The sequence below is a fragment of the Photobacterium angustum genome (genome assembly GCF_002954615.1).
GTDB lineage: Bacteria > Pseudomonadota > Gammaproteobacteria > Enterobacterales > Vibrionaceae > Photobacterium > Photobacterium angustum_A.
Map to the genome: position 1 here is coordinate 173,015 of NZ_MSCJ01000001.1, position 922,746 is coordinate 1,095,760.

Sequence of the window (922,746 nt, forward strand, 5' to 3'; positions counted from 1 at the left end):
GCGGATTGTTGTGAAATTTGGACAGATGTTGATGGCGTCTACAGTTGTGATCCTCGCTTAGTCCCTGATGCGCGCTTGTTGAAGTCTTTAAGCTATCAAGAAGCGATGGAGCTGTCTTACTTTGGCGCTTCGGTACTTCACCCTAAAACTATCGCTCCTATCGCACAATTTCAAATTCCATGCTTAATTAAAAATAGCTTTAGTCCACAAGCTCCCGGGACATTAATTGGTCAAGACACAGGTGAAGATCAATTAGCCATTAAAGGTATTACCACCTTAAAAGATCTTACAATGGTGAACGTATCAGGCCCAGGTATGAAGGGTATGGTAGGTATGGCTGCACGCGTATTTGGCGCAATGTCATCTGCGGGTGTATCTATTGTGTTGATCACCCAATCATCGTCTGAATACAGTATTAGTTTCTGTATTGAATCGGCTGATCATGCTCAAGCTGAAAAAGCGCTAAATGAAAGTTTTGAATTAGAATTAAAAGAAGGCCTGCTTGAGACAGTTGAGTTTTCAGATAACGTATCGATCGTTACTTTAGTTGGCGATGGTATGCGCACTTCTCACGGCGTTGCATCACGTTTCTTTACCTCTTTGGCTGAAGTGGATGTCAATATTGTTGCGATTGCACAAGGATCATCTGAGCGTGCTATTTCAGCCGTTATTCCACAAAATAAAGTGCCAGAAGCTGTTAAAGCGTGTCATGAGAACTTATTTAATAGTCAGCATTTCTTAGATGTTTTTGTCATTGGTGTCGGTGGTGTTGGTGGTGAGTTGATCGATCAGATCCAGCGTCAGCAAAGTAAACTTGCTGATGACGGTATTGTTATTCGAGTCTGCGGTATGGCGAACAGCAAAGGATTACTCCTTAGCAGTGAGGGCTTTGACTTAGATAACTGGCGCGATCAAATGGGGGCATTGAATGAGCCACTCAACCTTGCTCGTATGATCCAGCTTGTTCAGCGTAATCACATTATCAACCCAGTGATCATTGATTGTACGTCGGATCAAACTATTGCTGAGCAATATGCCGATTACCTTGCTGCAGGCTTCCATGTTATTACACCGAATAAGAAAGCAAACACGGCTAGCATGGCTTATTACCAGCAATTACGCCAAGCTGCACGTTTAAGCCGTCGTAAATTTATGTATGACACTACAGTAGGTGCAGGTTTACCCGTTATTGAAAACTTGCAGAACCTATTGGCCGCAGGTGATGAACTACAGCGCTTCTCTGGCATTTTATCTGGCTCAATGTCATATATCTTCGGTAAATTGGATGAAGGCATGAGCTTTAGCGAAGCGACAACCGTTGCGCGTAATAATGGCTTTACTGAGCCCGATCCTCGTGATGATTTATCAGGTATGGATGTGGCACGTAAGCTACTTATTCTGGCACGTGAATCAGGGCTTGAATTAGAGCTTTCAGATGTTGATGTTGAACAAGCACTACCACCTGGTTTTGATGCTTCAGGCTCTGTAGATGATTTCATGGCACGTTTATCACAAGCGGATGCATACTTTACTCAATTAGCTCAAGAAGCGGCAAAAGAGGACAAAGTACTGCGTTATGTTGGTGAAATTGATAATGGCCATTGCTCGGTGAAAATTGTAGCGGTGAACCCTGATGATCCAATGTTTAAAATTAAAGACGGTGAGAATGCCTTAGCTTTCTACAGCCGTTACTACCAACCGATTCCACTGGTATTACGTGGTTACGGTGCGGGTACGGAAGTAACGGCAGCGGGTGTATTTGCCGATCTAATGCGTACATTAGGCTGGAAGCGAGGAGTATAAGATGAGTGTTGTTGTTTATGCTCCGGCATCGATTGGTAATGTGAGCGTTGGTTTTGATGTTTTAGGCGCGGCAGTATCGCCAATTGATGGCACCTTATTGGGCGATCGAGTAAAAGTGGCGGCGGGGCAAACATCTTTTAGTTTGCAATGCGTTGGTGCGTTTGTTGATAAACTGCCGCAGCAGGCTGAAGAGAATATTGTCTACCGTTGCTGGCAAGTATTTGCACGAGAGCTGGATAAAAAAGGGGTAACGTTACTCCCAGTTGATGTGACATTAGAAAAAAACATGCCGATTGGATCGGGCTTAGGTTCAAGTGCTTGTTCGATTGTTGCCGCATTAGATGCACTTAACCGTTTCCATGATCAACCGCTTAATGAAACAGAGCTATTAGCGCTCATGGGTGAGATGGAAGGCGAGATCTCAGGGAGCCTTCACTATGATAACGTCGCACCGTGCTTTCTTGGTGGATTGCAGTTCATGGTGGAAGAGCTTGGGATCATAAGCCAGAAAGTCCCTTGTTTTGATGATTGGTATTGGGTGATGGCTTACCCTGGGATTAAAGTTCCAACGGCTGAAGCGCGTGCAATTTTACCGGCACAATATCGTCGCCAAGATGTGATCACTCATGGTCGTCATTTAGGTGGTTTTATTCATGCCTGTCACTCAAACCAACCGCTGTTAGCTGCGAAGATGATCAAAGATGTCGTGGCTGAACCTTACCGTGAAAAGCTGTTACCTGGCTTTGTGCAAGCACGTCAGCATGCGTTAGATGCAGGGGCGATTGCGAGTGGTATTTCAGGCTCTGGACCAACCATGTTTAGTGTTTGCACCGATTTAGAGGTCGCTAAACGACTTGCACGTTGGCTCGAAGAACATTATGTTCAAAATGATGAAGGATTTGTTCATGTTTGTCGATTAGACAGCTTGGGCGCAAAAGTAACAGGAAGTGAGCTATAACAATGAAATTGTATAATCTAAAAGAACATCAAGAGCAGGTTTCATTTGGTCAGGCTGTACGTCAAGGATTAGGACGTAACCAAGGTCTATTTTTTCCATCAGAACTCCCTCAATTTAGCGATATTGATGCATTGCTAGAGATGGATTTTGTCACACGTAGTAGCAAGATCCTTTCCGCGTTTATCGGTGATGAGCTAAGTGAAGAAACTGTTAGCCAAATGGTTGATAGTGCATTTCAGTTCCCAGCACCTATCAATAAAGTAAAAGACGGCGTGTATGCGCTAGAGTTGTTCCATGGCCCAACATTAGCATTCAAAGATTTTGGTGGTCGCTTTATGGCGCAATCACTAGCAGCAGTAACGGCTGATAGTCAAAGTGATATCACGATTTTAACCGCGACATCAGGCGATACAGGTGCCGCTGTTGCTCATGCTTTCTATGGTATGGATAACATCAAGGTTGTTATTTTGTACCCGAAAGGCAAGATCAGCCCACTACAAGAAAAAATGTTTTGTACATTAGGTAAGAACATTACAACAGTTGCGGTAAATGGCACATTTGATGATTGCCAAGCATTAGTGAAACAAGCATTTGATGACGCTGAGTTGCGCAAAGAAGTGGGGTTAAACTCTGCTAATTCCATCAATATTAGCCGATTAATGGCGCAGATCTGTTACTACTTTGAAGCTGTTGCTCAACTGCCTAAAGCGGAACGTGAGCAATTAGTTATTTCAGTACCAAGTGGTAATTTTGGTAATTTAACGGCAGGCTTATTAGCTAAATCGTTAGGTTTACCTGTTAAACGCTTTATTGCGGCAACGAATGAAAATGACACTGTTCCACGTTATTTACAAACGGGTGAGTGGTCTCCAAAAGTCACTGTTCCAACTATTTCAAATGCGATGGATGTTAGCCAACCGAATAACTGGCCACGTATTGAAGAGCTTTGTCAGCTAAAAGGTTGGGGTTTAAATGAATTAGGTTATGGTGCTGTTACGGATGAGCAAACAGCTGAAACCTTAAAGCAAATGAATGAAGAAGGCTATTTATGTGAGCCTCATGGCGCGATTGCTTATCGTATTCTTAACGAGCAATTAAATGATGGCGAAACAGGTTTGTTCCTTTGTACTGCGCATCCAGCGAAATTTAAAGAAGTCGTGGATGAGATCTTAGATAAAGATATTCCATTACCTGCACCTTTAGCGAAGCATAATGCGATGGAATTATTATCTTTAGAACGTGATAATGATTTTGAAGCAGTGAAGGCGGTATTACGTTCAGTACAGTAATAACGAATAGTATTTAGCGTTAAAAAGGAGCCGAGGCTCCTTTTTTATTACTCTTTTATTACAGATAATAAAAAACGGCACATTTATCGTGCCGTTTTTTTATTGCTACGTACTTAATAAGGCAAGCTAGCAGGAAATTATAGGCTGCTAGTGAAAGTACGTGCGATAACGTCTTGTTGCTGCTCACGAGTTAGTGAGTTGAAACGTACAGCGTAACCAGAAACACGGATTGTTAGCTGTGGGTATTTTTCTGGGTGCTTAGCAGCATCTTCTAATGTTTCACGCTTAAGAACGTTTACGTTTAGGTGCTGACCGCCTTCGATTTTTGCTGGTGCTTCGATAGCTAGCTCACGGTATTCGATGTCACCTAGATCTGATTGAGCAACAACTTGGTCTGCTTCAAAACCAGATAGTGCACATACACAACGAGCTTCGTTTGTTTCGCTGTCTAGGATCCAAATAGTGTTTAGTAGATCGTCGTTTGCAGCTTTAGTAATTTGAATACCAGTAATCATAACTTATCTCCGAGAAAGTGGTGTTAATTTAATCTTTTTCTGAGCTATTAATGCTTTAACTCAGCGCGGCTACTTGTGTATTGATCTAGATCAAATTACAACAAAAAACCTTAAATAAAGTAGGGCTGTTTTATTGAGCTAAGTCAATCTAACGCCATTTTAAGGGTTAATCAACAACAAATTTTAAGCGATAAAAAATAGTTTAGCTCAATAATGTTGTATCTTTACAACATTATTGAAGCGTAGTTGTAACTGTAATGTTTGTTAAATGTTTCTCTTTGGCTTGAAATGCCAAGTGATATGAATAAGGTGAAAATTGTTATGAAACTGATTGGTGCTCATGTTTCTGCAGCTGGTGGTGTATTTAATGCGCCAGTAAATGCTGACAAAATTGGTGCGAATGCTTTTGCCCTGTTTACTAAAAACCAGCGTCAGTGGGTGGCTAAGCCGTTAGAAGCCGATGTTATAGCGGCATTTAAAGCACGTTGTTCTCAATTAGAATTTAATGCCAATGCTATTTTGCCACATGACTCTTATTTGATTAATTTAGGTGCACCAGAGGCTGAAAAGTTGGAAAAATCGCGTGCTGCTTTTATTGATGAAATGTCGCGTTGTAAACAGCTTGGATTGCACCTTTTAAACTTCCATCCGGGGAGTCATTTAAAAAAAATTTCTGAAAAAGAGTGTTTAAAATTGATTGCTGAGTCAATAAATCTTGCGCATAAAGAAGTAAGTGATGTGGTTGCAGTGATCGAAAATACGGCGGGACAAGGTTCAAATTTAGGTTGGCAGTTTGAACATTTGGCAGAAATTATTGATCAAGTTGAAGATAAAACGCGGGTAGGTGTCTGTATTGATACCTGTCATACTTTTGCGGCGGGATATGATTTACGTACTGAAACTGCAACTGATCGAACTTTTGCTGAATTTGATGAGGTTGTTGGAATGCAATATCTCCGAGGTATGCACTTAAATGATTCCAAAGGTGATTTAGGGAGTCATTTAGATCGCCACCATAGTCTAGGTGAAGGAGCGATCGGTTGGGATTGTTTTCGTTATATCATGCAAGATGATCGTTTTAATCATATGCCTCTTATTTTAGAAACAATTAATCCTGATATTTGGCATCAAGAGATTGCGACATTGCGTGATTTTGCCGCTCAAAAATAAGTGGCTATAAATGAGGGCGTCGATTATTTATCTCGCCTGTGATCTGATTTTGATATTCTTACTGAGTAAATTCTATTGATGAGGAAGTATTTATGACCGCTAGCTGGTCTACATTTATCGAGCAACAACGAGCACAAGCGTATTTTTCTGGGATTGAACAGTCGGTTGACGCTGCTCGCGCATCAGGAAAAGTGGTATTTCCTCCTCAACAAGATATCTTTAATGCATTCACCTCTACGCCATTAGAGAACACCAAGGTCGTGATTTTAGGACAAGATCCTTACCATGGGCCAAAGCAAGCTCATGGTTTAAGTTTCTCTGTACTTCCAGGAGTTAAAACGCCACCGTCATTGGCGAATATGTATAAAGAATTAGCCACTGACATTGAAGGTTTTGTAGTACCTGAACATGGTTATTTGCAGCCGTGGGCAGAGCAAGGTGTTTTATTACTAAATACCGTCCTAACAGTAGAGCAAGGGAACGCGCATTCTCACGCTAAGATTGGTTGGGAAACATTTACGGATCGTGCGATTGAGTACATTAACGATAATACAGAGGGAGTGATCTTTTTACTGTGGGGGGCACATGCTCAGAAAAAAGGTAAAAAGATAGATACAGAGCGTCATCATGTTTTACATTCTGCGCATCCATCACCGTTATCTGCATATCGTGGTTTCTTTGGTTGTCAGCACTTTTCTAAAACCAATCAGTTACTCGCTGAAATGGGAAAATCAGCGATTAATTGGCAACTATAAACGAATTTATTTCTGTAAACAAAACGCCAGCAAAATGCTGGCGTTTTATTTTTTAGTCTGGAACGGTTTGTTAAAAGTCGAATTCATCGGCATTGTAACTGCCGCACATATCCATATCTTGAAGCTCACGGCGAAGTCGTTGACGATCTTTTAAGGCTTCAATTTCACGCCATTTACGTTTTTCAGGTTTTGCTCGAGAGCGACGAGAGACGGTTTCTGTTGTGAACATATCATCAAATGCAAAGCTATCCATAAAGCACCTCTTCCTATGATATAGCTAAATATAAGCTACAAGGTCATTAATTATCACACTATGGGGTAGAGTAAAATTGAAGTGTTTCTCATTTGTTGCTTAAAGATGAAATTTTTATGTGCTAAAAGTCAAATATATCCTTTTTATGACCGAAAATGTAAGAAAACAACTCGCGGTAAGGCTTTATTTATGTTTGGATTTAGTGGGGATGTTTTAGATATTTACTTAAAAAATATACCCTTAGTGTATTTCATGTGATAATGAATAAAATTTTTTGATATATCCACTCATAATAGATTTACAAAAATAAGAGAGGGAATATCGATGTATAATTGCTTTGTTTAGTTACTAAATTGTAATGATTTAGTTTGCGTTGCTGGGGTGGATACTACATCCATTGCCATTATTTATTCGATACGTACTGCGTTGTAGAAGGAACCCACTTGTCCAGCCAAATTACCTTTTTAAATGACTTACTCTGGGGCTCGGTATTAATTTATTTACTGATAGGAGTCGGTATTTACTTCACCTACCGTTTGAGCTTTATCCAGTTCCGTCATTTTGGACATATGTTTAAGGTGATGAAAAACAGTCGCAAATCAGACAGTGCCGGAATTTCTTCCTTCCAAGCATTATGTACGAGCTTAGCGGCTAGAGTTGGCACAGGTAATATGGCGGGAGTAGCCGTAGCGTTAACTTTGGGTGGCCCCGGCGCGATCTTTTGGATGTGGCTTATCGCTATGCTTGGTATGGCGACCGCTTTTGCTGAAAGTGCATTAGCTCAGCTTTATAAAACCCGTGATGATGATGGTAATTATCGTGGTGGTCCTGCGTATTATATGGAAAAAGGATTAGGCATGCGCTGGATGGGCGTTATGTTCTCGGTCTTTTTGATCATTGCTTTTGGCTTAGTGTTTAACTCGGTTCAAGCTAACTCGATAAGTCAGGCTGCTCACGTCGCTTTTGGCTGGTCACCGATATATGTTGGTATTGGGCTTGTGATCATGACTGGAGTGATCATTTTTGGTGGTTTACGTACTATCGCAAGAACCGCGGAAATTTTAGTTCCTGCAATGGCATTATGTTATCTGGTGCTTGCCCTTTATATTATGGCCATCAACATCGAAAAACTGCCTGATATTATCATGATGATTTTTCGCAGTGCTTTCGGTCTAGAAGAAGCGGCATCGGGTGCTCTGGGATATACCATCGCGCAAGGAATGATTAATGGGTTAAAGCGTGGATTATTTTCGAATGAAGCCGGCATGGGATCGGCACCGAATGCGGCAGCATCTGCAACACCTTATCCGCCCCATCCAGCCTCGCAGGGATATGTGCAAATGCTTGGTGTGTTTATGGATACAATGGTGATCTGTTCATCCACTGTCGCGATTATTTTGATGTCAGGCGAATATGTCCCTCATAGTGAGGTGACAGGGATTGAGTTAACTCAGCGCGCCTTGAGTTCACAAGTCGGCGACTGGGGCTCTGTGTTTATTGCTGTGGCGATTTTCTTCTTCGCGTTTACATCACTCGTTGCTAATTATTCTTATGCTGAAACCAACCTTATTTTCCTTGAGCATAACCATAAAATTGGATTGAATATTTTTCGTGTTGTGGTGCTCTTTATGGTGATGTTTGGAGCGTTAGCTGATCTTCCAACGGTATGGGCAATGGCTGATGTATCAATGGGGATGATGGCACTGATTAACTTAGTCGCGATTGTTTTACTGTCAGGCACCGTGGTGAAGTTGGCTACTGATTATAATAAACAGTTATCGTTGGGTAAGGTGCCGACTTTTGATAGCAATGATTATCCAGAGCTACATGCGCAACTGGAAGAAGGGATCTGGGATAAGCAGAAATCCTAATCATTGTTAAAGCCTATTATTGAAATAACTAAAGCCTCCTAGTTTCTAAGTGGCTTTTTTATTGTTTAGTGGTAGTCTTTTTGAGTCAGACTTTAAAGGAAAAAGCCTTATGTTAATTGTGGTTTCCCCCGCTAAAACCCTTGATTATGAATCGCCATTGGCAACATCAACATTTACCTTACCAGAGCTTACGGATCATTCTGCTGAACTGATTGATGTATGTCGTGAACTTACGCCAATGGATATTGCAAGCTTGATGAAAGTAAGCGATAAAATTGCAGGTTTGAATGCAGCTCGTTTTGCCGAGTGGCAGCCACAATTTACGCAAGACAATGCCCGCCAGGCAATATTGGCTTTTAAAGGTGATGTGTATACCGGCCTTGCGGCTGAAACCATGACAGAAGAACAGTTTGCTTATGCTCAACAGCATTTACGTATGCTTTCTGGTTTATATGGTTTATTGCGTCCATTAGATTTGATGCAACCTTACCGCTTAGAGATGGGTACGAAATTGGCGAACCCTCGCGGTACTAACTTGTATCAATTTTGGGGGGATATCATCACTGATAAATTGAACCAAGCATTAGCAGAGCAGGGCGATGATATTCTGATCAACCTTGCATCTAACGAATATTTTAAATCGGTGAAACCGAAGAAGTTGAATGCTCAATTGATCACACCAGTTTTTAAAGATTGTAAGAACGGTAATTATAAAGTGATCAGCTTTTACGCTAAAAAAGCTCGTGGCATGATGGCACGTTACATTCTTGATAATCAAATCACATCGATTGAAGCGTTAAAAGAATTTGATACCGCGGGTTATTATTTTGTAGAAGCAGAATCAACGGCGAAAGAATTCGTATTTAAGCGTGAAGAACAATAGTTCTACAATGTTGTTTTGAAAAAAAGGCCAACTCATGAGAGTTGGCCTTTTTATTTTATCCTATGTTGTAAAAGAGAGATTACGACTTAGCTTGGCTTTTTTTAGCCGCTTGTTTAATTTTCTTTTTCGCTTTCGCTTCTTTTACTTTTTTATTCACTTTTTTCTTTTTCTTGGCAGTGCTTGCTTTTTTGGTCTGTGGACGTAGGCCATGAATAAAGCGCTCTTGCACTTCTTCTTTCATGTAGCGGCTGATACGTTCAATCATGCTTTGATCATGTGCTTCAACCAAGGAGATTGCCGTTCCTTTTTTACCCGCTCGTGCAGTACGACCAATACGGTGTACATAAACTTCAGCCGTACGCGGTAGATCAAAGTTGATCACATGGCTAACATCAGGTAAATCAATACCACGTGCAGCAACGTCTGTCGCAATTAGTACGTTCACAACACCATCACGAAAACGAGTGATCATGTTTGTACGCGCAGCCTGTGCCATTTCACCTTGGATCCAGTTACAAGGGATGCCCATGGCTTCTAGTTGACCACGAAGGATACCTAGACGCTCACGTGTTTTGACAAAGATAATCGTGCGTTCAGCCTGTTCTTTAATGATATTTTCTAACAGAGCAAGCTTGTGATCCATGTTGTCACAACGAAGGTACATTTGATGGATCTTTTTACGTTCGCGGCGAGAAGGATCTGCATTTACTTCAACAGGTTCATTCAAAATTGTTTCTGAAAACTCACGTACACCTTTACCTTCTAAGGTAGCGGAGAATAATAAGCTTTGACGACGCCAGCGACACTCATGGTTAAGACGCTCAACAATTTTACCAAAGCCCATGTCTAGCATGCGATCGGCTTCATCAAGGATCAAACATTCGATAGCACGACAGTCAAACTTTTCAGCTTCAATGTACTCCATAAGACGACCTGGTGTTGCTACCACGATATCCTGAGTTTTACCCAGCATTTCGGCATGTTCGTCATATGAGATACCACCTGTGATGGTAAATACTTTTAGTGTTGTATATTTTGCTAATGCTCTTGCTTGATCGGCAACTTGAATAGCAAGTTCACGCGTTGGCGTTAAGATCAGAATACGTGCAGGCCCTGGTCTTTTGCGTGGAAAATCTTGCAAGTGTTGGATCATCGGTAGAAGAAAGGCTGCTGTTTTTCCGGTCCCTGTTGGCGCAGAAGCCATTACATCTTTACCGTCAAGGGCATGAGGGATAGCCTGCGCTTGAACCACTGTTGGGCGGCTATAGCCGATTTCTTCAATTGCTCGTAACAGCTCGCTATCTAACTCTAATTCGGAAAAGTCTTTCACCAGTTATCTCTCCCAAGACAAATGCTATGTGTCATTATCGTATGCCAATTGCAAAGAATAACAACAAGGGTATTAATATTTAAGGGGCGGCATTATAGCCACTCTTGGCGTAAGTGACACCGATTAAAACATAAAAACTTCAATCATTGATGATTATTACAACGTCTACAGGGTATATAAATGTCCTATTAGGTTACATTTTTAGATAGAACTCTTTCGTTAATGCTTTGAATTCAATTGAATAATCACCATCTTTATGAATACAAAGATGAGATGAATAACAAGTTTGTTTCTTTTTACTTAATTGTAGAAGTAATCGAATCGGTGCTTTTTTCTCGGTACTTTGGACATCGCAACGTTCGATACAATGTAAATGATATTCAGCAGCGGCTTCAATTAAGCGCTGTCCTTCGTAACTTGGCAAGATAATACTGGCGATCCCTTCTTCTGTAAGAAGCCATTGAAGCGTTTTAAGTAGCTGTTGATGGCTAAATGTATCGGTATGTCGAGCAGTGGCACGGTGTGACTGCTCTGCTTGCTGACCAAAGTTGAAATAGGGGGGATTACAAACAATCGCATTAACACTGTTAGCGGGCTGTGTATGTCGCCATTCAGTGACATCTTGTTCAATACACTGTAAGTGTTGATGCCAAGGTGAATTTATGAAATTTTGGCGTGCTGCCGCTGCGGCTTGTGGATCTATTTCGATAGCTTCGATAGTAATAGGTAAAGCTAACGTGCTTGTTCGCTGTGCGGCCATAAGGGCTAATAAACCACTGCCTGTACCAATATCAACCACTCTACCTTGTTGAGGCATGGCAGCCCATGCTCCTAGCAATATACCATCGGTACTGATTGGCATTCCACAGCCTAAATCATTGACGTGAAATTGTTTAAAGCTAAAGCCGCGTGACATGGCTATTTTTCCTGTGTTTTGAACTAAATAATGGAATAAACGATTAATCGTAATGGTTATAACGCTAACTATCCCAGTTGCTTGGTTATTGAGCGTTTTTTGTTTCGATATAGTTAACTGTTATGTTTAATTTTTGATTATATATTAATCTTTTGTTTTTAATTGGTATTATGTTCCGATTTGTAATTTATTATTGGTTCTTTATTTTGGTTTTAACGCTTTATATATGAATTATGTGGTGTTTATTTCTACGCTATTGCCAAGAATGCTGTTTTTATCCATTATGTTTTCGTTGGTTATATATGTTTAATTTTGTAGTCAACGCAGATAATTATAAAAACACAACACATAACCCATAGAAGAGTGGAAGGTGCAGTTTGAAAAAGACACTCAAAGTAACAGACATTATAGCGTTAGGTTTTATGACTTTCGCTTTCTTTCTTGGTGCTGGGAATATTATTTTTCCACCATTAGCGGGTCAACTAGCCGGTGAAAATATGCTTTCGGCTATGTTTGGCTTTTTAGTCACAGCCGTTGGTCTACCTTTAATTGGTATTATTGCCGTTGCAATGGCGGGTGGTGGCTGGCAGGGGTTAACCCGTGATTTACCCTCAAAAATAGCAACATTAATGGCGGTGTTGATTTTTATTATTATTGGCCCTGCTTTTGCTGCGCCGCGTACAGGCTTAGTCGCTTATGAAATGGCAGTAAAACCATTTATGGCTGCAGACGCTGGTCAAGCAAGCTTAACGACTTTTTCTGTGATCTTTTTTGCAGTTGCCCTCTTTTTTGCTTGGTCTCGTGGCAAGCTGATCGACATGATTGGTAAGTTTTTAACACCTGCACTGTTTATTGTATTGGCTGTACTGGCCATTGCGGTATTTGTAAATCCACAAGGTTCAATTGTTGCAGCACAGGGTGAGTATGCAACACAAGCATTTACTAAAGGTTTCCTTGAAGGCTATAACACCATGGATACTTTCGCAGCCTTGATGTTTGGTATGCTGATTGTTGATGTGATCCGCAGTAAAGGTGTTAGTGATGAAAAGACAACCTGTACCTATCTGATCTACGCCGGTCTCATTGCTGCAGCAGGCTTGGCCTTTGTATATATCTCATTATTTTACTTAGGGGCAACAAGTACAACGATTGCACCTAATGCGGGTAATGGTGGTGTTATCTTAACTGGCTATGTGATGGCATTATTTGGTGCGCCGGGTCAGGTGATCCTATCTGCAATTGTATTACTTGCCTGTTTAACAACAGCGATAGGTTTGATCAGTGCATGTGCAGATTACTTCAGCTCTTTAACATCATTGTCTTACAAAAAGTGGGCGGTGATCTTAGCGGTAATATGTGCAGTGGTAGCCAATGTGGGTTTAAACCAGTTGATTGCGTTATCTGTACCTGTGTTATTTGCATTGTATCCAGTCGCTATTGCGCTGGTCGCATTAACCTTAGTACGTAAATGGTTACCTAATCCACGCTTAGCATACCGTGTTGTGCTGTTGGTTTCTTTTATCTTTAGCATGATTGATGTGGCGAAGTACTTGAAGTTTGATGTATCAATGTTCAGTGATTTACCACTATTTAATTATGGTATGGGGTGGGTATTACCGACTTTAATTGCACTTGCGATCACACGCTTCGTCGGTGGGAAATCGATGGGTTCACAAGATAAGCTAGCGTAATTCACTGTTGAAATAGAGATAGAAAAGGGATGCCATGTGCATCCCTTTTTGTCGATATACGATTTGTGATTGATCACAAGGTCTCGGCGTACTCAAGCATAATTTGCTCACACCATTGGGTGATTCGCTGGTCGGAGAGTTCATATTGACCATCTTCATCTAACGCTAAACCAACAAAAAATTGTTTATCTTCTGTAAGGGCTTTTGATGCTTCAAATTGGTAGCTATCATCATTAGGCCAATAGCCAATAAATTGAACGTCTGCTTCTAATAGTTTGTCATGCAGCATTCCCATCGCATCAAGGAACCACTCGGTATAACCTTCCTGATCGCCTAAGCCAAACAATGCAATGGTTTTATTGGTTAAACGTAATCCATCAAGCTGCTGCCACACGGCTTCCCAATCTTCTTGCAGTTCACCAAAGTCCCAAGTTGAGATACCTAAAATAAGCATATCAAACTGGTTCATCTCATTGATGTCTGCTTCTTTAATATTACGCAGTTCAATCAGTTCAGTACCAATACAATCACGGATCTTTTCTGCTGCCATTTCGGTATAGCAGGTGGTTGAGCCATAAAACAAACCGATTTTCATGCTGAGTATCCTAGTATTTTTATTTATTGTTTGAGTGTACCTGTAATGACCTTATAAGCTCAATAAAGTGAATAAAAGCATCCGATATTTTTTTACGTATTTTCTGTTGTAATAAGCCTCGTTACTTTTGCTTTAAAATACCCTATGATGAATAAAAGTACTGTGTTTTTATCCATGTGTTTGAGCTTTGCTAACACAGGTTTTGGAGTGATAAATGGAAAACGATGACGTTATTATCGAACGTTTTCTGGATGCGATGTGGATGGAGCGAGGATTATCTGAAAATACCTTGTCGTCTTACCGCAATGATCTAACCAAGCTATTACGCTGGTTAAAACAAGAGTCGCGTAATGTCATCAGTGTTTCAGTTGATGATTTACAGCGTTATCAGCAATGGCTATTTGATAAAGATTATAAGCAAACCTCACGTGCACGTATGGTTTCTGCGATTCGTCGTTTATTTCAATATTTACATCGTGAAAAGATGCGCGACGATGATCCGAGTGCGATGCTAGTGACACCTAAATTACCTAAACGCTTACCCAAAGATTTAAGTGAAGCGCAAGTCGATGCGTTATTAGAAGCGCCCGATGTTAATGATCCGATTGAACTACGTGATAAAGCGATGCTTGAATTATTGTATGCGACAGGCTTGCGTGTAACCGAGCTTGTGACATTAACAATGGAAAATATTAGCTTGCGCCAAGGTGTAGTGAGGATCACTGGTAAAGGTGATAAAGAGCGATTAGTCCCGATGGGAGAAAATGCCGTCGATTGGATTGAACAATTTATTGAAACTGGGCGTCCGCAACTACTAGGAGAAAAAAGCTCTGATGTGTTATTTCCTAGTCGCCGAGCAAGACAAATGACCCGTCAAACCTTTTGGCATCGGATTAAACACTATGCTGTTTTAGCGGGAATTGACGCAGATACATTATCACCTCACGTGATGCGTCACGCTTTTGCAACGCACTTATTAAATTACGGTGCGGATCTTCGTGTGGTACAAATGTTGCTTGGACATAGTGACCTATCAACCACACAAATTTATACCCATGTTGCAACGGAAAGGTTAAAACAATTACACCAAACTCACCATCCTCGCGCATAATTGTGAGAGAGTGTTAGGTAAATTAGTGAATACTATTTGCGTTCCGTTAGAGTTAACTTATTCTTGCCTAACAAATGATAGTAGAAAATTTGAAACTATTTTACGATGGATTAGGTCTCATAAAGATTGAGAATATCATCATTAATTAAGGATAAATTAAATGCACTTTATCAGCCGAACAATTGTGGCAACAGCGGTTGCTTTAACGGCTTTTTCAGCGGCAGCGAAGCCAGATGAAGCGGCGATTAGTCAGCAACTTGCTAAAATAGGCTTAACCCCTTCATCGATTGAAGCGTCTCCGATTTCAGGATTAAATGAAATCATGACAGAGCGTGGCATTGTTTATGCTTCTGATGATGGTAAGTATTTTGTCGTTGGCCACTTATACGAAAATAATGGTGCGCAGCCTGTTAACTTAACAGAGCAAAAAATGGCAAAAATGAACAAGGATAAAATTGCAGCGATGGAAAAAGACATGATTGTCTATCCTGCAAAGAACGAAAAATATGTCGTTACCGTGTTCACAGATACAAGCTGTGGTTACTGCCGTAAATTACATAATGAGATTAAAGGATATAATGACGAAGGTATTACTGTTCGTTATTTAGCTTTCCCTCGTGGTGGTGAGCGTTCTAGCAACTTTAATCAAATGAGTGCGATCTGGGGTGCTAAAGATCGTGCAAAAGCGATGGATGATGCGAAGAGTGGCAATTTTGATACAAGTAAGATCACACCTCGTCCTGATTTAGTGCGTGCACAATACGAGCTTGGTGTCGCAATGGGTGTGAACGGTACGCCTGCTATTGTTCTCGCTGATGGTACGATGATCCCTGGTTATCAGCCGCCTGCGGCATTACGTCAGCTACTTGATAGCCAACCAAAAAGCTAATTTATCGTAGCCGATGATGGAATAATAGAAAGCCTGAGCATTATGTTCAGGCTTTTTTGTTATAGGCTATTTCGGTACTATGAAAAGATAATAATACTGATAAGAAGCCTGATTATGATTGAAATTAAACGTCGCCCTTTAGCTGATACTGAGGGGTTCTCAGATCAAATCCCTCCGATCTTACAACGTATTTATGCTAGCCGTGGGATCAAAAATGATGCTGAGTTAGAGCGTAGTGCCAAGGGGCTACTTAATTACAATCAGCTTCATGGTATGACTAGTGCAGTTCAGTTGTTAGTGGATGCACTTTCGCAAAACACACGAATTATCATTGTTGGTGATTTTGATGCTGATGGTGCAACAAGTTCAGCATTATCTGTGTTAGCGCTTCGTATGCTCGGCTGTAAAAATGTTGATTATTTAGTGCCTAACCGTTTCGACGATGGATATGGCCTTAGCCCTGAAGTGGTTGAACAAGCCATTGAACGTGGCGCAGAACTAATTATGACCGTGGATAACGGAGTCTCTTCGATTGCTGGCGTTGCGGTAGCGAAAGAAAAAGGCTTGACCGTATTAGTTACCGATCACCATTTACCAGGTGATTGTTTACCGATCGCTGATGCGATTGTTAATCCAAATCTGAATGAGTGTGGGTTTCCATCTAAAGCGCTGTGTGGTGTCGGGGTTGCTTTCTACCTCATGTTGGCACTACGCGCTGAATTGCGTCAGAGAGGCTGGTTTGAACAGCAAGGCATCGCCATGCCTAATCTGGCTGAATTACTCGATTTAGTCGCACTGGGAACTGTAGCTGATGTCGTTGCACTCGATGGTAATAATCGTATTTTAGTACATCAAGGCTTACAACGTATTCGTGCGGGTAAGTGTCGTCCTGGTATTCAAGCGCTAATTGAGGTTGCCAATCGCGATCCAGCACGTTTAGTGACCAGTGACTTAGGGTTTGCTTTAGGGCCTCGTATTAATGCCGCAGGACGATTAGATGATATGTCGTTTGGGGTTGAACTCCTGTTGTGTGACAACATTCAATCAGCGCGTCGTATGGCATCAGAGCTAGATGGCTTAAATCAGACTCGAAAAGAAATAGAGCAGGGCATGAAAGATGAGGCCTTAGCGATTTGTGAGCGTTTGAAGTTTAATCAGCAAGATATGCCTTATGGTTTAGTGCTATTCCAGCGCGATTGGCACCAAGGTGTGATTGGTATTTTAGCCTCACGTATTAAAGATAAATATCATCGTCCAGTGATCGCATTTGCCGATGCGGGTAACGGTGAAATTAAAGGCTCATGTCGCTCAATTTCAGGATTACATATGCGTGATGCGCTAGATCTTGTCGATACTCAAAATCCTGGGATGATTTTGAAATTTGGTGGTCACGCGATGGCGGCTGGGCTTACTATCCCTGAAGATAAACTAGATGCTTTTAGTAAAGCTTTTGATGCGGTGGTACGTAATGTACTTGATGAAGAAGCGCTAAAAGGGGTATTGATGACAGATGGTGAGTTAGGCAGTCATGAATTAAACCTAGATGTCGCTGAAATTCTTCGTGCTGGTGGTCCTTGGGGGCAACAATTCCCTGAGCCAACCTTTGATGGCACTTTTCGATTATTACACCAAAAGTTAGTGGGCGGTAAACACCTTAAGATGATGGTAGAGCCCCTAAGTGGCGGTAGTGTGATTGATGCGATTGCTTTTAACGTGGATGTGAAACGTTGGCCTGATGCATCGGTCCAGCAAGTTGGATTGGTTTACCGGTTAGATGTAAACGAGTACCGAGGCAATCGCAGTGTGCAACTGATGGTTGAAGATTTAATCGCGAAATAAGTATTATTTTCAACTTTTGACGGTCAATATCATAATGGCGAGATGTTCAAGGCAGATAAAGTCTAGAATCTCGCCATTTTATTATTAATTTTCTTATAACCTTTCTCTCCCTCTGTATATTCTATCTACAATTCGATAGAATCTTTCGGTTATGTCCATTTCGACAATGAAGAGTGGCAATGTTCGAGATTAATCCTATTAAAAACCGACTTGAGGATGTGTCAGCACGTACTGATACCCTTAGGGGGTACCTTTGACTACGATGCTAAGAAAGAGCGTCTAGAAGAGGTAAACGCAGAATTAGAGCAACCAGATGTATGGAATGAACCTGATCGCGCACAAGCGTTAGGTAAAGAGCGTGCATCACTGGAAGCTGTAGTTGAAACCATTGACCTACTAGATCAAGGCGTTGAAGACGTTGAAGGTTTATTAGAACTGGCGGTGGAAGAAAACGATCAAGAAACATTTGATGAGATTGAACCTGAGTTAGCTGAGCTTGAAGCTAAGTTAGCTAAGTTAGAGTTTCGTCGTATGTTTGCAGGCGATCACGATGCCTCTGATTGTTACCTTGACCTTCAAGCAGGTTCAGGTGGTACAGAAGCACAAGATTGGACTTCAATGATGCTACGCATGTATTTGCGTTGGGCTGATGCCAAAGGTTTTAAAACCGAAATCATTGAAATCTCAGATGGTGATGTTGCTGGTCTGAAATCAGTTACCGTTCGTATCAGTGGCGAGTATGCTTATGGCTGGTTACGTACTGAAACAGGTGTTCACCGTTTAGTGCGTAAGTCACCTTTTGATTCAGGTGGTCGTCGTCATACTTCTTTTGCTTCAGCATTCGTTTATCCTGAAATTGATGACAATATCGTGATTGATATTAACCCATCAGATCTACGTATTGACGTATACCGTGCATCAGGCGCGGGTGGTCAGCACGTTAACACCACGGAATCTGCGGTACGTATTACCCACCTTCCAACTAACATTGTGGTGCAGTGTCAGAACGATCGCTCTCAGCATAAAAACAAAGATCAGGCAATGAAGCAGTTAAAAGCGAAATTGTTTGAATATGAAATGCAGAAGCAAAATGCTGAAAAGCAAGCCAGTGAAGATACCAAATCCGACATTGGTTGGGGTAGTCAAATTCGTTCATACGTATTAGATGACTCCCGCATTAAAGATTTACGTACTGGGGTGGAAAATCGTAACACCCAAGCAGTACTGGACGGTGATTTAGACCGTTTTATAGAAGCAAGCCTGAAATCAGGTCTTTAACCGAATTCCGGTAAAAATTTAAGGGTTACCCCATGACTGATCAATTACAAGATGAGAATAAGCTGATTGCTGAGCGTCGCGCTAAATTAGATATGATCCGCGAGAACTGCAAAGCAAATGGCCACCCCAATGATTTCCGTCGCGATAGCTTAGCGGCAGATCTAAATGCAAAATACGGCGAAATGACCAAAGAAGAGCTTGAAGAAGCGGGTCATGTATTTGCAATCGCGGGTCGTATTATGGCTAAGCGTGGTCCTTTCTTAGCTATTCAAGATGTATCTGGTCGTATTCAAGCTTACGCATCAAAAGATGTGCAGAAAGAGCTAAAAGAGAAGTATTCAGGCTTAGATATCGGTGACATTATCGGTATTAAAGGTGCCCTTCATAAGTCAGGTAAAGGTGATCTTTACGTGAATATGGATGAGTACGAGCTGCTAACAAAAGCACTGCGTCCTTTACCTGAAAAATTCCATGGCTTAACTGACCAAGAAATGCGTTACCGTCAGCGTTACGTTGATCTTATTGTTAACGACGATTCACGTCATGCCTTTGTGGTTCGTTCAAAAGTGGTATCTGCGATCCGTAGCTTCATGGTAACGAAAGGCTTCATGGAAGTTGAAACACCAATGATGCATGTGATCCCTGGTGGTGCAACAGCACGTCCATTTATCACACACCATAACGCACTAGATATCGATATGTACCTACGCGTTGCACCAGAGCTTTACCTTAAGCGTCTAGTGGTTGGTGGTTTTGAGCGTGTATTCGAAATCAACCGTAACTTCCGTAACGAAGGTCTATCTCCTCGTCATAACCCTGAATTCACCATGATGGAATTCTACATGGCGTACGCAGATTACAACGATCTGATGGATCTGACAGAAGAAATGCTAAGTAGCATTGCGATTGACGTTCTTGGTTCTTCTAAAATGCCATACGGTGAGTTTGAAGTTGAATTTGCAGGTCCATACACACGTATGAGCATGTTAGATGCTATCAAGCAATACAACCCAGAGCGTGCAGAGATCCAAGCATTAACTTACGAAGGCGTTGCTGATCGTGAGCTAATGGTGAAGATTGCTAAATCTGTACACGTTGATGTTGAAGATTTCTGGACTTGTGGTCAGCTGCTAGAAGAGATCTTTGGTGAAACCGCTGAACCTCAACTAATGCAACCAACCTTCATCACTGAGTACCCAGCAGATATTTCTCCACTTGCTCGTCGTAACGATGAAAACCCATTCATTACTGACCGTTTTGAATTCTTCATCGGTGGTCGTGAAGTAGCGAATGGTTTCTCTGAGCTTAATGATGCACAAGATCAAGACCAACGCTTTAAAGCGCAGGTTGATGCTAAAGATGCAGGTGATGATGAAGCAATGTACTACGATGCAGACTACATTACTGCACTAGAGCACGGCTTACCACCAACAGCGGGTCAAGGTATTGGTATCGATCGCCTAGTGATGTTATTTACCAATACACATACTATCCGTGACGTGATCCTATTCCCAGCAATGCGTCCTCAAAGCAACTAATTCTAAGCCCTGATATAAAAACCACCGTTTAGCGGTGGTTTTTTTTGCTAAAAACAAATTTGCATAACAGTTTCCTTACATTTAGTAGTACTATTTTTTAATTTGTTGCATTAAAAATGAATGTGATTTTTAGAATAATTCATTAAGATTGTGATGTATTTCGACAAAATGTAACTTTTAAGATAAAAATTAGATGCATAGTTTGAATTTGATAGTAAACATGTTGCGCACTGGCGTGGCGTACATATAGTATTGTTAAGTATTTGGTGCGGTTACTATTAATACACATTACAACAACAGTCGTGCTACGTAATAACGTTATCAAGGGCGATTAGGGATGGATAAACGAAATAAGATCGGGGCAGCGAATTCAATTGTTGTCTTTGGCGGAGTGAATCAAAAGTGGCTTCCATCAATGGAGGCGGCTGGATGGTCATGTCACCGTTGTTATGATTTACGCGCAGCAGAATCTTTATTGTTAGAAATGGGCCCCTGTGTAGGTGTTGTAGATCTAAGTAATGATGATTTCAGTTTGCATAGCTTAGCCGCACTTGTGAATCGTAATAAGCAAGTGCGCTGGATAGCGATTGTGCGTGATGAACAATTAAATAATGAAGCTATCAGCCAATTTATTGTGAATTTTTGCTTAGATTATTTTTCTACTCCTGTTCCTTGTGAGCGACTAAAGCAAACCATTGGTCACCAAAGTGGAATGTTAGCGTTAGAACGCCAAGTTTGGCCTCAGCTAGGCCAATTTGGACAACAAGGCTTGCAAGGCAATACGCCGGTGATGAAGAAGCTTCGTGATCAAGTTAAGCGTGTTGCATTAAGTGATGTACCTGTTTTGATCAATGGTGAAATCGGTACCGGAAAATTGGTAGTAGCAGAAGCATTACATCAAGCTTCGGTTCGAGCCAAAAAGCCGCTAGTACGCGTTAATTGTGAAAATTTACAAGCCGGATGGATAAATGAGGTTGGACAAAACTCTTATCTCGATTTTGCTAATAACGGTGTGTTAGTGCTTAATGAGTTTACTTTACTTGCAGATGACCGAAAAAAAGAAGTACTGAAAATACTCAGTGATGGTGTCTATTATCATCCTGATGGCAGTATTTTAACGTTAGATATCCGTTTTATAGCCACCAGTAGCCACAATTTTGAAGATCTATCAGAGTTAGATACATTAACCCGAGATTTATATTTTAGATTAAATGTGGTGTCACTAACGGTACCGGCCTTACGTGAAAGAGGCAGTGATATTGTATTACTAGCAGAATTTTTACTCTTAAAATATGCAAGGCAATATAATAGTGTTGCTAAAACGTTTTCTGAACAAGCCAAAGCGATGTTGCTTCAATATCAATGGCCTGGCAATGTCCGTGAATTAATTAGCCAAATTAAGCGTTCAGTATTACTGGTTGAAACTAAGTGTATTGAAGCGGAGCATCTAGATATTCCTCGGGTTACTGAAGATAAGCAAAGTTTAAAGAAAATTCGTGAAGAATCGGAACGAACGGCGCTATTAACCGTATTAGAAAATAACAAAGGTCAAATCTCAGCTGCAGCGAGAGAGCTAGGTGTATCTCGCGCCACTATGTATCGATTGCTGAATAAACATGACTTGATCCCACCTCCTCGTTGTTTCCGCCAAACTTAATATCAGTTAGCTTTTATTGATTAATATAACAGCGACCGAAAGGTGGCTGTTTTTGTTTTAGAACTAAATATCATTCTCTCTATCAATACCATATAAACTTTTATGCTGATATTGAATGGACATATTGGTTTTAAATTAGTCTATAACAAATAAAAATAGAATCTTATAGCATAAAAACATGTAGTTACACTGGTGGCGTAAATTTACTTGTTATGTGTTAATGATTAGTTAATATTGGTTTTAAGCATATCTCACCAATTTGAAAATGTCGGATTCTTTAGTAAAAGAAGAATGACATGGTTAGAGTGCGAATCTTAATTTAAAACCAAGGAGAATGTCATTATGCGCCAGTCTGTGTATATCCGATTTGCTATTTTTTTAATCCAACAAGATGTTAAACGAGAAGAGGCGTTATGGCGACATCAGCAACGTCGAGTCAGTGTATATTTACCTGTGTTTTCTCCTCACTTATTGCGTGATGTGGGTGTTGAGAGTGATGGACGTATTGCATTAAGTCATCTTGTTCATGCCGAGCGTAAAGTTCGCCATCTCAGACGAACATTAAGGTTTAGACACAACACGTAAGGAGTTAGGCCAGTAAGTATTTTTACTTGCTGGCCAACCTTTACGTGGTACTCAAACACTAAGGGCAAGGGTTTGAGTATTGAATACCAACTTGCTCTAAATCTGTCATGACTTCTTCAGAAAGCATGAGATCAATACTGTTTATATTGTTTTCTAGCTGCTTCAGTGTAGTGGCACCGATAATATTTGCCGCAACAAAAGGACGTTGGTTAACAAATGCGAGTGCCATTTGGGCTGGATCGAGCCCGTGCTTATTAGCAACATCAATATAAGTTTGCGTAGCTTGAATACCTTGCTGATTGAAATAGCGTGAAAAGCGAGGAAACTCAGTGCATCGCGCCCCTTTAGGCTTGGCATTATTTAAGTATTTACCACTTAATGCGCCAAAAGCTAACGGGGAATAGGCGAGTAGCTCTACGCCTTCATGATGGCTAATTTCAGAAAGTCCGACTTCAAAACTACGGTTAAGTAAATTGTAGGGATTTTGAATAGATACGATTCTTGGTAGATTATGTTTTTCTGCGAGTTGCAGGTAAGACATGACTCCCCAAGGGGTTTCATTGGAGACTCCGATATATCTGATTTTTCCTGCTGTGACTAACTCACTTAATGCCTCTAGTGTTTCAATTAACGTAACACCAGAATGATCTTCTTCATAATGGTAGTTTAACTTACCAAAACAATTGGTTTGCCGTTGAGGCCAGTGCAGTTGGTAGAGATCGATATAATCGGTTTTTAACCGTATTAAACTATCATTCAGTGCGTCATGAATATGACGTCGATTAAGCGACATATTGTCACGAATATAAGGTACGTTGCGTGGACCAGCCACTTTAGTTGCAATAACAACTCTATCTCGTAATTGTGTTTTTTCTAGCCAGTTACCAATGTAACTTTCTGTTAATCCTTGGGTATTAGCATTCGGTGGTACGGGATACATTTCAGCGGTATCAATAAAATTTATACCGTGCTCGACGGCCAGATCTAATTGGCTATGGGCTTCAGTCTCATTATTTTGTTCACCAAATGTCATGGTACCGAGGCAGATCTTACTGATCTCTAAACTAGAATGCGGGATCGTATGGTATTTCATTCGCTGTCCTTGCCATTAATGTCTTTGATTTGACTATAGCTTGAAGCGTTTGGACTGAGAAGTGTAATTAAATATGAAATTAATATTATATTACGAACTTGATAGGAGGAGAAAACTGACACATAGTTAATGTTAGATCTTTTATTTTTTAGTGTGGATAAACAATGAAGCTATCTCAATTGAAGCCATGGCTTAAAGCGTCGCCAGATAAGATCCCACATTGTGTACTAACCTGTTATGCGGGGTATTCTGATTATCTGATGGAAATTGAATATAAGCATCAGTTACAACCCCTTAAAGATGAGCAAGATAATTTACTGCATTTTAAGACGATTGAGCAGGCACAGGTACTATTGAAATCTTTTGGGATCAGTAATATGACATTACGTTTAACTGATCCCTATGATGAATTCTTACCTGAAGGGATCACGGCTGCTTGTGAAGAAGATATGGTGCTGCATTTTTAGTCCTGCGGTGTAACGCAGTATACTTTTTAAATAAAGTATCGAGCTAAAATTTCTGCGGTAAAGTGTGTTTTTAAATAAAAACCACGAGGTAATGTTTTGATAGGCTGTCCATTTGCGCCGTAGGCTTCTGTTAGTACTTTACTATTTGCCGCTTTTGGTCGTAATTGCAGCACTTCGCCATGGCGTGCTGTGATGTGCTCGACTTGGCCGAGTACGATCATATCCATTAACTCTTCCCAGTCTTGTTTTAATTGCGCATCTTCGTCAATCGACGGACTCCACATTAACGGCGATCCAACATGGCGATCTGCTAAGGGAATATCTCGCTCACCTTCGACTGGGATCCATAATACCCGTGAGAGCTTATGACGAATATGGCTCGTTTCCCAACGTAATCCTTGTACCCCAATTAAAGGAGCGACACAGACAAAAGTTGTTTCTAGTGGTTTACCATTATAGCCAATAGGGATCGTTTTAAGCTCAATACCAAGATCGATAAAGTCAGGAACGGGTTTACTTCCCGCTGTTGCACCTAAATGCCATTCCAACAATTGCCCAACCCATCCTTTATCTCTTTTTAGATCAGCAGGTGGAACAATGCCAGCAAGATCGGCTAATTCTCCAAGCGTTAAACCTGCTAGCTGTTGGGCACGATTGAGGAGTTCTTGTTCAGTGAGGGGGGGCGAAGGTTGCTCTGGTTTTGGCATAGTGCTAGGTGATGATCATGATCTAAAAATAAGAAGAGTAAAGATCATAACATAGCTTTTTCCTGTTTGAGTGGGTAAATAGAGAGAAAAGGATCATTTTAAAAGATATCCACAGAATATTTTTATGAAATATTTTTTTTGCTGTGAACTGGTTAAATAGACAGGCTTAAGTTGGTGTTTTATTCATCTTGGCTATCTTGTGTTCGATCATTTTTTTTGTATGGTGTGGATAAAACCAGAATTGATTGATCTTTGACCGATCGTTTTTTTGAGATGTGAATATTCTATTTATTTAAATTTATTATGTACTCTTAATGATTTTAAATTATTGATTATTAATGCTTTTGTGTTTTTATTTTTGATTTTTTATTGCTGTCTATCAAGCGATAATTATATATAAAATCGAGGTTTTTTTATTTTCTGCACAAATCTATCCACAGAAAGAGTGAATAAATGTGGGGAATGTCTCATTTAGATGTTTATAACCTCTGGTTGGGAGAGGAGTTATCCCAAATTTGAGGTTTAGTTAGGAAAATATCACGATCTGATCGAATCTTTGTTTACCGATCACCTCTACTATGAAAAAATCACTATTAATAGATATTTATACTTGAGGTCGTCCAGTGATTGATGGCGATGGATACCGCCCTAATGTAGGGATCGTTATCTGCAATAGCCATGGCCAGGTATTTTGGGCTCGACGATATGGACAACATTCTTGGCAGTTTCCGCAAGGTGGTATTGATGATGGTGAAACACCTGAGCAAGCCATGTTTCGTGAATTGTACGAAGAAGTAGGATTAACCAAAAAAGATGTCAGGATAATTGCGTCAAGCCGTCATTGGCTACGTTATAAATTACCTAAACGTTTAGTGCGGTGGGATTCGAAACCTGTTTGTATCGGGCAGAAACAGAAATGGTTTTTGTTGAGCTTGGAGTGCGATGAGTCCAAGGTCAATATGCAGCGAGGTGCTACTCCTGAATTTGATGGATGGCGATGGGTAAGTTATTGGTATCCAGTCCGACAGGTCGTTTCGTTTAAGCGTGATGTTTACCGTCGCGCACTTAAAGAATTTGCACCTGTAGCCATGCCTTTTAAAGAATGGAAAGAGCGAAAATTCAAGCGTAATAATAAAAAGTAAATAAGGTAATATAGAGGTTATTGGCAATATAGAAGGATAATAAGGCTCGTTATGCTGACACAGCTTAGAGAGATAGTTGACAAGGTTGTCAGCGCCCAGACCTTGATAGAAGCGCTAGATCAATTAGTGATGAGCACTTGTCAGGCAATGAAAACAGATTGTTGTTCGGTCTATATTGCTAATCATGAGCGTCAGCTTTATACATTGATGGCAACGCAAGGGCTGCATAAATCGCAGCGGCGTGTGAGTTTACGCTTTAACCAAGGTCTAGTCGGCCTTGTGGGGCGTAGTGCTGAGCTCGTTAATGTTGCTGATGCTCGTGTACACCCTCATTTCAAACATCTCCCAGGGATCGGAGAAGAATCCTTTCGATCGTTTTTTGGCACGCCTATCATTCATCAGCGCCAAGTACTTGGTGTCCTTGTTGTACAGCAACGAGAAAAGCGGGAATTTAATGAAAGTGAAGAATCTTTCTTAGTCACCCTTGCAGCTCAATTATCAGGTATTTTAGCTCATGCGAAAGCACAAGGAATGTGGTTTGAGCAAGGTAATAAATTGCACCTTACTGGATCAGCGGCTTCTGCTGGTGTTGCTGTTGCTAAAGCATGGTGGGACGATACCCAACCATTATTAGAACATGTAGCTCCCACATCTTGTCTTGATGTCAATTTTGAGCAAGAACGTTTAACTATCGCGATAGAAGCGGCCAGTACAGAGTTTCGACGTTTACGTAAACGTTTTGATAGTGAACTGCAAAAAGAAACCCTCGCCATTTTTGATTTATTCAGCCATTTACTCAATGATCCTATGCTGCGCAAAGATCTGAAAGCCCGTATTGCTTGTGGTGATCAGGCCGAATGGGCAGTTCGTCAAGTGGTTGAATCTTATTCCGCCCGTTTTGCGAATATGAAAGATCAATACCTCAAAGAGCGTGCACAAGACATTCGCGAGTTAGGCCAGCGCTTATTGTTCTTTTTACGTGATGAAGAAGTCGATGAGTTGCAGTGGGATGAACCTGTGGTGTTATTAACCCGAGAGTTAACAGCAGCGATGCTTGCAACAGTTCCTTTGGGAAAGTTAGCTGCGGTTGTTGCTCAAGAGGGGGCCGCCAACTCACATGCTGCTATTTTGTCTAGGGCACTCGGTATCCCTGCTATTATGGGGGTCGATTTTGTTCCTCATATGGTACATAACAATTTAGTTATTGTTGATGGTTATCGTGGTGATTTTCTCGTTAACCCTAATCGTCATGTATTAATTGAATATCGCCGCTTATTACGTGAAGAGCACGAGCTAGCCAAAACGGTTGAAGGTGATCTAGATAAAGAAGCCTATACCAAAGATAATCAACGGATCATGGTTCACTTAAATGCAGGTTTAAGTGCTGATACCAGTATTGCGGTTAATAAAGGGGTTGATGGGGTTGGCTTATATCGCACCGAAGTGCCTTTTTTACTGCAACGTAGCTTTCCTTCAGAAGATGAACAAATTAATCAATATCGTTCTATTTTGCAGACTTATCCTGATCAAACCGTTGTGATGCGAACGCTCGATATTGGAGGCGATAAGCCGTTACCGTATTTAACGATAGAAGAAGACAATCCCTTTTTAGGTTGGCGTGGGATCCGTTTTACCTTAGATCATCCTGAGATTTTTTTAATTCAAGTAAGAGCGATGTTACGTGCCAGTATTGGCTTGAATAATATGGACATATTGCTCCCTATGATTTCAGGGATAGCAGAGCTTGATGAAGCTAAAGTATTAATTGAGCGCGCCTATCAGGAAGTGGCAGCTCAATATGATGGCGAGTTAAGAAAACCCCGCTTAGGTATCATGATTGAAGTACCGTCAATGCTTTATCAGCTCCATGCGTTAGCCGATAAAGTTGATTTTATTTCAGTGGGTAGTAATGATTTAACTCAATATTTGCTTGCCGTTGATCGTAATAACTCTCGTGTCGCTAGTGTTTATGATGCGCTTCATCCTGCGGTTTTAAATGCGTTAAAACATATTATCGATAGTGCAGAGCGTTACCAAATTCCAGTTTGCGTTTGTGGTGAGTTAGCCGGAGATCCGATTGGTGCAATTTTATTAGTCGGAATGGGGTATCGATCATTGAGTATGAATACCCGTAATGTAGCCAAAATAAAATATATATTACGCCATGTGTCAGCACTTGATATGACGCAATTGGCGGATGATGTTCTCGCGGTACATTTATCTTGTGAAGTAAGAGAGAGAACAACGTTATTTGTCGAGCAGCATGGTCTAGGTGGATTTATCCGCGCGGGTAAGTAGAACACTTTTTAATATTGGTTACGTATTATGTATGAAACAACACTTTGGCTATTTAGCATGTGTTTGCTATTGGGATCTGTCGTCGGACTATTGGCTGGTTTATTAGGCATTGGCGGAGGCTTATTGGTTGTACCTGCTCTAGTTTGGTTATTACCGAAAGCCGGAATTGCATCGCATCTTGTGATGCATATTGCGTTAGCGACCTCACTTGCCAGTATTGTTATGACGTCAACGGCCTCAGCTCGTAATCACTTTAAGCTTGGAAATATTGATTTTTCAATGGTAAAAATGCTAGCCCCAGGGATCATTGTTGGTGGATTGGGGGGAAGTGTTGTTGCTGAGATCATTCCTTCACATTATTTACCTAAAATTTTTGCTGTTATCGTATTGTGTCTAGCAATTCAGATGCTGCTATCGATGAAAGTGATAAACAGTAAGCCCCTGCCAAACTCATTAGCATGTGTATCAAGTGGTGGCATTATTGGTTTGATCTCAAGTCTCGCTGGCATTGGTGGAGGATCATTAACAGTACCGTATTTAACTTATTATGGTATTGAGATGCGACGTGCCATTGGTACCTCTTCGCTCGTAGGTTTATTAATTGCTGTTTCTGGAATGATTGGCTTTATTTACGCCGGTGTCGGCAGTGAAGCGTTACCAGCGTTTAGTGCGGGTTATGTGTATTTACCGGCCTTGTTCGGTATTGCTGCAACATCGATGATTGCAACTCGTTATGGCGCGGCGTTAGTGAGTCGACTACCGACGCCGACACTGAAAAAGCTATTTGCAGTATTATTGCTAGTGATCAGTATAAAAATGTTTTTAAGTTAACAGCAGGGTCAACAGGCTTCTGATAGAATAACGATTACTAATTTTCGCGCCTAGCTTTTGCTGGGCGCATTCAATTTACGAGTAGGACTATGAAACAATATTTAGCCTTATGCCAACGCATCGTGGATGAAGGTGTGTGGATTGAAAATGAACGTACAGGTAAGCGTTGTTTAACGGTTATCAATGCTGATCTGACTTATGATGTTGCTAATAATCAGTTTCCGTTGATCACTACTCGTAAAAGTTTCTGGCAAGCGGCAATCGCAGAGCTTCTCGGTTACTTACGTGGCTATGATAATGCAGCGCAATTTCGTGCAATTGGTTGTAACACATGGAATGCTAACGCCAATGACAACCAAGCATGGCTGAACAATCCTCATCGTAAAGGTGAAGATGACATGGGACGTGTTTATGGTGTTCAAGGTCGTCGTTGGCAAAAATCAGACGGTACGCCAATTGATCAATTAAAGAAGATTGTTGATGATTTAACCAAAGGTATTGATGATCGCGGTGAAATATTAACGTTTTACAACCCAGGTGAGTTTGATATGGGCTGTCTGCGTCCTTGCATGCATACACATACATTTTCACTACTGGGTGATACGTTATATTTAACGAGCTATCAACGTTCATGTGATGTACCGCTAGGGTTAAACTTCAATCAAGTACAAGTGTTTACCTTACTCGCGTTAATGGCGCAAATAACAGGTCATAAAGCGGGTCAGGCTTACCACAAAATTATCAACGCACATATCTATGAAGATCAGTTAGAGCTTATGCGTGATGTGCAATTAAAGCGTACTCCATTTGCCTCTCCACAACTTAAAATCAACCCGAAGATCAAGTCATTAGAAGATTTAGAAACATGGGTAACGTTAGATGATTTTGAAGTGGTGGGTTACGAGCATCACGATCCGATTCAATACCCATTTTCTGTTTAGATTCATCAATAACATATACTAAAAAGTAAATGTAATCAGAATCAGAATGGTAAGAAATAAAAAAGCCCAGCATAAGCTGGGCTTTTTCGTAGCGCGGTATTAATTAAGCAGTTAATGCTAAAATTGCACCTGGGATAGCGATGAATACTAAGCCAAGGTAACCTGCGACTGCTACTTTGTTTTTAGTTGCTAAGTCACTTAAGAAGAATGCGCACTTCAACGGAATTTCACGTAAGAATGGAATACCGTAAATCAGTACAGTTGCCATTACATTGAAACATAAGTGTACCAGTGCAATCTGTAATGCAAATACTGCGTTATCGCCTGATACTGCTGTTGCTGCTAATAGTGCAGTGATACATGTACCGATGTTTGCACCAAGCGTGAATGGGTATACATCACGTACTTTTAATACACCTGTACCTACTAGCGGTACCATCAAGCTTGTTGTTGTTGATGATGATTGTACTAAAATCGTTACTGCTGTACCTGATGCAATACCATGCAGTGGACCACGACCAATTGCACTTTTTAGAATATCACGAGCACGACCAACCATTAGGCTACGCATTAGCTTACCCATAACCGTAATCGCGAAGAAGATTAATGCGATACCGATGAAGCTAAGCGCGACACCACCCATAGAACCAAATGCTTCTAGAGGACCTTTTACTAGCTCTACTGCAGGTTTAGTTAATGGCTTCATAAAGTCCATTCCCTTCATGCTCATATCACCCGCACTTAAGAATGGAGACACTAACCAACTAGACATTTTATCTAGCAGACCAAACATCATCTCTAGTGGCAAGAAAATTGCTACAGCTAGTAGGTTGAAGAAATCATGGACGGTTGCACTGGCAAAAGCACGACGGAATTCATCCTTACAACGCGCATGCCCTAAGCTCACTAACGTATTGGTTAGTGTAGTACCAATATTTGCACCCATTACCATTGGGATTGCTGTTTCAACAGGCAAGCCACCGGCAACAAGACCAACAATGATTGACGTTACCGTACTTGAAGACTGAATTAATGCTGTTGCGATTAAACCAATCATAAGCCCTGCTACAGGGTGAGAGGCAAATTCGAATAAGGTTTTAGCTTGTTCGCCAACAGACCATTTAAAACCGCTGCTGATCATAGATACAGCAACAAGTAAAAGATAAAGCATGAACGCTAGATTGGCCCAGCGGACCCAACGCATAGAGCTGAACTTAGATACAGCAGTAGTGGCTTGGGTAGTCATAATCATTTCTCCATGACAATAGTATGTCGTTTTGGTGTCATTTTGTTGAAATCTGTGTGGATAGTAGATTGCTTTTATTTCAGAAATATTACACTGATTGTCACAAACATGATTTGTCGCTTTTTTGTGATAGCAAGCGATTAACTGGCACTAATATATTTTTGTTTTTATATGTTTAACTATCTGTTATATATGGATTATTAAGAGGATTTTGATAAAAAAGGAAATTTGAGTTTTTTTTAATGTGGTATACGGAAAGGTTGTCTTTTTTTACGATAAATCGTAAAAATCGGTCAATTATGACAGTTTGCCTATATTTAATAGGGAAGCACATGACAGGGAAATGCGCGCTAATGTCAAAGGTTCGTTAGTACAGCACGGTTATTATATTGTTATAGCTCTAATTATTCGGTATTTCCGAGTTATTGCATCTAAACAAACGATTTCACAAGTGCTGAGAATGACGTTTACACTGCATTTAATTGATTAATTCATATTGTTTTATAGGAGTGACGGTCGATGACCGATGCTATTCGTAAGTTTCTTAAATTAGAATCAGCAGGTGGAATTGTGCTGATTATTGCTGCGCTTATTGCGATGATCATTGCTAATTCACCGCTAGCATCAGTGTATACCGATACATTGCACAGTTATGTTGCTGGCTTATCTGTTTCTCATTGGATTAATGATGGTCTAATGGCTGTTTTCTTTTTGCTTATTGGCTTAGAAGTAAAGCGTGAGCTAATCGAAGGAGCGCTAAATACTAAAGAGAAAGCGATTTTTCCTGCTATTGCGGCAGTAGGCGGTATGGTTGCACCAGCATTAATTTATGTTGCGTTTAACTATAACGATCCAATGGCTATTAAAGGTTGGGCAATTCCTGCTGCGACAGATATCGCATTTGCATTAGGTGTGATGGCACTACTGGGTAATCGTGTACCTGTAAGCTTGAAAGTATTCTTGCTTGCACTTGCGATTATTGATGATTTAGGTGTGATCGTCATTATCGCGCTGTTTTATAGCTCTGATTTATCAACGGTTGCTCTTGCGGTTGCTTTTGCTGCTACAGCGACGCTGTTCATCATGAATGCGAAGAATGTTACTAAGCTTTCTTGGTACTTAATTGTTGGTGCTATTTTGTGGTTTAGTGTATTGCAATCAGGCGTTCACGCTACGTTAGCTGGTGTTATTCTTGGTTTTACTATTCCACTAACGGGCAAAGATGGTCGTTCAGATAAACACTCACCATTGAAGCATTTAGAGCATGTATTACACCCGTATGTTGCTTTCTTGATTCTACCTATCTTTGCATTCGCTAATGCGGGGATCTCATTAGATGGCGTGTCTGTAGAAAGTTTGTCATCAATGTTACCTGCAGGTATTGCAGCTGGTCTGTTTATTGGTAAACCATTAGGTATATTTACTGCATGTATTATCGCTGTGAAATGTGGTTTTGCGAAACTGCCTGATGACATTAACTTTAAACATATTTTTGCGGTATCGGTACTGTGTGGTATCGGCTTTACGATGTCGATTTTCATCTCATCGTTAGCATTTGTTGGGGCCGGTGAAAGCTTTGCAACTTACTCACGATTAGGAATATTGTTAGGCTCAACAGTAGCGGCAGTTGTGGGTTACGTGTTACTGAGTCGTTCTCTTCCAAAGGAAGCACAAAAAGTAGAGGCGTAATATGTATAAATACCTATTAGCTATACTGTTTTCAACTTTCGCAACCTCAAGTGTTGCAGCAATGAACTATCAACATTGTACAATGGCTGACAGAACTGAGATTTGTCAGGCTTATCTGCAAGGTTTAAATGATGGGAAAAAAGAGGAAAAAAAAGTAATCAGCTCTAAACCATCATTCCAAGATCGAGCACTTGAGCAGCGAAGCGGTGAGCTATATCGCAACCTTGAACGATTTAATCGTCAACCTGCGAGTTAATAGGTTTCTATTACGCGTTTATTAGAAATAATAAGATAAAGATTGAAGACCCCAGTGGCACTGCGTAAGCTTTGTCGTTGGGGTTTTTTTTATGGGTTGGTAAGGGTATGTCTCACTTAAATTATAATCACTTATATTATTTTTGGATGGTGTGTAAACAAGGCTCTGTGACCAAAGCTGCGGATGCTTTATTTTTGGCACCACAAACGGTAACAGGGCAGATCCGTGCTTTAGAAGATCGTTTAAAAGGGCGATTAACTAAACGTGTAGGACGCCAGATTGAACCAACTGAATTAGGACAAATGGTGTTTAAGTATGCCGATAAAATGTTTGATTTAAGTTATCAAATGCTGGATCGGATCAACTATACCCAGCGAGATAATCAGCTTTTTGAAGTGGGTGTTGCTGATGCGTTGTCTAAACGATTAGTTAGCCAAGTGTTATTAGAAGGCATGCCTGATGATCAGAGAATTCATTTTAGCTGTTTTGAGTCAACCCATGAAATGCTACTAGAACAACTATCCCAGCATAAGCTTGATATGATCCTTTCTGATTGTCCCGTAGATTCAACCCAAAGCCCTGGTTTATACAGCAAGAAATTAGGGGAGTCTGGAATGAGTTTTTTCTGTTCAGATAAACTATCAGAATCGACGTTTCCCGCATGTATTGAAGATTATAAATTGTTAGTACCAAGCCGCCGCTCTGCGATGGGGAGAAAACTGCATCAATGGTTTGATCAGCAAGGGATCACGCCTAATATTTTAGGTGAATTTGATGATTCAGCTCTAATGAAAGCGTTTTCGTCTTATCAACAATCTATGTTTATAGCTCCCTCTAGCTATGCAGATGAGTTAAAGGAATCATGCCAAGTGCATGAGGTAAAAAGAGTGAGTGATATTTCAGAAGAATATTATGTCATTTTTGCGGAGCGGATGATAATGCACCCATCGGTCACGCGTATCTGTGAGGCGGATTTTAGTCGGTTATTCGCTTAAGTAGCCTCATACCCATTTATGAGGCTAAAGTTGCAGACAGATGGATAGCGCGCTTATTAGAGGCTTATTTATCAGTTATCAGAGAGCGTGTCTGTTTCTTCTTTTGTGTTTTTATCGTTCTTTCCCTTAGGAGTAGAGATACCTGCGGTGAGATTGTAGCGCATTGCCTCTTCGAATGACCAATCAACAAGTGTTAAGTCTTCACGCTTAACCAAGGTTGTCACTCCAGCAATTTGATAGCTAAGTGGGAATAATACGGGAACCCAATCCCCCTCAGGAAGCGCATTAGCGAGCGGTTCAGGCATGTCATCAGACATAATAAAGCCGATTACATAACTATCATTGGCTTGATGCACTAAAACCGTTTGCTGTCCTTTATTTTTATTATCACTGCTCATAAGTGAGGCAATGTCATTGATGCTGCTGTATACCGTTTTAAAGAACGGAAAACGCATCAATTGTCGAATAATGAAATCATACAGCCAAGCAATAGGGCTAACAGAGAAAAGAAGGCCAGCAATAAACAATAAAGTCAGGATCAATAAAAACCCAGCGCCTTTGAATAACTCAGTTATATGGAATAAACCAAATAAAAAGTTACCGACTTTGTCTAATGACTCAAATAATGACCAAAATAGCCATATGCTCAAGACTAAAGGCAGGACGTTGAGCAAACCTCGTAACAGCGTTTTTTTCATGTTTTGCTCTTAATGAAGATAAGAATAAGAAGACAGTGTGCCACAAAGATGGCAGCAGAGAGTCAGAGGAATATAAATTTCAGATATAAAAAAACCGACTCGAGGTCGGTTTTTTTAAATCTAAACTCAAAAATTAAAAATTAAAGAGCTTTGATTTTAGCAGCTAGACGAGCTTTATGACGTGCAGCTTTGTTTTTGTGGATCAGGCCTTTAGTAGCCATGCGATCCATAACAGGTTGCATTTCAACGAAAGCTTGTGTTGCAGCTTCTTTATTACCAGCTTCAATAGCGATAATTACTTTCTTGAAGAAAGTGCGCATCATAGAACGACGGCTAGCGTTGTGCTGGCGACGTTTTTCTGAAGTTAGTGCACGTTTCTTAGCAGATTTGATATTTGCCAAGGGTGTAACTCCCAAATCTTGGTACGGTGACAATTTAAGGCCGAGGACTATGCCTTGGTTCTTTGTAATTGTCAAATGATTTGTGCGAATAACCGCCAGACCAATCAAGTTGGCACTTGCGGATTAACACGGTTAATATGGCGGCAGATTTTACCAGCATTTGGAATCAGAAGTCACCTTTCTGAGCCATCTTTTATGAGGTTTTTTTGTGAGTAAGCGTCTTTTACGCTCTGGAATGATAGTTAGCGCCATGACTTTGGTCTCTCGCGTACTCGGTTTAGTCCGAGATGTGGTGGTTGCTAACCTTATGGGAGCAGGGGCTGCGGCCGATGTTTTTTTCTTTGCAAATAAAATTCCCAACTTTCTGCGTCGTCTTTTTGCCGAAGGGGCTTTTTCGCAAGCATTTGTACCTGTATTGACTGAATACCATGCAGCAGGTGATGTTGATCGAACACGAGAGTTGATTGCAAAAGCAGCAGGTACGCTAGGCGGCATTGTGACGATCGTGACATTGTTTGGGGTGTTAGGCTCTGGCGCTGTGACGGCTTTGTTCGGTTTTGGTTGGTTTTGGGATTGGCTACACGGTGGGGCTGATGCAGAAAAATTTGAACTTGCAAGCTTGTTACTAAAAATCACTTTCCCATATTTGTGGTTTATCACCTTTGTTGCTTTATCTGGCGCGATATTAAATACGTTAGGTAAATTTGCGATATCGTCGTTTACTCCGGTTTTTTTAAACATATCTATTATTGGTTGTGCGTGGTTTGTATCTCCACATCTTGCTCAACCTGAGATTGGTTTAGCTATCGGTGTTTTCGTTGGTGGCTTAGTGCAGTTTGGCTTTCAATTGCCATTTTTGTATCGTGAAGGATATTTAGTTCGCCCTAAATGGGGCTGGAATGATCCGGGTGTGACAAAAATTCGCAAACTGATGTTACCTGCGCTATTTGGTGTGTCTGTTACCCAAATTAACTTATTGCTTGATACCTTCATTGCCAGTTTCTTAATGACGGGTTCTATCAGTTGGCTGTATTACTCTGATCGTTTATTAGAGTTTCCTCTTGGTTTATTTGGTATTGCTATTGCAACGGTGATATTACCTGCGCTTTCACGTAAACACGTTGATAAATCGCCAGAACAATTCGCCCAAACGATGGACTGGGGAGTTAGAATGGTGCTACTGCTTGGCATTCCCGCCATGCTTGGCATGATCACATTGGCGAAACCTATGTTGATGGTAATGTTTATGCGCGGCGAATTTAGCGTTTACGATGTGAATCAAACTGCAGCATCATTATGGGTTGTATCAGCTGGTCTATTAAATTACATGCTGATTAAAGTCTTTGCGCCCGGCTACTACGCACGTCAAGATACTAAAACACCTGTAAAAATTGGTATTATTGCGATGGTGAGTAATATGGTGTTTAACGGTATGTTTGCACCATTTTACGGTTATGTGGGTTTATCTATTGCCAGTGTTTTATCGGCATTGTTAAACGCTGCGCTATTGTACCGAGGCTTGCATGTAGGCAATATTTATCGCATTAGCCGTCAAACATTATTTTTTGTTCTGCGACTTGCTGTGGCTGGCGTTTTAATGGTGGCAAGCTTGTTATGGTTAAGCCCAACAATGGAACAGTGGTTAGGTTTTCATTTGCTTGAACGTGTCGGCTGGTTGTTTGGTTTAATTGCAATAGGCAGTGGTGTTTATCTAATAATTGCGATGATTTTAGGCATTCGCCCACGACATCTGCGTACAGATAGCTGATTGCAAGCGTTGAGTAGTATATAATCCGCCAGCTTTACTGTAGAAAAGCAACATTTTCCGCAATAATAGCGGCGGAGTTTTTAGCTTTAAAGACGGATTTTGATTGTTTGCATCTTTTAGCGTGTGAATATTGATGAGTGGTAAGTAACAGAGCGCATGGAATTAATTCGAGGTATACATAATATTCAACCCCAGCATCATGGCTGTGTGTTGACTATCGGCAACTTTGATGGTGTTCATTTAGGGCATCAAGCATTGCTACGTCAAGTGGTAGCTAAAGCCCATGCGATGCAACTTTCCGCAACGGTAATGACATTTGAGCCTCAGCCGTTAGAATTGTTCGCAGGAGATAAAGCGCCAGCACGCTTAACCCGTTTTAGAGATAAATATTTACAGCTAAAAAAGGTCGGTATTGATCGTTTATTGTGCGTAAATTTTAATCATCATTTTGCTACCATGAGTGCTGAAGATTTCGTTGAGTGCTTGTTGGTTAAGCAATTGGGTGTTAAGTTTCTTGTTATTGGCGATGATTTTCGCTTTGGACAAGGTCGTAGTGGCAGTTTTGATATGTTAGTTGCCGCTGGTCTAAAACATGGCTTTGAGGTGGTAAGTACCCAAAGCTTTTGTGTTTCGGAGCAGCGTGTAAGCAGCACTGCCATTCGTCAAGCACTGGCAAATAACGAACTTGAACAAGCGGAGATGATGCTTGGTCGGCCTTACAGTATTCGCGGACGTGTCTCACACGGACGCAAGCTCGGTCGAACTATTAATTTCCCTACCGCCAATATACCTTTAAAGCGACGTGTAGCGCCGGTAGCTGGTGTTTATGCTGTTGAAGTGTATGGTGCAGATAGTCGCCCTGTGATGGGGGTGGCTAATGTTGGTCATCGACCAACCGTAAAAGGTGTACGCCAACAACTTGAAGTACACTTATTTGATTTTAATGCTGATCTCTACGGACATCAGCTAGAAGTCGTGTTACGCCATAAATTGCGTGACGAAAAGAAATTTGAATCCTTCGATGCGCTTAAACGCCAAATCGAGCGAGATGCTCAAACAGCACGGGTGTGGCTGTCTGAGCGTAATAATGTCCAACTTCGCCCAAGTAACGGAATCTAGAATCAATGAGCGACTATAAAGATACCCTGAACCTGCCTGAAACAGGGTTTCCGATGCGAGGCAACCTAGCTCAGCGTGAGCCTGCAATGCTTAAGCGTTGGTATGATGAAGATCTTTACGGTGAAATCCGTAAAGCAAAGAAAGGTAAAAAATCTTTCGTATTACACGATGGCCCTCCATACGCTAACGGTGATATTCACATTGGTCACGCACTAAACAAGATTCTTAAAGACATTATTATTAAGTCAAAGACTCTGTCTGGTTTTGACTCACCGTATATCCCTGGTTGGGACTGTCACGGTCTACCTATCGAATTGATGGTAGAGAAAAAAGTGGGTAAGCCGGGTCAAAAAGTGACAGCAGCTGAATTCCGTGAAAAGTGTCGTGAATATGCTGCAGGTCAAGTTAATGGTCAAAAAGAAAGTTTCATTCGTTTAGGTGTACTAGGTGAATGGGACAAGCCTTACCGCACAATGGACTTCGATACCGAAGCCAACATTATTCGTGCATTAGGTAAAATTGCAGATAACGATCACTTGTTGAAGGGGTTTAAACCTGTTCACTGGTGTACTGACTGTGGTTCAGCACTGGCTGAAGCTGAAGTTGAATACCAAGATAAAGTATCGCTATCTATCGATGTGAAATTTAAAGCGGTAGATGAAGCGGCTGTATTAGCTAAATTTGGTTGTGTGGCTGATCAAGGTCAAGGCGATGTATCGATTGTTATTTGGACAACAACGCCTTGGACAATGCCTGCTAACCGCGCAGTAGCTGTAAGTGCTGATCTTGAGTACGCATTAGTACAAACACCAGTTACAGAAGCACATCCTCAGCCGCAACGTTTAATCGTAGCGGCAGAGCTTGTAAAAGATGTAATGGGTCGTGTTGGTTTTGAAGAATCAGAAATCCTGGGTTTCTGTAAAGGTGAAGAGCTTGAGCTACTTCGCTTTAACCACCCATTCTACAGCTTTGATGTGCCAGTAATTTTAGGTGATCACGTAACGACTGAATCAGGTACAGGTTGTGTACATACCGCTCCTGGTCACGGTCAAGAAGACTTCGTGGTAGGTCAAAAATACAATCTTGAAATTGCAAACCCTGTGGGCAGTAATGGTGTTTACCTACCAGATACTGAGATCTTTGCTGGTCAACACGTATTTAAAGCAAATGAAGCTGTTGTTGAAGTACTACGTGAGCACGGCTCACTATTGAATTTCTCAAAAATCACACACAGCTACCCACACTGCTGGCGTCATAAAACGCCAATTATCTTCCGTGCTACGCCGCAATGGTTCATTTCTATGGACAAAGCAGGTCTACGTACGAAAGCATTGGGCGAAATCAAAAATGTTCAATGGATGCCTGAGTGGGGTCAAAGCCGTATTGAAGGTATGATCGAAGGTCGTCCTGAGTGGTGTATCTCGCGCCAGCGTACGTGGGGCGTGCCAATTGCACTATTCATCCATAAAGAAACGCAAGAACTTCACCCTCAAACCTCTGAGCTAATTGAAAAAGTAGCACAGCTTGTTGAGCAAAAAGGTATTCAAGCTTGGTGGGATCTAGAACTTACTGATGTAATGAACGCAGAAGATGCCGCAAATTACGAAAAAGTACTAGATACACTAGACGTATGGTTTGACTCTGGTGTTACGCACTTCTCAGTGGTTGATAGCCGTCCAGAATTTAACGGTCACTCAGCGGATCTTTACCTTGAAGGTTCAGACCAACACCGCGGTTGGTTCCAGTCTTCATTGATTTCATCGGTAGCGATGAAAGATAAAGCACCGTACAAGCAAGTGTTAACACACGGCTTCGTTGTTGATGGTCAAGGCCGTAAGATGTCTAAATCTATCGGTAACGTTGTTGCACCAAAAGATGTAACGAATAAGCTTGGTGCTGATATTTTACGCCTATGGGTTGCTTCGACTGATTACACTGGCGAAGTGGCTGTATCTGATGAGATCTTAAAGCGTTCAGCCGATGCTTACCGTCGTATTCGTAACACAGCACGTTTCTTCTTAGCTAACTTAAGCGGTTTCAACCCTGAAACTGACTGTGTTCCAGCTGAAGAAATGGTCGCACTTGATCGTTGGGCTGTTGGTCGCGCAATGGCGGCTCAAGAAGAAATCATCAAAGATTACGAAGATTACAACCTGCACTCAGTAACACAGCGCTTAATGCAGTTCTGTTCTATTGAGATGGGTTCATTCTACTTAGATGTAATCAAAGACCGTCAATACACAGCAAAACGTGGAAGCCATGCTCAACGTAGCTGTCAGACAGCGCTTTACTACATTGTAGAGGCATTAGTTCGTTGGATGGCACCTATCATGTCATTCACAGCAGATGAAATTTGGAATGAAATGCCAGGTCAACGTGACAAGTTCGTGTTTACTGGTGAGTGGTTCGATGGCCTATTTGGTCTTGCTGATAACGAAGAACTAAGCAACGAATTCTGGGCTGAAATCCAACAAGTTCGTGGCGCAGTGAACAAGTTACTTGAAACAGCACGAAGCGAAAAAGTGATCGGTGGCTCACTACAGGCAGAGGTTATCCTTTCTGCTAATGCTGAGCTGGCTGAGAAGCTGAATAAGTTAGAGGACGAACTACGTTTTGTTCTATTAACATCTAAAGCTCAAGTTGTTGTTGCTGATAGCAAGCCTGAAAATGCGCAAGAAACCGATATCGAAGGTTTATTCGTAACGGTTAAAGCATCTGAAGCGGCGAAGTGTGAGCGTTGTTGGCACCATGTTGCTGATGTTGGCACAATCGCAGGCCATGAAGAAATTTGTGGTCGCTGTGCAACTAACATCGACGGCGAAGGCGAAAAGAGAAAGTTTGCATAATGACAAGTACAGCACTGAAGCAATCGCTAACAGTTAAACAATCTGGCATCCGTTGGCTATGGCTAGCGGTTCTGGTATTTATCATCGATAACGGCACTAAGCTGTTAGTGATGGACACGATGGGCTATGGCTGGCCAAACCGGATCGAAGTATTGCCGTTTTTTAATTTACTTTATGTGCACAACACAGGTGCAGCATTTAGTTTTTTAAGTGACGCAAGTGGCTGGCAGCGTTGGTTATTTGCAGCTATTGCCTTTGGTGTTTGTGGTTTATTAATGTACTGGATGCGTCGCACACCAGCGACAAATAAAATCGCTAATATTGCTTATGCATTAATTATTGGTGGCGCATTAGGTAACTTATTTGATCGTATGTATCATGGTTTTGTGGTTGATTTTCTAGACCTTTACTATGGTAGCTACCATTGGCCTGCATTTAATATTGCTGATAGTGCAATATGTGTTGGTGCGGCTTTGTTGATACTTGATGGTTTTAAATCAGACAAGCAAGCTAAGTCGTAATTAGTTACCTTTATCGGTATTAATAACACGTCAATATTAAACGCAGTTCATTTATGAGCTGCGTTTTTTTATTTGTGCGTGTTGACGCCTTATTCTTAATTTAACAAATCGAGTGATACAAATGTAAAACCTTAGTGCCTGTCCGTTGATACGCACGATGGTTTATTGTTAAATGGGAACATTAAAATAAAAGTGAGCGACTTGTTGTTAGATCAATAAGACGATCATACAAAAGGATGTGCTATGTCGGTGATTAAAGATAACAGCGAAGTGTTGATGCATTTTGCCATTAAACTTGATGATGGATCGGTTGCGGAATCTACTTATGCCGCAGGTAAGCCTGCAATGTTTCGCATGGGAGATGGCAGTTTAACTGACAATTTTGAAAAGTGTTTATTAGGGTTAAGTATTGGTGAAAAAGGTTCATTTGAATTATCACCAGAAGATGCGTTTGGTTTACCTAACCCCGATAATATCCACCACCTTGATTTAGCTAAATTTGGTGCTGATGCTCCCGCTGAAGTGGGCAATATTATCGCCTTTGCTGGTCCCGATGGACATGATATTCCGGGAATAATTACAGCCGTTGTGGGTGACTCTGTTACTGTTGATTTCAATCATCCACTTGCAGGGCAAGCTGTCACCTTTGAGGTGGAGGTTGTCTCCATTGAAAGTTAAGAGCAATTGTTGATGAAAATCTTACTCGCAAACCCACGTGGTTTTTGTGCTGGTGTTGATCGTGCGATCAGCATTGTCGAGCGTGCGTTGGAAATGTACCAACCGCCTATTTATGTTCGCCACGAAGTCGTACATAACCGTTTTGTTGTTGAAGGGCTAAAGCAGCGAGGCGCAATTTTTGTTGAGGAACTCAGTGAAGTACCTGACGACAATATCGTTATCTTTTCCGCTCATGGTGTTTCACAAGCGGTGCGTAATGAATCTAAACAACGTCAGTTAACGGTGTTTGATGCAACGTGTCCATTGGTGACAAAAGTACATATGGAAGTGGCTCGTGCCAGTCGAAAAGCGATGGAAGTCGTGCTGATTGGGCACGCAGGACATCCGGAAGTTGAAGGCACAATGGGGCAATATGCTAACCAAGATGGCGGCATGTACCTTGTTGAAACACCGAATGATGTTGATAAGTTAAAAGCAATTGTTAAAGATCCAACCAACTTACACTATGTTAGTCAAACAACCCTGTCAGTTGATGAAACGGCAGATGTGATTGATCGCTTGCGTATCGTGTTCCCTGAGATCCAAGGGCCACGTAAAGATGATATTTGTTACGCAACTCAAAATCGTCAAGATGCTGTGCGTGAAATGGCTGAAACAGTTGATGTAATGATTGTTGTTGGCTCAAAAAATTCCTCTAACTCTAACCGTTTACGTGAATTGTCGGAAAAATTAGGAACGCCTGGTTATCTGACCGATTGTGTTGAAGATATAGAAGCAAGTTGGTTTGAAAATAAAACAAAAGTTGGAGTCACCGCTGGTGCATCTGCGCCTGAAGAGTTGGTGAACCAAATTATTCAACAAATTCAGACAATCACTGGCTCTGATGTTGAAGAATTATCAGGTCGCGAAGAAAACATGTTCTTTGAAGTACCAAAAGAGTTACAAGTTAAGAATATCTAATAGCGTATTGATTTGTGCAGAATAAGCCTCAGTGAAAGCTGGGGCTTTTTTATCGTCTGTAAAACCGCTACAGTATTGAGATAATTATATATTCATCAAGGGAGAAGCACGCAATGGTAAGAATTGCGATAGCTGGAGCTGCTGGCCGAATGGGGCGTCAGCTATTAAAAGCAACACAATTATCAGAGAAAGCAGAATTAGGTGTCGCGACTGAGCGTGCAGGCTCTACATTAGTAGGTGCTGATGCTGGTGAGTTAGCAGGGACGGGTATTGCCAATGTGATCATTGTTGATGATCTTAACAAGGCTCTTGATGATTTTGATGTGTTAATTGACTTTACTGCACCTGTCGCAACATTGGCAAATATTGAGTTTTGTCAGCAACATAATAAAAAAATTGTAATTGGTACAACCGGTTTTACAGAGCAAGAGCGAGAGTTAATTGATCTTGCTGCTCGTGATATTTCTATCGTGATGGCACCTAACTATAGTGTAGGGGTTAATCTAGTTTTCAAATTGTTAGAGAAAGCTGCCAAAGTGATGGGCGATTACTGTGATATTGAAATTATCGAAGCACACCATCGTCATAAAGTGGATGCACCATCAGGAACAGCAATTGGGATGGGAGAAGCGATTGCGGGCGCGATGGGTAATAAATTAAGTGATGTTGCAGTCTATGCTCGAGAGGGGATCACGGGTGAGCGTACTCGTGATGAGATTGGTTTTGCTACGATTCGTGCTGGTGACATAGTAGGTGAACACACCGCCATGTTTGCAGATATCGGTGAGCGTGTAGAGATCACTCATAAAGCGACAGACAGAATGACATTTGCCAATGGTGCGGTGAGAGCGGCGGTATGGCTCAATGATAAATCACCTGGTTTTTATACCATGGAAGATGTCTTAGGGCTTGATTCATTATAATCGAGACAAAAACCTGCTAATAAGCAGGTTTTTTTATATCTGAACAAAGTGCGAATAAATATTGTAAATACAAATAGAGCTGAATTTATTCGTGTTATATCGGTATATTTTGGTGGTGGTTAAATATCGCACTGAGCTGGATATCTTTACTGTATAAAATGGATGGTTGGTTGTGTTTTTTTTGTTAGATGGTTATTTATGTTTGTTTGGGTGTCAATTTTGGCTTTTTTGATGGGTGTTTGTATTTGTTAATGGTTTGGTTTTGATTGCAATCGGTTGCGTTATTTTTTGGTTTGATGTTGATACTAAAAAATACAACTAAACATGTTGTTTTCGCATTTAGGATGCTTAATTGTGTTGAAAGAGTTATTTTTTGGATTTATTTCTGGTCTTATGTTGACAGGTTGCTAACAGATCAATAGAATTTGCGCAATTTGTCAAAAATCAGTAAGACGTGGTTTTTGATATGAAAAGGAATGGGTAATTGCAAGTTTATCTGTTTTAATTGCATTTTTATTTAATTGGAGGTTGTCTTGAGCAAATCTGCGCTATTAGTCCTTGAAGATGGGACTGTGTTCCGCGGCGTGTCCATTGGAGCAGATGGTTCGGCCGTTGGTGAAGTCGTTTTTAATACTTCGATGACGGGGTATCAGGAAATTCTCACTGACCCTTCCTACTCACAACAGATCGTTACCCTTACTTATCCCCACATTGGCAATACCGGTACTAATACCGAAGACGAAGAATCCACGGCTATTCATGCACAAGGTCTGGTTATTCGTGATCTCCCTCTTATCGCTTCAAACTTCCGCTCTGAACAATCTCTTTCTGAATACCTAAAATCACAAAACATCGTTGGTATCGCTGATATCGATACCCGTAAGCTAACCCGTATTCTTCGTGAAAAGGGTGCGCAAAACGGTTGTATCGTCGCAGGTAACAATATCGATGAAGGTTTTGCACTTGAGCAAGCAAAAGCATTTCCAGGTCTAAAAGGCATGGATTTAGCGAAAGAAGTGACAACAAGCGAAACTTACAGCTGGAAGCAAGGCTCTTGGACATTAGAGAACGGCTTACCAGAAGCACAAGAAGATAAAGAACTGCCTTACCATGTCGTGGCTTATGACTTTGGTGCTAAACGTAACATCTTACGTATGCTGGTTGATCGTGGTTGTCGCTTAACGGTTGTTCCTGCACAAACGTCAGCAGAAGACGTGCTTGCGTTAAATCCAGATGGCGTTTTCTTATCAAATGGACCTGGCGACCCAGAGCCATGTACTTACGCGATTGAAGCAACTAAAACGTTCCTTGATAAAAATATTCCAATCTTCGGGATCTGTTTAGGTCACCAAATTCTAGCCTTAGCAAGTGGTGCAAAGACTGTGAAAATGAAGTTTGGTCACCACGGTGCTAACCACCCAGTTAAAGATTTAGATCGTGATGTTGTAATGATCACCAGCCAGAACCACGGTTTTGCTGCTGACGAAACAACGTTACCTGAAAATTTACGTGCGACACACAAATCCCTGTTTGATGGCTCGCTACAAGGTATCCATCGTACCGACAAGCCTGCATTCAGTTTCCAAGGCCACCCAGAAGCGAGCCCTGGTCCACACGATGCAGCACCATTATTTGATCACTTTATCGAATTAATTAAGAAACACAGCGCCTAAGCCGGGAGTAGTAAGAAATGCCAAAACGTACTGACATTAAAAGTGTATTAATCTTAGGTGCTGGACCGATTGTTATCGGGCAAGCCTGTGAGTTCGATTACTCTGGTGCACAAGCTTGTAAAGCACTTCGTGAAGAGGGTTACCGCGTTATTCTGGTAAACTCTAACCCTGCCACTATCATGACTGATCCAGACATGGCTGATGCAACATACATCGAGCCAATTCACTGGGAAGTGGTACGTAATATCATTGCTAAAGAGCGCCCTGATGCAGTACTACCAACCATGGGCGGTCAAACAGCATTAAACTGTGCATTAGATCTTGAAAAATATGGTGTATTAGAAGAATTCAATGTTGAGATGATCGGTGCAACAGCTGATGCAATTGATAAAGCTGAAAACCGTTCTCGTTTTGACAAAGCAATGAAAGCCATCGGCCTTGAGTGTCCTCGTGCTGATACTGCAACCACGATGGAAGAAGCTTACAAAGTTCTCGAAATGGTTGGCTTCCCTTGTATTATTCGCCCGTCATTTACTATGGGTGGTACAGGTGGTGGTATTGCTTACAACAAAGAAGAATTTGAAGAAATTTGTTCGCGCGGTATCGACTTATCACCAACCAATGAATTATTGATTGATGAATCACTAATTGGTTGGAAAGAATATGAGATGGAAGTTGTTCGAGATAAGAACGACAACTGTATCATTGTGTGTGCGATTGAAAACTTCGACCCAATGGGTATTCACACCGGTGACTCAATCACAGTAGCACCTGCGCAAACGCTAACAGATAAAGAATACCAATTAATGCGTAATGCATCGCTTGCAGTACTGCGCGAAATTGGTGTTGAAACGGGTGGTTCAAACGTCCAGTTTGGTATTAACCCGAAAGATGGCCGTATGGTTATCATCGAGATGAACCCGCGTGTATCTCGTTCATCGGCATTAGCATCAAAAGCAACAGGCTTCCCGATTGCAAAAATCGCGGCAAAACTGGCGATTGGTTTCACCCTTGATGAACTGATGAATGACATCACAGGTGGCGCAACACCGGCATCATTTGAACCAACTATTGATTACGTAGTAACGAAAATTCCTCGCTTTAACTTCGAGAAATTTGCTGGCGCTAACGATCGCTTAACGACACAAATGAAGTCGGTAGGTGAGGTTATGGCGATTGGCCGTAACCAACAAGAATCATTACATAAAGCACTACGTGGCCTAGAAGTTGGCGCGAACGGCTTTGATGAAATGGTTGATCTTGATGATCCAAATGCGATGAGCAAGATCCGACATGAACTGAAAGAAGCAGGTGCTGAGCGTATTTGGTACATCGGTGATGCTTTCCGTGCTGGTATGTCGGTTGACGGCATCTTCAACCTAACTAACATTGATCGTTGGTTCTTGGTTCAAATTGAAGAAATCATCAAACTTGAAGAGCAAGTGAAAGCTGGCGGTTTTGCAGGTCTTAATGCTGACGTATTACGTAAGCTTAAGCGCAAAGGTTTTGCAGATGCACGTCTTGCTAAGTTATTGGGTGTTAGTGAAGGCGAAATTCGTAAACTACGTGATCAGTTTGACATTCATCCTGTCTACAAGCGTGTAGATACGTGTGCAGCTGAATTCTCATCAGATACGGCTTACATGTACTCATCATACGATGAAGAGTGTGAAGCAAATCCAACGGACAAAGACAAAATAATGGTACTGGGCGGTGGTCCAAACCGTATCGGTCAAGGTATCGAGTTTGACTACTGTTGTGTTCATGCATCACTGGCGCTGCGTGAAGATGGTTATGAAACTATCATGGTTAACTGTAACCCAGAGACAGTATCAACTGACTATGACACATCCGATCGTCTGTACTTCGAACCTGTAACACTTGAAGATGTACTGGCTATCGCACGTGTTGAAAAGCCAAAAGGTGTTATTGTTCAGTATGGCGGTCAAACACCACTGAAACTCGCTCGTGCACTAGAAGCGGCAGGTGTGCCTATTATCGGTACAAGCCCGGATGCGATTGACCGCGCAGAAGATCGTGAGCGTTTCCAACAAGCCGTTGACCGTTTAGGTTTACTGCAACCAGAAAACGCAACGGTAACCACAATGGAGCAAGCGATTGAGAAGTCGCGTGATATTGGTTACCCATTAGTGGTACGTCCATCGTATGTACTTGGCGGTCGAGCAATGGAAATTGTTTACGACGAGCAAGATCTACGTCGCTACTTCAATGAAGCAGTAAGCGTTTCAAATGAATCACCAGTACTACTCGATCGTTTCTTAGATGATGCGGTGGAAGTAGACGTTGATGCAATTTGCGACGGTGAGCAAGTCGTGATTGGCGGTATCATGGAGCATATCGAGCAAGCGGGTGTTCACTCAGGTGACTCTGCATGTTCACTGCCAGCTTATACCCTAAGCCAAGAAATTCAAGATGTGATGCGTGAGCAGGTGAAGAACCTAGCGTTTGAATTAGGTGTTCGTGGATTAATGAATACCCAGTTCGCCGTAAAAGATAACGAAGTGTACCTTATCGAGGTTAACCCTCGTGCTGCACGTACCGTACCGTTCGTATCTAAAGCGACAGGTGCACCGCTGGCAAAAATTGCTGCGCGTGTAATGGCTGGTCAATCACTTGAATCACAAGGTTTTACCAAGGAAATTATTCCACCGTATTACTCAGTGAAAGAAGTAGTCCTACCGTTTAACAAGTTCCCAGGCGTTGATCCACTGTTAGGCCCTGAAATGCGCTCAACAGGTGAAGTTATGGGTATCGGTAATACGTTTGCCGAAGCATTCGCTAAAGCTGAATTAGGTTGTGGTAAAGAATACCCTGAAGGTGGTCGTGCGCTATTATCTGTTCGTGAAGGTGATAAGCAACGCGTGGTTGATTTAGCTTCTAAGCTAATTAAGCTTGGCTACCAATTAGATGCAACACACGGTACAGCCGTTATTCTTGGTGAAGCTGGCATTAACCCACGTCTAGTGAACAAAGTACATGAAGGTCGTCCTCATATTCTTGACCGTATCAAGAATAATGAATATACCTACATTGTAAACACTGCATCGGGTCGTCAAGCGATTGAAGATTCAAAAGTACTTCGTCGTGGTGCGCTAGCTGAAAAAGTTAACTACACCACAACCCTAAATGCTGGATTTGCAACTTGTATGGGACATACTGCGGATGACCGTAATACCGTGTCTTCAATTCAAGAGCTTCACGCACGTATTAAATAAGTATCACTAGCTACAAAATGAAAAGCCGAACGTTAACGTTCGGCTTTTTTTATAGGCAAAACTCTAAAATATATATAACTAATGAAACGTTATATCAATAACTCTAATCAGTTGCTGTTCAGATTTATTAACGTAAGATACTGGCGTCGCAGTAAGCGATACATTCTTTTGGAGATTTTAGTGAACAATACCGACCATCCCCCGAGTATGAAGGTGGAAAATTAGCCTAGGTAACGGTATTAAATAGTATATTTCGTGCTGCCAGGCTCGGAGTGATGTCTCGTAACACCCTTTTTTGTCATTATTCATCTTCGACATATCTCCTGTAATTTTCCTCCTATTTACTTATCAATAATATGTGCTTTAAATCTATGTTTTCCACAACAGTGCAGCTGTATTGTCATATGGTGCGCTAGGGTTTATTGCAAATGTTAATGTGGTGGTCGTTACCTTCTCTTTTTAGAAGAGACAGCTAATCGGGAGATTCGCCATGGCGGTAATGAACTATGCAGCTTTTTCAGCAACAACCCATATTGCTCAAAAAGAGGCGTTAGCAGCACGTAATGCATTTTTAAAATATGATCTAGATGAACAAGCGCAATTATTGGCAAAAATGCCAGTTGTAGATGCTTTAGCTGTGTTGCATGAATGTCCATTGCGACATGTACAAATTTTATTAGATCGTTTAGATGAATTAGAAGAAGATATACGAGCACGTCAGCTAGCCAGTGGGCTAGGGTTGATTTGCTCAGAGGTTGAACCTACTGGGCATTATTTAGAAAATAGTGTCTTAAACCATGTTAAGGAACGCATTGGTTGGATTGTAGGGCTCGCTTTAATGGGCATTGTTTCGGGTTTAATTATCAATCACTATGAATATACGTTGAGTCAATTAGTTCTACTCGCGATTTATATGCCAGTGATTGCGGCGGCTGGAGGGAATACTGGCTCTCAGGCTGCAACACTGGTTGTGCGAGCATTGGCAATGGAAGAAATACACTCAAAAGATTGGCTATTGGTTCTTTGGAAAGAATTTAGAGTTGCGATTATTATCGCGCTGAGTCTTGCTGCAGTGATCATTGGCCGGGTGATTTTCTTTAGCGGGGATGTGGTGTTACCTGCAGGAATGACACTAGACTCGATCGCATTTGCTATTGGGATCGCCATTGCTATTCAGGTGGTTATTTCTACTAGCGTTGGTGGGATTTTACCTATGCTAGCAAGATCATTAAATCTCGATCCTGCGGTGTTAGTCAGCCCTGTATTAGCTTCCATGGTCGATATCACAGGGATGGTGATTTACTTCAAGACAGTCAATTGGATGCTAGGTTTCGGTTAGTAAGACTGCTTGGATTAAAAAAGCCGCTATTTCTCGAATGTTTCAAGTTGAAAGTATTTAATAGCGGCTTTTATCTAGCTAGTCTCTTATTTAGTAGCTTTTATAGAGTGAGTTATAAAGCTGCTTTTCAAATTGGTAAATCGGCGGTAGTGCTGCTTTTTTGCCATCATGCATATGTGGATAGTAATTTGTCACTAACTGCACAAATAATAGCGGTTTGCCGTTGTGGGTCTTAATCACACCTGCAAGGTTATAGGTACCGAATAAAGAACCGCTCTTGGCAATTATCTCACCTTTCAACGGAACATCACGAATACTACGACGGTACTGTAACGTGCCACTTTTCCCTGAGACTGGTAGATCATTCATTAACCCAAGTTGTGGATGACGGTAAATGTAAGTCACTACTTTCATTAAATCATTTGCCGTTAAACGGTTATTACGCGATAAGCCTGAACCATCCACCATCACGGTATCAGAAAGATCGATACCAGCTTTATCTTTTAGTATCGCTTTAATTGCTTCAATGCCATTGGTGTAACTACCTGCTTGGTTGTAATACTTGGCACCAATGGTTTTGGCAATGTTATCGGCAAATAAGTTATCAGAGCGCTTCAGCATAATATCAAGTAGCGTTGATAGTGGTGCTGAACGGTGTGTTGCGATGATTTTTCCGCTAACTTTATCGTTACGAAGTACCTTACCGTTTAATTTTATATCTGCGCGCTTAAGCTCTTGTTGAATAACCTCGGTTGAATACAAGGTGGTGTTCTGTACTGCAAATTTAAGTGGTAGAGGCTCTTTACGAGGTTGGATACAGCCACTAATTTGATACATATTACGGTCGTTAGATGTCATTGAAAGTTGACAGTGCAGCTCTTTCTGCTGTGCTTTCGACACCACAATCGCAGAGGTTTTTGCTTGAATTGGCTGGTGGCTAGGCACATTTACGCGTGTTACATCACCAAAAGATTTATTGCTGTATAGCGCACCTTGAACACAGTTGTGCTCTAAGCTGATGCTACTTGATGGCGCACTATAACAAGAGCCTAAAATATCCCAAGGCCAACCAATAGCACGCTCGTAACCAGTAAAATGCCCCCCATTGAGGTATAGGTTGCCTTTAATTGTGATAACCCCTTGCTGTTTTAGTTGGCGAAGTAAATTGGCAATATCGCTGCGTTTAAGTGTTGGATCGCCATTAAATTTCAAAATTACATCATTACCTTTAGTCTCAAGGTAAGTATCAAAGCGGAAGTTATTACCGAGATATAGCTTTGCAGCAAGTGCTGTGATCGTTTTTTGGGTACTTGCGGGGGCTTGCAATTCATCTGCACGTTTATTGTATATAACTTTTTTGGTGTCTGGGTTAACAATAAGAAGCGCGACATCACTCCCTTTTGGGAGGTGTTCTATAGCTTGCTGAGGTGAGAACGCAGCGAAAGAAGAGAAGCTGGTGGTAATTAATGCGGAGCAAAGCAGTTTTTTAAACATATCAAGGCATAATCTTGGTTAAGAGATAGACCTTAATCATAACGTTTATATGGGATGGGGTAAAAAGAGAGAGGAAATAAAGACTAAAAATGACATAAAAATAATAAAAAAGCGCCGACCTAAGTCGACGCTTCATCTGTTCTACTTTAATCGCAAGGATTAGAAGTCGTAACGAGCACCTAGAACGAATTCATCAGATGCTGCAACTTTACCTACTTTGTTCTTATCAAGCATGTTGAATGTGTAAGAAGCGTAAGTGCGGAAGTTGCTGTTGAAGTAGTAAGTAGCATCAACTGCAGCTGCGTTTGCTAGCTCATCGTATACGTTGTGAGCGTTTTCATCTTTCATGAAGCCGTAAGTAGTCGTGAATACAGTTTTACCCATAGTGTACGCTGCTGCGAATTCGTAACCTTGAGTATCAGTTACTGCATCAGTTACTAGGTTTTTACCATCGCGACGGCCAGACTTGTATAGACCACCGAAGTATAGGTCGCCCATTGTGTAAGATGCTGTAGCAAAAGTTTGCTCAGAACGTGCTTTGTGAGTGTTCACGCCATTTTGGTCGCGTTGCTCGCCGTAACCAGCACCTAGTGCAAGACCAGTATCAGCTACTTTGTATACAGCACCTGTTGAGAAACCGTGTACGTCTGTTTTGTTACCAGCTGTATCGTAATCAGCACCAGAGAATACGTAGTTAGCTTTGAATGTTAGATCACCAAAGTTACCAGTGTATGCTAGGTTGTTAGTAGTACGGTCAGCTACTGCTAGTTTAGTACCACCAACTACAGAACCTGCGTATGCCATGATATCAGTGAAATCAGTTAGCATACCTAGAGAGCCGTCAGCCTTACCGTAAACAATTTGACCGTATTGGTCGCTGTTTACACCAGCATACATGTAACGGTTTTCGTCATCAGAGTTGTCGTCTTTGAACTCGCGCTCGTAGAAACCAATACCTTGAACGCCATCTGCGATTTGTGTTTTCGCATCAATGTTTACACGTACACGTGAAATATCAGTTACTTCATTTTCAGTTTTTTGTAGTGTTGGTGCTACTAAATTATTTTCAGCTTGCTCAGAAAGAAGAGCACGAGCTTCTACACGACCGCCAATAGCAAGAGAAGATGTGTCATCTGAGTAAACTTGTGCTGCTGATGCTGCGCCAGATAGAGTTGCTGCTGTTACTGCTAAAGCAATAAGGTGCTTGTTCATTACCGAATCCTTTTAAAATTTTTATGTGTTGCATTTCTATGCCAAATGCATGCTGTTCTTTTTACTTGTGTCTACTGATTTATGTTAGTAAAAAAAACTGAAAAATACCTCATAAGTATTCGTTTTTTGTTTTTTTTAGCTTTTATTTTTAATTTAATCAGTGTGTTATACCAATCAATAAAAGTTCTAAATTAATTTTATTTTTTAGTTGTCTTTAGGTAATCCACGAAAAATATCTGAGTGAATATTTGTATAAATATTGTTGAAGTGTGAGGTTATAACTTTTCTCAATGAAAAAAAGATGGTAGGTAAGATGGTTATTCTTGTGGTGAATATTTTAACTATTGATTTGTTACTATGAACTATTGATATAGTATTTTTAGTGTATCCATTGTTTTTGACTGTTATTAAAACGAAAAACAGATTAATGACGTAACGAGGATGATCTCTTGTTCATCTTTGTTTAAAATGATAGACATCGTTACATATACCCTGTTAGCCCAATCACTATTGGGCTAACTTTTTTATTACCTGAAATTGGCGTGCGCTATCAGGTTATTGAGGTAATTTATTTATGGAAAAAGTGCCAATGACTGTACGTGGCGAACAAAAGCTACGTAGTGAACTTGAAGTATTGTTGAAGCGTCGCCCTCTTATTTCTCAGGCGATCGCAGAAGCACGTGAGCTTGGCGACTTAAAAGAAAATGCGGAATACCATGCAGCTCGTGAAGAGCAAGGTATTTGTGAAGCGCAAATTCGTGATATTGAATACAAGCTATCTGTTGCTCAAATTATCGATGTAAAAACAATGCCAAATACAGGTAAAGTGATTTTTGGTACAACAATCACGTTATTAGATTTAGACACTGATAATGAAGTGACTTACTGTATTGTTGGTGATGATGAAGCGAATATTAAGGAAAACTTAATTTCAGTGAACTCGCCTATTGCACGTGGTTTGATTGGTAAGATGGAAGGTGATGAAGTTGCGATTACCACACCAGGCGGCCAAAAAGAGTTTGAAATTGTAGAAGTGAAATATATCTAGTAATTTCAATGATGATTATATTAATCAGAAAATGTAATTATTTAAATAGGCGTTATCGATTAGCTGTTAATGCGCGAATGTGTATTAATGGTTGATATAAAAAAGGCCGCTAGGCGGCCTTTTTTATTTGCGAGGAAGTTCGATTTTACGATCTTCACTCTGGCGGTAAAGAACCAATGTTTTACCGATAACCTGCACTTTTTCAGCTTTAGTTTCGCGAACAATAGCGTCGACGATTAAAACTTTAGTTTCACGATCTTCAGTAGCAACTTTAACTTTGATCAATTCATGATGGTTAAGTGCAATTTCAATTTCAGCCAATACAGCTTCTGTTAGGCCGTTTGCACCCATAAGTACAACTGGTTTTAGATTGTGAGCAAGACCTTTTAGGAATTGCTTTTGTTTGGTGCTTAGATTCATGATGACTCTATTTTTTTGGTTATTAGGGTTGAAAACGTGACATTCTACCGCCATCTAGACTAGAAGACTAATTTGTTTGCATTATGGCAGCATGAAAATTTGTAGTGTTTGAGTTGTACTGCACATTTTGATCGTACATTTTAATGAATTAGATGCGATAAAGCCTTTGGCAGACGTATACTTAACAAGTATCTCAACTCATTAGGTTAGACATGAGTAGAAAAAAACAATCCGGCAGTTCTGGCCGTTGGCTAAAAGAGCATTTCGACGATAAATACGTTCAGGAAGCACAGAAGCGTGGTTATCGTTCACGTGCTTTCTTTAAAATTGAAGAAATTCAGAACAAAGATAAGTTATTAAAACCGGGCATGACAGTGGTTGACCTTGGTGCTGCACCAGGTGGTTGGTCACAATATGCGGCAGAAATTGTAGGTAGTGAAGGACAAGTCATTGCTTGTGATATTTTGCCAATGGATTCCCTTCCAGGAGTGAGTTTCCTGCAAGGTGATTTCCGAGAAGAGGCAGTGTTAGATGCATTATTGGACCGCATTCAACCAGATATGGTTGACGTGGTGATGTCTGATATGGCACCTAATATGAGTGGTAATCTTGCATCCGACCAACCGAGAGCGATGTATCTTGTTGAGCTTGCATTAGATATGTGTCGACAAGTACTTGCGCCGAATGGCAGTTTTACGGTAAAAGTTTTCCAAGGCGAAGGCTTTGACCAATATCTAGCTGAAATTCGTAGTATGTTCAAAGTGGTTAAAATTCGTAAACCAGATTCCTCGCGAGATCGCTCGCGTGAAGTCTATATTGTGGCTACAGGTTACAAACTGTAGTAATCTACATTCATCTTTTAGTTATCGCGAGGTTAACACCTTGAGTGACATGGCAAAAAACTTGATTTTATGGTTAGTCATTGCCGTTGTTCTTATGTCTGTATTCCAAAGCTTTGGAACCAACAGTAGTAAAGCAAGTGGTCAAGTAGACTATACGACATTTGTCCGTCAAATCGGTCAGGATCAGATAAAGGAAGTGCGATTCAATGATCGTGAAATCACTGTAACCAAACGTGATAATGCGAGCTATGTAACATACTTACCTGTCGCTAATGATCCTAAGCTGTTAGACGATTTAATTAACGCTAACGTAGCTGTTGCAGGTACACCACCTGAAGAGCCTAGCCTATTGGCTTCAATCTTCATTTCGTGGTTCCCAATGCTTCTATTAATTGGTGTTTGGATATTCTTTATGCGTCAGATGCAGGGCGGTGGTGGCAAAGGTGCCATGTCGTTCGGTAAATCTAAAGCGCGTATGATGAGCGAAGACCAAATCAAAACAACGTTCGCCGATGTGGCTGGTTGTGATGAAGCGAAAGAAGACGTTAAAGAACTGGTTGATTACTTACGTGATCCAAGCCGTTTCCAAAAGTTAGGTGGTAAAATCCCAACAGGTGTGTTGATGGTTGGTCCTCCTGGTACTGGTAAAACGTTACTTGCAAAAGCGATTGCAGGTGAAGCGAAAGTACCGTTCTTTACTATTTCTGGTTCTGACTTTGTTGAAATGTTTGTTGGTGTTGGTGCATCTCGTGTGCGTGACATGTTTGAACAAGCAAAAAAGGCTGCGCCTTGTATCATCTTTATCGATGAAATCGATGCGGTAGGTCGTCAACGTGGTGCTGGTGTAGGTGGTGGCCACGATGAGCGTGAGCAAACACTTAACCAGATGCTAGTTGAGATGGATGGCTTTGAAGGCAATGAGGGTATTATCGTTATTGCTGCAACAAACCGTCCTGACGTACTAGACCCTGCATTACTTCGTCCTGGTCGTTTTGACCGTCAAGTAGTGGTAGGTCTTCCTGATGTACGCGGTCGTGAGCAGATCCTTAAAGTTCATATGCGTAAAGTACCACTAGATGGTGATGTAAATCCGTCATTGATTGCTCGTGGTACACCAGGTTTCTCTGGTGCTGATTTAGCAAACCTTGTTAACGAAGCGGCATTGTTTGCTGCCCGTGGTAACAAGCGTACTGTTTCGATGGTTGAGTTCGAATTAGCGAAAGATAAGATCATGATGGGCGCAGAGCGTAAATCAATGGTTATGTCTGAAGATCAAAAAGAATCAACAGCGTATCACGAAGCAGGTCACGCAATTATTGGTCGTTTAGTACCGGATCATGATCCTGTATATAAAGTATCGATTATTCCACGTGGTCGTGCGCTAGGTGTAACGATGTACTTACCCGAGCAAGATCGTGTAAGTCACTCTCGTGAGTTCTTGGAGTCAATGATTTCAAGCCTTTACGGTGGTCGTTTAGCTGAAGAATTGATTTACGGCGTAGATAAAGTATCAACAGGTGCATCAAATGACATCGAACGCGCAACTGATATTGCACGTAAGATGGTGACTCAGTGGGGCTTCTCTGAGAAGTTAGGTCCATTACTTTATGCTGAAGATGAAGGTGAAGTATTCCTTGGTCGTTCAGTTACACAAAGTAAGCATATGTCTGATGACACTGCAAAACTGATTGATACTGAAGTTCGTACCTTAATTGATCGTAACTATCAACGTGCTCGTCAAATTCTAGTTGATAATATGGATATCATGCATGCAATGAAAGATGCATTGATGAAATATGAAACTATTGATGCAGGTCAGATTGATGACTTGATGGAACGTAAAGCAGAAATCCGTGCGCCGAAAGGTTGGTCGGATAATGACGATACAATGAAACCATCAGGTAAAGAAGCACCTGAAACTGAATTAGCACCTGATGAGCCAATTGGCGATGGTATTGATGCGTTGACGAAAGAAGACGATACCGATACAAAACCTCAGGCTTAATTTAGCGTTGAATAAAAACCCTGGCCTTGGTCAGGGTTTTTTTTATCTTAATAAAATGGAATAGCAGATGCAGTTAACCAGTCGTAATAAAAATTTAGATCTATCTACCCCACAGGTCATGGGGATTTTAAATGTTACGCCAGATTCATTTTCTGATGGTGGAAAGTTTAATCGTATCGATTATGCGCTAAATCATGTGGAAAGCATGCTGCAAGCTGGCACATCCATTATTGATATCGGTGGTGAGTCAACGCGACCTGGTGCTCAAGAGGTAGCACTTAATGAAGAGTTAAATCGCGTCGTACCGATCATTGAAGCTATTCGTCAACGGTTTGATTGTTGGATTTCAATAGATACCAGTAAAGCTATGGTCATGAAAGAGGCGGTAAATGCAGGGGCAGATCTGATTAATGATGTACGTGCGTTGCAAGAGCCTAATGCACTAGACGTTGCCGCAAAAGCGAATGTGCCGATTTGCTTGATGCATATGCAAGGTCAGCCTCGTACAATGCAGCATCAACCGAATTATAATCATCTTATTCAAGATGTTTCTGATTTTCTGAGTGAGCGAGTTTCAGCGTGTGAAAATGTTGGAATTTCACGTCAGCAGTTGATCCTTGATCCTGGTTTTGGATTTGGTAAAACGCTTGAACATAATTATCAAATGTTGGCGAAATTTGAACAATTTCATCAATTCGGATTACCTGTATTAGCGGGGATGTCTCGTAAATCAATGATATTCAATTTATTAGGTAAGCCACCTGCTGAATGTCTCGCGGGAAGTTTAGCTTGTGCTACCATTGCTGCAATGAAAGGTGCGCATATTATTCGAGTTCATGATGCTAGAGAAACAGCTGAAGTCATGAAGATTTATAATATGGTACAGCAACAATCGAAATAAAAGTGAATTGTGGTGTGTCATTAATTGGTGTGCCACTGAAGTATTCAATATAGCTAGGAGCAAAACATGTCTGAACGTAAGTTCTTTGGTACTGATGGTATTCGTGGTTTAGTCGGTGAAGCACCGATTACACCTGATTTTGTAATGAAGTTAGGTTGGGCTGCTGGTCGCGTATTATCGCAAACGGGGACTAAAAAAGTCTTAATTGGTAAAGATACCCGTATCTCTGGCTATATGTTGGAGTCTGCTTTAGAAGCAGGCTTAGCAGCAGCAGGTTTAAAGGCCGCATTTACAGGACCAATGCCAACACCAGCAGTTGCTTATCTTACTCGTACGTTCCGAGCAGAAGCTGGTATTGTTATTTCAGCATCTCATAACCCGTATTACGATAACGGTATAAAGTTTTTTTCAGCAAAAGGTACTAAATTACCTGATGATATTGAGCTTGCAATTGAAGCTGAAATGGAAAAACCATTAACCTGTGTAGAATCAGCATTGCTTGGTAAAGCTTATCGTATCGATGATGCCGCTGGACGTTACATTGAATTTTGTAAAGGGACATTTCCAACACATTTAAGCCTTGAAGGTTTTAAAATTATTGTCGATTGCGCTCACGGCGCAACTTACCATATTGCACCTAAAGTTTTTTCTGAGCTTGGCGCTGAAGTTATTGCTATTGGTTGTGAGCCTAACGGTATCAATATTAATGACAAAGTGGGAGCTACGGACGTTGCAGCCTTACAAGCTAAGGTATTAGAAGAACAAGCGGATTTTGGTATCGCACTCGATGGTGATGGCGATCGTGTGATCATGGTTGATGAACTAGGGAATAAAGTTGATGGTGACCAAATAGCCTATATTATTGCTCGTGATGCATTACGCCGTGGCGAGTTAAAAGGTGGTGTTGTTGGTACATTAATGACAAATATGGGCATGGAAGTTGCTCTTAAGAATTTAGGTATTCCATTTGTACGTGCCAAAGTAGGCGATCGTTACGTAATGGAAGAGCTGCAGAAGCATGATTGGTTGATTGGTGCAGAGAACTCTGGCCATGTCATTTTGCTTGATAAAGTGACAACTGGTGATGGTATTGTGGCTGGTCTTCAAGTGATGGCATCAATTGTTGCAAGTAAGATGAGCTTGAAAGAACTTTGTGATGGTATGGTTATGTTCCCTCAAGTACTTGAAAATGTACGTTTCAAAGGAACATCTGATCCACTAAAGTCTGATGCAGTTATTACTGCAACTAAATTAGTTGAAGAAAAGTTAGGTGATAATGGTCGCGTATTGTTACGTAAGTCAGGCACTGAGCCATTAATTCGTGTTATGGTTGAAGGCCAAGATGCGGCTGATGTTCAGCAATATGCTCTTGATATTGCAAAAGCAGTAAAAGAAAACTGCTAATTTGCATTTCGCGATAAATTTCAACTATGAATTTTATCGAATAAATAAGAAGGCAGGGTAGCGGATACTCTGCCTATATTTTTATGTCGACTTCGTTTTGGCTAAATGTTGTGCAAGTGGTGTGGTGTAAAGCGTTTTTCATCAAATATTACTTGTCACTACGATAGGGTTTCGCTAGTATGCAGTCGCTCCTTGGAAGATGGAGTGCGCTGGCCCTGCCTAGAGCAAAGCTGGCATAGCAATTTAACCATAGGTGGAAGCCATGTACGAAATTCTACTTGTGATTTATCTTGTCGCCGCGCTTGGTGTAATTGGCCTAGTTTTGGTACAGCAAGGTAAAGGCGCAGATATGGGAGCCTCATTTGGGGCTGGAGCATCAGGCACATTGTTTGGCTCTAGCGGTTCCGGTAACTTTTTAACCCGAATGACAACAGTTTTAGCTGCAATTTTCTTTGTTATCAGCCTTGTTCTTGGCAACATGAGTGCAAAACAAGCAACAGAGGGAAGTGGTTGGGATAACCTAACTGCACCAGCGACAACACAACCTGTTGTGGAAAAAACAAAAACTGAGAAGGCTCCATCAACGGATGAGATCCCTCAGTAATTAAAGATTTAGCCGAGATGGTGAAATTGGTAGACACGCTAGCATGAGGTGCTAGTGCCGCAAGGTGTAGGGGTTCAAGTCCCCTTCTCGGCACCATTATACTGGTTACTTGAAAAAGTAACGCCCGAACGATATAATCGTTAGAATTCGGACGCGGGGTGGAGCAGCTTGGTAGCTCGTCGGGCTCATAACCCGAAGGTCGTTGGTTCAAATCCAGCCCCCGCAACCACTTTCCTGAAAATAAACTATTCTTAAATGCGAATGTTTGTTTTCTTACTGAGGCAGATTTATTGAGTCTCGGTAATCAGGGTCCAGTAATAAAAAACCCCGTAATTCGGGGTTTTTTATTATCTGAAACATGACCATTCAGGTATCTACTGGGCTTTATGCCCTTTTTTTGTTTCCAGGGGGGTTGTTTTGACAGCTTTAGAGACACAATTAACCGAAATGCTTGAGCCATCAGTATTAGCTTTAGGCTATGAACTGGTAGGTTTAGAGTTCATTCGTGCTGGTGAGCACTCCACACTTCGCGTATTTATTGACCATGAAAATGGTATCAATGTTGATGATTGCGCTGAAGTTAGTCGCCAAATTAGTGCAGTAATGGACGTTGAAGATCCAATTACTGTTGCTTATAACTTGGAAGTATCTTCCCCTGGATTGGAAAGACCACTATTCAAAGCAGCACATTATCAACAGTTTGTTGGCCACGAAGCTAACATAGTGTTAAAAATGGCGATGGGTAACCGTCGTAAGTGGAAAGGTGACATTGTCGCAGTTGAAGGCGAATTGATCACACTTAAAGTAGATGGCAATGAAGAGTCCTTTGCACTGAGCAATATCTCTAAGGCCAACCTGGTTCCAAAATTCTAACCGCTAAATTGGGGCATTAGAAATGAACAAAGAAATTTTGGCTGTCGTAGAAGCGGTATCCAACGAAAAAGCTGTTCCTCGTGAGCGTATTTTTGAAGCATTAGAAATCGCACTTGCAACAGCAACTAAAAAGAAACATGAAGCAGAAATTGATGTACGTGTTGCAATTGATCGTAAAACGGGTGAGTTTGAAACTTTCCGTCGCTGGAAAGCGGTAGAAGAAGTAACTCAACCAACGCTTGAGATCACTCTTGAAGCGGCACAGTTTGAAGATCCGACAATTGTTGCTGGCGATTACGTTGAAGATGATATTGAATCTGTAACGTTTGACCGTATTACGACACAAACTGCAAAACAAGTTATCGTACAAAAAGTACGTGAAGCTGAACGTGCTCAAATTGTTGAGCAATTTATCGATAATGAAGGTGAGTTAATCACTGGTATCGTTAAAAAAGTAAACCGTGATGCGGTTATTATCGATCTAGGTAATAACGCTGAAGCTGTTATCCAACGTGATGATCAGCTTCCACGTGAAAACTTCCGTCCGGGTGACCGTGTACGTGGTCTGCTATACAAAGTTGCGCCAGAAGCGCGTGGCTTCCAGTTATTCATGACACGTTCTAAGCCAGAAATGCTTTCTGAGCTATTCCGTATTGAAGTGCCAGAAATGGGCGAAGAGCTTATTGAACTAATGGGCGCTGCACGCGATCCTGGTTCTCGTGCAAAAATCGCAGTAAAAACTAACGATAAGCGTATTGACCCTGTGGGTGCGTGTGTTGGTATGCGTGGTGCACGTGTTCAAGCGGTTTCTGGTGAGCTTGGCGGCGAGCGTATTGATATCGTGCTTTGGGATGAGAATCCAGCGCAATACGTGATCAATGCTATGGCTCCTGCTGAAGTTGATTCAATCATTGTTGATGAAGATAACCATACGATGGATATCGCAGTGCAGAAAGATAATCTAGCACAAGCGATTGGTCGCAGTGGTCAGAACGTACGTCTAGCCTCTCAACTTACTGGTTGGGAACTAAACGTAATGACGGTTGAAGATCTTCAGAAGAAACACCAAGAAGAAGCGAAAGAGTCAATTGAAGTGTTTACTAAGCACCTAGATATTGATGAAGAGTTCGCAACGGTATTGGTTGAAGAAGGTTTCACTACATTAGAAGAAATTGCTTACGTTCCAGTAAGTGAGCTAATGGATGTTGATGGTCTTGATGAAGAGATTATCGATCAACTACGTAGTCGTGCAAAAGCTGCATTAACTACGCTTGCGCTTGCTAAAGAAGAAACGCTTGACGGTGCTGAGCCAGCTGAAGACTTACTAGGTCTTGAAGGTTTAGAGCGTGAATTGGCGTTCAAATTTGCAGCGAAAGGTATTTGTACGCTTGAAGATCTTGCTGATCAGGGAACTGATGACTTGACCGACATTGAAGGCGTGGACGATGCAAAAGCGGGTGAGCTAATTATGGCTGCGCGTAATATTTGCTGGTTCAGTGACGAAGCGTAATAAAAAATAAAGCAAGGGAGGAGCATTATGTCAGAGGTTACCGTTAAAACATTGGCGGAAGAAATTGGTACGCCAATTGACCGTTTACTTCAACAGCTCTCAGAGGCAGGTATTGCTAAGAAAGCTGATGAAAATGTAAGCCAAACCGAAAAGCAGGCGTTACTTAACCATCTCCAAAAAGAGCATGGAGGTAACAGCAATACTGACGGCGCTCCAAATCGTCTTACTTTGCAACGCAAGACACGCAGTACGCTTAGTGTGTCTGGTAGCGGCGGCAAGAACAAAAATGTTCAAGTAGAAGTGCGTAAAAAGCGCACTTACGTAAAACGTTCAGCGTTGGAAGAGGAACAACGCGCAGCGGAAGAAGCTGTGAAGCGTGAAGCCGAAGAAGCCGCAAAACGTGAAGCGGAAGCTACTGCCAAAAAAGCAGCTGAAGAAGCTGCAAAACGTGAAGCTGAAGAAGCAGCTAAGCGTGCCAAAGAAGAGCAGAGTAAAGCAGAAGAATCTGCAAAACGAGAAGCGGAAGAAAAAGCAAAGCGAGACGCAGAGGAAAAGGCGAATCGTACCAAACAGGATAAGCGTAAAGCTGAAGAGAAAGCTTTACGCGCTGTTGCTGACAAACAGGCTAAACTAGATGCTGAGGCACTACAGCGTCGTCTGGAAGAGGAAGCCAAGCGAAAAGCCGAAGAAGAAAGTCAGCGCCAGCTAGAAGAGGCTCGCAAGATGGCAGAACAGAATGAAAAGAACGGGGTAAAACCTGATCAAAACGTAAGTATGGAAAAATCTGATTACCATACAACGACATCAACTTACGCACGTGCTGCGGAAGATGAACAAGACCGCAAAGAAGAAACTTCTCGCCGTCGTAAGAAGAAAAAACCAGCTGCTAAGCAAGATGAGCGCGGTGGCCGTGGTGGCCGTAACCAACGTGGTCGCGGTAAACCTCAAATGAACAAGCCAAGCTCAATGCAACATGGCTTCGACAAAACAGCGCAAGTTGCTAAGCAAGACGTTGTTATTGGCGAAACAATTGTTGTTTCTGAACTTGCTAACAAGATGTCTGTAAAAGGCGTTGAAGTTATCAAGGTGATGATGAAGATGGGCGCTATGGCGACTATCAACCAAGTTATCGACCAAGAAACAGCAGCACTTGTTGCTGAAGAAATGGGTCACAAAGTTGTTCTACGTAAAGAAAACGAGCTTGAAGAGTCAGTGCTTTCTGATCGTAACGCAGATGACCTAGCAAAAGTTTCTCGCGCTCCTGTTGTAACTATCATGGGTCACGTTGACCACGGTAAAACATCAACACTTGACTACATTCGTAAAGCGCACGTAGCTTCTGGCGAAGCGGGTGGTATTACTCAACACATCGGTGCATACCACGTTGAAACTGACAACGGCATGATCACTTTCCTTGATACTCCTGGACACGCAGCGTTTACTGCTATGCGTGCTCGTGGTGCTCAAGCGACAGATATCGTTGTACTTGTGGTTGCAGCTGACGATGGTGTGATGCCACAAACAATCGAAGCAATCCAGCACGCGAAAGCGGCAGGTGTTCCTTTGATCGTTGCGGTAAACAAGATCGATAAAGAAGATGCTAACCCAGATAACGTTAAAAATGAGCTTGCTCAATACGACGTTATTCCTGAGGAGTGGGGCGGTGAGAACATGTTTGTTCACATCTCTGCGAAACAGGGTACAAACATCGAAGGCTTACTAGAAGCTATTCTACTTCAGTCAGAAGTACTTGAACTAACAGCAGCCTCTGAAGGCATGGCTAAAGGTGTGGTTGTAGAATCACGTCTAGATAAAGGCCGTGGTCCTGTAGCGACTGTTCTTGTTCAAGAAGGTACGCTTCATAAGGGCGATATCGTTCTTTGTGGTCTAGAGTATGGTCGTGTTCGTGCGATGCGTAACGAACTAGGTCAAGAAATCGAAGAAGCGGGTCCATCTATCCCTGTAGAGATCTTAGGTCTTTCAGGCGTACCAGCATCTGGTGACGAAGCGACTGTTGTACGTGACGAGCGTAAAGCACGTGAAGTTGCACTTTACCGTCAAGGTAAATTCCGTGATGTTAAACTAGCTCGCCAGCAGAAAGCGAAACTAGAGAACATGTTCTCTAACATGACAGCTGGTGAAGTTGCAGAGCTTAACGTTGTGCTTAAGGCTGACGTTCAAGGTTCTGTAGAAGCTATCGCAGATTCTCTACGTAAACTTTCTACTGATGAAGTTAAAGTGAACATCGTAGGTTCTGGTGTTGGTGGTATTACTGAAACTGACGCAGTACTTGCAGCAGCTTCTAACGCTATCGTACTTGGTTTCAACGTTCGTGCTGATGCGTCTGCGCGTCGTACTATCGAAAATGAAAACCTAGACTTACGTTACTACTCAATCATTTACCAGCTAATTGACGAAGTTAAAGCGGCAATGGGCGGTATGCTTGCTCCTGAATTCAAGCAAGAGATCATTGGTCTTGCTGAAGTTCGTGACGTATTTAAGTCACCTAAGATCGGCGCAATCGCGGGTTGTTTGGTAACTGAAGGTACTATCAAGCGTAACAACCCTATCCGTGTTCTACGTGATAACGTAGTAATCTACGAAGGTGAGCTTGAGTCACTACGTCGCTTTAAAGATGACGTTAACGAAGTTAAGAACGGCTACGAATGTGGTATCGGCGTTAAGAACTACAATGATGTTCGCGTTGGTGACCAGATCGAAGTTTACGAAATTGTTGAAATTCAGCGTACTCTTGATTAATTATCAACGTCGCTAACTGATTCAACAACATGATTATGGGGAGCTTCGGCTCCCCATTCTTTCAAGAGCCCTATTCTTAGAGAGAGCAACAAAATGGCAAAAGAATTTAGCCGTACCCAACGTGTAGCACAGCAGCTACAAAAAGAATTAGCTGTAATTCTACAGCGTGAAATCAAAGATCCAGCGATCGCAATGACAACGATTTCAAGCGTTGATGTATCACGTGATATGAATTACGCCAAAATCTATGTGACGTTTTTCCCAATCGGTGAGCAAACTGCTGAAGGTAGCCTAGAAGCATTACGTGAAATGGCGCCTTACATTCGTTCACTATTAGGTAAAGAGATCCGTTTACGTGTAACCCCTGAGCTGAACTTTATTTTTGATCAGTCTCTAACAGAAGGTATGCGTATTTCAAACCTAGTATCGAAAGCGGTACGTGACGATGAAGATCGTCGTGGTGATGAAGACGAAGAGAAAGGCGAGGAGTAAGCATGGCACGTCGTCGTAAAGGTCGCCCAATTAACGGTGTCATTTTAGTTGATAAGCCTACGGGAATTAGTTCAAACGATACCTTACAGAAAGTAAAACGTATCTTTTTTGCTCAAAAGGCGGGCCATACTGGTGCGCTTGATCCTTTGGCGACGGGTATGCTGCCCATCTGTTTTGGTGAAGCAACAAAGTTCTCTCAGTTCTTGTTAGATTCTGATAAACGCTATCGTGTGATCGCAAAGCTGGGCGAACGTACAGATACTTCTGATTCTGACGGTGAAGTGGTAGAAACACGTGATGTAAACGTTAATCGTGAGCAACTCGAAGCGTGTATTGATAAGTTCCGCGGTACAACTGATCAGATCCCATCGATGTATTCTGCGCTGAAGTACAAAGGGCGTAAATTATACGAATATGCGCGTGAAGGCGTCGAGGTTCCTCGTGAATCACGAAAAATCACTGTTTATTCTGTTGATTTACTGCGTTTTGATAATGATGAAGTTGAAATGGAACTTCATGTATCAAAAGGTACTTATATTCGTACTATTGTTGATGATCTTGGCGAAATGTTAGGTTGTGGTGCTCACGTCATTATGTTGCGTCGTACAGGCGTTTCTAACTTCCCGTACGAACGCATGGTTACTATTGAGCAGTTACAAGCGATGCTTGATGATGCAAAAGCCAATGAGATAGAGCCAGGCTCTGTGTTGGACGCCTTATTGCTACCAACCGATACTGCTGTACAAGATTTGCCTGAAGTGAATATCAGTGCTGAGATTGCGGTGCATGTGCTTAATGGTAATCCGGTATATGCTGACAATGTTCCTGCAAAAGGGACGTTAGTACGCATTTCTGTTGGTTCTGAGCGTGAGTTTATTGGTGTGGGTACTATCGATCTCAAAGGTATGCTAGCGCCAAAACGCGTGATGGCGAATGAACATCAGCAAGATTAATTGACAATTGTAGAAGCATTCACTGCTTTGTTTTAAATGAATGCAATTAAGACTTCTATTTATTGTTTATTATTGCCGTGGTTACTAATTATTCGCTTGTAGTTCTCTATATCGATCAGTATAATCCGCGGCTTGGGTGCCGGCTGAATCAGAGATTGGCGGCACAAATTAAAACATCTTTGTATTAGGAATGAGTTATGTCTCTGAATGCAGAAACTAAAGCAGCAATCGTTGCAGAATACGCACAATGTGAAAATGATACTGGTTCTCCTGAAGTTCAGGTTGCACTTTTAACAGCGCAAATCAACCACCTTCAAGGTCACTTTGCTAACCACAAACACGACCACCACAGCCGTCGCGGTCTGCTACGTATGGTTTCTCGTCGTCGTAAGCTTCTAGATTACCTAAAAGGTAAGAACCTAGATCGTTACCAAGACCTAATCAAGCGTCTAGGCCTACGTCGCTAAGATTGCTTTTAGAAAGGAGCCTAATGGCTCCTTTCTTTTTGTTTTAAAAAAGATAATACATACCGCAGTTTATATTTTTCCTTCTGTTATTTTCCTCAATTTCGTCTACTATCTGTACCGAAGTTAATCTTATGTTTGTTGTATGCATGCTAAGGCAGGAATATGATGGATAAAAAGAGATGCTGTAGTTAATCCCATTTTTATGTATCACGAGTCGTTTTCGTCGACCTTTAGGTCGCGGCTAATAAAATACCTCATCATGATGAGATATTTCCTTAGTCGCGATACGTGAAATTACATGAAAGTGAATATCATCACATGACGCTGTTGTTTGTCTTAGTTATAATTAGCAGGCAAATAGAAAGCGGAATATATTTAAGGAAATTCACGTGAATCCTATCGTAAAGACTTTCCAGTACGGTAACCACACGGTTACTCTAGAAACTGGTGTTATGGCACGTCAAGCGACTGCTGCAGTAATGGTTAGCATGGACGACACTTCTGTGTTCGTTTCTGTTGTTGGTAAGAAAACAGCAGTAGAAGGTCAAGACTTCTTCCCACTAACAGTGAACTACCAAGAGCGTACTTACGCTGCTGGTAAAATCCCTGGTGGTTTCTTCAAGCGCGAAGGTCGCCCTTCTGAAGGCGAAACTCTAACTGCACGTCTAATTGACCGTCCAATCCGCCCACTATTCCCTGACGATTTCAAAAACGAAGTTCAAGTTATCGCTACTGTGGTTTCTGTTAACCCTGCAGTAAGCCCTGACATCGTAACTATGATCGGTACATCTGCAGCACTTGCTATTTCTGGTATTCCATTTAATGGTCCTATCGGTGCGGCACGTGTTGGTTACATCAACGATCAATTCGTACTTAACCCAAGTAATGTTGAGCTAGAAGAAAGCCGTCTAGATCTTGTTGTTGCTGGTACGAAAGATGCTGTACTAATGGTTGAGTCAGAAGCTGACCGTCTATCTGAAGAGCAAATGCTACAAGCTGTTGTATTTGGTCATGACCAACAACAAGTTGCTATCAATGCAATCAACGAGTTTGCTGCTGAAGTGGCAACGCCAGCTTGGGATTGGGTTGCTCCTCAAGAGAACACAGCACTTAAAAATAAGATCGCAGAGCTTGCTGAAGCTAAGCTTGTTGATGCTTACCAAATCACTGAGAAAATGGCTCGTTACGACCGCATTCATGAGATTGCTGGTGAAGTTAACGATGCAATTCTTGCTGAAGATGCAGAAGCAAATACAAAAGAAATCCACACTATCTTCCACGATCTAGAGAAGACAGTTGTACGTGGTCGCATTATTGCGGGTAATCCACGTATTGATGGTCGTGAAAAAGACATGGTTCGTGCGTTAGATGTACGTACTGGTGTACTTCCACGTACTCACGGTTCTTCACTATTTACTCGTGGTGAAACTCAGGCACTTGTTACTGCAACATTGGGTACACAACGTGACGCACAGATCATCGATGGTCTAACTGGTGAGACGAAAGATCACTTCCTACTACACTACAACTTCCCTCCATACTGTGTAGGTGAGACTGGTTTTGTAGGTTCGCCTAAGCGTCGTGAAATTGGTCACGGTAAACTGGCTAAGCGTGGTATTGCTGCTGTAATGCCATCTGTAGACGAATTCCCATACACAGTACGTGTAGTATCAGAAATCACTGAATCTAACGGTTCATCTTCAATGGCTTCTGTATGTGGTACGTCTCTTGCTCTTATGGACGCTGGTGTGCCAATTAAAGCGTCTGTTGCAGGTATCGCAATGGGTCTTGTTAAAGAAGGCGACGATTTCGTTGTTCTTTCTGACATCCTTGGTGACGAAGACCACCTAGGTGATATGGACTTTAAAGTAGCAGGTACTGATGACGGTATTACTGCACTTCAAATGGATATCAAGATCGAAGGTATCACTAAAGAGATCATGCAGATTGCTCTTAACCAAGCTAAAGGCGCGCGTAAGCACATCCTTAGCGTAATGGATAACGCAATCAATACTCCACGTGAAGATATCTCTCAGTTCGCTCCTCGTATCCATACGATGAAGATCAACCCTGAGAAGATCAAAGATGTTATCGGTAAAGGTGGTGCTGTTATTCGTGCACTTACTGAAGAAACTGGTACTACAATCGAGATCGAAGATGATGGCACAGTGAAGATCGCTGCGACTGAAGGTACTGCTGCGAAAGAAGCAATCCGTCGTATCGAAGAAATCACAGCTGACGTTGAAGTAGGTCGTATCTACACAGGTAAAGTAATGCGTATCGTTGATTTCGGTGCGTTTGTATCTGTGATTGGTACTAAAGAAGGTCTAGTACACATTTCTCAAATCTCACAAGATCGTGTAGAGAAAGTGTCTGACTACCTACAAATGGGTCAAGAAGTTCAAGTTAAAGTGCTAGAAATCGACCGTCAAGGCCGTATCCGTCTAAGCATGAAAGAAGCAGTTGAAACACCAGCTGCTGAAGCGCCAGCTCAAAACGAACAGCCTCAAGGCTAAGTTTTTTGCTAAAAGCATGATATAAAGGGGCTATCTAGCCCCTTTTTGTTATCTAAAAAACATCATGCAGTGTTCTATGGTGTAGAGTAATACAATAGGACTGTGATTATTAAGCCTTAGGGAGAAGTGCTTTGATAGCAACTCGCTTTAAATTTGCCGTTATGACTGTAGCTATGATGCTAACAGGCTGTTCGGCTATGCCAACAAAGTGGACTCATCCACCGATGGCTATTCCATTCCAGCCAACTTTACAGCAGCAAATTCAATTAGCTCGCATTGATCAAATTTTGCAGCGAGACGATATTCCACAGGCAACATTAGCGAAAATATATTACGAGCGTGGGCTAGTTAATGACAGCTTAGGGTTACGTGATTTAGCGCGATTAGATTTTAATAAATCTCTCACTTTAGAGCCGAACCAACCCGATTTATATAATGTGTTAGGGGTCTATTTTACCCAAATGGCACATTTTGATGCAGCTTATGAAGCGTTTGATTCTACCTTAGAGTTAGCACCTAACCATCTTTATGCTCAACGTAATCGCGGTATTGCCCTGTACTACGGTGAGCGCTATGAATTAGCGAATCAAGATCTTTTGCCTCATTACGAACAGGATCATAATGATCCGTATCGCGTGATCTGGCTATACCTTAATGATGTTGAATTAAGCCCAGAGAAAGCTCAAGCTCAATTAAAACAGCGCTATGATGCCAGTGATAAAAAAGCGTGGGGATGGCAATTGGTACGTCTGTTTTTAGGGCAAATTACAGAGCGAGAATTACTCAGTGATATTGCACAGCAGAGCGAAAATAACGATCAACTTGCTGAACATTTAACAGAAGCGTATTTTTATCTCGGTAAGCTACATCAGAACAATCAGGATTATTCTACTGCGGTAATGCTCTATAAATTGGCGTTAGCGGGGAATGTGTATGAGTTTATCGAACACCGATTGTCGCTCCTTGAGCTCAGTCGATTATACTCTGCGTATCAAGATCAATCCCCTGATACACAAAATGAAGAAACCGTCCCAGTAGTCCCTGGGGGATAAAAAGAAAAGCCGCATTAGCGGCTTTTCTTATTTAAATAATTACTCGCTGATGTTCAATCCAGCTAAGCTATGCCAATAACCATTACATTGATGGCTATCCTCTAGTTGATGACGAGTTGCACTTTGTTCATTAGCACGGAAATCATCCACTAAAGATAATGTATCAAGACCCAGTGGACTTAAACGCACGACATCAACGATATCAGCCATACCCTTAAGATCGTTTATTAGGTTATAGCAGAAGCCTGATTGAGTCTGAATACCATTTAGGGTAAAGACTTTTTGGTTTTCTTGGCTATTGACCGTTATCCCTTGTGGATACTTGATACAGCAGGTTTCACAGTCATCTTTGGCGCGATTTTCTGCGCGAGCGGTAAAGCAACGGGCAGAATACGCTAACGGTAGATAGCCATAGCTAAACACTTCCGTTTCAAATTTATTGCGAATGCCAAGTTTTTCACATTCAATTAAGGTGTTATTTAACCATTCACGTGATAACTCAACTGGCATACACCAGCGGGTCATACCTTGTTTTAAAAACAGGTTTAATGTTTGGGCGTTATAACAGTTAACCGCAGGACCAACGACAAAAGGAATTTTTGCTTCAGAGGCTAATTGAATCGCAGAGACGTCGTTAGCTTCAATGATAAAATCACCATTATCGATGTACTTTTTCATGATGTTCACTTCGCTTGGCGCTTCGAGTAGCGCCATTGTCGATAGCACGACTTGTTTTCCACTATCGGCAATATCTTTCGCGATATCTAACCATTGTGCAGGCTTTAGCTCACGACGTTTTGAACACACACTTTCGCCTAAATAAATGATATCAACATTGCTGCTTTTTGCTTGTTGGTAAAACGCTTCAACATCATTTTTAGGCCAGAAGTAAAGTAATGGGCCAAGAGAATATTTCATGGTTTGGCTCCTATTGCCATTTACGGTGATAAGCACCGAGTGTGGTTTGTTTACCTTCTGATACATTACCAAGACATGCATTCCAAGCTGGATTTACTTGGTAGCCTTCTGGGTTAGCTAAATAGTGATCAATCGCTGCACGCCATGTACGGGTGACCTGTTCAACATAAGCAGGACTACGCTGACGACCTTCAATTTTTACTGATGCAATATTAGCTTTAAATAGCTCAGGAAGAATCTCAAGGGTATTTAGGCTCGTTGGCTCTTCAAGGGCATGATAGCGTTTGTTCTCACCATCGATGTTGATATCAAAGCGACCTTTACAAAGTGTAGGGTAGCCAGCGTTTTCACCATGGCCATAGCGGTCAATAAGTACTTCGTTTAAGCGAGACTCCAAGCCTTGTGGCGTTTCTTGCCAACGGACAAATTTGGCTGGTGAACAAGCGCCTACAGTATTAGGGGATTCACCGGTCATGTAAGACGATAAGTAGCAACGTCCTTCTGACATAATACATAGGCTACCAAAAGCAAAGACTTCAAGCTCCATATCCGTATTACGTGCCAGCTGTTTTACTTGGTGAATAGATAAAACGCGTGGTAATACGACGCGTTTTATATTGAAATTTTGTTTATAAAAATCAATGGCTGCAGTGTTAGTTGCTGAAGCTTGTACTGATAGGTGAAGTTCTAAATCTGGATACGTCGTAGCGGCATATTCAAGCACTGCAATATCAGCGACAATCAGCGCATCAACCCCCATAGCAGCTGCATTATCTACCGCTTTTGTCCAGCGGTTGAAACCATCGGGATGGGCAAAGGTGTTGAGTGCAACATGTAATTTACGGTCGTGATCTTTTACGTACTGTACGGCTTTTTCGAGTTTACGGCCTGTAAAGTTTAAACCGGCAAAATGGCGGGCGTTAGTATCATCCTTGAAACCGATATAAACGGCATCTGCACCATTATCAATTGCGGTTTTTAAGGCTGGAAGGTTACCAGCGGGGCAGAGAAGCTCCATTATTTTTTATCATCCAGTCTTTGAATAAAATTATGACCTTTGATACTAAAATTCTTTATCTTATGGTGCTTTGATTTTAGGCAGGTTTTCGTTGTTTTTATTAATAAAAAGGAGCCTTATCGCTCCTTTTTTGTGGTGTTTTTGACTCATTTGTTTTGCAATAAAATGGCTTCTAATTCATGCTTTGGCATGGGGCGATAGAAGTGGAAACCTTGGATATAATCACAATTTAAATTAGATAGCAGTGTGGCTTGTTGACGGGTTTCAATCCCTTCGGCGACAACACTCATTTTTAGTGATTTACCTAAGTTGATGATGTTTTCAATCAAGGTTACCTGTTTGGGAATAGTGTCGATATCTTGAATAAACGCGCGATCCACTTTAAGTTCATCTAAGGGAAAACGTGCAAGATAAGAGAGCGATGAATATCCAGTGCCAAAGTCATCAATCGACAGTGCAAAGCCAAGTTGCTTAATGGCATTGAGCATTTGGATGGTGTGTTCACCATCACTCATTACCGCACTTTCTGTCAGTTCAAAGGTAATGTCTGCTGGGTTGATATCTGTTGATAAACGTAATTTATCAACAAAGTTAATTAAGCCTGAATTACCAAACTGTTGCGGCGATAAGTTAATTGCGACTCGTCCTGTTAGCAGTTTACGTTTTTTCCACTGACTGACGGTGGTGAAGACTTCACGCATGACCGCGCAGCCTAATTGTTCAATTAAGCCAGAGCTTTCTGCGACAGGAATAAATTGAGCAGGGCTAATATAGCCTTCTACAGGGTGCTTCCAACGTACTAACGCTTCTGCGCCGTCAATCGCAAAGTCACGGGCATTAACTTTTGGTTGATACCAGACTTCAAGACCATTATTTTGCAGCGCTTTTTGTAACTCTATTTCCAGCCATAAACGCATTCTCGCTTCTTTGCTCATGGCATCATTAAATTCAACTAAGCGGTTTCGACCTCGATGTTTCGCTTCATACATGGCGGTATCGGCATTTTGTAGCATCATGCGCGCATCATTACCGTGTCCTGGAGAGGTGACCATTCCAATTGAGCAGGCTAAGTGCTTTCTAAAATGACGTAGCTCAAACGGTTGATTAACCAGCGCTATGATTTGCTCTGAAATAATCTCGCCAGTGCGTTCATGCTCAGGGTTTGGTAATAGGATCGCAAACTCATCACCGCTTAAATAGCCCAAAATGGCCGTTTCAGGCAGTAATCGACGTAAGCGTTGTGCAATTTCTTGTAGCACTTTATCGCCAATATGGTGACCGAGTGAATCATTGATATTTTTAAAGTTATCAATATCAATATAGAGCATCACAACAGGCGTTTCTGCTTTCATCAGTTGGTCTAATTGACGAGTAAAACCGTGACGATTGAGTAAGCCTGTTAATGGGTCCATTTGTACTAGCTGTTCAATTTGCCCTTGTTGGCGCTTATTGTCTTTTTCTTGGATGGTTTCGAGTTTCACCAGTAAGGCTTCAGTACCCATTTGTTTAACAGGAGAGATGGTCAGCTTTAAAGGTTTAGTCTGTTCGTTATGAATAATCGGAAAGTAATTTATTGTCTCTTTATTATCATTATTTTTTAAGCGGTGACTGGTGCAAGGCTGTTTCTGATTATCGTGCAGTAGCTGATCCAGTGGACGACCCAGCAGTTCCTTTTTTGAATGTAAACCAAGTTGTATCGCTGCTTGATCATTAGCATTAATAATAATGTTATTTTCAACTAAACAAATGCCTTCAGTGATCAAGTTATTCAATTGTGTTAACTGATGTTCTGTCTCTTCTAATGAATGGATCAGGATTTGACGTTCAGAAGTATCAATTGAATGTAGAATAATATGTTGGACTGCGCCGTTGCTATCTAATAATGGAGCAAGACTAAAATGTAGACTTGATTCATATCGGCTATCGTTAAGCACGACTTCAGCCTCAATACTCTCGCCATTAAATGCACGTTCATAGTAAGGTTTAAGGGAGTGATAATAATGTTGACCTAAGACATTGGTGTCGTTATTGCCGAGTAATTCTTCTCGCTCAAGGCCACTGATTTCACTAAAGCGATTATTCACCGCGTGATAGTTATGTTGGCGATCAAGGATGGCAAAAAAGAAGGGGCTATTATCCGTCAGCAAAGGAAACCAATAATCTAGTTGCTCTGTTGGCATGTCGTCACCATTCTCCATAATTTGTGCAGATATGTGCATTGCTGAATAGTAGGCAATCGTATTTTTACTTATTTCTGTACTCTAACTCGAATATGCCCAACATAGCGAAAATTATTATCAACTTTGCTGAAACAGAAGCATTTTTTTTGACTCAAGGCATAAAACGAAATAGCGATCTTGCCATACAATCGAAGACTAAGTGCGATTTTAAACAGGAATAAATCATAGTGATTGCTCAACTTCGAAAACAACTAGTTCAACACGGTCCTTCATTGCTACGTGTACCTGCCAAACTGACACCCTTTTCACTTCAGAAAAAAGTGATGTTGGATGGCTTAGCTATGGTTTTCAAAGAGGCACTAGAGGATGGTGATTTTGAGTTTTTAGAAGATCGTTGGCTTAAAGTGGAAGTGCGGGATTTAGGCTTACAGTGGTTTATAAGTTACGAAGATGAAAAGTTAGTTGTAGCAGAATCTTGTGAACAAGAAGATGTGAGTTTCAGTGGTGAGTGTAATGATTTAGTACTTATTGCTGCACGTAAGGAAGATCCTGATACACTGTTCTTCCAACGTCGTCTTCGAATTGAAGGGGATACTGAGCTAGGACTAGAAGTTAAAAACTTGATGGATAGTATCGATCTTGATTCTTTACCTGCTCCTGTGAAATTTATTTTGCAGCAATCTGCCGATTTCATTCATCAAGGTATGCATGATCGCAGTGCTGCCCAAGAGGCCTTAAATGCTCATTAGATCCGAAGCTCCCGCTGATATCTTAACTATTGATACGCTATTAAAAGCCGTATTTCCCACTGATGCTGAAGCTAAACTTGTTATGGCATTACGCGAAAATGGAAATCGAACCTTATCGCTGGTGGCGTGTAATGATGAAGGTGAAGTGGTGGGTTATGCTTTTTTTAGCCCTGTAACGGTTGATGGTGTTGACACCAATTGGCAAGGCCTTGCGCCTTTAGCGGTTCGTGATGATTACCAAAATCAGGGAATTGGTTTGACGTTGCTTGAAGAAGCAAAAAGTGTACTCGCTGATTTTGACTACCCCGTTATAGTGGCGGTGGGGAATCCTGAATATTATGAAAAAGCGGGCTTTACAAAAGCCGTATTTCATCAACTAACCGCTACTTTGCCTGATACAGAAAATACGTTTATGGTTTATGAAGTTCTTCCTGAATCAGTCGCACAATATCAAGGTAAGGTTGAATACTGTAACGAATTTAACTCACTATAAATACAAATATTACGTATTTATTGATTAATGTTTTAACGTCTGACAATGAAAGCACAGTCATATCACGCTGTGCTTTTTATGTTTAAAATCATTAGTATTGAGAAGTAAGATATCTAATTTCTACATATAGCTAATTACTACATCGTGATAATTTGTTACTCATATAAATATAATTAGGACTGTCACCGATGATCCCTCGCAGCATCACATCGCCAAAAAAATTCATTATTGGTCAAGATTTACTTTCTCAACTTGATGTTTTTATAAAAGACTTTGGCAATAATGCCTTATTGATTTGTGATGATTTCATTTTAGAACGCGTTCAACAAGAAGCGGTGCCTTGTTTAGAACTTGCGGGGATCAAGGCATGTTGCGAGAAATTTCAGTATGAATGTACTGATAACGAAATTGAACGTTTACGTAAGATAGTAACAACACAAAATGCAAATGTTGTTGTTGGTATTGGTGGCGGTAAAACCATGGATGTGGCGAAAGCCGTTGCGCATTATGGCAATGCATCTGTGGTGATCTTCCCTACAATAGCCTCAAGTGATGCTCCTTGTACCGCCGTGTCTGTTATTTATAAAGAGAGCGGTGAATTTGATCGTTACTTGTTATTACCGCAAAACCCTGATGTGGTATTAGCAGATACTCGTATTATTGCTCAAGCACCGGAAAAATATTTTGCCGCGGGTATTGGTGATGCACTAGCGACCTTTTTTGAAACGCGTGCTTGTTGTTATGCTGCAGGACTCAATCTGGTACAAAAACGTGTGTCACGTACCGGACTTGGTATGGCTCTTATGTGTTATGAGCTGATTGTAGATAACGTTGAAATGGCAATGGAAGCCTTACGTCGTCAGGAAGTCACACCAGCATTAGAAGAGATGGTAGAAGCCATTGTGTATTTAAGTGGTGTGGCGGCAGAATCTGGCGGTATTGCGTGTGCACATGCGATTTGTAATGGCATGTCGTCACTTGAGAAATTTAAACATATTCAACATGGTGAAAAAGTAGCATTTGGCTTATTAGTACAATTGGTACTAGAGAAAGCCGATATTGAAGAAATAGAGAATGTTATTTACGTGATCAAAATGGCAGGGTTACCACTTACATTGGCTGATTTTGGTATTGATGAATGGGTTGAAGATGATTGGCGTCAGATTGTTGATATTGCATGTTCTCCAAGTAACTCAATGAGTAATATGCCTGTTGCTGTGAGTGCAGAGCAAGTATACCAAGCGGTAATTGCGGCCAATGAATTAGCACAGCGTTATCACGATTAAGTTGATTTTATGTGAGAGAAATACCGGCCTTGAGTCGGTATTTTTTTATCTCTGCTTTGAGTAAGACTTTATGAGTACAACCGATACGTAATTTGGTAGGATCTGCGCTCATTGATCCTCATAGCGTGCTCAAGACATGCTGTGATTGATAGAAAAGATAGCAGGTGTGGAATGAAACAACGTGATATTCAGGTTCTACAAGAAATGGGGCTCACTTATTGGCAGGTTAGAAAGCCTGAAATATTTCCCAATCAAGAGATCCCAGTCATCGATTTACCTGAACATTGCAAGTTACTATTGATAACCAATGATGAGCTTAATGAGCATGACGCTTGGCTTTTCGGACGGATCCTGAGCAGTATGAAACTAACGCCAGAACAAGCATTATGTTTACCGCTTGAAGCCGTTGAGCAAGTCGGTGAGCATCACTTAACATGGTGTTGGTTTGCTGGTTGCCAAGGGGCTCACCCGACGGGCTGTCAGGTATTAAATTCCGTATCTTTACACTTAATGCATAATGATCCTTCATCGAAGAAAGCATTATGGCAACAGATCTGTAGTTATGACGTATAAAATTATTCCACTAGACACCCAGCATGTTGATGATGTTTGGCGTATTGAACAAGCGGCTCATGCTTTTCCATGGGCTGAGTCGATGATCCGTAAAGAGCCAAATCGTATTGCAGCAAATTATGTGTTAGTCGTTGATGATCAGGTAGTGGGTTACTGCTTTGGTCAATTAGTGGCGGGTGAAGGAACACTGTTAAATATCGCGATTGATCCTGCTCATCAACGAAAGGGATATGGCAAAGTGTTACTCAATGGTTTTATTGATGCGTTAGAAGCCAAGCAAGCGGAAGAGATTTGGCTAGAAGTCCGTGAGAGCAATACTGGTGCGTATAAACTTTATGAAGCAACAGGCTTTAATGAAACCAATCGTCGTGTTGATTACTACCCAACGGAAAATGGTCGTGAAGATGCCTTGATCATGGCATATATGTTTATGCCTTTTGGCTAGGCCTATAATCAGTGATCAAGTGATATAAAAAAGCCGAGCGTGATGCTCGGCTTTTTTCTAGCTAGCTGAGGTGATTAGTGCTCACGAGTTGCACGGAAATCAACTTCAGGGAAACGCTCTTTTGCAAGGTTTAAGTTAACCATAGTTGGGGCAATATAAGAGAGGTTATCGCCACCATCTAGTGCAAGGTTAGATTGGTTCTTACGCTTAAACTCTTCGAGTTTTTTCACGTCATTACACTCAACCCAACGTGCAGTTGCGACGTTAACGCCTTCATAGATCGCTTCAACGTTATATTCAGCTTTAAGACGGGCAACAACCACATCAAACTGAAGTACACCAACCGCACCAACGATCAAATCGTTGTTTTGCAGTGGGCGGAATACCTGTACTGCGCCTTCTTCTGAAAGCTGTACCAGACCTTTTAATAGCTGCTTTTGCTTTAGTGGATCTTTCAGGCGAATACGACGGAACAATTCTGGTGCGAAGTTAGGGATACCAGCGAACTTCAGGTTTTCACCTTGAGTGAAGGTATCACCAATTTGAATCGTACCGTGGTTATGTAGACCGATAATATCACCAGCATAAGCCGTTTCTGCGCGAGAACGATCACCTGCCATAAACGTTACCGCATCAGAGATACTTACATTTTTGCCAGTACGAACATGGTTCATCTTCATACCTTGGGTGTAAGTACCCGATACAATACGCATAAAGGCAATACGGTCACGGTGTTTAGGATCCATGTTTGCTTGGATCTTAAATACGAAGCCAGAAAATTTATCTTCCGTTGCTTCAACTTCACGCTCATTAGCTTGGCGAGAAAGTGGTGCAGGTGCCCATGCTGTTAAGCCATCAAGCATATGATCAACACCAAAGTTACCCAGTGCTGTACCGAAAAATACCGGTGTTAGTTCACCGGCTAAAAATAGCTCTTCATCAAATTCATTTGATGCGCCCATTACAAGCTCAAGCTCTTCACGAAGTTGTTCCGCAAGCTCTGTACCAACAGCTTCATCAAGCTCTGGGTTTTCTAACCCTTTAATGATGCGTTGCTCTTGAATTGTGTGGCCTTGACCTGTGCTGTACAAGATCGTTTCATCACGGTGGATATGGTAAACACCTTTGAATTCTTTACCACAACCGATAGGCCATGAAATAGGGGCACAAGCCATACCTAATTCATTTTCTACTTCATCAAGAAGCTCCATTGGATCACGAATATCACGGTCCAATTTGTTCATGAAAGTAACAATCGGTGTATCACGTAGACGCGTAACTTCCATTAACTTACGAGTACGATCCTCGACACCTTTTGCTGCATCGATAACCATTAAACATGAGTCAACAGCGGTTAGAGTACGGTAAGTATCTTCAGAGAAATCTTCGTGTCCTGGAGTATCAAGAAGGTTTACTAGGCACTCGTTATATGGGAACTGCATTACAGATGTAGTTACCGAGATACCACGTTCTTTTTCCATCTCCATCCAGTCTGACTTGGCGTGTTGGTTTGAACCACGGCCTTTTACTGTACCGGCTTTTTGGATAGCGTTTCCGAATAACAGTACTTTTTCAGTAATGGTGGTCTTACCCGCATCGGGGTGAGAGATGATAGCGAAAGTACGACGTTTTGATACTTCGCCCTGAAACTGAGTTTGCGACATTAGCGTGTTCTTTTTTAATAAAAGTACTCCGTTGCTGCCGTATTACATCAAGCAAAGCAACAGAACAGAATGAATGGAGTGAGTTACTGCTTATTGTCGCTGATTTTAGCGCGAGACTCAATCTAGCTGTATAAGAATCATTAAGAGTAGGTAGAAATAATCATTAAGCTTATATTGAATAATCACTATCTGCGTATTAGTTACTACAGGAATATTTATGATAGATACCCACTGCCATTTTGATTTTCCCCCCTTTAATGATGATCCAAAGCGAGCATTGATGTTGGCACAAGAGGGAGGGGTGAAACAGATAGTGATCCCAACAGTAGGGCAATCGAATTGGGCTAAAGTACAGCAGTTATGTGAGAGCTATCCTACACTTTATTACGGTTTAGGTATTCATCCTTTCTTTAGTGCAGAGCATACGAGTGATGTTTGTCAGCGTTTAAATTTTGAGCTGAAAGAGGCTGTTCAACAACCGCATTCAAAATGTATTGCTGTGGGGGAGTGCGGATTAGATTTTGCCATTGAAACCGTTGATAGAGAGTTACAACGAACATGGTTACAAACACAATTGCAGTTAGCGAATACCTATCGTTTGCCGATTATTTTGCATTGCCGCAAAGCTTTTCCTGAGTTAGTGCGAGCCATAAAAGCAGATTCGCCATCTCAAGGTGGGGTCTATCATGGGTTTAGTGGCAGTTATCAACAAGCGGTTCAATTAATAGATCTAGGCTTAAAAATTGGTGTTGGCGGTACAATTACCTACGAGAGAGCGAAAAAAACGCGAGAGACTATCGCGAAATTACCACTCTCTGAGATTGTGTTAGAAACCGATGCGCCAGATATGCCCGTGTGTGGTTTCCAAGGTCAGCCCAATAGACCAGAGCGTTTAACCTATATAGCGGAGTCTGTTGCACTGCTAAAAGGGATAAATATAGAACAAGTCACCCATGTTACAACCTTAACTGCACTTGAACTATATAAATTATAACCGTGACGTTGGTACAAAAGGTAAACGATTGCGTAAAACGTTTGCGTTTCATGGGGGAGCTTTTTGTGATGGTGTTCACGTATCGATTAACTCTTTCATGGATGTGGCATCAAAATTGTGAAGTTAGCATTACTTTGTCTGTACATCGATGGGTATAATGCGCACGACTCTTAATAGAGCCGAATTGTCGAGACGCCAAACTTAACTTAATAGGATAGACATAAACCATGAGCATGTTTATGAGCCTGGTTGGGATGGTTGTACTGCTACTTATCGCGGTACTACTATCAGACAACCGTAAAGCAATTAATCTACGTACTGTTGGAGGCGCGTTCGCTATCCAATTTTTATTAGGTGCATTCGTTCTTTATGTACCAGTTGGTCGTGATGTGCTATATGGCATGTCTCAGGCAGTTGCTAATGTTATTGCTTATGGTAATGACGGCATCAATTTCCTATTTGGCGGTCTAACATCGGACAAAATGTTTGAAGTGTTCGGTGGCGGCGGCTTCGTATTCGCACTACGCGTTCTTCCTGTTATTGTCTTCTTCTCCGCGTTGATCAGTGTTCTTTACTACCTAGGTGTAATGCAAGTTGTTATCAACATCCTTGGTGGTGGTCTACGTAAAGTATTGGGTACTTCTCACGCTGAATCTATGTCAGCGACAGCAAACATTTTCGTTGGTCAAACAGAAGCACCACTAGTTGTTCGTCCATTCATACCTAAAATGACTCAGTCTGAGCTATTTGCGGTAATGTGTGGTGGCTTGGCGTCAGTTGCTGGTGGTGTACTTGCAGGTTACGCATCAATGGGTGTTCCTCTTGAGTACCTAATTGCAGCATCATTCATGGCAGCCCCTGGTGGTTTATTGTTTGCTAAAATCATTAAGCCAGAAACAGAGCAGCCTGTAGAGCAGCTTGCTGGTGATGACGAAGAAGGCGTTGAAAAACCAGCTAACGTTATTGACGCAGCAGCAGCAGGTGCATCATCTGGTATGCAACTTGCGCTAAACGTAGGTGCAATGCTTCTAGCGTTCATCGGTTTGATTGCTCTAATCAACGGTATGCTTGGTGGTATCGGCGGTTGGTTCGGTATGCCTGAACTGACTCTTGAACTTATCCTAGGTTACATCTTCGCACCACTTGCGTACCTAATTGGTGTGCCATGGGGTGAAGCACAAGTGGCGGGTTCATTCATCGGTCAGAAGATTGTTGTTAACGAATTCGTGGCTTACCTAAACTTTGCACCGTACTTAAAAGACGTGGCTGATGGCGGTATGGTTGTAGCACAAACAGGTGTTGCAATGACTGAGAAGACTAAAGCTATCATCTCATTCGCACTATGTGGTTTCGCAAACCTTTCATCGGTTGCAATCCTACTTGGTGGTCTAGGTGGCCTTGCTCCAAGTCGCCGTGCAGAGATTGCTCGCTTTGGTATGAAGGCAGTAGCAGCAGGTACATTATCTAACCTAATGTCTGCAACGATTGCTGGTCTGTTTATCTCTTTAGCAATGTAATGTAGAGATAACCGAATAAAGAAGAACGCCTCAATGAAAATTGGGGCGTTTTTTTATGCCTGATATTTGTGTTGATAAAAGGTAATCAACAGTAAAAGTAAACATTATGGCTATTGTTCTAAATTAACTTCATAAAATCGATTGCGTTCCCTTTTCTTATATTCCACTCTGCTATTCTTATGCCACAGATTATGAGTGTGTGGATACAGTAGTATCAAGATCAGAAGTCATATAATGACGTAGGAAAGTGTCATTAACTGTTTCTGATTCTCTATTTTAGTAAACACATTATCCACTGGTGGAAACATAAGTTTGATAGGCTAAAGACAGTGGTCTTGCTATTATTGAGCCTAACAAATACAGCGATTTGTAAGAGCGGGCGAGTTGATCGGCTCTTGCGCGGGAATAAGGATAAGTCATTTGGTAAGTATTCACTTACTAAAACTTCAAGGAATCAAGTCCGCTCATTTGTTGCAGTAGTTCTTACTGCATTCGGTAGCCTAATGAATAATCATTAGCGTTTTACCTTCGTTTATACTGATATTTAGAGCCTTATAGCTAAGTGCTCTAAATGTAATATTACGACTGGAGATAGTCATGAGCGATTTAAAAACTGCTGCACTACGTGCACTTAAATTAATGGATTTAACAACACTGAACGATGACGACACTGATGCAAAAGTGATCGAGCTTTGTAAGAATGCAAAAACAGTGGTTGGTAATACAGCAGCAGTGTGTATTTACCCTCGCTTTATCCCAGTAGCGAAAAAGCAACTACGTGAGCAAGGTACGCCAGATGTACGTATTGCAACGGTAACTAACTTCCCACACGGTAATGATGATATCGAGATTGCTGTTGCTGAAACCAAAGCGGCAGTGGCTTACGGTGCTGACGAAGTTGACGTAGTATTCCCATACCGCGCACTTATGGCTGGTAATGCTGATGTTGGCTTTGAATTAGTGAAGCAATGTAAAGCAGCATGTGGCGATAACGTACTGCTTAAAGTTATTATCGAAACGGGTGAGCTAAAAACTGAAGCGCTAATTAAGCAAGCATCTGAAATTTCAATTAAAGCTGGTGCTGATTTTATTAAAACATCGACCGGTAAAGTGCCTGTTAATGCAACACCTGAATATGCACAAATCATGCTTAACGTGATCAAAGATATGGGCGTTGCTAAAACTGTTGGTTTCAAGCCAGCAGGTGGTGTTCGCACAGCTGAAGATGCACAGCAATACCTAGCAATGGCTGATGATATTCTTGGTGCTAAGTGGGCTGATAGCCGTCACTACCGTTTTGGTGCATCGAGCTTACTTGCTAATTTGTTACACACACTAGGTGAAGGTGAAGAAGCGGCGCAAGGCGGCTACTAATCCTTTGTAAACAAGGTGGTGATGTACCACCTTGTTTTAACTCTTTGTCGGCATGATTAATGCCGTACTAATTCTTGAATTGGCTTTTTCCAGCACTGCATTTTCGCGGTTGTTGCCTTTTTTGCACCTAAAATTTAGAAATAAAGCAAAATAAAACACAATTTAAGCATTGGTGACCCTACTTCGCTGAATTAAAAATAAGAGGAACAGCATGTACTTACCTCAAGAAATCATTCGTAAAAAACGTGACAATATTGAATTAAGCGCCGATGAAATTAACTTTTTCATCCAAGGTGTTGCAAAAAATACTGTTTCTGAAGGACAAATTGCCGCATTTGCAATGGCGATTTATTTCAATGATATGACGATGGATGAGCGCGTTGCCTTAACTTGTGCGATGCGTGATTCAGGCATGGTGATTGATTGGGGATACATGCACTTTGATGGTCCTATTGTTGATAAGCACTCAACAGGCGGTGTAGGTGATGTCACTTCACTGATGCTAGGTGCAATGGTTGCAGCATGTGGTGGTTACGTGCCAATGATCTCAGGTCGTGGCTTAGGTCATACGGGGGGCACATTAGATAAATTAGAAGCTATCCCTGGTTATAACATCACACCAACCAATGAAGTATTCGGTAAAGTAACGAAAGAAGCGGGTGTGGCGATTATTGGTCAGACTGGTGATTTAGCACCAGCGGATAAACGTGTGTACGCAACTCGTGATGTAACTGCGACGGTTGATAATATCTCGCTTATTACCGCCTCTATTTTGTCGAAGAAATTGGCGGCTGGCTTAGATTACCTTGTAATGGATGTAAAAGTTGGCTCTGGCGCTTTCATGCCAACGTACCAAGCCTCTGAAGACCTTGCGAAATCAATTGTTGCTGTTGCAAATGGTGCTGGCACTTGTACTTCTGCATTGCTAACGGACATGAACCAAGTATTAGCATCAAGTGCGGGTAACGCAGTTGAAGTGCGTGAAGCGGTTCAGTTTCTAACCGGTGAGTACCGTAACCCTCGTCTTTTTGAAGTAACTATGGCGCTGTGTGCTGAAATGTTAGTGATCAGTAAATTAGCAACTGATACCCAACAAGCGCGTGCAAAACTACAGGCTGTATTAGATAACGGTCAAGCTGCTGAGCGATTTGGTAAAATGGTAGCAGGCTTAGGTGGCCCTACTGATTTTATTGAAAACTATGACAACTACTTAGAGAAAGCTGAGATTGTAAAACCAGTATTTGCGGAAACAACGGGTTTTGCTCATGCTATGGATACGCGTGGCTTAGGTATGGCGGTTGTTGGTATGGGCGGTGGTCGTCGTGTTGCTAGCGATAATATTGACTATGCGGTTGGTTTTAGTGACATGATCCGTTTAGGTGATGAAGTTTACGCTGATACCCCTCTTGCAATGGTACATGCTCGTACTGAAGCGCAATGGGAAGAAGCTGCGAAAGCGATTCGCAGTAATATTACGGTGAATGAGAATAAACCTGAAGCGACCCCTGAAGTTTACCGTCGTATCAGCAAACAAGATGTGTAATGGAGTAACAATGAAACGTTCAATTATTTTAGTGCTAGATTCTTTTGGTATTGGTGCCTCTGCAGACGCTGATAAATTTGGTGATGTAGGTGCAAATACCTTAGGTCATATAGCACAAGCGTGTGCGCGTGGCGAAGCTAATAACGGCGATCGCAACGGCCCATTACACTTACCTAATTTAACCAAACTCGGGCTAGCGAAAGCGTGTGAAGAATCATGCGGTAACTTCCCTGAAGGCATGGATCCAAACTCAGAGATCACTGGTGCTTATGGTCATGCGCAAGAGCTTTCTTCAGGTAAGGACACGCCGTCTGGTCACTGGGAAATTGCGGGTGTACCTGTATTGTTTGAATGGGGCTACTTTAGCGATAAAGCAAACAGTTTTCCTAAAGAACTGACCGATCGCATTCTTGCTCGTGCGGGCTTAGAAGATTTCTTAGGTAACTGTCATGCATCAGGTACACAAGTGCTTGATGATTTAGGTGAAGAGCACATGAAGACGGGCATGCCTATCTTCTATACGTCTGCCGACTCAGTATTTCAGATTGCTTGCCATGAAGAAACATTCGGTTTAGAGCGTTTATTAGAGCTTTGCCAAATTGCGCGTGAAGAGCTGGAAGACTACAACATTGGCCGTGTTATTGCGCGTCCATTCATCGGTGCGGGTAAAGGTCAATTTGAGCGAACGGGTAACCGCCGTGACTTGTCGCTTGAGCCGCCAGCAGCAACCATTTTGCAAAAGCTTGTTGATGAAAAACAAGGCGAAGTAGTATCGATTGGTAAAATTTCCGATATCTATGCTGGCTGTGGTATTTCAAGCAAAGTAAAAGCGACAGGTATTCCTGCTTTATTTGATGCGACACTAGAACAAATAAAACAAGCGGGTGACAACACTATTGTATTTACCAACTTTGTTGATTTTGATTCAGCTTACGGGCACCGCCGTAATGTTGCGGGTTATGCAGCAGCGCTTGAGTACTTCGATCGTCGTCTTCCTGAAATTTTAGCGTTACTTCAAGATGACGATGTACTGATCATCACCGCCGATCACGGTTGTGATCCAACATGGCCAGGTACTGATCATACACGTGAGCATATTCCTGTACTTGTTTCAGGACCAAAGATTAAGCCGGGCTCACTAGGTTTACGTGAAAGTTTTGCTGATATTGGTCAGAGCCTAGCAGAGTACTTCGGCACAACGGATATGGAATACGGTAAGTCGTTTCTATAATACAAATATTAAATAAGGGTAAATTGGTTTATTTACCCTTATTAACGACAAAAATCATGATTATTTAGTGTCTTACACTTTATAATACGTGTTAGTAAATAGCGATTAGCTATCAGTCAGCACATGATGTTGATTATTATCTACACTGACAGCTAACTAAAATTAGGAAAAGGATACAACTATGGCTACTCCACATATTAATGCTGAAATGGGTGACTTTGCAGATGTAGTTTTAATGCCGGGCGATCCGCTTCGTGCTAAATACATCGCTGAAACTTTCCTAGATGATGCAACAGAAGTATGTAATGTACGTAGTATGTTAGGCTTCACGGGCACATACAAAGGTCGTAAGATCTCTGTTATGGGTCACGGTATGGGTATTCCGTCATGTTCTATCTACGCAACAGAATTAATTAAAGATTTTGGTGTGAAGAAGATCATTCGTGTGGGTAGTTGTGGTGCTGTACGTGATGACGTTAAGCTACGTGATGTTGTTATCGGTATGGGCGCATCAACAGATTCAAAAGTAAACCGCATTCGTTTTGGTGGTCATGACTTTGCAGCGATTGCTGATTTCGGCATGGTACAAAATGCGGTAGATGCAGCAAAAGCAAAAGGTATTCCTGTTAAAGTGGGTAATATCTTCTCTGCTGATCTATTCTACAATCCTGATTTTGAATTCTTCAAAACAATGGATAAGTACGGCATCGTTGGTGTTGAAATGGAAGCGGCTGGTATCTATGGTGTTGCAGCTGAGTTTGGTGCTAAAGCACTAACTATCTGTACTGTTTCTGATCACATCCTACGTGGCGAAGCAACAACATCTGAAGAGCGTCAATTGACATTCAATGAGATGATCGAAATTGCGTTAGATTCTGTGATCCTAGGTGATGCAGAAGCATAATCTTTACTGATTACGCACAAAAAAACGGAAACAGCTCGGCTGTTTCCGTTTTTTTTATCTTGTTAATTTGTCTGCGATTAACAACCGTATTTAATCTTTCGCGTTTGCGGTAAGAAAAAACGGAAAGTGCCAGATGTCTTTTCTGCGACCGAAGGTAAAAGCAAGCAACAATCCAATCATTAATGAAGCCAATGTTAAGCCTCGAATAATACGGGTCATATAATGAATTTGGTCTTTGGCATGAGCTAACAACTTATTGTGCTCAAGCGTAATACGAACAAAACCAATCACATGCTTATTAGCAAAAATAGGCTCAACAATTTGCTGGCGACCAATGCTGGCCATCGCAAGCGGTGTTGATAGCCCCGTTAGTTGTGTCAATGGCATTGAGTTATCGGTTTTCGCCAAGGTCACACCTTCAATATTGTAGATAGTAGCGTCTAAAATTAAAGGCTCATTGGATAAGTTATTCACCAATTTTTGCAGTTTATCTTGGTTATTATCCGTAATATCACTGGCTGCATTTTCTGCCGCTTGTCGTACTAACATGCGTGATAATGTTTGAGTTTGCTCACTTAGCATTTGGTAATTACGCTGGGTTAAGAGCGCGCCGTATTCCAGCATTCCAATTAATGCCAAACTACATAATAGGAGAACAGAAAGCCGTCCTAGATGTTGCCAGCGTTTCTTTTTCCACTTTATCATCGAGTTAACCTTTGCTGTGTTCTGGTGGTATTTTACACGATAATGGAGTGGTTAAGAATATCCCCTTTTATTTGATTTATTTCTAATAAAAACAATAAATTAAATATATTTACTGATTTTTGGTCATAAATAATTACTCTTTTTATTGTATTTATTTAAGATAAGTAAGTGAAAATTAACTATGTTTTATTACAGTTTAGTAACATTTTTGGGTTGCTCTTCACTATCAGTATCGGTAGTTTGTAAAGAAGTAGCGACAAGTTGCACCATTATTATGATATTGCCATTTAAATCATCGTAATATAGCAATAAGTTACTTTTAGGATAAATAATATGGATATTGAGTACGTGCTGAAAATAAAAAAACACCCCACGCTGTATAAACGTTTCCCACAATTATTAACAGTAACCAATGGTGATAAACGCCAAGCACAATGGTTATTTTATGGGAAAAATATTAGCCATTATGATGTTGAATTATTAAATAGTGCGGTACACGGTGAGCTTCAATTGCTGGCTGGCTGGAAAGTGGGATCTTATGATGTTTTCACGATCGCGAATGATCTTACTGAGCAAGCAGAGCAAACACTGGCTGAATTACAATTAGATTACTTCCAACTTTCCGATCTTCCTGAGTTAGCGGAGCCTGGCTTAGTTGTTTTCGATATGGACTCTACCGCGATTCAAATTGAATGTATTGATGAAATCGCTAAGTTAGCCGGCGTCGGAGAGCAAGTCGCTGAAGTAACAGAGCGCGCGATGCAAGGTGAACTCGATTTTGAACAGAGCTTACGCCAACGTGTAGGTACACTCGCAGGTGCCGATGAAGCGATCTTGGCTCAAGTAAAAGAAAATTTACCTTTTATGCCTGAGATGCGTGAAGTGGTGGCAACATTGCATGCCTACGGCTGGAAAGTCGCAATTGCATCTGGCGGCTTTACTTATTTCTCTGATTATTTACAGCAAGAGTTAGATTTAGTAGGGGCGTTCTCGAATCAATTAGAAATCATTGATGGCAAATTAACTGGGAATGTTCTTGGTGATGTGGTGGATGCGCAAGCAAAAGCGAATATCCTGCAAGGTCTTGCTGAGCGATATGATATCGAACCACACAATACGGTCGCAGTGGGTGATGGAGCAAATGATCTGGTGATGATGAAAGCGGCAGGTTTAGGGATTGCTTATCATGCGAAACCGAAAGTTGAACAACAAGCACCAGCAGTGATCCGCCATGCTGATCTTGGTGGTATTTTATGTATCTTATCAGCATCGCTCGTACCACAACGACTAAGCTGGTAAGTCATTTATATATAGATAACAAGCCGTTGATTGTCTCTATTTATGATAGAAACCATCAACGGCTTTTTTAATGGATAAAGAGTCGCGTTATTAGCTGATCTCTAATCGAACTAACACTTCATCTGTTATATCAAATATTTCGCCACAACCGATCAAAGAAATAAATTCTGCTTCTAACGCTCGTGCTCGATGGAGAGTTAAACGGGCTAATTCACTGAGCTTTTCACCAATTAACGCCGTCAAAGGATTAAAAACAGGTAAAGCTGTGACACGAATAGCGATAAAGCTACCGCTTTTACGTGCAAATGAGATAAAGCGAATACGCTCTTCGATGCTCTCAAACTCATAGCTGGCTTTGACTGCTATCTGTTTTATCTTGCCATCAATTTGCTCAAAAGCGATGTAGAGTTCATGAACATAAGGCTCACGTATATTCTCGATAGGACGCATTGGATACGCTAACATTTCTTTTACTCGACGCTTAAACAGTAAGCCAAGTTCAAAATGTTTTTGCTCACCCAGTTGATAAAAAATATCAGCGAGTGGCGACAATGGAAAGTTTGATCCAACAGCTTTGACTTTTATTTTGTGATCTATCTTTTCGGCAAAATAAGGAATGCTATTTAAACGCGTTAATAGCATTTGGTGCATAGCAAGTAACATAGCAGGAGAGGGAAGTTGTTCCTCACAAAGGGCAAACCTTTCTTCATTGTTTTTAATTAGTTTACGTAAAAACTTTTCACCTACGCGTGATTCTTGATTATCTCGTATCGTAAGTTGGATATTTTTTCCGTCAGGGCTCGTACGAATCACTTGATAGGGCATTCGGCCTAAGATATCGAGCTTAGCTAAGCGCTGTAGTTGCTCAAATTTAATCGTAACGGGATCATCTTTTTTACAGCGAAATGGCGTATCAAGATTAATATTGAGTCCACGGCTCGAAAAGTCGATCGAATGACCATGGCTAATTAATTGCCCTTGTTGATATAACGAGATCGTTGTTTTATAGCTAAAACGTGATTCACTGCGTTGAGGTTTTGGATCAAAATGGATCGCTTCAGCTAAACAAACCGGATTTTTCGGATGCCTAAAAGGACTGATCGCTTGGCTCGATAATGTTGATTTCTGCGTTAAACGATAATCTGATTGGGTATTTTTATGGGTGATATCTTGCAGAACCCCTACATGGGTGAGATTTTGAAATTTCTCAATCATTTCGGGAGCAACATCATTGAGCTTTTCAAGCTCTTGTTGACGTAAAGGGTAAACCGTCAACCGCATCACTCGCCAGCTATCGCGGTGCGAACCTAATTGCCAAAAAATACGGCGCTGCTCTTGGTCCATTTCAGGTAAGGCGGCAGAATAAAAATAGCGTTGGCCTTGATGATCGTGATGGAAGCAATAAATTAAGGTGCTAGATTGCTTTAGTCCTTTATGTCCTAGTGAAGCAATGCGCTGTTCTGATAATAATTGATTGATCACGGGCTGATTACGTTCATCATGCCAGTATTGCCATAAATAACGGTTGTGATCGGTCAGTAAAGCGTATTTAAGCTCAGTATCAGAGAAAAAGAGAGGTAGCCCGACGGTATGTTTAAGAAAGCAATGTTCATAACCTTGGGTACGCGCCTGAATAATTTTATCTTCATGATTATTTCGATGGCGGAGTATGCCTTTATTTTGACTCGTGACGATCAGTTTTTTTAACGCTTCATTTTCACTTAGCGCAATGAGACGAAGCCATTTAAAGCTAGCGTCTTCAGGGTTATCATCAATACCTAATACACGGTAGCGATGAGGTTGCTCTAAAAGAGGCTCATTGTGTATTTCTGCCAATTGTGGGAAGTAAGCATCAATAGTTTGCCCTAGTCGATAGCTAAAGGCTGAGGGGACTTTAAACTTCGCTCCAGATGACGAAAGATCCGTCGTCATTCCCCAGATCTGTTGATTAAAAGGAATGCTGATAGTCACGGGGGTGCTAATTTGTAATCGGTTTTCTTCTCGATGGAGATAATGACCAAAACGGATCAAATTAGCAGTAAATAACTCGGTGGTTGCTTTTTTCTCCGTCGATGTTGCACGCTCACCTTGTTGATGTAATTCTCTAAAATTATTCTGCGTATTCACCAAGGCCTCATAGAGACCAACGCAATATTGATTATTAAAGACCTTACTACGGCGGTGAAGAATATTAATAGCAACATCATCAAGCCAATGGGTTTGACCATTAAAAGTATAAGAGCGGCACTGACCTTTTACGCGGCCACGTAAATCAATGATTTTTTTGCACGGGGTCATTAACCGATTAATTTCCATTTTGATACGGAGTTTGATCGGCCCTGATTCATTACTGGTTAAACTATCAAAAACTTGGTGGAAATCTTCACTTCCATAAGCAGGTAGTAGTTGCTCTATGAGTGCTTTGTAATCGTCCAACTGCATTTTATTTTCTGTTAAAAGATTCACTGATAGTATTATCTGCTGATGGTGATAAAAGTTTAATGTAAAGTAACAAAAATTCACATTTAAGTTGAGGTTTACATTGAATAATATTGGTTTATTCGATGGATTAGACATTTAGGGTAAAGAATGGCAAAAGCAGCAAAACGAGCATATGTTTGTAGTGATTGTGGGATGGACTTTGCTCGTTGGCAAGGTCAGTGCTCTGGATGTAAATCGTGGAATACGATCACTGAATTTACGATCCCTAACACCAAGTCTGGATTAACCAGTAGCTCGGCACGTTCAAGTATTGGCGGCTATGCGGGTGTTGTGGGGGGCGGTTCGAAAAAGCTTAATGAAGTTGAAACCGTTGAAGCTGAAAAAATGCTAACAGGCATTGGCGAGCTTGATCGAGTGTTATGTGGTGGTTTAACGACGGGATCAGTAAATATTATTTCTGGTGATCCAGGGGCAGGTAAAACAACGCTATTGTCAGATCTGGTTTCTCGGATGTCACAGCTGATGCCATCACTTTACTGTACTGCTGAAGAATCACTGTCGCAGTTTAAGAACCGTGTAAATCGCCTCAAGCTAAATTGCAATGAAGATAATTTATATCTGATGGCGGAAACCAGTGTTGAAGCAATCATCGCAGAGCTTGAAGTCAAACAAATCAAGTTTGCGGTGATTGACTCCATTCAGGCAGTATCAACAGAGTTGGCGAATGGTAGCCCGGGTTCACCTTCGCAAGTAAAGGCGGCAGCGCAAGCATTAACTCAGTACTGCAAACAAAATAATGTGACGATGTTTTTGATCGCGCATGTGAATAAAAACAATGAAATTGCCGGTCCTCAGACGCTTGTTCACATTGTCGATTCTCTGCTGCACATTGATACCAATGATGGGCAGGTACGTACATTACGTGCCAATAAAAACCGTTTTGGTGATGTTGATACGGTAGGTATTTTCCGTATGACAGAGCGCGGTATGCTCAGTGTTGATAACCCAAGTGAGATCTTTTTATCTGGCTCAACAACAGAATCGTCAGGCTCTGCTATTACCTGTATTCGAAAAGGTAATCGTAATCTATTGTTAGAGATCCAGTGTTTAACCACTGAAACTGAAGGTGAGTTTCCACAGCGTGTTTGTGTTGGTTTGAATATGAACCGGATTAAGATGCTAACGGGGATCTTACGTAAACATGCGAAGACCAAGATTTACCACGATACTTTTTTCAATATTGTTGGCGGCTTGAAAATTGACGAGTCAGAAACCTGTATTGATTTGGCGCTGGTGGCGGCGTTGTTAAGTAGCCTTAACGAATTTGTGGTGCCGCGTACTACGTGCATTATGGGTGAGCTCAGTCTTAACGGTGATGTGCGCCCAATTGATAGTGGTGTACCTCGAGTAAAAGAAGCAGCGCAGCATGGTTTTACTGAAATTTTTATCCCTTTTCGTAACTACCATAAATCAATGGAAGGCTTAGGGGCGAAGATCACGCCAGTCAAAACTATCCATGAACTGTTAGATCTGATCAATTAATGAAAAAGCGAGAGGTGTTTCTTTTGAGTAAAGAGTATGCCTCTCGTCTTTCGTTATAGCTCACCGTTAAGGTGTGTTGGCTTGTTTGGGATTTGATTTAGCCTGATTAACGGTTTCAAATGTTGCTTCATGATTTTTAGAAGCAAGCTGTACCTGCATTTCAACCATACTCCCAACCGTGTTGAGTAAGGATGTCCATTGCACATTGGGTTCTTTTTTAAAGATAGTGTCGAAGTTTTTAATATCCCAATCGACGAAGGGACGTGGATTTAACGGTTTACCTAAAAAGTGGATCTCATAATGGAGATGGGGGCCTGTTGAAAGACCTGAATTTCCAGTCCAGCCAATTAATTCACCCTTATTAACAAATTGTCCTGCTTTGACATTAAATTTACTCATGTGGGAGTAAGTCGATACAAATCCCATGGCGTGATTTAAGATCAGCTGATTACCATAACCATGTTGGCTACTATTCACTTTTTCTATTACCGCATCAGCAGGGGCATAAATAGGCGTACCTCTTTTGGCCGCAAAGTCTAAGCCATCATGCCTTTTTCGTTGTTTAGTAATAGGATGCACACGAGCACCAAATCCTGATGTTAATTGTACATTCGGGGTGGGCTCACCATTAGGAATAAGTTGAAACAGCGTGGCTTTTACCGCCGAATTAATCGCTGCGGTATTAACGCGTTTTTGAAGATCAAGATCTTTATTTTTTTCACGTAATCCCAGCACATTTTCCATGTCATCAATACGCTGATTTAGTATTTTTAAAGCTTGTTTTTTTTGTTCTATTGTCTCGTTTAACGTTTTATTTAATGCGGTTTCTTCAGATAATGATGCGCTAAGCTCTAAGGCTTGGTTTTGTAGTTTAGAAACTTGCTGGTGGGAGTTTTGGGCTGAGACATAAAGCTCAAACATGGCATGTGTACTGTAAGTAAGCGCGCCACAAAGTAGAAATAGGGCTAAATAACGAAAACTATTAGCCAGTAATGTTTTTTTATTACTGTTACGTAGTTTTGTTGTAAGCGATTTTAAATTAAACATCATGAAAGAAGACACATTGAGCAATTTCTGAAGCTAGAGTCTATGTGCTTAGGTTAATTATTGCTAGTTACCTTTCTCTCATTTGTGCAACAACCTTACGGTTTAATGGTCTTATCTCCCTTGTTTTTATTAATAAATAAAAAAGAGCAACCGAAGTTGCTCTTTATATTTTTGTCATTGGCTTAGCGTTTACTTAGCAATACGCTTGTACTTAATACGGTGTGGTTCCGCCGCATCAGCGCCTAGCGTTTTCTTCAACCAATCGGTGTATTCAGTAAAGTTACCTTCAAAGAAGCTAACCTGACCTTCATCACGGTAGTCAAGAATATGGGTTGCTACACGGTCAAGGAACCAACGGTCGTGCGAGATCACCATTGCACAGCCAGGGAACTCAAGTAGCGCTTCTTCAAGTGCACGTAGCGTTTCAACGTCAAGGTCGTTGGTTGGCTCATCGAGTAGTAATACGTTACCGCCCGCTTTAAGTAATTTCGCAAGGTGAACACGGTTACGCTCACCACCAGATAGATCGCCAATGCGTTTCTGATGATCACTGCCTTTGAAGTTAAAGCGAGACACATAAGCACGCGCAGGAATTTCGAAGTTGTTGATCTTGATGATATCAGCGCCTTCAGAAATTTCTTGGTAAACCGTGTTGTTGTCGTTCATGCTATCGCGGAACTGATCAACCGATGCCAATTTAACCGTTTCACCCAACTCAATAGTGCCTGAATCAGGTTGTTCTGTACCACTTAGCATCTTAAATAGCGTTGATTTACCTGCACCGTTAGCACCGATGATACCGACGATAGCACCTTTAGGCATGCTGAATGATAAGTCATCAATTAATACGCGATCACCGAACGATTTAGTCAGGTTTTTCACTTCGATAACTTTATCACCTAGGCGCTCACCTGGCGGAATGAATAGCTCGTTAGTTTCATTACGCTTTTGGTGTTCATTAGTGCTTAGCTCTTCAAAGCGCGCCATACGTGCTTTCGATTTCGCTTGGCGACCTTTAGGGTTTTGACGAACCCACTCTAGCTCTTTCTCGATGGTTTTTTGTAGCGCACGCTCTTGAGAAGCTTCTTGCTTTAGACGTGCGTCTTTTTGCTCAAGCCAAGAGGTGTAGTTACCTTGCCATGGAATACCTTCACCACGGTCAAGCTCTAAAATCCAACCTGCTGCATTATCAAGGAAGTAACGGTCGTGCGTAATAGCCACAACAGTACCGTTGTAATCAACCAAGAAGTGCTCAAGCCATGCCACTGATTCTGCATCTAAGTGGTTGGTAGGTTCGTCAAGTAGTAGCATGTCAGGCTTATCAAGCAGTAGACGACAAATTGCTACACGGCGACGCTCACCACCCGATAGGTTCTTAATCACAGCATCCCAATCAGGTAGGCGTAGGGCATCTGCTGCACGCTCAAGTTGCATACCAAGGTTGTGACCATCTTTAGTTTCGATCAGTGCTTCAAGTTCACCTTGCTCTTTTGCAAGTGCATCAAAATCTGCATCAGGCTCTGCGTAAGCTGCGTATACTTGATCTAAGCGGATCAGTGCTTCTTTTACATCTGACACTGATTCTTCTACGATTTCACGTACCGTTTTGCTTTCATCTAAAATTGGTTCCTGAGGTAGGTAACCGATTTTTAGACCAGCTTGAGGGCGTGCTTCACCTTCGATATCGGTATCGATACCCGCCATGATGCGTAGTAGTGTTGATTTACCGGCACCGTTTAAACCTAGGACACCGATCTTAGCGCCAGGGAAAAAGCTTAGTGAAATATCTTTTAAAATTTGACGCTTAGGTGGGACGATTTTTCCCACTCGCGACATGGTATAGACGTAATCAGCCATATCCGTGTGTGATCTCTACTTAAAAAATGAAAGGGAATATTTTACCTGTTCTGGACTGAAGTTTAACAGAATTGTTTATATTTGGTGGTGAGAGCCATAAAAAAACTGACTCAAAAAAGTAGGCTGATTTCGCATTAATGTTATAAAAGACTATTCCATTATGTGAATAGGCTTATGAATTATTTGCTAATATAATTGTCTCAGATGTAGTTGCTGGTACTGTTTAGCCCTAGCAACAGGGATTCTACTTTCATCTATTTGATATGGAGCTTCTAGTGCCACGCATTCCAACTTCCCCCAATATTTTTTCAATTGCATTGTTATCACTGGGCATGGTTAGCACGTTTACTGTGCAGGCTGCCTCGTTAGAGCAACAGCGTACTTGGTATGATCAGGCGCAAACAGCGTTTGATAACAATAATATGGCGGTATTTAACGCCAACAAAAGTAAATTAGGTGGGTATCCGCTATACCCTTACTTGGAATATCGTCTATTTAATAAAGACTTAGATAATAAAACACCTAGCCAAGTAAAAACCTTTGTTAATAAGTATAAGGCGTTACCTTTTAGCCAAACTATTCAGCGGAACTACCTTTCTGATCTTGCAGGGGCTGACAGATGGCGAGATTTCCTAGCGGTGCAGCCAACAGAGCCAAGTCGCACTTCTCTAAAATGTTCTTACTACTATGCTAAGAGCCAAACGGGTCATGCAAGCCAAGCGTGGGCGGGAGCAGAGAAGCTGTGGGAGACGGGGAGTTCATTACCTGCGGTTTGTGATCCATTATTAGATGCATGGACTGCTGCGGGTAAACGTACTAATACCTTGATCCTTGATCGCATGTTGTTAGCGTTTGAAAAAGGGAATAAGAGTTTAGTTAGCTACCTTGATAAGCAATTAACAGGCAGTTCACAAGCCACTGGCGATAAAATCCTTGCACTATTAGATAAGCCTCAAGGTGTTGCTGATTTTGCTAAACAGAGCAAAGTGACCAAGTTTAACCAAGCGTTAACTGAAGCTGCATATTATCGATTAGCCCGTGCTGATGTTAAGCAAGCTGTTGCTTCATATAATCAAGTGGTTTCAGGTCAGCACTTTGATAAAGCAACAAAACAGGCGTTAGCTGATGCAGTTGCATCACGACTCATGTCAACCAGTGATCCTGCGTTAGCGAAATGGCGAGATAGCAAATTAAAGACGAGCCAGAACGTGAGTATTTTAGAGCGTCGTATTCGTAATTCGATCCGTGAAGCGGATTGGAGCGGCGTACAAACGTGGATCAATTGTCTACCAAAAGAGGCGAAAGACAGCTCTCGTTGGACATTCTGGCAAGCGCAGTTACTTGCGAAAAAAGGGCAAAAGAAGCAAGCCGATAAAATTTATCAATCACTGTTAGGTGAGCGTGATTTTTATAGTGCTGCTGCTGCAACAATCTTACACAAGCCGATTGTATACCCTAATCAAAAAGGGCCAACATCGACTAAGTTAATTCAACCTTATACCAAGACCTTAAAACGTATTGGTGAGTTAATTGATACTGATAGGCTAATAACAGCAAACCGTGAATGGGGCTACTTGTTATCGAGAGTACAAGGTGTACAAACTAAACGTCAGCTAGCGGTATATGCGGAAAAACATAAGTGGCACCACTTAGCGGTTCAGGCGACTATTTCTGGTAAATTGTGGGATCATATGGCACTTCGTTTCCCACTCGCTCATAAATGGTGGTTTGACTTCTTTAGTAAAAAACGTGGTATACCGACATCTACCATGATGGCGTTAGCTCGACAAGAAAGTGCCTTAAATATTCATGCGCAATCACACGTTGGTGCACGTGGCTTAATGCAATTAATGCCAGCAACAGCAGCGCATACGGCGAAGAAATTAGGTCGAGATTATGCCGGTAAAGAAAGCTTATTCGATCCCGGCGTTAATATTCGTTTAGGCAGTGGCTATCTAAAAATGATGCTAGATAAAAACGACGATAATCGTATTTATTCTTTTGCCTCGTATAACGCAGGACCAGGTCGTGTAAGACAGTGGAAAAAACAGACCGACGGTAAATTAGATGTGTACAGCTTTATTGAGCAAATTCCATTTAATGAAACCCGAGGTTATGTGCAAAATGTGCTTATGTTTGATGTGTACTACAACGAACTGATGGGTAAAAAGGCACCGTTATTAACGCAGAAAGAGTTAAAAGCTCGTTATTAATAACAGCGACTTACTATCGTGATTAACTATAAAAGCCGAGTGTGATGACACTCGGCTTTTTATTATTTGTTATAACGAGAATTACTGGCTGATATCTTGGTGTCGATAGATTATCAAGGTACACTGCAGCAAGATGACATACCTGATGAGGTAACTATGACAACAACTTCTGACAGCCCTGACTTCACCGAGTGGCAGAATGTACTTGATTTGATCCGCCATGCTTCTGCAGAGGAGCGAGATGCGTTGTTATTCCAAGTATTATTAACCCATGATGAGCGAGAAGCACTAATTGCACGTGTGAATATCGTCCATGAATTACTTAATGGTGAGCGTAGTCAGCGTAAGATCAGTGAATTATTAGGGGTCGGTGTCGCTACAATCACCCGAGGGTCTAATGAGTTAAAACATCAGGATGATGAAACAAAAGCATGGTTAGCGAATTTTCTTGCGCAGAATAAACCAGAGCAATAATCGTGTTGAAAATAGGATATTGTTATTTTAACAATATCCTATTTTTTATTAGAACAATTGCGGGTTAAGGAAAGGGATCAAAGCCAAGATTAACGCTTGCTGATAAACCGAGCTTCGCGTTAATAAATGATTCGTGAGCATCGCAATCGCTCCGCCTTTTTGTTTCACATTTTGTTGGTTAAACATTTCATCCATAACGTCACCTAATTCCATTCCTTGTTGTATTTTCTCAAGGGCTAATGGCGGTAACGGTAATGATGCTGAGCGTGACTCACTATATTGCCCGCCATGCTCAATCACCATCCATGCAAACGTAAATTTATCGTCAATCCCCGCTTCTAATCCCACAATATAGTCAGCATCAGGGTATTGTTCACGACAGTGTTTTACCCTATTTCGTGCGCCCAATAAGGTTTCGTCATTGGTAAGGGGCTGATCTCGCACACCACTTTGAGCTGCAATACCTTCAACATTAAAAGAAAGCATTGGAAAGGCGAGAGAAAAAGCATCGCGTACAGCAGCAACTTTTGCAGGATTAGTTGAAGCGACCATAACTGTTTGCATGAGTGAATACCTAAATTAAATCGAATGCGTCTCAGTGTACTGGAAAGATATTGAGTCGGTAAACTATTGAAATAATATCGGGAAAAGGAAAATAAAAAAGCCTGCGATTTCTCGCAGGCTTTCGTATATTAGATTTATCTCTGATGATTACAGGCGATCGTAAGCCCAATCAGATTGGATGATGTAACCGTGAATTTGAAACTCATCGTTATTAACGAACAAGTTAGGAAAATCAGGTTGTGATGTAGAGAATACAACACCATCAGCGAGTTGCGTCATATGGTAAAAGTCAGGCTCACTACCACGAACAGAAGCAAAAACAGGTTGCTTAGGACGGTAATCAGCTTTTTTTGTCGCTAGTGCATAGCTACCAACAGGCGCACATTGTGAAATATTTTCGTTATCGATTAATAGGCCTAAACACTCTTCACGCTCTAGGTGCTGGGGGATCGCGCGCTTGCTGATCACCTCGACAGAGCTACCGTCGTTATATGCTGAAAAGTCTTTACGGTGAATAACAGGGATGTAAGTGCATGTCGCGGCACTATCTAACTCAGTACTTATTGTTGTTGTTGCTTGAGTACCAGTATCTACCTGACCCGTTAAAATATAACCAATAGAGGTATTTAATGTATCTGCGATTTTCTCTAGTTCACGAACTTCAATGCCGTACTTACCGGATAGTTTACGGCTCATCGTGCCTTGTTGAAGATCTAGAGCTTCGCCAAGTTGTTTCTGGCTGATACCTTGAACCTTAGCTAAACGCTTAATTCTCTCTAAATATTCCATAACATTAGCTTCCTGCTTTAAAAAAGGGGGGAATGCAAAGGGCATTCTTAAAAGTCATAACTGAGTTTACTGATAATTGTAATAAAGGAATCCCTTAAGCAACAAAAGTGCGATTGATCTAGGTAAAGAAATATACCCTGAGGGAAAGATGGGTAAAAAAAGGGACAAAATATGCGATAAAAAATAACTAATGAGTAAAGAATGGCTGTTAGGCTCTTAATACAAGAGTGTGTCATTTGGATGAATGCTAATAATCAATAATAAAATCTTGATTAACAGTAGGTTATAAATCAACCTGACGAATAGATAGGGAGCTGGTTATTGCTTTTTTTATGAACTTTGATGCACTTTGTAATTGAGATATATATTAATAGCCGCAATAGCTAATGTTTATAGGTATTTAATTCAATACTAACGGTATTGACAATAATTGATTGTTATTTTTATTGTAAATTGGATTTTAATTCCAAATAAGAATAATTTTCAATGGTATATATTAAACATGACTTTAATGTATCGCTGTGATGCGATAGGGGGGGCTTTTCTTCCATAATAAAAAAGCCCATTCTCAATGAGAGCAGGCTTTAGATGGTTGATTATATTATTATTTAGCAATTGGTGCAGGGGTGCGAATTAAGTAATCAAATGCCCCTAAGCTAGCTTTTGCACCTTCACCCATTGCAATAATGATTTGCTTGTAAGGCACAGTTGTAACATCACCGGCTGCAAAAATACCGTTAACGTTAGTATTACCGTGAGCACCAATTTCAATCTCACCACGTGGTGTTAATGCAACTGCTGATTCTTTTAGCCACTCAGTGTTTGGCACTAAACCAATTTGAACAAAAATACCGGCAAGTTCGATGTGTTTGATTTCATCCGTGTTACGATCTTTGTAGCTGATACCTGTAACGCGAGTACCATCGCCAACCACTTCTGTCGTTTGTGCCATTTTAATAATGTCGATGTTAGGCATACTTTCAGCTTTATTGATCAACACTTGGTCAGCACGTAATGTGTCAGCAAATTCAAGAACAGTCACATGTTCAACAATACCAGCAAGATCAATCGCCGCTTCAATCCCTGAATTACCACCACCGATAACGGCTGTGCGCTTGCCTTTGAATAATGGACCGTCACAGTGAGGACAGTAAGCCACACCTTTATTACGATACTCTTGCTCACCAGGAACGTTCATTTCACGCCAGCGAGCACCAGTACTGATGATCACGCTACGTGCTTTTAGCATTGCGCCGCTTTCTAGATAAACGTGCGTATAACCATCTTCAGTATCAGCAGCTTCAACAATGTTATTAACACGCTGCTCGCTCATAATATCAACGTTGTATTGTTTTACGTGCTCTTCAAGGCTTGCCGCTAAACGAGGGCCTTGGGTTTCTTTAACAGAAATAAAGTTCTCGATAGACATGGTATCCATCACCTGACCACCGAAGCGCTCAGCAACAACACCAGTACGGATACCTTTACGTGCAGCGTAGATTGCAGCAGATGCACCAGCAGGGCCACCACCGACAACTAATACATCAAATGGGTTTTTTTCGTTTAGACTTGCCGCTACTTTTTTAGCAGCGCCTGTGTCTAACTTATTTAAAATTTCAGTAAGCGACATACGGCCTTGACCAAAGACTTCACCGTTCACATAAACAGTCGGTACTGCCATGATATTACGTTCAGTTACTTCGTCTTGGAAAGCTGCGCCATCAATCATCGTTGCTTTAATGCGCGGGTTAATCGCTGCCATCATGTTGAATGCTTGCACAACATCAGGACAGTTCTGGCAAGATAATGAAATAAAGGTTTCAACAACAATATCTTGATCTAAAGCTGCGATTTGGTCGATAACCGCTTGCTCTAGTTTCATTGGGTGACCACCACTGTGTAGTAGCGCTAATACCAATGAAGTAAATTCGTGTCCCATTGGAAGACCTGCAAAGCTCATTGAGGTCTGTTTGGTTGGGTTAACCACTTGCATTACAGGCTTACGTACACTGGCATTATTATCTTCAATAACACTAACTTTATCGTTTAGTTCTGCGATCTCGTGAGCAAGCTCATGCAGTTTTTGTGCAGTGTCACTATCATCTAAACTTAATACCAGTTGGATATCTGTTTTTAAATTTTCTAAATACGCTTTTAATTGCTGCTTCATGCTTTGTTCTAACATAATCTTGCCTTTTTAATTTATTTACGGCTTAACAGCAGATAAAGAATGCGGATCTACTGTTATACGACATATCGCCTATATAAAAAGGCTTAAATATGTTTGAAGGTATTTGAATGAATAAGGCACCAAACATGACGTTTATGCTTGATGCCTTATTACTTTTAAATAAGTGAATTATTTAAAAGTTAGATAAGTAATAAGTGAATCTATATAGAGAATAAAATCACTTATTATTATCAAAGGTAAATAAGATTAGATCTTACCTACTAGGTCTAGAGAAGGAGTTAGTGTTGCTTCGCCTTCTTTCCATTTTGCAGGACAAACTTCACCTGGGTGTGCTGCAACATATTGTGCTGCTTTCACTTTACGCATTAGATCATCAGCTTCACGACCGATACCTTCAGCAGTGATTTCCATTGCTTGGATAACACCTTGTGGATCGATTAAGAAAGTAGCACGGTCTGCAAGACCTTGACCTTCACGCATAACATTGAAGTTATTAGTGATGTTACCAGTTTGGTCACCTACCATGTAGTAGTTGATTTTACCGATAGTGTCAGAGCTGTCGTGCCATGCTTTGTGAGTAAAGTGAGTATCTGTAGATACAGAGAATACTTCAACGCCGCGCTCTTGAAGTTCTGCGTAATGGTCGGCTAAATCGCCAAGCTCAGTTGGACATACAAAAGTAAAGTCAGCAGGGTAGAAGAAGAATACCGCCCACTTACCTAAAACGTCTTGCTCAGTGATTTCTACGAATTTGCCTTCTTTGTAAGCTGTTGCGCTAAATGGCTTGATTTCTGTGTTGATCATGATGGAATCCTTTTAAATATTATTTTAAGTTTTTATGCTGTAGTGCAAATCAAATCTCTGGAGCCATTATTGTTAAAACAGCAAAATTTAGGAAATCGTTATAGCCGATACATTCAATAGCTAAAACCTATTAGGTTGAACGATTGTTTTTAAACAGGTGTTTTGATTGAGGCTAACGCAAGAAGATAAAAGGTAGGTATCGTTTAGAGATAAGAGATTTGGTTCTATTTATTGATAGTAGAATGGCTGTAGCAGTAAGGATCTTTAATACTCAGGCGTTCAAGGTTTCGATGTTTTTTGCGTTAAGCAATTAAGAAAAAGAAATCACAAATTCAGATACAAAAAAGGCCACTTCCTAAGAAGTGGCCTTTTCCAAACGTTTGGTGGAGCTGGCGGGATTTGAACCCGCGTCCAAAATCAGTCTAACAGATGGCGCTACATGTTTAGTCAATCTTTATTCTCGTATCCACACTGCGAATTGACACGCTATGCTAATACATACCAGAATTCTATTTCGCGGTTCATCTCTCTAGTCAAAGAATCCCTCGCTATCTCGTTTGGGTTTGAACCCCTGTTATTCCCCGTCTTACAAGCGGAAGCTAGGGCAGGAGCGCTCTTAGCAGGGTATTAAGCTGCTAGTGCGTAGTTTTCGTCGTTTGCGACTATTTTTTTGCGGCTGTTTAACGAGGCAAACCGCACCTCGACATGCTCCACAAGCCTTCGTGATCCTGTCGAATCCTGAATCAGCCCCAGATGCGATTGATGTTAGCAGAATAATTAACTAGGTCAACAGGTATATTATAATTCAATTACCAAGTGATTGATTACTATTCAAATGCTAACATCATGTTGTACTAAGTAACTTAACGGTTATTACCTTTCAAGATTCTTGCTTTGTCGCGCTGCCAATCTTTCGCTTTGCTATCAGCACGTTTGTCATGCAATTTCTTGCCACGAGCAGTACCAATTTTGATTTTTACAAAAGAGGTGCTCCAGTACATGTTTAGGGCAACGATAGTATCGCCTTCACGGTTTACTGAATCTGCTAACTTTCGAAGTTCGCGGCGATTAAGCAATAGCTTACGTACGCGTGTTGGATCGGCAACCACGTGGGTAGATGCTGCATTTAATGGAGAAATGGTTAAGCCAGAAATAAAGGCTTCGCCGTTACGTAAGAAAACATAACTTTCAGTCATATTTACTTTACCGTCACGGATAGCTTTTACTTCCCATCCTTGTAGAACCATACCAGCTTCGTATTCATCACCGATGGCAAATTCGAATCGAGCGCTTTTATTTTTGGCAATCGTATTGCTACTTTTTTTTGGTTTTTTAGCCATGTTGACCTCATCGAGTCATTGTTGCTGTCCCAGAACAAAATCTAATATGGGTGATTTTTCTGGTCGAATAAGCTATTGAAGTTACCATATTTAAAGGTTGTAACAATAGCTATTTTGGCAGATCGCTTAGTAATGGTATTATAGTGTTGTCTCTTTAAGCGCAATGGCTTTGAGCCTAAAGAGCTGTCTGTTCGATGAAGGAGAAACTATGCCGCAGATTAGTCGCTCTGCACTGGTTCCGTTTAGTGCCCAGCAAATGTTTGAACTTGTAAATGATGTAGAATCTTATCCAGCTTTCTTACCCGGATGTGCTGGTAGTAAAGTTATTGAAAGTTCGACAAGTCATATGATGGCATCGGTTGATGTTGCGAAGGCGGGTATTCGAAAAACATTTGTTACGCATAATAAATTGGTCGATTTTAATCAAATTAATATGCAGTTAGTCGATGGCCCTTTCCGTAAGTTAGTGGGTGGGTGGACGTTTACAGAATTAGATTCAACGGCATGTAAAATTGAGCTTAACCTTGAGTTTGAATTTACTAGCGGTTTGATTGATGCGGCCTTTGGTAAAATTTTCCGCGATCTAACTGGTAGTATGGTACAGGCCTTTACTCAGCGAGCAAAAGAAGTTTATGCATTCTGATCAACCATTAATTCATGTTGAGGTTGTTTACGCATTACCCAATATGCAGCGCGTGTTAAAATTAGCAGTTGTTGCTGATACGCCCATTCAAGAAATAATCGAACAATCTGGCATTTTAGCCATGTATCCTGATATTGATTTAAAGAAGAATAAAGTTGGGATTTATAGCCGAAATGTGAAGCTAGATGGTACGGCAAGAGAAGGGGATAGAATTGAAATTTATCGCCCATTGGTTGCCGATCCTCGAGAGATCCGCCGTAAGCGCGCAGAGCAAGCTAAACTAGAAGCCGATAAAAATAAATAAACCTGAAAATAGCGGTTTATTAGATATAAAAAAGCTCGCATCAGCGAGCTTTTTTGTTACGCGTATAACAAGGCTATTGATTCATAGGATCCATGAAGTTAGCACCTTGTTTGAAATCACCTTTCATACTAACAAGCTGGGCTTGTGGATTGAAAGTTAAAATCAGATTCTTCTGGATCGGCTTATCATGGCCGTTCTTTTCATAGAAGATATAGTTCCATCTGTCTGGGTAACTTGGGTCTACCAACATAGGTGTGCCCAGAACATATTGAACTTGTGCTTTTGTCATACCGACACGAAGCATATCAACGCTTTTTTGTTCTACGTAGTTGCCTTGGTCTATATCAATACGATAGACCAAACGTTCAGCGATTGAACAGCCACTAAGTAAGCCTAACGCTAGGGTTAGGGCTGCAATGTTTTTCCAAGTCATAGCATCCTGGCTTTTTAGCTTTAACTGCTGCGATGATAAACAAGGTCTATGCAGAAGTAAAAAGCGGTAAAGAAAAAAAGTAAATAATTTTGATATTCGACTATTACTTCTCGTAATAGTTGCATCTGTGTCTTAGTTTATTTCATAACCGCTAAATAAGCGAAACATAATCAAGCTGCAATGAGTAACTCTTTTGCATTGGCTAATGTTCGTTCAGTAATTTCGCTGCCACCAAGTAGACGCGCTAATTCTGCAATACGATCCTCTTCTGTTAGTGGACGCATATTTGTTTCTGTCTGTCCTTCCGAGGTTTTTTTCGCTACAAACATTTGTTGATGACCACAACCTGCGACTTGCGGTAAGTGTGTAACACACATTACTTGGGTTGACTCACCTAAGGTTCTTAGCATTTTTCCGACAATCGCAGCGGTTGGTCCACTGATACCCACATCGACTTCATCGAAAATCAAACTTGGTGTTTCTACTTTTTGCGCTGTGATCACTTGAATTGCGAGCGATATACGTGAAAGCTCACCACCTGATGCGACTTTACCTAGCGGCTGTAAAGGCTGACCAGGGTTGGTTGAAACTAAAAAGCTAATACTGTCATAACCAATAGGGCTTAGCATACGTTCAGGATCGCTGGCGATATTAATCGAGAACTCACCGTGTTCCATGCTAAGCGTATGCATGCTTTCAGAGATCTTTTGATCTAGCTCTTTAGCATAACGTTGGCGACTTTTGCTTAGCTTTTCTGCGGCAAGAAGGCACTTTTGGCGCAATGCTTCTACGTTTTCTGTCATTTCTTCTAAACGTTCATCACTACAATCAAGATTGTCTAATTCTTTAAGTAGATCTTGATGCTTTTGGTATAACTCGTTTGGCATTACGTAGTGTTTACGCGCCATCGACATGATTTTAGCTAAGCGCTCTTCTAAATAGATCAAGCGATGTGGATCCATATCCAAGTTATCAAGATAGCTGCGGAGCTCTTGGCTTGCTTCTTGAACTTGAATAATGGCTTCTTCAAGCATTTGTGGGATGACATTCAGGCTATTGTCATATTCACCTAAATTACACACTTGTTGAGATGCCATTTGAAGCAGTTGCAACGCGTTACCATCGTCATTGTCATAAAGCATTGATAATGCGGTTTGGCTTGCAACGGCTAATTCACCACTATTTGATAAGCGTTTGTGCTCTTCTTCAATTTCGTTGAATTCTTCTTCACCGAGTGCGAGTTCATCTAATTCTTTTACTTGATATTGTAATAGCTGTTTTTGTGCTTCGTTTTCTTCGCGACTTTGGGTTAAGCGCTTTAATTCATTATGCGCTTGACGCCAGCGTTGATACGTTTCACGGGTTTTATCAAGTAACGAATGGTGGCCTGCATATTGATCTAGCATGTGTTGCTGATATTCAGGACGCATTAATTGCTGGTGGGCATGTTGTCCGTGAATGTTGATCAGCAATTGTCCTAATGCTTTTTGCTGTGAAGCAGGAACTGGGCTGCCATTAATAAAGCCACGAGAGCGACCTTCTTTGGTGATCACACGACGTAAGATACATTCTTCGCCATCCATTAAATCGTTATCTTCTAGCCAACGTCGAGCGGCTTGGTTATTAGCCAATAAAAAAGCGGCAGATATTTCTGCTTTATCTTCATTAGGACGAACCATAGTCGCTTCTGCACGATCACCAAGGCATAAGCCAAGTGCATCGATAGCGATGGATTTACCTGCGCCCGTCTCACCTGTAATGGTGGTCATACCGGGTTTTAGTTCAAATTGAAGCGTTTTAACAATGGCAAAGTTAGAGATAGTCATGTGTGCCAGCATGTGTTCACCTGTTTAAATCAACACCTGTTTTTACATACAGTATATACTGTATCCATAACCAGTAAAGTGCTGAGTAAGAAAATATGCTGAAAAATTTGATTTAAGTTAAGTTTATGAAATGCAGATAGAAATAAAGCCAGTACGTGACTGGCTTTATGATAGTTTTTATTCTAGTAGAAGGTGATTGAGGATCAGAAAAGGCGGCTTGACCAACCTAGCTTTCCTCTTAGCACGTTGTAGTAACTGTAATCTTTAGGATGGATGAGCTGTAATCTGTCTTTACTTTGGTAAATATGGATTTCATCACCAGGGCTAACTGGTAAAGAGACTTGCCCATCACAGCTGACTTCAAGCGTACTACCATTATTAGGTGAAACCAGCAGCTTAATACAGCGATCACCATCAACAACTAATGGGCGGCAAGAAAGCGTATGCGGGAACATTGGCACCAGGGCTATTGCATTTAAACTAGGTGATAAGATTGGACCACCGCCTGATAATGAGTAAGCAGTAGAGCCTGTTGGTGTCGCAATAATCAACCCATCAGAACGCTGTGAGAAAGCAAAGCAATCATCAATGTAGACTTCAAACTCGATCATATGAGCGATTTTATCTGGGTGAAGTACGGCTTCATTTAATGCGGCATTTCGACTTTTTACTTGCCCATGACGATGCACTTCTGCTTCAAGTAAAAAGCGATCTTCTTTTCTAAACTCGCCTTTGAGTACACGACTAAGGGGCTCTTCAAAATCATCAGGATCAAGATCGGTAAGAAAACCAAGGTTACCGCGGTTAACACCAATGACGGAAATATCAAAACGAGAGAGAACACGTGCTGCGCCCAGCATATTACCGTCACCACCCACAACAATAGCAAGATCGGCTTTTTCACCTAGTGTGAGCAAATCACAAAAACACTGTTCAGGGATCTCAAGATCATCAGAAAGACGGTGATCGAGTAATACGGTGTAGTTTTGTGCCACTAACCATTGATATAGGCTCATGTGAGTCTGTAATGCATCAGGGTTGCGTGGTTTACCTATTAACGCAATGGTGTCAAAAATTCGCGTCATCTCTTTGTTCCAACATCTAATAGTGAGGGCAGTATAGCCTTAGAAAAAATAACTTGTCGCTGTTTGTTATCAATATTGGGTTGAATCATTGAACTTCATCCCCATAATATGCCCAAGACTGTTGAAAAGTAGTGGCGTAGAATAGCCTACTGCTGATTATACATACCCAATTATCTTGGCGGAGAACCAACGCATGACTAACAAAAACCACAATGTACAGGATGAGCAGCTAAATGATGCAGTTGACGCTGTTGAAGTAGAAGCTGTAGAGGGTGAGTTTGTTGAATCAGAACAAGAATTATACGAATCTCGTATTGCAGAGCTAGAATCGGCGTTACTGTCAAGTGAAGCACAAGCTAATGAAGCAAAAGATGCAGCATTACGTGCACGCGCAGAAGGCGAAAATATTCGTCGTCGTTCAGAGCAAGAAATTGATAAAGCACGTAAGTACGCATTAAACAAATTTGCAGAAGAATTATTACCTGTTATTGATAACCTTGAGCGTGCACTTGAGATGGCAGACAAGACTGATGAATCATCAAAAGCGATGATGGAAGGTGTTGAGCTAACGCTAAAAACAATGACAGACACCGTTGCTAAATTTGGTTTAACGCAAATTAACCCACAAGGTGAAGCGTTTAACCCTGAATTCCATCAAGCGATGGCAATTCAAGAAAGCACTGATTTTGCACCAAACACTGTAATGATGGTGATGCAAAAAGGCTATGAGCTAAATGGTCGTGTGATCCGTCCTGCAATGGTGATGGTATCTAAAGCTGCAGCAGGTAACGTAAATACTCAAGCGTAATAACGTTTATCAGCTAAAGTATAAAGGCCCACTTCGGTGGGTTTTTTTATTTTTTTTGAAAATATTTTTGTTTTGCCCTTGAAAAGCATTCTGGCGGCCTTATTTAGTAGTCATAAGACATTAAACATATTTGTCACGGGTAAAGCCCGAACCGCTAACTTTAGAATCCGTTCTAGGTGTAGCAAGTAAATATAACGAATTTCGGAGATAGTCTGATGGGTAAAATCATTGGTATTGACTTAGGTACTACAAACTCTTGTGTAGCAGTACTTGACGGCGACAAACCACGTGTAATCGAAAACGCAGAAGGCGAGCGTACAACAGCATCAGTTGTTGCCTACACTCAAGATGGTGAAACGCTAGTTGGTCAACCAGCAAAACGTCAGGCAGTAACAAACCCTGAAAACACACTATTCGCAATCAAGCGTCTAATCGGTCGTCGTTTTGAAGACGAAGAAGTTCAGCGCGATATCGAAATCATGCCTTACAAAATTGTTAAGGCTGACAACGGTGATGCATGGGTAGAAGCAAAAGGCCAAAAAATGGCTGCTCCTCAAGTATCTGCTGAAATTCTTAAGAAAATGAAGAAAACAGCTGAAGATTACCTTGGCGAACCAGTTACTGGCGCAGTAATCACAGTTCCTGCTTACTTCAACGATGCACAGCGTCAAGCAACAAAAGATGCTGGCCGTATCGCAGGTTTAGATGTTAAACGTATCATTAACGAACCAACAGCTGCTGCACTAGCTTACGGCTTAGACAAGCAAGGTGGTGATCGCACTATCGCTGTTTACGACCTTGGTGGTGGTACATTTGATATTTCAATCATCGAGATCGATGAAGTTGAAGGTGAGAAAACATTTGAAGTTCTAGCAACTAACGGTGATACACACCTAGGTGGTGAAGACTTCGATACTCGTCTAATCAACTACTTAGTAGAAGAGTTCAAGAAAGATCAAGGCATCGACCTTAAGAACGATCCTCTTGCAATGCAGCGTCTAAAAGAAGCAGCAGAAAAAGCGAAAATCGAACTATCATCTGCACAACAAACTGATGTAAACCTACCTTACATTACAGCAGATGCAACTGGTCCTAAGCACATGAACATCAAAGTGACTCGTGCAAAACTAGAATCTCTAGTTGAAGACCTAGTTCAACGTTCTCTAGACCCACTAAAAGTTGCGCTAGCTGATGCAGACCTAACTGTTGGTGACATAACTGATGTTATCCTAGTTGGTGGTCAAACTCGTATGCCTATGGTTCAAGCTAAAGTAACTGAGTTCTTTGGTAAAGAGCCACGTAAAGACGTTAACCCTGATGAAGCAGTTGCTGTAGGTGCTGCTGTTCAAGGTGGTGTACTTGCTGGTGATGTTAAAGACGTTCTACTTCTAGACGTTACTCCACTATCTCTTGGTATTGAAACCATGGGTGGCGTGATGACTAAGCTTATCGAGAAGAACACAACTATCCCAACAAAAGCGAACCAAGTGTTCTCTACTGCTGAAGATAACCAAAGCGCGGTAACTATCCACGTAATTCAAGGTGAGCGTAAGCAAGCAAGCTTCAACAAGTCTCTAGGTCAATTCAACCTAGAAGGCATTCAGCCTGCACCTCGTGGTATGCCACAAATCGAAGTAACATTCGACCTTGATGCTGATGGTATCCTAAACGTATCTGCAAAAGATAAGACTACGGGTAAAGAGCAGAAGATCACTATCCAAGCGTCTGGTGGTCTAAGCGATGCTGATATCGAGAAAATGGTTCAAGAAGCTGAAGCTAACAAAGAAAACGACAAAAAGTTTGAAGAGTTAGTAACTGCTCGTAACCAAGCTGACCAGCTAATTCACGGTACTCGTAAGCAAATCGAAGAAGCGGGTGACGCACTTCCTGCTGATGAGAAAGCAAAAATCGAAGCTGCTGTTGCTGAACTAGAAGAAGCACGTAAAGGCGAAGATAAAGAAGCAATTGATGCGAAAGTTCAAGCTGTAGTTGCTGCTTCTCAAAAGCTAATGGAAATCGCTCAACAGAAAGCACAAGCTCAACAAGCTGATGGCGCTGGTGAGCAACAAGCTAAGCAAGACGACGATGTTGTTGATGCTGAGTTTGAAGAAGTTAAAGACAACAAATAAGAACGTTATTAATATCTATTAATTAACATCTTATTTAAATTACGGGCGTTTGAGGTTACTCTAACGCCCGTAACTATATCTAGCCAGGTGACAATCAAGTTATGTCTAAACGTGATTTATATGAAGTGCTAGGCGTAGCCCGTGACGCAGGTGAGCGTGACATTAAAAAGGCTTATAAGCGCTTAGCAATGAAGTTCCACCCCGACCGTAACCAGGGTGACGACGAGTCAGCAGAGAAATTCAAAGAAGTTAAATATGCTTATGAAATTCTAACTGATGGCCAAAAACGCGCAGCTTACGATCAGTACGGCCATGCAGCCTTTGAACAAGGTGGAATGGGCGGCGGTGGCGGCGGCTTCGGCGGCGGTGCAGACTTTAGCGACATCTTTGGTGATGTGTTCGGCGATATCTTTGGTGGTGGCGGTGGTCGTCGTCAACAACGCGCACAGCGTGGCTCAGATCTTCGTTACAACATGGAACTGACGTTAGAAGAAGCTGTTCGCGGTTGTTCAAAAGAAATCCGTGTACCTACCTTAGTAGGTTGTGACTCTTGTGATGGTTCTGGTGCAAAAAAAGGTTCATCAGCAACAACATGTGGTACTTGTCACGGTGCTGGCCAAGTACAAATGCGTCAAGGTTTCTTTGCGGTTCAGCAAACTTGTCCACACTGTCATGGTCGTGGTCAAATCATCAAAGATCCATGTAATAAATGTCATGGCGAAGGCCGTGTAGAAGAAACCAAAACGTTATCAGTTAAAATTCCTGCAGGTGTTGATACTGGCGACCGTATTCGTCTTACTGGCGAAGGGGAAGCGGGTGAATTTGGCGCTCCAGCAGGTGACTTGTACGTCCAAGTACATGTAAAAGAACACAACATTTTCCAACGTGATGGCAATAACCTACATTGTGAAGTACCTGTAAGCTTTACAATGGCGGCATTAGGTGGGGAAGTTGAAGTTCCAACCCTTGATGGTCGTGTAAGCTTGAAAGTACCCGCTGAAATGCAAACGGGTCGTATGTTCCGTATGCGTGGTAAAGGTGTTGATTCTGTTCGTGGCGGTATGACGGGCGATCTTATTTGTAAGTTAGTGGTGGAAACGCCTGTTAACTTAAGCTCACGCCAAAAAGAGTTGCTTCAAGAACTTGAAGAAACGTTTGGCGGTAAAGCTGCAAGTAAGCACAAACCAAAATCAGAAGGTTTCTTTAAAGGTGTGAAGAAGTTTTTTGATGATTTAACTAACTAAAAGTAGTTAAACACTGAATTTTAAAAGCCGACGTGATGTCGGCTTTTTTATTTCCAGCAATCAGCTTGATCTGTAGTAGTAGATGTTTCGCCATTACTTTTTAATATTAGATTTGAGCATATATCTGCAGATTGCAAACTAGTTTTTGACGCAGTTAAACTGTAGTTAGTTGATGTGCTTGTAATTGTATAATTATAACGCTCACCAGAATTATCACACTGGCTGCAGATACTTGCAGATAATGATCCTGATGAAGGATACGCAATACCTTTCGTTTTATTTTCTTCAATATTGAGTTGAATCATTACTAAGTCAGCCATTGCTTTATTGCGATGGCTCTTTAGAACATGGCTTTGATAAGAAGGGTAGGCGATAGCTGTTACTATACCTATAATCGCCACTACAATTAACATTTCGATCAGAGTCACGCCTTTTTGTGTAGTCATCATCCTTAATCTCTTTATTTTACGAGTTCCCTCGATATCTGATTTTTATCTTGTCCTTGCTATTTTGCGTTGATGTTAATCTATGAATCAAGGTGTTCTTAAGGATCAAGGACAGCATTAAAAAGGATTTGAGGAATGGCTCGCGAAAAGGATTCTTATTTACATAGTATACATTGTAGTGAATTTCGATTTAATGGTTTTACTCTGTTAGAACTGATGATCACTCTTAGTATATTATCAGTCCTATTAATGACTGCTGCACCTTCATTCACGCAATTATTAGAAAAAAATAAAGTTAAAAATATTAGCGCAGATATAGAGGGTTTTTTATTACAAGCAAAATCCGAATCTGTAATGAGAAATGAGCCTCTCAAAGTTAAATATATTAGAGATTCAGGAGATATAACTGAATATCATAATGATGGACAGTGGGTATTAGCATTACTACCAGCCTCTTCAGTTGCATCAACAATATCAAATGCAAAATCTGATGCTATTCAAATTATTTTAGGTAACAAATATAAAGGTATAAATTTTAAAGTATCTATGTCTTCCTATTTAACGATGGACGCGTCTAGAGGAACGCCAAATACTACTGGACAGTTTTATTTCTACATAACCGATAGCTCTAAAGAAGTACAAGTTATTTTAAATAGATTGACAGGTAGGATTCGTAGTTGCTCTGTTGCTAGCGGAGGTGCTTATGAATTTAAACCATGCTCATAAATATAAACAACAAGGTATTTCTCTAATAGAGCTAATTGTTGCGTCATCAATTAGTTTAATCGCTATTGCTACTGTTGGGAGTATATATTTAGCCGGAAATAAGATGGCAGCAGCGAGAACATCTCAGTTAATGATTAAACAAGATGTAAATGACACACTAAAAAATATTGCAACTGAAATACGTAGAGCGGGATATACAACTACGCTTGATGAGCCTGTAACGCTATCTGGTTCATCTTCAACGATCGACTCATCTGCCAATAATATTGGTTTTGTATATGAAGATGAAAATGGGAAATGGCGAGGAATAAAATTCCAGCAAAAAAATACATTAACTGGAACTAAAACAATACAAATATGCCAAAAAATATCTTCCTCTTCAGCACTCTCAACTATGACAGATTTTACGTTTAGTAATTTATGTAGTGGTGCAGAAGTAGCATCATTGATTGATTATAAAAATATAACCATTAATAATTTTAATGTATCTACTTCTGTTATATCTACCGCTCAATCAACAGCAATGAAAGTGGATGTTTTTTTAGATGCAACCTTGATTGGAACAACATATACGCATGCTGGGAAAGCTTCTATTGTATTAAGGAATATACAGTGATTATAAAGCAGTATGGAATGGTGAGTTTATCTATTGTTAGTTTTTTATTAATAGCATCTTTGCTATTTTCATTAGCCTCATCAAAACAAGTTTTTTATCAAATCAAGCGTGCTCAAAATACTATATTAGAACGCCAAGCATTCTGGAATGCTGAAGGTGGTTTAGAGTGTGCTTTTACTGAATTAAAGCAAAAAAATATAAAACCTACAGAATCGACATTTAGTCATGTATGTAATGATTTGGCACCTTCGTCTTCACTAATGATCAACTCTTATCCAGATGTGGGTGAGCATACTGAATATCAATTGATAAGTCGTTATAGCCATGATGGTTCAATACAAGAGATTAACAAAAGTATTGGTTATGGAGGTGGTGGTGTTCTTAGTACTATTGAAACAAGCGCGTCTATTGAATTAACTGGCTCTCAGCACTTTGTTCCAAATAAAACAGAGGATAAAGCTTCTGATGGAAAATATAAGTGTAAGTCTGTTGTATCTGGTGGCACGGTAAATTACGTCGCATCTATATCAGGGACTGACGAACATTTTTTCACAGTCGATTCAACAACTAGTGCACATGGAGGTGGAGGATTAGGGGCTCCTTCTTTTGAATGTAATAGTGCCTATCTTTCCAATTTATTCGATCCTGCTAAACCGCCAAGTGCTTTTTCAATTACTCCTGTTAAAGGAGGGGATATTTTAGAGAATGAGACAGTTGATGTTTTTAAGGCGCTATTTAACAAAGATATATCAGAACATGCCTCGGTTAGGGAAGATATAAAAAACGATACTGTCGGTATTGTTATCGGTGATAATGCTTTAGATAAAACATCAGGAGGCTGGATTAAAAATTGTCATACGAAGGTTGATAATGCTTATAAAAACGGAAAAAGACGTATTTGGATTGATGGTAACTGTGCATTAACAGGAGCTATTTTTGGAACAGCTATTGAATCAAATAATGATGAAGCAGTTCAGTTGATTGTATTTAATGGTGTTTTATTTACAAAGGCAGTTACTTATTTTAATGGAATTCTCTATCAGTACGTAAGTACTTCATTAGATGTACTTACAGCTTGGGAAAATTTATTTAATGAAAGTACCGATATAGGTGTACTTCCAGGTAGTTTTCTACAAAGTCATCTGACAGCCGATTATGATCAGATGCCCTTTTTAGCTGAAGGTTCCGTATATATTGATGGTGGCGTTGGAATTGATGCGATAGGAAGGACAATAAAGATTAATGGCTCAATTATTCCTTCTTATAATAAAGGAAAAGTTACAAAACATAGCACCCAGTTAAAATGGGAAAAGGGATCTTGGCATGATTTCTAATCAAAAAGGATTTAGCCTTCTAGAAAGTTTAATTGCTCTTGTTGTACTTTCAGTAGGTGTTCTAGGGCTTGTGAAATTACAAATATATATAGATAGAAAGGCTGATTTTGCATTGAACTCTTTGGAGGCATTACAACTTGCAGAGGATAAGCTTGAGTTTTTTAGAGCAAGAGCAAATATCAGTGGTGGTACAAATACCTTATATTTTGATGACCCTGTTTTAGCTGATGGAAGTTATCCTATAGAAAACATTGTTGTCTCTGGCTCTTCATATACATTTAAGAGAAGTTGGGAGATAGAGGATAAAATGAAACCGGCAGGATCAACAAATGCTGATGCAAAAGTTATTGCTGTTGACGTCCAATGGGTTGATCGATGGGGTAACACTTCTAATGTAGCGTTAAAAACATTATTTTCTCGTTACAGTGAATTTGATTAACCCGCCTAAATTTTTGTCAAAAAATACTTTTAAAAGTCGTTTTGAATAAAAAACATTCAAACGATTTTTTTTTATTAAAAAAATATTGTCAGCAAAGAAAATACTCCTATAATGCGTCCTCACTGACACGGAGCAAGCCACTGGCTAGCAACGAAATCAGTATTGTTCTTTAATAATTTGACCATGCAATCTGTGTGGGCACTCGTTGAATAGTTAAGTCGAAAGATTTATCAATGATACTAGTGACCAAAACGATAGAAATATCGGCACAGTCAATTCAAATATCCTAACTAGCTTCTAGTTAGTGGTATTTTAACAGTATTCATTGAGCCGTTTCTTCGGAAACAACAAAACTTTAATTGAAGAGTTTGATCATGGCTCAGATTGAACGCTGGCGGCAGGCCTAACACATGCAAGTCGAGCGGTAACAGATTGATAGCTTGCTATCAATGCTGACGAGCGGCGGACGGGTGAGTAATGCCTGGGAATATGCCCTGATGTGGGGGATAACTATTGGAAACGATAGCTAATACCGCATAATCTCTTCGGAGCAAAGAGGGGGACCTTCGGGCCTCTCGCGTCAGGATTAGCCCAGGTGGGATTAGCTTGTTGGTGGGGTAATGGCTCACCAAGGCAACGATCCCTAGCTGGTCTGAGAGGATGATCAGCCACACTGGAACTGAGACACGGTCCAGACTCCTACGGGAGGCAGCAGTGGGGAATATTGCACAATGGGGGAAACCCTGATGCAGCCATGCCGCGTGTATGAAGAAGGCCTTCGGGTTGTAAAGTACTTTCAGTTGTGAGGAAGGCAGTAAAGTTAATAGCTTTGCTGTTTGACGTTAGCAACAGAAGAAGCACCGGCTAACTCCGTGCCAGCAGCCGCGGTAATACGGAGGGTGCGAGCGTTAATCGGAATTACTGGGCGTAAAGCGCATGCAGGTGGTCTGTTAAGCAAGATGTGAAAGCCCGGGGCTCAACCTCGGAACAGCATTTTGAACTGGCAGACTAGAGTACTGTAGAGGGGGGTAGAATTTCAGGTGTAGCGGTGAAATGCGTAGAGATCTGAAGGAATACCAGTGGCGAAGGCGGCCCCCTGGACAGATACTGACACTCAGATGCGAAAGCGTGGGGAGCAAACAGGATTAGATACCCTGGTAGTCCACGCCGTAAACGATGTCTACTTGGAGGTTGTGGCCTTGAGCCGTGGCTTTCGGAGCTAACGCGTTAAGTAGACCGCCTGGGGAGTACGGTCGCAAGATTAAAACTCAAATGAATTGACGGGGGCCCGCACAAGCGGTGGAGCATGTGGTTTAATTCGATGCAACGCGAAGAACCTTACCTACTCTTGACATCCAGAGAACTTAGCAGAGATGCTTTGGTGCCTTCGGGAACTCTGAGACAGGTGCTGCATGGCTGTCGTCAGCTCGTGTTGTGAAATGTTGGGTTAAGTCCCGCAACGAGCGCAACCCTTATCCTTGTTTGCCAGCACGTAATGGTGGGAACTCCAGGGAGACTGCCGGTGATAAACCGGAGGAAGGTGGGGACGACGTCAAGTCATCATGGCCCTTACGAGTAGGGCTACACACGTGCTACAATGGCGTATACAGAGGGCTGCCAACCAGCGATGGTGAGCGAATCCCAGAAAGTACGTCGTAGTCCGGATTGGAGTCTGCAACTCGACTCCATGAAGTCGGAATCGCTAGTAATCGTGAATCAGAATGTCACGGTGAATACGTTCCCGGGCCTTGTACACACCGCCCGTCACACCATGGGAGTGGGCTGCACCAGAAGTAGATAGCTTAACCTTCGGGAGGGCGTTTACCACGGTGTGGTTCATGACTGGGGTGAAGTCGTAACAAGGTAGCCCTAGGGGAACCTGGGGCTGGATCACCTCCTTACCTAAAGACTTACTGTTTAATGCAGTGTCCACACAGATTGCTTGGTTAAAATGTAAGAGAGCCACTTAATGTTGCCCAACAACATTAAGTATGAACATTGTCCCGTTCGTCTAGAGGCCTAGGACACCGCCCTTTCACGGCGGTAACAGGGGTTCGACTCCCCTACGGGACGCCAATGGGTCGTTAGCTCAGTTGGTAGAGCAGTTGACTTTTAATCAATTGGTCGCAGGTTCGAATCCTGCACGACCCACCATTTCCTTTCCACGAAGGAAAGCTAGTTTGATTTCACTTTTTAAAGTGAAAAACAAATAGCAACTATCGTGGGCGATTAGCTCAGTTGGGAGAGCACCTCCCTTACAAGGAGGGGGTCACTGGTTCGAGCCCGGTATCGCCCACCACTTCTTTCTCAAGAAGTAAAATATGGGGCTATAGCTCAGCTGGGAGAGCGCTTCGCTGGCAGCGAAGAGGTCAGCGGTTCGATCCCGCTTAGCTCCACCACTTTCTAAAGACATTCCTATGAGTGTGATTAAAAAGTGGATCTTTAAATAGAAACACAATGCTCTTTAACAATCTGGAAAGCTGACTAGTAAATTCAATCGAAAGATTGATTTTAAAAAATGTTCTTCGAAAGAAGAACGAGTTCTCAAAACATACACATTCAAGTGTCTGTGTTTGCTTTCACTTTTTAAAAGTGAAGACAAATAAATGAGTCCGGCGAAAAACCAACGTTTAATACTTTCTTGATCGAAGTGTTGAACACAAACCTTGGTTGTTTGACCAACTTACTCCACTTTTTAAGTGGAGACTAAGAGCGAAACCTCTTGGGGTTGTATGGTTAAGTGACTAAGCGTACACGGTGGATGCCTTGGCAGTCAGAGGCGATGAAGGACGTATTAACTTGCGATAAGCCCAGAGAAGGTAGTAAAAACCGGTGACTCTGGGATTTCCGAATGGGGAAACCCACGTGCATAAGCACGTATCATAGTGTGAATACATAGCACTATGAGGCGAACCGGGGGAACTGAAACATCTAAGTACCCCGAGGAAGAGAAATCAACCGAGATTCCGGTAGTAGCGGCGAGCGAAACCGGATTAGCCCTTAAGCTAGTTTTGCGTTAGGTGAAAGTTCTGGAAAGTTCTGCGATACAGGGTGATAGCCCCGTAACCGACAACGCATTATCAGTGAAAACGAGTAGGACGGGACACGTGATATCCTGTTTGAATATGGGGGGACCATCCTCCAAGGCTAAATACTCCTGACTGACCGATAGTGAACCAGTACCGTGAGGGAAAGGCGAAAAGAACCCCTGTGAGGGGAGTGAAATAGAACCTGAAACCGTGTACGTACAAGCAGTAGGAGCCCACTTGTTGGGTGACTGCGTACCTTTTGTATAATGGGTCAGCGACTTAATTTTAGTAGCAAGGTTAACCGTTTAGGGGAGCCGTAGGGAAACCGAGTCTTAACTGGGCGAATGAGTTGCTAGGATTAGACCCGAAACCGAGTGATCTAGCCATGGGCAGGTTGAAGGTGAGGTAACACTTACTGGAGGACCGAACCGACTAATGTTGAAAAATTAGCGGATGACTTGTGGCTAGGGGTGAAAGGCCAATCAAACTCGGAGATAGCTGGTTCTCCCCGAAAGCTATTTAGGTAGCGCCTCGGACGAATACTACTGGGGGTAGAGCACTGTTAAGGCTAGGGGGTCATCCCGACTTACCAACCCTTTGCAAACTCCGAATACCAGTAAGTACTATCCGGGAGACACACGGCGGGTGCTAACGTCCGTCGTGAAGAGGGAAACAACCCAGACCGCCAGCTAAGGTCCCAAAGTTATAGCTAAGTGGGAAACGATGTGGGAAGGCTCAGACAGCCAGGATGTTGGCTTAGAAGCAGCCATCATTTAAAGAAAGCGTAATAGCTCACTGGTCGAGTCGGCCTGCGCGGAAGATTTAACGGGGCTAAGCTATACACCGAAGCTGCGGCAATGAAGTTTTACTTCATTGGGTAGGGGAGCGTTCTGTAAGCCGTTGAAGGTGAATCGTAAGGTTTGCTGGAGGTATCAGAAGTGCGAATGCTGACATGAGTAACGATAAAGGGAGTGAAAAACTCCCTCGCCGGAAGATCAAGGGTTCCTGTCCAACGTTAATCGGGGCAGGGTAAGTCGACCCCTAAGGCGAGGCCGAAAGGCGTAGTCGATGGGAAACGGGTTAATATTCCCGTACTTCTTATAATTGCGATGGAGGGACGGAGAAGGCTAGGTGAGCCTGGCGACGGTTGTCCAGGTCCAAGTATGTAGGCTGATGGTTTAGGCAAATCCGGACCATCTTAAGGCTGAGATACGATGTCGAGTTACTACGGTAACGAAGTCATTGATGCCATGCTTCCGGGAAAAGCTTCTAAGCTTCAGATTATAAGAAATCGTACCCCAAACCGACACAGGTGATCAGGTAGAGAATACCAAGGCGCTTGAGAGAACTCGGGTGAAGGAACTAGGCAAAATGGTACCGTAACTTCGGGAGAAGGTACGCTCCTAGCGGTGATGAGACTTGCTCTCTAAGCTGCCGGGAGTCGCAGATACCAGGTGGCTGCAACTGTTTATTAAAAACACAGCACTGTGCAAAATCGAAAGATGACGTATACGGTGTGACGCCTGCCCGGTGCCGGAAGGTTAATTGATGGGGTTAGACTTCGGTCGAAGCTCTTGATCGAAGCCCCGGTAAACGGCGGCCGTAACTATAACGGTCCTAAGGTAGCGAAATTCCTTGTCGGGTAAGTTCCGACCTGCACGAATGGCGTAATGATGGCCACGCTGTCTCCACCCGAGACTCAGTGAAATTGAAATCGCAGTGAAGATGCTGCGTCCCCGCGGCTAGACGGAAAGACCCCGTGAACCTTTACTATAGCTTGGCACTGAACATTGACCCTACATGTGTAGGATAGGTGGGAGACGTTGAAGCAACCGCGCCAGTGGTTGTGGAGTCAATCTTGAAATACCACCCTTGTATGCTTGATGTTCTAACGTTGGCCCCTTATCGGGGTTACGGACAGTGCCTGGTGGGTAGTTTGACTGGGGCGGTCTCCTCCCAAAGAGTAACGGAGGAGCACGAAGGTGGGCTAATCACGGTCGGACATCGTGAGGTTAGTGCAATGGCATAAGCCCGCTTGACTGCGAGAATGACAATTCGAGCAGGTGCGAAAGCAGGTCATAGTGATCCGGTGGTTCTGAATGGAAGGGCCATCGCTCAACGGATAAAAGGTACTCCGGGGATAACAGGCTGATACCGCCCAAGAGTTCATATCGACGGCGGTGTTTGGCACCTCGATGTCGGCTCATCACATCCTGGGGCTGAAGTCGGTCCCAAGGGTATGGCTGTTCGCCATTTAAAGTGGTACGCGAGCTGGGTTTAGAACGTCGTGAGACAGTTCGGTCCCTATCTGCCGTGGGCGTTGGATGATTGAGAGGGGCTGCTCCTAGTACGAGAGGACCGGAGTGGACGAACCGCTGGTGTTCGGGTTGTGTCGCCAGACGCATTGCCCGGTAGCTAAGTTCGGAATCGATAACCGCTGAAAGCATCTAAGCGGGAAGCGAGCCTCAAGATGAGTCATCCCTAGACCTTTAAGGTCTCTAAAGGGTTGTTGAAGACTACAACGTTGATAGGTCGGGTGTGTAAGTGCTGCGAGGCATTGAGCTAACCGATACTAATTGCCCGTGAGGCTTAACCATACAACACCCAAGGGGTTTTATCTCGTAAAGAGAAAAGCGGACTCCAAAGTACACTTGAACGTGTAGAGAACACTAGTTAGATTTTCCCAGATTGCTATTTATTGTCTAATGACAATAAATAAAACCGAATTTGCTTGGCGACCATAGCGTTATGGACCCACCTGATCCCATGCCGAACTCAGTAGTGAAACGTAATAGCGCCGATGGTAGTGTGGGGTCTCCCCATGTGAGAGTAGGACATCGCCAGGCTTTGAATTTTCTTTCACTTTTATAAAAAGTGAAGACAAAAAGTTAAGATACTTGTTCTGAACTACGGATATCGGATAAAACGAAAGTTTTATCTCCGTGTGGAGCGGTAGTTCAGTTGGTTAGAATACCGGCCTGTCACGCCGGGGGTCGCGGGTTCGAGTCCCGTCCGCTCCGCCACTTATATTAAGCCCTAGTCGAAAGACTAGGGCTTTTTTACATTTGGAATAAATGAGTTAAATGTATTTGAGTGAGTTGGTAGTTCAGTTTGTTAGCCTCTTTATTGAAGAGCTTAGCGGCCTGTCACGCTGGGGAGCGCGGGTTCGAGTCCCGCTTGAGCGCAAGCCCGGCCGTTCCGCCACTTATATTAAGCCCTAGTCGAAAGACTAGGGCTTTTTTACATTTGGAATAAATGAGTTAAATGTAATTGAGTGAGTTGGTAGTTCAGTTGGTTAGCCTCTTTATTGGAGAGCTTAGCGGCCTGTCACGCAGGGGATCGCGGGTTCGAGTCCCGCTTGAGCGCAAGCCCGGCCGTTCCGCCACTTATTAAGAAGCCTCGCTAGTAATAGCGAGGTTTTTTTTCGTCTGTAGAAAGTGGAAATGATAGTGTGTAGTTAAGCTTTTATTGCGAAGCTTAGGCAAGTCCAGCACTTTCGACCACTTATTTAAGAACTCAGTAGAGCTTTTTTGTATGACTGATTATTGATAAGTATCATATAGTTATCAGCTTAGACTTGTGTTTTATGCTGTGTTGGAAACGAAGGTAAAGCGTTAATGCAATAATAAAAGTGCTTAACTCTGCGATAGGTAAAGCAAAAAGAAACGGGATGCTTGGAATAAAATTTGTGAAGAGTAGAAGTAGTGATACAGGTAAAACTAACCCTCTTGATAAAGCGATAATAGATGATTGAAGAGGACAATGCATCGCTGTGAAATAACAAGATAGTAAGACATTTATTCCGCTAAAGATAAAACAGGGCCATATAACGCCAATATAACTTAATGCCAATTGATAGGCGTCAGATTCTGTATTTTCAATGAAAAGCTTCGTTATTGAATCTGATACAGACAGCGCACTTACTATTAATAGTGTACTAATACTTATCACGGTAACGGTAGCTAAAAGCATGAATTGGTTTATGCGTGTGAAATTTCTTGCTCCATAGTTTTGGCTTACCAGTATATGAAGAGCATCGATAATGCCGTAAAACAGCATCATGCTAATAAATAACATATAGTTTGCGACAGCGAAGCCTGAGATAGCGGTATTGCCCTGCTCTTTCATCAACAGCCAATGAATAGTGAAAATAACAATACCTACAGAAATTTCATTGATATATTCTGAAATCCCATTAAGTAACCCTCTGAAGTAAGGCTTCACGCTCGAATAACAGAGCTGAAATTTAATCAATCTTTGTTTCTTAGTGAAAAAAGTACAGAGGACTAATAGCTGTATTATCTGTGCTATACCTGTTGCCCAAGCGGCTGATTGAATTCCCCACTGAAAATAGCCAAGAAAAAGAACATCAAGCATAATATTAACGATAGAGCCCAAGACTAAAGCTGTTGTTGCTAGAGTTGGAAAGCCATCTGCGCGTACAAAATAATATAAAACCATCGTGGTTAGTTGAATGATGAGCACGACTGATATTACTTGGAAGTAAGCTTGAGTAAGGGGGGCTAATTGTTCATCAACACCAAGAAATAAAAATAAACTCTTATTGAAAAATAAACTAATAATCGCCATCAAGGTAGCGAATAAAAAAATAGAGATTAACGATAAGGTAAAAATACCATTAGCCTCTTTATAGTTTCCTTCTCCGATAAATTTTCCTGCAGTAACTGTCCCACCAATAGCCACCATTAGACCCAATGCAAACATGAATGTGATGTAGGGAATAAGAATATTGATAGCAGCTAAAGCTTGAGGACCCAGATATTTACCTACAAAGATCCCATCGACCAAACTTGCAGTAGTAATAGCAAGTAATGCAATGAGTGCAGGAAAAGCAAACAGGAAAAAAGTACTAATGATAGGGCCTTGAGTGACCTTGTTATACGTCATGATTTTTATGTTTTATGAATGAGCTTAATTATCCATTTTGAAGAGTTTCAATCATAAGTACGAGCGTTGAAGTGCCACGCTTTGCTTCCGCATACATTTTTGTGTAACAAATGTAATCATTGTTGAAATGAGAATTAATATCATTAAGAATCTTTAACTAATTTCTTATTTATCAATAAATAGTCGGTTCAACATGATGTTAACAGCAAAAAAAATAGCTGAAGTCGCTTCATTTCAGGCCCTCTTTAATTGTTACTTAAAAGAATGTAAGCAAGATTCATGGTACCGAGTTGATGCGTGGATGGAGAAAAATGAATTATGTTGTTCACCATCGTGTCAGTGGGTTATTGAAATAAACTTGCCTATAGAACATGTAGTTATTGCCGTTGAAGTGACTTATAAAACCATTGTTGGTCGCCATGCTTTTGGTGATATTTGGTTAAAAAATAATGATGAAAATTGGTATACCATCTCTGAAAAAGAAGCTGCAATTACGCTTTTAGATTCATTTTTTGAGCAAAAGACAATGTCACTGAAAAAACAGGAACTATTGATTCGCCTGTTAGAAAGTATGTCGCTCATGGAGTATTTCTTGGCGGAAAATATGACAAAAAATGCACCGCCTTCTCGTTGTTTTATTGATGCTGAACAGAGTTTAGTTTTTGGACATTGGCAACATCCGACGCCTAAAAGTCGTCAAGGGATGCTTGATTTTCATCATCAATATTATGCGCCTGAATTAAAAGGGGAGTTTGCACTTCATTACTTTAATGTTGCCCGCTCTTTGATTTGCCAGCGCTCAGCATTATCAATTTCAGCTGAAGAGATCATTGCTTCTTCTCTCGAAACCGCAGACTTACAAATTTCAGATGAGTTTATAGTATTGCCTATGCATCCGCTGCAAGCGCAAAAATTATTACATGATCCTGCTATTCTGGATTTAATGACTCAGGGGCTAATTATTGATAGCGGACAGCATGGTTGTAAGTTCACAGCAACGTCCTCTGTGAGATCGCTATACAGTGCGCATTTATCTTGGATGTATAAGTTTTCGATACCGGTAAAAATTACGAATTCTCTTAGGGTAAATAAACGTCATGAACTTGATGCTGGCGTAGTTATGGCTGGGTTGTATCGTAAGACAGGATTTAGTTGTGATTATCCTAGCTTTAATGTTGTGACAGATCCTGCATACGTCACCGTATTATTACCAGAGCAAGAAGAAAGTGGTTTTGAAACTATTATTCGAGAAAATCCATTTCAGGCGGGTCAAGATCAGGATGTTCTTACTATTGCAGCATTGACACAAGATCCGCTGCCAAATCAAGCATCGTTATTAGCCTCTATTATTGTTGGGTTGGCAACGAAAGAGCATTGCTCTGAATCTCATGTAGCGATGCGATGGTTTGCCCGTTATTGGGATTGTGCGATAGATCCTATGATCCGTTTGTATGATGAGCATGGCATTGCGTTAGAAGCACACCAACAAAATAGCGTTATTCAATTAGAGACTGGTTATCCATCGAATTATTATTTCCGAGATAACCAAGGTTTCTATTTATCAAAAAGCTATCGTAGTTATTTAGAAGGTATGGAGCCTGAATCTAGCCGTGTCCATGACTTGTATTTTGATGATGAAATGATCTGCGAGCGATTCACTTATTATTTAATGATCAACCATCTCTTTTCGATTATTGGTCGACTAGGCGCTGATCATATTATTGATGAAGCTTTATTACTGAATTTTGTTAAGCAACGGCTCACTGCATTACATAAATCATTACTGGGTGGCGGTAAATTATTTGTAGAGCAATTACTAACAAATAAGCAATGGGCAATGAAAGCGAATTTACTGACACGTGTTCACGATGTCGATGAATTAATGGTTGAGAACGAACAGGCGATTTATTGCTACATCGATAATCCATTTATAACAGCTGATACCACAAATCAGAAAAAGGAGGTATCAGATGCCATTGCCTAATTGTCTTACGCTAGAACCTGAACAGAGAATCATTAAGCAACTTTTTGAAGCCATCATGTTTGAACAATTGGTTGAAATTGATGTTGGCTCTGAGAATGGTCACAACACGTTTACTTGGATCATGGCGGAAAAGCATTATCACGTTCGTGGTCATATTGGCGCTTTTGGGCGTTATCGTTTAGATATTTCAACCTTAACGATTGATGGTCAGCCTCAGCTTATCTCGCAATCTTGGGAAGATATTGTTCGAGACTTGCCCGCCCTTGAGCAAGTTAAGTTATCTATTATCGAAGAGTTTAAACAAACCTCCAATTTGTGTCGCTGGAATCAAGACAATATTCCAGCTCGTGATTCACGTCGGCAGGCAAGTTTTATTGAGTTGGAAGCACAACTTGATGAAGGACATCCTTATCACCCATCTTTTAAAGCGCGAACAGGGTTTAACTTTCTTGATCATCAATGTTATGGACCTGAAGCTGGGGAATCATTTTGTTTGCACTGGATCGCGATAAAAAGAACACATTTTCGTTCACATTTACCTGATGAGCATGATCGTTTTTGGTCTAGTGAATTAGATCAAGATCACTGGCAAACACTGAGTTTTATTTTATCTCAACAGCAAGGAAACTGGCAGGAGTATGCTTTATTGCCTGTTCATCCTTGGCAGTGGCGTCAATTACACAAAGAAGATTTTCCATCTTTACTTGATCAGAAAATTATTATCGATTTGGGAGAGTTAGGGAACCAATATGTTGCTTCGCAATCGGTCAGAACTTTACTCAATGTGACGAATAAAGCAAAAGCCAATATCAAATTGCCATTGAATATGGTGAACACCTCTTCTAAGCGGACCTTAGCAGGTTATTCCGTTTGTTTGGCACCAGAGATATCAACATGGCTTGAAACCATTGTTAGTCAAGACCCTGAGTTGTCAGGATTAGACATCTTAGCCGAATACGCTGGCGGGATTTATGTACCGTTAGGGAAAACGGTAGAGTGTGATCCTTTAAGTGACCAACTGGCGGTTATTTTTAGAGAAAGCCTAGAAAACAAATTATCACCTGAGCAAACGGCGGTACCATTTAATGCGTTGATGATGGTTGAACAAGATGGTCAGCCATTCATTGAGCATTGGATTGATAAATATGGCTTAGTGCCGTGGCTCTCGCAACTTATTGAGGTGGCAGTGATCCCAATTTGGCACTTATTGGTCAAGTATGGGGTGGGGACGGAGCCGCACGGACAAAACATGGTATTGGTTCACCGCAATGGTTGGCCTGAAAAGATTATTATTCGTGATTTTCATGAAAGTGTTGAATACCACTCTGAGTTCCTTAGTACTGAGTTTCCAGCACCTGATTTAGCATTATTAGAACCAACCTTAGCCAAGGCACCTCTAGATATATTTTATGCCATGAGTTCGGTAGAGCTGCTGCGCGAATTAGTGATGGATACCTTATTCATTTATAACCTCGTAGAGGTCTCTCACCTTATTGAATGGCATTACGGTGGAACGGAAAGGCAGTTCTGGCAACTGGTTGAGAATAAGCTCGAACAATACAGTGCAGCGCATCCAGAGCTCGCTGATCGGATCGCTCAACTCGATTATCAATCTACTTCAATTGCAACAGAATCATTATTAGCTCGAAAATTTCAGGCTAAGAAACAAGAGTGTCACCATATCGTGGCGAATGCGCTTTCGTGCGCTTTTAAATAATAGGGATATTATGATTTACGTTAATGATGATTATATCGATAGTGCTTTTTTCTCACAGTGTTTCCAAATATTTTCAGCGCACCCTCAGTTAAAAGATTGTGCAGGAAAACGCGTTGCCGTGTGCCTACAAAATCCTGCTCAGCTGCTGGCGCTTTGTTTATATTTAAAAAGAAATGGTGGGTCATTTTATCCTATTTTATCCACGACTCCGCGTTTAGCGGCAAAGCGTTTAGCAGACAAAGCAAACTGTCATATCGTTATCTTTGATATTGAGCAGATGGGACTGACGCTAAAAAGAGAAGATAAAGATCAACAAGCGGTTTTAGTACAAACTAGCTCTGGGACAACAGGTGAGCCGAAAGTGATCACTCGCTCTTGGTCGTCTATTGATGAAGAAATTGAGAGTTATGTGACAACCTTTACTGCACCTCAGTCCATGACCCCTTTAATTGCATGTCCAATTACCCACTCTTATGGATTAATTTGTGGCGTACTTGTCGCGCTTAAGCGTGATTTAGTGCCTGTGATCATTACCAACATTAACCCTAAATACCTATTGAGAAAATGCTTGGAGAATAGTGGGCACTTACTTTATTCATCGCCAAGTTTACTGCATTCTCTTGTACAACTATATCCAAAACAAGAACTGCTGCATGCTGTAATGACGTCAGGAACGGTGCTACCGCAAGCTTGGTTTGAAGCGATAAAGGTACGAAGTCAGTATTTATTCCAGCAATACGGCTGTTCTGAAGCAGGTTGTATTGCCGTCTGTGAAAATCCTGATTATGCCAATCAAATGGGCTTTCCACTTCCACATTTAAGGGTATCAGCAGGGAGTGATGTAACTTCCCCGCAAGAGATCATCGTATCCAAAAATAAGCTTGATATTAATACTAAAGATCTTGGATTTTTTGATGTGCAAGGGCAGTTATGTTTCGTTTCCCGTAGCGATGACATGATCAATGTTTCTGGGCTGAATGTGTATCCACAAGATGTGGAAAACGTTGTGATGGAATTGGCTGAAATTACAGATGCGGTGGTGTTTAAGCGTGCCGATGAGTTATCTGGTGAGCGTGTATGTTTGCAGTTTGTGGCAGACACAATGATTGAACCAAGCCGTATTCGTCAATGGTGTGGAACGCGTTTAGCGAATCACCAGTTACCCGTTGATATAGAGCAGCGCGAGATTATCGAAAAAGCGGCAAACGGAAAGATAAATCGAAAAGCGCTTTCACAAAGTAGTGTTTCAATTGCAGCGATTGGTTAAGGAAGAAAAATGCAGCGCGAAGAAATGATCCAAGCTATCAAAAAAGTGCTTGAAGAAAATATGCAAAATAGCCATATGGCGCTTTTTAGTCCATCAGCAAAGTTGAATGAAGAGTTGTATTTAGATTCAGTGTTAATACTTCAGCTTATTTTACATTTAGAGCTTGATTTAGGATTGACCGTACCAGAGCAACATATTACAGCTGCAGATTATGCGACAGTTGCGAGCTTAGCCGACTTTCTATGCCAAGTTAACAATGAGTCAGAGCTCGCACCGAAAGAGCCTGAGGTTGAATTTGAAGATGTAAAAGTACATTGCTTTGTTAGTTGTGTGTGTGAAGCGTTAAAGAGTAAAGGCATTGATCATCGACCATTTTATTTTGCGGTATGGGATGCGACGTTTGATGTAAGTGAGCGCTACCAACTGCAATATCATAGTGACGATATTAATCACCAATTATTTATTGATTGGTACCAACGTTTGTTTGGTGGCGAGCTTATCGCTTGGTATGACAGTGAGAAAACCAAGCACGCGAATTTAGCCACCATGAGAGCGTTACTTGGTAATAAATCGAATTCAGAGCACTTGATGGTGATGCTCGATCTTTATCACCTTCCTGAGCGTGAAAATAAATTTAATCAGAACCCATTTCCCCATTACGTTATGTTGACGGAAACAGAGACGCCAGAGCATTGGATGATGTGGGATCCTGACTTTCGTTGGCAAGGTGAAATTTCACAAGATCGTATTGAAAATGCTATCTCTCAGCCAACCGTTGAGGGAGGGTATATTTTTAATGAAAATGCTCTGCACGATGCGCCGTTAAATGTGGTGCAAGATTATTTCAAGCTTTGCTTTATTGAAGATAAAAACCCGCTAACAAATGCCGTTCGTGAAATTATTCAAGCTCACCTTGATGAAACGCAGGGGATTAGTTTGTCTGATCTCCCACTTTCTTTACGTGAATTAAAAGTTATCGCGGTACGTAAATATGCCTACGAACATGGCTTTGCTTATTTTGGCAGAGCGTTAGGTCAAAGTGATGATGATTTTGAATATTGGTGTGATGTGATTGAAGAATTAATCCAGACCTATACCAGTATTCAGTATCAAGTAATGAAAATGGCAGAAACCAAAGATCTTAATTTATATACAGGTATTCAATACTTGTTGGATAAGCAAGACAGAACAGAAAAGCGTATTAAAAAAGGGTTATTTGATATGTATTCCGATTGGTGTGAATTAAACGACTTACCGTGTGATTCTGTTATGGAGGTTTGCTGATATGCAATTATCTATTTGTACTATTTCGTTTCGTCATCAATTAATGTCATTAGAACACTTAGCACAATGGGCAAGAAGCCATGATTTTCAAGGTATCGAGCTTTGGGGGGTACATGCCATAAGTCTGGAGTCACAACCTCAATATGATGCTCAATGGTTAAAGGAAATGGGACTCTCGATTTCGATGCTAAGTGATTACTTACCCTTAGTGGGGGATCCAACCGTTACTCAGCAAAAGTGTGCGCATATTTGTAAGTTAGCGAACTATTGGAACACAAATAAAGTACGTACTTTTGCGGGGCATCAAGCCAGCGATAAGGTTAATAAAAATGATCGAGAAAAGCTGGTTACAAGACTACGCCATATTTGTGAATACGCGCATCAACAAGGTCTAAATGTACTTGTTGAAACCCATCCCAATACTTTAGCGGATACGACAGAATCGATTCTGCAGCTTTTAGATGAGGTTTATCATCCGGCTTTAAAAATTAATTTTGACAGCTTACATGTTTGGGAATCTGGTGCTGATATTAATTATTTCCATAATCAAATTAGTGATTTTGTCGATCATTACCACTTAAAAAATATCGCTTCCCGAGAATATTTAAATGTGTTTTCACCTGATAACGTTTATTCGCCAGCAGGAAGCCGTGAAGGAATGACACCTTTATTTGAAGGGGCATTAGATTATCAACATTTTATTGATGGATTATCTCAAAATAAAAATGCAACAGCATCACTTGAGTGGTTTGGTAATAATGTAAAGCAAACCTTAATAAATGACAAAAAGGCATTAGACAAGTTTAGTAAGAATATAAAACAGGCTGAGTTGCTGTTTTAGTTTTAATTTTTATTTAACTTATTTCGATAAATAGTCATTGATTATAAAAAAACGCTCGTATACTATCAGTTACCTAACTGATAGTGATAACTATTATCAATAAAATAACAGATATTTGGCTAGGGATTGGCATGAATATAGATAAGGTCCATCATTCAAGAACAATCTTAATTGTGGAACCTGATCATAATTATGGTCAGCAGTTAATTGAACTGTTTTGGCGTGAAGGTTTTGTGATCAAACGTTGTCAATCTGCACTTGAAGCTGAAAATGTTTATAAAAATGCGACAGTAGATCTTATGCTGGTCTCTAATCAATTACCTGAAATGAAGGGTTTTACGTTTTTAAAACAGTGTCGACAAGTTTCTCACATTCCTATTGTTTTATTAGCGGATAACTATAGTGATACAGAATGCGTAAACAGTTTTTTCCATGGTGTAGATGATTACATTCCACGTAAACAGCCGATTAAGGAAGTCTTGTGTCGTGTTATTGCGATTTTAAGACGTATTCAGCAGCGGCAATTACCGTCAAATAAAACCAAGTTATTAATTGTTGATGATTTGAAAATGGATAAGCAAAGCTTAGCGGTAAGTTATAAAGAAACGACATTATCAATGACACCTATTCAATTTAATTTACTTTGGACATTAGCTTTTCAACAGAATCAAGTACTGAGTAAAGACTATTTATACCGACAGGTATTGTCACGTGAGTTTAGTTTATATGACCGCAGTTTAGATATGCACTTAAGCCGAGTTCGGCGAAAATTAGTATCGGCAGGTATGCCTGTTGAGCGACTGAAAACGGCTCATGGCGTTGGTTACAGTTTTAATTAATATAAAAAAAGCTCTTATCTAAAGGTAAGGGCTTTTTCCATATTTATTAAGTGGTTGTGAAGTTGTAACAATTGTAAAAAGTATTTACATCTTAGTGGTTAGAAGCAAAATAATGATAATTATTATCATTAACAAGTGGAAATTAAGATGTTGAAAGGATGCAAATTCAAGCTGCTACCGACAACGGTTGCTGTCTCAAGTGCGTTGTTTACACAAATTGCGGTTGCCGACTCAGAAGGTGAACATGAAAAAATGGTTGTAATGGGTAACCCATTACAAGCGACAGAAGTGTTTATTGATTCTGAGCAGCTTGAACGACAACAAGCCAACGATATCAATGATATTTTCCGCACAGATCCCGAAGTCAGTATCGGTGGTGGTACTGGCGTTGCTCAAAAGATTTATGTTCGTGGTTTAGAAGATAGTCAGCTAAACGTGACTATTGATGGTGCCGTTCAATCAGGCAATATTTTCCACCACCAAGGGCGTTTATCAATAGAACCAGAATTATTGAAACAAGTTGAAGTTGCGGCGGGTGCTGGACGTGCGACAGATGGTGCGGGTGCACTGGGTGGTGCGATTCGTTTTAAAACCAAAGATGCAGAAGACATGCTGCAGGGTGACGAACGTTTTGGTGGCTTAGTGAAGGCGGGCTACTATGATAATACCGAAGGGTATAAAACTAGCGTTAGCGGCTATGGCTATCTTACTGACAACGTAAGCGTTGTTGCTACTATGGTGTATAGCGATTTAGGCAACTACACAGATGGCGATGGTAACGAGCAGCCGTTTACTGAAGCACAAAACAAAGTTGGTTTTATTAAGCTTGTTGGTGATATCACTGACGCACAAAAAATTACTTTAAGTTATGATCATCGCGGTGATGAAGCGTATCGTAACTTCCGACCTCATTGGGCGGAAAGTAGAAAGAACTTCCCGCTTGATCAAGAGATGAACCGAGATACTTTTACGTTGAACTACGGTTTAAATCCTGCTGATAACCCATACCTTGAGCTAGATGTTACCGCATATAACACTGAAACTGAGCTAAAACACAAGAGTCGTCCAGACGCACCTCGTGAAACAAATAATATCGCGAAAACACACAGCTATGGCGGTGATATTCGTAACACGAGTAGCTTTAACTCGTTTGCAATCACTTATGGTGTTGATTACCGTAAAGATACAACTGATGGCACATTCTTAGCTTATAGCCCTGATACTTATGAGTTCAAAGGCACTGTCGCTGGCGTGTATGTACAGAGTGATTTCCGTATTGTTGAGCCGCTACTATTAAGTGTTGGTGGTCGTTACGATACATATGAATTAGAAGATTCTTACGGTACAGAAGTCGATCATTCAGGCTTTAGCCCTAATGTTAGCCTAAACTACAGCGTTATACCGGGCTTGAATGTTTATGCCGGTTACGCAGAAGCTTTCCGTGGCGCACAGATCCCTGATTCATTTATGACTGATATTGAGTTAGATCCAAACCGTAAAGCAGAGCGAGCACATAATACTGAGGTGGGTGCGAGCTGGGTAAACGGCGGTCTTAATTTATCTGCAACAGCGTACATTAATAAAATTGACGATGTGGTCGGTAAAAGTGCGAAAAACCAAGGCGACTTAGAAACCAAAGGCTTCACTGCGCGTGCTGGCTACACCTTCAATGATTTAAGTATGTCATTAAGCTTCAACCACTCTCGCTCAGATCTTGATGGTCAACGTTTAATTGATGAAAACTTTGGTATCGGTACCTCTACGGGTGATACATGGGTTGCGGATATTAATTACTATGTACTTGATAACTTGTTAATTGGTTATACAGGTCGTTATGTTGATCGTCTTGACGATGCTGTAGAAGTGGTTGAAATCTATAAAGGTGAAGAGTACGTCACTAACTACAGTGAAAAGCCAGGTTATGCCGTTCATGATATTTATAGCCAGTGGCAACCACTATCGGGCGAAGAGTTAACGCTCTCGCTGGCAGTTAAAAATCTCTTTGATAAAGATTATCGTGATCATGCTAGCTACGGTGATGTAAACGCTATTGCGAGTGCACCACGCGAGCCGGGTCGTGATATCCGCTTTAATGTTGCGTATGCCTTTTAAATAAATGAACAAGGAGAGACATCTGTCTCTCCTTTTGTCGTTTAAGGCTAGGTGAATGTGATCAAAGGGAAAGTTATGCCGCAATTTCTATCAATAAAAAATCGTCTTATTACACTGCTCAGTGTTTGCTTGGTGTTATTTAGCACTCACAGCATAGCGAAAAGCATCACTGTAACGGATTTAGCAGGACGAGAAGTCGTAATATCTCAACCAGTGGAAAGATTACTGTTAAGCGAAAGTCGCTATATTCCCGCGTTAGCTATTTTAGAAGGCGATCAAGTGTTATCTCGCATTGTCGGTATGATGGGAGACATGAAGTTAGTGGATCCTGATTCTTATCAACAATATCAAACCGCGTTTCCTGACATCGACAATATTCCTCTGTTTGGTAAAGGCGCAACTGAGAGTTTTAGTTTAGAAACCGCATTAGCGCTTAAAGCGGATGTGGCTTTTTTAGGTGTAGAAGGTCATGGGCCTAATGCGCGAAATAGCGAAATTATTGAAATTTTAGAGCGTGCGGGTGTAACGGTTGTCTTTATCGATTTTCGCAAAGATCCGGTAAAAAATACCTTACGCAGCCTTGAAGTCATGGGCAAAGTACTTGGTCGAGAAGCGCAAGCGAAAAGCTATATTCAATTTTATAACCAAGAATTAGATAAGGTGAAGCAAGGTCTTGCCACGATAAAACCTGAAGATGTCCCGACAGTCTTTCTTCATAGCCGTGTAGGTGTTAACGGTGAGTGTTGTGAGACCATGGCACGGGGGATGGTTGCTCAAATGCTTGACTTTATTGGGGTGAAGAATATGGCACAGCCATTACTTCCGGGATCTGTTGGCGTATTAAATCAAGAGTATTTATTAACGCATCAGCCTGATATTTATATTGGTACCGCTGTTGGTTCAACCCAAACTCAAAAAGAAGCACCGCAATATATCGTTCTTGGTACCAGTATTAGTGCCAAAGTAGCGCACCAGTCTTTGGCTGCCATTACTCAACGGCCGCCACTTAATCAATTAACCGCAGTGAAAAATAAACGGGCTTATTCTATCTGGCACCATTTTTATAATACGCCGCTCAATATTGTTGCTATTCAGACGTTTGCTAAATGGGCCTACCCAAAAACGTTTGCTGAGCTCTCACCACAAAAAACATTAGAGACACTATATCGTGATTACCAACCAGTGCCCTTTAATGGTACCTACTGGATGGCGTTATAAATTAAATATCAGTGTTGTTTTAATTAATTCAATGAGCCGGATAACGTCACTGTTATCCGGTTTTTGGCTTTGTAAGATAAAGGAAATATCATGAAATCAGCCACATTAAGTGTTGATGAAAACCATCAAACAACCAGTTTGTCGCAGCGTTATCGGCGTTTTGTGATTAAACGAATTCTCTTGTTAAGTATGATGGCGATAGCACTTGTCATTGCATGGGTTATTGATACTGCAACCGGCCCTTCTCAAATTGGCTTAAACCATATTTTTTCCGCGCTCTTTCAGCCTGAAGTACTCGATCCCGTCCAACAAGTTATTATTTTTGATGTCAGGATCCCTTACGCTTTAATGGCCATTGTTGTTGGTGCGGCATTAGGGTTAGCGGGGGCTGAAATGCAAACCTCTTTAAATAACCCGTTAGCAAGTCCGTTTACCTTAGGCATTGGTGCGGCTGCAACATTAGGTGCGGCGGTTGCTATCTTATTTGATTGGTCGTGGTTACCGTTTCGCTTTGACTACATTTTGCCTTTGTTTGCTTTTGCTTTTGCGCTTTTAGCATCACTTTTGGTGGTGGTGTTGTCACGAAGCCAAGGCGCATCGGTCAATACCGTGATCTTGTTTGGTATTTCACTCTTTTTTGCCCTTAACGCCTTAGTCAGTTTATTAATGTTTGTCGCAGACAGTAATGCTTTACAACAGATAGTGTTTTGGACCATGGGCAGTTTGGTGCGAGCAAATAACGAAAAAGTGTTGATTGTCGCGCTTGTCTTTGCGGTGTGTTTCCCGCTTTCTATGCGTCAAGCATGGGCGATGACTGCGATTCGCTCGGGAGAGGATCAAGCAAGAAGTATCGGTATTCGCGTAGAACGCATGCGCTTAATGGTGTTGTTGAGAGTGAGCTTATTAACGGCAGTTGCTGTGGCGTTTGTGGGGGAAATTGGCTTTGTTGGGTTAGTCGGTCCTCATATAACAAGAATGTTATTAGGCGAAGATCATCGCTTTTTTCTTCCGGGTAGTGCCATTGCAGGTGCATTGTTGTTATCGCTGGCTTCCATCGCTAGTAAAAGCTTGATCCCTGGAGTGATTTTACCAATTGGAATCGTGACATCATTAATTGGTATCCCATTCTTCATGAGCCTTATTTTATCGAGTAAAGGGAAGTTGTAATGTCATTAAATATTAATAGCCTCACAACGGGGTATGGTCAGCAAAAGATCATTGAGCAACTTTCTGTTGAGCCGATCCAAAATGGTGAGTTGGTGGCGGTACTCGGCCCTAATGGAGTAGGTAAATCGACATTGCTCAAAGCGATAGCGCGATTACAAAAATATCAAGGTGATGTGTCTCTTGATGGCGAAATATTAAGTCAGTTAGCCCTTAGCGAAAGTGCCAGAAGAATAGGTTACTTGCCACAAACACTGCCTCAGGCAACCAGCCTTGTTGCTTATGAAATTGTATTTAGTGCTTGTCGCGCGGTAAAACCCGAGCTGAGTAAAAGTTATATTGAGCAAATCATTGAAAAAACATTTTCCCAATTAGGAATAACCCATTTAGCACTTAAACAACTTGCACAAATGTCGGGGGGGCAGCGACAGATGATCGGATTAGCGCAAGTGCTGATTCGAGAGCCTCGATTATTATTACTTGATGAGCCAACCAGTGCGTTAGATCTGCATTGGCAAATTAGTGTACTTCAGGCTGTAAAACAAAATTTGGCGCAAACTGGTGGTATTGGTCTTGTCGCTATCCATGACATAAATTTAGCATTACGTTTTTGCGATAAAGTGTTGGTCCTCAGCCCTGATGGATTGGTCGTGATGGGCAAAGGAGAGCAAGTGTTAACAGCAGAGGTATTACGTAAAGCTTATGGTGTCAAAGGACGAGTAGAGCAGTGTTCGCAAGGTTATCCGATCGTGCTGGTGGATGAAGCGATGAGTGTGTAATTAATTGCGTGCAGCCTTTTTAGCTTTTGGTATATATAAGGTAAAAAGCTGTACGTGAAATTAAGTTTTTATATATCAGTTGTTTATGTTTGATATTAGGATTCCGCCTATAGGTGGCAAAAAGCACGTTCACTTTTGTGCTGTTTTTATGAGTGAAAGCTGTACACGTATAAATGTGAGAGTTTAGTCAGTATTGCTTTGTTCTCCTCAGTGATAGAATAAACCGATAATATAAATAAATTGGTTATTCACACAAAGGGCACAAAAATGAGCATAAGCAGTACTGACAGTAACCATGTAGACAGTGATTTACTTACCGAGATCGCTATTGCTTATTATCAGGATGGTGCTACTCAAGAAGAGATCTCTCAGCGCTTTGGTATGTCTCGCGCTAAAGTCGGTCGTTTACTTCGTCGCGCGCGTGATGAAGGGGTAGTGGAAATTACCGTTAAATATCACCCTGTTTTTAGTGAAAAATTAGAACAGCAATTGATTGAGCGTTTTAACTTAAAACGCGCATTGGTTGCACTCGATCAGCCTGATGACGAAACCCAACGTCAGCAAGTGGCAAGTCTGGTTTCGAGCTATCTAACGACGACATTAACTGATGATATGGTGGTTGCGGTTGGGCAAGGGCGTAATATCGCGTCTATTGCAAATCATGTTGGTGTTGTGCCGCACCGTAAATGTCGATTTGTTTCTGGTATTGGTGGTACGCACCGTTCAGGCAATGCGATTAATGCTGATCACATTTGTCGCCAATTGGCGAAAAAATATGATGGTATTAGTGAAACCTTGTATGCCCCGGCTTATGTTGACGACATCATAGTGAAAGAAGCATTTATGAAAAATGGCACGGTAAAAGAAACGTTAGATCGTGCTCGTCGTGCTGATTTAGCGTTGGTTGGTGTGGGGGATATGAATGAAAATAGCCATATGGTGAAGTTAGGTTGGTTCACACCGCAAGAAATTGTAGAAGCGCGAATTCGTAAAGGCGTAGTCGGTGATATTGCGGGCTATGACTTTTTTGATAGCCATGGAAAACAAGCCGATACTATGATGAGCGATCGTGTTATTGGTTTAACCATGGAAGAATTACGAAATATTCCAACAGTTGTGGTAACGGCAGCAGAAAATAGTAAAGCCTTAGCACTCTTAGGCGCACTGCGTTCTGGAGTTGTTGATGTATTAGCAACCAGTGTAAGTAACGCGCTCACTATTTTAAATTTAGATCAGCAAATGAAGTAGCTTGATATTTAATCAGTTGTTCTTAAAAAACAACTGCTATCGCTGAAATTGAGCGATAGCAGTTGATAACTATACCCTTAACACATAAAATACGTCACACAAATGAGGAAGAACGGCGTATCCGGTGATGCGTCCGGATTTCAAATCCGGGTAGGGCTGCCAGCAGTCCTGGGTAGGTTCGACTCCTATGTTCTTCCGCCACTTCATTTGTCTATCCTTTCAGTAAACCTTCATCTCGCAGTTCGCGATAGTTAAATTTCCTTTTTGTAAAACCAATCTTATCGAAATACTCCAAGATCTGAATGGCGACTTTTCGTCCTAGTTGACTAATCGTTCTAAACTCAGCTGTTTCCAGTTTTTGATGGTGTTCAATATGCTCACGGACACGATTAGCAATCGAGATCAAATAGTCGTGGCTTACATAGCGATCTTTAACAATCGCAGAGATATAGCCCAGTTGTGCCAATTTATAGCTCAGAGCACGCAATTCGTCTTCATCAAGATCACATTCATTGGCGAGATCTCTCACCCACCAAGGCGTTGAATTTTGCTGCATGATCTGGGCAATGCGCTGCCAGCTTTTTTGTTCAAGTTCTGTGAGTTGTAGCTGGTGGCTGGCAAGGTGTAACCAACCACGAGTATTGATAATGCTTTGCTGGGCTAATAACTGAGCCAAAAGCTCATTAAAAATAGCTGCAGGTTGGTTGAGTGCTGCAATGCGATAAAGACGATCTTTACCTAAGCCGATGTGGTCATTTTCTTGTTGATGGTATAACGCGAGTTTTTCAATCATGTTCTGTTGTAGTTGTACTTGATACCCAGAAGTACAAAGGAAATCACCGTACTGGGTAATATCATTTTCAACATGACTACTTGCGACTTGTTCAATGTGCTGACTTTGATGCTGCCACGTTAACTCACTGATAGATTGTGGTTTATTGGCAAGTTTAAAGGCAATAATATCTTTAAGGGAATCAAATTCTGCACGTTGGGTTAAATAAGCTAAACGCTCTGGCTTTCGCTTACCACGATTAGGTGGTAGCAAATCAATGACGACGCCACTACCAAGGTTCGTTTTTAAAGCGGGATCGCGCAGTAATAGGCGATCTTGCTCTGCTAAACATAATGGACTATCGAAGGTAATCTCAGCCAGTACATGCTCGCCTGCCTTCGCCTTATCTGTTTCAAGTAGCGCAATACGACCAGTGGTATGGGCTGCAGCATGGAAAAGTTGTACTGCTTGCCAGTGTTTAATATCGGTATTGGCAGCCAGTGTAATCGTTACGCGATTGATCACTGCGTCGGGCACAATGTTGACTAACCAGTCGCCACGGCTAAGCTCGTTCTTATCAATGTCACCAACGATATTCATCGCTACACGCTGGTTTGCTGCTGCCGTTTGCGCTGTATTTCCTTGGGCGTGTAAACCTTTTATACGGACAGTTTTTGCCTGTGTTTGACCTTGCTTAAGTTTGTTATGGCTAACAAAATTCAGGCTATCACCGACCTTTATGCTGCCACTTAATGCGGTCCCAGTAACAACCAATCCTGCACCTTTTACGTGAAAAGCACGATCAATGGCAAGACGAAAGCCTAAATCATTTTGTTGCTGTTTTTCATTGTCAGCTAAAGCGATCAAGTGAGCTTTAAGTACGTCAATACCATCACCAGTAAATGCGGAGCAATGAAATATTTTTGGCTCGGTAAAACCTTGCTGAAATAAGAGTTGAGTGAGTTGTGCTTCTAACTGCTGTTGTTGCTCTAAGGTAGTGAGATCTGATTTGGTGATCACCACTGTTAGGCTATCCATGGCCAATAAACGCAAAATGGCTAAATGCTCATAGCTTTGCGCCATCATGCCTTCATCACCCGCGACAATCAGCATAGCGTGATGGGCTGTACCGACACCGGCGAGCATGTTGGAAAGAAACTTCTCGTGACCCGGTACATCAATAAATCCGAGGGTTTCTTGTTGTTGCGTTTGCTGTGAGTGATAGGGCATAAACGCATAGCCCAAATCAATGGTTAGCCCACGTTTTTGCTCTTCTGGTAAGCGATCAGCATTGGTGCCTGTTAGGGCTTGAAGTAAATGGGTTTTACCATGATCAACATGGCCAGCGGTGGCAATTATCATAAAGTGGCGTTATTAGTTCTTTGTTATTCGTTATTGGAAAGTGAAAGTTGAGCAAGCTGAGTCATGAAATCTTGTTCATGACTGATCCCACGTAAACATAACCACAGTTTGTCATGGTGAATACGACCGATTATTGGGATCTCTCCGCTTGCTAAAAGATCCGCAAGATCATTAAGCGTGTAGGATGTTTGATTATTGTTAACACTGAAACATAACGCGACAGATTCAAGTTGTTCGGTGGGTAGCGCACCACTACCTATTTGCCCCATTGAAGGCATCACAGTTACTGTAAAGTACTGACCAACCAATTGCTGACAGTAAGGCACTAGACGTTCACCCAAATCTGTCAGCGTATCAAGGTTGCGAGTTAACATAGAGAGCGTGGGGAGATCGCAAGGTAAGCGTTCTGGATGACGGTATAAATTTAATGTTGCTTCAAGGGCAGCTAAGGTCATTTTGTCACAGCGAAGTGCACGTTTAAGTGGGTGATGTTGCAGCTGTTCAATGAGTTCAGATTTACCAGCAATGATCCCAGCTTGTGGCCCACCGAGTAATTTATCGCCAGAAAAGCTCACTAAATCAATGCCATCTTGCAGCATCTTTTGTGGCATCGGCTCGCTTGGTAGTCCGTATTGGGCTAAATCGATTAATGACCCACTGCCTAAATCGCTGATCACTGGTACTTGCATTGCGCGTCCCAATGCACAGAGTTCAGCTTCAGATACCGCGCTGGTAAAGCCTTGGATCATGTAGTTACTGGTATGAACTTTCATCAGTAACGCGGTGTTTTCATTAATCGCTTGTTGATAGTCTTTTAAGTGAGTGCGATTCGTTGCACCGACTTCAACGAGCTGACATCCTGCTTGTCGCATGACATCTGGAATGCGAAATGAGCCACCAATTTCAACTAACTCACCACGCGATACAATGACTTCTTTTCCACTGGCAAGGCTGGCTAGCATTAACAGTACCGCAGCGGCATTGTTATTCACTAAGCATGCATCTTCACAACCAATGAGCTGTTGCAGTTGTTCACTGATGGCTTGATCGCGGTGGCCTCGTTTACCTTGCTGGAGAGAATACTCTAAAGTTGATGGGAAACGCATGACCTCTGTCACCGCTTTTATTGCAGCTTCTGCTTGCAGAGAACGACCTAAATTGGTGTGTAAGATAGTACCGGTTAAGTTAAAAACACGACGTTGCCCTTTATGTTGTAAAGGCAGAGTCGATTGCGCGAGATGATGAGAAAACAGATTTATACGTGCAAGTTTCTGTTGCGATAGTGCCAGCCCGTCGCACTCATTAAGTGTCAGCCACTGAGGTAATTGTTGTTGATCTCGAATTGTCTCGCGGGCTTGATCTAATAATTGACGAACAAGCGTAGTGATGTGCTCTTTACCTAATTGATGGATCAAAGGCTGTTGTAATTCGTGATTTAAAATCAGATCAACACTGGGTAAGTGGGCATAGAGTGCTTGGGCTGTCATATCTATCTCAGTATTACTGTATTAGTGGTAAAAAGAATGGGTTAAATCCATTACGGTATAATTCGTTTTGGTTTAACTTCTGATCTAACACTAATGTCGCAAGATCGTCTGCGATAGGATCAAGGTTTGGTTGCTTTTCTAAAAATAAAATCTTGAGGTAGCTATTACAGTGACCGCAAGTTTCAGCACGTACTGCATCTTCTAGGGTTTCACTTTGTAGATGGATATTTTCACCATCCGCACATTGGGTACATTCAGCACGAAGACGATGCCACTCTGTTTCACATTGGCTGCAATGTAGGTAACGGTGACCACTGCCTTTAATCAAACTTGCCACTGGCGCACCACCACAAAGAGGGCAGAAATGCTGTTTTACATTTGGCTCGGGTTGCCACTCTAGTGCCGTGGTTTTTACAAGTAGGCTGGTGAATGTATTAATACAAGCCCATAGCAAAATAGCGAGATCAGCAGGTACACGCTCAGGCTGGTTATGCTGAAGTGCTGTGAAGTAATGGTGTAGGGTGTCGCAATCAAGATCTTGAAGTGAATCGATCACTTTTACAATGTCGTCAGATGCAACTAAACGTAATGAAGTGGTTAATTGCGCTAGCATGGCTTCTAAGATTGGAAACCAAGCTTGATCTAAAGATAGCGGCCAAGTTAAAGCATTTTCTGATGCAAAGTTAGTAACAGGTTGTGCAAAGTCTTCGGCCAATAGCGCTTGTTGTTGAACAATTTGTCCGGCTAATAGTAGGTAATCTGCCATGAAAGAGTCTTTAGCCAGTGCACGTAAACGCTCGGCACGAGCTGAAAAAATGGTTGCAGGATCACCAATAATTAACGGAGTAAAGCCATCACTTTTTTGTTTAATAATCGTATTTTTATCTAGAATTTTAACGCTCATGCTGTTTTCCAATTACAAGAATACCAACCAAAGTAAACCTTGGTTGGTATAAAAAGGTAAAAGCGGTAAGTGCAGGCTTACCGCTTTTAATCATGTTGTTAGTGTTGGTTTTTGCCGCTAGTTAGCGAACGTAGCCAACGAGGGTGGTGTTTCTTCGCCCAAGCAGGAGAAACCTTCCCTTCTAACATGCCATCGATAGAGCCTTCTACCCAGTACGCCATGTAAGCATGGATAATCAGGCTAAGAGCAAAAACAATGGCTGTGATTGAGTGAACAATCAGTGCAATGCGAACGACATCAATGCTGAAGTACGCCGCAAAGTAGGCACGCCATGCAATCAAACCGGTAACAAGAAGGATCAAACCACAAGCAATAAATTGACGTAGGATCATTTTTTGACCTGCGTTGTATTGTCCTGCTTCTGGTACGTTTTCTTCGTTCTCGGTTAAGACGTCTTTCACTTTTAGCATCCACTGGAGATCACCTTTTTCAAAGTGGTTATGGCTCCAATAGCGTGCAACTAAAAACGCAAGTCCGATTGTCATCACAATTGCGCCGAATGGGTGCAAAATACGTGCAAGTTGCGGTGAACCGTAGACATAGCTAAGGAAGTGCAATGGTGCGAATATAAAAGATAAACCAGACAATAGAGTCCAGATACCCGTTAGTGCTACTGTCCAGTGCACAACGCGATCTAAAGGCTTATGACGTAAAATTGTTTTATTCAAACTCATTTTTCATCACCTTCTTCTTCCGCAACACGGCTGCGACCAACAGTTACACGGTGAATCGCTGCTAACGCAAGCGTACCCACTAAACCTGCTGCTGCAAGTGGCTTCACATCGTCTTTCCACAATTTCACTGTTTCGCTGATCTTTGGATCTTTTGGCAGATCGTAACGTTCAGGATCAGTAATATCGTGTAGAACATAAATCACGTGTGTGCCGCCCACACCGGCTGGGTTGTAAATCCCCGCGTTCTTGTGACCTTTGGCTTGCAGTGCAGCCACTCGTTGATTAGCGTATTCAAGAATTTCTTCTCGCTCGCCAAAACGTAGTGCGCCTGTTGGACAGGTTTTAGCACATGAAGGCACTTGACCTGCCTGTAAGCGATCAAGACACAAAGTACACTTGTAAACACGGTTATCGACTGGGTTCATACGTGGAATGTCGAATGGACAACCCGCAATACAGTAACCACAACCAACACATTTTTCAGAGTTGAAATCGACAACACCGTTTTCATATTGCACGATAGCATCAGGTTCAGGACAGGCTTTTAAGCAGCCTGGATCTGAACAGTGCATACAACTGTGCTTGCTGAATAACCATTTGAACTTGTTATCTTCTTCAATTTCTTTGAAGTGGATAGTGGTCCATGTTTCAGCGGTTGTATTTGGCGGATTTTGGTAAGTACCTTCAAAGGTACCGACTTTGCCGCGCAAGTTGTTCCATTCGCTACACGCATCCATACAGCCTTTACAGCCAGTACAGCACGTTACATCGATAAGCTTTGTTACCTGAATTTGGCGTTTACGCGCATCAGGTGAAGGCGTTAGCGATGATGTCGCAGAACTACGAATAATATTCTGTGATTCCATACCCATGGCTTACTTCACCTTTTCCACGTTAACCAAGAATGCCTTGTACTCTGGCGTTTGACAGTTAGCATCACCTACACATGGCGATAGCGCATTTGCTAAGTAACCAGGTTTGGTGTCGCCTTCATAACCCCAGTGAATAGGAATACCCACAGTGTGAACGGCTTGGCCATTAACATGTAGTGGTGTAATACGCTTAGACACATACGCTTTTGCTTCAATGAAGCCACGCTTAGAGGTTACGCGAACCATGTCAGCATTCTTAATGCCACGCTCTTTTGCCAAGCCTTCGCCAATCTCAACAAATTGTTCTGGTTGTAGAACAGCGTTGAAGTGAGAGTGACTTGTCCACGTATGGAAGTGCTCCGTTAAGCGGTAAGTCGTACCCACAAATGGGAACTGCTCTTTTTGACCAAGCTGTGCAAGATCGTCTTTGAAAATACGTGCCGCTGGGTTTGATACCACATTCTTATGTAATGGGTTGGTACCAATTGGTGTTTCAAACGGTTCGTAGTGTTCAGGGAACGGACCTTCAGCCATTTTATCTAACGCAAATAGACGACCAACGCCTTCTGGTTGCATGATAAATGGACCCGCATTGCTTGATGGTGGAAGCTTAGCGTTAAAGTCAGGCACATCGGGGCCAACCCACTTGCTACCATTCCATTCAACTAAAGTACGTGACTTATCCCAAGGTGTGCCGTCAGGACGTGTTGATGCACGGTTGTACAGAACACGACGGTTAGCAGGCCAAGACCATGCCCAGTTTGGTGCTAAACCTAAACCAGATGGATCGCTGTTATCACGACGTGCAGTTTGGTTACCCGCAGGAGTCCAACTACCGGTGTACAGCCAACAACCTGCTGTAGTAGAACCATCAGCTTTTAGTTGAGCAAAGCTAGATAGCTGGTTGCCGTTAGCATCTTTACCGTTAAGTTCTTGTGCTAATTCTTTAGTGTTTGGCGCATCAGGAATTGCGTAGTTCCAATCTAGAGAAAGGATTGGATCTGGGTATGTACCACCATGTTGTTGGTACATATTACGCATCTTCATGAAGATACCCGCTAAGATCTCAGCATCACCTTTCGCTTCTCCCGGCATATCTGCCGCTTTCCAGTGCCACTGTAACCAGCGCGCTGAACTTACGATGGTGCCATCTTCTTCAGCAAAACATGCACAAGGTAAACGGAATACTTCAGTTTGGATATTCTTGGTATCCACTTCGTTTACGTTTGGTTTGTTCTGCCAGAACGTTGATGTTTCTGTCGCTAGTGGATCGATAACCACTAAGTATTTCAACTTAGATAACGCATCCAATGTTTTTTGCTTGTTGGACATAGAGCCAACAGGGTTAAAACCTTGACAGATGTAACCGTTCATTTCGCCTTTCTTCATCATGTCGAAGACGCGAAGCATGTCGTAACCCTGATCCCACTTCGGCATCATGTCGTAACCAAAGTTATTTTCTGCGGTTGCATTTTTACCGTAGAACGACTTCAGTAATGATACGAAGAAAGACGGGTAGTGTTGCCAGTAGTTAGTTTGATCTGCTTCAAGTGCCACTGGTGTGTGGTGCTTAAGGTGAGTGGCAAGATCGACATCTTTATCAGATGGCAGTTTCAAGTAGCCCGGCAGATTTTGTGCTAACAAACCAAGGTCAGTAATACCTTGGATATTTGAGTGACCACGTAGGGCGTTAACACCGCCGCCAGCCATACCCATGTTACCTAGAAGTAACTGGATCATTGCCATACAACGGATGTTTTCAGCGCCTTTTGAGTGCTGAGTCCAACCTGTTGCGTACAAAATAGTGGCAACACGGTTATCGGCAGCTGTGCTACCTAGCGCCTTACATACGTGTTCAAACATATCAACAGGCGTACCTGTGATGTTTGAAACTACATCAGGTGTGTAGCGAGATACGTGTTCTTTCAGTAAGTTCCATACACAGCGAGGATGTTGTAGGGATTCATCCTTCATTGCGTAGCCGTTATCGTCTAGCTTGTAGAACCAGCTACTACGATCGTACTGACGTTTCTCTGCGTCATAACCTGAGAACAGACCATCATGGAATGCGTAATCATCACGTACGATAAAGCTAGCGTTAGTGTAGGCTTTTACATATTCGTGATTTACTTGGCTGCTTGCGATCAGGTAACGAATAGCACCTAATAGGAAGGCAATATCAGCACCAGAACGGATTGGTGCATAGTGATCTGCCACTGCTGCAGTACGCGTGAAACGTGGATCAACCACAATGATTTCAGCGTTATTGGTTTTTTGAGCTTCAATTGCCCAGCGGAAGCCTACAGGGTGTGCTTCTGCTGCGTTGCCGCCCATTACAAGGATTACGTTGGCATTTTTAATGTCAACCCAGTTGTTGGTCATCGCACCGCGGCCAAATGTTGGAGCAAGACTTGCTACCGTTGGGCCGTGTCAAATACGCGCTTGAGTGTCAACTGGAACCATGCCCAAACCACGGGCAAATTTTTGTGTTAACCAACCATTTTCGTTGCTTTCTGCCGAAGCACATAGCATACCTGTGGTTAGCCAGCGGTTAACTGTGGTGCCTTGCTCATTTGTTTTAACAAGGTTTTCATCACGGTCTTGCTTCATTAACTTGGCAATACGGGTGAATGCTTCATCCCATGAGATACGTTGCCATTTGTCTGAACCAGGTGCGCGATATTCGGGGAATTTCAAACGTTGTTCGCTGTTAACAAAACCAGCTAGACCCGCACCTTTTGGACATAATGCACCACGACTTACTGGATGATCGGGATCACCTTCAACGTGGAATACCTTTTGTTTGATATTACCGTTTGCTGCACCAGTACTGTAAAGTAAAGTTCCGCAACCAACAGAACAGTAAGAACACGTATTACGCGTTTCTTTTGCTGCTGTTAATTTAAATTCTCGAGCTTGCGCCCAAGCTTTTTGCGGTATTGTGGCAAGGGAGGCAATAGATGTCGTAGCGACAGCTCCCGCGCACAATTTAAATAATTGACGTCTACTTATATTCAAAGTCAACTCACCTAATTATTATAAAAAGAATTGTATTACATAAGAGGTCGGCTATTATAGGCGCGAATATAATATCGTCAAATTTTTGTGTGAAATAATAAATGTCTAGTTGTTTAATTACTGATGAATATATAGAGCATCAGGAATATTCTGTTCATGAAATAATTAAATATAAGAACGGAATAAAAATAGAATGTGAAGACTTTATTGCAGAAGAAGTTCCCATTGCGCTTATTTATAATGGAATATCTCATGCAGTAATGATGGCAACCCCATCAAATCTAGAAAACTTCGCAATTGGTTTTTCATTATCTGAAAGAATTATTAACAATATTAAAGAAATAAAAAATATTGATATAAAAAGTAGTAAAGAGGGGATAGAAGTTTATATAGAATTACAAAATCGTGCTTTTATGATGCTTAAAGATCAGCGTCGACAACTGGTAGGAAGAACCGGTTGTGGGTTGTGTGGGATTGAACATTTAAAGCAAGCAATGAAGCCTGTAAATACGGTTCCTGATACGCAAAGAATGCCTATTTCTGTTATTAATCAATCTCTTAAGTTTTTGTATGAGAATCAGGAACTCGCTAACCGTACGGGGTGTACCCATGCTGCCGTATGGTTAAATGAACACGGTGAATTAGCGGCGATTTATGAAGATGTTGGCCGTCATGTGGCGCTAGATAAGTTAATAGGCGCTCGTGCAAAATATTCGCAACTTACCAAAGGTGCAATCTTAATTACCAGTCGTGCTAGTTACGAAATAGTGCAAAAGGCAACATCTGTCGGTGTGGAGATATTATTTGCAGTATCAGCACCTACAGCATTAGCGATTAATTTAGCTGAAGAATCTGGATTAACATTAATAGGTTTTTGTCGAGAAGGTAGGGCTACTATTTATACAAATAAGCATAGAATAATAAATTAAAAATATTTTATAAAATAAAAAGAATGGATTCTTTATAAGTTAAATAAGGCGTTGATAACGCTATTTTTTGATTTTATATATTTCTATGAATCAGTAATAATCATGCTAAATAAGTAAAAATAACAAATACTGACTTAAATAAACCAATAGCACTCTATATTTTTATTTGTATAAGAGAATCATTCTTATTTAATTTGTTAATTATAGATTATATATAAATATTGTTATAACCGTGAATTATAAACGATTAACAGCATGATTTTATTGGAGTCATTAAAACGCATAGGCTATGATTTGTTTGTTTATCATAATTAGGAATCAGTTGTGTTAGGGAAAATATTAACAGGGTTGTTACTTGTAGCTTCAAGTGCGAGCGTGATGGCAACACCATGGGAAAAAGTAAAAACACCAACATCAGGTGAATCAATGTCTATTGGCTCATACTCGAATGGGTGTTTAGCAGGCGCGGAAGCACTGCCACTGGAAGGTGATGGTTATCAAGTGATCCGCGCTGAACGCGGTCGTTACTATGGTAACCCTGAGACAATCACTTTCTTAAAAGAGCTAATGAAAACCGCACAGCAACTGAAAATTGGTAATGTGCTGGTGGGAGATATTGCGATGCCTCGTGGCGGACGTTTTTCGTCTGGTCACGCGAGCCACCAAACAGGCTTGGATGCGGATATTTGGTTACGTATTCCGGAAAAACCGTTATCACAGAAAGATCTAAAAACAGTTTCAGCTCTGCCTATGGTCGATGTAAAAAATTACAAAATCATCGAAAAGAACTGGAGCAGTAAACAAGCTCATTTGATCCAGCTTGCGGCAAGTGATGATCGTGTAGCCCGTATATTCGTTCATCCTGTGATCAAAGAGCAGCTTTGTAAAACGGAATGGAAAGATCGTGATTGGTTACGTAAAGTCCGTCCTTGGTTTGGTCATTACTACCATTTCCATGTCCGTTTAAACTGTCCTGAAGGCAGTACTTACTGTGAGCCACAAACCCCACCACCACCAGGTGATGGCTGTGGTAAAGAGTTAGCCTCATGGTCACCAGATTTTAAAAAGCCTGAGCCAAGCAAACCGGCGGTTAAGCCAAAACCAAAACCGAAGCCAGTGTTACCTGCTCAGTGTAAGGTGCTTCTTAATAGTTAATCTTGCTAAATTAACTGTGTATAGGTACAAAAAAAGCGCCGAAAGGCGCTTTTTTATTGTCTGATGGTTGGCTCGAATAAGAACTAAGCAAGACCTTGTAAGGTAACAAACTTTTCTAACAGTTCATCGTCAGATTCAACGTGATCAGGATCGGTAATAATGCAGTTGGTGATTGGACAAACCGACTGACAGGTCGGCTTGTCGTAATGCCCTTTACATTCAGTACAGCGATCTGGGTTTATTTCATAGATGCTATCACCCATGGTGATTGCCTCGTTAGGGCATTCAGGATCACACATGTCGCAGTTAATGCATTTGCTTGTAATGAGCAGTGCCATAGTGCTTATTTACCGTCTTTAGGAGCGTGAGGGTTACGTGTATCTTCGCCATTACCCAAGTTACGCATTAACAGACCAAAATCAAGATCCATATCTGCAGGTACAGGGATAAATACGAAGTGACCATTACCTTTCGCGTCATCAATTACTTCAGACTTACGGTTTTCCATTGTCTCAAGGTTGAAGATAACGTTACCTTTTGGTGTCATTACTTCAAGGCTATCACCAACAACGAATTTGTTCTTCACTTCAACTTCAGCAAGATCGCCACGGCGTTTACCTGTGAACTCACCAACAAATTGTTGAGAATCAGAAATTGAGTAACCGTAGTCATAGTTTTGGTACGTGTCATGGGTGTGACGACGTAGGAAACCTTCAGTGTAACCACGGTGCGCTAAGCTTTCTAATGTGCCTAGTAGTGATTCATCAAATGGTTTACCTGCAACGGCATCATCAATCGCTTTACGGTAAACTTGCGCAGTACGAGCACAGTAGTAGAACGACTTAGTACGACCTTCAATCTTCAGTGAGTGAACACCCATCTTAGTTAGACGCTCAACGTGTTGAACAGCACGAAGATCTTTTGAGTTCATGATGTAAGTACCATGCTCATCTTCAAACGCCGCCATTTTTTCTTCAGGACGGTGAGATTCGCTTAGTAGCACAACATCATCAATTGGTTTACCTAGACCTAGTGTATTATCAGGACGCTCTTCAACGTCTTGTGTTTGCACTGCGTCTTGAATTTCAACGATTTGACCCGCATCGTTTTCAGTCGCTTTCTCTGTTTTATATTCCCAACGGCAAGCATTTGTACATGTGCCTTGGTTTGGATCGCGCTTGTTGATGTAACCAGAAAGTAGGCAACGACCAGAGTAAGCCATGCAAAGAGCACCGTGAACGAAGATTTCTAGTTCAGTGTCAGGGCAATGCTCACGAATTTCTTCGATTTCTTCTAGTGATAACTCACGAGATAGAATGACACGCTCAACACCTTGGCTAGCCCAGAATTTCACTGTTGCCCAGTTAACTGCGTTGGCTTGAACTGATAGGTGAATAACAACCTCAGGGAATGCTTCACGAACCATCATAATAAGACCTGGATCTGACATGATAAGTGCGTCAGGGCCCATTTCTACGATTGGTTTAAGATCGCGAATGAAGGTTTTTAGCTTTGAGTTATGCGGTTGAATATTACATACCACATACAGCTTTTTACCTTGAGCATGTGCTTCATCAATACCAATCTTTAGGTTTTCGTGGTTGAACTCGTTGTTACGAACACGAAGACTGTAGCGAGGTTGACCTGCATAAACGGCATCAGCGCCGTAGGCAAATGCGTAACGCATGTTTTTAAGGCTGCCTGCAGGTGAAAGTAATTCTGGTTTAAACATTGCTCTATATTCTCTTATTCTGATTCCAGATCAGTTCGTATCACCTAGTGATACAAAGTTAAGGCGGGATTTTACGTTTTTCGTGACCTAAGTGCCACTTTTCTCATTGAGTTTTTTCTTTTTTGCAATAATTACATTCTGTAAAATCGTTTTTAAGACGAGGCGTAAACAATCTGATCATGATGAAATTACAGATAAATAGTTGCTGCTATTAGATTTACCTCATAATCTACGTCTATCACATTTTATTTTCTTCATCTCATCGTCAGGACAGACTAATGACAACCAAACCGAAACACCGTCCCACATTAAATGATGTTGCAAAACAGGTGGGAGTAACAAAAATGACGGTGAGTCGTTATTTGCGTGATCCTAGCTCTGTGGCTGAAAGTACACGAGAAAAAATCGCTTTAGTGGTGGAAGAGCTAGGTTATGTCGCCAGTCGTGCGCCTGATATTTTATCGAACCGTAACAGTAAGGCGATTGGGATCTTACTGCCATCGTTATCTAACCAAGTATTTGCTTCTTTATTACAAGGGATTGAATCGGTAACCAAAAAAGAAGGTTATCAAACCCTGATCACCCACTATGGCTACAGTGCGGAAGAGGAAGAAGAGAAGATTGCTTCGTTATTGTCTTACCATGTTGATGGTTTGATTTTGACTGAAAGTATTCACAGCGAACGCAGTTATAAGATGATCAATGCTGCGGCTATTCCTGTGGTAGAAACGATTGATTTGCCTGAACACCCAATTGATATGGCGGTAGGGCTGGATCACCAACAGGCGGCATTTGATTTAGTCTCTAAGATGATTGAATACGGACGCTGCAATATTGTTTATTTCGCTGCGCGATTAGATCGCCGTACCCAATTGCGTTGTGATGGTTATATTCAAGCGATGGAAGTAAAAGGACTAACGCCACGTATTGTCTCGACAGAAGAGCACTCGAGCTTTACCCAAGGACGAGAATTAATGCGTCAAGCTCTCGCGCAACACCCAGAGTTAGATGCTGTATTTTGTACCAATGATGACTTAGCGATTGGCGCTATGATGCATTGCCAAGAGCACAATGTTGCCATTCCAAGTCAGGTAGCCATTGCAGGTTATAATGCCTTAGATATTGGTAAAGCGATTTCACCGACGCTTGCGAGTGTGAATACACCGCGTGAAGAAATTGGTGCTGCAGCAGCGACATTATTATTGAAGAAATTAGCAGGAAAAAAAGTGGCTAATCCTATTCAAGATATTGGTTATAGCTTGTACTTAGGCGATAGCTTAGGAAAGCCCAAAGTAGAAAGTAAGTAATAAAAAACAGCGCACGAGAGTATCGTGCGCTGCCTGCATTTATTCATCAATCTTTATTTACTAATCACTGATTGATTTAGCATTACGCTAATAGCGCTACCGCCTCTTGAGAAAGTTTGGTGATTTCTTCCCACTGACCATTATCAATCAAATCTTTAGGTAGCATCCAAGACCCCCCAACGGTAGCAACACATTTTACCGCTTTGTACTGATCAACGTTTGCTGGGCTAATGCCGCCTGTTGGGCAGAATTGTACTTGTGGTAATGGCGCAGCAATAGCGGCGAGAGCTTTAGCACCACCATTCGCTTCTGCTGGGAAGAATTTTAATTGCTGATAGCCAAGCTCTAACGCCTGCATGATTTCTGATGGCGTGCTCACACCTGGAATTAAAGGTGCGGTGCCAGATTTTGCATAGTTAAGTAGCTTAGGTGTCATTCCTGGAGAAATCACAAATTTTGCGCCAGCTTCAACTGCAGCGTCATACTGCTCGCAGGTAAGTACCGTTCCAGCGCCCACCATCGCATCAGGCATCGCTTCCGCAATCGCACGAATTGCATCAAGAGCAACAGGTGTACGCAGGGTAATTTCAAATACCGTGATACCACCATTTTTTAGTGCTTGTGCCATTGGAACGGCGTCTTCTACGCGTTCAATGATCATTACAGGGACTACAGGCGATGCGGCAAACACATCTTGTGGATTAACTTGCCAAGTATTCATGTTTTTCTTCCTATCCAATAACTTAAAAAATAGTGGCACCAGTATCGGCACTTGACACTTGCTTGCGTAAATTGGCGAATAAATTACGACCAAAGGTAAATGCAGGTATATCGTTTTCAATCGGTGCGCTACGAGCTGTAAGATCAGCGTTAACCGTTAGCTCACCTGTGATCGCATTTAATTCCACCATATCGCCGTCTCTAATTAAACCTATAGCACCACCACGTAGTGCTTCTGGCGTAATATGGATTGCAGCAGGAATTTTGCCTGATGCTCCTGATAAGCGACCGTCGGTAACTAATGCGACTTGATATCCTTTCTTTTGGATATTACCTAAAATTGGCATTAATTTGTGAAGTTCAGGCATACCATTTGCTGCAGGTCCGTTATGGGTCACAACAATAATCGCATCTTGATCTAACAACCCTTGTTTATAGGCTTTTTCAACCTCGTTTTGGCAACGGAATACTTTCGCTGGTGCTGTAATATGTTGATGCTGTTTTGCAACCGCAGACACTTTAATCACCGATGTACCAATATTTCCCTTTAATACTTTTAAGCCACCTGTCGGGTTAAAAGTGATCTCAGGTGTACAAATAACATCACTATCTGTTGAGTCAGCACAAGGCGACCATACCAGTTTGCCATCTTGTAAGCTTGGTGTGGTCATTTGATCTGTAAATTCACCAAACGCCGTTTTCACATTGGTATTGAGTAGCCCACGTTGGTGCAATGTTTTCATTAAGGTTGGTACGCCACCGGCTTGCTGGAAAGCATTAATATCAGCAGGCCCATTCGGGTACATGCGCACCAATAAAGGAACCACATCAGATAAATCACTAATGTCATCCCACGTTAAAATAATGCCCGCACTACGAGCAATCGCTACCATATGTAAGCTATGGTTAGTACTGCCACCTGAGGCTAACCATGCCACTAAACCATTTACCAAACTTTCTGCCGTCATTACTTGATAAAGAGGGCGGTATTGGCTTGATTGCTGATTTGCTGCCGCAGCAATACGACAAGCGGTTTCTTCGGTTAATACTTTTCGTAGTTCGCTTGTCGGTGGCACAAACGCCGAGCCCGGTAGCATTAAGCCCATTGCTTCTAAAATAAGTTGGTTAGTATTCGCTGTGCCATAAAACGTACAGGTACCCGGTGAGTGGTATGCCTGACATTCCATGGTTAATAGCGCAGTAGAATCGACTTCACCTGCGGCATATTGTTGACGAACATTAACCTTTTCATCATTGCTTATGCCTGTTCCCATTGGCCCTACTGGCACGAATGCTGTTGGAAGATGCGCAAAAGATAATGCACCGATCAATTGTCCCGGGGCGATTTTGTCGCAGATGCTTAACAATAATGTTGCATCAAAAGCGTTATGACTTAAGGTAATTGCTGTTGCTTGGGCGACAATATCACGAGAAAACAGCGACATTTCCATGCCCGGTTGACCTTGAGTAATACCGTCGCACATTGCTGGAACACAACCAGCCACTTGGCTAGTATGGCCGTATTCCGCCAGCGCTTTTGCAATAATGTCTGGGTAATATTTATAAGGCTGGTGAGCACTTAGCATGTCATTGTAGCCACTGACGATAGCAATGTTGGCATGCAGAAAATCTAAAATCGCTGATTTTTCTTGGGCGCAATTAGCGGCAACAACGTGAGCTAAATTACCGCAAGAAAGTTGGCTACGCCCTTTACCCGCTTGTTCCATTTCCTTGATCATAGCTAACCATTGCGGATAACTTTCAGCACTTCTTGCTTTAATACGCTCGGTCACGGCTGAAATAATCGGATTCATAGATTTGCCTCACGTAATTGCTGAACAGCATCTTCAATAATTTCGTTAATAGAACCATCGATAGAGACAGTGAATACATCCATCTCATCAACAGGACGCTCAAGAGTTTCAAGTTGGCTAGTTAACATGGTGTCACGCATAAAATGACCTTTACGGGCACGCATTCGTTCAAGGATCAATTCACGATCGCCATCTAAGAAGATAAACGAAACGTTTTTATTGCCTTCACGGATCTGATCGCGGTATTTCTTTTTTAAGGCTGAACAAACAATGATCCCAACTTCGTTTTTATTCTCGATGCTATAAGCGGCATCACGAATACGCTCTAACCAAGGTTCACGATCGGTATCGTTCAATGGTGTGCCACTGGCCATCTTTTGGATGTTGGCTCTTGGGTGTAAATCATCACCATCGATGAACTTTGCATTTAAGCTGTGGGCGATACCTTCACCAATCGTAGATTTCCCGCAACCACATACCCCCATTACAATTATGCTTTGACCTGCCATTTTTTAACCTCTATCTCACTTTTGAACATCAGTTGTTCTATTTTCTTGTAAGCTACCATGTTACGGGTAACATGTTACCCGTAACATTGAGCGTTGTGAAGATACTCACAATAAAAATATTCACAACGGAATAAAACATTCTTTTTTGCTGGAGAGATCCTGTATGACGTTAGACCCAACCTACTTATTGTTTATCGCAGCATGTTCTATCTTGTTGTTATTACTACTTATAATGAAATTTAAGTTACATGCTTTCCTAGCTTTAACTTTAGTGAGTTTTATTACAGCAGTAGTAACTGGTGTAAATGCTGATCAAGTTGTACCTACCATGATGTCAGGTTTTGGAGGCACATTAGCTTCTGTTGCTCTGCTTGTCGGTCTAGGTACCATGATAGGGCGAATTCTTGAAGTAACAGGGGGCGCTAAAGTACTAGCGGATACCTTAATTGGTAGGTTTGGCCCTGAAAAAGCACCTTTTGCGTTAGGTGTTGCGTCGCTGTTGTTTGGTTTTCCAATCTTCTTCGATGCTGGGTTAATGGTCATGATGCCTATTTTGTTTAGTGTTGCTAAACAATTTGGTGGCTCAACAATTAAGTACGCACTACCTGTTGCTGGTGCCTTTGCTGTGATGCACGCATTCTTGCCGCCGCATCCAGGTCCTGTTGCTGCAAGTGAATTACTGGGAGCAAATATTGGTTTATTAACCATTGTTGGTTTGTTGATTGCACTACCGACTTGGTACCTAGGTGCTTACCTTTACGGATTATGGGCGGGTGAAAGATTTAATCTTCCTCTACCACAAGCTTTCTTAGCAACCCAAGAAGTGATTGACGAAAACAACTTACCTAAGTTCTCAACAGTTCTTGTTATTTTGTTAATGCCTTTAGTGCTTATCTTTATGGACACGGGTCTACACACGCTAACAGTAATGGGTGTGGTAAATGGTGATGCAACATGGGTTAATGCCTTACGTATGTTGGGTAAAACACCTATCGCATTGATGATCACCTTGTTGTTCTGTTTAGCACTGTTCTCTAAAAATTACGGCATGGCAAAACTTGAAAAGCTATGTGGTGATTCACTTGCGCCAATCTGTGCCGTTATTCTTGTAACGGGTGCGGGCGGTATGTTCGGTGGCGTACTACGTGCAAGTGGTATTGGTGACGCGCTAGCTAACTTAATGTCTGATACTGGTATGCCAGTGATTGTGGCAGCATTCTTAGTTTCAACAGCGTTACGTGTAGCGCAAGGTTCAGCAACGGTTGCTCTAACTACAACAGCAGCACTGATTGCACCTATGGTTGCGGCAACAACAGGTCTAAGTGCTTTAGATTTATGTTTCATCGTGATTGCAATTGCATCGGGTGCAACCGTGTTATCTCACTTCAACGATTCAGGATTCTGGCTAGTAGGTAAACTGCTAGATATGGATGAGAAAACAACCCTAAAAACGTGGACGGTAATGGAAACCCTTCTAGGTACAATTGCCTTCACAATTGCTGCAACATTAAGTATTTTCTTATAAATTAAGATAACGTGTAGAAGCCAATACGGGAGTAGTGATACTCCCGTATTTTTTTATAAGGACTGTATTATGACAACCCCGAGTACGCCAACGACTTGCTGCGACTGGGCAACAACCGATCCTCTGTTACAGCATTATCACGATACCGAATGGGGCAAAAAACCGTGTGATGATAACGCCCTTGCTGAATGTTTTATTTTAGAGAGTATGCAAAGTGGATTGAGCTGGTTAACCGTACTGCGTAAACGTCCGGCTTATCGGGCTGCTTTTTTTGATTTTGATTTAGCTAAAATTGAAGCGGAATTATTGCCACAACCACGCGAAGTGTTGGTCGAGCATATTTGCCAGCAGTTTGATGTGATAAAACATCGCGGTAAAATAGCGGCCGCTTTAAATAACCTTGTCTTGTTGATTGAAATTCGCAAACAAACGCCATTAGTCGATTTTTTCTGGCAGTTTGTAGAACATAAAACGGTTGTTAATCAATGGCAAACCATGGCTGAAATGCCAGCTCAAACTGAGCAATCAGCAAACATGAGTAAGGTACTCAAGAAGCAAGGATTTAAGTTTATTGGGGCAATAACCTGCTATTCCTTTATGCAAGCCGTAGGGATGGTGAATGATCATTTAACGACTTGTCATTGTTATCCTAACAACACGTAACCTATTTGATATTACTAAATTTTTACTAAGACACATTTGCAAAGTTAGTTTGAGTGATAAAGCGATGTAATGCTTTAGATAAGCGTACTATGCTAAACCGATATCTCTCTTATAAATAACAATAACAAAGGTGTCTTCATGGAAAGTGGGGATAGCAATATCATCTTTCATGTCATTTCTGTGTTTTTTAACATGTCATGGCAAATCTTCTGGCCATTAGCGTTTGGCTTAATACTCTCTTCTTTTATTCGCAACTTATTACCTGTTGATACCGTGGTCAAACACTTGGGTAAAACCGATGTGAAAAGCCTTAGCTTTACCACGCTATTAGGCATGATGTCATCGTCGTGTTCTTATGCTGCCGCGTCCTTGTCTCATACCTTGTTAGCCAAAAAGGCGACGATTGCCAACGCAATGGCATTTTTAGTATCTAGTACTAACTTGATAGTGGAAATGTTTATTGTGCTGGTGGCACTCATGGGCTGGACATTCTTGTGGGGTGAAGTCATTGGTGGCTTGATCTTAATCGCAACCGTTGGCTTTTTGTTTAGCCGTTTTTATCCCAAAGATGTTGAACAAGAATTACGTCAGCACATAGCCAATGCCGCGCCGCAACAAAAAGCCAGTTGTGGCATGGACATGTCTGAAATGAAGCATGACACCAGCGACTGCGGCATGGATATGTCGAAGATGAAACATGACAGCAGTGATTGCGGTATGGACATGTCTAACATGAAGCATGAGAGCAGTGACTGTGGCATGGATATGTCGAACATGAAGCATGAGAGCAGTGACTGTGGCATGGATATGTCGAACATGAAGCATGAGAGCAGTGACTGTGGCATGGATATGTCTGAAATGAAGCATGACACCAGTGACTGCGGCATGGACATGTCGAACATGAAGCATGAGAGCAGTGACTGTGTCATGGACATGTCTGAAATGAAGCATGACACCAGTGACTGCGGCATTGATATGTCTAACATGACTATGCCATCAAAAAATGACACTGATGTAATGGCAAAAATCACCAAATCTGCCAGCTTTTTCCAAATGGATTTGGCAATGATAGGCAAAGAGATCTTAATTGGTGTTGTTGTATCATCAATCTTAATTGCTTTAGTGCCACAAGAAGGTTGGCGCGTCTTATTTATCAGTAACGATGCAGGGTTGCCAGCTTGGTTACACTCGTTGCTGGATGTTATCATCGGTATTTTTGTCGCGATGCTTGCTTATGTTTGCTCGGTGGGCAACTTAATTTTGGCAGCAGCACTATGGCATGGTGGTATTTCATTTGGTGGGGTGATTGGTTTTATTCTTTCCGATGTATTAACTATTCCAATGATGCGTGTTTATCAAAAATATTACGGTAAACGCCCAACTAAATGGATGGTAGGTTTACTGTTCATGGCGATTTTATTTACAGGGTTATGTGTTGATGCAATCTTCAATGGCTTTGGTTGGGTCACAACCGATCAAACCTTACGTACTTTAAACCAATCTGGTTTTGGTATGAACATGACCACAGTGATGAATCTGATCTTTATTCCGCTTTCTATTTGGTATTACCGTTTAGGTAAAAAAGCCAATGTAGGCATGGGAATGAGCATGTAATCAATCCGCTGATCAATAAAAAAGCCGTGGTGCTCTTGGTTGTAAAAACAACAGAGCATCACGGCTTTTATTTTATGTATTCGATGTTGTTCTAATAAAAGGGATTAGCCTTTATTTTCTAAACCGCCAACCACTTCAAATAGGTTTGGTAAGAACGCAGAGAATTCACCACCCATCAGTGATAAGTCTGCATCAATACGTTGCGCCATATCTTCACGGTCGATATCTTCGTTTTGATCTTTGATTTCATCAGAGAACTTCAAACGCTTCACGGTTAAATCATCAGCAAGGACAAAGTCGACACGGTCTTGCCAGTTTAAAGCCAGTTTCGTTACCACCTTGTTTGCTTCGATATGTGCAAGAATTTCGTCGCAGTTTAAATCTTGTTGCTTACAACGGATCACACCGCCATCTTCTTCAACCGCTTTAAACTCTGCTTCTTCACCGATAGTGAAACCATGAGGAGCTTGATTGCTACGCACCCATTCCGTCATGGTTAGTGCTAATGGTTTTTCAGGTACAACAGGTACAACAGGTAGGCTACCGATAGATTTACGTAGTAGCGCCAGCATATCTTCTGCTTTTTTAAAGCTGCCTGCATCAACCACAATATAGCCAAGCTTTGGCATGATCAGAGCGAAAGTTTGCGATTGACGACTGAAAGCGCGAGGCAGTAAATCCATCACGATTTCATCTTTAAGCGTATCTTTCTCAGTCTTTTTCAACTTACGACCAAGATCTTTTTCCTGCATCTCAACTTTGTTATTCAGTGATTCTTTGATCACAGAAGCAGGCAGCATTTTTTCTTCTTTACGCGCACAAATTAAAATATTGTCGCCAGAAACATGGGTGAACATATCACCATGTTTGCCTAATGCGTGTGCCCAGCCAAATTTTTGGATGTCTTGGCTACCACAAGGCGTGAAGCGGAACTCTTCCAGCTGTTTTTCCAGTTGGTCTGCATTTAAATCAATTTCACGCGTAAAGCGGTAGGTTAGTAAATTCTTAAACCACATCATGGCAGTCACACTTCCTAGGGTTAAACAGTTGGGTCGCACATATTAACCTAACCACTAAAAATTACTAAGAGGCGTTTGTGATTGAAGCTTAAGATTGTGTAATAACTTACTGAACTGTGAGTAAAATTAAATTTATGCTCTCACAATAAAGCGTTATATTTTCGGTTTGAATACTGCTTTCATACGTTTAGCAACCATTAACCGAGAAACCGTAAACATGTTACTGATGGTTCTTTGGTGTAAACGGAAAATCGTATCGTAGATGCGGCGAATAAGTAGCCCATGTAACACAAACTGGCTTTCCATTTTAGAGCCGGGAGCAAAAGAGCCAACCGCAAAGTAATGCCCAACTGCAACCACCATTCCGCCATCTTTAAAGATAAAATCAGTGAGCGGTTTACCATGCAAAAAACCACCTAAACTTTTGGCTAAATGCTCTGCCGCTCGATTCGCTGCTTGTGCTTTAGGGGGAACAAAACTGCCATCGGGTTGTGGAATGGCAGCGCAATCACCGAGCGCGAAAATACAGTCATCAACGGTTGTGGTTAAATCCATATTCACTTCAATTTGATTGATACGGTTATAAGCCAAGCCGCCAATACCATTTAGCCAATCAGGGGCCTTAATCCCAGCCGCCCAAAATTGAACATCAGCATCAAGCGTACGATCATCGCTTGTGATCATACTTTTCTCCGTCACTTCACTAATGCGAGTTTGAAGTAAAACATTAATGTTATTTTTCTCGAGCTCTTGTTGCACTTTACGCGACATTTTTTCAGGGCTATTTGGTAATACGCGATCTGCCGCTTCTATTAAATTAATCGTTAACGGTGTGCCGTTATAACGTTGCAGCTTTCTACTCACACGTTCAAGCTCTGCTGCCAGTTCAACTCCTGTTGCACCTGCACCAACAATATTCACGGTGTGGGCTTCTCCTGCTCGTAAAATGTAGCTCATTCGGTGCCATGCTTGGCGGGCTTGATTGGCTGAATCTAAAAAGATGCAATGGTCTTTAGCACCGGGAGTATTAAAGTCATTGCTTACCGCGCCAATGGCGATAATCAAATAATCGTATTCCAGTTCATAGTTAATGTTATCGGCAGCACCACAGACAGAAATCGTTTTTTCTTCGCGATGGATATCCGTCATAGAGGCTTGGTAATGCTGGTAACCATGTCGCGCGCCATGAGTGAAATAACAAACCGTATCAAGATCGCTATCAAATGTCCCCGCTGCGATTTCATGCAAACGTGGTTTCCAGAAGTGATGCGTTTCTGGTTCAACTAAAATGACATCATCTTCTTTTCTTATTGTTTTTTTTAATAGGGTAGATAGCTCAATACCAGCGGCACCCCCACCAACAATAACAATTCGTGACATAGGAACTCCTCACATTCTGGTTATAAGTCCGTTCAGATGGATTAGTTATCACCGTCAACCTGTTAACAAAAATAAAAGGTTGTTAGCCGATCATGGAAGAGCACTATATCGAAAGGCGAAATGATAGGTTTAAAAATTACTATAGAGTCTAGATGGGATTTTATGATCTTGTGGGTATTTGTTTTTTGCAATCCTTAGGGGGTAAGGATTTTTTAATGGAATAAAATGCTTGGGGCGAAAAAAAAGCCTTGAGCAAAACTCAAGGCTTTAGAAGATTCATTTGGTAATGAAATTATTTAGCAGGCGCGAAATCTTCAGCTGCTTGGCGGTGTGCTGTGTAGATAGCTTCGCCGTCACTTTCTGCATCGAAGATAACAGTAACGTCAGGTGAGAACAGAATAACGTCGCCCACTTCAGCAACGTATTTGTTGCCGTCTGTATCACGCATTACGATTTTACCTTTAGTAACTACTTTGTATTCTACTGAATCGTAAAAGTATTCAAACTCTACGCCTGGAGACATAGTGAAATGACCAATCGTCAATGGCGCGCTGTTGTTTGTTACAGCAACTTCAGCCATATCACTTTTTAAGCCTTCAACTTCTAACAGTTTGCTTAAATCATTTAGCTTAAAAGTACCTGATTTGATCAGAGTGATGCCTGGCTTTTCTGTTAATGTTGTCATTGGATTGACCTTATTTTTTATAATAAGACTGAAACAGTGTATTCAGTCTTTTGTAGGGTGTAACAAGAAGTACAATAATTACTTATTAAACTGGTAATTAATGAAAAATAAAAAGAACAATGGTTAAACGGTAATAATAAAAGAAAGAGTAGTGTTCTTTTATGGGTAATGCTTACTTATCTGCTGCTGAAAGTAGCTTTTCAGAAAAGTTTAATGCAGCTTTATGCTGTGAAAATACTAAACCAGAGTGAGAGCGTTCAGCGGTACCTTGTTTTTGGTAGTGGCCAACATTAACTGCATTAGTTGTTGATTTATTGAAGTTAATGTTACCAGTAAAGTTACCGTCTTTTGCTGCAGCAGTAAAAGATGTTGCGATAATAGCCGCTGCGATAGTTGCTTTAATAACTGTTTTCATGAGTAATAAAACCTTTTGTTTTGAATTTTTGTGAACGCCTTGTGCGTTTCGATGTGGCTATATTAATTCTTTCAAAAAACAAAACAATTGCGTAATTTGGTAATTAATTATTACTATTGTGTAATAATATATATTGGTGGTATGAATTAGGCTCGGGATGGGGTGTAGGTTATTGAATTTATGGGAAATGAAGTGAGATTCGATTTTTGAGTGATGCAAAGCAGAACTGGTGTGAAAGAGGAATTATGCTGGTGGTTCACATTCTTTATTCAATTGTAACGTGGGGAATTAGACCTAAATAGGACACTTTTGTGAGTAAAAGGATGGTTTGAACTCATTTTTTATGTGAATTCAGATTATATAGTGCATAAAAGATGACATATGTTAAATAGGTCTAAATTCGTTATTTTTTGACAGTTAATTTACGTTAGCTATTGTAATTTTAACTGTTCATCCATACATGTATAATTGTGCGTTGTGCATTTTGTTGATCTTCATTTAAGGGCTTAAAGTTATGGCTAAAGGTTCTAGTATTAATGGCAATGGCAATGGCAATGGCAATGGCAATGGCGGTGGTAATCGTGGTGGGAATGATACTTATACTATTACTGGGAGAGGTACTGTAAGTCGTTCACAATTAGTTCGTGAAGTTCGTAAAGGTAAGCACCCTGATACTCATATCTACTTACGAAATGGTGTCGAATACGCTAGAAATAACCCGAATAGAAGTAAGCCTGATAACATCAATAATTAACTAGGTTATTTATTGTTTATGGCGGCATCTATCCTCTTGAGTTAGTAATGTTCAAAACTATCAAATATAGATATACAAAAATTTTATTAGGCTTAGTGAAAGCTAAGAGACTTTATGTTGCAACGATAATTAAATCGTGGGCATCCATTTCTTTTATGGTGTTGATTTTATTATTTTTTGTTTTTATAAAAAACGACTTATTAGATACAACCCCTTATTGGCATTTACTAGCGAAAGGCGCAGTCATTTTTGCATCATTTACTTTATCTGTATGGGAAAATTACATAAGTTGTAAAAATATTAAATTTAAACTAATTTCGAAATCGTTAAGGAAAAATGCTCAGTTAATATAGATGATTAATTGTTAGTTTTTAATAACTAGTATGCATAAATAGAGTTATTGTTAAATACACATTCAAAAGATCGCTATACAGCGGTCTTTTTTCATTTTAACTTACCTAAAACTACACCTAACTTCCCCAAACTAACTCCCTGACTTATTTATCAAAAATAAAATTCCGTGATAGCTGTGTAAGGCAGTGAAATAGCAGATGTGGTTTGGGAGATCTCACGGTACAATCAGCAGATTATTTCTGGCTAGGTTGCGCATTATATTATGAAAATTATCCATACCTCTGACTGGCACTTAGGGCATCAACTCCACGGTTATAACCGCGACTATGAACATCAAGCGTTCTTAGATTGGTTAGCCGATGAACTTGAAGCTCAGCAAGCGGATGCCTTGTTAGTCGCTGGCGATATTTTCGATACTGCCAACCCACCCGCTAGCGCATGGCGCATGTTGTATCGCTTTTTGGCGAAAGTGTCGAAAACCCTACCGAATTTAGATGTAGTGATGATTGGTGGTAATCATGATTCACCAAGCAAGCTTGATGCGCCTCATGAACTATTAAAAGCCTTTGATTTGCATATGGTTGGCGGCATCCATCGTTTAGAAGATGGTACCTTAGATGTTAAGCGTATGCTGGTGCCTATCACCAATAAAGATAAACAAACTGCCGCGTATGTATTAGCTGTGCCGTTTTTGCGCAGCGCCGATTTACGTACCGATAATCTTGATGAAAACGAAGACCGCTTAATTAAAGGGGTAGAAGTGCTATATAGCGATATGACCCAAGCCGCCCGTGAATTGCTTACGCCAGAACAAGCGATGATCGGCATGGGACACGCGTACATGGCATCAGGGCAATTATCTGAAATGTCAGAACGCCGAGTACTTGGCGGTAATCAACATGCGCTACCAGCCTCAATTTTTGCTGATGACATGAGTTATGTCGCGCTTGGACATTTGCATCTAGCCCAAAAAGTGGCGAAGAAAGAGAATGTTCGTTATAGCGGTTCGCCGATTCCACTGTCGATGTCAGAGCGTAATTATAACCACCAAATTTTAGCAGTAGAGTTTGATGGTAGTGACGTTAAAGCGATTGAAGAGATCAGTATTCCTCGCTGTGTCGACATGCTTAAAGTGCCAACCAAACCCGCGCCGTTAGATGAAGTGTTAGTAGCATTAAAAGCCTTACCTGACGATGAATTGTCACGTGAGCAACAACCCTTTTTAGAAGTGCATGTGTTGCTTGATAAACCACAAGCCTTATTGCGTGAAAAAGTGCTGCAAGCATTAGAAGGTAAATCTGTTCGTCTTGCCAAAATTACGCCCCATTACAGCCAACGCGAGCAACAAGATAGCTTGCAACACCGTCGATTATCAGAGGTGTCGCCACAACAAGTGTTCGCATTAAGTTGGAATAAGAAATTCGATGGTGAGCCAACTGAAGCAATGGCTGAAGCGTTTGAAACCCTATTAACTCAAGTTGAAGAACAAGAATAAGAGAGATAATAACAATGAAAATCCTTGCGCTTCGTGGTGAAAATTTAGCGAGTTTACAAACCAAATTTGAGATTGATTTTGCGGGTGGCAGATTAGGCGATGCTGGCTTGTTTGCGATCACAGGTAAAACAGGGGCGGGTAAATCAACCTTGCTCGATGCGATTTGTTTGGCGTTGTTTGATCGTATTCCGCGTTTGCAATCAAATAAAAAGAACGATGCTGAAATCGGTCGTGATGATGAAGACAATCGCATCAAAGCCAATGATGTGCGTAGTATTTTATCACGCGGTAAAGGTGAAGGTTTTGCCGAAGTCGATTTTATTGCCAATGATGGTTCACATTGGCGTTCGCATTGGCATGTTCGTCGTGCCCGTGGTCGTGCAGAAGGCAAAATTCAAGCTGCTGAACAGTGGTTAGAAAACATTGAAACAGGGCAGCGTTTCGCGGGTAAAAAACAAGAACTACAAGCGGAAATTGAAAAGCTGATCGGCTTGAGCTTTGATCAGTTTCGTCGTGCTGTGATGTTGCCACAAGGCGAATTCGCGGCATTTCTAAAAGCAGGAGCTGATGAACGTGCAGCACTGTTAGAGCGTATGACGGGCGGTGAAATTTACGGTCGATTATCCATTGCGGCTCATGAACGTGCCAAAGATGAAAAGCTAAAACTGACGCAACTTCAAGGTAAGTTAGGTGATATCGCACTGTTAACTGACGAAGAGCGCGAAGCATTAAATACTCAATTGGTCAGTGCTCGTGAACAAGTAAATAGCCAGCAACAAAAGTTAGAGCAACTAAAACAGCATCAAGATGTGTTGGTGAATGCTGAAAAACTGACGCAGCGTATTGGTGAAAGTGAGCAGCAGTTAGTACAAGCCAAGCAAGACCAACAATTAGCCGCGCCACGTTATCTGCAATTGACCAAATATGAGCAAGCACTGCCTGCTCGCGGTGATTTCACGCTATTAACCCAAGCACAGCAACAAGTGATCAAGTGGCAGCAATCACTACAATCAGCGACCGCTGAATTAACAGCTAAGCAGCAGCAACAAGGGCAATTACAAACGAGTGTTGAGCAAAGCCAGCAGCAATTAGCGCAAAAACAACAGCTGTTAACCGATCTTGAGCCAAAGCTAAAACAGGCGGCAAGTATTGAGCAAAAGCGTGATGCTTTACAGCAGCAAAGCGCAGAGTTACAGCAGCAATTAGCTGGCTTAAATAAAGACCTCACGATCCAGCGTGAGCAACTTTTGAGTAAGCAACAACAGCAACACGCCGCCCAGTTACAACAGCAACAAGTGATCGCTGCATTGGCTCAAGCGCAAGGGGTAAAAGCCTTGGCTGAGCAGCAAAATGCGATTAAAGATAACATCAGCCAGTATCAACAAGCGCAAAGCCAAATTGCACAGCTGCAAACTGACATAAAACAGCGTGAAACAACATTAACGAGCGTGGCGCAGCAGCAGATCCAATTGGATAAACAGCTTTCTGCATTGGATCAGCAAAAGCTGCAATTAACGCAGCAAACCGCTGAGCACGATCTAACTGCATTAGAGCAATTACAAGATCAAGAACGCCAGCATTACGCTGCATATCAGCAATTAAGTAGTAAGCTAAAAGAGAGTTTATTCGGCCTAGATAAATGGCATGGTTTGCTTCAACAGCGTGATAAATCTCAGCTTCAGCAGCAAGGTTTAGTGACGAATATTGCTAGCTGTGAGCAACGTTTGGCGGTATTAGCGCCTGAGTTATTACAACTCGATGCACAGCATAAAGAAGTAGAGCTTCAGCTAAACCAAAGCCGTGCTGTCATGAGCTTAACTGACTATCGCGAGCAGCTTGTTGAAGGTGAAGCTTGCCCACTGTGTGGCTCTGAAAATCATCCTTATCAACAGCATAATCCGCAAGTTGAAAGCATTATTAGCCAACAACAACAGCGATTACAGCAATTAGCCCAGCAATTGCAAGATGCTAATGCCGAGCAGCGCCAGCTAACTCAATCTGTTTTGCAAGATAAGCAACGTCATACTGACGTTGAGCAAGAGATTGCAGATTTTAATAATACGATTCAAACGTTAGTTAATCAGCAGCAATGCCATTGGACCGATCTTATGGCAACGGATCTAAATGCCATTACTTTGACTGAAATTACCTTATCGACTGATAGCGATGTAGCTCAGCTTTCTCATTATCAAGCACATTGGTCACAAGCAGTCGATGATGCTAAATCGCAAATGCAGCAGATTAAAGTACAGGGTGAGCAGCGCAAAGTGCTGATTGAAGAGGTCAAGCAACAGCAGCTTCAATTACAGCAATTAACTAAGCAAGAAGCTGATCTGAAAGAGCAAGGCTATCTGCTAACTCAGCAGCAAACTCAAGCGCAAGAACAATGTAATGCGTTTACGGCACAAGCTAATAATGTGCAAAACGTGATAGCTGAAAGACAGCAGGCGTTAATGACAATCTATGGTAATGACGCATGGATAAACGCATTAGCTCAGCAAGGTAAAGCGGGCTTTATTGCCGATTTAGAGCGCCAAGTTCAACAATATCAAACCAATGTTGAGCAACAGCAATTGCTTGAAAAACAGCTGACAGAACTTGCACCAGTGCTCGCAACATTAACCAATAGCGTTCAACATGGTGAGCAACAAGCCCATGAGTTAACTGCAAAAGTAGCCCGTCTTGCGAAAGAGCAACAGGTTTGTTGGCAACAACGTATTGAGCTTATTGGCGATCAGCCACTCGATACGATTGAACGCTTAGCCAAAGCCGATGTTGATGCACAGCAGCAACAATGCCAACAGCGACAAACACAATTAAACCAATTGGCAGAAGTGATTGCTGCAGAGTTAACCAAACAGCAGAGCGCGACCCAACAATTAGCAGAATCTGAAACGGCGCAACAGAGTCTACAACAAGTGTGGCAAGCATGGTTGGAAAAACTCGCGTTAACGGAGGCTGAATTAACGGCATTATTAAGTCACGATGAGGCATGGTTACAGCAAGAGCGCAGTGAGCTAAAACAGCTAGAGCAAGCGGTGTCGCAAGGAGAAACTATTGTTAAAGAAAGACAACAAGCACAGGTTGATTATCAGCCGACGGTTGAATTGGCCAAGCAGTGGTTTAGTGAACATGACATTAGTGATGACGCCTCAACTCAGCAGCAATTGTTTAGCCAATGGCAGACGGAAAAATCGCAACTTGATGATCAAGTCTTCCAATTACGCCAACGTTTAGATTTAGGCGAACAAGCTGAGAAACAAGCAGGCGATCTTCGCTCAGCATTAGCGACCCAGCAAACGCAAACCGAGCTATGGATGGAAATGAGTGATTTAATCGGCTCGGCTACGGGTAATAAATTCCGTACCTTGGCTCAAGGATTAACGCTGCAACAGCTAGTGATTAATGCCAACCATCACTTGCAAGATCTTGCGCCACGTTATGCGTTACAACCGGTACCGGGAAGCCCTTTGGCGTTGCAGGTTATTGATCATGATATGGGGGATGAAGTACGTAGTGTGGAATCGCTCTCGGGGGGCGAGAGTTTCTTAGTGTCGTTGTCTTTGGCTTTAGCCTTAGCCTCTCTGGCGGCAGACACTCGACAGCTCGGCTCTCTGTTTATTGATGAAGGGTTTGGCACCCTAGATCCCGATAGTTTAGAAATGGCATTAGCCTGCCTTGACGCACTTCAAGCTGATGGTAGACAAATTGGCGTTATCTCTCACGTTGGCACTTTAGTTGAGCGTATCGGGGTGCAAGTAGCTGTTGAAGCACAAGGCGGCGGACGTAGTAATATTGCCATAAAAGGTTAATATAAATACGCATTAACTCATTGTAATTATTTAATATTCATCTCGTTATTTTATAAATTATGAGAGTATTTAAATGTTACATATTCAACTTAGTTTATACTTTTATTACAATAAGTCACAAAAGTGTAATATTAAGAACACATAATGGCGCTTGTCAGATGAAGCAAACGACTAGGTATATTTGATTATGGTAAGACGGATTCTTGTGGTAGAAGATGAAGCTCCAATTCGTGAAATGCTATGTTTCGTGTTGGAGCAAAAGGGCTATCAAGCGATAGAAGCTGAGGACTATGACACAGCACTAGAAAAAATGTGCGAACCTTATCCTGAGCTTATTCTCATGGACTGGATGTTACCCGGTGGTTCAGGTATTAACCTGATCAAACACCTTAAGCGCGATGAACTTACACGCCAAATCCCTGTTGTTATGTTAACAGCACGTGGTGAGGAAGAAGATAAGGTTCGTGGTCTTGAAGTAGGTGCGGATGATTACATCACTAAACCATTCTCTCCAAAAGAGTTAATGGCACGCTTAAAAGCCGTTATGCGTCGTGTATCACCAACAGCATTAGATGATGTGATTGATGTGCAAGGATTGAAATTAGATCCTGTATCGCACCGTGTGACATCGGATGATGAGCCATTAGAGATGGGCCCAACAGAGTTTAAAATGTTGCACTTCTTTATGACGCACCAAGAGCGCGTTTATAGTCGTGAACAGTTACTCAATAATGTTTGGGGCACTAACGTCTATGTTGAAGATCGTACTGTTGATGTTCACATTCGTCGTTTACGTAAAGCGTTAGAATCAGGCGGACACGATAAGATGGTACAAACGGTACGTGGAGCAGGTTATCGTTTTTCAACTCGCCCATAGTAGTGATTCACAACCCACACTCGGGTTAGCTATATAAAGAAAAATACGAGCCTTCACCCATTATCGCAGTTCGATAAGGTTGGAGGTTGTGTTGTTTGTACGAGTAAAGAAATTTAATGTAACGGATCCATACCATAACTCCGTTACAAGGAGTAAAGCATGGTCGAAAGATTGTCATGGAAAAAATTGGTATGGGAGTTAATTCTGTTTTATCTACCGTGGATCATCCTTGGTATGATTTTCGGTTATTTACCATGGTTTTTACTCGTCGCAACTTGGATCCAACTGATTTGGCATTTCCACAATCAATTGAAAATGTCTGATTGGTTATGGAAAGATCGTAGCCTTACTCCTCCTTCTGGCTCTGGTAGTTGGGAGCCGCTATTTAATGGCATGTATCGTTTACAACAACGTAATCGTCGTCGCCGTAAAGAACTCACCACCCTAATTCGTCGTTTCCGTAATGGTGCTGAATCATTGCCTGATGCGGTTGTTGTATTCCGTAGTGAAGGCAATATCGTTTGGTGCAATAAATTAGCGCAGCAATTATTGGGCTTACGTTGGCCTGATGATGCGGGTCAACCTATCAGTAACTTATTAAGAAGCCCTGATTTTGTCCGTTATCTGGCAAGACAATCTTTTGATACGCCATTAGAAATCACTTCACCTATGAACTATGACCGTACCCTAGAGCTAAGGATCATGCGTTATACCGAAGGTGAGTATTTGATGGCGGTACGTGATGTATCTCAGCTTAAACAGCTTGAAGGTATGCGTCGTAATTTCTTTGCTAACGTTTCTCACGAATTGCGAACGCCAATGACGGTGCTGCAAGGTTATCTTGAAATGTCGTCAGATCCTGACATGTTATCGGGACCGATGTGGGATCGTGCACATGGGGTGATGACGGAGCAATTAGCACGAATGAATGCGCTAGTTGAACAGTTATTAACCTTGTCAAAAATTGAAGCCGCTCCAACCATTGAGTTAGAGGAAGTGGTGGATGTACCTGCTATGTTAGATATTTTAGAAAAAGAAGCGATCTCACTCAGTGGGGATAAAAATCAGCACTTTACTTTCGAGATTGATCAGAGCTTAAGTGTTTTAGGTGATGATGATCAGCTACGTAGTGCAATTTCTAATTTGGTCTATAACGCGGTTAAACATACTCCAAGTGATGCTGATATTACGGTTCGTTGGTATCGCTCGCCTAACGGTGCAAGATTAGAAGTAACAGATAGCGGTGAGGGCATTGAAGCTCAACATATTCATCGCTTAACAGAGCGTTTCTACCGCGTGGATAAAGCCCGTTCTCGTGAAACTGGCGGTAGTGGTTTAGGACTGGCGATTGTAAAACATGCTTTGAGCCACCATGACTCCCATTTAGAAATCGAAAGTGAGCTTGAAAAGGGCAGTACCTTTGCATTTACGCTACCGTCTCGATTAATTGCAGATAACACTCAAACGGCTGAATTAGCTGGTGATATTTAGAAGTGATTAAAGAGATGAAATGTATGGATAAGCGATTGAAATCTTTTGTTGGGGTATTGTTGTTATTACTAGCTGGCAGCACTCAGGCTGAAACTGAAAACTCCAGTATAGAAACATCAAGCGTTAAAGCAGCAGAGACGGGCTTATTGCCTTATCAGAAAGTGAGTGGCATTTCGGGTAACTTGTCGTCAGTTGGTTCGGATACCCTAGCGAACTTAATGACTTATTGGGCGGAAGAATTTAAACGTCGCTATCCAAACGTCAATATTCAAATTCAAACCGCAGGCTCATCAACAGCGCCAACCGCATTAATTGAAGCAACAGCACAACTTGGCCCGATGAGCCGAGCAATGAAAAACAAAGAAATTGAAGCATTTGAGCAAGAATATGGTTATAAACCGACTGCGATTAAAGTTGCTGTCGATGCGCTTGCGGTGTTTGTGCATGAAGATAATCCATTAAAGGGGATTAACTTTGAGCAGTTAGATGCGATTTATTCACGAACATTGCGTTGTGGTGCATTAAAGCCAATTACCGAATGGGGACAGCTAGGCTTACCCGGTAGCTGGAAAGATCGTAGTATCCAGATCTACGGACGAAATTCAGTTTCAGGGACGTATGGTTATTTTAAAAAGCATGCGTTGTGTCGTGGGGATTTTCGTAACAATGTTAATGAGCAACCGGGCTCGGCATCAGTTGTACAATCGGTATCAACCTCATTAAATGCGATTGGTTATTCTGGGATAGGCTATAAAACGACAGGTATTAAAGCGATACCTGTGGCACGTGAAGGGGACGATTACGTTGAAGCGACGATTGAGAATTCCGTCAGTGGTCATTACCCATTATCACGCTTTTTATATATTTATGTTAATAAAAACCCGAACAAGCCGTTAGCACCGATGGAAGGTGAATTTCTGCGGTTTATTTTATCGAGTGACGGCCAGAAAATTGTCCAAAAAGACGGTTATATTCCGTTACCCGTAAAGGTTGTTGAACAAAATATTGCAGCGCTTGGGCTGTAACTGTGGATGATTTTTTACTGACTAATACGGCAAGTATAAATCTTTAATTAACAACGCCAGCATTTCGCTGGCGTTGTTGTTTTAACTGTTAGGCATAACTATGAGTCACTCAATTCATTAACTTCTAACATCCATCCCGCTTTATGCCAATATTCTTGTTCTGTTCGCATATCTGCTGCGAGCAATTTATTTTCTGTTGTCCAACCTTTAGGTAAGGTTAATTGCCAGTGTTCTTTATCGGCCTTAACTTTTATGTGTGGTAATGGTTCATCACTGCGCTGCCCATTTAACACCACGGCTATACGTAAGGTACGAATTAAGGGGTAAAGATGCTTACGTTTATAGATGGTCAATTCGGGCATTTCAGTCAGTTTTAATGTTTTACGTTGATAGCGTACTAATGTTGAAAGTACCGTTTGTTGTTCGATATTGAATCCAGGCATAGTGCTATACCGAAGTAAGTATGCACTATGGCGATGAAATCCGGGATAGCTAATATTTAGGCCAACCTCATGAAGTAACGCGCCCCATGATAGCAAGGTCGATAATTCATTTTTTTTCATGCCCGGTTGAGTATCTATTTGATCGTAAATTTCAATCGCAGTTGTTTGAACACGTTTCGCTTGTGTGGTGTCGATATTGTATTGTTTTGCCATTGCATCAGCGGTACGAATACGGATATCACTGTGACGGAATCGTTGCTCCATTTCATACAGTAACCCCTCGCGTAATGCGCCACTGGAAAAATGCATATCATCAATATCAAGTGCTTCAAACACAGCACTTAAAATCGCTACTCCGGCGGCAAAAACAGGCTTTCTCTCATCAGTTAAGCCCGGAAGTTCGAGATCATCTTGGTGTTTAAATGCACTAATTTGATCAAGTAATCGGTGTAAACGAGATGATGTGATCACGCCATCGCTATGACCTTGAGCGATTAACACTTCACGGATCGCTTTAATGGTGCCAGATGAACCTAAGGTTTTATCCCATCCAATATCGGTATATTTACTGGCGATACTTTCAAGCTTCTGGCGTGCAGCAAGTTGGGCCGCCGCAATGTTTTTACGGCTAAGTTTTCCATTAGAAAAAAAGAGTTTGTTGTAGCTTACACACCCCATATGCTTGCTATATAAAATATGGGTATCAAAGTCTTCACCAATGACTAATTCAGTGCTGCCGCCACCGATATCGATCACCAGTTTTTTACCTTTATCGGGTTGGGTATGTGCAACTCCAAGATAAATTAAGCGGGCTTCTTCTGTTCCGGGAATGATCTCGATGGGGAAGGGTAAAATACGCTCAGCTCGTTGGAGGAAAATATGGGCATTTTGCGCCTGACGTAACGTGTACGTTGCCGCGATACGGACATTTTCAGGTTTAAAGCCTTGTAGTCTTTCGGCAAACATTGCAAGGCAGCTTAAGCCGCGATTCATGGCGGCTTGATCAAGGTTTAAATGTTTATCAAGCCCAGATGCAAGGTGGACTCGTTGTTTATGACGACTGACAATTTGAAGGCTTTGACCAACAATGCGAGCCACAACCATATGAAAGCTATTTGAACCGATATCAATAGCTGCTATTTCACGAGGTTGTGGCGAAGAATTAGTTTTTGTCATCTTATTTCTCTGTTTTTTCAGCGTGCTTTTTCAGTTTCTTCTCGCTGTGTTTCAGATAATCATAAATGGCCGTTTGTGAGCGAATTTTACGTCTATTGCCACGCGGTACATAGTGGTTATGCATGCCTTCATCGATAATGCGTGCTTTGACGGTATCGCAAAGTTGGATATTGAGAATATCGATAATTCGTTGTTTTAACACCGGTGAATTAATAGGGCACCCAACTTCAATGCGGTTATCAATATTACGGCTCATCCAATCAGCAGATGAAATATAAACCTCATTATCACCATTATTTTCAAATACCGCGACGCGAGGGTGCTCTAGAAATCTGTCAATAATACTGATCGCAGTAATGTTTTCACTGATCCCTTTAATACCGGGGATTAATGAACACATACCTCGAACAATTAATTTGATTTTTACACCGCTATTACTGGCTTGATATAGCATATTAATCAAGCCTCTATCGACAAGGTTATTGACCTTAAGTGTAATACCTGATGGTAACTTTTGCTTGGCGTGAGCTATTTCTCTATCAATGAGTTCATACAATCGAGAGCGAGAGTTACGAGGAGAGACGATTAAATGGTTAAACTCAACGGGGCGATACGGGTTCGCAATATAAGCAAAGACTTGTTTTACTTCATCGGTAATGGCTTTATCACAGGTTAGGAGTGAAAAGTCAGTATAAATTCGAGCGGTTTTTTCATTAAAGTTACCCGTACCGATATGCGCATATCGAACCAGTTCGCCTGATTCTTTACGGGTAATTAGGCAAAGTTTGGAGTGGATTTTTAACCCCGGCACACCAAAAATAACGTTTACCCCAGCCTCTGTGAGACACCTTGCCCATTCAATATTAGCTTCTTCATCAAAGCGCGCTTGCAGTTCAACAACGACGGTTACATTCTTACCGTTGTTGGCAGCATCAATCATAGATTCAATAATGCGTGAATTTTTAGCGACACGATAAATATTGATTTTAATGCTACGAACTTTGGGATCGTAAGAGGCTTGTCGTACCAACTCTGTAATATGACTAAAGGTGTGGTACGGGTAATACAATAAAATATCTTGCGCTTTTATGGCATCAAAGGCATTACGAGCTGATGTGAATTGATAGCTTTTAATTGGTGGGAGATCTTTGTTCTCTAAATAGCTTCTACCGACATTAGGGAAACCAATAAAGTCTTTAAAATTGTGATAACGACCACCGGGGATCACACTGTCATAGCTTGATACTTGGAGTTTATCGCACAACACATTGATCATGTCACCGGGCATATCGCGTTGATACACAAAGCGTACAGGCATGGCAGTTAGGCGTTGATTTAACCCTTCTGACATTTGTTCTAGCAAGCTGTGCTCAACTTCTTGGCTGAGATCGTACTCTGCATCACGGGTCATTTTCATCGCAAATACGGCAAGATTGTCATATTCAAAAAAGCCGTTGAATAAATCATCGATACAAAGTCGAATAATATTATCAAGCAAGATAAGGGTTTTATGACGTTTCCCCTTCGTTTTCGGCAATTGAACAAAACGAGGCAGTTGATCGGTTGGGATCTCTATTAACGCATAATGGGTCTCATGGTTTTTAGTCATAGCGACAGCAAGATAGGAGCATTCATCCTTGAGGACTTGCAGTATGTCGACATCGTCAGTGAGTAAAATTGGGGTAACATGAGGCAAAATGGCGTGTTGGAAATAATGTTTCAACCATGCTTTCTGGCAGTCTTCTAACTGTAATTCATTGACTAAAAAGATATGACGACGCGCCATTTCTAATAATATTTCATTGTATAGCGTATCAAAATCTTGATTTAACTTTAGTACTCGACTTTGGATCTTACTCAATAATTGCTTGGCTTGATCACTGCCACCTTGTTCTTCATGAATTAAGATCTGGCGCTTCACATCAGCAAAGCGCACTTTGTAGAACTCATCTGTATTGCTGGAAAAAATACCGAGAAATCGTACTCGCTCAATGAGAGGAACAGACTTATCTGCTGCTTCTTGTAACACTCGTTCGTTAAAAGAGAGCCAACTTAGCTCTTTTTCAATATATAGATTTTCGGTAGTCATGCTCGGTGTTCGTCCTTGTTGCTTTGCATTACAAAATTAAGCTGTTTGTGGCAAATATAAGGTATTAGCGTTACAGTGAGATGTAAATTTGAGTGATTGTTTTATCAGCTAAATATTTTAATTATTGTTCAATATCTATGGTTAAATCATCGGCCAATAATTCTAATTGTTCTTGTACGGCATCAATAGTGAGATCGGTTGGTAGATCGAGTTGAAATTGCGCGGTAAAAATAGGGTATCCCCAGTTTGGTGCGCTTTCCGTTTTAGTTTTGAGCTTGTAGATGTTTATGCCCAGTTGATGTAGATGGGTAGTGACGTCTTTAACAATTCCTAACCGATCATTACCTGTCACGGTTAACTTCTGCATTTGCTGTTGTGAGGAAGCTTTGATTTGTGCCTCGACAATGTGGATCTGTAGCCCCGAAATTTGCGATAATGCATCGCTAAGTTGTTGAATATGTTGAGGGGAAACTTCAACCTGAACAATTCCAGCAAATTGGCCACTCAGTTGAGTTAATGAACTTTTTAGCCAATTTGCATGATTGTTATATACCGTGTCTGAAAGTTGCTCTACCAGTCCCGTTTTATCTTTACCTATAACAGTAATAATGAGTTGTTTCATTACAGCTCTCCTTATTTGTAATGGTTGTTGATGCAGTGACAATTAAGCAACAAACTGATTGATACTTATCAATAATTATCCTAATAACAATTTATGCTGTCTATGGCTGAAATGGACACAAATGAGTAAATGCGTAAGTTGTCATGATTTATTGATTGTTAATGACATTCTCTTTCAGTTCTGATTTATAAATCTGTGCGATATGTAATATTTGGAAAACATCACCTGTAATAAAAGTGTCATGTAATAGAAATACACTTTAGTTCGTATAAATAGGTTTGAGGTAATAATGGCACACGCCAGTTCGTTTTTAATGGGAGAAAATCATCTTCGCCGAATGAAAGATAAGTTAGCGCGCTTGGGTGTGACGGCTGGCGGTATTTTTGTACTTGTAACCTTGGTACTGATTTTTTTCTATTTACTCTACGTTATTGTTCCGATTTTCTCTTCTGTTTCGGTTAAACCAACCTCCCATTTCTCATTGACCTTGCCGGGTCACACTGCGCGAGTAGGAATTGATGATAGTAATACCTTAGCTTATCGTTTTACTACTGACGGTCAGGTAGATTTTATTCGTTTATCGCCACCGCCAGCATCAGGACAGGTGATTAAACAACAGACACTCGTTAATGATCCTACTGCGGTTGCAACCAGTTTGCCACGTGATGGATTGGTTGCCTATGCATTGGCGGGCGGGCAAGTAAAAATAGTGAAAGCTGATTTTAATTTCACGTTTGATCAAAACAAAAAGCAGCTATTTCCGGTTATTGATTACCCTGTTGGTAAAGCACCATTATCTGTCGTTGCTAAACAAGATGTTATTGATAAATTAGCCGTATCTGGGCGTGATAACACTATTATTTTAGCCGCTTATACTAACCAAGATAAGCTTTCAGTGGTTAGGTTCTCTCATTCTGAAATGAGCGCGTCAGGAGATAAAACATGGCACCAATTTCAATTTAATATTGATGATGTGCCAGCTAATGTTGAGCAGCTTGTATTAACGCCTGACGGTAAAACACTTTATGTATTAAGTGGTTCTACACTCTTTACTTACTCTCTTCAACGCCAGCAAGCGGTATTAAGACAAACAACAAAACTATCTAATGATAAAACAGTAACGCCAGAGAAAATTAATTTATTGTCAGGGGCGAACTCCTTATTAGTAACAAACTCTAATAATACGATCACCCAATGGTTTGAAGTGGTCAAAGATGAGAAACGTCAATTAGTGAAGGTGCGAGATTTCCTTTTTTCTTCTAGCCCTATCATGAAAATCGTTCCTGAGTATTACCGCAAAGGTTTTTTTGTTATTCAACAAGATGGTCGAGTATCGGCTTATTATACCTCTGAGCGTGATGTGATTTATCAAGAGCAGGTATTTGATACTGTCCCCCAAGATATCGCTATATCACCAAAAGCTAATATGTTGCTTACGCTAGATAATGGTAAGTGGCAAAGCTATAAAGTGAATAACTCTCATCCGGATATTGGTATTTCATCACTGTGGCAAAAAGTGTGGTATGAGGGATATCCTGAGCCTGATTACGTTTGGCAATCAACATCAGCGAGTGATGAGTTTGAACCTAAATTGAGCTTGGTACCGATTATTTTCGGTACATTGAAAGCTGCGGTTTATTCAATGTTATTTGCGATACCGCTGGCACTGGCGGGGGCGATTTATACCGCTTACTTCATGTCATCTAAAGTGCGCCGATTGATTAAACCAACGATTGAATTAATGGAAGCTTTACCGACGGTTATCTTAGGTTTTTTAGCTGGAATTTGGCTTGCACCTATCGTTGATCAGAACCTGACAGGGGTTGCCTTAAGTTTTATTACCTTGCCTATAAGCATGATTGTGATTGGTTTTATTTGGTCGATGCTACCTGGACAATGGCGATCACGGATCCCTCATGGTTTTCATATCGCTATTTTGATCCCGATGATAATACTTGTCGGTTATGGTTGTTTTGCTGTTAGTCCTTGGTTGTCCCAGTGGCTATTTGGCAGCGATTTACAAAGTTATTTATCTCATCATTATGGTATTGGGTACGATCAACGTAATGCCTTAATTGTCGGCATCGCAATGGGTTTTGCGGTGATCCCAACTATTTTCACGATTGCAGAAGATGCGGTGTTCTCTGTACCTAGTCATTTAACGAAAGGCTCACTGGCATTAGGTGCGACTCAATGGCAAACCTTAACCAAGGTGGTATTGCTAACAGCAAGCCCGGGGATTTTTTCTGCTGTAATGATGGGGCTAGGTCGAGCTGTTGGAGAAACAATGATTGTATTGATGGCTACGGGGAATACACCTGTCATGGATTGGGATTTATTACAGGGGTTAAGAACGTTGGCAGCAACCATTGCGATTGAAATGCCTGAATCTGAAGTGGCAAGTTCGCATTATCGAGTATTGTTTTTAGCGGCGTTTGTATTATTCGTCTTTACCTTTGTATTCAATACAATCGCTGAGGTTGTGAGGCAACGTTTACGTGAAAAATACAGTTCACTATAAGAGAGGGGGATGATCATGATTAAATGGTTTAAATCCGGCTCTCCTTGGATTTGGGTAACTGCGGGGGCGGTTAGCTTAAGCCTTGTTGCTGTTTTAGGATTGCTATTACTTATTGGTTATAAAGGATTAAGCTACTTTTGGCCCTCACCTGTTTATCAATTCGATATCGATATTGCAGGTAAAAACCAAACCGTGATTGGTGAGTTGTATGACAGTAAAGCGATCCCGTTGCAACAATTGCGTGAAGCTGGGGTTGATGTGTCTCATATGCCAGGTCCGGTTGAGATGCGTTATCTCATTAAGATTGGTAATCGTGAACGAGTGGGGACTGACTTTTTTACGGTATTAAAAAGCCAAATAAAGCACCAAGAAATAGCGAAGAATATTGCAGTTGTCGATCGAGAAACGAATGGTAAGTTTTATGGCTATCCTATCGCAATAATGGCAAATGGTGTGCGTAATAGCATGGACTATTTACCTGTCGCGTTAAGTGAAGCTTCTGAAATTCGAGCCGAATTAAAGAAACTACAACAGATTGAAATTGCAGATACGAATTGGCATTTAGAAAAACTACGTTTAGAAAAGCGTCAATTAGCCTTAAAAGATAAATTAACGCCTGATGAAAAAGCACGAATTGAACGTGAGGAACTGAACTATAAAACGATTTATAAAAATATTGAAAATCGTTTGTTTTCATTACAGTCTCAATTAGATAGTGCCAGTTTATTACTTCGAGATAGTCAAGGTAAAACTATTACCTTATCGATGTCTCAAGTACTAGATATGTGGTATCCCAATAATTTAACCTTTATTGAAAAGTTTCAGCATTGGGGGAAACAGGTTTATAAGTTTTTAACCGAAGCGCCCCGTGAAGCTAATACCGAAGGCGGTGTTTTTCCGGCAATCTTTGGTACGGTATTTATGGTATTGCTAATGAGTGTCATGGTGACGCCATTAGGTGTGTTAGCCGCAATTTATCTTCATGAATATGCAGGGAATAATAACTTTACAAAGGTCATACGTATTGCGGTGATTAATCTTGCGGGTGTACCGTCTATTGTCTACGGAGTGTTCGGGTTAGGCTTTTTTGTGTACATGGTAGGGGGGACAATTGATGATGTCTTTTTCTCTGCCCAATTGCCGACACCAACATTTGGCACCCCTGGGATTTTATGGTCGGCATTAACATTGGCGATCATGACATTACCGGTTGTTATTGTTTCAACAGAAGAAGGTTTATCGCGAATACCGAGTTCGGTGAGAAATGGTTCTTTGGCATTAGGCGCAACTCAAGCTGAAACGTTATGGCGTATAGTGCTCCCTATGGCAAGCCCTGCAATTATGACCGGGTTGATTTTAGCGGTGGCAAGGGCAGCGGGAGAAGTAGCACCTTTAATGTTAGTTGGAGTTGTAAAAATGGCACCAACATTGCCCGTTGATGTTCATTTTCCTTTTGTTCACCTTGATCGTAAGTTTATGCATTTGGGGTATCATATTTATGATGTTGCGTTCCAAAGCCCGAATGTTGAAGCGGCAAGACCCTTGGTTTACGCGACGTCATTTTTATTAGTGACGGTGATTGTAAGTTTGAATTTAACCGCAATTGGGATCCGTAATCATCTGCGTGAAAAATTTCGCTCGTTAGAGTTGTGAGCCAACGTAGTGCGATGAGTATTCGATTATTAACAGAGAGAACATTATGTATTCTGCTTCACCATCAATAGGTTTATTTGAACCCGTCGATCTCTCTTCGTTACCCGATGAGCAAACGGCATTATCGATTGAAGGTTTGAACCTACACTATGGTAAAACGCAAGCTTTGTATAATATCAATATGCGTATTCCTAAAGGTCAGGTTACTGCATTTATCGGCCCTTCAGGTTGTGGTAAATCAACGTTATTAAGTTGTATTAACCGAATGAACGATTTGATTGAAGGCTGTCATGTCGATGGTAAAATCATGCTACATGGGCAGAACATCTACGATAAAAAAGTTGATGTTGCGTCATTACGTCGTCGTGTAGGGATGGTGTTTCAACGCCCGAATCCATTTCCTAAATCTATATATGAAAATGTGGTTTATGGTTTACGTCTACAAGGGATCAGTGATCGACGTATTTTAGATGATGCGGTTGAAAGTTCATTGCGTTCGGCAGCGTTATGGGATGAAGTAAAAGACAGGTTGCATGAAAATGCGTTTGGTTTATCAGGAGGCCAACAGCAGCGTTTAGTGATTGCGCGTGCGATTGCTATTGAGCCTGAAATATTGCTACTTGATGAGCCGACCTCAGCACTTGATCCAATATCAACCTTAACGATTGAAGAGTTGATTAATGATCTAAAAGCCAAATATACCGTGATTATCGTGACACATAACATGCAACAAGCGGCACGGGTGTCAGATCAAACAGCTTTTATCTATATGGGAGAGCTGGTGGAGTATTCGAGCACCAATGATATATTCACCACCCCAAGAGAAAAACGTACTGAAGATTATATTACAGGACGTTATGGTTAAGGACACACCATCATGTTAAATAACATTAGCCTTGGTCGACATATTTCTGGTCAGTTTAATCATGAACTAGAAAGTATTCGCACCCATGTTTTAGCGATGGGCGGCTTAGTTGAACAGCAGTTAGCTGATGCCTTAAAAGCACTTCATAAACAAGAAGAAGATTTAGCAAAACGAGTGATCCAAGATGATCGCAAAGTTAATGCAATGGAAGTTGCAATCGATGAGGCATGTACGCGTATTATTGCTAAACGCCAACCCACCGCCAGTGATTTACGTCTTGTTATCGCTATTATAAAAACCATTACTGATTTAGAACGTATCGGTGATGTAGCGGAAAGTATTGCTAAAGTCGCATTAGGTAATTTTACTAATAAGCAATATAACTTGTTGGCATCGCTAGAATCTTTAGGTCAAAACGCAGTACGCATGTTGCATGAAGTATTAGATGCTTTCGCCCGTATGGATGTTAAAGCCGCGATTGATGTGTACCAAACTGATGATCGGATAGATCGAGAATATGAAGCGATTATTCGTCAACTCATGACCTACATGAAAGAAGATCCCGATTCTATTCCAAGTGTGATGAAGGTGATGTGGGCGGCGCGCTCTATTGAGCGAGTGGGAGATCGTTGCCAAAATATTTGTGAATACATTATCTATTTCGTGCAAGGTAAAGATATTCGCCACACTAATCCAGAAGATATTACCAACTTCCTATAATACACCGGATATATGAATCATTAATAAGGGCGCTTAGCTTTATTTAGAAGCTTAGCGCTCTTTTTTATTTATGTTCATTTACACGGCTTATTCTCTTCTCAGCTTATGTTTGACACTTTTGATCGTATCAATATTTGTCACTGGGATTTGAAAATCATCAAAGACGGCGTTGCCCATATGTGCACTTGAAGTGCGATTTAATATTTTACTGGGCCGTGTTGTTTTACCAGAAAGATGCACTTCTTTTATTCCCGTCTCAGCAACTAAGGTTTGAACATTATCTGGTGTAACGCCAGCGCCCGCCATAATACTGAGCCTATCACCACAATAGTTGACCATTTTTTTGATCATGGCAGTGCCTTCAGGTGCGGTGGCTTGAAGCCCAGATGTCAGTACTCGCTCGCAGCCGCAACTCATGATGGTATCTAGTGCTGCAAAAGGGTCGACACATTGGTCGATGGCTCGATGAAAAGTCACCCCTAACCCTTTCGCTTGTTTGATTAAGCTCGCAATGGTTGTGCTATCAATAAGGCTTTGTTCTGTCAGTGCGCCAATGACTATTCCTTGTAATCCTGCTTGATGGGCTGCATGAATATCGGCAAGCATGATTTCAATATCACCACCACTGAATAAAAAGTCACCTTGGCGTGGTCTGATCATGGCGTAAACCGGAATGTGTGCTTGTTTTGCGGCTAATTGCATAAAACCAGAACTTGGCGTTAATCCGCCTAGTGCAAGGGAAGAACACAACTCGATGCGTGTAGCACCACCTTGTTGGGCATAGTGGAGTGATTCAAGATTATCGATACAAACTTCAAGTTGAATAGACATAATTTTTAATGAATTAAAAAGCGTGTCTTGCAGTGTAGAGGATTAGCAAGATAGGAGCGAACAGAGACAGGATATAATGTGCGGTTGGTTGTGAATTATAGATAAAAAAAGGGCCTGGTATAATCCAGGCCTCATTATATTTCTTATCTTTGAGCTGACTTTAGCTTTATATTTAGCTGATTGTCAGAGATAACACCGTGAGCATGGTGTTATTAGGTAATTACTTCTTACCTAGGTCTGCAGTGTGCTCAGATAGGTAGTCCGCTACACCTTTTGGTGATGCGTCCATACCAGCTTTACCTTCTTCCCACTGTGCTGGACATACTTCACCGTGTTTCTGGTGGAAGTTTAATGCGTCAACCATACGTAGCATTTCGTCGATGTTACGGCCTAGAGGTAGGTCGTTAACAACTTGGTGACGTACAAGGCCATCTTCGTCGATTAGGAAAGAACCACGGAAAGCAACACCTGCTTCTGGGTGCTCAACGTCGTAAGCTTTACAAATTTCATGCTTAACGTCAGCAATTAGTGGGTACTTAACTTGACCGATACCGCCATCTTCAACAGCAGTGTTACGCCATGCATTGTGAGAGAATTGAGAATCGATAGAAACACCAATTACTTCAACACCTTTCGCTTGGAAATCTTCGAAACGCTTGTCAAAAGCGATTAGCTCAGATGGACATACGAACGTGAAGTCTAGTGGGTAGAAGAAAACTACCGCTTTTTTACCTTTAGTGAACTCTGCAAAGTTGAAGTTATCAACGATTTCGCCGTTACCTAGAACAGCTGCAGCAGTAAAATCTGGTGCTTGACGACCTACTAGTACCATTTTGGTGCTCCTGAAATATTGGGTTTTGCTAACCTTTAGTGATTAGCTCCATACTTGGACGAGACAAACTATAGCCAAACTGTTAAATTGAAAAAAGCGGAATAAACAGATTGAAGTAATCGAAAAATACGATGAATAAGTTTCCCTCGTTAAAACAATTGCATTACCTAGTTACTTTATCGGAAACACGGCACTTTGGCGAAGCGGCAAAAAAGTGTTTTGTGAGTCAGTCGACACTTAGTTCAGGGATCCAGAATTTAGAAGATTTATTGAGTTGCCAGCTCATTGAACGTGATAATAAATCCCTTGTTTTTACTAGTATGGGAGATGAGGTTGTGGTGCGTTCGCGAGAGTTACTGGCTCGCAGCCAAGATTTAATTGAACTGTCCCATTCTGCCGGTGATGGCATGGAAGGTCCTCTTCGTGTGGGATGTATTCCAACGATAGCGCCTTTCCTATTGTGTGATTTGGTGCAGGAGGTTAATCGATGTTATCCCAACCTTAACTTACTTTTACGAGAAGATACGACCACGAATTTACTTGCCGCTTTACGCAATGGTGAAATGGATGTTCTGATCCTTGCACTACCGATTGAGATTAACGGTATGCACAGTAAAGTGGTTGGGCGTGATGCATTTAAAATGGTGATCAGTAAAAACCAAGCTGAACGTGTCTCTGTACCGTTACGTTATGCTGATTTACCTGATGAATCCGTCTTCTTACTAGAAAAAGAGCATTGTTTAACTGAGCATGCTGTTTCTGCGTGTAAGCTAACAACGAAAGAAAAAATTAATCCATTCACTGCAACTAGCTTGCATACCTTGGTTCAGATGGTAGCCAATGGATTAGGAACGACATTTATTCCCCAAATGGCAATTGAGCACGGTATCTTAGATAACCAGAATCTGGTGGTGATTGAACCACCAGGCCAAGCGGCATTTCGTGAAATAGGATTAGTTTGGCGACCAACGTCTAGTAGGGTTAATACCTTTGAAAAGCTTGCCTCTCTCGTTGAAACCTTATTATAAGTAAATTATCACTATATTAGAGAAGTCTGAATGGGTGCCGTTATTATTTGAAATGATAATAAGTGGTATTTTTCAGGCTTTTTTTATTTAACTTTGTCGTCATAATAAAAAATCATTAATTTGGATTAAAATATTGAAAATTAATAATTGAACGGAATTTTAATCTTTTTGTTGTTGTGGGTTTAAGTTGCTGTTTTGATGGATTATTTTGTTTTGCATCACAAACAAAGAATAGTGATATTTATCAGTATATTCCTCCTTTGTTTAACTACTGTCTTAATAATTACTTTTAAAATATATTAAATCAGATAATTACCTTTCTTTGATAAAATTATTTTTGTTTAAAACAAATATTATCAATAAATTCAAATTACTTGATTTTGTAATAAAATTACGTAACTACATACAAAAAATATCATTATTAAAACAAATTATTGATTCCGAGTTATTTACTGACTTTTGTTTTAATTTAGTGTTTTGACTTTTTACTCTAATTTTTTTAACTATTTGTTTTAATTTAATTTTGTCGTTTTATTGTGATTTTAATCAGAAACGGTGAAATTTGCTTTTTGTTATATGTTGCGGCAACGTAAAGGGAAAGTTAAGAAATAAACAGTATTAAAAAGCTCTTGAGGCTTATTGATAAAAGTAGTGATTAAGTTACAAGGATGGGGCGTTATGGCAGATACAGCGGTTCAATCTAATTACCAAATGAAATTATCATTACAGCAACCGTTAACAGAAACTCAGCGTGAAATCCTAACTGATGACGCTTTGCTTTTCTTAGAACGTTTAGTGGATCGTTTTGCAGAACGTGTTCCATTGTTGCTAGAAGATAGAGAACGTCGTCAATGTCTGATAGATAAAGGGCAATTACCCGACTTCAATCCTGAAACAGAATCTATTCGACAAGCTGAATGGAAAATTCAGAATATTCCAGCAGATTTGCAAGACCGACGAGTTGAAATAACAGGTCCAGTCGATCGTAAAATGGTTATTAATGCACTTAACTCTAATGTAAAAGTGTTTATGGCTGACTTTGAGGATTCCTTCGCGCCTGCATGGAATGAAGTTATTGAAGGTCAGCGTAATCTACGGGATGCGGTGAATGGTACGATTAGCTATACCAACCCCAACACTGGTAAGCATTATCAACTTGCTGATGATCCTGCAGTATTAATCTGCCGTGTGAGGGGATTACACCTTCCAGAAAAACATGTTCTGTGGAATGGAAAACCCATCCCAGGGGCGCTATTAGACTTTGCCTTATACTTTTTCCTTAATCAAAAAGCATTGTTAGAAAAAGGCAGTGGTCCTTATTTCTACCTACCAAAACTACAGGCATATCGTGAAGCCGCATGGTGGAGTGATGTATTTAGTTACACCGAAGATGAATTCGGTTTAACGCGCGGAACGATTAAAGCAACGGTACTTATTGAAACATTACCTGCTGTGTTTGAAATGGACGAAATTCTTTTTAGTTTGAAAGAACACATTGTTGGGCTTAATTGCGGTCGTTGGGATTATATCTTTAGTTACATTAAAACACTTCGTCAGTATCCCGATCGTATCTTGCCAGATCGCCAAGTTGTAACAATGGAAAAACCGTTTCTTAATGCTTATTCACGTTTACTGGTGAAAACCTGTCACCGTCGTGGCGCATTTGCGATGGGAGGCATGGCTGCTTTTATTCCATCTAAAGAAGTAGATCGTCAAGCATGGGTGCTTAATAAGATTCAAACAGATAAAGCACTTGAAGCGAGTAATGGTCATGACGGTACATGGGTTGCACATCCAGGTTTGGCTGACACCGCTTGTGGAGTCTTTGATCAGGTACTTGGTGATCGTAAAAATCAATTAGATATTACCCGAGATGACGATGCGCCGATTACTGCCGATGAGTTATTAGCACCGTGTGATGGTGAACGCACAGAAGAGGGGATGCGTCATAACATTCGTGTTGCGGTGCAATATATCGAAGCTTGGATCTCCGGAAATGGCTGTGTACCTATCTATGGCTTAATGGAAGATGCAGCAACAGCTGAAATATCGCGTGCTTCAATATGGCAATGGATTAAACATGGTAAAGCATTATCAAACGGTAAAGTCGTAACTAAAGCTTTATTTGAGCAAATGCTAATAGAAGAAATGAGAGTTGTAGAAGCTGAGGTCGGTGACGAGCGATTTAAGCAAGGGCGATTTGATGAAGCTGCAGCATTAATGGCAAAACTAACGACAAGTGAAGAGTTAGATAATTTCTTAACCCTTCATGGCTATGAATATTTGAATTAAACGCAGTCGCGTTTGAGTAAAACTGAGGATCCGCGGTAGTTGAGGGTAAGCAGTAATAGAACCACCTTAGAACGTAATATCAATTGACCATCATACCAACGGATTAATGCGGACAGAGACGAGGGATACCACTATGACATTAACACGCCAACAGCAAATCGAAGCAATTGAAAAAGACTGGGCAGAAAACCCACGTTGGAAACATGTTAAACGCACATACACTGCGGAAGAAGTCATTAACCTGCGCGGCTCATTTGCACCTGCAAATACGATTGCCCAGCGTGGTGCAGATAAATTATGGCAATTAGTGAATGGTGATGCCAAAAAAGGCTATGTAAATTGTCTTGGCGCTTTAACTGGCGGTCAGGCAGTACAACAAGCAAAAGCTGGTATTGAAGCGATTTATTTATCAGGTTGGCAGGTTGCGGCTGATAATAATACCGCATCGACCATGTATCCTGATCAATCTCTCTATCCTGTCGATTCAGTACCAGCGGTTGTTAAGCGTATCAATAATTCGTTCCGTCGCGCAGATCAAATTCAGTGGGCGAATGGTGGTACTCCTGAAGATGGCGTTGATTACTTTTTACCTATTGTTGCTGACGCAGAAGCTGGATTTGGTGGCGTATTAAATGCGTATGAATTAATGCGTAGCATGATTGAAGCAGGGGCAGCTGGTGTTCACTTTGAAGACCAATTAGCATCGGTGAAAAAATGTGGTCATATGGGCGGCAAGGTACTAGTACCAACACAAGAAGCTGTACAAAAGTTAGTTGCAGCTCGTCTTGCGGCTGACGTGGCGGGAACAACGACTTTAGTGATTGCTCGTACTGATGCCAATGCAGCAGACTTATTAACATCCGATTGCGATCCTTATGATAAAGATTTCATTATTGGAGAGCGTAGTTCAGAAGGCTTTTACCGTGTTCGTGCTGGGATTGATCAAGCTATTGCCCGTGGCTTAGCGTATGCGCCTTACGCTGATTTAATTTGGTGTGAAACAGCAACGCCATGCTTAGAAGAAGCACGTAAGTTTGCAGAAGCCATTCATGAACAATACCCAGATCAACTACTGGCTTATAACTGTTCACCTTCTTTTAACTGGGAGAAAAACCTTGATGCTGAAACCATTGCTAAATTCCAGCAAGAACTTTCAGACATGGGCTATAAGTACCAGTTCATTACATTAGCGGGTATTCATAATATGTGGTTCAACATGTTTGAATTAGCCCATGCTTATGCGCAAGGTGAAGGAATGCGTCATTACGTTGAAAAAGTTCAGCGCCCTGAGTTTGAAGCGGCCGATAAAGGTTATACCTTTGTTGCTCACCAGCAAGAAGTGGGAACAGGGTACTTTGATACCATGACCAATACTATTCAAGGTGGTAATTCTTCAGTGACCGCATTGACTGGGTCTACAGAAGAAGAGCAGTTTAAGTAAACGTAAAAACAGTTTTAAGATAACGTGTTTATAGTAGTGACTATCCTAGCAGTGTTGTTATCGACAGTACTCATGTATTAAGCCGCATATAATACGAGTATTTGTTAATTACGTTATCATCGGGGAGCAATGATGCTCCCCTTTTTTATTAATCAAGAATATCAAGGGTATCTAAATCCGGTTCAATAGGGTCGACTTCTTCTTGCATTTCTAGCAGTGAAATTGCAATTGATACAAAATCACTATCTGTAATAATACCCACTAACTTTTTATTCTTTAGCACGGGTAAGCAACCTATTTTATGCTTTTGCATATAAAGTGCTGCTTCTTTTAATCCTGCACGATAATCCACACTCATTATTTTTGTTTTCATGCCTTGTTCAATTAAAACATCAAGTGGGGAAGATAGTGGATTTTCAATAATTGATTTTAGATTGGAATCTTGGGCTGACAAAATATCGCGCTGGCTTACTAACCCAATAAGTTCATTGTTGTGGTTGGTGATCGGTATATGGCGAATAGATAAAGTATCCATCATTTCTTTCGCATCAAGCAACGTATCATTACGTGACAAAGTACGCGGTTGGGGTGTCATCATATCGGCAACGGTAAACATATAAACCTCCATGCAATACTGCAAAAAGTCGCGAACGGTGGTTCTATTCGCTGATCTTTTTTCAATATATCGGAATATGTTGTTAGAACGCATGATGAATATCAAATATTTCAATATAATATTTGTGGTCTTTATTCCTTGGTGGGATGAGTGTTTAATTCAGACGATATGAAAGAAATTCTCATATTACGAGATCTAAATTACAGTTGGGTTTCGCATCTTAAGGGAAGTTAAGTATATAATGCCCGCTTGCTGTGATTTAGGGCGTAATACAATGCAAGTTTCAGATTTTGATTTTGACTTACCAGATGAGCTGATTGCTCGTTATCCTCAACCTGAACGTACCGCGAGTCGTTTATTACAAATGACGGGCAATACGGGTGAATTGGCACATAAAGGTTTTAAAGATGTGCTCGATCTTGTACAAGCTGGTGATTTACTTGTATTTAATAATACTCGTGTGATCCCTGCGCGTATGTTTGGACATAAAGCTTCAGGTGGTAAAATTGAAGTTTTAGTTGAGCGTATGCTTGATGAAAAATCTATTTTAGCGCATGTTCGTGCCTCTAAGCCGCCGAAACCAGGTAATGAATTATTACTGGGTGAAAATGGTGAGTTTTCAGCTGAAATGGTTGCCCGTCATGATGCATTGTTTGAAATTCGTTTTAATAGCGATAAAACAGTGCTGGAGATCTTAGATGCAGTGGGTCATATGCCGTTGCCTCCTTATATTGATCGCCCAGATGAAGATGCTGATAAAGAGCGCTACCAAACAGTATATAATGCAAAGCCTGGTGCGGTAGCTGCACCAACAGCAGGCTTACATTTTGACGATAAGCTAATGGCAGATCTAAAAGCAAAAGGTGTTAATTTTGCTTTTGTAACTCTGCATGTCGGCGCTGGTACGTTCCAGCCTGTGCGTGTTGATGATATCAATGATCACCACATGCACTCTGAATATGTTGAAGTTCCTGAAGAGGTTGTTACTGCTGTTAATGAAACACGTGCAAATGGCGGACGAATTATTGCTGTGGGGACGACATCTGTACGTTCATTAGAAAGTGCCGCACAAGATGCCTTAAAAAATGGTACTGAATTTAAGCCGTTTTTTGGTGATACTGAGATCTTTATTTACCCGGGGTATCAGTTCCAACTCGTGGATGCGTTAATTACCAATTTCCACTTACCAGAATCAACATTAATTATGTTAGTTAGTGCTTTTGCTGGTTATGAAAACACCATGAATGCCTATCATGAAGCAGTAGCCAATAAATACCGCTTCTTTAGTTATGGCGATTCAATGTTTATTACTCGTAAAGATGTATAAGGCTTAATTGGTATACATTTTTGATCGAGAAAAGATTGAGGCTGCTTTTTGTTACAATTGCAGCCTTTGTTGTGTCTGTAGCATAGTATAAATTCAATGATATTAAGCCAGTCACAACGTTACGTTCTTCCGCTACGCTTTAGGTTGTCATTGCCAATATGGTTTGATGAATTAAGGCGCAGTCGGCAATCATATATCTATATATTGTGATTGTTTTTTGTGGCTGATCAGGCGCTTGCCTGTGGGGCTAGGTCCTGTAATGGGAAATACGTCAGATTGTTTCTCTGGCTTTTGGAGGTTTTGTGAAATTTGAATTAGATAAAACGCAAGGCCGCGCTCGTCGTGGTCGTTTGCAGTTTGAACGTGGTACGGTAGAAACACCTGCGTTTATGCCGGTAGGTACTTACGGTACTGTTAAAGGTATGACACCTGAAGAAGTTAAAGATACGGGTGCTCAAATCTTACTGGGTAACACGTTCCACCTATGGTTACGTCCTGGTCAAGAAGTGATGAAATTACATGGTGATTTACATGACTTTATGCAATGGCAAGGTCCGATCCTTACCGATTCAGGCGGTTTCCAAGTATTTAGCCTTGGCTCTTTACGTAAAATCACTGAAGAGGGGGTTCACTTCCGTAACCCTGTTAATGGTGACAAGATTTTCATGGACGCTGAAAAGTCGATGGAAATTCAAAAAGATCTTGGCTCTGATATCGTAATGATTTTTGACGAGTGTACGCCATATCCAGCGACACACGACGAAGCGAAAAAGTCGATGGAAATGTCACTACGTTGGGCACAGCGCAGCCGTAATCATTTTGATAAACAAGAAAATCCAAATGCACTATTTGGCATTGTTCAAGGTGGTGTATACGAAGATCTTCGTGATGTTTCTGTTGAAGGTCTAACCAAAATTGGTTTTGACGGTTATGCGGTAGGCGGTTTAGCGGTAGGTGAGCCTAAAGAAGACATGCACCGTATTCTTGAGCACACGTGTCCACAACTTCCAGAAGATAAGCCACGCTACCTTATGGGTGTAGGTAAACCAGAAGATTTAGTGGAAGGTGTTCGTCGCGGTATTGATATGTTCGATTGCGTAATGCCAACACGTAATGCCCGTAATGGTCACCTATTTGTGACTGGCGGTGTGATCAAGATCCGTAATGCGAAACATAAAACAGACACAACGCCTTTAGATCCGCATTGTGACTGTTACACTTGTAAAAACTACTCTAAAGCGTATTTGTACCATCTAGATAAATGTAATGAAATCTTAGGTGCACGCTTAAATACAATTCATAATTTACGTTACTACCAACGCCTAATGGCAAGTATTCGTAAATCAATTGAAGAAGATCGTTTCGATGCGTTTGTAGAAGAATTCTATGCGCGTCGCGACCGTGAAGTTCCACCATTACAAAATGTTTAAAACGAGGACGTTATAAATGAGTTTCTTTATCTCACAAGCACACGCAGCAGCAGAAGGTGCCCCTCAGGGCGGAAGCATGCAGCTATTTATCATGCTTGGTTTATTTGCTGTTATTTTTTACTTCATGATTTATCGTCCACAAGCTAAGCGTGTGAAAGAGCACAAATCGCTAATGAGCTCGATGGGCAAAGGTGATGAAGTAATGACGAACGGTGGTCTACTAGGCCGTATCACTAAAGTTTCTGCTGAAAGTGATTACATCGTTCTAGCACTTAACGACAATACGGAAGTAACAATTAAAAAAGATTTCATTACTGCTGTTTTACCAAAAGGCACAATGAAGTCGCTTTAATATAAAAAACATTCGCTTTGAAGGATCATAGCAGTGCTTAACCGATACCCCCTGTGGAAGAACCTGATGGTGTTGTTCGCACTAATCATTGGTTTGCTTTATGCACTTCCTAACGTATACGGTGAAGATCCAGCGATTCAAATTACCGGGGCGCGTGGCGCCTCGGTTAATATGAGCGCTTTGGATACTGTCACCGAAGATTTAAAAAAGAACAATATCCCATACAAGTCAGCTGTTTTTGAAAAAGGCTCTGTGCTTGTCCGCTTTAACGATACTGATACCCAAATCAGTGCTCGCGATATCTTAAATAGTGAGTTAGGTGATGACTATGTTGTCGCACTAAATCTTGCCGCTTCCACTCCTTCTTGGCTTGAATCTATTGGTGCATCACCAATGAAATTGGGCCTTGATTTACGTGGTGGTGTTCACTTCTTAATGGAAGTGGATATGGATGCCGCTATGGATAAACTTCTTGGCCAACAAGAAGAAACATTCCGTACTGAGCTGCGTGAAGAAAAAATTCGTTACCGTGCAATCAGTAAAACAAAAGACAGTGTTCAAGTTCGTCTTCGTGATGAAGCGCAATTGGAACAAGCTGAACTCGCGTTAGAAAAATTGCATCCTGATATGCTGTTCACAACCAGTAAAATCAATGGTCGTTATGTATTAACGGCGAAGTTTACTGAAGAACGTTTACAGGAAATTCGCAATTATGCCGTCGATCAAAACATCACCATTTTACGTAATCGTGTAAATGAACTCGGTGTTGCTGAGCCATTAGTACAGCGCCAAGGCGCAAACCGTATAGTGGTAGAGCTTCCTGGTGTTCAAGATACGGCACGTGCAAAAGAAATTTTAGGTGCGACAGCAACGCTTGAATTCCGCGAAGTTGATAGTGAGGCTGATTTAGCTGCCGCTGCGGCTGGACGTGTTCCTGCTGGCAGTGAAGTAAAAATGACCCGTGATGGCCGTCCTGCGGTACTAAAAAAACGTGTCATTCTTGCTGGTTCACATATTACGGATTCAAGTTCGAGTGCGGATGAATATGGTCGTCCACAAGTTAACATCTCGCTAGATACCGAAGGTGGTAGCAAGATGACGGCTTTCTCGAAAAATAATATCGGTAAGCTGATGGCAACGGTTTTCACTGAATATAAAGACAGTGGTAAGCGAACGCCTGAAGGGAAAGTTATCCTGACTAAACACGAAGAAGTGATAAACCAAGCAACGATTCAATCTGCACTTGGCCGAAGCTTCCGTATTACAGGTATCGACTCTCAAGCTGAAGCGCACAACTTATCATTGCTATTACGTGCAGGTGCATTGATTGCGCCAATATCGATAGTTGAAGAGCGTACGATTGGTCCATCTATGGGTCAGCAAAACATTGATATGGGTGTACAAGCATGTATCTGGGGTATGGTTGCTGTAATGCTATTTACGCTACTTTACTACCGTGGATTTGGCATGATTGCTAACTTAGCATTGATAATGAACTTAGTGCTTATTATCGGCATCATGTCGATGATCCCTGGTGCTACCATGACCTTACCGGGTATTGCCGGTATCGTACTGACTGTCGGTATGGCGGTTGATGCCAACGTGCTTATTTTTGAACGTATTCGAGAAGAGCTTCGTGAAGGGCGTAGCCCGCAACAGGCAATTCAACAAGGTTATGGAAATGCCTTTAGCACGATTGCAGATGCAAACATCACAACCCTAATTACAGCAATTATTTTGTTCGCTGTGGGTACGGGGGCAATTAAAGGTTTTGCTGTGACATTATCGATCGGTATTTTAACGTCGATGTTCACTGCAATTATTGGCACACGTGCCGTTGTTAACTTGATCTATGGCGGTAAGCGCGTAGATAAGTTGTCGATTTAAGGAGTCGCAGAGATGAGAGAGTTATTGAATGCGAACAAAGTCGTCGACTTTATGCGTTGGTCAAAGTTTGCCTTTATCTTTTCATTGATAATGATCATGGGATCGATTGCCACTATCTCGACCAAAGGTCTAAATTGGGGCTTAGATTTTACAGGCGGAACGCTGATCGAAGTTAGCTTTAAAGAGCCTGCTAATTTACCTTTGATACGTGAATCGTTAGAGAAAGCGGGATTTGGTGATGCCGTTGTGCAGAACTTCGGTACTGCGCGTGATGTGATGGTGCGTTTACAGCCTCGAGAAGGTGTTAAAGGTGAAGTACTTGGTAACCAAATCCTTGATGCACTAAAAGACGGTACTGCACAGTCGGTTGAAATGCGCCGTATTGAGTTTGTCGGTCCTAATGTTGGTGATGAACTAGCAGAAGCCGGCGGCATGGCTATTTTAATCGCTTTGTTGTGTATCTTACTTTACGTATCACTGCGTTTTGAATGGCGTTTAGCGGCTGGTGCAGTGTTGTCGTTAGCACATGATATCATCATTACTGTTGGTATTTTCTCTGTGCTACAAGTAGAGGTTGATCTAACGATTGTTGCGGCATTACTAACAGTAGTTGGTTACTCACTTAACGATACTATCGTTGTATTTGACCGTATTCGTGAAAACTTCCGCAAAATGCGTAAAGGAAGTCCTGCTGAAATAATGAATTGTTCAATTTCGCAAACATTAAGTCGTACCTTAATTACATCCGGTACAACCTTGTTTGTTGTTATTGCGCTCTTCGCTCAGGGCGGATCAATGATCCATGGATTTGCATTAGCACTTCTGATTGGTATCACGATTGGTACTTATTCTTCTATTTACGTAGCATCAGCATTAGCGCTTAAATTGGGAATTACCCGTGAGCACTTAATGCCAACGCCAGTAGAAAAAGAAGGTGAAGAGCTTGATGCTATACCATAATCGGTTGGCATAAGTTCAGAATGATAGAGGACCGCTTGCGGTCCTTTTTTTATTTCTTTAATTCAAGAATATCAGCAAGTGTATTTTTTGTTTGATCCAGCCATTCATAACGACGTCGATACATTGCGCGTTTAGGGCGTGATATATCTTCAGGATTTCGACGTACATCTTCAGTAGGAAGTTGATAAAAATGATGATCATAATTTATCCCACCAAGGGCTTCCCAATGGCGGTTATAATCTGTTTTTATTCGAGAGTTTCCGTACCTTTTTGACTTATAACGTGCCACACAATAAGAGTGCGATTCTGTTTTTATTGCCAGTAAACGATCAACGTGCCAACAATTAGCGATAAAGGTCATGATTTTTATCATCATATCTTTAGGGCGTTGACCATGAAGTGTTTTTGTTAGTTTTTTTATTTTTAGGTTATTTTCATCACTGCTCGCAGGCCCTTGTATTCCGCCAATAATAAGGTGACGTTCAGCGCCTGTGTCATTTATCACAAAGGTAACGGTATAGAAATTATGCCCTTGAGCATCAAAAAGGACTAGGCTCAAATCCCCTTCTTTTTGAAAGCGACCATCAAAGGTAAGATTTAATGAGTACTCTTCTTCATCCACAACAAAAGAGACAAGTTGTAACCCTTTATCATTAGTGAATATTTGCTTACAGGTTTCTTGAGGAAGTACCTGAGTCATGAAACGATAATGATTAGTGATATAGTCAACACGTTGATTGGCAGTTGCAGAGTTTGTTATATACGGGCGAAAAGGTTTTTCAATAAAGCGGTTATGCTTCGTACATAGAGCTTCGAGCAATGTTTGGTCTATCCCATTAACAAGTTGTGTTAATGCAGACTTATAGAAAAGCCCCCGAGCTAGAAACTTGAGGCGATAAAGCCATAGCGGATTATATTTTTCTTCTAGATGCTCAGGATAGACAGTTTTAGAAAGTTGATAAAGTGATAATGTCTTATTCATGCTTATTTAGTATTTGTAATGCTTTTTAGTAATTGTAATGCACGTTGTTTAATTATGATATTGTTTTATTATTATATTGTTATAAAACAAAACGCCCTGCTGTATAACAGCAGGGCGTTTTTTTAATCTTACTGGATAATCAGTGGATTATTTTGCTAATGCGTCACTACCGAATTCACGGATTTTTGCAAGCATTGGCTTAACTACACGTGCATTACCAGCAACAATGTTGCCAGATGTTAGGTAGTTAGTGTTACCAGTAAAGTCAGCACAGATAGCACCAGATTCGCGAGCGATTAGTTCGCCAGCAGCAAGTTCCCAAGGCTTTTGACCTAGCTTGAATACACCGTCAACACGACCTGCAGCTAAGTAGCAAAGATCCAATGCAGTAGAGCCTGATTGACGCATGTCATCACAGTCTGCAAATAATGCATTTTGGATTTTTAGGTAGCTTTCAGCATGCTGTTTAGCGGCAAAAGGAAGACCTGTTGCTAAAACAGTTCCTGTTAGATCACGAGGTTGTGATGAACGGACACGCTGGCTGTTAAGCTGAGCGCCTGCACCGCGAGTCGCAGTGAATAATTCGTTACGTACAGGATCGTAAACAGCAGCAACTTCAGTGCGACCACGCATACGTAGTGCAACTGATACTGCAAAGTGAGGGTAACCGCGAACGAAGTTCATGGTGCCATCCACTGGGTCGATAATCCATTGACACTCTTTGTCACGTCCTTCTTTGTTACCAGACTCAGCTGCAATGATGCAGTGATCAGGGTAAGCCTTAAGGATTGTTTCGATGATGATAGCTTCTGCTTCATGATCGATATTGGTAACAACATCATTACCTTTATTAGCAACCTCAATAGATTGAGGCTTTTCTAGAGATTTAATGACATGGTCACCAGCCTTTCGCACAGCGCGAATGGCAATATTAAGCATCGGATGCATAGGATCTTCCCAACGGATGTTAAAGAACTAAAAAGCGGCGGCGAGTATAACAGAGCTAAAAAAAAAAGGAAGTGGTTATTTTTTCGGCATTGTTCCGACTATAGTGTGCGCTTTTGCTAGATATTACGTGTAACTTACTAATAAATAGTGTTGATTATCGTCATCTGATTATTGAATAGCAGTAATAGATAATTACTGGTATCAAAAACACATGTTTTCACCATTTTTATTATGGCTGTGCTAAAATCTGTCAGCTTTAGTTAATTGTTGGAATGTTGCTTCATCATGTTAGATAAAATTCGCGTTGTTCTTGTTGGTACGTCACATCCAGGTAATATTGGTTCAGCTGCACGTGCAATGAAAGTTATGGGTTTAACCAATCTGGTATTAGTTGATCCAGCTTGTGAAATTGACAGCCACACTATTGCATTGGCGGCAGGCGCTGCTGATGTTGTCGAAAACGCAAAAATCGTAAAAACATTAGATGAAGCGGTTGCAGATTGTGGTTTTGTTGTTGGTTCAAGTGCACGCTCTCGTACTCTTGAGTGGCCACAATTAGATCCGCGAGAGAATGGTATTAAAGTGGTTGCAGAATCTAATCAGCATCCGGTCGCTATTCTTTTTGGTCGTGAGCGTACAGGGTTAACTAATGAAGAATTACAAAAGTGTCATTGCCATGTATATATCCCAGCGAACCCTGAATATAGCTCATTAAATCTAGCGATGGCGGTACAAACAGTAAGTTATGAAGTCCGTATGGCTTATTTAGATTCTCAAAAGTATACGGGTAAAACGGAAGTTGAAGAATATCCTCGCGCTCAAGAGCTGGAAATGTTTTATGAGCACCTCGAAAAAGTCACTCGTCAAACCCGCTTCATAAATAAAAATCATCCTGGTGTAGTAATGGCTAAACTACGCCGTTTATTCACTCGTGCTCGCCCAGAGCAGCAAGAACTGAATATTTTACGCGGCATTTTGTCGTCAGTAGAAAAGACGATAGAAACGCTGGAAAAGAGCGGAAAATAGCCACATAATTCTAAAGGACTAATAACCTACTTAAACAGTCGGGTAAATACTTGACCAATTTAGTAGGTTATGAGATGCTTGCTTTAAATATTCAAGCAGGTAGCAGTGTTATGAAGTTGACTTCAAAGGGAAGATACGCGGTAACAGCAATGTTAGATGTTGCATTACACTCGCACAATGGCCCCGTTCCATTGGCGGATATTTCAGAGCGTCAAGGAATATCACTATCTTACTTAGAACAATTATTTTCGCGTCTTCGCAAAGCTGGTTTAGTAACAAGTGTACGAGGTCCAGGCGGTGGATACCGTTTAGGCGAAGAAGCATCTGATATTGCTGTTGGAATGGTGATCGCAGCAGTTGATGAATCAGTTGATGCAACCAAGTGTCATGGAAAAGGGGACTGCCAAGGTGGTACTCGTTGTCTAACTCATACGTTATGGCATGACTTAAGCGATCGCATTAGCGGCTTTTTAAATAACATCACTCTTGGTGAGTTGATGAAAGATAATGATGTACAAAGTATTTCTGATCGTCAGGATGAAATCCTGCAGGGAAATGCAAAAGCATCTTTTGGACATAAAAAATCACACGACAGCGCCACAATAGGTGTCGATGTCCGCTCCTAGAGACCAGACGTTCGTGTTTTCGGAGAAGAAAATGAAACTGCCAATATATTTTGATTACTCAGCTACTTGCCCTGTAGATCCTCGCGTTGCCGAGAAAATGATGCAGTGCTTAACTATGGAAGGTAACTTCGGTAACCCAGCATCTCGCTCTCACCGTTATGGTTGGCAGGCAGAAGAAGCAGTAGATACTGCTCGTGAACATATCGCTGATTTAGTAAATGCAGATCCACGTGAGATTGTATTTACCTCTGGTGCAACGGAATCTGATAATCTAGCGATTAAAGGTGCTGCACACTTCTATAGTAAAAAAGGTAAGCACGTTATTACCTGTAAAACAGAACATAAAGCGGTTCTTGACCCATGTCGTCAACTAGAACGTGAAGGTTTTGAGGTAACATACCTTGAGCCTGAATCTAACGGTCTTATTGATTTAGCTAAGCTACGCGATGCTATGCGTGAAGACACAGTTCTAGTTTCAATTATGCACGTGAACAATGAGATTGGTGTTGTTCAAGATATCGCAGCAATCGGTGAGCTTTGCCGTGAAAATAAAACGGTATTTCACGTAGACGCAGCACAATCAGCGGGTAAACTACCGATTGATGTACAAGCAATGAAAGTTGATATCATTTCTTTCTCTGCGCACAAAGCTTACGGTCCTAAAGGTATTGGTGCCCTGTACGTTCGTCGTAAACCACGTATTCGCTTAGAAGCGCAAATGCATGGTGGTGGTCACGAGCGTGGTTTCCGCTCTGGAACATTACCAACGCATCAAATCGTGGGTATGGGTGAAGCATTCCGTATCGCGAAAGAAGAAATGGACCAAGATTATCAACACGCGCTTAAATTACGTGACCGTCTGTTAATGCGTTTAGAAGGCATTGAAGAAATGTCTATTAACGGTGATTTAGAGCAACGTGTACCTCATAATTTAAATATTAGTTTTGCTTTCGTTGAAGGCGAATCATTGTTAATGGCATTGAAAGACCTTGCTGTATCATCAGGTTCAGCGTGTACATCAGCAAGTCTAGAGCCTTCTTATGTACTTCGTGCATTAGGTCTTAATGATGAACTAGCACATAGCTCTATTCGTTTCTCATTTGGTCGTTTTACGACGGAAGAAGAAATTGATTATGCAGCCGCTCAAATTAAAGGTGCCGTAGATAAACTACGCGAAATGTCACCACTTTGGGATATGCATAAAGAAGGTATTGATTTAAACACAGTTGAGTGGGCGCACCACTAATCTGCGGTTAGACTGTTTTCGAGGAAATTTATCATGGCATATAGTGAAAAAGTCATCGATCATTATGAAAATCCGCGTAACGTGGGTTCATTTGACAAAGATGATCAAAATGTAGGTAGCGGCATGGTGGGTGCACCAGCATGTGGCGATGTAATGAAACTTCAGATCAAAGTAACTGAAGAAGGCATTATCGAAGATGCAAAATTCAAAACCTACGGTTGTGGTTCTGCAATTGCTTCTAGTTCACTTATCACTGAGTGGGTTAAAGGTAAAACATTAGATGAAGCCGCATCAATCAAGAACTCTGCTATTGCTGAAGAACTTGAGTTGCCACCGGTTAAAGTTCACTGCTCAATCCTTGCAGAAGATGCAATTAAAGCGGCAGTTAGCGATTATAAAAAGAAACACGAGCAAAAATAACTTTCTGAGGTTTGTTGTATGGCCATTACTATCACTGAAGCGGCAGCAAGTCGCGTATCGACTTTTTTAGCCAATCGCGGCAAAGGCCTTGGTTTACGACTAGGTGTTCGCACTTCAGGATGTTCTGGAATGGCTTATATCCTTGAGTTTGTAGATGAACTCGATGAAGGGGATCAAGTCTTCGATGAAAAAGGCGTTAAAATTATCGTTGATGCAAAAAGTTTAGTTTACCTTGATGGAACTGAATTAGATTTTGCCAAAGAAGGCCTAAATGAAGGTTTTCAATTTAACAACCCTAACGTGTCTAGCGAATGTGGTTGTGGCGAAAGCTTCAACGTATAAACGTTTTTAGTGTTTCAGTTGAACCTGACTGCTAATCGTCTTTGGCGAGTTAGTTGTCAGGTTTAATTTTTATTGATGGTCATAATATGAATCATTTCGAATTATTCGGGTTACCTTTCCAGTTTGAATTGGATAACAGCCTTCTTGCCAGTCAGTTTCGAGAACTACAGCGTCGTTTTCATCCTGATAATTATGCGACAGCGTCAGAACGTGACCGTTTGTTGTCAGTTCAAAAAGCTGCGCAAATTAACGATGCATTTCAAACGTTAAAAAATCCGGTATCACGTGCCGAGTACATGTTGGCTGAGCGTGATGAAGATATTCGTGGTGAACAAAAAACCCTGCAAGATATGGCTTTTTTAATGCAGCAAATGGAACTGCGTGAAGCATTAGAAGCGATTCCTGATTCATCCGATCCTGAAAGTGCGTTATTTGATTTTGAGCAGCAAGCTTCTGCGATGTATAAAGAACAATTGGCGCAACTTGCTGAGTTATTGAATAATGAACAATGGCTCGAAGCGGCTGATTGCGTACGAAAATTAAAGTTTATTGTAAAATTGCGTGATGAAGTTGAGCGCCTTGAAGAGTCGCTATTCGATTAATCATCCACATGCGTTATTTAGATAGGAATGACAATGGCACTGTTACAGATTGCTGAACCGGGTCAAAGTGCTGCACCACATCAACATAAGTTGGCGGTGGGTATAGATCTAGGTACAACTAATTCACTTGTTGCTGCAGTTCGCAGTGGCGTTGCAGAAACATTAAATGATGCAGAGGGGCGTGCGATTTTGCCTTCTGTTGTTCATTTCGGTGACAATGAAGTCCTAACCGGTGATGCAGCCCGCGTTTTCGCTCAACAAGATCCAACCAACACGATTCTATCAGTTAAACGTCTAATGGGACGTTCACTGGCTGATATTGAGCAACGTTATCCGCAACTACCATACCAATTTGAAGCATCGGATAATGGATTACCTCAGCTTATTACGCGTAGTGGCAATGTAAACCCTATTCAGGTTTCTGCTGAAATTCTTAAATCATTAAGTCAACGTGCGGTTGATACGCTGGGTGGTGATCTTGAAGGTGTGGTGATTACGGTCCCTGCTTATTTTGATGATGCGCAACGTGCGGGTACAAAAGATGCAGCGAAATTAGCTAACCTCAATGTGCTTCGTTTACTTAATGAACCAACAGCTGCCGCGATTGCCTATGGCTTAGACTCAGGTCAAGAAGGTGTGATAGCCGTCTACGATTTAGGTGGTGGTACGTTTGATATTTCTATTTTACGTCTTTCTAAAGGTGTATTTGAGGTATTAGCGACGGGCGGTGATTCGGCATTAGGTGGTGATGACTTTGATCACTTGTTAGCAACGTGGATCTTAGAGCAAGCGGGTTACACTGAGGTGCTTTCAGCGCAGCAACGTCGTGCGCTACAAGACACGGCACAAGCGGCAAAAGTGGCGTTGACTGATGCAGATAGTGTTGAGCTTGATGTCTTAGGTTGGCAAGGTCAGATTAGCCGTGAGCAGTTCGATGCACTTATTCAACCATTAGTGAAAAAAACACTAATGGCGTGTCGCCGTGCATTAAAAGATGCAGATATAACAACTGATGAAGTCATTGAAACAGTGATGGTTGGTGGTTCAACACGCGTACCATTGGTTCGGGATATGGTCGGTGATTACTTCGGTAAAACACCGTTAACCTCTATCGACCCTGATAAAGTTGTTGCGATTGGTGCTGCGATTCAAGCTGACATTCTGGTAGGTAATAAGCCTGATTCTGATATGTTATTGCTTGATGTGATCCCGCTGTCACTAGGTATTGAAACGATGGGAGGCATGATTGAGAAAATTATTCCTCGTAATACGACGATTCCTGTTGCTCGTGCACAAGAGTTTACCACTTTTAAAGATGGTCAAACGGCAATGTCCGTTCACGTTGTACAAGGTGAGCGTGAAATGGTGAGTGATTGTCGTTCACTAGCACGATTTACCCTACGTGGTATTCCTGCGATGGCTGCGGGTGCTGCTCATATTCGTGTCACTTACCAAGTTGATGCTGATGGTTTATTGTCAGTAACAGCAATGGAAAAGAGTAGTGGCGTACAGTCTTCTATCCAAGTTAAACCATCTTATGGCTTATCTGAAGATGAAATTGCGACTATGCTTCGTGATTCAATGACCTATGCACAAGATGATAAAGATGCACGTGCATTGGCAGAACAGCAAGTGGAAGCAGATCGTGTTTTAGAAGGGTTAATCGCAGCACTTGCCGCTGATGGTGATACCTTATTGAGCACACAAGAGCGTGCCGAATTAGAAACAGTAATGATGGAACTAGTTCAATTGCGTCAGGGATCAGATTCTCGCGCTATTGAAGCTGGAATTAAGAAAACAGATAAAGCGAGCCAAGAATTTGCTTCTCGTCGAATGGATAAGTCTATTCGTCAAGCATTGGCTGGCCAATCTATTGATGAGGTTTAAGCATGCCTAAGATTGTTGTACTTCCCCACGAAGAGCTATGCCCTGAAGGTGCAGTATTAGAAGCAGAGTCAGGTGAGACAGTCCTTGATGTTGCACTACGTAATGGTATTGGAATTGAACATGCGTGTGAAAAGTCTTGTGCATGTACTACGTGTCACGTTGTGATTCGTGAAGGTTTTGATTCATTAAATGAAAGTGATGAACTAGAAGATGACATGCTTGATAAAGCATGGGGGCTAGAGCCTGAATCACGTCTAGGTTGTCAGGCTCGAGTCGCTGATGAAGATTTAGTGGTTGAAATTCCACGTTATACGCTAAATCTTGCCTCTGAGGCAGCGCACTAATTATAAAAAAGGTTGCCATTAGGTAGCCTTTTTTTTTATCTCAGCGTTATTATTAGTTTATCTATCAATATATAAGAAGGTATTTTGATGAGCTTAAAATGGATTGATTCGCTCGATATTGCTATTGAGTTATGTGAACAGCATCCTGATGTTGATCCAAAAATAATTCGCTTTACTGATCTTAATGAATGGGTTCTAGCATTGGATGATTTTGATGATGATCCTACCCACTGTAGTGAAAGGGTGTTAGAAGCCATTCAAATGTGTTGGATTGAAGAAGCGGAAGAATAAACTGACGCAATAGAGTAAGCATCTAATTGATTGTAGAAACAATTGAATTAGGTGCTTTTTTTGTTTTTATTCGTAGATTAATATTTTAAATCTAATTGCAATCAGCGTACTTTACCCCCATAACTATTTATCTATAACGCATGTATTTGTTTAACACTGCGCAGTTGCTACATTCAAGGAGTTTTTAATGTCGACTATCATGGCTGTTTCTCTCACTCAACAAGCAGCGAATGCACAATGGGGTGTCAATGCCTTACTTAGCTTTAATGCTGAAGGTGCTGTTATTCATTTAATGGAAAATGAGCAACTTGCTAATATCCAACGTGCAGCCCGTCGTTTAGATACGCAGGGTATCAAACAGGTAGAACTTTCAGGTGAAGGTTGGGATTTAGATCGAACGTGGGCATTTATCCAAGGACATCGTGCATCTAAGCCTGGCAACAGTGTAGTTTGGTCGGCGTTAAATGAGACTGATGAAGCAGAATTACAAGCTCGAATCAAAGCGACTGAGTGGGTACGTGAAATTATTAACCAGCCAGCAGATGTTGTGCGCCCGTCACAGTTAGCGACACGTGCTGGTGAATTTATTAAATCGTTAGCACCAGAACATGTGACTTATAAGATCATCAAAGGTAATGACTTATTGGATGAAGGTTGGAACGGTATTCATGCTGTAGGCCGTGGCTCCGAACATCGTCCAGCGATGCTTCGTCTAGATTACAATCCAACGGGTGATGCTGATGCGCCAGTGTTTGCTTGTTTAGTTGGTAAAGGGATCACATTTGATTCCGGTGGCTACAGTATAAAACCCTCGGCTGGTATGACTGCGATGAAAGCCGATATGGGTGGTGCAGCATTAGCGACAGGTGGTTTAGCATTGGCGATGGCGCGCGGCTTAAACAAGCGTATTAAACTGGTGCTATGTTGTGCTGAAAATATGATCTCAGGTCGTGCATTAAAACTCGGCGATATCATTAAGTATAAAAACGGTACGACAGTTGAGATTTTAAATACCGATGCAGAAGGACGTTTAGTCTTAGCTGATGGCTTAATTTACGCGAACAGCCAAAATCCTGAATTAGTGATTGATTGTGCAACATTAACAGGCGCAGCCAAAATGGCGCTTGGTAATGATTACCACGCGTTACTAAGCTTTGATGCGGAATTGTCTCATACAGCATTAACAGCAGCGGCAGAAGAAAATGAAGGTATGTGGCCATTACCACTAGCTGATCTTCACCGTAACATGTTGCCATCAAATTATGCCGATCTTGCTAATATCTCAAGTGGCGATTTTATGCCTGGTGCAAGTACTGCAGCAGCATTCCTATCTTACTTCGTTGATGATTATAAAAAAGGCTGGATGCACATTGATGCCAGCGGTACCTTCCGTAAAAGTGCTAATGATCAATGGTCAGCAGGTGCAACCGGCATGGGTGTAAGAACACTTGCAAACATCCTAACTAAATAAGTTCCGTTTCAATATTAAAAGCCTTCTTACGATAAGAAGGCTTTTTGCATTATCAGAATTAGAAAGGAAGACTTCATCATGCTCAATGTTTATTTATCAACTGAAGAATCTAACGGTCCTTGGGGATTAAATTCGTTACTAAGCTATCAGTCAGATAGCGCTACAGTTCATTATCGAAGTGATTTTCCATTACGTCGTATTCAGCAGGCTGGTCGTCAAATTCAATCACAAGGTGCACAAGCTGTGCGTTTAGTAGGTGACGGTTGGAATTATGAGCGTCAATGGGCGTTTTACTGTGGTTTTGCTGCAACTATTACACCAGTAGAAATTCAATGGGCCTCTATCGATGAAGATGAACTCGAGCTGTTAAATGCTCGTCGTCATTGCTCTGACTGGCTACGTAAAACAGTTAACGCGACACCTGAAGAGATGTCACCTGAAAAGTTAGCCCATGAAGCAACCAGTTTTCTAAAAAAAATCGGTGGTGACAATATTCATGCACAACAAATTGTGGGCGATGAACTATTAGCTGATGGTTGGGTAGGAATATACAATGTTGGGCGCGGTAGTGTGCGACCTCCAGTCATGCTTGAAGTGGATTATAATCCCACTGGCGATCCTGAAGCGCCAGTATCGGCTTGTTTAGTTGGTAAAGGGATCACCTTTGATTCAGGTGGTTACAGTTTAAAACCTAGCGCAGGCATGGTTGCGATGAAGTGCGATATGGGGGGAGCTGCTACGGTTACTGCGGCGTTAGGTTATGCGATAGAGCAAGGACTACGTCAACGTGTGAAGTTGATCCTATGCTGTGCTGAAAACCTCGTATCAGGTAACGCTTATAAGCTTGGTGATGTGCTAAGTTATAAAAATGGTGTTACGGTTGAAATAGTTAACACAGATGCTGAAGGGCGCTTAGTGTTAGCTGATGGTTTAATTGCAGCTTCTGCGACAGGCGCACCACTGATCATTGATGCAGCGACGTTAACAGGCGCTGCAATGGTTGCAGTAGGTAGTGACTATAATGCAATTTTTGGTTTAGATAAGCCATTATTACAACAAGCACAGCAGTTATCCGATCTAGTCAATGAGCCAGCATGGCCATTACCGTTAGAAAAATGGCACCAAGAATATTGCCCGTCACCTTATGCTGACACTGCGAATAGTCGTGTACAAAAAGGAGGTGGTATGGGAGGCGCATCCAATGCAGCAGCGTTTTTGTCCCGTTTTGTTGACACCGAAAATAGTCGTTGGATTCATTTTGATTTAGCGGCATGTTTCCGAGATGGCGGAGATTCTCGCTGGGCCGCTGGCGCTACAGGGTTAGGTCTTGCTAATATCGCAGGTTTGTTGCTGTAACTTAAATTCATGAATTTGTTTTTGGCTCGCAGAAAGCAATAAGACTCAAAAGGAAAATATAATAATGACAATCGAAAGAACTTTCTCAATAGTAAAACCTGATGCGGTTAAACGTAATTTGATTGGTGCAATCTATCAGCGCTTTGAAAATGCGGGTTTGAATATTGTTGCGGCTAAAATGTTGCATTTAGACAGTGCGAAAGCACAAGGTTTTTATGCTGAGCATGAAGGTAAACCTTTCTTTGATGATTTAGTGGCATTTATGACATCAGGTCCTGTCATGGTTCAGGTACTTGAAGGTGAAAATGCTATCACACGTTATCGTGAACTAATGGGTAAAACTAATCCTGAAGAAGCGGCTTGTGGCACTATTCGTAGTGACTTTGCATTAAGTATGCGTCATAACTCGGTACATGGTTCAGATAGTCCAGAATCTGCCGCTCGCGAAATTGCATATTTCTTTGCTGAAGATGAAATTTGCCCACGAGGTGAATAAAGGTTTAACTCTAATAGAATTCAGTGAAAGGCACTAATGCGACACATTGAAAAATTAGGTTAATCATATTATTAACGGGAAGCATTGGCTTCCCGTTGTTGTATGTGGCGTTTTGAAATCGGCAACACTAAAATAACCTTAGAGTCTAGGTGTGGAAACCATGCCATAAAGGCTGTACAATTTCGCGCCTTAAACCCGAGATAACTAAGCCATCGATAGAGCTTGGTTATTTAGGCGCAGCAATAGTCATTTTTAGTGAGGCACCAACCGATGACAACTGTCAAAATCAATCTGCTGGATTTCGATCGCAAAGGTCTGCGTAAATACTTTGCCGAAGAACTTAATGAGAAGCCATTCCGCGCAGATCAGATCATGAAATGGATTTATCATTTCGGTTGTGATGACTTCGATCAAATGACCAATATTAATAAAAAGTTACGTGAAAAATTAAAGCGTGTCGCTGAAATTCGTGCGCCGCATGTATCAGAAGCTCAGTATTCAACGGATGGTACGATTAAATGGGCGATGCGTGTTGGCGATCAAGATGTTGAAACCGTCTATATTCCTGATGAAGATCGTGCGACTTTGTGTGTTTCTTCACAAGTTGGCTGTGCATTAGAATGTAAATTCTGTTCAACAGCACAACAAGGCTTCAACCGTAACTTACGTGTATCAGAAATTATTGGTCAGGTATGGCGTGCTGCAAAAGAAGTCGGTATTCAAAAAGACACGGGTCGTCGTCCAATCACCAACATCGTAATGATGGGAATGGGTGAGCCATTATTGAACATGAAAAACCTGATCCCTGCATTAGAAATTATGCTTGATGATTTAGGTTTTGGTTTATCTAAGCGTCGCGTTACAGTTTCAACCTCGGGTGTTGTATCTGGCCTTGAGCAAATGATTGATACGATTGATGTTGCTTTAGCTATTTCATTGCATGCACCAACGGATGAGCTGCGCTCTCAAATCATGCCAATCAATGATCGTTGGAATATTGAAACATTTTTGGATGTTGTTCGCCGTTATGTGAATTCAACGAATGCGAATCGTGGTCGAGTAACGGTAGAATACGTACTGTTAGATCATGTTAATGATGACATGGAGCATGCTCGTCAATTAGCGAAAGTATTAAAAGATACGCCAGCAAAAATTAACTTAATTCCGTTTAACCCGTACCCTGGCTCACCATATAAAAAGCCAAGTAACTCTCGTATTGATCGTTTTATGAAAACACTGATGGAATACGATTTCACAGTAACGGTTCGTAAGACACGTGGTGATGATATTGATGCGGCTTGTGGTCAGTTAGTAGGGGATGTTATTGACCGTACTAAGCGTACCCAAGCAAAATTAAATACGGGTGAACAAATTGCAGTAAAAGCGGTCTAAAAACAGACTACTATAAATAACTGCGCAATTTCACATGGATGTTGAGGTGAGCGAAAATGGTACGATGGAGCGTATATCCACTGTTGTCATGCCTATTATTTACGGGCTGTGCCACAGTTGATGTGGTAGATAATGGTAAAGAATTTGATGCCAAAGCTGCCTCAGAAGCGAGATTGAACCTCGGGCTAAACTATTTAAAAGATGGCCAGTGGGAGCGTGCACGAGAAAATTTGGAAATAGCATTAAGGTATGATCCTGATTACTACCGTGCACAAATTTCGATGGCTTATTATTATCAAAAAGTTGGCGAAAAAGACGCTGCAGAGAAAATGTACCGAAAAGCATTAAAACATTCACCTAAAAATGGCGATGTTTTGAATAACTATGGTGTATTCTTGTGTAGTGAAGGGCGTTACGATGAAGCCATTGCCGCTTTTGTTAAAGCGATAGAACAACCTTATTATTATCTGATTTCGGCAAGTTATGAAAATGCAGGCTTATGTAGTCGTAAGCAAGGTAATTTAGAAGCAGCGACGGGTTATTTTGAAAATGCGCTTTCCCATGACCCGTACCGACCGAGATCTATGTTGCAACTGGCGCAAGTTGAAATTGAATCTAACAATTTTAAAGATGCTCGCGTACAGTTATTCAAATTTAATAAGAGATATGGGTACACAGCAGACAGTTTGTGGTTGCTCATTCAGTTGGAAAGACAAGCTGGACGTTTAACGCAGTCAAAAAAATACGCTATTTTGCTGAAAGAGAAATACCCAGACTCTCTGCAATATCAGAATTATTTGGCCAATGAATACTGAAAATAATGAAGAACAAAAAATAACAGAAGGAACACTGCTTCCAGGTGACGTACTCCGTCAAGCTCGAGAGCAACTAGGCTATTCACAAAAGGACATTGCGAACCGTTTGAGGTTGCGACTTTCTGTTATTGATAACATAGAAAACAATCGATTTGATCAAGCCCAATTAGCCACGTTTACGCGTGGCTATGTGCGTTCATATGCAAAATATGTCGGCTTGGAAGAAGAAGCTGTACTAGCCTTACTTGACAAATGTGGACACACCAAGCCAAAAGCTCAAGAAATGCAAAGCTTTTCACGTCGAACGAAACGTGAAGCACATGATAGTCGCATTATGGGATTAACATGGATTCTTGCTGCTGTTTTTGTTGGTGTAACCGCTGTTTGGTGGTGGCAAAATATTCATTTAGAACAAGCGCCAGTAGCGACAACAACTACAGCAGATCAAACGGTTGCTCATGAAAAGCAAGAGCAGGGGTCTGATGAAACGATAGTTACAACTTTAAATGGTGATGATGCATCAATCAGTGCTACTCAACCAGCAACGGTTGATACTGATGTTGATCACTCAGCACCAACTAGTACTGAACAAAAAAACGCTGCATCTACAACATCTGCTGATGCTGCGACAGATTCATCTCCAACAAGCGTATCGACGGCTGCAACGGGTACAACAGCTGAAGCGTCAACAACACCAGCTGAGAATGCTGCAACAGCCTCAACATCAGTATCAACAGCCACTGATGCTACTGCAAATGCATCAACAACAGCTAATACAACACCTGTTGTTGATGCAACTGCACCACAGTTACAGTTAAAGTTTTCAGCTGATTGTTGGATAGATGTTCGTGATGCAACGGGTAAACGATTAGAGTCTGGTATCAAGAAAGCTGGTCAAGTATTAGATTTAGAAGGTAAAGCTCCATTTCGTGTTCGACTTGGCGCACCTAGTGCCGTTAAAATTAACATTAAAGGCCAACCTTTTGATTTAAGTCGTTACCCTGCGTCTAAACCAGTAACACTTAAGCTACCGCAGTAATGTAGAGAAAGAGCAATGCATAACGAATCACCAATTATACGCCGTCAATCGAGCCGAATTTATGTCGGTAATGTTCCTATTGGCGATGGTGCACCTATCGCCGTTCAGTCGATGACCAATACTCGTACAACAGATGTTGAAGCTACTGTTGCACAGATCAAGGCATTAGAAAAAGTTGGTGCTGATATTGTACGTGTCTCTGTACCGACGATGGATGCAGCGGAAGCTTTTAAATTGATCAAGCAACAAGTGAATATTCCGCTAGTTGCTGATATTCATTTTGATTACCGCATTGCACTTAAAGTGGCAGAATACGGTGTGGATTGTTTACGTATTAACCCTGGTAATATTGGTCGTGAAGATCGTATTCGCTCTGTGGTTGAATGTGCTCGTGATAAAAACATCCCTATCCGTATTGGTGTTAATGGTGGCTCTCTTGAAAAAGAGATCCAGCAAAAGTACGGTGAACCGACACCTGAAGCACTGGTAGAGTCCGCAATGCGTCATGTGGAAATATTAGACCGTTTGAACTTTGACCAATTTAAAGTCAGTGTTAAAGCGTCAGATGTTTTCCTTGCTGTTGAGTCGTATCGTCAGCTTGCGAAGCAAATAATTCAACCCCTTCACCTTGGTATTACCGAAGCCGGTGGTGCTCGTGCTGGTTCAGTTAAATCAGCCGTTGGTTTGGGTATGCTTTTGTCAGAAGGAATTGGTGATACCTTACGTATTTCTCTTGCAGCTGATCCTGTTGAAGAAATCAAAGTTGGTTTTGATATCTTAAAATCATTACGTATTCGTTCTCGTGGCATCAACTTTATTGCTTGCCCAACATGTTCACGTCAAGAGTTCGATGTTATCGGTACGGTAAACGAATTAGAACAACGCTTAGAAGATATCGTTGTTCCAATGGACGTTTCAGTGATTGGTTGTGTGGTTAATGGACCAGGTGAAGCAGAAGCGTCTCACTTAGGCATAGCTGGTGGTAACCGTAAGAGTGCTTTTTATGAAGACGGTATTCGTCAAAAAGAGCGATTTGATAACGATAATGTAATCGATCAGCTTGAGAGTAAAATTCGAGCAAAGGCATCAATGTTAGATCAAAACAATCGCATTGATGTAAAACAACAAGATATATAATCAAAAAACCATGCTCATATCGGTGAGCATGGTTCACTATTTCAAAAAGAAATTATATATTCGATTCTAATACCCAGCGGTTAACGAGAATAAACGTGGCGAAACAAATTCAAGCAATTCGAGGCATGAACGATTGCCTTCCTACACAATCTCCACTTTGGCAAAAAGTCGAAGGTACAGTTAAACAAGTGATCAGTGCATACGGTTACAATGAAGTTCGTATGCCGATTGTTGAATCAACACATTTGTTTAAACGTGCTATCGGTGAAGTGACCGACGTTGTTGAAAAAGAAATGTACACTTTTGAAGACCGTAACGGTGATAGCTTAACGCTACGCCCTGAAGGGACTGCAGGTTGTGTGCGTGCTGGCATTCAAAATGGTTTGCTATACAACCAAGAACAGCGTCTTTGGTACATTGGTCCAATGTTCCGTCATGAGCGCCCACAGAAAGGTCGTTACCGTCAGTTCCACCAAGTAGGTGTGGAAGTATTTGGTCTTAACGGTCCAGATATCGACGCTGAACTTATCATGATGACTGCACGTCTATGGCGTGAGTTAGGTATTCACGAACACGTTCGTCTAGAGTTGAACTCAATCGGTTCACTAGAGGCGCGTGCAGAATACCGTAAAGCATTAATCGCTTTCCTTGAGCAACACTTAGATGTGCTTGATGAAGATGCAAAACGTCGTATGTACACCAACCCATTACGTGTACTAGATACCAAGAATGCTGCAATTCAAGAAATCCTAGTTGATGCGCCTAAGCTTTCTGAGTACTTAGATCCAGAATCTAAAGAACACTTTGATGGTTTATGTGAACTATTAGACGCTGCTGGTATCAAATACCAAGTAAATGAACGTCTTGTACGTGGTTTAGACTACTATAACCGTACTGTATTTGAGTGGATCACAGAGAGCCTTGGCGCACAAGGTACTGTTTGTGGTGGCGGTCGTTACGATGGTCTAGTTGAACAACTAGGTGGTAAAGCGACACCTTCTGTTGGTTTTGCGATGGGTATTGAGCGCCTAGTATTACTAATGGAAGCACTAGAACAAGACGAAGTTCGTCGCTCAGTAGACGTTTACGTGGTAACAGCGGGTGAAGGTACACTGGCTGCAGGTATGACACTGGCTGAGAAGCTACGTACTGAAGTATCAGGTTTACGTGTGATGACGCACTTTGGTGGCGGTAACTTCAAGAAGCAATTTAAGCGCGCAGACAACGTTGGCGCAGCTGTTGCATTAGTTCTTGGAGAAAATGAAATTGCTGAGAACACCGTAGTAGTAAAAGACTTACACGGCGGTGAGCAGACGACCATGGCACAGGATGAGGTTGCTGCAAAACTGGCAGCACTGATTTAAGAGAGGACAGGAAGTGAACGACTACGCCACAGAAGAACAACAGGTTGAAGCGATTAAATCGTGGTGGCAAGAGAACGGCAAAGCCGTTGTTCTAGGTGCCGTGATTGGTTTAGGTGGTCTTTGGGGCTGGCGTTACTACCAGTCTGAAGTACATGCTGCAAAACACGTTGCATCTGATAGCTACACACAAGTTGTTTCCGCGCTTGATGAAAACAGCAAAGACGCAGTCGCTGAAGCAAAAACGTTTATTGATGCGAATAAAGATAGTCAATATGCGGTACTGACAGCACTACAACTAGCGAAAGTTCAGGTTGATAACAAAGATCTGGATGGTGCGGTTGAGCAACTTCAGTGGGTGATTAATCACACCAAAGACGAAGCCATTTTGCCATTAGCAACAACACGTTTAGCTCGTATTTATGCTGAGCAACAAAAATTTGATGAAGCATTGGCTGAGCTTAAAAAGGTAACATTACCAAGTTGGAAGTCAAAAGTCGCTGAACTGCGTGGTGATATCCTGCTACAAAAAGGTGATATTACAGGTGCACGTGAAGCATATGTAGAAGCTCAGCAAGAAGGTTCATCACCTGCGCTGCAAATGAAGCTTGATGATTTAGCGCAATAAGGCAGATGATGATGCATAAGGTGTTAAAACGTGTTTTGGCCGTTGCTGTTGCAGTAAGCGTGCTATCGGGTTGTGCAAGTGAAGTCGATTCAATTCAAATGGCGCCATTGCCAAAGGTTGATAATACTTTCACACCAAAAACAGATTGGAGCCGTAGCGTAGGTAACGGTGTTTCTGGTTATTACTCAAAACTTACACCCGTTGTTGGGGTAGATAAAGTGTACGTTGCAGATCGTGATGGTTTGATCGAAGCACTTAACCCAGCAAATGGTAAAGTTGAATGGAAAACTGACCTAGAAAAAGACAACAGTGCGTTGTTGACTGGTGGGCTTGTTTTAGGTGATGGTAAACTGTTCGTTGGTACTGCCAATGCAAAAGTCATTGCACTTGATGCAGAGACGGGTAAAGAAGTATGGCGTACCACTGTTGCTGGTGAAGTTCTATCAAAACCACTTGTTTCTGATGGCTTAGTTGTTGTTAATACCAGTTTGGGTGTGCTGCAAGCGCTTGATGCTGAAACTGGTGCTTCTAAATGGCAAGTCAGTAATGAAGTTCCAACGTTGACATTACGTGGTGATAGTTCACCTGTTGCTGTTTCTGGTGGTGTGTTCTGGGGCTTAGCGAATGGACGTTTAGCTGGCGCGTTAATGTCTGATGGACGTATGTTGTGGCAACAATTGATTGCGGCACCAAAAGGTTCAACAGAAATTGATCGTTTAGTTGATGTTGATGCGTCACCTGTTATTGATGGCGATCGTTTATATGCTGTTGGTTATAATGGCACATTAGTATCGATCGATCTTCGTTCAGGTCAGATCGCTTGGAAACGTAACTATTCGTCAGCAACTGACTTTGTGATTGATGGTAGTGAGCTATTCTTAGTTACAGCGAAAGATCATATTGTTGCTGTTGATGCGCGTAGTGGTACTGAGCTATGGCAGAACACTGATTTACAATATCGCCAACTAAGTGCACCTGCTGTAATTGATGGTTATTTAGTTGTGGGTGATGCTGAAGGTTACTTACACTGGCTTGATACCCAAAGTGGCGAGTTTGTTTCTCAAGAATCAGTCGACGGTAGTGGTATTGCTGTACCGCCTGTTGCACTAGACGATAACGGCTTTATTGTTGTGACACGAGATGGTGAAATCAACAAAATGCAAATACCGCAATAAAACGGTATAATGTCGCTAGATTAATTTGTCGGCTCCAGCTGCGATACGTAGTTGGAGCCGTTGTTGTTATATCCGTTGAATATATTATTGTCGGATGAAGGTTCACAAAAATGTGAACTGGAGGCAAGAATGAACGGTAAAAATGTCAATAAGACTATGAAAAGTAAGAGGTAGTTATGATTCCTGTTGTTGCCCTAGTCGGGCGCCCGAACGTGGGTAAATCGACGCTATTTAATCGTCTTACTCGCACAAGGGATGCACTTGTTGCTGACTTTCCTGGCTTAACTAGGGATCGTAAATACGGTAGAGCAGAGCTAGAAGAGCATGAATTCATTGTTATCGATACCGGTGGTATTGATGGTACTGAGGAAGGCGTTGAAACAAAAATGGCTGAACAGTCATTAGCAGCGATTGAAGAAGCTGATGTTGTTCTGTTCCTAGTAGATGGTCGTGCTGGTTTAACGTCAGCAGACGAAGCAATTGCTAAGCACTTACGTAGCCGTCAAAAGCCAACATTCCTTGTGGTAAACAAGGTTGATGGTATTGATGCAGATAGTGCTTGTGCTGAATTCTGGCGTTTAGGCGTTGATGCAATGTACCAAATTGCAGCAACTCAAAACCGTGGTGTTACTGCATTGATGGAGCGCGCATTAGCACCGTTCTCTGACAAACTAAATGCAGAGCTTGCAGAAGAAGGTGAAGAGCAAGAACTTCAACTTGAAGATCTAACATCTGTTGAAGATATTGAGAAAGCAAACCTTTCTGAAGCGGATGCGGAAGCTGCCTATAAGCGTCTTCAAGAGCAGCCAATTAAGCTTGCAATTATTGGTCGTCCAAACGTAGGTAAATCAACACTAACAAACCGTATTTTAGGTGAAGAACGTGTTGTTGTTTACGATATGCCAGGAACAACGCGTGACTCTATTTACATTCCAATGGAACGTGATGGTCAAGAGTACGTATTGATCGATACTGCGGGTATCCGTCGTCGTAAGAACATGCACCAAGCGGTTGAGAAATTCTCAGTTATTCAAACGTTAAAAGCGGTTGAAGATGCTAACGTTGTATTGTTGATTATCGATGCTCGTGAAAACATTTCAGATCAAGATCTAAGCTTATTAGGTTTTGCGCTAAATGCAGGTCGTTCATTAGTGATTGCTGTGAACAAGTGGGATGGTTTAGATAACGAAGTGAAAGAGCGTGTTAAGTCTGAACTTGACCGTCGTTTAGGCTTCGTTGACTTTGCGCGTATTCACTTTATTTCAGCACTTCACGGTACGGGTGTTGGTCACTTGTATGAGTCAGTGATTGAAGCATACCAGTCTGCAACTAAGCGTATTAGTACTTCGCTACTAACGCGTATTATGCAAATGGCACAAGATGATCACCAGCCACCAATGATCCGTGGTCGTCGTGTGAAGTTGAAGTATGCTCACGCCGGTGGTTATAACCCACCGATCATTGTCGTTCACGGTAACCAAGTTAATGATCTTCCAGGTTCATATAAGCGTTACCTAATGAACTACTACCGTAAGTCATTAGAAATGATGGGTACACCGATTCGCATTCAATTCCAGAATAGCGAAAACCCATTTGAGACTAAGAAGCAGAAGCTAACTGTTTCTCAAGAGCGTCAGCGTAAGCGTTTAACGTCTGCACTGCGTGATCGTAAAAAGTAATATTTTACGATAAATAAATACGAAAAAGCCCGATACGTGAACTCTTAGAGTTAAAGCGTATCGGGCTTTTTGCTATTTATACTTTATCGAATTAATACATCAAAGAGTAAAGCTGACGGCGGTAAGAGGCTGCAATTGGATTGCCTTGACCTAATGCTGCAAGAATATCCATCATGGTTTTCTTTGCATTACCATCAGAGAAGTTCATGTCTTTACGTAAAATTGCAATCAATAACTCTAGCGCTTCTTCATTACGGTTTACTTGGCTGTATTGCACGGCGAGCTCATAACGTAATTCAACATTGTCAGGATCGGACGCTAGTTTCTGTTCTAGTTGTTGGATTTCTGGCGAGTTACCTGCTTGTTTGTGTAATTCTAATTTAGCAACTAAGCCTTTGTATTGTGCATCCTGATCTTGCATTGGGATTGTTGCAAGGATCGGCTCGGCTTCATCAAATAAAGCAGTTTCAATTAAGCACTCTGCAATAGCGAGTTTTACTAAGCTATCGTTAGGAAGTTGTGCTGACAGTTGGCGAAGTAGCGGTAGAGCTTGGGCGTACTCTTTATTATCAACTAATACTAATGCTTGTTTTAATGCGAGTTCTTCTTGGCTTGGCAGATGACGAGTTAGCATTTCACGTAATGTTTGCTCTGTTTGTGGCCCTGCAGAGCCATCAGCAGGTTGACCATCTTTAAACAGAGCAACAGTAGGTAAACCACGGACACCGAACTGAGAAGCGACCATTTGTTGGGTTTCACAGTTTAGCGAAGCAAGAATAAATTGCCCTTGGTATTCACGAGCAAGTTTTTCTAGCGTTGCATTCACTTCTAGCGTTTCAGGCATCGATGGCGCCCAAAAACTGATCACAACAGGCGTTTGCATCGATTGCTCGATAACCTGTTGCAGATTTTGTTCATTAATTTCTAGCGCAGTATTTTGGTACATGTAATTCGATCCGTTGACTATTTGAAAGGCTATACCAAATATATGGGGATGAATCGATGTGGATCAAGTTGAGATAATGAAACAGAAATTAGTAAGTGTTTAAAAAATGAGAAAGAACAGTATTAATTTCCGAATACCAGCAAAAGCGCTAACGTAATACACGCACACAGTAAGTTAATTTGGCGCAATGTCATATATACACCTTAAACGTAATGAAGAAAGAGCTAAGTTTGATAGTTAGCTTAAGTTATGGGATCACATTACATTTGTTATATGACAGTAATATTACGTTTTATGGAAAATATCATACTGGGTGAGGTTCTTAACTGGAGTGAGTGTTTTTTTATGTTTAGTGGTTATAAATCAGCGTATTAATCATTGTTGATTTTATAAATGTTGTTTTTATCACCACTTTTATAGGATAAGGAAACTGCCTAAAAACTATGGGTTTTAAGCAGCTTATTTCTTTGTTAATTACTTTTTATCAATAACTTATCAAGAAGTGATGTTGGTAGGATACGACGTAAAAAACCAAAAATATAAGTTGGTTGTGTCACGTAATAGCGTGATTTTGGGCGAGAGCTATTAATGATGTCTAATAGTGGGCGTAATACTGCATCTGGTTTTAACGTGAATTTGTTGGTTACCTCTTCTTTACCAAGGCGAGAGAGGGTGTCTTGGTAGTTGTCATAATGACGAGAGTTGTTCATATCAATATGACGTTCAAACATGCGTTTTGCGTTAGCGCGAAATTGGCTTTCAATTGGCCCCGGCTCGATCAAAGAAATACTAATCGGCGTATTGTCTAACTCTAAACGTAAGGTATCGGTATAGCCTTCAATTGCAAATTTACTGGCATTATATGCGCCACGATATTTCATAGCGACTAATCCCAGTACTGAGCTGTTTTGTACAATTTTACCGTAACCTTGGGCAAGCATCAGTGGGATGACTTGCTTGGTTAGCTCGTGCCAGCCAAAGAAGTTCGCTTCAAATTGTTCACGTAGAGCTGAGGTCGGTAAATCTTCTAATGCGCCGGGTTGTCCGTAAGCGGCATTATTAAATAACACATCTATTTTTCCATCCGTGATGGCTAAGGCTTGGCTTAAACCTTCAGTGATGGATGACTCAGAAGTGACATCCAATTGAACGCAGCGAATACCTTCTTGATTGAGCCTTTCTACATCCTCTGATTTTCGACAGCTAGCAACGACGTTGAAGCCTTGCTCAGTCAGTGTTTTTGCGCAGTAATAGCCAATACCAGAGCTACACCCTGTAATTAAAATAGATTGTGTCACTGTGAGCTTTCCTTGTTGAGATAAGGTTGAAGATGCTTTGCCATAAATTGAGCGATCAGCGGTTGTGCTTGTGCAGTTGGGTGAAGGCCATCTTTCATCATTAATTCTGGCTTTACAATAATATCGATTAGAAAAAACGGCAATAAAGGCACATTGGTGTCTTTACTTAATGATGGATAAGTATTGCGAAACAGTTCGTTATAACGTTTGCCATAATTCGGTGGGACTTCAATTTGCATTAATAGTGGCTGTGATCCCACTTTTTGGATCTCATTGATCATTTGGCTAAGGTTATTACGTAATATTTTAGGATTAAACCCACGTAAGCCATCATTCGCACCTAATTCGATTAAAACAAAATCAGGCTTATGTTGTTCTAATAACGCAGGTAATCGCGCTAACCCATTACCACTGGTATCGCCAGAGATACTTGCATTCACAATGGTCGTTGGTTGCTTTTGCTGTTCTAACAGTGGCGGCAGAAGTGCAGGCCAGCTTTTCTCTGCTGGCATCTGATAACCTGCACTGAGGCTATCGCCAAGAACTAACAGTGTTTGACTCAATGCGGTGGATGAAAACACCAGCATCAACAATGAAAGGATTCGTATCATGTCTGTCTCCGTAATTAAGGCACACTCTGTTTCAAAACAAGTCACGACTACCTTGTCGCCAATGACTATTTTGCAGGATGTTTCGCTTGAGGTCGAGCAAGGAGAATCTATTGCCCTTGTTGGCGTCTCTGGCGCGGGTAAATCAACTTTGATGACATTACTGGCAGGGCTAGATGTACCAACACAAGGTGAAATAGAGCTACTTGGTCATAACCTTTCTACGTTAGATGATGAACAACGCGCTCAATTACGTAGTGAATCTATTGGTTTCGTGTTTCAAAACTTCCTATTACTACCGACTTTAAATGCACTGGAGAACGTTACGTTACCGTGTTTGATCCAAGATAATGATGTGGATGTTGAGCGAGCAAAAGAATTGCTTGCAGTTGTTGGTTTGAAAGGGCGAGAAACCCACTTACCGAGTCAGTTATCCGGTGGTGAACAGCAACGCGTCGCGTTAGCTCGCGCTTTTATGATCAAACCGAAAATTTTGTTTGCTGATGAGCCAACAGGAAACCTCGATCAGCATACCGCAGCCATGGTTATTGAGCTGTTGTTTGAGCTTAATAAAAATAGTGGCACAACACTGGTGCTTGTCACCCATGACGATACATTAGCGGCTCGTTGCGATCGAATTATGCGATTAGATAACGGCAAACTCGCGAGGGATGAACGTCATGCAGAGTGATTCACTTTCGATGAAAAAACGTCCGTTCTTTTTACGTTGGGCGTGGCGTGAAATCCGACAAGGTCAGTTATGGTTAGTTACTTTGGCACTGAGCTTAATAATAGCCTGCGTATTTGCGTTATCGGCATTGGTAAGCCGTGTTGAAGGGATCATAGTTTCGCAAGGTCGCTCTGCGTTAGCGGCAGATATGGTATTGAAGTCATCGCAAGCGGTAGATTTACAAAAGTTATCAACCAATAAGGTCACCACCTCACAGCAAACTCGCTTTGGCACCATGGCATTTAGCGATAACGGTATGCAGTTAGTTAGCGTTAAAGCTGTTGATGCGAAATTTCCATTGCGTGGCGATTTACGATTACAAGCATCTGATCAGTCTGTGCACCATCATGTAAAACCCGGTGAGTTGTGGTTATCAGAACGTTTATTTTCGCTACTTGGTGTCCAAGTGGGCGATACACTAATGCTGGGTGATGGGGAGCTAACCATTAGTGGACGAATCTTAGAAGATCCTGAGTTGTCTTTTAACCCTTTTAGCCAAATGCCAGCAGTATTGATCAACAATCAAGACATTGCTGCCATTGGCGGAATTCAAGAAGGTAGCAGGATCAGCTATCGCTATTATTTTTCAGGCTCCGATTCAGATCTTGCTGATATTCGTAAAGCGATGAAGTTAACTCCAAGCCAGCGCTGGTTAACTGAAAACGATGCCGGGCGCAGTGGTGACTTTATAGAGCGAGCAAGGCAATACCTATCGCTGACTTTAGTGCTGGTGGTGCTCATGGCATCAGCAACCTTAGTGCTTACATGTCAGCACTATGCGTCGACGCGGATCACATCTGTCGCAATGATGAAGAGCCTTGGCGCAAGTCGTCGTTTTTTATGGCGATGGTTATTACAACAAATTGCGGTTGTGTTTTCAGTCGCGATTGGCGTTGGTTTACTGTTGGGTTTTTGGCTCGAATGGTTACTGCGCTATCCACTGCAACAGTTGTTACCTGATGAATTACCGACTATTGGTTTTGCGCCATTAGTGATCAGCTTACTGCTCGCTCTTTTCATTTCATTACCAGCATTGGGTATTCCGCTTTCCCGTTTAGTGAATGCTTCTGCTATGAATACGGTACAAGCAACCCAGACTCCGACGTCTAAATTCTCAGCTATATGGTTGTTGTTGATCTTCCCTGTTTTTGCAGCGGTATGGTGGATTGGTAGCAATGTATTTGTTTGGCTCACTTTATTGGGCATGGTGGCATTGTTAGTGTTACTGGCTTTAGTTGGCCTTGCTGCTATTGCTTTACTTAAGAAGATTAAGCTTGGCTCTGCTTATGCATTGGCGTTAAGTCGTGTGAATCGTAGTAAAGCGAAAACTGCGACGCAATTGGCGGCATTGACGTGTTCGTTAATGCTATTAGCTGTGATTGGGTTATTACGTAACGAGCTACTCGCAGATTGGAAAAATACCTTACCTGTTGATGCGCCTAACGTGTTTGCACTTAATATTGCGCCAGAGCAGCAACAAGCCTATTTAGCTTATTTGGATGAGAACAAGTTGGAGCGTTCAGAGGGTTACCCAGTGACGCGCGGACGATTGGTTGCGATTAACGAAGAACGTTTTTATTCGAATGAAGAAAATAGTAGTGAGGAACAAAAAGCAGATAGTGATTCTGAAAATAGTCGCTCTCGAGATGAATCTTTACGTCGAGAGCTAAATTTTACATGGGCGAAAACATTGCCGACTCACAATGAGGTGATTGCGGGTAAGTGGGGAAGTAGCTCTGGCGTTTCAGTAGAATCAGGTGTAGCGAAACGCTTAAATATTGCACTGGGTGACAAGCTGGCTTTTACTGTTGGTGGATTAGAATTTAACGCCACAGTAAACAGCATTCGTGATGTGGAATGGCGTAACATGAAGCCGAATTTCTATTTCATTTTCACCCCAGATGTATTGCAGTCGTTTCCTGCGACATGGCTAGTTAGCTTTAGAGTTAATGATCAGCAAAGCGATTTACTTAATACCTTAGCCAGTAATTATCCAACCGTTAGCGTGCTTGATTTACGTATGATGGCAACACGGATTCAAGCTTTATTAGCCCAAGTGAGTTGGTCACTTACGGTATTAGCTGGCTTAGGTGTACTGAGTGGATTACTACTCATTATGACTTTATTACGCTTGAGTATTTCGGAGCGTCAAACAGAAATTCAGCTTTATCGCACACTCGGTGCCAGCCGAAAACGCATTGCCGCTACCTTGTGGTTTGAATACGGCATTATCGCGTTATTGGCAGGTATTATTGCAGCTATTGGCGCTGAATTTGTTGTCGGTTTGCTAGTGGTGAAAGGCTTTGAACTGCCGTTTACTATACATCCATTTATGTGGTTAGGCTTACCTGTGTTGGCAATTGGGCTGGTGTATTTAGTATCACGATCGCAGATCAAGAAGTTGTTGTTGCCGTTGCGTTGATAGGACGTTTATATAATTAATAGTGTTTGATGTAACAACTATTGAAACTATGCAAATTAGTCCATATTTATAGTGTGTGTATTTAACCTACTGGAGCGGTTATGGAAAGCTATCTTAAAGTATTACAATTTTTAATTGATAATCCGTCATTAGATGCAATTGATCACACTTCTAAAGTTTGTGTAAAGACCTTCAAGGAGTTGCATGATCAAGGATTAGTTGAGGGAATTGACGCAAGTGGTGATACAAGTCTATCTTTTGAATTTCTAGAACCGAGAATATCTTTAACAGGTCGACGTTTCTTAGCTGAGAACGTTTAGCTAAAAGAGATTTTTGTATGGTAAAAGAATTTGCGCCGTGGATGGTTGAAGAATCATTTAAATATTACTTAGCTTCTTGTCACTTAGGGACGATAAAGGGACTTGAATATGTATCTTGTGTGAATGCTGCATTATCTATTGAGATATTGTTTAAAAGTTATTTATGTAAGAAAGAAATCAATAAGCATGGTGTTGTTATATCTAAGTTTGACTCATCACTAATTAATAAAGATTTTAGAGATGAAAAACGTTCATGCAGCCATGATTTATATACGTTGGCTAGATCTTTACCAATTGATATTCAAGGTTATTTATTTTTAGATTCCGATTTTGAAATTTTAAAAAGGTATCGTCACACTTTTACCGACTCAAGGTATTTATATGAAGTATCATTACATCCAGGTTATTCTGGTACTCTTTCAGAATTAGCAGGTTTATACGTTAATAAAACAATAAGTCTTTATAAAAAGTCTGGCTGTAATGATCTTTGGATCTCAAAATTTGAAACTAAATATTAGTTTAAATAAAACATTATCAAACAGGGCTCTTCAGCCCTGTTTTTGTTTCCCTCAATCACATAACGTCTGCTTCAATGCTTGCTCAATACAAGGGAAGCTAAAGTTAAACCCTTCTTGCTGTAACTTATTTGGTAGCGCCCGTTGGCTATCAAGCAATAGCTGTGCTGATTCTCCAAGCCCTAGTTTTAGAACCCAAGCAGGTGTGAATAAAATGTGTGGACGCTTTAGAGTTGCGGCTAAGGTTTGGCTAAACACTTTATTCGTCACCGGTGTTGGCGCTGTAAAGTTAAATGCGCCATGGGCTTCTGGGTGATTAAGTAAGAACAGAATGCCTTTGATCATGTCTTGCATATGGATCCAAGGAAAGTATTGTTTACCATCACCAATTTTTCCGCCTAATCCTAGTTGATAAGGCAGTAACATGCGCGCCAATGCACCGCCTTGTTTGCCAAGTACGATACCTGTGCGAATCAAGCACACACGGGTTTGTTCTGATTTGGCTTCAAGAGCAATTTGCTCCCAGCGGTAACAGACGTTCTGGGCAAAGTCGTTATCGTTAATATCAAGCGGGGTGGATTCATCAATGGTTTTATCTTGGTTATCACCATAAATGCCCACCGCAGAACCACTAAGAAAAGTATGCGGAGGATGACTACTTGCTTTAATTTTATCAACGAGTTGCTGGGTAATATCCCAACGACTTTGACAGATTTTCTCTTTTTGTTTGTCACTCCAACGCTTATTGATGATCGGCTCACCTGCAAGGTTGATAACAGCATCAAATTGGTCGAAATTGTCGAAGCTATCTAGGTTATCAACGGCGTGGATATGATGACCGAGTTGATTGTAAGCACGAGTAGGGTTACGTGTAAGTATGGTGACGTGATCATGATTGAAATGGGGAATAAGTGCTCGTCCGATAAAACCTGTTGCGCCTGTCATTAAAATATTCATGTCGTTATTCCATTATCAGTCATCATCTAAGTTTTGATGTGTCGCTCATTTCTATTATATATCAGCATTATATATCAGTTAAATTATCAGTATAACGAGTCACTTAAAAACCATTTTATTAATATTGTGACGTAAGCGAATTATCACGAGCATTATGTACACATAAGCACTTGATTGCATTTAATGGTGAGATGTCAGTATCGCTAACATGGTAATTTGATGAGACAGCGAGTAGACTTCGAGCGTGTATTTATGACTGGTTTTTGATAATGAAACTCTTTTTTGCCTCTGATATTCATGGCTCTTTGGCTAGTGCTGAAAAGATGATTACAGCGTTTGAACAAAGTGGTGCAGAGCACTTAATTCTGTTGGGTGATATTTTAAATCATGGCCCGCGTAATCCATTGCCTGAAGGTTACGATCCTATCAAGGTATCTGAGCTGTTAAATCGCTTCGGCGATCGTATTACGGCTGTACGTGGTAACTGCGACAGTGAAGTAGACCAAATGCTACTTGAGTTCCCTATTATGGCTGATTACAACCTTGTGTTATTGCCAACAGGACAGCGTTTATTTTTAACTCATGGTCACTTGTATAACGCCAATAAACATCCTCGTTTACGTGCTGGTGATGTGATTGTATCGGGTCATACTCATATTCCTGTTGCAGAAGCAAAAGATGAGCTATTTGTGTTTAACCCAGGCTCTGTCGCGATTCCTCGTAATGGTTTACCTGCAAGTTATGGCTTATTAGATGGTAATCAGCTATCTGTGATCAGCTTTGACGGTGAAGTACTGGTTCAAACCCAGATCTAATTCGCAAATAGATAAAAGTAACGCCCTGAATACATCTCTCTGGTTTTAAGCGCAAAGCCACTTAATAGAGAGAGCACATTCAGGGCGTTATTGTATTTAGAGTTAGGTATTATCGTTTATGACTTACTATGTCGATCTACGTGGCCTAAATCGCGCTCTGGGTCGATAACATCACGAATACGTTGCTTTAGCTGTTTCGCATCTGGAAAGCCACCATCGGCTTTACGTTCCCAAATCAGCTGACCATTACAGTGAACTTCAAAACGACCACCTGTGTCAGGGTGAAGGCTGATGGTTTGGATTTCTTCACTGAAGGTATGCAGTAGCTCTTGGGTCATCCATGTAGAGCGTAGCATCCAATTACATTGACGACAGTAGTAGATATCAATGATCGCTTTATCCATGAAATACTCCTTAAATAGCCTGGACTAGAAAGCTGAAAAAAGTAACTTAAAGCCAATAATAAAAGTTAGGGCTTCAAAGCAACGTTTAATGAGTTGATTACTTTTTTGATGAGCAAGGTGCGCCCCTAAGTAACCACCCAGTAATGAACCGAGTAATAATATGGGGATCCAAGGCCAGTAAATCGGTGCGCCTGCTTGGTAAATTGCTACAGCACCAATTCCATTCCAAAATAGCCCAACGCTCACCAAGGTTAGTGCCACCGCTTGTTTGTAGTTAAAACCAAACCAACGGATCAAAAATAAGGTAACAAATAGCCCTGTTCCGGCGGTAAGTGAGCCGTTTAATACCCCAATAATGGCTAAGCCTAGCCCACCAACGATCATCCCTTTTATGTCGCGATGAATAGCGTTTTCATTTTGTCCTAGTTCTTTTTTCATCATTGAATAAATACCAAGACTGAGTATTAGCATACCGAGTGCAGCCTCAGCGATATTTTCAGGAAAAGAGAGGATCAGGTTTGCGCCAATAATCACACCTATTGCGCCAGTAAGGATCACATAGAGCGTAAATTTCAACGACAGTGTGCCTTGACGTAAATGTTTAATGGCTGCACCAACACCTAATGCCACACTCGCCACTTTGTGGGTCGCAAGAGCGATGCTAAAGGGTAAGCCAAGAAAGATAAGTAGAGGAAATTGAATTAAGCCTGCGCCGCCACCAGAGAGTGATGCGAGGGTATTGGAGATCAATGAGCCAATAAATAGCCCGAGAGAGTTGAGAAAATCCATGCTAACAGGTTGTCCTTAACCGTTAATTAGCTTGCCAGCATAAAGGGTTAAAACACCTTATTCCAGTAATAAAAAACGCCCCAATACACATTTCAATAAAAATTGAAGACATGTATTGGAGCGTTTTATCAGTCGATTAAATAAGTATTAAAACTTACTTAGCTGAAGCTTGTTCTGCCTGAATCGCAGTTAGTGCAACTGTGTAAACGATATCGTCTACTAGTGCGCCACGAGAAAGGTCGTTAACTGGCTTACGCATGCCCTGAAGCATTGGACCGATAGATACTAGATCTGCTGAACGCTGTACCGCTTTGTATGTTGTGTTACCAGTGTTTAGGTCTGGGAATACAAATACAGTTGCTTTACCTGCTACTGGAGAGTTAGGTGCTTTAGAAGCAGCTACGTTTTCCATGATTGCAGCATCGTACTGAAGAGGACCATCGATCACTAGATCTGGACGTTTCTCTTGAGCGATCTTCGTTGCTTCACGTACTTTATCTACGTCTGCACCCTTACCAGATTCACCAGTAGAGTAAGAGATCATAGCAACACGTGGGTCGATACCAAATGCTTTTGCAGAATCTGCAGATTGGATAGCGATTTCAGCTAGTTGCTCAGCTGTTGGATCTGGGTTGATCGCACAGTCACCGTAAACCAATACTTGGTCTGGTAGTAGCATGAAGAATACAGAAGATACGATAGATGCATCTGGTGCAGTCTTGATGATTTGGAACGGAGGAACGATAGTGTTTGCAGTTGTGTGAACTGCACCAGAAACTAGACCGTCAACTTCGTCGTTCTCAAGCATCATTGTGCCTAGGAATACTGAATCTTGTAGCTTCTCACGAGCAACAACGTCAGTCATACCTTTCGCGCCACGTAACTCAACTAAACGAGCAACGTAGTTTTCACGTACTTCGTCAGAGTTGATGATTGTTACGCCAGCACCAAGAACTACGCCTTGTTGCTCAGCAACGCGACGGATTTCATCAGGGTTACCTAGAAGCACACATTCCGCGATACCGCGCTCAGCACAGATAGCCGCAGCTTTAACTGTACGTGGCTCGTCACCTTCAGGAAGAACAATACGCTTAGCCGCTTTACGAGCTAGCTCAGTTAGCTGGTAACGGAATGCTGGTGGGCTTAGGCGACGCTCACGGTTTGAACCTTCAGTTAGAGATTCAATCCAGTTACCGTCGATGTGGCTTGCCATGTACTCGTTAACTAGCTCTACACGCTCTTTATCGTCTGCAGGTACTTCTAGTGTGAAGCTCTGTAGATTTAGAGAAGTCTGCCAAGTGTTACCTTGAGCAGTCATTACTGGAAGACCAGTAGCGAATGCGCGCTCACATAGATCCATAACAGGTTTTGGTAGGTCGTAACCACCTGTTAGAAGTAGTGCACCTAGCTCTACGCCGTTCATTGCTGCAAGACATGCTGCAACGATTACGTCTGGACGGTCAGCTGAAGTTACTAGTAGTGAACCTGGACGGAAGTGCTCAACCATATTAGGGATAGAGCGTGCACAGAAAGTGATGCTCTTAATACGACGAGTTTCGATGTCACCTGCATTGATAATTTCAGCATTTAGGTGCTGAGCAATATCAGTTGCACGTGTAGCGATTAGCTCTGCGCTCCAAGGTGCACAACCTAGTACACGAATTGGGCTTGAGTTGAACACTTGCATGATTTCAACATTTGAAGGAACAGTACCTTCTGCGTCATCAAAGATCTCAGAAAGATCTGGACGCGTACGGCCTTCAGCATCAACTGGTGCGTTAAGTTTGTTAACGATAACACCAGAGATTTGCTTGTTCTTGATACCACCGAAGTTAGAACATGCAACTTCGATACGCTCTTTAAGTTGAGCTGGGTTATCAGTACCTGGAGATACAACGAACACGATTTCAGCATCTAGCGTTTTTGCAATTTCAAAGTTGATTTGGTTTGCAAAAGGGTGCTTACGAGTAGCAACTAGACCTTCGATTAGCGTTACGTCAGCATCTGCTGTTGCTGCTTTAAAGCGTGCAACAATGTCTTCTAGAAGAACATCAGTTTTGTCGTTACGGATCAATTCTTCAGCGCTTGCCATTGAGAATGACTCAGCAATTTTCATATCGCTGTTAGCACTAATAATTGTTGTTGTTAGATCTGGCTGATCGCCACCTTTACGCGGTTGCGCAATAGGCTTAAAGAAAGAAACGCGAACGCCTTTGCGTTCCATTGCACGAAGTACACCAAGGCTAACACTTGTTAGACCAACGCCAGCGCCAACTGGAACAAGCATAATAGTACGGGACACTATGAATTCCTCAAACTATTGAATGATAAAGCACTGTTCAATAACAATTCATTTTAATTAGTAGAATAACTATAGAACAATACCACATGAGAACATGACGGGATGTCATGAAGAAACGGCTGACTTAAAGCCAGCCGTTAGGATAATCGTTAGATTAGATTTCAGCTAGAAGCGCTGTATCTTCTGCGATTACTAACTCTTCGTTAGTAGAAACAACCATTGCAGGGATGCGGCTGTTTGCAGAAGTGATAACACCTTCGTTACCGAAGCGTGCTTTAAGGTTTGCTTCGCTGTCTACTTCGATACCGAAGATAGATAGGCGCTTAAGTACTTCTTCACGGATAGGAGCAGAGTTCTCACCGATGCCGCCTGTGAATACGATAGCGTCTAGACGACCGTCCATATTTGCTGCGTAGCTAGCTACGTACTTAGCAAGACGGTGACAGAATGCGTTCATTGCACGCGTTGCTTCTTCTTTAACGCCGTAGTTTTCTTCAACGAAACGACAGTCAGAAGTCACACCAGTTAGACCTAGTAGGCCAGACTCTTTAGTGAACATAGTGTTGATTTCAGCAACGCTCATACCTAGACGATCGTGTAGGTGGAACATAACTGCTGGGTCAAGGTCACCACAACGTGTACCCATTACTAGACCTTCAAGAGGAGTTAGACCCATAGAGATATCTACAGATTTACCGCCTTTGATTGCACATACAGATGCGCCGTTACCTAGGTGACAGTTGATGATGTTTAGCTCATCAAGAGGCTTGTCTAGAAGTTTCGCTGTTTCACGAGCGATGAAACGGTGAGAAGTACCGTGTGCGCCGTAGCGACGGATACCGTTTTCTTTGTATAGGTTGTAAGGGATAGCGTATAGGAATGCTTCTTCAGGCATAGTCTGGTGGAAAGCAGTGTCGAATACAGCTACGTTCTTAAGATCAGCGAAGTTGTGTTTAGCAGCTTCGATACCAACAACGTGTGCAGGGTTGTGTAGTGGTGCGAAATCAGACGCATCTACGATACCTTGAAGAACAACATCGTCGATTAAAGCTGAAGCAGAGAACTGCTCGCCACCGTGTACGATACGGTGACCGATAGCGCCTAGGTTCTCTTTAAGTTCAGGCTTAGAAGCAAGGATAGTATCAACCATGAATGCTAGAGCTTCTTCGTGAGCCGCGCCTTCACCTAGTTGTGCTTCGTGCTTGCCATCAAGTTTCCACTTGATGCGTGCTTCAGGAAGACCTAGACATTCTGCTAGACCTGAAAGGTGTTCGTCACCTGATACAGGATCGATGATTGCGAACTTAAGAGATGAACTACCGCAGTTTAGAACTAAAACCAGCTTAGACATGAGAGTGACTACCTATAATCTGTCTGAAAGTTGATATTCATTTTTGAATAAAAAAGTACCCATAGAATAGACGATGATATATTTATCGGTCTAGTCAGGGTGAAATTCGTGCTCATTCTTGAGTATTTGAATTGAGTTGCCTGCAATTCTGGTTCATCCTTGAGGGTGCCTAACTTGCAGTTAATACCATTAACAGCAACAATTACCTTTAGGCGTGCTTAGGATAGCGATTGTTAAGCAATATAACAAAAACATTTTTAGATAAATTTAATTTTAATCAAGTTTATTGCTTAAAAATTTTAAAAATTATATTTTTTTTTGATAAATGGTGCTTTATGACTCAACAAACAAAGTGGAAGTATTTCCAAGACGGTCAGCATTACATGAGCACATGGCCAATGCGTAAAGAGTTGGCTGCTGTTTTTCCTGAACATCGCTATATCAAAGCAACAAAGTTTGCCACGAAGGTGATGCCGGCCGTCGCTGCTATTAGTATTTTGACCCAAATGGTATTTCATAATTATGCAGGCATGCCGCAAGCTGTTGCTATTGCGTTATTGGCGTTATCGATGCCATTACAAGGTTTATGGTGGCTAGGAAAACGAAGCCAAACTGTACTCCCACCATCACTGGCGAAATGGTACAGCGAGATCCACCAGAAAATTGTCAGTGAAGGTTATGCGATGCAACCGAAAAAATCACAACCTCGCTACCAAGAACTTGCTGATGTACTCAGCCGCGCATTTAAGCAATTAGACCGTAGTTCATTAGAGCGCTGGTTCTAATTTAGAGGTATTAAACGAAAAAAAGCAGCTTAATGAGCTGCTTTTTTTCGTTAAATATTTCACAGATATTTTTCTATATATTTCGTCATTCTTTAACGTGAGATCTCATCTTATATAGCGATGCAGCTTTCTGTGCGTATTACTTTGTATTTAAAGCGACAGTTAACAAAGATCGATATATTTATTTCTCTTAACCTACAGGGGGAAAACAACCAGGGGGAAAACAACGCTTAAATATGTCGCTTCTGAGTTGTAATTTGATTTAACTTGTTGAATTTAAATCTTTTTTATGGTCTTTTTCTTTTTGTGTTATAGCAATATAAGTTTTATATCGCTTTTTAAATATGTTTTAAATAAATGGTTATTTAAATTTCATGATATTTGAAGGTTTGTTCTTTTTATAAAAAAGAGCCACCTTAGTGACTCTTTTATAGTAAAGGATTTAACCTAAAACGTTATGTAATTATTCTTCGTCGAAATCAAAATCTGGACGTTGTGCGCGTGTTGCAGGCTTTGCCAGAATTTCTAAGTATAACGATGGCAGTTCTAACTTTTCAGCTTCATCGATGTACTTGTTGATTTCTTTTACATGAATAACTTTTGCTTCTTGCTCGGTATGACCAAACTTACAATCGAAATCCCAAAAGTCAGCGCCAGCTGGTAGTGCTTTGTTGCGCTCACGACGAAGGTATTTTTTTACTTCAAATTTCACTGCTTCAACAACGCGAGGAACAGCTTTTTTAGGGTGGGTTAAAGCAAATGTTTTTTTCATGGTTTTCCTAGTTTTCTTTGGCTCAAAATTGGGAGAGCTGTATTTTTCCTATTTTACTTTAATTTGTGATGGGTAGCGATGGCAGAGATAAGATTTCATGCGTTTTTCATTTAGGGAGAGAGAGTGAAATGTCGTCGTAAAAAGTTTTTTTAAAAAAACTAACGATAAATTGCAACTAAATATCTACATGGCTGTCATATAAAATACATAGAGAATTATTATTATCTACACTGTTTTTTCACTATGGATATTAATAAACGCTATGTTGCTACCTTTACCTATTGTTGATAGATATTGATAGGTATGCCATTCAGGTACTAGAAAGGTAGTTATGGCACTATAATATGGCTACTAAGAGATATAGCTGTTATCTCCCTTAAGAACCCCAACTGCTTGGCCGCCGATGGGGTTCTGCTCTATCTGGGCTATGGTAATTTATTACTTTAAGCTATTCATAACACTTCAAGTCTTTGTTTCTTTTCATCATATTCATCATTGCTTTATTCTGTTTTTCTTTTTGTACGTAACGAACCGGAAGCGGTGCCATCGTGACCTTATAATCTAGAGCACCATCAGAGAGTACTTCTGAGGTTGTTATTGGAGTGACAACTGCGACTGTTAAGTTGGGGTTACGCGCTTTAATTCGAGAAGCAGTACCCAGTCCTTCCATTGTATGAAAACGACCTGCAACATGAATGATTTGTTTGTTTGGATGTGTGTTCAAATACGTGACCATACTTTCTGCCATAGTATCGTCCCACGCGGTTTGTGCGGCAAACATACGTAGGTTTTGCTCTTCATTGCCGTGATGCATTGAGTTTAAAAATTTGGTTTGATATGCATCTTTATTAAGAGTTAATGATTGTGCAATCCATGAACGCTCTGATGATGGCAGTTTATTTAAGTACTCAGGCCCATTTTTACTAATACAGCGAACAATACTTTTTGGCGCATTAGCGGCAATCACGTCTAAGTTATTCTGCTTAGCAAACTCAACTAGCGGACGGTAATCACTGTCGTAGTTTGGCCACGCATTGCCTTCTGATACCAATGTTCGTTCACCAATCTTACCTGCAAGATATTGATCAACAACAGCTTGTTTATCTCGGGTGAATTGCTCCATAGATAAGGTTAATTGTGAATTTTGTTGGTATAACGCAGCAAATAATTGGCTTTGTAATAGGTGGGCTGCAGGGTGGCTATGCCATTCACCAACTAAAATAATATCAGCATTCTTTAGCTCTGTTGCTAATTGATCGACTGTTAAGGTCTTTCCATTTGGTGATGTAATGCTGTAGTCGTATAGCGTGGTTAGGTTTGCAGAGGGTGAAGGTGTTATACCGGGAGTGTTAGATGCACAACCTGTTAAGAGTGTGGCAAGGCTAAAACTCAAAGCGAGCCATTTATTCATTATTGATATCCCTGAAAGTGAGCTTATCGATTAAAAATAAGCAAAATTCACAACAATAATCAATAATATAGTTAATACGAGTTATTATCAATTGCGTATGGTAATAACTCGTATTTACACAGTGCTACTGGCGGCGATATACGCGGATTGCGAAATCTGCCTCACAATGGAAATTATTGGCGTTAGCTAATTGTTGCCATACTTGCTCTGATGTTTTCCAAGCAAACGGCGTCATTTGCATCAATGCCGTAGCTTCTTCACCGCTTAATGTCATGTCGTAGTGTAGTTGCTCATCGGCAACCAAATCAAAGCCAGGAATCGTTTCAACGGGGACATCATGAAGGCGTACACCATCATAAATTAATTCTTTTAATTGATATAAGTGGCGTGGTGCAGGGGTCACAGCAACTAAAATCCCACCGGGTTTGATGGCGCGCTCTAACTCTTCACCTTTGCATGGCGCATAAATACGTACTACACCATCAAACAATTGATCAGCAAAGGGTAAACGGTGACTTGATGCAACACAGAAATCACATTCAGGGTAACGCTTAGCAGCGTATTTCACTGCAACTTTTGAAATGTCTAAACCATGGACGGAAAGTGCAGGAAATTGTTGGCGTAGTTTTACAAATTCAGAGGTGTAGTAGCCTTCACCACAACCAATATCAAGTAGTTCAGTCGCGCCATCAGGGAGAAGTGATGCAAGTTGTGCAATGACGGCATCACGCAGTGGTTGATAATGCTCTGTATTTAGAAATAGGCGACGAGCTTGCATCATCTCTTTATTGTCACCAGGATTTTTCGAGCTTTTATGGTGAGCAGGCATGAGATTCACATAGCCTTCTTTTGCCAAATCAAATTGGTGATTATTACAACAACGGTAGGTTTTAGGTTGTTCGCTATGAGCGTCAAGAAGAAGCGACTCATGGCATAGAGGACATTGATAGGACATAAGAGTAAACCAAAGCGGAAAAACAGCCGCTAAGTGTAATGCTTATTGTTGGTTGTCGCTAACGTATTTTTGTTCTGATAGTAAAAAGCCTTCGTTAGAGAAGGCTAATATTCAAGGAGTGTTGATGGGCAGAGCTGCTTAATGGCTTGGTCTTACTTTATATTCAGCTTTATCAAGCCCATGCTTTTTCATTCTTAGATAAAGCTTTTTACGTGGGATTTGCAAATAGGATGAGACTTCATTGATACGTCCTGCAAACAGGTATAGCGCATCTTCAATGACTTGTTTTTCATAGCCATCAACTAAATCATCCAGCGGGCTACTCATTTGCTCAAGGGGTTTAGAACGTTCTTGCCCGGCTAATTTCACAATGCCAATGGCGTATAACTCTGCAACGTTTTTAAGCTCTAAGACATTCCCTGGCCACTCATAGCGACAGAGTGTGTTGATGTAGGCTTTATCAATAGCGGGTAAGGCTTTATTAAGTTTTTTACAGCTCTGTTTTAAGTAGTGTTTAAAAATAAAGGTAATATCGCTACTACGTTGACGCAGTGTCGGCAGACTAAAACGTACTTGGCTTAAAAAATAAAATAGCTCAGGTAAGAACTGTTCACTTTCCACCGATGGCTCGGGTGAGCCTGTAAATAAAGCAAGTAAACGTACTTCTTTTTTACCTTGTCGCTCTTGTTCTAATAAGAAACGACATAACCATTGCTGGCTTTCAATTGGCATAATGTGTGGATTACTTAAACACAAACAACCGCTGCGAGCTGAAATCATGCTACGTTGAAGATCGGGTGTACAAGTAATACTTGAGCCATCAATTTCGATAAACGGGCCTTGATGAAGCGGGCTATTTTTATGAAGTATTTTAGCGACGGTATGACGCCCCGTGCCGTTTTCACCTTCAATTAAGGCGTCCTTGGTTGAATTAACAACCTGTTTTAATTGTTCGCGTATTTTTACAATCAATGGACTCTCACCGAGAAGTAGCTCGGTTGCCGTATTGTGCAATGTTTTACGTTGTTCAATGATTTGTTTACGCTGAGGCAGGTGCTTTTCTAGTAGCTTGATCAGTTCTTTAGGCTGTAATGGTTTTTGTAAAAAATCAATCGCACCTTTTTTAAGCGCGTCAACAGCCATTGGAATATCGCCATGACCAGTTACGATAATGACTGGAATTTCGTTATCAAAATCTTGAATTTTTTCTAATAGCTCCATGCCATCTAAACCGGGCATGTACATATCTGTCACAATAACTCCAGACCAATTATGATTTAACATATCAATCACTTTGGTTGAGTCTTGAACCGTTGCTACGTTGTAGCCTGACAGCTCTAATAACTCTTGGTAGGCATCTAATACATCTTGATCGTCATCGACAATCAGTACATTTATTTCATCACTCATCATCTTTTTTTAACTCCAAAACAATCATCGCTCCACCTGTGAGACCAGAAGCGAGGAAGATGTTACCTTTTAATCTTGTCATAATTGAACCACAGATGCTTAATCCTAAACCAAGACCAACATCTTTTGTTGTCGTAAAAGGTATGAATAATTTCTCAATAATGTCATGACTAAAGCCATTACCGCTATCTAAAACTGCGATCCTTATAGTTTTTTTTGTGCTTTCTAGCTGAAGTATTGTTATTTGGCGTTCTTCACAGCTAGCGACAGCATCACAGCTATTAACCAGTAGATTTACGAGTACTTGTTCAAGTTGTACCTGATCTGCTTGAGCAAAAAGCGGTGTGGTAATGGTGTTTGTTATGGTTGTCTTTTGTACTTTGGCGCGACTTTCAACTATGACGATAGCTTGCTTGATTGAATCTTTAATATCAACTCGCGTTAACGGATTCGTGGCTGATTGTTTTTTTGCGAAATTACGTAAGCTAGTGATCAGTTTACTCATACGCGTCACTAAGTCTTCTATCTTTTCGATACTATCAGGTAATTTGTCATATTTTTGATTATCGATTGCAAGTTTCGCACTAAATAGACGTGTCGAAATCGCAGAAAGAGGCTGGTTCAACTCATGAGCGAGTGATGTCATGGTTTGTCCAACCGTGACCATTTTAGCCGCTTGGATTAACTCATCTTGAGTGGCAATTAAATCCCCTTCGATGCGTTTACGATCTTCTATTTCTGCTTTTAGCTGTTGGTTTCTTAAGATCAATGACTGCGTTTTTTCTGTGACTTTACTTTCAAGCCAACGGGTGGTTTTTTCTTGTTCAGTAATGTCGGTCATAGTGATTATGACTTTATCCTGATTTCCTTGTTTGAATACGCGAAAATCGAGTCTGAGATAGAAGATGTTATTTTGATCTGTACTAAAGGTTACCGTGAGTTTGTATGCACCTAATTGTCTTAATGGGCTTTTTTGATGAAAGAGCTGGATAAGTTTATGAGAAACCGAGCTATCAAATAAATCCCATAACGTTTGGTGTTGGCTTATACGATCAAAGTTAAATTGCTTCAGAGCTTGTAAATTGACAGATTCAACAACACCCTGCATGTTACAAGTGATGATACTTGCTTGAGTGTTATTGATCAGGTTAAGGGCATTTGTAGTTTGGATATCTTGCATTTGCTGACAGAAATCACGCAAGTTATCGCCAAGCATGCCGATCTCATCTTCACCTGTCGTTGCAATTTTGGCATTAAGATCGCCTTTTGCAACCGCGTATAAATCTTTACTCAATAAATTTAAGCGATTCACTATACCGTTACCGACAAGGTAAACCGAGAGAAAAATAGTGAGTATGATAGTGATAAATACAACGCCAAATAACATTGTGTTACTCAGGAAAATAGCACTATGTGTTTCATCGTTTAGATTTTTAAGAGAGTTATCCGCATGTTCAACCAATGTTTGGATCATTTCTTCTTGTTGATAAAGACGCTGTTTAATATCCAGTTTAGTACGGTCTATTTGCAGCCCTAAAACGACATCAAGTTTTAGTTGCTGTTCGAGTTGACCACCGGGTTTTAAGATAGTGGTAAATCTCTCTAATAATTGGCGAAATGGAACGGCTGAAGGATAATTACTTATATTTTTACTAATAGCATTAAGCTCGGTAATTTTATGGCCGATAAAATTAAAGGCGTTTTCAATGTCTCTATTTTTGCGTTGAAGAACGATCTCTTCTACTAATTGATGAAGCTCATTTTCTTTGATGGTAATAGATTGAATTAATGAGAATTCATTCATAACATTGTTTACAACATCAAGTTGAACTGCGTCTTTTTTAATTCCGTGACGGTTCATGTTATTGAGTTTCCACTCAACTTCTTGGCGTAGTGGTGTCAGCTCATCAATAAGATCGTGATGGATCCATTTTAAGCTGTTTTCCGTTTGCTTTAAGGCAAACAAGCCACTATTTCTCTGTTGTAGCAGTATTGTGTAATTATCTATTTGTTTTACAAGCGTTTGTTGACCTGATTTTATTGCAGGATAATAGTGTAGATTAGCAATGTTATTAATGGCTAAGCTTATATTATCGAGAATATGCGTGATTTTGTTTTTGATGGTTTCATGCTTGAGCGGGTTGGTATTTTGGCCCAAATTATTCAATGCCGCCTGTAGCTCAGCGGTGTTGCGCTCTAACTGATAACTAGCCTGTAAGGTTGGCATATTGTTATCCGTGATCGTTTCAATTTGTGTGCTGAGTTTTTCCCAATTGATGACGGCGATAAGGCTGACTGTAATGGTGAGAAATGCCATCAAAATGATCGCCATAATAAGGCGACTACCAATGGTTTTCTTGTTGATATAGCGGATCATTGCAATGCCGGATTCCCGTTAATAATCTTGTGGCTTAATGCGATGGCTTGCTCAAGTTGCGCTGCCATTTTTCCCCGCCATTGCTGTCTAAAATAATCAACTTGCGGGTTATCTCTAAATAGAGGTAACTCATGATATATCTTATTTTTTAAATCATCTATGCCAATCGGTGAGGTTGAAGCCAAGTGTTTCGCATGAAGAAAATCAGCATGTTGTTGTTCTGTTAATTTATTTGATGAGGCTTCAATCGAATGCAGCAATTGCCATACTTGGTTTAGTTGGGGAAGCTGACTACTAATAGTTTGTTCAAAAAGATGCTTTACTAAGCCTGAACGTTGCTGAATTACCTCGTAATCTAACGATTCAACATTAAACGTATTTTTAATAAACTCATCTCGGTCAATATCGCTATTATTTGCAAGTTGCTCGTCAATTGTTAATTTGGTTTGGCATTCTTGTGAAAGTAATAAACTCACAAAATCTCTCGTAAATTGTGAATGGTGACTGTTTTTTACCATGGCTACATAATGGGGTAATAAAGGGCTTTGTGGTTGATAGCTAAAATCAACAAATGAAAATTGTTTTTTATAAGTGTGTGCATATCTATCAACAACAGGTCCTATACCAATTAAACCACGAGAAATAGCCTCACTGAGTGAAAATGCACTGGTTTCCACTGATGAAAGGTTTCCTCCAATTTGATAGAGCAATCGCCAACCTTCAACCCAACCATATTGCTGCAATATATTTTCAATCATTAAATGGGTGGTATCTGAACGATAAGGACTGCTAATACTAATGTGGCGGTAGTAATAAGGTTTTATCAAATCTTTTAAGCTGCTAGGAGTTGGTAAGTTATTCTTATTTAAATAATTATTATTCCACAGTAGTCCGAATCCTGTGTGGCCAAAGGAAATAACATTACGTGAAAGTTGAGAAGGCGTTTGTTTGATTTTAGCTTCATTAAGCGGCAACAACTTTTGGTTGTTGATTAGAGGTTGGAAGAAGGTTGGTGATGATGAAATGATAATATCAATATCATGGTTGTTCTGTTGCAGTAACCTAAGCCCTGATTCTTCACGTCTTACTATGACTCTAACTTCGCTTTTTGGATACTGTTGTTTAAATTCTTTAACGATCGGATTTAGTACAGATTCTGAAAACGTCGTTAAAACGATTAAATTCTGAGTCGGTTGGGCAAGTACTGGCGCGGCGAAAAAAAAGAGGAAGGAGAAGAAGCGTACCATGTTAAACCGTAATCCCTAGCGTATCTCGACTAAACTTTTATATTTTTCGATAATTAGGAATGTACCTATACCATTCAGTAACAATTTATGCCTTATATCAATAGCAATTTACGGTATAGCTCACAAAAAATAGGTGCATATGACGCGTTATGAGCGCTTTATAGCGATTAATCTAGATGAAAGAAAATAAATCATAGCGATAAAAAAAACCGAGCATAGACTCGGTTTTTTAGGAAAAAATGAAAAATTACGCTGTGATTATTTGCTGAATTTCGTTGCAAGATAAATGGTATTGGCGTGGACAGTTACGCCACACTTTTAACATGCGTTGGTATTTTTCTAGCATCGGGACTTGGCTATTGAAGCGATGCTCTGTTTTTTCAAACTGAGGATATAAACCTTCATCATCAACGAGGAAGCGGACGTAATGCATGAGCTGTGCTTCAGTAGCAGCATCAAAACCAAGGAATTGTAATCGGCGTTGATCTATATCTTTGGCGCCATCACAACGACAATCTTCAAGGTTAAATGATTCTTGGAGGGCGTGGTACATCTCCATAAAGTCGATAACTTGACGACAATCATCTTCAGGTAAATTACCAAAGTCTTTATCTAGTTCACGCATTTGTAATGCATAGCCACGTTCAACAATGGTTTGAAGGCGACGATAATGTGCTGCGTTTTCAGGTGTCAGTTTTGACATCAAGTAGTACTGATTAGATAAAATTAAGCGTTGAGCGTGGGTCATTTCCATTTGAGTTAACCTCATTAATATTTTATTTTCTGCCATTGAGAGTAGCAGGTTAGGTATAAAATAAATTGATCTGACACCATATGGGCATCTTTTTTTGTTACAGTATATTATTAAAAATGAAAAATCATAATTATTGCAAGGTCATGGTTGTTGTCGTGCAATACCGTTAAAATAATATAGCTCTCTCTGTAGTCGGGCGAGTATAAAATATCACCGTTTCAAAGGTTGTTATTGCAGGGCATTCGGCAACAACAACCTTTTTGTTAACCTTTAGCCGTTGTTAGCTTAAGCCGATAATATTGCCATTCTCATCGATATCAAGATTCATAAATGCGGGCTTTTCAGGTAACCCTGGCATTGTCATTACATTGCCGCATAAAGCATAAATAAATCCAGCCCCTGCACACAATTTTAATTCTCGTACTGGGACGGTAAAGCCTTTTGGTGCCCCTTTAATACTAGGGTCGGTTGAAATAGATAACGGTGTCTTTGCCATACAAATAGCCAGTTCATCAAACCCTAGAGCTTTAAATTTGACTAATTGTTGTTGAGCTACCTCTGATAACTCTACATGGTTTGCCCCATATCCTACTTCAGCCACAGCCATTATTTTTTCTTCTAATGGCTGGTTTAGTTGATATAAAGGAGTGAAGTTTGCTTTATGTTGGCAGGCTTTCACTACACACTCTGCGAGTTTAATCGTGCCTTCACCGCCTTTAGCAAAGGCTTCACTGATAGCAACGTCTACAAATGTTTCAAAACTCTCGGCTTTGATCATAGCTTGTAGTTGCGCTAATTCGGTATCTGTATCTTGTGGGAAACGGTTAATTGCGACAACAACGGGGACACCATAACGGGCGGCATTACTGATATGCCACTTTAAGTTTTCAAACCCTGCAACCAGCGCATCATTGTTTTCGGCAAAAATACCGTCAGGTAAAGCTTGTCCTGGACGTAAATCGTAAAGACCAGAGTTGGCTTTTAAGCCACGCAATGTTGCCACAACAACGGCACAATCAGGGCCTCTTTTGGCTTGCTGGGCTTTAATATTACAGGCTTTTTCAAATCCCATATCAGAGCCAAAGCCACCTTCAGTAATGGTGAACTCACTGAGTTTTAATGCGATTTTATCTGCGATAATCGATGAGTTTCCGTGCGCGATATTGGCAAAAGGACCTGCGTGGATAAGAGTGGGCACGCCTTCTAAGGTTTGCATTAGAGTGGGCTCAATGGCATCGCAGAGGGTGACAGTCATGGCTCCTGCTACTTGCAGATCTTCTGTAGTAACAGGGTTACCATCAAGATCATAAGCGACGACAATACGACCAATGCGTTTACGCATATCATGGAGATCATCGGCAAGCGCTAAAATAGCCATGAGTTCAGAGGCGGCTGTGATATCAAAGCCGTCATGGCGCTCTAAACCATTAATGGTTTTATCTGGTTCATTTTGACCTATAGTGATCATTCTTAAAGCACGATCATTATGATCCATCACGCGTTTCCAAGTGATGTTATTAATGTCGATACGTAGCGCAGGTAATCCGGTTTTTTCACTGAATAGATCATAACCTAAACGTGACTCATGATATAAGCGAGCATCAATTGCGGCTGCTGCAAGGTTATGTGCTGCTGTTACTGCATGAATATCACCAGTAAGGTGCAGGTTCAGCTTATCCATTGGTGCGACTTGACTATAACCGCCGCCAGCTGCGCCACCTTTTACGCCAAAGACCGGTCCCATTGAGGGTTGTCGAATACAAGCCATCACTGAGCGATCAATTTTTGCTAACCCTTGTGCTAAACCAATCGTTGTAACGGTTTTTCCCTCTCCTAGTGGTGTGGGTGTAATCGCAGTAACGACCACCAGTTTCCCTTCTGATTGATCCGTTAACCGATTTAAAATGGCAGGTTTTATTTTTGCTTTTAATGAACCTTGCGGTGTCAGTTCTTGTGGTTGAATACCCGCTTTTTTGGCAATGTCTTCAATTGGAGAGAGTAGGGTGTCACGGCAAATATCGATGTCGCTTTTCATATAGGCTATATCCTCACAGTAGAAATCATGCGTATCTGCGTGATATGAGTGGTATTGGTTTTAAATACTATAGATAAGACAATCCATAGTGACGCAATCGTTTGCTTTTCTTTTATACTATTATTTTATCATGGTTAAATTTGTTTTTGTTGTTATTAATTGCTGCTGGTTTTGGTTGCGTTTTGTACCGTATACAAGATTTATTGAATGAGTATTAGAGATAGGTAATAAAAGAATAAGAAAGCGACTAGTCAGTCACTAGAGCAGAAGCAGTATATCGGTATATAGAGTAGAAGTAAGAAGGTGAGCTTAGTTAATACTGAAAACTCTGGTTGCAATATTGGCTGTGTGTTTGTTGATCATTACACTTTAAAATTTGACATATATCAAAATCATTAGAAATATTAAAGGAAGCTATCAATGAACGAGCCCGTGACTAAGTTGAAACATACAGCACCACTTTCGATTGGCATTATGCTATTTTTTATTACATTTTTGACGATTATTTTGCCATTGTCTCGTTAAGATAGTTACTGCTGAATACATATTAAAAAGCGAGCTAATGCTCGCTTTTTTGTATTTTTCGCTAAGTGAATTAGTACATCACTTTATGGCCATAACTAGAAAGGATTTCTTTAATCGCTTCCATGGTTTCTTTTTTTGGTGGTTTCACACCAGCTAATGGGTATTCAAAGCCCATCGCTTCCCACTTGTGCTCACCTAATTGATGGTAAGGAAGTAGTTCAATCTTCTCGATATTGTCCATATCTTTTATGAACTCACCAAGTTGATGTGCAGAATGTTCGTCATCGGTGTAACCCGGAACAACAACATAACGGATCCAGGTTTTTTGACCACGTTGGTGCAGGTAACGAGCAAAGTCGAGTACGCGTTTATTGGAAACGCCAACGAGATTTTGGTGAACACCATCATCCATTTGTTTAAGATCTAGCATCACAAGATCCGTTGCGTCTAACACTTCATCAACCACATCAGTATGCTTGCGAATATAGCCGTTGGTATCTAAACAGGTATGGATCCCTTCAGCTTGAGCAGCTCGGAAAAAGTCACGAACAAATTCAGGTTGAAGCATCGCCTCGCCACCAGAAGCGGTAACACCACCGCCAGATGAATTCATAAAGTGACGATATGATTTCGCTTCATGCATAAGTTCGTCTACCGTTGCTTCACGACCGCCATGAGTATCCCATGTATCGCGGTTATGACAGTACTGACAGCGCATTAAACAACCTTGCAGAAAAACAATAAAACGGATACCTGGTCCATCGACGGTTCCGCAAGATTCAAATGAGTGAATACGACCTGTTGCTGACATTGATTACTTCTCCGCATGCTGCGTTTATTTAAGTGTTATTTTATTACAAACCACCTAGGTATTGTAGCGAAATATCTGGATGAAAATCAGGGATATTCATTGATATTGTGTCAATTTATCGCGAACTTATAAAAATTTGAGAGGGATGATTCCAATACAGATAGGGAGGTTCGAATTATCGGAAATTTTGTACTGTTTTTACAAAGTCAGGCAAGGTAAAAGTTTAGCGTGGACATAAAAAAACCGGTCATTAAGACCGGTTTTTTATCAGGAAACAAGCTTCCTACATACTAAACTGTACGCTCTAAATTATAGAGATGCAGTGAAAGTACGAGAGATAACGTCAGCTTGCTGCTCTGGAGTTAGAGAGTTAAAACGCACTGCGTAACCCGATACACGGATAGTTAGCTGTGGGTATTTCTCTGGGTTTTTAACTGCGTCTTCAAGAGTTTCGCGGTTAAGAACGTTAACGTTTAGGTGTTGACCACCTTCAATACCAGACTCATGGTGGAAGTAACCATCCATTAGGCCTGCTAGGTTGTTTTCTTGAGTATCAAGATCTTTACCTAGCGCGTTCGGTACGATAGAGAATGTGTAAGAAATACCATCTTTAGCGTGAGCAAATGGTAGTTTACCTACAGATGTTAGAGATGCTACAGCACCTTTCTCATCACGACCGTGCATTGGGTTAGCGCCTGGTGCGAAAGGAGCACCTGCACGACGACCGTCTGGTGTGTTACCAGTCTTCTTACCGTACACAACGTTAGATGTGATAGTTAGGATAGACTGAGTTGGGATCGCATCACGGTACATTTTGTGAGTACGGATCTTGTTCATGAAGCGCTCAACTAGGTCACAAGCGATGTCATCTACGCGAGCATCGTTGTTACCGAATTTAGGGTAGTCGCCTTCGATTTCGAAGTCGATTGCAATACCGTCTTCATCACGGATTGGTTTAACTTTTGCGTATTTGATAGCTGATAGTGAGTCAGCTGCAACAGAAAGACCAGCGATACCACAAGCCATTGTACGCTTGATGTCACGATCGTGTAGAGCCATTAGCGATGCTTCGTAGCTGTACTTGTCGTGGCTCCAGTGGATAGCATTTAGCGCTGCAACGTAAGTTGTTGCTAACCAATCCATGAAGTGATCTAGACGATCCATAGTATCTGTGTAGTCAAGAACTTCAGCAGTTACTTTTTCAGTCTTAGGACCCACTTGGATCTTAAGCTTCTCATCTACACCGCCGTTGATTGCATAAAGCATAGTCTTAGCAAGGTTAGCACGAGCACCGAAGAACTGCATTTGCTTACCAACAACCATTGGAGATACACAACAAGCGATTGCGTAATCGTCAGAGTTCATGTCTGGACGCATTAGGTCATCGTTTTCGTACTGGATAGAAGATGTATCAATAGATACCTTCGCACAGAACTTCTTGAAGCCTACAGGTAGTTTTTCAGACCAAAGAACAGTGATGTTTGGCTCTGGAGAAGGACCCATAGTGTATAGGCTGTTTAGGAAACGGAAGTTAGTACGTGTAACTAGTGTACGACCGTCAAGACCCATACCACCCATTGATTCTGTTGCCCAGATTGGGTCGCCAGAGAATAGCTCATCGTATTCAGGCGTACGTAGGAAACGAACCATACGTAGTTTCATTACGAAGTGGTCGATCATTTCTTGCGCTTGTGCTTCAGTGATCTTACCAGCGGCGATATCACGCTCGATGAAGATGTCTAGGAAAGTCGAAGTACGACCTAGAGACATTGCAGCACCGTTTTGTGATTTAACAGCAGCTAGGTAGCCGAAGTAAGTCCACTGGATAGCTTCTTGTGCAGTAACAGCTGGAAGTGAGATATCACAACCGTATTTAGCAGCCATTTCTTTGATTTGACCAAGTGCACGGTGCTGTTCGCAAATTTCTTCACGACGTTGCATCGTCATTTGAAGGTCTTCACCATTCAAAAACTCTTCTTCTAGAGAAGCGAATTGAGCTAGTTTTTCCTTCATTAGGTAATCAATACCGTAAAGTGCTACGCGGCGGTAGTCACCAATGATACGACCACGGCCGTATGCATCAGGAAGACCAGTTAGAACACCAGACTTACGACACTTAAGGATTGAAGGCGTGTAAACATCGAAAACACCTTGGTTGTGTGTTTTACGTAGTTCAGAGTAAACCTTGTTAAGCATAGGGTCTAATTCACGACCGTATACTTTGCATGAGTTTTCGATCATGCGGATACCACCGTTAGGGATCAAAGCACGCTTAAGAGGCGCGTCAGTTTGAAGACCAACGATAGTTTCTAGTTCTTTCTCAATGTAGCCTGCATCATGTGCAGTGATAGTAGAGGCAACATCTGTATCGAAATCAACAGGTGCGTGAGTCGCATTTTCCTGCTTGATGCCTTCCATTACAGCGTCCCAAAGTTTCGCTGTAGCTGGAGTTGCTTCTGTTTCAAGGAAAGAGCCGTCACCCTCGTAAGGAGTGTAGTTCTTTTGGATAAAGTCACGAACGTTTACTTCGTTCTGCCAATCACCAGCTGTAAAGCCTTCCCATCCAGCAAATTGCTCTGCCATTGTATACCTACCTATCTATCTATTTCAGTAGAAAAAAATACGTGTTACCGACGTTAGAATTTAGTGCTTTTTATTGCCTTTAAGTTCCGGACGACGGTGAATAACCCAGTATGTTAGACCAACTAAGAAACCACCACCGATAATGTTACCTATGGTGACTGGAATTAAGTTGTTCATAACAAAATTGTTAACTGTTAAATCTGCGAACTGTGAAGGGTCTACGCCCGTCATAGTCCAAAATTCTAGTGATGCAAAGTTATGAATAACGATACCCATTGGGATCATAAACATATTTGCAATGCTGTGTTCAAAACCACATGCAACGAACATCGAAACGGGTAGCAACATAACCATGATTTTATCTGTTGCTGTTCGGCAAGAGAATGTCATCCAAACTGCTAAACACACCATCAAGTTACATAGCATACCAAGTACTACGGCTTGACCGAAGGTATGGTGCAGTTTGTGTTGAGCAATTTTCATTGCCGTTATACCCCATTGGCCACTGTCGCCAAGGTGTTGTTTTGCAAGCCAAATGCAAATTACGAAGAAAGATGCACCGATGAAGTTACCAATATAGACAACAACCCAGTTTCGTAATAATTGACCTGTTGTGATGCGGTTACTTGCACGGGCAACAGTGGTGAGAACAGAAGAAGTGAAAAGCTCGCCGCCGCAAATAACGACTAAAATAAGACCAAGACTAAATGCTAATGCACCAACGAATTTTGCCATGCCCCATGGCATATCGCCTGCACCTGTAGTGACAGTTGTGTAGAACACAAATGCAATAGAGATGAAAACACCAGCGGTAATCGCTAAGAAGAAAGATTGTAGTGGGTGCTTAGTCGCTTTGTAAACACCGACTTCTTCAGCTTTATGTGCCATAGCTGGTGGCATTAACGAGTCGAAAGAATTATTTTCCATTTTCTCAGGTGCTCTTTAATTGAGTTGAAGTGAGATTTAATTCGCTGAGGAGATAATACCAAAGGTGACGAATCATATATTTGACCTAGATCATTGCTGTGAAAATTTATAACAAAATTAGACATATTATGATATCACTGAGAGTTTTAACTCTTTGAAAATTAACGATATAATTTTTTTGATAAAACTAAAAAAAATTTTAATGTAATTTTATTACATTTAACTGTTTTTAATATGCTAAAAACAAATATGTCTTTATTATCAATAGATTGTGGTTTTTATTGGTTTTGTTTAACGTATATGTGACGTTAAATAAAACCAATATATTCAAAAAAAATTTAATTGTTACTAAAAAATATGAACAACCTCTTTTAATGTAACGCCATTTTGTTTTTATTGTTAAAGCTCACAAAACACAGGCGAGATAATGAATAGAAAGACTTACAATAATATGCAGAATTGAGTCATTTTTATTCTTCAAACAAACATAGCAGAGCAATATTAGAATGCGAATTTTAGATCATCCTCGCTCTTGTTAAAAAACACTATAAAGATACCTGTTATTTTTTCGTCAATATTGAGTCAATAAAATAGACATAAAATAAAATATTGCTCAAATCTTACCAGTTAGCCTTTTATCCTTTTGTAAAATCAATCAAAAAAGACAGTTCTCCTGCTTATAAGGAAAATGAATATAAAAACAGAACTGAGTATTTATGCTATTTATGTGGATATAATGGCAGGTTATGGTGCTGTTTGGTATATGTCGATTAGGTTAATGAAATGTTGCAATCGTGAATTTCAGATGATACTTTCAAAAAAGATGATTTTTAATGAAATGTCGTGCTTTGCTATAAAATTGATATACGAGAAGTAGATAATTTCTAAAGGGACAGGAGTATGCGCACATGAAGGATGACGTGGCGCTAGAAATTAAGAGCCTGCATAAATCTTTTGGTGACAATGAAGTATTAAAAGGTATTTCGCTGACGGCAAGAAGAGGAGATGTTGTCTCTATTATTGGCTCATCAGGCTCAGGTAAGAGTACTTTTTTACGTTGTGTCAATTTACTTGAAACTCCTACCCAAGGCGAAATTTGGGTTAATGGTGAATTAATTAAAATGCACAATAATCGTCGCGGTGAATATTTGCCTGTTGATGATAAACAAGTTCAGCGCATTCGTGCTCGTTTAGCCATGGTATTTCAAGGCTTTAACCTATGGTCTCATATGACAGTATTACAGAATGTGATTGAAGCGCCGGTACATGTGCTTGGTGTCCCTAAAGCAGAAGCGATTGAAAAAGCGGAAGCCTTACTCAAAAAAGTGGGCTTATTTGAACGCCGTAATTATTATCCTGCCCATTTATCTGGCGGTCAGCAGCAGCGTGCTGCGATTGCTCGAGCCCTTGCTGTTGATCCTGAAGTGATGTTGTTTGATGAACCGACATCTGCCTTAGATCCTGAACTGGTAGGCGAGGTGTTAGGTGTAATGCAAGACTTGGCGCAAGAAGGCCGTACCATGCTGGTAGTTACTCATGAAATGGCTTTTGCCCGCGACGTCTCAAATCAAGTGATGTTCTTACATCAAGGCATTGTTGAAGAGCAAGGTCACCCCGATAAGCTATTTACCCAGCCTGAATCTGAAAGATTGCAGCAATTTATTTCGTCTATTTACTAAACTTAGGGTTATCGACTAAGCCATAGAGAAACATCTCTGTGATTAGATAACCGTACGAATAGTACAAGGTTCACAGCATGGCTTGTTGTGAACAATTAAACGTAGCAGGAGAAGCGATATGAAAAAATGGATTTTAGCCGCAACATTAATTTCAGCGATGGGGGCATCAGCAGTCCAAGCAAAAGAGTGGAAAGAAGTGCGTTTTGGTATTGAAGGCGCTTACCCTCCTTTTAGCTGGACTGAGCCAAACGGTGAGCTGAAAGGTTTTGATGTGGACATGGCAAACGCGCTTTGTACGCAAATGCAGGTGAAATGTAAAATTGTAGCCCAAGATTGGGATGGCATTATTCCATCACTGCTTGCTCGTAAATACGATGCAATTATTGCTGCGATGTCTATTACCGAAGAGCGTAAAAAGAAAATTGATTTTACTGGCAAGTATGCGTTGATCCCAAATAAATTTGTGGCGAAAAAAGGTACCGATCTCGACTTTACTAAAGAAGGGCTTAAAGGCGTTAAGATTGGTGTTCAACGTGCAACGACTCATGACAAATATTTAACGGATAACTTTGGAGAGTCTGTTGAAATTGTTCGTTATGGCTCATTTGACGAAGCTTACCTAGATTTAAAAGCCGGTCGTATTGCTAGCGTATTAGGTGATGCATCAGCACTAGAAGAAGGTCTGCTAAATAAAGACGGTGGTGAAGGTTTTGAATTTATCGGTCCATCATTAACGGATCCTAAATGGTTCGGTGAAGGTTTTGGTATTGCCGTGCGTAAACAAGACAAAGATCTAACCAAAAAACTGGATGAAGCGATTCTTGCACTTCGTGAAAGCGGTCAATACAAGCAGATCGCTGATAAGTATTTCAAATATGACGTTTACGGTCAGTAAGTCATAAATGAATAAAGAGCACCTAGCTTCTAGTTTGGCGAGTTCGTCAAAGGGCTAAGTTAAGTGCTCTCTTATTCGAACAATGAAGGAGTATGACGTTGTTCGATTTATATGGATATGGATGGTCTTTAGCCCAAGGGGCGATGATAACAATACAAGTGGCACTGCTTTCTCTTTTATTAGCAGCAACACTGGGTATGTTAGGCGCTTTAGCGAAACTATCACCTTACCGTTGGGCGCGTGCTATCGCCACACTTTACACCACGGTGATCCGTGGTATTCCTGATTTAGTATTGATGATGCTGATTTTCTTCGGCGGTCAAATGCTACTTAATGATAGCTTGTATAATATTAATGAATGGTTGAATAATTCTTTTACTCAATCTGATCCTAACCACGAATGGACAAGTTACCTTCCTGATTATATCGAGATCAGCCCCTTTGTTGCTGGTGTTCTGACAATAGGCTTTATTTTTGGTGCTTATATGGCAGAAACCTTTAGAGGTGCGATTTTAGCGGTAGATAAAGGTGAACTTGAAGCGGGTAAAGCCTATGGCATGAGTGCATTTTTATCCTTTCGTCGAATTTTGCTGCCTCAAATGATCCGTCATGCTTTACCTGGTTTTGGTAATAACTGGTTAGTGTTATTAAAAACCACCGCACTGGTTTCTATCATTGGTTTAGATGATATGGTGCGTAAAGGGGCATTGGCTGCAGGAACCACCCAAAAACCGTTTACGTTCTATTTTACTATTGCGGTTGTGTTTTTGATCTTTACCTCTATTTCAACCTTGGCACTGAATTGGGCCGAGCGTAAATACAGTATTCCGACGAGGTAGAGCTAATGGACTTTAGTATTTTTACAGAAAGTTGGGAAATCTATCTAGAAGGTTTTTACACCACAGTTTGGATGGTCACCGTTTCGCTAGTGATCGGTTTAATTTGCGCGATCCCCATAGGAATGATGCGAAATAGCAGTAATAAATTTATTTCGTTTCCAGCTTGGGCATATATTTATTTCTTTCGTGGTACGCCGCTATTGATTCAGCTTTATCTTATTTATTACGGATTAAGCCAAGTTATCAATGTTCAGGGCACAATGTGGCAAGAAGCATGGTTCTGTGCGTTAGTTGCTTTCATTTTAAATACTGCCGCATACACCGCTGAAATTATTCGAGGCTCTATTAATAGTATGCCGCAAGGTGAGATAGAGGCGGCGAAAGCTTATGGTATGGGCCCATTTAAAGCGTTTCGTCGTATTATCCTTCCTAGTGCATTACGAAGAGCGCTACCTGCATACAGTAATGAAGTGATCTTCATGGTTCATGGCTCTGCTGTTGCTGGTATTGTGACGATTGTTGATTTAACAGGAGCTGCGAGAATTGTAAACTCTCGTTACTACGCGCCGTTTGAATCTTTCTTGTTTGCTGGGCTTTGTTACATGGTGCTGACGTTTGCCATAATCTGGGTATTTAAAAAACTTGAAGCGCGGTATTTACGCCATTTACAGCCATTAACTGAAATAACAGATTAATAAAGTTGAATAGAAAAAGCTCAGCATGCTAATGATAGATGCTGAGCTTTTTGTTTTATCTACGCTCTTTTTTACACCGCCACATCATCATAAAGTGGGACAGAAGTCAGTGCTGCAACTTCATCAATGTATTGACGTACGCGAGTTGGGTATTGGATCCCTTTCACGACAGTTAAATTACGTAGCATTGGAAATAGATGAATATCATCATAGCTAAGCTGGTTGCTTCGCTCAGAAGGCAGTGTTACCCATTCCAATGTTTGCAGCGCTTTATTGGTCAGCTCAATGTAGTGCGAAGAGTTTTCAAAGGCTTGTTCAAAGCTGACGGATAACATTGGTGTTTTCTTGTTGTAGAACCACGTTTTTGCCTCTTCAACCTGAAACTCTGGTAGATCTACTTTTAGCCAGCGTGGGTAGAGTAGGTAAGGTACACAATCTCGTGCCGCTTCAGTCCATTGTACTAATTCATCTTGATGTACTTCCGGCGCTAAAACAGGACAGCCATCGTTGTTGTCGATAAATTTAACGACATCTAGGCTCTCAGCCATATAGCTACCATCTGGCTTTTGTAAAATAGGCACCATGTTAGCGCCTACTTTTTCGATACGTGCATCAATATCGTGGTTTTGTAGGTAAACCAATTCAATATCGGCTTTTTTTAAGCCCGCAATCATCATTGCTTTTACGCAGAAAGGGCAATGATCAAATACAAACAACTTCATAATTAGTCCCTTGTGGTGAAGTAGAGTGAAGATAAAAAAGGTGAGTAGAGACTCACCTTTTATTGATTATTTAAAGACAGACCAAATAGGTGCGTGATCAGAGGGTTTTTCGATACCACGTAATTCGTAGTCGATATCGGACTCAATGCAGCGCTCAGCTAGTGATGGTGTCGCAAGAATAACATCAATGCGTAGACCTCGATTATCAACAAAGCCTTTCGAGCGGTAGTCAAACCATGAGTATTTATCATCGGCTGTTGGGTGAAGTTGACGGAAAGTATCGACAAAACCCCAGTCTAGCAAGGTTTGTAACCACTCACGCTCAATTGGTTGGAATGAGCATTTACCCGTTTTTAGCCAGCGTTTAGCATTAGCAGGACCAATACCGATATCTAAATCCGTAGGGCTGATATTAATATCGCCCATCACGATCAATTCTTCATCGTTAGTGTGGGCAGTATTTAGGTAATTCATCAGATCAGCGTAGAACTTCTCTTTTGCAGGAAATTTTGTTTCGTGCTTAATATTATCGCCCTGTGGGAAATAACCGTTCATTACAGTGATGTTCTTGCCATTGTCTTGCTTAAAGGTGGCCATGATCATTCGACGTTGGGCATCTTCATCATCGGTTGGGAAGCCTTTTTGTACGCTAATTGGCTCTTGCTTACATAGCATTGCAACACCGTAATGGGCTTTTTGACCATGGAAGTAAACTTTGTAGCCCATCGCTTCAACATCCGCTAAAGGGAAGGCTTCATCATGTACTTTGATTTCTTGTAAGCCGATCACATCCGGCTGATGCTTTTCAATTAAGGCTTGAAGTTGGTGAAGGCGAGCGCGTAGCCCATTGATATTGAAGGAGATAACTTTCATCATTTATTCCGATTTCTGTCAGTTTTTAATTACGGATAAGCAAAGATACTAACATAGATATTTAACGCTGGTAGAGCCTATTTCTTTTAAATAAACGATGAGGTTAATCGATATTAAGCGAATAGAAGTGGAAGAAATGAAGGCGACGAGAAAGATAAAGAGCCGCCTTCGGTAGGTGTTATTTTAAATTAAGCAACGATTTTAGGTTGACCATCAGAAGCGGTAACACCACCATCGACAGGTAGGTTAACACCGTTTACAAAGCTTGCATCATCACTTGCTAAGAAGCTCATTACCGCTGCGACTTCTTCAGGTTCTGCTGCACGACCAAGCGGAATACGTTCGTTAAATTTATTACGAATATCTTCTGGCCAGCCATTAGTCATATTGGTTTTCACTAGGCTTGGGCATACAGAGTTAACACGCACACCTTGTAGGCCAAAATCCAGTGCAAGTACACGAGTTAAGTTAACAATAGCGCCTTTGGATACGCAGTAGTAAGCTGCACCCCAGTCAGCACCTAAACCAGAAACAGAGGCATTATTAACAATGCAGCCTTTGCTTTTGATCAAGTGAGGTAATGCATATTTAGAGCAGTAAATAGCACCATTAATATTTACGCTAGAGATCTTCTCCCAATCTTGAATACTACCGTCTAATATTGTGCCTGGAATATGTACGCCAGCATTATTGATTAAGATGTCAATCTTATTGAAATTCTCAATGGTCTGATCAATAAGGTTTTTTACTTCAGCTTCATTTGAAACATCGGTTTTAACACACAGTGTTTTTTCTGCAATTAACTCACTGTGTACTTTATCTAGTGCGTCCTGATAAAGATCTGCTAGAACAACAATTGCGCCTTCAGAGGCAAAACGGTGTGCCGCAGCTTTACCCATACCATTACCCGCACCTGTGATAATGACAACTTTTCCTTCAAATCTGTTCATTGCTAGCTCTTACATCATACAAATAGTGGCGCTATATTAAGTCTCTCACCGATGCACGTTTGTGATGAAGATCACTTATTCTTTTTGAGTATCAAGAAGGGGGGAATAGCTAAATATAATGTTGTTTTTTCTGAAATATATTTAAATAATCTGTTCACATACTCATCGTGGTAAGTCTGTCAAATAAATAAATCAGTGTTTTATTATTTTGCGGAAGAATTTAATATTAATTGGGTGATGAAATATAGTTATTAAAAATCAATATATTAGATTGTTAATAACAGTCTATTTCTAGTTGGAAATTTAGGTCATGATAAAAAGAGATAAAAAATAAGTACTTTACTTGTGCTGAGTGAGTTATCCAGCTTATGCTGGTTGAATACGAAATAATCAAAGATATTGTTTTAAATAGTATTTCTATCAATATAGTGCAGTAACTACCTTGTTACTGTCACTGACTAAGGAAAATATCATGTCTATTATCACTTGGATTATTGTTGGGCTTATTGCTGGTGCGCTAGCGAAATGGTTGATGCCTGGAAATGATGGTGGCGGTTGGATTGCTACATGTGGTTTAGGTATTGCTGGTTCTTTTGCTGGTGGTTTCCTCGGTTCACTGTTGGGTATTGGTGCATCAGGTTTGCTTGGTAGCATTATTATTGCCACCGTCGGTGCTTTAGTGCTGCTATTTATTTATAACCGTTTTATCCGTTAATTAACGATTGAATCATGCGAAAAAGCCTAACGTAGTATGTGTTCGTTTAGAAACGACTTACGTTAGGCTTTTATATTTTTTATTTTTTTTATTTATCATACCACCAGTGGAGAGGATAATTTCTCTATCAAGGCTTTTTTCCAATCAGCTAACGGTTGTGGTAACTCGATGGTTTTTAGTTGTTTTAAGCTTTTTGGGATATCTGGATGATTATAAGCTTGCTGATTGAATAAGCTTTCACAGTAACCGAGCATTGCCTCACTACACTGCGGGTAATCATGTAAAATTGTTTGATATAGCGCACCGGCTCGTTTGGGATCTTGTATCAAATTAGCTTTTGCTGTTTCTAAATGGCTCACAAGTAAACGTACATTTTCAATGATAAGCTGTTTCTCTTTTAATTCATTTAAACGGTGCTGACTGTGTTCATCAAGTTCAGATCGTGTCATTAATACTTGGTATATCTCTCCAATTAAACGACTTTCACCATAACTGATAAGCATAGGAAGTGCTTCGATCATGACTATTGACGGAGCTTGAAGCATCACACCGAAAAATGGACTTAATCCTTTTAGTAAACGCCTTTTGGATTTTTGGATCTTTTTATCTATGTGGTAGAGACGAGCCAGTGCAATATTGGCGAAGGCGTCTAAATGTTGCTTTTTTTCACCCTGTAATCTTAGCTGAGCTAAGTGATGAATATCTTTAATAGCAGTGTGTAGTCGATGGTTATGCTGGTTTGATAATTGGTTTGTGTAAATTTGCTCGAAAATAGCGGTATATTCAGCAAAGTGTACTAGCCATAACTTATCAATAATCGGTAGATGTGTTGCTAATGTTTTCCCAGCCTGCAGAAAGTTATCAATATCATTCATATCTGCAGATAATTGAGCAACAGTTAAAGCTCGATGCGGTATGGTTGGTGTTAAGGTGAGTACCTGCATGGCGACTTCTTGAGCTTTATCGACTTGGTTATTTTGTTGATAAAGGGATGCTAGTTCATCATAAGCAAAGACACAAAGAGGGACATGTTTAATTAACCGTTTTAGTCGGTTAATCGCTTCGAGGTGATAGCCTTTCTTTGTCGCAAGTTTTGCTTCAATCAATGATAACTTATGGTGTTGAGATCGTTGCTTAAATAAAAGTAATAATTGCTCTGCTTGCTGCCATTGTTTTATTTCGATAAGTAGCTCTAGTAAAAGTGTTTCTATATGCAGATTATGGCCTTGCTCTCGGAGTAAATGACGGCATAACTGTATTGCTTGTTGATGATCTTGCTTATCTAAAGCCTGATATATTGGCTCTCTGTGTAAGCAAACTTTATAAACACTGATCACTCGTTGTTTTAAGGTGCCGACATTAATGGGTTTGGTAAGAAAACAATCAGGCTCTATTCCCATTGTGGTTGAAATGACTTCTGGTGAGTGATCTCCAGAAAAAAAGATGATTCCACAATTTGAACGAATAAGGTTTTGCTGTCTGAGTAAAGACAGTAACTCACCACCATTAATATTTTGATTAAGATGGAAATCAAACAAAATTAGATCATAACGCTGGGTTTGGCATAACTGAATAGCGTGTTGGTAGCAGGTCGCTATATCAATTGATTTGATCGCAATTTTATCTAAGACACTTTTAACGAGTTGAGCAGAAGAGAGCTGATCATCTACGATGAGTACTTTTATGGTGTTCCACTTTTCTTGTTCTAATTCCGTGAAACCAAACGCCATATACTATCCATTTAATTGTTATTATTGATGTTTATTACATTTAATATGCATATTGTTCATTATTAAATGTCATGAATAAAAGTAATCATATAATGAAATTATAGCAATTTTTTTACGTACAAATTTAGAACTTAGATGGGGAAATATTTAAGAGGGAGTAAAGGTATAGATAGAAAAAAACCAGCAGCCTAAGCTACTGGTTTAAATGATGGTGGTGGGGGAAGGATTCGAACCTTCGAAGGCAGTGCCGGCAGATTTACAATCTGCTCCCTTTGGCCACTCGGGAACCCCACCACGGGGTATTGCTACATTTGGCTTTCGCCAGAAAAGATGTCAGTGGCGACAGCTTTTCGAATTAAATGGTGGTGGGGGAAGGATTCGAACCTTCGAAGGCAGTGCCGGCAGATTTACAATCTGCTCCCTTTGGCCACTCGGGAACCCCACCACGGGGTATTGCTTTTTGTTTGGCTTTCGCCAGAAAAGACGTCAGTGGCGACAACTTTTCAAATTAGATGGTGGTGGGGGAAGGATTCGAACCTTCGAAGGCAGTGCCGGCAGATTTACAATCTGCTCCCTTTGGCCACTCGGGAACCCCACCACGGGGTCTTGCTTTTTGTTTGGCTTTCGCCAGAAAAGACGTCAGTGCGACAGCTTTTCGAATTAGATGGTGGTGGGGGAAGGATTCGAACCTTCGAAGGCAGTGCCGGCAGATTTACAATCTGCTCCCTTTGGCCACTCGGGAACCCCACCACAGGGTATTGCTATATTTGGCTTTCGCCAGAAAAGACGTCAGTGGCGACAACTTTTCAAATTAGATGGTGGTGGGGGAAGGATTCGAACCTTCGAAGGCAGTGCCGGCAGATTTACAATCTGCTCCCTTTGGCCACTCGGGAACCCCACCACAAGTGCGGAGCGGATAATAGCAAACATTCGGATCCTGTAAAGACTTTTCTTTTAAATACTGAGTGTTTGCCTGAATTTTCATCAGATTACCAATTGTTGCTTATATTTACATTTCTTGACGTTGCTAAACCGTAGATTCAGATATGATTGCGGCAGGATTATTTATGGTGTGTTAATAATGAAAAAAATGGCCGTAGCAATATTAGTAACTGCAGTGTTATCTGGTGGTTACTTCTACTTTCAGGGAACCTCTCATGCTGCGCAAGAAAAGAAGGGTGCGCGATCTAGCCGTGTTGTGAGTGTCACGACGGGAACGGTCTCTTCTATGCCTATCGCTCAATCACTTTCTTTAACCGGAAAGTTGCAAGCTGAGCACTCTGTAAATATTGCAGCAGAAACATCTGCACAGATTAAAAACATCGAGGTTAAGCCAAATCAACGTGTTCAAAAAGGCACGCTATTAATTCAACTTAATGATGACAAAGCGAAAGCGGCTTTTGATGAAGCTCTAGCCTATTTCAATGATGAGCAACGTAAATTAAACGAATTTAAACGCTTAGTGAAACGTGGTGCGATCACCCAAACTGAAATTGATGCGCAGACGACCAGTGTCAATATCGCTCAAGCTCGTTTAAAAGCGGCGCGTGCCGAGCTTAATGATCATATGATCCGCGCGCCTTTTAATGGCACAGTTGGACTCTTTGATTTCAGCCAAGGTCATCGTGTTGCTGAAGGCGTGGAACTGCTGACGTTTGACGATCTTTCGACAATGCGATTAGACATTCCTGTTCCTGAACAATATCTCTCTCACCTTATACCGGGAATGAAAGTTATCGCAACAAGCCAAGCATGGCCTGATCGTGTGTTTAATGGTGAAGTACAAGCGATTGACTCACGTGTTCAAACCGATTCCTTAAATATCAAAGTTCGAGTGGTATTTGATAACAAAGATAATGCACTTAAGCCAGGAATGTTGTTAGCAGCTGATATCGGTTTTGTACCACAACCTAAAGCGGTAATTCCGGTTCAAGCGATTGAATATTCAGGTACTAAACGTTTTATTTACCTTGTTGACGATAAACAAAAAGTTCATCGAACTGAGGTGGATCTTGGTGCTCGTATTGATAATACCGTGGTAGTTAATAAGGGCGTAGAGATTGGCGATCGTATTGTTGTTCAAGGATTAGTGAATATGCGAGATGGAATAAAAGTTTCGGATATAACAACAAAAAAGAGTGATTCTCAGCATGGAGCTAGCAGCTAATGTGGTTATCAGACATTTCGGTTAAACGCCCTGTTGTTGCCATTGTTTTAAGTTTATTGCTATGTGTGTTTGGTGTGGTGTCTTTCTCTAAATTAGCTATAAGAGAAATGCCTGATGTGGAAAGCCCAGTTGTTACCGTGATGACTACATATGACGGAACATCAGCGACGGTAATGGAAAGCCAAGTCACCACTCCGATCGAAGATGAGTTGTCAGGTATTAGTGGCATTGACAATATCACCTCGATCACACGAAATGGCATGTCACGTATTTCAATTGAATTTTCGATGGATTGGGACCTTACCGAAGGTGTCAGTGATGTGCGTGATGCGGTTGCCCGTGCTCAACGGCGTCTACCTGATGATGCGAGTGATCCTATTGTATCTAAAGACAATGGTTCAGGTGAGCCTGCCGTTTATATCAATTTATCTTCATCAGAGATGGATCGTACGCAGTTAACTGATTACGCCCAGCGGGTATTAGAAGATCGTTTCAGCTTAATTAATGGGGTGAGTTCAGTCAGTTTAAGTGGCGGCCTGTATAAGGTGATGTACCTAAAACTGAAACCTGAATTAATGGCAGGTCGTGGCGTTACCACCAAAGATATTATTGACGCGTTACGTGATGAAAACGTTGAATTACCCGGTGGTGAAGTACGTAATGACCAAACCGTGATGGCTGTGCGAACAGCACGTTTATACCGAACGGCCAATGATTTTAAATACCTGACGGTTAGAACCACAGAAAATGGTACGCCGATTTACTTAAAAGATGTGGCTGATGTTGCGATTGGTGCAGAAAACGAAAATTCAACCTTTAAAAGCAACGGGGTCGTTAACTTAAGTTTAGGCATTGTCACTATGTCTGATGCTAACCCATTAGAAGTGGCAAAAGATGTTCGCGCAGAAGTCGCGCGAATGCAGAAGTTCTTACCTGAAGGGACGAGTTTAACGGTTGATTATGATGCGACGGTATTTATAGAGCGCTCAATCAGTGAAGTGTACAGCACATTATTAGTCACGGGTGCTTTGGTTATTTTGGTGCTTTATGTCTTTATTGGACAAGCACGCGCAACCTTAATTCCAGCGGTAACGGTGCCTGTATCATTAATTTCAGCGTTTATTACCGCGTACTTCTTTGGTTTTTCTATCAATTTGCTGACCTTAATGGCATTAATTCTTGCTATCGGGTTGGTGGTCGATGATGCCATTGTGGTGGTTGAAAATATTTTCCATCACATGCAGCGCGGTGAATCACCATTGCTTGCCGCGTATAAAGGTACCCGTGAAGTGGGGTTTGCGGTGATTGCGACCACAGCGGTACTGGTGATGGTGTTCTTACCGATTTCCTTTATGGAAGGCATGGTAGGACGCTTATTTACTGAGTTCTCAGTATTGCTTGCGATGGCGGTCATCTTCTCTTCATTAATTGCGTTAACTTTAACGCCTGTAATGGGGAGTAAAATCTTAAAAGCCAATGTAAAACCAACTCGCTTTAACCTATGGGTGAATCGTCAGTTTGATAAGCTTGAAAATGTCTACCGCAAAGGCGTTACGTTTGCTGTTAAAAAACGCTTTATCGCACCGATTGTTGTATTAGCGTGTATTGGCGCAAGTGCCGCGTTGATGAAGGTAATCCCTGCTCAATTAGCGCCACAAGAAGATCGCGGTGTATTGTTTGCCTTTGTGAAAGGTGCAGAAGGTACCAGTTATAACCGTATGATCGGCAATATGGATGAAGTTGAAAGCCGTTTGCTGCCAATGTTGGGCAAAGGCGTATTGAAATCTGTCAGTATCCAATCACCTGCATTTGGTGGTCGAGCAGGAGATCAAACTGGTTTTGTGATCATGCAGTTAGAAGATTGGCAAGATCGCACAGTATCGGCACAACAAGCATTAGGCATGGTGAGTAAAGCACTAACGGGAATTCCTGATGTGCGTGTTATTCCAATAATGCCAGGCTTTCGTGGTGGTTCTTCTGAGCCGGTTCAATTTGTACTCGGTGGCTCTGATTATCAAGAGTTGTTTAAGTTGGCATCGGAGCTAAAACACATTGCAGAAGACAGTCCAATAATGGAAGGGGTTGATTTAGATTACGCAGAAACCACGCCTGAATTGATGGTTAATATTGATCGTCAACGTGCGGCGGATTTAGGTATTCCGGTTTCAGATATTGCAGAAACATTGGAAGTGATGTTGGGCGGACGAAGTGAAACTACTTTTGTTGAGCGTGGTGAAGAATACGATGTTTACCTGCGTGGTGACGAGAATCGTTTTAATAGCTCCGCTGATCTTAGTCAGATTTATTTACGTGCGAAAAATGGTCAACTTGTCACGCTTGATACTGTTGCTTCGATTGATGAAGTCGCCTCAGCGCAGAAGCTTAGCCATAACCAGAAACAGAAATCGATTACGTTAACGGCGAATTTGTCTGAAGGTTACACCTTAGGGGAAGCGTTGGATTTCTTGGATCAACAAGCGATAGAGAAGTTACCATCGGATATTACTATTAACTATGCGGGAGAGTCGAAAGACTTTAGAGACAATCAAAGCAGTATTGCCATTGTCTTTGGTTTAGCCTTGCTAGTGGCTTACTTAGTTCTTGCTGCGCAGTTTGAAAGCTTTGTAAACCCGCTGGTGGTGATGCTGACAGTTCCTATGGGGATCTTCGGTGGTTTAGCTGGCTTGTGGTTAATGGGGCAAGGGCTCAATATCTACAGCCAAATTGGTATGATCATGCTTATTGGTATGGTAACCAAGAACGGTATTCTGATTGTAGAATTTGCCAACCAATTGCGGGATAAAGGTATTGAGTTTGAACAAGCGATCATTGATGCGTCAGTACGTCGTCTGCGTCCAATATTAATGACAGCATTTACGACTTTATTTGGTGCAATTCCGCTGATTATCTCTACGGGAGCGGGGGCTGAAAGCCGCATCTCTGTAGGTACTGTGGTGTTCTTCGGTATGGCGTTCGCGACCTTAGTGACCTTGTTTGTTATTCCTGCAATGTACCGCTTAATAGCAGGTAAGACTAAATCACCAGGTCATGTCGAAAGCTTGTTAGAAAAAGAGCTACAGCATGATTACACAGGGCGTATTAGCCATGGTGATTTACCTAAATAGATGTTCTCGTTATAGAGAACGCTATTAAAGAGTTAGCTTAATAAGAGGCGATAAGGACAAACCTTATCGCCTTTTTATTTACCTTTTTATCGGCGCAAGCTTACGGCGACTACCTCTTTAGTGAGCAATCAGTTAAACTTCTGCATAGATAACTATCGAGTAATTAAACTGCACGTTTGCAGTTTTTTACCCTGATCGTCCTAAAGCCCTTTATAGAAGAAAACCATGTCACAGAATCCAACTGAACAGCAGAGCCCAAAAGGGGTTCGTCTTAATAAATTCATTAGTGATACAGGCTATTGCTCACGCCGTGAGGCGGACAAGCTGATTGATCAGGGACGCGTCACTATTAATGGTCAAAAACCAGAGATGGGCGTACGAGTAATGAATAACGATGATGTGCTTATTGATGATAAGCCACTTCGTAGCAAAGAACGTCCAATTTATATCGCGCTCAATAAGCCAACTGGGATCACCTGTACAACTGAACGTCATATCGAAGGTAACATCGTTGATTTTATTGGTCACCGCAAGCGTATTTTCCCTATTGGTCGTTTAGATAAGCCATCAGATGGCTTGATCTTCTTAACGAATGATGGCGACATCGTTAATAAGATCCTACGTGCGGGTAACTCTCATGAAAAAGAATACGTAGTCCGTGTTGATAAAGTTATCACGCCAGAATTCCTAGAAAAAATGGCGTCAGGTGTTGAGATCTTAGATACGGTAACCTTGCCTTGTAAGGTAACGAAAGAAACGAATTTCTCTTTCCGTATTGTGTTAACTCAAGGTTTGAACCGTCAGATCCGTCGTATGTGTGAAGCGCTTGGTTATGAAGTGTATAAGCTTCGCCGAGTACGTATTATGAACATCACGATTGACGGTTTACCTAATGGTAAGTGGCGTTACTTAACTGATGATGAAATCGGTGAAATTAACCGTTTAATTGCACAATCATCAGGTACTGAAGAAGCATCAAAAGTTGATGCTGAAGGTCGTAAAATTGCTAAAGCCACCGATGCGAAACTTTACGATCACCGCCAGCAAGAGGCGCGTAATGAAAAGCGTGCTCAAGAAAAAGCGTTTAAAACCTACAGTGGTACGGGTGAATTTACTCGTCGTCCTGGTGGGCAGCGTCAAAATCGCCGCAATGAAGAAGGCGGTGAATCGCGCCAACAGCGTGGTCAGGGACGTAATGATAATCGTCGTCCAGCGCGTACTTCAGATCGTGATTCAAAACCAAGTTTTGGTGGTAAAAGTACTGGCATCAAAAAGTGGAAATCTAAAAGAGAAGATTAATACACTCAAATAGATAAATAACGCCCTTTAGTTTCTTATACGCTCTCTAGACAGAGTGGATAGTTTAAAGGGCGTTTTTATTGGTGCGTAATTCGATGTGTAAATAAGGAAATAGCATGAAAATTGTTGCTGTAACAGCTTGTCCTACGGGGATCGCCCATACTTACATGGCAGCAGATGCGCTAAATAAAACAGCCCATAAAATGGGAATTCAGATCCACGTTGAAACGCAAGGTGCGATGGGGATTGAAGATCAGTTAACACTGCAAGATATTGCTAAAGCAGATTTAACCTTGATAGCTTCAGATATTGAAGTAGAGCAGCGTAGCCGATTCACTGGTAGTAAAATCCATTGTGTTACCATTGAAGAGGTCTTGATTGATCCAGAAGCTGTACTAAAACGCTGCCAGCAATTAATTACCCAATAGCAGGCATTACGATGTTGGAAAGACGCCTTACGTTCTATTGTGGTCACACTGGATTACCTCTTTTTCAGTTAGACAAATTGAAAAAGCTCGCCAGCTATTTTACTTCCGATGTGCAGGTGTTTAACTTGCAATTGTTACGATCTGAATCGGTAACCAAGCCTCTGCGTGTTTCAACACTTGCAAGTAAACCTTATCAATTGTGCCAGCTTGTTATCACAGGCGTGGATTCTGAATTAGCCCTATTGGTGCTGACTGATTTTATTCACGAATACGCTTGTCCGTTATTATTGCCATCGAGCGATAGTAGGGGAAATCGTATTTTAAAACAGCGTATGGCAATGCTGGATTTCCCTCTGTCTTTTATCACGCCGAAACAGATTCAGGCTGATAATAATAAAGCACAATTATTAGCAACGATGACACGCTCGCTGGTGGATGAAAAGGTGATTAAAGTCGATGACTATCAAGAAGTGTTAGTTGCGATAGAAAAGCGTGAAAGTATTTCTGCGACTGTGATGGGTAATGGTATTGCGATGCCCCATGTGATGATAGAACCGATTACTCAGCCTGCAATTGTCATTTACTGTTGTCAGAAAATGGATTGGCACAGCGCACGAGAAGATGTAAGTAAAGTATTAATGATGGTATTACCTAAGCCCTTATCGCGTTCTGTGCTAATGGCTTTTTCTCGGTTTTCAAAGCAACTACTACAAGATCGTTTTGCAGATGCTTTGCGCCAAGCATCTGATAGTAATGTTATACAAGCGCTGATCATTGAGGCGATGCTAGCGTCTGATTAAGGCTGCGATATTCAGTTGGTGTACGACCTGTTTTGTTTTTAAATACTCGACAAAAGTAATTCATATCTTGAAACCCGCATCGGGTTGCTACTTCCGCTAAACGAAAATTGTATTTCTTGAGCATAAATTTTGCGCGCTCAAGCCGTACCCAACAGATGTAATCTGCTAATCGCATATGTCCTTGTTGTCTGAACAAACGTGATAGGTGGTTCGGGGTAATATTAAAGCGATGAGCAATAGATTCTCGGCTGATCGCGCGGTGAAAGTTTTCTTGAATATAAATACAGATCCCTTGATAGAGATCTTCACAACGATTCTTTTTCACTTTATCTGGGGTATTGAGCATAGAGCGGCTATAACTAAGGAGTGCCAACAAGAGGTGTTCATCCATTGGTTTTTTCATTGGTTCTTTTGCCAGCATATTCAATGCCGATAAAATAGGATCAATAGCATGTCCTGTTGCAGCTTGGATTGAGTGTTTTTGCACATCAAAAAAGTGAGGATTGTCTTTGCTTTTGCTGACTAAACTAAAACCAATTTGTCTTTTACCAAATAACAGGCTCAATACCGAGCATTCCGTATCCCAATTGGGTTTATTCCAACAGTTCGGTGGAATATACAGAGCATCACCCAGCATCAAGTTAACATCTCGAATGCCATACTCACCGTCTTCTAATTGATTCACATACTCGCCTTTAAGTACCAATTCAAGACGAGGAAAATTCACTTGATAACTAAATTGCGGTGGTGTGCTGTGATCATTAGCAAACCAAATATGGTTAAAGCTTTCTCGCTCTTCGAGAATAGAATCAATAAGATTAAGAAATACGGTATCCATAATTTGCGTTAAGTCACCCAATGTTGTGAGGTATTGTGAGTTAGCAATAAATATTTATGGCTGTTTTTGTTATAGTGCAGCGCAATATTTTGTAAAACATAACTCATTTAATGGATTGTATCGAATAAGGGCTTATGGTGACCTGATTGATGTACCACTTTTTGACTTATGTAACATTTAGCATTGCTTAAATGGCATTCCCCTTCGTTCTTTTTAGATTTGCTAAGTGGAATACGATTTCATCGATGCACAACGATAATAAATTTAGGAATTAATATGGCTGGTATTCACCGTTCTGTGTTTTTTAAAATGAATAACGTGATTCAAGATTATGCATGGGGAAGTAAAACCTCGATTGAATCTTTGTTTGGTATCGTGAATCCTGATGCTAAGCCACAAGCTGAATTATGGATGGGCGCTCATGCGAATGGCTGCTCTGAAATTGAAGCCCAGGGAAAAGCGGTAAAGCTGTCTGACTTTATTGCAACGGATCCTAATGCGATCATCGGTGCGCAAACCCAGCAACAATTTGGTGAGCTGCCGTATTTATTTAAAGTGTTAGCGGCAGAAAAAGCACTGTCTATTCAGGTTCATCCAAATAAGCAGCAAGCAGAAGTAGGGTTTGCGAAAGAAGAGCAAATGGGCATTGCTCGTAATGCGGCGAACCGTAATTACAAAGATCCAAACCACAAGCCAGAGTTAGTCTTTGCGTTAACATCGTACCAAGCGATGAATGGTTTCCGCCAAATTGAAGACATTGCTGCGCAGTTTAATGCACTTGAAATTACGGCTATTAGTGAGTTAGTTGCTGCATTTAATGCCAATCAAACGGAAGTAGGTTTGCGGGATTTCTTTACTGCAATGTTATCGCTAGAAGGTGAGCAAAAAGCTTCAGCGGTAAACGCATTATTGGCTTACAGTGAAGCACATAAAGATCTGCCATTGTTTGCTTTATTATTAGATTTAGCTGAACAATATCCTGGTGATATCGGTTTATTTGCGCCGTTAATGTTAAATGTATTAACCCTTCAACCGGGTGAGGCGATGTTCCTTAGTGCCTGTACGCCACATGCCTACATTAAAGGTACAGGTTTAGAGATCATGGCGAACTCCGATAATGTATTGCGCGCTGGTTTAACGCCAAAATACATGGATGTACCTGAGCTCGTTGCAAACACCTATTTCACGCCAATGGCGTTTGATTCATTGTTGTTAGCCCCAACACAAGCAGAAAACGGTTTACATTATGCTATCCCAGTTCCTGATTTTAAGTTCAGTGTTTATAAGCAAGTAGATAACATTAGTCTTACTGTGAATAGTGCTGAAATTGTCTTTGCCATTGATGCACCAGTAACATTGATCCATAGTAATGGTGATAGTGTCGTGATAGAGAAAGGTCAGTCTGTATTTATTCCCGCTTATACTGAGCAGTATCAAGTAACTTGTGTTGGTACATTTGCCCGCGCCTACAACTAAGCAGATCTAACGTCTTAGCACTGATTTAAAGCGACAGAATATTCTGTCGCTTTTTTTGTTTTTGATAGTGTGAAGTATTTCACTAAAAGTAGGCTGAGATTGAATATCGAATGTGTGTTATTTCTAGTTATTGAAAATTTAGCGTTACAGACTGTAGTATGTTTTTTAACTTCTGATTTTATTTAAAGTTATGATAAATAACGTCTTTATTATTGGGTTTGTTCGTTTTTTTATGTTCAAACAAAGTGTGTGATAGTTCACATCCTTATTGTTAGGTTACATTTATCCAGCTAAAGCCTTTTTTATGCTCTATTTTGAAGCTGCCAAACACTAGACAATATTCCCATACTCAAATCCATCAAATTAAGTGTGATGGGCGATAAAAATAATTCTTGGGGATAGAACATGATCACTTCCTTGATCAACGAAAGCTTAATTAACCTTAATCTTAAGGCGAAAACCAAAGATGACGTGTTTAATGAAATGGCTGAAATATTAGCAGCGCAAGGGCGCGTGGCTGATAAAACGCAATTCATTGCTGATGTAAAAGCACGTGAAGAATTAGGCAATACAGGATTTGAAGAAGGGATCGCTATCCCTCATGCGAAAAGTGCAGCCGTTGCACAACCTGCGGTCGCGATTGGCGTTAGCCGTAACGGTATCGAATACGGTGCAGAAGATGGCAAACCATCACAACTTTTTTTCATGATTGCATCACCTGATAACGGCGATAACCATCATATTGAAGTCTTAGCTGAACTTTCTTCAAAGTTGATTGAAGATGGCTTTGTTGAGAAATTCTTAGCTGCTAAAACAGAAAAAGAAGCCTTAGCTTTATTACTTGAAGAAAAAGAGCAAGTTGTCACGCAAGAGCAAACGAAAGGTTTGATAATTGGTGTAACCGGTTGTCCAGCTGGCGTTGCTCACACTTACCTTGCAGCTGAAGCATTGGAAAAAGCAGGTGCAGAGCTTGGCTATGAAGTAAAAGTAGAAACCAATGGCTCAATTGGTGTCAAGAACTCCCCAACAGCTGAAGAAATTGCTCGTGCAGAAGCGATTGTGGTTAGCTGTGATAAGCAAGTAGACATGGCTCGCTTTGCCGGTAAAAAACTGATTAAAACTGGCGTAAAAGCGCCAATTAAAGATGCCAAAGGTCTTATTCAACAAGTGTTAGTAGCGAAAGCTTATGAAGCTGATGGTGATGATACTTCTGACTCTAGCGAAAGCAAAGTCGCGCAAACCCGTTCGAACTTATATCGCTATTTGATGAACGGTGTATCGCACATGATCCCGTTTGTGGTTACAGGTGGTTTGTTAATTGCACTATCACTGGCTATTGGTGGTCAACCAACTGATGCTGGTATGCAAATTCCTGCGGGTAGTCTATGGCAAAAAGTGCTCGATGTTGGTGTTGTTGCATTTACCTTAATGATCCCAATTCTTGCGGGTTACATTGCTTTTGCGATTGGTGATCGTCCTGCGTTAGCACCAGGTTTCATCGGTGGTTGGATTGCCAATAATGGTTCTTTCTATGATGCAAGTGCGGGTACTGGCTTTATTGGTGCCATAGTTGCAGGCTTGCTAGTGGGTTACTTCGTTCGCTGGGTTGCAACACGTAATTACCATAAGATGGTACAGCCATTAGTGCCGATTCTTATTGCGCCAATTACGGGTACCTTGTTTATTGCTAGCTTATTTATCTTCGTTATTGGTGCGCCAATCGCTGGATTGATGGATAGCATGAATAGCATGCTTACTGAAATGAGCACAGGTAACGTAGTATTACTCGGTATTGTACTGGGTGGTATGGCTGGCTTTGATATGGGCGGTCCTTTTAACAAAGTCGCGTTCTTGTTCTCTGTCGGTATGATTGCAAATGGTCAAACACAATTCATGGGTGCTATGGCATGTGCAATTCCAGTCGCTCCTTTAGGTATGGGGTTAGCAACGGTACTTGGTCGTAAGTTAAATATCTTTGAGCAATCAGAAATTGAAGCAGGTAAAGCTGCAGGTGCAATGGGCTTAGTAGGTATCTCTGAAGGTGCAATTCCATTTGCTGCACAAGATCCGCTGTCTGTGATTCCAGCAAACGTGCTAGGTAGTATGGTTGCAGCAGTGATGGCGTTCTCTTTTGGTATTACCAACAGTGTGGCACACGGTGGTCCCGTGGTGGCATTGCTTGGTGCGATGAACAAACCAGTTCTTGCCCTTCTATGTATGGCATCAGGTATGGTTGTTACTGCTCTTGTTGCGGTAACACTTAAGAAAGTACGTAAAGCGAAGGCTGAACGAGTATTAGCAACTGCTTAATCTCTAATTTAAATAGCTAAATAAAAGCGATGGGTGAAAGCCTGTCGCTTTTTTGTTTCTGAAAGACGGCACTGGCGGCAATTTGCACACTTGTTCTTGCAATCTATTGGACAACTTTGCACTATGTCAGTATTAGTAAAATTAAAGATGCATGTAAGCATAGAGATATCACAGAGGAAGTAATGGCAGGAAATACGATTGGACAACTATTTCGCGTCACCACATTTGGCGAAAGCCATGGCTTGGCGCTGGGCTGTATTATTGATGGCTGCCCACCGGGACTCGCATTAACTGAAGCTGATATGCAGCATGATTTGGATCGCCGTCGTCCGGGAACATCAAAATATACCACGCAACGTCGCGAACCCGATGAAGTGAAAATTCTATCAGGTGTGTTTGAAGGTGTGACAACTGGTACATCTATCGGTTTATTAATTGAAAATACCGATCAACGCTCTAAAGATTACTCAAATATTCAAGACTTATTCCGTCCAGGGCATGCTGATTACACTTATCATCAAAAATACGGGGTACGTGATTACCGTGGTGGTGGTCGCTCATCTGCTCGTGAGACGGCAATGCGTGTTGCTGCTGGCTCAGTGGCAAAGAAATACTTAAAACAAGTACATGGTATTGAAGTACGCGCTTACCTATCACAAATGGGTGATGTGAAAATTGATAAGGTTGATTGGGATCAAATTGAGCAAAACGCCTTTTTCTGCCCTGATGTTGATAAAGTTGAAGCTTACGATGAATTGATCCGTAAGTTAAAAAAAGAAGGTGACTCTGTCGGTGCGAAAATTACCGTGGTTGCGCAAAATGTCCCTGTTGGTTTAGGTGAGCCCGTTTTTGATCGTTTGGATGCCGATATTGCGCACTCTTTAATGAGTATTAATGCGGTAAAAGGTGTGGAAGTTGGTGATGGCTTTGATGTGGTTGAACAGCGTGGAAGCGAACACCGTGATGCGATGACACCGGAAGGATTTAAAACTAATCATGCTGGTGGCATTTTAGGGGGGATTTCATCTGGTCAAGATGTTGTGGCACATATTGCCCTTAAGCCAACATCAAGTATTACGGTTCCGGGTGAAACTATTACTAAGCAGGGTGAGACTGCTGAAGTTGTCACTAAAGGTCGCCACGATCCATGTGTTGGCATTCGTGCAGTACCCATTGCTGAAGCGATGTTAGCGATTACTTTAATGGATCATCTATTACGCCATCGCGGTCAAAACGCAGATGTCGTTACCTATACACCGAAGATTTAATCACTATAAAACTGAGATATAAATAAGCCACGCCTTGATGTACTCAGCGTGGCTTTGCTTTATCTGGTAATAAGACCTTGAGCTTTAGTGAAAGGATTCTTCTTTAAACTCAAACACAGGTAAGCTCCAGCTAAAATAGACTGCGGCCATGCGTAGGCTAAAACCTGTAATTAAAGTAATAAGCGTGGTGATATCAGGATGGACACCTATATACGACATGGCGTAGTACATAATACCTGCTATGAATGCGACCGATGCATAAAGCTCTTTATGTAGCACCATAGGTTTACGACGAGTGATCATATCACGTAGCAAACCACCAAATACGCCTGTCACAACTGCCGCAACGACACAAATAATTGGAGAAAGCCCCATTGTCATCGCTACTTGACATCCAATAATGCTAAAAACGATTAAGCCGATAGCATCGAGCAAGATAAACACTTTATGAAAACGTACAACCCAGCGCGCAAAGTAGGTAGTTAAGATCCCTGCAACACAGGTGATGACCAAGTATTGTGGGTGTGCAACCCAACCTAAAGGGTAGTGACCGAGTAAAATATCTCTCACTGTACCGCCACCAATCGCAGTAGCACTTGCAACTAGCATTACCCCAAACCAATCCATGTGGCGTTTACCTGCTGCTAACGCACCGGTCATTGCTTCTGCAGTAATGCCAATAATGTATAAAATTGAAAGCAGCATGATAACAATCGTCCTAAAATAAATTGAACTGATTGTATTTGTGATAGTCATCTACTTCTAATGAAAAGAAAATAATTTAGCATGAATTTAATTCATCCTAAATTAATAGATGAGTTTTTAGGTTTGATATGAATCGAGAGGCGTATTCGTTTATTGATGAAAGTAGTTGATTGAAAAGTAAGCAAAAAAGTATGTCTTTATAAAAAGACAAGAACATGACATTTGTCATGGTCTGTTATCTTAAGAATATTCGCACTTACATTCACTGCATTGTATAATCGATAAGTTATGTATTTCAGAAGTTAGCATTACTATGAGGCATGATTACAACGACTTAATCTTTATTTTCAATGGGTTATTTTTAGATGGTCTCAATACAGAGTTACTTCTAGGCGGTGATGAGCCAATTTATCTGCCTGCTTCTAGTAAGCGACAGCATAATCAGATAATTTTTGCCCGTGGCTATTTTGCCTCGGCAATGCACGAGTTAGCACACTGGTGTATCGCAGGTACTGAACGACGCAAATTAGAAGATTATGGTTATTGGTATGAACCAGATGGACGCTCCGAGGCAGTTCAAGCAGCGTTCGAAAAAGTAGAGATCAAGCCACAGGCCATAGAGTGGATTTTATCAGCAAGTTGCGGATTTAAATTCCAAGTAAGTTGTGACAACTTGAGTGGTGACTGCGAGCCTGATAGGGTAGCGTTCACGTTAAAAGTTCGTGAGCAAGTACTGACCTATTTAGAATACGGAATACCAGAGCGAGCTAAAATGCTATCTGATGCGTTTCGATCTTTTTATAGTATCAAACAGTTAACAGAACAGAATTTCATACAACCCATTTGAAAGAATGAAATGGGTTGTATATAAGGTAGGAAATGACAATTCAAGAATACGAAGAAAAGCTGCTTGAGCTTATCGACGATGGAATCGACACTGCAACAGACGATGAGTTGTTTGCTGGTGGGTATCTGCGTGGGCATATTTCATTAGCGGCTGCTTATTGTGAATCAGAAAATGAATTACAAATATTAGCGATGAAGGAAAGAGTCGAACAAAGCATTGCTGATGCAAAAAGTGAGCTTTCGCCATCAGATTATGTTCTTGTGTGCCAAATGTGGCAAAAAATTTTAGTTTAATATTTAAGTTGTGTGAAAATGAAAGATATCAAAGTGACAGATAGAGCAACGAATGAAGATATTGGGTTGGTTGACTTTTTAAAAATTCTTTGGAACAGTAAGTTAATTATTACAGTATGTACGTCTGTATTTACTCTTATTGCTATTGTTTATGCTTTTACAGCTCAACAATGGTGGACATCGCAAGCTATTGTTACGGAAGTTCAATATACGAGTAATGCTAATATTAAAGAGGAGTTAATAAATCTATACACTGTAGTAAATGATGATTCTAAAATAAATCAAGTGCTTACTAGAGAAGCGCTATTTAAGGCATATATTACAGAATTTAATGCATTTGATAATAAAAAAGAGTTTATCAGTAATAATGAAATAATGAAGCAATATTATTCTGATGGAGAAAATAATAACAAAAATAGATTTATTAACAAATGGTCTAAGAATATTTCAGCACGTGAAGATAAAAAAAATAGCTCGAATTTATTCGAACTTAGCTTTAAAGCAACAACGCCTAAATTAGCATACGATTTATTAGAATCTTACTCTGAGTTTGTTTCAAATAAAGTCAGAGATGAAGTATTAGAAGAGTTGAATGCTAAAATTAGATTCAACCAAAAGCTGTATTCACAAAATTTACTTGTTCAAGAAAGTATTGCAAAGAAAAAGCTTTATAATGAAGAAGTTAAAACAAATTATGCCCTAGATATTGCTAAGTCCGCAAATGCTTTAAAGCCGATGGCTGAAATGAGCTCTAATCAATTATTCGGAATCGATCTTGGAAGTGAAGCATTGGCTGAAAAGAGTAAAATTCTAAGTCAAATAAAAGATCTAAGCATTATTGACCCTAGTTTAAGTACTGCAAAAGTCAGATCGGATTTAGTTAATGCTGTTCGTTTAAATAAAGACGCTAATTTACAAAGTGTTCGGTATTTACAAAAAATCTCTCTACCAATTGATAGAAGTAAGCCTATGAGAGGGTTAATTATCGCATTGAGTTTTATATTTGGTTTAATGATTAGCATGATTTTTGTTTTACTACGAGGGAAATTGAGTAAATAAAATAGATGTCAGAAGACTGATATTTATTGCGTATATTCAAAAAAGTTGTTGATTTAGCTAACTGGTAATAGCTTATAACCTGTGGGCGGTAGCGTGTTTAAAAACGCTACCGTCTATCTTATTTAATGCTTGAAGTTAGTTCATATTTAAAATCAAATAAAAGTATAGTAATGAAAAAATTTTTATTTAATAGTGCGTGGTTGGTGACAGATAGAGCTTTATTTCTTCTCGGAAGTTTCATCATATCAGTGTACGTTGGTAAATATCTTGGACCTTCGAAACTGGGTGTTGTTACATATGCATTATCTATAAGTTCTGTACTAATAGCACTAATTGAACTTGGAGCTAACCATAGTATTTATAATCGGGCTGCAAGGAATAAAAAAAGTGCTATTAATCTGATTGAAAGTACATTTAAATTAAGAATAATACTATTTTTTATATTTTATTTCTTCTCTATATTATTTTTATCAACACACATTCACAACCAAGATGACTTTATAGTTTCATCTGTTATAGTTTTTTCAGCTTTATTTACAGGTTTAGATACTTATCAGTACTATTATAATGCAACTTTAAAATCAAAAATTAATGCGATATCTTCACAAATATCATTTGCAATAGTTTTTATTTTAAGATATTTATTTGTATACTACGAAATTGACTTTGCATGGTTTTCAATAGTATTTTTATTACAACCATTATTAACTTTCTTAATAAGGTTTTTCTACTTTAGAAAAAAAGTAACAACAAAAAAGAAAAATAGAGTAGATAAAAAAGCATATGTAAGATATACAATAAAAACGGGATCGTCTTTAGTACTATCCGCTTTATCAATCGTTATTTATACCAAAGTAAATAATTTTGTTATTCAATATACATTAGGTGATGAATCTTTAGGATATTTCTCAATAGCATTACAATTAGGATTAGTTTGGTTGTTTATTCCTAATGCAATAATAATGTCTTTTTTAACAAAGATAATTAAAAATACAAACGATCTAAAAATAAAAGGTATATCTTTTATTATTTTGATTGTAATAGCGGTATCAATACCTTTTATCATTTTATTCTTTTTCTTCTCAGATTTTATAGTAGAACATACATATGGTGATAATTTTATGCAAGCATCTAGCATCATATGGATAATTGCTGTATCAGGTATATTCTCTTGTGTCGGTTATCTTAATAATAGAGTTATATCTTCAATCGGAGAGTATAAGTTTTTATTATTTAAAACTATATTTGTTTCATTTGTCTCTGTACCGCTATCTTACTTTTTGACTATTAATTATGGAATTAAAGGCTCAGCAATAAGTATATTAATTGTTGAATTTATGTCAGCAACATTTATTAATTATTATAATTGTAAGCCGATCATGTATAGTCAGTTGAAATTATTAAACGGATTTTCATATATAAAAATGATAAAATAATTTATTGTTTTTTTTAGGTATATTATGATTGAAAAAAAATTCTATGATAGAACACTAAGTTTAATAATATTATTTGCTATATTTTCTATTTCATTTAGGTTGTATGCATTAACGATATTGTTATCACTGCTTTCTATTGTTTTTATATTTAAGAAGTTTAAATATAATCGAAGATTTATAACTTCGATATTTTTTGTGTTTTTATTTTTTATTTTTTATTTGTTTTTTGGTATAAATAACGGTGTGCTAACCGATAGTATTGATAAGTTTATATTAAAACAAATGTTATTTATTAGTTCTGGTTTTTTATTCTTTTTACTCCCTGCATTTCGTGATAATGAATTTAAAATTTTAGAAAAGTTTTTGATATTAAGCTTGATATATTATTATTCAATTGTAATTTATAGTTATTATAATGGTTTTGTAGGATATAATGATATATATAATCCATTTATTAATGAAGAAATAAATTCGCCTCTAATTGCTCTACTTGGAACATTAAGTGCTATTTCATTAGTTGATATAAATCAGATGAAAGGAAAAAATAAGCTCTTCAATATTGTACTTATTGTATCTATTTTATATTTATCTGGTATATATTTAGGTTCGAGAGCTTCTCTATTTTTAATACTTATCTATATTACCTTAAGGTTCTCTAAATTAGTCATTTATTCAATATCAATAGTTTTACCAATATTACTTATTGTATATTTAACATCAAATATCAATTTTGGTGACGTTCTTGATGTTGGAGGGTTTGCATCGAGAGGGTTGCAAAGCTCCAGATTTGGCATGTACACATATGGATTTAGTCATATGTGGGATTTTCCTTTTGGTGGTTTGAAAGTACTCTCTCATACATATTCTGGTAGTTGGTTCCATAATATGTTCCTTGATATAATAAGAGTAGCTGGTTTCACAACAATGTTTTACTGGGTATTTATACTATTATCAACAACTGTAATAATCGTTTATAATAAACTGTATAAAGGCATAAAAACCTTTGGTTTGTTATTCATTATTTATATATTAGCATTGTCTCAAGATTTAGCTTTTGATGGCCAATATAATATAATGTGTATTGTGTTTTTTATAATTGGGTATAATGTTTATAATTTAGTTACAATTAAGGAACATGATTAATCTTTTATTATATTTAATTATACGGAAATATTAATCTAGATTAACGTCAAATAGGAATTAGGAGTTAATGTGATTTCAGTAGTTATTACAACTAAAGATAGGAAAGATTTTCTAGAAAGAGCTATAAATTCGATCTTTAATAATGAAATGCTTCCAGATGAAATTATTATAGTAAATGATGGAGGTAAAGCAGTAACCTCATTTAAACATGATAAGATTCAATTTAAAATTATAAATAACCCTCAATCTTTAGGTGGGAATAGAGCTAGAAATCAAGGTATAGAATTATCTTCGGGCGATTATATCTTTTTTCTTGATGACGACGATGCTTTAACTCCAAATTCAATTTCTGAAAGACTTAAAGTTTTTGATAATCCTGATATTGTACTTGCTTTTACTGGTGTTAAATTTGTAAATAGTTCAAATTTAGACACAGTGATGAGAGAAAAAAAACCATATTCTGAAGAAATTACTAATATTAAGTTATTAGCAAAAGGTAATTTAATTGGTTCAACATCTTGCGTAGCAGTTCGGAGAGATGCAATTTTTAATGCTGGTCTATTTGATGAAAAATTATCAGCTCTTCAAGACTATGATACGTGGATTAGAGTCTCTAAAATTGGAAAAATTGGGAATGATAATCAATCAAATTTAATTTATACAATTCATGATACTAGTAATCAAATAAGTTCAAAATATGACAGATATTTAGTTGCTGGTGAGTATATGTATAAAAAGTATATAACTGACTTAAATGAATATAATATATCAAGAGAGTTCTTATCTAATCGTTATTTAAGAGTTGCTATGTCTGCTTCATCTACTTCAGAGTTTATTAAATATAAATACTTGATTAAGTCATTAAAATATAAAATTAGTATATATGGAATAGCTTTACTGTTACCTACTATTCTTCTAAAGAAATTTAAAAAATTTGTATAACTATAAGGGAACTATAATGAGTGATACGATTGTTTATGTGTCTGGAACTTTTGATTTATTTCATAGTAATCATTTGAAAATGATAAATTATGCCAAGGGGTTAGGGGATCGGCTTATTGTTGGAGTAAGTACTGATGAACTAGTTTGCTCTTATAAAAAGCCACCTACAATTCCATTTGAAGAGAGAATTTCAATCATTGAGGGGTTAAAGTCCCCAGATGTTGTTATACCTCAACATACTTTAGATCATAACAAAACAGTTGAAAATTTAAATATTGATATATTTGTTATTGGTGATGATTGGGTTGGCAAGTATGATTATTTACGAAAAAAGAATGTCAAAGTGTTTTATTTTCCATACGGTAAAGGAATAAGTTCTTCTTCTCTTAAACAAAAAATCTATAGTCAATATACTGAAATGTTAAAAGATATTGATGATCACCCGATTCCCGAGCCAACGGATACTAAATGAAAAATATTCTAATTACAGGTGGGAATAGTGATATTGCTAAATCATTATTCAAACGACTATCTAAAGACTATAATATAGATGCACCTATAAGAAATGTATTGGATGTTACTTCAATTGATAGTGTAGATTCTTTTGTTTCGAATAAAAGTTACGATGTTTTAATTAATTGTGCAGGAACTCTTTATTCAAGTTTAATTAGTAAATCAGATCCAAGTTTGTGGATTAATGATATTAATGTTAATTTAATTGGATCTTATTTGGTATCACGAAAGGTATTAATAAATAACCCTCGTGCTATTGTTATTAATATTGCTTCAACTGCTGCATATAATACATATTCAGATTGGTCATCTTATTGTGCATCTAAAGCTGCTGTTTTAAGTTATTCAGGTTGTCTTTATAAAGATGGGTACAATGTTTATATTTTATGTCCAGGAGCTATTGATACAAAAATAAGAAATGGCCTTGACATTAATAATGACAATGTTATGACTATCGATCAAGCTATAAGTCCGATAGAGGATATTTTAAATAATAAATATAATATTGGCGATATTATATTTTACAGAAAAAATGAACTTTTAGTTAAAAGTTTTGAATCTTGCTGAGGTCACAATGTCAACAGAATTAGAAAATTTACAAAAAAAAATAATAACGATTGCAAGTACTATAGATTCTTTTTGTAAAGATAACGATATCAACTATATGCTATGTGGTGGAACCTTATTAGGCTCAGCTCGACATGAGGGTTTTATACCTTGGGATGATGATTTTGACATCGCGATGCCTAGGGAGGATTTTGAGAAATTTCTTAGGTGTTGGAAAGATACTAATGATTTATCTATAATCACAACTAATGATCAACAATATTATAAAATAGCAACGCCAGCAAAAATTTTTGATGTAAATACGCGGGTCCAAGAAGTCGGTGAAGTATCAAATGGTATGCCTGAATTCAATCCATACGGTATATTTATTGATATATTTCCTTTAGATTTATACCCAAACAACTTTTTTGGTAAATTGATGAATAAGTACTGGGGTAAGGTTTTATTAGCTAAGCAGCAGTCAAAATTCCCCATGTATGAAAGGCCGCCTTATTTCAGATTAATGCTGTTTTTTATGAAGTTATTCCCCCAAGTAGCATTGAATAAAATTAATAATAAATTGATATCTATAATAAAAAATAGCAAATGTGATAGTAAATTTATTGGTTATGGTGTAGACACACCATATGATGATTTAATAACAGGACCAGAAAATATACTTCCATTTCAGAGAGATTGTTTATTTGATGGCCACTATTTTTCAGGGCCTAATAAAAAAGAAGTATATTTAGAAACAAGATATGGTGATTATATGGAGTTACCTCCACTCGAATCTCGTTTTCAGCATATTGAGAAGGTCATGGAAATTAACTATAAAAATGATAGTGTGATCAACCGTCATAAGAAACAATAATATTTAGAACATAATATAAGGCGGAGCTATAATGTCTGATAATAGTAAACTCATGTTCACTGTAGGATTGTCTATTTATGATGGTGTTTCAAGAAATCAACTAGAGAGATGCATTAACTCTATAATTAATCAAACATTTCAAAATTTTGAATTAATTATATATTTAGACGGAGTTAAAAAAAATGATTTAATAGAGTTTATAGATGATATTTCTGATAATAAAAAGATTAATATTATAAGATCAACTGAAAATAAAGGATTAGCGGTTGGTTTAAACTCTATAATAAAAAATATGAATGGTGATTTTTTAGTAAGAATGGACGCTGATGATGAGAGTAAATTACATCGTCTTGAAGTTATTAATGATTTCTTTTTATTTAATCAGGACGTTGATATTTTAGGTAGTGCGGTTGAACAGAAGAATTTAGAGATTAAAAGTAGTGAAAGCGTTGATATTTTTTATCCAGAATATCATAAAGAGATAGTTAAACAATTTAAATATAGAAATCCTATATCACATCCTACAGTTGTTTTTAGGAAGCGTGTTTTTGACTTAGTACCGTCTTATCCTATTATATCAGATAGAAATGAAGATACATTAATGTGGCTTAGTGCTATCAAATCTGGATTTGTTTTTCATAATTTAAAAGACGTTTTATATATCTTTAATTATAATGAAGAAACAGAAAAGAGAAGAGTTGGATTTAAGAAGTCATTTTCCGACTATATTGATCGAATTCGTGTGCAGTTAGACCTTGGCTGTAGTTTTAAAGACTGCCTATTATCTTTGTCTCTTTTTGTTCTTTCTGTTACACCCTTGTATAAAGCAATAAGGAAAAAATACTTTGAGTCAGTATCTAGCAAAAAAGAAAATATTTGATTTGTTTTTTTCTTTTATTGGATTAATTTTTTTATGGCCTGTTATATTATTTGGATGGATAGCATCTTCAATTAGCACAAGATCTAATGGTTTTTTTCTTCAGAAAAGAGTCGGTGTTAATGGTAAAGTCTTTCATGTTATTAAACTCAAGACTATGACAGACACAAAAAGTGATTTTAGTTCTATTACTGCTTTGAATACGAAACGTATTACTAAAGTGGGTGCATTACTTCGAAAAACAAAAATTGATGAGTTACCTCAATTAATAAATGTTTTTTTGGGGCAGATGAGTTTTGTTGGGCCACGCCCTGATGTTGAAGGTTATGCTGATAAGCTTACTGGCAATGAACGTAAAGTTTTATCATTTAAACCAGGTATAACGGGTAAAGCAACAATTTACTTTAAATATGAAGAGGAATTATTGCAATCAGCAGAAAACCCTCAAAATTTTAATGACTCAATTGTGTATCCATTGAAGACTAAAATAAATTTAGAATATGCCGAACACGCTTCGATAATAAAGGATGTTGACATTATTCTTCAAACAGTTATTGGTAAAAGTATTTATAGTGAAACTATTATTCCTTTTACGTCAACTCATGAATGTATTGATAAACTGGAGTCATACAAATGTTAAACGGTTTTTTTTCTCCTTGGCCTTCATTTACACAAGAAGAAGCAAATGCTATCAGTGAGGTACTACTGTCTAATAAAGTAAATTATTGGACAGGTACAGAATGTCGCGAATTTGAAAAAGAGTTTGCTGCATGGGTTGATTCCAAATATGCCGTTTCTTTAAGTAATGGTACTTTAGCTTTAGATGTTGCTTTAAAAGCTATGGATATTGGTGAAGGTGATGATGTTATTGTTACATCACGTACTTTTCTTGCTTCAGCATCAAGCATTGTAACTTCTGGTGCTAATCCTGTATTTGCTGATGTGGATTTAAATAGTCAAAACATTACGGCAGGAACAATTAAGGCAGTGTTAACACCTAATACTAAAGCGGTTGTTGTTGTTCACCTTGCAGGGATGCCAGCAGAGATGGATGAAATTATGGCTTTAGCTGAAGAACATAATTTGTATGTAATTGAAGATTGCGCCCAAGCCCATGGTGCTAAGTATAAAGGTCGTAGTGTTGGTACTATAGGTCATGTTGGTGCATGGTCTTTTTGCCAAGATAAGATTATGACTACTGGTGGTGAAGGTGGCATGGTAACTACGAATGATAAAACGTTATGGGATCGTATGTGGTCTTATAAAGATCATGGTAAGAGTTATGATGCAATTTATCATCGTAAGCATGAAGCAGGTTTTCGTTGGCTTCATGAAAGCTTCGGTACTAATTGGCGAATGCTTGAAATGCAGGCCGCAATAGGTCGAATTCAATTGAAGCGTATGGCTGAGTGGACAGCGAAACGTCAAGCTAACGGTAAAGCTATTGATAATGCTGTTGCTGAACTCAATGCTGTCCGCTGTGTAGAGGTACCAAGCTATATTGAACATGCAGAATATAAACATTATTTGTTTATCAAGCCAGAAAATTTAAAAGCAGGTTGGACTCGAGACAAAATTGTTGATGAGATTAACCTGCAGGGTGTTCCTGTCTATCAAGGAAGTTGCTCAGAAGTTTATTTAGAGAAAGCATTTGATAATACTCCTTGGAGACCCAAAGAACGCTTGAAGAATGCAGTAGAACTTGGTGAGAATAGTCTAATGTTTTTGGTTCATCCAACATTAACGGATGAGGAAATTAAAAAAACATGTCGTGTATTGGTAGATGTATTGAATAAAGCTTCTATATAAGAATTAGATGTTTATCATATTAAAGCGGCTACGTGCCGCTTTTCTTTTTTGAGTTAATCATGTTTGCTAGTGTACAATGTATTATCAAATATTTAGAGTTGTTCTTTGAGGTTTTATGTCGTTCATAGATGCATTTTTCTCAATACCACGCGTATATAAAAGAGTTTTGAGCGTGTGTGTTGATCTATTGTTTATTCAAATTGCTTTTTGGGGAGCTTTTTGGACACGACTAGGTGACTTTGATGAACTTTACAAAGCTGAATACTGGTATCTTGTAACTTTTCTTTCTGTAGTAAGTGTTTTTTGCTTTAGCCGAATTGGTTTCTACCGTGCAATTCTTCGATATTTGAGTATTAATGCTTTATTTACGTTAATTACAGGCGCCTTAGTTTCAACTGTTGTTTTTGTGCTAACTACTTATTTCTATAGTATTTGGGTACCCAGATCTGTTTCTGTCATTTATTTTGGCTATCTTTTCGTACTAACAGGTGGAGCTAGGGTATCTATTCGTATGTTTTTTGCTCAGCGTAGTATGAAGCGAAAACCAAATGTAATAATTTATGGTGCGGGAGTCGCAGGTCGCCAACTAGTAAATTTATTACGTCAAGGTGATGAGTTAAATCCAATTGCTTATATTGATGATAATAAGAAATTACAAAACTCCGTAATTCAAGGTTTGAATGTTTATCATCCATCAAAGTTAGCGCGTGTAGTTAATAAAGGTGATGTTAAGCAAATCTTACTGGCGATTCCAAGTGCTAGTCGTTCTCAACGTCGTGCAATTGTTGAATCATTAGTTAATTTACCTGTAGAAGTACTTTCTATACCAAATCTTGATTCGATTGTTCATGATAATGTATCTCTTGATCAATTAAGAGATGTTGCTATTGAAGATCTTTTAGGACGTGAACCTGTTAAGCCTCGCGATGATTTGATGTCAGCAAATATAACTGATCAAGTTGTTATGGTTACTGGTGCAGGTGGTTCCATCGGTTCAGAGTTATGCCGTCAGATCGTTAAGTGTAAGCCAAAGTCATTATTATTATTTGAGCTTTCTGAATATTGTTTATATAGCATTGAGAAGGAATTGTCAGAGTATGTTTTAAAGCGAGGATTAGATGTTGAAGTTGTGCCTTTATTAGGCTCAGTTCAACGCATTAATCGTTTAGAAACAATAATGAAGACCTTTAACGTCGATACTATTTACCATGCAGCAGCATATAAGCACGTTCCTATGGTTGAATATAATGTTGTTGAGGGCGTTAGAAACAATGTCTTTGGAACTTTTTATACAGCTCAAGCGGCCGTTAATGCGGGTGTGTCTTCTTTTGTTTTAATCTCAACAGATAAAGCGGTGCGTCCTACAAATGTAATGGGTACAACAAAACGCATGGCTGAGCTTGGTCTTCAAGCGTTAGCTTCGGAAGAAGCTAAAAAAGAAACTGGAACGCGTTTTTGCATGGTTAGATTTGGTAATGTGCTCGGTTCATCTGGTTCCGTTATTCCACTTTTTAAGCGTCAAATTAAAGAGGGTGGGCCAATTACCATCACCCACCCTGATATTATTCGTTACTTTATGACTATTCCTGAAGCAGCGCAGTTAGTTATTCAAGCTGGCGCTATGGGTAAAGGTGGTGATGTCTTCGTTCTAGATATGGGTGAACCCGTTAAGATTGTCGATTTAGCCGAGAATCTAGTGAAGTTATCTGGATTAGAGTTGAAGAGTGAAAATAATCCATTTGGTGATATTGAACTTAAATATACGGGTCTTCGTCCTGGTGAGAAATTATTTGAAGAGCTATTGATTGGAGATAATGTAGGCGAAACCGATCATAGCCGAATTATGACAGCTAATGAGCGTTTCTTATTTTTAGATGAGTATCAGCATATTCTAGATTTACTGGATAAAGCTTGTCATGATTTTAAACATGAAGATATTCGCCAAATTTTGCTTGATGCGCCAACTGACTTTAAACCAACAGATGGTATTGGTGATGTAGTTTGGAAACGAAATCAGCAAAAATAGTTAATCGAACTGCATATTAATTAAGGCCAATTGTTATAAAATAATTGGCCTTTTTTATATCTATTGAAACGGAGTTAGTCATGTTCAACAAAATCCTTGTGGTATGTGTCGGCAACATTTGTCGCTCTCCTTCGGGTGAACGTATATTGTATAAAAAGTTACCAGCCAAACACGTCGCTTCTGCAGGTATTGCAACCCAAAAAAGCGGGTTAGTTGGTAAGAGTGCTGATGCGATGGCATGTGAGGTGATGGAGCAATATGGTGTGGATTTATCCGATCATAAAGCGCAGCAATTAACGCCTGAGTTATGTCATGAATATGATCTGATTTTAGTGATGGAAAAAGGGCATATTGAAGCTGTAACCAATATAGCTCCTGAAGCTCGAGGTAAAACTATGTTGTTTGGACAATGGATTGGTCAACGTGACATTCCAGATCCTTATCGCCAGAGTCGTGAAGCATTTGAACATTCATTAACTTTAGTGGAGCAAGCGGCACAAGCGTGGGCGGCTAAACTTTAATTTTCCGTTTATAAATATGGTTTATTTATTGATTTAGTAGTACGTTATTTGCGTGTCACATGGTTGTTTTTCGTTGATTTCGTGAGCCTGCTCTGATTCTAGTTGTTAATATTTCTATCATGGTAATAGCTCTGTCATTATCAAAAATTGGACGAAATATAAACACAAGGAATGTTCGTGGATATTATTCACCATGGAGCAAAAACAGGCGTAACAGGCTCGTGTCATGAGTTAGTGATTGGTAATAGCAGCCTATTAGTTGATTGTGGTCTTTTTCAGGGCGCGGAAAATAAGAATAATAAGTTTGATATTGAATTTGATGTTAAACGGATTGAAGCGCTCTTGATCACTCATAGCCATATTGACCATATTGGTCGTATCCCATGGCTACTTGCTGCAGGTTTTACCGGTCCAATTTATGCGACAGAAGCAACGGCAGCATTATTGCCGTTAATGCTTGAGGATGGTTTAAAGATTCAATTAGGATTTAACTCTCAACAATGTAAGCAGTTTACACAACTTATTCAGCAAAAAATACGTCCTGTCCCTTATGATTGTTGGGCGAAAGTCGTTTTATTAAATGGAGACAGTGTTTCTGTTCGCTTTCGTCAAGCTGGTCATATCTTAGGTTCTGCCTATATAGAAGTCGAACTTCCTGATCAAAATATTGTAGTATTTAGTGGCGATCTCGGCCCTTGCAATACACCGCTATTAACCGATCCAGTTTCCCCTGACAAAGCAGATGTACTTGTAATTGAAAGTACTTATGGTGACAAAGCTCTACATGATACCCAGCAACGTGAAGCTCATTTGCGAAAAATTATAGAACATTCATTACAAGATGGCGGAGCAATTTTAATTCCAGCTTTCAGTGTGGGCCGTACACAAGAGCTATTGTTTGATATCGAGAATATATTAGCTGATGTGTTAACAGGTTCGAGTCATGATAATACCTATCGTCGTTGGAAATCATTGCCAGTGATCTTAGATTCACCATTGGCGTTGAAAGTGACGGAGCAATATCGCCATTTTCAAGAGTTATGGTCCAAAGAAGCAAAAGATCGTCGTTATATGGGGCGTCATCCTCTTTCTTTTGAACAGTGTATTACGATAGAAACACATCAAGATCATATCGAGTTAGTTAATCGTTTAAAGCATTCAGGGGAGCCCGCGATTATCGTTGCCGCAAGTGGAATGTGTGCAGGCGGTCGGATTGTTAATTATTTAGAAGCGTTATTATCAGACTCACGAACGGATGTCATTTTTGCAGGATATCAAGCAGAAGGAACACTGGGACGTGCGTTATGTAATGGCGATGAAGTGGTTGAAATACATAATCAAGCAATAGATGTTGAAGCTAATATTTATCAAATGTCTGGCTATTCGGCTCATGCTGCACAAGATGATTTAGTGAAGTTTGTTGCTGGGATCAATGAGGGTCCCTCTGTGATCCGTGTTGTTCATGGTGATGTTGTTGCACAAACACAACTTGCAAAATGCTTACAAGACTGTAAGCCCGAAGCTCATATCATTATTGCTGCTAATGAATAGCAATATAATTAAATGGTATTTCTAATATCTTTATTTTGAGAGTGATTATGCTGTTTGCTCTCAATATAATAAGATGCTTTGTATAGCATAATATTGATGGTTTTAATTTCATTTCAATTATAAATAAGAGTTGAATCTGAAAAATATCTAAAATTTAGTCTTTACGCTTTTTATTTATCCCCTTTTATCAATGTTCAAACTAAGGTAGACATTACTCTATATTGGCTCATTGTTATCTTAGCTGTTGTTCTGATTTTTATTGTGAAGCTAAAAGCATTGGCCGTTAGTTATAATGATAAATAAGGACATTCATGAAAGCTATTTTACCTCTTACGATAGCCGCTCTATTAAGCTCTTCAGCAGTTGCCGCTGATTCTCCCGTTGTTGCTGGTTACTTTGCCGACTGGCAATACAATAATGAATCTAATCCTTATACTGTTAAAGATATTCCTGCAGATAAGCTTACTCATGTTATTTATGCTTTTTTAAGCATGTGTGGTCCACATCAAGGTGCGAGTGATGCGGTACAGAAACAAATTGAAGCTGCATGTCAGGGTAAAGAGCCTTTTAGTGCGGTGATAGTTGATCAAGTATCAGCATTACAGAAAGATTTTGGGCCGACGAAAGCTAAGGTTGCTTATAAAGGACATTTTGCTCAGCTTAAAGATTTAAAAAATGAAAAACCGGAACTAAAAATATTGCCTTCTTTTGGTGGTTGGACAATGTCTGAACCTTTCCATGCAATGGCAAAAGATAAAGCATCGATTGAGCACTTTTCAAAATCAGCTGTTGAACTTATTGCTCAGTATGATTTTTTCGATGGTATTGATTTAGATTGGGAGTACCCAGGTGGTGGCGGTTTAACAACCTCTCCTTGGAATCCTGATACTAAATTATCGGATGAGCAGAAAGCATCAGAAAAAGAAGCGTATACCCATTTAGTTAAAACACTGCGTTCTGAGTTAGATAACTTAGAGAAGACAACAGGGCGTGAATATGAGCTTTCTACTGCTGTTGGTGTAGGAAGTAAAGCAGAGTCAATTGATTGGGCTGCTGTTGCGCCGCACTTAACTAATATGTTTGCGATGACTTATGATTATTTAGGTGGATGGGGGACACAAACAGGGCATTTAACTAATCTTCATGCAACGGATAATGGTTGGTGGGGAATGGGCACCGATGTATTTGTGAATAAAATGATTTCTCTGGGGATCCCTGCTGATAAATTAGTTGTTGGTGCGGCATTTTATGGTAGAGGCTGGGAAGGAACCAAAGGATTTGATGGCAAAGCCATTCCGAAAGAGCTTTCTTCTACGCAAGGTGCAAGTTTTGGTACGTCAGCACAAGAGCCTGGTTACTTTATGTATTGGGACTTAAAACGTAACTATACAAAAGCACAAGGCTATATCTCAGGTTATGACGAGAAAGCTGAAGCACCTTACTTGTGGAATGAAGAGAAACAAGTCTTTATTAGTTATGATGATTCACGCTCGGTAAAAGCCAAAGCTGATTGGGTGAAGAAAAACAAGCTTGCAGGTCTCTTTGTATGGGATTTATCTGGCGATGAAAATAATGAACTAATGAATGTTATGTCGGCTGAATTGAAGTAACAGTATAATAAAGAAAAGCGCAATAGGCTTCCTCTGATAATTAAAGGATAGCTATTGCGCTTTTTAAATTTATAGAATCTTTGGTATTTCTTTGGTAAAACTTAGATTAGCAAATGCTTTATATTGCCTGAGTACCACTATTTAACAGCCACTGTTAAATTATCTCCTATTATACTTCAAGATATTGAAGTATAGGAGTTACGTTATGCCTAAGAATTCTATTCAATTTCAGAAAGGCTTTTCTATACCCGAATTTATGCAAATGTACGGGACCGAAATACAGTGTCGGGAGCGTTTGTTTAATATTCGATGGAAAAATGGTTACGTTTGCCCTAACTGTGCTTCTAAAAGCTATTGTGTACTTAAATCACGGTCATTATATCAATGTAATAAGTGTCACCATCAGACTTCATTGACGGCAGGTACTTTATTTTCTCATTCAAAATTACCGTTAACTACTTGGTTTTTAGCTATTTATCTCATCACACAAGATAAAAACAGTATTTCAGCATTAGAGCTAAAGCGTAAATTAGGGGTTTCTTAAAACGCAGCATGGCGAATAAAACATAAGCTAATGCAAGTGATGAAAGAGCATGATGATAATCGAAAGTTAGGCAATATCGTGCAATTGGATGATGCATATATTGGAGGTAAACAAAAAGGCAAGAGAGGACGTGGTGCCAAGGGTAAAACACCTTTTGTATCAGCGATCTCTTTGAATGAAGAAGGTCATCCTATTTATATGCGGCTAAGTGTTGTTTCTTGTTTTAAAAAACAAGAAATTACAGACTGGGCTAAAAAGCACTTAAAAGAAAAAACGTTAGTTATATCAGATGGTTTACCCTGTTTTAATGGTCTGTTAGCAGCAAATATTATTCATGGTTCATTACCAAAAAATGGTAAAGAACTTCACCAATATGAAGCTGCATTTTATTGGGTCGATACCATGATTGGTAACGTTAAAAATTCGATAAAAGGGACATATCACGCAATTAGAGAAAAACATATTCCTCGTTATCTTGGTGAGTTCTGTTTTCGATTTAATTATCGGTTTCGAGTTGAAGATATATTCAATACGCTAATTAAATGTGGTGCAAAATCACCACCGATGCCAGAGAAATTATTAACTCTGGCTGAGTCTCGGTGGTAATCAGGAAAGAGAAAGTTCTAAAATTTCACTTATATATTTCTACAATAAGAATACTTAATTATAAAATTATACCAAATTCAGTAATTATAAATAAACTACAGCCATAAAATCCATCCTTTGTTTCCTTTTTTATATATTTGATAGTAAGGTTTACGGTCTATTGATAGTGTCATTTCTTCTTTCATACTATAAAAATTTTGTTTTGTTTCTTTTGCAGCTGAAGACCATTGAAATGCAATTAAGCCACGAGGAACATATTCATTAACAATTCCAGTAGTAATCCAATCAGCACGTCTGAGAAAACCATTAAATGGTGTATTATTCATTAAATTACGAATAAAATGAGAATTAGGAATTTGTCCAATTGAATAAAACTCACTAACTTCTCCTAATGATGCTACATCTAATGATAAATTAAACGCAATAGGTCTTTCATATTCATGCTGTAGTTTTTGTATATTTCCAATTCTGTAACTAAAAATAAAACAAGCAAAAATAGGTATTGAAATAAGCCATTTAAACTCAACTCTTGACATTATAAAAATACATGTAAGTAACATTAAAACAACAGAAAAATACGGTAATACTCTTGGGTCATAAATTTGTTCTTTAAGAATAGCCATTCCTCCTAGTATTGAAATTAAAAATACAATAATACTAAGACAAAGGTATAAATATAATTTTACATTTCTAATAAAAATAAATGATAAAATAACGGAGATGATGACAACAGGGTAAAAGAAATTTTCAAAATAAGACCAGAAGCTTAAAAATGGTTTAAAACCATTGGTAATATTATTTATAATAACTTCTATCGATGAAATATCAAGCGGTAAAATACCTCCTCGAGAAGGAAATGAAAGTATTTTCATTTCAATCATATAAAAAACATTAGCTAAGATAAATATCACTATGGATTTAATAAGATATGATATTATAAATGAAAATTTTTCTTTCTTATACGCCATCAATAAAATGAAAACAGAAAGTAAGGAAATATATAAGTTAGAAAATGGCTGATAAAAATTTAGAGCAAATGTAAGAAGGATGATTTTAATTATATAATTAAATTTTTCTTCTTTTAGAGAAAAAGCTAAAACAGAAAAAGTTAAAGCCAAAAACATTCCAAGACTATCAAATCTATATAATAGATTACCTATAAAAAAAGGGTTAACTATAAATACAACAGATAATGGAAGTGCAAAATCTTTATAATTATCTTTTAACTTATAATATATAAGATATGAGCTAAAACCGATTAAAATTATACTTAGCACCCACGTTAAAGGTGCAGCATCTACTATTAACTTTTGACTATTACTATAAATTTCAGCAATTATTGTTGCAAGAGGCCTTCCCATTGGATCCCAACCAAAACCAGACCAATTAACATTAATTCTATTTATATCATCTGCATAAAAAGCACCAGCAAAAATTACTGGAAAATAGAAAGAAAAAGATATAATCAATAATTTTAAAAATACTTTTTGATTGAATTCTTTAAAAAACATATCTATTCTCTTATTTTTTATTTTTTACTAAGTATCGAGGTCTTTTTTTGGACTCAATATAAATCCTACCGATGTATTCACCAAGAATACCAATACCAATTAACTGAATGCCACCAAGAAAAAGAATAGATACCATAATTGAAGAGTAACCAGGTACTGAGTTCCCCCATACCATATGTTCAATAATCATCCAAAGGCCATAGATAAATGATAGGAGTGATATACTTATACCTACATAGGTCCATACTCGTAAAGGAATAGTAGAAAAACTTGTGATTCCTTCAAGGGCTAAGTTCCAAAGCTTCCAGCCATTAAATTTTGTTTCTCCTGCGATTCTTTCTGCTCTCTTATATTCAATGATATATACATTACCTCCTACCCAAGATAATATTCCTTTCATGAACAAGTTTCTTTCTGGTAAAAGTAATATATTATTAACAACAGATCGTGACATTAAACGAAAATCACCAACATTACTTTCAATCTTAGGAGAACTAATTTTATTATGAATACTATAAAACCACTCTGCTGTTTTCCTCTTAATTACGCTATCTGTTGATCGATCGATACGTTTAGCTAAAACTACATCATAGCCGTTCTCCCATCGTTCTATCATCTCAGGTATCACTTCAATAGGATCCTGCAAGTCAACATCGATCGGAATAACAGCGTCGCCTTTTGCAGCTTCTAACCCGGCAAATAAAGCAGCTTCTTTTCCAAAGTTACGAGAGAAATTTATCATTTTAATAATTTTATCATTTACTTGTAATTCATTAATTACATCTTCAGTTTTATCATTACTGCCATCATTAATAAATATTATCTCAAAATTATAAGCACTGAGTTTTGACTTTACCTCTTTATAAAATAAAGGGATAGCCTCTTCTTCATTATAAACTGGAACAATAAGACTAATCATTATTATTTATCCTTAAAAACAAAATAATTTGAATATATAAAACCAACTAAAAAACTAATCATTGAAAATACTATTAGTGTAATAATTGGTGAAATTTGATTAATATCGCTAAACTTTCCAACGAAAAAAGAAAGAAAGCCTAAAAATAGAGTATATGAAATATACTTTTTATATGTAACTTTAGATTTAAAAGTGAATTTTGCATTAGCAAAGAATGAAAATGATACAGCAATTAGAAATGCAATAAAGTTAGATATAGATTGGTTGGTAATCAAGCTATATAATATAAAAAAGGAAGCCCAGTGTATTATTGTGTTAAAAACCCCGATTAAAGAATATTTTGAAATCAACTTTAACATATAATCACACCTAAAATCAGTATTTTACATTTAAAAAATAGCAATGTAAATAATAAATTAATGTAATCGTCTCGGCTAAACTTCAAAAATTGGAGGTAGGAATTAGAGAAAATGATTCAAAGTGAACACATTATTTTTCCTAATTAACTACCTAATATTAATCAGAGTAAGCTTTAGTATACCTGATTACTATTATTTAACAGCCACTGTTAAATTATCTCCTATTATACTTCAAGATATTGAAGTATAGGAGTTACGTTATGCCTAAGAATTCTATTCAATTTCAGAAAGGCTTTTCTATACCCGAATTTATGCAAATGTACGGGACCGAAATGCAGTGTCGGGAGCGTTTGTTTAATATTCGATGGAAAAATGGTTACGTTTGCCCTAACTGTGCTTCTAAAAGCTATTGTGAACTTAAATCACGGTCATTATATCAATGTAATAAGTGTCACCATCAGACTTCATTGACGGCAGGTACTTTATTTTCTCATTCAAAATTACCGTTAACTACTTGGTTTTTAGCTATTTATCTCATCACACAAGATAAAAACAGTATTTCAGCATTAGAGCTAAAGCGTAAATTAGGGGTTTCTTAAAACGCAGCATGGCGAATAAAACATAAGCTAATGCAAGTGATGAAAGAGCATGATGATAATCGAAAGTTAGGCAATATCGTGCAATTGGATAATGCATATATTGGAGGTAAACAAAAAGGCAAGAGAGGACGTGGTGCCAAGGGTAAAACACCTTTTGTATCAGCGATCTCTTTGAATGAAGAAGGTCATCCTATTTATATGCGGCTAAGTGTTGTTTCTTGTTTTAAAAAAACAAGAAATTACAGACTGGGCTAAAAAGCACTTATAAGAAAAAACGTTAGTTATATCAGATGGTTTACCCTGTTTTAATGGTCTGTTAGCAGCAAATATTATTCATGGCTCATTACCAAAAAATGGTAAAGAACTTCACCAATATGAAGCTGCATTTTATTGGGTCGATACCATGATTGGTAACGTTAAAAATGCTATAAAAGGGACATATCACGCAATTAGAGAAAAATATATTCCTCGTTATCTTGGTGAGTTCTTTTTTCGATTTAATTATAGGTTTCGAGTTGAAGATATATTCGATACGCTAATTAAATGTGGTGAAAAATCACCACCGATGCCAGAGAAATTATTAACGCTGGCTGAGTCTCGGTGGTAATCAGGTTAGTATAAACTTCTTTCAATGTGAAAATTCGTCGAACTAGTTTTGATATATTTTTGTTAATATGAATTTTATCATCTAATTCTCGATGACAGTTATTCAAAACTCCTAATACTAACTGATTTGTGCGAGCGCTTTGCCTTTAAGTAGCTTTCTTACCCACATGCGACCTGGGTGGAGCGCTTCAAGTACGTCAAGTGGTAGTGGTAATGGATCCCCACAAATTTGCGATGCTAGGAGTTCTCCGAGTAATGGCGCCGAGCTTAATCCACGAGAGCCTAAACCAACAATAGCAAAAAGATTGCTATAGATTGGGGCTGCTTTCGCTGATATTTGATTATCTCTAAGATCATCGTATTGCTGTAATAAATCATCATAACGACAAACATTACCCACATACGGTAAGTGATCTCGGACTGCACAACGAATACCAACACGTGCTCTGTTGTGAACATCAAAACCATCTATATTAATTTGTTTAGGCCACTCAACATTAGGTAAGCAGTTTACTAACCGTTGCTTGTTATCTTGTTGGTCGTTTTCATTAAAATTAAGATCAATATTGCGACGATCGTAACTGGCTCCAATGCAATGACTCTGTGTTTCTGGATTCATTGGAGTGAGATAGCCGTCATAACAAAGCACTGTTTTTAGCTCGCCCAGTGATGGATTGGTCGGCACGTGGCTGACTTGCCCGCGTACAGAAGATGCAGGGATCTGTTGGGTTTGAGGATATTGATTAAAGCGGTGACCATTAGCCAAAATAACCGTGCTATGCTGCGCTTCACTACCATCTGTAAAAGTCAGTTGCCATTGAGTTTTGTTAACTTGTTCTAGCTGACATAATTCTTTTTGTGTTTTTAGCGTCAGTTTCCCTTCATTAACGGCATGTTCAATTAACGCTGTGGTTAACTCTTTAGGTGATAACCAACCACCAAGTGGGTAATGAACACTTTCAAAACCGGTTTCAACACCGGTAATTTGCGTAGTTTGTTTTTTATCGAGCTTATGAACAAGTTCAGATGCAAAACCACTATTGATGATATTTGCGAGTTTATGGCTTGATTTATCATCCCATGCTAATTGGGTTACGCCACACCAGTTATGACTAAAATCGCTGTGAATTGCGGCTTGCTCTATAAGTTGTCGCGCATAGATAAAAGCGCTAGAGAAAAAACGAGATAGTCTATCGTTACTACCATTTAATAATGGGTAGACAGCGCCTTGTCGGTTGCCTGATGCACCTTCAGCAAGTTCATTATCAGCGCAATATAATGTGACATTTTGACCACGACGTAGCAAAGCCAGTGCGGTAGTTGCAGATGCGATACCGCCACCAATAATAGCAATATTTTCGTTTGGCTCTGTTTGTGCTTCACGATTATACCAAGGCATAATGTTCGTTTTATGTTGGCGTTCAACAACGTGACCTACGATCATGTCACGTTTAGTACCAAAGCCCTTGGTTTTTCGCATATCAAAACCGGCTTCTATTAACCCTCGACGAACAAAGCCCGCAGCTGTAAAGGTTGCTACGCTACAATCTTTACGTGCCATTTTAACCATGCCGTTGAATAAGTTTTGGTTCCACATTTCAGGATTTTTGCTAGGGGCAAAACCATCTAGGAACCATGCATCGACGATACCCTCATCGCCAACCCATACTTGAGGCATACAATCTTTGATATCACCAAACCAGAGGTCTAAGGTGATCATGCCATCTTCTAAAACGATACGATGACAATCTTTAATAGCGGGCGGGTAATGAGTATGAAGCTGCTCTGCAAGCTCTGCAAGTTCAGGCCATGCTTGATGGGCTTTAATCAAATCTTGTTGAGTAACTGGGAATTTTTCAAAGCTAATAAAATGTAGCTCTGTGGTTGTCGCATCAGGGTGTTGAGAACGGTAATCTTTAAATGCTTTCCATACGGCTAAAAAGTTTAATCCGGTACCAAATCCTGTTTCGGCAATAACAAAACGACGACGGTCACCGTCAATCCAACGCTCAGGTAAGCCATTTTGCTTAATGAAAACATAGCGCGTTTCTTCTAATCCATTAACGTTTGAGAAGTAGACATCATCAAAGTTATTTGAGACGGGTGTTCCCACGTCGTTCCAATCAAGAACGGCATTTTCAATTTGTAAGATGGATTTTTCTTGTTGTGAAGAAGACAAAGGGGGAACCTCTTTTATAACGGACAAACGATAATGGAAAACTTGGTTTAAATATCACCATTTTTAGGCGTAATATAGAAAGAAATGGCAATTTTGAACCGATTGTACCCGAATATCAGGAAAGCTGACCACTTTTTACCGCCAAAGCCGTTATAGTCGATGGCTCTGTTATATCGGTATAACAATCGCCAAACCGCTTTAAGATATGATGTTCCGTTAAAGACAGTATAATTACTGTTATGAACGCGCATCTTAAAGCCGTTTGGGAGTAAACCCGCCGTAGAGATAGCTCACGGTTAGGCTATATCCAATTAATTTTAGTAGGAAGTCATCATGAAACGAGCCGTAATTACAGGCATGGGCATTGTATCTAGTATTGGTAACAACGTTGCAGAAGTACTAGAGTCATTGAAAACAGGCAAGTCAGGCATTAATTTTTCTGAGCAGTTTGCTGAAATGAAACTACGTTCAAATGTTTGGGGTGATTTAAAAATTAACCCAGCTGAACATATTGATCGTAAGAAAATGCGTTTCATGGGTGATGCAGCGGCTTTTGCTTACCTATCAATGGAGCAAGCGGTTGCCGATTCTGGCTTAGCTGAAGATCAAGTTTCTAACGAACGTACAGGTTTAGTTGCAGGTTCTGGCGGTGCATCATCGCATAACCAATACGTTGCTGTTGATACGTTACGTGAAAAAGGCGTAAAGCGTGTAGGTCCTTACATGGTGCCACGTACAATGTCTTCAACGGTTTCTGCGTGTTTAGCAACACCGTTTAAGATCCGTGGTGTGAACTACACTATGAGCTCAGCATGTGCAACATCTGCACACTGTATTGGTCACGCATTAGAGCTAATCCAACTGGGCAAGCAAGACGTTGTTTTTGCAGGTGGTGGTGAAGAGCTAGATTGGTCATTAACGATGATGTTTGACGCAATGGGCGCACTATCAACTAAGTACAATGATGATCCATCAAAAGCATCACGTACTTATGATGCTGATCGTGATGGTTTCGTGATTTCTGGTGGTGGCGGTATGGTTGTTGTTGAAGAGCTAGAACACGCATTAGCACGTGGCGCAAAAATTTACGGTGAGATCGTCGGTTATGGCGCAACATCTGATGGTTACGATATGGTTGCACCTTCTGGTGAAGGCGCAGTTCGTTGTATGAAGATGGCGATGCAAGATCTAGATTCGCCTGTTGACTACATCAATACTCACGGTACATCAACACCCGTTGGTGATGTGAAAGAGCTAGGTGCAATCCAAGAGCTATTTGGCGAAAACAGCCCAGCGATTTCAGCAACAAAAGCCATGACGGGTCACGCATTGGGTGCTGCTGGTGTGCACGAAGCGATTTATTCAACATTGATGCTAGAGCACGGTTTCGTTGCACCAAGCATCAATATTGATAACCTAGATGAAGCTGCACAAGGTCTTGATATTGTGACTGAGAAGCGTGATGTTGAACTGAAGACGGTAATGTCTAACAGCTTTGGTTTTGGTGGTACTAACGCAACACTAGTGATCAAGAAATACGAAGCGTAAATAAACTAGATTCAGATTAATTCTAGTATTTATAAAAATGGAAAAGAGCCATAAAGTAATTTATGGCTCTTTTTTTTAACTATATGCCAACATTGAAGAATTATTAACATGTCTAGATTGTGACTTTGTTCTTTTAGTCTATTTTCAGTTAAACTAATAGCCAGTTAGCAAGGACAATAGTAGCTACTTGCACATTAGTTTACTGAGGTTAAGTATGAAAATTACAGTTGTGGGTACAGGTTATGTAGGCCTGTCAAATGCAGTGCTTTTAGCTCAACACAATGAAGTTGTTGCATTAGATATCGTTGAGGAAAAGGTTTCATTAATCAATCAAGGGTTATCCCCAATTGTTGATAAGGAAATTGAAGATTTTTTAAAAAATAAGGATTTGAATCTTAATGCGACAACTGATGCGTCACATGCTTATGATGGCGCTGAGTTTGTTATTATAGCGACCCCTACCGATTATGATCCTATCACTAATTACTTTAACACCAGCTCTGTAGAAGCCGTTATTAAAGATGTGATCGAGAAAAATCCATCAGCGATCATGGTAATTAAATCAACTGTACCTGTTGGATATACAGAAAGTATTAAAAAGCAGTTCGGCATTACAAATATTATGTTCTCGCCAGAGTTTTTACGTGAAGGTCGTGCACTGTATGATAATTTACATCCTTCTCGTATTATTGTCGGTGAACGTTCTGAGCGAGCTGAGGTCTTTGCTGGACTATTAAAACAAGGTGCTGAGAAACAAGAAATTGCTGTTTTATTTACAGATTCTACAGAAGCTGAGGCGGTAAAATTATTTTCCAATACTTACCTTGCGATGCGTGTGGCTTATTTTAATGAACTCGACAGCTATGCGGAAGCATTAGGCTTAGATAGTCGCCAGATTATTGAAGGTGTGGGTTTAGATCCTCGCATTGGCAGTCATTATAATAATCCATCCTTTGGTTATGGCGGTTACTGCTTGCCTAAAGATACTAAGCAATTACGCGCGAATTACCGTGATGTACCTAATAACATTATTGGTGCGATTGTGGATGCGAATACCACACGTAAAGATTTCATTGCTGATTCAATTATTGCTAAACAGCCTAAAGTTGTAGGCGTTTATCGCTTAATTATGAAATCAGGATCTGATAATTTCCGCGCATCGAGTATTCAAGGCATTATGAAACGTATAAAAGCCAAAGGTATTGAAGTGGTGGTGTTTGAACCAGTGCTGGAAGGAGATGAATTCTTTAATTCAAAAGTTATCAAAGATCTTGAAGCATTTAAAGCGATGTCTGATGTGATTGTTTCGAACCGTATGGATATTGAACTTCAAGACGTACAAGAAAAAGTATATACCCGAGATTTATTCGGGGCTGATTAAGTAAAGCAGGGAAGCTGAAATGAAAATCCTTATTGATGAAAATATGCCGTATGCGTTGGAGTTGTTTAGTGAACTTGGTGAGGTCATCGCCAAACCAGGTCGAAATTTAACGGCTGATGATTTGGTAGGGATTGACGCCCTGATGATCCGCTCGGTGACGAAAGTTAATAGCAGCCTGTTAGAAAAAGCCGATAAGTTAAAATTTGTGGGAACTGCAACAGCAGGACAAGATCATGTTGATCAACCGCTATTAGCTGAGCGTGGTATTACTTTCACAGCAGCACCAGGCTGTAACAAAGTGGGTGTTGCCGAGTATGTACTTAGTAGCTTAATGGTATTAGGGCAGCAACAAGGCTTTTCTGTTTTTGACCGCACTGTTGGGATCATTGGCGCTGGTAATGTTGGCTCATATTTGGCGAAATGTTTAGATGCATTAGGCATTCGTTATCTGCTTAACGATCCATTAAAGCAAGCGGAAGGCGATGAGCGTCAATTTGATTCAGTTGAAACGCTACTTGCTGAGTGTGATGTTATCACAACCCATACTCCGTTAACTCGTGATGTCGAGTTTCCAACTCATCACTTAGTAAACGAAGCTTTTCTTAACGCATTAAAACCCAATGCTATTTTAATTAATGCGGCTCGTGGTCCTATTGTTGATAATCGTGCTTTAAAAGCTGCCTTAGTGGCTTCTCATAATGGTACAGGGAAGGCACTTACAGCAGTACTTGATGTGTTTGAGCAAGAGCCATTGGTGGATTTAGAGTTATTACCGTATTTAGCTTTTGCTACACCGCATGTGGCTGGATATGGGCTTGAAGGTAAAGCTCGTGGAACAACTATGGTTTTTAACCGCTTTTGTGAGTTTCTAGGTGTTGATAAGCAAGTAGATGCGAGTGAACTTTTGCCTGTTGCGCCAATTCCTCAAGTTGAATTAAGTCGTCAATGGAACGAGGCAAGTTTATTTAGCCTTACTCAATTGGTGTATGATGTACGTAAAGACGACGGTATCTTCCGTCGTCAAATGCAGCTAGCTGGTGACGATAACAGCAAAATGGCCACTGCTTTTGATATGATGCGAAAAAACTACTGGGATCGCCGTGAATATAGTGCAATTACAGTAGCAGGCAAGGCAGATTTTGAGGTAGAGTCGCTGGCTAAATTAGGTTTTACAGTAGTAGAGGTCACTCAATGAGTCAGGAATATGATATCGCAATACTAGGCGCAACAGGTGCTGTCGGCGAAGCTATGGTCGAGGTGCTAGAAGAGCGTAATTTTCCTGTTCGCAATCTTTACTTGCTGGCAAGTGATCGTAGCTCTGGCAAAGTGTTACGTTTTAAAGGTAAATCAATCCGCGTGAAGAACGTGGAAAATTTCGATTGGGGCCAAGTTCAAATTGCTTTGTTTTCAGCAGGTGCTGAAGCATCACGTCATTGGGCGCCTATCGCCACAGATTTTGGTGTAGTGGTGATCGATAACACATCTGAATTCCGTTATGAATATGATGTTCCGTTAGTGATCCCTGAAGTAAACCCTGAAGCGATTGCTGATTATCGTAACCGTAATATTATTGCAAATCCCAACTGCTCTACGATTCAAATGTTAGTTGCTCTTAAGCCAATTCAAGATGCTTACGGTATTGATCGTATTAATGTCGCGACTTATCAATCTGTATCCGGCTCTGGTCGAAAGGGAATTGATGAGCTTGCGGGTCAAACAGCAAAATTGCTAAATGGTCTGCCTGCTGAAAACAGTGCTTATGACAAGCAAATTGCATTTAACTGCATACCTCATATCGATGAGTTTATGGATAACGGTTACACCAAAGAAGAAATGAAAATGGTGTGGGAAACACAAAAAATTCTTGGTGACTCAAGTATTCGTGTTAATCCTACCTGCGTACGTGTTTCTGCTTTCTTTGGTCATGCAGAAGCGGTGCATGTAGAAACGCATCAACCAGTAGTAATCGAAGATGCGATTAATCTACTTGAAAATACTGATGGTATTGAAGTCTTCCATGGTACTGATTACCCAACACAGGTAACAGATTCTGTAGGTAAAGATCACGTGATGGTAGGTCGTATTCGTGAAGATATAAGCCACCCATGTGGTCTGAATATGTGGGTTGTAGCTGATAACGTACGCAAAGGTGCGGCAACAAACAGTATTCAGATTGCTGAAAAGCTAATTGAAGAATATTTGTAAAAGAGATAAAACGAAGGAGCAAGAGATTGCTCCTTCCTCATTTCCATGATCTTGCTGGTAAAACCCTAAGTAGTCACTTGACATACATCGCGACCTAGCAAAAATTAGCCATAACAACCTTAAGATTTTCTTTATGTTGTCGATAGATGTGTAGTTTGTGCAACATATAAGCAACTCGTATTATTTCGAAATGCGTTCATTGAATTAACGTTTTCGGCTTATTTATCTCTGCCAGAGAGGAACGCAGGCAGTGTCTGATATCCCTAAGATAGTAAAGCGCTTTATTGTACCGGTAGCTTTCGTTACCATTTCTTCTTATTTACCTATGGTGAATGCGAACACCGTTCGGATTATTGGTCCGTCGAATGAGGATGGATCCTATTCGCAAGCGAGCCGAGGTATTGATACACCTGATTTTCGTTCAATTTCGCAGTCAAATACCGCACCACTTTCTACTCGTCGTTATGGCCCAACAGGTGAAAAAGAAACCTTGTGGTCAATCGCATCTCGAAATCGTCCTAATGCATCAGTATCCGTATACCAAGTTATCGGTGCTATTTATCACGTTAATCCACAAGCATTCGAAAACAGCAATATTCATGGTTTGATCCCTGGTAGCACTTTGGTTATGCCAACATTAAGCCAGATTAAAAATGAGAAAGAGAGTTTGATCCGTCGTCAATTAGAAGCGGATAAAAAGCGTGCGCCATATATAAAAGCAAAGCCAACTAGTCAAAAACGTGTTGTAAAATTAAAGCCCAAGCCTGAAGAACTACAAAAAATACAAGCAGAGCAGGCAGCGAAAAAAGACGTAAAAAGCACACAGCCCGCAGAGCCAATTGTAAAGCCTGTAGTTGTGGTTGATGAAACGACTAAGCCAACAACAGACGTTCCAGTTAAAACAATAGAAAAAGCGGTAGCTGTAGCAACAACCGCTGGTGTTATTAGTGCTGCGACACCAACAGAATTAACAACGAATACTTCTGAAGCGCCTAAAACTGAAAAAGTTGAAGTTGCTGATGTAGATAATGCAGAGAATACGGCTATTCCAGCCAAGCCTGAATTGTCAGAACAGCAAAAAGCGATGACTGATGAGCAAATGACAAAGCTGGTGGAAAGCAACCACATGCTTCGTTTACGCTTAGCGGAAATGCAACAAGAAGTGTTAGCACTTAAAGATCAAGTACAAGACAGTGATAAAGTTCGCCAAGAAATATTATTGTTTTTAGAACAACAAAAAGAAATTCAACAAACACCACAAGTTGTGACGCCACCAACGACGACATGGTTTGACTCTCTTGCCAATAATCCTTGGGCATTAGCTGCTGCTGGTATTATTCCTGGCGGTTTACTTGCCGCATTGCTGGCATTCTTCTTATTGCGTCGTAAAGAAGAAGATCAAGATGAGGTGAAATCATTAAATGCTCCAGAGGCTTCAGTTGCTGAAACGGCACCTGTTGTCATCCCTCCTATTGATGGTGATGAGCAAGCTCTTGATACTTCAGATGACTTAGATGACCTGTTTGCGGATGATGATCTATTCAATGATCCTGACTTTACGTTAGATATTGATGATAAAAATGATCCATCAACTAAAAATGAGAAAGAAGAGGTAAAAGAGCCTGTTACTGAGTTTAGCGATGAAGTTGATGCTAAGACTGAATCAGCAGTTGTTAATGATATTGAATTTGATGAAACTTTTGAAAATAACTTAAGTAGTAGTATTTCAGTTAAAGGCGATGACGCTATTGGTTTAGAAGACATGGAGCGTGCTCTCGATGAAATGGATAATGAGAGCGAGCCAAGTTCAGATGAAGCCTTAGCGTTAATGTGGGAGAAATCTCTCAATGAATCAGCGAAAGATGAAGATACCGAAAATAGTATCGATGATTTTGATTTATCTCAGGATGACTTTGACCTTAGTGATAATGACGATGTTAAGCCATTGCCAGAAGATAACGAAGATGAAGAGTTAGATAACGGCTTGTTAGAGCAATCGTTATTAGATGAAATTTTGCAACAAGCAGAAGAGCAAAGCCAAGATCGTGCTACGTCTGAAGTTAATGATGAGTCAAATGATGTTGAAGTTAAAGCCTCTGAGAATATTGACCAAGATGAATTGGATGCATTATTTGGTAGTTTTGGTGCTGATTTACCTGAATTAGATCAAACTGTTTCAGATGAACTGACGGATGAAACACAAGATGATGAACGTGTTTTTGAAGAAGGTAGTACTGCATTACTTGATGAGTTAGTAGAACATGATGAATTAAGTAGTGATATTGAACTTGAAGAAGACAGTACAGCATTGCTTGATGAGTTAATCCTAGATGAAGATGAACCGGAACAATCTGATTCAACGATAGAAGTGGCTGAAGACAGTACTGCATTGCTTGATGAGTTAATTCTAGATGAGGATGAACCTGAACAATCTGATTCAACGATAGAGGTGGCTGAAGATAGTACTGAACTGCTAGATGAATTATTAAAAGACAATGATGCTGAAAGTGAAATTTCATCACAAAAAGATGACATTGCCATTGATGAATCCAGTACTGAATTATTAGATGAAATTTTATCTGAGCAGTTAGCAGCAGTCGATGAACAAGATGCTCCTAATAATGAGAATCAACATCTTGATGAAATTATTGAATCGCCATCATTCGCTTTTGATATAGAGCAGAAATCACAGGGTGTTATTGATCCTGAAAGTGATGTTGAAAAAAATGCTCAACTGGAAAAAGAAATATCGATTACTGATGAAAGCAATGCTGATACTGTAGAGCCTGATACATTAGGGTCTGAAGTTGTAACTGAATTGCCGAGTGAAGAAGCACCGAATGATGTTTTCACGTCTGAATTTGTTAGTGACACTCGTGATACGCCATCGAAAGAAGTCCTTGAGTCACAAAATACTGAAGAGCTGCAAACCTTATCGCCAAGTAGTGAACAGAAATTTGATGAGATCTTAGATGATGTTTTAGACGAAGACTTTTATCGTCAATCGCTAGACAGTGATGTTAAGCCATTAACCGTTGCAGATCTTGAACGTGAACTAGATGAGCAAGATGCATTAGCGAGTCATGTTGCAGTAGAGCAACATGAACCGCTGAATGTAGACGATCTTCCTTCTTTTGATGAAGAGGATGCATTAAAAGCATTTGCTGATGATGTGTATGAATCACCACAAGAAGATGCTGTTCATCAAGACGTATTATCACTCGATGATTTACCTGAATTTGATGAACAAGCGGCATTGGATGATCCTGATGCAGAGCCTTTTGACGAAACAGAACTTAATAACGAGATTGATGAGCAAATCGCACTTGATAATGTTATTCGTCAATTGCAGCAAGCCGCGGAAGCTGCAGACAAGTATTCATCTAGACCTGAATTATCTCCTGAAAATACAGTAGATTTTGTTGCTGAAACCGCTCCTGAATTACCAGATGAGTCATCGTTACCAGCATCAGCTGTTGCTAGTGAAAATGAAGTATCGCCATTTGATACCGCTCAAAGGGATATTTATCCTTTTGAAAAACTTGATCCAACAACCATTCCAGAGTTTGATGAAGGTGAAGCGCTGCAAGCCTCATTGGATGAACAACATGAGCTTGAGCAATATGAAATTGAACAAGGTTTACGTTTACCCAATGAAGAGCCTATTGACGTAACAGAGAAGCCAGTTGTATTAGATCAGTTGGATCAAACTATGGTTGATTCTGCAGGTCTTGATATGGATGCGCTACTGTTTGATGATTCGTTAAATGATAATGCAGAGAACGAAGGTCCATCTCAGCCAATACAGCCACAAGATGTTAGTGACAGCACGACTGATGTTGAGACTGAGTCATCGTTAACTGATGAACTACCCAAACAGCAAGTGGAGCGCTCTGGGCTGGGTTTAGAAGACGATGAACGTGATGGATTATTAACGCAAACTACAGATGAGTTAGTGGCAGATCATACTTTTGACGATGAGCTGTCTGATGATGATGCTAAAGTATGGCAAACCTCGGTATCTGAGCCTGAATTAGCTCAAGAAGATTGGACACAACAACCGCATTTGGTAAAAGACGACGTGAAGTCGGTTTCGTTAGAGTCTGACTTCTCATTACGTACAAGTGATCTGGAAAGCGAAGCAACCAGTGAGTTACTGGCTGAACAACCAAGAGCTGAAAAGCCATCTTATATTAGTATTGATGAATTAATGAAAGATGACCCATCACATCAGCAAGTCGATCCCGATGCTAACCCTTTAAATTTAGAGGTAGGGCTTGATGAGTACCCTGATATGTTAGCCAGTATTGGTGACTATGATGTTGATACTAATGGTGAGTATGCAAGTAAACTTGATTTGGCTAAAGCTTATTTAGAAATGAATGATAGCGAAGGTGCTGTTGGTTTATTAGAGGATATTGCGAAAAATGCTGAACAAGAGCTTCAAGCAGAAGCCCAAAGACTGCTTTTGAAGCTATAACACCACTTTTGTTTAAGATAGAAAAAGCACGGTAGAGATAATTCTATCGTGCTTTTTTATTTTTACTTGCCGCATTATGTTATCCATGTCGCGCTATTCTTTCCCTTATCTTGTGAATTACTTATAATTCGGAACAGTTTCGTAAATTACGTGTTAGTGGTTTACATAGGTTTGATTAATCGAAGTTGAATAAATTATGCGAATAGCTTTAGGTGTAGAGTACGATGGTGCTAAGTATTATGGCTGGCAACGCCAACGTGATGTAGATAGCGTACAAGAGCGTTTGGAAAAAGCTCTCTCTAAAGTCGCCAATCAACCAGTAGAAGTTTTCTGTGCTGGGCGTACTGATGCTGGTGTTCATGGTACGGGGCAGGTTGTTCACTTCGATATTAATATTGATCGCAAAATGGTGGCGTGGACGATGGGCGCCAATGCTCATCTTCCTAAAGATATTGCTGTACGTTGGGCAACAGAAGTGAGTGAGGATTTTCATGCTCGTTTTACTGCGACAGCACGCCGTTATCGTTACATTATTTTTAATAACGCCTTACGTCCCGCTATTTTAGGTAATGGTGTTAGCCATTATCACGGCCATCTTGATGAGAAAAAAATGCATGAGGCTGGTCAATATTTATTGGGGGAGAATGACTTTACTTCATTCCGCGCTGTGCACTGCCAATCGCGTAGCCCATGGCGTAATTTAATGCATCTGAAAGTCACTCGACAAGGTGACTTTGTGATCATTGATATCAAAGCGAATGCGTTTGTTCACCATATGGTACGTAACATCACTGGTAGCTTAATCAAAGTCGGCAAAGGCGAAGAAAAGCCTGAGTGGATTGAGTGGCTACTTGCGCAAAAAAATCGCACATTAGCAGGGGCAACAGCCAAAGCCGAAGGCTTGTACTTGGTTGATGTTGACTACCCGAAAGAGCACAATTTACCACGTGTACCACTAGGTCCGTTATTCTTAGCCGATTGAGTAAACACGCTTAGCTTGATAAGGTAGTACCAGTTTTTTATCTACAGATTAGCAAGATTGTGTTTTAATCTCTGATCGTTATCCAATGAATTTGTATCTTCGGCCATTGACGGCGGAAGCATTAAGAATAAAGGTCATTCATGAGCTGGCTTGAAAAGATTCTAACTAAAAGCAACATTGTCTCTTCACGAAAAGTGTCGATTCCTGAGGGCGTTTGGACGAAATGTACCTCTTGTGATCAAGTACTGTACCATGCAGATCTTGAGCGCAATCTAGAGGTGTGCCCTAAGTGTGATCATCACATGCGTATGAAAGCACGTCGTCGTCTTGAAACTTTCTTAGACGCTGATACGCAAGTTGAGATTGCCGCAGAGCTAGAGCCGCAAGATAAGCTTAAATTCCGCGATTCTAAAAAGTACAAAGATCGTTTGTATAGCGCTCAAAAAGCCACCGGTGAAAAAGATGCATTAATCGCAATGAAAGGGGAAGTACTAGGTCTACCTATTGTTGCATGTGCTTTTGAATTCTCTTTTATGGGCGGTTCAATGGGCTCTGTCGTTGGTGCTAAATTTGTACGAGCAGTGGATGCGGCAATTGAAAATAACTGCCCATTGATCTGTTTCTCCGCAAGTGGCGGTGCACGTATGCAAGAAGCATTGATGTCACTGATGCAAATGGCAAAAACCAGTGCGGCGTTAGAGCGTTTATCAGCGAAAGGCTTACCTTTCTTCTCTGTGTTAACCGATCCAACTATGGGTGGTGTATCAGCATCTCTTGCAATGCTTGGTGATATCAATATTGGTGAGCCAAAAGCACTGATCGGTTTTGCAGGCCAACGTGTTATTGAGCAAACGGTACGTGAGAAGTTACCAGAAGGCTTCCAACGTAGTGAGTTCCTACTTGAACATGGTGCGATTGATATGATTGTTGATCGCCGTGAAATGCGTCAGCGTATCGCAGGTCTTGTTGCCAAAATGACCAACCAAGCATCACCGTTAGTTGTTTCTGTCGATAGTAAGCCTGAGCCTGTTGAGGCTCCTGTCCAAACTGAAGATCCAGAAAACGTATAATTGGTTATATTGATTGATGGATATAGAGACCGTTTAGCTAATCGCTAGGCGGTTTTTTTTTGAGTATATAATAGCGCTATTGCCATTAACGTGGCGTTTAATCGAATTTATATCGTCATAGGTTTAAGTTATTTAAGATTCGATGGTAAATTATGGCTCAAGTAATTTATAAACAAGTGAATGATTTATCATGTCAGGATTGACTGCACCACAAGCGACAGCCTCGCTTTCAACATGGCTGAAATATCTTGAGCAATTACATACCAGTGCAATCGATCTTGGATTAGATCGCGTTAAAGCTGTAGGTGAAAAGGCAAATCTTATTAAACCTGCGCCTTGTGTTATTACTGTTGCTGGTACTAATGGCAAAGGTTCAACCTGTGCCATGCTAGAAGCTATCTTAATTGAAGCGGGTTATAAGGTTGGTGTTTATAGCTCTCCTCACCTTGTACGTTATAACGAACGTGTTCGTATCAATAATAAAGAGCTTGATGACAGTGAACATAGCAAAGCATTTGCAAGCGTTGAAGCAGTGCGTGGTGATATAAGTCTAAGCTTATTTGAATTTGGTACGCTTGCTGCGTTAACACTGTTTAAAACACATAAAGTGGATGTTGTTGTACTGGAAGTAGGCCTCGGTGGGCGATTAGATGCCACTAATATTGTTGATCATGATGTTAGCGTGATCACCAGTCTCGCAATCGATCATGTTGATTGGCTTGGTGATAATATTGACGTAATTGGTTATGAAAAAGCTGGTATTTTCCGCTCAGGTAAACCGGCTATTTGCGGCCAACCTCATCCGCCAGCAACGGTTCCTGCTCACGCAGATGATATTGGGGCAGAATTACATCAGGTTGGTTATCAATTTGATTATCAAGCAACTGATGACCATTGGAACTGGCAATGTGGTGCATTTGATTTATCTCACTTGCCTCTCCCTAATTTACCGCTCCCTAATGCAGCCACAGCCTTAATGGCTTTAGGAACGGCAGAGCTTGATATCTCGGAAGAGAATATCATTCAAGGTTTAAGCAAAGCCCAATTACCAGGACGGATGCAGCGTGTGAGTGATGATCCACTGATCATTATGGATGTCGCACATAACCCCCATTCTGCCGAGTATTTCGCTCAGCAATTAAATCGAATTAAGCAAAAAGAAGGTAAGAAGCATATTCATGCTGTCGTTGCGATGCTTCACGATAAAGATATCGCTTCGACAATCGCAATGATGAAAGATGTAGTAGATCACTGGTATCCCGCTTCTTTAACGGGCCCAAGAGCGGCGACTGCCGATGAGATATTGCAGTATTTACCAACAGATTGTATGGGTTTTGATAAGCCAGAAACTGCATTTGACCAAGCGCTAACACAAGCTAACCGCGATGATATGGTAATCGTCTTTGGCTCGTTTTACACTGTCGGGCAAATAACGAGTCATTTACGTTAATGAGTGAAAAAACACTTTATTATAAAGTGGTTAAATAGCATAGGAGTCCATGTGGCTAGCCAATTTCAAAATCGACTGATTGGTACCATTATTTTGGTAACCGTTGGCGTGATTTTTCTTCCTGATCTTTTTGATGGGCAAAAGCAGCACTATAAAGAGCAGTTCGAAAGCATTCCGTTGCAGCCTAAAATGGGTGATCAAAAGGAGTTTACTCAAATACCTAACCCAGAAACGGTAAATTCGGAGCTACCTAAAGATCCTGTTACAGTAACAGTGGATAATGGTAAAGATACGGTTTCAACATCATCAAGTGATAATAATGAGACCTATACCGTTGAAGAAGATAAAGCGCCTCAACCTGAACAGCCTGTTGTGCCAGTTGAGCAACCAAAAACTGTCGTAACCCCTAAACCTGTTGTAAAGCCAGAGCCTACAGTTGTGTCTGACCAAGGTTTAAAAAATAGTGGCTGGATGATCCAATTAGGGACGTTTGGTAATTTTAAGAATGCCAGCGCACTGGTGGCGAAGCTGCGTTTAAATGGTTACCAAGCACATTTATTACCTAAAGATGCACAACCGGGTCAGTATGTAAAAGTTGTTGTGGGACCAGATCTTTCAAAAGACAAGCTTTTGGCTAAGATTGATGACTTGAAAAAATTAACCGGGTTAAGTGGCAAATTGTATCAATTTAGCCCAATAAAACCTTAAGTAAACGTTTGCGTCTTCATTTTTTCTGTTAGAATACGCATCAACAAGACGAAATACACATGATGATCTGGATTGATTATGTAATTTTAGCCGTGATTGGCTTTTCCGCTTTGGTAAGTTTAATCCGTGGTTTTGTTAAAGAAGCACTTTCATTAGTTATCTGGTTTACTGCTTTTTTTGTGGCGAGTAATTTCTACCCACAGCTTGCGGTTTACTTTACAAACTTTCATGATGAAATGCTTCGCAACGGTAGCGCTATTGCCGTTTTATTTATCGCAACGCTGATTGTTGGCGCGGTAGTTAACTATGTTATTGGTCAGTTAGTACAGAAAACAGGGTTATCTGGTACTGATAGAGTTTTGGGCGTAGTTTTTGGTGGGGTTCGCGGCGTGTTAATTGTTGCGGCAGTATTGTTCTTTCTCGATGCCTTTACAGGGTTTGCAAGTGCTGATTGGTGGAAACAGTCAAAACTCATCCCACAGTTTGGCGTCGTCATTGAATGGTTTTTCTCCTATATCAAACACAGTTCAAGCTTCTTACCTAACATGAAATAGCGCCAAATTAATAGCAGTTACCAAGTTTATTTAATTTGGTAACTGTATTTTTATGCATGACGAGGATTTTGGAAATGTGTGGTATTGTTGGAATCGTGGGCTCAACCCCGGTAAACCAGTCTATCTATGATGCACTTACTGTGCTGCAACATCGCGGCCAAGATGCTGCGGGTATTTGTACCTTAGAAAGCAATCGTTTCCGTCTGCGTAAAGCGAATGGTTTAGTGCGTGATGTCTTTGAAGCTAAACACATGCAACGCTTACAAGGTAATGTAGGTATCGGACACGTGCGTTATCCAACTGCGGGTAGCTCTAGTGCATCAGAAGCCCAACCGTTTTATGTTAATTCTCCTTACGGTATTTCACTGGCTCATAATGGTAACTTAACCAATGCAGCTGATATTCGTGAGACTTTATTTGAGCAAGCTAAACGTCATGTAAATACGACCTCAGATTCTGAGATTTTACTGAATATTCTGGCGAATCAACTCGAGCACTGTCCAAGCTATCCTATTAGCCCTGATGAAATCTTTAAATCAGTTAGTGAAGTTCACCGAATTGTAAAAGGTGCGTATGCGGTTGTTGCGATGGTTATCGGTCATGGCTTAATTGCATTTCGTGATCCAAATGGTATTCGCCCTTTATGTATTGGTAAGCGTGAAGAACAAGGTAAAACAGAATACATGGTCGCTTCAGAGTCAGTGGCACTTGATGCGGTTGGTTTTGATTTTGTCCGTGATATCGCGCCTGGTGAAGCTGTTTACATCACTTTTGATGGGCAATTATTTACTCAGCAATGTGCTGATAATCCACAGTTAAACCCATGTGTATTTGAGTTTGTTTACTTTGCTCGTCCTGATTCATTTATTGATAAAGTCTCTGTTTATGGCGCGCGTTTAGCGATGGGCACCAAGCTGGGTGAAAAGATTAAACGAGAATGGGCAGATATTGATATCGATGTTGTTATTCCTATTCCAGAAACTTCTTGTGATAGTGCGCTAGAAATTGCACGTACGTTAGATAAACCTTACCGCCAAGGTTTTGTTAAAAACCGTTATGTAGGCCGTACGTTTATCATGCCTGGACAACAAATGCGTCGTAAGTCTGTGCGTCGTAAACTCAATGCCATTCGCTCTGAATTTAAAGATAAAAATGTATTGTTAGTCGATGACTCTATTGTTCGTGGTACCACATCAGAGCAGATAATCGAAATGGCAAGAGAGGCAGGTGCAAAGAAAGTTTACTTAGCATCAGCAGCACCTGAAATTCGTTTCCCTAATGTCTATGGTATTGATATGCCAAGCGCTAATGAGTTAATTGCTCATGGTCGCGAAGTGGATGAAATTTCAAATATTATCGGTGCCGATGGTCTTATTTTCCAAGATTTACAAGATCTTGTTGATGCTGTCGCTGAAGGAAACCCTGAAATTAAATTATTTGAAACGTCTGTGTTTAATGGTAATTACGTAACCGGTGATGTGAACCAAAAGTACTTAGAGTATTTAGATTCACTACGCAGTGATGACTCGAAAAAGCAGCGTGAGATTCAGCAAGATTTAGCTAATTTAGAGTTACATAACGAAGGCATTTAAGTCTTATATGTGAGCAAATAGAGTTATAAGCCGGAGTGTAAAACTCCGGCTTTTTTATGGATAAACTCAGGCCCCAAACCATGGCTCCATAAGATCACTGACGATGTGATAATCGCGACTAATATTAACAGTTGAGCTCCAAGATCTTAAGGAGCATAGCAAGCCTGTAAGTAAATATACAGAATAAATAAGCCCTAGGGGACCTGCGAATATGAGAAACCAGAGATGCGGAAAGAGTGTGCCATTCTTGTTTTTTTGGGTGGGGTAATACCCCATGCTTTCCCCCATAATCATTTATAATTCAGTATGTTAAGTTCATTTTATGGTGTAACTGCTAAGTTTTAAGTTGTCTTATAACGTTGAGTCGGGACAGGGGAGAGCAAGGGATGGGAACTGTTTATTTTTATGTGGGTTACTGTTCTGAACAGGATAAAAAAAAATGCCATATTAATGAATTAATATGGCATTTTCTAAAATATTACGTTATTGATAAACGTTTTTAGTGTTTTTCTAAGTCAAAGTAGTGACTTGCAAAATCAATAAATAGACGTAGTTTTTCTGGTTGGTAATCACGGTGATTATAAATCAAATATACATCACGTGGGTTTGCAGACCAGTTTTTAAGTACTTGTGTCACTTCACCGGCTGCAATGTATTTTTCTAGCATAACGTCAGGCATTAGGGTAATACCTAAGCCAGCACAACATGCTTTACGAACAACGTTAAGTTCGCTTGCTTCAAAGCGACCTCGTTCATTAATCGTAACGGTTTCGCCGTTGTGGTTGTTTAGACGCCAGCGTAGTAAAGGATTACCTTTTAATAAAACATGGTCGTGAAGATCTTGAGCATGTTTAGGCTCTGGGTTTTTCTTTAAATACTCAGGGCTAGCAACAAGAATATCTTTTACTTCATTGATACGGCGAGCGATCAGTGTTGAATCTCGTTGAGGACCAATACGGAACATAACATCCCAGTCCGTCGGATCAAGTTGATCTGGCTCATTGCTCATATATAGCTGAATGCTAATTGCTGGATGTTCCAACATAAAGGCATTCAATAAAGGTTGAAGCATTACCTTGGTAATATTGGTTGGTGCGGCAATACGTAGCTTGCCCGCAGCACCTTTACACTCTTCACTAATATGTTCAGTCGTATCAAGTAACTGTTGTAGTAAAGGCGCACAGTCATGATAGAACTTTTGACCGGCTTCAGTAAGTGACAGTTTACGGGCATGACGATTAAGCAGGCGAATATTAAGGCCTTCTTCAAGTGCTTGAATTCGACGTGTCAGTGTCGCAACTGGTACCTGGGTTTTTCTAGATGCAGCGGTATAACTGCCATTTTCCACAACCATGCGGAATAAATTTAGATCGTCAAGTTTCATAAAAAAGTCATTATTGAACGCTTATGATGAGCAATTGTATAACAAAATGAGTCAAATGCATCTCTTTTTCTTTATTTTGCCTACTAAAATAGTGTTTTGATCATGTTTATTAAGGTTAATTTACCAAAATAAAGGTTTACGATAATTTGAAGTGTATTACATAAATGAATTTATTTTTATTAAATGTTAATGAATAGATATTTTTTGTGATGTTTTTTCTATGCTTAATAGAGTCGCAAAAGTTAGACAGTCTTTAAGGCTTTTTATTTCAGTTCGTTATGTGCCTTAAACTAAGTAGGTATTTGGGAGGTGGTTTTGCTAGAAGGGAAAGATGTTCTCGTTGTAGAAGACGACCCAGTATTTAGAAATATGATTGTTGGCTTTCTTGAGAGCCAAGGATGCTTAGTGCAAGAGGCTGATAATGGCTTAGAAGGGCTACGTGCATTAAAGGAGCATATTCCTGATCTGTTACTCTGCGATCTCGCGATGCCTGTTATGACAGGTATGGAGTTTGTTGAAGAAGTGTCTATTCAATATCCAATGATACCAATTATTGTGATTTCAGGAACGGGAGAAATGACAGATGTTGCTTTGGCATTACGACTTGGCGTTAAGGATTTCTTAATAAAGCCATTGGAAAATATTTTAATGCTGAAGTCTTCTATGGTATCGGTATTGAAAGGGCAAGACAGTGCAACACATCATCGACAAGATTTTTCTAATCGATGGTTTGCTACTACTGAAGATACAGAGCCTGTTGAAGAAGAGTTGGAATGGCATATTAAAGATTTGCAAAATAATCCTAAAGCAGCACGTGAGCTATTAGTGGGGTTAATGCCTGAAACACAATCGACTTATGGGAGATGGCAGTTAAATTATTGTGTTTTACAATCCATAGATTCCCTCCCAGTTATTCTTGATTATACGTGGCTATTAGATGGTCAATTAGCTTTTTACCTTCTTGATACCAGTAGTGGAGATCATAATGCGACGGCAACAGCGTTGTTAATTCGTGCTTTTTTTAATGATTATTTACGTAATCAAGGTAATTGTTTAGAAAGCTTGAGCCACTTAGTCTCATTAATTGAAAAAGGGATGAAGCACTCAGGTTATGCGTCACCCATCAAGGCCTTGTTTGGTGTGTTTGATTTGTCGGATAGATGTTTGCATATTCTTCCTGCAGGTATTGAATCACAACTTCGAACAAGTGATGACTCTTTTGAAGTCGCATCAGGTGAATGGCTTGGACGAGAAGCAAGGCACAATATGTTATCGAAGCTAGCATTGTCTCCATCAGGTGGGCGTTTATCGCTAAGTCAATTGGGACATGCTAGTTTTAGTGTGAACTTTAAAAATATCAATATGTAAAAAAGGGCAGTGTTAGCAACACTACCCTTAAACGGATTATTATCAATATGGTATTAAGCTTCTGCTGTTTTAACCTCTGCAGTTTCATCATGAGATGAAGATTCCGCACCATGCATCCAATTAATTAACGTATTGGATAGCAACAGTAGCAATACACCAGCAATCACTGCGGTAATTGCAATACCTGAGAAGATTGCTAAAGGACCAGCTTCACCAATACGTGAACCAATTTCACCTGCAATGTAGTTAGCAATGGCGTTAGCACCAAACCATGCACCCATCATTAATGACGCTAAACGAAGAGGTGCAAGTTTTGTCACCATTGATAAACCAATTGGTGATAAACATAGCTCACCAATAGTATGGAAGAAGTATGCGCCAATCAGCCATAGCATTGATGTTTTAACCGTCATATCACCGCCTTGTTCAAGCGCAGCACCAATCATACAGGCAAAGCCAATTGCAAGAGAGAACATAGCTAGTGCAAATTTCACGGGTGAATTGGGTTCACTCTTGCCCATTTTTACCCAAAGAGCAGCAAGGATAGGGGCACAAATAATAATGAAAAATGGATTAAGTGACTGGAACCAAGCTGCAGGTACTTCGAAACTACCAATCATACGGTTTGTGTATTCTTGAGAATAGATATTCATTAAGCCGCCAGCCTGTTCAAAGCCCGCCCAGAATACGATAACAAAAGTACACATCACCATAATTACTTTCAGGCGATCACGTTCAATTTTGGTTAGTGGCTCTTTCTTACCACTTACATTGTTTGCTGCATCACGAACAGCTGCAGGAACGGTGCCAATGTCACCAAGGTAGCGTTGTGCGAAGAATAATTGGATTAATAAGCTAAATAGCATACCGATACCGGCACATAAGAAACCTGCTTTCCAGCCATAAACGGCAGAAGCTGTACCTGCAATAACACCCGCAAGTAACGAACCTATGTTGATACCCATATAGAAAATAGTAAATGCACCATCACGACGGTTATCGCCTTCTTTGTAGAGATCACCCACCATGGTTGAGATGTTTGGTTTAAATAAACCATTACCAATGATCAGGAAAGTAAGTCCTAGATAGAAAGCTTTTACAGCATGAGGATCAACCACACTGTGTGGGAGTGCTAGAGTAAATTGACCAATAGCCATTAGTACGCCACCAATAATAATTGATCGACGTTGGCCTAAAAAGTTATCTGCAATCCATCCACCAATTAAGGGGGTAAAGTAGACAAGACCTGTGTAAATACCATATAGGCTTAATGCTTCTTGAGTGCTCCAGCCTAAGCCGCCATCGATCGTTTTATCTGTTAAGTACAAAACTAAAATAGCGCGCATGGCGTAGTAGGAGAAACGCTCCCATAGCTCAGTTCCAAATAACAGGAACAAGCCTTTTGGGTGGCCCAATAAGGTACCACTACTATTATGACTCATAGGATTCTCTATATTATTGTGATGGTGTGTTTGCTAATACCCGTAGTTTTATAAAGCACAATATATACGACTGCAAGTTTTTACATTTAAAGAACAAATGAAAAACATTTCAACTCATTGAAAAATAAATAGTTGCGCTTTTTTTGTTCAAAATTGAAAAGTTAATTTTCAGTATGAAAGTGATAAGGTTGTATCGATTAACTCTATTTTTTTGGTTTTTTGTTTTGTTTTTATGTCTTTCTTTGGTTTTTTTGTTTGTCAGATTTTGTTGTTCATGAATGTTACAAAGTTTGGCTGTGAAATTACTTTAAAAATAGTTGCTGTCTTGGCCTCTATAAACGAGTTGAGTAATAATAAGAGCTTAATAAATACTTTTATCCTTCATTAGCAGCAATATAAAAAATAGTTATTTATGTATATAATAACGATGAATTTTAATGTTTAGGATTGATGATGAAAGATTGGTATTTGCTTTATTGTAAGCGCAGTGAACAAGAGCGTGCAGTGATCAATCTGGATCGTCAAGGTGTGGATTGCTACTACCCTCAAGTAACAGTAAAAAAAGTGAGTAGAGGCAAACGAATAGAATCAATTGAACCATTATTTCCAAGTTATGTTTTTGTTCAATTTGATCCTGAAACGGTAAGTTATACATCGGTACGATCAACGCGTGGTGTCGCTGACTTTATTCGCTGCGGTGCAATGCCACAAAAAGTACGTGAAGAACTTATTTATAACTTAATGATGAATGAAGATAGCGAAGAGCATCAACGTTTGTTGTCAATGTTGCCTCAGCCCGGTGAAAAATTAAAATTAGAGCAAGGTAAATTTCAAGGTCTTGAAGCTATTTACCAAGAGCCTGATGGTGAGAAACGCTCCTTTATGCTGATTAACTTGTTAGGTAAGCCTGTGAAAGTAAGTGTTGAGAATACTGATTTGCTTAAAAAGTGAACATCACTCTCTATAAATTAGAACTCTCTTTTGCATATTTGAAAGCCATCTAATACGATGTTTATAAACATAATATACTGGAAAAAAAATTGAATACTTCATTAGTGCGTAAAGCTGTTATTCCTGTTGCTGGTCTGGGTACTCGAATGTTACCTGCAACTAAAGCTATTCCAAAAGAGATGCTTCCAATTGTCGATAAGCCGCTTATTCAGCATGTAGTGAATGAGTGTGTTGCTGCGGGAATTAAAGAAATTATTTTAGTGACACATTCTTCAAAAAATTCGATTGAGAACCACTTTGATACCTCATTTGAATTAGAAGCGACATTAGAATCGCGCGTGAAACGTCAGTTACTTGAAGAAGTACAAGCGATTTGTCCACCAGATGTCACCATTATGCATGTACGTCAAGGTCAAGCTAAAGGTTTGGGTCATGCAGTATTATGTGCACATCCTCTTGTTGGTGATGCGCCTTTTGCTGTTGTTTTACCTGACGTGATTTTGGATGATGTTGCGAGCGATTTACGTTGCGATAATATGGCAGCGATGGTGGAAATGTTCAACGAGACTAAAGTTAGTCAGGTGATGGTTGAACCCGTTCCAATGTCTGAAGTGTCAAACTACGGTGTTGCGGATATTAATGGTGTGGAATTACATGCAGGTGAATCTGCACCGATGACGAAAGTTGTGGAAAAGCCTTCAGTTGAAGATGCACCTTCTAATTTAGCTATTGTAGGTCGTTACATTCTTCCTGCGGAAATTTGGGCATTATTAGCTCGTACTCCTGTTGGTGCGGGTGATGAAATTCAATTAACCGACGCTATTGATATGCTAATGCAGTCTCAACAAGTAAATGCATTTCATATGTCAGGTGTAAGCCATGATTGCGGTAGTAAAATTGGTTACATGAAAGCGTTTGTTGAATATGGTATGCGTCATAACCAATTTGGTGAAGAATTTACAGCGTATTTAAAGCAACTTGCTAAAAGCTTATAGCCGACGTCATAAATTGTGTTATCAAAAGAATAAGCGATGGTATTCCATCGCTTTTTTTGATTAAAATTATTCGCCGTGGAACTGTTCGCAAGCTAACATCGTATTTTCTATTAATGTCGCGACTGTCATTGGGCCAACACCACCTGGGACTGGGGTGATGTGTTTTGCTTTTTGGCTGGCAATATCAAATTCAACATCACCACATAATTTACCGTTATCTAAGCGGTTAATACCCACATCAATGACTGTTGCACCTTCTTTAATCCAAGCGCCAGGAATAAAGTTAGGTTTACCTACTGCAACTACAAGAATATCGGCACGTCGAACATGGCTCTCTAGATCTTGAGTAAAACGGTGACAAGTTGTTGTTGTTGCGCCAGCTAATAATAACTCGAGTGTCATTGGGCGACCTACAATATTAGAAGCGCCAACAATAATCGCTTCTTTCCCTCGTACTGGAATATTGTAACGATCTAAGAGGGTTATTATACCTTTAGGGGTACAAGAACGCAGCTTTGGTATACGTTGACTTAAGCGTCCAACATTGTATGGATGGAAACCATCAACATCCTTTTCAGGATCAATACGCTCTAAAATTCTCGTGCTATCCATACCGGCAGGTAATGGTAGCTGGACTAAAATACCATCAATCGTCGGATCGAGATTTAATTCATCAATAAGAAGTAATAATTCTTCTTCTGAGGCTGTTGGTGGCAGATCAAATGATTTAGAGACAAAGCCGACTTCTTCACAGGCTTTTCGCTTACTACCGACATAAATTTGAGAAGCAGGATCTTGACCTACGAGCACAACAGCTAAGCCGGGTGCACGAAGACCTGCATCTTTACGAGCTTTCACTCTAGCGGCAACTTCCTGTCGAACTGTTTGGGATATTAATTTCCCATCAATAATTTGGGCGGTCATGGTAATCCTTTTTATATAGGCTAAGCATGTGGACGCTATTATTGTGTCAGAAAATGATAACTTTAGCCACAGCGCAAACGTTTGCTTTTTGTTTGTTCAGTAATAGCAATGGTGGGCATAACAATCTTAAGTATTTATCGTTGAAGGGAATACGTATATATAATTGCGATGGAAAAAGTGAAATTAAAACAGATTGGTTTAACTTTAATCGGTTGGCAGTTTAAATCATGAAATTTAAAGTAAACGTATTGACCTTAATGATTAGCAACGTATAATCCTGCCTCGTAACTTCATGTTACACAATGATGCGCCCTTAGCTCAGCTGGATAGAGCACGTCCCTTCTAAGGATGTGGTCGCAGGTTCGAATCCTGCAGGGCGTGCCATTCTCTCTTCTTTATTTATAATCTCCAATATTTAATACATTTCTAATTTCTTCAAATACAAAAAATCATTCTATTTGTTAGTCTTGAATATCTAAAAAATGGTTTCTCTTTACTTCCTATTTGCGTTAATTCGACTGTTTTTCCAACATTTGAACCCAAAAAACGCAGAGATCTATGATTATTTTCTCCTTACCCCTTGAAATGCTCGTTATAGACCCTATCTTGTGTTTCAGTTGTAGAGCTAGATAGCAGTTTAGTCTATCTCATCTCGACGTCACCTAAGTGTGCCGTTATAATAACGCGCTTTAATTTCTAAGTTGGATGAGCAGATCTGACAGTTTAGAAATAAAGTAAAAGAATTGAGGCGTTATGGTTTTCGAGCCGTAACACGAAAAGGATGCCACCGTCAGTAAATGGCTGTTCGGCAACATCACTCAGAAAGCTGAGTAAGTTTTGAGGTTAAATATAATGCAAGTTACCGTTGAAACCACTGAAGGCCTAGAACGCCAACTAACAATCACAGTTCCTGCTGCAAACATCGAAGATGCAGTAACAGCTGAACTAAAGAAAATTGCTAAAACTCGTCGTTTCGACGGTTTCCGCCCTGGTAAAGCACCAATTAAGATGGTTGCTAAAATGTTTGGCGCATCAGTACGTCAAGACATCCTTGGTGAAGTAATGCACCGTCACTTTATCGAAGCTATCGTTAAAGAGAAAATCAATCCAGCAGGCGCGCCAACATTTACTCCAGTAGAAGTTGCTGAAGGTAAAGACCTAGTATTCAAAGCGACTTTCGAAGTATTCCCTGAGATCGCACTTCAAGGTCTAGATAAAGTTGTTGTTGAGAAGCCAGTTGTTGAAGTAACTGAAGCTGACGTTGATACAATGCTTGATACTCTACGTAAGCAACAAGCTACGTGGACTGAAGTAGACGCAGCAGCTGATGCAAACAGCCGTGTAACTATCGACTTCGTTGGTACTATCGACGGTGAAGAGTTTGAAGGCGGTAAAGCTGAAGGTTTCGCACTTGCTATGGGCCAAGGTCGTATGATCCCTGGTTTCGAAGAAGGTGTTGTTGGTAAAAAAGCGGGTGAAGAATTTACTGTAGAAGTAACTTTCCCTGAAGAATACCACGCTGAAAACCTAAAAGGTAAAGCTGCAGCATTCGCTATCAAACTTCATAAAGTTGAAGCACAAGAGCTTCCTGAACTAACTGAAGAGTTCGTTGCTAAGTTCGGCGTTGAAGACGGTTCTGTTGACGGTCTTAAAGCTGAAGTTCGTAAGAACATGGAGCGTGAACTTAAGCAAGCTGTTAAAGGTCGCATCAAAGATCAAGTTCTTAACGGTCTTGTTGAGCAAAACGACATTACAGTTCCTGCAGCGCTTATCGATCAAGAAATCGAAGCACTACGTCAGCAAGCTGCACAACGTTTTGGCGGTGATGCTAAGAACATGCCTGAACTACCACGTGAATTGTTCGAAGAGCAAGCTAAGCGTCGTGTAGTTGTAGGTCTTCTAGTTGGTGAAGTGATCAAGTCAGAAGAGCTAAAAGCAGACGAAGAGCGCGTTAAAGCAATCATCGCTGAAATGGCTTCTGCATACGAAGATCCATCAGAAGTAGTTAAATACTACGAAACTAACGAACAGCTAATGAACAACATGCGTAATGTTGCTCTAGAAGAGCAAGCGATTGACGCACTTCTAGCTAAAGCACAGGTTTCTGATAAAGACGTTAGCTTCAACGAGCTAATGAACCCTGCTGCTTAATTTGCTGAAATTGATGTAGAGATTTGACATTATCTCAAGTCTTCTGCTAACAATGGTCCGTGTGAGTCATTTCATTCGGGCCATTTATTTTAGGGAAATAACGTTATGAGCTACCAAGAAAAAAACGCCATGTCACCAATTTTGGATGCGCTGGTACCTATGGTGGTCGAGCAGACTTCTCGTGGTGAGCGTTCTTATGATATCTATTCTCGTCTCTTAAAAGAGCGTGTGATTTTCTTAACTGGTCAGGTTGAAGATCACATGGCTAACTTAGTAGTAGCACAGCTACTATTTTTAGAGTCAGAAAACCCAGATAAAGACATCTTCCTATACATCAACTCTCCAGGTGGTTCTGTTACTGCGGGTATGTCAATTTATGACACTATGCAGTTTATCAAGCCAAATGTGAGTACTGTATGTATGGGGCAAGCATGTTCTATGGGAGCATTCTTACTTGCTGGTGGTGCGAAAGGTAAGCGTTACTGCCTACCGAACTCACGTGTAATGATTCACCAGCCATTAGGTGGTTTCCAAGGACAAGCATCGGATATTCAAATCCATGCACAAGAAATTCTAACAATCAAACAACGTCTAAACGGTTTATTGGCTGAACATACAGGCCAACCACTAGAGGTTGTTGAGCGTGATACTGACCGTGATAACTTTATGTCTGCAGAACAAGCTGTAGAATATGGTTTAGTGGATGCCGTGTTGAGTCAACGTGACTAAGTACTTATTTAGCTGATTAACTCTGGATAGTTAACGCAGCAAAATAAGCCGACTTGTTATACACTCAAGACAAGGCAATGATGGGAATACCCCAATAAGAGGTTAGCGAATGACAGATAAGCGAAAAGAGAGTGGTAGCAGTAAGCTATTGTATTGCTCTTTCTGCGGTAAAAGTCAGCATGAAGTTCGCAAGCTGATTGCAGGCCCTTCTGTTTATATTTGTGATGAATGCGTTGATTTATGCAACGATATTATTCGCGAAGAAATTAAAGAAGTGATGCCTAAACGCGATGGCGATGAACTGCCGACTCCGCAAGAAATTCGTAACAACCTAGATGATTACGTAATTGGGCAAGCACATGCGAAAAAAGTGCTAGCTGTTGCGGTATATAATCACTACAAACGTCTACGTAATGGCGATACAACTAGTGAAGGTGTTGAACTAGGTAAGAGTAACATCTTACTTATCGGCCCTACTGGTAGTGGTAAAACGCTATTAGCTGAAACACTAGCACGAATGTTAGATGTTCCATTTACGATGGCTGACGCAACCACGCTGACTGAAGCGGGTTATGTGGGTGAAGACGTAGAAAATATTATCCAGAAATTGCTACAGAAATGTGATTACGACGTGGCGAAAGCTGAACGTGGTATTGTTTACATTGATGAAATCGATAAGATTTCTCGCAAATCAGATAACCCATCGATTACTCGTGATGTATCTGGTGAAGGTGTACAGCAAGCATTACTGAAGTTGATTGAAGGTACTGTTGCATCTGTGCCACCACAAGGTGGTCGTAAGCATCCTCAACAAGAATTCTTACAGGTTGATACTTCTAAGATCCTATTTATCTGTGGTGGTGCATTTGCCGGCCTAGATAAAGTTGTTGAGCAGCGTGTAGCAACAGGTACTGGTATTGGCTTTGGCGCAGAAGTGCGTTCAAAAGACCAAACAGATACATTAAGTGATCTGTTTGAAAAAGTTGAGCCTGAAGATCTTGTTAAATACGGCTTAATTCCGGAATTTATCGGTCGTCTACCAGTAACTGCAACATTAGGTGAGCTTGACGAAGAAGCACTAGTTCAGATCCTTCGTGAGCCTAAGAACGCACTAACTAAACAGTATGCTGCGTTATTAGAGCTCGAGAATGTTGAACTTGAGTTTCGTGATGATGCACTGGTTGCTATTGCACGTAAAGCAATGGAGCGTAAAACAGGTGCTCGTGGCCTACGTTCTATTGTGGAAGCTGTACTACTTGATACTATGTATGAGCTGCCGTCTCAGCAAGGTGTAAGTAAAGTTGTTATCGATGAGTCAGTAATTAAAGGTGAATCTGAGCCTCTACTGATTTATGAAAACACGGAAGCACCAGCAGCTGCAGCTGAGTAAGTGTCTAATAAGTGCACATAAAGGCTAAAAAAAGGAGGCATAAGCCTCCTTTTTTATTTTCTGTTACTTCTTTCGTTGAATAATCATGTTTTACCCCCATATACTCAATATAAGCTAACTTTCTAGTCGTATTAAGTAAGTGACTCAATCAGTTACTTAATACGATTAGTATTGACAGGAAGAGAGATGAATATGAACCTGGAGCGTTCTGAGCGCCTTGAGATCCCGGTTCTGCCACTACGTGACGTGGTGGTGTACCCTCATATGGTTATTCCATTGTTTGTGGGACGGGAAAAATCTATTCGTTGCCTAGAATCGGCAATGGAGAACAATAAACAGATTCTGTTGGTTGCCCAAAAAGAAGCAGCGACAGATGAACCGTCAATCACTGATCTTTATGATGTCGGTACTGTTGCAACTATTTTACAGCTATTGAAGTTACCTGACGGTACCGTAAAAGTCTTAGTTGAAGGCCAACAACGTGCCAAAGTTGAAGATTTAGCTGATGATGAGTTCTTTACTGCTCATGCTGAATATTTGGTTACGCCTGAAATGGATGAGCGTGAACAAGAAGTACTTGTTCGCACCGCTATCAGTCAGTTTGAAGGCTTTATCAAGCTAAATAAAAAGATCCCGCCTGAAGTATTAACTTCACTTAACGGTATCGATGAAGCGGCACGCCTAGCAGATACTATTGCTGCGCACATGCCTCTTAAATTGGCTGATAAGCAAAAAGTATTAGAAATCGTTGATATTACAGAACGTTTAGAGTTCTTAATGGCAATGATGGAATCAGAGATTGATTTGCTTCAAGTTGAAAAACGTATCCGCGGACGCGTTAAGAAGCAAATGGAAAAATCTCAGCGTGAGTATTACTTAAATGAGCAAATGAAAGCTATCCAAAAAGAATTGGGTGAGCTTGATGATGCGCCAGATGAGTTTGAAGCGCTAAAGAAAAAGATTGAAGAATCTAAAATGCCAGCTGAAGCTCGTGAAAAAACCGAGCAAGAACTGCAAAAGTTAAAAATGATGTCACCAATGTCAGCGGAAGCAACCGTTGTTCGTGGTTACATTGATTGGATGTTAAGTGTTCCTTGGTACAAGCGCTCTAAAGTGAAGAAGAGCCTTGCAAAAGCCGAAGAAGTGCTTAATGCCGATCATTATGGTCTTGAGCGTGTGAAAGAACGCATTCTTGAGTATCTCGCAGTACAAAGCCGTGTAAACAAGCTAAAAGGCCCAATTCTATGTTTAGTTGGTCCTCCTGGTGTTGGTAAAACCTCTCTAGGTCAATCGATCGCTGCGGCAACGGGCCGTAAGTATGTTCGTATGGCATTAGGTGGTGTGCGTGATGAAGCGGAAATTCGTGGTCACCGCCGTACTTATATTGGTTCTATGCCGGGTAAATTAATTCAGAAAATGGCGAAAGTAGAGGTGAAAAACCCACTTTTCCTATTGGATGAAATTGATAAAATGTCATCAGATATGCGAGGCGATCCGGCTTCAGCGTTGCTAGAAGTGCTAGATCCTGAGCAAAACAGCGCATTTAATGATCACTACTTAGAAGTTGATTATGATTTATCTGATGTGATGTTCGTCGCTACATCTAATTCGATGAATATCCCAGGTCCATTGCTTGACCGTATGGAAGTTATTCGTCTATCGGGATATACCGAAGATGAAAAGCTAAACATTGCTAAGAACCATTTACTTGATAAGCAAATTAAACGTAATGGTTTAAAAGCGGGTGAGTTGACTGTTGATGATTCTGCGATTATTGGCATCATTCGTTACTACACACGTGAAGCGGGTGTTCGTAGCCTTGAGCGTGAAATATCTAAACTTTGCCGTAAAGCAGTGAAAGAAATTTTACTTAATAAAGACATTAAACACGTTGAAATCAGCCAAGATAATTTAAAAGATTACTTAGGTGTTCAGCGTTGCGACTACGGTAAAGCTGACGAAAGTAATCGGATTGGTCAAGTGACAGGACTTGCGTGGACGGAAGTAGGTGGTGACTTATTAACCATTGAAACAGAGTCTATGCCAGGTAAAGGTAAGTTAACTTATACCGGTTCACTCGGCGATGTGATGCAAGAGTCGATTCAAGCGGCAATGACGGTGGTACGTTCTCGTGCTGAGCGTTTAGGTATTGCAGCTGATTTCTACGAAAAACGTGATATTCACGTGCACGTACCTGAAGGTGCGACACCGAAAGATGGCCCAAGTGCGGGTATTGCAATGTGTACAGCACTTGTATCTAGCCTAACGGGTAACCCTGTTCGTGCTGATGTGGCTATGACGGGTGAAATTACACTTCGTGGTGAAGTTTTACCTATCGGTGGTTTGAAAGAAAAACTATTAGCAGCACACCGCGGTGGCATTAAAACAGTGCTTATTCCAAAAGAGAACGAGCGTGATTTGGAAGAGATCCCAGAGAACGTAATCGCCGACTTGGAAGTACGCCCAGTACGTTGGATTGATGAAGTGTTAACTGTTGCACTTCAGAATAATCCAACAGGTATTGAGCTAGTAAATGCTCAAAATAGTGACCTGTAGCAAAATTACCTAAATAAAAAACGCTTTCAAAGACAAAAGTCCTTGTCAGCGTTTTTTTGTCTGGCTATAAGTTAACTCTAATCCGCGCTAAGCGATGTATTATTAAGGCCTGTTAAGTTTCTATCAATACAATCAGGTCTAGAAACAATTTATTGTCTACTATTCACAGCGTCTCAGTGACGAGTTACGGGTAGGCAAGTTCATTAAGGGGATTTAATCGTGAACAAAACTCAACTAGTAGATAAAATCGCAGAAAGCGCAGATATTTCAAAAGCATCAGCGGGTCGTGCTTTAGACGCATTCATCGAAGCGGTGTCAGATACATTGAAAGACGGTGAGCAAGTTGCATTGGTTGGTTTTGGTACTTTCTCTGTACGTGAACGTGCAGCTCGTACTGGCCGTAACCCACAGACAGGTGCAGAAATTCAAATTGCAGCTGCAAAAGTACCTGGTTTTAAACCGGGTAAAGCGCTAAAAGACTCTGTTAACTAAGAAATAGTTGGTTTTTTCTGACTGTTTTGTCATGTTATCATGGCTTAAATATTGCTACTGGAAAGGGTATACTGATCCAGTACAACAAAGGCGCATCGGTTGATGCGCTTTTTTTACTTTATGATGATGCCTATTTGACTAGCGATTTATTCTTTTAACCAATGGAAAGAACATTTCATTAGTCAAATCGGTATCAAGTTATCATACTATGCGCTTTGTGGCTTATTGTGTTAGTGCTATCTTTAGTTTAAAAGCTAATACAACAGGTTATTTACGTTTTAGTCAGTAACGGCTTAATAATATTGATGGTTCGGCTATCGCGTTGATACCGATATTTTGTGCACACATTTGTAGTTCGAAACCGTGCCAGATCGAACAAGTAGGAGAGACGGCAAATTATGATGGAGCGATTGCGCGAAGGCGCTAACAGCATCTGGGTTAAGATTATTCTTAGCCTAATTATTTTTTCTTTTGTATTTGCTGGTGTCGGCAGTTATCTGGCGGGCGGTAATGAGCAAGTTGCAGCAAAAGTTAATGATAAAGAAATTAGTCAGCGTGCATTCGAGCAGGCTTATCAAAATCAACGCAACCAAATGCAGCAACGTTTAGGTGATTACTTCTCAACACTAATGGGTGATCCTGCTTACGTACAGCAATTCCGCAATAGCGTGCTTGAACGTATGGTAAATGATGAGTTGATTGAACAACGCGCTACAGAGCTTGGCCTTGGCGTGAGTGATGCTCAAGTTAAGCAAGCGATTGTAGCAATGCCAGCTTTCCAAGTTGACGGTGTGTTCAATAATGAACAATATAATTTAACATTACGTCGTGCTGGAATTTCTCCAGAGCAATTTGCAGAGTCAATCCGTAAAGACATGCTACGTCAACAATTCTTAAGCGCATTAGAAGGCAGTGACTTCGCACTTAATAATGAATTGAATGAACTTCGTAAGCTTGAATCACAAGAGCGTGTTGTTCGTACTTTGAAGCTAAATCTTGCAGACTTTACCGATAAAATAACGGTAACGGATGAAGAAGCTAAAGCTTATTATGAAAAGAATAAAACGCAGTTTACGCGTCCAGCTCAAGTAAAAGTGTCTTACATTGAACTGTCAGATAAAAATCTAGTGAACAATATTAAGATCACTGATAAAGAAGCTGAAGCGTATTACAACGAACATAAGAGCAAATACAGCACTGCTGAGAAGATTCAAGTTAGCCATATCTTAGTAAAAGGCGATAGCGATGCTTCTAAAGCAAAAGCGGAAGCATTACTGGCTGAGTTGAAAGCTGGTGCTAACTTTGCTGATGTTGCGAAGAAATCATCCGATGATACTTTCAGTGCAAAAGATGGCGGTAAGCTTGATTGGTTCGGTAAAGGTGTGATGGATCCTGCGTTTGAAAAAGCAGCATTCTCATTAGCAAAACCAGGTGATATGTCTGGCCTTGTGAAGTCATCTTTTGGCTACCACATTATTTTACTTGATGGTATTGAAGAGCCTAAGGTTAAATCTTTTACTGATGTGAAAGCGAGCATTGTCGCTGAACTTCAAGAGCAGCAAGTAGCTGAGCAATTCTATAAGCTACAAAGCAAGTTAGCTGAAACGGCATTTGAATCACCAGACTCTTTAGATGATGCAGCAGAAGCTGTAAAAGCGAAGATCATTAAAACAGGCTTTATTTCATTACAAGATGAGAAAGGTGTGTTAAGTGATAAGAAAGTGCAAGAAGCATTACAAAGCCCTGAGGTTCATGACGACGGTATGAATTCTGATGTGATTGAGATAGCACCAGAGCATGTTGTTGTTGTTCGTGTTGATGATGCACGCCCTGAATCAGTGCTGCCATTTACCGATGTTGAAGCCAAAGTGAAAACACTACTCGCTCAACAAAAAGGTGAGAAGCAAGCAACTGAGAAAGCTGATTCAATCATTGCTGCACTACGTGACGGTAAGTCAGATGTTGTAGCAAAAGATGGCTTAAGCTTCTCTGGTGATCAAACCATAACTCGTTCAGGTCCTGATGCTAATGTGGCACGTGTTGCGTTTACACTACCTAAACCAAAAGACGGTAAAGTGTCTTATGGTATGACACGTGACAACAAAGGTAATGTTGAAATCATTGCATTAGATAAAGTTGTGAATGTTGCGTCATCGAAAGATGATGTTGATACTCAGTTTGCAACTCAAGTTGAGAATATGTTTGCTCAACAAGATCTATCAGCAACGCTTCAGACATTACGTGAGTCAGCGAAAGTGACTTACCCAATGTTGGACAAGCCAGCAAACTAATTGAAATTTACATTTCTATTAACGGGCCGCCATTGTGCGGCCCGTCGTTTTTTTATCTTTTATTTTTAAATAATCCCCTCATCGTCCTTCTTTTCTTTTTATCCTTTTTAAACACTCATACCATTAAAGGATACAAATATGTACTCATATCGCTTGTTTAAAGCCATTACGCTAGCGGGTGGATTAGCACTCGTCCCTTTAAGTCACGCTGCTGACAACATGCATGAAGGTATTGATATAAAAATTAATATTAATACTGCTAATGTTGAGCAGTTAGATACATTACTAATTGGCATTGGAGCTGAGAAAGCACAAGCGATTATTAATTATCGAAAAGTGAATGGTAAATTTGCGAGCGTCGACGATTTAACAAAAGTGAAAGGGATCGGTGAGGCGACTGTTGATAAAAATAGAAAACGTATTGAATTGTAATTATTAACTGTAACGGGAGCTAGCATGCTCCCGTATATTGATAGTCATTTAAATTGATTATATTCGACTTGAGAGTTGATTTTTTGCTTGATAAGTAAGGCACACAGTATGCCTGTGGTTGCACCAATCAAATGGGCTTCAGTTGCTACACGTACTCCAATCAATTCTTCAGAGCTTACAGAGCCCCCAAAGTATTGTTCCCAACAGATCTTGGAGATGAGCCCGAGGAGTAAGAGCCATCCCCCCCGCGTTTTTGATTGGATATCACGAATACAACCCCAAGCGAAGATGCCATGTAGGACACCTGAAAAACCCGCATACCAAGTAATATTGGTAGCAAAGAGCCCAATGCCTATAGTGAACGATAAAGTTAAGATCAATAGGCTATAAGCTTTAGCATTAAAATGGACACGGAAAATATAGCTAATGATTGCAAAGGCGCTAGCATTCATTGCAAGATGCACCCAATTGGTATGCGTGAAATTTCCTGATAGGATCCGCCATAATTCGCCATTAATAATTTCTTGGCGATCCCAAACTAATAATGGCTGACATTGTGGTAATTGAGCTATAACCATCATGATTATCGCAATAACAATATAATTTCGAATAGACAAGGCAACCTCAATGAGTCGGTACTGTGATAACTGTGGTAAAGCAAACAAAGCCTGCATTTGCCACTGGATTAAACCTATTGCAACTCAAACAGAGTTATGGATTTTACAACATCCATCAGAAGTTAAACGAGCAATTGGTACTGCAAGAATACTATCACTTTCTTTACCCAATAGCCGACTTTGGGTAGGTGAAGATTTTTCGCAGCATGAGGAATTAAATGCTGCTTTAGCTGATTCCGAACGTGATGTTTATGTGGTTTACCCAGGAGAACGTGCGACAGCACTATCTGATGTAGTAGAGCAGGCTCTGCCGTCTCGCAAAAACGTGATTATTTTGCTTGATGGGACTTGGAAGAAAGCCTATAAAATGTGGCAACTATCGACCAATTTACATCAGTTACCGCTAGTCCATTTAGATAATGTTGAGACTGGAAACTATCGTATTCGAAAATCGCCAAAAGAGCAGGGGGTATCAACGGTTGAGGCGGGGTTTTTAGCATTATCAGTGTTAGAGCCTGCATCTTTAAACCTTCAGCCATTGCTTGATGCGTTTGAAAATATGATTAATTTTCAAATTCAACAAATGCCGCCCGGCGTATTTGATAAAAACTATAAGGGTTAGTTGGCACACAAAAGGGAGCATGGGCTCCCTTTATATTCACCGGTTAATGATTAAAAACCATAACCATTATTGCTGATACCTGTTTCAGAGGTAGGTAAGAATAACGTACTATAAAGACGTTGAGAGAACCCATCCGTCATGCCTGAAATGTAATCGGCAATGATCCTAAGCTCGTTATCACCCAGCTCTTTAGCTTCTAACCACCGCAAGCGAGTATTATCTGGTAACAATCTTTCGGGATCAGAAGCAAAAGCTTCAAAGAGCTCCATGATCAATTGTTGCCCTTTATATTCAGACAGCTGTATCTCCGGTTTTTTTACCACATAGATACTTACGAACTGTTTAAGCACCTCTAAAGCGCGCTCCATAGGCTCGGATAAAAAGGCATTCCATTGTAATAATGGCTCATCAAAAAAATCAGTACCGTTTTGAATCGTAGGGCTAATGGTTATAGAGGTGAGCAAACCATTGACTAACGCTCCAATGGCATCTTTACGCTGATGATGGCTAGCAAACATAAGCTCACTGATATCACCAATACGTTCTTCTAGCCATGGATCACCACATTCGGCTATTTTTGAGGCAACAGCTTCTTGCCAATCATCACGTGTCACAATCCCCATTACGATGGCATCTTCTAAATCATGGACACCGTATGCAATGTCATCAGCTAACTCCATGATTGAACAATCTAATGATTTAAAACGTGTCTTACAGGGCTCTCGTGGCGATAAACGCTCACAACGCATTTGCGCAAAGAGGGCTTTATCTTTGTCTGATAACGGGCTTAATACCCAGTCAAAGACCTTTTTATCGTCCACATATAAGCCTTTAGCGGGATACCAGTCTTTTGCTTTAAGGTGACGAAAGTTCACGACATCAGGTGCGCGCTCTGGAGCGGTAGTTTCACTGAGTAGGGCTGGGTATTTTAGTAAACCAAGCAAGGTACGTCTTGCGAGGTTCATACCATACCCTTCGGTATAAGGTTCCAGTAAGGTTACGATTCGAAAAGTTTGTGCGTTCCCTTCAAAGCCGCCATGATTTCGCATCATGTAATTTAAAGCGACTTCACCGCCATGACCAAATGGTGGGTGACCGATATCATGTGCTAAGCACAAACTTTCCATTAAACTTGTTGAAGGGAGTAATGATTTAAACTCAGGTTGTTTTAATTTGAGTTGTGCAACAATCCCTGTACCGATTTGAGATGCTTCTAGCGAGTGGGTGAGTCGAGTCCGATAGAAGTCGTGATTACCAGCGCCATGGACTTGAGTTTTTGCTTGTAAACGACGAAAGGCGGCAGAATGAAGAATTCGGGCTCGATCGCGCTGAAAAGCTGAACGATGATCATCACGACGCATTTTTTGTTCGTTATAAAAGCGCTCTTCCCATGCTGGTGAGATAGTAAATTCTGTCATTAACTAATATCGTCCAAAGTAAGATTAAAGCTATCAGCGAATGTCTCAAGAAAATAGGTCATCTCAGGTGTTTTGCGTTGCTCAAGAGTTTCTTCCAATCTTTTCTTCGCTCGAGTAAATTCATGGTTCCCTGCACTGAGTTCTTCAAGGCATTTTATATAAGCGCATAATGTATCGGCTTGTTTAACAATAGCTGCATTTTCAGCATCAATTTTATGGCTATCAAGCAGAGAGGCATAATCATCCTGAAATTCTTCAGGAAGCATAGAAATAAGTCGTTGTTCTGCTGCTAATTCGATTTTCTTATATTCTTCAGCAATTGCAGGGTTGTAGTATTTTATTGGGGTTGGCATATCACCTGTGAGTACTTCACTAACATCGTGAAACATACCTTGCAGCGCGATACGTTCAGGGTTTAGATTCCCACCAAATTTTCGATTTTTAATTAACGCAAGTGCATGAGCGACAAAAGCAACTTGAAGGCTGTGCTCGGAGATATTTTCAGTTTCGACACTTCGCATTAATGGCCAGCGTTGAATTAAACGCATACGAGCAAGGTGAGCGAAGAAATGACTTTTTTCCATGATGACCAATTCTCTTAAACTAAATGTGCTGATGATCAGCACTTATAGATGTTATGCACTAAAGGTAACAGAAGTTAGGGAAATATTGACAGCTTTTAGTTAATAAAAAGCCCCGGCTTACCGAGGCTTAAAAATTGTTTGTAAAGGCTATTGACGATAGCTATGTAAGAAGCGTTCTAAGCGTCCCATTGCCAGTTCAAGATCATCGACATGGGGTAAGGTTACAATGCGGAAGTGATCCGGTTGTTTCCAGTTAAATCCGGTTCCATGTACAACAAGCACTTTCTCTTGTAGTAAAAAGTCCATTGCCATTTTTTGGTCGTCTTGAATATTAAATTTCTTCTGATCTAATTTCGGAAATAGATACAACGCGCCTTTTGGCTTAACACAAGAAACTCCAGGGATTTGAGTTAATAGATCATAAGCTTTATTGCGCTGTTCGAGCAGACGTCCACCCGGCAAGATTAATTCATTAATACTTTGGTAACCACCTAATGCGGTTTGAATGGCATGCTGCATTGGTACGTTGGCACACAAACGCATTGATGACAGCATTTCTAACCCTTCGATGTAACCTTTAGCGCGGTGTCTTGGCCCTGAAATGACCATCCAACCTGCACGGAAACCACACACTCTGTATGACTTTGAAAGGCCATTGAATGTTACACAAACTACATCTTCTGCTAATGGAGCAATAGAGGTATGTTGTGCACCATCGTATAGAATTTTGTCGTAGATCTCATCGGCGAAAATAATCAAGTCATGCTGACGTGCAATTTCAACCACTTCGATCAGAAAATCTCGGCTATATACCGCACCCGTCGGGTTATTTGGATTGATTAATACAATACCGCGAGTATTTGGTGTGATTTTTTTCTTTATATCATCAAGATCTGGATACCAATCTGATTGTTCATCACACGTGTAGTGGACGGGTGTACCACCAGATAGTGAGACCGCAGCGGTCCATAATGGGTAATCAGGTGATGGAACCAATATTTCATCTTTATGGTTTAGCAGTGCTTGCATTGCCATAACGATTAATTCAGAGACACCGTTACCGATATAAACATCTTCGACATCAAGATCAAGTAAGCCGCGCTTTTGGTAGTGTTGAACAACGGCTTTACGCGCAGAATAAATACCTTTTGAATCACAGTAACCTTGGGATGTTGGTAGATTACGGATCACATCCACGAGAATTTCATCAGGGGCATCAAAACCAAACGGCGCTGGATTACCGATGTTTAGTTTGAGTATTTTTTGTCCTTCTTCTTCCATACGCTTAGCGTGTTTCAGAACGGGACCACGTATGTCATAGCAAACATTATTAAGCTTGGATGACATCCCGAATTTTTGCATATGAGGCTTTCCTGATGATTATTAGGTATAACCACAAATTACACTATAAAAGAGGGAGATAGGAACACCTTTTAGAAGATAATTATGTAAAAGAGTGTTTTATTTTATTTTGGCAGAATGAAAAAGGCGTGTTTAGCTACAATAAGCAAAGTTGAATAGAGGTTTCTGCTAGTTAGGTAAGTAATACAAATGTGTTACTTCATTAGTCAGATGCTTTCTTGTGAGGTAGAATGGTACATCATTCTTCTTTACTAAGAGAATTAGTAGTTATTCTCTCTCTTTTAGGGAATAAGTGTCTATTCTTAGTAAAGAAAATATGTCGAAGAGAGTGACATATATATCTTTCAGCCAGGGATGAGCCGTATTGGTGTAATAGAGCTGAGCGAGGTTATCTTGACTGCGTTACAACAAGCCGTTGAACGATTAATTGCTAAATTAGAGCAAGCATCTGCAACAACCCAGCGTATATTGGTTAAATTAGATTTACCAAAACATATCGACCTGATTGATTGGATGGATACACAAGCTTTGTATCCTAAATTCTATTGGCAATCACGTAATTGCCGAGAAGAGGTTGTCGCGCTAGGCCAAATAAAAACATTTACTGAACCTAAAGCTGCTGAGAAAGTTATTTCAAATGAGCAGCGAATTTGGGGCGGGCGATCTTTTGATGGAAGAACAGAGCGAAATAAACGTTGTCTCTCTTCCTTTTTCTTTTTACCGCTACTTGAATTAAGTCGTCTGGATAATGAATGGCACATTGCGGTTAATATTGGTGAAGATCGTGTACGTATTGTGACGGCATTACAACAATTGATGTTTGATACATCGTTGATCAGTGGCATTCACAGTAAAATTTTAAATCGCAGTAATACGCCGGATTTTTCTGGTTGGTCAAATATGCTGACACGAGCGTTAGATGCGATTGAAAATAAAGAATTTGAAAAAGTAGTGCTCGCTCGACGAACAACGTTGCAGCTAGATAAACCCGTATCTCCCGCCCAATTACTGAAAGCTAGCTGTGCTAATAACAGCAATAGTTTTCACTTTTTATTGGCGCTCGATGAAAAGCATGGCTTTATGGGCTCAACGCCAGAACGGTTATTTCAACGTCATGAACATGCAATTCAAACCGAAGCGTTAGCGGGTACGATTGGTCGTGGTAAAGATGATGTTGAAGATCAGCAATTAGCACAATGGCTATTGTCTGATAATAAAAATCGCTACGAAAATCGTTTAGTGGTTGATGATATTGTTAATCGATTAGTGCCATGTAGCCAATCGATGAATGTGTCTCAAACCCCTGAGTTGGTTCAACTACGTAAAGTCCAGCACTTAAAGCGAAGCATTGATGCTGAATTAAATAGTGGTGTCTTTAGTGCGGATTTATTAGATAACTTACAACCAACGGCTGCGATTGCTGGATTACCTCGTGATCCTGCTCTTCATTTTATAGCTGAAAACGAACCTTTTTCTCGCGGTTGGTATAGTGGTGCGGTGGGTTATATTAGCCAGCAGCATAGTGAGTTTTGTGTGGCTATTCGTAGTGCATTAATTATTGAGGGTGAAGTCCATTTATTTGCAGGAGCTGGCATTGTACCGGGCTCAGTTGCAGAAAGTGAATGGAAAGAGCTTGATCGAAAAACATCAACACTCTGTAGTTTATTTGAGCAAGAGACGGATCGTTCGTTAGCTGCTGAAATGGAGTATAAAAGCGCATCATGCAATTAACCTTATCTAATAGTCTTGCTTATAGGGCTGCATTAAATAGTTGTTGGGCTGAGCTGATACTTGAAGAGTTAGTTCGACAAGGCGTTCAGCATGTTTGTATTGCACCAGGCTCTCGTTCAACACCATTGACGTTAGCGGCAGCAAAACAGCCCAAACTGACTATTCACACTCACTTTGATGAACGCGGTTTAGGCTTTCTCGCAATAGGTTTAGCCAAAGCATCGCAAACCCCCGTCGCGGTGATTGTGACATCAGGCACAGCGGTCGCTAATTTATTACCTGCCGTTGCTGAATCTGGGTTAACAAAAGAAAAATTAGTGCTGTTAACCTCAGATCGTCCTGTTGAATTACTGCAATGTGGCGCAAATCAAGCTATTCGTCAGCATGGTATTTTTTCGCAGCATGTAACCGAGTTTGTTGATCTACCAGCCCCTACACTTGATATCTCTCCTAATTGGTTATTAGGCGTGGTTGATGAGTTGATGCATCAACAGCAGTTACGTGGCGGTGCCATCCATTTAAATTGCCATTACCCTGAGCCGCTATATGGTGAGGTGGTAGATTTTTCGGCCTATCTAGCGCCAGTTAAAAAGTGGCAGGCAACAGAATTACCGTATTGCCAACATCAACAAGCAACTAGCTCTGATATCGTCATTGATTCAGTGCAATGGCAGCGGTTGTGCGATAAAAAAGGCGTAATTGTAGCGGGTAAATTAGCGCCCAATGAACTTGCTGATGTTAAAGCGTTAGCAGCCCGATTAGGCTGGCCGTTATTGGTCGATCCTCAAGCTGGAGGCTCCAGCGAATATGCGGGATTTGATGGTTGGTTACAAAATCCAGCCTGTGCTGAAGTTTTGTCTCAAGCACAAGTGTTACTGCAATTTAGTGCACGTATTGTTTCTAAACGTTTATTACAGTTTATTGGTGATCAGCCGTGGGATGATTATTGGTTAATCGACCCACAACAAGGACGTCTAGACCCTCATAATCATTCTGGTTCTCGTATTCAAGCGAATGTGAGCGCGTGGACTTGTGCAGCGCTTCTTGATGAAAAAACATCACCACATAGTGGATGGGCATTACCGTTAGTGGGCGCGTCTAAGCGTTATCGTGAAATAGCGAAGCAACAATGTGACGATTTATCTGAAATGTCATTAGCGACATTATTGAGAGATTGGCTCGCACCTGATTCTGAGCTGTTTCTCGGTAATAGCATGATTGTTCGACTGCTAGATATGTTTGGTGATTTACCAACAACAGCGACATTTACCAACCGTGGTGCATCAGGTATTGATGGATTAATAGCAACAGCTGCTGGTGTGCAACGGGCTAGAAAAGCACCATTAGTGATGCTATTAGGCGATACGTCATTTTTATACGATCTCAATTCTCTCGCATTATTAAAACAAACCGCATTACCTATGGTTGTGGTTGTTACGAATAATGATGGTGGCGGTATTTTTGATATGTTACCAGTACCAGAGCAGCAAAAAGATGATTTTTATCGTATGCCTCATGGTTTTGAATTTAGCCATGCTGCTGCTATGTTTGAATTGAATTATCAAAGCCCAACAACAGTCGCTGAAGCCCAAACTGCGGTAGTGAATGCACAACAAGTTAACCAGACAACGATCATCGAAATTAAAACGCCGGCTGGAGAAGCAGGGCAGATGTTAAAAGAGATCTTTTCTGAGGTAAAACGTGCGTCTTTACTCTGAAGTATTTGGAAAACGCCCGCAAGCAAGCCAACCCGTGATTGTTTTTCTTCATGGGCTATTAGGCTCAGGGCGGGATTGGCGATTAATTACTTCAGCACTAATGCATCACTATTGTTGTGTAGCAATCGATCTGCCTGGGCACGGCTTTAGTGCGTCAGTATCTATGCCACTCGATGAGTCTGATATTGGCTTCAAACAGAGTTATCAGGCGATACTGAAAACGTTGGAACATCGTGGTGTTCAACGTTTCGTGATGGTGGGGTATTCGTTAGGTGCGCGACTTGCTATGTATCTGGCAACGCAATTAGCAAATGAGAGTACCACGGAGCGTGGGCTAAGGTTGCAAGGTATCTTTTTAGAAGGTGGGCACTTTGGATTACCGCTTTCAGACCGTGCGGCGCGTCTTGATAATGATAAAGCATGGGCTGCACGTTTTTCTCAACAATCTCTTATTTCAGTGCTGAATGATTGGTATCAACAAACTGTTTTTTCATCACTGAACCATGACCAAAGACAAAGCTTAGTCGCTAAACGTAGTGATAACCTTGGGCAAGGTGTCGCGAATATGTTGCTAGCAACGTCATTATCTAAACAACCATTATTACTCACACCGCTACAAAACTTAAAATTACCTGTTCGTTATGTTTGTGGTGAATATGATGCAAAATTTCGTCAGATCGCTATGCAATCAGAGCTAAGCGTAGAAGTGATCCCTGATGCTGGGCATAATATTCATGTAGAACAACCACATGCATTTACATCTGCCTTATCTGCTTTTATTCAAAAGTTGTAACGAGCCATTGTAATTAAAGTGATTTAATATGCCGTTAGACTAAGGTTTAGCGTGTTTTATGCTCTGGTATTAATTAAAGGTTATCAAGAATGCGCAGCGTTAAGTTATATCGATATCAGTTACCGATGGATTCTGGTGTTATTTTACGTGATCAACGTTTAGTAACGCGTGAAGGTTTGGTTGTCGAACTTATTCAAGGTGACAACGTTGGTGTAGGTGAAATAGCGCCACTGCCTGAGTTTAGCAATGAAACGCTAGAGCAAGCGTTAGATCAAACAAAACAACTACTTGAACTTTGGCTTGAGGACCAAGACATCCATATAAACGATGCTTATCCCTCTGTTGCCTTTGGTTTTAGTTGTGCAATGGCAGAGTTAGCGGGAGAGTTACCTCTTACTGCAAACTATGCGGTAGCACCATTATGCTCAGGTGATCCTGACGAGTTGATTGAACGTTTAAATACCGAAAAGGGTGATAAAGTCGCTAAAATTAAAGTCGGTATGTATGAAGCGGTGCGTGATGGTATTGTCGCTAATATGTTTATTGAAGCGATCCCTGAGGTTCAGTTACGTTTAGACGCTAACCGTAAATGGACACCGCTTAAAGCACAGCAATTTGCTAAATATGTGAAACCTGAAAATCGGCAAGGGATCGCGTTTTTAGAAGAGCCTTGTATTGATCCTCAAGACAGCCTGATTTTTGCAGAGCAAACAGGTATTAATATTGCTTGGGATGAAACTGTCCGCGAGCCTCACTTTGAAGTAAAAGCACAACCAGGTGTTGCTGCAATTATTATCAAGCCCACACTAACTGGTAGCTTAGCCCGTTGTATCGAGCTGGTGGAACAAGCTCAAGCGGTAGGGTTAACGGCAGTGATTAGTTCAAGTTTAGAATCAAGCCTAGGATTAAATCAGTTAGCGCGTTTCGCCCAGTGGCAAACACCCAATGTTATCCCCGGTCTAGATACCATGCAGTTGTTTAAAGCACAATTGGTGACACCTTGGCCGGATAGTGAACTTCCAATGATCTCTTTAGCAGAATTAGACCTAGTATGGCAGAAATAAAACACGATTTTCTAACATGGCCTTGGCAGCGATGGGCTGCAGAACGCCCATCAGATATAGCCATCTCTTTAGGTGATAAAGAGCATGATGCACAAACGTACACGTGGGCTGATGTATCTTCAAACGTTGATGATTATGCACAAGGCCTAGTTGAGCAGGGCGTTAAGCGTGATCAACTTGTGGCCGTAATCGCTGATAATTCGATTCAAGTATTATGGTTGATGCTTGCTATTTTTCGAGTGGGGGCACGCTATGTAGGGTTAAACCCGAAGTTGTCTTCTACTGAATTACAGCAACAGTTAGTGATACTCGATAATGACTATATTTGGTCGGATAGTGAACATGATATAACAGCACTAACTGGGCAACATATTGTTCTGCAATTCCCCGCTGTCGCACGTATGGTACCTGTGACATGGCAAGAGCATCGCCCAATGACACTGACATTAACATCAGGTTCATCGGGTGTACCTAAGGCGGTGGTTCATAATGCCGAGTCACATTTAGCGAGTGCTTCTGGCTTGCTAAGTCAAATGGCATTCACAGCAGAAGACAGTTGGTTATTGTCATTACCGTTATTCCACATTTCGGGTTTAGCGATTGTATGGCGTTGGTTATATCGCGGAGCATGTTTAGTCATTGTCGATAAAGCGCAGCAGCAGCAAGCATTGCATTGGGTGACTCACGCATCATTAGTACCTACTCAATTACAACGTTTACTCGATAGTATTGATAATACTGCAACACCATCATCGATGATGCTAAAACAAGTGTTATTAGGTGGCGCACATATTCCTGTTACTCTCACTAATAAAGCGCACAGTGCTGGTATTGGTTGTTGGTGTGGTTACGGCATGACGGAAATGGCATCAACAATATCGGCTAAACAAGCGAATGAGAGTAGTGGTGTTGGTAACGTATTACCAAATAGAGAATTACTTTTACGTGATGGTGAGATCTTAGTTCGAGGTAAAAGCTTGTGCTTGGGGTATTACCGTAACCATACTATTTTTTCTATTTTAGATAACCATGGCCACGATGGGGAATGGTTTGCAACCAAAGACATGGGGGAGTGGCACGATGATGAGCTATTTATTCATGGTCGCGCAGATAACATGTTTATTTCTGGTGGAGAGAATGTTCAACCAGAAGATATTGAAGCGGTACTGTTACAGTATCCAGAGATAGAACAAGCTGTTGTTTTACCCATTGATGATTATGACTTTGGTCAACGACCGGTTGCTATTGTGAAAACAACTTGCCCGATGGATGCGGTATTTATTGATCATGTGATGACTTATATGGCAGATAAAGTGGCTGCGTTTAAGCGTCCAATTCGTTACCTCGATTTACCTGATGGCGATATTTATCAAGGGATAAAACTCTCTCGGACGAAATTAGCCAACTGGTTATCTAAGCAATAATAAAAAGGCGAAGCTAATATCTAGCTTCGCCTTTTTAATCTATTTGCTAGTTAGAACCTAACTAAGAAGAACGTTATTTTCTATCGCCACGTAATTGTGTCACTTGTTGATATAACAATTGGCTATTTGCCTCTTGGGAAGACAGACATTCCCCAGCGACGATAGTGACTTGTGACCAGAAACGTTTGGGCCATTTTAATAATGCAACGCCACCCTCTCGACTAAAATAGCTCCCCCATAGTCCCTGCAATGCCACGGGGATCACCGTGACATTCGAACGTTTAATGATTAAATCAATGCCACGCATAAACGGGGCTATTTCACCATCAAAGGTGAGCTGTCCTTCTGGGAAAACACAAACAATATCGCCATTATCCAAATGTTCTGACACTTTTGAAAAAGCATTACGAATAGATGCACGGTCATTCGCATCGACAGGAATCGCCTTACATGCTTTACAGAACGATTTGACCAGTGGCAGGTTATATATATCACGGTCCATCAAAAAGCGGATAGGGCGTGGGCAGCTGCCTGCTAACAATAAAGCATCCATGTAGCTGACATGATTACAGACAAGTAACACACCACCTTGTTTAGGAATATTATTCAAATTCTGTTTTTTTACACGATACATCGTATGGGTGATCATCCAAACCACAAAGCGCCAAAAAAAATCAGGGGCTTGGAAGTAGATATAGACAACAACTAATGAATTCACCGAAGCTAAGATTAAGAAGAACTCTGGAATGGAAAGCTTTAAAACAGATAAGAAGACAATAGCTGAAATAGCACTGACAACCATAAACACAGCATTCCATATATTATTTGCTGCAATGATTTGTGCACGTTCATCTTCTTTAGAGCGCTGCTGCATTAAGGCATAAAGCGGAACAATAAAAATACCGCCAGCAATCCCCAGTAAAAGCAATGACGCAAAGATTGGCCATAGATTTGGTGCCGTTATAAACGCTATTAGGCTCTCAGTTTGCACTGTAGTTGCTGGAGCGAGGAAATATAAACCTGAGCCAAATAACGTTATCCCTAAACTACCAATAGGCACTATTCCTGGATCAATTCGGTGTTGAGATAAGCGATCACAACACATTGAGCCAATAGCAATACCAATAGAAAATAGCATCAGTAAGAAAGAGACAGAGGCAGCATTACCACCAAGGCTGATTTTTGCATAATTAGGAAACTGTGTAAGATAACAAGCCCCTAAAAACCAAAACCAACTAATTCCCAAAATACATTGGAAAATCGTTTTGTCTTGTCGTGCAATCGCCATGGTTGAACGAGTTTGTTTAATCGGTTGCCACTTAAAGGTTGCTTTCTTTACCGTAGGTGGTGCGCTCGGAATAGCAAGGGATGTGAGGTAGCCTAATATCGCAAAAAAGATCACGGCACCAGCTGCAATATAGTGGGCGTTATGGCTGTCGGCAATAAAACCTGCGAGCAATGTGCCAAGTAAAATAGCTAGAAAGGTGCCTGTTTCAACCAAAGCATTACCTGATATTAACTCTTCTGATTTTAAATGCTGGGGCAGTAAGGCATATTTTGCAGGGCCAAAGAAGGCTGATTGCGTTCCCATTAAAAAGAGTAACACCAACAGAGCAGAATAACTTTGATAGAAGAAGGCTATTGCAGCAAGGCACATTATAACAATTTCTGCTAGTTTAACTCGGCGCATGATCATTGCTTTATCGTATTGATCGGCAATAACACCAGCAGAAGCTGAAAATAAAAAGAAAGGTAAAATAAATAACCCAGCGGCAATGTTAATCAGTAAATTTGCACTCAGTGGAAGGCTATCAACAGAAGCGTAAGCGATCAGAATTAATAATATATTTTTGTAAACATTATCATTAAATGCCCCAAGTGCCTGCGTTAAAAAATACGGCAAGAAACGCCGCTTGGTTAGAAGACTCGATTGGGGCTTTGTGGTCATTTACGCTATCTCTATTACTGTTTCCACTTATTTAGATAAGTATTTAAAAGATTATCAATAAGTGCTTTGCCGTCAACAGGCGTCGAGGTAAATAGCTTATCATCAACAGTAAGTAGTGTAATACCGTGAACACCAGCCCAAATAACACGGCTTGTTTCCAGTACTTCTTCTTTAGTCATGTTACTGCTAACTTGACCAATCAATGATTCCAACATGCCTGTCATGTTATTGATTCGATCTGATTGCCATTCTGGTAAATCTTCACCATTCATTGTGTGTTGGAAGATTAACTGCCAGCGGTATGGGTGAGCAATTGCAAAGTCGAGATAACAATAGGCGAGACTACGAAGTGCCTGCTCTGGATTGGTTGCCCCAGTTAAACACGTTTGTGCTTCTTGTGATAATTCATCAAGTGTTTGGGCAACTGCGTGTAGTAACAGTAAATTATAGTTACCGAATACATTCACTAATGTACTTGGAACATAACCAATCATAGCGGCGACTTTACGTAAACTTAGCTCATGGTGAGGGTGCTCATTGAGAAAGTTTTTTACCTGCTCCAGTGTCATGCTTACCAACTCTTCACGAGTATGGTCATTTCTTCTTGCCATGGATATTACTCTTTGATGTGTTTGCTTATCGTATTTTACAAAACTAACGTTTTTAATTATAGAACAATGTTCAATACTGTTATTGTTATCTAATCGAAACCATAGTTGTTAGGAGTTCGATGTCAGAAATAAATTGTTACAAATTTATGTCTAAAGGTCAGAAATGATATCTTGTCACAACAAAAATCACCAATATTAAACGCTATACAGTTTTATTTTTGGTATTTTCTAAAGAAACTTGATCGTTTAACGTCCAAAAATCGATAAGAATACCTATTAGGAAGAAACCAAAGGTACAAAGATAAAGTATCCCAGTGATCCATTTACCCATGTACATACGGTGGACGCCAAACACGCCAAGGAAAGTAAGCAGTAGCCAAGCGATATTATAATCAATTTCACCACTAGCAAAACGCAAGTCTGATTCTCTGTTCATTGATGGAATTAAGAACAAGTCAATCAACCAGCCAATACCGAATAGACCTAAGGTTAAAAACCAAATAGTTCCTGTTACAGGTTTGCCATAATAAAAGCGGTGAGCGCCCGTAAAGCCGAATATCCAGAGTAGATAACCAATGATTTTACTGTGCGTGTTATTCTCTTGCATATAAATATCCATGTTAGTGTTGACAATATCGTAAGATATAAACAACAAAGACTTAACGTTTGATTACTTATAAAAGACCACTTTTGATGGATAAAGTGCCATAAAATGAAGAATATTTTTATAAGTCGTTTAAATAAAAAACAGTATACAAAAATATTTAGGTGCTGTATTCAAAAATGATGAAATTATCAACGATAAATGTTAAAAAATGGTAACAATTTCGCGACGGCTTTAAATTGACATTCTCCATTATATGGCTACGATGCATACAGGACATGGATAAGGTACTTCAACAATGATGAAACGCTTTTTTACCGTATTTGCTTTAGTGTTTGTGGTCGCATTGTCGACACCGCATGCTGAAGCAAAGAAATTTGGTGGTGGTAAGTCGTTTGGTAAAAGTTTTAAAACTGCGCCAATGAAAAAACAACAGCCACAACAAACAGATACTATTCGTAAACAAAACTCACCTGCGTCGTCGAGCAAAAAAGGCTTAATGGGTGGCCTATTAGGTGGCTTACTTGCTGGTGGCTTACTTGCTGCCTTCTTTGGTGGTGCATTTGATGGTATCCAATTTATGGATATTCTCATTATTGGTGTGATTGCATTTGTGTTGTTTAAATTATTTAAAGCAATGCGTGCGAACAAAGGCACTCCGATGGGGCATCGTGAATCTTACGCAGGAAATTCTCCTCGTCAGCAGCCACAACAAGCACAACAGCAATACCGTCAAGCGTCAGGTTCGCAGTCTCAACCACAAAATGGTGGTTTTGAGTCAACCGATAGTGATGTGCCATTTAATTTACCGCCTAACTTTAATATGAATTCATTTTTAAGTGGTTCTCGCGATCACTATCGTATTATTCAAGGCGCATGGAACCATAACGAATTAGCGAAAATCAAAGAATACGTATCACCTGCGTTATTTACAGATTTACAAGCTGAACGTGCCAAACTTTCAGGTGAGCAACATACTGAAGTAATGTACGTTGATGCTGAACTTGTACGTGCAGACTATGACGCGAATTCTGCACAGCTAAGTATTAAGTTCTCTGGTCGTTATAAAGATACCCAAGAAGGGATTGAAGAAGATATTAATGATGTGTGGCATTTAGAGCGAGATTTAAAAACGCCGAATGCACCATGGTTAATCGTTGGTATTCAAGCCTAATTTAGAAAGCCGCTTTTATTAGCGGCTTTTTTATATCTCTCAACAGGTTAGGGTGTTTTTTGTACAGTTGTAAATATCCGAAAAAAGAGTTCTAAAATTATGAGCGTGATCGCGTTTCACTGATATAAAGATCGTAAGATGTTGATCTTGGCACCTAGTTTTATCACCAGTAACCGCTAGTATTAACTCATGATATTAAATAGGTCAGTCGTTAGACATTGAGATCTAAATAGAGACTAATAAGAGGTCGTTATGCCATACACTCAAGATATTGTTGAAGAAATGAATCTATTAGTGAAATTCCCTATTCACAGCAACATGGAAGGGGTAAAAGTTCATAGTGATGCAAATCCAGCATTGGTTTCAGCTGCTCAACGTTTATACGCGAAAGGATTGGTTACTCAACTTGATGGTGGTTATTTAACACATACTGGGCATCAGGTGGCGGAAAACGCAAAAATTGCGCTACGCATTCTGACGGGGAAAACGACAGAATAACGCAGCCATAAGATAAAGAGCATTGATCAAGTTATTTGCTCTAATTCTGTAATTATCGTTAAAGCTTGCTCATTGGTTTTTCCGCAAACATCAGGGCAAGCTTTAAAATGGTGGCATACAGCAGGGCGTTCAGCTTTGCCAAAAAGTTTACATAAATTTTGCTCGTTAAGTTGAACGCAAGGGACACCTGCAGGTTTGCCGTTGGGCATTCCAGGTATGCTTGATGAGATACTTGGAGCTATACAGCAGGCACCACAGCCAAGACGACATTCCATCAATCACTCTCTTCATTGTTTAAATTGGCAGCGCAAATTATCACTCCTTATTCATAAGATCAAAATTAAAGATCTATTTTAGTGCTATATCGATGTTTCCCTTATTTATTCTTAGTAATAATAGCTCTCATTTCGATGCCATTGTTGATTAATAGGTAATTTGAATTTGCAGTTTACCGTCAGGATCGCTATAAACACCGCGCTATAATAAAATAGTAAATTGTAATTTAGCGCTGTTTTAACGCGCATAACGTGAATTTGGTGTAGGTATCATGACGCATTTTTGGCAAGAAAAAGACTTAGCAACAATGACAGATCAGGAGTGGGAATCACTTTGTGACGGTTGTGGTAAGTGCTGTCTGCATAAGCTTATTGATGATGATACAGATGATATCTATTACACCAATGTGGCATGTAGTTTATTAGATAATAAAACATGCTCTTGCAAAGATTATCCTAATCGTTTTGAGTCCGGAGAAGAATGCTTAAAATTGACTCGTGATCGTATTGATGAGTTTGTTTGGCTTCCTGAAACGTGTGCATATCGTTTATTAGCAGAAGGAAAACCATTACCTGAGTGGCATCCACTGCTAACTGGTTCAAAAGAAGCAATGCATAAAGCCAACGAATCGGTACGCGATAAAATTGTGTACGAAATTGATGTGATTGATTGGGAAGATCACATCACAAACCATCCCTTACGTCGTTGATTTTAAAAGTATATATTAAAGGCTCGTTAGATAACGAGCCTTTTTTGTTTATTTTTATAATAATTTAAAGCAGCGTTCTATCGCCTTGCTCTGTGAAAATAAAATTAACGCCTAATTTATTATCTGCATTGAGTTCTTGTTCGATAACGGTTTGTGGATTAGTGCCTTTTTTTAAGCTGTGTTTAATGTGTGTGATGATCACATTAAGATCTTTTAATGGTTGTTCACCACCAACATAGCCTGCCAATGAATCTAATTCTGCGAGTAACCATTTTGGTGTTAAGTGACCAAATAGTAATTTATCTGGTGTGCTATTGCTAAAAGAGGTCTCAATGAAGATCCCTTTTAATTTCTTTTGCTGAATATACGGTGCAATCTGTTGCCAAATAGTATCTAACGCCGTGCTTTTTTCTACCGCGTCAGGGCCAGTATCCCCTAAATAAATGACCACTTCGTTGGCGGCATTTTTAAATAAGAATGCGGTAGATTCTGCGCCTGAATGGCTTAATGGAAAAGCTTTTACTTTTAATTCGGTATTGGCAACGGGCAACCACTGATTGATAGTCAGTGGTGCTAATTCATATTTGCCGAGTTTAAAGCCTTCACCTTGACTCGTAAAATTAGGCCATGCTTTCCAATTAAAATAATCTTGACTGATAGTTTGATGAACAGACGGAAGGGCATAAATAGGTTTTTTGCTGTCATCTGGCGAAGCAATAATAAGTCCTGCAATGTGATCAAGATGGGCATGACTAATGAAGTAGCCCTGAATTTTCTGGGTTAGGATGTAACCTTCTTGGGTGTAAGGGCTGGATATAGGTGCCACCATGTCACTAAACGCATCTTTATTGGTCGCAGCGATAAGCCCATTGACAATGCTACCAGCATCTAAGGTTATGTAATTGTTGTCAGTGTTTGATTTCAGCATAAATGCGGTTAGGTTGCCGTCTTGGATCCCACCTTTAGCGCCAAGTGTAATAACATCAAACCCAGCAAAACTGAACGATGAATAGCAACACAGTGCAGCCATAATTAAATGTTTGTTCATAAAAATCCATACTGATAAGAAATGATTTTAGTGCTGTTAAACGCTAAAACGTAACTTGAAAGAGTCCTAATACAGCGAGATATATACAAAATACGCGGTTGAGAGCAAAGTGATTTTTATAAGAAGTGAGAGATAGCTGAAATAAAAAATAACCTAATAAAAAACTATGCTTATTAGGCTATTTAGTGGGGGAGTTATTGAAGTAATTACAACGTGTTAAAGGTATTACATTGACGAGGATCGCCAGTTGTTAGTCCTTTCTTAAACCATTTAATACGTTGTGCTGAGGTGCCATGCGTAAAACCGTCAGGTTGAACTGCATGGCCTGCCATTTTCTGTAAATGGTCATCGCCTACCGAGCTTGCAGCTTTAATGCCTTCATCAATATCTCCTTCCTCAAGTATGCCTTGTTGATTGACGTAATGTCCCCATACGCCAGCATAGCAGTCTGCTTGTAGTTCAAGTTTTACACTTAAACGGTTGGCTTCCACTTTACTGCTACGTTGTTGCATTTTATGTACTTTGGTACTTGTGCCTAATAGGTTTTGTACATGGTGCCCCACTTCGTGAGCGATAACATAAGCAAAAGCAAAATCACCGGGGGCGCCTAGCTTTTTAAGCTCGTTCATAAAGCTTAAATCTAAATACACTTTTTTATCCGCAGGGCAATAAAATGGGCCTGATTGCGCTGAGCCTGTGCCACAAGCTGTTTGGGTTACATTATTGTAAAGCACCAGTTTTGGCGGTTGGTATTTACCATCAAGGATCTTATTCCAGACGGTTTCAGTTGTGCCTAATACTGCAGCGACAAATTGTTTATTCTCGTCATTTTGAGTTATTGGTTGAGAAGGTGTAGCTGATTGTTGCAGCCCCATCATGTTGCCGCCAGTAAAGTGTTGATACGCTAAAAATAAGCCACCGACAACAAGAATAACTCTACCTATCTTTGTTTTAATTAAAAAAGGAATAAAGCGAAGTAAACCGCCAATAGGCAATCCCGCTTGAGCCGAACCTTGGCCTCGACGATCTTCAATATTGGTACTTCGGCGGGAGTTTTTCCAACGCATAGTGGATCCTTAATAAACAGAATTTTATCAATAAATAATGGCCTAAATTTACGCACAAGTGTGAATTTTCCTTATGGTAAATAAGCGAGCCGTTTTTGCGCGATAAATGGGGAAAGTTCGATGATGATGGAAGTTAAAAGAAGACAGCCCAATGAGATTGGGCTGTAAATGGGGTTATTGTTGCTGAGCGCGCTGAAGCACTTCGATGATTGGTGCCGCTTTATTTAGGGCGCGGATGTCGGTAAATAATAATTTGGCTTGGGGGTACTCATGACGTAGGTAAGAGAACCATTGCTTTACTCGGTTAGGGTAGTAAAGCCCTTTATCACCTTTGATCTCAAATTGAGAGTAAACTAAAAGTAAGTCGAGTACTTCTTCCCAACTCATATGCGGTTGATTATGTTTTACGACATTACCTAAATTCGGCAAATTAAGCGCGCCGCGACAGACCATTAATGCATCTGTATTGGTGGCAGATAGGCATGCTTGACCATCCTGATAATTCCAGACTTCGCCATTAGCAATAATAGGGATAGTGACACTTTGCTTAAGCTGCTTAATATAATCCCATTTAATAGTCTCTGCGCGGTAACCATCTTCTTTAGTACGTGCATGGACTACCATTTCATCGGCGCCTGCTTGGGCAATAGCATCTGCAATTTCAAAACATTGGGCAGGATCATCCCAGCCTAAACGTACTTTTGCCGTTAGAGGCTTAACGGGATTGACAGCTGCGCGACAAGCTTTAACTATTTGATAAATACGCTCAGGCTCTTTTAGTAAAACTGCGCCACCACGACTTTTATTGACTGCTTTTGCCGGACAACCAAAGTTAATATCAACGCCTGCAGAGCCTAGTGAACATGCACGCTGCGCATTTTCAGCCATCCAGTTAGGATCTTGTCCTAAAATTTGTACCCGAACAGGGGTACCAGAGCGTGTTTTTCCACCTTGACGTAACTCGGGACATAAGCGATAGAAGACACTGCTAGGCAATAGGCTATCAATGACACGGACAAATTCGGTGACACAAAGATCATAGTCATTAATTTCAGTCAGCATCTCGCGCATTAAATGGTCTAAGACGCCTTCCATCGGGCCTAAAATAACTCGCATAGTGGTTATAGCTCTGCTCGGTAATACATATAAGGGGCAAGATTCTAGTGCGAGAGGGTTAATTTGTCACCATTGATTTTAAATAGTGCGGAGTTGATGACCCGAAACTATGGTTTTTGGCTCAAGTTGATGTTTCTGACAAGATAGTGCCATTTTTACCATGCTACGTGCCACGTACTCCGCAGGTATTGGGGAGAAATGCTTTAGAGGACCGACAACCAATGGATTGATCACATCAAACACATGTTGCAATAATTGCTCGTCAGTACGAATTTCACTACGTTCACCTTTTAAAGGGCCAGGTCGAATAAAAATGCAGTGTTCAAACCCCATCTTAGTGATTGCTTGCTCCATTTTTCCTTTGCAGCGTAAGTAATGGGAAGGAGAGTGGCTTGATGCACCAAGGCTTGATACGACAATAATGTGTTTAACGCCTAGGTTTTTCATTGTGGTAGCGACATCTTTTACCAAATCGAGATCAACTGCGGCAAGTGCTGATTTACTGCCCGCCTTGCGTTTTGTCGTTCCTAAACAAATAAAACCATATTGCGGCTGAGGCGTTTCGTGCTCCCAGCTATTTATCCGAAGAAGCGGATCAATGATTTGGTGTAATTTACTGCTGTGAAACGGTAAGTCACGACGAGATAGAGCATAAATATGTTTAAATTTTTTATTGGCAAGTAACTGGTGTAAGAGTTCATCTCCAACTAAACCACTCGCGCCAGCAATGATTGCATTTAAATCGTGATTATCCATGGCTATTCCCATCGCATAGATTATAAATGATGACATTTATCTGTAATTAAACAGAATATATGTTTAATTTCGCTGAACTGCATCAAATATCAAGTAATTAGCATAATAAATTTTTAATCAGCACTACTTACATTGTTATCAGAAACAATCAATATTGCGTTTCTTCTACTCAATGAGTGATGATATGAAGATAAAGGATGAGTTCAGGTATAATGGCGGTAGAAACTTTTATTGGAAATTATCATGAATACATTAATGACACTCCCAACTGGCTGGGATGGCATGTCAGCTTCTTTTATTGAAGGCGCGTTATTTGCTGCAAATGCAAACCCGAAACCAATGGAACCTGAGATTTGGTTACCCGTGTTATTAACTGGTGCTGTCACTGAAGGTAATGATACAGCGCTATCAGATACCGATAAAGTTGCCGTATTAAATCACTTTGAAATGCAGTATCGCACAGTAAAAGCCGGTGAATACCAATTACCGGTAGAGCTTAAATGGCAAGAAAGTGGTGAAATAAATGAGGCACTTTCACAGTTTGCTCAAGGCTTTTTAGCTGTTTGGCATTACATTGAACCAAACTGGGAAGAGATGTCTATTTCAGATGGCACAATGCGAATGCTATCAGCATTACTGACAACGCTAATGTTATGTGTTGATGAAGCCGGTACTCTGGAACAAATGGAGCAAGCGGGCGTGACAGGAATGCCAGCACCAAGTGAGCTTTATTCGCAACTACCATTGATGCTAACTGAAGTGATGATGGCTGCTGATCAACTTCAAATTGGCGCAGGAGCACAAGCGATTAACCCTTATAAAAATATTGGTCGTAATGATCCTTGCCCATGTGATAGCGGTAAGAAATTCAAACAGTGCTGCGGTAAGTCACATTAATGCAAAAGCTTAAAACAATCGTTGTTGTTGCGGGAGTTATTGAGAAAGAAGGTAAGTACCTACTTGCTCAGCGATTAGATAATGCGAGCCAAGGTGGTTTATGGGAATTTCCTGGTGGTAAAGTTGAAGTGGGTGAATTACCAGAACATGCATTAGAGCGTGAGCTTATGGAAGAGTTAGCGATCACAACTAAAACACAACAATGGTTGGCGGATAGCGTATTTGACTACGGTGATAAAGTCATCGAGTTAAAAGGTTATTTAACTCGATGGTGTGAAGGGGATATTGTATTAAATACGCATCAAGCTATGGTGTGGGTGAGTTTAAACGAATTTAAACGCTATACATTATGTCCTGCTGATTACCCTATTCTAACTGCCTTAGAACAAATCGCATTAATGAAGTAAGTACTAACAAAAAAGCGAAGCCTAGTAATCTAGTCTTCGCTTTTTCTATCTTATTTATTCGTTGCTAACTTAAGCTGATTTCTTACCGAAGAATTGAGCGATAACCATGACTGCCCAAACAATAAGATTTCCAGCAAAAATAACAACCAACCATTGTGGCATCGTTAGTGTTAAGAAATGCCAAACAATTTTGGCACAATCACCGTATGCTTCAAACATCCAAGGAGCCCAATGGTTTATTGGCGCCCAACTTGGAAATCGGACGAATAAATCACAGGTTGCAAATGGTGATGGGTTTAACTGAAAACCCACATGTTGATAGGCCAATACAACACCGCGGTATGCACAATATCCCCAACCGGCTAAACCAATCCAACGGAAAATGGCATTTTGAGGGGCAATAAGACCAACAATAGCGGCAAAACCGATCCCCATCATCGCGACACGTTCATAAACACACATCACACATGGTGCAAGGTTCATTACATGTTGAAAGAATAGGGCACAACCTTCAAAGATAACAATAGAAAGAAGTAATAGCAGCCATGCTAAACGTGATTTTGAAAAGGTATTGAGGTATTGCATCATCGATACTCTACGTACTAATTAAGATAAAAGAAAACCCTGAACTATCAGGGTTTTCATATACGTTATGACACTAATCTAACATCAATATTCAATCATAGCTTTATAGATAAGTAAATCATCTGTCAATTTCGCTATTGTGAATTAGTGAGCAAGTGCCGGTATTGTTGCAGCGGCTGATGATGCATCAGTGATCCAGCCCATGGTATAGAACCAATCTGTCATTGGGACTAGCATTAGCTCAATGCCGGCTAAACCTACGGATGCAAGTACAATAGTGTAAGGTAACGCCATGTATACCATACGACCGTAAGAAAGACGGATTAGTGGGGCTATAGCCGAAGTTAAAGCAAACAAGAATGCCGCTTGACCATTTGGCGTTGCTACTGATGGTAAGTTAGTACCTGTATTGATTGCAACGGCTAACATATCAAACTGACTACGGTTAATAACACCGTTTGTTAGTGCAGTTTTTACTTCATTAATATATACAGTACCAACGAATACGTTGTCTGAAACCATAGATAGTAAGCCATTCGCAATGTAGAACATAGTAAGCTGTGAACTACCTTCAAGGCTTAATACCCAATGAATAATAGGCGCGAATAGTTGTTGATCAATGATTACCGCAACGATAGAGAAGAACACCGCAAGTAGTGCAGTAAAGGGTAGCGCTTCTTCAAATGCTTTACCTAGAGCGTGCTCTTCGGTGATACCAGTAAATGATGTTGCCAAAATAATAACGGTCAAACCGATTAAACCCACTGCAGCTAAGTGCATTGCAAGGCCGATAATTAACCATACTGCAATTGCTGCTTGAATAATTAATTTAGCGTAGTCAAGGTTAGTACGTGATTTACGTTCTTCATTATCAAAGTCGACTAAGATTTGGCGAACATTTTCAGGTAATTCTGCACCGTAGCCACAGATTTTAAATTTCTCAACCAGTGCACAGGTTAACAAGCCACAGAAAAAGACAGGGACAGTAACGGGCGCCATACGAATAATAAATTCACCAAAATCCCAACCAGCTTGATCGGCAATGATTAAGTTTTGTGGTTCACCTACCATTGTCATTACGCCACCTAACGCTGTACCCACACCAGCATGCATTAGCAAGCTACGTAGGAATGCACGGTAATTTTCCAAGTCATCGCGGCTTAGTTCTGGAACGTGATTATCATTGGTATGATCATGATTAGAATGAGGATCTTGCCCTGAAGCAACCTTATGATAAATGCTGTAGAAACCAACTGTTACACTGATAACAACCGCAATAACGGTTAGTGCATCAAGGAAAGCGGAAAGAAAAGCGGCCATCACACAAAATGCGAGAGAAAGTAAAATTTTAGAGCGGATGCCGATTAATATTTTAGTAAACATGAACAACAATAGCTGTTTCATGAAGTAGATACCCGCGACCATAAAGACCAGTAAGAGTAGCACTTCAATATTTGCAACAAGTTCATGTTTGACTTGATCTGCACTTGTCATTCCAATGGCAACAGCTTCTATTGCCAATAAACCACCAGGTTGTAATGGGTAACACTTTAATGCCATTGCAAGCGTGAAGATGAATTCGATTACTAACAACCAGCCAGCAACAAACGGATCAATAAGAAAAAAGACAATAGGGTTAATGATCAAAAAAGTAATGATTGCGATTTTGTACCAGTCAGGTGCCTTACCCAAAAAGTTTTTGATAAAGGCATTCCCTAGCGATATAGCCATGTGTTGGATCTCTTTATTATTAGCGCAAAATAGTATGGATCTGATGTCGGCTAAATGCCTTGATTGATCAATCAGCAGGGTAATCAGTCGCTTCTTGCAAAAGATTATTGGTCGAGATTGAGGTATCAAAGTTAAACAAGAGTATCGTTCTCGGATGTTTTAACTTTCTTAGGCAGCAGCTTCCATTCGCTCCCAGTTCATCTTTACATAACTCTACCGTTTAAGAGGGATTAGTCAATAAGTTAAACAAAAATGCAATTATTTCGTTACATTTTCATCTTGAAATGGGAGTTGAATATGTCAGTGTTATAAACCGCACAGTATACAGAAAATATGACAGGAATTGTTAGATGCATTCATAATCCCTCTTTTTTAGTGAGCGGTTTAACAATATCGTTGTATTTTTATACTTCTCTTTCATGTTCATGTCAGAGTTAGTAGCGAGGTTTCTTCTCAGAAGAAACTAGTGGTATGATGAGTACAATTATAAAGTGCATGAAGCGAACTGGATTTTACTTAGATGGTCATTAAGGCAGATAGCCCAGCGACATTTGCTGAGAAATATATTATTGAAAGCATTTGGAATAATCACTTTCCTCAGGGGTCGATTCTTCCTGCTGAGCGTGAACTTTCAGAGTTAATTGGAGTAACTCGAACAACATTACGTGAAGTATTGCAGCGTTTAGCGCGAGATGGATGGTTAACCATCCAACATGGTAAGCCAACGCGTGTTAATAACTACATGGATACTTCAGGTTTAAATATTCTCGATACCTTAGTGACATTAGATGGGCAGGATGTTCAACGTGTATTAACCGATCTTCTTGCTGCTCGAACTGATATTAGTAGCGTATTTATGCGTTACGCCGTAAAAGGTAACGCAGAAGAGTCGGGTATTTTAATTCAGCATGTCATTGATTCAGTTGAAAGGCTTCGTAAAGCATCAAGCTTTGCTGAGTTTATTGAAAACAGTGATGATCGTATTGATCTTATTCAAGAAGTTAAAAAAATCGTAGATAAATACGGCAAAGATGATCCACAGCTTTGTGAAGAAATTTGTTTAGCTCGTGCGTTCAACTATTATGATTATCGTCTATTCCAAGGCATGGCGGGTAAGTCTGGTAATACACTTTATGTTTTAACTATTAATGGCTTACGTAAAATTTATACGCGTGTTGGTGGTTATTACTTTATGAAGCCAGAAGCATGTGAATTAGCATTAAATTTCTACCGCGACATGAAATCATACTGTGATGAAAACAAGCCAGAATTAGTCGCTGATCGTATTCGTTTGTATGGACGTGAAAGTGGTGCTATCTGGTATAGCCACCGTGTTGAAATTTCAAAGTACATGTACGAAGAAGAGCAATAAGTTAAAATTACTGCACCCAATATTAGACCAAGTGTTAAGCACTTGGTTTTTTTATGTCTGTATATCTGCTGTTTAAATCAGCATCTTGATGTAAATAGGAATAGTTGAAGGTGAATAACTCGATTGTAAGTTGATTGTATAGTTAGCATAACTAATAATTAAGGATTAATTATGTTAATAAAATGGTCAGTATGACAAGCAGTGAAGTGTACCGAATTGGTTCCGTAACCTACGACAGTTCCACACGAACTCTTACTCATGACAATGGACAGACTGAGTATTTTACCCCCCGTGTGAGTGATGTATTTTTACTTTTACTGGCACACCAAGGTAAGTGTGTAGAAAAAGAGTTTTTATTATCTCAGTGCTGGGGAGACACGATTGTATCTGAGCAGGCTTTAACGAATGTGATTTCTAAACTTAGAAAAGTATTAGCTAAGCATGCTTTAGAAATGATTACGATCACAACAGTCAGTAAGTCTGGCTATTTACTTGAAGTAAAAGAAGAAAATTTCAGCTCTAAATACCAACAAGAGAGTTGCGACAGTATACTAGAACACGTTTCAGAGGATGTCGTTGTAGAGAAAGATAACGTCAAGATAAAAGAAACGCAACTGCCACTCTACTCCAATAAGCGTGTTTTTTATTTTCTACTTATTATTACTATTATGCTAGTAAGCATGTTTATTTATACGAATAATAAAATAAGTACATTACCGTACTTTATTGATACTAAAAATTATAACAATGAATTAATCGTTGGAAGCAATCATATATATTACGATAATATTGATAAATATAAAGTCGATAAGATTTTCTTTATAAAAGATATAAAGAAAGGTGTTTCATCAATATGTAAATCTAAGGTTTTCATACAATTTTATTATAATACAAGAATTGCTAATAATACGGCAGTAGTTGTATTTATAATTACATCTGATGGTAGGACATTTAACTTTAGAATGTCTAAATATATTAATGGTGGGTTCTCTAAACAGTTGAATGATTATTTGAAGAGTAAAGAAATAATATGTTGAAGTATATTAATGCAGTATTGGTAATCATCATCTTTTTTCTTTTTATAGGTGTTTTTTACTTATATACAAATAAAGATAATTTAGTATCAACGACTTGGGTATGCGACCAAGTAAAATCGGGGTTTATATCGAAATCATATACTAAATATAGTCATATATCTGAAAGTATGATTTTGACATTTAGCTCTAAAAGTAGCTTTTTGATTAATGAATTTATTCAAGCTCAGGAAGGAAGTGATGATATTAAGTTGATGGAACTTTATTATGAAGGCGATTACATACAAACTAGAGATCATTTAACTTTGAACTTTAATCGTGTTCGAATATTAAAAGAACATGATGATTCTAATTTAAATAAAGCCTATAAAGATTATGAGGGTTATAGCATATTCTATCGCTATAAAAGAATCGATGATAAATTGTATTTTTTCACGGATAGTAAAAATGAAGCGTTTGATATGGTTTGTTATACGGATAAATAGAATTTAAATTTGAATTATCCTTATGATTTAATTTGTTTTTTATTTTTATTTATTTTTAGTGTAGTTAAGGTTTGTTTTTCGTTTGTTTTTTTTAGACATGATTTACTAAGCTGAGCACCTCTTTTGTAAAGCAGTTTAAAAAGTAAAAACATGAAAAAATTATTATTAGTGACACTTATTGGTACATTAACGTCATCATATGCATCTGCGTCTGAAAACCCATCTAACAAATATAATGGGTTTTATATTGGTGCAGGTGTAGGTACTACTGATTTTCATTATGATAAATCACTTACACCCAGTTTTGAAAATAACAACGAAGTTAGTTATTCAAATAAAGCTGATGGTGAAAGTTATAAACTAATTGCTGGTTATCAGTTTAACCGCGTAGTTGCTTTAGAAGCGCAATACACGACCTATGGTGATATTAAAAATACATTAGAAGTAAAAGGTCACAAGTTCACAGGTAAAACAGAGCATCAATCTTTCAGCCTAGCTGCAAACTTGGGTTATACTTTTGATAATGGTTTACGCCCTTTTGCTCTTGTTGGTTTAGGTCAAATTTCTGTTAAAGAGCCAGGATTTAAAGATGATGGTGGTTTAATTCGTTTAGGTGCGGGTTTAGAATATCAGATTCAACAAGTACCAGGCTTAGGTATTCGAACTGCTTATGAAGCAGACTTCTATACACTTGAAGCGACGAATAAAGATTATGATATGTCTATTGGCTCTTGGTACTTAGGCGCAACCTACAAGTTTTAATTTACTCTAATAAATAAAACGCCACTAAAATTAAAAATTTCAGTGGCGTTATTTTTTACGAGAGATAGAGAATTTAAATCTCAGTATTATATTGTGTCTTAATTGGACAAGTCGCAATGATTTGAGTACGTCCGTCCGGTAATTCTTCTTCTAATGTAACATCAAATCCCCAGAGGCGATGCAGATGTTTGATCACTTCTTTATGGCTATCAGCAAGTGGGATCCGATTATGGGGGATATAGCGTAGTGTTAATGAGCGATCACCGCGCAAAGCAACATTCCATACTTGAATATTCGGTTCATTATTACTGAGGTTATATTGTGAAGAGAGTTTTTCTCTTATCGCACGATAACCTTCTTCATTATGTATTGCACTCACTTCAACATAGTTATGACGATCATCATCGTTAACAGCAAAGAGCTTAAAATCTCGCATTAGTTTTGGCGATAAGAATTGGCTAATAAAGCTTTCATCTTTAAAATTTTCCATCGCAAAATGTAGGGTATCAAGCCAATTAGATCCTGCTATATCAGGAAACCAATGCTTATCCTCTTCTGTAGGGTTTTCACATATTCGACGTATATCTTGAAACATAGCAAACCCTAAAGCATAAGGGTTTATACCACTGTAATAGGGGCTGTTATATTCAGGCTGGGCAACAACATTAGTGTGACTATGGAGAAACTCCATAATGAAGCGTTCAGTCACCAAGCCTTCATCATAGAGGTGATTAAGAATCGTGTAGTGCCAAAATGTCGCCCAGCCTTCATTCATAACCTGAGTTTGTTTTTGAGGATAAAAATATTGGCTTATCTTACGTACTATCCGGACTAATTCACGTTGCCAAGGTTCAAGCAACGGAGCGTGCTTTTCGAAGAAATAGAGGATATTTTCCTGTGGCTCAGAAGGAAATCGTGTTTCTTCAATCACGGTTTCTTTTTCGGCTTGAACAGGAATGGTGCGCCATAGCGAATTAACTTGCGATTGAAGGTAATCTTCACGGGCTTTTTGACGAGCCTTTTCTTCGACTAATGATATTTTTTGTGGACGTTTGTAACGATCCACACCGTAGTTCATTAATGCATGGCAGGAATCAATAAGCTTTTCGACGTCATTGACTCCGTATTTCTCCTCACATTCAGTAATGTACTTTCGAGCAAAGAGAAGATAATCGATAATTGAACTTGCATCAGTCCATGTTTTAAACAGGTAATTACCTTTAAAAAATGAATTATGACCATAGCAGGCATGTGCCATTACTAAGGCTTGCATTGTGATGGTGTTTTCTTCCATTAGGTAAGCGATGCAAGGGTTCGAATTGATAACTATCTCATAGGCGAGTCCCATTTGCCCATGCTTATAGCCACGCTCTGTTTCAATAAAACGCTTACCAAAAGACCAATGATGGTAATTGATGGGCATACCGATACTTGAATAGGCATCCATCATTTGTTCGGCAGTAATGATCTCAATTTGGTTTGGATAGGCATCTAGGCGATAGTGCTCTGCAACTCGCTTGATCTCGACATGGTATTGTTCTAGTAAGTCAAAGGTCCAATCCGGTCCATCGCTGAGTGTTTTTGTTTTTGTCTTTGTATTCATGACTAAGATCCCCTTAAAGCGCGTGATACCGGCCAGAAAGAGTAGCGATATTATTTCAATATCGCTGACTATCGTTTAGTAAGCTTTCAAATATTAACTTACTTGTTTTTTAAATAGCTCTCTAAATACTGGGAAAATATCATCTACAGTCCGTATGTTTTGCATCGCAAAATTATCATGGCTGTTATGTAGCGCTTCATACTCACGCCATAATGTTTGATGTGCTCGTCGTGTGATTTCTATGTATGAGTAATAACGTGAAAATGGCAATATATGCTTATCTAATAGCTCTCGACAACCGGGTGAGTCATCAGCCCAGTTATCGCCATCAGAAGCTTGAGCCGCATAAATATTCCATTCTTCAGGACGATATCGGTCTTTTACAATATCGTTCATCATACGTAGTGCGCTTGAAACAATGGTGCCGCCGGTTTCCTGTGAATAAAAAAATTCGTGTTCATCCACTTCTTTTGCTTGGGTATGGTGGCGAATAAAAACAACATCCACATTTTTATAGGTACGGTTTAAAAAGAGATAAAGCAAAATATAAAAACGTTTAGCTATATCTTTTGTGGCTTGATCCATCGAGCCTGATACATCCATCAAACAAAACATCACCGCTTGGCTTGATGGTTGCGGTCGGCGTTCATAATTTTTATAGCGAAGATCAAAGGTATCAATAAATGGTGTTCTATTTATTTTTTGTTTCAATGACTCGATTTCTTGCTTTATCCTTTCTTCTTCAAAAGGTTGCGCAGGTTCAGTGTTAAATAATAAAGTGAGCGCTTGCTCTAAATCACGCAGCTTTCTTCTTTTTCCTGCGGTCATTGCGGTACGTCTTGCTAATGAATTTTGCAAGGTTTTCACAATGGCAATATTTGCGGGAACACCTTGTGATTTATAGCCTGAACGGAAGGTTTTCCACTCGACTATTTTGTTCATTTGGTTTTTTTGTAAATTAGGTAATTCAAGATCTTCAAATAAAAGATCAAGATATTCATCTTTAGATATTTGGAAAACAAATTCATCATTGCCTTCGCCATCAGGACTTGCATCTCCTTTACCAGCCCCACCTTGACCAGCGCCACCCGGCGGTCGCTCGATACGATCGCCTGGTGTGAATTGGTCGTTGCCAGGGTGGACAACATCACGTTGTCCACCTTTACCTTGATGAAAGCTAGGTTCTCGGATATCACGAGATGGGATAGTGATATCTTCACCACTATCAACATCCGTGATCGAGCGTTTATTTACCGCATCAGCAATAGATTCTTTAATTTGCTGCTTATGGCGGCGTAAAAAGCGCTGGCGATTAACCGTACTTTTATTTTTACCATTGAGCCTGCGGTCGATAAAATATGCCATAGCTCCCCCTTATCTCATTTGCAGCTGGTTTACGACGATTTACGTACGCGTAAATACCATTCAGACAATAAACGTACTTGCTTGCGGGTATAGCCTTTTTCCATCATACGAGCGACGAAATCATCATGTTTCTTTTGCTCATCTGTTGATGTTTTTGCATTAAATGAAATAACAGGAAGTAGCTCTTCAGTATTAGAGAACATCTTCTTCTCTATTACTGTTCTAAGTTTTTCATAGCTGGTCCAGTTGGGGTTTTTGCCTGCATTGTTTGCTCTAGCACGTAAAACGAAGTTAACAATTTCATTTCGGAAATCTTTAGGGTTACTGATCCCCGCCGGTTTCTCTATTTTCTCTAATTCGTTATTAAGTGCTTCGCGATTAAAGAGCTGTCCAGTTTCAGGATCACGGTATTCTTGGTCTTGAATCCAGAAGTCGGCGTAGCTGACATAACGGTCAAAAATGTTTTGACCATATTCGGAGTAAGATTCGAGATAAGCGGTTTGGATCTCTTTACCAATGAACTCGACATACTTCGGTGTAAGGAAGCCTTTTAAATGTTCAAGGTATTTTTCAGCAATGTCTTGTGGGAATTGTTCACGTTCAATTTGTTGCTCAAGCACATAGAACAAGTGAACAGGGTTTGCAGCAACTTCTGAATGATCGAAGTTAAAGACCCGCGATAAAATCTTAAAGGCAAAACGAGTTGATAGCCCATTCATACCTTCATCGACACCGGCATAGTCGCGATATTCTTGGTAAGATTTTGCTTTTGGATCGGTATCTTTTAGTGTTTCACCGTCATAGACTCGCATTTTTGAATACACACTTGAATTCTCTGGCTCTTTCAAGCGGGAAAGAACGGTGAATCGAGCAAGAATCTCAAGCGTACTTGGTGAGCAAGGTGCAGCTGATAGCTCACTGTTTTCAAGTAGTTTTTGGTAGATTTTTATTTCTTCAGAAACCCGTAAACAATAAGGGACTTTGACGATGTAAACACGATCTAAGAAAGCCTCATTCGTCTTGTTATTTCTAAAGGTCTGCCATTCTGACTCGTTAGAGTGAGCAAGGATCATTCCATCGAAAGGTAATGCGGATAACCCTTCAGTACCGTTGTAGTTACCCTCTTGCGTTGCGGTAAGAAGTGGGTGAAGTACTTTTAACGGCGCTTTAAACATCTCAACAAACTCCATTAAGCCTTGGTTAGCTTTACACAGAGCACCTGAATAACTATAAGCATCAGGATCGTCTTGAGAATAATGTTCAAGTTGACGTATATCTACCTTACCAACTAACGATGAAATATCTTGGTTATTTTCATCTCCCGGTTCAGTTTTTGCGATACCGACTTGGTCAAGAATGGACGGACGAACTTTCACCACTTTAAATTGTGTAATATCGCCACCAAATTCATGGAGTCGTTTTGCCGCCCACGGTGACATGATGGTATTTAAATAGCGTGATGGAATATTGTATTCATTGGCAAGTAGATCACCATCTTCTGATTTATCAAATAAACTGAAAGGGTGATCATTAACTGGGCTACGCTCACCATTTGCCGTCAGAATATAAATAGGCACTTTCTGCATTAAGCTTTTTAATTTTTCGGCTAGCGATGACTTACCACCGCCGACTGGGCCTAATAAATAAAGAATTTGCTTACGCTCTTCAAGCCCTTGGGCTGCATGTTTGAGGTAAGACACGATTTGTTCTATCGCATCTTCCATACCATAGAAATCTTCAAACGTTTTATAACGAGAGATGACACGGTTAGAGAAGAGACGGCTAAGATATGGGTCTTGTGCGGTATCAATCATTTCTGGTTCGCCAATCGCCATCAATAGACGCTCTGCGGCGTTGACGTAGGCGCTGCGATCGTTACGACAAATATCAAGGAATTCTTGTAATGAAAGTTCTTCGTCCTTGGATTCTTCATAGCGATGACGATAGTGGTCAAAAATACTCATGGTATGCCCCCTGAATCGTTCTTTGATCATTTAGACAGGACGAAAATCAACCTCTTTTGCATCCCTTACTGTAAGCCTAGACCGAACTAATCAATTTGCTGTACTGAGTTAATGATTTCTAAATAAAAAATAGCTTGTGATAACGGTTTAAAACTGGATGTTTTTTAACCGTATATTTTTACTATCCTCTTATGGGATGGGTTCTGCAAGCGCTTTTGACGCTAAAATGCTTTTGTTTTTTAGTGTTAATATGTAAATCTACTGTTAATTATAGTAATTAATGAAGAATCTTGTTTTTTGGGTTTATGTTGAAGCAAAAAACTATAAAACTTTTTTGTGTTGCATTAATGTTTTGATTAATTGGCTTTGTTTGGTTTTATTTGTTTTTTTTTTGAATTATTGATAGAGAAGGACAATTATTGAGAATTTTTTTGTGTATTTGAGCCTAAGATATTTTTTTTCCACGAAACAGCTTTCTCTGACATAAGCTGAAATGAGGTCCTAAAAATGTATAGGTAGGTGGCTTTATGACAATTTCACGTGTCGATACTGTTTCTATTCCGGTTTCGGATCAAAATCAGGCTTTGAAGTTTTATCGAGATGCACTTGGTTTTGAATTGATCCGAGATCATTGTTCGAATAATGAAAAACGTTGGCTGCAATTAGCACCAAGAGGTGCAGAAACGACAATCAGTTTAGTGATGCCATTTGGTGGAATGGAAGCTGGTACTGTGCAAGGATTAGTCGTACAAACGGATGACATACAGCTAACACATAAAGAACTCAAGCAACGTGGTGTATTATTATCAAGTATTGTTAATTTAGTGGGTGGTAAGTTTGCCACGTTTAATGATCCTGATGGAAATGGCTGGGTATTGATTGAAGCTTCTGCAAAAATGTATGCTTGAACCACGAGCAATTATATTGCTCGTGGTTAGTTTCTAATTAACGGCTAGAAATCGTTGTCGTTAAAGTATGAGACTGTCCTGGCGTTAGCTCAATACTTGGCTGGTGGATTGTTGATTCCACGCATACCATAGTTTCAAAACTATTATCAGCCATATCCCCCATACTAATGGATAGCGCTTGCCAAGGGTTCCAAATTACAGCTGCATTGTGACCTTCGTTAGTGACCAAAATTTCACGATTATTGTTTTTATCATTAATAGTGATAGTGGCTTCTGGCTGAGTATACACACGATCCGTTTCGCTGGTGAATGTTAGTGTAGTACCACCTTCACACGCTTTACCTTGCTGTGTACTATCAAGGTAGTTTGGCCCCATTCCTGTAATATCAATATCGTTAATATTGGCAATATCGAAGTAAGTATGCAATGCGCCGCTGTACGACCATGGTTGATTGTCGGTATTCGTTGATGTCAGGCTTACTTTGAGTTCTTGACCGATTTCAAACGTTAGGACGTTTTTAAACTTATGTGGCCAAATAGCGTAAGTTTCTTCATTATCTTCCAGTGCTAGACTGACAATAACGCCGTTCTCGTTTTCACGGTGTTCCAATAATGACCACTGTGATGTGCGAGCAAAACCATGAGATGGTGTGCCAGCTTGACCAAACCAAGGCCAACAAATTGGAATACCGCCACGTACCGCTTTTGACTGATCAAAAATGGCTTTTTCACTTAACCAAATAATGTCTTTTTCACCTTGTGGTTTAAACCATAATAGGTGGCCACCATGCAGTGAAATTCCAGCTTCAGCAAGAGGGTGGATCACTCGAATGATATTAATCCCTTGATATTCACAAGCTGTGACGTTGTCGGATAAAGCGTTAACAGTAGAAAGTTGACGTAGGTTCATCTTCATTCCTTAAAAGTTAAAAGCAGGAAGTGCTCATTTGTTTAGCGTTTATTCGTGCATTAAACATTAAGCAAAAAAGTACTTATTTCGCGCTTTAAAATATCAAAAAATATGAAAATTAATTTGTTAAATTTGTGAAGAGTTCTGATTATTTTTTGTATTATACTAGATATAAAAAAGGCGCCGCAAAATGCGCCGCCTTTTTAATTGCTTTCAAAGAAAGCTAGCTAATTGCTTACATTACTTAGAGATGTGAGCGATTAGGTCTAGAACTTTGTTTGAGTAGCCGATTTCGTTGTCGTACCAAGATACAACTTTAACGAAGTTATCAGTTAGTGCGATACCAGCTTTAGCATCGAATACTGAAGTTTGAGTTTCGCCGATGAAATCTTGAGAAACAACTTGATCTTCAGTGTAACCAAGAACGCCTTTTAGAGCGCCTTCTGATGCTTCTTTCATAGCAGCACAGATAGCTTCGTAAGAAGCACCGTTCTTAAGGTTAACTGTTAGGTCAACTACAGAAACGTTAGCAGTTGGTACGCGGAAAGCCATACCAGTTAGTTTGCCGTTTAGCTCAGGAAGAACAACACCTACAGCTTTAGCTGCACCAGTTGATGATGGGATGATGTTCTGAGAAGCACCACGACCGCCACGCCAGTCTTTAGCAGAAGGACCGTCAACAGTCTTCTGAGTAGCTGTAGTTGCGTGAACTGTAGTCATAAGACCAGATTCGATACCGAACTTGTCGTTAAGAACTTTAGCGATAGGCGCTAGACAGTTAGTAGTACAAGAAGCGTTAGAAACGATATCTTGACCTGCGTAAGTGTCTTGGTTAACACCCATAACGAACATTGGAGTTGCGTCTTTAGATGGACCAGTAAGAACAACTTTCTTAGCACCAGCAGTGATGTGCTTACGTGCAGTCTCGTCAGTTAGGAAAAGACCAGTTGCTTCAGCAACAACGTCAACGTTGATTGCATCCCACTTAAGATCTTCTGGGTTACGTTCAGCTGTTACACGAACAGTTTTACCGTTAACGATTAGGTTACCGCCTTCAACTTCAACAGTACCGTTGAAACGGCCGTGAGTTGAATCGTACTTAAGCATGTATGCCATGTACTCAACATCGATAAGGTCGTTGATACCAACAACTTCAATGTCGTTGCGCTCTTGCGCTGCACGGAAAACAAAACGACCGATACGGCCGAAACCGTTAATACCTACTTTAATTGTCATTACAGTTGCTCCACAACTTAATTTCTAATGAAAGATAACTGGTAGTAAAATTACATAATACTACGTGACCCTGCAAGCAAAAAAATCGTTTAAATTGCTTAAAATCAAAAAAAAGATCGGATTTAATTTACATTTCGACTACAACGGCGGTAAATCATACAAATACTGTGTAATTTAACAGCGCCATAATTTTCAAATTTAAATCGCTGATAAATACATTAGACGGTTTTTTTTAAAACTGTGAATTTTTAAAACAGCCATATGTGTTAAAGTCACTATAAATAAAAAGAGGTTTAAAATTTATATTGAGGGAAATAAGGGACAGTGGTAATGAAAAATAAATCTGATGCTTATTGGCGAGAGAAATTATCTGAAATGGCTTATCAAGTTTGCCGACAACAAGCGACTGAGCCACCCTATAGCGGCAAATTACTTCATAACCATAAAACAGGTATTTATTCATGTACCTGTTGCGAATCGCCGTTATTTTCTTCGAGCAATAAATATGACTCAGGCTGTGGCTGGCCTAGCTTTGATGCGCCATTGAATGATGATTGCATTAGCTATGTAGAGGATCATAGTCATGGTATGAAACGAATGGAAATTCGTTGTAAGCATTGTGATAGTCATCTTGGACATGTTTTTAATGATGGTCCGCAAACAACAGGTGAACGTTATTGTGTAAACTCGATATCATTAATATTCACGGACAAATAAAGCGTATGAGTGACGGTAATATATAGTTATTTACCGTCACTGTATTTAATATCTAAAATTTCACAATAAAAGCAAAATAAGTTTAATGATTAAATCTTGTATGTATCAATTATAAAATTATTTGATATTTACAATTAAATTTTAATTAATCATTTTTCGCTCGTAGTTTCCATTTTGTAAATTATCTAAAATATTGACTGCTTTTTTATTTAAAACCTTCTGTTCATCTTCTGTTAACAAAAATAAGCTGGCGACATTTTTTGCCTCGGCAACGGGCATATTCATATCATTAGCAATTAATACCCATATATAAGCTTCTTTCAGTTTTTTTTGCTGCTGAGATAACGTTGCTAATGATTTAATTATATCTTGGTTTACCGTTTCATTTTTCTTGTAGAGTGAAAGCGCATGGTGGAGTAATTGATAGGTTTTATCCTTATCTTTACTGATGTAGTAGCTGGCAAGTGCTAGTTGAAGATCGGGTGTCTCTAACTCTTTTTTACCTTCGAGAGCTAGAAATTGTTGTTGTGCTTGTTCATCACCTTGACTCCAACGATAGTAAATAATCTCTGGATCGGTCGACAACGATAGCTCTTTGTTTAGGCGTGTTACATTATTATAGCTATCGTAGAGTGCGTTCATACGAATAGTCTTTCGATCTTTTAGCTCTGTTGGTTCAATACGAGCAGCATATTCCAAGCAAAAAATATACTTTTGCGTCGCTTCAAGCTCCTTAAATTTTTCTTGGTCGGTTGGATTTTTCAACACATCGTAACGTTGCCAAATTAATCCTGTTCGTTGAATACGGCATTGACCATCATTGACGTTGAGCTGTGTACACAATTCAGGGTAACTTTCGCACAAGCTATCTGTAGTACGGTGGCGTTCAAAACAGCCAGTTAATAATAAGCTCATACTGATCGTTGTGATAAAACGTTTAGTATTGTTTAAGAGCAACCTTGTCGGCACTACTCTTTTTGATGTTTCTATAATTGAGAAGTAATACGCCATAGTGACCTACATGTTGGTTACGAATAATGATAAATATAACGATGTCATTTGTTGTTATCGACGGGTGAACTCGAAAATGGTGAAATTATTTTGATAGACCTATCAACCTGTGATCGCTACTACAGTTTGAGGGGAAAGCGTTGACTGTTATTACGTATTTTATAAGCTACAGCGATGTACTTAAACAAGCCTGTTAGTATCAAAATGAGGAGTAGATATGGATGTGTCGCAATTATTGAAGGCAATGACACCAGAAGTTTTTGAGCGGATATCAACCGCAGTAGAAACCGGGAAGTGGCCTGATGGTACAGTATTAACGGCTGATCAAAGAGATTCTGCTATGCAGGCTGTGATGCTTTATCAATCTCGTCATAATAGTGATGCGCAACACATGACGGTTGCGGCGGGTGGCGAAATAAAATTTAAGAGTAAAGCTGAATTAAAACGTGATTTTGCTGCGCAGGAGACGACTGCAGTGTCGCCAGAGATAGCTCGCTTTGAACATGATGATATCTAAAGTTAGACCTTCTCATGCAGGTTAGGCCATATCATAGCTTCGCAATAGAAGCCTTGTAATTGATGATCTTCTTCCGACACAATATTGGCTATCCATGGCTCTTGCTCTATACGGTTTAGATAGTGGTGTAGAGTAGGATAATGGGGTTGCAATCGCAGCCCTGCCATCCACCCCGTTCTAAAAATACTCCAGATACTTATTTCAGCCATTGAGAAATGATCGCCAACATATCCTTGATCGGGAAGTTGTTCTTCGAGGTATTTCAACACATTAGGCAAGTTGTGGGAAAGGCATTGCTCCACCGCTTCTTCATCACATGGCTTATTTTGCATTTTATCGCGCAATACTTTTTGGTAAAACAAAACGCCACCGAGTAATGACGTCACACGTGTCGCTGCATAAGCTTCAAACCAGCGAATTTTTGCACGTTGTTTGGCATCGCCCGGATAAAGTGGGGGAACGGGATAGGTATCGTCAAGATAATGGGCAATAACAGTTGAATCAATGATCGTTGTATCGTTATGTTCAAGTACAGGGACTTTTCCCATGGGGTGACGTTTGTGCGCCAGTTCTTTTTCTAAAAAGGGATTGAGAGGTTGGAGTTCATAACGTATCCCTTTGTAATTAAGTGCCAACATGATTTTTCTGACGAAAGGCGAAATAGAGGCACCATGTAAAATCATCATTGTTCCAACCCATGAAGGTAGATTGCTATTAGCTGTAATTGTAGTTCGGTTGGAAAATTTTGGGGGAGTGGTGTTTTTATTTTATGGTAGCTAAAAATAAAAAAGAGCCAGTGCGGCTCTTTTCCTTATTAAACAAGTACTGCTAATTACAAGGTTAACTCACCACGGAGATCTTGCTGCATCAGCGTACGCATTGTCTCAATCGGTAAATCTTGGCTGAGTAAGTAATGTAATTTAGCCAATGCCGCTTCAGGTGTCATATCATAGCCACTTAGCACGCCGGCATCAGCTAGCGCACAACCCGTTGCGTATCCACCCATATTAACTTTACCTGATAAACACTGGGTTAAGTTCATGACAATCACACCGCGATTTGATGCTTCTTTTAATTGATCAAGCAGCTCTTTATTTTGAGGTGCATTACCTACGCCAAAAGTCAGTAGGATCATGGCATTAACCGGTTGGCGTAGGGTATTACGTATAACCTCTGGTGAGATACCAGGATACATAGTAATTACACCAATAGGTTGTGGCGTGATAGTGTGAACTTTAAACTCACCATTCGGTTTTTTGTTTAATTCCGTTCCGCTATTAACGGTGATGTTAATACCTGCTTCTAACAATGGTGGCAAGTTTGGTGAAATAAACGCACCAAAACCATCGGCATGAGCCTTAGTACTACGGTTACCACGGATCAATTGGTTGTTGAAAAATACGGTCACTTCATTGATTGGGTAATTAGCAGCAATATGTAACGCATTCAATAAGTTGCTTTGACCATCAGAACGAAGTTCAACTAATGGAATTTGAGATCCGGTTACAATGACTGGCTTATCTAAATTCTCGAACATAAAAGACAAAGCAGAAGCGGTGTATGCCATGGTATCTGTGCCATGAAGGATCACAAAACCATCATACTTATCGTAATTATCTTTTATATCGTCAGCAATGCGTTGCCAATCCGCAGGTGTCATATCTGATGAGTCGATTAAAGGCGAATACTCATGGATAGTGAACTCAGGCATTTCTGGGCGATGGAATTCTGGCATGCTAGCTAATTGCTTTTGCATAAAGCCTGATACAGGAATATAGCCGTGATCAGATTTTTGCATACCAATGGTGCCGCCAGTGTAGGCGATATAAATATGTTTTCTTTCCATTTTTCAGCACAGAGTTAACGGTTGGTGTGCGCATTATACGCAAACTGTATGAAGATGCGAGTTAAGCGATTTTTAGAGTGATACTTATTGCATTGAAATGTGAACTAAGATTGATGTGCTTATAATTTGAGTTGTTGTGGTTTTTATCACTGATATTGATTAGTTAGATTATTTAAGCGTTTTTGCATAATAAAAAGCTCGACATATAGCCGAGCTTTTTAACTATCTGTTGCTGATAACGTTCTCGTTACTAGTTAATAGTGCTGCAATTTAAGCAGAACGCATAACGACCATTAGGATCGTTAAAGTTACTAAGAGAAGTCAGATCTTTAGCAACTTTAGTCACTGGCGCTAATGCATTCGGCGTGTCACCAAGAACCATAGCAACAACTTGTGCTTTTACTTCACCCGACATTTCTTTAAAGAATTGCTGGATAGGAGAAAGAGGCTGTTGCATCCACACCAATTGGTAATCATCAATTTTAGCGAGTGACACCGCTTCCGTTATTGCTGTATCAAAGTCACCGAGTTCATCGACTAAGCCACGTTCTTTCGCGTCTTTACCCGTCCATACTCGGCCTTGAGCAATTTTATCTGCTTGTTCGAGTGACATATGACGGTATTTGCTGACTAAACCAATGAAGCGCTGGTAGCCATTATCAACCCCAAGCTGGAAAACCTTGCCGATATTTTCAGGAAGTGCACGTGTTACACCGACACCAGCAAAAGGGGTCGTGCCTACGCCATCACTGTAAACGCCAAGTTTTTCTAAGCTTTTCTCAAATGTGGTTAAAATCGCAAAGATACCAATAGAGCCGGTGATCGTTGTTGGTTGCGCGATGATCTTATCGGCACTTGAAGAGATCCAGTAACCACCTGATGCAGCAACACTCGACATTGACACAACAACAGGTTTACCTGCCGCTTTTAAGGCATCGACTTCATTACGTATCACTTCAGAAGCAAAGGCGCTGCCTCCAGGGCTATCGACACGTAAAATCACAGATTTTATATCGTTATCAAAGCGAGCTTTGCGAAGTAGTGCAGCAATCGTGTCACCACCTGCTGTACCTTGGCTGCTCTTTCCGTCAACAATAGCGCCACTTGCAACAACCACTGCTACTTTGTTATTTGATGGTTTTTGATCATCAACCAGCATAGATAAGTAATCGTAGTAGCTGATCTGCTTAAAGCTGTGCTCACCGTTATCACCAAATTCTTTGATTAAGATTTGGCTTAATTGAGGACGAGTTACCAATTCATCAACCAGACCCATTTTTTTACTCAGTTGAGCAAAATCACCATTAACAGCTGTAAGTTGTTCAATAAAGCCGTTCATTTCAGGCGTCAGTGTTTTAGCATCGATATTGCGGTTTTTCGCCACATCAGACGTATAAGCATCCCAGAGTTGATCTAACCAAACCGTATTCGCTTCTTTCGCTGCAGCTGACATGCCATCGCGGATATAAGGTTCGACAAATGATTTGTAAGTACCTACACGGAAAACGTGGGTGGTGACATCTAGCTTTTCTAATAATGTTTTATAGTAAAGCGTGTAGGTGCCATAACCCGTTAGCATGATACCGCCATCAGGTGACATAAAGATCTTATCGGCATAACTTGCAAGGTAGTATTGGCTTTGGCTGTAATGACCACCATAAGCATAAACAGGTTTACCTGATGCTTTAAACTCTTGAATGGCTTTTGCAATATAGCGAAGTTTAGTCAGACTCGTTTCTGGCATGTTTTTAAGATTTAATACAAGGCCAGTAATAGAGCTATCGGTAGTTGCAGTTCGGATGGCTTCGACAATATCGAATAAAACGTTTTGTTCAACAGGTGGTTGCCCCATCACATCACTAATAACGCTATCTAATGGATTGTCATAGTTTTTCTGCTCAACAATCGGGCCTGATAGGTTAAGTACAAGTGCCGATGCCTCTGGCTTTTCAGGGCTATCATCATGGTCACTAAAAGCAAAAATAATGGCACCTACAATCAGTAGGAAAATTAAGTTAAGAATAAACTTACGGGCAAAGTTGATTAGCTTCCAGATTGTTCTGAAAAACGCTCCAATCCCTGTGAATATGGCTTTCATGAATGCTCTCTTTAATGATTCTTGAGGCATATCGTATCGTACTCATTAACTAATTTCAGTAAATTTACTATTAAGAATAGATATCAAAACAAGGTATTGAATAAATAGCCGTGCTGTTAGTCATTGAAGGTATAAGAAAAGTGCGCGAAAGCACAATTGTTAACTTAATGTAAACAAATGTTTGAAATGGCATGATAGGGTTAATATACTGGTCAGACCATAATAAAAAGAGAAGCAAAAGCCATGGACAATAAAGCATACCCTCATTTGTTAGCGCCATTGGATCTTGGTTTTACTACCCTACGAAACCGTGTGTTAATGGGCTCTATGCACACAGGGCTTGAAGAATCACGAGATGGATTTAAAAAATTATCTGCGTTCTATGCCGCACGTGCGCGTGGTGGTGTTGGATTAATTGTGACTGGCGGTTTCTCTCCCAACTTTCGTGGGCGACTACATCCGTTAAGTGCTGAATTTAGTTCATCACGTGCAGCTCGGACACATAAAAACATTACAGATGCAGTACATAATGAAGGTGGAAAAATAGCGCTTCAGTTACTACATGCTGGGCGCTATGCAATGTCGCCTTTTGCAGTGAGTGCCTCTGCTATTCGTTCACCTATTTCTAAATTCACCCCAAGTGAAATGTCTGAACGTCAGATTTTAAAAACCATCAATGCTTTTGCTAAAAGCGCCGAGCTTGCTCGCGAAGCTGGCTATGATGGAGTTGAACTGATGGGATCAGAAGGCTATCTGATTAATCAGTTTATCTGTCAGCGTTCGAACTTACGTTATGACGATTGGGGCGGGAGTTATGAAAATCGAATTCGTTTCCCACTAGAAATTGTGAAAGCGGTTCGCGCGCGCGTTGGACGTGACTTTATTATTATCTTCCGTCTTTCAATGCTGGATTTAGTCGAGCAAGGCAGTACTCATGAAGAAGTGGTAATGCTTGCTAAGGCTCTAGAACAAGCAGGTGTAACCATTTTAAATACCGGTATTGGTTGGCATGAAGCGCGAGTTCCGACTATTGCCACGCAAGTTCCACGTGCCGCATTTGCTTGGGTTACAGAAAAGCTTAAACAAGAAGTCTCTATTCCTTTAGTGACCTGTAATCGTATTAATACCCCACAAGTGGCTGAAGATATTCTATCGTCAGGGCAAGCTGATATGGTATCGATGGCACGACCGTTCCTTGCTGATCCTGATTTTGTCGAAAAAGCAGCGCAAGATCGCGCTGATGATATAAATACCTGTATTGGATGTAACCAAGCCTGTTTAGATCATGCTTTTGTTGGTAAACGTGCGAGTTGTTTAGTCAATCCTCAAGCGTGTTATGAGACCGAACTGGTATTAACCCCGATAGCACAAAATAGAAAAGTGGCGATTGTGGGCGCAGGACCTGCTGGAATGGCGTGCGCTGTTGCTGTTGCAGAGCGAGGTTTTAGCGTCGATGTGTTTGAGAAAAATGACCACGTTGGTGGACAATTTAACCTTGCGATGCAAATACCGGGTAAAGAAGAGTTTAAAGAAACGATTCGTTATTTTACCCGTCGTTTAGAACAAACAGGTGTAAACGTAAAACTTGGTTATGCTGCAACGGAAGATGATTTAGCTAACTATGATGAAGTTATTATCGCAACGGGTGTTAAACCGCGTATTCCGCCTATTCCTGGCGTCGATAATCCTAAGGTTATCGATTATCAAACCTTGATCAGAGATAAAGTACAGTTAGGACAAAAAGTCGCTGTTATTGGTGCTGGTGGTATTGGGGTTGATGTATCTACCATGCTAACTGAGCCTGAAAATCAAAATCTTGATCAATGGCTTGAAGAGTGGGGGATTGATAAAACATTGACTCATGAAGGTGGATTATTACCGCATGATGAATACATTAGCCCGCGACAAGTATGGTTAATGCAACGAAAACCGGGCAAAGTCGGTAAAGGCCCAGGCAGAACAACAGGCTGGATTCACCGTAGAACATTAGAAAAACGCGGTGTTGAACTGCTTGGTGGGGTTAGCTACGACAAAATCGATGATGCTGGATTGCATATTACCGTTGAAGGACAATCTCGAATATTAGATGCCGATAATATTGTTCTTTGTACAGGGCAAACATCGGTTGAAGAACTGTCAGAAAAGCTCACCGAGCAAGGCATTAATGTTCATGTGATTGGTGGTGCGGATGTTGCCGGAGAGGTCGATGCTAAACGGGTAATTCGTCAAGGTGTTGAGCTGGCTGCAAAGTTGTAATTAAGTGAGCATAAAATAAAGAGTAGTTAAAAAGAAAGGATGAGGTAATGTTTACCTCATCCTTTTTATTTTACTCTACGGTTACTTTCACATATTTGATGTATGCATTTCTTAAACGTTGAGTGTTTGCTTTAAAGTAAGCAGGAGAAAGTCGGCCACGGTTCTCATATTGACGAACAATATTATGCTGAAGATCCGATGAAGCCCCTAAACCAGAGTTTAAGTTATTGTGGCTTTCACCGACGCGTGTTTGTAATGAGTATACAAACTGATCGATACCACGTACCTGTACATAGTCAGGCTTCATATCACGCCAAGGTGTTAATGGGATGGCAATACTAACGGCAACAAAGTCTTCATATTCACTACTATCTTTTGCCTTGGAAGTTAGGTAGTTAATGCTTAATTTAGTATCTCCTAACCAGTGGTTAGACGTTACACGCGCACCGACATCACCTTGGAAATATTCGCCTGCTTGAAGGCCTAATTGCCAGTTATATTCTGGAAGTGAATAGGTATAGTTAGCTAATACACTTTGTTTATCTGCAATTTTTCTTCCTCGAGCATCATATTCATCTTTAGAAATGAATTTACTCGCTTCAAAACCCAGCATGTGATCGCCTTGTGGTGAGTACCATTGGGTTTCATTTATCCCTCCCCAGTAGCCGCCCATCATATAGCCACCACTAAATTGAGTAATGATATTTTGTGGCAGTTTAAATGCTTGATGAATAAGTGCGCGGTCAAGCTTGTTTTCAAACGCTTGTTGATGCCACAAGCCACCTTGGTCAAAATCGTCACTATTATCAATAGGTACCATATAACGTAGATCAACAGCGGCACCTTGCCATAGTGGGGTATAAAGGTTGGCAGCAAGTGCGAGAGAATAATCAAAGAAGCCATATTCTGTTGCTGTTCGGTGATTTAATGCGGGAGATAAAATCACTTGGCTACGACCAAAACCGCTATTCATGGTTTGGTATAACCAAGTCGTTTGGTCAAAGTTAGGCTTTGCACTTATGGTGTTAAAGCTAAGTTGCTTACAAGGGATATCTGATTGAATGAATTCACGATAACATTGGGTTTCCGTGTTTACTGCAAACATTGGTAATCCGTTAGTCAGTAAAATTAGCTCAACACTTTGTTCTTGGTTTTGTTGGATGTTAGCTTTGCTATCTGAATTTTTAATGAGTTTAGCAAGATCACTAAAGACTCCATCGCCAGCTTTGCTAGCAATAATACCCAGAGCAACACCTACACCATCAATTTGGTTATGGTTATAACGACGGTTTTCTAACGCAATAACCATTTTATTATTACGATAGCCGACATTTAAATTAATAAAGCCTTCTTCTTTTAACGCATTGATTAAGTTTGCAAGGCTTGCAGTACTTGCTTGCGCCAATTGTTGATTAATCTTTTTGGCTAATTGCTCATTCTTACTGGTGGTAAGATTAAGTGCTGTATTATCGTTATAACCCATTAAAGGAACAGAAAAATTAACGCCCCATACATCCTGCTCACTGCGCTCATGCCCTGTATAAACTTGGTAATCAAGGCTTAATTGACTGCCCCAAGGTAATAATCCCTGAGGTGTGAACAACTTAGCATTGCTGTTAAATTCAGCTGCATCGTATTCAGCGGTTAATTGCATAAACGAAAGCGGTTGCCACTCAGCGCCAGCAAAAGGGCCATTCATAATGCCATTAGCAAGTACTGAACTGCCGTAACCACCGCTTAAGCGTAGCGATAAGCTGTCAAAGGTTTTATCGGCCACAATGTATTTAGTATCAAAATTATTGGCAGCGCCACCAATATCCTGCGCACCAATAGCGACATTGAACCCTGTAAAGTCATAAACATAAGGTAGTTGAAATTTTGCTGACGCCGATAAATCACGGATTCCACCGTCTTTTTCTGTATATAAATTAGTATCGTAAGTTTTGGTAACAATACGACCACCGACTTCTAAATAAGGAAATAACCCTGTGGCAACGAACCAATTATCGAGCTGGCTAATGGACTGACGATAAGGCACACCTTGGTGGAAAGAAAGACTAATGTCGCCTGCTTTAATCACTTGAGCATTAGGGGTAAACATTAAGCCGGTATAACTTTGGCTTGATGGGAGAATATCAACAGATGAAGCGTGAACCTGTGGTGAGGTGAATGCTGCCAATATGCTTAATGTTAATAATGAATGAGGTATAGAAGGGAGTGAATTCATGATCGACTTCCGTGTAGCAAGATAAAAATATCGCATATAAAAGAAACAACAAAAGGCACCCGAAGGTGCCTTAATTTTTTATAGTAGTGATTAGTTACCAGTACCACCGCCTGATGAACCGTCACCGCCACCAGTACCACCGCCAGTACCACCAGTAGGAGTAGCGTCTGGATCTTCTGGTTTATCTGGTACTTTTGATTCTGCTGGTTTTTTGATTGCTTCATCTAAAGCAGGGATTTTTTGAATATCTTCTATCGTCTCTGCTTGTGTAGCTGTCTTAAATGTATTTTCATCAGCTAAGATTTTAGCTAACTCAACATGAACAGGTTTACCGTCTTTACTTGTTGGGTAATTTGGGTGCTCTGCTAATGTAGCTTCTGCAAGTAATTTAGTGACTTTCGTCACGTCGTCAGTTGAGGCATTTGGCTGTGCGGCTAACGTATCAGCAAGAACATGTGTTGTTGCAATTAATTTACTATGAATATCAGTAAAATCAGAGTTTTCAGCTAATTTCTTCACTGCACTGTCAGTATCTCTCAATAGATCAGTCACAGAAATGCCGCAGGTATTTGCGATTTCACCTAAACCTAAATCTTCTAGTACTTGACTTGCTGTTGCTTCGTCGTAAGCATTATCACCAAGCTTATTAGCAATCAGTGTTGATAATGGAGAAGCTGTCGCCGCCTCACCTTTTTTGAACAATCCTTTAGGAGCTTTTAATTCTAAAGTTGGTAAGTATTTACCATTAGATGTGTCTTGGGGAATAACTTTACCGTCAGGCTTAAATGTGAATGAACAGTTTTCAGGCGCATTAACGAATGCTTCATCAGTTGTTTTAACGAAACCATCATAGTTGGTTAAACCAACAACCTTGTCACCATTTCCACAGTTATAGCTTCCCTGAATACCCCAAATAGCACCATCAAAAGCTTGTACTGATGCTGATGTCACTTCAGGTGTAACGCTGTTGTTATTGTCACTACCACAGCCCGCGATGATAACGCCAGCAATGATGGTTGATAATAATTTGATCTTCATATTTATTCCTTATTTATGAAGCGATACATTTAATTAAATGAGTAATGGGATTATTCAGCAATTACTTGCGTTGAAGTTTCAATATCAAGCGATGGTGAAATAATGTCGACACGACGGTTCTGTGCACGACCTTCCTCGGTTTGATTTGATGCAACAGGATCTGATTCACCACGACCTTGAGCAATGATGCGTGTGCTATCCAGATTTAGATGTTGACGAAGCGCGTCTGCAACCGCTTCTGCACGTTTAACTGATAAGGTTTGGTTATAAGCTTCAGAACCACGGCTATCGGTATGACCCACAACATAGATTTTTGCGGCATCTTGCTCTTTTAAGCGCTGTTCAAAAGGTGCAAGTTTTGCTGCGTCACCCGTTGTGATGGTGCTGCTATCAAAAGCGAAAGGGACTGTCAGTCTAAGCTCTTCAAGCGTGGCGATAGTGACTTGATTAACATAGATTGGTTCTTCAACAATAACGGGTGCTGGCGCGCCCCAATGAAAAGCTAAACCTAAACCTGCAAAGTGAATATCAGGGCCAGCAACATCGTTGTAGTATTGGTACTCTACACGAGTCGAAACATTCTTATTTATGAAGTATTCAAGGCCAGCTCCCGCTGTAGGTGACCAACCGTTATCACTGTTAGCGACACCAGAACCAATTGCATTCCAGTCGTAATAAAAAGCACCCGCTTTAGCGAAGATATCAACGCTATCAGAAATTGCATAAGAGAACTTAGTAACAAGGTCAGCACCTTGCGCTTCATAACTCCCCTGTTTGTTATCTAATTTGGCATTACCTAAATGAGTGTAGCCTGTTTCTAAAGCAAACCAAGGCGTAACTTGATAACCCGCAAACACACCACCGGCAAAATTAGTATCTTCTAATTTTGTTACAGAGGTAACAGCATCATCCATGTTTGTAATGTGGCTGGCACCTACGCGCGCGCCGACATACCAAGGGTTATCTGTTGATGCATGTACGGAATTGGATACAACTAGAGCAAAGGGGATCATTAAAATGATTTTGTTCATTATTGCCACCGTATTTAAAAGAAAGGTTATATAGAAATTCAATTATTAAACGAGGAGTATATATTTTGTTGCATATCGCGGGGAATGTATTTTTTTGCTTCATCAGTTTTTTTGCTTAAAAGTGATAACAACATCACAACAAAAAAAGTCGCTAACACTATTTTAATTAATTTGTAACATATTTTATGTTCTTATTTGTCAATAATTTAGTTGTAAAATTAGCTTTTGGTGCAAAAAAGTGCGATCTGCAACTTGTTTATGAAAAATTGTTGAATATATAAGTGTGCTAATGCATTATCATGCGCAAAATCGACACAAGGATGAGGGCGATTTAATGCTTTCATTCATCCTATTTGAAAGCATATGAGGAGCTGTAACCTTAGGGCGGTAGCATTCTTATTGGTTTGTTGGTTTGTTGGTTTGTTTGTAATGTTAGGCACTTCTTTTTTTACTCATTTTCTCGCTGTGAGCTCACCATGACGTTATCAAGAAAAATCATATCTACAATTTCAGTTACCTTATTACTGACTGGTTGTAGTATTCCAGGTTCAAATATCAATATTGATAATAAACAGGTGGTCGCTACGGGCTCTGAAGATACAGCGTTAGATAATATAAATGTTTATCCATTAACCGCCACAACGGTAAGCCAATATAAAAATACCCCAATTTCAGCGCGTACCAATAACACGCTTGAGAATGAATTAAAGCATTATGAGTATCATATTGGTCCGGGAGATATTTTAAATGTCACTATTTGGGATCATCCAGAACTAACCATTCCAGCAGGCTCTTATCGAAGTGCGAGTGAAGCGGGTAACTGGGTGCATGCTGATGGCACTATTTTTTATCCTTATATAGGTAAAGTAAAAGTGGCAGGTAAAACCGTTACCCAGGTACGTAAGGAAATTGCCCGTCGATTAGCCGCTTATATTGAAGCACCACAAGTTGATGTAAATGTCGCCTCGTTTCGTTCTAAAAAAACCTATGTTACGGGTGCTGTAAAAAATCCTGGGCCGCAAGCAATAACCAATATTCCATTAACACTGCTTGATGCAGTGAATAAATCGGGTGGTTTAGCAAAAGATTCTGATTGGCGTAACGTAACCTTGACGCGAAATGGCAAAGATCAGCAAGTTTCCTTGTACGCTTTAATGCAACGTGGTGATTTAACTCAAAACCGTTTATTACAAGATGGCGATATCGTTCATGTGCCAAGAGATGACGCGCAAAAAGTCTTTGTGATGGGCGAAGTGAACAAGCCGCAGTTGTTAAAAATTGATCGTGCAGGTATGAGCTTAACAGAAGCTCTCAGTAATGTGGGTGGCATTAATGAATTAGAAGCCGATGCGACTGGGGTCTTTGTTATTCGTTCAAAAGAAACCACCAAGCCTAATGATCCTATTGCAGACATTTACCAGTTAAATATTAAAGATGCGACTGCACTTGTTATTGGCACTGAGTTTGATTTAAAACCTTACGATATTGTTTATGTAACAGCAGCGCCAATTACACGTTGGAATCGTGTTATTAAACAATTACTACCGACTATTACCGGATTTAATAGCTTAACTGAAGGTGTTAATCGTTTTGTCGATTTGAAGTAGATAAAACAAAACGTCGAATTTTAAAACTGCAGTTAAATAAACCTATATTGACTCGAATGGAAAATGATTCATGAGTTTAGCTCAAAACTTAACGAACAAAGCGACTCCTAATAATAGTGATGAAATAGATCTTGGTAAGCTATTTGGTATATTAGTTGATAACCGTTGGAATATTATTGTTATCACCTTACTCTTTACTTTTATTGGTATTATTTACGCACTTCTTGCAACACCAATTTATAAAGCCGATGCCTTGATTCAAGTGGAACAAAAAAGTACAGGTATGCCAGCCCTTGGTGGCGATATGGCTGATCTTTTTTCTTCCGAATCAACGGCTACCACTGAAATAGAAATTATTAAGTCTCGTATGGTATTAGGCGAAACTGTCGATAAGCTGAACTTAACGATTGTTGCTACGCCTAATTACATGCCCGTTATCGGAAAAGGTTTGGCAAGACTAACTGGAGACAGCGAATCCATCGCTGTTTCTCGATTCCTTTTACCCGATTCAGCGCAACAAAATGGTTATGTGCTAACTGTTACTAACAGCAAAGACGGTGATTACACGTTAGCGAATGCAGATGGTCGAGAAGTCCTAAAAGGACAAGTTGGCAAGCTGGCTGAAAACAAAGGTATTAGTATATTAGTCACCGATGTGAACGCAAAAAATGATGCGACGTTTACCTTAAGTAAAATTAGCAGACTGGATGCGATTCAAGGTTTACAACTTGATTTATCTGTGAGTGAACGAGGAAAGCAAACAGGTATTCTGCAGCTTTCAATGACGGGTGAGAATCGCACTAAAATAAAAGAGATATTAAATGACATCAGTCAGAATTACTTTTTACAAAATGTAGAGCGTAATTCTGCCGAAGCTGAAAAAAGTTTAGTGTTTCTTAAAAAACATTTACCTGAAATTAAAACCCAATTAAATAATGCTGAAGACAAACTTAATCATTATCGTCAGTTAAATGAATCAGTTGATCTTAATTTAGAAGCGAAATCCGCGTTAGAAGTGATGGTAAATGTTGAATCACAATTAAACGAACTGACGTTTAAAGAAAGTGATATTTCACAGCGATTTACGAAAGAGCACCCAGCATACATCGCTTTATTGGATAAGCGTAAAACCTTGTTATCAGAAAAAGCACGTTTAAATAAACGTGTAGAGAAACTGCCGAAAACACAGCAAGAAATTTTACGTTTAACCCGTAACGTTGAAGTAAATCAGCAAATTTATGTTGAATTGTTAAACAAAGTTCAAGAGCTGAGCATTGTAAAAGCGAGTACTGTGGGTAACGTGCGTATTCTAGATTCAGCACAAAGCTATTCACAGGCAGTTAAACCGAAAAAAGCCTTAATTGTTGTTCTTGCAACACTGCTAGGCGGCATGTTGTCGGTTGCAATAGCTTTACTTCGCGCAGCTTTCCATAAGGGAGTTGAAACGCCAGATCAAATTGAAGAAATTGGCTTGCCTGTTTACGCTTCAATTCCATTATCTGACTCACAAACCGATCTGCTGAAAAAGCAAAAAGGTAAAAGCTTAACAGTAGAGCAAACCTTGTTAAGTGTTTATAACCCCGCGGATTTATCGGTTGAAGCACTGCGTAGCTTACGTACAAGCTTGCACTTTGCGATGATGGAAGCAAAAAATAATGTGCTAATGGTATCAGGCCCTAGTCCTGGTATTGGTAAGTCATTTGTATCTGTAAACCTTGCCTCAGTGATTGCAAAAGCGGGCCAAAAAGTATTAGTGATTGATGCTGATATGCGAAAAGGTCGCATGGAAACACAATTATGTACAGATAATAAGCCTGGTTTATCTGATTACTTATGTGGCAAGCAAGACTTTAGCAATATTGTCCGTGAAACAGGTGTGAACGGTTTAGAATTTATACCTCGTGGTGATACGCCGCCAAATCCATCAGAGTTATTAATGCACCCACGTTTTAAAGCACTGATTGAGTGGGCTGGGCAGCATTACGATATGGTGATTGTTGATACACCACCTATTTTAGCGGTAACTGATGCTGCTATTGTTGGTGCTCATGTAGGAACTACCTTATTAGTGGGAAGATTTGAGCAAAATACCGTTAAAGAAATCGAGGTTGCCAAACAACGCTTTGAACAAAACGGCATAGAAGTGAAAGGATTTATTCTTAACGCAATTGTCCGTAAAGCAAGCAGCACCTACGGCGGAAATTACGGTTACTATAATTATAGCTACGAGAGTAAGTAATTATTAAGCGTTTCAATTGAAAGAATATGGTATTAGACGCTTTCAGCTTAGGAACTATAATTAGGATTGTATTGAGTTTTATCTTTTTCTTAACCTATTGATTATGATTGTTTATTTTGCTCTTCTCTAACTTTTTTAATTGATTGTTATTTCTAGAGAGTGAGCATTTGGAATAGTTAATTGAAAAACATCTATACTAGTTACTAATAATTATATTTATGTGGAATATGTTTATTTCACGTTCAGCTTAGTATCATAGACTATTCCATCATTTAAAAATTAGAAAGTAGATTAAGCTAAAAGGTTGTTATGATTATATATACCTCTGGTGTTTTTGACTTATTACATGCTAGTCATGTACGTGCCCTAAAAGCTGCAAAATTTCAGGGCGGAGAAGATGCCAAATTGGTTGTTGGTGTTGCCACTGATGAAGATACAATGGCTTATAAACGTAAACCTGTTATTCCATATGAACAGCGTTTAAAAATGATTGAGTCGTTAGACTTTGTTGATAAAGTTATAACTGCACCATTATTTACCTGTGAACAGTTTTATAAACTATTCTCTATAGATATACACGTACAAGGTGAAGATGATGCTGGTGAAATAAATTACTATAAAGGAGGTAAAGATCTTGGTCTTATGAAATTCATTGGCCGGGATCCTATAGAATCAACGACATCATGTATTACAAAGCTAACTGAAATTGTAGGTGATGATTTTATAGTAGAGAATCTTGGCGGTGGTATTTCTAATATAACTTGGAAGGTAACATCCTACACTAATAAGAAACAGTATGTTTTAAAGTATTTACAATCATCAAGTATTGAGTCTTTTTCTTTAAGGCATGATTGTATCATTTTAGGCGGAACATTTGCTTTATATGAGTATATCGAAGGAACTGTTGGTCATGTAACTAGTGCTGAAATGAATTCTTATTTTGTTGATAGGCTTAGTTACTATGAGCATGGAGCGAGTATAAATCCGAAAACGTGTATCACAAGTATTGATTTATTTTTAAAATACGCAAAATTTGACTCTAGCTTAAAATTAGATATCAATTTGATTGATGAAGTTTTAGATAATTCTAAATGGTGTTGGTCTCATAATGATTTAGTAAGAGAAAATATCATCAAAACAACAGATGGAATTAAATTTATTGACTGGGAATTTGCGGATTATTCACCTGTTGAGATGGATGTTGCATCATGTGTTTTAAACGACGTTATAGATATTGATGATGTTGACTCTCAATACTTTAATTTAAAGTTTATTTACATCTTAGTATTACTCCAAGCTAAAGCATGGACTGGTTGGTACAACGTAAATATTGAAAAAAGAAACGATGAGATCATGAATTTCTATACTAATAAATTTAATTTATTTCAGTCGAAGTTGGATAAATTAAATGCTAGATAACGTTTTTAAATTCAATATGTACTTTGCATGTATTGTTGTATGGTTATTGATATCTTTATTGTTAGTAACAAAAAGAAAAAATAAAACAGCAACAAGTATAAATAATAATGTGATTGTATTTTCTTGTCTTTTGTTTACATCTGGACTAGATATAGGGTTGTTGTTGTTTCCACTAACTGAATTTCCCTCTTATAAAGGTATTGAATACCGTAATTTAAACCCTGTATCAATTGAATTGGGTTTTTGGGGTTTTTCTGTTTGGGGATTTTATTTTTTATCAACGTATTATTTTATTTTTATTGAACCAAAAATAAAATTATTTGATATTAAAGCAGTAAAGATTTTCTTTACTGGTTTAACAATTTTAACCTGTGCGTTTTCTGTTAACTTATTTGTTGATTTTTTTATCTACTATCAGGTAAAAATTTTTGGAGGAACGGTTTTTACGCGTGATGGAATAATAATTCTATCAGTAATAGTGATTGCCATTGGATATGCTTTATCTAAGAGTAATACAATATTAAAATTAATTAGTACATCTTCAGTATTCTTATTCATAATTACTGTTTTATTAGGATATGTTGGAATATTCCAAAATAATGGTAGCCATGAATTATTAAATATAATAAATACTGGAGTTTGGGGATATTTAAAGAATTTTAATCAATTCTTATTACCAATGAATAATTACCATTTGTTTTATTTATTTTGGTGGTTTTCTTGGGCTCTAATGGTAGGTAAATTTACAGCACAGTTTACACCCAACAACTTATCGGTGGGTAAATTATTTTTAGTCATGATATTTTTACCATCTTTACCATTGATTTTTTGGTTTTCAATCTTATATTTCTACAGTATTAACCCTAATTTATTGCAACCATATTTATTATATACAATGTTTGGTGTTGGAATTCTCTTTTTGATTAATTCATTAAGTGCAATATTCAACATAGTTAATGATATGATTAAATCGCTTTTAAGTTATAAGATAAATAAATCTTCCGGTTTGCTATCTTGTTTACTTATGATTTTATCTTTTACGGGGTATAGCGTAAAAAGTGGCAATATGACATTTTTGAAAATTGATTATATTGGAACAATAGTTACATTATTTTTATATTTTGTAGTAATACTAATGGTACGAAACTACATATATTCAAAACAATCATGTGATAGATTGCAATAAATGTATTATATAGAAAAATATATGACTACCAATTTTTAACCAATACTTTTAAATTAGTTCCTATACTTCAAGAAATTGAGGTATAGGAGCGAATCTTAAGCTTACAAAGAAAAAATAGGACCTATTCCCCTAAAAGCATAAAAACACAGTATTTGATATGCATATCAAAGCATTAGTGGTTTCCACTAGTGCTTTTTTATGTCTCAAATTTCAAGGAAACCGTCTCATGTGTCTAAAAAAACTGACAAATAAAGTTGAAATAATTCAACTTTGTTAAGTGTGATACTTAAGAATAAAGCACGATTGATTGTAATCAAGTCATAGAAAAAGGATTTTATTACCGATTTTAAATAACAGATTTAAGTTAAACCGCGTTACATACCTACCGTTAATATCATATTAAAAGTTGGCCGCTATATGAATTATGCTTACCTGTTTGTATTTATAACGTCATTCATTACGTTATTTATCATGCGAAAAGTAGCAAAGAAAATTGGCTTAGTCGATAAGCCAAATGCGCGTAAGTTACACCAAGGTGTTGTCCCACTGGTTGGGGGCATTTCTATTTACCTTTCATTACTCGTGGGTTTTCTTCTTTTCTTACCATCAAGTTTAAACCAAGAGTTATACCTACTTTGCTCTGCTATTTTAATCGTGCTCGGTGCATTAGATGACTACTACGATGTCAGTTTTAAAATTCGCTTATTAGTCCAAGCTGGCATTTCACTGGCTATGATTTTAGTCGGTGGGCATAGCCTTCACCATTTAGGCTTTTTAATGGGCAGTGAAACCATTGCGTTAGGTGAATTTGTTGGCGGCTTCATTACAGTAATTGCTGTTATTGGTGCAATTAATGCCTTTAACATGGTCGATGGTATTGATGGACTATTAGGTGGTTTAGCATCGGTTACATTTACAGCATTAGGTACTGTTTTCTTCATGAGTGGCAACGAGTACTTAGGTACGATCTGTTTCTTAATCGTAACTGCGTTAGTGCCTTATATTTTATTAAATTTAGGTTTCCCATTAGGTCGCCGCTTTAAAATATTTATGGGGGATGCAGGCAGCATGTTTATTGGCTTCTCTGTGGTGTGGATGTTGATACGTGGCACGCAAGAGTCAAGCATAGAGGCATTTAAACCAGTAACAGCGCTTTGGTTAATTGCCCTTCCGTTAATGGATATGGCAACGATCATGATCCGTCGTGTTCGTAAAGGTCATTCGCCTTTTAAACCCGATCGAGAGCATTTACACCATATTTGTCAGCGAATGGGGTTATCGCCATTAATGACGCTATGTGTAATTTGTTTGATGGCAAGTATTTGTGCGGTTGTAGGTCTTTGGGCTGATATGAGTGGTGTTGAAGAATCGACCATGTTTATTAGCTTTTTAATAACATTTTCTATATATTTTTACGTCATAAATCATATATGGGTGATAAGTAAAAAAATTAAGAATATATCACACTCATACTTAAGTTTAGTTCGGAAGCATAGATAAATATGATATATGTTTGGTTGATTTTATCGTTATTATTATGTTTTTTATCACTAAATAAAATAAAAAATAATAAATTATATATATTACCATTTTTTTATTGTTTCATTACTTGTTACAGCATTTTGGGTTTTGAAGTTTTTTCATATTCGATAGATGTACCCTTTGATTTATATTATGATATAAACCCTTATGATAATAAGTTCTATGTGTATATATTATCTTCTTGTATCCTTTTTATTTTTGGCTTTTCTATTTTTAATATTAAAGATAATTATAAATCGTCTTTTAATTATAACATTGATTTAAGTCGATATTCATTTTATTGTTTTTTTATTGTTTTGATTTCTTATCATATCGGTTACGGATTTGAAAATATATATTATAGACAAGGCTATACTATATCTGGCGATGGAGTTCCAATAATTAGAACAATATATACATTACTTCTTCCTATAGTTGCAATATTATTAGCATTTGATAAAAAAAGAATAAAGCGACATTTTTTACTTATAATTCTCGTCATAATGGTTTTAGGAAGTTCTAGTCGGAATGTAATAATGATACCTATATGTTACTTTATTGGTACCTATTTGAAAAATAGTAAGGTTTCTATTCTTCAAATAACATTTACTATCCTTATTTCTGTGCTATTACTTGGTGCTGTCATGGAATGTAGAAATAATCCCTATCAAGGGGTTGTTCCAAACCTACAGTATTTAATTGAAAATGGCATTAATATTAAGAAAATGTTTGAATCTATAAACTATCTTACAAGTTTTTCAGTTTTCGCTAATATGGCAGTAATTCAAAACTTTACCTTAGACTTAAACTCTTTTTTTATATCTATTAATCCATTGCCTTCGTCTTTTTTAAATATAAATAATATGGTTGAAAGTCAAAAAATAAATCAATATGCTCCATATCCTGCTTTTTCGACCATAGTGAAGTCTGGACCAGTATTTTTTTCTATATATTATATTAGTGCTGGTCTTTTATGGGGGGCAATATATAAATATATTAGCGATAAAAATTCTTTTATAAAGTTAATTATTTTAATTCTATTTTTAGTTTATGTGGTTATGAGTACTCAATATAACCTTAGAGGTGTAAATAGGTTAATATATTACTCTATGATAGTTATCTTTCTATATAAGATAAAAGCTATTTTAAATTTCAATCTTAAAAAATGGTAATAAAATGGAAAAAAAAGTTGGTCTGATTACATATCATGCATCTCATAATATAGGTTCAATGTTACAAACCTATGCGATGCAATATATACTGACGAATAAATATAATTGTCAAGTTGAAATAATAGATTTTTCAAGTAAAGCGCAGCAAAACATGTATTCATTATTTCCAAAAATTAACTCAAAGAATCAGTTGATTAAAAATGGAATTAACGCTCTAGCATATCCGATCTTAAAATCAAGATTTAATGATTTTGAATGGTTTATTGATGAGTATTTTAATTTGACAAGTGAAAGCTTTTCAACAACAAGCAGTTTAAAGTCATTATCTGGAAAATATGATTATATTGTTACTGGTAGCGATCAGATTTGGAATGTTAACTGCACTGACTTTGATGACGCATACTTTATTCCGTTTTGTGATAAGGCTAAAAAAATATCTTATGCGCCAAGTCTAGGCGGTAAAAATATACTAAAAGCAAACGTAGATCTTAGTAAATATAAAAAATTTATCAATGATATTGATTATATATCAGTTAGAGAAGTTAATGGTAAAAAATGGTTAGATGAGATATCAGGAAGAAGTTTTGATGTTGTTGCCGATCCTACAATTTTATTAGAAAAGGAAGTCTGGGATACATTAGTTCCCGAACGAGAAATTCAAGGTGATTATATTTTCTTCTATGGTGTTCCTTTTAGTCCTAAGACCTATGATTATGTAAAAGAAATATCTAAAAAGCTAAATATGCCTGTTGTAATGTTAGATGCTAAATCATATATATATAAATATAACTATACAAAAGGTTTTACTCTCTCTAAGAGATCTAGACCAAATGATTACTTAGGTCTTATAAAATATTCAAAACTTGTAATTACTACCTCTTTTCATGGTTCTATTTTTTCTTCTTTATTTAACAAAGACTTCTGGGCGGTAACCTTTAAAGAAACAAATCCAGATGACGATCGTATAAAAACATTACTTGGACAACTTAACTTATCTGAAAGATTGATTTACATTGAAGATCATGAAAATTACAATCTTCTTGAAAGTATCGATTATTTAAACTTCGATAAAGACCTATATGAGTTTAGAAAGAAAAGTTTTGCCTTCTTAGATAATGCATTAATGTAATTTAAAATAGTTAACTATCCTTGAATTTTTAAGGATAGTTAAAATAATGATAGGTCATATATGTCTCCTTTTTTTTCAATAATTGTACCAGCATATAATTGTGAAAAATCAATTGAAAAATGCTTAAATAGTATATTAAATCAATCTTTTAAAGATTTTGAATTGATTGTAATTAATGATGGTTCTACTGATAATACTTCTAACATTCTTACAAGCTTTAAAGATATAGTTGTTATAAATAAAGAAAATGAAGGTGTATCATCTTCAAGAAATATGGGTATAAATATAGCCCAAGGAAAATATACTATATTTATAGATTCTGATGACTGGGTAAGTGAAGAATATTTATTATCTACTCATGATGTTTTAGTTAAAAAAGAAATTGATATTTTATTTCTAAATTATTACTCTTTTTTATATGGGGCATCTAATACTAAATTTGTTGATAATAAGATAAATGAAGGCTTTTACAGTAAAGGCGATATTGTAAATGCTTTCTTAAATAGAGAAATTTCAAACTCACCTTGGGATAAGATTTTTAGAACATCAATAATAAAAAAATTGCAGCCTTTTTTTCCTGTTGCTATCTCTTTAGGAGAAGATTCTGTAGCAGTAAGCCGAGCTATTTTAAATGCTGAAGAATATTATGTAATGAATGAAGCATTTTATATTTATGAGTTTAATCACCAAAGTGTGACTAAATCATCATTATCTTATAAAAAATTAAATGATGTATATAAGGTCCTTATTCTTCTTGATGAAGTTTATAAAGATTATTCAAAAGATTACCATTACATGTTAATTAGACAAAGCATTTCATATATATCACTAATGCTTAGAAGTGAAATTAAGCATGATGAAATAGTTAATGTTTTCATTAAATCAATAGAAAACATTAGGCTTATATCTGTAAAAAATATTAAGTGGAAATTCCTTTTAACTCTTTTGAAGTTGATTAATAAATTTATAGGTAAGAAAGGGGTTTTATTTTTAGTTTCAAGGTTAAGGTTTAATTTATAAAATAATCATGAGCTTATATTTTAAAAACTCACTGTGGATTATGCTTGAAAAAATAGCACTAAATTTTGGAGGCCTTATTGCTTATGTTTTGGTCTCAAACTATTTGGGTCCAGATAAATTCGGTCTAATTTCTTTTGCTATATCTCTTACATTAATACCTATAACTATATCACAGTGGGGAGCTAATCATGTTGTATCAAACTATACACTAATAGATAAGAGTAAAAGCATATCAATTATATATGGTAGTCTGCATTTTAGAATATTAATTTTTATTACCTCATCGCTTTTAATTTACTTATTTCTTTTGTATAACAATAAAGGGCTGTATAATTCTAATGTTATATTGGTTTTTCTTATAAGCCATATATTTATCGGTCTCGATATTTATCAGTTTTATTTTTTATCTTCAAATAACTCTAAAATTAATGCTTTATCTAGCCTTCTATCACGGACAATAGCTATTTTACTAAGAGTTTTGTTTGTTTATCTTTCTCTAGAGGTTTATTGGTTCTCTTTTCCTTTTTTAGTTTTTGGAATAATAAATTTTTATATAAAATCAAGAAAGGTTAAGGGGTTAAATAATGAAATAAAAAAACCAATTTTAAAAGATTTTATTTTTAATGGTTTTCCTTATTTGTTATCATCCTTATTAACTATTGTTTACATGAAGGTTAATGACTATTTAATTATATCAATGGTCGATATGAAAAGTCTTGCAATCTATAATGTAGCTTTAACTTTGGGGTTTGCTTGGACTTTTATTCCTCAGTCATTCTCATTAAGTTTTTTAAATAAGGCGTTATCATGCAATAATTTCGATAAATCCAGAAAAGAACTTTTTAAGACTCATCTTTTTGTTTGCGCGTTATCAATACCTATAATAATATTTATTTTTTTCTTTTCAAAAGATATTATAGGTTTACTATTTTCTGACTCATACTCTAATGCAAGTGAAATATTACCACTTCTTTCTATTGCTGGCCTTTTCTCCATTTTAGGTGTTTTTAATAATAGGATAATTGGGTATTTTGAAGAAGGTAAAAGTTATTTGTATAAAAAGGTTTTTGTTACATCGATAATCTCCTTATTTATAGGTTGGTTTTTAGTTTCATCATATGGTCTCATTGGTGCTGTATATTCTTTATGTATAACTGAACTATTTAGCTTTACTGTGGCAAATTACTTTTTTAAAAGAGGCTTAATATTCAAAATACATTTTAACTTGAGGTGAAGATTATTAAACATTGTATCCTTATTCAATGTCATAGATTGAATAATTCTCTCATTTATAACTTAAACAAATTTAAAGATAACAATGATGTTGTTGTCATAATTCATGTTGATAAGAAGGTCGACATTGAAGAGTTTCTTTTTTTGGAATCTGATAATGTTAAATTTGTAGAGAATCGGTTCTCTGTTTCATGGGGGAGTGTAAGTCAAATATTGCTTACTATCGAGCTTTTAAAATATTCAATTAAAGAAGGTTTTGAATATGTCACTTTTATATCTGGTGATGATGTATTTATAAAGTCAATTGACCAATTCTCCCAATTTATCAGAAATAATATAGAAAAGGAATTTATTGGATTTACTAATGGTGATTTCTCGAGTCGTTACGAATATATCCATTATGATTGTTTTTTCGAAAGAAAAGGCTTTATAAATAGGCTGAAAAGAAAGTTTTATAAAGTTGCTTTTTCACTCGGATTATTAAAAAATAAAAGGGTAAAACCATTTAAAAAATTTTATAAGGGTTCTAATTGGTTTACATTATCAATTAGCTGTGTAACTTACATTCTAAAAAGAATACATGATGAACCTCAGGTTATTGATTATTTCAAAAATTCATTTTGTTGTGATGAGGTGTTCTTTCACTCAATAATAGCCAATAGTCCTTATTATGATTCTTTATACTCTAAAAATTTCAATGATAATAAGGCATCTCTTCGATATATTGATTGGGAAACTGGCCCTGATTATCCTAAAATATTAAGTTTTTCTGATTTAGATTCAAATTTCGATGATGATGTTTTTTTTATAAGAAAAGTTGGTGACGATATATCCATTGATTTTTTAAAGAATAGATTTGGTTAATTATGAAAAAAATTTTGTTTATTGGTGAGCTCCCACCATATTCATATCATGGAATTAGTTTGAGTAACCAAAGGATTCTTTCAGTTCTTAATGATAGATATTATATCCACAAAATCATTGATAAGTATGCTAATAAAGGGATGTTATTTTCTATACTCTCTATTTTGTACTTGGTGTCAATGTTGTTTTGTACCAAAGGAGGGTTCTCATATTTATACATTAACTTTCCAACGTCGAATTTAGGATTAGTAAAGTCAACTTTATTAGTACTTTTAAGTCGTCTTAAATGTAGGAATATTATAGTTGTAAGTCATTTACATCGGGGGGACTTTATTGAGTATTATAGTGCAAGTTTGATGTCAAAAATATTATCCAAAATATTTATGAGATTAAGCAATAATTGTCTTGTACTATCACGCACATCGAAAAACGAAATCGAGAAAGAAGGCTTTTCTAGTTCTAAGATTACTGTTTTACATAATACTGTTGATGTAGAAAGAACTATGCTTGATTTTTCCTTTAAGGAAAATTACATATATTCTCTTTCCAATTATGTTAAGTCAAAGAACTTAGATTTTGTGATCGACCTTTCGCTTGAGAATGCGAATGTAAATTTTTACCTTAATGGTTCTCCAATTGAATTGGATTATTTTCTCTATTTGAAAAGTAAATCACCAGAGAATTGCTTTCTTGGTGAACGGGTGGATGGTGTTGATAAATTGTCAAAAATTAAAAATGCAAAGTTTTTGATTGTTCCATCTTTTAATGAAGGAATGCCATTAATTATATTAGAGGCTCTTTCTCAAGGGACACCAGTTATTTGCTTTAATGTTGGTTATATTTCAGATTATTTAGGTGAAGACTATTTAGGTTTAGTTAATGATATTAGCTTTGAAGCAATGAATGATAAATTAAGCTCGTTGCTTGATCTTGATATAAATGAGTACGAAGAGTTATCTAAATACTCTTATGAACTGTTCTGGAGTAATTACTCTCCTGATATTATAAAACACGAAATTTTGAATGTTTTTCAGTAAATAAAATTGAAAAATAATCTAAGTTATATAGAGGATTTATGAAAAAAGCACTGATTACTGGTATTACTGGCCAAGACGGTTCATACCTAGCTGAACTATTGTTAGAAGAAGGTTATGAGGTTCACGGGATAATTCGTCGCGCATCGTCTTTTAATACTGAGCGTGTGGATGCTGTTTGTAATACGAACGATAATATCTACTTGCATTATGGTGATTTAACGGACTCTTCTAATCTTATTCGTCTTGTAAAAGAAATCCAGCCAGATGAAATTTACAATCTTGGTGCCATGTCTCACGTAGCAGTGTCTTTCGAGTCACCTGAATATGCGGCTGATGTTGACGCGATGGGCACTATTCGCTTACTCGAAGCAATCCGTATCAATGGCCTTGAGAAGAAAACTCGTTTCTACCAAGCATCGACATCTGAGCTTTACGGTGAGGTACGAGAAATCCCTCAGCGTGAAACCACACCTTTCCACCCTCGCTCTCCTTACGCTGTAGCAAAAATGTACGCTTACTGGATTACAGTGAACTACCGTGAATCTTACGGCATGTACGCATGTAACGGTATTTTGTTTAACCATGAATCCCCACGTCGTGGTGAGACATTTGTAACACGTAAAATTACACGTACGGTTGCCAATATTTCTCAAGGCTTAGAGTCTTGCCTATACCTAGGCAATATGGATGCGCTTCGCGACTGGGGTCATGCTAAAGATTACGTCCGTATGCAATGGATGATGCTACAACAAGAAGTGGCTGATGATTTTGTTATCGCAACAGGTAAACAAATCTCTGTGCGTGAGTTTGTTCGTATGTCTGCAAAAGAAGCGGGTATTGATCTTGAGTTCACAGGTAAGGGTGTGGATGAGATTGCAACTGTTACTGCAGTTGATAGTGAGAAAGCACCAAGCGTTAACGTCGGTGATGTGATTGTTCGTGTTAGCCCTAAGTTCTTCCGTCCTGCAGAGGTAGAGACCTTGCTAGGCGACCCAAGCAAAGCAAAAGAAAAGCTTGGCTGGACACCTGAAATTACCGTTGAAGAAATGTGCGCTGAAATGGTCGCTAATGACATTAATAAAGCAAAACAACACGCTCTACTTAAAGCCAATGGCTTTGATGTGTCTATTTCACTTGAAAACTAATGACGGTATCTGTTGTGAAAAAACGTATTTTTGTTGCTGGTCACCGTGGTATGGTGGGTTCAGCAATTGTTCGTCAATTATCTCAGCGTGACAACGTTGAAATCATTACGCGTACACGTAGCGAGTTAGATTTATTAAATCAACAAGCAGTCAGTGATTTCTTTGCTGAAGCACGTATTGATGAAGTGTACTTGGCTGCTGCAAAAGTAGGAGGTATTCATGCTAATAATACTTACCCTGCTGATTTCATTTATGAAAACTTGATGATGGAATGTAACATCATCCATGCTGCTCACCAGTATGATGTACAGCACCTGCTATTTTTAGGCTCATCGTGCATTTATCCTAAGTTGGCTGAGCAGCCAATGACCGAATCAGCATTACTTACAGGTACGCTAGAAGCGACTAACGAACCGTATGCTGTGGCAAAAATTGCCGGTATTAAGTTGTGTGAATCGTATAACCGTCAATACGGTCGTGATTACCGCAGCGTGATGCCAACGAACTTATACGGTGAGAACGATAACTTCCACCCTGATAACTCACATGTGATTCCAGCCTTGATGCGTCGTTTCCACGAAGCGAAATTAAACAACGATAATGAAGTGGTGGTGTGGGGAACAGGTACACCAATGCGTGAATTCTTGTTCGTTGATGATATGGCTGCCGCTTCTATCCATGTGATGGAGTTAGATAATGAGACTTATCAAGCCAATACTCAACCAATGCTATCACACATTAATGTGGGTACCGGTGTTGACTGTACTATTCGTGAAATGGCAGAGACCATGGCAAAAGTCGTGGGCTTTGACGGTGATGTGGTCTTTGATAGCACCAAGCCGGATGGTACACCGCGTAAGTTAATGGATGTGAGCCGACTTGCTGATTTAGGTTGGCGTTATAGCGTGAGCCTAGAAGAAGGTTTAACGCAGACCTATCAGTGGTTCTTGGCAAACCAAGATAACTTTAGGAAGTAATCATGACACAACGGTTAGATACACATACATTCCAAACCGTTGTGGCACATACCCCACTTATTTCGCTTGATTTAATCGTTGAAAATGCAGAGGGCCAGGTGCTGCTTGGGCAGCGCCTGAATAAACCAGCACAAGGTTATTGGTTCGTCCCTGGTGGACGCGTATTAAAAGACGAAACCTTGTCGATGGCATTTGCTCGATTAACGAAAGAAGAGTTAGGGGTTGAGTTGCAACTGTCTGATGCGGCCTTAATTGGTCCATTTGAACATTTTTATGATGATAACTTCTCGGGTGATGACTTCACTACGCATTACGTTGTACTGGGTTATCGTCTAAAGCTTGATGTACCGCTGACGCACTTACCCAAAGAGCAGCATGGTCACTATCAATGGTTTGATGTGGCAACCTTACTTAATACTGACGATGTTCATCGTCATACCAAGCTTTATTTTCTCTAAACAAAAGAAGAACGGATTATGCTTCTACCTGTAATCATGGCAGGCGGCTCAGGTAGCCGCCTGTGGCCGTTATCCCGTACCCTTTATCCGAAACAGTTTTTAGCGTTAACTTCGAATGCAACCATGTTGCAGGAAACGGTTAAGCGTCTTGATGGTATTGACCATCAAGCCCCATTACTGATTTGTAATGAAGAGCATCGCTTTATTGTGGCAGAGCAATTGCGCAAAGGCGGGATGGATAATAGTGGGATTATCTTAGAGCCAGTTGGACGTAATACCGCTCCAGCTATTGCACTCGCAGCACTCAAAGCTGTAGTCAATGATGAAGACCCATTATTGTTAGTATTAGCGGCTGACCATGTCATTCAAGATACAGATGCTTTTTTAGCGTCAGTCCAACACGCTAAAGCAGAAGCAGAAAAAGGCAAACTTGTCACTTTTGGTATTGTGCCGACACATCCAGAAACAGGATATGGTTATATTGCTCGTGGTGATGCAATTAATAACAATGCTTATTATGTAAATGCTTTTAAAGAAAAGCCTGTTTTAGAGTTGGCAAAAAAATATGTCAATAGTGGTGAGTATTATTGGAATAGCGGTATGTTTCTTTTTAAGGCTTCCCGTTATTTAGCAGAATTAGAGAAATATTCCCCTGATATTTTAAAAGCTTGTCAAGCTGCTATTAATACAGCTACACAAGATCTAGATTTTACGCGATTAGATAAAGATATTTTTGAATGTTGTCCTGATGACTCCATTGATTACGCTGTAATGGAAAATACAAAAGATGCCGTTGTGGTGCCAATGGATGCGAACTGGAGTGATGTAGGCTCTTGGTCTGCATTATGGGAAGTCAATGAGAAAGATGCATCGGGCAATGCCACTCGTGGTGATGTGTTAGTTGAAAATACGTCTAACAGTTATATTTTCTCGCAGAATAAATTGGTTGCAACAGTTGGTGTAGATGACCTTATTGTGGTTGAAACCAAAGATGCGGTGCTTGTAGCACACAAAGATAAAGTGCAAGACGTGAAAGGTATTGTTGGTCAACTTAAACAAGCAAGCCGTTATGAATACTTGCAGCATCGTGAAGTGTACCGCCCATGGGGTACGCATGATGAAATCGCAGAAGGTGACCGATTCCATGTTAAGCATGTGATGGTCAAACCGGGTGAGCGTACAGCTACCCAAATGCATTACCACCGTGCTGAACATTGGGTGATCGTAAAGGGGACTGCCAAGGTAATTAATGGTGATAAGAGCTATTTACTGTCAGAAAATGAATCAACGTATATTCCTATTGGCTCTCCTCATTCGATAGCGAATCCAGGGCAAATCCCTTTAGAGTTAATTGAAGTACGCTCTGGTGCTTATTTATCAGAAGATGATGTAGTGCGTTTAGAAGATTATGGAGTTGGGTATTAATGAAAGTCAGTATTATTACAGCAACCTATAATAGTGCCAATACTATTATCGATACCCTAAAATCTTTAGAACAACAAACATATTCTAATATTGAATATATTATTATTGATGGCGCATCAAAAGATAATACATTAGATATAATTAAAGCTCATAGCTCTAAAGTTTCAACGATTATCAGTGAACCAGATAAAGGCATTTATGATGCGCTAAATAAAGGGATCAATGCAGCTACTGGTGATATTATTGGTTTTCTACATTCAGATGATTTATTTGCCTATCCTGATGCCGTAACTGATATTGTAAATACATTTTCGGCAAATAATTCAGATGCAATATATGCAGATCTTCAATATGTAAATAAAGATAATATTGATTCTGTGGTTAGATATTGGAAGTCTGGCTATTATCATATAAGCAAAATGAAAAAAGGTTGGATGCCACCTCATCCGACATTTTATATGAAACGTTCTTGCTATGAAAAATTTGGCTTGTTTGATTTATCATTCAAAATTGCTGCTGATTATGATTCTCTGCTTCGTTATCTTTATTTAAATAAGATATCAATGAGTTATCTACCTGAAGTAACGATTAAAATGCGTGTTGGTGGCGCTAGTAATCGAGATTTAAATAATATTATTTTAAAAACGAAAGAAGACATTCGAGCATTAAAAAATAGCAAGGTGCCTTGGGTTTCTGCATTAGCAATTAAAAATGTCTCTAAGATCCCTCAATTTTTAAAGAGATAAATTATGTTAAAAAGTGCGAGCGTTATTAAAGATTCAGGTATTCAATTTGGTACCAGTGGTGCTCGAGGATTAGTAGAGCAGTTCACTACTAATGTTTGTGCTGCTTTTACTCATGCGTTTATTAGTTCTATTCAATCACGGTTTGAATTTAAACAAGTTGCTATAGCGATTGATAATCGACCAAGTAGTTCGGCAATGGCACAAGCGTGTGCTAAAGCGGTTGAACAGTTAGGACTAGAGGTTATTTATTATGGTGTTATACCAACGCCAGCATTAGCGTATGTGTCAATGCAAGATAATATTCCTTGCATTATGGTCACGGGCAGCCATATTCCCTTTGACCGCAATGGTTTAAAGTTTTACCGCCCTGATGGTGAAATTAGTAAAGCGGATGAGCAAGCTATTTTAAGCTCTGAAGCTGAGTTTAAAACCATTACTGATTTACCTTTATTAACTGTGAGTGATAAAGCAGCAAGCCAATATATTGAGCGTTACACTTCTTTGTTTGATAACAAAATGCTAGCAGGTAAGCGAATTGGTATTTACGAGCATTCAAGTGCAGGACGTGACTTGTATACACCGCTGTTTGAAGCATTAGGTGCCGAAGTCATCGCTCTAGAACGCAGTGATGAGTTTGTTCCAATTGATACAGAAGCAGTATCTGAGGCTGATAAACAAAAAGCCAAAGTATGGTCTAAAGAGTTCAATCTCGATTTTATTTTCTCAACCGATGGTGACGGTGATCGCCCATTAGTTGCCGATGAAAACGGTGATTGGCTACGTGGCGATATTTTAGGTTTACTATGTGCTAACGCAATGGATATTGAAGCACTAGCTGTACCTGTAAGTTGCAATACTGCAATTGAGAGTTGTGAACGATTTAATCATGTGACTCGTACAAAAATTGGTTCACCTTATGTGATTGCTGAATTTGATGAGTTAGCTAAACAATATGATTCAGTGGCGGGTTTTGAAGCCAACGGCGGTTTTTTATTAGGCTCTGATGCATTAGTTAATGGTAAAGAAATTAAAGCATTACCTACTCGTGATGCGGTATTACCTGCATTAATGCTATTGGCAGAAGCAAAAGAAAACTCGATATACGAATTAGTGAATGCTTTGCCTCAGCGTTATACGCATAGTGACCGTATTCAGAATTTTGCAACGGAATTCAGCTTAAATATTTTAAAACAAGCAAAAGAAAATATTTCTCAATTTCTTAAAAAGTTAAATTTTGATGATATTAACGTTGAATGTGTTGATATAACTGATGGATTAAGAATTACTTTAGTTTGTGGTGATATTATTCACTTTCGCCCATCAGGAAATGCACCCGAACTTCGTTGTTATTCCGAATCAACTTCTGTTGAGAAAGCTATCTATTTAGTCAATCATGCGCTAGAAAACATTCAATTAATTAATCTCTAAGTTTGGATATAAAATGAAAATCGCTATTGCAGGTACAGGCTACGTTGGTCTGTCAAATGCTATGCTTTTAGCTCAGCATCATGAGGTTATTGCCGTAGATATTATTGAAGAAAAAGTAAGATTACTTAACGATAAAATCTCTCCAATAGTTGATAGTGAAATTGAAGATTTTCTTCAAAATAAAGCTTTAAACTTTACTGCCACGTTAGATAAAGAGCTTGCTTATAAAGATGCTGAGTATGTAGTTATCGCGACCCCAACTGATTACGATACTGAAAATAACTATTTTAATTCATCATCAGTAGAAGCTGTTATTAAAGATGTTATGGCAATCAATCCTGATGCAGTAATGGTAATTAAATCTACGGTACCTGTTGGTTATACCAAGCAGGTTAAAGAGCAGTTTAACTGTGAGAGTATTATTTTCTCGCCAGAGTTCTTACGTGAAGGTCGAGCTCTTTACGATAATCTTTACCCATCTCGTATTATTGTTGGTGAGCAAAGTGAAAGAGCTGAAGTTTTCGCGAATCTTCTTGTTGAAGGGGCAATTAAGAAAGATATTCCAGTATTGTTCACTGACTCAACAGAAGCAGAAGCTGTTAAGCTATTCTCTAATACTTACCTTGCTATGCGTGTTGCTTACTTCAATGAATTAGATACTTATGCGGCATCTAATGGCTTAGATTCACGCCAAATTATTGAAGGTGTTGGCTTAGACCCTCGTATTGGTAATCACTACAATAATCCATCATTTGGTTATGGTGGTTACTGTTTACCGAAAGATACGAAACAACTTCGTGCAAATTACCGTGATGTGCCAAATAACATCATTGGCGCAATTGTTGATGCAAACACCACACGAAAAGATTTTATTGCAGATTCTATTATTGCGAGAAATCCTAAGCGTGTTGGTATTTACCGATTAATTATGAAAGCGGGTTCGGATAACTTCCGAGCATCAAGCATTCAGGGCATCATGAAGCGCATTAAAGCTAAAGGCATTGAAGTTGTTGTTTATGAGCCAGTGTTAAAAGAAAAAGAATTCTTTAACTCTTTAGTGATTGAAGATTTAAATACCTTTAAACAAGAATGCGATGTGATTGTGTCTAACCGCATGGTCGAAGAACTTTCTGATATCGCAGAGAAAGTGTATACACGCGATTTATTTGGCGCAGACTAAATTACGGATAATTGATTAAAATGAATAACAAAATAAAAAAAGCTGTCATTCCAGTGGCAGGGCTAGGCACTCGTATGCTTCCGGCAACCAAAGCAATTCCAAAAGAAATGCTGCCGTTGGTGGATAAACCGCTTATTCAATATATTGTGAATGAGTGTGTAAATGCGGGTATTAAAGAAATTGTATTAGTGACGCACTCTTCTAAAAACGCGATTGAAAATCACTTTGATACCTCATTTGAATTAGAAGCAACGTTAGAAGCGCGTGTTAAACGTCAGCTGTTAGATGAAGTTCAAGCAATTTGTCCGAAAGACGTAACCATTATGCATGTTCGTCAAGGTCAGGCAAAAGGTTTAGGCCATGCTGTATTATGCGCTAAACCGCTTGTCGGTGATGAACCGTTTGCCGTTGTGTTGCCTGATGTGATTTTGGATGAATACACCGCCGATCAAAGTAAAGAAAACTTAGCGGCGATGATCAATCACTTTGAGCAAACAAGTGCTAGCCAAATCATGGTTGAGCCTGTACCAATGAGTGATGTGTCAAAGTACGGTGTAGTTGACTGTAACGGCACTGAGCTCAAAGCCGGTGCGTCTTGTCCTATGACGCGTATGGTCGAAAAGCCTGCCATTGAAGATGCGCCATCTAACCTTGCAGTGGTTGGTCGTTATGTTTTATCTCATAACATTTGGGATAAGTTAGCGATGACACCACCAGGTGCGGGTGATGAAATCCAGCTAACTGATGCTATCGACATGCTAATGCAAGATGAAACCGTAGAAGCGTTTCATATGACAGGTCGCTCTCACGATTGTGGTGACAAGCTAGGCTACGCGAAAGCATTTGTTGAATACGGTATGCGAGATAAAGCATTAGGCGAAGCCTTTACTGCTTACATTAAATCACTCAATGATACCTCGTTTACTGATGGTTTAGATCTAACACCATTAAGTGAAAAAACAGACGCGTAATTATCTGTATAGCTTAAATAAAACAGCCCGATATTATTAGTACTTAATAATATCGGGCTGTTTTTGTTTGGGGCTAAAGCTGTCAATTGAATCGGTTTGCGATAATTTATCTATTCAAAATCAATGCACATTTTGCTGAATGTTAAGTACTAGTTAGCCTTACTTACATAGGGCATTATTTTACTCAAATGTCGTTAGCTTTGTCGTGATGGCTTCGCAATAATAACCACGAGTTAATTTGTAAGCAGCTAGATTAATATTTGTTCTTTCTTGTGTTTTTAACTGAATCAAACCTGAAATATGTGGTTTTTAATCAGAGTCAAATCCATAATCAATATTCTTTGTGAGTATAATCACAATTCAATGTAATATGAATTGATAGCATTCATCACATTATTTTCTATTAGAACGTTTTCAGGTTTTGCAATGACAAAAACAAATCGCAACCTCCTGACATGGATTAGTTTTTTATCATATGCGCTAACAGGCTCATTGATTATCGTCACTGGTATCGTAATGGGGGATATTGCTAAGTATTTCAGCTTACCAATATCAAGCATGAGTAATACCTTTACCTTTTTAAATACGGGTATCTTAATATCAATTTTCCTCAATGTATGGTTGATGGAAATAGTACCGTTGAAACGCCAGCTCATCTTTGGTTTTTGTCTCATGGTCTTGGCTATTTTAGGGCTAATGCTTGGACATAACTTGGCAGTTTTCTCTGGCTGCATGTTTGTATTAGGTGTGGTGAGTGGTATCACCATGTCGATTGGTACCTACTTAATCACCCATATCTATGAAGGTAAGCAACGCGGCTCTCGTCTACTGTTTACAGACTCATTTTTTAGTATGGCAGGGATGATTTTCCCAATAATTTCTGCCGCGGTTCTGGCTCATCATCTTCAGTGGTACTGGGTGTATGTGGCTATCGGTATTATTTATCTAGCGATTTTTGTGCTGACGTTATTTGCTGAATTTCCTGTACTGGGTAAAAAAGACGAAGAAGAGTTTGAAGTCATCCCTGAAAAAGAGAAGTGGGGCTTAGGCGTTGTGTTCTTAGCGATTGCGGCCTTATGCTACATTCTTGGTCAGCTCGGTTTTGTTTCTTGGATCCCTGAATACGCGACAAAACAGCTTGGTATGTCGATCACCGATGCGGGTCACTTAGTCAGTTACTTCTGGGGCGCATACATGGTTGGTATGTGGATCTTTAGTGCTATTTTGAAAAAGTTCGACCTACAGCGTCTTGTGATGGTGCTATCGGCATTAGCGACAGTATTAATGTATTGGTTTAATAAAGATACTGACGCGAAAACATTACTGTATGTGATCTCTATTCTTGGCTTCTTTAGTAGTGCGATTTACACATCTATTATTACGCTAGGCTCACAGCAGACTAAAGCATCATCACCGAAGTTGGTGAACTTCATTTTACTTTGCGGCACTATCGGTACTATGTTGACGTTTGTGGTAACCAGCCCAATCGTGGAGAGCTTTGACCCACATGCGGCATTAGTTACAGCTAACGGTTTGTATGCGGTTGTCTTCTTGATGTGTTTCTTGGTCGGATTTGTTACTAAACACCGTATCCATGGTCACGCTGACGCGGCATAAAGGAATAAAGCCACTATGGTTAATCATGGTGGCTTTTTAGTAATGCATTTCTCAAAATATGAATATTATGTATCTGACTTAAATTCAAGTTGCCAGCATCCAACAGAAATAAAACGATCAAATTTAAAACCGACATTGTTGTATTCCCCAACTAGATTAAAGCCTAACGCTTCATTTAGGCGAACACTTGCGGCATTAGGGAGTGCGATGAGAGCCATCACATTTTTAATGCCTATTGCTTTTAACTGTGTGAGCAAAGCTTGATACAAGGCTCTACCATATCCGCCACCAATATTCTGATTTGATATGTAGATGGTGGATTCTGCTGTATAGCGATAGGCACTTTTTGTATGCCAAGGACTCGCATAAGCAAAGCCGATAATGTCTCCATCCTTCTCTAAAACAAGCCATGGATAAGATGTGTCTTGTATTTTGCTTATCCGTTCACGCATCTGGTCCTCTGTCAGCTCTGTTTCTTCAAATGTGATTATCGTTTCGTTGACATAATAGTTGTAGATCTTAGCGATAGCACCTGCATCATCTTTATTGACTGTCCTTATATCCATATTGATCCCTCAAGTATCTAAGTAAGCGTGATTATATTGAGTTAGTTACTATCATATAAAATAGTGGCAGAAGCGAAATGGAGCTGGCAATATTAACCACTTATACTAAATAATAGAATAAGATAAAAGTATCTTTATTAATAGTCGTTATGTGAGGCTTTATATTTTAGATTTTTCTATTATATAGATAAAAATTAGTCCTTATTTTTAAGATATTTAAAGCCACGTTTACTTGTAATGCTTAATCTAACCTCTTTAATTTAAAATTATTCAATTCGCCGATATAAAAAATATTTTAAATTTTTATGATGAAATTACTTTTTGATAAAAAGACTCTGCGGTATTGGTTAAATATAGCATCCTGTGTAAGATGAATATGATTAACTACCACAAATATATTACTTTCAATTAGAACAGACTTTAGGGATAAGGGGATTGATGAACATAGCTAAACCTTTTTATACATAAATAAAACTCTCCCTTATTTATTGATATTAAACTTAACTATTTATTCATTAAGCTTAATTATAACCGTGCTGTTGTTAATAACTGTTGATTAATATTGGGTTTATTTTTATATAAAAAGTAAGTTAAAAAATATTAATAGCTTATTGTTAACTTTTAATTTAACAATATATAAATGAAGGTTCTTGTTTGATATGACGTATTGTGATTACTTTTAATTACTTGCTATTAATTACTTGCTATTAATTACTTGCTATTAATTACTTGCTATTAATTACTTGCTATTAATTACTTGCTATTAATTACTTGCTATTAATTACTTGCTATTAATTACTTGCTATTAATTACTTGCTATTAATTACTTGCTATTAATTACTTGCTATTAATTATTGGTTATTATTTTAAATTTTTATTTATATTTTTGTGAGTAATTATTGGAACCACATGGGTGTGGTGTTGCATATAATATCTTTAAGGTATAATATTGATTTTATAAATTTTAGTTTTTTTATTTTTTAAGCTTACATTGTTATTAATTTAAAACTACTAGAGTATCGAATTTAATAACTTCAAGTTTATAAAGCGTTGTTTTATTGGGAGGGGTGGCTGTGAAAATAAAATGTAAAGAATGTGACAGCCTTGATATATCAAGAGTACACCGTACGCTAATTGAAAGAGTCTACTTAAAGAAAAAGTATTCTTGTTATAATTGTGGAGCCTTAATTAGAGTTAGACGAAATGAGTCAAAAAAGTAAAAAAGCTATTCAAGAGATTGTCAAAAAAAAAGCTCTAATTATCTTACTGAAAACAAGAAAAAAACTAGTTGAAAAAATAGCTGAACGTAACTAATTTTTATTTTATTGTCATAAGGTTATTTAGCTTAAGATAAGGCTACTTAAAAATAGCTCTCGTTATAAAAACCGCCACTATTGTGGCGGTTATATTTTTAAATAATATTGTATAAAATTGCAGAGATAGCAATTAAACCGATAACAGTAACGAAAATATTACTAATCTTTCCGCGATATTTCTTCATTGATTCAACATTTCTAATCGCATACATCGGCAGAATAAATAAAATCAGGGCGATCACTGGGCCTGAAAATGTTTCCATAATACCCAGTACACTTGGATTTTTTACTGCGGCATACCATACCGAGAAAAATAAAATACCAATGGTAAGTTTATTAACAACCTTAGGTTTTAGGTTGGTATGTTTGGCAATGATCCCGCTTAAACTTTCTCGTCCACCAAGGAAGTGACCAAAGAACGATGAGACTATCGCAATACAAGCAATGAAGGGACCAAATGACGCAATCAAGCCGCTGCCTGTTACATTTGCAAGGTAAGACAAAATAGAAATATTTTGTGCCTTAGCTTCGGCTAATTGAGCGGGGGTTAAGCTTAGCGCACAAGAGAAAACAAAGAACAATACAAAGGTGATTAACATCATCGATGTGTGTTTTAAGATAAAGTCGACACGCTTACCTGCCAGCTCTCCGTAATGTCTTTTTTGAGCAACAGAAAAACTAGAAATAGCAGCGGTGTGGCTGAAGGCAAAAATAGTGGTAGGAATAGCAAGCCACAGGGTTTGAGTAAATGTTTTTGCATCTGGCATTTCAGCAAAATTTGGCATTTGCCAATTAGGGATCATGTAAAGCGATATCCCAAATAAGATGAAGACTAATGGATAAACAATCACTTCAAAGGCGCGTAATACGGTTTTTTCACCGGCTGTCATCACTCCAATCAGGAGGGCGACAAGAACACCAGATAGTAACACCCGCGGCGGTGTAGCCATACCCATTTGATTGACCATAAAGCTTTCAACGGTATTGGTTAATCCCACCCCATAAATCATCAAAATCGGAAAAATAGATAAGAAGTAGAGTAGTGAGATCAGAAAGCCGAAGCGGTGACCAAAATGTTCTTCGGCAACATCGGTAAACTCAGCTTTCGAGCTATTGGAAGATAAAATAAATCGTGCCAAGCCACGGTGGGCCAAAAATGTCATTGGTCCTGCCAGTAAGGCTATAGTGATCAAAGGCCAGAAACCATTTACACCAATATTGATAGGTAAGAATAATATCCCTGCGCCAACGGCTGTGCCAAATAAGCTTATGATCCAGGTCTTATCATGTTTATTGAGGGTAAGTTTTTGTTCTGTGTTATAGGAAACTTCAACGTTATTTGAAAACGACATGTGATTGACCTTATTGGTTAATGTATTTGTTATAGGTTTTTTCATATCGAATACAATGCTAACAAATTGATAACCTTTACAATATTCCCAAAAAGAATACTTGCTACTTAGATCGCATTAATATTTTTGTTTTTTAATTTATTTTGAAGTTTTATTTTGATTAATGTGTTTTTGGCGGTGTTTTATTTTGAGGTGGTGGGTTATGCAAGGAGATAAAAACTCCTGCTGGAGAAATGAATAAGATAACCAGCAGGAGGAAGGGGGTGTGGTGCTATAAATTATGCGATAGCAGAGTCTGCATCAACATATGGTAAATCTAGTGATGCCGCTACGCTCTCACAAGTGATCTGTCCACGGTAAACATTTAGACCATTTAATAGGTGCTTATCGTCTTGTAGTGCTTTTTTGTAGCCTTTATTTGCAAGGTTAACAATGTAAGGCAGTGTTACGTTGTTTAGTGCTACTGCTGATGTACGAGCAACCGCCCCCGGCATGTTTGCAACACAGTAGTGAACCACATCATCAACAATGTAAGTAGGCTCGCTGTGCGTTGTTGCATGAGATGTTTCTACACAGCCACCTTGGTCGATAGCAACATCGACAATTGCAGCGCCTGGCTTCATCTTCTTGATCATTTCAGCAGTAACCAGTTTTGGAGCTGCAGCACCAACGACTAGAACACCACCGATAACAAGATCAGCTTCAAGTACATGTTTTTCAATTGAGTCATTAGTTGAGTAAACCGTTTTTAGCTGACCATTGAACTGTGCATCTAGTTGGCGTAGTACATCGATATTACGGTCAATAACCGTGACATCAGCTTGTAGACCTAATGCCATTTGTGCTGCATTTGCGCCTACAACACCACCACCAATAATTACAACTTTTGCTGGCTCAACACCCGGTACGCCGCCAAGTAACATGCCACAGCCGCCGCGAGATTTTTCTAATGCGAATGCACCAGCTTGGATTGACATGCGACCAGCCACTTCTGACATTGGTGCAAGTAGTGGTAGACGACCGTTTTTATCTGTTACGGTTTCGTAAGCAATACAAACGGCTTTGCTATTAATTAGATCAAGTGTTTGTTCTGGATCTGGGGCTAGGTGTAGGTAAGTAAATAGAATTTGCCCTTCGCGAAGCATTGCACGCTCAACAGCTTGAGGCTCTTTTACTTTTACAATCATTTCTGCTTCTGCAAAAACGTCAGATGCTGTTGCTAGGATTTGTGCGCCTGCATCAATGTAGTCTTGATCGCTAAAACCAATACCTGTGCCTGCGTTGGTTTCGACATAAACACGATGACCATGAGAGACCACTTCTTTAACTGACGCTGGGATCATACCTACGCGGTATTCATGTGTTTTGATTTCTTTAGGGATACCAATGATCATAATTTAAGCCTTAATATCTGTTGTTTTGTTTATTACTTGTTATTGGAATGATTAATAGGTTAAACAAAATCATCTGAAATGTGTCACTAATTTTTAACCAATATCCAACAAAAGAAACCAGATTTTTGTTTGTTTCTGGTGTTAAAACCCAAATTAGATCTATGTCACAGCTGAAAGTTTTACATTTGTAGTTGTTTTTTGGTTCTAATAACTGGATTTTATTTGTTATTGCAGTGTTTGGGTCTTTTATTGTTTTAAATTTTGGTTTTTATGACTATTTATTTTTCTGTCTCTTGTATTTTTGATGTCATTTATTACATCTAAAAGAGATTTTGATTTTTAATATCAAAAAACAACGTTAATTAGTTTTATCTTCTGTTTGGTTAGGTGGGGATTTAACTTTTTGTTGATATAACAGAGGATTGTACTTTTAGTAACGCGCTTTTTCGCAGGAGTTTTCGTGAGGGATAGGGCAAAATTAAATGAGGAAGGTGTGGGTTGAAAGAAATAAAGAGAAAGCAATGAAGAACCTCGCTGCTTAAACAGCGAGGTTGCTCATTTGTTAAAACATATAAGTAAGTACTGCTTGAGCAAAGATGCCCAATGCGATAGTGGCAAAAGCACTGACACTGATCACCGCTGTTGAACCAAACTCTACACTTTCAACATCCGCAGATTGGTTGTGGTGGTAATATTCCTCTTTAGCGAAAAAGGCCAGTAGGATACGAAGGTAGTAAAATACGGAGACTGCAGAAGCTAATGCAGCGAGTACAACCATGCCTAAATATCCGTTGCCAAGTACACTTGAGAACAGGAAGAACTTGGCAAAAAAGCCAGCAGTAGGGGGAACGCCCGCCAATGAAAGCACTGCAATCGCCATTGCAACACCAGCGAGTGGGTAACGTCGACCTAAACCGCGATAACCTTTTAATTCACCCGTTGGGTTATGTTTGTTTAACATTGCAATCACAGCAAACGCGACCAGATTCATCACGGCATAGCTCAGTCCGTAATAAGCGGTAGCATGAACCGCTTCTGATAAAGAGGCGCTACTGTTCGGGATCACACTGGTTAGTGCCATGAGTGCGTAGCCGAAGTGGGCAACGGATGAATAAGCCAGAATACGTTTGATATTGGTTTGGCGGAAAGCCAATAGGTTACCAAACACAATGCTAAATAACACAAAGCCCCAAAGTACAAACGAGATTTGATCCCAAATAGGTTCAATTTGAATCACGAAGTGAATAACAAATGTCAGCATTGCAATTTTGGCGATACTACCAATAAATGCCATCACAGGCGCAGGTGAAGCTTGCAGTGTATCAGCCAGCCAGCTATGAAATGGTGCTAAAGCCAGTTCAAAGCATATGCCTACAAATAGCAACATAAAGCCGATCAATGCGACCATCGGCATCGCGTTAGCACTGGTGAGCGCTTTCGGTATTTCACTAATAACGATAGTACCCGCACCAAAATAGATCAGTGCAATACCAAACATAAAGAATGCTGCAGCAACAGTGGCTGTGACAGCATACTTAAGCCCTCCTTCGATGGCTCCTTTACGTTGAGGGTTCCATGCGATTAGCGCAAACATTGGAATGGCAATGGTTTCCATCCCTAGGAATGCCGCTAACAAGTTACTTGCTGAGGCCAAGATAAATGTACCGAGTACAGCTATCAGGATCAGTGCGTAAAACTCTTCTGCAACATGCTTGTTGAGGGCTGGGTAATTTTTAGCCAGTAATATGGTTGCCAGTCCACCTGCTGCGAATAATTCAAAAGCAACGAGTGTGAAATGATCAATAACCACAAAGTTTTCAATATTCGCACTGTGTCCGAATAAAGAAGCCACTGATAACATGGTCGCTAATAGCACCACAATCGATCCCATATAAGGGAGTTGTTGGTTGTTCTTACCCGGCAGAACACCCAATAGTAGGACACCTAAAGCACCTAGTCCTAGGATGGCAAAGGGTATTGCACTAATTAACTCATGAGATGACATTGATAACCCCTTCAATCAATGAATATGAACCCGAATGAATGGATGCCAGTGTTTTGGTTGATGACATCATAAGTTGCAGTAAATAGTTCGGCTCTAAGCCAACCCAGAACAATCCAATGACAATGATGGATGCTGTTAGCTTTTCTCGTGCTGTCAGATCTATTAATTTACGTTGTTCATTGTCGTCAGAGATTGGCCCTAAGAATGCCAGTCCATAGGCTCTTAAGAAGTAAACCACACCTAACACTATCGAGAATGCAGCTAAGCTTGTCCAAAGAGGTGAGACAGAGAAACTACCTGCGAGTAGTAATATCTCACCTGCAAAGTTACCTAATCCTGGAATACCCACACTTGCTGCAACAATAAATAGTAGGAAGACGCCAATACCCGGGAGGACTTTATATAAGCCGCCCATTTCATCAAACTTACCGCTAAACCCGCGCGCTTGAAGCATACGTACAACGGCAAACAGACCTGCCACTGAAAGACCGTGAGCAATTAATTGGATCACTGCGCCATTCAATGCTTGAAGTTGCCATGCGAAAATCGCTAAGACCACTAAGTTCATGTGACTGATACTTGAGTAAGCAATCACATTACGGAGATCTTTTTGACGGAAAGCGAGTAGGGCGGCATATAAGCTACCGATTGCACCCAGTGCCATACCGATATACATCATTTGATGCATTGCTTCAGGGAAGATAGCTAAACAGAAACGCAAGATACCGTATGCGCCGACGTTAGCCATAACACCAGATAGCAGTAGTGACACTGCAGGTGCTCCTTCGCGGTAGGTGTCAGGCGCCCAAAAGTGAAATGGGAAACCTGGGATCTTAATTAAGAAAGCAATTAAGAACCCACATACAACTGGAATAGCCAATTCACCCGTAATTGGATGGGAAGCTAAGTAGAAGTAATCAAATGTCCATACACCTGTGTTGTTACCATTAATGATGTAAAGAGCAACAAGCGATACAAGCATTAATAAAGAGCCTGTAATGGTCACAAGGACAAATTTTAATGCTGCTTGCTTGGTATCTTTACCGCCCCAGAAACTCAACATGAAGTAAATCGGAATTAACATAAGTTCCCAAAATACGTAGAAGAGCATGAGATCAAGAGCAAGAAATGCTCCCATAATGCCACTGAGTGTTAATAGCATTAGTGGGCCAAAAGCCTGCCAACGATTCACTTGGTGCCAAGCCACAAGCATTGCAACGATGAACAAGGTACAGGTTAAACCAATCAGGCTTAAGCTGATCCCATCCATGCTGACTAAATATTTAATGCCAAAGTCAGGGATCCAGTTGAGACTTTCTGTCATGGAAAAACCATGAACTTGATGCGTGATAAATATCCAAGCCACTAACATTGACTCAATAATGAGTGTGGTTAATGTCATGGAGCGTGCAATAAATGGTAGCTTACGGCAACTTGAGCCGATAAGTAGTGCAGCTACCATGGGTAAGAAAATCAATAAACTAAGCATATATCAAACCTAAATAGCTCAAACCAAGTAAAAAAGCAGAAGAACAGAACCTGCAATCATCATAATGACATAACGAGAAAGCTGGCTGCTTTGTACATCACTAACGGCTTCGCCTGAGTGAGATAACATTGCCGCGATCCCTTTCACAATGGCCTGATTCAGCACCCATCGTTCAATAACCGTTTCTAGCAGCTTGGAAAGACCTTTGAAGCCACGAATAACCGTTAGTTTTGACAGGTCGTCGATATACCATGCTGAGTTCAGGAATTGACAATTACCGATGCCATGTCCCTGTTTAAGCTCTTGTTTTACTAAGATGTATGCAATCCATACCCCAGCAATAGCGACTAATGAGCCAACAACTTGCAGCATAAGACCTGCAGAGGTTGCAATCTCTGGCGCTGTACCTAATTGACTATCAATCCACGGAAGGAATAGGTGAGGACCAAAAGACCATTCGTTAGGAAACTGCATCCAACCAATAGCGATCGAACCAACGGCTAAAATACCCGTTGAAACTTTCATCTGCCAAGGAAGACCATTATTTTTCAGGTAGCGAGGTTCACTAAACGCTGTACGGTTTTCACCATTGAAGACCATAAAGTACATACGGAAGCTGTAAATACTGGTAAATAATGCGCCCGCTAAACCAAGTGCACCCAGTAACCAACCTAAATGGCCCGTTTCCGTTGCTGCTATGATGGCATCTTTTGAGAAGAAGCTTGCAGTAATGACAGGTAGTGCGGCTAAACTTGCAGAGCCTGCTAGGTAAGTCCACTTAAGCCAAGGAAGTCGTTTGCCGAGACCGCCCATTTTGCGAATGTCATGATCGTGATTAAACATATCGATAATGACACCAGAGCTGATAAATAGTAGTGCTTTAAAACACGCATGAACAATGACGTGGAAAATAGCTAAATCATAAGCACCTACACCTAGCGCAGCAAACATATAGCCAATTTGGCTGATGGTTGAGTAGGCGAGAATACGTTTGATGTCGTTCTGCGCCAGCGCACATGTCGCGGCATAAAACGCCGTAAATGCACCCACAAGTGATACCCACCATGTGACATCAGGTACTAAATTAAAGAGCACATGATTACGTGCAATCAAGTACACCCCAGCCGTTACCATGGTTGCTGCGTGGATCAATGCCGATACCGTAGAAGGACCTGCCATTGATTCAGGAAGCCAAACATGAAATGGGAACTGGGCTGATTTGGCCATACCGCCGAACAAGAATAGAAGACAAATCGCGCCAATTAACCATAAGTTCATCGATTGCTGGCTGGCAATAGTATAGATCTCGTTAAGGTTAACGGTTTTGAACACGGTGAATGTCAGTAAGATACCAATCGCAAGTAAGGTATCGCCAATTCGTGTTACGACGAATGCTTTTCGTCCTGAGTACACATTCTTTTCTTTGTTGTAGTAATGAGAAATCAGTCCGTATGAACATAGCCCCATGATTTCCCAACCTGTGTATAGCAGGATTAAATTATCCGCCATCACAAAGAACAACATGCCAGCAACGAATAGATTTAAATAGCAAAAGTAGCGTCTTTCACCAAAATCACGGCGCATGAAGGGAACGGAGAACAAGTGGATAAGGAATCCAACCCAGCTTGTCACTGTCATCATTACTAGCGAGAGGCGATCAACCGATAAACCAATGTTGACGTTCCAATCACCAACAGCCATCCAGGTCCATAATTGCTGGTGGAAAGCTGGGTTAAAATCACTGGATAGCCATAGCATGCCAGTGAGTACAGCCGACACTAAGACGGAGAGTGAAGCGAGTATACCGCTTGCACGAGTCGGAAAGTGCTTGCCAAATAAGACAATTAAGGCGGCGCTGAAAAGCGGAGCGGCAGGAATTAACCATAACCATGTATTCATTACAGTTCTCCCTTACTAATTAATGTATTGCTAAGCTGGTTAAGTTTGTCGATACGGGTTGTTTTTAGGTGTTTGTACGACAACATGGCGAGCATCAAGACAACAGAAAGCTCACAGCCTGCTGCAATCATCAAAAAGATAGTAATGATTTGTCCTGTTGGATTTCCCCAATGTTGACCTGCTTCAACAGCGGCTAACGCAACGCCATTAAGCATGACTTCGATACCCATAAGTACGAACAACAACTGTCGGCGAACAACAACAATTAGTAGGCCAATAATGAACATGGCAAAGGATAAAATTAAGATAGTCAGTGGACTCATGCGTGCTCCTCCACTTTATCATCAGTCTCTGAGTGGCGAACTTTCATTTGTGCCGCGAGATAAATCACAGCGACTAACGCACCAAGTAAGAGTGTTGATAGCGCTTCTATCGCGAGTTTGTAATGATTAAATAAATCCGCACCAACAGCTTTAGGACTGATGGTTTTGATCATTTCAATTGTATAGAACTGATGACCGTGATTTAGAACGATGAAAGCCTCAACTAACATAACGGTGAGTAAGATCACCGGTAAAATTACAGTGCGATTGGCCGTGAGTGGGAAGGTGCGGCTTGCCGGACTCAACATAATGAAGAAGACAAACAACACCATGATTGCCCCGACGTACAAAATAATTTGTAACGCGGCAATAAACGGCGCACCCAATAAATAGAAAATAACAGCCAGTGCGAGTAGCGATGTGGTTAAATACACCGCACCATGCATAGGCTCTTTGACAAACAGTAAACTGATTGCTGCCAATAGCATGATGGCACTACTGGCATAGAAAATAATATTCCAAGTTAACATGAATGATGATGTCCTTATGGCAGCAGAGAGTACACATCGATTGGTGGTTTTTCATTTTCACCATCGCCGATAGCTTTACCTGTAATTGCTACACCTGCTTGCTTGTAGTAATTAAAGTCTGGGTGTTTACCTGTGCCATCAATGAGTAAGTCTTCTTTTTCATAAAGCAGCTTGTCACGAGAATATTTACCCATTTCAAAATCAGTGGTGCATTGAATCGATAGGGTTGGACATGCTTCTTCACACATCCCACAGAAAATGCAGCGACTGAAATCCAGTTCGAATGTTTTGGCATATCGACGCTCATCTTCTCGCTCAGCACCTTGAATGGTGATTGCATTGGCAGGGCATACTGAAGAGCATAAATAACAAGCAACACAACGTTCATCACCGTCAGGATCGCGCGTTAATACAATGCGACCGCGCCAGCGTTCAGGTAAGTCTGGTTTTACCTCTGGATAACAAACCGTATCGCGTGGTGCCCAAACGTGCTTAATGGTTGCCGCAAAAGCCCCTGTGACCTCTTGTAAAATCTGTATAACTTTCATGATTGTCTCTCTCTAATGTTGGGGGGCTACATCCAGAATGTACCGACAAGGGCGGTCACAATGATGTTGACGATGCCGATTGGAAGTAAGAATTTCCAACCGAATGCCATGAGCTGGTCGTAACGCGTTCGCGGTAAGCTGGCACGCATCCATACAAAGAAGAAAACTAACAGGAAGGTTTTCAATACAAACCATAAGACGCCAACAAGCGGATAGGCTTCAGCCCATGGTCCGTGCCATCCGCCGAGGTACAAGGTTGTTGCCATTGCACCGACGAGGATCACACCTAGGTATTCACCAAGGAAAAACATCGCAAAAGGCATACCGCCATATTCGGTATTAAAACCGGCATTAAGCTCGTTTTCGGCTTCAGGCATATCGAATGGCAAGCGGTGAGTTTCTGCAATACCTGCGATTAGGAATACAAGGAAGCCAACCGGTTGAAGGAGGATATACGGTGTCGTTTGTGCATCAACAATTTGCGTTAAGCTAAAGCTGCCAGCAAGCATAACCACACCCAACACCGCCATACCCATTGCTAATTCATAACTGATTAACTGAGCAATAGTACGAATTGCGCCAAGCATGGTGTATTTCGAGCTTGATGCCCATCCGCCTAAAAAGACTCCATAAGCGTGAATGGAGCTTAATCCCATCAAAAAGAGCAGACCGATGTTTAAGTCTGCTGCCCATGAGATATTTTTACCTATGGGCAGTAAGGCAAAGCTAACAAGAATCGATACCACGACAAGGATTGGTGCTAAAGCGTAGAGCTTTTTGTCGACAAACCCAGGCATGAAATATTCTTTTGTTAGCAGTTTTGCTGCATCACATAGTGCTTGGAATAACCCTAATGGACCTGCTCGGTTAGGGCCGTAACGGTCTTGCAACAGTGCTAGACAGCGGCGTTCAAACAGAACGGTATAGCCTGCAACTAAAATCAAACCAAAGATAGTGATAACCATACCGACCAGAATAAAAATCCAGTACTGCAATGAATCCATTAGGCTTCTCCCATCATGATGACCGATGCACTACCAATAATGTTTTTGATTTCCTCCTTTTTATCTGCATCAATAAAAAGCTCAGAGGTGCGCTCAAGACACAATGGTGAAGCAATATCAGCCTGAAGTAGGCGCATATCTGCTTGATTTAAAGCAACTGTGAGGTCAGCAACTTGAGAGGAAATCACCGCAGGGCGTACCAACTTCTGATCACCGCAAATAATCATTAATTGATCACCATTGCTAAGGTTTAGCGAGGCAGCCAGTTTGGGATTTATTGAAGCGGAAGATCCTGGCTTGAGAGAGCGGATTTCAGGCGCATGATCGGCAACATATCCTTCACCAAACCATTTACTCAGTGCAACTTGCGGCTGAGTACTTTGAATTGCAGGTGGATTTGTTTTCTGTTCAAGCGGTAATTCAGTGCACTTAAGCTTGTCTTTTTCTATGATGATCCCGTCATCACCAGCTTGAGGTAGCGTCGGTGCGAGCTCAGTTAACCATTGCTCGATTGTCTCAGGTGATTTCATTAAGGTTTCAATCATGCTATGAGCGTCAATCGTGGCTGTTTTTCTCGCGAAAGCCTTGCTAAAACGCTGTAGTCTACCTTCATAGTTAATCGTCATACCGTCCCTTTCTGGCCATGCTGCGAGTGGCAATAAGGTGTCGCTTAAGTGTGCTGTTTTGGTTAAGACTTTATCGATCACAATCAATTGGTCTAGCTTGTCATGCAGTGCATGCCAGTGTGGGTTATTGGTATTCAGCGGATCGCTGCCGACAACAACCAATGTCTTTATTTTGTCACTCTCTATTTGCGTCATCAGCTCAGCACATGAGTTTTCTTGTGCTGTTAATGCCGCATTAACAGAGCCGGCACTCGGTAAAGCAATCGCCATTTTGGCTGCAGGTGCAAGTGACTCTGTAATGGTATTAAGTAGAGAGATATCTGCAGTGTTAAGCAGTTCAGCCACACCAATAATGACAGGTTTTTCCGCCTGTTTTAGTGCATTGGCAACATCTTTAATCCAGAGATCTTCCACTGCACCATCATGAACAGCTGTGTTAATTTGTGTTAAACAGTCTTGCCATTGGCTTGGTGCTAACGCTTTAACATGGCCTCGCTGAAGTTTATTCAAGGCTGTGACGAGGTGAGAAGGTGTTGCATGTAATACATACACATCTTTTTTAGCCTTGATCACTTGGCGTACCGCAAGATCAAGCATAGGTGCATGTTCAGTGAGCTCTCCTACCACGAAAACCGCATCTGATTGCTCTATATCTGATATAGAAGGCGCATTGTGATTCGCTGCTACAGCGGTTTTCGTCAATGCTTCTTGTTGCGGTGAAATAAATGGTGAGAACGGCGCATTCATCTCTTTTGCAATAGCTTTGAGTGCCAAGTTAGTCGTGAGATCTTCTTCTACGGAACCTAAAATACCCACATGACCTTCAGCTCTAACAAGGGCTATTTTCAGTGCATCTAGAGGTGACGTTTTTACGACTTTGCCTTGCTCTGATACATATTTAGGTCTTGAATGCGACTCGGTGCCATGAGACCCATAACGACCACGATCACAGATGAAATAAGGATTTACTTTTGATTCTTCGTTGTTAGGTTGAACGCGTCGTAGGGTTCCTTCACGTCCACCGACTTCGATATTACAACCCACACTACAACCTGAGCAGATTGAAGGCGCTTTTTCTAACATCCATGTACGGCTGTATTTACGGCGGTAAACCTTATCGGTAAAAACGCCAGTTGGACATACGCTGACTAAATTGCCTGAGAATGGACTATCAAATGCACCATCTTCTGTGCGACGGAAAAGCACGTGATTGCTTGACCCCATTGCACCAAAATCATCACCAAGCGCATAGTCTTGATAAAAGCGTACGCAGCGATAACAGGTCACACAGCGGTTCATGGTTTGGTATACCAACGGACCTAGGAATTGATCCGGCATGGTACGTTTTTGTCCATCATAGCGGCGGTAAGCATGGCCGACACTGATGGTTGTGTCTTGAAGGTGACAGTCACCGCCTTCATCACAAACAGGGCAGTCATTGGGGTGGTTGGTCATGTAAAACTCAACCACGGCTTTTTGGATTTGTTTTGCTTTTGGCGATTTAAAACGAAATTGCTGGCCATCTTGTGCTGGAATGCTACACGTCATGACGGTACGCGGTTTTTCACCTTCTTTTTGTGGCACGGTTTCCATGGCACAAATACGACAAGAACCTGCGGCACCTAATGCTGGGTGGTAACAAAAATAAGGCGTATCGATCCCCGCTTTACGCGCAGCGTCTAACACGTTCTGTCCTGGCTCAAATTCGACAGCTTTGTCATCTATATAGATAGTTCCCATGATCAACATGCCTCCGCAGTTAGCTGGTGGTTGTGAGTACAGCGTTGCCCTTCAATATGGGATTCAAAAACATGTTTGAAGTGTTTTAATCCAGTCATGATTGGCATCAGCGCCCCCGGTGCAAGCGCACAGAAGGTGTTGGGATAGATGGTTTCACAGAGCTCATGAAGCAGATCCAGATCTTTGGAGGTCGCTTCTCCTGTTTCAAATTTTTTCAATACATGTACGACATACGGCAAGCCATCACGGCAAGGTGTGCAGTAGCCACATGATTCTCTTGCGAAAAATTCTGTCAGGTTGATCATGAAGTCTATTGGACAAATCGCATCGTCCATCACAATGATCCCGCCAGTACCTAAACGTGAACCAACAGTCGCTGGGCCGTCCCAATCGAGGGGAACGTCGAGATGTTCAGGGAGCATGAATTGCGTTGAGGCGCCACCTGGTAGAAAACCGACAAGCTCACGATCGTCAAGTAATCCGCCAGCGTGCTCGAAAATAAGCTCTCTAGCTGTAGTTCCTAATGGCAACTCAAAGAAGCCAGGCTTTTTGACCGGACCAGACACTTGGTAAATATGGCTTCCTGCGGCATCACCTTTACCTTGAGATTTGAACCACTCGGCACCTTTATGAACGATCCAAGGAATATGACAGATGGATTCCACATTGTTGACTATGGTTGGCTGTCCCCACAGACCTTTTACGATAGGGAAGGGCGGTTTAGAACGCGGGTTACCACGGTAGCCTTCAAGGGCATTGAGTAGGGCGGTTTCTTCACCACAGATATAGCGCCCAGCACTTAAGTGAACGTCAACATCAAGATCCCAGCCAGAGCCCATGACATTTTCACCCACAAGCCCAGCCGCTCGTGCTTCTTGTACCGCTTTCTCAAGACCTTTTGCCCCTTCGCGATATTCTCCACGAATGAAAACAAATGCTTTGTCTGCACCAAGTATGTAACTACTTGCGATAACACCTTCTAAAATAGTGTGCGGATCGCGATAAAGCACTTGTCTATCTTTAAACGAGCCCGGTTCTGATTCATCTAAATTCACCACCAAGTAAACGGGGTGACTGGCATCTTTTGCAAGGAAGCCCCATTTCACACCCGTTGGGAAACCACCACCACCACAGCCACGTAGACCAGATGCTTTTAGTTCTGCCAGTAAAGGCTCTCTTGGTTGACCAATAATAGAATTGAGGCTTTGGTAACCACCATTTTCACAGTACTCAGCAAAATTTAATGGTTTTGGGTGATGAAAGTTGCGTGAAAGTACTAAGTCCATTACATCACCTCCTCATTGGTTTTTGCTGGCGCATCTTGAGGAGTCAGCATCGAAATAATATTTTGGTAATCAGGCTTCTCTGATAGCTTGATCTCTTCTTCTGCTAATTCAGTTAAGATCATTCGCATGCGTTCAGGTGTTAGTTCACCTTCAACACGATCATCATTGATTAGAGCTGCGGGAGCGCGATCGCATAATCCAAGGCAAATACTCGGTAGAACGGTAACGCTGCCATCATTAGCGATCTCTCCTAATGCTTTACCTGTTGCATTTTCTGCCGCTTCTAGCACTTTTTTCGCACCTCGGGTATGGCAAGAAATGCTGTCACAAACACGCATGATATTGCGACCAACAGGACGTCGGCGCAAAAGCGTGTAAAACGTAATAAGTTCATCTAGCTGTGTTGTTGATAGGTCTGTAAGCTCACTGACAAGGTTGAGACTTGGTTTCGTGATATAGCCATATTTATCTTGCATAAAATAAAGACAATAGATGGCACCGGCTCTTTTTTCTGGGTAATGAGCAATATGCTCTTCCAGATGAGCTCTTTCTTGATCTGTTAACATGATTTCCTCACATTGCGGACTTTATTTATGACGAGCAACATTCGTGTTATTCGTCTAAACATCTACATGGGATGTTGTTTTTATTGTTTAGCGATCAATATCAGCGAGTACGTAATCGATAGACCCGATTAAACATATGATATTGCTCAATAAGTCGCCTTTAGAAACGGCTTTAACGGATTGGAAATGTGTAAATGAAGGTGTTCGGATTCGGACACGGTAAGGGCACCCAGTTCCATTACTGATGGTGTGGTAGCTTGTGACACCTTTAGCGGTTTCCGTTGCGTAAAAGGTTTCAGCAACCGGGAAGTTAAAGCCTCTGCCTGTATCAACAAAACTGTGGATCAGGGTTTCGATATCGCGTAATGCATTTTGCTTTCGCGGAAAACCAAAGTTAGGCGCATTGTCAGCAAGGATAGGACCTTCAGGCATACGTGCCGCCGCTTGTCGAATGATCTTCAAGCTCTCAACCACTTCCTGTACACGTAGAACCGTACGGGTATAGGCATCACCATCTTGGCCAACAGGAACGTCAAAGTCGTAATCTTCGTAACCCATATAAGGGAAATCTTTACGCATATCGAAGTTAATGCCTGTTGCACGCAAGTTTGGTCCTGTTAAGCCCCAATCAAGTGCCATTGACTGACTGTAAACCGCAATGTTTTGTGTCCGTACTTTGAAGATCATTGAGTGGGTCATTAACTTTTCAAGATCGGGGACAAGCTGTTCGATACCTTGGCAGGCATGTTCAACTTTTTCTTCCCAGCCATCAGGTAAATCTTGAGAAACACCACCAATTCTGAAGAACGCAGGGTGCATACGACCGCCACAGATCAACTCGATAACATCGAAGATTTTTTCACGCTCGGTGAAAGCATAAAAAGCTGGAGCCATACCCCCTAGGTTATGCGTGATACTTCCAAACCATACAAGATGGCTCGAAATTCGGAATAATTCGCATAACATAATCCGCATGGTCTTGGCACGTTCGGGAACTTCAATCCCAGTCATTGCTTCAAGCCCTAGTAAGTAGGGCAGTTCACCAGCTACGCCACCTAAGTAATCGATACGATCGGTATAAGGGATGTAGTTATGAAAAGTATGACGCTCGGCAATTTTCTCTGCCCCGCGATGGTGGAAGCCAATCTCTTGATCCAAGTCTTCAATGAACTCGCCTTTCATTTTAACTTTTAGGCGGATAACGCCATCGGTACCGGGGTGGTTAGGACCGATGTTTAGTACCATGCTGCCATCGTCTTGCTTACCTTGAATATCATAGGACTTCATAACATCATCAAAGTCAGGTCCTTCAAGATCGAAAGGTTCATCCATTAAGGTTGCACGACAAGGATAAGACTTACGCAGTGGGTGCCCTTTCCAAAAGTCAAAAGTTAAGATACGGCGTAGATCGGGGTGATCAGTGAATTTAATCCCGAACATGTCATAGACTTCACGCTCATACCAATTCGCGTTAGGCCAAAGTCCAACCACGGTAGGTACTTCAATGGTGTCATTAGCAATGTGTGTGCGAATGGAAATAAATGCCTTATTTTTCACACTCAGCAGGTAATAAAACACACTGAGTCCACCACCACGCTCACATTCATCAATTGCTGAAAGGTCGAACAGCATTTCAAATTGTGAAGAAGCCTCATTTTTTAGGAAGTGCAAGGTATTGATAAGGTGTTCTTTTTTTACCTCGAAACTTTCACAACCAATGATTTCGTGGTTTGGCGCTTTAGCACCGAAACGCTCAATGAGTATTTGACGATCGTTATTATTCATTATTCGACCCTCAAACCGAGTGGTTTACGGTTTTTACTAAGCACAGATACTGGGTTAGCTTGAACGTGCTCTTGAAGCATGATCAACCCCTCGAGTAGGGCGTCTGGACGAGGTGGGCAACCAGGGACATAGACGTCAACAGGAAGAATTTTATCGACGCCTTGTACAACACTGTAAATGTCATACATACCGCCAGAGTTTGAACAAGACCCCATTGAAATAACCCATTTAGGCTCAAGCATTTGATCATAAATATGCTTCATTAACGGTGCCATTTTCACAAAGCAGGTACCAGCTGTGATAAGTACATCGCTTTGGCGTGGCGAGCCACGAAGTACTTCAGAACCAAACCTTGCCATGTCATAGCGAGGCGTTGCTGCTGTCATCATTTCAACGAAACAGCAAGATGTCCCAAAGTTGTAAGGCCAGAGCGAATGCTTCCGGCTGTAGGAAATAAGATCATCAACTTTACCAACAATATTGGTAATGATGTTGTTGCCTTTTTCATTCGAGGAATTACCGACGTTAACGGTTTGAATTATATCGCTCATGACTCATACACTCCGATTTGAAAGACACCTTTACGTATCATGTAAATGAACCCTAAAAGTAAAATCACCAAAAAGGTGACGCCAGCAATGACACCCGGTATACCGAGTTGCCAATAGTCGACTCCCCATGCAAAAAGGATTGCGGCTTCTAATTCAAAAATTAGAAATGCAACAGCGATGAGGTAATAACTAATAGAGAAGTTATGCTTTGTCGTTCCAGAGGGTAAAAGTCCACACTCGAAAGGCTGTTCTTTATCAAAACGACGACCAAATCCACCTATAGACTTACTAATAAATAAAATGGAAGCGATCACCGCAAAGACGAGAAGGCTGAAGACACCGATCATGATTCCTGGGTTGAAATCACTCATTTGCACTCCTTGTCGAATTTGATGCATTAGCCATCAAGCACGCTTGATAAACCAAGGTGCTAACAGCGTGAGCTTACATCTCATTCGTACTTCAACATTACTTTCAAAAGAGCTTAATTTAATTGGTCGTTAAACTAGCCCTGTCGTTATTTTTATGCGTTGCATATTTAGTCATTATTTCTTATTGGTACATTGTTAAAAATAAACAAATAAATGCAACCAATTGAACCTAACAGTTACTTTCTGAACAAGTACTTAACAAAAAAATGCAAAACCTTTTCATTTTTGAAATGAAAAAAATCGATTTTAATTAATGATTTTTTTATAAAAACATTAAACTTAATATATTCATTGATTTATATTTGATTAAGTAAGAAATAAAGATTGTAGGGTTAATCCATTTCATTGAATATAAAACGTTGTTTGTTTGAAAATTAAAGGTATATATTGGATGAATGATTTGTTTTTTATATTGAATAAAAGTAAGAGTGATAAATATACCCATCGGTAATTGATATAAAAAACACTTAGAAATATTCCGTTTTTTTAAATGAAACGTGTAAATATATTTACTTAAATATGTGGTATAGATCTTAAAAAAAGCTTAGTGCAATTAATGGTGTTTCAACGTGAAAGATGAAATTATGCTTCTATCTTTATGTTTTTAAAGTGGATATTTTTTGTTTTTTCTTGGTGCAAATAAAGAAAGTAAACTTTTTCGAATTTTGAAAATATTAATCAGATATAGCCGAGTAAACATTAAAATAAGATGTAAAATAAAGTGAAAAAATAAATGTGAAATTTACTCTCATTCCCAATAAATTCAATGCTCAGAGAATAAAATAGAAATTTTTAGTAAGTATTGTCGTGTTAGTAAAAGGCTGTCGTTATTGACCTAAGACTTTATGAAATGCTAAAAAATATAGGAATTGCTAAAAATATATAAGTAAACGCTTCTGCTTAGTTACCTCTGCTACAGCATTATTAATATTACCACTATAAAACCACTTTTTTATTAATGTTAATTTTTTGAATTTTCACTTTGGATAGCATTGTCTGCTTTTATTTCTAATAAGAGCAGTTTGTAAAGTCGGTATTAATAACAGGAAGGATAACTATAAATGAATAATAATTTAGAACTAAAGCCTAAAAGGAAGATGGGCTTAGTATCGTTAACCATGACAGGTATTGGCTCGATAATTGGTTCAGGTTGGCTTTTTGGCGCCTATCACGCGGCAAAAATTGCAGGACCTGCCTCACTCGTCTCATGGGTGATAGGCGGTATAGCTGTATTGGTTGTCGCGTTAACTTATACCGAGGTCGCAACCTTGTTCCCTAAATCAGGTGGTCCTGTTCGATTTTTAGAGCTGACTCATGGTTCCATTGTCGGCTATATGGCGGCTTGGGCTACTTGGCTTTCAATTGTGACCGTTATTCCTATTGAAGCTGAAGCCTCGGTACAGTACATGCATTCTTGGCAATGGGAATGGGCTAAACCTATTACATCAACAATATTTAATGCTCAAACACAAAGTTTGTCGTTTTTTGGGTTACTTATTGCTGCGGGATTAATGCTGATTTACTTTCTGCTTAATTATTGGAGTGTCAGTTTATTTAGTAAATCTCAGACCAGTATTACGATCTTTAAAATAGCGATCCCAATTTTCAGTGTCGCTTCGATTGTCGCGGCAGGGTTTCATCCGCAAAACTTTACCGCTGTTAATCATTCTTTTGCGCCCTATGGATGGGCTGGATCATTAACTGCCGTAGCAACAGCAGGTATCGTCTTTGCTTATAATGGCTTTCAAAGCCCGATGCACTTTGCTGGAGAATCTAAAAATCCTGGTAAAGATTTACCAAGAGCAATCATTCTGACGCTTATCATCGCTGTATTTTTGTATTTAGGATTACAAGCCGCTTTCATTGGTGGTGTTGAACCATCGGAGCTTGCTGTAAAAGGTTGGAGTTTGGATTTCTCATCGCCATTTGCTCAATTAGCGATAGCTTTAAACCTTAACCTTGTTGTGATGCTGCTTTATGTTGATGCTTTTGTTTCTCCGTCTGGGACAGGTATTACTTATATGGGGACAACAACGCGGATGTTATTTGCGATGAGTGAGTATGGTCACTTACCAAAGTCGTGGTCAAAATTACACCCGAAATATCATATTCCACGTGCTGCATTGTGGGTGAATTTATTTGTCGGCTTTATTTTCTTATACCTATTCCGAGGCTGGGGACAATTAGCAGGGATTATTTCTGCGGCAACGGTTGTAACCTACATTGTAGGTCCGATGGCGGCGATGTCACTAAGAAAGCTTGCTCCAGATGCTGAACGTCCTGTTCGTTTAAAAGCGTTACAAATCATTGCACCATTAGGTTTTGCTATCTCATCTGAAGTACTTTATTGGTCTCGCTGGCCGTTGACGGGTAAAGTGATCTTTATCCTACTGCTAGGGTTTGTGATTTATGCTTACTTTCAAAATAAACGCGGTTGGAAAAATATTAAACAACACGTGAAGTCGAGTGCTTGGTTACTGGGTTACTTTGTCACTATGGTTATTCTTTCGTTTATTGGCAGTGATCAATTTGGTGGGATCAATATTATTCCATTTGGTTATGATATGGCAGTTGTTGCTGTAGTCAGTTTATTTTTCTTTTACTGGGGAGTTAATTCAGCTTGGTTAACACCAAAATTAGAGCATGAGTTAGCGCAATTGGAAGTGAAATCTGAGCCAGCAAAAGAGCTATTGGTTAAGCACTCTATCTGATATTGCTGCGATAGCCCTCTATATTTAGACAGGTTATGAATATGCTAAAAATAAAGGGGTAGAACCTTAATCTCTTGTAGTGTCCATGATACATTTAAAAAATAACTATTTTCATTTGAGGTTGTCATGGACGCGTTATCACTGTTACTCAATCGTCGCTCTATTCCTAAACTTGTTGAACCTGCACCTGAAGGTGAAGCATTGGATAATATCTTTCGAGCGGGTCTGCGTGCCCCCGATCACGGTGGTTTAATGCCATGGCGTTTTATTGTCTCTCAAGGTGATGGATTACAACGTCTTGCTGATATTTTAGTTTCAGCAGCTAAAGCTGATGATCTCGAAGAGTTTGTGATTGAAAAAGCATCTAAGGCTCCATTTCGTGCGCCAATGGTAATTACGGTTGTCAGTAAGGTAACAGAAGGGCATAAAGTCCCTGTGATTGAGCAACATTTATCAGCAGGATGTGCGGTACAAGCGATGCAGATGGCGGCGGTAGCACAAGGCTTTTCTGGATTTTGGCGCACGGGGTCATGGGCTTATCATCCCGTTGTACGTGAAGCATTAGGTGTAGAAGGTGAAGATATGATCGTTGGCTTTTTATATTTAGGTTCGGCTAATTGTCGTGAAGCTAAACTGCATGAGCGTGACTTAAACCAGTTCGTTGAATACCTTTAACGATTAAACATTTCAAAACTACTTTTTAAAGAGGTGATACCTATTCGGTGATGAATACCGTGAGAGGTATCACCTTTTTTAGCTCGGATTGATTGTTTTTAACGCTATTTTTGATTTATATCAATGGAAAAATAGCGTGATATTCGCTCTAAAGATGACAGGTGTTAGGGGCAGGAGTAGAATCCTTGGCTCTTTCCCTTTTTTGGAGCGTGTCATGGAAAATGTTCGCCTAACTCAATACAGTCACGGTGCCGGATGTGGTTGTAAAATTTCTCCCCAAGTTCTCGACACCATTTTACGCACCCAGTTAGCCCCATTCTCAGATCCTAACCTTTTGGTGGGTAATGAAAGTAAAGATGATGCTGCCGTTTATGATTTAGGTAATGACACATCAGTGATAAGTACTACCGACTTCTTCATGCCAATCGTTGATGACCCATTTGATTTCGGTCGTATTGCCGCAACGAACGCGATCAGCGATGTGTACGCGATGGGGGGTAAGCCTATTATGGCTATTGCTATTTTAGGTTGGCCTGTCAATATCTTAGCCCCTGAAATTGCTCAACAAGTTATTGAAGGCGGTCGCTCTGTATGCCGCGAAGCTGGGATCTCACTTGCTGGCGGTCACTCTATTGATGCCCCTGAGCCAATTTTTGGTCTTGCTGTTACAGGTATTGTTGATACTGCTCGTGTGAAGCGTAATAACAGTGCTGAAGCAGGCTGTAAGCTGTATATCACTAAGCCATTGGGTATTGGTGTATTAACAACAGCAGAAAAGAAATCTAAGTTGGCTGATGAGCACCAAGGATTAGCACGCGATTGGATGTGCAAATTAAATAAACCGGGCGCAGATTTTGCTGACGTTGCGGGTGTTAAAGCACTTACTGATGTTACTGGTTTTGGCTTAATGGGTCACTTAACAGAGATCTGTGAAGGCAGCAATTTAAAAGCAAAGTTGTGGTTTGATAAAGTGCCCACATTGCCTGGCGTGTATGAGTACATTGAGCAAGGTTGTGTACCAGGTGGTACTGAGCGTAACTTTATGAGTTATGGCGACAAACTTGGTGAAATGACCGATCAGCAAAAAGCAGTATTATGTGATCCACAAACATCGGGTGGCTTATTATTAGCAGCAACACCTGATTGTGAAGCTGAATTAATTGAAATTGCGAAAAAATACGACATTTTGCTGGAAGCGATTGGCGAGTTAGAGCCGATGGATGGCGATACCTTAATCGAGGTTTGCTAATGCAACGTCCCAATTGCGAAGATTTTCGTAGTCTGTTTGTTAATGATACACCGTTAATGGATATGCGTGCGCCGGTTGAGTTTACTCAAGGCGCATTTCCTACTTCTGTTAGTCGTCCTTTAATGACGGATGATGAACGTGCAGCAGTAGGTACATGTTATAAAAATAAAGGCCAACAAGAAGCCATTAAACTGGGTCATGAATTAGTCCATGGCGAAGTAAAAGCACAGCGTGTTGCCCAGTGGAAAGCGTTTTGTGAAGCGAATCCTAGCGGGTATTTATATTGTTTTCGTGGTGGCCTACGCTCTCAAATTACCCAACAGTGGCTTAAAGAAGCGGGGATTGACTTTCCATTTATTACTGGTGGTTATAAAGCGCTTCGCCGCTTTTTAATCGATACCATTGATGAAATCGCGCAAAAGCCAACTGCGATTGTGGCTGGCAATACGGGTAATGGTAAAACCATTATGGTCAATGAGCTTACCAACGGTATTGATCTTGAAGGTGCAGCCCATCACCGTGGTTCATCATTTGGTCGGTTTGTCACACCACAGCGTACTCAAATCGCATTTGAAAATGATTTAGCTGTTCAAATGTTGAAAAAACAGGCGCGCGACGTCGAGCGTTTTATCTATGAAGATGAAGGTAAGAGTATTGGCTGCGTGATGGTGCCATTATCGCTTCAAGCTACGATGAAACAAGCACCCATCGCCGTTATTGAAGATCCAATAGATGTGCGCTTAGGTCGTTTATTAGATGATTATGTGATTACCATGCAACGTGATTATGTTGCCCATTATGGTGAAGAGCAAGGCTGGATCTTGTTTGAAGAATACCTTGAAAAAGGCATGTTTAATATTCGTAAACGTTTAGGTTTAGAGCGTCATCAAGAAATACTCGATGCTCAGAAACATGCGATTAAAGTGATGCAATCAACGGGATCTGTGTCAGATCATGATGGCTGGTTAGTGCCTTTACTTGAACAATATTATGATCCAATGTACACCTATCAGTTAAGTAAAAAGGCGGAACGTATTGTTTTTCGTGGTGATTATCAAGCAGTAAAAGCGTGGTTTGAAGCGCAATAATGATGTGATTCGATAACATGGAATAGAAGCTGATCAGTTAATATCATCATTAACGATCAGCTTTTTTTATCTATGAAGAAGAGGTAGGAATAAGATCTTTATTTGAGTTTATTAAGTCTAGTAAGCGTTGGATGTATTGATGCCCAATTTGTGAATATTCGAGTAAGCCATGGGCTAATGCTTGTGCGGTGATTGGCTGGTTATCTTGTTGCAGTTGTGCACGAATATTACGTAGTTCACTATAAGCATCATTAGTATTTATGTTATTAAAATAAGACGCCACTGCAGCATGGACAGAAGGAAAACTTTTCACTTCATGATAATGCTCAAGATCAATATCTAATGGTGGAATACCGCACCCTTTGGTAAAGCACCATTCGCCAAAATAACTATTTCCTTTTTCAGCAAAGCGTGATGTTCCCCATGATGATTCTAATGCTGCCTGCCCGAGGACTAATTGTGCAGGTATAACATTAACGCGTTTTAATAATTCTGTTAGCCATTGCTGGGTAATTGTTTTTTTGGGTAATGGCAGATCATATTGCTGACTAAGCGTCGTAATTAAGTCGTTATCTATATCGATCTTGGCTGGATCTTTACTCAGGATTTTTAGTTGTTGACGATCTTCTAAGATCTGTTGATTAGTTTCTTCAACAAACGGGTATAGATAGTCAAAGAAGGCTTTCTTTTTTTCATCAATGTTGAGGAAGGCACCAAAGTTTGGCTTAGCTGGATGGCTGAAATCGTTATGTTCAATAAAATTATGTAATGAATCTTTCCCAACCCAGAGCAAGCCAAGCAGCAATACAACAGCGAATAGGGGCGTCAATGTTTTTAGATTAAGCATTTATCTCTCTTATGAATCGACTGTTCAGTATTGATTAAGGAATATATTATCACATTTAGGAAACAAAATTAGGCGTTGCTAACTGGTTTTATATCCAGTATTTCTTGCTGCACTGCGCTGTTTTAGGTACAGTTTCCCCATTATTCACCGCCATATAAAGATTTTGATGAGCCGTTTATACATTGCAGAAAAACCAAGTTTAGGTAGAGCGATTGCCGCAGTGCTTCCTCGACCTCATAAAAATAATAATGGTTATATCGAAGTCGGTAATGGCGATATTGTTACGTGGTGTATTGGACATCTACTAGAACAAGTCGAGCCTGATGCTTATAACGAGCGTTATAAAAAGTGGAATTTAAATGATTTACCCATCATTCCTGAAAAATGGCAGCTTATTCCACGTAAGGCGGCGAAACAGCAATTAGCGGTAATTAAAAAGTTAGCAAAATCGGCTTCAGAAATTGTCCATGCTGGCGATCCTGATCGTGAAGGGCAATTGCTGGTGGATGAGGTGATAGATTACGCGAAATTACCAGCAACAAAGAAAAAGACTGCATTACGGTTACTTATTTCTGATCTTAACCCTGCCGCGGTTAAAAAAGCGTTATCTTCCATGCGCAGTAATCATGACTTTGTACCATTGTCGGTATCAGCATTAGCTCGCTCAAGGGCTGATTGGCTTTATGGTATGAACATGACTCGAGCTTATACCCTACTTGGGCAAAAAGGTGGTTATCGTGGGGTATTGTCTGTTGGGCGAGTACAAACACCGATTTTAGGTTTAGTGGTGCGTCGTGATGATGAGATCGCTAATTTTGTCCCCAAGCCTTTTTATGATGTGTTTGCACTTATTCCTTATGCAGAACAAGAGATTCAGGCGCGATGGCTACCAAGTAAAGCTTGCGAACCTTATCAAGATGAAGAGGGAAGAATACTCAGTCGGCAGCTTTGTGAAAATGTGGTGAGTCGTATAAAAGGACAACCCGCGGAAGTCACCGAATCTGAGCGTAAAGAAACCAAGCAAGCCGCGCCTTTACCTTACTCTTTATCAGCATTACAAATTGATGCTGCTAAACGTTACGGTATGAGTGCGGCTGATGTTTTAAGTACCTGTCAGTCGTTATATGAAAAGCATAAAGTGATCACTTACCCACGTTCTGATAGTCGCTATTTACCTAATGATCATTTCAAGCAAGCAGGTGAGGTTTGCCGTGCTATTGCTAATACTGACAATAGCTTATCGAATGCGGTTTCTGGCGCAAATACATCATTAAAATCCAAAGCATGGAATGATAAAAAAGTGGATGCTCACCATGCGATTATCCCTACGCCAAAAGCGGTGAACCCACAAAGCTTAAGCTCAAGTGAAGCGAAGATCTATCAGCTAGTAGCAAGACAATATTTGATGCAATTTTACCCTGCAGCGATTTATGCAGAAGCTAAGTTAGTCTTTACTATCGCTAAAGGGCAGTTTGTAGCAAAAGGACGTCAACTAATGGATGCGGGCTGGCGGGTATTATTAGGACGAGATGATAAAGGTGATGATAACGATCTGGCTGATAAAGTGCCGCCGTTAACAAAAGGTACGGTATTAACTTGTCGAGATGGTGTAATAAAAGACAAAATGACTGAGCCCCCCAAAGCATTTACGGAAGCGACCTTATTGCAAGCAATGACGGGGATTGCTCGCTTTGTTTCTGATCCATCGTTAAAGAAAATCTTACGTGATACTGATGGTTTAGGTACTGAAGCAACGCGAGCCGGTATTTTAGAGATTTTATTTAAGCGTCAGTTATTACACCGACAAGGTAAAACAATTCATGCAACAGAGGCTGGTAGAGGCTTAATTTATGCTTTGCCGAATGAAGCGACCTATCCTGATATGACAGCGCATTGGGAACATCAGCTACAGGACATGGCAGATAAAAAATATGCTTATCAACCCTTTATGGGCGCGTTAGAGGTACAGGTAACAGCCCTGATGGAAAAAGTAAAAGTATCAGACGTTCCACAAAGCTTACGCGATCTAAAGTCACCCGAATGGAGTAAAGGGGGAGCTAAGCGTCGATACTCAAAGAAAACGGCAGGAGCAAAATCTTCATCGAACACTGCGGGTAAAACAACGCGGAAACGAAAGCCTAAAGAAAAATAGAGGATATAGAAGACACAAAGTGGTTACGTTATTGAGTAAGTAACCACTTTGTATTGAAGCTAAAGTAAGAGTCTGTAACAGTTTCTTCCTTCACCTTTTGCGCGGTACAAGGCTTTATCTGCGGTATTAAATAACATTTTATAACTACTGCCTTGAGTCGGTACCATAGAGCTCACACCAATACTGAGGGTGACGATAGGATTTGTTTTCGTTTCTGCCTCTTCATTATCGGGGAAAGGCAACGCCATTTCATTCATCGTAGCTAAGATTTTTTTCGCTGAAAAAACGGCGGCTTTACTGTCTTGACCTGGCAGTAATAAGACAAACTCCTCCCCACCGAAACGAGCAAATAACGCGCCTGCACGTTTTTCAATATCAGCCAGCCCGTGAGCTATTGTCTTTAAGCAGACGTCACCGGCGTCATGACCTAAATAATCGTTATATTGTTTGAAGTGGTCAATGTCCATGATCAATAAAGAAATGGGCAACTGATGCCTTTCAGCTCGACGCCATTCATCAGCAATTGACTCATCAAATACGCGACGATTAGCGATATTAGTTAATGGATCAAGACGAGAGATCTTTTCCAGCATCTTATTAACGTTATTAAGCTCTTCAGTACGGGTAAGTACGCGCTTTTCGAGATCTCTATTGAGCCGTTTGAGACGATCTTCAGCCTGATGTCGAACAAGATGCTGCGAAATGATAAAACCGTATTGTTTTAATAACTGGTGGTGATAAGTACGGAAAGGACGACCTGTTAAGAGATTATCGCAAGCAATCCAACCTATTGGAGTATCTTCATCCCATAAGGCAATATAGGCACTCCAGCCAAAGCCAACCTGCTTTAAATCGTGATAAAGCGGGGTGTTTTCTTGAACGGCGAGGTATTCTTTTTCTTCAAGTGTTCGTGCGGCGTACCATTGTTCAGGGATCACTGACTCAAAATAATATTCATCAATAGTATTACCCGCAATGTCTGTACCATAGGTACCATGCATGCGGTACTCCTTATCAAATAGAAAGACTGCCATACGATCTATTTCAAGTTGTTTTTTTCCTTCATCAACGGCAATAAAGAGCATTTCTTTGATTGACTTTGTTCGCCATAACATGAACGAAATACTGTGCATGGCTTGAAGTTGTTGAAGTAGTAGATCTTGTTCGTATTGGCTGTTTCTTAATTCTTGTTCGACGTGCCGGCGAGAGTTATTTTCTGTTTTGATTGTTTGCGATAAAAGGTCGGCATCAATTTCAGTGGCGAGTAGCGTACACAATTGACTTAATGCCTCAATATCAACTTTTGCAGTATGAGGAAAATCAATAATTAGCCAGCCGATGCGCTGCTCACGACGGAGTAATGGTAGCCATGCACGATGAAAATCACCATTAGAGGTAGTGAAGGGTTGATAGCTGTTTTGCCCTATAAGTGATTGGTAAATATCAGCATGTGTTTCTTCTGAAATCACAACTGGTGGAAAACTATACTGGATACCGGCTTCATTCAGTTGTACTAGAGACTGCCAATGTCCTTTGTAAGCCACAATAAGCTGGCAATGATGAACGTCAAAAAACTCCATAAGATTACGGCAAGTCAGTTCACATATGGTACGTAAGCTATGCGCATTTCCCCATTGCTTTGTAATGTTTTGATAAAAAAGATCAACGTGCTTCTTCATTAAAGGACAAATTCCAATTGAGCCTAATTCATTTTTAATATTATTTTTAATATTTTTAACAGTTTATAGTTTAACTGTTCACTGATAAATAGGCGCGATATAACCCACAAAACTGTGCTGTTATTCAAATTAAGCGTTAAAAATGCGATCAAATCGAGGCTTGAATTGTCTTTTTATTTAGACATAAAAAAGAGGCTCTCACCGCTATGCTTATATGAAATGCAATTATTTTTATAGCGAATAGTTGTGAGGTGTAAACAATATAAGGTGAGTGTTAATAATGAAGTATTTCCCGCTTTTCTTTTATTTTTGTTTATATTTTCTATTAATAGGGTGTACGACAAGTCGTCATCAACAATTGTCTGAGTTAGGTTTTACACGTCCTTACCTTGATGGTTATCAAGATGGGTGTCATAGCAGAAAGCTTGATGAAATGATGTATAAAAAGGGGTTTAGACGTGATCCTGAACGGATGGCAAAGCAGGGCAAGTATTCCCATGGTTGGCAAGATGGATTTGAGCATTGTTATAATGATGCGAGGGATGATTACTACTGAAAAATAAAAAGCAGCGAATAAACGCTGCTTTTTATTTTGTAGTTTATGATAAATGATTACTTGTCATTATCTTGATAACGGTTCGGTTCATAGAAACGTTTTAATTCATTCATGACCTGCATTAATGTTGAAAGCTTTGGCTTGCCTTCATCTTCTAATTGGTAATTTTTATCGTAGACATTGTAATTACCATATTTATCAACCACGGTTGTTTGTTTATTTTCAACAACAACAATATCAGAATCATCTCCAGCTAATAACCAACGACGATTATTATTGTTATCAAACAAACTTACTCCTGAACTGTAATTTGAGCTTGCTGAAGCGACATTAAGTAATGATTCCATCAGTGTCGGTACCAGATCTAAATTACTAGTTAGACGTGTTACTTCTTGTGCTGGACGATCTGGCCAGTGAATGATCAGCGGTACTTTTATTTGGTATCGGCTGTAGTTACTGCCAGATCCCCAAGTATTGTTACCGGTCTCATTAAATTCAGTGCCGTGGTTTGAGGCAATCACTACAATGGTATTTGCCATATCACCTTTTGCTTCTAACTGAGCAAACACACGTCCAAGCATTTCATCAATATGATACGCCGCATTACGGTAACTATTTTTGAGTAGCAGTGTGGAATCCACCCCTTTTTCATTAATGGCATTACTGCCTAATGAAGGAGTGAAGCGAGGTTTATAATGTTCACCTTCTTTAAACTGCTGAACAGAGGTCAATTCAAGTAAGCTAAACCATGGTTTATTTTGTTTTTGTTTACTTAACCAATGATCCCAATCTTTTATTGCATGTGAATCACTTTCAATATCATGAGAGTGTCGTGAATCTGTTACTGCCAATTTAGTGTTGGCAAAAATAGCTTCACGATAAATTGGTAAATCAAAATTCTCGCCACTGAATAAACCAAATTGATAATCACGATCTTGCAAAGTATTGAGTAATACGGGGGACTTTTTCTCTGCGCGAATACTATTGATATAGCCACTTGGTAAGCCATATAACAGACCAAACACGCCAGTCGAATCGCTATTACTTGAACTGTAGTTATTGGTGAAATTCAGGTTGTTTTGAGCGAAAGCCGTTAAATTAGGCATAACCGTTGATGTCAACATATCACTGCGTAGGCTATCAACCATAATGATCATCAGATTTTGATCTGTGCCTTGATCATTAAAACTTAACTTGCTGATCGGATAGCGAACAAATTCACTGTTTTGCACGCCTTGCTCTGCACGGCGCTTCGTGTATTCCTGTCGATCAAGTAAACCATGCTTTTCCATGAAGGTTTTAGCCGTCATAGGATAAGAGAAGGGAAAATTAGAACGCTGCATGGTTACAGGACGGTATAAATTTGCATCCGCCCAGATGTAAATGAGATGGCTACCTAGAAAGCAAACCCCAAAAACAAGTGCGATAGGACCGCCAACATGTTTGCGGGTTAGCTTTCTAAGTTTGCGCCATACCCACTCTGAGCACATTAGCTCAAAGAGGAAGATGACTGGAACAACGACAAATAGATATTGCCAGCTGGCATTTAATTCTGTCTTATCGCCACTTAACAATAAATCCCATACTAATGGGCTTAAATGTAAATCTACTGTTTGATAAGCATAGGTATCAAGCAATAGGGCGGTTAAACCAACGGTGCTGACTAATACCCCAAATAAACGCATTAAACGTTGTGAGGGGATCAGGAAGCTTGCTGGAAATATAATGAGAATATAAATGCCAAAAACAAGAAAACCGAAATGACCAACCCAACTTAATAAAAGGTAAAGTTGCCCGATCAGCGTTGCTGGCCAGTCTGAATGTGTAATATATCGCGTACCCAATAGCATGGCTGCGATGATATTAAAGAAACTGAACCAATGTCCCCAGCTAATTAGCTGTGAGACTTTCTCTTTGTAGGTATTTCCGCTGGCGACCATAAATGTCAATTCTTCTCAGTCTTCAATGCAAGTTTAATATGACTATTAAACTTAGTCTTTTTTAATTGAGGTCTGCAGAGCTTTAGCAAATTTTTCTGCAATCACTGCGCGTTGAGCAGCCGGCACATTCGCGTTAATAATATTGGTTGCAATATCACCAACAACCATCAGTGCTAATTCTGGTGATGTTTTATGTTTTTCAAGTACATCGAACATGTCATCAATGATTTGTTCAACTTGTTTAGTGCTGTATTTTGAAGTAATTGGCATAAGAAATCTTGTTTAATGTTTACATAAGCGACTTATGATAACCTAGAGTTCACTTTTCTTGAAAACCTTTTCATTATGAGCCTAACACTTTCTAATGTCATTCTTCATCAATTGACAAAAAACGACCAAGATGAACTAGAAATACATCTAAGAAATCAGACTCTTGAGAACGATGCATCGACTGAAGATCTCGTGGCTGAACTCCATCGCATTTACAGCAGTAAGGGGGCGAAAGGTTTTGCACTTTTTGCTCAAGACAGTGAGTTTTCTCATTGGCTGAAGCAATTCCGTCAAGGCGAATTAGATTTCTTAACGTTTTCAGACATGGCTGTTAAGCGTTTACAAACTGAGTTGGCTAAGTATCCTTTTGCTGAAGCGGGCACGGTTGTGATGGCGGAATACCAGTCATTAGCAACAGATTACCTGTTTATTGGCATGTTACCGACGTGCCACAGTATGAAAGTGACTGAGCAATTAAGTATTAGCGCGACTGACTACCTTGATATCGCCAAAATGGATATTGTTGCGCGTATTGATTTGTCTTCATGGGAAACCGATCCTGAATCTAAGCGTTACTTAACGTTCGCGAAAGGGCGTGTGGGACGTAAAATTGCAGACTTTTTCTTAGACTTTATGCAAGCGGATGTTGGTTTAGATGTGAAAGAACAAAACCAAGTGCTAATGCAAGCTGTGGAAGATTTCTGTGCTGATTCGCGTTTAGATAAAGAAGAAAAGCAGCAATACCGTAAGCAGGTTTATGATTACTGTAATAGCCAACTGCAAGCGGGTGATGAAGTCGCAGTGAAAGAGCTTGCAGGTGAATTACCGACCTCAGACGACGGTACTAACTTCTATGAGTTCACTTCTAAGCAAGGTTATGAGCTAGAAGAAAGCTTTCCTGCTGATCGCACAGCAATGCGTAAACTCACGAAATTTGTTGGTTCTGGCGGTGGTATGACGCTTAATTTCGACAGTATGTTGTTGGGTGAGCGTATTTTCTATGATGCAGAAACCGATACGTTAACCATTAAAGGCACACCGCCGAATTTAAAAGATCAGCTATTACGTCGTTTAAACTCGGATAATTAATCTTTATAAGCGATATCGGCCATACCATTCTATTTTTCGTTGAAAGTATGGCCGATGTTGAACAAGTTACTCTGCTCTCGACTTACTTATCGTAATACTCAAAGCCGCTTTTTAATTTCTTCTCAAGTTTGCCTTATTTTCTCTAGCTTCAATATTGCACGAAGTGTCAAAATTGTGGCGCTCAGTCTTATGTAACTCGCTCTATAAGCAAGTAATTTGGTGTAGATCCCTAAATCCAGATAAATGTTAATTGTTTTCATTGATTGGTTTAAAAATTTGTAAAATTTAGCTATATTTTATTAATATTTTTATCAGGAGTTTATGGATGAAACTTACGATATCAGGGAAGTTACAACTGAGTTTTGCGTTATTGGCATTGCTTTTTATCGTTTCTTCGGTACTTACCTACCGCAATATATCGACGGTTGAGCAATACGCATCTTCTTTACTGACTTCTGATATACCGACTGTCGATACGAGCCGAGGTATACAGCAATCGGTACAGGCATCGCTATCTTCTATCCGTGCTTATATGTTACTGGGAGGAGATGATCAGCATAGCCAACAATTGAATGAGGATGTTCAAAAGACAATTGCCTCTATTGATGAGTCTTTACCAACGCTTCAAACGTTGATTTCAGCGCAAAAGTTCAACACCATTCAAGAACAATGGCAATCTGTTAAGACATCATTGAATCAATTACTTATTCTAAGCCATAGCCGTGAAAATTTACCAGCCCATAACCTTTTCATTAATGAAGCGGCTCCCATTGCAGAGGTCGCATTGGATCAGATCCAAAGTTTGATTAATGAAGAATCCAGTAACCCGTTTGGCGGTGAGAGAAAAAGACTTTTTAAGGTTTATGCTGACAGCTATGTATCACTAGCAAATGCATTGGCTTCACTTCGCGATTTTTTGTTGTATGGGCAGCAAGAGTACTTAGATAAGTATCGAGATTTAATTAAGTCACATAAAAAATCAGTGGCTGAAATTGATAAAAAGTTAGATCGGCTAACGGAAGAGCATGCATCCTTATGGGCGCTTTTTAAAGAGATGCAGCAACTTTACTTTCCTTTAGCAGAGAATGTGATAGCCCTTCGCCTCTCACCAGAATGGAATAAATCGAATCAACTCATGGCAAATGAGCTATTACCTTCAGCCGTTGCCCTTGAGCAAAGTTTAGAAACGGTAGTCCAAGCACAGCAACAGCGAGCAGATCAAAGCGGGCAAGGAATTAATCAATCGATTCAAAGTGTGCTAACGACCATGTGTATTGCCATTGTATTAATTGTTAGTTCGGCTATCGCTATCTCAAAGTATATGGGAAATACGATTGGTCGCCGAATTTCATTGCTGTCTGAGAGAGCAAAGACGATTGCTTTTGGTGATGTATCTCAACCCCCTCTTAAGGTTGTTGGTAATGATGAACTGGCCGTTTTAACTGAATCAATAAATAGAATGAACGCTTCACTGGCAGAAATTGTTTCTGGTGTTACTGATAAAGCTCAACAAGTTGATGTAAACATGGAAGATTTGCTGACTTCTGCACATGTCACATCATCGAATGTGGTGCACCAACAAGCGAGCATTGAGCAGATGGGAAGCCAATTAGAAGAAATCGCTTCTGCCACAGCCAATACTTTAGAACAGGTTACGCTATCGGTACAAAAGTTGTCTGATTCCAAAGGAGAAATTGAGTTAGGGCGTGATGCACTTGAGCAAAATAAAATTACAATGGAAACCCTGCATAACAATATTGCTACGGCGAGCACTCAGGTAACGCGATTAAGTAAAGAAAGTGAAGCAATTGGTCGGGTGACGGAAGTGATTGAAGGCTTAGCTGAGCAGACAAATTTACTCGCACTGAATGCTGCTATTGAAGCTGCAAGAGCTGGAGATCAAGGCAGAGGTTTTGCTGTGGTAGCAGACGAAGTCCGAATGTTAGCAACAAGAACAACCCAATCGACGACAGAGATTAACGATATTATTAATGCGATTCGACAATCTACACACGCTGTGGTTGAAGAAATTGATAGTAGCCAATCTCTTGCCGATCAAGGCGCTGAACATATTGAAAAAGCAGTGTCACGTTTACTCTCGACGACAACAAAAATTGGCCAATTAAATGGTCAAATGGAAGAGCTTGCCGCAGCCGCAGAGCAGCAATCACATGCAACAAATTCAATTACAGTGCTCATGGCAGATATTACTGATTCTGTAAATCAGGTATCCAATCATAGTCAAAGTGCAGCAGAAACTTCTTCTAAAGTAAAAGAACAAGTTACTGAACTTAATCATCAAATGGCAACATTTGTCACCCAATAAGTCGCTGATTATGATAACTGATTTAACAAGACTATCTTTATGATGGTCTTGTTAGTTCTTTTTTACTGATTGAAATTGAAAAAGTAAATCGCTTAGCTCATTTAAAGCCAATGACGCTGCATCACTAAACGTTAACGCCTTACCATGATGGACTAAGCAAGACGGCATCTTAGCGTTATAAGCAGCTTGTAAGTCATAAAAATAATCACCAACGTAAAGTATTTCATTACTCATCAGCCCCCAATCCTTTGCTAGTGACTCTAAAGAGGATGGATTGGGTTTCGGTGGGAAACATTCGCGGGTTATTACACGGCCAACACTGATTTGGTTCTGTGTGAGTTTTTTGTGGGTTGCTGCCAAGCAGTTTCTGGTTATGATTGCTGTTTTAATCTCATTTTCTTGCAAATACATCAGTAGTTCATGGCAGCCCATCATGGGGAAAGAGCTTTCTGCATCAGAAAGTTCATGTTCAAAAACAATATTATTGGCATGCGTTTTTTCATTAGCGTTAAGTGTTTCAATATAACTTAATAAATCGATATCTTGGGGACAGCCTAGTTGTTGGCGTAACTGAGAAAAGTTTATGTTTGAAGTAACCAAAGTGTTATCTAAATCAAAAATAACGGCTTTGATTGTTTTTAAATCGAGAGAAAATGGAATCATAAAATCCTCAACAATATTGATTAGCAACAAAGGTAATAAATGATTAAGAGTTATTACTTTAAGCGATGTACTTTTCCCGTCAACACACATAAAAATTGAAGTATAAATCTAGTTTAAGTATCTATTAAACTGGATAGAAGGTGATTTTTACATTTGGTTCTTTTTTTGAACAATGTATTAAAGTATGTCTTTTAATCAATATTTTGGGTTGTATTTCGATATTTGCTCATAAATTTACGATTTCTTTGAAAAATTGATCTTTATCATTGGATCTTTAAAGTCTCGGTGGATAATAACACCACTATGATAGTTCAAAACAATCATTCAGTTCGTTCGCAACGTGAACTGAACGCAGTGAAAGCGATGATTCGCCTATATTGTAAAACGTTGCACCGTGGGGCAATTATTTGTCCTGAATGTGAAAGTCTTATCGAGTATGTTGAGGAGCGCGTAACAGGTTGTCGACTGGGTGATGATAAGCCAAGTTGTACGCATTGTATTGGGCATTGCTATCAATCTGCCAAACGATTACAAATGATCCATGTGTTACGTTGGACATTTCCACGTTACTTATGGCGTCATCCAATTAGGGCTATACAATTTAAATTAGACAATTTACATAGTGCCCAAATATCAGCAAGCAAAACAGAGATCTTGACAAAAACGGGCTAATCCAGGAACGGTTTAGCATAAAGTATGAACAGATGTATTTTGATCTAACCAGTGGATTATGTAGAACTCTAAAGTAGACATACAACTTCAGAGTTCTCTTAGTATCAAATGGTATTGAACTAAGAATAATCCACCGTCTTACCAATATTATTACTGCTGATTAAAGTCAGGTGCCCCTTAATTATAAGAAGCATAATATTCCAATATCTTAGTTACTTCTGAGATCCTTCTCTTAATGCTTTTTTTCGATACTCGCTCATGCTTGGTATGATCGCCATCGCCATAAGGGCCAAAGCCATCAAGAGTAGGTACGCCCATTCCCGCAATAATATTAGCATCACTGACACCTCCTCGTTTTTCAGTTTTTAACGGGATACCAATAATGCTCGAGAGCTTATCAATTAATGCTGCTTGATCTGAGGTCGGTACCATAACATCTCTCTGTAACCCGCCATCAATAAATAGGGTAATGCCATCTTTTTTATAGTGATTAACGAGTTTAGGAATAACATCAATAATTCGTTTTTGCTCATTAAGACTCGTAAAACGAGCTTCTACGGTGAGAGTTGCGTGTGGTGATATTGTATTAGCACCAATACCACCATTTATTTTTCCGACATTGATTGTTGTTCCATTTTCAAGATTGGTTTGTTCGGCTAACTGAATAAGAAGTTTTGCTGCGACTAAATTGGCATCCTCACCATCGCAAAAATGGTTACCAGCATGTGCTGCTTTACCCTCAATATTAATGCTGTAGGTAGCAATACCTTTACGTGCTGTTACTACTTCATGGTTTTTTCCGGCTGCTTCAAAATCAATACAAGCACTGTAATTCGGCGCAATAGTTCGAAGTAGAGACTTACTGTCATCACTTCCTGTTTCTTCATCACTGACGAGTAAGACATCTATATTTTGAACTTGCCCCAGTGTTTCGTAGATATTACGTAGTGCCATTAAAGCAACAAAATTCCCACCTTTCATATCACATGCACCTGGTCCGTATAGCCACTCTTTATCCTCACTGACTTCTTCAAACGTATTTGGTGGAAATACGGTATCAAGATGACCAAGGAGAAGAAGGGTTGGGGATTGATCTTCATGTGAAGAGGTAAAGAGCAGATGATTACCTATTTCTGAACGCTGAAAACACTGAAGGTCCATATCCAGCTCTTTTAGCCAACCGGCCATCAATTGACCATACTCATCGACCCCTTTTTTGTTTTTGGTCCAAGAGTTTTTTTTCATCATTGTCTTAAGAATTAAATAATCATCGTATTTCATAGCTAACTCCACATAAATGTAACTTTAATATGATACTAATTTGATATTAATTATTGCATTTTGACAAGTTCATATGAAACCATGTTTACATGGGTTGGTGAGTTGTATGTTTATGGCATATTTATAGTAGGAGTTAAAATGGAACGTCGTATTGGATTATGGATGTATCAAAACGGTGGTGGTGAGCAGATACAGAAGCAATTAGTCTCTAAGTTAAATGAACGAGATATCAGCGTTGTTACCAACCTTGATCTTGGTAATGCGGTTGCTCATGACGGCAGTATTTTCTGTAACGATCAGGATATGGGCTCGTTAGATCTGTATTTTTCATATAATGCAGGTCAGCAAACACCTTATCAAACGTATCTGTATCAAACGCTTAGCACTATTATTCCGACTATTAATAACTATGAAGCATTTGAATTAACAGAAGATAAATTTAAAACCGCTCAATTATTAAAAAGGCATGGCATTAATACGCCAGACTATGTTGTTTGCAATAAAAAAAATATAGATAACTTAAAAAAGCATTTCCACTTTTGGCAAGGGCAAGCCATTTGTAAACCAATCAATGGCTGGGGAGGTAACGGGATCATCAAACTCGAAAGTGAGCGTGATCTTGACTTAATTTATCCTTACATCGTGAATCAAGCATCACCTCAGCTATACCTAGAGCGTATCATAGAAAATGATTTCACTGATTACCGTGTTGATATTGTCGATGATCAGTTTATTGCTTGTTATGGCAGAAAGGCTGCAGAGGGTAGTTGGAAAACTAACATCACAAGCGGTGGAAATGTCATACAACGAGAAGCTCCGCCAGAGGTAATTGAACTCGCCCTTAAAGCGGCACGCATTACAGGGTTAGAAATTGCGGGCGTTGATATTATTTATGATATCGAGCATCAAAAGTATGTTGTGCTTGAAGTTAACGGCATTCCCGCTTTTGCAACACCAGATCAAGAAAAAATGGGCATTAATTTTAACGCTAAGAAAATTCAATGCATCACTGATCTTATAGATAGAAAAACAAGAAAACAGAGCCATCGCTCAAACATTACATCCAATCATTCAAACGTTGCTTCTGATATTAACTACACTGATTTCGCATAATTTAAGGAGGAAATATGCAAAACGGTAATACCACTTCTCGACCAAAACTTGGCTTACTTTATTTAGATCATGTCTTACGTTTCTTTGATCGTTCGAATTTCAAAGGTTGGCCGGATAAGATTGAGCAAGTGACGTATCATTGGGCTAATGATAAGCAGCGCTTTATCAATGAAGTGAAAAGAAAAAAAATTGATGTACTGATTGGTAACATTCCAGCTACTGCTTACGAAACATTTCGTGATATCTCAAGAGCACTTCCTAATGTGAAGTTTATTCCGTCTTTGGATGCACAGTTTTGTAATAAATCGAAAGAAAACGTCACTCATTTTTGCCATAAGTATCAATTACCTATCCCTAAAACAAAGATATTTTATAATGTGGAAGAAGCACTTGATTATATCAATGAGACAAGTTACCCGAAAATTATTAAACGTTCTTATGGGCCCTCAAACTACGGTGGGTATTTTGTCCACAAAGTGGATAGTGCTGATGAGGCAGTAAAGCTATTTTCTGAACGTCGTTATTTTCCGGCTTATATACAAGATTTTGTTCCAATGAAAGCGGACATTCGTGTGATGTTGATTGGGCATAAACCTGTTTGTGCTTTTTGGCGTAGGCCGCCAGAAGGTGAGTGGCTAACCAATACTAGCCAAGGTGGCAGTATGGATTATCAAGCCATTCCAGAGAAAGTGTTGGAAGTCGCAATTAAAGCATCTAAAGCTGCGAAAGCTGAATATTGGGCATGTGATATTGCAGTGAGTCACAACGATGAATACAGCATTTTAGAATGTGCGACGGCGTTTGCTGCTTTTCCTTATATTCGTGATTGGATTGGACAGTATTTAATGTGGCAGCTGGCGCCTGAGATGTTTAAAAAACCTTACTTCCCTCATAAGAACTGGGAAGAGCTAGGAAAAATTGATTCTTCGCTATTGAGAACGATGCGTAATATCTCATTTGGACAAGCATCATTTTCAACGGATACAGGTGAATTAAATCCTAAAGATAAGTTATATGCGCTAGAAAACATCCAAGATGACTTAAATGAAGAGTGGCCAAGTGAAGTCTGGAACTTACAAGGTCTACATAGTGGTGATAACGGACTGAATCAGTTTTTAGCGAAGTTTTTAGAACCGAAAGCGCAAACGGAATTAGAGAAGACACTAGATTTAGGTGTCGAGCAAGCGCAATACCCAACAGCAGCTATTGATTCAGATAAGACAGAGGATGCGCTTAATCAGCAACAGATAATCGCGTTTTTTACCTCAGTTAAAGGTATAGGAGTAAATCTTGCTAACAATGTTGTTGAGCGTTTTGGTGTAGCTGGAACTTTGGATGTATTGAATAATCACCCTTCACGATTACTTGAAGTTAGTAATTTAAAGCAGAAAAAACTCAATGCAATTATTGCAGCTTGGAATACTCAGCCGAGTGAGGTTGAGTAATGAAAAAACAATATCTCTCTTATCAAGATACGATTGATTTTCTCACCGAGGCAATGGAGAAGTATCCTCACTTGATTCGGTTGCAGAATATCGGTCAGACTCATGAAGATCGCCCAATCATGATGGTGACTTTGTCACAAGATGTGGCTTATGCAGATTTGAAACCCGCATTACTTTATACGGGAACGATTCACGCAAGAGAATGGATTGGTATCGAGTTAGCTGTAAATTTTATTCAGTATATTCTTGATAATTACCCTTCCAATCCCGATGTTGTTGAAGCATTAACGCGAAACACACTCTATATGGTGCCTTGTCTTAATCCTGACGGTTTTGAATATTCAAGACAGCACTTTTCATTTTGGCGCAAGAATAGACGAGATAATAAAGACGGTACCTTTGGTGTTGATTTGAATCGAAACTTTGGCGTAAATTTTAAGCGTAGTTTTGATACTCAGTCGAATATTTATAGTGGACCTGAAGCATTTTCAGAGCCAGAAACACAAGCGATAAAAACGTTTGTTGAAGAACATAAAAATATCAGTATTGCGTTAGATTATCACTCGCAGGGGAACGTGTTTTTCCCTGCGCATAAGTTTAACCATGAAGCTGAAATTGAAGGGACCGACTTAAATATTTTATGCGCCAATATGGCGCATAAAATTCATAAAGTAACAAACAGACAATATGGTATACACAGAGGTAAGCCACCTGCTAATTTGATCCATGGAAGTGGTCGTGAATACTACTATGATCGCGGGATTCTCTCCAGTGTTGTCGAGGTAGGTAGTCGGAATATACCGGACTATTTAGTTAACATGACGCAAAGTGTGAATGAGAATATTCCTGCTTTGCTTTATGCGTTAAATAGTGCGATTGATTATTCTGAACTTGCGCCATCTCGACCTGAAAACTTCACGATTAAGCTGGTTGATGATACCCAAGTTGAATTAGTTTGGAATAGTGGTGAGGACGATAGTAATTGTTATTATCAAATTTATCGAAGTGATACGCCCAAATACCATTGTACTCCTGAAACCTTAATCGCTAATACTTCCGAAAATAGTTTCACTGATAGCCAATTACAATCTGGTCATCGATACTTTTATAATTTGAGAAAAGTGAATCGGGTGACACGAATAAAATCACCTTTCGCTCCAGAACTTAAGATAAAAACAAATTTGGCAAAAGATGAGTTTTCTTACACCTTATTCCCTGCAGCTGAACAAATTGGCTATGTAGGGGAATTAACTAAAGAGTTTAATGCGGACCATTTTGGATATAATTCTTTGTTTATTGGTGTCAATAAAACTAAAGGTATCTGTTATGGTGTCATTGCCTTTGATATTGATAGATTGCCCGAAGATGCGGTTATCAAAGATGCATGTTTTTCGCTATATCCAATGAACCGTGTAGGTGCGAAAATAGAAAATTATGGCGAATGGTCAGTTTCTATTCTTGATCCAGAAGAAATCACCAATATTCGAAGTTTTGATCAAATTCATCAAGCTGTTCCGCAACAAACCCTAGGTGATGCTATTTGCTCCGATCAAATTACGCAAGGTATTTGGAAGTCATGGTGTTTCAGTGCGATAGAAAAACAATTACTGCAACAACAATTAAATCAAGGACGTTTACTTCTAAAAATTCAGGGGCCGACTTCGCTTCCAATTGGTAATGATTCCCAAATTATGCAATTTGATATCGGCTATGGCCGTTTTGGTGGTGGTATTCATTACCGACCGAGCTTGGAAGTTATCTACACTAAAAAAACATCTAAGGTCGCGATATCGGCAAGTGACTGTCATACCTTTACCTTACAAGAACCACCAAAAAAAAATGTTATCCAATGTGGTTTTGATAGTGATGAGAATACAGTCTTTGGGCAAGTCATGTTTTCATTAGACTGCCTCAATAAGGAACAAGATATTGTTATTACTCAAGCCTACTTTGAGATAGAGCATGAGCAATCGAGAGAAATTTCACAACCAATGCGCTTTACCGTCGATATTGCGGAAATTGATAATCTTGATTTTGATAGTGTAAAAAAACGTGAAAAAATCGAGTATCTAGGTTATGAGGCAAGTAGTATCGGTTTGTCTAAAGCACCTAGAAAGAGCTTTATGTTTGATAGCTCTGCAAGGCAACATTTAGAAGATGTTATTAGCCGTGGGCAGCTTCTTAATTTGATCATCCGTGCTACTTCGGCTTCAAGGCACAAAAATGCCATGGTGACGTGGTTAAATTGTGATAGTGAAAAATGCCCACAGTTGGTTATTGAGTATATTGAACGTCGAAAACAACCAGTAGCAGCACCGACAGATTTAAATGCAACACTGGTTGATGGTGCAACGAAATTGACTTGGAAGAAACCTGACGATCCAGATTTTGTAGGTGTGTATGTGGTAAGAAACTGCTTTCACCCTCCTCGAACACCACTAGACGGCGTAAAGCTTTATGCTGGTAAGGATGAATATACATTTGACCGATTTGGGAATGCCAATATACCGAAATTTTACTCGGTATTTAGCTATGATAATGTTCCGAATTACTCTGAGCCAGTCACATTGCAGTTTAGCAGTGATAGCATTTCACCAGTGATATTTGATGAGTTGGAACCGCAAGATGAAGCGGAACAGTTATATAGAGATGGTGAATAAGACAAAGAAAGGCTGCAGATGCAGCCTTTCTTTGTTCCGCAAGGTCAGTTTTATAGCACAGCTAGTTATGCTGCGAGTTTTTCTAAAATACGTTGTAATAAACGGATACGCGGCTCAATAGAAGTGAGATCTAGCCATTCATCAGCACTGTGGAAACCTGCACCAATAGGACCTAGACCATCTAATGTTGGAACACCTAACACTGCAGTTAGGTTTGCATCAGATCCACCACCGACTGCTTGCCATGTAATATCAATACCCAAGTCTTTACCGAACGCTTCAACTTGTGCCATTAATAGCTCTGTTTGTGGGCTTGGTACCATTGATGGTTTATGTGCTTCACGCTCAACCACGACTTTTACGTCAGTAGTAAATGGTGTTTCACATAGCGCTCGAATTTTCTCGTCAGCTGTTGCATATTCATCGTTATCCCAAAAACGGACATCAACAATTGCTTCAGCAAAGTCAGGTACGATGTTTGCGCCTGCACCACCTTTTACCACACCTACGTTGAAAGTGGTGCCTGATTCAAAGTTAGTGAGTTCATTAATCGCAATGATCCAATGTGCCATTTCACTAATTGCACTACGGCCATTTTCAGGCTCGTTACCCGCATGCGCGGCTTTACCGTGAAAACCTAAACGGTAACGTGCCATACCCTTACGGGCTTTAACTAATGAGCCATCAGCACGTGCCGCTTCTGCCACAAACACATGCTTTGCATTAACGGCAATGCTTTTAAGCCATGCTTCAGAATGTAATGAGCCGATTTCTTCATCTGGGTTCATGCATACACAAATAGATAGTTTATCTAATGTTGCTTGCTCTAAACCACGCAGTGCATAAAGGATATTCAATAGGCCAGATTTCATATCTGAAACACCTGGGCCATAGGCTTTGGTTTCATCAGTTGTCATAGGGCGAGCGGCTGCAGTACCGACTGGGAAAACGGTATCCATGTGACCAATTAGCATCGCATCAATGTGCTCAGCTTCTGGTTTGTTACGAATTTCTAAGCCGGTACCCGCAATCCCGCAATCAATACGCTTAATGTGCCAACCAAGATCTTGGTATTTCTGTGCCATGGTATCGGCAATAAAGTTAATGCCTTCAACTGTTAGGGTGCCACAATCAACGTTAATTAAAGGGCGTAGTTCTTCTAGGTAAGAATAAAGACAAAAAGACATAATCAGCTCCGAGTTGCATCAATGCAGAAAACAGCATCAATGCAGAAATCAAAAAAGTGGTGTTCGCTTGTGATGAAAAGCATTTGCCGTGAGCAAGTACTCACGGCAACTAGAAAGGGCTTATACCAAGATGTTCATCACGAACATGGCAGCAAAAGCATTTAGTACAGAAATCGCAATCATTACAGGAATGTAGCGACCTTCAGTACCGATAGGACCCATGATGCGGCCCATGTACTGTACTTGTGAACCCATTAGGTAGATAGCAGGCGCTAAAATTGCGATGTGTTCGCCAGTTAAAATGCCTTGGTCAAACAGTGTAATAACAACACCCACACCACCGCCCATCGACATCCACGAACCAATTAATACTGCAGCAGCTTCACCGGGTAAACCAAAAACAGCCATAACAGGTGAGAATAATGTCCCCATCATTTCTAATGCCCCCGTAATTTGGAGAGCTTTGATTATCACAAAGGCCATTAATACGTTAGGTACCGTTGAGGTAGTTGCAATCACCCAGCCTTTTTTAGCACCTTCAACGAAGATATCTGTCACCATCGGTTTTTTAGCGGTAGTCATTATGCGTTCTCCTGACTGATCACATTATTCTGGTTGTTTTTATCTTCTTTACCTTCGGTGATATTGAGGTACACACGGAAAATATTGGCACCGACAAATTTGAAGATAAACATGATGGCAACGGCAAGACCAATGGACGAACCCACTGCTAATTCACCGCTTGCAGTTGTGAGGGTGAAAAGTACTGCGCCAGATGAGAAGAAGTTAACAATTGCCGCACCAGCAGAAAACTGGAACATAGTAAAGACATCGGTTTCACGCTTGGTGAGGTGTCCTTCATCGCGAAGTTGACGTGTCATTGCCGCACCAGCATCGGTACTTTGTAATGAAGCAATAAGTGCTAAACCAGAGTTACCAGGGATACCCATTAAAGGACGTAATAATGGCGTTAATAGTTTACGAGCGGCATCTAAAGCGCCGTAGTGCTCAAGTACGTTAATCATCCCCAGTGCGAACATTACGGTTGGGATTAAGGTTAGTGCGAAAATAAAGCCATCACGCGCACCGCTTCCGCCTTTACCACGTAATGAGGTTGATGCGGTTTCAACCCCTTCTGCTGTATCGTTAACAGCGTAAACAACATTACCAAATGAACCATTTAGTGTTGTGAAGTCAAGTACGCCGTACCATTCATTTGATTGCATGGCGCCGGAAAAGAAAACGAAAGCAAAGGCGAGGGCAAGGTAGCTGCCAACCGTAACTTTACGGCCTTCAGTTGCATTATTGCTCATAGTTATAAATCCTTTATAGGAGAACAAAAAATGTAATATCGATAATATTTCGATAATCATTCCGCAATGAACGCGATTTCGATTTTCTGATGGCGTTAAATATTGCGTTAGTCGTATTGTGGTTAAAAATGCGAGACGGTTCTTGATTAAGATCAAGGGGCATATTCGTAATGTAATATTGCTAAATATGATTTTTCGTATTTGTGATTTCACGCATTATTAATGTTTTATGATTAATAATGACAAGATATAAAGCCGTTACGTCACGATGTGTTAGTAAGGAAAAAGGTATGAGTATGTACCTTTCTATGCACGTTTTTAGTGAATAAAAATAATAACCGCACTAATAGTGTGCATATAAATAAAGATATCAATAATCCAGTTAAAATATTCCCTATTGGAATCATCAGCTTGTGTTCTATTTTTAAAAATAGGGAATTGGTACGTTTCTTGGAAAATATAAAATGTTTATTACAAGGAGCAAATCATGAAGAAGAAGCTGTTAAATCTTACTGCATTATCCGTTCTAACGTTATTCTCTCAACCATTATGGGCTGCTGAAGACACTATTAAGGTCGGCGTACTTCATTCATTATCAGGTACGATGGCAATCAGTGAAACTACATTAAAAGATACCGTCTTAATGCTGGTGGATGAACAAAACAAAAAAGGAGGTTTGTTAGGTAAAAAATTAGAAGCAGTGGTGGTCGATCCTGCATCTAATTGGCCGCTATTTGCGGAAAAAGCCCGAGAGTTAATTGAAAAAGAAAAAGTCGATGTGGTATTTGGTGGGTGGACCTCCGTATCACGCAAATCGATGTTACCGGTGTTTGAAGAGTTTAACAGTATCTTATTTTATCCCGTCCAATATGAAGGGGAAGAGTCATCAAAAAATGTCTTTTATACTGGCGCAGCACCTAATCAACAAGCCGTGCCTGCCGTCAATTACCTAATGAATGAATTGGATGTCGAGCGTTGGGTATTAGCTGGCACCGATTATGTTTATCCGCGTACGACGAATAAAATCCTTGAAGCGTATTTGAAAAGTAAAGGTGTGAAAGCAGAAGATATTATGATCAGTTATACCCCGTTTGGGCATTCTGATTGGCAGTCTATTGTCTCTGATATCAAGAAATTTGGCGCGGAAGGTAAAAAAACAGCGGTCATATCGACCATTAACGGTGATGCAAATGTTCCCTTTTATAAAGAGCTAGGTGCGCAAGGTGTGAGCTCTGATGATATTCCTGTTATTGCATTTTCTGTTGGTGAAGAAGAACTGTCAGGTATGGATACCTCACCACTCGTTGGACATCTAGCGGCTTGGAACTATTTCATGAGCGTTGATACAGCTAAGAATAGTGAGTTTATTGAAAAGTGGCAGAAGTTTATTAAAAACAAAGCGCGGGTAACGAATGATCCAATGGAAGCCCATTACATTGGTTTTAATATGTGGGTGCAAGCTGTAACTAATGCCGGAACGACCGATCCTGAAGCAGTGCAAGATGCGTTAATTGGTACATCTGTGCCTAATTTATCCGGTGGTTATTCAACGATGTTACCTAACCACCATATTACTAAACCGGTATTAATTGGAGAGATCCAAGATGATGGACAGTTTGAAGTGGTATGGGAAACAGCAGGGTTAGTTAACGGTGATGCATGGTCGAATTATCTACCTGGGTCGCGCGATCTGTATTCTAGCTGGAGCAAGCCTTTCTCATGCGGCAGTTATAATGTTATCGATAAAAAATGTGCTGGTAGCACTCATTAATAGCATTGGTTAAGCCCCGAGGAAAAGGGGCTTTTTCTCTTTATTCAGGGATGCTCATTATGCTGCTTCGAGTGATCATGTTTATAGTTATGATGATGTCTATAACAACGTCATCAGTGTGGGGTTCTACAATTGATTCCTATTCATCATTGGTATCGATATTAACGATGAAAAAAACGCCACCTAATATAAAGGCAATAGAATGGTTGGCAAATAATGATAATAAAGTCCGCAGTGAGCAAATACTCACAGCTTGGTTAAATGGAGAATTATATTTAAATAAGACATCTAAGAAGTTAGTTGTTATTAATGACTTTAAATTAGGTATGAGTGCTAGACCGATAATAAATACCCAAAATATTATTATTGATAATAAGAGGGATTTTAAAAAAATACGGGTGAATAATAAATTACGTAAAGAAATTAATACTCAACTTGCATTATTAGGATTATCGAGTATTAGTGAGCAGCAGCGGTATCAATCAGTATTGTCATTATTAGGAAAGCTAACGCCTGAACGCTATATTAAAATAAAAGCGTTATATGAGATAGAGACCAAAAATAAAGTAAAAAAAATCGCGTTATTGGCAATAGAAAACTACCAAGCACAACATGCAGTAGGGCAACGACAACGGGATGCGATTGATCAAATTAGCCAATATAAAAATCCTATAGTTTTTCAAACGCTTAGTAAATTGCAGACGCAGACATTAGCACCAGCGACAGCACTTGCCGTCCAGCATGGGCTTGATAGCTACAAGCAACAGCAACGCTTATATGCAGGTATAGAAACGGTCTTTTTTGGCTTAAGTTTAGGCTCAGTTTTAGTGCTCGCTGGGATTGGTCTGGCGATCACCTTTGGTGTGATGGGCGTGATTAATATGGCGCACGGTGAGTTAATCATGATTGGCGCATATACCACATATGTGATGCAGCAATTGTTACCGCATCATATTGCTATCGCTTTATTATTATCGATCCCTGCGGCGTTTATTGTCTCTGGTCTGGTTGGGATCATTATAGAACGGCTTGTGATTCGTCATTTATATGGACGAGCTCTAGAAACATTACTCGCAACATTTGGTATCAGCTTGATCTTACAGCAAGCGGTACGAAGTGTATTCTCACCGTTAAATCGTTCGGTTAGTACGCCTGAATTTATGTCTGGTGCTTTTAGTATTAACCCAATGCTAATGATCACTTATAACCGACTGTATATTTTACTGTTTTGCTTCGCTGTATTTGTTGCGTTGTTATTGGTACTAAGAAAAACCTCGCTTGGATTGCAAGTTCGCGCAGTATCGCAAAACCGTTCAATGGCTAAAGCAATGGGGATACGCTCTGAGCGGGTTGATGCATTAACCTTTGGTTTAGGTTCGGGTGTTGCCGGTATTGCAGGTGTTGCGCTATCACAATTGACCAATGTCGGCCCTAACATGGGACAAAGCTATATTATCGATTCATTTATGGTGGTTGTTTTTGGTGGCGTCGGAAATATTTGGGGAACATTGGTGGCTGGATTAAGTTTAGGGATCTTTAATAAAGTATTAGAGCCTTGGGCTGGTGCGGTATTAGCAAAAATATTTATTCTTATCTTTATTATTTTATTTATTCAAAAACGTCCTAAAGGATTATTTCCTCAACGAGGTCGAGTATCAGAAGGTTAATTAGCTAAGGAGCTGCTATGAACCGTCAATCATTATTAGATAAAAGGTCGTTTTTAAGTCAAGATCGTGGTGGGAAAATAATATTATCAATATTGTTCTCGATCTTATTATTTATTCCTCTTTGTAATTTATGGCTGCCTGAATCTCATCCGTTATATATAGAAACGTTTACCGTTTCTTTATTGGGTAAATATTTGAGTTTTGCCTTATTGGCATTAGCGGTTGATTTAGTATGGGGATATTTAGGGATATTAAGTTTGGGTCATGGTGCTTTTTTTGCACTCGGCGGTTATGCCATGGGCATGTATTTAATGCGTCAAATTGGTGAGCGTGGGGTATATGGACATCCTGTGTTACCTGATTTTATGGTTTTCCTTAATTGGTCTGAATTACCGTGGTTTTGGTATGGCTTTGATTCGTTTCTTTTTGCTTGCTTGATGATTTTGCTTGTTCCCGGTTTATTGGCGTATGTCTTTGGTTCGTTAGCATTTCGCTCGCGTGTTTCTGGGGTGTATCTATCCATCATGACCCAAGCATTAACCTATGCATTAATGCTTGCTTTCTTCCGTAATGAGATGGGATTTGGTGGTAATAATGGCTTAACCGATTTTAAAGATATTTTAGGTTTTAGCCTGCAAAGTGACATGACCAAAGTGATGTTATTTGCAGCGACAACCACAGCATTAATCTTGGCGTATTGTTTATGTCGCTATGTGATTAATAGCCGTCTTGGACGCGTGGCGATGGCCATTCGTGACACCGAGCAACGTACCCGGTTTATGGGCTATGACGTTGATAATATTAAGCTGTGGTTATTTATTTTATCAGCAGTGCTTGCGGGGATTGCTGGTGCTTTATATGTACCACAAGTTGGGATCATTAACCCCGGTGAGTTCTCGCCATTAAACTCGATTGAAATTGTCGTGTGGGTTGCGCTTGGGGGCAGAGCAACCTTATTTGGTGCCATTGCGGGGGCATTACTTGTCAATTATGCCAAAAGCTGGTTTACGGTTGAGTTACCTGAAGTGTGGTTATTTGCCCTAGGGGCGCTGTTTGTCTTATCGACATTGTATTTACCTAAAGGCGTAATTGGCGTTTGCTCTACGCCAGCATTGCGTCGTTTTCGCTTACCCACATTTAGCCATATTAAGCGCTATTTCATGGAGGCAAAATCATGAGTGCGTTATCCAAAATATTGCCGTTAAGTTCAACGTTTCAAGCGCTGACTGAACGTGAAAAAGTGTTTCGGTTTATGCAAACCCAACAACACCCTTTAGTCAATACCAGCCATAATATCTTGTTGTATTTAGAAGGAGTGAATAAATCATTTGATGGCTTTAAAGCGATTGATGATCTGAATTTGTACATTAAAGAAGGGGAATTACGCTGCATTATTGGGCCAAATGGCGCAGGGAAAACCACCATGATGGACATTATTACGGGGAAGACTAAACCAGATTCTGGGCAAGTTTGGTTAGGCTCATCACTTAATTTATTGAGGATGTCTGAAGCGGATATCGCTAATGCCGGTATTGGACGTAAGTTTCAAAAGCCAACTGTTATTGAGTGTTTATCAGTCTGGCATAACCTTGAGCTTGCTATGTCCGGTGAGCGGAAAGTATGGCAACTGTTACGTGCAACATTAAATGGTGAGCAACGTGATACGTTGGAGTCGGTACTTACATTGATTAACCTACATAATGAGAAAGACTCTCTTGCTGGCAACCTTTCTCATGGTCAGAAGCAGTGGTTAGAGATCGGTATGTTGTTAATGCAGAGCCCCAAATTACTGTTGGTGGATGAACCCGTTGCAGGCATGACACATCAAGAAATGGATCGTACTGCTGAGTTGTTAAATAGCCTTGCCGGAAAGCATTCTGTGGTGGTGGTTGAACACGATATGGATTTTGTTCGTTCAATTGCCAGTCATGTAACGGTTATGCATCAAGGTGGTATTTTAGCAGAAGGCACAATGGCACAAGTACAAGCCGATCCTGAAGTTATTCAAGTCTATTTGGGGGAATGAATATGCTAAATGTCACTGGTGTTAATCAATTTTATGGTGAAAGCCATACGTTGTGGGATGTGAACCTACATGTTCCAAAAGGGCAATGTACCGTACTTATGGGGCGCAATGGTGTAGGGAAAACTACCTTACTGGAATGTATTATGGGGTTATTACCGATAAAGCAGGGAGCGATTTCACTCAATACCCGTGATATCTCGAAAGCTAAAGCCGAAGAGCGCCCTTATTTAGGGGTGGGTTATGTGCCCCAAGGTCGACAAATTTTTCCCATGCTCACAGTGCTAGAGAACTTATCTGTTGGTTTGCCTGTACGCGATAAGGCAAATCGGACTATTCCTGATTATATCTACCAACTTTTTCCTGTTTTACACCAAATGCGTCATCGTTACGGCGGGGATTTATCGGGTGGACAGCAGCAACAACTTGCGATTGCCAGAGCGCTAGTTGTTGATCCTCAATTACTTATCTTAGATGAGCCAACCGAAGGTATTCAGCCAAATATTGTGCAAGAAATTGGCGATATTATCCAAAAACTAAATATCGATTTTGGCTTAACTGTTTTATTGGTTGAACAAAAATTGCCTTTCGCCCGTCGAGTTGGTGATCATTTTTGTTTATTGGATCGTGGGAGAAATGTTGCTAATGGCGCAATGAAAGATTTAGAGCAAGGGCTAATTACGGAGTATCTGACTGTATGAGTGATCCTTCTTTTATCATAGATAATGATAACCCGTTTTCACATCGCGGTTGGCAAGCTAAGTTGTCATTAGGCTTCGCTGTTAAAAATAATAAAACAGTATTAGCGCATCGACAACAATATGGTCCACTGGCTGTTCAACGACCGTTTTATCCTGAAAAAAATATCTGTCATACCTATCTATTACATCCTCCTGGTGGTGTTGTCGGGGGCGATACATTGACCATTCATACTAATGTAGATAACTATGCTCATGCATTAGTTACCACCCCTGGCGCAACAAAATTTTATCGCTCAGCGGAGCAATGGGCAGAACAAACGCAATGCCTGACGGTATCCGATGGCGGAATTTTAGAGTGGTTACCACAAGAAAATATCTTTTTTAATGATGCCAAAGTGAAGCTAAACAGCACAATTATATTGGCTGAAACTGCTCGATTTATGGGATGGGAAATGCACTGTTTTGGACGACCTGCACTGAATGAGGGCTTTGATAACGGCAGTTTAATGGGGAAGACGGAAATACAAATAGCAGGTGAAAAAATATTAATTGAGCGACTCGCCTTAGAGGGGGAGGATTGTCCTTTTTATATCAATGGGTTACGGGGGTTTAGTTTATCGTCAAGTTTATATATAACCAATAAAGATCCTATCGTATTCGAAATGGTACAAGTGTTGCTAAATAATATATGCAAAAAGTATCACTTATTTGATTTAGTAATAGGTGTTACTCAGTTAGAGGGATTGATGGTAATTAGAGCCCTCGCTAATTGGAGCGAAACAATATTATCTGTGTTTGTCGAAATTTGGCAATTAGTACGGCAACAGTGGTTTCACGAAATACCAGCGAAGCCAAGAATTTGGGCAACTTAACGGTTAGGGATAAGGAGTGAAGGATGGAACTCTCCCCACGAGAAAAAGATAAATTACTACTTTATTGCGCAGCATTATTGGCAAAAGATCGTTTAAAACGTGGGATCAAATTGAATTATCCAGAATCTATCGCCTTTATTAGTGCTGAAATCATGGAAGGTGCTAGAGAAGGGAAGACGGTTGCAGAGTTAATGGATTATGGTCGCACATTGCTGAAATCGGCAGATGTTATGGAAGGAATAGCGTCAATGATCCCTGATGTGCAAGTAGAAGCGACATTTCCTGACGGAACAAAGCTTGTGACGATTCACGAACCGATTGTATGAGGGATTATGGCGAAAATTGAGCAAACCGAACCGCCTCTAATACCCGGTGAAATCATGGTGGCTAAAGGTGATATCACTATTAATGCTGATCGAAAGACAACACAAGTGGTTGTGATGAATGTCGGTGACCGGCCTATTCAAATCGGTTCCCATTACCACTTTTATGAAGTAAATGATGCTCTGGTGTTTGAACGAGAGGCATGTCGGGGGTATAGACCTAACATTCCGGCAGGAACAGCAATACGTTTTGAACCAGGACAAAAGCGTACCATTGAGCTGGTGGAGTATTCAGGTAAACGTCAGGTTTTTGGTTTTCAAGGGAAAATTATGGGTGAGTTATAACCTGTTAAGGATGAAGAATGGCATCTATCCCAAGGCAAGCGTACGCAGAAATGTTTGGTCCTACCGTTGGAGATAAAGTCAGACTTGCAGATACCGAGTTATGGTTGTCAGTTGAAAAGGATTATACCGTCTATGGTGATGAGGTAAAATTTGGCGGGGGTAAAGTCATCCGTGATGGTATGGGGCAAGGGCAAGCTTCAACGTTTGATACGCCAAATCTGGTGATCACGAATGCGATTATTTTAGATTATTGGGGCATTGTAAAAGCAGATGTCGCGGTAAAAAACGGACGGATCAGTGCAATAGGTAAAGCAGGAAATCCTGATATTCAGCCCGAAGTGACAATTGCGATAGGAGCTGGAACGGAAATTATTGCTGGTGAAGGCAATATATTAACGGCTGGAGGGATTGATTCCCATATTCACTTTATTTGCCCACAACAAATTGAAGAAGCACTAGCCTCAGGGATCACCACCATGATCGGAGGAGGAACAGGACCTGCAACAGGGACGAATGCGACAACCTGTACACCGGGAAGTTGGAATATCCATCGCATGTTGCAGTCGTTAGATCATTTTCCCATGAATTTCGGCTTACTTGGTAAAGGTAATTGTAGTCAGCCTCGCCCATTACAAGAACAAGTTGCCGCAGGTGTCGTAGGCTTAAAACTGCATGAAGATTGGGGTACCACACCAGCATCAATTGATACCTGTTTAACGGTTGCTGATGCGATGGATGTGCAAGTTGCGATCCATACCGACACCTTAAATGAATCTGGCTTTGTTGAATCCACGTTGGCAGCAATAGGCGATCGGGTTATTCACACCTATCATACGGAAGGGGCAGGTGGTGGACATGCACCTGATATTATTCGGGCTTGTGGTGAGCATAACGTCCTTCCATCCTCTACTAATCCGACCCGACCTTATACGATTAATACCGTTGATGAACATCTCGACATGTTAATGGTTTGCCATCACTTATCTCCCTCTATTGCAGAAGATGTTGCGTTTGCAGAGTCTCGAATTCGTCGAGAAACCATTGCATCTGAAGATATCTTGCATGATCTCGGTGCGTTTTCGATGATTGCTTCAGATTCACAAGCAATGGGACGAGTAGGAGAAGTGATCCTCAGAACGTGGCAAACGGCCCATAAAATGAAAGTACAACGTGGCTCACTACCGGAAGATAGCCAAGATAACGATAACTTTCGCTTAAAACGTTATATTGCAAAATATACTATCAACCCTGCTATTACTCATGGGATGTCACATGAAGTGGGATCGATTGAAAAAGGCAAACTTGCCGATTTAGTGCTGTGGAAGCCCGCTTTTTTTGGCGTTAAACCGAGTTTAATTATTAAAGGTGGGATGATTGCAATGGCACCCATGGGCGATCCGAATGGCTCGATCCCGACGCCTCAACCTGTGCATTATCGCCCGATGTTTGGTCACTTTGGCGAGGCTGCGAAACAAACCTCTATGTTATTTCTATCGCAGCAAGCGCAAAAAGAAGGCGTTGCTGAACAGCTTGGATTAGGCAGCCTGATTGGTGTTGTAAAGCAATGCCGAACGATCGGAAAAAGTGATATGAAGCTTAATAGCTGGCAACCAACGATTGAAGTCGACTCTCAAACTTATCAAGTACGCGCTAATGGTGAATTGCTAACTTGTGAACCCGTATCTGAATTACCGATGGCACAACGATACTTTTTATTTTAACTGCATTTACTTCAACGTTATTTGTTTTAAATAACGTGATAAGTCGAAGTAAATAATTAAGTAATCGAAGCTACGGAAGCTAAAAAATGACGGAGGGATACCAATGATAGAGCTGATAGCAATAAAAACAGATAGCATCAATCCACCCCAGACGTATTTAAGTTTACCCATAGAAAGTCGGATAAAAAGTCGATTAAAAGTATATTTAGACGATGGACGGGAAGCAGGATTATTTTTACCTCGTGGTCATATATTAAGAGGAGGAGAACAGTTGGTAAGCCGCTGTGGTATTACCGTTGAGATAAAAGCAGCGCCTGAAAAAGTCTCAACAGTCTATTGTGGTGATGGATTAAAACTTATGAAGATTGCTTACCACTTAGGAAACCGACATGTTCCATTACAGATATCTCATCTCTGGTTACGTTATCAACATGATCATGTGTTAGATGAAATGGTAAAAGGACTTGGTGGTGATGTGATGTGCGATTGCGAACCTTTTGAGCCTGAGAGCGGTGCTTATGGCGGATCTTCTAGTAGCCACCATCATTAATTATTTATAACTCTATAAGGATATGCGTTATGAAATTCTATTTGCTGTTAATACTAAGTTTATTTTCGTCATCTTCTGTGTGGGCTCATGCGGGGCATCAAACAGAAAATTCAACTCACCATTTATTGCAGTCAGCATTGTTTCATCCAACACAGTGGCTTGATTTACTTTCGTTATCGATTTGTTTTGCACTCTTCACTGTTATCGTTTTGGTTGCAGTGTATGCAAAAAAGTAATCTCGATGCTAGTCAGGTTATAACGCCAATAGCGCAATATCGATTATATCAATTGATGAGTCCGTCATTGCCAATCGGTGGCTTTACTTATTCACAAGGGATGGAATGGGCGGTTGAGGCGAAATGGATTGAGGATGTAAAAGCATTAGTATCATGGTTAGTAACCATTGTTGAACAAAGTATGGCAACGCTTGAGTTACCAATTTTACGACGTTATTACCAAGCAATTAAAGTTCATGATTTTAAAAGCATAACGACATGGAGTGAGTATTTATACGCGTGCCGTGAAACAAAAGAATTACGTGCTGAAGAGCAGCAACGTGGTCGTGCGCTATTTACATTATTAGCCCAATTAAATGTACCGACACATGGTGTTGAGCATATAAACGCGCTAAATCAAAACCAGTTATTAGGGTTTGTCTTGGCAGCACATCATTGGAATATTCCATGTATACCATTATCTCAAGGATATTTATGGAGTTGGGCTGAGAATATGGTGATGGCTGGCGTTAAGCTTGTTCCTCTTGGGCAAACGGCGGGGCAACAAGCATTAATACAATTAGTTGAACATTTTCCATCTGCGATAGAGCGCTCAGCACAGATTTCTGATCTTAATATTGGTAGCTATATGCCTGCTTTATCTCTCGCAAGTAGCCGTCACGAAACGCAATATACTCGCTTATTTCGCTCATAAAAGGATTGTTATGATGATGACAGAATATAAACAACCGTTACGTATTGGTGTCGGTGGTCCTGTTGGCTCTGGAAAAACAGCTTTGCTTGAAGTGTTATGTAAAGCGATTCGTAACAAGTTGAATATTGCGGTTGTTACTAATGATATTTATACCCAAGAAGACGCCAAAATCTTAACGCGTGCAGAAGCATTAGCGCCCGATAGGATTATTGGTGTCGAAACTGGGGGGTGCCCACATACCGCTATACGTGAAGATGCATCGATGAATCTTGCGGCGGTTGATGAGTTAGCAAGACGACATAAAAATTTAGATATTGTTTTTGTTGAAAGCGGTGGCGATAACTTAAGTGCAACGTTTAGTCCTGAACTGGCTGACTTAACCATTTATGTAATAGATGTTGCTGAAGGAGAAAAAATACCCAGAAAAGGAGGCCCTGGCATCACCCGTTCAGATCTATTGGTGATTAATAAAATTGATTTAGCACCATATGTTGGTGCGTCATTGGAGGTGATGGAGCAAGATACTCAAAGAATGAGACCAACCAAACCTTTTGTATTTACCAATCTAAAGCAAGCGGAGGGACTCGAGGTTATTATTGATTTTATTGTAACGGAAGGAATGGTTGAACTACGAAATGAATAATATGTATAGAAACAAATAAGCCCCATTATTTGGCTAATATAATGGGGCTTATTCTTTATGCTTAATAAATATTATGAAGTTAACTGTTTAACAGCAAGTGCTTCTTCTTCATCATCTTGTGCTAATTGGGCTTCTGATGCTGGTGGACAGCGATCCACAAACCATCCCATGAATGAACAGACAATTGTTACGATAATACAAACGAAGCTTAACCACATAAATGGTGCGTATGAGAACGTAGCAACACCTAAAATGCTTGCCATATAAATACCGTTATCACTCCACGGCACCATACCTGAGGTCAACGTACCACCAAACTCAGCGTTACGAGAAAGGTTCTTACGTTGATAGCCTAGACGGTCGTAATTTTTTGCACAAATTTTAGGAGTTAGGATCAGTGATACATACATCGCAGAGCCAAATACGTTACCAAGGAAAGCAGTAGCAATAGTGGAAACGGATAGGCTACCTGCAGAATTCACACGCTTTTCAAATAGACGAGCAATAGTTTGCAGTACACCGACTTTATCTAATAGACCACCAAAACCAAGACCGAAGATGATCACGGCAACAGAGCCAAGCATCGACGACATACCACCACGGTTTAGGATCGCATCAATAAATTCAACACCAGAGCTAATAGAAAATGGTGCCCATGCAGTATTAAAGGCAACTAAAGGATCCATACCTTGGATCATTACCGCCCAAATAATACCCAATAGAGAACCTAGCGTAATAACAGGGAATGATGGTAAGCGTAAAGCCAGTAATACCAAGACAATAGCCACAGGGATAAAAGACAATGGTGAGATAACAAATTGCTTATCCATTGCTTGAATCACAGAATCTACTTGAGACATGTCGACGTTACCGGCGTAGTGGTAGCCCACAACAGTAAACATAATACCAGTGATCACATAACTGATTAATGCGATCGGTAACATGCCTTTAATGTGCTCCATAATTTCTACGTTAGACATAGAAGATGCAAGGATCACAGAGTCTGAAAGTGGTGACATTTTATCACCGAAGTAACAGCCAGAAAGAACAGCACCAGCGGTCATAGGCGCGGGAATACCTAGACCTTGGCCTATACCCATCATAGCGATACCAGCCGTACCTGCGGCACCCCAAGAAGTACCGGTTGCTAACGCTGTTAATGAACAAATGATCATTGTTGCTAGCAAGAAAATGGATGGGTGGATGGCTTTTAGACCGTAATAAATAATGGTTGGAACAATACCACCTGCAATCCAAGTACCCACAAGCGCACCAACTGCAAGCAGAATTAATACGGCACCAAGACCGTTCGCAATACCTTTTGTTGCGGCTTTTTCTAATGACTTGTAATCATGACCTAGTTTTATACCTAGTCCGATAATGATGAACCAGCCGATGTAGAGTGCTAGCTGAATAGGCAAATTTAACTTAGCGGTAAATGAGAATGCTAGTGCAAGGAAAATACCGAGAGCAACAAGAACTTGCATCAACGAGGGTAGTTTCACGACAGTCTGTTTTTCCATACTTCTAACCTTGTTTATCGTACCTGTAAATGAGCTGTTAGCCCAAAGTCAGTAATTAATATTTCTATACTGGTTAATAAATCACGTGCATCACAGCTTGTAACAAAGTTGGCTACTCTAGCAGGTGGTTCTAAAACCGCGATAAATAATGTTTCTTTATGTGACCTGAGTCTTTTGCTTTAAAAGATAGGCAAAAGCACTGCTTTTTTTGTATTTATTTTGTTAAAAAATGGTTTTTATTTTGTGTTTGTATATTGGTTTTATTGTTCTGGTTATTTGTTTCAAAACATAATGATAACGTTGTAATTAGTTTATAAAACTAAAATTCTCTTAATTAATGAATAATATATCTAATAAAAATCGATTGGAGAGACTATCAGGATAGCTGGGTATTTTCAAAGATATGTGTTTGATTGAATTATATGGACTTGATTGTTTAATTCCATATTTGAGGCTAAAAGTACACGTTAAGTATCGCTTTTTAAGCCTTTTTGCTGCTTTATTCTTCTTTGTTGTTGCATTTTTGAGCTTATAAAAATAACTAATACCAGTGATAAGAAATTCAAATATCGATAAATTAACAAAGATTGTTACTCTTTTTTACGATAGTATTTTTAAGTAGATATTAAAATTATGCTTGTTTTTAAGCCGTTAAATCTCTATAGATGGAAACAGCAGTTAAATTACGACAGGGAGTGTAGTAGCAAATGATGAAAGTAGGTTTAGTTGGTTGGCGTGGTATGGTCGGTTCTGTACTGATGCAACGTATGGTCGAAGAGGGCGATTTTAAACTGATTGACCCTGTATTCTATTCAACCTCTCAGATTGGTATTCCAGCGCCTAATTTAGGTAAAGATGCTGGCATGCTGCAAGATGCTTTTGATTTAGAAAGCTTAAAAAAACTTGATGCCATTATTACCTGTCAAGGTGGCGGTTATACTGAAAAAGTGTATCCAGCATTACGACAAGCTGGTTGGAAAGGTTACTGGATTGATGCGGCATCAACATTACGTATGAAGCCAGAATCAATTATTACACTTGATCCTGTTAACTTTGATCAAATTCAGCAAGGTATTCACAATGGTACCAATACCTATGTTGGTGGTAACTGTACTGTTAGCTTGATGCTGATGGCTGTTGGTGGCCTATATAAAGCTGGACTTGTTGAGTGGATGACGTCACAAACGTATCAAGCAGCCTCTGGTGCTGGTGCTAAGAACATGCGTGAGTTGATCAGCCAAATGGGTGTGATTAACGATTCAGTGACAAGCGAGCTTGCGAATCCATCAACATCAATTCTTGATATTGACCGTAAGGTTGCAGATACATTACGTTCAAGCGATTTTCCATCACAAGAGTTTGGTGCGCCATTAGCCGGTTCTCTGATCCCTTGGATTGATGTGAAGCGTGAAAATGGTCAAAGCAAAGAAGAGTGGAAAGCGTCTGTTGAAACGAACAAAATTCTTGGCTTAGAGGATTCTCCAATCCCAATCGATGGTACTTGTGTACGTATTGGTGCGATGCGCTGTCACAGCCAAGCACTAACATTGAAGCTGAAGAAAAATGTACCGTTAGATGAAATCGAAGAAATTATTGCATCGCATAACGATTGGGTAAAAGTTATCCCGAATGATCGTGATGTAACAGTGCAAGAGCTAAGCCCAGCTAAAGTAACGGGCACACTATCGGTACCTGTAGGTCGTCTACGTAAACTCGCGATGGGTGATGATTACCTGAACGCCTTTACTGTTGGTGATCAGCTACTATGGGGTGCTGCTGAGCCACTTCGTCGTACGTTACGTATTATCTTGTCTGAAAAAGCATAATATTAGTCAGTTGATAATAAAAAACGCCTGCAGTGATGCAGGCGTTTTTGTTTATAGTGACTTTAATTTAGTGTTGTTTACGTTGACGTAAACCACGACCACCTAAAATAGTTTTGAGTACGTCTTTTTCTCTTAATTTACTCATCCCTACATAAGCGACTGGAACGAGAAATAGCGAGAAAAATGTGCCAGCGGTTAATCCACCCACTAATACCAAGCCAATATTTACGCGACCTAATGAGCCAGGACCTGATGCAAACGCCAACGGTAGGGCACCTAAAATCATGGTCAATGATGTCATTAAAATTGGACGTAAACGTGAGCGAGCACTATGGATTGCAGCATCAATGGCAGTTTTACCATGCTTACGTTGCTCATTGGCAAATTCAACCAGCAAGATACCGTGTTTAGTGACCAATCCGACCAAGGTTAATAAGCCTATTTGTGAGTAAATATTGAGGCTTTGCCCAAAGACCCAGAGGGTCAATACAGCGCCTACAATACACAAAGGTACGGTAAGAAGGATGATCAGTGGATCAACGAAACTTTCAAATTGCGCAGCTAAGATCAGATAGATGAAAATTAGCGCCATTAAAAATAACGTTTGTGTACCATCCTGTGAGTCCATTAACTCTTTAACCACACCGTCGTAGGCATAGCTCTGCGAGTCATCAAGTAGCTCAGGTACATTTTCATCAATGTAATCACGTACATCACCTGCGGTATAACCTGGCATTAATGTCGCTGTGATCTCAGCACTATTTTGTCCCATATAAGTCTTAAAACTGGACTCAGATGTTACTGCTTTAATTGAAACGAACTCAGACAAAGGAATATTCTGCCCCGATTCTGACGCCACATAAAGTTTATCAATAATATCGAAGTTACCCAGATCTTTACGGTTTACTTGAACACGAATAGGGTAGGTGTAACCATCATCAGCCTGTAAGTTTGCCGCTTTCAATGAGCCAAGGAAGGTCGATAGTGCATTGGTTACATCGGTATAAGCAACGCCTGACAAGATGATTGCGTTACGGTCAATACGTAAGTCATATCGGAGTTGATCTCGAAGTAATGAGCTTTTAACGCGAGTTAAGCCTTTATACTCACTTAACTTTTTAACAATGCGGTTAGCGGTGTCATTAAGCTTCGTATTATCTCGATTAACGGTCTTAAGCTGCAGTTTTAAATTGGTTGCTGCATTTAGACCATCAGCAGAGCGCACACTAAATGACATACTGTATGCAGACAGAGTGCTTGCTGCTTTTTCAGTCAGTTCAGAAACGATCTCATCTGCTGGTTTAGTACGTTTACCCCAAGGTTCGAGTAAAATATGATTGGATGGTGTTGCTTCGATATAAGATAAATTCGCAGCAATATCTTTGTTATCTTCCATAACCGTATTTAGCTCAGAGTTATGCTTAATATGATAACGACGACCGACACCTGTCGGTGCTTCTGAACTACCATCAATGAAGCCAGTATCTTCTGTCGGCAACAATACTTGTGGCATAGACCATACTGCGACACCAGATAGGGCAATGAGCGCAAGTGCTATCCCACCCATCAATGCTTTTCGATCAAACCATTTAGAGAGTTGTTTCGTGTAACCTAGTGATAGCTTGTGAATCTGCTTATCAATTGCAGCGAACCATTTAGGTTGTTGTGCTACCGGTTTAATTAAATAAGCACACATCATAGGGGAAAGTGTTAGAGCAACCATACCTGAGATGATCACTGATGCTGCAAGGGTAAAAGCAAATTGGCGGAACAGATCAGCTGTCATACCTGACATTAAACCAATAGGCAGGTAAACGGCTGCAAGGGTCATTGTCATTGCTATTACTGGGAAGATAATTTCATTACTCCCCTTAATGGCAGCATTAAGCGGTGTTTCACCTTCTTCTATATAGCGATAACAATTTTCAACCACTACGATAGCATCATCAACCACAAGGCCGATCGCAAGGATAATGGCTAAAATAGTCAGTACATTAATGCTGAAACCAAGAAATGACATTACTGCAAAAACACCAATAATACATACTGGGATAGTGATAATTGGGATTGATGCAATACGCAGTGAGCCAAGGAAAAGTACCACAATTACTGATACTAAAACGATAGCTTCAAAGAGGGTATGGAAGCCTTGGTCAATAGATTCTTGAATGAAATCTGCTTGGTTATAGACCATCTTCATTTCTAAGCCATCTGGCAAGTGTTGTTGCATTTTTGCGATTTCAGCTTTTACACGTGCGGCAACATCAACAGGGTTCTCACTCTTAAGTGGCAGCACCTGTAGTGACATAGCAGTTTCACCATTCACTTTAAGTTTGCTCGGGGTCAGGCTGTTTTCACCCATTTTGACATCAGCAACATCTTTAATACGGATGATGTTGCCATCATCGACTCGGATAACGAGATCTTGTACATCTTTAACACTGGTTACTTGAGTCACTGGGTTAATTTGGAAATTACGTGCTTCCCCAACGATCTGACCAACCGTAAATGATGAACTGTATGCGCTAAGTGTTGTAACAATATCAGCAGGTTTAACATTGAGTGCCATCATACGATTTGGGTTAAGCCAAACACGGACAGCTTTAGCTGCACCACCATACGGTCCATATACCCCACCGACACCTTGAATATGTCTAAACTGCGGTTTGATTTGTTGACCAATAAAGTCGTACATCTCTTGCGAGCTCATTGTCCCTTTATTGATGAAGGTAATAATGTTACTGGCTGAGCCCTTATCACCTGAATCATCGGTAACCGTCGGTTTATCAACCATACTTGGTGGAAAATCAACGATGGCTTCAATGCTACTACGTAACTTATTCATTAAGTTTGCATATTCAACATCAGTAATACCATCGCTAAACTTTACATTTAATGTGCATTTACCTTGGGTACAGTCAGTCGTCATATTATCAACGCTTTCTAACCCTGTGGCGGCATTAATTAAATGTGTTGCGACATTTCGCGACATAAAGTCAGCACTGGCACCATCAATATTGGCGGTAACCGTTGCTTTGGGGGTGTTGTGTTCTGGGAAATATTGAATTGCAAGCTTTTGAAAAGAAAACAAACCAATAAGAATAATTGCAATACTTATAACTGAAGCAAAAACAGGATGTTTAATACAGACTTCAGGTAGCTTCATGATTCGGCTCCGTTACTGTTTTGTCATCTTTTTTTGCAGCAGTGGCAGGATCGGTGGTTTTCTTTTTCTTTTCTTGTGCTGGCGCATCAGCTGTTGGTGCTTGAGTCTTGATGATATTTACTAAAGTTTCATCATCGATTTTTTGATGACCAGTGACAACAACAATGTCATCTACCTTTAAGCCTTTTTCAACAATTACATAGCCATTATTAAGGTTGTTACCTAAAGTTAGGTAACGCTTAGTAGCAATGTTGTTTTTATCGACAACCCAAACATAGCGATCTTCATTGTGGGCAAGAATGGCGTTTTGTGGCGCAATAATACGATTTGTTCGACCGTTTACCATTTGGCTTACTTGGGCAAACATACCTGGGGCCAAAATATGGTTGGGGTTTTCGATACGAGCATGAATAGCCACACGCCCCGTATTTTTATTAACGGCTGGTGCAACGTAATCAACAATGCCGTTAAATGTCATATCTTTGTATGCTTCTACAGTAACCGTAATTGGCTGACCCTTTACAGCCTTTCCTAAATCGTTTTGGCTAATGGTGTAGGAGACTTCAACAGGGTTGAGGTTATAAATACTTACTAGAGGTGTCGCTGCATCAATAATACTTCCTGCTGATTTAGTGAAGTTGGTCAGTTCACCATCAAAAGGAGCGGTAATGGCATAATCTTTTAAAATAGCTTGTTGTTGTCGATAATCAGCAGCAGCAAGGTTAGCGGCATCTTGAAGCTCTTCAAAATCTTGTTTAGATAATGCGCCGGGTTGCTTTTTATTTAGCTCGATAACACGTTTAACTTTATTTCTTGCGGTTGTTAATGAGCTTGCTGCTTTATCAAGATCAGCTTTGGCTTTACTGCTATCTAATTTTGCAATTAGTTGACCTTTTTTTACCACATCACCATCTTTGAAATTGATAGCGACAAGCTTACCTGGAGCACTGAATGTGAGCTCTGCAAAATCAATCGCATTAATTTTTCCCACTTCATTTAATGTGGCAACAAATTCTTTGGTAGAAATAGGCTCGACAGTGACAGGAATTGCTTGTTTTTTTTCATTATCATTAGCTAAAGCATAAGTACTTGAAGCTAAAGTTATAATAGTGAGTAGTAGCGGAAATGATTTTTTATAGTGCACGTCATTTAACTCTTATGGGGGATAAGGGTGTCGGTGTGCAGTAAGCGTATAATAAATACGCAATTATAATGTCAGTGAATGGTTAGCTGGGGTTAGTCATTGTCAGGGTTATGTTATTTTTAAGCGTTTGTTAGGTATCATTCAATTTGATATTAAAAAAAACCGTGAATATTGATAAATATTCACGGTTTCTCATTAAGTCACTTAATCTGTAATTATGCTGCTAGGTTTTTAGCAACGAAATCCCAGTTAACTAGTGCCCAGAATGCGTCCATGTAGCTTGGACGTAGGTTACGGTAGTCAATGTAGTAAGCATGTTCCCACAGATCAACTGTTAGAAGAGGAGTCATTTTAAGACCTTCTTCAGCGATAGGGCAACCTGCGTTAGAAGTGTTCACGATTTCTAATGAACCATCTTCCATTTTAACTAACCAAGTCCAAGAAGAACCGAAGTTGTTGATTGCAGACTCTGTGAATTTTGCTTTGAAATCAGCAAAAGAACCGAATGCTTTTACGATAGCATCAGCTACTTCACCTGTTGGTTCACCGCCAGCATTAGGTGCTAGACAGTTCCAGTAGAACGTGTGGTTCCATACCTGAGCTGCATTGTTAAATACGCCGCCAGTTGAAGTTTGTACGATTTCTTCAAGTGACTTTTCAGCAAGCTCTGTACCTTCAACAAGACCGTTAAGCTTTACAACGTAAGTGTTGTGGTGCTTACCGTAGTGGTATTCAAGAGTTTCTTGAGAAATGTGTGGCTCAAGAGCGTTCATTGCGTAAGGTAGAGCTGGTAGTTCAAATGCCATTGCTCAATTCTCCATATTATTCGTTTTGTGGTGTTTACCACGACATCATTGCTTCCAGTAAGCATCAAGGCTTACTTGATTATTTTTGAATCTGACCGATTCATTTTAGCAACTTTTTTCTTTATTAAAAGACTTGGAAATAAAAAAATACCCTATACCTCGTTAATCAAAGCGTCAATGACCTTTTAAAAAACAAGGGTATTGAAACTGAGATCTGGTATTGCATCAAAAGCACTCGCTTAGTACGGGAAAATATTTTTATTGGTGACGATAACCAAGTAGAATGGTAGGGTTTAAGTAATTACTATTAAGGTTGTACGAGGAAGTTATGGAAACTATCGACAAAATTAAGCAGCAAATCGCAGAAAACCCAATTCTACTTTACATGAAAGGTTCACCTAAGCTACCGAGCTGTGGTTTTTCTTCTCAAGCTTCACAAGCACTAATGGGCTGTGGTGAAAAGTTTGCATATGTTGATATTCTACAAAACCCAGATATTCGCGCTGAACTTCCAATTTACGCGCAGTGGCCAACTTTCCCACAATTATGGGTTGATGGTGAACTTATTGGTGGTTGTGACATTATTCTTGAGATGTTCCAAAAAGGTGAGCTTCAGCCATTATTAAAAGAAGTTGCTGAACGCCGTGACGCAGCCTCTGCTGAATAATTTATTACGTCTAAACGTTATTTTAATAGTGTTTAGCTGAAAAATAAAAACCGCCAAATTGGCGGTTTTTTTGTTTATATAAATAAAAAGTCTATGGCTTATAGCACCATAGAAGCTAACCAACCAAATCCAATTAATGGCAAGTTATAGTGGATGAATGTCGGTACAACCGAATCCCAAATATGATCGTGCTGACCATCCGCATTCAAACCTGATGTTGGACCTAAGGTCGAATCTGAAGCTGGAGAGCCCGCATCACCTAATGCTGCTGCAGTACCTACTATCGCGATGGTTGCCATTGGTGAGAAACCAAAAGATAGACAAAGCGGTACATAAATCGTGGCTAGAATTGGAATGGTTGAGAACGAAGAACCGATCCCCATGGTTACTAATAAACCCACAACCAGCATTAGCAGTGAAGCAAGAGGTTTGTTATTACCAATCACAGCTTCAAGGGAATTTACTAAGGTTTCTACGCCGCCTGTTGCTTTCATTACCGCAGCAAAACCTGCTGCTGCAATCATAATAAAGCCGATCATCGCCATCATATGAACACCTTTGGTGAACACATCATGGGTTTCTTTCCACTTAATGACGCCCGTGAAAGTAAACACCATAAAGCCAACAAGGCCACCGATGATCATCGAACCACTATATAATTGTGCGCCTAGTGCGGCAAAAATAGCGGCAACAGCGACATAGACGTGACGCATGTCGATTTCTTTTTTCTCTGGCTCACTGGCAAGGATCTTTTCAACGGAATACTCACGTGGTTTACGGTAACTGATAAAAATAGACACCAATAAACCAAATAACATGCCACAAGCAGGTAAAAGCATTGCTACGGGTACTTGGCTAGCTAATACATCTAAGCCGTTATCATGTAAGTTTTTAAGTAAGATGTTATTTAAGAAAATACCGCCAAAACCAATAGGTAACACCATATAAGGGGTGACTAAACCAAAGGTTAATACACAAGCGATTAAACGACGGTCTAATTTTAGTTTGGCAAAAACATGCAGTAGCGGCGGTATTACAATTGGGATGAAAGCAATATGTACCGGAATAACGTTCTGAGAAGAAATGGCAAGTAAGACTAGAATGATAAGAACGCTATATTTGACGCCCGTTGCAGCCGCGGCATTATTATGGCCGCTAATGCGCTTGATCACTTTTTGCGCCAGTACATCAGTGATACCTGAACGGGAGATTGCAACGGCAAACGTACCGAGCATGGCATAACTAAGCGCTGTGGTTGCACCGCCACCAAGACCACCTTCAAAGGCTGATACCGCATCAGTGAGAGACATTCCACCAATAAGGCCGCCAACAATGGCACTAAAGGTTAGCGCGACCACCACATTCACTCGCATTAACGCGAGTATCAGCATGATACATACCGCTATAACTACAGGGTTCATAAAGCTTTGATCCATCCGTTTTATTGGGTAATTGTGAACTACACGAGTTTGACTGTTTCAAAGTGAGTACATAATCACAGAAATAGAGGGGTGAAATAACACCGTTTTTACCAGTTTGCTTAATTTTTTGCACATGTCGAGGACAAAATGTGTTTTGAAGCACATTTTATTGAGGTTGTATGATTTTAAATCACTTAAAAGGATGTTTTTGATTGGATTATTAGGCAATAAAAAGGCTAGCAGAATGCTAGCCTTTGAGCGGTATTGATTAGTTATGTGATTTAAGGTGCTGCGTTTAATACATTTGTATCCGTTATGGTTAATGTTTTGCCATCACCATTAATAAATGAATGCATTTCTGATTGCATTTCACTTGTTACAGCAGCATCTGATGATGGATCGAGTAATGATGAATGACTTCCTGCGTTAAATAACACCGCATTCTTCACTAGTGTGCCATTAATCGATGCGGTTGTTGGTGCCAATTGCATCGTTTTGAGTAGAGGTGTAGTACCTGTAAACGGTGAATAAGGAACAGGGATTTCAGTACCCGTTACTGTTGTTCCTGGTGGTGTGAGATTAGGGATAGTTTGATCATTTTGTACTTGGGTTAGGTAAACAGAAGCAGTGCTTGGTACTAATAACGAATGGTTAATAGGATCGACACTATCAAGCACTGTTTGTGCGGCATAAGCAAACTGTGTAAATGAGTCATAAATTGTGCTTAGCGTTGCTAATGAGGTTTCACTACCATCACTAATTAATCCCGCTTCATAACCTTGATAACAAAGTGGTATCGGCGTATCACCACATTGGTTTTTAAAGTCAGCATTTGAACTTGCTAAAATATTCCCTTTGATGAGATTGCCAAAACTTCCTGAATTTAATAGTAAGTAAGGGATCTCAGCGCCAGGGTTTGCAAGTGCAAATTGATCAATCGCGAAGAGTTGATCTGCGGCGTCGTTGCCTGTTGGACGATTTGTCACATTTGCTACATTAATCCCAGTCATTGCACCTAATGAGTGACCAGTAAAGTTAACCTTTGCCTGAGGGTTTAGCATTGCTAGTGCGCCTAGGTTTGCCAGTTGATCTGGTGCCGTTTGTGCCAAAGTACCTATTTGTACAAATAAACGTGTAATTGATGCTTTTAGGTTGATCACATCAATCGTACTTTGACGTAAATTATCACGGGCAACCGTTAGTGCACCAAGGTTTAAATAAATAGATGGGTTGTCCGCTGCGGTCACGCCACCTATACCTCTATCACCATGCAATGGAAGGTTAATCGCAAAGATCGCACGACATTGATCGCCTATGATAGTGTCAGCAAGTGCTGATTGAGTTAGGGTATCTTTACTACTTGTCACTCCATGTTGGTAAATGGTAACGCTGTTAGATAAAGGAGTTTTACAGCTAGGATTGTTAGGTAGTACTAATGTGTACTCGATTGAAGCGATTGAGCGCAGTTTAGGCACTGGGCTATAACGAGTGATCAGCCTTGCTTCATCTAACTGCTTACCATCAGGTAAGAGAATTTCAGCGCCAGTTAACGCAGTTAATACGCGTTGTTGTGCTGCGGGATCTGTTGCTACATTAGCAAAGTCTGTTGGATCGATATTTAGCTCTGCAATTTTTGTTTGAACGGCAAGCTTTTCGGCATCGGTACCATTTGCTAGTACGTATTGAATTTTAGCAAGGCTCGGCATACCACTTTGCCAAGGCGTATTTAAGAATTTATCTGGCTGCATATCTAGGAAATAGGGAAGGTGAATCGTACCTGTGAATATCTCACCCAAACCAACGAGTGTATTTCCTTTAGACGTTGGTCGATCAATATTAAAGAGGGTGCTATCTAAGGTAGTTGTATCAATACTGCTGTCGATTGCCGTGCCTTTCCATATATCAGACGGCTTACTATTTATCGCTAATGCTGTTGCGGATTTTGCTGCAAAAAGCACATCACCAACAGAGGCTGTGGTAAACCATGATGAGAAAATAATGCTGTCTTTATCAACCCCAACTTGCGCAAAAGCAGCTTCGGTTGCTTGGGTCACTGCCTGAGCTGGAAGTAAGGCTGGAGAGGGTGGTGTTGCCGTCGATTTTAATGTGGCGTATGAACCACTTGTACCGACAGGATTATTTTTATCATCTTTTAGTGTATTAGTGACAGCAAACATATAATTGCTAGCAGGATCTAAGGGCTTAAGTAAGACTGCTGTTAATGTGTCACCAGAGGCTTGAACAAGATAATCTTGCCCCTCAACCAGCTTTATAGGCGCAGTGCTATCTGAGGTGTCAGTAGGATCGCCTGATTTTATCAGGTAGAAACTTCCAGCCGCACTGTCTGGGTTTAATGGATTACCTTTAAAGTTGACAAGGATCGGTTGGCTGGTACTCCAACCATCCGTAGCTCCCATAGCCACTACTGGATTAGATATATCAGTAGGATCATCAACGGTACTCTCAATGCTGAGTGTGCCATCTTCTTGATCCATCGCTAAATAGGTCGGCGTTACAATAATTGGCGAACTTGGGTTTGAGATAATATCAAAGTTTACTTTTGTTTCTGCATTTAGGCTGTCAGCAGTATCGGGATCAATCGTAGGGGCGCCCGTTGTTTTGCTGTCGCCACCACATCCGGTTAGTCCCAAGCTAGCAGCTATAATGATCGATAAAAAATGCTTGTTCATAGTATTCCTTACTTTCAATTTTTAGTTCAGTCTTGGGTTAAAAAATGTAATTAACTTGTGCGGCACCGATGAAAGCATCGCTGGTTGCGGTGAAGCTATCACCTGCTTCAGTAAATGTGCCGTCTTTGCCGTAGACATAACTAACACCTAGATCAAAACTTAATTGTTCGTTGTATTTATAGCTTGCTCCTGCGGAGTACCAGAAGCGGTCAGTATCTGGAATACTTAATGTTGCTTTACCGCCTTGCTCATCGTAAGCAAAGCCGGCACGTAGGGTGACTTGTGGATTAAGATTGTATGTACTACCAATAGCCCAGCGGAATGCATCGTCATATTTTTCTTCTTTCAATAAGCAGACCCCGGGTAATTGCCCCCCAAAGTTACATTCACTGCTGGTGGCCTTTAGCTCAGTAAATTTACTCCATTGAGTCCAAAAAATACTGTAGTGTACTGCTAATTGATTATTGAGTTGGTGAAAGCCTGAAAACTCAGCGGTAGCAGGAAGTGGTGCTGCAAGTTTTGCATCAATGGTTGAACCACGGCGATTGGCACCGAGAACTTGGCCTGAGTAATCAGTGAAGTCACCGTCAAAATCGAGATCAACTTGTGAGCGGTAAGCTAAGCCAAAACGGTTATTCTCATCAATTTCAAATAGCGTGCCTATATTCCAGCCAAATGCCCATGTTTCCCCTTCCATATTAATAGTTTTGTCGCTGGGCTTTATTGTAGGATAAAACGGTAGTGCGTTCTTACCATAGTGGCGGTACAGTTCAGCTTGTGCATAAACAGCACTAACGCCAACACCGATGCTCCATTGGTCATTGAGTTTATAGGCGACACTTGGGTTTAAATTTACGGTAAGAAGTGAGGTTTTACCTGCTGATGTTCCGTCATAAAAATCATCAGGGTAATCGGTTGTAACCCCGTAATTAGAGAATAAAGACATACCCCAAGACAAACGATCATTAATCGGCTGAACAAAGTAAGTTGAAGGAACAAATGCCAGAGGCGCGACATCTTCGGCTGTTTGTTCACCAGTTGGTGCATCATGTGCAGTGACATCAATATTAGGTAAAACAAGACTTCCTTGTGCAGAAATAGCCATTTTATCGAACTTTGTCATGCTTGCAGGGTTGCGTGCGAGAACACCAGGGTTATCAGCAATAGCTGCTTCACCTGCAAATGCACGCCCTAAACCCGTTGCAGATTGTTCTGAAACTTGGAAACCAGCCGAGTATGCCTGCGTTGAAAGTAATGCAGTGGTTACGGCAATGGTGAGATAACGTTTTTTTACGGACATTATACTGCCTCTCTATGTGTTGTTATTTAGCTTCTTATTCGTCCCTGAAAGGAAAAACAAAGATTAAGTACAAGAGTCAGTATAAGACTGGATTTCATTAATGTTAATTAAATGTAACGTAAAAATTAATGCAAATTTCATGTATTTAACATGTTTTTATATCAAGCGTTTAAAACGTTTAATTTAAAAATCTATAAATAAAAAAAAGATAAAAAAAAAGCTCATAAAAATATGAGCTTAGAGGGGATCGTTGTAGTTTAGATGGGCGGTGAATTTATTTGCTTTCTATTTCTTCTGTTTGAGGTGCCATTAAAGGCCAGCCACCTAACTTTTTCCATTTGTTAACTATTTCACAAAATAGCTCAGCGGTACGCTCTGTATCATAAAGCGCTGAATGTGCTTCACGATTGTCAAATGGGATATTTGCCGTTTGACATGCTTTCGCTAATACCGTTTGACCAAATGCAAGTCCACTTAATGCGGCTGTATCAAAAGTTGCAAATGGGTGGAAAGGGTTACGCTTTAATTTTGCACGTTCAGATGCCGCCATAACAAAGCTGTGATCAAACGTTGCATTGTGTGCAACCATTATGGCACGAGAACAATCAGAAGCTTTTTGTTCTTTACGGATCTGCTTATAGATTTCTTTTAAAGCGTGCTCTTCAGATACCGCACCACGTAATGGACTAAAAGGGTCACGGATCCCATTAAAGTCCAAAGCTTCTTTGTGTAAAATCGCGCCTTCAAAAGGAGATACATGGAAGTGGATTGTTGTTGCTGGCTTTAGCCATCCATCTTCATCCATTTGTAATGTAACGGCACAGATTTCAAGTAATGCATCTGTTTTAGCGTTAAATCCCGCGGTTTCTACATCAATGACGACGGGAAAGTAGCCGCGAAAGCGACTTTTTAATGTGTTGAATTCGTTATCTTGGCTCATAACACTGCTGTCAAAATAAAGGAATGGGCTATTATGTCAGATCCATTCCTTGATACCAATTTGATCTGATGTATAAACAAAAATGGCCTGTCTCTTTTTGCTTAATGTGAAACGGGTTCTGAATCGTTAAAGCAAAGGATGTTATGGTCGATATAAAGAGAGGATTAATTTGTATCAATTAAAAGTCAGCCTTTATATTTCGAGAAGTTAGATTAAGACATTTGGATAATGACATTTCTTATTTTTAAAAAATGGCCTAGGTCATTGTATATATTGATTTTATTGTCTTCATTGCCAAGTTGGGCGGGGAAGCAATATATCGCATCACCTAATCAGTCACAGTGGAATGTTATTGTTGATACGCCGCTAGAGTGTCGTTTGTCACATCATATACCGGGTTACGGTGACGGTGAGTTCGTAGCACGTTCCAGCAAAAAACAATCTGTTGCCTTTGAATTAAAAATGTATCGTCCGATGGGAGAAACACGAAACGTCCGTCTAACTTCTATGCCTGCTCGTTGGATGCCTGGTGATTCAGCAAATACCATGACAAGGCTTAAATTTTTTAAGCAGTTTGATGGCTATATTCAAGGGAAAACGGTGTGGAATATGCTTGCTGAATTAGAAGATGGGCGAAATCCTACATTTATGTATCAAGATTGGCAGCGACAAAATCGCTCATTAGAGGTTGGATTATCTGCCGTTGCGTTTCAAAAAGGTTATCAATCATTTAGCCAATGTCTGAGTAAGTTATTACCTTATGGATTTGAAGATATCGCATTTTCTGTCCTCCACTATAGTGAAAATAGCGACACATTAAATAAAATATCACAACAACGTCTTGCTCAAATTGCCGACTTTGTTCGCTATTCTGACGATATTGATTTGGTTTTAGTTGCAGCGTTTAATGACTCTATTGCTGGTACTACGGAAAGCCAAGAGATGTCAGAACGACGAGCGGAAAAACTACGTCAATATTTTCAATCATTAGGGTTACCTGCCGAGCGTGTTCAAGTGGAAGCATACGGTAAGCGGCGTCCTATTGCTGATAACTCAACCCCTATGGGACGAAATTTAAATCGTCGAGTTGTGATTTCATTAGGACAAAGTCCGATTTATTAATCAGTAATGGAAAGTGGGTGGGATGAGGCTCGTTATTATCGAATGATATAACGAGCCTTATTTTTATTAATGCAGTTTAAAGGAAGCAATTAGCTCACAACTTGAATAGTTGTTAATGGCTTTTACTTGATTAGCAATAGCAGGGTTTGGGTGTCGTTTCAAAAAACCAATTAATGCAGATTGGCAACACCCCAAAGAATTTATATAGCTGTGGCATTGCGTTTGTTTGCACTGTGGGATCAATGCAATAACTTGTTCAGAGGCAAGTTGTAAATATTTTAGCTCGTAGTCTGGATCGCCATGTTGTCGCCAAAAATTAGCAAGGTTATGGCAAGAAACGACTTTCATCGTTAAGAGATCTGTTAGTTGTTCGGTGTCAGTTGAATCTGCCTTGATTTCCTGAGCAATAGATAAGGCGAGTTGATAATGAACAATAGACATCAAAGGGTTATTGTTAGTCTTAGCATCATCAGCCATTAAGGTGTGTCTTTCCCACTCTGAAATATCCATGTCATTATCCTTTGTAAGTGGTATTGCTTTGCGGTTAGAAAGCCTGTAACGCGCTAAGGTAGTTTATCTCAACTTGTTCCCAGTCGACTAAGTGCCACCATGCATCAATGTAATCGGGACGGACGTTTTGGTAACTCAAGTAGTAAGCATGTTCCCATACATCAAGCGCAAGAATTGGAGTACCTTGTACTGTTACCGTATCCATTAACGGGTTGTCTTGATTCGGCGTTGCCGAGATCTCAAGGCGTCCATCTACGACAGAGAGCCAAATAAATCCGGCACCAAAATGATTGGCAGCTAATGTTGAAAATGTCTCTTTGAACTTAGCAAAACTTTCAAAATGGGCATTAATTGCTTCTGCAAGCAAACCTGATGGATGGCGAACGCCTTCGGGTGACATACATTGCCAATAGAGATTGTGATTATAGAAACCACCGCCATTATTACGAACCGCAGCTGGATATTGAGATATATTGCTTAAAATGGTCTCAATGGTCTGGTCAGTAAGATCTGTATTTTCAATTGCAGCGATAAACTTATCAAAATAACCTCTATGGTGTTTGCTATAGTGGATCTCAACAGTTTTTGCATCAAGATAAGGTTCTAATGCATTAAAGTCATAGGGTAGTTGTGGGAATAAATGTTTCATAAATTATACCTAGTAAAAAACGTTAACTAGATATTAATGATAATTATTATCATTATCAACCGCTGTTTTGTATGGATATTAATGAATTTTTAGCTTTGAAATTATGAATTTGATGATTAGTTAACAAAGAATTTATGGTTTTTGGTTATGATTTACATTGTTTAGATAAGGATTTTCGTTATGAATAAAGTTGTTTTAATAGCTGTTGTTGTATTAGTTGCGGTAGGTGTGGGTATTTTCAGTGTGAGTACATTAACTGAAAAAGCAGCGAATGAGACGACAAAAAAAGTATTAAAAGAAGTGGTGAGTGCTGATTTAGCACCTGTCGCAAAAGCTATTGGTAAGCTAGAAGCCTGTGAATCTGGTGCAACTGCAGAGTTAGAAGCCTTAGGCCATACTGCAACACCATTAGGTCGTAGCCTAGCTTATATTGCTTTAGCACAGAATAGTTATTTGATGGATGATGTAGATAAAGCGCGAGTGGAATTGCAGCAAGCGATTGATGCAAGTACAGATAAACCCTCAGTAGAAGAACGTAATGAGATGTTTGCCAAGTTGGGTGAAGGCGCAAAACAAATGGCAGAAAAGCGTAAAGCATACGGCTTTAAAGTAAATTGTGAACCACTTTAATGGCTGATAGTAGAGACGAAAAAGGAGCGATTAAGCTCCTTTTTTACTGCGTCAAATATAATCTAATTAGATTTCTACTTTATCTTTGTACTCACAAAGATCCTCGATTAAGCAACTGCCACAGCGTGGTTTTCTTGCAATGCAGGTATAGCGTCCGTGTAAAATTAACCAATGGTGAACATCGACTTTAAATTCTTTTGGTACGACTTTTAAAAGCTTTTCTTCAACTTGGTCAACATTTTTCCCCATTGCAAATTTAGTTCTATTACAAACTCGGAATATATGAGTATCCACTGCAATTGTCGGCCATCCAAATGCCGTATTTAAAACAACATTTGCTGTCTTTCGACCAACCCCTGGTAGTGCTTCTAATGCTTCTCGGTTTTCAGGGATCTCGCCATTATGTTTATCTAAGAGAATACGGCAGGTTTTAATGACATTTTCTGCTTTAGAATTAAATAACCCAATGGTTTTTATATATTCTTTAACGCCGTCAACACCTAAGTCGTAAATAGCTTGAGGGGTATTTGCAACAGGATAAAGTTTATCGGTTGCTTTATTTACGCTGACATCGGTGGCTTGGGCTGAGAGTAACACCGCAATCAATAACTCGAAAGGTGTGCTCCAATGAAGCTCTGTTTCCGGGTGTGGGTTTTCAGCGCGTAAACGTTCAAGAATTTGGACGCGTTTTTGATTATTCATTTTCTATTCCAAATAAGGCTTATTGCAATATAAGTAGGGAGTGACAGAGTGAGCATCTGTCGTTGCAATTAAGCATTTTACTATTCCATTATTTTGTCGCGATATGTAATAAAAAGAAACCCAATAAGCATGATACTTATTGGGTTTGAGCCTTAGTCTACGCTAGTGACGCGAGCACGTTCAACCGTTGGCTTTGATTCTTCTTTCGGCTGTTTTTGTTGACGGCGTTTATCAATCACATTTTTGGCCGCAATCATCAAACCGACACCTAGAAAGGCACCCGGTGGTAACATTGCAAGCAAGAACCCTGAATCAAAATGGAATACTTGGATTCGTAAAACTGATGCCCAGCTTCCTAGTAGGCGATCAGCACCATCAAACAAGGTTCCTTTGCTCAATAATTCTCGCATTGCACCAAGGATGAATAGCGCAGATGTCATGCCTAACCCCATCCATAAACCATCGAGTACTGCTGGTAATGGTGCATTTTTAGAGGCAAAGGCTTCAGCGCGACCAATAATAATACAGTTGGTTACAATCAAGGCGATGAAGATCCCTAATGACTTGTATAAACCAAAAGTAAATGCATTCATCAATAACTGTACGCAGGTTACGAGCGAGGCAATGATCATTACAAATACTGGGATACGGATCTCTGAGGGTACCCAATGACGAATTAAAGATACTATTAAGTTTGAGCCTATCAGTACTAAAGTCGTCGCAAGCCCCAAACCTAAAGCATTTGTCACCGTTGATGAAACGGCAAGTAAAGGACATAGGCCGAGAAGCTGAACAATGGTCGGGTTATTTAGCCATAAGCCATTTGCCATCAATTCTTTATTAGTTGTCATATCATTCACCTGCACAGTCAAGTGGTTGGTTGATGATTTTATCCTGGTTTTGATCCCAGTATAACGAAATGTTTTTCACTGCTTTGACAACTGCTCGTGGTGTTATAGTCGCACCTGTGAATTGATCAAATTCACCACCATCTTTACGCACTTTAAATGATGGATCGTTATCACCGTTTACACGCTTACCATTAAAGCTGTAAATCCAGTTACTTACAGTGGTTTCAATTTTATCACCCAATCCTGGTGTTTCGTTTTGTTGTAATACACGAACGCCAGTGATCACGCCTTTCATGTCTAAACCAACAATAATTTTAATTGCGCCGCTATAACCGTCAGGGGCGATACCTTCAATAGCTACACCAACTGGCTTATTATCTTTTTTAGCAATATAAGCTGGCATCTGCGCTAATGTACCTAAACGCTTATGATCTCTAACTAAAGTACAACTTTTGTAGAGTAAGTTATCGTGGTTTGCTACGGGAATCACTTGGTTTAGAGTGTCCAGTAACTGTAGGCGCTGCTGCTCTGCTATACGATCTTCTGTTAGGTAGTTCGTCAGGGCTACTAGTGCTGTCGCTAAACACGCAAAAATTGCAAGAATAGCACCGTTTTTTTTCATTGCATTAAACATGGCTGCTCTCTTAATTAGTGCCCGTAAGTACGAGGACGAGTGTAGTAATCAATAAGTGGTACACATAAGTTACCAAGTAAAACGGCAAAGGCAACGCCATCTGGGAATCCACCCCATGTGCGGATCAGATAAATCATGACACCGATAAAGCCACCAAAAATTAAACGGCCTTTTACCGTTGTTGATGCTGTTACTGGATCGGTGGCAATGAAGAAAGCACCTAACATGGTTGCACCTGAGAATAGGTGGAACAATGGAGAGCCGGTTGTATCAGGGTGCACAATGTAAACAAGGCTACTGATCACAAATAGTGACGTTAGCATAGCAACAGGGATATACCATTGAATAACACGAAGCTTTAATAAGATTAAACCACCAACAAGGAAGCCCATGTTAATCCATTCCCAGCCAATACCAGCAATCGCACCGTAAACAGGTTTTGCCATTGTTTCAGCTGTTGTAAAGCCTGTGTGTAACGATGTTTTTAGAGTATCTAGCGGTGTTGCCATCGTGTAACCGTCAACTGACATTTTCAGTTGTGGAACACTAAATCCATCTTGAGTAAAGCCAGTAAAGATTGCATAAATACTATCCATAAAGTTGGCTGGTTGTGCACTCAATGATGCTGGTGGTAACCAGGTTGTCATCTGTACTGGGAATGAAATTAGCAGTACGACATAAGCAATCATCGCGGGGTTAAATAGGTTTTGTCCCATACCACCATAAAGGTGTTTTGCAATGACTATCGCAAAGAACACACCAATAACAGTTAACCACCAAGGTGCTAATGGTGGGATTGATAAACCAATTAATACGCCAGTAAGCAGGGCTGTGTTATCTCTTAAATAAGGTACAACTGGACGTTTACGCAGTTTTACAATAATAGCTTCAAATATGATTGCAGAAATAGATGCTAATACAATTTGGATCAGAGTACCGAAACCAAAGAAGTAGCATTGAGCAATAACGCCAAATACCGAGCATAATATAACTGTACGCATAATAGCGCTGGTGCTTCGGCGGTTATGGTCATGGGGTGAACTGGCAATATTAAACGCCACGGTTAATCTTCCTCAATGTTTTGTTGTTCTTTGGCGGCTTGTTGTGCCGCTTTTCTTGCTTTAGCGCGAGCGACGGCAGCAGCAACAGCAGCTTTTTTCGGATCAACGTTTTCAGCTTCAACTTCAGGTGCTGATTCAGCTTGTGCCTCTGCTTGTTGTGCGGCTTTTCTTGCTTTAGCGCGAGCGACGGCAGCAGCAACAGCGGCTTTTTTCGGATCAACGTTTTCAGCTTCAACTTCAGGTGCTGATTCAGCTTGTGCCTCTGCTTGTTGTGCGGCTTTTCTTGCTTTAGCGCGAGCGACGGCAGCAGCAACAGCAGCTTTTTTCGGATCAACGTTTTCAGCTTCAACTTCAGGTGCTGATTCAGCTTGTGCCTCTGCTTGTTGTGCGGCTTTTCTTGCTTTAGCACGGGCAACAGCAGCAGCAACAGCGGCTTTTTTCGGATCAACGTTTTCAGCTTCAACTACAGGTTCAGGTGCTGACTCAGCTTGTGTCTCTGCTTGTTGTGCGGCTTTTCTTGCTTTAGCGCGAGCGACGGCAGCAGCAACAGCGGCTTTTTTCGGATCTAGGTTTTCAGCTTCAACTACAGGTGCTGATTCAGCTTGTGCCTCTGCTTGTTGTGCGGCTTTTCTTGCTTTAGCGCGAGCGACGGCAGCAGCAACAGCAGCTTTTTTCGGATCAACGTCTTCTGTTTCAACTACAGGTTCAGGTGTTGATTCAGCTTGTGTCTCTGCTTGTTGTGCGGCTTTTCTTGCTTTAGCGCGAGCGACGGCAGCAGCAACAGCGGCTTTTTTCGGATCAACGTTTTCAGCTTCAACCACAGATTCTGGTGTTGATTCAGCTTGTGTTTCTGTTTGTTGTGCTGCTTTTCTTGCTTTAGCACGAGCGACAGCAGCAGCAACAGCGGCTTTTTTCGGATCAACGTTTTCAGCTTCAACTTCAGGTGCAGATTCAGCTTGTGTTTCTGTTTGTTGCGCGGCTTTTCTTGCTTTAGCGCGAGCCACGGCGGCTGCTACAGCATCTTTTTTACTGTCATTTTCAGCAGCGGGTTGGTTATTTGCTGTAGCTTCTTTTTCAGCCTTACGTTCACGAGCTTGACGTTTACGCTCTTCACGTAATTTCGCCATTTCACTGTTATCTGGCAGGCTTTCTGAAGTTGCACCTTGTGCTGAAGCTGCTTGTTTTGCTTTTGCTTTTGCAATCGCAGCTGCAACAGCAGGTTTCACTTCAGCTGTATCTGCTTTAGCGGCTGCTGCTTGTTTGGCTTTTACGCGGGCAATAGCAGCAGCGACTGCATCATCACCACCAGTTTTCGCCATTTCATCACGACGAGAATCAGCAGCTTTTTTAAAGCGGTTTTCACGTTCAGCCTTATCACGCTCCATGCGTGCTTGTTTGGCTTCAAAGCGTTGACGAGCTCGTTCTGCATTCATTTCATCTTGGCTACGTGCCCAGATCTCAGCTTTTGCTTGGCGATAGTACTGAACGAGAGGGATCTCACTTGGACAGACATACGCACAAGCGCCGCACTCAATACAATCTTTTAGATTATATTCTTCGCATTTGTCGTAATTTTGATCCTTGGCGTACCACTGTAATTGCTGTGGAAGCAATGATGATGGACAAACATCCGCACAAGCAGAACAACGGATACATGCCATTTCATAGGTATGTAATGGGAGTTCTTTACGTTTTGGTGCCAAAATACAGTTTGTTATTTTGGTGATCGGCACATTTGAATGTGGGAGTGTAAATCCCATTAACGATCCACCAATGATCACACGTGGATATTTTTTATCGGCTTTATAGCCAAACTTATCTAGCAAGTAGGCAATCGGCGTACCTAACATAGCAAAAACATTACCACGTTTCTTAAAGGCTTCACCGGTTAGCGTAACAACACGCTCAATCAGTGGTTCACCGTCGATAATGGCGCGTTTAATTGCAAAAGCAGTACCTATGTTTTGCATGATAACGCCAACAGAAGTTGAACGTGACTGACTTGGTACTTCTCTGCCTGTTAAGATTTTAACTAATTGCTTTGAGCTGCCTGATGGATATTTTGTTGGAACAACACGGATCAGAATGTTGTCTGCTTCGGTGACATGCTGCTCAAGGGCTTTAATCGCTTCAGGTTTGTTATCTTCAATACCGATGATTGTTAGCTTTGGGCTAATAATATGGCGAAGAATACGAACCCCTTCGATCACTTCTTCAGCATAATCACGCATGAGTCGGTCATCGGCAGTAATATATGGTTCACACTCAGCCGCGTTGATAATTAAAATATCAACATTACCTAAACCGCCTTGAAGTTTTCTTGCGGTAGGGAAACCTGCACCACCTAATCCAGCAATACCGCTTAAACGGATTGTTTCGATCAGTTCTGCGGGATCACGATCTTGATAATCGGCATAGGTTTTCTTCTCTCCCCAAGTATCGGTGTGATCTGGGTGAAGAACGATACATAAATCGCTTAAACCTGATGGGTGAGCAGTCGTACGTTGTTCAATGGCTATTACTGTACCAGATGTAGGAGCATGCACAGGGACACACATTGCTATGTCACCTTGTGTCAGAGCTTGACCTTTTTGTACTTTGTCGCCAACAGCAACAATAATGTCACCTTTAGAACCAATATGCTGCTTAAGTGGTAAAACGAGTTCTTGTGGAATACCAGCACTAACGATAGGTGCTTGATTTGAGATTTTTTTATTTTCAGCGGGATGAATACCGCCGTGGAAATCCCACAACTTACCTTGTTTGATTTGCTCAATGATAGATAGCATAACTACGACTCTACCTTTTCTGTACTCGGTGCATCACTGATATTTACGATTGGAATTTGGTTTAGTTGCCATTTCCAATTATCAGGCGTTTCTTTAACTGGGATCATTTCGATACAGTCAGTAGGGCAGGGAGCAACACAGAGATCGCAACCTGTACATTCGTCTTTGATAACCGTATGCATAGATTTAGTGCCGCCAACAATGGCATCGACAGGGCACGCTTGAATACATTTAGTACAGCCAATGCACATATCCTCATGAATAAATGCGACTTTTTTAATGTTTTCTTCTGTACCTTGGGTTGAATCAGGAACATCAACACCCATCAAGTCAGCTAATTTTTCAATAGTAACTTGACCGCCAGGAGGACACTTATTGATCACATCGCCATTGGCAATCGCTTCTGCGTAAGGGCGACAGCCAGGATAGCCACATTGACCACATTGGGTTTGCGGAAGAATACTGTCGATTTGTTCAACAATAGGATCGGCTTCAACTTTAAATTTAACCGAAGCAAAACCAAGAATTAGTCCGAAAATGGCAGCCAGAATAACGATAGCAATGACTGCGATAAGGATCCCACTCATTACAATTTCACCAATCCAGTAAAGCCCATAAATGCAAGAGACATCAGCCCTGCGGTGATCATCGCAATGGATGCGCCTTTAAAAGGTTCAGGTACATCAGCAGCAGCAATGCGCTCACGCATAGAAGCAAATAAAACAAGCACAAGTGAGAAACCCACTGCGGCACCAAAACCATAAATAACTGATTCAATAAAGTTATGACGCTCATTTACGTTTAATAAGGCGACACCTAACACAGCACAGTTAGTGGTGATAAGTGGTAGGAAAATACCTAATAAACGATAAAGCGTTGGGCTTGTTTTATGTACGACCATTTCTGTGAATTGCACAACAACGGCAATTACTAGAATAAAGCTTAGTGTGCGTAGATACTGAATCCCTAATGGATCCAAAATGTAAGTTTCAACAAGATAAGCACAAACAGAAGCAAGCGTTAGCACAAAAGTGGTTGCTAAGCCCATTCCAATAGCTGTTTCTAATTTTTTAGATACGCCCATAAATGGACATAAGCCTAAAAATTTAACGAGTACAAAGTTGTTAACCAACACAGTACCAATAAGTAATAGGAGGTATTCAGTCATACCGGCTTCATTATTATTAAAAGAGATCTAAACATTATCTGATTTTGTTGGCGTTATAACAACTCCTGAGGTGTAGGGTTTTAGGGATTATTGTGTTTTTCATAAACATAGATCATGAAATATTAGTTTTTAATTTAGGTATTACGTCTTTGTTTAGCTGTACGATCAAAAAACAGGCGCTGTATATGATGAAGAAGTTATCAATTTTTGGTTTTGTGTTTATTAATTGTTATTTGACTGTATGCCTTAGCCATAAAGCTTGTGATGGTGAGTTAAGTTTTCGCAAAATATGTTTGGTTCGCTTGTAAAGCTGTTTTAAACCTCGTTTTATGTAAGGGTACTTGTGATCATCGCGTGAGATGATGACATCATTGAATGAACATAGGATAGAAGTGATGGATATTTTATTATTGAGTAACGGTAAAATTGCAGGTAACACCCATGTAATGGAATTTGCGGGTGATGCAATTGTTGAGCAAGTTAAGCGAACTGGCGCTAAACATTTTCTTGTTATTCCTTATGCTGTGATTCGATCGAGTCACGATGATCGTGTGGCGATGGTACAAGCGACATTTGATCGTTTAGATCTTGATTGTGTTGCAACAGGTATTCATCAAGCAGCCGATCCTGTTAAAGCCATTGAAGAAGCTGAAGGTATTATTGTAAGTGGCGGTAATACTTGGGTTTTAAATAAAAAACTTCATGATTTAGGTTTGGTTGGCCCGCTACGTAAGGCGGTATTGGCGAAAGGTATTCCTTATATTGGTTGGAGCGCAGGTACCAATATTGGTTGTCCAACTATTCGAACTACTAACGATATGCCTATTGTTACTAGTGCAGTATTGAGCTCGCTTAACTTTGTCCCTTTCCAAATTAACCCGCATTATCTAGAAGCATCGGTTGAAGGGCATATGGGAGAAACCCGTGATGAGCGTATTCAAGAGTTTTTAGAAGTAAATAAGCATGAACCTGTTGTGGGCATCCCTGAAGGTACATGGCTGCAATTATTAGACGGAAAGTTAAGTTACCACACTGCAAATGGTAAGCCATTGAAACTATTCCAGTATGGCGTTGAGCCTGTTTATTTTGAGGAAGGGCAAGATATTCAATTTATGATGGAATATAGCTGTTAATACATCAGATGATATCTGACAAAAGAAAAGCCAGCGTTATGCTGGTTTTTATTGTGTTAAAGAACTGGCTTCATTTTATGCATTTACATCTCGATGCATATGAAATAATGCTTGATTTTTAGAATAGTAGCTTTGACGAGTGTTTAACTTAGTTATCCACAAAAACTGTGGATAAGTATGTTGATTTCATATTGTAAACGTATTGGATAATGGTGGCTCTAACTTATCGCTTTATTATTTTTGAAAGGGATATACGGTAAAAAGGTACTAATTTCAGATACTATTATTGACTAGGTTCATATCTATAAGTGTTATTGCTAAGCAAACAGACATTAGTAATGGTTGATTTTCAGTAAGCGAAAAAATTGAATAGAATAGGTATAAGCTGTGGATGTAAACGTTAATGATTGATTGTTTTTGAAAGGTTAACGGTATGAGGCTTAGATGTTTCTTTAAGGGGAGAGCATAATACGTCTTACAACATAGTTGGTCAATTGATCTAGATTCATTTTTCTGCGTTATTTTGATATTTGGATAATAATTTCATAAAAAGACATAAAAAAAATCATATATTTTGTAACTTTTTTGCTCATTGTGAAATTCACAGTTTAATAATGTTAAATACAATATTGTTATTAATTAATGAGTTAGTGTTTTATTTCTACGGTAGAAAACATCAATATTCTGAAATTCAGAGCGATATATAAGTCTGAGTTATTTATCATTCATTTATATTCACGCCATCACTTTTACCTTGTCTGTCCTTCGCTTTATGATTCATTCCACATTAAGTTCCTGGATTCGAGTCAGGCATTTAAACTTATGATTAAGATAAGGGTGCTTAATGTTCTACACGTCAAATTTAGCTTAACGTTTTGCTTATCAGTTGAGTTTGCTTATTACAATGTAATGTTGTTTGCTTCAATATTAGTTAGTTAAGACCCAAAGGGGGCTATTTACAGACTGTTGTATATAGTTGTGGTCTTTTATTCTGTGAGTCATGTTTGGTGTTCAAACTCTCAGTGTTCATTTAACTAATATTGAAGCTATTTTTTTATCTGCAATTTAGTTTCTTCATCTCAAGTATTTCCAGTAGTTGACATTAGTAATGGTCTATCCACAATGTAAACAGTAATTTATTGCTGGATATATAATTTATGAGCGACTTATTTTCTCTTGCTTCTGAATATTCACCATCAGGTGATCAACCCACCGCGATTGCTCAATTGGTTGATGGTTTAGATTCAGGACTAGCGCATCAAACGTTACTTGGCGTAACAGGTTCAGGTAAAACGTTTACCGTTGCCAATGTTATTGCCCAAGCTAATCGACCGACTCTGATCCTTGCACCTAATAAAACGTTGGCAGCACAGCTATATGGTGAGATGAAAGAGTTCTTTCCAAATAGCGCCGTAGAATACTTTGTATCGTACTATGATTATTACCAGCCCGAAGCGTATGTGCCTACAACGGACACATTCATTGAAAAGGATGCGTCCGTTAATGCTCATATTGAGCAGATGCGACTATCAGCAACCAAAGCATTAATGGAACGACGCGATGTTATTATTATCGCTTCTGTGTCTGCGATTTATGGCTTGGGTGATCCTGACTCTTACTTAAAGATGATGTTGCATGTTCGGCGTGGTGATTTTCTTGATCAGCGTGACATTCTACGTCGTCTGGCTGAGTTGCAATATACCCGTAATGATATGGCTTTTGAGCGCGGTACTTTTCGAGTTCGTGGGGAGGTGATTGATATTTTCCCAGCAGAGTCAGAAAAAGAAGCGATTCGTCTTGAGCTATTCGATGATGAAGTGGAGTGTATTTCATCCTTTGATCCCCTTACAGGCAGTATCACGCATCGTGATATGCCGCGTACTACTATTTATCCTAAAACACACTATGTGACGCCACGAGAGAAAATCTTAGATGCGATTGAAGGAATAAAAAAAGAGCTGGTTTTACGCAAAGAGCAATTTTTAGGTAACAATAAACTCGTAGAAGAGCAGAGAATTAGTCAGCGTACACAATTCGATATTGAGATGATGAATGAGCTAGGTTTCTGTTCTGGTATTGAAAATTACTCACGTTATCTCAGTGGACGTGCTGAGGGTGAGCCACCACCGACGTTGTTTGATTACTTACCTGCCGATGGCTTATTAATCATTGATGAATCACACGTAACGGTGTCGCAAATTGGCGCGATGTACCGTGGTGATCGCTCTCGCAAAGAAAACTTAGTTGAATATGGATTCCGTCTTCCTTCTGCACTTGATAACCGACCAATGAAGTTTGAAGAATTTGAATCGTTAGCGCCTCAAACGATTTATGTGTCAGCTACACCGGGTAATTATGAGATTGAAAAGTCGGGTAATGATATAGCAGAGCAGGTGGTACGCCCAACGGGATTACTTGATCCTGAAATTGAAGTACGTCCTGTTGGTACACAAGTGGATGATTTACTTTCTGAAATTCATATTAGAGAGAAAAAAGGTGAGCGAGTATTAGTCACAACTCTGACTAAGCGTATGGCAGAAGATCTCACTGAATACCTTACAGAGCATGGTGTGAAGGTGCGTTACTTACACTCTGATATTGATACTGTAGAGCGGGTGGAAATTATTCGCGATTTACGATTGGGCGAGTTTGATGTGCTAGTCGGCATTAACTTATTGCGTGAAGGGTTAGACATGCCTGAAGTGTCATTAGTTGCGATTCTAGACGCGGATAAAGAAGGTTTCTTACGATCTGAACGTTCATTAATACAGACGATTGGTCGAGCTGCTCGTAATATAGAGGGTAGAGCGATTCTTTATGGTGATCGTATTACGGGTTCAATGGAGCGTGCAATTAACGAAACCCAGCGACGTCGTGAAAAGCAAATTGAATATAACCTTGAGCACGGTATTACACCTCAAAAGTTGAACAAGAAAATTGGTGACATTCTTGAACTCGGTGCTCCAAGCTCCCGAGGTAAGTCGCGAAATAAAGCGGCAGATCTTCACAAAGTGGCAGAAAGCAAAGGAACGTATTCAGCGCTTTCTCCACAAGAGCTCGAATCACAAATTCAAATATTGGAAAAACAAATGTACGACTTTGCACAAAATCTTGAATTTGAGCAAGCGGCAGAAACACGCGATAAGATCCATAAACTAAGGCAGCAATTTATCGCAAATAGTTAATTGGTTATTGGCTATTTTTCTTGTAAATCTTGAATTTTAGGTAAAAAAAAGCCAACCGATAAAAAAGGTTCGGTTGGCGTCATTGTTTTAGTGAAAAAAATCCACAAACAACGTCAGTTGGCTAGGTTGACTCTTAACTTAAGAGTCACGTTATATAAAGCATGTAGTGTGCCAACTTTTAAAAATCGCATTTTTTTATTCAATCCTGCATGTTTCCTGTCTTTGGGTAGCACTTATTTGCTTGCTCTACTGCACAAATAAAAACAGATATTCGCAATTTGCGAATTAATTTGCGAATCAATATGAGATAATTGAAAAAAGAGAAATCTATCCCCCATATTTTTTTCTATTGATTACAATTAGTTTAAGGGGCTTGTTTTAGGAGGAGCAATGGAGAGCAGAATGCAGCAACGCCAAGTATTAATGGTTGAAGATACAGCGTCAGTTGCGGCCTTGTACAAATCTTACTTAAACCCTCTTGGACTTAATGTAAGCATTGTTGGTACAGGGAAGGAAGCACTGAGCTTTATTCAAGATATTATTCCTGATCTAATTTTATTAGATCTCCGTTTACCTGATATGACGGGAATGGAAGTGCTTGAACGTGTAAGAAAAGAGCACGGTAATGTTCCTGTTGTAATAATGACCGCACATGGTTCTATTGATATAGCAGTTGAAGCTATTCGTTATGGCGCACAAGATTTTTTAATTAAACCTTGTGAGGCTGATCGATTACGAATCACGGTAAACAAAGCGCTTAAAGCCGAAAGCAAATCGAATACCAGTACTCAATCTAAGCAATCCGATGGGGCACAATACCAAGGATTTATTGGTAACAGTTTGCCAATGCAGGCGGTATATCGCGTTATTGAATCTGCAGCTTCAAGTAAAGCGACGGTATTTATCACTGGTGAAAGTGGAACGGGTAAAGAAGTGTGTGCAGAAGCAATTCATGCTGCCAGCCCACGTCATGATAAACCGTTTATTGCTCTAAACTGTGCCGCTATCCCTAAAGATCTCATTGAAAGTGAGCTGTTTGGACATGTAAAAGGTGCCTTTACGGGGGCTTCAACGGAGCGACAAGGTGCAGTTGAAATGGCACATCATGGCACGTTAATGCTTGATGAACTGTGTGAAATGGATCTTGATTTACAAAGTAAATTGCTACGATTTATTCAAACAGGAACCTATCAAAAAGTCGGCTCATCAAAAATGAGTAGTGTCGATGTCCGTTTTGTTTGTGCAACTAATCGAAACCCTTGGGAAGAAGTGCAAGAAGGCCGATTTCGAGAAGATCTTTACTACCGTTTACACGTTATTCCTATCTCTTTACCACCGTTACGAGAACGTGGCGGAGATATCATAGAGATTGCTCATGCACTATTAGGTTTGATGTCGTTGGAAGAAGGAAAAAGCTTTAGTCGTTTTTCTGAGCCAGTTTTACGATTATTTGAGTCCTACTCTTGGCCTGGTAATGTACGTGAATTACAGAATGTAATTCGTAATATTGTGGTTTTAAATACTGATGATGAAGTAAAACTTGAAATGGTTCCGCCACCTATTAATTCAATTAACGGCGTAGAAATTGCATCTTATCCCAAGGCTATACCTGAAAAAGTACATAGAGAAAGCCTTGCTGATGAATCTATTTATTCACATGATCATCAAAAAAACAAAATAGAGCCGCTCTGGGTTGTAGAAAAAAGAGCGATACAATGGGCGATTGATGCTTGCGATGGCAATATTCCAAGAGCTGCAGGCTTATTGGAAGTCAGTCCATCAACGATATATCGTAAATTGCAATCTTGGCAAGACACCAATGCCAGTGCTAGGGAGATGGATTAAATGGCAACAACGATAAATTCTGAGACAATTAAACGCCTTGCTGATGAAGTTGGTGAGGATACCGTGTCATTGCTATTAAATGTTTTCAGTGATGAATTAGAACAGTATTCAAAGCAATTATCGGCACATCCTTCCGTTGATCAAATTGGTGAAATCAGCCATGCAATAAAAAGTAGCGCTGCAAGTTTTGGCGCTGACGATTTAGCATTAATGGCACAAGAATGTGAATATCGAGTAAAACAAGGACAAGATGATTGGATGATTGACCATTTGTCTGAATTTAGACAAATGGTCGAAGGTATGGTGGTTGAATATAAGCAATTAGCAGGAAATAATGAGCTTATCAACCGCATGCTTTAACTTATCTCGGTCATGCCTCCACTCATGATTACTGGAGGCAAGATCTTCAATTTGCAGGTTAAATTTACTGTTTAAATCTGTATGAAGTTTATCGGTCAAGATTGTGTCTATCTTGCGACCATTCATTGCTCTTTCGCACCAATGTAACATGGTCTCTAGTGACATTTTCCCTGCTGGACCATGCTCCTTATCAAGGTTAGTAATAAACACGATTTGTGCGTTACTGTTTTTTAACGCGATACCTAAATCACGTAACAGTAAGATAGGCATAACGCTTGTTAAGAAACTACCAGGGCCGAGTAATATCAAATCAGCTTGATTGATTGCGTTTAAAGCTTCTTTTGTTGCCGGCACTGCTGGCTCAAGATAAAGGCGTTTAGGCACTTCTTGTAATTCATCAACACTGGTTTCACCATTTATGATCTCGCCACTGTAGGTAATAGCAGCGAGATCTGATGGGTGTTCTGACATTGGAATGATCTGAGTTTCAACATTTAGCATATCTCGGATCAGATTAATGGCATCAAGTGGACGAATCGAGAGGTTATCTAATGCCGTAAGCATTAAGTTACCTAGATTATGACCATTTAACTCACCATTACCTTTAAAACGGTATTCAAAAATCATCGAACCAATTGATGGTTCTGTAATTAATTGATTAATACAGTTACGCATATCGCCCCAAGCAATACCGCCTTGGCAAGCTCTAATACGACCCGTTGAACCACCATTATCGGTTGTCGCGACAATACCTGTTACTTTTGAACCGTAACAAGAGAGCGAGGATAGGATCCGTCCTAGGCCATGACCGCCACCGATGGCAACAATATTCTTTTTCAATTTATCTGCCTTAAGTATAGTGTTGGCTTTGTTATATTTTTATAAGAAATTAGATTAGCAAATAAAGTATTATGTTGCATTTGTTGCTGTGTAAATTACCTGTGATATCTCACATAAAAAAGGTTAGTGGCTCGTTTTAATCATGCTCATTAAATAATCGTATGTATTCAAACAGGTTGGCTTATTAAGTAAATGCTGCTTATCGACAGTAGGTAACGGTAGTATTTCTAACCAACGTTGACATAGCCAGCTGAGGTTATTGAAGTCTTTGGATTTGTAGAGTTCATCAAGATCAGGGAATTTCTCAAACATTTTCTTTAGACGAATCGCAAGTAATTGTTGTTCTTTATTGATTGCGATCTCTTCCCAGCAGGGTAAAGACGTTGTCTCTCCCCAAAATACACCATCCGTTGTTTGTTTTATCGACTGGATCTTAAAGTTGTTATGACCCGAAACGGTAAGCTTTATTAACGGAGAACCTCTTTCTTGATTGAAATCATCAATCGTGACACGAGTACCGATATGAAATAAATGTTGAGCTTCCTTTTTGTCGCTATACATACAGATGCCTAATCCATCTGTTGAAGCGAGTGCAGCTTTCAGGGTGGGTGTTTGATCTACTGGTGAGATATAGATTTGCATCCGACCAGAAGGAAGAACATGGCGCTTTTGAAAAAGTAGCGGTAATACTTTAGCCATAATGAACTCCATAGTAAGATTTGCAATGCCTAGTTATATAGACATTGCAAAACTGATGCCGACTAAAAGCTAAGGCGTTCACATGGCTTTGTCGTTGACTTTATGAGCTTTTTAATCGAAGTACGCCCATTCTTGACTCAATATTAAGTTAATCAGACTTAATATTGATTGCAGTTTGAAAATCAACATTTGCAAAATCACATTAGTTTAATGTCATTTTTGACGCTCAATTATTGATAATGCCGATTCGGTAGGAAGCAGTTCTAAATGGCCTAACTCATCAAAATACCAACCTTTTATGAGTCCTTTATCACGCATATCTATAAAACCATCAACGACTTGCTGTGCAGCATTTTGTGCTGAGTCTGCATCAATACCATCTTCTCGTTGTAAATAGAGTGCGATATCTTCGATTGAAGCCGATTCCATTATATTTGCCATAATATCCTCACTTTTATTGGTAAATTGCGGCTTAAATTATTAACTAGTATTGTCGTGATCCTACTCGAAAGGTAGAATAGAGACTGTTTTTTTCCAATATTTGTCAAATATGGAAAAACTCTGATACTTTTATATTAAGAAATGCTGTTGTGTAATATTCTCTCAAGGAACGATTTGCTTTGCATAACTGCCATAACTCCGAGCATTTTTCACTAAGTTACTAAGCGATGTTGGACATTAATATATACGTTCAAAAGTTGATAGGTGATTAATGCCAGTGACGATTTGTCACCAGGGTTTATTTAGAAATGAATTGACCTCCCGTATTTGGAAAGGTGTTCCGTGGCGAAACAATTAGAAGATAGTTTCCATCGTAAGTTTTATTACTTGCGACTCTCTGTTACAGATGTCTGTAACTTCAAATGTACCTATTGCTTGCCAGATGGCTATCATCCAACAGAAAAGAAAAAACCTTCCTTTTTAACATTGGATGAGATTCAGCGAGTTGCCTCAGCGTTTGCTGAGTGTGGCACCAGTAAAATACGTATCACAGGTGGTGAGCCGAGCTTACGTCGTGATTTTACTGATATTATCAAAACGGTAGCTGAAATCCCTGGGATCAATAAAGTAGCGACAACCACTAATGGTTACCGTATGGCTAAGCACGTCCACGAATGGCGCGATGCTGGCTTAAGGCATATCAATGTGAGTGTTGATAGTCTTGATCCTAAGATGTTTTATCAAATTACCGGTGAGAATATGTTCCATCAGGTAATGGATGGTATTGATGCGGCTTTTGATGCCGGCTTTGAGCAAGTTAAAATCAATACGGTACTTCTTAAAGACCTTAATTCACAAGAACTACCTAAGTTTTTAGAGTGGATTAAAACTCGCCCAATTCAATTACGTTTTATCGAATTGATGCAAACTGGCGAAATGGATAGTCTTTTTCAAAACCATCACCTTTCAGGGGTGAGTATTCGTAATCATTTGATCGCTAATGGTTGGCTACTGAAAATTAAAGGTAGTAATGACGGCCCAGCACAAGTTTTTTGTCACCCCGATTATATGGGCGAAATTGGCTTGATCATGCCTTACGAAAAGAATTTCTGTCAAAGCTGCAACCGTTTACGAATTTCTGCGAAAGGCAAATTACATCTTTGTTTGTTTGGTGAACAAGGTGTTGAGTTGCGTGATTTACTGGCAAGTGATGATCAAAAAGAATCATTAATTGCACGTATTCAAGCAGGGCTGGGTGAAAAAGCGGTTAGCCATTTCTTGGATGAAGGCAAAACAGGTATGACGCCAAACCTAGCATCCATTGGCGGTTAATTCAGTCTACTTTTCCTACTTTTATTGAGCTTAGTTGAGATACATATCTCTACTAGGCTCCGTATCGCTTCGTTGAGGAACGATTAAATAATGAATCAATTTACACATATTAATGCATCAGGTGAAGCCAACATGGTTGATGTTTCTGCTAAAGCAGAAACCGTTCGTGAAGCGCGCGCAGAAGCTTTTGTTCACATGGCAGCCGAAACATTAGAGCTTATTGTGTCAGGTCAGCACCATAAAGGTGATGTGTTCGCAACAGCGCGTATTGCAGGCATTCAAGCGGCGAAAAAAACTTGGGATCTGATCCCACTTTGTCACCCGTTGCTACTTTCGAAAGTTGAAGTACAGTTAGAAGCTATTCCAGCTGAAAACAAAGTCCGTATTGAATCTTGTTGTAAGCTAGCGGGTAAGACGGGTGTAGAGATGGAAGCATTAACAGCAGCTTCTGTTGCCGCATTAACGATTTACGATATGTGTAAAGCAGTACAAAAAGATATGGTGATTAGCCAAGTGCGTCTGTTAGAAAAAACAGGCGGTAAATCAGGTCACTTTAAGGTAGAAGCATGATTAAGGTTCTCTTTTTTGCACAAGTTAAAGAGCTTGTAGGTACTGATAGCCTTGAAGTTGACGCGGTTTACTCTACTGCTGATGCATTGAGAGAGGCATTGGCAACACGTGGTGACAAATGGCAATTGGCATTAGAATCAGGCAAGTTACTTGTTGCTGTTAATCAAACTATTTGTTCACTAGATACACCATTAACTGATGGTGACGAAGTAGCATTTTTCCCACCAGTAACAGGGGGATAAGTAATGATTTCTGTTCAGTTCGATGATTTCTCTGTTGCTGATGAATATGAAAAATTAGCGGAAGGCACTGAAGCTGGCGCTGTTGTAACTTTTATCGGTAAAGTACGTGACTTTAACCAAGGTGATGCCGTAACGGGGCTATCTTTAGAGCATTATCCGGGAATGACGGAAAAATCGCTTCAAGAGATAGTTGATCAAGCTCACCAACGTTGGCCATTGCTTAAAACACGTGTCATTCATCGTGTAGGTGATTTGGCATTAGGTGATCAGATTGTGTTTGTGGGCGTAACAAGCGCTCACCGCGGTGCTGCTTTTGAAGCGTGTGAGTTCATTATGGACTTTTTGAAAACCCGAGCACCGTTTTGGAAAAAAGAACAAACACCAGAGCAAAGCCGTTGGGTAGATGCTCGAGAAACGGATACATCAGCCGCTGATCGTTGGAAATAGCGAATGAATAAAAAGAAAAGGAGCCGAAAGGCTCCTTTTTTTTACTTATAAAACAGTAGATGGTTCTAGGTTATTGCGATTGGTTATTCTTCTTGTTCTTATCACGTGTTATCACGCTAGATGGGACGTAATTAGGGCGAAAACGTGATGGACTTGGGCGTGACGCACAACCTACTGGTCTCATAAAATACTCTTTAAATAGAATTGAAGGGGGTTATTCTTTAATGTTTTTAAAATTAAGCATAAATACTTTACATTAATAATATTACCCCTCTTTTTTACGTTTTGTATGTGAAATTATGGATAAATATGTCGATATAATAAAACTATCTATCAGTAAAATTGTTAATCATTTTTAGTTATTTAAAAAATAAGAAATAAAGTTTTATGACAGATTAGAGGCGAACTGTGTAGATGTGTGCCATATTTTAAGTGCGGTTAGTTATTAAATAGAAATTAGTTGCTGGTGTTAGACCAAGCAGGACAAGTGGTAGTTGAGGTCTACTGGCATAGCTTGACAGCGGAGGGTTCAATGAAGCACAGACGCGTATCTAATAAAAAAATGAAACAAATTATGCATGATATAGGCATGACAGATCAGCCAGAGGATGATGAGTCGCAATTGCTATTAGAGCAAAGAGAACAATCAGTTAATGAAGATAAACAATTGATTAAATTAGATAGCGAAAATAAGTAATTCCCCCATAATTTTTGAACAAAAAAGCATCGATAGTATCGGTGCTTTTTTTGTGCGTGAAACAAAAATGTAAATATTATGTTGTGTTTGTGTTTAGTTTTGTAGGTTTTATGATCTGTCGTTTTGGTTTTATTTGAGTTTATTTACTGCTTTTTAGGTTAATTATTGGTTTTATGTAGTGTTATTTTCTGTTTTTTAAGTGTTTGTAAAAATGAAACGTTAATTACATTGTCATTAATAGTGTTTAAAACTAATGAATAGTGATCTTCTTAGCATAAAGAAGCTTTCAATTGTTAAAATATGGTAAATATAGTTATGTTCTGGTAACGTTTTGAATAATTCTTCGGTTTGATTGGATTGTTTTAGGATAAAAACCAGCCAATAAAGCTATCTAGAGTAGCCAAATGAAGAACGTCACGGACGTAATAAACTGATGTATTGGAGTAATGCATGTACAAGAATAAAATCACTCAAGCACTCATGATGAGTGCAAGTTTTGCCGTAGCCGCCACTTCTTTTTCTTCTTTTGCGGCACAAGTTCCATCCGATGTAAAACTTGCTGATAAGCAAGAACTTGTTCGCGGTAATGGAACAGAGCCAGAATCGCTAGATCCTCAAAAAGTATCAGGTGTACCTGAATCAAATGTTATTCGTGATTTACTTGAAGGGTTAGTAAACCAAGACAGTAAAGGTAACTTAGTACCAGGTGCCGCTAAGTCGTGGGAAACAGCTGATAATAAAACTTGGATCTTCCACCTTCGTGAAGATGCAAAATGGTCTAATGGTGATCCTGTTACTGCGGATGATTTTGTTTATACATGGCGCCGTTTAGCGGATCCAAAAACAGCATCTCCTTATGCGTCATATATTCAAATGACAACAATGGCAAACGCTGAAGATATTATTGCAGGGAAAAAACCAGCAGATACATTAGGCGTTGAAGCGGTTGATACACATACTTTAAAAGTAACATTGGATAAACCAGTGTCTTACTTTGCATCAATGCTTGTTCACACTTCAATGAAACCAGTAAACCAAAAAGCGGTTGAAAAGTTTGGTGATGATTGGACAAAAGTAGGTAACTACGTATCAAACGGTGCTTATAAACTCGATAAGTGGGTCGTTAACGAGCGTATTGTGTTAACTCGTAATGAAAATTACTGGGACAACAAAGATACCGTTATTAACAAAGTAACGTTCTTACCGATTGAAAACCAAGTTGCTGCAATGAACCGCTTCTTAGCGGGTGAGCTAGATATGACGTATGAAATGCCAAACGAGCACTTTAAGCGTCTGCAAAAAGAATATCCACAAGATGTAAAAGTTACGCCATACCTATGTTCGTACTACTACGAATTTAATATGACGCGTAAACCTTTTGATGATGCAAACGTACGTAAAGCACTGTCATATGCTATTGATCGTGATGTACTGGCGAAATTTATCGTAGGTAAAGGTGAAACGCCAGCTTACAACTTTACACCATTGGCAACCAATGGCTTAGATGTTGATATGCCAGAGTACTCGAAGCTAGATCAAAAGCAACGTTTAGCGAAAGCAAAAGAGCTATTGAAAGCGGCGGGTTACGACCAAAATAATCCTCTGAAATTTAGCCTGCTTTACAACACATCTGAAAACCACAAGAAAGTGGCTGTTGCGATAGCTTCAATGTGGAAAAAAGGTTTAGGTGTTACTGCAATGCTAGAAAACCAAGAGTGGAAGAGCTACCTCGACGCTAAACGTCAAGGTAACTTTGATGTTTCACGTGCCGGCTGGTGTGGTGATTACAATGAAGCATCGACATTCCTAGCTATTATGCATAGTGGTCACTCACAAAACTATCCGAAATACTCTAGTGTGGCATATGACAAAGCGATCGATGATGCAATTCTAGCAAAATCAGATGCACAGCGAGCGGCTGATTATAAACAGGCAGAAGCGCAACTTGCTGCAGATATGCCTATCATGCCTATCTACCACTATGTTAATGCGCGTTTGGTTAACCCTCAATTAGGTGGTTACCCAATGGAAAACCCAGAAGATAATATCTACTCAAAAGATATGTACTTCACAGCGAAATAATTCGCACTAAATAAAAATAATAATATGCAGCCTTCGGGGAATGGAGGCTGCTCTTTGCACTCACAGCAATTACGGTAGCGTTTATGTTTAAATTCATAGCTAAACGGATTTTAGAAGCCATACCGACACTCTTGGTATTGATCACAATTTCTTTTTTCTTGATGCGCTTTGCGCCAGGAAATCCTTTTTCAAGTGATCGTCCACTTCCACCAGAGGTTATGGCAAATATCGAAGCGAAATACGGCTTAGATAAACCAGTTTTACAGCAATACACCACCTATCTTGGCAATATTGTCCAAGGTGATTTTGGTCCGTCTTTTAAATACAAAGATTTCACCGTTAACGAGTTGGTGGCAAAAGCCTTACCTGTTTCGGCAAAAATTGGCTTTTTCGCCTTTATTTTTGCATTAGTGATGGGGGTAGCTGTTGGCACTATTGCAGCATTGAAACAAAATACCTGGCTCGATTATACCATTATGTCCACTGCGATGGCGGGAGTGGTCATGCCGTCCTTCATTCTCGCACCTGTTCTTATCTACATATTCTCGATTAAGCTGCAGTGGCTACCTGCGGGTGGTTGGCAAGACGGCTCTACAAAATTTGTGTTGCTACCGATGTTTGGTATGGCGCTTCTCTACGTCGCCACGTTTGCCCGTATTACTCGTGGTAGCATGATTGAAACGTTAAATAGTAACTTCATTCGTACAGCGCGTGCGAAAGGTTTAAGTTACCCTTATATCGTCATTAAACACGCTTTAAAGCCTGCACTTCTTCCTGTTGTTTCTTATATGGGACCTGCTTTTGTTGGCATCATCACGGGCTCTGTCGTTATCGAAACCATTTTTGGTTTACCGGGTATTGGTAAGTTATTCGTTAATGCAGCGTTTAACCGTGACTATTCGTTAGTACTTGGTATTACTATTTTGATTGGTTCATTAACCATCATCTTTAACGCCATTGTGGATATTGTTCTCGCAACAATTGATCCTAAGATCCGTTACTAAGAGGCTAATAATTATGATGTTAATGAAAAAAGAAAGTGTAGAAGCCTTAGAGAACTTTTCAGAAAATTTGGAAATTGAAGGCCGTAGTCTTTGGCAAGATGCGCGTGTGCGTTTCATGCGAAATAAAGCGGCAATGATTTCTTTAGCGATTTTATTTTTAATTACCTTTGCCGTTATTTTTGGCCCAATGTTTAGCCAATATGCGTTTGATGATACTGACTGGTATGCGCTGCATGCCGCGCCATCACTCGGTGCTGAAGGACACTTTTTTGGTACTGATAGTTTAGGACGTGACTTATATACTCGAACCCTGATTGGTGGGCGGATCTCACTGATGGTCGGGATTTTAGGTGCATTAGTCGCGGTTGTGATTGGTACGCTTTATGGTGCAGCATCGGGATTCATTGGCGGTCGAACTGATCGCGTTATGATGCGTATTCTAGAGATTTTATATTCAATCCCATTTATGTTCTTCGTGATTGTTTTAGTGACGTTTTTTGGTCGTAACATCATGTTGATATTTATTGCGATTGGTGCCATTTCATGGCTCGACATGGCTCGAATTGTTCGCGGTCAAACCCTGTCTTTACGTGGCAAAGAGTTTATTGAAGCCGCACATGTTTGTGGCGTGAGTCGCTGGCGTATTATCACTCGCCATATTGTGCCTAACGTTTTAGGTATTGTGGCGGTTTACTCAACGTTACTTGTTCCGTCAATGATTTTGACTGAATCTTTCCTTAGCTTCCTTGGCTTAGGGGTACAAGAGCCAATGACCAGTTGGGGCGCACTGTTACAAGAAGGATCTCAAACAATGGAAGTGGCTATTTGGCAGTTGATATTCCCTGCAAGCTTCATGGTTGTGACATTGTTCTGTTTTAACTACGTGGGTGACGGTCTACGTGACGCATTAGATCCAAAAGATAGATAAGAGGATGAAGCAAGGCAAGAAACAAAATGGTTAACAATAATAAAGTTTCCAATGCTTAGTTTCATTTATAAGGACGTAATATGAGCTTATTAGATGTAAAAGATCTGCGTGTCGAATTTACTACCCCAGATGGTATTGTAACTGCAGTTAATGACTTAAATTTCTCTCTAAACCTTGGCGAAACCTTGGGTATTGTGGGTGAATCAGGTTCAGGTAAAAGCCAAACCGTTTTTGCCATCATGGGGTTACTTGCCAAAAACGGCAAGATCAGTGGCAGTGCTAAATTTGAAGGCAATGAAATTTTAAATATGCCTGAAAAGGCGCTGAATAAAATTCGTGCAGAACAAATCGCGATGATTTTCCAAGACCCGATGACATCGCTAAATCCCTATATGAAAGTGAGCGATCAGCTCATGGAAGTATTAATGCTGCACAAAAACATGAGTAAGTCTGAAGCGTTTGAAGAGTCTGTTCGCATGTTGGATGCGGTTAAGATCCCAGAAGCACGTAAACGGATTAGCATGTACCCACATGAATTTTCAGGTGGTATGCGCCAGCGTGTGATGATCGCAATGGCGCTATTGTGTCGTCCTAAGTTGTTGATTGCTGATGAGCCAACAACAGCACTTGATGTAACCGTCCAAGCACAGATTATGGAATTGCTGAATGATTTGAAGAAAGATTTCAATACTTCAATCATTATGATCACTCATGATCTTGGTGTTGTTGCGGGAAGCTGCGACAAGGTACTTGTGATGTATGCCGGGCGAACGATGGAATACGGTAAGATCAATGATATCTACTATCAACCAAGCCATCCTTATACCGAAGGTTTACTACGTGCTATCCCTCGTTTAGATACTGAAGGCGAGGAGTTACCGACTATTCCTGGAAATCCGCCGAACTTATTACGTTTACCTACGGGGTGTCCATACCAAGATCGATGTCATCGTGTATCGGCACGCTGTAAACAAGAGTCGCCGATCTTAACTCCGTTCAATGATGGTCGCTTACGTGCGTGTTTTTCTGATATGGGGGCATGGTAATGAGCACAGAAAAGAAATTACTATTAGATGTAAATGATCTTAAAGTTCACTTCAATATTGCTGCTAAATCAGCATGGCCATGGACACCACCACTTAAATTAAAAGCGGTTGATGGTGTTAATATCCGTATTTATGAAGGTGAAACACTTGGTGTCGTGGGTGAGTCAGGTTGTGGTAAATCCACTTTTGCTCGTGCTGTTATTGGCTTAGTTGAAGCGACGGATGGGCAAGTGGTTTGGCTTGGTCAAGATTTGACAAAGTTGAAACGTGAAGCGTTAAGAGAGAAACGCAAAGAAATTCAAATGATCTTTCAAGATCCATTGGCATCATTAAACCCACGTATGACGGTTGGGGAAATTATTGCAGAGCCATTAAAAGCATTTTATCCAAAGATTTCTGCGGATGATGTGAAGCAACAAGTACAAGCGATGATGGCTAAAGTGGGTTTATTACCTAACGTGATAAACCGTTATCCTCATGAATTTTCTGGCGGACAGTGTCAACGTATTGGTATTGCGCGTGCATTGATCTTAAAACCTAAAATGATCATTTGTGACGAGCCGGTATCAGCACTTGATGTATCGATTCAAGCTCAGGTTGTTAATCTACTTAAATCGCTACAAAAAGAGATGGGTCTTAGTTTGATCTTTATTGCCCATGATCTTTCGGTTGTGAAGCATATTTCTGATCGCGTGTTGGTGATGTATCTTGGTAACGCAGTTGAGATGGGTGAAAGTGATGCATTATTTGCTGATCCTAAACATCCTTATACTAAGGCCTTAATGTCTGCGGTACCTATTCCCGATCCAGAGCTTGAGCGTAATAAGCACATTGAATTATTGGAAGGAGATTTACCTTCACCAATGAATCCCCCTTCAGGCTGTGTATTTAGAACCCGTTGTCCAAATTCAACGTCATTATGTGCAAAGCAAAAACCAACTTTGCAAGGTGGTGATGTACATGCGGTATCATGTTTACATGTAGCTTAGTGAGCTTTTGATAATATTCTCCACCAAAAAAACACGGCAATTATAGCTGTGTTTTTTTATAGCCTAACTGTTATTTATATAACGTTTTTAGATTGATATATTTTTAATATATTAGTGAATGGTTGTGGTTTGCTATAAAGAAAACCTTGGTGATAGTGAATTCCCATAGTGAGTAAACACTCTGCTTGTTCGGTGGTTTCTACGCCTTCTGCGACTACCTCAACTTCTGCTTTATCAGCAAACGCCACCAATGAACTCACAATAGAATTTTTGTTATTACAATCTAGTTCATCAATAAATATTTTATCGATTTTGATGGTGGTGGCTTGTAGTTTTTGTAGTGCCAGAAAATCACAATAGCCATTACCGACATCGTCGAGCTTGATTTGAATTCCCATATCATTAAGTTTCTGGCATACATGGCTGGCAAGTTCGATGTCTTTTATTGGAGCTCGCTCGGTTAATTCAAAGGCTAAGTTATGAGCTTTGACTTTGTAGTGTTGTAAAGCATTTCGTGTGATTTCAACCAGTTTAGGGTCTTGTATAACACTTGCGCTCAAATTAATACTGAAGTAATAAGGTAAAGGCTTTCCTTGATGCAGCATTTCCAGTTTTCGAATATCTTTTGCAACCGTATTAATGAGTTGGAAAGTCAGTGGAGTGATGACTCCATTTGTTTCACATTGCGGAATAAACTCATCAGGAAAAATGACTTTACCTTTTTTAGTTTCCCATCGGATCAATACTTCGTAGCCACAAATCTGCTGTTTATTGGCATCAACAATGGCTTGGTAATAGGGGATAAGGTGATTTTGTTTAATCGCATTTTCCACCAAAAATTTGATGATGCTAGCACTATGATAGCGGCGGTAACATAAGAAAATAAATGCGGATGTAAACAGTGCTAGTAACAATAATAAATAGGGTTGTATCTGTGCTCGGTAAGTATTAATAACTGTTGGGGTTGAATAATACTTTAACCACGCTTTGTTATTTAACGACATCGTTAAAATAGGCTCAATGATATTTTGAATATCTCCGCGAACATGTTCATTAGAGAATATTTTGCTGATCGCGCTTGTTGGATCGCCAGTAAATAGTGTGGTTTGATTACCTTCAATCATTTGTAGCCAACTATTTTTTGGTAATTTAGTTAGTAGTGGGTTATTTGGCTGTTGCACTATATCAACAGTGATTGTGCCACCAATAATGTTTTTGTTGTATTGCAGAATCGACTGACTATTATTTTTGTTAGCAATCAGCATAATTTGAGGATCTAATGGAATATATTGAAGTGGATGCGAATACAGTGAGCTCCTATCACGGTGATCGCTACACTTCTTACCACTATGTGTAGTAAGTTGGATGGAGGCAATTTGAGGTGAGTAATAACTTATTTTTTCAAGCTCTGTTACATCATTCAGGTCACAGGTATATGATAAATTGTATTGTAAATTATCCAATAATATTGAAATGTTTTTTATTTCATTAATATAAGAATAAAAACGTTGATTCTCTAAAAAATTCAGGTGAGATTTAAATAGTTGAGTGCTGACTTTTTGTGATGAAAGCGTTATGAAAATAGTAATGATAGCAATAGCAAAAAAGCCAATAGCAAAATTAAAAAAGGTAAAAGAAAGACGTTTTAATTTCACAGTTAGTATACTCAATTATCTATAGTGTTAATGATATTAAATAATATAAGTCATATAAGATTAAGGCTCTACTTAATTGTTCTGAAAATAACGCATGAATGATAAGTTAAACAATTAAAGTTTAAATTTTTATGATTTTATTAGTGACTGATTTTTCAAATGAATATTTCAAGGGTAATAGCGTTAAGATATATTTAATATTGTAACCTTGATGTTATAATGATTTATTTATCTCTTCTACTGTCTTTTTCAAAAAATAGCCATGATTATCTGTACATGATAACTATAGTGAATAGCATGTATTAACCTGACTATCATAGTGTAGAATTATTATTTAAAGAGTTTGCGCAGTTAAACTTTCATCATGATTTTTTTAAACTTGAAAATTTTTAGTTTTTTTTATTTTAAATAATCAATTTTTTATTTTTAACTGATTGTTTTTTAGCTATTTACTTTCTCACCTCTTGTTTTCTGCACATGTTATAAATTACTTTTATTGTCGTTTTCTCTGTTCTGATTTTCAGATTCAATGTTATTCATAACATATGAGTTAACCCTATATCTTTACCTTGTTAGCCTATATACATAGGACACCTAGTCAGCAGAAATAGAGTGTAGTAATAATTGATAAGAAGATATACGGGAAGCTTATGCATTTGTTTTCAAAATTAGTAAGACTTATATTATCTTTATTGATATGTATAACAGGTTTGTCGGTGCTATCAGCACAAGCAAATATTGTTGATGATTTAGTTGTATCTATTAATACAACTAAAAATTATGATTCAGGTTCGTCAGTTAAATATACAATAACAATGAAAAATAACTCGGCGGATCATGTTTATAAAAAGGTTAAATTAAGCGCACTTATTGCTGATATTACCACTAACTTAGATTCTGGAAGTGAAGGATTAGTTTTTTCTTCTGTTTCAAATAAAGTAGGAAAAATTGGTGATAATAGTAGTGCGGGTACATTTAGCACTACGGGTAATTTAGAAGCAACTGATATTACTATCGCTCCCTCTGAATCTGTAAAATATATTATTACAGCAAAGACCGTTAATAATGCGATAGGTGATATTAGTACTGATGGAAAAGTAACAGTGAAGAAATTGATGTTTCTTCCTATGCTCGATATTGAACCTGTTATTACGAAGTATTTACAACCAAATGTTTCCATTACTAAAACAGCAACAGCGAATTATATAACAGGTAAAAATGCTAAATTTACCATTGTTGTAGAAAATGCGCCTGATGCGGGGACTGCACGTAATTATCATGTTATTGATGAAATTTCGTCGATTATTGCTTTATTAGCCAATAATAATGTTGATGATAATAGTCATTGGATAGAACAAGACATTACAGATCAATCGCCAATGGCTTCATGGTCTATTGATGCGACGGTTGAGAATAGCGCTGAGTCAGCTTTAGCATCTACTGTAACTAATACAGATCTTAATGATGTGATTACTCTGCCTCCTGCGGGAAAAATTACCTACGTTATCGATGTAAAAACCAAAGATGTCGCGATTGGTGATATATCAAATGTAGCTACCTTATTAGACTCACAAAAGCATGTTGTAAACACGACAGATACGGTGTCGAGTAAGGCGCAGTTATCAACCACGACTAAAAATACCAAGCAAGTTGTTGAGAAAGAGTACACATCGGGGCAACTGATCACTTACAAACTAAAAGTCGAAAATACTCAAAAAAACAAGTTTGCCAATAATATTTCTCTCACCGATAAGCTGATGACATGTCCTGAAACGACACAATTAACCGGTAATGATGAAGCCCCTTTTGAGTACTGGTATATCGATTCTATTTATGCAACTAATACCGATAAAGGTACTGATGCAGGTGGTAAAGCCAATGATCCAAAAACTCACCGTACAGGCGATATAAACTTTGTCGTTGATTTAGCGCCAAGTTCCTTTGTTGAATACACGATTAAAGCGAAGGTGAAAGACACGACGATTGGCCATATTCAAGATAGCAACGCTTGTGGTGATGATTTTAATGAATCGGGTTCAGGCATTGATATGCCAAAAGGTAAGATTCAGATCAAGAAATCGGTTGATCAAGACAAATTCACACCTGGTCAAGATATTACCTATACCATTGTTATCAAAAACCCTTCAAATGGCTTATTGATGAATATTCCAGTGGTTGATGACTTAGCTGCGCTTACTGCTGAAGATGTTAATGGTAATAATGTTTACCCATTTACCAATATTAATGTCGAAACAGAGCAAGGAACGCATTCTAATGCTGATGTAGATAACCAACTTAATACAAATCCTATTAATGTAAAAGCTACGATCTTTCCCAATGAAGAAGTGAAATACATTGTAACCGCGACGACACGTAAAGATATTGTGGGTGTCATTAAAAATACGGCGGTAGCTGGTGAAGGTAATCAACAAGGTAAATCTACTGTTATTACTACGCCTCGTTTAGAAAATTTAAACATAGAGAAGCATGTTAAAGGCGCCAATCGTGATGGGTGGCGTGCTTACGGCTATAAGGATGATGAGTTTACTTACACCATTAAAGTAACCAATCCATCTCCAGCGGGCTTTGCCAAAAATGTGACTGTGACGGATGCTATTTCTCAAATAAAAGCTGAGTTACTTGAAAAAGCGGGTGAAGAGGTGCCTGTATTCACGTCATGGACAGTATCAACGGATACTGACGGTGGGGCGGAAGTTGTTACAGCGCCTGAAAATAATAAAGATTTAGAGAGCGTTATTAACGTTCCAGCTGATGGCTCGGTAACATTTATTGTAACGGCACAGATTGATCCTCGTCGTAAAGATCACGTGGTTTGGGGAAAATTTACTAACCAGGCACAAGCTGAATTGGCACGTACAGGTGACGTCATCAAAACAACTCACGTTGATGTCGTTCCTGCTGAGCCGCGTATTCGTTTACGTAAATTAGTTTCAACAGAAACATACACCGTTGATCAGCCACTTGATTACACCATTGATATTGAAAACTACGAACGTGATGGTTATGTGAATGATGGTCATGTTACTGATTCTATTTCTAGTTTGGGTATTTTTGATTCGTGGAAAATTTGGTGGGAAGTGATTGATGATGATAAAAACTCATCAACGACAGATCGCGGTCAAGGTACTGAACTGTTTGGTTTTCCTAACTCGGAATCTTCGGCAGTGAACGGGACGAAAGATTTAGATCGTGCTCGTTTTGATTTGGCTCCTCATCAAACGCTTCGAATCCACGTTAAAGGGATTGTGTCTCATAATGCGATAGGTAAAGGAATAATCACTAACGTTGCAACTGTTGATGACAATTCAGGTGAACATTTTGATGCCTCTGTGGATGTAAAAGAAGACGGCGTGACGGGTAATAGCGTTAGTATTTATAAGTATGGCGATCCTGATTTTAAACGTTACCACCCTGGCGATAAGTACACTTGGACTGTACATGTTGTAAATAACAGTGCACATCAAGTTGATCATGTCATTGTTAGCGATCAGATCTCAGGCCTTGATATTGCACTAGCAAATAATGGTGATAACCATGACGCCGATACGACAGGAACACCCTATCGTTCTTGGAAAATAACCAAGCAGATCGGTAGTGGTAGTTATCAAGCATTTGATACAAATGTTGATTTAAGTGATCACATTTCACTGAAGGCAAAAGGTGAAGACGGTGATAGCGTTACTTACCAAATTACAGCCATCATTAAAGACAATGTGGTTGATGATTGGCTACAAAATGTTGCTAAAGTGACTTATCGTTCACCTAAAAATGGTCGAATGGAAGAGATCACAGCTTATGCCGATGCATCGGTACAACGAGCATCAACCGGTGGAAATATCACGCGTCATTTAAGTGAATCTCATTATATTCCGGGTAAAACAGAAATCGTTTATACCGTCACGGCTTCTTCAAACTTGGGCTACATGAATAACAAAGCCATTTTGGAGAACCTAAAAGGCTTGAAAGTTAAAACCATTAATAAAGACGGTACAACCTCAGAAGGTAATCCGTTTGATCATGGATCTGGTCCTGAATTCACGGTTGACGTTATAAAAAAAGAATCAAAAAAAACTCACGATGCACCATCAACTTCAACAGATGGCAAGGTAGACGGTACCGTTGCTGATAATAAGAATATCGATACGGTGATTGATGTCGCTCCGGGTGAGAAAGTGATCTATACCGTAACAGGTAAGATCCGTGAAGATGCTGTGGGTGATATTACCTTTAATAACGATTCTGATTTAGTGGTGGAGCCTTACGAGCCAAAACTTGAGATCACTAAACAAACACAAGAGAAAAGTTACAAGCCCGGTCAACAATTAACGTATTTATTGACGGTTGAAAATACAGGTAAAGCACACGCATTTAATGTGCATATTAAAGATCTTATTGCAGATATAAAGGTTTTAGATATCAATGGGATTGAAGTAACTGCATTTTCAAACATTAGGACATCAGATGAATATGCGGGGGATTATAAAGATTGGTTCTACCCCGGTAGTTACGATCCTTATAGCAGCCTTGATACGACAGATACCATCATCCCATTAGGTGGTAAAGCAGTATACACGGTAAAAGCAACCGTAAATAAAGATGCGGTAGGCTCCATTACCAATGCACTTGATGTTAATGGCAATACAACAGAAGTTGTTACAAACCCAGTGACGGGTAAGTTCGAAGCTAAAAAGACAATCCTTGCTTACTATGATGATGAAAAAAATAAGCTGCCGAATTTAAAAGGTTATATGCCTGGTGGTTACATCGAATATGAAGTGACGGTGACGAATAAAAGTGAGGCCAATATTGATGATCTATCAATTAAAGATGATTTATCAGCAATTACATCTAAAACATTCGATGGTAAGGATAACGAGCCTGTCTTTGATGAAGTGCTAATTGAAAGCAGCATAGTTCATAAAGATACTTTCACTCGCGTCGCAGGTTTTGATTCGTCAGATTTAGACTTGAATACGTCAGTTGATATCGGTGCGCTAAATACTGTGACATTTAATATTAAAGCGCATATTAAGCCTAACATTGTGGGGACATTCCAAAATGAGGCAAATATTGGCGAGCGTATTAAACCTAAATCACCTGTTTCTCACATGCTACCGTCTGATATTGAGTTGGTTAAAACAGCACTGGACTCTGATGGAAAAGAGATCTCCACTTATGCTCCTAGGCAGTCAATTCAGTACAAAATTGAATTGATAAACACAGGCTACGGTACTAGTTACAACACAGTATTAAAAGATGAATTGAGTAAGCTTGTTACTAATGTTGCTGAGTTATCTGGTGATGGTAAGCAAGATCCTGAGGCGACACCGTTTAAGGCTTGGTCTGTAAATGTGCCAATAACGGAAGGGGGTATTACTACGCTTCCTGTAACAACAGGCGAACAAGACATTAAATCTAAGGCTGTTATTGCTCCGAAGAGTGGAAAAATTACGATTTTAGTAGACGCAACCATTAGTGAAGATGCTTTGGGTGAAATTACCAATACTGCTGTTTTTGGTAAAAAGAAGGATGATGCAGCGCTAATACCTGAACCTAAACAGCTAAGCTCATCAAAAGCTGTGATCAAACTTGATGAAACGCCTTTTACATCAAGTAGTTTTTATACTCCTGAGCAAAAAGTGACGTACGAAATAAAGGTAACCAACAATTCAAAGAATTGGGCTAATGATATTAAAGTGAAGGATGTTGTCGCTGATGTAAATGTCGATGTTGCAGGCGATAAGAACGAACCTGCTTATAGTCATTATGAAATTAACTACCGTGTTGAAGGTGGAGTTAGCGGGTTACCCGATACGTTTGTTCCTGTGCAATCACCACTAGTGAACAAAACATTGAATACAGAAATTGATATCGCGCCACAGCAAACGGTTATTTTTACCGTTGAAGGGAGTATTAAAGAGATGGCTGTAGGCGTGATTGATTCAAATCACGCGATGGTGGATGGAAAAGATAATGCATCAGAAGTTATTCCACCACAAAACAGTGATTTTGATATTCAAAAAACTGTTGATCAAGACACTTTTGTTTCGGGGCAAGAAGTGACTTACACCATAACGGTTAAGAATATTGGTGAGGCGTGGCTCAATAATTTTCCTATTAAAGATGAAATAACGACTATCATGGCTGATATTGCTCATGATGCTACATCAGCCACAAGCGGTGCTGCATTTAGTTCTGTATCAGTGGATGCTAAAGCATCTGAGGGTTCATTTGTCACAAGTAATTCAACAGATAATATTGATGCTATTGCAGATATAAAACCCAAAGGTTCGGTGACATTTACAGTAAAAGCAGTCGTTGCTGATAACGTCATTGGTTCAATTGATAATACAGCGTATGCCGGTAGTAAAAATATACCGTCACAAACCGTAACGATTGATCCAATTGAGGGTGAATTCACGATTGAGAAAGCGGTAAATAAATCTACATTTGTACCTAGCGATATCATGACTTATACCCTAACACTTGAAAATAAATCAGAGGCATGGGTAACAGACGTAAAAGTCACGGATGCAATTGATGCCATTGAAGCGGATGTCGCAGGTGGTAAACAAGGCTCTGCATTTGATAAATCATCAATAAAAGTAACGTCAGGTAAAGTAATTGTAGGTGACGGTTTTGTTGAAAAAAATCCTGATGGCAGTATTTCTGCGTTAGTCGATTTAGCGCCGAACAGTAAGGCCGAAATCACTATTCAAGCAACAGTTGCTGCAGACGTTGTCGGTGATATTACAAATACCGCTATGGCAAATGATACGGCTTCAAATGAAGTGATTATCACGCCAGAAGCATCTGAAATCACGATTGAGAAAACAGCTGATATTAGTGAGTTTGTTCCGGGTCAAACCGTGAATTACACCGTGACTGTGAATAACACCCAAGCGAGTTGGGCGACAGGCGTTAGTATCAACGATGAAGTGTCAAAAATTGAAGCTGATATTGCTGGTGGTACATCAACGTCACCATTAACAGACAGTGCTTTTGATGCCAATTCGATAGTGACGAACATTGCTGACTTGGGTGATAGCAAGGTCGTTAAGCAACAAAGTAATGAAAAAATCATTTTAGATATCGCGCCTAATTCGTCTGTGGTGGTCAATATTGCTGCGAATGTGAATAACAACGTGATTGGCTCTATTACGAATGTTGCACACGCAATTGATGAAGATAGTGAAGATCACCAAGCTGAAGTAACGATTGAGCCTATTGATGGGGCTGTTGTTTTAACTAAAGAAGCAATGAACCCAACTTACCAAAATGGTGGTGAAGTTGGTTTTGAAATTAAAGTTAAAAATACAGGGGCAGGGTTTGCCACAAATGTGGTACTTGAAGATTTAATTAGCAAGATAGAAGCAACAACAAACTTAGGTCAATCAACACCAGCATTAACACATTGGAAAGTGAGCTATGCCGTTGGTGATGAAAACACCAAAGTGATGGATGTCGCTTTAAACAAACTAAAGCAAGATTTACCTGAAAATAAAGATGTGAATGTGGTGATGGATATTGCGCCGCAAGATGCTGTGATATTCACCGTAATAGGCACTGCTGCTGATGATATTATCGATGATATTACTAACACTGCGAGTATAACAGTTGGTGAGAACAAGCAGGAGTCAACGGCAACCGTAAAGCCTGAGCAAACTAGTTTTGAAGCAACCAAAGCAAGTGTTGAATCACATTACATTATTAATAAGGATTTAAGCTTTGAGTTAAGCATCACCAATACATCGAACAACATGATTGATGACATGGTTGTTAATGATGATATGAGTGAGATAGAGGTGAAATACCGCGATGGCTCAATAGGTCCTGCTTTTGTAAAAGGCAGCACAAAGTTTGTTGTAGAGACCGTTCCACAAGGCGCACAGGTTCAAGCGCAAACAGAGACTCAGTTCTTACTTGATCTGCCTCCAAAGCAGACGATTACCTTTAGAGTAATTGGTACTGTGGTTGATAGTGCCAATGGATCTTTGCAAAATATTGCAACGGTGAATGATCAGGATATTCCTAGTAATTTTGTACCGCCATTACAACCTGATATTACAGGTACTATTGTTACGACAACGGACTATGATGCTAATAATACGGGGGATGACGAATTTATCTATGTTCCTGGTGGAACCGTGGTTTATACCATTACTTTAGAAAATAACACGGACGCATTTGCTAACAATGTTGGCTTTATGAGTGAGTTTTCAAAAGTGAATACTGCAGATTATAGCGGTCGTCAAATCCCAGCTTACACAGATTGGAAAATCGTAACGAAAGCGACAGGAACTGAACGTGGTACAACGGTAGGTAGTTACACTGATGGTAAAGATGTACAAACGGGATTGCACATCGCTCCACACAGTAAAGTGGTTTATACCTTTACGACCACAGTAGATAAAAATTTAGTGAATGTTATCGACTATGCTGCCTTTTATTTAGATAACAAGGCAATAGTAAAAGCGACACCTCGTAACATTAATATAGGAAAGCTAGCATCAACAGTAAAACCTATGCTCCCAGAATACGACTTGAAGCTGACAAAAACAGCATCAAAAGCAACAGCACAAGTGGGTGATGTGGTTGAGTATGAAGTGATGGTGGAGAACGACAATAAAGCGAACTTCTATGATGTCTCGGTTATCGACCATTATCCAGCAGGCTTTCAATATGTGCCGGGTTCTACCCAAATCGTACATAGTGGTTCTGATGGTGAGTTTGGTACGCCAGATGATAAATCGCTAAGCCAAGAGCCTGTGATGTCAGGGCAATTAACTTTTAGAAAGGTTAACCTGAAATCAAACGAGAAAGTACGTGTCCGCTATTTAATGCGCGTTAGTACTGGGGTGACATTTGGTAAATATGTGAATACTGCTGTTGCGCAGATCCGAGGTGAAAATAAGTCGAATATCGATAAAGCCGTGGTTGAAATTGAAGCGGATAAGTTATTCGATACCGCATCTATCATAGGTAAAGTATTTGAAGACTTAAATGGCGATGGCTTCCAAGCCGATGCAACAGCGAAAGGCATTACTGTAAAAACGGACTTACCGAAAGGGGATTATGTTGCTAATTCAACAACCTTAATGCATGACGGTAAAACGACAGTAGTGAGTGATGTGAAACAAGCAGCACCTATTAGCAGTGGTATTACAGTTAAAACATTGATGGGCCAATCGCAAAACCGAACCTTGAAACAAGGTAACAAAGCTGTGATCCGTTTCAAAACGACAACAGCTAGACCGTTTGCCTTTAGCGTAACAACAAACAACGGTACTCATGTTCACTTTGGTACTGATGGTAAGATCACGCGCACATTAACCGGTGATACCAAACAAGGGCTTTCAGCGGAGAACCTCAATGTGACACGTAATCTATACCAAGCAAAAACAGGATATGTTTGGGAAATCGTGATTGAAAACGTGGGTATTTATGAAGATGGTATTCCTGGAGTTCGTTTAATTACCACGGAAGGGATCAAGATCGAAACCGACCAATTTGGTCGTTACCATATTCCTGATCAATGGGTAAAAGACAAGAAAGGTAAGAATTTCCTTGTGAAAGTTGATACTGACTCTTTACCAACAGGAATGAAAGTGATCAGTGAAAATCCTAAAGTGCAGCGTATAACACCACACGCACTGGCGAAGTTTAATTTTAGCGTTCAATCCAAACATTAATTAGTAAGTGATAAATTAAAGGCTGATGAATCTTCATCAGCCTTTTTTATATCTCTAATCATTAAATTGGGTCATACCTTATAATAATAGTTACCTGCTGATGAATATAATCATCAGTAATTTTTGTTATTAAAGAAATGATTTAATTACGATTGATTCAGCATTTATATTTTAATCAAATAAATGAGTAGTAATACATCCCCAAGATAACGACGAATAATTATAAGTATAAAAATAGTTGATGTTAGATAGATAGAGCTGATTGAATAAAATACAGTATGGCGATATTTATCATTTAGAAAAAGCCAATGAACTCTCTGAAAACGTAATTCAAAACTTAAGATGAGTATAAAAATGCCATCAAAAAATTTGTAAGGTTATGATTTTTTTGGTTTATGTTTATTTATCTTACCGCCTTTAAAATTTAGCTCTATCACCGAAAATAGTTATATTTATCCTCAAACTGTATTTGTTGTTTTTTAATAAAACCTTGTTTCTTTCTCTGAAATTCAAAATCAAAACATTTCAATATTTATGAGTTAACCCATTTAACAGCAATTGTTAGCCTCTTCATATCAGCCTTTACGTAATTTTGCTTGTATAGAACACCAATATATAGCGAGCAAAATAAAGGGATAACAAATTCAGAATAAAGTGCTCGCATCAGTGTTACCACGTTTTTAAATCAGCGTAGTGACCGACAAGAGGTTCTAGTGAAAACGTTTAAATTAAGTCAAATAACAGTATTAATCATTTCAGCGCTCCCATTAATGGTACAAGCGCAATCTGTCATCGATCAAAATACGACTCAAACGTCAGAGCCTGAGTTGACATTATTAAGCTCAGAGTCAACCAATATTAAAACTGATATTCATACTCAGAAAGACAATTCTCGTATCTATCTTGATGAGGGAGCTATTTGGGCTACTCGTGATATTACTAAGTTTTCACCCGAACTTAATGTGGATCTCAGTGATGAGGTGGAAGTTGAGCATAATAAGGTGACAGATAGCCTTCGCTTTAATATTCAAACTAATTACTCTCATTATATTAAGCAGTGGCAACTCTCAGTTTATCGTGGCAAAGATCGTCATTTATCTCAGCCATTAAAAGTCTTGAAAGGTAATGAGCTGAGTAATGACTTTGATATTGAGTGGGATGGTAATACAGAGACTGGCTATCAGTTTAAAGCAGGAGAGCAGCTGATCTTTAGACTCAAGGTTTGGGATAAAGATGGCAACATGGATGTATCGACACTCGGTGTTACCGATTTAGTTCATGCTGATAAACAAGTGGAAATCGATAAACTTGATAATGATGATAACAATGAAAAGCGCAGTTACGGTCGTGCAACATTGATGCGTCATAACATTCCCACGTCATCAGGCATGGCAAAAATGATGGGTACAGGACTTAAAGGTGTTGATACTGTAACCATTGGTGATGATGAGTATGATGTTGAAGATGGCAAATTGTATGTTGAAAAGTACTTGCCGACAGATGCGTATATGTTCCCAGTTAAAGTGAAATATGACGATGGCAAAGAGCGTGATTACCAGCTATTTGTTCGTATTCCCGATACTTACTATGCTCAAGCTGGTTTAGTGGATCTGTATTTTGGCCGTAACCATGTTTCTGGTAATAAAGACGTACTTGCTGTTGATGAACAATACCAAGGTGATATTTATAACCGTGGTCGATTAGCGTATTTCGGTCAAGGTAAGTTTGGCGACAAGCTTCAGGTTGTTGCCCATGTTGATACCAAAGAATCGGCGTTAAAAGATATGTTCAAACATCCGTTTGCCGCAGACGACACAACGGTATTTGATATCTTAGACGATGACGACGAAATGTATTACGGCAACTATGGTGATGAAGCCAATATTGAGAAAGTCGTTAATACCAAAGGTAAAGTCTATCTTGATGTGCAATATGACAAATCCAGTGCCATGTGGGGTAATTTCAATACTGGATTAACAGGTACTGAAAACGCAGATTACAGCCGTAGTTTATATGGTTTTAAAGGGGATTATCGTACTCGTCAAACCACGTCATTTGGTGATGATCGGCTTGCTGTTACCGCTTTTGCTTCACAAGCCGATACGCTTTCTTCGCATGATGAATTCTTAGGTACTGGTGGTAGCTTGTACAGCACTCGTCACGGTGAAATTGTACCAGGCAGCGACAAAGTCACTCTCGTTGTGCGTAACAGTAAAACAGGTGTTGTGGAAAGCCGTAAAACCTTGCAATCGGGTCGTGATTATACCATTAACCCGTTCCAAGGTCGTATTGTGCTAAATAAACCATTAAGTCAGCAGTCACAATCTGGTGGTGATGGGGTATTAGATTCATCAACCAATAACGATCTAGAAAACTACTTATCGGTTGATTATGAATATGTACCAAACGGTAGCAAATCACTAGAGCAAATGACTGCTGGTGGTCGTGTTAAAGGTTGGCTTACCGATAATATTGCGCTTGGCAGTACTTACGTACAAGAGCAAAAAGACAACCAGGACTACCAGTTATCAGGCGCTGATTTAACTTTAAAAGCAACGGAAGGAAGCTATTTAACTGCGGAGTTTTCTCACTCTGAAGGGCAGCAAACGGACAGTAACTATTTATCAAAAGACGGTGGTTTAAGTTTCGATAAAATTGAAAATACTGATCCAAATGCTAAACGTCAAGGTGACATGATCCAAGTTCATGCTGTTGCAAGTTTGTACGATCTTATGCCAGAAACTTTTGGTGCTGTCGGTAACGATATTGAAGCGTGGTACCGTGATAAAGACTTGGGTTACTCCTATGCTAGTCAAGATGATAACTTGGCACAGTTAGCTTATGGCTCGAAGCTACGTTTGCAGTTTGGCGATCGTACACAATTAACCACTCGATTTGATCATTTAGATGAGCAAGATAGCAGTGGTAAAACGGTTACCGATACCGAACGTGTTGAGGTTGAAGGACAATACCGTATTACTGACAATGTGAAAATTGCAGCGGCTGGGCGACATGTTAATGAACTCAATTATGATGACCAAAAGAGCTCTGGTGATCTGATTGGCATTCGTGCTGATTACGAATTTAACGATGACAAAAGTTTATATGTTAAAGGGCAAAAAACGGTTAATGCCAGCCAAAGTTTTGATCAGGATGATAGCGTTGCAGTGGGTGGTGAGTTTGCACTGAATGAGGATTGGATGTTATCAGGAGAATATGCGACAGGTGATCGCGGCGATTCTTTGCAAGCGAAAGTGGATTACCAAGTTAACGACGACTATTCCACTTATGCGAGTTATATCCAAGAAGATTATGATAACGAAAATAATATTGTTTTTGGTCAGAAAGCCGATCTAACTGACACGTTATCGTTCTATCAAGAGAATCAGTTTGTGGATGATAACAATGGCAAAGGGAAAGTGAATTCCTTTGGTTTTGATTATGATGTGAATGACGACGTTGATGCGGGTATTGCATTTGAAAAGAGCAACTTAAAAAGCACAGATAACGGTGAGATTGAACGCAGTGGTATCAGTCTTTACACGTCAGTTGATAAAGACGATTACAGCTTAAAAAACAAAGTTGAATACCGTGTCGATAAAGGTGATAACAAAGTCACTCAGTTTGTGACTACTAACCGTTATGTTCATCATCTTACGGATGAATACACCTTGTTTGGCAAATTCAATTACTCGAAATCTAAAGATGAAACCAAAAACGAAGTTGTTGAACGCTATACCGAAAGTAGTGTGGGTTTAGCTTATCGTCCTATTTTTAATGATCGCTTGAACTTCTTAACTCGCTACACCTATTTAGAAGACTACGACCAAACTGACCGTTCAAAAGAGCAAGATACCAATAATGAGAAGAGTCATATTGTTGAAGGTGAAACGATTTATTCGGTTAATGCTCATGTTGATGTTGGTTTGAAAGGAGCTTATAAGAAAAAATCTGAGCTTTATAAACGTATAGACAGCAGTGATGTGCCAGTGAAGAACGAGATTTTCCTAACAGGTGTCAGTGCAAGTTATAGAGTGATGAAAGACTGGGATGTAACAGGTGAGTATCACTGGAAAAAAGATCGTGTCACTGATGACTTAGAGCAAGGTGCCTTAGTTTCTGTTAATAAACATATTAACGATAATATGTTTATTGGTGTGGGTTATAACTTTTCTAAATTTGATGATGATTTAGTACATAACGATGATTACAACGCGAAAGGCGTCTTCATTAACTTAGTGGGTAAATTCTAATGAAAAAATCACTCTTCGTATTATGTTTATTAACGTTATTTACTGGTTGTTCAACTGATACTTATGTTAGCCAAGAAAACATCAATAAGTTTGATGATCTTACCGTGAAGAAGTTTTTAATTGCAGAGCTTAAGCCGAAAACAATAGCGGAAGATAAGAAAATATACTTGTCTTTAATCTCGCATTTTGACTTTGATAAAGCGGTTTTAAAACCAGAAGACATTAAAGAGTTAGATGATTTTATTGCTAAAATTCAGTTACTTTCAGGTGATATATTAATTGCAGGCCATACTGACTATCAAGGTAGTGATAGCTACAATGAAGCTTTATCGCTGCGTCGTTCACATGCGATTGAAAGCTATTTAAAAGCGCGAATTGATGAAAGGCATTATCATGTTGAAGTGAAATATTTTGGCGAGAAGAATCCCATCGTGAAAGGGCACAGCTTAAAAGCTAATGCATTGAACCGCCGTGGTTTGGTGATGTTCACGGAAGTCTAATCGATAAATTAGAGATAAAGAAAAGGCGAGAAAGGTAACCTTTCTCGCCTTTTTAATCTCGTTTATAACGACATTATAGCTTGTCAGTTAGCTTAACAGCATCACCAATGTAGTTTGCTGGTGTTAGCTCTTTTAGACGTGCTTTTTCATGTTCTGGTAGATCAAGACCATCGATGAATACACGCATGCCTTCGCCATCAACACGCTTACCACGGGTTAGCTCTTTTAGCTTCTCGTATGGCTTTTCGATACCGTAACGACGCATTACTGTTTGTACAGGCTCAGCCAATACTTCCCAGTTCTTATCAAGCTCTGCAGCTAACGCATCAGCGTTAACTTCTAGCTTGCTAATGCCTTTCAGTGTTGATGTGTAAGCAATAATTGCATAACCACAACCTACACCTAGGTTACGAAGTACTGTTGAGTCAGTAAGGTCGCGCTGCCAGCGAGAAACAGGCAGTTTCTGTGCTAGGTGACCGAAGATAGCATTTGCTAGACCAAGGTTACCTTCAGAGTTTTCAAAGTCGATTGGGTTAACTTTGTGCGGCATGGTTGATGAACCGATTTCACCTGCAATCGTCTTCTGCTTGAAGTGACCTAGTGCAATGTAGCCCCAAACGTCACGGTCAAAGTCTAGAAGGATTGTGTTGAATCGTGCGAATGCATCGAATAGCTCTGCGATGTAATCGTGTGGTTCAATCTGTGTTGTGTAAGGGTTCCAAGTGATACCTAGAGAGGTCACGAACTCTTCACTGTACTGGTGCCAATCGATTTCAGGGTAAGCTGAAAGGTGAGCGTTGTAGTTACCTACAGCACCGTTGATCTTACCAAGAATTTCAACGTTTTCGATTTGCTTGTATTGACGTTCCATACGGTACGCCACGTTAGCCATTTCTTTACCCATTGTAGATGGAGAAGCTGGCTGGCCGTGAGTACGAGTAAGCATTGGAATATCACGGAATTGATTTGCTAGATCTTTGATCGCATCAATCACGTTACGTACTTCTGGAAGCATTACTTTTTCACGTGCTTCAGTTAGCATAAGCGCGTGAGAAAGGTTGTTAATATCTTCTGAAGTACATGCAAAGTGGATGAATTCGTTAACCGCGTGAAGCTCTGGTAACTCAGCAACTTTTTCTTTTAGGAAGTACTCAACGGCTTTAACGTCATGGTTTGTTGTACGTTCAATCGTTTTAATGCGTAACGCATCTTCTTCACTAAACTCAGCGGCAACACGATCTAAGAATGCGTTAGCTTCAGGGCTGAATGCAGGAACTTCCACAATAGCGTCAGTAGCGGCTAATTTTTGTAACCAACGGATTTCAACGATTGTGCGGTACTTTAGCAGACCAAATTCACTGAAAATGCTGCGTAGTGCGCTTGTTTTACTTCCGTATCGGCCATCTACTGGGGAAACAGCAGTCAATGCTGACAGTTCCATATTGGGTCTCTCCTGATTTATAAGGGTTAAAACAATTTGTTCATCTAGCTAAGGGATTAGCCAAAGCTAGATGTTATGAATATTTACATCGTCGCTTTTAGTTTCGCGCAAGCAAGATTTTTGCTTGCTCGATCATTTGCTTACGACCAAACAATAAATGTCGACGCTTACCGCCAACCTGACGCCAAAGTACCGCACCACGTACCGCTGCAAGTAACAATGCACGGACTTTATGTTGTACGTGAGATTGTTGTAGTTGTGCAGGTGTACCTGATACTTGGATACGGGGGCCAAGCGGGCTAATAATATCTAGATAAACACTCGCAATGTTGCTTAGCATTTGCTCGTCAAGTAGCTCAAAATGGTCACGTTGGCGTTTAAGCATATCAATGCGATCCCCAAGCTGTGACATGCTGTCTCGACGACTTTCTAATTTACGTTCTAATGCCATCACACTGACTAAGTAGCGAGTAATTTCACTACCTGACGTGCTATTGTCGATATCACGCACCATAGACTCTAAGCCCATGCGTAGGTTTTCTTCATTTCCATAGACAGCAATAGTATTGTTTGGTGTTGTTTCAACAATACTATTTAATGTTGCGGCTAGAATATCGTTGTCACAGCTACCATTCTTGGCAACTTCCTGAACCAGTTTTACCGCTTGGCAAATACCAGCAAAGGCGATTGTTCGATCATAAACAGTGTAAGCCACGGTGAAACTCCTTTAAATTCGCTCTTCAATAATGCCGCCACCTAGGCAGATTTCACCGTTGTAGAATACCGCGGATTGACCTGGAGTAACTGCAATTTGAGGCTCATCAAAAATCACTTTAATGGTTTCATCATCCACAGGAATGATGGTGCAAGGAATGTCTTGCTGGCGGTAACGTGTTTTCACCGTACAAGCCATTGTTTCACGAATTGGTTGACGATCAACCCAGTGCAATTGCTTCGCAATTAAACCGTTTGATTTTAGGCGCGGGTGATCTTTGCCTTGGCCAACAATCAATAGGTTGTTTTTAACATCTTTATCAACCACATACCATGCATCTTCGTGACCATTACCGCCTTTTTGACCACCAATATGTAAGCCTTTACGTTGGCCTAGGGTGTGGTACATCAAGCCTTGGTGTTCACCAATTTCTTTACCTTCGTCAGCGGTAACAATTTTACCTGGCTGAGCGGGTAGATATTTGCCTAAGAACTCAGTGAATTTACGCTCACCGATAAAACAGATACCTGTTGAATCTTTTTTCTTCGCTGTAATTAAGCCTTGCTCTTCTGCAATGCGACGAACTTCTGGTTTCTCGAGTTCACCAACAGGGAATAAGCTACGTGCGATCTGCTCGTGACTTAATGTGTACAAGAAGTAGCTTTGGTCTTTGTTATTATCTACACCACGTAACATTTGTGGTTTATCGTCTTCCGCTGTTGGGAAGCTACGACGGGTGTAGTGACCCATAGCAATGTAATCAGCTTCAAGTACTTCGTCTGCAAATTCAAGGAATGCCTTAAATTTGATTTCCTTATTACATAGAATATCTGGGTTTGGTGTACGACCGGCTTTGTATTCAGCTAGGAAGTATTCGAAAACGTTATCCCAGTATTCTGCTGCAAAGTTAATGGTGTGCAGAGGAATACCCAGCTTGTCACATACAGCTTGTGCATCAGCGAGATCTTCTGCAGCAGAGCAGTATTCGTCGTTATCGTCTTCTTCCCAGTTTTTCATAAATAAGCCTTCAACTTGATAACCCTGTTGAAGGAGTAGGTAAGCGGATACCGATGAATCTACGCCGCCGGACATGCCGACAATGACTTTCTTTTGGCTGTTATCTGACATATTTCTCTTCAGTCGCTAATTTAGTGTTAAGAGCGTAATTCTAACAGAAAGCATTGAGCTGAAACAGATCGAGAGCAGAATCACACTTCAATAAATAAGTGACATAGCGTAATGCGCTGTCTTATATCATTATCGAAATTAAAAAATTACTATAAATACAATAGGTAACAGCCAAGTAAGCCGTAAATATAAAGTATAATCAGACTGTTTCACTTGCCGCGCAAACGTTTGCTATTTAGGTCGATAATAATAGATATAGTTATGAATGTGTAGTTTTTTTGAAGAGAAAGAGTGTTTTACATTTTAGTTGGTAATCTGTGTGATTTGAGATAAGAAACAATCACACAGATGAATAGCAGCGTTTACAATTGTTCACTGGTAGTTAGTGTGACTTCTCGCCACTCACCAGGTGCAAGATCATTGACCGTCCATTGTGCCATTTGATAGCGAATTAGACGCAATGTTGGATGGCCAATATGTGCGGTCATACGGCGGACTTGGCGATTACGCCCTTCTTTTAATGTAATAGCAAGCCATGTCGTTGGAATGTTTTTACGTTCGCGGATGGGGGGATTACGATCCCATACCATTGGTGATTCAATGACTTCAACACCTGCAGGTAGTGTCATACCGTCTTTTAATTCTACGCCATCACGTAAAGCTTGTAGATTAGCTTCTGTTGGTGCGCCTTCAACTTGTACCCAATACACTTTTGCTTGCTTTGATTTGGGTTGAGTTAACCGTGCTTGTAAAACACCATCGTTGGTTAAAACTAACAAACCTTCACTGTCTTTATCTAAGCGTCCAGCAGGGTAAACATCTTTTACGGGGATGAAATCGGCAAGGGTGCTGTCGCCGGGTTCGCCCGAAAATTGCGTGAGAGTGTTAAAGGGTTTGTTAAATAAAATGATCTTTTGTGGACCGCGAGCTCGCTTAGGTTTATTTAATTTTCTTGATGCCCTGCGCTCATTATTGGAACGTTTAGGTTGACGAATCATGGTATTTGGCTTCATAAATACTGCCGTAATGGAGATTTGTAGTATAGACAGGTCTATTATACGTGAAAATAACACAATTGGCGTGCCGTTAAAATTTCAAGTATGATTTGCTCGCATCTTACAAAAAGATAACAAATGGACGCTAGGAGATTAAAATGGATAGTAAAGTAGTTGTACCAGTTGAAGGTCAGAAAATTACCCTAGATTCTGATGGTAAATTGGTCGTTCCTAACAACCCAGTCATTCCTTACATTGAAGGTGATGGTATTGGTGTTGATGTAAGCCCTGCAATGATTAAAGTTGTCGATGCAGCTGTAAAGAAAGCCTACGCTGGCGATCGTAAAATTGAGTGGATGGAAATCTACACAGGTGAAAAGTCTACACAGATTTACGGTGAAGATGCTTGGTTACCTCAAGAAACATTAGACTTTATCCGTGAATATAAAGTAGCGATCAAAGGCCCACTGACAACACCTGTTGGCGGTGGTATTCGCTCACTGAATGTAGCATTACGTCAAGAGCTAGATTTATACATCTGTGCTCGTCCTGTTCGTTATTTTGATGGTGTTCCAAGCCCACTTAAGCAACCAGAGCTAACTGACATGGTTATTTACCGTGAAAACTCTGAAGATATCTATGCGGGTGTTGAATTCCAAGCGGGCACTGCTGAAGCGGATAAAGTAATTAAATTCCTACAAGAAGAAATGGGTGCAACTAAAATCCGTTTCCCACAACAATGTGGTGTAGGTATCAAGCCTGTATCTGAAGAAGGCACTAAGCGTTTAGTTCGTGCTGCAATTCAATACACAATCGATAACGATCGTGACTCACTAACTTTGGTACACAAAGGTAACATCATGAAGTTCACCGAAGGTGCCTTCAAAGATTGGGGTTACGAAGTTGCGCTACAAGAGTTCGGTGCTGAACTACTTGATGGTGGCCCATGGATGACTCTAAAGAATCCAAACACGGGTAAAGAGATCGTCGTTAAAGATTGTATTGCTGATGCATTCTTGCAACAAATTCTACTTCGCCCTGCTGAGTACGATGTTATTGCAACGATGAACCTAAACGGTGATTACGTTTCTGATGCACTTGCAGCACAGGTTGGTGGTATTGGTATCGCACCTGGCGCAAACATTGGTGATGGCATTGCACTATTTGAAGCAACGCACGGTACTGCACCTAAGTACGCAGGCCAGGATAAAGTAAACCCAGGTTCACTTATCCTTTCTGCAGAAATGATGCTGCGTCACCTAGGTTGGGTTGAAGCTGCAGATCTAATCATTAGCTCAATGGAAGCTGCGATTAGCAACAAAACAGTGACTTATGATTTCGAGCGTCTAATGGATGGCGCAACATTACGTAAGTGTTCTGAATTTGCTGATGATATGATTGAACAAATGTAATTTAATCATTACATATAGATATGAGCCCAGCACTGCTGGGCTTTTTTGTATGTAAAAAACACAGTTTGTCTGCTTGTTAGGCACTCAGAGTAGTGGTTCGTGCTTAACTTCTCAAAGGTGATATTTGGCTATGAGTCAATGGTTTTCATCGCTGATTATTTCGCATATGATGAAAACAGAGCAGGAGAATTGTTAAAAATATGTTTGTATTTGAGCGATGGGGAGTGCTTTTTTAGTCATGCACTTTTTATTCATAATATGTTGGTATATTTCTCTGGTACAGAACAAGATTAGCGAATAACCATGTGATATCCGTACTTTTAATGTCCATTGAGTCATTAGATCGTAGACAAGTAAACACATTATTATTATTGTCTGTTAGTAATTCTGTAGATGTTGAGATAGAAGGGAAAAAATTAAAGGCGAGCGAAACTCACCTTTATTATACACAATGTGGTAGATACAAGATTACTTAGCTTCATCACCTTCAGCGAGGATGATTTCGCTAGCATGATAGCCTTTAGGGCCTGTTTGCACTTCATAGTTAACTTGTTGTCCCGCCTTAAGTGTTCTGTATCCTTCCATCTGGATTGTAGAGTAGTGGGCGAAGATATCATCTTCTCCATCCTCAGGGCAGATGAAACCAAATCCTTTGGCGTTATTGAACCATTTCACTGTACCTGTTGCCATGCTATTACATCCCTCTTGCATTCAACTTCCATTTGGCATTAGCCATATAACAATACATTTGATAGTTTGCATACTAATGCGTTTTGATGCAGATTATATCTACTACAGGTAACACTTTAGTAAAAAGAGCAAGTCAGTCAAGTGTTCTTTGTAACATTTTGATAAAATCTTTTTTGTTGGCTTCGCTATAGCCAGCTTGTGAACTAATGAACTAAGATGAAACTATGAGTAAGTTATACGAATGGATTAGTCCTGACTCCGATATTTTAGAAAAGGAAGAGATTCAGGTTAAGCCACCATCGATGTACAAAGTAATTTTGAATAATGATGATTACACACCGATGGATTTTGTGATAGAAGTGTTACAAACTTTCTTCTCCATGGATCTGGAGAAAGCTGCTCAGTTAATGCTAGCTGTACACTATGAAGGCAAAGCTATTTGCGGAACTTTCACAGCAGAAGTAGCAGAAACAAAAGTAGCGCAAGTAATGATGTACGCACGCGAACATGAACATCCGCTGTTGTGTACTATGGAAAAAGCATAATCTTTTTCCGGCACGCCATTTTTAGTGGTTTTTAGGGGAGGTGCCTTATGCTAAACAAAGAACTTGAAGCGAGCCTAAACGGTGCATTTGCCCGTGCGCGAGAAAAGCGCCATGAGTTTATGACTGTAGAACATCTATTGATGGCTCTATTAGAAAATGTAGCAGCTCAAGAGGCTTTATTAGCGTGCCGCGCTGATTTAGACCAATTGCGTCGTGAACTTGATTCCTTTATTGAACAAACTACGCCATTAATTCCGGTTGATGACGAAAGCCGTGAAACACAACCTACGCTAAGTTTCCAGCGTGTCTTACAACGTGCAGTTTTCCATGTTCAATCATCCGGACGTAGTGAAGTTACGGGTGCTAATGTTCTTGTTGCTATTTTTAGTGAGCAAGAATCTCACGCCGCTTACCTACTTAAGAAAAGTGATATTAGTCGTCTAGATGTCGTTAACTTTATCTCTCACGGCACTGTAAAAGACAGTGACAACGATGATGTTAATTCATCAGATATGGGAAATAACGAAGAACAGCGTGCAGAAGCAAATTCTGAAGATAAGCTTGAGAACTTTGCAACTAACCTTAATCAACTTGCAAAAGCGGGCGGTATTGATCCATTAATTGGGCGAGATAAAGAGTTAGAACGTACCGTTCAAGTGTTATGCCGTCGCCGTAAAAATAACCCTCTATTAGTTGGTGAAGCCGGGGTTGGTAAAACAGCGATAGCAGAAGGGTTAGCATGGCGTATTGTTGAAGGACAAGTACCAGAGATTATTAAAGATTGCGTGATCTATTCTCTGGATATTGGCTCGCTACTCGCGGGAACTAAATATCGTGGTGACTTTGAAAAACGTTTTAAAGGAATCTTAAAGCAGTTAGAAAAAGAAGATCATGCAGTACTATTTATCGATGAGATCCACACTATTATCGGTGCGGGTGCGGCATCGGGTGGTCAAGTTGATGCTGCGAACTTAATTAAGCCGCTGCTAAGTAGTGGTAAGTTACGTTGTATGGGATCAACCACGTACCAAGAGTACAGCAATATTTTTGAGAAAGAACGTGCACTTTCACGCCGTTTCCAAAAAATTGATGTAATTGAACCATCTCTTGATGATACTACCAAGATCTTAATGGGCTTGAAGCCGAAATATGAAGCGCACCATGAAGTACGTTTTACCAATAAAGCAATTCGTGCTGCAGTAGAACTTTCAGCTAAATACATCAATGAGCGTCATTTACCAGATAAGGCGATTGATGTGATTGATGAAGCGGGAGCCCGTTGTCGTCTAGCTCCAGCTAACCGTCGTAAGAAAACGGTGAACGTGGGTGATATTGAAGCCATGATTGCTAAGATGGCACGTATCCCTGAGAAGTCGATTTCATCGAGTGATCGTGACGTACTTCAGCATCTTGATGACAAACTGAAGATGCTAGTATTTGGTCAAGATAATGCAATTGATGTACTCACTGAGGCCATTAAACTCAGTCGTGCAGGATTAGGCGCTGAGAATAAACCTGTTGGTTCTTTCTTGTTTGCAGGCCCTACGGGTGTTGGTAAAACAGAAGTGACCGTGCAGCTTGCACGTACACTAGGCATTGAACTGTTAAGGTTTGATATGTCTGAGTACATGGAGCGTCATACGGTTAGCCGTTTAATCGGTGCTCCTCCTGGTTATGTGGGTTATGATCAAGGTGGTTTATTAACGGATGCCGTGATTAAAAATCCACATTCAGTAGTGTTACTGGATGAGATTGAAAAAGCCCACCCTGATGTATTTAATTTACTGTTACAGGTAATGGATAACGGTACGTTAACAGATAACAATGGTCGTAAAGCGGATTTCCGTAACGTGATTTTTGTTATGACGACCAATGCGGGTGTGACCGAAACAGTACGTAAATCTATTGGCCTTATTCAACAAGATCATAGCCATGATGCGATGACTGAAATCAAACGTGTATTTACACCTGAATTCAGAAACCGTTTAGACAATATCATTTGGTTTAACCACCTAGAGAAAGATGTTATTGGTCAAGTGGTAGATAAGTTTATTGTTGAACTGCAAGCCCAACTTGATGCGCGTGGTGTATCAATGGAAGTCTCTGAACGTGCACGTAACTGGATGTCAGATAAAGGTTACGATAAATCAATGGGGGCTCGTCCGATGGCGCGTGTGATTCAAGATAACTTGAAAAAGCCGCTGGCGAATGAATTACTGTTTGGTTGTTTAGTGAATGGTGGTTCTGTACGTGTTGACTTTATCAATGATGAGCTTGATTTCCAATTCAGTAGTGAGATGGAACCTGCGCATTAGTGATTAAATGCGATAAAACTAGAACGCCGCAGGCTACTAAGCCTGCGGCGTTTTTTTATCTACGCAAAAAGATTATTTGATAGATAAAATAAAACCCAGCATTTAGCTGGGTTTCACTGCATCGTTAATTTTGAAAGAAAATTAACGTGCGCGGAAGACGATGCGACCTTTAGTTAGATCGTAAGGAGTCAGTTCCACAGTTACTTTGTCACCAGTAAGAATACGGATGTAGTTTTTACGCATCTTACCAGAGATGTGAGCAGTAACTACGTGACCGTTTTCCAGCTCAACACGGAACATTGTATTAGGTAGTGTATCTAGTACAGTACCTGCCATTTCAATTACGTCTTCTTTTGCCATTGAATCCTCTTAGGCTACCAGCCATTCATCTTGATCGGGCTGGATAATGCCTCGAAACTGTTTAAGTGTAAAGTTTAGGTGGTAATTTTACCCTTGCCAGTTGTCTTTGTCAGCTTTTGTTCGCGATTAATACGTATTTTCTACGTAAATTGACTTTTGTTTGATGTGTTTAGTTTGTATTGCTTTAGATTTAAGCAAACTTACTGCCATATACCATCAATAAGTTTCTGATGAGGGGAAAAACGTGTTTTGTAATTCATAGCCTTACAAGCATCGATTTGAAACCCTGGATATAGCCACTGACGGTTTGATTGACGACAGAATTCTATTTGAAAAAGTACACACAAGGTTCCGAGTGAGAGAGAGTGCTCTGGTTCAAAAAAACTATATACTGCGCTCAAAGCGTCAGGAAATACATCCGTTACTGCAATGGCGATAAGTTTGTCACCTTCATAAACATGTAAAAATGCGGTTGCCATCCAAGGGGCTGTTACAAATTCAAAAAATTGCTCTTTATTAGCTGGAAACATGGAGCCTGTAGAATGACGAATACGGATGTATTTTTCATATAATGTAAACCAGTTTTCATCTAGCTCTGTTTTAAACTCGAAGCGCAGTTTTCGCATTTGAGCTTGCTGACGTTTTTGGCTTCTTGATGGTGTGAATCCTTGGCAATCAATACGTAAAGGGGTACAGGCTGAGCAAGCAGCACACATAGGTTTATAAATGGCACGGCTACTACGACGGTAACCTGAGGCTATTAATAAGTCGTAGCCTTCGGGTGATAGCCACTGTGGCTCTATAACTACCCCTAATCGCTCCGTTTCATTAGGTAAGTAGCTGCAATTAGATTCAGGTGTTAGACCTATTTGTAGTGATAACTGATTCATTGGTTAGGCCTGTGCAATCGGTAAAACGTGAGAAAGATAGGTTTCTACTGGCAGTATAATATCTCGCTGTTGGTAAAGATGCTCTAAAAATAGCGAACGCTCAAAGGTTTCTGCGCCTAAGGACTCAAGGTGTGGGTTCATCATTTGGCAATCAATTAACGTACCACCAAGCCCAGAGAAATAACGACAAAACTGCCATAGTGCAATTTTTGATGCATTATCCGCCAATGAAAACATCGACTCACCACAAAAAACAGTTCCTATTTCAATACCATAAAAACCGCCTACTAGTTTTTCATTAGCCCAAACTTCCACGGAATGGCAAATACCTAGGGTATGTAGTCTTTGATAGGCTGAAATCATTTCTTCAGTGATCCACGTTTGTTCAGGCCCTCGGCAACTTGCACAGTGGCGAATCACATCATGGCATGCCTTGTTAATCGTGACGGTATAGCCTGATTTACGGAAAAACTTTTTCAAGCTCTTACTTGGCATAAAGGTATGTGGATAAAAAACGCCACGAGGGGTAGGACTCCACCAAAGAAGAGGTTCACCTTCCGAAAACCAAGGGAAAATACCTTCACGATAGGCGGTTTGTAAGCGTTTTGGGCTGAGATCTCCTCCCATTGCCAGTAATCCATTAGGTTCTGATAAGGCGTTTGACGGATGAGGAAACTGGTAAGTGCTGCTATCGATCTCTGGTAAATAAATAGTCATACTTTACTGATAGTAGTGGTAAATCTTAAATGATTATATCGCAGTTGATAGTGAGATGAGACAGATAATAAAAAGGCGATACACTCAGGTATCGCCTTTATTTATTTTTAGCTATTACAGTACTTAAATACGATTACACAATTCTGCGTAACGACCGTTTTGTGCCAGTAATGCTTGGTGTTTACCGCGTTCGATGATCTCACCTTCATCCATTAAACAGATTTGATCCATTTGATCGAGTCCAACTAATCGGTGGGTGATAAAGAGTACGGTTTTATCTTTTGCATGTTCGAGTAACAAGGCTAATATTTGCTGCTCAGTTCGGCGATCAAGTCCTTCTGTTGGCTCATCCATTAATAGGATAGGTGCATCATGAAGCAGTGCGCGAGCGATACCTAAGCGGCGTCTTTCACCACCAGAGATTTGACGCCCACCTTCACCTAACCAAGTATCTAACCCTTTATCTTCAAGTAGGGGGGATAAGCCGACCTGAATTAATGCTTCTGTAAATTCAGCATCAGTGCCGTTAGGTTTCGCTAACACAAGGTTTTCACGTAATGAACCGTTGAAGATATCAACACGTTGGCTAACAACGGTGATAGCTTTACGTAGAGCGGCTTCACTCCATGTAGGAAGTGGTTTGCCATCAATGGAAATTTGACCTTGCTGAGGATCCCAACTACGAGTGAGCAGTTGAAGTAAGGTTGATTTACCACAACCTGTTCGCCCTAGTAATGCCAGTTTTTCACCTTGTTTTAAGTCTATTGATACATTCTTCACTACAGTCTGAGTGCTACCGTAGTAGGTGTAGCTGACATTTTCAATCTTCAGTTCACCTTGTGCATCACCGTGGTAACCGTTTGGATCAAAGACCGTATCAGGCGTAGCTTCAATGATTTCATTTAAGCGTTTTGCTGATGTTATGGTTTGCCCTAGATATTGGAAAGCACCAGCAACGGGCATCATCATTTCAAAGCTTGCCATCGTTGCAAATGCGACCATAGCAACAAATGGATCGGGTGCATGACCACCAATACCATCAGCAGCAATCCATAGAATGACCACTAAAGTCCAGCCAGTGGCTGCCATCAACATGCCGTTAGCTAAGCCTGTTAAACTCGCCATTTTGCGTTGAGCTGCAAGTAGTTGGTCTTGCTCTGCTTCTGCTTGTTGGCGGTAACGAGGTTCTGCATTAAACAGCAAGAGTTCGGCATGACCTTGCAACCAATCTAGCAGTTTTACACGGTAGTTCGCTTTTGCAACTGTCAGTTGTTCACCGTTACGTTTACCTAAGCGATAAAACAGAATAGGCAATATAAACATTAATGAGAGTAAGATCCCACCAAGCGTTAAGCCTATCGTTGGATCAAACCATGATAAAAATGCGGTAATTGCAGCAATACCCAATATGCCAATCACTAAAGGACTAACCAATCTTAGATAGATGTGATCCATCGCATCAACATCAGCAACTAAACGGTTCAGCAAATCAGCATCACGTAGGTTAGCTTGACGGCCTGGGATCAGTGGTGTGAGTTTCCTAAAGAAAAATAAACGTAGATCAGCAAGGAGTTTAAACGTTGCGTTGTGACTTACAACACGTTCCCCCCAGCGGCCAGCTGTACGTGCCATAGAGAAACCACGTACACCTGCACCAGGTAACATGTAGTTGAATGTTTCTCTAGCGATGGTTAAACCCGCAACAGCAGAAGCGGCAATAAACCATCCTGATAGGGTTAATAGACTAATAGCGGCAAGAATTGTCGCTAAACCTAAGAGCATACCAAGTGTTAAGCCAAACCAATGCTTACGGTAAAGTTTTAGGTAAGGGATTAAATCACGCATCGAGATCCCTCTTATCTGTATGGCTTAGCATATCTGCGAGTAAGCCATGTTGACTAATTTCTACGAACGGACCGTTTTGAACAAGCTTGCCATTTTCCATCACAAGAACACGATCCATCGCATGTAATTGATCTAAACGGTGGCTAACCATCAATGTTGTATGTTGCTCAACAGCACGGCCTAAACTTTCAAGGACTAAGCGTTCACTGTTAGCATCAAGGCTTGCTGTGGGTTCATCTAAAATCCAAAACGCACCTTGTTGTAACATGGCGCGAGCAACAGCAATACGCTGCGCTTGACCTACAGATAAACCACCGGAGCGATCACCCACATGATGTTGATAACCTTTTTCTAAGCGATTAATGAATTCGTCAGCGTAAGCTTCTTTTGCAACTTGAGTCACTTTGGCTTGTTCAGCTAACTGATCACCCAATGTGATGTTTTCATAAATCGTACCGTGTACAAGTAACGGGTTTTGACCAACCCAGCTAATTGCTTGACGCCATTCACTGTGGTTAAGTTCTTTTAATTCAATCCCATTAATTTTGATACTGCCGCGGTAGGGAAGGAAGCCCAATAACGCATTTAATAAACTGGTTTTACCTGCGCCACTCGGACCAACCAGTGCCACATGTTCATTGGTATTAATATCAAATGTCAGAGGACCTGCTAGCTTTTGACCTTCAGGACTTAGTACTTCTAACTCGGTCACTGATATTTGGATTTTATCTGGTGTTGTTAATGTTTTAGAGCCATCCGTCATTTCGTCTGCTTCAATATTGAGAAACTCAACGATAGATTCTGCTGCACCAATAGCTTGTGCCTTGGCATGGTAGAAAGTACCAAGATCACGTAGCGGTTGGTAAAATTCAGGTGCAAGAACCAGAATGAATAAACCAGTAAATAAAGTAATCGGGATACCGTAGTTACCGAAATTTAATTCACCGATAAAAGCAAAACCGAAGTAAACCGCAACAATAGCAACAGAAATAGCAGAGAAGAACTCTAATACTGCTGAAGATAAGAAAGCAAGACGAAGGACTTCCATTGTACGTTTACGAAGTACGTGAGAAGCGGCATGAAGATTTTCTGCTTCAGCCTCTGCACGATCAAATAAACGCAGGGTAGATAGCCCTTGAAGACGATCGTAAAAGTGCCCTGATAAACGCTGTAATGCCTTAAAATTTCGGCGGTTAGCATCTGCAGCACCTAAGCCAACTAGTGCCATAAATAAAGGAACAAGTGGTGCGGTGAGTAAGAATATTAATCCAGCAGCCCAGTTTAAAGGGAAAACGACAAATAAAATCACGACAGGAATAAGAACGGATAGTGACATCTGAGGTAGATAGCGAGCAAAGAAATCTTGCATTTCTTCTACTTGCTCAAGGACAAGACTTGCCCATGTACCAGCAGGTTTTCCTTTAATATAAGCGGGGCCTAAGCTTTGTAAGCGATTAAGAATTAATTGGCGTATATGTAAGCGTATTTGTTCACCACAACGGTAGCCAAAAATTTCTCTTCCCCAACTACATAGAGAACGTAAACCGATAATGACAAATAAACCAACAAATTGGTTAATAAGAGAGTATTTATCAGCATGTTCAATAATCAGTTGATGCAGAATATTTGCAAGTAATGCTGCTTGTCCAACAAGCAGTAAACCAGACAAAAAGCCTAATCCAATACTTAGCATAAGCCAGCGTTTGGCTAACTTACTTTGGGATTTAAGCCATTTGGTTAAATCTCGATGTAATTGTTTATCCATATAAGGGTTTCATTACGGTATTAACGGTGGGTAGCTCATAGTTAAATGGTGAGCATACATTTAACTATGAGATAAACAAACCGCCACTTATTAAGTCGCGGTTTGGACGTTTACTGATTATTGGGCGTCAAGATAGCGTTCAGCATCAAGCGCAGCCATACAGCCAGTACCTGCAGAAGTAATTGCTTGGCGGTAGTTATGATCCATAACGTCACCTGCTGCAAAAATGCCTTCAATGCTTGTTTGTGTTGCATTACCATTTAAGCCTGACTGCACTTTAATATAGCCATTTTCCATGTCTAATTGACCTTCAAAAATAGCTGTATTTGGCTGGTGGCCAATTGCAATGAACACACCCATAACGTCTAACTCTTCAGTTGCGTTAGAGTGAGTGTCTTTTAGGCGAAGACCTGTAACACCCATATCATCACCAAGCACTTCATCTAAAGTACGATCTGTGTGCAGTATGATATTGCCATTAGCGACTTTATCCATAAGACGATCAATCAGGATTTTTTCTGAGCGGAAAGAATCACGACGGTGGATAAGATGAACTTCAGATGCAATGTTTGATAGATAAAGCGCCTCTTCAACAGCAGTATTACCGCCGCCGACAACCGCTACTTTTTGATTACGGTAGAAGAAACCGTCACAAGTCGCACATGCAGAAACGCCACGGCCTTTAAATGCTTCTTCTGATTCTAAGCCAATGTATTTTGCTGACGCACCTGTTGAGATAATTAGCGCATTACATGTGTAAGTACTGTTTTCACCTTTTAATAAAAAAGGACGTTGGCTGAAATCAGTTTCAACAATGTAGTCGGTAATAATTTCAGTGTTGAATTTTTCTGCGTGTGCTTTCATGCGATCCATTAGCGCAGGACCGGTTAGATCATCAGCATCCCCTGGCCAGTTTTCAACTTCTGTCGTCGTGGTTAACTGACCGCCTTGCTGCATACCAGTGATCATCACAGGGTTTAAATTAGCACGTGCAGCATATACCGCAGCGGTGTAGCCCGCAGGACCAGAACCAAGGATGAGCAGTTCACAATGTTTTACGTTACTCATTTCTTCTCCAGGCTGAATGAGATTATTGTTATTGAGAATTGATTGTAGGTAAATTGCAGACGTAAAGGAAGAGTCGAATTAAGAATAGGTTATTGCTAATTTGGCGTTATATATGAAAAAAAAACGTTAAGTAAAGACAAAGAGGTTAATAAATAAAACGTTACATAGGTCACAAAAAAACACGAAAGAAAATGAATAAGTAAAAAAGATAAAATTGAAAAATCAGATTATATTTTTATCGCGTCACTTTTTTATTATTAATTGTTTTATGTTTAACCGCAGTCACTATGTTAAATGAATAAACCAACATGCAATATGTTGTTAACATATTGATTTGTAGTTTTAATTTGTCATTATTTGTTCGGGTGCAAAGAAAAAAACGTTAACAAAGAAACCTTTATTAGAAAATGGTCGACTATAGATTAGGTTCTTTTATATGGGTAATTATTCATATGATAATGCTCTTTGTCGCAAATAAAATGGAGTCAAAGATACATGTTTTAGGTGTTTTCTACGCGTTTTCGTAGTGATTAATACGAGTTTTGCTGCTGTTTTACTTTGACAATCATTTCTTATCTGGTAAAAATTTCTATAACTACATAACAATGCACACTTTAAATTATAGGGTGCGCGGGTGATAAATATTCAATTTTTAGCATGCGGCAAGACTGTAGCTGGTAATATTGGGCAAGGAACATGAGCAAGTGGGTAGTGAATCATAAAGCTCAAATTGCCATAGAAATAGTGTTAGGTAGTCGATTTGTCTAGGTTACATGTCAATTTATAGGTGATTATTAATTATTAATTTTGACTTGTGGCTTATTTGATTCTAAAAATAGATAAAATGTAGTATATTTTTTTGCAAGGAAGTAAGAAGGTGGAATAAAAAATGGTAGATACCAAAAAGAAACCATCCAAGGAATTGGATCGCATTGACCGTAATATTTTGAATGAACTTCAAAAAGACGGCAGAATTTCAAATGTTGAGCTATCAAAGCGTGTTGGTTTATCTCCAACACCTTGTCTTGAGCGTGTACGTCGTTTAGAGCGTCAAGGTTATATCAGTGGTTATACCGCATTGCTTAACCCACAGTTTCTTGATGCTTCACTATTGGTGTTTGTAGAGATTACACTAAATCGTGGTGCGCCAGATGTATTTGAACAGTTCAATAAATCAGTTCAAGAGCTTGAAGATATTCAAGAGTGTCATCTTGTTTCTGGTGATTTTGACTACTTATTAAAAACACGTGTATCTGATATGTCAGCATACCGTAAGCTTCTTGGTGAAACATTATTGCGTCTACCGGGTGTAAATGACACGCGTACGTACGTTGTAATGGAAGAAGTTAAACAGTCAAATAATCTAGTGATTAAAACACGATAAGTGTATTGCTGAGTATAAGCAGAATAAATAAACGAGCGGCTATTAAGCCGCTCGTTTTGTTTGTACGATATGGTAATTTATTCATAGTGATGGTTAATTGGACAAAAAGTGAATCAAATTGACATAGCGATGAATTTTTTTATCTATTAGGCGTCTAAAATAGTTATCTGATATGAACTATTTGTACCTTATTATCTGGGGCGAGAGAAAAATTTTCACTAAAAGCTTTTTCGGTACACAGACAATGCACGCATTTAGTATAGAATAGTGGCATTGAGAAAATGACATTGTATTTCTTATATTTGGCTAAGCTTTATAGCGTATTTGACTGTAGAGATTAGTATTATTCGATGAATGTCTTAGATTTCTGGCAAATTTTTGAGTTTTATAGAGACATCGGAGTTATCCTTGAGGAAGATTAAAGGTAAAAAACTGTCCCAGATGCGTTTGTCAGGTACACAACGCATTATTGAAGGTTTTTTAATCATCAGTATTTTAGCTGCTATTTATATTATGGTGGCATTGGTAACATTTAACCCTGCAGATCCATCATGGTCACAAACTGCTTGGGAAGGGGTTGTTCAGAATAAAGCTGGCGCGTTTGGCGCTTTAGTGGCTGATACCTTCTTCTTCAGTTTTGGCTCATTAGCCTATGTTTTTCCAGCCTTAATAGTCTTACTTGGCTATTATCTATTTCGTCGCCGTTCAAAAAGTTTATCTCACGATTATATGGTTTACGGCACTCGTCTTTTAGGCTTCATTTTATTGCTATTAACTAGCTGTGGTCTTGCTGATTTAAACTTTGATGATATTTGGTACTTTTCATCGGGTGGAGTCGTCGGGGATGTTGTTTCAAACATTTCAATGCCATTGCTTAATGTGCTTGGTACAACATTAGTACTGATGTTTATTTGGGCTATTGGTTTTACCTTGTTTTCGGGTATTTCATGGACATCAATTGTTGATACATTAGGTGAAAAGACACTTTCTTCGTTAACTTGGTTTCTAAATAAATTTCGTTCAGATAAACATGAGGTTATGCGACCTTTTGCAACCGAAATTCCTGATGAATCAGAAATGCCTTACATGGCACACTTAGATGACGTTGATGATGAAGACGACCCGTTATTATCATCTTATGTTAATAACGAATCATTAGATAATAATGCAAAAGAAGTCGAATCTTCGCCTTATAAGATTGTTCGACCGAATTCTGATATGGCACGAGATCCATTGTTAGAAACGAGTCAACCAGTGGTAAGTCACCCCGCGGCACAATCGCAAGCTGCTGTTCAACAACCAGTGGTAAGTCAGCCCGCGGCACAACCGCAACCAGCTGTTCAACAACCAGTAGTAAGTCAGCCTGCGGCACAACCGCAAGCAGCTGTTCAACAACCAGTGGTAAGTCAGACTGCGGCACAACCGCAAGCAGCTGTTCAACAACCAGTGGTAAGTCAGCCTGCGGCACAACCGCAAGCAGCTGTTCAACAACCAGTGGTAAGTCAGCCTGCGGCACAACCGCAACCAGCTGTTCAACAACCTGTGGTAAGCCAGCCAGTGGCACAACCGCAAGCAGCTGTTCAACAACCACAAGAGACAGTTCAGCAGCCTGCTACTCAGCCTCGTGGTCTTTCGATTGAAGATTTAGAACGCGAACTAGATAAAAATGAAGATTTTACTGTTCCAGTGGATGAGTATACGCAAAGTGCAATTGAAGCTGCTGAATCAGCAGTAACTGCAGCTCCTGCTTATCATTCCTCAGCGCAGAATGTTGTTGAACCAAGTCAACCCGTAGAATCTATGGCTGTTCAACAGACAACACCTGTAGCGTCGCAATCTGTCACTCCACAATCAACAACATCACAGCCTGTTCCGGGAAGTGATATTGAAATTGGCGTGCAAGATGGTATGTCTGAACTAGAGCGTGGTGAAGCTGTTGAGTTGACGCCTGAGCAAAAAGAAAAAGCTGATCAGGAAGCGTTTTTGCAAAACATTCGTGATTTACAGAAAGAACAAGCGCATTTGGCTGGATTAGATAATCCGTTTTTAATGCAAACAGAAGTTGATCTTCCTGCTCCAACGTCACCAATGCCAACATTAGATTTATTGCAACCCGCTCGTCGAACTGTTGAGCCAGCTTCTGAAGAAGAGTTGCAAGCGACGGCAGCGTTAATTGAATCTAAGTTAGTTGATTACAAAATTAAAGCGCAGGTGAAAGGAATTTATCCTGGGCCTGTTATTACTCGCTTTGAATTAGATTTAGCGCCAGGAGTGAAAGTTAGTCGTATCTCTGGTTTAGCAAAAGACTTAGCTCGCGCGTTGTCTGTAATGGCTGTACGTGTCGTTGAGGCTATTCCGGGTAAACCATATATTGGTTTAGAATTGCCGAATAAAGGTCGAGAAACGGTATACATGTCTGAAGTGGTCGCCAGTGAGCGTTTTCAGAATATGGATGGTCCATTACCGATTGTTTTAGGTAGCGATATTGCTGGTGAAGCTGTTGTGGCAGATCTAAGTAAAATGCCTCACTTACTGGTTGCGGGTACAACAGGATCGGGTAAATCTGTTGGTGTAAACGTAATGATCTTGAGCTTACTATATAAGTGTAAGCCTGAAGACTGTCGCTTTATTATGATCGATCCAAAGATGTTGGAGTTATCTATTTATGAAGGTATACCGCATCTATTAACGGAAGTTGTGACTGACATGAAAGATGCAGGTAATGCCCTGCGTTGGTGTGTCGGGGAAATGGAACGTCGTTATAAGCTAATGGCGAAATGTGGAGTACGTAACGTAGCGGGCTTTAATGCTAAGTTAGAAGAAGCGGCGGCGGCGGGTTACCCTATTCATGATCCATTATGGCAACCAGGCGATACTATGGATGAATACCCACCATTACTTGAAAAAATGCCAAGTATTGTAGTGATCATCGATGAATTTGCTGACTTGATGATGGTTGTTGGTAAGAAAGTTGAAGAACTTATCGCGCGTCTTGCTCAAAAAGCACGTGCGGCAGGTATCCACTTAGTACTTGCTACTCAGCGTCCATCTGTGGATGTTATTACCGGCTTAATTAAAGCAAATATTCCAACGCGTATGGCATTTACTGTATCTACCAAGACAGACTCACGTACTATTCTTGATCAAGGTGGTGCCGAATCCTTGCTTGGTATGGGTGATATGCTGTACTTGCCTCCAGGTCAAAGCCATACAACACGTGTTCACGGTGCATTTGCATCGGATGATGATGTTCATAACGTAGTAAATGATTGGAAAGCACGCGGTAAACCACAATATATAGATAGTATCCTAAGTTCAGATCAAGGTTCAGAAAGTCTATTACCGGGTGAAACATCCACCGGTGGTGATGATGATATCGATCAACTGTTTGATGAAGTGGCTGCATTTGTAACTGAAACGCGTCGTGCATCAGTATCGGGCGTTCAGCGCCGCTTTAAAATTGGATATAACCGTGCAGCACGAATTGTTGAGCAACTAGAAGCGCATGGCATTGTTAGCCCGCCGGGGCACAATTCAAACCGAGAAGTACTAGCACCTGCGCCAGTACAGATCCACGATTAATGAGTAAACCGACACCTTGCTGTCAGTAAATTTATAGCGTAATTTAAACCGCTGCGCATAGTATGTTCGGCGGTTTACTTTAACAGAGGTTAGCGAATATGATGAAAAAGTTATGGCTAAGTATGTTAGTTGCCGTACCAATGCTTGCAACAACAAGTGCTTGGGCTACACCACAACAAACATTAAGTAGCCGACTTGATAAAGTGAATGCATTTAGTGCTAACTTTACTCAGAAAGTGATTAGTCCTGACGGTGAAATACTGGTTGATGGGACTGGCGATTTATCCATTAAACGTCCTAATTTATTCCGTTGGGATACTAAAACACCGGATGCAAGCTTGCTAGTCTCAGATGGCAAAACAGTATGGTATTACAGCCCATTCGTTGAACAGGTCACGGCAATGTGGCTAAAAGATGCAACAGAACAAACACCGTTTGTTTTGTTAACACGTAATAATGAGAAAGACTGGTCGCGTTATAATGTTAAGCAACTAGCAGATACTTTTACCTTAACGCCGAAAGATAAAACATCTTCGATGGATGAGTTTATCGTGACAGTATCTAAAGATGGCCAAGTACGTAACTTCTCTGTGGTAGAGAGTGACGGGCAACGCAGTAACTACACATTATCTAAATTTACACGTACTACGCCTGCGGCAGACTTATTTAAGTTTACGCCACCGAAAGGGGTAGAACTGGACGATCAACGTCAATGAATAAAACAATAGATATGATGCTATGAGTTAGCGTGTATGTATTGTTAATCTAAATTCTATAGGTGGCTGTTAGCCACCTTTTTCTGTTTATGGGAGTGGTTATTTTGAATAACTTCAGCCTTGATTTTTCTTCTGACTTCAGACCGCTAGCCGCAAGAATGCGACCTCGAACAGTAGAAGAATATATCGGTCAGCAACATATTTTGGGACAAGGAAAACCCTTACGTCGAGCCTTAGAAGGCGGGCAACTACATTCAATGATTTTGTGGGGGCCACCGGGTACAGGAAAAACGACATTAGCAGAAGTCGCTGCACATTATGCCAACGCTGAAGTAGAGCGTGTGTCTGCTGTAACATCAGGTATTAAAGATATTCGAGCTGCAATTGATAAGGCTCGTGACAATAAAATGGCAGGACGTCGTACTATTTTATTTGTTGATGAGGTGCATCGTTTCAATAAAAGTCAGCAAGATGCGTTTTTACCACATATTGAAGATGGCACTGTAACGTTTATTGGCGCAACGACGGAAAACCCATCGTTTGAGCTTAATAATGCATTACTCTCTCGAGCTCGAGTGTATAAGTTAAAGTCACTTGAGGATGATGAGATCTTACAAGTGATTGAACAAGCATTAACGGATAAAAAGCGAGGTGTAAACGAAACGAATTTACACTTTGCGGATGATATTAAAGAAAAATTAGCTGAGTTTGTCCGTGGTGACGCTCGTATGTCTTTAAACTATCTTGAGCAGCTTATTGATATGGCTGAAGAAGATGAGAAAGGCATTAAGCAAATAACGGTTGAATTATTGGCGGAAGTCACAGGTGAAAAGGTTGCGCGCTTTGATAACAAAGGTGATCTTTGGTACGACATGATCTCAGCTGTGCATAAATCAATTCGAGGTTCTAATCCTGATGGTGCTTTGTATTGGTTTGCACGTATGCTCCAAGCTGGCTGTGACCCGCTATATGTGGCTCGTCGTCTACTGGCTATTGCTTCAGAAGATATTGGCAATGCAGATCCTCGCGCGATGCAAGTCGCGGTTTCTGCGTGGGATTGTTATACCCGTGTTGGTGCCTATGAAGGCGAGCGAGCCATAGCACAAGCGATTGTGTACTTAGCTTGTGCGGCGAAAAGTAATGCGGTTTACGTGGCGTTTAATCTTGCCAAAGCTGATGCTCGCGAATTCCCTGATTTTGAAGTTCCTCATCACTTACGTAATGCGCCAACCAAGTTAATGAAAGAATTAGGTTATGGCGAAGGGTATCGTTATGCCCATGATGAAGTAGGGGCTTATGCGGCAGGTGAAGTGTATTTACCGCGTGAAATCCGTGATCGGGTTTATTACCAACCATCAAACCGTGGTTTAGAAATGAAAATATCCGAAAAGTTGGATTATCTTGCTTCATTAGATGCAAAAAGCCCGTTAAAGCGCTACCAATAATAAGGCTTTTTGGGTATCGTTAAACGACTGGCAGTTCCATGTGAGAACTGCCTTCCTAATTACAGACTATTTTGATAAAAATCGTCTAAATAACGTGCATTTCAGAATATTAAGAGCACAGGATTAGCATGCTAGATTCTAAATTACTTCGAACAGAGCTGGATGAAACAGCTGAAAAACTCGCGCGTCGTGGTTTTAACCTTGATGTAGAAACTTTACGTAACCTTGAAGAGAAGCGTAAATCCCTTCAAGTGAAGACAGAAGAGCTTCAAGCTCAACGTAACTCGCGATCGAAGTCGATTGGTCAGGCAAAAGCGAAAGGTGATCACGAAGAAGCCGAGCGTATTATGGCTGAAGTGGGTAACCTAGGTTCTGAGCTTGATGACGCGAAAAAAGCGTTAGCTGAGTTACAAGCAGAGCTTGATGTTATTACACAATCTGTACCAAATATCCCAGATGATTCTGTACCTGTTGGTAAAGACGAGTCTGAGAACGTAGAAATTTCTCGTTGGGGGGAGCCAAAAGCTTACGACTTCGATGTGAAAGATCACGTAGATCTGGGTGAAATGGCGGGTGGTCTTGATTTTGCGAGCGCTGTAAAAATTACCGGTGCACGCTTTATCGTTATGAAAGGTCAATTTGCGCGTTTACACCGTGCAATTGCACAGTTTATGCTTGATCTTCATACCGAAGAGCACGGCTACACAGAAATGTATGTACCGTACCTAGTAAATGCAGATAGCTTATTTGGCACAGGTCAGCTTCCGAAGTTCGGTGAAGACTTGTTCCATACACAGCCTTTGACTGAAAAAGTAAATGATGAAGAGCCACGCGTTCTATCATTGATCCCAACAGCTGAAGTGCCTGTAACAAACATGATGCGTGATACCATCACTGATGAAGCGGATCTTCCTGTTAAGATGACTGCACATACACCGTGTTTCCGTTCTGAAGCTGGCTCTTACGGTCGTGATACTCGTGGTCTTATTCGTATGCACCAGTTCGATAAAGTTGAGCTTGTACAAATTACGAAACCTGAAGATTCAATGGCTGCATTAGAAGAGCTAACAGGTCACGCTGAGAAAGTACTACAGCTTCTAGAGCTTCCATACCGTAAAGTGATCCTTTGTACTGGCGATATGGGCTTTGGCTCATGTAAAACATACGATCTTGAAGTATGGGTTCCTGCTCAAGAAACGTACCGTGAAATTTCTTCTTGTTCAAACATGTGGGATTTCCAAGCTCGTCGTATGCAAGCTCGTTTCCGTCGTAAAGGTGAGAAGAAGCCTGAGCTGCTACATACACTAAACGGCTCTGGTCTTGCGGTTGGTCGTACAATGGTTGCTATTTTAGAAAATAATCAGCAGGCTGACGGTCGTATCGAGATCCCTGAAGTACTACGTAAGTACATGAACGGTATGACACATATCGGTTAATCACTGATTTGTTGTTTGAAAACCCAGCTATTGTGCTGGGTTTTTTTATGCCTGCTTGTTGTGACCAAGATTAATAGCGCATGTTGTTATGTTAGGGACTGTTATTGCAAGATCGTCAGCAATATCATTGATAATAAGATCGAAGAACTGGAAAATAGTGTCTGATATCTGAATAGAATAAAGATAAAGCTCCTCTTTTAGTTTTTTTTCATCTTGGTTATTAAATTGTATTTCTTGAAATTTTTGCAGGAGCTTTTCAATAGGCCAAATAGGTGGTGTCTGTTGGCTTATCATCGATATCTGTCCAAGTCTTCGTTGGATCATCTTCACATGCATTTCCAACTCTCGCGCATAGCTTTTACTGTCTGAAGGGTAGTGTTCAATCGTCCAGCGAAATCTATTTAAATTATCTAGCGCATTTAATGTAACAGGCCAAGCAGCTTGATAATGTTCGAAAGTGGTGTCTTTTTCTGCTGTGAGCAAGCTAGAACTAATGACATCATCAATAAGATACATAATGTGTCGAATAATTCTGCCATGTACGGCTTGGCTGCGCTGTAAAGAGTAATGAGGATAATCTGTAAATAAACGCTGTATTTCTTGTCTCAATATACGAAACATCGGCTTGTGATTAGTATCAGCTTGATGAATTAATATCGAGAGTGTTTGTTTTAAGGTATGCCTTTGATTCTTAACAGATTCATTGATTTTATTGTTTGTTTTATTACTTACAATTTTTTGATGGCAATAGCGGCGGTGATAGCGAATGAATTGTATCAGTTGCCTTAGCTGTATTATTTGATCAAACTGTAGTTGTAATTGGGTGTTATTTTTCTTTGTTTTCCAAGTGATATATCCAATAGTTAATAGTGAAATAACGGCAGCTATGATCAACCACATAAATAGCCCTTTAATTGCTTTTATTCTTTTAGTGAGCAAGCAATCGTTATGCCGTTAATATTAAGTAATTAAAACAGTCGGTTAGATAGGGGGCGATTGTGCTTTATGAGCTACCTTGGTTCAATTGCACCAAAATAGTGAAATAAAAAAGGCGCCATGAAGGCGCCTTATACACTAAGAATAGATGAACTATGAGTTTTGCTTTAGAGGATGAAATTTAACTTCTTCATCTTTAACTGCAGCAGCAGGATCATTGAAACGTTCAATATCAAGTTCATTTTCACTCTTAGCGACAATACATGTCACTACAGAGTCACCAGTAATGTTAACTGCGGTACGGATCATATCAAGCAGACGGTCAACACCCATGATGATTGCAATACCTTCAACCGGAAGACCCACTTGGTTTAGTACCATCGCCAGCATGATTAAGCCGACACCAGGAACACCAGCAGTACCAATAGAGGCAAGTGTTGCAGTTACAATAACGGCAATGTAGTCACCCATGCTTAGGTCAATGTTGAACGCTTGAGCAATAAATACTGTCGCGACACCTTGCATGATAGCCGTGCCATCCATATTAATGGTTGCACCTAACGGTACTGTAAATGAAGCGATCTTGTTATTGACACCAAGACGTTTGGTTGCTGTTTCCATGGTAACTGGAATTGTTGCATTTGATGATGCCGTTGAGAAAGCAAACATCACTGCATCTTCCATTTTCTTTAGGAAAGTAATAGGGCTTAGACCGGTAAAGATCTTTAGCATTGCACTGTATGTTACTAAACCGTGGATAAGTAGCGCTGCAACAAGTACTAAGAAGTAGTTAATTAGGTTAAAGATTGCATCTAGACCTAATCCTGTAAATAGCTTAGCCATTAGGAAGAACACACCGAATGGTGCAATGTTCATTAGCAACGCTACAAGCTTCATGATCACTTCATTAAGATCTTTGAAAACTTCAGCAATACGTTCACCAGGTTTACCCGCAGCGCTAATTGCGATACCGAATAATACGGCAAAGACAATAATTTGCAGAGTATTACCATTTGCCATAGAGCTTATTGGGTTAGTTGGGAACATACCCACAATAACGCTACCTAGCGTTGGTGCTTCTTTTGCGGCAAATGTTGTTGCTGCGCTTAAATCTGCACCTGCGCCTGGTTGGAAAACATTAGCAAGGAAAAGCGCTAGGGTAATAGCAATAGCAGTCGTTGCAAGATAGAACAAGACTGTTTTACCACCAAGGCGGCCTAATGTTGCAATATCTTTTAATGAGCTAGTACCACAAACCAGTGATACAAAGACGAGAGGTACTACAAGCATCTTTAAGCTGGCAATGAAAATTTTGCCACCTACATCAAACAAACCGTTAACGATGTATTCGTGGATAAAAGAGATATCAGCTAAAAAGGTGCGAATTAAAAATCCTGTTAGAATACCCAGTACCATACCGAGGATTACTCGGGAGGTGAGGGACATTTTTTTCTTTGTCGTTGACATTGAATTTTCCTTATAATTATTCACTCTGTCCATCTGTATATCAGAGCAACAAAGAGACTATCAGGACTTCAATGTTTCAACCAAAGTAAAAATACGATCAAATATTAACTATATGGCTTAAGTCACGTTTTTTATATTTTTCTAAAGTTTAATAGTAGTATTATTAACTACCCATTAACATTTGACTGGTTTTTATCTCGGATTGGTCACGCTTTTATCTTATATATAACGCTACCTAATAGACGTTGTTAACTCTCATTCTGTAAGAAAATAGTACTATTGCAGAGTATTTAGCTATTTTAATAATGATTAATTTATAAAATTAAAATATTTTTTTGCTTTACAGTTGGTTGTATATTCAGTTGTTTTGGATTTAAATTCATCACAAGTAAAAAAATAACAATAAAAAAGGGCACATACAGTGCCCTTCTATATAGGTGAGGTGTAAATTACATTACACGCATACCTGGCTGTGCACCTTCATGTGGCTCTAAGATCCAAAGATCTTTACCACCAGGGCCAGCTGCTAGGATCATGCCTTCAGACATGCCGAACTTCATTTTGCGAGGCTTCAGGTTAGCAACCATAACTGTCATTTTGCCTACTAACTCTTCTGGTGTGTAAGCTGACTTAATGCCAGAGAATACTTGGCGCATTTCACCGCCAATATCTAATTGGAATTTAAGCAGTTTGTTTGCCTTTGGTACTTCTTCACAAGACACAATCTTAGCGATACGCATATCAACTTTAGCAAAATCGTCAAATTCGATTTCAGCTTCAATTGGCTCATCAGCTAAAGGGCTTGCAGGCTTTGCAGCGGCTTCAGCAGCAGCTTTATCTGCTGCTGCTTCTTCTTTCGATGATTCAACCATAGCTGCAACGTGTGCAGGATCGATACGATTAAATAGAGCTTTAAACTTCGTTACTTCGTGAGTTGTTAGCGGCTTGGCAATGGTTTCCCAAGTTAGTGTTTCGTTTAGGAATGCTTCACTTCGCTCAGTCAGTTTTGGCATGACAGGCTTCAGATAAGCCATTAGCACGCGGAATAGGTTGATACCCACTGTACAAATTTCTTGTAGCTCTTGGTCTTTACCTTCTTGCTTCGCAACAACCCAAGGTGCTTTTTCATCAACATATTGGTTTGCTTTATCTGCTAGTGCTGTGATTTCACGAATTGCACGACCGTATTCACGGCTTTCGTATAACTCACCGATACGATCCGCGGCTTCAACGAATTCTGCATATAGCTCAGGCTCAACGAAATTATCAGATAACTTGCCATCAAAACGTTTAGCGATGAAGCCTGCATTACGAGATGCAAGGTTAACAATCTTGTTTACTACATCACTGTTAACACGCTGTGTGAAGTCTTCTAGATTTAAATCTAGATCATCAATACGGCTGTTTAGCTTGGCAGCGTAATAGTAGCGTAGACATTCTGGATCTAGGTGTTTTAGGTAAGTTCCTGCTTTGATGAACGTGCCTTTAGACTTAGACATTTTCGCACCGTTTACTGTTACGTAGCCGTGTACGAATACATTGTTTGGTTTACGGAAACCCGCACCATCTAGCATCGCAGGCCAGAATAGGCTGTGGAAGTAAACAATGTCTTTACCGATGAAGTGGTATAGCTCTGTTGAGCTATCTTTATTCCAGAACTCATCGAAGTTTAGATCGTCGCGCTTGTCACATAGGTTTTTGAATGAGCCCATGTAGCCAATTGGTGCATCTAGCCATACATAGAAGTATTTGCCGGTCTCACCTGGAATTTCAAAGCCGAAGTAAGGAGCGTCACGAGAAATATCCCACTGTTGCAGGCCTGACTCGAACCACTCTTGCATCTTGTTCGATGTTTCTTCTTGAAGAGCACCAGATTTAGTCCATTCTTTTAACATGCTTTCAAATTGAGGCAGGTCGAAGAAGAAGTGCTCAGAATCTTTCATGACTGGTGTAGCACCAGAAACGGCTGATTTTGGATTGATTAAATCTGTTGGGCTGTATGTTTCACCACAGTTATCACAGTTGTCACCGTATTGGTCTTCAGCTTTACATTTAGGGCATGTACCTTTTACGAAACGATCAGGTAGGAACATTTCTTTCTCAGGATCAAAAAGCTGAGAAATAGTACGGCTAGTGATAAAGCCCTTGTCTTTTAACTGAGTGTATACAAAAGATGCTAACTCACGGTTTTCTGGTGAGTGTGTGCTGTGGTAGTTGCTAAAATCAATATCAAAGCCAGCAAAATCAGCTTGGTGCTCTTTGCTCACTTCGGCAATCATTTGCTCAGGTTCCATACCCATCTGCTGGGCCTTAAGCATGATTGGAGTTCCGTGTGCATCGTCGGCACAAATGAAATGAACTTCGTTGCCGCGTAGGCGCTGATAGCGAACCCAAATATCCGCTTGCACATGCTCAAGCATGTGACCTAAGTGGATAGAACCGTTAGCATACGGTAGGGCACAGGTAACCAGAATTTTTCTTGGATTGGCAGCCATAATTACTTATTTCGCTCATGATGGGTAAAAAACGTAGCTGTAAATACTACCTGATGGCTGCCGTTATTCCTAGCATCAGATACGGTTTTATCCGCTTAAAAGCTTGTGAAATCGGGCAGTTTTCATGCTTTGGTGGTAGCATTAAGTAAAACAAGTAAAATTAGCGCAGCAACAAGCTCTTAAATGACTAACTAAAGGTTAAGTTGTTGCTCGTTTGATAATAGATTATGTGGAGCGTTAACTTATGACTAACGATGTGACTCATCGTTTTCAGAATGTTGCTGATATATGCCAATGGCTAAATCACTTTGAGCATTCTCTTTTGAATTCAGAGTGGGCGGATATGCCCAATGTTGTCTCTATTTCTGCAGATGGTTTAATTACCATCACAATACCCTTTGCAGCGGCTAAATTGGTTAATGAGCTCGAAGAGTGGATTGCCAGCGAGCAACATAATGGTGTTATTCCTTCAAATGCGACTTTTAATGTACGCGCAAAAGTGTCTACCTTGGCTGTTGAGAATAAACAACCATTACGTGGTGTGAAAAATATTATCGTAGTGAGTTCGGCGAAAGGTGGTGTGGGTAAATCAACAACGTCAGTTAATTTAGCTTTAGGTCTTCAGCAACAAGGAGCTAAAGTTGGATTACTTGATGCAGATATTTACGGCCCATCTGTCCCTATGATGTTAGGCACCATGGATCAAAAGCCACAATCTCCTGATGGTAAAATGATGCTGCCAATTGAGTCTTGCGGATTATATACCAATTCAGTGGGTTACCTTGTACCTGCGGAAAGTGCAACTATTTGGCGTGGTCCGATGGCGTCAAAAGCGTTAGCACAAATTATTAATGAGACCTGGTGGCCTGATCTTGATTACCTTGTGATTGATATGCCACCGGGTACAGGTGATATTCAACTGACGTTATCACAACAAATACCTGTAACTGGAGCGCTAGTTGTGACGACACCACAAGATTTAGCCTTAGCTGATGCTATTAAGGGTATTAGTATGTTCAATAAAGTGGATGTGCCAGTTCTGGGTATTGTTGAGAATATGAGTTACCACGTTTGTAGTAACTGTGGTCATCATGAGCATATTTTTGGTACTGGCGGCGCAGCAAAAATGGCACAAGAATATTCAGTGCCATTATTAGCGCAGTTACCACTTGATATTAAGGTGCGTCAAGATATTGATAACGGTAAACCAACTGTGGCAGTATCTCCTAACTCTGAGCAAGCGATGGCTTATATTGAATTAGCCGCGACTGTTGCGAGTCGTTTGTACTGGCAAGGCGAAACGGCGGTAGAGCAGATTACAATTCGTACTATGTAATAAAAAAATGAGACGGCTTTTGTCCGTTTTATACTCAAACGTGTCAGATGTCTCATTTTTAGTGGCATCTGACATAACAACTGCTTATAATCAGGCGGTTTAATTATTTATCTCGCCACGTGGTCTAACAGGTGCCTTCTGATATGTCTGAAAATTCACACCAATGCGTTATTATTGGTATTGCAGGTGCTTCTGCATCCGGTAAAAGTCTGATTGCCAGTACTGTATACAAAGAACTAAAAGAAAAAGTAGGCGATCATCAGATCGGTGTTATTACGGAAGATTGTTACTATAACGATCAAAGTCACCTGACCATGGATGAGCGGGTCAAAACTAACTATGATCACCCGAATGCGCTTGATCATGATTTACTTTGTGATCACCTAGAGCAGTTAATCAAAGGTGAAGCGGTAGAAGTTCCACAGTACAGTTACAGTGAACATACTCGCATGAAAGAGACGACTTTATTAACACCTAAAAAGGTGATTATTTTAGAAGGTATTCTTTTACTTACTGATCCTCGTCTACGCGATATAATGCATGCAAGTGTATTTATGGATACGCCACTTGATATCTGTCTACTTCGTCGTTTACAACGTGATGTTGCTGAGCGTGGTCGTACAATGGAATCTGTGCTTGTTCAGTATCAAAAGACGGTGCGCCCTATGTTCATGCAATTTATTGAACCGTCAAAACAATATGCTGATATCATTGTTCCGCGCGGTGGTAAAAACCGAATTGCTATCGACGTACTTAAAGCGCATATAGCGAAGTTGTTACGTTCTTAACTTTTTATAAGGCTGGCCTTTGCCAGCCTTATTTTTATCTTTCGGGAAACCCTGTTAAGATTTGCCTACACAGGTATTATTTTATTGATAATACGTGTGTTTTGTTATTCAGGAGAAAGCTCAAATGAGACTTTGTGACAAGGATATCAAGGCGTACCTTGATGAAGGAAAAATCAATATCGAGCCACGTCCAGCAGATGACTGTATTAGTGGTTTAACTGTTGATGTGACCCTTGGTAATAACTTCCGTATTTTTAATGATCATGGCGCACCCTTTATCGACCTTTCTGGAAAGAAAGAAGATGTAGCATCGCAGCTTGATAAAGTAATGAGTGATGAAATTGTTGTTGAGGAAGGAGAAGCTTTTTTCCTTCATCCAGGGCAACTCGCTTTAGCAGTGACACATGAATCAGTGACATTACCTGCTAATATCGTAGGTTGGTTGGATGGACGTTCATCATTAGCGCGTTTAGGTCTAATGGTACACGTTACTGCACACCGTATTGATCCAGGTTGGTCAGGTCGTATTGTACTTGAGTTTTATAATTCAGGTCGTTTACCACTAGCATTACGTCCACATATGCCAATTGGTGCGTTAAGTTTTGAAACCTTATCTGGTGAAGCTGAAAAACCGTATAACAAACGTGTTGACGCTAAATATAAATATCAGCAAGGTGCCGTAGCCAGTCGTATTAATGAAGATGATAAAGAAGGTTAATTTTAGTCTTCAATGATTTGTATATTTAAGAGGCAATCCATAGTGATTGCCTTTTTGTTATATGTCATATTTTATCGCCTGATAGTACTACCATGATGTTTAAGGTCGAAACTATCATTATAAATCATTGTCATAACGCAGAGCTTAATAATATTAAGTTTATATTTTAATAGTTTATATTTCTTATGCAGATTCCTCATCGTGATAATGGGTGCAATGGAAAGAGGGTAGTATGAAAAAATTACTGTATGTTTTAATCGGTATTATTATCGTCGTTGTACTAGGGATCACAGCCCTTGTCACGTTAGTAAATCCCAATCAGTTTAAAGCTGTGATTGCAGAGCAAGTAAAAAAGCAAACAGGGCGTGAGTTGGATATTCGCGGCGATATAAACTGGCGTTTTTTCCCAACATTAGGTTTAAGTGTGGGGGAAACAACGTTAAATAATCCCCAAGGCTTTGCTCAGCCAAACCTGATTCAATTTAAACAAGCTGAGTTGTCTGTTTCAGTATTACCACTTTTATCTCATGAGCTTGATATTGGTAAAGTTCGTTTAGATGGTGCGCATGTTTTTGTGCAAACATTAAAAGATGGTCGTAGTAATTTAGATGGTTTAACTGAAAAGTCATCAACCAAAGAAGTGAATGGCTCTACATCATCAAAAGCTAATAAAGATGCTGTTAGTAATGGTCAGGATGAGAAGTCAACTGCATCAAAGGTAACGACACCGCCGTGGAAAATATCTCTTGCAGGGGTTGAACTTATCAATGCTAGTGTTGATATTATTAATGACAAAACCGCATCGAATATTGCGTTAAATAAGGTGAATTTCACCTTAGATAAACTGACACCAAATACATGGACGAAAGCGACATTTGATATTTCGGGCAGTGCTAATGCGCTAAAATTTGCAGCTAAAGGCAGTACCGAGTTGAACTTGTCTTCTGCATATCAATTAGCGGAATTAAAAAATCTAGATTTATCTCTGACGGCCCAAGATGGAAAAACAGAGATAAAACATGCTCAAGTGACGTTGGATCATTTTCAGTATGGTCAATGGGCAACGGTTAATCTTAATATAGATGGTCAATTACCTGAGTTGGCTTTTGTTACTAAAGGGCAAACCCAGTTTAAATTGTCGTCTGATAGAAATATCCTGACATTGGAAAACTTATCAATAGATAATGCATTGTCAGGCAAAGTGTTACCTCGCCCTAAGATGCAAGTAAACATTAAAACCAATGCTAGTTATGATTTAACGACAAAAACAGCGACGTTATCGAAACTCAATGCGAATGCTGATGAACTAGCGTTAATGGGAGATGTATCATTTATCAACCGTGATGTTCCCGTTATCCGTTTTAATTTATCTAGCGACAATATTAATGTTGATAACTGGCTTAACAAGCAGCACGGACAGGCTTCATCTGAAAAGCCTGCAGCATCAGATCAAGCTGCAAACAACGCATCAACCGAAATCGCTGCGTCAACGCCACAACAAACATCTTCACAATCGGCATCAAATACTCCTCCAGCAATACAAGAGCCGGATCTTTCAGTATTAAAAGGTATTGATGTTGACGGAACGATAATGGCGAAAAAGTTCACTATTTCACAGGCACATTTGTCTGATGTGAAACTGTCGGTTGTCATTCAAAATGGGATTGCAAAGCTAAATTCGTTTACGGCAAATTTATATAAAGGCACATTGAGTGCATCAGCACAATTGAACGTAAATACACCTTTAGCGAGTTATCAATTCCATAATCAAATAAAAGGCGTTGAAATCCAGCCATTACTGGAAGATGTTGCTAATAATAAGCAGTTAGCTGGACGTGCAAATATTCTCGTCAATCTTGCGGGTAAAGGCTTATCTTCACAACATTTGAAAAATAACAGTACAGGTACGATTAATGTGAATCTAACTGACGGCGCTGTTTATGGTGTGAATGTATCGGAGATGATCCGTTCTGCAAAAGCTCGTTTAAAAGGTGAGAAGTTAACAGATAATCAGAAGCAAAAGAAAACAGATTTCTCTTCTTTAACAGCATTACTACAATTAGGGCAAGGCCAAGCAAAGGTTGATAATCTTCATCTAGTTTCACCATTACTTGATATTAATGGTAGTGGTACGACTAATTTAAATAATGAGTCATTAAACTTTTCTGTCGATACCGCTATTGTAGCAAGTGGCAAAGGGTTAGATGAATTGAAAGGTATTACTGTTCCTATTAGAATTAAAGGCACATGGCAGCAGCCTAAATACCAATTAGATTTAAAAAACCTCTTTAAGCAAAATAGCGAATTAGAGCAGAAAGCCAAGAAAGAGCTAAACCGAGGTCTTGAAAAGTTATTGGGTGATAAAGCCAAAGACGAAAAGATTAAAAATGTAGCGGATCAATTGCTTAAAGGCTTGTTTAACTAACAATATTTTTATATTGGTCACGTTATTATTGAAAAGGTTTGCTTATTAAGGCAAGCCTTTTCTATTTTATATGTATTTGATACTAAAAAGTAAATGGCGACTTTATAGTAAGAAGGTGAGCAGTGATTACTGTTACTTGATAAATGAATGACGCCATGATGATGAATTATGATAGATAAACCGACGTCGACAGATGAAAAAACTACCTTGATGTCAAAAGTAATGACGATTGTTACTTTTGTGGTCGATAAAATAAAAGCATTACCTCCTATAGATCACTTGATCCGCGCTGCCGATCGCTTTAATGATCGGTTAGGGAGTCAGTTTGGTGCTGCAATTACTTATTTTTCTTTTTTATCTCTTATCCCCATTTTAATGGTGTTGTTTGCAGCAGCAGGTTTTATATTGGCCTCTAATGCCTCATTGTTAAATAGTATTATTGATAAAATAGTAGAGGGTGTTACTGATCCAAATTTAGCAACGACATTAAAAAACACCGTTAACATTGCAATTAGCCAGCGTACAACCGTCGGTTTAAGTGGTTTAGCCATTGCTTTGTATTCTGGTATTAGTTGGATGGGAAATTTACGTGAAGCCATTCGCGCACAAACCCGTGATGTATGGGAACGTAAACCTGAAGATAAAGAGCACTTTTTACTGCAATATGTGAAAGATTTTGTCGCATTAACTGGGTTAGTTGGCGCATTAATTTTTACTGTTGTGCTAACGTCAGTGGCTGGCTCTGCGCAAGCAACGATTGTTAATGCGCTAGGTTTAGAAAGTATTACTTGGCTACGCCCTGTTCTTACCACTACAGCTTTAACGATATCGATCTGCGCTAACTATCTTATGTTTTTATGGATCTTTTGGATGTTACCTAAGCGTCGTTTTAATCGCTGGGCATTGATGAAAGGAACACTACTTGCTGCAATAGGCTTTGAAGCAATTAAGTTTGCCATGACATTCATGTTACCTAAACTGGCAAGTTCACCATCTGGTGCAGCATTTGGTTCAATTATAGGCTTGATGGCATTTTTCTATTTCTTTGCGCGTCTGACGCTATTTTGTGCAGCTTGGATCGCGACAGCGAATGAACATAGGGTATTACCTGCAAGCGATGCTGAAGAATAATAAGCAATGTTAGAAAAGAAGGGGGATGACAAAAATATGTCATCCTTTTTTTTGTGCGGAAAGTTCTAGATCCGTTAGGAATTCACTGATTTTATTACATTCAATGTCAATAAAAGGTTCAATGATTTTATGACGGATAAGCGCGTAACTAATGATAGAAATAGTCATCGTTATAAAGGCATTGATACCAATAGTGAGTAAGATAATACTAATAATTGCAATGTATGCGATAGCGTAACCTAGCACTTGATTTTCATTATGCTGAAGGGGAACGTTGCAATGTTCGCAGTTAAAAGAGAGCTCCTCTTGATTAAGTGCAGGAACGGTAGTTTTTTGCTGACAGCAAGGACAATTTTTTTTCATTATTATTACCTCTAAATAGACTTACAACGCTTGATATGCGAGCTACATCCATGTCTATATCAGTGACGTTTATACTACAAAAGGTGGGAATTTTATTTGACCGAGTAATGTAAATATTTTGTCTGGATATGGTTAACTGAGTACTATGTTAGTAGTTTATTTGTTGAAATGGCAACAAAATTTCGTATTAATAAATAACGAAATACAAAGGAGTGTATGTGGATTCAATAACGCAAGCAGCATTAGGCGCATCTGTTGCAGCAATTGTGGCTGGACGTCACTGTAAACCGAAAACGTTATTAGCAGGAGCAGCGTTAGGTACTCTCCCCGATCTGGATGTATTTATTAGCTATGGTGATCCTATTTCAGATATGGTGAAACATCGTGGTTTTAGCCATTCACTTTTTGTGTTGCTACCGTTTTCTTTATTACTCACCGCTTTGTGGTCTCTTTTTCGACCTAACGTATTATCATTTAGTCGGTTATGGTTGCTGATTGCGGCGTGCTTGATCACCCATCCATTGTTAGATTCGTTTACGACTTATGGCACTCAACTTTTTTGGCCTTTAGATGTCAGCGTAGCAATATCCAGCATCTTTATTATTGATCCGCTTTATACCTTACCTCTACTGGTTATGCTGATTGCGAGCCTTATGTGGCGGGAGAAAATGGCTAAGTTATGTGGTATCGGATTACTAATATCAAGTTCCTATTTAGTATGGTCTTTCGTGGCTCATTCCATAATAAATCAGCGCGTCCATGATGAAGTTAAAAATACGCCTTTAGCCAATAAACCGATGTTTATTAGCCCAACACCGTTTAATACTGTGTTGTGGCGGATCATTATTTTAGATGACAATAAATATAACGAGGGTTTTTCTTCATTATTAGATAGTAAGAAGAACGATGAATATCCTATTCAATGGGCTCAGCGAGAGAGGGGAGCTTGGCCGCTGGAGCAAACTTCAGAACATGTTAATGATCTTGTGAAATTTTCAAATAATTTTATTCAATACAAGATCATTGATAATCAATTAGTAGTCACAGACTTACGATTGGGATTAATTGAGTATCTACCATTTCGATTTGTGGTTGCGAAACGAGCATCTCAAAAAGATTGGCAATTAATCCCCCCGATTAAAAGAGAAGAACAAAAGGTGAAACCGAAACACCTTCCAGCTTTATGGCTACGTTTGCTGGGTAACCAAGATGTGAATGCCGATCTTTGTCATATTAATGAATGCCCACAGGTAACGGCTAGTCAAAGTTAAAGATAAAAAGTAAAAGGCACTATCGAGTGCCTTTTTTGATTTTTAAATCAATCAGATTAGTCATCAGCTTGTTTTTTGCTTGGATCCTCTGGCGTTTCATACGGCCAGTAATGATGACCGATACGAATAAGTACTGTTGCTGCAGCTAAAACAAATGCAGCTAACGATAGCCAAATAATAAAAGTGCCATCTAACTCTTTCATACCTAATGTGATGTAGCGGGCAATCGCCATTATTGCAATATAGATAGGATAACGAACTGGAATTTTACCATTAACAACAAATTGTTGAACCATGGCTAATATTTCCAAATAGATGAACATTAAAAGAATATCTGTTAGTAGAATATTTCTTTCTACGATGACATGTATAAATTCATTAAACATGGCAACGACGGTAGAAAGTGTTATCCCAACCAAAAGAATCGCTTCTAAGGTATGAAATATTTTAAGAAAAGGTTTGCTAAACGCTTTTGGTAAATGGGATGGCATAATTGCTCCAAAAATAGCATTAATGGCTGATAAGCATGCGGCTATTATATGAAGCTATAGACTCTGTGATAGTAATAAATGTAAAAAATTAACTGGTTGTTGGTTATTTAGCCATTAAAAGTAAGGTTTATTACTTTTAATGGCTTATTCGCATTTACCAATCAATCCCTTTTCGCGCTTTTATTCCGCTTTCAAAGGCATGCTTAACATTACGCACTTCTGATACAGTATCGGCAATTTCGAGTAATTGTCGGTGTGCCGCTCGCCCTGTAATGATCACCGACTGTGTCGTAGGACGCTTTTCTATAGCCTCAATTACGTCATCTAACGCAATGTAATCATAGGTGATCATATAAGTCAGCTCATCGAGTAATACAACATCATAGCTATCATCAGCTAGCATTGCTTTACATTGTTGCCATGTTTCTTTCGCAGCAGCTGTATCGGCTTCTTTATTTTGGGTTTCCCATGTAAACCCAGTAGCCATTACTGCAAAGTTGACACCGTGTTGCGCTAGCAAATTACGCTCACCACAATCCCATGTACCTTTTATAAATTGTCCTACACCACAGTGCTGACCATGACCGACTGCTCGCGTAATCATGCCAAAACCTGAAGTAGATTTTCCTTTACCATTGCCAGTGATTACCAGAACCAGTCCTTTCTCTTGTTGGGCTGCATCAATACGAGCATCAACTTGCTCTTTTAATTTTTGTTGGCGCGCTTTATGGCGATCATCCTTATTGGTTGTATCTGTCATCTGAAATCCTTAAAAATGATAATGACTCGCAAAGGTTAATAATGTCAGGTATCCGGTTATCTCTGCAAGTTGTTGTGTCGCTCCTAAACAATCACCGGTATAACCACCGAGTTGGTGGTTGAACCAATAGCCACAACTTTGACGAACAAATAAGGTTGTTATAAGACAACTTAATGCGAGAGATAGCGGTAATATTGAGAGTACTAATACTCCTGTTGTTAGTAATATCCCGATATCTAGTAAAGATTGCTGATTGGCTAAAGGTTTAACCTTACTGTCCTGATCTGCGCGAACATAAGGGTAAGAGAAGATAAGACTTGCTGCAGCGACTCGGCTTATACAATGAATCACAATAAAGGCATAAATAGGGAGATAGAGGTTTATATCAGCCAATGAGACCAATGTTATCCATTTTAAACCTAATGCCATCACTAGTGCTGAAGCGCCATATGTACCTAGGCGAGAATCTTTCATTATATTGAGCTTTGATTCAATCGTCCAACCACCACCAAAGCCGTCAAATACATCAGCCAGTCCATCTTCATGGAAAGCTCCCGTGATTAAGAGACCTGAAATTATTGCTATGCCAATCGCAATTGTAGGGGGAAAAAGAAGAATAAATAGTAGGTATACTAAGCTACATATTGCTCCCACAATAAGACCAATAACACCAAAGTAGCGATTGGCATGATTTAATCGCTCAGTGCTAAATGGAGTACTGCTTGGTATAGGAATACGAGTGAAAAACGCTAATGCGACTAAAAAAAGTTGCCATTGATATCGAGAGCCACTTTCCGTTAGTGATGCTTTGCTCTGGTGTTCGGTACTCACACAGTAACTCCTGCATCATCAAAACTCGCCATATCATTGTAAAAGGCACATGCAGCTTTAATTAACGGCAGTGCTAATACAGCACCTGTCCCTTCTCCTAAACGTAAGCCTAAGTTAAGTAATGGTGAGGCATTAAGATGTTGAAGCATACGATGATGTCCGGCTTCCTCTGAATGATGACAGAAAACAAGATAATCGATAACGTTCGGGTTAATTGCAACAGCCAGTAAGGCTGCTGCCGTTACAATGAAGCCATCAACCAATACAATCATACGGTTTTCAGCTGCTTGTAAAATACCACCTGTGATTTGCGCAATTTCAAACCCACCAACAGCGGATAACACTTTTAACGGATCGCCTGTGGCACTATAGTGATATTTACAGGCAAGACGAATAAGCGCTAATTTCTTTTGATATTGGCTGTCATTAATACCTGTACCATGCCCTGTACACGCATCTGCAGGAAGATTTAGCAGTAATGCCATAATCGCGGCAGCACTACTGGTATTGCCTATCCCCATTTCCCCAAAAGCAACAAGGTTGGTACCTGATTGATACAGCGAATCCACAACGCTCGCTCCTGCAGATATTGCTTGTTGTACGGTATCAAGCGACATTGCATCCTGAGTGGTGAAATCTTGAGTTCCTTTGCCTAATGGCTGCCTGATTAAATCTGGATGGTCATCAACATCGCCTAAAATCCCAGCATCAACAATTTTAAGTGCCATATTATTGCTACGACAAAAACAGTTCGCTGCTGCACCGCCGGCTAAAAAATTATGGACCATTTGGGTAGTGACTTCTGCGGGTGCAATACTTATTCCATGTTGTGAAATGCCATGATCTGCCGCGAAAATAAGGAGATGAGGATTATCGACGGTCAGTGTATCGCTTTGCTGGATTAAAGCGAGCTGTTCAGCAAGTGGTTCTAATTGGCCTAACGCACCAATGGGCTTCGTTTTATTATCAATGCGTTTTTTAATGTGGATAGATTGAGCTTTATCTACAGGATAAATGGTAAACACTGTGCGAATCCTTTGCCGAATGTTTGAAATATTAATCACTTAATACAATGATTGTTTCAGAAAAAAGGACATAAGGGGAGCGGGAATGAGAAAAACAAACGTAAAATATGATCTACAGGTAGAAAAAAGCCCACCTTGTTAAGTGGGCTTGTTCATATCTATTAGCCTAGTACGTCAGAAGCAACTTTATATGTTGGATCTTCAAGAACGTTCACTTCAACCAGACTACCAGCTTTTTTCAGCAGTTTACTGCACTCAGGACTTAAGTGACGCAAATGAATGGTTTTATTACGATTAGCATAACGTTCTGCAATCGTATCAATCGCTTCAATAGCGGAATGATCGGCAACGCGTGATTTAGCAAAATCAATAATCACTTCTTTTGGGTCATTTTGAGCATCAAATAACTCAAGGAAATGTGATACTGAACCAAAGAAAAGTGGACCATTTACTTGGTAAACTTTTGCGCCATTATCATCGATGTGGCTTGCGGCATAAATTTCTTTAGCATGATTCCAAGCGAATACGAGAGCAGAGTAAATAACACCAACAAGTACTGCAACTGCAAGATCTGCAATTACCGTAACGCTTGTTACTAAGATAATGGTAAAGAAATCGTGCTTAGGTACTTTGCGCATCATTTTGAAGCTCGCCCATTCAAACGTCCCGATCACAACCATGAACATTACGCCAACAAGTGCAGCAAGCGGGATCATTTCAATAAATGATGAACCGAATAAGATGAACAGTAGAAGACCAATAGCAGCTGTAATACCGGATAAACGACCACGACCACCTGAGTTAATATTGATCATTGACTGACCAATCATGGCACAACCGCCCATCGCCCCGAATACTGAACAAGTAACGTTTGCAACACCTTGACCAACACACTCACGGTTACCATGACCACGTGTATTTGTCATTTCATCAATCACAGTTAGCGTTAGTAATGATTCGATTAAACCAACCGCAGCAAGAATTAATGAGTAAGGCAAAATAATTTTTAGGGTCTCGAGGTTAAAGCCAACATCAGGTAAAGCGAATGTTGGTAAAGAGCCTGCAAGTGTTGCATTTGCGTCACCACTCATGGTGCGAACAAAATCGACTACAGTGCGAGAGTCTAAACCTAAGACATGAACTAATGCTGTAACAGTTAAAATGGCAACAAGTGAAGAGGGAACTGCTTTAGTTAGTTTTGGTAAAAAATGAATGATAAACATGGTTAACGCAACCAAGCCTAACATGATGTAAAGCTGTGTGCCGTGCATCCATTCTAAGCCACCATTAAGAGCTGGAACTTTGAACTGACCTAACTGAGCTAAGAAAATTACAATCGCAAGACCGTTAACAAAACCGATCATGACAGGGTGAGGCACCATTCGAATAAATTTACCAAGACGGAACACCCCCGCTAGGATCTGAAGTAAACCTGCAAGCATGACGGCAGCAAAAAGATATTGAATACCGTGCTGGGCAACAAGGCTAACCATAACAACAGCCATTGCACCTGTAGCACCAGAAATCATACCTGGGCGACCACCGAAAACGGCAGTAATTAAACCGACAATGAAGGCTGCGTATAAGCCAACCATCGGGTCAACGCCAGCAACGAATGCGAAAGCAACGGCTTCAGGTACCAGTGCAAGTGCAACGGTTAAACCTGAAAGTACGTCGTTCTTGACGGATTGATGAGTTTTTTGGGGAAAATCTAACATGTTAGTTGAGGATTCTTCTATTATTTGCTGTATTTAAAGCGCATTTTGGTTAACAGAATGCTACAGAAAGTTGTAATTAGCTTCAACTTTTGTTGGCTAATAACGGCATTTACTCCGATTACAAGTAAAAAATTAGAGCCACATGTAATTATTAAACATAAAGTGCGCTGGTTTTGACTCATAATTAGATAATAAAAAAGCCATGCAAGAGCATGGCTTTTTCATTGCTAAACTTAACTTTTAGTCAAAAGAGGGTTTAGTCATTGGTGCAGCAGCACTGTTTGTTGCTGTTTGGCTACCCGCTGCACGTGTATTGGTACGCTCGCGTAATGGTGCCGCTTGAACAACAGAGCCTGAGACATGTTCTTCAGGTGCTGGCGCTTTTGTCATTGCAGAAGCAGCATGGAAACCACGAGGTGAGGTTGCCATTACCGCCGTTGCTACAGCAGGTAAATCAACGACTGAAGTTACAGGTGATTTCATTTCAACTGTTTCTTCTGTTTTGATTACCGGAGCTGCTATTTCTTCAACAATAACAGGTTGCTCGATCACTTGCTCTTCAGTAGGCTCAGACTTTATTTCTACTGTTGTTTCTTCTTCTGTAAAGCGTGGGAATACTTTACCCATCGCCATTTCAGGAATAGCAACACCAGAAAGTGTCGTTGTTTCAACAGCAACTACTTCAGATTTAGCTTCTACTACTGGTGCATTAATGATGATGTCATTTGTTTCAACTTCATCAATCACATCTGCAGCATCGACTTTCTCTTCTGTGATGTTTTTCTCAACAGGCGCTTCAACGGCTGGTTTGATACGAGACCAAACTTTACCCATTGCCATTTCAGGAATTGCAACTCCTGAAGTAGGACGCATTGCTTTTGGCTTTTCAACGATAGAAACAACATTGACCATCTCGCTAATACTATCAGCAGCATCAATAGCAGCCTGCTCAATAGCATTTGCTTCTTCATTGGTAACAAAGTCAGATTTCTCTACGCGTGTATCACGCATACGGCGACGACGCTGACCACTTGCACGTAAGTGACGTGGTGAACGGCGATTACGGCGTTGAGTGCCTTCCTGCTCTTCATTATCAGCTTGCTCGTCAGTCACACCCTGAGTTTTTTCAGGTTTGTCTTGTGCTTCTTTAGCAATGCTCGTTCCCAATGCCATTAATGGTGATGGTGTCTGCTCTACAACAGTTTCAACCGTGTCAACTTTTTCGACAGCATCAACTGGTACATTTTGTTGTTTAACTGATTCTTCAACATTATCTGTGATACGTACTTTTTTACGAAGTTGACGGCGCTGGCGACGTTGCTTCACTTTTACCGCTTTTTCTTCGTTATCACGTTGTGCATCAACAGGTTTTTCAGTTGTTGCTTTTGCTGACTGCTCGTCTTGTTGTTGACGTTGCTGTTTTTGCGCTTGAATTTCTTCTTTACGAGACTGACGCTTCTGCTCTTTCGCTTCATCGTTATTACGGTTTTGGCGAGGAGCTTTTGCAGCCTTGTCGTTTTGCTGTTGACGGTTTTTGTCATTACGGTCATTGCGACGACGATTTTGGCGTTGCTCGTTATTACGCTCTTGACGTTCGTCATTGTTCTCAACATCGTTGTTATCTTGTCGATTATTACGACGGTTGTTATCACGACTGTTGTCACGGTTATTACGACGGTTGTCAGAACGATCGTTGCGACGATTGTTGTTGCGACGATTATTTTGATTGTTGTTTTGTTCTGTTTTTGCTTCTGCTGGTTTCTCTTGTTGCTGTTCAGGGCTACCAGAGAAGAATGAAGCTAATACAGAGAAGAAACGGCTTAATAAACCAGGTTTCTTGGCTGATGCAGGAGCAGGTTTAGCCGTTACTTTTGGTGTCGGCTTAGTTGCAGGCTTTGCAACAGGCGCTGGTTGTTTTGGTGCAGTGAAACCTTGAAGTACTGGCTCTTCACGTTTTTTGATGACGCGCTCAGGTTGTGGTGCTTCAATTGCTTCAGCTTCTTTTAACGCTTCTAACGTTTTAGGTATATGGTAGGAAAGTGTGTCTTGCTCTTCACCTTCACGAATACGCAGGACTTCAAAGTGCGGCGTTTCCATATCAGAGTTCGGAACGATAACAACACGTACACCATGGTACTTTTCAATGTGCTGAACTGAACGACGCTTTTCGTTGAGAAGGTATGAGGCAACAGGTACAGGTACAATAGCAAGTACTTGGGAGCTGTTATCTTTTAGTGCTTCTTCTTCGATTAGTCGTAGAATTGATAGTGATAGTGATTCATTATCACGAACAACACCAGTGCCAGAACAACGAGGACAAACGTGGTGGCTCGCTTCTGCAAGAGAAGGGCTTAAACGTTGACGAGACATTTCAAGTAGACCGAAACGTGAGATTCGACCGATTTGAACACGTGCGCGATCCATACGAACAGCTTCACGTAAACGGTTTTCAACTTCACGTTGGTGGCGAACAGGTGTCATATCAATAAAGTCGATAACAACCAGACCACCTAAGTCACGTAGACGTAATTGACGTGCAATTTCATCGGCAGCTTCTAAGTTTGTCTGTAGTGCTGTTTCTTCAATATCGCCACCCTTTGTTGCACGAGCAGAGTTGATATCGATAGACGTTAATGCTTCTGTTGGGTCAATAACAACAGAGCCACCTGAAGGTAAACGAACTTCGCGCTGGAACGCAGAGTCAATTTGGCTTTCAATTTGGTAGTGGCTAAATAGTGGAACCTCACCCTCGTAACGCTTAACGCGAGACAAGAAATCAGGACGAACTAATTTAATATGATCACGTGCGCGGTCGAAAATTTTCGGGCTATCGATTAGAATTTCACCGATGTCACGACGTAAATAATCGCGGATTGCACGAGCAATCACATTACTTTCTTGGTGGATAAGAAACGGAGCTGATTGTGAATCGGCTGCTTCTTTTACAGCATTCCAATGGTTTAGTAGAACGTTTAAATCCCACTCAAGCTCTTCACCTGATTTACCCACGCCTGCTGTACGTACAATTAGACCCATACCTTGCGGTAAGTCTAATGTGCTTAGTGCAGCTTTAAGTTGGGTACGCTCTTCACCTTCGATACGACGAGAAATACCGCCAGCACGAGGGTTGTTAGGCATTAAAACAAGGTAACTACCTGCTAGAGAGATAAAAGTAGTAAGGGCTGCGCCTTTGTTTCCACGTTCTTCTTTATCAACTTGGACGATAACTTCTTGGCCTTCTTTTAGGACTTCCTTGATATTAGGACGACCTTGGTAAGAATAATTGGCAGGGAAGTAATCTTTCGCAACTTCTTTAAGAGGAAGGAAACCGTGACGCTCAGCACCATAGTCAACGAACGCTGCTTCCAGACTTGGTTCGATGCGTGTGATGCGGCCTTTGTAGATATTTGCTTTTTTAGATTCGTGACCAGGGCTTTCGATATCAAGATCAAATAGCTTTTGGCCATCAACTAATGCGACGCGCAACTCTTCCTTCTGAGTTGCGTTAATCAACATTCTTTTCATTATATTGTACTCATTTATTGTCGTTGTATTAGTACGCTAGTTACATCTGTTTTTTGATGGCGCCGGACTCCAAGTCTGATGTACGGTTGCAACCTCACGGTTGGAATGCAGGAGTGCTTTCTGGCCACACTTATCAGCCAACTGTATGTGAGATGGTTAGATCTAAAAAATACAGCTGGTATCACCACATTGAAGTGGTTGTATCTGTCACATCAAAAAAAAATGTAATTTGACGCACTAAAAAAAACTCCGATAACCCTAACGTCTTACGCCATTTGCTGCGTTTATTATCTGAGTTGTATAAAAAATAGCCATAAAGATGGTTATATGCTCATCTTGTCAATGAAGTAGGCAAAAAAACCTACCTCAGCACACAATGATAGCAGGCTCACTTTTTTGCGGCAATCTGCTTTATTTGCGTGATACAATCAAACCCATGACAGAAGATAAACCTAAAGTGCAATTCATCGACATTAGCGATGACTTTGCAGGCCAGCGGATTGATAATTTTCTCCGCGCTAGGCTTAAAAACGTACCAAAAAGTATGATTTACCGCATTTTGCGTAAAGGCGAGGTGCGAGTAAACAAAAAACGTATTAAACCTGAATATAAATTGCAGGATGGTGATCTAGTACGCGTACCGCCGGTTTTTGTTCCTGAAAAAGAAGAACAAGCACCAGTAAGTACCAAGTTGAATAAAGTCGCTGAATTAGAGCATTGCATTATCTATGAAGATGATCATATGTTAATTCTGAACAAACCATCAGGAACGGCAGTTCATGGTGGCAGTGGCTTAAAGTTTGGTGCTATTGAAGCATTACGAGCGTTACGCCCTGATGCACGATTTTTGGAACTCGTTCACCGAATTGACCGTGATACCTCGGGCATTTTGTTAGTGGCAAAGAAGCGTTCAGCTCTTCGTCAATTGCAAGAGCAATTTAGAAATAAAACGGTGCAGAAATATTACTTCGCTTTAGTAATGGGAGAATGGAAAGCGAATTGCCGAAAAGTCACTGCACCTTTGTTAAAAAATGAAGTAAACAGCATTGTACGTGTTAACCCACAAGGTAAAGCATCCGATACGCGTTTTAAGGTATTAGAGCGATTCCCACAGGCGACATTGGTACAAGCTAGCCCTGTAACGGGTCGTACGCATCAGATCCGTGTGCATTGTCAGTATGAAGGCCATCCTATTGCTTGGGATGATCGTTATGGTGATCCACGTTTTGATGCCTACACTAAAAAAACAGGTTTAGGGCGTTTGTTCCTTCATGCTGCAAATATCAAATTTACGCATCCAAGTACGGATGAAGCGATGGATATTAGCGCGCCAATGGAACCGGTTTTAGAACGTTGTTTGGAAAAACTACGTCAAATGTAACCAAAGTGAAAGGCGAGGAAATAGTCTCGCCTTTTGTTTTGCACGAATGTTAGTGACTAAGTCTTATAAAACAGAAACGTCCTCATTAGCTAACATTTCTGTTAATGCAATCAAAGGTAATCCTACGAGAGTGTTAGGATCGCGCCCTTCAAGTTTATCAAATAGTGCTATTCCTAAACCTTCGCTTTTAAAACTCCCAGCACAATATAAAGGTTGTTCTTTTCTCACGTAATTCTCAATTTGTTGTGTCGTTAGTGTTTTAAAGTGGACATGAAAGGGTTCACAAATGACTTGAGTTGATTGCGTTTTTGCATTGTAAACACATAGCCCTGTGTAAAAAGTAATGGTTTTGCCACTTGCGGCTTGTAATTGCCTACAAGCATTTTCTTCAGTATGGGGTTTACCTAAGATTTTCCCATCAATCACACAAACTTGATCTGATCCTATAATAAGAGAGTCTGGGTAAGTGCTGGCACAAGCTTTGGCTTTTAATTGTGCGAGTCTACAGACTAATTCTTGGGCGGATTCTGTGGGTAATACCGTCTCATCAGTTTCAGGGTTTGCCGTTTCAAAACGGATCGCTAACTTTTCGAGTAGCATTTTTCGGTAAGGGGAGGTTGATGCCAGTAATAATGGTTGTGTCATAACAGTGTTCTACACATCTAGAGTGAATTTTAATAGAACAATGATATAGGAAGTTTCACTATGATTGCTGCAACTTTTATTAGGATTATATTGAATTGAGATTGTTGTATTACGGTTGTTTCATTCCACAATTCGGTGTATGTTCCCGCATAATTTGTTAGATCCCCAATTAGACTAATGACAAGACTCATATTGTTCAAAATATATGTGGGTTATTGATAGCGACTGCATATGATTATACGTCTATATCAGTTGCTTTGTGCGCTATGTTGGGTGTTATTTCATCGATTGTTCCGACACGATCAAGTGATTGAGTAGCAGACATTTATAATTTTATTACTGAGATGTGGTGTCGAAGCGTTTTGTAATTTTCATCACAGCATGAGAATTGGTCAAAAGCTGTTAAATCACACACATTTCCTTTGACTCAAACAGACTATAAGGCTAATATTCGCGCCCTATGCAAAAGGTAAAATTGCCGCTAAAGGTAGATCCAGTACGCACAGCACAAAAAAGACTCGATTATGATGGCATCATCAAAGCCGATCTTTTGTCTCGCCTAGCTGAATCAACCCAGAGCGTAATAAGTGATGCAAACGTCAACTTGTCTTTTGACCTTGACCAACGTCGTATTCCTTTCATCCGCGGTATCGCAGATGTAGACGTGATGTTGACCTGTCAGCGATGTCAGGGAGAATTTCCACACCATATTCATGTGGAATTCTGTTATAGTCCGGTTCGCAACGAAGAAGCCGTAGATGAGTTACCGGAAGCCTATGAGCCGACAATCGTCGACGAAAATGGCGAGATCAACCTGATTCAACTTGTTGAAGACGAATTGATTCTGGAATTACCACAAGTCGCAATGCACGACGATGCTGATTGTAAAATTGGCTCGAAGAACATGTCTTTTGGTGAGATCCCCGTTGCTGATGAGCGTCCGAATCCGTTTGCAGTATTGAAAAATCTTAAGAGTTAAATTTAACAGGAGTAGGGTTAATGGCCGTACAAAAGAGCAAAAAATCACGTGCAGCACGTGGTATGCGTCGTTCACACGATGCCCTAACTACAGCAGCAGTTTCTGTAGATAAAGCATCTGGTGAGACTCACCTACGTCACCACGTGACAGCTGACGGTTTCTACCGTGGCCGCAAGGTTATCAACAAGTAAGGTTGAACCTTGATGGGTCTTACCGTTGCACTTGATGCAATGGGCGGGGATTTCGGTCCTCAAGTAACAGTGCCTGCCGCCGTGCAGGCACTGTTGCATTCGCCTGAGCTCAAACTTATTCTTTTCGGTGATCTAAGTGCAATCACTGCGCAGTTAACTCTCCTCAATAAGCTTAACCACCCTAGGCTAACGATCGTACATTGCGATACCGTTATCGCCAACGAAACACGTCCATCACAAGCCCTTAGACATAGTAAAGGCTCATCTATGCGTATGGCATTAGATGCAGTTGCAGCAGGCCAAGCAGATGCATGTGTCAGCGCAGGTAATACTGGCGCACTCATGGCATTATCACGTTTTGTGTTGAAACAACTTCCGGGTGTTGAACGTCCTGCATTAATTTCAGCGATACCCAATCGTGGTGAAAATCCAACATGGCTTCTTGATCTTGGCGCGAATGTGTCTTGCGATGCTGATACTTTATTCCAGTTTGCAGTTATGGGCTCTGTTCTTGCTGAACAAACCTTAGGTGCTATGCCGCGTGTCGCATTATTAAATATTGGCGAAGAAGAGATCAAAGGTAATGATTTAGTCAAACGTTGTGCTGAAATGTTGATTCAATCTCCGGATATCAACTATGTTGGCTACGTTGAAGGCCACCAACTTTATTCAGATAAAGCCGATGTTATAGTGTGTGATGGTTTCGTTGGCAACGTGAGTTTAAAGACCAGCGAAGGGGTCGCAAACTTATTTATTGAACGGATAAAACGTGCAATAGGTAGAAACCCAATTCGACGCATTATTGCTAAATGGCTGTTTAGTGAGCTATTTGAGAGCTTGCAACAGTTGAACCCCGACCAGTATAACGGTGCAAGTCTGTTAGGATTGCGCGGTATTGTGGTTAAAAGCCATGGAAGTGCTGATACTGTCGCTTTCGCTCATGCGATAAGTGAAGCGGTTTACGAAGTTAAACAACAAATACCGAACAAAATCAGTGACCGTTTAGAAGAGGTCCTACTCGAGAGGCACTATTAGTCTTCATGAATAGCAAAATTCTAGGAACTGGCAGCTACCTGCCACAACAAGTACGCTCGAATGCGGACTTAGAAAAAATGGTAGAAACAAGCGATGAGTGGATTGTGACACGAACAGGTATTCGTGAACGTCGTATTTCGTCTGAAGATGAAACTGTTGCCGTAATGGGCTACCAAGCTTCGTTAAAAGCAATTGAGATGGCGGGGATTGATAAAGAAGATATCGATCTGATCATTGTTGCCACTTCTAGTGCCAGCCATTCATTTCCATCAGCAGCTTGCCAAGTGCAAGGTATGCTAGATATTAAGGGCTGTCCTGCATTTGATTTATCTGCGGCGTGTACAGGCTTTGTTTATGCGTTAAGTGTTGCTGATCAGCATATCAAAACGGGTATGGCGAAAAATGTACTTGTTATTGGTTCTGATGCACTTTCTCATTGCTGTGATCCAGAAGATCGCTCAACCATTATTTTATTTGGTGATGCGGCGGGTGCGGTTGTGATTGGTGCGAGTGAAGAGCCGGGTATTATTTCAACGCATTTATATGCTGATGGTCATTTTGGTGGTTTATTAAGTCTAGCTGTGCCAGAACATGGTAAAGATTTTGATGCCAACAAGTGGCTTTACATGGCAGGTAATGAAGTATTTAAAGTGGCGGTAACCCAGTTATCGAACTTAGTGAAAAGTACGCTTGCTGAAAATAATATGGATAAGTCAGAGTTAGATTGGCTTGTGCCTCACCAAGCGAATATGCGTATTATCTCAGCGACGGCGAAAAAATTATCTATGTCGATGGATCAAGTTGTGGTTACGCTTGATCGTCATGGTAATACATCAGCAGCAACTGTCCCAACAGCATTAGATGAAGCGGTTCGTGATGGCCGTATTCAACGTGGTCAAACATTATTACTAGAAGCGTTTGGTGGCGGTTTCACTTGGGGCTCAGCATTAGTGAAGTTTTAATCAAGTGATTAAACATTACTGATTTGCTTTTATTTTTAGTGCATTAAAACTAATAAGCAATATATTAGTTTTAATGCATATTAATCGACTAATGATTAGTCAATAAATAAGGATTCTCGAATGTCTAAGTTCGCGATTGTTTTCCCAGGTCAGGGCTCTCAAACCGTTGGTATGCTAGCTGAATTAGCAGAACAATTTGATGTGGTTAAAGAAACGTTCTCTGAGGCATCTGATGCGCTAGGTTACGATCTTTGGGCGTTGGTTCAAAACGGCCCAGCAGAAGATTTAAACCAAACACAACGCACTCAGCCTGCATTGTTAACAGCATCTGTTGCGATTTGGCGTGTATGGCAGCAGCAAGGTGGTGAGCAACCAACGCTACTTGCTGGTCACAGCCTTGGTGAATATTCTGCACTAGTATGTGCAGGTGTTATTGATTTTAAAGCTGCGGTAAAACTGGTTGAACTTCGTGGTCAACTAATGCAAGAAGCAGTACCGGCTGGAGTTGGTGCTATGTCTGCAATTATCGGTCTTGATAACGATGCAATTGCGAAAGCATGTGAAGAAGCGGCTCAAGGCGAAGTATGTTCTCCTGTTAACTTCAATTCGCCGGGCCAGGTTGTTATTGCTGGTAATAAAGAAGCGGTAGAGCGTGCAAACGTTCTGTGTAAAGAAGCGGGTGCTAAACGTGCGCTTCCTCTTCCTGTTTCTGTGCCTTCTCACTGCGCATTGATGAAACCTGCTGCGGATAAACTTGCAGTAGCACTAGAAACTATCGAATTTAATGCACCGTCTGTACCTGTTATTAACAATGCTGACGTGGCAACAGAAACTGATCCAGCAGCGATTAAGCTTGCACTCGTTAAACAGTTATACAGCCCAGTACGTTGGACTGAATCTGTTGAGCGCATGGCTGCAGAAGGTATCGAAGAATTATTAGAAATGGGTCCAGGTAAAGTATTAACTGGCCTAACTAAGCGTATTGATCGCGCACTTAGCGGTGCTGCAGTTAATGATATTGCTTCATTAGAAGCGGCTATGGCTAAGTAGTCATTAAGCTTTAAAGAGGATTTACAATGAGCCTGGAAGGTAAAGTTGCACTAGTTACAGGTGCAAGCCGTGGTATCGGCCGTGCAATTGCTGAAATTTTAGCAGAGCGTGGCGCAACAGTTATTGGTACTGCAACATCTGAAAGTGGTGCTGAAGCTATTAGTGCGTATCTTGGTGACAAAGGTAAAGGTCTCGCTCTAAATGTGACTTCACCTGAGTCTATTGAATCAGTTTTAAAACAGATTAAAGCAGATTTTGGTGATGTTGACATTTTGGTGAACAATGCTGGTATCACTCGTGATAATCTGTTGATGCGCATGAAAGATGATGAATGGCAAGATATCCTTGATACGAACCTAACATCTATCTTCCGCCTTTCTAAAGCGGTACTGCGTGCAATGATGAAAAAACGTAATGGTCGTATTATCAGCATTGGCTCTGTTGTGGGTACTATGGGTAATGCGGGTCAAACGAACTACGCAGCAGCAAAAGCTGGCCTATTAGGTTTCACAAAATCAATGGCACGTGAGGTAGCTTCTCGTGGTATTACTGTTAACGCAGTCGCTCCCGGTTTTATCGAAACTGATATGACCAAAGCGTTAAATGATGACCAACGTGCAGCAACACTTGCAAATGTACCTGCAGGTCGTTTAGGTGATCCGCGTGAAATTGCAGCATCTGTTGCATTTTTAGCCTCGGATGATGCTGCTTACATAACGGGCGAAACGTTGCACGTTAACGGCGGTATGTACATGATTTAATCAAAAGATTTGCAATACTTAATGACGCAAGTCAAACTGATCTAGTTTTATGATAAAATCGTGGTTTGACCAGCACTATGAGTGTTGCAACTTTTGTCGTAATGAATAAACTACAGCAAATCGCATTAGCGAATTCTTGTTAAGGAAATATATTAGTATGAGCAACATCGAAGAACGCGTAAAAAAAATCATCGTTGAGCAACTAGGCGTAGACGAAGCTGAAGTTAAAAACGAATCATCTTTCGTTGACGATCTAGGTGCAGACTCACTAGATACAGTTGAACTAGTAATGGCTCTTGAAGAAGAATTCGATACAGAGATTCCAGACGAAGAAGCTGAAAAAATTACTACTGTTCAAGCTGCAATCGACTACGTAAACAGCGCACAGTAATATAAAAATGAATATATCCAGGCGGTCTTTATGACCGCCTGTTTTTTTTTAATTCCTGTTTTATCCTCAATTCCCGGAGAAATTAATCGTGTCTAAGCGTCGTGTAGTTGTAACTGGCATGGGTATGCTTACCCCGGTTGGTAATTCTGTTGAATCTTCTTGGAAAGCTTTACAGTCTGGCACTAGTGGTATTAGTACTATCCAACATTTTGATGCAAGCGCATTTGCTACTCAATTTGCCGGCATGATCAAAGACTTCAATTGTGAAGATTACATGTCTAAGAAAGATGCTCGCAAAATGGATTTATTCATTCAGTATGGCATTGCGGCTGGCGTACAAGCTTTCAAAGATTCAGGTATTGAAGTTACTGAAGAAAATGCAGCACGCATTGGTGTTGCTATCGGTTCTGGTATTGGTGGTTTAGGTTTAATCGAAGCTGGCCATCAAGCTTTTATGGAAAAAGGTCCGCGCAAAATTAGCCCGTTCTTTGTTCCTTCGACAATTGTAAATATGATTGCAGGCCACATGTCTATCATGCATGGTCTTCGCGGTCCAAACATTGCTATATCTACGGCGTGTACAACAGGCCTTCATAACATTGGCCATGCTGCACGTATGATTGCTTACGGCGATGCTGACGCTATGGTTGCTGGTGGTGCAGAAAAAGCATCGACAGAACTAGGTATGGGCGGCTTTGCTGCTGCTAAAGCGTTATCTACACGTAATGATGATCCTCAAGCGGCTTCTCGTCCATGGGACAAAGATCGCGATGGTTTCGTGTTGGGTGACGGCGCTGGTGTAATTGTATTAGAAGAATACGAACATGCTAAAGCGCGTGGCGCAAAAATTTATGCTGAGCTTGTAGGCTTTGGTATGAGTGGTGACGCTTATCACATGACTTCACCAAGTGCTGATGGTTCAGGTGGTGCGTTAGCGATGGAAGCTTGTATTCGTGATGCGGGCATTAATGCAGACCAAATTGGCTACATTAATGCGCACGGTACATCGACACCTGCTGGTGATGTTGCTGAAACATTAGGTATTAAGCGCGCTATGGGTAGTGCGGTTGACAACGTGATGGTATCTTCGACTAAATCAATGACTGGTCACCTGTTAGGTGCTGCAGGCTCTGTTGAGTCAATCATCACAATTCTAAGCCTTGTTGATCAAGTGGTTCCGCCAACAATTAACTTGGATAATCCAGGTGAAGGTTGTGATCTGGACTATGTTCCAGGTGAAGCACGCCAAGCAAATCTAGAGTACGCATTGTGTAACTCATTTGGTTTCGGCGGTACTAACGGTTCATTATTATTTAAGAAAATGTAGTTACATTTGTCTCTAAATAGCATCAGGAAAATCGCTTAATAACCTGATATGATTAGCAGCCCGATATCTTTGTAGGTATCGGGCTGTTTTTTATCATAAAAAAGGATAATCGATGGCGTTTATTAACAGTCAGAAGCAACGAGAGTTAACAATAACTGATCGTGCTACACAATATGGAGATGGCTGTTTTTCGACAATAGGCGTTAAACAGGGAAAACTGTTGTTATGGCGGTTTCATCTTGATCGTTTACAACAAACGTTGCGTAAATTGGCGATTAATGAACCTGATTGGGATCAAGTATTCTTGCAAGCTGAACAATTCGCGGCGACATTTACAGATCGTGGTGGGGTAAAAATATTAATTAGTCGAGGTTGTGGCGGTCGGGGTTATAGTCCAACGGGTTGCAATGACACGACAGTTATTTTTAGTGCATTCAATTGGCCAGCTCATTATGAGCAATGGCAGAAAAAAGGCATCATATTGGGTGTTTGTCAGCAGCAACTGGGTTACAGTCCAATGCTTGCGGGTATGAAGCACTTAAATCGATTAGAACAGGTGCTTTTAAAACAAGAAGTCGAAAATAATCAATGGTTGGATGCTGTGGTACTCAATACCAATAATCATGTTATTGAAACAACGGCATCTAATATCTTCTGGCGTAAAGGAAATATTGTCTATACGCCTGAATTAACTGGATCGGGAGTTGAGGGTGTAATGCGTCGACACGTCATTACATTGCTTTCAACTTTGCCATATACGTTAGAATTTGGTGATTATTTATTGGCAGATTTGCTTTGTGCCGATGAAGTATTTATAACCAATGCGTTAATGGAGTTAGTGCCAATAAAGGCGATTGACTCTACCTATTATCAAGAACAGTCACTACTCGACGTATTAAAAAAGAGGCTATATACGTGTTAAAGAAGTTGATTCTTATTGTTTTCATTCTTGCTGCAATAGCGGCAGGGGCTGCTGGCTGGGCATATACTCAAGTTAAGAATGAGCTAAATCTGCCCGTTATTAATACTGAGCAGGTAATGTTAACAGTTAAACCAGGGACATCGTTTAGAGGGTTAATTAATCAGCTTGTACAAGATAAAGTGATCAAAGTATCACAATGGACGCGCTGGGTCGGAAAGTTAGATCCATCGTTAACGGATATTAAGGCTGGTACTTACGGTCTAGAGCCAAACAAAACATTGCAAGAAGTGTTGGCATTGATTGCTTCGGGCAAAGAGTTTCAATATTCAATTACCTTGGTTGAAGGTGAGCGTTTTAGTGAATGGCTAAAAAAAATTCAAGCAGCGCCTGAATTAAAGCATGTCAGTGATGGCATGACAGAGCCACAAATTGCGAAAGCGATTGGTATTGATAACGCGAAAATTGAAGGTTACTTATTGCCTGATACTTATCATTACACGGCGGGTACTTCGGATATTGCGGTATTAAAACGTGCTTATCTAGCAATGAACAAAGAGTTAGCGACAGCATGGGAACTACGTGAGAAAGATCTACCTTTAAAAGATCCTTATCAAGTGTTGATCATGGCTTCTATTATTGAAAAAGAAACCGCTGTGCCAACAGAACGAGGTTTGGTTGCGTCTGTATTTATGAATCGTTTGCGTAAAGGGATGCCTTTACAAACCGACCCAACCGTTATTTATGGCATGGGGGATAAATATGACGGTAATATTACTAAAAAAGATCTTAGAACCCCAACCCCTTATAACACCTATACTATCAAAGGGTTACCACCAACACCGATAGCAATGCCAAGTAAAGCGTCGGTATTTGCTGCTGTGGATCCTGATACGAGTAATTACTATTATTTCGTTGCTGACGGTAAAGGTGGGCACAAATTCTCTACAACTTTGGTTGAGCACAACCGTGCGGTTCGTGCATACCTGAAAACATTAAGAAAACAGTCACAATGATCGGTAAATTTATTGTCATCGAAGGCCTAGAAGGGGCCGGTAAAAGTACTGCGATAAAGCAAGTTATCGCGACATTGGCGCAGCATGGTATTCATGACCCTGCATCAACGCGAGAGCCTGGCGGTACACCCTTAGCTGAGCAAATGCGTGCACTGGTTAAAGAAGGGCATCCCGATGAGCCATTAACAGATATGGCTGAATTATTACTGCTATATGCGGCACGTATTCAATTGGTTGATAACGTCATAAAACCTGCATTGAACCAAGGTCAGTGGGTCGTTGGTGATCGTCATGATATGTCATCCCAAGCATACCAAGGAGGCGGTCGTGGTTTTGATAAAGCATTAATGGAAAATTTACGCGATACGATATTGGGTGATTTTCGTCCTGATTTGACGATTTATATGGATATCGATCCTGAACTGGGACTACAACGTGCTCGTGGGCGCGGCGCGTTAGATCGTATTGAACAAATGAATGTCGATTTCTTTCATCGTGCGCGTGCACGTTTCCTTGAATTATCAGAAAATCAGCCAAACGTCATTATTGTCGATGCAAGCCAGAGTTTAGAAAAAGTTACTGAAGATCTACAGTCTGCGCTGAATGCGTGGTTGGAGCAGCAATAACATGTTGTATCCGTGGCAAGAATCGTTATGGCAGAATTGGCAACAGTTGTTAGAACAAAAGCGGCTTCACCATGCCATTTTGTTATTGGCGATAAAAGGCAGTGGCCGTGATGCCCTCGCGCGACAGTTAGCTAAAACCGTTTTGTGTCAAAACAATGAAACAGAGCCATGTGATGTTTGTCATAGCTGTAAATTGTTTGAAGCCAATAGTCATCCTGATTTTCATGTTATTAAGCCTGAACAAGAAGGCAAACAAATTGGCGTTGATGCGGTGCGACAGTGTAACCGTTGGGCAACGGAAACCTCTCACTTAAATGGTCAGCGTGTGATTTTAATTGAACATGCCGATGCAATGGGAGAGGCGGGTTCGAATGCGATTTTAAAAACACTTGAAGAGCCACCGCAAGGTTGTCAGTTTATTCTAACAGCGCAAAGTTTAGATAGTTTATTACCGACTATTGTCAGCCGTTGTAACAAATGGCGTTTACCCATACCTGCTGAAGCAAATGTAAAGCAGTGGGTTGAGCATAAATTAATGCAATCTATTAACGTTGAATCTATTCGACTTAATAGTGGTGCGCCGTTGTCAACGTTAGCGTTTGTTGAAAGTGGTATGAATATTCGTCATGCTAATTTGATCAAAGCTTTTGCCGAGTTTTTACAGCCACCAAATATTGGCATCTATGATGTAACCGCGATGTGTACTGCAGACGGTATTATTACATTAAAATGGCTAAGCTATTTTTTAGTAGACTGTATTAAGTATCAGCAAGGTGTAAGCAATAGTTTTGTGCATAATGAATCTTTAGTGGCAGTACAACAGGTTGCTACACAGGTTCCGAGTGCTTTGTTACTTGAGCAATCAAGAAAAATTAATGCGCTATACCGTAAACTAGAGCAGCATACAGGGTTGAATATTGAGCTGTTAGTTGTAGAGTGGCTAACTGGTTTTATTCAAGATTAAGCGTAGTATTGAGCTTTGTATTGATAGTCATATTCAGAGATAAAAGAGGAATGCCCGTGTTAGTTGATTCACATTGTCATCTCGACAAACTTGATTACGATAAGTTACATACAGGGATTGATGATGTACTTAATAAAGCCAAAGAAAGAGGTGTAGAGTACTTTCTTTCTGTTGGTGTAACGTTGGCCGCTTTTCCTAAAATGATGGAAATGATCGCCCCTTACGAAAATGTTTTTGCTTCTTGTGGTATCCACCCTTTAGATGTTGAGTCTGGCTATAACTACGAACAGTTTAAGGCTTTTGCGCAACATGAAAGAGTCGTGGCTATTGGTGAAACGGGGTTAGATTACCATTACCAACCTGATACGGCAGAGCTTCAACAAGAGATGTTTCGCCAACAGGTTCGCGTCGCGGTTGAATTGAATAAGCCACTTATCATCCATACACGTATGGCACGTGAAGATACAATGCGTATTCTTCGCGAAGAAGGGGCTGAAAAGTGTGGCGGTGTTTTACACTGTTTCACTGAATCGCTTGAAATGGCTTTAGATGCGATTGAACTTGGTTTTTATATTTCGATTTCAGGGATTGTAACATTCAATACAGCCAGCGATCTGAAAAATGTGGTGAGCCAATTACCATTGGATCGTTTGTTAGTCGAAACAGATTCACCGTTCCTTGCGCCAATTCCATACCGAGGAAAGCAAAATCAGCCTGCTTATACACGTGAAGTTGCTCAATACATTGCGTTGCTAAAAGGCGTTTCCGTTGAAGAGGTTGAACAAGCCACTACTGAAAATTTCTTTACGCTATTTTCTTTAGCAAAGAAATAATACTGACGATATTGATTGTAAAAAAGAGAAGCTGTTGCTTCTCTTTTTTTTGGGTGGAAGTGTAGGCGAGGCTAAATATATATAAATCGTTAATTTTAATTATTACAAAAGTAACAAAAGTAACTGAGCCTATATATTCAGCATAAAATGAAATTAATATTGTTTGTACTGATATAAATAAGTGGGGTATTTTCTGTATTGTTAAATATCACAGATCTTTTAATGATGACTATTGGTTAAAATATTGTATCGATCCAGTTTTAAATTTGTCATTTAAACTTAATAAAAAGTGATTTTTCATCTTTATTATCAGCGGTTTATTGCTTTTTCATTAATTAATGTGATCAATGTTCTATATTTTTGATGTTATTTACGTATATTCTAGCGAAATCGGTCAAAAACGCGCAATATTAATATTGGGGGTAATGCTTTCAGGGAATGCTTTAATCAATTTATCATTAGGTGATGTTAAAGATAAATTAATTAAAGTAGACAGCATTTTATATTAAATCCTAATTATACTAATCAAATTAATGAGTTATCAAAGATGTTTCTGTGAGTGTCAATGGCATTCTGCAGTTATGCATTTAGATATATAAAGGGTAAATAATTATGTCGAATGGCAATAAGTCTTCAGCTGAGAAGATCCTTGAAGGGGTTGGCGGAGCAGGAAATATAAAATTCTTCACTTGCTGTGCAACGCGCTTACGTTTTGAATTAAATGATAATTCTATTGTTGATAAAGCAGCATTAGATGCCATTCCTGAAGTAATGGGGTGTATTCCTCAAAGCGGTGAACGCTACCAAATTGTTGTCGGTGGTGGTGTTGCGACTATGCATAGTGCAATACAGCAACTGATTGATCAAGCGGGTAGCGGCACAACAAACACGAATGAAGCGAAAGCTGATAATGCATCAAATGATGATATCAAAGCTTCTATGCGATCTAGTGGTGTACGTGGGAAAGTCGCGTGGGTTGATGGCTTTTTTGAATACCTTTCAGATTCGTTCCGTCCAATTTTAGGTATTTTATTAGGTGCGTCGTTAATTATTGCGCTTTGTGCAGTATTAGATGCTCTTCATATTGTTGATTTTAGGGGTGATAAGGCTGCTGGTTGGGTTTTTGTTGACTCAATGTGGCACTCAGTATTTTACTTCTTGCCGATTATGGTTGCTTATAACGCCTCTAAAAAACTGAAGGTTGATCCTTGGTTGGGTGCTGCAATCATGGGCGCTCTAATGACGCCTGATTTTCAAAAACTAACCTCACTTGCATCAACAACATCGATTAAAGATACGACCTTAGGGACTGTTTCTCATGTTGCTCATGTGTTTGGTTTACCAATGCAGCTTAATGATTACTCTGGTAATGTGTTCGTACCGTTAATCATGGTCGCTATTCTGGCCTTAGTGTATCGTTTTTTAAAGAAAATCATTCCTGATAACCTACACATGGTGTTTGTGCCTTTCCTTTCTTTGATCATCATGGTTCCGCTAACAGCGTTCTTGATTGGTCCATTAGGCGTATGGATTGGTACGTATTTAGGTATTGGTTTAGCGTGGTTAAATACGCATGCACCATTTGTGTTCGCGATTCTAATTCCATTACTGTACCCATTCCTTGTACCGTTAGGTCTTCACTGGCCTCTTAACGCCTTAATGTTGATGAATATTCAAACATTAGGTTATGACTTCATTCAAGGCCCTATGGGTGTTTGGAACTTTGCATGTTTCGGTGCAACAGCGGGTGTACTATTAATTTCACTACGTGAGAAAGATAAAACCATGCGCCAAACAGCTTCTGGTGCGTTAGCTGCGGGTTTATTCGGTGGTATTTCTGAACCTTCACTATACGGTATCCACTTACGCTTTAAGAAAGTATACCCACGTTTACTTGCAGGCTGTTTAGCTGGTGGTGTTACGCTAGCCATTCTTAGTTCTATGTATGGAAGTGTTAAAACTCAAGCATTTGCATTTACATCGCTACTGACTATTCCTGTATTCCACCCAATGTGGATATATGCAGTATCTATTGCTGTTGCCTTCGTTGTGCCAATGCTACTTATTTTCTTCTTTGACTATCGTACAGCAGAAGAGAAAGTGGCTCATAAAGAATAAGTTTAAGCTTATTCGCTGAAAGCTCATAATCCCGTAACAAAAGTTACGGGATTTTTTTGTCTTAACCGTTTTGAAATAACTGGTTATGATACGGTGTTATTTCATTTAAATTTAAATTTGTTACAACGACCTGCATTTGAAATCGCTTAGCTATAGAGTGGGCAGCATATCAAAAACAAGAACCTCTCTAGTATCAACAACACTGGTATTTTTCTCATTTACATCACTTTTAATAAAAAGAATTATTTATTCTTATTTTTAATTTATAAATTATTATATGGCGCTGTTTTAATTAGAATATAGATATGAAAGACTCAATCCATATTAACTTACTCTAACGATAAATAGTTTTATTAACTTAACGAATGTTACATTGGTTACATAAGTTACTTTTTAGAGATTTATTTATTAATTTTAATAGGTTTCATTATTTTTAAGTTGTTTGTTATCAATTACTTGCGTGTTTGTTTCTGCTTTTTGATATATTTGTTTCGATGTGATCCCCATTATATATTCTGAATCTTTCATCACTATCTATTAGTAAATATGACAATCATCAAGTTATATTAATTATCGAAATTTATACTTACTGCCGAAATAACAAGGAATGAATACTAACATTATGACTACGGGGGTATGTCGTTAGTGTTTATGTTATTTCAGGTAAATATAGTACTCAGGAGCTAAATGTTCACTATCACAATCAATTACCTCGGTAATTTGAGCTTGTCTCGTGTGAGTGTTCATTACTACGCTTATTGAAGTAATAAAAATAATGGTTACAAAGACAAACAAAGTCTTAATTATTTTTGATACAAGTTTAGATCCCATATCGAGGAGATAAGGTAATGAAAGCCTTCTTTAGTAAACTATCGCAAGCTGTGATGCTGCCGATAGCGCTACTACCAGCTGCAGGTATTATGCTAGGTCTTGGTGGTAGTTTTACCAACCAGAGTATGATTGATGCATACAATATTGGTATTTTGCAAGACGGAACACTTTTAAATAGTTTTCTACAGGTTATGACCGCTGCAGGCGGTATCGTTTTTGCAAATTTACCTTTAATGTTCGCGCTTGCGATTGCTATCGGTTTTGCTCGTGCTGAAAAAGGCGCAGCGGCATTAGCAGCAACGATTTCTTACTTAGTAATGAATGTTGCGATTGCGAAAACGCTATCTGTTGCTGGCATGGTTGATACAACAAATAACACTGTAATCCTAATGGGCAACCATTATGCGGGGGTGTTAGCTGATGTGTTAGGTATTCACAACACACTAAGTATGGGTGTATTCGGTGGCCTTATCGCTGGTGGTATTACCGTTGTTCTTCATAACAAATACCATGATGTTAAGCTTCCTGAGTTCTTAGGTTTCTTTGGTGGTGCACGTTTCGTTCCTATCGTTAGTGCGTTCTCTGCATTATTCTACGGTATTGCGCTTGTATTCATTTGGCCTTACATCGGTGCAGCATTTGGTTCTATCGGGGCAACATTAGGTGAAATGACGGCATCTGGTCACGGTTATATTGCTTCTTTCATCTTCGGAATTATTGAACGTGCGCTTATCCCTGTTGGTCTACACCACGTATTCTATCTTCCTTTATGGCAGACAGAGATTGGCGGTACTGCTGAAATTGCGGGTCATGTTTATAAAGGGACACAAAATATCTTCTTTGGCTCTTTAGCTAACGGTGATTACTCTCAATTCTCTTCCACTAACTTCATGACAGGTAAATTCCCATTCATGATGTTTGGTCTACCTGCAGCTGCATACGCAATGTACACATTGGCAGATAAAGAGAATAAGAAAGAAGTTGGTGGTCTATTGTTCTCTGTTGCGCTAACAGCGTTCCTAACAGGTATTACAGAGCCGATTGAATTTACATTCCTATTCTTATCTGCACCGCTTTACTACTTTATTCACGTGCCACTAGCAGGTCTATCATTCATGATTATGGACTTACTAAACGTGAAAGTTGGTATGACGTTCAGTGGTGGTTTTATTGACTTCGCACTATTCGGTATGCTTCCTGGCCTAACCGGAACTGAAAACCACTGGTACTACATTCCACTACTAGGGTTAATTTATGGTCCTGTATACTTCTTGTTATTCCGCTGGTTTATTCTGAAGTTTGATATCAAGACACCGGGTCGTAAAGGAAGCGCTGTTGCGGTTGTACGTAAGAAAGATTACCAAGCAGCAAAAGCGAGTGGTTCTGATGACAGCCAAATCGATGAAATGATTGAAGCATTAGGTGGTAAAGACAACATTGTTGATGTTGATGCATGTATTACACGTCTACGTATCACTGTTAAAGACGGTGAGCTTGTTAAAGATAATAAATACTGGACTGAGAACTTAGGTGCTAAAGGTTTAGTAAAAGTCGGTGGTACGGGTATCCAAGCTATCTACGGTGCGCAAGCGGCTGGATTTAAAGCTCAAATCAATTCAAAACTTGGTAAATAATTAGGCAATGAGCAGCTTTTCATTGAAATACAGACGTGTCGGTACATTTATGATTGATATGGCTATCGTGCAGATGTTTGCAATGATCGTCAAAGATATCTTCCTTGGTATGGTTGGTTATATTACCAATGGTGCAGGAGTATCGTTATCATTTAACGATACGATGGCGCTACCAGTATTGTTACTGTTAATTATCGGCATCATGGCTTTATTTATTGGTGTCTTTATGGGGTATCACTGGTTGTGTTATCGGTTACTCGGCACTTCACTATCACGTGCTTTGTTAAGTGTGAAAGTGATATCTAGCGATGATGAGCTGCTGACAAAGCAACGTTATTTAAAGCGTGAGTTTGATAAGATTTATCTATGTATTGCCACATTAGGGTTATACCCCCTCTATGCTGGTGTGCAATATCTTACGTTTACCAATCCACCTTGGCATGACAAAAAAAATCATACAACAGTGGTAGAACGATAAATAAAAACCGCAGTGAAAACTGCGGTTTTTTTATCACTTCTTTTTATCACAGTTATAGCGATAAGAAGAATAAAATGAAAACGGGGACTAACAGGCTAAGAATAAAACCACTGACAATGGCGATCGGTACACAGCGTACTCCTCCTGTACTTTGAATTACAGGTAGGGTGAAATCCATAGCCGTTGCCCCAGCATAACCAATAGCTGTATTGGGATAACGGTGGATAAGTAACGGGATTAATATTAGCGCAAGTATTTCTCGCAATAACTCGTTTAAAAATGCAGCGCCACCAAATACACTACCTAAGCCGTCGCCAATTAAAATACCCGCGAGAGAATACCAGCCAAAACCTGATGCCATAGCTAAGCCATGATTAAGTGGGATACCTAGAATAAGTGCTGCGATGATCCCGCCTAAAAAAGATGTGCTAATAATAACCGCAGCTATAATCATCCCTTTTTTATTGAGCACTATTTGTTTTAAGGTCATACCGCTATTACGTAATTGGATGCCAATAAAAAACAGTAATAGTAATAAAATAGCTTCACTAGCTTGATCAACCCATGATAAATCGACATTGAGTAATAGACCTACGATTAACCCTGCTGCAACAACAAAAACCAATTTAACCGATTCCATCATCATTTTTGCCATCGGTAAATGATGGTGTCCATCAATCGTTTGTGTTGGCCATAAACGGTCTAAAAAAGGGAGTGCAGCAAGGTTACATACACTGATTGAGATGAAAAATGTCATGGTGTAGATAAGGATTTGGTTTAAGTTTTGGCTGAGATTATCTAGCGCAGCTAAGCTTAATCCCATTAATGTCAAAATCACCAAGACTAAGCGGCTAGTTTGAGCATTAATAAAATCGAGGTGCTTCTTATTATGAATAGGGATGAGGTAGCCAATAATAAGCGGCAAAAAGATAAGTAAAATCCCAGACAACATATTAGTCCTTAAATATATTCAGAGGGTTAGTGATTTATTTGCTAGAGGATTTGGTTAAATGACACAAAGTAACCAGCAATAATGAATTCATTTATTTATATTTTTAACAGAAAGTTAATGTAGCACAGCGATAAAGAAGGAGTATATAGGCAAGTGGGGGCTTATAGATGGGTGTTTCCCCTTCTTTTTAAGTAAGAAAAAAGAAGGGGATTAGGTCAGAATCCACTTTCACGAACGATGTTTTTCACTCGTTGATTAAATTCGTGAGCGGGTAAGTTAGTCAATTCATACATGACTTCAGCTCCTACAAGGTCGAGCTCAACATCATTTTCGTCGATAGCATCATCGTTATTTTTAAACAACAATAAGTGGTGTGCCATACGAGCGATATCAAGATAACTTAACGTATCGTTATTGTTTCCATAAGGCTGTCGTTTATTAGAGGCGATTTCAAGATAATCATTATCAAATCCCCACTCTTTTAATACGATCAAACTTGTTTTCATACAGGTTTCTTTGAAAATATATTTGGCAATATCGATATCGAGGTAATTATCGTTTTCAATATAATTTAGATATTCGTAGATTAAACTAAAGACGCCAATATCAGCCAGTAAGCCTGTTAATAGAGCTTTTTCTGGTTCTATTTTTAAAGGTTTTTCACTGTGTTTTATTAAGCTTTGACAAATCAGAGCCATCGTACCTGCAAATTGACGTGAGCGAATCGCACTTTGACTGAGCAGCTGATTACACGCGAGGTTTTCAGTTTTTACGTTTCGTAATTCAGCAACTGCTTGCGCGGTGGCGATATCACGTACCCGCAACAACCCAAGACGAGAGACCGCAGTTAGAAGATCGTTACAGACAACATTACGGCGGTTAAATATTACCGTATTAGAGGTTCGAATAATCGTTGCGGTTAAGGCGGGATCATCAAGTAGTAAATCAGCCACGTCATGAATGGTGCTTTCGTCATCATTACATAATTGATGTAGCTTCATTAACACATCAGGTATAGGAGGAAGCTCCAGCTTATTTTGCTGCGCAGATTGTTTTACTAAGTTGCAAAACTCAGATTCCAACGCTTTTATTTGATGATCACGGCTATGTTTTAACCAAAAAAAAGATAAATGCGACATGTAAAACTAATCTTATAAAATAATAATCAAATTCTATCGTTTCATGGCGTTATCGAGTAGTTTGTCACGTAATTTATTTGAAGTGAGTAGGCTATAAAATTAAAAATAAATGATGTTAATCCCACTAATGGTTTAAATTTTTATCTTGAAGTAATTTTATTAAAAAACGAATGGCCAGATTGGGCGTTTTTTGATGAATCAGCATTTGCTTATATTTTACTTCTATCGGTAGTACTTCTAACCAACGTTGACAGACCCACGTCATATCATCAAACAATGGGGCAGGATATAAATCGCCCATTTCTGGTTGAGAAGAATAAAGTTGCTTTAATCGATGGGCTAAACACTGGTTACTCGTTGTCGTCTGAGAGGGAGGCCAAGTGTTAAAGGGCATACATTCGGCAATTAAAAGTTTATCATCATCAATCTTAATTTTTTCTATTTTTAGAAGATCGATACCTTCTACCGTAATACCCAATAAATCGCCCTCGAGTAGGTTGAAGTCTATGATCTTAACGTGAGTACTTAATGCAGGAACATCTTTAACTTCGCTGTGCTCACGTTCGCTATCTATCATTGCCATTACAAACCCTTTTTTAGAAATAAGGGCTTCTTTCACCATACGAATATGACGAGCTTGTGCAATTTTCAGTTGAGTTCTTCCATTGGGAAGAATGTGGTTTGCATATGGGAACAATGGAATTTTTTTCATAGCTCCAGCGTATACTCTTTTTACTGTAATTATCTTAAAGATAGTCGGCACTGATAATAATGATGATAGATATGCAATTCATTATTGATTCTTGCGTGATAAATGCTGCAAATCTAGTTTGATTACATTAATTTGCGACAAAAAATATGCGAGTAATCTCATCTTTGACTGCTGCTTATTTAATCTATAACACTTAAGAGCATACAATTGCTTTGTCGAATAATTAACAATCTAATCTATTGTTTGGCTAGGTTATTTGACGTGTTTGGAATAATTGATTATTACCGCATTATGGAGAATTAGTTGTGACATCACCAAAGGAAGATTATTTAAATTATTTAAACAAATTTGGAGAACAAGAAAAGCGGTCCATGTTTGGTGGAACCGGAGTATTTATAGACGGTGCGATGTTTGCGATTGTTACACCAGCTTCTATGTATATTCGAGGTGGCGAGAAACTGGATCCAGAGTTAATAAAATTAGGTTGTGCGAAATTTAAACATATAAAGAAAAGCAAAACGGCAACAGTTAATTATTACGAAATAAGAGATCTTTTAGAAAAAGATCCGCAGGTTTGTAATCAATTAGTAGCTAAATCGATTGAGTTTTCATGTAAAGATAAGGCATTTAAACAGTCTGGTGCGAATAAACGTTTACGTGATCTACCCAATATGCGATTAACGCTTGAAAGAATGGTAAAACGAACGGGTGTATTAGATGTACCTACTTTTCTTGAGTTGGGGGCTGTTAATGTTTATCGCAAAGTATGCGAACACCATGGAGAAGAAGTCAATCGTAATTTGTTATGGATTTTTGCAGGTGCAGTCAAAGGATGTCACTGGCAATTATTAACTGACGAGTATAAATCAGGCTTGCTTGAGCAATACCGCAGTACAACTAATTAATTGACGCTATTCGGGGAGTAGCATTTATAGCTGAGCCCCGATCATTTTCTTGTTATGCTTGCTACTAGATTCTTAATGTGGCGGTATTATGCAACTTTCTAACCTTTCTGGTTCTGTACTTTCAGGTTTACACTGCTTTCTTATAGCAGCAGAACAAATGAGCTTCACACGTGCTGCTGAAGTTTTATTTTTAACTCAAAGTGCGGTTAGCCATAAAATCAAAAACCTTGAAGAAGCATTAGGCGTCCAGCTCTTTATTCGTCAGCCCCGCAAGCTCATCCTCACTGATGAAGGATTTCGTTTAAAACAAGTTCTAGCTGCTAACTTTGGCGATATTGCACACGAAATACGTGATTTGAAAAATGTTGAGCTAAGTGGCGATATAAATATTTCTGTACCGCCAACGTTTGCTCAAACGTGGTTATTACCCCGCTTAAAATCCTTTATAGATCTTTATCCCATGCTACGTATTCATTTACGAACCCGTAATGAACTTGTTGATTTTCAAACGGAAAGTTTTGATTGCGCCATTTATTTTGGTAAAGGGGAATATCAAGGTTTGCATTCGTGTAAATTAATGGATGAAGCGATGCAGCCAGTGTGTAGCCATGATTATGCTATCGCAAATGACCTTTATGATAACCCTGAAGGCTTAATGCAATGTTTATTGCTCCATGATGCCGCACCGTGGGCAAGGGCAGGGCGAAATGATGAATGGCAGCTATGGGCAGAGCAATATGGTACGAAATTACCTGAATCGGAATGTACATTTGATCGTTCTGATTTAGCTTTACAAGCGGCTGAGTGTGGGATTGGTGTTGCAATCGGGAGGCACTCATTTATTGCTGAAAGGTTAGTGGAAAAACGGCTAGTTACACCTTTTGATATGATGGCACCCTCACCTTTTAGTTATTATGTCGTGTGTCGACATAACATGCAAAATACCCCTAAAATAAAAGCTTTTAGTGATTGGCTATTCAGTGAGATTGGTTAAGATCCGCTGAATGTTATTTATTAAAATCAATTTGATAAATAAAAATGCCGCTAAATTTTTATATTTAGCGGCTTTATTTATTAATCTAGCACTTCATTTCCTGATACTTTACCTTGATCAAAATCAGACAGATTTTGCAGCGTAGTTTCAGCAATATTGCCCAAAGCTTCTTCTGTTAAAAAGGCTTGGTGTCCAGTGAAAAGTACGTTGTGACAGGATGATAAACGACGGAATACATCATCTTGGATCACATCATTAGACTTATCTTGGAAGAACAAATCCTTTTCATTTTCATATACATCGACACCTAATGCACCGATACGTTGTGATTTTAACGCTTCAATAGCATCACTCGATTTAATTAAACCACCACGGCTGGTGTTAATGATCATTACACCATCTTTCATTTTGTCAAAGGCGTGTTGATTTAACATATGATAGTTTTCCTTCGACATCGGACAGTGCAGAGTAATAACATCCGATAAACGATAGATTTCATCAAGGCTAGTATAAGTTACCCCTAATTCAATCGCAGCAGGATTTGGGTATGGGTCAAAGGCAAGAATATTCATGCCAAACCCTTTTAAAATACGAATTGTCGCTAAGCCAATTTTACCCGTACCCACAACACCAACGGTTTTACCGTGGAAGTTATAGCCAGTTAGGCCATCAAGCGAGAAATTTGCATCACGCGTGCGTTGGTAAGCACGATGAATATGGCGATTCAGGCTCAACATTAAGCCTAAGGTATGCTCTGCAATAGACTCGGGTGAATAAGCAGGAACACGTACAATTTGTAGCCCTAACTTTTTGGCTTCCTCTAAATCAACAAGATCGTAGCCGGCACAGCGCATTGCAATGACTTTAACCCCTTGCTTGGCTAAACACTTTAAGACAGGCGCACTAAGATCATCATTAACAAATGCACAAACGGCATCAAACCCTTCACCCATTTTCGCTGTTTGTAGATTCAGCGGGAAATCGAAGTAAGTAATATCATGATTAAAGGATTTGTTTACTTTAGAAAAAGATTCTTGGTCGTACTTTTTTGAGCTAAATAGAGCTATTTTCATAAGACTAAATTACCTTATTTATTCATTGTTATATTCTGTACTGTCAATACCATATCAAAATACTCTGGTATTGATAGAGAAAGTATTAAAAATAGACATTGCAAACTTGATCTGATTTCTTCGTTATCAGTGAGTTCTAGTTGACGTCAGGCCTTTAAAAAGTTGATGATATAGTCATATATTTGCACTTAAATTTATTAATCAGGATTCAATATGTTGTTGAAGAACGTTGTAGCAGGAGCGGGTGCGGTTGCCGTGATCCTTTGTTGGCCATTAGCCACAGGACAAATAGGTCAAAGTTTATACATGGGGGCCATTAAAAATTATCACAGCCCTTATATGACCATTACGAATCAAAGTTTTGAGCGCGGTTATCTTTCTTCTGATGCAGTTTCTCGTATTGAATTAAAAGATACCTTAAAAACAACATTTGAAGAGGAAGGCTTACCAACAACGTGGTTAGTTAAGCATCATATTAAAAACGGATTTTTAGGTGTTAAGTCGAGCAGTGAATTAGATATTGATAAACAAGTCGCACCATTAATTAGTAGTATTTGGGGTGAAAATATTCAACCGATCACTTTAGTGACCGATTCCTCTTTGACGGGAAATACCGATTTTACGATGACGATTAATCCGATTAATTATAATCAGTCGGGTGCGTTTGTTAAAAGCCAAGCTTTTGTTTTAACGGGTAGTGCAAATGCTGATGGCGCAGGTGATTTCAACTATACGTTACCCTCTTTAAATGTGAAAACAGATAGTGGCGAAACCATGCAAGTGAATGGCTTTGAAGGTCAAGGTAGTGGTCAAATGCAGGGTAATTTCTGGATTGGTGATCAGACATTCAATTTAGGCAAAGCAAATTTCGCATCGGCAGATAATCAGCATCATGTTGAGTTAGAAGGCATGAGTGTGATGATGAAAAATGCGTTAAGTCAGCCGAAAGACGAAAAAACACCGACAGATGAAACACAGCAAGTAACGAATACGAATAATATTTCAATTAAGAAAATTGTGACCCTTGATGGTCAGCAATATACAGATTTCAATTTTGCACTGGCATTAAAAGATCTTAACTATAAAGCGATTAGCCGTTTAGCAGTTATGGAAGAGGCTACAACGGCAGAGCAGCAACAAGCGCAGATGCAAGATGCAATGCTTGCTCTAGATTTATTAGTCGCTAAAGGTGCCACTGTTGATTTATCTGATCTCAGCATGATGACAGAGCAAGGCAAAGTGAATGCATCTCTTTTACTTGAGCTCAAACCGGGCTTGGCTCGTGCGTCTGAAAACTTAGCGGCATTACCAAATAAGTTAGCGGGTAATATTAATATCTCAATGCCAAAAGCTTTTGTGTCTAATGAACCACAGCTTGCAGCAAAAGTGCCAGAGCTACTGCAACAGAAGATCATTACAGAAGATCAAGATAGCTATAAGTTAACTGTGAAAGTGGAAGGTTCACAGCTTGTCTTTGGCTCAGGTTTGAAAATTCCGCTAGCAATGCTGTCTATGCTGATGATGCATTAATAATAAACATTTACTTAATGGAAAAGCGTCTCTAATTTAGAGGCGCTTTTTTGTATCAATGTATTAATTATGAGTCAAATACCCTTAACTGTTGATAAAAATACAAATTCTAATTTAGTAAATTTGAAGAAATAGACTTAACTGTAATAAGGGGCAGGTTTTTAGCTATCAATAATAACTACAAAGGCTTGTCAGGTTTACATACTCAAAGGTAATTTTGGGGGATACATGGAATCATTAAAAGTAAAAGATTATATGAACGTCCGCCCAGTGACATTCAGTGAATCAATGTCATTATCTGTAGCACTCGACAAGTTGCTGACAGCAAAGCAAATTGGTGGGCCTGTTATCAATGAATACAAGCAGGTTATCGGCTTTTTATCTGAACAAGATATGATCCATACATTATTGAAAGTGGGTTATCACTGCCAAGACTCTCATACTGTTAAAGATTGTATGCGAGATGATGTATTAACAGTATCGAGTGATGATTCGATTATTGAATTAGCACAAATTATGACGGGTCAAAAACCTAAGATTTATCCCGTGGTTGATAATGGGCAATTACTTGGCGTTATAACACGTCGTGATGTACTTACCGCGATCAGTACTCAAATAGGGGATAGCTTTAAACATCCGCTTTAATGCTATATATTTAAGTCTCAATTGATTATGTAAAGGCGCTAATTAGCGCCTTTATTTTTTTGGCTGTAAATAAGGATATTCGAGCCGTTTTATAAGATATAGAGGTTTTAGTGAAACAGCACTCATCAACAGAAGCACCAGAAAACCAACAAGCTAAATTTGTTACAGGTTCACCAATGCGTCATATTGTAGTGATGTCAGGAACTGGCGCAATCGGCTTGATGGCGCTGTTTTTGGTTGATTTATTAGATATGTTTTTCATTAGCCTATTGGGTGAAGTTGAACTGGCAGCGGCTATTGGTTTTGCTGGTACGTTAGTCTTCTTTTCTACCTCTATATCGATAGGTACATCAATTGCAGCTGGCGCACTTGTCTCGCGCGCTTTAGGCAAAAATGATCGAGAACAAGCCAAAAGCATGGCGACGAATGTCATGTTGTTTGCTGTCTTTATTAGTATTGTGATGGTTGCAGCTATGCTGTGGAATTTGCCTCTATTACTTGATGCGATTGGTGCAAAAGGACATGTTGCAGAGGCTGCTAGTCAATATTTGATTATTCTATTACCAAGCGCACCGTTAATGGCGGTATCTATGGCGGCAGGCGCTGCAATGCGTGGTGTGGGTGATGCTCGCCGTTCAATGATGGCAACGCTGATTGGTGGTGGTGTCAATGCAGTACTTGATCCTTTATTTATTTTTGGTTTTTCAATGGGGATGCAAGGGGCTGCGATATCTTCAGTTATTGCGCGCTTAGCTGTGACTATTTTCTCTTTATATGTTGTTATTTATAAACATAAATTATTAGCAAAACCTGATTTTTCTCAGTTTAAACTGGCGATGCCAACCATTGCTAAAATTGCGTTTCCTGCCATTTTAACCAATACCGCAACGCCTATTGGTAATGCGGTCGTTACCAGTAATATCGCGCAATTTGGCGAGAGCTTTGTGGCTGGTTATGCCGTTATCGGGCGTATTATGCCGGTTTGTTTTGCTTTAGTCTTTTCGTTATCAGGTGCCGTTGGCCCAATCATTGGGCAAAACTTTGGTGCTGAACGCTGGGATCGTATTCAACAAATTCTACGTGATGCAATGCTCTTTACAGCAGTGTATTGCGTTTTCGTGTCTATCGTTTTATGGCTAGGACAAAATCAGCTCATTGCTATCTTTAGTTTAACGGGAGATGCCGCAGAAATTGTTGGTGTGTTCTGTACCTTCATTGCTGTGACCTTTATTTTTAACGGGGCACTCTTTGTTGCCAATGCGGCATTCAATAACCTTAATCGTCCTACATGGTCAACAGCATTGAACATGGGGAAAGCAACAATAGGTACGATCCCTTTTGTGCTTATTGGAGGACATCTTGCCGGTGCGAGCGGGGTGTTAATCGGTCAAGCGGTTGGCTCTGTTGTTTTTGGTTTACTGGGTTTTTACTTGGTATTAAAACAAGTGAAGAAAATGGGCTTAGCGCATGAACATCAAGACGTGGCCGATAATGAAATATTAACGCCATCAGTACCAGTGACACCGTTCTGTTCATCCCGTACTTATATGGGAACTGAAGGGGTACTGGAAGAAGCACTGAATAGTGAACATCTTGACGATGATGTAAAGACTGAAAAAAACAAATAATAAACATGCTCTGAATCACGTCTTATTAGTATCTGTGATTCAGGGCATAGTTTACGTATCGTCTTGTTTGATTTAGGGCGATAAAACGTCGAATTTAACAACAGTATTTTCTGTAAGAAAACTTTAATTTCATCGCTTTATTGATCTAACGCGGTGAAATTAACCGATTAGCATTACAAAATAACCTTACTGATTAAGACACTAAACTTCATCTTTTATATTCGGCAAAAAAGATGATGGCGTAGTTATTGTTAAGGGAATAATGCTATATGCGTCAAAGTCTTCGTTACATCATACCGATTTTACTGCCTTTAATTATTTTATTGTTACCCGCTTCTGCGTTTCCTATTGAAGGGCTAACTGTTATTCAACAACGTGTTATTGCTATTTTTCTATTAGCAGCACTGTGCTGGGTACTCGAACCTATCCCGATCTATGCTACCTCTGTTGTGATCATTGTTTTAGAGCTGTTATTACTTTCAAATAAAGGCTTGTATCTATTCCGAATTGATCATGGTCAGCCACACTTTGGTGAGTTACTGGATTACAACGCCATTATGGCTACCTTTGCTAGCCCGATCATCATGTTGTTTTTAGGTGGGTTTTTCCTTGCTATGGCGGCAACTAAATACCGTTTAGATGTAAACTTAGCTCGAGTATTACTTAAGCCATTCGGCCACCAGCCTAAATATGTGATGTTTGGCTTAATGTTGATCACTGCTATTTTTTCAATGTTTATGTCAAACACTGCCACGACTGCGATGATGCTTTCGATTTTAGCGCCAGTCATTGCACTTTTTGGAGCGAAAGATCCGGGTAAAATTGCGTTCGCATTATGTGTGCCTGTTGCTGCCAATATTGGTGGTATTGGTACTCCAATTGGTACACCGCCAAATGCGATTGCACTTAAATATTTATCAGAAGATAACATGATCACTTTTGGCGAGTGGATGTTTTTTGGCGTGCCATTTGTTGCGGTTTTATTGGTTTTTTCCTGGTTATTAATTAATGCAATTTATCCAGCAAAACAGGAGAAAATTGAATTAACGATCCAAGGCAAGTTTCTTAAAACACCCAAAGCAATAACGGTTTACGTCACTTTTGCACTAACGATAGTACTTTGGTTAATGGGGTCAGTGCATGGTATGAACTCATATACAGTGGCGCTTATTCCGGTCGCTATTTTCTCGTTAACCGGCATTATCAATAAAGAAGATTTGAAAAAGATTTCTTGGGATGTGCTGTGGTTGGTTTCTGGTGGTATTGCGCTGGGTTTAGCGCTTGATAAAACGGGGCTGGCTCAACTGGTTGTTAATAGCATTCCGTTTGATAGCTTCTCACCGTACTTGGTGCTGGTGGGCGCGGCTATGTTGTGTTTAGTGATGGCAAACTTTATGTCTCACACAGCGACAGCAAACTTACTGATGCCAATTATGGCAGCACTGGGTATGTCTATGTCGTCGTTGGTACCACTTGGTGGTGAAGTAACATTAATTCTTGTTGTGACGTTTGCGGCCTCTTTGGGTATGTCACTACCAATTAGTACGCCGCCCAACGCATTAGCTCATGCAACAGGGCATGTTGAAAGTAATCAAATGGCAAAAGTAGGGGTGATTATTGGTGTCGTCGGTGTCGTACTTAGCTTTGCTATGATTTGGTTATTGCATGTGATTGACCACATTTAAGCATTAATGCTATCGCCTATAGACAAGGACACGTTCATGGTTCAACCAAAAGCCTTAAAGCGAATTATTGATACGTATTTTCGGGACTCTGCGCGTACGATGTCTGTTACATCAGGTACGCATGTGCTGCGCCAGAATGGCTATAACGACAAACTTTACTGGGTCAAAAGTGGTGAATTGTCGGGGTATCTTAAAAATAAAGAGAATGGTTTAAGTGCAAAAGTGTTTGTTGTCAAAGAAGGCATGTTCTTTGGCGTGCATAGCTTTTTTGCGCAAACATTAATGGCATCAACGACGGTGATCGCAGAAAAAGACAGTGAAATCGCTTGGATTGATTTGCTAACCCCAGTGGAAGATCCAGAAACGTATGGCTCTATGACTGAGCAGTTTATGCCTGTCATGGTTCATGAACTCGCGCGTCGACAAATGCTTACTGGTATGGAAGCGCTTGAAAAAGAAAAAGCACTGCAAAAGCTCTATGCGACAGAGCAGATGACAACTCTTGGACAACTTGCGGCGGGTATTGCGCATGAACTGAATAATGCGATAGGCGTACTCAGTAGCAAAATAGAAAATCTTCAAACCAATATTATTGATTCTATTTCAACAAGCAAACCCGAGATGCTTGAATTTATGCTCCAAGGAATTAACGTTGGGCAAACCACGGGATCGCAACAAGTGCGTGAACGGTCAAAGATATTAATCAAACAACATAATTTGACTCGTGAGCAAGCTAAAACGTTAGCGAAAGCTATTCCGCAAGGTGATGTTCCTAAGCAATGGTTCAGTCAGCTAGATGAAGCATTACGTTATTGGGATTATGGACGTGATTTACGCGACATGCGCTTAGCTGCCAAACATTCAGCCAGTATCGTCAAATCGGTAAAGCAATTAGGGGGCAGCGATCATGTGAGGCAAAACGATGTTGATATCAATGAGACCTTGCACAAATCTTTAGCCTTACTACAAAGCAATTTACGTCCTGTTGAAGTGGTATTACGCCCCGCAGTCTTACCACTGATTAATGCGAGTTCGACCGAGTTAGTACAGGTATGGATTAATCTTATTAAAAATGCCTGTGATGCAATGGAGAATACGGCATCCCCGAAAATTGAAATTGTGACTCGACATGTAAAGAATAAAATCTTGGTCACTATTACTAATAATGGGCCGATGATTGATGAGCCGACACGGCGCAAAATATTTCAACCCAATTTTACGACCAAAAAAGGTGGGTTATCGTTTGGCTTAGGTTTGGGCTTATCAATTGTACAACGGATCATACAAAGTTATGACGGTACGGTCGTGGTTAAAAGTGATGAAGAACGCACCACGTTTAGGATCAAGTTGCCGACACTCTAAGGGATGAGTTATGGAAAAAATAGTCGTTATCTGTGTTGATGATCAACCAGAAGTATTGAATGCGGTATTAAAAGATCTATCACCATTACAATCAGCTTTTATTATAGAAGAGTGTGATTCAGGTGATGAAGCTTTGGCTGTGATGGATGAGTTAGATGCTGAAGGGCATTATATTGGTGTCGTTATTTCAGATCATATAATGCCGGGTAAAAATGGCGTAGAGCTACTGACTGATGTGACCAACGATAGCCGTTATATCAAAACTAAAAAAGTATTACTGACAGGGCAAGCTACTCACCAAGATACGATTACTGCGATTAATCAAGCGCGTATTGAAAGCTACTTTGAAAAGCCGTGGGATGCAGACACGTTGGTTAATTGCGTTAGAACATTGCTTACGGAATACATTTTCGATATGGGGTTCGATTATCAAGCGTGGGGTGAGGTGTTAGACAACACAACGGTATTACGTCGATTACGTTAGATACGAATAGTAAAAATTGACTGCAAAAGCCAAACGATAAAAGTTTGGCTTTTTTTATTGACCTTGGACATTACTCCAAGGTTTATATTAGCTACAGATAACCAAAGCACTCAAGGAGAACGATTATGTGTGCTCAATGTAATAATAAAAAACTGCATGTTCATGCTGCAAAACCAACAGCGGTAACAAAAGCGACAGTCACTGTTGAATCTTGTGAGTCAGCGGCGTGTTGTTCATCAACCCCTTCAGAGACTGTACAAAAACACACAGAAGGGTGTGGTGAATCTGATACCGACGGTCCTGCTTCCTGTTGCTCATCTAAAAGTGACAAAGTACTTAATGCAGCAAAATTATCAGCAATAGATGCCATCCATCCAAATAAAAAACAATCAACCTTTACAGTATCTTCTATTAGTCCGTCAGACACTGAAATAGCTTCTCAACACGCGTACGAAGAGTCTGAGAACCAGCATTTAGAACATGACGACTCAAGTCATTCATCTTCAGTAAAAAGTTGTTGTTCAAAGTCAACCTCATCAAAAGAACAAGATCAAGCGATTGAAGCGTTTTTAGCACAATCGGCTCATGGTCAAACATTTAGCTGGAAAGTGATTGGCATGGATTGTCCAAGCTGTGCGGCTAAATTGGAAAAATCAATTTCGAGTCTTACTCAAGTTGAAACGGCAAAAGTTATGTTTGCGACAGAAAAGCTCATCGTCAACATGCAAGCCAATCAGCAAGCCGATAATAATGAATTAAAAAAACAGATTGAAGATAAAGCACAGGCGACGGGTTTTACCCTCGTTTCTAATGCTGCTGCGGCTGAAGCGCTACCAAAAAAATCATTTATTCAAGAACACTTAGAAGTCCTTGTGATTGCGGCAATGATGATTGCCTCTTTCTTAATTGATAAAGTGTCACATTCATGGGGTTTAGCGGCATTTACTTTAACCACAATTGTTGGCTTAGTGCCGATTGTGAAAAAAGCTATTAGCTTAGGTAAATCAGGTTCACCATTCTCGATTGAAACTCTAATGAGTATTGCTGCCATTGGTGCATTGTATTTAGGGGAAACCGCAGAAGCGGCAATGGTGATTTTACTGTTTTTAATTGGTGAGCAATTAGAAGGGTATGCCGCATCACGTGCTCGAAGTGGTGTAAAAGCGTTAATGGACTTGGTGCCTGAAGACGCCAATGTCGTGTTGCCAAACGGTGAGAAGAAAAAAGTTCCAGCAAGCGAATTAAAACCTGGTGATGTGATTGAAGTTGTACCCGGCGAGCGTTTACCTGCTGATGGTCAAGTTTTAGATGTGGTTGCGAGTTTTGATGAAAGCGCACTAACAGGGGAATCTGTACCTGTTGAACGAACACCTGGCCAGAAAGTCATGGCTGGTAGCATGGCATCAGACAAAGTGGTTCGATTAACGATTGTGTCTGCGCAAGGTGAAAATGCGATCGACCGTATTCTTCATCTCATTGAAGATGCAGAATCACGCAAAGCACCGCTCGAACGTTTTATTGATAAATTCAGCCGCTGGTACACTCCAGCAATGATGCTACTAGCAACACTTGTTATCATTATTCCGCCGCTTGTATTTGGTCAATCATGGGATGAGTGGATTTATAAAGGTCTAGCGCTATTACTTATTGCCTGTCCTTGTGCACTTGTTATTTCAACGCCAGCAGCGATCACTTCAGGTTTAGCGGCAGCAGCGCGTCGCGGTGCATTAATCAAAGGTGGTGCAGCATTAGAACAGCTTGGTCATGTTGAAACTGTCGCGTTTGATAAAACCGGTACGCTAACGGAAGGTAAACCTGTAGTGACGGACTTAATTAGCTGGGATAACAATCCCGATCAATTATTACGTCAAGCAGCGGCTGTTGAATCCGGTTCGTTACACCCACTAGCAACAGCAGTGGTTAACCTTGCTCGAGAAAAATCATTACCTGTTGTTGAAGCTGAAAATCGTGAAGCATTAGCAGGCCGCGGTATTCAAGGTGTTACTGAAGGCGATAACTTTATGTTATGTGCTGCCGATCGCCTGCCTGAGCAAATTGTGTTGACTGGTAACCAGCAACAGCAAGCGTTAGATCTTGAAAGCGAAGGTAAAACGCTGGTGGTTGCCGTTCGTAATCAGCAAGCGATAGGTTTAGTTGCATGGCGTGATAATTTACGTAGTGATGCTTTAGAAGCGATCACTAAGCTGAAAAGCATTGGCGTGAATTCAGTGATGCTAACGGGTGACAACCCACGTGCAGCTGCTGCGATTGCTAAAGAAATTAATATTGATTTTCGTGCAGGACTATTGCCTGAAGACAAAGTGACAGAAGTTCGTAAGTTAAGTGAGCTACATTCTGTTGCCATGGTTGGTGATGGTATTAACGATGCGCCAGCAATGAAAACTGCAACAATTGGTGTCGCTATGGGCGGTGGTACAGATGTAGCACTAGAAACCGCTGATGCAGCAATTACCCATAACCGTGTTTCAGAACTGCCAGTGATGATTGAATTATCTCGTGCAACATTGAGCAATATTCGTCAAAACATCAGCTTAGCATTAGGTTTAAAAGCGGTATTCCTTGTCACAACCTTATTTGGTTTTACAGGGCTTTGGGTTGCAGTACTTGCAGACAGTGGCGCAACAGCGTTAGTAACACTGAATGCATTACGTTTATTACGCTTTAAACCGCAAAGCGAAAAGTAAAAACTAATTGCTCTGAGCATTAGTGATTAGTCTAAACGGCATGATACGAACAATGATGTATTGTTTGTCATGCCGTTTTTTTCGCTATGAGGCAGGAAAACAGAGTAAAGAGTACATGCGTGAGAAAACGATTTTTTGTGATTCCGGCAATAAGATATCGTTTACGTGTGATTCAAATCAGACTTTTGTGTAACAATTTTTTCAATTGCTTTTTGTTGATGTGACGATGCTCACTAAAAGTGGTTGAATCATTGGTTATTGTTACCACGTGTTTTTGATAGAGCATGTTGCAGTATGTTTGACTCTTTCTATCAAAAAATTGATTAAAATAGTAATAACTCATAAGAATCACTCTGAACCTACAACAGAGCTGTTTAAATTAAAGGGTAACATTATGTCTGATAATAAAGTCTTCCACTTAGGTGTTAATAAAGCTGATCTTAATGGTGCAGAATTAGCGATTATTCCCGGTGATCCAGCACGTGTTGAGAAAATTGCAAACTTAATGGATAACCCTGAGTTTTTAGCAAGCTCTCGTGAGTACACTGTATTTCGCGCTAAATTAGACGGTAAATCAGTGGTTGTGTGTTCAACGGGTATCGGTGGTCCATCAACCTCTATTGCTGTTGAAGAATTAGCACAGTTAGGGGTAACAACTTTCCTTCGTGTAGGTACTACAGGTGCAATTCAGCCTAACATTAACCCTGGCGATATGATTGTAACGACAGGCTCAGTACGTTTAGATGGTGCAAGTCTGCATTTCGCACCAATGGAATTCCCAGCTGTTGCTGATTTTGGTGTTGCAACGGCAATGAAGCAAGCATGTGATGACGAGCATGCTGTAGTACACACGGGTGTAACAGCATCAAGTGATACGTTCTACCCAGGTCAAGAGCGTTACGATACATTCTCAGGTCGCGTAGTTCGTCGTTTCCAAGGCTCAATGAAAGAGTGGCAAGAAATGGGCGTGCTTAACTTTGAAATGGAATCAGCAACGTTATTAACCATGTGTGCAAGCTCTGGTTTACGTGCAGGTTGTGTAGCAGGTGTTATTATTAACCGTACACAAAAAGAGATCCCAGATCACGCAACGCTAAAAGAAACAGAAGCGAAATCAATTAAGATCGTGGTAGAAGCTGCACGTAAAATGTTAGCTGAATAAGATTTAAGTCTTAAAGTGTTATATTAGAAAGCCGCTCTTAGGAGCGGCTTTTTTTATAAATATAAAAACGTTTAGTTACAAAATAAGTTAATAAAGTATTAGATTATTATTATAAAATAAATCATTAAAATTTAATGGTTTTTACTTTATATGAATGACAATTTTAGAATAATGATCTTGATATTATTATGTAGTATATCTTTTTATTCGGGTGTTTATTCTAGTTCTACTGATTTTAAGCTTTGGGGCTTTTTTGTTGATATAGGAACATTATTGTCAGGATTTGGTTCTATTGGAGCTGTATATTTAGGTATACAAGTTATGAATGTTTGGAAAAAACAGATAACTCATACTAAATTATTTGAACAAGATTGTAGCTTTCTTGTAGAATTTAAAAGCTTTCACAGTGCAATGTGTCTTTTTACTTATTCGATATATGATCATACAGACAGCATTCATAATCAGGCATCATATTATATAAATAATAAAATTTATGAAAATGGAGAAACGGTAAGAGATTATATTGAACCGCTTATTAAAGAGCTTGAAGATATAGAAATAGATTTTAAAGAATCAGGTATATATAAATATAATAAATATTTTTCTAATTATTTTAATAGTGAATTTATTTTTAAATATAATCAAGAATCTCCATTTAATGATATTAATAAAAATAACCTTCTTATTGAATATTGGAAGATCATTTATGACTATCAGAAAAGCTTTAATATTTTAATTAAATGTTCATTGTTAAATAATGATTTTGATAGGATTAAAATGCATAGCTCTTTTTATGGTAAAAAAATATATATTAAAGAGATAAAGGAATTACAAAAAGAATTAGATAGTAAAGGAAAAGAGATTATCAATCATTATCATAAGAAATGGTTGATAGAATAGTTATATTTTTATTAAAGCCGCTCTTAGGAGCGGCTTTTTTATTTTCAATAATACTGTCATGAATAAAAAGGTTTAAATAAAATAGGTTTGTGACATGACCAGTACATTACTTTTAGATTAAACGGCAAAGTCTAGGGAAATATAAAAAGTATCAAGTTGCGACATATTACGTGTTTTCCAAACACTTCTTGTATCATGAACTCTGTAACCCAATTCAGTATTAAAGTTCTTATTGATTCGATAATTAATCCCTGTTTGTGCGCCTAAAATAAGATCATCTTTGTTCGATTCTGCAATTTGGACTCCCGTACTCGCACCAATAAATCCTCGCCAATCTCCACTCTTTGTAAAGGGTACTAAGTAGTCATAAGAAGCGACAAAGTTGTAGAGTTCCTTTTTTATTTCTAGGTAGCTATAGAGCCGATGATTATCGTTAATATTAGCGCCGACCCTTACACTTGGATTAAAGTTCCAACCATCGTTGATACTACTGACACCGTCATTGATACCGACACCAATAAATGCTTGTGGCTCTGAGGCCTGGGCAGACATACTGGCAAATAAGCTAAATAATACAGGTACTAATTTTAATTTCATTTATCCTCCAAATTGTTTCGTGGACAATACATTATTCTCTAAAGGGATGTTGGAGGTTTCTGTAAGATAATGTTAATGCGATTAATTTCAGAACAGCATTTAGATTGTTTAACTACTTGTTATTTCAGGTAACCTTGTAGTCTTTTGTAATCGTTAGCTTTTATCGTGTTATCTGTATTTATTCGGTAGTATTAAATATTCGTTTGACCTCAATCTAACTTGAGGTTTTATCCTTGCATTATATCAATCTCGTTGGTGACGAAATTACAGGAAATTAAAGCAAGGAGAAAACAATGGAACAGTTTATTGATAAAGGAATTTTAGCGTTAGCCAATGTGGTGGAAGTTGACAGTACCGCATGGTTTCAAGGGCATACGGGGGCAGCATTATTGGCAGGTGATGCATTACTTAATGGCGGAGCACTCAACAATGTATCTAAAAAGAGTGTACAAGCAATGTTAGTGCAGTTTACCGATGATAATCAGCATTTAATGAATCCATTATCCAATAGCCCTGAAACAACCGATTATAGTGAGGTTGTAAATGCCATAGCACTTAACGCGCAGCAATTATGTCATTCAGGCCATGGGATCATATATGGTGCATTATTTTTAAATGCTGTCGCCAATAATAACGTTGTTGTTACTGAGCGTATGGTTTCCAATATCGCCAAGCTAATTGTTAATTGTAAGGATGATAATTGGGGACGTTATTACGGCTTAGCTGACTATCGTCAATATCAGCCATCCAGTTTATTAAATAAAGGTGAGATAAATATTCAGCAACATTGTGTTATTGCCGTTGAGCGAAGTACACAAGATATTTACTATAATACCGATGAGCACTTTTTCGCTGGCGATAAACTTCATGGTATTACTCATGCTCACGCTATATTTTTACTCGATAAACTGGGCTATAAAGAATTAGCGCAACAAGCGGTACAACAATCGCTTATTCAGTTAGAGCTTAATGATCGCAAACCAGAATCAGGACTAAAAAAGGTAATACCACAACCTTTTGACTTATCAGATCCAAATATTTGGGGACATGATTTTAATGAGCACAAAATTAAGCTGGTACACAGTTATGTGGAATTATCGGCACAGAGTAATCAACCATTAGCGAAATTAGATAATTTATGGGGGGCTGTGGTGTAGTTTCATTGCTTTTACTTACACATTCCCCAACCACAATGTATTGGCGCAAATCTTGTTCAGAGCTATGATGTAATGCTTACTGATTAAAGAAAGGGATTGATTATGTTGTGGTTTTTAATGATTACGTTACCACTGATTTTGGTGGTAGCGCATGTGGTGTTACTGGCTACTAATCTTTATTCTTCAGTAAAACCTGCCTTGATTATTCCTGCCATTATTGTGGTGTACTGCGGTTATTCCATCATCAGTGTGTCAGATCGTGATGCATTACCTGCCATTATTTTAGCTGCATATTATTTAGTGTTAACCGTGTTTACTTTACGTCGTAGTTACTTGTGGTATAGCCGCCGTCATGCGTAAGTTAACAAACAATATTTTTTGAAACTCATCACGTTAGTCGTGTAATTGCTGTGTTAGGTTCAGGTAGCGCAATTTTTCCTTTCGATGTATTGGTGTGATGATGACAAATAAAAATGAACGACAGCTCAATGAACCATTGTTCTCTAACTTTATTCAAGGTTACTGGCGAATGGCTGAGTGGGGAATGACGGCGCAGCAGCGATTATCATTTATCAAGCAACATCTAGAACTGGGAGTTACATCTGTTGATCATGCGCCTGTTTATGGTGCATCAGCGTGTGAATCTTTATTTGGTGAAGCATTGCACTTACAGCCAAGTATTCGTGATGAATTAACGATTATTTCTAAATGCGGCATCGTTGGAGGTAAAGAGGTTAATGGTACGTCGCAAGTGGCGTATTACGATAGCCGAGCAAGCCATATTCTTGCTTCAGTCGAGGGGTCTTTACAGCGTTTAGGTATTGAGCAACTGGATGTATTGCTGATTCACCGTCCTGATCTATTAATGGATGCTGATGAGATCAATTGCGCTTTTGAGCAACTACATCAGACGGGAAAAGTGAAACATTTTGGGGTGTCGAATTTCTCAAAAGATGAATTTTCATTATTGCAATCTCGGGTAGAGTTTCCACTAATCACCAATCAAATCGAAATTAATCCATTACATACTGATGCGATTGAAGACGGTACATTGGCGCAGCTACAGCAGCATAGGGTAAGGCCTATGGCATGGTCATGTTTAGCGGGAGGCGATATCTATAACAGTACTTCAGAACAAGCTCATCGAGTGCGTGAAACATTGAATGTACTAAAACAAGAGCTCAATGCTGATTCTATTGATCAGGTGATTTATGCTTGGTTAATGCGGCTACCTACACGTCCCGCTTTGCTATTGGGTACAGGTAAAATTGAGCGCGTGAAGACTGCTGTTGCTGCCGAGCAGTTACAATTAACCCATGAACAATGGTATCGCTTGTTAGAGGCGTCTAAAGGGCATGGTGTGGCGTAACCGTGTTATAAAAAAAAGACCTCAATTGAGGTCTTTTTTAATAGTAACGTTACGCTTTAGGCTGGGTTATGAGAATGATGTTCACCACCCGCACCTTTTAACCATTCATGTAGATGGATGCGTAAGTCACCTAACTGATCTGGACCAATAATCGCGAGGCCTAAATCTTGCGCTCGAACTAGATCGTGATGACGGAGTGGTCGGAAACTGACTAGCATCGCACGTGCTTGTAAGCCACCTAATAAGTCACGTAGTGATTCCAGTTTGTAGAGTGTATCGTCACCATCATCACGCATACCTTTCGTCTTACATTCGATAATATGCAGCTTATTATTGACGATAGTTGCAACATCCAATTCATTACGTACCTCACGCTCACCAATCTTACGGTAAACCTGCACACCTAATGAGTGATCTTGAATTGTTGGTAGTTCGTTTTGAATAGCGCGAACAGTGCTATGGACAAGGTTCTCTAACCATTCCCCATTTGCAAAACGGCGAGCTTCTTCGTGTTTAAAAGTTAAAACGCCGTCATGGTATGTTGCTAAACCTGTTTCTTCTAGATCTGATAGCAATGTGCCTAGCTCTTTGTAGCCTTGCTGTTTATCACTAAGCTCAACATGAAGCACTTGTTCTTTACGACAAGTGGTCGCGAGGTAATTCAAGGTTGCTAGACCTGGACCTAATTCAAGCGCAGAACTTGCCCAACGTTGACCTAACTCCCAAAGCTGATCGTTAAGTGATTCAGGCATAGGATTATCAGAAAGCTCACAACGGGCACCGAATATAGTTAAGTAATCGGTAATTTGAATACGGTCTTGAACCTGTTGTTGTTCACAGTCAGCTGGGAACAACCAACACATTTCATCACTGAAAGGTTCGATAACATAAATTGGCCAGTGATAAGAGCGGAAAACTTCGTAAGCAGAAAGAAGACGGTGACGTAAACCACAACTTGCGTTAAACCAAACTTCGCACCCTGTTGCTTTAATATCTTCGGCGAGTTGATGAATCTCGCTTCTAATCAGCGTGATATTAATGCTGTCAGGGATCACAAAAAAATCAACATCTATGTTACGTGGAGTCAAAATAGAAGCTAGGCGGTCATACTGTTCTCGCTGAAGCTCAGTACCAATAAATATCATTTTTGTAGCCGGAACGGCTTCATCTAGCAAAGGGGTGATCAAACGGACAGGGTCCTGATCGATAATACCAACATGAATAATCATAATAATCCTTAATGCGCCAAATTTGTTATGGGGCATATTATGTCTGCGCATTAATTAATAAGAAGTGAACCAAAGAGTGTACGCAACACTTATTATTAAGATATATGAGGATATTTAGGGTGAAATTCAAGGTAAAAATGGTGAGGGATTTTATATTTCACTATTCGATACACAGAAATGAGAGATGAATTTCTCATTATTGAAAATTAACAGAAAACTGCTTTTAAAATGAACATAGCGCCACCTAAATAGGTAACGCTACTAAAAAAGAGAGTAATTAGTGTCCTGCTGGTGTTGGGAGCTGGGATGCTAATAACCAAATGGCTAAAACAAAGAAGATCAAACCCATAAACTTGTGTTGATTTGCACGGAATTTTTCACTTTTCAATAGTGATTTACCAAACGTACCAACAGTGGTGACTAGGAATAAATTAAACAATAAACCTAATACATTTAGTAATAAACCAAGCACTAACATTTGTTGCCCTGATGTTGCAGCAACGTGAGTCGAAACAAATTGAGGCAAGAATAGAACAAAGAAAATAAGTGCTTTTGGGTTAAGTAAATTAGTGAATACGGCACGACGGTATAGCGTCGCTGCCATTTTATTACTTTTAGCGAGCTCTTCTGGCGCATCGGCAGGTTGTGTTCGCATACAGTCCCATCCCATCTTTAATAGATATGCGCCACCAAGTAAGCGAAGAACTTGTAATGCTACAGGATTTACGGCAATTAAGGCTGAGACACCTAAAGCAGCCAAAATAGTTAATAAAATACCTGATGTTGCATTACCTAAACTTGCAAAAATACCTACCTTGCGACCGTAACTGAGGCTTGAGCTAGCAATCAGTAACATGTCTGGCCCTGGAATTAATAATAAAGCGATAACAGCTGTGAGGTAGAGAGGTAATACATTTAAATCAATCATGGTTCTTTAACTAAATAGAGCAAGGGAGTGTATTTTACCTACTGAATGGCATTAAATCATGCATTTTGATTCTTTATTGGTTTATGTTTCTGGTTTTTTGTTTAATTGTTAATGTTATGTTCTGTATTTTGGGTTTGAGTTTGGTGTTTGTTTGTGCTTTGAGGGCGAATAAACAAATACGTTACATTCTTATATTTAAGAGGCCTAGACGTGCCGAAATTTTTATCGCTGATTAATACTTAAGGCATCCTTTTTACTGAGGGGAAGGTACCGTGTTTAAGATTCATGTTGATCAAGCCATTGTCGTTGAACAAGTGAAAGGGCAGGTCTTTGTTCTTATGTCGTCGGGGGAATATTCTCCGGTCAAAGTAGGTGATGATCTTACTATAGGGACGATATTACTTTTTACTGATCGCAGCGAAGTGTTAGCGCATGTTGGTGGAACAGATATATGGCTTAATCAACATTGTAAGGCATGCCTTTCTGATAATAAATTAGTTCATTTACCCTTACCTGAATTGGATTTAGAGCCCAGTATTGCAGCCTTACAAGCCGCAATATTATCAGGTGAAGATCCGACGAAAATCCAAAAGGCAACAGCGGCTGGTATTGAGGATATTAGTTCATCAATTACTGATGGCTTAGTTATTCTTTATGATAATGATCAATTACTTGCAACCGCTGGTTTTGACACTGCATATAATCCAGAAATTAGACGACAAGACGATATCCCGCTTATTATTTTACCGCCAGACGGTGGTCAAATTTTTAATGATATTTACTTTATTGAAGGCGATCTTGTTCCTATTACCTACCCCGTTTCTGATAGTGGGAATGTTTCAGTTGAAGCTGCCACACTGCCTCTTGATAGCAACACGGTAGCATTCGATAGTTCACAAATAGATGGTTTACTCGCCACGATGAGTCGGGAATTATCATCTAACGATCGACCTATTATTTTCAATTACGATATAGAAACGAATCAAATCATTGGCCGTAGCGATCAAGGTATTGTTTTAACTATTGGATTAAGTGCTGAATTATTCAATGGTCGAGATGCTAATGTGATAATGACAGTGACACAGTTTCTTCCTTTAGATCATTTCTCAGGGGAATCTAACAGCGCACCAATTGTGATTAACGGAGAACAAATCCGATTATCACTTCCTGTTCAAATTGCAGATACCAACGGTAACCTAACTCAAGCCCCTGTTAATTTTGTAGCAGTGATTGAAGATGGCAAAATTCCTAGGTTAGGCATTGATAATGGCACTGAATTTACTGAACAAGACAGCGATATTAATACGCCACAAAGTGTCACTGGTGATATTCCTATTTTTATCGGAAGTGATGAAATTGGCGTAATGACATTTGCCGAGCAGCAACCATCATTAATTGGACTATTAAGTAATGACGTAGCAACAAGCTTTACAGTGTCAGGCAATAAAATCACAGTAATCAGAGTTGATGATCAGTCACAGGTTTTAGCCATAGAAGTCAGTACTGATGGTCAATATCGTGTGACTCAATATCAAGCACTCAATCAAGAGAACGCGTTAGATCAAACACAATTATCCTTATTTTTAACGACAACAGATCGAGATGGCGATACCAGTAATGTGAGTGAATTAGTCATTAAGATTAATGACGGTATTGATCCAATTTTAGGCATTGATAGCGGCACCACCATAACTGAACAAGACAAAGATATAGCTACGCCACAAACCGTCACAGGTAGTATTCCTATCAACGTGGGAAGTGATCAAATTAAGGCGATGGTTTTTGAATCTCAACAACCGACCCTTGATGGGTTATTGAGTAATGGTAAGCCGACGGTTTATAGCATTGAAGGAAATAAAATCACCTTGCAGTTGGCAGATGCACCACAGACAGAAGTATTAATTATTGAGATTAATACGTCTGGTGAATATAGCGTTACTCAGTATCAGGCATTAAATCAACCCATTAAAACAAATATAGATAAACTGACTTTAGGCGTTGTTGCAATTGATACCGATGGCGATAAAAGTAATGTCGGTGAATTAAATATTACGATTGTTGATGGCCCAGATCCTATTTTGGGTCAGGATATTGCTACTACCTTTATTGAAACCATGTCGCCACAAACCTTTATCGGACAAATTACGGTTGATGTAGGAAGTGATGATATTGCTAGTGCGACTTTTAACCTCGAACAAACCACATTGAACGGTTTAACCAGCAATGGACAAGCGACGAGTTATAGCATTGTTGGTAACAAGATGGAGTTGTTTGTACCAGCGCAAGGATCATTACCAAAACAACCTGTATTAACCGTGGTATTAGAAAATAATGGTCGTTACACAATAGAGCAAAGCCAACCACTAGATCAGAATTTTACGACTAATGTAAATAACCTCTCTCTCGCTGTTACGGTTACGGATGCCGATGGTGATAATAGTAATGTAGGACAACTCATTATTAATATCACTGATGGTGAAAACCCAACCGGAGCGGGCATTACTGCACAAGTAACTTTAACTGAAGGGGACTTGTCGCCTAAAAATATCGCAGATTCTTATCCTGTTGATGCTTCAAACTCGTTTACTGTCCCTGCGGTGAATGATGATTTGGTCGCGTCAAGTTTGAATATCTCATCAAGTGTACAAGCACAATTAATCAGTGAGTTAGAGCAACTCACGGCGACAGGATTAGCCCTGAGTTTTACTCTTACAACGAGTGGCGTTGGCGTTATTACCCTTATAGGGAAAGACAGCAATAATGCGGATGTGTTAGTTGTTCGTTTGTCGCCAACGCAAGATAGCCATAACGTTGCTGTCACCATGGATGTCGAACAGTTAAAGCCATTAGATCATAATGAGAGTGTGTATTCAGGGGGAGAGTACGTCTCTCTTACTAGTGACGGGATTAACATTCGCCTACCACTGGAAATGCATGATAGCGATTTTGATACTTTAGTCGAACCTGTGAATGCTTTAGTGATATTGGAAGACGGTAAAGCCCCCGTTATTGAAAGCCAAACCAAAACATGGACGGAAGCTTTTTCAGGTACCGTGGCAGAGCCACAATTTATTACGGGGCAATTAGCGTTTGATGTAAATAGTGATGAGATCAAACAGGTTGTTGTTGGTGATATTACAACCGCTTTTGCTGGCTTAACTAGTGATGGTATCGCACTTGATGCGAAATATGATGATGGCAAACCCAATCAAATAACGGTGTTTTTAACTGGCACGACAATCCCTGTTTTATCGCTGTCTATAGCCACTGACGGAAACTATAGCATCACGCAATACTTACCGATTGATCAACCCGTAACATCCAATACCAATATGATTAGTATTCCATTTCATGTGGTGGATTTTGATAACGACAGCAGTAACGATGCAACGTTAACTTTAGTGATTACCGATGGTCAAAATCCAACAGGTGCGAATATTACTCTTGAAACGGTTGAAGGGGATCTAGCTTTACCTATCCGTGAACCGTCAACCTCGTTATACCCAGTTGAAAGTGACAAAACTTTATCAATCATTGCGGCAAACGATAGTTTAGTCGCAACATCATTGGTGATATTACCCGATGTATTAACTGCGTTAATCGCGCAATTATCGAGTTTAACTTCATCTAACCAAGCAATCGAAATCAGCCATGCAGCAGATGCTATCACTGCGGCACAAACCATCACCGCAATAGATTCGGTTACCAAGCAAGATGCTTTTATCATCACACTGATGCCAGTACAAATGGGGCGTGATGTTGATGTGAAAATAGAATGGCAGCAATTACTGCCGCTTGATCATCAAATCGATAGTGGTGGAACGTACGTATTACTTAATGGCGATAAGCTTGATATCGCCATCCCATTGATGATGAATGACGGGGATGACGATCCGTTTTCTCAGCCTGCCATCATCACTATCAGCGTTGAAGATGGTGCCGATCCGCTATTTGAAATCGATACTGGAACAACGATAACCGATCCTAAAAAAGGCGCGGTAGCAACAGTTGCTGAAGGTGAAATAGGCTTAGAACTCGGTAGTGATGAAATTGAAACACTGACCTTTGATAGTACGCAAACAGGATTAACGGGTTGGTTAAGTAACAGCGCGCCAACTTACGTGGAAGTGCTCGATAATGAGCTAAACATACGTTTATCAAGCGATGATTCTGTGGTGCTGAATGTTGTTATTGGAGTAGATGGTAAATATACCGTGACTCAGTATTTACCGTTAAACCAACCTGTAGAATCAAACGAAGATCGTTTAACCCTAGCTGTTACTGCGCAAGATTACGATGGTGATAAAGCGCAAGGTGAGTTGCTTATTATCGTTAAAGACGGTGTTGATCCCGTGTTAGGTACTGATACGGGGACTGATTATACCGAGATCATGACAACCCAAACAGAGCAGGGATACATTCCTGTTGATGTCGGCAGTGATGATATTGCTAATGCTTATTTTGCTATTGCTCAACCTAGCTTGGCTGACCTAACCAGTAATGCTGAGGCAACGCACTATCGCGTTAGCGGTAATGTTTTACAGCTTTATGTTCCGTCTATTGGTAATGCGCCTGAACAAAATGTATTAACCATAACGCTGGGTATAGATGGAAGTTATACCGTTGAGCAAAATAGACCACTAGATCAAAATTTTACAACCAACGTTAATAATCTTGCTCTTGATGTTTTTGTTGTCGATAAAGATGGGGATGACAGTAATCTTGGCAAGCTGATTATTGATATTAATGATGGTGAGAACCCGACGGGTAAAGGTGTCATTGCAGAGCTAGATATTACCGAGGGTGATTTAAACCCACCCGCGGGTGGTCAAGGTTATCCTGTTTCATCATCAAGTAATTTTGTAGTTACTGCTGTTAATGATGCTTTGGTGGCCAGTAGTTTAAATTTAACCGATGCCGTTTTTTTTAAGTTAGGGCCAGAACTTCTAAAACTTACGACGGGTGGAGAAGAAGTTAAATTTGATATCAGTAATGCACCTAGTGGTTTACTGACCTTGGAAGTAAAAGAAATATCCAACAGTACTGATGTATTTAAATTAGTGCTAACACCGATTCAACAAGGTGATGATGTCAAAGTAGAAATGACATTAACCCAATATAAACCATTAGATCATGATCCTACTCACTTTGTAAGTGGAAAGTATGTTTCATTAGATGAAGGCAATATTGACGTTACCATTCCTATCATTATGCATGATACGGATTTTGATCAATTAGTCGATCCTGTTGAAGTGAAATTGGTATTTGAAGACGGTGTTATCCCTATTATTAATGAGCAATCCATTACATGGACTGAAGGGTTTAATGGCGCTATTACAGTGCCCCAAGAAATAACGGGAAGTTTAGTATATGGCAGCCATAGTGATGAAATAAAACAGGTTCAGTTTATCGAACCAAGTCAGGCGTTTGCTGGAATAACCAGTAATGGCGCAGCACTAGAAGTGGTATTTAATCCGACTATACCCAATCAATTTGATGTTCAGTTATCAGGAACATCAACCCAAGTGCTAAGTATCGCTATAGCTCCTGATGGTCAATATACGATTAAGCAATATTTACCGATTGATCAGCCTCTATTACCGAATCAAAATGTGGTGAACCTTAATGTACAATTAATGGATTTTGATGGTGATAAAAGTAACATTGCTAATCTGCAATTAATCATTAAAGATGGGCTCGATCCTAATGGAATTAACGCTGAATTTAACGTGGTTGAAGGTGATTTAGTCCCACCGACTATTGGGCCATCAACATCGGAAAATCCTGTTACTACAAGCAATACCACAACCATTCCTGCGACTAACGATATATTACGGGCCGATAGCGTATTACTGAGTAGTAGTAATATAACGGCAATTAAAACCGCGTTAGAGCAAGTGACATCACAAGGTGATAATACGCTTGCTACCATCATTCAAGATCCCACCAGCAAAATAATTTCAATTACACTGATTAAAGATAATCTTGCCAAAGACACTATTTTTGAACTGACTATTACCCCCATTCAAAATGGGCGAAATGTTGAATTACATTCGCAGTTAGTTGAATCAATACCCGTTGACCATCTTAACGGAGTGCTGACAACAGGATTAGTGACGATGACCCAAGCTAATTTAGCTATGGGGATTCCGCTCCAAATGCATGATGCCGATGATGATCCATTATTAAATCCTGCAATATTTACCGTGAATATTGCAGACGGTGATTTACCCAGTTTTGGTATTGATGCTGGAATTGAATTTACTGAAATTGATAGTGACAGCGGAAAAATTGAAACCAACATTGGTAGCGATGAAATCATCCAAATTGATTTAAAAGCGGTTCAGCCAAATTTAACTAGTTTAACCAGTAACGGTTATGCAACGGAATATAGCGTAGTCGGCAATACGGTTACTGTGGTAAGGCAAGATGATCCTACGCTTGAAGTGTTAACCATTGAATTGCTGCAAAGTGGTGATTACAACGTCGTGCAATCACAGCCGCTAGATCAGTCTGAAACCACCAATAAATTAGAGGTTTCCTTAGCTGTCATAGCAACTGATCAAGATTTAGATGTAAGCCCAACCGATGGTGAAATTAATATTACTATTATTGATGGACTCGATCCTACGGGTAATTTTAGTGGCATAACTGAATTAGACGTGATTGAAGGTGATATTAGTGAACCAATAGGCTCTCCTAGCGGATATCCAGTTTCTGATTCAACAACCTTTACATTAACCGCAGGTGTTGATCGTTTAGATCCCGATAAAGTTGGTTTTAGTAGTAACTATCTTAATGATTTACTGGCTGAGTTACGTGCCGAAATCACATCATTGGGTGGACAAAGTCTCGATTATAATTTTGATCCTAGTGGCCATGTTTTAACGGCTTCATATAACAGCCAGACTTATTTCACACTGACCTTATCTGCCGTTAATGTCTTGAACTCTAAAGATGCTGATGTGACGGTAACGTATGAGCAATTCTTGCCACTTGATCATAATAGTGGAGGAAATAGCAGTGGTTATATTAATGTTTCAGGCGATCTCATTAGTATTGATCTCGAAGTGCAAATCCAAGATACCGATGGTGATTATCTAGAAACACCGGTAGCCGTTACACTAAATATCAGTGATGGGTTTGATCCCGTTATTATCAACACACAAGATGTCACCGTAGAAGAAAGTGATATTCGATCTGATGGCCCTAATCATCAAGGCTCCACACCTGATGAAGATGGCGATCGAGCAACGGGGATATTAACGATTGATGAAGGCAGTGATTTTGTTCATCAATACCGTTTGGATACCGCGCAATTTGCCATTCTAAATTCAACCTTAACAAGCCAAGGTCTGGCGGTTACCTTATTTGAACATTCTGTCGGAACGTACTCTGCATTTGCTGATTCTCGTACTATTTTTACCGTGGTATTTACGGCGGCGGGTGAATATACCGTAAACCTCTTTGGTGCAATTGATCACCCTGATCCCGGTAAAGACAGTAAAGATGTTTTTTTACCCGTAATTGCGATTGATGATGATGGTGATGAAAGTACATTTTCAACCATTAAGCTAACCATTGTTGATGACATTGCTGATGGTCGAAATATCATTATTCAAGCTGATGAAGGACAAGAAAATGTAGTGGGAGAGTCGTTACTGACTCCGGCATTAGAAGGTGCTGATGGTGCTACTGTGGTGAGTGTTGTTGATCTTGCAATAGAGCAACCATTAGTGGGTAACGACTTTACGGTTATTCCAATTCATCAAGGAGGAGATACCATTTCTCCTGGGCAATTGTTAGGAGATTTATCGATTAAGCCTAATGGTGAGGTTTCGTTCTCGGCAGCAACTGAAATAACACAGACTGATGAGGTACTGGAATATACGTTTAACTATCGGGTCACGGATGGTGATGATGATACTGAATTACGGACGATTACATTACAAATTGATGATCAAGAAGCCAAGATCATTATCGATCCCGATCCGATTGTCACTTATGAAGATGTTGGACGAGTAGAAGATCCAGATGAAACGATCATTGCTCCACCAAGTGGTGCGCCAGTATCACTAAAAATTGATATTGGTGATGATGATCGCGGTGAGTTTTTACAACAAGTATTGATCACTATTCCGACAGAGATACACGGTTCATTTTATTTAAACGGTACCGCACTTGCGATTAGTGGAGATGGCTCATCTTATGTTGTGCCTGTCGGTGATTTCACTACGACCGATAATATAGTACACGAGTTAGTGGGGCTTACCTTTATTCCCGATGCTGACTTTTCTACGGCAAATGGCAATTTAGTCTTTGAAGTAAAAGCACAAGTTGGCGTGACTAGTGGTACTCCATTACCTGAAGCGATCACGTCGTTTGAAATTATTGTGGAAGGTATTGCTGATATCCCAACATGGGATGACGCTCAAACGCAATTACATTACACCATTGATGAAGATTCAACAGGTGTTGATTTGCAGCTTAAAGCCGATCTTAATGATGTCGATGGCTCAGAAACATTATCTTATATTATTACGCTAGAGCCGGATGCTGGTGGCAAGATCAATGGCGAGTTGAAAGGAAGCAATCTTATTGATCTTGGTGGTGATCAATATCAAGTATCAGCGACAGATGTTGGGACTTTATCTGTAACACCGATAGCAAATTACAGTGGGGACATAAAACTCACGGCAGTGGCGCAAAGCAAAGAAGAAGTAGTTTTTGTAACTGGCAAGCAAACGGCTGATTCTGTTGAGCGTGAAATTGTTATAAATGTTGAACCGATTGCTGATGAAACCACATTAAAAGTTACCCGAATTAGCTCTGATGAAGATGTGTTAATCAATTTAAGCGACCACGTGACGTTAACAGAAACTGTAGATAAAGACGGCTCAGAAATAGAATGTGTTCGTTTTTCTAATTTACCCGTGGGGGCACAAATATTACTCAATGGCGCTGTTGTGGTTGAAAGCCCGTCAGGCTCAGGTGTGTATGAGGTTAACTATGCAGATATTGCTAATGTTCAGCTAAAACCAACCCCTGAAAGTAATGTTGATTTTGAAATTACAGTGCAAGGCGTTGTGAAAGATAGCGCGAGTTTGACCAATAGCAGTAATGTCGTTGTTAACGCGAATGATGAATATGTCACGGCAACTCAACAGCTTGAAGTGAGCTTAAAAGGGGTAGCTGATATACCGATATTTGATATCGATATTGATAGTAATGGTAACGGTGTTTTAGATGTTGGTGAGTGGGCATATATCAACAATGACCCCACGATAGGCATTGAAACCTTAATTGATGAAGACAGTGCTGCGATTTTTGATTTTACGCTTGAGAGTGGTGAGAATCCGTTTAAACAACCTGATGATAATTCAGAAAGTTTAAGCTTAGTGTTATCTGGTATTCCCGAAGGGGTCACATTGAAAGACTCTGAAGGTAATGAACAAAGTTTAATATTTGCAGGTTACGATGATAATGGCGATCCGATTTATGAGGTTGAGCTTTCTTCTTTAAAAGATATTGAAGTCATTCCCCCTTTAAATAGTACCCAAGATATAAAGTTAAATGCCAAAGTATTAGTTACTGAAAATGATGGCGATGTCAGAACTTTTGATAGAGAAATATTAATCAATATTCAACCAGTTATTGATGCCGATAATTACACCTTAGTCAGTGATAACAATATATTAGAAGATCAAAATAATACGGTGCAATGGCGACCAACAGCGGCACAGGAATTTACTGATAGCAGCGAAACAATTACTCAAATACGTTTTGGTGGTATTCCTTCCGATTACAGCTTATTGATTGATGGTACTCCTTTAACATTGGTCGCTGGAGAGATCACATTAACGGATAGTCAACGTGATGAGTTACTTGCCGGTAAACCATTGCAACTCCGTGCCCCGCAAAATTCTGATCGTGATTTAACCTTTCAATCTTACTTAACGATAGAACAGACGGATAGTGATGGTGAAAATACCGCGATTAAAGAAATCACTGGTCAGCTTGTTGTTGATATTCAAGCCGTGGTTGAACCTGATGGTATTCTTGCTGTTCGTGATTCAAGTGACGCGGTTTTAACCACGTTAACCAGCACCACAGGTGGTGTGATTGATCTATCAACAGATGCAGCATCGCTTGGACGTGTTTCCTTTACAGGAGAGGCGACCCCAGTTGCTATTGATCATAGCGATGAAGTGATACGCCGTATTGTGGTGAAATTTCCTCAATCGGTAGCAGAGCCCGGTGATTTTGTTGTGATCGGTGGTATCAGTGACGGAGCTGGAGCATGGACAATACCTGAATCGCAACTCGATAACTTGAAAATCACCGCACCAACGGGCTTTAATTCCACCATCGATATTACCATTAGCGCTGAAGTACAAGATTTAGGTGACAACGGTGAAGGTGATGTCAGTGCACTTGTGCCATTTACCACACCCATCACATTAGATTTTACCCCGAATACCAGCATGATCACTGAGCTTGCAGGAGATATTGTTTTCAATCCTGACGTGGTAACTGGTACTGAAGATAATGTCATTAATCTTGGCGACCAAATTGAAGATGATATCGTTATTGGCTCTGTTAATGGCGAACAAAATCATGACTCAGTGACGATTGTAATTAAAGCGGCGGATTTGCCTAGTGGGGTAACCATCTTAGGGACTGATTTTGATTTCATCGATGGTGAATACGTCATGATAGTACCTGTCGATGGAGCAGGAAAAGTTGATGTAAGTGGTATCTCATTAAATCCTGCAACTGACTTCGCGGGTGATTTTCAATTTGATCTTCACATTGTCAACACCGATACCACCAGTGGTAATACTAAAAATCTGATTAAGCCCGTTACAGTTCGTATAGAGCCTGTAGTTGATGTCCCACCTCATGGCGATCCGACTTTATCACTGGAAGTACTGCGTACAGAGAAACTCGGTGATGACGATCAACCGATTACCAATACAGGTAAGCCTGAAGTTATTAAAAATAATCATGCCTATGAAGATGGCTCGGTTATTTTAGGAATATCAGCGTCGTTAAAAGATATCAGTACATCATTGACATCAGGGCTTGAAAGCCTAAAACAAGTCGAGTTAACCGTCGATGCTAGCCAAGGTGCTTTTATTCAAACAGATGGAACGGAAGTACAAACGATCACCGTCGATAAAATGGAATTAGATAATATTCAATTCCAGCCAGTAAAGGACTTTAGTGGCCATGTCAGTATGTCAGCGGTTGCCACTGTTGAAGATGATGTGACCTATACCTTAACGACACCAGCGACAGCCCAAGCAACGGGTGACTTTACTGCGACAGTTGAGTTTGAAGTTATTCCAGTCGATGATCCCGTTAAGTTTACTGGTACAGAAACGACAATTAGTGGTGATGAAGATCAATCTGGTGGGATCAGTTTAGGTGATATTAGTTTTGAGGTCGGTGACACTGATGGTTCTGAGCAAATTATTTCAGCCAAGATCACCAACGTACCTGATGGCTTTGTATTAACAGGGCCTGTAGGTAATTTAGGGGATGGTGAGTGGAGTATTACGTTACCTGTCGGTATGCAAACAGGTAGCCTTGCTGGAGTTAATATTGTACCCGCTGAAAATTACAGTGGCACATTAGCATTGGGAGTGTTGGTCTTTACCAAAGAGGATTTATTGGATGATATTGCACAAAATACCGCAACCATAAATGTTGATATTCTACCTGTAGGCGACAAAATTGATTCTGATGTAATAACCTCTTATACAGGACAAGAAGATCAGCCTATAACACTGACACTCGATTTAGCAGTACGAGATAATACGGATAGTATTGTACCGTCAAATCCGAATGCGACAGAAAATGCCCCAGAAAAATTGCATGTAGTAGTCACTGATGTACCTGATTCCAGTCGTTTTGATGCACCAGTCGGCGGCAGTGCAGAAAAACAACCTGATGGTTCATGGATTATTATTTCAGGTGGCACAACGTTAGATACTTTAGCGTTTCACCCCGGTGATGCGAACGGTAATTTCACCATGAACTTTGACATGCGCTCATCTGATAATGGTGTGCTTGCGACTAATAGTCTTGCTGTGATTAAAACCCTGTCATTTGATGTGGCCGCTGTTAATGATGCACCAGTTAATACTCTGCCTGCTGGTATCAGTGCCGAAGAGGATATAGGCGTTATTATTGCGGGGATTAGTGTAAAAGATGTCGATGCAACGGAAGATAATGGCAATATGACTGTGAATTTATCGGTTGATCATGGTGCATTGAATGTATTGAGTTCTACAGGGATCACTGTTGATAACAACAATACATCGGATGTTATGTTAACCGGTAAATTAGATGATCTTAATGCAGCATTAGCGGCTGGGATTCATTATCAAAGTGATCCTAATTTTTATGGTGATGATACGTTACGTATGTTGACCAACGATAACGGTAATTCAGGCTCGGGAGGGGCTAAAACAGACAGTACCCAAACCAGTATTACAGTTGCGCCTAAACCGGATGTACCGATTATTGAGCTTGATAGGCCGCAAACTTCCTCTATTCATACCGTACTTGGAACCATGCTGCCATTAATTGGCATTATGGCGTCGGTGGTTAACCCCGCACCTAATGAACTTTCAATTGTGGTGAGTGGCTTAAATGATGGCGATCTTGTTGATAGTAATGGCACAATCATTGGCGATCTAATGGCAGCTGGCACCTATCGTGTGCCAGTTAGCCAATTAGATGATTTGTATCTCACAGGATTAGCAACGGGCAGCACCAGTTTAATTGTTGAAGCAGAATCGACTATTGGCAATGATAGTGTTTTATCAGCAACTTCTATTACGCTTAATATCAATGTTGGTGAAGATACAACAACGGAGATTGATGCCAGCATATCACCCAGTGGTAGCGGTGAGTTGATTGTCGATGATGATCAAGACCGAACGCTTATCGGTAGTGATGATGACGATATATTTTATGCTGGTGGCGGTAATGATATTTTAACAGGTAATGCAGGGGATGATTTGTTCATCTGGGAGTTAGATAATATTGATGGTAGTACCGATGTCATCACTGATTTTGCATTAGGTGAAGATAAAATAGACTTAACGGATGTACTGGATGATAGTGCAGGTGATGGGTTAAAACTCGATGATTTATTAGCAGGTATTAATGCTGATGCTTCAAGTGGAAAACTAGAATTGATGATCACCGCATCTAACAGTAATACGCAAACCATCACCTTAGATAATATTCAAGCCGCCGATCTTGGTTTAGCTAGCTCAGCATCAAGTACTCAATTGGTTACGGAATTGTTTAACCAATCAGGGTTTACCACAAGCTAAAAGATAATCCCGTTTTCTTATTTTAAAAAAGAAAAAGACCACTTTGAGAGTGATCTTTTTTAAATTCAATAACAAATAGACGTCTTATGCTTTATTGCTGTGAAAATGAAAACGTTTATGGAAATATTCTTTTAGGTGTTCTTCCATTTCATGCACTTTTGCATCAATCGCATCACACAAGACTTTATCGTTATTCATGGCGTTAATACGATCAGTTACCATTGCTTCAATCGCTTCTTTTTGCGCATCTGTTAGTTCTACTGGGTTTGTATTTGTCATTATTTTTTATCCTAGTTATAGCTCGATAGAGCGATAGCAGAAGGGCTAAGTTGCCAAGTTTTATTCATAATAGCGATATTGTTCAGGGGGTGGAATAACTGTAATCAGAAATTGCTTATCTGAACATTTCGACTAGTCGTGATTTCAATATTCTCTCAATCCATTATGTGATTTAACTCTCACTATTGGACTTTATTGAAAGCTTGCGCGTAAAATAGCCGTCCTCACATTTAATGCGGTTATACAAGGTACAATTGTTGATGAGCAATGTTGCGAAAACTAAGAATTTTGAGTTATTGGCACCCGGTGGCGATATCGAATCTATTAAAGCTGCCATTGCTGCTGGCGCTGATGCAATTTATTGTGGTTTAGATAGCTTCAACGCTCGAAATCGAGCCACTAACCTTACCTTTGATGTATTAAGTGGCATTATTCGTTTAGCACATCAGAACAATTGTAAGATTTTTCTTACCTTAAACATTGTCGTATTAGATAGTGAAATTCCAGCGGTTATTCGCTTATTGAATAAGTTGGTGAACACCAAAGTTGATGGTGTGATTTTGCAAGATTTAGGCTTGTTCCACATCATTAAAGAACATTTCCCAACCTTGGATGTTCATGCTTCTACCCAAATCAATACCCATAACGATGGTCAAATCCTGTTTTTAAAACAGCTTCAAGCAAGCCGTGTTAACTTATCCCGTGAGTTGAACATTCGTGAAATTAAGCATTTGGCTCAATTTGGACATCAACACGATGTACTTATGGAAGTGTTTGTTCATGGTTCATACTGTATTGGCTTCTCTGGTTTGTGTTACATCAGTTCGGTGAAAAATGGTAACTCGGGTAACCGTGGTCGTTGTAGTCAGCCATGTCGTGATCAGTACCAAACTACCGCCGCTGGTAAAGATTTTCCATTAAACATGAAAGATAATTCAGCTTTTTCTAATATGGTTGAGTTGGCTGATGCTGGGGTATATTCGCTGAAAGTGGAAGGGCGAATTAAGAAATCACACTATGTGTATACCGTGGTCGATCAATGGCGTCAGCAGATCGATCGTTACTGTGAGCAAAAGCCGTTACTAACTGATACAACGTCACTGTTTACGGTCTTTAACCGCGACTTTTCTAACTCGTATCTACAAGGTGATATCAATAAGAGCATGTTTATTGATAACCCTCGTGATAACTCTGTGAGTCATTTTACTCAGGTCTATCAAGCAACCACAATTGATGCAGTAAATGGCGTAAAACAGAAATTGTACGATGACAAAACAGCGATTATTAATACCGTTGAAGATGTCACGAAAGCCATGGATGTTAGCTCGCTACCCATGACCATGATCTTTAGCGGTAAAGAAGGCCAATGTTTAACGGTGATAGTGACAACGCCGGATCAAACTATAGAGTTACAATCAGAGTCAGCACTTATTGGTGCACAAAAACACGTATTAACTCATGAGTTATTAGAAAAACGTTTTCAAAGTTTGGCTAATGAAGGTGAGTATCAGATCACCCACGTTGATATTTCAGGATTAGCCGAAAATACGTCAGTTCCTTTTGCGGAATTAGCACAATTAAAAGAACAAATTGGTTATCAGCTAAATGGTGAAAAACCGCTAGTAGCGGCGATTGATTCGCCAAAACCACGTAATAGTATCAATCACCGTAAGCCAACAGGGATCACGCCAGAGCTGGCAATATTGATTTCTGATCCAAGTGATGTGGTATTAAATCAAGATAACAATGCCGTGCTGTATTATACCGTTCCTGAAGGTTTATCGATGGAACTTGAAAAAACGGTAGCATTGTTTGAAGCGCATCCTCATCTTGTACCATGGTTCCCAGCAATTTTAATTGGTGAAAACTACCAAGCTGCAATTGAATTTATTGAGCGCGTGAAACCTAATTGTATTGTGACGAATAACAGTGGTATTGCGCATGTGGCTTATCAGCAAGGGATTGATTGGATTGCAGGGCCTTACTTGAACTTAACTAATTCATTTAGCCTACAGTGCATAGCTGATGAGTTTAATGCGAAGGGCGCATTCGTTTCTAACGAGATCAATCGTAAGCAAATTAATCCAATGGTATGCCCTGAAAACTTTGAATTACATTACAGTATTTATCATCCATTAATGATGTTAATGAGCCGCCAGTGTTTATTCCATCAAACAGTAGGTTGTAAGAAAAAGCATTTTGATAATAAGTGCTTACGTAAGTGTGATAAGTCAGCGTCTATCTTGAGTTTAAAAGACGCCTCGTTTGTATTAGATAAACAAAGAGGCGCGCATAATGCGTTATATAGCCAGCAGAACTATATGAATTTACAGGCGGTTACAGATTTCCCTGATAAGTTTACTCGCTTTATGATCGATCTCCGTGATATTAAAACGGAAACGGAAGTAAATGCTGATAAAGCAATGTTAGTCTCTTTGTTTAATGCGTATATCCATGGTGATATCAACGCGAGAGCAACATTAGAGCAAACCATTATTGGCACTATTTCTCAGCAATATAAAAAAGGTCTGTAATTCAGATAAATAGGATATTTCATGGTAGATATAAAAATTGTTGCTTTTGATGATGCGAATAAAGAGAGTATTCGCTTTGTACGTGAGCAGGTGTTTATTAAAGAGCAACAAATTGATCCTGAAATTGAGTTTGATGGCTTAGATACACAAGCAGTGCATGTACTTGTAGTCGATGGCGAACAGCCATTAGGCACTGGGCGCATTCTTGCAGATGGCCATATAGGTCGTATTGCCATCATGAAAGCTGCACGTGGGCAAGGCTTAGGTGTTAAAGTCGTCCAAGCCTTAGTGGAGTATGCTAAACAACAAGGCTATCCCCGTGTGGACTTAGGCGCGCAAACTCATGCTGTCGACTTTTACCGTAAGCTTGGTTTCACCCCATACGGTGATGAATTTATGGAAGCTAATATTCCTCATCAGGCAATGGAAATGCTATTTTCTTAGCCATAAATAGATATAGTGATAAGTAAATAAATACAAAGGGTTGCGAATTATCGCCACCCTTTATTTTTGTTTTTTATATTATCATTCAGCTGAATGTAAATAACTGTAAAGCAACATAGCTCTGACTTAACCTCGCAAATGTATTTGATAAGATACAATACCTAAAAAGTATATTCGAGGTGTTGGTAATTAAGATAAGTGCCTTGCTTATATTGTTTAATTTCCAGATAAGTTGATGATGATGAAACAAAAATGCATTCCAGTCATAGTCTTCGCTGCTGTAAGTCTTATGCTTGTTGGTTGTAACCAAGAGAGCAAGTCAGGCTCTTCTCCTCATAAACAGCATTCATCGAAGATCGTTCAAGTAGAGACCCAACCTGTAACAGCACGCACGTTGACGGAGCAGGTCATGGGCTATGGGGTAGTGAAAAGCCATAATTCAGTTGCGCTAAAAAGTTTAGAGACGAGTCAAATTACAGCTATCTACTTCAAGGCTGGGGAAACGGTTAAGAAAGGCCAGCTATTAGTGCAGTTTGATCCTGCGTCGGCTAAAGCAAAAGTTGCACGAGATCAGGCACAACTTAACGCGACGAAACAAACATGGTTACGACAAAAAGAGTTAGTGAATAAAGGTGTCGTTGCACGAAGTACATATGATGACAGCGAAAGTGATTACAAACAGGCATTAGCACAACTAGAGCAAGATGAGTCTCAGCTTACAGAGTTGGCAATCAAAGCACCATTCGATGGTGTGATTAGTCAAACTGATTTTCATGTTGGCGACATAGTGACTGTGGGTAATACCCTTGCAACCTTGTATACCCCAGATCAATTATCGATTGAATATCAACTGCCAGCAGTACAAAAACAGGATTACCATCTTGATCAAACGGTGACGGTTTATTCAGAGCTTACACCTTCCGAACATGCTCAAGGCACAGTAAGTTATGTGTCTCCAAATATTGCAATGGGTCTAGTGACTTTAAAAGCAAAACTACCTGACGCGAAACAGTTTTCACCAGGGCAAAACGTGAAAGTTGTTCAGCAAACACGACAATTACTTCAGCAAGTTACGATTCCAACCTCATCACTTATCACCAATATTCAAGGCGCACAGGTATTTATTGTAGTGAACAATAAAGCCAGATTACGCGATGTTAAAGTCGGTCAGTACTATGACGGTTATGTACAGATTTTGTCTGGGTTAGCGGTAGGGGATCAATTGGTGATTAATGGACAAAACTACCTACGAACCGACCAAAAAGTGGAAGTTACGTCTGCGCAACAGCCAACGACACAATCATCATTACAGTCAGCAACGGCAGGTAAAAAATGAAATTAACGGAGCTGTGTTTACGCCGTCCGGTGTTATGTACTGTCTTGTGGTTGATCCCTGTATTCATTGGTCTGATTTTTTGTCAAAAATTGCCTTGGCGTTATACCCCACAAATAAGTCAATCCAAAATTCAAGTGACCGTCCATGATAGTGCGTTAGCGGCACAAAATATGATGACTGAAGTGTTGATCCCTATTCAAAATGCTATTGCTGGTACAGAGGGAATCAGCCATTTATCAGCGACTGCACGTCAAGGGCGAGGCAATATCATTATCGATGTCGCATCGAATGTTAATGACAGTGAAATCGATACCTTGGTAAGTGAAATTCATAATGATATTGGCAATATTGAAAACAAGTTACCTGATGATATTTCGCCGAAAGTAACCAAATCAGACGATCAGGGAATGCCTGCCATGTTGATTGGTTTAACACCGGGCCCTCATCAAGCGGAATATGAATTTCATCAGTATGGTATTGATACGCTATTACCTCAATTAGAACAGTTACCAGCAGCTGGCGCGGTAAGCGTTGCGCCAAGCTCAAGTCAATCTGTGTTGATCACCCTAAATCCCGATAAAGTGTATTACTATGGTTTGACGCTGAATAATGTGATTAACAAAATTAATGACGTAAACAGCATCACAGCGATCAGTGGTAAAACATCTGGTACAGAAAGCCAGTATCAATTGGTCTCAACAGGGGCGATTTCAAGTCTTGATGATATAAAAAAGACCATTATTGCGACTTATCAGCAGCAACCTATTCGATTAGATCAAGTGGCAGATATCACGATTGGTACACCAAGCAGCCAACGTGAAGTGAAACCGCTGGTGGATTTCTCGAAGAAAAATGCCATGCTGTTTGTGTTAAATCCTCAGTACACCGCAACTGCAAACCCACTGGTACTCTCTGAACAAGTTCACGGTTTATTAGATTCAATGACCTTGCCTAGCGGCATGAAAGCAAAGGTCTTATTAGATAAATCAACGTTCATTATTACGGCGTTAAATGATGTTTATGTCGCAATTGGTTTAGCGGTGATACTTGTTGCTGGCGTTATCTGGTTATTCTTGGGTAATTTACGTATTGCCTTGATTCCAATTGTGACTATTCCTGTCTGTTTATCGTGTTCGTTCATCATCCTTAAACTGGCAGGCTTTAGCATTAACTCTTTGACACTACTTGCGATGTTATTAGCGGTAGGGCTGGTGGTGGATGACGCGATCGTAGTGGTCGAAAACGTTCACCGTCAATTGCGTTTCCATGATTCCGTATTAAAGGCAACAGCCATTGCTTGTCGCCAAATCGGTTTCGCTATTATTGCTACAACCTTAACTCTGGCTGCGGTTTATATTCCGGTCGGTTTAGTTGATGGAATCACTGGACAATTGTTCCAGCAGTTCGCTTTTACTTTAGCGGGAACGGTGATTATTTCTGGAATTGTCGCGCTGACATTATCACCCATGATGTGCAGCAAAATGATGAATCATAAACCCGCTGGACGTTTTGAAAATGGAGTGAATAAACAATTAGATCGTTTATCTAATGCTTATCATCGAATGCTATCAGCCACCATTGATTGGCGAAAAACGACCTTATTAGTCATGGTGGTTGTTTTGGCTAGTAGTTATTGGCCATTTACTCAAACGCCATCAAAAATGCTACCAGATGAGGATTCAGGGCAAATCTTTTTATTTCAGCCCTTAGTGGGAAGTAGTGACGAAGCCAGTCAGCAGAAAATGATCGATAACATGAATACGCAGCTTAAGCATATTCCTGATATTGCGCATGTTGCGATTCTTGCTAGTACTGATTTTATTCGTGGTTTTGTGACCTTAAAACCGTGGGAAGATCGCTCTTTATCGGCACAGAAAATCAGTGAAATGATCAATGCGCGATTAAAAGAAGGTGGCAACCGTGTTTATACCGGTGTTATCCCTGCGATAGAAACAGGTGGTGGTCGTCGTGGTAACAGTGGCGGTATCGATCTTAATGTTAGTAGTAGTGTTGATGAGCAAAAGCTGGCGAAAGAGTTGACAGAAGTGACTTATAAAATCCAACAGTCACCGTTATTTTCTAATGCGCGAAGTAATCTTAAGTTCGACCAGAACCAATTTAAGATCAATATTAATCGCGTACTGGCTTCGCAATATGATGTGCCGTTACGTAATATTCAGCAAATCCTCAAGTTGGCAATGAGTGGTAAGAGTTTTAGTAATGATATGAGCTACCAAGGAACCAATTATCAGCTTCATGTACAGTTGGAATCCTTGTTTACTCTGACGCCAGACTCATTAAAACAGCTGATGATCGCTAATAAAAAAGGGCAATTAGTGCCGATGTCTGCGTTGATTAGTATAGAGAATGAAGTGGGGCCACGCTCACTTGAGCAATACGACAGAGCGACCTCAGCCTCGCTTTCTATTCGATTGGCTGATGGTGTCAGCATGGGCGAGGGTATTAATGCCTTAAACCGCATGTTGCCAGATATTTTACCCGCGAATGCTAATTACACCTATGTGGATGAAGCTAAACAGTACCTTGATGCAAACCAACAAATGTTGTTTGTATTTATCGCGGCTTTAGTCTTCATCTATATGGTATTGAGTGCTCAGTTTGAGAGTGTCGTTGATGCGTTAGTGGTCATGCTGTCATTGCCAATTACATTATCAGTGGCGTTATGGGCGTTGTATTTTAGTGATTTCACCTTAAATGTGTATTCACAAATAGGGCTGGTGACCTTGATTGGTTTGATTTGTAAACACGGAATATTAATCACTGAATTTGCTAATGAATTACAAGCAGAAGGGTTGGCACCGCGAGAAGCGATCCTCACTGCGACGAAAACACGTCTTCGTCCAATACTGATGACATCATTAACGATGATTTTGGGCTCATTACCATTGCTATGGGAGGCGGGGCCAGGAGCTAATGCGATGGGCTCGCTGGGGATCATTATTATTGCTGGTATGGCATTGGGTATCGTTGATCCCTTGTTTGTTGTACCGAGTGTGTATTTGATGGTGCAAAAGTTAAAGCGCAAGAATAAAGCGAAAGTTATCGAGTCTTAACTAAATTGTTTTAGATATAAAAAACGCAGCCAAAAGGCTGCGTTTTTAATTGATAGTTAAACTATTCAATTACTCAGTTTTTGCATTCTTTTTCAAGAAATCAAGAACAAGTTGACGGTCTTTATCATTTAGACCTGCACGTGGGAACATCGAGGTTGTAATACCTTTCCACTGCTTGTAAGTGAAGTCACTTGGGTGTGGTGCAGCGTGACATAACGTACAGCTACCGTAGAATAACTTCTCACCCGGTGATTGCGCAGGACCTTGCTCTGCTGCAACGGCTTTAAGGCGTTTGCCTAATTGTAGTGACCAAATATCCACTTGGTATTTAGACTTAACAATTTGTGGTGGCTCATACGCTTTGTTTGGTGTTAGTACATCAGTACATTTCTTGAAGTAAGCCAAACACGTATTTGCACTGGTTGCTTGCGCTAAACCACTGGTTGTTTTACTGCTTGTCAGCATGTTGATAGAGCCTGAGTTACAACGGCCTTTTTCATCAAGCTGTAGCCATGCGCCTTCGTGAATGTAGATAACACCTGGCATTGCTTCATCAGTAATACGTGCACCCGCAAGTAATGCGCCGCGGTCATTGTACACTTCAACCACATCGCCATCTTTCACGCCACGTGCTGCCGCATCATCTTTGTTGATAAGTACGATCTGACGACCATCAACAGACTCGTGGCTGTTCACATCAGCATTCGCCATTTGTGAGTGTAAGCGCATCCATGGGTGTGGACTTAGTACGTGAACTTGATCTTTCTTCGCGTTACCTAACCATTCAAATGGAGGCATCCATTGTGGCATTGCTGGACACTCATTTGCTTTAAACTTAGCAAGTGTTTCACTGTAAAGCTCGATCTTACCACTTGGTGTGTGAAGAGGGTTCTTTTCAGGATCAGCGTAGAAATCACCATGACGAACAAAGCTATTAGCATCTTCAGGTGTTGATAGGTGCGTAATACCATTTTGCCAGAATGTTTTGAAATCATCTGTTGCATCAGAAGCTTCGTAAGACGCTTTGATGTGTTGGTACATTGTCTTACCGTCAGTAAACTCTTTATGTACGTTAAACATAAAGGCTAGACGAGAGAAGATTTCGTAATCATCTAGGCTTTCACCTACAGGCTCAACCACTTTACGCATCGCATAAATCTTGTTGTTGCTGTAAGTACCGCCAGAAGTGATGTCATCACGCTCTAGTGTCGTTGTGGTTGGTAGCACGATATCTGAGTATTTTGCTGTTGCACACCACCAAGGGTCTTGACAGATAATAGTGTCAATATTCTTGTTCAGTGCATCAATTAACTCGTTAGTATCTTGTTGGTGCGATAGTAAGTTGTTACCTGCGTTATAAATTAATTTTGCTTTTGGTAACTTAAGGTTTGCACCATCACGGGTGTATTCTTTACCTGGGTTATTCAACATGTCTGAAATCATTACAACCGGACATGTTTTAGTAATTGGGTTACGACCTTGAGATAGACCGATAGGCATACGCTTACCAGACGTTGGCATACCACCATTACCGTAGTGCCAGCTAAAGCCTGCACCTTCACCTGGCTTACCAATTTTACCTGCAATCGCTGCAAAGTTGATGATAGACCAGTGGATCATTTCACCGTGGTCAGCACGTTGTAGTGCCCAACCAGCGGCAATTTGTGTACGCTTAGTTACACAAAGTTCTGCAATTTCAACGATTTTAGCAGCAGGAAGGCCAGTAATTTCTTCAGCCCACTCAGGTGTTTTTTCAATACCGTCTTCTTTACCCATTAGGTAATCAAGGTACTTATCAAAACCAACTGTGTACTTATCTAAGTAAGCTTTATCGTTTTTACCTGTTTTACATAGGTGGTAAGACATAGCAGTAAACAGTGCAGTATCCGTGTTAGGACGGATATTGATCATTTCACTGTCTAGAGCTTTATCAGTTTGGGTTTTCTGAGGGTTAATAGAGATAAACTTAATGCCTTTCTCTTTAAACGCTTCCCAGTGCTTTTGCATTGAGTGGTCTGCAACACGGAATTCAATACGGTTTGTTTTCCAAGGATCACAACCAATGAATAGAACAGCTTCTGTGTTCTCTTCAACGATCTTCCACGCAGTTTGTGGTGAGTACACTTCCATATCACCGATAACGTGAGGAAGAATAACTTCAGATGCGCCTGCTGAGTAGTCACCCGCACAGATACTTTGACCGCCAATAAGGTTAAAGAAACGACCTTGTAGTGTTTGTGGACGGTTTAGACCACTGTGAGACCAACCACCGTAAGAAGAGCTAAATACAGCTTCATTACCGTGCTTTTCAATTGTACGTGCAATACAGAAAGCAGTTAGTGCGATGGCAGTGTCCCAATCAACACGAACAAACGGTTCTTTACCACGTAAATGCGGATTGTGATCGCCTAATGGATCTTCAAGCAGAGACTTACGTACCATAGGGTATTTAATACGAGTATCAGCGTAAGTACGGCTTAGTATGCCTTTTGTTAGCATTTCAGTAGGGAACGGGTCAACGTCGTTCAGAGGTTGAACGCCAATTAACTTACCTTCTTTAACAACCGCTTTAAAAGGACCATAGTGAGATGCAGATGGAATTACTTGCGTGTCAGCCGCAAATACCTTGCCTGCAGGAAAAAGTGTGAGTCCATTAGCAGCAATTGCGGTTGCTACTGAACCTTTTAAAAAGTTTCGACGTGATAGGGTCATGATTATATTCCGAAGACAGTCCGAGCAATAAATAAATTAACGCCAAATATGCGCCTAATATTTATTCGGTATTGATGCCTATTTTTTTAATAATTCTTGATAGGCTACACGGAAATGAGAAATATATTATAGGGTCAAATGGAAAGTAAGTTTTCAAAAAAGATCACCCAAATTTAATATGTTTAATGGTCGATATAAATCCTAGAATATTTAGCGCATTAAGCAAAGGTTAATTGAAAATCATTATCAATAATGCCAAGTGTCATATGGAATAATAATAATTGTGACAAGTGTTAATTTTTTAAGTTATTGATTTTTATTTGTTTAACTTGATTGTGTTTCAATGATTCTTGATTATGTTACAGATGGTAAAAGTCTATTGACAGATAAAAACCATTTAGAGCTCTAACTAAATTGAATGAATAATTAGGCATAAAATCAAAGTAATGAATTATATTAATAATAATATTTTTTTTATTAATAACTCGCATTGCCGTATTCATATTCGACTGCTATTTTTGTACGTAACATTTTCTTTTAACGTCATTTTGACGTTTAATTCATTTTGGACCATCAATGAAGAAGCTCTGGCACTTTCTTATAAAGCCAAGCAGTCGCTACTCCGTTTTAGCAATTGCTGTTGTTTGTGTATTAATTACACTTGCAGGCGTATTTACTTTCCACAAATCGATTGAATTCACTTCTACTAACGAGTTTTGTACTGCTTGTCACTCGATGAAGGAAAACTACAACGAATATAAAACAAGCATTCACTTTAAGAACGCTTACGGTGTTCGTGCACAGTGTCGTGACTGTCATATTCCTGAAAACAACCCAATTGCTTTCATGAAAGCGAAATTGGGCGGTATTGGTGATATTTACAGTGAGTTCATTGGTAAAGATATCGATACACCGAAGAAGTTCGAAGAAAATCGTCTACGCATGGCACAGAATGTTTGGAAGATGATGAAGGACACCAATTCAGCGACGTGTAAGAGCTGTCACTCTTACTCTGCGATGGATCATGCTAAGCAATCACCAGCAGCAGCGGCTGCAATGACAGGCGCTGCTGCGAAAGATATGAACTGTATCGAGTGTCACAAAGGTATTGCTCACCAGTTGCCACATATCAACAACGATTTCCAAGCAACATTTAAGCAATTAAGCATTAATGCAGCGAAAGCGCCTGAAGCGACAACACTTTACTCACTAACATCTAAGCAGTTGTTTGTGAAAGATGCAGCTTCTGACGATGCACAAGGTCAATTGTACCCAGCATCAGAAGTGAAAGTTGTTGGCCAAAGTGGTGACATGCTAAAAGTTGAACTAACAGGTTGGGAAATCAAAGGTTCAACAACAGGTATGCTAGTTCAAGATATGGCGAAGCAAATTCAAATCGCTTCAATTGCTCCTGAACTACAGAAAACACAAAAAGTACTTAACACCCAAACCGCAACTGATGGTCAAGTTTGGCAGCAAGTACAAGTTGCAGCGTGGATGACACAACGTGACATGTTAGCAAGCATTAAACCTATTTGGGGTTACGGTAAAGAAATCCTAGATTCAAGCTGTAACCAGTGTCACGCAACGCCAGATCCAAAACACCTAACAGCAAACGCATGGGTTGATGGTCTAAAAGCAATGCAACAGTACTACAAGCTTGATAAGAACGAAGAGCGCGTACTACTTAAATATCTACAAGCTCACGCAAAAGATGCACCAGCAGAAACTGCGGCAGAGCAAGCAACTGAGTAAGATCATTTGCTAAAAAATAGATAGCTTGCGGTAACGCAACACCGAAAGGGTACCTGAGAAATCAGGTCCCCTTTTTTAATATATTGATTACTTGTTCTGTTGGCGATGTGATGTATTGCTAGACAATACATTTCTTTGTTGTGTTGAGCCTTTTGTTTCTTCATTAACACGAAATTGAATTCTAGTGTCTATAGGATTTCTTATGGTGCGAGTGTGCAAATGTTAACTCTGGTTTGAGAATAGAATAAATAATAGATATTAAAAAAGGACTGAATGTTTCCATTCAGCCCTTTAGTGTTTTTCACAATATTAAATATTATGCAGTCACTTCTTGTTTTTTCTCTTTAGGTGCTAGCTGCTCCGCCAGTTTGTGCATTTCAGGGAGCATACGGTGGATCAAGTGAAGTTGCTGTAACACCATTCGTACCGAGGTACAGTCTTCATCTCGCCATTGACCTAATCGTTGATCCAAATCGAGATCTAATGCGGGTGCCTTTTGACATGTGTTACCCGTTAGCTGTGTCGCTAAACATTCTAAGTGGGCGTGAATAATACGATGTGCTTCAGACACTAACTGATGGGTTTTATCGTCATCGAGCTGTGTTCGGTGTGCACCTAATGCCGAGATATAACTGAGCATGGCATGGTTTAAGGTTAAAAATCGGAAACTTTCATTAGCATCAATTTGGTAACGCTCAGGCTCTGCTAACATATTACTGATCGCCGTATTTAAATGGGCATCAGTATTGTGGGCGTCACGACGGGCGATACGATAGCTTAAACTGTCTTTTTTACCTATTCGGTACTGACCAATAATTTGTGCTAAGTAATCTTTATTGGCATTGATAGCGCCTGACATCGATTTGTGTAATCGCTTAGATTCCCAATCTGGCAAAATAAAGGTAACGGCTAAAACGGCTAATAAACAGCCAATTAAGGTATCGCCTAAACGCGGCAGAATAACTGCATACCCTTCACCTAATTGGTTAAAACAGAACAAGACGAGTAAGGTAATAAATGCCGTTGCCCAGCCGTATTTCACCATTCTAAAGGCAAAGAAAAGCACGCCTGCAGCAACCATCAATACCAGTTGGCCTTCTTGTCCTGGGAATAAATAAAGTAGCGGAATACCTGCGAAGATACCTGCCAAAGTGCCAATAACACGTTGGCGTAGTTTTTGGCGAGTCGCGCTGTAGTTTGGCTGACAGACAAAAAGGGTGGTCAGCAATATCCAATAACCACGTTGCAGATCGAGTGCTTGAATACAGCCGTAGCCCACCGTTAACGCTATTGCCATACGTATCGCATGACGAAAAAGTATGGAGTCAGTATTGAACTGGGCGCTGATACGTTTACCTAATTCTTTAAAACCATGCGCTTCGTTATCTGATAACTGAATTTCGTCACTGTCTTCGTTATAGGTTGCATCAGGGTTATTGATGTTCATTAACTGACGTTCAACCGTGGCGAGGTTGTTGAATAGGAAATCGAGTTGAATTAACAACATTTTCCATTCTGGTTTATTTTGGCTATGAAGGTACTGTAATGAATCTTGCAGTTCATTTAAGGCTTTCATGCTTTTTTCATCGTGGGTGTACGATTTCCCCATTGCTAATGCAGTTGAAATATCACGGCAAGCAACGGCTTGAGAACGTAATAAACGTTGGAAACGAAATAGCACATCACTACGGTTAAAGTTGGCTGCTAAATCTTGGTAACGATAATGCGAAGAGCTGGCACGTTCGTGAATATCTTGTGCCATAAAATAAATCGTTAAGAATTTATCGCCTGTCGTGTTGGGTTGTCCGCGTCTTGCTCGATGTAACAGGGTGGCTTTTGCTGAATTTAGCGCGTTAACAACTCGTGCGTTTTGGCTTGCTGCTTGCAAACGAAGAGGTTGTGGCACTAAGTCGGCAACAGGCTCAAAGAGTTGGCTTTTATGATCTAAATAATCGGCAAACTCGCTAAACACATTAGCAAGGCTACGTTGTACGGGTTGGTTAGGCCAAAGGATGTGCCATGTTAAGGATAAACAGCCATACCAAAATGCACCACCAAGTAACAACATCGGCTGGGACCATAAATCGACACTATGATCAGCACCTAGCATGGTGTAAACCGCCAGCAATAATGAAGCAAATGCAATACTTGCGTAGCGTGATCCCATTGCGCCTAACATGATGAAACAAAATGTTGACGTGAACAGTCCTAATGCAAAAAAGAGAGGATAAGGGAATAGGACTTCAATCGAAACAGATGCAATTAAAAAACAAAGTAAAGTGAGCGAAAGCGCTTTAATTCTACCGATCAAATTGTCATCAGTTTCAGCTAGCGCAGCAGCAATAACCCCGAGTACTAACGGTGTTACCTCGTTATTTGAATTGTAATACCAGCAAGGTAGTACGACGCCAACTAACGCAATGAGAACACGAATTGAGTAGTTTATTCTATCGTTCACCCAGTAACGGCGAAAATTTAGATGTAACTTGTTAGTTTGCATATAGATATTAACAATCTTCTGATAAATAATTGCAGAGAACGTCTAGAATAACCTTGTCGTAAATTTGATCCAATTGAAGTTATATAAAGACTTAAATTATTGGGTTATCTAGCTTAGAAATCGGCTTAAAGATAACAGAGTTTGGTTATAGATACTGTATCGACATCTCATGAAAGAACATTCGTTTGATAAAAGCGAGCAAGTTTTGTTCATTGGTTGAACTTTACTATTGAAGCAGAATCCAAAAATACATTTGTTTGTTCTGCTAGTGGAATTAATAAGCAAATAAATCCTAGAACGCTATGGCATAACAGGAGTTATTGGTACTCTATAGCGATATAAACCCAAGAAACTTGGGTAGACATCCGATCATAGGGTGATTGGACCTTTTCTATTTTAGCTGCATGTTTTTTACGCGGCTATGTTCAATATTACGCCCATATAAGAATATGGAAAAGTTGGTGAGATAATGCAATTAAGTGCCAGTTGGTTAGCACAATGGTTAGTGCAGGGTGATTATTACAGTATCGCTTTAGATGACAATTCATTGGTTTTAGATAGCCAAGTTGGCTCAGAAGTGATCTCGTTTGACGATTGGGATGGCTCAATTGAAATACATCGCGGTGTGTTATGGGGAGCGTTAGAGCTAACCTCTTCTGATCAGCAATATTGCTGGACTATTCATGGTTTGCCTTGGAGCGAATGTAAGCCGTTCGCCGCTTTTCTTATCCGCACGTATCAAGATTGGGCAAGAAATCGCGTTGATAAATTAGATGCTGTTTTACCTGAAATCTTACAGCGTATTGGCAAATTTTCATCACAGCCGGGCTATTTACGTGGCTCTGAGCATGAGTCGTTACATACTTTCCTTCATCAATCGCTTGCTGATACAGATTTAACACCAGAGTTAGCGGCATCATTCCGCCCTCGTAGCTTTGAAAAAATTTCGCCTTGGTTAGAAGAACATCAGGATTGGGTTGAAGAACACAATAAGACTTGGATTAAACAGCAATCTGAAAAATGGGGCTCATGGTTTGATAGTTTTGAGCGCTCACCATTAAATGATTCTCAACGAGAAGCGGCGTTAATCAACCAAGATCATAACTTAGTACTTGCCGGTGCTGGTACGGGTAAAACCAGTGTTTTAGTGGCTCGTGCAGGTTACTTAATTGCGAGTCAGCAAGCCGTACCTGAAGATATTTTGATGCTGGCATTTGGCCGTAAAGCGGCAGAAGAAATGTCTGAGCGTATGTGTGAGAAAGTCAGTGATCGCGTTAAGGTTGCTACGTTCCATAGCTTGGGCTCGCAAATCATCGCAGAAGTAGAAAAAGAAAAGCCTAATGTCGCCGGTATCGCTATTGATGCGCGTGTTCGTTCAGCATGGATTGCCCGTATGTTGATTGAACAATGGAATAAATCAGCGTCAGCGAGCAAATGGCAACGTCACCTTACGCAATGGCGAGTTCCGGGGTTTAGCAAAGAAAACACGATGGAACAACAGGCTGAAAATGAGCAATTGCAAGCTTGGGTTTGGCGCCATATTGAATTATTAGGTCAATCGACATTGTCGAAAGAAGCGCTAATAGAAGAAATTCAAAATAACAATAACCCAGCGATGCGCCCACGTATGAAGAGCGAATTAGAGTTATTGTGGCCTTGCTATCAAGCTTATCTGCAGTATTTAAAATCAAAGAAACAAATCGACTTTAACAGCATGATTGATGTGGCAACTGAATATGTTAAAGAAGGTAAGTTCGTGTCACCTTGGCGTTTTATTATGGTAGATGAATACCAAGATATTTCGCCACAACGTTTAGCGCTTATTGAAGCGTTATGCGGCCAGAAAATAGAAGGGAAGTCGTCCCCAACCTTGTTTGCTGTTGGTGATGATTGGCAGGCTATTTACCGTTTTGCTGGTGCTGATGTTAACTTAACGACTGACTTTGAAGGACGTTTTGGTTCATCTCATATCACTGAGCTATCAACGACTTATCGCTTTAATAGCATGATTGGTGAAGTGGCAAACTTGTTTATTCAACAAAACCCAAGCCAAATTAAAAAGCAGTTAACTAGCTTTACGAAACAAAGTAAGAAAGCGGTTACCTTGCTTGATAGTGATTTAATGCTGCAAGATTTAACTCGTTTAGCCAAACTTTATGATAATAAAGAAACGAGCGTGATGATCTTGGGTCGTAACAATAAGCAGAAACCAGCAAAGTTTGATGACTGGAAAGCACAGTGGCCACAACTTAACTTGGAATACATGACATGTCACGCGAGTAAAGGGCGTGAAGCTGATTATGTATTTATTGTTGATGTTAACAAAGGTATTTTCCCGTCTCCAGATCGTGAAACAGGTTTAGCTGCTGTGATGCAACCACGTACTGAAAACTATACTGATGCTGAAGAGCGCCGTTTGTTCTATGTTGCGTTAACACGTGCGCGTAAACATGTATGGGTATGTGCTGGTTCACACAATACATCTTCTTTTATCAATGAGTTAATCGAAGATAAGTACCCTGTAAATAATAAGATTAAACGCATTAAGTAATTGTATGCTTATGAAAAAACCGACCTATTAAAGGTCGGTTTTTTTATTTCTGTAAAAGTAAGTTATGGGCTTTATTGTTATTAGCCGGCTTTATGAAAACTAACGATGTTGTTTGATGGAGCATTAGCATCGATGTACTCTTTGACCTGTAATTGCTGCTCATCGGTTAGGTATAGGCCTAATTTGGTTCGGCGCCACAAGAAGTCTTCGACCGTTTTCACATGTTCATGTGCGATAACATAATCAATTTCTTTTTGGTAAACACCATCAGCAAATTGAATGCCCATATCTTCAATACAAGTTACGTCTGCCAACATCTTATAGCAGTAACTTCCAAATTGTTTTACATAGCGTAATGCTTGTTTATCACTTAGCCATGGGTAACGGTTCTGTAAGCTATCAGCAAGTTGTTTTCGTGAACAGCTGAAGTTTCCACCCGGTAGGGCTTGATTGGCTGTCCATGGTTTTCCCATTTGTGGGAAGAAAGGTTCTAGGTGCTTCATCGCTGATTCTGACAGCTTTCTGTAGGTCGTTAATTTGCCACCAAAAATAGAAAGCAAAGGTGCTTGGTCTAGTTCTTGCTCAAGTTCTAATGTGTAATCACGTGTGATTGCTTGTGGTGAATTTGATTCATCATCACACAGTGGACGAACGCCACTAAACGTCCACACCACATCTTCTCGACCGAGTTGATCAACAAAGTGTTGATTTACAATATCAATTAAGTAATCGATTTCGGTCTCATCAATCGCCACATGACGAGGATCGCCTTTGTATTCTAGATCTGTCGTGCCAATGATTGAGAAGTCATCAAGGTAGGGAATGACAAAAACAATTCGGTTATCTTTGTTCTGAAGAATATAGGCTTGCTCTTCATTATGAATTTTTGGCACTACAATGTGTGAGCCTTTGATCAAACGAATATTACGTGGCGACGACGTTTCTAAACCGTTATCAAAAAATTGCTTAACCCAAGGTCCTGCCGCATTAACAAGCGCTTTTGTTCGTCGTTCAAAGCGTTCACCTGTACGTTGATCAACCATGGTTACGCGCCAAATGTCACCTTCTCTTACCGCATTTTCAACTTTGCAGTAGTTGGCAACTTCGCCACCATTTTCTTCGATAGCCATAATGTTTAATAGCACTAAACGCGCGTCATCAACCCAACAATCAGAATACTCAAAACCAACTTTCATTTCTGGTTTAAGTAAACCAGATTGCGCTAGGTTAATTTTTTTACTCGCAGGTAAGGTGGTTCGTTTGCCTAAATTATCATAAAGAAAGAGACCACAGCGGATCATCCAAGCTGGACGTAAAAAAGGACGATGAGGCAGACGGAATCGCATAGGCTCGGCAACATGAGGCGCTTTATTTAAGATCACTTCACGTTCAGCGAGTGCTTCGGAAACAAGGCGAAACTCATAATGTTCAAGGTAGCGTAGACCACCATGAATGAGTTTTGAACTTGCAGATGACGTGGCAGAGGCAAAATCATTTGCTTCGTATAAAGCAACATTTAATCCTCGACCAGCCGCATCTGCAGCAATACCTGCACCATTAATACCGCCACCTATGACGATGATATCGAGAAGAGGGGTTGCGCTATTGTTTTTAGTGATATCCATAAAACGACCTTAAAAATGAGCAAACGAACATAAGAGAGCATAATGTAAGCATAACTTAAGTTTCGTTTGTGATCATTTGTTGTTTTCGTTTATTGTTCGTTTTTGCTCGTTTATGTGATTTGTATAAAAAAATGCGCTTTTTTATTGAATTAGTTTTACGATTGTTAGCATGTTTTACTCATTATGGTCATGCTCGGATACCACCTCAATTTGTAATTGATGTTCATTAATAATTGAAAGAATATTTTCAGGTGGTTGCTGATCGGTAAACAGTGCATCCACTTGCGAAATACAGCCCAGTTTTACCATTGCATTACGACCAAATTTAGAATGATCCACTGCAAGAAATACTCGGCGACTATTTTCAATAATGGCTTGTTTTACACGTACTTCATGATAATCAAAATCAAGTAACGAGCCGTCATTATCGATACCACTGATCCCTAAGATGCCAAAATCTAGGCGAAATTGTTGAATGAAATCGAGCGTGGCTTCTCCAATGATACCGCCATCATGATCACGAACTTCACCACCGGCGAGAATCACTTTAATTTCTGGGTTTGATAACAAAATTGTGGCAGCATTTAAGTTGTTGGTTACAACACGTAGTTGTTTGTGTTGGACACACAGTGCACGTGCGACAGCTTCAGGTGTGGTGCCTATATCAATAAACAGTGATGCCCCATCAGGGATATGTTTAACAAGACTTGCGGCTATTAAGTCTTTCTCGCTGAAATTAAGTGACTTACGGGTAATGTAAGAGGTATTTTCAGAGCTAAGTGGTGTTGTTGCTCCACCGTGATAGCGACGAATTTTATTGGTGTCGGCGAGTTCGTTAAGATCGCGGCGAATCGTTTGAGGGCTGACGTTAAAACGTTCGACTAACTCTTCTGTACTGACATAGCCCTGTTTTTTCACCAACTCTATAATTTCTTGGTGTCTTGGTATTTGTTTCACTAAAAATTTCCCTGTCTTACTTGGCATTGCCAGATATACATTTAAATATAATGATATCTATTGTGCTTTAATTTTCCTTTCCATAGAAGTGATTCAATTCTCTTATCTGTATTCAAATAAAAAAGAGCGTTACAAAGAACGCTCTTTTTCTCTTTTATTCGTTTTATGAATAATTAATCTTCGCAATCATGCATTTCTGCCCATGTTTGCGCGCATTTAACTGCGCGTTTCCAACCTTTATAGCGTCGCTCACGCTTATCATCACAAGCGTGGGGATTGAAAGTGCGGTTAATTACGGCTTTATCTTTTAGCTCATCAATATTATTCCAGAATCCGACAGCTAAGCCAGCAAGGTAAGCAGCACCTAGTGCGGTGACTTCAGTGACCTCTGGACGCTGAACTTCAGTATCTAACACATCAGACTGGAACTGCATTAAGAAGTTATTAGCAACGGCGCCACCATCAACTTTCAATGCGGCAAGCTGTATACCAGAATCCGCTTTCATGGCGTCAATGACATCACGGGTTTGATAAGCAATACTTTCAAGCGTTGCGCGAATAATATGGTTCGAGTTCACGCCGCGGGTTAAACCAACAATTGTACCGCGTGCGTAAGCATCCCAATATGGTGCACCTAACCCCGTAAAGGCTGGAACGACATAAACACCGTTTGAAGTATCAACTTTAGTGGCAAAGTACTCGGAGTCTTTGGCATCGGCTAATAGCTTCATTTCATCACGTAGCCATTGAATCGATGCGCCACCCATAAAGACAGCACCTTCAAGTGCGTAGGATGCTTCACCCGATGGTCCACAGGCTAATGTAGTGAGTAGGCCATGAGTTGATGATACTTTTTCTTGTCCTGTGTTCATTAACAAGAAACAGCCCGTTCCGTAAGTGTTTTTAGCTTGCCCTGGCTCGACACACATTTGACCGTATAAAGCGGCTTGTTGATCGCCGGCAATGCCCGCAATTGGAATACGTGTACCGCCTTTACCACCAATATTGGTTTTACCGTAAACTTCCGATGAGCGTTTTACTTCTGGCATCATTGAAGCAGGAATACCTAACTCATCGAGAAGTTTTTGATCCCATTCAAGGGTGTTGATATTAAATAACATGGTACGAGAGGCGTTGGTGTAATCTGTTACATGAACGCGGCCTTGAGTCATTTTCCATACTAGCCAAGTATCAACAGTACCAAACAGTAATTTACCAGCCTCTGCATCTTCTCGCGCGCCATCAACATTATCTAAAATCCATTTTACTTTGGTACCAGAGAAATAAGGGTCAAGGACAAGACCTGTATTCTCGCGTACATATTCTTCTAATCCACGTTGTTTTAATTCTTCACAGATCTCTGCGGTACGACGACACTGCCATACAATGGCGTTATAAACTGGCTTACCTGTTTCTTTATTCCAAACAATAGTGGTTTCACGTTGGTTTGTAATACCGATCGCTGCAATTTGATCGCTACGTATACCTGATTGGCCTAGTACTTCGACTAAGGTTGAACTTTGGGTGGCATAGATCTCTAGTGGATCATGTTCAACCCAACCCGCTTGAGGATAAATTTGGGTAAATTCTCTTTGAGCGACACTTACGATATTGGCATCGTGGTCAAGAATAACTGCACGAGAGCTTGTTGTGCCTTGGTCTAACGCTACGATGTATTTTGGATCGTTCATGTTTTTGTCCTTTGTTTCAAACTATTATAATTATACTAGGAAGTAGAGGTTAAGCTTGCGTGCGAGCTTCTTCTTCTGTGTTTTTGTCACATTGATTTGGAATTGTACAACCTTGTCCTTGTTGAGGCAGATGCGCTGCAACAACTTTAGGGTATAACCAGCCACCAAAACAGGCGCCAGCAATGGGAGCAAAAATCGGCACAATAAAGTAAGGAATATCAAGACCACCTGTTAGTGCTTTATCCCAACCTGCGAAATAGGCGAACAACTTAGGGCCAAAATCACGCGCTGGATTCATAGCAAAGCCTGTTAGTGGACCTAAAGAGCTACCAATTACGGCAATTAAAATCCCGATAAGTAGTGGATTTAAAGCACCACGGGATGCGCCATTGTTTTCATCACCAAGGGCTAAGATGGCGAACATCAATACTGCTGTGATCACAAACTCTACAGCAAATGCGCCGAAAAATGACAGACTGGCATGTGGGTAAGTCGAGAAGATCCCTGCGGTTGCCAATGCTTCATTACTGCTTCGTACAAATTGATGGGTTATTTCATATTGGGTAAAGAGGTTGCTATATAGGGCATAGATAAGCGCAGCAGAGCAGAAAGCCCCAAGAAGTTGACTAATAATGTAGGGAGCGACTTTCTTTTTATCAAAACCGTGAAATGCAGCAAGAGCGATAGTAACAGCTGGGTTAATATGTGCACCAGACACGCCTGCGGTACAATATATGGCAATAGTAACACCTAATCCCCAGATTATACTGACTTCCCATTGCCCAAAATCAGCTCCTGTTAATACTAAAGCAGCGACACAGCCGACACCAAAAAAGATTAACAATCCTGTGCCGATAAATTCAGCGATACATTCGCCGAGTAGGGAGGGGTGTTTCGTTATTGTCATTTTAATTATCCTTATTATTCACGTCGAAGGTTATTGGCTGGGAGCACGGCATATCTTCTACAATATTCGACATTGCGAAAACAAAGAAACATTAAAAATGCGCGTTCGAGCATTAAATGAAAATAAAATGTATTTATTTTGTTAAATGGCTCATGTTTTTTAAACGAATAAATTAATGAAAAAACATAAAAGGAAAGACGTTATGCGTATTTATATCTTTTATTAAGGTATGAAGTGGCGGGTATTGATGAGTTTTCGTAATAAAAAAGGACTCATATGAGTCCTTCGTTTTTGTTCTATTTAAAAGCTTAGTTAGGGATTAACATAAACAATCACTTTACCGCTATGTTTTTTGTTTTGAATACCAATCAATGCGTCAGGAAGTTTGGTAAAGGGGACGATTTTTTCAACCATACTTTTAAGCTCACCATCAGCGACAAGCTCACTGAGTTTGTTGCCAATATCTGCAAGATGAGCAATATGTTCTGGTGCTCCGTGGGCATAGGTGCCATGTAAAGCCACTTCATGGATACTTAATGCTTTAGTCGTCGCTAATAGCGGCACTTGAGTGAACTGATCGGCGACCATCACAATATGTCCGTTATAACGGATTAGCGCGCTCATAAGGCTACCGGAACGTGCTGAGACACAGTCTATGACGCCATGCAGCATTTGATCTTCTGTTAGGTTGATTATTTCGAGGGCAACATTTTGTTCAGGCGAAAGTACCGCATCAAGTCCATAACTTAATAAACGTTGGTGATGTTGACGTTCGGCAATCGCATAAACCGTAGCCCCTGCTTTTTTGGCGAGTTGCGCTGCAAATCCACCGACTCCACCACCAGCTCCTGTGATCGCTATACGTTGACCTTTCTGGACTTGTAATTTGTCGTGAACGGCTATCCATGCACTGTATCCAGCACAGGGTAAAGCGGCTGCATCAGTGAAAGATAAGGTAAGAGGAATACGACTTGCGGCGGAGGCTTTCACGCAGGCATATTCAGCAAATCCACCTGCAGTACGAGGATCTGCAAAGAAGATGACTCTATCACCGATTGAAAATTGTTTTACATTCTCGCCTATACTTTCAACCGTTCCTGCAACATCTAATCCGATGATTTGAGGGTAATTCCATGTTGCGTAACCCCATTCTGTTAATTTGTAATCCATGGGGTTTAGCCCTACAGCCGCGACTTTAATGCAAATTTCGTCTGCGCTAGGGGTGGGCGTATCGGTTTCTTCGAGAGATAGTGCGCTTATTCCATTTGGCTGTTTTAACATCCACGCTTTCATTGGCAACTTCCTCTACTACATATAATCTATTTAACAATATAACGCATTACATGTATTTTCATAATTTAGTTGTAGTAATTGTGCCATAACGGAAGGGATTTCAATTAATTGTTACTTTCTCGCAAAGGTGAGGCTATTTGAGCCTTTCGCTATGAATGCAAAAGGCTAAAAATAACTAAGTACTAATTTATGCGTTCTGCTAGGTAGGCATCGTAATCAGGAACTTCAATACTTACTTTTTGATCGAGAAGTGGTGAGGTGATCATGAAGTTTGCGCTAGCACGGTTAGTCGCAACGGGGATATTCCATACTGCTGAAATGCGGAGTAACGCTTTTACATCAGGGTCATGAGGAACGGCGTTGAGTGGGTCCCAGAAGAAAATCATCATATCGATTTTACCTTCTGAAATCAGAGCGCCTAATTGTTGATCACCTCCCATTGGACCACTGATTAAGCAAGTGATCGGTAAGCCTATTTCTTTTGATAAGAGGTGTCCTGTTGTACCTGTAGCGTATAGCTTGTGAGATGCCAGTTTATCTTTATGTTCTTTAACCCAACGAAGTAGATCAACTTTACAGTTATCGTGTGCAACGAGGGCGATATGTTTAGAGGATGCCATTGTGCGGGTTGTTCTGTGCATCATATTTCCTTGCTAAGATGTTCTGATCGTAATTATGAAATAATAGATATCAGAACCTTATAAATGAGTAAAACACAATAATCTAATTATTAGCGGTGACACAAATATTATATTTGAGAACAAAATATCCTGCGTCAAAGAACCTAGGACGCAGGACAAAGCATTATTGTTTTACATGGTGGTCTTTAACATAAAAAGAAGGGCGGAACTCAGCGGGTGATAACGACTCTGCAATCACTTTTTTAGGTAAATATTCTGGTGTGAGATTGACAATTGAAGGTGCAATATCGAGTACGACTGGCTTATGTTCAAGATAACGAACAGCTTGGTCGATAGATAGCATGGCTTGTTCCGCCATTTTATCGGTAGGGGCAAATAATATGCGATGACGTCTTAAGCCTCGATAAACACCATGACTGAGGTAAGTTGATACAATTTTTATGTTGTGAATATCATGAGTACGTAACTCACTTATTGCTACTTCTGCCGCCACAGCGCCACCAACAATGTAGTTAATATCTTCTTTTGATCCGAGGATTTGCTGAATCAAATTTCGTTGTAATTCTTTACTGTTATCGGCCCATAAGGTTGTCACAATTTCTACATCGCTGTTTTTAATCGCGTCTTTAAAACCACGAGATACAGGTTTAGTACCACCTTGGAGTTGAGGGCCTGGTAGCCAAGCGACTTTTACCACACCTGAACCTTTCGGGTGACGTTTAGCCAGGTATTCACCTGCAGCTTTACCCATGTCATACCAATTTACACCTACTTTGGCTTTCACATGTTGGCGAATATCAGGATCGGTAAAATCAATATTGTTCGTCATTAAAAATACAGGCGTATTACCAATAAGTTTAGAAAGTATTCCGTTATAGGCTTCGTCATCTACCGTGCCTAGAATAATCGCATCTGCACCCCATTGATGGCATTTTTGTAGCTGCAATGTTTGCTTATCTAAATTGGGATAACCGCCAGCTTCCATCACTTTTAATGTAATGCCTAATTTTTTTGCTTGTTTAACCATTCCATAATTGATCGATAACCAATATGAATCTTTTAAATGTGGGTAAACTGCACAGACTTTCCATGGCTTAGTAACGGAAGTTAAAAAATCATATTGGACTTCAGTTGCTTTTTTATCTGCCTGAAAAGGAGGTTGATAGGAGATCACTTCTTGTGCAGAAGCTGTTTGGATGGAAAGTAAAAACAAAACAAAACAAAAAATGCGCATTTATACCAACATTATTTTAGGTTTAAAGTCATATCGCTGGCAAAATAGTAGCGCTTTATTTTCTCTTGTGAAATAGCGAGCATACTGAGCAACGACAGATATACGATATTATATACCTAAGTAACCTTGAGATGTTTAATTGAGTGACAACACGCGGCATTAAATGCTTGAAGTCACTTTGGTATATATGGGTTGCAAACATTTTGATGTAGAGATTATTTATGACGTTTACCCTAAAAGGTATCGGAACGAAATTGTTAATAGCCTTTTCAGCAATGGCTAGCTTGATGATTATTGCAGTAATGATTGGTGTCGCAGGTTTTTCATTAGTGGCTAAAACTGAGCGTACGGTAATTAATTCTGCTGTACCTGCATTAGCAGAAGCGCGTCAGTTATCCGATTTAAGTTCTCGTATTATTTTTAATGCACAAGTATTGGCAAAATCTAAAGCAGAATCTGAACGTATGCGACAAGGGCGTGCGTTAACCATTCATATTGAAGCATTAAATCGAAGCTTGCATTCACTTGAACAATTTTCTTTTGATCAACCGTTAATGGTGAAATTAGAAGAAGATGTAAAGCGGATTGTTGATAATTTAGCATTATTAGGTTTACTTGTAGGGCGTCAGATCGATCTTCAAAGTCAGTTAGATAAGCTAACGACAGAGATGACGAAAGCCACCCATCAAATTGATAATTTATCTCAATCTCAGGTTTCAAATGCCAATACCATTGCGGTGGCTAACGTGTCTCGCATCTATGATTTAGTCGCAGATGGAAATAAACCTGCTGTCTATAAAGCATTAGATAGTCTCGTTGAAGTGGATATGGACTTATCTGAGCGTTTATTTGAATTGCGTTTTTTATCGCTACAAGTGATCAATATGCTGGATGATTCTAGTCGTATTGCTGATATTAAATCCCTCGTGGCACTCAAAAAACGCTATAACGATGCGGTAGGCATCATGAGTCAGCGAGTGAAATCAGTTGAAGATCCTAGCCGTTCAGAACAATTAGTCGAGTTAACAGCTCAGCTTAATCGTGGTCGTTTATTGTTTGGGGTTATTGAGCAGCTTATTTATGCAAAGCAAGATGTTGAGCGCCTTGATCAACAAAATTTGGTGTTATTCCAGCAGTTAAATCATACCGTTGATGACATTATTGATGTTGCTAATGTGAATACTCAGCAAGCGGTTAAACGTGTTGATCATACTTTAACACTTGCCCGAAATACGTTAATAGTGATCTCTGCAATTGGTTTATTGGCGTTAGTACTCATTATGTGGCGATTTGTTTATGCGCGAGTGATTTGCCGTATTAACGAATATAGCCGTGCATTATCAGCTTTAACCCGAGGCGATTTAGGGGTCAGAATTAACGTCAAAGGGGATGATGAATTAGCGCAAATGGGGCGAGCTATTTTAGTGGCTCGTGACACCGCTAATGAGCGATATCGTTTGGCGCAAGCTGAGTCAAAGGCGCGGCAAGAATTACAAGAGCACAAAGCTAGCCTTGAACGATTAGTCGCAAAACGTACTGGCGAGCTTGAGAAAATAAACAGTCGCTTAAATGAAGAAGTTTATAATCATTATAAAGCGCGTGATGAAGCCGAAAAAGCAAACCGCGCGAAGTCTTCATTTCTTGCAACTATGAGCCATGAGATCCGAACACCAATGAATGGTGTCTTAGGTACTGCATCGTTATTAGCAGATACACAATTAACATCACAACAGAAACGCTATCTCGATGTGATAAACCGCAGTGGTGAAACCTTACTTGATATTTTAAATGACATTCTTGATTACTCGAAAATTGAAGCTGGGCATTTAGATATAAGGCCAAGTAACTTTTCCGTTGTTCGGATGGTTACTGATGTGTCTAATATGTTAGAAGGGCGTGCGTTTGCAAAACGTATTGGTCTTGAGTGCCATATTTCACCACAAGTTGAAGGAATATGGTTTGGTGACGAGAGTCGCATACGTCAAGTGCTAGTAAATCTCGTAGGTAATGCGATTAAGTTTACAGATACGGGCAAAGTTTCAATTTTTGTAGAGCCTCATCCAGACATGCCAGATGAATTGCTGTTTTCTGTAAAAGATACGGGTATTGGTATTGATGAAGAAGAGCAAAACCTCTTATTCAGTGCTTTCCAGCAAGCAGAAGCAGGACGAAAATCCATTGAAGGCACAGGTTTAGGCTTAGCAATTAGTAAACATATTGTAGCGGCAATGGATGGTGAAATTGGATTAGAGTCAGTTGTTGGTGAAGGGAGTTGTTTTTGGTTTGCATTGCCTCTTGAACACGGCGAAGGGAGTTTAGAAACCGATGATAAAAGAGTGATTATGCGCTCTGCTCATATTTTGTTGGTGGAAGATAATCCAGTAAATAGTATGGTTGCGGAAGGTTTCTTAACTCGTTTAGGCCATACTGTTGTCACGGCTTTCGATGGTGCTGAAGCTGAAGAAATATTCAAAAATCAACGTTTTGATATCGCGTTATTAGATATCAACTTACCAGATACTGACGGTGTTCAGTTACTCAGTCGTTTACGTCGGCTAGAAGATAATAACCACGAAGCATGGGAAGAGCCGACGCCTATGGTTGCGTTTTCTGCTCATGTTTTTCGTGAAGAAGTTGAATTATATTTAAATGCTGGTTTTGCAGGGTTCTTACCTAAGCCGTTAGTAGAAAAGCAGTTGATTGATACAATGAGCAGTATCTTAAAAGGTGAGAAGCGTGTGATTATTGAAAAAGGCATTGGAGAAGAGAGTGTGGAAGTTAAGCAAACAGAGAGTACGATTCCACTGTTAAAAGAATCTGTTTTAGGTAGTGATCTCCAAGTATTGGGTGAAGCCCAAGTGAAGCAGCTTATTCACTTATTTGGAGAATCATCGAACTTAACGTTATCAAAGCTTCATCAGGCTATTGATGATGAAAATTTATCAGAAGTGGCTAAACAAGCGCATACATTAAAAGGTGCTGCTGGAACCATGGGGTTAATGCAACTTCATCATATTTGCTCAGAATTTGAAAAAAATGCGAAAGAAGGTTCGATTAATGGCTTAGAAGTGAGCTCACTACAATTAGTGTTTGATCAATCTGTCGCGATATTAGAAACAACCTTTATCAGTGCATAACCAAAGCCATTAAGATAAGAAAGGGTCACATAGTGCCCTTTTTTATTATCTGTAAAACCGTTTAGCACCATTAGCATTTGCTTGAAACGATATTGACATCAGAAGAGATCGCAGTGCTACCTGATCAGCATCTTTAACAAAGGTAGACTGACTGTTGATACCTATAGCAACATTATTCAGCACAGCAGTTCGTTCCTGCATCATCGGCAATAAATCTCAAGCAGCGATGATGGCGAGAATAAGGGTAATGATTTCAATTAGAGCAATTCATTATATCGCTATTTTTCATACATCAGTAATTGTGATTGTTATCAATAGCGTTGGGTAAGTGTGTGCAAGGTAAACAACGTGAGACTAAAAAGATGAAATGATAGGAGGTGAGGTATGGTGATATGGAATGATTTTTACTTGATAAAAAAATAACCCCGAGAGCAAAGCCCTCGGGGTTAAAAAGATTACTTAGAGTAATTAAAAATTACTTCTTAGCGTTCTTTTCTTTCTGCTCAGCGATTACTTTTTCAGCAACGTTTGCAGGACATGGTGCGTAGTGTGCGAACTCCATAGAGAACTGACCACGACCAGAAGTCATTGTACGTAGAGAACCGATGTAACCAAACATTTCTGAAAGAGGTACATCAGCCTTGATACGAACGCCAGTTGTACCAGCCATTTGGTCTTTGATCATACCACGACGACGGTTAAGGTCACCGATAACATCACCAACGTGATCTTCAGGAGTGAACACGTCAACGTGCATGATTGGCTCAAGAAGCTGTGCGCCAGCTTTAGGCATAGATTGACGGAATGCACCTTTCGCTGCGATTTCAAATGCTACAGCAGATGAATCGACTGCGTGGAATGCACCATCAACAAGCTCAACTTCAACATCAAGAACAGGGAAACCAGCAAGAACACCAGTATCCATCATGCCTTTGAAGCCTTTCTCGATTGCAGGCCAGAATTCTTTAGGAACGTTACCACCGATTACAGATGATGAGAACGTAAAGCCTGAACCTACTTCACCTGGTTTCATGATGTAGTCGATCTTACCGAACTGACCAGAACCACCAGACTGTTTCTTATGCGTGTAGCTATCTTCAACAGGCTTAGTGATAGTTTCACGGTAAGCAACCTGAGGTTGACCAACGACTAGGTCTACACCGTATGTACGCTTAAGGATATCAACCTTAATGTCTAGGTGAAGTTCACCCATACCTTTAAGGATTGTTTCACCTGAATCTTCATCAGTCTCAACTTGGAATGATGGATCTTCTGCAACCATCTTACCGATCGCGATACCCATTTTCTCAGAACCGCCTTTATCTTTTGGAGATACAGCGATTGAGATAACTGGTGTTGGGAAGATCATTGGCTCAAGAGTACACTCGTGCTTAACATCACATAGAGTGTGACCAGTTTGAACGTTCTTCATACCAACGATAGCGATGATGTCACCAGCTTGCGCGTAAGTAAGTTCGTTACGATCGTTAGCTTGCATCTCAACCATACGGCCGATACGCTCAGTCTTACCAGTTGCACTGTTAAGAACTGTGTCACCTTTGTTCAGTTTACCAGAGTAAATACGAACGAAAGTTAGGGCACCAAAACGGTCATCCATGATTTTGAATGCTAGCGCTTTGAATGGTTCGTCAACAGATACTGTTGCAACTTCACCAGTTGGCTCACCAGTTTCTGGATCTGTTAGTGGCTGTGGATCTACTTCTGTTGGAGAAGGTAGGTAATCAACAACAGCATCTAGTACAAGCTGCATACCTTTGTTTTTGAATGCAGAACCACAGAATGTTGGGAAGAAATCACAAGTACGAGTACCTTTACGGATACAACGCTTGATGTCTTCGATAGAAGGCTCTTCACCTTCCATGTAAGCTTCCATTAGGTCGTCATCTTGCTCAACAGCAGTTTCAACAAGCTCTTCACGGTAAGCTTCAACATCATCAACCATGTCAGCTGGGATGTCTGTAATTTCGTAGTTTTCTGGAAGACCAGTGTCATCCCAAACGTATGCTTGACGGTTTAGAACGTCAACAACACCAACGAAATCATCTTCACGACCGATTGGAAGTGTCATGATTAGTGGAGTTGCGCCAAGTACATTTTTAACTTGGTCTGTAACGCGGAAGAAATCTGCGCCCATACGGTCTAGTTTGTTAACGAAGATGATACGTGCAACTTCAGATTCGTTAGCGTAACGCCAGTTTGTTTCAGACTGAGGCTCAACACCACCAGAACCACAGAATACACCGATACCACCATCAAGTACTTTAAGAGAACGGTAAACTTCAACTGTGAAGTCAACGTGTCCAGGAGTATCGATAACGTTGAAACGGTGATCTTTCCAGAAACAACTTACAGCTGCAGACTGGATAGTAATACCGCGCTCAGCTTCCTGTTCCATGAAGTCAGTAGTAGATTCACCATCGTGAACCTCACCAGTTTTATGGATTTGACCAGTTAGCTTAAGGATACGCTCGGTAGTAGTAGTTTTACCCGCATCAACGTGGGCGAAAATACCAATGTTTCTGTATTTAGATAAATCTGTCATTGTTTTTCTCTATCAACAATTACGGTCACATGTGAGGTCGCGGATTATAGCACTACTTATATCAACCAGAACATAGCTATGCGTAATAAAATCGTTATTCGCTTGCTTTTTACTCTAGCTGTTAGGCTTGTTGCCCATTTACACAGCAAATCAAGCTACAAAAAACAAGGTTAGTTCAGGTTTTTAGGAATTGTAAGTTGCTAAAGTTATATTTTTGTCATGTTTTTTGGGATGAGATTATTATCCTTTATTTTATTTTCTTTCAGAATTTGTGAACATTTAGATCTTTACTATCAATGATTTTTATCAACTTTTTACGAAGTACTGTTCTATTCGCTCATTTTTTTCCTTCATATTGTAATGTGGGGTAGAATTAGAAATATATTCCTTTTTATTCTCTTATTTGAGTTATCGACATGTCTGAAGAAATTGAAGTTGAAGCAATTGGTGTTGAAGTTTCAGCTCAACCTATCGAATTATATAAAGTGTTAAAGATAGCTAACTTAGTCAGTGGTGGCGGTGAAGCAAAATATGCCATCTCTGAAGGTTATGTTGCAGTAAACGGTGAGCTTGAATTACGTAAACGTTGCAAGATATATGACGGTGATGTGATTGAGTTTAATGGTGAGTTTTACGTTGTATTGTGCGACCAGCCAGTACAAGAAAAAATGACGCGTGTTGCAGAGGAAAAACCAAAAGTATCTCCTAAAGCGGCGTCAAAAAAAGCAAATAAAGCTGCTGATAAGAAAAAGAGTACTAGCAAACCGAATATTGCAGGAAATCGTTCTGTTACGAAAAAAGCGGCTAACAAAGCTGCTGATGTAAAACCAGATACAGCGACTGGTCGTAAGCCAATTAGTTTTTAAACTAAAACATTATTATAAACAAGGCGCGCAATGACGCGTCTTTTTCTTGCCTGATTAATGAGAAGGGATGATGAATAAACAATTTATTACACTAGGTTTAGTGATTAGTTTTAGCTGTTTTAGTGGAAGTGTGTTGGCTGCAACTGTTTCATCGCTAACAACAGCTGAATGTCAGGCAATGTCAAAAGTTGGCGTGATGTCGAGCTCGGCACCAGTACAGTGCCAACGTTTGAAAAAAGTGACATTTAAATATCGTGATTTTTCTAATCGTGTTCACACTAATGGTCAAATTATTGTAATGGATGCAACAGCGCCTTATGTGGGTAAAATTTTCGATGAATTATATCAACAAGGATTTCCAATTCATAAAGCGGTTCCGATTGAAAAATATCGTGGTGATGACACTACATCGATGACAGATAACAATACATCTGCTTTTAACTATCGCCCAGTAGAAGGGACGAGTAGTTTATCGCTTCACGCTTATGGTGCAGCGATTGATTTAAATCCGGTGCAAAATCCATTTGTGACTTTTGCACGTGCAGGTCAGGCAAAATATAGCCCCGTAGAAGGGACAAAATATGCTAATCGTGAAATTTATCGTTATGGTAAACCAGATAGAAAAGGGATGGCTGAAACAGTCGTAGATATTTTTGCACGTAATGGCTTTTTATATTGGGGTGGTTTTTGGAATTCGCCAATTGATTATCAGCATTTCCAATTATCTAAAGATATGGCAGTAATGATGTCGCAGATGACAGCACAGCAAGCAACACTGTTCTTTAAACGTTATGTTGAGTGGTATAACAGTTGTAGTCGTATGTACCCCAAAGCCTATAGCCAGTATAAGTTTAATGATTACACTAATTATCTGAAACATAAGCTGGGTGTGTCTTCGATAAGTAAAGCGTATCAGGCGAACCCAAGTAAGGTTATGGCGCAGATTGAGCAAGTCCCTTTGCGTTCAGAGATTTGTGTTAAACGTTAATATTAATCGTACAGCCTTTAGTTGGCGCTTTAGGCTGTATTTCTCCACGATTATCGTAACCACTGAAAGTCATAATGGTAGAGATTTTTTTCTCTGAGTTTTCTTGGTTAACCCGAGGTTGGGTCGCCGGTATTTCGGCTTGCGCATAACGCATTTTTTTTGCGTTATTATTTACTAAATATACGGGAGCGATAGTAAACGTTGACATATGGCCTCCACAACTTAGTTTTATTTAAGATGTGCAAGGTTAATAGGTGGTTAGATGTCATTCAACGTAGTGGCTGTTAGGATATGGTCATTTGTTGGTCAGAGGAATGTTAGCTTCTTGTTCTTTAAGTAAATTAGTTTAACTTTGTGAAGGTCATTAAAGCTTGAAGAAGTAAACGGCAGCTAAGAGTTACCGTTTTATGACAGAACTTTTTATGACAGAGCTTTAACAATGTTATTTAGGCACGCCTTCAGCGATAGGATTGTTTTTATCTGCGCTCCATTGATACCACCCGCCATCAAAGACACTGATATCTTTCCATCCCATAACATAAGCATAGAAAAATGCCTCAGATGCTCGCCAACCAGTACCACAGAAAAAGGCGACTTGTTGGTTTGGCTTAATATTCCACTTCGCCCATTGTTTCGCGATGAGGTAACCACTTTTCATTGTGCCATCAGGGTTATTAAAATCTTGCATATGGTAAGAGTCACTACCAGCGTGTCCCCATTTTGCCCCTTCGATACGACCTTTAGGCTTGATGTAATCATAGCCACTGGTTTTTCCAATGTACTCTTGCCAAGTACGAATACTCACGAGTGAATGGGTACTTTGGGATTCTTGTAGTATTGTTTTTGCTTGCTGGAGATCCGTCAGGTACTGAGGGTTTACTGGAATCGTTTTACCAAAACTCACATCGTCGTGGTTTTCATTAATGAAAGCTTGGGTAGGGTAATGCGCGTTTTCCCACGCATTCCAGCCACCATTGAGTAGACGTACATCTTCAACGCCAGCATACATTAGAAAGTTAGCAAAGCGTGCTGCTGACATATTGTTACGAGCATAAACAATAACAGTGGTGTTATAACGAATACCTAAATCAGTAATGACTTTTTTAAGATCATTATCACTGACTTTATTCCACCAAGGCTTGCTTTCAATATCATTAGTATTGACGTATAGCGAGCTGGGGATATGTGAAAGCAAATAAGTGGACGGTGGACCCCATTCAACTTCAACAATTTTATAACCGTGTTGTGGTGCATATAATGGTTGCTGGTGATTGATTAGCTGATCTAACCATTGTGCAGATACTAAATGTTTAAAGTTTTTAAGTGTTTTAAGTTTGCCTACATAGTCAGTAACGGGCTGATTAATTGTAGATATAGTGCTAAAACCTTGTTGCTTGAGTGCTTCACTCATTGCCGTCGTTGAGGTTTTATCACCATACAGTACGGTTGGTACTTTCGGAGATAGCTGACGATTTTTAAGTAAGCTTGATAGTTGGGGCGGCGTTAAAAGAGTGAGCCATTGACTATCAATATTGACGGCATGAGGGATATGACCACCTCGGGTAGCATCTCCCTTTGGCCAACCGTTGAAGTAATTGCTGTCTCGACAATCAATAATTTGTATTGCTTGTTTCGTCTGTTGAACCTGAGCAAGTTGCTCAAAGGTTTGAATAGGAGGTGTGACAGTTTTTGCTGCCGCTAAACATGGCATGCTAATCACAAAAAGGCATGTAATAAAAAGTTGAATTAAAGAACGCATATAGAACCTGTTTGATCTGCCATCAAGGCAAACGAGGCAACATTCTAACGAAAATTATTTGTAATACAATTGATGGTGATTAATTAAATGATGAATTATTGCTATAACAAATAGATGCTGTTGGTAGAACAAAGTAAGTGAAAGTGAAGATAAAGAGAATACATATCTCTCTATTTTAATAAAAGTCGTATAAATGGATTGTTTGGCTAGACGATAAACCGTTCCTGTCATAATTACTTGTTCAGTAACGTATAGGGTGTGGGAACTAATTAATAAAACGCTGGTCGAATTATTCCAGTAACTGTTTATATGATAACGGTAAGTGAAAAATAAAGGAATGAAGATGAGATGTTTGGTGCTCTTATTTGTAGGAGCTATCGCGACATTCAGTACAACGCTGATGGCTGCAAATAATGATGGCTCATACTGCCATTCCGTAACCTCCAATATTGATAAGTTGATTTGTAAAAACCCTAAACTAGTACTGTTACACAAGCAGATGTCAGAGATGTATCAGCAGGTGTTAACTCAGTCGTTGGTAAGCGAAGCTTCTGTGATAAAAGAAACACAGAAAAACTGGTTAGAATCAAGGACAGGTTGCTTAAATCAACCTGATGTTCAACGTTGCTTAGTGTTAACTTATGACTCTCGCTTAGATAATCTTACTGCTATTAATGACACCATACTGGCACCACTCGCAACCTACAGTTTTCATGATTTAAAAGAAGCCCGCTACAGTGGTATAGAAGATATAGGCACGCCGATTAAATTACAGCATGGTTTATGGGCAGGTGAACCGTATCAACCTGGTGGCTCAGTCATGCCACAAGTCATACTTCTGGATGATATCAAAGCTGTGGGCTCACTGACGGACAGTAATAAAAAAATGGCCGTGGTTTTATTAAATTATTCACCAGGCGGAACAGGGCAATATTTGTATATAGCTGTTGTTGATAAAGAAAGTGGTCATTTAAAAAATATTGCGACGCAATTTGTCGGCGATCGTTTTCGAGTTAAAGATCTTAAAATAGTGAATCAGAAAATTATTCTAGATGTTATTCAGCCGAGTAAAAAAGATTCAGCTTGTTGTCCTGGTGATGTAGTTCAGCATGTTTGGCATTTAGATAGTAATAATCAATTAATTGAAGAGCCAAATACACGAAAAATTGTTCGTTTAACGCCAGATATTTTATCTAATACTGAATGGAGACTAGAAAGCTGGCGCTATGGCGATCCGGTAAGTGCCGAGAACGATATTCGATTGCGTTATATTAATGGACATTTTACTGGTTCAGTCGCCTGTAATAATTATACGGTTACCGTAAAGTCAGAGCCGCGTCCGGGCTTTATTAATGTATTAAAACAGCATACTTCAGTGACTGAAAAACAGTGCAATAACCCTTTAGCCGCAGAGCAACAACAACGATATTTAGAGCAGTTAGGTGGGGTGAGTCAATTTACTTATTTCGCCGGTAAATTAGCGCTTTCATATCAAGTCAACGGTCAGTTAGGGGTCATGATATTTTCCCGAGAACCAGACTCGTATGATCAATAATATTTTGTAACGCATAAATAAGAAGTATCAATAGACATTGATACTTCTTATTTTATAACTTATTGATTATTTAACCATAACTCAACAGCGCGTTGCGTTGAGGGAAAAGCAAAGTTCTCTAGTTTGATATCTTGTTTTTTTACCCACAGAATTTCAGCAACATCATCCTGTGCGGTTAATATCGGTTTATCTAATAATTGATGACTAAAAAAACTATCACAGGTTTTATATTCAATATTTTTGTAGCAATACGTGTTACTGAATGAGCCTTGGTATGTAAAATCAGTCAGCGTTAAGTTGAGTTCTTCCTGTATTTCTCGTATTACTGCTTGCTCTAATGATTCATTATGATCAACAAATCCGCCTGGCAAATCCCATAATCCTAATCCTGGGTTTCTACCTCTTATTGCTACTAGCAACTCATCTTCATATGACAGTGCAACCATAACAGCCGCCGCTGGGTTGTGAAAATATGTAAAATCACAGGCGTTACAAGTAAATTGCTTATCGGTTAAACGGGCTAGGCTTGATTTTCCACATTGTGGACAAAAACGGGCTTTATCTATACTCATCATCTTTCTACTGACCATTCTCTACTAACCAAGTAAGAATAAATTGTGCAATAGACTCAGGATCATTGATATCTAACCGGGGTAGCGGACACAGTTGAGTGTCTGCGTCAGTAGCAAATGCGATAATATAAGGATCGTTAGGATACAATAAGGGTTTATTGTAAGACGGACGATGAATTTCTATTTTAGGAAAAGCCTGCTCTCTAAATCCCTCTATTAACACAAGATCGAGTTTGCTGTGATCGAGTTGTTCTAAACAGTCATTGAGCTCAGGGTCTTTACGCTCATCTTCTGGATATTCAAAATAAAGCATGTGGCGTGATTTTGTTGCTAGTAAGGTTTGCCCGCAACCCGCATGACGTAATCGATAAGAGTCCTTGCCAGGTACATCGGGTTCAATGTCATGATGACTATGTTTTATTAAACCTAATCGAATACCACGTTGTTTGAGTAACGGGATTACCTTTTCTAATAACGTTGTTTTTCCTGAGCCACTAAAGCCCGCAAAACCAATCAGAGGAGTGGGAGAAGTAATCATGGTCATTTTTAGGTAAGAATACAGTGCTAGTGATTATATCTTTAAATCATGCGCAAATGCAGCGATACGCGGTATTTGATTAATGAAGTATTAAGGTAAGTTTCTTATTACTTATATATGGAGTGTCTTAAAAGTAATCTTTATCGGTGAAAGTTTTGTTGTGTTAAGAGTGACAGTCTAAAGTTAAAAAGTAATGAGTAACTGATTAAATATTTTGTTGAGTCGTTGTTGTCATGGCAGGGAAGTTGATGATTAACAGCATAGGTATAAAGACAGGGAGTGTGTAATGTGGGCAATACTTGATTTTGAGGCTTCAGGTTTATCTGAACATTCTTATCCGATTGAGGTTGGGTATTCTTTACCAGATGGAACAAACAACAGCATGTTAATTAATCCGTTATCTGCATCTGATAACTGGTCTCACTGGGATAAAGATGTTCAACACAACATCCATAAGATATCTCGGTCAATGATTGAAGAGACAGGTATGCAAGTAATGGATGTTTGCCAACATTTAAATACAACGTTAGGTCAATATGAATTGGTTTTATGTGACAGTGAATGGGATCTATTCTGGCTTGGACGTTTGTACCATGCTGCACATATGCGACCATCTTTTGTGCTTACAGAGGTAAGCCACTGGTTAAAACATCAAAAGGGACTTGGTCAGGTACATTTTAAATTGGCTTTAGATAATTTAGGGTCAATGAGGCATCAAGCTGGATATGATGCAAAACAAATTCGGTTAGCAATAGATACGTTGGTTAAGTCATCTTAATTAATGTTTTATATTTAGAAAAATTAAGTTACGTGGTTTGTATTTGTAAACATGGGTGTGATGTTTACAATGCCGTTTTCAATTATTGATAACGAGATAACGTGTGGCAGAGTTTTTACCAACCGTTTTAGAAAAAAAACAATCTTTACGTGTAGCCATGTTTAATGTCGCGATGTCTGAGTCAGAACAAGGGCGTATTTTGCAGCAGACATCGAGTTTGACTAATAAAAGATTTCAGCGACTCGCAGCTATTATTCAACATGCTAATGCTGATGTCTTATTACTGTGTGAATTTGATCACCCTGGTAATGGGGGGGATGACGGCAGCCTTGATAATTTCTGTCAGCATTATTTATCTCATTCTCAATATCAACAATCGGTGATCGATTACCCTTATCGTTATTGTCCGTCATCCAATACTGGCCTATTAACCGAAATAGATCTAAATGGCGATGGTGTCTGCACGTTACCAGAAGATGCCCAAGGTTACGGTGAATTTCATGGTCATTTTGGCTTTGTTATTTTATCTAAATACCCACTGCAGCAAGAGAATATTCGAACATGGCAGCATTTCCTTTGGAAGGATATGCCGAATAACTTGATGCCTGTCGATTATTATTCAAAAGAAGCTCAGCATATATTACGTTTATCTTCTAAAAATCATGTTGTTGTGCCTATTGTCGTTGAAGATAAAGAAATTAATTTACTGTGCTGTCATCCAACCCCTCCAGTGTTTGACGGTAACGAACGTCGAAATGCAAAACGTAATCATGATGAAATCCAGTTATTAATCGACATCATTAATGATGAATCCTATTTAGTTGATGATAATGATCAAGTTGGTGGATTAAAACCTGATGATGCCTTTATTGTAATGGGGGATTTAAATGCTGATATAGATGATGGCGACGGATTGAAAGGTGCGATTAAACACCTACTGAAACTCGATAAAATAAATACAAGGGTTAGTAGTGGTAAGCAGACGCCTAAAAGTGAAGGTGCAAGACATTATTATCCTTGGCAAAAGCGTAGTGGACGTAAAAATGAGTGGACACATTTAGCAGGATTACGGTTAGATTACGTGTTGCCGTCAAGAAATTTAGATGTGATAAAAACAGGAGTTTTTTGGCCGGATAAACATGATTCATTACGTGAACTTATTTTAGATTGTAAAGGTAGAGAAAAGCCTTCTGCAGGATCAGATCATCGAATGGTGTGGGTTGATATTAATATTGCGGACTAAATGACGATGTGATCACGTTGGCATATTTATATTATAACAATTACTCATAGGTAAAAGTTAACAGAGATAGTAATACCTAATGTTACTCTTCATGCTCGTTATTTTTCGGGGAGTAGTCATTATGCGTTTGGTACTTAGCCGCTATTGGTTTTTCTGTCTTTTATTTTGTTGGTCTGTTGCGGCAAATAGTTTACAGCTTAATCCGACATATCAACAAAGCGCTAATCAGATCCGCCAAACCTTTGAGCCTCAGTTATATACATTTCCTGCTTATACTGCGGGGCATTATGGCTTACGTATGTATCGACAGTCATTAGATCCTAAATACGCAGCAGCGATATGGATGGATATGGCGCGTGTAGTGAGTAACTTAAATCGTTATTCGACAGAAGTTGTGACACCTGAACAAGTACAGCAATACAGTTTAACGCGATTAGAGAATTATAAAACATCACCTAAAGAGCGTAGCCAACGTCGATATAAAGCGACTAAAACGATGCCTGAATATATATATTTAGGCGTTGGGTTGCTTGGTTCAATGGCGCGTGCCGATGAATATGGTCTAAAACATCAAAATGATACGCAACTAAGACAGGTTCTTCGCCGTTATGATTTTAAAAAATATGTTACTGATCCGGAAATGATCCAAGCATGGGCAGCACAACTTGCAAATCAAGTCTATTGGTTAAGACAACTAGGTGAACAAGATGTGGTGAATGATTTTATTATCGCTTTTCGTGAAACTTACCCTGATAGTCATGACAGTCAATTATCTTCTCAGCAATACAGTAATAAAATTTATGGGTTAACGCATATTATTTTTGCAGCATCGAAATATTATCAATTACCGATCCATGAAAAAGATTACCAATGGATTTTTGATTACTATCGTAAAAATATAGATAAGATTATTGCTGAAACAAAAGAGGATGTTATTGCAGAAGTTGGGATTAATTTTTTATTGGCTGGGTTAGATACAGATCCGGTAGTAGATAAAACCCGCAATGTTATTCAGAAAGCAATAAATACCCAGTATGGAATGATCCCATCAGTAACGGGTGATATAGATTTAGTTTCAGGTGAGCACCGAAATGTACTTGCGATAATGTTATTAGATTGGAAAGGAACGCATTTAGCGCCGACGATAAGCCTGCATCCTCAAATCTTCAAAAGTATACCGTATGGATTGATGGCGAAATAGTACAATAGAAAAAGGTGAAAGGTATATTTACTCATAATGGGATTGATTGATAATTAAACAATATGAATCAAATGTTATGACAAAAGTGCCGGAAAGGTTTGAATGAGCAAGCAACAGTATTGACTGTTGCTTGCTTTGACGGTTAGAAATATTTACTACGAATTTTGGCGTATTTTTCTTTCAGTGCGCTAGTTGTAAAGGTTTTAACAATCATATTGGGTGACCAATAGGTAGGTGACCACCCCGCTTTTTGCTTTAATTGCTGAATAAAATGGTCCGGTGTGATGCCTTTTCTCCACGCACTTGGCAGCATTATTGATTGCGTGTAGCGATCAATTAATACAATACCTTGGCGATTATTAGGTATTTGTAAGTGCTCTACCAAGGCCTGATGAGAGTGAATAACCAGCGTTTCAAGTGACGATAACACTTCGACTTCGATTGTTAATTCATCCAGTTGCTCTTCAGAAAGAGGCATAAAGCGACGATCTTCGTATGCACTAGCCACTGCTTTATTGTGTACTTCAATGACTAATGGGCGCGAAGCAATAGTTGTTCCCATTGAGCCTTGTAGTACATTATTCACTTCTAAAGTAACAAAACACGCCGCATGTTGTTGCATCTTTCGAGTGTAATGATTAAGGCGAGGTGCATTTATTGGACGATCGGAAAAATGGTCTTGAATAGCATTACGTGCAATATCAAGTAACTGAGTTAACTCACCTTTATTATATGTTTGTGGTGTAGTTATGATATCCACATTTCTCTCCTTAACTCTGTAATGACAGAGCAGTTAAATTCCGTGATAAAAGCGATTTATTATTGTTCATTTTGCTGCTTTTGATTATCCGTTAGTGTTTGAATGCAAAAGGACTGACGAAACAGTTAACGGCAGTGAGGTAATTAATATCATCTATTTTCGATGAATGTTCAATACGTGAAAGGTTAAAAATTGTTAACTTTTCCGCCGTCAATTTATTTAATGGTTGTGCTTTTATTTCTTATAAAACAAATTGTTATGTTTTATTTGCCGAGAGCTGATTTTTAACAATTGGTTAGCGATGAGTAATTGCGAATAGAAAGTGAACAGTGCAACTAAAATTAAATATTGTTTAGATAGTAAACAGGCGTGAAGTAGATGTTTTACTATTCAGCAAGTTTCAATTATCTTGACCAACTTACATTATAGAAGAAGTGGCATTGTGATGACTGAAGTAAAAAATCTGACAATCGAACAACTTGAGCAATACGACAATTTAGTAATTACACAGCCGAATTGTCCGTTTTGTGTGAAAGCAAAAGCATTACTTGACGAGCGTGGTATCGAGTACACAACACTTGTTTTAGGGCTAAATTTATCAAAAGTAGTGATGGTTGATTTCATCGAGCAAAAGACAGGGCAAACGGTTCGTACGGTACCTCAAATTATTTTAGATGATAAATATATTGGCGGTCATGACGATTTAGTCGCTTTTCTTGAGCGCCAAGTTGAATCGACTGAATTTGATGATTTCGAATTATAAAAATGGGCTGAAAAGCCCTTTTTTATATCTATTAATATTATATGTATGAGCTGCTTTTATGAAACTCGATTTTTCTCAATTAAATAAACAGGCTAAACAATCGTTTGGTGACCAACAAGCCATTATTAAAAAAGTAATGCAAGGTAAAGTGGTTAACTGTAAAGAATGCGATCAATCATTATTCTTAGTTCCACCTGAAAAAAGCGAACAACCAGGTATTGCATGTAAAAAAGGGTGTACTCATATCCATTTAGATTTCGCGTAGTTACAGATGCTGTTTTAAATTGTCGATATGTATAAAAAAAAAGCACCGAATTGTTTTTTAAGAAAATATTATTTCTTTGTTTATAAATAATAATTAAAAAGAGAACATCATACCCTTCCTTCGTTGTATGTTTATTAACCTGTTTTTTCGTAGTTATATTATGTTAATAACAAAGTAGAAGCCTTATGGTTTTAAAGAGCCATAAATTTGACGATTGATGGGGTTTTAAATAGGACGTTCAGTTATAAGATTATGAATAAAAAGAGAAACAGATTGATTAGTGATAATCTTATATTTATCTGTCAACGATAAAAAAATAGTCTAAAGTTGAGATAGAAGTGGTTAGAGTACAATGCAAATTCCACTGATTTTTCTTACGGATGCCACTGTCTTTTTGTAGTACATGTTGTTTTTTTATAATAAATGAATTGTTTTTAGACGATTAAGCCATCTATTGACAGTTATAATGATCAAATGGTTATATATTGCGGCTCAAATTTTATTTACAGGACTAAGTATTGATGATTTGAGTTGTAATCATAACGGGACTTTATAAATGAGTAAGCACGATAAATATAGTATTAATAATACCGACTATACAATCGGACAAGATAATGTCCAAAAATGGGGCTTTGATGTCCATAATGCGGTATTTGGCGTCAGTGCAGGATTAATTGTTCTCTTTTTAGCAGCAATTCTTATCAGCGATCCAGCAACAGCAAAAGCAACATTAGATAGCGTAAAGAGCGCGATTGTTAATAAATTCGATTCAATGTTCATCTTAGCTGGTAACTTTTTCGTTGTTTTCTGTCTAGGATTGATAATCTCTCCATACGGTCGCATCCGTTTGGGGGGTAAAGACGCAGAAGCTGAGCATTCCACCATGTCTTGGTTAGCGATGCTCTTTGCTGCAGGGATGGGGATTGGTTTAATGTTCTGGAGTGTAGCCGAACCAGCTGGCTACTACACAGGTTCTGGTGGTTTAACACCGCTAAGTGTGACGCCTGAAACGCCAGAAGCGTTTAAAGTCGCAATGGGCGCAACTATGTACCATTGGGGTTTACACCCATGGGCTATTTACGGTGTTGTTGCTCTTTCAATGGCATTTTTTGCTTATAATAAAGGCTTACCTCTTTCTATTCGATCGGTGTTTTATCCTATCCTTGGCGATCGTACTTGGGGCTGGGCTGGACATATCATTGATATCCTTGCTGTCCTTGCAACACTATTTGGTTTAGCGACATCACTAGGGCTTGGTGCTCAGCAAGCAGCAAGTGGTATTAACCATATATTTGGTACACATGGTGGGTTAGGGTTACAAATTGGTATTATTGTCGGTGTAACAATCATTACCATTTACTCTGTTGCTCAAGGCATTGACTCTGGTGTTAAACTGCTAAGTAATATCAATATGCTGGTAGCATTAGTTCTTCTTGTTTTTGTAGGTGCTGTTGGTTTTGCAGTTTCTATGCATACGATCCCAACAACGATTGTGGGTTATGTAGAAAACTTTATTCCATTAAGTAATCCATTTGGTCGAACAGATCAGGCTTGGCTACATGGTTGGACTGTAGTGTACTGGGCGTGGTGGATTTCATGGTCACCATTTGTTGGTTCATTCATTGCACGTATCTCAAAAGGTCGTACAGTTCGTGAATTCTTAATTGCTGTTTTAATTGTACCTACTGTGGTTACAACTGTTTGGATGTCTGTATTTGGTGGTCAAGCAATTCACCAAATCATGGACGGTATTGGTTCATTAGGTAAGAATGGTATTACTGATGTTTCACTTGCTATGTTCCAAATGTTTGATGCTTTACCACTCGGTACTATTTTATCTTTTATTGGTATTTGTTTAGTCTTAGTATTCTTTATTACTTCATCAGATTCAGGTTCTCTGGTTATCGATAGTATTACCGCAGGTGGTAAAGTTGATAATCCAGTAACGCAACGCGTATTTTGGGCTGTTATTGAAGGTTTAATTGCGATTGCATTGTTGTGGGTAGGAGGTACCCAAGCAATTCAAGCGCTTCAAGCGGGTACTATTTCAACGGCTCTTCCGTTTACCATTATATTGTTGCTGATGTGTGTTAGCTTAATGCTTGGCTTTAGAACAGAAAAGTACAAGTAATTATCAAGGGCGATTTAGCCTAAAATGGTAATAAAAAACCGCAGTGTTCGTACTGCGGTTTTTTTTATTCCCAAATTTGATTAATTGGCGTATCGGGTGTGAAGTGATATGCGATTTGAGCTTGTAATAGCTCAGCTGTCGCTAATGCATCTGTTAACGCGTGGTGAGGTTGGTAAGCTGGTAATCCATATCGAATTCTACATTTTCCTAATCGAACTGATCCTGGCTTTTTCCCTTTCAATCTTGCTAAAAAACCACTGTATTGCTGGGTTTGGATATGTGATTCAAGTGCTAAAGTATCAACAACAGGAAATTGGATACCTTCGTTTAATCGCACTCTTAATGCCTTATCCATAAACTGCCGTTCGATGGCTTTGTAATGCACTACCACGACTTTACCAGCTAATGAATCTAATACAGCTTCTAAAATTCGACGTATATCTGGCGCAGTTTGTACATCTGAGTGTGTAATACCATGAATGATGACGGAGTCTTCATCTAGTTTTGCTTTTGGCTTTACAACCCAATGCTGTGACTGTTTGCAAAAAATACGATTAATGGTGAAGGGAACAAGCCCGACACTAATAATGTCATCTTTGTTAGCATTAAGCCCTGTTGTTTCAAAATCTAATGCAACAAACTCAATGTCTTTTAATGGGGTGTCACCACTAAAAATACCATGTTGGTAATATTGTTTAATGCGTTGATCGTTAGCATCATGAGCTAGTACTTTAAATCTTTTCTGCCAATCCACTATTGGAGTATTACGAATGAAATGGGCTGATGATGTTTTTTTGAATACTTCTCTAAACATGCTTATTTACCCTTATCGTGTTGCTTGATAGCGATATTTCACGAAATTTTGGGCTTTGCTTAAAATTTGGAAAGCATCTTTAAGGTTACGACGTTCAAAATCAGACATATTTTCAGGTTCAATACTATTATCAGGCTCCTGTCCTTCTTCTACATCCAATGCTTGGTGGCGAATACGGACTAATGAAATATATTCCATCGCATCGCGAAGATCTTGAGCACGTCCAGGTGGTAAAATTCCACTTTCAATAATATCATCCAAACGCTCGAGTGAATTCTGAGAACGAGAGCCTACCGCAAGGGCATGGACTCGAATTAAATCTGCTAATGGCGCTGTACCACGACGTTTTAGATTAATCGAGTTATTGTGGCGACCATCTTTTTCCATTACGAAATCTTTAAAGAAGCCTAATGGCGGCGTGCGATTGATTGCGTTGCGTGCAAGGCAAGCTAAAAAGCGAGGGCTGTTACGGGCACGACGAACGATAAAACCATTAAGTTGTTTAGCCCAACGTAATCTGCCCCAAACACCACCTAAGTCAAAAAAGATAGAGCTATTTAATAACGCTTGAGGTTTTGGGTTATCAATCCAGTCAGCAAAACATTGCTCCCATTCATGGCGGGTTTTACGCCATTCTGGGTTTGTCGCCATAATGCCACCAGTACAATAGGTGTAGCCACATGCAGCAAGGCCATCACAAACAAAAGTCGCAAGCGCTTCAAAGTACGCATTATGTTTATCATGATCGTATGAGTTATCAAGAATAATGGCATTATCTTGGTCTGTGACGATTAATTGTTCATCACGTGCCATAGAGCCTAAGGCTAAGAAACAGTATTGAATAGGTGGTGGACCGAGCTTTTCTTCTGCTAATTCTAATAAACGCTGTTTAAAGCTACGCCCAATTTCTGCCATTGCGCTGCCAATCATATGCGAGTTAGCGTCTTCATTAACCATGCGGACAAAGCAGTCTTTAACTTGTGCTGATAATTGAATGAGCTCTTCAACAGATTGTTGCTGATAAATACTACTAACCAGTAGTAAGCTATTTTGCGATTCATAGCGAACAATATCAGAAACGCTAATAACACCTATAGGTTGTTTGTTTCTAAGCACCGGCAAATGATGAATGTTATAACGCAGCATAGTCAGCATGGCTTCAAACACATAGGCATTATGATCGAGCGTAATAGGCTCTGCTGTCATGACTGAAGAAACAGGATTTGAGGTTGAAATTCCTTCTGCTAATACACGGGTACATAAATCACGATCGGTAATAATACCCGTGACATAATCGTTATCATCATCGTCATCGGTAGCATTACTATCACTGAGTAATAATGCAGAAACGCCTTCTTCAGCCATTGTTTGTGCTGCTGTTTGAATGGTTTCGTTTTGATCAATGATGACGGCATCGCGAGTGATTAAGGTTCTTAGTTTTGATGTCGTCAGATCATTTTCATCATGTTGGCTTGATACGGCATGACGTAAACGTGCCCCGTCTTCAACTTCAACGAAATCAGCAAAGCTATCGTATTTATCGCAAAGTTCAATAAACAGAGTATTGGGAATACAGTAGAGTAGAGTATCTTCAAGCGCTTTTGCAGGCATTCGGACTCGGTTGTTCATTAACAAGCCCATTTGTCCGAAAATATCGCCTTCATCAAGGCGATTATAGAGTTCGCCTTTGCGACGGTATATTTCAACAGCACCACTTCGAATTAAATACAGATCATGAATGCTATCGCCAGTATTCAATATCATGGTGTTCGCACGGTAATAAGCAACTTCGATTTCAAGAGCAAGTTGATGAAGTTGATCTTCTGGCAAAGTATCAAAAGGCGGATACTGTGAGATAAAATTTAGAATTTCTATTTGTTCCGCTTCCATTACATCTTCCGTTATTTAAGGCAAATATTTAGTTGGTGTTGTGCTATTCAATGTTCTATTGCTCATTAAAGCTAAACGATGAGTAATAGATAGATGAAAGTTTAACGTATAAATGAGGTTAAAGCATACGAAAGAGGAATTAAACGCTTGTCACGGTGACAAGCGTAAAAGATTGGTCAAATTATTCTGAAAGTTGAATTACATCAAGAGATAAGCGATAAAGCCGCTACCGATAAGGCATGCCCCGGAGAAAAAACTCGCTTCAATTTTGCTTTCAACTACATTATCAACCTCATCATGTTTTACCGTTAGAAACGAAACTGCAAAACCTGCTGACATTGCAAAAAGAAGAGCGCCAAGGCCAAATAAAATGGCTTGAATAAAATATAACACTTCCATGTAAGTTAAATCCCTTAGCTAAACAACGTAATAACAAATAAATATCATACTTTTTGGGTTAGGTATCGCAATAAAAACATATAAAGATAAGATTTTGCTGACAAAAAATAGCATAGATAATTACCCATATTTTTGACGTTTTATTTTAAATAATGAGACAGAAATATCTTCGCAGTAGTTATCTATTTCCATCTATGAGAGCTGATAAAATGTTATTAATAAGAGTAATAATGGAGATTACGTTTATTCCATATAATGAGCTAAAAATACTTTAAATCTAGATGATTGTATTATCAATATTTGTAGTATTTGTATTAGGCTTTAATAAACAACATAACGATGAGTATGAATGGAAGCATAATCTTAGATATCTGACGATGGGGTATCAGTGTGAGAATTGTTTTCTTTGGTGAAGCGCTTGTTGAAATAAATAATACGACTAAGTATGCAACCTATGGTGGAGATGTATCCAATACAGCCTTGTATTTGTCTCGGCTTGGACAGTCTCGTGCTATTTCTGTCAGTTACGCGACAGCTGTAGGAACTGATAAGTTATCGCTATCATTATTATCTTGCTGGCAGCAAGAGGGTATTGATACGAGTTTGGTTCGGTATCTATCGACTAAATTCCCTGATCTTTGTTATATAGAGACAGATAGAGAAGGGCATTGTTATCGCCACTTTTGGAATAAAGATAATGCTGCTCGTTATTACTTTTCAAGGGAGTCATCGCCACTTGAAATAGCATTAAGCAACTATAACTATCATGCTATTTATATCAGTGCAGTGAGCTTTGCATTATTAACCGATGAAGCAAAAGCAACGTTATTGGTACTATTAGAAAAATATAAAATAGATGGCGGAAAAGTCTATTTTGATAATCGATATCGCCCTCATATGTGGACACCACAACAAGCAAGATACTGGATATGTCAGTTATTACCTTACATAGACATTGCTTTCATTGAGATAAAAGACGAACAACGAATCTGGGGGACTAGCCTTGGTATTATTGAACGTTATGGTCACTCAAACTGTTGTGAATTAGTTATCAAACAATATAGCGACCACCCGATAAGTGATCTTAAAGCCCTCCATACCCAGATGAAGATATCTGTGATCCAACCAATAGGGCAGACGACTGATTATATTGCTGATAATGCGTTTATTGCCGGATATCTTGCTGGAAGGATCAGCGGTAAAAGCATTCGTCATGCACTTAATCTTGGAAAAGAGCTAACGTTAAAAGTACAAAACCATTCTAAAGCAGTGATCCCTGCAGCAGCAATGCGAGATATGATGTAGCGCAATCATATTTTTACATCTCATGATGACTAAATCACAGGCTGAATTATATAATTTGGTTGTAAAATAATCGCTTAGCATTATTTTTTAAAAAATAGTATTGACTCAAAAGCTACATTACGTAGAATGCACCCCATACCGAAGAGCAACTCACTTCTCGGTGTGAAAAAATGGCGCGTTGGCAGAGTGGCTATGCAGCGGATTGCAAATCCGTGGACCTCGGTTCGACTCCGGGACGCGCCTCCATTCTCTTTTGAGAATATTATGCGACACTAGCTCAGCTGGTAGAGCGCAACCTTGCCAAGGTTGAGGTCACGAGTTCGAACCTCGTGTGTCGCTCCAAATTAAAAGATATGGCTAATAAGCGGTATCTACAGATGGTGTCTTACCCATCGCAAGAAATTGCGTGCCCTGGTGGTGGAATTGGTAGACACAAGGGATTTAAAATCCCTCGGCGTTCGCGCTGTGCCGGTTCAAGTCCGGCCCGGGGCACCATCTTTACTTTACCTAATAGGTAAAAAAGAAAAATAGAATTAAAAGATATGGCTAATAAGCGATATCTACAGATGGTGTCTTACCCATCGCAAGAAATTGCGTGCCCTGGTGGTGGAATTGGTAGACACAAGGGATTTAAAATCCCTCGGCGTTCGCGCTGTGCCGGTTCAAGTCCGGCCCGGGGCACCATCTATAAAAGAAGCTCATCATTAGATGAGCTTTTTTTCGTCTGTAATGTGAGTACATCAAATAAAAAAGAGCCGAATGGCTCTTTTTTGTTATTTATCGCTATCAGTACCGAAGCGAATGATGCAACTTTTAGCAAATTCGGTTGCTTCGTTCGCTGTCCAATCACCTTTTGGTTTTTCTTTTAATTGGTTACACCAATCTTCACTGCCCACTTCCGGTGTACATGCAGAAAGTAATGTTACAGCGCCTAATAAAATAAATAACTTCTTCATAAACATCCTTTATTACTGATTAATTATCAGCTTTAGCTTTAAAATTTTGCGATTACTCACAATGCTGCAAGAATGGCTGAAAGGTCACGTATTAGCAAATTTTAAAAAGTGTTTTATGTGAGAATTATGTAAGATTTCAATAACAAAGGAAAAGACAGGTTTGCTAAATACAATACTCTGATGCATCGGAGGGCTAAGATAATTATTGATAGCCAGTGATCTGGCATGATTGCAGGGAGAGCATGATGAAATTAAATTGTGATATGGGCGAAAGTTTTGGTGCTTGGAATATGGGGGATGATGCAGCAGTGATGCCATGGATCAATATGGCGAATATTGCGTGCGGTTTTCATGCATCCGATCCTACGGTGATGGCTAGAACGATTGCTTTAGCTAAACATCATGATGTGATCATAGGTGCTCACCCTGGGTATAACGATAAAGAAGGATTTGGACGACGACATATTCCTCATACGTTGGATGAAATCAGTCATAGTGTGGCTTACCAAGTCGGGGCATTAGATGCCTTATGTCGTCTGAATGCTGTGACTATTACGTATGTGAAGCCTCATGGCGCGTTATATAACCAAATGATGCAAGATCCTGAAATTTTCGAAGTCATTGTTGCTACTATCGCAAAACTTAATACTTCCCGTGCACTTCCTCTTTCTCTTATGATCCTGTCACGAGCAAATAATGAGGCATATATTCAAATAGCCGAACAAAAGGGGGTGTCTTTACTTTTTGAAGCGTTTGCAGATAGGGCTTACACAACAGAAGGGTTATTGGTTCCACGACATGAAACTGGTGCAGTTCATCACCATCCTGATTTGATAAAAGCGCAAGCATTACAACTCGCTCAAGGTAAAGTGAAAACCCTGAGCGGGAAATTATTAACATTACAGGTTGATACCATTTGTGTGCATGGTGATAACCCTGAATCAATTGCGACAATTAAAGAGATCGCCCTGTTATTAAAGTCAGCAAATGATAATAAATAGGACGTTATTATGCTTATTAGTCGGTTAACTGAATCAGCCATGATGGTGGAATTTGGGCAGCAAATTACCGCTGAAACAACATCCATGATTGCTGACTACGTGACGTTTATTAAAACACAATATAGTCGTGAATTAATCGATGTTACTCCCTCGTATACTAAAGTGATGCTACATTTTCGGCTGGACTGTAATTGTTATTCTTTATTGGTTGCGACAAGCGAACAATGGTTTGCTGATCATCAGCAAAGTCATAAAGGCTCTTGCCATTTAACATCAAAACTGCATCAATTACCTGTTTATTATCATTCAGATGTTGCGCCAGATTTAGCTACTGTTGCCGAGCATAGCCAGCTAACAGAGCAACAAGTCATTACTCGACATAGCGATAAAATCTATCAAGTCGGTGCGATTGGTTTTACTGCTGGGTTTGCTTTTTTATCTACGGTGGATGATAAAATCGCAATGCCTAGATTGTCATCACCTCGACTTCAAATACCAGCAGGAAGCGTCGGTATTGCCGATAACCAAACCGCAATATATCCCGATCAAAGTCCTGGAGGCTGGCATATTATTGGTAATTGTCCGCAATCCTTATTTTTAGCTGATCAGTACCCGTTATCTATTTTTTCAATTGGCGATCAGGTGCAATTTTTTGCGATCACCAAACAAGAATTCTTAGATCTAGGAGGGCAGTTATGGAAGCGTTAGAGATCATTGAATCAGGTATGCTAATGCAGTTGCAAGATCTTGGTCGTTATGGTGTTGCAGAGCATGGATTAAGTCAAGGTGGCGCAATGGATCTTCATGCTTTCTGCTGGGGGAATTTATTGTTAAATAATGATCCTAATGCGGCTCAAATAGAGATCACATTAGGACAAGTCAGTTTTAACGTTCTCACCGATTGTACTATCGCTCTCACTGGGGCTGATATGCAAGCCAAGGTTGATGGAAGAAAGATCATGCCTTGGCAAACGGTACGCTTATTGCGTGGGCAAGTATTGCAATTGGGTTATGCACGGCAGGGATTAAGAGCATATTTGGCAATTGACGGTGGATTTTGTGTTAAAGAAAGTCTAGGTAGTGTATCGACAGTAGCTAGGAATCATCTAGGTGGTTTGGATGGTACGGGTCAGTCACTAAAAGAGGGGCAACGACTTTCTAAATATGGTGGAAATAACGTTTATCATTTTCAAGCAGTACCCGCACGCTATATACCCAATTATGCGGAAAAGTTAACGGTATCTATTATTGAATCATATCAAGCAGAGTGGTTTTCTCCACAGCAAAAGCAGCAGTTTTATCAGTCAGAATATCAAGTGAGTCAACATAGTGATCGCATGGGTTATCGGCTTGTAGGGGAAAAGATCCTCCCAAATAAGGCAACATTGATCTCTCAACCCATAGCAAAGGGAGCGGTTCAATTTCCAGCGGCAGGAGAGCCCATTATTTTGCTTAATGATCGACAAACGTTGGGGGGATATCCTATTTTAGGTTGCATTACTCAGCGCGATCTTAGTTTGGTTAGCCAATTAAAACCGGGGGATTCAATCCAATTTTCACCATTAAGCCCAGAGCTATTTGAACTTGAGTTACAGAAATGGTTTACTTTCTGTCGATTCTTTAATGTTTTCAATTGTGGTAACGAAAAGAAAGAAAGGTGATTGGATGTATATTTTTGGCTATGGAAGCCTGATCAATAAATACTCGCGAAACCGTACAGGTAATACAGGTAAATCTTATCCTGCATTAGTGCATGGTTTACAGCGTTCATGGGGTAATGTTGATGGCAGCTATCCTATCGCACCTTTAGTCGTAAAGCCGGGACAAGGTGTCTGTAATGGCGTGTTAATTGAAGTTGATGAAAAAGGTTTGAGAGACTTTGATCAAAGAGAACATGGTTATCAACGTATTCAAATTACCGCACAACAAATTGAATTATTAGAAAATACGCAGCTCACATTATCAGAACCAGTTTGGGTATATATCAATAATAGCGCCTTACCGCCTTGTCAGCAGTTTCCTATTACACAAACCTATGTTGATACGGTTTTAGCGGGATGTTTATCTATTTCACATCAGTTTGCAGAGATGTTCGTCGCAACGACGACTGGTTGGCAATACCCTTATCAAAATGATCGTCATGCGCCCAAATATGGCAACTTAGCTGGCGTTTATGATACTGATAGAAAGCAGATTGATATACTCATTGAAAATACGATTTCAGGTAATTAACGATCTGCTCATCGTCATAATTTAAGCGAGATCAACGGTGGCAAAACCGAATAAAAAAGGACCGACAAAAACAGTCGATATCTTTTGTGCTAAATGTAAAACGCTCTTATTTAAATATCGAAAAGGTGGAAAAGGGGCGTTAGTAAAATGCTTTAAAGAAAGAATTGTAAAAGATTTTACGATTGAGCCTGCAACATGCCCTGAATGTGGTGTGGTATTTGGACGCGATACATTAGTAAGAGGTACGCCTGCATTTAAAATCATTGGTGGCAAAGTGACGATGAAGTAAATAAAAAGCCGAGTTATAATTAACTCGGCTTTTTGATGCTAGATGCTAGTGATTATTACTTTTTGAATAACTGCTTTGGTGGGCAATCCATCTTTTTACTCATAAGTACCGCTTCTAAATCGACAATTTTACGGTGATAGGTTGCCTTTACGAGTTGATAATCAAGTGACGGCGCAAACCATAATGAAAGTTGGCGATCGCTCTTTCTCGTTTGATTAACCCTAATAGTATTTAGAGTACCAAAGTTAGTATTGATTGTTTCATTACCCGCTACTGTAAAGTAGTAGTGGCTAGTTTCGTCACTGTTTTGCATAATAAAATCGAAGTTCTTTTTACCTTCAATTAAATCAAGACGCATCTGACTACCAATTGTGTCACCATCAAGAATAGGCGCTAACGCATTGGTATATTTCTGCGTTTTTCCATCTTCAGTCACTGTTGAGTTATGACCATCGTTACTAAAAGTGACACTGACATTACCAGCCATTAGTCCAGTGATAGTTCGTTGAAATTTATCTGTGACAAAGCGTTGAGCAGCATCTGACCAATGTAATTGAGTATGAGAGTTCATTTTTGATTTGGTAATTAGAACATCAACTTCACTATTAGTATAAATATCAGCGCTATCGCCTTTCCAAACTATGTGACGTTGATAATGACCAATTTTCTGACCTTTAAAAAATACATTGTAATTTAATGTCTTTTTGCATTGATGGAATTGGTTCGGAAAAGAATAGGTGGCATGATTCTCTTTTTGTAGTGCCGTTGAAGTATTACTTGTCGGAGCTGCAATGGCAGTCACGCTCAATAAAGATAAAACCGACGTAGTAAATAAAGACAATAAACGCACAGGTACTCCTAAACATTTAGATATAACGAACAATAGCGTCTTATAGTTTAACAGGTTTGCTAACAAGATGATCAAGTCGCATCTGTTTTATACCCGAAGTCACTCCGATGATATGGCTCATTCCCTAAGTGTATTTTTACATGTAATTATTAATAATAGGACTGAAATGAAATAAAAAATTAATCTATTATTATTCCCTTTTAAATCATGTGGTTATATTTTAAATCATAATCGATAGTAACGCTTTTATTTTAATAAAAAAATAACGTGTTGTTATTTAAGATATTTTATTTAGAGGTACTTACCTGACTGTTATGACATTAGTAATACAGTTATTTGACGTTTAGTGTTGTCGCGCCTATTTTTTATACGTTTATGTCTAACGAAAGAGGAGTGTGTGATGAAAAAAATGAACTCGTCATATCGATTACAAATTATCAAAGAAGTTGCAACTCGGCATCAAATGAAATCGACAGGTGATCCTATGGCGATGCATATATCACAACTACTAGAAAGTCATAATAATGAAAATCCCATAAAGCCAATAACAACATTTGATGATAGTCACTACGATGACAATGCGGGCGGTTGGGTGAGTAACCTATGGGGTGATGAAAAGTAAAACCGGATAATTATAATCACGGGAAGTGATGGATGAGGTACGATTATGATCGTACCTTTTTTGATACATTGAGATAAGAGATGAAGAATGCTTTTTCTTAGCCTGTAACTGGAACAAATTTTGTGTCTGATGTACATTGCGGTGTCATTATATATTTAGGCTAATTGATGAATTACACCGAACTTGATAATTACACGCGTAAGTGGATTTTTACCCATGCTTCGATGCCTGTTCCTACGGCAGATCTTGAGCAAATAAAACCGTTAACCCAAGCGCGTTCTTCGCAATTGTGGCAGGAACATATTAGTAAACAGAGTCCGGATTCTGATCACTTTGAGCATGGTGATTGGGCTGCAGATACAAAAATCTGGTCAGAGCCTGAAGACTGGCAAGATGCTTGGGATAACGATGATGATGCATCATTGCCAGCTGCTATTTTGGCAGCTTTGCAATGGGAAGATAATACAACGATTTATTTTTGCTACGAAAAGTACAATATTGTAGAAACTAAATGGGGTGTATTTAAACGTAACTGGAAAAACTTTTTGTTTTTTGATGATGGTCCAATTCTATTGGGTCGCAAACAAAAACAAGCGCTATGGTTTCAATCCAATGGCACTTATCAGTTAGCATTACGTCCATAATTTTCTAACGCCCTGTAATATTATTTCTTTTTAAATTACAGGGCGTTGTTATTTATGTTTTTTCTTCAATGGGCTGTAATTGTTTTATGATCTGTTGAATGTTTTTTAATGCGATGTCTAGATTATTGCTTGAAGAATGAACCGAACCTTCTTTTGTTATTAAAGGTTGGTTTAATGGCTCGCCTAACGCAATAAAAAAACGTGCACTGTGGTTTGTGGTTGTGACGGTAATGGGTAGTTGTGAGTGAGCAAAAATTCCCATTTGATTCGGATGCAGTTGATTATTTGCGATATAGGCGTGCCCTGAGCGTAAATAAATAAAACCCGCAACATGGGTCTCTGGTGGTGTAAACGTCCAACTACCGTATGACGTGACAATAATATCAAGATAGATAATATTGCAGTTGTGTTTTATTGGGCTTTCAACACCATTGTAGTGACCAATGAGTACTTTTGTTGTCGCGTGTGTGCCTTCAATGAGAGGCAGTTTTTCACTGGCAATATGCGTGCTTGATGGCGCAGTCATTTCACCTTCTTTTTCTGAAGGCGAAGCGGTCCACATTTGAAATGCTTCTGCGATCCCATTGTGTGGTTTCATCAGTGATTTATGTGCCATACCATAACCACAAGTGGTGAGGTGAATATCACCCGTTTGAATGTGATTTTTACCGTTAATACTGTCATCGTTTTGGATTGATCCGACAACGGGATAGCTGACAGCATCGATACCGGAATGGCCATGAAAGCCTAGTTCATTATGTGCTCGGGTAGTGGATAAGTAATGATCCCAAAGGATAAAGGGGTTGGTATCAGGAAGATGCGGGGTATCGATATAGGTGACGATGGCACCGTGTTTTATACCGTGCCGAATTACTGCAATTTTTCTAGTCATTGCTATTGTTACCTGTTTTCGTAAGGCTAGAAAACAAGCCTATGTATCATGCCATTACAAATTAATATTCAACTCTTCTTTAGCCTAGTTGCTTACTCGCTGATCTGCCGCATTATTAGCAACAAAAATTTGGCTACTGATAAAATGAAAACTGAATACTAAACGTTTAATACTTATTTGTATTACAATATTAAAGATTAAATATATACTCAATATTTGCGAAATAATAGGAAACACGAATGACTTTTTCTTTTGGTGGCTTGTTTAAACAGCAAGCATTTATTAATGGCCAATGGAGTGACGCCTTTTCTGGTAAAACGTTAAATATTACTAATCCGGCGACAAATGAAGTTATTGGTCATGTTCCACTTATGGGTGTAGAAGAAACAAATATCGCGATTGATGCGGCAGATAAAGCGTATCGATTGTGGTCAAAAACAACAGCGAAACACCGCTCGATGATCTTACGTCAGTGGTATGAGTTAATTGTTTCACACAGTGATGAATTAGCTCATATTCTTACTGCCGAGCAAGGTAAACCATTGGCTGAAGCGAAAGGTGAAATTGCCTATGCGGCGAGTTTTGTTGAATGGTATGCAGAAGAAGCTAAGCGTCTTAACGGCGAGATCATTCCAAGCCATAAAGAAGATGCCCGTATTTTAGTCTCTCGCCAGCCTGTTGGTGTGGTTGCTGCCATAACACCATGGAACTTTCCTGCTGCAATGATCACTCGTAAATGTGGTCCAGCTTTTGCTGCGGGTTGCTCTGTTGTATTAAAACCAGCCCCAGATACCCCTTATACTGCATTTGCCCTAGCAGAACTCGCGCATCGAGCGGGTATTCCTGCTGGGTTGTTTAATGTTATTACGGGAGATGCCGTCAAAATTGGCGCAGAGCTTATGAGTAATAAGCGAGTCCGCAAAGTTTCATTCACAGGCTCTACTGCAATCGGTAAGCTTTTGATGGCACAGTCAGCAGCAACGGTTAAGAAAGTGTCATTAGAGTTAGGTGGTAACGCGCCATTTATTGTGTTTGATGATTCCGATTTATCTCGAGCGATTGATGGGGTGATGGTTTCTAAGTTTCGTAATGCAGGTCAGACATGCGTGTGTACTAACCGTATTTATGTTCATAGTGATGTGTACCAGCAATTTGTAGAAAAGCTATCTGAAAGAGTATCAGCACTAACGGTTGGCAATGGTGTTGATAATGGCGTAACCATTGGCCCGTTGATAAACCGAGTTGCGGTTGAGAAAGTCGAAAAACACATTAACGACGCTATGATGAAAGGGGCAAACTTAGTTATAGGTACACGAGAGCCTTCAACAAGCTGCTTTGTTCAACCAACGGTACTCAGTAATGTAACCGATAATATGTTAGTGGCGAGTGAAGAAACCTTTGGCCCGTTAGCTGCAGTGTTTAAGTTTACTGATGAGCAAGATGTTATTGCACGCGCTAATAATACCGATTCAGGCCTTGCTGCTTACGTTTATACCCAATCATTATCACGAGCTTTTCGTGTTAGTGAGGCACTGGAGTATGGCATGGTAGGAGTCAATGAAGGGCTAATTTCTACTGAACTCGCGCCATTTGGTGGCATAAAAGAATCGGGTATTGGTCGAGAAGGTGCACATCAAGGTTTAGAAGAATATACTGAGATGAAATACACCTTGATGGGTGGCTTATAGCGTTTTGTTATTATTTTAGCGTTATGTATAGCGAGCTGAGTTACACTGTGTTTCTCAGCTTTCTTATTTCTATTCTTCTTGGATGCTATTTTCCATGGTACGTATTAGTACGCCTTCACTTTCCGAAATAAAGTCTTACAGGGCTATATTCACGCTATTTTTTATTATCTTTTTTACTTTACCTGCTCAGGCAATTCCATTGGTTGGCTCAGCTTGTTTGATCCGTCACGGTGATAAAGTCGTCGTTATAAAAGAAGAAATATCAAATAAATTAGCCTTACCTGGTGGGCAGATTGTTCCTGAAGATTCTCCTGAGCAAGCGGCTGTACGTGAAGTTTATGAAGAAACTGGTATTCATGTTGATGCGGTGAAATTGCTAAAATTACGAGGTAACACAACGTTATTTGCGTGCGTTGCGAAACATCCCATTCCAACGACAGTGATCTCGTCTTATACCCAACCGTTAACAACGACAGAAAGTGATGATTTGCTAATTAGTACTTGGCAAGCGAAGCATTTTACCAAAGAAGTGAAGCGTGCATATTTACTGTCAGTTGAAAATATTACGCCAAAAGATTATCGCTACCCTAATGATGTTCCATTGATCCAACACTTATTATCACAAGTGCCCAATAGTGAAATTACTACCAATGCTGCAGATTACCATGCGGTGAGTAGGTTACATCAATGGGAGTTGACACATATTAAGGTGTTTCAACAAGAAATTAAATCGATGCCTAACAGTTACCAATCATTTTTTCAACGAGTGATATCTGTGTTTAACTTACCTGGTGAAAAGTTGTTTATTGGTTTGTTATTACTCGTTGTTACCGTCGGCTTTGGTGTCACAGCAATGTTGTATTTATCAAGTGTGCTCGTGTCTGTCACTTTTATTGCTTCGGTAATGAAATTAGCATTAGCATCACCTCGTCCATTTTATATTTGGCCTGAGTTACAACAAACAGCAGCCAGTGGTTTTGGTTTGCCGAGCGGCCATACACTAATGGCAACGGTACTATGGGGACTACTTTGGTACAATTTACCGTTGCTGATTCATCGCTATCGACCTCACTTTACTTCAAACCTAATAGCGTTTCGCTTAAAGACACTGCCGCTGTTGATTATTGCGATTAGTTTACAAGCTATCGCAAGGGTTTGGCTCGGTGTGCATTTTATCTCAGATACGTTACTTGGCTTGGGGGTTGGGATAGTGCTTTTAGTCTTGCTTATTTGGTGGCAACGTTCAGGCTTAGCCTATCAGCTCGTTCGTAATTGGCGGTTTTGGGCACTGCTTAGCGTGATAATCGCTCTTGGTGTGAGCTATTTTCAAGTTCCTCAGCAAGTGTATTTATTGGCCTGTACGCTTGCAATGAGTACCGCGGTCTTTATTGATAGAGGCCGATCACGACAAACAATTACTTACCCTCAAAAAATAAAATTAGCAGTGGTGCTACTAGGCTCTGTAATGGCGATTGGATTTTTGAGCTCATTATGTGTAGAGCTCGTGATAAGTACAGTCGCTATATTATTGATAAAAACATTAACTATTATCGTCATGGTTATGGCGTGCGTACTGATGACAGTGCATAGCTACCGTTTGAAATAAGTACTTTCAAGGTGGAAGTGGCAGTGACAAGCAATGATTGTTTGTTTTGTTCTATCGCGTTGTAAGGTAAAGTAAAGTGATAATAATATCTAAAATTGATTTGCCGATGATCGAATTTATAACGATCAGGCTATAAATATTAAATGAGAGAAGGCCAGTAGTCGTAGGACACGACTCCGCTATAAGTGATAGCGTACACTGGAGAAGGAGCACAATGTTACCAGCATTAACCCATCAGCACAGTATCGAGCAACTGGTGCTGTCATTCCTTGACGATTTATCCGCGGCAGGTTTTCGAGGCGAGATAGAGAAAACCTATGCGAGTCGACTCGCTGTTGCGACAGATAATAGCGTCTATCAAGTTATTCCTCAGGCCGTTATCTTACCTAAAGATATCGATGATCTGGTGTTAATTGGTCAAATTGGTCAACAGAAAAACTATCAAAAAATCACCTTTTCTCCTCGTGGGGGCGGTACGGGAACCAATGGCCAATCATTGACTCCTGGTGTAGTAGTCGATATTTCACGCCATATGAATAAGGTACTGGAAGTTAATCCTGAACAAGGTTGGGTTCGAGTACAAACAGGTGTCGTAAAAGATCAACTTAACGATGCGTTACGTCCTCATGGCTATTTTTTCTCTCCTGATTTATCAACCAGTAACCGCGCTACCGTGGGCGGTATGATCAACACTGATGCTTCGGGTCAAGGGTCGTTAAAATACGGAAAAACGTCTGATCATGTATTGTCGTTAACGGCAGTCCTTGTTGATGGCTCAGTATTAAAAACTGAAGCATTAGATGAGACGCAAATAGAGTCGATATCAGGTGATGACCTTGCTGCAAAAGTGGTTAAAACCTCTGCGCAAATATGTCGTGAAAAACGCCAACAAATTATCGATAAGTTTCCCCCTCTTAACCGCTTTTTAACGGGTTATGATTTAAAAAATGTTTATGACGATGGACTAACACAATTTGATATTGGTCGTTTGTTGTGTGGTGCAGAAGGTTCGCTTGCGTTTATTGCAGAAGCGAAACTGAATATTACGCCGATCCCGAAATCACGAACGCTTGTGAATATTAAATACGATAGCTTTGATTCAGCGCTACGTAATGCGCCAATGATGGTTGAAGCTAAAGCACTGTCGGTAGAAACCATCGATTCCAAAGTATTGAATCTCGCAAAACAAGATATTGTTTGGAACACTGTTAGTGACTTATTAACCGATGTGCCTGGCAAAGAAATGCTTGGGATTAATATGGTTGAGTATGCAAGCAACGATATTGCCGAGAACCAACAACAAGTAAAAGCACTGTGTGAGCGACTCGATGCCATGATAACGGCAAATGAAGCAGGCATTATTGGCTATCAAGTTTGTGAAGAGTTGGCGAGCATCCAAAAAATTTACACTATGCGTAAAAAAGCCGTGGGTTTATTGGGTGCAGCAAAAGGTAGTCAAAAACCTATCGCATTTGCTGAAGATACCTGTGTACCTCCTGAAAACTTAGCTGATTTTATTGCTGAATTCCGTCAGTTACTTGATGAAAAGCAATTAAATTATGGCATGTTTGGTCACGTTGATGCGGGTGTTTTACACGTTCGCCCGGCACTTGATATGTGCGATCCAGAGCAAGAGCGCTTGATGAAAGAAGTCTCTGATCAAGTTGTTGAGCTGGTGGCAAAATATGGCGGATTGATGTGGGGCGAGCACGGTAAAGGCTTCCGCTCTGAATATGGCCCGGCTTTCTTTGGTGATGAGTTATTCACAGAATTACGTCGAATAAAATCTGCGTTTGATCCACACAACCGTTTAAACCCGGGTAAAATTTGTACGCCATTAGAGAGCGATGATCAATTAGTGAAGGTTGATGATCGTAAACGTGGTTTTTATGATCGTCAGATCCCCGTAACAACGCGAGATAGTTTTAAACAAGCGATGGAATGTAATGGTAATGGCTTGTGTTTTAACTACGACACAAGCTCACCTATGTGTCCATCGATGAAGATCACCGCAGATCGTCGCCATTCTCCGAAAGGGCGAGCAGGACTGGTTCGCGAATGGCTACGTCAATTAGCAGAGCAGGGCGTTAATGCGGATGAGTTAGAACATAAGTTATTGACCACGACACCGACGATTAAACAGATTATTGATCGTCTAAAAAATACTTATGGGGAACGTCGTAAGCAGTATGATTACTCCCATGAAGTGATGGAAGCGATGAATGGCTGTTTGGCATGTAAAGCCTGCGCAAGCCAATGTCCAATCAAAGTGGATGTTCCAAGCTTCCGCTCTCGCTTCATGAATATTTATTACAGCCGCTATCAACGCCCAGCGAAAGATTATTTAGTCGCGTATGTTGAAAACTATTTACCGTTAATGGCTAAAGCACCTGGGGTGATGAATGCCTTAACACGTCCAGAGTGGTCGAAAAAGCTAACTGAAAAAGCGATTGGGTATGTTGATATGCCGTTATTGTCATTGCCGACATTAACCGAGCAACTTGATGGACACCATGCGCTGCGTTTTGATCTGCAATGGTTACAAGCGCTATCAGAGCAAGAGCGTCAGAATTATGTACTGATTGTTCAAGATCCGTTTACCAGCTTCTATGATGCCGAAGTGGTAAAAGATTTCATTATTTTGACTGAAAAACTGGGTAAAAAGCCAATTTTGGTGCCATTTAAACCAAATGGTAAAGCGCAGCATGTAAAAGGTTTCTTGCGTCAGTTTGCGAAAACCGCTCGTAACACCGCTGATTTCTTGAATCAATTAGCCGTGCTCAATATTCCAATGGTGGGCGTCGATCCAGCGCTTGTACTTTGTTACCGCGATGAATACGCTGAAGTATTAAAAGAAACCCGTGGTAACTTTGAAGTGTTAACCGCACATGAGTGGTTATTACCATTACTGCCAGAGTTAAAGCAATATCAAGCGACAGAAGAACAACCTTGGTATTTATTTGCTCATTGTACTGAAAAAACCAAGATGCCTAATGCTGAAAAGCAATGGGGGACGATATTTAGTCACTTTGGTATAGCGCTTCAATCTGTTGCGGTTGGTTGCTGTGGTATGGCTGGAACATTCGGTCATGAAAAAGATAAGTTAGAGACCTCTAAAGGGGTGTATAACCTAAGCTGGAAACCGAATATCGATAAATTAGACCCTGCACGTTGTTTGGCTACTGGATACTCTTGTCGAAGCCAAGTGAAGCGCTTTGAGCAAATTAAATTTAAGCATCCGGTACAGGCTTTATTACAAGCAGTACAAAATGCTTAGTTAACTTAAGTTTGTCTAGATAATAAAAAAGCGAGCTAAGCTCGCTTTTTTTGTCTTTATTCAACTCATTATTAGTTGATATAAAGAGACATCTAAATGTAGATAATAACGGTATTATTAATCGTTATTTGGCGCTAACCAACGGTAAACAAGGCCTGCTAGTACAGCACCAATAAGAGGCGCAACCCAGAACATCCAAAGTTGAGATGTTGCCCAGTCGCCAACAAACAAAGCTGGACCTGTACTACGAGCAGGGTTAACCGATGTGTTTGTTACAGGAATACTGATTAGGTGAATAAGTGTTAGCGCAAGACCAATAGCTAAACCAGCCATTTGTGGAGATGCTAGTTTGTGAGTCGCACCTAAAATCACAAATAGGAACATAAATGTCATCACTACTTCAGTAACGAAAGAAGATAATAATGAGTAGTGACCAGGTGAGTGCTCACCATAACCGTTCGATGCGAAACCGCCAGCTAGATCGAAACCAGCGTGACCACTTGCAATAACATAAAGAACAGCAGCACCAGCTATACCACCAAGTACCTGAGAAATAATATAAGGTACAACTTCACCAGTAGGGAAGCGATTACCAGCCCATAGACCAACAGTTACTGCCGGGTTTAAGTGGCAGCCAGAAATATGACCAATCGCGTATGCCATAGTTACAACAGTCAAACCGAATGCTAGTGCTACACCGAGGAAACCGATGCCTAAATCAGGATAAGCAGCAGCCAGAACCGCACTACCACAACCACCTAGTACTAACCAGAATGTACCGATAAACTCGGCAACCAATTTTCTCATCATATTTCTTTTCCTTATTTTATAAAAACGACGCACATAATGGATTAAAAACACCGTTCAATCTAGCTATGTCCATATAATTTAAAGATAAATTATCATTATTTATCTTAATTCAGCTAAATTCACAGAAGTGAATAACTAACTATAAGCATAATAAGTGTAGCAATCGTTTTGTAATTGTCTGATGTAAATCCATAAATCAATAAGTTATGTGTTACTGGTCTCATTGATTACTAGGCGACATTATTATTAAGTGGCTGTTTTTTATTCTGATTAAATAAGTTACGACTATCTGCAATTAATTCACAATGGGTATCAGTCCAGTGTCGTAATTGAATTGCACCATCATGGGTTTCAGTTAAAAGGGTGCAATTTTCGACCCAGTCACCGCAATTGGCATACATGATATCGTCACAATGTTGAAGATCTGGCTGGTGGATGTGGCCACATATAATCCCATCAACTTGATTATCCTTAGCATGATCAATCGCAGCTTGACGAAAACGAGCAATAGCCTGATGTGCCTTATCGACTCGTTGCTTTAAGTATGTCGCTAAGGACCAATAAGGTTTATTTAACTTGCGGCGAATATGGTGCAGCCAACGATTGAGAAAGAGTAGGAAGTCATAGCCTTTATCACCTAAATAACTATGGAAGCGATTAATGGTAACTAAATCATCAAATTCATCACCGTGTAACGCCAGTATTTTTTTTCCAGTCGCAGTGGTATGAGTGTATTGGCGTTCGAGTTGTATATGACCAAAATCGTAGTGAAGAAAGTCACGGATTTTTTCATCGTGATTGCCTGGAATGTAGATGATCTTACAACCGTGGTGTGCTTTATCAATTAATAGGTTTAGTAACGCATGATGGCTTTGAGGCCAATAAGAACGACTTTTTTGAGACCACAAATCGATAATATCACCAACTAAAATAATGGTTTCAGCTTGGTTATGTTCAAAAAAGTTGAGGAGATAATCAATTTTACAATCACGGTTACCTAAATGGAGATCAGATAGCCATAAGGTGCGATAGGTATTGATATTCATGATTCTTAAACACTCTGTTTAGGATGAATTTTTACGCTATCGCGGTTTTATGACTTTTCAGTGGCTATTTGATTAACTTCTAATGTTGCTTTTTTATGCTTCTAATCACTTTCATCAAACAAGTAAGCTTCTATTTGCTCTGAAAGCCATTTAATGACAGGTGTTCGGCGTGATTCGCTTTCTACTACCTCACCATAAGCTTGCCAGTTCATCGCTCGGTTATACTTGATGACTTTAAGTGTGCCATCGCGCAAGTAATGATTAATTAGGATTGCAGGTAAATAAGACCAACCAGTTTGATCTAATACCGCATCACGGAGGTGCTCGTAAAACGATAATGCAATGTATTTACCGGCCTTAGGCGTAACAATTTTAAGATTTTCTTCGTCAATATAAGCAACGGCAATTTCCGTAAAACGCTCAAGATCGGCAGCTGTCACTTTACGTAGTTGACTAAGGGGGTGATCTTTATGGGCAACTGACATCATGCGAATTTGACCTAAATCAATCTGATTTACCCGTGAAAGTTGATGAGATTCTGGTAACAACCCATAGGCGACATCAACAAGATTTTGGGTCACCATTTCTTCTAGCTCTTGTGGTGGAGCGCTATAAATCGAAACACTGGTTTGTGGGAATTGTTTGCGAATATCGCGCAGTAGTTTACGCCATACAGATTCTGGTATTGAGTCATCACGTGCGATACGAATACTGGATTCAACACCGGCTAAATGCTGATCACATCGGGTTTCAATATCACGTGCAATGAGTAACATTCTTTCGAAATCATTAGCAATCGCATCACCGATACCTGTGGGAATAATTTGGTTTCCTGTACGATTTAAAAGCGCAATACCGAGCTCATCTTCCAGTGCACTTAAAGCGGCACTGACGGTAGTACGACTTTTTCCTAATTTTCGTGCAGCTTCTGCAATAGATCCTGTCTTAATTGCATACAAATACATCTCAATTTGATTAGTTCTCATGCAGATTTTTGCCTGTTAAATATACGAACCTATTTGCTCATATTAGCGACGAAAAAACTGTCGCTCAGTGATTACATTATTAATCTAAGTCACAGTATTATGTACCTAGGATAATTCAACAACAAAAAACGACGAATAATTTGTCGATTGAGGTATATATGTCTAGCAAGATACAACAAGAGCGTGGATTGCTATTGTTGTCAACAATATCATCATTTTCATTTGCGGTAATAGGGATTGTTTTAGGGTCTATTGTTGGCTCGTTAGTAATTGTGTTTGATGGTGCCTATTCACTGGTCAGCCTAGCGTTAACAATGCTATCACTGGGCGCAGCGCATTATATTCATAAGCCTGAAGTGGATAAGACAACCCCTCAATTTGCGATGATTGAACCTGCTGTTATTGCGATTAAAGGTTCTGTTATTGCCGTTATGTGTTTATGGTCTTTTTATTCAGCCGTTGAAGCAATTTTATCGGGTGGTCGTGATATCAATGCGGGCGTTGCTCTTGCATTTGGTATGGTAAGTGTTACCGGTTGTTATGCGACTTATCGGTACATTAAGTTGAAGAGCGAAAATATTGAATCAGCGTTAGCCGATGCTGAAGCAAAACAGTGGATTATGGATACGGTGATCAGTGTGGCTGTGCTAGCTGGTTTCTTTATCGCTAAATTATTAATGATGACGCAATATGCTGGGTATGCAGTGTATGCCGATCCAACAATGGTTGTATTAGCGTCGGTTTATTTCATTATTGTTCCTGTAAAAATGGTATGGCTTTCTGTACACGAACTATTAGAAATTCATGGTCAGCCAATGGCACATGTAATGAGTAAATAAAGAGAGTAAACGAGATAAGGCCAGCTTTATTGTTTGATAGAGCTGGCCTTATTTATTATGGAATACAACGACTAACGTCCAAGTAAAAGGGTATCTTCAATTTCGCGGTAATGTGTTGCGGTATTGATAAGTGATGTTGCCGTTAAGCCCGGTACGCCATACACTTCTACCTTGGTATTATATTTAGTCTGTACTTTATCGACTAACAAATCAAAGTCACCATCGCCTGATAGTAAAATAATACGATCAGCATCTTGTGCATGCTCGATAACATCTAGCGTAATACCCACATCCCAATCTCCTTTAGCAGAGCCATCACTGCGTTGGATAAATGGTTTTAGTTTTACTTCAAAGCCAATCGCTCGCAGAATATTTTGAAATTGTCTTTGCTTTTCATCTCCTTTGTGGATGGCATAAGCGTAAGCTGCGATGATTTCTCTATCTTGTGAAACTTCCGCCCAAAAAGCATTGTAGTCGAAGTTAGCGCGATACTTTTCTTTTACGGTATAGTAGATGTTTTGTACATCAACAAAGATTGCAACTTTTTCCACGAGAATTCCAAATTGGTTGAATTTAAAAGCTATGTTGAAGAAATGGCGGGGATAATTCAACTGTTATTGAACAATGTGCTGTTATTGTTGTTTTTTTATTCAAAGAAACACGACGAGTCGTTACAAGCAACAAATCGCGATAGAATATGGAGTAAAATTAGAAAACTGTGGTCTTAATAAAAAGGCAATCACTCGCCTAGATGATTTCAAGAGATAAAGTGATGAACAAGTTATTGATCGGCACACTGCTATTAAGTTCAAGCTCTGTATTTGCACAAAGTTGCCCTGTAGATGTGCCAAATCCTATTCACATTGATAAGGGTAATATTTCTGTTTATGAGCAAGGTAAACCTAAGTTATTGATTGATAATAATAACAACGTTTATATTAATGGTGAAAAAGTTGATTTAACGGCAATGCAGCAAAAAGCAGTTGAGGCCTATAGCCAGAATGTTCAGACTTACCTACCGCAGATGGCGCAACTAGCACAAGAAGGTGTTGGGATGGCAACAGATGTATTGGGTGAAGTTGCCAATAGTTTTGATTCACAAGATGCTTTTAAAAACGTTGAAACGTTAATTGCTCAGTTTGGTCAGCAAGCTCATGAGAAATTTTATAATCAGCAAGGGGAGTTTGTTATGCCTGCTGATGTGTTTTCTAATATGGATACTAATTGGAAAACCGAGTTTGAATCGGCAATGCAACAAGTCAGTGTTCAATCGATAGCGAGCTTATTTGCGGCGCTTTCTGATGAAATGAAAAATGGTGATGTAGATTTTACGCAGCTTCAATCAAAATTTGCTGAATTAAAAACACGGTTAAGTGAACAAATGACCCAACGTAGTCAGCAAATGAAAGTAAAAGCAGATAGTTTATGTGGTTCTATTGAAGGTCTAGCTGAACAAGAGAAGCAACTTCAACAGGTGATACCGCAATTGAAAGGTATTCCAATGTTTGAGATTTAATTCTCTCTTTTATTCACTGAAATAGCGCAGTTGTGCGCTATTTTTGTTTGAGCGTTTTTTGTCCTAAATATGAACTATGTGTTAAGCTAAAAAGAGGAAATAAGTAATAAGATCGTGTATTTAAAGGAAGATTTTTACATCATTAAAGAACGCACTTTGACCAATAGGGGATAAATATGTTGAAGATTGCTGTGATAATTGGTCTGTTACTGTTTGCTTATTGGGTTATGCGCTATATGTCGCCTACAAATCAAAGAAAGGTTGTTGTGGGTCTATTTTCCATATTAGGTAGTGCTGCAATTATCTTTATGGGGTTTGAATTGTTTCGCTAGAACAAGCATGACGCTTATATTTACTTAAATAAAAGCACTAAGCGTCATGATAAGTTCAATGATTACAGAATATCAGTTAGAGCAATACCCACACCAATACGTTGCTGCTTGTGGTTATAATCAATCAGATTTACGCCGTAACCTGTTGAATATTTAGTATAGCCGCGCAGTTTACCCCAGAGTGGGAAAGTTAAACCAACTTCACCATAGCCTTTATGAGAGGCAAAGTTTTCACGTCCAATAAAGCTAAATTCATAGTCATCCCATTTGTAAACCACACCGACTTGGTAATGCCCCATGTAATGTTCGATGTCAGGATTATCATCACCAGATGGAGAGAGAGGTTCTTTTTTCTTGTCTTCAGGTATACGCCACCATGGTCTAAATGAGAATGCTAAATTCCCTTTTTCAAAGATGAAGTCGGTATATACACGGTTCCAACTACGAGATAACCCTTGAGTTCGCCCATTTGATTGATGTTCGATACCTATTGATGCCCATGTATTACCACCGAGAGGTTTCCATGGTGTAGGTGCGAAGTAAAACATTTCAGGGCGATAGTTGGTTTCTCTAAATGGGCGTGAAATGTCACTAGCGTATACCTGCCAGTAAGAATTTAATGTGAACGCAAGAAATACGCCATCGCCATCAATGAATAAATCATCGTAGTTTAATGGTGTTTTAAAACTTATCTGGAATTCAGCTTCAGCATTCTTTAAGTGATTATCCCATTCTGTTCCATTATAAGCATCGCGATTAATGCTGTCAGTTAGGGTAACAGGAAGGAAGTAGTTCATTCGGTGAGGTGTAATAACAAACGGATCAAACGTAGTTTCACGTTCACGTTGTAAACGCTGTGAGATCATAGGTTCGTTACTGATTTTTTTAGCCTCAGCTATTAATTTTTCACAACGACTACGGATTTGGCTAAGTTTTAAATCACCACTTTGACTTTTTACTGCATCGAATAAACATGCCTCATAGTCGTCATTAGGTGTAGCTGTCGCAACATTAGGGGCTGCAAACATCGCTAATAAACAGAAGTTATATACTGGTTTCACAAGTAATTGACGTCCCTGATATAAGTGCACGCAAGTTACATAATAGTTAGCGAGCTGATTTGAACAGTTTGTTTTGTATTAATAACTATCTATTATACATGCCAAATGTCAATATTTGGTTAAATAAAACGCCACATAGAAGTGGCGTTTTTTGTAACGGGCTATGTTAATTAATATTAAGCGCCAGCTCGACTGCGTGTCGGTTTATTTGGTCGACCCGCTTTTCCGTTGCGATTTGTATGGCCTGCAGGTTTGCCATTGCGGGCACCTGCATTATTGCCATTATGAGGACGCTTATTGCCGTTTGTCTCACTTCGGTTGCCAGTCCCAGTAGGTTTACCATTAGCCGTAGGTCTTCCATTGGCTGAAGGTTTACCTTTTACTGTTGGCTTTCCGTTACGTGTTGTTGGGCTGCGCTTTCCGTCTTTACGGATATCTGGTTGATTTGGATGCTTAGTCGCAAATCGCTTAGAGCCATGACGACCTGAGCCACGACGCTCTGCTGGGGTAAGCTCTGCTTCAGTTCCTGGTGGTGGAACTAAACAGCTTGAACGATTACCGATTAAGTGCTTTTTACCCATCGAAATTAGCGCATCACGGATCAATGCCCAGTTAGCTGGATCATGGTAACGTAATAGCGCTTTGTGTAAGCGACGTTGACGTTCACCTTTGGCAACAGATAAATCTTCGCGGCCTTTATATTTCACTTTTTTCAGTGGGTTTGTTTCAGAGTGATACATTGCCGTTGCATTACACATTGGTGACGGATAGAAGTTCTGAACCTGATCACACTGGTAATCATTTTGCTTTAACCATAATGCAAGGTTAAGCATGTCTTCATCTGTGGAACCTGGGTGTGCTGAAATAAAGTAAGGGATCAGGTATTGCTTCTTGCCTGCTTCCTGACTGTATTGTTCAAACATTTCTTTAAAGCGATCAAAGGTACCCATGCCTGGCTTCATCATCAGATCAAGGGTGCCTTTTTCGGTATGCTCAGGGGCAATTTTTAGGTAGCCACCAACGTGGTGAGTCACAAGTTCTCGAACATACTCTGGTGATTCAACGGCTAAGTCATAACGCACGCCTGACGCAATCATAATCTTCTTAATGCCTTTTAGATTACGTGCTTCACGATACAGATCGATAGTGTGTTTATGGTCAGTATTCAGCTTTTCACAGATTTTAGGGAAGATACATGATGGACGACGACAGTTGGCTTCTGCACGTTCATCAGAACAACCTAAACGATACATGTTTGCTGTTGGGCCACCCAGATCAGAAATAGTACCTGTAAAGCCCGGCACTTTTTCTTGAATATCTTTAATTTCGTTCAAAATAGATTCTTTTGAACGGTTTTGGATGATTCGACCTTCGTGCTCTGTGATTGAACAGAAAGAACAACCGCCAAAACAACCACGCATGATATTAACCGAGGTTTTGATCATGTCATAAGCTGGGATCTTTGCTTTGCCGTAGCTAGGGTGTGGTACACGAGCAAACGGTAAGCCGAAAACAAAGTCCATTTCTTCCGTTGAGAGTGGGATCGGCGCACGGTTTACCCAAAGCTCACGATCAGCGTGTTTTTGAATTAGAGCACGACCAGAGTAGGGGTTGGTTTCTAAATGCATCACACGACTAGCGTGGGCATAAAGAATACGGTCATTGGCTAATTTTTCATATGACGGTAAACGAACAACCGTTGTTTTTGCATCGTGACGTGAAGGCTGTACACGTACTACTTTGGCTTCGTTTTTTTGTTCTTGTTTATTAGTGTCACAGTTTTCTTCGGTCGCGTATGGGTTTGGCATTACCATTGCGCGGCCGGGTTTTTCAATACGTGAAGAGTCAATTTCTTTATATTCTTCAGGAACTTCTTTCACCATTACCGCAGTACCAGCGATACGCGTTAATGATTTAATATCTTCGCCATTGCCTAAACGGTGCGCGACTTCAACCAGTGCACGCTCAGCGTTACCAAACAATAAAATGTCGGCTTTTGCGTCCATTAATACTGAACGACGGACTTTGTCAGACCAGTAATCATAGTGAGCAAGACGGCGAAGACTCGCTTCAATACCACCTAAGACAATAGGAACGTCTTTAAATGCTTCACGGCAGCGCTGAGAATATACGAGTACTGCGCGATCGGGACGTTTGCCCCCTTCATTGTTCGGGGTGTAAGCATCATCGTGACGAAGCTTACGATCGGCGGTATAGCGGTTGATCATCGAATCCATGTTACCGGCGGTAATACCAAAAAATAGATTTGGTTTACCCAGTTTCATGAACTCATCTTTATTGTCCCATTTAGGTTGGGAAATAATACCAACACGGAAACCTTGGGCTTCCAATAGGCGACCAATGACTGCCATACCAAAGCTAGGGTGGTCAACATAGGCATCACCAGTAACAATAATAATGTCACAGCTATCCCAACCCAAAGCATCCATTTCTTTACGAGATGTTGGTAAAAATGGCGCTGTGCCATAGCATTCAGCCCAATACTTAGGATAGCTATCAATAGGTGTTACTTTCGTGTGCATGTTTTGACCTCTATATTTTGAGGCGGGAATTATAACGGTTAGCGGTATCACTGACTAGCCCCTATAAAACCAGAGAATTTTTAAGGATAAATCATTACTGAAACATCATTTTTATAATAGCTAACTATGCTAAAAATATTTCATATACAGCGTTAAATTAGATGTATTAAAAGAACTGTGAATCATAAAACATAAAAATGTTTACAATGGACGAAAAAAGAGAAGTGAGAAAATGGATGAAGAGTAATGAGCAGGAGAATAAATCGCGACCGATATTAACAAGCTTTGCAGACAAGCATGCATATTGTGAGCAAGTAAAAATGGCTAACTTTACGCAAAGTATGCGGTTAGAAGGCTATGACATTAGTGTGCCTTCACAGATAAAAAATACTCGAGAGCGTAATGCATTGCGCCTGCAACTGATTAGGTATTATCAACAAGAGAACACTGAAAAGGTGTGAATGTGGACGATAAGTACGGTACAGATCAAGATCCTTACACTTACGAAAATTCTGATGTATTGATTAATAAGCTCAATATTAGAGATGAAGCTTTATTTGATGAGGCAGAAACTCAGTTTAATATATTGGCGGCGATGGGGATTGAGTTTGACTCGCCACCTTATGATTTTGCGTATTTTTGTCAGTTACACAAATGGCTTTTTGATGATTTGTTTGAGTGGGCGGGCCATTGTCGTACGATTGATATATCAAAAGATGATACACGTTTTTGCCACGTGAGTCGTTTACCACAAGAAGCAACTCGTTTATTTAACCAACTTGAAGCTGAACGTTATCTGGTCGGGCTACCATTTGATGAGTTGATTGAGAGACTGGCACAATATTATTGCGATATTAATGTATTACATCCTTTTCGAGAGGGAAATGGCCGGACACAGCGGATACTGTTTGAGCACATAGTAATTAATTGTGGCTATAACATAAATTTTAGTGGTGTAACCGCAGAGCAGTGGCTTAACGCTAATATTCAAGGGGTCGTGTGCAATTATAAGCCGATGCAGGATTTGTTTAGACGCTGTGTGACAACTCCTTAATGCGCTAGCAACTGTTGGAGTAAAACAGCAAGCTATAAACGCTGAGTGCATAACGTTTTATCGCTTGCCATTTCTAAGTTCGATAATTAAAAGTTTTGTTTTTCAGCGATGGTTTGTTGCTCCATTGCTGTAAGTGGTTGCAAACTTCTAATATCTGATGAAGCAGGGCTTTGGTAAACCGCCAGACCAAACTTAGGGATCATTGCAAAGACATGGTCAAAAATATCTGATTGCACATCTTCATAAAAAGCCCATCGCGTATCATTCACAAAAACATAAATCTGGATCGGTAATCCGTTAGGGGTCGGCTCTAATTCACGTACGAGAAAAGTCATATCTTGGCGTATTTGAGGATGTTGTTTGAGATATACATCAAGATAACCACGAAATATCGCAACGTTGGTTAAGCCAGTATTTGGTGGTAGATTTTGTTTTTTCTTTGTCAAAATCGCAGGCACAAAATCTATTGTTGCTAGCTGTGCTTCATCATTGCTGTCGATAAACTTGATCGTATCAATATCGATTAGTACAGAGCGTTTAATGCGACGACCACCAGATTCTTGCATTTGACGCCAGTTAATAAAGGAATCTTGAACCAGCGCATAAGCGGGAATATTGGTTACGGTGTTATCCCAGTTTTTAACTTTTACCGTGGTTAATGAGACCTCTTCAATACTGCCATTAGCACCATATTTATCCATTTGGATCCAGTCACCTACTTTTACCATTTGGTTTGCAGATAATTGGATACCAGCAACAAAGCCTAAGATAGTATCGCGGAAGACTAATAACACTAAACCTGTCGCAACACCTAAGCCACTTAAGAAATAAACGGGAGAGCGATTGGCGAGTACTGAAATAGCAATGATAAAACCAATTAAAAAGATGATTAACTTAAATAATTGAACAAAACTTTTTATTGGTAGATCACGGCTCATTAATTTGATATCGGCAATATCATTACTGGCATCTAAAAAAGCATAACTACTTCGAATAAGAGCCAAAATAAGCCATAAACTTAGAAGACGGTCTATTAATCCACTAAGAATAATATGTTGATCAAGTACTAGTGGGATGAGTAAGTTAAGCACAACGGCAGGAATGATCAGTGATAGTTTTTCAAATACCGCATGTTTGACGATCACTGAACCCCATGAGGCTTTTGAACGTCTCAGCATCGCGTTGACAATTTTCAGTAATCCCCAGCGAACGATCACATAAGAGAAAAAAGCGACGCCAGTACACAATACTAAGAAAAAGACCGTTGATATATTGTCATGTGGTTCAATATTGACACCAATTTCGGATAAAATGTGGGCGATATCTACTCTAATTTCTTTGCTCACAGGCTCACTCCACTTGATAGCGTTTAAACAATAAATTATTACCGCATCATACCTGAAAAAAATAGCTAATGACTGTTAGTATATAACTGAATACTCAATGATATGTGCTGGAGACTGGCGTGGCGAAAAAGTTTTATGTTGTATGGCAAGGACGAGAGCCGGGAATATATACCGATTGGACGAGTTGTAAACAGCAAGTTGACAAGTTCGCTGGGGCTAAATACAAGTCATTTCCTAGCCAAGAAGAAGCACAAGCCGCTTTTGGTGGTAAAGTTCCCACATATCGGGCATCCGCTGCTACAAAAAACACCTCGAAAACAGTCAAAACCAGTAAAGGCTCTTTGACCGCAGAGCAAGTACAAGCTGTAAAAGCTGAGATTAAAATCTTCACGGATGGAGGTTGTGATCCTAATCCCGGTAAAGCAGGTTCAGGTTTAGCTCTGTATCGCGAAAACCAATTAAGTGAATTGTGGTTTGGTTTATATAACCCGCAAGGCACCAATAATACCGCTGAGCTAAATGCGTTATATCAAGCCTTACTTCAAGCTGAAAAGTATATTGCTGGTGGAATAAGTGTCGCGATATTTTGTGATTCAAGATACTCAATTCAGTGTATTACTCAATGGGCAGTATCTTGGAAAAAGAATGGTTGGAAAAAAGCAGGGGGAGAGATCAAAAACCTAGATCTGATCCAACCAATGTTTGAGCGCTATCAGACAATTAAAGATATGATCCAAATTTACCATGTGAATGGACATGTAGGCATCGAAGGTAATGAATTGGCTGATAGGATGTCTATTCTCGCAGTAGATGAACGAGAGGTTGCGTTCTCACTGTATCAGCACCCTTTAGATATTAAAGCGATTTTAGCCCTACGAGCAGGCTAAAATCGGTGATGCATTATTCGTGATGGTTTAGTAAAGCGAGCATACGTTCAATGTTCGCTTTTTTATTTCCGTTATTTCCCATCATTTCTTGATTGCCTAACGCATAGAGCCAATCTTCAATCGCATCGCCATCAATATCATCACGAAAATTGATCAAATTAGCCCACTGTTCAAGATCGTCATCATCAATCTCTAGTGTTAAGTATTTATTTAATACTTGAATTAGCAAAGATTTAGTGACAATAAATGGTGTGTCTTGGGCTAATGCTGCAGCATTGAGGTAAACAGAAAAGGCGCTGTCACGTTCAGGGCCAAAACTCATAATTTGATAAATAGCTTGTTGTTTATCCACTGTCATTATCTTTAATTGATGATTGAGTGATTATTTTGCCGTTTTAGAAGCAATAAAAAAAGCCTGTAGATCGCTCTACAGGCTTTAGTTTTATAATGTCAGTTTCTATTAAGCGTACATAGGTACAAGCACGACAGTACCTAAAATAACGGTGATTAAGCCACACACCACAGGTACAACAGTACGTTTAACCACATCGAATGGGCTGATTTTAGCCATACCAGAGGTTGCAACAATAACACCGGATACTGGTGAGATAGTACGACCTAAGTTTGATGCTTGAAGCATCGGGATGATAAGGAATGCAGGGCTTAAACCTAACTTACCTGCAAGTTGAGGTGCTAGTTCAACAAAGGCATAGAATGGTGCATTCCCCGAGCCTGTTGCAATTGCAGCAGCAACCGTTAGTGCTGTTAGTAGTAGCATTAGAGCAACACCACCCGCACCGGCTTTATCTGCTAATGCGAGTAGGTTATCAATGGCACCCACAGACATTAAGCCTTGCGCAAACACACCAGCTGCGACTAATAGCATCACTACGCCTTTGAATGCATCACCCATACCTGCGTAGCAAGATTCTAGGTTTTCAAGTGTAACCTTACCGTTTAAGCGATTAGTCAGAAAATCGACAATCGCACCAATAGTAATAGATAACACAACAATGGTGTAAATATCGATTTTCAGACCAGGAATAGTCTCACCATTGAATAGGAATACACCAATGATTGGCATGAAAGGTAAAATTGAGTAATAGGCTGGCGCTGTTACTTCCATTTCAGAAATATCAACACGCTCCATTGGTGTGTTGTTTTTCTTATCAAGGTATTTATTCCAGAAGAATGCCGCCACAGCCATGACAATAATAGCGCTGATAGAAACAGGTAATACAGTTTCAACTGCAAACACGTGTAATGGTAAACCTGCTTTTTCTGCAGCAACCACTACATCACCTGACGTTGGCGAGAGAATGATTGCAGCTGGTGATGCACAGACTGCCGCTGCCGCAGGGCGAGAAATACCCATTGCAGTCATCATTGGGAATAGTGTCGCCATTAATAGCACGCCAAGGCCAGTTGCAGAGCTTACGGCAAGAGACATTAAACAAGCAACAATATAAGCCGCAACTAACAGTACGTAAGGCGATTTAATGAACGATAGAGGTTTAGAAAATTGTTTAACTACGACATTATTAGCACCGATATGGGTCATGTATGATGCGAATCCGCATAACAACATGATCTGTAGACCTAAGCCACCACCACGGTACTGCAGCATGTATTTTACATACTCAAGAGAATCGGTGAATAGATTACCCGTTGATACAACCTTTGCAGGTAAAACAGAATGACCTAATAAGCCTGCAATAATTAATAACGAAACGCCCGCAGTGAGTAATACCCCCGCAGCTTTATATCCTTTAACAATGTAATAGCCAACGGCGATGGTAATCACCAAGCCTATTAATAGCTCCGTCATGCAGACTCCTTATTTTAAGTGTAATTATTAATATTTGTTACTAAATAATGGTGTTTTATGTCAGTAATTTAACTAAAACTAAAATTATTAACGAGATTTAATCATGGAAGTTATGATCTAAAACAGTATTTACCTTTCATTGTTAATTTTATGATAAATAAAATAGTGATTGTTTTTAATATTGCTGGTGTTTAACTGTTAAATAACAATATTCATATTGTTTTCTATTTAAAGAGAATAAGATTTAATATCAGCTAAGATTTATAAGATAAAGGTTCGGTATGTTTATATTCGTTTATTGTTTTAGTAATTTATATTTATTCAAACCTTTGCATGTTCTGGTGTAAGTGCAATGGTCATTAACTGGGGGAGGGGACAGGAGTGGTACTGATGTTAGCCGTCAGTTTGATCACCTTCGGCGATGGCTTCTGAGATTGTCGATTTGGGGGATGTGAGTAAGTTGGTCACTGTTATTTCTAGTTATCTTAATGAGTCTTATGGACAGTAGGAAAGTGTTTCTGATAGCACAGTACTTTTAGCTGGATGTTTATTTTATGTGGCTTACCAAGATGCGAAAAAGTAAACGGTAGAACAATTTGAGTAAAGATTTAGCATGTATTGATGGTACGTTATAGATAGGGTCTATAACGTACTTTTAATTATTTTATTTCAATCGATAATGTGAAATCACTATGCTCACCACGACGAGCAAAAGCACGATATTGACCAACACGAATAGTGTATTTACCGCTGTATGGCAAAATATAAGCGCCCTGTTTATTGAGTGCTTCAGAGTATTCACTGAGATCAACACCTGATTCTAAGTGCTGATTAGATAGGTTAATCCATAACTTCGTACTTTTTGTAAGAAGCTTTGCCGTTAGTGCCTGTCCTTTTTTTGCATAAAAAACATAATCATTAAAATCATAGCCTGTTATTTTTGCAGGATATTCAGCACTAGTCGCCCCTTTATCAAAGCGTACGTCTTGTGTTTTATTGGCCGCAAAGGCGAGAGATGAAAAGAAGCTGAAACATAAAACAAAAAAAGTGAGCGGTAAGCGGGAAAAGAATTTCATAGTCTTGTCCAGTAAAGTAAAAAGAAGTAAACCTTATTTTATTATTATATCAGGGTATTAAAATGATGATAAATCTATCTACAGACACTAATGCTGATATTTAAAGCATTATATATACTTTATATAAATTGTAAGATAGTCTATATGAGCTTTTGTGCATATGGAGGTGCATTAACAATGGAAAATAAAATCCAAGATCTAACCGTAAAGCAGCGCTTGCTACTAGCTCAGCAAGGACGATTTATTCGCATTTTATCGACAGATCCTGATCGCCGAGTTAGAGCCGCAGCAACAGAATATGATCTTGATATCTTGATCGATGATGATGCTGATTTTGATGCGCTTATGAAGCTAGATTAAATATGCTTATTTTATTTTCTCTACTACAGAATCTAATAAAGTAGAGCCATGATAAATTTTAAAACTAAGAAAATTAACAAAAGGGTATTGTTTATTTAAAATCGCTTTATCTGAGTGCATGTTTTTTAGCATTTCTTTCGCTAAACCATGCAACTGTTCTGAGTTAAAAGAAGTTGGGTTATATTGATAACTATAGGTTAAAGTTTGCTCTGAACAATTAATGACATAAAAGGCATCAATTCCTGAGTCATTGGTTTCTAAGGTATTTTTACCCGATGGTATGTCAGCGCAAGAATAAATAGCAGAAAACGCGGTTGTACTGCTAAGTAGTAATAATAATGGGAGAATTTGTGATTTGCTCATATAAACCTCCTGCAGTTTGAATAATTCTGATGATTAGAAGTAAAGGCTAAATAGCTAAACCTCTTTTTAATTTTATCCCTTTCACTATGAAAGATAGCTTAATTCTTAAATATTCTTATAGTTAAGAAATTTTTAATAAAATATGCAAAATGCGTCTCAAATAGAATAAATGACATTTCTATTTTATTTTAAAATGCAGTCTCAATTTAGAAAATCTAGCCAAATATTCACATCACTGAATAACTCGGTATAATTGCTGTACTTTTTCTCTACTCAATGACGTTTATTATGGCAGGCTACTTAACTTTTCTTGTGCCCGCGCTACTTGGTGCGCAACTTATCCTTACCATTGTGTTGATGAAGGGCGAAATTTGTCCAGGTCAACGTGGTCGTGTTCATAAAATGTTACCTGTCCTACTTATTGGTTGGTTACTTGCTGCAATAGCGCAACCTTTAGCCGTTTTACCTTTGTTGGCATTAGCGTTCTTTAACATGAAAGTGAAAACAGGGAAAACACGCGATGCTGGGCCTATTAAAGTTTTATATGGTAGTGATGTATTAGCATTTATTTGTTGGCTTGTATTATTACCCACCTTAAATATGCCTGAAATTGCGATTAGCTTAGTTGCTATCGCATTATATGGCAGTGCATTAGCCCATGTTTTACTGACTTTTGCGCGTACGCGTTTACAGGCATTTCACCGCATATTACCGTTTGTCGGTTTTATTAGTGCAATATTAACGATTTTATTTATGATCTGGCAGATCATGACTCTTGGCCAGGCAACAACAAGCCACCATATGATAGAAATTATTACGGCATTGGCATTAATGGTGATTGGCTTAGTGATTTGGGCTGGTCACATCTTATTAAATAAAAAAGCGAACAATTGGCAGTTAATGATTGCGCTTGTTGTATTGATGTTTTCTGCGGGGTTACAGTTAGTACTGTTTTAATTCTCGACATTCTGAGCGATGAAATAGAGCCGCTTTTACAGCGGCTTTTTCGTATTGGTTATCTACGTCTATGCTTAATGAGTACCATGAACACTTTTTGATTAAGCTATTAATGTAGGGAGCTGGAAGGTGTATGGAAATTAACAATCTTTTGAGTATGGATGGCAACATTGTCATCGGGATCGTGAATGAGCGCTTACGTTTAGAATGCAGTAGCATGTCTGAATTATTGAGTCGTTATGAACTAGATGAAGGCGAATTGACAGATAAGTTGGCACAGCTAGGTTATCAGTATGATCCAATAACTAATCAATTCCGATAATACATTAATCCATAAATTAGCCTCATTAAGTGAGGCTTTTATTTTGTATGAATTATGCCGACTTAATACCTTCTAAATGGAGTTGGCATTGTTGCCTTGCCGTTGCGAAAAAAGCTTGTAGATAGTGACGTTGCTGTTCTGACGCTCTAATAGCGGCAAATAAACGTCGCCATAAACCTTGTTCTAACGGTTTACTTACGACTAATCCCTGTTGCGCAAAATCATGAATAGCCCAATTAGGTAGTGCGGCAACGCCTAATCCTGCCGACACCATTTGTACTAGCATCAATGTATTATCAGCCTGTTTCCAAGCTTTTGGTTCTATGCCCGCAGGTTGTAGGAAATGTTTGACGACATCTAAACGATTTTTTTGTACGGGATAACTTAGCATGGTTTGATCGGCAATATCTTGCGGTGTGATAAAAGGCTTTTCTGCTAAAGGGGAGTTAACACTAACGATTAATCGCATTTCAAAATCAAATAAAGGTTCATAATGGATCTCGCTACGTGGCTGAATATCAGACGTGATCACTAAATCGAGCTCACCGCAAGCAAGAGCAGGTAATGGTTCGAAGCCAAAGCCTGATGAGAAGTCTAGTGTTACAGCCGGCCACTGCACCTGATATTCCTTCAATGCAGGCATTAGCCATTGAAAACAGGAATGGCATTCAATCGCCATATGTAAGCGACCATTAGCATCTTGTTTTATGTTAGCAAGTTCATGTTCTGCATGGGTGATTTGCGGAATAATTGTATCTGCAAGGTTTAATAAAATATCACCTTCTGCAGTAAATTTTACAGGTCGAGTTTTTCGTAAAAATAGCTGACCACCAAGCCGCTGCTCTAGATCTTTTAATTGATGAGAAAGAGCCGATTGGGTCAAGCATAATGTATTGGCTGTCGCCGTTAATGAGCCAGTATCTCGTAATACTGATAATGTTCGAAGGTGTTTTAACTCAATCATGCTTATCTACGTCCTTGTGAAAGCGTGTTCTTTTATCAACTTACCGTTTTTTAATATAATCGTAAACGTCTAGATGGCTAAACGTCTATATTAGCGTAGATCAATTTATATCGCCATACGTTCAACGTGAGAAATATTCATAATCCAAGTGAATATTTGGACGTTGTTCAATATCACTCATTCCTTCAATGTGTAGACAACAGAAAGTAAATCACAAATTTTGAAGGAACAAGAGATGAGTCAGCAAGTAGAAGATAAAACGATTACCCATATTTTGGGATACCCGCGAGTTGGTAGTCACCGTGAGCTTAAATTTGCGCAAGAAAAATACTGGCGCGGTGACATTGATCAGTCAGCGTTAAAGGAAGTAGGGTATTTATTGCGTCACCGTCACTGGGATGATCAAGTTAGTGCAGGTTTAGACTATGTCTCAGTCGGTGATTTTGCTTGGTATGATCACGTACTCAGTACCAGTATGCTGCTTGGTCATATACCACAGCGCCATGACCATGGTTTTCCTGACTTAGATACACTGTTTCGTGTGGCAAGAGGAAAAGCGCCAACAGGCTGTGAATGTGCGGCATCAGATATGACTAAGTGGTTTAATACCAATTATCATTACATTGTTCCTGAATTTACGGCAGATGATAGCTTTAACGTCAGTTGGCAGCAGCTCTTTGAAGAAGTGGCTGAAGCAAAAAAGGCAGGACATGAAGTAAAACCTGTTTTATTAGGACCGGTTTCTTATCTTTGGTTAGGCAAAGAAAAGGAAGCAGGGTTTGATCGCCTTTCTTTATTACCTCGCTTGCTAACGGCTTATCAACAAATTTTAATTAAATTAAAAGCGCTAGGTGTTGAGTGGGTACAAATTGATGAACCTGCATTATCCCTTGAGTTACCGAAAGCATGGGCAGAATCGTTCAAATTGGCTTATCAAGTATTACACGGCCAACCTAAGTTATTACTCACCACTTACTTTGATAGCATTACGCATCAACTAGATAAAATTACGGCGCTAAGAGTCGATGGTTTACATATTGATTTGTCGGCTTCTCCTGAGCAATTAGAAGCAGTTGTTAATGCGATACCAAGCGATTGGGTACTCTCTGCTGGCATGATTAACGGACGTAATGTGTGGCGTGCTGATTTAACGCAATTGCTTGAAGTGCTTGAGCCCGTTAAAGCACAATTAGGTCGGCGTTTGTGGATCGCGACATCCTGCTCCTTATTACATAGCCCAATTGATCTAGACTTGGAAACAGGACTCAAACCAGAAACGCGCCAGTGGTTTGCCTTTGCTAAACAAAAATGCCGAGAAGTCACATTGTTGGCACAGGCGTTAGATGGAAATAGTACTGCAATTGCTGAATGTGTTTCGTATAGCGCACCGATTAAAGCCCGTACTTCTAGCAAATTAGTTCATGATCGTGAAGTTCGATTACGTACAGAAGCAATGACGGCAGCATTGGCTGAACGTGAATTACCGTATAATGAACGAGCAAAATTACAGCGAGAATCATTAAATTTACCGTTACTACCAACAACGACGATTGGTTCCTTTCCACAGACGGATGATATTCGAATTCAAAGACGTGATTTCAAAGCAGGGCGCTTATCAGCGCAAGAATATGACACCTGTTTGAAAGGACATATTCAAGACGCAATCCGTCGCCAAGAGCAATTAGATCTCGATGTGCTGGTACATGGTGAAGCTGAACGTAATGATATGGTTGAATATTTTGCCGAACAACTTGAAGGCTTCGCTGTAACAAAATTTGGTTGGGTACAAAGTTATGGTTCACGTTGTGTAAAGCCTGCCGTGATTGTGTCTGATATTTATCGCGCTATACCTATGACGGTTGATTGGATCAGTTATGCCCAATCATTAACAACAAAGCTTGTGAAAGGGATGCTAACAGGCCCTGTCACGATTTTGGGGTGGACATTCCCACGTGAGGACTTAACCCGTGAAGATATTGCTAACCAAATTGCTTTAGCCTTACGTGATGAAGTTGCCGATCTACAGGCTGCTGGAATTAAAATTATTCAAATTGATGAGCCAGCGATTCGTGAAGGTTTACCGCTTAAAAGTAGTCAATGGAAACAGTATTTAGATTGGGCTGTTAATGCTTTTAAGATTTCAGCCGCTAGTGCTGAGCCGCAGACCCAGATCCATACGCATATGTGTTATAGCGAGTTTAATCATATTATTGGGTCTGTTGCTGCATTGGATGCAGATGTTATCACAATAGAAACATCACGCTCTGATATGGAATTGCTAAAAGCGTTTGAAGGGTTTTCATACCCGAATGAAATAGGCCCTGGAGTTTATGATATTCATTCGCCAAATATTCCGGCCGTTGAAGATATTACTGCATTAATTAATAAGGCAGAGACATTAATTCCAGTAGAACGGTTATGGATAAACCCTGATTGTGGTTTGAAAACACGTAACTGGGTTGAAACGGAAGCAGCACTTTCAAATATGGTTAGCGGAGCTAAAAAATTACGCCAAGAGTTCGTTAAAACAGCTGTGTAAATAAGTAAAAGAGAAAAATATAAAAGGCAGCTAAAGGCTGCCTTTCTGTATAACTGAAGCTAGTGCTTATTTAACGTCAGCAACTTTTTTCGTAAACGTTAACGTGTGTTTTGCATTTGTCAGCGTTAGCGTGTCGCCAGAAATAGCAACTTTGTTCCAGTCTGATAATGACTCAGAGAATGTTTGCTCAACTTTCATAGCATCGTCAGGACAAAGCATCATTGTCATCCCCATTTTTTCAATGCGTAGTTGACCATCTTTAAGCTCTGCTTGACCAAAGTAACGGTTGCAACCTGCGTTACCGTTAGCGGCAAGATCTGAACCTAGCTCTAGACTAGGAGCTTGGAAAGGTGCTTGTAATGTAAGATCTTTGTGATCGATTTGAACTAATTCCCAATTGCCATTGCTGATTTCGTTTGCAGTGACTTTATGTGGCGCTGAGTTCATAGCACTGTTTCCTGCACAAGCTGTTAGCATCAAAGGTAGTACCAAAACTGATAAAAGACGCTTTTTCATAATAATCATTCCTGAATAAATTCTATTTTAAAAATAGTAAAGCGTGATAAACACATTCTATTTTTAGGTCAACGTTATTGTACGCCGTTTCATTGTGTGAATAACTATAGCTTAAATTACTCTACCAGAGTATTACTTTACATTTTTTTACGTAACCAAATGTAATTCGTTAAGCTAACTACAAGATAATTGTAAGATTTAATTATTCCAAATCTCTCATATTGTAACGTGTTATCGCTGATGAATCATGTTTTAAGAGAGGAGACATGGATATAGCATGGTGGTTATAAAAATGCCTTATATTAGCTAATGCTAAAAGAAGGGTAAGGTATTACAGAGGTGATGTAATATCTTGCCCTTACTTATTTGGTCTATTTAAGCTTTTTTAGATTCAATGGCTTTTTCAACCATATGCAGGTGTACATCTTGTTGCGGGAATGGAATTGAAATACCTTCACGATCAAAGCGCATCTTCACTTCACGTGTGATATCCCAGTATACATCCCAGTAATCGTCTGTTTTCACCCAAGGGCGTACGATAAAATCAACAGATGAAGAGTTTAGAGTGTGTAATTTAATTGTTGGCTCCGGGCTACGTAGTACTGCCGGATGCTCAGAAACAATGTCATTTAACACACGTTCTGTTTTTTCAATGTCATCGCTGTAACCAATACCAAAGATCATGTCTACACGACGTACTTTTTCGTGCGTTACGTTCTTTATGATATCACCCCAAATTTTACTATTTGGGATCATTAGCATCTCGTTACTGAATGTTTTGATTGTGGTGTTTACAAGACTCATATGGCTTACTTTACCCGTAATACCACCAGCCTCAACCAGATCGCCGACATCAAATGGACGGTAAATCAGTAGCATCATACCTGCAGCGAAGTTTGATAGCGTATCTTGTAATGCGAAACCAACAATAATACCAGCCACACCGAAACCGGTGAGGATAGGGGCTAGGTTTAAGCCAATTTGAGATAAAGCAATAAGCAAACCAATAGCAAAAACGGCTTTACCTGACATAGAGATAAAGAATTCTTGCATCAGGATAGACATGTTTAAGTTCTTTGTAGAAACTGCACGCTTTACCATTTTTCTTACAATGTTTTTCAATGTTTTGAATGCAAAGATGATCAAAACAAAAATAAACACTTTAAATAGCATTTGTGGCAGGTTGCTTAGTAACCAATCTTTTAGATCTGTTGTCCAACCCGATGCGATAGACCAAATAACTTTGCTATTTAGCAAATCATTAGTAACGTTACCGGTTTGTTCGAATAGTTGTTTTTTGTACTCAGCAGTATCAATACCTACCGTATCTGCAATCTCAATCAGATTTTCTAAGTTAGTCGTATCATTATCAACTTGGCGTTGAGCTAGGATCTGGGAAAGTTGAAGTGTACTTTTTTCACTTTCACTGGCTGATTTTAATTGCTTATTAGCAACATCTAATGCTTGACTATCAAAAGTTAGAGATGTTGAAGTAAATGCTAGGCGGTGCTCAATTTTGTTGGTTAATTCTTTTACAGCTTGTGGGGCTGGTTTTCCTAGTTTTTCTAGCCATTGATAATTTTGCCATTCTTCTTTTAGAATTGAAGTTGAAACCTGACGTGTTTCAGCTATTGTTTTTAAAGCAACAAGTTTGTCAGCATCTTTAGCTTTATCGAGAACTTCCTGATCTCGTGTTAATTTTTCATCAAGAAATTTATTGGCTTCTCTAACAAATACAACTTGTTTATCTACTTGTGTTAACAGCAACTTTTTATCGACATCGTTGCTTTTAATCATACTCGAGAGAATATCACGAAGTTCGTTATTTTTATTTAGTATTTGTAAGCGGACTACATCGAGAGAAGATCCTGTTAATGTAGTTGTCTCCTTAGATAAGGTTACTATTTCACTATTGAGTTGAAGTAGTTGTTCTACTTTAGGATTAACGGTTTGCTTGGACGTATCGGTCTTACTCTCGGCAAAGCTAAGAGAAGATACAAGTAATAATATTAATACCAGAAAGCGCATAATGCGATTAACTCCTACTGGTGTAAACATAATCAAAGAAAAGCCATATATACAATTTAATTAATGCATATTTTTGCTGGCTAGAGAAAATAGGCGCAGATTATATATTAGTTTTAAGGCAGAAAGTTAGAAATTTGCAAGTAATCAACAAGAAGAATAGATGGTGGAAATAATTGTTTAAGTTGATATGAAAAATAGAAAACCACGACAATTTAGTGACTTGTCGTGGTTTATTGTAACTTTACTATGAACGTTCATTTAAGTTTTGGCGCGCTATCTCACTGTCTTTGTCTGCATAGAAATGTACTTGAAATTGAGTGTCAGGCGTCATTAATTCAACTTTATGCCAGTATTGAGGCGGGCTGATGAGTGAGTCATTTGCCTGAACAACAACCTCTTGTTCGATTTCTCCTCGTCTTTCAGTAAAGCCATAAAATTTCAGAGTCCCAGATATAACACTAATTTTGCCGTATACACCTTCACGGGTGTTGTGCTCATGAACTAACATTTTCGGCACAGTGTCACGATTAAATACTGAGGTTGATTTGTAGTTAATAAAGCTATTAGGAATAGATGCCATAAGTTCTCTCCAATATTATTTTTGATTAGGCTTGGTGAGCTGGTAAATCCTTGTTTTGATAACAATCAGCAAAGTTATGATTACGATCGCGATGTTTAGCTTCATCTTCTCTGATTCTTAATACAACATCTCGTAGTTTTGCATCATCATGTAACTCATAGTAGTTAATTGCAATTTGTGGCGCTGCGACATTTTCAAGTTCACCACTATCAATTTTTTCTAAAAATTCGGTATAGCTTTTACAAGCTTCCTCTTCAAAGTAACCCACGACACGGTGCGCAATCTTTGATGAAGTGAGGTAAATAATACTGTAGACACAGATGAAAACGGCTTGCCCTAATAAGACGAGTCCACGTTCAACCCAGCTTGGTTTAGCGATATCTAAAAAGATCATTAAGTGCATACGTTCATTATCTGCTTCACTTAATAACTCTTTGATCCAACCCTCATCATCTTTCATTCGGCGAAGGGCTTTTAAATGGTTAAACATGCCGGCAACCATACCTGGTACGGCAGCAATGGTTTCTAAAATCACAGCACGTTTAGCGTATTTTTTGCCATAGAAAATATTAAGAGAATACTTGAGAAGCTGTGTGATTTTATACGCAAGGCGCTCAGAAAATTTAGTGGTTTCTCTGTGTGTTAAAGCAAAATCTGACATTGGACTACTCGCTCTTCTTTAAACATGTATCAATAATACATGTTTAAATTATTAAAACAAGCATTTCAAATGCAACATATATAAAAAAGCCTCTTCACAAGGAAGAGGCAAAAGTACCATCGCTATTATTATTCTAAAAAATGCGAAGAGGAAGAACGTTAATTAACTTCTATTAATTAACCAAAATCACCATTTACATAACCACGGGTGCGATCATCTTGAGGGTTAGTAAACAGGTTTTGCGTTTCATCATGTTCAACTAATTCACCCATAAGGAAAAATGCAGTACGATCTGAGATACGACGTGCTTGCTGCATTGAGTGAGTAACGATAACAATGGTGAAATCTTTCTTCAGTGACTCCATTAAATCTTCAATTTTCTTGGTTGCAATAGGATCAAGTGCGGATGTTGGTTCATCCATCAAAATAACTTCAGGCTTCATTGCGATTGTACGTGCAATACATAAACGTTGCTGCTGACCACCCGATAGACCAAATGCGTGTGATTTCAAACGATCTTTTACTTCGTCCCATAATGCGGCACCACGAAGAGATTGCTCTACAATCTCATCAAGGGTTTTTTTATCTTTAACGCCTTGTGCACGTAGACCATAAGCAACGTTTTCGTAAATGCTCATTGGGAATGGATTTGGTTTTTGGAATACCATGCCGACTTTAATACGTAGCTGTGCCACATCAATATTGCCATAAACATCTTCACTATCCATGGTCAGTGATCCTTTGATGCTTACGCCTTCAATAAGATCATTCATGCGGTTAAGGCAACGAAGTAGGGTAGATTTACCACAACCTGATGGACCAATAAGAGCCGTTACCTGACGATTTGGAATAGGTAAGTTAATTTGCTTTAGTGCTTGGTTCTGACCGTAGTAAAGATCTAGGTTTTCAATATTAAATTTATTCATTTTGTCTTCCTCAGAATTAGTAAGTCGCAGTGTTGAAACGGCTAGCAATTAGTTTGGTAATTAAGTTAATAATAAGAACAATAACAATAAGAACGGTGGCAGTACCGTATGCCTGATTCCATTCATGAACGGTGTACAGTTCTTGGGTTAACTTATAAAGGTGCACGGTAAGTGTTCGACCAGAGTCAAAAACACTTTCAGGTATACGTGCAACCATACCTGCGGTCATAAATACCGGTGCGGATTCGCCAATAACACGACCGACACTGAGGATGATAGCAGTTACAATTCCTGGCATTGCACTAGGAAGAATAAGTCGCCAGATGGTGTAGATTTTAGATGCGCCTAAACCATATGAACCTTCACGGTAGGTTTGAGGAACAGCCATTAGAGCTTCTTCTGTGGTTCGAATAATAACAGGCAGAATCAAAATACTGAGTGTTAATGCACCCGATAAAATGGAATAGCCAAAACCCATAACCACAACGAAGAATGTCATACCGAATAAACCATAAATAATTGATGGAATACCAGCGAGTGATTCTGTACAGAATCGAATGACTTTAACTAAACGACTGCCTACTTTTGCATATTCAGTTAAGTAGATAGCCGTCATAATACCTAACGGTGCTGCAACTGAGATAGAAGCAATAACCATATAGATAGTTGATACGATCATCGGCCAAATTCCTGACTCTTGACCGATAGTGGTATAGTCAGAAGTAATAAAGGACCAATTAACATGGGCTAGACCATTACTTAAAATGTACCAAATCACCCAAAGTAAAAAACCAACCGTAACGCCTGCTGATAACCAAATCAAAGATAAGGCTATCTGATCTTTACGTTTTTGTGCTTTTGGATTGGCTTTGGCCAATGCCGATGTATTTGTTGTTAAAGACATAACTTTTACCTCGCACGCTCACGGTTTAAAAACAAAAGCGCACCGTTTAGCATCATGATGAAAACCAGAAGGACAATACCTGTAGCGTACAATGCGCTGGCGTGAATACCGGTTGCGTAAGACATTTCGATTGCAATATTCGCTGTTAACGTACGTGCAGACTCTAGTAGACCTTCAGGCATAGCAGGGGAGTTACCCATTACCATGATAATCGCCATCGTTTCACCAAGAGCACGAGCAACACCTAAGATGACGCCAGTCATGATGCCTGAGCGAGCTGCCGGAACCAGTAGTTTGAAAATGGTGAACATCGATGATGCTCCCAATGCTAAAGACCCTTCTTTGTACGCACGAGGTACAGCGCGAATAGAGGTTTCAGATACCGTAATAACTGTTGGTAAGATCATGACTGCAAGCACGATGATACCAGCCAGAATAGTGTTACCGGCAGGAACATTAAATACTTCTTGGATAAGCGGCACGATAATAACTAAGCCAAAGAAACCATAAACGACAGAAGGAATACCAGCTAATAGTTCGATCATTGGACGAATTAAATTGGCTAGACGTTTTGGGGCTACTTCTGCGATAAAAATAGCAGTTAAAACACCAATAGGTACACCTAACACGACAGCACCAGCGGTTGAAACCAGTGATGCAACGATCATTGGTGCAATACCGTATAGCGCTGGTGGTAACCAATCAGTACCAAGGACGATACCTGCTACACCAGCTTGCGCAAAGGCTGCATAACCTTCGCGGAAAATAAAGTAGCCAATGGTAATAAGAGATAAAATACCGATAGCGGCACTTAACATAAATAGATTTTTAAAGAATATTTCTCGCCAATCAATTCGTTTTTTTGATTTTAGCGAAGAAGTGTTCTTTGCTGTTTTTTCAATATTCGCGATGGTCATTACTTACTCCAGAACCAGTACAAAAGTGACCAGTTACTGACAAACAAAAAAACGCTCAGCCCAAATGAGCTGAGCGTAAAATACTAATTAATGTGTAGAGATGAAGCCTTTGTTTTCAACAAGTTTCTGTGCGTCAGCTGTTTTCATCCAAGATAGGAATTTTAGAGCTTCAGCAGATGGACGACCTTCTTTGTAAACAACAAGGAATGGACGCTGAACTGTGTAGTCACCAGATTTGATTGCAGCAACAGAAGGTTTGTGACCGTCGATAGCTAGCGGTTTAACTGTGTTATCTACTGAACCTAAAGAGATGTAACCAATAGCAAATGGGTTGTTTGCAACTGTTGTTTTCAGCTGACCATTACCACTTGCAACTTGTGCTTTCTGTGAAATAGCTGAAACTTTAACGCCATTGATTTTTTTCTTTAGTTTCATGATGTCTTCAAAAGCACCACGAGTACCTGATGCTGTATCACGTGTAGCAACAACGATTGGCTTATCTTCACCGCCAACTTGTTTCCAGTTTGTTACTTCACCTTTATAGATTTTTGCAACTTGCTCTTTTGTTAGGTCAGAAACCGGGTTGTTGTTATTAACAACAACAGCGATACCGTCACGAGCAATAACCACTTCTTTTACTTCAGGTGCTTCTTCTGATGCTTTAAGCGCACGAGAAGACATACCAAAATCGGCTGAGCCATCGTGTGCAGTACGAATACCTGCTGATGAACCTGGGCCTTGAACTTCTACTGTTACGTCGTTTGCTTTCGCGTAAGTCTCACCAAAAACTTCCATAAGCGGTGTTACTGAGCTTGAACCTACAACAGAGATAGTTTCACCTGCAATTGCTGCAGTGCTAGCTACCATTGTTCCTGCTAAAGCGATTGCACCGATAATCTTTGTTTTCATTTTCCTAGTCCTTCGTGGTTGCTTATTACTGTAGATTTAAATGAACGTGACAAAGATTAGGAAAGTTGTGTGACACTTATGTTTCAGAACTTTGAACACTCTATGAATGTTGTCACAAATACTTAATAGGGATTAATTAGGGCTTTAATTTTATGCCATTAAAGCGATAGAAGTATTTTATCGTTATTTAGCATTTTATTTTTATGAGTTAATTTATATAGTTACAGTTAGTTGTGAGCGATTTTTCACCTATTTATATGTTCAAAAGTTGAATGTTGCGATGCGTCATATTTAATTGTTGTTGATATAAGCTTCTTTATGAAGTGAATTTGAACCAATATATCAGAGAGTTGTTTGACACTTTATCTATAGTAAAATGAACGGTTGTGATGGATAGTTAAATTGTAATGACTTCCCAACCAGACTTTTTATGTTAATAAAGGCTATCGATGTTAAAAAAAGCGCAGCAGATGGTGGTGTTTAATGCTCTAACCAAGCAGAAGAGTTTTACAAAGGCTGCTCAGTTATTGGAAATTTCGCGTACCCAAGTGAGTAAACTGGTTCAACAACTAGAAGAACGCCTTGGTGTACAACTAGTACAGCGAACAACACGTTCTTTTGCGTTAACAGAATCGGGGCGAATTTTTGCGAAACATTGCGAAGCGGTTGTCGATGAAATTAATGAAGCAGAAAGCGAACTGCTGATTTTTGGTGATAGCCAGCAAGGATCATTACGAGTGGGTATTGCGCAGTCATTTGCTTCAAATCATGTGGCGCCTTTCATCAATGAATTTCATGAACAAAACCCATTAGTTAATCTTGAACTCAGCTTATTTGATCATCGTGTTGATTTGATCTCAGAGCAATTAGACTTATGGATAGGTTTTATGGATTCTCCTCCTGAAGGTTTTGTTGCTCGCCACTTAACTAATTGTGATTTTGTTCTAGTCGCTAGCCCTGATTATTTAGCAAAGCATGGTGTGCCTTATCATCCTGATGATTTACAACATCACAACTGTATTACGTATTTTAGTCGTGAGCGTAAAGACAATATTTGGAATTTTAGTCTAGGAAATGAAGAACAACATGTGAAGGTAACGGGCAATTATCGAGTGGATTCTGCAGATGCAATACGTGATGCAACCATTTCTGGTAATGGTGTAGGGTATTTAGCGACGTATTTATTAAAAGATGAAATCCGCCAAGGGAAATTAATTCGGTTAATGCCGGATTGGCAGTTAACACAACATATGCCATTGTATGCCGTTTACCCTCGCCATAAGTATTTACCCTCGAAGGTGAATCTATTTATTGAGTTTATTCGTGAACATATCGAGTCAGGGAATATTTCATGTCAGCTTTAATAAGCCATTAAATTATTCATAATAGTAAGTCTTTATTTTCACCAATCATATGATGTAAAAAACAGCAGCGTGACGCAAACGGTTAGCTAAACGCTGTTTTAAATGTTTCTGATTGTAAACTATGAAAACAATAGTATCCCCTATAGGAACTAATCTAACGCTTTTCGTTTGCTTAGCATGAAAAATAGTCATTTTCCTTGTTTTTTGTTTCCTAATTGTTAATTGCAATAACAATTTGATCCTTGTCACATTTTTATTTCTCAATAGAATCCCCCCGCAATCGTTTACTACTACACATTGGAGAATGACCATGCATTATTTGGTCGGCATCTTAGGCATTATTGTTATTTTTGCCGTTGGTTTTTCATTTTCAGAAAATCGTCGTGCAATTAATTGGCGTAGCGTGTTGGGTGCATTTTGTATTCAAGTTATTTTTGCTGGCTTCATTTTATACATTCCTATTGGTCGTGTAGTTTTAAATAGCATATCAGGTGCCGTATCCGGCATTCTTGAGTATGGCCATGAAGGTACTGAATTCCTGTTCGGTCAGTTAGCACAATTTAAATTAGGTTTCATTTTCGCTGTTAACGTTTTGCCTTCAATTGTGTTTTTCTCTGCGTTAATTTCTGTACTGTATTACTTAGGTGTCATGAAATGGGTGATCAGTACGATTGGTGGCATCTTACAAAAGCTGCTGGGTACAACACGTACAGAGTCAATGTCTGCAACGGCTAATATTTTTGTCGGTTCAGTTGAAGCGCCTTTAGTTGTGCGACCATTTTTGGCTCGAATGACACGTTCAGAATTATTCGCAGTAATGGTTGGCGGTCTAGCATCTGTTGCTGGTGGTACTATGGTGGGATATGCGGGATTAGGTGTTCAGCTTAAGTACCTTATCGCGGCAAGCTTTATGTCTGCTCCTGCAGGTTTGATGATGGCAAAGTTGCTTGTTCCTCAAACTGAAGGTGTTCACACCATGGAAGAAGAAGACGATGGTGAAGAAGACGAACCGGTTAACATGGTTGATGCAGCTTCTCGTGGCGCGTTAAGTGGCTTACAAATTGCTATGGCAGTCGGCGCAAGTTTACTGGCGGTTATCAGTTTAATCGCGCTTGTGAATGGCGGCTTAGGTCATATTGGTAACTGGTTAGCCTCTGTTGGTCAGTGGTTGGGCTTTAATTGGGATGGTTTACATCATCTAAGCCTTGATATGATTTTTGGTTATCTATTTGCGCCTGTTGCATGGTTAATTGGTGTGCCATGGTCAGAGGCAACAACGGCTGCAAGTTTGATTGGTACTAAAATTGCTGTTAATGAATTTATTGCATTCGCTGATTTAATGAAGCCTGAAACAGTAGCTAAATTAAGCGAGCACTCTCAAGCGATTGTGACCTTTGCATTGTGTGGTTTTGCTAACTTAACTTCTATTGCAATGTTAATGGGCGGTTTAGGTGGTATTGTTCCACAACGTCGTCCTGAGATTGCACGTTTAGGTATGAAAGCTATTTTTGCTGCAACACTTGCAAATTTAATGAGTGCGACATTGGCAGGTTTATTTATCCCTCTTTCATAGTAATATAGAAAGTAGAATAAAATACAAAACAGAGAGCTTAGGCTCTCTGTTTTTGTATATGTGGTTTTTGAACAATAAATAAAAGGGAAACGCATATCATGAAATCTGATGTGGATAAGCTTGTAGCAAAACATGCTGAACTCATTCATAGCGATGGATTGAAAGTTCGCTCACATACTCAGCGAGAAGACGGTGAGTGGATCCTGCATACGTTGATGATTGAAGGCTACGATGTTCCATTTAAATTTAAACGGAAGAAAAAATATAAAAGCTTAAATGGCTGTAAAGTGAATATGACGTATTATCCTGAAATGATGGTTGTGGCAGGGTTTGAAGTTGAAACGATGAAAGTGGTTCGAATTAAGCGCTATTAAATTATTTACCTTATTTCAAAATTTCAAATAAAACGCCAAGATGCATAAATAGCAATCTTGGCGTTTGTATATCATAGGTACGGGTTAACGTTGGCTATTCATTTGTTGAAGCTTATCTCCGATAGGACCAGAGAAATTAAAGCCATCATGAACATCCCAGTTAATAGACCATGTCATTACACCACCAAAGTTTGGATACAGTTTAGTCGGAACAACAGAGCCACAACTATTGCCTTTGGTTACACAATCTAGTGCATCAATAATATTTTGTGTTGGTGCTTGTCCAGAGTTCGCGGAACTTGGTCCTGACGGCAAGCCAATTGCAACTTGATCATCGCGAAGTGGTGCAAATTGACTGCCATCTGCCAGTTCAAACCCTTCTACTAACATTTTGACTGAAGCCACCATCATATCAACCGATCCTTCAGGGGCTACTCCTGAAGTATATGGATTTGCTAAACCACCGTTGTTATATAGTTGTACATGCAGCAGATTTAGCATGTCACGTAACTCATTTATCATCGGGATGTAAGCGCCCCAAATTCCTGAGTAAGCAATCATGCCGCCTTGAACATAAGGGTGTTCTGGTGCCATGGTTAAATACATATCACCACCAATGTTGGCTTCGATTTGTTTTAACGCAACAGGTAAACGAGCTTGGATCTCTGTGCCATGAAGTAAGTTTGACCCACTTTCTAAGTCAATATCGAGTCCGTCAAATCCCCATTCATTAATAATATCAGTCAAGCTTGAAACAAAGTTTGCTTGGTCGGCATCGTTATTTAAAGTGATAGTACCTTCAGCACCACCCAGTGAAAGAACGATGATTTTACCTTGTGCGCGTAATTCACGAACATCATCTTTAAATTGTTGTGGATCAAGCGGTTCACAACTACTGCGAATGTCACCGTTGTATAAATTAAAGTGAACAGTACCGTCGCTGTTGCGATCATTATCAGCAAATGCGATATCGATAATATCCCAAGCTGGTGAAATATCACGAAGACGTATTGGACAGCCAGAGCCATTAACGAAGTTATGCCAATAGCCAATTAAGTTATGTTGAGTCTCAATCGGTTCTTGAACTTTTACACTGGCTGCGGTTGATAGTGCGGTTTCACCGTTACCATTTGTAGCGAGGGCTGTGACAGTGTAATTACCTGCTGATTGCGCCGTCCAAGAACTGCTATAAGGTGCAGTTTTATCGGTTGCAACAACATTGCCGTTAATAATGAAATCAACTTGTCGAACATCACCGGTTAGTGCCGTTGCTGTTGCTGAAAGGGTGAGTGCTTTACCTAGTGTGACAACAGAGCCACTACTTGGAGATGTTAAGCTAGTAACAAGAGCTTGATCGCTTACAGTAACCGTAGCGCTAGCTTCATTTGTGTTCGCTTCATTATCAGTGGCAACGGCTTTAATAGTGGTATTACCTAAATCTGATGCTAACCACTGTGTGCTATAAGGAGCTGTGAGATCGGTGTCAATAAGTTGTTCGTTAGCATAGAAACTGACTTGTTCGATAGTACCATCGGCATCAGTAGCATCAGCATCAATCGTCAGAGTCGTTCCTGCTAATACCGTTTGCTGAGCATTAAGAGAGGTGATCTTAACGTCAGGAGCAATGGCACAAATTCCCAAATCTGTCCAAGCATCTGTCCAATACTGTCCCTCACCAGGCTTATAAGCCCAATCAGATGATGATGAACACCAACCTGCGACGTCACAACGGTATTTATGATTATTACTCTCTACTAAATCACCAGCTAGATAATCAGTACCAGATTTAAAGGTTGGAATATCACCACAACCACCACCAACAATAACGTCATCAACAGTGAGAGTTATCGCACTTGATGTGGTTGTGCTATTTTCATTATCTGTTGCTTTGGCTGTAATTTGATGATTACCAGCCGTTGATGTCCATTGTGCAGTGAATGGGGCAGAAGAACTTGTTGCGATTAGTTGGTTATCAACAAAGAACTCTACCTGAGTGACGGAGCCATCTTTATCTTCGGCATTTGCTGTGATCGTTACCGTATCGCCTTCAGAAATAGGAGTATCAGATGTTGGTGAACTAATTGAAATACTTGGCGCAAGGTTTTCACTCGCTGAAACGACACTAATATTCACAACATCTGTTTTAGTGGCATTTTCATTATCCGTTGCTGTGGCTGTAATGGTGTAGTTACCAAGCACCGTTGTCCAATTAATTTGGTATGGAGCTGTATCGACAACTGCAATAGATTGTTGGTTTATGAAAAACTCAACATGTTGAATAGAACCGTCTTTATCACTTGCGTTGGCAGCTAACGTAATATCTGTTTGCGCTGTTAATTGTGCATTATTAAGCGGTGAGATCAGTGTTACGGATGGATCTTGATTTCCACTGCTCATGCAGCTATCAACGAATGTCCATTCTTGCCAAGGCCCTGAGTGGCTCGCTGGCTGATTGCCTTGAGACCACCAATTTGCATTATATATGTTATTGTCTTGTTGGACTTGGCTACCGCCATTATAGGCTATATCTGCTTGCCATTCGGCGATATTAGAACAATCTGCCGCATAAGCATGCGATGTGCTAAAGGCGACGGCTAACGCACAGGTAAGAAGTGTCTTTTGCATTGTCTATCCCTATTGCAGTTAAAATTCCTCGAAAGTGAGTAGAATAATAATGCGAGAGAAAGTGAATAAATGTTAAAAACAAGACACATATTTTTTAGGCTTTATTAAGTCACTCACAGTGTAAATAGAATACAAAGTGAATGTCATTTTTATTTTTGAGCGGTCTCACAACAAAGAGATAGTTAAAATCGCTTGGCTATAGTTATGAAAAGGAATACATTTTGTGTAAGAGGCTTATTAGCCTAGAAATATCGGACTAAAGGAAGAAAAATGGATTGGTATCTTGCTGTTTTAAAAAAATATGCACAGTTTAATGGTCGTTCACGCCGTAAAGAATTTTGGTTTTTTACGCTTTTTAGCGCTTTGATCAGTATGGCACTAGGGTTTGCTGATAGTGTTTTAGGTTTACCAACCATTGGGGATGGCTACGGTGTATTAGCAGCGTTATATTCACTGTTTATTGTTATCCCTAATATTGCCGTGATTGTCCGTCGTTTGCATGATCAAGACCGTACCGGTTGGTGGGCTCTGATCATGTTTGTTCCGATTGTTGGTATCTTAGTGCTGATCTATTTTATGGTACAAGACAGCAAGCCAGGTGATAACCGATTTGGTCCAAACCCAAAGCAAAATGAAGGTTCATTTTCGGTGTAAATATCAATTAATCATCATATTTAGCGTAAAGCTCAGACAAAAGTTCTGGGCTTTTTTATGCGTAAAATTTAAGCAGCCAATTAAAAAAAGTACAAATTGATAAACGTACCCTTGCATATCTTAGTGTGTTTGGTAAAAAGAAATGAGCGAATATGGAAAGCGCGGTTATTTTTGAAGGAGGCAACGATGCTTATTGCTGATAAATTATTAAGTAAAGCAATTCAAGAGCAAGTAAAGCGTGAAGGTGCTTTGAACGCCTTAGAAACCGTTTATGCAAAAGCGCGTTATGCACACTTTAAGCGTGTGAAATGGGGCTCTCAGTTCTTTGATGGAATTCAGTTCGGTGATGGTAGCTTAATTGCTGTTAAACCAGGTTCATTTAACTGCTTAACTCTCGTTAGCCTTGCTTCAGAAAAGCACATGGGGTGATAAACCATTATTCTGAGTAATATTCTCGTTATAGCATTCTATAAGCCTTTAGATAGTAAGCACTGAAGGCTTATATAAGCAGATTGCTGGTCTGAGGATATAATCTATTATTTCATTCTTTAGAAATGTGTTTTAGTATGGCAACAGATGAGCGATGTTAGTTTTGACCGAAATGAAACATCATGACCACTCATCATTATTAATATCGTTTTTGGAGTACGATTAATGTTGTGTAACTTTTCTATTCATCAAGTTCAACGACAATGCTCGTTGGCTGTCTTTTCGAACCTATCTTTATATTCATCTCGATTTAGTCACGGCTATTAATTAGCCACCAATCTAAAGATTAAAATCATTTGATAATACGCAGCCATAAGCTGAGGCTATGTGTTGCATATATAAAGTAAGGGTATTGTGTGAATTTAAAATTAATAGGTAGCTCGCTGATTATTGCGGGTACGGCACTTGGTGCAGGAATGCTCGCTATTCCAATGGTATTGGCTCAGTTTGGCTTATTGTCAGGCACAATTTTAATGTTGATTATTTGGAGCGGTACTACGTATTCAGCATTATTATTACTTGAAGCCAGTATTAAAGTTCGCGGTGGTTTAGGTATGAATACTATCGCGAAGCAATCATTAGGAAAGGGTGGACAGTTAATCACTAATGGATTGTTATACGCACTATTAATATGTTTATTAATGGCTTACATCATTGGTGCTGGTGACTTAGTCCATAAAATGGTACTGAATTTAGGTTTAGATATCTCGTTAGTTCAAAGTCAAATTCTGTTTGCTGTTATTGCTGGTGGTATTGTCGCTGCTGGTACTGGTGTGATTGACAAGCTTAATCGTGTGTTATTTCTCTTAATGTTAGCAGTGCTTATTATCACGCTCTTTGCCTTAGTGCCAAATATGTCACTAGCACACTTTTTCACTGCAACAAATGACAGTAGTATTGATCTAATCAAAACCAGTGCTGTGTTATTTACCAGTTTTGGGTTTTTTCCTGTTATTCCATCATTAGTGTCTTATAACGACAAAGCGACACATGCGCAATTACGCAATATGGTCTTAGTGGGTTCTCTCATTCCATTGGTGTGTTACTTACTTTGGCTTTACGCTGTTGTGGGAAGTTTATCGTACGAGCAATTAACACAGTTCAATAATGTTTCCGAGTTAATTAATGTGCTGGCAACTCGTTTTGAAGGAATCCATGTCATTCTTTCATTATTTACAGGGCTAGCATTACTGACTTCATTTTTTGGTGTGGCTCTTTCATTATTTGACCAAAATATTGATTTGTTCAAACAAAATCGTGCAGTGACGTATGTTTTAACCTTCATTCTTCCATTATTAGGCGCCATATTTGCTGCAGATAAATTTTTAGCAGTATTAAGTTATGCGGGCTTAATTATGGTGTTTATTGCAGTGTTTATCCCTATGATGATGGCTCTTAACTTAAGAAAAGCAGAGGGTAAAACACAAACAGCAATAAGTAATGATGCGTATTACGAAGTTGGAGGTGGGCAAATTGCAATGATGGTTTGTTTTGGCTTTGGTTTGTTCTTGATTGGAGCGCAAGTTATTTAAACTAAGCGTAATTGAAAAGTTTGGGGCTGATAGATTGACCGATCTATCAGCCCCTTATTCTAGGTATGTATTAAGTGACCGACTTAGACATACCAAACAGGGAGTGACTATTGGAGTGCGATAGGAGTATCGCTAGCAAACACTGTTATTTTTCTAAATAATACAAAGTTTCTGATAGTAGGGCTATATGATGAGAATTTTAGAAAAACCTTACAGTGTAAAGAAATAATTACAGAAAAAGGAGCATGGTGCTCCTTTTATCGCTAAACTTCCCGATTATCTGCGCTACATTTTTATCACTGTTAAGTAACGCTTTGGATAACCACTTTTATAATAGTCGGTTTCAGTCACACCAAAGTGCTTTTTAGATGAAGAACTATGCACAAATTTCAATGTATCTTTACCCACTTCAGTAATAATACCTGCATGACCTGGTTTACGAATTTTCGGATTTGTTCCTGTAAAAACAATAAGATCGCCTACTTTGGCATGTTTTAGTGATACTTTTTTATCGTAAAGATTAGGGTAAGCTGCTGTTGTACGAGGTATTGAAATATCGTACTTGTTATAAACATACTTAATGAAACCTGAGCAATCGAAACCCTTAGGTGTCGTTCCACCCCACACATACTTAGTACCAAGGTACTTACGTGCAAAGTTAATCATGTCTTGTTCTTTTTTTAACTCAGTTTTTGAAATAGGGCTAATGGATGGTTTAGCAACTGTCTTAGATACAACAGGCTGTTTTGAGAGCGTCTCTGGCTGTGGTGATGCATTTACCGTTGATTCACAAGCAGTAAGAAAGAATAGGGAGCAGGTGATAAGTGCTAATGAGGATTTAGGTAATGTCATAACTCTGTGTGCGCTTTCAGTTAAAAATATATAAAGATAGCTCATCATAACGGTTAGATGAAAGTTGTGTTAATTTTTTACTTGAATCACTTCACATTAAGTCGATTAAGTTAGTACTGCTTAACAAAAGAGTAATGAATTAATAACGTAACATGTTGTATTACCAATAAATATTAGTATCTTCAGGGGTAAATCGAAATACATAACCTGTTATATAGCTATAAGTTATAGATATATCACTTAGGTTTTGCTTGGTGAGTGTTTGATTCTTTTTTGGAATGATTTATTATACAGTCAATATCGATAGGTGTGTATTATATTTATAATATTGTTCGCTTTTTATCGATATCCTCAAAAGGTATTTAGCGTGGTTATATTAAGAAGTGTAGTATTGTTTCTGATGATGTTTCTTTCTTTGTCTGCAAAAGCTGAAGAGAGATTAACGCTTTGGTATTCGCATCAAGATAATAGTTTTATTGAATTATTGGTAAGTGAATTTCAAAAAGAAAATAATATAAATATTTCTCTTGTCCAATTTGATCCTGAGAAGATAAAAGCTGAAATTTTACTGGGCGCACAATATGGCGGTTTACCTGATCTTGTCATTTTTCCCTCTGATTTTATTGGCTTACATAGTTTAATGAAACTATCGAGTATTCCTAAAGGTTGGTTATCACCAGAGCTTTCTCAAAAAGCGATGATGACAGCGTATGTAGATGATAAATATTGGGGGGTTCCTGTTATTCAAGGGAATAACCTATTGTTATATTATAACAAAAAGCTAGTTTCTCAGCCTGTGAGTAGTTGGCATGATATTATCGAAACCAAGCAAAAATGGCTTGGTAACAATGTTTTGCCTATTGGGTGGAATTACCTCGATATGTATTACTTTATACCATTTTTGTCAGCGTTTAATGGTTGGCCAATTATTGATGGTGATATATCGCTTAATACACCAGAAATGGTTAAGGCTTTAAAATATTATCGTTATTTATCAGAGCAAAATATTGTAAACCCTGAATGTAATTATACTTGTTCACAAAGTGATTTTATTCAGGGCAAAGAAGCGTATGCGATTAATGGTGATTGGGCATATCAAGATTTAAAGAAGGCAATGGGCGATGCTTTAGGCGTAGCCTTATTACCTACTGTTGACGGTAATGTAATGCACCCAATGAGTAGCACATTTCTTCTGTCATTACCTAATTACAATCGTCACGATTCGCATAAAAAAGCTTTAATTAAAAAGTTTGCTAAGTTTATTCAACGCCCAAGTGTTCAAGAATTGATCTATAAAGAGACCCGTTTATTACCTACCTCTGATAAATTATTGAATAAGTATCAGCAGCAAGCTACAGGTGACGAAAAAATATTGTTTAAGCAATTTAAATTATCTAAGCCAATGCCATCAACAATAAAAATGTCGATAGCATGGCAAGCAATGGCTATTGGCTTTAAACGTTATGAAGATGGCCTATCGGCAGAAAAAACAGCTGAATTTATGCAACATATCGCCATTCAGCAATGGAAGCGGTTGAGTAAAAAATGAAACTAAAATTAAAGTCATCACTGGCGCTATTAATGGTTTTCGTCGCGGTTTTACCTGCATCTATTATTGGTGGATTATTAATAAAGCAGCAAACAGAAGTCGAGACTAATTACCGAATTGATCTAATAGACCGTTTATCCACAACGTTAGCACAAGAGTTTAACTATCGTTTTTATTTATTATCAACTGCGCTAGATGTGTTATCTCGAGATAGGTTGTTAGTACAGGGAATTGATGACTTTTTTCTGACTAGTCATGTCGATGCTACATTAGCAAATTTAGTTGATAACACGCCATTAGTACAAGCGGCTTATTTGGTTGATGCTAATTGGGATGAAGTTGAAAATTATAATGGTATTAATGGGATAAAATCATTCTCAAGTTTGAAAACATTATTAAATGAGAGTGTTGGTACGAGTAAAAGTACTGGCAATCAATGGGTATTTAATTATGTTGATGAATATTTAATGCCTGATAAGTTTAATCCAAGTCACAAAGGCGTCGCTATAGGTGTACCTATATATCAGTCAACACTGACGGAAGGACTCAAGCGTAAACCGTTAGGTTATTTAATTGTTATTGTTCCTGTGGAAAATATTGTTAAGGTTCTTCGCCCATATTTAAAAGATGGTGAGCACGTTATATTTCATCATAATGGCATGGATAATATTGCGGTTTATAAAGGTAAACTTGATCCCTTAATGCCGACGGTATCAAAAACGGCTGAAGTGACGATAGATAATAAATACATCGCAGAGCCAATGTCTTATGAAGCTCAAGTCTTCATGAATAAGTATTTAGGTGAGAACCCCTTTACTAATTCATTAAAGATATTAACTATTGTCGCTATTATTGTAATTATGTTTACATTATTAACTGCGACAATATCGTACCGTTGGTTCGCAAAACCTTTAACCTATCTTATGGATAGTGTAAGAGGTTGTTTAGGTGGTAATTATAATATATTAGATAAAGATTTAAGATTCTCTGAATTAATTATGGTGAATGATCTTATTCAGAAAATGTCGACCACAATAAAAGCCCAGCTTAGTGACTTAGAAGATAAAAATGTAAAGTTGATGACTTTTAATGATCAACTAGAGCAGAAAGTACATGAAAAGACGTTAGAGTTAACCCATTCATTACAGCGTGAAGAAAAACGTCGAACAATGCTTCAGTCATTATTGTCATTTAGTAATAAATTACAACATGGTGATATTCATTCTACTGTGATGACGCAGTTAGTGAGCCTGTATCCTTATTCAGGATGGGGAATGCAGCTATTTATAAATCAGAATAAAAATTGGGTTAGTGAAGGCTTGTCTAACATTAATTTAGACAGTATCGATGCAGATGCGCACTGCAGTGATTACTTTCGTATTAATAGTGATGATAAAGTTCTGCAATGTTTCAAAATTGTCGATACACATAGTGTGTTATTAGGGGTTATTGTGATGGAGCATCCTAATATTGCACGAGATGACTATGAAATTATTTCATTATTTATTCGTCAATTATCTGCCGAGCTTGAAGGTCGATTACTGAATGAAGAGTTGGAACGAAGCGCAATTACAGACCCATTAACGGGTCTAAGTAATCGTAAAGCGTTTGACGTTGATCTTGATGAGTGGATAAAAATCGCACATCGCTATCCAGAACAATACTTTGGCTTATTTATGATCGATGTGAATGGTTTGAAGCAAGCCAATGATGAATATGGACATCATATGGGTGATCAGTTGTTAATAGAAACGGGCAGGCTTATTCAAAGTGTTTGTCGTAGTACCGACAAGGTATATCGCCTCGGTGGAGATGAATATGCGATTATTATCAAAGGTGGTGATAATGAAGGCTGTGATAAGTTAATGTTGCGTTTACAACAGTTACTTATAGATGAGCATTATGCACGCCTATCTTCAGGAGAAAAAGTGGCTATTCATTTTGCTATGGGCTGTGCTACTACTGAAAATGTTGATGCACGTGCGCTTTATCAAGTGGCAGACAAAGCAATGTATTTAGATAAAAAAGCACATTACGAACGAGTTGGACAAACACCAAGGTAGCTATAGATCACTATCTTAATGAAAAGCCATAGTATAGATATGGCTTTTTATAGCACTAAAATCAAAAATAAAACTTTAGGAATAAAAGGCTTAGTAGATAACTGTTAAACTTTGTAGCACGGATTTAGCAACCAATATGGAATGGTTATATGATACAAGCACAAAGTATTCACAGTTGGTTATGGCGATGGCATATTATCGCTGGGATCATATCGTTACCTTTTATTTTTTTATTATCAATTACAGGTGCCGTCTATTTATTTAAAGTGGATTATGAGCAAAAAGCTTATAATAAATTCACGGATATCCAAGCTCTATCATCCTCCCTTTCTTATCAGCAGCAATATTCAATTGCCAAACAAGCCGCCCTGAAAAATAACGTTCCAGTTCCTAATAAACTGGTAGTACCTAGTGATTCAAATAAAGCAACAAAATTTATTGCTGGACGTTTTTCATCTGAAAGTTATATTTTCGTCGATCGCTATAGTGGTGAAGTTACCGGATTTTATGCAAGAAAAGATACATTAATGCAAAAAGTTCGTAAGCTTCACGGTGAATTACTCATAGGAAAAAGTGGCAGTTGGATTACAGAGTTAATTGCCAGTTGGTTAGTTGTGTTGATCATGACGGGGCTGTATTTATTTTTTCCTCGTTCGATTTCAAATATTAAGTCGTTATTTACTGTCAGAACAAAGTATGGAAAACGTATATTTTATCGTGACCTTCATACGGTAAGCGGATTTTGGCTTTCAATGGCGCTATTACTTGTTCTTGCCGGTGGATTACCATGGACAGAGTTGTTTGGTAATAATTATAAATCGCTACGAGATACAACAGGTACGGGTTATCCACAAGGGTATAACGGTAAAGGGTTTAAATCGAGTGACCAACAAGACGTTAATCCTCAAACGCTGGATGATGTTGTATTACAGGCACAACATAAAAAATTAGCAGGGACAGTAACGATTTCTATACCGACTAAACCCAGCGGTATATTCAGTATTAGCAATAGAGCAAAAGATATACATCAACAACAGAAGATCCATATTGATCAATATAGCGGCAAAACCATTGCTGAATATTCGTGGGATAAGGTGGGTATTCTTAGTCATGGTCGACAAATTGTTATGCGTATTCACCAGGGTGAATTATTTGGTCAAGCAAATTGGTTCTTTATGTTTGGCATTAGTGTGATGACTGCAATATTAAGCCTAAGTGCCTTAATATCATATTGTCTGCGTAAGCCGAAAAAGAGTTTAGGTTTACCGAAAGTGGCAGAAGATAAGAGAGTAGGACTTTTGCTATGGGGAGCAATAGTACTACTTGGTGTTGTTTTACCTATGTTTGGTATCAGTCTGTTGATTATTTTGACAGTATCTTTAATTACTAGAGTAATGCACAAAACAAGGAAGCTAACATCAGAAAATTCATAAAATTAAGCCACGATAGCTGATGATCCAGTTATCGTGGCTTTTTATGATTAATCGCGTTATTTGTGATTTGAAAAGTTATCGCCTTTAGCTAAACGATCATAAAGAATCACATTAACGGCAGCGGCAAGATTCATTGAACCATTCGTTGGTACATAAATCGTTTCACGACAAAAATCAGTAATTTCTTTTTTTAAGGTGCCGTCTTCAGGACCAAAGATATAGAAAGCACGTTTAGGGTGCTTATAGTCAGGTAATGCTTTTGCACCTTCGATTAAATCAACAGCAACGGGTACACAACCGATAGGAATGATTTTCTTTAAGTCTTCAACACCTATTAGTGGTATATCAAGTGATGCTTTTTTTGTATCAGTACAAAACTGTGCGGCATGATCATAACGTGTTCCCGTATAAAACACCGAGTTAACGCCATAACAGCCAGCTGCGCGCATAACAGACCCAACATTCTCTGGTGTTTTAGGATTAAATAGGCCAATACAAGAATAGCCTTGGCTTTTTTTACTCATACTTCTATCTACTTTAAATTACAGATAAACAAGTGTTTAACAGGTGCCAGTTAGACATTTATTTGAAGCTAAAAACAAAGCAGGTACGAATACCTGCTTTTTTGCTATTACTTACCACAGCACTTTTTGTATTTTTTACCGCTACCGCATGAACATGGGTCATTACGGTTGGGTGTCTTTTCAAAAACAGTGGTTTTTGGTTTATTTAAAATACCGTCTAGCTCAGCAATATCTTCTGCAATGTCAGCGTTGATCGTGATATTTGCAAACAGTTGGTTGTCATTAACTTGTTGCTGCACTTCTTGTTGACGTTCTTCGCTGTTCACAATCAATGTGAGTGGGTTGGTTTCCGTGCCCAGTTTGGTTTCGCGTTTCGTATTGTAACCAAAGCTTTCATATTTTGGTTTCTTTTCGATACGACCTTTAAAGAAGAATTTAGACATGGGATAACCTATTTACCATGAATTAACCCAAACCATAATCGTGGGTTAATTGTTACGAATAAAAAACCACCGCGAGGGTGGTTGAAATTGCGGGCATAATAACCGCCATTAGTGAGCTTATCAATAGTAACCCATATGCGGTATAAGGGATTTTTAACGACTAAGCGCAAGATAAAGCATGAATAAGAATGTGAATTGGTGAACGTTTAAACGTTTGCGTCAGTCAGGGTATCTTTTAGATTGACGATCGTTTCTAATAATGAGTACTTTAATGAAAAGTGCAAGAAGAAGCGGCGTTCAAAGGCTTAGCCTATTGGCATAATAGAAAATTTCGACTGGTACTGATAACAAATGTTGTTAACATAAGCCGTAATAATTTTCTGTATTAGTGATTTATCGTTGTGTAGTCAGCGATTTATGCATCGAGTTGATGTTAATAGTCATTATACTTTTTAACAAAAATAATAAGGTATAACGAAATTTTTTTATTTTTTTCATATTTATTCGTAACGAATGAAAAAAATACGGCATAATAAGGCCCCGTTATACCAAGCAATTGATTGCTGCCGCAGGTCTGAAGATCTGAAATTAATGGGAAAATGATATGGTTCAACCAGAAAATAACTCAATTGTAATTTTTGGTGCGTCAGGTGATTTGACACACCGAAAGTTAATACCTGCGTTTTATCACCTTTATGCTAATGGTTTATTGCCTGAAGATTTTGCAATTCTAGGGGTAAGTCGTACATCATATAGCGATCAAGAATTTCGTGATAAGTTAAAGCAATCTTTGACAGAAAATGAAAAAATCGATGAAGAAACATTGGTTAATTTTTGTCAGCATCTTTACTACCAAGCATTAAATACGTCTGATAAAGATGAATATGCAGTATTGAAAGAACGCTTAGATACTTTCAAAGAAACGCACAATACCCAAGGTAATGCCGTTTTCTACCTCGCGACACCACCAAGCCTCTACGGCGTGATCCCAGAATGTCTAGCCGCTCATGGCCTAAATGATGAAACGGAAGGTTGGAAAAACCTGATTGTTGAAAAACCATTTGGTTATGATCTAGAGTCAGCGATCTCATTAGATAAGCAAATTCATGCTTGTTTCCAAGAGCATCAAATTTACCGTATCGATCACTACCTAGGCAAAGAAACGGTACAAAATCTTCTTGTATTCCGCTTTGCAAACGGCATGTTTGAGCCGCTTTGGAATCGTAACTTTATTGATTACGTTGAAATCACAGCGTCTGAATCATTAGGCGTTGAAGATCGTGGTGGCTATTACGATGGTGCCGGCGCTGTTCGAGACATGTTCCAAAACCATTTGCTGCAAGTACTAGCAATGGTCGGTATGGAATCGCCTGCTGCAATTAATGCTGATTCTATCCGTGATGAAGTGGTTAAAGTGATGCAAAGCTTTAAACCATTATCAGATGATGATCTTAAAAATAACTTAGTGTTGGGTCAGTACACGGAATCAGATGCTCGTGGTAAGCATTTCTTAGGATATCGCCAAGAGCCCGGTGTAGCGGAAGACTCACGTACTGAAACTTACGTTGGTATGAAGATGTTTATTCAAAACTGGCGTTGGAATGGTGTGCCATTCTACGTCCGTACAGGTAAACGACTACCAACACGTGTGACGGAAGTGGTTATTCACTTTAAGAAAACACCGCACCCAGTGTTTGGTGAAAATGCACCAGAGAACAAACTGATTATCCGTATTCAACCGGATGAAGGGATTCTAATGAGCTTCGGTCTTAAAAAGCCAGGAGCAGGTTTTGAATCTCAAGAAGTATCAATGGATTTCCATTACGACAAGCTTGAAGAAACCAATATGCTGACGGCGTACGAACGCTTACTTCTTGATTGTATGAAGCAAGATGCAACCTTGTTTGCACGTACAGATGCTGTTCGCGCTTGTTGGAAATTCGTTCAACCAATTCTTGAATACAAAGAAAACCCAGAACACTTATTTGGTTATGCCGCAGGTACGTGGGGACCAAAACAAGCTGATGACTTACTTGCATCAAGTAATCGTGAGTGGCGTTTTCCTTGTAAGAATTTAGCAAACACTGACTATTGTGAGCTATAAGCATGATTAATTATCGCGTATTTGAAACACCGCAGGATGTTGTCGTTTCATTAGCTGACACCATGATGGCAATGAGCAAGCAGGTGAAGCCTGTCCATATATCGCTTTCTGGTGGTAGTACACCAAAACTGTTGTTTAAAACATTAGCGCAAGCACCTTATGCGAAAGATGTTAATTGGAGCAACTTACACTTTTGGTGGGGCGATGAGCGTTGTGTTGAGCCAACCGATCCGGAAAGTAATTTCGGTGAAGCAAACGAGTTATTGTTCCAACAAATCGATATTCCAGCCGGCAATATTCACCGTATTAAAGGTGAAGATGATCCTGCTGTAGAAGTGGTTCGATTTGCAGAGGAAATGGATGCAGAAATTCCACATAAAAATGGGTTGCCTGCATTTGATTGGATTTTATTGGGTATGGGAACTGATGGTCATACTGCATCATTATTCCCAAACCAAACAGACTTTGACGATCCTGAGCTTTCTGTGATTGCAACACATCCAGATAGCGGTCAAAAACGCATTTCAAAAACAGCGCGCTTACTTGAAAATGCGGATCGTATTACCTACCTCGTGTTAGGTGAAAGCAAAGCTGAAGTATTGCAAGAAATTAATAATACGCCTGCAGAAGCTCTTGCTTATCCTGCAGCGAAAATTAAAGCCGTAAATGGCAAAACAGAATGGTTTTTAGATTCAGCAGCGGCAAAACTGCTGGCGCAAGGAGAATAATATGAAAGGCGATATCGGTGTAATTGGCTTGGCAGTAATGGGCCAAAACCTGATTCTAAACATGAATGACCACGGCTTTAACGTTGTTGCTTACAACCGTACTGTAGCAAAAGTGGAAGAATTCCTTGAAGGTCCAGCAAAAGGCACAAACATCGTTGGCGCAACATCTCTTGAAGATCTTGTTGCTAAGTTAGAAGCACCACGTAAAGTGATGCTAATGGTTCGTGCTGGTGATGTTGTTGATGCATTCATTGATCAACTAATTCCACTATTGGATGAAGGCGATATCATTATCGACGGTGGTAACACTAACTACCCAGATACTAACCGTCGCGTAGCGCATTGCCGTGAGAAAGGCATCTACTTCATCGGTACTGGTGTATCTGGTGGTGAAGAAGGCGCTCGTTTCGGTCCTTCAATCATGCCTGGAGGCGCAGCTGAAGCTTGGGAAGCGGTTAAGCCTATCTTCCAAGGTATCTCTGCAAAAACTGATGCAGGTGAGCCTTGTTGTGACTGGGTTGGTAACGACGGTGCTGGCCACTTTGTTAAGATGGTTCATAACGGTATTGAATACGGTGACATGCAGCTTATCACTGAAGCATACCAGTTCATGAAAGATGGTCTAGGTATGAGTGCTGATGAGATGCAAGCAGTATTCGCTGACTGGAACAAAACTGAGCTAGACAGCTATCTAGTTGAAATCACAGCTGATATTCTTGGCTACAAAGATGAAGATGGTGAAGCACTAGTTGAGAAGATCCTAGACACTGCTGGCCAAAAAGGTACGGGTAAGTGGACTGGTATCAACGCACTAGACCTAGGTATTCCACTAACGCTTATCTCTGAGTCTGTATTCTCTCGTTGCCTGTCTGCACTTAAAGACCAACGTGTTGAAGCTGCAACTTTATTCGGCAAGACAATCACGCCAGTTGAAGGTGATAAGCAAGAGTGGGTTGATGCACTACGTCAAGCACTACTAGCATCTAAGATCATCTCTTACGCGCAAGGTTTCATGCTAATGCGTGAAGCATCGAACGAAAACGGTTGGGATCTAAACTACGGTAACGTAGCACTAATGTGGCGTGGTGGTTGTATCATCCGCTCTGCGTTCCTAGGCAACATCCGTGATGCGTATGAAGCGAACCCAGATATCGCATTCCTAGGTTCTGATGAGTACTTCAAAAACATTCTACAAGGTAGCTTAGCAGCATGGCGTAAAGTAGCAGCGAAATCTCTAGAGTCTGGCATTCCAATGCCATGTACGATTTCTGCGCTATCTTTCCTAGACGGTTACACAACAGCTCGTCTACCAGCTAACTTGCTTCAAGCTCAACGTGACTACTTCGGCGCTCACACTTACGAGCGTACTGACCGTCCACGTGGTGAGTTCTTCCACACAAACTGGACTGGTACAGGCGGCAACACTGCTTCTACTACTTACGATGTTTAATACCTAAATAACGTAAGCAAAAAAACCACCGTTCGCGGTGGTTTTTTTATATCTAATTTTTAAGTGTATGTTTTTTTTGTTCTTTTTTTTTGTTCTTTTTTTATTTGAACTAATGATATTGATAGCTTAGTCTGAAATCGGATTTCATTGAAAGGGGATATGGATCACTTTTACCATCTCGAAACAACAAGTAAAGAGATTGGGGATGTCGAAGAATATGTTTCAGAAAGTATAGACAGGAATAAACAGTAAGCTATCTGTTCACTGCTGCTGATGACTGTCTATGTTCTACTTAACTTGAAAGTTTAGCTTTAAACTTTTATGTCTATGAGACTAGGACGCTATGAAAATATTAAAAAAAACAGGACTTACTCTTTTTATTTTACTCTCGTCTGGTTCTGTATTTTCTGCTGATGACTCATCATTTTGGAATCAAGAACTCACGAATTTGATGAGAAGCTCAAAAGAAAATACGTTTGCAAACTGGAGTAACGATCCTTCCATTCAAGTTGGTGCCATTGGTTATTTAAACTATCTCACCGGTGAATTTACTTTAGTTAGTACAGATATGGTTGATGACCCTGTTTATTTTCTGACTAAACGTAAAGATGAAAAATGGGAGTTCTCATCAAAAAACACATCTAAAAATAGCAGTGAAGTAAAAGTTGACGGTGGATACTTAGATCCTAACTCAGGGGTTAAAGTAGACGTTGGAATGGAACACTCTTGGGTTTTTTCAAAAGCGAAAAGTTTAGCTGCGACGTATATTATTGCGGTAGAAGCGTATACTAATAATCCTTATGGTTTAGTTGCTGATAAATGGGATATTATAAAAAGTGCAGCCGAAAAAACACCGTATATTGACCATGAAACCGGAGATATTTCTCAAGGGTTTGGCTATATCAGTGGGGTAAAATGGGCTAGTCGTGGTGTTGCTATTGCGAGCAACGACGACGAAGGTCAGTACAGTATCGTAACCTCAGTGAATATGGCCTCACCAAAGAAAGATCAAATTGGTCTTACTCCAAAATTAATTTCTGAAAAAGGCAGTAATTCTGTTACTGCAACTAAATTCCCAGCAACAAGAGATGAAATCGGTGATCTGGTTCCTGTTGCTTTTACGTTTACTTCAATTGACGGTAAACGTCCAATTAATAATTGGACTCAACCAATTAATCAGTTAGAACTCATCATCAATAGTAAGCCCGGTAGTACGTATATAACCAAGTGGCAAGTAGCATATAAGACAGTAACGAATAAAAATATTCAGCACAAATCTGGTGCTTTCCCTGCACCACAAAGTGCTTCAGTTTATTTACCTAAAGATGCCGTAGATGTTCGGTTATCTATTAAGTTGCCAGGTGTTTTTTCAAGTAATAGATGTGAAGTCGTTTGGAAAGATCCTATTAATCAGTGGAATAAAGGTAAAAAAGAAGTGCAGACGTACGGTATATGGCCTGCAAATGCGTGGTGTAAAGAGCTGAAATCTTCTATTCGATAAGATGCTTTTATGACCCGCCCTGAGCTGACGGGTCTTTTGGTAGTGCTGCCGGAATTAGCCTGCTAGCGCATAAAATAGCTCAAATCACTATTACTTTCTTCTTTACTATTACTCATAACTCTTTCGTAATATCTGACATTGATTATTGCTATTGAATGATTGAATTGCTTTACCTCTTTCAAGAATAAGTATCTACAAGAGTAAAGTTTTACCAAATTTAAGAGTAAAAAAAAGCCCTAACAGACAGGTTAGGGCTTAAGGTTATTCAGACACTAATGGTAATTAGCTTACTTCAATTGGACCACCGAACGAGGTAACTGGTGGTAGCTCACCTTTAAACTTCTCGAAGTTCACAATACATGTTTGTGCGCTTGTTGCCTGCGCTAACTCTGATGTTGGAATATCGATAGTAAGAGTGTTTGGATCGCCATAAGTGTCGATCGCACCAATTTTTTCGTTAAGAGGGCCATACCATGCACCTTCTTCGATACGAACAATACCGCGAGGGTAGCTGTCAGTCAGCACTGCTCCAGCTAATAGCTGACCACGGTCGTTAAATACACGTACCACATCGCCATCTTTAATACCTTTTTCAGCAGCATCTTGAGGGTTGATGTAAACAGGTTCACGACCTTGTACAGTGTAAGTTGCACGGAACTCTTCCGATTCACACATTTGTGAATGTAAGCGCTTATCTGGGTGACAAGACTGCAGCCAGAATGGGTGTTTATCAGAACCTGGACCACCGTGAGAACGTTCTGTTTTTTCAAACCACATTGGGTGCTCTTGACAGTGTTCGTATTTGTAACGACCAATCTTACGGCTGGTGATTTCAATAAAGCCTGATGGTGTACCTAGAGCATTAATTTCAGGATCTTGACGGAAATCAGCATGACGTACCCAAGGCTTACCTGTACCAAAGTCTAAGAAACCTTGTTGCCAGAACACATCAAACTCGGGCATATCAAACTTACCCTTGTTCGCTTTACGACAATCGTTATAAAGCATGCGAACCCATTGCATTTCATCCATGCCACGAGTGTATTCGTTGTTCTTACCAAAGCGACGTGTCAGCTCTGTAAAGATCTCAAAGTCAGTTTTAGATTGGTAAAGCGGATCAACCAGTTTATGCATGGCCAGTAAACCACGACCACTGTATGAACCCATAACATCAATATCATTTCGTTCAAACTGGGTACATGCTGGCAGTACAATATCTGAGAAACGACAGGTTGCTGTCCAAGCAAAATCAATCGTTACAACAGTTTGTAGTTTTTGGAACGCTTTCTTCATGCGGTTACGATCTTGGTGGTGATGCCAAGGGTTGTTACCACTGATCACCATCATTTTGTAATCAGGAAGAATAACTTTTGAACCATTGTATTTAATTTCTTTGCCCGGCTCTAAAATACAGTCAACGAAACGTGCAACAGGGATAGTGCGGCTGTAACCGTTAAAATCATTGTTATCCCATTTCGGCTTTTGACCTTCATCGACGTTACGAGGGAAGCCACCTGGTGCAGCAAAGCCTGTTGAAGGTACACCGATACCAGAGTAGTGGTGACCATACGAAATACCACCGCCAGGAAGACCGATTTGACCAACCATCGCGGCAATAACCGCACCCATCCAGTATGGCTGCTCACCGTGCTCTTGACGTTGAATACACCAACCAAACAGAATTTGAGTACGCTCTTTAACCAGCATACGGGCAAAATCTTTAATTTGATCGGCTGGTACGCCACAGATCTCAGCAGCCCATTCAGGCGTTTTCTCAACCTTGTCTTTGGTTTCGCCTTTTACGTAACCAATGAACTCATCGAAACCAAGACAGTACATCTTGATGAACTCTTTATCGTAAAGGTTCTCGTTGTACAGGGTATGCGCTACACCTAACATAAATGCCACATCGGTTTGTGGATTAATGTATAGGTGTTTGTTGTTTAGGTAACGTTGGGTCTTATTCTTAACCGGATCGACAGAGATCACATTGATCTCACCGTTATCTACTTTCTCTTTCAGTTTCGCTAGGTATGGGAAAGATTCGTGAGTTTCACAGTTCCAACCTACCTGTAGGTTTTTCACCGGATCGTTTGCCCATAGCACCACATTTTTACTGTGTTCAAGGATTTCAGACCAAGAAGTACCTTGTGCGTAAACTTCTGTTGAGCCGAGCACGTATGGCATGATGGTTTGACCAGCACCTGTTGAGTAGTCGCCTACTTTAGTGATGTAGTTACCATGCATACCCACAGCACGTTGCATGTGGCTGGTACAGCTGTGGAACTGACCCGTTTGACGCCAACCCGTTTGGCCTGCATGCAATGCCCATGGACCGTAATCTTTTTGAATACGTTCCAGTTCACGATAGAACAAATCTAATGCTTCATCCCATGTAACACGGATAAAACGGTTATTACCGCGAGTTTCACCACTAAACTTATGTTTCTTAAGCCAATCTAAACGCACCATAGGGTAGCGTACACGAGATGGATTGTAGATTACGCCCTTAATGCCTTTTAGCATTTCGGTTGGGTTTTTATCTATTTCAATCGCTTCGATTTCTTGTACTTTACCGGCATAGATATGGGCGCGGAAAGCGCCCCAGTGTGAGCCGGAGTAACGCCATGTACCTTGACCAATTTGATCGTCTGCAAACACTTTTGATGATGCGAGTAGGCTAGGACCGATAACAGAAGCAGCACTTGTTGTTGCAAGGCCTTTAAGAAAACTTCTTCTTGATACAGACATATTTATTTTTACTCCATCAATACTTAGTGTTGTGCGTCAGAAAAATCAGAAGAGTGCTTCTGAAGGTATTTACGCACCACGGCTTCACTATCACGGTCAAAGTTAACGAACGCTAACATACCGTTGAACATTCCAGGCCAAGTATTGGCATCGAAGTGGCTTTCAGCAGGTTGAGTGTGACAAACTGAACAGTTAGTGGTGTAAGCTGATTTCGCTTTTTCCCAAACTGGCGTGATGTCATTAACAAGCGAGTCTTTTGGCATCCAGACTTTTGCTGTTACACGTTGCCAAGGAAGACCTGTTAGGTCATCAACTTTCTCTTCGTATTTATCGACAACCTTGTCGTTTTGCGCAGATTCTTTTAGGAGCGATGCAACAGGGATATTCATACCGAAGTCTTCTTGAATAACTCGGCCATAGCCCTTGTCTTTACGCCAACCTGCAATTTCAACTTCAACTGCGTTGTCAGTTTCATCAATAACTTTTACGCCAGAAGCAGGATTTAATAGGCCAGCTTCTACCTTCATGTCTTTATCTTCATAAACAGGAAGGAAACGCACGCTATACACTTCTTCGCCTTTGTTATACTTAGTATCGTGAGATAGCTGTACTAACTCTGAGATCATGCCACCACTGGTATCCATATCTTTCGGTAGGTGGTGAGCAATACCTTTGTGACAGTCCACACAGCTTTGATCACGCTCTGCCGCATTCTTCATTTGAACACGAGCAACAGGAGACATCTTAGTAAAGTCCATCCCTTTGTAGTCATGACAGTCTCGACATTCCTGAGAGCCATTCGCTTTAAAGCGTTCCCACTCATGTTGAGCCAGAACAATACGGCGCTCTTCAAATTTTTCAGGGGTATCAATGAAGCCAGCTACGTGAGCGAAGACTTCTTTACTTGCTTGAATTTTACGCGCGATTTTATCTGTCCAGTCGTGTGGAACGTGACAGTCAGGACAAGTTGCACGAACACCAGAACGGTTTTTGTCATGAATAGTGTTTGCGTATTCAGGTGCAACGTTTTCAGCGTGACAACCAACACAGAACTCTTCGGTATTGGTTGCTTCTAGTGCAGTATTAAAACCACCCCAGAAAATAACGCCAGCAATAAAGCCGCCAAGGGTTAATACACCTAGGCTAATATGAACGCTTGGACGTGATAAAGTCTGCCAAGCTTTAAGCAAAAATGATTTCATTATAGATTCTCTTATATGATGCTAACGGTGATTAATTAGGGATTAACCGCCATGTCCTGGTGGACCAAATACGAATAGTTGAAGCATCCAAACGGTAAAGCCGTAGCCCCCGACAAAGATGACGCTGAGAATTGGAAATAAAAAGACGACGATAAAAATGAACATCTTCCATTCTCGGCTACGAATTTGCTTGGTTTCCTGATCAGTCGCACTGCTCATACAACCTCCTAATTTTAAAAATGAGTAGTTATAAATATTTTTATTAAATCTATTTATATTGCGATCATAAAGTAACCACTACATACAATTCAATTAATACTTTAGAGTTATCCCTATGTTTTAAAGTGTTTTTTGATTTTGACCGTATACTTTAATAACAAAAGGCATAATAAGTTCAAATATTAAAAAATATAACAAAATATTTCATTTTAGGTGGGTAGGGGTTATTAGTGATTGTATTGCTTATTGTGTGATTGTAATAAAACCAAAGCAAAGTTGTGTTAATCGTTACTTGAATGTGCATGTGGGATTGTGTTATAGCAATTAATTGCTGCTGGGAATATGAATAGCATTAATAAGGTTTCTGGTGAAAAAATAGGCATTATATGAATGCCTATTTTTATTAAGAGTTACAATTTTTAAGGCTTAATCAATAAGCTGATATTCATTACGTAAAATATTAATAATTTCAGCTTTAGGATTTTTGCTTAATGTAATCTTTTTCCCTGTGATTTTTTCGGCAATACCGGTATAAACACGCGATATTTGCATTAGTACTTCTTGCGGTAATTCGTTGCCACTAGCTAGAGCAAAGCGTTCTTCCATACGATCTTTATTTAATAAAATATCTGGTTCTGGAAAGGTATTAAGCAGTACTTGGCGGAAATCTTCTTTTGAGTTTTCGACAATTTGACTATCGCGGTATGCTGCGCCATCCCAGATACGAGACGAATCGGGTGTACCCACTTCATCCATGTAAATGAGTTTTTCGTTGCCACTAGCATCTGTTACATAGCCAAATTCAAATTTAGTATCAACAAAGATTTGATCAATGTTTGCGAGTGCATCACTGATAACATTAAACCCTTCTGCCAATAACGTTTCATACTGGGTAATGTCATCAGTATTACGGAAGTTGAATGCAGCGAAATTGCTGACTAGATCATCACGAGTTACATTGACATCATCGGCTTCAGGAACATTCGGAATGCCTGTTAGAATACCTTTGGTTGATGGTGTCATGAGTAGTTCAGGGAGCTTTTGATCTTTTTCTAGCCCTTCAGGTAATTCTATACCACAGAAATGACGTTCACCTTTGCTGTATGCTCGCCACATTGAACCTGTAATGTATTGGCGACAAATGGCTTCAACCATAACGGGTTTTGCTTTTTGTACAATCCAAACAAAAGGGTGGGGGATATCAAGAATATGGCTATCGGCTAATCCATTATCTTTAAATAATTGAAACCAGTGATTAGATATCGCATTTAACGCAGCACCTTTTCCAGGGACTCCTTTAAGTCCTCCTTCTCCGTGCCAGATACAATCAAAAGCAGAGATACGGTCACTGATCACCATAATAGCGAGCGGTGCGTCGGGTTGGACGTTATAGCCTTTTTCTTTAATCAAACGTTGACTGTCAGCTTCTGTAAGCCAGTAAACAGAGCGTACCTTACCGCTATGAACGGGTTTATCAGTACGGATAGGGAGATCATCATTAACAGCTAAAACTTGATCGGCAAGGCTCATCGTGAAAGTCCTATTCAAAGATTACGCAGAAATGCAGAAGGATAATGACATGAATAAAATCACATCGTTATCAATCATCGTCATCGCATAATACAAGGTTAAGTAGGTGACTACCAGTAAAATAGCAAACGTTTGCCTTTGGTTTGAATAAAACAAAAAGGCGATAGACATTGGGATGTTTATCGCCTTGACTATGTTTAAAATAGCTGATGAATACTGCTTAATTTTTGTGGTGCTTGATGGATAAAGTGGTTTACCCATACTTGAATATCAGTCCAATTAAGCCATGCTGGACTAAACCTGAAGTGATGCCAATTGGTTAAAATATGCAATGTTTTATGATAAGACGGTGCGGTCGTAAAAAGTAAAACAATTGCTGCAATTTGCGCCAAGCTAATGAGAGGATTGCTAAGGGAAAAGGGCTTTAATGCTGTTCCGAATGATTTTTTTAGGCGTTGGTTGGAAAGATCAACACTGTAAATCTCATCTAACAACAAATGTACAAAACCACCAAAAAGAACAAATCCACCTGCGAGCCAACTGGTTTCTGCAGTATGTCCAATGATAGAGCTTACATGAACGCAGCATAGAGCAATGAGCATAACAAATGCAATTGAATGACAGCAACCGCGGTGGACTGTTCGGCGTTCAAAAACCGCTTTTCCCATATAGCGAATAGTAATAAACAGCGCTGCGGTATAAAGCAGTAACTCAAGCATCGTCACTTGAGTATAAATATGACTAATTAAAATAAAACAGCAAAAACCAGCCAAGATATTAAACAAGGCTTTCATCGATGTTGAATGATCTGAATCTATGTCAGGTAATAGGCCGCCAATGGTGCCGAGAAATGTCATCCAAATAGCCATCGTGGGCGAAATATGATCAGCCGATAAGAAGGCGGTAGCAGTTAAACCACTAGCAACGGCTGCAACACTGAAATGAGTAGAAAAGTTTGCCAAGAAGAAAATTCCAACTGGGTTTATATACAGTTGTGTTTATCATCATATGGTCATAAATTTCAACCAATATCACAATTCTAGCATGTGCTTTATGTTTATTCGGATAAATAAACAACGAAACGGAGTATTTATCTGTTAAGTATGTTATTGCGTTGACGATGAGAAAAAAGAGATAAAAAAGCCTTAGTAAAGTCGGAGTAACTTAACTAAGGCTCTAATTAACAGGGAGAGAAAAATTTATGCAGCGATAAATGCCGAGATAATACCGATCACACCACCAAAGACACCGCCCCACACCACTAACCAGCCTAAGTGCTCACTGATCATCTTTTGTACCATTTCTTTAACCATTTTAGGGGTTAATTCATTCAGGCGTTGATCGATAATTTCTTCAATCGTATCTTCGATATCATTGAGTGATTCAGGTTTAGCTAGTTGATCTTTAAGTGCCGCTTTAAAGTCATCTTGTTGGCTAATTTCGTTAACAGAATCCTGCATTTTTTCAATGAAAGGTTCGCGTAATGGTTGGAGTGCTTCTACGCCACCCATCATGGTTAGCATGCCACCAAATTGTGAATTCATGATCACATCAAGTAACGAATCGTAAGCTGGAGCAAAATCAATTTTTTGGATCACAGGTTGCAAGTTTAAATTGGTTGAGCTTGTCATTTCTTTATTAAGGAAGCGGCTAATGTTTTCCTGGGTAAAAAATTGCTCCATCATTAGGTTTTTAATGGCTGTTTTAAATTCTTCAAAACGAGCTGGAATAACTCCTGAACCGTAGAGTCCAGGTACCTTTTCAAATAACATATGAATGGCAAGCCAGTTTGTTAATGCACCAGAGAATGCGAATAAGCCACAATAAAGGATGACTTGCTGGTTTGTAAGGTAACCAATAGCTAGCAAGATAAGTGAAATAAGGTTTGTGAGTAAGCTTTTATTCATACGGGTTTATTCTCGGTGTGGAGCACACAGCTAATTTTAAAAGAGGTGAGCCAAGTCTTTATGGCTTATAGTGGGCAGATTTTAACAACAGACTATGCGCAATGCCACAATTAGCAGATTGATAGGTAATGGTTAGGTATATGTATTGTTCAACTGCTGTATATATCACCAGCAATGAATGTAAACCTAATTAAGGAATTGTTATACTCGCGTACTCACTTATCTACCATCACGTGGTGTTGTCATGACAAGCTTTACAGCTGAACAAACGGCTTTTATTAATCACCTATCTGGTAATGCATTATGTGTTGCAGGTGCGGGGACGGGTAAAACCACCACCTTGGTAGGGCTAGTTGAGAAAAAATTAGCGACAATTGCACCACAAAACATGTTGGTGTTGATGTTTAACCGTGATATTCGCACCGATTTTAAAGCTAAATTAGAGCGAAATAGTCACGGGGTGAATGTTCCCGTGCATACATTTCACAGTTTTTGTTATCAATTATTACGTCAATCAGGTTATTTAGCTGAGACGGGTTATCAAATTGATTTTAATAATGGTGAAAGTGATAAAACCATCGCGAAACAAATTTTGCGTCAAATGGCAGCGCAAGAGAAGTCGTACCAAAAGCAACAAACATTCAAAGATCCGCGCACCATTGAATTATTGATGAGTTTTATTGGCTTGGTAAAAGCGCATATGTTACCGCCAAAGGAAGTGTTTGAGCTATCTGATATTAGTGATGAATATCATTTTATTATTGAAGCGTATTGGAACTTCGAAACTATTCGTAAAGAGCGCAAACAGTTGTTCTTCGATGATTGGTTGGTAGAAAGTGTTAATTTACTGACTAATAATGAGGCGTTACGTGTTTACTATCATCAACAAATTCAATTTATGGTTGTTGATGAATTTCAGGATATAAACACCGCGCAATATCGATTATTAAAGCTGTTACTCGGTGAGCAAGCGCAATTAGTTGCTGTCGGTGATGTCGATCAGTGCATTTATAAATGGCGTGGCAGCGCTCCCCAATTTATGCTGAATTTTGAACAGGATTTTACGCCTGCAACCACCTATAGCCTGTCACATACATTTCGTTTTGGTCACAGCTTAGCGTTAGCTGCGAGTCACTTGATTGCAAATAACAAACAACGTTTCCACGATTTTCAAACGATCTCCCATCAGTCAGTCGCTGATACGCCTATAGAAGTGATAGGAACTGCGCGCCAAGTCGGCGAGATAGCACAATCTATTGCGGAATATATTGAACAAGGTGGAACACCTTCGGATGTCGCGATTTTAGTTCGCCGTTGGTCACAAACCATGTTGTTTGAATTAGCGTTTTTAACTAAAAATATTCCCTTTTATATGCCTGTTGGCTCAGTGTTATCAAATAGTCGAGAAGTGAAATTATTACTTGATGTGATGCGATTTGCCACTGGGCGCTACAATCAGTTTCAACCATATGAGAAAGCGACACTCGTCTTTAATATGATGTCTTTTCCACACTGTTATGTGCCAAATGCCAGTTTGCGACCGTTATGTGATGAGCTTGCTAATACGCCAATTGAGCAGTGGTTAGAGGTTGTGAAGAAAACGGAAAAGTTACAGCCAGCATTAAATCTTGATAATTTTACATCACGAGTAGAATTATTAATGATGCTTCGCCGTAAAGGGGGCTTTAAAGCATTAGATGTTTATCGTCAGTATCGTCGTGATAGCGAGTTAGATAATTGGATTTGGAAAACAGAAGCGACTGCATCAGAAATAGAAGAAGCGGTTGAACGACTTGATAGTGTTGAAACGGTATTGGCTTCGATGGATCAAGATTGTGAAAAAGCACTTCAGTATTTTGAGTATTATACGCAACGTTCTGATTCGTTACGCCAATCAGAATCCACCACAAGCAATGTGCAATTAACCACGATATTCAGAGCGAAAGGTTGTGAGTATAGTCAAGTACATTTACCGTATTGGGATAAAGATGCTTTTCCTTACGTTAATCGATCTTCTGTCGGTATTTCAGCGGATACGGAAGAAGAACGACGCTTGGCGTATGTCGCGATAACGCGTGCGAAACATAAAGCTAAAATTTACTATTCAGTTGAGAACAGTAAAAAAGATACTTATGTTCGCAAAGATAAAAACGCGAGTCAGTTTATTCTTGAATCGAAGGCGACACTTGCACAAGAAATTGGTCCTCAGCTTTATCTGGAAGGGACGTTACCATTTAATAAATCGCCGATTGTTCAAGGGTATTACCAACGTTTAGGACGGTTTGAGCAGATGCAAGCAGCGCCTGAGCCTGTAGAAATAGAGCAGCCAGCAGTCGGTAAGAATGGACAATTAAACTACAGTTTTTTGTGGGCAGTTGAACAACCGTTACCTAATAATGCAGAAAAACTTGTTCGTTCAATGGTGAAAACTAAAACAGCAAAATATTTAGAAACAGAGTTAAATAGAATATTACGAGAATTAAAAAAAGCAGATTTGACGAAAGAAAAAGTGTTGGTGAATCGACTTATCGTAATAGCTAAAGCAAAAGCGAGAAGATATAGCTGAATAGATAAGCCATTCATGATGGATTTAGCATAAAAACGCTATTCATGTTGATGGCTTGTTTTATGACCCGTATTTTGTGACATTGCAAAATCAAGACGATTTTTTAATGCTTGCTGTTTTTTTTCTTTTTTCTTTTTCTTTTTCATAGATTCGAGTAATTGTTTAATCATAGAATTATTCCTATGTCAGTTTAACAACTGTATACATTCTTAGCTGATAATAATTTAAAGCAATAGAAAATAGTATTCACATCGTCTTTATATAAATAATATACCCAAAAAGAATGACTGTTATTAAAAGCCTCGTTCATTATCGAGATTAACCATCCTTTTAGTTATAAATATCATAAATAGATTAAAGTTGGTTTATATGCCTAATTTTAATGTGAATTAAGATAATGGTGTTTTATGACGTAAAACATGAATATATTTTGTTTAGACTCACAAATAATTTACAATCTCAATAGTGACGGTTTTATTTATGATATTTAAATGATAAATGTTTTTATTATGATATCTATCATTAATCGAAAAAATAACGTTGTTCTCTATTATATCGAGCTTCACGTTGACCTAAGTTTTGTTGAATAACAAATTCAAGACGAGAGCGCAATTGTCGTGATTTATTAACTTTTCGGCTATGAAAAACGGTGTGAAGTAATTGTTTTAACATTCTAAACCTACTTGTTGTTTAGCTGTATAGTAAAAAATCGATTAGTTATTAAAATAACATCGTATTTAAGCTTCCCTATACGTTTAAATATATCAACCATTTCTGAACCTAAGTTGTATTAAATAACATAGGAGTTTACTTCCTAACCTAATCAATGATGTTAAGAATGATAAATATAAATAGGGAGTGATCTCAATAGCACTTATGTTAGGTAACGAGACTTATCATGTCAAAATCGAAAATTGCATCATAATATTGTGCAATTATGATGCATTTCCATTCTGAAGTTAACGTTATTTATTCTGCCATTTATCAATAACAAGCGCGGCAATTAAATCACCTTCAACGTTAACGGCTGTTCTAAAGGTATCTAATGGACGTTCAATAACCAATAAAATCGCGATTGCTTCTAGCGGTATACCTACAGCCAGTAAGACTAACTGCATACCTGACATAGAACCTGATGGCATACCCGGTGCACCAATGGAAGAGACCATTGCCATGATGAAAATCATGATTAAACCACCAGTACCAAGATCGATACCGTACATTTGAGCCAGAAAAATAGCAGCAACGCCTTCAAAGAGTGCAGTACCATCCATGTTCATAATCGAGCCTAATGGCAGTACCATACTGCTGGTAGACTGCGAAATATTAAGCTCTTCTTCTGCTGTTTGCATTGAAAGAGGCAGGGTAGCAGAGCTTGATGATGTTGCAAACGCCATTGCCATAGGCGCTGATAGAGCTTTAAACAAATGGCTGAATTTAATTCCAGTAGCAATCTTAGCGATAATCGGTAGTACGAATCCACCGTGGATCAGCGTTAGGGTAAATACCAATAAAGCAAAAAGAGCCAATTGACCAAAGATGGCATTGCCGCTTTGCAGCGTGAACTGGAAAACAATAGAAAATACGGCTAATGGTGCTAACTTAATGATCCACGAAACAACACGGTTAACAGCCATATTCACGCCATTAATCACATCAAAAACAGGATGCTCTTCAGGCAAGCTAGCTAATAGTGCAATACCTAATAACAATGCAAAAACAACAATAGCAAGTAAATTAGTTGTTGCAAGCGCCTGATAAGGATTGACCAATGCCATGTTAAATAACTTTTCAACAATCGCACCGCCTGACGCTGATGTTTGATCAATTAGCTGAACATGTTCACCAACTTTTACCGTTGAGGTATCAATAAGCTGTGGCCATTTAGGCAATGATAATGAAGTACCTAATGCTAAGCCAATAGCGAGGGTTGAAGTAAATGCATAAAAGGCTATGGTTTTACAGCCAAGTTCTTTTAGGCGAAGCGTTGAGCCTATGCTTGTAATTCCTCGTAATAGAGAAAATAAAACAACGGCGCCAACGAGCATTTTTAACAAACCAATATAGGTTGTCTTAGTCAACATTAATAATTTAAATGTCGTTGAGCTTTCAAACCCTGCAGATAATGGCAATGCTGATGCTAATGCCCATGCTAACAGCCCTGATATGAGTAATTGAAAAGGTAGTGATTTTAGTAATCTACGATGCATTAGAAACTCTTATACGTTCGTTGAGAAATTAAAAATGGCGCAATAATAAAAATATAATAGTTATAATAAAAAACGCTCTGACACAAAGTGCCAGAGCGTGGCAAATGCCAATTCTCAATTAACGATAAGCTGATGTCTTAAAAAATGACAGTAAGAATAAGTTTAATAATAACTTTCGCTAAATGAGGAAGTGCTATTCCATAGCATGGTATTGAACAAAGTTTGAGATATATGCATCTCACTTGTCTTCGCAACAAGCAGTTGTTGCGAAGACAAGGTATAGCTTAAATAAGAGGCAAATTACTTATCAAAGTGAATGATAGTACGGATGCTCTTACCTTCGTGTAGTAGGTCGAATGCTTCGTTGATTTTGTCTAAGCCCATGTTGAATGAGATAAAGTCATCAAGTTGGAATTCGCCAGCCATGTAACGATCAACGATACCTGGAAGCTCTGAACGGCCTTTAACGCCACCGAATGCAGAACCACGCCATACACGACCTGTTACTAGTTGGAATGGACGAGTTGAGATCTCTTGACCTGCACCAGCAACACCGATGATTACTGATTCGCCCCAACCTTTGTGACAACACTCAAGTGCTGAACGCATTACGTTTACGTTACCGATACACTCGAAAGAGTAATCAACGCCGCCGTCAGTCAATTCAACAATCACTTCTTGAATTGGCTTGTCGAACTTCATTGGGTTGATGCAGTCAGTAGCACCAAGCTTACGTGCTAATTCGAATTTTTCTTCGTTGATATCAACAGCGATGATGCGGCTTGCTTTTGCCATAGTTGCACCAATAATAGCTGCTAGACCGATACCACCAAGACCGAATACAGCAACAGTGCTACCTTCTTCAACCTTAGCTGTATTAAGTACCGCACCCATACCCGTTGTTACGCCACAACCTAGTAGACATACTTCTTCTAGTGGTGCTTCTTTGCTAATTTTAGCTAAAGAAATCTCAGGAAGAACAGTGTACTCAGAGAATGTTGAACAACCCATGTAATGGAAGATAGGTTGACCATCTTTGTAGAAACGAGTTGTGCCGTCTGGCATCAAGCCTTTACCTTGAGTTTCACGTACAGCCTGACAAAGGTTTGTTTTGCCAGATAGACAGTACTTACACTTACCACATTCTGCTGTGTAAAGTGGGATAACGTGGTCACCAACTTGAAGATCAGTAACACCTTCACCAATCATTTCAACAATACCGCCACCTTCGTGACCAAGAATTGCAGGGAAAATACCTTCTGGATCATCGCCTGATAGTGTGAAAGCGTCAGTGTGACATACGCCTGTTGCTACGATGCGAACTAGAACTTCACCTGCACGAGGTAACATTACATCTACTTCTTCAATTGAAAGCGGTTGTTTTGGACCCCATGCAATCGCTGCTTTAGATTTGATAAATTTATCAGTCATCGTTAAATCACTCTGTTAAGCCAACTTGATTGGCGATAATTATTATTAAATTACGACAATTAAACGATATTGCTCATGTCGTCTTGATGGAACCATTATATTTATTTCTTGCTTATTGATAATCCCACGATATGGAAAATGATTATTACCAAGTAGTAATAGTCAAAATTATCATTTCCTTTAAAAGCATAAAATTAACATTAAATATTAGTAAAGAACTATACGCTATTGTAGACTATGTTTTATAGGAATTTTTAATTATTCTATTTTTATTGTTATAAATATCACAAGGAAGTCCTATCTTATTGAATATGTTGTTATTTTTTATAATCGTAGGATTGGGTTCTTTGAATGTGAATGAACGACTTGATTAAGTTGTACGACTAGAAGGTATAAGTGTTTTGTATCGTTATAGGCGCTGTTTATTTTTATAAAGTGTTATGAATTTGTACTCTGGTACTCGATTTAAAAAAAGATAGACATAATTGTTTACGTGTTAGAAACGGTAATAATACAATTTCGTGTGGTTAACTTATTTTGTTTAGTGCAAATAAAAAAGCACATGCAAACCGAATGGTTTACATGTGTCTTAAACGTTATTGGATTTATTTTATCGTTTATACACTTTTATGATTTTGTGCATAAACGTGAGTTGCGATTGCATCCATTAGTGCTGGAGATAGGCAATCGTATGGTTTAAGGCCTAGTTCGTTTAGACGAGCACGGATTGCATCCATATCTTTTGGATCAGTACCAGTTTCGATGATAGAAGAAACAAATGCTGCAAACGCAGGAGCAGACCAACCTTCGTCAGTTGATAGTTCAGTGTGAACGAAGTCTAAACCGTGGAATGGGTGGTTAGTATCTTCGATACGGCCGTACATGTGAACACCACATTCTTTACAAGCGTGACGTTTGATTGCTGCATTTTGGTCAACAACAACGAGCTTGTCTTCATTTGCAGCAACTTCAACGTTGTCACGAGAAATAACAGCGACTTGAGAGAAAACTGCGCCTTCTGGCTTCCAGCATTTAGAACAGCCACAAGCATGGTTATGTGCTGTTTGACCAGAAAGTTTAACTCGAACTGTATTCGTATCACATTTACAGCTTAATACGCCACCAGCAAAATTTTCTTTAGTTGCAACAAAACCATTATCAATTGATGGGTGTAATTTAATAGACATAAAGATGCTCTTATATTATTTATAATTGAATGTAGGGTTAGGGTGTTATTTTATTCGTTAATTAAAGAACAAAATTATTCTAAATTTTTATTAGATTTAAACAATCTGTCTTACAGTAAATGGTTATTGATATTCCCATGATAATAGCGAAATTTAAAAGCGTAATATTAATTTTAAAACGCATGGAATAACTACATGCTAGTGTAGTTTATGTTTCAAAGGAATTCTTAGTTATTTTGTCTTTATTGTTATAATTATTTTTTTAAAACTTATGTAATTGTATTTATGACGATTTGTGATGCGTGGGTGTCGTTTAATTTGAGTATAAATGAACAACGTAATGATTATTAGACGACTAAAAAGTGAAATATTGTATGTGATTAGAGTTTTTTTTATTTTTTATAAGCGTTATGAAGTTGTACTTTAGTATTTGAACTACAGAAGAATAGACATGATTGTTAGCATGTTAGAGGTAGTAATATTGCCGTATTGTGTCGTTAAATTATTTTTTCAGTGCAAATAAAAAAGCACATGTAAACCGAATGGTCTACATGTGCTTCAAACGTTATTGGATTTATTTTATCGCTTATGCACTTTTATGGTTTTGTGCGTAAACGTGAGTTGCGATTGCATCCATTAGTGCTGGAGATAGGCAATCGTATGGCTTAAGGCCTAGTTCGTTTAGACGAGCACGGATTGCATCCATATCTTTTGGATCAGTACCAGTTTCGATGATAGAAGAAACAAATGCTGCAAATTCAGGAGCAGACCAACCTTCGTCAGTTGATAGCTCTGTGTGAACAAAGTCTAAACCGTGGAATGGGTGGTTAGTATCTTCGATACGGCCGTACATGTGAACACCACATTCTTTACAAGCGTGACGTTTGATTGCTGCATTTTGGTCAACAACAACGAGTTTGTCTGCGTTTGCAATAACTTCAACGTTGTCACGAGAAATAACAGCGATTTGAGAGAAAACTGCGCCTTCTGGCTTCCAGCACTTAGAACAACCACAAGCGTGGTTATGTGCTGTTTGACCTGAAAGTTTAACACGTACTGTATTTGTGTCACATTTACAACTTAATACGCCACCAACAAAGTTTTCTTTAGTTGCAATAAAGCCATTATCAATTGATGGGTGTAATTTAATAGACATAAAGATGCTCTTATATTATTTATAATTAAATGTAGAGTTAGAGTGTTATTTTTTATTTTTCTATTCGTTAATTAAATAATAATTAGCGAATGGAAGTATTCTAAAGTTTTATTAGATTTAAACAATCTGTTTTACAGTAAATGATTATTACTGATTAGGAATAATCAATTTTTTATTATTACTTCTTTTGTTGTGCAACATGGGCAGCAATGGCATCCATTAATGCAGGTGATAAGCAATCGTAAGATTCCATACCTAATTCTTCAATACGAGAACGGATTGCACCCATTTCTTTAGGGTCAACGCCTGCTTCAATTAGAGATGATACAAATGCTGCAAAAGTAGGCTCAGACCAGCCTTGCTCTGCTGACAGTTCAGTATGTACAAAATCTAAGCCGTAGAATGGGTGGTTAGTATCTTTAATACGACCATACATATGAACACCACAGTCTTTACACGCAAAACGCTTAATCACAGCTGCGTCATCAACAACTTTTAATTTATCTGCATTTGCTGTTACTGTTACTTTATCTCTTGGAATAACAGCGACTTGTGAAAATAGTGCATCTTTAGGTTTCCAACATTTAGAACAACCACAAATATGGTTATGTGCTGTTTGACCTTCTAAAGATACTGTCACTTTATTTGAACGACAGTGGCATTGTAGTTTACCGCCATTTAAAGTGTTATTTGTTGGTGTAATACCACGATTAACGGCTGGGTGAATGTTAATGATGGTAGGGCGATCATTTCGGTTAAATAGTTTAGCGAATAGTTTTAGCATTATTAGACTTATTAATTTAAGGTGTGACAATACACTATTAATAAAAATAGTAGATGAATATATTTTAAAGTTATTAATTTTTAATAATGGTCAATATATTTCGTATATTGACCATTATTGAGAAGTTTAACTAGCGATTAAATACCGTTAGGTTTAAATACAGCTTTAAGACGTTTTGCAATCATCAAGCGTGAAACAGTAAACATCCCCGTAACAGTACGTTGGTGGAGACGGAAAATTGTATCGTATAGACGACGAATTAGACGTCCTTGAAGAACCATTTTCCCTTCCATTTTTGAGCCAGGTGCAAATGAACCTACTGCAAAATGGTGACCGACAGCAACAACCATACCGCCATCTTTAAATTCGAAGTCAGTTAGTGGTTTACCACGTAGCATACCACCAAGGCTTTTTGCTAAGTGAACTGCCGCACGGTTAGCCGCTTGTGCTTTAGGTGGAACAAAGCTGCCATCAGCCTGAGGGATTGACGCACAATCACCTAAAGAGAAGATGCTGTCATCAACCGTTGTTGTTAAATTAGCATTCACCTGAATTTGGTTCATACGGTTATAACTTAAGCCGCCAATACCGTTTAGCCAATCCGGCGCTTTAACACCTGCAGCCCAGAACTGTACGTCAGCGTTTAATTCACGGTTATCAACTGTTAGCATACCTTTATCAGTGACTTCACGAATACGTGTATCAAGAAGAACATTCACGTTATTACGCTCAAGCTCTTTTTGTACTTTTTCCGACATTTTTTCAGGGCTATTTGGTAATACACGACCTGCAGCTTCAATCAAGTTGATATGCAGTGGCGCACCATTATAGCGTTGAAGTTTCTGGCTAACACGAGCAAGCTCTGCTGCAAGCTCTACACCAGTCGCACCAGCACCAACAATATTTACTGAGCGATCTTCACTTGCACGAAGGATCAGGCTAACTTGATGCCATGCTTGACGCGCTTGACTTGCTGAATCTAGGAATAAGCAATGATCTTTTGCACCAGTGGTATTAAAGTCGTTACTTACCGCACCAATCGCAATAACAAGATAATCGTATTTTAAAGCCGCTTCTGTACCATCAGGACGACGAACAGAAAGCATTTTATTATCACGATCAATATCTGTCATCGCGGCTTGGTAATGTTGATAGCCATGACGTGCACCATGGGTGAAATAACAAACTGTATCTAAGTCGCTATCAAAAGTACCTGCTGCAATTTCATGCAAGCGAGGTTTCCAGAAGTGATGCGTTTCTGGTTCTACAAGAATAATTTCATCTTCTTTACGTACGGTTTTTGCTAATAGAGTTGATAACTCTAAGCCTGCGGCACCGCCACCTACAATAACGATTCGTGACATACGAATTCCTCAAAGGCACCCCGGGCTTCATTCCACAGGGGATGGTTTGACCATCATAAAATTAATGAGCTAATCCGTTGCTACTCTATTATTTTGTGAGCATGCCTATATGGAATGGCGTGCTCTATCATTTACTAGATGAATTTCTTTGATATAAGACAATTAAATTCATCAAAATACAAGTTTTGTGAGCTAAAGCAGGATCTTTTTTTCAAAATCGTACTTTTCTTCGATGGGAGGTATTATATTTATTTCATCTAAGATGATAATAACCATAAACGTCAAATTACTTTTACTGATAGGTAATAATGGAATGCCTTAGGGGTATTTTTTTGTTGCTATCGTGTACGTTTTGAGTGTTTTGTTAATAAAAGTTACATCTTCCTCAAACAAAAACGTCATAAAGACATGCGATATTCCTTCTGGTTTGACCAGTCATTGTATTTAAAGGAATAGATATGTCGTTATCACGTCGAGGATTTGTAAAAGCACTATCATCAGCAGCGATGATTACTTCGCTTACAGGGTGTAATAGTAATGATGAACAACAAGAAAAATCGAAAGTTAAGGTTGGCTTTAATCACGGAGTTGCTAGTGGTGATCCTTTACAACATGCCGTTATTATTTGGACGCGTATTACGACAGACGCACGCTTAATTAACGTTCAATGGCAAGTCGCGACTGATGAACAATTTATGCAGATTGTTGCGTCAGGTGAGGTTACGACTGATAGCGTAAAAGATTTTACAGTAAAGGTAGATGTTAACGATCTACAATCTAATCAACATTATTATTATCGTTTTGAAGCAAATGATACGTTAAGTCCTGTAGGTCAGACTCAGACTTTAGCTGAAGGTGAGCTAGATAAAGCGTCTATTGCTGTCGTGTCATGTTCTAATTTTCCTGCTGGTTACTTTAATGTGTATCGAGAAATAGTTAAACAGCACCAAACTTCACCTATCAATGCAGTCCTGCATTTAGGCGATTATATTTATGAATATGGGGCTGGGCAGTATGCTACTGAAGATGCACAACGTTTAAATCGCATTCCAAGTAAAGAGTCTGAATGCATTACTTTAGATGATTATCGCAAACGTTATGCGCAATACCGTAGTGACAGTGATCTTCAAGCGTTACATGCGGCGTTACCAATGATCGCTATTTGGGATGATCATGAAATAGCCAATGATACATGGCGAGAAGGGGCTGAGAATCATCAACAACAAGAAGGTGATTTTTCTCAACGTCGAGCTGCAGCTGCATTAGCTTGGTTAGAATGGTTACCTGTTAGAGAAAACCCTGTTTCTTCTATGATCACCTATCGAGATTTTAGCTTTGGTGATTTGTTTGACTTATATATGTTAGATACCCGCGTTGTCGCACGAGATGAACCGCTTGATTACTTTTCACTGACAGATACATCGATTGAATCTATCTCTGGGTTAATTCAACAGGCGCGCGCTCCTGAACGCAAGTTGCTCGGCAGTGATCAAAAGCAATGGCTCAGTGAGCGTATGACAACGAATACGGCGAAATGGTCACTGTTAGGACAACAAGTCTTAATGGGTAAGATTGAAATGCCAAGTAGCGTCATGATGGGGCTATTTCAATTATTTCAGGCAACTGATGCAAATAAACCTGCTGCGATGAACGCGGTACAGAATGCCATTAGTGCGTATTTAGCAGATCCAAGTTCAGACCCATATTTACTGCCATATAATTTAGATGCTTGGGACGGGTTTTATATGGAACGTGAATGGCTATACGGTGTGACGACAACGTTAAATAAACAGCTTATTACACTAGCAGGCGATAGCCACAATGCTTGGTGTAGTGAATTAAGTGATCATAAAGGGAAGGGAGTGGGGGTTGAGTTTGCGACAAGCTCGGTGACCTCTCCCGGATTAGAGAAATATTTAGGGTTAGACTTGAAAACTATTGGGCAAATGGAATTTGTCCTACCGCAATTAGTTTCTGAGCTTCAATGGGTTAATTTAAAACAACGCGGTTTCATTCGTTTAGATATTGATCATCAGCAAGTACTTTCAACGTGGCACTTTATTTCGACAGTAAAAGAGAAAGAGTACCAAGTAGAAACCCAGCAGGTGGTGACCCAAAATGGATTAATGGTCAGCTAAACCTATTTATAATTAACAATGAATAACCTGATGAATTGCCGTTTGGTGAATGAGTCAGGTTTTTTCATACATATATCAATATCTGCTCATAAAATATAAGCAATCGATGCTTTTTATGCGGTAGTTAATCTTTTGATTTATATCATTAAATATAGCATTTTAAAGCGTAATATAACGTAGTATGGTGGTGGAATTTTGCTGCTGCTTGTATCTATGTCATTGGAAGGCTTAACGATGTTCAAAAAATCACGGTTTATTTTAAAATCCCTCTTATTGCTTAGTACCGTTGCAGCTACAAATGTGAATGCGACTGAGCTTGAATCTATGATCCCAACGACGTTAACAGGCAAGTTAAATTATGCGACTTTGAATTATTGGTTAGATACGCCAGACGGTCATCGTTATGAACTGCTTATTAATGGAACCAATGAACCATTTATTATGGATAAGGTTGGGGAAAAGATAACTTTGAATGGTGCAATATTGACCTATTCGGATAAAAGCCAATATTTTCAGCCTAAATTTGAACGAGCCCCACAATCTAAGCCATTAATTTTTACCAAGAGCACTGATGGTGATGCCGCTAGTTTATATTTGGATAGTAATAAAATTTATACGTCAGAAGAATACGTGGATTTGGGGATAGAAAAAGAATTCCCAATTGATAATGGCAAAGTGAGTTTAGTATGGTTGTCGACCGGAGGGACGGCATGTCCTGCAATGTTTATGTATGTTGTGGCGAGACAGAACTCATTGCCTTTAATGACTTCTGAGTTTGGTAATTGTAGCGATATCCCAACAATTACGAATAATAAGAAGGAAATTACCGTTTCATTACCTGGCAATCCTGCGCAAACATGGGCATTTGATCAGAGTGACTTTAGGCTGTATGAAAAATAAGAGATAAAAGAAAAGGAGCATTAATAAACGCTCCTTTTTTCTTTAAGGAATACCTAATATTTTAAATTTTATTTCTCAGTTACATGGATCGCAGTTTGTAGATCTTCAGGATGAAGATCTGCGCGATCAAACTCTTGTGATGCGGGCATACGAAGGTGGAAATCTTTAAATATTTCAACTTCAACATTACCTTCTGTGAGAATAAAGTCACTCACATGGCCACCTTGAGTACGATCATCACTAATAAAGTGAAAGTGGAATCCAGGTACATTAATACCAATCATATAATCAGGTATTTTAAAGCCAATCATCACACCTGAAACATGCGTCATTTCAGCAATAGGTTGATGCTTAACAACTTCAACCATAGGTGGATAAGGGCGGTGCTGAGCAGGTACAGTACGTGTTTTCACATACGAGAACTTACCTGTTAAACGAATGGCATTAATCGCGTTGTGAGCGAGTAAACCTTGCTCTAAGCATGTTTCAAATTCTTTTTTACTTAGTTCAATTAAACTCAGTTTTGCTTTTGGCTCAAAGTTAACAACCGAAGCAAATGGCGTGGTGATATCGTGATCAACAAGATGAACATCGCCTGTGCTTGTAAGCTGGTAAACTTCATCACCCATTACGATCATTTCACCGTCAAGATCGTTAAAGGTACCAATACCAAAGTTACCATGATCTAATAACTGACCAATTGTGAAATCACCTTGATATAAACCAGCAATTAATGCACTCATCATTGAGGTTTGGTAGAACGTTTTGTTATGTATTTCAGCACTCATGTGAAGCTCCTATTAATCTTGTTGGCATGGGTGAAGTTGATCAAGTAGGCGACTGTTATCGCTATAATCAACATTGACGTTGACCAATACTGGGCCACTTAAGCTCATAGCTTTTCGCATAACAGGCTCTATATCATCGGCAGTATTGATCGCTAAACCATGTGCGCCGAAGCTTTCTGCGTACTTAACAATGTCAGGCCCCATAAAGCTGACAGCACTTTCTCGACCATACTTTTTAAGCTGTTGGATCTTAACCATGTCATAACTGTGATCTGTCCAAACAAAGTGAACGATATTACATTTATGACGAACGGCCGTGGCTAATTCCATTGATGAGAATAAGAAGCCACCATCACCAGACATGGAAATGACTTTTTCATTAGGGTGAAGTAGGGAAGCTGCAATGGCCCAAGGTAAAGCGACGCCCAATGTTTGTTGACCATTGCTGAACAATAAACGACGAGGTTCAAAGCTGTGGAAGTAACGTGCCATCCAAATATAGATAGAGCCTACATCACAACATACAGTGGTGTCGTCACTAACAAAGCGACGTAAATCATGAACAAAACGAAGTGGGTGAACACCGTTTGAAGAGGTCTTATTTACACCCATTTGCATTATATGTTGTAAATCGTGGCGTAATAATTGGATTTGTTGGTTACTTTCTAATGATTCTCGCTTATCTAATTCAGAAGCAATAGACGTAACAGACACCGCTAAGTCACCCACAACTTCACAAACAGGGTTATAGCTAATTTCTAAATCAGCTTGTTGATAACCAATATGAATAATTGGTGTATTTGCATCTTTATTCCAAAGAATAGGATCGTATTCAATGGGGCTGTAGCCAATGGTAATGATTAAATCTGCACTGTTTAATGCAATATCACCAGGCTGGTTTTTAAATAAGCCTACACGACCTAAAAAGCAGTTGTATAAATCATGAGAAATAACCCCAGCTGCGGCAAATGTATTTACAACTGCAACTGGTGTTTGTTTGAGTAGTTGGCGAATGGCATCAGTAACAAAAGGCTGGCTCGCATCCATACCCAGTAATAAAACCGGATTTTTTGCGGCATTAATGCGATCAGCCGCCTGACGAATAGCTTGTGGGTGAGCACCACCAAACAAAATTGGATTAGGCTGTTGTACTGGCTGGTAAGGAATACGATTAGTTAGAATATCTTGCGGTAAGCTAACGAAGCTTGCACCTTGCGTAGGTTGTTCTGCAATGCGAAAAGCTTTATGTACAACATCAGATACCGAGCTACTATCCATTACTTCTGCTGAAAACTTGGTAATAGGATTAAATAGGGAACGAGTATCCATGGATTGGTGAGTATTGTGAGAATACATAGAAAGCGGTACAGCACCTGCAAGTGCAACCACAGGATCACCTTCACTGTTTGCTGTTGCAACGCCTGTTACAAGGTTTGATGCGCCAGGACCGGAAGTCGCTAAACAAATGCCTGCTTTACCCGTTAAACGCCCTGTTGCTGCTGCCATAAACGCCGCATTTTGTTCATGATGACAAATAATGATTTCTGGTCCGTTATCACAAACAGCATCGAAAACAGCATCTACTTTTGCACCTGGAATACCAAAAATGTGTGGAACGTTATGTGCATTTAAAGTTTCAACAACTAGTTCAGCACCAGAGACGGTTTTATCCGACATATAAGCCTCAAAATCATATTTATTAAGTTAATAGGCTCAGGACATTGTTCGTGAATTCGAATTTTATGTGATGAGTGGCACAATTCTATACATTCATCATACAAATCAAATAACTGAAAATGAAAGTTAAATTCTCAATTTAAAGATTAGGAGGGTGAGGGGAGAACTTAATATGTAAAAAATGCCAGCCTTTATATTATAAAGGACTGGCACTTTAAAAGGGGAATGGCAATAGCAGCGATTAGATCATGATGCCTGCGATTAACGCTGATAGAAAACTAACGAGGGTAGAACCGTAAAGTAGACGTAAACCAAAGCGTGCCACCATATTACCTTTTTCTTCGTTAACCCCTTTAACAGCCCCAGCAATAATACCGATAGAGCTAAAGTTAGCGAATGACACAAGGAAGATAGAAACAATACCTACGGTGTGCGGTGTTAATTCACTTACTTGTTTTTGTAGCGACAGCATTGCTACAAATTCGTTAGCAACAAGCTTGGTTGCCATGATACTACCTGCTTGTAGGGCTTCATGGGCAGGGATACCCATGATCCATGCAAATGGATAGAAAGCGTAGCCAATAACATCTTGGAAGCTAATACCGAATGCAGCATCAAAGCCGGCATTAATCATTGAAATTAGTGCGATAAAACCAATCAGCATTGCCGCTACAATAACCGCGACTTTAAAACCAGTAAGAATATATTCTCCTAACATTTCAAAGAACGTCAGTTTCTCACCACTTTCAGCCGCCATCATCTCATCAATATTCATCTCTGCTTCGTGGTCATATGGGTTAATGATAGAGAGAATAATGAAGGTACTAAACATGTTTAGAAACAAGGCTGCAACCACGTATTTAGGATCGATTAGCTTCATGTAAGAACCGACAATAGACATCGATACGGTTGACATGGCTGTTGCCGCTAACGTGTACATGCGACGCTCAGACATTCTACCGAGAATATCTTTATAGGTGATGAAGTTTTCAGATTGACCGACCATTAAGGCACTAATAGCGTTAAAGGATTCAAGTTTACCCATGCCATTAACTTTTGATAATAAATATCCAAGGCCTTTGATGACATATGGCAAAACTTTGATGTGCTGAAGAATACCAATCAGTGCTGAAATGAATACGATTGGCATTAGAACACTTAAGAAGAAGTTAAAGCCATCATTGTTAGATAGGTTACCAAATACGAAATTTGTCCCTTCTGCGGCAAAGTTCAGTAATCCATTAAATCCATCAGCAAACTCTTTAACGATCCCTGTACCCATTGAGGAGTTAAGCAAGAAGTAGGCTAATCCCATTTCAATAAGCAGTAGCTGAATAATATATCTGTACTTGATGTTTTTACGGTTATTACTTGCAACAAGTGCTAGGGCAGCTATAACGATTAACCCTAAAACGAAATGTAGATAGACCATGTTTGGTTGCTCTCAGTGTGATTCTTGTCGATCAATGTATTTATGTTTAAACATTTCTTTCTTACTAAAAGTGACCAATATCTCACTTTTTTAGTAGCGTAATTTTCTGTCATTATTACGTGCTTAGATCAATGACGATTGCGGCAAACGATTGCTCTTCGAAAGAGCCCTGTAGTTACAGGGGTGTCGTTATACGCTTAAATGAGTCTCTCATCAATATACTAAATTAGTATAACTGTGAGCTGAATCTCACCTGTAATATGATTGAAAAATGCTTTATTCAGAGTTTTTAAAATATAACAGTAGGATAGTCGTTAAAAACTCGTTGATTAAATAGACAGTTGTAGTTTGTGTGTATATCAAATGTTATTTTTAATTGTGTTCATTAAATATGGAAAATAATATTTTAGATAAATAAATTTCAGATTTTTGTAAATATGATTCAATGCTGCGCTTAATATTCATTTATCTTACGAAAGAAAATATTATATTCGTGATAATTTAGTGGAATAGAAACGATGAAAAAATCCTCTAAAAATCGTAAACTATGGTACTTCCATCGACACGATCAGCGCAATGAAACAAGACTGAATAAAAGCCTAAAGTCAAAATAATGCATGGAAGGCTAACTTACGTTGAACGTCTAAGTTAAAGACGGTTCAACGTAAGTAAGAATACTTATTCTAGAATGGTTGGGGCGTTAAACCGGTAGGGTGGTACAAAAGGTCGTATACTTTTCTCTCGGTGTTTTTTTAAACGCATTAATTGCTTATAGACAATATAATAACGATTTATATTCGTAACATAGACAATAGGTTGTTTGCCTATGTGCTTCCTTGTGATAATTTCAACATTATTAAACCATATATCAGGGTTGTAGCCTTTTTCCTTTGCATAACGGCGCATTTTTCTTATATTGCCAGGACCAGCATTATAAGAGGCGAGTGTCATATATATTTTATTATCAAAAGTTAGGCGGTTATCATTTAAGTAATTATTTTGGATATAGCGCATATATTTTATACCCGCATGAACATTATTACTGGAGATATAAATGTTAGGAATATTTATATATCGATCTCTTGCCGTACTTGGTAGAACTTGCATGATGCCAACGGCACCTTTATTTGAAACTTTATGTTGATTAAGCCCTGATTCTTGGAAGCCCTGAGCCATCATCATTAAGTAATCGAAATCATATTCCGTTGAATATTTAAAAAACAGATCAGAAAGTTTCTCCATTTTATCAATATTATTATGACTCAATAGGTTTGTTATCCAACCTTGATTATCTAAATACTTGTTATAAACAACATTCCCTAATAACGTCCCTGACTTTATTTGTTCAATATACCTATTAACCAATTTCATTAATTTAGGATTATCTTTTCTCATCGCCCATGCTATTTCACCGTTTTTTCTTAAAACGAAAGCAGAATTCATACGTAATTTAGGTAAGATTTTGTTCCATATTTTCATCTTATGATCATCTAAAACGGTCATATTCATCAATCCGAGATTAACCATTTCCAGCAACTCATAATCTTGCAGTGTTTCTTCTATAAAGTGGATCTTCATTGGCGCAAGGCGTTGGAGTAATAGACGATTATTGACTTCAAGCAGGCTCTGATAGTAACTCGAACTTTTTCTTACCCAGATTTCTTGATCGCTGAGTTGTTCTATTTTGGTAATTTCAGGTGAATCAATATTATTAATAATAACTTCTGAAATATTGCTAAGTACAGGCTCGCTAAACGCGACTTGCTTTTTGCGTTGCTCTGTAATGGTTAAATTGGCAACGGCAAGATCACCATGTCCAGCAATTAAGAATTTGATGAGTTGATCTCGATGTACAGGGATCACTTGAATATTAAGCTTTGGATAAGTTTTATGAATATCTAATTCAAAGTGATGAAGTAATTCAGCGATGATGCCTTTAGGCAGACCATCTTCAATATAATAAAAACCTAAATCAGCGGAGACTAATACTCTCAACACACGTTTTTTTTCAAGGACACTAAGATCGCCCGTGTAAGTTGGGCCTGTAAGCGGCGACAGTGCTAAGCCTAAAGTAGTGCTGGAAGTAAAGAGTAAAGCCAGATATACCCATAAAGGTAATAACAGCCTTTTTAGTCGGACATTCATAGGAAACTAAAGCCTTTTGATTTAGCTTGATCCTGTATGGTTAAAATAATCGCATTACCCAAGTCATCTTTCGGCTTTGTATTCTCATTTTTTGATTGTTTAATGAAGGTTTTTCTTTTTTGCTCTAACGACGAAATTTGTTGTTGCAGTTGTACTCTTTGCGCAATTTGTTGTTTAAGCTTTTCGGTGATTTGTTGATCATTTAATCCATGGTAATGCTGTTGATCTTTTTTGGCGTACGTTACACCTTGCTCTAAATTTTCTTGAGCGAGCGAAATCAAATCCCAATCTTGAGTTTTATACTGTTTTCCTGCTTTGGCAATACTGCGCTCTGTGCTACTGGATTTAGAAAGGTTTGATGCATTGTTATCTTGAGCAATTTGCTGGCTTTTCTTAGTTGCCCCTTTTGCACCATAACCGATGTAAGTGTCGTTAAGCTTTCGACCTAGTAGGATAATATCGTCGTCGTAAGGGGTCTCAATATGAGGCGCTTTTTTCTTATGATCAATATTTAAATAATGACCATGTCCCAACAGTGCAGCAGATGCCCACTGTAATTTGCGGCCTTTTAAATGGGGGCCGCAATATAAGGTGTTGACGATGATATCTTTACTTGCTGCCAATGGAATAGCATGGCTAATCGGAATATCTCCTTGTTGAAACTCTTCATTACCCGCAATGATGATCAAACGGAGATCGTCTTGATGTTCGCTCCACTGTAATCGGTTTGCTGCTTCTTGAATCACTTGTGGCGCATATTCTTTACTCCCTCCAATTTTTATTGCAAATAGTGCTTCTGAAAATTGGTCAAGATCGGACGTGAGTGGGGAGAGTAGACGTAAATAACCATCATATTTTGATTGATGTTCAACACCATATTCAAACAATGCAACTTGTAATGTAACAGGGTGATCATGTTTATTGGCTGTTGAAATAGCATTGATAATTGACCAAATCTGCTCTCTTGCCTGATTGATTAACCCTCCCATAGAGCCACTAGCATCAAGTAAGATTGCGACTTGAATTGTGGGGCCTGTACGAGTAAAAGGTATTGGCGTGTTTTTATTTTTTGTTTGTTCAGGTTGTAAAACGTCAGGCAATACGAGTGCTGGCGGCTTTTTATCACTGCTACTATAAGTGGGAATAGAGACCACCAAAAGAAAACTGAGCATTAATAGTCGTATCAGCATAATATCTCGCATATCAATATATTAAGTGCTAAATGTCAGCGTACACTAAAAACTAATTCTCTAAGTATGGCTGGTAAGTGCTATTTGTGCTGTGTTTGAGGCAATATTTGTGGTTTCCAATAACAAGCTAACGGTAATAAAAGCACGCTAAGTAATCACGCATTTTAAATTTAATAGGTTAGTGTCAGTGGCGGATATATTTAAAAAAAACATCTATCTGATGGTAGTGTTACTCGGTTTATCAGGTTGTAGTTCAGCGTCTACGTATTCAGTACGTAAGCCTTTAGAGGTTGATGTGTTGGCAAATTTGCCTGAAGTTTTAAATGAATCATCAGGTCTGGCGATTATTAATGGGCATGTATGGTCACATAATGACAGCGGCAGCCGAAATCAGATTTATCAACTATCTTCTAATTTTCAAACAGTCACAAAAACGGTAACGGTCAAACGCAGTAAAAATTACGATTGGGAAGATTTAGCGCAAAGTAAAGACTATTTATACATTGGTGACACAGGGAATAACTCAACACGCCGTGATGGCGGTGTGATTTATAAAGTACCACTCGCTTCACTTAAAAAAGGCTCGTCAGTCACGCCTATCACGACTATTCGTTACCGTTTTAAAGACTTTAAACCCGGTAAAACGTATCAACATAATTTTGATAGTGAAGCGATAACGGTTGTGGGGGATCAATTATGGCTATTTAGTAAAAATTGGCAAAATGAGCATACCAACTTATATCGACTCAGTACGACTCAATCTAACCAGACGGTTTCACCGGTTGGGGATTATTTAACAGAAGGACTCATTACCAGTGCTGATTATAACGCTAAGACCTCAACACTTGCGTTATTAGGCTATCGTAAAGACATCTTTTTAGGTTATTCCTTTATTTGGTTAGTCAAAGTGAATAACAATCAATTGGATTGGTCAACAGCCAAATATAAGCGTTTAAGAATTTATTCACAGTGGGAAGCTGTGCATTGGTATAAAGATAATAAACTCTTAATCACTAGTGAGAAGAACCCATTAACTAAAGCGATGATAGCAACGGTAGATGTGTCATCTTTGATCAATGCAAGTGAATAACCCTGCAACATCTGCTAGTATCTGCCAAAACTTAGCTGTAATCCCCATGAAGGGGCAGCCTACTAAACTGGAAAAACTGTGACTAATAACGATATTTTACGCCGTGTACGCTACATCTTTGATTTAAATGATAGCCAACTAATTGAAATATTTGCACAAGCAGATGCAACTGTAACTCGTGAGCAAGTATGTAACTGGTTAAAGCCAGAAGACAATGACGATTACAAAAGCTGTTCAGATGAAGAATTTGCAACGTTTCTTAACGGCTTTATCAATCAAAAGCGTGGCAAGAAAGAAGGTCCACAACCAGTACCAGAGCAAAAGCTAACGAATAATATTATTTTCCGTAAGCTGCAAATTGCCTTAAACCTAAAAGCAGATGATGTATTAGATTTGTTTAAGCTGGTGGATTTCCGTTTAAGTAAGCATGAATTAAGTGCGTTTTTCCGTAAGCTAGATCATAAACACTACCGTGAGTGTAAAGATCAGGTGCTACGTAACTTTTTACAAGCATTACAGATCAACCTTCGTGGTGATGAATCTGCGACGGTAGAAGCCGAATAATTGTATTGTCGTTGTAGACAGACACAACACATGAAATAGAAAGTGATAAAAAGCAGCGTTGGCTGCTTTTTTTACATCTGTAATATCAGGTTGCATGTGATTTTTAATAGAAAGAGTAAAATTAATAGAAATTAAAATAATGGAAAACGGCTAATGGCGCATTCACATGAACACCATGTTTCAAATTACAACTCCGCCTTTGCAATAGGGATTGTACTTAACCTTCTTTATGTCATTGTAGAAGCGACTTATGGTTTTATTACTGATTCTCTAGCATTACTCGCAGATGCAGGGCATAACCTTAGCGATGTTGTTACTTTGGTATTGGCATGGGGAGCTTTTGCATTAGCAAAAAAAGCGGCAACCGAGCAGCGAACCTATGGGTTCCGTAAAGTGACAATATTAGCTTCATTAGCTAGTGCGCTATTATTGTTGTTTGCGCTTGGAGCAATTTCATGGGAAGCGGTGCAACGATTTTCTGAGCCCCGCCCTGTGGCTGGTAGTACAGTCATGGTGGTCGCTTTTATTGGTGTGATCATCAATGCTGCGACAGCGATGTTATTTGCCAAAGGACAAAAGCATGATTTAAATATGAAAGGGGCCTTCCTTCATATGGCGGGTGATGCCGCTGTCTCTCTTGGTGTGATTATTACCGCTTTGATTATAAATATTACTGGGTGGGATTGGTTAGATCCTGCGATGAGCTTAGCGATTGTCGTGGTAATTTTAATAGGTACGTGGAGCTTACTAAAAGACTCAATCAATTATTCATTAGATGCGGTGCCGAACAACGTTGATATATCAGCATTAAAAACCTATTTAGCAGAGTTGCCGCATGTTAATACTTTTCATGATTTACATGTTTGGCCGATGAGTACTACTGAAAATGCCATGACAGTTCACCTTGTTGTTGATGAGTATGCTGAGGGGCAAGGTTTACCTGATGAAATTAAACATTATGTTCATGATCACTTTGAAATTGAACATGTGACAGTACAAATTGAGGCATCATCTTACGCATGTGATAGTAAGCATCAACATTGCGGTATACAACAGTAGTTTATTAGATTAGAGATAAAAGTGTACTTTAGTTAAAGCATTTTAGATTGCTTTACTTTTTTATGTACACTTTTCATAGTTAGCCTGTGCCCAATAAATTCTAGCACTACGATCTCTTACAATTTTATAGCATTGTTCATCGATTTCTTTGTAAATAAATTGAATGTTAGGACTTGAAATAAGTAGGCCATCTGTACCGTATTTATTGTGAAAATCAAGTGAGTAATCGTTGTGATGCAAAGAAGGTAAGGCATATACAGCAGATGAAAGAAATAAGCTGATAAAGAAAAATCGTATCATAATTAATCCTTGTATTTATTTTTATAATAAAGAGACCTTTATAAGCTATAGCATATATATTCAATTACTGTTTTTATTTAGAAAAAGAGAGTAGTAATAAAGGCTAATTTAATTTATCTAACGTGTTAACGGCTTTACTAGTCTTTCATTTACAGACTATGGCATATTACATTCGATTTCGATCTTATTATTAGCGTGGAATTGTTTACTCTTTAATCAACCCCAGAATCTACTATTTGCATAAAATAAAAATAATGTAAAATGTCGTAATTAACCATACTAGGAATATTGATTTTGCCTTACTTAAACTTACGATCAGTAACAAGACTAAAAATGGTACCTCTTATTGTATCAATGATAGTTTTAGTGCTGACTGTGATTTTAGTTAGTGTAATCAATGATATACAAAATCATAATCAGCAGGCAGTATTAGAGTCAGCGGCTTCTCGTCAAGCTGATTTGCTGCGAGATCAAGTAAATAGCGATATTGATTTTATTGGATCGGCTGCTAACTTCTTTCAATCAAGTTCGCCTTCAAATTGGAGTAATTTTGACCGCTTTGCCAAAGAGGTTGTTGGAAGTTCAAAAAGTTTAATGAGCCTTCAATGGCTTCAAAAAGTGACGCCTGAAAATATAGATGATTTTATAAAATCGGAACGTCATACTAGTTCAAATTTTAATATTTATACAATAACTAAAAATAAAAAGTTTAAATTTAATGGTAACTTTTCTGGTATGTCTGATATTTATGTTGTTACTGATATTTATCCAAGAACTAAATATAATTTAGAAATACTTGGATATTATTCTATCAGTCATCGCACGCAGCATTTTTTCGATAATATAAGAACAACAAAGCAGCCTAATGTATCAGACAGCGTTTCTATTCTTTCTGATACGCTAGCATCAATTAAAAATGGCGAACTAAATAAAAACTCTGTTACATCTGATACACATAATAAAAAAGATAAGCGAGGATTGCTGATTGATTATCCTGTTTTTAATCTTGATAACAATGAGATGATAGGTGTTGTTGTTGGTGTGGTTGATCTAACTGTTTATATGAACTCAGTTATTCAACACTCGCTCAATGGTATCCATAGTAAAATTAGAATTATTGATACAGGTATCGGTTCTAGAGACTTTCCAATTATGTACAAGAGCAAAGGTTGGGATTTAACAAAGGGAACGATACTGACGAGAAAAGTAACGTTGCCAAATAGAGTATGGCTCGTTGAATTTAAGCAGGCTAACGAGAAAAAAGAACAAGATTTATGGGTGTTAATCGGTATTGCTTGCGCTGGTGTTATTATTTCTGTTCTAGTTTATTTTATCGTTGCTTTTCAACGAGGTGAAAAAGAAAGAATTGAGGCTCAATTAAAGCTAAAAACGAAAGAGTTACAATTTCTTGTTAATAGAGATGTATTAACTAAATTAAGAAACCGACGCTCATTTAATCAGTATATCGATAAAATGTTTAGTCGAGAAACAACATTTACACTGATAAGTATTGATATTGACAAATTTAAGTCAATTAATGATAACTATGGACATGTTTTTGGGGATCAAGCTTTAATTCATGTTGCAACGATCGTCCATGGTTTATTAGCAAAAGAAGATAAATTGTTCCGTCTTGGGGGTGATGAGTTTTCTATTATTACTCAGCAAATAAATGTGCCTGAAGTTGAACAGATGTTGTTTAAAATTTGTCATGCGGTTAATAACACAATTCTTCGATATAAAGGTGATGAAATTTATTGTTCTTTAAGCATCGGTGCAGCTATTTCTCACGATGATGATGACGTTGAAACATTAATGACGCGAACAGATAATGCATTATATGAAAGTAAGAAAAAAGGCCGAAATTGTTTCTTTATATCGCTCTAATTTTTCATTCTGATAGTTATAATCTGATTTATAGAATTAAATTTTCTTAAATTAAGCTAACGTTTATTCACCACAGTGATTTTTCTTGCTAACCTGTGCTTATTGTAAGTCGTCCATCTTGTTTGGGCACTATGTTACTGAGAAGGTTACCTCGTTGGATCATTTTGTTTGGAATGTCGACCCCGTTATGGTGTCAATCTTCGGTTTGAAGATTCATTGGTATGGTGTGTTATTTGCGTTAGCAATTACCGCTGGTTTCCAAGTTATGAAGTCAGTGTATGAACGTGAAGATAAGCCAGTAGAAAGTCTAGATTCATTATTAATGTACGCCGTCGTTGGTATTATTGTCGGCGCGCGTTTATTTCATGTCGTGTTTTACGATCCAGACTACTACTGGGCGAACCCAGGTCAGATTATTGCGGTATGGAACGGCGGGTTAGCGAGTCACGGTGGTGGTTTGGGTGTAATTCTAGCCGTCTACTTCTATACTAAGCGCTACAAAATTAACTTTATGTGGTTACTTGATCGTTTAGCCATCGCAACAGCATTGTTCGGCTTCTTTGTTCGTACGGGTAATTTCTTTAATTCAGAGATTCTAGGTACACCGAGTAATCTTCCATGGGCAGTTATTTTTGAGCGTGTTGATATGATCCCGCGTCACCCTGTCATGTTGTACGAAGGGTTCTCTTATTTAGCCATCTTTGTTTTATTGTTTGCGCTCTACCGTAAAACAGATATTGGAAAGTATAAGGGGCTACTACTAGGCTGGTTCTTAGTATTAGTCATGACAGTACGTTTCTTATTAGAATTTATTAAAGTCCATCAGGCTGACTATTCTACAGATATGGTGCTTAATACAGGTCAACTGTTAAGTATTCCATTTATTATTGCTGGTATTATCTTGGTGATTCGAGGTCAAAAAGCGCGTCGATTAGCGCGAGAATCACAAGGTTAAAAATTATAGTTTGTATAGATACTAAAAAGCCGATCTCATGATCGGCTTTTTTTTGCTGGTAATTGATAATGCAACACTAAAGTAATTAGTGGAACGGATACCAAAATAAGCTGGTGGATTCAACGCGGTGGAAAATACCAAAACCAAGTATTGCTACAATAATGACTAAAGCAATGAAATCATTTTTAGTCATTGGTTTTAAACTGTACCAAGTACGCTTTTTATTGCGACCAAAACCCCGTAAAGTCATTGCATTGGAAATGACATCTGCACGATCTAGGCTTGAAAAAATTAATGGGCCAAGAATCTTTGCTACATTACGGATACGTGTCATCACGGGTGCATTTTTTGAAATATCCACACCACGTGCTTGTTGAGCATGCATAATGTTGGTGAAGTCTTTCATCACTTCTGGTAGATAACGTAAAGTTAAGCTCACAGCATAAGCAACACGATAAGGTACACCTAGTTTATTTAAACTAGCGGAAAACTCTGTTGGATGAGTGGTGAACACAAACACCAATGCGATCGGGAACATGCTGAAATATTTTAGTGTCACTGTTAACAAGTAAAACAATGTTTCAAGCGTAATATCGTAATGACCAAAGAGATGGATCAGAACGGTTTTGCTGTGCATATAATCGGTGCCTTGCTGCGGCGCAATCAAGAACATAAATAATGCGTTCATCAGTAAAACGACAGCTGTACCCATGAGTAACGGTTTATAAACCTTAAAAGGTATTTTGGTTTCTTTAAGTAAGAACAGACCTAAAATAATCAATCCACAAATAACACGTAGATCGAACGTCAATAATACCATGGTAACCCAAGCCATAAAGAGAATGAGTTTAGTAATACCGTTTAGCGAGTGTAGCCATGAATGGGTATTAATATAACTAATACCAAATTTGAATTTATTGGTTTTCATGATTATTTCGTTTTTGCTTCGTGCTCAATAAAACAACGGATGAAGTTGTCGATACGTGTAATGCCCATAGCCTCAGCTAAAGTGTAAAGGCTTGTCACTGTTAAGTTAGCTTTATCAAGTAGGGTTGGCAGGCTAAATATACGGTAGACACTGTCATCTGCTAGCAATTGGCTGTCAGCAATAACAATGGCGCGCTGTGTGTATTCCAGTACTAAATGCATATCATGCGAGATAATAATGATGGTAATACCAAGCTTTTCATTTAGCTCTTTAATGAATGCCATCATTGCGGTGTAGTGGTGGTAGTCTTGTCCTGCTGTTGGCTCGTCAAGGATTAACAGTTCAGGCTCTAACACAAGCATAGTCGCAATAGTTACACGTTTCTTTTGGCCAAAACTCAGTGCATCAATCGGCCATTCACGGTAACGACCTAAGCCACAGAGCTCAAGCATGTGATTAACTTTTTCTTTTACTATATTTTCGTCAACACCACGGTTACGAAGCCCAGATGCGACTTCATCGAAAATCATGTGATGTGAAATCATATGATTGGGGTTTTGTAATACAACACCAATTTTATGGCTGCGTTCAAAGATAGAACAATTGGCGAGATTATCACCATTTAACGAAATAGTACCGCTATCTTGCTCTAATACACCCATGATTAAACGGGTGATAGTTGACTTGCCCGAACCATTTTTTCCCATAATAGAGACAAATTCGCCTTTATGGACATCAAAGCTAACATCATTAAGGGTGTTTTTTACGCCATCATAGGAGTAAGACAAGTTTTTCACGCTCAATAATACTTCGCTAAGCTCAGGCTTTTGTACTGGCGCAACCTGATGAAACCATTGCTCTAGTTGTGGCTTAAATTTATCTAGCGAAAGGGTAGAGAAATAAGCGGGGTGATCCTCTTTTGAAAGTGTACAACCCGCCGCTTTAATAGCAGAAATATACAAAGGTTCACGAATACCGTGCTGCTCAAGCACCGTACTTGCTAATAATTCGTCAGGCGTCATATCTGCGACAATTTCACCACGATTCATCATAATGATGCGATCAACAGGACGATGGAGAACATCTTCTAAACGGTGTTCAATGATAATTACTGTTTTGCCTGTATCTTTATGCAGGTTATCAATGATTTCTATTGCTGCTTTGCCTGTTTTAGGGTCAAGACTTGCTAAAGGTTCATCAAATAAGAGGATATCAACATCATCAACCATAACGCCAGCAAGTGACACTCGCTGTTTTTGACCACCACTTAAATCAAATGGTGAGTGATCAATGATTGCGTTCAAATCAATCATGTCAGCCGTTGCTTGAACAATCTCGTGCATCTCTTTTTGTGGGATCATTTGATTTTCAAGCGCAAAAGCGATGTCTTCGCCGACACTTAATCCAACAAACTGACCATCAGTATCTTGTAATACTGTACCAACCATACTTGTACAGTGGTCAAGGCCCATTTTTTGAGTATCTTGCTGATTAATGGTGAGTGTTCCTGAGCAATCACCTTTAATTGCATGTGGAATGAGACCATTAAGACATTGTCCCAATGTTGATTTACCACTACCACTAGGACCAACAATCACGACTTTCTCACCAGTATTAATGGTGAGGTTGATATTTTTTAGTGTTGGCTTTTCAAGCGCCCAATATTTAAAGGAGAAATCAGTAAATTGAATAGCCATGCTTAATATGCCTCTTTGAGGTTGTAGCTTTGCTGTTTACGTTTAGCAACAGATGTCAAAATAAAGTGTCCGACAACGGCAATTAACGTTGTGTTACCTGCCGCAATAATGACAAGTTGCGCTAAGACTTTGGCAAAAGGTTCGGCATAGAGAATAGAGTCTAAAAAGGCAGAGCAGCCATAACCAATCACATTGCCTAAGAATGCGAGTACTACAAATAGAGTGAAATCAAGTTTAGAAAAAAGGCCTTTTTCCAAGCGTTCGCGGGTGAGTTTAGGATATAAGCCAATGATCATACCAACGATTCCAGAGCCTAAAACCCAAGTGAACCATACTCCCCATCCGGCAAACAGATCTGTTACCCAGTGGCCGATAAAACCAACAAGAAAGCCAACTAATGGGCCAAATAGAACAGCGAATAGTGCCAGTACAGCCATTGCTGGCTTTAAAGTTGTGTTTGCAAAAACAGGAATACCAAACATAGGTAACCCCCCAATGCCGTAAAGTGCAGCACCGATAGCAATCAGAACAACCGTTTTGGCTGAAAGACTCATAACTAAACCTTGTAAACTCTTGATAATTATTCAACGTATATTGAACAACACATATAAAAACTGGATTCGCGTATGCTTTATGGTTAAGTAAATGTCACCGGTTCAGCAGCCATGCCAAAGTTGGTGATAATCAATAGCAAGTTATGCTAAATGTTGTCACTCAACGCGAATAATCCATTATAAAACAAGAGCGGTGTCGGCCTAATTTCTGAGTTCGAGATATCGAAAAAAGAGTAGAACCAAAAGCGGCGCACATAATACTCTATTAAGTAAGCGATGGGAATGCTTTACATCTAGACGTCTAAAGAATGAGCGACTTTATTTAAATAAATATTCAAAACTAAAATTTAGTCTGTATTTGCTGTTATTTCATTCAATTATTCAATACGTTATAGAGTCAATAAAACGTGTTTTTTTACAATGTGTTCGTAGTTTTTGTTGGGTTAGGAATGCTGTTGTAAAAATTTGAGTATTAGGGCTTAAGAGGTTGGAGTGTCTTTGTTACTGGTATTTTTTTGCGCTTATTTTTCTATTTAAGTAAAAAAAATCACATAATCAATTACACTCAATATAGTGGGTACAGTAAAAAGCATTACAAATCTAGCGTTAGATCTGAATTTTATAAATCATAATTGATGTAACAAATTGTTATTTGATTGATAATTATAACTAATTGGAAATATTATATTTTTCGCTTTATTTTTTTTCCCAAATAGGAAATAATCAATGTGCACTCTTTATTTTGAAGCGTGTAATAAAGAATAATAGAACAACGTATTGTCAAGCTTTAACTTGATACTAAACTTTGCGCTGATACACAGAATCAGCATTTGGTGAAGTGTTAAGTTAAGGTAGAATTATGTAGTATTAGTAGTAGCTATCCTGCCATTCTGGCTGGGTGCAGAGCCAAATCATTGGAGATACAGCTTGATTAATGTATTCCTTGTAGATGATCACGAACTGGTTCGCACAGGGATTCGACGTCTTCTTGAAGATGTCCGTGGTATTAAAGTGGTAGGGGAAGCCATCAGTGGTGAGGAAGCCGTAAAATGGTGTCGTAGCAATCATGCCGACATTATTCTTATGGATATGAATATGCCTGGTATTGGTGGACTTGAAGCGACCCGTAAGATTTTACGATTCAATCCCGATGTAAAAATTATTGTTTTAACAATTCATACCGAAAACCCATTTCCGACAAAAGTAATGCAAGCAGGTGCTGCCGGTTACTTAACGAAGGGAGCGGGACCTGATGAAATGGTTAACGCAATAAGAATGGTAAACAGTGGCCAGCGTTATATTTCACCTGAAATTGCGCAGCAGATGGCGTTAAGCCAATTTGCTTCAAATTCTGAGAATCCTTTTAAAGAGCTTTCTGAGCGCGAACTTCAGATAATGATGATGATCACGAAAGGGCAAAAAGTAACAGATATTTCGGAGCAATTAAATTTGAGTCCGAAAACCGTTAATAGTTATCGCTATCGTTTGTTTAACAAACTGGATATTAGTGGTGATGTTGAATTAACGCATCTTGCCATTCGACATGGAATGCTTGATACAGAGACGTTATAGTGTCAGATGTTCCAAAAGAAAAAAGTTTTGATCCTCAAGCTTTTCTGAAAACAGTAACACACCAGCCAGGCGTCTATCGTATGTATGACGCTACTGGTGTGGTTATTTACGTCGGTAAAGCAAAAGATTTAAAAAAACGCCTTTCTAGTTATTTTCGAACTAATGTTGCGGGTGAAAAAACACGTGCTTTGGTTAAAAATATCTGCAATGTGGATGTGACAGTAACCCATACTGAAACAGAAGCACTTATCCTTGAACATAACTATATCAAGCAGTATTTACCTAAATATAATGTATTACTGCGTGATGATAAGTCTTATCCTTATATTCTTCTAAGTGCCAGCAAGCATCCACGCTTGTCGATTCACCGCGGTGTTAAACGTCGCAAAGGTGAATACTTTGGCCCATATCCTGATGCTGGTGCAGTACGCGAAAGTTTGCATCTTATGCAGAAAATCTTTCCGGTGCGTCAGTGTGAAGATTCAGTATATGCTAACCGAAGTCGTCCATGTTTGATGTATCAAATTGGGCGCTGCTCTGGGCCTTGTGTCGAAGGGTTGATCAGCGACGATGACTATCAACAGCAAGTGCAATTGGTGCGATTATTTTTGCAGGGTAAAGATCGCCAAGTGATTAGCATTATGGTTGAGAAAATGGAGCAAGCTAGCCAAGCGTTAGAGTTTGAGCAAGCGGCACGATATCGCGACCAGATCCAAGCACTAAGACGTATCCAAGAACAGCAGTTTGTAAGCCAAGACAATGAAGATGATATTGATGTCATTGGTATTGCACACAGTAATGGGCTGGCATGCATTCATGGATTATATATTCGTCAAGGTAAGATCTTAGGTAGTCGCAGTTATTTTCCTAAAGTGCCCGTTGATGCAACGTTAACAGAAGTCCTTTCAGGGTTTGTTACTCAATACTATTTCAACCAAGTTGAAGGTCGAGTGATCCCGAGCGTCATTTTATTAAGTGAAACGCTGGGTGAAGAAGGTGAAACTATTGCTAAAGCGTTAACGGAAATGGCTGGGCGTACTATTAATTTTAAATATAATCCACGAGGCAGTCGTGCTCAGTATTTAAAATTGGCAAAGACGAATGCAGAAACCGCACTGACGAGCAAAATTAATCACCGTTTAACGATACAAGAGCGTTTCTTTGCTCTTCAACAAGCTTTAAACTTAAAGCCGATTTCACGTATGGAATGTTTTGATATTAGCCATACTATGGGTGAAAAAACGGTAGCCTCATGCGTTGTCTTCAATCAGGAAGGACCATTAAAGCAAGAGTATCGTCGTTATAATATAACGGGTATTACTGGCGGTGATGATTACGCAGCAATGGCACAAGTTTTGGAACGTCGCTACAGCAAAAATATGGAATTAGATAAAATTCCAGACATAATTTTCATAGATGGCGGTAGAGGTCAGTTATCAACAGCGTATGATGTAGTGAAGCCGTATATTGCTGATTGGCCAAAACGACCTTTGCTTGTCGGTGTGGCAAAAGGCACTACACGTAAGCCTGGTTTAGAAACACTGATATTTGTTACAGGTGAAGAGTTTTCTATGCCAAGTGATTCACCAGCGTTGCATCTGATCCAGCATATTCGTGATGAAAGTCATAACCATGCTATAAGTGGTCACCGCGCCCAACGTGCAAAAGTTCGTAAGCGTAGTAGCCTTGAAGATGTAGAAGGTATTGGGCCTAAACGACGCCAAGCGTTGCTCAAATATATGGGTGGTATGCAAGAGCTGAAGAAAGCAAGTAAAGAAGAAATTGCTAAAGTACCTGGTATTAGTCCTGCTTTAGCAGAAAAAATAGTCGATGCATTGCAACATAATTAGTTCGCTGCACTTTTTTGGTTTAATTTACTGATAAATTCGCACCTAAGCAGACTTTGGAGTAGGCTAGGGAAGTAGATTAAACTCTGATTTTGAACATAAGAATAATATTATGCGTTTATCAATACCTAACATCTTAAGTTTCGTCCGGCTCATGCTTATCCCATTTTTTGTTATTGCCTTTTATGTGCCGTACGAGTGGTCTGCTTTTGCAACAGCGTTAATTTTTTGGGTCGCGGGTGTCACCGATTGGTTCGATGGCTACCTTGCTCGTAAATTAAATCAAACAACTCGGTTTGGTGCTTTTATCGATCCTGTTGCTGATAAACTCATGGTAGCAACGGCCTTAGTACTTGTAGTTGAGCATTATCATTCAGTATGGGTTACGATCCCAGCTGTCACTATGATTGGTCGTGAAATTATTATTTCAGCACTACGTGAATGGATGGCAGAAATTGGTAAACGTGCAAGTGTTGCCGTTTCTTGGGTAGGGAAAGTGAAGACTGCCTCTCAGATGTTTGCTCTATTATTGTTGTTATGGCATCCGCATGAATACGTTGTATGGTTAGGTTATGTATCTTTGTATGTTGCAATGGTATTAACGTACTGGTCAATGGTGCAATATTTAAAAGCAGCCAAAGGTGATTTGCTTAACGCAGAAAATCACTAGCAAGTCCTATTTTTGGAAAAGGTCTGATTAATCAGGCCTTTTTTTATATTTCTAGTATTTGTTAAGACACCCTCTCTTAGTTATATTGAGTGAAAATCAAACGATTATGGATGAGGGATCTGCGCAATGGAATATGCTCAAGAATACTCAAAGAAATAAAAAGCGGTTCGGATCTTGACTGGAGTATTCGTTGGGAGCGTCATTTACTTTCTTCATACAATCTGGCTGATACCTATTATTAACGATGTTGTATCTCGTCCACATTGCTTTGAATGGTTGGGTTTTAATCTCGCTGATTATTTTTGGTATTTGGTGATGGTTGGTGTACCACTATTTGCTTTTACGATGAGTTGGATATTGATACCGCGAGGGATCGCAGGAATTCGTGAAAGGCGCTTTCCACCTAAAGCGGTAAAAGTCTATCGACCAACGAAAGTAAAAACAGGATTTTTGGCTTGGTTAATATCAGCTATGCACTTATTAATTCCCTTCGTACTTTTATTACTTGCTGTTTGGGGGTATCTACAAACTCCTCATTTTCCTACTTTTGATAAGCAAGCGTTAGATCCTAACCTGTGTATAAAAGATAGTATTCATTAATGTCCAACATGCAGTTATAACTCTTTCTTGTTGAAAGTATATAATCTGCATGTTGTCATCTTGGTTTAAACGCAAGTTAGCATTCATTGTCACGATATACATCATGTTCGTAATGATGTTCAATTTTCAGGTGGTGAACTTTTAGTTTTCTGAGCTACCATGAACATCTTTGTTATCAGCAGATTTTATTTATTAGTCGACTTAATCGCTATAAAAAACGTCTATGCCATTTACGAATTACAAAAGTGCTTAATACTTTTCATATGTTCGCAGCATCTCGACGTTTAATGTCTTTGTGGCCATCTTCTGACACACCGTTTTTCCAATAACTGCTAATGTAAATGAACTCTCTTTCAACGTTTTTTTCATTACGAAAATATTGTCGTAGTTCACGCATGGTATCGAATTCACAGGCTGACCAAACAGAAACCTTGCCATCTTTCCAAGGTAATGATGTGACAGTATCTGCTAGCGATTCAGAGGCTGTTATCCATATCACTTTAATATCTTCAGGCTTAGATAATTCCTGTATATCCTCTTTATCAATAACTTGAATAACGGCGTATCCCTTCGCATCTATTGGCAGCCTTTGTATTTTTGTCGTTAATGATGGTAGTGCAGTCATATCGGCAACCATAAAAAACCAATCTGCATCAGGATTGAGGTCTTTAATTTCCCCAGGGCCTAATAGACTAATTTTATCGCCTAATGATGCTTGCTTCGCCCATTTAGCCGCATAACTGTGATCGCCTTGAACTGTATTATGACGAACAAAATCGACTTCAATACTATTTTGTTCCGGAATATATTTTCTAATCGTATAGGTACGCATCACTGGTCGTTGCCCTTTCGGCACAAGACTAATATCAGTACTGCCATTTTCAGCAAAAAGTAATTTTATGTAGTTTCCTGCACTATTCTTAGAAAATGCAGATAAGCACTCTCCTTGTAAGGTGATTCGTTGCATATTGGTTGTGATAGTTTTGCTGTTTATTACTTTTACTTCGTTATTCATGTTTCACCAATTGAGAATGGTTTTTATTTATATTAACAAGGCTCTGTGCAATAAGATATTTTATTTACTATTTTTTACGTAGATGGATAACAGTAATTATTTGAACGAATATCTATATTTATTCCCTGTAAGTGACAGATATAATAAATAAAAACATTGTTCGATATCGGGTGGTTTATGTTTAAAAATAAAACAGTGCTAGTACTAGCTGGCGCACAAGGAATTGGTAAGGCATGTAGTAAGTTATTGGCCTCTCAAGGTGCCAATGTCTATGTTGCTGATTGGAATATTGATGAGGCAACAGCGACGGCTAATGAAATTACCAAAAATAACGGTAAAGCAACGGGGATGTTTTTTAATGCGTTCGATAATGATTCTTACGCGCCGTTGATTGATTCTATTCTTGAAAAAGAAGGAAAGATTGATGTGCTGGTTAACAACTTTGGCGGTGTAGATTTACGTAAAGATCGTGACTTAGCCCATACTGAAGTGGTTGATTGGGAAAAGAATATGCTTGCTAATATAAATAGCGTATTTATTCCATCAAAAGCAGTTATTCCAACGATGGTTAAACATGGTGGTGGTAGCATTGTAAACATCTCATCACTGTCTTCTTTAAGTGCTGAAATGTCGAGCATCTCTTACGGCACGGCTAAAAATGCCATTAACCATATGACACGTCAAATCGCGATTCAATACGCGAGTTTTGGTATTCGTTGTAATGCAGTACTACCAGGAATGATCGCGACAGATGCTGTGAAAAATAATTTAAACCAAGAGTTTATTGATAATTTCTTAGCAACGCAGCCAATTAAACGTATGGGGGAGCCTGAGGATATTGCTAATGCGGTGAGTTTCTTAGCAAGTGATCTGGCAGGTTTTATTACAGGTGTTTGTTTGCCGGTTACGGGTGGTATGAATATCGCACCAGCACGCTATTACTTTGATGCAGATAAAGTGAGCTTCTAAGTTTTACTTATTAGTTCATCACGTTAATTTTCTATAATGACCAAACGGCTCAATATGCAGCCGTTTTTTTATAACTATTCGTGTATAACTAGAAAAGGGTAGTGATCAACAAATTAAGGAGTGATGATGATCCCGATTGATTCTTCGATTGTAGCGGGCGTTGCGTTATCAGAAATTGATGGCGTGATGAAAATGCTACTCATGAAGCGCGTGAAAGGTGGATATTGGTGCCATGTTGGTGGGTCTATCGAAGGTAATGAAACGGGTTGGCAAGCCATTGTCCGTGAGTTTAAAGAAGAGACCAAAATTGAAGTGGTAGATCTTTATAACGCTCAGTATTTGCAGCAGTTTTTTGAAGCCAACGTTAATGTGCTACAAATTATTCCGGTTTTTGTGGTGATGTGCCCTCCAAATCAAGCCGTAACACTTAATCACGAACATACAGATTATCAATGGTGCACACTAGAAGAAGCAAAAGCACTAACGCCATTTCCCAATCAGCACCGTGTTTTTGATCATGTATGGGCCTATTTTGTTGATAAGCCGATTGAATCTCTTTTTAAAGTAGATATTAAGCAGAACATTCCAGATTATTGAGGAAATTGAAAATATGGGAAAAGTGATATTAAAAGGATTTATTGTCGTTCCTGAAGAAGAACTTAATCGTGTTAGCAAAGCACTTGAGAAGCACGTCGAATTAACGAAGCAAGAATCTGGTTGTTTAGTGTTTAATGTTTATCAACGTTCACATTCTCCTTGTTATTTTGATGTTTATGAAGAGTTTTCTAGTAATACTGCGTTCGAACATCACCAAAGGCGGGTCAAAGCATCTGAATGGGGGAGAGTCACTTCAAATGTTGAACGCCATTATGAGGTGTGGCAAACCGAGAACGAATAGAAAAGGATAATTCAATGGAGTTTTTGCTTCCCTATAAAATGACAATTTGGGTTATTGGCTCTTTGGGATTGTTGTTACTATTGCAATTAGTCGTATTAGATATTGCTATTCTTAGTCAAAAGCATATCCCCGGTTTTACTATTGAAGCTAACCATGAACACTTTTTATTTCGTGCTAATAGAGCATTAGCTAATAGCAATGAAAGCCTTGGGATCTTTATTGTATTCGTTCTGTTTGCATTATTTTCTCAGCCCATTGCTCACTGGATTAATGGCTTCGCTGTGGTTTATTTATTCGGACGAATAGGGCATATGTTGTGTTATTACTTTAATTTAAAAGTATTACGCAGTATCTTTTTCGCAGTGAGTTTACTGGGGCTTATTGGACTATTTGCTACAGCAGTTATGGCTTGGCTGTAAATTAAGTTATTTTGATTGTAAAAATGGTAGTCACAAATACATTATGAAAGGCACTAGTAATAAACTTTAGTGCCTTTTTATTTGATTGCGTTAGCTTACCTTACGGTTTACTTGATATTGATAAACTTTTGGATAGCTTTGTGTTTCTATCTCTTGTTTTGCTTTAAACCAATTTAAGCGATGAGTGAGGGTCGTAACACTGCCTATCACAATAAGAGCTGGGCTTTCTGCCTCTTTGGCTAATATCTCTAAGTGTGCCAAATCGCCAGTATGTACTTGTTGTTGTGAACTGGTACCACGTTCAATAATAGCAATAGGTGTTGCCAGCGACATGCCATACGCACTGAGTTTATGGCGAATAACATGGCTCTGGTTTAATCCCATATAAAAGACTAAGGTGTGGTTAGCGCGAGCCAGTGATGACCAGTCAATTTGATCTTTACCTTCTTTTAAATGTCCGGTAATAAATTGAACACTTTGTGCATGATCGCGATGGGTTAATGGAATACCAGAATAAGCCGCACAACCGGATGCTGCTGTAATACCAGGTACCACTTCAAAGGGAATATTAAACGGCAATAAGGCTTCTAGTTCTTCGCCACCTCGACCAAAAATAAACGGGTCACCGCCTTTAAGTCTAACCACTAATTTTCCGCTGAGTGCCTGCGTTACCAGAATTTGGTTTATGTCACCTTGTGGTACACAGTGATTACCCGCTTCTTTTCCTACAAAAAGGCGTTCGCAATGTTGAGGGAATAGTTCAACAATGTCGTTAGACACAAGACGATCATAGACAATGACATCAGCCTGTTGAATACAACGTAATGCTTTTACTGTTAACAAATCAGGGTCACCCGGTCCAGCACCAACAAGTATTACTTTACCGATAGTAGCAGAAGGTTTTTCTTCTAAGGTTAGCAGTGAAAACACAGTTTCATTTGTTGTCATTCTATTTGCTCCAGGCTGATTTTTATTTTATTTCGTCAATTAAGCTGTTTGTTTCTGTTGTTCAACTTGCTTTGCAGAGCCTAAATGTGGACGTTCGCTACGTGGTGTGATGAACCAGTAGCCTAAGCCCATAAATACAACACCTGAAATTGTGTTACCTAACGTTACCCAGAATAAGTTATGACCAATTCCAGCTAGGGTGAATGCTTCTTTGTGTTGACCAAACCATGAAAGAGCAAAGATGGTCATGTTAGCAATAGAGTGCTCATAACCTGATGCTATGAAGGCAAGTAAGCACCACCAAATAGCAATAAATTTAGCCGAGCCTTCAACACGTTGGCACATCCAAATTGCTAAACAAACGAGCCAGTTACATAAAATACCTTTAAATAAAAGCACCGATGCTGAAGCGTCTGTTTTTGCAAGTGCTACGTTATTTAATAAGCTATTTGTATCAGGTAATAGTTTTCCGCCACCTGCGTAGAAAAACAGTAATGCGACGCCAACCGAGCCCAGTAAGTTTCCCAGCCAAGTTTGTGGTAAAACGCGAACTGTATCAGCGATGGTGATTTGGCCTGTTTTAACACCAAAAGTTAAAAACATAGTGTGTCCGGTGAATAATTCAGAGCCTGCAATAATCACAAGGGTAAGAGCTATACCAAAGGTTGCTCCCATAACAAGTGGGCGAATAGAGGGATCAACCATATTGCCTAAAGTGAAAATAAGAATAATGCCAAGACCAACATAAGCACCAGCCATAGCTGAGCTTAACCAAAAACCAAATTTTTCTTTATTTGCAAATTCAACAATACGTGCGGCATTGGCTGAGCATTTTTTAATTGTGTCTGCGTACATAGTTTTGTCCCTGTATAAAATTAAACTTTTTGGAATAGATAACGTGGTGTTGTTCTATTACCTATGCCGAAAAGGGGGAAATAACATCACGCTACTTCCCATTTCTGTCGTTATAGCTGGACTAACACATTGCCGTCTTTGATTTTTACTTTGTAACTTTCAATGTTCATTGCTGAATTTTCTAAGCAACGACCATCACGCAGTGAAAACCGTTGTTTTTTTAATGGGCTAGCGACCCATAACTCATCTTGGTGTTGGCAAATAAGCCCACGAGATAACACATTGGATTTTGAAAACGGATCCATATTATTTATCGCAAAGACTTGTTCGCTATGATCGGGACGAAAGATGGCAACTTGCTTATCTTCAATAAGAGCGCACACGCCAGTACCAGGAATTAAATCGTCTAATTGACATGCAGTGTTCCAAGAACTCATACATTCTCCTCCAATGAAATGGTGTAAGTGTTGGCTTTTTCTTCGTTAGACGCGGGACGATGTTGGTCACGGCTGGGTACAAATACGACGTTATCATCACGCTTATCACTGTTAATAAAGTGACTAAAGCGTTTTAGTTGCTGTTCATTATCTAACGTATTTGACCATTCACAGTGGTAAGAGCTAATCAGCTTTTCAATATCAGCTTCAAGTTGATCGTTTATACCCAGTTTGTTGTTAATGATCACTTCACGGAGGTACTCAACACCACCATCAAGGTTTTCTAACCATGTTGAAGTACGTTGCAGTTTGTCTGCTGTACGGACATAGAACATTAAATAGCGATCAACGTATTTGATTAAGGTGTCGTGGTCGAGATCGGCTGCCAGCAAATCACCATGGCGTGGTTTCATGCCACCGTTACCACCAACATACATATTCCAACCTGCATCTGTTGCAATAAGACCTAAGTCTTTGCCCTGTGCTTCTGCACATTCACGAGTACAACCTGATACACCAAACTTCATTTTGTGAGGGGTACGAATACCTTTGTAGCGGTTTTCTAATTCAACACCTAAACCGACACTGTCTTGCACACCAAAACGGCACCATGTGCTTCCGACACAGGTTTTGGCCATACGTAGCGCTTTGGCATAGGCTTGGCCTGTTTCAAATCCAGCTTCAATTAAACGTTGCCAAATGGCTGGTAAATCATCTTTTTGTGCGCCAAATAAACCGATACGTTGTGCACCTGTGATTTTGGTATATAAATTATAATCATTAGCGACTTGTGCAACGGCGAGTAATCCAGCAGGTGTTACTTCACCACCTGTCATACGAGGGATCACTGAATAAGTGCCATCTTTTTGCATGTTGCCAAGGAAAATGTCGTTGGTATCTTGCAGTGGGGTATTTTGAGGCGTTAGTACATAATCGTTCCAACAAGAAGCCAAAATAGAGCCAACGGTTGGCTTACAGGTTTCACAGCCGTAACCTTTACCGTATTTCGATAGAAGTTCATCAAACGACTTGATCTCTTCAATACGGATCAAGTGGAATAACTCTTGGCGAGAATAAGCGAAGTGTTCACATAGGTGATTATTCACTTCAATACCGGCTTTCGCTAATTCGCTGTTCAGTACTTGCGTGATGAGAGGTAAACAACCGCCACAGCCTGTACCCGCTTTGGTAACGGCTTTGATTTCACCTAATGTCGTGTGTCCTTCAGCAACAGCTGCTGCAATCTTGCCTTTCGTTACATCAAAACAGGAACACATCACTGCGCTTTCTGGTAGGGATTCCACGCCCATGGCAGGTTTTTCTGCACCCGCATGAGCAGGTAAGATTAAACTGTCAGGATTTTCTGGTAGCTCAATATTGTTTAGCGATAATTGTAAAAGGTTACCGTAATCTGATGTATCGCCAACAAGTACTGCACCAAGAAGGTATTTACCATCTTCAGAAACAATAATGCGCTTATATACTTCTTCTTGTTCGTTTAAATAGACGTAGCTTTTACAGTTTTCAGTACGACCATTAGCATCACCAATACTGCCAACTTTTACACCGAGCAGCTTCAACTTGGCACTCATATCAGCACCTTCAAACTGTAGTTCTTCACCTAATAAGTGACCAACCGCAATTTGTGCCATTTTGTAACCTGGCGCCACTAAGCCAAAGAACATGTTATTCCAAGAGGCACATTCACCAATGGCGTAAACATCAGCATCTGATGTTTGGCAGGCGTTGTTAATTGCAATACCGCCGCGCTGCCCTGTTGTTAATCCACATTGTATAGCTAATTTATCTTGCGGACGGATACCGGTAGAGAACACGATGAAATCAACTTCAAGAGAAGTACCATCTGCAAACTGCAGAGTATTACGTGCATTTTCACCGGAAGGGATGATCTCTTGGGTATTTTTACCTGTGTGAACATTTACGCCGAGTTGTTCTATTTTGTTTCGTAGCTGCTGACCACCTTGAGGATCAAGTTGCTCAGCCATAAGGACATTAGCAAACTCAATAACATGAGTTTCAACACCCAGTGCTTTTAGTGCGCCAGCCGCTTCTAAGCCAAGTAGTCCGCCACCGATGACAACGCCACTTTTACTGCGTTTAGCGGTTAATTCAATTGCTTTAAGATCTTCGATCGTGCGGTAAACAAAACAGTCTTTGTTTTCGCTACCTTTAATGGGTGGAACCCAAGGGTAAGATCCGGTTGCCATGATGAGTTTATCGTAGCGAATTTCACGACCTGTATTAGAGAGAATAAGCTTTTGTTCACGATTAATGTTAATGGCGCGTTCGCCGAGCAAAACATTAATTCCATGTTTTTCGTAAAGTCCTTGCTTAACAAGAGAGAGCTCATCAGCCGTATGGTGAGAAAAATAAGAAGATAAATGTACTCTATCGTAAGCAATACGAGGCTCTTCACAAAACACAGTTACTTCGTAGTTTTTGATATCCGATCTATCTATTAATTCTTCGATGTAACGGTGGCCGACCATACCGTTGCCGATAATTGCCAATTTAATTTTGCTCATAACACTTACTTCACCATGCCTTAAATTGGTTGTAGTGTATTAAGACAAAATGTGAAGAAATATGATTTAAATCAAGTGGTATTCTAAATACCACTTTAGTGGTACTCAAACAAAATCAATGCATTAGATTTGCAGTTCTATAACACGGCCTCCTCACTTCTTTTCGTTAGTATGCTGTAAATGATTTTACCTTATTGAATTATAATGATATTTATATTTATTGGGCTTTTTAACTTGTAATGTTAAAGGTTGTTTTAGCTCTAGTAACAGTCGAATTATGGCTAAATTTTCGCGCGTGGTAATTTGTAAAAGTTTGTATCTTTTTATTTTTCAATGTTGTTTTTTATTAATAGGTTGTGGTATTTTTGCTCGGTCTTAGATTGAGTAAGATAATAACGTAGTTCACTTAGCAATTACGCAGTAGGTATTTGTGCTTATCAGCATAAATAGAAGGGAAATTATACGATGTTCAGTTTTGTAAGAGCTGACTCATATTTAAGGGACCCAACAGTGGATCTATTATCACTTTCATTTCATTTTGGTTTTCATTTACCGAAATACCGTATTATTACGGAGCCTTGATCGTTCCTGATCGAAAATCACACTAAACATTGAGTTGCATATTGTTCTAGATACTTATTGTCTCTATACATTTGTACTTTACGTGTGATTTTATATTTAAAGATATCTTAACTCGGTATTTATATCGTTATTAATATAGTTTTTACTTATCTTTTGTTACGTTTTTTGTGCAAAAGCTAAGTGATGACAGGAACGAAATATGTCTACACTTTTTAATTTTGGCGACACTGATTTATCAACAACAGTGCCTGTTGTTAATGGTTTATATGACTTAACGCTTGATGAATTGTTATTAAGCCAAGAGCACTATGAATCGGATGTACGCTCATACCCAAGACGTTTACCTTTAGCAATAGCGAAAGCAGCAGGTGTATTAGTTGAAGATACTCGTGGGCAATTGTTTATTGATTGCCTAGCTGGGGCTGGAACACTAGCACTTGGCTATAATCACCCAGAAATTAATAAGTCAATTGTTGACCAATTAGAATCAGGCTTACCATATCAAACGCTGGATATCACAACGGTTGCTAAAGATAAATTTATTAAGCAATTGTTGAGCTTTTTACCCGAGTCGTTTGCGAATAATGCTTGTGTACAGTTTTGTGGCCCTACAGGGGCTGATGCCGTAGAAGCTGCGATTAAACTAGCCAAACAAACAACAGGTAGAAATACCATGGCAGCTTTTCATGGTGCTTATCATGGAATGACAAATGGCACGATGGCTATGATGGGAAATTTAAACACTAAATCTCGCCGTCAAGGGTTAATGGCTGATGTACATTTCCTGCCATTCCCATATTCATTACGCTGTCCGTATGGTTTGTCTGGCGATGAAGGCGCAAAACAAAGCTTACGTTATATCGAACATATGCTGAGTGACGATGAAAGCGGAATTCAAAAACCTGCAGCCATCATTGTAGAGCCTGTTCAAGGTGAGGGCGGGGTTATTCCCGCACCTGCTTTTTGGCTGCGAGAATTACGTCGAATAACGCAAGAGCATGGCATTCTACTTATCTTTGATGAGATCCAATGCGGTATTGGTAAAACTGGTCACAATTTTGCGTTTGAAGAATCAGGTATCACGCCAGATATTCTTTGTTTATCAAAAGCGGTGGGCGGTGGTTTGCCAATGTCAGTCCTTGTTTTTAATAAAGAGATTGATAGTTGGAACCCTGGAGAGCATACCGGCACATTTCGTGGCAACCAGTTAGCGATGGCAACAGGCGCTAAAACGTTAGAAATTATCGAACGAGACGGTTTAGTTGAGCATGCTCACAAAGCCGGTATGTATCTGCGTCGCGGTTTAGAAAAAGTGGCAGCACAAACAAGCTGTATTGCTGAAGTGCGCGGTAAAGGCTTAATGCTGGGCATCGAAATTGTCCAACCTGATGGTAGTAAGAATAAGTTTGATGAGCCGATCGCCGATCCTGAGTTAACCGCTGCGATTCAACGCTCTGCATTAGAGCGCGGTTTGATTATTGAAAAAGGTGGGCGTCAAGGCTCGGTATTACGCTTTTTACCGCCTCTTATCATTAGCTTTGAACAACTTGATTTTGTGATTAATACGGTTAAAGAGGCTATTGAGGTACATGTTGAACCGATTGAACAAGGATTGGTTTTAGAGTCGGATAATAAAGCGAATTGGAAAGAGTACTTTATTCAAACGGGTAAAGGCGGATCTGAGAGCTTTGAAACGGCACTGAATCAAACGACTCAAGTGCTAAAAAAGGTCTTTGAACAAACTAATCAGCCTTATTCAGGGATGGATCCTCAATTATTAAAAACGCTTATAAATGGTATTGATTTAAATCAGCCTCAGTCCTCACTTGATGCCGTGATTGATCAAACAGGCGATCTTATCGCGAAGCACTCAATTATGGTGCAACATCCGCATTGTATTGCGCATTTACATACTCCGCCACTTGTCCCAGCTATTGCTGCAGAAGCTTTTATTGCCGCATTGAATCAGTCAATGGATTCATGGGATCAGGCCAGTGCAGCAACGTTTGTTGAACAGAAAATCGTTGATTGGTTGTGTGATGTTTATCAATTAGGCCAACAAGCAGATGGTGTGTTTACCAGTGGGGGAACGCAAAGTAATCTGATGGGATTATTGTTAGCACGTGATTGGGCTGCCGACACTATCTCTGGCCATAATATTCAGCAACAAGGTTTGCCATCATACGCGGATAAACTACGTATATTATGCTCGAAAAAGTCCCATTTCACCGTCCAAAAATCAGCGTCGTTGATGGGGCTTGGTGAACAATCTGTTGTCTGTGTTGATACCAATCCTGATGGCACTATTCAATTGGCATCATTGATTACCACTATTGAAGCTTTAAAAGCAGATGATCTTATTCCGTTTGCCGTTATTGGCACTGCTGGGACAACAGATCACGGTGCAATTGATGATCTTACCGGATTGGCAGACATTTCCGCTCGTCACAATCTTTGGTTCCATGTTGATGGCGCATACGGTGGTGCACTTATTTTAAGTCGTCATCAAAGTCGTTTACATGGTATTGAAAAAGCGGATTCTTTAAGCGTCGATTTTCATAAACTTTTCTTTCAGCCGATTAGCTGTGGTGCAGTATTAGTGAAAGATAAAGCGCACTTTAAATACCTGCTCCATCATGCAGACTATCTTAATCGTGAAGATGATTTACTGCCAAATTTAGTGGATAAATCAATAGCAACAACTAAGCGTTTTGATGCTTTAAAAGTGTTAATGACAATGCAAAGCGTTGGCGCTGATGCATTAGGTGAAATGTACGACCATCTTATTAATCAAACGCAACATGTCGCCGATTTAGTTAATCAACAACCGCAATTTGAGTTATTGGCCGATCCTGCTTTATCGACAGTGTTATTCCGTTTTGTAGGTGAAGGAGCAAACTTAAATGAGCAACAACTTAACCAACTAAATAAACAATTGCGCATAGATGCCTTAGTGCAAGGGCAAGCCGTACTGGGTGAAACCGTTGTTGACGATAAAGTGGCATTAAAGTTCACGATTTTAAACCCGTGTTTAACTATTAACGATTTCAGAACCTTATTGAATAAAGTCTCTCAATTAGGTCAATCGCTATTGTCTTTAACTCAGTAAGACAACCACACAGATAAATGAATTTAGAAGGAAATAAATAATGGCTATTTTACAAATTGGTGCTGGTGGTGTTGGCTGGGTTGTCGCACATAAAGCGGCGCAAAATAATGACGTACTTGGCGATATTACATTAGCTTCTCGTACAATTGGCAAATGTGAAAAGATCATTAGCTCGATTGATAAGAAAAATAATTTAAAAGACCCGACAAAAACAATTCAAGCACGTGCTGTCAATGCAGACGATGTTGATGCATTAGTTGCTTTAATTGAAGACGTGAAACCTGATTTGGTTATTAATGCAGGGCCTCCGTGGGTTAATATGTCGATAATGGAAGCGTGCTATCAAGCGAAAGTTTCATATCTCGATACCTCTGTTGCTGTTGATTTATGCTCTGAAGGTCAACAAGTGCCTCAAGCTTATGATTGGCAATGGGGTTACCGTGAGAAATTTAAGCAAGCAGGTATTACAGGTATTTTAGGCGCGGGTTTTGATCCTGGTGTAGTGAGTGTTTTTGCAGCGTATGCAGTAAAGCATTTGTTTGATGAAATCGACTCCATTGATGTAATGGATGTCAATGCAGGCGATCACGGTAAGAAGTTTGCGACTAACTTTGATCCAGAAACCAATATGTTAGAAATCCAAGGCGATTCTTTCTATTGGGAAAATGGTGAGTGGAAACAAGTGGGCTGCCATAGCCGTATGCTTGAATTTGATTTCCCGCTGGTGGGAAAACATAAAGTTTATTCTATGGCGCATGATGAAGTGCGTTCAATGCAGGAATTTATTCCGGCAAAGCGTATTGAATTTTGGATGGGCTTTGGTGATAAATACCTAAATTATTTCAATTGTATGCGTGATATTGGCTTATTAAGTCCAGATCCACTAACGCTGCATGATGGCACTGTTGTACAACCTCTTCATGTTTTAAAAGCGTTATTGCCTGATCCGACATCATTAGCGCCGGGTTACACAGGAAAAACCTGTATAGGCACATGGGTCCAAGGCAAGAAAGAAGGCAAAGAACGCAGTGTGTTTATCTATAACAATGCTGATCATGAAGTGGCGTATGAAGATGTAGAGCATCAAGCAATTTCATACACAACAGGTGTTCCTGCTATTACTGCCGCATTACAGTTCTTTAATGGTAAATGGGCGGATAAAGGTGTGTTCAATATGGAGCAGCTAGATCCAGACCCATTCTTAGCGACAATGCCAACTATTGGTTTAGATTGGCATGTACAAGAATTGCCCGTCGGTCAGCCTGATATTCAAATTTTAAAATAAGATAATCCTATTGAAGCGAGCTTGTATGATGATCCAAGCTCGCTTTCTTATTTCTACATAAAAAGAAGAGAAAACCATCTTGAAAACGCCTTACTTCATGATTGATGAGCAGAAGCTGATCGATAATTTAGAGCAAGCCAAAAAGTTAAAACAATTGTCTGGTGTAAAACTGGTACTCGCGTTGAAGTGTTTTTCAACATGGGGTGTGTTTGATGTCATGAAGCCTTATCTTGACGGTACAACCAGTAGCGGACCATTTGAAGTCAGGTTAGGTGCTGAAAAATTTGGTGGTGAAACTCATGCTTATAGCGTTGGATATAGCCAAGAAGATGTAGAAGAGGTACTAGAGCACTGTAATAAAATTATTTTTAACTCCGTTTCTCAATTGCAAGCCCATCGCCATTTGGCTGACGGCAAGGCGTCAGTTGGCCTACGTTTAAATCCGGGGATAAGTTGTGCAGGGCAAGATTTAGCTGATCCTGCTCGTCAGTATTCGCGTTTAGGAGTTCAAGAAAACCTATTAACAGATGGATTGTTTGATGATCTTGATGGCGCGATGTTTCATATGAACTGTGAAAATAAAAGTGCGGATGCGTTTATTGCGTTATTAGATTCTATATCAGAACGTTTTGGGCGTTATTTGGAAAAGCTTGATTGGGTGAGTTTAGGTGGCGGTGTTTTCTTCACTTGGCCTGATTACGAGTTAGAAAAGTTATCTATTGCATTAAAAGCATTTGCTTCACGATTTAATGTCCAATTATATCTAGAACCAGGCGAAGCCATTATTACTCAAACGGCAGATTTAGTCGTGACGGTGGTTGATATTGTTGAAAATGAAATGAAAACGGCAATTGTAGATAGTGCGACAGAAGCGCATCGACTCGATACATTAATTTATAATGAGCCCGCCACAATTAGTGAAGCTTCTGAAAAGGGGAGTTATCAATACGTGATTGGTAGTTGTTCTTGTTTAGCGGGCGACCAATTCTGCGTAGCTAACTTTGAACAGCCATTAGTTATTGGACAGAAATTACACATAGCAGATAGTGCGGGATATACCATGGTGAAGCTTAATTGGTTTAATGGCTTAAGAATGCCTAGTATTTATTGCCGTAGAATCGATGGTGGCGTGGAAAAATTAAACGAATTCACTTATCAAGACTTTGAGTCTTCATTGTCGCGTTTTTCAATTTCGTAAATGAGAAAAAGTTAACAATTAAAGATTGTCTGGTTTTTGATCATTTACGGGCTGAAATATAGGTCGATGTAATGGAAAATGACCAATTAAATAAAAAGTCATAATTTTTCGTTGACTGATTCTGTAAAATCAGTAAATTACACCACGTACCGCAGCGGGGTGACTCGCAAAGGACAAAAGATTCTGAAAAAGTTAACTTCTTCAGAAACAACGTTGGCGCGTTGGCAGAGTGGCTATGCAGCGGATTGCAAATCCGTGGACCTCGGTTCGACTCCGGGACGCGCCTCCATTATCTTATGAGAATCTATGCGACACTAGCTCAGCTGGTAGAGCGCAACCTTGCCAAGGTTGAGGTCACGAGTTCGAACCTCGTGTGTCGCTCCAAATTAAAGATTATGGCGAAAGCGGTAATCACAGATGGTGTCTAACCATCGCAAGAAATTGCGTGCCCCGGTGGTGGAATTGGTAGACACAAGGGATTTAAAATCCCTCGGCGTTCGCGCTGTGCCGGTTCAAGTCCGGCCCGGGGCACCATCTAATTGAGAAGTAAAATGGCGCGTTGGCAGAGTGGCTATGCAGCGGATTGCAAATCCGTGGACCTCGGTTCGACTCCGGGACGCGCCTCCATTCTCTTATGAGAATCTATGCGACACTAGCTCAGCTGGTAGAGCGCAACCTTGCCAAGGTTGAGGTCATCGGTTCGAACCCGATGTGTCGCTCCAAATTAAAGATTATGGCGAAAGCGGTAATCACAGATGGTGTCTAACCATCGCAAGAAATTGCGTGCCCTGGTGGTGGAATTGGTAGACACAAGGGATTTAAAATCCCTCGGCGTTCGCGCTGTGCCGGTTCAAGTCCGGCCCGGGGCACCATCTAATTGAGAAGTAAAAATGGCGCGTTGGCAGAGTGGCTATGCAGCGGATTGCAAATCCGTGGACCTCGGTTCGACTCCGGGACGCGCCTCCATTCTCTTGTGAGAATATATGCGACACTAGCTCAGCTGGTAGAGCGCAACCTTGCCAAGGTTGAGGTCATCGGTTCGAACCCGATGTGTCGCTCCAAATTAAAGATTATGGCGAAAGCGGTAATCACAGATGGTGTCTAACCATCGCAAGAAATTGCGTGCCCTGGTGGTGGAATTGGTAGACACAAGGGATTTAAAATCCCTCGGCGTTCGCGCTGTGCCGGTTCAAGTCCGGCCCGGGGCACCATCTAATTTGAGAAGTAAAAATGGCGCGTTGGCAGAGTGGCTATGCAGCGGATTGCAAATCCGTGGACCTCGGTTCAACTCCGGGACGCGCCTCCATTCTCTTATGAGAATCTATGCGACACTAGCTCAGCTGGTAGAGCGCAACCTTGCCAAGGTTGAGGTCACGAGTTCGAACCTCGTGTGTCGCTCCAAATTAAAGATTATGGCGAAAGCGGTAATCACAGATGGTGTCTAACCATCGCAAGAAATTGCGTGCCCTGGTGGTGGAATTGGTAGACACAAGGGATTTAAAATCCCTCGGCGTTCGCGCTGTGCCGGTTCAAGTCCGGCCCGGGGCACCATCTAATTGAGAAGTAAAATGGCGCGTTGGCAGAGTGGCTATGCAGCGGATTGCAAATCCGTGGACCTCGGTTCGACTCCGGGACGCGCCTCCATTCTCTAAAATATAAGCCCGAGTGGTGAAATTGGTATACACGACGGATTCAAAATCCGTTTCCTTCGGGAGTGACGGTTCAAGTCCGTCCTCGGGCACCATTACAAACAATAAAGCCTCAGCTCATGCTGGGGCTTTGTTGTTTCTAGTCTAATCAAAAAACTTAGCCCTGTCTTTTTCAGGTCAACGTCCTGTCCCATTCCGTTAAAACTATTTTGTAAAACTGCCGCTCCAGCTCATATCCGGTCGTGTTGAAAATTGATAGCAAATTCCAACATAGTCTAAAGCTTGTTAAGACGTTTAAATGTCCACATCTGATACTGCAAGGGGATATTGTAGTGATATGGTTGATAGGGTGGTGCTGCATTAAATTACGTAGTCTGTTTTCACGAGTTTATCGTTATGTTATCTCATTTAGTGTTTATTCATTAAAAAGTGAACTAACATCGTTCTGAAACACGATAAGGGCATACTGATAAATCTAATCTTTTTGAAGAGATTAAGAATAAATTGATTTCAATACTTGTTAAAAACTCAAAGCAAGTGATAATGCGATAAATTTAAAGTTTGTTTTGTAATTAATTTATGTAGGTGCAATGAAGATACCCCCACGATTACAACCTCTTGTAGAGGATGGCCTTATTGATGATGTTTTATCACAATTGATGAGTGGCAAAGAAGCTTCCGTATATGTTGTTCGCAGTGGTGGAAAAATCTGTTGCGCTAAAGTTTACAAAGAAATAGATCAACGTAGCTTTAAAAAAGCTGTCTCATATCGAGAAGGGCGGAAGGTACGTAATAGCCGTCGTGCACGAGCGATGGAAAAAGGTTCTAAGTTTGGCCGTGATGAACAGGAAAAAGTGTGGCAGCAGGCTGAAGTTGACGCACTATCATTGTTAGCTAAAGCCGATATAAGGGCTCCTGTTCCTTATGGCTGTTTTGATGGCGTATTATTGATGGAGTTGATCACCGATGCAAATGGCAATGTTGCACCTCGACTCAACGATATCACGCTAACTAAAGATCAGGCACTACACCACCATGAGCTAATGATTAACTATGTTAAACGTATGCTATGCATCGGTCTTATTCATGGTGATTTATCAGAGTTTAATGTGTTAGTGGATGCCAATGGGCCTGTTATTATCGATTTGCCGCAAGCAGTAGATGCTTCAGCCAATAACAACGCCAAATGGATGCTTGAGCGTGATGTTAAAAATATGGCTAACTATTATGGTCAATATGTACCTGAGTTGCTTGATACACAATACGCAAAAGAAATGTGGGCATTATTTGAAGCTGGAACATTAAAGCCAGAAACTGAACTAACTGGTCTTTATGTTGAAAGCGATGCCGACGCAGATATTGATAGCGTGATGGCGGAAATTAATGCTGTGATGGAAGAAGCAGCATTACGTCGTGCTCGTATTGCTGAACAGGAAGAAATAGACTAACGACTTAAAATATTTCTTACGAATCAAATAAAGACGTTTGGATCATTCTGGGCGTCATTTATCCTTTTTTAATTTATTACAGCCCTTTTTTATATATTGAACTTTCTAAATATAGTTATTTCAACGGAATATAATATCACTTATGGTTTAAAACTAGGCAAATATAAGCATTCTTGATTGTAAAATAATATCCGATAAAAATGAAAAATTTGCTATAAAAGTGATATTAATCTCATATGTAAAAGAAATGCAATATATGTATATATATATGTGTGATCTGTTAGGTATTTAGTTGATAAAAAATTAACGATAATTCTGCCCTTAAATTTTCATATGTTGAATTGTTCAAGATCAGTGGTTGGTCTTGTTAGTATTTCATACTATTTGAAGTATCAATTAAGGAAAGATAATGAATCTAAAAACGTTAGCTGCTCTATGCGTATTTTCTTTTTCAACAAATACATTTGCTGATGTAGTCGTAAAAGATACAGACAAATTCCAAGATGTTGCTGTTAAGGTAGATGAGCTCACGTCGAAAGGAGAAAACCCCCTTATTGTTATCGATATTGATAATACGTTGTTGACGTCAACCTCTGATATTGGTGGTGATATATGGTACCAATGGCAAAGAGGAAAACTTGATGTAAAACCAACTAAGGGCGAGAAAGTTCATTGTCTTTTTGAAGATTCAATCGGTATGCTATACGAACTTATGCCTATGAAAACTATTGAAGAGAAGGTACCTTCAACTGTTCGAGGTTGGCAAGATAATGGTCTAACAGTCATTGCACTAACATCCCGCTCGCCTAATTATCGTTATGCTACTGAAAGAGAGATGTATCGTAACCACTATGATATGACTATTTCTCCTTTGAAAGAAAAAGGGGCAGATAAAACGCCTGTTTATATTGATAAGCTCGACCGTCCTCTTAGCTATATCAATGGCATTATGATGACAACAGGTATGAATAAAGGCACGATGCTTAAATATATTCTTGATAAAACAAATCAAAAATATGATGAGATCATCTTTGTGGATGATAGTGAAAAGAATGTTGTAAATATGGAGAATGCTTACAAAGCTGATCCAGAAGTGGATATGACTATTTTCCATTATACAAAAGTTGAAGACGATCGCATTAAGGCCAATGGAACAGTATTGACTCAGAAGCAAGCGGATAAAATGGCAAATGATTGGAAACAATTAAATGCTGTATTAAAGACAATTGCTCCAGCAAGAGCAGGAGATACTTGCTTAGGTAAATAACCACTATTCTTATCCCTTTTTAAGCCGTAAAATTAGTTTTTTACGGCTTTTTTATTAACTAATGAATTTAATTTAAGCTGTTAAGGTAATAAAGGTACAAAGAAAAAATGAAAGATACGTCAGTCATTATTGGATTGAGCAATCCTAAAAGCCCTACAAATGTTGGAGCGGTACTTAGAGCTGCTGGGTGTTATCAGGCGGATGCAGTTATATATACAGGAACTCGTTATGATAAAGCGGCAAAGTTTCAAACTGATACGAAACAAATGTTGCAGTCAATCCCTTTGACTGGCGTAGAATCAATGCTTGATGATCTACCCGAAGATATGAAAGTTGTGTGTGTCGATTTTGCAGAAGGCGCAACATTGCTTCCTCATTTTACGCATCCAGAAAAAGCGATTTACATCTTTGGCCCTGAAGATGGCTCAATTGCACAAGATGTTGCAGATAAAGCCGATCATGTTGTTTATGTACCTACTGTTGGGTGTATGAATTTAGCCGCCTCAGTAAATGTTGTGCTATATGATCGTCTAGCTAAGCAAGAGAATATTGTTCAAAGTGATGAGCATATTCGACAAAATAGAGATAATAAAAATAATCTGCGTGTCACAGTTAAATAACGTAGAGTAAAAATGATAACTTAATGGTACGCCCTATAAACAGGGCTATCATTGAGGATCTAGAGATTAATTATCACTTAACCCTCCCTTAAAAATATTTATATTTCTAACTATTAGTCTGCAGCGTATGCTTTTTAATTATTATATAAAAAGAAAGAAGCATGAATATTTGTATAGATAACAACCGACACTTACGTAAGTTTTTTCATCAACATGCTTGTTATGAAGAAGCGATTATGTGTGATCTTCGTGAACGATTACCGATCTTATTAACGTTACATAATGGTAAAATTAAATCTGTGCCTCACGCTTTTTTTTCTAAATTACGAGTTTTAGAATATAAGATTATTGTGAAATCAGATGTAGCATTTAGGGTCGCGTTTACAGTTAAGGATAAAGTGCTGACAGTGATTTTTATTAGTGAGGTACTCATTAAAGCACATTTTTGTAAGCTGATAGCGAAAACAGATTTACTTGATTAAGGGATTGCGATGTCAAAGTTACATATTTCTCAGGTTGAATCAGGTTGTGAACGTTTTTTAAAGTCGATGCAGATTGGTGATGCATTTGAAGTCCTGACCTTTAAAAAGGATCGTGGTTTTAAAGTATTGAAACAGTCATCAACAGATTATGTATTTAAGCAGTTTGGCTACATTGATCAGAATATTATATCTGAGTCTAGCACATTGAAAAAATACATTAAAAAAGCCATTAAAATAGAGTTTCCGAGAAGTAATATTGCATGGATTGAGCATTTCCATGGGGTAGATTCGATTGATGCATTAAGCAAAAACCAACAAACACAATACCATTTATTTTAGTTAGAAATATTGTTTTTTATTAATGGTGTAACAAAACATCACAAGTAGAAAAATTGCATTTGAGAATAAATTTTATGATTTGTTCTAAACATCAACAGGCGATATAAAACGTTTTTTATTTCGATTGGAACGAATATGAATTACGACAAACTTATTGATGCTTTATTCACGCAAGGTTGGTTTGTCTGGGATGACTTTTTAGCTCAGGATGAGGTTAAAGCACTTAAAGCTTGTATTCCCGATGATTGGAGTCAAGCGGGCATTGGCCGAAATGATGAATACACCACCCAAAAATCTATTCGAAGTGATAAAATTCAATGGCTCTCGGCTGAAATGGGAGAGCCTGTTGCTAACTTTTTAAAACGTATGAATGAAATTCGTTTAGAGGTAAATCGTCACTTTTTTCTTGGCTTATTTGAATATGAAGCACATTTTGCCAAATATGAGCAAGGTGATTTCTACCAAAAGCATTTAGATTGTTTTCGTGGTCAAGAAAATCGTAAATTAACTACGGTATTTTACCTTAACGATGATTGGCAACCAGAACATGGTGGTCGTCTAAAAATGTATGATTTAGACGATAATGAATTAGCAACATTAGATCCAAAAGCGGGGCGTTTAGTTGTGTTCTTATCTGAAATGTTCCCTCATGAAGTGCTGCCAGCAACACAGCGTCGATTTAGTATCGCTGGCTGGTTTCGCACGAACGGTGTTACTGGAAATCAATTAGATATTTCACGTTAATTAATGATAAAAGGGAGTTTAAGCGCTCCTTTTTTATTATTTTCAATACGTTATAAATCCTATATGTAATATAAGAATGCAATATACGAACTAAAATTATTTAGATTATAGACACATATTGACTAACCATATGATTACTAAAAGTAAGATATTTATATAAATAATGCGTTATGTTTTATATAAACAGATATCTTATATTCCGAAGTTTAAACTGAACATAAGTGAGCTTGATTTCATATTTTTATTTTAAAGGTAATATGTAATCTGATTTAAATCAAAGTAGGTGTAATAAAACTAGGCATCTATGTCTAGAAACTTCTTTCCAATAAAATGATACTGTATATTCAAGGGTCATACCTTATAAGAATACCGCCACTCAGATCAGCTAGGTTAGAATATTTAATGGTTACTGGACTAAAAGCATTAAAACGAAATCAATATGGTAAAGATTTTATCTGTAACACCATGCAATTGGTACATGATGAATTAAAGCCAGATCATTTTTATATAGCCTATTTTAATAAGACTGGTACACAAGCAACGTCATTAGCTTATTACATCAATGGTAATAAAAAAGTCAGTAATATTAGCTATATGCTAGATGACATACCATGTCGTAAAGTGTTAGAAAGTGGTGCCATATACTTGTTGAGCTCTCAAGCGCATCTTATTTATCCTAAAGATAAACTACTGGTTGAGTATGGTTTTGAAGCTTATTTAGGTATTCCTATTTTTTCACAACATGATGATGTGATAGGTATTCTCGTTTGCTTGTTTGATCAGCCTATTACTTTAGTACCTGCACAATTTGATTGGTGCGAGGGTATTGGTCATCAATTAGGTTCAGAGCTTCAGTACTTAGCATTGTTAGCAGAGCAAAAGTTGTTGTTAAGTGAGATGGAGTCATCTCAACGTGTTGCAAAGTTAGGTAACTGGCAATGGTATGTACAGACAAATACAATTACTTGGAGCCAAGAAGTATATCGTATATATGAAATAGATCATCAGTTAGCACCAAGTTTGAAATTAGTTCAAGAATACATTCATCCTGAAGATAGAGAACGCGTTATCCACTTTATGGATAATATTATAGAATCATCACATTCAAGCTACAATATAATATATCGTATACTACTGCCTACTGGTAAAATTAAATATATTAGAAATGAATCGACAATATTTAAAGATGATAACGGAAATACGATTCTAGTACGCGGTATAGTTCAAGATATAACTGAATTTTATCATTTATCATCTGAGCTATCGAAAACATCAAATAAATTACATGTTACTTATAATGCAATAATAGAGGGTGTGTGGGAATATCATTTTTTAAGTGATAAGAAAATAACATCACCTAAAATATGGGATTTATTAAAAGTCGATAGTGCTAAAGTTAATACTTTTCATGAGTGGATATCTATTGTTCATAAAGATGAAAGAAAAGCTGTAATAAAAGCTTTTAAAAATATTAAAGATAATACTTCTCAGTCATTTAGTTTTGAATTTAGAAAAAATCCTTATTTAGTTAATGATGATTTATCTGAATGTTGGTTTAAGTGTGAAGGACGTGTTGTTGACGCTGATACTTTTGGGAAAAATAAAAAAATAGCTGGAGTATTAACTGATATTACGGATTCGATATCAACTATTCAGCAGTTGAATTTAGCGAAAACTGTCTTTGATAATACTTCTGAATGTATTGTCATCACTGATAGCTGCAATAATATTGTTACGGTAAATAAGTCATTTGAAGAAGTGACTGGGTATAAAAAAGATGACGTAGTTGGAAAAAATCCAAGTATATTATCGTCTGGTATGCATGATAAATCATTTTATGAAAACATGTGGCACAGTGTCGAAAATACCGGCCAATGGAAAGGACAGTTATATAATCGCCGTAAAAATGGTCATGTATATCCTGAAGAAATGTCAATTAATAAAATTGAAGATGATAACCACGAAGTTGTTAACTATGTTGGTGTTTTTCATGATGTTAGTCTACGTCAGCAAACAGAAAGAAAACTACGTTTTTATGCGAATAATGATGCGTTAACTACGCTTATGAATCGTCGTTGCTTTAGTGAAATGGTAGAAAAAGAGGTCGTATTTGTTAATGACAACAAAACAGACGCTAGTTGTTATCAGGAGTTTTCTATTCTGTTTATTGATCTGGATGACTTTAAAGCAATCAATGATTTATATGGTCATAGTGTAGGTGACAAACTACTAAAAAATATCGCTGCAACATTATTAAAATATTGTGATGATGACACTTTAGTCTGTCGATACGGTGGTGATGAATTTGCTATTTTACTTAAAGGGTCATCATCTTTTGAAGCCAAAAAATATGCTGAAAATTTAATGGTTGCATTACTTAAACCTATTTATATCGATACAATTAAATTGGATATTACAATTAGTATTGGTATTTCTACATATCCAGAAAGTGGTTTGACGCATCTAGATCTATTAAAGAATGCTGATTATGCAATGTATGAACAAAAGCGTAAGGGGCGAAATGGTATTTCTATTTATGATGGAAAATTACAAGCTGAATATCTACGTCAATTAAGATTGAAAGATCGTCTTATTAAAGCCATTTCAGAAAATAAAATACAAGTTTATTATCAGCCAATTATTGATATCGAGACAGGTAAAGTATGTAAATTTGAAGCTTTAACGCGTTGGTTTGATGAAGAAGAAGGATATATATCACCTGTTATTTTTATTAAAATGGCAGAGAAATATGGCCTGATTGGTGAGTTAGGAAAAATAGTTTTTGATAAATCGTGTCGTGATCTTGCAGATATTCGTCAACAAGGTTTTACTGACATTTGTATATCGATAAATCGTTCTGTTCGTGAGTTCTCAAGCTGTGATCAAAAATATATCTACGATATTATTGAACGATATAACTTACCGTTTGATAAAATCATGATTGAAATAACCGAATCAGCAGCATTAGATGAAGGTAATAATATTTTGGAACTATTATCTGAATTTTCTCAAAAAGGGATATCTATTGCGATTGATGATTTTGGCACAGGTTATTCCTCAATGTCCGCTATTATCGCTAATAAACCAAATGTTATTAAAATTGATAGAAGTTTCATTATTGATATAGAACATAGTGTTGAAAGCCAAATTTTAGTTTCTCTCGTTATGGATATGAGCCGAAAACTAAATCTAGATGTTGTTGCTGAAGGTGTTGAATCTGAAGCTCAAGTCCGAATTTTATCTAAAATGGGCTGCCACTATATTCAAGGTTTCCATTTTAGTCCTGCCGTTGAATTTAAACAGGCAATGAGATTACTTGAACAGAATGAAATTTGTACGATCCCTGCATATGTTTAATTACCAAGCTATATGGATAATCATAGTCGTGCTATAAAAGTAAGAGTTATTCGTATTTTTCAGGTAGTACATGCAAACGATTTTTTTTGATTTTGATGGGACACTCGTTGACTCTGAACGCTTTCATGCTGTGAATTGGAGTCAGTATTTAGCTAGCCATGGCGTTGAATTAAGTACTGATACGTTCATGTCTCAGTACGCTGGTGTTACTTGGCCTCAGATTGCAGAGCACTTTATCTCTCAATACAATATACCAGTTACGGAAATGGTAATGATTGAAGAGATGGAAGCATTAACAGAGACGATGATCATTGAAAATGGCATACCACCGATGCCTGGCGTGGATGAATTGCTAAAAACCTTATCGGGGAAAGTGCCGATGGCTGTCGTCACCGGAGCTCCAAAAGATTACGTGCAAGGTGTTCTAGCGCAACATGGCTGGCTCTCACTCTTTGATCATGTATTTAGTGGCTATGAAGTAGCGAATAATAAGCCTGCACCAGATGTATATTTACAAGCCTGTAAAACAATGCACGTTCTGCCTGAAAAGGCCGTTGCAGTAGAAGATAGCCGTACTGGGTTAATGTCTGCACTGAGTGCTAATATTCATGCGGTTTTTGTAAATAGTCATGATATGAAATTATCCGCCCACGCTCAGCATTCGTTTACATCAATGAAAGAGGCAACACCTGTGCTGTTATCATTGCTTAAGGTGAATGATTAGGCATATTACTTAGCTTACAGGTCAAGGTTAGCTATTACCTGACAAGTTAAGCTAGAATATATCCAAATTTTAGATAGGCTAATATAAAAAATGGAAAACGAAGATATCATGACAGGCGATATGCTTGTTGAGACGGTTGAAAATCAACTTGCTGACGGCGAACCGTTAGTTGTTAAAGAAACGCTGATGCGTCTTGTGATGACTGGTACACCACGAGATGAAGCAATTCAAATGATGGCGTGCGCATTATCTATTGAAGTTTTCGATGTTATGAAAAACGACGGTAAATTTGATCTCAAGCGTTATAGCGAAAACTTAGCAGCGCTTCCTGAGATGCCTTGGGAAGATGATATCTAAATCATAATAGAACCGCATAATCTCTTGTTGATATTAATATGATTATGCGGTTTATTTACTTTAACCATTCTATAAGTTTGAAACTCATTTCCCTTTATTTTACATCCGTCGATTGGTGTATTGTTGCTATACGAGACAATGTTGTGATTGAGGTATTGTGTTCTTCTTCTGTTGCTGCTGTACAAGCATCAGCAATGATATGTACTCGATAATCTCTATCATGGGCATCTCGAGCTGCTGATTGAATAGCCCATGTTGTACTTACCCCACAAAAATAAATATCAGTAATTTTATTTGCACTTAATACGCTATCTAATTGTGTGTTATGGAAAGGATTGACTCTTGGTTTAGTGATCACAATATCTTCTTTTCCAATAAGTAGATTTTGATGAAATTGTGTTCCCCACTCGTTCAGATTTAATGCGTTGATAGATTGTGCTTTACCAAACATTGGAGAGTGTTGGGGGAGATCGAGATAATTATTATGAAAGCCTACTTTGATATAAATACAAGGAATGTGTTGACTCTGTGCCCATAGAATTGAGCGGTTTGCATTTTCAATTGTATTATTATCAATAGCTTGTTGAGCACAACTAGGGATTTTTCCGTTAAGATCAACAATATCATTAATAAAATCAATAATAACAAGTGCTTTTTTCATTATAAACCCCGAAAATTAAAACAATTCTAACATTACAAAGTAAATAACAACTTAACGGATGGGTTATAGGAAATAAAAAAATTGATTGAAAAGAGAAGTATAAAAAAGCTGTTAACATTTAACTTATTTTAGCTAAATACTAACAGCCTGTTTTAATGAAGAAATTAAGCGTAAGCAAAAATAACACTACCGCCTTTGATAGTATCAATAATTTTCTTTGCAATTGCCTCAGGTAGTGCAGGACAGCCCCAACTACGACCTAAATAGCCATTACGTTTAATAAATTTTTCAGAAACATATTTTGCGCCATGAATAACAATATAGCGTTTAAGTGCATTGTCATTTTTACCACGGGTTAAACCATTTAGTTTAAGAGAATAACCATTTCCGCCTATATAAGTCGATTCGGTTAAAAATGTACCCAGTGATGTCTTGTGCGAATTTACTTTATTAGAAAACTCATCGGCTTTAAGCAGGCCGCTATTCATACCATGTGATACGTATGTTTTGTAAAGTAATTTGTTTTGTTTTAAATCAATTACATAAAATCTTTTTTGTGTCGAAGGTTTACTATAATCAATGATTGTTAGTAACGACTTTTTTTTGCCTTTGGTTTTGTTATACGCAATAAAGGCTTGTTTAAATACGTCGTAGTTAATTTTGTTTTTCAAATGTGCTTTTTGGTAAACATAATCTACAACGATATCAGTATTCTTTCTTTCAGTATGGAGAGCATGTGCTGAAGTCTGAAATGACAAAGAACACATGATCAGAATTATTAGACATATCGCTTTTTTCATTAAGTCAGTACTACCATCGAACAATGCTTACGGGGATGCTTGGAGGGTTGAACTTTAGCATAAAAATAGCGAATTAATAGGTAGTGTGAATGTAAAGCTATGTCTAGTAGGGATAGTGTGGGTGCTGTTTATTTTATAAATAATGAAACTTAAATATTAAATAACAGAGAGTTATAAAAAAGAACAGCATTTAATTATATTTATAGATATCAGTTTTATCTGGAATGTGTAATTTTGACATTTAGTCGTTGATAGGTTACTAAGCACTTGTTTTAAAAAATTAAAAATATGCTTATATTCACTAAGGTAAAAATAAATATTTTTTTTAGAAAAAATGAATTTTCGTGCGAAAAATAACCATGTAAACGATTGTATCTGTCTAAATGCCTATTTTTCTAGATTTTAGTGAATAAAAAAGCAGGTAGTGAACTACCTGCTTTTAGGGCTTTAATTAGAGGTTGATTTAGATGTTACAAACTTTCGTCCAACTACCGTCACTTCCAGGTACTGATGATGTCCACCAGTTAGCTTTGTACACAGCACCATCATGGATGATTTCATCGCCGCTACCGGCATGAGTTGGTGTACCTTGCCAATCAGTCTGAGGCCAGTTAGGGTAAGTCGTTAGGCCATCTGAATCACAGTTGCCATTATTACCACCCGAATCGCCGCCACCGTTATTACCACCACCGGCATTTAAATCACCGATAGGTAGGTTTGGTTGCTCAAACTTAAACGCATACTCATTACCATCAACATTCACTGAGTAGTTAGCAGGACCTGAGATAGGTAGGTAGTAAATAAAGTCTAACTCGTAGCTTTCACCTGCTGGTAGTGTTTTCCACTTAGGCAGAGTAAAGGCAACACGGTGCATTGTTCCGTCTAGGCCACCAATGTTATCACCACGAGTATGGCCAGAAGAGATAACTTTCAGGCCACCACCAGATTGATCTTTCGCGTTATCTGGTGCAGATACTGGAATATCAAACTGGAATTCAGTTCCACCCGGTAAATCAGTTCCTGTGTTATTGGTAAAGGTTACAGTTGGGTTGATAGGGTAGTTTTGGTCACCAACTTTGAAGCCGCTAACGTTAACAGCAATATCAATTGCTTGAGTTGGGATTGCACCTGTTGCGATTGTATTACCGTATGGAGTTGCTGACTTAAACTTATCGTAGATAGCTTTCGTCATAGCATTACCCATGTGGTACTCACCGTTACCAGAAGCACATGCCTTTTCAGTTGCGTCAATAGTGTTAGTACGCTTACCGTTTGCATCGAATAAGTAACAGTTGTAGTCGCCAGCAAGCTCCCAGAACATGATACCACCGATTTCTTTATCGATTACGTAGTCAGCTTTCACACCAACAGATGCTTTATCTTCTGTTGAGATAAATACGCTCTTCTCTGCATTCCATAACCATGGTGCAACAGCGACATCATCGTAATTACGGGTGTACGAACCAACAAGTTTATCTTGTGGATCATTAACAGGATCTAAGCCATAAGCGGCTGTGTACGAACCGAAGATACCTTGCTCAAGGTTTTTCGCATGCCACATAGGGTTAGAACCTGCACCCATTTCTTTACCATCTGGGTCAAGATCGTGCCACATGTTGTCGATACCGATAGCACCGTAACCACAGTTGTTCTTCTCGCCCTCACCAGTACCTGCCTGACACTCAGACTGGTTAGGTAGTGCTGCACGGCCCCATAGACCGTTATCACCACCTTTAACATCTTGCCAACCACGGGTGTAGTATGGAACACCGATATTGATACGACCAGCAGGCATTGAACCACGGAAGTAGTGGTAAGCCCAGTCAGTATTAAGGTAACCAATACCACCGTATGCTGCAGTGCCGTATACGTTCCACTGTGCTAACTCTGAATCTTTACCTGTATCAAATAGCGCAGCATTATGACCAACGTGGTCATTCCAAGCACCGTGTAGGTCGTAAGACATGATGTTTACATAATCTAAGTATTTCGTTACATCAAATGTTTCCATACCACGTAGTAGGTAACCAGATGATGGTGCAGCAATTGTAAGCATGTAGTGAATGCCATCTTCTGCAGAAGCAACATCCAGTTTTTCACGAAGTACTTTCATCAGTTCTTGGTAAGAAGCCCATAGGTATGGACGACGTGGTTCCATGAACTCTTTATCGTATGGGTTACCCGCACCTGCCATAGACGTTGGGTATTCGTAATCAATATCTAGACCATCGAACTTGTACTTACGTAGCATTTCAACGGCAGATGTGGCGAATTTCTCAATGCCTGCATGGTTAATAGAACCATCATCATTTGTCGTCATAGTGTAGAAGCCACCATCTGGTGCTCGACCACCATCAGTACCAAAGTGACCACCTGTTTCAGCCCAACCACCGATAGAGATTAATGTTTTAACATCGTGTTTCGCTTTTGCTGTTGCAAGTGCACCGAAGTGACCTTTAAAGCCAAGTGCTGGGTCAATTTCAACACCATCCCATTCCATACCTACAGCGGCATTACTTGGATCTGATGTATCACCGATATTAACTTTGCCGTCAGCACCAATACTTACGAATGCGTAGTTAATGTGTGTTAACTGTTCCCATGGGATATCGTTAACTAAGTAGCTGCTTTGAGGATCATCGCCTGCACGCCAGCTTGTGAAGTAACCAATAACACGACGAGGGTGATCAGCACCCATCATTTCACGGCCATCTTCATCATAGATAGAACAGTAAGGAACATTTACACCTTCAGTTTGGTATAAACCGTCAGGACGACAACCATTTGATACAACAGCGCCATTAACTGCAACAGAACTTACGGCTGAATCAGATGTTTTGTTTTGGTCATCAGTTGCACGAGCAAAGATTTTTGCATTGCCTGCTTGAACCGTTGTGTATTCAAGAGCATAAGGGGCTGTAGCTGCGGTGCCAACCAGTGCGCCATTTACGTAGAAATCAACTTTTTCTACTGTACCATCAGTATCTGCTGCGTCAGCAGTAATAGTAACAACTTCGCCTAACTCAACACTTGTCGCTGAAACAGCAACAGAAACGGTAGGCGCTTCGTTAACTGGTCCTTCAGGTGCGACATCGACGCTAACACTTGCTTGGCTACTTGCTGCATTCTTATCATCGTAAGCCATCGCTGAAAGGCTATGTACACCTTCTGTTGCTGTCCATGCAAACTCGTATGGTGCTGTTGTTGTTGAACCAACAACTTGTCCGTCGACTAGGAAGTCAACTTTAGCAATAGTACCGTCAGTGTCGGTTGCATTTGCTTTGATGAGAACAGTTTCACCCGTTGTGATAGCAGTTGTCGCTGTTGGTGCAGTAAGACTTGCTGTAGGTGCCGCATTTTCAACTGGATCAACTGGTGGGTCGATAGGTGGCTCGCCACCAGAACAAAGATCGAGTTGAACCCATTGTGAATACGGACCGTTGTTATCTTTCGGTGAGTTATTCTGTGTCCAGTAATTAGCTTTATAAGCAACACCCGCTTGTTGGACTTGATCGCCGCCAGTATAAACGCTGTCACTTTTCCATTCTGTAAGGTCAGTACAATCAACAGCAGCTTGTGCGTTGAATGCAAATAAGCATGACATAGTTAGAGTACTAAGAGTGAAAATCCCTTTCCTCATCGTTCCATGTTTACCATTATCCATTAGGTATCCTTTTAGTTTCAGTAAAATAAGCAACACTCAGTTTGTCCGTTATTCTTATGTGAATCTTTTTGAGTGCCGTAAAAAAACTATAATGCTGACAGCTAAATTTGCACGATGGGATGTACTGATCTTCAGACATGCTCTCGGAAAGATGTAAATAAAATGTAAATAAAATTGCTTTTATTGAATTAAAAGCAAGTCTTCAACAGTATTTAGGGCTTTATTGTGGTCGGATGAGTGGTGGGTGAATTCTTTTTTTACGCTGTGTTTTATAATGCAATATGTAGGATAGCTACAAGTTGTAAGCTATCCTATTGATTAAAATCAATTTTATAAATTACTTATTTGTTAATAGCAGATTTGAATTGTTCTTGTGTTGCCTTGTCTGCTTTTTTGTACCAGTAATTTAGCATCTTGGTTACGTAGGCTTGATCGACTTTTCCACTTTTTTCGACGGCAATTTGTTGTACTTGAGGTACAGAAACTGAAATTGCAGTGGTTAGAGCAGCAGGTGCGTTGCTTAAATTATACTTAGCTATTTCTTGCTGAAAATCTCGTCCAATTTGAACACCATTTTTGATTAATACATCCTGCTTAATGGCGATATCATTCTTTTGCTTGTCTGTAATCACAACATTTGGCTGCTTGTTAAATGCCTTGGCTTCATATTGACTATGAATTTTAGGCAGATTTAATGTGTAGTTTGCGTTTGTGCCATCGAATGTGACAATCACAACTTCAGATTTGAATAGGTGAGTATCACCGTTTTCACGGTAGTTAGTTTCGTAGCGAAAAGCGATTTGATTATCACCATTTTTTAATGACAGTGGATCATTACCTTGCGCTTTTGTACCATTAACAAGCACAAGATCAGCTGAGTCGGGTAGTGTAAGCGAAACGTTAGCAAAAGAAGAGAAGCTCACACCACAAACGGCTAAGGTTAAAAGTGCTGTACGTAATTTCATGTTAATTCCTTGTATTTGTTGATAGCAAAATACGCTATTGGTATTTTCTTATTGTATTCTTTTATTAATACCAATGACAAATAATGTCTATTTGTAATTAAGCATATAAACAGTTAGAAAATAAAAAGCCCAATGAATTATGCTCATTGGGCTTTCGTTACATTAGGCACTAATTAAAGCTAATTTGATGATTACTTAACGTAACACGCAAATCCTTTTAGGTAGAAACCCTCAGGGTAGGCGCTATCTAATGGGTGATCCGCTGCTTGGCTAAAACGCTCAATAAATTGAACTTCACGTTTAGCATCAAGTGCCGCATCTGCAATGATTTTTTGGAATAATCCGTTATCCATTAAACCTGAGCAAGAGTAAGTCAGTAACGTACCACCAGGTTTAAGAATTTGCATTGCTAGCATATTGATATCTTTGTAACCACGGCATGCACCAACAAGCTGAGATTTAGATTCAGCAAACTTTGGTGGATCCATAATCACAACATCAAATAACTCGCCACGATCACGGTACTCACGTAGTAATTTAAATACATCAGCATTTAAGAATTGTGCATTTTCAACAGGGAAGCCGTTGTCTTGTGCATTTTGTAATGCAGTATCAAGCGCGTGTTGAGAGACATCAACGTTAACCACTTCTTTAGCGCCACCTTTCAGTGCATAAAGACCGAAACCACCGGTGTAGCAGAAACAGTTAAGTACACGTTTGCCGTTAACGTATTTAACAGAAGCTTCACGGCTGTCACGTTGGTCAAGATAGAAACCTGTTTTATGACCACCAACAATATCAACGTTAATTTTAACGCCGTTTTCTTCAATCATTACAAATTTAGGTGGCTCTTCACCATGAAGAACGCCTGTACGTTGTTTCAAGCCTTCTTTTTTACGCACAGAAACATCAGAACGTTCGTAGATGCTGCATTCTGGGTAGCAGTGTTGAAGCGCTTCAATCAGCACATCACGTTGTGCTTCAGCACCAGCACTGAGTAACTGACAAACTAAAAAGTTTTGGTAACGGTCAATCGTAATGCCCGGTAGGCCATCAGATTCTGCTGCAATTAAACGATAACCTGTTAAGCCATCACGCTGAGCTAAAATATCGCGCAAACCTTGTGCTTGGTTTAGACGTTTAATAAAGAAGTTAACGTCGATATTTTCGTTTTTCTCAAAACTCCATACGCGAACGCGAATTTGTGATTGTGGTGAATAAGCGCCTTTTGCTAACCATTCGCCTTTGTTGTCGTAAATATCGACGGTTTCGCCTAAGCCTGGTTTACCTTCAATGCGATCAATACCGCGAGAGAAAACCCAAGGGTGGCGACGACGTAGTGATTTTTCGCGGCCTTTTACCAAATAAATAGAAGCTGTCATGAACATGCCCAGTATGGAATTCGAGTGGGGGCGTATTATCTTTCTCTAGGCATATAAAATCAAATGAAAAAGCCGCTATCTTATCGGATACAAACAAGATAGCGGCATAAAAGATGATTTAAGCAATGGAACTGGTTATGAGGCTTTTAAACCACTCATTAACTGTTCAAGGGTTTGTGCTTGCTGGCTCAGTTGTTCAATCTCATTACTAGATTCACTGATCATCTGTGCTATCTGACTGGATTGGGTACGAACTTGTTCTACGCTGCTCGCTATATTTTCAGCAACAGCCCCTTGTTGTTCAGCAGCCGCTGCAATTTCAGAACTACGATCAGAGATCCCTTGGTTACGTTCGTTAATTTGGCCAATTTCGCTATCAACAGAATCCATTAATTGTTCACTGTTAATAGCGTTATCAACGGTATTTTTCATAACTGCAATGAGCTGTTGGCTATTTTGTTGTAGTGACTCAATCATTTGCTGAATTTCAACAGTAGCACTTTGGGTGCGCCCAGCAAGGGTACGTACTTCATCTGCAACTACAGCAAAACCACGCCCTTGTTCACCCGCACGTGCCGCTTCAATTGCTGCGTTTAGTGCAAGCAGGTTAGTTTGTTCTGAAATACCATTAATGGTTGTGACAACGTCATCAATTTTTGCCGCATTGCTATCTAACGCAGATACTGCTTGAGCGGCGGAATTAATTTCATTAGAAAGAATCGAAATGGCATTTTTTGTTTCGCTTACTTTTACACGACCATTTTCACTCACCGATTGTGCTTCTTGAGTTTGCAGTGATGTTTCGTGGGCATGGGTGGCAACCTCACGAATTGAGCTTGCCATTTCTTCAGTCGCACTTGCGAGTGAATCTAAATGGCTTTGTTGAGATTGTGATAAATCACCACTGTTATCACTGCGACGATGTAAATCGACACTTATTTGTTGCATAAGCGCTACAGCTTGTTGCGTTGCGAGTACTAACTGTTGTTCACGTTCTGCGACTTTATCAATTGTGATAGCAATCAGGCTAAATTCATCTCGAACAGGAAAGAAATTTAATCGGTTCGTTAGATCGCCGTCGGCTAAACTTTGTAGTGCTTTTTGCATATTAAACATCGCACCGCCAATGAAGGTCATGATGTAGTACACAGAAGCAAGAATAATAACGAGTAGAATACCAGTTATAACTAATTGTGTTGTTGATAAATAATCAAATAATCCAGTCTGTGTGACAGCTTGTAAACTATAATTTTGGCCACTCACTAATACAGAATCTGATGATGAATTTGTCACTTTTATTGCGCTATTTTGCAGTAAAATTGCAGCATCCGTAGAAGAGATATTTTGTTGTTGGAGGATGTTAGCGGTCAGTTTTAGTTGTTGCTGTGTTATTTCTAAGCGTTGTTGAGAGGCGGCATCAACTAAAATAGCACTAACAAAGATAATAGCGGCAAACGGAAGAAGAAAAAGTAAGTAAAATTTTTCTGTAATTTTTAAATGTATAAGGTATTTATCGATCCATCGAAAAGCGACTTCTTTCATACTTACATCCTAATTAGCATAGATAAGTGGTTGCGAGATAACATTAGTGGTGGAACTACATATACATCGACAAAATTACTTAGAACTTGAGGTGATGAATGTCACAGTTATGTATAAGAGCGAATGTTACAGGCCGTGTGCAAGGGGTGGGCTTTCGTTTTCACACCGCTCATGAAGGGTTGAAATACAGTTTAAAAGGTTATGCGAAAAACCTACCTGATGGCAGTGTGGAAATTTTAGCTTGTGGTGAAAAAGAAAATATAGATGCGTTATTACTTTGGTTAGGGAGTGGGTTAAAGCTCGCTGATGTTAAGTCAATAACAACGGAAGAGTTGGAATGGCGGCATGTTGATGGATTTACGATTAAGTAGTCAATGTTGTCAATAACAGAGGGTCACAAGATACCAAGTAAACGCGTACCCTGTGACCACAGAGGATTAGTAACAGTAGTGAATTAAATACATTTTACTGGTTTCGGTAACCCTGCTAATTTTGTTGCTTGTTTTGCTGGCCCTTTAGGGAATAGACGATAAAGATAACGAGAATTTCCTTTTTCTTCGCCGTATTTTTTCGCCATTGCTTTAACCAACATACGGACAGCTGGTGATGTATTAAATTCTAAATAAAATTCGCGCACAAAATGGATCACTTCCCAGTGCGCAGCAGAAAGATCAATCCCTTCTTCTTCTGCAAGTAAAGGGACTAGTTCTTCACACCAGTCACTAACATTTTTCAGATAGCCTTGTGCATCTGTTTCGATTTCTTTTTTATTAAATTCAAGCATGGTGAGCCTCGGTATTCATTACGGCTCAAAGCATAGTGAGTGTGGTACGGTGCTGCAAGTAAAACTGTTCACTATGTTCATGTATTTGACTATTTCTGATATAAAAATGCCCGCAAGATAGCGGGCATTTATCATTAAGAATAGCGGTTGCTATTAGTTATTATCGCTGTTGATAACACCAAGAATTTGCAACAAGCTTAGGAACAGATTGTAGATAGAAACGTACAACGTTACTGTTGCTGAAATATAGTTTGTTTCACCACCACGAACAATTGACTGTGTAGTCAATAGAATTGCAGCTGATGAGAACAGAACAAACATACCGCTAATAGCAAGTGACAGCATTGGCATCTTCAAGAAGATATTAGCAACCACTGCAACAAGAATTGCGATAAAGCCTGCCATTAACATACCGTTTAAGAACGATAGGTCACGTTTAGTTGTTAGTGCGTAAGCTGAACAGCCAAGGAAAGTTACCGCTGTACCACCAAGGGCAGTCATTACAACATCGCCCATACCCGCGCCAACATACATGTTTAGAATTGGACCTAAGGTATAACCCATAAATCCAGTCAGTGCGAAGACGAAAACTAAGCCTAAGCTGCTATCTCGGTTACGTTCGGTTAAGAAAATTAAACCATAGAAACCTACAAGTAATACAATCCAGTGTACAGGCGGTACATTCATTGCCATCGCTACACCTGCAATACCTGCAGAAAATAACAAAGTTAACGAAAGTAGGAAGTAGGTGTTACGTAGAACCTTGTTAGTAGATAGTAAGCCTTCGTAACCGCCGTCACGATTAACTATACGATCGTTCATAAAAATCCCCTTAGGGTAGTTATATTGAGACTATTAATTTATATATGAGGCTAAATTACCATAAAAGCAAGTTTAACTAAGCACTCAACATTAAAATATTTGTACTGAAGCACGTTATCATCACTTAGCTCGTGTATTACTTAACCGCGGCGATGAAAATCAGATAAATGTGTAAGTAAATGTTTCAAAGTGACTATGGTTAGCGCTACTAATCACTTGTTTTCTTTGAAACATTTAAATTATACGAATTAATGTAATATTTGGCTTAAGAACAGTTGAGTACGATCAGATTTTGGATTATCAAAGAAATCATGTGGATTATTTTCTTCAATGATTTCACCTTGATCCATGAATATAACCCGATCAGCAACTTGTCGTGCAAACCCCATTTCGTGAGTCACACAAAGCATCGTCATGCCTTCATTTGCTAACTCGACCATTACATCAAGCACTTCTCTAACCATTTCAGGATCGAGTGCTGATGTCGGCTCATCAAAAAGCATAACTTGCGGATTCATACAAAGTGAGCGAGCGATAGCAACACGTTGTTGCTGGCCACCAGAAAGTTGTCCTGGGAATTTATTTGCTTGATCGGTAATTTGAACGCGTTCAAGGTACTTCATCGCTAAAGCTTCTGCTTCTTTCTTTGGCATTTTCTTTACCCAAATAGGAGCAAGGGTACAATTTTCTAATACCGTTAGGTGAGGGAAGAGGTTGAAGTGCTGGAAACACATGCCGACTTCCTTTCGTACCAACTCGATATTTTTCAAATCATCAGTTAGCTCTGTACCACCAACAATAATTTGTCCTTTTTGGTGTTCTTCTAGGCTGTTAATACATCTTATCATGGTTGATTTACCTGATCCTGAAGGACCACAAATCACGATTTTCTCGCCTTTCTTTACCTGCAAGTTAATATTTTTCAGAACATGGAATTGACCATACCATTTATTCACATCAGTTAGCTGGATCATAAGATCAGAGCTGTTGTTATCCGTATTAGGTTTTGAAGTACTACTCGTCATAATGCTGTCCTTGCTAACGTTTGTGCCCAGTGTGCAATTTGTTTTCTAAATAAATACTGTAACGCGACATACCAAAACAGAAGATCCAGAAGACTAAAGCAACGAAGACATAGCTTTCAGTTGCGAAGCCTAACCATTCAGGATCGCTGGTGGCTGCTTGTCCTATACCCAATACATCAAACATACCGATAATGAGTACTAGACTGGTATCTTTAAACAAGCCGATAAACGTATTTACGATTGAGGGAATGGTAATCTTTAAAGCTTGAGGTAAAACGATAAGATACATCTTTTTCCAATACGTCAAACCTAATGCATCCGCTGCTTCATATTGTCCTTTCGGGATAGCTTGTAAGCCCCCACGAATAACCTCTGCCATATAAGCGGCACTGAACATCACCACACCGATGAGTGCGCGGAACAATTTATTGGTTTCCATTTCAGCGGAAAGGAAAAGTGGAAGCATTACCGATGCCATAAAGAGTACGGTGATCAGCGGTACACCACGCCACAACTCAATATAAACCGTACAGATACTACGTATAATCGGCATTTCTGAACGTCGTCCTAACGCAAGAACGACACCGATAGGTAAAGAAACCACAATACCGACAATGGCAATAACTAAGGTGATTAATAATCCACCCCATAGATGTGTTTCAACAACCGGTAAGCCAAATACGCCGCCGTAAAGGAGAAAGCCAGCAAGGAATGGATAAATATTGACAAAAAAGAGCCATATCCATCCACGGTAAGGTGTTTTCTCGTAAGCTAATAGTCCAATAAATAGCGCTAATGTTGCGTAAAAGAGTTTAGGTCTCCAAAGCTCAACTGTTGGATAAAACCCAAACATAAATTGATCAAAGCGAACGTTGATAAATGTCCAACACGCACCACTACTGGTACATGCATCACGACTATCACCTGTCCAGTCAGCATTAATAAATGCCCATTCAACAATGTACCAAATACCTAAAATTGCAAAGTAGCCTAAGATAAATGTCGCAATACTACTGGTCAGGGATGAAAATAAATTGGTACGTAACCAACCAATAACCCCTACTGTATTGGATGGTGGCGGGAGATCGGGTAAAAATTGATGTTTATTCATAGTGATTACCTCTCCACCAACGCGACTTTCTTGTTATAGATATTCATCACCAATGAAGTGAGTAGGCTTAATGTGAGATAGACAGCCATAGTCATTGCGATGATTTCGATAGCTTGACCTGTTTGGTTTAAGGTCGTTCCTGCAAATACAGAAATAAGATCAGGATAACCAATAGCCATCGCAAGTGATGAGTTTTTAGTTAAATTCAAATATTGACTGGTGAGCGGCGGAATAATAATACGAAGTGCTTGAGGAACAACGACAAGACGTAAGGTCTTATTCCTTGACAATCCTAATGCTTCAGCGGCTTCGGTTTGACCATGGCTAACGGCATTAATGCCTGAACGGACAATTTCAGCAATAAAAGAAGCGGTATAGATGCTTAGTGCCAGTAAAAGGGCAGCAAGTTCAGGAAGGATCGTTATTCCACCTTTAAAGTTAAAACCTTTCAATTCTGGATATTGCAAATCAATAGGCATACCTGTGATAAAAAAGGCAATCAGTGGTAAGCCTAAGACTAATCCTGTTACGGTTAATAATACTGGAAGTTGCTGACCTGTTTGTTGTTGTTTTTTCTTAGCATATCGATAAAAGAACAAAGAAATAATGATAGCAATGGCTAAACACCAACCAACAATTTCAGAGCCCGCTCCATATATAGGGCTAGGAATAGATAGTCCCCGAATATTTAAAAAGATAGCTTCGCCTAAGCTGATACTTTGTCGGGGAGAGGGAAGTGCCTGGAGTACAGCAAAGTACCAAAAAAAGATTTGCAGTAATAAAGGAATATTACGAAATACTTCAATATAAACTGCGGCTAAACGGCTGATTAACCAATTTGAAGATAGTCGAGCTATACCCATGATAAAGCCAATGATTGTGGCTAGGATAATCCCTAACACTGCGACTAACGCAGTATTTAATAATCCAACAACAAAGGTTCGCCCATAAGTGTAAGTTTCATCATAATCAATCAGTGTTAAGCCAATACCAAATCCGGCTTCTTGGCTAAGAAAGTCAAATCCTGTCGAGATACCTCGTGATTCTAAATTGGTAAGGGCATTATTTACGATGGAGTAAAAAAAGAATACCAGTCCGATAACAGCAATAACTTGAAAAATAATAGCCCTAAAAGTAGGGTTATAAAAAATATTCTGCTTGGATTTTGGATTAGATACATCCGATGTATTTGGTGTAGGAGCCATACAACAACCTCAGTTCCTATTGAGATGTAAAATTAGGGACCCGTTACCGAATCCCTATATAGTGCTACGTTGTACTATGTTTCTTTCAATAAATTTCTATGCTTATGATTAACGAATTGGTGGTGCGTATTGGATACCGCCATTAGTCCAAAGTGCGTTTAGACCACGTTTGATTTTAAGTGGTGAGCCTTCACCGACTGTACGCTCAAAGCTTTCACCGTAGTTACCTACCTGTTTGATAATCTGGTAGCCCCAATCATCTTTAAGTCCTAAACCTTTACCTTTTGGTCCATCTAAACCGATAAGACGACGAATATTTGGATCTTTTGATTCTTTCGCTAATTTATCAACGTTGGCAGAGGTTACATTGAATTCTTCAGCATTAATCATTGTGAAGAGTGTCCAGCGAACAACGTTGAACCATTGATCATCACCTTGACGAACGACAGGGCCTAAAGGCTCTTTAGAAATAATTTCTGGTAGTACAACTGCTGAACTTGGATCTTTTAAGTTTAAGCGCAGAGCATATAGTCCAGATTGATCTGTTGTTAATACGTCACAACGACCAGAATCAAAACCTTTAGATGTTTGAGGTGCTGTATCAAATACAACTGGCTTATAAGTCATCCCATTAACACGGAAGTAATCAGCAAGGTTTAGCTCTGTAGTTGTTCCTGATTGGACACAAACAGCCGCACCATCTAATTCTTTAGCACTTGTGATGCCCATGTCTTTTTTAACCATAAAGCCTTGACCGTCGTAATAGTTAACGCCGGTAAAGTTGAGTCCTAATGAGGTATCACGGTGAAGTGTCCATGTAGTATTTCGCGATAAAACATCAATCTCACCAGACTGTAGTGCAGTAAAGCGCTCTTTTGCTGTCAGTGGGATGTATTTAACTTTTGATTTATCACCAATGGTTGCTGCCGCAATAGCTTGACAGAATTCTACATCAAGGCCTTCCCATTGACCTTTTGCATTAGGGTTTGAAAAACCAGGTAGACCTGCACTTACGCCACACTGGACATAACCTTGTTTCATCACTTTGTCTAACGTAGCTTCAGCATTGGCGTTTGCAGCAAAAAGGGCAGTTGAAGAGGCTAACGCCGCAAATACCACTGATAATTTATTAGCCATTTGTACCTTCCTTTGTTGGTCTTGATGTGAAATTAAAAATGCATAAGTTAATAATTTTAACAACATGTTAACAGTTGTTAATTATAGGAAGAGAAAATAAAAGGTCTAGTGAGCAAAAAGATGTAGATCACGAAAAGCTAACAAGATGAAAATTAGAATAAAATAGTAATCATTACTATTTGTGACTAATTATTCATGGTGGCTGATTTTAAAAGTGTGGTGTTAGTGATGATAATAATGACGATATATTGGTGTGGTTCTTGCGTTGTAGCTTTATTTAAACGGTTGTTTAAAGTTAATCATAATGAGGTATAAGTTGTAAGACGAGATGTTTTAAAATATTTAATGTGCATAAGTGTGATTTATTATGCATTATGGTGGGGGTATTGAGTTGCAGTTAAAGTGTTTAGTATTTTGTTTTATTTTGAATTTTAATATCACATTAAGCCAGTTAATAAAGCATTTAAGTCTGATATTTTTACGTTACTTGGATTAGTGTTGTTAATTTGTTAAAAATTGGGAAATACTGTCTTATAAACAAGAAAGACTCAATAAAATTGAGTCTTTCTTACGTATATTTTAGATTGTTATGCGTTTGTCGCTTTTGTTGCCAATGCGACCGAATCTACTTTCTTCGTCACAAACGAAAGAACAACTGCGACACCAAGCATGATAGAACAAACGGTATATGCCAGCGTGTAAGTACCTGTCGTATCAACAGCGAACGCAGCTACGACTGGACCAATAAAGCCACTCACACCCCAAGCAGTATAAAGTACGCCATAGTTTGCACCATAGTTTTTCAAACCATAGAAATCAGCAATGATTGATGGGAATACCGCAAGCAGTGTACCGTAACCAATACCTGCAACAGCTGCACCAATAATTAATGTGAAATCTGACTTAAACGTTGCGAACATTACCATATTGATTGCTTGCATAATAAAGGCAATCATGAGGGTTTTAATGCCACCGATCTTGTCAGATAGAATACCGGCAGCAACACGACCACCAGAGTTGAATATTGCTAAAATTACAACTAAGTAAGCAGCATCTGCGATATTTGCTTGTGTTGCTGCAATAGAGGTGATGTTACCAATGATCATCAAACCTGATGCAGAAGCAAATGCATACATTACCCACAGAGAGTAAAATTGTGGTGTTTTAAGCATTGCACGCCAGTTTAGATCTGCAGCATTACCTGATTTATTATTTACATCGTAGCCAGAAGGAACTTCAGGTGTATAGCCTGCTGGTGGATTATTAATTGTACAAGCAAGAGGAACTGCAATAATAAGTACAGCAATACCTAGTACTAAGAAACTTGTGTTTATTCCTACTTCTTTAATCAGGAAAGATGTTAGCGGGGCTAAGTATACCGCTGCTAAACCAAAGCCTGCTGCAATTAAGCCATTAACTAGACCTTTCTTTGAAGGGTGGAACCACTTCATTGCAGATGGGCTTAGACATGCGTAGCCAAACCCGATACCACTACCCGTTAAGATACCGAAGGTTATGATCAGTAGCGTAGGCGTGGTTGCAAAGCTTGAAATGATCATACCTAGACCGACCATCACGGTACCAAGAATGAGTACACGACGTGGACCCATACGGTCTTGCAGAATACCTGCCACTAATAATGATAATGAGAAGGTAATAATGGCAACTGTATAAGGCAGTGAAGCGTCCGCATTTGACCAGCCTAAATCAACAACAAGTGCTTTTTTGAAAACACTCCATGCGTAAAGAATACCCATACACAAATTAATGCAGAATCCAGCAAGTAAGATCTGCATTGCTCTATCAAATTTTTTCATACTTCTCTCAATTAAGGCGATGTCAGCAGATCACTTTGCCAACAAAGATAATGTTATATCTCAATGGGGTTTTTAAAGTGCGCGAATCTTATCAAGATTATTTAAATTTAAAATTAGCTAGAAATTGTTTGTTACAAATGAGCTGAAAGTATGAAAGTTAGAGTGTAACTGAATTTGAATAGCGTTTTAATTGAGAGGTGAATGTAATAAGAGTGTTATTTATTTGTGGCGCTATTGAGTGTTTCAAAAGGAATAATAAAAGGGGAAAGAGTGCATCTCTTTCCCCTTTATAAAGCATTAAGTGTGATTACTATTAGTGACCAAGGAAACTCATATAGCCCTGTAGTACAAGTAGGTTAGTAATATCAATAAAGAAAGCACCAACAATAGGTACTACCATAAATGCTTGTGGTGATGGCCCATTTCGCGATACAAGCGCACCCATGTTCATTACAGCTGTTGGTGTTGCGCCCATACCAAAACCACAGTGACCACCTGCAATAATTGCAGCATCGTAATTTTTACCCATTACGCGGAAAGTCACGAAATAAGTAAATAGTGCTAGCACAATGGTTTGTACTACAAGAATCACCAACATAGGTAATGCGAGATCCATTAATTCCCATAAGTGCAGGCTCATTAGTGCCATTGCAAGGAATAGAGATAACGAAATAGTACCTAAGGCATCAACGGTTTCCTTATTGATTTTGTAACACTTAGTACCTTCACAAAAGTTAGTAATGAAAACACCAATGAAAAGTGCGTACACAAATTCAGGAATACGAAGTGCATTAATGCCGAAGCTATCTACAAATTCTTTAGCATGTGATGCACCAGCAACACAGACAAGAAGAATAAATAATACTTCAATCGTATTCTTTGAGGTAATACGATCTTCTTCTTTATCACTGTATGTAACAAGATCTGGGTGATCAATATGGTGATTACCGCTTTCACCAAAATCTGATTTTAGGTTGTATTTATTAATAAGACGCTGTGCGACAGGTCCTCCAATAATCCCCCCCATAACTAAACCAAATGTTGCACATGCCATCGATAATTCAAGCGTATTTAAGCCATAGTCAGTAGAGAAGGTATGCGCCCAAGCTGCACCTGTACCATGACCGCCTGATAATGTAATTGAGCCGACAACAAGCCCTAGTAATGGATCTAGACCAAGCAGTTTACTCAAGCCAACACCAACACCATTTTGAATAACAATGAATACCGTTGCTAAGGCTAAGAATAAGAACACGCGCGATCCACCTTTAGCTAAAAGCTTGTAGCTAGCAGCAAGACCTACTGTTGCGAAAAACATTTCCATTAATGCGTTTTGCATACTTAGCTTGAAGCTAATATCAAACCCTTGGAAATGAAAAATTGTTATAATAACAGCAACAACCAAGCCACCAACAATCGGCTCTGGAATGTTATATTTTCTTAAAATCGCAACTTTACTATTAATAAAGTAACCTAGAAAAAGCACGATTATTGCTATGAGCAATGATTCGAGCTCATTAATTTGAATAGTTGTGTTCATCGATAATCTTCTATTGTACTTCTTTGATGCTAATTTTAACGTTTAAAAGGTATTCTGACCATATTGCTATTCAAATTATAATGTAGTAGCTAATTAAGCTTTAAGTGATGAGATTGTATAAAATATCGAATATACCTACTTTAAAAAGTAAATTAAGTTACTTTTTGGTGTTTTTATTGTTATTAAATTGTTTTGTTTTTATGCTTTAAGGGTTGTTATTTTTAGAAGGTTAAAACTGCAAATAAAATTTACATAAATATCATCTTTAAAATTTAAATTTTATTATAAAACATATGCTTAACTGATTGTTTTTGTCTAAATCAATAAGTGGAGTCATATTTATTACGAAATATGCACTGTAATACGAAGGTTAAAATGAAATTTTAGTTATTATGAATGCAATTGAAAAAAAACAGAATTTTCTCACAATATAAGATTGGTTGTTTTTCGAACAGATATTTTTTGATTTATTTGGATAAAAATTTAAAAAAACTGAGTGATTTACACTTTAATAGTATTCAATGCTGTAATTTGTGCTTGTTTTTTGAGTTGTTTTTATTGGTATTAAAATTTATTGTAATTTTATTTGGTTATTTACAATAAGAAAAAAGGAAGCTATTGCGATAACTTCCTTTTGATGGATGAAGAGAAGATCAGTTACTGTATTTTTTGAGTTTTAGATCTTTTTTAAGCTGTTGTATATATGCGATACGGCTAGGATCTGCCGGTCGTGCTTGTAATTTATTGTTTTCTAATGTTTGTGCTTCATCTGGCAAAACACAACGACCACTCACGCGTTCATGGTGTTGTTTGGTTTCAAATTCAGCACGTTTTGCAGCTAATTCTTGTTCACGAGCCATCGACTCACGGGCTTTACTTTGATCCGTTGCATCGACAACGACATAGCTATTACGTTTCTGCTGTCGTTGTTGGACTGTGCCACCAAATTGATCGCGCTGCTTGATAAAGTTATTTAAGTGGTCATCAAAGCTCATCAAAGCATCCTACATAACAATTCTATTACCATAATAATAAGACACATTGAGAATGATGAGAACCTTGTTTTCAACTTAAAGTTGACCTTATTTCATTTGTTGTTAAATATTTATTCTCAAAATCCGATATTGGTAATGGTTTATCAAAATAATAGCCTTGTAACTCTTCCACGCCTAAAGATTCTAAGAACTTAAGTTGTTCTTCTGTTTCAACACCTTCAGCGACGATTGTTAAATTTAAATTATGGGCAAGCTCTATAATAGAGCGACAAATCGTAATGCTGTCTTTATTAGAAGGTAGATCTTTGATGAACTCTCTATCGACTTTTAGAATATTTATAGGAAAGCGCGAAAGGTAAGCAAGGGAAGAGTAACCAGTGCCGAAATCATCAATAGCGATTTTAATGCCTAGTTCACGTAAAGACTTAAGCTGCTTTAAAGCAAAATTAACATCACACATAAGTACGCTTTCTGTTAATTCAAGTTCTAGGTAATGAGGGTTACAGCCTGTATTATTTATCGCGTGCGTTATTGTTTCAACTAAGTCTGCCTCTAATAACTGTCTTGCTGAAATATTTATTGCAATGTCAAAAAAATACCCTTTGTCTTGCCATGATTTCAATTGAAGGCATGCTTGATTTATCAGGTATCGCCCAGCATCGATAATAAGTTCTGATGACTCTAAAACGGGAATGACATCGATAGGTGAACGATATTCTCCTTTACTATTTTTCCAGCGCAGTAGGGCTTCAACACCGCACAGTGTGTGCGTATTAGCATTCACCTTAGGTTGATAGAAGTATTCATATTGATCACTACCAACGGATTTGCGTAGGTCAGACTCAAGTATTAAACGTTGAATATTTTCGGCTTCCATTGATTCAGTGAAATAGCAGTAGTTACTTCCAGATAATCCTTTAGCGCGATATAAGGCAATGTGTGCGTATTTTTGTATCAGCTTAGGATCTGATTCTGCATCTGAACTTAATGCAATACCAATGTTAGTTGAAATAGAAATCACTTGGCTATCAATAGATAATGGCGCATTAGTATTTTGTAGTAATCGTTCGGCCACTTGTGTGATTGTTTGTAAATCGTGAAATGATCTGATTAAGATGCCAAACTCATCGCTATCAATACGGGCTAAAACATCTGTCTCACGTAAATTGGATTTAATCCGTTTTGAGACGATTAAAAGGATTTTTTCAATGTCTTCATTGCTCATGGATTCATGAAGCTGTTTGGTTAACTCTAAATCAATCACTACGATAGCTATTTGAGCCTTATGTCGAATGGCTTCTTGCATACTGTGAGCAATATCTTGAGTAAACATTGTTCTATTAGGTAATTGGGTTAAAGCATCATAGTGTGCAAGACGGTGTAATCTATTCTCATAACTGACTCTGTCTGTTATGTCTTTACTTGTTGCAATGTAGTTACAAATTTTGCCATCATCACCGCGAATTGGTGAAATGGTATAATCCACATAGATTATATCGTTATCCTTTTTTTTAGTAATAACATGGCGAATGGATTGTCCTGAGACCAATTTGCTAATGAGTTCATCTTGTTCATTTTTATTCTCGATATAATCATTTATACAAATTGAGCTGTGGCTACCAATAAGCTGATTTAAAGGCTTGTTACTCATTTTTATATAAGCCGTATTTACATACTGAATAAAACCATTTTTATCGGTAATGATAACGGATTCTGCGCTTTGTTCTGCTGCGCGAGATAAAGCTTGTAATTTCTTTTCACGATTAACCCAATAAGTCACATCAGCAATATGAAGTAGAATGTTATCTTCAATATTTTCAACTTGCTTAGTTGCAATAACTTCAAGGTGTTTTGAACGTTTATATTTAAGTTTTATATGAGTCTTTAAATGCTCGGTGTTAGGTAATTGATCAATAGTATTAAGTAAGGTTGTGAGTTCATCTTGAATTTGTTTTGAATAGAAGAGGCCAATTAATGGTTTTTGTAAAGCGCGAGAATGAATATTAAGTATTTTAAAAGCAGCGTCATTAATCGCTGTAATCACTCTATTTTTATTGAGTACTACAATGCCATCTTCGCTGTTTTTAATAACCGCTTCATATCTTTTTAAATTGTCATCACGTTGCTTGCGTAATATCTGCTCATTTTTACGATTTTTAATTAATCGCCTTGCCAACATTACTGAGCTAATAATTAAAATAAAAAAAGTAATATAAATTGCGGCTAAACGTATTCGGGTAAAATTAGAAAAATAAAGGTTGTTTAGTTCTTTATCTAAATTTAGTGATGAAACTAACACCCACTCTGATGTGTTTTTATCTATATTCTTATTTAGGCTTTTATCTATAAATATCAGTGGGGTATAGGTATAAAGATAATCGCCAATGATTGTTTGTCCTTTGTTTAATCGTTTTACTGCGTTCCATAAATAAGGATAGGTAACAGAGAAAAGTACGTCATCAGAACTTGTATTATCATGTCCTGATGGGTTAAGTGATTTGTTTAAGTATGGCTGTGTGATCCATTTTGCATCATTGTTAATAATAAAATTTGTACGCTCTTTATTGCTTGCAATATTACTCACAGGGATTTGGTGGTAACTTAGCTGTACAACCCAATTGCTGTGTTCTAATTTTAAATGTTGATAAAATGATACTTTATTTTGATGTTTATAAATGTAGCTTATTTTATTATTAAGAGAAAATGTATGATCTATATTTCTTAATTCTTGTGGTTCTTCAATGACTTTACTGTAATCAATATGAAAGCCATCTTTCACCTTGTTCAGGAGAAGGACTTGGTTGTTTTTATAGTCAATTAATCGAATGGAGTCATAGAGCTCTGAGGTAACAAGGATACTCTTAAATTGTTTTAGTACATTCGCCTTTTCCAAGACCCGTAACGGCTCGTGAAGAGGCTCTTGCCGCAATTGATAAGTGAGACGGTTTAAATCTTCAGTGATAGTATTTAGGTGTAAGTGACTGATTTGTATTAGAGACTCTAACTGACGAAGTTCATTTTCTTTTATATGTTCTGCAAGTTGAACACTGTCTTTCTGGTAAAAATAGAGACTTAAAATCGTCACCATAGCAACCAATGGTACTAAAAGGGCAAGAAGATACGGTTTTAACCCATTCACACAGACACCTTAATATGAATCTATAGACATACAAGGTATAAGTCTATGCCAAAGTGTTCATATAGTTAAGGGAAAATAATGAGAAACGTGATGAGGTAAATGTTTCAAGATGGTTGTAAATGCAAGTAATGAGGTAGCATCAATGTTAAATTTTATAAATATAAAATTTAATGGTCTTTACTATCGTTTTTTTATTGAATATTGCTATAAAAACGGTTTAATTGCTCAATGATAGAAGTCTTACCTTCATAATTAAAAATTGTTTTTACCGTCTGATCAGGCGCTTCAAAAATATGCTTTATAGCGTCTGCACTTTCGTTAGAAATACCATTGATACGATACTCTAAACGTTGGTGAATCAATGAGTCCGTTGCAGTGACATAAATCATATCTATATCTGCGATATTTTGACGTAGGAAATCACGATGCTGTCTTTTATAAGCACCTTGTGTAACCACTACACGAGGATAAAGAGTACGAAAGTGATTTACTTTTTGACTTATACGAATAAAAAAATCATCTCTCATTTCATCCGTAAAAGGCTTGTTCGCACCAATAACTTCACGCATTTCATCTGTTAAATCATCATCTGCATGGTAAACAAACCAATCGTCATGAGCACCAATGACATCACCGACATAAGATTTACCTGCACCAGAAAGGCCAAATAAAAATAGGACTGATGGCGCATGGGTTAGTTGAAGACGATGACTCATTTTATGTTCTCTTGTAGAGGTTAAGTACACTTCAGTTGGTATAAATAATCGTGTTAAATCAACTGAGGCAGTAATGTGCCAAATTATTTGTGTCGAGAATAGTAGAATATGCATATAACGTGAATTTGAGAGAATAATGTGCACTAACTGAATGTTTTGTAGACGCACTGCGAAGTAAAGACATGAGAAATGTGAACTGTGAGATTAATTGACTATTGCTATTCGTGCTAAGTAGTGTTCGGGATTTTTATACATTTAGTCTCATTTTGTGTGACAATAAAGGCAATTGATTTTATTTTTTATATGAGTATTAAATGCAAACTATTTTAATCGTTATCAATGACGCTCCTTATGGCTCTGAGCGTCCTTTTAATGCATTACGCTTAGCAATTAAACTTAATGAACAGGAAGAACAATCTGTAAGCCTCAAATTGTTTTTAATGTCTGATGCTGTGATGTGTGCGATGAAACAGCAAAATCCGGTAGAAGGCTATGATATTCAACAAATGCTTGAAATCCTTATCGCACAAGGAAGCGAAATCAAATTGTGTAAAACCTGTTGTTGCGCGCGCGGGCTGTCTGAGTCATTACTCATTGAAGATTGTGAAATAGGGTCGTTAGATGATTTAGCAAGTTGGACGCTAAAAGCAAAAAAAGTACTAACATTTTAATTGTTATGCTCAGTGATTTAACGTAACAGAAAAGAGCTATTTTTGTACAGGAATCACAGAAAGCAAAAGAACTCAGTTATTAAATGTATTTATTATCAAAAAGCTGATCAAACGAAGAGTTATCTTATTTATATATGCTAGTGTCATTAAGTAAGCTATTCATATATAGGAGATAAGCTGTGCCGCATTGCATTATTGAATATGCCAAAGATCTTGAAACAGAGATTAATTTAAATGAATTAATGGCAACAACTCATTACGCGACGTTTAGTTCAGGTCTTTTTGATGAAGAAGATATAAAAACCCGTGCCATACCTTATGAGTTATATCGTACAGGGACAACCGAAAAGCCTTTTGTTCATATTACCGTAAGGGTGCTTCCTGGTAGAGATCCGAAGCAAAAAGATAATCTATCTGAAGTCATCTTGCATCAAGTGGCAGCAATGTTCCACAATGATATTTGTGTCACAGTAGAAATTGAAGATATTAATCAGCAATCTTATCGCAAGTATGTCATATAAAAATGCAAATATAATTGCTTTTAATTATTAGTTATAGTAATAAATCACCGTTCGAATAAAGTATATTTGCACTTAATCACGTTTTCTGTTGATATATATGCAGAAAACGTGAATTAGGATTTGATGATGAATAAGAAAGTTTTATTAATTGCTTTAAGCTCTGTTGCGTTAGTTGCATGTAATTCGGCAAAAGACGTAACTTCGGATGAGGCGAATATGCAAGAAAGTTGTAATTTTTCTCACGCAATTGTTGGTGGTTGGGCACAAGGCGACATAACACCTGAAGTGGAACAAGCAGCAAAAGATGCCGTTAAAGCAATCTCTGGTGATCATCAGCTAGGTAAAATTTATCATGTAACACAGCAAGTAGTTGCAGGTATGAACTACTCAATTACGTTTAGTATTGAAAATGGTGATTACTACAATGCGACTGTTTTCCGTAGCCTACAGAATACTTATGATGTTAAAGATGTAAAACAAGTATCATCAGTAGCTTCGAACTGTGATGTACATAAGTAACTAAATAATAAGTTCTAATAGAATGAGAAAGCGCTATTATTGAGCAATCAGTAATTGCGCTTTTTTTGTTTGATTAGTCGCATGGTAATAGAAGAGATTGTGTATGCATGTTGTAGGTCAGTGTTATCAAGATGAAAACTTTTCTAAACAAGAATTGTCTGAAGCTACTTTTGAAAATTGTCAGTTTTATCGTTGTGATTTTTCACGTGCAAATTTAGTTGAAGCGAGTTTTATCAACTGTAATTTTATTGATGTAGGGGATGACAAAGGCTGTGATTTTTCCTATTCAAAACTCAAAGATGCGAGTTTTAAGCAGTGTAATTTGTCAATGGCTAGTTTTCGTAATGCGCAGTGTTTTGGCATAGAAATGCGACAATCTAATCTCCAAGGCGTTGATTTTCAATATGCTTCTTTTTCAAATTATATTACCCATAATACTTTCTTTTGCTCTGCATTTATAAGCGGCTGCAATTTACGTTACAGCAATTTCGAAGACATAAAATTAGAGCAGTGCGAACTGTTTGAAAACCGATGGAACGGGGCTAATTTGTTGGCTACATCGTTTAAAGGATCTGACTTAAGTCGCGGTGAGTTTTCATCTGAGCAGTGGCGCCAATGCGTTGTAGAAGACGCAGATCTCTGTCATGTGGATTTAGAGGGTGTTGATATTCGACGTGTAAATTTAAGTGGTGTAAAAATTTGCGATTGGCAACAAGAGCAATTACTAAGTCAACTGGGCATTATTGTGCTTTAAAACGCTATAAAAAGGTCGGTATTATTTAAATAAAATAATACCGATATACAATGCTATTTTTTACCATTCACCTTGGTTTTGCATCGAAGCCCAAGGTTCAGCTGCTTCTAGTGCGTCGCCTTTTTGTAGCAGTTCAATCGAAATACCATCAGGTGAACGCACAAATGCCATATGTCCATCACGGGGTGGGCGGTTAATAACGACTCCATTATTTTGTAAATGAGCACATAAATCGTAAATATTATCGACGGCAAAAGCGAGGTGACCAAAATTACGACCACCAGTGTACGATTCTGGATCCCAGTTATAAGTTAGTTCTAATAAAGGCGACTGTGTTTCTTTTGCCGTTTCTGCCTGATTAGGTGCAGCTAAAAATACTAGTGTAAAACGTCCACGTTCGCTTTCTTTACGTCGAATTTCTACCAAACCAAGCTTGTTACAGTAAAAATCCAGTGAAGCATCTAAGTTGCTCACTCGTACCATGGTATGTAAGTATTCCATTCTATTTCCTAACTTTTATACAAAAAAATCCCCGTTGTCTTAATACTTAGCATAAAGCAAATGTGTATTAAAACGAACGGGGATTATTAGATTTTATGATCTAATGTTTATGCTATTACTGCTTGCAGTTGTTTCTTATGACGACGTAGGTGAATCGTACAACATGCAAGGAACCAAACAGAACTTACAGCAATACCCGCAACTGTTGAAGATAAGATGCCCATTGCTAGATAGCCTAATAGTGCGCCAATAGCGACAGTCAATGCATAAGGTAGCTGAGTCATCACGTGATCCATATGGTGACTACCTGCACCTGTTGCAGACAAGATACTTGTGCTTGAAATAGGTGAGCTGTGATCACCAAAGACAGATCCTGCAAGTACTGCAGATAACATCGGCATTAATAGGTGAGCATCACTTGCTACCGCCATATCACCAGCAAGTGGTAACATGATACCGAACGTGCCCCAGCTTGTGCCTGTCGCAAATGACATTGCACATGAAAGGATGAAGACTAACGCTGGTAGTAATTCCGTTGGGAAACCACCTTTAGTTAAAGAGGCTAGGTACTGGCCTGTAGACATATCACTCACAACAGTACCGATCGTCCATGCAAACAATAGAATAATGATTGCAGGGATCATCGCTTGTACACCTTGAGGTGCCGCAGTTAACCAAGTCTTACGTGGTAGTTTTAAACGTAAAGCTAGAAGAATAGAAACAGCTAGGCTACATAAAGATGCATTAACCAATGAAGCACCTAGATCGGTATGCTCTAAAGAAGCTATCAGGCTAAAAGCTTCGCCTTTTGCGCTTAATACTTCAGCACCACTAATGATCATAAAGATAACGCTGGAGACAGTCAGTGTCAGAATAGGCAATACCATATCAATCATAGTACCTTGGCCTTCAGACTCAGTAGTAATTTCTAAGCCTTTAGGGTGGCCTTTAGATTCATCCCATAGCTTACCTTCTTCTGCCCATTCTTCGTGTTGACGCATTGGACCAATGTTAAGTTGGAAGAAAATAACAACGATAACCATTAATAGCGTAAACACGGCGTACAAGTTCATTGGGATCATTTGAACAAACAATGAAATAGCACTGATATCTGTAATGTGGTTTGTTACTAAAATACCGCTAAGAATAGCAATAATGTAAGCACCCCAAGACGAGATTGGCGTGATAACACAAACAGGTGCAGCCGTTGAATCAAGTAAATAGGCAAGCTTTGCACGTGAAATATTGAAACGGTCTGTTACAGGGCGACAAATCGGCCCCACAGATAAGCTATGGAAAAAGTCATCAATAAAGAAAGCAAAAACCATTAAACCCGTTAGCATATTTGCGCTACGACGATCTTTACAGCGACGAACACCCCATTCAGCAAACGCTTTAGTTGCACCAGTTGCTGTCATTAAGCTGATCAAACCACCGAGCAAAAGCATGAAGATGATCATATTAACGTTACCGCTATTAACAGCACCGTCTGCCCAAACAAGGCCTACAACTTTATTTACGATATATTGAAGCGCCGCTAAAGGGCTGTAATCATTAAGAAGGATTGCGCCTGCAACAATACCAAGGCCAAGTGATAACAATACACGTCGTGTAGTGATTGCTAAAACAACCGCCAGCAAGGGTGGTACAACAGATAGCAGGGAGTCAGAATATTGAACTAGATTCATGGATCTCTTAAACACCTATATAGGTGGAGATCTACCGAAAGGATAGAGAAACAGATTTCAGGAGAAAAAATACTTCTTCGTATCCCTTAGGGTAGCGCTCCATAGACAAAATAACTATGGCAGTTCTGCACTTATTTAATGCAGACCCAGCGATTGTTGACGACACAACAAACACTTCGGCGCCGACTCCTTTCCCCAGACTTCAAAGGTGTCACCCTCCATCTGGATACTTTTAGGCAGCGCGCCTCTACTCAAAGGATTGAAATTTGATGATACCTATTAATTTTGCTTAGGCAATAAAAAGCAGGCATAAAATGCATATTAATTGTAAATATTGTTACTGTTGATGGTATGTTAACCAATTAGTAGCGTTATATTCCATTTAGATAATCGCTTATTCTGTTATGCTATTCGGCTGATTTTGTTCTGGTGTTGTCATCGCGTGTATATTTCCAGCGTAGCCGCCTTTAATTAAATCTTTTCTTACCTCAGCCACTTCTTGTGGGGTGACAGCTACAGTTCTATCACCTAACTTATTGCGGACAAAGCTAATTAACTTCGCGAGGTTGGCATCGCTGATCACCGAGTTAAAGCTACTCATCGGCATAAAGTTACTGTCTTGTTCCATGAAGTTTGGCGATAAACCACGAATGGTAACGGCAATTGTATCGTAAGGATCACTGTGCATAATTATCCCATTGTTAAGCAGTGTAGGGGCGATCCCTTTTCTACCTTTACCGTCTTTACCATGGCATGCACCACAGGTTTGAACATATAAACCATATAGTTTGGCTTCGTTTTCAGGATCGTTGCTACTTAACGGTTTTAGCTCAACGGTTTGAATATCAACATTGGCTGGCACCAAGTCACCAAAACCGGGTGGGTTGAGCTGTGGAACCGATCTATCTAACTCGTTATATTTATCGCCAGTGATCAAGTATTCCGAAATGGCTGCGACGTCTTGTTCTGTCAAGAAACGGGTACTGTTTTGTACCACTTCCGCCATACCACCAAATGCGGTTCCTTTATCTGAATGACCCGTTTTTAAAAAGTCGGTTAGTGTTTTTACATCCCAACGATCTTGATATAGCTCTGTTGCGGTAATATTTGGGGCTTTCCAGCCATCAATCAAATTACCTTGGAATAGCTCTTTTTCTATCAAGGCTTGTGCAACGTTACGTGGAGTATGACATTCCGAACAATGGCCTAACCCCATGGTTAAATATTTACCCCGTTTCCATTGTTCGGTGGCATCTGCTGGGTATTGCAAAGGGTCGGTATTAAGAAAGGCAATATTCCAACCAAGTAGTCCTAACCGGATATTACTTGGGAACATCATCTTGTTTTCTTCATTACGAGTATTCACAAAATTAAGCGATTGCATGTAAGCCCAAAGTGCTTGGGTGTCTTCATCTGTCACATATTGATAAGACGAGTAGGGCATAGCTGGATAAAGGTAGCCATGTTTGCCTTTACCTTTATGTAGCGCATCATAAAATTCATCGTAGGTGTAATCCCCAATACCATAGGTTGGATGTGCTGAAATATTGGTAGAATAAAGCGTGCCAAATGGCGTTAAAAATCCTAAACCGCCACCAAATGGTTCGCCACCTTCACCAGTGTGACAAGCAATACAATCTCCTGCATAAGCAAGGTATTGCCCTTTACTAACCATATCCGGATCAAGCGCTGCGAGTTTCTCGTTTTGTCTATTTCCTTGGTGGCGAATATAAGCACCTAATGCTTGAATTTCGCTATCGCTGAGTTGCTCTTCAAAAGCAGGCATGAGATTGTTTAAGCCATATTTTACCGTCGCAATAATACCTTCAACACTGCCATCGTGAAGCCAGATATTATCGGTTAGATTTGGCGCACCAATCGCAGTATTACCTTTTGCATTACTGCCATGACAAGCCGTACAGTTAGCATCAAATACGGTTTTACCGAGTTCAAGCTTGACCGCGGGCTCTGAGATAATGCGATTTTTTTCAAGTGAAGCGACATAATATGAAACATTCTCAATTTCTTCTTCAGTCAGAATATCTTTCCAGCCAGCCATGACTCCGTTACGACCTTTAACAATCGAATGATGGATCGCCTCATCACTACCACCATAAAGCCAAACGGTATCACTTAAATTAGGGAAATGAAGCTGACCTTGTGCTTGATTTAAATGACAAGCCGCACAATGGGTTTGAAATAAAGCGCGACCAGCGACCACAATTTCAGGCGAGGTACTTAATGCTTGAAATGATGTATCACCATTAGGTACTTGGCTAATTTGTTTGGCTAATGAAGTGGTAGAGGTTGAAGCCGCTTCACTACTTGATTGCCACTTCATGAGTCCTTGCCAGTTTCCCATGCCAGGATAGAGCACCAAAAAAACGGCAGCGATAATGAAAGCGAGAAGATAAGAAAGAAGTAAAAGGTTTGGTACGGCGGCATCGTTTTCATCGATACCATCAAAGCTATCGACGGTTCGATTAGCGTTGGCTGCACTGTTTTTCTTCCAGTAGTACGCAACAACGACGATCATAATTGCGAGAAAAATAAGGGTTAGGATAATGACCCAACCACTCCAAAAAGTACTCATGGTCGTACTCCTTGATCTTGTCCCAGACTTTGTAGATAGGCGATTAATGCCTGTGCCTTGGTTTTACCTTTTACTTCTAATCGTGCCTGTTTAATTTCCTTATCAGTGTAAGGAACACCAAGGGTACGTAATGCAATTAGTTTTGCATCAATATCTTCACCATCAAGTACTTGTTCAAAGAGCCAAGGATAAGAGGGCATAATCGAAGTTGGTACAACATCACGAGGGTTTCTTAGGTGAATGATGTGCCATTGATCAGAATATTTTCGACCTAAATTGGTGAGATCAGGTCCAGTACGTTTTGAACCCCATAAATTGGGATGTTCATAAATATCGTCACTTTCTCGGCTATATCGTCCATAACGTTTAATTTCTGCGTTTAATGGACGTACCATCATGGTATGACAAGTATGGCAACCTTCACTGATATAAATATCGCGCCCAGCAACTTCTAATGCGGTTAATGGTTTCGCGCTTGATTCAGCAATTAACTTATCTTGGTAAAAAAAAGCAGGAAGTACCCATACTAAGAATGAAAAGGCAGCAACCAAAGTTGTTGCAACAATAAGGATCACTACAGATGAGGTAAAATCTTTATTAATCATGAGTATCTACCTTTTCTGTTACTGCATTTTGATGCTTAACTGATCTAGGTTTTGGCTGTTTTAGCGTTCTGTATAGGTTATAAATCATTAAAATTATACCTAACACAAACAACGCACCACCGATAAAGCGAACTAACATCCATGGTGCACTGAAGTTCATCGCTTCGACAAAACTATAGCTAAGAGAGCCATTAGCATCTTCTTTTAGCCACATATAGCCTTGTCCAATTCCAGCAATCCACAGTGCAACGGCATAAAGTACAATCCCAATATGCGCAAACCAGAAATGCCATTTAACTAAACGATTTGACCACAATTGCTCGTGACCATATAAACGAGGGATAAAGTAATAAAATACGGCGATGGCGGACATACCAACCCAGCCCAACGCGCCAGAATGCACATGGCCGATGATCCAATCGGTATTATGAGCAATCATATTAAACCAACGAATAGCTAATAATGGCCCTTCAAAAGTCGCTAACGCGTAATAAACAATGGCAGAGAAGAAAAACCACATGATGTAATCGTGCTTAAGTTTCTGCTTATTGTTGAGCAATGTCATGATGCTATTAAAGGCGCCACCCCATGAGGGTAGCCATAAAATTAACGACATCACTATGCCGAGATTTTGTAACCAATCTGGAACAGAAGAATATATAAGATGGTGTGTGCCAGCCCAAGTATAAAAGCCGACTAAGCCCCAAAAGTGAATAACAGATAAGCGGTAAGAATAAATAGGGCGTTCGGAAATTTTGGGAATGAAATAATAGTTCATACCAATGATGCCAGCGGTTAATAAAAAACCAACCGCATTATGTCCCCACCACCATTGCACGATGGCATCTTCGGCCCCTGAGTAAATAGAGTAAGATTTCCACATCGTGACAGGCAATTCGAGGTTGTTAGCAATAAAAATCATCGCAATAACAATAATGAACGCACCATAAAACCAGTTAGCAACAAAGATATGATGAACGGTGCGTTTAGCAACTGTCATAAAAAATACAATGGCATACATCACCCAGATGACGGCAATTAATATATCAATTGGCCATTCAAGTTCAGCGTATTCTTTTGAGGTAGTAAAACCTAACGGTAGGGTAATAAGGGCGAGAAGAAGGACAAATTGCCATCCCCAAAAGACAGACCAAGCAGCAGTGTTGTTATATAGCGGTGTTTTACAGGTGCGTTGAACAATATAAAAGGATGTTCCCATTAAAAGATTAACGACAAAGCCAAAAATGACGCCGTTAGTATGCAATGGACGAAGACGACCAAATTGAAAGTATTCAGAATCGAGATTAAGGGCAGGCCAATAAAGTTGCGCAGCTAAAATAACACCAATTAACATAGCTATGAACGCCCAACTAACACTAGCGATCATAAAGTACTTAACGATTTTATAATTATACTGAATATCCATCGTCATAACCTTAGCAAGTAATGCCGTTTATTGTGATTGATGGCTGGTATCTGTTTTTACGGTACTAAAGTAATACGCGAGATCCTTCATATCTTGATCACTTAAATCTTTAGCATAACCCTGCATTAATATCGCTAAACCATCAACACGTTGATTTTGTTTGTATGCTTTAAGTGCTGCGACCAAATATTGCTGCTTTTGGCCTTGTAAGTTGGGATAGGTACCCGTTGCAGAAATACCATCGGCACCATGGCAAGTGATACAAACAAGGGCTTTTTGTTTACCGATCTCAAATTGTTGTTCCGGCGTCATTTCATCAGCAGTAGAAACGAGAGGAGTTACAACTAAAACCACAAACAAAAACCGCTTAATGGATAGGATTAAAGACATGCTCATCTCCCTTTTTTATTCTATTTATAGAAGTCGTAATATAAACGCATAATTATAAAGATAGATGATTTTACAATTTCGCAACATTTGTTTTTAGAAAAAACTTAAGTAATTAAAAGAATAAATCGAAATATATTTAATTTTTTTCTAAAAGCAGTCACTCAATGTGACTGTTTTTGATTATTTTATGGTATTTCTTCAAATTGTTAATGATAACTATTTTCGTTACTGTTACTAAAACATTGAAAGGAGTAATAGTGCGAATGCTTAATTGTCGACCATCAGTATGGATGTCAACTTATCAATTTATGTTCTGGTTCTCGTATGGGGTGTATTTACCCTTCAGAGGATTATGGTTAGAAAAATTAGGGATCTCAGATGCTGATATCGGGATGCTGATCGGTTTTGGTCTTGCCGCTCGTTGTGTAATCAACTTTACATTAACACCTTTATTTCACAAAGTTGGGCACCTTATACCGTTCCTTCGTTGGTCAATGTTTTTAAGCTTACTTGGCTTTATTGCCTTTATCTGGATAGGTACGATTACGCCAACATTTTGGGTGCTTGCATTACTACTCGTGTTATTTAATTTAGCGATTGGTCCTGCGGTCGCTATTTCGGATGCGATATCAAATCACTATGCTCGAGATGATCGACTAGATTATGGCTACACTCGCTTATGGGGAGCGGTTGCATTAACGGTTGCGTCGGCTTGTATGGGGTGGGTGGTTCATAATTTTGGTGTAAGTTCTGTACCAGTAATGGGAGCTATTGGTTTGGGAGCAACATTACTAGGTACTCTAATGAAGCCAACTGTACCTATGGTATGCCACCATAATGAGCAAAAAAGAAAGAATATTTTCAAAGTATTATGTTGTAAAGAGACGCTGTTATTTCTATTGGTCGCTTCTTTGTTAGAAGGAAGCCATGGTGGCTACTATTTCTTCAGTACAGTCTACTGGAAAGAACAGGGGCTAGATTCAGATACCATTGGTTATTTGTGGAGTCTGTCGACAATTTCAGTGATCGTTTTTTACTTAATTAGTCGTAAAGCGTTCGCTAATTGGAAAGTATCAACATTATTTAGACTTGCTGCAATTGCTGTCGTGGTACGTTGGGGATTAACCGCAGCGACAAATGATATATATGTGCTTATTTTCTGTCAGATTTTACATGGTATTACGTTCTCAGGTACGATTTTATCTTCGGTCCGTTATGTGGAAGAAAATCGGAAACATAATTACGTTTCTTTACAGTCGTTATACCATGCAATTCCTGCAGGTTTTGTATTAGCGCTTGTATCTGCTCTTTGCGGATGGCTAATGCATCACTCTGAAATAAATATGTTCTGGTTTATGGCTGCGATGGGTATACCTTGTATTTTCTTAAAAGTAAAAGACGCTGTGCCGAATAAAAAAGAAGATCAACCATTGAGAAATGAAGCATTTGCTTCAGCATAATGTTCAAAAATCAAAAAAGCCGATAATGAAAATTATCGGCTTTTTTATAAGATTGAAATTTAATTCGTCACTTCAAACGCCAAGGCTTTTTTCTCTATCAGTCTAAACGCAATAGAAAGTAGTGCATTAACGGTTAGATACATCGCACCAGCAATGGCAAACACAGTTAACGTATCGTAGGTTTGGGCATTAATACGTTGAGCGTAACCCATGATATCCATAATAGTAATAGTGCTGGCGAGCGATGTGCCTTTAAACACGAGAATCACTTCATTAGAATAAGCCGGAACAGAACGACGAATGGCAAAAGGTAACAAGGTACTTAATGTTGTTTTAGTTTCCATGCCTAATGCACGACATGCTTGCCATTGACCTTTAGGAATTGCATCAAACGCACCTTTAAACAGTTGAGTACTGTAAGCGGCTGTATTTAATGCTAGTGCTAACATCGCACAGAACCACGGTTGGCTGAGCCATTGCCATGCAAAGCTATCACGAATACCTTCAAATTGTCCCGGTCCGTAGTAAATCAAAAAGATTTGAACTAACAAAGGCGTACCCGTAAATAGGGTAATGATTCCACGGCTTAACCAATGTAAAACAGGGGTTCTTAAAATTAATGTCATTGTCATTAATAGAGCGAGAGTACAGCCAACTAATAACGATGCAACGGTCAATTGTAAGCTGGTGGCAAGGCCATCCAATAATTGCCAAAAGTGTTGTTCATTCATGCCATCGCTCCTTCAACAACCGTTTTTTTGTTGTTGCTTGAACCTTCTTGAGCGCTATATTTCGCATCAATTCGTTTAATAATTTGTTGTGTAATTAGAGTGATCACTAAATACACTGCCGCAGCTGTTGCATACCAAGTAAAACTTTCATGCGTCGCTGCAGAGCTTAACTGTGCTTGTTTTAGAAGATCCGTAACACCGATGAGTGATACCAATGCTGTATCTTTTAATAACACTAACCACTGATTAGTTAACCCTGGCAATGCATGACGGATCGCTTGTGGAATAATAATAGCGACAAATGTTCTTGCTTTGCTGATCCCAAGGGCACTGGCTGCTTCTCTTTGTCCTTTAGGTACTGCTTTAATGGCACCACGGATAGTTTGCGCCGCATAAGAGGCAAAAATCAGTGAAAGCGCAATAACACCTGAAAGAAAAGGGCTGATCTCGATATAATCACCCGTGATGTAAAATAGAACCTGACCTGAACCAAAAAAGATGAATAAAACAATCAGTAGTTCAGGTAAGCCTCGTAATACTGTCACTAGGGCTGTCGTTGGCCACGCCACGAAGCGAAATCGAGACATCTCACCGCCAGCAAACAACATAGCCAGCACCAATCCAACCGCTAAACTGGTAAAAGCAAGCTGGACTGTCATCCAGCTAGCTTCTAACAGGGAAAGAGAATATCCCGATAACATCATAATTTACTTACCAAAGTACTTATCAAAAATAACTTTATACTGACCATCTTGCTTAATTTTAGCGAGTGCCGTATTCAACTGTTTAACCAATTCTTGGTTGCCCTTGTTTACCGCGATACCAAAACCGTTACCGAAGTATTTAGGGTTCGTCACCGGCTTGCCTACATACGCAAGGTTATCGTCTTTTTTCAGCCATTCTGCGATAACTGCAGTATCACCAAATACCGAATCAATACGACCATTTTTCATATCAATAAAGGCATCTTGGTAACTTGTGTAAGGCACTGCAGTTACACCTGGCATTTGATCTGTTAAATAGCTCTGGTGAGTAGAACCATTTTGTACCCCAACACGCTTACCCTTCAGAGCGGCGACATCAGTGACTTTACCTTTGATTGAAATAAAGCCAGCAGCGTTATCGTAATAAGGTTGAGTAAAGCTTACTTGCTGTTGACGTGCTTCAGTAATGTCCATTGCCGAAATAGCCGCATCGTATCGCTTGAATTTAAGAGCTGGAATTAAGCTATCGAAAGATTGGTTATGAAAAGTACAGGTAGCATCCATCTCTTTACATAGGGCTTTAGCAATATCGACGTCAAAGCCTTGGATTTGATTATTCTCATCCATGTATTCAAAAGGGGCATACGTTGCTTCCATCGCAAACTTAATGTCTTGCGCCATAGCTTGAGAAGAAACCAGACCGATAATGCTAGCTAATAAAATTTTATTCATCGCGATACTCCATGCGTCTTTTACGAACGAATATATAGGGGGATATAATTCGTTAATGTTTTAAATAGTCAGCAAATTGTGAGGTTTTAGGGTGACTAAACGCCTCGTTACTGCCGTGTTCAATAATTTTGCCGTTTTCCATGTAAAGCACATGACTGGCGATTTTTTTTGCAAAATCCACTTCGTGGGTAACCACAACTTGAGTAATGCCTGTGCCGCTTAATGTTTTGATGATCTGTACAATTTGGCTTGTGATCTCAGGATCAAGTGCCGCAGTAGGCTCATCAAATAACAACACTTCAGGCTTCATCATCAACGCACGTGCAATTGCAACACGTTGTTGTTGACCGCCAGACAGTTGCAAAGGCCATGCATCGGCTTTGTCTGCTAACTGTAATTTTGATAAATGCTCTAACGCTTCTTTTTTCGCTTGCGCTTTATCAATACCGAGCACTTTTACTGGTGCTTCTATTAAATTTTCCAACACAGTTTTGTGGGGCCACAAATTGTACTGTTGGAATACCATGCCAACTTTACGACGTAGTTTTAAACCATCTTTTTCAACGATTGTTTTTTTAAAATCAAAATAATTTTCTGCAATACTCAGCTCGCCAGCAGAGGCATCTTCCAATAGGTTTAATACCCGTAGTAAAGAGCTTTTACCTGCACCGCTTGGGCCAAGTAAAACCAGCGTTTCACCTTTATTACATTCGAAGGTTACATCATGTAAAACCTGATGCTTACCATAGAACTTATCAATGTTTTTTACTTGAATGCCCATGCGCTTATTCTGCATTTGTTCTCACTTGTGGTTTATATTACTTAACTTGGAATTCTATGCAATAAAAAATTAAAAATAATTTAATTTGTTAATTTATTGTTTAATTTTTAGTCTTTTGATGGTTTTATATTCTAATTAAAACCGTGAGTTAACGTTTAAATGTAGGTGGGATAAATGCTGTAATAGCATATTAACAATTACCTAAGTGGAGTGTTTGTTAAGAAGAATCCTAATTGGATAATTATTCAAGTTGCGATCGTGTGGTTATGAGTGGGAAAAGATGAGAGTTATAAAAAAGAATAACTTGTGGGAATTATGCTTTAGAAATACTAAGGGATTTGAATTGATCAGTATCGTAACCTTTGATGATTACTTATAGCTTACGTTTAAGAGAAAAACGAGATAGCTTTTTATCTAGCCATCTCGTTTATCTTGAACTCATAAACTAACTAAGGTGAAGAGGTGATTTATAAATATTGTTGATGAAATGTATTCTAATCCTTCAAGAAGAATTATTTTTTCGCCCAGACACCTGTTATTGGTTTAGATAGAATTGCTAATACTGCTATTAAACTAATTTCAATCGAAAAAGACCAACAAATATGTCCGATTAACTCACTCCAAAATTCATAACCATTTAGATTCCATAACCAACCAGTTTGCCCATTTAAATAAGCTGGGTGTCTAAAGCCAAGAGCTGGTATAAGGAAGCCATGCATTACTAGAGTAATAACAATACCGTAAGCAGCACCGTACCAAAGTCTAATTTTTGGAGTTATGGCTGATAAATAAACATAAACAAAAGCAAAAATAAAACTAAATAGCCAATGGTAGAGCATTACAGCCCCCGGAATAGTGATTCCTTGGTATACGTAGTCAAGTGAGTGAGAGTTAATACCTAACCACCCAAGCCAAGCATCAATGTTTAGAGCTGGGGGTGACATTTCACCAGCAACCCTTGGAGGCATGTTGGCTTCCGTTCCTGATTTTATTAAGGAGCTTATAAAACCGCCAACCAAAGTAGCATAGAACAAGATAATGTTATTTTGTTTGTTGAATATCATTGTAAATCATTTTTAATGTTGAAATGGGGGGAGGCAATTCTATCTACAAACTTTGAACACAAACTTAACAAAAATACACATGCAAAGGCTTTTATTGTATGGAGCCGAAAGGAATAAGCTTCGATATGATAAATATCATATATGAAAAGTAAGATTTTTATTCGTCTGATTTATTCATTATACATATAAAAATAGATCATCACTTTTTGTTATGTTATAACATAACAAAAAGTTGCTATTTGGTTTATTGTTATATCAATACTTTACAACCTTGTTATTGGGCTCTTTTATAGATGATGGAACCAAAGGTTTTGTGTTGTATAGCGAATGAGTAATAAAGAGAATATAAATGCTTAGAAAAAATCCAACTGGACACATGCCTACTATTTCTGAAACTGCGTTTATTGATCCTACTGCGATTATTTGTGGCAAAGTGATTGTAGAAGATAACGTATTCATTGGACCTTATGCCGTAATACGTGCAGATGAAGTGAATGAACTGGGTGAAATGGATACAATTGTGATTAAACGCGATACTAATATACAAGATGGTGTGGTTATTCATTCAAAAGCTGGGGCTGCAGTCACGATTGGTGAGCGTTCATCTATTGCTCACCGATCAATTATTCATGGACCGTGTGAAGTGAGTGATGATGTGTTTATTGGTTTCAACTCAGTGGTATTTAATGCCGTTATTGGTAAAGGGTGTGTGATCCGTCATAACTGCGTTGTAGATGGACTAGATCTGCCTGAAAACTTTCATGTGCCGCCAATGACGAATATTGGTGCAGGTTTTGACTTAAATAGTATTTCGAAAGTCCCACCTGAATACTCTGCGTTTTCTGAATCTGTTGTATCTGCTAACCATGAACTGGTTCAGGGATACAGGAGGATCGCTAATGAGCTTTAAAGTATCATCGCCAATTTTAGCGGTACCAACCAATATTATTACAGGCTTTCTTGGCGTCGGGAAAACCTCTGCCATTCTTCATTTAATGAAGAATAAGCCTGATTCTGAGCGTTGGGCTGTGCTGGTTAATGAGTTTGGTGAAATTGGTGTCGATGGTAGTTTACTGCAAGGTCAAAGTGGTAACGAGCAACAAATATTTATTAAGGAAGTACCCGGCGGCTGTATGTGTTGTACCGCTGGTTTACCAATGCAGATTGCGCTTAATCAATTACTTTCAGAAGCAAAACCTGATCGTTTGATCATAGAACCCACAGGGCTTGGTCATCCTAAAGAAGTGATGCAAGTACTATCTACGGAATACTATCGCGATGTGTTGTCGTTACAGAAAAATATCACTTTAGTGGATGCAAGAAAATTATCCGATCCTCGCTACACCTCACATGACACCTTTAGGCAGCAGATTGCGATTGCCGATACGGTGGTGGGAAACAAAACCGATCTTTATCAAGCTGGAGATAAAGAAAAGTTGCAAGCTTTTGTCGCGCAAGTTGCTAACCCCAAAACCCAAGTGATTTTTGCCAAACATGGTGTGATCCCATTTAATGAGTTTGATGGTGAAACCGGTATAGAAGTATTACCGCCGTCTTATCTCCATCGTGATAGGCAGACAAGCGTATCTGAAGAAGCACTATCGGAAGAGTTGATGCCTGAAAGTGGCGTGATAAAAGCTACTAACCAAGGTGAAGGTTTCAAAAGTATTGGCTGGCGTTTTGCATCTGAAAAAGTCTTTGAACGTAAATCATTACATCAGCTCTTTCAAACATTGAATGTTGAGCGAATGAAGGCCGTGTTTATCACTTCTGATGGGATCTTTGGTTATAACAAAACGGCAGATGGAATCACAGAGGTTGAGCTTGATGAGCGTGCTGAAAGCCGTGTCGAAATTATCGCAGATACATTAGATGATGAATTGGAAGGCAAGCTTTTAGATTGTTTGATTGTTAATAACATGAGTGAAATAACATGAACAACACTGAAATTAGAATGCTAACTGAAGAGCAAATACTGCAAGAGCCTGAAGACAATTACATGGATGACTCTCAATTGGCGTTTTTTAAACAAAGATTGATTGATCTCTATGAGTCGACATCTCATCACATTCAATCTGCGAGAGAGGAGATGGGGCACACGGCAGATGCGAGTGATTTGAGTGATGTCAGTGATCGTGCAACATTAGAAGAGCAATCAGGTATTGCTTTAAGAATTGTTGAACGTGAACAAAAACTTTTGCCCAAAATAAAATTGGCGTTAGAGCGAATTCGTTTAGGTAATTACGGTTATTGCTTAGAGTCCGGTGAGCCAATAGGTATTCCTCGGTTACTGATAAGACCGACCGCAGAGTACAGTGCGGACGTAAAATCTTTGATGGAAATGAAAGAAATCCAATACAAAGATTGATCCTATTTTTTATTATCACTAGGTAGGCTTTTATGAACACAGCGATCATTCCGCAAACTTATCAAGAGTGGCATCACTGCATTACTGTTATTTGCCAGCAACCTTTAACTTTATCGTATGTTGAAGAGCGTATTATTGCCCTTAACTCTTCTAAAGACTACATGACGAAAAAATTCGTTCAGTTATATGGCGAATCACAAAGGCAAAAAACACTGCAATGGTTTGAGCAAGCAAAAAATGAGCTAAAGTGAATCAAAGATGTTTCGAGAATGTAGGCTCTACCTAATACGCTAAGTGTTGATAAGGCATAAAAAAGACCACGCTATGTGGTCTTTTTTCATTATGGTTTAGCTATTAGCATAGCGAAATAGCGATTTTATTTTCACACCATTTGTACACTGTATCTGTTGTCTGCGTTTGACAATTTTGGCAATGCTTCCCGCAAGCCAAAGAAGGCGATGAATCACACTTCTCAACTTTCCCACGTAAAATTAATTCATCTAATAATGCACTTAACCAACGTGGCTCACACTTCAAATGCTTTGTAAGCTGGCTAAAGGAAATGACTTTTGCATCACGTACCGTATTTCTTACTGTAATTAGCGATATCATTAATGGCATCCTCCGCAGTTATGTGTCGCTGGTGAGTCTGGTATCGACATTTGCCAATCGACTTTATTGCATAATCGCTTAATCCCTATAATAAATGCAGTGACGATACTAAAAGCGAAAAATAACCAAAGCAGGCTCTCTAATGGATGTGCTTTGAAAGTCGCGGTTTGATAGAAGGCGATTGAAAGCGCATAGGCGACAACCACTCCCCATGCAGTCGATAACCAAGCCCAATTTCGACCAATTTCTTTGGCGATAACACCAATAGTAGAAACGCAAGGCACGTAGAGTAAAACAAAGATTAAATAAGCATAGGCTCCTGCCATTGAACCAAATTCTTTGTGCATTTGACCCATTGCGGTTGTTCCCATAGAGCCATCGGCTTCACTGGCTTTTATCGGGTTTTTCAGTGTTGATAAAGAAAAACTATCGGCAACACCATCAATGGTGTCTTGCCATGCCACTTTTAACTCTGACATTAGATGGAAAGATTGCCCATCATCTGCGGCGGCTTGATTGTTACTTAATTCTGCGCTGTATAGGGTATTTAAAGTGCCGACAACCACTTCTTTTGCTAAAAATCCCGTTAATAGTCCCACACTGGCTGGCCAGTTTTGCTCATTCACGCCAAGGGGAGACAATACAGGTGTTACCCAACGACCAATTTCTGATAAGGCTGAATTCTGTTGGTTATTGTTTGCAATAACTTGCCCTTCAAAATTTACGCTATTCAACGCCATTACTAGCATACAAATCGGAATGATGATCTTACAGGCTTTAACTAAAAAGCCACGTAAGCGACTCCAGCTGTGAATTAGCGTCGTTTTAACACTTGGAAGGTGGTAGGTTGGTAATTCCATAATGTAAGGTGATGCTTCACCAGTTAATAAGGTTTTCTTTAGTACAAAGCCGGTAATGACAGCGACAAAAATGCCAAGCAAATAAAGCGAAAAAACAATAAAACTGCCCATACCATGGAAGAAAGCTGCTGAGAAAACACCGAAAATCGCTAATCTTGCACCACATGACATAAAAGGTGCCATCATTGAGGTTAGGATACGATCTCTTGGTGTATCGAGAGTACGAGATGCCATTATGGATGGTATGTTACAACCAAACCCCACAATAAGAGGAACAAAGGATTTTCCTGGCAATCCAATCGTAGACATAAAGCGATCAATGACAAACGCTGCTCGCGCCATATAACCACTATCTTCTAATATTGATAGATAAAGGAACATCAAACCAATTTGAGGAATAAAGGGCATAACGGTATTTATACCGCCCCCAAGCCCTTGCGCTAAAATGGCTGTGAGCCAACTAGGAAAACCGAGTGATGAACATAACCATGCGGTGCCATTAATGAATATTGCTGCAGAGCCTTCATCAAAAATAGGTTGAAGCCCACCACCAATATTTATTGATAGCCAAAACATTAAATACATCACGATGAGGAAAATCGGAATCCCCAAATAACGATTAAGCACAATCTTATCTATCCATTGAGTCAAATTATGCTGTCCTGCATGATAACTTGAGATGCAATGATGAATGATTTCGGCAACAGTTTGGTAGCGCGCATCAGCAATTAATAAGTCAATATTTTCATTATGTGTGTTTGAAAAATCAGCTTGTAATTGAGAGACAAAAGAGCCGATATCTGTACCGTTTATATATTTTTTGGCAGATGAATCTGATTCAAGCAAGCGTATAGCAAGCCACTTCTTTCTATTATTAACGATTATTTGATCTTGGAATACGTCAGAAAGTTGAGAAATGCTTTGGTCTAATTCGGGAGGAAATTGAGTAAATAGACGGGGCAGTGATTTTGTCTGTAAATGCTTTTCAATCGAGTCCTTTAAATCATTTAATCCTTTAGATTTATTTGCAACTAATGAAACAACAGGGCAACCGAGTTCAGATTCCAACTTTTTCGCATCGATATTTATATTTTTTTGTTTAGCAATATCTAACATGTTAAGTACAATAATGCATGGAATTTTCATTTCAAGCAGCTGTAGTGTTAAATATAAATTTCGTTCAATATTGGCAGCGTCGATAATATTAACAACAAGATCAGCCTCATCAGAAAGAATGTATTCACAAGCGATGCGCTCATCGAGTGAGCCTTGTTCATCAGATGAAGACATAGAATAAATACCAGGCAAATCTACAATATTTATATTCTTATTATGGTAAGAATAGTTGCCTTCTTTTTTATCTACAGTAACTCCAGCCCAGTTGCCTGTGCGTTGTCTTGCGCCAGTTAAGGCATTAAACAGTGTCGTTTTTCCACAGTTAGGGTTACCTAGTAAGGCAATAGTATTTGCCACTATTTATTCCTCCAAACAATTACTTATAGATAAAATGGTTATTTAAACGATTGATAAGTAGAAATGATATCGCTTATCACTTGCACTTATAAAAATAATACTAATTTCAGTCAATAAATATCTTTATTATGGAAAATAAAAAGGTGAATAAAAAATTAATATATTTGTTAGTCAATAACTTAGAAGATGTGATATTTATGGGTAATTAAAAATCAAATTTGATACGAATTATATTTCGCCTTCATCGTAACGCTTTATTGCATTTAATTATAAAGCTTTTAAAAGTAGTATTCTGTAAATAAACGATGAGTAAGATAAATATCGTTCAATAAATTTTAATACTTAGTAGTGATATTTAAATCGTTATAGAAGTATATTTAAGTAACTACATGGAGGATTGATACGTATTATCACAATTAATAATAGGGCTTAGAAATTATTTGCTAGGTTGAAATAGGTTGCTGGAAAAGCAACAAAATTTTCACAGTTTAGGTGGTGATAGTATGAGAAGATTGTTGCTCGTTTTATTTTTTTTTCCATCGCTTTTATTAGCAAAAGAGTACAGCTTTAATGTGGATTTTAATCGCGGTGATATAAGTACTTTCTTTATAGCAGAAGGTAACAAAGTTTATCGTATTACCCAAAGCATTGATGCAATATACATATTTAATTCCCAAGCTCGTGCCCAACGTTTTGTTGCTCAACCGAATACGCGATCAAAACCAAGCACCGCAGTTAATGTCGGTGATACACGGGTGTATGTTGATAACATTGATGCGATTGATTATTACACTTCAAATTCGATGTCAGGTAGTGCTGGACAGGTAAAATCTATTAATGGACTCAGCTTTAATTATTTGTCGGATAGTAGTACTTATAAAAATGCTGGTGTGGTGGGTAAGCTAAGTAAAGTTGGTAATACTAAAGTAACGTATTGGGTTGATGCAGGCTACACAGTAAAAGGAAAGTATCGAGGTAAAATTAGAACGTTAGGAAATAAGTCTTTTAAGTATGAAAGTTGGTCAAGTTGGGGAGAAAAAAATGGCATGGTGGGAAAATTGATATCCCTAGGCCCTATCAATATTGACTATTACGATACTGACTATGATTTAGGTTATAAAGGAAAACTAAAATCAGTAGGTAAGATAAATTTTAGCTATTACCGTGACACCTCTACCAATCAAAAAGCCAATATCGTTGGTAAGTTTAAAGAGCAGAAAGGAAGAGATTCACGTTTAACTGTATATTAAATAATGGTAAGTGATGGAAGAATAGGGCTCATTAATAACCCTATAAAACGCATTTAACGCTGTTTGTATTGTGTCGGACAATACCCACGGCTGACATCAGGTGAACGCAATTTTAAGTGTTTGGTCTTTCTTCCTGATACGCGCTTTCGCCATATTTTAAAGCTGCTTGGCTTAAGATGTTTTCGCATTAGCTTGATCACACCTTGTTCATCAAGACCATATTGTACTGCAATCGCTTCAAAAGGGGTTCTATCTTCCCAAGCCATCTCAATGATACGTGATACTGACTCTTGTGTGCTTGTCATCAATTACTCTCCATTTACATATAAAAGTCAGTACGTAATTGATTGATATAAAGTTTAATTTTTGATTTTAATAGAGATAATTATAAAAAATAGAAATGCGATACGATAGAAATAGGGCGCTAATAATTTAGCCTCTTGTTTGTCTGGCTTTATGATTAAGTAAATTTCATATGACACAACTATTCGGGAGCATACTTATGTATCATCACACAGCAAGTAATCAAGAACGATAAGATCAAAGTGATTTGCCACAAACCATCTTCATAAAATGACATCTCGTTGTCTGACCAAATTCGCAATCCGATATTGAATAATTCACCTTTTATGCCGATCACTAACACTGTAGCGAGAAAATATTTCGCAAAGTCTGTTGCTAATATTTTAATGTAAGAGATGTACGTATCTAACATTTGAAATACCTTTGTCGCTCAATAGATTGGCGCCTGAAAGAAAGTCATATCACCTTTATAGTGTTAAATTTAATATCATGCACTCAACGATTTGTGAAAACCTGCCTCTATTAACGCATTTATTCTGATCTTTCATTTCTAGTTTTGTAATTTGCGAGTTGCTTCATGTCTAGCAGAGGTGGACGATCAAGCTAAATAGATTGGAAATAAAAAGCCTGACTCACGTTGGTCAGGCTCTCGTTTCATTTTATCTTGTTATGAAGTATTCCAAACTTAGTTAAGAAGCTCTACACGTTTTAAAGATATCCAACTTACCGTCATAAGCATTGGTTTCAACATCCATAATCCCTAATAACGAGTGGAATACATTATCGTGGGAATGCGTTGCCGTTTGCTGAGCTTCTTGTGCTAAGCAATCGGTGTTGATGTGTTTAGCTTGTTTAAAGCCAGGAGACATCCAAAGCATCATAGGTACACGTTTCTGGAAATCTGGTGCTAAACCATATGGCATGCCATGTAAGAACATGCCATTTTCGCCCAGAGATTCGCCGTGGTCTGAGACGTAAATCATCGCAGTATTATATTTGTATTCCAACGTTTTTAATTTCGCAATGGTTTGAGCCAAGACGAAGTCTGTGTAGCGAATCGTGTTGTCGTAGGAGTTAACAATTTGCTCAACGCTACAGTTTTCAATATCTGCACGAGAGCAGTCTGGTTGGAAAAACGCTTTGTCTTTTGGGTAACGTTGGAAATAAGTTGGACCATGACTGCCAATCAGGTGCAAGGCAACAACCCGGTTACCTTTCATGTCAGCAATTTGGTCGTCAAGTTTGTCAAGTAATGCAATGTCATAACAGGTTTCACCGTTGCAAAATTCATTTTCTTGTTTACGGTCGACTTCTATCTTGTTGATCTTATGCGCAACACCTTTGTCACCTCCATCATTCTCTTTCCACAGAAAATCGATACCAGCGCGCTGCATGATATCTATAGCATTATCTTGGTTGTCTGCTTTGCTACGGTCGAAATCACGATGAGGTAATTGAGAGAACATGCAAGGCACCGAAACCGCGGTTGCAGTCCCGCAAGAGGAGACGTCCTTGAATGAAACTACATCTAACATATTGGTATAAGGGTTGGTTTCACGACCATAACCATTGGTTTGGTAGTTCTGAGTACGAGCCGTTTCACCCAGTACAAAGACAAGCAGCGTCGGTTTCTTTTTCGCTTGTTCCAGTGCTAGTTGAGATTGTTTTGCATCCGTACCAATTTCACGGTAAGGCTCTGGTGTCGTGAGATAATTTTCTTTTACATAGCTAGAAAGGGAATACACGTATTGAGTAGGGATGATGATTTTCTTTAGGTAACTATTATTTCGGCCGACAGATGCATAGTCTTGGTAATATAAGCCTGCAATTACGGCAATGATAGCTAATGAAGCCAGCATCGATAAGACTTTAGTTAACGTGAATCGAAGCCATTTACCACCTATAGGCTTGAGTTTTACTTTGAAAACCAAAAGAGCAGGCACAACTCCCATTATAAGTGTCCAGATAACTGAGTAGGCACTTAAGTATGAACTGGCTTCACTGGTGTCTGTTTCTACGATATTGGTGATCATACCAGTATCGAACAAGATGCCATAGTTGTAGCTGGCGTAGCTCACCATTCCTGATGTTATCAACAATAGGATAAAGAAAGGTTTGCTGATCCAAGGCCAACTGAATAGGTTAAACAGGAAATTCAGCGCGGCAAAAAAGAAGATAGGAATCGTAATGATAAAACCGATCTTCACTTGATCAAGGCTTGAGAAGATGTTGACTAGCTCTTTGTAAATAGGAATGTTTACTACAATAGCAAAGTATAAAGCGAGTAAAAGGGTAAAGGTAACATAGGAGATACCTCTATTAAGGAATTCAGTTGTTTTCATGATGGATCCGTTTCGGTGTGATTAAAGAAGAATCGATGCCCAAACAAACAGGGCGAGAGCAAGCGCAACGAAAACCGCTGCGGAACCTATATCTTTGGCTCTTCCACTGAGTTCATTCCAGTCATCACTGACACGGTCTACAACCGCTTCTATGGCGGAGTTTAGTAATTCAACAATGACGACTAACAGTAAGCTGCTTATCATTATTGTTCGTTCGAACATGGATACAGGAAGTAAAAATGCACAGATAGATAGTACGAGTGTAAGTATCAGTTCTTGTCTAAAAGCAGCTTCGTGAATCCACGCAGCTTTCAACCCTTGAAGTGAGTAGCCGGTTGCATCCAATATCCGACGTATACCTGTTTTACCTGGTTTCAAAATATGACCTTTAATTGCTTAATCTTAAAATAGTGGGGCCTCGAGAGATAAGCCTCCTTGATTACAGAAGTGCATCGAATTTGGAAAACACGAAACTATTGGCTCGGCGTGAAAACTTATGAAAAAAATGAGCACCGACACCAAATCTTGTTTAATTGATGCGGGGTGATACGCACGCCGTAGTTACGAAAGAAAGAGTAACAAGCAGAAGTGGTTTATACATTGTACTGGTCCGTTAACGAATGAATTGGTGGTGCGAAATGTACACTGTTTTAAAGAGGGGTTCTGTCATTCGATTGTATGGAAATGTAGCTTTTTGTAATCTTGGCGACGGGGATATTGACAAGTAATGAATTTAAAATGGAAAGCAGAGAATATAGAGAAACCTAAGATATTGACTCAGTTTTAACGCCTTAAGTAAGAAAGGCAGTTTATCCGTCGTATTTATATCAAAAGTGCAAAAGGGAAATGGAAGATTATTGATCCTTTTAACACTCGCAAAGGCTAGACACGGTAAGAGTCAGATGAATGGCTACATTGACCATTGCTGGTGGAATCAGGTTTAAGGTAAAGTTAATCAAGGCGTCAGTGTTACGAAATCTTATGATTTGGAAGTCCTCCCAGAAGGAAGATAGGAGCGTGTTATTCGACATGAAAGCGGCGGTTATTAAGCTATTTTTGTTTAGCGTCTAAAACATACCATCACTGCCGTTTTACTTATCTGTTAAGGCTAATCCGCGATGAAGCATAAAAAAGGGGGAGCTGATAATTCAGCTCCCCCTTTTTGTTAAACCAGTATGTAGATTGGTTAAAGCATATTACGCAGTTTGTAGCTCGCCATCTTGCTCTTCTTTACGAGCTTGAGTAACAAGGACAAAACCAACGATTGCAATAAAGCCGGTAATGAACATGCCAGTTGTTACTGTTAGTAGGCCGTGTGCAGCAAATGCTGAAACTAAACCACTAGCCGCAAAACATACCATAGTCTGCATGAAGTTAAGTAGGCCAGCAGCGGTTGCGCTACAGTTTTTAAAGTCAGACAGAGCTGCGCTAATAACAATCGGGTAAATCGCACCATTCGCAACAGCTAGGAAGCAGAATGGGATTAAGATAGGCCAGATTGTTGTAACTGTTGTTGTCGTAGAGATAACGAACATTACTGCTACGCTTGCAAAAAATAGCGCTAAAATCCACGGTAGAAGCTGCTTACCAGAGTAACGGTTAAGTAGCGTACGACAACCGTAACCACCCACGATGAATGCCACTGTTTGTGGTGCGTAGCTTAGGCCAATATCTGCACCTGAGTAACCCATTGCAGACATAACAAATGGTGAACCTGTTAAGTAAGCAAAGAATGCCGCAGAACACGCTGCGAAAATAACCATGTTACCCCAGAACTTTTTAGAACGTAGGATTTGGCTATAGTCTTTACGTAGTTGAACCGTTACGCTTTCTTGCTCTTTATCTAATGCAGCACTTTCTTTTTCTTTAAGCGTTAGCATTGCTAAAACAGCACCAAAACCGACTAATGCAATAAAGATGCTGCGCCAACCTACGTGATGCTCAAGCAGTGCGCCTAATAATGGTGCTAATGCTGGAGATAACGCGACAAGCGGCATAATTGTTGCGAACACACGCTCAGAAGTTTTACCTTCGTAACGATCAACAACCACTGCCTGCCAAATAACCGTTGCGCTACATGCACCTAATGCTTGAGCGAAACGTGCTAATAAGAACACTTCAATGTTTGGCGCAAAAGCAGAGGCTAAAGAGCCAAGGCTAAATAGAGCAATACCGCCAAGTAGTACTTTAATACGTCCAATACGATCAGATAGTGGGCCGTAAATCAGTTGGCCTAATGCCATACCGAGTAAAAAGATACTTAGTGAAAGGCCGATAAGAGATTGGGTTGTAGCAAAGTCGGCACGAATCGTTTCAAACGCAGGTAAATACATATCTGTGGCTAAAAAGCCCAGCATGCTTAAGCAAGCGAACCAAAATAGGGTGATTTTTGATGGTTTAGCGTGTTGTTTATTCATTTTTATTATAACTATATCTATATGACATATGTGTAGTGTAATACTGGTTTAAATCGCTGTGAAACGCTAATATTTCAACATTGCTTTCAAAAAATTTGATTTGATATGTTTTCATACAACGATCTCCAAGTTATTGACGTAGTTGCCCGTCGTGGCAGCTTCTCTGCTGCTGCTGAAGAATTACATAAAGTACCTAGTGCGATAAGTTATACAGTTCGGTTAATAGAAGAGCGATTAGCTGTCGAATTATTTGTTCGATTACACAGGCAGGTTAAATTGACACCGGCTGGTGAGTATTTTGTCGAAGAAGCGCGCAAACTTATTAAACAGATGGATACCATTAAATATCAAACCCAACGGGTAGCGAATGGTTGGTCAGAAAATGTTTCTGTTGCGCTTGATACTGTGGTTCGCCAAAGTCGAGTTAATACCCTAGTTCGAGATTTCTATTTACATTTCCCTGATGTAGAGCTGCATCTGACAATGGAAGTGTTTAACGGGGTATGGGATGCCTTAGCTGATGGGCGGGCTGATATTGCCATTGGCGCCACTGCTGCTGTGCCAATTGGTGGCAGCTTTGATTATCGTGATATGGGCGTTTTAACGTGGAAGTTTGTGGTATCGCCAGATCATCCTTTAGCAATGGCATCGCATCCGTTAGAGCCTTCGGAATTAGCGCAATATCCAGCGATTTGTTTAGAAGATACCTCTCGAACTTTACCTAAACGAACAACTTGGCTAATGGATAACCAACGTCGGATCATGGTGCCAAGTTGGCACAGTGCATTTCAATGTTTACAGGCTGGATTAGGCATTTCTGTTGTTCCTAGTCATATGGCTATCAGTAAAATTGAATCAGGAGAGCTGGTGGAAAAAGAGCTCGCGGTGAAGCCTTCAATGAGTCCCTGTTGTTTAGCATGGAATACAGAAACTTTGAGCCCAGCTGTCAGTTGGTTACTCGATTACTTAGGCGACAGTGAGCAGCTTCATCATGAATGGATGCGTTAATAAGGTGATATTAATTCCATTGATAATACCCACAAAGAATATGATGTGTTTTGTAAGAATTGTTTAATAAATGCAATGTAGCTTGCTCGCATTCAATAAAAACAGCGAGTTAGCAATGTCTATTTTAAAACCCACTTTAATTGCATCATCTTTACTTCTTTCTTTAAGTGTTCATGCAGCAGATGCGCCGAAATATGTTTTCTTTATGATTGGTGACGGTATGGGCACAGCCCAACGTCAGATCAGTGAATATTATTTGCAGCAACAAAATGGGGATGAGACACAACGTTTAGCCATTAATGCAATGCCTGTAGCAGGCATTATTACGACTCATTCAGCCAATACTTTAGTGACTGATTCAGCTGCTGCGGGTACAGCATTAGCAACGGGTGTAAAAACGGATAATGGCGTTATTGCAATGGATCCAGAAGGGCATAAGTTACGCTCAACGTTGGATGCAGCTAAAGAAAAGGGGATGGCAACAGGTATTGTTACCACCACACGTTTAACACATGCAACACCAGCCACCTTTGTAGCCAAAAACATTAGCCGTGATAACGAAAACGAAATTGCCAATGATTACCTAGCATCGAATGTCGATTTCTTTGCAGGTGGTGGCTATCGTCACTTTATTAATGGTGAAGGCAGTAAACGTAAAGATGGTAAGAACCTTGTTGATGGGTTCAAACAAAAAGGGTACCACACTTTTGTTGGTGCTGATTCTTCGGCGGATTTCTTAGCATTCCATCCAACGAACTCACAAAAGGTTTTTGCATCTTTTGCATCATCACACCTTCCTTATGAAATTGATCGTAAGAAAGATCTTGGTACGCCATCTCTAGCGCAAATGACGTCAAAAGCGATCGAAACATTGAAGTACGATCCTGACGGTTTCTTCATGTTGGTAGAAGGTGGTCGAATTGATCACGCGGCACATGCTAATGATGTATCAACGGTGATTCAAGATACCATCGCATTCGATCAAGCGGTAAAAGCGGCAGTAGATTTTTATGAACACCATAAAGATGAAACGCTAATTATTGTAGCGGGCGATCATGAAACCGGTGGTATGGGCTTAGGCTTAGGTGAAAACTATTTTGTACAGTTAGATAAGCTAAAAGGCGTTGATGAGTCTATCGAAGATAAGCTTCAAGGTGTTTATAACGGCGATCGTAAAGCCTTCATGAAGCATATCGATGAGCATTTTGGTTTGAAGTTGCTGACTAAGGAAGAGCAGAAAACCTTAAACCATGCGATGGATATCGATGACGAACTTCGTGCTAAAAATATCACCGATTTTGACGGTTACAGCACGCATAATGACGCGACTTATGGCGGTTATGATCCGGTAGCTATCGCTGTAGCGCACATCACTTCACAACGAGCAGGTGTTTACTGGACAAGCTATGCGCATACCGCGACGCAATTACCACTTTCTGCAGTCGGTGTCGGTGCTGAGAAATTTGGCAATTTTGAGGATAACACCCAAGTGGCGAAAACATTAGCGACATTAATGAACGTAAAAATTGGTAGTTAGGTATTAATTTTTAGGTAAAGGCTGTCTTGGACAGCCTTTTTTCGTGGTTTTTAAAGCAGTTGGAAACAAACATGCGCGGTGTGATTTTAGCCTTTATCGTTCTTCTAGTGACGTGTTGTGAAATGTTTAGTCAAGGTGTGACAGGATCTGACTATAAAGTCGGTGAAGTAACTGCGGTTAATAACAGCAAGGTCACAATTATTGGTAGTAATCGTCTGGGAGAGCAGGCGTTAGATTTAACGCTGAGTAATGATAAAAAAGTCGTTGCTTATAATTTGATAAATGGTGCGATGGAATATGATGAATATTATCAGGTTGGCGATCGCGTTTTAGTTGCGATAGCGAATAATGATCACACACGTACAAGGGTGATATCTCGTTATCGCCTTCCTGCATTAATCGGTTTAGCAATTGCCTTTAGTTTAGGCTTGTTACTGTATGCACGAAAAGTCGGCGCTAAAGCGTTACTGTCGTTCATTGGATCTATTGTGATCATTGTAGAGCTTCTGATCCCTGGGCTTATGGCGGGTTATTCTCCTTTGTTAGTCACAGCCGTATGTTTATTGATGTTGTGTAGTTTGATCATTTTGTCCGTTGCTGGTTGGACAGCAAAAGGAAAGGCGGCATTGGCAGGCACGATTATTGGATTAATTGTCACCATGATCTTGTGTGTGTTGGTCGGCAAGTTGCTTAATTTAGATGGAATGACACAACCTTTAGCTCAGCCCTTATTGTTTGAAACAGGCATGTATTTAAACATGCTAGATATTCTATATGCAGCGATTTTAATTGGGGCGAGTGGGGCGGCAATGGATGTTGCGATGGAAATGGCAGCAACGATGGAAGAGCTAAAAATCAATGCGCCAGACATGAATCAAATGGATTTGTTGAGATCAGGTTTTCGAGTTGGTAATGCGGTGATCGGTACGATGACAACTACTTTATTGTTAGCCTATTCAGGCAGTTTTTTAACAATGATTATGTTGTTCGCGAGTCGTGGTAACGATGTGATGCAAATTATCAACATGAAAGTCGTGGCAGCCGAAATTGCACGAACATTAATTGGTAGTTTATCGTTGATTATTGTTGCACCTATTACGGCATGGATAGCATGTTGGATGATCAGTAAAGAGTTTGAGCCTAACATGCAAATCGAATTAGAAGAAGCTTAATAAAAACAGCCAGCGTGCCATTGAACTTGCTGATGAAAGAGCAGAGCACAGTGATGGGCTGGCTGTTTTAATAACAGTTAGAGCAACATAACAAAGTTTAGTGTCCGTAACGCTTTTGCCATTCATGCTCAATGGCCATTAGCCATGTAGGGTTGGGCTCAGCAATAGATGGATAAAGCTCAAAAGACTGGCTCTTATAAGGTTCAGCTAATTGGCTAAAGGCTTCAGCTTTTAGCACTGTTGGATCGCCCCAAATCTTGGTGTCTGATTTACGTGCTTGTGCTTCTGGGCTCATTAAAAAGTTTATCGCAACCAGTGCCCCTTCTTTTGCTGATGCATTCCATGGTATCGCTAAAAAGTGAATATTGGTTAATGCCCCTTGCTTAAAGGCATAGGTTTTCGCATTTTCAGTTAAATTACCGTTCTCAATTGCAGCTGAGGCAGCATTGGGGTTAAAAGTGATAGCTAATAATAATTGCTGATCGTCAAGCAGTTGTACGGTTTCTGCTGTGCCCGCTGGGAACTGTTTACCACCACGCCATGCCACTTTATGGAGCTGATCTAAATAGTGCCAAAGCGGTGCTGTCACGTTATCAAATAGCGTTTTTTCTGCAGGTAATGATAATGGCTGATAGAGTGCTTTTTTATCGTTAGTGAGCTCTAGCAATGCTGCTTTTAAAAAACTGCTACCATGAAACTCTGGTGGGCGAGGGTAGCTGATCTTACCTGGGTACTTTTGCGCTAATGCTAATAGCTCTTTAAAGCTTTGAGGTGGTTGTTTAAGTACACTGGTATCGTAAATGAATACCAATTGTCCAACCCCCCAAGGTGCTTCATAACCTTCTGTAGGCTCGCTGAAATCTTGATCAATAGGTAGCTTAGTATCAACATATTTCCAATTGGGTAACTGTTGAGTAAAAGGACCATACAAGAGGTGGTGTTGCTTCATTGAATGAAAGTTCTCACCATTAATCCAAACTAAATCAACCCCACCGTTGGTATTTTTTCCCGCTGTTTTTTCTGCCAGTAGACGCTGGGTCGTTTCAGCGATATCGGTGACTTTGACTTGCTTTAAGGTTACACCGTAACTTTTTTGTAATTGTTTATCGGCCCATTTTAAATAGTCGTTGATTTCTTGACTGCCACCCCACGCATTGAAGTAGACCGTTTGACCTTTGGCTTTTTGTTCAATTTGCTGCCAGCTTTGACTTTTATTTACAGGTGCTTTCGTTTCTTCAGCGTAAGCGAAGCTAGAAATTGTTAACGATAACGCGATACCTTTCGATAAGGCTTTTAGTACATTTTTTTTCATCATCAGAGTTTCGTCCTTTTTAATTCCTTGTATCGAATGACCTATTTACGCATCCATTGATGATAACGTTTAACCATTGCCAATAACTTTTGTGGGGCATTGGCCTGTTTCCATACACCTGCCGTATATTTAGTGGCTTCACTCATGGTGGGATAAGGGTGAATCGTTGATAAAATCTTATTCAATCCCAGTTTATAGCGCATTGCTAAGGTAAATTCCGCCAGTAGTTCACCGCCATGATGGCCGACAATTGTGACCCCTAAAATTTTATCGCTATTGGGTGGTGTTAGAACTTTAACGAACCCCTCTGCAGCATTCTCGGCAATTGCACGATCTAAATCAGATATAGGGTAAGTATATGTTCGATAATCGATATTTTGTGAAATAGCTTCTTTTTCATTGAGACCAACTCGAGCTAACTCTGGCGCAGTATATGTAACGGCAGGTAATACCGAGTAATCAGCTTTAAACTTTTTGAATGTACCAAATAAACTATTTACTGAGGCATACCATGCTTGATGTGCTGCTGCATGAGTTAATTGGAAAGGACCAGCCACATCACCCACAGCATATATATTAGGATATTGCGTTTGTAGGTATTGGTTAACTTTGATAGTTCCTTGCGGGTTGGTTGCTAATTTTAGGCGCTCTAAACCGAAACCTTTGGTATTAGCAACGCGACCTAACGCCACAATAACCTGATCAAATTCAACGTCGATCGTTTGCTCTGCCGTAAGATCATCAAGCTTAACGAGGTGATATTGCGCCGCCCCTTTCTCTACAAAACTAGCGGCTTTGTGCTTAAGAAGCACTTTAACGCCTTCATTTGTAAGTTTTTGATAGATGAAATCGGCCGCGTCATTATCTTCACGATTAAGTAACTGTTCTGCCATTTCAACTAAGGTGACAGAAGCGCCAAGACGATTAAATGATTGAGCCAATTCACAACCAATAGGACCACCACCTAAAATCAATAATTTTTCAGGTAAGGTATCTAGTTGCCATAAGTTATCGGACGTTAATGGATCAACCGTGTTTAAGCCTGAAATGTTGGGCAACAGTGGGGAAGCACCTGTTGCGATAATGATGTTACGTGTGGTGATCACTTTGCCGTTAACTTCTACTTCCCAAGGTGACAAAATCGTCGCGTCACCTTGAACGCAGTTCACACCAAGCTTGCTGTAACGTTCAACTGAATCATGCGGTTCGATATCTTTGATAACCTTGTGAACACGTGCCATAACAGTTTTAAAGTCGATTTTTTCAATTTTAGCTTCAATACCAAATTGTTTTGCTTGTTGCAGCTCATAAGCGCTATGAGCGACACGGATTAAGGCTTTAGATGGCACACAACCTGTGTTTAAGCAGTCGCCACCCATTTTATGACGCTCAATTAATGTGACTTCTGCTTTTACAGCTGCCGCGATATAGGAGCTGACTAAACCGCCAGCACCAGCACCAATTACTACCAGGTTTTGATCAAATGCTGTAGGTTTTTGCCAACCGCTATATACCTTTTGGCTTTTGATGTAGTTAATAAGAGCTTTTGCGAGCATTGGAAAGATCCCTAGTAATACAAGAGATATCAATACAGGAAATGAGATGATTTCGCTCAAACTATTAATGCTACTTAGTTGGGTACCGGCATTCACATAAATAGCGGTTCCAGCCAGCATCCCAAGCTGACTGACAAAAAAGAATGTGCGAGTTTTAATCGGGGTTAAACCCATGAGTAAGTTGATCAGAAAAAACGGTACCACAGGGATTAAACGCAGCGTTAATAGATAAAATGCGCCTTCGTTTTCAATCCCTTGATTAATGGTCGCGAGGCGTTGTCCAAACCGCTGTTGTACCCAGTCTTGCAAAATGTAACGGCTTGATAGAAAAGCTAATGTTGCACCTATTGTGCTGGCAAAAGAAATAATAATAAGGCTAGGCCAAAAACCAAATAATGCCGCTCCAAGCAGTGTTAAGATAGCTGCGCCGGGTAACGAAAGGGCAGTCACGGCAATATAGAACACAAAGAAAAACAAGTAAGCAGTGAAAAGTTGACTTTTAATCTTTGCTTGTAGGGCTAATTGTTCTTGTTTGATGAACTCAAGTGTAAGGTATTGGCCTAGATCAAAATGTAGCCATAACGCAATAAGGCTGACAATGACCAGTAGTAATAACGTTTTTTTCTTATTCATTTGCCTGATCCTTTTTCGTTATGTTTTTATCTGATGCTTGCACGTTATCTTGAGCAATATCGTTAGGCGTTATAGGAAGAGAACAAAAGCCTTGTGCTGGTACATCGAGCGCAGTGTTAAATTTCGCCGACAAGTTCTGAAAGCTAACTAAAGCAGTGAGCTCAATAATGTCATCACTGCTATACCATTCTTGTAGCGCGGCAAGCATTTCATCTGTCACTCGTTTGCCTGTTATTGTCATCGCTTCAGTGTAGGCCAACACAGCGCGTTCTTGATCTGTAAACAGCGTAGAGTGTTGCCAGTTGGCGAGTGCTTTAATTTTATCTTCTGAATCACAACGTTCGGCGAGCTTCATACCATTGGCATCAACACAAAAGGCACAATCGTTTAATTGTGAAACACGCACACAGACCAAAGATCGCATGACATCTTGAATCGGTGATTTTTTACGATCGAGAAAACCAAAAAATCCAGCGACTAACCAAAATAAGACAGGTTTACGTCCCCATAGCTTTGCAGGGTTTAACACTTGACCATAATGGCGAGCTTGAAGCCATAGCAAGGGCTTTACCCATAAAGAGTCAATTTTTTTGATCGAAATGCGCATGTTATTCCTTAAAAAACACCCTAAACATAGGGCTTTATACGATCTTAGTCAGTAGCAGTAGTAAACATGTAGACCTTAAGAACAGACATTGTATTTCATTTAATGATAAATATTTCTTTTTCTTCAATTGGTTGGTGAAAAAATCAGCAGGAGATAAGACAGTTTAAAACGCCACGTTATTTATCAGTGAGAAGATATGTTATTGGTCGTATTAGCAAATAATTAGGCATGGAATATAAATAAAGATAATTATCATTTATATAAATCAAGGAATGCAAAACGGAGGGGAATTAATTTAATGGCAAAAGTTTGTTATTATGCAATTAAACTAAATAAATATTGAATCCTATAAAAGAAGATAAGGATAATACGGAAATTATTTTTGAAAGGTATACTCAGAAATAAAAGAATGGGGCTCTTTTATTCCTAAGTATTTTATATTTAAGACAACTTATATTTTTAAGATAACGCAGATAATAGTTCATTTCGACGTTGCTCAGGAATAACTGACCAATGTTGACCGCTAATTGCGCCTTCCAATGCCCAAAGCAATTCAATACTCAATGGACTTGTCTGTGATTCTTGAAGTGCTTTATATGCGCCAAGAGAGCCCACTGCTAGAAGTTGTTCAATAGTGTTTATGCCTGCTTTTTTAAGCATTCTTTCATTTGATAATCGTAGATTAGGTAAATCTTTAATTCGGTCAGGTACGCAACTCTCCTTTTCTTGCTTGTCTTTTTCTGCTGCATCCAGTGAATACCTGCCTTGAGCTACAATCTTTGTGGGTTCATCCCACCATTGATCGGGTATAGCATAGTGCTTGGTTACAACAGGGAAGCCACGTTTTTTATAAACGTAAGGTTCCAAGCCAGCTTGTTTGAATTCCTTTTCAGTTTCAGCATTTGCACGTAAGTGAAGTTTATCGTTCACAACTAATGCAAACATTGTATCACCAGAAAAAATGCCAAAACCGCCAAACATCGACCGTGATTTTATTGAACCAAAATGGTCAAATAATTTTAATGAATCTTTTAATATTGGTTTATCCATGCTTCTACTCGGTGAAAAAATATGAGTGTCACCTAAACATTAAGAGCGAGGAAATAGATTAATTAATCTACACATTGATACTGTCAATATATTGTTAAGTTTGTGTCATAATATTGTCGGTTCAATAATAATCCTTCGGTAACCCCGCTACCTTGAATTATTAACATAATTTTTAGGCCGGTGGTTTTGCGTCTTAATCTTTCAATTAATTTGCCAGTTCGTGACTATATAAAGTTATATTAAATAATACTTTTAATATTAAATCTAAGCCCTCAAAAATGTGATATTGGTTCAGGTATTTGTTCTTAACTTATTTAAATAAGCTTAATAATTATAAATACTCATGATTGTTTTTTTATAAGTAAAAAAAAGCCAACAAGGTTAACTTATCGGCTTTTCCTTAACATAGAAAGATAAATTTTATTAGTTGAGATCTTTAACCGATTTTCTCTCAACAAGTTTAGGCGTCATCTCAAAGGTTTGACGCTCATGATTTTTGTCTTTTACACGCTCTAGCAAGATTTCGATGGCCTTTTTACCTAAACGACGTTTAGGTTGGTGGATAGTTGTTAGCGGTGGCGCAAAGTAGGGCGCAAGGTCAATGTTATCGTAACCAATGATTGAGATATCATCAGGAACACGCAGACCTGCCTGTTCAAAGGTACTGATCAGAGCCATAGCCATAATGTCGTTGAAGCAGAAGATAGCAGTAGGTCGATCTTCCATTGCGATAAACTTCTGAGCAGCTTCAACGGCTGACTCACACTCAAAGTCACCGTCAAGTAGCCAATCATCATTAACAGTGAGATCTGCTTCTGCCATCGCTTTACGGAAGCCCTTTAGGCGCTCTTGGCAAGTAGACTTGTCAACTTGTCCAGATAAACAGCCAATTTTCTTATGACCATTTTCAATAAAGTGCTTAGTTGCGATGTAACCGCCGTTTTCAGCGTTATCTAGAATATTATCTGTATGTGGGCTTTCTGGGCCCCAGTCCATGATAACCATAGGAAGATCATTTTTACGCTCAAGTAAATCGAGCAGCATTTGATCAAGATCGCTGCACATAACCAATAGGCCATCTACACGCTTTTCAGAAAGCATACGTAAGTAATCACGTTGTTTTTCTAAGTTACCTTCGGTGTTACATAGGATCAGTGTATAGCCTGCACCATAACAATATTCTTCAACACCATGCACAACTTCGGCAAAAAATGGGTTAGTCGATTTAGTGACTAACATGCCGATAGTACGTGTTGTATTACATTTTAAGCTTCGCGCTACTGCACTTGGGGCGTAGTTAAGTTCATCAACTGCAGCCAATACTTTTTGTTGCGTTGCTTCTGCAACAAAGCGTGTTTTATTAATCACGTGCGACACTGTAGTAGTTGATACACCTGCCATACGTGCAACGTCTTTAATGGTTGCCATATTTATTCTTCTTATCATGGTCAGATTAGGATCTGACAAAGGTTTTGATACCAAATTGATTAATTACGTAGTCTATGGCTTACGAGTTCACTCGCAGAGATGAAGATCCTTTAGTTATTAGCTACTTAATTATTCAATTTGATACCGAATTATAGGGTGTTGCAATTATCATGGATCATAAACAACTAAAGCCGCAGTAAAATGCGGCATTAGAAGATAGAAACTGTTCTTACACTAATTACACGTGTAATCGCTTGCGCTCACATTTTACTGTGTGTTTTGCGTTGTGCAATCTTTCTATTCAACTTGATTGAATTAATTGATCATTAACCGTAAAAACTCGATGTTTGTCATGCTAATAGGGTCAATTTATTGTGTATATCTAGTCATTAACAGATAACACATTAAAAAACAGAATGATTGGCTGATAAAAGGTAAGGAAAATCACCACTTGGATGCGTATGAACACTTACTGGCCAACCATATAAGGTGTCTATTACTTCAGGAGTAAGAACTTGTGTTGGCGTGCCGTCGGCTTTTATTTCTCCTTCGTTAAGGAAAATCATCCGATCAGTGTACTGGGCTGCAAGGTTTAAATCGTGCAATACTACAATTACAGCAGCGCCTTGCATGGCCATATTTTTGGCAATTTGTAAGGTGTGATGCTGGTGGGCGAGATCGAGTGCTGAAGTTGGTTCATCTAACATCAAGATACATTTATCACCGGCTTTACTGAGTTGTGTTAAAACTCGGGCAAGGTGTACACGCTGTTTTTCACCACCCGATAAGGTGGGGTATAGACGTTTAGCTAAGTTGTTAATGTCAACGTATTGCATGCTTGATGCTGTCGCATCTTTCAGCTCAAGCGACGTGAGTTGCAAAGGAATTGCGCCTAGCTCGACAACTTCTTTAGCGGTAAAGGCAAAAGATAATGCGCTATGTTGTGGAAGGACACCTAAGTGACATGCCAATTCTTCCCGAGCCCAATTATTAAGAGGTTGATCAAAGAAAGAAACCGTGCCTGATTTTGGCGTAATCTCACCACATAATACTTTTAACAGGGTACTTTTACCTGCACCATTTGGCCCAAGTAATGCGGTGACTTCTCCTGCGTGAATATCAATATCAAGATGATTTAGCAGGACTTTATCACCGAATTGTAATGATAAGTCGCGAGCCTGGATAACACAGACTTTGTCGCTACTTACTGTAAAATCGACCTTTTCTGAATGACTTAACATCATGACATCTGACTCTTTTGATTAACCAATAAATAGATAAAGAAAGGCGCACCTAACATGGCGGTGATGATCCCAACTGGCAGTTCTTGAGGCGAGAATGCGCTTCGAGCAATCATATCGGCAACCAAGAGGATTAAGCCGCCAAGTAAAGCCGAAATTGGTAATAAGGTTTTATGATTTGGACCAGTTAGCATTCTCCCCACATGAGGAATAACCAACCCAATAAAGCCAATCGGTCCACAAACAGCAACAGTAATTCCAACTCCTGCAGCACACGTAATAATTAAATTACGTTTTAGTTTTTGCGTGTTAACCCCCATATGTCGAGCTTCAGCTTCGCCTAATAACAACGCGTTTAAATTACTGGTATGACGATAAAAATAGGTAAAGAGTAATCCGAATGTGCAATAGGCTAGAATAATGCCTGTCCATGTTGCACTAGCCAGTGAACCCATTGACCACAATGATAAATCACGTAAGGCTTGATCGTCGGCAACATAATTGAGTAACCCAAGCCCCGCGCCTGAAATTGCGGTTATCGCGACACCAGCGAGTAGCATGATCATCACCGATGTCCCGTTTTTATCAGTACCAAGACGATAAACTAAAACTGTGCTGATTGCGCCGCCAATAAAGGCAAAAATAGGCACAATAGCGAAGTTTAAAAGCTGGGGGAATGATGCGGTGAGAGGGGTAAATAAGACAATGGCTAATGCAGCACCTAAGCCTGCACCGCCAGTGATTCCGATGATCCCAGGATCAGCAAGCGGGTTGCGAAAGAGCCCCTGTAGTACAGCGCCACATATAGCTAAAATTGCACCGATAGCAAAGCAGAGAAGCGTACGTGGTAAACGAATTTGATGGATCACTAGGCTGACATGTTTAGCAAGTTCATGATCACCGGGTAATAGTGCTAACAAACTTTGTTTATAACTGATCGCCATAGGACCAATAACAATAGAAGAAAGCCCTGCAAAAATAAGTAAGGCGATACTTATTATATAAATATGATGGGCTGAGAAGCGTTTTGCATACATGTAACAACAACCTTACGCACGAATAAATAGGGATGATAGAGGCGTAATTTAAGGATAAATAGCCTGATTAAGCTTTAAAGCTTCATCAACACTCTCGAGTCCTAAACCACCAATTAGCGCAGTACTTTTTATTGTGAGTAATGCATTATTTGTTGCAGCCGGTGTTGCGGCAAGTAATGGCATTTTGGCAATAAGATCTTGCATGTTTTTGATCTTGCTAGCTGTACGTGTGCTCAACAAAATAATATCTGGTTGCATGGTAACAATCGCTTCACCAGAAATAGGCTTGTAGTTACTGATTGATGTTGCAGCAGGGTTTTTAGCACCAGCAAGTGTAATGATGCTATCTGCAGTAGTATTACTTCCTGCAATGTTAATTGGGCGACCATCATGGATCATTAAGAACAAGACTTTTTTAGGAGTCTTAATATTGGCTGTTGCAGTATTAATTTTATCTAGCTGAACATTAAGCTTCTGTTTCAGCTTTTCAGCACGATCTTGATGATCAGTGAGTTTAGCAATTTGATCGATACGTATAAGTAGATCTTTAACGGTTTCGCCTGAATTAACAATATCAACTTCAACACCTGATTGCTCAAGTAGGTTAAGTGTACTTTGTGGTCCCATTTCATTAGAACCAACAAGGTGAGTGGGGGATAAAGACATTAAGTTCTCAGCTGAAAGTTGGCGGTGATAACCTACCTTAGGGATTGACTTATCTACTAATCCTTTACTTGTCAGATCAACGGCGACGACTTGATCATTAGCATCTAAGGCGTTAATGATTTGAGTAACTGAAGCACCAGCACTGATGATTTTATTTTTCTCAGTTGCTGAGTCCGTACTCGCTTGCGCGTAGCTACTAAGTCCTAACACTAGCGTCAATAAAGAGGTTTTTAATAGAGAGTGTTTATTCATTGTTTGATTCTTCCATAAGTAACTGAGTCGCTTTGATATTATTTTCTTGCAAGAAAGCGAGTAATTTGAGCATTTGTTCAACAGAGGCTGCTTTATCTGCACCAATCACAACAGGTTTCGTTGGGTTAGTTTTTACTTCTTGTAACAAGGCTGTTTTGAAGTCATCCCATTGATTGATTTTATTACCTTGCAGTGCCCAATAAGGCGCTTTTGAAACTAAATTAATAGCAATAGGATCGGCTTGGGTTGTCTGTAATGTTTTCGTTGCGGTTTGTGGTAAATCGACATCGAGGGCTTTAATTTTCACAGTGGCTGTTAACAGTAAAAACACCATGACAATAAAAATAATATCCAGTAATGGAGTCAGATCTGGATTCATTTCCTCGGTTTGGAAAACGCTACTATTTGCTTTGATCATGATGAAGTCCCATTAACGGCAGGGTTTTGCTCACAGGTATCACAGGCTGATGTTTTCCCGCTTTCAGCGTCAACATTCATCCCTTCAAGCCAAAGATTACAACGGTTTAAGCTGTGTTCTAGTTTAGCTGTAACATTATCAGCCCATAGCCCAAGTAGTTGTGCACCAGTAATGGCAGGAAGTGCGATGATCAAACCAGCAGCCGTTGTACGCATAGCAAGACCAAGACCGTCAGCAAGATCGCTGGGAGTCACAGAGCCTGTGGAATGGGAAATACCAGTAAACATATCAATTAAGCCAAGTACAGTACCAAGTAAACCAAGTAACGGACTAATAACACCAATCAGGCTTAATAGTCGTAAACCTGAGCGTAATTCAGTACGTTTTTGTATTAACCAAATAGCAGCAGCATCTTCACGTAATGGTTTAGTAAAATGGCGATGCGCAATTAACATCGCAATTCCTTTATAAAGCAAAGGACGTTGCTGTTTTAGCTCCTCGGTTAAATTATCAAGAGCGTGTTCGTCGTGACGATTTTGTCGAGCAAGGAGTGCTGTAACTTTTGTTTTACCTACACCGGTACATAACAAAACTTGAATCAGACGCTCAGTTAAAATCATAACAGTGAGCACTGAACAAATAATAAGAGGCCACGCCATTAGGCCAAGTTGCTGGTTGAGGTTGTCAATAAAAGGCATGATTTAATCCAATTTGAAACGAACGGGAATTTGAACACGGTGTGCAATAGCAATGCCGTCAACAATATGGGGTGAGAAACGCCACTTTTTGATCGCTTTAAGTGCCGCATTATCAAGCACATTAGCGCCAGATGATTTAATCAGCTTCTGTTTAACTTGATGACCATCTTTTGCAATTAGTACTTCAACTAATACTGTGCCTTCAATTCCACGACGTTTTGCTAATCGTGGATACTTCACTGCGGAAGGTTTCGTGGCAAACGTGGGTTTTGAGACAAGTTGAGGTGAATTTGCTCCAACCGTTGTTTTTTTAGCTTTAGCAGTCTTATTTAATGCCAGTTGTGATGACACAGGCTTGCTAGAATCTGTTGGTTTAAGTTCAAACTTCTCAGTTTTTCTTTGGTTTTTTGCTACGTTTTTAGAAACCGTTTTTTTCTCAATTTTTTTCTCAATTTTTTTCGTTACTGGCTTCTTTACCGTTTTTTTCGGCGCTTTATTTTTTGGCTGAACAGGAGCCTTAACTGTTTTCTTTTTCTTTTCAGGTTGTGATTTTTTGACCAACTTTTTCATTGTTGTTTTTGGTGTTGGTGTGCTTTTAACAACAGGTTGAGGAGTCACTATTGTTGGAGGCTGTGTCGTAGCGGGTTCAACTATGGGTTCTGGTTTTATATTAGGTAGCGATACTAAGTTGACAGCCACGCTTGTCGACTTTTCAAGAGGGACTGTAATGATCTTCTTCTCTGGCATTGCTGACACAATAAGACTGTGGAAGAGAATAGAGGCACAGCCAGCAATGAGATAACGTTTAATATTCACAATTTAAGCCTTATTGAATAGATGAAGGAATGTGAACTAAATGTTTAATTGCAGTTTTTAGCATGGTGTCTTTCTTAATATAATTACGTTTATTCAATGGATTAGGTTTATTTTATAAATGTAACACTAATGTTTATAACACGTATCAACCTCATTATCCATGAAATACGAATAATATCAATTATCATTTGCAATATTATTTAATCGTTAATATCATGAACAAAGTTAGCCGACGATGTAAGACTCAGACTTGCTAATTGAGAACGTCTAAGTAACAAGGTTAAAGTTAAAACGAATAGAATTTATGGACGCAATAAATCGTTTTTTCTATAGAAACAGGCTTTATAGAAATATCTGAAGAGAAGGAAAACTAAGGTGTTTGAGCAATACACTCGTGAAGAATTGAAATTGAAAGTCGCTGCTTTATTAGCTGATAACCCTAAACTTCATGCTGTTTCGATCTCAGAGCAATTAGCCGTAACAGAAGGTGAGGTTGTCATGTCTTACCCTGATGAAATGGTGTGTTTATTGCCCGGTCATTTAGCGAAAACAATTTTAGAATCGTTACCTGAATGGGGACCGGTGACTACGATTGTGCATTCAATGGGTTCTATTTTCGAAGTAAAAGCGGCGTTCCCAAAAGGCAAAGAAGCGCGTGGATATTATAATTTAATGGGTAAAGAGGGCGAGTTACATGGTCACTTACGTTTAGATCATGTCTCCGACGTTGCGCTCGTTAGTAAACCTTTTATGGGGCAGGAAAGTTACTTCATCGGTTTTTTTGCGGTAACAGGCGAGTGTGTATTTAAAGTCTATTTAGGTAGAGATAAACAACGTAACTTGTTCCCAGAGCAAATTGAGAAATTTAAGTTGTTAAAACAAATTAAATAAATCTAGTCAAAGAGCTAGGTCAAAGTAAAGATAGTCAATTGAGGAAGAAATATCATGAGTGAAGTAAAACAGGAACGTTTGCAAAATCGCCTTGGTCCTGAGATTAAAGAATTCCGCGAAGCATGCCAAACGCTACAATTAGCAACGGTAGATGCGAACGGTAAACCCAATGTGAGCTATGCGCCGTTTGCTTTGCTTGATGATGGTTATTACGTATTAATTAGCCAAATTGCTAAACATGCAAGAAATCTACTTGAAAATCCGCAAGTCTCTTTAATGATGATTGAAGACGAATCTGCATCTAAAGTACTTTACGCCCGTAAGCGTCTAACCTTTGAAGCAGATGTAAGTGTGATTGAACGAAAATCAGATCGTTGGCATCAAGGAATTGCTGCACTGCAAACGCGTTTTGGTGAAATTGTAGAAGGCTTAAGTGGTTTAGAAGATTTTTCATTGTTCCGCTTAGCACCGACTCAAGGTTTATTCGTTAAAGGTTTTGGCCAGGCATTTCAAGTAAGTGGCGATGATTTAGTAGATTTTGTTCATCTACAAGAAGGTCACCGTCGTGTTAAAGACGGTAGTGAGATCGAGTCTGCCGAAGAAAAGCTATAGTATTTCACACGATTCTCTTATAAATGCCTGTGCAGAAATGTACAGGCATTTGTTTGTTTAGGGTGTTATAGCAGACTTTAGCGAAGTGTAAACAGCCTGTTTTGATCCTGATCATTCTAATTTGCAGCGAAACTTGAAGTCGCTGAAATACCTGTGATAATTAGAGGCAAATCATTACCTTTATTGCAGATTTGGATTAACGTTATGACACAAGATAATAAAACAGGCGTTTGGTTTGCGTATATAGCAAGCTTCCTTACTCCGTTTACACTGCTTACCTCTGGTATTGTGGCAATCATTTATGCAGGGTACCAATTAAATAAAGGTACTGACGAGCTAACATATAGCCACTATTACTCCATTATCCGCAGCTTCTTTTTATTCTTTACATTTTTTGTGGTACTGGGTGTAACAGCGGCGACAACAACGGGTATGGTTGCTGGTGCTGATTATTGGGTGCAAGGTTCGATGCTTCACGGTGTAATGAATAGTGTGTTAAATGTTCTGCCATTTGTTGGCGGTGCCATTGCTATCGTTGCTGTACTTTATTGGCTATTTAAAATTATTAAAGGCATGAGAATGCTAAGTCAAGATAAACCAGTGTGCTTGTAACTGATTAGAATAAAGAAAAGAGTGGCTTGATAGCCACTCTTTTTTTGCCTTGAGTTAATTGAAAGAGGATATAAACAACATGTTTAACTCATTAGCAGTCGGTTATGAATCGTCATTACGTCATTGTTGATGATGTATGGTGCACGATAAGCTGTAGATTCAACGGTGAGCTCTTCCGGAACAGAACAATCATTCCAATCACATACATCACCACAGTCCATGACACCAACAGGACATTCAGGGTCAACCGTTGGTCCTTCACAATTACCAGCAAGGACACATGCATCTAATCCGCAATCTTGGACGCCAACAGGGCACTCAGGGTCAACCGTTGGTCCTTCACAATTACCAGCAAGGACGCAGGCATCTAATCCGCAATCCTGGACGCCAACAGGACATTCTGGTGGCTCAGCACATGTACCATCGGCTTCACAAGCTAATGTATCTAAAAGAGTTTGACGATCTACCCAGTTGACAGATTCACCTGAGTTTTCCGCAACAATTCGATCTATTTTTCTTGCCATACTTGCGGTTTGAATGGCTTGTTGACGGTTATGTGTTAAACCAATCTGAATATCACCTAGATTTTGAGATTCAATGATCCAAGCACCACCTTTGAAATTTTTATCGAACTCAACAGGTCTTGTATTATGACGTGCTGTTTGTTTGTTTTTACCTTTAACACTGTATTGTGCATTGGTATGAAAATCGTGAAGGGCTGTGACAGAAAAACGACCATGCTCTGGTAATAATGGATAACGAAGCAGTGTGACTGAGGGGGTATCTTCTAACGGTGCTGCGAGTTGTAATAAAACAAACTTCTTGCTTTTAAACTTAAAAGCTTTTTTAACTGTAGTGATATTTATTGTATTAATACTGTTGGTAAATGTGATGTTAACAGTTGAATTGTTAGTGCCTTTTACACATTTTAAGCCAGTTAATACCCAGCTAGGACTAATAACAGAACCTTGGCATTGTGTTGTTTGCAAGGTGTTTCGATTAAAGCTTTCTACACTCACGTGATATTTTTTTTCGATTTCAGGATATATAGGTGGGGAGACCGCTGATGCATTATATGAAAATATAAACAATGCTAGCACTGAAAGAGACTTTACATAAGATATCATAGCGTTATCACTCTGTTGAACTTCGGTTTAACAGCAGAAAGAAACTTCAAGTTAATTCACTATAAAATCTTAGTAATAAGACTGTTTATTATCAATGAGAATAAAAATATTTCGTTTTAACTTTTTTGTCTTTATTAATTTATAGAAAAACCAATAAACAAATATAAAAAAGGATAGCCATAGCTATCCTTTTTTATTAGTTAATTGTAATAATTAACTCTTGAATTGTTTTACTAAGCTATCTAATTCAGTAAGCAGTTTCTCTGCTTTTGGATCTTGCTTTTTCATAGCTGTAAGTACATCTTTTTGTACTTGTTTGTCTTGCTTGCTAATTGCAGGATCAGACAGAATAGATTTCTGCTGTTTCGCTAATTCCATACGAATGCTAGTAAATTCTTTGATAAGATCAGTACGCTTCGCATTAGATAAATCGCCTTTACGTGCTTCAAGTTGAATTTCTTGAGCGCGTTTGATTAGCTTCTCTGGGTTGTAACCTTTTTCTTTTACTTTATTGTTAAAAGCTGTTTCGTAAGCTTTTAGCTCTTTCACTAATTCAGGGTGAGATTGAAGAGTCTGATGACGGATACCCGCAAGCTCTTGCTGAATCACACCAATACGGTTAGCGATATTTTGTTGTTGAGCTGTAATTTGAGGAGCAGCAGCCGGAACAACGGCAGTCTCTTTAGCCATAGCAGGAGCAGCGGTAAATGCGCATGCAAGTGCTAGAGGAACAGCTGCTTTAAGTAGCTTTGATTTTAAGCTTGATGCTTTAGTATGCATATGACTTTCTCTTTAATTATTGTTGATATCGCTAATATACGATGTGTTTCTATTTGTATTGTCAGATGATAGTCAGTAAGCCTGAATATAGTCTGACAATTGCTTGCATTGCTTACGCATTAACTTTCATTACTAATATCGTAAATCATAGTTCTACGCAAATAAATCGTCATACAATTGCAATATTCCTCTATAGCATAGATAATTGAAGCTAAATTTTTGGTTGTTGTTGATTAAATAACCACTTTATGCCTTTTAGTCTTTTAAGGTTTACCCCCTTTTCTTATTTTGTCGGTAAACTGATCTCGGTTGGAGCTCCTATGTGTCAAGATTGCGGTTGTTCACTCGCTGGTGGTGATCATCACCATCATCACCAATTACAAGCAAATCCTCAGCTTAATGATAAAAAAACATTATCGGTTATTCATAAAATCCTAGATAAAAACGATGTAGAAGCGGCACATAATCGTGCGCATTTCAATGCCAAAAATGTGACTGCATTTAATTTAATGAGTAGCCCTGGTAGTGGTAAAACGACGTTATTAGAGCACCTTCATCAGTATACGCCGCTGAAATATGCCGTTGTTGAAGGAGACTTAGAAACATCACGTGATGCTGATCGATTAAAAGCACAGGGCATTAATGCATACCAAATTCAAACTGGCTCTGCCTGCCATCTTGATGCGTTTATGGTGCATTCCGCACTTCATCATATTGAATTAGATGATCTTGATATTTGTTTTGTCGAAAACGTTGGTAATCTTGTTTGTCCTGCGAGTTACGATGTGGGTACCCATAAAAATATCGTCTTGGTCTCAGTACCAGAAGGCGATGACAAAATTGAAAAATACCCAGTGATGTTCCGCCGCGCTGATGTCGTTCTTATTACTAAGTGTGATTTATTGCCGTATTTTGATTTCACTATTGAAGAAGCAAAAGCGCAACTACAAAAACTTAATCCTAATGTTGAAGTAATCTCATTATCAACCAAAGATCCTGAAAGCTTCCAACCGCTTGTATCATGGATTAACAACAATCTTATTGAAGGATAATTATCATGTGTTTATCTATTCCTTCACAGGTTGTTGAGTTACATCCTGAAGAAAATAGTGTCACGGTTGATACTATGGGAGTTAAGCGAACAGTAAGCTGTCATTTATTAACTGAGCCCTTGGCGTTAGGGGATTATGTATTAATCCATATTGGTTTTGTGATGAGCAAAATTGATGATAAAGATGCCCAAGAAAGTTTAGAAATGTATCGTTTACTGTTGGCTGAAGCAGGGCCATTAGCATTATGAGTTTTGACTTAAAACAGCTATATCAAGGCTTTCGTGATGCTGATACTGTACTGAGTTTAGCCGAGCAGATAAAAGCCATAGCGCCACAATTACCAGAACCTTTAAAAGTGATGGAAGTGTGTGGTGGGCATACTCATACCATCATGAAATATGGTTTAAAGCAGTTACTACCTGAGAATATTGATTTTATTCATGGCCCTGGTTGTCCTGTTTGCGTTATGCCTAAAGAGCGTATTGATCATGCTGCCGCACTGGCATGCCAACCCAATGTTATTTTAGTTACCCTTGGCGATATGATCCGCGTTCCGGGTTCAAAAGGTAGTTTGGCGCAATATCGTGCTAAAGGCTGTGATATTCGACCTATTTACGATCCGCTTGATTGCTTAACCATTGCGACAGAAAACCCGGATAAAGAGGTGGTTTTCTTTGCCATTGGTTTTGAAACCTCAACCCCTATGACCGCAGTTTTAGTTGAGCTTGCTGAGCAACGCCAAATCAATAACCTCTATTTTCACATTAACCATGTATTAGTGCCGCCTGCCGTTGATGCGGTAATGGCAGATCCTGCGGTAAAAGTGAATGCGTTTATTGGCCCGTCACATGTGAGCGTGATTGAAGGGGCGAAGATTTATCGTCCGTTGGTTGAGAAATACAATACTCCCGTAGTAGTTGCAGGTTTTGAACCTGTTGATGTGATGGAATCTATTCTACGTATCACTAAACAAAAAATCGCAGGCGAACCTGAACTCGATGTGCAATATACACGTGCAGTAACAGAAGAGGGTAATACGGTTGCTCAACAAGCGGTTAAACGTTGTTTTGATGTGCGTGATAGTTTCCGCTGGCGTGGTTTAGGACCTATTGCTAATTCTGCGTTGAAATTAAATGCTGCTTATCAACACCGTGATGCTGAAATACGTTTTGCGGATTGCTTACCCATGACACCGATTGATGATCATAAAGCATGTCAATGTGGTGATATTCTTCGCGGCTTAGCGAAACCTCAAGATTGCAAAGTCTTTGGACGTGGTTGTACACCGCAAACACCATTAGGCAGCTGTATGGTGAGCTCTGAAGGTGCATGTAATGCTTATTTCCGTTACCGAGGCGTTTAATAATGACTGATATTGATTTAACAACCCTATCTACAACCAAGTCGATTCAATTAAGTCATGGTGGCGGTGGTCAGGAAATGAATAAGCTGATCAAAGGCTTATTCTTTAAAGCGTTTGATAACGACATCCTTCGTAATGAAGAAGATGCTGCGGTTTTAACACTGGAAGGTAACACGGCTTTTACTACCGATTCCTTTACGGTTTCGCCATTGTTTTTTGCTGGTGGCAATATCGGTAAATTAGCCATTGCAGGTACGGTGAACGACCTTGCGATGATGGGTGCAAAACCTCAGTATTTGAGTTGCAGTGTGATCATCGAAGAAGGCTTTGATGTTGCTAATCTAAAGACCATTGTTGATAGCATGGCAAATGAGCTCAGTATTTCTGGCGCTAAAATCGTGTGCGGCGATACTAAAGTTGTGCCTAAAGGGTGTGCGGATGGTTTGTTCATCAATACCACAGGTGTTGGCACTATTACTAAATCGGGCATTTCGGTACGTAACCTAAAACAAGGTGATGCAATCATTGTTTCTCGTGATATTGGTCGTCATGGCGCCGCTATTTTAATGGCACGTGAAGGGCTAACGCTAGAATCTGAACTTATTAGTGATTGCAATACCTTATGGCCTGCGGTTGAGGCGTTAATTACTGCAGATCTTGATATTCATGCAATGCGTGATGCTACACGTGGTGGTTTATCTGCAGTACTTAACGAATGGGCGCAAGCGTCTGACATTGGTATCAATGTGGTTGAAGATGATGTGCCTGTAAGTGAAGAAGTACGTGGGCTTTGTGAGTTATACGGTTTTGAACCGTTTGATCTTGCAAACGAAGGAACATTTATTATCGCACTACCTCAAGAACAAGCAGAAAAAGCATTAGAAGTATTAAGCGCATTTGCTGCGTGTGGTGATGCTGCCATTATTGGTGAAGTCAGTGATGATTATGCTGGTCGCGTAATCTTAACTAGCGGATGGGGTAGCCGTCGTTACCTTGATTTACCACAAGGTGAGTTACTTCCGAGGATTTGTTAATGCATGAATATTCCATTGTTGGCGCTTTAATTGAACAATGCGAACAACATGCCGAAGATAATGACGCGACCAAAGTGACTCGTGTTGCAATAAAAGTCGGTATTTTAAGCGGTGTTGAACCAGCGTTATTAGAAACAGCCTTTCAAACCTTTAAGTTAGAAGGGGTTTGTCATGACGCTATATTTGAAATGCAAATCCAACCATTAGTGTTATCGTGTTTCGAGTGTGGGCAAGAAACTACTCATAACGAGCGCAGTATTATATGCGGGCATTGCCAGAGTAATCGTACACAGGTTATTGATGGCGAAGATTTGTTACTGATGCAACTTGAGTTGGAATAAAGCAACAACCCTATGAATAAGATAAAGGCAGCGCTGTCGAATACAGTGGCTGCCTTTTTATTGTTGATACTGTGAAACTACTGAGTAGGCTGAATGCTTATTTGAGCACGACAACCACCGTGTGGGTTGTTCAGAATCTCGAATTCATAACCATATTTATGGCATATATCACGGGATATGAGTAAGCCTAAGCCATATCCTTCCACACCTCTTGGCTTTTTCTCTAATCCGATTCCAGTATCAATGATCGATATACGTGATGGGGTAACACTAATCACGACTGAACCTTTCTCGGTGCAAGAAAATGCGTTTTTGAGTAAATTTCCTACGAGGATTTTTAAACTGGTTTTAGGAATTTTAATGTCAATAGAGTGGCTTAATTCAATACGGTATTCGACGGGCTTATTCTTTAACAAATGTAAGTGACTTTGTACTATTTCTTCTAATTCGTCTTTGGTTAACTCACGGCTTTGTAGCTCATCTAGATTTTCTTCACGAGTAAGAGAAAGTAACGTTGTAACGAAGTCATTCATTTCATCACAGGCTCTAGATAAACGATCCTGTTGCTTTTCAATAAACTCAGGGGCCAAAGAATGCGCTAATAAAGAGGTTGACCCCTTTATCACCATGAGTGGTGTGCGAAGTTCATGACTTGCATATCGATTAAATGCTCTCTCCCGTTCGATGGATTGCTTAATACGATCTTGGTACTGGTTTAAACTATCAACAAGCATGGTTAGCTCTTGTGTTTTAACACCTTGCGGGATGACTATTGGGCTTAAATCATTGGCAGAGCGATGTCGCAATTGATGGGTGAGAACCGATAAAGGATGGTTTAGGCGGCGTGAAATTAGCAGCATAATCGTCAAGGTGATAATTAAAAGTATGACTGAAATTACGGCTTGCTCGATATTCTCTTTAAAGATCTGATCTTCACTAAGCTCATAGATTTCATCAAAGTAAAAAGTGTAGAGATCAGCATGATGACCGTTACTATTGGTCATTAAACGTTTCATTACAAAATAGTCTGTTGCGTATCCATTGGGTTGGTATACTTCGATCGCCTCGTTATAGGGGAGATCTTTATCAATATCAAAGTGTTTAGGAACATTGGCTAAACCCACATAACTTTGGCTGGTGCGAGTTATGTACTGTAATTCTGAAGGTGAGTTTTGTAGCTTATTTATAATATCTTCAGTTTTGTGTTCTAGGGCATTTTGTGCATTTAATAATTCGAGCTCATCCACTGTTGACTCAACTAAAGCGAAGTGGATGGTGATCATGGCTATAGCGACAACAGCAAAATAGAAAAACGTTATTTCGCGTGCAGAGCGTAGTTTTTTCATTGTTGCTTATCTTCTTTAATCTGTTTGATGAGCTGGTAGCCCACTTTAGGGATGGTTTTGATATAGCTATGATTAAAGCCTTTGTCTATTTGAGTTCTTAATTGATAGATGTGGCTACGGAGTACATTGTTTTCAGGTTCATCATCGCCCCATAAGGTATTAATTAATTCTTGTTTTGTGAGGGTATCTGGTGCTCGTAACAGCATTAATTTCAAAATAGTAAATAGAGTAGGGTTAAGTGATATCTGTCTGTTTTCGCGGGTGGCAATGTGAGTTTTGAGATCAAGGAACAAATCACCAAATTGCAGTATTTGTGCCGCTGTGTTTCCTTTACGGCGGCGGGTTAAAGCTGAAATCCTTGCTTCAAGGATTTCTAAATCAAAAGGCTTAATTAAGTAATCATCAGCACCCGTTGCAAAACCTTCTAATGTATCTTCACGAGTATCTCGGGCGGTAAGCATGAGTATAGGAGTATCAATGCCATCTTTACGTAATTGTTGACATACCATGTAGCCGTCCATACGTGGCAGCATGACATCAAGTATGATCAAATCATAATGATGTTGCTTTGCCAGTTCGTATCCTTGGATGCCATTGTTAGCGTAATCAAGGGTATAACTTTTAATTTCAAAAAAGTCGAAGATGATATTGGCTATATCTTGGTGATCTTCAATGAGTAATAATTTCATTATATTTAAGTTCGATGGTTGATCAGCACGCTAAGTAACGAGAAAAGAGAATAGATTGTTAGGTTAGTTATTCTCTTTTCTTTTATTCGTTAGATTGATGATGGTTAATTGTTATATTTCGCGACTTCAGTTGCAAATTTATCACGGCATTGACTGAAAATATCTAATTCTGCTTGATACTCTTCGGTACTTACATCCATCACGCCCAGCATGGAATGAAAGATATTATCGTGAGAGTAGGTGCCCGTTTTGCTAGCTGCTTGTTTTAAACAGGTATAGTCAATATTTTTCGTTTGTTGAAAACTTGGCGACATCCACACCATTAACGGTACTTTGGTTTGGTATTCAGGGGCAAAACGATAAGGAATACCGTGCAAATAAGTGCCGTTTTCACCGAGAGACTCTCCATGATCTGAGATATAAACTAGCGCAGTATTATATTGTTCATTCAGTTGTTGAAGTTTCTCGATCATTTGGCTGATCACATAGTCGGTATATAAAATCGTATTATCGTAGCTGTTGATGATTTGTTCTTGGCTGCAGTTTTCAATATCAGCTCGTGGGCAATCTGGCTTGAATATCGCTTTATTTGATGGGTAACGTTGATAGTAAGTGGGACCATGGCTACCAATTAAATGAAGCGTGATCATGCGATTACCGTTTAGATCTGCGATATTCTTATTAATGTTTTCAAGCAATGCCATGTCATAACAGGTAGAGCCATTACACATCTCATCTTTACGGGAACGATCTATCTCGATCTTAGTAATATTCTTCGCGACAGATTTGTCACCGCCGTCGTTTTCTTTCCATAACTGTGAAACGTTAGCACGCTTCATGATATCAAGGAGATTATCTTGGTTATCAGCTTGCGAGCGTTCGAAGTTGTCTCGGTTCATATTGGCAAACATGCAAGGCACCGATACTGCCGTTGCTGTTCCACATGCTGTTACGTCTTGAAAAGAGATCATATCAAGCTCACGAGTATAGGGTGTGGTGTTACGGTGATAGCCATTCAATTCGTAATTCTGTGCACGGGCCGTTTCACCTACAACCATGATCATCAGTGTTGGCTTTGTATGTGCTTGGACTAAGGCAACGTCGCTTTGCTTTGCATCCAAACCTATTTGTTTATAAGGCTTTGGGGTGGTGAAGTAGGTGTCTTTCACGTATTGACTGGCGCTATAGACGAACTGAGTGGGAATAATCATCTTTTTTAGATAGCTATTATTACGCCCAACCGAGGCATAGTCTTGGTAATACATTGCAGCAATTAGTCCAATTAACATCAATGAAACCAGCATTGATGCAATCTTGGCTGTAACAAACTTAAACGGGTTTGTTAGCGGTTTTATTGGCAGTTTATAGATAATCAGTGCGGGTATTATGCCCATTACAAGTGTCCACATTATTGAGTATAAGCTGAGATATGAGCTTGCCTCACTGCTGTCTGTTTCTATGATGTTGGCAATCATGCCGTAGTCAAACATGACGCCATAATTGAACCCAGCATAACTCACCATACTTGATAAAATCAGCAAGATAATAAAGAACGGCTTGCTTATCTTAGGCCAGCTAAATAATGAAAAAAGAAAGTTTAAGCAGGCAAGAAAGAAAAGCGGGATCGTGATTACAAAACCAAGTTTGACGGTTTCAAGCTGACTAAATATTCCGATCAGTGCTTTATATACAGGTAGGTTAACTATGGCTGTAAAATACAGCGCGAGTAGGAAAGTAAAGGTGGCATAAGACATGCCACCAAAAAGTTTTTGCTTAATCATATTCATTGTTTATTTCGAAGGCTTACAAACCAAACCGATGTAAATTGCGGAATGATTTCCTTCTTTCTCCACGTCGATATTCGCCGTAAGTTATAAACGCTGAAAGGTGAAAAAAATGTTGAAACCTTTTATCTATTTCAATTTATTTGGGATGTTGCTTGTCTCACTTTTGAAACAAATTTTATTTAGCGTAGTTGCAAATTTAGAGAGTGTTTAAATTCTTAGTAACTTAATCTAGTGAGAGACAGAGGAAGTATTTTAGACTCGTAATGGTGACATTTTATAAACAATGGGTAAGTCAATGTTTACCCTATATGATGATGTTATAACTCGTGTTTTCAAGGAATGTTGTTGCAACTCAAGCTAGGGTAAAAGGAATTTTAAATGGATATTAAAATTGGTGATTTAACACATCCACAAGTCATTCAGTTGTTGATGGAGCATCTAGAAGATATGTATGCCACATCGCCTGCTGATAGTGTTCATGCGTTAGATTTAAATGCACTTAAGGCTGAGGATGTGACGTTTTATACCTGTTGGAAGCAAGATACGTTGCTTGGTTGTGTTGCAATTAAACGTCTAAATGCTGAAAGTGCTGAGCTGAAATCAATGCGGACGAAGATTGATGCGCGAAACCAAGGAGTGGGAGCGAGACTCTTGGAACATGTTTTAATTGAGGCCAATAACATGGGATTTAAGACTATTAGCTTAGAGACAGGCTCACATAATTTTTTTGAGTCAGCCTGTCGTTTATATGAAAGGTTTGGTTTTGAATATTGTGAACCATTTGCTGATTATTTACCGGATCCTCATAGCTTGTTTATGTGTTACGAGTTTGCAGCGGAATAAGTTTCAATCTACGAAAGACAACTGTGTATCTGGTGTTGCTATCGCTATCACGTTCCTTGTATTTGAGATTTAACGAATGGGTTTCTTGTTGGGTATCTTCCAAAACTAAGTTGATTGATAAAAGGGAGCCTAATAGGCGCAGATCTTACAGGGAAAATTTTGTGATGGTTAGCTTATGATATAACCAATGAGTAATGCGGTTATTTAGCTAAAAATATGATTAAGTGAAGAAGGTTTTAGTTAATTTTTAAGAAAGGTGAAGTGAAAGTGGAAGTAAGTAATTTCTTACAGATTTAGAATAAGAAAACCATTTCAACTGTCTCAATGGTATTCAATATCCTCAAGATAAAGCGATGAGATAACACATTGTATGTTTAAGTGATGTTTTTTTGACGATGTTGTGTATGGATTTTCGTCACTGGTTAACGTTAGAGCGCTTTTATTCAATAGTAGATATTACTGTTAATGATTATTTTTTAATATGATGTATGAAATGCTAAAACCATGTGGTTTAAAGGCAAATAAAAAAAGCCTCATTATAAAATAAGGCTTAATAATCAAGTGATTCAGATTATTTTTAGGCAAGGGGCCTAATTACCGGCTAGGTATGTAATCAATTTAGAACATTCTTAGGATAATTTGAATAACATGATAATCATATTGAGATCTTAGTGCCTATATGTCTAGAATATTGTGTTACATCTGTTGCATATATTCATTTTAACTTGTACTAATGTCAAAAAATTGGCTTTTAAATCTAAATGATAACCATTACCAATTGATATTCTCATATAACAAGAATAAGCTCGATGAGTAAATTGTGTCTAAATTAGTGTGCAGTTATACGATTAATAATTAAAGCTCTATTTACCTATAACTAAATAAAGCTCTAATTCACTTAACGACGACGCATTTTTAGGTATAACGCGCCAGCACTTAGGTTACTACCATCGAGTTCTAATTGACGGTTAACAGTAATTGCAAAGTTTTTACCTACACGAAGTGATAGACGTTCAGTTAGCACTTCATTGGCAAAATCACTACCGGCTAAAACAACTGCATTTAAACCTGTGGTTTCATCGATACGCTCTAACCAGTTAGCAATATAGTCAGCGAGTGAATCCATTATACCAAAAGCAAGTTTATCAAGCTCTGAATCATCAACAACTAAGCAAAAACTCATTAGGCTCCCCAGTGTTTTTGCCCATTCAATCGTGCGTTTGCCATTCACCATATCTAATGAATAATCAACACGATGACCTTTTTGACCACTATTTTGTAATGCTTTAGCGATCAGTGCATCGTTTAAGTATTGAATACTATTAGTACTAGATGTTGATAAGCCAAGAATGGTGGCAGCAACAGCAAATAAACCTGATAGCTGATTATGACTATCAGCAAGGTTAATTTGGCTTAGGGCTTGATAGCTATAAGGTAGCGACTCTTTAAATTTGGCAAGAATCGCTGCTTGTTCTCCTGCTGCCATTAGGCGAATAATTTCATGACCTGTTTGTGGCAAGCTAGGTAAAACTAAAAAGCTATCTGTACGGGTAAATTTATCTTGGCAAACAATCTCACCTGCGGCGTATCGACCAAAATAAATAACCGCAGTATTTCGTCCATTCCCTGATTCAATATTACCGCCATGCAGCGCACAAATAGGCAGCGCATGAGAGGGGACATCGTTTGGATGATTCGGCTTATAATCGAAATGAATACGACGTTTATGCCAATAGGCATTTAAGCCATTGATACAGGCTTGATCGTGTAAGGGTTCAAGTGCTTTGATTGACACAGGAAGATCAAGTTCAGGATCGCTATCGACTTGGCTCCAACCTTTTTCAATCCATGTAATTAAGGGTTGCCAATGGTTGGTATCAATAAATACGAAATCAACGCCTTGTTGACGTAAAATTTCAGTAAGTACAGTGAGCACGCGATTATAGCTAAAACACAAATCATACAAGGGGGCTTGTAACTGTCGATGCTGTGTTCTGGGTTGTACCGTAACGCGTGGTTTCTCAAGGCTTGATAACGCGAGTACGTGCTCTGATGGAGTAAAGAAATGCGAAGGTACATTATTAGGATTACAGATCAGAATTTGTGGGCGTTCCTGCGATGAGGTTAAAACCGGTGTTGTACTGAGTTGGAATACCTGATGTTTACCTTGCTCTGTGGTTAAGGTAAATAACACATTGCCATTGGTAAGAATATCATTAGCCCAAACTTTTACTTGGTTGATGCTAATTGCTTGATGTAAACGCTGCTCACCATGACAACATGCACAAGGTAATGCTAGCTCACCAAATCGTGGCGATTGGTTATCGCCTAACAATGGTTCGCAATGTTGGCAAAAAGGTAAGTGGTGTTGAGTATTTACCAGAGGAACAACACTGCCTTCACGATGGATGATTTCTTCCACTTTAGATTCAACTAACCAAATGGAAAGCAGGAAATCATGGGCAATTTTTTCAGCTAATGCTTCAAGTTGTGCTTGTTCACCAACTGCTTCAATTAGGTAACGATTTTTGACAAAACCAATGGTAATTTCATAAGGTTCATTGGCTAAATAATCATTACATAATTGCGCGTAAAACGGCACTTGGCGTGAGCATTTAAACGAAAATTGAACTAATTTCATGCATCTACTCCTCGTTTATAAGCGGTTGGGATCAAGCTATTAATCTCAATATTGTTTACACGTTCGCAGGTAATACCCAAATCCGTTAAATGATTCAGAATAGCTGACTCCATAGTAGGAATAGCAGCATAAATTTTAGGTGTTAGTCCTAAATGCATCGGCTCGAGTACAGTAGGGGTAACACCTAATACGAATGTTTTAGGGCGATCGCCGACCAATTCCATCATGATCAATGTTTGCAGCATTTCTACTTCATGGGCACTGCCTTGCCAATCGATCTCAGGTGGCGCTTTATCAAAATCGAAAAAGTACACTTCGCCAGCATCTACACCAGCAGCATTAACGGTATCAATCACTATAAGGTGATCGTATTGGGTTAAGGTTGGGATCAAACTATGCGCAAGGGTACCGCCATCCACGAGATCAATCTGATGTTCTGGGTGTGAAAAGCGGTAGTTTTCGGTGAGGTAATTGACGAAATGTACGCCGACTCCTTCGTCGGCGTACAAGACATTGCCAATACCAAGTAGCAATATCTTCATTAGTGCTAGTGGCCTTTATGGTCAGTGTTTGTTTGGTGAGTTTGATGCTGAACAGGGTCGTTACCCTTGTTCTTATCTTCAACGTGCACTGGGTGGTAATCGAAACCCGACATAATGGCGTCAGCTGAGCCATTGCGGAATCGAATACCTGTCCAAATCACCATGTAAACGTGAATTAAGACAAACACGATGAATGCCCAAGTTACAATGTGGTGCCATTCACGGACGTTAGCTAATCCGCCCATTGCGTAGGTTACCCACTCTGCAGGCTGCCAAAATAGGCCTCCCATACCAAGGTGGTATACGTTGGCATATAGGGTTAAGCCAGTCACACACATGAAAATAGCGGCGATAGAAATACCTGCATAAACCACTAACTGTAACGGGCCGTAAGCACCATGATGGGGTGGTTGCCCAACCCAAAAATAGGCTTTAATTTGTTTTATCCAGCTATTCGGACTTACTGCATCTTTTACTGAACGTCTTTCGATATTACTGCGGCTAAAGAAGAACAAATAAGCGCGAATTAACGTCACAGCAACAAGGAGAAATCCCAGTACTTCATGGACAAAACGTACCCAGCCTTGCTCCAATACGTTGGTGCTATCTGGTGCAACTAAGAATGGCCAAGCAATATAAAAGCCTGTGACCACTAAACCAAATATGGCAAAAGCACGGAGCCAGTGACATAGACGTATAATAAAAGAGAAAACATAGGATCGTTTGTACAACACTGTATCTGTTGACATAAATTCCTTCCTTACACTGCTTGTGCTGGAATACGGAATTCACTCAAAGATTGGCCTTTGTAATCCATCACGTGTACTGAACACGCCATACATGGGTCAAATGAGTGGATCACACGAAGAACTTCAAGAGGCTTAGTTGGATCTTCTAACTTTAAGCCGACTAAAGAAGCTTCATAAGGTGCAATTTTGCCGTTGCCATCAATTGGGCTTGCGTTCCATGTGGTAGGAACAACTGCTTGATAGTTTTCAACTAAACCGTCTTTAATACGTAGCCAGTGACTTAATAAACCACGAGGCGCTTCAATCACACCTACACCTTTGTATTCTTTTTTAGGATCAATGGTTGGCTCAATGTACGTAGTTTGATCTGAATTTAGGTTTGCGACCATAGATTCAAAGGTAGTTAAACCATTACGTGCAATGATTAAGGTATGAAGCATACGTGCAGCTGTACGACCTAATGTAGTAAATAGGGCACCTGCTGGAAGGCCTGTTGTTTTTAAGAACTCGTTAACAACTGGTACAACGTATGGATTACCTTTTGCGTAGTTCACTGCAATAGTGGCTAGTGGACCTACTTCAACAGGCTCGCCATTGTAACGTGGTGATTTAACCCAAGAGTATTTACCCGCTTCGTTAATCGTTGGACGTTTACCTTCTATGGTGTCACGTTCAATAAACGGAGTGTGCTCAGGAATTGTTGTGCCATCAAATGGGTGCTGTGGTTTATCAGCGTTGTACCATGAGTGGGTCACATCTTCAGCAATAAGGCTAAGATCAACATTTTCTGCTTTGGTTAGATCTTTATTACGAATAACACCGCCAGTAAATAGTTGTTCTTCTTCGTTTAGCTGAATAGATTCACTACACATGAAGGTGCTAATGTTACAGCCGCCTAATACACTTGGCTCTTTGCCAAATGCCGCTGCCGCCATCAGAATGTCCGCTTGGTAGGCACGTTCAATAAATTCAGCTACATGAACAAACTTTTGTTTAAACTCTTGTAGGCGAGCAGGATCTAACATGTCACGAACACAAGTTACACCACCAACAACAATAGATTGTGGGTGCGGGTTTTTGCCACCCCAAATTGCCATCATTTCAGCGCCAATACGTTGAACTTCAAGTGCTTTAAGGTAGTGAGATAAACCAATTAGATTTTGCTCTGGTGTGAATGCATATGTTTTGTTGCCCCAGTATGCGTTAGCAAATGGACCTAACTTACCTGTGTTTACTAAGCCTTGTACTTTTTCTTGTACTGCGCGTAGTTCACCTTCACCCGCTGCCATTGGTGTTTTCGACCACTTCATTGCTTCTTGTGCCGCTTTTGCAGGATCGGCACTTAATGCAGAAACCACATCCACCCAGTCAAGGCCATGTAGTAGGTAGAAATGAACAATGTGGTCGTGCATTTCAAGTGACGTTAAAATCAAGCTACGAATGTATTTCGCGTTGATAGGCACTTGAGCATTAATGGCATTTTCAACCGCTAATGTGCCACATAGGTAGTGTGATGATGTACATACACCACAAATACGCTGCATTAATAGGCCTACATCATAAGGTGTACGGCCTTTCATGATGATCTCTAAACCACGGAACAGGGTAGAAGAGGCATAAGCTTTTTCAATAACATTGTTAGCATCAAGTTCAACTTCGATGCGTAAGTGGCCTTCGATACGAGTAATGGGATCGATTACGACACGCTTGCTCATGAATTATTCCTCGACTTTCTTTGCAAAAATACTACTCACTGCGTGAGCACCAATACCTACAGCAGTAACGCCTAATGTCACTGCGCCAATGGTATCGGCAGTGGCATCTAAACCATGTAAAGGCTGACGGCTTAATGGTTTTTCGAAATACGCCATTTCATCCCAAAAATCTGGTTCAGAACATCCAATGCAGCCATGACCTGCAAGAACAGGCCAGCTTGTGTGCGCGTTAAAGCGCTCTGTAGGACAGTTGTTGTAAGTGTATGGACCTTTACAACCCATCTTAAATAAGCAGTAACCTTGCTTAGCGTTGTCATCACCAAATTCAGTTACAAATTCACCCGCATCAAAGTGACCACGACGCTCACAGTTATCATGCACACGTGCGCCATATGCCCACTTAGGACGGTTAAACATATCAAGAGCAGGAAGACGACCAAACATAATGTAGTACATCAATGTACCCGTGATGTTGGCTGGGTTTGGTGGGCAACCTGCAACGTTGATCACTGGGCGATCAATCACAGCACCTACGCTTTTCGCACCCGTTGGGTTAGGACGAGCTGCCTGTACACCACCAAAAGAAGAACAAGTACCCACACAAATAACGGCTGCTGCATCGTTAGCCACACGTTTAATCAGTGACATACCAGTTTCAGCTTTGCTGCCAAGCGTAAGATAAATACCGTTATTAGCAGTAGGAACCGCACCTTCTGCTGCTAATAGGTATTTGCCTTTGTACGCTTTCATTGCGTTTTCAAGGTTTTCTTCAGCTTGTTGACCAGCCGCTGCCATTAATACTTCTTGGTATTCAAGAGAAACATGTTCAAATAAAAGAGTACTAATATCTGGAGTGGTTGTACGTGTTAGTGATTCAGAACAGCCAGTACATTCTGCAAGGCTTAACCAGATAAGAGGCACGCGATCGGAAAGCTCTGCAGCTTCTGCAACCATGGTGCTAAACGGTAAAGGTAAAGCCAGTAGGGATGTAATAGTGGCACTCCAAATCATGAAGTCACGACGGGTAATGCCATTTTGTTCTAATTTGTCTTTGAATGATTCCTCACGAAGAGGTTTCATTGCTCGTAACTCTGCAAGACGCTTCTTGCCTAGTTCGAAAAGGGCTGCATGCGAGTCCATCTATCAACCTTGTTTATTATGAATACTTATACGCTAAGGGAATAGCGTGCAGATTTTAGGCTTGTAATGATGAGAGATGATTGATCTATATCAGATTTTTGATTTTTGTATGACAATATAAAAAATCAAAAATGAAGGGATGCATAAATAACTCATTGATATTGTTAATGAGAATGCTTTGTATTATTCAAACGTGGTAATAAAGACTTTAACGTATTGAAATTTATAGAGTAAAAATATGAATGCAATAAGTTACATTGATTTCAAATGCGAATAATATGCTTGGATATGCAACATAATTTTTGGATAAAAAATAAATAATATTTAAGCGAGAGAAGAAAAATAGAAAATTAGAAATATTTAGTTTTTTTAGCGTATTTTTAAGGCAGATATAAAAAACCTCAGTCGAGACTGAGGTTTAATTATTAACATGTTGCTGGTTTATTCACCAGCAAGGAAAGCAGCATCAAGTTTACAGAACGCCAATAATAAATTAGCCGCTGCAGCATAGAAGCCAAATTGATCTCGGTTTTGACACTCTTTCACAAACAGTGGTAACCAGTTAAGCAGCATAGTGTTAACAAAAGAAAGCTGTGCTTGCATTAGCTCTTCACGCTTTTCTTCAGTCTCTTGCTGGTTAGCCATGATGATAAGGTTACCCATGAAATCCAATTCAACAGCAAGGTGATCGGCTGGCTCATTGAATTCTTTACGCTGTGCAATCGCGTAATCATTCATTAGCACATTCATATCTTGTGCTGGCTTATCGTTAAGTAAACCAGATGTACCTACATACATAGATGCGTAAGGCAGCGCGCCTGTTTTCGGTGTGCTTAGGAATAAACCACAGAAATCTGCCGCCAGTTCAAGTTGCTCATCAGGACGTGTGTTCGATTGATTAATTACTTCGCGAAAAGCTTCAACGGGTGCTTTTAATTCCTCGGTCATGCCTAAGCCTGAAAGGAATGTGTACATTTCACCACCGTGGTATTCATGCAGATCTGCATCAGTGAGTTCGCGAGCGAAAAGTGATGACATCCACCAGTAGATCTCTGCACGTTGTTCGTTGAAAGCAATAAATTCTTGCATTGTCACTCCAGACAGATAAAACACATTCAAATATAACCTGCAGCATTATATTGGAATCTATTTTAAAAAGGTGAAATAAAGGCGATGAATTTTCGTTCATCGCCTTATTTTAATCAACTAGCTAAGTAAAATTACTTATCCATAGCTGGGAACAGTGGGTCGATACCTTCTTCGTAGATAGGACCGTTAAAGCCTGTTACTGCAGGAACAACACCTGTGTACTTCTCGATCTGAACTAGGGCAGCAGCAGCAGATGTTGCTTGCGCTAGGCTAGAGGTACCGATGTCTTCTGTTAATACGTTTGGATCACCGTAAGTACAGATAGTACCCACTTTACCGCCTTCTAATGGGCTGTACCATGCGCCTTCTTGTAGACGACAAACACCTGGTAGGTAATCATCTGTTACAACAGCACCTGCTAATACCTGACCACGATCGTTGTATACACGTACGATATCGCCAGATTTGATACCACGAGCAGCAGCATCTTGAGTGTTGATAAAGATAGGCTCACGCTCAGCAACGGCGTAAGTCGCACGGAAATCCGTTGACGAACATAACTGTGAGTGTAGACGATCTTTCGGGTGCGTACTCTGCATGTTGATCGGGAAGCGATCAGAGCGAGGACCACCATGACTACGTTCAGTCTTTTCAAACCACATTGGGTGACCTTGACAGTCTTTGTAACCCATATCTGCGATAGTCTTACAGTAGATTTCGATCATACCTGAAGACGTACCTAGTGGCTCAAGGTCAGGTTCTTTACGGAATGATTCGTGGCGAACCCACTCTTTACCCGCAGGGAACTCGATGAAACCTTCACCATCCCAGAACTTCTTGAAGTTAGGCATACGAACACCTAGACCACGACCTTGCAGACGCGCACCGTTGTAGATCTCTTCAATGATTTCCATTTGCGTCTTACCGCCAGTGAATGCTTCTTCGCGGTTAAAGCGAGAACATAGCTCACGGAAAATCTCAAAGTCATCTTTAGATTCGTACATAGGCTCAACAATCTTACGTAGGGCAATAATACCTGCGTTAGAGTGGTTACCGTACTGCTCGATATCGTTACGCTCGTATGTAGTTGTTGCAGGTAATACGATATCTGCAAAACGACAAGTTGCTGTCCACTGGTGTTCAATCGATACAACAGTTTCTAACTTAGTCCAAGCCTTGATCATCTTGTTACGATCTTGGTGGTGACCAAATGGGTTGTTACCACTGAAGATCGCCATCTTCATAACAGGGTACTTAATCTTCTGACCATTGTAGTTAATAGTCTTGCCTGGGTTGTCGATACAATCAACAAAGCGAGCAACTGGAATGAAAGTAGAGTAACCGTCGTATGAACCGTTATGAATTGGAGCAACACCTGTAACACCACTAAAGCCAGACATTAGTGGGCCATTCGAGGTGATTGAACCTGCATCATTGTAGTGCCAGCCGAAGCCGAAACCACCACCTGGTAGACCGATTTGACCTAGCATTGCTGCAAGTACAACTAGCATCCACGCGTACTGTTCACCGTGCTGCATACGTTGTAGACACCAGCCACCGATGATTTGCGTACGGCCGCTTGCCATTGTGCGCGCAAGAGCACGGATATCATCAGCTTTGATACCACAGATCTTTTCAGCCCACTCAGGGTTCTTAACAACACCGTCAGTCTTACCAAGAACGTAAGGCATGAACTTATCAAGACCAGTTGTGTAATCAGCAATGAAGTCTTTGTTATATAAGTTTTCAGTGTATAGCGTATGTGCAATAGCAAGCATTAATGGAACATCAGTCTGTGGGTTAACACGGATCTGCTCACCACCAACCACTTTTTGAGTGCTAGAAACCACAGGATCGACGTAGATCACTTTGATTTCTTTATTCTTCACTTTTTCTGCAAGTTGCTCATAGTACTGGTATGGGCTGTGGTCTGGTACTAACCAACCCACTTGCAGGTTTTTAATTGGGTCAGATGCCCAAATAACGATAGTGTCAGTGTGTTCAAGTACGAGTGGCCATGATGTTTGTTGCTCGTAAACTTCCATTGCGCCAGCAACGTAAGGAAGAATTACCTGAGCAGCACCTGTTGAGTAGTCACCCATTTTACCTAGGGTAGTACCGTGAAGACCAACACCACGCTTCATCATGGTACCTGCGTTATGCAGTTTACCCACTGATTGCCAGCCTGTGTGACCAGAGTACAGTGCACTTGGACCGAAGTTGTTCTGAACACGCTCCATCTCATGGTAGAAGAAGTCTAACGCTTGAGACCATGGCACACGTACAAAACGGTTATTACCACGTTGTGTTGTATCTGACTTGTAGCCTTGCTTTAGCCAATCAATACGTACCATTGGGTATTTAACACGTGCAGGGTTATAAACCACTTCACGTACCGCTTGGATCATATCTGTTGGGTTCTTGTCTTTTTCAAATGGCGTTGTTTCAGTCCAAACACCGTCAACAACTTTAGCGCGGAATGCACCCCAGTGAGAGCCAGATAACACTTCGCCAGAGAACGCAGCTTTTGCTTCTTCAGCAGCCATTGCTTTACGAGGAGCAAGAAGGCTTGTACCTACAACCGATGCAGCACTTGCCATTGCAAGGCCAGATAGGAAGCGGCGGCGTGAGATGCCAGTTTTATTAGTTTGAGTCGCCATATGTTGGAGAATCCTTAAACTTTAATTTTTATCGATGGGGCGGGGATAGTGATATCACCCGCCTATCATTTATTTGTTATTAGGCTGCAGGATTAGTGCGCGCCTGCACCGCCTGTATCGCTACCGTGGTTCTGAAGATATTTCAGTAGCGTACGTTCTTCTGTTTTAGACAGACGGTAGTAAGAGCTCATGGCTTTCAGACTTGCGATCCAGCCATTTGCAGTAAAATGGCCTGGTGCTGGCGCCGCGTGACAAGCGTTACAAGTAGAGCCGTACATTTCTTCTGCGTAGTTCCAGATAGGCTGGATGCTATCGATCATGTCAGCTTTAGTAATCCAAGCTTGTACCGTTACGTTCTGCCATACGATGTCAGTTGCTGGATCAGTTTCTTCCTTAACAATCTTCTCGTTAGCTTTGATGTCACCACGGATAGTCGCTTTAAATACGCGCTTACCCATGTACTCTGTCATAACGCGACCTTTACCTGCTTTTTCTAGCCAGCCATTTACTTCAACTTTTAGCATGTCGCCTTTACGTTCAAGTACAGTTACTTCAGACGCTGGTAGTAATTTACCTTCTGATTTAGCGTTAGCATCGTCAGTGGCGAACATATCTTTCTCACCAAGAGAGTAAAGCTTGTCAGCTGTTGCGCCTTGAGAAGTCGCTTCAGCTTGAAGGTTTTGGTAATCCTTCTGGAAACCACCAGCCATGTTTGGTAGTTCGTGCGCAATACCTTTGTGACATTCGATACAGTTCATGTCTTTTGCAGCAGCGTCTGTCATTGCAGCAGCAGCTTCAGGTGATTGCTTAGCGTGATCCATTGCAGAGTAATTGTGACAGCTCTTACAGGTGCTCGAATTTTGCTTTTTCATTCGATCCCATACCATCTGAGCTAATTCTAAACGGTGCTCTTCAAACTTTTCAGGCGTATCAATCTTTTTGGTAATAAACTGGTTATATACGTCTTTTGATGCCATCAGCTTAGTTTGAACCATACCAACTAAATCTTTAGGTTGGTGACAGTCCACACAGTCAGCTCGAACACCAGAGGCGTTTTTAAAGTGTACAGATTCTTTATACTCGTCGAAGTTTTGCTGCATGGTATGACAACCGATACAGAATTCATTGGTTGATGCGTGTTCAAAACCTTTATGTACAGCAAAGATACCAACTAGGGTGATAACAATACCAACAAATACAAGGGCAAGAATCGAATACTTGCTACTTGGTTTTGTCAACATCTGCCAAAGTCTTTTCATGTTGAATGATTCCATTTAAGAATGAATGCCCGCCGTAAGCTACGGTGACGTTATAAATTTTATGGGGTAATCTTATGTCCACGATGTGAATAAGGTTAATGGTACGAATGAATAGCAAACTCATGTTTATGACAAATTGTGAATAACAACGGTTTGTGCTAACGTTTCGTAAGAACACCTAAAAAACTAAAAGAGACAAACATGACTCATCACGTACTTGTTGTGGAAGATGAAATTGTTACCCGTACTAAGCTGGTAGGGTATTTCGAGAATGAAGGATATAAGGTTAGCCAAGCGGATAGTGGCGCACAGATGCGAGAGATCATGGCGACCGAAAATATCGACCTCGTCATGCTTGATATTAACCTTCCTGGCGAAGATGGTTTGATGCTTACACGTGAGCTTCGTAGCCGCTCTGAAGTGGGTATTATTTTGGTCACAGGACGTACTGATAGTATCGATCGTATTGTGGGTTTAGAGATGGGTGCAGATGACTATGTCACTAAACCTTTTGAGCTTCGAGAGCTCCTTGTTCGAGTGAAAAACTTGTTATGGCGCATGACCTTAGTGGAAAAAGCACGTGACGAAACTATGGTCGAAATGCAGGAAGATAACATCATTCGTTTTGGTGAATGGCAGTTCGATATTAACAAACGAGCGCTGACTCATAATGGTCTTCCGGTGAAGTTAACTAAAGCGGAATATGAGCTATTAGTAGCCTTCTCTTCACACCCAAATGTAGTGTTGAGTCGTGAACGTATTTTAAATATGTTAAGCCATAGAGTCGAAGCGCCAAACGATAGAACTATCGATGTTTTAATTCGTCGTATGCGTTCTAAAATGGAGTTAGATCCAAAGAACCCACAGATTTTTGTTACCGTTCACGGTGAAGGATATATGTTTGCAGGGGATTAATTTCCTCGAATAAGACATATAATTGATATCAAAAATCGCATATTCAAGCGAAACATTTTGAAATAAAAAGGCCATATCATTCTGTGATATGGCCTTTTTTCTAGAACAAAATGCGCTAATTTCTTGATATAAATCAATCAACGAATAGGTATTTTTTCGCTTATTTTTTAACCAAAAATACTGATTGATAACTATTATCAAGGTTGAGCTTGTTTTTAACGTCTTATTAACATTGTTAATAGAAATAAAGAACAATAATGAGATCATATCGTTAACAATACAAAAAAATAATGACAGAATATGAAAAAGGCAATTTATTGAACGGCGCTCAAAATCAAGCAATGAATACTTATCTTAGAAATAAGAAACAGTATGCGAGAGATAGAAGTAGATATTTGACCGATTATTGAAGCTATTCATACTACAATAATGTGCTGTTAATAGTTGATTTGCAGATTATTCATAAGATAGACATAGAATTTTTTGATTGTTAATGGTTATAAAATGTAAAACGCCCAGTAAAACTGGGCGTTAACGCTGAATAATCAAAAAAATAATATAGATAAACGTGCTATTTATATCGATCTTCGTTCTTTTTTCTCATTATTTCTGCGGTTAAGTTTTCTATTTTTGGCAGACTAATCGTACTTTCTTTTGCTAATTGACGTTGTTCGCTTAACACGTCTTGTAAGATAGTTTCTGTCGTGAGTGGGTTAGCTAACACAACGCGGAATACTGTTGTGATCTTATGTTGCCATTTCTCGGGTGTAATGCGGGTTCGAGATACAAATGATTTACCGGATTCACGCTGACGTTTCTGGATGAACTTGGTTAAGTCATTAAGTAACTCCAGTAATGTTTCGCGTTCTTCATCTGTAGCGATTAATAATGCTTGCTGCGTCGCTTCCGGAACATAACGGTAAGTCAGCAAGCAAAGCTCAGGTTCAGTAACCAACTCAAAATCTATTTGTTGTTTAATTAAATCAGCAAAATAACGTGCATTTTCGATACTGTTGTTAATCAACAATTCATAGCCAGGGCGACTAATTATATTCATACTAGCGTATAGCAACATAGCCATACCGCTTCGTGACCCCTCTAAGGTGTGACTACCTAAATCTTTCGATCCTTTTCGCAGAATATATTCAGCATGATGTTCAATTGCCGTCATGAGCTCTGGGTTTTTAAAGATCACCATGCCCGCACCCATAGGGATATATAACTGCTTATGAGCGTCGATTGTAATAGAGTCGGCGCGTTCAATCCCTTTCAATAAGTGACGGTACTTATTCGACATTAATGTCGCGCCACCCCAAGCTGCATCAACATGAAAATGACAATCGTGCTCAGTGGCAATATCCGCTAATTGATCTAGGGGATCGACATTACCTGTTTCTGTTGTGCCGGCAATACCAATAATGGCGAAGGGTTTAATGTTACGTTGTTTAAGATCCGCTAACGTCGACTGTAAGTGGTCGATATTGATGCGGTTATTATCATCAGTTTTGATTGAAATAAGGCTATCACGACCAATGCCTAAAACATCCGCTGATTTCTTTAACGAGTAGTGTCCACGTTCAGACACTAAGATCGCTAAATCATCATAGCCGTAGTGTTTCATAGCACGAAATAACCCTTCTTGGGCAATACCTTTAAAATCCCCATCAGGTTTTAATACTGTATTTCTTGCTACCCATAAAGCTGTGATATTGGCAATCGTCCCACCAGAACAAAAAGCACCTAAGGAATGGTCGGCACTATGCATCCATTGCTGATAGAAGCTTTCATTTTCATTGAAGATGAGCTTATGAAGCATGCCTAAAACTTGACGCTCAAGTGGAGTGAAAGCTTTAGATGTTTCGATTTTTACGAGGTTTTGATTCAGCGCGATCATGATCTTAGAGAGCGGCATCATGAAGTAAGGCAGGGCTGAAGTCATGTGACCAATAAAGCTTGGCGCTGAGGTGTGGACTGATTGTGAAACCAGCTTATTTAATAGAAATTGAGTGTGCTCAGAGACAAAGCTCGGTATTTCAGGAATTGCTGGATCGGAAAAATCTTTCTCTATTTCGAGCAGTGGTTTTTCTGTTGCAGCAATGTGAGTACGCAGAAATTCATTTAAGTTTTCTGATAGCTCTTTTTCTATCATTCCCAGTGTTGAATCTGGGGCTTCCGGTACTGTAAAAATTCGATGCAGAGATTCTTGCGATGCATCGGCAGTGCGATTATTAACAGCCATAATACTCAGTAACGTTTCTTTAACTTTGGTAAAGTGCTGTTAATCTAATAGAAAAGTAGTGTTATGTCTCGTAAAATTTATGGCTCTGTATCATAACAGAGCCATAATTCTCATCGCTTACAATGAAGAAGGGATAGCACTTATTGTTGTTAGAAGCTGTAGTTCATACCTAAGCTAACAAGCATAGTATCTTCATCATAGAAGTTGATATTAGATTGTGTGGTGTTGTAACCGACCAATGAAACAACGCCCCAATTCTTCCAACCAAATGGTTGTTTATATTCATAAGCAAGAAAGGCACCTAAACGGTCGTCTTCTTGTTTTTTATCAAAAATAGGGTTTTCTGCATCAAATAAAGCTTTCTTATAACTTAAAGTAAAGGCTAGGCTTGAACGCTGGAAGATTTGAATAAATGTTGCTGAGCCACCAAAAATATCGGAAGACATTGCTTTGCCGTCAGCATCAATACCGCTGTAGTTTAATGCGGTACGGATCATTTGAGTCCGGCTCAGTGGAAGTAGGTAACTTCCTTCAACAAAAAAGAGTTTTGCGTTTCTATCTAGTAGGGCTTTATCAATAGCAAAGCCTTCTCCACTTTTTTCTTGATCTACTTTATAACGACCATATGCAGTATCTAACGAGAACATAGAGTCTGCAATATTCTCCCACTGTGCACGTACCGCTTTTACATTACTTCCTGTTTTAACACGTGGCTCCCCTGTTAAATAGGGGTTTTGCCATGTTTTAAATTCTAATAATCCAGGAATGTAACTTAACGAAACAGTACCGTTTTCTTCAAGTTTTTGTCGAAAGCCAAGTTCAGCATGGAAGCGCCCTAATGCGACATCAGAACGATCAGTACCAAAAAATAATTGCTGTTTAGCATTGCTGAAAGTGTACGAAAGTGTACCAAGTGGCGCGATAAGTGTGTGGCCTTGCTCATCACCAGCTGAATTCAAATTTGAGGTGGTAGCATTATCAGAATCAAACTGTGAATTTGTTTTAGTGTATGCGGCCAAAAGTGAGATATCACCGCTGATACCTGGTGTCCAATCCACAGGTTTTGCTACTGCATTAAAACTTGCAACTACGGTACATAAACCAATATAAATCGGTTTCATTTTACGCATCCTTTTCTTCAATTATTCATTACTGTAATAGTGGTTAACGTAAGGAATAAAAATAAAGTTTAAATATAGATTAATTTTATATTAGCGATGGATGTTATTGAATGGAAAAATAGTATTTTGTTACTTATTTGATAATAGATTTATTTATTCAATGTAAATTGGAATAAAAATCCATCACACCACGTTGATAATTGCTCTTAATTTACGGAAAAGCAGGAAAATAAGAGCAATATTTTAAAGGGGTATTTGCATGTTGATGTAGCTAATTTCTGCTTTTTTTTATTGTAGGTATCTAAAGGATGTTTGATATCGGCAGGATGCGTTAATAACTCTGCACATGCGCCGCATAATTCATAATTTTTGTCATGTGGTGTAGATTGACGATCGTTGAATGCTTTTTTGCCGTTATACCTAGAGGTGTATATTTCGTAGAACGTGTTTTAACATCGGCTTGGAGAGTTTGAGCCACTACTCAGCAGAATTATCTAAACTTTTTTGGGTTGGATCATTCGCTAAATATTAATTAAAAACTTCACGATTTAATTTAAAATGATTCATACGTCCTTGTAGCAACTAGGCACTGACTTCTTTTAAATCGGGATGTTTTTGTAGTGTCATATCGACAAGGTTTTTATACCATTCAAGCGAAGCGTCTATGTATTGATAATATTTATTACTATGACATTGTTGAACTGATGCAAGAGCAGACGTTGGTGCTAAAGCCATAATAATCGGTGTTGTCGCAAGTTTAATGCAAGATATACAGTATTGACATTAATGTGATAATTATCTGAATTCCGAATAATTTAATTGATAACAAAGATGTAACATAACTATACTTAGGTTAACAAAATGTTACATTTGCAAAGGTTAAAGATTTTAAGGGGCAAAGTATGGATAGTAATTTGAAACTTGCTGTAGTTACAGTAACACTGACGCTAACGACAATCTTTAGTTACGCAGCAGTAGCCTTATCAGCGTAATGCAATGACAAGTTAAAGACATTAAGATAGAGCCTTTATCTCTTTAATTTGTTTTTTATAAGCGATTCCAACTCTTAAATTAAATACGTATATTACGTCAGAGTGTTTTCTAACCTTTGGGGGAGAAATGAATTATCTGCCGTTTAGTTTGAGTGCTTTTGATGAAGAATCGATATCACATTTTTCATCACAGCTTTTTGATGCACATAATAAGAAAATAGCATTAGTTGTTCAGGGTGGGGGACAGCGTGGTATTTTTTCGGCTGGTGTATTAGACAGTTTCTTAGACCACGAGTTTGACCCTTTCGCTTTGTATATAGGCACTTCTGCAGGTGCTCTTAATTTGTCTTCATTTATTAGTCGTCAGCCACGTTTTGGCTATCAATTTATTCAAAACTACACGACAACGGATAAATTTTTTAGCTTATATAAGTACTTAAGTAAACAACAGCCAATGAATCTTGATTGGGCGCTGCAAGTTGTTTCTCCCTCTGGTGAATTAGCCCTCGACTTTCATAAGGCTAAAAAAACCCTTCAACATCGACAGGCATTCGCCTGTGCAACACGTAAAGATACCCTTAAAGATATCTATATGCCGATGTACCAAGATGATTGGTATGAGGTTTTACGTGCGAGTTGTGCTATTCCTGTTTTATACAATTTACCTGTTAATATGAATGAGTTGGAATGGGTCGATGGTGGTGTGAGCGCTGCGATACCGGCTAAGGAAGCATGGCGACGAGGGGCTGATTTGGTTATTGTTATTCGAACTGAGCCTCTCGATCATGACAATCATACCGATAAGGGGATCTTTGATGATTGGCGAGAAAGTGTTGAAGCCTACTTACCATACTATATTAATAAGCTTAGCCTTAATGAATCTGTAGATAGAATTAAAACGGTGCATCATGAATTAAGTCACCGTTTTGAACAGTGGCGTGAACAATACCGTAACGACACAATCCATATTCAAGATAAAGAAGATATACAGAAAGAACTTACCAATCGAGATAGTCAAAGTGAAGATACATTGAAGCAGCCTGTTTTTGGTAATAAGAGTTGGCTATCACATATTAATATTGAACGTTTATTAAAGCTTGCAGGACAGAGTAATAACATCGACGTAGTTGAAATGTTGGCACATTATTATAAAACTTACCAAGATGTGAATGATTTTTTAGTGAACCCGCCCGAGGGGTTACAGGTTATCCAAATCGCGCCTGAAAAGTCATTGAATAGTCGAGCATTATTAAGTAGCAAAGATGATTTAGAGATGGATTATCGAGAAGGAAAGATAATTGGACGTAAGTTTCTAGATTGTTTTTCAGATATTTTAAATGAAAAAAGCAGTTTAATGCAGTATATGCGAGATGAGTGAGTCGCAATAATATGAGTAGAATAAAGCCTTGATATCCTCCTCACTTATTGTGATTGGAAAGTTACCAAGACTTTATTATTTGACGATATTAGTTATTTAAGAAATTGGCCATATCGTGCTGCATTGTTATTGTTGTCTCTTTAGATGATGTTGCATCTAACAAAGAGGTATGTGTACCAACAGCATATTCTTGCCATGTTTTATTACCGCTATTTGTTGATAAACCCAATTGTTTGATCAAAGGCTCTGTGCCTGTAAATGGTGAATATGGTAATTCAGTTGGCTTTGTAATATTTGGAATGGTGGAATCACCTTTTACCATTTGCACAAAGATAGGGAGTGATTGTGAAATGCCGTGAGCAAGGTTAATTGGATCGACTGGATCCATTACAGTTTGTGCAGCATAAGCAAATTTCACATAATCTTGTGTCCATTTAGTAACAAGAGCAGGTGATTGATTACCAATACTGGCGTTATAACAACTACTAATATCTTTTTTCTCTGTTAAGACACATGTCCCAATTGTCTGAAGAAATTTACCTGTGTCAATAACATCAGGTGTTATTTCTGTTGGGTTAGTAATTGTACCTTTTAAAATTCCGGCTTTAAGTAATCCACCAAAACTACCTGAGTTTAATAATAAGTAAGGGATCTCTGCACCAGGGTTTGCCAACGACAATTTATTAATCGCGAAATATTGTTTATCGAAGTTTGGATCAAGGGTCGGGCGGTTAGCAATATTACCAACATTAGTGCCAACAATGGCGCCTAATGAGTGTCCTGCAAAGCTCACACCTTTATTTGGATTCAACATATCTAATGGTGAAATAGTTTTAGTATTTACACCATCATTTTGTTTTTGCTTAATATCAGCAAATAACTGTCCAATAGATGCACGAAGATTAACCACATCAATAGTACTTTGACGCAAGTTATCGCGAGCGACAGTTAGGTTTTCCAAGTTTAAATACATGGAAGGATCCGTGGAGGCATTTTTGTATGTTGTGTTACCGTTCTGATCTGTGATGTGAATACCACGATCTTCACCATGAAGTGGTTGGTTGATGGCGAAAATCGCTCGACATTGATCACCCACGAGGGTTTCAGCTAAAGAAGGTAAACCTTCACTCTGTGCCGTTAATACATTTTTATCTGCAGTAACGCCGTGCTGGAAAATCGTTACGTTGTTCGCACCAAGGCTTAGACACTTTGGATTGCTAGGTAATACCAAGGTGTAATTAATCGTTTGAACAGATTTAAGTTCAGGGACAGCGCTATAGCGAGTAATGACACGTTCAGGATCAAGTTGTTTTCCATTGGCAAGGAAGAGTTTTTTACCCATTAACTTTGTTAATACTTCGATTTGTGTTTTTGGATTGGTGGCAACTTGCGCCATATCTTCCTGTGATACACTAAAATCAGATAATTGCTCTAGTACTGTCGCTTTATCGGCATCAGTGCCATTACTTAATACATATTTAATTTTTGCAAGACTAGGCATACCACTTTGCCAAGGAGTATTCATAAACTTGTTAGCACGAATATCTAAATAATAAGGAAGAGAAAGTGTTCCTTGATAGATATTAATATTGCTTTTTTCTTTATCGTTATCTTCAACTTTTGTTGGTTGGGAGAACCTAAAGAGTGTAGATAATTGATCTTGAGTTACTGCGGTTGCAAGTGCAGAACCTTGCCAAACATTTGTAGCGCCATATTGTAGCGCCTCTTCTGTTGCCATTTTTGCAGCAAATAAAACATCACCTGATGAGAGAGTTGTGAACCATGTAGAGAAGATAATATTGTCACTATCTACGCCAACTTGTTCAAACTCAGCTTCTGTTGCATGGGTGATCTTTTGTGCTGGAATTAATGCCGCAGCTGGTGGCGTACTATCGGCCTTTAATAAAGCGTAGGAGTTGCTCATACCCACCGCTTTACCATTAACATCTTTAAGATCATTTGTTACTGCAAACATGTAGTTGCTCGCGGGATCTAAAGGTTTAAGCAACATTACGATTAAGCTATTGCCTGAAACCGTTACCATAAAGTCCCCGTTCTGCTGAGATAACAGCGTTGGCTCTGTGGTATTGTCTAATTTGGTGGGATCGCCTGATTTGATCAAGTAAAAACTATTTGCAGCAGTCGCTGGATCAAGCCCCTTACCTTTAAAATTAATTGTAATAGGCTGGGTTGTACTCCAACCATCGGTTTGTCCCATTGCGATTTCAGGTGCAGTTGCGCCTTCACGTGTCGCTAATGTGCCATCTTGTGCATCCATACCTAGATAGCTAGGGAGCACGATGGTTTTATTTGCTGACAGTAAATCAAAATCAATCTTTGTTTCTGCTTTTAAACTGTCTGCAATATCAGGATCAATGGTTGGTTTAACGGTTGTTTGGCTACCGCCACCACAACCAACTACGCTTAATGCAGACGCGACGATTAATGCGATTGAATTAAATTTCATTTTATTTTTCCAAATAATTAATTAGTTACAACGCATTAAAAGCGATAGTTAAGCTGTGCTGCGGCAAGGTAGGCTTTACCACGAGAGGTAAACGTACTGTTATCTTCAACAAATGTTATTTTCTTACTATGGATATAAGATAAGCCCATATCAACAGACAGATCTGGGTTGAAATGGTAAGTCGCACCTGCTGAATACCAGTAACGATCAGTATCTGGAATACTTAGTGTTGCTTGACCTGCATTTTGGTCAAGGGCAAAACCGTAACGCAGTGTCCATTCATCATTCATGGTGTAAGTCGTACCGACAGCCCAACGATAGGTATCTTTGTAGTTTTCTTTTTTCAGTAAACATGTGCCTGCTTGACCATTAAAGCCTGGCTTACATTGCGAGCTAGTGGCACGAATTTCTTTAAACTTGTTGTACTGTGTCCACTGTAGGCTGTAGCTGATCGCCCATTGTGAATTTAGCTGATGGAAACCAGAAAACTCTGCAATAGCGGGTAAGGGTAAAGCAAGATTAGCCGCAACCGTATTATTCGGCTTACCAGTGATTGGGCCCAAATAATCGGTAAAATCACCATCAAAGTTAAGATTAACTTGAGAGCGGTAACTTAGGCCAAAACGGTTATTCTGATCTAATTCATAGAGTGCGCCAATATTCCAGCCCCAGCCCCAACTTGTACCTTTTAAGTTGATTGCATTGTCACTTGGCTGGCTATTGGGAACTGCTAGTGAAAGCGCACCTAAACGGCGATCAAACTCGGCATTAGCATAAACAAGACTAACACCACCACCAATGCTGAAGTGTGGGTTTAAACGGTAGGCAATATTTGGATTAAAGTTGAATGTTTCAAGGGACGTTTTGCCTGCCAATGATCCTGCGTTGAAATCATTAGGGTACTTTGTTGTTACACCGTAATTACTGAAAAGTGCAAGACCAACTGCGACTTTGTCATTGATTGGTTGAATATAATAGCCCGCAGGAACAAAGCTAACGGGGGCAATATTTTTTGCGCCTTGATCAAAGCTATGATCGTAAATATCAACAGAGGGTATGACAACACTTGCCACGGTAGCGACTTCTGCGTGTTTAAATAGGGTCATCGCGGCAGGGTTGCGAGCTAGCACCGCAGCAGTATCAGCAAAGGCAGCATCGCCTGCATAGGCACGACCTAAACCCGCAGCTGAATGTTCTGATACTTGATAGCCAGCAGCATAGCTTTGGCTTGAAATGGCTAGGCCAATAACACATGCAATATAACGTTTTTTAATGGACATTAATTGTCTCTCTTTTTATTAGCTTCTTGCTCAGCCAAAGGTATGACAAATGGCGGCATAATTTTTAGAGAGAGAAGTATATGTATACCTAATAAGAATACTAAGTAAATTTGACAATTGTCACATAAATAGCGTTTGTTTGGCTGTGTTTTATTCTCACAGTTGTTTTTTTATACAAATAAAATGAGCTTAAAATTAAAGTATTTGCTCTAATATCAGTCGTATAAATTATAAATTGTTTAAAAAAGGAACGAAAATAAAGAGGGTAGCTGTATTGGCTTCAGAAAAAATGACAGTTAATAATGATAGTTTATATAGATAACTATAACTATATTAGAATAAAAAACGCGATAAGAGAGAGCTCCTATCGCGTTATATTTGGTGGCTAGTACTAAAACTTAATGATTAAGCAAGTACAGTTTGTAGCCAAGGCCAGCCTTGTTTCTTACGGCTTAGCGTATTTTCCATCATTAGAACGCCATCTTTTGCATGAGCGTCTAAAATGTTGTTCCAATCACCAGTGTAAAGTAGGCGAGTAGTACTTGTTGTAATGTCTGTTAGCATTAGTGCAGCCATCGCTAAACCTTCTTCGTCACAACGACGTTGTAGATCTGCCTGAAGCTCTTCAATCATGCTGTCAACTTGCTCTAGTGTTGCAAGTTCAATTTGACCAACAACAACGTCACGGTTGTTGAAAGGGTAGCCTTTAAGATCTTTATCAACTAATTGCGCAGCAGTAAGACCTTCAATGTCAGTCTTTGCAATTAGTAGTGCTTTAATGAATGCTTCAAGATCTTGAACATCAGCAATTTGAGCAAGCTCGTGCACTGCGTCTTTATCTTTTTGTGTACATGTTGGCGATGCGAAGCCAACAGTGTCAGATAGGATTGCAGACATCATAAGAACAGCAAGTTCACGTGTGATTTCGTGGCCTTCAATCTTAAATAGGTTAAATAGAACAGTACAAGTACAACCTACAGGCCAGATCCATGCTTCCATTGGATTGATTGTCATTACATCACCTAGACGGTGGTGGTCAACAATACCTACAACTTCAGCTTCTGCTAGGTCGTCAGGTGCTTGAGCAAGATCAGAGTAGTCAACTAACCATACTTTCTCGCCAGCAACGCTTGTACGTAGCTCAGGAGCTGCAACGCCAGCTAGTTCAAGGATGTGTTGAGTTTCACGGTTCATTTCGCCTTGACGAATTGCTGTCGCTTCAAGACCACGTGATTTAAGAAGTGCTGTACAAACTAGTGCAGAGCAAATGCTATCACTATCAGGGTTTTTGTGACCTACTACTTGGATCATGATGTTTCCTTAACTAAGTCATGCAATATTTAACTGAATGACGTAATACGATTTAACTTAATTACAGCCGATTATACCTATAAGCCTGCATTTTTATAGGTATAAGTGTTATCAAGCTTATTGAGTACCGAGGATTTTAGAGATTTTTTTCTTATATTCAACAAAATTAACAACTAGCAGAAAAAATAAAGGCATGGTTAATTAAAACCATGCCTTTTATCGTTATTTGAAGATAAAGATTTTAAATTTCTGCTTACGCGTTTTGTGCTTGCTCAATTGCTACTGCAACAGCAACTGTTGCACCAACCATTGGATTGTTACCCATACCGATTAAGCCCATCATTTCTACGTGAGCAGGTACAGATGAAGAACCAGCAAACTGAGCATCAGAGTGCATACGGCCCATAGTGTCAGTTAGGCCGTAAGATGCAGGACCAGCCGCTACGTTATCTGGGTGAAGAGTACGACCAGTACCGCCGCCTGACGCAACTGAGAAGTAATCTTGGCCTGCTTCTAGACGTTCTTTTTTGTATGTACCAGCAACTGGATGTTGGAAGCGAGTAGGGTTAGTCGAGTTACCTGTAATAGAGATATCAACATTCTCGCGGTGCATAATCGCTACACCTTCACGCACATCATCAGCACCGTAACAGTTAATTTCGCCACGTTGAGTTTGAGAGAAACGACGCTCATTAACGATTTCAAGTTCACCAGTAGTGTAGTTGAACTGAGTTTGTACATAGTTAAAGCCGTTAATACGAGCAATAAGGTAAGCTGCATCTTTACCCAAACCGTTAAGAATAACGCGTAGTGGGTTAGTACGTACCTTGTTTGCGTTTAGTGCGATTTTGATTGCACCTTCAGCCGCTGCATATGATTCGTGACCAGCTAGGAATGCAAAACACTGAGTTTCATTACTTAGAAGACGAGCACCTAGGCGACCATGACCTAAACCTACTTTACGTTGGTCAGCAACAGAACCTGGAATACAGAATGCTTGTAGACCTTGACCTAAAAACTCAGCAGCTTCAGCCGCGGTTTTTGCGCCTTCTTTTAGTGCGATTGCAGCACCTAGAACATATGCCCATGATGCGTTTTCAAACGCAATAGGTTGGGTTTCTTTTACGATATCGTAAGCGTTAACACCTTTATCTTCGATGTATTGACGCGCTTCTTCAAGAGAAGCAAAACCATATTGTTCTAGAACGGGTGTGATTTGGTTAATACGACGATCAAAGCTTTCAAATAATGCAGCCATGATAAAATCCTCAATAAATTTAGCAAATTAGGTGTAATTAAATATATGGATAACAGCTTGGCTGATTATTCGTGACGAGGATCGATTGTTCGAACCGCTTCGTCAAAACGACCATATTGACCTGTTGCTTGTTCCATTGCTTGATCTGCTGGAACACCTTTACCGATTGATTCCATCATCTTACCGATGTTAACAAAACGGTAGCCGATGATTTCGTCGTTGTCGTCAAGTGCAATTTTAGTAACGTAACCTTCAGCCATCTCCATGTAGCGAGGGCCTTTTTCACGAGTACCGTAATGCGTACCAACTTGGCTACGTAAACCTTTACCAAGATCTTCAAGACCAGCACCAATTGGTAGACCGTCTAAAGAGAAAGCCGTTTGTGTACGACCGTAAACGTATTGAAGGAAGATTTCACGCATTGCAACGTTGATAGCATCACAAACAAGGTCTGTATTTAGTGCTTCAAGGATAGTTTTGCCAGTGATGATTTCTGAAGCCATTGCCGCAGAGTGAGTCATACCTGAACAACCGATAGTTTCGATTAATGCTTCTTCGATGATGCCGTTTTTCACGTTTAAAGTTAGTTTTGCAGCACCTTGTTGTGGTGCACAAGTACCACAACCGTGGCTAACACCAGAAATTGCAATAACATCTTTAGGTTGTACCCAACGACCTTCAACAGGAATGGGTGCAGACTCGTGATGTGGACCACGAGAGATAGGACACATATTTTGTACTTCAGTTGAGTATTGCATTGCTCTGCCTCACTAGACACCGCGTTACTAATTATAAAACTCAGAGTAGGGAAGAGTTGTATAACGCTCAGCCGTGTTGAATTGATAATTCTTTATCGAGCAGAAAATAGAAGAGGACAAAAATGAAATAACAACGCGACGAATGCAAAAATTATTATAATTAATTAAAATTATAACTATCCATTTAAACAAATACACGGTCCTCGACGATTTAAAGTCGAATGTTGTTAGACGTCATTATCCTTGATTGAAAGGCGGTTAAAGGAGGAACATCATCTCCCGCCATAAATCTATTATTTATGGCAAACGATTTAGAGATATAAATATCTGTTTCGTTGATAGTATAAATATACTCTTTTATTTTTATACTGTGTAATTTAAAAAAAAGAATAAAGATTTCAAATATGAAAGAATTGAATGAGAATAAATATCATTTTATTCTCATAAGTCTCTAATGTTTATCTTTTTTAATATTGTTATCAATATATTTCTCTAAATCAGAAAAGGGCATTGGTTTTGCGTAATAAAATCCTTGAATTAAAAATACACCTTGGTCTCTTAAATAATTGACTTGTTCTTGTGTTTCCACACCTTCAGCAATCATGGTCAATTTTGCTTCTTTTCCGAAACTAATAATAGCGTTTAAAATATTGGCTTTAACGTCACTAGTACCGATTGTATCAATAAACATTTTGTCTATTTTTAAGGTGTTAATGGGTAACTCTTGAAAATAACTAAAGCCACCGAAACCCGTTCCTGCATCATCGAGTTTAATGGAAATACCATGGTCAATTAATCGCTGCATCACTTCTTTTGCAGAGATTACGTTTGTGAACTGAGTTCTCTCGGTTACTTCAATCGCAATACGGTGATTAGAAACTTGCGCTGAAGATAATGTGGCGAGCAATTTTGTTGCAAACGTTTGATTTTGAAGTTGACGCGGTATGACATTAATACTGATATAAAAGTTGTCATGGATGTTAGATAGTTTTGAAAGATCCTCGGCAACTTGTGAAATGAGAAGATCTGTTATCTCGTAAATTTGTTTATTTTGTTCGGCAATATTAATAAAAATAGCGGGTGAAATAATCTCACCATCAGCTTTACACCATCGAAGTAAGCTTTCACAACCTACAATAGAACCTGTTACCGAATTGATAATGGGTTGATAATAGGGTATGAACTCTCTTTTCTTAATACCACGGTCAATAGCCATCTTAATCGTTCGCTGTTGAGGGCGTAACCCTAAAAACAAACAAATGATAAAGACCAAAATGCTAAGAAAGGTATTTACGAGATCAAGCTCAGAATGCACAATATCAGTTAACCCTTTATGTGTAACGTAGACATCGATGTAAATATTATCACTGAGGTTTTCTGTGAATTTATGATAGTGAGTATTGGTATTTATTTTTGATTGAATATTAATTCTCTTATTTTTATAGCCAAGAAAAATAACAACATTTCGCTCATCTGTATTATTAAAATACAGTTGACGATTTAAAGGGTCAGTGATTGTGATTAGATAACTATTGTTAGGAAAATGTCGAATAATTTTAATTCGACTACCTAAATATGGGGTAATGGTGTAGTTATCCAATGTAATTGCATTTTTGCTGTCAAAACTTGCATTAATAGGCGAATGAAGGCCATATATTGAACAACTCGTTTCTGGTGTGATTAATCCTAGAAAAGTGATATTAGTAGACATGTCATTGGCTATTTGCATTTCTTTAATATCGTGCTTTGAACAGGTAAAAGTTAGCTTAGGTATTAATTTTTCCATACCTTCTGTAGCAATAATTCCTTTATACTCAGGTGGATAAAGATCAGAATCTAACGTTTTTATACCTGTGTCTAATAGCAGATTCGATGGCTCTTCAATTTTATTCTTTAAATTGACACGGTGATAAAGTTCATATTGGAATAGAACAATTTTTAATACATTCTGCATTAGAAATATCAGGCAAAAGCCTAAAATAAAAACGATTAAAGGTTGCTTCCAACGAAGTAATAAATTGTTATTCATAAGATTGAAATTACCATCGATTCTAACTAGGTATATTCTATTATTTTTTAGATATTTATTTCAAATATAAATACAAATTTTGAATAAACAACTAGAAAATTAGCAATTATGGCTATATATTTTAACGCATACATAACCTTAAGTTAAATATTGTATTATTTATTAACCTAATAATGGAGTTGCAGTAAATGCAAAATATTTATAAAAGTGATGGTTTATTATTTAAATCACATTGGTTTACTGTTCCGCTGAATTATAAAAATTCTCATCAAGATAAAATTACGGTTTATGCCAGAGAAGTGGTGAAGCAAGATCATGAAAATGATGATTTGCCGTGGTTAGTTTATTTACAAGGTGGGCCTGGATTTCCATCACCACGCCCGACGGGCAATTCAGGATGGCTTAAGCAAGCACTAACAAAATACCGCGTATTACTGCTTGATCAACGAGGTACAGGGAAAAGCTCTCCGATTTCTCATCAAACATTGTCTGATAAAACGTCAGAGCAACAAACAGAATATTTAAGCTATTTTCGTGCTAATAATATTGTTAAAGATGCTGAATTTATTCGTGAAGCACTAAATATTAAACAATGGGCTATTTTGGGACAAAGCTTTGGTGGGTTCTGCGCATTGCATTATTTATCTTATTACCCTGAGTCATTAACACGTGCTTATTTAACCGGAGGTATTCCGCCGATCACAGGGCATGCTGATAACGTTTATCGTGCTACTTATAAACGTGTACTCGCTAAAAATAATGCTTTCTTTTCGCGCTTTCCAAATGCACAACAGCAATGTGTCGATATTGCTAATTTCTTATTGGACAATGACGTTCGGTTACCTAATGGCCAACGTTTTACTGTTGAACAATTCCAACTGTGGGGGATTAATTTAGGTCGAGGTGGTGGTGATTTAGCCATGTACTACATTCTTGATGAAGCTTTTATTGACGTCGGTGGTAAACCTGAGTTGAGCTACAGCTTTTTAAACCAAATGTTGTTAGAGCAAAGCTATCAGACAAATCCTATCTACGCGATTTTGCATGAATCTATCTATTGCCAACATGAAGCATCGAACTGGTCAGCACAACGTGTACGTAGTGAATACCCACAGTTTAATTACGCAAAGGGAGAAGATTTCTTCTTCACTGGGGAAATGGTCTATCCGTGGATGTTCGATCAACTGCATTGCTTACAACCACTAAAAGTTGCGGCAGAGTTACTTGCAGCCAAAGATGATTGGTCTAGTTTATATGATGCTCAGCAATTAGTGAACAATACCGTTCCCGTTGTTGCTGCTGTCTATGTTGATGATATGTACGTTGATTATGATTTAAGTTGCCAAACTGTGGCAGGATTAAAGCACGCTAAAGTATGGGTGACCAATGAATATGAACATAATGGCTTAGGTGTTGCTGGAGATGTGATTTTATCTAAATTGATGACGTTAGCTGATAACCTATAAAATAGTCGAGCAAATTGCTTAGGTATTAGATGTGTTATAATATAACATATTAACAATAGTACACGTGAGTTCCTGCTGCACAGTTCGATAAATTTAACCTGTTGGTGATCTTTTTAAACGATTAATCACGTATTATCTTTGTTTAAAGCGCAGCACTGTTGTCATGTGGTAATTTTCGCTATTATTCACAGGTTGAAATTAAGTCGATAGTCATCATAAGCAACAACATTCCTTATGATTGAGTATTAGCAAATGCTTAGGAAGAATATGGTAAATGTTAGGGCGAGAGTGCCTTTTAAAGTTGGTTTAAAAAGCAATATTCCTGCAGATTTGCTTTCGTTCAATGGGCTTGAGTCTGGTAAAGAACACGTTGCCGTTATTTTTAAAGATGCAGATAAAACAACAGCACCCTTGGTGCGTATGCATTCTGAATGTTTAACTGGTGATGTCTTCCACTCATCTCGATGTGACTGTGGTGAACAGTTAGATGAAACTATTGAAAAGATGGGTGAGTTAGGCGGTATTATTCTTTATCTTCGTCAAGAAGGCCGTGGTATTGGTTTGTACAATAAAATTGATGCTTATAAGCTTCAAAGTGAAGGTATGAACACATATGAAGCGAACAATCATCTCGGTTTTGGTGACGATTTACGTGATTTCAGTGAAGCGGCATATATGTTGAAAGCACTGGGTTTAACTGAGATTCGACTTGTTACTAATAACCCTAAAAAGATTCGTGAATTAAGCGAAAATGGTATCAATATTGTTGAAGTTGTTGGTACTAAAGCGCATGTAAAAGATGGTAATGAAAGTTACCTTAAAACCAAAGCAAGTCATGGTCATCATCGCTTTAATTTCGAAAATTAAGCCGTATTGTTCGTAAAAAAGAAGCCCTGTATTGCTCGCAGGGCTTTTTTGTATATGTACAATTTTTCTAAACAATATTTCCTACATTTACGCATTAGAAAATGTAATCCAAATTCAAATTTTATTCGTGCTAAATCAAGCAATATCTTCTTGTCTTAATCCAGCATCAGGATTAACATCTCGTCTTAAATTTAGTCATAGGTTCTAATATAAGAATTTATATTGAATGTTGTATTCAATATTCATTGTTAAATTAGAATTTTATTCTGTTTGTTGAGCTCGTTTTTAATTTTATCGGGTTCTTTATGAAATATTATTCTGTCTGAGGGTAATGGTTGTGGTTAAGCAATCGTCTTCGAATATGGGTAAGTTCCTATTCTTACTTATTATTTTTATTGCTGTTGGGCAAATGACCCAAACAATGTATGTGCCAGCAATTCCAGAAATGGCGACGTTCTTTGGTGTTAGAGCTGCTTCTTTACAGGCAGTGATGGCCGCGTATTTAATTCCTTATGGTTTATCGCAGTTTGTTTATGGGCCGTTATCTGATCGTATTGGTCGACGTCCCGTAATGATCAGCGGTATGGTCATTTTCTTGATCGGTACTGTTATTGCGTTAGTTGCCCCAAGTTTTGATGTACTACTACTTGCTAGTTTTATTCAAGGTATGGGTACTGGTACAAGTGGTGCAATGAGCCGAACAGTTACACGCGATTGTTATGACGGTGATGACTTACATAAAGTAAATAGTTTAGTCAGTATGGGGGTAATCTTCTCTCCATTGATCGCACCAGTATTAGGTGGCTATTTATCAGAACACCTAGGCTGGGAATCTATCTATATTTTCCTTTTAGGTTTTGGTGCACTTGTAACACTTGCCCTAATGCGTTCTTTTGGCGAAACATTACCCGTTGAAAATCGCCGAGCGGAGCGAGTATGGGTAAGTTACCGTTATGTGTTATCTAATCGTCGTTTCCAAGGTTATGTGGTGTGTTTAATTGCCACATTTGCAGGTGTCGCTACGTTTGAAGCATCAGCAGGGGTATTACTGGGTAGTGTATTAAAACTTGATCCGAGTACCGTAAGCTGGCTATTCATTGTGCCTTTACCGGGTTATTTATTGGGTTCTTGGGGCTCAAATAAACTGATGAAGCGATTGGGCACAAACCGCGTTTTATTCTTGGGTATGTTTGCATTACTTACAGGCGCAATTACGATTATTATTCCAGGCATGGAAGGGCTGGTAACAGTTACTAGTTTAATTGGTGGTGCGTTTATATATTTTATTGGGGCTGGCGTTTTATTTCCTGCTGCTACCACATTAGCTATTCAGCCGTTTCCGCATCATGCTGGTACAGCAGGAGCTGTGCTTGGTGGGCTTCAGAATTTAGGCGCAGGTTTAGCGACACTAGCTGCATCAGCAATGAGTGCGCAAAGTCAGTTTAACTTAGGTGCTGTACTTTCAGTAATGGCAATTATTGTCGTGTTGAGTTTGGTGTGGATTCGACGTAGTGAGAAACACGACATCACTATACTGGCAAGTTAATTAAGCTCTATTATTTTTTGTGAAAGTAAAAAAAGGCGATATCACATCAATTGAAAAGATGTTGATATCGCCTTTTTTATATCAGGAATACGATGTCTAATCGCGTTTCCATAAAATATGACAGCCTTTGTTTTCAGGATCACGGCTGATTAGCATGCGTGCAAACACGTCATCTAGTTCATCGTTTTCTTCGTTAACAAGACCAATGATAACTTCAGCAAAAAGCTCTTTATCCACATCAAAACCAGCGTGTTCTGCCCAGTCATCACGTGTTTCAACGATTTCAGCTGCACCACGATCTTCAAATTGTGCAGTGAATAATAATACGTCTGCTGGCTCTAAGTTATCTTGTGCCATTTCTAAGAAAATATCGTATGCCGCATCGATAACGTCATCGTAAGAAATCAGGTTTTGAGTTTCCATAGATTAAGATCTGTCTCTTTGTTTGTAAGAGTGGTGATTATACTAAAACCGCAGTAAGAAGCGATGCCTATGATAGTTTGAATGAAAATTTAAGCAGAAAAACAGCGATTTTGAGTTTTTACTATCGATAGGTTGAATTTGGTAGTATATAGAGAGAATAAAGCATAAAAATCTACATTTTTATTACGATTTGTTATTGCTGTTTTTACGGATTGAAGCTGTCTATGAGTTGTATTTGTAATGAAAACACTACCTGTTCTTGATGAATTAACCCCATTTCAAGCACCTTATATGCCAGTGTTATTAGCTTTGGTAAAACAATTTCAGGCTGAGTTTTCAGAGCAGATACACAGCATATACCTTAATGGCAGTGTTGCCGCTCGTTGCGCGAGAACAGAACGTTCGGATCTTAATATAACACTGGTTGTTAATAGATCATTATCGGCATCAGAAAACCGTGTATTAGACTCACTTTGTCAACAAATAGCCTATCGTTATAACGTTATCACTCAGGTTGATCTGACGGTGGTTACGCGAGATGAAGTGATGACACTGGCATCGATTTTTAAATGGGGTTTTTGGTTTAAGCACTGTAGCGTATGCCTTTATGGCGATAGCTTGGCGACACAATTTGGTTTGTTTGAACCGAGTTGGGAGATAGCAAAAGCGTTTAATAGTGATATAAAAAAGGTACTTGCGGATTGTCGTAGTAAAATCATGGCAACGAAAAGCGTGACAGAATATAACGCATTGTGCCGAAAGGTGGGTAAGAAGATGCTACGAAGTTGTTTTATGCTGGTGGCACATCGCACATCGAGTTTAGCTTATAGTGAACAGCAATGTGCAGACTTCTTTCTTCATTTTTATCCTGACAAAACAGTCGATATTGAACGTATTCAAATTCTAATTAATGGTCCGCAAGTGCCCAAACGTGCCGCTTTGTTTTTAGTTGAACATGTTGGTGATTGGATTGTGGCAGAGTTTGAAAAAATAGAAAAAAAGATCGGGTGATCATATCAACAGCAGAGGTTTTATTTGCAGTCGTTAACAACGGGTTTTGTCTTAACTCGCCAAAGTCGTGACATTAATGGACAAACAGAAATCATTCTCTGGGTTAAAACAGAAAATGGTCCATATCGTTTGTCTATTATAGGAGATAAGCCTGTTTTCTTTGTTCGTACAGAGCAAAAAGCGCAAGCTCAACAGGTATTAACGAGTGCGAATATCACGACAGAGTGGAAAGATCTGCCACTTAAAACCTTTCAACATCATGTTGTTTCTGCCTGTTATTGCCAGACTATTCGAGATGGCTTCTCTGCGGTAAAAGCACTTTCTGCTGAGCTTATTGATGTTTTTGAATCAGATATTCGTTTAGCTGATCGCTACTTAATGGAGCGTTTTGTTCGTGGCGGCTTGGTCTTTACCGGTGATCAACGTCAGCGTTCTGGTCATATTGAAGTCACAAAAACTAAAGTAAAACCTATTGATTATGTGCCAACGCTGAGTGTCGTATCGTTAGATATTGAATGTTCTGAAAAAGGCGTACTGTATTCTATTGGTTTACACAGCGATGCTGATAGCCGAGTGATCATGGTAGGGCAAGCACCTGATGGTTATAGCGATTCTAGTGCATTGTTCATCGAATGGGTTGAAAATGAAAAGGCGTTATTGCAATCGTTAGAGTCGTGGTTCATGGCTTTTGATCCTGACGTGATCATCGGATGGAACGTGATCGACTTTGATTTTCGTTTATTACTGCATCGTGCTGAGTGGAATAAAGTTAATTTACGTATTGGTCGTGGACGACAAACGCCGCATTATCGACCATCTTCGCAAAATCCTAATCAAGGTTTTATTACTGTTCCTGGGCGAGTCGTCATGGATGGTATTGATACGCTTAAAACAGCGACCTATAACTTCCGTTCGTGGTCGCTAGAGTCGGTTTCACAAGAATTATTGGGTGAAGGTAAAGCGATTCATAACGTACACGATCGGATGGCGGAAATTAATCATATGTTTCGCCATGATAAGCTCTCTCTTGCTAAATATAACTTACAAGATTGTGAGTTGGTGACTCGCATTTTTGAGCACACCCATTTACTCGATTTTGCTATTGAACGTTGTCGTTTAACTGGTGTGGAATTGGATCGTGTAGGGGGCTCTGTTGCTGCCTTTACTAACCTTTACATGCCGCAATTACACAGAGCAGGTTATATCGCACCAAACCTTGTTAGTGATAATTGGATAGCAAGCCCGGGTGGTTATGTTATGGACTCTAAACCCGGGTTATATGATTCTGTATTAGTCCTCGATTTTAAATCACTATACCCTTCGATTATCCGATCTTTTCGGATTGATCCTATGGGGCTAGTCGAAGGGTTAAACCAAGAAGAAGGTAAAGCCGATCACCAAGCTATTAATGGGTTTCGTGGCGGACGCTTTCATCGGACCAAGCATTTCTTGCCGAAGATGATTGAAGATTTATGGGCTGCACGTGATCAAGTCAAACGTGATGGCGAAAAAGCGTTTTCCCAAGCAATAAAAATCATCATGAACTCATTTTATGGTGTATTAGGATCGTCAGGCTGTCGTTTCTTTGATCACCGTTTAGCTTCATCGATTACTATGCGTGGCCATGAAATAATGAAATTAACTCGAGAGTTAATTGAAGCTAAAGGCTATGAAGTAATTTATGGTGACACCGATTCAACTTTTGTATCACTTAAAAAAGCCCATTCACAAGATGATGCAAATGCTATTGGTAATGACTTAGTCGCTTATATCAATCTGTGGTGGACAGAACATCTACGTGATGAATATGGCTTAACGTCGGCTCTTGAGATTGAATATGAAACCCATTACCACAAGTTTTTAATGCCGACTATTCGTGGACAAGAAACGGGTAGTAAAAAACGGTATGCCGGTTTAGTGTGGCGAGGGGATAAAGAAGAGATCGTATTTAAAGGGCTAGAGACGGTACGAACTGACTGGACACCATTAGCTCAGCATTTTCAGCAGTCATTGTATCAAATGGTTTTCCATGATCAGGATGTTGATGATTATGTCCGTGATTATACTCAGCGAACGTTAGCAGGGGAGTTTGATGATTTGCTTATTTACCGTAAGCGATTAAGACGAAATTTAGCGGATTATCAGAAAAATATACCACCACAGGTACGTGCAGCCCGTTTAGCTGATGAAATGAACCTAAAATTAGGTCGCCCTCGTCAATATCAAAATAAAGGGACGATTGAATATGTATTTACGGTATCAGGTGCCGAGCCAAGTGAGTATCGTCAAAGTCCTATCGACTATAACCATTATATTGATAAGCAATTAAAACCGGTTGCAGATGGTATCTTGCCGTTTATAGGTAAATATTTTGATGATATTACTGCGCCGCAGTTAGGATTGTTTTAACCACTACCATAATGGTTGTTTATTCTTTTTTCGTATTCATTGTTACTAGTAGTTTATGGTTTATTCTTTATAATGTGAAAAACTTTTAGATTATCCCCATTATGAAAAAAACATTTAATGCTTTTCGATATATAGGCTGGTTAGCCATCATTTGCTCTACTCTTGGTTCATTGTTACTTTTTATTGTTGGCTCAATGAAAACGTATACTGCGTTTGCTGTGGTATTTTTTAATGAAGTACCGCATAACAGTCTAGCGCATTTAGATACTGCAGACATAGCGACGTATTATTTAATCAAGTCGCTCGATACATTCTTAATTGCTTTTGTATTGTTTATCTTTGCTCATGGCGTATTTACATTATTTATATCAAATAAGAAGTCACCAGAAGCAGATAAAACAAATGTTTTAGGTTGGATCAAAACACCTAATATTGGGCACTTAAAGAATGTATTAGCTGAAGTGATTGTGATCATTCTTTTTGTTAAGTTCTTAGAAGCTGTATTGGTCAATTTCGATAATCTTGATTGGAAGATACTGATTTTACCTGTTTCGATTTTATTACTTAGCTTAGGCTTAAAGTTTTTAAACTTAGCTGAAGAATCTGATGATCGCGTCGAATAAAACAACTTATATTAGATAAAAGACATAAAAAAACGCGCTATATAAGCGCGTTTTTTATTGCCAATAAATAAAGATTATTTAAAGAATTCAACTTTAGATACATCTTTAGTATTAGCAAGAATAGGATCGAAATTGATCACACCACGGTTTTGGGTACAGATTTTGTATACATCACCACATTCAAAAATAGCTAGAATCTCTTCAGGTGCACGGAATATTTCTGGTGGAAGTTTACCTACCTCACCAATACATACCGTTCCTTCATGTGACCAAACTAACTTGCTTACGCGTTTACTATCGCTCGGAATAGGCGCTGATACGTGTGCAGCAATCGAGGAATAAACAGATTCCGCTTGTTCAAGGTTTTTAGCCGATGGTACAAAAAAATCCATGGTTCCCTCCTTTGATATATCTATTCGGGGACATGACTAGATATATAATGTAAAAATTAGTTATCAGCCATGACAACTCGAATAACCTTATCAGAGTTGAGGTGATGAAAGCAACCAACATAACTGACTATTTTTTCATAAAATCAATACAGAATTAACGAATTAGCAAAATTTTGTCAGTGTTTTTCACTTAATAACAGCACGAGTTATTAAAATCTATTATTCTCATTAAAGGTATAATGACGAAATTTAGTAGGCATGGAACAGAAAGACTTTTTTGATATTCCAAGTCCCTGTAAGCGCATATGTGAAGTAAATAATAAGGGGTATTGCAAAGGATGCTTCCGTAGTAGGGAAGAGCGTTTGTATTGGCTTAAAATGACCGATGATGAAAAACATCTGGTACTTGATATATGTCGTCGTCGTAAACAGCAAGTATTAAGGCGTCACCGAGCTAAATTGCAGCAAGAGTTAGATAAGAATATTGAGCAAGAGGATGATCCGCAACAGTCGTTGTTTTAGTAAATATATCGATGCAATTATTTAGATATAAAAAAGCACTCCGAGGAGTGCTTAATAAAAACGTTTATGAACCCGCAATTAGATGCGTTTGAAGTCCATGTGTTCAACTTTAGGCTTGAACGGGTGACGTTGAATGTCTTGAGGTTTAACTTTAACTTCTTGACCGTCGATTACTAGTACGAAACCTTCGTAGAACTCAGGCTTGTCCATTTGGTTGATAACATCGCTGTGCTTAAGAGCGATAGCAACTGGTGCTGCTTCACCACCGTAAATGATACCTGGGAATTGCTCTTGAAGACGTAGGCGGCGGCTCGCACCTTTACCTAGATCTGTACGTACTACTGCATTAAATTTCATAATCAATACTCTTTGATATAAATGATTCACTAAGTAATGCGACCTTACTTAGTGTCGTAAAACGAGCGCGCATACTAACAATCATATTGCTGTTTATCAAGCAGATTAAATTGAAAAATAATACTTATTAAATAATGAATAAATAGATGAGTTAATTGCTTTCTTTTTGTACGAAAAATACACGTTAATTATACTTTTACCACTTTTTAAATTTTCAGCGCTCAGTGTTAAATAGCTTATATAGCAATAAATATTCTCTCTAATAATGTTAAGTAAATAAATTTTATTTCTTAATCTAAATGATAGTAATTATCGTTTTTGTTTGTAATAATGTTTGTAGATTTTGTTACAAATAAAAAATTGTGAAGTAGGGATATATGAACAAGCAATTAACTCTGATCGCCAGCTCTTTAGTAGTGGCTCTTTCTCCATCCGTTTATGCCAGCAACGATGTTTCTCAATTTGATGAGGTTGTTGTTTCGGCTTCTAGGGTTGATGAAACTAATCAAGATAAAACAAGGACGGTTGCAAAAGTTAGCAGCGAAGAACTTGATGAAATGCAGGTTAATTCAGTCGCTGAAGCGGTAAAATTTATACCAAACGTATCTGTTGCTGGTGGTAATGTTGCGAGTAATCAATCTATTAATATTCGTGGCTTAGAAGGTAATAAAGTCTTACAAATTATTGATGGTAACCGCCAAAATGCCCAATTTGATCACCGACCATCCTTCTTCTTAGACCCAACTTTGATCAGTGACATTGAGGTAGTAAAAGGCCCTGTGAGTTCTTTATATGGCTCAGGTGCAATTGGTGGTGTGGTTATTCAAAATACAATCACTGCAGATGATTTGGTAGAAGATACAGGCTTTGGTGGCAAAGTTAAGACGGGCTATCAGAGTAACGGAAATGTTGTTACCACTGTTGGTGCGATTGCAAACAAACAAGATAATGTTGATTGGTTACTAGCAGGTAGTTACCAAGACAGTGGTGTTATGGAGCAAGGCAATGGCTATAAGCTCTATGGTACTGAAGCGATTAATAAGACGGGATTAGCTAAATTTAATTGGCACTTTACCGATAGCCAAAGTATTGGTTTAGATTACCGTATTTCTGATTATGACGGGCACCCACCAGTTGTCGGTTCGACTGAGCCATTAAGTACAGAAGATAAACTAATTGATCGTACGTCAACGGATCAAAATATTACATTAAAGTATGCTTATAACCCAGAAAGTAACTTAATTGATAGTGCGTTTAGAGTTTATCGTAACGACACAGATATCAAAGAATTGGGTAATGGAAATACTGAAAAAGATATCAGCTCTATCACCACAAAAGGTTTTTCTGTTACGAATAAATCTGATTTAGATCGTTTCCAAGTCTTTATTGGTGCTGATGGTTATGAAGATAAGTTAGATACTAAACGTCCAGTAACAACCTCGGGTCGTCCAACACCTCCTGATGGTGCTAAAGCAACAACTTTAGGTGGCTTTGCTCATGTTAATTACTCCTTATTAGAGTCACTTGAACTAGATGCTGGCTTACGTTACGACACGTTTGAGTCAAAAGCGGAAGGGTTCGAAAATAATAAGCAAGATGCTTGGTCTCCATCTGTTGGCGCTAACTGGCAGGCAACAGATTGGATGGCATGGTCATTAAGATATGACGAAGCATTCAGAGCGGCAAGTACGTCTGAATTATTTATGGACGGTACTCACTTTGCAATGGGGCCTATTACCAATGTATTTGTACCTAACCCGAATTTGAAGCCAGAGCAGGCACATAATATCGAGTTAAAAGGTACATTTAATTTTGATAACCTTATTGGTGATGATGAATTACTGATCACAGCTAGCGTTTTCCAAAATAAAGTTAAAGACTTTATCAATCTAGATGTAACAGTACCAAGCCGTAGCGAAATGATAGCGTGTATGATGGCAAACCGTGGCTCTGGTGTTGGTTGTGGTGGTACAAGTACTTCAGATAACATCGACAATGCTAAGTTAAAAGGTTTTGAAGTTGTTGCCCAGTACCGTTATGACAGATTAAATACATTGCTATCGTATGGCCAAACACGTGGTAAAGATGAAAAAACAGGTGAGTGGTTAAGTAATATCCCTGCCGATAAATGGGTGGCGCAAGTTGACTACGGTATTTGGGAGATTGACACCAAAGTAGGTACACGAGCTATCTTTGCCAGCACTCAAGATCGACGTCCAAAAGACGATAACGAAGGCCCTTATAAGTCTTACGAACTTGTTGATTTCTATGCCTCATGGGAGCCAACGTCAAACATGGAAGGTCTAACGGTTGATTTTACTGTTGCCAATGCGTTTGATGAAAACTACCGTACACCATGGACGCAAGTTTATGAGCCAGGTCGTTCATACAAAATTTCTGCTGAATATAAGTTTTAATCCTTTAATACTTATATAAATAAAAACGCACAGTTTTACGTAAAGTAAGCTGTGCGTTTTATATTGCAAAGAAGCAGGTTAGCAATGTTTCAAGAACGCACTATCTTCCAATACAATTAAAGGCTCGATATCACTGTCTTTTTTAATTACTAATGAATCATCTGAACGCAAACATACGCCGCCGTAGTTCCCATCGACAGTAAAAGTACAAACCTGAATATATTTATTCGCGACTTTAGGTAAACACCATAACTGCTGGTAGATGTTTTTCTGATTATTAAATTTCCCATCGGTTGTATCTAATACTGAATCGTTGTGGTTAACCAAATCAATATTGCTGCCACAGCGTCCAGCAATAGGCTTAACGGCATAACCAGTTTGGCGCAGTTCATCGGTTACGGTGAAGTCAGTATCTAATAAATAATGGTGGTGGGGAAATAAAGACCAAAGCACAGGTAATATCGCTTTGTTACTTGGTATTACCGTCCACAGTGGCTCAAACACTTTAACTTCAGGGCGAAGTAACACGTCGATTAAACGCACTCTTGTATCAGGATAGCCAGTGTGAATAGGTACAGCGGCATATTCGGTGCTGCTAACTTCGCGGACTTGATCCATTGCGGTTTCCCATGCCCATGTTTTCCATACACATTGAATCAAGCGTTGTTCGTCATCGACTAATTGTCCAATACTGTTCCAATGTATGCCGTCTAACCCTTTGAGTATTTTGCTTTCAATACTGGCTAAGGTTAACGCTTTTTGCATGAATAATGCGTGATAATCTTCCTCTACATCATCATCTTGCATGATATGAACAAAATCATATTCTTGGCTGTACTTCCATACACTGGCAAGCTCGTTAAGTAGATCTTCAGCAGGGCTATTTTCAGTAATATCGCCACCTTGCTCTGCCCATTTCTGAATGATCAAACATGCTTCCGTGTGGCAAGAAGCGGAGTCGGCATTGTACTCATACACTTTTAAGCCATCTTCAGTCATACAGAAATCAAGGCGACCAGTTAGCATGCTATGGCGGTGTTTCTGCCATGATAACCGTAGACGAGGCCATAAAATTTTCGGAATATCGAACAGTTCAAGCAAACTGTCGTCTTGCAGTACTTTATCTGTCGCGTGTAAGTACATTAAATGTAATTCGTTAGTGGCTTTGGCTAATTCATGCTCTGCGCTTTCAGATATAGTGAAATAACGATAAATATCATCGTTAAGTAACTGTTTGCTATTGGCTTGTTGATAGGTTAATTCAAGCGGATCTGTTTCATCTAACCAAGGGGTTGAGAATTGCGCTTGGTTATCACGATAGGCACATTGAATATTCAACAGTTCAGGCGAGGGAGAGGGTTGAGGTAAACAATCATGCGCTTCGATGTTATAAGCCATCCAACCTAAAATTTCAGAGTCTTCAAACGTATCTTCAATGGTGTAGCAGCCATCTTTAACGTGTAAGGTTAATTCACGTGTCCATTGTTGACCTAATGGCAGTGGCGCAAACGTAACGTTCTGCTCAGCAATCATGACTTTGTTATCGATAATTTGAGTAATAATTGCGACGTGACCTGTTTCTTGAAACTCCCCACCTTTTTGCCAAATTAATAAAGAACCAGCGACAGGCGCTTGGCGAGAGCCATTGGCAAATGCGTAAAGTGGTAAGATTTTATCGTTAACGACTTGGCGTAAGAAACGCAACGAAAAAATCTCATATGCCATACCGACATCGGTAAATACCAACCCGTAATTGATATAAAGAAAACGTCGCGCAAACTCGACACATTGCCATTTCATGCCCATAGATTCACCATGAACGTAGCTACGCATCGCGGAATCATCGGTGTATTCATTTTCATCAATAGTACTGTAATCGGAAGAGTAGATTGCAATACCACCTGGGGCATAACCTAGCAAAGTACCAAAAGGAGCATTATTGGCGTGATCGTCTGTATTCATAATGTGGCCTACATGTAATTATCGAAACAAAAGCAAAACGCTGTATGTTTTGATGGTTAAACTTTCTATAGCGACCGATGATGTGGCTCAGTGTTGAGCAAATAAGATATGCATTCGCATCAGGGGAGTATGGAAATACCGTTTTTTATCAAGCTAAAACTTTCATCAAAAGCTTGCAATGCAGAAATGTGAATTGTAAGGATGCTTCAATAATTTGGGCGTTCTATGGAATATTTTTGTTAGCCGTTATTCAATTGTCCTATTAGTGATGTTTATCGTCTGAATGTTGTTATTGGTATTTTTGTACAGTCTGTATGATCAATTCGTCACATCAATATGAGGATAAAAATGTTAGATACTCAAAGTAATCGTAATATTGCGATTATCGCTCATGTTGCACACAAACAAGAACTCTGTAAATAGACAGACGTATCAACACGAAGAGTTAGCTCTTAGCGTCTAATGATCACTTGGTAAGTGGCTACATTTATATATAAGAGTGCTCATAATAAAGCTAATTTATTGGTGAGACTTCATACGTTATTTGATGCACACCAAAAGCCATGTGCTTAAAAAGCCTACTTAATATCACATTGGTTTACGAATATATAAAGAAATCGGTCATAAAATTAGCGGTAGAAATAGTGTCTAAATCATCAGGTATAGATGGTATCTATTAATTAAATAAGTAAGGTGCGAAATTGGAATTTTTATTATTATTTATAATTTTTATATCTTCATTATTAGTTGTCTTTTATCCAAAAAGAAAAAACTTGAGTGATGTTTCTTTGTTTTTTTCTGTCATTTTAAGTGTTTTATTATCTCTTGTCGTTTGTTGGAATATGGTATTACCGATGGGGAACTACTAATTGAAACGTTTAAATAGTTCTCAAACATCCTTGCTGTTATCGGCTTTATCTTTTGGATTAACCCTGATCCCTATTGGTATTGCAACTGTGATACTTGGTTATATTCTGGGTGATAATCCTTGTATATTATGTTGGCAGGAAAGAATTGCAATAATACTTCTTTCACTGTGTGCTTTATATATGTCTCGATATGGCTTGAGATTAAAATATATTAGTACCTATTATATTATATGTATTTACGGATTATGGTTAAGTATATTGCATAGCTCTGTACATCTCGGACAGGATATTGGGCAGGGATTTGGTGGCTTAATACTGGGTGCTCATGCATATACATGGGGAGTGTTCTTATTTATAGCTAACTTAATAATTATGTCTTTATTGATAGGGTTTTCAAATGAAGACTCATTAAGAAATACAACACGGATTCGCTGGGGGACGTTCCATAAAATCTCAGGATATAGTTTTATTATTGTTATATTTTTAAACGTAATTCAGGCATTCACTCAAGTCGGTCCACCGCCATATATTGGGCAAGCAAGCCCGAAAAATTTTAGTTACGACTTAAGTAAAACGGTTTGGACGACAAAACATTGGCCTACGTGGAGTCATTTTTCATTTAGAGCTAATAATTACATTGAACAGCCTGATTTTAATACATTACCAGTTAATGAAAGCACTAAATTTGAACATGCTAACCAATTACAGAAGATTAAAAACATTAATCTTCCAGCCGATATAACTGGTAGAGTAACAGCGATAAGTTACGATGAGAAAAGAAGTGTAGTTGCTATTGCGACAAATAAAAACTGGATTTATTTACTGGATAAGACGGCATCAAAAATATTAAGCCGTTATAAAGTTGATCCAAAATTTGATAAAGATGTAAGTAATATCTCTGGCATCTTTTTTGATAAAAACGGAGAAGTTATTGTAACGTCTGTTTATAAAAGTTATGTAAAACTATCTGTTGATGATTTATATCGTATGAAAGAAGTGGGTAGAGGTAACTTAAAGACAGTTCGAGCTAATAAAAGCTATATAGGTAGCAGTGCATTATCTTTGTTAGATAATGAATATCTAACCTTGTCTTTGCCTAATAAAGTAAATGATTTTATTGTTTTATCAAGATTTAGCCGTAAAGATATGATACTAAACGCTGAGCAGATCATATCAATGAAAACTAAAGAGGTTCCTATAATAACCGGTATGACAGTTACAGATAATGCAGTCATTTTATTGAATAACTCAGGTAAGCAACTGATAGTTTTAGATAAAGAATCAAAAAAACCGATAAATGTTTATGAAATGGATGATGTTAATAACCCGCAAGGGGTGACAATCATTTCTAATAAAGTCTTAATTACAGATGAAGACTCTGGTAATAAGATAGTGAAAACATATTTACTACCTATTTAATCAGTTAAAAAACAAGGTAAAAAAAAGGTTAAGTTATTACTTAGCCTTTTTTCGTTTCTATATATAACTAGTTATAATAAAGTTTAGAGATTTATCGCTTTAATCCTGTTTTTAATAAGCAATATTTCTTACTTTCCATATTCTAAAAAATCATTTAAAAGGTCAAAAACGTCATCAGCTTCATAATATATAGATTGTATCGATTATGATAAAGGTATTATATTGGTGTATTTTTGCATTGAAGTAAGAATGCTTATTTATGCCCTGTTAGGGCCAATCACTTAAGTTAGTACAAGGATGATTATAAATGTTGGAGCAATACTTATTTCTACTGCCAATCGCTACGCTGTTACTCTTTGGTGCAATGACACCAGGTCCTTCATTTATCTTAGTTGCGCAAACAGCTATGTCAAAATCTAGAGCTGAAGCCATGTGTATTTCAATAGGTCTAGGTTTGGGAGCAAGTACATTTGCATTTATTGCTTCAATGGGGCTCATTGCACTTTTTGATGCTGTGCCAGAGTTTTACGTAGCTTTCAAAGTTCTTGGTGGTCTATATCTATGTTATCTGGGGATAAAAATGTGGCGCGCGAGCAAAAGCAACGTTGTTTCCGATGGCGCAGAGCTAACGAACAAACCTGCTCATTTTAAGGCGGTAGTTCTTGGTTTAACGACACAGTTAAGTAATCCAAAGACTGCAATTGTATTTAGCAGTGTGTTTGCAGCCATGCTACCCATGAAAGTTCCAGTTTATACAAC

At 39.6% G+C, this 922,746-nt stretch carries 758 protein-coding genes, 32 tRNA genes, 3 rRNA genes, 1 other RNA gene, 3 pseudogenes and 4 riboswitches (2 of these 801 only partly in view); of the genes and pseudogenes, 459 read left to right on the forward strand and 338 right to left on the reverse strand.

Features of this window, described 5'->3' with window-relative positions:
- The 3 genes in view from thrA to thrC are tightly spaced (at most 2 nt apart) and all read left to right on the forward strand, a layout consistent with a single transcriptional unit that may run on beyond the window.
- Nucleotides 1-1,803 carry the 3' portion of a bifunctional aspartate kinase/homoserine dehydrogenase I gene (gene thrA, locus BTO08_RS00705; RefSeq protein ID WP_105059499.1) on the forward strand. The gene continues 657 nt to the left of window position 1, outside the view, so 1,803 of the gene's 2,460 nt are visible here — the last part of the coding sequence; its start codon lies off the left edge, out of view; it ends in the stop codon at nt 1,801-1,803.
- Nucleotide 1,804: 1 nt separating this feature from the next.
- Nucleotides 1,805-2,761: a homoserine kinase gene (gene thrB / locus BTO08_RS00710; RefSeq protein ID WP_105059500.1), complete on the forward strand. Its 957-nt coding sequence runs from the start codon at nt 1,805-1,807 to the stop codon at nt 2,759-2,761.
- 2 nt (nt 2,762-2,763) lie between these two features.
- Nucleotides 2,764-4,050, forward strand: coding sequence for a threonine synthase (gene thrC, locus BTO08_RS00715; protein WP_105059501.1), 1,287 nt, complete (start codon nt 2,764-2,766; stop codon nt 4,048-4,050).
- Nucleotides 4,051-4,187: 137 nt separating this feature from the next.
- Here the strand turns inward: thrC and grcA are convergent, their stop codons facing one another.
- Complete coding sequence (gene grcA, locus BTO08_RS00720; RefSeq protein ID WP_105059502.1) at nt 4,188-4,565, reverse strand: autonomous glycyl radical cofactor GrcA; 378 nt, start codon at nt 4,563-4,565, stop codon at nt 4,188-4,190.
- Between the two features lie 321 nt (nt 4,566-4,886).
- Between grcA and nfo the strand changes: the two genes are divergently transcribed.
- Both nfo and ung read left to right on the forward strand, forming a co-directional pair.
- On the forward strand, nt 4,887-5,735 hold the full coding sequence (nfo, locus tag BTO08_RS00725; RefSeq protein WP_198038394.1) for a deoxyribonuclease IV: 849 nt from the start codon (nt 4,887-4,889) through the stop codon (nt 5,733-5,735).
- 92 nt (nt 5,736-5,827) lie between these two features.
- The gene (ung, locus tag BTO08_RS00730) at nt 5,828-6,490 is read left to right on the forward strand and encodes a uracil-DNA glycosylase (protein WP_105059503.1); all 663 of its coding nucleotides are present in this window, start codon (nt 5,828-5,830) and stop codon (nt 6,488-6,490) included.
- Between the two features lie 70 nt (nt 6,491-6,560).
- Here ung and BTO08_RS00735 read toward each other — a convergent pair whose 3' ends face one another.
- Nucleotides 6,561-6,743, reverse strand: coding sequence for a DUF3545 family protein (locus BTO08_RS00735; protein ID WP_005369686.1), 183 nt, complete (start codon nt 6,741-6,743; stop codon nt 6,561-6,563).
- 443 nt (nt 6,744-7,186) lie between these two features.
- Here BTO08_RS00735 and BTO08_RS00740 point away from each other — a divergent pair, with 443 nt between their 5' ends.
- Together BTO08_RS00740 and yaaA are read left to right on the forward strand one after the other, a co-directional pair.
- The gene (locus BTO08_RS00740; protein ID WP_105059504.1) at nt 7,187-8,614 is read left to right on the forward strand and encodes an alanine/glycine:cation symporter family protein; all 1,428 of its coding nucleotides are present in this window, start codon (nt 7,187-7,189) and stop codon (nt 8,612-8,614) included.
- A gap of 109 nt (nt 8,615-8,723) precedes the next feature.
- Nucleotides 8,724-9,497: a peroxide stress protein YaaA gene (gene yaaA, locus BTO08_RS00745; RefSeq protein WP_105059505.1), complete on the forward strand. Its 774-nt coding sequence runs from the start codon at nt 8,724-8,726 to the stop codon at nt 9,495-9,497.
- Nucleotides 9,498-9,576: 79 nt separating this feature from the next.
- On the opposite strand, the gene srmB is transcribed toward yaaA, so the two are convergent.
- On the reverse strand, nt 9,577-10,827 hold the full coding sequence (gene srmB, locus BTO08_RS00750; protein WP_005369680.1) for an ATP-dependent RNA helicase SrmB: 1,251 nt from the start codon (nt 10,825-10,827) through the stop codon (nt 9,577-9,579).
- A 193-nt stretch (nt 10,828-11,020) separates the two neighbouring features.
- Nucleotides 11,021-11,743, reverse strand: a complete 723-nt coding sequence (locus tag BTO08_RS00755; RefSeq protein WP_105059506.1) for a tRNA1(Val) (adenine(37)-N6)-methyltransferase — start codon at nt 11,741-11,743, stop codon at nt 11,021-11,023.
- Between the two features lie 377 nt (nt 11,744-12,120).
- On the opposite strand from BTO08_RS00755, the gene brnQ reads away from it, so the two are divergent.
- Nucleotides 12,121-13,434, forward strand: coding sequence for a branched-chain amino acid transport system II carrier protein (gene brnQ, locus BTO08_RS00760; RefSeq protein ID WP_105059507.1), 1,314 nt, complete (start codon nt 12,121-12,123; stop codon nt 13,432-13,434).
- 73 nt (nt 13,435-13,507) lie between these two features.
- Here the strand turns inward: brnQ and fldB are convergent, their stop codons facing one another.
- Nucleotides 13,508-14,029 (reverse strand): flavodoxin FldB, encoded by a 522-nt coding sequence (fldB, locus tag BTO08_RS00765; protein ID WP_105059508.1) that lies wholly within the window; start codon nt 14,027-14,029, stop codon nt 13,508-13,510.
- 214 nt (nt 14,030-14,243) lie between these two features.
- Between fldB and xerD the strand changes: the two genes are divergently transcribed.
- The 7 genes from xerD (at nt 14,244) to BTO08_RS00800 (ending at nt 22,926) form a co-directional block, all read left to right on the forward strand.
- Nucleotides 14,244-15,140, forward strand: coding sequence for a site-specific tyrosine recombinase XerD (gene xerD, locus BTO08_RS00770; RefSeq protein ID WP_005369667.1), 897 nt, complete (start codon nt 14,244-14,246; stop codon nt 15,138-15,140).
- A gap of 160 nt (nt 15,141-15,300) precedes the next feature.
- Entirely contained in the window at nt 15,301-16,029 is a 729-nt protein-coding gene (dsbC, locus tag BTO08_RS00775) for a bifunctional protein-disulfide isomerase/oxidoreductase DsbC (protein WP_045083731.1), read from the forward strand.
- A 114-nt stretch (nt 16,030-16,143) separates the two neighbouring features.
- Nucleotides 16,144-17,868 (forward strand): single-stranded-DNA-specific exonuclease RecJ, encoded by a 1,725-nt coding sequence (recJ, locus tag BTO08_RS00780; RefSeq protein WP_105059509.1) that lies wholly within the window; start codon nt 16,144-16,146, stop codon nt 17,866-17,868.
- Between the two features lie 179 nt (nt 17,869-18,047).
- A protein-coding gene (gene prfB / locus BTO08_RS00785) for a peptide chain release factor 2 (protein ID WP_105059510.1) occupies nt 18,048-19,146 on the forward strand; the annotation gives its coding sequence in 2 pieces (ribosomal slippage) (nt 18,048-18,122 and nt 18,124-19,146; 1,098 coding nt in all).
- Nucleotides 19,147-19,178: 32 nt separating this feature from the next.
- Entirely contained in the window at nt 19,179-20,684 is a 1,506-nt protein-coding gene (gene lysS / locus BTO08_RS00790) for a lysine--tRNA ligase (protein ID WP_105059511.1), read from the forward strand.
- Nucleotides 20,685-21,021: 337 nt separating this feature from the next.
- The gene (locus BTO08_RS00795; RefSeq protein ID WP_105059512.1) at nt 21,022-22,341 is read left to right on the forward strand and encodes a sigma-54-dependent transcriptional regulator; all 1,320 of its coding nucleotides are present in this window, start codon (nt 21,022-21,024) and stop codon (nt 22,339-22,341) included.
- Nucleotides 22,342-22,683: 342 nt separating this feature from the next.
- The gene (locus BTO08_RS00800; RefSeq protein ID WP_005369655.1) at nt 22,684-22,926 is read left to right on the forward strand and encodes a hypothetical protein; all 243 of its coding nucleotides are present in this window, start codon (nt 22,684-22,686) and stop codon (nt 22,924-22,926) included.
- 58 nt (nt 22,927-22,984) lie between these two features.
- Here BTO08_RS00800 and BTO08_RS00805 read toward each other — a convergent pair whose 3' ends face one another.
- Nucleotides 22,985-24,019 carry an NADP(H)-dependent aldo-keto reductase gene (locus BTO08_RS00805; protein ID WP_105059513.1) on the reverse strand — a complete coding sequence of 345 codons (1,035 nt, stop codon included), beginning with the start codon at nt 24,017-24,019 and terminating at the stop codon, nt 22,985-22,987.
- A 164-nt stretch (nt 24,020-24,183) separates the two neighbouring features.
- Here BTO08_RS00805 and BTO08_RS00810 point away from each other — a divergent pair, with 164 nt between their 5' ends.
- Nucleotides 24,184-24,486 carry a DUF6482 family protein gene (locus BTO08_RS00810; RefSeq protein WP_105059514.1) on the forward strand — a complete coding sequence of 101 codons (303 nt, stop codon included), beginning with the start codon at nt 24,184-24,186 and terminating at the stop codon, nt 24,484-24,486.
- Between the two features lie 26 nt (nt 24,487-24,512).
- On the opposite strand, the gene mutH is transcribed toward BTO08_RS00810, so the two are convergent.
- The gene (gene mutH / locus BTO08_RS00815) at nt 24,513-25,193 is read right to left on the reverse strand and encodes a DNA mismatch repair endonuclease MutH (protein WP_105059515.1); all 681 of its coding nucleotides are present in this window, start codon (nt 25,191-25,193) and stop codon (nt 24,513-24,515) included.
- A gap of 623 nt (nt 25,194-25,816) precedes the next feature.
- On the opposite strand from mutH, the gene rppH reads away from it, so the two are divergent.
- From rppH to BTO08_RS00835, 4 genes are all read left to right on the forward strand, one after another.
- Entirely contained in the window at nt 25,817-26,335 is a 519-nt protein-coding gene (gene rppH, locus BTO08_RS00820) for an RNA pyrophosphohydrolase (protein WP_005369648.1), read from the forward strand.
- Nucleotides 26,336-26,386: 51 nt separating this feature from the next.
- A complete protein-coding gene (gene ptsP, locus BTO08_RS00825) occupies nt 26,387-28,633 on the forward strand; it encodes a phosphoenolpyruvate--protein phosphotransferase (RefSeq protein ID WP_105059516.1) in 2,247 nt (748 codons plus the stop codon).
- 27 nt (nt 28,634-28,660) lie between these two features.
- Nucleotides 28,661-29,464 (forward strand): sulfite exporter TauE/SafE family protein, encoded by an 804-nt coding sequence (locus BTO08_RS00830; RefSeq protein ID WP_105059517.1) that lies wholly within the window; start codon nt 28,661-28,663, stop codon nt 29,462-29,464.
- 89 nt (nt 29,465-29,553) lie between these two features.
- Nucleotides 29,554-30,405, forward strand: a complete 852-nt coding sequence (locus BTO08_RS00835; RefSeq protein WP_105059518.1) for a thymidylate synthase — start codon at nt 29,554-29,556, stop codon at nt 30,403-30,405.
- A 103-nt stretch (nt 30,406-30,508) separates the two neighbouring features.
- Here the strand turns inward: BTO08_RS00835 and BTO08_RS00840 are convergent, their stop codons facing one another.
- Nucleotides 30,509-31,651 (reverse strand): Na/Pi symporter, encoded by a 1,143-nt coding sequence (locus BTO08_RS00840; protein WP_005369590.1) that lies wholly within the window; start codon nt 31,649-31,651, stop codon nt 30,509-30,511.
- Between the two features lie 519 nt (nt 31,652-32,170).
- On the opposite strand from BTO08_RS00840, the gene nhaA reads away from it, so the two are divergent.
- From nhaA to nhaR, 3 genes are all read left to right on the forward strand, one after another.
- Complete coding sequence (gene nhaA / locus BTO08_RS00845; RefSeq protein ID WP_105059519.1) at nt 32,171-33,340, forward strand: Na+/H+ antiporter NhaA; 1,170 nt, start codon at nt 32,171-32,173, stop codon at nt 33,338-33,340.
- 1 nt (nt 33,341) lies between these two features.
- The gene (locus tag BTO08_RS00850) at nt 33,342-33,596 is read left to right on the forward strand and encodes a hypothetical protein (protein ID WP_105059520.1); all 255 of its coding nucleotides are present in this window, start codon (nt 33,342-33,344) and stop codon (nt 33,594-33,596) included.
- A gap of 107 nt (nt 33,597-33,703) precedes the next feature.
- A complete protein-coding gene (gene nhaR / locus BTO08_RS00855; RefSeq protein ID WP_105059521.1) occupies nt 33,704-34,591 on the forward strand; it encodes a transcriptional activator NhaR in 888 nt (295 codons plus the stop codon).
- Nucleotides 34,592-34,662: 71 nt separating this feature from the next.
- Here nhaR and BTO08_RS00860 read toward each other — a convergent pair whose 3' ends face one another.
- Together BTO08_RS00860 and rpsT are read right to left on the reverse strand one after the other, a co-directional pair.
- On the reverse strand, nt 34,663-35,289 hold the full coding sequence (locus BTO08_RS00860; RefSeq protein WP_105059522.1) for a DUF502 domain-containing protein: 627 nt from the start codon (nt 35,287-35,289) through the stop codon (nt 34,663-34,665).
- A 140-nt stretch (nt 35,290-35,429) separates the two neighbouring features.
- A complete protein-coding gene (gene rpsT / locus BTO08_RS00865) occupies nt 35,430-35,690 on the reverse strand; it encodes a 30S ribosomal protein S20 (RefSeq protein WP_005369583.1) in 261 nt (86 codons plus the stop codon).
- Between the two features lie 208 nt (nt 35,691-35,898).
- Between rpsT and murJ the strand changes: the two genes are divergently transcribed.
- The 10 genes from murJ (at nt 35,899) to BTO08_RS00915 (ending at nt 50,753) form a co-directional block, all read left to right on the forward strand.
- Complete coding sequence (murJ, locus tag BTO08_RS00870) at nt 35,899-37,458, forward strand: murein biosynthesis integral membrane protein MurJ (RefSeq protein WP_105059523.1); 1,560 nt, start codon at nt 35,899-35,901, stop codon at nt 37,456-37,458.
- A 156-nt stretch (nt 37,459-37,614) separates the two neighbouring features.
- The gene (gene ribF, locus BTO08_RS00875) at nt 37,615-38,577 is read left to right on the forward strand and encodes a bifunctional riboflavin kinase/FAD synthetase (protein WP_105059524.1); all 963 of its coding nucleotides are present in this window, start codon (nt 37,615-37,617) and stop codon (nt 38,575-38,577) included.
- A 5-nt stretch (nt 38,578-38,582) separates the two neighbouring features.
- Nucleotides 38,583-41,423, forward strand: a complete 2,841-nt coding sequence (ileS, locus tag BTO08_RS00880; protein WP_105059525.1) for an isoleucine--tRNA ligase — start codon at nt 38,583-38,585, stop codon at nt 41,421-41,423.
- A complete protein-coding gene (gene lspA, locus BTO08_RS00885) occupies nt 41,423-41,944 on the forward strand; it encodes a signal peptidase II (protein WP_005369578.1) in 522 nt (173 codons plus the stop codon). The genes ileS and lspA overlap by 1 nt, the downstream gene beginning before the upstream one ends.
- A 243-nt stretch (nt 41,945-42,187) precedes the next feature.
- Nucleotides 42,188-42,622 (forward strand): FKBP-type peptidyl-prolyl cis-trans isomerase, encoded by a 435-nt coding sequence (fkpB, locus tag BTO08_RS00890; protein WP_105059526.1) that lies wholly within the window; start codon nt 42,188-42,190, stop codon nt 42,620-42,622.
- 12 nt (nt 42,623-42,634) lie between these two features.
- Nucleotides 42,635-43,582 (forward strand): 4-hydroxy-3-methylbut-2-enyl diphosphate reductase, encoded by a 948-nt coding sequence (gene ispH, locus BTO08_RS00895; protein ID WP_105059527.1) that lies wholly within the window; start codon nt 42,635-42,637, stop codon nt 43,580-43,582.
- Between the two features lie 113 nt (nt 43,583-43,695).
- The gene (gene dapB, locus BTO08_RS00900; RefSeq protein ID WP_105059528.1) at nt 43,696-44,505 is read left to right on the forward strand and encodes a 4-hydroxy-tetrahydrodipicolinate reductase; all 810 of its coding nucleotides are present in this window, start codon (nt 43,696-43,698) and stop codon (nt 44,503-44,505) included.
- 533 nt (nt 44,506-45,038) lie between these two features.
- The gene (gene carA / locus BTO08_RS00905; protein ID WP_105059529.1) at nt 45,039-46,178 is read left to right on the forward strand and encodes a glutamine-hydrolyzing carbamoyl-phosphate synthase small subunit; all 1,140 of its coding nucleotides are present in this window, start codon (nt 45,039-45,041) and stop codon (nt 46,176-46,178) included.
- 17 nt (nt 46,179-46,195) lie between these two features.
- Nucleotides 46,196-49,414: a carbamoyl-phosphate synthase large subunit gene (carB, locus tag BTO08_RS00910; RefSeq protein ID WP_105059530.1), complete on the forward strand. Its 3,219-nt coding sequence runs from the start codon at nt 46,196-46,198 to the stop codon at nt 49,412-49,414.
- A 490-nt stretch (nt 49,415-49,904) separates the two neighbouring features.
- Nucleotides 49,905-50,753 carry a magnesium transporter gene (locus BTO08_RS00915; protein WP_105059531.1) on the forward strand — a complete coding sequence of 283 codons (849 nt, stop codon included), beginning with the start codon at nt 49,905-49,907 and terminating at the stop codon, nt 50,751-50,753.
- Between the two features lie 90 nt (nt 50,754-50,843).
- Here BTO08_RS00915 and dacB read toward each other — a convergent pair whose 3' ends face one another.
- Nucleotides 50,844-52,247 carry a serine-type D-Ala-D-Ala carboxypeptidase gene (gene dacB / locus BTO08_RS00920; protein WP_105059532.1) on the reverse strand — a complete coding sequence of 468 codons (1,404 nt, stop codon included), beginning with the start codon at nt 52,245-52,247 and terminating at the stop codon, nt 50,844-50,846.
- Between the two features lie 159 nt (nt 52,248-52,406).
- A complete protein-coding gene (locus BTO08_RS00925; RefSeq protein ID WP_105059533.1) occupies nt 52,407-53,459 on the reverse strand; it encodes a porin in 1,053 nt (350 codons plus the stop codon).
- A gap of 574 nt (nt 53,460-54,033) precedes the next feature.
- Here BTO08_RS00925 and greA point away from each other — a divergent pair.
- Entirely contained in the window at nt 54,034-54,507 is a 474-nt protein-coding gene (gene greA, locus BTO08_RS00930; RefSeq protein WP_005369564.1) for a transcription elongation factor GreA, read from the forward strand.
- A gap of 123 nt (nt 54,508-54,630) precedes the next feature.
- Here greA and yhbY read toward each other — a convergent pair whose 3' ends face one another.
- Nucleotides 54,631-54,927: a ribosome assembly RNA-binding protein YhbY gene (gene yhbY, locus BTO08_RS00935; RefSeq protein WP_045128373.1), complete on the reverse strand. Its 297-nt coding sequence runs from the start codon at nt 54,925-54,927 to the stop codon at nt 54,631-54,633.
- Between the two features lie 212 nt (nt 54,928-55,139).
- Here yhbY and rlmE point away from each other — a divergent pair, with 212 nt between their 5' ends.
- From rlmE to nlpI, 15 genes are all read left to right on the forward strand, one after another.
- Nucleotides 55,140-55,769: a 23S rRNA (uridine(2552)-2'-O)-methyltransferase RlmE gene (gene rlmE, locus BTO08_RS00940; protein ID WP_005369560.1), complete on the forward strand. Its 630-nt coding sequence runs from the start codon at nt 55,140-55,142 to the stop codon at nt 55,767-55,769.
- A 49-nt stretch (nt 55,770-55,818) separates the two neighbouring features.
- A complete protein-coding gene (ftsH, locus tag BTO08_RS00945) occupies nt 55,819-57,774 on the forward strand; it encodes an ATP-dependent zinc metalloprotease FtsH (RefSeq protein WP_105059534.1) in 1,956 nt (651 codons plus the stop codon).
- A 67-nt stretch (nt 57,775-57,841) separates the two neighbouring features.
- Nucleotides 57,842-58,675: a dihydropteroate synthase gene (gene folP / locus BTO08_RS00950; protein ID WP_105059535.1), complete on the forward strand. Its 834-nt coding sequence runs from the start codon at nt 57,842-57,844 to the stop codon at nt 58,673-58,675.
- A gap of 66 nt (nt 58,676-58,741) precedes the next feature.
- Nucleotides 58,742-60,079: a phosphoglucosamine mutase gene (gene glmM, locus BTO08_RS00955; protein WP_105059536.1), complete on the forward strand. Its 1,338-nt coding sequence runs from the start codon at nt 58,742-58,744 to the stop codon at nt 60,077-60,079.
- 262 nt (nt 60,080-60,341) lie between these two features.
- Nucleotides 60,342-60,683, forward strand: coding sequence for a preprotein translocase subunit SecG (gene secG / locus BTO08_RS00960; protein ID WP_005369550.1), 342 nt, complete (start codon nt 60,342-60,344; stop codon nt 60,681-60,683).
- Nucleotides 60,684-60,694: 11 nt separating this feature from the next.
- Nucleotides 60,695-60,779: transfer RNA gene (locus BTO08_RS00965), tRNA-Leu, on the forward strand.
- 56 nt (nt 60,780-60,835) lie between these two features.
- A tRNA-Met gene (locus BTO08_RS00970) sits at nt 60,836-60,912 on the forward strand.
- Nucleotides 60,913-61,100: 188 nt separating this feature from the next.
- On the forward strand, nt 61,101-61,556 hold the full coding sequence (rimP, locus tag BTO08_RS00975) for a ribosome maturation factor RimP (protein WP_005369547.1): 456 nt from the start codon (nt 61,101-61,103) through the stop codon (nt 61,554-61,556).
- Nucleotides 61,557-61,578: 22 nt separating this feature from the next.
- Nucleotides 61,579-63,066, forward strand: a complete 1,488-nt coding sequence (nusA, locus tag BTO08_RS00980) for a transcription termination factor NusA (protein WP_045130296.1) — start codon at nt 61,579-61,581, stop codon at nt 63,064-63,066.
- Between the two features lie 27 nt (nt 63,067-63,093).
- Nucleotides 63,094-65,826 (forward strand): translation initiation factor IF-2, encoded by a 2,733-nt coding sequence (infB, locus tag BTO08_RS00985; RefSeq protein WP_105059537.1) that lies wholly within the window; start codon nt 63,094-63,096, stop codon nt 65,824-65,826.
- Nucleotides 65,827-65,919: 93 nt separating this feature from the next.
- Nucleotides 65,920-66,318: a 30S ribosome-binding factor RbfA gene (gene rbfA / locus BTO08_RS00990; RefSeq protein ID WP_105059538.1), complete on the forward strand. Its 399-nt coding sequence runs from the start codon at nt 65,920-65,922 to the stop codon at nt 66,316-66,318.
- Nucleotides 66,319-66,320: 2 nt separating this feature from the next.
- Nucleotides 66,321-67,271, forward strand: coding sequence for a tRNA pseudouridine(55) synthase TruB (gene truB, locus BTO08_RS00995; protein WP_105059539.1), 951 nt, complete (start codon nt 66,321-66,323; stop codon nt 67,269-67,271).
- A gap of 197 nt (nt 67,272-67,468) precedes the next feature.
- Entirely contained in the window at nt 67,469-67,738 is a 270-nt protein-coding gene (gene rpsO, locus BTO08_RS01000; RefSeq protein WP_005369538.1) for a 30S ribosomal protein S15, read from the forward strand.
- A 389-nt stretch (nt 67,739-68,127) separates the two neighbouring features.
- Complete coding sequence (gene pnp, locus BTO08_RS01005; protein WP_369917577.1) at nt 68,128-70,254, forward strand: polyribonucleotide nucleotidyltransferase; 2,127 nt, start codon at nt 68,128-68,130, stop codon at nt 70,252-70,254.
- A 131-nt stretch (nt 70,255-70,385) separates the two neighbouring features.
- On the forward strand, nt 70,386-71,306 hold the full coding sequence (nlpI, locus tag BTO08_RS01010) for a lipoprotein NlpI (protein ID WP_105059541.1): 921 nt from the start codon (nt 70,386-70,388) through the stop codon (nt 71,304-71,306).
- A 39-nt stretch (nt 71,307-71,345) separates the two neighbouring features.
- Here the strand turns inward: nlpI and BTO08_RS01015 are convergent, their stop codons facing one another.
- The 3 genes from BTO08_RS01015 to BTO08_RS01025 all read right to left on the reverse strand — a co-directional run bounded on the left by BTO08_RS01015 (nt 71,346) and on the right by BTO08_RS01025 (nt 75,422).
- Complete coding sequence (locus BTO08_RS01015; protein WP_105059542.1) at nt 71,346-72,224, reverse strand: U32 family peptidase; 879 nt, start codon at nt 72,222-72,224, stop codon at nt 71,346-71,348.
- Nucleotides 72,225-72,234: 10 nt separating this feature from the next.
- Entirely contained in the window at nt 72,235-73,242 is a 1,008-nt protein-coding gene (ubiU, locus tag BTO08_RS01020; RefSeq protein WP_045130299.1) for a ubiquinone anaerobic biosynthesis protein UbiU, read from the reverse strand.
- A 146-nt stretch (nt 73,243-73,388) separates the two neighbouring features.
- Nucleotides 73,389-75,422, reverse strand: coding sequence for a sensor domain-containing protein (locus tag BTO08_RS01025; RefSeq protein ID WP_198038395.1), 2,034 nt, complete (start codon nt 75,420-75,422; stop codon nt 73,389-73,391).
- A gap of 227 nt (nt 75,423-75,649) precedes the next feature.
- On the opposite strand from BTO08_RS01025, the gene ubiT reads away from it, so the two are divergent.
- The 5 genes from ubiT (at nt 75,650) to rimI (ending at nt 78,968) form a co-directional block, all read left to right on the forward strand.
- A complete protein-coding gene (gene ubiT, locus BTO08_RS01030; protein WP_045132398.1) occupies nt 75,650-76,171 on the forward strand; it encodes a ubiquinone anaerobic biosynthesis accessory factor UbiT in 522 nt (173 codons plus the stop codon).
- Nucleotides 76,161-76,664 carry a GNAT family N-acetyltransferase gene (locus tag BTO08_RS01035; RefSeq protein WP_105059544.1) on the forward strand — a complete coding sequence of 168 codons (504 nt, stop codon included), beginning with the start codon at nt 76,161-76,163 and terminating at the stop codon, nt 76,662-76,664. The genes ubiT and BTO08_RS01035 overlap by 11 nt, the downstream gene beginning before the upstream one ends.
- Nucleotides 76,665-76,852: 188 nt before the next feature.
- Complete coding sequence (locus BTO08_RS01040; protein ID WP_105059545.1) at nt 76,853-77,950, forward strand: glycerol dehydrogenase; 1,098 nt, start codon at nt 76,853-76,855, stop codon at nt 77,948-77,950.
- A 171-nt stretch (nt 77,951-78,121) separates the two neighbouring features.
- Nucleotides 78,122-78,523, forward strand: a complete 402-nt coding sequence (locus tag BTO08_RS01045; protein WP_105059546.1) for a DNA polymerase III subunit psi — start codon at nt 78,122-78,124, stop codon at nt 78,521-78,523.
- The gene (gene rimI, locus BTO08_RS01050) at nt 78,513-78,968 is read left to right on the forward strand and encodes a ribosomal protein S18-alanine N-acetyltransferase (protein ID WP_005369527.1); all 456 of its coding nucleotides are present in this window, start codon (nt 78,513-78,515) and stop codon (nt 78,966-78,968) included. Before BTO08_RS01045 ends, rimI begins: the two co-directional genes overlap by 11 nt.
- Before the next feature lie 74 nt (nt 78,969-79,042).
- On the opposite strand, the gene prfC is transcribed toward rimI, so the two are convergent.
- The gene (gene prfC, locus BTO08_RS01055; protein WP_105059547.1) at nt 79,043-80,632 is read right to left on the reverse strand and encodes a peptide chain release factor 3; all 1,590 of its coding nucleotides are present in this window, start codon (nt 80,630-80,632) and stop codon (nt 79,043-79,045) included.
- Between the two features lie 217 nt (nt 80,633-80,849).
- Between prfC and BTO08_RS01060 the strand changes: the two genes are divergently transcribed.
- From BTO08_RS01060 to deoD, 6 genes are all read left to right on the forward strand, one after another.
- Nucleotides 80,850-81,626, forward strand: a complete 777-nt coding sequence (locus BTO08_RS01060) for a TatD family hydrolase (RefSeq protein ID WP_105059548.1) — start codon at nt 80,850-80,852, stop codon at nt 81,624-81,626.
- A gap of 227 nt (nt 81,627-81,853) precedes the next feature.
- Nucleotides 81,854-83,143, forward strand: coding sequence for a NupC/NupG family nucleoside CNT transporter (locus tag BTO08_RS01065; RefSeq protein WP_105059549.1), 1,290 nt, complete (start codon nt 81,854-81,856; stop codon nt 83,141-83,143).
- A gap of 597 nt (nt 83,144-83,740) precedes the next feature.
- On the forward strand, nt 83,741-84,517 hold the full coding sequence (deoC, locus tag BTO08_RS01070; RefSeq protein WP_105059550.1) for a deoxyribose-phosphate aldolase: 777 nt from the start codon (nt 83,741-83,743) through the stop codon (nt 84,515-84,517).
- A gap of 211 nt (nt 84,518-84,728) precedes the next feature.
- The gene (deoA, locus tag BTO08_RS01075) at nt 84,729-86,060 is read left to right on the forward strand and encodes a thymidine phosphorylase (protein WP_105059551.1); all 1,332 of its coding nucleotides are present in this window, start codon (nt 84,729-84,731) and stop codon (nt 86,058-86,060) included.
- 10 nt (nt 86,061-86,070) lie between these two features.
- Nucleotides 86,071-87,291: a phosphopentomutase gene (locus BTO08_RS01080; RefSeq protein WP_105059552.1), complete on the forward strand. Its 1,221-nt coding sequence runs from the start codon at nt 86,071-86,073 to the stop codon at nt 87,289-87,291.
- A 181-nt stretch (nt 87,292-87,472) separates the two neighbouring features.
- Nucleotides 87,473-88,195 (forward strand): purine-nucleoside phosphorylase, encoded by a 723-nt coding sequence (gene deoD, locus BTO08_RS01085; RefSeq protein ID WP_105059553.1) that lies wholly within the window; start codon nt 87,473-87,475, stop codon nt 88,193-88,195.
- Nucleotides 88,196-88,285: 90 nt separating this feature from the next.
- Here the strand turns inward: deoD and BTO08_RS01090 are convergent, their stop codons facing one another.
- Nucleotides 88,286-88,900 carry a YtjB family periplasmic protein gene (locus BTO08_RS01090; RefSeq protein ID WP_105059554.1) on the reverse strand — a complete coding sequence of 205 codons (615 nt, stop codon included), beginning with the start codon at nt 88,898-88,900 and terminating at the stop codon, nt 88,286-88,288.
- Between the two features lie 333 nt (nt 88,901-89,233).
- On the opposite strand from BTO08_RS01090, the gene serB reads away from it, so the two are divergent.
- Nucleotides 89,234-90,199 carry a phosphoserine phosphatase gene (gene serB, locus BTO08_RS01095; RefSeq protein ID WP_105059555.1) on the forward strand — a complete coding sequence of 322 codons (966 nt, stop codon included), beginning with the start codon at nt 89,234-89,236 and terminating at the stop codon, nt 90,197-90,199.
- A 90-nt stretch (nt 90,200-90,289) separates the two neighbouring features.
- On the opposite strand, the gene BTO08_RS01100 is transcribed toward serB, so the two are convergent.
- Nucleotides 90,290-92,641: a PilZ domain-containing protein gene (locus BTO08_RS01100; protein WP_105059556.1), complete on the reverse strand. Its 2,352-nt coding sequence runs from the start codon at nt 92,639-92,641 to the stop codon at nt 90,290-90,292.
- Nucleotides 92,642-92,788: 147 nt separating this feature from the next.
- Between BTO08_RS01100 and radA the strand changes: the two genes are divergently transcribed.
- Complete coding sequence (radA, locus tag BTO08_RS01105) at nt 92,789-94,183, forward strand: DNA repair protein RadA (protein ID WP_045083772.1); 1,395 nt, start codon at nt 92,789-92,791, stop codon at nt 94,181-94,183.
- A 66-nt stretch (nt 94,184-94,249) separates the two neighbouring features.
- Here the strand turns inward: radA and BTO08_RS01110 are convergent, their stop codons facing one another.
- Complete coding sequence (locus BTO08_RS01110; RefSeq protein ID WP_105059557.1) at nt 94,250-95,233, reverse strand: M23 family metallopeptidase; 984 nt, start codon at nt 95,231-95,233, stop codon at nt 94,250-94,252.
- Nucleotides 95,234-95,419: 186 nt separating this feature from the next.
- Nucleotides 95,420-97,087 (reverse strand): energy-dependent translational throttle protein EttA, encoded by a 1,668-nt coding sequence (gene ettA / locus BTO08_RS01115; protein WP_105059558.1) that lies wholly within the window; start codon nt 97,085-97,087, stop codon nt 95,420-95,422.
- A gap of 263 nt (nt 97,088-97,350) precedes the next feature.
- On the opposite strand from ettA, the gene sltY reads away from it, so the two are divergent.
- Together sltY and trpR are read left to right on the forward strand one after the other, a co-directional pair.
- A complete protein-coding gene (sltY, locus tag BTO08_RS01120; protein WP_105059559.1) occupies nt 97,351-99,300 on the forward strand; it encodes a murein transglycosylase in 1,950 nt (649 codons plus the stop codon).
- Nucleotides 99,301-99,456: 156 nt separating this feature from the next.
- Nucleotides 99,457-99,774 carry a trp operon repressor gene (trpR, locus tag BTO08_RS01125; RefSeq protein ID WP_045083794.1) on the forward strand — a complete coding sequence of 106 codons (318 nt, stop codon included), beginning with the start codon at nt 99,457-99,459 and terminating at the stop codon, nt 99,772-99,774.
- Between the two features lie 48 nt (nt 99,775-99,822).
- On the opposite strand, the gene yjjX is transcribed toward trpR, so the two are convergent.
- The 6 genes from yjjX to smpB form a co-directional block, all read right to left on the reverse strand.
- A complete protein-coding gene (yjjX, locus tag BTO08_RS01130) occupies nt 99,823-100,338 on the reverse strand; it encodes an inosine/xanthosine triphosphatase (RefSeq protein WP_105059560.1) in 516 nt (171 codons plus the stop codon).
- Nucleotides 100,339-100,485: 147 nt separating this feature from the next.
- Nucleotides 100,486-101,127, reverse strand: coding sequence for a helix-turn-helix domain-containing protein (locus BTO08_RS01135; RefSeq protein WP_045128392.1), 642 nt, complete (start codon nt 101,125-101,127; stop codon nt 100,486-100,488).
- A 604-nt stretch (nt 101,128-101,731) separates the two neighbouring features.
- The gene (ahpF, locus tag BTO08_RS01140) at nt 101,732-103,312 is read right to left on the reverse strand and encodes an alkyl hydroperoxide reductase subunit F (protein WP_105059561.1); all 1,581 of its coding nucleotides are present in this window, start codon (nt 103,310-103,312) and stop codon (nt 101,732-101,734) included.
- A gap of 252 nt (nt 103,313-103,564) precedes the next feature.
- A complete protein-coding gene (gene ahpC / locus BTO08_RS01145; protein WP_005369476.1) occupies nt 103,565-104,122 on the reverse strand; it encodes an alkyl hydroperoxide reductase subunit C in 558 nt (185 codons plus the stop codon).
- A 381-nt stretch (nt 104,123-104,503) separates the two neighbouring features.
- Nucleotides 104,504-104,873, reverse strand: a transfer-messenger RNA (tmRNA) gene (ssrA, locus tag BTO08_RS01150).
- 112 nt (nt 104,874-104,985) lie between these two features.
- Nucleotides 104,986-105,462: an SsrA-binding protein SmpB gene (gene smpB, locus BTO08_RS01155; protein WP_105059562.1), complete on the reverse strand. Its 477-nt coding sequence runs from the start codon at nt 105,460-105,462 to the stop codon at nt 104,986-104,988.
- 208 nt (nt 105,463-105,670) lie between these two features.
- Here smpB and BTO08_RS01160 point away from each other — a divergent pair, with 208 nt between their 5' ends.
- Together BTO08_RS01160 and BTO08_RS01165 are read left to right on the forward strand one after the other, a co-directional pair.
- Complete coding sequence (locus tag BTO08_RS01160) at nt 105,671-106,105, forward strand: SRPBCC family protein (RefSeq protein ID WP_105059563.1); 435 nt, start codon at nt 105,671-105,673, stop codon at nt 106,103-106,105.
- Nucleotides 106,095-106,409 (forward strand): RnfH family protein, encoded by a 315-nt coding sequence (locus BTO08_RS01165; protein ID WP_005369469.1) that lies wholly within the window; start codon nt 106,095-106,097, stop codon nt 106,407-106,409. Before BTO08_RS01160 ends, BTO08_RS01165 begins: the two co-directional genes overlap by 11 nt.
- Nucleotides 106,410-106,482: 73 nt before the next feature.
- Here the strand turns inward: BTO08_RS01165 and bamE are convergent, their stop codons facing one another.
- The 3 genes from bamE to nadK form a co-directional block, all read right to left on the reverse strand.
- Nucleotides 106,483-106,842 carry an outer membrane protein assembly factor BamE gene (gene bamE, locus BTO08_RS01170; protein WP_105059564.1) on the reverse strand — a complete coding sequence of 120 codons (360 nt, stop codon included), beginning with the start codon at nt 106,840-106,842 and terminating at the stop codon, nt 106,483-106,485.
- 170 nt (nt 106,843-107,012) lie between these two features.
- The gene (gene recN, locus BTO08_RS01175) at nt 107,013-108,680 is read right to left on the reverse strand and encodes a DNA repair protein RecN (protein WP_105059565.1); all 1,668 of its coding nucleotides are present in this window, start codon (nt 108,678-108,680) and stop codon (nt 107,013-107,015) included.
- Between the two features lie 191 nt (nt 108,681-108,871).
- A complete protein-coding gene (gene nadK / locus BTO08_RS01180) occupies nt 108,872-109,753 on the reverse strand; it encodes an NAD(+) kinase (RefSeq protein ID WP_005369464.1) in 882 nt (293 codons plus the stop codon).
- Between the two features lie 193 nt (nt 109,754-109,946).
- Between nadK and grpE the strand changes: the two genes are divergently transcribed.
- The 3 genes from grpE to dnaJ all read left to right on the forward strand — a co-directional run bounded on the left by grpE (nt 109,947) and on the right by dnaJ (nt 113,934).
- Nucleotides 109,947-110,561: a nucleotide exchange factor GrpE gene (grpE, locus tag BTO08_RS01185; protein ID WP_105059566.1), complete on the forward strand. Its 615-nt coding sequence runs from the start codon at nt 109,947-109,949 to the stop codon at nt 110,559-110,561.
- A 215-nt stretch (nt 110,562-110,776) separates the two neighbouring features.
- Nucleotides 110,777-112,690, forward strand: a complete 1,914-nt coding sequence (gene dnaK, locus BTO08_RS01190; protein WP_105059567.1) for a molecular chaperone DnaK — start codon at nt 110,777-110,779, stop codon at nt 112,688-112,690.
- A 101-nt stretch (nt 112,691-112,791) separates the two neighbouring features.
- A complete protein-coding gene (gene dnaJ, locus BTO08_RS01195) occupies nt 112,792-113,934 on the forward strand; it encodes a molecular chaperone DnaJ (RefSeq protein ID WP_005369459.1) in 1,143 nt (380 codons plus the stop codon).
- 47 nt (nt 113,935-113,981) lie between these two features.
- On the opposite strand, the gene BTO08_RS01200 is transcribed toward dnaJ, so the two are convergent.
- Nucleotides 113,982-114,383, reverse strand: coding sequence for a type IV pilin protein (locus BTO08_RS01200; protein ID WP_105059568.1), 402 nt, complete (start codon nt 114,381-114,383; stop codon nt 113,982-113,984).
- Nucleotides 114,384-114,515: 132 nt separating this feature from the next.
- Here BTO08_RS01200 and BTO08_RS01205 point away from each other — a divergent pair, with 132 nt between their 5' ends.
- The 12 genes from BTO08_RS01205 (at nt 114,516) to BTO08_RS01260 (ending at nt 123,547) form a co-directional block, all read left to right on the forward strand.
- Nucleotides 114,516-115,106, forward strand: a complete 591-nt coding sequence (locus BTO08_RS01205; protein ID WP_105059569.1) for a GspH/FimT family pseudopilin — start codon at nt 114,516-114,518, stop codon at nt 115,104-115,106.
- Nucleotides 115,084-115,722, forward strand: a complete 639-nt coding sequence (locus BTO08_RS01210) for a PilW family protein (RefSeq protein ID WP_105059570.1) — start codon at nt 115,084-115,086, stop codon at nt 115,720-115,722. Before BTO08_RS01205 ends, BTO08_RS01210 begins: the two co-directional genes overlap by 23 nt.
- On the forward strand, nt 115,719-117,056 hold the full coding sequence (locus BTO08_RS01215; protein WP_105059571.1) for a hypothetical protein: 1,338 nt from the start codon (nt 115,719-115,721) through the stop codon (nt 117,054-117,056). Before BTO08_RS01210 ends, BTO08_RS01215 begins: the two co-directional genes overlap by 4 nt.
- Nucleotides 117,046-117,495, forward strand: coding sequence for a prepilin-type N-terminal cleavage/methylation domain-containing protein (locus tag BTO08_RS01220; RefSeq protein WP_105059572.1), 450 nt, complete (start codon nt 117,046-117,048; stop codon nt 117,493-117,495). Before BTO08_RS01215 ends, BTO08_RS01220 begins: the two co-directional genes overlap by 11 nt.
- Nucleotides 117,496-117,851: 356 nt before the next feature.
- Nucleotides 117,852-119,396, forward strand: a 16S ribosomal RNA gene (locus tag BTO08_RS01225).
- A gap of 99 nt (nt 119,397-119,495) precedes the next feature.
- Nucleotides 119,496-119,571: transfer RNA gene (locus tag BTO08_RS01230), tRNA-Glu, on the forward strand.
- A gap of 2 nt (nt 119,572-119,573) precedes the next feature.
- Nucleotides 119,574-119,649: transfer RNA gene (locus BTO08_RS01235), tRNA-Lys, on the forward strand.
- A 69-nt stretch (nt 119,650-119,718) separates the two neighbouring features.
- Nucleotides 119,719-119,794: transfer RNA gene (locus BTO08_RS01240), tRNA-Val, on the forward strand.
- A 24-nt stretch (nt 119,795-119,818) separates the two neighbouring features.
- Nucleotides 119,819-119,894 (forward strand) — tRNA-Ala (locus tag BTO08_RS01245).
- A gap of 335 nt (nt 119,895-120,229) precedes the next feature.
- Nucleotides 120,230-123,121, forward strand: a 23S ribosomal RNA gene (locus tag BTO08_RS01250).
- Nucleotides 123,122-123,254: 133 nt separating this feature from the next.
- Nucleotides 123,255-123,370 (forward strand): 5S ribosomal RNA (gene rrf / locus BTO08_RS01255).
- The 16S, 23S and 5S rRNA genes sit together here with 5 tRNA genes alongside, the layout of an rRNA operon.
- A 100-nt stretch (nt 123,371-123,470) precedes the next feature.
- A tRNA-Asp gene (locus BTO08_RS01260) sits at nt 123,471-123,547 on the forward strand.
- Between the two features lie 532 nt (nt 123,548-124,079).
- Here BTO08_RS01260 and BTO08_RS01265 read toward each other — a convergent pair.
- On the reverse strand, nt 124,080-125,432 hold the full coding sequence (locus BTO08_RS01265) for an MATE family efflux transporter (RefSeq protein WP_105059573.1): 1,353 nt from the start codon (nt 125,430-125,432) through the stop codon (nt 124,080-124,082).
- Between the two features lie 193 nt (nt 125,433-125,625).
- Here BTO08_RS01265 and BTO08_RS01270 point away from each other — a divergent pair, with 193 nt between their 5' ends.
- From BTO08_RS01270 to BTO08_RS01325, 12 genes are all read left to right on the forward strand, one after another.
- On the forward strand, nt 125,626-127,416 hold the full coding sequence (locus BTO08_RS01270) for an IucA/IucC family protein (RefSeq protein WP_105059574.1): 1,791 nt from the start codon (nt 125,626-125,628) through the stop codon (nt 127,414-127,416).
- Complete coding sequence (locus tag BTO08_RS01275) at nt 127,403-129,133, forward strand: IucA/IucC family protein (RefSeq protein WP_105059575.1); 1,731 nt, start codon at nt 127,403-127,405, stop codon at nt 129,131-129,133. Before BTO08_RS01270 ends, BTO08_RS01275 begins: the two co-directional genes overlap by 14 nt.
- 10 nt (nt 129,134-129,143) lie before the next feature.
- Nucleotides 129,144-130,400 (forward strand): AMP-binding protein, encoded by a 1,257-nt coding sequence (locus tag BTO08_RS01280; RefSeq protein ID WP_105061289.1) that lies wholly within the window; start codon nt 129,144-129,146, stop codon nt 130,398-130,400.
- A 9-nt stretch (nt 130,401-130,409) separates the two neighbouring features.
- A complete protein-coding gene (locus tag BTO08_RS01285) occupies nt 130,410-131,684 on the forward strand; it encodes a DUF6005 family protein (protein WP_105059576.1) in 1,275 nt (424 codons plus the stop codon).
- A gap of 1 nt (nt 131,685) precedes the next feature.
- On the forward strand, nt 131,686-132,525 hold the full coding sequence (locus BTO08_RS01290; RefSeq protein ID WP_105059577.1) for a sugar phosphate isomerase/epimerase family protein: 840 nt from the start codon (nt 131,686-131,688) through the stop codon (nt 132,523-132,525).
- 131 nt (nt 132,526-132,656) lie between these two features.
- Nucleotides 132,657-133,364, forward strand: a complete 708-nt coding sequence (locus BTO08_RS01295) for a response regulator transcription factor (RefSeq protein ID WP_105059578.1) — start codon at nt 132,657-132,659, stop codon at nt 133,362-133,364.
- A gap of 147 nt (nt 133,365-133,511) precedes the next feature.
- A complete protein-coding gene (locus tag BTO08_RS01300; protein ID WP_045152179.1) occupies nt 133,512-135,476 on the forward strand; it encodes a TonB-dependent receptor domain-containing protein in 1,965 nt (654 codons plus the stop codon).
- 75 nt (nt 135,477-135,551) lie between these two features.
- Nucleotides 135,552-136,694, forward strand: a complete 1,143-nt coding sequence (locus tag BTO08_RS01305; RefSeq protein ID WP_242446221.1) for an ABC transporter substrate-binding protein — start codon at nt 135,552-135,554, stop codon at nt 136,692-136,694.
- A 90-nt stretch (nt 136,695-136,784) separates the two neighbouring features.
- The gene (locus BTO08_RS01310; RefSeq protein ID WP_005369426.1) at nt 136,785-137,861 is read left to right on the forward strand and encodes a FecCD family ABC transporter permease; all 1,077 of its coding nucleotides are present in this window, start codon (nt 136,785-136,787) and stop codon (nt 137,859-137,861) included.
- Complete coding sequence (locus tag BTO08_RS01315) at nt 137,861-138,637, forward strand: ABC transporter ATP-binding protein (RefSeq protein ID WP_105059580.1); 777 nt, start codon at nt 137,861-137,863, stop codon at nt 138,635-138,637. The genes BTO08_RS01310 and BTO08_RS01315 overlap by 1 nt, the downstream gene beginning before the upstream one ends.
- Nucleotides 138,638-138,904: 267 nt before the next feature.
- Nucleotides 138,905-139,885, forward strand: a complete 981-nt coding sequence (locus tag BTO08_RS01320) for a sugar-binding transcriptional regulator (RefSeq protein ID WP_005369422.1) — start codon at nt 138,905-138,907, stop codon at nt 139,883-139,885.
- A gap of 106 nt (nt 139,886-139,991) precedes the next feature.
- Nucleotides 139,992-140,086 (forward strand) — tRNA-Sec (locus BTO08_RS01325).
- 10 nt (nt 140,087-140,096) lie between these two features.
- Here the strand turns inward: BTO08_RS01325 and selB are convergent.
- The 6 genes from selB to fdnG form a co-directional block, all read right to left on the reverse strand.
- Entirely contained in the window at nt 140,097-142,019 is a 1,923-nt protein-coding gene (gene selB, locus BTO08_RS01330; protein WP_105059581.1) for a selenocysteine-specific translation elongation factor, read from the reverse strand.
- Between the two features lie 23 nt (nt 142,020-142,042).
- Entirely contained in the window at nt 142,043-143,506 is a 1,464-nt protein-coding gene (gene selA, locus BTO08_RS01335) for an L-seryl-tRNA(Sec) selenium transferase (RefSeq protein WP_105059582.1), read from the reverse strand.
- Between the two features lie 13 nt (nt 143,507-143,519).
- A complete protein-coding gene (gene fdhE / locus BTO08_RS01340; protein WP_105059583.1) occupies nt 143,520-144,410 on the reverse strand; it encodes a formate dehydrogenase accessory protein FdhE in 891 nt (296 codons plus the stop codon).
- Between the two features lie 98 nt (nt 144,411-144,508).
- On the reverse strand, nt 144,509-145,144 hold the full coding sequence (locus BTO08_RS01345) for a formate dehydrogenase subunit gamma (RefSeq protein ID WP_105059584.1): 636 nt from the start codon (nt 145,142-145,144) through the stop codon (nt 144,509-144,511).
- Nucleotides 145,141-146,016, reverse strand: coding sequence for a formate dehydrogenase subunit beta (fdxH, locus tag BTO08_RS01350; protein ID WP_005369414.1), 876 nt, complete (start codon nt 146,014-146,016; stop codon nt 145,141-145,143). Before fdxH ends, BTO08_RS01345 begins: the two co-directional genes overlap by 4 nt.
- Nucleotides 146,017-146,019: 3 nt before the next feature.
- Nucleotides 146,020-149,034, reverse strand: a complete 3,015-nt coding sequence (gene fdnG, locus BTO08_RS01355; protein WP_146108430.1) for a formate dehydrogenase-N subunit alpha — start codon at nt 149,032-149,034, stop codon at nt 146,020-146,022.
- A gap of 101 nt (nt 149,035-149,135) precedes the next feature.
- Between fdnG and fdhD the strand changes: the two genes are divergently transcribed.
- Both fdhD and mepA read left to right on the forward strand, forming a co-directional pair.
- Entirely contained in the window at nt 149,136-149,963 is an 828-nt protein-coding gene (fdhD, locus tag BTO08_RS01365) for a formate dehydrogenase accessory sulfurtransferase FdhD (RefSeq protein ID WP_105059586.1), read from the forward strand.
- A 324-nt stretch (nt 149,964-150,287) separates the two neighbouring features.
- Entirely contained in the window at nt 150,288-151,118 is an 831-nt protein-coding gene (mepA, locus tag BTO08_RS01370) for a penicillin-insensitive murein endopeptidase (protein ID WP_105059587.1), read from the forward strand.
- Between the two features lie 83 nt (nt 151,119-151,201).
- On the opposite strand, the gene BTO08_RS01375 is transcribed toward mepA, so the two are convergent.
- Both BTO08_RS01375 and yegQ read right to left on the reverse strand, forming a co-directional pair.
- Nucleotides 151,202-151,456: a YfhL family 4Fe-4S dicluster ferredoxin gene (locus BTO08_RS01375; RefSeq protein ID WP_005369403.1), complete on the reverse strand. Its 255-nt coding sequence runs from the start codon at nt 151,454-151,456 to the stop codon at nt 151,202-151,204.
- A gap of 5 nt (nt 151,457-151,461) precedes the next feature.
- Nucleotides 151,462-152,850 carry a tRNA 5-hydroxyuridine modification protein YegQ gene (gene yegQ, locus BTO08_RS01380; protein WP_045084309.1) on the reverse strand — a complete coding sequence of 463 codons (1,389 nt, stop codon included), beginning with the start codon at nt 152,848-152,850 and terminating at the stop codon, nt 151,462-151,464.
- A gap of 278 nt (nt 152,851-153,128) precedes the next feature.
- Here yegQ and BTO08_RS01385 point away from each other — a divergent pair, with 278 nt between their 5' ends.
- On the forward strand, nt 153,129-154,157 hold the full coding sequence (locus tag BTO08_RS01385) for a substrate-binding domain-containing protein (protein WP_105059588.1): 1,029 nt from the start codon (nt 153,129-153,131) through the stop codon (nt 154,155-154,157).
- A gap of 82 nt (nt 154,158-154,239) precedes the next feature.
- On the opposite strand, the gene BTO08_RS01390 is transcribed toward BTO08_RS01385, so the two are convergent.
- The 3 genes from BTO08_RS01390 to BTO08_RS01400 are packed head-to-tail and all read right to left on the reverse strand — an operon-like array spanning nt 154,240 to nt 157,200.
- Complete coding sequence (locus tag BTO08_RS01390) at nt 154,240-154,878, reverse strand: bifunctional 4-hydroxy-2-oxoglutarate aldolase/2-dehydro-3-deoxy-phosphogluconate aldolase (protein WP_105059589.1); 639 nt, start codon at nt 154,876-154,878, stop codon at nt 154,240-154,242.
- A gap of 22 nt (nt 154,879-154,900) precedes the next feature.
- Nucleotides 154,901-156,691 carry a phosphogluconate dehydratase gene (gene edd / locus BTO08_RS01395; protein ID WP_105059590.1) on the reverse strand — a complete coding sequence of 597 codons (1,791 nt, stop codon included), beginning with the start codon at nt 156,689-156,691 and terminating at the stop codon, nt 154,901-154,903.
- Nucleotides 156,688-157,200, reverse strand: a complete 513-nt coding sequence (locus BTO08_RS01400; protein WP_005369391.1) for a gluconokinase — start codon at nt 157,198-157,200, stop codon at nt 156,688-156,690. The genes edd and BTO08_RS01400 overlap by 4 nt, the downstream gene beginning before the upstream one ends.
- 163 nt (nt 157,201-157,363) lie before the next feature.
- Between BTO08_RS01400 and BTO08_RS01405 the strand changes: the two genes are divergently transcribed.
- From BTO08_RS01405 to BTO08_RS01415, 3 genes are all read left to right on the forward strand, one after another.
- Nucleotides 157,364-158,725, forward strand: coding sequence for a GntP family permease (locus tag BTO08_RS01405; protein WP_105059591.1), 1,362 nt, complete (start codon nt 157,364-157,366; stop codon nt 158,723-158,725).
- A 69-nt stretch (nt 158,726-158,794) separates the two neighbouring features.
- Nucleotides 158,795-159,388: a DNA-3-methyladenine glycosylase I gene (locus BTO08_RS01410; RefSeq protein ID WP_105059592.1), complete on the forward strand. Its 594-nt coding sequence runs from the start codon at nt 158,795-158,797 to the stop codon at nt 159,386-159,388.
- A gap of 138 nt (nt 159,389-159,526) precedes the next feature.
- Nucleotides 159,527-161,002 carry a permease gene (locus BTO08_RS01415; RefSeq protein ID WP_105059593.1) on the forward strand — a complete coding sequence of 492 codons (1,476 nt, stop codon included), beginning with the start codon at nt 159,527-159,529 and terminating at the stop codon, nt 161,000-161,002.
- Between the two features lie 104 nt (nt 161,003-161,106).
- On the opposite strand, the gene rdgC is transcribed toward BTO08_RS01415, so the two are convergent.
- The 4 genes from rdgC to BTO08_RS01435 all read right to left on the reverse strand — a co-directional run bounded on the left by rdgC (nt 161,107) and on the right by BTO08_RS01435 (nt 164,501).
- A complete protein-coding gene (rdgC, locus tag BTO08_RS01420; protein WP_173425458.1) occupies nt 161,107-162,018 on the reverse strand; it encodes a recombination-associated protein RdgC in 912 nt (303 codons plus the stop codon).
- Nucleotides 162,019-162,174: 156 nt separating this feature from the next.
- Nucleotides 162,175-163,401 (reverse strand): NAD(P)/FAD-dependent oxidoreductase, encoded by a 1,227-nt coding sequence (locus BTO08_RS01425; RefSeq protein ID WP_105059594.1) that lies wholly within the window; start codon nt 163,399-163,401, stop codon nt 162,175-162,177.
- A gap of 292 nt (nt 163,402-163,693) precedes the next feature.
- A complete protein-coding gene (locus BTO08_RS01430) occupies nt 163,694-164,086 on the reverse strand; it encodes a hypothetical protein (protein WP_005369367.1) in 393 nt (130 codons plus the stop codon).
- Nucleotides 164,087-164,258: 172 nt separating this feature from the next.
- Entirely contained in the window at nt 164,259-164,501 is a 243-nt protein-coding gene (locus BTO08_RS01435; protein ID WP_105059595.1) for a hypothetical protein, read from the reverse strand.
- 514 nt (nt 164,502-165,015) lie between these two features.
- Here BTO08_RS01435 and BTO08_RS01440 point away from each other — a divergent pair.
- The 6 genes from BTO08_RS01440 to BTO08_RS01470 all read left to right on the forward strand — a co-directional run bounded on the left by BTO08_RS01440 (nt 165,016) and on the right by BTO08_RS01470 (nt 174,309).
- Nucleotides 165,016-165,255 carry a DUF3892 domain-containing protein gene (locus BTO08_RS01440; protein ID WP_105059596.1) on the forward strand — a complete coding sequence of 80 codons (240 nt, stop codon included), beginning with the start codon at nt 165,016-165,018 and terminating at the stop codon, nt 165,253-165,255.
- A 616-nt stretch (nt 165,256-165,871) separates the two neighbouring features.
- Nucleotides 165,872-167,104 (forward strand): exonuclease SbcCD subunit D C-terminal domain-containing protein, encoded by a 1,233-nt coding sequence (locus tag BTO08_RS01450; protein WP_105059598.1) that lies wholly within the window; start codon nt 165,872-165,874, stop codon nt 167,102-167,104.
- A 14-nt stretch (nt 167,105-167,118) separates the two neighbouring features.
- Nucleotides 167,119-170,916, forward strand: a complete 3,798-nt coding sequence (locus BTO08_RS01455; protein WP_105059599.1) for an SbcC/MukB-like Walker B domain-containing protein — start codon at nt 167,119-167,121, stop codon at nt 170,914-170,916.
- 187 nt (nt 170,917-171,103) lie between these two features.
- A complete protein-coding gene (gene phoB, locus BTO08_RS01460) occupies nt 171,104-171,793 on the forward strand; it encodes a phosphate regulon transcriptional regulator PhoB (RefSeq protein WP_005369349.1) in 690 nt (229 codons plus the stop codon).
- A gap of 159 nt (nt 171,794-171,952) precedes the next feature.
- Nucleotides 171,953-173,284, forward strand: a complete 1,332-nt coding sequence (phoR, locus tag BTO08_RS01465; protein WP_105059600.1) for a phosphate regulon sensor histidine kinase PhoR — start codon at nt 171,953-171,955, stop codon at nt 173,282-173,284.
- 14 nt (nt 173,285-173,298) lie between these two features.
- Nucleotides 173,299-174,309, forward strand: coding sequence for a phosphate ABC transporter substrate-binding protein (locus BTO08_RS01470; RefSeq protein ID WP_105061290.1), 1,011 nt, complete (start codon nt 173,299-173,301; stop codon nt 174,307-174,309).
- A gap of 98 nt (nt 174,310-174,407) precedes the next feature.
- On the opposite strand, the gene ppx is transcribed toward BTO08_RS01470, so the two are convergent.
- From ppx to BTO08_RS01485, 3 genes and pseudogenes are all read right to left on the reverse strand, one after another.
- Nucleotides 174,408-175,928, reverse strand: coding sequence for an exopolyphosphatase (ppx, locus tag BTO08_RS01475; protein WP_105059601.1), 1,521 nt, complete (start codon nt 175,926-175,928; stop codon nt 174,408-174,410).
- A 1-nt stretch (nt 175,929) separates the two neighbouring features.
- Nucleotides 175,930-178,026: pseudogene (ppk1, locus tag BTO08_RS01480) on the reverse strand (polyphosphate kinase 1); the annotation flags it as partial.
- A gap of 112 nt (nt 178,027-178,138) precedes the next feature.
- A complete protein-coding gene (locus tag BTO08_RS01485; protein WP_105059603.1) occupies nt 178,139-178,639 on the reverse strand; it encodes a glycine cleavage system protein R in 501 nt (166 codons plus the stop codon).
- 289 nt (nt 178,640-178,928) lie between these two features.
- Here BTO08_RS01485 and BTO08_RS01490 point away from each other — a divergent pair, with 289 nt between their 5' ends.
- The 4 genes from BTO08_RS01490 to phoU are packed head-to-tail and all read left to right on the forward strand — an operon-like array spanning nt 178,929 to nt 184,398.
- Complete coding sequence (locus BTO08_RS01490) at nt 178,929-181,160, forward strand: ABC transporter permease subunit (RefSeq protein ID WP_105059604.1); 2,232 nt, start codon at nt 178,929-178,931, stop codon at nt 181,158-181,160.
- 15 nt (nt 181,161-181,175) lie between these two features.
- Nucleotides 181,176-182,813, forward strand: a complete 1,638-nt coding sequence (gene pstA, locus BTO08_RS01495) for a phosphate ABC transporter permease PstA (RefSeq protein ID WP_105061291.1) — start codon at nt 181,176-181,178, stop codon at nt 182,811-182,813.
- 46 nt (nt 182,814-182,859) lie between these two features.
- The gene (pstB, locus tag BTO08_RS01500) at nt 182,860-183,678 is read left to right on the forward strand and encodes a phosphate ABC transporter ATP-binding protein PstB (protein ID WP_045148217.1); all 819 of its coding nucleotides are present in this window, start codon (nt 182,860-182,862) and stop codon (nt 183,676-183,678) included.
- A gap of 12 nt (nt 183,679-183,690) precedes the next feature.
- Nucleotides 183,691-184,398 carry a phosphate signaling complex protein PhoU gene (gene phoU, locus BTO08_RS01505; protein WP_006646297.1) on the forward strand — a complete coding sequence of 236 codons (708 nt, stop codon included), beginning with the start codon at nt 183,691-183,693 and terminating at the stop codon, nt 184,396-184,398.
- A gap of 87 nt (nt 184,399-184,485) precedes the next feature.
- On the opposite strand, the gene BTO08_RS01510 is transcribed toward phoU, so the two are convergent.
- Both BTO08_RS01510 and BTO08_RS01515 read right to left on the reverse strand, forming a co-directional pair.
- On the reverse strand, nt 184,486-185,229 hold the full coding sequence (locus tag BTO08_RS01510; protein WP_105059605.1) for a copper homeostasis protein CutC: 744 nt from the start codon (nt 185,227-185,229) through the stop codon (nt 184,486-184,488).
- 220 nt (nt 185,230-185,449) lie between these two features.
- Nucleotides 185,450-186,061 (reverse strand): peroxiredoxin C, encoded by a 612-nt coding sequence (locus tag BTO08_RS01515; protein WP_005369328.1) that lies wholly within the window; start codon nt 186,059-186,061, stop codon nt 185,450-185,452.
- 131 nt (nt 186,062-186,192) lie between these two features.
- Here BTO08_RS01515 and BTO08_RS01520 point away from each other — a divergent pair, with 131 nt between their 5' ends.
- The 3 genes from BTO08_RS01520 to aceA all read left to right on the forward strand — a co-directional run bounded on the left by BTO08_RS01520 (nt 186,193) and on the right by aceA (nt 190,822).
- Complete coding sequence (locus BTO08_RS01520) at nt 186,193-187,089, forward strand: hydrogen peroxide-inducible genes activator (protein ID WP_005369327.1); 897 nt, start codon at nt 186,193-186,195, stop codon at nt 187,087-187,089.
- Between the two features lie 678 nt (nt 187,090-187,767).
- The gene (gene aceB, locus BTO08_RS01525; RefSeq protein ID WP_105059606.1) at nt 187,768-189,381 is read left to right on the forward strand and encodes a malate synthase A; all 1,614 of its coding nucleotides are present in this window, start codon (nt 187,768-187,770) and stop codon (nt 189,379-189,381) included.
- A 133-nt stretch (nt 189,382-189,514) separates the two neighbouring features.
- Complete coding sequence (aceA, locus tag BTO08_RS01530; protein WP_005369322.1) at nt 189,515-190,822, forward strand: isocitrate lyase; 1,308 nt, start codon at nt 189,515-189,517, stop codon at nt 190,820-190,822.
- A gap of 148 nt (nt 190,823-190,970) precedes the next feature.
- Here aceA and BTO08_RS01535 read toward each other — a convergent pair whose 3' ends face one another.
- Nucleotides 190,971-191,438, reverse strand: a complete 468-nt coding sequence (locus tag BTO08_RS01535) for a CBS domain-containing protein (RefSeq protein WP_045152137.1) — start codon at nt 191,436-191,438, stop codon at nt 190,971-190,973.
- A gap of 274 nt (nt 191,439-191,712) precedes the next feature.
- Here BTO08_RS01535 and queA point away from each other — a divergent pair, with 274 nt between their 5' ends.
- The 5 genes from queA to secF all read left to right on the forward strand — a co-directional run bounded on the left by queA (nt 191,713) and on the right by secF (nt 197,394).
- Nucleotides 191,713-192,765 (forward strand): tRNA preQ1(34) S-adenosylmethionine ribosyltransferase-isomerase QueA, encoded by a 1,053-nt coding sequence (gene queA / locus BTO08_RS01540; protein WP_105059607.1) that lies wholly within the window; start codon nt 191,713-191,715, stop codon nt 192,763-192,765.
- Nucleotides 192,766-193,067: 302 nt separating this feature from the next.
- Nucleotides 193,068-194,195 carry a tRNA guanosine(34) transglycosylase Tgt gene (gene tgt / locus BTO08_RS01545; RefSeq protein WP_005369317.1) on the forward strand — a complete coding sequence of 376 codons (1,128 nt, stop codon included), beginning with the start codon at nt 193,068-193,070 and terminating at the stop codon, nt 194,193-194,195.
- A gap of 16 nt (nt 194,196-194,211) precedes the next feature.
- Entirely contained in the window at nt 194,212-194,547 is a 336-nt protein-coding gene (gene yajC, locus BTO08_RS01550) for a preprotein translocase subunit YajC (protein WP_005369316.1), read from the forward strand.
- Between the two features lie 33 nt (nt 194,548-194,580).
- Nucleotides 194,581-196,434, forward strand: coding sequence for a protein translocase subunit SecD (gene secD, locus BTO08_RS01555; RefSeq protein ID WP_105059608.1), 1,854 nt, complete (start codon nt 194,581-194,583; stop codon nt 196,432-196,434).
- A gap of 12 nt (nt 196,435-196,446) precedes the next feature.
- Entirely contained in the window at nt 196,447-197,394 is a 948-nt protein-coding gene (gene secF / locus BTO08_RS01560; RefSeq protein WP_045084286.1) for a protein translocase subunit SecF, read from the forward strand.
- 49 nt (nt 197,395-197,443) lie between these two features.
- Here secF and BTO08_RS01565 read toward each other — a convergent pair whose 3' ends face one another.
- Nucleotides 197,444-198,376, reverse strand: a complete 933-nt coding sequence (locus tag BTO08_RS01565) for a VirK/YbjX family protein (protein ID WP_105059609.1) — start codon at nt 198,374-198,376, stop codon at nt 197,444-197,446.
- A 147-nt stretch (nt 198,377-198,523) separates the two neighbouring features.
- On the reverse strand, nt 198,524-199,324 hold the full coding sequence (gene suhB / locus BTO08_RS01570; RefSeq protein ID WP_105059610.1) for an inositol-1-monophosphatase: 801 nt from the start codon (nt 199,322-199,324) through the stop codon (nt 198,524-198,526).
- Between the two features lie 285 nt (nt 199,325-199,609).
- Here suhB and trmJ point away from each other — a divergent pair, with 285 nt between their 5' ends.
- From trmJ to der, 20 genes are all read left to right on the forward strand, one after another.
- Nucleotides 199,610-200,350, forward strand: coding sequence for a tRNA (cytosine(32)/uridine(32)-2'-O)-methyltransferase TrmJ (gene trmJ, locus BTO08_RS01575; RefSeq protein ID WP_105059611.1), 741 nt, complete (start codon nt 199,610-199,612; stop codon nt 200,348-200,350).
- Between the two features lie 110 nt (nt 200,351-200,460).
- Complete coding sequence (gene iscR, locus BTO08_RS01580) at nt 200,461-200,976, forward strand: Fe-S cluster assembly transcriptional regulator IscR (protein ID WP_105061292.1); 516 nt, start codon at nt 200,461-200,463, stop codon at nt 200,974-200,976.
- A gap of 31 nt (nt 200,977-201,007) precedes the next feature.
- Nucleotides 201,008-202,222 carry an IscS subfamily cysteine desulfurase gene (locus tag BTO08_RS01585; protein ID WP_105059612.1) on the forward strand — a complete coding sequence of 405 codons (1,215 nt, stop codon included), beginning with the start codon at nt 201,008-201,010 and terminating at the stop codon, nt 202,220-202,222.
- A 33-nt stretch (nt 202,223-202,255) separates the two neighbouring features.
- Nucleotides 202,256-202,642 carry a Fe-S cluster assembly scaffold IscU gene (gene iscU, locus BTO08_RS01590; RefSeq protein WP_006646316.1) on the forward strand — a complete coding sequence of 129 codons (387 nt, stop codon included), beginning with the start codon at nt 202,256-202,258 and terminating at the stop codon, nt 202,640-202,642.
- An 18-nt stretch (nt 202,643-202,660) separates the two neighbouring features.
- Complete coding sequence (gene iscA, locus BTO08_RS01595; RefSeq protein ID WP_005369297.1) at nt 202,661-202,984, forward strand: iron-sulfur cluster assembly protein IscA; 324 nt, start codon at nt 202,661-202,663, stop codon at nt 202,982-202,984.
- Nucleotides 202,985-203,070: 86 nt separating this feature from the next.
- Complete coding sequence (gene hscB, locus BTO08_RS01600) at nt 203,071-203,586, forward strand: co-chaperone HscB (RefSeq protein ID WP_105061293.1); 516 nt, start codon at nt 203,071-203,073, stop codon at nt 203,584-203,586.
- A gap of 33 nt (nt 203,587-203,619) precedes the next feature.
- Complete coding sequence (gene hscA, locus BTO08_RS01605) at nt 203,620-205,473, forward strand: Fe-S protein assembly chaperone HscA (RefSeq protein WP_105059613.1); 1,854 nt, start codon at nt 203,620-203,622, stop codon at nt 205,471-205,473.
- 2 nt (nt 205,474-205,475) lie between these two features.
- On the forward strand, nt 205,476-205,817 hold the full coding sequence (fdx, locus tag BTO08_RS01610) for an ISC system 2Fe-2S type ferredoxin (RefSeq protein ID WP_005369292.1): 342 nt from the start codon (nt 205,476-205,478) through the stop codon (nt 205,815-205,817).
- An 87-nt stretch (nt 205,818-205,904) separates the two neighbouring features.
- Nucleotides 205,905-206,108: a Fe-S cluster assembly protein IscX gene (iscX, locus tag BTO08_RS01615; protein WP_105059614.1), complete on the forward strand. Its 204-nt coding sequence runs from the start codon at nt 205,905-205,907 to the stop codon at nt 206,106-206,108.
- Between the two features lie 187 nt (nt 206,109-206,295).
- Nucleotides 206,296-207,579 carry an aminopeptidase PepB gene (pepB, locus tag BTO08_RS01620; RefSeq protein ID WP_105059615.1) on the forward strand — a complete coding sequence of 428 codons (1,284 nt, stop codon included), beginning with the start codon at nt 206,296-206,298 and terminating at the stop codon, nt 207,577-207,579.
- Between the two features lie 78 nt (nt 207,580-207,657).
- Nucleotides 207,658-208,935: an aminopeptidase PepB gene (pepB, locus tag BTO08_RS01625; protein ID WP_105059616.1), complete on the forward strand. Its 1,278-nt coding sequence runs from the start codon at nt 207,658-207,660 to the stop codon at nt 208,933-208,935.
- A gap of 64 nt (nt 208,936-208,999) precedes the next feature.
- Complete coding sequence (ndk, locus tag BTO08_RS01630; RefSeq protein ID WP_005369284.1) at nt 209,000-209,431, forward strand: nucleoside-diphosphate kinase; 432 nt, start codon at nt 209,000-209,002, stop codon at nt 209,429-209,431.
- Nucleotides 209,432-209,701: 270 nt separating this feature from the next.
- On the forward strand, nt 209,702-210,823 hold the full coding sequence (locus BTO08_RS01635; protein WP_045148230.1) for a bifunctional tRNA (adenosine(37)-C2)-methyltransferase TrmG/ribosomal RNA large subunit methyltransferase RlmN: 1,122 nt from the start codon (nt 209,702-209,704) through the stop codon (nt 210,821-210,823).
- A gap of 56 nt (nt 210,824-210,879) precedes the next feature.
- Nucleotides 210,880-211,638: a type IV pilus biogenesis/stability protein PilW gene (gene pilW, locus BTO08_RS01640; protein WP_045084279.1), complete on the forward strand. Its 759-nt coding sequence runs from the start codon at nt 210,880-210,882 to the stop codon at nt 211,636-211,638.
- The gene (gene rodZ, locus BTO08_RS01645) at nt 211,628-212,677 is read left to right on the forward strand and encodes a cytoskeleton protein RodZ (protein ID WP_105059617.1); all 1,050 of its coding nucleotides are present in this window, start codon (nt 211,628-211,630) and stop codon (nt 212,675-212,677) included. Before pilW ends, rodZ begins: the two co-directional genes overlap by 11 nt.
- 15 nt (nt 212,678-212,692) lie before the next feature.
- Nucleotides 212,693-213,814 carry a flavodoxin-dependent (E)-4-hydroxy-3-methylbut-2-enyl-diphosphate synthase gene (gene ispG, locus BTO08_RS01650; protein ID WP_105059618.1) on the forward strand — a complete coding sequence of 374 codons (1,122 nt, stop codon included), beginning with the start codon at nt 212,693-212,695 and terminating at the stop codon, nt 213,812-213,814.
- Between the two features lie 95 nt (nt 213,815-213,909).
- A complete protein-coding gene (gene hisS / locus BTO08_RS01655; protein ID WP_045084276.1) occupies nt 213,910-215,178 on the forward strand; it encodes a histidine--tRNA ligase in 1,269 nt (422 codons plus the stop codon).
- 13 nt (nt 215,179-215,191) lie between these two features.
- On the forward strand, nt 215,192-215,803 hold the full coding sequence (locus BTO08_RS01660; protein WP_105059619.1) for a YfgM family protein: 612 nt from the start codon (nt 215,192-215,194) through the stop codon (nt 215,801-215,803).
- A gap of 11 nt (nt 215,804-215,814) precedes the next feature.
- On the forward strand, nt 215,815-216,978 hold the full coding sequence (bamB, locus tag BTO08_RS01665) for an outer membrane protein assembly factor BamB (protein WP_105059620.1): 1,164 nt from the start codon (nt 215,815-215,817) through the stop codon (nt 216,976-216,978).
- A 176-nt stretch (nt 216,979-217,154) separates the two neighbouring features.
- Nucleotides 217,155-218,657 carry a ribosome biogenesis GTPase Der gene (der, locus tag BTO08_RS01670; RefSeq protein ID WP_105059621.1) on the forward strand — a complete coding sequence of 501 codons (1,503 nt, stop codon included), beginning with the start codon at nt 217,155-217,157 and terminating at the stop codon, nt 218,655-218,657.
- Between the two features lie 91 nt (nt 218,658-218,748).
- Here der and BTO08_RS01675 read toward each other — a convergent pair whose 3' ends face one another.
- The 3 genes from BTO08_RS01675 to tesA form a co-directional block, all read right to left on the reverse strand.
- Nucleotides 218,749-219,603, reverse strand: coding sequence for a co-chaperone YbbN (locus BTO08_RS01675; RefSeq protein ID WP_105059622.1), 855 nt, complete (start codon nt 219,601-219,603; stop codon nt 218,749-218,751).
- 470 nt (nt 219,604-220,073) lie between these two features.
- On the reverse strand, nt 220,074-220,901 hold the full coding sequence (locus BTO08_RS01680) for an SDR family oxidoreductase (RefSeq protein ID WP_105059623.1): 828 nt from the start codon (nt 220,899-220,901) through the stop codon (nt 220,074-220,076).
- Nucleotides 220,898-221,512, reverse strand: a complete 615-nt coding sequence (gene tesA, locus BTO08_RS01685) for a multifunctional acyl-CoA thioesterase I/protease I/lysophospholipase L1 (RefSeq protein ID WP_105059624.1) — start codon at nt 221,510-221,512, stop codon at nt 220,898-220,900. Before tesA ends, BTO08_RS01680 begins: the two co-directional genes overlap by 4 nt.
- Here tesA and BTO08_RS01690 point away from each other — a divergent pair.
- The 4 genes from BTO08_RS01690 (at nt 221,511) to BTO08_RS01705 (ending at nt 225,499) form a co-directional block, all read left to right on the forward strand.
- A complete protein-coding gene (locus tag BTO08_RS01690; protein ID WP_105059625.1) occupies nt 221,511-222,200 on the forward strand; it encodes an ABC transporter ATP-binding protein in 690 nt (229 codons plus the stop codon). The two genes, tesA and BTO08_RS01690, sit on opposite strands and share 2 nt — an antisense overlap.
- Nucleotides 222,190-224,661, forward strand: coding sequence for an ABC transporter permease (locus tag BTO08_RS01695; protein ID WP_105059626.1), 2,472 nt, complete (start codon nt 222,190-222,192; stop codon nt 224,659-224,661). The genes BTO08_RS01690 and BTO08_RS01695 overlap by 11 nt, the downstream gene beginning before the upstream one ends.
- Before the next feature lie 101 nt (nt 224,662-224,762).
- The gene (locus BTO08_RS01700) at nt 224,763-224,981 is read left to right on the forward strand and encodes a hypothetical protein (protein WP_105059627.1); all 219 of its coding nucleotides are present in this window, start codon (nt 224,763-224,765) and stop codon (nt 224,979-224,981) included.
- Between the two features lie 17 nt (nt 224,982-224,998).
- Nucleotides 224,999-225,499 carry a hypothetical protein gene (locus BTO08_RS01705; protein WP_105059628.1) on the forward strand — a complete coding sequence of 167 codons (501 nt, stop codon included), beginning with the start codon at nt 224,999-225,001 and terminating at the stop codon, nt 225,497-225,499.
- A 51-nt stretch (nt 225,500-225,550) separates the two neighbouring features.
- Here the strand turns inward: BTO08_RS01705 and BTO08_RS01710 are convergent, their stop codons facing one another.
- A complete protein-coding gene (locus BTO08_RS01710) occupies nt 225,551-226,453 on the reverse strand; it encodes a TIGR01777 family oxidoreductase (RefSeq protein ID WP_105059629.1) in 903 nt (300 codons plus the stop codon).
- A 269-nt stretch (nt 226,454-226,722) separates the two neighbouring features.
- Here BTO08_RS01710 and yfcE point away from each other — a divergent pair, with 269 nt between their 5' ends.
- Nucleotides 226,723-227,268, forward strand: a complete 546-nt coding sequence (yfcE, locus tag BTO08_RS01715; RefSeq protein ID WP_105059630.1) for a phosphodiesterase — start codon at nt 226,723-226,725, stop codon at nt 227,266-227,268.
- Between the two features lie 116 nt (nt 227,269-227,384).
- Here the strand turns inward: yfcE and BTO08_RS01720 are convergent, their stop codons facing one another.
- From BTO08_RS01720 to BTO08_RS01735, 4 genes are all read right to left on the reverse strand, one after another.
- On the reverse strand, nt 227,385-227,672 hold the full coding sequence (locus BTO08_RS01720) for a SelT/SelW/SelH family protein (protein WP_045084265.1): 288 nt from the start codon (nt 227,670-227,672) through the stop codon (nt 227,385-227,387).
- Nucleotides 227,673-227,696: 24 nt separating this feature from the next.
- Nucleotides 227,697-228,461 (reverse strand): sulfite exporter TauE/SafE family protein, encoded by a 765-nt coding sequence (locus BTO08_RS01725; RefSeq protein WP_105059631.1) that lies wholly within the window; start codon nt 228,459-228,461, stop codon nt 227,697-227,699.
- A 154-nt stretch (nt 228,462-228,615) separates the two neighbouring features.
- Nucleotides 228,616-230,763 carry a phosphate acetyltransferase gene (gene pta, locus BTO08_RS01730; protein WP_198038396.1) on the reverse strand — a complete coding sequence of 716 codons (2,148 nt, stop codon included), beginning with the start codon at nt 230,761-230,763 and terminating at the stop codon, nt 228,616-228,618.
- 154 nt (nt 230,764-230,917) lie between these two features.
- A complete protein-coding gene (locus BTO08_RS01735) occupies nt 230,918-232,114 on the reverse strand; it encodes an acetate kinase (protein WP_105059633.1) in 1,197 nt (398 codons plus the stop codon).
- 335 nt (nt 232,115-232,449) lie between these two features.
- Between BTO08_RS01735 and yfbV the strand changes: the two genes are divergently transcribed.
- On the forward strand, nt 232,450-232,899 hold the full coding sequence (gene yfbV, locus BTO08_RS01740) for a terminus macrodomain insulation protein YfbV (RefSeq protein WP_198038397.1): 450 nt from the start codon (nt 232,450-232,452) through the stop codon (nt 232,897-232,899).
- Nucleotides 232,900-233,362: 463 nt separating this feature from the next.
- On the opposite strand, the gene BTO08_RS01745 is transcribed toward yfbV, so the two are convergent.
- The 11 genes from BTO08_RS01745 to focA all read right to left on the reverse strand — a co-directional run bounded on the left by BTO08_RS01745 (nt 233,363) and on the right by focA (nt 248,706).
- Entirely contained in the window at nt 233,363-233,671 is a 309-nt protein-coding gene (locus BTO08_RS01745) for a DUF6172 family protein (RefSeq protein WP_105059635.1), read from the reverse strand.
- A 448-nt stretch (nt 233,672-234,119) separates the two neighbouring features.
- A complete protein-coding gene (locus tag BTO08_RS01750; RefSeq protein WP_105059636.1) occupies nt 234,120-235,082 on the reverse strand; it encodes a ChaN family lipoprotein in 963 nt (320 codons plus the stop codon).
- Nucleotides 235,083-235,206: 124 nt separating this feature from the next.
- Complete coding sequence (rlmA, locus tag BTO08_RS01755) at nt 235,207-236,037, reverse strand: 23S rRNA (guanine(745)-N(1))-methyltransferase (protein WP_045152117.1); 831 nt, start codon at nt 236,035-236,037, stop codon at nt 235,207-235,209.
- 138 nt (nt 236,038-236,175) lie between these two features.
- Nucleotides 236,176-237,450 carry a sigma-54-dependent transcriptional regulator gene (locus BTO08_RS01760; protein WP_105059637.1) on the reverse strand — a complete coding sequence of 425 codons (1,275 nt, stop codon included), beginning with the start codon at nt 237,448-237,450 and terminating at the stop codon, nt 236,176-236,178.
- The gene (locus tag BTO08_RS01765; protein WP_105059638.1) at nt 237,440-239,824 is read right to left on the reverse strand and encodes an ATP-binding protein; all 2,385 of its coding nucleotides are present in this window, start codon (nt 239,822-239,824) and stop codon (nt 237,440-237,442) included. Before BTO08_RS01765 ends, BTO08_RS01760 begins: the two co-directional genes overlap by 11 nt.
- Nucleotides 239,821-241,071, reverse strand: a complete 1,251-nt coding sequence (locus tag BTO08_RS01770) for an ABC transporter substrate-binding protein (protein ID WP_105059639.1) — start codon at nt 241,069-241,071, stop codon at nt 239,821-239,823. The genes BTO08_RS01765 and BTO08_RS01770 overlap by 4 nt, the downstream gene beginning before the upstream one ends.
- Nucleotides 241,072-241,318: 247 nt before the next feature.
- The gene (locus BTO08_RS01775) at nt 241,319-241,825 is read right to left on the reverse strand and encodes a YfbU family protein (RefSeq protein ID WP_105059640.1); all 507 of its coding nucleotides are present in this window, start codon (nt 241,823-241,825) and stop codon (nt 241,319-241,321) included.
- A gap of 280 nt (nt 241,826-242,105) precedes the next feature.
- The gene (locus tag BTO08_RS01780; RefSeq protein ID WP_105059641.1) at nt 242,106-243,860 is read right to left on the reverse strand and encodes a formate--tetrahydrofolate ligase; all 1,755 of its coding nucleotides are present in this window, start codon (nt 243,858-243,860) and stop codon (nt 242,106-242,108) included.
- 595 nt (nt 243,861-244,455) lie between these two features.
- Entirely contained in the window at nt 244,456-245,196 is a 741-nt protein-coding gene (gene pflA / locus BTO08_RS01785; RefSeq protein ID WP_105059642.1) for a pyruvate formate lyase 1-activating protein, read from the reverse strand.
- A 309-nt stretch (nt 245,197-245,505) separates the two neighbouring features.
- The gene (gene pflB / locus BTO08_RS01790) at nt 245,506-247,779 is read right to left on the reverse strand and encodes a formate C-acetyltransferase (RefSeq protein WP_105059643.1); all 2,274 of its coding nucleotides are present in this window, start codon (nt 247,777-247,779) and stop codon (nt 245,506-245,508) included.
- A 60-nt stretch (nt 247,780-247,839) separates the two neighbouring features.
- Nucleotides 247,840-248,706: a formate transporter FocA gene (gene focA / locus BTO08_RS01795; RefSeq protein ID WP_105059644.1), complete on the reverse strand. Its 867-nt coding sequence runs from the start codon at nt 248,704-248,706 to the stop codon at nt 247,840-247,842.
- A gap of 908 nt (nt 248,707-249,614) precedes the next feature.
- On the opposite strand from focA, the gene BTO08_RS01805 reads away from it, so the two are divergent.
- The 4 genes from BTO08_RS01805 to BTO08_RS01820 all read left to right on the forward strand — a co-directional run bounded on the left by BTO08_RS01805 (nt 249,615) and on the right by BTO08_RS01820 (nt 252,814).
- Nucleotides 249,615-250,385, forward strand: a complete 771-nt coding sequence (locus BTO08_RS01805) for an ABC transporter ATP-binding protein (protein ID WP_105059646.1) — start codon at nt 249,615-249,617, stop codon at nt 250,383-250,385.
- Nucleotides 250,386-250,503: 118 nt separating this feature from the next.
- On the forward strand, nt 250,504-251,280 hold the full coding sequence (locus BTO08_RS01810) for an ABC transporter substrate-binding protein (protein ID WP_105059647.1): 777 nt from the start codon (nt 250,504-250,506) through the stop codon (nt 251,278-251,280).
- A 98-nt stretch (nt 251,281-251,378) separates the two neighbouring features.
- Nucleotides 251,379-252,119 carry an ABC transporter permease gene (locus BTO08_RS01815; protein ID WP_105061294.1) on the forward strand — a complete coding sequence of 247 codons (741 nt, stop codon included), beginning with the start codon at nt 251,379-251,381 and terminating at the stop codon, nt 252,117-252,119.
- A 5-nt stretch (nt 252,120-252,124) separates the two neighbouring features.
- Nucleotides 252,125-252,814 carry an ABC transporter permease gene (locus BTO08_RS01820; RefSeq protein WP_105059648.1) on the forward strand — a complete coding sequence of 230 codons (690 nt, stop codon included), beginning with the start codon at nt 252,125-252,127 and terminating at the stop codon, nt 252,812-252,814.
- Nucleotides 252,815-252,885: 71 nt separating this feature from the next.
- Here BTO08_RS01820 and grxB read toward each other — a convergent pair whose 3' ends face one another.
- From grxB to BTO08_RS01835, 3 genes are all read right to left on the reverse strand, one after another.
- On the reverse strand, nt 252,886-253,536 hold the full coding sequence (gene grxB / locus BTO08_RS01825; protein WP_105059649.1) for a glutaredoxin 2: 651 nt from the start codon (nt 253,534-253,536) through the stop codon (nt 252,886-252,888).
- A gap of 66 nt (nt 253,537-253,602) precedes the next feature.
- Complete coding sequence (gene xthA / locus BTO08_RS01830) at nt 253,603-254,409, reverse strand: exodeoxyribonuclease III (protein WP_105059650.1); 807 nt, start codon at nt 254,407-254,409, stop codon at nt 253,603-253,605.
- 188 nt (nt 254,410-254,597) lie between these two features.
- Nucleotides 254,598-255,359, reverse strand: coding sequence for an SDR family NAD(P)-dependent oxidoreductase (locus BTO08_RS01835; RefSeq protein ID WP_105059651.1), 762 nt, complete (start codon nt 255,357-255,359; stop codon nt 254,598-254,600).
- A gap of 472 nt (nt 255,360-255,831) precedes the next feature.
- On the opposite strand from BTO08_RS01835, the gene BTO08_RS01840 reads away from it, so the two are divergent.
- Entirely contained in the window at nt 255,832-256,074 is a 243-nt protein-coding gene (locus BTO08_RS01840) for a GlsB/YeaQ/YmgE family stress response membrane protein (protein ID WP_105059652.1), read from the forward strand.
- 95 nt (nt 256,075-256,169) lie between these two features.
- On the opposite strand, the gene BTO08_RS01845 is transcribed toward BTO08_RS01840, so the two are convergent.
- The 6 genes from BTO08_RS01845 to BTO08_RS01870 all read right to left on the reverse strand — a co-directional run bounded on the left by BTO08_RS01845 (nt 256,170) and on the right by BTO08_RS01870 (nt 258,705).
- Nucleotides 256,170-257,804, reverse strand: a complete 1,635-nt coding sequence (locus BTO08_RS01845; protein ID WP_105059653.1) for a response regulator — start codon at nt 257,802-257,804, stop codon at nt 256,170-256,172.
- 209 nt (nt 257,805-258,013) lie between these two features.
- Nucleotides 258,014-258,098, reverse strand: a tRNA-Tyr gene (locus tag BTO08_RS01850).
- Nucleotides 258,099-258,164: 66 nt separating this feature from the next.
- Nucleotides 258,165-258,249: transfer RNA gene (locus BTO08_RS01855), tRNA-Tyr, on the reverse strand.
- 68 nt (nt 258,250-258,317) lie between these two features.
- A tRNA-Tyr gene (locus BTO08_RS01860) sits at nt 258,318-258,402 on the reverse strand.
- A 67-nt stretch (nt 258,403-258,469) separates the two neighbouring features.
- Nucleotides 258,470-258,554: transfer RNA gene (locus BTO08_RS01865), tRNA-Tyr, on the reverse strand.
- A 66-nt stretch (nt 258,555-258,620) separates the two neighbouring features.
- Nucleotides 258,621-258,705: transfer RNA gene (locus BTO08_RS01870), tRNA-Tyr, on the reverse strand.
- Nucleotides 258,706-258,885: 180 nt separating this feature from the next.
- On the opposite strand from BTO08_RS01870, the gene BTO08_RS01875 reads away from it, so the two are divergent.
- The 5 genes from BTO08_RS01875 to BTO08_RS01895 all read left to right on the forward strand — a co-directional run bounded on the left by BTO08_RS01875 (nt 258,886) and on the right by BTO08_RS01895 (nt 265,623).
- Nucleotides 258,886-259,971 carry an efflux RND transporter periplasmic adaptor subunit gene (locus BTO08_RS01875; RefSeq protein WP_105059654.1) on the forward strand — a complete coding sequence of 362 codons (1,086 nt, stop codon included), beginning with the start codon at nt 258,886-258,888 and terminating at the stop codon, nt 259,969-259,971.
- A complete protein-coding gene (locus BTO08_RS01880; protein ID WP_105059655.1) occupies nt 259,971-263,096 on the forward strand; it encodes a multidrug efflux RND transporter permease subunit in 3,126 nt (1,041 codons plus the stop codon). The genes BTO08_RS01875 and BTO08_RS01880 overlap by 1 nt, the downstream gene beginning before the upstream one ends.
- A gap of 225 nt (nt 263,097-263,321) precedes the next feature.
- The gene (gene rluF, locus BTO08_RS01885) at nt 263,322-264,395 is read left to right on the forward strand and encodes a 23S rRNA pseudouridine(2604) synthase RluF (protein WP_105059656.1); all 1,074 of its coding nucleotides are present in this window, start codon (nt 263,322-263,324) and stop codon (nt 264,393-264,395) included.
- 116 nt (nt 264,396-264,511) lie between these two features.
- Nucleotides 264,512-264,823: a PTS fructose transporter subunit IIB gene (locus BTO08_RS01890; RefSeq protein ID WP_045129776.1), complete on the forward strand. Its 312-nt coding sequence runs from the start codon at nt 264,512-264,514 to the stop codon at nt 264,821-264,823.
- A gap of 11 nt (nt 264,824-264,834) precedes the next feature.
- Nucleotides 264,835-265,623, forward strand: coding sequence for a PTS sugar transporter subunit IIA (locus tag BTO08_RS01895; protein WP_105059657.1), 789 nt, complete (start codon nt 264,835-264,837; stop codon nt 265,621-265,623).
- Here BTO08_RS01895 and BTO08_RS01900 read toward each other — a convergent pair.
- A complete protein-coding gene (locus tag BTO08_RS01900) occupies nt 265,595-266,461 on the reverse strand; it encodes a helix-turn-helix transcriptional regulator (protein WP_105059658.1) in 867 nt (288 codons plus the stop codon). The two genes, BTO08_RS01895 and BTO08_RS01900, sit on opposite strands and share 29 nt — an antisense overlap.
- A 276-nt stretch (nt 266,462-266,737) precedes the next feature.
- Here BTO08_RS01900 and manA point away from each other — a divergent pair, with 276 nt between their 5' ends.
- From manA to aroC, 3 genes are all read left to right on the forward strand, one after another.
- Nucleotides 266,738-267,937 (forward strand): mannose-6-phosphate isomerase, class I, encoded by a 1,200-nt coding sequence (manA, locus tag BTO08_RS01905; RefSeq protein ID WP_105059659.1) that lies wholly within the window; start codon nt 266,738-266,740, stop codon nt 267,935-267,937.
- Between the two features lie 405 nt (nt 267,938-268,342).
- On the forward strand, nt 268,343-270,247 hold the full coding sequence (locus tag BTO08_RS01910; RefSeq protein ID WP_105059660.1) for a PTS fructose transporter subunit IIABC: 1,905 nt from the start codon (nt 268,343-268,345) through the stop codon (nt 270,245-270,247).
- A gap of 182 nt (nt 270,248-270,429) precedes the next feature.
- A complete protein-coding gene (gene aroC, locus BTO08_RS01915; protein ID WP_105059661.1) occupies nt 270,430-271,515 on the forward strand; it encodes a chorismate synthase in 1,086 nt (361 codons plus the stop codon).
- Nucleotides 271,516-271,599: 84 nt separating this feature from the next.
- Here the strand turns inward: aroC and BTO08_RS01920 are convergent, their stop codons facing one another.
- Complete coding sequence (locus tag BTO08_RS01920) at nt 271,600-272,220, reverse strand: trimeric intracellular cation channel family protein (protein ID WP_105059662.1); 621 nt, start codon at nt 272,218-272,220, stop codon at nt 271,600-271,602.
- A 313-nt stretch (nt 272,221-272,533) separates the two neighbouring features.
- Between BTO08_RS01920 and BTO08_RS01925 the strand changes: the two genes are divergently transcribed.
- The 17 genes and pseudogenes from BTO08_RS01925 to BTO08_RS02005 all read left to right on the forward strand — a co-directional run bounded on the left by BTO08_RS01925 (nt 272,534) and on the right by BTO08_RS02005 (nt 289,417).
- Complete coding sequence (locus BTO08_RS01925; RefSeq protein ID WP_105059663.1) at nt 272,534-273,067, forward strand: elongation factor P hydroxylase; 534 nt, start codon at nt 272,534-272,536, stop codon at nt 273,065-273,067.
- A 32-nt stretch (nt 273,068-273,099) separates the two neighbouring features.
- Nucleotides 273,100-273,360: a YfcL family protein gene (locus tag BTO08_RS01930; protein WP_105059664.1), complete on the forward strand. Its 261-nt coding sequence runs from the start codon at nt 273,100-273,102 to the stop codon at nt 273,358-273,360.
- 18 nt (nt 273,361-273,378) lie between these two features.
- Nucleotides 273,379-274,419 carry a Wzz/FepE/Etk N-terminal domain-containing protein gene (locus BTO08_RS01935; protein ID WP_105059665.1) on the forward strand — a complete coding sequence of 347 codons (1,041 nt, stop codon included), beginning with the start codon at nt 273,379-273,381 and terminating at the stop codon, nt 274,417-274,419.
- 170 nt (nt 274,420-274,589) lie between these two features.
- The gene (locus BTO08_RS01940; RefSeq protein ID WP_198038398.1) at nt 274,590-275,855 is read left to right on the forward strand and encodes an oligosaccharide flippase family protein; all 1,266 of its coding nucleotides are present in this window, start codon (nt 274,590-274,592) and stop codon (nt 275,853-275,855) included.
- A gap of 24 nt (nt 275,856-275,879) precedes the next feature.
- Nucleotides 275,880-276,998, forward strand: a complete 1,119-nt coding sequence (locus BTO08_RS01945; protein WP_105059667.1) for a hypothetical protein — start codon at nt 275,880-275,882, stop codon at nt 276,996-276,998.
- A 69-nt stretch (nt 276,999-277,067) separates the two neighbouring features.
- On the forward strand, nt 277,068-277,940 hold the full coding sequence (locus BTO08_RS01950; RefSeq protein WP_105059668.1) for a glycosyltransferase family 2 protein: 873 nt from the start codon (nt 277,068-277,070) through the stop codon (nt 277,938-277,940).
- A 16-nt stretch (nt 277,941-277,956) separates the two neighbouring features.
- The gene (locus tag BTO08_RS01955) at nt 277,957-278,412 is read left to right on the forward strand and encodes an adenylyltransferase/cytidyltransferase family protein (protein WP_105059669.1); all 456 of its coding nucleotides are present in this window, start codon (nt 277,957-277,959) and stop codon (nt 278,410-278,412) included.
- Entirely contained in the window at nt 278,409-279,020 is a 612-nt protein-coding gene (locus BTO08_RS01960; RefSeq protein WP_105059670.1) for an SDR family oxidoreductase, read from the forward strand. Before BTO08_RS01955 ends, BTO08_RS01960 begins: the two co-directional genes overlap by 4 nt.
- Nucleotides 279,021-279,027: 7 nt before the next feature.
- The gene (locus BTO08_RS01965) at nt 279,028-279,873 is read left to right on the forward strand and encodes a LicD family protein (RefSeq protein WP_105059671.1); all 846 of its coding nucleotides are present in this window, start codon (nt 279,028-279,030) and stop codon (nt 279,871-279,873) included.
- Nucleotides 279,874-279,904: 31 nt separating this feature from the next.
- On the forward strand, nt 279,905-280,753 hold the full coding sequence (locus BTO08_RS01970; protein WP_105059672.1) for a glycosyltransferase: 849 nt from the start codon (nt 279,905-279,907) through the stop codon (nt 280,751-280,753).
- Nucleotides 280,719-281,390, forward strand: a complete 672-nt coding sequence (locus tag BTO08_RS01975; RefSeq protein WP_105059673.1) for a sugar transferase — start codon at nt 280,719-280,721, stop codon at nt 281,388-281,390. The genes BTO08_RS01970 and BTO08_RS01975 overlap by 35 nt, the downstream gene beginning before the upstream one ends.
- Nucleotides 281,384-282,559 (forward strand): DegT/DnrJ/EryC1/StrS family aminotransferase, encoded by a 1,176-nt coding sequence (locus BTO08_RS01980; protein ID WP_105059674.1) that lies wholly within the window; start codon nt 281,384-281,386, stop codon nt 282,557-282,559. The genes BTO08_RS01975 and BTO08_RS01980 overlap by 7 nt, the downstream gene beginning before the upstream one ends.
- 115 nt (nt 282,560-282,674) lie before the next feature.
- Nucleotides 282,675-284,585, forward strand: a complete 1,911-nt coding sequence (locus BTO08_RS01985; RefSeq protein WP_105059675.1) for a nucleoside-diphosphate sugar epimerase/dehydratase — start codon at nt 282,675-282,677, stop codon at nt 284,583-284,585.
- Between the two features lie 80 nt (nt 284,586-284,665).
- Nucleotides 284,666-285,106, forward strand: a complete 441-nt coding sequence (locus BTO08_RS01990) for a phosphotyrosine protein phosphatase (protein ID WP_105059676.1) — start codon at nt 284,666-284,668, stop codon at nt 285,104-285,106.
- A 177-nt stretch (nt 285,107-285,283) separates the two neighbouring features.
- Nucleotides 285,284-286,657, forward strand: a complete 1,374-nt coding sequence (locus BTO08_RS01995; protein WP_105059677.1) for an MBL fold metallo-hydrolase — start codon at nt 285,284-285,286, stop codon at nt 286,655-286,657.
- Between the two features lie 311 nt (nt 286,658-286,968).
- Entirely contained in the window at nt 286,969-288,267 is a 1,299-nt protein-coding gene (locus tag BTO08_RS02000; RefSeq protein WP_105059678.1) for a glycoside hydrolase family 18 protein, read from the forward strand.
- 205 nt (nt 288,268-288,472) lie between these two features.
- Nucleotides 288,473-289,417 (forward strand): annotated as a pseudogene (locus BTO08_RS02005) (IS1595-like element ISPma1 family transposase).
- Between the two features lie 95 nt (nt 289,418-289,512).
- Here the strand turns inward: BTO08_RS02005 and BTO08_RS02010 are convergent.
- From BTO08_RS02010 to BTO08_RS02020, 3 genes are read right to left on the reverse strand one after another with little or no spacing between them, the layout of a single operon-like run.
- On the reverse strand, nt 289,513-290,928 hold the full coding sequence (locus BTO08_RS02010) for a glucosyltransferase domain-containing protein (RefSeq protein WP_105059679.1): 1,416 nt from the start codon (nt 290,926-290,928) through the stop codon (nt 289,513-289,515).
- 10 nt (nt 290,929-290,938) lie between these two features.
- Nucleotides 290,939-291,847, reverse strand: a complete 909-nt coding sequence (locus BTO08_RS02015; protein ID WP_347337940.1) for a glycosyltransferase family 2 protein — start codon at nt 291,845-291,847, stop codon at nt 290,939-290,941.
- A gap of 2 nt (nt 291,848-291,849) precedes the next feature.
- On the reverse strand, nt 291,850-292,206 hold the full coding sequence (locus BTO08_RS02020) for a GtrA family protein (protein ID WP_105059681.1): 357 nt from the start codon (nt 292,204-292,206) through the stop codon (nt 291,850-291,852).
- Between the two features lie 260 nt (nt 292,207-292,466).
- Between BTO08_RS02020 and BTO08_RS02025 the strand changes: the two are divergent.
- Nucleotides 292,467-293,412, forward strand: a pseudogene (locus BTO08_RS02025) (IS1595 family transposase).
- Between the two features lie 117 nt (nt 293,413-293,529).
- Here the strand turns inward: BTO08_RS02025 and mnmC are convergent.
- Nucleotides 293,530-295,590, reverse strand: a complete 2,061-nt coding sequence (gene mnmC, locus BTO08_RS02030; RefSeq protein WP_105059682.1) for a bifunctional tRNA (5-methylaminomethyl-2-thiouridine)(34)-methyltransferase MnmD/FAD-dependent 5-carboxymethylaminomethyl-2-thiouridine(34) oxidoreductase MnmC — start codon at nt 295,588-295,590, stop codon at nt 293,530-293,532.
- A 333-nt stretch (nt 295,591-295,923) separates the two neighbouring features.
- On the opposite strand from mnmC, the gene fabB reads away from it, so the two are divergent.
- The 11 genes from fabB to purF all read left to right on the forward strand — a co-directional run bounded on the left by fabB (nt 295,924) and on the right by purF (nt 311,560).
- Nucleotides 295,924-297,138 (forward strand): beta-ketoacyl-ACP synthase I, encoded by a 1,215-nt coding sequence (fabB, locus tag BTO08_RS02035; protein ID WP_105059683.1) that lies wholly within the window; start codon nt 295,924-295,926, stop codon nt 297,136-297,138.
- 214 nt (nt 297,139-297,352) lie between these two features.
- Entirely contained in the window at nt 297,353-298,519 is a 1,167-nt protein-coding gene (locus BTO08_RS02040) for a nucleotide sugar dehydrogenase (protein ID WP_105059684.1), read from the forward strand.
- A gap of 19 nt (nt 298,520-298,538) precedes the next feature.
- Entirely contained in the window at nt 298,539-299,714 is a 1,176-nt protein-coding gene (locus BTO08_RS02045) for a 4-phosphoerythronate dehydrogenase (RefSeq protein WP_105059685.1), read from the forward strand.
- The gene (locus BTO08_RS02050) at nt 299,711-300,724 is read left to right on the forward strand and encodes an aspartate-semialdehyde dehydrogenase (protein ID WP_105059686.1); all 1,014 of its coding nucleotides are present in this window, start codon (nt 299,711-299,713) and stop codon (nt 300,722-300,724) included. Before BTO08_RS02045 ends, BTO08_RS02050 begins: the two co-directional genes overlap by 4 nt.
- A gap of 250 nt (nt 300,725-300,974) precedes the next feature.
- Nucleotides 300,975-305,204 (forward strand): FimV/HubP family polar landmark protein, encoded by a 4,230-nt coding sequence (locus BTO08_RS02055; RefSeq protein WP_105059687.1) that lies wholly within the window; start codon nt 300,975-300,977, stop codon nt 305,202-305,204.
- A 196-nt stretch (nt 305,205-305,400) separates the two neighbouring features.
- A complete protein-coding gene (truA, locus tag BTO08_RS02060; RefSeq protein WP_105059688.1) occupies nt 305,401-306,186 on the forward strand; it encodes a tRNA pseudouridine(38-40) synthase TruA in 786 nt (261 codons plus the stop codon).
- A 140-nt stretch (nt 306,187-306,326) separates the two neighbouring features.
- Nucleotides 306,327-307,256 carry an acetyl-CoA carboxylase, carboxyltransferase subunit beta gene (gene accD / locus BTO08_RS02065; protein ID WP_105059689.1) on the forward strand — a complete coding sequence of 310 codons (930 nt, stop codon included), beginning with the start codon at nt 306,327-306,329 and terminating at the stop codon, nt 307,254-307,256.
- A gap of 190 nt (nt 307,257-307,446) precedes the next feature.
- Nucleotides 307,447-308,706, forward strand: coding sequence for a bifunctional tetrahydrofolate synthase/dihydrofolate synthase (folC, locus tag BTO08_RS02070; protein WP_105059690.1), 1,260 nt, complete (start codon nt 307,447-307,449; stop codon nt 308,704-308,706).
- A gap of 51 nt (nt 308,707-308,757) precedes the next feature.
- On the forward strand, nt 308,758-309,414 hold the full coding sequence (dedD, locus tag BTO08_RS02075) for a cell division protein DedD (RefSeq protein WP_105059691.1): 657 nt from the start codon (nt 308,758-308,760) through the stop codon (nt 309,412-309,414).
- Between the two features lie 62 nt (nt 309,415-309,476).
- Nucleotides 309,477-309,968, forward strand: coding sequence for a colicin V production protein (cvpA, locus tag BTO08_RS02080; protein ID WP_006646399.1), 492 nt, complete (start codon nt 309,477-309,479; stop codon nt 309,966-309,968).
- Between the two features lie 74 nt (nt 309,969-310,042).
- Nucleotides 310,043-311,560: an amidophosphoribosyltransferase gene (purF, locus tag BTO08_RS02085; RefSeq protein WP_105059692.1), complete on the forward strand. Its 1,518-nt coding sequence runs from the start codon at nt 310,043-310,045 to the stop codon at nt 311,558-311,560.
- Between the two features lie 499 nt (nt 311,561-312,059).
- On the opposite strand, the gene BTO08_RS02090 is transcribed toward purF, so the two are convergent.
- Nucleotides 312,060-312,944, reverse strand: a complete 885-nt coding sequence (locus BTO08_RS02090) for a LysR family transcriptional regulator (RefSeq protein WP_005369119.1) — start codon at nt 312,942-312,944, stop codon at nt 312,060-312,062.
- A gap of 315 nt (nt 312,945-313,259) precedes the next feature.
- On the opposite strand from BTO08_RS02090, the gene BTO08_RS02095 reads away from it, so the two are divergent.
- On the forward strand, nt 313,260-314,312 hold the full coding sequence (locus BTO08_RS02095) for a response regulator (RefSeq protein WP_105059693.1): 1,053 nt from the start codon (nt 313,260-313,262) through the stop codon (nt 314,310-314,312).
- A 53-nt stretch (nt 314,313-314,365) separates the two neighbouring features.
- Here BTO08_RS02095 and BTO08_RS02100 read toward each other — a convergent pair whose 3' ends face one another.
- Nucleotides 314,366-315,754 carry a peptide MFS transporter gene (locus BTO08_RS02100; protein ID WP_105059694.1) on the reverse strand — a complete coding sequence of 463 codons (1,389 nt, stop codon included), beginning with the start codon at nt 315,752-315,754 and terminating at the stop codon, nt 314,366-314,368.
- A gap of 453 nt (nt 315,755-316,207) precedes the next feature.
- Between BTO08_RS02100 and rfaH the strand changes: the two genes are divergently transcribed.
- Both rfaH and galU (BTO08_RS02110) read left to right on the forward strand, forming a co-directional pair.
- A complete protein-coding gene (rfaH, locus tag BTO08_RS02105) occupies nt 316,208-316,705 on the forward strand; it encodes a transcription/translation regulatory transformer protein RfaH (RefSeq protein ID WP_105059695.1) in 498 nt (165 codons plus the stop codon).
- A gap of 89 nt (nt 316,706-316,794) precedes the next feature.
- Nucleotides 316,795-317,700, forward strand: a complete 906-nt coding sequence (galU, locus tag BTO08_RS02110) for a UTP--glucose-1-phosphate uridylyltransferase GalU (RefSeq protein WP_105059696.1) — start codon at nt 316,795-316,797, stop codon at nt 317,698-317,700.
- A 66-nt stretch (nt 317,701-317,766) separates the two neighbouring features.
- Here the strand turns inward: galU (BTO08_RS02110) and folD are convergent, their stop codons facing one another.
- Nucleotides 317,767-318,624 (reverse strand): bifunctional methylenetetrahydrofolate dehydrogenase/methenyltetrahydrofolate cyclohydrolase FolD, encoded by an 858-nt coding sequence (gene folD / locus BTO08_RS02115; RefSeq protein WP_045084035.1) that lies wholly within the window; start codon nt 318,622-318,624, stop codon nt 317,767-317,769.
- A 307-nt stretch (nt 318,625-318,931) separates the two neighbouring features.
- Between folD and BTO08_RS02120 the strand changes: the two genes are divergently transcribed.
- From BTO08_RS02120 to BTO08_RS02155, 8 genes are all read left to right on the forward strand, one after another.
- Nucleotides 318,932-319,008 (forward strand) — tRNA-Arg (locus BTO08_RS02120).
- Between the two features lie 468 nt (nt 319,009-319,476).
- Nucleotides 319,477-320,775, forward strand: coding sequence for a trigger factor (gene tig / locus BTO08_RS02125; protein ID WP_105059697.1), 1,299 nt, complete (start codon nt 319,477-319,479; stop codon nt 320,773-320,775).
- Between the two features lie 105 nt (nt 320,776-320,880).
- Entirely contained in the window at nt 320,881-321,504 is a 624-nt protein-coding gene (gene clpP / locus BTO08_RS02130; RefSeq protein WP_005369103.1) for an ATP-dependent Clp endopeptidase proteolytic subunit ClpP, read from the forward strand.
- A 109-nt stretch (nt 321,505-321,613) separates the two neighbouring features.
- The gene (gene clpX, locus BTO08_RS02135) at nt 321,614-322,894 is read left to right on the forward strand and encodes an ATP-dependent protease ATP-binding subunit ClpX (protein WP_045127750.1); all 1,281 of its coding nucleotides are present in this window, start codon (nt 321,614-321,616) and stop codon (nt 322,892-322,894) included.
- A 192-nt stretch (nt 322,895-323,086) separates the two neighbouring features.
- A complete protein-coding gene (gene lon, locus BTO08_RS02140) occupies nt 323,087-325,450 on the forward strand; it encodes an endopeptidase La (RefSeq protein WP_105061295.1) in 2,364 nt (787 codons plus the stop codon).
- A gap of 219 nt (nt 325,451-325,669) precedes the next feature.
- Complete coding sequence (locus BTO08_RS02145) at nt 325,670-325,942, forward strand: HU family DNA-binding protein (protein WP_005369098.1); 273 nt, start codon at nt 325,670-325,672, stop codon at nt 325,940-325,942.
- A gap of 398 nt (nt 325,943-326,340) precedes the next feature.
- Nucleotides 326,341-328,233: a peptidylprolyl isomerase gene (ppiD, locus tag BTO08_RS02150; RefSeq protein ID WP_105059698.1), complete on the forward strand. Its 1,893-nt coding sequence runs from the start codon at nt 326,341-326,343 to the stop codon at nt 328,231-328,233.
- Between the two features lie 138 nt (nt 328,234-328,371).
- A complete protein-coding gene (locus BTO08_RS02155; RefSeq protein WP_105059699.1) occupies nt 328,372-328,665 on the forward strand; it encodes a ComEA family DNA-binding protein in 294 nt (97 codons plus the stop codon).
- A gap of 44 nt (nt 328,666-328,709) precedes the next feature.
- Here BTO08_RS02155 and rrtA read toward each other — a convergent pair whose 3' ends face one another.
- Nucleotides 328,710-329,282: a rhombosortase gene (rrtA, locus tag BTO08_RS02160; protein WP_242446223.1), complete on the reverse strand. Its 573-nt coding sequence runs from the start codon at nt 329,280-329,282 to the stop codon at nt 328,710-328,712.
- 10 nt (nt 329,283-329,292) lie between these two features.
- On the opposite strand from rrtA, the gene BTO08_RS02165 reads away from it, so the two are divergent.
- Nucleotides 329,293-329,904, forward strand: coding sequence for a tRNA-uridine aminocarboxypropyltransferase (locus tag BTO08_RS02165; protein WP_005369089.1), 612 nt, complete (start codon nt 329,293-329,295; stop codon nt 329,902-329,904).
- A gap of 50 nt (nt 329,905-329,954) precedes the next feature.
- Here BTO08_RS02165 and BTO08_RS02170 read toward each other — a convergent pair whose 3' ends face one another.
- The 3 genes from BTO08_RS02170 to BTO08_RS02180 all read right to left on the reverse strand — a co-directional run bounded on the left by BTO08_RS02170 (nt 329,955) and on the right by BTO08_RS02180 (nt 333,268).
- On the reverse strand, nt 329,955-331,322 hold the full coding sequence (locus BTO08_RS02170; protein WP_105059701.1) for an anti-phage deoxyguanosine triphosphatase: 1,368 nt from the start codon (nt 331,320-331,322) through the stop codon (nt 329,955-329,957).
- On the reverse strand, nt 331,322-331,906 hold the full coding sequence (gene yfbR / locus BTO08_RS02175) for a 5'-deoxynucleotidase (RefSeq protein ID WP_105059702.1): 585 nt from the start codon (nt 331,904-331,906) through the stop codon (nt 331,322-331,324). The genes BTO08_RS02170 and yfbR overlap by 1 nt, the downstream gene beginning before the upstream one ends.
- A gap of 147 nt (nt 331,907-332,053) precedes the next feature.
- Nucleotides 332,054-333,268, reverse strand: coding sequence for a pyridoxal phosphate-dependent aminotransferase (locus tag BTO08_RS02180; protein ID WP_105059703.1), 1,215 nt, complete (start codon nt 333,266-333,268; stop codon nt 332,054-332,056).
- A gap of 393 nt (nt 333,269-333,661) precedes the next feature.
- On the opposite strand from BTO08_RS02180, the gene BTO08_RS02185 reads away from it, so the two are divergent.
- The 5 genes from BTO08_RS02185 (at nt 333,662) to menE (ending at nt 339,998) form a co-directional block, all read left to right on the forward strand.
- Entirely contained in the window at nt 333,662-334,999 is a 1,338-nt protein-coding gene (locus BTO08_RS02185) for an isochorismate synthase (protein WP_431356663.1), read from the forward strand.
- Nucleotides 334,990-336,717: a 2-succinyl-5-enolpyruvyl-6-hydroxy-3-cyclohexene-1-carboxylic-acid synthase gene (menD, locus tag BTO08_RS02190; RefSeq protein ID WP_105059705.1), complete on the forward strand. Its 1,728-nt coding sequence runs from the start codon at nt 334,990-334,992 to the stop codon at nt 336,715-336,717. The genes BTO08_RS02185 and menD overlap by 10 nt, the downstream gene beginning before the upstream one ends.
- Entirely contained in the window at nt 336,701-337,510 is an 810-nt protein-coding gene (menH, locus tag BTO08_RS02195; RefSeq protein WP_105059706.1) for a 2-succinyl-6-hydroxy-2,4-cyclohexadiene-1-carboxylate synthase, read from the forward strand. The genes menD and menH overlap by 17 nt, the downstream gene beginning before the upstream one ends.
- Nucleotides 337,511-337,599: 89 nt before the next feature.
- Entirely contained in the window at nt 337,600-338,574 is a 975-nt protein-coding gene (gene menC, locus BTO08_RS02200) for an o-succinylbenzoate synthase (RefSeq protein ID WP_105059707.1), read from the forward strand.
- Entirely contained in the window at nt 338,562-339,998 is a 1,437-nt protein-coding gene (gene menE, locus BTO08_RS02205; protein WP_105059708.1) for an o-succinylbenzoate--CoA ligase, read from the forward strand. The genes menC and menE overlap by 13 nt, the downstream gene beginning before the upstream one ends.
- Before the next feature lie 73 nt (nt 339,999-340,071).
- On the opposite strand, the gene BTO08_RS02210 is transcribed toward menE, so the two are convergent.
- The 3 genes from BTO08_RS02210 to BTO08_RS02220 form a co-directional block, all read right to left on the reverse strand.
- Nucleotides 340,072-341,946, reverse strand: a complete 1,875-nt coding sequence (locus BTO08_RS02210; RefSeq protein ID WP_105059709.1) for an MFS transporter — start codon at nt 341,944-341,946, stop codon at nt 340,072-340,074.
- Nucleotides 341,947-341,960: 14 nt separating this feature from the next.
- Nucleotides 341,961-342,557, reverse strand: coding sequence for a TetR/AcrR family transcriptional regulator (locus tag BTO08_RS02215; protein ID WP_105059710.1), 597 nt, complete (start codon nt 342,555-342,557; stop codon nt 341,961-341,963).
- 202 nt (nt 342,558-342,759) lie between these two features.
- On the reverse strand, nt 342,760-343,164 hold the full coding sequence (locus tag BTO08_RS02220; RefSeq protein WP_005369071.1) for an NINE protein: 405 nt from the start codon (nt 343,162-343,164) through the stop codon (nt 342,760-342,762).
- A 298-nt stretch (nt 343,165-343,462) separates the two neighbouring features.
- Here BTO08_RS02220 and BTO08_RS02225 point away from each other — a divergent pair, with 298 nt between their 5' ends.
- A complete protein-coding gene (locus tag BTO08_RS02225) occupies nt 343,463-344,335 on the forward strand; it encodes a Tim44 domain-containing protein (RefSeq protein ID WP_198038445.1) in 873 nt (290 codons plus the stop codon).
- Between the two features lie 252 nt (nt 344,336-344,587).
- A complete protein-coding gene (locus tag BTO08_RS02230) occupies nt 344,588-344,833 on the forward strand; it encodes a TIGR02647 family protein (protein ID WP_005369066.1) in 246 nt (81 codons plus the stop codon).
- 26 nt (nt 344,834-344,859) lie between these two features.
- Here the strand turns inward: BTO08_RS02230 and BTO08_RS02235 are convergent, their stop codons facing one another.
- The gene (locus BTO08_RS02235) at nt 344,860-345,108 is read right to left on the reverse strand and encodes a YkgJ family cysteine cluster protein (protein WP_105059712.1); all 249 of its coding nucleotides are present in this window, start codon (nt 345,106-345,108) and stop codon (nt 344,860-344,862) included.
- 272 nt (nt 345,109-345,380) lie between these two features.
- Here BTO08_RS02235 and BTO08_RS02240 point away from each other — a divergent pair, with 272 nt between their 5' ends.
- Complete coding sequence (locus tag BTO08_RS02240) at nt 345,381-345,818, forward strand: YcgN family cysteine cluster protein (protein ID WP_080896326.1); 438 nt, start codon at nt 345,381-345,383, stop codon at nt 345,816-345,818.
- Between the two features lie 64 nt (nt 345,819-345,882).
- On the opposite strand, the gene BTO08_RS02245 is transcribed toward BTO08_RS02240, so the two are convergent.
- The 4 genes from BTO08_RS02245 to BTO08_RS02260 form a co-directional block, all read right to left on the reverse strand.
- Complete coding sequence (locus BTO08_RS02245; protein WP_045129790.1) at nt 345,883-346,866, reverse strand: MBL fold metallo-hydrolase; 984 nt, start codon at nt 346,864-346,866, stop codon at nt 345,883-345,885.
- A 206-nt stretch (nt 346,867-347,072) separates the two neighbouring features.
- On the reverse strand, nt 347,073-347,933 hold the full coding sequence (gene ypfJ / locus BTO08_RS02250) for a KPN_02809 family neutral zinc metallopeptidase (protein ID WP_105059713.1): 861 nt from the start codon (nt 347,931-347,933) through the stop codon (nt 347,073-347,075).
- 174 nt (nt 347,934-348,107) lie between these two features.
- Complete coding sequence (gene dusC / locus BTO08_RS02255) at nt 348,108-349,049, reverse strand: tRNA dihydrouridine(16) synthase DusC (protein ID WP_105059714.1); 942 nt, start codon at nt 349,047-349,049, stop codon at nt 348,108-348,110.
- Nucleotides 349,050-349,127: 78 nt separating this feature from the next.
- The gene (locus BTO08_RS02260; protein ID WP_045152032.1) at nt 349,128-349,805 is read right to left on the reverse strand and encodes an NAD(P)H-binding protein; all 678 of its coding nucleotides are present in this window, start codon (nt 349,803-349,805) and stop codon (nt 349,128-349,130) included.
- Nucleotides 349,806-350,048: 243 nt separating this feature from the next.
- Here BTO08_RS02260 and BTO08_RS02265 point away from each other — a divergent pair, with 243 nt between their 5' ends.
- Together BTO08_RS02265 and BTO08_RS02270 are read left to right on the forward strand one after the other, a co-directional pair.
- Nucleotides 350,049-350,702, forward strand: a complete 654-nt coding sequence (locus BTO08_RS02265) for an SEC-C metal-binding domain-containing protein (RefSeq protein WP_105059715.1) — start codon at nt 350,049-350,051, stop codon at nt 350,700-350,702.
- Nucleotides 350,702-351,109, forward strand: coding sequence for a (deoxy)nucleoside triphosphate pyrophosphohydrolase (locus BTO08_RS02270; protein WP_105059716.1), 408 nt, complete (start codon nt 350,702-350,704; stop codon nt 351,107-351,109). The genes BTO08_RS02265 and BTO08_RS02270 overlap by 1 nt, the downstream gene beginning before the upstream one ends.
- 69 nt (nt 351,110-351,178) lie before the next feature.
- Here BTO08_RS02270 and dsbB read toward each other — a convergent pair whose 3' ends face one another.
- Nucleotides 351,179-351,694, reverse strand: a complete 516-nt coding sequence (dsbB, locus tag BTO08_RS02275) for a disulfide bond formation protein DsbB (protein ID WP_105061296.1) — start codon at nt 351,692-351,694, stop codon at nt 351,179-351,181.
- A gap of 144 nt (nt 351,695-351,838) precedes the next feature.
- Complete coding sequence (gene nhaB, locus BTO08_RS02280) at nt 351,839-353,425, reverse strand: Na(+)/H(+) antiporter NhaB (protein ID WP_105059717.1); 1,587 nt, start codon at nt 353,423-353,425, stop codon at nt 351,839-351,841.
- A 520-nt stretch (nt 353,426-353,945) separates the two neighbouring features.
- Here nhaB and fadR point away from each other — a divergent pair.
- The 4 genes from fadR to BTO08_RS02300 all read left to right on the forward strand — a co-directional run bounded on the left by fadR (nt 353,946) and on the right by BTO08_RS02300 (nt 357,078).
- Complete coding sequence (gene fadR, locus BTO08_RS02285) at nt 353,946-354,797, forward strand: fatty acid metabolism transcriptional regulator FadR (RefSeq protein WP_105059718.1); 852 nt, start codon at nt 353,946-353,948, stop codon at nt 354,795-354,797.
- Between the two features lie 191 nt (nt 354,798-354,988).
- Nucleotides 354,989-355,834: a winged helix-turn-helix domain-containing protein gene (locus BTO08_RS02290; protein WP_242446224.1), complete on the forward strand. Its 846-nt coding sequence runs from the start codon at nt 354,989-354,991 to the stop codon at nt 355,832-355,834.
- Nucleotides 355,828-356,316 carry a hypothetical protein gene (locus BTO08_RS02295; protein WP_105059720.1) on the forward strand — a complete coding sequence of 163 codons (489 nt, stop codon included), beginning with the start codon at nt 355,828-355,830 and terminating at the stop codon, nt 356,314-356,316. The genes BTO08_RS02290 and BTO08_RS02295 overlap by 7 nt, the downstream gene beginning before the upstream one ends.
- A 150-nt stretch (nt 356,317-356,466) precedes the next feature.
- A complete protein-coding gene (locus tag BTO08_RS02300) occupies nt 356,467-357,078 on the forward strand; it encodes an outer membrane protein (protein WP_105059721.1) in 612 nt (203 codons plus the stop codon).
- A 73-nt stretch (nt 357,079-357,151) separates the two neighbouring features.
- On the opposite strand, the gene BTO08_RS02305 is transcribed toward BTO08_RS02300, so the two are convergent.
- The 3 genes from BTO08_RS02305 to BTO08_RS02315 all read right to left on the reverse strand — a co-directional run bounded on the left by BTO08_RS02305 (nt 357,152) and on the right by BTO08_RS02315 (nt 362,010).
- Nucleotides 357,152-358,681 carry a SpoVR family protein gene (locus BTO08_RS02305; protein ID WP_105059722.1) on the reverse strand — a complete coding sequence of 510 codons (1,530 nt, stop codon included), beginning with the start codon at nt 358,679-358,681 and terminating at the stop codon, nt 357,152-357,154.
- A 93-nt stretch (nt 358,682-358,774) separates the two neighbouring features.
- Nucleotides 358,775-360,046, reverse strand: coding sequence for a YeaH/YhbH family protein (locus tag BTO08_RS02310; RefSeq protein WP_105059723.1), 1,272 nt, complete (start codon nt 360,044-360,046; stop codon nt 358,775-358,777).
- A 29-nt stretch (nt 360,047-360,075) separates the two neighbouring features.
- Entirely contained in the window at nt 360,076-362,010 is a 1,935-nt protein-coding gene (locus BTO08_RS02315) for a PrkA family serine protein kinase (protein WP_105059724.1), read from the reverse strand.
- Between the two features lie 527 nt (nt 362,011-362,537).
- Between BTO08_RS02315 and BTO08_RS02320 the strand changes: the two genes are divergently transcribed.
- Nucleotides 362,538-362,918 carry a VOC family protein gene (locus tag BTO08_RS02320; RefSeq protein ID WP_105059725.1) on the forward strand — a complete coding sequence of 127 codons (381 nt, stop codon included), beginning with the start codon at nt 362,538-362,540 and terminating at the stop codon, nt 362,916-362,918.
- A gap of 37 nt (nt 362,919-362,955) precedes the next feature.
- Here the strand turns inward: BTO08_RS02320 and BTO08_RS02325 are convergent, their stop codons facing one another.
- Nucleotides 362,956-363,828 carry a D-hexose-6-phosphate mutarotase gene (locus BTO08_RS02325; protein ID WP_105059726.1) on the reverse strand — a complete coding sequence of 291 codons (873 nt, stop codon included), beginning with the start codon at nt 363,826-363,828 and terminating at the stop codon, nt 362,956-362,958.
- A 240-nt stretch (nt 363,829-364,068) separates the two neighbouring features.
- Nucleotides 364,069-365,064, reverse strand: coding sequence for a type I glyceraldehyde-3-phosphate dehydrogenase (gene gap / locus BTO08_RS02330; protein ID WP_105059727.1), 996 nt, complete (start codon nt 365,062-365,064; stop codon nt 364,069-364,071).
- Nucleotides 365,065-365,394: 330 nt separating this feature from the next.
- Here gap and msrB point away from each other — a divergent pair, with 330 nt between their 5' ends.
- Entirely contained in the window at nt 365,395-365,781 is a 387-nt protein-coding gene (msrB, locus tag BTO08_RS02335; protein WP_105059728.1) for a peptide-methionine (R)-S-oxide reductase MsrB, read from the forward strand.
- Nucleotides 365,782-365,922: 141 nt separating this feature from the next.
- Here msrB and BTO08_RS02340 read toward each other — a convergent pair whose 3' ends face one another.
- Nucleotides 365,923-366,696 (reverse strand): DUF2989 domain-containing protein, encoded by a 774-nt coding sequence (locus BTO08_RS02340; RefSeq protein ID WP_105059729.1) that lies wholly within the window; start codon nt 366,694-366,696, stop codon nt 365,923-365,925.
- A 313-nt stretch (nt 366,697-367,009) separates the two neighbouring features.
- Between BTO08_RS02340 and BTO08_RS02345 the strand changes: the two genes are divergently transcribed.
- Nucleotides 367,010-367,309 (forward strand): YeaC family protein, encoded by a 300-nt coding sequence (locus BTO08_RS02345; RefSeq protein WP_105059730.1) that lies wholly within the window; start codon nt 367,010-367,012, stop codon nt 367,307-367,309.
- A 2-nt stretch (nt 367,310-367,311) separates the two neighbouring features.
- On the opposite strand, the gene BTO08_RS02350 is transcribed toward BTO08_RS02345, so the two are convergent.
- The 3 genes from BTO08_RS02350 to sppA all read right to left on the reverse strand — a co-directional run bounded on the left by BTO08_RS02350 (nt 367,312) and on the right by sppA (nt 371,253).
- The gene (locus tag BTO08_RS02350; RefSeq protein WP_105059731.1) at nt 367,312-367,995 is read right to left on the reverse strand and encodes a glutathione S-transferase N-terminal domain-containing protein; all 684 of its coding nucleotides are present in this window, start codon (nt 367,993-367,995) and stop codon (nt 367,312-367,314) included.
- 146 nt (nt 367,996-368,141) lie between these two features.
- The gene (gene ansA / locus BTO08_RS02355) at nt 368,142-369,155 is read right to left on the reverse strand and encodes an asparaginase (protein ID WP_005369017.1); all 1,014 of its coding nucleotides are present in this window, start codon (nt 369,153-369,155) and stop codon (nt 368,142-368,144) included.
- 250 nt (nt 369,156-369,405) lie between these two features.
- Nucleotides 369,406-371,253, reverse strand: a complete 1,848-nt coding sequence (gene sppA / locus BTO08_RS02360) for a signal peptide peptidase SppA (RefSeq protein ID WP_105059732.1) — start codon at nt 371,251-371,253, stop codon at nt 369,406-369,408.
- Nucleotides 371,254-371,496: 243 nt separating this feature from the next.
- Here sppA and BTO08_RS02365 point away from each other — a divergent pair, with 243 nt between their 5' ends.
- Nucleotides 371,497-373,509, forward strand: coding sequence for an NADPH-dependent 2,4-dienoyl-CoA reductase (locus BTO08_RS02365; protein ID WP_105059733.1), 2,013 nt, complete (start codon nt 371,497-371,499; stop codon nt 373,507-373,509).
- A gap of 70 nt (nt 373,510-373,579) precedes the next feature.
- Here BTO08_RS02365 and BTO08_RS02370 read toward each other — a convergent pair whose 3' ends face one another.
- From BTO08_RS02370 to BTO08_RS02380, 3 genes are all read right to left on the reverse strand, one after another.
- Nucleotides 373,580-375,736 carry a YjbH domain-containing protein gene (locus BTO08_RS02370; protein WP_105059734.1) on the reverse strand — a complete coding sequence of 719 codons (2,157 nt, stop codon included), beginning with the start codon at nt 375,734-375,736 and terminating at the stop codon, nt 373,580-373,582.
- Nucleotides 375,737-375,826: 90 nt separating this feature from the next.
- A complete protein-coding gene (locus BTO08_RS02375; protein WP_105059735.1) occupies nt 375,827-376,774 on the reverse strand; it encodes a hypothetical protein in 948 nt (315 codons plus the stop codon).
- Between the two features lie 50 nt (nt 376,775-376,824).
- Entirely contained in the window at nt 376,825-377,805 is a 981-nt protein-coding gene (locus tag BTO08_RS02380; protein ID WP_105059736.1) for an OmpA family protein, read from the reverse strand.
- 476 nt (nt 377,806-378,281) lie between these two features.
- Between BTO08_RS02380 and BTO08_RS02385 the strand changes: the two genes are divergently transcribed.
- The 20 genes from BTO08_RS02385 to tsgA all read left to right on the forward strand — a co-directional run bounded on the left by BTO08_RS02385 (nt 378,282) and on the right by tsgA (nt 402,179).
- Nucleotides 378,282-379,412, forward strand: a complete 1,131-nt coding sequence (locus BTO08_RS02385) for a polysaccharide export protein (RefSeq protein ID WP_105059737.1) — start codon at nt 378,282-378,284, stop codon at nt 379,410-379,412.
- Nucleotides 379,413-379,482: 70 nt separating this feature from the next.
- Nucleotides 379,483-381,651 carry a polysaccharide biosynthesis tyrosine autokinase gene (locus BTO08_RS02390; protein ID WP_105059738.1) on the forward strand — a complete coding sequence of 723 codons (2,169 nt, stop codon included), beginning with the start codon at nt 379,483-379,485 and terminating at the stop codon, nt 381,649-381,651.
- A gap of 309 nt (nt 381,652-381,960) precedes the next feature.
- A complete protein-coding gene (locus BTO08_RS02395; protein WP_105059739.1) occupies nt 381,961-383,070 on the forward strand; it encodes an adenylyltransferase/cytidyltransferase family protein in 1,110 nt (369 codons plus the stop codon).
- Nucleotides 383,060-384,256 (forward strand): hypothetical protein, encoded by a 1,197-nt coding sequence (locus BTO08_RS02400; protein WP_105059740.1) that lies wholly within the window; start codon nt 383,060-383,062, stop codon nt 384,254-384,256. Before BTO08_RS02395 ends, BTO08_RS02400 begins: the two co-directional genes overlap by 11 nt.
- A 417-nt stretch (nt 384,257-384,673) precedes the next feature.
- Nucleotides 384,674-385,756: a UDP-N-acetylglucosamine--undecaprenyl-phosphate N-acetylglucosaminephosphotransferase gene (wecA, locus tag BTO08_RS02405; protein ID WP_105059741.1), complete on the forward strand. Its 1,083-nt coding sequence runs from the start codon at nt 384,674-384,676 to the stop codon at nt 385,754-385,756.
- A 206-nt stretch (nt 385,757-385,962) separates the two neighbouring features.
- Nucleotides 385,963-386,949: a hypothetical protein gene (locus BTO08_RS02410; RefSeq protein WP_146108431.1), complete on the forward strand. Its 987-nt coding sequence runs from the start codon at nt 385,963-385,965 to the stop codon at nt 386,947-386,949.
- A 4-nt stretch (nt 386,950-386,953) separates the two neighbouring features.
- Nucleotides 386,954-388,078 carry a polysaccharide pyruvyl transferase family protein gene (locus BTO08_RS02415; RefSeq protein WP_105059743.1) on the forward strand — a complete coding sequence of 375 codons (1,125 nt, stop codon included), beginning with the start codon at nt 386,954-386,956 and terminating at the stop codon, nt 388,076-388,078.
- A gap of 60 nt (nt 388,079-388,138) precedes the next feature.
- The gene (locus tag BTO08_RS02420) at nt 388,139-389,098 is read left to right on the forward strand and encodes a glycosyltransferase family 2 protein (RefSeq protein WP_105059744.1); all 960 of its coding nucleotides are present in this window, start codon (nt 388,139-388,141) and stop codon (nt 389,096-389,098) included.
- 7 nt (nt 389,099-389,105) lie between these two features.
- On the forward strand, nt 389,106-390,332 hold the full coding sequence (locus BTO08_RS02425) for an oligosaccharide flippase family protein (RefSeq protein WP_105059745.1): 1,227 nt from the start codon (nt 389,106-389,108) through the stop codon (nt 390,330-390,332).
- Complete coding sequence (locus BTO08_RS02430) at nt 390,329-391,195, forward strand: beta-1,6-N-acetylglucosaminyltransferase (RefSeq protein WP_105059746.1); 867 nt, start codon at nt 390,329-390,331, stop codon at nt 391,193-391,195. The genes BTO08_RS02425 and BTO08_RS02430 overlap by 4 nt, the downstream gene beginning before the upstream one ends.
- Nucleotides 391,196-391,551: 356 nt before the next feature.
- A complete protein-coding gene (locus BTO08_RS02435; RefSeq protein WP_198038401.1) occupies nt 391,552-392,232 on the forward strand; it encodes a glycosyltransferase family 4 protein in 681 nt (226 codons plus the stop codon).
- A 38-nt stretch (nt 392,233-392,270) separates the two neighbouring features.
- Entirely contained in the window at nt 392,271-393,377 is a 1,107-nt protein-coding gene (gene gmd / locus BTO08_RS02440; RefSeq protein ID WP_105059748.1) for a GDP-mannose 4,6-dehydratase, read from the forward strand.
- A complete protein-coding gene (gene fcl / locus BTO08_RS02445) occupies nt 393,377-394,354 on the forward strand; it encodes a GDP-L-fucose synthase (RefSeq protein WP_105059749.1) in 978 nt (325 codons plus the stop codon). Before gmd ends, fcl begins: the two co-directional genes overlap by 1 nt.
- 2 nt (nt 394,355-394,356) lie before the next feature.
- A complete protein-coding gene (locus tag BTO08_RS02450; protein ID WP_105059750.1) occupies nt 394,357-394,812 on the forward strand; it encodes a GDP-mannose mannosyl hydrolase in 456 nt (151 codons plus the stop codon).
- A gap of 18 nt (nt 394,813-394,830) precedes the next feature.
- Entirely contained in the window at nt 394,831-396,237 is a 1,407-nt protein-coding gene (locus tag BTO08_RS02455; RefSeq protein ID WP_005368980.1) for a mannose-1-phosphate guanylyltransferase/mannose-6-phosphate isomerase, read from the forward strand.
- Nucleotides 396,237-396,983, forward strand: coding sequence for a glycosyltransferase family 2 protein (locus BTO08_RS02460; protein ID WP_105059751.1), 747 nt, complete (start codon nt 396,237-396,239; stop codon nt 396,981-396,983). The genes BTO08_RS02455 and BTO08_RS02460 overlap by 1 nt, the downstream gene beginning before the upstream one ends.
- Nucleotides 396,984-396,986: 3 nt before the next feature.
- A complete protein-coding gene (locus BTO08_RS02465; RefSeq protein WP_105059752.1) occupies nt 396,987-398,411 on the forward strand; it encodes a phosphomannomutase in 1,425 nt (474 codons plus the stop codon).
- A 13-nt stretch (nt 398,412-398,424) separates the two neighbouring features.
- Entirely contained in the window at nt 398,425-399,591 is a 1,167-nt protein-coding gene (locus tag BTO08_RS02470) for a nucleotide sugar dehydrogenase (RefSeq protein ID WP_105059753.1), read from the forward strand.
- Between the two features lie 20 nt (nt 399,592-399,611).
- The gene (gene galU, locus BTO08_RS02475; RefSeq protein WP_105059754.1) at nt 399,612-400,562 is read left to right on the forward strand and encodes a UTP--glucose-1-phosphate uridylyltransferase GalU; all 951 of its coding nucleotides are present in this window, start codon (nt 399,612-399,614) and stop codon (nt 400,560-400,562) included.
- Between the two features lie 426 nt (nt 400,563-400,988).
- Nucleotides 400,989-402,179 carry an MFS transporter TsgA gene (tsgA, locus tag BTO08_RS02480; protein WP_105059755.1) on the forward strand — a complete coding sequence of 397 codons (1,191 nt, stop codon included), beginning with the start codon at nt 400,989-400,991 and terminating at the stop codon, nt 402,177-402,179.
- A gap of 65 nt (nt 402,180-402,244) precedes the next feature.
- Here the strand turns inward: tsgA and BTO08_RS02485 are convergent, their stop codons facing one another.
- The 16 genes from BTO08_RS02485 to BTO08_RS02560 form a co-directional block, all read right to left on the reverse strand.
- Nucleotides 402,245-402,745: a GNAT family N-acetyltransferase gene (locus BTO08_RS02485; protein WP_105059756.1), complete on the reverse strand. Its 501-nt coding sequence runs from the start codon at nt 402,743-402,745 to the stop codon at nt 402,245-402,247.
- A gap of 1,411 nt (nt 402,746-404,156) precedes the next feature.
- Nucleotides 404,157-405,413 (reverse strand): aromatic amino acid transport family protein, encoded by a 1,257-nt coding sequence (locus BTO08_RS02490; RefSeq protein WP_105059757.1) that lies wholly within the window; start codon nt 405,411-405,413, stop codon nt 404,157-404,159.
- Between the two features lie 278 nt (nt 405,414-405,691).
- Nucleotides 405,692-406,807, reverse strand: coding sequence for an alanine dehydrogenase (gene ald, locus BTO08_RS02495; protein ID WP_105059758.1), 1,116 nt, complete (start codon nt 406,805-406,807; stop codon nt 405,692-405,694).
- A 562-nt stretch (nt 406,808-407,369) separates the two neighbouring features.
- Nucleotides 407,370-408,812, reverse strand: a complete 1,443-nt coding sequence (locus BTO08_RS02500; protein ID WP_105059759.1) for an NADH-quinone oxidoreductase subunit N — start codon at nt 408,810-408,812, stop codon at nt 407,370-407,372.
- Nucleotides 408,799-410,301, reverse strand: coding sequence for a complex I subunit 4 family protein (locus BTO08_RS02505; RefSeq protein ID WP_105059760.1), 1,503 nt, complete (start codon nt 410,299-410,301; stop codon nt 408,799-408,801). The genes BTO08_RS02500 and BTO08_RS02505 overlap by 14 nt, the downstream gene beginning before the upstream one ends.
- A gap of 18 nt (nt 410,302-410,319) precedes the next feature.
- Complete coding sequence (gene nuoL, locus BTO08_RS02510; RefSeq protein ID WP_105059761.1) at nt 410,320-412,200, reverse strand: NADH-quinone oxidoreductase subunit L; 1,881 nt, start codon at nt 412,198-412,200, stop codon at nt 410,320-410,322.
- Nucleotides 412,200-412,523, reverse strand: coding sequence for an NADH-quinone oxidoreductase subunit NuoK (nuoK, locus tag BTO08_RS02515; RefSeq protein WP_005368949.1), 324 nt, complete (start codon nt 412,521-412,523; stop codon nt 412,200-412,202). The genes nuoL and nuoK overlap by 1 nt, the downstream gene beginning before the upstream one ends.
- The gene (locus BTO08_RS02520; protein ID WP_105059762.1) at nt 412,520-413,053 is read right to left on the reverse strand and encodes an NADH-quinone oxidoreductase subunit J family protein; all 534 of its coding nucleotides are present in this window, start codon (nt 413,051-413,053) and stop codon (nt 412,520-412,522) included. The genes nuoK and BTO08_RS02520 overlap by 4 nt, the downstream gene beginning before the upstream one ends.
- Before the next feature lie 14 nt (nt 413,054-413,067).
- Nucleotides 413,068-413,601, reverse strand: a complete 534-nt coding sequence (gene nuoI / locus BTO08_RS02525; protein WP_006646487.1) for an NADH-quinone oxidoreductase subunit NuoI — start codon at nt 413,599-413,601, stop codon at nt 413,068-413,070.
- A gap of 26 nt (nt 413,602-413,627) precedes the next feature.
- The gene (gene nuoH, locus BTO08_RS02530; protein WP_045062688.1) at nt 413,628-414,605 is read right to left on the reverse strand and encodes an NADH-quinone oxidoreductase subunit NuoH; all 978 of its coding nucleotides are present in this window, start codon (nt 414,603-414,605) and stop codon (nt 413,628-413,630) included.
- Complete coding sequence (gene nuoG / locus BTO08_RS02535) at nt 414,605-416,971, reverse strand: NADH-quinone oxidoreductase subunit NuoG (RefSeq protein WP_105059763.1); 2,367 nt, start codon at nt 416,969-416,971, stop codon at nt 414,605-414,607. The genes nuoH and nuoG overlap by 1 nt, the downstream gene beginning before the upstream one ends.
- Nucleotides 416,972-416,973: 2 nt before the next feature.
- Nucleotides 416,974-418,257 carry an NADH-quinone oxidoreductase subunit NuoF gene (gene nuoF / locus BTO08_RS02540; RefSeq protein WP_005368939.1) on the reverse strand — a complete coding sequence of 428 codons (1,284 nt, stop codon included), beginning with the start codon at nt 418,255-418,257 and terminating at the stop codon, nt 416,974-416,976.
- Nucleotides 418,257-418,823: an NADH-quinone oxidoreductase subunit NuoE gene (gene nuoE / locus BTO08_RS02545; RefSeq protein WP_105059764.1), complete on the reverse strand. Its 567-nt coding sequence runs from the start codon at nt 418,821-418,823 to the stop codon at nt 418,257-418,259. Before nuoE ends, nuoF begins: the two co-directional genes overlap by 1 nt.
- 87 nt (nt 418,824-418,910) lie before the next feature.
- Nucleotides 418,911-420,608, reverse strand: a complete 1,698-nt coding sequence (nuoD, locus tag BTO08_RS02550) for an NADH dehydrogenase (quinone) subunit D (RefSeq protein ID WP_105059765.1) — start codon at nt 420,606-420,608, stop codon at nt 418,911-418,913.
- Nucleotides 420,608-421,159, reverse strand: coding sequence for an NADH-quinone oxidoreductase subunit B (locus BTO08_RS02555; RefSeq protein ID WP_105059766.1), 552 nt, complete (start codon nt 421,157-421,159; stop codon nt 420,608-420,610). The genes nuoD and BTO08_RS02555 overlap by 1 nt, the downstream gene beginning before the upstream one ends.
- Nucleotides 421,156-421,530, reverse strand: coding sequence for an NADH-quinone oxidoreductase subunit A (locus tag BTO08_RS02560; RefSeq protein ID WP_006646494.1), 375 nt, complete (start codon nt 421,528-421,530; stop codon nt 421,156-421,158). Before BTO08_RS02560 ends, BTO08_RS02555 begins: the two co-directional genes overlap by 4 nt.
- 1,121 nt (nt 421,531-422,651) lie before the next feature.
- Here BTO08_RS02560 and BTO08_RS02565 point away from each other — a divergent pair.
- From BTO08_RS02565 to mnmH, 4 genes are all read left to right on the forward strand, one after another.
- On the forward strand, nt 422,652-424,301 hold the full coding sequence (locus BTO08_RS02565) for an APC family permease (protein WP_105059767.1): 1,650 nt from the start codon (nt 422,652-422,654) through the stop codon (nt 424,299-424,301).
- 126 nt (nt 424,302-424,427) lie between these two features.
- Nucleotides 424,428-424,976: an NAD(P)H nitroreductase gene (locus BTO08_RS02570; RefSeq protein WP_105059768.1), complete on the forward strand. Its 549-nt coding sequence runs from the start codon at nt 424,428-424,430 to the stop codon at nt 424,974-424,976.
- Nucleotides 424,977-425,190: 214 nt separating this feature from the next.
- On the forward strand, nt 425,191-426,225 hold the full coding sequence (gene selD, locus BTO08_RS02575) for a selenide, water dikinase SelD (protein WP_105059769.1): 1,035 nt from the start codon (nt 425,191-425,193) through the stop codon (nt 426,223-426,225).
- Entirely contained in the window at nt 426,225-427,313 is a 1,089-nt protein-coding gene (gene mnmH, locus BTO08_RS02580; RefSeq protein ID WP_105059770.1) for a tRNA 2-selenouridine(34) synthase MnmH, read from the forward strand. The genes selD and mnmH overlap by 1 nt, the downstream gene beginning before the upstream one ends.
- A 70-nt stretch (nt 427,314-427,383) precedes the next feature.
- Here mnmH and BTO08_RS02585 read toward each other — a convergent pair whose 3' ends face one another.
- Entirely contained in the window at nt 427,384-428,160 is a 777-nt protein-coding gene (locus BTO08_RS02585; RefSeq protein WP_105059771.1) for a glucosaminidase domain-containing protein, read from the reverse strand.
- Nucleotides 428,161-428,326: 166 nt separating this feature from the next.
- Between BTO08_RS02585 and BTO08_RS02590 the strand changes: the two genes are divergently transcribed.
- Nucleotides 428,327-430,312 (forward strand): DNA topoisomerase III, encoded by a 1,986-nt coding sequence (locus BTO08_RS02590; RefSeq protein ID WP_105059772.1) that lies wholly within the window; start codon nt 428,327-428,329, stop codon nt 430,310-430,312.
- 59 nt (nt 430,313-430,371) lie between these two features.
- Here the strand turns inward: BTO08_RS02590 and BTO08_RS02595 are convergent, their stop codons facing one another.
- Nucleotides 430,372-431,991, reverse strand: a complete 1,620-nt coding sequence (locus BTO08_RS02595) for a sensor domain-containing diguanylate cyclase (RefSeq protein ID WP_105059773.1) — start codon at nt 431,989-431,991, stop codon at nt 430,372-430,374.
- 280 nt (nt 431,992-432,271) lie between these two features.
- Between BTO08_RS02595 and BTO08_RS02600 the strand changes: the two genes are divergently transcribed.
- Entirely contained in the window at nt 432,272-432,547 is a 276-nt protein-coding gene (locus BTO08_RS02600; RefSeq protein WP_105059774.1) for a hypothetical protein, read from the forward strand.
- Between the two features lie 56 nt (nt 432,548-432,603).
- Here BTO08_RS02600 and BTO08_RS02605 read toward each other — a convergent pair whose 3' ends face one another.
- Both BTO08_RS02605 and BTO08_RS02610 read right to left on the reverse strand, forming a co-directional pair.
- On the reverse strand, nt 432,604-434,487 hold the full coding sequence (locus BTO08_RS02605; protein ID WP_105059775.1) for a DUF3413 domain-containing protein: 1,884 nt from the start codon (nt 434,485-434,487) through the stop codon (nt 432,604-432,606).
- A 51-nt stretch (nt 434,488-434,538) separates the two neighbouring features.
- Nucleotides 434,539-434,757 carry a YejL family protein gene (locus BTO08_RS02610; protein WP_045083319.1) on the reverse strand — a complete coding sequence of 73 codons (219 nt, stop codon included), beginning with the start codon at nt 434,755-434,757 and terminating at the stop codon, nt 434,539-434,541.
- Between the two features lie 75 nt (nt 434,758-434,832).
- On the opposite strand from BTO08_RS02610, the gene yejK reads away from it, so the two are divergent.
- Both yejK and BTO08_RS02620 read left to right on the forward strand, forming a co-directional pair.
- On the forward strand, nt 434,833-435,846 hold the full coding sequence (gene yejK / locus BTO08_RS02615; protein WP_105059776.1) for a nucleoid-associated protein YejK: 1,014 nt from the start codon (nt 434,833-434,835) through the stop codon (nt 435,844-435,846).
- Nucleotides 435,847-436,171: 325 nt separating this feature from the next.
- A complete protein-coding gene (locus tag BTO08_RS02620) occupies nt 436,172-438,172 on the forward strand; it encodes a methyl-accepting chemotaxis protein (protein ID WP_105059777.1) in 2,001 nt (666 codons plus the stop codon).
- A 51-nt stretch (nt 438,173-438,223) separates the two neighbouring features.
- Here the strand turns inward: BTO08_RS02620 and BTO08_RS02625 are convergent, their stop codons facing one another.
- Nucleotides 438,224-438,835 (reverse strand): HAD family hydrolase, encoded by a 612-nt coding sequence (locus tag BTO08_RS02625; protein ID WP_105059778.1) that lies wholly within the window; start codon nt 438,833-438,835, stop codon nt 438,224-438,226.
- A 303-nt stretch (nt 438,836-439,138) separates the two neighbouring features.
- On the opposite strand from BTO08_RS02625, the gene BTO08_RS02630 reads away from it, so the two are divergent.
- Nucleotides 439,139-439,507 (forward strand): nitrous oxide-stimulated promoter family protein, encoded by a 369-nt coding sequence (locus BTO08_RS02630; RefSeq protein ID WP_006646522.1) that lies wholly within the window; start codon nt 439,139-439,141, stop codon nt 439,505-439,507.
- A gap of 177 nt (nt 439,508-439,684) precedes the next feature.
- Here the strand turns inward: BTO08_RS02630 and BTO08_RS02635 are convergent, their stop codons facing one another.
- Complete coding sequence (locus tag BTO08_RS02635) at nt 439,685-440,788, reverse strand: M20 family metallopeptidase (RefSeq protein ID WP_105059779.1); 1,104 nt, start codon at nt 440,786-440,788, stop codon at nt 439,685-439,687.
- A gap of 138 nt (nt 440,789-440,926) precedes the next feature.
- On the opposite strand from BTO08_RS02635, the gene BTO08_RS02640 reads away from it, so the two are divergent.
- Genes BTO08_RS02640 through BTO08_RS02650 form a run of 3 tightly spaced genes read left to right on the forward strand, consistent with a single transcriptional unit; the run spans nt 440,927 to nt 446,006 of the window.
- Nucleotides 440,927-441,901 carry an ATP-grasp domain-containing protein gene (locus BTO08_RS02640; protein ID WP_105059780.1) on the forward strand — a complete coding sequence of 325 codons (975 nt, stop codon included), beginning with the start codon at nt 440,927-440,929 and terminating at the stop codon, nt 441,899-441,901.
- 14 nt (nt 441,902-441,915) lie between these two features.
- Nucleotides 441,916-443,346: an ATP-grasp domain-containing protein gene (locus tag BTO08_RS02645; protein ID WP_105059781.1), complete on the forward strand. Its 1,431-nt coding sequence runs from the start codon at nt 441,916-441,918 to the stop codon at nt 443,344-443,346.
- A complete protein-coding gene (locus BTO08_RS02650) occupies nt 443,346-446,006 on the forward strand; it encodes a M14 family zinc carboxypeptidase (protein WP_105059782.1) in 2,661 nt (886 codons plus the stop codon). The genes BTO08_RS02645 and BTO08_RS02650 overlap by 1 nt, the downstream gene beginning before the upstream one ends.
- 65 nt (nt 446,007-446,071) lie before the next feature.
- Here BTO08_RS02650 and BTO08_RS02655 read toward each other — a convergent pair whose 3' ends face one another.
- The 3 genes from BTO08_RS02655 to BTO08_RS02665 form a co-directional block, all read right to left on the reverse strand.
- Nucleotides 446,072-447,193 carry a M20 family metallopeptidase gene (locus BTO08_RS02655; RefSeq protein ID WP_105059783.1) on the reverse strand — a complete coding sequence of 374 codons (1,122 nt, stop codon included), beginning with the start codon at nt 447,191-447,193 and terminating at the stop codon, nt 446,072-446,074.
- Between the two features lie 120 nt (nt 447,194-447,313).
- Nucleotides 447,314-447,775, reverse strand: a complete 462-nt coding sequence (locus BTO08_RS02660; protein WP_105059784.1) for a YjiG family protein — start codon at nt 447,773-447,775, stop codon at nt 447,314-447,316.
- The gene (locus tag BTO08_RS02665; protein ID WP_105059785.1) at nt 447,775-448,506 is read right to left on the reverse strand and encodes a nucleoside recognition domain-containing protein; all 732 of its coding nucleotides are present in this window, start codon (nt 448,504-448,506) and stop codon (nt 447,775-447,777) included. The genes BTO08_RS02660 and BTO08_RS02665 overlap by 1 nt, the downstream gene beginning before the upstream one ends.
- A gap of 487 nt (nt 448,507-448,993) precedes the next feature.
- Between BTO08_RS02665 and urtA the strand changes: the two genes are divergently transcribed.
- The 13 genes from urtA to ureG all read left to right on the forward strand — a co-directional run bounded on the left by urtA (nt 448,994) and on the right by ureG (nt 460,052).
- Entirely contained in the window at nt 448,994-450,277 is a 1,284-nt protein-coding gene (gene urtA, locus BTO08_RS02670; protein WP_105059786.1) for an urea ABC transporter substrate-binding protein, read from the forward strand.
- 50 nt (nt 450,278-450,327) lie between these two features.
- Entirely contained in the window at nt 450,328-451,944 is a 1,617-nt protein-coding gene (gene urtB, locus BTO08_RS02675; protein ID WP_105059787.1) for an urea ABC transporter permease subunit UrtB, read from the forward strand.
- Nucleotides 451,945-451,961: 17 nt separating this feature from the next.
- Nucleotides 451,962-453,122, forward strand: coding sequence for an urea ABC transporter permease subunit UrtC (urtC, locus tag BTO08_RS02680; RefSeq protein WP_105059788.1), 1,161 nt, complete (start codon nt 451,962-451,964; stop codon nt 453,120-453,122).
- Nucleotides 453,119-453,970 (forward strand): urea ABC transporter ATP-binding protein UrtD, encoded by an 852-nt coding sequence (gene urtD, locus BTO08_RS02685; protein ID WP_105059789.1) that lies wholly within the window; start codon nt 453,119-453,121, stop codon nt 453,968-453,970. Before urtC ends, urtD begins: the two co-directional genes overlap by 4 nt.
- A 2-nt stretch (nt 453,971-453,972) precedes the next feature.
- On the forward strand, nt 453,973-454,668 hold the full coding sequence (urtE, locus tag BTO08_RS02690) for an urea ABC transporter ATP-binding subunit UrtE (RefSeq protein WP_105059790.1): 696 nt from the start codon (nt 453,973-453,975) through the stop codon (nt 454,666-454,668).
- On the forward strand, nt 454,665-455,540 hold the full coding sequence (locus tag BTO08_RS02695; protein WP_105059791.1) for an urease accessory protein UreD: 876 nt from the start codon (nt 454,665-454,667) through the stop codon (nt 455,538-455,540). The genes urtE and BTO08_RS02695 overlap by 4 nt, the downstream gene beginning before the upstream one ends.
- 23 nt (nt 455,541-455,563) lie before the next feature.
- Nucleotides 455,564-455,866, forward strand: coding sequence for an urease subunit gamma (gene ureA, locus BTO08_RS02700; RefSeq protein ID WP_105059792.1), 303 nt, complete (start codon nt 455,564-455,566; stop codon nt 455,864-455,866).
- A gap of 6 nt (nt 455,867-455,872) precedes the next feature.
- Entirely contained in the window at nt 455,873-456,208 is a 336-nt protein-coding gene (locus BTO08_RS02705) for an urease subunit beta (protein WP_105059793.1), read from the forward strand.
- A gap of 17 nt (nt 456,209-456,225) precedes the next feature.
- The gene (gene ureC / locus BTO08_RS02710) at nt 456,226-457,929 is read left to right on the forward strand and encodes an urease subunit alpha (protein ID WP_105059794.1); all 1,704 of its coding nucleotides are present in this window, start codon (nt 456,226-456,228) and stop codon (nt 457,927-457,929) included.
- A 103-nt stretch (nt 457,930-458,032) separates the two neighbouring features.
- Nucleotides 458,033-458,479, forward strand: a complete 447-nt coding sequence (gene ureE / locus BTO08_RS02715; protein ID WP_105059795.1) for an urease accessory protein UreE — start codon at nt 458,033-458,035, stop codon at nt 458,477-458,479.
- A 29-nt stretch (nt 458,480-458,508) separates the two neighbouring features.
- Entirely contained in the window at nt 458,509-458,715 is a 207-nt protein-coding gene (locus BTO08_RS02720) for a hypothetical protein (RefSeq protein ID WP_105059796.1), read from the forward strand.
- A complete protein-coding gene (locus BTO08_RS02725; protein ID WP_105059797.1) occupies nt 458,702-459,409 on the forward strand; it encodes an urease accessory protein UreF in 708 nt (235 codons plus the stop codon). Before BTO08_RS02720 ends, BTO08_RS02725 begins: the two co-directional genes overlap by 14 nt.
- 16 nt (nt 459,410-459,425) lie before the next feature.
- Nucleotides 459,426-460,052, forward strand: coding sequence for an urease accessory protein UreG (ureG, locus tag BTO08_RS02730; RefSeq protein WP_105061297.1), 627 nt, complete (start codon nt 459,426-459,428; stop codon nt 460,050-460,052).
- Nucleotides 460,053-460,123: 71 nt separating this feature from the next.
- On the opposite strand, the gene nhaC is transcribed toward ureG, so the two are convergent.
- The gene (gene nhaC, locus BTO08_RS02735; protein ID WP_105059798.1) at nt 460,124-461,575 is read right to left on the reverse strand and encodes a Na+/H+ antiporter NhaC; all 1,452 of its coding nucleotides are present in this window, start codon (nt 461,573-461,575) and stop codon (nt 460,124-460,126) included.
- A 707-nt stretch (nt 461,576-462,282) separates the two neighbouring features.
- Here nhaC and asd point away from each other — a divergent pair.
- The gene (gene asd, locus BTO08_RS02740) at nt 462,283-463,401 is read left to right on the forward strand and encodes an aspartate-semialdehyde dehydrogenase (protein ID WP_005368890.1); all 1,119 of its coding nucleotides are present in this window, start codon (nt 462,283-462,285) and stop codon (nt 463,399-463,401) included.
- Between the two features lie 67 nt (nt 463,402-463,468).
- On the opposite strand, the gene BTO08_RS02745 is transcribed toward asd, so the two are convergent.
- The 3 genes from BTO08_RS02745 to sodB form a co-directional block, all read right to left on the reverse strand.
- Entirely contained in the window at nt 463,469-466,567 is a 3,099-nt protein-coding gene (locus BTO08_RS02745; RefSeq protein ID WP_105059799.1) for an efflux RND transporter permease subunit, read from the reverse strand.
- Nucleotides 466,554-467,711 (reverse strand): efflux RND transporter periplasmic adaptor subunit, encoded by a 1,158-nt coding sequence (locus tag BTO08_RS02750; RefSeq protein WP_105059800.1) that lies wholly within the window; start codon nt 467,709-467,711, stop codon nt 466,554-466,556. The genes BTO08_RS02745 and BTO08_RS02750 overlap by 14 nt, the downstream gene beginning before the upstream one ends.
- A gap of 215 nt (nt 467,712-467,926) precedes the next feature.
- Nucleotides 467,927-468,517, reverse strand: a complete 591-nt coding sequence (sodB, locus tag BTO08_RS02755; RefSeq protein WP_045083328.1) for a superoxide dismutase [Fe] — start codon at nt 468,515-468,517, stop codon at nt 467,927-467,929.
- A gap of 328 nt (nt 468,518-468,845) precedes the next feature.
- On the opposite strand from sodB, the gene BTO08_RS02760 reads away from it, so the two are divergent.
- Nucleotides 468,846-469,184 (forward strand): Grx4 family monothiol glutaredoxin, encoded by a 339-nt coding sequence (locus BTO08_RS02760; protein WP_006646537.1) that lies wholly within the window; start codon nt 468,846-468,848, stop codon nt 469,182-469,184.
- A 98-nt stretch (nt 469,185-469,282) separates the two neighbouring features.
- Here BTO08_RS02760 and BTO08_RS02765 read toward each other — a convergent pair whose 3' ends face one another.
- From BTO08_RS02765 to rnt, 4 genes are all read right to left on the reverse strand, one after another.
- Nucleotides 469,283-470,605 (reverse strand): Na+/H+ antiporter family protein, encoded by a 1,323-nt coding sequence (locus BTO08_RS02765; protein ID WP_105059801.1) that lies wholly within the window; start codon nt 470,603-470,605, stop codon nt 469,283-469,285.
- 281 nt (nt 470,606-470,886) lie between these two features.
- On the reverse strand, nt 470,887-473,295 hold the full coding sequence (locus tag BTO08_RS02770; RefSeq protein WP_105059802.1) for a VolA/Pla-1 family phospholipase: 2,409 nt from the start codon (nt 473,293-473,295) through the stop codon (nt 470,887-470,889).
- A gap of 37 nt (nt 473,296-473,332) precedes the next feature.
- Complete coding sequence (locus BTO08_RS02775) at nt 473,333-474,595, reverse strand: outer membrane protein transport protein (RefSeq protein WP_105059803.1); 1,263 nt, start codon at nt 474,593-474,595, stop codon at nt 473,333-473,335.
- Nucleotides 474,596-474,869: 274 nt separating this feature from the next.
- Nucleotides 474,870-475,535 (reverse strand): ribonuclease T, encoded by a 666-nt coding sequence (gene rnt / locus BTO08_RS02780; protein ID WP_105059804.1) that lies wholly within the window; start codon nt 475,533-475,535, stop codon nt 474,870-474,872.
- 228 nt (nt 475,536-475,763) lie between these two features.
- Here rnt and motY point away from each other — a divergent pair, with 228 nt between their 5' ends.
- On the forward strand, nt 475,764-476,657 hold the full coding sequence (gene motY, locus BTO08_RS02785; RefSeq protein WP_105059805.1) for a flagellar protein MotY: 894 nt from the start codon (nt 475,764-475,766) through the stop codon (nt 476,655-476,657).
- Nucleotides 476,658-476,723: 66 nt separating this feature from the next.
- On the opposite strand, the gene BTO08_RS02790 is transcribed toward motY, so the two are convergent.
- Together BTO08_RS02790 and BTO08_RS02795 are read right to left on the reverse strand one after the other, a co-directional pair.
- Entirely contained in the window at nt 476,724-477,167 is a 444-nt protein-coding gene (locus tag BTO08_RS02790; RefSeq protein ID WP_105059806.1) for a DUF2753 family protein, read from the reverse strand.
- A 34-nt stretch (nt 477,168-477,201) separates the two neighbouring features.
- Entirely contained in the window at nt 477,202-477,816 is a 615-nt protein-coding gene (locus BTO08_RS02795) for a superoxide dismutase (protein WP_105059807.1), read from the reverse strand.
- 180 nt (nt 477,817-477,996) lie between these two features.
- On the opposite strand from BTO08_RS02795, the gene BTO08_RS02800 reads away from it, so the two are divergent.
- A complete protein-coding gene (locus tag BTO08_RS02800) occupies nt 477,997-478,446 on the forward strand; it encodes a hypothetical protein (protein ID WP_105059808.1) in 450 nt (149 codons plus the stop codon).
- Between the two features lie 66 nt (nt 478,447-478,512).
- On the opposite strand, the gene nth is transcribed toward BTO08_RS02800, so the two are convergent.
- The 7 genes from nth to rsxA form a co-directional block, all read right to left on the reverse strand.
- Nucleotides 478,513-479,148: an endonuclease III gene (gene nth / locus BTO08_RS02805; protein ID WP_105059809.1), complete on the reverse strand. Its 636-nt coding sequence runs from the start codon at nt 479,146-479,148 to the stop codon at nt 478,513-478,515.
- 152 nt (nt 479,149-479,300) lie between these two features.
- A complete protein-coding gene (locus BTO08_RS02810; protein ID WP_105059810.1) occupies nt 479,301-479,999 on the reverse strand; it encodes an electron transport complex subunit E in 699 nt (232 codons plus the stop codon).
- Nucleotide 480,000: 1 nt separating this feature from the next.
- Nucleotides 480,001-480,633: an electron transport complex subunit RsxG gene (gene rsxG, locus BTO08_RS02815; protein WP_105059811.1), complete on the reverse strand. Its 633-nt coding sequence runs from the start codon at nt 480,631-480,633 to the stop codon at nt 480,001-480,003.
- 14 nt (nt 480,634-480,647) lie between these two features.
- On the reverse strand, nt 480,648-481,694 hold the full coding sequence (rsxD, locus tag BTO08_RS02820; protein WP_105059812.1) for an electron transport complex subunit RsxD: 1,047 nt from the start codon (nt 481,692-481,694) through the stop codon (nt 480,648-480,650).
- A gap of 2 nt (nt 481,695-481,696) precedes the next feature.
- A complete protein-coding gene (rsxC, locus tag BTO08_RS02825) occupies nt 481,697-484,483 on the reverse strand; it encodes an electron transport complex subunit RsxC (protein WP_105059813.1) in 2,787 nt (928 codons plus the stop codon).
- Nucleotides 484,484-484,485: 2 nt separating this feature from the next.
- A complete protein-coding gene (gene rsxB / locus BTO08_RS02830) occupies nt 484,486-485,070 on the reverse strand; it encodes an electron transport complex subunit RsxB (RefSeq protein ID WP_105059814.1) in 585 nt (194 codons plus the stop codon).
- Complete coding sequence (gene rsxA, locus BTO08_RS02835; protein WP_045083337.1) at nt 485,070-485,651, reverse strand: electron transport complex subunit RsxA; 582 nt, start codon at nt 485,649-485,651, stop codon at nt 485,070-485,072. Before rsxA ends, rsxB begins: the two co-directional genes overlap by 1 nt.
- Before the next feature lie 395 nt (nt 485,652-486,046).
- Here rsxA and pepE point away from each other — a divergent pair, with 395 nt between their 5' ends.
- The 4 genes from pepE (at nt 486,047) to BTO08_RS02855 (ending at nt 492,174) form a co-directional block, all read left to right on the forward strand.
- On the forward strand, nt 486,047-486,784 hold the full coding sequence (gene pepE, locus BTO08_RS02840) for a dipeptidase PepE (protein ID WP_105059815.1): 738 nt from the start codon (nt 486,047-486,049) through the stop codon (nt 486,782-486,784).
- 1,157 nt (nt 486,785-487,941) lie between these two features.
- Nucleotides 487,942-489,969 (forward strand): excinuclease ABC subunit UvrB, encoded by a 2,028-nt coding sequence (gene uvrB / locus BTO08_RS02845; protein ID WP_105059816.1) that lies wholly within the window; start codon nt 487,942-487,944, stop codon nt 489,967-489,969.
- Between the two features lie 402 nt (nt 489,970-490,371).
- Nucleotides 490,372-491,814 carry a quorum-sensing sigma-54 dependent transcriptional regulator LuxO gene (gene luxO, locus BTO08_RS02850; RefSeq protein WP_105059817.1) on the forward strand — a complete coding sequence of 481 codons (1,443 nt, stop codon included), beginning with the start codon at nt 490,372-490,374 and terminating at the stop codon, nt 491,812-491,814.
- Nucleotides 491,815-492,174, forward strand: a complete 360-nt coding sequence (locus tag BTO08_RS02855) for an Hpt domain-containing protein (protein ID WP_005368832.1) — start codon at nt 491,815-491,817, stop codon at nt 492,172-492,174.
- Here BTO08_RS02855 and yvcK read toward each other — a convergent pair.
- From yvcK to BTO08_RS02870, 3 genes are all read right to left on the reverse strand, one after another.
- Nucleotides 492,136-493,032, reverse strand: a complete 897-nt coding sequence (gene yvcK, locus BTO08_RS02860; RefSeq protein ID WP_105059818.1) for a uridine diphosphate-N-acetylglucosamine-binding protein YvcK — start codon at nt 493,030-493,032, stop codon at nt 492,136-492,138. The genes BTO08_RS02855 and yvcK overlap by 39 nt on opposite strands.
- 105 nt (nt 493,033-493,137) lie before the next feature.
- On the reverse strand, nt 493,138-493,713 hold the full coding sequence (locus BTO08_RS02865) for an LON peptidase substrate-binding domain-containing protein (RefSeq protein WP_105059819.1): 576 nt from the start codon (nt 493,711-493,713) through the stop codon (nt 493,138-493,140).
- A gap of 213 nt (nt 493,714-493,926) precedes the next feature.
- On the reverse strand, nt 493,927-494,154 hold the full coding sequence (locus BTO08_RS02870; protein WP_045151949.1) for a hypothetical protein: 228 nt from the start codon (nt 494,152-494,154) through the stop codon (nt 493,927-493,929).
- A 184-nt stretch (nt 494,155-494,338) separates the two neighbouring features.
- A riboswitch (molybdenum cofactor riboswitch) is annotated at nt 494,339-494,508 on the forward strand.
- On the opposite strand from BTO08_RS02870, the gene moaA reads away from it, so the two are divergent.
- The 10 genes from moaA to oppF all read left to right on the forward strand — a co-directional run bounded on the left by moaA (nt 494,482) and on the right by oppF (nt 503,491).
- Nucleotides 494,482-495,486 (forward strand): GTP 3',8-cyclase MoaA, encoded by a 1,005-nt coding sequence (moaA, locus tag BTO08_RS02875; RefSeq protein ID WP_198038403.1) that lies wholly within the window; start codon nt 494,482-494,484, stop codon nt 495,484-495,486. (Overlaps the previous riboswitch by 27 nt.)
- 90 nt (nt 495,487-495,576) lie before the next feature.
- Nucleotides 495,577-496,056: a cyclic pyranopterin monophosphate synthase MoaC gene (moaC, locus tag BTO08_RS02880; protein WP_005368821.1), complete on the forward strand. Its 480-nt coding sequence runs from the start codon at nt 495,577-495,579 to the stop codon at nt 496,054-496,056.
- Nucleotides 496,053-496,298, forward strand: a complete 246-nt coding sequence (gene moaD, locus BTO08_RS02885; RefSeq protein ID WP_045083345.1) for a molybdopterin synthase sulfur carrier subunit — start codon at nt 496,053-496,055, stop codon at nt 496,296-496,298. The genes moaC and moaD overlap by 4 nt, the downstream gene beginning before the upstream one ends.
- Nucleotides 496,299-496,301: 3 nt before the next feature.
- Entirely contained in the window at nt 496,302-496,745 is a 444-nt protein-coding gene (moaE, locus tag BTO08_RS02890) for a molybdopterin synthase catalytic subunit MoaE (RefSeq protein ID WP_105059821.1), read from the forward strand.
- Nucleotides 496,746-497,277: 532 nt separating this feature from the next.
- Nucleotides 497,278-497,442 (forward strand): hypothetical protein, encoded by a 165-nt coding sequence (locus BTO08_RS02895; protein ID WP_242446226.1) that lies wholly within the window; start codon nt 497,278-497,280, stop codon nt 497,440-497,442.
- Between the two features lie 450 nt (nt 497,443-497,892).
- Nucleotides 497,893-499,524, forward strand: coding sequence for an ABC transporter substrate-binding protein (locus tag BTO08_RS02900; RefSeq protein ID WP_105059822.1), 1,632 nt, complete (start codon nt 497,893-497,895; stop codon nt 499,522-499,524).
- An 83-nt stretch (nt 499,525-499,607) separates the two neighbouring features.
- Nucleotides 499,608-500,528, forward strand: a complete 921-nt coding sequence (gene oppB / locus BTO08_RS02905) for an oligopeptide ABC transporter permease OppB (RefSeq protein ID WP_105059823.1) — start codon at nt 499,608-499,610, stop codon at nt 500,526-500,528.
- A 16-nt stretch (nt 500,529-500,544) separates the two neighbouring features.
- Nucleotides 500,545-501,456, forward strand: a complete 912-nt coding sequence (gene oppC, locus BTO08_RS02910; RefSeq protein ID WP_105061299.1) for an oligopeptide ABC transporter permease OppC — start codon at nt 500,545-500,547, stop codon at nt 501,454-501,456.
- Between the two features lie 80 nt (nt 501,457-501,536).
- The gene (locus BTO08_RS02915) at nt 501,537-502,502 is read left to right on the forward strand and encodes an ABC transporter ATP-binding protein (protein WP_105059824.1); all 966 of its coding nucleotides are present in this window, start codon (nt 501,537-501,539) and stop codon (nt 502,500-502,502) included.
- Nucleotides 502,502-503,491 carry a murein tripeptide/oligopeptide ABC transporter ATP binding protein OppF gene (oppF, locus tag BTO08_RS02920; protein WP_105059825.1) on the forward strand — a complete coding sequence of 330 codons (990 nt, stop codon included), beginning with the start codon at nt 502,502-502,504 and terminating at the stop codon, nt 503,489-503,491. The genes BTO08_RS02915 and oppF overlap by 1 nt, the downstream gene beginning before the upstream one ends.
- A gap of 74 nt (nt 503,492-503,565) precedes the next feature.
- Here oppF and BTO08_RS02925 read toward each other — a convergent pair whose 3' ends face one another.
- Entirely contained in the window at nt 503,566-505,146 is a 1,581-nt protein-coding gene (locus BTO08_RS02925; protein ID WP_105059826.1) for an EAL domain-containing protein, read from the reverse strand.
- Nucleotides 505,147-505,862: 716 nt separating this feature from the next.
- Here BTO08_RS02925 and BTO08_RS02930 point away from each other — a divergent pair.
- The 3 genes from BTO08_RS02930 to BTO08_RS02940 all read left to right on the forward strand — a co-directional run bounded on the left by BTO08_RS02930 (nt 505,863) and on the right by BTO08_RS02940 (nt 519,612).
- On the forward strand, nt 505,863-514,859 hold the full coding sequence (locus BTO08_RS02930) for a DUF11 domain-containing protein (RefSeq protein ID WP_105059827.1): 8,997 nt from the start codon (nt 505,863-505,865) through the stop codon (nt 514,857-514,859).
- A 713-nt stretch (nt 514,860-515,572) separates the two neighbouring features.
- Nucleotides 515,573-519,112 (forward strand): hypothetical protein, encoded by a 3,540-nt coding sequence (locus BTO08_RS02935; protein WP_105059828.1) that lies wholly within the window; start codon nt 515,573-515,575, stop codon nt 519,110-519,112.
- Nucleotides 519,112-519,612 (forward strand): OmpA family protein, encoded by a 501-nt coding sequence (locus tag BTO08_RS02940; RefSeq protein WP_105059829.1) that lies wholly within the window; start codon nt 519,112-519,114, stop codon nt 519,610-519,612. Before BTO08_RS02935 ends, BTO08_RS02940 begins: the two co-directional genes overlap by 1 nt.
- 73 nt (nt 519,613-519,685) lie before the next feature.
- Here the strand turns inward: BTO08_RS02940 and purB are convergent, their stop codons facing one another.
- From purB to BTO08_RS02960, 4 genes are all read right to left on the reverse strand, one after another.
- Complete coding sequence (gene purB / locus BTO08_RS02945) at nt 519,686-521,053, reverse strand: adenylosuccinate lyase (protein ID WP_005368795.1); 1,368 nt, start codon at nt 521,051-521,053, stop codon at nt 519,686-519,688.
- Nucleotides 521,054-521,150: 97 nt separating this feature from the next.
- Nucleotides 521,151-521,768 (reverse strand): high frequency lysogenization protein HflD, encoded by a 618-nt coding sequence (gene hflD, locus BTO08_RS02950; RefSeq protein ID WP_005368793.1) that lies wholly within the window; start codon nt 521,766-521,768, stop codon nt 521,151-521,153.
- A 12-nt stretch (nt 521,769-521,780) separates the two neighbouring features.
- Complete coding sequence (gene mnmA / locus BTO08_RS02955; protein WP_105059830.1) at nt 521,781-522,896, reverse strand: tRNA 2-thiouridine(34) synthase MnmA; 1,116 nt, start codon at nt 522,894-522,896, stop codon at nt 521,781-521,783.
- Nucleotides 522,897-523,258: 362 nt separating this feature from the next.
- A complete protein-coding gene (locus BTO08_RS02960; RefSeq protein ID WP_105059831.1) occupies nt 523,259-523,909 on the reverse strand; it encodes a pseudouridine synthase in 651 nt (216 codons plus the stop codon).
- A gap of 140 nt (nt 523,910-524,049) precedes the next feature.
- Here BTO08_RS02960 and icd point away from each other — a divergent pair, with 140 nt between their 5' ends.
- Nucleotides 524,050-525,303: an NADP-dependent isocitrate dehydrogenase gene (gene icd / locus BTO08_RS02965; protein WP_105059832.1), complete on the forward strand. Its 1,254-nt coding sequence runs from the start codon at nt 524,050-524,052 to the stop codon at nt 525,301-525,303.
- Nucleotides 525,304-525,771: 468 nt separating this feature from the next.
- Here icd and cspD read toward each other — a convergent pair whose 3' ends face one another.
- Entirely contained in the window at nt 525,772-525,993 is a 222-nt protein-coding gene (cspD, locus tag BTO08_RS02970; protein WP_005368784.1) for a cold shock domain-containing protein CspD, read from the reverse strand.
- Between the two features lie 224 nt (nt 525,994-526,217).
- On the opposite strand from cspD, the gene clpS reads away from it, so the two are divergent.
- Together clpS and clpA are read left to right on the forward strand one after the other, a co-directional pair.
- The gene (gene clpS / locus BTO08_RS02975) at nt 526,218-526,538 is read left to right on the forward strand and encodes an ATP-dependent Clp protease adapter ClpS (protein ID WP_005368782.1); all 321 of its coding nucleotides are present in this window, start codon (nt 526,218-526,220) and stop codon (nt 526,536-526,538) included.
- 47 nt (nt 526,539-526,585) lie between these two features.
- Nucleotides 526,586-528,853, forward strand: coding sequence for an ATP-dependent Clp protease ATP-binding subunit ClpA (clpA, locus tag BTO08_RS02980; RefSeq protein WP_105059833.1), 2,268 nt, complete (start codon nt 526,586-526,588; stop codon nt 528,851-528,853).
- A 141-nt stretch (nt 528,854-528,994) separates the two neighbouring features.
- Here the strand turns inward: clpA and infA are convergent, their stop codons facing one another.
- From infA to trxB, 6 genes are all read right to left on the reverse strand, one after another.
- Nucleotides 528,995-529,213: a translation initiation factor IF-1 gene (gene infA, locus BTO08_RS02985; RefSeq protein ID WP_005368778.1), complete on the reverse strand. Its 219-nt coding sequence runs from the start codon at nt 529,211-529,213 to the stop codon at nt 528,995-528,997.
- A gap of 200 nt (nt 529,214-529,413) precedes the next feature.
- Nucleotides 529,414-530,103, reverse strand: coding sequence for an arginyltransferase (locus BTO08_RS02990; protein ID WP_105059834.1), 690 nt, complete (start codon nt 530,101-530,103; stop codon nt 529,414-529,416).
- A gap of 3 nt (nt 530,104-530,106) precedes the next feature.
- Complete coding sequence (gene aat, locus BTO08_RS02995) at nt 530,107-530,820, reverse strand: leucyl/phenylalanyl-tRNA--protein transferase (RefSeq protein WP_105059835.1); 714 nt, start codon at nt 530,818-530,820, stop codon at nt 530,107-530,109.
- 123 nt (nt 530,821-530,943) lie between these two features.
- Nucleotides 530,944-532,665, reverse strand: coding sequence for a heme ABC transporter ATP-binding protein/permease CydC (gene cydC / locus BTO08_RS03000; RefSeq protein WP_005368771.1), 1,722 nt, complete (start codon nt 532,663-532,665; stop codon nt 530,944-530,946).
- Nucleotides 532,658-534,430, reverse strand: coding sequence for a heme ABC transporter permease/ATP-binding protein CydD (cydD, locus tag BTO08_RS03005; RefSeq protein WP_105059836.1), 1,773 nt, complete (start codon nt 534,428-534,430; stop codon nt 532,658-532,660). Before cydD ends, cydC begins: the two co-directional genes overlap by 8 nt.
- Nucleotides 534,431-534,547: 117 nt before the next feature.
- Complete coding sequence (gene trxB, locus BTO08_RS03010) at nt 534,548-535,498, reverse strand: thioredoxin-disulfide reductase (RefSeq protein ID WP_105059837.1); 951 nt, start codon at nt 535,496-535,498, stop codon at nt 534,548-534,550.
- Nucleotides 535,499-536,387: 889 nt separating this feature from the next.
- On the opposite strand from trxB, the gene lrp reads away from it, so the two are divergent.
- From lrp to serS, 5 genes are all read left to right on the forward strand, one after another.
- Nucleotides 536,388-536,882, forward strand: coding sequence for a leucine-responsive transcriptional regulator Lrp (gene lrp / locus BTO08_RS03015; RefSeq protein WP_005368765.1), 495 nt, complete (start codon nt 536,388-536,390; stop codon nt 536,880-536,882).
- A gap of 441 nt (nt 536,883-537,323) precedes the next feature.
- The gene (locus BTO08_RS03020; protein WP_105059838.1) at nt 537,324-540,464 is read left to right on the forward strand and encodes a DNA translocase FtsK 4TM domain-containing protein; all 3,141 of its coding nucleotides are present in this window, start codon (nt 537,324-537,326) and stop codon (nt 540,462-540,464) included.
- Nucleotides 540,465-540,562: 98 nt separating this feature from the next.
- A complete protein-coding gene (gene lolA, locus BTO08_RS03025; protein ID WP_005368760.1) occupies nt 540,563-541,180 on the forward strand; it encodes an outer membrane lipoprotein chaperone LolA in 618 nt (205 codons plus the stop codon).
- A gap of 89 nt (nt 541,181-541,269) precedes the next feature.
- Entirely contained in the window at nt 541,270-542,625 is a 1,356-nt protein-coding gene (locus BTO08_RS03030) for a replication-associated recombination protein A (RefSeq protein ID WP_277949265.1), read from the forward strand.
- Between the two features lie 128 nt (nt 542,626-542,753).
- Nucleotides 542,754-544,061, forward strand: coding sequence for a serine--tRNA ligase (gene serS / locus BTO08_RS03035; RefSeq protein WP_105059839.1), 1,308 nt, complete (start codon nt 542,754-542,756; stop codon nt 544,059-544,061).
- A gap of 45 nt (nt 544,062-544,106) precedes the next feature.
- On the opposite strand, the gene BTO08_RS03040 is transcribed toward serS, so the two are convergent.
- From BTO08_RS03040 to metG, 3 genes are all read right to left on the reverse strand, one after another.
- Complete coding sequence (locus BTO08_RS03040; RefSeq protein WP_105059840.1) at nt 544,107-544,961, reverse strand: hypothetical protein; 855 nt, start codon at nt 544,959-544,961, stop codon at nt 544,107-544,109.
- 189 nt (nt 544,962-545,150) lie between these two features.
- The gene (locus BTO08_RS03045) at nt 545,151-546,464 is read right to left on the reverse strand and encodes a dicarboxylate/amino acid:cation symporter (RefSeq protein ID WP_105059841.1); all 1,314 of its coding nucleotides are present in this window, start codon (nt 546,462-546,464) and stop codon (nt 545,151-545,153) included.
- A gap of 449 nt (nt 546,465-546,913) precedes the next feature.
- A complete protein-coding gene (metG, locus tag BTO08_RS03050; RefSeq protein WP_105059842.1) occupies nt 546,914-548,959 on the reverse strand; it encodes a methionine--tRNA ligase in 2,046 nt (681 codons plus the stop codon).
- A 244-nt stretch (nt 548,960-549,203) separates the two neighbouring features.
- Here metG and apbC point away from each other — a divergent pair, with 244 nt between their 5' ends.
- The 5 genes from apbC to yhjD all read left to right on the forward strand — a co-directional run bounded on the left by apbC (nt 549,204) and on the right by yhjD (nt 555,357).
- On the forward strand, nt 549,204-550,295 hold the full coding sequence (gene apbC / locus BTO08_RS03055; RefSeq protein WP_105059843.1) for an iron-sulfur cluster carrier protein ApbC: 1,092 nt from the start codon (nt 549,204-549,206) through the stop codon (nt 550,293-550,295).
- Nucleotides 550,296-550,438: 143 nt separating this feature from the next.
- Entirely contained in the window at nt 550,439-551,083 is a 645-nt protein-coding gene (udk, locus tag BTO08_RS03060; RefSeq protein ID WP_005368747.1) for a uridine kinase, read from the forward strand.
- 124 nt (nt 551,084-551,207) lie between these two features.
- Nucleotides 551,208-551,801, forward strand: coding sequence for a dCTP deaminase (gene dcd, locus BTO08_RS03065; protein WP_005368745.1), 594 nt, complete (start codon nt 551,208-551,210; stop codon nt 551,799-551,801).
- A 232-nt stretch (nt 551,802-552,033) separates the two neighbouring features.
- A complete protein-coding gene (locus tag BTO08_RS03070; RefSeq protein WP_105059844.1) occupies nt 552,034-554,226 on the forward strand; it encodes an AsmA family protein in 2,193 nt (730 codons plus the stop codon).
- 168 nt (nt 554,227-554,394) lie between these two features.
- Nucleotides 554,395-555,357: an inner membrane protein YhjD gene (gene yhjD, locus BTO08_RS03075; RefSeq protein WP_105059845.1), complete on the forward strand. Its 963-nt coding sequence runs from the start codon at nt 554,395-554,397 to the stop codon at nt 555,355-555,357.
- 39 nt (nt 555,358-555,396) lie between these two features.
- Here the strand turns inward: yhjD and BTO08_RS03080 are convergent, their stop codons facing one another.
- Nucleotides 555,397-555,720, reverse strand: a complete 324-nt coding sequence (locus tag BTO08_RS03080) for a hypothetical protein (RefSeq protein ID WP_105059846.1) — start codon at nt 555,718-555,720, stop codon at nt 555,397-555,399.
- Nucleotides 555,721-555,938: 218 nt separating this feature from the next.
- Here BTO08_RS03080 and BTO08_RS03085 point away from each other — a divergent pair, with 218 nt between their 5' ends.
- Nucleotides 555,939-556,991: a metal-dependent hydrolase gene (locus BTO08_RS03085; protein WP_105059847.1), complete on the forward strand. Its 1,053-nt coding sequence runs from the start codon at nt 555,939-555,941 to the stop codon at nt 556,989-556,991.
- A gap of 56 nt (nt 556,992-557,047) precedes the next feature.
- Here the strand turns inward: BTO08_RS03085 and BTO08_RS03090 are convergent, their stop codons facing one another.
- The 6 genes from BTO08_RS03090 to rne all read right to left on the reverse strand — a co-directional run bounded on the left by BTO08_RS03090 (nt 557,048) and on the right by rne (nt 565,341).
- On the reverse strand, nt 557,048-557,482 hold the full coding sequence (locus tag BTO08_RS03090) for a phosphate-starvation-inducible protein PsiE (protein WP_105059848.1): 435 nt from the start codon (nt 557,480-557,482) through the stop codon (nt 557,048-557,050).
- 154 nt (nt 557,483-557,636) lie between these two features.
- On the reverse strand, nt 557,637-558,242 hold the full coding sequence (cobO, locus tag BTO08_RS03095; RefSeq protein WP_105059849.1) for a cob(I)yrinic acid a,c-diamide adenosyltransferase: 606 nt from the start codon (nt 558,240-558,242) through the stop codon (nt 557,637-557,639).
- Between the two features lie 9 nt (nt 558,243-558,251).
- Nucleotides 558,252-559,073: an adenosylcobinamide-GDP ribazoletransferase gene (locus BTO08_RS03100; RefSeq protein WP_105059850.1), complete on the reverse strand. Its 822-nt coding sequence runs from the start codon at nt 559,071-559,073 to the stop codon at nt 558,252-558,254.
- Entirely contained in the window at nt 559,070-560,098 is a 1,029-nt protein-coding gene (gene cobT / locus BTO08_RS03105; protein ID WP_105059851.1) for a nicotinate-nucleotide--dimethylbenzimidazole phosphoribosyltransferase, read from the reverse strand. The genes BTO08_RS03100 and cobT overlap by 4 nt, the downstream gene beginning before the upstream one ends.
- 161 nt (nt 560,099-560,259) lie before the next feature.
- Complete coding sequence (locus BTO08_RS03110; protein WP_105059852.1) at nt 560,260-561,816, reverse strand: SulP family inorganic anion transporter; 1,557 nt, start codon at nt 561,814-561,816, stop codon at nt 560,260-560,262.
- Nucleotides 561,817-562,056: 240 nt separating this feature from the next.
- Nucleotides 562,057-565,341 carry a ribonuclease E gene (gene rne / locus BTO08_RS03115; RefSeq protein WP_105059853.1) on the reverse strand — a complete coding sequence of 1,095 codons (3,285 nt, stop codon included), beginning with the start codon at nt 565,339-565,341 and terminating at the stop codon, nt 562,057-562,059.
- 436 nt (nt 565,342-565,777) lie between these two features.
- Between rne and rluC the strand changes: the two genes are divergently transcribed.
- Nucleotides 565,778-566,722: a 23S rRNA pseudouridine(955/2504/2580) synthase RluC gene (gene rluC, locus BTO08_RS03120; protein WP_105061301.1), complete on the forward strand. Its 945-nt coding sequence runs from the start codon at nt 565,778-565,780 to the stop codon at nt 566,720-566,722.
- A gap of 63 nt (nt 566,723-566,785) precedes the next feature.
- Here the strand turns inward: rluC and BTO08_RS03125 are convergent, their stop codons facing one another.
- On the reverse strand, nt 566,786-567,367 hold the full coding sequence (locus BTO08_RS03125; RefSeq protein ID WP_105059854.1) for a Maf family protein: 582 nt from the start codon (nt 567,365-567,367) through the stop codon (nt 566,786-566,788).
- 460 nt (nt 567,368-567,827) lie between these two features.
- Between BTO08_RS03125 and yceD the strand changes: the two genes are divergently transcribed.
- The 16 genes from yceD (at nt 567,828) to BTO08_RS03205 (ending at nt 583,482) form a co-directional block, all read left to right on the forward strand.
- Complete coding sequence (gene yceD / locus BTO08_RS03130; protein ID WP_005368721.1) at nt 567,828-568,346, forward strand: 23S rRNA accumulation protein YceD; 519 nt, start codon at nt 567,828-567,830, stop codon at nt 568,344-568,346.
- A 20-nt stretch (nt 568,347-568,366) separates the two neighbouring features.
- Nucleotides 568,367-568,537 (forward strand): 50S ribosomal protein L32, encoded by a 171-nt coding sequence (gene rpmF, locus BTO08_RS03135; RefSeq protein ID WP_005368719.1) that lies wholly within the window; start codon nt 568,367-568,369, stop codon nt 568,535-568,537.
- 9 nt (nt 568,538-568,546) lie between these two features.
- Nucleotides 568,547-569,572, forward strand: coding sequence for a phosphate acyltransferase PlsX (plsX, locus tag BTO08_RS03140; RefSeq protein ID WP_181316917.1), 1,026 nt, complete (start codon nt 568,547-568,549; stop codon nt 569,570-569,572).
- A gap of 5 nt (nt 569,573-569,577) precedes the next feature.
- The gene (locus tag BTO08_RS03145) at nt 569,578-570,534 is read left to right on the forward strand and encodes a beta-ketoacyl-ACP synthase III (protein ID WP_005368715.1); all 957 of its coding nucleotides are present in this window, start codon (nt 569,578-569,580) and stop codon (nt 570,532-570,534) included.
- Between the two features lie 120 nt (nt 570,535-570,654).
- Nucleotides 570,655-571,584: an ACP S-malonyltransferase gene (gene fabD, locus BTO08_RS03150; RefSeq protein ID WP_105059855.1), complete on the forward strand. Its 930-nt coding sequence runs from the start codon at nt 570,655-570,657 to the stop codon at nt 571,582-571,584.
- 26 nt (nt 571,585-571,610) lie between these two features.
- Nucleotides 571,611-572,345 (forward strand): 3-oxoacyl-ACP reductase FabG, encoded by a 735-nt coding sequence (gene fabG, locus BTO08_RS03155; protein WP_105059856.1) that lies wholly within the window; start codon nt 571,611-571,613, stop codon nt 572,343-572,345.
- A 157-nt stretch (nt 572,346-572,502) separates the two neighbouring features.
- Nucleotides 572,503-572,736 (forward strand): acyl carrier protein, encoded by a 234-nt coding sequence (gene acpP / locus BTO08_RS03160; protein ID WP_005368712.1) that lies wholly within the window; start codon nt 572,503-572,505, stop codon nt 572,734-572,736.
- Nucleotides 572,737-572,824: 88 nt separating this feature from the next.
- Nucleotides 572,825-574,063: a beta-ketoacyl-ACP synthase II gene (fabF, locus tag BTO08_RS03165; RefSeq protein ID WP_005368709.1), complete on the forward strand. Its 1,239-nt coding sequence runs from the start codon at nt 572,825-572,827 to the stop codon at nt 574,061-574,063.
- A gap of 112 nt (nt 574,064-574,175) precedes the next feature.
- Entirely contained in the window at nt 574,176-574,985 is an 810-nt protein-coding gene (gene pabC, locus BTO08_RS03170; protein ID WP_105059857.1) for an aminodeoxychorismate lyase, read from the forward strand.
- Nucleotides 574,979-575,998, forward strand: a complete 1,020-nt coding sequence (gene mltG / locus BTO08_RS03175) for an endolytic transglycosylase MltG (protein WP_105059858.1) — start codon at nt 574,979-574,981, stop codon at nt 575,996-575,998. The genes pabC and mltG overlap by 7 nt, the downstream gene beginning before the upstream one ends.
- Complete coding sequence (gene tmk / locus BTO08_RS03180) at nt 575,995-576,624, forward strand: dTMP kinase (RefSeq protein WP_105059859.1); 630 nt, start codon at nt 575,995-575,997, stop codon at nt 576,622-576,624. Before mltG ends, tmk begins: the two co-directional genes overlap by 4 nt.
- Before the next feature lies 1 nt (nt 576,625).
- Nucleotides 576,626-577,588, forward strand: a complete 963-nt coding sequence (gene holB / locus BTO08_RS03185) for a DNA polymerase III subunit delta' (RefSeq protein ID WP_105059860.1) — start codon at nt 576,626-576,628, stop codon at nt 577,586-577,588.
- A gap of 56 nt (nt 577,589-577,644) precedes the next feature.
- On the forward strand, nt 577,645-578,421 hold the full coding sequence (locus BTO08_RS03190; protein ID WP_105059861.1) for a TatD family hydrolase: 777 nt from the start codon (nt 577,645-577,647) through the stop codon (nt 578,419-578,421).
- A 612-nt stretch (nt 578,422-579,033) separates the two neighbouring features.
- Nucleotides 579,034-580,539, forward strand: a complete 1,506-nt coding sequence (locus BTO08_RS03195; protein WP_105059862.1) for a PTS transporter subunit EIIC — start codon at nt 579,034-579,036, stop codon at nt 580,537-580,539.
- A gap of 848 nt (nt 580,540-581,387) precedes the next feature.
- Nucleotides 581,388-583,004 (forward strand): PTS transporter subunit EIIC, encoded by a 1,617-nt coding sequence (locus BTO08_RS03200; protein ID WP_105059863.1) that lies wholly within the window; start codon nt 581,388-581,390, stop codon nt 583,002-583,004.
- A 22-nt stretch (nt 583,005-583,026) separates the two neighbouring features.
- Nucleotides 583,027-583,482 (forward strand): RDD family protein, encoded by a 456-nt coding sequence (locus tag BTO08_RS03205; protein ID WP_242446227.1) that lies wholly within the window; start codon nt 583,027-583,029, stop codon nt 583,480-583,482.
- Nucleotides 583,483-583,534: 52 nt separating this feature from the next.
- On the opposite strand, the gene BTO08_RS03210 is transcribed toward BTO08_RS03205, so the two are convergent.
- The 3 genes from BTO08_RS03210 to BTO08_RS03220 form a co-directional block, all read right to left on the reverse strand.
- Nucleotides 583,535-584,434: a lysine exporter LysO family protein gene (locus BTO08_RS03210; RefSeq protein WP_105059865.1), complete on the reverse strand. Its 900-nt coding sequence runs from the start codon at nt 584,432-584,434 to the stop codon at nt 583,535-583,537.
- Nucleotides 584,435-584,649: 215 nt separating this feature from the next.
- Nucleotides 584,650-585,573: an HDOD domain-containing protein gene (locus BTO08_RS03215; protein WP_105059866.1), complete on the reverse strand. Its 924-nt coding sequence runs from the start codon at nt 585,571-585,573 to the stop codon at nt 584,650-584,652.
- A gap of 124 nt (nt 585,574-585,697) precedes the next feature.
- A complete protein-coding gene (locus BTO08_RS03220) occupies nt 585,698-586,285 on the reverse strand; it encodes an LON peptidase substrate-binding domain-containing protein (protein ID WP_105059867.1) in 588 nt (195 codons plus the stop codon).
- A gap of 305 nt (nt 586,286-586,590) precedes the next feature.
- Here BTO08_RS03220 and BTO08_RS03225 point away from each other — a divergent pair, with 305 nt between their 5' ends.
- Complete coding sequence (locus BTO08_RS03225) at nt 586,591-587,190, forward strand: TfoX/Sxy family DNA transformation protein (RefSeq protein ID WP_105059868.1); 600 nt, start codon at nt 586,591-586,593, stop codon at nt 587,188-587,190.
- Between the two features lie 88 nt (nt 587,191-587,278).
- A complete protein-coding gene (gene dsdC / locus BTO08_RS03230) occupies nt 587,279-588,184 on the forward strand; it encodes a DNA-binding transcriptional regulator DsdC (protein WP_105059869.1) in 906 nt (301 codons plus the stop codon).
- 80 nt (nt 588,185-588,264) lie between these two features.
- On the opposite strand, the gene BTO08_RS03235 is transcribed toward dsdC, so the two are convergent.
- On the reverse strand, nt 588,265-589,257 hold the full coding sequence (locus BTO08_RS03235) for a 2-hydroxyacid dehydrogenase (protein WP_105059870.1): 993 nt from the start codon (nt 589,255-589,257) through the stop codon (nt 588,265-588,267).
- Between the two features lie 213 nt (nt 589,258-589,470).
- On the opposite strand from BTO08_RS03235, the gene BTO08_RS03240 reads away from it, so the two are divergent.
- From BTO08_RS03240 to BTO08_RS03280, 9 genes are all read left to right on the forward strand, one after another.
- A complete protein-coding gene (locus BTO08_RS03240) occupies nt 589,471-590,787 on the forward strand; it encodes a DUF945 family protein (RefSeq protein WP_105059871.1) in 1,317 nt (438 codons plus the stop codon).
- 228 nt (nt 590,788-591,015) lie between these two features.
- Complete coding sequence (locus BTO08_RS03245) at nt 591,016-591,432, forward strand: CBS domain-containing protein (RefSeq protein ID WP_105059872.1); 417 nt, start codon at nt 591,016-591,018, stop codon at nt 591,430-591,432.
- 110 nt (nt 591,433-591,542) lie between these two features.
- The gene (locus BTO08_RS03250) at nt 591,543-593,060 is read left to right on the forward strand and encodes an MATE family efflux transporter (RefSeq protein WP_105059873.1); all 1,518 of its coding nucleotides are present in this window, start codon (nt 591,543-591,545) and stop codon (nt 593,058-593,060) included.
- 269 nt (nt 593,061-593,329) lie between these two features.
- Nucleotides 593,330-594,745 (forward strand): SLC13 family permease, encoded by a 1,416-nt coding sequence (locus BTO08_RS03255; protein ID WP_105059874.1) that lies wholly within the window; start codon nt 593,330-593,332, stop codon nt 594,743-594,745.
- Between the two features lie 36 nt (nt 594,746-594,781).
- Nucleotides 594,782-596,107: an ATP-binding protein gene (locus tag BTO08_RS03260; RefSeq protein WP_105059875.1), complete on the forward strand. Its 1,326-nt coding sequence runs from the start codon at nt 594,782-594,784 to the stop codon at nt 596,105-596,107.
- A 10-nt stretch (nt 596,108-596,117) separates the two neighbouring features.
- Nucleotides 596,118-596,591 carry a response regulator gene (locus BTO08_RS03265; protein WP_105059876.1) on the forward strand — a complete coding sequence of 158 codons (474 nt, stop codon included), beginning with the start codon at nt 596,118-596,120 and terminating at the stop codon, nt 596,589-596,591.
- A 125-nt stretch (nt 596,592-596,716) separates the two neighbouring features.
- Nucleotides 596,717-599,296 carry a zinc/cadmium/mercury/lead-transporting ATPase gene (locus BTO08_RS03270; RefSeq protein WP_105059877.1) on the forward strand — a complete coding sequence of 860 codons (2,580 nt, stop codon included), beginning with the start codon at nt 596,717-596,719 and terminating at the stop codon, nt 599,294-599,296.
- Between the two features lie 394 nt (nt 599,297-599,690).
- Complete coding sequence (gene udp / locus BTO08_RS03275) at nt 599,691-600,458, forward strand: uridine phosphorylase (protein WP_005368660.1); 768 nt, start codon at nt 599,691-599,693, stop codon at nt 600,456-600,458.
- Nucleotides 600,459-600,608: 150 nt separating this feature from the next.
- Complete coding sequence (locus BTO08_RS03280; protein ID WP_105059878.1) at nt 600,609-601,358, forward strand: hypothetical protein; 750 nt, start codon at nt 600,609-600,611, stop codon at nt 601,356-601,358.
- Nucleotides 601,359-601,475: 117 nt separating this feature from the next.
- On the opposite strand, the gene BTO08_RS03285 is transcribed toward BTO08_RS03280, so the two are convergent.
- Nucleotides 601,476-601,955 carry a hypothetical protein gene (locus BTO08_RS03285; protein WP_105059879.1) on the reverse strand — a complete coding sequence of 160 codons (480 nt, stop codon included), beginning with the start codon at nt 601,953-601,955 and terminating at the stop codon, nt 601,476-601,478.
- Between the two features lie 293 nt (nt 601,956-602,248).
- Here BTO08_RS03285 and BTO08_RS03290 point away from each other — a divergent pair, with 293 nt between their 5' ends.
- From BTO08_RS03290 to BTO08_RS03300, 3 genes are all read left to right on the forward strand, one after another.
- On the forward strand, nt 602,249-603,112 hold the full coding sequence (locus BTO08_RS03290) for a hypothetical protein (RefSeq protein WP_105059880.1): 864 nt from the start codon (nt 602,249-602,251) through the stop codon (nt 603,110-603,112).
- 102 nt (nt 603,113-603,214) lie between these two features.
- Nucleotides 603,215-603,472, forward strand: coding sequence for a hypothetical protein (locus BTO08_RS03295; protein ID WP_105059881.1), 258 nt, complete (start codon nt 603,215-603,217; stop codon nt 603,470-603,472).
- 100 nt (nt 603,473-603,572) lie between these two features.
- Complete coding sequence (locus BTO08_RS03300; protein WP_105059882.1) at nt 603,573-604,481, forward strand: aldo/keto reductase; 909 nt, start codon at nt 603,573-603,575, stop codon at nt 604,479-604,481.
- A 56-nt stretch (nt 604,482-604,537) separates the two neighbouring features.
- Here the strand turns inward: BTO08_RS03300 and BTO08_RS03305 are convergent, their stop codons facing one another.
- Nucleotides 604,538-605,710 carry a Card1-like endonuclease domain-containing protein gene (locus BTO08_RS03305; RefSeq protein WP_105059883.1) on the reverse strand — a complete coding sequence of 391 codons (1,173 nt, stop codon included), beginning with the start codon at nt 605,708-605,710 and terminating at the stop codon, nt 604,538-604,540.
- A 277-nt stretch (nt 605,711-605,987) separates the two neighbouring features.
- Nucleotides 605,988-606,638: a LysE family translocator gene (locus tag BTO08_RS03310; RefSeq protein ID WP_105059884.1), complete on the reverse strand. Its 651-nt coding sequence runs from the start codon at nt 606,636-606,638 to the stop codon at nt 605,988-605,990.
- A 272-nt stretch (nt 606,639-606,910) separates the two neighbouring features.
- Here BTO08_RS03310 and BTO08_RS03315 point away from each other — a divergent pair, with 272 nt between their 5' ends.
- A complete protein-coding gene (locus BTO08_RS03315) occupies nt 606,911-619,990 on the forward strand; it encodes a retention module-containing protein (RefSeq protein WP_105059885.1) in 13,080 nt (4,359 codons plus the stop codon).
- 84 nt (nt 619,991-620,074) lie between these two features.
- Here BTO08_RS03315 and BTO08_RS03320 read toward each other — a convergent pair whose 3' ends face one another.
- Entirely contained in the window at nt 620,075-620,269 is a 195-nt protein-coding gene (locus BTO08_RS03320; protein ID WP_005368647.1) for a hypothetical protein, read from the reverse strand.
- A gap of 260 nt (nt 620,270-620,529) precedes the next feature.
- Here BTO08_RS03320 and BTO08_RS03325 point away from each other — a divergent pair, with 260 nt between their 5' ends.
- The 4 genes from BTO08_RS03325 to BTO08_RS03340 all read left to right on the forward strand — a co-directional run bounded on the left by BTO08_RS03325 (nt 620,530) and on the right by BTO08_RS03340 (nt 627,657).
- Complete coding sequence (locus BTO08_RS03325) at nt 620,530-622,803, forward strand: peptidase U32 family protein (protein WP_105059886.1); 2,274 nt, start codon at nt 620,530-620,532, stop codon at nt 622,801-622,803.
- A gap of 21 nt (nt 622,804-622,824) precedes the next feature.
- Nucleotides 622,825-623,247, forward strand: a complete 423-nt coding sequence (locus BTO08_RS03330; protein WP_005368643.1) for a GNAT family N-acetyltransferase — start codon at nt 622,825-622,827, stop codon at nt 623,245-623,247.
- A 235-nt stretch (nt 623,248-623,482) separates the two neighbouring features.
- Nucleotides 623,483-624,583 (forward strand): efflux RND transporter periplasmic adaptor subunit, encoded by a 1,101-nt coding sequence (locus BTO08_RS03335; RefSeq protein WP_242446228.1) that lies wholly within the window; start codon nt 623,483-623,485, stop codon nt 624,581-624,583.
- Nucleotides 624,580-627,657 (forward strand): efflux RND transporter permease subunit, encoded by a 3,078-nt coding sequence (locus BTO08_RS03340; protein ID WP_105059887.1) that lies wholly within the window; start codon nt 624,580-624,582, stop codon nt 627,655-627,657. Before BTO08_RS03335 ends, BTO08_RS03340 begins: the two co-directional genes overlap by 4 nt.
- Nucleotides 627,658-627,726: 69 nt before the next feature.
- Here BTO08_RS03340 and BTO08_RS03345 read toward each other — a convergent pair whose 3' ends face one another.
- Nucleotides 627,727-630,369, reverse strand: a complete 2,643-nt coding sequence (locus BTO08_RS03345) for a molybdopterin-dependent oxidoreductase (RefSeq protein ID WP_005368637.1) — start codon at nt 630,367-630,369, stop codon at nt 627,727-627,729.
- Between the two features lie 576 nt (nt 630,370-630,945).
- Between BTO08_RS03345 and torC (BTO08_RS03350) the strand changes: the two genes are divergently transcribed.
- On the forward strand, nt 630,946-632,124 hold the full coding sequence (torC, locus tag BTO08_RS03350) for a pentaheme c-type cytochrome TorC (RefSeq protein WP_005368636.1): 1,179 nt from the start codon (nt 630,946-630,948) through the stop codon (nt 632,122-632,124).
- 316 nt (nt 632,125-632,440) lie between these two features.
- Here torC (BTO08_RS03350) and yccS read toward each other — a convergent pair whose 3' ends face one another.
- Nucleotides 632,441-634,624 (reverse strand): YccS family putative transporter, encoded by a 2,184-nt coding sequence (yccS, locus tag BTO08_RS03355; RefSeq protein ID WP_105059888.1) that lies wholly within the window; start codon nt 634,622-634,624, stop codon nt 632,441-632,443.
- A gap of 469 nt (nt 634,625-635,093) precedes the next feature.
- Between yccS and helD the strand changes: the two genes are divergently transcribed.
- Complete coding sequence (gene helD, locus BTO08_RS03360; protein ID WP_105059889.1) at nt 635,094-637,175, forward strand: DNA helicase IV; 2,082 nt, start codon at nt 635,094-635,096, stop codon at nt 637,173-637,175.
- A gap of 80 nt (nt 637,176-637,255) precedes the next feature.
- Here helD and glpD read toward each other — a convergent pair whose 3' ends face one another.
- From glpD to torT, 7 genes are all read right to left on the reverse strand, one after another.
- Nucleotides 637,256-638,800, reverse strand: a complete 1,545-nt coding sequence (gene glpD, locus BTO08_RS03365) for a glycerol-3-phosphate dehydrogenase (protein ID WP_105059890.1) — start codon at nt 638,798-638,800, stop codon at nt 637,256-637,258.
- Between the two features lie 174 nt (nt 638,801-638,974).
- Nucleotides 638,975-639,757 (reverse strand): DeoR/GlpR family transcriptional regulator, encoded by a 783-nt coding sequence (locus tag BTO08_RS03370; protein ID WP_105059891.1) that lies wholly within the window; start codon nt 639,755-639,757, stop codon nt 638,975-638,977.
- Between the two features lie 173 nt (nt 639,758-639,930).
- Nucleotides 639,931-641,448: a glycerol kinase GlpK gene (gene glpK, locus BTO08_RS03375; RefSeq protein WP_105059892.1), complete on the reverse strand. Its 1,518-nt coding sequence runs from the start codon at nt 641,446-641,448 to the stop codon at nt 639,931-639,933.
- Between the two features lie 49 nt (nt 641,449-641,497).
- On the reverse strand, nt 641,498-642,355 hold the full coding sequence (locus tag BTO08_RS03380; RefSeq protein WP_105059893.1) for an MIP/aquaporin family protein: 858 nt from the start codon (nt 642,353-642,355) through the stop codon (nt 641,498-641,500).
- Nucleotides 642,356-642,667: 312 nt separating this feature from the next.
- On the reverse strand, nt 642,668-643,648 hold the full coding sequence (locus BTO08_RS03385) for an alcohol dehydrogenase catalytic domain-containing protein (protein WP_105059894.1): 981 nt from the start codon (nt 643,646-643,648) through the stop codon (nt 642,668-642,670).
- Between the two features lie 182 nt (nt 643,649-643,830).
- Nucleotides 643,831-644,289 carry a methylglyoxal synthase gene (locus BTO08_RS03390; RefSeq protein WP_105059895.1) on the reverse strand — a complete coding sequence of 153 codons (459 nt, stop codon included), beginning with the start codon at nt 644,287-644,289 and terminating at the stop codon, nt 643,831-643,833.
- Between the two features lie 163 nt (nt 644,290-644,452).
- Complete coding sequence (gene torT, locus BTO08_RS03395; protein ID WP_105059896.1) at nt 644,453-645,523, reverse strand: TMAO reductase system periplasmic protein TorT; 1,071 nt, start codon at nt 645,521-645,523, stop codon at nt 644,453-644,455.
- A 221-nt stretch (nt 645,524-645,744) separates the two neighbouring features.
- Here torT and torS point away from each other — a divergent pair, with 221 nt between their 5' ends.
- Nucleotides 645,745-648,660: a TMAO reductase system sensor histidine kinase/response regulator TorS gene (torS, locus tag BTO08_RS03400; protein WP_105059897.1), complete on the forward strand. Its 2,916-nt coding sequence runs from the start codon at nt 645,745-645,747 to the stop codon at nt 648,658-648,660.
- A gap of 475 nt (nt 648,661-649,135) precedes the next feature.
- Here the strand turns inward: torS and fusA are convergent, their stop codons facing one another.
- On the reverse strand, nt 649,136-651,223 hold the full coding sequence (gene fusA / locus BTO08_RS03405; RefSeq protein ID WP_105059898.1) for an elongation factor G: 2,088 nt from the start codon (nt 651,221-651,223) through the stop codon (nt 649,136-649,138).
- A 416-nt stretch (nt 651,224-651,639) separates the two neighbouring features.
- On the opposite strand from fusA, the gene BTO08_RS03410 reads away from it, so the two are divergent.
- Both BTO08_RS03410 and BTO08_RS03415 read left to right on the forward strand, forming a co-directional pair.
- A complete protein-coding gene (locus tag BTO08_RS03410) occupies nt 651,640-652,089 on the forward strand; it encodes an RNA-binding S4 domain-containing protein (RefSeq protein WP_105059899.1) in 450 nt (149 codons plus the stop codon).
- Nucleotides 652,090-652,156: 67 nt separating this feature from the next.
- The gene (locus BTO08_RS03415) at nt 652,157-653,077 is read left to right on the forward strand and encodes a M15 family metallopeptidase (protein ID WP_105059900.1); all 921 of its coding nucleotides are present in this window, start codon (nt 652,157-652,159) and stop codon (nt 653,075-653,077) included.
- On the opposite strand, the gene BTO08_RS03420 is transcribed toward BTO08_RS03415, so the two are convergent.
- Nucleotides 653,067-653,285 (reverse strand): hypothetical protein, encoded by a 219-nt coding sequence (locus BTO08_RS03420; protein WP_105059901.1) that lies wholly within the window; start codon nt 653,283-653,285, stop codon nt 653,067-653,069. The genes BTO08_RS03415 and BTO08_RS03420 overlap by 11 nt on opposite strands.
- Before the next feature lie 234 nt (nt 653,286-653,519).
- Complete coding sequence (locus tag BTO08_RS03425; RefSeq protein ID WP_105059902.1) at nt 653,520-654,836, reverse strand: rhodanese-like domain-containing protein; 1,317 nt, start codon at nt 654,834-654,836, stop codon at nt 653,520-653,522.
- Between the two features lie 343 nt (nt 654,837-655,179).
- On the opposite strand from BTO08_RS03425, the gene BTO08_RS03430 reads away from it, so the two are divergent.
- A complete protein-coding gene (locus tag BTO08_RS03430) occupies nt 655,180-656,391 on the forward strand; it encodes an META domain-containing protein (RefSeq protein ID WP_105059903.1) in 1,212 nt (403 codons plus the stop codon).
- A gap of 59 nt (nt 656,392-656,450) precedes the next feature.
- Here BTO08_RS03430 and BTO08_RS03435 read toward each other — a convergent pair whose 3' ends face one another.
- Complete coding sequence (locus BTO08_RS03435; RefSeq protein ID WP_105059904.1) at nt 656,451-656,966, reverse strand: NUDIX hydrolase; 516 nt, start codon at nt 656,964-656,966, stop codon at nt 656,451-656,453.
- A gap of 4 nt (nt 656,967-656,970) precedes the next feature.
- A complete protein-coding gene (gene mobB, locus BTO08_RS03440) occupies nt 656,971-657,501 on the reverse strand; it encodes a molybdopterin-guanine dinucleotide biosynthesis protein B (RefSeq protein WP_105061303.1) in 531 nt (176 codons plus the stop codon).
- Between the two features lie 286 nt (nt 657,502-657,787).
- Between mobB and BTO08_RS03445 the strand changes: the two genes are divergently transcribed.
- The 3 genes from BTO08_RS03445 to BTO08_RS03455 all read left to right on the forward strand — a co-directional run bounded on the left by BTO08_RS03445 (nt 657,788) and on the right by BTO08_RS03455 (nt 660,723).
- Nucleotides 657,788-658,279: a hypothetical protein gene (locus tag BTO08_RS03445; protein ID WP_105059905.1), complete on the forward strand. Its 492-nt coding sequence runs from the start codon at nt 657,788-657,790 to the stop codon at nt 658,277-658,279.
- A 103-nt stretch (nt 658,280-658,382) separates the two neighbouring features.
- Complete coding sequence (locus BTO08_RS03450) at nt 658,383-659,522, forward strand: endonuclease/exonuclease/phosphatase family protein (protein WP_105059906.1); 1,140 nt, start codon at nt 658,383-658,385, stop codon at nt 659,520-659,522.
- A gap of 121 nt (nt 659,523-659,643) precedes the next feature.
- Nucleotides 659,644-660,723, forward strand: a complete 1,080-nt coding sequence (locus tag BTO08_RS03455) for a DUF3541 domain-containing protein (RefSeq protein WP_105059907.1) — start codon at nt 659,644-659,646, stop codon at nt 660,721-660,723.
- A gap of 142 nt (nt 660,724-660,865) precedes the next feature.
- Here BTO08_RS03455 and amrA read toward each other — a convergent pair whose 3' ends face one another.
- A complete protein-coding gene (gene amrA, locus BTO08_RS03460; protein ID WP_105059908.1) occupies nt 660,866-661,483 on the reverse strand; it encodes an AmmeMemoRadiSam system protein A in 618 nt (205 codons plus the stop codon).
- A gap of 445 nt (nt 661,484-661,928) precedes the next feature.
- Between amrA and BTO08_RS03465 the strand changes: the two genes are divergently transcribed.
- From BTO08_RS03465 to BTO08_RS03475, 3 genes are all read left to right on the forward strand, one after another.
- Complete coding sequence (locus tag BTO08_RS03465) at nt 661,929-662,246, forward strand: glutaredoxin domain-containing protein (RefSeq protein ID WP_105059909.1); 318 nt, start codon at nt 661,929-661,931, stop codon at nt 662,244-662,246.
- A 58-nt stretch (nt 662,247-662,304) separates the two neighbouring features.
- A complete protein-coding gene (locus BTO08_RS03470; protein ID WP_105059910.1) occupies nt 662,305-662,511 on the forward strand; it encodes a hypothetical protein in 207 nt (68 codons plus the stop codon).
- A gap of 556 nt (nt 662,512-663,067) precedes the next feature.
- Nucleotides 663,068-664,642, forward strand: a complete 1,575-nt coding sequence (locus BTO08_RS03475; protein WP_105059911.1) for a BCCT family transporter — start codon at nt 663,068-663,070, stop codon at nt 664,640-664,642.
- 64 nt (nt 664,643-664,706) lie between these two features.
- Here the strand turns inward: BTO08_RS03475 and BTO08_RS03480 are convergent, their stop codons facing one another.
- From BTO08_RS03480 to BTO08_RS03490, 3 genes are all read right to left on the reverse strand, one after another.
- On the reverse strand, nt 664,707-665,456 hold the full coding sequence (locus BTO08_RS03480; protein ID WP_105059912.1) for a 3'-5' exonuclease: 750 nt from the start codon (nt 665,454-665,456) through the stop codon (nt 664,707-664,709).
- Between the two features lie 12 nt (nt 665,457-665,468).
- Nucleotides 665,469-667,346 carry a DUF294 nucleotidyltransferase-like domain-containing protein gene (locus tag BTO08_RS03485; protein WP_105059913.1) on the reverse strand — a complete coding sequence of 626 codons (1,878 nt, stop codon included), beginning with the start codon at nt 667,344-667,346 and terminating at the stop codon, nt 665,469-665,471.
- A 198-nt stretch (nt 667,347-667,544) separates the two neighbouring features.
- Nucleotides 667,545-667,745 carry a hypothetical protein gene (locus BTO08_RS03490; protein WP_105059914.1) on the reverse strand — a complete coding sequence of 67 codons (201 nt, stop codon included), beginning with the start codon at nt 667,743-667,745 and terminating at the stop codon, nt 667,545-667,547.
- 390 nt (nt 667,746-668,135) lie between these two features.
- Between BTO08_RS03490 and BTO08_RS03495 the strand changes: the two genes are divergently transcribed.
- The 5 genes from BTO08_RS03495 to BTO08_RS03515 all read left to right on the forward strand — a co-directional run bounded on the left by BTO08_RS03495 (nt 668,136) and on the right by BTO08_RS03515 (nt 669,734).
- Nucleotides 668,136-669,050 carry a PfkB family carbohydrate kinase gene (locus BTO08_RS03495; RefSeq protein WP_105059915.1) on the forward strand — a complete coding sequence of 305 codons (915 nt, stop codon included), beginning with the start codon at nt 668,136-668,138 and terminating at the stop codon, nt 669,048-669,050.
- A 172-nt stretch (nt 669,051-669,222) separates the two neighbouring features.
- Nucleotides 669,223-669,296, forward strand: a tRNA-Cys gene (locus BTO08_RS03500).
- Between the two features lie 20 nt (nt 669,297-669,316).
- Nucleotides 669,317-669,392, forward strand: a tRNA-Gly gene (locus BTO08_RS03505).
- 66 nt (nt 669,393-669,458) lie between these two features.
- A tRNA-Leu gene (locus BTO08_RS03510) sits at nt 669,459-669,545 on the forward strand.
- Between the two features lie 102 nt (nt 669,546-669,647).
- A tRNA-Leu gene (locus BTO08_RS03515) sits at nt 669,648-669,734 on the forward strand.
- Nucleotides 669,735-669,823: 89 nt separating this feature from the next.
- Here the strand turns inward: BTO08_RS03515 and BTO08_RS03520 are convergent.
- A complete protein-coding gene (locus tag BTO08_RS03520) occupies nt 669,824-670,006 on the reverse strand; it encodes a DUF3012 domain-containing protein (RefSeq protein ID WP_005368573.1) in 183 nt (60 codons plus the stop codon).
- A gap of 245 nt (nt 670,007-670,251) precedes the next feature.
- On the opposite strand from BTO08_RS03520, the gene BTO08_RS03525 reads away from it, so the two are divergent.
- The 5 genes from BTO08_RS03525 to BTO08_RS03545 are packed head-to-tail and all read left to right on the forward strand — an operon-like array spanning nt 670,252 to nt 673,528.
- A complete protein-coding gene (locus BTO08_RS03525; protein WP_105059916.1) occupies nt 670,252-671,007 on the forward strand; it encodes a 5-oxoprolinase subunit PxpA in 756 nt (251 codons plus the stop codon).
- A gap of 9 nt (nt 671,008-671,016) precedes the next feature.
- Nucleotides 671,017-671,715, forward strand: a complete 699-nt coding sequence (gene pxpB / locus BTO08_RS03530) for a 5-oxoprolinase subunit PxpB (protein WP_105059917.1) — start codon at nt 671,017-671,019, stop codon at nt 671,713-671,715.
- Nucleotides 671,703-672,668 (forward strand): biotin-dependent carboxyltransferase family protein, encoded by a 966-nt coding sequence (locus tag BTO08_RS03535; RefSeq protein WP_105059918.1) that lies wholly within the window; start codon nt 671,703-671,705, stop codon nt 672,666-672,668. Before pxpB ends, BTO08_RS03535 begins: the two co-directional genes overlap by 13 nt.
- Nucleotides 672,669-672,672: 4 nt before the next feature.
- Nucleotides 672,673-673,239 carry a gamma-glutamylcyclotransferase family protein gene (locus BTO08_RS03540; protein ID WP_005368565.1) on the forward strand — a complete coding sequence of 189 codons (567 nt, stop codon included), beginning with the start codon at nt 672,673-672,675 and terminating at the stop codon, nt 673,237-673,239.
- 37 nt (nt 673,240-673,276) lie between these two features.
- Entirely contained in the window at nt 673,277-673,528 is a 252-nt protein-coding gene (locus tag BTO08_RS03545; RefSeq protein WP_105059919.1) for a hypothetical protein, read from the forward strand.
- A 55-nt stretch (nt 673,529-673,583) separates the two neighbouring features.
- Here the strand turns inward: BTO08_RS03545 and BTO08_RS03550 are convergent, their stop codons facing one another.
- On the reverse strand, nt 673,584-674,378 hold the full coding sequence (locus BTO08_RS03550) for a DUF3108 domain-containing protein (RefSeq protein ID WP_105059920.1): 795 nt from the start codon (nt 674,376-674,378) through the stop codon (nt 673,584-673,586).
- A gap of 400 nt (nt 674,379-674,778) precedes the next feature.
- Here BTO08_RS03550 and BTO08_RS03555 point away from each other — a divergent pair, with 400 nt between their 5' ends.
- Both BTO08_RS03555 and BTO08_RS03560 read left to right on the forward strand, forming a co-directional pair.
- Entirely contained in the window at nt 674,779-675,000 is a 222-nt protein-coding gene (locus BTO08_RS03555; RefSeq protein ID WP_045128955.1) for a hypothetical protein, read from the forward strand.
- Between the two features lie 167 nt (nt 675,001-675,167).
- Entirely contained in the window at nt 675,168-675,644 is a 477-nt protein-coding gene (locus BTO08_RS03560; protein WP_105059921.1) for a DUF2947 domain-containing protein, read from the forward strand.
- A 52-nt stretch (nt 675,645-675,696) separates the two neighbouring features.
- Here the strand turns inward: BTO08_RS03560 and BTO08_RS03565 are convergent, their stop codons facing one another.
- Nucleotides 675,697-676,536 (reverse strand): pirin family protein, encoded by an 840-nt coding sequence (locus tag BTO08_RS03565; protein ID WP_105059922.1) that lies wholly within the window; start codon nt 676,534-676,536, stop codon nt 675,697-675,699.
- Between the two features lie 239 nt (nt 676,537-676,775).
- Between BTO08_RS03565 and BTO08_RS03570 the strand changes: the two genes are divergently transcribed.
- The 3 genes from BTO08_RS03570 (at nt 676,776) to ydiJ (ending at nt 683,107) form a co-directional block, all read left to right on the forward strand.
- Complete coding sequence (locus tag BTO08_RS03570) at nt 676,776-678,224, forward strand: NAD-dependent succinate-semialdehyde dehydrogenase (protein ID WP_105059923.1); 1,449 nt, start codon at nt 676,776-676,778, stop codon at nt 678,222-678,224.
- Between the two features lie 94 nt (nt 678,225-678,318).
- Complete coding sequence (locus tag BTO08_RS03575) at nt 678,319-679,830, forward strand: bifunctional NUDIX hydrolase/phosphatase PAP2 family protein (RefSeq protein WP_105059924.1); 1,512 nt, start codon at nt 678,319-678,321, stop codon at nt 679,828-679,830.
- 214 nt (nt 679,831-680,044) lie between these two features.
- Nucleotides 680,045-683,107: a D-2-hydroxyglutarate dehydrogenase YdiJ gene (gene ydiJ, locus BTO08_RS03580; RefSeq protein WP_105059925.1), complete on the forward strand. Its 3,063-nt coding sequence runs from the start codon at nt 680,045-680,047 to the stop codon at nt 683,105-683,107.
- 117 nt (nt 683,108-683,224) lie between these two features.
- Here ydiJ and aqpZ read toward each other — a convergent pair whose 3' ends face one another.
- The 3 genes from aqpZ to BTO08_RS03595 form a co-directional block, all read right to left on the reverse strand.
- Nucleotides 683,225-683,932 carry an aquaporin Z gene (aqpZ, locus tag BTO08_RS03585; protein WP_277949266.1) on the reverse strand — a complete coding sequence of 236 codons (708 nt, stop codon included), beginning with the start codon at nt 683,930-683,932 and terminating at the stop codon, nt 683,225-683,227.
- 215 nt (nt 683,933-684,147) lie between these two features.
- On the reverse strand, nt 684,148-684,963 hold the full coding sequence (locus tag BTO08_RS03590; RefSeq protein WP_105059926.1) for a UDP-2,3-diacylglucosamine diphosphatase: 816 nt from the start codon (nt 684,961-684,963) through the stop codon (nt 684,148-684,150).
- 101 nt (nt 684,964-685,064) lie between these two features.
- Nucleotides 685,065-685,949 carry a LysR family transcriptional regulator gene (locus tag BTO08_RS03595; protein WP_105059927.1) on the reverse strand — a complete coding sequence of 295 codons (885 nt, stop codon included), beginning with the start codon at nt 685,947-685,949 and terminating at the stop codon, nt 685,065-685,067.
- Between the two features lie 158 nt (nt 685,950-686,107).
- Here BTO08_RS03595 and BTO08_RS03600 point away from each other — a divergent pair, with 158 nt between their 5' ends.
- On the forward strand, nt 686,108-686,788 hold the full coding sequence (locus BTO08_RS03600; RefSeq protein WP_105059928.1) for a cation transporter: 681 nt from the start codon (nt 686,108-686,110) through the stop codon (nt 686,786-686,788).
- Between the two features lie 71 nt (nt 686,789-686,859).
- On the opposite strand, the gene BTO08_RS03605 is transcribed toward BTO08_RS03600, so the two are convergent.
- Nucleotides 686,860-687,339, reverse strand: a complete 480-nt coding sequence (locus BTO08_RS03605) for an NYN domain-containing protein (RefSeq protein WP_005368538.1) — start codon at nt 687,337-687,339, stop codon at nt 686,860-686,862.
- Nucleotides 687,340-687,539: 200 nt separating this feature from the next.
- Between BTO08_RS03605 and BTO08_RS03610 the strand changes: the two genes are divergently transcribed.
- The gene (locus tag BTO08_RS03610) at nt 687,540-688,304 is read left to right on the forward strand and encodes a YggN family protein (protein WP_105059929.1); all 765 of its coding nucleotides are present in this window, start codon (nt 687,540-687,542) and stop codon (nt 688,302-688,304) included.
- 176 nt (nt 688,305-688,480) lie between these two features.
- Complete coding sequence (locus BTO08_RS22280) at nt 688,481-688,636, forward strand: hypothetical protein (protein ID WP_198038405.1); 156 nt, start codon at nt 688,481-688,483, stop codon at nt 688,634-688,636.
- Between the two features lie 62 nt (nt 688,637-688,698).
- On the opposite strand, the gene BTO08_RS03615 is transcribed toward BTO08_RS22280, so the two are convergent.
- Entirely contained in the window at nt 688,699-689,664 is a 966-nt protein-coding gene (locus BTO08_RS03615) for a phospholipase A (protein WP_105061304.1), read from the reverse strand.
- 209 nt (nt 689,665-689,873) lie between these two features.
- Nucleotides 689,874-692,240 (reverse strand): YgiQ family radical SAM protein, encoded by a 2,367-nt coding sequence (locus BTO08_RS03620; RefSeq protein ID WP_105059930.1) that lies wholly within the window; start codon nt 692,238-692,240, stop codon nt 689,874-689,876.
- Nucleotides 692,241-692,446: 206 nt separating this feature from the next.
- Between BTO08_RS03620 and BTO08_RS03625 the strand changes: the two genes are divergently transcribed.
- Both BTO08_RS03625 and BTO08_RS03630 read left to right on the forward strand, forming a co-directional pair.
- Nucleotides 692,447-692,701 carry a YhfG family protein gene (locus tag BTO08_RS03625; protein ID WP_005368530.1) on the forward strand — a complete coding sequence of 85 codons (255 nt, stop codon included), beginning with the start codon at nt 692,447-692,449 and terminating at the stop codon, nt 692,699-692,701.
- Between the two features lie 2 nt (nt 692,702-692,703).
- Nucleotides 692,704-693,294 (forward strand): putative adenosine monophosphate-protein transferase Fic, encoded by a 591-nt coding sequence (locus BTO08_RS03630; RefSeq protein WP_105059931.1) that lies wholly within the window; start codon nt 692,704-692,706, stop codon nt 693,292-693,294.
- Nucleotides 693,295-693,380: 86 nt separating this feature from the next.
- Here BTO08_RS03630 and BTO08_RS03635 read toward each other — a convergent pair whose 3' ends face one another.
- On the reverse strand, nt 693,381-694,640 hold the full coding sequence (locus BTO08_RS03635) for a mechanosensitive ion channel family protein (RefSeq protein WP_105059932.1): 1,260 nt from the start codon (nt 694,638-694,640) through the stop codon (nt 693,381-693,383).
- Nucleotides 694,641-694,759: 119 nt separating this feature from the next.
- On the opposite strand from BTO08_RS03635, the gene BTO08_RS03640 reads away from it, so the two are divergent.
- On the forward strand, nt 694,760-695,527 hold the full coding sequence (locus BTO08_RS03640) for a ribonuclease H family protein (RefSeq protein ID WP_105059933.1): 768 nt from the start codon (nt 694,760-694,762) through the stop codon (nt 695,525-695,527).
- 13 nt (nt 695,528-695,540) lie between these two features.
- Here BTO08_RS03640 and BTO08_RS03645 read toward each other — a convergent pair whose 3' ends face one another.
- The 3 genes from BTO08_RS03645 to BTO08_RS03655 all read right to left on the reverse strand — a co-directional run bounded on the left by BTO08_RS03645 (nt 695,541) and on the right by BTO08_RS03655 (nt 698,431).
- Entirely contained in the window at nt 695,541-695,879 is a 339-nt protein-coding gene (locus BTO08_RS03645) for a hypothetical protein (RefSeq protein ID WP_105059934.1), read from the reverse strand.
- 108 nt (nt 695,880-695,987) lie between these two features.
- Complete coding sequence (dcuC, locus tag BTO08_RS03650; RefSeq protein WP_105059935.1) at nt 695,988-697,355, reverse strand: anaerobic C4-dicarboxylate transporter DcuC; 1,368 nt, start codon at nt 697,353-697,355, stop codon at nt 695,988-695,990.
- Nucleotides 697,356-698,014: 659 nt separating this feature from the next.
- Nucleotides 698,015-698,431: a hypothetical protein gene (locus BTO08_RS03655; RefSeq protein ID WP_105059936.1), complete on the reverse strand. Its 417-nt coding sequence runs from the start codon at nt 698,429-698,431 to the stop codon at nt 698,015-698,017.
- A 177-nt stretch (nt 698,432-698,608) separates the two neighbouring features.
- Between BTO08_RS03655 and BTO08_RS03660 the strand changes: the two genes are divergently transcribed.
- The gene (locus BTO08_RS03660; RefSeq protein WP_105061305.1) at nt 698,609-698,791 is read left to right on the forward strand and encodes a hypothetical protein; all 183 of its coding nucleotides are present in this window, start codon (nt 698,609-698,611) and stop codon (nt 698,789-698,791) included.
- A gap of 6 nt (nt 698,792-698,797) precedes the next feature.
- Here BTO08_RS03660 and BTO08_RS03665 read toward each other — a convergent pair whose 3' ends face one another.
- The gene (locus BTO08_RS03665; RefSeq protein WP_105059937.1) at nt 698,798-699,154 is read right to left on the reverse strand and encodes a hypothetical protein; all 357 of its coding nucleotides are present in this window, start codon (nt 699,152-699,154) and stop codon (nt 698,798-698,800) included.
- Nucleotides 699,155-699,442: 288 nt separating this feature from the next.
- On the opposite strand from BTO08_RS03665, the gene BTO08_RS03670 reads away from it, so the two are divergent.
- The gene (locus tag BTO08_RS03670) at nt 699,443-700,111 is read left to right on the forward strand and encodes a hypothetical protein (RefSeq protein WP_105059938.1); all 669 of its coding nucleotides are present in this window, start codon (nt 699,443-699,445) and stop codon (nt 700,109-700,111) included.
- 133 nt (nt 700,112-700,244) lie between these two features.
- On the forward strand, nt 700,245-700,433 hold the full coding sequence (locus BTO08_RS03675; protein ID WP_005368511.1) for a DUF4250 domain-containing protein: 189 nt from the start codon (nt 700,245-700,247) through the stop codon (nt 700,431-700,433).
- A 52-nt stretch (nt 700,434-700,485) separates the two neighbouring features.
- Here BTO08_RS03675 and metR read toward each other — a convergent pair whose 3' ends face one another.
- On the reverse strand, nt 700,486-701,397 hold the full coding sequence (metR, locus tag BTO08_RS03680; RefSeq protein WP_105059939.1) for an HTH-type transcriptional regulator MetR: 912 nt from the start codon (nt 701,395-701,397) through the stop codon (nt 700,486-700,488).
- 235 nt (nt 701,398-701,632) lie between these two features.
- On the opposite strand from metR, the gene metE reads away from it, so the two are divergent.
- Entirely contained in the window at nt 701,633-703,936 is a 2,304-nt protein-coding gene (metE, locus tag BTO08_RS03685; RefSeq protein ID WP_105059940.1) for a 5-methyltetrahydropteroyltriglutamate--homocysteine S-methyltransferase, read from the forward strand.
- A 66-nt stretch (nt 703,937-704,002) separates the two neighbouring features.
- On the opposite strand, the gene BTO08_RS03690 is transcribed toward metE, so the two are convergent.
- The 8 genes from BTO08_RS03690 to BTO08_RS03725 all read right to left on the reverse strand — a co-directional run bounded on the left by BTO08_RS03690 (nt 704,003) and on the right by BTO08_RS03725 (nt 711,377).
- On the reverse strand, nt 704,003-704,452 hold the full coding sequence (locus BTO08_RS03690) for an META domain-containing protein (RefSeq protein WP_105059941.1): 450 nt from the start codon (nt 704,450-704,452) through the stop codon (nt 704,003-704,005).
- A gap of 375 nt (nt 704,453-704,827) precedes the next feature.
- Complete coding sequence (locus BTO08_RS03695) at nt 704,828-706,480, reverse strand: mechanosensitive ion channel family protein (protein ID WP_105059942.1); 1,653 nt, start codon at nt 706,478-706,480, stop codon at nt 704,828-704,830.
- Nucleotides 706,481-706,724: 244 nt separating this feature from the next.
- Nucleotides 706,725-707,060: a DUF1971 domain-containing protein gene (locus tag BTO08_RS03700; protein ID WP_005368499.1), complete on the reverse strand. Its 336-nt coding sequence runs from the start codon at nt 707,058-707,060 to the stop codon at nt 706,725-706,727.
- Between the two features lie 25 nt (nt 707,061-707,085).
- The gene (locus BTO08_RS03705; RefSeq protein ID WP_105059943.1) at nt 707,086-707,721 is read right to left on the reverse strand and encodes an alternative oxidase; all 636 of its coding nucleotides are present in this window, start codon (nt 707,719-707,721) and stop codon (nt 707,086-707,088) included.
- Between the two features lie 176 nt (nt 707,722-707,897).
- Nucleotides 707,898-708,647, reverse strand: a complete 750-nt coding sequence (pstB, locus tag BTO08_RS03710; RefSeq protein WP_105059944.1) for a phosphate ABC transporter ATP-binding protein PstB — start codon at nt 708,645-708,647, stop codon at nt 707,898-707,900.
- Between the two features lie 16 nt (nt 708,648-708,663).
- Nucleotides 708,664-709,551, reverse strand: a complete 888-nt coding sequence (gene pstA, locus BTO08_RS03715; RefSeq protein ID WP_105059945.1) for a phosphate ABC transporter permease PstA — start codon at nt 709,549-709,551, stop codon at nt 708,664-708,666.
- A 5-nt stretch (nt 709,552-709,556) separates the two neighbouring features.
- The gene (pstC, locus tag BTO08_RS03720) at nt 709,557-710,468 is read right to left on the reverse strand and encodes a phosphate ABC transporter permease subunit PstC (protein WP_105059946.1); all 912 of its coding nucleotides are present in this window, start codon (nt 710,466-710,468) and stop codon (nt 709,557-709,559) included.
- A gap of 87 nt (nt 710,469-710,555) precedes the next feature.
- Nucleotides 710,556-711,377 carry a phosphate ABC transporter substrate-binding protein gene (locus tag BTO08_RS03725; protein ID WP_105059947.1) on the reverse strand — a complete coding sequence of 274 codons (822 nt, stop codon included), beginning with the start codon at nt 711,375-711,377 and terminating at the stop codon, nt 710,556-710,558.
- 449 nt (nt 711,378-711,826) lie between these two features.
- On the opposite strand from BTO08_RS03725, the gene BTO08_RS03730 reads away from it, so the two are divergent.
- From BTO08_RS03730 to BTO08_RS03745, 3 genes are all read left to right on the forward strand, one after another.
- Nucleotides 711,827-712,741, forward strand: a complete 915-nt coding sequence (locus BTO08_RS03730; protein ID WP_105059948.1) for a LysR family transcriptional regulator — start codon at nt 711,827-711,829, stop codon at nt 712,739-712,741.
- Between the two features lie 310 nt (nt 712,742-713,051).
- Complete coding sequence (locus BTO08_RS03740) at nt 713,052-714,314, forward strand: NupC/NupG family nucleoside CNT transporter (RefSeq protein ID WP_105059950.1); 1,263 nt, start codon at nt 713,052-713,054, stop codon at nt 714,312-714,314.
- Between the two features lie 98 nt (nt 714,315-714,412).
- Nucleotides 714,413-714,688 (forward strand): hypothetical protein, encoded by a 276-nt coding sequence (locus BTO08_RS03745; RefSeq protein ID WP_045132694.1) that lies wholly within the window; start codon nt 714,413-714,415, stop codon nt 714,686-714,688.
- An 84-nt stretch (nt 714,689-714,772) separates the two neighbouring features.
- On the opposite strand, the gene BTO08_RS03750 is transcribed toward BTO08_RS03745, so the two are convergent.
- On the reverse strand, nt 714,773-717,313 hold the full coding sequence (locus BTO08_RS03750) for an Ig-like domain-containing protein (RefSeq protein ID WP_105059951.1): 2,541 nt from the start codon (nt 717,311-717,313) through the stop codon (nt 714,773-714,775).
- Nucleotides 717,314-717,583: 270 nt separating this feature from the next.
- Between BTO08_RS03750 and BTO08_RS03755 the strand changes: the two genes are divergently transcribed.
- From BTO08_RS03755 to BTO08_RS03765, 3 genes are all read left to right on the forward strand, one after another.
- Complete coding sequence (locus tag BTO08_RS03755; RefSeq protein ID WP_105059952.1) at nt 717,584-717,967, forward strand: DUF805 domain-containing protein; 384 nt, start codon at nt 717,584-717,586, stop codon at nt 717,965-717,967.
- Between the two features lie 186 nt (nt 717,968-718,153).
- Complete coding sequence (locus tag BTO08_RS03760; protein ID WP_105059953.1) at nt 718,154-718,396, forward strand: hypothetical protein; 243 nt, start codon at nt 718,154-718,156, stop codon at nt 718,394-718,396.
- A 416-nt stretch (nt 718,397-718,812) separates the two neighbouring features.
- On the forward strand, nt 718,813-719,988 hold the full coding sequence (locus BTO08_RS03765; RefSeq protein ID WP_105059954.1) for an amino acid permease: 1,176 nt from the start codon (nt 718,813-718,815) through the stop codon (nt 719,986-719,988).
- Between the two features lie 285 nt (nt 719,989-720,273).
- Here the strand turns inward: BTO08_RS03765 and BTO08_RS03770 are convergent, their stop codons facing one another.
- Nucleotides 720,274-720,840: a C40 family peptidase gene (locus tag BTO08_RS03770; protein WP_105059955.1), complete on the reverse strand. Its 567-nt coding sequence runs from the start codon at nt 720,838-720,840 to the stop codon at nt 720,274-720,276.
- Nucleotides 720,841-721,240: 400 nt separating this feature from the next.
- Here BTO08_RS03770 and BTO08_RS03775 point away from each other — a divergent pair, with 400 nt between their 5' ends.
- The 3 genes from BTO08_RS03775 to BTO08_RS03785 all read left to right on the forward strand — a co-directional run bounded on the left by BTO08_RS03775 (nt 721,241) and on the right by BTO08_RS03785 (nt 725,885).
- A complete protein-coding gene (locus BTO08_RS03775; protein ID WP_105059956.1) occupies nt 721,241-722,389 on the forward strand; it encodes a sugar ABC transporter substrate-binding protein in 1,149 nt (382 codons plus the stop codon).
- Nucleotides 722,386-724,452: a GGDEF domain-containing protein gene (locus BTO08_RS03780; RefSeq protein WP_105059957.1), complete on the forward strand. Its 2,067-nt coding sequence runs from the start codon at nt 722,386-722,388 to the stop codon at nt 724,450-724,452. Before BTO08_RS03775 ends, BTO08_RS03780 begins: the two co-directional genes overlap by 4 nt.
- A 149-nt stretch (nt 724,453-724,601) precedes the next feature.
- Nucleotides 724,602-725,885 (forward strand): PepSY-associated TM helix domain-containing protein, encoded by a 1,284-nt coding sequence (locus BTO08_RS03785; RefSeq protein ID WP_105059958.1) that lies wholly within the window; start codon nt 724,602-724,604, stop codon nt 725,883-725,885.
- A 56-nt stretch (nt 725,886-725,941) separates the two neighbouring features.
- Here the strand turns inward: BTO08_RS03785 and BTO08_RS03790 are convergent, their stop codons facing one another.
- On the reverse strand, nt 725,942-726,409 hold the full coding sequence (locus tag BTO08_RS03790; RefSeq protein ID WP_005368466.1) for an RNA methyltransferase: 468 nt from the start codon (nt 726,407-726,409) through the stop codon (nt 725,942-725,944).
- Nucleotides 726,410-726,516: 107 nt separating this feature from the next.
- Entirely contained in the window at nt 726,517-726,852 is a 336-nt protein-coding gene (locus BTO08_RS03795; protein ID WP_105059959.1) for a PBPRA1643 family SWIM/SEC-C metal-binding motif protein, read from the reverse strand.
- A 604-nt stretch (nt 726,853-727,456) separates the two neighbouring features.
- Between BTO08_RS03795 and zwf the strand changes: the two genes are divergently transcribed.
- The 4 genes from zwf to BTO08_RS03815 all read left to right on the forward strand — a co-directional run bounded on the left by zwf (nt 727,457) and on the right by BTO08_RS03815 (nt 732,635).
- On the forward strand, nt 727,457-728,956 hold the full coding sequence (gene zwf / locus BTO08_RS03800; RefSeq protein WP_105059960.1) for a glucose-6-phosphate dehydrogenase: 1,500 nt from the start codon (nt 727,457-727,459) through the stop codon (nt 728,954-728,956).
- A gap of 2 nt (nt 728,957-728,958) precedes the next feature.
- A complete protein-coding gene (gene pgl, locus BTO08_RS03805) occupies nt 728,959-729,684 on the forward strand; it encodes a 6-phosphogluconolactonase (RefSeq protein ID WP_005368460.1) in 726 nt (241 codons plus the stop codon).
- Between the two features lies 1 nt (nt 729,685).
- Nucleotides 729,686-731,134, forward strand: coding sequence for a decarboxylating NADP(+)-dependent phosphogluconate dehydrogenase (gnd, locus tag BTO08_RS03810; RefSeq protein WP_105059961.1), 1,449 nt, complete (start codon nt 729,686-729,688; stop codon nt 731,132-731,134).
- A gap of 343 nt (nt 731,135-731,477) precedes the next feature.
- Nucleotides 731,478-732,635, forward strand: a complete 1,158-nt coding sequence (locus BTO08_RS03815; RefSeq protein ID WP_105059962.1) for a hypothetical protein — start codon at nt 731,478-731,480, stop codon at nt 732,633-732,635.
- A gap of 282 nt (nt 732,636-732,917) precedes the next feature.
- Here BTO08_RS03815 and torA (BTO08_RS03820) read toward each other — a convergent pair whose 3' ends face one another.
- The 7 genes from torA (BTO08_RS03820) to BTO08_RS03845 form a co-directional block, all read right to left on the reverse strand.
- Nucleotides 732,918-735,386: a trimethylamine-N-oxide reductase TorA gene (gene torA / locus BTO08_RS03820; RefSeq protein ID WP_105059963.1), complete on the reverse strand. Its 2,469-nt coding sequence runs from the start codon at nt 735,384-735,386 to the stop codon at nt 732,918-732,920.
- 23 nt (nt 735,387-735,409) lie between these two features.
- On the reverse strand, nt 735,410-736,588 hold the full coding sequence (torC, locus tag BTO08_RS03825; protein ID WP_105059964.1) for a pentaheme c-type cytochrome TorC: 1,179 nt from the start codon (nt 736,586-736,588) through the stop codon (nt 735,410-735,412).
- 42 nt (nt 736,589-736,630) lie between these two features.
- Nucleotides 736,631-736,807, reverse strand: a complete 177-nt coding sequence (gene torE, locus BTO08_RS03830) for a trimethylamine N-oxide reductase system protein TorE (RefSeq protein ID WP_105059965.1) — start codon at nt 736,805-736,807, stop codon at nt 736,631-736,633.
- A 426-nt stretch (nt 736,808-737,233) separates the two neighbouring features.
- Nucleotides 737,234-738,337 carry a phosphoribosylaminoimidazolesuccinocarboxamide synthase gene (locus BTO08_RS03835; protein WP_105059966.1) on the reverse strand — a complete coding sequence of 368 codons (1,104 nt, stop codon included), beginning with the start codon at nt 738,335-738,337 and terminating at the stop codon, nt 737,234-737,236.
- 21 nt (nt 738,338-738,358) lie between these two features.
- Nucleotides 738,359-738,508 carry a hypothetical protein gene (locus BTO08_RS22285; protein WP_198038406.1) on the reverse strand — a complete coding sequence of 50 codons (150 nt, stop codon included), beginning with the start codon at nt 738,506-738,508 and terminating at the stop codon, nt 738,359-738,361.
- A 26-nt stretch (nt 738,509-738,534) separates the two neighbouring features.
- A complete protein-coding gene (locus tag BTO08_RS03840) occupies nt 738,535-739,299 on the reverse strand; it encodes a metal-dependent hydrolase (protein WP_005368452.1) in 765 nt (254 codons plus the stop codon).
- A gap of 237 nt (nt 739,300-739,536) precedes the next feature.
- Nucleotides 739,537-740,244, reverse strand: a complete 708-nt coding sequence (locus tag BTO08_RS03845) for a hypothetical protein (RefSeq protein ID WP_045084351.1) — start codon at nt 740,242-740,244, stop codon at nt 739,537-739,539.
- Between the two features lie 244 nt (nt 740,245-740,488).
- Here BTO08_RS03845 and BTO08_RS03850 point away from each other — a divergent pair, with 244 nt between their 5' ends.
- On the forward strand, nt 740,489-742,810 hold the full coding sequence (locus BTO08_RS03850) for an ATP-dependent helicase (RefSeq protein WP_105059967.1): 2,322 nt from the start codon (nt 740,489-740,491) through the stop codon (nt 742,808-742,810).
- 38 nt (nt 742,811-742,848) lie between these two features.
- Here the strand turns inward: BTO08_RS03850 and BTO08_RS22480 are convergent, their stop codons facing one another.
- The 8 genes from BTO08_RS22480 to BTO08_RS03880 all read right to left on the reverse strand — a co-directional run bounded on the left by BTO08_RS22480 (nt 742,849) and on the right by BTO08_RS03880 (nt 750,942).
- A complete protein-coding gene (locus tag BTO08_RS22480) occupies nt 742,849-742,980 on the reverse strand; it encodes a hypothetical protein (protein WP_277949254.1) in 132 nt (43 codons plus the stop codon).
- Nucleotides 742,981-743,332: 352 nt separating this feature from the next.
- Nucleotides 743,333-743,482 (reverse strand): hypothetical protein, encoded by a 150-nt coding sequence (locus BTO08_RS22290; protein WP_198038407.1) that lies wholly within the window; start codon nt 743,480-743,482, stop codon nt 743,333-743,335.
- Nucleotides 743,483-743,775: 293 nt separating this feature from the next.
- Entirely contained in the window at nt 743,776-745,020 is a 1,245-nt protein-coding gene (locus BTO08_RS03855) for a dicarboxylate/amino acid:cation symporter (protein WP_105059968.1), read from the reverse strand.
- 300 nt (nt 745,021-745,320) lie between these two features.
- Nucleotides 745,321-746,451: an S-(hydroxymethyl)glutathione dehydrogenase/class III alcohol dehydrogenase gene (locus tag BTO08_RS03860; RefSeq protein ID WP_045084348.1), complete on the reverse strand. Its 1,131-nt coding sequence runs from the start codon at nt 746,449-746,451 to the stop codon at nt 745,321-745,323.
- Between the two features lie 617 nt (nt 746,452-747,068).
- Nucleotides 747,069-747,638, reverse strand: a complete 570-nt coding sequence (gfa, locus tag BTO08_RS03865) for an S-(hydroxymethyl)glutathione synthase (RefSeq protein WP_105059969.1) — start codon at nt 747,636-747,638, stop codon at nt 747,069-747,071.
- A 586-nt stretch (nt 747,639-748,224) separates the two neighbouring features.
- On the reverse strand, nt 748,225-748,794 hold the full coding sequence (gene gfa, locus BTO08_RS03870; protein ID WP_105059970.1) for an S-(hydroxymethyl)glutathione synthase: 570 nt from the start codon (nt 748,792-748,794) through the stop codon (nt 748,225-748,227).
- Between the two features lie 178 nt (nt 748,795-748,972).
- On the reverse strand, nt 748,973-749,578 hold the full coding sequence (gene gfa / locus BTO08_RS03875; protein ID WP_105059971.1) for an S-(hydroxymethyl)glutathione synthase: 606 nt from the start codon (nt 749,576-749,578) through the stop codon (nt 748,973-748,975).
- A 137-nt stretch (nt 749,579-749,715) separates the two neighbouring features.
- Nucleotides 749,716-750,942: an NAD(P)/FAD-dependent oxidoreductase gene (locus BTO08_RS03880; protein WP_105059972.1), complete on the reverse strand. Its 1,227-nt coding sequence runs from the start codon at nt 750,940-750,942 to the stop codon at nt 749,716-749,718.
- A gap of 458 nt (nt 750,943-751,400) precedes the next feature.
- On the opposite strand from BTO08_RS03880, the gene BTO08_RS03885 reads away from it, so the two are divergent.
- On the forward strand, nt 751,401-753,080 hold the full coding sequence (locus tag BTO08_RS03885) for an alkaline phosphatase D family protein (protein ID WP_105059973.1): 1,680 nt from the start codon (nt 751,401-751,403) through the stop codon (nt 753,078-753,080).
- 234 nt (nt 753,081-753,314) lie between these two features.
- Complete coding sequence (locus BTO08_RS03890; RefSeq protein ID WP_242446230.1) at nt 753,315-753,980, forward strand: hypothetical protein; 666 nt, start codon at nt 753,315-753,317, stop codon at nt 753,978-753,980.
- Between the two features lie 68 nt (nt 753,981-754,048).
- Here BTO08_RS03890 and budA read toward each other — a convergent pair whose 3' ends face one another.
- The 5 genes from budA to BTO08_RS03915 form a co-directional block, all read right to left on the reverse strand.
- A complete protein-coding gene (budA, locus tag BTO08_RS03895; RefSeq protein WP_105059975.1) occupies nt 754,049-754,768 on the reverse strand; it encodes an acetolactate decarboxylase in 720 nt (239 codons plus the stop codon).
- Between the two features lie 12 nt (nt 754,769-754,780).
- Nucleotides 754,781-756,445 (reverse strand): acetolactate synthase AlsS, encoded by a 1,665-nt coding sequence (gene alsS, locus BTO08_RS03900; RefSeq protein WP_105059976.1) that lies wholly within the window; start codon nt 756,443-756,445, stop codon nt 754,781-754,783.
- 241 nt (nt 756,446-756,686) lie between these two features.
- A complete protein-coding gene (locus BTO08_RS03905) occupies nt 756,687-757,877 on the reverse strand; it encodes a NupC/NupG family nucleoside CNT transporter (protein WP_105059977.1) in 1,191 nt (396 codons plus the stop codon).
- Between the two features lie 678 nt (nt 757,878-758,555).
- Entirely contained in the window at nt 758,556-760,022 is a 1,467-nt protein-coding gene (locus BTO08_RS03910) for a lytic transglycosylase F (protein ID WP_105059978.1), read from the reverse strand.
- On the reverse strand, nt 760,019-761,194 hold the full coding sequence (locus tag BTO08_RS03915) for a vWA domain-containing protein (protein ID WP_242446231.1): 1,176 nt from the start codon (nt 761,192-761,194) through the stop codon (nt 760,019-760,021). Before BTO08_RS03915 ends, BTO08_RS03910 begins: the two co-directional genes overlap by 4 nt.
- A 205-nt stretch (nt 761,195-761,399) precedes the next feature.
- Here BTO08_RS03915 and BTO08_RS03920 point away from each other — a divergent pair, with 205 nt between their 5' ends.
- The 5 genes from BTO08_RS03920 to lgt all read left to right on the forward strand — a co-directional run bounded on the left by BTO08_RS03920 (nt 761,400) and on the right by lgt (nt 767,067).
- On the forward strand, nt 761,400-762,302 hold the full coding sequence (locus BTO08_RS03920) for a hypothetical protein (RefSeq protein ID WP_242446232.1): 903 nt from the start codon (nt 761,400-761,402) through the stop codon (nt 762,300-762,302).
- A 78-nt stretch (nt 762,303-762,380) separates the two neighbouring features.
- Nucleotides 762,381-762,866 (forward strand): DUF1456 family protein, encoded by a 486-nt coding sequence (locus BTO08_RS03925; RefSeq protein WP_105059980.1) that lies wholly within the window; start codon nt 762,381-762,383, stop codon nt 762,864-762,866.
- Between the two features lie 153 nt (nt 762,867-763,019).
- A complete protein-coding gene (locus BTO08_RS03930) occupies nt 763,020-763,925 on the forward strand; it encodes a cation diffusion facilitator family transporter (RefSeq protein ID WP_105059981.1) in 906 nt (301 codons plus the stop codon).
- A 633-nt stretch (nt 763,926-764,558) separates the two neighbouring features.
- Entirely contained in the window at nt 764,559-766,112 is a 1,554-nt protein-coding gene (locus BTO08_RS03940) for a sensor domain-containing diguanylate cyclase (RefSeq protein WP_242446233.1), read from the forward strand.
- A 154-nt stretch (nt 766,113-766,266) separates the two neighbouring features.
- Nucleotides 766,267-767,067: a prolipoprotein diacylglyceryl transferase gene (gene lgt / locus BTO08_RS03945; RefSeq protein ID WP_045153565.1), complete on the forward strand. Its 801-nt coding sequence runs from the start codon at nt 766,267-766,269 to the stop codon at nt 767,065-767,067.
- A gap of 85 nt (nt 767,068-767,152) precedes the next feature.
- On the opposite strand, the gene BTO08_RS03950 is transcribed toward lgt, so the two are convergent.
- From BTO08_RS03950 to BTO08_RS03960, 3 genes are read right to left on the reverse strand one after another with little or no spacing between them, the layout of a single operon-like run.
- A complete protein-coding gene (locus BTO08_RS03950; protein WP_105059984.1) occupies nt 767,153-767,995 on the reverse strand; it encodes an energy-coupling factor transporter transmembrane component T family protein in 843 nt (280 codons plus the stop codon).
- Nucleotides 767,996-767,997: 2 nt separating this feature from the next.
- Nucleotides 767,998-769,692, reverse strand: a complete 1,695-nt coding sequence (locus BTO08_RS03955) for an ABC transporter ATP-binding protein (protein ID WP_105059985.1) — start codon at nt 769,690-769,692, stop codon at nt 767,998-768,000.
- Nucleotides 769,693-769,694: 2 nt separating this feature from the next.
- Entirely contained in the window at nt 769,695-770,246 is a 552-nt protein-coding gene (locus BTO08_RS03960) for an ECF-type riboflavin transporter substrate-binding protein (protein ID WP_005368393.1), read from the reverse strand.
- A 927-nt stretch (nt 770,247-771,173) separates the two neighbouring features.
- Here BTO08_RS03960 and uvrY point away from each other — a divergent pair.
- From uvrY to BTO08_RS03980, 4 genes are all read left to right on the forward strand, one after another.
- Nucleotides 771,174-771,818, forward strand: a complete 645-nt coding sequence (gene uvrY, locus BTO08_RS03965) for a UvrY/SirA/GacA family response regulator transcription factor (protein ID WP_005368391.1) — start codon at nt 771,174-771,176, stop codon at nt 771,816-771,818.
- Nucleotides 771,818-773,668 carry an excinuclease ABC subunit UvrC gene (gene uvrC, locus BTO08_RS03970; RefSeq protein ID WP_105059986.1) on the forward strand — a complete coding sequence of 617 codons (1,851 nt, stop codon included), beginning with the start codon at nt 771,818-771,820 and terminating at the stop codon, nt 773,666-773,668. Before uvrY ends, uvrC begins: the two co-directional genes overlap by 1 nt.
- Before the next feature lie 109 nt (nt 773,669-773,777).
- Nucleotides 773,778-774,335 carry a CDP-diacylglycerol--glycerol-3-phosphate 3-phosphatidyltransferase gene (gene pgsA / locus BTO08_RS03975; RefSeq protein WP_005368388.1) on the forward strand — a complete coding sequence of 186 codons (558 nt, stop codon included), beginning with the start codon at nt 773,778-773,780 and terminating at the stop codon, nt 774,333-774,335.
- Between the two features lie 174 nt (nt 774,336-774,509).
- Nucleotides 774,510-774,935, forward strand: a complete 426-nt coding sequence (locus BTO08_RS03980) for a hypothetical protein (RefSeq protein WP_105059987.1) — start codon at nt 774,510-774,512, stop codon at nt 774,933-774,935.
- 259 nt (nt 774,936-775,194) lie between these two features.
- Here BTO08_RS03980 and BTO08_RS03985 read toward each other — a convergent pair whose 3' ends face one another.
- Complete coding sequence (locus tag BTO08_RS03985) at nt 775,195-775,950, reverse strand: siderophore-interacting protein (protein ID WP_105059988.1); 756 nt, start codon at nt 775,948-775,950, stop codon at nt 775,195-775,197.
- A 177-nt stretch (nt 775,951-776,127) separates the two neighbouring features.
- Between BTO08_RS03985 and BTO08_RS03990 the strand changes: the two genes are divergently transcribed.
- The 4 genes from BTO08_RS03990 to BTO08_RS04005 all read left to right on the forward strand — a co-directional run bounded on the left by BTO08_RS03990 (nt 776,128) and on the right by BTO08_RS04005 (nt 778,236).
- Entirely contained in the window at nt 776,128-776,919 is a 792-nt protein-coding gene (locus BTO08_RS03990; protein ID WP_045132748.1) for an SDR family NAD(P)-dependent oxidoreductase, read from the forward strand.
- 126 nt (nt 776,920-777,045) lie between these two features.
- Complete coding sequence (locus BTO08_RS03995; RefSeq protein WP_105059989.1) at nt 777,046-777,516, forward strand: NUDIX hydrolase; 471 nt, start codon at nt 777,046-777,048, stop codon at nt 777,514-777,516.
- 13 nt (nt 777,517-777,529) lie between these two features.
- A complete protein-coding gene (locus BTO08_RS04000) occupies nt 777,530-777,817 on the forward strand; it encodes a putative quinol monooxygenase (protein WP_105059990.1) in 288 nt (95 codons plus the stop codon).
- 14 nt (nt 777,818-777,831) lie between these two features.
- Nucleotides 777,832-778,236: an MAPEG family protein gene (locus tag BTO08_RS04005; protein WP_105059991.1), complete on the forward strand. Its 405-nt coding sequence runs from the start codon at nt 777,832-777,834 to the stop codon at nt 778,234-778,236.
- 90 nt (nt 778,237-778,326) lie between these two features.
- Here the strand turns inward: BTO08_RS04005 and cobA are convergent, their stop codons facing one another.
- From cobA to nirB, 4 genes are all read right to left on the reverse strand, one after another.
- Nucleotides 778,327-779,184, reverse strand: a complete 858-nt coding sequence (gene cobA / locus BTO08_RS04010) for a uroporphyrinogen-III C-methyltransferase (RefSeq protein WP_105059992.1) — start codon at nt 779,182-779,184, stop codon at nt 778,327-778,329.
- A gap of 39 nt (nt 779,185-779,223) precedes the next feature.
- Complete coding sequence (gene nirC, locus BTO08_RS04015; protein ID WP_105059993.1) at nt 779,224-780,039, reverse strand: nitrite transporter NirC; 816 nt, start codon at nt 780,037-780,039, stop codon at nt 779,224-779,226.
- Nucleotides 780,040-780,149: 110 nt separating this feature from the next.
- Nucleotides 780,150-780,476: a nitrite reductase small subunit NirD gene (nirD, locus tag BTO08_RS04020; protein ID WP_105059994.1), complete on the reverse strand. Its 327-nt coding sequence runs from the start codon at nt 780,474-780,476 to the stop codon at nt 780,150-780,152.
- Nucleotides 780,473-783,022, reverse strand: a complete 2,550-nt coding sequence (gene nirB / locus BTO08_RS04025; protein WP_105059995.1) for a nitrite reductase large subunit NirB — start codon at nt 783,020-783,022, stop codon at nt 780,473-780,475. The genes nirD and nirB overlap by 4 nt, the downstream gene beginning before the upstream one ends.
- A 781-nt stretch (nt 783,023-783,803) precedes the next feature.
- Between nirB and BTO08_RS04030 the strand changes: the two genes are divergently transcribed.
- The 26 genes from BTO08_RS04030 (at nt 783,804) to BTO08_RS04155 (ending at nt 800,183) form a co-directional block, all read left to right on the forward strand.
- Nucleotides 783,804-786,713: a pyridoxal phosphate-dependent class III aminotransferase gene (locus BTO08_RS04030; protein WP_105059996.1), complete on the forward strand. Its 2,910-nt coding sequence runs from the start codon at nt 783,804-783,806 to the stop codon at nt 786,711-786,713.
- Between the two features lie 40 nt (nt 786,714-786,753).
- Nucleotides 786,754-787,998 (forward strand): carboxynorspermidine synthase, encoded by a 1,245-nt coding sequence (locus BTO08_RS04035; protein WP_105059997.1) that lies wholly within the window; start codon nt 786,754-786,756, stop codon nt 787,996-787,998.
- Nucleotides 787,999-788,077: 79 nt separating this feature from the next.
- Nucleotides 788,078-789,196, forward strand: coding sequence for a carboxynorspermidine decarboxylase (gene nspC / locus BTO08_RS04040; protein ID WP_277949255.1), 1,119 nt, complete (start codon nt 788,078-788,080; stop codon nt 789,194-789,196).
- 215 nt (nt 789,197-789,411) lie between these two features.
- A tRNA-Cys gene (locus BTO08_RS04045) sits at nt 789,412-789,485 on the forward strand.
- 19 nt (nt 789,486-789,504) lie between these two features.
- A tRNA-Gly gene (locus BTO08_RS04050) sits at nt 789,505-789,580 on the forward strand.
- A gap of 63 nt (nt 789,581-789,643) precedes the next feature.
- Nucleotides 789,644-789,730 (forward strand) — tRNA-Leu (locus BTO08_RS04055).
- A 19-nt stretch (nt 789,731-789,749) separates the two neighbouring features.
- Nucleotides 789,750-789,823: transfer RNA gene (locus tag BTO08_RS04060), tRNA-Cys, on the forward strand.
- 19 nt (nt 789,824-789,842) lie between these two features.
- Nucleotides 789,843-789,918: transfer RNA gene (locus BTO08_RS04065), tRNA-Gly, on the forward strand.
- A 63-nt stretch (nt 789,919-789,981) separates the two neighbouring features.
- Nucleotides 789,982-790,068: transfer RNA gene (locus BTO08_RS04070), tRNA-Leu, on the forward strand.
- A 20-nt stretch (nt 790,069-790,088) separates the two neighbouring features.
- Nucleotides 790,089-790,162: transfer RNA gene (locus BTO08_RS04075), tRNA-Cys, on the forward strand.
- A 19-nt stretch (nt 790,163-790,181) separates the two neighbouring features.
- Nucleotides 790,182-790,257, forward strand: a tRNA-Gly gene (locus BTO08_RS04080).
- 63 nt (nt 790,258-790,320) lie between these two features.
- A tRNA-Leu gene (locus BTO08_RS04085) sits at nt 790,321-790,407 on the forward strand.
- 21 nt (nt 790,408-790,428) lie between these two features.
- Nucleotides 790,429-790,502: transfer RNA gene (locus BTO08_RS04090), tRNA-Cys, on the forward strand.
- A 19-nt stretch (nt 790,503-790,521) separates the two neighbouring features.
- Nucleotides 790,522-790,597 (forward strand) — tRNA-Gly (locus tag BTO08_RS04095).
- A 63-nt stretch (nt 790,598-790,660) separates the two neighbouring features.
- Nucleotides 790,661-790,747, forward strand: a tRNA-Leu gene (locus BTO08_RS04100).
- A gap of 19 nt (nt 790,748-790,766) precedes the next feature.
- Nucleotides 790,767-790,840, forward strand: a tRNA-Cys gene (locus BTO08_RS04105).
- 15 nt (nt 790,841-790,855) lie between these two features.
- Nucleotides 790,856-790,940: transfer RNA gene (locus BTO08_RS04110), tRNA-Leu, on the forward strand.
- Between the two features lie 495 nt (nt 790,941-791,435).
- Nucleotides 791,436-792,293 (forward strand): PA4780 family RIO1-like protein kinase, encoded by an 858-nt coding sequence (locus tag BTO08_RS04115; protein ID WP_105059999.1) that lies wholly within the window; start codon nt 791,436-791,438, stop codon nt 792,291-792,293.
- Between the two features lie 409 nt (nt 792,294-792,702).
- Nucleotides 792,703-793,560, forward strand: coding sequence for a DUF2608 domain-containing protein (locus BTO08_RS04120; protein ID WP_105060000.1), 858 nt, complete (start codon nt 792,703-792,705; stop codon nt 793,558-793,560).
- A gap of 107 nt (nt 793,561-793,667) precedes the next feature.
- Nucleotides 793,668-794,180: an RNA methyltransferase gene (locus tag BTO08_RS04125; RefSeq protein ID WP_105060001.1), complete on the forward strand. Its 513-nt coding sequence runs from the start codon at nt 793,668-793,670 to the stop codon at nt 794,178-794,180.
- 161 nt (nt 794,181-794,341) lie between these two features.
- Nucleotides 794,342-794,662: a hypothetical protein gene (locus BTO08_RS04130; RefSeq protein WP_105060002.1), complete on the forward strand. Its 321-nt coding sequence runs from the start codon at nt 794,342-794,344 to the stop codon at nt 794,660-794,662.
- Nucleotides 794,663-794,671: 9 nt separating this feature from the next.
- A complete protein-coding gene (locus tag BTO08_RS04135; RefSeq protein WP_105060003.1) occupies nt 794,672-795,001 on the forward strand; it encodes a hypothetical protein in 330 nt (109 codons plus the stop codon).
- Nucleotides 795,002-795,136: 135 nt separating this feature from the next.
- Nucleotides 795,137-795,745 carry a 2OG-Fe(II) oxygenase gene (locus BTO08_RS04140; protein ID WP_005368352.1) on the forward strand — a complete coding sequence of 203 codons (609 nt, stop codon included), beginning with the start codon at nt 795,137-795,139 and terminating at the stop codon, nt 795,743-795,745.
- 402 nt (nt 795,746-796,147) lie between these two features.
- Nucleotides 796,148-799,102 carry a bifunctional diguanylate cyclase/phosphodiesterase gene (locus BTO08_RS04145; RefSeq protein ID WP_198038408.1) on the forward strand — a complete coding sequence of 985 codons (2,955 nt, stop codon included), beginning with the start codon at nt 796,148-796,150 and terminating at the stop codon, nt 799,100-799,102.
- A 70-nt stretch (nt 799,103-799,172) separates the two neighbouring features.
- Nucleotides 799,173-799,826 (forward strand): HAD family hydrolase, encoded by a 654-nt coding sequence (locus tag BTO08_RS04150; protein ID WP_105060005.1) that lies wholly within the window; start codon nt 799,173-799,175, stop codon nt 799,824-799,826.
- A gap of 90 nt (nt 799,827-799,916) precedes the next feature.
- Nucleotides 799,917-800,183, forward strand: coding sequence for a hypothetical protein (locus BTO08_RS04155; RefSeq protein WP_005368348.1), 267 nt, complete (start codon nt 799,917-799,919; stop codon nt 800,181-800,183).
- 94 nt (nt 800,184-800,277) lie between these two features.
- Here the strand turns inward: BTO08_RS04155 and BTO08_RS04160 are convergent, their stop codons facing one another.
- The 6 genes from BTO08_RS04160 to BTO08_RS04185 form a co-directional block, all read right to left on the reverse strand.
- Nucleotides 800,278-800,844, reverse strand: a complete 567-nt coding sequence (locus BTO08_RS04160; protein ID WP_105060006.1) for an isochorismatase family cysteine hydrolase — start codon at nt 800,842-800,844, stop codon at nt 800,278-800,280.
- Between the two features lie 164 nt (nt 800,845-801,008).
- Entirely contained in the window at nt 801,009-801,644 is a 636-nt protein-coding gene (locus BTO08_RS04165; RefSeq protein WP_173425650.1) for a murein L,D-transpeptidase catalytic domain family protein, read from the reverse strand.
- Between the two features lie 463 nt (nt 801,645-802,107).
- Nucleotides 802,108-805,308 (reverse strand): chitinase C-terminal domain-containing protein, encoded by a 3,201-nt coding sequence (locus BTO08_RS04170; RefSeq protein WP_105060007.1) that lies wholly within the window; start codon nt 805,306-805,308, stop codon nt 802,108-802,110.
- 341 nt (nt 805,309-805,649) lie between these two features.
- A complete protein-coding gene (locus BTO08_RS04175; protein ID WP_105060008.1) occupies nt 805,650-806,273 on the reverse strand; it encodes a YccT family protein in 624 nt (207 codons plus the stop codon).
- Nucleotides 806,274-806,464: 191 nt separating this feature from the next.
- On the reverse strand, nt 806,465-807,655 hold the full coding sequence (locus BTO08_RS04180) for a class I SAM-dependent methyltransferase (RefSeq protein WP_105060009.1): 1,191 nt from the start codon (nt 807,653-807,655) through the stop codon (nt 806,465-806,467).
- A 135-nt stretch (nt 807,656-807,790) separates the two neighbouring features.
- Nucleotides 807,791-809,197 (reverse strand): methyl-accepting chemotaxis protein, encoded by a 1,407-nt coding sequence (locus BTO08_RS04185; RefSeq protein WP_105060010.1) that lies wholly within the window; start codon nt 809,195-809,197, stop codon nt 807,791-807,793.
- A 98-nt stretch (nt 809,198-809,295) separates the two neighbouring features.
- Between BTO08_RS04185 and yccX the strand changes: the two genes are divergently transcribed.
- The gene (yccX, locus tag BTO08_RS04190; protein ID WP_105060011.1) at nt 809,296-809,568 is read left to right on the forward strand and encodes an acylphosphatase; all 273 of its coding nucleotides are present in this window, start codon (nt 809,296-809,298) and stop codon (nt 809,566-809,568) included.
- Nucleotides 809,569-809,651: 83 nt separating this feature from the next.
- On the opposite strand, the gene tusE is transcribed toward yccX, so the two are convergent.
- The 11 genes from tusE to BTO08_RS04245 form a co-directional block, all read right to left on the reverse strand.
- On the reverse strand, nt 809,652-809,981 hold the full coding sequence (gene tusE / locus BTO08_RS04195; RefSeq protein ID WP_005368340.1) for a sulfurtransferase TusE: 330 nt from the start codon (nt 809,979-809,981) through the stop codon (nt 809,652-809,654).
- 153 nt (nt 809,982-810,134) lie between these two features.
- Nucleotides 810,135-810,803 carry a Bax inhibitor-1/YccA family protein gene (locus tag BTO08_RS04200; protein ID WP_005368338.1) on the reverse strand — a complete coding sequence of 223 codons (669 nt, stop codon included), beginning with the start codon at nt 810,801-810,803 and terminating at the stop codon, nt 810,135-810,137.
- A 248-nt stretch (nt 810,804-811,051) separates the two neighbouring features.
- Nucleotides 811,052-811,828, reverse strand: a complete 777-nt coding sequence (locus BTO08_RS04205) for an amino acid ABC transporter ATP-binding protein (RefSeq protein WP_431356664.1) — start codon at nt 811,826-811,828, stop codon at nt 811,052-811,054.
- A 13-nt stretch (nt 811,829-811,841) separates the two neighbouring features.
- A complete protein-coding gene (locus tag BTO08_RS04210; protein WP_105060012.1) occupies nt 811,842-812,939 on the reverse strand; it encodes an amino acid ABC transporter permease in 1,098 nt (365 codons plus the stop codon).
- Nucleotides 812,940-812,944: 5 nt separating this feature from the next.
- Nucleotides 812,945-814,144, reverse strand: a complete 1,200-nt coding sequence (locus tag BTO08_RS04215; RefSeq protein WP_105060013.1) for an amino acid ABC transporter permease — start codon at nt 814,142-814,144, stop codon at nt 812,945-812,947.
- Between the two features lie 108 nt (nt 814,145-814,252).
- Entirely contained in the window at nt 814,253-815,281 is a 1,029-nt protein-coding gene (locus BTO08_RS04220; protein ID WP_006645407.1) for an amino acid ABC transporter substrate-binding protein, read from the reverse strand.
- Nucleotides 815,282-815,868: 587 nt separating this feature from the next.
- A complete protein-coding gene (locus BTO08_RS04225) occupies nt 815,869-817,098 on the reverse strand; it encodes an L-lactate MFS transporter (protein WP_105060014.1) in 1,230 nt (409 codons plus the stop codon).
- 313 nt (nt 817,099-817,411) lie between these two features.
- Nucleotides 817,412-818,638 (reverse strand): sodium/glutamate symporter, encoded by a 1,227-nt coding sequence (gene gltS, locus BTO08_RS04230; protein WP_105060015.1) that lies wholly within the window; start codon nt 818,636-818,638, stop codon nt 817,412-817,414.
- A 653-nt stretch (nt 818,639-819,291) separates the two neighbouring features.
- Complete coding sequence (locus tag BTO08_RS04235) at nt 819,292-819,633, reverse strand: hypothetical protein (protein ID WP_005368330.1); 342 nt, start codon at nt 819,631-819,633, stop codon at nt 819,292-819,294.
- Between the two features lie 70 nt (nt 819,634-819,703).
- Nucleotides 819,704-822,772 (reverse strand): EAL domain-containing protein, encoded by a 3,069-nt coding sequence (locus tag BTO08_RS04240; protein WP_105060016.1) that lies wholly within the window; start codon nt 822,770-822,772, stop codon nt 819,704-819,706.
- Between the two features lie 191 nt (nt 822,773-822,963).
- Nucleotides 822,964-823,488 (reverse strand): hypothetical protein, encoded by a 525-nt coding sequence (locus tag BTO08_RS04245; protein ID WP_105060017.1) that lies wholly within the window; start codon nt 823,486-823,488, stop codon nt 822,964-822,966.
- 314 nt (nt 823,489-823,802) lie between these two features.
- Here BTO08_RS04245 and BTO08_RS04250 point away from each other — a divergent pair, with 314 nt between their 5' ends.
- From BTO08_RS04250 to BTO08_RS04265, 4 genes are all read left to right on the forward strand, one after another.
- Nucleotides 823,803-824,159, forward strand: a complete 357-nt coding sequence (locus BTO08_RS04250; protein WP_105060018.1) for a DsrE/DsrF/TusD sulfur relay family protein — start codon at nt 823,803-823,805, stop codon at nt 824,157-824,159.
- Between the two features lie 179 nt (nt 824,160-824,338).
- A complete protein-coding gene (locus BTO08_RS04255; RefSeq protein WP_005368326.1) occupies nt 824,339-824,680 on the forward strand; it encodes a 5-carboxymethyl-2-hydroxymuconate Delta-isomerase in 342 nt (113 codons plus the stop codon).
- A 126-nt stretch (nt 824,681-824,806) separates the two neighbouring features.
- The gene (locus BTO08_RS04260; protein ID WP_105060019.1) at nt 824,807-825,199 is read left to right on the forward strand and encodes a cystatin domain-containing protein; all 393 of its coding nucleotides are present in this window, start codon (nt 824,807-824,809) and stop codon (nt 825,197-825,199) included.
- A 103-nt stretch (nt 825,200-825,302) separates the two neighbouring features.
- Nucleotides 825,303-825,953: a Qnr family pentapeptide repeat protein gene (locus BTO08_RS04265; protein ID WP_105060020.1), complete on the forward strand. Its 651-nt coding sequence runs from the start codon at nt 825,303-825,305 to the stop codon at nt 825,951-825,953.
- Nucleotides 825,954-826,013: 60 nt separating this feature from the next.
- Here the strand turns inward: BTO08_RS04265 and BTO08_RS04270 are convergent, their stop codons facing one another.
- The 6 genes from BTO08_RS04270 to BTO08_RS04295 form a co-directional block, all read right to left on the reverse strand.
- Complete coding sequence (locus BTO08_RS04270) at nt 826,014-826,454, reverse strand: VOC family protein (protein ID WP_105060021.1); 441 nt, start codon at nt 826,452-826,454, stop codon at nt 826,014-826,016.
- A gap of 107 nt (nt 826,455-826,561) precedes the next feature.
- On the reverse strand, nt 826,562-828,142 hold the full coding sequence (locus BTO08_RS04275) for a Na+/H+ antiporter NhaC family protein (RefSeq protein WP_105060022.1): 1,581 nt from the start codon (nt 828,140-828,142) through the stop codon (nt 826,562-826,564).
- 84 nt (nt 828,143-828,226) lie between these two features.
- Nucleotides 828,227-828,400: riboswitch (Lysine riboswitch) on the reverse strand.
- A 136-nt stretch (nt 828,401-828,536) separates the two neighbouring features.
- Nucleotides 828,537-830,735 (reverse strand): cytochrome-c oxidase, cbb3-type subunit III, encoded by a 2,199-nt coding sequence (ccoP, locus tag BTO08_RS04280; RefSeq protein WP_105060023.1) that lies wholly within the window; start codon nt 830,733-830,735, stop codon nt 828,537-828,539.
- Complete coding sequence (ccoO, locus tag BTO08_RS04285) at nt 830,732-831,340, reverse strand: cytochrome-c oxidase, cbb3-type subunit II (RefSeq protein WP_105060024.1); 609 nt, start codon at nt 831,338-831,340, stop codon at nt 830,732-830,734. Before ccoO ends, ccoP begins: the two co-directional genes overlap by 4 nt.
- A complete protein-coding gene (gene ccoN / locus BTO08_RS04290; RefSeq protein WP_105060025.1) occupies nt 831,333-832,766 on the reverse strand; it encodes a cytochrome-c oxidase, cbb3-type subunit I in 1,434 nt (477 codons plus the stop codon). The genes ccoO and ccoN overlap by 8 nt, the downstream gene beginning before the upstream one ends.
- Before the next feature lie 27 nt (nt 832,767-832,793).
- The gene (locus tag BTO08_RS04295) at nt 832,794-833,156 is read right to left on the reverse strand and encodes a c-type cytochrome (RefSeq protein WP_105060026.1); all 363 of its coding nucleotides are present in this window, start codon (nt 833,154-833,156) and stop codon (nt 832,794-832,796) included.
- A 263-nt stretch (nt 833,157-833,419) separates the two neighbouring features.
- Here BTO08_RS04295 and BTO08_RS04300 point away from each other — a divergent pair, with 263 nt between their 5' ends.
- On the forward strand, nt 833,420-834,616 hold the full coding sequence (locus BTO08_RS04300; protein WP_105060027.1) for a 3-phenylpropionate MFS transporter: 1,197 nt from the start codon (nt 833,420-833,422) through the stop codon (nt 834,614-834,616).
- Between the two features lie 59 nt (nt 834,617-834,675).
- On the opposite strand, the gene artM is transcribed toward BTO08_RS04300, so the two are convergent.
- From artM to BTO08_RS04325, 5 genes are all read right to left on the reverse strand, one after another.
- On the reverse strand, nt 834,676-835,347 hold the full coding sequence (artM, locus tag BTO08_RS04305) for an arginine ABC transporter permease ArtM (protein WP_105060028.1): 672 nt from the start codon (nt 835,345-835,347) through the stop codon (nt 834,676-834,678).
- Nucleotides 835,344-836,051, reverse strand: a complete 708-nt coding sequence (gene artQ, locus BTO08_RS04310) for an arginine ABC transporter permease ArtQ (RefSeq protein WP_105060029.1) — start codon at nt 836,049-836,051, stop codon at nt 835,344-835,346. Before artQ ends, artM begins: the two co-directional genes overlap by 4 nt.
- A 3-nt stretch (nt 836,052-836,054) precedes the next feature.
- The gene (locus BTO08_RS04315; RefSeq protein WP_105060030.1) at nt 836,055-836,783 is read right to left on the reverse strand and encodes an arginine ABC transporter substrate-binding protein; all 729 of its coding nucleotides are present in this window, start codon (nt 836,781-836,783) and stop codon (nt 836,055-836,057) included.
- Between the two features lie 52 nt (nt 836,784-836,835).
- A complete protein-coding gene (gene artP / locus BTO08_RS04320) occupies nt 836,836-837,564 on the reverse strand; it encodes an arginine ABC transporter ATP-binding protein ArtP (protein ID WP_045083559.1) in 729 nt (242 codons plus the stop codon).
- A gap of 512 nt (nt 837,565-838,076) precedes the next feature.
- Entirely contained in the window at nt 838,077-838,628 is a 552-nt protein-coding gene (locus tag BTO08_RS04325) for a YagU family protein (protein WP_005368312.1), read from the reverse strand.
- 349 nt (nt 838,629-838,977) lie between these two features.
- Between BTO08_RS04325 and BTO08_RS04330 the strand changes: the two genes are divergently transcribed.
- From BTO08_RS04330 to BTO08_RS04345, 4 genes are read left to right on the forward strand one after another with little or no spacing between them, the layout of a single operon-like run.
- Nucleotides 838,978-839,538, forward strand: coding sequence for a carbonate dehydratase (locus BTO08_RS04330; RefSeq protein ID WP_105060031.1), 561 nt, complete (start codon nt 838,978-838,980; stop codon nt 839,536-839,538).
- A complete protein-coding gene (locus tag BTO08_RS04335; RefSeq protein WP_105060032.1) occupies nt 839,528-840,565 on the forward strand; it encodes a CobW family GTP-binding protein in 1,038 nt (345 codons plus the stop codon). The genes BTO08_RS04330 and BTO08_RS04335 overlap by 11 nt, the downstream gene beginning before the upstream one ends.
- Complete coding sequence (locus tag BTO08_RS04340) at nt 840,562-840,996, forward strand: TraR/DksA family transcriptional regulator (protein ID WP_105060033.1); 435 nt, start codon at nt 840,562-840,564, stop codon at nt 840,994-840,996. Before BTO08_RS04335 ends, BTO08_RS04340 begins: the two co-directional genes overlap by 4 nt.
- 32 nt (nt 840,997-841,028) lie before the next feature.
- Nucleotides 841,029-841,247: a hypothetical protein gene (locus BTO08_RS04345; protein ID WP_105060034.1), complete on the forward strand. Its 219-nt coding sequence runs from the start codon at nt 841,029-841,031 to the stop codon at nt 841,245-841,247.
- 103 nt (nt 841,248-841,350) lie between these two features.
- On the opposite strand, the gene BTO08_RS04350 is transcribed toward BTO08_RS04345, so the two are convergent.
- Both BTO08_RS04350 and feoB read right to left on the reverse strand, forming a co-directional pair.
- A complete protein-coding gene (locus BTO08_RS04350; protein WP_105060035.1) occupies nt 841,351-841,608 on the reverse strand; it encodes a FeoC-like transcriptional regulator in 258 nt (85 codons plus the stop codon).
- Nucleotides 841,608-843,941, reverse strand: coding sequence for a Fe(2+) transporter permease subunit FeoB (feoB, locus tag BTO08_RS04355; protein ID WP_105060036.1), 2,334 nt, complete (start codon nt 843,939-843,941; stop codon nt 841,608-841,610). Before feoB ends, BTO08_RS04350 begins: the two co-directional genes overlap by 1 nt.
- Nucleotides 843,942-844,399: 458 nt before the next feature.
- Between feoB and BTO08_RS04360 the strand changes: the two genes are divergently transcribed.
- Nucleotides 844,400-845,191: a hypothetical protein gene (locus tag BTO08_RS04360; RefSeq protein ID WP_242446234.1), complete on the forward strand. Its 792-nt coding sequence runs from the start codon at nt 844,400-844,402 to the stop codon at nt 845,189-845,191.
- Between the two features lie 53 nt (nt 845,192-845,244).
- On the opposite strand, the gene BTO08_RS04365 is transcribed toward BTO08_RS04360, so the two are convergent.
- From BTO08_RS04365 to punC, 5 genes are all read right to left on the reverse strand, one after another.
- Entirely contained in the window at nt 845,245-845,496 is a 252-nt protein-coding gene (locus tag BTO08_RS04365) for a TIGR03643 family protein (protein ID WP_105060037.1), read from the reverse strand.
- Between the two features lie 179 nt (nt 845,497-845,675).
- Nucleotides 845,676-845,906: a hypothetical protein gene (locus BTO08_RS04370; protein ID WP_005368295.1), complete on the reverse strand. Its 231-nt coding sequence runs from the start codon at nt 845,904-845,906 to the stop codon at nt 845,676-845,678.
- Between the two features lie 277 nt (nt 845,907-846,183).
- On the reverse strand, nt 846,184-847,836 hold the full coding sequence (locus tag BTO08_RS04375; protein ID WP_105060038.1) for a phosphoethanolamine transferase: 1,653 nt from the start codon (nt 847,834-847,836) through the stop codon (nt 846,184-846,186).
- A gap of 21 nt (nt 847,837-847,857) precedes the next feature.
- Complete coding sequence (locus BTO08_RS04380; protein WP_005368293.1) at nt 847,858-848,214, reverse strand: diacylglycerol kinase; 357 nt, start codon at nt 848,212-848,214, stop codon at nt 847,858-847,860.
- An 818-nt stretch (nt 848,215-849,032) separates the two neighbouring features.
- Nucleotides 849,033-850,253: a purine nucleoside transporter PunC gene (gene punC / locus BTO08_RS04385; RefSeq protein WP_045083456.1), complete on the reverse strand. Its 1,221-nt coding sequence runs from the start codon at nt 850,251-850,253 to the stop codon at nt 849,033-849,035.
- A 105-nt stretch (nt 850,254-850,358) separates the two neighbouring features.
- Here punC and punR point away from each other — a divergent pair, with 105 nt between their 5' ends.
- The 3 genes from punR (at nt 850,359) to BTO08_RS04400 (ending at nt 853,970) form a co-directional block, all read left to right on the forward strand.
- Entirely contained in the window at nt 850,359-851,261 is a 903-nt protein-coding gene (gene punR / locus BTO08_RS04390) for a DNA-binding transcriptional activator PunR (protein ID WP_105060039.1), read from the forward strand.
- Nucleotides 851,262-851,376: 115 nt separating this feature from the next.
- Nucleotides 851,377-852,798: an alkaline phosphatase gene (locus tag BTO08_RS04395; RefSeq protein ID WP_105061308.1), complete on the forward strand. Its 1,422-nt coding sequence runs from the start codon at nt 851,377-851,379 to the stop codon at nt 852,796-852,798.
- 71 nt (nt 852,799-852,869) lie between these two features.
- Nucleotides 852,870-853,970, forward strand: coding sequence for a YibE/F family protein (locus tag BTO08_RS04400; RefSeq protein WP_105060040.1), 1,101 nt, complete (start codon nt 852,870-852,872; stop codon nt 853,968-853,970).
- A 97-nt stretch (nt 853,971-854,067) separates the two neighbouring features.
- On the opposite strand, the gene BTO08_RS04405 is transcribed toward BTO08_RS04400, so the two are convergent.
- The 11 genes from BTO08_RS04405 to BTO08_RS04455 all read right to left on the reverse strand — a co-directional run bounded on the left by BTO08_RS04405 (nt 854,068) and on the right by BTO08_RS04455 (nt 865,684).
- Entirely contained in the window at nt 854,068-855,285 is a 1,218-nt protein-coding gene (locus tag BTO08_RS04405; RefSeq protein ID WP_105060041.1) for an ABC transporter substrate-binding protein, read from the reverse strand.
- Between the two features lie 38 nt (nt 855,286-855,323).
- Nucleotides 855,324-857,471 carry an FAD-dependent oxidoreductase gene (locus BTO08_RS04410; protein ID WP_105060042.1) on the reverse strand — a complete coding sequence of 716 codons (2,148 nt, stop codon included), beginning with the start codon at nt 857,469-857,471 and terminating at the stop codon, nt 855,324-855,326.
- Nucleotides 857,464-858,078, reverse strand: a complete 615-nt coding sequence (locus BTO08_RS04415) for a carboxymuconolactone decarboxylase family protein (protein WP_105060043.1) — start codon at nt 858,076-858,078, stop codon at nt 857,464-857,466. Before BTO08_RS04415 ends, BTO08_RS04410 begins: the two co-directional genes overlap by 8 nt.
- A 459-nt stretch (nt 858,079-858,537) precedes the next feature.
- Complete coding sequence (locus tag BTO08_RS04420) at nt 858,538-859,128, reverse strand: TfoX/Sxy family DNA transformation protein (protein ID WP_105060044.1); 591 nt, start codon at nt 859,126-859,128, stop codon at nt 858,538-858,540.
- Nucleotides 859,129-859,262: 134 nt separating this feature from the next.
- Nucleotides 859,263-859,353, reverse strand: a riboswitch (cyclic di-GMP riboswitch).
- Nucleotides 859,354-859,551: 198 nt separating this feature from the next.
- Entirely contained in the window at nt 859,552-860,556 is a 1,005-nt protein-coding gene (purR, locus tag BTO08_RS04425) for an HTH-type transcriptional repressor PurR (protein ID WP_105060045.1), read from the reverse strand.
- Nucleotides 860,557-860,960: 404 nt separating this feature from the next.
- On the reverse strand, nt 860,961-861,800 hold the full coding sequence (locus BTO08_RS04430; RefSeq protein ID WP_105060046.1) for a heme ABC transporter ATP-binding protein: 840 nt from the start codon (nt 861,798-861,800) through the stop codon (nt 860,961-860,963).
- The gene (locus BTO08_RS04435) at nt 861,797-862,834 is read right to left on the reverse strand and encodes a FecCD family ABC transporter permease (RefSeq protein ID WP_105060047.1); all 1,038 of its coding nucleotides are present in this window, start codon (nt 862,832-862,834) and stop codon (nt 861,797-861,799) included. Before BTO08_RS04435 ends, BTO08_RS04430 begins: the two co-directional genes overlap by 4 nt.
- Before the next feature lie 48 nt (nt 862,835-862,882).
- Nucleotides 862,883-863,752: a heme/hemin ABC transporter substrate-binding protein gene (locus BTO08_RS04440; protein ID WP_105060048.1), complete on the reverse strand. Its 870-nt coding sequence runs from the start codon at nt 863,750-863,752 to the stop codon at nt 862,883-862,885.
- Entirely contained in the window at nt 863,745-864,170 is a 426-nt protein-coding gene (locus BTO08_RS04445; protein WP_105060049.1) for an ExbD/TolR family protein, read from the reverse strand. Before BTO08_RS04445 ends, BTO08_RS04440 begins: the two co-directional genes overlap by 8 nt.
- Nucleotides 864,167-864,868, reverse strand: coding sequence for a MotA/TolQ/ExbB proton channel family protein (locus BTO08_RS04450; protein WP_105060050.1), 702 nt, complete (start codon nt 864,866-864,868; stop codon nt 864,167-864,169). The genes BTO08_RS04445 and BTO08_RS04450 overlap by 4 nt, the downstream gene beginning before the upstream one ends.
- A 3-nt stretch (nt 864,869-864,871) precedes the next feature.
- A complete protein-coding gene (locus BTO08_RS04455; protein WP_105060051.1) occupies nt 864,872-865,684 on the reverse strand; it encodes an energy transducer TonB in 813 nt (270 codons plus the stop codon).
- 375 nt (nt 865,685-866,059) lie between these two features.
- Between BTO08_RS04455 and hutX the strand changes: the two genes are divergently transcribed.
- The 3 genes from hutX (at nt 866,060) to BTO08_RS04470 (ending at nt 867,799) form a co-directional block, all read left to right on the forward strand.
- A complete protein-coding gene (gene hutX, locus BTO08_RS04460; RefSeq protein ID WP_105060052.1) occupies nt 866,060-866,575 on the forward strand; it encodes a heme utilization cystosolic carrier protein HutX in 516 nt (171 codons plus the stop codon).
- A 54-nt stretch (nt 866,576-866,629) separates the two neighbouring features.
- Entirely contained in the window at nt 866,630-867,187 is a 558-nt protein-coding gene (hutZ, locus tag BTO08_RS04465) for a heme utilization protein HutZ (protein ID WP_045130810.1), read from the forward strand.
- Nucleotides 867,188-867,391: 204 nt separating this feature from the next.
- Nucleotides 867,392-867,799 (forward strand): hypothetical protein, encoded by a 408-nt coding sequence (locus tag BTO08_RS04470; protein WP_105060053.1) that lies wholly within the window; start codon nt 867,392-867,394, stop codon nt 867,797-867,799.
- An 83-nt stretch (nt 867,800-867,882) separates the two neighbouring features.
- On the opposite strand, the gene BTO08_RS04475 is transcribed toward BTO08_RS04470, so the two are convergent.
- Both BTO08_RS04475 and BTO08_RS04480 read right to left on the reverse strand, forming a co-directional pair.
- Nucleotides 867,883-868,926 carry a trypsin-like serine protease gene (locus tag BTO08_RS04475; RefSeq protein ID WP_105060054.1) on the reverse strand — a complete coding sequence of 348 codons (1,044 nt, stop codon included), beginning with the start codon at nt 868,924-868,926 and terminating at the stop codon, nt 867,883-867,885.
- Nucleotides 868,927-869,139: 213 nt separating this feature from the next.
- Complete coding sequence (locus tag BTO08_RS04480; protein WP_105060055.1) at nt 869,140-869,706, reverse strand: hypothetical protein; 567 nt, start codon at nt 869,704-869,706, stop codon at nt 869,140-869,142.
- A 320-nt stretch (nt 869,707-870,026) separates the two neighbouring features.
- On the opposite strand from BTO08_RS04480, the gene hypB reads away from it, so the two are divergent.
- Genes hypB through BTO08_RS04505 form a run of 5 tightly spaced genes read left to right on the forward strand, consistent with a single transcriptional unit; the run spans nt 870,027 to nt 873,496 of the window.
- Entirely contained in the window at nt 870,027-870,758 is a 732-nt protein-coding gene (gene hypB, locus BTO08_RS04485; protein ID WP_105060056.1) for a hydrogenase nickel incorporation protein HypB, read from the forward strand.
- 5 nt (nt 870,759-870,763) lie between these two features.
- Nucleotides 870,764-871,006 (forward strand): HypC/HybG/HupF family hydrogenase formation chaperone, encoded by a 243-nt coding sequence (locus BTO08_RS04490; protein WP_005368247.1) that lies wholly within the window; start codon nt 870,764-870,766, stop codon nt 871,004-871,006.
- Nucleotides 871,003-872,121 (forward strand): hydrogenase formation protein HypD, encoded by a 1,119-nt coding sequence (gene hypD / locus BTO08_RS04495; protein WP_105060057.1) that lies wholly within the window; start codon nt 871,003-871,005, stop codon nt 872,119-872,121. Before BTO08_RS04490 ends, hypD begins: the two co-directional genes overlap by 4 nt.
- Nucleotides 872,122-872,123: 2 nt before the next feature.
- Complete coding sequence (hypE, locus tag BTO08_RS04500; RefSeq protein ID WP_105060058.1) at nt 872,124-873,155, forward strand: hydrogenase expression/formation protein HypE; 1,032 nt, start codon at nt 872,124-872,126, stop codon at nt 873,153-873,155.
- Nucleotides 873,155-873,496, forward strand: coding sequence for a hydrogenase maturation nickel metallochaperone HypA (locus tag BTO08_RS04505; RefSeq protein ID WP_005368244.1), 342 nt, complete (start codon nt 873,155-873,157; stop codon nt 873,494-873,496). Before hypE ends, BTO08_RS04505 begins: the two co-directional genes overlap by 1 nt.
- A gap of 77 nt (nt 873,497-873,573) precedes the next feature.
- On the opposite strand, the gene BTO08_RS04510 is transcribed toward BTO08_RS04505, so the two are convergent.
- The 3 genes from BTO08_RS04510 to BTO08_RS04520 all read right to left on the reverse strand — a co-directional run bounded on the left by BTO08_RS04510 (nt 873,574) and on the right by BTO08_RS04520 (nt 877,318).
- On the reverse strand, nt 873,574-874,842 hold the full coding sequence (locus tag BTO08_RS04510) for a sensor histidine kinase (protein ID WP_105060059.1): 1,269 nt from the start codon (nt 874,840-874,842) through the stop codon (nt 873,574-873,576).
- Nucleotides 874,839-875,531, reverse strand: a complete 693-nt coding sequence (locus BTO08_RS04515) for a response regulator transcription factor (protein ID WP_105060060.1) — start codon at nt 875,529-875,531, stop codon at nt 874,839-874,841. Before BTO08_RS04515 ends, BTO08_RS04510 begins: the two co-directional genes overlap by 4 nt.
- A gap of 104 nt (nt 875,532-875,635) precedes the next feature.
- Nucleotides 875,636-877,318, reverse strand: coding sequence for a phosphoethanolamine transferase (locus BTO08_RS04520; RefSeq protein ID WP_105060061.1), 1,683 nt, complete (start codon nt 877,316-877,318; stop codon nt 875,636-875,638).
- A 378-nt stretch (nt 877,319-877,696) separates the two neighbouring features.
- On the opposite strand from BTO08_RS04520, the gene BTO08_RS04525 reads away from it, so the two are divergent.
- A complete protein-coding gene (locus BTO08_RS04525; RefSeq protein ID WP_105060062.1) occupies nt 877,697-878,161 on the forward strand; it encodes a GNAT family N-acetyltransferase in 465 nt (154 codons plus the stop codon).
- 898 nt (nt 878,162-879,059) lie between these two features.
- Here the strand turns inward: BTO08_RS04525 and BTO08_RS04530 are convergent.
- The 8 genes from BTO08_RS04530 to torC (BTO08_RS04565) all read right to left on the reverse strand — a co-directional run bounded on the left by BTO08_RS04530 (nt 879,060) and on the right by torC (BTO08_RS04565) (nt 889,956).
- Nucleotides 879,060-880,802 carry a hypothetical protein gene (locus BTO08_RS04530; protein WP_105060063.1) on the reverse strand — a complete coding sequence of 581 codons (1,743 nt, stop codon included), beginning with the start codon at nt 880,800-880,802 and terminating at the stop codon, nt 879,060-879,062.
- Nucleotides 880,799-881,344 carry a HyaD/HybD family hydrogenase maturation endopeptidase gene (locus BTO08_RS04535; protein ID WP_045151250.1) on the reverse strand — a complete coding sequence of 182 codons (546 nt, stop codon included), beginning with the start codon at nt 881,342-881,344 and terminating at the stop codon, nt 880,799-880,801. The genes BTO08_RS04530 and BTO08_RS04535 overlap by 4 nt, the downstream gene beginning before the upstream one ends.
- 5 nt (nt 881,345-881,349) lie before the next feature.
- Nucleotides 881,350-882,093: a Ni/Fe-hydrogenase, b-type cytochrome subunit gene (gene cybH / locus BTO08_RS04540; RefSeq protein WP_105060064.1), complete on the reverse strand. Its 744-nt coding sequence runs from the start codon at nt 882,091-882,093 to the stop codon at nt 881,350-881,352.
- 11 nt (nt 882,094-882,104) lie between these two features.
- A complete protein-coding gene (locus BTO08_RS04545; protein WP_105060065.1) occupies nt 882,105-883,808 on the reverse strand; it encodes a nickel-dependent hydrogenase large subunit in 1,704 nt (567 codons plus the stop codon).
- Between the two features lie 3 nt (nt 883,809-883,811).
- On the reverse strand, nt 883,812-884,948 hold the full coding sequence (locus BTO08_RS04550; protein WP_045085028.1) for a hydrogenase small subunit: 1,137 nt from the start codon (nt 884,946-884,948) through the stop codon (nt 883,812-883,814).
- Between the two features lie 441 nt (nt 884,949-885,389).
- Nucleotides 885,390-886,037: a molecular chaperone TorD gene (gene torD, locus BTO08_RS04555; protein WP_005368228.1), complete on the reverse strand. Its 648-nt coding sequence runs from the start codon at nt 886,035-886,037 to the stop codon at nt 885,390-885,392.
- Nucleotides 886,038-886,168: 131 nt separating this feature from the next.
- Nucleotides 886,169-888,697 carry a trimethylamine-N-oxide reductase TorA gene (torA, locus tag BTO08_RS04560; RefSeq protein ID WP_105060066.1) on the reverse strand — a complete coding sequence of 843 codons (2,529 nt, stop codon included), beginning with the start codon at nt 888,695-888,697 and terminating at the stop codon, nt 886,169-886,171.
- 92 nt (nt 888,698-888,789) lie between these two features.
- Nucleotides 888,790-889,956 carry a pentaheme c-type cytochrome TorC gene (gene torC / locus BTO08_RS04565; protein WP_105060067.1) on the reverse strand — a complete coding sequence of 389 codons (1,167 nt, stop codon included), beginning with the start codon at nt 889,954-889,956 and terminating at the stop codon, nt 888,790-888,792.
- A gap of 201 nt (nt 889,957-890,157) precedes the next feature.
- Here torC (BTO08_RS04565) and torR point away from each other — a divergent pair, with 201 nt between their 5' ends.
- Nucleotides 890,158-890,871: a two-component system response regulator TorR gene (gene torR / locus BTO08_RS04570; protein ID WP_045084784.1), complete on the forward strand. Its 714-nt coding sequence runs from the start codon at nt 890,158-890,160 to the stop codon at nt 890,869-890,871.
- Nucleotides 890,872-891,442: 571 nt separating this feature from the next.
- Here the strand turns inward: torR and panP are convergent.
- Together panP and BTO08_RS04580 are read right to left on the reverse strand one after the other, a co-directional pair.
- Nucleotides 891,443-893,110, reverse strand: a complete 1,668-nt coding sequence (panP, locus tag BTO08_RS04575) for a pyridoxal-dependent aspartate 1-decarboxylase PanP (protein ID WP_105060068.1) — start codon at nt 893,108-893,110, stop codon at nt 891,443-891,445.
- Between the two features lie 149 nt (nt 893,111-893,259).
- Nucleotides 893,260-894,231 carry a DUF2860 domain-containing protein gene (locus tag BTO08_RS04580; RefSeq protein ID WP_105060069.1) on the reverse strand — a complete coding sequence of 324 codons (972 nt, stop codon included), beginning with the start codon at nt 894,229-894,231 and terminating at the stop codon, nt 893,260-893,262.
- A gap of 902 nt (nt 894,232-895,133) precedes the next feature.
- Here BTO08_RS04580 and BTO08_RS04590 point away from each other — a divergent pair.
- Both BTO08_RS04590 and BTO08_RS04595 read left to right on the forward strand, forming a co-directional pair.
- Nucleotides 895,134-895,223 (forward strand): YnhF family membrane protein, encoded by a 90-nt coding sequence (locus tag BTO08_RS04590; RefSeq protein ID WP_105060070.1) that lies wholly within the window; start codon nt 895,134-895,136, stop codon nt 895,221-895,223.
- Between the two features lie 127 nt (nt 895,224-895,350).
- Nucleotides 895,351-896,601 carry a patatin-like phospholipase family protein gene (locus BTO08_RS04595; protein ID WP_105060071.1) on the forward strand — a complete coding sequence of 417 codons (1,251 nt, stop codon included), beginning with the start codon at nt 895,351-895,353 and terminating at the stop codon, nt 896,599-896,601.
- An 88-nt stretch (nt 896,602-896,689) separates the two neighbouring features.
- Here the strand turns inward: BTO08_RS04595 and BTO08_RS04600 are convergent, their stop codons facing one another.
- From BTO08_RS04600 to BTO08_RS04625, 6 genes are all read right to left on the reverse strand, one after another.
- Entirely contained in the window at nt 896,690-899,068 is a 2,379-nt protein-coding gene (locus tag BTO08_RS04600) for a VolA/Pla-1 family phospholipase (RefSeq protein ID WP_105060072.1), read from the reverse strand.
- A gap of 35 nt (nt 899,069-899,103) precedes the next feature.
- Nucleotides 899,104-900,348 (reverse strand): outer membrane protein transport protein, encoded by a 1,245-nt coding sequence (locus tag BTO08_RS04605; RefSeq protein ID WP_105060073.1) that lies wholly within the window; start codon nt 900,346-900,348, stop codon nt 899,104-899,106.
- 405 nt (nt 900,349-900,753) lie between these two features.
- Complete coding sequence (locus tag BTO08_RS04610; protein ID WP_045128477.1) at nt 900,754-901,659, reverse strand: manganese-dependent inorganic pyrophosphatase; 906 nt, start codon at nt 901,657-901,659, stop codon at nt 900,754-900,756.
- A gap of 253 nt (nt 901,660-901,912) precedes the next feature.
- Nucleotides 901,913-902,917, reverse strand: coding sequence for a GGGtGRT protein (locus tag BTO08_RS04615; RefSeq protein ID WP_005368218.1), 1,005 nt, complete (start codon nt 902,915-902,917; stop codon nt 901,913-901,915).
- A 65-nt stretch (nt 902,918-902,982) separates the two neighbouring features.
- The gene (locus tag BTO08_RS04620; RefSeq protein WP_005368217.1) at nt 902,983-903,675 is read right to left on the reverse strand and encodes an iron-sulfur cluster assembly scaffold protein; all 693 of its coding nucleotides are present in this window, start codon (nt 903,673-903,675) and stop codon (nt 902,983-902,985) included.
- Nucleotides 903,676-903,896: 221 nt separating this feature from the next.
- Nucleotides 903,897-903,964, reverse strand: a riboswitch (Fluoride riboswitch).
- A gap of 162 nt (nt 903,965-904,126) precedes the next feature.
- On the reverse strand, nt 904,127-905,704 hold the full coding sequence (locus BTO08_RS04625) for an EAL domain-containing protein (RefSeq protein WP_105060074.1): 1,578 nt from the start codon (nt 905,702-905,704) through the stop codon (nt 904,127-904,129).
- A 188-nt stretch (nt 905,705-905,892) separates the two neighbouring features.
- Here BTO08_RS04625 and BTO08_RS04630 point away from each other — a divergent pair, with 188 nt between their 5' ends.
- The 3 genes from BTO08_RS04630 to emrD all read left to right on the forward strand — a co-directional run bounded on the left by BTO08_RS04630 (nt 905,893) and on the right by emrD (nt 909,583).
- Nucleotides 905,893-907,170: an alpha/beta fold hydrolase gene (locus tag BTO08_RS04630; protein ID WP_105060075.1), complete on the forward strand. Its 1,278-nt coding sequence runs from the start codon at nt 905,893-905,895 to the stop codon at nt 907,168-907,170.
- Between the two features lie 267 nt (nt 907,171-907,437).
- The gene (locus tag BTO08_RS04635) at nt 907,438-908,037 is read left to right on the forward strand and encodes a GTP cyclohydrolase II (protein ID WP_039872226.1); all 600 of its coding nucleotides are present in this window, start codon (nt 907,438-907,440) and stop codon (nt 908,035-908,037) included.
- A gap of 331 nt (nt 908,038-908,368) precedes the next feature.
- The gene (gene emrD, locus BTO08_RS04640) at nt 908,369-909,583 is read left to right on the forward strand and encodes a multidrug efflux MFS transporter EmrD (protein WP_105060076.1); all 1,215 of its coding nucleotides are present in this window, start codon (nt 908,369-908,371) and stop codon (nt 909,581-909,583) included.
- A 96-nt stretch (nt 909,584-909,679) separates the two neighbouring features.
- Here the strand turns inward: emrD and BTO08_RS04645 are convergent, their stop codons facing one another.
- A complete protein-coding gene (locus BTO08_RS04645) occupies nt 909,680-910,006 on the reverse strand; it encodes an HI1450 family dsDNA-mimic protein (protein ID WP_005368211.1) in 327 nt (108 codons plus the stop codon).
- 240 nt (nt 910,007-910,246) lie between these two features.
- On the opposite strand from BTO08_RS04645, the gene BTO08_RS04650 reads away from it, so the two are divergent.
- From BTO08_RS04650 to BTO08_RS04660, 3 genes are all read left to right on the forward strand, one after another.
- On the forward strand, nt 910,247-911,017 hold the full coding sequence (locus tag BTO08_RS04650) for a hypothetical protein (protein WP_105060077.1): 771 nt from the start codon (nt 910,247-910,249) through the stop codon (nt 911,015-911,017).
- 24 nt (nt 911,018-911,041) lie between these two features.
- A complete protein-coding gene (locus tag BTO08_RS04655) occupies nt 911,042-913,426 on the forward strand; it encodes a DNA polymerase II (protein ID WP_105060078.1) in 2,385 nt (794 codons plus the stop codon).
- Between the two features lie 101 nt (nt 913,427-913,527).
- On the forward strand, nt 913,528-914,049 hold the full coding sequence (locus BTO08_RS04660; protein WP_105060079.1) for a YqhA family protein: 522 nt from the start codon (nt 913,528-913,530) through the stop codon (nt 914,047-914,049).
- 74 nt (nt 914,050-914,123) lie between these two features.
- Here the strand turns inward: BTO08_RS04660 and BTO08_RS04665 are convergent, their stop codons facing one another.
- The gene (locus BTO08_RS04665) at nt 914,124-914,441 is read right to left on the reverse strand and encodes a hypothetical protein (RefSeq protein ID WP_105060080.1); all 318 of its coding nucleotides are present in this window, start codon (nt 914,439-914,441) and stop codon (nt 914,124-914,126) included.
- Nucleotides 914,442-914,699: 258 nt separating this feature from the next.
- Between BTO08_RS04665 and BTO08_RS04670 the strand changes: the two genes are divergently transcribed.
- The gene (locus BTO08_RS04670; protein ID WP_080902005.1) at nt 914,700-914,963 is read left to right on the forward strand and encodes a DUF1289 domain-containing protein; all 264 of its coding nucleotides are present in this window, start codon (nt 914,700-914,702) and stop codon (nt 914,961-914,963) included.
- A 78-nt stretch (nt 914,964-915,041) separates the two neighbouring features.
- Here the strand turns inward: BTO08_RS04670 and rplY are convergent, their stop codons facing one another.
- Complete coding sequence (rplY, locus tag BTO08_RS04675; RefSeq protein ID WP_045150345.1) at nt 915,042-915,320, reverse strand: 50S ribosomal protein L25; 279 nt, start codon at nt 915,318-915,320, stop codon at nt 915,042-915,044.
- Between the two features lie 377 nt (nt 915,321-915,697).
- On the opposite strand from rplY, the gene BTO08_RS04680 reads away from it, so the two are divergent.
- On the forward strand, nt 915,698-917,737 hold the full coding sequence (locus tag BTO08_RS04680) for a TonB-dependent hemoglobin/transferrin/lactoferrin family receptor (protein WP_105060081.1): 2,040 nt from the start codon (nt 915,698-915,700) through the stop codon (nt 917,735-917,737).
- 78 nt (nt 917,738-917,815) lie between these two features.
- On the opposite strand, the gene gss is transcribed toward BTO08_RS04680, so the two are convergent.
- Nucleotides 917,816-919,699 carry a bifunctional glutathionylspermidine amidase/synthase gene (gene gss / locus BTO08_RS04685; RefSeq protein WP_105060082.1) on the reverse strand — a complete coding sequence of 628 codons (1,884 nt, stop codon included), beginning with the start codon at nt 919,697-919,699 and terminating at the stop codon, nt 917,816-917,818.
- A gap of 869 nt (nt 919,700-920,568) precedes the next feature.
- Between gss and BTO08_RS04690 the strand changes: the two genes are divergently transcribed.
- Both BTO08_RS04690 and BTO08_RS04695 read left to right on the forward strand, forming a co-directional pair.
- Nucleotides 920,569-921,987 (forward strand): disulfide bond formation protein B, encoded by a 1,419-nt coding sequence (locus tag BTO08_RS04690; RefSeq protein ID WP_198038410.1) that lies wholly within the window; start codon nt 920,569-920,571, stop codon nt 921,985-921,987.
- 307 nt (nt 921,988-922,294) lie between these two features.
- Nucleotides 922,295-922,746: the 5' portion of a LysE family translocator gene (locus BTO08_RS04695; protein WP_105060083.1), read on the forward strand. Its footprint extends 184 nt past the window's final position; the window shows 452 of its 636 coding nt (coding positions 1-452); its start codon is at nt 922,295-922,297; the stop codon falls past the right edge of the window.

Coding starts and splice junctions, on each gene's coding strand:
- thrB (WP_105059500.1), top strand. CDS start 1,805: ATGAGTGTTGTTGTTTATGCTCCGGCATCGATTGGTAATGTGAGCGTT.
- thrC (WP_105059501.1), top strand. CDS start 2,764: ATGAAATTGTATAATCTAAAAGAACATCAAGAGCAGGTTTCATTTGGT.
- grcA (WP_105059502.1), bottom strand. CDS start 4,565: ATGATTACTGGTATTCAAATTACTAAAGCTGCAAACGACGATCTACTA.
- nfo (WP_198038394.1), top strand. CDS start 4,887: ATGAAACTGATTGGTGCTCATGTTTCTGCAGCTGGTGGTGTATTTAAT.
- ung (WP_105059503.1), top strand. CDS start 5,828: ATGACCGCTAGCTGGTCTACATTTATCGAGCAACAACGAGCACAAGCG.
- BTO08_RS00735 (WP_005369686.1), bottom strand. CDS start 6,743: ATGGATAGCTTTGCATTTGATGATATGTTCACAACAGAAACCGTCTCT.
- yaaA (WP_105059505.1), top strand. CDS start 8,724: ATGTTAATTGTGGTTTCCCCCGCTAAAACCCTTGATTATGAATCGCCA.
- BTO08_RS00755 (WP_105059506.1), bottom strand. CDS start 11,743: ATGTCACGCGGCTTTAGCTTTAAACAATTTCACGTCAATGATTTAGGC.
- fldB (WP_105059508.1), bottom strand. CDS start 14,029: ATGAAAATCGGTTTGTTTTATGGCTCAACCACCTGCTATACCGAAATG.
- xerD (WP_005369667.1), top strand. CDS start 14,244: ATGGAAAACGATGACGTTATTATCGAACGTTTTCTGGATGCGATGTGG.
- dsbC (WP_045083731.1), top strand. CDS start 15,301: ATGCACTTTATCAGCCGAACAATTGTGGCAACAGCGGTTGCTTTAACG.
- recJ (WP_105059509.1), top strand. CDS start 16,144: ATGATTGAAATTAAACGTCGCCCTTTAGCTGATACTGAGGGGTTCTCA.
- lysS (WP_105059511.1), top strand. CDS start 19,179: ATGACTGATCAATTACAAGATGAGAATAAGCTGATTGCTGAGCGTCGC.
- BTO08_RS00795 (WP_105059512.1), top strand. CDS start 21,022: ATGGATAAACGAAATAAGATCGGGGCAGCGAATTCAATTGTTGTCTTT.
- BTO08_RS00800 (WP_005369655.1), top strand. CDS start 22,684: ATGCGCCAGTCTGTGTATATCCGATTTGCTATTTTTTTAATCCAACAA.
- BTO08_RS00805 (WP_105059513.1), bottom strand. CDS start 24,019: ATGAAATACCATACGATCCCGCATTCTAGTTTAGAGATCAGTAAGATC.
- BTO08_RS00810 (WP_105059514.1), top strand. CDS start 24,184: ATGAAGCTATCTCAATTGAAGCCATGGCTTAAAGCGTCGCCAGATAAG.
- mutH (WP_105059515.1), bottom strand. CDS start 25,193: ATGCCAAAACCAGAGCAACCTTCGCCCCCCCTCACTGAACAAGAACTC.
- ptsP (WP_105059516.1), top strand. CDS start 26,387: ATGCTGACACAGCTTAGAGAGATAGTTGACAAGGTTGTCAGCGCCCAG.
- BTO08_RS00830 (WP_105059517.1), top strand. CDS start 28,661: ATGTATGAAACAACACTTTGGCTATTTAGCATGTGTTTGCTATTGGGA.
- BTO08_RS00835 (WP_105059518.1), top strand. CDS start 29,554: ATGAAACAATATTTAGCCTTATGCCAACGCATCGTGGATGAAGGTGTG.
- BTO08_RS00840 (WP_005369590.1), bottom strand. CDS start 31,651: ATGACTACCCAAGCCACTACTGCTGTATCTAAGTTCAGCTCTATGCGT.
- nhaA (WP_105059519.1), top strand. CDS start 32,171: ATGACCGATGCTATTCGTAAGTTTCTTAAATTAGAATCAGCAGGTGGA.
- BTO08_RS00850 (WP_105059520.1), top strand. CDS start 33,342: ATGTATAAATACCTATTAGCTATACTGTTTTCAACTTTCGCAACCTCA.
- nhaR (WP_105059521.1), top strand. CDS start 33,704: ATGTCTCACTTAAATTATAATCACTTATATTATTTTTGGATGGTGTGT.
- BTO08_RS00860 (WP_105059522.1), bottom strand. CDS start 35,289: ATGAAAAAAACGCTGTTACGAGGTTTGCTCAACGTCCTGCCTTTAGTC.
- ribF (WP_105059524.1), top strand. CDS start 37,615: ATGGAATTAATTCGAGGTATACATAATATTCAACCCCAGCATCATGGC.
- ileS (WP_105059525.1), top strand. CDS start 38,583: ATGAGCGACTATAAAGATACCCTGAACCTGCCTGAAACAGGGTTTCCG.
- lspA (WP_005369578.1), top strand. CDS start 41,423: ATGACAAGTACAGCACTGAAGCAATCGCTAACAGTTAAACAATCTGGC.
- fkpB (WP_105059526.1), top strand. CDS start 42,188: ATGTCGGTGATTAAAGATAACAGCGAAGTGTTGATGCATTTTGCCATT.
- ispH (WP_105059527.1), top strand. CDS start 42,635: ATGAAAATCTTACTCGCAAACCCACGTGGTTTTTGTGCTGGTGTTGAT.
- dapB (WP_105059528.1), top strand. CDS start 43,696: ATGGTAAGAATTGCGATAGCTGGAGCTGCTGGCCGAATGGGGCGTCAG.
- carB (WP_105059530.1), top strand. CDS start 46,196: ATGCCAAAACGTACTGACATTAAAAGTGTATTAATCTTAGGTGCTGGA.
- BTO08_RS00915 (WP_105059531.1), top strand. CDS start 49,905: ATGGCGGTAATGAACTATGCAGCTTTTTCAGCAACAACCCATATTGCT.
- dacB (WP_105059532.1), bottom strand. CDS start 52,247: ATGTTTAAAAAACTGCTTTGCTCCGCATTAATTACCACCAGCTTCTCT.
- BTO08_RS00925 (WP_105059533.1), bottom strand. CDS start 53,459: ATGAACAAGCACCTTATTGCTTTAGCAGTAACAGCAGCAACTCTATCT.
- greA (WP_005369564.1), top strand. CDS start 54,034: ATGGAAAAAGTGCCAATGACTGTACGTGGCGAACAAAAGCTACGTAGT.
- yhbY (WP_045128373.1), bottom strand. CDS start 54,927: ATGAATCTAAGCACCAAACAAAAGCAATTCCTAAAAGGTCTTGCTCAC.
- rlmE (WP_005369560.1), top strand. CDS start 55,140: ATGAGTAGAAAAAAACAATCCGGCAGTTCTGGCCGTTGGCTAAAAGAG.
- ftsH (WP_105059534.1), top strand. CDS start 55,819: ATGGCAAAAAACTTGATTTTATGGTTAGTCATTGCCGTTGTTCTTATG.
- folP (WP_105059535.1), top strand. CDS start 57,842: ATGCAGTTAACCAGTCGTAATAAAAATTTAGATCTATCTACCCCACAG.
- glmM (WP_105059536.1), top strand. CDS start 58,742: ATGTCTGAACGTAAGTTCTTTGGTACTGATGGTATTCGTGGTTTAGTC.
- secG (WP_005369550.1), top strand. CDS start 60,342: ATGTACGAAATTCTACTTGTGATTTATCTTGTCGCCGCGCTTGGTGTA.
- nusA (WP_045130296.1), top strand. CDS start 61,579: ATGAACAAAGAAATTTTGGCTGTCGTAGAAGCGGTATCCAACGAAAAA.
- infB (WP_105059537.1), top strand. CDS start 63,094: ATGTCAGAGGTTACCGTTAAAACATTGGCGGAAGAAATTGGTACGCCA.
- rbfA (WP_105059538.1), top strand. CDS start 65,920: ATGGCAAAAGAATTTAGCCGTACCCAACGTGTAGCACAGCAGCTACAA.
- truB (WP_105059539.1), top strand. CDS start 66,321: ATGGCACGTCGTCGTAAAGGTCGCCCAATTAACGGTGTCATTTTAGTT.
- rpsO (WP_005369538.1), top strand. CDS start 67,469: ATGTCTCTGAATGCAGAAACTAAAGCAGCAATCGTTGCAGAATACGCA.
- BTO08_RS01015 (WP_105059542.1), bottom strand. CDS start 72,224: ATGAAATATTCTCTTGGCCCATTACTTTACTTCTGGCCTAAAAATGAT.
- ubiU (WP_045130299.1), bottom strand. CDS start 73,242: ATGGAGCTTCTCTGCCCCGCTGGTAACCTTCCAGCCTTAAAAACCGCA.
- BTO08_RS01025 (WP_198038395.1), bottom strand. CDS start 75,422: ATGCCAACAGAGCAACTAGATTATTGGTTTCCTTTGCTGACGGATAAT.
- BTO08_RS01035 (WP_105059544.1), top strand. CDS start 76,161: ATGCTCATTAGATCCGAAGCTCCCGCTGATATCTTAACTATTGATACG.
- BTO08_RS01040 (WP_105059545.1), top strand. CDS start 76,853: ATGATCCCTCGCAGCATCACATCGCCAAAAAAATTCATTATTGGTCAA.
- BTO08_RS01045 (WP_105059546.1), top strand. CDS start 78,122: ATGAAACAACGTGATATTCAGGTTCTACAAGAAATGGGGCTCACTTAT.
- rimI (WP_005369527.1), top strand. CDS start 78,513: ATGACGTATAAAATTATTCCACTAGACACCCAGCATGTTGATGATGTT.
- prfC (WP_105059547.1), bottom strand. CDS start 80,632: ATGTCGCAAACTCAGTTTCAGGGCGAAGTATCAAAACGTCGTACTTTC.
- BTO08_RS01060 (WP_105059548.1), top strand. CDS start 80,850: ATGATAGATACCCACTGCCATTTTGATTTTCCCCCCTTTAATGATGAT.
- BTO08_RS01065 (WP_105059549.1), top strand. CDS start 81,854: ATGAGCATGTTTATGAGCCTGGTTGGGATGGTTGTACTGCTACTTATC.
- deoC (WP_105059550.1), top strand. CDS start 83,741: ATGAGCGATTTAAAAACTGCTGCACTACGTGCACTTAAATTAATGGAT.
- deoA (WP_105059551.1), top strand. CDS start 84,729: ATGTACTTACCTCAAGAAATCATTCGTAAAAAACGTGACAATATTGAA.
- BTO08_RS01080 (WP_105059552.1), top strand. CDS start 86,071: ATGAAACGTTCAATTATTTTAGTGCTAGATTCTTTTGGTATTGGTGCC.
- deoD (WP_105059553.1), top strand. CDS start 87,473: ATGGCTACTCCACATATTAATGCTGAAATGGGTGACTTTGCAGATGTA.
- BTO08_RS01090 (WP_105059554.1), bottom strand. CDS start 88,900: ATGATAAAGTGGAAAAAGAAACGCTGGCAACATCTAGGACGGCTTTCT.
- serB (WP_105059555.1), top strand. CDS start 89,234: ATGGATATTGAGTACGTGCTGAAAATAAAAAAACACCCCACGCTGTAT.
- BTO08_RS01100 (WP_105059556.1), bottom strand. CDS start 92,641: ATGCAGTTGGACGATTACAAAGCACTCATAGAGCAACTACTACCTGCT.
- radA (WP_045083772.1), top strand. CDS start 92,789: ATGGCAAAAGCAGCAAAACGAGCATATGTTTGTAGTGATTGTGGGATG.
- BTO08_RS01110 (WP_105059557.1), bottom strand. CDS start 95,233: ATGATGTTTAATTTAAAATCGCTTACAACAAAACTACGTAACAGTAAT.
- ettA (WP_105059558.1), bottom strand. CDS start 97,087: ATGGCTGATTACGTCTATACCATGTCGCGAGTGGGAAAAATCGTCCCA.
- sltY (WP_105059559.1), top strand. CDS start 97,351: ATGGAGCTTCTAGTGCCACGCATTCCAACTTCCCCCAATATTTTTTCA.
- trpR (WP_045083794.1), top strand. CDS start 99,457: ATGACAACAACTTCTGACAGCCCTGACTTCACCGAGTGGCAGAATGTA.
- yjjX (WP_105059560.1), bottom strand. CDS start 100,338: ATGCAAACAGTTATGGTCGCTTCAACTAATCCTGCAAAAGTTGCTGCT.
- BTO08_RS01135 (WP_045128392.1), bottom strand. CDS start 101,127: ATGGAATATTTAGAGAGAATTAAGCGTTTAGCTAAGGTTCAAGGTATC.
- ahpF (WP_105059561.1), bottom strand. CDS start 103,312: ATGTTAGAACAAAGCATGAAGCAGCAATTAAAAGCGTATTTAGAAAAT.
- ahpC (WP_005369476.1), bottom strand. CDS start 104,122: ATGATCAACACAGAAATCAAGCCATTTAGCGCAACAGCTTACAAAGAA.
- smpB (WP_105059562.1), bottom strand. CDS start 105,462: ATGGCTAAAAAACCAAAAAAAAGTAGCAATACGATTGCCAAAAATAAA.
- BTO08_RS01160 (WP_105059563.1), top strand. CDS start 105,671: ATGCCGCAGATTAGTCGCTCTGCACTGGTTCCGTTTAGTGCCCAGCAA.
- BTO08_RS01165 (WP_005369469.1), top strand. CDS start 106,095: ATGCATTCTGATCAACCATTAATTCATGTTGAGGTTGTTTACGCATTA.
- bamE (WP_105059564.1), bottom strand. CDS start 106,842: ATGACTTGGAAAAACATTGCAGCCCTAACCCTAGCGTTAGGCTTACTT.
- recN (WP_105059565.1), bottom strand. CDS start 108,680: ATGCTGGCACACATGACTATCTCTAACTTTGCCATTGTTAAAACGCTT.
- nadK (WP_005369464.1), bottom strand. CDS start 109,753: ATGACGCGAATTTTTGACACCATTGCGTTAATAGGTAAACCACGCAAC.
- grpE (WP_105059566.1), top strand. CDS start 109,947: ATGACTAACAAAAACCACAATGTACAGGATGAGCAGCTAAATGATGCA.
- dnaK (WP_105059567.1), top strand. CDS start 110,777: ATGGGTAAAATCATTGGTATTGACTTAGGTACTACAAACTCTTGTGTA.
- dnaJ (WP_005369459.1), top strand. CDS start 112,792: ATGTCTAAACGTGATTTATATGAAGTGCTAGGCGTAGCCCGTGACGCA.
- BTO08_RS01200 (WP_105059568.1), bottom strand. CDS start 114,383: ATGATGACTACACAAAAAGGCGTGACTCTGATCGAAATGTTAATTGTA.
- BTO08_RS01205 (WP_105059569.1), top strand. CDS start 114,516: ATGGCTCGCGAAAAGGATTCTTATTTACATAGTATACATTGTAGTGAA.
- BTO08_RS01210 (WP_105059570.1), top strand. CDS start 115,084: ATGAATTTAAACCATGCTCATAAATATAAACAACAAGGTATTTCTCTA.
- BTO08_RS01220 (WP_105059572.1), top strand. CDS start 117,046: ATGATTTCTAATCAAAAAGGATTTAGCCTTCTAGAAAGTTTAATTGCT.
- BTO08_RS01265 (WP_105059573.1), bottom strand. CDS start 125,432: ATGACGTATAACAAGGTCACTCAAGGCCCTATCATTAGTACTTTTTTC.
- BTO08_RS01270 (WP_105059574.1), top strand. CDS start 125,626: ATGATGTTAACAGCAAAAAAAATAGCTGAAGTCGCTTCATTTCAGGCC.
- BTO08_RS01275 (WP_105059575.1), top strand. CDS start 127,403: ATGCCATTGCCTAATTGTCTTACGCTAGAACCTGAACAGAGAATCATT.
- BTO08_RS01280 (WP_105061289.1), top strand. CDS start 129,144: ATGATTTACGTTAATGATGATTATATCGATAGTGCTTTTTTCTCACAG.
- BTO08_RS01285 (WP_105059576.1), top strand. CDS start 130,410: ATGCAGCGCGAAGAAATGATCCAAGCTATCAAAAAAGTGCTTGAAGAA.
- BTO08_RS01290 (WP_105059577.1), top strand. CDS start 131,686: ATGCAATTATCTATTTGTACTATTTCGTTTCGTCATCAATTAATGTCA.
- BTO08_RS01295 (WP_105059578.1), top strand. CDS start 132,657: ATGAATATAGATAAGGTCCATCATTCAAGAACAATCTTAATTGTGGAA.
- BTO08_RS01300 (WP_045152179.1), top strand. CDS start 133,512: ATGTTGAAAGGATGCAAATTCAAGCTGCTACCGACAACGGTTGCTGTC.
- BTO08_RS01305 (WP_242446221.1), top strand. CDS start 135,552: ATGCCGCAATTTCTATCAATAAAAAATCGTCTTATTACACTGCTCAGT.
- BTO08_RS01310 (WP_005369426.1), top strand. CDS start 136,785: ATGAAATCAGCCACATTAAGTGTTGATGAAAACCATCAAACAACCAGT.
- BTO08_RS01315 (WP_105059580.1), top strand. CDS start 137,861: ATGTCATTAAATATTAATAGCCTCACAACGGGGTATGGTCAGCAAAAG.
- BTO08_RS01320 (WP_005369422.1), top strand. CDS start 138,905: ATGAGCATAAGCAGTACTGACAGTAACCATGTAGACAGTGATTTACTT.
- selB (WP_105059581.1), bottom strand. CDS start 142,019: ATGATAATTGCCACCGCTGGCCATGTTGATCATGGTAAAACCCATTTA.
- selA (WP_105059582.1), bottom strand. CDS start 143,506: ATGACAGCCCAAGCACTCTATGCCCACTTACCCAGTGTTGATCTGATT.
- fdhE (WP_105059583.1), bottom strand. CDS start 144,410: ATGAGCGTTAAAATTCTAGATAAAAATACGATTATTAAACAAAAAAGT.
- BTO08_RS01345 (WP_105059584.1), bottom strand. CDS start 145,144: ATGAGTTTGAATAAAACAATTTTACGTCATAAGCCTTTAGATCGCGTT.
- fdxH (WP_005369414.1), bottom strand. CDS start 146,016: ATGGGTATGGAATCACAGAATATTATTCGTAGTTCTGCGACATCATCG.
- fdhD (WP_105059586.1), top strand. CDS start 149,136: ATGTCTAGTTGTTTAATTACTGATGAATATATAGAGCATCAGGAATAT.
- BTO08_RS01375 (WP_005369403.1), bottom strand. CDS start 151,456: ATGGCACTGCTCATTACAAGCAAATGCATTAACTGCGACATGTGTGAT.
- yegQ (WP_045084309.1), bottom strand. CDS start 152,850: ATGTTTAAACCAGAATTACTTTCACCTGCAGGCAGCCTTAAAAACATG.
- BTO08_RS01385 (WP_105059588.1), top strand. CDS start 153,129: ATGACAACCAAACCGAAACACCGTCCCACATTAAATGATGTTGCAAAA.
- BTO08_RS01390 (WP_105059589.1), bottom strand. CDS start 154,878: ATGAATACTTGGCAAGTTAATCCACAAGATGTGTTTGCCGCATCGCCT.
- edd (WP_105059590.1), bottom strand. CDS start 156,691: ATGAATCCGATTATTTCAGCCGTGACCGAGCGTATTAAAGCAAGAAGT.
- BTO08_RS01400 (WP_005369391.1), bottom strand. CDS start 157,200: ATGGCAGGTCAAAGCATAATTGTAATGGGGGTATGTGGTTGCGGGAAA.
- BTO08_RS01405 (WP_105059591.1), top strand. CDS start 157,364: ATGACGTTAGACCCAACCTACTTATTGTTTATCGCAGCATGTTCTATC.
- BTO08_RS01410 (WP_105059592.1), top strand. CDS start 158,795: ATGACAACCCCGAGTACGCCAACGACTTGCTGCGACTGGGCAACAACC.
- BTO08_RS01415 (WP_105059593.1), top strand. CDS start 159,527: ATGGAAAGTGGGGATAGCAATATCATCTTTCATGTCATTTCTGTGTTT.
- rdgC (WP_173425458.1), bottom strand. CDS start 162,018: ATGTGGTTTAAGAATTTACTAACCTACCGCTTTACGCGTGAAATTGAT.
- BTO08_RS01425 (WP_105059594.1), bottom strand. CDS start 163,401: ATGTCACGAATTGTTATTGTTGGTGGGGGTGCCGCTGGTATTGAGCTA.
- BTO08_RS01430 (WP_005369367.1), bottom strand. CDS start 164,086: ATGACAACATTAACAGAAAAGCCAGGCATCACTCTGATCAAATCAGGT.
- BTO08_RS01435 (WP_105059595.1), bottom strand. CDS start 164,501: ATGAAAACAGTTATTAAAGCAACTATCGCAGCGGCTATTATCGCAACA.
- BTO08_RS01440 (WP_105059596.1), top strand. CDS start 165,016: ATGGCTAAAGGTTCTAGTATTAATGGCAATGGCAATGGCAATGGCAAT.
- BTO08_RS01450 (WP_105059598.1), top strand. CDS start 165,872: ATGAAAATTATCCATACCTCTGACTGGCACTTAGGGCATCAACTCCAC.
- BTO08_RS01455 (WP_105059599.1), top strand. CDS start 167,119: ATGAAAATCCTTGCGCTTCGTGGTGAAAATTTAGCGAGTTTACAAACC.
- phoB (WP_005369349.1), top strand. CDS start 171,104: ATGGTAAGACGGATTCTTGTGGTAGAAGATGAAGCTCCAATTCGTGAA.
- phoR (WP_105059600.1), top strand. CDS start 171,953: ATGGTCGAAAGATTGTCATGGAAAAAATTGGTATGGGAGTTAATTCTG.
- BTO08_RS01470 (WP_105061290.1), top strand. CDS start 173,299: ATGAAATGTATGGATAAGCGATTGAAATCTTTTGTTGGGGTATTGTTG.
- ppx (WP_105059601.1), bottom strand. CDS start 175,928: ATGACAAAAACTAATTCTTCGCCACAACCTCGTGAAATAGCAGCTATT.
- BTO08_RS01485 (WP_105059603.1), bottom strand. CDS start 178,639: ATGAAACAACTCATTATTACTGTTATAGGTAAAGATAAAACGGGACTG.
- BTO08_RS01490 (WP_105059604.1), top strand. CDS start 178,929: ATGGCACACGCCAGTTCGTTTTTAATGGGAGAAAATCATCTTCGCCGA.
- pstA (WP_105061291.1), top strand. CDS start 181,176: ATGATTAAATGGTTTAAATCCGGCTCTCCTTGGATTTGGGTAACTGCG.
- pstB (WP_045148217.1), top strand. CDS start 182,860: ATGTATTCTGCTTCACCATCAATAGGTTTATTTGAACCCGTCGATCTC.
- phoU (WP_006646297.1), top strand. CDS start 183,691: ATGTTAAATAACATTAGCCTTGGTCGACATATTTCTGGTCAGTTTAAT.
- BTO08_RS01510 (WP_105059605.1), bottom strand. CDS start 185,229: ATGTCTATTCAACTTGAAGTTTGTATCGATAATCTTGAATCACTCCAC.
- BTO08_RS01515 (WP_005369328.1), bottom strand. CDS start 186,061: ATGGTACTAGTAGGTCGTCAAGCACCAGATTTTACTGCTGCAGCTGTT.
- BTO08_RS01520 (WP_005369327.1), top strand. CDS start 186,193: ATGAATAAGTTTCCCTCGTTAAAACAATTGCATTACCTAGTTACTTTA.
- aceB (WP_105059606.1), top strand. CDS start 187,768: ATGGCAGATACAGCGGTTCAATCTAATTACCAAATGAAATTATCATTA.
- aceA (WP_005369322.1), top strand. CDS start 189,515: ATGACATTAACACGCCAACAGCAAATCGAAGCAATTGAAAAAGACTGG.
- BTO08_RS01535 (WP_045152137.1), bottom strand. CDS start 191,438: ATGTTTACCGTTGCCGATATGATGACACCCCAACCGCGTACTTTGTCA.
- queA (WP_105059607.1), top strand. CDS start 191,713: ATGCAAGTTTCAGATTTTGATTTTGACTTACCAGATGAGCTGATTGCT.
- yajC (WP_005369316.1), top strand. CDS start 194,212: ATGAGTTTCTTTATCTCACAAGCACACGCAGCAGCAGAAGGTGCCCCT.
- secF (WP_045084286.1), top strand. CDS start 196,447: ATGAGAGAGTTATTGAATGCGAACAAAGTCGTCGACTTTATGCGTTGG.
- BTO08_RS01565 (WP_105059609.1), bottom strand. CDS start 198,376: ATGAATAAGACATTATCACTTTATCAACTTTCTAAAACTGTCTATCCT.
- suhB (WP_105059610.1), bottom strand. CDS start 199,324: ATGCATCCGATGCTTAATATTGCCATTCGCGCTGTGCGAAAGGCTGGT.
- trmJ (WP_105059611.1), top strand. CDS start 199,610: ATGTTAGATAAAATTCGCGTTGTTCTTGTTGGTACGTCACATCCAGGT.
- iscR (WP_105061292.1), top strand. CDS start 200,461: ATGAAGTTGACTTCAAAGGGAAGATACGCGGTAACAGCAATGTTAGAT.
- BTO08_RS01585 (WP_105059612.1), top strand. CDS start 201,008: ATGAAACTGCCAATATATTTTGATTACTCAGCTACTTGCCCTGTAGAT.
- iscU (WP_006646316.1), top strand. CDS start 202,256: ATGGCATATAGTGAAAAAGTCATCGATCATTATGAAAATCCGCGTAAC.
- iscA (WP_005369297.1), top strand. CDS start 202,661: ATGGCCATTACTATCACTGAAGCGGCAGCAAGTCGCGTATCGACTTTT.
- hscB (WP_105061293.1), top strand. CDS start 203,071: ATGAATCATTTCGAATTATTCGGGTTACCTTTCCAGTTTGAATTGGAT.
- hscA (WP_105059613.1), top strand. CDS start 203,620: ATGGCACTGTTACAGATTGCTGAACCGGGTCAAAGTGCTGCACCACAT.
- fdx (WP_005369292.1), top strand. CDS start 205,476: ATGCCTAAGATTGTTGTACTTCCCCACGAAGAGCTATGCCCTGAAGGT.
- iscX (WP_105059614.1), top strand. CDS start 205,905: ATGAGCTTAAAATGGATTGATTCGCTCGATATTGCTATTGAGTTATGT.
- pepB (WP_105059615.1), top strand. CDS start 206,296: ATGTCGACTATCATGGCTGTTTCTCTCACTCAACAAGCAGCGAATGCA.
- pepB (WP_105059616.1), top strand. CDS start 207,658: ATGCTCAATGTTTATTTATCAACTGAAGAATCTAACGGTCCTTGGGGA.
- ndk (WP_005369284.1), top strand. CDS start 209,000: ATGACAATCGAAAGAACTTTCTCAATAGTAAAACCTGATGCGGTTAAA.
- BTO08_RS01635 (WP_045148230.1), top strand. CDS start 209,702: ATGACAACTGTCAAAATCAATCTGCTGGATTTCGATCGCAAAGGTCTG.
- pilW (WP_045084279.1), top strand. CDS start 210,880: ATGGTACGATGGAGCGTATATCCACTGTTGTCATGCCTATTATTTACG.
- rodZ (WP_105059617.1), top strand. CDS start 211,628: ATGAATACTGAAAATAATGAAGAACAAAAAATAACAGAAGGAACACTG.
- ispG (WP_105059618.1), top strand. CDS start 212,693: ATGCATAACGAATCACCAATTATACGCCGTCAATCGAGCCGAATTTAT.
- bamB (WP_105059620.1), top strand. CDS start 215,815: ATGCATAAGGTGTTAAAACGTGTTTTGGCCGTTGCTGTTGCAGTAAGC.
- der (WP_105059621.1), top strand. CDS start 217,155: ATGATTCCTGTTGTTGCCCTAGTCGGGCGCCCGAACGTGGGTAAATCG.
- BTO08_RS01675 (WP_105059622.1), bottom strand. CDS start 219,603: ATGTACCAAAATACTGCGCTAGAAATTAATGAACAAAATCTGCAACAG.
- BTO08_RS01690 (WP_105059625.1), top strand. CDS start 221,511: ATGTCTGTCTCCGTAATTAAGGCACACTCTGTTTCAAAACAAGTCACG.
- tesA (WP_105059624.1), bottom strand. CDS start 221,512: ATGATACGAATCCTTTCATTGTTGATGCTGGTGTTTTCATCCACCGCA.
- BTO08_RS01695 (WP_105059626.1), top strand. CDS start 222,190: ATGCAGAGTGATTCACTTTCGATGAAAAAACGTCCGTTCTTTTTACGT.
- BTO08_RS01700 (WP_105059627.1), top strand. CDS start 224,763: ATGGAAAGCTATCTTAAAGTATTACAATTTTTAATTGATAATCCGTCA.
- BTO08_RS01705 (WP_105059628.1), top strand. CDS start 224,999: ATGGTAAAAGAATTTGCGCCGTGGATGGTTGAAGAATCATTTAAATAT.
- BTO08_RS01710 (WP_105059629.1), bottom strand. CDS start 226,453: ATGAATATTTTAATGACAGGCGCAACAGGTTTTATCGGACGAGCACTT.
- yfcE (WP_105059630.1), top strand. CDS start 226,723: ATGAAACTCTTTTTTGCCTCTGATATTCATGGCTCTTTGGCTAGTGCT.
- BTO08_RS01720 (WP_045084265.1), bottom strand. CDS start 227,672: ATGGATAAAGCGATCATTGATATCTACTACTGTCGTCAATGTAATTGG.
- BTO08_RS01725 (WP_105059631.1), bottom strand. CDS start 228,461: ATGGATTTTCTCAACTCTCTCGGGCTATTTATTGGCTCATTGATCTCC.
- BTO08_RS01735 (WP_105059633.1), bottom strand. CDS start 232,114: ATGTCTAAGCTGGTTTTAGTTCTAAACTGCGGTAGTTCATCTCTTAAG.
- yfbV (WP_198038397.1), top strand. CDS start 232,450: ATGACTCAACAAACAAAGTGGAAGTATTTCCAAGACGGTCAGCATTAC.
- BTO08_RS01745 (WP_105059635.1), bottom strand. CDS start 233,671: ATGAAAAAAACATTTGCTTTAACCCACCCTAAAAAAGCTGTTCCTCGC.
- BTO08_RS01750 (WP_105059636.1), bottom strand. CDS start 235,082: ATGAATAAATGGCTCGCTTTGAGTTTTAGCCTTGCCACACTCTTAACA.
- rlmA (WP_045152117.1), bottom strand. CDS start 236,037: ATGTCCTATCAATGTCCTCTATGCCATGAGTCGCTTCTTCTTGACGCT.
- BTO08_RS01760 (WP_105059637.1), bottom strand. CDS start 237,450: ATGATGAGTGATGAAATAAATGTACTGATTGTCGATGACGATCAAGAT.
- BTO08_RS01765 (WP_105059638.1), bottom strand. CDS start 239,824: ATGATCCGCTATATCAACAAGAAAACCATTGGTAGTCGCCTTATTATG.
- BTO08_RS01770 (WP_105059639.1), bottom strand. CDS start 241,071: ATGGTACGCTTCTTCTCCTTCCTCTTTTTTTTCGCCGCGCCAGTACTT.
- BTO08_RS01775 (WP_105059640.1), bottom strand. CDS start 241,825: ATGGAAATGACCCACGCTCAACGCTTAATTTTATCTAATCAGTACTAC.
- BTO08_RS01780 (WP_105059641.1), bottom strand. CDS start 243,860: ATGAAAAGCGACATCGATATTTGCCGTGACACCCTACTCTCTCCAATT.
- pflA (WP_105059642.1), bottom strand. CDS start 245,196: ATGTCAGCAACAGGTCGTATTCACTCATTTGAATCTTGCGGAACCGTC.
- pflB (WP_105059643.1), bottom strand. CDS start 247,779: ATGGCAGAGCAATTTGCTGGATGGGAAGGCTTTACAGCTGGTGATTGG.
- focA (WP_105059644.1), bottom strand. CDS start 248,706: ATGGAAAATAATTCTTTCGACTCGTTAATGCCACCAGCTATGGCACAT.
- BTO08_RS01805 (WP_105059646.1), top strand. CDS start 249,615: ATGAAGGATGACGTGGCGCTAGAAATTAAGAGCCTGCATAAATCTTTT.
- BTO08_RS01810 (WP_105059647.1), top strand. CDS start 250,504: ATGAAAAAATGGATTTTAGCCGCAACATTAATTTCAGCGATGGGGGCA.
- BTO08_RS01820 (WP_105059648.1), top strand. CDS start 252,125: ATGGACTTTAGTATTTTTACAGAAAGTTGGGAAATCTATCTAGAAGGT.
- grxB (WP_105059649.1), bottom strand. CDS start 253,536: ATGAAGTTGTTTGTATTTGATCATTGCCCTTTCTGCGTAAAAGCAATG.
- xthA (WP_105059650.1), bottom strand. CDS start 254,409: ATGAAAGTTATCTCCTTCAATATCAATGGGCTACGCGCTCGCCTTCAC.
- BTO08_RS01835 (WP_105059651.1), bottom strand. CDS start 255,359: ATGAACAGATTTGAAGGAAAAGTTGTCATTATCACAGGTGCGGGTAAT.
- BTO08_RS01840 (WP_105059652.1), top strand. CDS start 255,832: ATGTCTATTATCACTTGGATTATTGTTGGGCTTATTGCTGGTGCGCTA.
- BTO08_RS01845 (WP_105059653.1), bottom strand. CDS start 257,804: ATGGCGTTTGGTTTCACGGAATTAGAACAAGAAAAGTGGAACACCATA.
- BTO08_RS01875 (WP_105059654.1), top strand. CDS start 258,886: ATGAAAAAAATGGCCGTAGCAATATTAGTAACTGCAGTGTTATCTGGT.
- BTO08_RS01880 (WP_105059655.1), top strand. CDS start 259,971: ATGTGGTTATCAGACATTTCGGTTAAACGCCCTGTTGTTGCCATTGTT.
- rluF (WP_105059656.1), top strand. CDS start 263,322: ATGTCACAGAATCCAACTGAACAGCAGAGCCCAAAAGGGGTTCGTCTT.
- BTO08_RS01890 (WP_045129776.1), top strand. CDS start 264,512: ATGAAAATTGTTGCTGTAACAGCTTGTCCTACGGGGATCGCCCATACT.
- BTO08_RS01895 (WP_105059657.1), top strand. CDS start 264,835: ATGTTGGAAAGACGCCTTACGTTCTATTGTGGTCACACTGGATTACCT.
- BTO08_RS01900 (WP_105059658.1), bottom strand. CDS start 266,461: ATGGATACCGTATTTCTTAATCTTATTGATTCTATTCTCGAAGAGCGA.
- manA (WP_105059659.1), top strand. CDS start 266,738: ATGGCTGGTATTCACCGTTCTGTGTTTTTTAAAATGAATAACGTGATT.
- BTO08_RS01910 (WP_105059660.1), top strand. CDS start 268,343: ATGATCACTTCCTTGATCAACGAAAGCTTAATTAACCTTAATCTTAAG.
- aroC (WP_105059661.1), top strand. CDS start 270,430: ATGGCAGGAAATACGATTGGACAACTATTTCGCGTCACCACATTTGGC.
- BTO08_RS01920 (WP_105059662.1), bottom strand. CDS start 272,220: ATGCTGCTTTCAATTTTATACATTATTGGCATTACTGCAGAAGCAATG.
- BTO08_RS01925 (WP_105059663.1), top strand. CDS start 272,534: ATGAGGCATGATTACAACGACTTAATCTTTATTTTCAATGGGTTATTT.
- BTO08_RS01930 (WP_105059664.1), top strand. CDS start 273,100: ATGACAATTCAAGAATACGAAGAAAAGCTGCTTGAGCTTATCGACGAT.
- BTO08_RS01935 (WP_105059665.1), top strand. CDS start 273,379: ATGAAAGATATCAAAGTGACAGATAGAGCAACGAATGAAGATATTGGG.
- BTO08_RS01940 (WP_198038398.1), top strand. CDS start 274,590: ATGAAAAAATTTTTATTTAATAGTGCGTGGTTGGTGACAGATAGAGCT.
- BTO08_RS01945 (WP_105059667.1), top strand. CDS start 275,880: ATGATTGAAAAAAAATTCTATGATAGAACACTAAGTTTAATAATATTA.
- BTO08_RS01955 (WP_105059669.1), top strand. CDS start 277,957: ATGAGTGATACGATTGTTTATGTGTCTGGAACTTTTGATTTATTTCAT.
- BTO08_RS01960 (WP_105059670.1), top strand. CDS start 278,409: ATGAAAAATATTCTAATTACAGGTGGGAATAGTGATATTGCTAAATCA.
- BTO08_RS01965 (WP_105059671.1), top strand. CDS start 279,028: ATGTCAACAGAATTAGAAAATTTACAAAAAAAAATAATAACGATTGCA.
- BTO08_RS01970 (WP_105059672.1), top strand. CDS start 279,905: ATGTCTGATAATAGTAAACTCATGTTCACTGTAGGATTGTCTATTTAT.
- BTO08_RS01980 (WP_105059674.1), top strand. CDS start 281,384: ATGTTAAACGGTTTTTTTTCTCCTTGGCCTTCATTTACACAAGAAGAA.
- BTO08_RS01985 (WP_105059675.1), top strand. CDS start 282,675: ATGTCGTTCATAGATGCATTTTTCTCAATACCACGCGTATATAAAAGA.
- BTO08_RS01990 (WP_105059676.1), top strand. CDS start 284,666: ATGTTCAACAAAATCCTTGTGGTATGTGTCGGCAACATTTGTCGCTCT.
- BTO08_RS02000 (WP_105059678.1), top strand. CDS start 286,969: ATGAAAGCTATTTTACCTCTTACGATAGCCGCTCTATTAAGCTCTTCA.
- BTO08_RS02010 (WP_105059679.1), bottom strand. CDS start 290,928: ATGTTTTTTAAAGAATTCAATCAAAAAGTATTTTTAAAATTATTGATT.
- BTO08_RS02015 (WP_347337940.1), bottom strand. CDS start 291,847: ATGATTAGTCTTATTGTTCCAGTTTATAATGAAGAAGAGGCTATCCCT.
- BTO08_RS02020 (WP_105059681.1), bottom strand. CDS start 292,206: ATGTTAAAGTTGATTTCAAAATATTCTTTAATCGGGGTTTTTAACACA.
- fabB (WP_105059683.1), top strand. CDS start 295,924: ATGAAACGAGCCGTAATTACAGGCATGGGCATTGTATCTAGTATTGGT.
- BTO08_RS02040 (WP_105059684.1), top strand. CDS start 297,353: ATGAAAATTACAGTTGTGGGTACAGGTTATGTAGGCCTGTCAAATGCA.
- BTO08_RS02045 (WP_105059685.1), top strand. CDS start 298,539: ATGAAAATCCTTATTGATGAAAATATGCCGTATGCGTTGGAGTTGTTT.
- BTO08_RS02050 (WP_105059686.1), top strand. CDS start 299,711: ATGAGTCAGGAATATGATATCGCAATACTAGGCGCAACAGGTGCTGTC.
- truA (WP_105059688.1), top strand. CDS start 305,401: ATGCGAATAGCTTTAGGTGTAGAGTACGATGGTGCTAAGTATTATGGC.
- accD (WP_105059689.1), top strand. CDS start 306,327: ATGAGCTGGCTTGAAAAGATTCTAACTAAAAGCAACATTGTCTCTTCA.
- folC (WP_105059690.1), top strand. CDS start 307,447: ATGTCAGGATTGACTGCACCACAAGCGACAGCCTCGCTTTCAACATGG.
- cvpA (WP_006646399.1), top strand. CDS start 309,477: ATGATCTGGATTGATTATGTAATTTTAGCCGTGATTGGCTTTTCCGCT.
- purF (WP_105059692.1), top strand. CDS start 310,043: ATGTGTGGTATTGTTGGAATCGTGGGCTCAACCCCGGTAAACCAGTCT.
- BTO08_RS02090 (WP_005369119.1), bottom strand. CDS start 312,944: ATGAAACTTGACGATCTAAATTTATTCCGCATGGTTGTGGAAAATGGC.
- BTO08_RS02100 (WP_105059694.1), bottom strand. CDS start 315,754: ATGAGTCATAATAGTAGTGGTACCTTATTGGGCCACCCAAAAGGCTTG.
- rfaH (WP_105059695.1), top strand. CDS start 316,208: ATGAAAGATTGGTATTTGCTTTATTGTAAGCGCAGTGAACAAGAGCGT.
- folD (WP_045084035.1), bottom strand. CDS start 318,624: ATGACCGCCCAAATTATTGATGGGAAATTAATATCCCAAACAGTTCGA.
- tig (WP_105059697.1), top strand. CDS start 319,477: ATGCAAGTTACCGTTGAAACCACTGAAGGCCTAGAACGCCAACTAACA.
- clpP (WP_005369103.1), top strand. CDS start 320,881: ATGAGCTACCAAGAAAAAAACGCCATGTCACCAATTTTGGATGCGCTG.
- clpX (WP_045127750.1), top strand. CDS start 321,614: ATGACAGATAAGCGAAAAGAGAGTGGTAGCAGTAAGCTATTGTATTGC.
- lon (WP_105061295.1), top strand. CDS start 323,087: ATGAACCTGGAGCGTTCTGAGCGCCTTGAGATCCCGGTTCTGCCACTA.
- ppiD (WP_105059698.1), top strand. CDS start 326,341: ATGATGGAGCGATTGCGCGAAGGCGCTAACAGCATCTGGGTTAAGATT.
- BTO08_RS02155 (WP_105059699.1), top strand. CDS start 328,372: ATGTACTCATATCGCTTGTTTAAAGCCATTACGCTAGCGGGTGGATTA.
- BTO08_RS02165 (WP_005369089.1), top strand. CDS start 329,293: ATGAGTCGGTACTGTGATAACTGTGGTAAAGCAAACAAAGCCTGCATT.
- BTO08_RS02170 (WP_105059701.1), bottom strand. CDS start 331,322: ATGACAGAATTTACTATCTCACCAGCATGGGAAGAGCGCTTTTATAAC.
- yfbR (WP_105059702.1), bottom strand. CDS start 331,906: ATGGAAAAAAGTCATTTCTTCGCTCACCTTGCTCGTATGCGTTTAATT.
- BTO08_RS02180 (WP_105059703.1), bottom strand. CDS start 333,268: ATGCAAAAATTCGGGATGTCATCCAAGCTTAATAATGTTTGCTATGAC.
- menD (WP_105059705.1), top strand. CDS start 334,990: ATGCAATTAACCTTATCTAATAGTCTTGCTTATAGGGCTGCATTAAAT.
- menC (WP_105059707.1), top strand. CDS start 337,600: ATGCGCAGCGTTAAGTTATATCGATATCAGTTACCGATGGATTCTGGT.
- menE (WP_105059708.1), top strand. CDS start 338,562: ATGGCAGAAATAAAACACGATTTTCTAACATGGCCTTGGCAGCGATGG.
- BTO08_RS02210 (WP_105059709.1), bottom strand. CDS start 341,946: ATGACCACAAAGCCCCAATCGAGTCTTCTAACCAAGCGGCGTTTCTTG.
- BTO08_RS02215 (WP_105059710.1), bottom strand. CDS start 342,557: ATGGCAAGAAGAAATGACCATACTCGTGAAGAGTTGGTAAGCATGACA.
- BTO08_RS02220 (WP_005369071.1), bottom strand. CDS start 343,164: ATGCAAGAGAATAACACGCACAGTAAAATCATTGGTTATCTACTCTGG.
- BTO08_RS02225 (WP_198038445.1), top strand. CDS start 343,463: ATGAAACGCTTTTTTACCGTATTTGCTTTAGTGTTTGTGGTCGCATTG.
- BTO08_RS02230 (WP_005369066.1), top strand. CDS start 344,588: ATGCCATACACTCAAGATATTGTTGAAGAAATGAATCTATTAGTGAAA.
- BTO08_RS02235 (WP_105059712.1), bottom strand. CDS start 345,108: ATGGAATGTCGTCTTGGCTGTGGTGCCTGCTGTATAGCTCCAAGTATC.
- BTO08_RS02240 (WP_080896326.1), top strand. CDS start 345,381: ATGACGCATTTTTGGCAAGAAAAAGACTTAGCAACAATGACAGATCAG.
- BTO08_RS02245 (WP_045129790.1), bottom strand. CDS start 346,866: ATGAACAAACATTTAATTATGGCTGCACTGTGTTGCTATTCATCGTTC.
- ypfJ (WP_105059713.1), bottom strand. CDS start 347,933: ATGCGTTGGAAAAACTCCCGCCGAAGTACCAATATTGAAGATCGTCGA.
- dusC (WP_105059714.1), bottom strand. CDS start 349,049: ATGCGAGTTATTTTAGGCCCGATGGAAGGCGTCTTAGACCATTTAATG.
- BTO08_RS02260 (WP_045152032.1), bottom strand. CDS start 349,805: ATGGATAATCACGATTTAAATGCAATCATTGCTGGCGCGAGTGGTTTA.
- BTO08_RS02265 (WP_105059715.1), top strand. CDS start 350,049: ATGAATACATTAATGACACTCCCAACTGGCTGGGATGGCATGTCAGCT.
- BTO08_RS02270 (WP_105059716.1), top strand. CDS start 350,702: ATGCAAAAGCTTAAAACAATCGTTGTTGTTGCGGGAGTTATTGAGAAA.
- dsbB (WP_105061296.1), bottom strand. CDS start 351,694: ATGCAATACCTCAATACCTTTTCAAAATCACGTTTAGCATGGCTGCTA.
- nhaB (WP_105059717.1), bottom strand. CDS start 353,425: ATGGCTATATCGCTAGGGAATGCCTTTATCAAAAACTTTTTGGGTAAG.
- fadR (WP_105059718.1), top strand. CDS start 353,946: ATGGTCATTAAGGCAGATAGCCCAGCGACATTTGCTGAGAAATATATT.
- BTO08_RS02290 (WP_242446224.1), top strand. CDS start 354,989: ATGACAAGCAGTGAAGTGTACCGAATTGGTTCCGTAACCTACGACAGT.
- BTO08_RS02295 (WP_105059720.1), top strand. CDS start 355,828: ATGTTGAAGTATATTAATGCAGTATTGGTAATCATCATCTTTTTTCTT.
- BTO08_RS02300 (WP_105059721.1), top strand. CDS start 356,467: ATGAAAAAATTATTATTAGTGACACTTATTGGTACATTAACGTCATCA.
- BTO08_RS02305 (WP_105059722.1), bottom strand. CDS start 358,681: ATGAATACAAAGACAAAAACAAAAACACTCAGCGATGGACCGGATTGG.
- BTO08_RS02310 (WP_105059723.1), bottom strand. CDS start 360,046: ATGGCATATTTTATCGACCGCAGGCTCAATGGTAAAAATAAAAGTACG.
- BTO08_RS02315 (WP_105059724.1), bottom strand. CDS start 362,010: ATGAGTATTTTTGACCACTATCGTCATCGCTATGAAGAATCCAAGGAC.
- BTO08_RS02320 (WP_105059725.1), top strand. CDS start 362,538: ATGACAATTTCACGTGTCGATACTGTTTCTATTCCGGTTTCGGATCAA.
- BTO08_RS02325 (WP_105059726.1), bottom strand. CDS start 363,828: ATGAACCTACGTCAACTTTCTACTGTTAACGCTTTATCCGACAACGTC.
- gap (WP_105059727.1), bottom strand. CDS start 365,064: ATGACAATTAAAGTAGGTATTAACGGTTTCGGCCGTATCGGTCGTTTT.
- msrB (WP_105059728.1), top strand. CDS start 365,395: ATGAAAAATAAATCTGATGCTTATTGGCGAGAGAAATTATCTGAAATG.
- BTO08_RS02340 (WP_105059729.1), bottom strand. CDS start 366,696: ATGAGCTTATTATTAACTGGCTGTTTTGAACGCCACCGTACTACAGAT.
- BTO08_RS02345 (WP_105059730.1), top strand. CDS start 367,010: ATGGATGTGTCGCAATTATTGAAGGCAATGACACCAGAAGTTTTTGAG.
- BTO08_RS02350 (WP_105059731.1), bottom strand. CDS start 367,995: ATGATGATTTTACATGGTGCCTCTATTTCGCCTTTCGTCAGAAAAATC.
- ansA (WP_005369017.1), bottom strand. CDS start 369,155: ATGGAAAGAAAACATATTTATATCGCCTACACTGGCGGCACCATTGGT.
- sppA (WP_105059732.1), bottom strand. CDS start 371,253: ATGAAAGCCATATTCACAGGGATTGGAGCGTTTTTCAGAACAATCTGG.
- BTO08_RS02365 (WP_105059733.1), top strand. CDS start 371,497: ATGGACAATAAAGCATACCCTCATTTGTTAGCGCCATTGGATCTTGGT.
- BTO08_RS02370 (WP_105059734.1), bottom strand. CDS start 375,736: ATGAATTCACTCCCTTCTATACCTCATTCATTATTAACATTAAGCATA.
- BTO08_RS02375 (WP_105059735.1), bottom strand. CDS start 376,774: ATGAAGATCAAATTATTATCAACCATCATTGCTGGCGTTATCATCGCG.
- BTO08_RS02380 (WP_105059736.1), bottom strand. CDS start 377,805: ATGAACAAAATCATTTTAATGATCCCCTTTGCTCTAGTTGTATCCAAT.
- BTO08_RS02385 (WP_105059737.1), top strand. CDS start 378,282: ATGACGTTATCAAGAAAAATCATATCTACAATTTCAGTTACCTTATTA.
- BTO08_RS02390 (WP_105059738.1), top strand. CDS start 379,483: ATGAGTTTAGCTCAAAACTTAACGAACAAAGCGACTCCTAATAATAGT.
- BTO08_RS02395 (WP_105059739.1), top strand. CDS start 381,961: ATGATTATATATACCTCTGGTGTTTTTGACTTATTACATGCTAGTCAT.
- BTO08_RS02400 (WP_105059740.1), top strand. CDS start 383,060: ATGCTAGATAACGTTTTTAAATTCAATATGTACTTTGCATGTATTGTT.
- wecA (WP_105059741.1), top strand. CDS start 384,674: ATGAATTATGCTTACCTGTTTGTATTTATAACGTCATTCATTACGTTA.
- BTO08_RS02415 (WP_105059743.1), top strand. CDS start 386,954: ATGGAAAAAAAAGTTGGTCTGATTACATATCATGCATCTCATAATATA.
- BTO08_RS02420 (WP_105059744.1), top strand. CDS start 388,139: ATGTCTCCTTTTTTTTCAATAATTGTACCAGCATATAATTGTGAAAAA.
- BTO08_RS02425 (WP_105059745.1), top strand. CDS start 389,106: ATGAGCTTATATTTTAAAAACTCACTGTGGATTATGCTTGAAAAAATA.
- BTO08_RS02435 (WP_198038401.1), top strand. CDS start 391,552: ATGTCAAAAATATTATCCAAAATATTTATGAGATTAAGCAATAATTGT.
- gmd (WP_105059748.1), top strand. CDS start 392,271: ATGAAAAAAGCACTGATTACTGGTATTACTGGCCAAGACGGTTCATAC.
- fcl (WP_105059749.1), top strand. CDS start 393,377: ATGACGGTATCTGTTGTGAAAAAACGTATTTTTGTTGCTGGTCACCGT.
- BTO08_RS02450 (WP_105059750.1), top strand. CDS start 394,357: ATGACACAACGGTTAGATACACATACATTCCAAACCGTTGTGGCACAT.
- BTO08_RS02455 (WP_005368980.1), top strand. CDS start 394,831: ATGCTTCTACCTGTAATCATGGCAGGCGGCTCAGGTAGCCGCCTGTGG.
- BTO08_RS02460 (WP_105059751.1), top strand. CDS start 396,237: ATGAAAGTCAGTATTATTACAGCAACCTATAATAGTGCCAATACTATT.
- BTO08_RS02465 (WP_105059752.1), top strand. CDS start 396,987: ATGTTAAAAAGTGCGAGCGTTATTAAAGATTCAGGTATTCAATTTGGT.
- BTO08_RS02470 (WP_105059753.1), top strand. CDS start 398,425: ATGAAAATCGCTATTGCAGGTACAGGCTACGTTGGTCTGTCAAATGCT.
- galU (WP_105059754.1), top strand. CDS start 399,612: ATGAATAACAAAATAAAAAAAGCTGTCATTCCAGTGGCAGGGCTAGGC.
- tsgA (WP_105059755.1), top strand. CDS start 400,989: ATGACAAAAACAAATCGCAACCTCCTGACATGGATTAGTTTTTTATCA.
- BTO08_RS02485 (WP_105059756.1), bottom strand. CDS start 402,745: ATGGATATAAGGACAGTCAATAAAGATGATGCAGGTGCTATCGCTAAG.
- BTO08_RS02490 (WP_105059757.1), bottom strand. CDS start 405,413: ATGTCGTTTTCAAATAACGTTGAAGTTTCCTATAACACAGAACAAAAA.
- ald (WP_105059758.1), bottom strand. CDS start 406,807: ATGATCATTGGTATCCCTAAAGAAATCAAAACACATGAATACCGCGTA.
- BTO08_RS02500 (WP_105059759.1), bottom strand. CDS start 408,812: ATGTCATCTCATGAGTTAATTAGTGCAATACCCTTTGCCATCCTAGGA.
- BTO08_RS02505 (WP_105059760.1), bottom strand. CDS start 410,301: ATGCTTAGTTTATTGATTTTCTTACCCATGGTAGCTGCACTACTTATC.
- nuoL (WP_105059761.1), bottom strand. CDS start 412,200: ATGAATACATGGTTATGGTTAATTCCTGCCGCTCCGCTTTTCAGCGCC.
- nuoK (WP_005368949.1), bottom strand. CDS start 412,523: ATGAGTCCACTGACTATCTTAATTTTATCCTTTGCCATGTTCATTATT.
- BTO08_RS02520 (WP_105059762.1), bottom strand. CDS start 413,053: ATGTTAACTTGGAATATTATTTTCTATGCCAGTAGTGCCATCATGCTA.
- nuoI (WP_006646487.1), bottom strand. CDS start 413,601: ATGAAAGTTATACAGATTTTACAAGAGGTCACAGGGGCTTTTGCGGCA.
- nuoH (WP_045062688.1), bottom strand. CDS start 414,605: ATGGATTCATTGCAGTACTGGATTTTTATTCTGGTCGGTATGGTTATC.
- nuoG (WP_105059763.1), bottom strand. CDS start 416,971: ATGGGAACTATCTATATAGATGACAAAGCTGTCGAATTTGAGCCAGGA.
- nuoF (WP_005368939.1), bottom strand. CDS start 418,257: ATGGACTTAGTACTTTCACGCAACTTTCATCACCCAAAACCATTAAAT.
- nuoE (WP_105059764.1), bottom strand. CDS start 418,823: ATGTTAACAGATCAAGAAAGAGCTCATCTGGAAGAGCATATTGCTCAT.
- nuoD (WP_105059765.1), bottom strand. CDS start 420,608: ATGAATAATAACGATCGTCAAATACTCATTGAGCGTTTCGGTGCTAAA.
- BTO08_RS02555 (WP_105059766.1), bottom strand. CDS start 421,159: ATGAGCGATATAATTCAAACCGTTAACGTCGGTAATTCCTCGAATGAA.
- BTO08_RS02560 (WP_006646494.1), bottom strand. CDS start 421,530: ATGAGTGATTTCAACCCAGGAATCATGATCGGTGTCTTCAGCCTTCTC.
- BTO08_RS02565 (WP_105059767.1), top strand. CDS start 422,652: ATGAATAATAATTTAGAACTAAAGCCTAAAAGGAAGATGGGCTTAGTA.
- BTO08_RS02570 (WP_105059768.1), top strand. CDS start 424,428: ATGGACGCGTTATCACTGTTACTCAATCGTCGCTCTATTCCTAAACTT.
- selD (WP_105059769.1), top strand. CDS start 425,191: ATGGAAAATGTTCGCCTAACTCAATACAGTCACGGTGCCGGATGTGGT.
- mnmH (WP_105059770.1), top strand. CDS start 426,225: ATGCAACGTCCCAATTGCGAAGATTTTCGTAGTCTGTTTGTTAATGAT.
- BTO08_RS02585 (WP_105059771.1), bottom strand. CDS start 428,160: ATGCTTAATCTAAAAACATTGACGCCCCTATTCGCTGTTGTATTGCTG.
- BTO08_RS02590 (WP_105059772.1), top strand. CDS start 428,327: ATGAGCCGTTTATACATTGCAGAAAAACCAAGTTTAGGTAGAGCGATT.
- BTO08_RS02595 (WP_105059773.1), bottom strand. CDS start 431,991: ATGAAGAAGCACGTTGATCTTTTTTATCAAAACATTACAAAGCAATGG.
- BTO08_RS02600 (WP_105059774.1), top strand. CDS start 432,272: ATGAAGTATTTCCCGCTTTTCTTTTATTTTTGTTTATATTTTCTATTA.
- BTO08_RS02605 (WP_105059775.1), bottom strand. CDS start 434,487: ATGGTCGCCAGCGGAAATACCTACAAAGAGAAAGTCTCACAGCTAATT.
- BTO08_RS02610 (WP_045083319.1), bottom strand. CDS start 434,757: ATGCCAATTACTTCAAAATACAGCACTAAACAAGTTGAACAAATCATT.
- yejK (WP_105059776.1), top strand. CDS start 434,833: ATGAGCCTAACACTTTCTAATGTCATTCTTCATCAATTGACAAAAAAC.
- BTO08_RS02620 (WP_105059777.1), top strand. CDS start 436,172: ATGAAACTTACGATATCAGGGAAGTTACAACTGAGTTTTGCGTTATTG.
- BTO08_RS02625 (WP_105059778.1), bottom strand. CDS start 438,835: ATGATTCCATTTTCTCTCGATTTAAAAACAATCAAAGCCGTTATTTTT.
- BTO08_RS02630 (WP_006646522.1), top strand. CDS start 439,139: ATGATAGTTCAAAACAATCATTCAGTTCGTTCGCAACGTGAACTGAAC.
- BTO08_RS02635 (WP_105059779.1), bottom strand. CDS start 440,788: ATGAAATACGATGATTATTTAATTCTTAAGACAATGATGAAAAAAAAC.
- BTO08_RS02640 (WP_105059780.1), top strand. CDS start 440,927: ATGGAACGTCGTATTGGATTATGGATGTATCAAAACGGTGGTGGTGAG.
- BTO08_RS02645 (WP_105059781.1), top strand. CDS start 441,916: ATGCAAAACGGTAATACCACTTCTCGACCAAAACTTGGCTTACTTTAT.
- BTO08_RS02650 (WP_105059782.1), top strand. CDS start 443,346: ATGAAAAAACAATATCTCTCTTATCAAGATACGATTGATTTTCTCACC.
- BTO08_RS02655 (WP_105059783.1), bottom strand. CDS start 447,193: ATGTCTTTTTGTCTTTATTCTTACCTAGAAGAACTACGCCCTTTAATT.
- BTO08_RS02660 (WP_105059784.1), bottom strand. CDS start 447,775: ATGACTACCGCTAAAAAACCGATGGTGACAGATATCTTCGTTGAAGGT.
- BTO08_RS02665 (WP_105059785.1), bottom strand. CDS start 448,506: ATGAGCAATAATGCAACTGAAGGCCGTAAAGTTACGGTTGGCAGCTAC.
- urtA (WP_105059786.1), top strand. CDS start 448,994: ATGAAGAAGAAGCTGTTAAATCTTACTGCATTATCCGTTCTAACGTTA.
- urtB (WP_105059787.1), top strand. CDS start 450,328: ATGCTCATTATGCTGCTTCGAGTGATCATGTTTATAGTTATGATGATG.
- urtC (WP_105059788.1), top strand. CDS start 451,962: ATGAACCGTCAATCATTATTAGATAAAAGGTCGTTTTTAAGTCAAGAT.
- urtD (WP_105059789.1), top strand. CDS start 453,119: ATGAGTGCGTTATCCAAAATATTGCCGTTAAGTTCAACGTTTCAAGCG.
- urtE (WP_105059790.1), top strand. CDS start 453,973: ATGCTAAATGTCACTGGTGTTAATCAATTTTATGGTGAAAGCCATACG.
- BTO08_RS02695 (WP_105059791.1), top strand. CDS start 454,665: ATGAGTGATCCTTCTTTTATCATAGATAATGATAACCCGTTTTCACAT.
- ureA (WP_105059792.1), top strand. CDS start 455,564: ATGGAACTCTCCCCACGAGAAAAAGATAAATTACTACTTTATTGCGCA.
- BTO08_RS02705 (WP_105059793.1), top strand. CDS start 455,873: ATGGCGAAAATTGAGCAAACCGAACCGCCTCTAATACCCGGTGAAATC.
- ureC (WP_105059794.1), top strand. CDS start 456,226: ATGGCATCTATCCCAAGGCAAGCGTACGCAGAAATGTTTGGTCCTACC.
- ureE (WP_105059795.1), top strand. CDS start 458,033: ATGATAGAGCTGATAGCAATAAAAACAGATAGCATCAATCCACCCCAG.
- BTO08_RS02720 (WP_105059796.1), top strand. CDS start 458,509: ATGAAATTCTATTTGCTGTTAATACTAAGTTTATTTTCGTCATCTTCT.
- BTO08_RS02725 (WP_105059797.1), top strand. CDS start 458,702: ATGCAAAAAAGTAATCTCGATGCTAGTCAGGTTATAACGCCAATAGCG.
- ureG (WP_105061297.1), top strand. CDS start 459,426: ATGACAGAATATAAACAACCGTTACGTATTGGTGTCGGTGGTCCTGTT.
- nhaC (WP_105059798.1), bottom strand. CDS start 461,575: ATGGAAAAACAGACTGTCGTGAAACTACCCTCGTTGATGCAAGTTCTT.
- asd (WP_005368890.1), top strand. CDS start 462,283: ATGATGAAAGTAGGTTTAGTTGGTTGGCGTGGTATGGTCGGTTCTGTA.
- BTO08_RS02745 (WP_105059799.1), bottom strand. CDS start 466,567: ATGAAGCTACCTGAAGTCTGTATTAAACATCCTGTTTTTGCTTCAGTT.
- sodB (WP_045083328.1), bottom strand. CDS start 468,517: ATGGCATTTGAACTACCAGCTCTACCTTACGCAATGAACGCTCTTGAG.
- BTO08_RS02760 (WP_006646537.1), top strand. CDS start 468,846: ATGGAAACTATCGACAAAATTAAGCAGCAAATCGCAGAAAACCCAATT.
- BTO08_RS02765 (WP_105059801.1), bottom strand. CDS start 470,605: ATGAACCCTGTAGTTATAGCGGTATGTATCATGCTGATACTCGCGTTA.
- BTO08_RS02770 (WP_105059802.1), bottom strand. CDS start 473,295: ATGAACAAGCATTTTTTATCGATCATTATAGCTGCTAGCTTGGGACTA.
- BTO08_RS02775 (WP_105059803.1), bottom strand. CDS start 474,595: ATGTCCGTAAAAAAACGTTATCTCACCATTGCCGTAACCACTGCATTA.
- rnt (WP_105059804.1), bottom strand. CDS start 475,535: ATGAGCCAAGATAACGAATTCAACACATTAAAAAGTCGCTTTCGCGGC.
- motY (WP_105059805.1), top strand. CDS start 475,764: ATGACATTTCTTATTTTTAAAAAATGGCCTAGGTCATTGTATATATTG.
- BTO08_RS02790 (WP_105059806.1), bottom strand. CDS start 477,167: ATGGATATTTCAGAGTGGGAAAGACACACCTTAATGGCTGATGATGCT.
- BTO08_RS02795 (WP_105059807.1), bottom strand. CDS start 477,816: ATGAAACATTTATTCCCACAACTACCCTATGACTTTAATGCATTAGAA.
- BTO08_RS02800 (WP_105059808.1), top strand. CDS start 477,997: ATGAATAAAGTTGTTTTAATAGCTGTTGTTGTATTAGTTGCGGTAGGT.
- nth (WP_105059809.1), bottom strand. CDS start 479,148: ATGAATAATCAAAAACGCGTCCAAATTCTTGAACGTTTACGCGCTGAA.
- BTO08_RS02810 (WP_105059810.1), bottom strand. CDS start 479,999: ATGACAACTAATAAAGAATTGATGGCAAATGGCTTATGGCTAAATAAC.
- rsxG (WP_105059811.1), bottom strand. CDS start 480,633: ATGTTTAATGCAATGAAAAAAAACGGTGCTATTCTTGCAATTTTTGCG.
- rsxC (WP_105059813.1), bottom strand. CDS start 484,483: ATGCTATCTATCATTGAGCAAATCAAACAAGGTAAGTTGTGGGATTTC.
- rsxB (WP_105059814.1), bottom strand. CDS start 485,070: ATGAGTGGGATCCTTATCGCAGTCATTGCTATCGTTATTCTGGCTGCC.
- rsxA (WP_045083337.1), bottom strand. CDS start 485,651: ATGACTGAATACCTCCTATTACTTATTGGTACTGTGTTGGTTAACAAC.
- pepE (WP_105059815.1), top strand. CDS start 486,047: ATGGATATTTTATTATTGAGTAACGGTAAAATTGCAGGTAACACCCAT.
- uvrB (WP_105059816.1), top strand. CDS start 487,942: ATGAGCGACTTATTTTCTCTTGCTTCTGAATATTCACCATCAGGTGAT.
- luxO (WP_105059817.1), top strand. CDS start 490,372: ATGCAGCAACGCCAAGTATTAATGGTTGAAGATACAGCGTCAGTTGCG.
- BTO08_RS02855 (WP_005368832.1), top strand. CDS start 491,815: ATGGCAACAACGATAAATTCTGAGACAATTAAACGCCTTGCTGATGAA.
- BTO08_RS02865 (WP_105059819.1), bottom strand. CDS start 493,713: ATGGCTAAAGTATTACCGCTACTTTTTCAAAAGCGCCATGTTCTTCCT.
- BTO08_RS02870 (WP_045151949.1), bottom strand. CDS start 494,154: ATGGCAAATATAATGGAATCGGCTTCAATCGAAGATATCGCACTCTAT.
- moaC (WP_005368821.1), top strand. CDS start 495,577: ATGAATCAATTTACACATATTAATGCATCAGGTGAAGCCAACATGGTT.
- moaD (WP_045083345.1), top strand. CDS start 496,053: ATGATTAAGGTTCTCTTTTTTGCACAAGTTAAAGAGCTTGTAGGTACT.
- moaE (WP_105059821.1), top strand. CDS start 496,302: ATGATTTCTGTTCAGTTCGATGATTTCTCTGTTGCTGATGAATATGAA.
- BTO08_RS02895 (WP_242446226.1), top strand. CDS start 497,278: ATGAAGCACAGACGCGTATCTAATAAAAAAATGAAACAAATTATGCAT.
- BTO08_RS02900 (WP_105059822.1), top strand. CDS start 497,893: ATGTACAAGAATAAAATCACTCAAGCACTCATGATGAGTGCAAGTTTT.
- oppB (WP_105059823.1), top strand. CDS start 499,608: ATGTTTAAATTCATAGCTAAACGGATTTTAGAAGCCATACCGACACTC.
- oppC (WP_105061299.1), top strand. CDS start 500,545: ATGTTAATGAAAAAAGAAAGTGTAGAAGCCTTAGAGAACTTTTCAGAA.
- BTO08_RS02915 (WP_105059824.1), top strand. CDS start 501,537: ATGAGCTTATTAGATGTAAAAGATCTGCGTGTCGAATTTACTACCCCA.
- oppF (WP_105059825.1), top strand. CDS start 502,502: ATGAGCACAGAAAAGAAATTACTATTAGATGTAAATGATCTTAAAGTT.
- BTO08_RS02940 (WP_105059829.1), top strand. CDS start 519,112: ATGAAAAAATCACTCTTCGTATTATGTTTATTAACGTTATTTACTGGT.
- purB (WP_005368795.1), bottom strand. CDS start 521,053: ATGGAACTGTCAGCATTGACTGCTGTTTCCCCAGTAGATGGCCGATAC.
- mnmA (WP_105059830.1), bottom strand. CDS start 522,896: ATGTCAGATAACAGCCAAAAGAAAGTCATTGTCGGCATGTCCGGCGGC.
- BTO08_RS02960 (WP_105059831.1), bottom strand. CDS start 523,909: ATGAAGCCAAATACCATGATTCGTCAACCTAAACGTTCCAATAATGAG.
- icd (WP_105059832.1), top strand. CDS start 524,050: ATGGATAGTAAAGTAGTTGTACCAGTTGAAGGTCAGAAAATTACCCTA.
- cspD (WP_005368784.1), bottom strand. CDS start 525,993: ATGGCAACAGGTACAGTGAAATGGTTCAATAACGCCAAAGGATTTGGT.
- clpS (WP_005368782.1), top strand. CDS start 526,218: ATGAGTAAGTTATACGAATGGATTAGTCCTGACTCCGATATTTTAGAA.
- clpA (WP_105059833.1), top strand. CDS start 526,586: ATGCTAAACAAAGAACTTGAAGCGAGCCTAAACGGTGCATTTGCCCGT.
- infA (WP_005368778.1), bottom strand. CDS start 529,213: ATGGCAAAAGAAGACGTAATTGAAATGGCAGGTACTGTACTAGATACA.
- BTO08_RS02990 (WP_105059834.1), bottom strand. CDS start 530,103: ATGAATCAGTTATCACTACAAATAGGTCTAACACCTGAATCTAATTGC.
- aat (WP_105059835.1), bottom strand. CDS start 530,820: ATGACTATTTATTTACCAGAGATCGATAGCAGCACTTACCAGTTTCCT.
- cydC (WP_005368771.1), bottom strand. CDS start 532,665: ATGCGTGATTTAATCCCTTACCTAAAACTTTACCGTAAGCATTGGTTT.
- cydD (WP_105059836.1), bottom strand. CDS start 534,430: ATGGATAAACAATTACATCGAGATTTAACCAAATGGCTTAAATCCCAA.
- trxB (WP_105059837.1), bottom strand. CDS start 535,498: ATGAGTAACGTAAAACATTGTGAACTGCTCATCCTTGGTTCTGGTCCT.
- lrp (WP_005368765.1), top strand. CDS start 536,388: ATGGTAGATACCAAAAAGAAACCATCCAAGGAATTGGATCGCATTGAC.
- BTO08_RS03020 (WP_105059838.1), top strand. CDS start 537,324: ATGCGTTTGTCAGGTACACAACGCATTATTGAAGGTTTTTTAATCATC.
- lolA (WP_005368760.1), top strand. CDS start 540,563: ATGATGAAAAAGTTATGGCTAAGTATGTTAGTTGCCGTACCAATGCTT.
- BTO08_RS03030 (WP_277949265.1), top strand. CDS start 541,270: ATGGGAGTGGTTATTTTGAATAACTTCAGCCTTGATTTTTCTTCTGAC.
- serS (WP_105059839.1), top strand. CDS start 542,754: ATGCTAGATTCTAAATTACTTCGAACAGAGCTGGATGAAACAGCTGAA.
- BTO08_RS03040 (WP_105059840.1), bottom strand. CDS start 544,961: ATGTGGTTGATCATAGCTGCCGTTATTTCACTATTAACTATTGGATAT.
- BTO08_RS03045 (WP_105059841.1), bottom strand. CDS start 546,464: ATGTCAACGACAAAGAAAAAAATGTCCCTCACCTCCCGAGTAATCCTC.
- metG (WP_105059842.1), bottom strand. CDS start 548,959: ATGGCTGCCAATCCAAGAAAAATTCTGGTTACCTGTGCCCTACCGTAT.
- apbC (WP_105059843.1), top strand. CDS start 549,204: ATGACTAACGATGTGACTCATCGTTTTCAGAATGTTGCTGATATATGC.
- udk (WP_005368747.1), top strand. CDS start 550,439: ATGTCTGAAAATTCACACCAATGCGTTATTATTGGTATTGCAGGTGCT.
- dcd (WP_005368745.1), top strand. CDS start 551,208: ATGAGACTTTGTGACAAGGATATCAAGGCGTACCTTGATGAAGGAAAA.
- BTO08_RS03070 (WP_105059844.1), top strand. CDS start 552,034: ATGAAAAAATTACTGTATGTTTTAATCGGTATTATTATCGTCGTTGTA.
- yhjD (WP_105059845.1), top strand. CDS start 554,395: ATGATAGATAAACCGACGTCGACAGATGAAAAAACTACCTTGATGTCA.
- BTO08_RS03080 (WP_105059846.1), bottom strand. CDS start 555,720: ATGAAAAAAAATTGTCCTTGCTGTCAGCAAAAAACTACCGTTCCTGCA.
- BTO08_RS03090 (WP_105059848.1), bottom strand. CDS start 557,482: ATGCCATCCCATTTACCAAAAGCGTTTAGCAAACCTTTTCTTAAAATA.
- cobO (WP_105059849.1), bottom strand. CDS start 558,242: ATGACAGATACAACCAATAAGGATGATCGCCATAAAGCGCGCCAACAA.
- BTO08_RS03110 (WP_105059852.1), bottom strand. CDS start 561,816: ATGTTAGATTTTCCCCAAAAAACTCATCAATCCGTCAAGAACGACGTA.
- rne (WP_105059853.1), bottom strand. CDS start 565,341: ATGAAAAGAATGTTGATTAACGCAACTCAGAAGGAAGAGTTGCGCGTC.
- rluC (WP_105061301.1), top strand. CDS start 565,778: ATGACAGAAGATAAACCTAAAGTGCAATTCATCGACATTAGCGATGAC.
- BTO08_RS03125 (WP_105059854.1), bottom strand. CDS start 567,367: ATGACACAACCATTATTACTGGCATCAACCTCCCCTTACCGAAAAATG.
- yceD (WP_005368721.1), top strand. CDS start 567,828: ATGCAAAAGGTAAAATTGCCGCTAAAGGTAGATCCAGTACGCACAGCA.
- rpmF (WP_005368719.1), top strand. CDS start 568,367: ATGGCCGTACAAAAGAGCAAAAAATCACGTGCAGCACGTGGTATGCGT.
- BTO08_RS03145 (WP_005368715.1), top strand. CDS start 569,578: ATGAATAGCAAAATTCTAGGAACTGGCAGCTACCTGCCACAACAAGTA.
- fabD (WP_105059855.1), top strand. CDS start 570,655: ATGTCTAAGTTCGCGATTGTTTTCCCAGGTCAGGGCTCTCAAACCGTT.
- fabG (WP_105059856.1), top strand. CDS start 571,611: ATGAGCCTGGAAGGTAAAGTTGCACTAGTTACAGGTGCAAGCCGTGGT.
- acpP (WP_005368712.1), top strand. CDS start 572,503: ATGAGCAACATCGAAGAACGCGTAAAAAAAATCATCGTTGAGCAACTA.
- pabC (WP_105059857.1), top strand. CDS start 574,176: ATGGCGTTTATTAACAGTCAGAAGCAACGAGAGTTAACAATAACTGAT.
- tmk (WP_105059859.1), top strand. CDS start 575,995: ATGATCGGTAAATTTATTGTCATCGAAGGCCTAGAAGGGGCCGGTAAA.
- holB (WP_105059860.1), top strand. CDS start 576,626: ATGTTGTATCCGTGGCAAGAATCGTTATGGCAGAATTGGCAACAGTTG.
- BTO08_RS03195 (WP_105059862.1), top strand. CDS start 579,034: ATGTCGAATGGCAATAAGTCTTCAGCTGAGAAGATCCTTGAAGGGGTT.
- BTO08_RS03200 (WP_105059863.1), top strand. CDS start 581,388: ATGAAAGCCTTCTTTAGTAAACTATCGCAAGCTGTGATGCTGCCGATA.
- BTO08_RS03210 (WP_105059865.1), bottom strand. CDS start 584,434: ATGTTGTCTGGGATTTTACTTATCTTTTTGCCGCTTATTATTGGCTAC.
- BTO08_RS03215 (WP_105059866.1), bottom strand. CDS start 585,573: ATGTCGCATTTATCTTTTTTTTGGTTAAAACATAGCCGTGATCATCAA.
- BTO08_RS03220 (WP_105059867.1), bottom strand. CDS start 586,285: ATGAAAAAAATTCCATTGTTCCCATATGCAAACCACATTCTTCCCAAT.
- dsdC (WP_105059869.1), top strand. CDS start 587,279: ATGCAACTTTCTAACCTTTCTGGTTCTGTACTTTCAGGTTTACACTGC.
- BTO08_RS03235 (WP_105059870.1), bottom strand. CDS start 589,257: ATGAAAATAGCTCTATTTAGCTCAAAAAAGTACGACCAAGAATCTTTT.
- BTO08_RS03240 (WP_105059871.1), top strand. CDS start 589,471: ATGTTGTTGAAGAACGTTGTAGCAGGAGCGGGTGCGGTTGCCGTGATC.
- BTO08_RS03245 (WP_105059872.1), top strand. CDS start 591,016: ATGGAATCATTAAAAGTAAAAGATTATATGAACGTCCGCCCAGTGACA.
- BTO08_RS03255 (WP_105059874.1), top strand. CDS start 593,330: ATGCGTCAAAGTCTTCGTTACATCATACCGATTTTACTGCCTTTAATT.
- BTO08_RS03260 (WP_105059875.1), top strand. CDS start 594,782: ATGGTTCAACCAAAAGCCTTAAAGCGAATTATTGATACGTATTTTCGG.
- BTO08_RS03265 (WP_105059876.1), top strand. CDS start 596,118: ATGGAAAAAATAGTCGTTATCTGTGTTGATGATCAACCAGAAGTATTG.
- BTO08_RS03270 (WP_105059877.1), top strand. CDS start 596,717: ATGTGTGCTCAATGTAATAATAAAAAACTGCATGTTCATGCTGCAAAA.
- udp (WP_005368660.1), top strand. CDS start 599,691: ATGTCTGATAATAAAGTCTTCCACTTAGGTGTTAATAAAGCTGATCTT.
- BTO08_RS03280 (WP_105059878.1), top strand. CDS start 600,609: ATGAATGACAATTTTAGAATAATGATCTTGATATTATTATGTAGTATA.
- BTO08_RS03285 (WP_105059879.1), bottom strand. CDS start 601,955: ATGAAATTAAAATTAGTACCTGTATTATTTAGCTTATTTGCCAGTATG.
- BTO08_RS03290 (WP_105059880.1), top strand. CDS start 602,249: ATGGAACAGTTTATTGATAAAGGAATTTTAGCGTTAGCCAATGTGGTG.
- BTO08_RS03295 (WP_105059881.1), top strand. CDS start 603,215: ATGTTGTGGTTTTTAATGATTACGTTACCACTGATTTTGGTGGTAGCG.
- BTO08_RS03300 (WP_105059882.1), top strand. CDS start 603,573: ATGACAAATAAAAATGAACGACAGCTCAATGAACCATTGTTCTCTAAC.
- BTO08_RS03305 (WP_105059883.1), bottom strand. CDS start 605,710: ATGATTATTCATGTTGGTATTATCGATCAGGACCCTGTCCGTTTGATC.
- BTO08_RS03310 (WP_105059884.1), bottom strand. CDS start 606,638: ATGATTGATTTAAATGTATTACCTCTCTACCTCACAGCTGTTATCGCT.
- BTO08_RS03320 (WP_005368647.1), bottom strand. CDS start 620,269: ATGACAAATACAAACCCAGTAGAACTAACAGATGCGCAAAAAGAAGCG.
- BTO08_RS03325 (WP_105059886.1), top strand. CDS start 620,530: ATGAGCAATGTTGCGAAAACTAAGAATTTTGAGTTATTGGCACCCGGT.
- BTO08_RS03330 (WP_005368643.1), top strand. CDS start 622,825: ATGGTAGATATAAAAATTGTTGCTTTTGATGATGCGAATAAAGAGAGT.
- BTO08_RS03335 (WP_242446228.1), top strand. CDS start 623,483: ATGATGATGAAACAAAAATGCATTCCAGTCATAGTCTTCGCTGCTGTA.
- BTO08_RS03340 (WP_105059887.1), top strand. CDS start 624,580: ATGAAATTAACGGAGCTGTGTTTACGCCGTCCGGTGTTATGTACTGTC.
- BTO08_RS03345 (WP_005368637.1), bottom strand. CDS start 630,369: ATGACCCTATCACGTCGAAACTTTTTAAAAGGTTCAGTAGCAACCGCA.
- torC (WP_005368636.1), top strand. CDS start 630,946: ATGAAGAAGCTCTGGCACTTTCTTATAAAGCCAAGCAGTCGCTACTCC.
- yccS (WP_105059888.1), bottom strand. CDS start 634,624: ATGCAAACTAACAAGTTACATCTAAATTTTCGCCGTTACTGGGTGAAC.
- helD (WP_105059889.1), top strand. CDS start 635,094: ATGCAATTAAGTGCCAGTTGGTTAGCACAATGGTTAGTGCAGGGTGAT.
- glpD (WP_105059890.1), bottom strand. CDS start 638,800: ATGGATATCACTAAAAACAATAGCGCAACCCCTCTTCTCGATATCATC.
- glpK (WP_105059892.1), bottom strand. CDS start 641,448: ATGAACGATCCAAAATACATCGTAGCGTTAGACCAAGGCACAACAAGC.
- BTO08_RS03380 (WP_105059893.1), bottom strand. CDS start 642,355: ATGACAATAACGAAACACCCCTCCCTACTCGGCGAATGTATCGCTGAA.
- BTO08_RS03385 (WP_105059894.1), bottom strand. CDS start 643,648: ATGAAAGCGTGGATGTTAAAACAGCCAAATGGAATAAGCGCACTATCT.
- BTO08_RS03390 (WP_105059895.1), bottom strand. CDS start 644,289: ATGCACAGAACAACCCGCACAATGGCATCCTCTAAACATATCGCCCTC.
- torT (WP_105059896.1), bottom strand. CDS start 645,523: ATGCGCATTTTTTGTTTTGTTTTGTTTTTACTTTCCATCCAAACAGCT.
- torS (WP_105059897.1), top strand. CDS start 645,745: ATGACGTTTACCCTAAAAGGTATCGGAACGAAATTGTTAATAGCCTTT.
- fusA (WP_105059898.1), bottom strand. CDS start 651,223: ATGACAGATTTATCTAAATACAGAAACATTGGTATTTTCGCCCACGTT.
- BTO08_RS03410 (WP_105059899.1), top strand. CDS start 651,640: ATGTCTGAAGAAATTGAAGTTGAAGCAATTGGTGTTGAAGTTTCAGCT.
- BTO08_RS03415 (WP_105059900.1), top strand. CDS start 652,157: ATGATGAATAAACAATTTATTACACTAGGTTTAGTGATTAGTTTTAGC.
- BTO08_RS03420 (WP_105059901.1), bottom strand. CDS start 653,285: ATGTCAACGTTTACTATCGCTCCCGTATATTTAGTAAATAATAACGCA.
- BTO08_RS03425 (WP_105059902.1), bottom strand. CDS start 654,836: ATGCGTTCTTTAATTCAACTTTTTATTACATGCCTTTTTGTGATTAGC.
- BTO08_RS03430 (WP_105059903.1), top strand. CDS start 655,180: ATGAGATGTTTGGTGCTCTTATTTGTAGGAGCTATCGCGACATTCAGT.
- BTO08_RS03435 (WP_105059904.1), bottom strand. CDS start 656,966: ATGATGAGTATAGATAAAGCCCGTTTTTGTCCACAATGTGGAAAATCA.
- mobB (WP_105061303.1), bottom strand. CDS start 657,501: ATGATTACTTCTCCCACTCCTCTGATTGGTTTTGCGGGCTTTAGTGGC.
- BTO08_RS03445 (WP_105059905.1), top strand. CDS start 657,788: ATGTGGGCAATACTTGATTTTGAGGCTTCAGGTTTATCTGAACATTCT.
- BTO08_RS03455 (WP_105059907.1), top strand. CDS start 659,644: ATGCGTTTGGTACTTAGCCGCTATTGGTTTTTCTGTCTTTTATTTTGT.
- BTO08_RS03465 (WP_105059909.1), top strand. CDS start 661,929: ATGACTGAAGTAAAAAATCTGACAATCGAACAACTTGAGCAATACGAC.
- BTO08_RS03470 (WP_105059910.1), top strand. CDS start 662,305: ATGAAACTCGATTTTTCTCAATTAAATAAACAGGCTAAACAATCGTTT.
- BTO08_RS03475 (WP_105059911.1), top strand. CDS start 663,068: ATGAGTAAGCACGATAAATATAGTATTAATAATACCGACTATACAATC.
- BTO08_RS03480 (WP_105059912.1), bottom strand. CDS start 665,456: ATGTTTAGAGAAGTATTCAAAAAAACATCATCAGCCCATTTCATTCGT.
- BTO08_RS03485 (WP_105059913.1), bottom strand. CDS start 667,346: ATGGAAGCGGAACAAATAGAAATTCTAAATTTTATCTCACAGTATCCG.
- BTO08_RS03490 (WP_105059914.1), bottom strand. CDS start 667,745: ATGGAAGTGTTATATTTTATTCAAGCCATTTTATTTGGCCTTGGCGCT.
- BTO08_RS03520 (WP_005368573.1), bottom strand. CDS start 670,006: ATGAAGAAGTTATTTATTTTATTAGGCGCTGTAACATTACTTTCTGCA.
- BTO08_RS03525 (WP_105059916.1), top strand. CDS start 670,252: ATGAAATTAAATTGTGATATGGGCGAAAGTTTTGGTGCTTGGAATATG.
- pxpB (WP_105059917.1), top strand. CDS start 671,017: ATGCTTATTAGTCGGTTAACTGAATCAGCCATGATGGTGGAATTTGGG.
- BTO08_RS03535 (WP_105059918.1), top strand. CDS start 671,703: ATGGAAGCGTTAGAGATCATTGAATCAGGTATGCTAATGCAGTTGCAA.
- BTO08_RS03540 (WP_005368565.1), top strand. CDS start 672,673: ATGTATATTTTTGGCTATGGAAGCCTGATCAATAAATACTCGCGAAAC.
- BTO08_RS03555 (WP_045128955.1), top strand. CDS start 674,779: ATGAAAAAAATGAACTCGTCATATCGATTACAAATTATCAAAGAAGTT.
- BTO08_RS03560 (WP_105059921.1), top strand. CDS start 675,168: ATGAATTACACCGAACTTGATAATTACACGCGTAAGTGGATTTTTACC.
- BTO08_RS03565 (WP_105059922.1), bottom strand. CDS start 676,536: ATGACTAGAAAAATTGCAGTAATTCGGCACGGTATAAAACACGGTGCC.
- BTO08_RS03570 (WP_105059923.1), top strand. CDS start 676,776: ATGACTTTTTCTTTTGGTGGCTTGTTTAAACAGCAAGCATTTATTAAT.
- BTO08_RS03575 (WP_105059924.1), top strand. CDS start 678,319: ATGGTACGTATTAGTACGCCTTCACTTTCCGAAATAAAGTCTTACAGG.
- ydiJ (WP_105059925.1), top strand. CDS start 680,045: ATGTTACCAGCATTAACCCATCAGCACAGTATCGAGCAACTGGTGCTG.
- BTO08_RS03590 (WP_105059926.1), bottom strand. CDS start 684,963: ATGAATATCAATACCTATCGCACCTTATGGCTATCTGATCTCCATTTA.
- BTO08_RS03595 (WP_105059927.1), bottom strand. CDS start 685,949: ATGAGAACTAATCAAATTGAGATGTATTTGTATGCAATTAAGACAGGA.
- BTO08_RS03600 (WP_105059928.1), top strand. CDS start 686,108: ATGTCTAGCAAGATACAACAAGAGCGTGGATTGCTATTGTTGTCAACA.
- BTO08_RS03610 (WP_105059929.1), top strand. CDS start 687,540: ATGATTTCAAGAGATAAAGTGATGAACAAGTTATTGATCGGCACACTG.
- BTO08_RS22280 (WP_198038405.1), top strand. CDS start 688,481: ATGTTGAAGATTGCTGTGATAATTGGTCTGTTACTGTTTGCTTATTGG.
- BTO08_RS03615 (WP_105061304.1), bottom strand. CDS start 689,664: ATGTTTGCAGCCCCTAATGTTGCGACAGCTACACCTAATGACGACTAT.
- BTO08_RS03620 (WP_105059930.1), bottom strand. CDS start 692,240: ATGCACACGAAAGTAACACCTATTGATAGCTATCCTAAGTATTGGGCT.
- BTO08_RS03625 (WP_005368530.1), top strand. CDS start 692,447: ATGGACGAAAAAAGAGAAGTGAGAAAATGGATGAAGAGTAATGAGCAG.
- dcuC (WP_105059935.1), bottom strand. CDS start 697,355: ATGACGGAGCTATTAATAGGCTTGGTGATTACCATCGCCGTTGGCTAT.
- BTO08_RS03655 (WP_105059936.1), bottom strand. CDS start 698,431: ATGAAATTCTTTTCCCGCTTACCGCTCACTTTTTTTGTTTTATGTTTC.
- BTO08_RS03660 (WP_105061305.1), top strand. CDS start 698,609: ATGGAAAATAAAATCCAAGATCTAACCGTAAAGCAGCGCTTGCTACTA.
- BTO08_RS03665 (WP_105059937.1), bottom strand. CDS start 699,154: ATGAGCAAATCACAAATTCTCCCATTATTATTACTACTTAGCAGTACA.
- BTO08_RS03670 (WP_105059938.1), top strand. CDS start 699,443: ATGGCAGGCTACTTAACTTTTCTTGTGCCCGCGCTACTTGGTGCGCAA.
- BTO08_RS03675 (WP_005368511.1), top strand. CDS start 700,245: ATGGAAATTAACAATCTTTTGAGTATGGATGGCAACATTGTCATCGGG.
- metR (WP_105059939.1), bottom strand. CDS start 701,397: ATGATTGAGTTAAAACACCTTCGAACATTATCAGTATTACGAGATACT.
- metE (WP_105059940.1), top strand. CDS start 701,633: ATGAGTCAGCAAGTAGAAGATAAAACGATTACCCATATTTTGGGATAC.
- BTO08_RS03690 (WP_105059941.1), bottom strand. CDS start 704,452: ATGAAAAAGCGTCTTTTATCAGTTTTGGTACTACCTTTGATGCTAACA.
- BTO08_RS03695 (WP_105059942.1), bottom strand. CDS start 706,480: ATGCGCTTTCTGGTATTAATATTATTACTTGTATCTTCTCTTAGCTTT.
- BTO08_RS03700 (WP_005368499.1), bottom strand. CDS start 707,060: ATGGCATCTATTCCTAATAGCTTTATTAACTACAAATCAACCTCAGTA.
- BTO08_RS03705 (WP_105059943.1), bottom strand. CDS start 707,721: ATGTCAGATTTTGCTTTAACACACAGAGAAACCACTAAATTTTCTGAG.
- pstB (WP_105059944.1), bottom strand. CDS start 708,647: ATGAATAAATTTAATATTGAAAACCTAGATCTTTACTACGGTCAGAAC.
- pstA (WP_105059945.1), bottom strand. CDS start 709,551: ATGTCTTTAACAACAAATACATCGGCATTGGCCAAAGCCAATCCAAAA.
- pstC (WP_105059946.1), bottom strand. CDS start 710,468: ATGACCATCGCGAATATTGAAAAAACAGCAAAGAACACTTCTTCGCTA.
- BTO08_RS03725 (WP_105059947.1), bottom strand. CDS start 711,377: ATGAAAACAAAGATTATCGGTGCAATCGCTTTAGCAGGAACAATGGTA.
- BTO08_RS03730 (WP_105059948.1), top strand. CDS start 711,827: ATGTTAAAAAAAGCGCAGCAGATGGTGGTGTTTAATGCTCTAACCAAG.
- BTO08_RS03740 (WP_105059950.1), top strand. CDS start 713,052: ATGCATTATTTGGTCGGCATCTTAGGCATTATTGTTATTTTTGCCGTT.
- BTO08_RS03745 (WP_045132694.1), top strand. CDS start 714,413: ATGAAATCTGATGTGGATAAGCTTGTAGCAAAACATGCTGAACTCATT.
- BTO08_RS03750 (WP_105059951.1), bottom strand. CDS start 717,313: ATGCAAAAGACACTTCTTACCTGTGCGTTAGCCGTCGCCTTTAGCACA.
- BTO08_RS03755 (WP_105059952.1), top strand. CDS start 717,584: ATGGATTGGTATCTTGCTGTTTTAAAAAAATATGCACAGTTTAATGGT.
- BTO08_RS03760 (WP_105059953.1), top strand. CDS start 718,154: ATGCTTATTGCTGATAAATTATTAAGTAAAGCAATTCAAGAGCAAGTA.
- BTO08_RS03770 (WP_105059955.1), bottom strand. CDS start 720,840: ATGACATTACCTAAATCCTCATTAGCACTTATCACCTGCTCCCTATTC.
- BTO08_RS03775 (WP_105059956.1), top strand. CDS start 721,241: ATGATGTTTCTTTCTTTGTCTGCAAAAGCTGAAGAGAGATTAACGCTT.
- BTO08_RS03780 (WP_105059957.1), top strand. CDS start 722,386: ATGAAACTAAAATTAAAGTCATCACTGGCGCTATTAATGGTTTTCGTC.
- BTO08_RS03785 (WP_105059958.1), top strand. CDS start 724,602: ATGATACAAGCACAAAGTATTCACAGTTGGTTATGGCGATGGCATATT.
- BTO08_RS03790 (WP_005368466.1), bottom strand. CDS start 726,409: ATGAGTAAAAAAAGCCAAGGCTATTCTTGTATTGGCCTATTTAATCCT.
- BTO08_RS03795 (WP_105059959.1), bottom strand. CDS start 726,852: ATGTCTAAATTCTTCTTTAAAGGTCGTATCGAAAAGAAACCAAAATAT.
- zwf (WP_105059960.1), top strand. CDS start 727,457: ATGGTTCAACCAGAAAATAACTCAATTGTAATTTTTGGTGCGTCAGGT.
- pgl (WP_005368460.1), top strand. CDS start 728,959: ATGATTAATTATCGCGTATTTGAAACACCGCAGGATGTTGTCGTTTCA.
- gnd (WP_105059961.1), top strand. CDS start 729,686: ATGAAAGGCGATATCGGTGTAATTGGCTTGGCAGTAATGGGCCAAAAC.
- BTO08_RS03815 (WP_105059962.1), top strand. CDS start 731,478: ATGAAAATATTAAAAAAAACAGGACTTACTCTTTTTATTTTACTCTCG.
- torA (WP_105059963.1), bottom strand. CDS start 735,386: ATGTCTGTATCAAGAAGAAGTTTTCTTAAAGGCCTTGCAACAACAAGT.
- torC (WP_105059964.1), bottom strand. CDS start 736,588: ATGAAATCATTTTTGCTTAAAGCTTGGCAGACTTTATCACGTCCAAGC.
- torE (WP_105059965.1), bottom strand. CDS start 736,807: ATGAGCAGTGCGACTGATCAGGAAACCAAGCAAATTCGTAGCCGAGAA.
- BTO08_RS03835 (WP_105059966.1), bottom strand. CDS start 738,337: ATGAGCCTTGCCGATCAAGTTTTAGCTGTTAATGATGATCTCCCTATC.
- BTO08_RS22285 (WP_198038406.1), bottom strand. CDS start 738,508: ATGTCTATCGCCTTTTTGTTTTATTCAAACCAAAGGCAAACGTTTGCT.
- BTO08_RS03845 (WP_045084351.1), bottom strand. CDS start 740,244: ATGAATAAAAGCTTACTCACAAACCTTATTTCACTTATCTTGCTAGCT.
- BTO08_RS03850 (WP_105059967.1), top strand. CDS start 740,489: ATGACAAGCTTTACAGCTGAACAAACGGCTTTTATTAATCACCTATCT.
- BTO08_RS22480 (WP_277949254.1), bottom strand. CDS start 742,980: ATGATTAAACAATTACTCGAATCTATGAAAAAGAAAAAGAAAAAAGAA.
- BTO08_RS22290 (WP_198038407.1), bottom strand. CDS start 743,482: ATGTTAAAACAATTACTTCACACCGTTTTTCATAGCCGAAAAGTTAAT.
- BTO08_RS03855 (WP_105059968.1), bottom strand. CDS start 745,020: ATGCATCGTAGATTACTAAAATCACTACCTTTTCAATTACTCATATCA.
- BTO08_RS03860 (WP_045084348.1), bottom strand. CDS start 746,451: ATGACTGATAAATTTATCAAATCTAAAGCAGCGATTGCATGGGGTCCA.
- gfa (WP_105059969.1), bottom strand. CDS start 747,638: ATGTCTATTAAATTACACCCATCAATTGATAATGGTTTTGTTGCAACT.
- gfa (WP_105059970.1), bottom strand. CDS start 748,794: ATGTCTATTAAATTACACCCATCAATTGATAATGGCTTTATTGCAACT.
- gfa (WP_105059971.1), bottom strand. CDS start 749,578: ATGCTAAAACTATTCGCTAAACTATTTAACCGAAATGATCGCCCTACC.
- BTO08_RS03880 (WP_105059972.1), bottom strand. CDS start 750,942: ATGTCACGAATCGTTATTGTAGGTGGCGGTGCCGCAGGCTTAGAGTTA.
- BTO08_RS03885 (WP_105059973.1), top strand. CDS start 751,401: ATGTCGTTATCACGTCGAGGATTTGTAAAAGCACTATCATCAGCAGCG.
- BTO08_RS03890 (WP_242446230.1), top strand. CDS start 753,315: ATGTTCAAAAAATCACGGTTTATTTTAAAATCCCTCTTATTGCTTAGT.
- budA (WP_105059975.1), bottom strand. CDS start 754,768: ATGAGTGCTGAAATACATAACAAAACGTTCTACCAAACCTCAATGATG.
- alsS (WP_105059976.1), bottom strand. CDS start 756,445: ATGTCGGATAAAACCGTCTCTGGTGCTGAACTAGTTGTTGAAACTTTA.
- BTO08_RS03905 (WP_105059977.1), bottom strand. CDS start 757,877: ATGGTCTATCTACATTTCGTTTTAGGGTTAATCGTTATAGCTGCCCTA.
- BTO08_RS03910 (WP_105059978.1), bottom strand. CDS start 760,022: ATGAATGTCCGACTAAAAAGGCTGTTATTACCTTTATGGGTATATCTG.
- BTO08_RS03915 (WP_242446231.1), bottom strand. CDS start 761,194: ATGCTCAGTTTTCTTTTGGTGGTCTCTATTCCCACTTATAGTAGCAGT.
- BTO08_RS03930 (WP_105059981.1), top strand. CDS start 763,020: ATGGCGCATTCACATGAACACCATGTTTCAAATTACAACTCCGCCTTT.
- BTO08_RS03940 (WP_242446233.1), top strand. CDS start 764,559: ATGGTACCTCTTATTGTATCAATGATAGTTTTAGTGCTGACTGTGATT.
- BTO08_RS03950 (WP_105059984.1), bottom strand. CDS start 767,995: ATGAAAACCAATAAATTCAAATTTGGTATTAGTTATATTAATACCCAT.
- BTO08_RS03955 (WP_105059985.1), bottom strand. CDS start 769,692: ATGGCTATTCAATTTACTGATTTCTCCTTTAAATATTGGGCGCTTGAA.
- BTO08_RS03960 (WP_005368393.1), bottom strand. CDS start 770,246: ATGAGTCTTTCAGCCAAAACGGTTGTTCTGATTGCTATCGGTGCTGCA.
- pgsA (WP_005368388.1), top strand. CDS start 773,778: ATGCGTTTATCAATACCTAACATCTTAAGTTTCGTCCGGCTCATGCTT.
- BTO08_RS03985 (WP_105059988.1), bottom strand. CDS start 775,950: ATGAATAACGAAGTAAAAGTAATAAACAGCAAAACTATCACAACCAAT.
- BTO08_RS03990 (WP_045132748.1), top strand. CDS start 776,128: ATGTTTAAAAATAAAACAGTGCTAGTACTAGCTGGCGCACAAGGAATT.
- BTO08_RS03995 (WP_105059989.1), top strand. CDS start 777,046: ATGATCCCGATTGATTCTTCGATTGTAGCGGGCGTTGCGTTATCAGAA.
- BTO08_RS04000 (WP_105059990.1), top strand. CDS start 777,530: ATGGGAAAAGTGATATTAAAAGGATTTATTGTCGTTCCTGAAGAAGAA.
- BTO08_RS04005 (WP_105059991.1), top strand. CDS start 777,832: ATGGAGTTTTTGCTTCCCTATAAAATGACAATTTGGGTTATTGGCTCT.
- cobA (WP_105059992.1), bottom strand. CDS start 779,184: ATGACAACAAATGAAACTGTGTTTTCACTGCTAACCTTAGAAGAAAAA.
- nirC (WP_105059993.1), bottom strand. CDS start 780,039: ATGTACGCAGACACAATTAAAAAATGCTCAGCCAATGCCGCACGTATT.
- nirD (WP_105059994.1), bottom strand. CDS start 780,476: ATGAGTTCTTGGAACACTGCATGTCAATTAGACGATTTAATTCCTGGT.
- nirB (WP_105059995.1), bottom strand. CDS start 783,022: ATGAGCAAAATTAAATTGGCAATTATCGGCAACGGTATGGTCGGCCAC.
- BTO08_RS04030 (WP_105059996.1), top strand. CDS start 783,804: ATGTCTACACTTTTTAATTTTGGCGACACTGATTTATCAACAACAGTG.
- BTO08_RS04035 (WP_105059997.1), top strand. CDS start 786,754: ATGGCTATTTTACAAATTGGTGCTGGTGGTGTTGGCTGGGTTGTCGCA.
- BTO08_RS04115 (WP_105059999.1), top strand. CDS start 791,436: ATGAAGATACCCCCACGATTACAACCTCTTGTAGAGGATGGCCTTATT.
- BTO08_RS04120 (WP_105060000.1), top strand. CDS start 792,703: ATGAATCTAAAAACGTTAGCTGCTCTATGCGTATTTTCTTTTTCAACA.
- BTO08_RS04125 (WP_105060001.1), top strand. CDS start 793,668: ATGAAAGATACGTCAGTCATTATTGGATTGAGCAATCCTAAAAGCCCT.
- BTO08_RS04130 (WP_105060002.1), top strand. CDS start 794,342: ATGAATATTTGTATAGATAACAACCGACACTTACGTAAGTTTTTTCAT.
- BTO08_RS04135 (WP_105060003.1), top strand. CDS start 794,672: ATGTCAAAGTTACATATTTCTCAGGTTGAATCAGGTTGTGAACGTTTT.
- BTO08_RS04140 (WP_005368352.1), top strand. CDS start 795,137: ATGAATTACGACAAACTTATTGATGCTTTATTCACGCAAGGTTGGTTT.
- BTO08_RS04145 (WP_198038408.1), top strand. CDS start 796,148: ATGGTTACTGGACTAAAAGCATTAAAACGAAATCAATATGGTAAAGAT.
- BTO08_RS04150 (WP_105060005.1), top strand. CDS start 799,173: ATGCAAACGATTTTTTTTGATTTTGATGGGACACTCGTTGACTCTGAA.
- BTO08_RS04155 (WP_005368348.1), top strand. CDS start 799,917: ATGGAAAACGAAGATATCATGACAGGCGATATGCTTGTTGAGACGGTT.
- BTO08_RS04160 (WP_105060006.1), bottom strand. CDS start 800,844: ATGAAAAAAGCACTTGTTATTATTGATTTTATTAATGATATTGTTGAT.
- BTO08_RS04165 (WP_173425650.1), bottom strand. CDS start 801,644: ATGAAAAAAGCGATATGTCTAATAATTCTGATCATGTGTTCTTTGTCA.
- BTO08_RS04170 (WP_105060007.1), bottom strand. CDS start 805,308: ATGGATAATGGTAAACATGGAACGATGAGGAAAGGGATTTTCACTCTT.
- BTO08_RS04175 (WP_105060008.1), bottom strand. CDS start 806,273: ATGAAATTACGTACAGCACTTTTAACCTTAGCCGTTTGTGGTGTGAGC.
- BTO08_RS04180 (WP_105060009.1), bottom strand. CDS start 807,655: ATGACAGCTTCTATTTATTTGGTAAAAGGCCGCGAAAAATCACTACGT.
- BTO08_RS04185 (WP_105060010.1), bottom strand. CDS start 809,197: ATGAAAGAAGTCGCTTTTCGATGGATCGATAAATACCTTATACATTTA.
- yccX (WP_105060011.1), top strand. CDS start 809,296: ATGTCACAGTTATGTATAAGAGCGAATGTTACAGGCCGTGTGCAAGGG.
- tusE (WP_005368340.1), bottom strand. CDS start 809,981: ATGCTTGAATTTAATAAAAAAGAAATCGAAACAGATGCACAAGGCTAT.
- BTO08_RS04200 (WP_005368338.1), bottom strand. CDS start 810,803: ATGAACGATCGTATAGTTAATCGTGACGGCGGTTACGAAGGCTTACTA.
- BTO08_RS04205 (WP_431356664.1), bottom strand. CDS start 811,828: ATGACGAGTAGTACTTCAAAACCTAATACGGATAACAACAGCTCTGAT.
- BTO08_RS04210 (WP_105060012.1), bottom strand. CDS start 812,939: ATGAATAAACATCAATTTTTACCCGATCTCCCGCCACCATCCAATACA.
- BTO08_RS04215 (WP_105060013.1), bottom strand. CDS start 814,144: ATGGCTCCTACACCAAATACATCGGATGTATCTAATCCAAAATCCAAG.
- BTO08_RS04220 (WP_006645407.1), bottom strand. CDS start 815,281: ATGGCTAATAAATTATCAGTGGTATTTGCGGCGTTAGCCTCTTCAACT.
- BTO08_RS04225 (WP_105060014.1), bottom strand. CDS start 817,098: ATGAAAAAATTTGATAGAGCAATGCAGATCTTACTTGCTGGATTCTGC.
- gltS (WP_105060015.1), bottom strand. CDS start 818,638: ATGAACACAACTATTCAAATTAATGAGCTCGAATCATTGCTCATAGCA.
- BTO08_RS04235 (WP_005368330.1), bottom strand. CDS start 819,633: ATGAGCTTTGATGACCACTTAAATAACTTTATCAAGCAGCGCGATCAA.
- BTO08_RS04245 (WP_105060017.1), bottom strand. CDS start 823,488: ATGAGTCATCGTCTTCAACTAACCCATGCGCCATCAGTCCTATTTTTA.
- BTO08_RS04250 (WP_105060018.1), top strand. CDS start 823,803: ATGCAAACTATTTTAATCGTTATCAATGACGCTCCTTATGGCTCTGAG.
- BTO08_RS04260 (WP_105060019.1), top strand. CDS start 824,807: ATGAATAAGAAAGTTTTATTAATTGCTTTAAGCTCTGTTGCGTTAGTT.
- BTO08_RS04265 (WP_105060020.1), top strand. CDS start 825,303: ATGCATGTTGTAGGTCAGTGTTATCAAGATGAAAACTTTTCTAAACAA.
- BTO08_RS04270 (WP_105060021.1), bottom strand. CDS start 826,454: ATGGAATACTTACATACCATGGTACGAGTGAGCAACTTAGATGCTTCA.
- BTO08_RS04275 (WP_105060022.1), bottom strand. CDS start 828,142: ATGAATCTAGTTCAATATTCTGACTCCCTGCTATCTGTTGTACCACCC.
- ccoP (WP_105060023.1), bottom strand. CDS start 830,735: ATGAGTACTTTTTGGAGTGGTTGGGTCATTATCCTAACCCTTATTTTT.
- ccoO (WP_105060024.1), bottom strand. CDS start 831,340: ATGATTAATAAAGATTTTACCTCATCTGTAGTGATCCTTATTGTTGCA.
- ccoN (WP_105060025.1), bottom strand. CDS start 832,766: ATGGATATTCAGTATAATTATAAAATCGTTAAGTACTTTATGATCGCT.
- BTO08_RS04295 (WP_105060026.1), bottom strand. CDS start 833,156: ATGTCTTTAATCCTATCCATTAAGCGGTTTTTGTTTGTGGTTTTAGTT.
- BTO08_RS04300 (WP_105060027.1), top strand. CDS start 833,420: ATGCTTAATTGTCGACCATCAGTATGGATGTCAACTTATCAATTTATG.
- artM (WP_105060028.1), bottom strand. CDS start 835,347: ATGAATGAACAACACTTTTGGCAATTATTGGATGGCCTTGCCACCAGC.
- artQ (WP_105060029.1), bottom strand. CDS start 836,051: ATGATGTTATCGGGATATTCTCTTTCCCTGTTAGAAGCTAGCTGGATG.
- BTO08_RS04315 (WP_105060030.1), bottom strand. CDS start 836,783: ATGAATAAAATTTTATTAGCTAGCATTATCGGTCTGGTTTCTTCTCAA.
- artP (WP_045083559.1), bottom strand. CDS start 837,564: ATGGGCATTCAAGTAAAAAACATTGATAAGTTCTATGGTAAGCATCAG.
- BTO08_RS04325 (WP_005368312.1), bottom strand. CDS start 838,628: ATGATATTCAACAAACAAAATAACATTATCTTGTTCTATGCTACTTTG.
- BTO08_RS04330 (WP_105060031.1), top strand. CDS start 838,978: ATGCTTAGAAAAAATCCAACTGGACACATGCCTACTATTTCTGAAACT.
- BTO08_RS04335 (WP_105060032.1), top strand. CDS start 839,528: ATGAGCTTTAAAGTATCATCGCCAATTTTAGCGGTACCAACCAATATT.
- BTO08_RS04340 (WP_105060033.1), top strand. CDS start 840,562: ATGAACAACACTGAAATTAGAATGCTAACTGAAGAGCAAATACTGCAA.
- BTO08_RS04345 (WP_105060034.1), top strand. CDS start 841,029: ATGAACACAGCGATCATTCCGCAAACTTATCAAGAGTGGCATCACTGC.
- BTO08_RS04350 (WP_105060035.1), bottom strand. CDS start 841,608: ATGATATCGCTAATTACAGTAAGAAATACGGTACGTGATGCAAAAGTC.
- BTO08_RS04365 (WP_105060037.1), bottom strand. CDS start 845,496: ATGACAAGCACACAAGAGTCAGTATCACGTATCATTGAGATGGCTTGG.
- BTO08_RS04370 (WP_005368295.1), bottom strand. CDS start 845,906: ATGTTAGATACGTACATCTCTTACATTAAAATATTAGCAACAGACTTT.
- BTO08_RS04375 (WP_105060038.1), bottom strand. CDS start 847,836: ATGAAAACAACTGAATTCCTTAATAGAGGTATCTCCTATGTTACCTTT.
- punC (WP_045083456.1), bottom strand. CDS start 850,253: ATGAATAAACAACACGCTAAACCATCAAAAATCACCCTATTTTGGTTC.
- punR (WP_105060039.1), top strand. CDS start 850,359: ATGTTTTCATACAACGATCTCCAAGTTATTGACGTAGTTGCCCGTCGT.
- BTO08_RS04395 (WP_105061308.1), top strand. CDS start 851,377: ATGTCTATTTTAAAACCCACTTTAATTGCATCATCTTTACTTCTTTCT.
- BTO08_RS04400 (WP_105060040.1), top strand. CDS start 852,870: ATGCGCGGTGTGATTTTAGCCTTTATCGTTCTTCTAGTGACGTGTTGT.
- BTO08_RS04405 (WP_105060041.1), bottom strand. CDS start 855,285: ATGATGAAAAAAAATGTACTAAAAGCCTTATCGAAAGGTATCGCGTTA.
- BTO08_RS04410 (WP_105060042.1), bottom strand. CDS start 857,471: ATGAATAAGAAAAAAACGTTATTACTACTGGTCATTGTCAGCCTTATT.
- BTO08_RS04415 (WP_105060043.1), bottom strand. CDS start 858,078: ATGCGCATTTCGATCAAAAAAATTGACTCTTTATGGGTAAAGCCCTTG.
- BTO08_RS04420 (WP_105060044.1), bottom strand. CDS start 859,128: ATGGATAAACCAATATTAAAAGATTCATTAAAATTATTTGACCATTTT.
- purR (WP_105060045.1), bottom strand. CDS start 860,556: ATGGCAACCATTAAAGACGTTGCACGTATGGCAGGTGTATCAACTACT.
- BTO08_RS04430 (WP_105060046.1), bottom strand. CDS start 861,800: ATGATGTTAAGTCATTCAGAAAAGGTCGATTTTACAGTAAGTAGCGAC.
- BTO08_RS04435 (WP_105060047.1), bottom strand. CDS start 862,834: ATGTATGCAAAACGCTTCTCAGCCCATCATATTTATATAATAAGTATC.
- BTO08_RS04440 (WP_105060048.1), bottom strand. CDS start 863,752: ATGAATAAACACTCTCTATTAAAAACCTCTTTATTGACGCTAGTGTTA.
- BTO08_RS04445 (WP_105060049.1), bottom strand. CDS start 864,170: ATGATCAAAGCAAATAGTAGCGTTTTCCAAACCGAGGAAATGAATCCA.
- BTO08_RS04450 (WP_105060050.1), bottom strand. CDS start 864,868: ATGCCTTTTATTGACAACCTCAACCAGCAACTTGGCCTAATGGCGTGG.
- hutZ (WP_045130810.1), top strand. CDS start 866,630: ATGAGTGAAGTAAAACAGGAACGTTTGCAAAATCGCCTTGGTCCTGAG.
- BTO08_RS04470 (WP_105060053.1), top strand. CDS start 867,392: ATGACACAAGATAATAAAACAGGCGTTTGGTTTGCGTATATAGCAAGC.
- BTO08_RS04475 (WP_105060054.1), bottom strand. CDS start 868,926: ATGATATCTTATGTAAAGTCTCTTTCAGTGCTAGCATTGTTTATATTT.
- BTO08_RS04480 (WP_105060055.1), bottom strand. CDS start 869,706: ATGCATACTAAAGCATCAAGCTTAAAATCAAAGCTACTTAAAGCAGCT.
- hypB (WP_105060056.1), top strand. CDS start 870,027: ATGTGTCAAGATTGCGGTTGTTCACTCGCTGGTGGTGATCATCACCAT.
- BTO08_RS04490 (WP_005368247.1), top strand. CDS start 870,764: ATGTGTTTATCTATTCCTTCACAGGTTGTTGAGTTACATCCTGAAGAA.
- hypD (WP_105060057.1), top strand. CDS start 871,003: ATGAGTTTTGACTTAAAACAGCTATATCAAGGCTTTCGTGATGCTGAT.
- hypE (WP_105060058.1), top strand. CDS start 872,124: ATGACTGATATTGATTTAACAACCCTATCTACAACCAAGTCGATTCAA.
- BTO08_RS04505 (WP_005368244.1), top strand. CDS start 873,155: ATGCATGAATATTCCATTGTTGGCGCTTTAATTGAACAATGCGAACAA.
- BTO08_RS04510 (WP_105060059.1), bottom strand. CDS start 874,842: ATGAAAAAACTACGCTCTGCACGCGAAATAACGTTTTTCTATTTTGCT.
- BTO08_RS04515 (WP_105060060.1), bottom strand. CDS start 875,531: ATGAAATTATTACTCATTGAAGATCACCAAGATATAGCCAATATCATC.
- BTO08_RS04520 (WP_105060061.1), bottom strand. CDS start 877,318: ATGAATATGATTAAGCAAAAACTTTTTGGTGGCATGTCTTATGCCACC.
- BTO08_RS04525 (WP_105060062.1), top strand. CDS start 877,697: ATGGATATTAAAATTGGTGATTTAACACATCCACAAGTCATTCAGTTG.
- BTO08_RS04530 (WP_105060063.1), bottom strand. CDS start 880,802: ATGAAATTAGTTCAATTTTCGTTTAAATGCTCACGCCAAGTGCCGTTT.
- BTO08_RS04535 (WP_045151250.1), bottom strand. CDS start 881,344: ATGAAGATATTGCTACTTGGTATTGGCAATGTCTTGTACGCCGACGAA.
- cybH (WP_105060064.1), bottom strand. CDS start 882,093: ATGTCAACAGATACAGTGTTGTACAAACGATCCTATGTTTTCTCTTTT.
- BTO08_RS04545 (WP_105060065.1), bottom strand. CDS start 883,808: ATGAGCAAGCGTGTCGTAATCGATCCCATTACTCGTATCGAAGGCCAC.
- BTO08_RS04550 (WP_045085028.1), bottom strand. CDS start 884,948: ATGGACTCGCATGCAGCCCTTTTCGAACTAGGCAAGAAGCGTCTTGCA.
- torD (WP_005368228.1), bottom strand. CDS start 886,037: ATGCAAGAATTTATTGCTTTCAACGAACAACGTGCAGAGATCTACTGG.
- torA (WP_105060066.1), bottom strand. CDS start 888,697: ATGGCGACTCAAACTAATAAAACTGGCATCTCACGCCGCCGCTTCCTA.
- torC (WP_105060067.1), bottom strand. CDS start 889,956: ATGAAAAGACTTTGGCAGATGTTGACAAAACCAAGTAGCAAGTATTCG.
- torR (WP_045084784.1), top strand. CDS start 890,158: ATGACTCATCACGTACTTGTTGTGGAAGATGAAATTGTTACCCGTACT.
- panP (WP_105060068.1), bottom strand. CDS start 893,110: ATGGCTGTTAATAATCGCACTGCCGATGCATCGCAAGAATCTCTGCAT.
- BTO08_RS04580 (WP_105060069.1), bottom strand. CDS start 894,231: ATGAAACCGATTTATATTGGTTTATGTACCGTAGTTGCAAGTTTTAAT.
- BTO08_RS04590 (WP_105060070.1), top strand. CDS start 895,134: ATGGATAGTAATTTGAAACTTGCTGTAGTTACAGTAACACTGACGCTA.
- BTO08_RS04595 (WP_105060071.1), top strand. CDS start 895,351: ATGAATTATCTGCCGTTTAGTTTGAGTGCTTTTGATGAAGAATCGATA.
- BTO08_RS04600 (WP_105060072.1), bottom strand. CDS start 899,068: ATGAAATTTAATTCAATCGCATTAATCGTCGCGTCTGCATTAAGCGTA.
- BTO08_RS04605 (WP_105060073.1), bottom strand. CDS start 900,348: ATGTCCATTAAAAAACGTTATATTGCATGTGTTATTGGCCTAGCCATT.
- BTO08_RS04610 (WP_045128477.1), bottom strand. CDS start 901,659: ATGATCCAAGTAGTAGGTCACAAAAACCCTGATAGTGATAGCATTTGC.
- BTO08_RS04615 (WP_005368218.1), bottom strand. CDS start 902,917: ATGGCTGCATTATTTGAAAGCTTTGATCGTCGTATTAACCAAATCACA.
- BTO08_RS04620 (WP_005368217.1), bottom strand. CDS start 903,675: ATGCAATACTCAACTGAAGTACAAAATATGTGTCCTATCTCTCGTGGT.
- BTO08_RS04625 (WP_105060074.1), bottom strand. CDS start 905,704: ATGAATAACAATTTATTACTTCGTTGGAAGCAACCTTTAATCGTTTTT.
- BTO08_RS04630 (WP_105060075.1), top strand. CDS start 905,893: ATGCAAAATATTTATAAAAGTGATGGTTTATTATTTAAATCACATTGG.
- BTO08_RS04635 (WP_039872226.1), top strand. CDS start 907,438: ATGGTAAATGTTAGGGCGAGAGTGCCTTTTAAAGTTGGTTTAAAAAGC.
- emrD (WP_105060076.1), top strand. CDS start 908,369: ATGGTTGTGGTTAAGCAATCGTCTTCGAATATGGGTAAGTTCCTATTC.
- BTO08_RS04645 (WP_005368211.1), bottom strand. CDS start 910,006: ATGGAAACTCAAAACCTGATTTCTTACGATGACGTTATCGATGCGGCA.
- BTO08_RS04650 (WP_105060077.1), top strand. CDS start 910,247: ATGAAAACACTACCTGTTCTTGATGAATTAACCCCATTTCAAGCACCT.
- BTO08_RS04660 (WP_105060079.1), top strand. CDS start 913,528: ATGAAAAAAACATTTAATGCTTTTCGATATATAGGCTGGTTAGCCATC.
- BTO08_RS04665 (WP_105060080.1), bottom strand. CDS start 914,441: ATGGATTTTTTTGTACCATCGGCTAAAAACCTTGAACAAGCGGAATCT.
- BTO08_RS04670 (WP_080902005.1), top strand. CDS start 914,700: ATGGAACAGAAAGACTTTTTTGATATTCCAAGTCCCTGTAAGCGCATA.
- rplY (WP_045150345.1), bottom strand. CDS start 915,320: ATGAAATTTAATGCAGTAGTACGTACAGATCTAGGTAAAGGTGCGAGC.
- BTO08_RS04680 (WP_105060081.1), top strand. CDS start 915,698: ATGAACAAGCAATTAACTCTGATCGCCAGCTCTTTAGTAGTGGCTCTT.
- gss (WP_105060082.1), bottom strand. CDS start 919,699: ATGAATACAGACGATCACGCCAATAATGCTCCTTTTGGTACTTTGCTA.